The following is a 922,746-nucleotide window of genomic DNA, read 5'->3' as shown; positions in this document are numbered from 1 at the left end:
AGGATTTGTTTAATTCAGAAATTATTGATTGAAAGTTATCGGTTAGTCCTAATAATAAATTATGTCATACAAATTTAATAAGCGCCATTAAAAAAAGAGGTGCACCAAAGATAATCCACTCAGATCAAGGATCACCATATACAAATGAAACTTGAGAAAGATTATGTAAAACTAATAATATAAATATTTCTATGTCACGAAGAGGAAATTCACCAGATAATGGTGCCTGTGAGTCTTTTTTTGGAACTTTTAAAAATGAATGTATATATACATATAAAGTAAAAGAACTACATCATTCAAATATTTATAAAATTATCTCAGACTATATAGAGTTTTATAATTATGTTAGACCTTCATTAAAACATAAAAAAACTCCATACGAAATTCGTATGGAGAAAGTATCTTTTTAATGTCAATTTTAATTGACAATTTCATATTGGTATTTTTAGTTTAATTTCTTTAAATAAGTATCTTGACTTGCATCATAAGCACCTTCATTAACTCTTTTGACAATTATTTTTTCATAGGCTTTTGTGCCTTCAATAACACAACCTAGTGGTTCTGCTGCAATTTTGGTAGGTAATTGGAATATATCATAGAAATATTTATCAATATTTCTAATCAATGCTCCACCTCCACAAATTATCATACCGTTTTTCATTATATCTCCAGCTAATTCTGGTGGTATTTCTTCAAGTATTTCAATTACTAAATCTGTAATTTTACTAAAAGCACTTAATAATATATTTCTAACTTCTTCAGAGTTTATTTTAGCCTCTTTTGGAAGTCCTGATATAATATCTCTACCATAAATTTGCATAGATCTTTCATTAGGGTATTGTACAAGTGACCCTAATGTTTTTTTAATGTTTTCAGATGTAGTAGAACCAATTGCCATATTGTATTCTGAACGAATGTACTTAAGAATTTCATTATTGAAATAGTTACCAGCAACTTTAACTGATTTTGATGAAACCACTTCATTTGCAGATAGTATAGCAATATCAGTGGTTCCTCCACCAATGTCAACAACCAAGTTACCATTTGGTAATTCAATGTTAACTCCAGCTCCTAAAGCAGCCATTTTAACTTCTTCTTCAATAACAACAAGATCAGCACCCATATCTTTCGCAACCATTTTAAGTGCATCTCTTTCAAGTTCTGTTACACCACTTGGACAAGCAAGTACAACAATTGAACCTTTCCAGAAATTCATCATTTTAAGTCTATCAAAGATATGTTTTAATAAATCTTTTGCTGCATCTAAGTCAGCGATTACACCATCGACAAGGGGTGTAATTATTCTAATATTCTCACTTGTTTTACCAACCATATCATAAGCATCTTCACCAATAGCTACCAAAGTATTTGTATTAATATCATATGCCATCAAACTTGGTTGATTATAAACAATACCTTGGCCTGAAACATATGCTAATATGTTACTTGTGCCAAGGTCTAGTGAAATAAAAGGTCTTTTAGTTTCTTGATACATAATAAGTCCCCTCATTTCTATAAAGTTTTTTTAAACCTTCAAGTAATTATCTACCCATTACATCTTCATGATGTCTTTGAGCTTTAATAATTTCTCAAATTTCTGATTCGAATTTTTTAGTTCCGTTAATAACGGCTAATAAAGGTTGTTCTCCAACTTTAGTTGGTAATTGTAGAGTATCTGCAAAGTATTTATCAATACCTCTAATCAATGCTCCACCCCCACAAATAGTAATACCATTTCTGAAGATATCTCCAGCTAATTCTGGTGGTGTATCTTCAAGAACTTGAACAGTTAGGTCAATAATTCTTGATACAGGTACTTTTAATACTTCACGAACTTCTTCTGGTGTTATTTCGATTTCTCTTGGTAATCCTGAAACAACATCACGTCCATAAACTTTCATTCTTCTTTCATCTGGGTATTTAGCCAATGATCCAATATTAACTTTAATTGATTCAGCAGTTTTAGAACCAATTTCTAGTCCGTATTGTGAACGAATGAATTTTTGACATTCATCATTTAAGTAGTTACCAGCAACTTTAACTGATTTTGATAAAACGATATCTCCTGATGCAAGAACTGCTATATCAGTAGTTCCCCCACCCATATCTATAATTAGATTTCCTGTTGGAGCATATATATTAACTCCTCCACCTAAAGCAGCCATTTTAACTTCTTCTTCAACAAACACTTGGTCTGCTCCTAAGTTCATTGCTATTTTTTTAAGTGCACTTTTTTCTAATTCAGTAATAACTGATGGACAAGCTAATAACATGATTGAGTGTCTTAATTGTTTAGATATACGTAATTTTTGGAATATATATCTTAATTGAGCTTCAGTAGCTCTAATGTCAGTAATAACTCCGTCAACCATTGGTTTTACAACACGGATTGTTTTATTTCCTTTTCCAATCATTTTGTACGCTTCAGTACCAACTGCTACAATTCTATTTTCTTTAATCTTATACGCAACAATTGAGGGTTCATTATAAACCACACCTTGTCCTGAAATAAACACAAGTGTATTTGCAGTTCCAAGGTCCATTGAAACGAATGTAGGTTTTTTACTTACAGCCATTTTCATTTCTCCTTCATTTTTAATTTTCCTAATGTTTTGTTTATGATTATGTATTTCTAGTTATTATAGAATACATAACATAATCTAAGTTTAGCACATTTTTCTTTTTTTTGCAACTTGGAAAGTATTATGTTAAAATATAATACATTCATAAAAATTCAAAAAACTGCCTAAGCAGTTTTTTCTTTATTTATATTTAAATTTTTATTATTCACCTTTAAAAATTTCTTTTCTGTAACTTTATTTTCATTTTCAAGTTGTTCTAATAATTTATCGCTATCTTTTAACTTGTTATTCAATATTGTTATTCTTTTGTTATGATCGATAATTAATTGAGAAAGTTTAGCTTCAAAATAACTAATTTTTTCAAAATCATCTGCTTTATCAACAATACCAATTTTTTTACTTTTTTTGAATGCAAAGAATAAAAGAATAAATGCAATTATCCCGGCTGGAATTTCACTAAATGAATAAATTAAGAAGTATAGTCAATCTTTTGTTCCGTCATTTGATGCAGCTTTTGCAACATAATAACCAATAAACAAGAAACTTATTTGAAATACAAATGTTCTTGCAAGAGAAAGAATTATAGAGATATAGCTTTTTCCAATCCCATTAAAGTAGGGCATAGCAGCATAGGTTGTTGTTGAAAATAATATACATGATAAATACATTAAGAATCATCATCTTTTGTCATCAGATTTTCAACCACCATTTGTTGGACCATCAAACATTTGCATCATGTAAGATCCAAACAACGTAAGTATTAGAAGCAATATTGTCATTCATACAAAATTAATAATTAACATTCATTTTATTATTTCTCAAAGTCTCTTATCTTTTTTAGCCCCTTTGCTATAAGCAATTGAGTTAACTCCACCTTGAAGTATTCCCACAACGGGAGCTCATATAATCATATTTCATGGGAATGCTGAAGATAATACTCTAACTGTATCAGTTATGTATTCTTCATGGTAATAACTTTTATCAGATGCATTAGGGAAGAAAATAACTTTTATTGCCATCCCATTTCTATACATTTCTTCACCATTATGAATATCTCCAACCATTCTAGTAGAAATACCACTAATTATTCCAAAAGCACCATTCATAAAGAATGGACCAACACCATTAAGTCAAATATCTAAACCTTCTTTATTGTTGAATCTGAATTTTTTGAATTCAGGTCTCAAGAATGTATTTTTAGAAGTATAGACTAATATTACAGAACAAACAATCATAAAGGTTCATGCAACCATTGAACCATAAACAGCTCCAGCCATTCCTAGTTGTAAAATGTCTAAAAATATATAACCAAATATTGCATTAATTACAACTGAAACTAAGTTTATTATTACAACAAATCAAATCTTTCCTTCCGTTCTAAGAAGAGTGGTTGTAAACATAGCTAAACTTAGAAGGGGAAAACTGAAAACAAATACAGAGCAATATTCTTTTGATAAAGAATATGATAGTGTAGAGTCTCTATCAGATCACGGCACACCTGTTTGCCAAACAAGAATAAACTGAGATAAAAAATACATTACCAAAATACTTATTAGAGAAAGTATTATTGTTTGTATTAAACCATTAATTAAAACTTGATTCATTTTCTTTTGATCTCTTTGACCCATATATTGACCAAAGTTTATAGCAGTACCAATTGCTGTTAACATTGAAAGCGACTCTAAAATAATTACAACTGTATTTGAATATTGTGTTGAAACATTTATTATTTGTTTAAATACATCCTCTGAAGCAGTTTCAATAGTTGAGTGATAACTTATACCAGGACCAACACCGCTTCCAAGATAATTATTGTATAACTTTTCAATTTGATTAATTGCAAAATTTAATGTTAGTTGTTTATCTAAAACTCCATATAATCCATTAACTAAAGCTATAAGCATCATAGGTCCCGCCATAAACATTAAAGCAGCAAAAGGGTGAGAATATCTTAAAATTCACTCTCTTTTAGTAATATAAACAGTATGTTTATTTTCAAACTCTTTAAATTTATATTTAGTTTTAATTTCACTTTCCAATTTAAAATCCTCTTTTCTACATTTGATCTTTTACACTAACTCCAATTAAACCAAGTCCATTAGATAAAACTTGATATACAGAGTTTACTAGTTGAATTTTCTGTGCAGTTGTTTTTTCATCTTCGATGTCAATTATTTTTTCATTTCCATAATATGAGTGAAATAGCTTAGATAGTTTTTGAATATAATCACAAAGAATATTTGGTAATCGTTTGTTTGCTGAATATTCGATTGTTGAATTAAAGTCGTCTAAATGCATTATTATTTCTTTTTCTTTTGTATTTCAATTAAAGTCTTGATCTAATTTTTCGTGTTTTTGAACTTTGTCAATTAATTTTTTACATCTTGCAGTTGCGTATTGAGCATAATAAACTGGGTTATTTGCATTTTTTTCCAAAACTAAGTCTAAATCAAAGTCCATATGTGAAGAGGGATTTTTAGATGCAAGCATATATCTAATTGCATCACAACCAACCATTTCAATTAAATCAATTAATCAAACAGCAGTACCTTTTCTTTTTGACATTTTATATTCTTGGCCATTTCTTATTAATCTAACCATTTGTATAATATCAATATCTAGAATATCAAACTTATGATTTAATAAAGCCAAACCTGCTCTTATACGTGTGATATAACCATGATGGTCTCCACCTCAAAAATTTACATATTTATCTGCTTTTGTTCGTTTAATTCTTTCATCGTGACATGCAATGTCTGGAGTGATGTATGTGAAAGAACCATCTGTTTTTTTTAATACTCTATCTTTATCATCACCAAATTCTGTTGTTTTTAATCAAAGTGCTGAATCTTTTTCGTATGTTTTACCCAAAGTTTTATATAAATCTAATGTTTTATTTATTAAATTATCATCATACATTTTTTGCTCGCTTGAAAAATAATCAATTCTTACATTTAACATATTAATTTGATTTTTTATATTGTTTAAAAAATAGTTTATTGACTCATTTTTAAACAGTTGATGAGTTTTTTCGTCGTTTATTTTATTATCAACTATTGAATTATCTTTAAATTTATCTCCGTATTTTTTAATTAAAATATTTGCAAATTCCTCATACATTGTCCCACCATATGTTTCATAGGGTTTTTCAACTTCTACACCTAATAACTTTAAATACTGATAAAACACTGTAACTGCTAGTATATTTATCTGATTACCTGCATCATTTGTATAATATTCGACACTAACATTAAATCCTGCAAATTCTAGTATTCTTCTAACTGAATCACCAACAACACCATTTCTAGCGTGACCAATATGTAAGAATCCTGTAGGATTTGCAGATATTATTTCTAAGTTATAGTTAAAATTTTTTTTATTTGATGAACCATATAGATTCTTTTTTGTATTAATTGTTTTTATTACATTTGAAAGCTCACTGTTATTAATTTCTATATTAATAAAACCAGGATTAGCAACTTGAACATCTTTAACGATTTCTTTATTTTTTAATAATTGATCTTTAATTTTGTTTGCAAGTTCTAAAGGGTTTGTATTATTTCTTTTTGCATTAATCAATGCAAAGTTTGTTGTGTAATCAAAATGACCTTCAAATTTTGTTTTTTCAGTTATTATTTCACCTTCAAGATTTAGAGAATTAATTACTTTCTCTAAAACTATCTTAACAGCATTCAATATTATACTCATAAGTTCCACCTGTCTATGTTTGGATTAAAAATTATTAATCATTTAGTATTTATTATAAATTTATTTTGGGCATAAAAAAAACCTAATTTAAAATAAATAGGGTTTATTTCTTTATTATAATGTTAGTTCTTGAGTTACACCATTTTCAAAATCTAGTGCTTTTAAAGTTTTTTCTTTATGTGCAATAGCTCCATCTATAACAGCTGAAGCTGAGTTTTTAGCTATTCTTACAGGAATTTCAAAGTATTTTTCAAAAAATGTTTTCACTCCATGTATTGATGCTAAACCACCTGTTACAACAATACCATTTTTAATTACATCAATTGCAGATTCATTAGATAGTTTTTCAATTAAACTAATTACTGTATCTGCAAGATTACCAAATGAGAATTGGATAATTTTAATAATATCACTGTCTGTTATTTCGATTTCTCTTGGCATTGCTGATGTAATGTCATAACCATAAGCTTTCACTTTTAAAGTTTCCTTTGGTTTTAATAGACATGCAACACCAATTTTAACTGCTTCTGCAGTCTTTTCACCAACTACTATTGATTTTTTTGCTTTTAAATACTTAATTACTTCGTCATCTATAATAGCACCACCAAATTTTGATGTTGATGATGCAACGGTTGTATCAGTTGATATCATTGCGATTGTAGTTTTTCCACAACCAATATCAAGGCATAATCAACCATCAGAACTAGAAATATCAATTCCTGCTCCTAATAGAGCAAGTTTTATATCGTCTTCAACCTTTACAAATGCAACACCAAGTGATTTTATAGCATCAATTAAAGAATTTCTTTCTAAACCAGTTAGATCAACAGGACATGCTAATGTTACATAAGCAGTTTTTAATAGTTCTTTATGTTTTGTAAGTGTGTATCCTAAAAAACTTTTTAATAGTTCAATGTTTGTAACTACACCTTTTTTAACAAGTTTTACCACTTTTAGATTACCACTTAAAATTCCAATGTACTTCTTAGCATTATCACCATAAGCAATAATTTTGTTAAGTTTGTAATCAACAGCAACTAATGATGCTTGGTTAAATATTATTCCAAGTCCGTCTATAAATATTCGTGTTTTATATGTTCCGATATCTATAGCAATATGTTTGCCAGCTCTTATATTTAACTTTGCCAATTCTCACACCTACTTTTCTATATTCTAATTTTAACCTTTTTTATAAAAATTTGGTTATATTAAACAAATTATACACTTTATTATATTAATCTTTCACACTTAAAAATTATATATAAAAATTACTAGAATTAAAAAAATAAATGAAAATAAAATAAAAAAGAGATTTTAATCTCTTTTTTATTATTTAATAACGTATTCTCTTGCGTCACGTAAATCAACGATTTCAAGTCATTTTTCAGCTTGTTTTTCGTATTCTTTAGTTCCTTCAATTACAGTTAATAAAGGATCTTGTGCTTTAATAACTTTTAATTGGAAGATTGATTCAAAGTATGCGTCGATACCTCTTATTAATGCTCCACCACCACAAATAGTAATACCATTTCTAATGATATCTCCTGCAAGTTCAGCAGGTGTGTTTTCCATAACTTCTACAATTAAGTCAGTAATTTTTGAGAATGGTGCCAATAAAGCATTTTTAACTTCATCTGGTGCAATAATAACTTCTCTTGGTAATCCTGATATTACATCACGTCCAAATGCACGGAATGTACGTCCATTATCAATTTTTGTTAATGAACCAATTTCTATTTTAATTTTTTCTGCAGTTTTAATACCTACTAAAACGTTGTATTCTGCACGAATGTATTTTCTTATTTCTTCGTCAAAGTGATTTCCGGCAACTTTGATTGATCTTGAAATAATAATATCCCCAGCTGAGATAATAGCGATATCAGTAGTTCCTCCACCAATGTCAACAACTAAGTGACCACTTGCTAGTGATATGTTAATACCTGCTCCAATTGCAGAAAGTTTTACTTCTTCTTCAACTAGAACTTTTCTTGCTCCCATATCAACAACAACTTGTTTTAATGCTCCTCTTTCTAATTCAGTAACTCCTGAAGGGCAAGCAAGAACTACTAAAGCATTTTTTAAGATGTCTGATAATTTGATACGTGAAAAGATAATTTTAATCAAATCTTTTGCTGCGTCTAAGTCAGCGATAACTCCATCAACTAATGGAACAACCATTCTTACATCATCGTTGGTTTTACCAACCATTTCATACGCCAATTCACCTGATGCAATAACTGTATTTGTATGAACATCGTAAGCCATTGTTGAAGGTTCATTATATATGATTCCTTGTCCACCTAAGTAAGCAACAACGTTTGCTGTACCAAGATCAAGAGCTACGAATTCTTTTTTACGGTCTCATGATGCCATTTTTATTTCCTCCTTTATAAGAAAAAACCCTTCGTGTATAATTATACTATAAACTTTGACAGAATACTAGTTTTTATACACAAGAAAGGTTATACTATATGAAAATAATGCAAGTGGTAGTTGTTGAAGGGTTCTCTGATACTATAAAACTTAAAAAGGTTTTTGGAAACGATAATATAGATACCATAGAAACTAACGGCCTTGCACTAACAAATCAAAAATTAAATTTAATAGCGGAACTTAATAAAACACGTGGCGTAATTATATTTACCGATCCTGATGGACCAGGTCTAAAAATACGTGATATTATTAATACCTACCTTGATTTTAACTGTTTTAATGCTTTTATCAACAAAAAAATGATTAAAAATAAAAAAAAAGTTGGTATTGCAGAAGCAGAAGATGAAGATATTAAAAAAGCTTTAATTGAGTTAATAAAATTCGATAATAGAGCCAAGTCGATTACATGAGAAGAATATGTTAATAATAATTTTTATTTAAAAGACAACAGGAACAAAATAACTAAATACTATAATTGAGATAAAAGTATAAATAATAAGAGACTATTTAAATGACTTAACTATTTAAATTTAAAAGTTGATGAAGTAAAAAAAATAATTGGGGATTAATATGCATATAGCTAAAAAGAAATTTGGACAAAATTTTATAACTGACGGTAATCTAATTGAAAAAATTATAAGTTATTTACCAAATGAAAAAGATCAACTTGTAATTGAAATTGGACCTGGCAAAGGGGCATTAACAAAAAAACTTGTTAACCAGTTTTCTAAAGTTATAGCTATTGAAATTGATAAGGATCTTGAAACAATTTTAAAAACATCTATCAAGAATGATAACTTTGAACTAATTATTGAGGATTTTTTAAATGTAGATTTAGAAAATATTATTAAAAAACATAATTTTAAAAAGGTTTCTATTATATCAAACACACCATATTACATAATAAGTTCAATAATATTTAAATGTTTTAGTTTGCAAAAACATATTACTAAAGCTGTTTTTATGGTTCAAAAAGAAGTGGGAGAGCGTATTTGCGCTAATATAAATAGCAAAAACTATAATAATTTGTCAGTAATATCAAATTATTATGCAACCCCAAAGTACTTGTTTACTATAAATAGAAAGCTTTTTAAACCAATTCCCGAGGTAGATTCAGCATTAATAGAATTTGATTTCACTAAAAACAAGTTAGGAATAATAAAAGATAATGAAAAATTTACAGATTTTGTTAGAACGTTATTTAATAATAAAAGAAAAACGATTCTAAATAACCTTAGTATGTACACAAAAAACAAAGTAATCGCTTCAAACTATATCTTAAATCTAAAATTAGATCCAAATTTAAGACCTGAAAATCTTACAACTGATGATTTTATTAGCTTATATAAAGAGGTAAATAATGAAAATTAAGTCATACGCAAAGGCAAATATTTGATTAAAAGTATGAAAAAAAAATAGCTTTGACCAATTTCATCAAATTGAAAGTCTAGTTACAAAAGTTAAAAATCTTTATGATGTAATATATATAAAAAAAATAACTGATAATAGTGATAAAGTTATTTGTAAAAATAAGTCACTTGAGAAAAATAATTATATTTATGATGTCCTAAATATATTAAGAGAAAATAAAATTATAAAAGATTATTATAAAATATATCTTAAAAAAAATATTCCTGTTGGTTCAGGGCTTGGTGGTGGAACAAGCAATGCTATATCAGTTGCAAAGTATTTTTTAAAGGATGAAAATAGGCCAGAAATTATTGAGACTATTTGTAAAAAAATAGGATTTGATTCTTACTATTTCTTTTCAAATTTAAATACTGCAATAGTTAGTGGTTTTGGTGAAGTTGTAAATCCATTTAATGAAAATGTCAAGATTAAAAAACAAGATTTGCTATTTACTAATATATATTGTAGTACAAAAAAAGTTTATGAAAATTTTGATAAATATTTTAGCGAAGAGCAAAACTTTTTAACAAAAGCTTCTATCAGCGTTTATCCTGAACTAAAACAATATAAAAATAAAGGAATTATGTCAGGATCAGGGTCAACTTTCATTAAAAACAGTTTTTATAATAAGAAAAAAAATAAGTACTTATTAATAACTGAAACTATTAAAAACACCAAATATGAACATCTAAAATAAAATTGACAGTAAAAAAGTACTTTTATTGTTAAAATTTTATTGAAAGGTGTTCTTTTTATATGGCAAAACAATGAACAAAAAATGAAAAACTTAATATAATTAATGAATCAAAAAAAATTGGTATTTTAAATGCGGCATTAAAGTTTGATATTAGTACTAGCACAATTAAAAGATGAAAATCAGAGGTAAAAGTTAAAGGTGAAGGCGCTCTTGAATGAGGTAGCGGAACACAAGCAAAAGGAAATATCAAAAAATTTAAATCTCATGATTGAATTTTTAAAGAACCTGATGATATGAGCATTGAAGAATTAAGAGAGGCTTTGAAACTGGAACGAGCTTTAAAAAAGCATTTGGCGAAGACAACTAAGGAAAAGTACTTCGCCATTTTTAATGTTAAAAGAATGTTTTCTTTGAAATTATCTTGTTTATATTTAAAAGTTTCAAGGTATGGATATTTAAAATGACTTAAAAACGGAAAACCAAAGTATAAAAATTATAATAGAATTTTAGCAATTAAGATAAGATGCCTTTTTTACTTGTTTAAAAAAAGATATGGTTATAATATGATAACTTTATTTTTAAACAAATACTTTAAAGAAAGATTAAACCCTTGAGTTGTTTATAGATATATGAAAATAATGAGTTTAAAAGCAGTGAAGAAAAAGAAAGTTCCAAACTATGATAAATCAGGTCCATTAAGATTTGAAAATCTACTAAATAGAAACTTTAAATCTAAAAATATAAATGAAAAATGAGTAACAGATGTAACTTATATAAAAACTATTAATGGAAACGTATATCTATCTGTTATAAAGGATTTGTTTAATTCAGAAATTATTGATTGAAAGTTATCGGTTAGTCCTAATAATAAATTATGTCATACAAATTTAATAAGCGCCATTAAAAAAAGAGGTGCACCAAAGATAATCCACTCAGATCAAGGATCACCATATACAAATGAAACTTGAGAAAGATTATGTAAAACTAATAATATAAATATTTCTATGTCACGAAGAGGAAATTCACCAGATAATGGTGCCTGTGAGTCTTTTTTTGGAACTTTTAAAAATGAATGTATATATACATATAAAGTAAAAGAACTACATCATTCAAATATTTATAAAATTATCTCAGACTATATAGAGTTTTATAATTATGTTAGACCTTCATTAAAACATAAAAAAACTCCATACGAAATTCGTATGGAGAAAGTATCTTTTTAATGTCAATTTTAATTGACAATTTCAATAAGGTGTTTTTTTATTTGTATAAGACTATAATAATTTAAAGGAGTTATAAATAATGAAAAAATTAATCCAATTTTTGCTAGCAATTGTATCAACAGCTTCTTCTATAGGTTTTACAACTTCATGTGCTTTTAATGATCCAACCACTGACACAAATGAAGACAAAGACGCTGGGGCTTATTTAGAAATGGTTAATAGTGTATTTGACCATTACACTAAAGATACACTATATCTTTTAGACAATGATGAAAGCGGAATTAAAGCATTTATCGGGGATGTTAGAAGAGAAAACTTTTTACAAGATAATGAAAATATAACAGTTGATAAAATAGAACAAGATACATTTACTCTTAGGTTTGAAAAATTAAAAGTAGTAAAAAAATATAATTATAAAATGAAAGAAGATATTGAAATTTATCTTAATGAAGATAGCAAGAATCCATTCAAAGATATTGATAATAATTCATACACTGACTTTGTTGCTTTATTGGAAAACAAAGTTTTAAAAAAGCCAAATAATGGTAAATATATAATTAAATCACGTGAAATATTAACTCAAACATACAACGAATTAGAAAAAATTGAATTTTCAGTGCCTCAAACTAGCGAGTACACAAAAATGTACACATATTATGTTCCTTACTATGGTAGGGTAGTATTTAATGCAAACTACAAAAATAGATTATCATACATAATAAGTGAAGCAACATTAAATAAGGATTTACCTTCTGATTTAAGTGGTAAAGAAATTAAAGATTATTTCTCAAGTACTAGTCAATTTAAAGAAAAATATGCAACAAACGAAACTTATAAGAATGGTTTTTTTATGTTAGTAATGATAAAGAAAGAGTACTTACTTTTGAAAAGACTGACGGGGAGATTTATTACAAAAACGATGAAAACCGCCAAAGACCTTATTTAGATGAAATGTTTAAATTAGATTATGAGCCTTTTAATGATGCCTCTTTAAAATCAAAAAGTGGTGTTTTTAAACAAAAAAATTATTTTACTTCTATAGAAAAAAAGATACTTACAGTTGAAGAGTGAAATAATAAATTAATAGAATATATCGAAGAAACATCTAAAATAAAAAATGCAAGGAAATATTTAAATATAAAAATAAATAATGAAGATTCAAAAACCCCAGAAGCAACTGTAAAATTAAAAACCGAAAATAACATATGTACAGGTTTTAAAATCCATCCTAAATTTGAAGGGTATTTAGTAATAAAACTATATGGATATATTGATATAAATGATTATTTTGAAAATAAAGATTTTGGAACAATAAGTAGAAGTTCAATTATTAATGTAGATAAATCTTTTGAAGAAAATGTGATTGAGGTTTTTCAACTTTATTTTTATAACTTAGTTTTTGATAATGCTGAAATTAAATCAACAAAGGAAGATTTTGTTAATGAAGGAAAAGTTACAATTACTTTTTTACCTAACTCATATTCTACTTCTGGAAGATTGTTCACTACAGGTGAATGAACTTTTAATTTAAAACAAATATATTTTAGTAAGAGTTTTCATGAAGAGTCTTTTATAAATAAAGATTTAAAAGAAATTAAATTCTCACACCAAATTAGCGAAAACGAGTTAATTTTTTACAATTCAAATAGTAATAATAGCGAATTATATTACAAAAATGAATCAGAATTATTAAAATTCGATTGAAGCAATATAAATGATTCGAACTTGAAAAAAGTTAAAAGTAATATTAATAATCTTTTAGACTTAAATCAAGGGAAATTTTTAATAGAATCAGAAAGTTCAATTTATATAATTCAAATTGAAAAAAATATTGTTACTTCATTTAAAAAGTTAAATACCGATAGCAATAAAGAAATCGGGCGCATTACTTTTGATGACTCTTTTATTTATTTATTTAATAAAGAAACAAACACACTAACTAAGATCAATTACTTAGAAAATAATTCAAAAGAAATAAGAGTTAGAACATTCATTATGAAAATAGATTATATTAGTATACATAAAAACTATTTATTCGGAGTTGAAAAGGAAACAAACAAAATTCTTATTTATGACATAGTAAAAGAAGAATCAAAATACGGTGTTTTACCACAAAGTAAAGTACCTGAAATAAGTAAAATAGACTTTGTTTTCTATGATAAAGGTTATGAAATAATAACCTCAAGAGAGAATTTTGTTTATATTGACTATTGTAATTACGAAACATTATCTCAACAAGCTTTAAAGGTAATAATGTTTGATAAAGAATATAATAATAAATATTCTTATAATAGTGTAAGTGACTCAATGGAAATAGGATACTTTTATAGCAATAATAATAAAATATATTGATCAGAATCATTTTTAAAAAAATTTGAGCCTGAATCTCCTGCATATTGAGTTGAAAAGAAATCTAAAATAGAGGTAAATATAAAAAATTCAGATGTTATTAAAAGTGAAAAAGTTAAATCAACTGACACCAAATTCATAACATATATTTATTTAGATAAAAATACTTCAAAATTAAGTATATTTTCCGCTACAAAAAATCATTCTAATATTAAATAAAAGTAGGTATTTAGACTAAATCTTCAAAGTTTATTACTTTATCTGCTCATTTTGTAGAAAAATTAATATCATGAGTAGTTAATAATACTGTTCCTTTGAAATTAACAATTGCTTCTAATAAAGATTCTTTTGCTAAAGCGTCTAAGTGGTTAGTGGGTTCATCTAATATTAATAAGCTACATGGTTGCATACTCAAAGCTGATAATCTAACTTTTGTTTGTTCTCCACCTGAAAGAGTTGACATTGGTCTTATCATTAGATCATTTCTAACACCAAATTGGCCTATTTTTGCTCTTGCTTCTCTTTCTGTTAACTCTTTAAACTTATTCATTAAATAAGTGATTGCATTTACGTCACCGCATTTTTCAGCTTGTTTAAAGTAAGTATATGAAACACCGTTCCCTAAATTAATTTCACCATCAAAAGGATTTACTTCTTTCGATAATGTTTTTAAAAAAGTTGTTTTACCAATCCCGTTTTTACCCTTAATTATACATTTTTCGCCACTTCTAATTTCAAAATTTAGTTTATGTAACAAAGGATTATCATAACCAATAACTAAATCATTTGCCTTTATAATTACATTTGAAGCAGGTTCTTTATATATAAAATTAAAATTAGGTTTTGGGTTTTCTTTTCTTTTATCCATAACATCAAGCTTGTCAAGAGTTTTTCTTCTTGATTGAGCAGATTTTGAAGTTGATGCTCTTGCAATATTTTTTGCAATGTATGTTTCTAATTTTTTTATTTTCTTTTGTTGACTTAAATAATCTTTATCATATTGATCTTGTTGAATTGCTAATTCTTGAAGGTATTTATCATAATTTCCTACATATCTTGTTAATTTTAAATTGTCTAACGCATAAATAATATTACAAGTCTTATTTATAAAATCTTGGTCATGTGAAACCATTATAAAAGCTTTTTCATAGCTTTGTAAGAAATTAGCAAGTCAATTAACTTGTTCGATGTCTAAAAAGTTTGTTGGTTCATCAAGAACTAAAAAGTCATTATCACTTAGCAATAGTTTTGCAAGCATAACTTTATTTTTTTGACCTCCACTTAATTCAGACATTTTTCTTTCGAGTTTATCTACACCTATTCCAAGACCATTAACCAAGTTACCAATTCTTTTTTCGATAGAGTCAAAATCATTTAAGTTTAAAATATCTTGATATTTTAAAGCTTTAACAAGTTCATCTTCATCATAATTCTCTGCCATTTTTTCATAAATATCATTCATTCTTTTTTCAATATCATATAAGTCTTTAAATGCCGATTTCAAATACTCCTCAACATATACATCGTCGCTTATTTCTAAATGTTGGTCTAAATAACCAATTTTTGTTTTAGAGTGAATTTCAACTTCACCTAAATCAGGTATTATTTTTTTAGAAATGATATTCAAAAGAGTAGTTTTACCAGCGCCATTTGGTCCAACTAATGCAATATGTTCTTTTCTGTTAAGTTTAAGAGAAGTTTCTCTATAAAGTTTTTTATCACCATTAGCATGACTTAAATTTTGAATGTTAACTAAACCCATTTTTCCACCTTTTCTAATTTTTGTACTAGAAAATTATAAACTAAAATGTTCAATAATAGAATTATATGTTTAAATTAGTGACCTTGATTATTTTTAAGCTCTAAAATACATTTGAATCATTCAATAAAATTGATAGTATGAACGTCTTTTATAGATATAACCTTCAAATTTGGTATTATTAATATGGAGAATAAAAAATGGAAAATAATAATATAAGGATATTTGGTTTATCTTCAAATAAACCTCTAGTAAATGAAATATGCGAAATACTTGGTGTTAAAGAATCTCAAACTAAGATATCAAGATTTATGGATGGTGAGATATTGGTTCAATCAATGGAATCAGTTCGAGGACAAGAAATATATATTGTTCAATCAACAAACCAACCTGTAAATGAAAATTTAATGGAATTATTAATAGCGGTTGACGCTTTTAAAAGGGCAAGTGCAGCAAAAATTAATGTTGTGATCCCATATTTTGGATATGCAAGACAAGATAGAAAAGCAGCAGGAAGACAACCTATTACAGCAAGATTGGTAGCAAACTTAATTGAAAAATCTGGCGTTGATAGAGTTATTGCTGTCGATTTGCACTCAACACAAATTATGGGATTTTTTAATGTCCCAATTGATAATTTTTCAACTGCACAAGCAGTGGCTTCAGAAATAATAAAAGATATAATTAAAAATAATTTAGATCCTAAGGAATGCATTCTTGTATCACCTGACTATGGTGGTTTAACAAGAGTCCATGGTGTTGCAAAATATACTGGAAACATAACAAACGGTATTGCAGTAATTGCAAAAAGAAGACCTGAACCTAATAAAGCAGAGGTTGAGTTTATTCTTGGAGATGTTGCTAATAAAACTTGTTTTATAATCGATGACATGATTGATACAGGTGGAACAATTATAAATGCAGCAAAAGCATTGAAAACAGAAGGGGCAAAAGAAATTTACTTAATTGCTTGTCACGGTTTATTTAATGGTAATGCTGTCGAAAATTTGAAACAAGCAATAAAAGAAAAAATTATTAAGCAGGTAGTTGTAACAAATACAATTGATTTACCTGAATCAAAAAAATTTGACGGTTTAAAAATTATATCTGTTGCAAAATTAATGTCTGCAATGATTAAAAGTTCTTATGAAAAAAACCCTTTAACAAAAGTTTATGAAGAAGAACAAGCAAGAATAGCAGAAAAAGTTAAATCATATGTAGAAAAATTTAAATAAAATGCAAAAATTGATTATTGGTCTTGGCAATCCAGGTTCTAATTATTCTAGAACAAGACATAATGCTGGATTTATATTGATAGATTATTTGCTTGAAAAGTATGGGTATGAGAAAAAAGGTTTAAAGTTTGATGCTGAAATTTACATTACAAAGATAGATAATATAAAAACAATATTTCTTAAGCCTTTAACTTATATGAATCTATCAGGTGAGGCCATTATAAAAGCGATGAATTATTTCAAAATAAACGTAGATGATATCATAGTGATACATGATGATAAAGATCTTGATGTTGGTGTACTTCGTTTTAAAAACAAAGGAAGCTCAGGTGGACACAATGGTCTTAAGAATATCATTCAACATTTAGGTAGACAAGATTTTAAAAGGTTAAAAGTTGGTGTTGGCAAACCAATTAATAATATTAAGATTGTTGATTGAGTTTTAATGAAATTAAAAGATCAAGAAATTGATTTAATAATTGAAAATTTTAAGAAAAAACAAAAGTTCATTGAAGATTTTGTTAAAAATATTGATTTTTTAAAAATAATGAACGAATTTAATTAAGGAGATTTATGAGAAAGTATAATTCACTTGTAATTGTTGGTGCTCAATGAGGTGACGAAGGTAAAGGTAAAATGACTGATTACTTTGGTCAAAAAGCAGATGTAGTAGTTAGATTTTCGGGCGGAGATAATGCAGGACACGTTATTAACTTTAATGGTGAAAAACATAAAGTTACAATCGTGCCTTCAGGGATATTTAATAAAAAAACAACAAATGTAATAGGTAATGGTTGTGTGATAAATTTGGATAACTTAATTAAAGAAATTGATGTTATTGAAAAGTTTGGTACAAGTCACGGAAATTTATTAATTTCAAATAAAGCACACGTTTTAATGCCATACCACATCGAAATAGACAATGCATTAGAAAATGAAAGAAAAGATTTTAAAATAGGAACTACAAAAAAAGGGATTGGACCAGCTTATAATGATAAGATTTCAAGATTTGGTATTAGGATATGTGATATTCCAAGACCTAGTTTTGGTGAACATTTAAAAGCAACATATGATTACAATGTTAAGTTCCTTAAGAAAATGTTTGATATAGACTTTTCAATTACTTTTGAGGACTTGTATGACCAACTTCAAGCAGCTTACAATAAAATTAAACCTTGAGTAACTGATTGTGATATTTTTGTAGAGAATGCAATTAAGGATGGCAAAAATGTTTTATTTGAAGGTGCGCAGGGAGCAATGCTTGATATAGATCATGGAACATATCCTTATGTAACAAGTTCTAACACTTCTGCGAACAATGCTTCAATTGGTACAGGTATTAGCCATAAACTAATTGAAAAAACTCTTGGAATTGTTAAAGCTTATTGTACAAGAGTTGGAGAAGGACCATTTCCAAGTGAAATAAATGATGAAATTGCAAATAAAATCCGTACAGTTGGTAATGAATTTGGGTCAAATACAGGTAGGCCAAGAAGAATAGGATGGTTTGATGCTGTTGCATTAAAACATGCAATAAGAACATCTGGTTTAGATTCAATATTTATTACATTATTAGATGTGTTAACAGGTATAGATACTTTAAATATTTGTGTTGGTTATGAATTAAATAACAAAAAAATAAGCATTATGCCAAATAACGCAAATGATTTAGCTGATTGTAAACCAATATATATATCAACACCAGGTTGAACAAAAGACATTACAAAAATAACTTCTTTTATTGAGTTACCAGATGAAGCTAAAAATTATATTAAGTTGATAGAAAAAATATGTGAAATAAAAATAGATGGATTTTCAGTGGGACCAGATAGAAATCAAACAATATTGTATGAAGATTTTTTTTAGGAGAAAATTAAATGATAGAACGATACCTTATTAATGAAATTGAAAAAATTTGAAGTGAAGAAAATAAACTTTTAACATGACTTGAAGTTGAAAAAGTTGTTGTAAGAGCATGAAATAACCTTGGTGTAGTCCCTAAAAAGGATATGGATTTAATAGATAAACTTAAAGAAATTAACATACCAAGAATGTTGGAAATTGAAAAAGAAACTAAACATGATGTTGTTGCTTTTACAAGAATGATTTCTGAGTATTTAGGAGAAGAAAAAAGATGAATCCATCTTGGACTTACTTCTACAGATGTGGTTGATACAGCTCAAAATGTTTTGATAAAACAGTCTAACCAAATTGTTTTAAAAGAGATAAATAAATTATTAGAAGAAATTAAGAAAAAAGCTATAGAAAATAAAGAAACATTAATTATGGGAAGATCTCATGGAATGTATGGAGAACCAACATCACTGGGTCTAAAATTTTTACTATGATACGATGAATTAAAAAGACAAATAAGTAGATTTGAACTTGCAAAAAATCAAATAGAGGTTGCTAAAATATCTGGTTCAATGGGTAATTATGCAAATATAGAACCAGATATTGAAGAGTTTGTAGCAAAAGAATTTGATCTTAATCTTGATAATATTTCTACTCAAGTAACTCAAAGAGATAGACATGCAAATTTAATACAAGTATTTGCAAATATATCAAGCACTTTAGAAAAAATAACTACAGAAATTAGATTGTTTCAAAGAAGTGAAGTTCAAGAAGTTTGTGAAGGTTTTGATAAAGGCCAAAAAGGCTCTAGTTCAATGCCTCATAAAAAAAACCCAATTAGTTCAGAAAATATTACTGGACTAGCAAGGTATATAAGAGGTTTTGTATCAACATCTTTAGAAAACAATGTCTTATGACATGAAAGAGACATATCTCATAGTTCAAATGAAAGATTAATGCTTCCAGATGTTTTTAATATTATGGTTTACATACTAAGAAGAACAACTAGTACAATTAGTAATTTAGTTGTAAATAAGGATAAAATGTTAGAACATATTAATAGTCAAAATAACATTTTTTATAGTCAAAGGGTATTAACATACATATTAATAAAGTATAATTTTTCTAGAGAAGAAGTTTATGATTTCATTCAAAAATGCACTTTAGAGTGCCAATTAAAAAATAAAGACTTTAAATCAATTTTATTAGAAAATGGTATTAATAATTATATTTCCAACTTAAATGAATTTGAAGAACTCTTTGATTTGAAATACTTCTTAAGACATGTAAATCGTGTCTTTGAAAGGGTGGTTAAATAATTTATGGAAAACCAAAAACTAGTAACAATTATAACAGAAGAAGAAATTAGATCTGCAATCGCCAATGCTGCACAGAGCTATGGAAAATTATATGAAAATCAACAACTTACAATAGTTGCTGATTTAAGAAACTCATTTATTTTTATTGCTGATTTAATTAGGGAATTACCAATCGATGTAACAATTCAGTTCGTAGCTACTCCAACTAAAGATATAGAAAATTGTAATTTACAAAATTCTAAAATTGATCTTGGTCTAACAGAATCATTAAAAGGTAAAAATGTTCTTATAGTAAATGACATTTTATTAAATGGTAATACATTAACAAGATTATATGATTATGTTAAAAATGAAGATCCAGGTTCAATCAAAATTTTAAATTTAATAGAAAAAGATAATAAAGATCGTAACATATCTTTAGAATATGAATCATTATTTAAAATTGATAATTTATTTATAGTTGGTTATGGATTAACATATAACGAAAGCTATAGAGGCTTAAAAGCAATCTATAGTTTAGAAATTGCTAAATAAAGATGAAAAAAAATTTCTATGTAACCACTCCAATATATTACCCAAGTGGGAATTTACATATTGGTCACGCTTACACAACTACATTAGCAGACGTTATATGTAGATATAAAAAAGAAGATGGTTATAACACCTTTTTTTTGACTGGATCTGATGAACATGGTCAAAAAATAGAATTAAAAGCAAAAGAAAATAATCTAGAACCAATAGAATATGTTAATGAAATTGTATTAAATTTTAAAAATTTGTGAAAAAAATTAAACATAAATTACAATAAATTTATTAGAACAACAGATCAATATCATATTGACTCTGTTCAAAAAATTTTCTCTTTTCTATTAGAAAAAAAACTTATTTATCTTTCAAAATATAAAGGTGAATATTGTATTAGTTGTGAAGAGTTTCTTACTAAAGAACAAATTGTAGATAATAAATTTCATGTAGTGTGTAAAAAAGAATTTATTATTTTTGAAGAAGATTCTTACATTTTGAAAATTACTGAGTTTAAAACTTATTTACAAGAAATCTTTAAAACAGATTTTTTAGAACCAGAGAATAGAAAAAAAGAAATGCTAAATAATTTTATTAATAATGACTTAGAAGACTTGTCTGTTACAAGAATAAATTTTAAATGAGGCATACCAGTTATTGAAGACCCTAAACATGTAATTTATGTTTGAATTGATGCATTAAGCAATTATATAACTGCTCTTGGTTATAAAAATAATGAAAAAAACTTAATGGATACATTTTGATCTAAAGACACAGAAATATTGCAAATAATTGGAAAAGAAATTACAAGGTTTCATTCTATTTATTGACCAGTACTACTAAAAGCTTTAGATTTAAGATTACCTTCAAAAATTCTTTCTCATGGGTGGATTTTAAGTAAAAACGATAAAATGAGTAAATCTCTTAATAATGTAATTGACCCTCTAAAAATAATTGACGATTTTTCAAGTGATGCACTAAGATTTTATATTTCATATAATTTACCAACCTATAAGGATGGAAATTTTACTGAGGAATTATTTATAGAATCTTTTAACACAAATCTTGCAAATAATGTTGGTAATCTAATTTCACGAACATCTAACATGATTATAAAATATTTTGATGGACAAACACCTGAAGCTAATATTGAATCAGATTCTCTTTATAAAAAAGGAATAGAAACAATTACAAACTACAAAAAATTTATGAATGAATACAAAGTTACAGAAGCAATAGAAGAAGTTTTAAAACTAGGTCAAAGTTGTAACAAGTATATTGAGGACATTAAGCCTTGAGATTTAGAAAAAAATGATAAAATAGATGAACTTAAAAAAGTTATAAAAATATTACATAATAATATTGTAATTATAATTTACCTATTAAAACCGATTTTGGTTGAAAACACAGAAAAAATGTTTAAACAAATTGGGGTAAAAATAGACGATGTTAATTTTGATTCTATAAATAATAAAAAATATAGTATTGATAAAATAAGTAGTAGAGAAATTATATTTAAAAGAATCTAGTTAAGGAGGATTATGGAAGCAGACATTGTTGTTGTTGGTGCTGGTCATGCTGGAGTTGAAGCCGCATTAGCATCTGCAAGATTAAATCAAAAAACAATATTAATAAATCTATACGAAGATAAAATTGCAACAATGCCTTGTAATCCTTCCATCGGAGGCCCTGCAAAAGGAATTGTTGTAAGAGAAATTGATGCTCTTGGTGGTGAAATGGCAAAAGCAGCTGACGCAACCGCATTACAAATGAAATTATTAAACTCATCAAGAGGACCGGGCATATGAGCTTTAAGAGCTCAGTCTGATAAAATAAAATATTCTAATTACATGAGAGAAAAAATATCAAACCAACAAAATTTGAAACTAGTAGTTGGGACTGTTGTTGATATTATTGTTGAACAAAATAAAATAAAAGGCGTTATCTTAGAAGATAAAACAATAATAAATTGTAAAGCTCTGATTTTAACAACTGGAACATACCTATCAAGTAAAATATATCAGGGAAGTGAAAATTTTGAAGAAGGACCAAGTAAAGAAAAAACATCAAAAGGTTTATCTGAGTCATTCAAAAAATATAATATCTCAACATTTAGATTCAAAACGGGTACGCCCCCAAGAGTAAAAAAAAGCTCAATTGATTTATCAAAAGCAAAAATTGAACCAGGTTCAAATATGGAACTAGCATTTTCTTTTTCGACAAATAAAGTAATTCCATTTGATGAACAAGAAGTCTGTTATTTAATCCATTCAACAGATGAAACTAAAAATATTATAGAATTAAACTTATCAAAATCTGCAATGTATTCAGGTTCAATACAATCAGTTGGACCAAGATATTGCCCTAGTTTTGAGGATAAAATTGTAAGATTTTCAGATAAGCAAAGACATCAAATATTTCTTGAACCTGAATCTTTAAGTTTAGATACATTTTATGTACAAGGCTTTTCTACTTCAATGCCAATTGATGTTCAAGAAAAAATGTTGAAAAGTTTACCTGGTTTTAAAAATGTGGAAGTTGATAAATGAGCATATGCAATTGAATATGATTGTATAGATCCTCAGCAATTAAAATTAACATTAGAATTAAAAACTATTGAAGGTTTATTTTTTGCAGGACAAATAAATGGAACTAGCGGATATGAAGAAGCTGCAGGTCAAGGATTAATCGCAGGAATTAATGCGGTTTGCAAATTAACAAATAAAGAATCAATCATCCTTAAAAGAAGTGAAGCATACATTGGCGTAATGATTGACGATCTTGTCAATAAAGGTGTTATTGAGCCTTATAGATTGTTAACGAGTAGAGCAGAAAATAGACTTACTTTAAGAAATGATAATGCAGAAATTAGATTAAAAGAATATGGATACAAATACGGTTTAATAACTGAAAGTGAATGAAATAAATATATAAAGTATAAATCAGAAATAGATTTAACAATTGAAGTATTAAAAAATGTTCGCTTTACACCAAAAAGCGAATTAGCAATTAAACTAAAAGAATTAAATCAAGCAATTTTAAATCAAGGTTTTAGTGCATATGAAATAATTAAACAACCAAAAGTAGACATAGAAGTTGTTAAGGATTTTATACCAGAACTTCAAATTCTTTCAAAAGTTCAATTACAAAATATACTTATAACAATTAGATTTGAAGGGTATATTAAAAAGGAAAAAGAAGAAATTGAAAAATTATTAAAACTAGAAAAGAAATTAATACCTGCTGATTTAGATTATAATCAAGTTGATAATTTAGCAATTGAAGCAAAGCATAAATTATCAAAGGTTAGACCAGTTTCAATTGGACAAGCTTCAAGAATAACTGGTGTAAATCCGTCTGACATTCACATGTTAGTTTTTCATTTAAAAAAAATGAGTAAATGAAAAAATAAATAGGTTAGGAAACAAAAAAATGATTAAGGTAAACAAAAAAAATAGAGCAAAAAATAGAATATTTGAATTTTTAACAATATTCTCAATGGTTTTTGGTCTGGTTATTGGAAACGGAATATATTTAAAAAATAGTAACGAGCCTGGGGGTGTTTTGGGAGAAGCTGCAAGAAACCCCTACATAGCAATATTTGTTTGAGTTTTTATTGGTGTAATGTGTACTTTTATGATGATAACTTTTATGGAGGCTACATCAATAGCGACTAAAAATGAAGATCATTCAACAATACAAAGTTGGGCAAAAAAATTCATAAATAGAAGATCTGCAAGTTTATTTTCAATACTATATATATGCATGTATATGCCAGTGCTTATTAGTCTTGCGGCATTATTTTCAATAGAAATTGTATTTCAAACATTAGATGAATTTTTTAATATTATAGATAAATGAGGCATTGTAAATTTTACAACGCTAAAAGTGTTTTTGTCATTAATATTATTAATCTCTTTTCAAGTTATGAATATTTATACTTTTAATCCATCAAAATACATACAAACAATTTTCACTTTTGTTAAATTTATACCATTACTTGTTGCAATAGTTGGTAGTTTCAGTGTGTTTTTTATCAATGGTAGTGATCAAAATAATACATTTAACCCCTCAGTTCCATTTGAAAAAACATGAAAATTAACTACAATGTTTGCTACTGTTATACCAATATTATTTGCATTTGATGGCTTTGTATATGCTGCAACATTGAGAAGAGATTGTGAAAATAAAAAAGTTGTAGCACCAGCTATGCTTTCTGCAATATTAGCAGTCACATTATTTTATATAATTGTTACAGTTTCAATCTTTATTTCAAGAGAAGATGGAAATATATTCAATTTATACGACAAAATTTTTAAAGGAAATATGTACTTAGTTATAGTTTTTAAAATTCTAATTGCTTTAACTATGTTAACTATTTTGAATGGTTATACAACTTTATTGCCTAGAACAATTAACTCAGCAATAGAAGAAGATTTATTATTTATAAAATTTAAAACAAACTCATTTAAAAAAGGTGGTTGACTTGGATTTTTTATTAGCTTATCAATCTTTATCTCATTTGTAATTATATCTTTAGCAATAACATGAAATGATGGAAATAGTATGAGTGCATTTTATATATCAAATTATTCATCAAATAGTTCTGTTATGTTTTCTTTTACAACGTATTTATTAATTATGATTTTTGTTTTAATAAATAAAAAAACTAAAAAAGTTCAAGCAGAAAATATAAAAGGTGGACTTGTTACTGGAATAATTGGAGCTTCAATGCTTACACTTGTATTAGGATACGCCTATTATGACTTTTTTATAAATAAAATGATAGCAAAAAATTATGAGGACCCTCTATTATTAATATTATTTTCAATTGTAATTGGATTATTTTGATTTATAGATGAAATATTGTTATCAAAAAAAGATATCCATAAAAATGATTTTGTGTTAAAAGTGAATCCAAAAAACTGATTTAAGTACAATAAAGAAGAAGCCATTAAAAAATACTTAGAGAAAAAAGGTAAGTTAAATGATATTCAAGATACTAGAAAAGAATAAAAATTTTAATACTGATATAAGAAAAAAATTAATTAAATACATTGAGTTATTAAAAATATGAAATAAAAAATTTAATCTTACCTCCATTATTGAAGATGAAGAAATAATTAAAAAACATTTTTATGACTCACTAATTTTTACAAGTAGTTATGAATTAAATAATCAAACAATATTAGACATTGGTACAGGGGCTGGTTTTCCTGGAATGGTTTTAAAAATATTTTATGAAAATTTGACAGTTATATTATTAGAATCAAATAATAAAAAAGTTTTATTTTTAAAAGAAGTAATAAAAGAATTAGATTTAAAAAATATATTTGTTTCAAATGAAAGAGCAGAAGTTTTTTCAATAAATAATAAAGAAAAATTTGATATTGTAATATCAAGAGCAGTTGCACAATTAAACATATTACTTGAAATTGGTGTCCAAGCGCTAAAAGTTGATGGTACATTTATTGCATTAAAAGGTAAAAACTATCAAGAAGAAGTTAATATTTTAAACAACTGTGAGTATAAAATCGGTTTAAAATTTATGAACAAACAAATTTATGAAGATTTATATTTAGGAACAAGAGCAAATTTATTTTATAAAAAAATAAGTTCAACTCCGAATGGTTATCCCAGAAATTACAATAAGATAAAAAAAAGACCATTAGGAGAATAAAAATTATATAATAAGTGATAGTGGAGGAACATAGAAATGGGTAAAGTTATATCAATTTCAAATCAAAAAGGTGGAGTCGGGAAAACTACAACTTCCGTTAATTTGGCATGTGGTCTTGCATTGAGCGGAAAAAAAATATTACTAATAGATACTGATCCTCAGTTTAACGCAACAACAGGAGTAGGATATGAAATTGATAGCAATTCTTTAAGTATGTATCATGTTTTTACTGGAGAAAAAAGTATAAAAGATATAGTTATTAAAGGAATTAAACAAAATATTGATTTAGCACCTAGTTCTATTGATGTTGCCGCTGTGGATTTAATTTTGCTTGAACAAAAACATAGTAATCAAAATATTTTAAAAGACCAAATTAATAGTTTAAGAGAAGAATACGATTTTATTATTATTGACTGCCCTCCAAGTCTTGGATTAATTAATCGAAATGGACTTGCTTCGTCTGACACTGTTCTTATTCCAATCCAAGCAGAACATTATGCAATGCACGGTGTTGCACAATTATTAAGAACAATAAAAAAAGTAAAAGAAACATTAAACCCATCATTAACAATTGAAGGTGTACTTGTTACTATGTTTGATTCTAGAACAAAACTTGCACATGATGTTTTAGAAGAAATAATGAAAACATTCGGACCTAAAGTTTATAAGGCTGTAATTCCAAGAAATATTAAAATTTCAGAATCATCAATTGAAGGAAAATCAATATTTGAATATGATAAAAACGGTTTAGGTGCAATTGCATATTTAGATTTTGTAAAAGAGGTGCTTAAAGAAAATGGCAACTAAAAAAAGATATAATTTTAAAGGTCTAGACGATATTTTTGGAGAATCAGTTTCTGATGTTGTTGGCAAAATTGAAAACGATAAAAAATTGGTAGAAGAGGCAAAAACATTTGTTGATATTAATATTTTAAAAGCAAACCCTTATCAACCAAGAAAAATTTTTGAAGCTGAAGAAATTACTGAATTAGCAGAATCAATTCAATTGCATGGAATAATACAACCAATAATTATTAACTTTGAAAATGAAATAGTAGCTGGAGAAAGAAGACTTAGAGCTGCAAAACAAGCAGGTCTAAGCGAAGTTCCAGTAATAAGAGTAAACCTATCTAAATTGCAAATGGAAGAGTTTGCAATTATTGAAAATATTCAAAGAGTTGATTTATTAGAAATTGAAGAAGCAATCGCATATAAACAATTATCTAATAGTTTAAAACTAAAACAAGAAGAAATATCAAAAAGAGTAGGTAAGTCTAGATCACATGTGGCTAACATAATGAGGCTTTTAAATTTACCCGACTTTGTTCAAAAGGCATTATTAGAAAAAAAATTAACAATGGGGCATGCAAAACCTTTATTAACAATACTAGGGGATGAAAATTTCTTAGAATATGTTTTCAATAAAATTATTAAAGAAGATATAACAGTGAGAGAAGTTGAACAATTAGTTAAAAACAAAAACAAAACTAGTAATTCAAACATCGAAAGCAAGCAAGTAAACCCAAATTTAAAAAGTATGGAAAACAAAATCATGAGAAGGTTGGGAACAAAGGTTACCATCGATTCATCAAAAATCTCAATAAAATATACAAGTGTTGACGATCTAAATAGAATTTTAGATTTGCTTGGTTTTATAGAAGAATAGTATTAAGGAAAAAAATATGAGTTTAAAAGTAGGTATAGTCGGATTGCCAAACGTTGGTAAATCAACATTATTTAATGCAATTACTAATTCAAGAGTAGAAGCTGCAAATTATCCATTTGCAACAATTGAACCAAATGTAGGTGTTGTTGAAGTTAAAGATAAAAGACTTGAAAAATTAGCTGAAATTTTTAATTCCAAAAAAACTATTTTTACAACTATTGAATTTGTTGATATAGCTGGATTAATTGCGGGTGCTAGTAAAGGTGAGGGATTGGGTAATGCATTCCTTGCAAATATTAGAGAGACTGACGCAATATGCGAAGTAGTAAGGTGTTTTGATTCAAAGGATATAACTCACGTTGAAGGTTCAGTTGATCCAATTAGAGATATAGAAATAATTGAATTAGAACTAATACTTGCAGATGAAAGTGTTGTAAAAAAAAGATTATCAAAAATTGAACCTAAATTTAAAAGTTCAAAAGATGCTTCAATTATATTTGAATATAATGTTTTACAAAAATTAGCAAAAGCATTAGAAGATGGTATTTTAATAAATAAACTTGATTTAGATGATGAAGAAAAAACATTTGTTAAAAATCTTGGTTTATTAACATTTAAAAAGTTTATATATGCTGCAAATGTTTCAGAAGAAAATATTTCAGAAGATAATGAATATGTAAAAAAAGTTAGAGAACTAGCAAATAAAAACAATTCAGAATTTGTAAAAGTTTGTGCAAAAGTTGAAGAAGATTTAAGTGAATTATCTGAAGAAGAAAAGACTGATTTTTTAAATGATTATGGGATAAGTACATCTGGTTTAGACCAGTTAACTCAATCCTCTTATAAGACCTTAGGATTAAAAACTTATTTCACTGCAGGTCCTCAAGAAGCTAGAGCTTGACAGTTTAAAGAAGGTTCTACCGCACCTCAATGTGCTGGTATAATACATACTGATTTTGAAAAAGGTTTTATAAAAGCTGATATATATTCAATAAACGATATATTAGAATTAGGATCAGAACAAGAACTAAAAAGTAAAGGTAAAGTTAGACTTGAAGGAAAATCGTATATAGTTCAAGATGGCGATGTTTGCTATTTTAAATTTAATAAATAAAAAAGAAAATTTAAATATGAAATTAATTTATATTTAAATTTTCTTTTTTTTAATTAAAATATCTTATATAAGGAAAAAAAAGATGAAAAAACTATTAAAAATGATTTTATCATTAGGATTTGTAATAAGTCCTACATCAGTAATTGTATCTTGTGGGGAACCAAATTCACAAAAAGACCCAAAAGAAGATAGTTGCATTGAACCAAAATTTAATAATTTAAATGAACAAATAAAAAAACCAAACAAACTAACAAAAAATAAAAGCTCATACACAAAGTGACAAGATGCAAACCCAAATAGAAAAGATAACGTAACTAATAAAATTGCTTGTAACCATACTTCATATTTTTCACCATATTTAGATGCTGGTTTATATGAGGGAAATGAAATTAAAGATGTAGTTAAAGCATCTGGTTTAAACCACATTACTCTTGCTTTTGTTCAACAAGTTAATAGCCACAATAACTTTTTAGATTTATCAATTGCTGGGATAGAAAGTAGTGGACCAAACTATGATTGATGAGCAGAATCAGTTTTCTATGAAAAAGATTTAAAACCATTAGTCGAAACAAATAGCTTCAAAAATATTAAAGTAGCATACGGAGGTGCCTCAACAGGTGGAAACACCATTAAAAATCCATGAAATCTTGCTTTGAAATTAGAAAACAATAAAGATAAAGCATCAATTTTACTTGAAGAAGCTTTAATAAATTATAATAAAAAAATTACAGAGTTAGCTTCAAAAAAAAGTGGTAAAAGTTTGATAATGCCCAAAAATATTGATTTTGATATTGAAGGTGCCGCGCAATCTGAAAAAGAACCAAATTCACTACTAGCTAACACCATTGCTAATATGAAAATTAAAGATATTAATTGGGATTTTTCAGTAACTCTTCCAGTTCTGCCTACTGGTCTAACTAGCGTTGGAATTAGTGTTATGGATGAGTTTGTAAAAGCATATAAAGAAAAAAATATTTCACAAGATAATTTACCAATTATAAATCTTATGTTAATGGATTATGGGGATCAAATATATTTAGATGCAATTAAAAAAGGTCAAACTAACTTTGATATGGCAAAAGAAGCAATTGAAAATACAAAAAATAATTTAAAAGATTCTATAAAAAGAATATATGGTTCTTTAAATATAGAAGAAAATAAATTATTTGAGTTAATTGGGGCTACTCCAATGATTGGTGTTAATGATACAGTTGAAGGTGTATTTACATTAGAAGATGCAAAAGACCTTTATAATTATGTTCATGAAAATAGCTTAGCTTACTTAAGTGTGTGATCAATGAATGATGATAGAGGAAGAGACAAAAATGGAAATATAATACCAAAATCTTTAACTTCACACGGTCTAAATTATTTGAATGAATATGATTTTTCAAAAGCGTTTAATGGAATATGAGATAAAAATGTTTTAAGACCTAATAAAGAAATATAAGAAAACAAGACGCAAGTCTTGTTTTCTTGACTTAAATTATATATTGATTAAAATATAAGTGGAGGTTATAAATTTGAAAAAGTCATTATTTTTTTACATATCTATATTGATGGTTTGTATAACCTCTATTTTTTTAGTATCTTGTGGAAGTGGTATTCAAAAAGGTGATTCTTCTGGTTGGGGAGATACCGAACCTGAAAAAGTACAACCAGAAATATCTAAAGTTGAAAATCAAACAGTTGCTGTAGACAATGAAGTTAATGTTAAAGTTAAAGTAAAAAATGCTTTTGAATTAAATTTAAGAGCTGATATTCAAAGTGGTGAATATGCACAGGTTTGAAGTGTAGATTTAGATAAAAACTCTAACCAGTCAGAACGTAATAAAACATTTATAGTAAATATAAAAGGATATAAAAAAGGAGTTTGCACAGTTAATCTTGAAATAGGTAGTGTAAACTCTACATTTAGTCTAGAAGTTATTGAAAAAGATAGTATGCCAATAATTATCGTGCCTTCTAATGTTATTAATGAAGCAGGATTTAATGAAACAGTCAAAATAAATGTAGTTATATTAAATGTAAAAAAAGATGAAAAACTTATTATAAAAGAGCAAGGTAATAACTCTTATTTTGAAGATATAAAAGTAACTCAATCACAATCAAATGAAAGAGATTTTGAAATTACAGTTAAAACATCAAATAAAGAGACTTTTAAAAAAAGTGCAGTATTAGAATTATCTTATCCAGGGGCAAAGGATAGAGTAATTAATTTTGTTATTTACGGTCCAAACAAAAAAGCAATTGAAGATATTGATGGTGATTTAAAAGAAATAATTAGCGAAGTAAAAAATGCATCATATAGTTCAATTATTAATAAAATAAATGAAATTTATAGTGGTTTATATTTAAGAGAAAGTGATATTGATTTAAATAACTCAAAAATAGAATCAAACAAAAAAGCATATTTGGTAATTTCTAGTGAAAGTCAACACTATAAAGGAACTAAAAATCTTAATTATTTACACAAATGAGACATAGATTTTGCTATTGAAACTAAAGATTTAGGTTATTTAAGAGGAAATGATGACACTCCATCAAATAAAGAAATTATTAATAAAATAAATGAATTAAATAAAGATTTAAATATTACTGAAAATGATGTAAATATTACAGTTGATCAAGATTATGGGGCAAAATTAAATATTTTATTAGAGTCTAAAGAAACATCTGAAAATTTTGCTAATAATACATTTTTACAACTTGAGTACTTTAAACAAACAGACATCAATAATGTTGTAAAAAATAAGTATTTAGGAATTTTAAAAGATACTGGAGAAAAGCCTTTACTTGAAAGTTTGTTGAATAAAATAACAGCATTAAATAATGTAAATGACCTAAAAATTGAAGACTATTTCATCAAAGAAAACTCATTATCAAATAATGAAGCTATAATATTATGTTCTGATAATAACTTATATTATTATGGGGAATTTAAAGTGACTTTTAAATACTATAAATGCATTGACTTAGCAGAATATATAGATGAATATGATCTAGGAAAAATAAAAATTCAATCCAATTCTCCGACTTTAAAGGAACTAATTTCATATATTGAAAAAGTTAATCCTGGTAAAACATTAGATGAAAAAGAACTTAATTTTAGTTTTGAAAGTAATGATGAAGCAAAAATTATAGCAAATGAAAACTCATTAAAATACATATCTTTTGTAGTTGTTTGATATGAAATTGATAAATAATAATTTAATACGAGTAATAAATAAATTATCGAAAGGAATATTATGAAAAAATTATTTATATATAAGTTTTATATGTTAAGAATATTGAAAAATAAATTATATTCTATCACGTCACTTATTTTTGTAATTATTAATCTATTAGCATTTTGTATTATATTTACTGTAAGTAATAAAATGGAATTAATTACAACTATGACTATGATAGTTTTAATATTGAACTTTATATTTTTAGCATTTTTTGATGTCACAAATATTGCAGATTTTTTTATACAAGACCATACTTCTAATGTTGAATCGTTAATGATTAGAAAAGGTAAAAAACCAACAAATTTATTTTTTTCCAGATTTTTTGCCAATAAGACCGCTTCAATAAGTTATTGTTTTTTAATATTTTTATTATATATATCATTTTCAAATATAACTACTTCTGCTGAAATACAAACTTCAATTACAAATAAATACTCATTGGGTGTTTTTGTTTTAATACCTTTTGACTTAATGATTTCTGCAATAACATTAATACTAAGTGTAACTACAAAAAAAATGAAAGTCACATTGCCTTTTCCTTGAATTATTACAACGCTATTATGTCTCTACCCCATGGGAGGTCCAATGATTCTTTATATTATAAATAAAGGAGACACTTCGATTTCTCTTGTTAGTAAAGCCCAAAATATCGGAAGATATCAATCATATTTAGAAAGAAAAAATGATAACAAAATTTTAAATAAGTTGTACGATAACTTTATGGATAGCAAAAGAGAACAAAATTATAAGGAAATATTTAATAATCAAAACCTTATAAAAATAACTTCAGACTCTGAAAAAACGTCATCAGAAATCACAAATTATTTTGTTGTTCTAAGTACAAAAAGTTGAGAGCAAGTAGAGTTATATTATCAAAATAAAGAAAATAAACTTAAAGATTTTATTTCAAGTTACATAGAGCAAATAAATTATGAAGTTCGTATTTCAGTTGAATTCGGAGAGAATTTTGCAGAAAAATTATTGAAAGTCCAAGAGTCAGACCAATTTTTAAAAGATTTAATTAGCATATCTGGAGAACCAATTGATTCTGCAAAAAATAAGCAAGAATATTGAAGTGATACATATTTCAATAGTAGTGACTGAAATGTCTATAATGGAAATAATGGAATTAAGAAAATTTTAGAAAATGTTGATTTTACTAAAATGGCCGAAAATTATTCTAAAAATGATGTTATTTCTATCAACAGTATTATTAAAAATCAATATAAATATCATTATCTTTTAACAAACTATAATAATGATAACTATAATTATGGAATAACAAGAGGGAAATTTAAGTTTGAAAATAATAAAGAATGAATGAAAAACAATTTTATTGTTCCATTTAATTCTTCAAATTTAAATTACTTTATAATTGGTTTGTTAAATGACCCATTAACTACATCTGGAGATAAACTTGCTGATGCTTTTAAATATGAAAATAGAGATCAACTATATAATAATTTAAATCCATTTATGCATATTTTTATAATGGCAAACAACATTGGAACCAATGATATTTATTATGAAACTCCAATTTATAACTCATTTGCATTCCAAGTTCCTTACTATGCAAATAATATATATAAAACAAATGATCTAGAAACAACTTTAAATCCAAAAGCTCAAAACGAATACGCTATGATGGAACCGTACTTTTATGCCTATACACCTTACTTAATATGAATATTTACATCTTTGGGTATTTATTCTATATCATATCTTGCATATTATAGTTTAATTTATAAAAAAAGTTCAGATAATTAAGGAGCCAATATGAAAAAAATTATAATTTCACTATTTACAACTAGTTTGATTGCAAATACATCTTTATTAACCATGTCTTGTTCAAGTTCTGATTATAACTTTGGAGTGTTGCAAACAAGTTCTGCAATTATTTACAAATATTTAAATAGAAAATCTCTGAATAATGAAACTATGTATACAGGAAAAGATGACCCATTAGCACTAAAATGAATTGATGAAAGTATAAAATCTATTAAGCTATATGACTATGAAATTACCCAAAATGCAAATCAAGAACCAAAGGATAATTTACTTTTAGTTTTAAATATTTTTGAGAACTATACAAAAGAATACGAATCTTCTGATAATTACGTTATGAATTTCAAAATACATATATTTTTTAATTACAAAAACAAATGAACTGCTGCAAAGAACTTTATAGATTATTATTTTAATAATTTGATTGTCTTAAAATCCAGTTCTAATGAAGGAGGTATTTAATATGAAAAGAATTTTAAAATTTTTTTCTTTGATACCTACAATTGCATCGCCAATTGTAGTTACTTCTTGTGATTTGACAACTAATTTTAGACAAACAAAAGTATATTTAGAAATGGTTGAATTTAGCGAAATATATAATAATTCATCAAAAGCAAGTGTTGAAGAAAATATATTTAGTGATATTAGTCAATTTTTTAGAAATTTAAATATTGAAGTTCCAGATCTTGATACAGACTATTCAATAGGATATAGTGAAGGTGCTTTTACAAGTGATAATACAATTGTTACAGGTGCCATTATCACTATAAAGTCATCTCCAACATCTGATAGATTGCTTGGCCAAAACAAAATTACAGTATTAAAAGAAAGATGATAAGGAGATAATTTTATGTCAGTTGTGTTTAAGTTCTCAATAATGAGAACGTTAAAGAGAAAATTATTTTACATACCTATATCGATAGTTATAGCACTAAACTTATTTATATCTATAATTATATTTACAACTTCGAATAGTTTCATGATTATAACTATTGGTTCAATTTTTATAATATTAATTGATATGATATTTATCTCATTTTTTAATATTACAAATCTATCAGATTTTTTTATACAAGATCATATTTCAAATATTGAATCATTAATGATTAGAAAAGGCAGAAAACCTACAGTAATATTTTTCTCAAAAATATTTGCAAACAAATTAATTACTACGTCATTTATTTTAGTTGTATATACTTTGTATATTCTTATTTCATTATCAACTAAAATATATCAAAAAGAGACTATTGTATTGAAGTATTCATTAGGTGTTTTTGTATTGATACCATTTGACCTACTAATTACTTGAATTACTTTACTAATTGCAGTAACTACAAAAAGTTATAAAAAAACACTGCCAGTGACATGGGTTATATCGGTATTGTTCTTTATGTACCCAATAATTGGGCCAGGTTTATTTGTGGCTCTTGGTTCTAGCGATCTTTATGATAGTAATATTATTTCATCGCTTTATAGATATGAAAACTATAAAGAAAGAAAAAATAAAAATGCTTTTTTAAATAAATTGTATACCGACTTAAACGAAACTAAAAAATTAGAGACAAAATATAAAAATCTTGTTGATGAAAATATAACAATTAAATTCTCAAATGAAAGTGAAAATGAATCAGGGGATTATCAAATTATAAGAAGCGTTACTTTAAATTTTATTACCTACATGCTATCAAAAAGCTGATTAAAACCTCAACTATATTTATTTAGTCAAGAAAAAAATCAAAAATTAGTAGAAACATTTGTTAAAGAATATATTAATAATTCTAAAAATAATTATAATTTCAAAATAAATTTCACAAGTGAGTTCAATCAACAGCTAATAAATCTGTTTGAAAAAGATGAGTTTTTAAAAGATATTGTAACACTGTCTCCTTCTGTTGTAAGTGCTACAGATAACGTTAAATCCTATTGAAATAATTCTTATTTCAATAGTAATGATAAAGAAGTTTTAATTGGAGATAACGGAATTAAAGGAACTGTTAATTCTACATTATTCAGTAAATTAATAAAAACAACAGATGATCAGCTAAAAAATATATATAAAATTATAAGTAATGCTTATAATTATAACTTTGCAGATATTAAATACAGTACACCGAATTTATCTAATGTTGAATCCGAAAAATATATATATGATAAGTTGAAGTTTGAATTTAATTGGTCATTCTTGCAAAAAAATATAATAATTCCATACAATTTCTTATCTATGGTTGAAATTTTAAAAGATACACTTGAAGACCCTCTAGTTCCGCAAACAGCATATATAATTAATATTGATTCAAACTACACTAAAAATAAATCGTTTTATAACCTTTCTCCTTTTAATAACTTTTATGTAATGGCAAATTCATTTGGTTCAGGAGATTATTATGATGCATTTGTGCAAAAAAACTCATTTCTAAGAGGACCAGCTTACTCTTTAGTTTATCAAACTAATAGTTTGCAACAGTTTGAAGATCCAAGCATAGCACCCGAATATAGCTCAAAGGATAGTTATTTTAACTTAGGTGCAGTATATTCATCCTATATAATCATATCTTTAGGTCTTATAGGAATGTGTTATTGAATCTATGTATCAAGAATTTATAAGAAAAGTGGTGATAAATAATGATAAATATAAAAGAAGTTACAACATTATTCAAGAATGATAGAGGGATTAAAAACTTTAATTTGGTTATATCCCCAGGAGAAATTATTGGTTTAGTTGGTGATAATGGTGCGGGTAAAACAACATTAATAAAATCAATTTTCAATGAGTACAAAAAAAACCAAGGAGAAGTTTTACATAACGGAGATTCAATTTATGAAACTGGATACATAAATAAAATAAGTTTTTTCCCAGATCAAAGTGTTTATCCAAAAAATATCAATTTAAAAGACTATTGCTTATTAGAAGCAGAGCTATCAGGAGTTAAAAAAGAAGATGCTTTGAAACTATTTGATAGTTTATGTGAATCACTAGATTTAGTTGATTATAAGAAAAAAACTTTTAAATCGCTAAGTGCAGGGATGCAAAAAAAAGCATTATTAATGAATTGCTTAATTAGTTCACCCGAATACATAATTCTTGATGAACCAACTGCAAACCTAGACGTAAAAAATAGATTAGAATTTTTAAATATTATCAGATCGCTTGCAAAATCCGGAATTGGAATTTTAATTACTAGTCACTTAATAGATGAATTAGAAGAAATAATTAATAGGGTTGTAATTGTTGAAGAGGGACAAACTGTTTATAGTAATTTTTTTGATAAATCAAAAGATTCATTAGAAGAAATATATTTGAGAGTAACAAAAAAAACAAAGGCAAATAATTTGTCATCAGTAATCGAAGGTAATCAAGAGGCGCCTGCAAAAAGAGACCTTGCATCAATAATAAAAGAAAGTAAAAATAAGTAATGAAAAAGTTAATTTCAATATGTGCAAGTATATCTTTGATGCCCCAACTATCATTATTTTCAGTCTCTTGTAGTAATCCGTTCTCTGTAGAAGAAGATTTAAGAGTCTTTTTTACAAAAACAATGGAAAAAATAACTTTATCTGCAAGTAACACAAAAGATTTCAATAATGTTTCAGCAAAGAACATTCCTAATAAACTAGATCAATGAATGGTAAATGAACTGGTACCAGCAAATTATAGTGGTTATAAAATAACAACAGATAAAAAAACTAAACCTTCAACTACTATATTTTTAGCATCTTATAAAATTAAAGGTGATTTAATTGACCCATTAACTTCATTCGAATGTGAATTTGATATTTTTATAGGTTTAAATGATTCTTGACAAAGTTTGTATAAATTAACAGAATATAGTAACGTAAACTTAATAAAGTTTTACACAGACTAAACAATATAAAAATTTAAAAAGCAAAGTTTTATTACTTTGCTTTTTAAATTGCTTAACATTCTTATAAAAAAGTGTTATAAAACTAATTTTTATTTATAATAAAGTAAGTAAAGAGGTTGGAATGTACAAAATAGGTTTTTCTAAAGATACTCACAATTTTAAATTAGGTAATGGATTTAATTTAGGGGGAGTATTTATAGATTGTAAAAAATCAGTAGATGCATATAGTGATGGAGATGTTGTATTTCACTCAGTTGCAGAATCAATCTATGGAGCTCTTGGTATGGAGGATTTAGGATATTACTATTCTAAAAAAAATAAAGATAAAGGTTTTAATTCAATATGTATGATTGAAGATACTCTAAATCAACTACATAAAAAAGGGTACAGTATAGTTAATTTAGATTTGTTAATAGAGTTAGACGAACCTAAATTAAACAACTATAAAAAAGTAATTAAAGAAAACTTAACTAAAATTCTTAAACTCAATGAAGATAGTTTATCTGTTAAAGCTACGACTACAGAAGGAAATGAAAAAAACTTAATTAGGTGTTATTCAAATATACTAATTAAAAATGAAGGAGAAAAATAATGAAAAAAGTAAGATTAAGATATGCACCATCACCAACAGGTTTTCTACATATTGGAAATACTAGAACAGCATTAATGAATTATTTGTTTGCAAAACATTATGAAGGTGATTTCATTGTTAGAATTGAAGATACTGATTTTGAAAGAAATGTTGATGGAGCAATAGAGTCTCAATTTGAAAACATGGATTGATTAGGTATTTTTCCAGATGAATCTTTTTTAAAACCTATTGAAAAATATGGTGAATATATGCAGTCAAAAAAATTGGATAAATATTTAAATATTGCAGATTTATTAATCGAAAAAGACCTTGCGTATAAATGTTATTGTACAAAAGAAGAATTAGAAGAAAGCAGACAAAAACAACTAGATAATAATATTCAAGCTCCAAGATATGACAGACACTGCTGAATTAACAGAGAAAAACTAAAAGATTGTAAAAAAGAATATAACATCAGATTTAAAGTTCCAGATAACAAAGAATACATTGTAAATGATCTTATAAGAGGAGAAATAAAATTTAACTCTAAGGAAATAGGGGATTTTGTAATTGTAAAATCAAATAAAATAGCTACTTATAATTTTGCTGTTGTCATTGATGATATTGATATGCAAATCACGCATGTATTAAGAGGGGAAGAACATATTTCTAATACTCCTAAGCAGTTAATGATATATGAAGCATTAAATGAAAAAGAACCAGTTTTTGGTCATATGACATTAATAGTTGATGAAACAAAAAAGAAATTATCAAAAAGAAGTGGAAACGAATTATTTTTTATAACTGAATACAGAAAAAAAGGATACCTACCAGAAGCTTTATTTAACTTTATATCTCTTTTAGGTTGAAGCCCAAAAGAAGAAAAAGAAATTTTTTCAAAAGAAGATTTAGTTAAAATATTTGATGATAAAAGATTTTCAAAATCTCCAAGTACTTTTGATATAGGGAAACTAAAATGAATTAATAGTCAATGAATGAAAAAAATGGATGACCAAAAGTACGTTAATTTTGTAAAAAAATTTATTGATGTAAAAAAATATGATTACTTAACAAAAGATAGTGAGTGATTAAATGAAATTTTACTTTTATATAAAAAAGAACTTGATTATGGTATTCAAATAAATGATCATTTAGATTTATTTTTTGGGGATAATCAGTTAAAACAATTTGATGTTTTGAAAAATATTGATAATTGAAAAGAAGTTGTAAATGAATTTAAAAATATGCTTGTTGCAATTGAAGATTTTACAAGCGAAAATATTAAAACAACCATTACTGAAGTTGGTAAAAAACTTTCTATTAAAGGAATGTCTTTATTTATGCCAATAAGAATTGCTTCAACTAATTATGAACATGGACCAGAACTTGCAAAAGTAATTAATTTAATTGGTAAAGAAAAAACCATTAAAAATATTGAAAGTTTGTTAGGAAATAATTAATATATGAAAACAAAATTTATAAGAGACAATGTCCATGGAGAAATATGCATAAATGAACAAGTAATCATGGAGCTAATTGAAACAAAGGCATTTCAAAGACTTAGAAGAGTAGTACAACTTGGTGGAGGGCAGTTTGTGTTTCCAAGTGCTTCACACACAAGGTTTTCACATTCTATTGGAACTTATCACGTAATTTGTAAATTCTTAGAAAATGAAAATATTAAATCTTTTTTAAATGACGGACAACCTTTATTGCTAAAAGTTGCTGGACTTTTACATGATATTGGTCATGGACCGTTCTCACATAGTTTTGAAGGAATAATCACTAAAAAACATGAACAATATTCTGCTGAAATCATTAAAAATGATGTTGAAATATCTCAAATTTTAGACAAGTTTAATATTAATAAAGATGAGGTATCTCAAATAGTTTTGGGAGTGCATAAAAATAAAATTCTAAATTCATTAGTATCTAGTCAAATTGATGCTGATAGAATTGATTATTTATTAAGAGATTCTATTGGTGCAGGTGTTAATTATTCTAAACTAGATTTACAATGGATAATAAGACACGCAATGGTGGTTGATGGTCAAATCTGTTTTCCAGAAAAAACTATTAATGCAATTGAGCATTTTTTATTAGGAAGATACCATATGTTTACCCAAGTATATAATCATAAAATTTCAAGAGCATTTGACTTTACTTTTAAAAGCTGGTTTAAAAGATTAAAAGAACTTTATAAAAGTAAATTTAACTTTAAAAATAATTATTACTTAAGTTTATTAAAACCAATTTTAGAAGATAAAGATTTAACAATTGAAGAATACATTAGACTAGATGACTATTCGATTATTGAGTTTATAAAAATATCAAAAGAAGAAAATGACTATATATTATCAGATTTAGCAAATAGATTAATTAATAGAAAATTTGTTAATATATCTTATAAAATTACAGAAGTTGAATATAATAACTATATAGATAAATTTGTTAATGAAAACCCAAATATTGATAAATCATATTATTTTGATACAAAAATAGAAGATAAATTTTGTGTATATCAAGTTGATAATAAATCAAGTAATATTATTTATATATTTAAAGGTGACAATAAATATGAAATTAGCAATGTATCTGATATTTTATCAAATGAATCAAGTAAAATAAGTACAAAGTTTTATATTTTTATTAAGTAATAATGTAGAATAAAAAATATGGAGGGTAATTTATGCATAAAACATCGCCGATTGAACTAGCATATAAATTTTTAAGTTCAGTCAAAAATGATATGTCATTTGAAGACATATGAAATGCAATATCTCGTGAAATAGACGCAAATAATGAAAGAAAAAATGAAATTATAGCTGAGCTTTATAGTGATCTTGTATTAGATAATAGATTTGCGCTAACATCTGATGGTAAATGAGCTTTAAGAGATTATTTAAAATTTGAGGATGTAAAAAAACAATATGAATATGTTGATAAATTTGAAACAACTGAAGAATTTGATGATCTTGATAACTATGCAACAACAGATCTATATTATTATGATGGTGACACTGGAGAAAGTGTTAAAAAAGCAAAACAAAGACTTGATAGCGACTTAGATTCAGATGAAATATCAATGGATGATATTAGTGATGAAGACTTAGATGATGATTTTGATGATGATTTTGATGAAGATGACTATGGAGATGATGATTAAACTTATTTTCATTTAGTAGATTTTCTTACAAGGAGATATTTTAATTATGAGTAAGCATATTTTTATAACTGGTGGTGTTGTATCTGGACTTGGAAAAGGAATTACAGGAAGCTCACTGGGAGTTTTATTGAAAAATAGTGGATTAAAAGTATTTATGCAAAAATTTGATCCATATTTAAATATTGACCCTGGAACTATGAATCCAATAGAACACGGGGAAGTTTTTGTAACTTATGATGGTGGAGAAACAGATTTAGATTTAGGTCATTATGAAAGGTTCATAGATATAAATTTAACTAAAAGTTCTTCTTATTCAGCTGGAAAAATATATGCAGAAGCACTCGACTCTGAAAGACAAGGTGGTTATAACGGTAAAACAGTGCAAGTTATACCACATATTACAAATTTAATTAAAAGCAAAATATATGAAGTTGAAAAAAGTAATAAATACGATGTTGTAATTAGCGAAATTGGTGGAACAGTTGGAGATATTGAGTCTCAACCATTTTTAGAAGCAATAAGACAAATTAGAATGGAAAAATCTAAGGAAAATGTTTTATTTATTCATGTGGCATTACTTCCATATTTAAGAGTATCTGGGGAATTTAAAACAAAACCAATTCAACATTCAGTTAAAGAAATGTTAAGCTTAGGTCTTCAACCAGATATAATTGTTGCAAGAAGTGAATTTAGTTTTGAAGAAAAACTAAAAGATAAAATTTCTTCATTTTGTAATGTTCCTAAAGAAAACGTTATTGAATGTAGTGATAGTGATTCAATTTACAAGGTTCCATTAATTTTAGAAAAATCTAACATGCATAAAATTGTCGCAAAACAACTTAACTTGGACTTAAAAGAAACCAATGTTGATGAATGAAATAATTTTGTGGAAAATATAAATGCATCAACAACTGAAATAGAGGTTACAATTGTTGGTAAGTATGTTGAATTAAGTGATGCGTATCTTTCAGTAATTGAATCACTAAAAATTGCAGGTTATGATCTTAAACACAAGGTTAAAATTAAATGAATTAATGCTAGAAAACTAAATAATGAAAATTATGAAAAACTACTTGGTAACTCTAAAGGAATTTTGGTGCCTGGGGGTTTTGGAGAAGAAGGTATTGAAGGTAAAATTTTAGCAGCCAAATTTGCAAGAACCAATGACATTCCATATTTAGGTATTTGTTTGGGGATGCAAATTGCTTGTGTTGAGTTTGCCAGAAACGTATTAAATCTAGAAGATGCAAATTCTACTGAAATTGACCCTAATACAAAAAACCCAATAATTGATATCTTAGAAGGTAAAAATACAAAAGATATAGGGGGAACTTTAAGGTTAGGTTCTTATAAAACATCATTAGTAAAAAATACTCTAGCTTGAAAATTATACAATCAAGATAATATTATTGAACGTCATAGACATAGATATGAATTTAATAATAATTATAAAAAATCATTTGAAGAAAGAGGATTAGTTTTTTCAGGAATATATGATGAAAAAAACTTAGTTGAAATTATTGAGATTCCAAGTAACAAGTTCTTTATTGCTTGTCAATATCATCCCGAATTTACAAGTAGACCCAATAAACCAGGTCCTTTATTTAAAGGATTTTTAAAAGCGATTATAGAAAAAGCAATATAATTTAATAGTAAGCAAATTTAAGTTGTATAATCTTTTGTAGGAGGAAATTTATAAATGTCAAAAATATATAGTAACAAGCTAGTTAACGCAACTAAAATGGTGAAAGATGCTCATACAAACAAGTATGCAATTGGGCACTTTAATATTAATAATTTAGAATGAACTAAATCATTGTTAGAAGCAGCACAAGAATCAAAAACACCAATTATTATCGCAACATCAGAAGGTGCAATAAAATACATGGGTGGTTTAAAAACTATTGTAGGAATGGTTAATGGATTATTAGAAGAATTAAACATTACAGTTCCAGTTGCACTTCATTTAGACCATGGACAATCAGTTGAAATGGCTAAAAAATGTATTGAAGCAGGTTATTCTTCAGTTATGTTTGATGGGTCACACTTACCATATGAAGAAAATGTAGCAAAAGTTAAAGAACTAATGGAATTTGCAAATGACCATGAAGTTTCAGTTGAAGCTGAAATAGGTTCAATTGGTGGAGAAGAAGATGGTGTTGTTGGTGAAGGTGAATTAGGAGATCCTTTACAAGCTGAAGAAATGTCGAAATATGGAATTTCAATGCTTGCTGCTGGAATTGGTAACATTCACGGTAAATATCCAGATTGATGAAAATCTTTATCATTTGAAACACTTGAAAAATTACAAAATGCATGTAAATTACCAATGGTATTACATGGTGGTTCTGGAATACCTCAAGACCAAGTTGAAAAAGCAATTAAGTTAGGTATATCAAAAATCAATGTTAATACTGAGTTACAATTATCATTTAGAGATGCAACAAGAAAATATATTGAAGAAAAAAAAGACTTAGATGACCATACAAAAGGATTTGATCCAAGAAAATTAATGGCACCTGGTTCAAAAGCTATTAAAGATACTTTCTTAGAATTAACTAAATGATTTGGTTGCCAAGGTAAAGCTAAATAATTTTATAAAAAAATCAATTGATTATATCATTATTTAAAATATATGATATTATTAATTTTGTATCTATATTTTAAAGGACGGTGAAAGAATGCCAAAACAAGGAATACATCCTAATTATCAAGAAGCAAAATTTATTTGTACATCATGTAGTCACGAATTCCTTTCAGGGTCAACAAAAGGAGCAGAAGTAAGAGTAGATACTTGTTCAAATTGTCACCCTTTCTACACAGGAAAACAAAACTTTGCAAATGCAGAGGGTCGTGTTGAGAAATTCAAGGAAAAATTTGCTAAAAAAGATGCTAAACAAGCAGAAATAAAAAAAGCTTCAGAGGCTCAAAAAGCTGAAAATGCTAAAAAATCAAAAGATAAAAAATAGTATATAATTAAAAAAGTATGATTGGCGTTAAGTTATTATACTTTTTTATTTTTTTAATTAGAAGTATTTAAAGGCATAATATAATTATAAATAAATAGGTGGTTATTATGAGTTTTGAAATGAAGAAAGTGACATTTATAAATAAAAAAGTTACCCCCATAGAGGTTGATTTTGAAACCAACGACTTTATTACAAGTGTTATTGCAAATAATTATGACGAGTTAAAAGCTTTTAAAAATATACTAATTGGTAAGCATCTTGTAAGAACTGGTTCGTTTAAGATAAACGGATTTGATAAAGTTAATAAAGAATGAACAAAAAAACATGTTTCTGTTGTAGGGATAAATAAGTATTTTAGAAAGTGACCTGAAAAATTTTGATTATCAACATCTCTATTATGAAATAAAGACTATTATAATAATGCAAAGATTAATTACATTAATAAAAAATACGATTATCTTTCATTCTTAACATCTAAAAATATTAAAGAAGATTTAATAATAAGAGAAAAAATAGAAAAAATGATTTTGACATTTATTGATAGTTCTGTTGAAATTGAAGAACAATGATTAAAAGATTTTTTAAAACAAATTGTAGAATTTAACAATAAAAATATTGATGAAAAAAATGACACATTAGAAGAACATATAAAAATTATTGCCAAGGATTATTATTTGCTTTATGAAAAAACAAAAAACTATGAACTATTAGAAACCTTTTTACAAAGTTTATGAGATAAAGTTTATAACTTCATAGAATTAACTTCTCTTTGTAAATGCGAGTATATCTCTAAAAAATCAAAAGATAAGTCAATTAAAAAATTAACAAAACATTTAAATTTTAATCAAGTTAATTATGTTGTTAGAAAGCAACTTAAAATAATAGATATAAAAATAAACTATATACGATTTAAAATTTTAAGAAATGAGCAAGTTTTAAAGAACTTAAAAAAACAAATAAATTTTGAGTTACTAAAAGTAAATAAAATTAACAAAAAACTTAAAAATCCGGACGCTTATTTCTTTTGAAGAAATGTTGGTATAGATCAAAGATTAGAGTTTGTGTTAAAACAAGAAAAAATGTTTTTTGACGGACTTTCAGATGAATCAACAACTTTAAGAGGTAAAATTGTAGAGGTTGTTCATGGGTATCACAAATTAGTTTTAGATAAAAAAGTTGTATTTAAAAAAAATGAAGAGTTTAAAGAGAAAGCTAAATTATTAAAGTCAGAAATTAAATCCATGGCTTCACAATCTAAAGAGTATATTAATGAATTAGTCGAGAAGCTAGATTTAAAATTAGATTTATTCTCAATTAAATGAAATACTGTTATAAATATTTGATTTCAAATTCTAAAATGTATTTTTTTAAATAAATATAATATCGTATTCTATAAAGTTTTAGAAAAATTAAGTTTAGAGGAAATAAAAGAATTGTTTTACGTTCTTAAAAATATTAATAAATTAAATAATAAATTTAACTTTATTTTTTTAGATAATAAAGTTCAAAATGTTGCAAATCTTGACAAAGATTTTTATGTTCTAGAGAAATCAAAAATAAATAAAACTTCTTTCTCAAGTTATATAAAAGATAATTGGAAAAATAATGCATCAGAAATTTTTTATAACAAAAATAAAATTAGTTATACAAAAGAAAAAGATAAAGTTAACATATTAAATAATAAAATAAAACTTATTAAAAGTGATTTTATTAATGACAGTGGATTTGTCTTGCTAGATCCAACCAGATTAACTAATAAGAAAAAAGAAAATAAAAATAATCTTTTTGATATAAAAGGTTATATTAAAGAAAACAAAATATTCACAGATGATAAAGTAAAGTATTTTGTATCATCAGACAAAACTATTAAACTATATTTTTATTCAAATGATAATTTTAATTTAAAAGATAAAGTAAATATATACGTTACAGAAGATGCAATTTTTAAAATAACATAAGGAGTTTTATGGATATTCTAGTAGAAACAATAAATAAATATGAAAATATTATAATAGCAAAACATAAAAGTCCAGATTGAGATGCTCACGGTTCTGCTCACGGTTTAAAACATATTCTGTTAAATAATTTTAAAAATAAAAAAATATTTGTGGTAGGATGAGATATTGAAAACAAAGCTGTGGAACCTGATGAATTAACCCTATCAGAAGAAATAATCACAAAGTCATTATTAATAACTGTTGATGTTGCAAATTATGATAGAATAGACTTTGATAGAATAGATTTAGTAAAAAATATTTTTAAAGTAGATCACCACATAGAAGTAGATAATTTTGCAAAAGATAAACTAGTTGATTCAACTGCAATTGCTTGCACTCAAGTAATTACACTATGAGCAAAAGAAAACAGTCTCAAAATTCCAAAAGAAGCTGCATATTACTTATACTATGGATTGATTACAGACTCTGCTAGATTTTTATATAAAAATACTTCTTCAAAAACTTTTGAAGCAGCAAAAGTTTTAACAGAACAAGATATAGATATAATAAAAATTTATGAAAATCTTTATTTAAAAAATTTTGAACAAGCGAAATGAAATAGCAAATGTTTTCAAAAGATAATTACTCTATGCAATAAAAAAATTGCTTATCTGAAAATAAAGAAAAAATATTTTAAAAATAAAAAACTGTCAGAACATGAAATAAAATCTTCTTTATCAATTTTTGTAAATATAAAAGAAATTGAGATTTGATACATAGCATATCAAAAAAAAGATTCAAAATCAATTAAGGTATCAATCAGAAGTAGAAAGTACGATGTCAACAAAGTGGCTAATGAATTTGGTGGTGGCGGTCATATACTTGCTTCTGGTTTAACTTTAAAAAATTGAAATGAAATAAAAGTACTAAACAACAAATTAAAAGAATTAATCAACGAGGATAAATAAATGAGCTATATCTTAAATTTAAAAAATAAAAAAGGTTGAATAGAGTTAATAACAGGTTGTATGTTTGCTGGTAAGACAGAAGAATTTATTAAAAGGCTAAGAAGGTATCAATACGCAGATCAAAATATTATTGTTTTTAAACCTGCGATTGATAATAGATATAGTGAAAAAGAAATATATTCTCATTCAAGAATGAATATAGATGCAATACCAGTAAACAACAGCGATGAAGTAAAAAAAATATTTGAAGAAAATGATAAAATTAAAAAAATTGATGTTGTTGGAATTGATGAAGTACAATTTTTAGATGAAGGTATAGTTGATTTGCTTGAACAATTTGCTAGTAATCAAATAATTGTTGTAGCAAGTGGATTGGATAAAGATTTTAAAAATAATCCATTTAAAAATGTCGACAAGCTTTTGGTCAGTGCTGAATATGTCGACAAGCTTACTTCAATATGTCATAAATGTGGCGGAAATGGCACAAGAACACAAAGAATAGTAAAGGGAAAACCTGCTAAAGCAGACAGTCCTCTAATTGATATTGCTGCAAATGAAAAGTATGAATCAAGGTGTAGACATTGCTTTGAAGAGCCAAAATAGGAGATAAATATGAATGCAAAAACAATTGAAGCACTTAATGTAATTCAAAAAAGAGTAGAGATAATTGATGAAAAACTTCAATCTGATGAAACAATGAGGGATATAAAACTTATGACCGAACTTAATAAAGAAAGGTCAGCCCTTGAAGAAATGTATAGTAAGTATCAAGAGTATAAAGTGCTAAAAAATAATTTTGATGAAGCAAATTATATTTTAAAAAATGAAAAAGACCAAGAATTAAAACAACTTGCAAAAGTTGAAATATTAGAACTAGAAGAGAAGTTAGAAGTTGTAGAAAAAGAAATTGAATTATTACTCTTGCCAAAAGATCCTAATGATGACAAAAATGTTGTTTTTGAAATTAGGGGTGCAGCAGGTGGAGATGAAGCAAATATTTTTGCAGGGGACTTATTCAGACTTTATACAAGATATGCTGAAAAAAATAATTGAAAAATAGATATTTTAGAAGAAAGTGAATCTACTGCGGGTGGGTTTAGCCAAATATCTTTTATGGTAAAAGGTAATAATGTTTATTCTAAAATGAAATTTGAGTCAGGAAGTCACAGAGTTCAAAGAGTTCCAAAAACAGAATCTAAAGGAAGAATTCAAACATCAACTGCAACAGTAGCTGTTTTACCTGAGATATCAGATTTAGAAATAGATATAAAACAAACAGATTTAAGAATAGATACATACAGATCTTCGGGTGCAGGTGGACAACATGTTAACACTACTGACTCAGCTGTTAGAATAACGCACTTACCTACTGGAATTGTTGCGTCATCTCAAGACGGTAGAAGTCAACATGATAATAAAGATAAAGCTATGACAATGTTAAGAGCACGTGTTTATGAAGCTGAGTTAGAAAAAAAACAAGAACAAGAAGCAAATCAAAGAAAAAATGCTGTTGGAACAGGCGCAAGAAGCGAAAAAATAAGAACCTATAATTATCCACAAAACAGAGTAACTGATCATAGAATAAATTTAACTTTAGGAAAATTAGATTATGTAATGGAAGGTAATCTCGATGAAATAATTGACGGTTTAATAAAAAATCATCAAAAAGAAATGATTGCAGAACAAATCGAAAATGATAATTAAAGATATAAAAAACTCAATATTAAAAAATATTGATAGTCAATTAATAAAGAATATACTAAAACACGTCTTGAAAAAAGATGTTTTTTTTGATGATGACAAACTCACAGATAGTCAAATTTTATTAATTGAAAACATAGTAAAAAAACTTAACAAAGGTTATATGCTTGAACATATATTAGGATATAAATATTTTTATAAAAATAAGTTTTTTGTAAATAAAAATGTTTTAATACCAAGAAAAGAAACCGAACTACTGGTTGAAGAAGTTTTAAAAAATAATTTAAAAAATAAAACTATAGTTGATCTTTGTTGTGGCTCAGGTTGTATTGGCATTTCAATTGCCTTAGAGCAAAAAGATTGTAAAGTTTATCTCGCAGATATTTCAAAAAAAGCACTAAAAATAGCTAAAAATAATATTAGCAAGTATGATTTAAGCATTAAATTATACAAAACTAACTTTTTGAAATTTTTATTTAAAAATAATATAAATCCCGATATATTGATAATAAATCCTCCGTATATTGATAAAAAAGATAAAACAATTGATAATAAAGTAAAAAAATATGAACCTAAAATTGCATTGTTTGCAAAAAATGACGGGCTATATTTTTATAAAAGTTTATTAAAAAATATTGATAAACTTTATTCATTAAATCAAAACCTAATAATATATTCAGAATTCGGATATAACCAAAAAGAAAAGCTAGAAAAAATATTTGAGATAAAAAGAGTAAAATATAATATAGAATTTAAAAAAGACCTATCGAATAATTGAAGATATTTTATTTTAAAAAAGGACTAAAATGAAAGAAAATTTTGAAACATGTAATAAAATTAAAAAAAGTACGGTATTTAAAATGGCTTTTGTTTTTTCATTGCTATTAATACCACAATTTTTGTTTATTGCAATAATGTATCTAAATGAATCCTTTTCAGAGTATGGAAAACATTATCAAGTGCTTGAATCATATTTTGAAGATTATTTTTTACCTTCACATCTTTTAATATTGCTTGCTGCATGAGTAAGTACAGCTGTTTCTTTTGTGGCAGTTATATTTATAATATTTATGAGAAAAATCTTAAATCGTAAGATATCTAAGAAATACAAACACATCATTATATTTGCCTTAGCATCAATAATAGTAATTTCATTTATTATAAACTCAATATCTGAATATAATTATTCAAGATTTCATCAAATGTATTCTTATTTAAGTAACTCAGATTTAGACATAAAAAATAAAGAATTAAAAGATTTAGTAGATGTTTTTAAAACAAATTATAAAAATAATATTATATTTGGATGGACTTCAGACACAATGACATGATGGTTGTGTCTAGTTAAGGTTATCATTTCAATAATTTATTTCTCTTTTTTAAGTAATTCACTTGAACATAAAAAAATTAATAAAGAATATACTAAAAAAAATTTTGAACAAGAAAAGATATCAAATATTTTATCTAATTTATCTCTTAATAATAAAAAAAATATTTCATTATGAATATTATTATCAGCGATTGCTGTTTTTATACCACATTTTATATACGTAATATCGATTTCTCTTCACGATACATCATTAAACTCAATGTTGAATTGAACTTTTAATGGTTTACAATTGCTAAATAAAACTACTGCTTTTCAAAGTAGCTCGCAATTTGCAATTAAAAGTCTTCCAATAGTTATATCAGGATTTATGATTGCAACAATGAGTGTCATAAGTGTTATATACATAAAAAAAGAGGAAATTAATTACAGGTTTTTATTAATTCAATTCATAATTTTATTCATTGAAGTAATTTTATTAATTAGTATAAACACCTATTCTATGCATAAATTAAATGAAATATACAATTACTGAAAAGAAAATGATTATAGTAAAATGGTAAGCTCGAATAGTTATTTATCTAATATTTTAGGAGACTCATTTTTAAATGAAGATGGTTCAGTTAAAGATTTCTTCTTGTATGGAATTAAATATGTATCTCATGCGATCATTACATTTGGTTTATTTATTACTTCATACATAATTATTGGAACCAAATTACTTAAAAACTTTAAAAAGAGCAATAAAATTAACAATATATAATAGCAAACAACAATACTAAATACAAGAGTTTATTAAACTTTTCAGCAAAAATTGTGGTATAATTAACTTAGTAAATAAGGGGGTGCGCGCTATGTATATAAATCCATTTGAAAGAATGAAAAAACAAAAAGAAGACGAGGCTAAAAGGCTAAGAGAAAAAGAAAAAGAAAAAGAAAAATACATACGCTTAGGTGCTCAAATGGGCTTTGTTGAAGATAAAGCAGTTATACCATCTTTCATTAAAACTATGATGGATGATACACAAAAAGTTTCAGTGCCACCTTTTATAAATGCTGATCAAACATATAATAATAATAATAATAATAATTTTAATAGCAATCACACAAGTATTTCTTCTAAAATAGGTTTCTCAGACAATAACCAACCTAATTTAAGCGAATCTTATCTTTATCAAAATATAAATAGTATGAATAGCAATCCACAGCAAAACATATCATTACCACCTTTAACAAATCAACAAATGCCTGGGGGAAATAATAACTATATACCTCAAACAAATAATTTAAACCAGGTGCAAAGAAATAATTTTGATAATAATAATTTCAATCTAGGTAGTTTGAATAATACTATACCTCAAAATAATATGAATGGTTTTAATCCACCAATAATGGACAATATGATTTCTAACAGCCTTAATAATAATGCATTTGCAAATCAACATCAATCAAACTTTGAGACTCCTATAATTCAAAATTACAGTAATCAAGAATTTAATAGTGTTTCAAACAAAAAATCTAATGAAGTGAAAGAATTTAAAAATATAAAACCGTTTTATAAAAATGAGGATTCTGAATTAACAAATGACTTATTAGACGATCCTTTTGATAGAGATATCATTGAAGATGGTTATACATCTCTTACTCTAAGTCAATTTAAAGATCTGTTTGATAAACCTGATCTTGAAAATAAAGTAATAATGATACCTGTTGATAAACAAGATAACAAAAAAATAACTAAGTATATAAAAAATAATTTAATAAATAACTATAATGTTTTCATAGATATATCAGAAATTTCAAAATATAAAAGACCTTATCGTTTCTTTTTAAAACAAATAGTATCAAAACTACCAATAAAAATGGAAGTAGAAGATAGAATTGAACTCTGAGAAAGAGTTGACTTAATGTTTAAAGCAACGAGCTGAGGAAAATCTTCAAATTTTGAAGAAATAGAAGAAATGTTGGATGAAGTATTTATCGTAAAAGATCCAATAGATATGATATGTGAAGAGTTTAGTAACTTATTTGAATCTTATGACTTTGACAGAATTATAACTATATTTGTTGAAAACTTTATCCCAATAGACCCAAGTTTAAAAAAAGGATTTATTGAGTTCTTTAATAAGATTGTTGTTAAAATACCTCAAATAAACCTTACATTTATATCAGAGACTGAATTTTATAATAAGTATGCTAATGAATATATATTTGATTATGTAGATATTCTTATTAAAATGAAGAAGAAGAATAATGGAGATGAAGTAACAAAAGAAAATGTTAAAAAAGATAATGAGATTGATCGTTCAGGGTTTAGTTTAAACGACATTATCCAAGGAAATTTTGAAAGAGACTTAATTGATACTAACAACTTCTCAAATAATAAACCAGCTCATGATTTAAATATTAATTTAAATCAAGTTGAAAATAGTCCGTTACCTTTTGTAAACACGACAATGAACCATAATATAGGAAATAGCCATAACCAAAATGAAGGATTTAACACGCATTCCTTAAGAAATGATTCATTAAATAATATAAGTCAATTTCCAATAGGTCAACAAAATATTCAACCAATGAATAGATTTGAAGATGATAGTGAAGAACCAAGTAATTTTAATTTATTAAATAATAATAAAATGAGAATAGATGTCTCAAAAGTATTAGAAAAAAGACAGTTAGAAATTGATGTAATGAATAAAAAAGAAGAATTGGCTGCTCGTAAAAAAGCTGATGGCCCAATATTTAGAACTGAAATATTGGCAAACAATTCAAACAAAGAATCTGTTGAAAATAAAAGTTTCAACCTATGAGATCAACACGAAAATAATAAAGAAGTTGCTCAGATAAATATTCAAGATACTTTGCATATGCAAAGGAAGCAAGAGCAAGGTGAAAATATGTTCTCAATAAAAGGAAGTAATTGAGATAATTTAAATAAATAGGAGGTATATATGTTTTCAGTATTTATAATAAGTGCTTGGTCTATTGTTATAATTTCTTCATTAGCATTGATTACATTTCTGACACTTTCATTAATTTTGACATTAATTGCAAAAGTTTCAGTGTTAATGAAAATTTATGACATATTATCAGGCCACCCATACTCTAGTGTGGTTGGGGATGATAGCAAATTTATGGTTAACTTAAAAAATATGTCAGGCAAAGAAATAGGTGCTTTTATTGCAATAGCAGTACTTATGGTGATTGCAATAAGTCTAATAATTATTTCAATTATTGAATTAGTTAGGCTTAAGAAAAAACAAAAAATATCAAAACCACTTATTAAAGGTTATTTATTAGTATTAATAGTTGTATTTATGTTATTAAGCCAAGCAATATTGTTAATAGTTGCAGGAACATTAGTATTAGGATTAATAATGCTTGAATTTGTCTTATTTGACAATGACGCATTAAATAATTATGCAGAAGAACGAAACCTTATTTCAATAAACAAAGAAGAACGAAAATTTGAAAGAGAGGTAGCTAAAGAGGGAAAGCAAAATGGCAACGTGACTTTAAAAAAACAAAAGTCAAAACTCGCAAAAAACAAAGTTGAGCGAATAAAAAAAATTGATAAAGACGCGTTGCCAAACACAGATATGAAATTAGATATAAAATTAAGAGCTAAACATGAGAGATGAAAAAAACAAAGAGACTCTCTAGTTAGCTTAAGAGAGCAGATACTTAACTCTAAAAACACTACCGAAGAAGACGTTCTTAATAAATTAATTAAAAACTTTAATTTTAAAGTTAAAAAAATTAATGGACTTGCAAAAAAATTATCAATATCAGATCAATATTACATTGAATATTTAGTCCAAGATTCTTTTATAAATGAAGTTATTAAAAATCCATCAACATTTGAAAGCATTGAAAATATTGAAGTTGAAAACACTTTAGAAGATGCCTACAAAGAATATGATGAAAATACCAAAACAATTGAAGAACAATTAAATATAGATACTTTTACTACACAAGAAATTAACGAATTTGAAAGTGTTTATCCTGAATTCAATCCAAATGGAAGATTTGATCAAAGCTTAGGTGATGAATTTATAAAAGAAAAAATGGCAAGAGCTATTAATATGGATTTATCAGAATTAAAAGTTAACGACGATGATAATTTTAAAAATGATATTTTAGATGAAATCGATTTTGATCAACATGGAATATTAACATCAATCAAAGATGATTATAATAAAGATGAAAATGTAGATTCAAATAATGCAAATACTTTTGTTAGACCTGAAACAAAACTTGATACAAACTCACCATCAGTTAATGCATTGGGAGAAAAATTTGTTAGAGAAAAAATGGCAAGAGCTATTAATGAGGATGTTGAAAAACTTACTGAGTCTGAATCTAATGAGTCAATCGATACAAAAAACATTTTTAATGATTTTAATTTAAATCAATCTTCAAATTATGATAAATTTAATCAAGAAGAAAAATTACAAAAAGAAACAAAAGAACAAAAAGTTGAAAATATTGAAACAACTTTTGTTAGACCTCAAACTAGACTTGAAGAAAATCAATCAAATACTTTTGTAAGACCTGAAACAAAACTTGATACAAACTCACCATCAGTTAATGCATTGGGAGAAAAATTTGTTAGAGAAAAAATGGCAAGAGCTATTAATATGACACATGATCTTTTACAAGAATCATTGTCTAATGATTCAATCGATACAAAAAACATTTTTAATGATTTTAATTTAAATCAATCTTCAAATTATGATAAATTTAATCAAGAAGAAAAATTACAAAAAGAAACAAAAGAACAAAAAGTTGAAAATATTGAAACAACTTTTGTAAGACCTCAAACTAGACTTGAAGAAAACAGATCAAATACTTTTGTAAGACCTGAAACAAAACTTGATACAAACTCACCATCAGTTAATGCATTGGGAGAAAAATTTGTTAGAGAAAAAATGGCAAGAGCTATTAATATGACACATGATCTTTTACAAGAATCATTGTCTAATGATTCAATCGATACAAAAAACATTTTTAATGATTTTAATTTAAATCAATCTTCAAATTATGATAAATTTAATCAAGAAGAAAAGTTACAAAAAGAAACAAAAGAACAAAAAGTTGAAAATATTTCAAATACATTCATTAGACCTCAAACTAGACTTGAAGAAAACAGATCAAATACATTCATTAGACCTCAAACTAGACTTGAAGAAAATCAATCAAATACTTTTGTAAGACCTGAAACAAAACTTGATACAAACTCGCCATCAGTTAATGCATTGGGAGAAAAATTTGTTAGAGAAAAAATGGCAAGAGCTATTAATATGGGGTTAGATAATTTAAATAATGTTAGTGTATCTACAATATCTTCTCCAAAAAATATAATGCAAGATTTTAATTTAAAAAATACAGATGCTTATAAAAATTTTAATCAAGAAGAAAAATTACATTCAGATAACACTAAATTAGTTGAAGAAAATAATTTAAATGTTGAAACTGTTACAAACAGTTTTGTTAGACCTCAAACTAGACTTGAAGCAAGCAAAGAAAATAATAAAGTGGTTTCTGAAATATTTAACAACAACAATAACTTTGCTAGTCAAAACACAATTAAAACACCATTGCCATTTAATAATATCGACACAATTTTTAATGATTATAACGTTAATGAAAAAAATATTAATGCAAATTTAAATTCTATTAGTTCTAATAAAGATATAAGTAATGAATATAAAAAAAATATTTCAATAGATTATGATAACGAAGTTGAAAACTTAACTTTAGAAGCAGACTTAAAAAATATTTTAAATCTAGATGGAGATAATAATATACCATTAAGTAATAATGAACAAAATGGATTTAAAATGGATAATATAGAAAATAGAATTAACAATATAGAATTAATTCTTGAAAGATTAACAAATCAAACATCAAACAAAGAAGAATTTAAAGAAGAATTTAATGTTATATTAAATAAACTTGATAATCTAAATAAAGAACTTGCTGAAAAATCAAGTTATGATACAAAAAAAGACCCAAGTATATTATTTAAAAAATATCAGTATAATAAAAAAAGAAACCATTAATTTCAATATGTAATAAAGATATGGTAAAATAATATTGTGCTATTGTTAAAGAGGTTAAAAGTTTCAACTTTTAATTTTTTTATAATTAAATTAGATTGGAGTAAACATATGACAAAAGACGAATTTAAAGAGAGAAAAGCTAAGATTGATGAAAAAAAAGCTAATATTGAAAATAACTTAAAAAAATGTAAAGAAACAATTAAACAAGCAAAATTAGAATTTAAAAATGGGAAACATGACTTAAAAAGTATTAAAAACGAAATGAAAATACTTAAAAGTACAAGAAAAAAACAGTCTTTATAAAATAAAACGCTCTTCAGAGCGTTTTTTTATTAATTAATATATTTTTTTAATTATATTTGGATATTTTAAATTAAGATCTTCATTTATTTTTTTATATGAAAAATCTTTTATCTGTTTAAAATAGTCTTTTTTTGCATTTGCTTTTTGTTTATTTTTAAAGGCTAGTCCTATAAAAAATAAACCTATAATTAGAAAACTGAAAAATATAACTGCTATTTTTGATGCAATATTTACACCATTTCCTTCTTTTAAATATGCCATTTCTGCTCTCGTAACTACAATCTTACTTAATTTAACATTTTCACTTGATGAGTCTATTCCTCTATTAATAGAATCTCTTAAAAAATTATGAATAAAATATAATTCGTATGAATTTAAACCAGCAAATATTTTATTATCAACAATAACTTCTTTTTCTCTTTGTTTTGGTAATTCTGTTAAGTTTAGTGTTACTTCACTTATTTTAATATCTTCTTTAACTTCAGGTTTTGGAAGACTGAAATAATTAAAGCTTGGTGCTGGTTCTTCTACTTTTATATCTGGTTTTTCAAAAACACTTGCAGGAACAACCTGTTTTGTTTCTTCTAAAATTGGTTGTTTTTGACTTTGTATAACTGGTTTAACAGCAGGTCTAGTAGTTGTTTTTGAGTTATTATTTTTTAAATTAATATTGTACTCTCTTTTAACTTCTCTTTCTTTTTTGTCAAACTCTAATTTTCTACCAGTTGCAACTCAATTGTTGTCAATCATACTTTCAATGTTAGAATTTTGTTTTTCATAGTTGTTTCTAATTGGTTGAGGTTGACTAGTACTTAGGTTTTTTGAAAAAACCATAGTATAGTTTTTTTCTTTAAAAGTTGAATTATCAACTTCACCTTTTAATTTAATACAATCTTGATAATAAAGTTGAAGCAACAAATATTTAGTTGTTGGATTAGCAACATATATTGGTGGTGCAGTGTTATAAAAATGTTGAACACTAAGACTTTTATTATTTTTTATAAGACTTAAAACATCTATCATTGCTTTGCGTGTAACATCTGAATTTATATTAGACTTGTAATCATATCCACCAGTAGAATTTATAGATCTATTTTTCAAAGAATTACTTTGACAATAATCTGCTCAATCTACAAAGTTTCTTGTATTACTTTCTCCTCACATTATAAACACCCCTTTTAAAATAATTATAATATATTCATTATTAAATGTATAAAAGGATTTATTATATAAAATAAAAACCATTAATAAATTTTATTTTAATTGGTGTAGTAAATAGTGCAAATATTTTTTATAATAAGTATGAGAATTGCAATATTAATTGATAGCAAAGCTTATTATTTTATAAACTATATATTTATAAAATATAAAAAAAACATAAAAAATTAGGAATTAAACTTTGTATAAATAAAAATTATAAACATAAAAAAATGTTTATGAAATATTTAACATAAACATTATAGATAGGAAAATATGGAATTATACAACAAAATTAAATGACAAGATGTTTTTAAGTATTTTGTTTATTTAGATAAAGTATTTTGTTACAACAAGTTTACAAAAGAAAACATAAAAATAAAAAGTAAATACAAATTAACAATAATTGAAAAAGAAAGTTATAAACTAAGGTTCAATAAGTATTTATACTTACTTGAAGTTCTTCATACATTATTATTTAACCAGTCTATATTTGATACAAATAGTTTTTTTGCAGGGGAACATGGAGTTATATTTATACCTTCTCATAATAATCTCTCTTTATTAGATTTGCAAGAAGCTAAAAGATTAGATAAGGATTTAAAAACTTTAACAATTAATATAAAAAAACTATGTAATTGAATAGTGGAATATTATGGTGAGCTAAATGATGAAAAACTAGTCAACGTAAACATAGAAGACCCACTATGAATAAAGTCTTGATATAATATGTTACAAGAAATTAATTATGATCATGATAAATTAAATGATGATATGTTAACTTTTAAACTAGATAATTTGTTAGGTAATGAAAAGAATTTAGATTTATATTATTATATAAATTTTAAATTATTAAAAAATATCAGAAGAAAACTATTTAAAAACTTAAATAAAGTTACATTTATAGAATAAAATGGTAAATAATTTATATTTATAAAATATAATATATTTATTAGAAATGAGAATACTATGCAAGACAATATTAAACCATTAAATTATGAAAAAATTATAATTACAAGAGTAAATGAAATCTATCAAAACATAAAACAAAATATTAGAGATAGTTTTAAAGTTCCAAAAACAGTAACTGCCTTTTTTGAAGAAGTATCTACTTTAAATAGTTTAGAAGAATTAGAAAAGTTTGGTGAATGTGTTAATGCTTCAATAAAAGAATGAAAGCCTATTAGTGATAATCAAGATGAAATTATAATTGTAAATCACATATTATCAATTATTAAAAATTCAATAGTTGTTTTAATGTCAATAAATACTAATTTAAAAAAAGAAGAATTAGAAACAAAAATAATAAAAACAAAAAAAGGGATAGATATTTTAATTACAACAGCAGTCCAAGCTTTGGGTATTAAATTTAGTGAACTATGTTTTAAATACAATGAATTAAAATTAGAAAATGATAAACAGGAAATTTTTAAAAACTTTAACTTATGATTAACTAAAGTGGTTGAACAAGATTCAATGCTTGCTTTTTCGATGTTAATAGAAAATATGCTATCATTTATCGAAAACTATAAACAACTAAATAACAAAATAATTAATGTTGTTGATGATGACATGAGTCAGTCAAGAGTTCAAATTTTTATGGACTATATTGAAACTTATTACTTGTTAGTTTTCTTGCTAGAACTTGTTTTAACATATCCATTACAAGAAGGGTTGATGAATCAAACAACATTTAATAATATGTTACCTAACATAAACTTATATAAATAACTATTAAATGTATTCAAACTAAAATTACAATATTAAAAAAACAAAAATGACGTATTTTTGTTTTTTTGTAATTAATTTAAAAAATAAAATTACACTTTTTTAAATTAATAAATTATGAAATTTATTTCATAATTTATTATAAAAACCAATATTTAAGATTCTTCAAAACGCAATGATAACATTTATATGGGACAATTAAAAAAATAAAAAATATAAATATTTATGTTCCTTTATTTTTTATAAAATAAACAAAAAATGGAAAGGTTGATAAAATGAATAAATTAGCAAAAGGAGGCATCATTACTTCTCTAGTTGGTGCAGGAGTATGTTTTATAATTGGATTAGTTGGACTAATAGTTGGTTTAAATGATAATAGACTAGTATTTAGCATTGGTGAAAGTATGGTAATACTAATTGGAACATTGTTAATGATTGGGCCGATTATATTTATAATATTAGCTTCATTATCTCTAATTAAAAAAACAAATCGTTATAGATTAACGTGTGGAATTGTTTCAACAATCTTTACAATTTTAGGAGGTTTTGCTTTCTTTATTCCTTCAACCTTATTCTTAGTTGGTGGAATACTTACACTTTGTGGAGAAACAACAACTAAAAAGGATAATTAAATTTATAAATATTATTAATATAATTTTATTTTTATAAGATTATAGAAAGGTATGTTTAAATGGACAAAAAAGTAAAAGGTGGAATTATTACTTCAATTGTTGGAGCTTCTATTTGTTGTGTAATTGGCATATTTGTATTTCTTATTGGTACTGTTACTGTTACATTATTTGCAAATTTAGGTACTGTAATTATAACTATTATTGGTGCATTGCTATTAATAGGACCAACCTTTGTAATTATTTTTGGATCACTTGCATTAGTAAAAAATTCTAATAATTTTAAAATAGTATGTGCTATATTTTCCTTATTATGTATAGTTGTTGGTTGAATGGCATATTTTATTCCAGTGGTCTTATTTTCTCTTGGTGGTGTATTAATGCTTTGTGGAAAAATTGCAAAATAGAATTGTTTCAATAATTTAAATACACATTAAAAAACTTCATTTACTTTTAAATGAAGTTTTTTATATATGTTTATTGTTCACTTTAAAAGTATTATAATTATTTTAAGATTTATAAAGGGTGTAACATGAAAGAAGAAGTTTATAAAAAAATAGATTTAGTGTTTAAAAAAGATAAAGACTTATTGGGATTGATTAGAGACTATTATAAATTATCAATAGCATTTAGATTTTTCTGCTTATTTGGAGCCTTATTGCTTTTGTTTGGTTTACTTTCTATGTATATTTTAGAATCTGACCAAGATTTATCAATAAGTCTATTTTATGTTGGTGTTATACTCTTGGTTGTTGGTTTAAACTTCTTTTTAATTGCATTATTGATATTTATATGTGGAAAAAACAAAGGTAGAAAATTAAAACTTATCAAAATGCAATTCTCAGATAATAAAATGGATGATATTTATAATTTAGTATTTATCAATAACTTCAAAAATGAAGAGCTAACAGATTTAAAAATTAATTTTAATATAAATGAAAAAACATTAGTTGTTAAAAATAGTTTAGATTTTATATATAAAGATACTGAAATATCTTTTATTATTGACGAGCCAATAAAAGTTAAAACAAGAGATTTATATACTGATCTTAGTTCAGAAATAATAGTTTGATTATTAATATGAATATGAAAACCTCGTTATGAATGTTATGACAGAATTATTGTTAAAACTAAAAGATTTGATAATACATTCAATGGATTAGAAGTAAAAAAAGCAAAAAAATTTGATAAGAACTTTCAAACAGAATCAATTGAATTCAATAAAAAATATGATATAAATCTAAAAACAGATGATTTAAGAGCTCCTCTTTTCTTAACTCCAAAATTGATTGACAAATTAGTAAATACATCAGACCCAGATTTCGATGTTTTAGGATATAAAGATAACTTATATTATGTAAGATCTAGAATTACAAAGGGATATGCGCTAGAACAAATAGGTGTAATAAATTATGAAAAGGTTAAAAGCTATAGAATTTTTAGACGAGAAATGTATAAAAAAATTATGCAAGACTTTGAATACTTAAATAATTCATTAAGTATAATTTCTGCTATTATTTAATAATCAATATGTAAAATATCATTAAAGTAGACAACCTTAAAGAGATCAAAGTATTTAAAATTTTTAAATACTTGTTTCTACAGAAAGGGCGTTTTTATACAAAATTAATAGACAAAAGATAAAATTAATAGCAAATATTTTTTTGCTTGTGAAAAAAGTTTCTAAAATTATGAAGAATTAAATTTTAAAAATAGGTAACCAAAAAATAAAACAATGAGTAAAAGATATAATATTAATAAAGTAGAATGCAAATTATACAATTTGTCCTATGAGGTTAATGTTTATTAAAAAAAAAAAAAAAACATTAAAAACGTAATTTTTAAAGAAAAAAATAAAGTTTTTGGAAAAGCAATGCATATAACACAATTTATTTGTTAATTTGCTAAATATTTAAATAAAGAAATAAAAATTAAAAAAAAACTATCTAAAATAAAAAGTATATATAATTATAAAAAGCCATAAACTTAATAAATAAATTATCAAAAAGCAAATAGATCTTCTTTTTCGTGATATGTAAGTTCTTGGATTAGATATGTTTATAATATTAATTTCAGTTACAAAATAATAAATGAATTAAAAAAATAATTTATTTTATCTAGATAAAATTAAAAGTGACTCAAAAAATACTTACCAAAGAGTAAAGGTTTTACAAACTTAATAAAAAAATTTAGCATACGATATAACTTTCAAAAAATTGGTATGAGTGTTTCTTATTTTTGTTTATAATTAAAGTTTTAAAAGCTAAAAATTTTTAATAGTTTATTTACAAATGGTTTAACAGAGAAGTAACTAATTATAGTTTTAAATTATTAAAAAAACTGAAAACTTATTAAAAAAACTGAAAACTTATTAAAAAAACTTTTGGTGAAGTAAATAGGAAAAAATAAATTCTACACTAGAAAGAGGTGTAGACTTTTTTATGTCAAAAAATTTAACTATTGAACAATGAGAGAGAATAATAAATGTATTTAAAACAGAAGGAATAATAAAGGCAGTATCTAATTACAAAAAATTAAAAGAGAAATTTAAATATTAATATTAAGGCTAGAATATTAAAACTCCATAGAACTTCTTTTTATAAAAAACAAATTTTAAGAATTTATAAATTGGATTATTTAAAAAAAATAATAGTAAAAATATTAATTGACTCAAAATTTATTTATTGAAGTAGAAAAATTGCTATTTTACAAGGTGAAGCAGGCATTACAATCAATGATAGAACTTTAAGAAATTATATGATAAGATGAGGATTTTTTATTAAAACAAAAAAAGTCAGGAGTTAAAAAATACAAGTATAAAATTTGTGGACTTAATAAAAAGAAATTTAAACCCTGAAATGGATAATATAATTGCAACAGATGCATCATATATTCCTAGATTAGTAAAAGGAAATAATTTTTATCTTTCTGCAGCAATCAGTCATAAAACAAAGAAAATTGAGTCTTGGTTATTATCAGATAAAAATGATTCTGAATTAGTTGTAAACACAATTAAAAAAATTAATAAAACTAATTATATCTTGCATTCAGATCATGGCACTCAATATTCAAGTGAAAAAGTTCAAGACTTATTAAAGAGACTTAATTGTAAAACACCCATGAGTAGAATTCGTAGCTCTCTTGACAATAAAGAAATTGAGTATTTCTTTGGTTGTTTAAAAGGAGAATATTTAAATCATATATCTACTTACAAAATGAGTTACAATGTAATAAATTATCATATTAATTGGTACAACAATGAAAGAATTCAAAAAACATTAAATTGAAAAACGCCAACTAGTGTCGGTGTTAAAATATAATAATTGTAGAATTTATTTTTTATTTTCCCTTTAAATAAATGAAATTTATTAATAAATATAAAGTTAATAATTTAAACTGATTGAGGAATTGCATACACATATTATGCTGTTAATTATGTTATTAAGTTATATTTAAATATTATTTTATTAATTTATGAATCATGATTTAAACATAATGCAACAACATAATCTTTAAATAATTAATATAAAAAGTTTTTTTTGCACAATATCATAATAAATTTGAAAGTTTTCCAAAATTTAAATTATTATTTGATTAATTTATAATTAAAAAGAAGAACTTGCAAAATTATTTATATAATAAAGAAATAAACCACTATTATAAAATATTTCGATAGATCTAGTTATATCTCAATATTAAAAACTAATAAATTTATAAAAAGAGACAAACTAAATACACTAAAAAACTTGCTTTAACAATATAAAACCATATATAGATTAAATTGAACTCAAAAAAACAACTCGTATTTTATAGATAATCTAGTTAAAGTGAATTATAATGAATAAAATTCTTTTGTTGGAATTAATGATAATATTGTAAATTATAGTTAGATAAGTTTAACTATAAAACAAATTTAAATTATAAGATTTTTTATTATAAGACTTAAAAATAATTGTGGGTTATAATTTTGATAAGTATGAAAATTCAAACACTTCATTAAATTTATTTAAAGAAACTAATAAGTAATCAAAACTTACTGAATTTAATAAAATAGTTCAATTAAATTTGAGTTAGCATTTTCATGCAAAAAAAAAAAAAAAAGAAAGTATTTAAATAACAACAACGATATAACAAACTTAATATAAAAAATAGCATTTAAACGTAATAATCTATCCAACAATTTTAAATAGATTAATTAAATAAAAGTTTTTTTAAAAAATTGACCTACTTAAGTTTCTTAATCGTTTTTATAATCTTCATATTTATATACTAAATAAAATTAATGACATCTATAAATAAAATAAAAATAATTTTGCTAATTTTAGATTTTCAAAAAACATTTAATATTTTATTTTTTTTATTAATTTATAAATAAAGTTTTAGATCAACTATTTTATACTCTTTTAGTCTTCAATATTCGTCATTTTGAATAACATAGATTTTGGCATATGCATTTTATGTAAAGTATTTTATTTTATTTTAGTTATTGATTTTTTACTGATACTTGTTGCATATAATTATATTTCTCATGTGACCTATATATGATATTATTAAAATATAGATAAATTATGGAGAATGTGATTGTAATGAATAAACATAAAGTATTTATAAGTTTCAAATACGAAGACATTAAGTATGTTAAAAGACTTTTAAAATTAAACGAACAATATGAAATTTTTGAAGATTATTCAGCTAATGATGGTGATATTGATGATAGTAATCTCTCAGATGAACAAGTTAGAAAAATAATAAGAGATGAATATATAAAAAGTTCAAGTGTTATGATTTTATTAATTGGCAATGAAATGAGAGAAAGTAATTTTGTAGATTGAGAATTGTTGGCATCAATGACTGATTACCCAAATTACCCATCTACTGGTATTTTAATTATTCAATTACCTTCTTCACCAATAATTAATCGTTTAAATTTCTCAGACATAGTAAAAGAAGTAGTAAATAATAAATTTCCCGATACTATTTGAACACCATTAGAAAGAAATCAAGACATATTAAATAGAGAAAGAAAAAATTTACCTATTAGACTAATTGATAACTTGTCAAAAGATGATATTAAAATTGATATAATTAATTGAAATGATTTAGATTTATCAACATCTTACCCAAATATTAATAAATTACAACAATTAATAGATTATGCATTTAGTAATAGAAAACAAAAATATAATATTTCAAGACCAATGCAGGGAAGGAGAGTTAAATAATGAGAAAAGCTTTGATAGTTGGAATAAATGACTATAAGCATGTAAACCCTTTAAAAGAGTGCATTAATGATGCTAAAAAAATTGCAGAATTATTAAAAAAAAATTTTGACAATAGTCGTAACTTTGATGTTGAATTAATAACAAACTCAAACGAACTAACAGTAAGTAAATTAAGTGATAAAATAAATGAATTATTTGCAGGAGATAGTGATGTTGCTTTATTTTATTTTTCGGGTCATGGTTTTATTGATTACAATTCAGATAAAAGTTATTTATGTACATATGAAACAGATGAAAATAATCACGGGTTGGAAATGGGTGTAGTTGAAAATATTATTTCAAAATCAAACGCTAAAAATAAAATTGTATTTTTAGATTGTTGTTATTCTGGCATGATGGGAAACACTAGAAATGAAAATGGCATTGCAAAAAGCTCTATTTTGTATGATAATACAACTTATTTGACCGCATCTAAAAAGGATGAAACTTCAGTCGAAACAAAAGAAGGGGGTATATTTACAAATCTTCTAGTGGAAGCTTTATCGGGTAGTGCTTCTGATATTTTAGGAGTTATAACCCCTGCAAGTATTTATTCATATATAGATAAGTCATTAGGAGCTTGAGATCAAAGACCTATTTTTAAAACATCATCTTCAAAATTTATTGATATAAGAAAAGTAAATCCACAAATTGACATAAAAATAATAAGAAATTTAGTTAAATATTTTGAAAAACCAAGCAGCAAATATTCTTTAAATCCAAGTTTCGAAGAAACTAGACAAGAACATAAAAAAGAAAATGTAATTATTTTTAAAGAATTGCAAAAGTTAGTTAGTGTTGGCTTAGTTAAACCTGATGATGAAGAATATATGTATTATGCTGCAATAAACTCAAAAAGTTGTTCATTAACTATGTTGGGGAAAAATTATTGAAAATGAGTAAATGAAACTAGAATTTAGATTTATTCATTAATATTAAATGTGCCATTTCAAAAAGCACATATAAATTTAATATAAAAAATTGATACATTCAAACTCATTATTCTTATTGCTAAATAAATTAATGAAAATATTTAATTTTGTTTGTTGTCATTTTTTAATAATATAAAGAACTAAAAAACTATGATATTGCTAACTCTCATTTTTAAATAATGTGATAATTTCGTACGTATAATATTTATAAAGGTTTTATAAATAAAGGATTTTAATAATTCCCTAGCTTTTTTAATTAACCAAGAGTTACTATGTTTTAATTTGTGTATAGCGTTTATTTCATAAATCATTATAAGAGCCAATTTTATTTAACTCATCTCTTTAATCTTTGACGCAACCATGTTATAAATTATTCTAGAAACATTTATTTTATAATTTTTTTCCTTTAGGTATAAATTAAAATTGTATATATTACACCAAATTAACGTATATTTTTTATTCTATATTATTACTCTTTTTTCAAGGCACTTCAAAAAAACTCTATATAAACATATTAGTTAATTTGCAACTCTTTATATTTAAGTTAAAATTAATGATCATAAATTTATATGTATAAGATTTAAACTCTTAACTATCTCCGGATTAACAAAACTATCTTTTTTAAAACTCAAACTATCAACAATATTTGAAAATAATTTAGCAATAAAGGATATACATTTCGAAGTTTATTTGATTAATTCATAATTTTTTTTATTAATTTTATAAAAACTATATGTATAAAGTGTAGGTTTATTAATAACTTTTATGCTATGTAAACACTAGGTGCATAAGCAATTTTTTAATTCTGTATTTAATTTTATTATGTTTAATACTATCAGCTTTTTCTATGGAATTTATTTTTTTATAAATAAATTTGTAATTATTTATTTTGAAATTTGATAAAACTATATATTTCCTTATTTTTTGTTTAAGCATATATATTTTTTAAAATACAATGTTCACCACCAAACTTAATGTTCTACTTAATTTTAAAACTTTTTAAATGTTGGTAGCGTTAATAATCTATATGCCTAGACTTGTATTTCTTATTTTAACTTAATGATAATATATTGATTTAATAAATTCTATTATTGTTATTTCAATATTAAAATATTTTTTAGTGTAACATCCGTGCCTTTGTATATGTAAACTTATTATTTATTAACATTCTTAAACTTGAATAAATTTCTTCAATGACTTAATGCTCTTTTAATGTTTTGTATTTAGTTATTTATTTTATGCAAACTTTTATTTTTTTATTATAAATGTGTTTTTAAATTATAAAAAACCTATCTTTATAATTTTATAATAAATAACAAATAAAAAAAGTAGAGTTGATAATACTAACAAATTAAAGAGATTTTAATATTTGACTTGCTTTTTTTTTGAACTTTTTTATAATTTAATTAGTCTTATTAATAGTGGTTTAAATAAAATAAACTTGTATTTAGTGTTGATAAAAATATGTTACTAATAATTTGAACTTTACTTTTGATTCAACTATTATATTTTTAAATTAAAGTATAGAATAGTTTCAACAATCTTTAAAATTTAGGGGTTTTGTTTTCTTTATATCTTTAATCTAATTATTGGTTGTTGGAAACTATAATTTTTGAAAGGCAACAATTAAAAAAAGTAATTGAATAAATTAAAGGATATAAATATAATTACATATTTATAAAATTATATAAGGGTGTGTTTAAATATATAAAAAACTAAAATTTGGAATTATTGCTTAGATTGTCAGAGAATACAATTTGTATTTCTTATTGTTTTTTAAATATTAAATTATTTAACAATCTAGGTAATGCTATTTTTACTATTATTTGCACACTATTATTGATTGAATAAGCCTTGATGGTTATTTTGGACACTCGCATTATTAAAAACTAAAATAATTTTAAAATAGTATTTTCTACATTTTCCTTATCGTGTATAGTCGTTCGATGAATGGCTTATTTCATCATTTAAATCCTATTTTTAATTGAGAGTATTAATGATTTATATAAAAAATTACATAATAGTATCGTTAGTATTTTTTAAATATATTTATTCTCATTTTAAAAGTATTATAATTATTTTAAGATTTATATAAATATAACATTAAATAAGAAGTTTATAAAAAATAGATATAGTCTTTAAAAAAACTTATTGTGATTGATTAAAGATATTAAAGTTATTCATAGCCTTTATTTTTTTCTTATTTTAAACCTTATTCCTTTGTTTTATTTATTTTCTATGTATTTTTTATAATCTGATCAAGATTTATCAATAATTCTATTTTATGTTAGAGTTATACAATTAGCTATTGGTGGAAACTTCTTTTTAATTGCATTATTGATGTTTATATTGATGCAAAAAATAAAGGTAGAAAACTAAAACTTATTAAAAAGTAATCTTAATATAAATGATAAAACATTGTTTTTTAAAAATAGTTTAAATTTTATATAAAGATATTGAAATGTCTTCTATTATTGACGAGTCAATAATAGCTAAAACAAGAAATTTATATGTTGATTTTAGTTCAGAAATAATAGTTTGATTATTCATATGAATATTAAAACATCATTATGGATGTAATGATAGAATTATTGTTAAAACTAAAAAAATTGGTAGTACTTTCAATGGATTAAAAATAAAAAAAGCAAAAAAATTTGATATGAACTTTCAAACTGAATCAATTGAATTCAATAAAAACATGATATAAATTTAAAAACAGATGATTTAAGAGCTCCTCTTTTCTTAACTCCAAAATTGATTGACAAATTAGTAAACGCCTCAGACCAGGATTTCGATGTTTTAAAATATAAAAATAACTTATACTATGTAAGAACTGGAATTACAAAGAGATATGCACTAAAACGAATTGGTGTAATAAGTTATGAAAATGTCAAAAGCTATAGAATTTTTAAACGAGAAATGTATAAAAAAATAATGCAAGACTTTGAATACTTAAATAATTCATTAAGTATAATTTCTGCTATTATTTAATAATCAATATACAAAATATTGTTATAGATTTTCAATAATATTTTTGATTATATTGCTATCTTTTTTAACCATTTCTTCAAATACTTTTGCACGATTATTTTTATTATAATTTTTTTGTCCGTATAAACCAAAAATGCATTCATTAAAATTTATGTTTTCTTTAATAAAACTATCTGGAGTAATTTTACCTTTTTTTGATAGTTTGTTAGTAGTGTCCATTATTAAAACATTCATAGTTAAACATATATTATTATCTATTTTATGAGATTTAACATTTTGGTAATTTTCACTTTTAAACTCATTTAGAATATCATCTAATGGTATTCTTTCATTAAAAATAATTTCTTGTCTTAATAAAATATTTTGTTCTTCTTTATCATAATAAATATTATTAAAATTAATTTTAAAATCAAAGTCTTTAAAAACAAAATTTATTTTATTATTAATATCATATGTTTTATTATTATTGAGCATAGTTAATAAATTGTATAACTCTAAACTTGCTGTTATTATATCAATATTCGATATTTTTAACTTATCATTTTTTATATATAATTCAAAAACTTTATTTCAGCTTATATTAGATATTTTTAAATCAATTTTTTTATTGTTAATTTTGCATATAAAAAAGTATAAAAAAAATAACCCATAAAATATTTCCGGTCCTAAAAGTAAATATAGATATAACGCACTGAGACTTCTATCTATATTTGTTATAAATCAAGTTACAGTAAATATTAAAACGGCAATGAGTAGCATTACAATTGTTAAAATAATTAATATTAGGTTTGTATATTTATTATTTAAACTGCATCAAATGCTTTTTTTGATTGGTAACTTTACTCTTTCCATTTCTTTATATAAAAAAGATGGCGCATCATTTGATTCGAGATTATTGATTAAATCTTTTTTTCTCATTTCTATATTTCCTCATTTCTATATTAACCTATTAAATATTTTATTTATAAATAAAAGGCGATAGTTATTATTAATTTATATTAATTAAAATTAATATATTTACACAGTACATTATTTATTACAACTAAATTAAACTTTTTATTTTAATCAATTTATACTTAAAAATATAATGATTAGATTAATGACAAATAAATACATTTCGAATAGAAATTAATCTCTAATATTTATTTGTGTTTATTATAAATTAATTATTAGTTACTTATATATGATAACATTTTTTTATATCGTTGTGAGTTTATTAAAATATAAATTATAGTACTTTTAATATTGTTTATAAATGACTAAAAGCTAATAAAACTTTTAAAAAGTTATTTGGTCAATTCTAAAAAAATTTTTCAACAACAAGTGAACCGTATCTTCATTGTTATTTAAGCGGCTAAACTTTATTAAAATATAATAACTTAACAAATAATATTGAGTAAATAGTTTTATAAAAAAATTATATATTATATGTTGTAAAATTTAAGTATTTTTATATAGTTTCTAGCTTTTTGATTAAAATACAACACTATTAAAATAGACTATTATTTTATTTTAAAATTTAGAATAGCATTCCATTTGTATGTTTATATTTTTATACATTAAAATATATGTTTATTTTTTTCAATCAATATTTAGATAAAAAATAAACATTTAAATAATCAGCATAAAGAACCTTAAAGCAACTAATAATATTTGGCATATCTTTTTATAATATGTATGTTTGAAAATTATTTATTATTACAAGAAATCAATAAAATATTTTTCAAACTCTATTACACTATTAAATTTAATTACCACACTATGCGAAGTTATAATCTTTGTATGAACCTTATAATGATTTTTTGGTGCATCACATTAAAACCAACTACAAACATTGATAAAATAGTTTTTTGTTAATTGTTTACAACATAAGATGAATTTGAATTACATATGTCTGTTTGTACAATTAAAAAATCAACTTCAAAATATTCTATTATTCTAATTACATCTTTAGTTGATTTTACAACCACTTTTTTGTTTTTTTGTTTATAAAAAATTAAAAGCTATTATATTTTTATTTGATCAATTACAAAAAAAATATACACATAACACTAAATAGGGAAAAATAAATTCTACACTAGAAAGAGGTGTAGATTTTTATATCAAAAAATTTAACTATTGAACAATGAGCGAGAATAATAAATGTATTTAAAACAGAAGGAATAATAAAGGCGGTAACTAATTACAAAAAATTAAAAGGAAAATTTATAAAATATTCTTATAATATTCAAAAAAGAATAATAATTAAAGATAACTTACTAGATAATTATGGTATGAAAAGTTTATTAATAAAAAACGAATCAGGCAGACCAAAAATAGAGATGACTCTGATATACCTGGTATAATCGATGATTTATTAAACGAGGAACAAAAAAAAGAAATTATTGAAGATTGAATTAAAATTCAACGAAATAAAAAAGATAAAAATGCATTAAAAATCTTAATTACTTTAAATATTAATATTAAGGCTAGAATATTAAAACTCCATAGAACTTCTTTTTATAAAAAACAAATTTTAAGAATTTATAAATTGGATTATTTAAGAAAAATAGTAGGAAAAATATTGATTGACTCAAAATTAATTTATGGAAGTAGAAAAATTGCTATTTTACTAGGTGAAGAAGGCATTGCAATCAACGATAGAACTTTAAGAAATTATATGATAAGATGAGGATTTTTTATTAAAACAAGAAGAAGAAAAAGAAGTCAGGAGTTAAAAAATACAAGTATAAAATTTGTGGACTTAGTAAAAAGAAATTTTAACCCTGGAATGAATAATATAATTGCAACAGATGTATCATATATTCCTGAATTTAGTAAAAGAAAATAATTTTTATCTTTTTGCAGCAATCAGTCATAAAACAAAGAAAATTGAGTCTTGGTTATTATCATATAGAAATGATTCTGAATTACTTGTAAACACAATTAAAAAAATTAATAAAACTAATTATATCTTGCATTCAGATCATGGCACTCAATATTAAAGTGTAAAAGTCCAATACTTATTAAAAAGGCTTAATTGTAAAACATTCATGAGTAGAATTGGTAACTCTCTTGACAATATAGAAATTGAATATTTCTTTGGTTGTTTAAAAGGAGAATATTTAAATCATATATCTACTTACAAAATGAGTTACAATGAAATAAATGATCATATCAATTAGTACATTAATTGGTACAACAATGAAAGAATTCAAAAAAGATTAAATTGAAAACGACAACTAGTATCAGCGTTAAAATATAATAATTGCAGAAATTTATTTTTCCCACTTTAAACTTTTGGTTTTTTTAAACCTATAATAATATCTAGAAAATAAGCTTCCATTCCAATCTTCTCTAAATTATATTTGGTAAAAAATTCTCTTAATTAAATTAGTATGACATTTAACATTAGGCTGTGTATAATTTTAATTTTTTTTACTTTATATAAATTTACAAGTTTTTTCTTCTTTAAGATCTTTGTTTTAAATATTTTTTATATAATATTAATATTACAAATCTATTAGTTTAAGCCACTTTCCAGTTCATTGATATTACAAATTGTTTTATTTGAATATCTACATTCAATTTTCAATTATATTTTTGATTTTCCTCAATATGATTTTTTTTATCTATCATTATTTACTTTAAAAAACAAACTTTCTATAAAAACATAATAGTTAATTTCAATATGTTAATATGGTTTATTTAAGGTTTTTATTTTATTATATTACTTTTTATCTATTCTTCTAATAATGAATTATAATATTAAGAAATTTAAAATTAATTTAAAATAATTACATTTTAAATTTAATGTTTACATGTAAAAAAATAACTAATAAAAAAATTTACAATTTAAATATAAAAAAATAAAATGCAAGGTCAAGTTTTTATTTGGAAAAGCCGTTTCTTCATTAAATTTAAATAAAAATTAACTAGTAATAAGTATGTAAGATTAATATATAACATTTTTTATTGAATATAATAGTTTTATTTGTTAATTACTATAAATATTTGATATATTAAACTAAAAATTAAAAACTCTGATGTAAAAAGTGAATTTTTAAAGTTTTATAATAATGTTAAAATAAGCTACAAATTTATAAATTTACTTAAATAAAAGCGAAAAATAAGAATTAATAATAGTTAAAAAATGGAGTTTTTAGTCAGATTTTCTTATAATTAATTTTTATATATAGATTAATTTCTATATTTATTGTTTAAAAATCTAATGATACTAAAATACAATTAAGGGCTTCAATAAATTTATGAAATAGTATAAATTAAACTTTTTAATTATATAAGCAGATTTGGTAACTTAAAATTAATTTATTGAGGTAAAAAAGTTAGTTAATAACTATCTAAATACGTCTTTATTAATTTTTAATTATGTTTAGAAATAATTTTCTAACAGAATATTTTATTAATTAACTAAAAAATTATTAATTATCAAATTAAGATGATAAATTAAAATAGTATTAGGGTCTATTTGAAAATAAATATTTTTAACAAACGTTAATAATTTAACAGTAAGTCAATATCAAAAGATATAATAGTATTTCAAAGTTTTTTATATATTATGTATAATTTATTTGATTTTTGTCTTAAATTTTTTAAATATAAAATATTTAAAAATTGTAAAAATCTAGATATTTTGTTATAGTTATATATAAATATGACAAAATAATAGTAGGAGTTTAATTATTAAATGACTGGAAAAGACTTTTTAATAAAAGAATTGAAAAGAGAAAAAGTGCCAAAAAAAAATAATAGTTGATTAAGTTGAAAAGAAAAATCACTGACTAAAAACACATTAGTTTTACCAATTTTAATAATTTTAATAGCGGTAGTACTATTTATAATTATTTTATTTTTTTTTAATATTCATATCGCAATTGCATCTCTATACATATGTATGTCTGTAGAATCTTCAATAACCTACATACCGATTTTAATTTTTCATATTGTATGTAAAATTAGATATACAAAAATAAATATAAAAGTACTTAAAATTAAATGGACAGAAGTATTTAAATATTATTTAAAAAACTATAAAATAGATGTTAATAAAATTGTTATTGAAAAAAGCATTTTAAAAAAATCCGATTTAATTAATCTTATTAGTAAAAATAAAACAATTGAAATTAATAATAAATTTGACTTTGTTGTTAATAATTTTAAATTTGAAATCATTTTTATTAATTTTTATTATGATAAAGAAATAAACAAAATAATATTAAAACAAGAAATAATATTTAATGAAAGAATACCATTAGATGATATTGCAAATAAATTTAAAAATAAAATCCACCAAAAAGTTCAATTTAATAAAATAGATAAAAATATACATTTAACAATTGACATTTTAATGGTTGACACAACTTACATGTTTTCAAAAAAAGGTTTTATTGTTTTAGATATACTCATTAATAAACAAGATGATTTTAATAACTCAATTTTTGGATTGTATGGGCAAAGACAATATAATAAAAAAAATTACATAGATATATTTGATGAAGCGGTTATGAATGACATAAATAACATTAAAAATATTGTTTATGACATATAATTGTTTATAAAAAATTTTAATAATTTATTTATTGCTAAAGTTTGTTTATGATACAAAAAAAGTATTAAGATGATTAAATAATAATTTACACAGTACATTTTTATAAATATAAATTATTAATGTAGTTAATTAGTTGTAAATTAATTGAAATGTGCTAAATAAAAATGAAAACATAAAGTTATTATTATATGAAAAATGTATTAAATTTAAAAGAAAATTTAATAATATGCAAATTAATTAAAATTGAAAAGTTTAAATTTTTTAATACGTTTTAATTAAAAATTAGTATAAATAATTTAAAAAGTTGTAACACTATTAAGACATAACAAAATTTAAAATAATTTTAGATTAAATACAATTTAAACAAAACAAAAAAAATTATTTTCTTTAAATCATATGATTGATTTAAAATAGTATATTCACAGTCAACCCCTAATAAATTATTTATTTCAATTTATATTGAGTATATTCTCTCATTAAATGATAACTCTAATATTTTTATAAATGATAATTAAAAAACTATAATTAATATCTAAAATAAAAATGACAGTAATGAACATCTAAAATAAAATTGACAGTAAAAAAGTACTTTTATTGTTAAAATTTTATTGAAAGGTGTTCTTTTTATATGGCAAAACAATGAACAAAAAATGAAAAACTTAATATAATTAATGAATCAAAAAAAATTGGTATTTTAAATGCGGCATTAAAGTTTGATATTAGTACTAGTACAATTAAAAGATGAAAATCAGAGGTAAAAGTTAAAGGTGAAGGAGCCCTTGAATGAGGTAGTGGAACACAAGCAAAAGGAAATATCAAAAAATTTAAATCTCATGATTGAATTTTTAAAGAACCTGATGATATGAGTGTTGAAGAATTAAGAGAGGCTTTGAAACTGGAACGAGCTTTAAAAAAGCATTTGGCGAAGACGACTAAGGAAAAGTACTTCGCCATTTTTAATATCAAGAAAATGTTTTCTATAAAATTAGCTTGTTTATATTTAAAAGTTTCAAGGTATGGATATTTAAAATGACTTAAAAACGGGAAACCAAAGTATAAAAATTATAATAGAATTTTAGCAATTAAGATAAGATGACTTTTTTACTTGTTTAAAAAAAGATATGGTTATAATATGATAACTTTATTTTTAAACAAATACTTTAAAGAAAGATTAAAACCTTGAGTTGTTTATAGATATATGAAAACAATGAGTTTAAAAGCAGCAAAGAAAAAGAAAGTTCCAAATTATGATAAATCAGGTCCATTAAGATTTGAAAATCTACTAAATAGAAACTTTAAATCTAAAAATATAAATGAAAAATGAGTAACAGATGTAACTTATATAAAAACTATTAATGGAAACGTATATCTATCTGTTATAAAGGATTTGTTTAATTCAGAAATTATTGATTGAAAGTTATCGGTTAGTCCTAATAATAAATTATGTCATACAAATTTAATAAGCGCCATTAAAAAAAGAGGTGCACCAAAGATAATCCACTCAGATCAAGGATCACCATATACAAATGAAACTTGAGAAAGATTATGTAAAACTAATAATATAAATATTTCTATGTCAAGAAGAGGAAATTCACCAGATAATGGTGCCTGTGAGTCTTTTTTTGGAACTTTTAAAAATGAATGTATATATACATATAAAGTAAAAGAACTACATCATTCAAATATTTATAAAATTATCTCAGACTATATAGATTTTTATAATTATGTTAGACCTTCATTAAAACATAAAAAAACTCCATACGAAATTCGTATGGAGAAAGTATCTTTTTAATGTCAATTTTAATTGACAATTTCATAAAGAGTGTTTTTAATTTTTATATTTTACTGAAACTCCTTAATTTTATATGAAAAAAACGAATATAAAAAGAAAACCTTAATATGATTTAAAAAAACAATTATAAATAAACATAAAAATTTTAAGTTAGAAAAGTAAGATTAAAATGTTAAATCAGAGATAAAATTTAAAGGGGATGGCGCTATTGAATAAGGTAGTTAAATCAAAACAAAAAGAAAATATAAAAAAAATTAAATTTCATCATTTTATTTTTAAAAACCTATTAATATAGGCATAGAACAATTAAGAGAAACTTTGAAATTGAAATATCATTAAAAAATCATTTGGGAAATTAAACTGGAAAAAATAAATTCTACAATTATTATATTTTAATGCGGACACTAGTTAGCGTTTTTCAATTTAATGTTTTTTGAATTCTTTCATTGTTGTACCAATTAATATGATCATTTATTTCATTGTAACTCATTTTGTAAGTAGATATATGATTTAAATATTCTCCTTTTAAACAACCAAAGAAATATTCAATTTCTATATTGTCAAGAGAGTTACCAATTCTACTCATGAATGTTTTACAATTAAGCCTTTTTAATAAGTATTGGACTTTTACACTTGAATATTGAGTACCATGATTTGAATGCAAGATATAATTAGTTTTATTAATTTTTTTAATTGTGTTTACAACTAATTCAGAATCATTTCTATCTAATAATCAAGACTCAATTTTCCTTGTTTTATGACTGATTGCTGCAAAAAGATAAAAATTATTTTCTTTTACTAAATTCAGGAATATGATACATCTGTTTCAATTATATTATCCATTTCAGGGTTTAAATTTCTTTTTATTAAGTCCACAAATTTTATACTTGTATTTTTTAACTCCTGACTTCTTCTTCTTCTTTTAATAAAAAATCCTCATCTTATCATATAATTTCTTAAATTTCTATCATTGATTGTAATGCCTTCTTCACCTAGTAAAATAGCAATTTTTCTACTTCCATAAATAAATTTTGAGTCAATCAATATTTTTCCTACTATTTTTTTTAAATAATCCAATTTATAAACTCTTAAAATTTGTTTTTTATAAAAAGAAGTTCTATGGAGTTTTAATATTCTAGCCTTAATATTAATATTTAAAGTAATCAAGCATTTTAATGAATTTTTATCTTTTTTATTTCGTTGAATTTTAATTCAATCTTTAATAATTTTTTTTTTTTTTTGTTCCTCATTTAAATCATCGATTATACCAGGTAATATCAGAGTCATCTCGTTTTTTGGTCTGTCTGATTCGCTTTTTCTTAATAAACTTTTCATACCATAATTATTTAGTAAATTAGCTTTAATTCTTATCATTTTTTGAGTATCGTAAGAATATTTTATAAATTTTCCTTTCAATTTTTTGTAATTAGTTACCGCCTTTAGTATTTCTTCTGTTTTAAATACATTTATTATTCTCACTCATTGTTCAATAGTTAAATTTTTTGACATAAAAAAATCTACACCTCTTTCTAGTGTAGAATTTATTTTTCCCTATTTAGCGTTATGTGTATTTTTTTGTAATTAATCAAATAAAAATATAATAGTTTTTAATTTTTCATAAACCGAAAACAAAAAAGTGGTTATAAAATCAACTAAAGATGTAATTAGAATAATATAATATTTTGAAGTTGATTTTTTAATTGTACAAACATACATAAATACTTCAAATACATCTTATGTTGTAAAAAATTAATTAAAAAATTAAAAAAGAAACTGTTTTATCAATGTCTTAATCGATTTTAAAGCAATACACTCATTAGTCTTTAAAAGGTTGATCAAAGATTGTGACTTCGCCGAGTATGGAAATAAATTTAATAGTGTAATAGACTTTAAAAAACTTTTTCCAGATATATTTTAATAATAAATAATCTTTATATATATTAAATATATGAAAACCTATTTAAAAAATTTCCAAAAAATAATAATTTTAAAAAAATTTAGTTAATAAAGCTATTATATAAATTTATTAGTTTATAATTATAAAGAAAGGTAAAAGTATAAAATGAAAAGAAAATACAAAATATCTTTATCTATAATCGGAAGTTTAACTTTGGCAACGTCTAGTTTGATAACAACTTTTATGGTTATATCAAATTTTAAAAAAGAATCTAAAAAATATTCAAATAATTATACTTACACATCAGAAAATGATATTTTAGATAGTTTTAACAAGGCAAAAATTCCATCATTTTTAACTGAAGAATACATTAATTCTACAAAAAATGATTTATTTAAAAAAAGTGGGGAAAAAGATTTTTTATATTGTGTTACTAGTGTACAAAACGAAATTTCAATGAGAAGAATTTTAAGTTCTTATTCTATAGAAAATTTAAATAAAGATATTAATTATATAAAGAACATCTTAATAAATGATGTTGAAACTTACATTAGTAAATTTAATAAAGATTATTCAAAGTATGATTATCTAAAGTCATTATATGTAAAAAATAATTTGTCATCTTGAAGTAATTTAAATAATGTCGTTAAGTACGATTTAATTAGTAGTTATATAGAATCTTTAAATAACAGCTTAGAAAGTTTAGATAATTTATATGCTATAAAAAAAATTATTTTACTAAAAGAAAAAAATGATTTAATATCAAAAATAAATTTAAATAATAACAATATTTTAAACATAAAAAACTCTATAAAAAATATTAATGAAAAATCTATTGAATTACAAAGGCAAATCAACTATATTACAGAGAAGCAGAAAACAATAAATAACTTTGATAAAATTGAAATGCAATGAAACACAGTAAATGCATATTATATTTCTGCCACAACCCTTGCTTCAGTAGCTATCGCTTCAAGTGTATTAGCTTTAATACCTTTATTTGGAGCGGTCGCACTTGGTGTTGGAACAGCCGCAGCCGCAGCCGCAGCAGGATTAACAGTTGCTTTAAATCAAGAATTAACTAGTTTAGCAATAGAAATAGAAAATAACTATAGATGAAACGATAAAGGAATTGAAGATATTGGTCGTGTTGCAAAGGTAATTTACGAAGCTATTGCTTTAACTAAACTTTTAATAAAAAAATTACAAAAATCAACTAATCTCTCATTAACAGCTAGATTCCCTTTGATGATCAAAGCATTAGCACTTATTACTATATTCACAGCTGCATTTCAAATTTATGAAACTACAAAAAATTATATAGAAATTAGAAATGCTAAAAACTCGTATATTTCAACTATGCAAAATACTTTACATGATGAATTAAATAAATACAAAGATGAAAAAATAAAAGAAATAAAAAATCTTGATAATGATAGTTTTTTAAAAAATAATCAAATTATAAAATTAGAGAATGAAAACAAGAGTTTATCTAAAATTTTAAGTGAAAAAAACGAAAATATTAAATCTCTAGAATTGAGTAGCACTCTGTATGAAAATAGTTTTTCAGTATTACCAATATCTATAATAAAAATAGATAAAGATAAATTGTTAAATAAATACAAAGATGAAAATATAAGTTCACTGTATGAAAAATATTCCTATTATAAAGAAAAACTAAGTGAATCAAATTTAAAAAGATTATCAAAATCATTAGAATTTAAAAAAAATTATAATTATGATGATAGAAACTACTGGATAAATTTAATCGATATTTCTATTGAACCATCTTTAAATACTGCAATTGCAAATTTAGATTAATAATGTATAAAACAGGATTACTTAAAAAAAATTTAATTTGTTTTTTATAAATAAACATACATAATAAAATATACAAATCATAATTTTAAACTCAACATTAATAAAAAACATTTAAATTTATAAAATCCATCTAACATATTTTTTTTACTAAAAAATAAAATTTATTAATATAGAATATATGAAAAGGATGAAAATGAAAAATAAATATTTTAAACAAATAAAGTTTGCATTTTTTTCACAAGTATATTTTGAACTTAATAAAAAAAGTGATTTTATAATAATTTATAAATATTGGTGAAAAAATATTATTGTTCAAGTTTATGTTTACTTTGATGTTTATTTTATAATATGTACAATAGGTAGTGGTATTACAAATGCAAGTATGGCAACAACTTATATATTAAATACATTTAAAAATATTAAATCTATCATTGAATTAGATATTATTGATGAGAAAATTTGTAACTTCAATTCAAAAGAAAAATTTTATTACTCAATAAATTTTAGTTACATAAATGTAGATTATTCAAAATTTTATAATACAGACTATAATCAAATATTTGAGGAAAAAAAATTTTTTAAATCAAATGATTTTAAAAATATTATTAATTATTTTAATAATTATAAAAAAATAAATATAATTTCAAGTGACACTTTTTCAATAAAACAAAAAAACAACTCCAAAATATTAGATCTTATTTGTTCCTCTATTTCCCAAATATCTCATAAATACAATGTTAATTTTATTTCTTTTAAAAATAGTGGTAACTGCTTTCCAATTAATTTAATAAACTCAAAAAAATTTATAGACTATGTTTACTGTATTGATAATTTTAAGTTAATGTTTTTTAAAGTTTTCATATACTTTGGTAGTAATATAAAATGGAATGTTAATTTACTTACAAAAGATAATTTGGAATTTATAAATGAAATATATTATTTTGATAAAGATTTCATAAATTTTATTAAAAAAAACAAGTGCACAAAAATTGAAAATTTATCTAATAATGAAATATTAGTTAATTTTGCAAAAAAGAAAAACCTTTCAATTTTGTTAGATGTTAAATATGATTCTAAAAAATATGTTGAAAATGATTTCTATAACTTCATAGTAAACAAAATTTATACACAAGATAACTGAAAAAACTCAATAAAAGTAAATTCGATATCTTTATTGCCAACAAAAATCAAATTATCATTGGAAAATGAGACATTGACAAGACATATCAATATTCTTTTTAAAATTATTATAAATAATTCCAAAAAGAATATTGATAATATTCAGAGTTTTTTTTTAAAGTACGAAATTAATACATCTTTTGTTTTAAAAAATCTTTTAAACAATGAACTAATTGATAATCCAAAGTTGTGCAGATCTTTCTATATTTTAAATATTTTAGATAAATTAAATTCAAAACTTAAATATGAAAAAATTAGCTTTAAAAATTTAAAAATATATTTTTATTTTAATAATAATGGAATTTTCGATATTATATGTGCAATTATTAATATAAAAAATGGCAGATTATATATTAAATTAGGAAAAAAAATAATGGATATAAACTTTAAAATTAAATATATTTAAAATTAAATATGAATTTTAAATATTTAAATTGTAAACCATTTTTTTTGATAGTAATAATAATTTTTATAAAAAGCATTAATAAAAAGAAAAATCAACTAATCGGTAAAATAATAATTAAAAAAATAAAATTTAAATAACTATTATAAATATATTTTTTAAATTCAACAATATAAAAACTGTATGATAGAATTTTGTTTTTTCTTTCCTTAATGCTTATTACGTCAGAAATTATAAAATTGGAATTATTAAACAAATTAATGTTCTCGTTTAATTGCTTTAAAATTAATTGCTCTAAAGTATCCAAAAATAAATAAACAGAGTTATATAAAAAGTTGTAGTAACTATCCTTTTCATTAATTTCATATCAATAATTTTTATCTATTAAAGATTCCTTTTCATTTAATTTTTTTAACATATAAAAATTATCATATTCATAATTTATTAAAAAATCATTATTATAAAGTAATTTGTTACTAAAAAATTTCAAATAATTTATTGGTAAATTAATCAAACTTAAATAGTAATAATATAAGTCATTACTATAATTAATTGGGTTTAAAGATATAAAATCCTTTCATTTTTTTAGATTATAAACACCTATGCCATTCTTAACACTAAATATTGTTTTTTTGTTAATATTACCAAATATTAAACTCAAATATTCTTTATTATTTTCATAATTTATTAAATATTTATTTTTTTCAATAAAAGTATTCATAAGATTTTTAATTTCTATATTTAAATAATTCATAGAATAATTTATACCAAAAAAAGATAAATATGTTGATGAAATCATAAAAATAAAATTTAATATCATTAATGAAATAAGGCTTAATGCGAGCAAAGAATTTTTCATATTGTTTCCTATTTTTAAATTCTATAATAATTTTATTATATATTAATGTAATATATAAGTGAGGTTTTATTTAATGAAAAAACTAGTTGTAAATTTGGCGTTATTAATATTTTTGTCAAGTACTATTAATGTTTATTCTTGTTCTTTTATAGATGAAAAAGAAGGTTTTTTTGAGGAGAATAAAAATAAAGTCGATTTATTATCGATTGAAAATAAAATACCAGAACCTAAACCATTATCTAAAAAAGAAATATACAAAAAAAATATAATAAAAATAATAAACGATGAGTTTAAAATGTTGGTTTTTGATATAGATTATACAATTAGCTGAAGCAATGATAATGATTTTTTTGAAGTTGGGGATGAAGCAATAATATTTGCAATAAAAAACTCTAATTTGTTATACGCAACAAGACCTATAATAAAAGTTGTAAATTACATAAGTTTAAATAATTTTCTTGAAGAATTTGAAAATTTTAAACCAAAAACTAATGAAAACATTAATGATTCAATAAATTATTTATCCTTAAAAATTGAAGAAACAATACTAAATACAATATATAAAGTTGACTTTGAAATAAAATATAAATCAAAGCTCAATGATGTATGAAGCAAAAACGATATAATATATGTTAATAGTGTAAATGATTCCAAAATATTAAAAGGATTTATACAATATAAAATATACTTGCTTGATATAAACACTATAGATTATAAGGATATTTACCCTAGGCAAAACCAAAATAAAAATACAGTAGTTAAAAAAATAATAAACAAAATTTCTAAGTATTCAAAATACTCAAAACTAAATGTTGACTATTATATAGATTTCAAATTTGACCAAGACATTTTAAAAGATGGTAATATTGTTTCTTTACGCCCAGATAAAAATTCAAGATATCTAACAGGTATAAAAAAAGATTTTTTAATAAAAACCTTTAATTTGAACGAAATTAAAGATAAGTTTCTTGAATTAAATAACAACTTTAATGTATCAGTTTTTGATATAAAAAATGATATCAATAAACTTATTAAAGAATATGTACCAGATTCTTTAATGGACGTTGATTATACAATAAAATTAAATAACTCATTCTCAATATTGTATCCTAATACTGTTATAGAAATCAATCCAATTAGTACTTCTGAATGAATTTCTGGTAAGGAAATTAAATTAATAACGCCAAAAATTGATTTAAGTTACATTGAAAATGATATATTAAATATTGAAGTATTAATAGGAAAAACAACAAAAGAGGAATTTAATAAAAAAATTTATGAAATTTTATCTAATAATTTTAAAGAGTCAAGTATTATTGATGAACTTCAAGTAAAATATTCAAAAAACTTTGAATTTATAGTTGGTGAGGAAAAGATAGAAATAGAACCATCTAAGGATTCTAAATTATTTTTACAAAATAATAAAAAAATAAAAATTTTAACAAATAATTTAAACGCTATTGATGTAAAAAAATTTATAGATAATTTAGTTTTAAATGAATCTGAATCGTCTATTAAAATAGAAGCGGGTATTGAAAAAAATGAAGTCAAAAAAATAATAAATAGTGTTCTAAAAGCGAACTCTAAATTTGAAGTATTAAATGAAGGTATAGATTATAAAATACATTTTGATGATCCTTATAATGGAATTTATTTAAAAGCTGGTGAAAATGTTATTTTTAAAGTAATTAATGGATCTAACTTATTATCTGGAGATTCATTTAATTATGTAACAAAAGATTTCGATATAAATAAATTGAATAATATTTTAAGTGAAATTGATGTTAAAGTTGGTGATTGTAAAAATTCATTTCTAAATAAAATAAAAAATAAATTAGAATTAAAAACGCCATTTATCAATTTTGAAAATGATATTGATATAAAATTTAATCTAAAAGTAGATTCAAGATTTAATAATAGGGATGAAGATTGTGAATTAATAAATGAAAATGAAGTAATAGAGTTTATAATCAAAAAAGATTCATCTATTTCAAGGGAGAAACAATCCTTTTATATATATCCAAAAAATATATAAATTCAATCAATAAAGTTTAAAAAAACTATATGGTACATTAATAATAAAACCCAAATATAAACATTAACATTTATTTTATGTAATAGACTTAATGAAAACCCTTTTTATTAAGTTTTAGTTTAATATAAATTTTCTTTTTACTTGGTTAAAATATAGTTTAAATATATTTATTTTATTTATAAACTCTTTTAAATTTATGTATCTTTTAAGCAAATTTTTAAATATTCAACACTATAAAAAAATATTTTTTAAAAAAGAATATACAACAATAAAAATACCAATAATATGTATGATATTTGCTTTTTTTATTATATATATTATTAAAGATTAGTTCTTTTTACAATTAATCAATAAAAATTATTTTCAAATTCTACGATAGTATTAAATTTAAATACCATGCTCTATGATTAAAATTAAATGAATTAGAACAAAACAAAAAAGTTTTTTTTATTATATAATATTATAGAAATGTTTAGAAACTTAAACGTTTCCAAAGAAGATAAAAAAGTTATTAAAAATTATATATATGATTCATTGCTTTCAAGTAATGTTTTTGTCTTTAGAAAAGATTCAAAAACAAAATCTAGCAATAATAGTGATTTTGAATTAAGTAAAAAATGAACGAAAATAAGAAATTATTAGATGAAAATAAAGAAGTTATTCGAGATTTAAAAGAAAAGATGTTGAAATGGTTTCAAAATAATCATATCCTGGACATTCAGAATGAAATTCGATATTCTTTGATGAATTGTACACACACAACGGTAGAATATAATGAAAACGGAGACCCAATTGTACAAAAGTAATTCTCATTGTATGCAACGAGAACAAAGCAATATTTTCAAATATATAAAGAAAAAAATATGCAAAAATTAGAGTACATAGTGAATCAATCACATTTTTGAAATTTAGCACTAACATACAATTTAGATTATAAGCGTTTTCATATTGATGCAAAAAATGGTTATAGTTATGAATATAAAAATACTACTTTGATGTTAAAGGTATGTCTGAAAGAAATTAAAAGTAAAAAAAATAATTCTATCGTGGAATTATTTTTTTTGATCAATCGCTTTAATCGCTTTATTTTTATTAATTATTTTAAAATATATTAATAACATAAGTTTATTTGTATACTTAGTTGCATAGTTCATTGGGTATATAATTATTGCGCAAAATATAAATATAACTAAAGAAGTGCTTAATAATAAAATTAAAAGTATTAGATTGCTATTTAAATTACTAATCAAAGGATATAAATATTTTAATAGTTTTTCAAAAAATGAATAATGAAATAAATAAATAGGTAGTGCTAGCATTCCTAAAAAATTATATATTTTTTTATTCTTTATATTTAGGTTGTTAAATATAGTAAATATTGCAATTGCTAAAACTAGAACGTGTGGACCAACTGGTGAGTCATCGACATAATTAGTAATTGCAAAGATTATTATTTCACAAAGTGTCATTAATAAAATATATGCATATGAACAATTTAACCTAATTTTTAGACTTACGTCATTTTCGTGTTTTTTTAATCAAGTACCTACAAAATAGCCACAACTTAAATATAAAACATTGCCAGCAGATGGCGGGAAATCATATTTTATTCTTGATAAAGAATAAAATATGATAAATAGTACAACTATAAAAAATAAAAGCTGTCTTTTAGTCAAACTTTTTGAAATTATATTAAAAATTGGACCAAGTATGTAAACTGGAATCATAGATCATAAGTATCATCATCTTGATCCACCTTTTAAAATTGATTTAAACTCAAAGCTATTGTTATCAATATTTAAAAGAGTTTCTACTCCTAAAAAAAGTAAATAGTAATAAAGACATGTTATTATATAGTACACTCCTCTATTTTTTGTATTATTAAAAGACATATAACCAGTTATAATTATAAATACTGGTATAGGAACCTCCGCAATTGGTGCAAATACTACATATAACCATGTAGGTCATAATTCTTTAATACCACCAACATGAAAAAAAACTACTGCGAGCGCACATAAAAACCTTAATATTTCAATACTGGACTTTCTCATAAGTACCTCATAATATGTGTTTTTTAAAACTCATAAAAACTATTTCAATATATCTTAATTTTAAACCATATTTTATATTTATAAGTTATATTTCATTGGTTTAATAACAAACTCTTAAAAGAAAATACTTTATTTTAAAATATTACAATTAGAGAATAATTTTAATCAATATTTAAAAAAATATAGAAAGTTGTTAAAAACAAGTATATAATTACTTTTGTGTAACATAGAAAACACTCGGTATTGTGGAAAGGAGGATACTTAATGGCTACAATTAACCAATTAGTTAGAAAACCAAGAAAAGCTAAATCCTGAAAAACTAAAGCTCCAGCTTTGAATAGAGGAGTTAATACTTTATTAAAAAAAGTAACTAAATTATCATCTCCTCAAAAAAGAGGAGTATGTACAAGGGTTGCGACTATGACCCCTAAAAAACCTAACTCTGCGCTAAGAAAATATGCAAGGGTTAGATTAACAAATGGTATGGAAGTTACTGCATATATACCTGGAGAAGGACACAACTTACAAGAACATAGTGTTGTTTTGATACGTGGTGGAAGGGTTAAAGACTTACCTGGGGTTCGTTACCATATAATAAGAGGAACACTTGATACAACAGGTGTTAATAAAAGAATGCAAAGTCGTTCACTTTACGGTGCTAAAAGACCTAAAGAAAAAAAATAGTTAGAAAGGAGAAATACAATGCGTAAACATCAAGCAGAAAAAAGAGACGTACTACCTGATCCAATTTATAATTCAAAATTGGTTACTAAGGCCGTTAATAAAATTATGTTAGATGGTAAAAGAGGAACAGCTCAACATATTTTATATAAAGCTTTTGAAATTATTCAAGAAAAAACAAAGGTAAGTCCAATCGAAGTTTTTAATAAAGCTATTGAAAACATAAAACCTCATTTAGAATTAAAAGTTAGACGTATTGGGGGAGCTAACTATCAAGTTCCAATCGAAGTTTCTAATGAAAGAAAAGTAACACTTGCATTAAGATGATTAATAAACTATGCAAGACTTAGAAACGAAAAAGAAATGATTGATAGATTAGCAAACGAAATAATTGATGCATCAAATGGAGTTGGTGGATCAGTTAAAAAACGTGAAGATACTCATAAAATGGCTGAAGCAAATAAAGCTTTTGCTCATTATCGTTGATAATTTTAAGGAGGAGCATTTATGCCAAGAGAATATAGTTTAGATAAAACAAGAAACTTTGGTATTATGGCTCACATTGATGCGGGTAAAACTACAACAACAGAACGTATTTTATTCCACACTGGTAAAATTCATAAAATTGGTGAAACTCACGAAGGTGAATCACAAATGGACTGAATGGCACAAGAACAAGAACGTGGTATAACAATTACATCTGCTGCAACTACTGCATTTTGAGCAGACCATAGGTTTAATATTATTGATACTCCTGGTCACGTTGACTTCACAGTTGAAGTTGAAAGATCTTTAAGAGTATTAGATGGTGCTGTTGCTGTTCTTGACGGACAAAGTGGTGTTGAACCACAAACTGAAACAGTTTGACGTCAAGCAACAACATATAGAGTACCAAGAATAGTTTTTGTAAATAAAATGGATAAAACAGGGGCTGACTTTATTTACTCTGTTAAAACAATTGGTGATAGATTAGGAGCTAAAGCTGCTCCAATACAATTACCAATTGGAGCTGAAGATAATTTTTCAGGTATTATTGATTTAGTTGAAATGAAAGCATGACACTTTGATGGTGCTGCAGAAGAAATTGCAAAACCAATTGATATACCAAGTGAATTACAAGCACAAGCAGAAGAATTAAGAGCTCAATTAGTTGAAGTTGCAGTTGAATATGATGAAGAATTAATGATGAAATTCTTAGATGGTGGAGAAATCACAATCGATGAACTAAAAAGAGCAATCCGTAAAGGTGTTATCTCAGCTGAATTCTTCCCAGTTTTAGCTGGATCTGCATTCAAAAATAAAGGTGTTAAATTATTATTAGATGCAGTTGTTGCATATTTACCATCACCTTTAGATGTTCCATCAATTAAAGGTGAACTACCAAATGGAACAGAATCAGAAAGACATTCAACAGATGATGAACCATTCTCTGCATTAGCATTTAAAATAATGACTGACCCATTTGTAGGAAAACTTACATTCTTTAGAGTTTATTCTGGAGTTTTAAATAAAGGTAGTTATGTATTAAACGCTACAAAAGATAAAAAAGAGCGTGTTGGACGTTTATTAAGAATGCACGCAAACAATAGAGAAGAAATTGAAGAAGTGTATGCTGGAGATATAGCAGCAGCTGTTGGTCTTAAAGATACAACAACTGGTGATACATTATCTGATGAAAAAAATCCAATTATACTTGAATCAATGATCTTCCCAGAACCAGTTATTCACTTAGCTCTTGAACCAAAAACAAAAGCTGATCAAGAAAAATTAGGAATTTCTTTAAATAAATTATCAGAAGAAGATCCAACATTTAGAACATATACAGATGAAGAAACTGGTCAAACAATTATTGCTGGTATGGGTGAATTGCACCTTGATATTATTGTCGACAGATTAAAAAGAGAGTTTAAAGTCGAAACTAATGTTGGTGCACCTCAGGTTTCATATAGAGAAACTATTAAACAATCAGCAAAAGTTGAAGGTAAATATGTAAAACAATCAGGAGGACGTGGTCAATATGGACACGTTGTGATTGAATTTGAACCAAATCATGATAAAGGATTTGAGTGAGTTGATAAAATTGTTGGGGGTAAAATCTCAAAAGAATATATCAATGCTGCAAAATCTGGATTAGAAAACGCATTACAAAATGGTGTGCTTGCTGGATTCCCAATGATTGATGTTAAAGCAACAATTGTTGATGGATCATATCATGATGTTGACTCAAGTGAAATGGCTTATAAAATTGCAGCTTCATTAGCATTAAAAGAAGCTGCAAAAAAAGTTAACCCAGTATTATTAGAACCAATAATGTCAGTTGAAGTAACTGTACCAGATGAATACTATGGAGATGTTATGGGTAACATATCATCAAAACGTGGTTTAATTGAAGGTTCTGAACAAAGAGGTAATGCTCAAACAGTAAAAGCAAAAGTACCATTATCAGAAATGTTTGGTTATGCAACTGAATTGAGATCATTTACTCAAGGTCGTGGAAATTATACAATGATGTTTAGTCACTATAATGAAGCACCAAAAAATATCTCAGAAGAGATAATTAAAAAGTCTCAAAAATAATAAAAACTTAAAATAAAATATTATTGTATTTTATACAAAATCAATTAAAATTAATATGACATTTTAAAAAATTAATTATGAAAGGAATTGAATATTATGGCAAAAGAAGCATTCGACCGTAGTTTACCCCACGTTAATATCGGAACAATTGGTCACGTTGACCACGGTAAAACTACTTTAACTGCTGCAATTACTAAAGTTTTAGCAGCAAAAGGTGGAGCTGAATTTAAAGATTACGCAAATATTGATAACGCACCAGAAGAAAGAGAACGTGGTATTACAATTAATACATCACACGTTGAATATAAAACAGATAAAAGACACTACGCACACGTAGACTGTCCAGGTCACGCCGATTATGTTAAAAACATGATTACAGGTGCTGCACAAATGGATGGGGCTATCTTAGTTGTTGCTGCAACTGATGGACCTATGCCTCAAACTAGAGAACACATCTTACTTTCAAGACAAGTTGGAGTTCCAGCAATCGTTGTATTTTTAAATAAATGTGACATGGTTGATGATCAAGAACTAATTGAACTTGTTGAAATGGAAGTTAGAGAATTATTAAGTCAATACGAATTTGATGGAGATGGAGCACCAGTTATATATGGTTCAGCTCTTGGAGCATTAAATGGTGATGCAAAATGAGTTGAAAAAGTTGAAGAACTAATGAACGCAGTTGATGCATATATCCCAACACCAGTTCGTGATAAAGAAAAAACTTTCTTAATGCCTGTTGAAGACGTTTTCACAATTACAGGACGTGGAACTGTTGCAACTGGTAGAGTTGAAAGAGGAGTTATTAAAACTAATGATGAAGTTGAAATCGTTGGTTTAGTAGAAGAAAGAAAAAAAGTTGTTGTTACTGGATTAGAAATGTTTAGAAAATTATTAGACTATGCAGAAGCTGGAGATAATGTTGGAGCACTATTAAGAGGTGTTGATAGAAACAATATCGAACGTGGACAAGTTCTTGCAAAACCAGGAACAATTAATCCTCATACAAAACTTGTAGCATCAGTTTATGCTTTAACTCAAGAAGAAGGTGGACGTCACAAACCATTCTTTAACAAGTATAGACCACAATTCTATTTCCGTACAACAGACGTTACTGGGGAAGTTCACTTACCACAAGGAACAGACATGGTTATGCCTGGAGACAACGTTGAATTAATTATTGAATTAATTAAACCAATTGCTGTTGAACAAGGTACAAAATTCTCAATTAGAGAAGGTGGAAGAACAATTGGTGCTGGTACAGTTACTGGTATTGAAAAATAGTAATTTAAAAAATAGAAAAATACACTTAAAGCAAGTGTATTTTTTTATTTTTTTTAAGTATTTAATAAAAATAAATTTTATATTAAAAAATAAAAATTAAAAATAAATCAATATAAATATATCTAAAAGTATAAATTATAATATTTATGTAAGTACAAACTTACCTTATTAATTAAATTAATTAATAAAATATTAATCTAAATATTTTTAACAGAAAGGCATATTTAATGACACTAAGAAATAAAAATTTTTATTTACTTCTTTTGTTATTGTTGTTATCTATATTGAGTATTGCTGTAAATATATTTTTTGGATGTATTTTACATATAATTAATTATTTTAGTATATCTAACCCAATGATATATTTGAAAAACAATATATTAAATATTATATTCGATGGAATAGCAACAATAATTTTATTTATTAGTTTGATGTTTTGGATTTTATTATATAAAAATAAATTTGAGAAGTTTTTGTATACTTATATATTTATATTATTTTTAGGAATAACAATTAACTTATTTCTAAATAATATTATATATAGTGAAATAAATGCAGTAAAAATTTTAGTTAGCGGTTTGATTTTTATAACTATAATATTAACAATATTAAATCATTTAAGATTAATTGGTTTAAATATTGAAACAAGATTAAAAATTCAAACAACTTTAGCAAACACATTACTAATTTTTACCTCTATATTATTCATAATAAAAAAAATTGTAAATATACATTTAAATAATTACAACTTAATAAATTACATTTTAGCTAATGTTTTTATATTTGTTTCCTTTATATCTTTGATCATCTCATTATTATATTTTATTAAACCAAACATATGATTCCCACTATCATCATTATTTTTAATAATTGTATTTTTAGCTTTAAGTCCAATTAATTTTATTATTTTGATTGGTACAACACTAATATTGATCTATACAATAACACTAAAATATAAAAATATTAAGTTTAAAAAAAGTTATCAAACTTTAAACATATAAATATTTATTAAAAATACTGTTGAAATTAATTTCAATTTATAAAATTAATTGCACTATGTTTAATAAACAAATATTATACTTAAATATTGATTATAATATTTATGTAAGAAAATCTTACATAAATGATAATCTTCATTTTTTTAAATTCATTGAACATAACTTAAAAAATTAATATAAAAATTAAAAGTTTATCTTTTATTTTTTATATTGATTTAGAAAGGTGCTATTATGACAAACAAATTTAAGTTTCATAAAAAAAATAATAAAAAACAATTATCATATGATTCATATGACATAGAATATGATATTTCTAATAAACCTATTATTGAAATTGTAGGGAATAACAAATCTGGATATACAACTAACACAAAAGCAATTTTTAATGAACTTAAGATTAATGCAAATAAAAAAATTATTAATATAAATAAAAATTCAAATAATTTTATAAACTATAATTATTTAAACAATAACATCCTGCCTTTAAATATGAAAGTTAATAAGTACATTAAACAAATATGTTCTAATAATATTAATAAAAAACAAAATATTAAAATACTAAAAAACTTATTAAGTTATATGAATATTAAAAAACATACTAGAAAAAAAATTAAAAACCTTACATTTCAACAAGCTAGACAAGTCATAATTGCTTGCACATTGATAATAGAATTAGATCATAATTTAGAAAGAGAAATTAATTTAAAAGAGAATTTATATTTAAAAAATATACTTGTAAATATAATTAAGGCAATAAAAAAAGAAGAAAAAACAATTATTATTGCAAGTCACATATCTAATGATGCCCATGAAATAAACAATTACTTAATTTTAGTAGAGTTTGGGAATATTTTACATATATCTAAGCTCATTAAAAATCAAAATATAATAAACTTATATAATAAAAAAATAAAAAACCAAAACCCTGAAATTAATAATTTACAAATTGTTTAAGGTTAATTATTCTAAATAAAAAAAATGGTTATTTAACCATTTTATAAAATGTTATTCTGCAGGTATTGTTACTTCTATTTTAAAGTCTTTTGAAAATTTTGTTGACATTTTTCCAGTTTCTGCATTTGCTTCCATTTCAACTTTTATAACTGCTAAATTAAATTTACTTTCACCTTTAGTTCCTTTTATTGTCATTAGGTATGCAACCAATTTTGTACCTTCTTGACCGATTTTAAGGTCTCCAGTTTCGTTATAGATTTCATTTACTTCATCAATGAAAGCCTTTCCGCCTGTACCTAAAAATGATGATATTACTGTACCTTCAATTTGAATGCCACCATATTCTTCGCTAGTTGTATCTTTATAATCTGAAGCTAACTTTGAAGCTTCTGTTTGTAAAGGTTTTCCTTCAGTGCCAATTTTAGTATCTTCTTTTTTTAATAATTCAACAATGTCAGAATCTTTTTTACCTTCTTTATAAGTTAAGGGTTTTGAGTTATCTTCAGTAGTTGTATCTCCACATGAAACTACATTTGCTGATAAGATTGCACTTGATGACATAAGACCAATTGCTCCAAATAAAGTTAATAATTTTTTCATATATTCCTCCTATAGCTTTTGCTATTATGGTAATTATATCATTTTTTTTATGGAATAAAATTAAAATAGAAAAAATACCATTTAGAATTTTTAATATATAGATATACTTTTTTTATATACTTTATTTAAATTAAAGTACTCTATTTCATCATTTATAATTTTAACTTTATAATTTAATTTATAAATAAATATATCAAATAGTCTATTGTTCATATAACCTTTAACGCTCATAAAATATATTTGACTTTCCAAAGAATCCATGTTTTCTTTTAAATAAAATTCAAGACCAAAAAGTTGGTAGAAAATTGATCAAACACTTTTTTTAAAACCTAAATATTTATTGTCTTCATATAATCCATAAATTACTTGGCTACCTTCGAATGATGAAATATTTTCACTAAAGCCATGTAAATTTTTTGTATCACCATAATCAATTGCTAAAGTATTATTTTCAGCATTAATTTGTAATGGTTTGTTATCATATTCAGTTTCAATTGAAATTTCATCTGATTTTAATAAATTAATTAAATTTTCATCAGTTTTATTTTCGCTAAAAAGTAATTCTTTTACATTATCATTGCTACATGAAATTGTATTTAATATCAAATTAAAAATAGATGTAAAAAAAATAATGCTGCTCAACATAGTTATAATTTTTTTCATATTTACCTCAATTTTATTTCTACACTTAAATTATATATTCGTAAATTTAGAATTAAATTTCATAATATGAACTAAATTTTAATATAAATTTAAATATTAGCATAAAAGATATATTATATTTATAAATGATGTTATGAGGTTATTATGGACGTGTCACAAAAATATAAAATAATATATGATATGAAAACAAAGCTAATAAAAGATTATCAAAATATAGAAGATGATTATATTAATAAAGTGATAAATTACTTTATAAACAATAAAATAAATATTAATTTTAATTCTATTAAAAAAGAAAAAACGATTCTATCAGGCGTATATTTAATGTATTGTAAAATAGATAATAAAACTATTTTTACTTATGTTGGTGAATCAATTGATTTATTTAAAAGATTCAAACAACATATTCAATCACTAAATACAAAAAAAAGAAATTATAGAATAATGAAAAGTCTTGGTGCTAATGAAGAAAATATTAATTTTATTATACTAAGTTTAGAAAAAAACCAAAACATTAGACTATTTTTAGAAACATATTATATTTATGTTTTAAGATCAAAAAGATTAAACTTAAATTCTAAACTAGTATCTAAAAGAGCTAAATGTAGTAATAATCACGGAAATCTTGCATCAAGATTAAATAATCTAAATAACTCAAAATTAAGAATAGGTGTATCTTTAAAATGTAAAAATAAATTATGCAAAGAAATAATTAATTTATATGATAATAAAGAATTGCTTTATAATAGAATATAAATAAAGGAGAAATAATATGATAACAATTAACGATAAAGAATTAGGATTAACTCTTAAAGCAGTTGATTCTAAAGATAAATTAAATGAACTTGTGTTAAAAGAACATGGTTCAACTACATTGATAGAAAGTGAAAAAACAATATATTTTTATATAAAAGATGATTGTTGTGTAAAAGGATTAATAAAGGTTTTAGCACCATTTTTTAAAACAAACAAATATGATATAAACATTGATGTAAATTCATTTACTAAAAAATTTAAGAATGAAGAAAAAGCATTCAAAGCAGTCGTAGAGACAACTCTTTTCGAAACTCATAAACAAATTTCAATGAAAAAAGAAGATTGTAAATGTAAAAATTATAACTTTATATTTGAAAGTAAATTTAATGATTTATATGAAGAATCATCAACAAAGTTAGAATTTGTAAACTTTGCAAGAGATTTACAAGATTTACCACCAAATATCGGAACATCAATTGAACTTGCTAAAAGAATTGAAGAAAAAGCAAAAACTGTTGATAATGTTAAACTTACAATATTTGACAAAAAACAAATTCAAAATATGGAAATGGGGCTACTTCTTGGTGTAAATGCAGGTTCATATGTTGATCCAAGAGTTGTTGTTTTAGAATATACAGGAGACCCAAAAGCAAAAAAAGTTGCGCTTGTTGGTAAAGGAATTACATTTGACTCTGGTGGATATAACTTAAAACCATCAAACTACTTAGATGATATGAAATTTGATATGTCAGGAGCTGCAATTACTTTATCAACAGTAATGGCATTAGCTAAAAGAAAAGCTAAATGTAATGTTGTTGCAGTAGGATTGTTTACTGATAACAGAATTGGTGGAAATGCAACACTTACTGAATCAGTTATAAAATCAATGAATGGTATGACTGTTGAAATAAATAATACTGATGCAGAAGGAAGATTAGTTTTAGCTGATGGTATAACTTATGCAGTAAGAAATCAAAAAGCAGATAGAGTTATAACTGTAGCAACTCTAACTGGTGCAATTGTTATTGCTTTAGGTAAATGATTTACAGGAGTATTTACTAAATCTGATGACTTCTTTAATGATTTTAGCAATGCTTCAGATAATTCTTTAGAACCAATATGAAGACAACCATTAATTTGTGATCACCTAGAAGCAATGAAATGTTCAAAAATAGCAGATTTAACTAACTCAGAACCAGGTAGAGAAGCTGGTTCATCAACTGCGGCTGCGTTTTTAGATTCATTTGCAGAAGGAAAAGAATACTTACATTTAGATATTGCAGCAACTGCGGATGCGGACCACAGAGGAAGAGCTCCAATGCTAAAAACAATGTTTGAATTATTAAAATAAAACCTTAACTCTATAAAATATATAATTTTATAGAGTTTTTTATATAAATAAAATTTGATATTTATTATGCAAGTTTACGAATAAAAATAAAAACAAAAAAACAAATTTAATAATTAAATATTTAAATAATAAATATTAAAAAAACTTTATTCATTAAGCTTCGAGCTAATAAATAAAGTTTTTTTTAAAAATCATTAATAACAAATTTATATTTTTATATCTTTGTTATTAAATTTATTAATTGATAAATATATTAAACCAAATATTAATAATAATAAAATCATAGGAAATATTGTTGATAGATACCAATTTATATTATGGTTTTTTGATTGCAATATTGAAACAACTCCATTATTATTTCATTCAAAATCTTTTAATAGTTCTGTTTGATTATAATCAAAGTTCATTACCATGAAAACTAAATATTGTATTTGAAAATATTTTACATATGAAAGTAATTTAATTTCTCCGCCCATAAATTCGTCAACGATGTTTAATACTCAACCAATTAATATGTATAAACCTATTAATGCAAATACTATATTTAAAAGTGTATTTTTTTCATTAAACAAAATTGAAAAGAATAAAATAATTGATAATAATAATAAATTGATAACAATAAATTGTATAGATTGATAAAACATTAATCCTAAATTTTGGCTTGCATCCATACTCAATGTTGAAAATACTAATAAAATAATAAATGAAGGAGCAAAAATAATTAAATTGTTAATAACTATTGATAATATTTTTGAAAGAATTATATTTTTTCTAGAAGTTTTAAAAGTTAATCACATTGTCATTTGTCCATCGTTTAGTTCTTTAATAATTATTTTATTTACAAATACAATATTAGCAATTAAAAAAATAATTTGACCGGGACCTTCATACGCAACATAGTGAGTTATTGAATAAATACTCATTTTAGTTGAACCAAAATTTCCACCCGTAAATTTTTCATAGTTTATAGATGTGGGTGCAATAAAAAAACCACTATCAAAATCATAGTTATTAATAAATAAAAATCCAATTAAAGGGACTATTGTTAACAAATATAAAACTGAAAAAAACATTGTCATATTTTTATTGATATAAAGCATGTTCTTTATAAGTTTTTTATTTATTCTAAAAGAGTCATTATACTTTTTCATTTTTACCCCCTAAATTTATATTTGAGTCAAATAAATTTTTTATATTTTTATTATTTCCAAAGCATTTATTAAATTCGTCTTCTAAATCACAATTATCATCAATTTCGAATTCTTTAATAATTGACCCAGAATTAATAAATGAGACTTTATCACACAACAATTTTATTTCCTGAAATATATGTGAACATATAAAGATAGTTACATTAAATTGTTTAATGTATTTTAAAATATCATAAAATTTATTTTGCATAACAGGATCTAAACCTGATGTTGGTTCATCAAGAACTAATATTTCAGGTTTTTTCATTAGTGCACATAATAACTCTAACTTTTGTTTATTTCCTTTTGATAAATTTTTAATTTTTGTATTAAGATTAATCTCTAATAAGTTAATCAAATTATTATAATAATTTTCATCAAAATCTTTAATAAAATCTTTATGAATCTTAATATAGTTTTTTGATTTAAGATTCTGGTATTGCTTTATTTCTCCAGCTACAAAACCAATTTTATCCATAATTAACTCTCTATTTTTTCAAGGATTATTATCATGAACTTTTATGTCGCCTGAATCTGATTTAATAAAACCCATAACTTGATTAATCAATGTTGTTTTTCCAGCTCCATTAGTACCTAATATTCCATATGTCAATCCTTTTTCAACTTTTATACTAATATTTTTATTAGCTACATATGAACCATAAGTTTTATTTATTTTATTTATAAATATCATTAAATCTACAACCTTTCACCAATAAAATTTTAATCTATTCATATTAAGATACTTTTTAAAATAAAATATTGAAATATATTTCACATAATAAAATTTATTTTAAAATCATTAAATAAAAAAAGGCCTTAGCCTTTTTTTAGTATTTCAATAATGCGTATGTAAATATTAAATTTTTCAATGATTAAAATATCTTTTTATTTCTTCCAGAGTAATTTATTACCCACTAGTATTATTACCTAAATAATTAAAAAAATCAAAGCAATTAATTTCAAAATAATAAATTTATTTCATAATTATATAAACTATATTCACAAATAACATTTTTTATTATCTTAATTTTCTTTAATTAAAAATGTAGTTGATTACAAATTAAATTCAAAACTAATTTTATTATTTGAAACTTATTTTATCATTAAAACTAATATAATATAAATGTCTAAAAAATAGACATTACAAATCTTATTAAAATATTTAAAAATAGGAGATAAAACAAATGAAAAAATACATTGCATTAATAGGTGTATTTGCTATTACATCAAATGTTACAAGTTTTTTTGTAACAGAAACTAAATATACAAATCTAAGTGAATACAATTATTTTCAAAAATATAAAAGTACAAGTATTAATAATGTTAATTATAAAGAATTGACAACGATAAATAAAGATAAGTATCAAAGAAGCATAACATCAAGATACCCCAAGTCTGTAGGTAAATCAGACAAATGAGAAGATAATCTTGATTATTTTAAAGAAGTATCTCAAAGTGATAGAAACAATTGATTTGGTTTACAAAATATAAAAGTATCTGAATTTAATATTCAAAAGGATTTAGGTTATGAGAATAAAGAAGATTTTATGAAAGACTATTCTAACATAGAGTTAGTATATAATTATGGTTATAATTTTACAAATAATGGAAATAAAGGTTGGCAAAAATCTGAGTTAGGTGTAAATATGGGAACACCTGAAAATGGTAATACAAAAATTTCTTTATCTAACGATAGAATGGAAGTGGTTGTTAAAGAAGACGAATTTAAACACACGTCTAGTTCAAAACATAAAATAAAAATGACTATTAAAGGTGAATGAATTTCAAGTTATAATTATCAACTATCATTTAGTTCAATTTCATCTTTAGACTATAATAAAGGTTCTAATTATGCACATGCTGCATACACAGGATTTTATTTTACAAATGTCTTTATTAACTAAACTTATTTAAAGTGCTAAAAATTAAATGGCATTCATTTAAAAGCACTTTTTTGTTATTTTTTTATAGAAAGCAGGAAGAAATGTTAAAAATAGTTAACTTAAATAAAACCTTTAAAGGTGGTAATGGAATAAAAAATATAAATCTAAAATTAAATAAAGGAGAAATTGCAGCTATACTTGGTCCAAATGGAGCTGGTAAATCAACTTTATTAAAACTAATATTTAAAGAATATAAAAGAGATAGTGGAGAAATAATTTATAAAACTAAAAATAATAGTTTAAACAAATTTAGTTTTTTTACAGATCAATCTCTATTTCCTAAAAATATATCTTTGAACTTTTTTTGTATGTATAGTGCTGAACTTGCAGGTATAAAATATAAAGAAGCTAAAAAAAGAACCAAACACCTACTTGAATCATTATCATTATATGAGTATAAAAATAAGTTATTTAGATTTTTATCTGCGGGTATGCAAAAGAAAGCTATGCTAGCAGCAACATTGATTAATGATCCAGATTTTATATTTTTTGATGAACCAACAGCAAATTTAGACATATCATCAAGAAGAGAACTTTTAAACTTAATTTTAAAAATGAAAAATAATAATAAATCTATTGTTATAACTAGTCATATATTAGATGAACTCCAAAATATAATAGATAGAGTAATAATAATTGAAAACGGTATTATAAAACTAGATAAAAAGTTTAATAAAGATAAAGAGAATTTAGAAGAAATATATTTTAATACAATAAAAAGTAGTGATGATAATTCATTTAACGATTTAATGGAGTGAAATAAATAATGGCATTTAAAACATCTCTAAAGTATTCACTTCTTACAATTCTAAAATCTAAGCTTTTTATATTTTTTACATCAACTTTTATTATTTTAATATTTTTAATTAATGTTGTAATTGATGCATATACTAAAATATCTCAATCAAATATGTCTATGTTATTTATATTAGATTATATAGATGTTGTTTTAATAACTATACAACTAACAGTAATTTCTATAATCTTTTCAATAGAGTTTTTTTATACTCAGAAAAAAAATGGAATTAAAACTATTGAAGTTAAAAATGGTATGAAGATTTGACAAATATTTTTATCTAAGTTGTTATCAATAATTGTAATAGTTTTGTTAACAAGCTTTTTAACAAGCACTATAATTATAATTCTAAGTCTAAGTATTTTTAATGATAACATTTATATATCAAAACTTATTTTTTCAAACCTATACTTAATATTTTTAACACCATTATTTTTAATGTCTATCAATTTAATAATGCTATCTTTAAATTGAAGTAAAGCATGCTTAATTTTCTCAAGTTTCTTTTTAGGAGTTTTAAGTTTGTTTAATTTTTTTAACGCTTTTGCTTATGACTTTGATAGTTATGCTTCAACTGGAACAAACTATTTAAGTAACTATGACATATATTATAATTACAACATATGAAATTTCAAAAAAAGTAATAATGATAACAACTATATAAATAAATTATCTGATATTAACAAAAACAATTTAGATATTAAAAATATTTTATATTATGATGATAAATTAAATAATCTTAATGAAAATCTAAAAAATTATTATGAAAGTTTAATTTATCAAGTTAGTAATGATTTTTATAAAAATGGAAACTTATTTCAAAATGTTAATATAGTTAATGACTTTAATAAAAAATATTTATTAGATAAAGATAATTATGTAAGATTAAATATTAACAATAATGTTGTTAAAACAAATTTTTTAATAGATAAGTTAAATGATTTTGATATAGTCAAAAATAATTATAATATTAATGAATTTTCAGCATTAGGTTGAAAAAATACATTATTAAAACCAACAACTTTAATTAAAGAATTAAATAAATTTATTAAGGGCTTTGAAAAAAGTATTTTAAATGATACAAACACTTCTATCTATTATGAAGAAGTGAAAAGGGTTAACGAGCTGATATTGAATATTATATATAAAGCATTTTATTTTAATAATGATAAAACATTTTTAGCAACAATGAACTCAAGTTTTAATAGTATTCCTACTAATAATGTTAATAAATATTTCGACGATATATATAGGGGAGATTTATTTGACTATTCTAAACACTCGGATAATATTTTTAATATCCAAAATAACTCAAGTGCTAAGTTAGTTTATCAAGGAATTTTATTTTATATAGTTAATCACTTTAATGGAGATGATCAATATTTAAATGATACAGTAAACCAACCCAACAGTTACACCCCAAATGCATTAAAGATGTCTAATTATTACACAAGTCCATTTTTATGATTAGAGTTTTTATCAAAATATGGATTTGTTAAAAAAACATTTGATAATTTTGTAGTTATAAATGAAAGCCACTTAGTTAAAACTAATAATTTATTTAAAGTAGAATACGAAATTAATGAAAATGAAAAAATTATTATTAATGACTATATTTATAAAGGACCAAATGCCGCATTATTAATATTTTTAATAATAATTTATTCTTCATTTATATTATTGATGTCATATTTTATTTATAAAAAGAATTTTTATAAATAATTATACTTAATATTTTTTTATCTATCAATCATTTTCTCGTTAGCTTCGCTATATCTATTTCCTACTAATTCAATATCGTCTAAATATTTTTGAATTTTAACTAACTCTTCTGAACTAAATGAGACATTTACAGCAGAGTTGTTTTCTTTTAATCTTTCTATTCTTTTTGTTCCAGGTATTGGAACTATTCATGGTTTTTGTTGTAACAGTCAAGCAATTGCGATAGCTGCTGGTTTAGTATTTTTTTCCTCAGCTAATTCTTCAACAAATTTAACTAATTCATAGTTTTTTTTAATATATTCTTTATTGTTGAATCTTGGTATTGTACTTCTAAAATCATCTTTGCTAAATACATGATCTGGTTTAATAGCACCAGTTAAAAAACCTTTACCTAATGGGGAGAAGGGTACAAAACCTATTCCTAGCTCTTCTAAAGTGGGCATAACTTTTTCTTCTGCTTCTCTTCAAAACATTGAATATTCACTTTGTAGTGCAGTTACTGGACAAACACTATGTGCTTTTCTAATTGTTTTTGCTGATGCTTCGCTTAATCCTCAATGTTTAATTTTGCCTTCTTTTATAAGTTCTTTCATTACTTCTGCCACTTCTTCAATTGGAACATTAGGATCTACACGGTGTTGATAAAGTAGATCAATATAATTTGTTTGTAACCTTTTTAAAGAACCTTCCACGGCTCTTAATATATTTTTTCTACTACTATCTAATCCGTTTGGTTTTCCATTTTCATCATAAGAGAAACCAAATTTTGTACATATAACAACTTTATCTCTTACATCTTTTAATGCCTCTCCAACAATTTCTTCATTATTAAAGGGTCCATATATTTCTGCAGTGTCAAAAAATGTTACACCTTCTTCATAAGCTTCTCTTAAAAACTTAACAGCTTCTTCTTTTTTTGGGAATGGAGGTAGACTAAAACTTAGCCCCATACAACCAAGACCTATTTCTGATACTTCAAGTCCTTTTCCTAAAACTCTTTTATTCATAAATTCACCTTATTTACCTTTCAATTTAATGATAAAACATTGAACTAAGGTTAATGCAAGTGTTTTTTGTAATTATTTTATTTTTTTCTCATATAAACTTTTTTTATATTGTATAAATTCTAATTGTTCTTTTAAACATTCTATTTTTTTAATTGTCGCTATTTCTTGTTTTTTCATCATTTCAAATCTAGAGATAATGGTACTATCTCCTTCTACAGCAAGTTCTACATATTTCTTAATTTCTTTTAGTGGCATTCCAGATTTTTTTAAACAAACTACTACCTTAAGTCATTCTAACTTATCTTTTGATATGTATCTATAATTATTGATATCCCGCTCTAAAAAGGGGAATAAACCCTTTTTATCATAAAATCTTAGTACATATTCTGGAACATTTAATTCCTTGGATACATCTTTTAAGTATAATTTTTCCATACACAACCTTCATTAAGTCTTTCTTTATATAATTATTTTAATAGTAAATTTAAATTTAAGAATATATATTTAACAATATATATGCTAATTATTGAAATAATTTGGAAGTTATTAAAAAAATAAAAATATATTTTATAAGTTTTATTTATGTGTATTTAATGAATCTAATGAAGTTGTGTTTATTTCATAAATTATGGTATATTTATATAAAGTAAAAAAAACTATTTAATAATTTAAGTTTTTTATTTTGAGTATTTAAAGAAAGAAAAAAAGTTATGTTAGAAAATTTATCATGAGTAATTGCAATATTCTTAGCTGTTGGTGCTTGAGCATCTTTATCTATTTTTACAAATTATTATAATAAAGAGAAAGTTTATCTTGCAATTAGAATAAGTTTAATTACATTTTTATTATTTACTCAAATTCAAAGAACAGTTTATCTAGGTCCAATTCATCAAGCAGAATATGCAAGAGATCCAGAATCAGGAGCGTTCATTGGCCAACAATGATATAAAAATCCAGTTAATTATTTTTTATTATATTTTTGTACAATTTCAGCATGGACAATGATAATAATACTAATCTATCCTAATAAGCAAATAATGGAATGTTTTTTCCCATACATGATTATGGGACCAATAGTAACATTTATATTTCCAACAGAAAAACCTTTATTTTGAACAAGTAATTTTGTCAACTGGTTTACATTTTTCTTTGGTCATGCATTTACATTATTTGGTACTATGTATGTTTATTTATATGGATATACAGGATATAAATTTGGTAAAAAGGCAATTTATAAAAGTGTAATCACAGGTTTAATGACATTATCAATGGTAGAGTTATATAATTTATATTTTAGAACTAATTTTATAATGGGTGAAGTTGCAGGAGCATTTAATTTACATTGATCAAGACCAATTTTATTTGTATTTATTCTAGCCGCAGGTTCAATATATATATCTATTGGCCTAAGTTTTGCTTATTTCTTTAAACCAATTTATGATAAAGAACAAAAAGTAAAATTGCATAACACTTGATGAGACAATTTATTAATAAATATTAAAAAAATAAAAAATAAAAAACAATAAATTTTGCACAAATTATAACTAATAAAATATTTTAGAGGTAAAAATGAGTAAATCTAATAAGGTTAGTTTTTTAAAAGATTATATTACTAATGAGGCTATTGAAATCGGAGATTATACCTATTATTACTCTTTTGATGGCGAAAAAGGTTTAATAGAATTTCAAAATAAAAATGTAATCTATCATTTTCCAAAAATCACAAAGAATAAACTAGTAATAGGTAGGTTTTGTGCAATTGCAGATAATGTAAAATTTATAATGAGTGGGGCAAATCATCGAATTAATTCATTGTCATCATTTCCTTTTGAAATATTTAAAGAATTTCAAACTTTTAATAACATAAATAAAAATAACTATACTTACAAAGGCGATACCATTATAGAAAATGATGTGTGAATTGGATATGGGGCAACCATTATGCCAGGAGTAAAAATCGGAAATGGTGCAATAGTTGGCGCAATGAGTGTAGTTACAAAAAATGTGGAACCCTATACTGTTGTTGCAGGTAATCCTGCTAAATTTATTAAAAAAAGATTTAGTGAAAAAACAATTGAAAAATTATTAAATATAAAGTGATGAGATAAATCAATTCATGAAATTAAAAAAATGATACCTATGCTAACCAAGGAACAAAAATAAATATAATATTATAATTTATAAAGGAAAACATTAAATGAACATAAATGTTGAAAACTATTGAAAGAAATTTATCAAAGAAAATAAATTAAATGAAAAAATTATATATACAGAACATTTTTATTTTGGTAATACAGAAGAAATGGCTAACGACCTGGGGAAATTAGTTTTAAATGGAACTAAAAAAGCTACGTCGTCATTATTAAAACAATATGAAATTGAAAATGAAAATATACCAAAAGTTGATCAATACTCAATTGTTACAGATTTTAAAGGTAATCCAAAATGTATAATAAAAACAACAAATGTAAGATTTATAAAATATAAAGATATGACTTTCGATATTTGTAAACTAGAAGGAGAAGACGATAACCTAGAATCTTGAAAAAATAAACACTATACTTTTTTTAAACGCATTGCTGATGAAAATAATTTTGTTTTTAATGAAGATTTAGTCATAGTGTTCGAAGAATTTAAGTTAGTTTATAAATAAAAATTTAAAAATAAAATCTAAACATTAATTTGTTTAGATTTTATTTTTTATTTGTATAAAAATTAATCAATATTTTTAGAATAATATCTATATGAGTTATTTCCTTTTATAATAAAAACCAAAGGAGCTATTCCGATACCACCAATTAGAGCAAGCAATGAACAGCTAATAAATATTATTACAATTTCAATTTTATAAAATTTTTTATTACTTATTGATAGATTGTGTAATGCATATAAATATTTATAATCAGATGTGCTTTTCTTATATAACTTTCAAAAATGTGTAATGAATTTTAAGCCCATAATTACAATTATCAACATTATTATTAGTGGAATTAATTGTAAAAGTGGAGCCAGTAACATACCCATTGAAAAATAAATTATATTTCTTATAAAAATTGACAAAAATATTGCTATATCAAAAAAAATAACTATATACACACTAAAAATAAAAAACTTAATTTTTTTATTTAATATTTCTAAATTCATGTTTCCTCCTTTAAATAAATTTAAATAAGAGGTAAATGTTGTTGATCTTTCCAGATAAATGTTTTAATAATCCTAAATATTTTTAAATTGTATTTGCTAAAAATATTTATTAAATAATAAGAGCAAAAACTATTTATAATAACTCAATAGTAACTTATTTTAATAAATTTATATTTTATTTTAAATAAATATTTACAAACTAAATAAATATTTAAAAGATATATTCTTTTTAAAACTTTGTAAACTACTTTAATAGTAAATTTAAAAAAACTCAATAATAAATACAAACTTATAAAGCTAATTAGTATTAATGATATATGATATGAAAATAACTCCAAAAATAATTTTTGATAATGATTTATAAAGTATGAATTATATGCTTGCAATAAAAAAATTATGGGTAAAATAAAATTAAATAATTTTTTGAAATTTTGTATTAAAATTTTTCTAAACTTATCATTTTTCATATTTTTTAAAATTTTATATAAATAAAAAACTATAAAAGAAAAAATTATAAATAAAAATAATATGTTTCCAACAAATTGGTTTATTGAAATAATAATTAATAAAACTATTGTAATTAAATATAAAAATTTTGTGTCATTATTTATTTTTTTCATAATATAACCTTATTAAGTAAATATTACACTAAATACAATAATATATAAATATTTTTTTTATATTATAATTTATATTAAATAAAAAATGCACTAAATAATTATGTGCATTTTATATAATGTTAGTTTTATTTGTTAATATATATTATAAAATTCTTTTCCATCACTGTTAAATGATTTTATATCAACAATAACTCAATGAGGATTGTTAATATCGCTACTTATGTTTTGTCAAACAACTTTATATTTATGGTTTACAGATTTATAATTTTCACCTTTACCATCATATTTCATTAAATCATTTGATTCCATTTTTAAAATATCTTTACCTAAAACTTTACCTGAAATTTTTGATTCATCAATTTTATCTTTAATTGCATCACTTTGTGCATATTCTTTTTGATGTTCAATTTTGGTTTGATATGGATTAAAATTTTCTGGAACATTTATTTTAGTAGTTTGTTGATCAGCGTTTGAATCAGCATCACCATTACCTTTGTATTCAATAGTAAATTCCATTTTACTATTTATCTCTGATGGATCTGTAACATTTATATTTGTATCTGTCATATTTCAATATTTATTATCATAAATATATTGAAGTGCTTCTTCATGAACATTTTTCATACTATCATTAGTACTATCAGCTAACCTAATAAATAAATTATTTAACTCGCTTACCCCAGGAACTGATTCATCTGTTAATAATTTAAAATAATTTTCAAAAAATGAATTTTCTAAAAACTTACTATTAGATTTATCATAACCTAGATCTTTTATTAAATTCTGTTTTTCAGTTCTACTTAAATCAGAAATTGACTTCCCTTCGTATTTACTATCAACTTCAGTTATTAAATTTTTAGTTTCTTCTTTTGATAAATTATCATAAGCTGATGATATTAAATTTAATAAATTCATAGCTCCAGAAGCATCGTCTTTAACTAAATCAATTCACCCATCTTCTCCAAGACCACCAAAATCCATACCAAATGCAGAAGCGCTAATAATAAGTGAGTACTCATCTTTAAATGGTGCATCTTCTGAAATAAAGAATTTGTTTGCAAACTCTTTTTTAAGTTCATCGGTTTTCAAATTTTTATGAAATTTTTGCAACTCATTTAAAAAACTTGTTACAATTTTTAAATTGTCAATTGGATCATTTTTATCATCTTTATCTTTTTTATAAAATCTTGTTGTTTTTACATTATCAACAGATGGTAAAAGTAAACTGCCAGTACTAAATGCCTCTTTTTCGTCAAGAATACTACTCAATACATCTTGATTAAATCCATTAGTTGTTAAAAACTCTTTAAGACCTAATTCTTCTTCTTCACTTTGTATATCATTTATAACTGCTTGTACATTATATAATAAGCTAAATGCAACACTTTGTATTCTTAAATCAGATGATTTTTCTTTAGTTGCAAGCATTGGAGTTAAATAATTTGCAATTGTAAGTAATGCTTCAGATCCAAAATCAGATTCTGAAATATTATTTTTTAATGCAGTAAAGTTATTAATATAACCTTTTAAATTTAAACTTCCAGCAGTATTTGCAATCATAGAACCTGTTTTGTTAAAAGCGATATCATTAATTTTTGATGAGTAATCATTTTCTTTTAGATTTGCCGCTGTGTATTTATTTTTTTCTGAAAGCTTATCTTGAACATTTTTTTTAATTTTAAGTGCATTATAACGTCCTTTACCACTTGATATTCCAGAATTATAATACAAGTATCCGCTTCCATTAGTACCGCCTTGTTTTTGAGTTGAAGCAGATTTTGGGCTTGATGTTCCATTTGTATCTCCAGGATTGACTCCATCATATCCCATATCTAATAAATAGTTCGATAGTGCACCAGTATCTTGAATTGCTCAGGATAAATCTCTTCTACTTTGATCATTAGAAAGTTTAAGTTCTTTATCTAAACCAGCTAATATTCCCATTTCATTATCATTATCAGTTTTATTAAACCCAACACCACCGTTAGGACTAAAAGAATCATTAAAATGACCAGTTTTTATAAAGTCTCTATAAAAACTATCATCGTACATTCCCATTACATAACTTGCAAATATACCAGAGTAATTATCATTATTAATCTTATCAATTGATGGTGCTAGTAGTTTTTTATACTTCTCTAACATTGAACCAAAATTAATATTTGAGTTATCGTATTTATAATTAACAGGCATCATCATCGCTGTTGGAATAGGGGCCAAGTACATTGAAAGAATTTCATTTAAATTATAATTTAGATTTTCGTGTCTACTTGATAATATAAATCTAGACATTATTTCTGCACCTTCAAGCATTTGTTTTTGTGTTTCAGTTAAGTTACCAGTAGGGTTGTTTGGTGAGTTTTTATCTTTATTGCTTCCTCCACATGATACTACAGTTGTAATTGAAGTACTTAAAAGACTCACAACTGCTAAAATTTGTGTTAATTTTTTCATATTTATTTTTCCTTTCAAGTTTTATTTTTCTTAGATTAATAAAACTTAATTAAGGAATCATACTCCATCGATAAAAAGTATATAAACTATTTATTTTATGAGATATAAGCAACTCAAAGATTAAAAAAATTTCATTTAATATTTTTTTTGTAAACTTAATGTATTTTGTTTTGATTGAGATAAAAATAAATTTGAATCATGATAAAAGTTTTACTATATTATTTTTTAAAGTATTTATTATATGATGAATTACTTTTATCATATTTTTATAAAAATAATTTAATAAGCTAATAGAATTAATCAATAATAAAATGAAACAAATTAATATTATTGTTATTAAAAAAATTGTTACAGAGTTTATAAATTTAATTGGTGAATGATTTTTTTCTTTTAAATTACTTAATATTAAATTAGTTTCATTATAAATAATAAAGTAATTAATACTTGTTAAAAATAACAAAAAAATTATTGTAAATAGAACTATAAATATTAGGATATTAAAAAATATTAAATTTTTATAATAATTTTTATGTTTATTTATTTTAAAATTCTCACTTTTAAAAATATATTTAAACAATATAACTAATAATAAAATTAGATCAATGTTGATTAAAATAAGAACGCAATTAAACTTACATAAATTAAATATATAAAAATTTATTATTGTAAAAAATATCCAAAGCGGGATTATAAAATGCTTTTTCAATTGCTTTTTTATAACATTAAAATCTGTTTTTTTCATTAATTAAATTATATATTTTTTATTCTTATATTCCAAATAAAAAAAGGTTTATTAAACCTTTTAGTATATATTATAAAATTCTTTACCATCACTATTAAACGATTTTATATCAACAACAACTCAATGAGGATTGTTAATGTCACTACTTATATTTCTTCATATAATTTTATATTTATGATTAACTTTTTTATATAATTGACCTTTACCATCATATTTCATTAAATCTTCACTACTCATATTTAGTTTTTCTTTTCCAAGAACTTTACCTGAAATTCTTGAAGTATCAATTTTATCTTTAAGTGCATCACTTTGTGCAAATTCTTTTTGATGTTCTATGTTTGTTTGATAGGGGTTAAAGTTTTCTGGAACATCAATTTTAGTAGTTTGTTGATCTGCATTTGATTCTTCATCACCATTACCTTTGTATTCAAGAGTAAATTCCATTTCCCCATTTACTTCAGAAGGATCTGTTACATTTATTTTAGGACTGCTCATTGACCAAAAATTATCATCATAGATATATTGAAGTGCACTTTGATGAACTTCCATCATATCTTTACTTGTGTTATCACTTAATCTTTTAAATAAATTACTTAATTCATTTGAACCTTCAAACTCTTCATTTGTTAGTACATTGTAATAATTTGCAAAAAATGAATCTTTGACATATTTATTACTAGATGTATCAAAACCAAGTTCTTTTATTAAATTTTGTTTTTCAGTTCTACTTAAATCTGTAATTGAACGACCATAATAATTATTTATAACTTCTTGAACAAACTCTTTAGTTTCATTTTTTGAAAAACTTTCATATGTATAATCAAGCATATTTAACAAGTTCATTGCATTAGAACCTTTGTCCCCAACAAGATCTAATCATCCAGATTCTCCAAGGCCTCCCATTAATGGAGGGTTAATGATTAAATCATAGTTTTTTTTGAATGGTGAATCTTTACTAATAAATAATTTACTTGCAAATTCCTCTTTAAGATCATCTGTTTTTAAGTTATTGTAAAACATTTTTAATTCTTTTATAAAACTAGAAACAATTTTTAAATTATCAATCGGATCATTTTTATCATCGCTATTTTTTTGATACAACCTTGTTATTTTTACTTGTTCAGGTTTTATGTCTTTCACAGCTTCTAATGAATCAATTGGTTTTCTTACATTAATTAATTTACTTAATACATCCTTATTAAAGCCATTTGTTTTTAAAAAATTATTCATTGCATTATCATTGCTTTGTATTTGATTAATTACAGATTGCATATTATAAATTAAACTTAATGCGACTATTTGCATTTTTAAGTCAGTTATTTTTTCAGAACTTGCAAGCATAGGAGTTATGTAGTTTACAACAGAAAGCAGCGCTTCAGCCCCAAAACTTGATTCAGATATACTATCTTTTAATGATGCAAAGTTATTTATATATCCATTTAAATTCATTCTACCAGCAGTATTTGCAATCATAGAACCAGTTCTATTAAAAGATATATCATTAATTTTTGATGAGTATTGATTTTTATCAATTTTTGCTGGTTCATATTGATTTTTTTCACCAATTTTATCTTTAACTGTTTTTGTTATATTCAATGAGTTCCTATTACCTTTACCAGTTGAAATACCTGAATTGTAATACAAGTACCCACTTCCATTAGTGCCACCTTTTTCTTGACTTGTTGGGCTCATCGGACTTGATGTTCCATTTGTATCACCAGGATTAACCCCATCATATCCCATATCTAATAAATAGTTTGATAGTGCACCAGTATCTTGGATTGCTCATGACAGGTTTCTTCTATTTTCGTCATTAGAAAGTTTTAAGTTTTTATCTAATCCTGCTAGAATTCCCATTTCATTATTTTTATCTTTTTTATTAAATCCTACACCACCTTTTTCATTGAATGAGTCCTTAAAATGACCGTTTTCAATAAAGTCTCTATAAAAACTATCATCATACATACCCATTACATAACTTGCAAATACAGCAGAATAGTTATCATTATTAATTTTTTCAATTGACGGTGCTAATAATTTTTTATACTTACTAATTTTTGTTCCGAAATTAATGTCCATATCTTCAAATTTGTAAGAAACAGGCATCATTAGCATTGTTGGTATTGGAGTTAAATACATAGATAAAATCTCATTAAGGTTATAATTTAAATTTTCATGTCTACTTGATAATATAAATCTTGATAAAGTTTCTGCTCCTTCAACCATTTGTTTTTGTGTTTCAGTCAAGTTGCCAGTAGGGTTGCTTGGTGAGTTTTTATCTTTATTACTTCCCCCACATGATACTACAGTTGTAATTGAAGTACTTAAAAGACTCACAACTGCTAAAATTTGTGTTAATTTTTTCATTAGTTTTTTCCTTTCAAATTGTTTTTAAAAATTTTAAACAATGTTAAGGAATCATACTCCATCTATAAAATGAATATAAATTATTTAATTTAAAAGATACTAGTAACTTAAAAATATTAAGAAAGTGTTTAAATGAGTTAAATGCTTCAATTATTATTTTTTTAACAATTGAAATAAATAAGAAATTTAATAATGTAAATAAACTAACAAAATTTGTCTTTAAACTCGCTGATAGGTTATAAATTATTTTTATAACAGTACTAAATAAATAAAATAAAAGACTTAAAGAATTAATAAAAAAAGAAAATAAATAAATTTCTATTATAAAAATAACAATGGAGTTGATAAATAAAACAGATTCTTCTTCATTTTCTTTAATTTTACTTCAAACGTTATATGTTTCATTATAAAATGAGGAATAATCAATACTTAAAGTAAATATTAATAAAAAAAACATTATAAATAAGCTAAATATTAAAAAGTATAAAGTAAGTTTTCTCTTGAATGAGATTTTTTCAAAATATGATTTTGATTTATATAATCTAATTAAATATCTTGTAAAAATAACGATCAGTATAATTAAGTCATAGTGTATTAAAATAAGAATACAATTAAAATCACAAATTTTAAATACAAATATATTCAAAAATATGGAAATAACACAAAAAAGAAAAAACAAGTGCTTTTTTATAAAATTATTTGTAAAAATATTTTCTTTTATGTTCATTACATTTATTATATATAATTTCAAAATATGTTTAAATAGCAAATAAAAAAAGATGTTTTAACATCTTTTAGTATATATTATAAAACTCTTTTCCTTGATTATTGTATGATTTAACTTCTACAACAACTCAGTGTGGATTATTTGAATCACTACTTACATTTTGTCATACAACTTTATATTTATGATTTACTTCTTTATAGTTTTCACCTTTACCATCATATTTCATTAAATCTTCACTACTCATTTTTAGTTTTTCTTTTCCAAGAACTTTACCTGAAATTCTTGAAGTATCAATTTTATTTTTTATTGCATCACTTTGAGCATAATCTTTTTGATGTTCTATGTTTGTTTGGTAGGGGTTAAAGTTTTCTGGAACATCAATTTTAGTAGTTTGTTGATCTGCACTTGAATCAGCATCACCATTACCTTTGTATTCTAGAGTAAATTCCATTTTTCCGTTTATTTCTGAAGGATCAGTAACATTTAATGATTTATTTGAAATATCTCAATATTTTTTATCATAAATATATTGAAGTGCTTTTTCGTGAGTTGGTTGCATGCTTTCATTAGTGCTATCTTTTAATCTATTGAATAAATCACTTAGTTCGTTAACACCAGGTGTTTTAGTATCGGTTAATAGTTTAAAGTAATTTGCAAAAAATGAGTTTTCTGTATATTTACCAGTTGAACTATCAAACCCTAAATCTTTAATTAGTTTAAGTTTTTCAGATCTACTTAAATCAGAAATTGATTTATCTTTATATTTTGATTCAGTTGCTTGTATCAACTCCATTGTATCTTGTTTTGATAGTCCATTATATGCTTCAGAAACAAGATTTAATATATTTACAGCCCCAGAACCATCTTCTTTTACTAAATCAACTCATCCATCTTCACCAAGACCACCCATCATTGGTGCGCTAATGATTAATGAATAATCTTTTTTAAAAGGTGCACTTTTTGATAAAAAGAATTTATTAGCAAACTCTTCTTTAAGCTCTTTTGTTCCAAGGTTTTCTTGGAATTTTTTTAGCTCTTTTAAGAAATTAAATACTATTTGCATATTTTCAATTGGTTCATTTTTGTCAGTTTTATCTTTTTTATAAAATCTAGTAGCTTTAACATTATCAAGTTTTGGAAATAATATATCAACTGCGCCAAGAGCTTTTTTTTGGTCTAATGTTTTGCCTAATGTTGTGCTATCAAATCCGTTAGTTTTTAAAAACTCTTTAAGTTCATTTCCAGTACTTGAATCTTTTTGAATTGCATTAATTACAGATTGTACATTATATAATAAACTAAATGCAACACTTTGAATTTTTAAGTCTGATTCTTTTTCTTCAGTTGCAAGCATTGGAGTTATATAATTGGCAATTGTCAATAGTCCCTCTGCTCCAAAACTAGATTCAGATAGACTATCTTTTAAAGATGAGAAGTTGTTTATGTATCCTTTTAAATTTAAGTTACCAGCAGTATTTGCAATCATAGAACCCATTCCATTAAATGTAGTTTCATTTATTGATGAAGAGTATTTTCCATTGCTAAAATCTGCTGCTGTATATTTATTTTTTTCACCAATTTTATCTTGAACTGTTTTATTAATTTTTAATGCGTTTTGTTTACCTTGTCCTCTTGAAACACCTGAATTGTAATACAAATAACCACTACCATTAGTTCCGCCTTTTTCTTGCTTTGTTGCGCTTGCAGGACTTGATGTTCCATTTGTATCACCAGGATTAACTCCATCATAGCCCATATCTAATAGATAATTTGTTAATGCACCAGTATCTTGGATTGCTCATGATAAATCTCTTCTACTTTGATCACCTGATAATTTTAAATCTTTATCTAGACCTGCTAATATTCCCATTTCATTATTTTTATCTTTTTTATTAAAGCCGACTCCTCCTTGTTCATTGAATGAGTCATTAAAGTGCCCAGTATTTATAAAATCTCTATAAAAACTATCATCATACATACCCATTACATAACTTGCAAATACACCTGAATAGTTATCGTTATTTATTTTTTCAATTGATGGTGCAAGCAAAGTTTTATATTTTTGTAAAGCTGAACTAAAATTAACATCTGTATTTTTATATTTATATGCAACCGGCATCATAAGTGCAGTTGGCACAGGTGTTAAGTACATTGATAAAATTTCGTTTAGATTAAAGTTTAGGTTTTCATGTCTACTTGCCAAAATAAATCTAGACATAAATTCAGCACCACTAATCATTTGATTTTGTGTGTCTGTCAATGTTGGGTCGGTAGGGTTAGTCGGATCTGTTGGATCTGTTGGATCTGTGGGTTTGGTTGGATTTGATTCACCACCACCACATGAAACTACAGTTGTTAATGAAGTCGCAAAAAGACTCATACTTGATAGTAATTGAATTAATTTTTTCATTTTTATTTTTCCTCTCTTATATAAATATTAAAAATAAATATTTATATTAAGGAATAATGCTCCATCTATAAAAACTATTTAATTTATTTAATTTAAATAAAATTAAAAATATAAAACGGTTAAACAAAAAACTTGAGAAATTAATTAAATCATTTATTACAAAGTTTTTAAAAAATCTTAATAAGTATTTAAATCAAGAAACAATTTTTTGGATATTTCTTTTTATTGCATTTGCAAAAGTAAATATTATTTTTTTAATGCTATTGTACATGGTTTCTAATATTTTAAAATAATTTGAAGCTGCAAGAATTCAAAATACTAAAGATAATATTGTAAAAAAGATTGATACTGAATTAACATATCTTTGTAAATTAGCTGGCTTTCTTGTTCTATTTAAATCATTAATTAATGTAATATTTTTATTAACTATGACTGAACCATCATTTTTTGAAATAATTAGTAAAATAAATATTATAAAAATAAACCCAATTGTAATTAGATTCAAAAATAGTATATTAAAGCCTTTTAAAGTTTCTTTTTTACTAATTGATTTTTTTTGTTTGTAAATGAAAGAAACTAATATTCCTATTAGTAATGTGAAATCTAAATTAATTACAGTTAAAATTGTTCTGTAATTAAATTTAATAAATATGTAGTAGTTTGCAATAAATAATAAACCTAAAATCAAAAGTTTTATGTGTTTTTTGATTTCATTTTTATCAATTATTAGTTCATCCTTTTTCATAGTAATTACATTATACTACACCTAAAATATAATAAAAAACTAAATTATTTTATAAATTTATTTTAGAATATAAAATATTTTTATTAGGATTATATTAAACAAATACAGATAGTTACAAGTATTTGTTAAATTTATTTTATAATAATCTTATGAAAAGATCAGAAGCACAATCAAAATATAAATGAAATTTTGAAAATTTATATAATAGCATCGAAGAATGAAAGAAAGACTCTAAAAAAGTACTTGATATTGCAAAAAATATTGCCAAGTTAAAAGGAAAATTAAAAAATAAAGATTGTTTTGTTGAATTAGTTAAGTTAGAAGAACAACTAGATGAGGTTGACTCTAAGTTATCAAGATATTTACATCTTTATGATTTAGATAAAACTAGTGAAAAATTACAAGAAATAGACTCTATATATAGCAATATTTCACAACAAGCTGATGTTTTAACAAGTTTTGTTGTCCCTGAAACACTAGAATTAGACTTAAATTACATAATTGATATTTTAAAAAATAATAAATTAGATAATTATATTAAATGTTATATTGACTTATTTGATTGTAAAAAACACATATTAAAGTCTGAAGAAGAAGAGTTAATATCTAAATTAGAACAAAGTAGGTCTAATTATATTGATTTATATGAATCTTTAACATATGCTGATTCGGTTGAAGAAAAAATTATGTATGAAAATAAAGAAATTACTTTAGATACAACTGCATTTAAAAACATAATGCAAAATTCAGACCCAATTAAAGATCAAGAGTTTAGAAAAAAAGTATGAGATAAATACTTTTTAAGATATAGCAAAAATAAACACACATATGCAAAGATTTATGAAAGTATTTTGTTAAAAGATAAAGAGGATTTTAATTTAAGAAATTACAAATCAAGTATAAGTATGTATTTAAACTCAGATAAAGTTAGTGAAAAAATATATGAAAAACTAATAAGCACTGGAAAAAAACACATTAATGCATTTGAAGATTACTTTTTATTTATAAAAGAAGTTTTAAGTCTTAACGAAATATATACAACTGATAGAGAACTAAAGCTTGTTAATGTTGAGACCAAAAAATATAGTGTTGAGGAAGGAATATCAATTGTTAAAGAAGCTTTAAAAGAACTAGGAAATGAATATGAACATAATTTAGAGATTGCATTCAAAGACCATATGATTGATTATTATGAGGATGTTAATAAAGTTAGCGGGGCGTATTCTTCATCAAACTATAATTTGGACCCGATAATTTTAATGAATTGAGATGATCAATTCTCTTCATTAAATACATTAGCACACGAAATAGGGCACTCTGTTCATTCATTATTTGCAAATGATGTACAACAATACCCTTTAAATGAATATCCTATCATATTAGCAGAAGTTGCTTCTACTTTTAATGAGCACATATTATTTGATTATTTATTGAATAAAACAAATGAAAAAAATGAAAAAATACTATTAATTCAACAAAGAATATTTGATTTAATTTCAACATTTTATAGACAAATTCAGTTTGCAGAGTTTGAACATATTGCTCATCAAACAGTCGCAAAGGGAGAAGTTCTAAACGCTTCTAAACTAGAAGAAATATTTAAAAGCGTCGAAAATAATTTTGGTTATAATATTTTTTCAGATAAAGATAGAAAAACATATAATTGACCATACATATCACATTTCTTTTATTCTCCATACTATGTTTATAAATACGCAATTGATATTGTTGCGAGTTTCAAACTTTATGAAGATTTCAAAAACAATAAAAAAGAAAATATAATAAACTTTTTAAAATTAGGGGGTTCAAAAGATCCTTTAGTCGCCTTAAAACAAGTTGGTGTTGATTTTGAAGATGAAAATGTATATCTTCCATTAATAAATGAAATTAAAAATCTACTTAAACAACTAAAAACTATCATGAAAAGAGGATAAAATGAAAAAGATTGACTTAGATAAGATTGCAACAAATGCATGAAGCAATGCTCTAGAATGTAAATGTGGTGCAAAAGAAGATGAATTTGATATACATAGACTATGTTTGGTATGTCAAAAACCAATGAATTATAACAAACATTATTCAAAAGACTATACTGATGATTGTTGAAACATTAAATTTTGTAACAACGAATTTTACAATGACAATCAATTCAGTGGAATAACACTAGCAGTGCACAAGAAGTGCATAATTTAAAGGAGAAATTATGAAGAAACTATCGACAAACCAAATTAGAGATATGTGAATAGATTTTTTTAAGAAAAAAGAACATCATTTTTTAGAACCAGTTAGTCTTGTTCCTGTAAATGACCCTAGTTTATTATGAATAAACTCGGGTGTGGCAACTTTAAAACCTTATTTTGATGGAAGACTTACACCTCCTTCACCAAGACTTACAAACTCACAAAAATCAATTAGAACAAATGATATTGAAAATGTTGGTGTTACAGCAAGACACCAAACAATGTTTGAAATGCTTGGTAATTTTTCAATTGGGGATTATTTTAAAAAAGAAGCTATTACAATGGCTTGAGAACTACTAACTTCAGAAAAATGATTTGGAATAGATAAGAACCTTCTTTACATAACTGTTTATGAAGAAGATATAGAAGCATATGATATATGAACAAAAGAAATTAAAATAGAAAAAGATCACATATTTAAAGGTAGTCGAGATACAAATTTTTGAGATGTTGGTCAAGGACCATGTGGACCTAATACTGAAATCTTCTTTGATCGTGGAGTTGAGTGAGATAAAAACAATTTAGGTACAAAATTATTAAAAGATGATATTGAAAATGATAGATACATTGAAATATGAAATATTGTTTTTTCACAATATAACAATGATGGTAATAACAATTATACTGATTTACCAAGAAAAAATATTGATACAGGTGCAGGTTTAGAGAGATTGGCATCTATTTTTCAAAATACACCAACTAACTTTGAAACTGACATCTTTTTACCAACAATAAAAGAATTAGAAAAACTAAGTGATAATAAATTTAAATATATATACAATGATTATCAAAATATTGATGAAAACCAAACTAAAATTAATACTGCTTTTAAAGTTATTGCAGACCATATAAGAGCAGTTGTCTTTGCTATAAGTGATGGAGTGTTCCCAAGTAATAAAGACAGAGGATATATAATTAGAAGATTAATTAGAAGAAGCTCAGTTTATGGTAGAAAATTAGAAATAAAAGGATCATTTTTGCATAAATTAGTCGATAAAGTAATTGATAGTATGAGTTATTTTTATCCATATATTATTGAAAAAAAAGCTATTGTTTCTGAAGTTATTTTAAATGAGGAAGAAAAATTTTTAAATACTTTAAATAAAGGTTATGAGTTATTAGAATCAATTATTAAGGATAATAAAGTAGTTAGTGCTGAAAATGCTCTTTTATTATTTGAATCATATGGGTTTCCAATTGAATTAACAACTGAAATTGCAAATGAAAATAATGTAAATGTAGATATAGATAAATATAATGAACTACTTGAAAATGTTAAAGATTTATCAAGAAAAGCAAGAAAAGCAAATAAAGCATGAAATAAACAATCACCAATATTAACATCACTAAAGGTTGAATCAGAATTTGTGGGTTATGAAAAAGAAGAATGCGAAGTTAAAATAATCTATATGTTTGTTGATGACAAAGAAATTAAAGAAGCAAATAACCAAACAGTTTATGTAATCTTTGATAAAACACCATTTTACGCTGAAAAAGGTGGTCAAGCTGCAGATAATGGTTTTATAATTGATGAAAATAATAACTATTTTAAAGTTATTGATGTTCAGCAAGGTCCAAATAAACAAAACATTCATACAATTATTTTTACAGATAAGGTAAAAGTAAACCAAACTTTTAAAGCTATCATTGATAAAGATAAAAGATTTTTAACTATGAAAAATCACTCTGGGACACACATTTTACAAGCAGCAATTCAAGAAGTTTTAGGAAAAGAAGCGTTACAAAATGGTAGTTACAATGATGAAAATGGATTTAGAATTGATATTTCTTATAAAAGACCTCCTTCAAAAGATGAAGTTATGAAAATTCATAAAGTAGTTGAAAGAGAAATAAAAAATGATTTAAAAAGAGAAATTATTCATTGTAGCTTAAAAGAGGCGTTAGACAAATATAATGCACTCGCTTTATTTACTGAAAAATATGACGAAGTTGTTAGAGTTATAAAATTTGGTAGTTTTTCATGTGAACTTTGTGGTGGAACTCACGTAAATTCAACAAAAGAATTAGAAGATTTATTAATAATAAATGTTGAATCAAAAGGTAGTGGTCTTTATCGTTACACCGCTTTAACAAGTCACTCAACAATTAATAATTATTTAAGTGATCTATATAATTCTATAAAAGATGAAGTTGATTCTATGTTTGCAAAAGCAAAAGAGTTTGAACAAAAAATAGATTGTAATCAAATTTATAAATTAGTTGATAAATTTAAAACTTTAAAAATTAAAAAAGATAATATTGATGACTTAAAAGACATATTGTTAGAAATTAAAGAATTATTTAAAAATTTACAAAAAAAATATCGCGATATTAGTGTTGAAGATAAAATTAAAAATTATAAATCTATTAGTCCTAACCCAAAAGATGGATTTAATGAGATTAAACTTGAAATAAATGATTTAGATGATTTTGAGACAAAAGTTTTAATTGATGAATTACAAAACATAAATGATAATTTGATAATACACATTATTAACAACGCAAAACAAACATACTATGTTTCAGTATCTAAAAAATTAAATCCTAATTTCAGTGCGATTGATATATTCAAATCTGTAAAATCACACAATTTAAAAGGTGGAGGAAATTCAGTTTTAGCCCAAGGAAAAATTATCAACTAATAAATTTATTTTATCTTTTGTAAAATTATTTATGAATTTGTTAAAAGCAAAAACACAATAATAAATAATATATAATAAATTTAATGACTAGTATTATTTTGTAATATTAATTATAATAGTAAAGCAAGTTTATTTTAAACTAGTTATTAGAAATGGGATGTATTTATGCTTTTATTTAAGAACGGTATTAAACAGTTATTTAAAGATTGGCTTCAATTCTTAATCTATTTAATACTAATAAGTATTGGTGTGCTATTTACATCAGCTTTTGGGATTGTTTCTGCAAACTTAGTTAGAACAAATAGTCAAATATCAAGAAATTTCAAAGGATATGATTATAGCTATAAATTCACATCTAGTTCTTATAGTTCAAATGATACACAAACAATTTCTCCTTTTTTTGCATTTAGCAATGATTATGTAACTGATGGACAATATAGTTTTCCTACATTAACAATTGGAAATGATAAAGATTCAGTATTACTACCTTTTAATTTTGTTTCAAACTTAAAAGATGACGGTACTTCTAACTATGATTCATATTTATATAAATATGAAGATAAAAATAGTAGCAAGATTTACTTATTAAATTTTGGTTTTGGAGATACAGAAGGTTATAAAAAAGATAAAAATGCAAGCAAATATAGTTATACTCCAACAGATAATGCAATATTAAATCTAACAAATGAAGAAAAAATAAATAATTTTGTTGCAAAAAAAGAATTTGGTCGTTTCTTTAGATTTAATGAAAATTCAAATCAATTTAAAAACTCTCTAATTGGACAATTGTATGCAAAAAATAATAACTTTATAGGTGAATTAAATAATTCTCAAAAGAAAGTGGCATTAGATATTTTTGACTATATGTTCTATTTAAACAATAGCCCAATTATGTCTGCTTTTAAGTCTTTTATAATTGATAATGTAATAATAAATAATATAAAAGATAAAGATTTAAATGAAAAAGTAAATCAATTTGTAAATAATTCATCAGAAAATATCAAATACCAAAGTATTGATGATTTTAAAAAGTATGGATTTAATGGAAGAATTGGTAATACTTATGTAGAAACTAATCCAAAAACTGATGAAGACACAATAAGATATTTTATAACTGATGAAGACTCTTTGTTAATGAATAGTGGTAAATTATGAGATAATAAAACGCTAAAAGATTATGGAAGCTTTTTATTAAAAAACTATGAGTCAAAAGACTTTTTTTCAACAAAAAACAGTCCATCTAGTTACTTTATTGATGATATAAAGTTTTTAAAAGCAAAAGACTTTTTTAATTCATATTATGATTTATTATCAGATCTTACAAATTTTGATATAACTTATACTAATGAAGTTGTTATGTGAGATGTTAAAGGTAAATATCGATTTATATCTGCTTTTTCAAACTATATTGATCCTGAAACAGGAAAAAAACATGGTAAGTTCAATAATGAAGATTTGTATACAGTATATGAACAAGATTCAGATAAAGATGATTATTTAACTCAGAAAACTTTTATGACAACTTATGGTTATTATAAGAATAATAATTTGTCATTAGGTGAAGAATATCAATTAATTCCAAAAGATGCAATTCTACCAGGTCAAAGTGTTGCAAAGGATGGAAAAGCAAGACTAGATGCAGTTGGTGTTGATGCACTTAATATATATCCAACAATTTATGATGAAGATATACTTGCAAATCAAGTAAATGATGCAATTTATTATATTAACTCTGATATGTATAAAGATTTTTTTAATGATAATGATAAAGGTGAAAGTCTTATATCTAATACAAAATACCAAGATGTTTCAAAAGCTTATATGAAATATAATGGTAATCCAAAAGATATGGAAAGCTCAATAAATTTATACAAATTGTTTGCAGCAGATAACGTATTAAAAATTGGAGATGTATCTAAAAAGATTGGTGAATACTTATCAACTTCAACTTTTGATGAAAAATTTGATTATTCAGTTCTTACCAGGTTAAACCCTAAATCATTTAAAGAAACAAAAGTATTTAATATGAGAAGCGGATTCTTTGGTCAAGCTTCTTCTATATTCTTGCTTGTTTCATTCTTGTTCTGCATAATATTGCTATCAGTTATTTTGTTTATAACTTATAATTTAACAAAAAAATTCTTAAACGCTCAAAGAGGACAAATTGGTAACCTAAAAGCTTTGGGAGTTAGAAAAACAAAAATAATAATGAACTTCATTCTTTATTTAAGTCTACCGATTATTATAATGGTTCCAATTGGTTGAGGGTTAAGCATAGCTATGCAAAGGCCGCTTATGAACATTTTTGGGATTTACTTTAATGTACCAATAGTCACAATAATTGATTGAAAATTTTTATTAGTTGAATGATTTATATTTGGTATGTTAGCAATACTTTTAATATGGTTTATTTCTTATAAAACTGTAAAAAAAGACCCATTAACTTTAATGCAGCCAAGTAGAGGTAACAAACCAAATATTACCCTTACAAAATTCTTTAATAGGTTTTCTTTTGTTAAATTTACAAACAAAATTAGAGGATCGCTTATTGCATTATCAGTTAAAGATTTATTTATATTCTCATTTGTAATTTTTGTTAGTACAACAATATTAACGGTTTCAGCATCCATTCCAAATGCGTTGTCCACAATGTCAACGGAGTACTATAATGCGATAAATTATAATAATGATTATTCTTATACAAATATTGTCAATAATAATCCATTTACTAAATTTAATTGAAGAGAAACTAATGGAAGCGATAAAGAATTTAACTACAACAATTCATTATTTTCAGCATACAAAAAAACATCAGACAATAAATACTTAACAACCCTAAATGAAGAAGGTTGATCAAATAATAAAGATGATTATCATAGATTGTTTGAAAGTATTATTAAATATAAAGCCTTAGGGTTAAATGGTTATTTATTTTCACCAGGAATTATGCAACAAATAGTTAATACTTCTAGATCTGTATATGGGTCAAAAAATAACCCACCAACTGAACAAGTAAAACAAATTTCATGTAAAATTCTACCAACTTTATTTAATCAACCACCAATTGATGATGCTAATATGGACTATCAAGATTGTATAAAATCTATGACTAACAACATTATTCCATCAGTTATTAAACAAAAATGAGAAGACGAACCAGAATCATTCCAAAATTTTGCTTTTAATTTCAATTTAATCCCTTATAACTTAGATGAAGATGAAATTTATACAAACATAAAAGCTAGAGATGATAAAAAAGTCGACTTTAAAATTTATGGTTTAAATAAAGACACAACAGTCAAAAACATTAATCTTGAAAGAAGAGATTTACTATATAATGAAAATGATTCAATCAATGTTTCAATCAATGAAACAATGAAGTTAAAAGGTTATGATGTTGGTAAAGTAATTAAAATGTTCTTTGATGTAGAAGAATTAGAATATAAAGCAAATAATAATAGCTACGCTAACATTAATGATAACTTTGTTTGAAAATATGATGGTAAAGAAATAAATGTAAACGAAATGGATTTAGGTCACTTTGCATTTGCACCAACAGAAGAAGGTAACCAATCTGATCAATTATATTATTATGAAGATGGTGAATATAAAAAATATAATGATTTAGGTAAACTATCATTAACTATTAAAGATACAAGTAAATTTGATAGTAAAGTATTTCAAGGTGTTAATGAAGAGTATTTAAATGTTTCTGGAAATAAATTAAACAATAGTAATGAGCTAACTTTTAATCCTTTTGATGTAAGAAAATATGAAAATGGTAAACCTGTAGATATCGGTCTAACTGATTTGATGTCAGGTACTAATAGTTGGTGAAATATAGCACTTGAAAATGAGTTAATTAAAACTGAATTAACAACTAAATCAATTGATGCAACAGTTGTTAAAGTTGAAAAAGTTTATGATTCACCAAAAATTTATATGGACCAAGTTAAACTTAATAAAGCAATAGGATATCCAAAATATGACTCTTATAAAATTGATGCAAAAAACTCAAAAATTAATATATGAAGTAATGCAAAATTAAGTAAAAATATAGAACCAATTGATAAATACAATAGATCAATAGTTAAATTTAAAAATTGAAATAATGCAACAGCAAATGCTGACAGATATTTAGTTGATGCAATTGGATTTACAGACTATATTAATCTTAAAAAAGCTGCTACAAATGATTTGATTAAATCTGTAGCAAGTATTTCAGTGGTATTTATCACTATATCAATGATTGTTGGTATCATTATTATTTATGTTATTACAGACCTTTTTGTTGGAAAATACAAAAACTTCATGAACTATATGCGGGTTCAAGGTTACTCTCTAGGAGAAATTAACTCAATAATAATGTGAATTTTCTTACCACTTACATTATTATTTGCTGCATTAGCAATTGGAATGACAGCAGGCTTAATGTTTGGTCTTGTGCCAAGAATGCTATTGTCAATCGAAATTGCAATACCACTAATGATTAAATGATGAGTCTTTGTTTCAATATTGGGAGTTTCAATTGCGATATTCTCAATCGCGTACATTATTATCTTAAAATCATTATTTAGAGTAAAATTAGCGTCATTAACTGGTATATCAAATAACTAAATTTAAACACTCAAATAACATGGGTGTTTTTTTTAACTTTATTTTAAAATTACTTGCAATGATTTCTTTATTGTGTAATAATCAAAAAGCATGTATATTTTGTGTTCATTATTGCAATACACTAGAAATAGTTGTTAGATAAAAAGGAGGAAAAATGGCCCAACAAAAAATTAAAATAAAAATAAAAGGTTATGATCATGCAATAATTGATCAGTCTATTGCAAAAATAATTGAAGTTGCTGAATCAACAGGAGCTCAAGTTCGTGGACCAATACCTTTACCAACAGAAAAACAAATCATTACAATTTTGAGAGCTACTCACAAATACAAAGATAGTAGAGAACAATTTGAAATGAGAACACATAAAAGAATACTTGAAATTGTGGAACCTACACCTAAAACAATGGATTCACTAACAAGAGTTCAATTACCTACAGGTGTTAATATAGAAATCAAACTATAAAAAAACACGATATACATGAAAAAAATTCAGGAGGAAATATCAAATGAAAGGAATCTTAGGACGTAAGTTAGAAATGACACAAATTTTTAGCGAAAGTGGTAAGTTAATCCCAGTTACTGTTATTGAAGTACAACCAAATGTTGTTCTACAAACAAAAACAACTGAAAAAGACGGTTACAAAGCACTTAAGCTAGCTTGTGGTAATAAGAGAGCTAACTTATTAAATAAACCAGATATGGGTCAATTTAAAAAAATTAACTCAGAACCTAAGCGCTTCGTAAAAGAAATTCGAGATATGGACGGATATGAAATTGGTTCACAAGTTAAAATTGAAGATTTATTTACTTCAGGTCAATTTGTGGATGTAACAGGTATATCTAAAGGTAAAGGATTTGCGGGTGCTATAAAAAGACATAATTATGCAAGAGGACCAATGGGTCACGGTTCAGGATACCACCGTGGTATTGGATCAATGGGTGCTATTATTAATAGAATATTCAAATCTAAAAAAATGGCAGGTCATTTGGGACATGAACAAGTAACAATCCAAAATTTAGAAATAATAAAAATTGATACAGAAAAAAATGTAGTTCTAGTAAAAGGTTCAGTACCAGGACCAAGAAAAAGTTTTGTTGTAATTAAAGAAAACGCAAAAGGCAAAAAAGCATCAACAGCTTCAGTATTATTAAATAGAAATTCTAATAATGCAGTTAAAAATGAAGCAGAAGAAGTTGCAGCTTAATTGAGAAAGGTAAGTTAATATGAAAGCAAAAGTTTTAGACGTAAAAGGTTCATCAGTTAAAGACATTAATTTAAATGATAGTATTTGATCAATTGAACCACATAATCAAGCTTTGTATGACACACTTATTTCACAACAAGCAGCTTTGAGACAAGGTACAAGAAAAACAAAAACTAGAGCAGAAGTTAGTGGTGGAGGAAGAAAACCTTGAAGACAAAAAGGTACTGGACGTGCACGTCAAGGTTCAATTAGAGCACCACAATGAAGGGGTGGAGGAATTGTATTTGGTCCAACACCAAACATAAATTACAAAAAAGCAGTTAATAAAAAAATAAGAAGACTTGCTATTAGAAGTGCATTGAGCATTAAGGCAAAAGAAAATAATTTAATTATTCTTGATAAATTCAGTTTCGCAAAACCTTCAACAAAAGAAATGATTGAAGTTATGAAAAATTTAAAAGCTGAAAATACAAAAACATTAATTGTTACTAGAGAACATGAAGATGTTGTTGTTAGATCTGCTGGAAACATTCAAGGTGTTAAAACATTAGATTTCCAAAAAATGAATCTATTTGATTTATTAAATGCAACTAAATTGTTAGTTACAGAAGAAGCTGTAAACAAAATTGAGGAGGTGTATGCATAATGCACTTAACAGAAGTAATCAAAAAACCTTTGTTAACAGAAAAAACATACATTGGTCATCAAAACAATTCATACACATTTATCGTTGATAAAAGAACTAACAAAACACAAATTAAAAAAACTTTCGAGGAAATCTTTAAAGTTAAAGTAAAAGACGTCAGAACAATGAATTATGATGGTAAAGATAAAAGAATGGGTAAATATGCTGGTAAAACTGCATCATTCAAAAAAGCTATTATCGTTCTAAAAGATGGCGAAAAACTAGATATCTTAAACGAAGAATAATTATAATTATTTTTTAAAAAAGATTCGGCGATAAAAGGAGGATAATTATGCCAATCAAAAAATATAAGCCAACGACTAATGGTCGAAGAAATATGACAAGCTTAGATTATAGTATCCTTACAACTTCAAAGCCTGAGAGCTCATTGCTTTCTAAAATTAATGAAAAGGCAGGAAGAAATAATCACGGTCAAATTACTACTCGCCATAAAGGTGGGGGACACAAAAGAAAATATCGTATTATAGACTTTAAAAGAAATAAATTAGATATAGTTGGAAAAATTAAAACAATTGAATATGACCCAAATAGAAACACATTCATTTGTCTTGTTAACTATATCGATGGTGAAAAAAGATATATTTTATTTGCAAAAGGTATGAAAGTTGGACAAGAAGTTGTCTCATCTATCAACGCAGATATAAAATTAGGAAATGCAGCACCGCTAAAAAATATCCCTGAAGGTACATTAGTTCATAATGTTGAATTAAAACCTGGTAAAGGTGGACAAATGGCAAGAAGTGCTGGAAGTAAAGTTCAAATTTTAGGTAAAGATGAAAATGGAAAATACGTAACACTAAAACTAAACTCAGGTGAGGTTAGAAAAGTGTTAGCTGATTGTTTTGCAACAATCGGTGAAGTAGGTAATGAAGAATACAACTTAATAAACTGAGGTAAAGCCGGAAGAAATCGTTGAAGAGGAATCAGACCAACAGTTCGTGGTTCAGTTATGAACCCAATTGATCACCCACATGGTGGTGGTGAAGGTAAAGCTCCAATTGGTAGAAAAGCACCTTTAACACCTTGAGGTAAAAAAGCATTGGGTGTTAAAACTCGTGATCCTAAAAAGGCGTCAACTAAATTAATTGTTAGAAGACGTAAAGAAAGTAAATAGGAGGGAATACATATGTCAAGATCATTAAAAAAAGGTCCATTTGCAGATGACTACTTATTAAAAAAAGTAGATGCAATGACTGGTAAAAAAGAAACAATAAAAACTTGATCACGTCGTTCAACAATATTCCCAACTTTTGTAGGTCACACATTCAGCGTTCACAACGGTAAAGAATTTATTTCAGTTTATGTAACAGAAGATATGGTAGGTCATAAATTAGGAGAATTTGCACCAACACGTAAGTTTGGTGGACATGGTGATGACAAGAAAAAGAAAAAATAATCATTAAGAGAGGTTCATTATGGAAGCAAAAGCAAAATTAACAATGATTAGAATATCACCAAGAAAAGTTAGACTAGTAGCAGACTCTATCAGAAATAAAAAGATTGCAAATGCAATCGCAATTCTTCAAAACCAAGACAAAAGATCATCAGAACCAGTTTTAAAATTATTGAACTCAGCTGTTGCAAATGCTGTTAATAATAACGGTATGGAAGCAGACAGATTAGTTGTTAAAACAATCTTCGTAAACGAAGGACCAACATTAAAAAGATTTAGACCAAGAGCACACGGAAGAGCATATGAAATTTTAAAAAGAACAAGTCACATAACTATTGTAGTTAGTGATGATAACTAGAAAGGGTTAGAAGTATGGGACAAAAAGTATCTCCTAATGTTTTAAGAATTGGAATTATTAGAAGTTGAGATAATCGTTGATATGCTGAAAAAGGCGAATATGTTAAATGATTACATCAAGATATTAAAATACGAGAAGCAGTTCTTAAAAAATTAAAAAATGCAGCAGTTTCAAAAGTTGAAATTGAAAGAACCAAAAAAGAAATTACTCTAGTTATTCGTTCTGCTCGTCCAGCAATAGTTTTAGGTCAAGAAGGAAAAAATGTTGAATCAATTGTTTTAACTGTTAAAAAAACAATACATGATAAAAAAGCAGTTGTAAAAGTTAAAGTAGTAGAAGTTAAAAATCCTGATGTTGATGCTAGATTAGTAGCACAATTTATCGGAGATCAAATAACAAACCGTGCAAGTTTTAGAACTGTACAAAAATTAGCAATTAGAAAAGCTTTAAAAGCAGGAGCTAAAGGAATTAAAACTGCAGTTTCTGGAAGACTTGGTGGAGTTGATATGGCAAGAACTGAAGGTTATCTAGAAGGTTCAGTACCATTATCAACTCTAAGAAGTGATATAGATTATGCTTTATACGAAGCAAGAACAACATATGGTCAAATCGGTGTAAAAGTTTGAATAAACCATGGAGAAATTCTTGGTAAAATGCACCAAAACAACAAAGATTCAAAAGTTATCGAAGAAAACAAAACTTATAAGAAAGTTTCAAAGGGAGGGTAAAAACTTATGTTAATGCCTAAAAGAGTTAAATATCGTAGACCTCACAGAGTTAGCTACGAAGGTAAAGCAAAAGGTGGAAAAACAATTGTTTTTGGAGAATATGGTTTAATGTCACTTGATGGTGCATGAATTACTTCAAGACAAATTGAAGCAGCACGTATTGCAATGACTCGTTATATGAAACGTTTTGGTAAAGTTTGAATTAGAATATTCCCACATATGGCAAAAACAAAGAAACCTTTAGAAGTACGTATGGGTTCAGGTAAAGGTTCACCAGAAGAGTGAGTAGCAATAGTTAAAACTGGACAATTTATGTTTGAAGTTGCAGGAGTTTCTGAAGAGGTAGCTCGTGAAGCTTTAAGACTTGCAATGCATAAATTACCTGTTACTTGCAAAATTATCAAAAGAGGTGATGAATAATGTCTAAAAGCGCAGACTTAGTAATGGAATTAAGAACTAAAAAAATAGAAGATCTTATTAAATTAGGTGAAGACCGTCGTGCAGAATTATTTGCATTAAAATTCCAAGCTGCTGTTGGTAGTTTAGAACAAACTCACAAAATAAAATCTTTAAAAAAAGATATTGCAAGAATTGAATTGTTATTAGGGGAAAGAAAAAGATCTGGAGAAGAAGTTGACAAAATTGTTGTTAAACCTGATTATAGTAAAGCTGTAGAAAATGCTGAAAAAGCAGGTAAAGAAGTTCGTAAAAAACAACGTGAAATGCTTGAAAAAATGCAACAAGAGCAATTTGGAAATGCAAACCAAGCACAAGTATCTGAAGATGCAATACTTGCCGCAATGAATGCAGCAGTAGATGAATCTGAAGTAAAAGAAACAAAAACTACAAAAGCACCAGCTAAAAAAGCAGAAGCTAAAGTTGAGGCAAAACCAAAAGCTGTAAAAGAGGTTGCTGCAAAAGAAACAAAGCCAAAAGCTGCTAAAGAAGCAACTACTAAATCAACAGCTGCTAAAGAAACAAAAACTACAAAAGCACCTTCTACAAAAGCAGAAGCAAAACCAGCTACTACTAAATCAACAGCTGCTAAACCAGCAAAAAAACAAGTTGAAGAAGTAGAAGTAAAAGCTGTTTTAACTAAAGAATCAGCTAAAAAAACTGGTAAAGCATCTTCAAAAGTTATTGAAGATCATTCTTCAATTGATGTTTCAGAGGCTAAAGCAACTGGAAAAGGTAAGGCTGCTTTAAAAGATGTAAAGCCTAAAACTGTTAAAGTTGGTACAGTTAAAGCTGAAAATGTTGAAGGAATTGATTTAAAACTTTCAGCAAAACCAAAAAATGCTAAGACATATACATTTGGTTCAAATGCTCAAGAAGCAAAAAAACAACTTGATGAAGCAAATAAAAAATTAGCTTCTAAAAAAATTAAAACAGTTGAAGTTGATGAAACAACAGCAAAAAAAACAACAGCAAAAAAAACAAGCACTAAAAAAGGAGAAAACTAGTTATGGATCGTAATCTTAGAAAAACTTACGTTGGTAAGGTAGTTTCAGACAAAATGGATAAAACTATTACAGTACTAGTTGAAACTTACAAAAACCACCCAATTTACAAAAAACGTGTTAAATATTCTAAAAAGTATAAAGCTCATGATGAAAATCAACAAGCTCACTTAGGCGATAGAGTAGAAATAATGGAAACTAGACCTTTAAGTAAAACTAAAAACTTTAGGTTAGTTAAAGTTGTAGAGAAAGCAATTATTTAATTAAGAGGGTTTAAGTATGATACAAAATGAATCAAGATTAAAAGTCGCTGATAACTCTGGAGCCAAGGAAATATTAGTAATTCGTAATTTAGGTGGTAGTGTTAGAAAATTTACAAACATTGGTGATATTGTTGTTGCAACTGTTAAAGCTGCAACACCGGGTGGTGCTGTTAAAAAAGGTCAAGTTGTAAAAGCTGTTATTGTTAGAACTGTAAGAGGTTTAAGAAGAAATGATGGTACATACATTCGTTTTTCTGAAAATGCTGCAGTTATTATAAAAGATGATAAAAACCCAAGAGGTACACGTATATTTGGTCCAATCGCTAGAGAAGTAAAGGATGCAGGATTTAACAAAATTGCATCACTTGCTCCAGAAGTTTTATAGGAGGTGCTTTTATGAATAAATCAAAAATTTTAAAAGGTGACGTTGTAAAAGTTATCTCAGGAAGTCATAAAGGAAAAACTGGACCAGTTAAAAAAATATCAAAAGATAAAACAAAAGTTTACGTTGAAGGCGTAAATGGTATAAAACACGTTAAACCTTCTGAGACTGATCAAGAAGGTGGAATTAAAGAAATTGCTGTATCTGTAAATATATCAAATGTTGCTTTAGTAGATCCAAAAAGTAAAGGTAATACAACAAGAGTTGGTTATAAAATAACAGACGGTAAAAAAGTAAGATTTGCTAAAAAATCTGGAGCAGAAATTAAATAGAGAGGGAAAATCAAATGGCAAAAAAAGAAACTAAAAATAGTTTAGAAGCTCTTTACAAAGATAAGATTGTTCCCGAACTATTTAAAGAAAAAAAATATAAATCAATTATGGAAGTTCCAAAAGTTAGCAAAGTTGTTATTAATATGGGAGTTGGAGATGCAGTTCAAGATTCTAAAAAATTAGATGCAGCTGTACATGAACTTTCTTTAATAACAGGACAAAAACCGTTAGTCACTAAAGCAAAAAAATCATTAGCAGCATTCAAATTACGTGAAGGTATGCCAATCGGAGCTAAGGTCACACTAAGAGGAAAAAGAATGTATGAATTTTTACAAAAATTGATAAACGTTGCATTACCTCGTGTTAGAGACTTTAGAGGAGTACCTAAAAATAGTTTTGACAAACAAGGTAATTACACAGTTGGTGTAAAAGAACAAATCATTTTCCCAGAAATTGATTATGATAAAGTTAATAAAGTTCGTGGTATGGACATTACATTGGTTACAACAGCAAAGAATAAAGAAGACGCATTCTCACTAATTCAAAAATTAGGAATGCCATTCGCTAAGTAGTGAGGAAGATTATATGGCAAAAAAATCATTAAAAGTAAAACAAACCAAAGTTCAAAAATTTAAGGTTAGAGAATATACACGTTGTGGGCATTGTGGTAGACCACATGCAGTTTTGAGAAAATTTAACTTATGTAGAGTATGTTTCAGAAACTTTGCATATGAAGGACAAATCCCTGGTGTTAAAAAAGCATCATGATAGTGAAAGGAAAATTATAAGATATGACTACAGATGTAATAGCAGATATGCTTACTAGAATAAGAAATGCAAACCAACGTTTTCATAAAGAAGTCTTTGTTCCAGGAAGCAGAGTTAAACTAGAAATTGCAAATATCTTAAAAAAAGAAGGCTTCATTGAAGATTTTTCAGTAGCAGATGACTTTAAAAAAGGTATTACAATTACTTTAAAATACAAAGGGAAAATCAGAGTTATTAAAGGGTTAAAAAGAATCTCAAAACCAGGACTAAGAGTATACTCAAATGCAGATAAAATTCCTAGCGTCTTAAATGGACTTGGTATTGCTGTTGTTTCAACTTCAAAGGGTATTATGACAGATAAAGAAGCACGTCAACAAAATGTTGGTGGAGAAGTGCTTGCATTTATTTGATAGGAAAGAGGATATTTTATGTCACGTATAGGAAATAGAATATTATCAATCCCTTCAGGAGTTGAAGTTAAAGTTGAACCAAACAATGTTGTAACTATAAAAGGACCAAAAGGTGAACTAAAACAAAAATTTAGTCCACTTATTCAAATAAAAGTTGAAGATCAAAAACTTTCAACAATTAGAGCTAATGAAATTAAACATACAAAACAATTACACGGAACAACAAACTCATTGTTAGAGGGTATGTTAAATGGTGCAAATAAAGGTTTTGAAAAAATATTAGACATAGTAGGGGTTGGTTATCGTGCCGCTCTTGCAGGTAATAAAATAAATTTATCACTAGGATTCTCACATCCAGTGGAATATCAAATTCCACAAGGAATAACAGTAGAGATTCCTAAACCAACTGAAGTTAAAATTATGGGAATTGACAAACAATTAGTAGGTCAAGTTGCCGCAGATATTAGAGCATATAGAAAACCTGAACCTTATAAAGGTAAAGGTGTTAAATACAGGGATGAAAAAATTATTAGAAAACAAGGTAAAGCAGCTGGTAAATAATAACCGGTTATAAGGAGATTTTATGAAATACACAAAACAAGAAGCAAGAAAAAGAAGACACTTCAGGGTAAGAAAAAAAGTCACTGGAACAAGCGATAAACCTAGATTAAATGTTTTCAAATCAAATTCATTCTTTTATGCTCAAATTATAGATGACTCAAAAGGTGTTACACTTGTAGCCTCTTCTTCAATGAAGTTAGGTTTAAAAAATGGTGCTAACATTGAAGCTGCAATAGCAGTTGGTAAAGATATTGCAAAAAAAGCTAAAGATAAAAAAATAAGCAATGTAGTGTTTGATCGTGGTGGGTATTTATTTCATGGTAAAGTAAAAGCTTTTGCAGATTCTGCAAAAGAAAATGGTATGAAATTCTAAAAGAGGAGATTTGCAAAATGGCAGAAGATAAAAAAGTCGATGTTCAAAACAAGACTGCACAAAATAGTGAAATAAAAAAAGATGCTAATCCAAGAAGTCCACAACAAGGTGGAGATTTCAAAAAAGGTCCAAGACAAGGTGGAGACAGATTCAAAAGAGATAATAAATTCGGAAGAAAAGAAGATAATCCTTTCGAAGAAAGAGTTGTTACAATAAATCGTGTTACTAAAGTTACAAAAGGTGGTAGACGTTTTAGATTTGCAGCAGTTGTTGTAATTGGAGATAAAAAAGGTAGAGTTGGTTTAGGAACTGGTAAAGCAAACGAAGTTCCAGATGCAATTAAAAAAGCTATAAAAGAAGCTAAAAAATCTTTAATAAGAGTACCTTTACTTGATACAACAGTACCACATGATACTATCGGACACTTTGGAGCAGGAAAAGTAATGATTAAACCTGCAAGAAAAGGTACTGGTGTAATTGCTGGTGGACCTGTTCGTGCAGTTGTTGAGTTAGCAGGAATTTCAGACATTTATACAAAATCATTAGGATCAAACTCACCAATTAACATGATTCGCGCTACATTAGAAGGCTTAAAAGTAATGCAAACACCTGATCAAATTGCAAGATTACGTGGAAAACAAGTTGATGATAAAAAACAATTAGCAAGTAAGGCTAATTAGTTAAAGGAGATATTTTATGAAATTACATGAATTAAAATATACTGAGGGAAGCAAACAAAAAGCTACTCGTGTTGGTAGAGGTAATGCTTCAGGAAAAGGTAAAACATCAACTAGAGGACATAAAGGTCAAAATTCACGTTCAGGTGGAGGGGTAAGACCAGGATTTGAAGGGGGACAAACTCCTTTATTCAGAAGAATTCCAAAAGTTGGTTTTACAAGTTTAAATAGAAAAGAATACAAAATTCTTAACTTAGATATGATTGAACAACTTGGTTTAAAAGAAGTAAATCATAAAACATTATTAGAAAAAAAAGTAATTAAAAATGAAAAAACTTTAATTAAAGTACTTGGTAATGGTAAAATAACAAAAGGTATTGTTTTTAAAGTAAATAAAGTTTCAAAAAGTGCCGAAGAGGCAATAAAAAGTGCCGGAGGCACAGTAGAGGTGATTTAGGTGGCATTAAAAGCTAACAAAAAAACAAAAATCAAAAAAGCTAAATCATTAAAAAATAAAAACGAATTCGCTAAGGGTAATTTCTTTATTCGTAACAAAGACCTAATTAAACGAATCGTTTTTACTTTATTAGTTTTGATTTTAATAAGAGCTGGTACTCTATTAACTGTACCAGGTGTTAGTTTAAGCGCAGATTTTCAAAATAGCATTGGTAATCAAGAGTTCTTCCAACTTCTTTCAACACTTGGAGGGGGTTCTATAGGACAATTTTCTATAATTGCACTTGGTGTATCACCATATATTACTGCATCAATTATAGTTCAATTACTTTCAACTGATGTTATTCCTGTTTTAACAAGATGAAATAAATCTGGTGAAAGAGGAAGAAGAAAACTTGATAGATTAACAAAAGTACTTGCAATTCCTTTTGCGATAATGCAATCAACTGCAACAATCTTTACTTTGTCTAGTCAAGGCTTAATAAGCGCAAAATGAGGAACTAGTGAATTAGGTTCAGGTCCTTCTTGATTCTATTACATGCTTATACCAATGGTAATGCTTGGTGGTACATTCTTAATGTTATGAATTGCTGATCAAATTACAATAAAAGGTATTGGTAATGGTATATCAATTATAATTTTTGCTGGTATTGTAGCTCAAATGCCAAATAACTTTAAATCAACATTCCAATTTTGAGTTAAAGGTAATGAAGATGCGACTATATTATTTGATGGAATTCTTAAATTCTTAATTTACGTAGTATCATTCTTATTGGTTATTTTTGTTGTTGTTTTAATGAATGAAGCAGAAAGAAAAATACCAATTCAACAAACTGGATCAGGACTTGTGGATACAAAAGAGCACACGCCACACTTACCTCTAAAAATTAATAATGCTGGGGTTATCCCCGTCATATTCGCATCGGCAATTATTTCAACCCCAATGACCGTTGCGCAAATAATTGGGGCAAGTAATCCTCAAAATGGATTTGTATTGTTTACACAATCATATTTATCATTTGGAACTTGATGGGGTATTGGAATATATGGAGTGTTAACAATCCTGTTCACTTTCTTGTATGCTCAAGTACAAATAAACCCAGAAAAAATAGCAGAAAACTTTAAAAAATCAGGAACTTTTATACCTGGTATTAAACCTGGAAAAGATACTGAAAAATTTATTCAAGGAACTGTTAATAGGTTAAGTATATTGGGATCAATATTCTTAGCAGGTATTGCCGTATTGCCATACATTATATCAAAATTAACAAGTTTACCAAGTAGTTTAGCTATTGGTGGTACTGGATTAATAATTGTTATATCTGTTGCAATACAAACTGTTCAACAATTAAAAGGAAGATTAATTCAACAATCATTCTTGGATAAAAAAGATGATAAATTTACAAAATCTGTTGATGAACATAACTCACATATTTGATAGGATGAGGTTAAAATAATGAATATATTATTATTGGGTGCCCCAGGAAGCGGTAAAGGAACTCAATCTGAGTTTTTGTGTGAAAAAAATAACTATATACATCTTTCAACAGGTGATTTGTTCAGAAAAAATATTGGTAATGAAACTGAACTAGGAGTTCTTGCAAAATCATATATTAATAAAGGTATTTTAGTGCCTGATGAAGTTACCAATAAAATGGTGGAAGAATATTTGAAAGATAATTCAGACAATGTTATATTTGATGGTTATCCTAGAAATGTTGAACAAGCAAAAGAACTAGATAAAATGCTAAATTCTATTAATAAAATGCTAAATTGTGTTGTTTATCTTGATATTGATGACTCAGTTTTAATTGATAGAATTGTGAATAGAGTGGTTTGTCCTGTTTGTAAGAGAAGTTACCACTTAATAAATAGAAAACCAAAAGTTGCAAATAAATGTGATTTTGATAATGCAGATCTTCAATCAAGAGAAGATGATAAATTAGACAAAGTTAGCAAAAGACTTGAAACATACAATAACCAAACAAAACCCTTAATTGATTTTTATAAAGATAGACTTATAAAAATTAATGCCAACAACAAAAAACCAATAGAAGTTTATAAAGACATTATTGAGGCATTAAAAAAATAAATGACAATTACAATTAAAAATGTTGAACAAATTGGCAAAATGCGTTTTGCAGGAAAAGTTTTATCAGAAGCCTTAAATATGTTAAAAAACATGATAAAACCAGGAGTAAATTGTTTAGAATTAGACAAAGCTTTTATTGATTTTATTAGTTCAAAGGGTTGTAAAAGTAATTTTAAAGGTTATTATGGTTATCCAGCACACATTTGTGTTTCAATTAATGAACAATTAATCCATGGGATTCCAAAAGATAGAGTTATTGAAGAAGGTGACATAGTATCGATTGATGCTGGTTGCATTTATGAAGGCTACAATAGTGATAGTGCTTTTACTGTCATATGTGGAGCTACAACTAATCAATTACATAAAAAACTAGTAGAATTGACTGAAACGTCACTATACTTGGCAATTGAACAGGTAAGAGCCGGTGTACGCATCGGAACCATTTCTGCTACTGTTCAGAATTTTATTGAAGAAAATGGTTTTCACTTGCCAACTAGTTATTCAGGACACGGTATCGGTTTAGAAATGCACGAAGACCCCTTTATTCCAAATGTGGGTATTGCAAATACAGGAATGAGATTAGTTCCTGGAATGACAATTTGTATAGAACCAATGGTACAAGTAAGTACTGATGAAACAGTCGTAGATGATGACAAATGAACAGTGTTATCTAAAGATGGTAGCATGACTGCTCACTTTGAGCATACAATTTTAGTAACAGAAGGCGATCCAGAAGTATTAACTTTATTTAAATAAAAGGAGATTTTTAAATGGCAAAAGAAGATTACTTAGAAGTAGATGGAATCGTTTTAGAAGTATTGCCAAACGCTACTTTCAAGGTGAAATTAGAAAACGAAATAGTTATTGACGCCCACGTGTCTGGTAAAATCCGTATGAATTACATCCGCATTTTACCAGGTGACAAAGTAACTGTAGCAATTTCACCATACGATCACACACGTGGAAGGATTACTTATAGATTTAAAAACGCAAAATAAGTACCTAAATAATTGAAATGGGAGGTCCAAATAGATGAAAGTTAGATCATCTGTAAAGAAAATATGCGATAAATGTCGTGTAATTAAAAGAAAAAGACGTGTAATGGTTATTTGTGAGCAACCTAAACATAAACAACGTCAAGGTTAGAATAAATACATAATTATTTTTATTTAGAAAGGAAACGAATTAATGGCTCGTATAAACGGTGTAGAGATTCCAAATGAAAAGAGAGTTGTTATTGCACTTACATATATTTATGGAATTGGATTATCAACTTCACAAAAAGTATTAGAAGCTTCAAAAATAAGCGAAGACACAAGAGTAAAAGATTTATCTGAACAAAATATAAAATTAATTTCACAAGAAATAGCAAAGTTTAAAACCGAAGGTGATTTACGTAGAGAAGTTGCTTTAAACATTAAAAGATTAATGGAAATTGGATGTTATAGAGGAATGAGACACAGAAAAGGTCTTCCAGTAAGGGGTCAATCAACTAAGCAAAACGCCCGTACAAGAAAAGGTCCACGTAAAACTGTGGCTAACAAGAAAAAATAGAAAAGGAGTATAGACTATGGCAAAAACTAAACAAAATACAACAAAGAAAAAAGTCAAAAAAAATATTGCTAAAGGTATTGCTCACATCCATTCAACATTCAATAATACAATCGTTACAATCTCTGATGAAAAAGGTAACGTTATAGCTTGATCAAGTGCTGGTGCTATCGGTTTTAAAGGAAGTAAAAAATCAACTCCTTACGCTGCACAATTAATTGCAGAAGCAGCTGGTAAAGGCGCAATTGAAAACGGAGTTAAAACTATTTCTGTAGAAGTAAAAGGACCAGGCCCAGGTAGGGATGCTGCTGTTAGAAGTTTACAAGGTATAGGATTAGAAATAACTTCAATTAAAGACACAACACCAATACCCCATAATGGTGTTCGTCCCCCAAAGAGACCAAGAGGATAATACATGAAACAATTTTCAAGACCTGAATTTAAATTATTAAAAGAAGAAAAAAGTAAAAATTATGGGGAATTTCAAGTAGAACCTCTTGAAAGAGGTTTTGGTATTACTTTAGGTAATGCTTTAAGAAGAACTTTACTATCTTCAACACCAGGTGCAGCAGTTTATGCGATTAAACTAGAAAAAGCAGCACATGAATTTACTTCAATTGAAGGTATCGTAGAAAATGTAAGTAGAATTATTTTAAATATTAAAAAACTTGCAATTAGAATTGATACTAAAATGTTTGAAGATGACGAAGTGGTTGAGTTAAAATTAAAAACTTCAACAGTTGGAGTTGTAACTGCAGGAGATGTAGAAGTACCAACTGGAGTTGAAATAGTAAATAAAGATTTAAAATTATGTACAATCGCTGATGGTGGAAGTATAAATTTAATAATGTTTGCTAAAAACTCAAGAGGTTATAGAACATTCAAAGATAATAAAAAAGAAAAAATGTTGTTAGCAGATGCTATAACAATTGACTCAAATTACTCACCAATTTTAAATGTTTCATATGAAGTTGAAACTACAAAAATTGGTAAATCAGTTGATTTAGAAAAACTTGTTATGAAAGTTGAAACTAATGGTACTCTATCTGTTGGAGATGCTATTGCAACTGCTGCTAAAATATTAGTAGAACACTTAGAGTTCTTTGTAAACTTAAACGAAGAAATAAGTGATATTAAAGTAATTGGAGCAACTAGTGAAGAAGACGAAAAAGAGCTTGATAAATTAGTTGAGGAATTAGACTTTACTCAAAGAAGTTTAAATTGTTTAAAACGTGCAAATATAAACACATTACGTGATTTAGTATCTAAGAGCGAAGATGACATCCAAGAAATTCGTAATCTAGGTAGAAAGTCATTAAAAGAAATAAAAGACAAAGTAGTTCAACTAGGACTTACATTTAGACAAGAATAGAAGGGGGTAAATTATGTCATATATTCAAAAACAAGGAAAGAATACCGCTTGAAAAGTTGCGCTTTTAAGAAATCTTACTACTGAATTAATTATTTTTGAAAAATTAGAAATTACAGAAGCTAGAGCAAAAGAACTAAGAAGACACTTCGATAATATGGTAACTCTTGCAAAAAAAGGTGATCTTCATTCAAGAAGACAAGCAGCTGCATGATTAAGACATGTTGATGTTAACGAAAAAGAAAATGCACTACAAAAATTGTTTACTAAATTAGCAAAAAAATTTAAAACAAGAAACGGTGGGTACACTAGAATCTTAAAATTAGATAATAGACGTGGTGATAATGCTCCTATGTGTATTATTGAATTAGTTTAAATTATAAAACCACACATAAATTGTGTGGTTTTTAATATATAATATAAAAAAATAGTTCAAAAGTAATTTATATTTTTTATAAATAAAATTTTGTTATAATGTTAAAAGTATAAGGAGTATTTTATGTCTAATAATAAATTTTTAAAGGATACCGATTTAAACGAGTTTAAATTAAAACTTAACGATTTAAATGACAAACTTACAAGATCTGGTAAAAAATTAGTTATTGCAAAAAGTAAGTTCTCTAAAAGAGAAGTTGATAAAGAATTTGTAATTAAATATTCAGAAGAATATAAACAAGCAAAAGCAAATTATTTAGAAGCCTGTAAAGATTCTAAGTTTATAGATAATTTTAATAATGCAAAGTCTCAATTAAAAAATGCCAAAAAAAGTGATGATAATTATCAAGATTTATATAACCAATATAAATATTCAAAAGCACTTTTTAAAGGTTATAAAATAGCTGTAAAAGAACGTGGTTTTGGTGGAGAATTATATGCTTTAAATAATGTCGCTTTAAAATTAGATGACATTAAATTTAAATATAGAGAAGATCACCCTTATGCTGTTAATGGTGTTAGTGTTGAAATCGAACATGGTAATTATGTTGCAATTATTGGACATAATGGTAGTGGAAAATCTACATTATCAAAAATAATTATTGGTGTACTTGAACCAACAAAAGGTAATATTGAAGTGTATGGAAATAAAGTTACAAAAAGTAACATTAACATTGTAAGAAAATTTTTAGGGATAGTTTTTCAAAACCCAGATAATCAATTTATAGGTTCAACAGTTAGAGATGATATTGCTTTTGGTTTAGAAAATAGACGTATTGAACCTTCAAAAATGAGTGATATTATTATTAATGCTGCTAAAAAAGTAAATATGCAAGACTTTTTAGATCATGAACCATTAATGCTTAGTGGTGGTCAAAAACAAAGGGTTGCTATTGCTTCAGCACTTGCTTTATCGCCAAATATTCTTATTTTTGATGAAGCTACAAGTATGTTAGACCCAAAAGGTAAAAATGAAGTAAAACAAATTATGATTGAACTAAAAAATACAAGAGAAAAAACAATATTTTCAATAACTCATGATATGGATGAGATTCTAAACGCTGATAAAGTAATGGTTATGAATAAAGGCCAATTAGTTAAGTTTGGAACCCCAAAAGAAATATTGTCTGACAAGGACTTTTTAAGATCAATTAATTTAGATATTCCATTTGTTGCACAAGTTGAAGAAGCTCTTCAAAATTTAGGTCTTAAAATCTCAGGAAGTGAAAATTTAGATGAGTTGGTGGATAAGATATGTCAAATATAGATAACTACGCTAATAAAAAAGAAAATAAAATTAAACATAAAGAACAAATGAAAGAACTCAATCTAAAACATAAAACAGATTCAATTAAACGTAAAAAAAAGCATAACGAAACTAAAAAATTAATGAAAGAAGACAAAAAAAACTTAGTCGCTTTCAATAAGGAAAATAAAAAATTTTTAAAAGATTCAAAAGGGATTGTCCAAGATAAAGTTAAAGAAGTATTGACTTGATATTCTGAAAACAAAGAAAAAGAAAATATTACTAAAAAACATTTCAAAAGCAAACTTCAAAGGGCCAAAAAATCAATGTATGATTTTAGTGGTCCAATAAGTTTTGAAAATGTATCTTATACATATGGTTGAGGGACTCCATTCGAATTTAAAGCATTAGATAGTGCAGATCTTGTTATAAAAAAAGGGAAAATAACTGCTGTTATTGGTATGACTGGTAGTGGTAAATCAACATTAATACAATTAACTAATGGTTTAATCATTTCAGAAACAGGAAGAACATTAGTTGGAAACTTTCCTATAATTGCAAAAACAAAAAAGATCAAATTTGTTAAAGAACTTAGAAGAGAGATTGGACTTGTGTTTCAATTTCCCGAGTATCAATTATTTCAAAATACAATTGAAAGTGATATTGCATTTGGACCAATAAATCTTGGTGCTGATAAAGAGACATCAATTAAAAAGGTACCTGAACTATTAAGATTAGTTGATTTACCTGAAGATTATGCTAAAAGAAGCCCGTTTGATTTAAGTGGTGGTCAAAAAAGAAGGGTTGCTATTGCAGGTATAATTGCAATGGATGGTAATACACTTGTCTTAGACGAACCTACAGGAGGGTTAGACCCTCATGGTGAAGAAGACTTTATGAAATTGTTTTATGATTTAAATAAAAAACAAAATAAAAGAATAATTATTGTTACACACAATATGGATCATGTACTTCAAATTGCAGACGAAGTAATAGTTATGCACAAAGGTAAAGTGATTTCTATTGGTACACCATTTGAAATATTTTCAAATAATGAACTATTGAAAAAAATTGAAATAGAACCACCTAAGCTTTATAAATTAGCTCATAAACTTAAAGATAAAGGTTTAGATGTAACTGATAAAAATTTCAGAACTATTGAAGAACTTGCAAAACATATAAAAGAAAGAATTAAATAGGAGGATAACATAATGAGAATGGTTTTTGGTAGGTACATGTCCTACAATTCAATAATTCACAAAATGGATCCAAGACTTAAGTTATTAATGATAATATCATTAATTGTAGTTGTATTCTTTCCTATTGGTTTTACTGGTTTTGTGCTTGTTGGAAGTTTTATAATTTTAATGTATTTTATAAGTAAATTGAGTTTTAAAATGCTATTTAAACTTTTTTTACCAATAACGTTCATTTTTATTGTTTTAGTCATTATTAATATTTTTATGTTGCATCCAAACTCAATTGCAGACTCCGCTGACGGTGTATATAATTTCACTGATTTTGGTTATATTTATAAATGAAAAAGATTATATTTTTCTGAAAAAGCAATATATAGTGCAATATATATGACTATTAGAATATTTTTAATGATTACTTTAACAACAATTTTAACTGGAACTACTCAACCTTTAGAGCTTACTTTAGCAATTGAAGACTTATTATGACCTTTAAAATTAATTAAAATTCCAGTTTATATTTTTTCAACAATTATTTCAATTGCATTAAGAATGATACCAACATTAATTGATGAAGCTGGAAGAATAATGAAAGCACAGTCTTCGAGAGGTATAGATTTTAAAAATGGAAAACTAAAAGACAAAGCAAAAGCTATGACTTCATTGATAATTCCTTTACTAGTTTCTGCATTTCAAAAAGCTGAGGACTTAGCATACGCAATGGATTCAAGAGGATATGATCCTCATGCTAAAAGAACTAGATATAGACAAGTAAAATTTAGATTTTTAGACGTTATTATCTTTTTAGTTGGTATGGGAGTAGCTATAACTTTATTCTGCTATCCTTACATTCCAGAATTACACAGTATTCAAATTCCAAGAATTGATATGATACTTGGTTTAAGAGTATAATGTTTTATTATTTGTTAACAACTGCGTATGATGGCACAGATTTCGCTGGATGAGCAAAACAAAAAAATAAAAAAACAATACAAGGTGAAATTGAAAAAGCTTTTGAAAAGGTCGCACCTAATTCTAAATTTAGGATGGTGGGAGCTTCAAAAACTGATTCAGGTGTTCATGCAAAAGATCAGAAAGTTTGGACAGAACTAAGTTTTGAACCAAATGTTTCTGGTTTTTTATTGGCAATTAACAAAACGCTGCCTATTGGAATTAAGATACTGAAGATGGAAAAAATTGAAAAAGAATATAGAGTAAGGAATTGTAAATATAAAATCTATATGTATTCAATTAAGTTTAATAATTTAGATATTTCAAATAATAGATTTTCATATTTCTCAAAAAGAATACTTGATTTAAATAAGCTTAAAAAAGCATTAAAATGTTTTGAGGGTAAGCATAATTTCATTAACTATTCTGGCTTAAATGAAGCTGAAGCAAAAGAAATAAATCCAAATAGATCAGTCGATAAAATTTGAGTAAAAAAAAGTAATGATGGTTATCAAATCTTTTTTAAAGCAAAAGGTTTTATAAGATATCAAATTCGAATGATGATGGGTGCAACAATTGCCTTTGCGAATAATAAAATTGATTTAAATAAAATTATTAATGTACTAAACCTTAAAGATAAAAAAATGCCATATAAAGCAGAATCATGCGGATTAACTTTATTAAAAATTGTAAATAACTAATAAATTTTTAGTTTTATCAATGATTTTAATGTACAATAAATACAAGTCAACAAAAAAGTACACTAATAATTATTAGATATTTTAAGATTTTTTTGGATGTATTAATAAGGAAAAATTATTCAATATCTGTTAATTAAATTTGTTGGCCAAAATATAAGGTTATCCTTATATTTTTTTTATAAATATATAGAATTTTATAGATATGCTATAATAAATTTATAATATCATTTTATATATGCTTGAAATATGGTCGAGCGTTTCTACAAATAACCTTAAATTATTTTCTATAAAATGAGTCATATAACAATAACATAAATTTTTGTTGTGGGCTCCTTTTATATAAGGGGTCTTTTTTTATAAGAAAGGTAAATTAATGAAAAATAAAGTTGCAGTAGTAATGGGTTCAATATCCGACAAGAAAACGATTGATAATTGTTTAAATATATTAGAAGAGCTAAATATTGAGTATGAAGCAAAAATAGTATCTGCTCATAGAACACCAGAACTTTTATTTAATTTCTCAAAAAATGCACATGAAGAATATGATATTGTAATTGCTGCTGCTGGGGGTAGTGCTCATTTACCGGGTATGATTGCAAGTTTAACTATATTACCAGTTATTGGAGTTCCTGTAAGATCAAGTAATCTAAACGGAGTTGATTCTTTATTATCAATAGTTCAAATGCCAGGTGGTGTACCAGTTGCTACAATGGCGATTGGAGATAGTGGAGCAAAAAATGCTGCACTTTATGCTGCAAGAATTCTTTCTTTATCAAATGAAAAAATTAAAATAAAATTAGAACAGTTTATAAAAAACCAAACTAATAATGTTTTAAAAACAGAGGTAGTTTAGTATATGAAAGTGGGAATTATAGGTGGTGGTCAGCTAGCTAAAATGCTAGTAGAATCTGACAATAGTAATGAATATTTTATCCTTGAACCTAATGAAATAAATTGTTGTATGGATCTTAATGTAAATATTATTAATAAAAATTATGATGATAAAATCGCAATTGATAATTTAGTTACTAATACAGATGTTATTACATACGAATTTGAAAACATAGACTCAGATGCATTAAAAAAATATTTTAACTTAGTAAAACCGTCTATAAACTTTTTAGAGATTTCAAAAAACAGAATCCAAGAAAAAAACTTTGCTAAAGAAAATGGATTATTAACAACAAAATTTTTTTTAGTTGAAAATAAAAAAGATATTGAAACTTTATTAAATAAAAATGATATTACATATCCATTTATTCTAAAAACACTCTCTGGGGGTTATGATGGTAAAGGTCAGTATAAAATAAATAATTACAACGAAATAGAATCTGTAAACTTTATTTCTAATAAATATATTCTTGAAGAGTTTTGTGAATTTGATTATGAAACAAGTTTAGTTGTAACAAGAAGTAATTCAAACCAAATATATTTTTTTCCCAACGCTATTAACAAACATGAAAATGGAATTCTTATAACGTCTAAAGTAACAAATAAAAAAGTAACTGTTGATAAAAAAACGATAAAAATAATAAAAAAAGTTTTAGTAGATTTAAATTTAGTTGGCACAGTTGCATTTGAATTTTTTGTGAAAGATAATAAATTTTATTTTAACGAAATGGCACCAAGGGTTCATAATACAGGTCATTATACTCTTGATGGATGTAATGTCAGTCAATTTAAAAATCACATACTAGCAATTACAAATAAAAAAATAATTAAACCAAAATTAAAATATAAAACTATTATGATAAATCTTTTGGGAGAAAATATTAAAACAAATTTTGATTGCAATTGAGTAAAAAAATATGACTATCATAAAAAAGGTATTATAAAAAATAGAAAAATGGGTCATATAAACATTATTGCAAAAAACCAAAAAGATTTATTAGATAAATATAACCAAGTAAAAAAAATTTTAGGGGGATTAAATGATTAATAGAGTATATATAAATAAAAAAGATGAGTTTGATATTGAATCAAAAAAGTTATCAGAAGAATTAGCAAAAAACTTTAATATAAAAAATTTAAATATAAAAGTATTTAATGTTTATGATGTTCATGAAGAGGATAAAACAAAAGTAGCTGAAATTTCAAATTACATTTTAGCAGAACCAAATATTGATGATATAAGTTTTGATTTAGAATTAAACTCAAAAAAATATTTTGCAGTAAAAATGTTTGATAGTCAATTTAACCCTAGAGAAGAAAGCGCAAGTGAATGTTGTAACCTTCTATATTTAAATAAAACAAAAATAAAAACTTTTAAATTATATATTTTCAATAGTGAAATTAGCGAAAGCCAATTAAAAGAAATTAAAAATTATATTATAAATCCAATCGAATGTTATGAATTTGATATGAATAAAAATGAATTTGAAGAAAAATTCACTACACAAGAATTAATAGAATATAATTTTAACAACATTAATAAAAATGAATTAGAAAAAATATATTATGAATTAAATTTAGCTATGAGTTTTGAAGATTTTAGTTTCACTGTTAATTATTTTAATAATGAACTAAAAAGAAATGCAACTGACTCTGAAATATATTTAATTGATACATATTGAAGTGATCATTGTAGACATAAAACATTTGAAACAGTTTTAGAAAATATATCTTTTGATAAAAACATAAATCCATTTTACAAAGATAAAATTGAAGAAGCTTTAAATTATTATAAGAGTATAACTTCAAAAAAAGATATAACACTAATGAACATAGCAACCAGTTATATTAAATACATGTTAAAAACAAATAATGCAATTGACATTGAAGTATCAGATGAAATAAATGCTTCATCTATTTATGTTGATCTTGATGATAATAAAAAATGTATTGTGCAATTTAAAAACGAAACGCACAATCACCCTACAGAAATTGAACCATTTGGAGGTGCCGCTACTTGTCTGGGAGGGGCAATAAGAGATCCACTTTCAGGTAGAGCGTACGTTTATCAAGGAATTAGAGTTACGGGTGCAGGAAATATATTAGAGGATATTCAAAACTCAATGAGCAACAAACTTCCTCAATCAAAAATTTCAAAACTCGCAGCAGATGGTTTTTCAAGTTATGGAAATCAAATTGGTATACCCACAACTTTAGTTAAAGAGTTTTATCACAAAAACTATGTTGCTAAAAGACTTGAGATTGGTGCTGTTGTTGGTGTTACAAAAATAAATAATTTAATAAGAGAAGAACCAAAACCAGGCGATTTAATTGTACTGGTTGGTGGAGCAACTGGTAAAGATGGAATTGGTGGAGCAACTGGTTCATCAAAAAACCAAAACCAAAATTCAATCAAAAATTCATATAGTGAAGTACAAAAAGGAAATCCTGTTGAAGAAAGAAAACTACAAAGACTTTTTTCAAATCCAAAGGTTTCAAAAATTATAAAAAAAGCAAATGACTTAGGTGCTGGTGGTATTGGAGTTGGAGCCGGTGAACTAGCTGATGGTGTAAAACTTAATTTAAATAATGTACATTTAAAATATTTAGGATTATCAGGAAAAGAAATTTTAATATCAGAATCTCAAGAAAGAATGGTAGTTGTGATTGATAAAAGTAATTTAAATACTTTTATTGAAGAAGCAAATAAAGAAAATTTAGTTGCAGTAAAATTAGGAGAAGTAACATCAGAAAATAGTTTTGTTGTTGAATATAAAAATAAAACAATTGTTAATTTACCAAGAGATTTTATAAATACTGGTGGTATAAAAAATAAAAATGATGTTTTAATTACAAATAATTTATTTAAAGATTTCCAAAGAGAAGACATGACTTTTACAAATAATTTAGAAAACGATTTTTTAGTTAATATATCTTGTTTAAACGTTATGTCACAAAAACCGATGATTGAACAATTTGATTTTTCAATTGGAGGTACAACAGTTCTGGCCCCATATGGAGGTACAAAGCAATTATCAGAAGTACAAGTTAGTTGTCAAAAAATCCCTCTATCTGATAATAAAAATATATGTACAATAATGAGTTATGGTTATAATCCATTTATATTTGAAAATAATATATTATTAGGTTCAATGTATGCAATAATAGAAAGCATAACAAAAGTTATTGCATCAGGTGGAAACTTTAAAAAATTAAAACTAACTTTACAAGAGTACTTTGAAAAATTAAATAAAGATAAAGAAAAATGAGCTAAGCCTTTTGTAGCTTTATTAGGAGCGCTTATTGTACAAAAAGAATTTAATATTCCAGCAATCGGTGGTAAAGATAGTATGAGTGGAACTTATGAAAATATTAGCGTACCACCAACTTTAGTAAGTTTTGCATTATCAATTGGACAATCAGATAAAATTATTTCTACTGACTTTAAAGAAAAAAATAATCATATATATTTATTTAAACATAATGCAATTAATAACTATCCAAACTTTAACCAATTAAAAAATATATATAAATCAATGGAAAAAAATATTTTAGAAAATAAAATATTATCATCATTTGCAATTCAATCAGGTGGTATTGCAGAAGCATTAGCAAAAATGAGTTTTGGAAATGATTTAGGGTTTGATATAAATACAAATTTAAATATATTTGATTATATGTATGGATCAATAATAGTAGAAACTAATGAAAAAATAAATGACGAAAACTTAATTTATTTAGGTGTTGTTTCAAACAATTATTCTATTAATGGATTTAATATTGATAAAGTAAAGGCGTTGAATTGTTATTTAAATCCAATTAAAAAAGTCTATTTAAGTAATAATCAAAATTATCCTTTACCATTAAATGATTTAAGCTATAAAGAAAATAAAAAAGTTTATTATCCTAATAAAATAAGTAAAATAAATATTATGTCTATAATTTTTCCTGGAACTAATTGTGAATATGACATTAAAAGGTCTTTCAAAAATGAAAGTGTATCTTATGAAGATTTCGTATTTAATAATATGAATGTTGAACAACTCAACTTATCTTTAAAAAATCTTGCAAATAAAATAAAAGATCAACACATTATTGTAATTCCAGGAGGTTTTAGTCTTGGTGATGAACCTGATGGAAGTGGAAAGTACATATCAAATGTTTTAAAAAGTAAAATTGTCAAAGAAGCTTTAATTGAACATTTAAAACAAAAAAAATTGATATTAGGAATTTGTAATGGATTTCAAGCATTATTAAAATCAGGATTATTAATTTATGGGGAACCATGTGGTTTAAAAGAAAATGATCCTTCTTTAATAAAAAATAATGTTAATCGACATGTTTCAAAATATGTTTCTTGTAGAACGGTAAATAATTCTTCACCATGAACACAAGATTTAAAAATAAATGAAATAAATGTAATACCTATATCACATGGTGAAGGTCGATTTGTTATAAATGAATCAATGTATAAGGAACTTAAAAAAAATAACCAAATTGTATTTGAATATTTAAATGAAGATAATAATCCAAATGGTTCATACTATAATATAGAAGGAATTGTTTCAAAGTGTGGCTTGATTCTTGGTAAAATGGGACACAGCGAAAGATTTGGACAAGATATTTGTAAAAACATTTATGGAAATAAAGAACAAAATATATTTAAAAGTGCAATAAGATACTTTTTAAACTTGGAGGAGTAAAAAAATGACAAAATTATATGAAGGCAAATCTAAAATATGTTATGCAACTGATAACGAAAATGAATTAAATATTTTTTTTAAAAATGAAATTACAGCATTTAATAAATTGAAAAAAGCGACAATAGAGTCAAAAGGTGTATTAACCGCAAAAATATCAAACATTATATTCAAGTATTTAGAAAAAAATAATATAAATACACATTTATTGAAAGTTATAGACGATCAAAATGTTTTGGTAAAAAAATTAAAAATGTTTAATATTGAAATTATTATTAGAAATATAGCAGCAGGAAGTATTACAAAAAGATTAGGAATTAAAGAAGCAACAACATTTGATAAACCAATTTTTGAATTGTGCTATAAAAATGATGACTTTGGAGATCCATTAATTAATGATGATCATTGTGTTGTTCTTGGTTTAACTACATTAGAAGAATTACAAAAAATAAAAGACATTACACTTAAAATAAATAATTTATTAATTGACTTATTTAAAAAAATTAATATTAAAGTTGTAGATTTTAAAATAGAACTAGGGTTAGATTCTGAAAATAATATATGTTTAGGTGATGAAATTAGCCCTGATACTTGTAGATTTTGAGATGAAAATAATCGTAAACTTGATAAAGATTGTTTTAGAGAAGATTTAGATGATGTGACTTCAATTTATTCAATAATCCTAAATAAGTTAGAAGGAATTAAATTATAATATGAGCGAAGTTTTAAAAGAGAAGTGTGGTGTGTTTGGTTGCTTTAACATTGATAAAGCTCCTTTAGTAAATTATTATGGGTTACACGCTCTACAACACAGAGGACAAGAAGGTTGTGGAATATTAGGCTATGACAAAGATAAAAAGTTTATTTTAAAAAAAGGCATGGGACTTGTAACAGAAAATTTTAGATTAAAAGATTTTGAAAGTTGGAATGCAAAAAACTCAATTGGTCATGTACTTTATTCAACAACCGGAGGATCAATTGATTGTAATGTTCAACCATTTTATTTCAATTTAAAAAATAATAAGTTTGGACTTGTTCATAATGGAAATTTAACAAATGCACATATTATTAAAAATAAACTTGAAGATGAAGGAAGTATCTTCCAAGCTACAAGTGATTCAGAAATATTAGCTCATCTTATAACAAAAAGTAAAGAAACTTCAACAATAGAAAAAATTAAGAGTGCACTAAATATAATTAATGGTGCTTTTGCCTTCATATTAATTTTTGAAAATGAAATGTATGCAATTAGAGATAGAAATGGTTTAAGACCTCTATCAATTGCAAAACTAGCAGATGGTTATGTTATTTCTTCTGAAACTTATGCATTCGATGTTACTGGAGCACAATTTATTAGAGATATTAATCCAGGAGAAATTGTAAAAATAAGTGATAAGGGATTAGAAAGTTTTTATTTTTCTAAAAAAAATTTCAATAATGTCTGTTCAATGGAATATATATATTTTTCACATCCAAGCAGTACTATTAACAATATAAATGTTCATAATTTTAGACTTAAATCAGGAGAGTTGTTAGCATCACAAGAAGAAAAATATTTAGGTGATGTTGTAATTGGTGTTCCAGATTCTTCAACTTCAGCAGCATTAGGTTATTCAAACTTTTCTAATATACCATTTAATATTGGTTTAATAAAAAATAAATACTCTGGTAGAACTTTTATTCAACCAACAACTGAATTGAGAGAAATTGGAGTAAGAACAAAACTTTCTGTAATAAAAGATGTTATAAATAATAAAAAAGTTATTTTAATTGATGATTCGATTGTAAGAGGAACTACTTCAAAATATATTGTTAAGTTATTAAAAAATAATGGCGCAAAAGAAGTTCATATAAGAGTTGCTTCTCCTCCAATTAAATATCCGAGTTACTATGGTATTGATATATCTACTTATAAAGAATTGTTAGCTGCAAACATGTCGCTTGAAGAAATGAAAAATTATATTGGATGTGACAGTTTAAGTTTTTTAACACTAGATAATTTAAAAAAATTATTTGAACCAGGTCAAGGATGTTTTGATATATTTACAGGAGAATATCCAGTAGATATTTATGACTTAAATAAAGGAGAATAAAATGAGCGAAAGTTATAAAAAATCAGGTGTTGATTTAAATAAAGGTTATGAAGTTGTAGATAATATAAAAAAAATTGTTAGCGAGAAATTTGGTGGAAAGTATAAAAATAATATTGGTAACTTCGGTTGTGCTTTTGATTTATCTCCTTATGATTTTAAAAAACCTGTATTAGTTTCTGGTACAGATGGTGTTGGTACTAAACTTTTATTGGCTATTGAATCTGATAATCATAAAACAATTGGTATTGATCTTGTAGCAATGTGTGTTAATGACATATTAACTTTAGGGGCTAAGCCATTATATTTTTTAGACTATATTGCAGTTGATAAAATAAATGTAGAAATAGTAACTGATATAATAAGTGGAATTGTAGAAGGTTGTTTACAAAGTGATTGTTCTTTATTGGGTGGTGAAACAGCCGAAATGAGAGACATGTATATTAAAGGTCATTATGATTTGGCAGGTTTCATTACGGGTGCAGTTGATAAAGATAGTATAATAGATTTTAATAATGTTAAAAAAGATGATCAAATTATATCAATTAAGTCTTCGGGTATTCATTCAAATGGTTATTCTTTAGTAAGAAAAATATTTTTTAAAGATAATAACTATGATTTTAAACACAAGTTTGAAGAATTAGATTGCGATTTAATTACTGAATTATTAAAACCTACAAAAATATATGCTGATATTGTAAATGAATTAATAACTAATAAATTTTATATATCTGGAATGGCAAATATAACTGGTGGAGGGTTAATAGAAAATATACCCAGAGTAATACCAACAGGTTTATGTGCTGAAATATATCAAAAAAATATTAGCACACCTAAAATTTTTGATATTATGCAATCAATTGGCAATATCAATCAAGAAGAAATGTATAATGTTTTTAATATGGGTGTTGGTTTTGTGATAATAACTAATAAAGAAAATTCTGAAAGTATTTTAAATTTTATTAACGGTTATAAAGATTATGAAGCATCAATCATAGGTCAAATCATAGAACATAATGATAAAAAAATAAACATTATATATGAATAATATTGCAATATTTGCTTCTGGAAATGGGAGTAACTTTCAATCGATTGTTGATGCTTATAAGAACAAAAAACTAAAACTTGATAAAATTATATTGATAACAAATAAAAAAAATTGTTATGCAATACAAAGAGCTTATGAAAATAATATAAAAAATTATACTTTTGTATTAAAAGATTATAACTCAAAAGAAGAATATGAATTAGATATTGTAAGAACATTAGTTAAAGAAGATATTAAATGAATTTTTCTTGCAGGATACATGATGATGATAACTGATGTTTTACTTAAAAAATATGATAAGAAAATTATAAACATCCACCCATCTTTATTGCCTAGTTTTAAGGGTAAAGATGCAATTAAAGAAGCATTAGATAATAAAGTTTATTTATCAGGATTAACAATTCATTATGTTAATCACGAGATGGATGCTGGAGAAATAATTTTTCAAAAACAAGTAAGAGTTTATAAAACTGACAACGTAGAAAAACTTACAAAAAGAATACAAAAACAAGAACATAAGTACTATTGGCAAATTATTGATAAAATTATTAAAGGGGGATAAAAGAATGAAGTATGCATTAATATCAGTTTTTGAAAAAACAAACGTATTAAATTTTGCAAAAAATCTTATTAAACATGGTTATAAAATAATAAGCACAGGAGGAACTTACAGTTATTTAGTTGAAAATAATATTAAGGTAATAAAAGTTGAAGACATAACAAAGTTCCCAGAAATTTTAGATGGAAGGGTAAAAACACTTCATCCATCTTTATATGGGGGAATACTTTCAATAAGAAATAACAAAAAACATATTGACCAAGTTAAAGAACACAACATAAACTTTATTGATTTAGTTGCAATTGATTTATATCCATTTTTAAAAACCATTAAAAATTCACACAGTTCTCATGAAGATATAATTGAAAACATTGATGTTGGAGGAGTTAGTCTTTTAAGAGCTGGGGCAAAAAATTATAAAGATGTAATCACAGTATGTGATATAAATGACTATGATCTTGTTATTGCAAATTTAAATAACAAAAAACTAGATGAAGAGTTTAGATTAAAGCTGGCACAAAAAGCTTTTGCTCATACTTCAAGCTATGATTCTCAAATTAATAATTATTTATTATCAAAAATTAATAATCAAGATATGCCAGAAAAACTAACACTTTCCTTTACTAAAAAAGAAGATTTAAGATATGGGGAGAACCCTCATCAAAAAGCTACATGATATATTGACGAATTCTATAATGAAGTATCATTAAATAATTCAATTCAACTTAATGGTAAACAATTATCATACAATAATATATTAGATGCAAATAGTGCAATAAATATAGTTAAAGATTTAAATAACTATTCATGTATGGTTGGTATTAAACATTTAAATCCATGTGGAGTTGCAATTAAAGGAAATGTTGAAGAATTGTGACAAAAAGTTTTAGATAGTGATTCTGTTTCAATATTTGGTGGAATTTTAGCAACAAATCAAATCATTACAAAACAAGTTGCGCAATCATTAAATAAATTATTTTTAGAAATTATAATAGCCCAAGATTTTGAAGAAGAAGCTTTAGAAATATTAAAGCAAAAGAAAAATTTAAGGTTATTAAAATTAGACTTCCACAATACTCATCAAATTGTTAATAAATTGCAATGTGTTTCAATTGATCAAGGACTTTTAGTTCAAGAAAAAGATTTATACAAACACAATACCGCTGATTGAAAAATCGTAACTAAGAAAAAATTAACAGATGAAGAATTAGAAGAAGCATATTTTGCATATGTCGTTGTTAAGCATGTTAAATCAAATGCAATAGCTGTTATAAAAGATTTTCAAACAGTTGGGGTAGGGCCGGGTCAAATGAATAGAATTGGTTCAGCAGAAATTGCATTACAACAAGCAAAAGAAAAAGCGAATAATTCATATCTATCAAGTGATGCATTCTTGCCATTCAACGATGTTGTTGAACTTGCATCAAAGTATAATGTAAAAGCAATTATACAACCAGGAGGTTCTATAAAAGATCAAGAGTCAATTGACTTGGCTAACGAAAAAGGAATTGCAATGGTGTTTACAAATGTTAGACACTTTAAGCATTAATTAATTTATGAAAAAAAACATTCTAATATTAGGAAAGGGTGGAAGAGAACACTCTTTGGCAAGAAAATGTAAAGACTCAAGTATTTGTAATAATGTTTATGTAATCCCAGGAAATTATGGAATGACTGACTGTGCAATTGTTAATAATGAAATTAACTACAATAACATAGATGATATATTAAATTTTGTTAAAAGCAATTCAATTGATTTAACAATTGTTGGAGATGAATCGTTTTTAGAAATGGGTATTGTAGATTTGTTTGACAAAAACAATCTACCAATATTCGGACCAACAAAAAAAGCAGCTCAAATTGAATCTTCAAAAATTTTTGCAAAAAAATTATTTGAAAAATATCAAATACCAACTGCTGATTTTTTTAGTACTTCAATTAAAACTGAAGCAATAAATTATCTTAATAATTTAAAAAAGTTTCCAATTGTTATTAAAAACGATGGTCTTGCTAGTGGTAAAGGTGTGTTTATAGTTAATTCATTAAAAGAGTCATTAGAAGTAATTCATAAAATTTTTGATGAAAACATCTTTAATAATAAAACAAATGGAGTTGTAATTGAAGAATTTTTAATTGGTAGAGAATTCAGTTTACTTGCTTTAGTAAATGAAGATGATTTTATTTGTTTACAACCTGCAAGAGATTATAAAAAAGCATATGACAATGATAAAGGTGAAAATACTGGGGGAATGGGTTGTTACACTCCTGTTGAATATGTGAATGATGAATTAATTGAGCATTGTAAAACAGAAGTCATTGATAAAACAATAAAAGCATTAAAAGCAGAAGGAATTAAATATAAAGGAGTTCTGTATGCTGGTTTAATGTTAACAACTGATAATAAAATAAAAGTAATTGAATTTAATAGTAGATTTGGTGATCCTGAAACTGAGGTATTGATGCCTGCATTAAAAAGTGATTTATTAGAAGTGATATTCTCATTATTAAATAATGAAAAACCAAATCTTGAATGATATAAAAAAGTAGTTCTTGGAGTTACAATTGCAAGTGAAGGTTATCCAGGAAATTACGAATCTAATATTAACTTAAAAGATCAAAAAATATATAAACAAGATGATATTTATCATATGGGAACTAAGTTTGATATGGAATCTAATAGTTTCAACAGCAATGGTGGTAGGGTCTTATTTGTAATATCAAAACAAGAAAATAAAGAAAGTTGCATTAATGATGTTTATACTAAAATAGATAAACTTAATTTGAAAGGATTTTATTTTAGAAAAGATATAGGAAATTAACTAAAAGTAGTAAAATAAAAATATATGTTTATAAGAGGTTGTTATGAAAGGATTACTAACAAAAATAACATTCATTGCTTTAATAATCAACACATTTATAGGTGTTTTTTTTAGTACTTTCAAAAGTCATAATGACTATAATAGTGTAAAGTTTAACGAATTAACACAAACTGGATATTTAGAACAAAAAAGTGTTAAAAAAGAAGACTTCTTATGAGGGGGAAAAATATTACAGTATTATTTATATAAACACACTGAATTTGATGAATATGCAGATAAATTGTTTTATATGTTTGATAAAAATGTTAAAAAAAATAAAGAAGCATTTTTAATGAGTTTGTCTTCAAATGTTATTGTCCCCTCAATTGAATCATTAAATTCATATCAATCATTTTTTTCTGAAGCCTTTTTAAAATGAAGCACAGCATTAGATGGTCAAAAAAATATATCATGAGAAATATTAAACTACTTTTTTACAAATATATTTAGCACATTAAAAAAAGAATTATCTGGTTTAGTAAACTTTAATAGAGCGAAAAGACTTATAGATGATGATTTTATAAAAAACTCTTACTCTTCAAAACTACTATATTCATTTAGTTTTAAGTTTTCTGAAGGAGACATAAAATTAAAGTATTCTGATATGCTTTATAATTCAGATAAATTTGGAATATCAGACTCTGAAAATTATGATTATCCATATGCTCAAAATGCACTTATAAACTCAACTTATATATCAAAAAATAATGGTGATTTGAACTCAAAAAATAATCCAGTAATTAGTAAATCCCTTGCTAATAACTACATAAATAATATTTTTTGTAAGGGTTTAGAAAATAAATGTGTAAACTATGAAGAAATTTCAAAATGAAATAACAACTATTATTTAAAAGCATCATCTGAATCTATTGAAAAATATAGAAAGTTTATCGAAGAAGATAGCTTATATAAAAGTTTTGAGGAATTAGATGAAAAATATAAAGAGTTTACTTTTAATAATAGAAAGTATCCAGGAGCAAACATAACTTTACAATTATCTTTAGATGAAATGGCAAAACATTATTCATGAACAGAAGAAAAAAAAGATCTTTATAAAAATCATGTATTAAATTTATTCAACATTATATTTAAAATTTTAGGTTACAAAGATAAAGATAATATGTTTATGTATGCTTTGCTTGGTTTTATAATATCTCCTGATAGTTCTTTAAAAATAACAAATTCTGGCTCAAAAGATGTAATAAAATCATTTACTAGCATTTCTCATTTAAAAAGTAGATTTAACAGCTCGTATGAATCAACAGGCTATAGTTTTGTTATATTTTCTGGAGATTATATTGGCAACTTTGAAAATGATAGTGATAATGAAGATTTTAAAAATATGATTTCAAGTAGTTCAAATATATTTTCTCCAATAAATAAAGAAATAGGTAAAACTTTAGATGCATTTTTAGGAAGAACCAATGAAGGAGAAAAATATCTAGAAAAACAATTTAAAGAAGCATTATTTAAATTAAATAATGCTGCAATATATAAAGGTAGTATTTTTGGTTGAAATGAACATTCTAATGAAGCTGCAGATAGCCTTACAAAAGGAATTTTATTAGCATTGTACTTATTCCTTGCGTTTGTTTGTACAGTTGTTTCAATTGTATTATTAAGTATACTTATAGTTTATTTCATTAAAAAAAATAAAAACAAAGATAAATTATTTAAAAAGTAACCTCACAAGGTTACTTTTTTTTAGATTAAACTAATTATTTTTATTTCTTTTATTCTTAATAATAGCTAATTATTTAATTCTAATTATTTTACATATTTATGATAAAGTAATTATAAAGGTTAGTTTAAAAATTGTATTAAATGAATAAGGTTAAGGATAAATATGAAAAAGGATGAAGGTACTAAAAATAAAAGTAAGATTAAAAAAGAAAACATAAAATATTTTAAAAGTTTAAAATATTCGTTCAAAAAAGAAAATTTTAAAAACTTAAAATTTAATAATAAAACAAACCAAAAATATTTTTTTATTTCATCTAAAAATGAATATATAAATCTTAGTGAAAAAAATTTTGAATTAATTTTTAAATATATGTCTTATAAGTTTTTAAAGATTGTATTAACCAATGAGCAAGTCGAATTTGCAAAAAATAAGTTTATCATTCTAAAAAAAATTATAGAAAATTTAAATCTAGATGAAAATTCAAGATTATGATTATTCCCTACAAATTTTAAATTGGGATTAACATATGATTTATTTATATCAAATATTTTATCAAATAAAAAAATACTAATTCAATCACTTACTTTATATGATCTTAGTGATAAATCAACATATAATAATTTGATTAAAATGAATTATGGGAAACAATTTGTTAATTTATTTCTTAATGATTTCAAACTTCACCAGCACTATAGGGTTTTCAAAAATAAAAAAAAGTACAGAAGCTTTATCACTAATAATTATTTTTTTTATAATTCTGATGCAAGTAATTCAAATTTTTTATTTAATGAAAATATTAATGATTATATTAAATTAATTACAAGTAATGAAAGGGTTAAATTATTTTTCAAAGGAATGGATAATTCTTTAATAACCAGTATTAATAATATTATAGATATATTTAAATCTGATAGTTTTTTTGTTAAGCAATCAAAATTGTTAAAATCTATATAAAAGGGTTGAGGAAATTATGGAAAATATAAAAAATGATGATGTAGAATATTCTAACGAAAGTAAAAACGACAACTCTACTATAAATTTTCAAAATAGCCGAGCAAATTTATTCAAAATTAGAACTCAAGGAAAAATTTTTATAGCAATCATTTTTGTTATGCTCTTTTTTGTTATGCTCTTTTTAAATATGTATGCTTTTATAATTTTGCTAAATAACTTTACAAGAATATTTGAAATAAATATTCATATTAATCCAATTTTTTATGATAAAATTTCAAGCTGATATGATTATGCTACAACAGACAATACTTATTTGGCAACTTTTATAAACTTTTTAGCTATTTGGTTAGCGTACTTTATGGTTTTGAGTACCGCTTTATTGGTAATGGCAATTATTTTGCTTTTTAAAGAATATGATATTCAACAGTATATGGCTTTTCTATGGTTTCCATTAAGATCGGTATTCAGAATATCTGCAACAATCTATGTATTAATACAATTGCTACCTTTATTTGTTAACGCAATAATTTTTGTTGAAGACACTACAGTTAAATGAGATTTTTTGTTAAAAAACTGGTTGCCTTTTTATAATATATTAAAAACACATTTTACAATTCTTGCAATATTTATATTTGTGATGATTAATTATGTTGCATATGTTTATTACTCTACTTATAATTTATCACTTCACTTTATGTACTTATCATCAAATTATGATATCATTTTAACTAAAAAAATAGAGTTGGTCTTTTTCATGTATATATTAATGTGAGTTAATATATGATTTTTTGTAGGCAGTGTGCTTGTTCCGTTAGTAATAACTGGCATACCAACACTTTTTGGAACTGATGCATTGAAATTAACATTTTTTAAATATTATTTGAAATGATTACCAGAATATGAAAACCTTAATAGTGAATGAGTCTACCTCATTACTTTTTTCTCAATTCTTTCAATATTCTTTATTTCATTTGCCCAGTTTAAAATATTTGTACCACTTTATATATATCAAAATTTATATAATAAAGAAGATTATATGGAATCCGTTTATATAAGGTTTGGTTTTATATTATTTATTGGTTTTATGTTTAGTGATTTTTTTATCTTTTTTGGAGTTGGAGAATTTATTAACCAATTGAATTGCGTGTTTAATAATTCTAAACAAAAACTTGTTAATTTAGGATTTAATGGAACTGAGAATTATTTTTATTATTTAAAATATATTCAATCATACACTTTAATTTTCTTTGGCTTAATAGCATTTTCTTTAGCTCCATTTTTCATCCTACTAATTTGAGAACTTATTTTTGGATGATGAGGTATGTCGTGTTTTAATTACTTTATGCTATCTTCATGGTTGTCTGTTATAATAGCCGCAGTCTCTTCGATAGTTTTATTTATTGCTAGTTATATTCTAATATATGACTCCCTATATATTTCTCGTATTGGAAGCACAGATATAAACAATAATTTTAATAATAATTGATGAAATAGTATATGCAAAGATGCAATAATAGTTGCTCTTGTACCTGGTCTAAATATTTTGGTACTACTTTTTGCACCTTTCGTTTATAATTGAGAATTTATTATTTTGTTAATTATACTAGTTTTAGTGGTTGATTTATTAATGGCATTTTATATAAATAACATAGGATGAAAATTTGATAAATCAATACAAATTAGTTTTTTCCTAAGTGTAACTCAATTTTTTATGAAACCAAGAATATATATGGATGAATTAGATTATCAAAAAATAGCAATTAAAAGAAGAGTTTTTAATGAAAGTTTTTTACCATTATCTTGGCTCTATGTTAGTTACAATAATAATGAGAATTATATAAATGAGTATCCAAGCGATAGATTTAAAATCGATATGTCTATTAATGATTTTGATGAAATGTGTTACAACGAATTGTATACAGAATTAATAAATAATAATTCACATAGTGTTAATGATTATTATTCAACAAAAGATTATATAAATGAGTTGTATTCGATGTACAAACCTAATGGAAATGCACAAGATAAAAATATGCTTGAAGAAAATAATATTAAAGATGAAATTATTATAAATATTAAATCTACAAATGTAATAGAAAATCTTGAAAAAGATAATTCTATTGACACTGAGAATATCAATATAGTAAATGATGATGCACAACAAACAACAGAATCAGAAGATATAACAGCTACTGTAATAAATGAAAATAATAATAAAACAAAAAATGAACTATTAAATAAAATTGAATTATTTGTTAACTATTCTAAGGAGAATAAAAGATCAGTTATAAAAGAACTAACATCTGGAGCTTTTTGCTTTATTTGCGACAAAAAAATTATTCTTGACAATGAGGATGTATTTAAATATGTTGGATTTGCATTTGGAGCAGACTCAGGAATAAGAAGAATATTTCATATTAGATGTTTTGAAATAAATAGCAATTTTTTTGAAATTATAGAATAAAAAAAACAAGAAAGGAAAGTTTTATGAAAAAAATTCTAAGATGATTAGTTTTATTACCTATATTTTATTTTCCATTTACATCTTTAGTGTCATGTGCTTCGCATCTAAAAGGTTATGAATTAGACAAGAGTACTGCTTTCATTAATAAATATTCTTTTAACAATATAAATGACGAAATTTGTGTATTTTTTATATTTGTAAAAAGTGATTGAGGAAAAAAACAAGTAGAAATTCAATCAAGACTATTAAATAATGATAATGTTGAAGTTAATGAACAATTTATTTTATCAGACTTAATTAGTTATTCAACTGAATGAGTTAAAATTGCAAAACTAACAATAAATAAGCAATTATCTCCCCCAAATGACAAGGATGTTTTTAGAGTTAATTTTAAAATAAAAGACTCATCATTTTTAGGTAGTTTTGATATTGAATATAATGATTAAAATAAAGGAAAAAAATTATATGAAAAAATTTATGTATACAATTTTAAGCGCTACTACTTTTTATTTACCTGCACAGGTTGTTGTTTCTTGTGATAGTAATAACTATAAAGTTATTTCATATGATGTGTTTTTAGATAAAAATGTAATTGTAGGTAAAGATGACTATATATCAGTGATGATTGTTTCTGGAATAAATTTATATGATTATAAAAATATTAGTTTTGACATGTATTCATATAATCAAGACAAAAAAGAGTATTTTTTTAAACTTTCAGATATAACTCAAAATGTAAATGCAGAAAATATATTTACTGGCAAAATATTTATTCAAGATCAAAACCAATTAGGACCTGTTGAGAATATTGAATATAATATTTATTTAGATTTAATATTTAATGGTAAAAATAGATTTAAAAATAAAAGCTTTCCTTTGATATATAGACTTAAATAATCTTTGAAAATAAAAGCAAAAAGAAACTCGTTTGTTTTTTTAATATAATTATTAAAAAAATTGTTTAAATGTAATAAAATTTCTATTATAATAAAAAAAAGAAAGTCTATAGGTTTTATTTAAATGGACTATAATTTTTTGTTATATTTTTTAATTTCAATAATAATATTAAATATATTTTCCTTATACGAAATTAATGCAATCTTAATAAAAACAAAAATAAATAACTATAATATTGATGATTTCTTTGAAAATCTTTTATTAGGATTAAATTTATATAAATCTAATAAATATGTACTAAGATATAAAATATTGGTTATATTATACTTTCTATTATTTGTTATTGTATTTAATATAATTATTTTAGTTGTTGCACTTGTAATAATGAAAACTAATTCTGATAAAATTGTTTTTTCTATTATTGTGTCTTTATTAACATTGATATTTATTATATTTTCATTGTCTTCAATTATAAATTCAAACAAAAAATATAAGAGTTTTCCAATTGAAAACGAAACAGAATGTGTTGAATACTTTAATAGTTTAGAAAAAAGTTATGATTTTAGTAAATATTTAAATATCGAATTAATATTTGATGGAAGTGTATTTAGGGGTAACAATAACATTGTTTACATCAAATTAACTCAAAAATTATTTAAAAGAAAACTCATAGAACTTAAAGAAAATGAATCATTTTTAAAATATATGTATTTATTTAAAAAGTATCTATCATTTATAAGCAGACATGGTAAAAAAGTTAATTGATTAGAAACAATTATAATAAAAATAGACAAAAATGAATCTACTATTGACGAGTTAAAAAAAGCTTTAATATCAAATTTTTTATACTTTAAAAATAACGTTAAAGGAGAGGAAAAATAAATATTAATTAAAAAAGTTTTTTATAAAAATATTTTAAAGGGAAAATAAATGGAAAATTATATATTAAATACAATAAATAATGAAAGAATTAATTATAAAAATGTTTATAAAAAAATAAGAAGTTACTACTATATTAATATAATTGCTTTATATTTAATATAGTAGGTTGTATTTCCTTGCCTTTATTGCTCTTGTGATTTGTTATAAGTCTTTTTTATGATAAGGTAATTTACTTCAATAACTCAATTTTAATACTTTTTACCTCAATTGCTTGTTCGATTATATTTATTCTTATTGGTTTATTATTAGATTATTCTAATAAATCAAATAAGTTAAAGATAATAAAAGCACAGTTTAATAATAAGGATTATCAAAACTTATATAGAGATGTTTTTAATAAATTTTGTAAGAAAGATACATTTAAATTTATAAATTTAAATTTTGAAAATAACAAAACTAAAAAAGATATAAAAATAGCAATAGAATTTATTTACAAAAACCAAACAGGAGTTTATAAAATAGAAAAACCTAATAAGTTTTATAATAAACATAACTTAGTTAAAGAAAATTTTGCTGGTGGAAATGATTACGGAATCGTTTTTGCAATGCTTCTTCTTATAAGTATATTTATAAAAAACAAGTATACTTGCAAAGAATCTATTTTCTTAAAAAATCCAAATTATTATGAATCATTTAAAGATTTAAAATTTATTAAAAATATTTATAGTAATGATATTAAATTCTATGAAAACGGAATTGAAAGCGATTCTTTTAGCCAAAAACAAAACTCTAACCAAAATTTTAAACAAGAAATATTTAATAATATTAAAAATTTTGAAGATACTTATAGTTATGAATTGATTTATAGTGAAAAAATAGCTTTATCAAGAAATAAAGTTTATAAAAAAGTTCCCTTGAATCAAATTGGAATATTAAACTATAAAAAAATAAAAAGTTTTAAAGGTTTTATAAAAGAAGTGCAAAAAAAACTAACAATTGATTTAGATAATCTAAATAACTTATTAAATCTTGTTGCTGGCATATAATTGAAAGATAAAAAAGCAATAAAATCATTTCTTTACATTTTTATTTATAAATTATTATGATCATTCATAATTTTTTTATTAGAATACAAGCTTTTTTAAAAAAAGTAAAAAAAAGCTTGTATTCTAATATATAATTTTACTTAGTGAAAGAGGTGATAATCAATGAACGTACCGCTCGACAACTCAGACTTACACTCCCAAAGTATATTTGTTGATTATTTAACCTATTTAAATACTCAATCTTAAAAACTTGTAATAATTAGTTAGATAGGAGAGATTATGAAAAAAAAGAATATTAAACCTAAAAAACATTCTGCTCTATCAAACTATGTTAATTTAAATCATAATGAACTTTTAAAACAAATAAACACTGAACAATTTGGACTAAGTGAAGAACAAGTATTGGACCATAGAACAAAATATGGTTCTAACAAACTAAAAGAAAAAAGACTAAATATATTTTTGACTTTTATAAAATCTTTTTTAAGCCCATTTAATATTATTTTAATAATAATTGACTCATTTAGTTTTTACTCTTATGCAAGTGAAGATGGAGATCAATTTGACTTAATTGGAGCTTTATTGGTATTGTTTATGATTATTCTTAGTGGAACAATTTATTTTGTTCAAGAAATAAGATCTCATTTAGTAATTAAAAAAATGCTTAATGAAAGTCGTCAACAATCTAAAATAATCCGTGGAATAGATTTTAATTTTAAGACAATAGATAATGCTAATTCAATAAAGCTTATTAAAGAAGCAGAACAAATTGAAAATGATGAGATAGTTTATGGTGATCTAGTGTACTTTTCAAATGGTGACTTAGTACCAGCAGATGTAAGAATAGTTTGATCAAATAACTTATATCTTAATCAATCATCTTTAACAGGTGAATCATTCCCGGTTCAAAAAAAAGACAAACATACATTAGATAAAAGTGATTATCTAGAATATGAAAATATATGTTACACAGGTACAGAGGTAGTTTCTGGAAGTGGACTTGGTGTTGTTATTGCAACTGGAGAAAATACATATTTTTCATTAATTGACCAAAAAGTAAAAGAAAAAAGACCAAAAAGTTCATTCGAAAAAGGTATTAAAAGAGTTATATTCTTCCTAATAGGATTCATGCTTGCAGTAACACCAATTGTTTTTGCGGTTTATGGATTAAGACCTGGAGAAGCTGACAATAAATGATTTAATGCAACATTGTTTGCAATTGCCGTAGCAGTTGGATTAACACCAGAAATGTTACCAATTATCGTTACCTCAAACCTTTCAAGAGGTTATTCAAAAATTAAAAAAAATAACGTTGTTGTTAAAAATTTAAATGCAGTACAAAATATCGGAGCAATTGATATTTTATGTACAGATAAAACTGGAACAATTACAAGTGGAGAAATTACTTTAGATAGAACATTAACATTTACAAATCAAAAGTCTGAAGAAACAATCGATAAAATATTATATATGAATAGTTATTTTCAATCAGGATTTCAGAACCCTATTGACCAAGCTGTTCTTCTAAGTAAAAAAATAAAAAAACCAGTCCTTGATGGTTATCAAAAAGAATGAGAAGTTCCGTTCGACTTTAAAAGAAAAATTTTATCAGTTATCTTAACAAAAGATGATCAAAAAGAAATCTTTACAAAGGGAGCTGTTGAAGAAATATTAAAAGTTTGCAACAGAATTTCAATCAATGGTAAAATTGAAAAATTATCAAAAGATCATAAAGATACTATTATTGCAAAAAGTCATGAATTAAATATGGAAGGTTATAGAGTTATTGGAATTGCTCATAACGTTCTAGAAGATGAAGATATTGAAGATGATTTAGTATTTTATGGTTATGCAACATTCCATGATGAACCTAAAAAAACTTCTAAAGAAATAATTAAAAAATTAGAAATTAAAGGGATTACAACAAAAGTTTTAACTGGAGATAGTGAAATAATAACAAGATCAATTTGTAAAACCGTAGATTTTAAAATTACAAAACTTTATACAGGTAAGCAAATTGAAGAAATGGACGAAGATAAACTAAATAAAGCTGTAAGAGAAGGTAATGTATTTGTTAAATTAAGTCCAATTCATAAAACAATAATTATTGAAACTTTAAGAAAACAAGGTCATGTCGTTGGATTTATGGGTGATGGAATTAATGATGCTCCGGTTTTAAGAGAATCAGATATTGCTATATCATTTGCAGATGCTTCAAATATTGCACAAGAAGCAGCAGATATGATATTAATGGGTGAATCATTAATGGCAATTGATTCTGCTGTAACTGAAGGACGTTATAGTTTAGCTAATATATTAAAATATATTAAAGTTACAATTGCATCAAACTTTGGTAACGTTCTTAGTGTGCTTGTTGCATTATTTTTAACAACTGTTGAACCAATGCAACCACTGCATTTATTACTACAAAACTTACTATATGATATTGTTATGTTTGCATTTATCTTTGATAAAGTTGATGAAAAATTCTTAGCAAAACCAAAACCATTTACAACAAAAAACATGGTCTGGTTTGCAGTTATAAATGGTCCGGTCAGCTCAATATTTGACATATCAACTTTCTTAGTATTGTTATATGGATTTACTTCAAAAGTTGGAGTACCACCAGGTATTCATGTAAATAGTGATGCATTGCCAGAAAATGCAAAAGAAATGTTTAACGCAAGTTGATTCTTAGTTGGACTAATGACACAAACTGCAGTTATGCAGATGTATAGAACTGAAAAAATACCATTTATTCAATCAAGAGCTTCTTGACAAGTTAATGTATCAACAGTATTTGTTTGTATAATGGCAGTATTAGTACCATACACACCAATTAATAGCACTGTTAAAATGGCAACACCACCATTAGAATTCTTACCAATTGGTATTGGTTTTGTATTATCTTATATAATGCTAGCTCAATGTGTAAAATTGGGATACATCAAACTATTTAAAGAATGGTTATAAAAAATATGCTTAGACATATTTTTTTTATTATTATATTTAACGTAGAAATTGTCTTACAATGTATAATTAAAATGTATTATTTTAAAGGATAAGAGGTATAAATGGAATATTCACATAAATTAATTGAAAAAAAATGACAAAAGTATTGAGAAGAAAATGATACTTTTAGAACAACTGACAATAATGACAAAAAAGCATATATTCTTGATATGTTTCCATATCCTAGTGGATCTGGATTACATGTAGGTCATCCAAAAGGATATACTGCAACAGATGTTTTTGCAAGAATGAGAAAATTACAAGGTTATGATGTTCTTCACCCAATTGGATGAGATGCTTTTGGTTTACCAGCAGAACAATATGCATTAAAAACTGGAAATGACCCAAGAGAGTTTACAGAAAAAAATATAAATATTTTTAGAGAGCAGTTAAAAAAGCTTGGATTTAGTTATGACTATAATAAGGAAGTAAATACAAGCAACCCAAATTATTACAAAATTACTCAATGAATTTTTCAACAATTATATAAAAAAGGTTTAGCTGAAGTTAGAGAAGCAAATGTGAATTGATGTGAGGGACTAGGTACTGTACTTGCCAATGAAGAAGTTATAAACCAAAATGGTAAAATGGTTTCTGATATTGGAGGATTTGACGTTATAAAAAAACCAATGAAACAATGGGTTTTAAAAATAACAAAATATGCAGATAGATTATTAGAAGGTTTAAAAGATTTAGATTGACCTCATTCAGTAAAAGAACTTCAAAAAAATTGAATTGGTAAATCTGAAGGACTTTTAATCGATTTTACTTGTGAAAATAAAAAAATTGATATACCTGTTTTTACAACAAGACCAGACACAATCTATGGAGTAACCTATATAGTATTAGCTCCTGAAAATAAACTTGTTCTTGATTTAGTCACAAAAGAACAAAAAGAATTAGTTGAAGAATATATTCAACAAACTTCTCAAAAAACTGACGTAGATAGACAAGATGACTCAAAAGAAAAAACAGGTGTGTTTATTGGAGAATATGTTAAAAATCCAATAACTAATGAAGAAGTACCTATATGAATATCTGATTATGTTTTAAATGATTATGGTACAGGGGCTGTAATGGCGGTTCCTGCTCATGATGTAAGAGATTGAAAGTTTGCGACAAAATATAATCTAGATATAAAATTTGTATTAGAAACAAAAGATAATTCAAAAGCTTTTGTTGGAGAAAGTAAATACATTAACTCAGAATTATTAAATAATGTAACTACAAAAAAAGAAGCTTTTGAAATCATTTCTCAAAAAATAATAAACATTAAAAAAGGTCAATTAAAAGTAAACTATAAATTAAGGGATTGACTGTTTTCAAGACAAAGATTCTATGGTGAACCATTCCCAGTCTTATTTACAGAGGATGGTGAAATTGCTTTAATAGATGAAAAAGATTTACCTTTAGAACTGCCTAAAACTGATTATATTAAACCATCCAATTCAGGTGAATCACCACTTGCAAATATTGATAATTGAGTCAACACAGAATATAAAGGAAAAAAAGTTAGAAGAGAAACTAATACAATGCCACAATGAGCAGGATCTTGTTGATATTACCTAGCTTATATATTAACAACTTCACCAAATAACTTAATCGATATAAATAGTAAAGAAGCAATGGATTTATTTAAAAAATGACTTCCAGTTGATTTGTATATCGGTGGTCAAGAACATGCTGTTTTACATTTATTATATGCAAGATTTTGACATCAAGTTTTATTTGATATTGGTGTTGTGCCAGTACCCGAGCCATTTCAAAGATTAATAAACCAAGGAATGATTCTTGCAGATAATGGCGAAAAAATGAGTAAGTCTAAAGGAAATGTAATAAATCCCGATGAAATAATTGAGTCACATGGTGCTGATACTCTAAGATTATATGAATTGTTTATGGGTCCATTAGAAGCTTCTTTACCATGAAGTTTCAAAGGTTTAGACGGAGCACGTAAATGAATTGATAGAGTTTACAGAATGATTGATAATTTTGAATCGAGTGATCATAATAATACCAATCTTGATTTTGTTTATAATGATGTTGTTAAAAAGGTATCTCAAATGCTTGAAGATTGTAAATTTAACACAGCAATTTCTCAATTAATGGTATTTGTAAATGCAGTATATAAAGAAAAAAACGTTGTATATAAAAAATATATAGAAGGATTTTTAGTTATGTTTTCTTCATTTTGCCCTCATCTTGCCGAAGAATTGTGAGAAAAAATAGGAAATAAATCAAGTGTATATAATCAAAGCTGACCTTCATTTGATGAAACAAAACTAGTAGTAAATTTAGTAACAATAGCAATTCAAATTAATGGAAAATTAAAAAATACTTTAGAAGTAGAAAAAGGCACAAATTCTGATATTTTAAAAGATAAAGCTAAGGAATTAATTTCAAAAGCATTAATAGATAAAGAAATAATAAAAGAAATCGTTGTTCCTGATAAAATTGTTAATTTTGTTGTTAAATAATATGTAATTTAAAAAACACATGTTCATCCATGTGTTTTTTAAATATTTCAACATATTTAAACTTAATTTATCACAATTATTATTAATACTTTAATTTGTTATAATTAATATAATGAACATAAATGGGGTGGGAACTTGGCTAATACAATAAGCAATAACCAAAATAAAGAGTTAATACTAGATTTCTCATTCATGCAAAATGTCAAATTTAAAGATAATTTATTAGGATTAGATAACATTATAGACCAACTAGAAATAAGTGGTATTAATACATACAATGATTTTTTAACTTTTCTAAAACAAAGTCTTATAAAACAAAGCTTCATTTGCTTAATAGATGATAAAACTAGATCATTATCAAAAACTGATAATTCAAAAAAAACATATGATGGAATTATTAGAATGGAATTAGATAGTTATAATCAATCATTGCTAAAAAAAGGTACATATCTTGGTTTTTTTGTAAACATAGATCCTGGTGATGCAAGTTTGACTGTTGCATCAATATTTCTGACAAGATTAAAACCTGTTCCACAAGAGTTTGAAACTACAATTGAAGAAACTACAGTTTTTGTTCTAAGACATAAAAATCAAGTACCTGTAGAAGAAATTTTAAGAAGAAATATCTTAAACTCATCAACAATTAGTGAAATTGGAAAGTTGTTATCTTCTTTTGAAGAAGAAAAAGAAAAATGACTAAATTACTTAAACTTCTGTGAAGATTTATTAAAAATCCAAAGAAAAAACTCATTACCATACTTAGGTGCAAGCAGTAGAGAATTAATAAAAGTAGATAAAAATTACTTTATAAAAGACTTAAATAATTATATAGTTAAAGATCTTAAAACTAAAAGTTTTATTTTTTTAAATACTGATTCAAAAGAATTATTAAATAATTTAGACATTAATTATGAAATGGTAAAAGTAGTTTCGTTTGAAGTTCTATCTAATAATATAAACAAAATTAATAAATTAAAAAAAACACAAGATCTTTTTGTATTGCCTCTATCATATAACTCTAATATTTTAAATATCCATAATTTATATGAAAATTTTGAGAGTATATTTGATTTTGACATTTTAGATCAGTATGACCAAAATAGAATTATTCCTCTTAATTTAATGCTTGGAATAGAGGATTTGAACTTAAATCTTAAAAATTACTGAATTAAAAATAAAGAAATTATTTTGGGTGGTCAAAATAATTTTAACCGTTATGTTGAAAAATATAACTTTGAATTAGAAGAATGAAATATATATAACATGAGTTTTGAAATAAACGAAGACATAGATCTTGAATATTTTAACGTCAAAAATAATATCGATTATTTAAACTCTGGATATATTTCTTATTTAGGTGTTGGTGATGATGTGTTGATAGAAAGATCAAGACAAGTTATAAAAAGAATCTCAGAAGGAAATACAAAAAACCCATATTTAATAAATTACTTATTTAATACAAAGTTAATAAATCTTTCAGAGACCTCTAGTGAAGAAATAATTGAAGATAAAGATTTTTATTTTCCTTTAAATACAGAACAAAAAGAAGCTGTTAATAAAGCATTAAATAGTAAAGATGTATTCATTTTGCAAGGACCACCAGGTACAGGAAAAACTCAGGTTATATGTGAAATAGTTTATCAACTTGCAAAAGATAATAAAAAAATATTATTATCAAGTCAAAACCATGAAGCAATAAAAAATGTTGTTGACAGGTTACCTGTAGACCCAAACGTAAATAGGGTAAGATTAGTGAATCAATTAAACTTGAAATCAAATTCTGCAAATAATTTTTCACCAGAAAGAGTTGTCTATAATTATTATCGATCAATAGCTAAAAAAGTTTTTGATGACATTAGTAACAGTAAAAATTTAATTAGTGAATTTGATAAAGTTAAAACAAGATTAGAAAAATTAATATTATTAGAAAAAAGTTTTCATAAAGATAATAATGAAATAAGAAATTATAAAGAAAAATTGAAAATTATAAATGAAAAGTTACAAAAAATAAAATATAGAGATTTGGATTTTAAAAAGAAAAAAAATCAATTAAAAGAAGATTTAATTGCAGTCGAAAACATTATTGATTCAATTAATCTACAAACTTTTGATAGTGTAGTGCTATTGTCTGATAACCTAAAAAACTTTTTTGATTTAAATTTTAAATTAGAAATTAACAATTATATAATTAAACATTTAGATATTAATTATAATTTTGATAATAATATAAACTATTATGACTTGTTATCAAAAATTAATGCGGAAGTTTTTTCAAAAGATGATCTTTTTGAAAGTATAAAAGATGCTAAAAAAAGAATTGCAAGTTTTAAAAAAAGTTTTGAACTTGATGAAGCTTTAAAAGAAGAAAGCAGATTAAACGGGTTAATGCAAATTGCAAATAGAGTACCAAAGTATGTTGATCTTTTAAATTTATTTAAAGAAATTAATGATTCGTTGCAAATGGAAAAAACAAATATACAAACAGAAATTGAATCATTAAATTTAAATGAAGCAGAAGTTGAAAGCAATAGTTCTTTAGAAATTGAAAAAAATAAAATATTATTTAATATAAATAAAATTAATGAATCATTAAATACAAATACTAAAGAATTAAGGGATGCAATTAAATATGCTAATAACAAGTTTAATTTAAATTTAGGAATAACAGACGTGGACCTTGATACTAATATTGAGATTAAACTAAAAGAAGTTGAAAAAAGTTTATTGGAAAGCAAAAATAGAAATGATGGTAATAAAAATTTATATAACAGTATAACTAATTATTTAAAAACCAACTACCTAATTGATGATAACTTTGAAAAAGATTTACCAACAAATAAATTCACATCACAAATGTTTGTTGAAGGAAAAAAATATACTCAAACAATTATTAATAGCTTAATAAATATATACGCAATGACATTAACTTCTGCAAATATTTTTAGATATAAAAAAGAAAAAACAGCAAAAAAAATTGGATTAGAAGAAATTAATGTTAAAACTTTAGATGTAGATGTGGTAATAATTGATGAAGCGTCTAAAGCAACGCTATTAGAAATATTAATGCCCTTAGTATATGGAAAATCATTAATTTTAGTTGGAGATTATAGACAATTGCCACCAATATTAAAACTACAATCAAGTGACGTTGATGAAGTTAATAATTATTTTGAAAAGAGTTATAGTTTTTATGATATGAATACTTTGCTTAATGATTCAATATTTAAAAAACTGATAAGTGCAAACAACTCTTCTATAACTACAATGTTAAAAACTCAATATAGAAGTCATAGACAAATAATGGATGTTGTAAATAACTTTTATGAAAATACTTTACAAGTTGAAGAAAATGTTAGTGAACTAAAAAGACATGATCTAGTAGTTAATGATAAAAATAATAATATTTTAATAGATTCAAGAAGTTCTGTTTATTGAATTGACTCATCAAATGAACCTAATGGAAATATATTTTATGAGCAAAGCGAAGAATACTCTACAAGTTTATTTAATGATTTAGAAATTGCGTTAACTTATAAAATATTATTACAAATTGATTCAGAAGTGGGAAAAAAGAATTTATTAATAAAACCTAAATTGGCAATAATAAGTTTTTATGCATTGCAAGTAAATAAATTAAATAGAATTATTAAAAAAAATAAATTTAAAAATGTGGATGTAATTATAAATACAGTTGATGATTTTCAAGGTAAAGAAGCAGACTATGTTATTGTAAACTTGGTTAGAAATGCAGAAAAAATATCAGTAACTAAAGGTAGAGAATTCTTAAAAAAATACGAAAGAATTAATGTTGCATTTTCAAGAGCGAGAGAGTTGCTAATAATAATTGGTGCACAAAGAATGGTTAAAGATGTTATGGTTCAAATTCCAACAATTGCTAACCCAGATATTACAAATAGTTACGAAGTTTATACAGATATTATAAGTACATTAGATTATAGAGGTTGCTTTTTTAAAGCAAAAGATATTTTAGGAGATTAATATGTTATTTGATAGAGTTGAAATTATTTATGAAAAATATTTCTTACCTATAAAAATAAAGTTTTCAGAAAGTAGAAAACCAACATTTATAGAATTTTTGATATTATCAATATTCTTAGAATATCATGATGATAAAAAAAGTCTTAAGAAAATACTTGAAGAAGATTTTAATATTAAAAATCAAATTTTATTTGAAAAAGCTCTAAGAGATTTAATAAATTTTCAAATTCTATCATTTAAAGAATTTACATTATCTGTTGGTGAAACAAATACAAATCTACCTTTAAATAAGTTTAATATTAAAGATGATATCAAAAAAAGTTTTAATACAGAATCTTTTGTTATATCTAATAACAATAAATACTATGATATTAAATATTATTATGATCCAATTTCAAACGATTGTGAGATTGTTAAAGATTTATATTGGCTTAAAAAACTACCAAAAGTTAAGTTGGGATATAAAATAATGGATACACAATTGAAAAAAGAACTATTTAATAAAGACTTTATAATTGATGTTGTCAAAAAATTTATATTAAATAATGAGGATATAATTGGTAACAACCCAAAAGTTTTAGATGTATTAAGTCAAGAACAACAGGATTTAAATAATTTTAAATTAATAGAAAAATCAATAAAAAAAGAAACTATTGCATTTGAATCAAGTATTGAATTAAATGTTGATGGTAAATTTGAGGTTTATGTTGAAGATAAAAATCTCAAAGAATTTATTGACAGAAGACCTGAACTAAAAAATAATATTGTTAAAAAAGTTTTACAACAATATAAAAATAGTCTAGATAATGTTTTTTTAATAAAAGATGAAAAAATAAATCATGAAAATTTTCACAAAGAAATTGACTTAATATCAAATATTAATGTTAGTTCAAACTGAAACTTATTATTAATTAATGATCAACATATTGTATCACACGAAGATTTATTCAAAAATAATGAACTATTCAAAAATATGGAATTTATAATTATTTATAATTCAAAAAGAAATAGTAATGAATTAAAATTAAAAAATAATAAAATAATAATATACTTAAGTGATAGTGAAGATAATTTTTTAAAGTCAACAACTTTTACTTACATAAGCAGTGATAATAAGATTAAATCATTTTTAATTTCAAATATGCAAGTAGACCAACTAAATATTAACTTTCCAGTTACTTACTTAGCAAAAACAAAAAATTTAGATATAAATATTTCTTTTAATAAATTTTTTAAAGAATTCCAAGAAAACTTTTATAAAGATTTAATATACAAAGATTTTGATAGCGCTAAACTATACTACAAAGTTTTAGAAAGATTTGGTAAAGTTAATGCAATAAAAGAAATATTAACTACATTTATTACTGAATCAATAAAAAACTATGAAAGTTTTAACTTATTTAAAAAATATATTAAAGATAACAATCTTCAAAATCTAGAAAAAACTTTTAGAGAATTAACTCCTGATGCAGTTGCTATTGGTTTAAATAATATTAATAATAATGATAAATTAAATGTATTACAAAATTTAAATATAAATAGTAAAACAACAATACTAAAAATACTAAATAAATTAGAAATTAATTTAGACATAGATAAAGTTTATAAAATTAATGAGTTTCTATTACAAAAAAATATCGATGCCTGAGAATTAAATGTTTTAAATTGTGTCAACATTATGATTGAGTATTTTAGAGATAATCTTAGAGAAAACAATTTTATTGAAGATAGGTTTAAAGATTCAGAGTGTTATGTAAAACATGCAAGATTATTAAATAACTATGCTACAATGATAAAAAACTTATACAAACAAAATTATGCTTACGTTGAAGATATATATTATGATTTTATAATTGATTTAATGGAAGTGATGAATAAATATCTACCTTTAAATAAAGATTATATTGTATATTTAAGTTTATTTTCAGATATCCTAAAAGAGTTTTATAAATTAATGTTTGATTATCAAATAGAATACTTTAGTCAACTAGATAAAAACCAAATTAAATATAAAGTATTTTATATAGCTGCAAATTATATAAGTCGAGTTGAAAAAGAAATAAACGTATTATTAAAAATAAAAGAGGATAACTCTCCAGTAGAGTTAAAATTATTTTTATTAAAAATGAATTATAAAGAGGATTTAAAAGTTCAAAAGTATATTGAAATAAATCAACCTAAAATTGAAAAAGCACTTAAAATAATATTTGGGACAAAACCAGATTATAATCAAGAGTTTTTATCAACTATTAGAAATGAGTTAGGAGACAACTAATATGAGTATGACCGCTGAAGAAATATTACTAAACTGTGAAAAACATTTTAGTTTTATAGCAAATGAAATTGATGCTTTAATTTTATACATAAAAAAACTTTTAGAAAATTGCAAAAATATTGATAACTCAAATTTTTATGAAGAAAAAATTAAAAAATTAATTGAAAAATTAATTGAAGAAAAAGAAAGTTTTAGAAAAAATACAATAGATAGAAAAATGGATAAGGATACTCATGTTGCAATAGAAACTTATAATGAAATACAAAAGTATGCTGAAAGAAAAAGAGAAACACTTGCAGAGTTAAAGTTTGAAGCGTTTGCTTTAAAAAGTGATATTGTTAAAAAAGAGCAAGAAATGATATTACAATCACTGAACATAAGTGGTTCAGAAAATCTAGAATCTCTTGAAAAAGAATTGATTAATTCATATAATGACGATTTATCCAAAGTAAGAATTAAAAATATTTTTGAAAATAAAAAAGAACTTTTAATTAATAAAAATAAGAATGAGATAGTTTTATTAATTAAACAAGAACTTACAAAACAAGATGACTTAAATACCTTTTTAAAAAAAGAAATCATATCAAATGCAATTGAATTATATAAAAATGACTCAGAAACAATTAATTTGATAAAAGAAGAAATTAATAATAACTTAAACGACAATTCATCATATGATAAAATAAAAGACACGTTAAAAAACTTTTTAAAAAAAGCAGAAGCTGAAACAATTAGAAGAGATAATATAAATAAAATTATTAAAGCAATAACTGAAATCGGATATACTGTAAATGAAAATAATATAAGAAAGATTAAAGAGAAAAATATTGTAATCATACATGCAGTAAAAGAAGACGGTAAGTCAGCAGATTTTGCAATTAAATTTGATGGAAGCATTATTTATAATTGAGAAGGTTTTGAAAACCATGATCATGATGAAGATGCAAATTTATTCTTAGAAAAACTAAGAAGTTTTGATTTATTGCATAGTAAAGAATTTAAAAAAGTATATAGAGAACCAAAGTTTATTGAGGAAAGAAAAAACAAATTAAAAACAAATGTTTTAAAAAAAGAAAAGTAGGTAAGTTATGAGTGTTCAAAAACAATTAGTTCAGTTAAAAAATCTTATTGGGATAAAAAAAGCAATAATATTAGAAGGTAATATTGATGATATATTTGAATATCAAAATAAATATATAAGCATTCAAGAAGTTATATTCAAAACTTTTGATGAAAAAAAATATAAAGATAAATATATTTATGATCAAAACATAGGAATTAAAGGAAGTAAAATCCAAAACTTGCTTATAAATGAAGAAAAAAGTAATGATGCAGCTAGTGAGTTTGACGATTTATTAAATGATAATTCTAATAGCGAAAATAATGAATTAAAATTAAAAAAACCAACTGATTTTTTTAGTATTTTATATAAGAATCTTAATAGAGAAGATGAAAGAAAAATAGGTTTTGTTGCTGACTATTCTGATTATGTATTTAGTGATCAATCATTAGAAATAGATGATAGAAAAGCTTTAACAGAATTTAGTAAATCACTAAAAGAAAGTGAATTTAAGCTAGCAAAAGTTGATGAGCTTAATAGCTGTATTATTTTTCTAACTAAAAAAATAAATCAGCTACCTCCAAGCTTATACCTTGATAATCCAGAAATATTAATACTAACTTTACCTAAGCCAAGTAGAGATGAAAGAAAAAAATTTTTAACAACTTTAAAAAGTATGATTAGAGTTACAGATATAGCAAATGAATTTGAAAATATAATTGATGCAACAGAAGGATGAACTATTAAAGAGTTATCTCATTTTGTTAAATTTACATGCAACTTTGAAACTTCAATGGAGTTTAATAAGTTATTTAATATATATAGCTACGGTGAAAAAAGTTCACCTTGAGAAGAATTAAGTTATGAAAAAATGACTAACGTTAAAAATGAATTAAAATCAAAAGTTATTGGTCAAGATGAAGCGGTTGATAAAGTCGCAAAAGTAATTTATAAAGCCTTTACAGGATTAAGTGGTATAACTTATTCTTCTAAAAGAACAAAACCAAAAGGTACTTTATTTTTTGTGGGACCAACTGGTACAGGAAAAACAGAGCTAGCAAAAGCAATAACTACATTTTTGTTTAATGATGAAGCAAATTTAATTAGGTTTGACATGTCTGAATACGGACAAGAAAACGCAGATCAAAAATTGATTGGTGCTCCTCCCGGTTATGTCGGTTTTGAAGGTGGAGGGCAACTAACAAATGCCATTAAAGAAAAACCATTTTCAGTTTTATTGTTTGATGAAATTGAAAAAGCTAATCCAAAAATATTTGATAAATTTTTACAAATTTTAGAAGATGGAAGACTTACAGATAACACAGGACAAACTGTAAGTTTTAGCGAAACATTCATAATATTTACTTCAAACATTGGCGCTGCAGAAGTCCAACCAGATTTACCACCTCAAGAGGTACATAATCAGTTTATAAAAAAAGTACAACAACATTTTACAACAGAATTAAATAGACCTGAGTTGTTGGGAAGATTTGGTAATAATATAATCCCATTTAATTTCATTAGAGATTTAGAATTAAAAGCTAAAATAGTTAGACAAAAAATTAGACCATTACAGATTGCGATATATGAAAAATACGGTTCAGAATTCCATATTGATTTAACAAATAAAGAAGTTTTGCAACTATTGTTAAAAAATGCAGATGATAGACGTGGTGGTAGAGATGTATTAAACTCAATAGAAACTAATCTTGTTGATAAATTATCAGAATATATTTTTGAAAACTTAACAAAAATAAAACCAGGTTCAAAAATAAATACAAAAATTAATAATAATAAATTGGAGTTTGAATTAGTTGGCTAATTTAAATGTGGCAAAATTTTTATTATGCAGTGAAATAGAAGGACCTGGTAAAAGATTTGTATTATGACTTCAAGGTTGCAACATAAGATGTAAAAATTGTTCAAATCAAGAATTACTTTCATTAGAAAAAAAACTTTATACTTCTGTAGAAATACTTACAGATAGAATTTTGCACGCTAAAAAAAAGTATGATATTGAAGGTATTACAATTCTTGGTGGTGAACCATTTCTTCAACCCGATGGTCTATATGAATTAGTTGTTTGATGCAAAAAAAATAATTTAACAGTTATATGCTTTACTGGTTACTTATTTGAAGATCTAAATACTGAATATAAACATATTATTGAATATATTGATATAATTATAGATGGACCTTTCATTTTTAGTAAACTTGATTTTAAAAGAAGATTAATCGGAAGCAAAAATCAAAGAGTTATTAAAATTAGCGAAGTCTATAAAAATTCAGATTATTTTGAAAAACCATATAGTGAAGTTGAAATTCAAATATATAAAAATAGAGTATCAATTAATGGTGATGGAAAAATATTTGATGATGAGAAAGGAAAGTTTAATTTTAAACTTAAATAAAGAACATGAGTAAAGTTTTAGATTATTTATCAAATAGAAGATCAATAAAAAATTTCAATAAGTATTTTAAATTAAATGACAATGATATAAAAAAAATTTTAGAATCAATTAGAATGGCGCCCACTTCATTTAATTTACAACCTTTTAAAGCATTATATATATCTAAAGAAGAAATTAAAAAAGATTTTTTTGAGTATTGATGAAAGCAAAATTCAGTTATTGAATGTAGCGGAATAATTATTTGGTTAGTATATAAAGAAGAGTTTTTAAAAAACAAATATATTGATAATCAAATAAGTAAATTAGTTGACCCAGAAAACACTAAAAGAATAGAAGGTATGAATAAAGGAATTAGTTATATAATGAGAGACAGAGAAATCTCATATGAAGAATGAGCAATCAGACAATGTTATATAACAATGGGAAGCATGCTAGCTGTCGCAGAAGAACTTGGAATTGATACATGTCCAATAGAAGGATATAAAACAAGTGCAACTAATGAAATATTACAAAAATATAATTTAATTGATTTAAACACCGAAACTGTAGCACTAGCATGTGTTGTTGGTAAAAAAGATGGAGAACAAAACGAACATTTTTCAAAAATAAAAAAAAGACTTCAATATGAAGAACTTTTCAAAATTATTTAATATTATTTAAATATAATTTAAAAACATTTTCTAATAAACAAGCAATAGTCATTGGACCAACACCTCCTGGAACAGGGGTGATGTACTTGACTATTTTTTTTACTTTATCATAATCAACGTCACCACAATACTTACCATTTACAAAATTTGAACCAACATCGATGACTGTCATTCTTTTATTAACAAATTTTTTTGTTACTAAATTTGCTGAACCAGCAGCTGAAATTAATATATCAGCGTTTTTACAAACTTTTGCTAAGTTTTTTGTTTTAGTATTACATATGGTAACAGTTGCTGATTTATTTATTAATATTGAAGCAAGTGGTTTACCAACTATATTACTTCTTCCAATAATAGTTACGTTTGCTCCTGCAAGATTAATGTTTTCAGATTCTAATAGTTTAATTATCCCAAGTGGTGTTGCAGGATAAATTTCAGTATCATCTAGTAACACATTACCAAGTGTAATTGGATTAAAGCCATCAGCATCTTTTTTTGGATCTATTAAATTTTTAATTATTTTTTCATTTATTTGATTTGGTAAGGGTAACTGAACCAAAACACCATCAACTTTATTATTTTTGTTTAAATCTATTATAATTTTTTCAAGTTCACTCTCAGTAGTATTTTGATCGAGCTTTATGTGATCACAATCAATTCCAACATTTTTACATGATTTTAATTTATGTTTTATATACTTATTGCTAGCGGGATTATCACCAATCTGCAAAATAGTTAATTTAGGCGCCCTTATCCCCTTAATTTGGTCTATACTATTCTTGAGACTAGAATTTAATTTTTGAGAAAGCAATTTGCCACTTATTATTTTTGCACTCATAAGTTAATTCCTTTCTAGTGGTTTACAAAGGTGATTATAATGGAAAATATAAAGAAAATTTTACAAAATTTTAAAATACAAGAAAGCGATTATTCAATTTATGGTGAAAATATCGCAAAAATAAATATAACTAAAAATGATTTATCTAAAAAAGGTAAATTAATTTTAATGACATCAATCAACCCAACACCAGCTGGTGAAGGGAAAACAACAACAGCAATTGGGTTATCAGATGGTTTAAATCTAATTGGTAAGAAAGCGATTTTAGCATTAAGAGAACCATCAATGGGACCAGTTTTTGGAAGAAAAGGAACCGCCACTGGTGGAGGTGAAAGTGAAGTGCTACCAGTAGATGATATTAACCTTCACTTTACAGGTGATATTCATGCAATTACAGCTGCAAACAACTTAATATCAGCAACAATTGATTCAGAAATATATTGAAAAAGTAATTTAAATATTGATCACAACAAAGTTGTTTGAAAAAGATGTATTGATTTAAATGATAGAGCACTTAGAGATATTGAAATTAAAATTTCAAAAACTATAAGTAGAAAAGAACATTTTACTATTACAGCAGCAAGTAATATTATGACTATTTTAAGTTTATCTATTGATGAAAATGATTTAAGATGAAGATTAGAAAATGCATTGGTTGCATACTCTAAAGATGGTAAAGAGATATTTGTAAAAGATTTAAAAATTGTTGGTGCTTTAATGATTATCTTAAAAGATGCAATAAAACCAAATATTGTTAAAACTAAATACAATACTCCTTCATTAATTCATTGTGGACCATTTGCAAATATTGCAACTGGAACAAATTCAATAATATCTACAAAATTAGGATTATCACTAGGGGATTATTGCGTTGTCGAATCTGGTTTTGGTAGCGATTTAGGATTTGAAAAATTTATGAACGTAATTAACTATCATAATGATTTAATTCCAGATTGTGTTGTACTAGTTGTTACTATAAGAGCTTTAAATTTACATAATGATTTTGAAAATAACTTTAAACATTTAGAACAACATTTAAAACATGTAAGTTTATATAATTTAAATTTAGTTGTTGCAATTAACTTTATTTCTGGTGATGATAATGAACAATTAAAAAAATTAAAACATTGACTAGAAGAAAATAATTATAATTACGAAATGAATGAAGCCTATACTAATGGAGCAGAGGGTGCAAAAAAACTAGCAATAAAAGTTGATGAAATAGCAAATAAAAAATTTAGTTTTAAAAGACTTATAAATGATAATGATTCAATAGAAGAAAAGATTAAAAAAGTGGTAAATAACTTTTACTATTTAACAAACTTTACATTTTCAGATAAAGCAACTGAAAAATTAGAAGATATCAAAAAAACAGCATATAAAAACTATCCTGTTTGTATGGTAAAATCTTTTGCCTCAATTGATGGAAATGATGCTAAATTAGAAAATTATAATTTGGAAATCAAGGATTTAGAAGTAAATACAGGAGCAAAATTTATAGTAGTTTATACAAATCAAGTTATGAGCATGCCAGGTCTAAATAAAGAACCTAATTCTAAGGACATGGATTTAATAAATAATATTGTAGTTGGTCTTAAATAATTTATAATAAAAGTAGTTTAAAGGAGAGCCATGTTTTTTAGACCTACTGTAGAAATTAACTTTTATTTAAAAAGATCTCACTGGTTAAAATATTTTGACGAGTATAATTTATCACGTAAGCCTAAATTTTACATAAAAATGGTTGAAAATAAAATAAAAGAAAAAAAAGAATTTCTTCACTTTAAACACTGAGTTTTATGAAGGTGAATCAATAAAAATTTCTCAATTTCAGAGAAATTTATAGCCTCACTTAAAAAAAATGTTAGAAAACTAAGTCTTGATTTAAATGCAAATGAAGAAAAATTTATAGGAGATATTGAAGAATTGGTATTTACTTCATGAAGACCAATAAAAGAATATCCTGTAAAATTCGAACTTGACAAAAGAGAAAAAATTTCTTTATTACAATCAAATATTATTTTGCATAAAATAAGCAAAAACAAAGAAACAAAAGATTTAAAACTTTCTTATATCGGGGACTTTGACTTATATTTTTCAAATTTTAAAATATATTTGACAAACACCAATCAAGAAGTAAAATCTACAATTATTTATGAAAATATCAAGGATGTAAAAATAGAATATTATGGGACAATATTGTCTACAAGTAGAAAAAAATATCTTATTAGAAGTAAGAACAAAGTTTTAACCTATGTAATTTTGCAAAGATTAATTCCGTCACTAAAATTAGACGTCACTAAAATTGAAAAATTATATGATTATTTCGATTTTAGTAATACTTTTAATAAGAAATTTAATTAATAGGGGGAAATTATGAAAACTATAATTGTTAAATCACAAGAAGAAGGCGGAAAAGTTGCCGGAGATATTATTATTGATTATATGAGTTCTAAATCAAATGCAATATTAGGATTAGCAACTGGTAGCACACCAATTAGTACATACCGATACTTAATTAAAAAAACAAAAGAAGAGAATATTGATTGAAGTAATATAACTACTTTTAATTTAGATGAATATATGGGATTAGGACCCGATCATAGTAAATCATATAGATATTTTATGAATGAAGAATTATTTGATCATGTAAATATAAATAAAAGTAATACATTTGTACCAGATGGGCACACTAAAACTCAATCAGATGCAGAAAAATATGATGATTTAATTCAATCAAAGGGTGGAATTGATTTACAAGTTCTAGGACTTGGTGTTAATGGACACATAGGATTTAATGAACCAGGTACTAGTTTTGAATCAATAACTTCAATTGTGGATTTAACAAATGAAACAATTGAAGCTAATTCAAGGTTCTTCAAAAATAAAGACGAAGTTCCAAAAAAAGCAATTTCAATGGGATTAAAATCAATTATGAATGCTAAAAAAATATTATTAATGGCATATGGTAAATCTAAGGCTGAAGCAATCAAAAACTTAGTAAATACAAAACCAACCACTGATTGACCATGCACTATTTTGCAAAACCATGCAGATGTTACATTGATAATTGATGAAGAAGCAGCAAGTGAACTATAGTAGAAAATAAGTTATATATAAAAAATATTAAATAATACAAATAAAACAACCTTTAAAAATAAAATTAACAATTTTTTGTTAATTTTATTTTTTATAAAAAGTTGTTTTTTAATTTATTTACTTTTAGTATAACACTTTTATATTTACACAACATAAAAGTGTTATACTAAAAGTAGTTAACTTAGTTTAATTATAATTATTTACTTATCATAATTAATTCTAATATTACAGCCTTTTTAGATGTTTATTATAAATAAATCATATTTCAATTAATTTAAAGGAGAATAATATGAAAAAAATCTTACATTTTACACTAGCTATAACAATGGCTGTTTTACCAAATGCTTCAATAATAGGGTGTAGTAACAATAAAAAAGAGGATAAAGTTATAGATCTTAATGATGTTGATTTTAGTAGCCTAACATTAGAAGCAGGTAAAGAATGAAGTGAATTAAAAAGGAATATAAAATCAAAATTATATAATATAGTTAATTATGATTTAAAATTTGGAGAAGATTGATTTATTGATAATTTTAATAATCTAGTTGATAAAAATAATATTTTAAAAAATAACTTACCATTTAAGGGTTCGAGCAAGGAGTTGAAAACAAAATACTATGATGTTAGTCAGAGCAACCCAGAAGAATCATATAGCTATGTTTGTGGTTTTAACATTGATTTCTATTTAAAATTTATTATTGCTAGGTTTGTTCCATATACTTTATATAATGATTTGAGTCTTTAAATATAGATTATAATATTGAAAATGGAGCGGTTATTAAGGATACAGAATTTAAAGTTAGTTTAAGAGAAAAACCAATATATTTAAATGGGGGAAATTAAAAGCACTCTTAATACAGAATCTGTTGATATAAACGAAATGTGATGATTTCCAAAATGAAATAGTTTGGCAGATATTCTAGAAAATAAAACGTATTATGAAGAAGAATTTGTTACTGAGGCTATTGTTAGAATTATAAAAAAAATAATGATTCTTTTATATATAAAAAAGATTATGAATTTTAATTTCATTATTATGATGATTAAATTAAACAATTAAACTACCTAACTATAAAAGCATTACCTTCATCAAAATTTTTACATGGTTCTTATGATGTTAAAAAACCTGAAAACAGTTTTTAAAAAATAAGGACATTTAAAATTATTTAATAATAAAAACCAGCTTGAACATCTAAAATAAAATTGACAGTAAAAAAGTACTTTTATTGTTAAAATTTTATTGAAAGGTGTTCTTTTTATATGGCAAAACAATGAACAAAAAATGAAAAACTTAATATAATTAATGAATCAAAAAAAATTGGTATTTTAAATGCGGCATTAAAGTTTGATATTAGTACTAGCACAATTAAAAGATGAAAATCAGAGGTAAAAGTTAAAGGTGAAGGCGCTCTTGAATGAGGTAGCGGAACACAAGCAAAAGGAAATATCAAAAAATTTAAATCTCATGATTGAATTTTTAAAGAACCTGATGATATGAGCATTGAAGAATTAAGAGAGGCTTTGAAACTGGAACGAGCTTTAAAAAAGCATTTGGCGAAGACAACTAAGGGAAAGTGCTTCGCCATTTTTAATGTTAAAAGAATGTTTTCTTTGAAATTATCTTGTTTATATTTAAAAGTTTCAAGGTATGGATATTTAAAATGACTTAAAAACGGAAAACCAAAGTATAAAAATTATAATAGAATTTTAGCAATTAAGATAAGATGCCTTTTTTACTTGTTTAAAAAAAGATATGGTTATAATATGATAACTTTATTTTTAAACAAATACTTTAAAGAAAGATTAAACCCTTGAGTTGTTTATAGATATATGAAAATAATGAGTTTAAAAGCAGTGAAGAAAAAGAAAGTTCCAAACTATGATAAATCAGGTCCATTAAGATTTGAAAATCTACTAAATAGAAACTTTAAATCTAAAAATATAAATGAAAAATGAGTAACAGATGTAACTTATATAAAAACTATTAATGGAAACGTATATCTATCTGTTATAAAGGATTTGTTTAATTCAGAAATTATTGATTGAAAGTTATCGGTTAGTCCTAATAATAAATTATGTCATACAAATTTAATAAGCGCCATTAAAAAAAGAGGTGCACCAAAGATAATCCACTCAGATCAAGGATCACCATATACAAATGAAACTTGAGAAAGATTATGTAAAACTAATAATATAAATATTTCTATGTCACGAAGAGGAAATTCACCAGATAATGGTGCCTGTGAGTCTTTTTTTGGAACTTTTAAAAATGAATGTATATATACATATAAAGTAAAAGAACTACATCATTCAAATATTTATAAAATTATCTCAGACTATATAGAGTTTTATAATTATGTTAGACCTTCATTAAAACATAAAAAAACTCCATACGAAATTCGTATGGAGAAAGTATCTTTTTAATGTCAATTTTAATTGACAATTTCAGCTAGCTGGTTTTTTAATTTTTAAATTTATTAATTCTTTTCATAAATAATGCTATATTACTTTGTTTATAGTTCAATTATTAAATTATTTTTATATATAGTGATAAAATGAATAAGTATAGCAGTTAGGAGCAAAAACATATGAGAAAAAAAATTATTATTGGAAATTGAAAAATGTTTAAAACAAACACTGAAGCAGTTGATTTTATTAAAGCAGTAGAATCAAAATTATCTATTGATAAAAACACTATTGCTGGGATAGCAGTACCGTTTGTAATGTTGAGTGATGCAAAAAAAGCATCAAAAAATTTAGTAATATCAGCACAAAATTGTTTTTATGAAAATGAAGGTGCGTATACTGGGGAAATTTCAATTCCTATGTTACAAAATATTGGAATTGATTATGTTGTGATCGGTCATTCTGAAAGAAGAGATATTTTTAAAGAAACTGATGAAATGATTAACAAAAAAAATATTGCATTATTAAAAGCAAACATAACTCCAATTTTATGTTGTGGTGAATCTTTAGAAACATATGAAAGTGGAAAAACAATTGAATGAGTAAAAAAACAAATTGAAGCAGCTTTCAAAGGAATTTCTGAAAATGATGCTAAAAAAGTTGTAATTGCTTATGAACCAATATGAGCAATTGGAACAGGAAAAGTAGCAACTCCAGAAATCGCACAAAATGTATGTAAAGAAATAAGAAACATGGTAAAAAACATTTATAACGAAAGTGTTAGTCATGAAATATTGATTCAATATGGTGGTAGTGTAAAACCAGAAAATATAAATGAAATATTGAATCAATCAGATATAGATGGAGCACTTGTTGGTGGAGCATCACTTCAAGTTGATTCATATTTAGGTTTAATTAAATAAAAGAGGAAAAAAAGATGAATAATTTTAAGCTTGTAGTTTTAGATTTAGATGGAACTAGTTGTGAATCGTTAGGTGATTTTGTAGATGTTAATATTGAACCAATCAAAGAAGTTATTAAAAAAGGTATTAGACTAATTTTTGCTACTGGTAGACCAATAAAAGCAAAATTTAATAAAATTGATATGTTTGGATATCAAGAAAATCACTCAGTTGGTATAGGGTTTAATGGAGCAGTAATTTATGATTACATAAAAAATGAAGAAATTATTTCCTTTCCATTAGATAAAGAAAAAGCAAGTAAAGTATTTGATTTATTGAAATTACCAGTTAATAAAGATTGCATATTATGTGCATATACTACAAATGATGACATTTGTTACATAACAAAGTCACTGGATGAATCAATTGATTTAAAACTTGAATCATCTCTATTTGAAAAAGAAGCTATTTTATATAATGATGGAATGGAAATGTTTGATTGTTATAAAATTCTAGTTTTTAATGCAAATGAAGAATTTAAAAAACAAGTTCAAGAAATAGGATTAGAAATTGCTTGATCTCCACAAGCTAAGGCTGGAGAAATTACAAGAAAAGGTGTAAACAAAAAACTTGCATTACAATATATTGCAGAAAAATATAAAATTGACCAAAGCGAAATAATTGCAATGGGAGATGGGGAAAATGATGTTGCAATGCTTGAATATGTTGGTTTGAGTATAGCACCAACAAACGCATGTGATGATGCAAAAAAAGCGGCAAATTTAATTTCAGATTATTCGAATATAGAAGGATTTGTTGCTCATGAATTAAAAAAATATGTTTTAAATGAAAATTAGAAAGAGGTTATTATGATAACAAAAAAACCAGTAATACTTGCAATACTTGATGGTTGAGGGATCGCACCTAATGCAGAAGGTAATGCTGTTTTTAAAGCAAATATGACTTTTGTTGAAAGTTTAAAAAAAGATTATCCTTGAGTAGAAGCTCATGCAAGTGGAGAATGAGTTGGACTTCCAGAAGGACAAATGGGTAACTCAGAAGTAGGTCATATTCATTTAGGAGCAGGAAGAATTAAATATGAATCATTATCTCTTATTAATAGAGCGATAAAAGAAAACACTTTTGAAAATAATAGTGAAATTGTTAATGCAATTGATAATTGCAAAAAAAATAATAGCGCTTTACATATAATGGGATTATTCTCAGATGGTGGTGTTCATTCACACATGCTTCATATGTTTGCTACATTTGAAGCAGCTGCAAAAGCAGGATTAAAAGAAATATATTTACATTTATTTACAGATGGACGTGACACAAAGCCTAAAGTGGCAATTGAGTATCTAGATAAATTATATGCATTAATTAAAAAATATGGTGTTGGTGAAGTTGGTTCAATTTCTGGAAGATATTATTCAATGGATAGAGACAAAAGAATGGAAAGAACTGCTGATGGTTATAAATCATTAGTAGATAGAAAATACTCAACTTCTTTTGATGATCCTTATAAATACATTAATGAACAATATGAAAATGGTAAAGATGATGAAGGAATTATTCCGGCGTACAATTCAAAATGTTTAAATGGATACATTAAAGAAAATGACTCAGTAATATTTACAAACTTTAGACCTGATAGAGCAATCCAAATGGCAAGTGCAATTACAAATAAAGATTATTTATCTTGAAGTGACCCAAGTTTTAAAGATTTAACTTATATTGGAGATAAAATTTATTTTGTTTCTATGATGGAGTATGCTGCAACAGTTGCTTCTAAACACATCGCTTTCAGACCTATAGAAGTTATAAATGGTTTAGGAGAATGACTAAGTGATAAAGGTTATAAACAACTAAGAATCGCAGAAACTGAAAAAATTGCTCACGTTACTTTCTTTTTTGACGGAGGTAAAGATTACTTTAAAAATGGTTTAGCTACACCAGAAGAAATTACACTTAAAAATGCAAGTATTGATTTAATTTCTTCACCAAAAGTTGCAACTTATGATTTAAAACCAGAAATGTCTGCTGTTGAAATTACAAATAAATTAGTTGAAAGAATAAAAGAAAATAAATTCGACTTAATTGTATTAAACTATGCAAACTGCGACATGGTAGGCCATACAGGGGATTTAGAAGCAACAATAAAAGGTGTTAAAACTTTAGATGAACAGTTGAAACGTGTATATGAAGCTTCAAAAGAAAATAACTATACAATGATAATAACTGCAGATCATGGTAATGCAGAAGTTATGATTGATAAAGAAGGTGGGCCTAACAAAAAACACACTAGTCAACCAGTTCCAATCATAATAACTGATAAAGACTTAAAATTAAGACAAAAAGATGCTGCAATAGCAGATGTAGCACCAACAATATGTCAAATTTTAGGTGTTGAAACACCAAAAGAAATGACACAAAAAACACTAATTGAAAATTAGTGTTTTTTTTATCAGCCTTTATTTAATAAATTTTTGTTATTAATTATTTTATCAATATTTACAATTGCAACTAATGATTCGTATACACAAGATACTAGATTTTTTATTTTACCTTCATAGTCGCAACAATCTCCAGAAGCAAAAATACCTTTAATTGATGTTTGCATTTTATTATCAACAACCATTTTACCTAAATCATTTTTTAAAACTTCTAAGTTCTTAAAATTTAAATTTTGATTCTTAAAACCATAATGAACAACAGCATAATCAAGATCAACATTAATTGTTGAACTATCAAGAACATTTTTTAATGCTATTTTTTCAATTTTATTATTTTTTTCATTAATTATTTTGTCAAATACGTATGGTGTCATAACATCAACATTTGATTTAACAGCATTACTTAAACCAGATTTCATACCTCTAAATTCATCTCTTCTATGAACAAGTTTAACGCTATTTGAAATTGGTGCTAATTCATTTGAACAATCAATTGCAGAATCACCACCACCAAAAATTACAACATTTTTTCCTTTAAAAATATTGTTATTAGTGTATTTGTAAAGTACATTATCAAAGTCTTTGTCAATTAACTTTATAGGTAACAATAGTCCCATCCCATCTGTAAAAAGGATTGTTTTGTAAACATATTTTAAATTATTTGAAAATAAAACCTCAAATGTATTATTTTCTAATTCTTTATTAAATGTAATTTTTATATCTAAAACACTTGTATTAAAGTGGCACTCTATAGCTTTGTATTCATGGTTTAATGAGTTGTACATTTCATCCATAGCTTCTTTTCCGGTAATTGATTTAATTGCAGGCAAATTAAATATTTCTTTACTTGGATATAAATTTGTAACTTGGCCTCCATATGTTGCTTTTGATTCAACCACATCACCTGTCAAATTGAAATTTTGAGCCATTTTTCAAGCATATAGTCCAGCAGGACCGCAACCAATAATTAATAAATCTTTAATCATATTACCTCACAAAATTAAGCAAAATCATTATATCATATATACATGGTTGATAAAAATAATAAAGAAACAATAAAATTTATAGTTAATATTCAAGAATTGAGTAAAGTTGTTGAATATCTAAAAGTATTTTCTAAAAAAAACACTATTTTTTTATTGTATGGTAGTTTAGGAGCTGGCAAAACAACATTTACAAAGAAATTATTAAATAATTTAGGTGTAAATGAAATTGTAAACTCGCCAACTTTTACAATAATGAACCAATATAAAACTAATGATTTATTAATCAACCATATAGATGCATATAGACTTAAAAATAGCAATGAATATGAAATGTTTTTAGAACAAATGATTGATGCTTTTAGTGTGGTTGAATGACCAGAAAATTTAAAAATTAATTATTCAAGCTATTTTAAAATTATCAAAATATTTATTTCTTTTGAAGAAAACGATAAGAGATTATTTGTAATAGAAAAAGAGGATTAATATGAATTTATTTATAGATACAACCAACAACAGATTAATTTTAATTATAGAAAAAAACAATCAAATTATAGATTATTTAGATATGAAAAATCAATTAAGAATAAGCGATATTTTAATAGAAGAAATAGATAAAATGTTTAAAAAAAACAACATTAAAATTAATGAAGTCAATTCTTTTTATGTTGTTAATGGCCCGGGTAGTTATACCGGTGTTAGATTAGGGGTAACTTTTTCAAAAACCATTAAAACAATTAATAATGATGTAAATGTATATTTAATATCATCATTAGCTTTCCAAGCAGGAGATAAAAAATGTATTAGTATGATTGATGCAAGAGGAGATAAATATTATATTGGTGTTTATGATAATAAAAAAAATATAATAGTAGATCAAGTTTTGAATAAAGAAGATATCGACCAATTTAAGTCTAACTTTAAAAATTATGAAATATTAGTAGATTATAATGAAATTGATATCATCAACAATTTTTTAATTCTTAAAAATGACTTTAAAATTGCTAAAAGTGTTAATGAGATAAACCCACTATATATTAAGCACTTTATTTAAAAATATTTTAATACTAAAAAAGTTATACAATTTTTAATATATATCAGAATTATTTACAAAACTATGTTTTTTTATCTTCTAATAAAAATAGATAAATTTAATTAACAAAAATCTAATTACTTTATTTGGATTTTTTTTTAATTTTTATAAATATAATAGTATTTTTTTCAAATAATGGTATTATAAAAGTGTAGTTTACTATGAAGGGAGTGTTTATATGTTTATTATCGGTCTATTGGGTTCAATATCTTTAATTGCCCAACCCGTATCAACTACTATATTAAACCCTATCAATATTAATGTAAATAGAAGCGGTAGAATTGATTTAGGAGAAATTTACTTGTAAACTTTTGATTTTTCAGTTAATAGTTATAAAGAAAATGGAACCTACGATAAAAATGATCTAACAAAAAACATTGCATTATATGCTTATAGTAATAATAGAAAAATAGAAGGTCTTAAAGAGTTCTTTAATAGTTATGTTAAAACTATTAATGATTGAGACATAATAGGTCTACCTGATTTATTACCAACTCATAAAAATGAATCTTTTGAGTCAACAATAGCCTACGTTCCTTTAAAAGACGAACTATCTTTTGATAATTCGTTATTAATTAGTATAAATTTTATTAGAACTAATGGTGGAGAATCAGGTGGTTCTGAAACACCTGTAGACCCTGAGGTGCCAGGTGGAGAAACTACCCCACCAAACGCACAAGAAGAACTATCTAAAGTTTTAAAAAATACTGAATTAGGTGAAATTAAAAACCCTACTGAAAAAAGATTAAAAGCGCTTATCGTAGACAAAAATCCTGATTTAGAAGAATTTGATTTAAAACTTGGTTCAATTAGCTACAAACAATCAATTGTAAGTTCTATAAAATATAAAAAATCGGTTAAAGTAAGTTTTACCAGTATTATTGAGAGTTTAAATAATAATAATTCAACAGAGACAAGAAAAGTTTAAGCAGAAGCTTATAATAGTGAACGTTCAGATTCTAGTGAAGCTAGATTGGAATTTGAAATAGGTTTAGGTAAAAATGCTTTAATGGGCTCACACAATTTTATTGGAATTGATTGAATTGGATATACTTGAAATAATAAAGATGGAGATAGATGACATAATAATGATTACAAAAGTGGCACTTCAAATAGTGGCATAGAATCTACAATTCATTACTTTACTATTGGTAATAGTGGAGATAAAAATATAATTGAAAGAATATATTCAAATACAAATTGAATGAAATGTTATGGTAGCCTAGAATATCAATGAGAAAATGATTTTAAACTAGTTATTAAATGTAAAGTTGAAGTAAGGGTTTATGCCTCAGGTTTAAATGCTTATTGAGCAAAAGCATCATCACAATTAGAAATTAAAAATATCATATTTGCATAGTTGAATAAAGTGAGTTAATTTTATTAACTTGCTTTATTTTGTTTTAGTATTAAAAAACTAAATAATATTTATTAATTTTAATAAATAAATAATATTTAATATATTTCTTTTTTATTTCTTTTATGAAGAACTAACTCTAAATTAAAAAATTAGAAGGAGGAATTAATGAAAAAAATAATATTGTTAAGTGCATTTATCTTCTCTAGTTTTCTAATTTGATTTCAAATATTTTTAAAACCAAATTATTTTGTAAATAATAATTTTGAAAACCCTCATTTAATAAATAATAAATTAAATGATAATAAGAATTATAATTTATCAAATGATTTATTATGAAATGGCATGAGTCTTCAATATTTTATTTATAAACATTCAGATATTAATCAAAATAAATATATGAATTCATTAGTTGAAAACTATTTAAATAATATAAAAAATAGTAATAATAAGGTAAAACTTGAAAAACGTATTTCCACATTTTATGCAAGTGTTGTTTCAAATATTGTTGTAACTTCAATTTATGGAATGACAAATTATAAAGAGTTCTTTGCAGAAGCATATTCAAAATGGCAAGCAACAAATGATTCTATAAAAAATAAAGCTTGAGAAGTATTAAACTATTATTTTTTAAACATCTATAACAAAATAAATGTTAATGCTTCAGGAAAGTTTTCTAATTTTGATAAAGTCAAAAATATAATTGATGATGAAATCGAAACCAATGGTATTAATGTAGTTTTTAATACTAATTTAACTAAAAAAGGTGATGAATTAGATTATGAAGAATTATTATATAGAAATGATAAATTTGCAATGAACAATTTTAATTCTAATAATGATGGTGGTTATGGATTTGCATATAATACATTAGAATATTCATTAAATGCATGAAATTATGAAGTCGATTATTATTCAACACAGAATAATTTTTCTTATAACAATAAACAATATAATAATAATCTAAAGGCTGCTTTAGAAAAAAAATACTTTATTAATAGTTTTAATGAAAATGAATTAAGCAAATTAAACTTTGATTTATATAATAAAGCTTCTATGGAATCAAAAGAAATGTTTAATTCTATAATTAAAGATAAAATGTACTTTGAAGACTTTGTTAAAATGTCAGACTTTTTTAAAGAACTTTCCTTTATAAATAAATTAAATTATTCAAACATTGATTTAGAAGAAACTTTACGAGCAGTTGGTTATTCTTTAAAATGATCTTATAATAAATTAGAAAGTATAAAAAAACATTTTTTAGATTTAATTAACTTATCTTTATATATTTTAAATAATGATCAAATAAATTATCTAATTTATTTCATAATTAGTATTATTTTTACAAAAGACTCAATTATTTTAGAGAACTCTAATGCGTATGCATATGTTAAAACAAATATGGATTATTTTGGGGTTTATAACGCTTCTATTGTTTTTTCGACAAGAGGCTTTTATACCGATGATGAAGCCTCTAATAACTTTTATAAAGATAATTGATTCTCTTGTTCAAATATTTTTCAAATAATAAACCATGAAATGGGACATGTAATGGACGGTTTTTTAGGTCAAACCTTAGAAAATTCAATAAAACAAAAAAATAATTATAATAAAATATTAGAAAAAAATAATAATAGATCATTATATAAAGGAAATATTTTAGGAATGGATACAATTGCTCCTGAATGATATCCAGAACCAGAACCTGAGGTCGATCCATATCCACCTTTTAATCCAAGACCACCTAAACCAACTCCACCTGGTAATAACAATCCACCTTTAAATCCAAATCAATCAAGTGGCGGACTTAGCGAGTATGCAACAACTACAATAATACTTATAAGTACAATTGGTACAGGTGTATTAGTTTTTATAATTTCAATTTCAATTGTTATTGTAAAAGCAAAAAAAAGAAAAAAAAGATAAAAGTATATAAAAATTTATATATAACTTACTCAAATATTTATTACCTTAAGTCAATTTATATAACTAGTGGTAAAATTATCAATGTAGGAAAAAAAATTAAAAAAATTACTACATTATTATTAATTTTATTAATTGTTTACACTTCTTCAATATCATTAATTTTTTTCGATAATAGCAAAACTATAAAACAATTAAATTAAAATATTTTATTATATAACAAATAAAGTTTTGTAAATTATTTATCGGGTCATACATAGTTACAAATTATTTAAGTTTTAGATTCAGTTAATTAAAAAAATCTAAAACAAATAAAAATAAAAGTTAATAAAAGGAGAAAAATAAAAAAATTAATACTTAGTTTAGCAAGTTTATTTATTGTAGGTAATACAAGCTTAGGTGTTATATCATGTGATTCTAATACTGATGCCCAAGCTGAAAATAATAATGATAATCTTAAATGAAATGAAGAAGATATAAAAAATAGTTTAGGAAATTTAACAAATGAAGAAAAAGATAATGATAAATATTTATTAAAATCTGATAAATATGCTTTTAATTTATTTGAAAATGTTGACGAAGGAAAAGAATTGGAAATAAATTCAAATGTTGTTTATTATGGTGATAAACCAATATTACCAAGTGTATCTAAAGAAAAACCATTTGATATTGAAATAATTAGCTTCTTTTCATTAAATGAAGAAAGTGTTGAAAATGTAGATGATGAAACGTATTTAAATTAATTAAGAATGATGTATAACTCACGCCATATAATGCCATCATTACTTTATCATAGTAGAAGTCGCGATGGCAAAACCAATATAAGAATTTATGATTATCAATATAAATTTTCAAATATAAATAAAACAATATATTTTAAAATTATAGCAATAAATTATATAACAGAAACTTTCATTAAAAATCTTGATAATTATATTGAAAGTTTTAATGAAAAATATAAAACTGATTTCGAATTAAAAAGTGATTCAGATCTAAAATTAGTATATAAATCAAAAAAATTCAAGGCAGAAGAAATTGTAGATGGTATGGAACTATTCGTTCATATATCAAGATTTTTTAAATACATATATAAAAATATAATTAGTGAAGCAAATAACTTAGATATATTATTTAAAAGTTTTAATTTAAGTTCTGGTCAATTAAATGGAAATATATCATTTGGGTATGAGCCCGAATATCATACGCTAAATTTATTTTTATTAGATTTATATGGTAATAAAAAAATAAACAATTCAGAAGAAACAATATATTTTTATTCATATGAAGATTCTTTCATGGCTTTATCTTTTGAATTTAAAACAGATAATGAATAACTTATAAATTAAATTATTGTGTATAAAATTTTTAATTTAGCATTAGGCAAAATATAATTTAAAATGAAAAAAATAAAGGAGTTTAGTATTTTTATATATTAAACTTATTTATTGGTTAATTATTTTTAATTAACATATAAAACTTTTATTAAATTTATCAAAAGGAGGTTTCCATAATTAATGAAAGATTTAAAAAAAATAAAAGAGAAGTTTTTTATGTAATTTATTATGTAGCTGCTATTATATTGGGACTATTCTTATATCCATTTTGACTTTATATGATAGATATTTTAGATGTTTCATTAATTACAACAATTCTTTTACTATTTATTTTAGGATGTTCATATTTAATAAGTTTTATTACTTTAATAATATTTATCATTTATCATTTCAAAATAAACTCTTATATTAATATGAAACTTCACATTATTCGAGGAATTTTTGGTTGATTTAATTTAGCAATTATTCCTGCTTTAATAATAGAAAACATTCATATATTAAAAAAACAAAAACAAAATAATACATATTTAAATGATATACTTTGTTCTAAGTACCAAATAGATGCACAAATCTATTTATTATATTTAGGATCAATACTAAAATATGTTTATGCTATAAATCTATTTATATTTAACAGTTGATCTCGTGATCAATTAGTTTATTTGTTTATATTATTATATATTAATATAATTATTTCTATTGTTTATGTATTGTATAATATGCAGCAATATAATAATTTAATAAATAATAAGTATAAAAAAATTATTTATTTAACAATGCTTTTTTCATTAATTAATTTAATTTTGTATCACATAATACCACATAAAATTATTATGAATATAGAAATATAATAATTATCATAACTTATATATAGCAGTGTTGAATCACTGTTTTTTATTTATAAAGTTTAGCAATTAAATAATTAAATTAAAATTCATTATAAAATAATGCATTAATTTGCTATAATTTTTTTGTATGGATTGATACTCAAGTTGGTGAAGAGGGCACCCTGCTAAGGTGTTAGGCCGGGCAACTGGCGCGAGAGTTCGAGTCTCTCTCAATCCGCCATTTATAAGAAATATAAAGCAAACTTTTTATAGTTTGCTTTTTTTTGTTAAAATATATTTTGTATACAAACAGGGGGTATCTATGGCAAAAAATAAAGATAAAAAGACTAACGTTGATTTATCAGAAGCAAAACCAAAAAAAGGGTTTTTCAAAAAAATGTTTGCATCAAAAGCAGAACAAAAAAAAATAATGCAAATAATTAATAATAAAAAAATTGAAACTTTGTTTTTTTATACTGATGTAAATAATTTATTAATAATTCTAGAAAATGGGATTCAATTAATTAAAGAAAAAAGTATTGATAAAGATGAAGAATATGTTGTATGAACATATTTAGAACACGAAGAATCAATAGGTTTAGAATTCGATACTTCAACAAGAGCGCATTTTTGAAAGTGAGCTACAAATTCCAATGTTGATGTAGAAAAAATCTCAGTTATAGGTATTAATCCTCATAAATTAGCAGAATTTTCAAAAAACGATTGAGCCTTTGATAGTGTTAAAAAAATTGTTTATGTTTATGAGACAATACCTGTTGATGCGATTGAATATATTATGATAAAAGATAAAGCAAATTTAAAAAGAATACAGACTTATGTAGATGCAAATGATATTAAAATTGATGTATTTTATGGTGAGTCTGGAAATATAGAAAAAAAGGAAAAAAAATAGATGGCACAAAAACTTGAAAAAATTACATCGAGAGATATTGATTTTACAAGATGATACACAGATGTAGTTAAAAATGCCAAACTTATGGATTATGGTCAAGTAAAAGGAACTATGATACTAAAACCAAACGGTTATGCAATTTGAGAGAAAATCCAAGAAAATCTAGATAAAAAATTTAAATCATTAGGTGTAAAAAATGTATACTTTCCCTTATTAATACCTGAATCACTTTTTAATAAAGAAAAAAAACATGTTGAAGGATTTGCGCCAGAACTTGCAACAGTTACAATGGTTGGGGATAAAGATCTTGGAGAAAAACTATTTATTAGACCAACAAGTGAAGTTTTAATCGCAGATTTTTTAGAAAAAGAAATTAAATCATATAGAGATTTACCAATAAAATATAATCAATGAGTTAACGTATTAAGATGAGAAAAAACAACACGACCTTTTCTAAGAAGTAGTGAATTTTTGTGACAAGAAGGCCACACTTTTCATGATTCGGCTGAAGAAGCAAAGAAAATGACTTTGGATATTTTAGAAGTTTATAAAAGTTTTGTTAAAGAGATTTTATTAATACCAGTTATTGATGGACAAAAAACTGAACACGAAAAATTTGCTGGAGCAAAAGAAACTTATACAATTGAATCAATTATGTATGATGGGCAGGCTTTACAAAGTGGAACAAGTCACTTCTTTGGAGATAATTTTTCAAAAGCATTTAACATTAAATTTCAAAATAAAAATCAAAAAGAAGAAAATGCTTATTCTACAAGTTGAGGTGTTTCAACAAGGTTAATTGGAGCATTAATTATGACTCACGGTGATGACAATGGGTTAATACTACCAAGTAAAATAGCGCCAACTCAAATAAGTATAATAGCAGTTAATAACTCAGAACAAATTATCGATACATGCAAAGAATTAAAATCACAATTAGAAGATATGTATAGAGTTGAAATTGATAATACAGATAAATCATTTGGTTTTAAAATGGCAGAATCTGAAATACAAGGAATACCGTTAAGAATTGAAGTAGGACCAAAAGATTTAGCTGATAATAATGTAACAATTTCTGATAGATTACACAACAATAAAGTTAAAGTTAAATTAAGTGAAGTTAAGAATAATGTAATATCAATAATTGATAAATATGATTTAGAATTAAAAAATAGAGCAATAAAAAATTTAGAAAGTAAAATTTTTAAAGCAACAACATTTGAAAAATATATAAATATAATCAATTCAACTCCAGGATTTGTGAGTGTTCCATTCTGTGGTGAAATTGAATGTGAAAATAATATTAAACAAGAATCTTCAACAGTTTCAAGATGTATTAAAGATTTTGATGTAAATGATGGTGAACTTTGTTTTAAATGTAATAAAAATGCAAAAATGCATACATATTTTGCAAGATCATATTAATCCTAAACAATGATTTTAAGTACTTTTGTAAATTCCATAAATGAAGTACCTTTAATTTTTTTAATTTCATATTTATTAACCAAATCATTGAAAATGTTTTTTAAATTATCTTTATCAATATTTTCTTGAGTTTGTAAAATATATTTTTCTAACTTTTCGTAAGTAAAAATTGGATATCTAGATATATATTTTAAAATATTATTTTTTAAAATTCTGTTAAACGAATCTTCTTCTTTAAGAAGATCGTTTTTTATTTCTATTAGTAAGTTTAAACTATTCTTAATTAAAGAAATATTTGTATCTAATTGTTCAATAACAAGGTTTAAAAAAAACTTAATTCAATTATTTCAATCAGTATTATTATCAAGTTTTTCTAATTGGACATAATATTCAAATTGATTTTCTAATATTGATTTTGAAATAAAAAAGTTTGTTTCTTTTGTTATTTTAAATGTGTTAATAATTAAATTAATTAATATTCTACCAACTCTACCATTTCCATCTGAAAAAGGGTGAATCTTTTCAAAGTATGCATGTGCAATTGCCACTTTTATAGGGCATCTTAATTCTAGAGGGTAATCAGATAAAAAATCTTTATTATTAACTCAATTAATAAATTCATTTATATAGCTTTCAATATATACTGGGTTCGGCGGTGTATGTTTTGCGATTTTTGCATTTTTGACTCTTCACTGACCTGGGGTCGCATTTATGGCGTCTGCAGAGATCATATTATCATATAGTTTTTTATGGATTTTTTTAAGTGTATCATTTTTAATTATTTGTTCCTTATTATAATCTTCAATTGCAAGTTTTAAACTTGATAAATAATTTGTTATTTTTTTACTTCCTGATATGTCATTAGAAAGTATATCAATGTCATTTACATAGATACCTTCAATCATATTTGAATTTCTCGCCTCATATTTTAATAACTGCATTATTAAAAATTGAGTATCAAAAGGACAAAATTCCATATGTTTGTTGTAAGTGGCAAACTTTTCTTTAATAGTTTTACCTAAATCTATAAAATTTTTAATATCAAATTTTATGTCTTCAATACTGTATAATTTGTTTTCTAAGCTCATTTGTATAATTATATAATATTAAAACTTTTTTAATAAAGTAAACTTATTAATTTAATTATATTATAGGTATATAATAAAAAAGTATAAATGAAAGGAATATTAAATGAAAAAGATTTTAACATTATTAAGTGCCTTAACTATTACAGCTTCAACTTTACAAGTTGTGTCATGTGGGGAAAACGTAAATGATAATTCTAATCCGAACTCTGATGAAGAATATTATCCTAATGGGAAAGAATTAACTTTTAATGAAACAAATGGTAGAGAAAGTTTGATAAACAACATTAAAAATGATGACAAAAATAAATTTGATTTGGCAGATGAAAAATCAAAATATGAAATTAAAATAAGTGATAAAAATACATTAGAAGAAGACTATTTAGAAACTAAAAAAATTATCTGGTCAGTTAATAGCGAAAAAGAAATAGGTGATACTTTTAAAGTTGAAGGTATGTGTTTTTTGAATATGAATTATATAAAATCATATTTCAAAGAGTCTAAGGAACTACCTAGTGGATACACTTATGTTGATGAAGATTTTAGAGGGTTAGTATTTTCTACTTTTTATGGAAAAAAAGGCGAATCAAGTTTTACTGTAAACATATATTTTATTAATTTTATTGCAGTTAACGATTTTACTGTTCATAAAATTTATTATAAAAATATTTCATTAATTTAAATTAAATAAAGGAGAAAAAAATGAAAAAAATAATAAGTTGAATAGGTTCTATTGGACTAATAGGTAGTGCATCATCATCAACCTATAGTGTTGTATCTTGTGGAAAAACTAATGAAATTAAAAGTTTTACATATTATAAAAACAAAGGTGATAATGATCTTGTTAAATTATTTACAACTAAACAGTCTAGTTTCGAAGACAAATCAGGACATCTTAAACTTGAAGATAATAAACTAACAGTTGATTATATAGAAACAAAAGCGAGAGATGAAAAACAAGGAGAATTCACACAACATATTCAAGGTTATGAAGGTTTAGTTATTTATGTTATGGGGTTTAGAGAAAATGAAAATGATTCATTTTCATTAGATATAAAAAAAATTATAGTTGAAACAAAAAATCTAAATAAAATAGTAAATGAAAATAATTATGAAATGACTTTTTACAATTTAGCAATAAAAGGTCAAAAAGGTAATGATAATTTTGATTTAATAATATATAAAGAAACATTAAAATCAAACCCATCATCTAAAGAAATCAACGTTAGTTTTTCAAAAGAATATCAAAGAAATATTAAAATTAGTTAATAAAATTACTTAATTTAAATTTTAAAATTTAGGTAAAAACTACACTACAAAATAGTGTAGTTTTTACTTTTAAATTAAATTAATATTTAAAAATTCTTTTATAATTGAGAGTAAAAGTTAATGTGTTATATAATTATTAAGAATGATTTAAAAAAGGGGTAGTTTTTATGAATAATAAGGACTTAAAAGTTTCAACTGTTCATGCTTATAAACATAATGGTAATTTGTATAGATCTTGAGAAAATATAAAAATTTCAGAAGATTCTACTGACGAAATGTTAATTGTAATTAATAAAGATGTAGTAATTACAGAAATAAATGGTAGAAAATGAAAAACTACAGAACCTGCTTTATGATTCTTCTTCCCAAATGAATGATATAACATTATATGTATGTTTAAAGAAAAAGGTATTAATTATTATTGTAATGTGGCTTCTCCATATTTATTAGAAGACAACACCATCAAATATATTGATTATGATTTAGATTTAAAAGTATTTAATGATTTTAGTTACAAAATATTAGATTTAAGAGAATTTAATAGAAATAGAATTAAATGAAATTATTCAAGAGAAATCGTGGAAAATGTTTGAGAAAGTATAGATATATTAAAAGAAAAATTTAAACAAAAAGAAGGCATTTTTAGTCACGAGTATGTTAAAAAACTATGAGATAAAAATAAGTAAAGGAACGAACCATTAAATGGATAAAAAGAAAATTAGGAATTTTAGTATTATTGCCCATATTGATCATGGAAAATCTACTTTAGCAGATAGAATTTTAGAACTAACAGGAAGCGTTCAAAAAAGAGATATGCAAGAACAACTACTTGACTCTATGGATATTGAAAGAGAACGTGGAATTACAATTAAATTAAATTCAATTCAATTAAAGTATAAATCAAAAAATAATGAAGAATATATATTACATCTAATTGACACGCCAGGTCACGTTGATTTTACTTATGAAGTATCTAGAAGTTTAGCAGCATGTGAAGGAGCTTTACTTGTTGTTGATGCAAGTCAGGGAATTGAAGCACAAACTCTTGCAAATGTTTATCTTGCAATTGATAATAATCTTGAAATTATCCCAATAATCAATAAAATTGATTTACCAGCAGCAGACCCAGATAGAGTTAAAGAAGAAATTGAAAAAGTTATCGGAATTGATTGTTCAGATGCGCCAATGATTAGTGCCAAAACTGGTAAAAATATAGAAGATGTTTTAGAAGCAATTGTTAAATACATACCATCTCCAGTTAATGCAAATGATGAAGATGAATTAAGAGCTTTAATATTTGATTCGTACTATGACAAGTATAGAGGTGTTATGGTTTCAATAAGAATATTTTCCGGTAAAGTTAAAGTTGGTCAATCAATTAGAATGATGCAATCAAATGCTGTTTATGAAGTTACAGAACTAGGAATAAAAAATCCTTTCGAAGTAAAAAAAGATTCACTTGAAGCTGGGGAAGTTGGATGACTTGCAGCATCAATCAAAACAGTAAAAGATGTTCATGTAGGAGATACTATAACTACAAGTGAAAATGGAGCATCAGAACCTTTACCTGGTTATAAAAAACTTAACCCAATGGTATATTGTGGAATATATCCAGTTGATAGTGCAAAGTACAAAGAATTAAAAGAAGCATTAGAAAAAATTTCACTTAGTGATTCAAGTTTAGTTTATGAACAAGAAAGTTCACAGTCACTAGGTTTTGGTTTTAGATGTGGTTTTCTAGGTTTATTACATATGGATGTAATACAAGAAAGACTTGAAAGAGAATATGATTTAACATTAATAGCTACAGCTCCTTCAGTTGTTTATAAAATTTCTAAAACTGATGGAACATTGATTGAAATTGACAACCCTGCATTATTACCAGAACCTCAAAAAGTTAATTTTATTGAAGAACCATATGTAAAAGTTACAATAATGACACCTGATGAATATCTAGGTGATTTAATGGGATTATGTCAAGATAAAAGAGGTAATTATAAAGATATTGAATATGTTGATGACAATAGACGTACTCTGATTTATGAAATGCCATTAAATGAAATAGTTTTTGATTTCTTTAATAAATTAAAGTCTATATCAAAAGGATATGCATCATTTGATTATGACTTGATTGGTTATAAACAATCAAAACTTGTTAAAATGGATGTTTTATTAAATGGAGAAATAGTTGATGCTCTTTCAACTATAGTTCATAAAGATTTTGCTTATAATAGAGGTAAAAATTTAGTTGAAAAATTAAAAGAAATAATACCAAGACAAAACTTCGAGGTTCCAATTCAAGCGGCAATTGGAAGTAAAGTTATTGCTCGTGAGACTATAAAAGCAATGCGAAAAAATGTTTTAGCCAAATGTTATGGTGGAGATATTTCACGTAAGAAAAAATTACTTGAAAAACAAAAAGAAGGTAAAAAAAGAATGAAGGCAATTGGATCGGTTGAAGTTCCACAAGAAGCATTCATTGCAGTACTAAAAATTGATGATTAGCATTTTGTTAATCTTTTTTTGTCTATGACTAGTAAATAACTCACTTTTAGTATAAAATATAGTAAATACAAGAGGTGGAGATTATGAAAAAAGTTGATTTAATTAACGTTATTTTTTATACACTAGTTAGCTTTTTTTTAATTCTAATGGTGCCTTTTTTTAGTGTTGATGTTCAGAATAACTATTCAATGAAATTTGATTTTAGCAAAGACATACAAACAATTTATGGTGAATATGGTTATTTTAAATATATTTATTCAACTCTTGGGGGTATGTACTTCTTTTTTGGAATATTAAGTACATTTTTAAAAGATAATGCAAAAAAAACATTTTCTGTATTAAATATATTAATTGCAATTGCTTCAATTGGATTGGTTTCTGCAAGCTCACTTTGAGATGCTTACGTTAGTGCATGACAAAGAAATTTTGCAATATGATCATGTATATCACTTTTAGTAATCTCTCAAGCTATAAATATAACTAATTTAATAGTAGATTCAAAAATAAGCCAAGTTGGCGCGGTTCAAAATTCACAACCACAACAATTTGTTCAACAACAATTTGCTGAATCTCCACAAATGGGCGAAGAATACGTACAAAGTTTTAATACAGTTGCATCAGTTGACCCAAGTGATATAGTTAATAAAATAAATAATATGAGAAACGGATTAAGTAAACCTTATGAAGAAGCAATTAAAGAAATTGAACAAACAGGAGAATTAAGTGGTATAAAAATCGACAAAACCCTTGATAATTTAGCTGAAAATAATGAAAATAAAATAATACCAGTTTCAGTCGAAAGAAATAATACTCAGCAATCTACTAATAAAAATCTTGACGATTCTACATTAATGGACTTTTATGATCCGTTATCTTTTGAAAGAACAAAAGAAGAATTCAGGTCAAACGAATCTCAATCACGTCCAAGTACAAATTACAAATATATATCTAGAAGAGTTGAAAATGACGAAAACAAGCACTAGAAACTAAACCAATTTTAATAAGTTTAGTTTCTTTTTTATATAATGATAAAATGATATTTAGGTGGAAAAATGGTAAAAAATAAGACTGAAAAACCCAAAAAACTAAAAAAATCTAAAGAGGTTATTGAAAAGTTAAAATATAGAAAATATAGTCCTGGTAATGTTACTTTAAATACAATTATATTTGTTTTTAGAATTGCAATGATTATATTTGCTTTTATAGCGCCAATATTGTTTATATTAGCGATTGCTTATGACCCAGGTATTAGATATTTATTTTTATACACTGTTTCTCTAATTCTTTATAGAGATGGCCAAATATATCAACAATGATATAACGATATAGCATATTGAATTTTTATACCAATTGCTATTATTGTTTTGATTTCGTGTTTTGTATTTGCACTTGCAATCCCTTTTTTAACAAAAAACACATGACAAGGCAGAGCAAAACTTGCATTTAGTCTATTGTTTTGACCTGCTTTATTTTGCTCAGTTATTTATATATTACAATATACAATTCCATTTTTCGGGCATTATCCTGAAGTTGGTAGTTCAACTTCAATTGATGAAAATAATGTTACACATTGATACTATTCGGCATTAAAAAATAATTATAGTTTTTATAGTACTTGAATGATAATAATTCAATCAATTTATATTATTATTGCAATATTTGGTGCATTTTCAATATTTGAAGCAGATCTTGCTCGTAAGTGTCAAATAATATATTGAGAAGAATCAATTTCAAATCCTCAAAATAGATCTTTAATGAATCATGTTCTTGAAGGAAGAATAAATTTTGGAGATTTCAAAGGGGAAAATTTAAATAAAGAGTTAAAAAAACTAAATAAAGAACAAAAAGATTTAGAAAACGAAAAAAGATATAAATATATAATGGAATTAAAACAAAAGAGGCAGGATAAAAAAGATGCAAAAAAACTTAAGCATAGTAAAAAAACTTAGTTATAAAGGCGAAGAAATTGAATACCACCTTAGTTTTAAATCACAAAAATATATTAGATTAAAAGTTGTTGATAAAAAAATAATTATAACAGCTCCAATCCAAGCAGAAGATTGAGAAATAGAAAGATTAATATATAAAAATATTAATAAAATAACAAAATTAATAAGTGTTCAGGCTGCGATGTTTAAAATTAATGAGGGTCAAGGTTTTGTAAAAATATTTGGTGAAGATAAAATTGCTTATTTTACAAAAAACCCAACAATTGATCAGCCTGGATATGTATTTAAAATTTATGAAACAGAACAAGAAACAATTAAAAAAATGTATAAAAAATTATCTATTATTCATCATAATAATTTTTTAAAAGTAATAAACAATTGAAAAGCATATATGAATTTAGATTTTAAAAACTTATCTGTTAAAGAAATAAAAGGAAAATGGGGGGTTTGCTATCCAGATAAATCTAAAATTGTATTAAATATACGATTAATTCATTATCCAATTCAAGCACTAGAATATGTTGTTGTACATGAACTTGCTCATTTAGTTCATAAAAATCATTCAAAGAGTTTTTGAAATTATGTGGGTTCAATACTTCCTAATTATAAAAATATAAGTGAAATATTAAAAGTTGGAGCAATATAAAGTATAATTACATTAAGTGGAGTAAATAAAATGGGTTGAAAAAAAGAATTTAAAAAACTTAAAAAAGAATTTAATAAAAGTAGCTCAGTTTTTGATTATTCTGATGGTGTATCAAGTATTATAGCTTGAGAGCGTTCAATGATGAATGCAAGTTATTGAAGTTCAGATAATTTATTAGAGCAAATCGAATTTTATAATAAAGAAATCAAAAATGCTCTAAGTGTTCAAAAACTACCTGATGATTTTGAACCTTATGATTGAAGATTTGGAAGATTTGAATTATTTGAATACTTTTATTCAATGCCAGCAGTAAGTTTATTTGCTAAATTTTATGAGTATTTATCTACTAGACTTGATGCATACTCTGCGACTGTAATAATAATGGCGCTAACTAAATTTACATATTATACAACCACTAAGTTTTGAAAAGTATTTAATTTTACATTTTCAAATAAAGATATTAATGATGAACCACTAAAAAGACTATTTGATTTAATGCAAAGAACAGCAACTGAAATAATTGATGGTATAGTTGAAAAATCAATAAGATTGGTTAATTCTCGTAAACTAGACCCATATAAAAATCATTTAATTATAGAAGAAATTATTGATTTAGGGGATGAAAATACTTATCACTGATCTAAAATGCTTGATCAAGCAGTAGACCTTGCCATTGAAACTTATATGTTTCAAAGCAATTATGGAACTGGTACAAGTAGTACTAAATTTAGATCTAGTTTTTTTGAAGAAGAACCTGAAGACTTTGATGATTTTTTCGAAAAAACAAAAACAATTGTATTTTACGATGAAGTTAATGAGGCTTTTTCTTATTTTGGTCTTACAAAATTATCAAAACCTGAAGAATTTAAAAAAATATATCGTAAATTTGCAAAACAATTTCACCCAGATGTAAATCAAGAGCCTTACGCAGCAGTTGAAATGAAAAAAATAAATGTATTTAAAACAATAATTGAGCAATATTTTGAAAAATATGAAATTATATAAGAGGAATAATTATGCAAAATAATGAATGATTAGAACTTGTAGAATCAGCTAAAAGTATATTAAAAAACTTTTCAAAAAAAGAGCGCAAAATTATAGATTCACTAACTGATTTTGGAGAAAAACTTGTTAAAGTATCATCTAGTTATGAAAAAAATAGGACTGAGTTTTTAAATTATGTTAATAATATTTATGTTGGTTATAGATCGCAAGCCACAAGACTGCTTATCATTTCTGATTGTGCCTCAATGATAATGCAATTAAATGATGGTTTGAATGATTCTTTAATATTAATAAACATTTTTAAAGATTTAGTGTTCTTATTAGATGAATTAAAGGCAAAATATTTAAATAATTTGTTATTTTTTTTGATTGATAACGAAGAACTTGATAATATTAAAATGTTGATAGTTTTAATAAATAATACAAAATTTGGTATAAAAGATAACTTTACTGAAGAAGTTAATAATATTTTTAAAAAAAATAACTTCAAAAAAGATACTTTTTATGAAAAAGAACTAAATAAGGACTTCTGAAAAGATATCAATTTATTAAACAACAATGCTCTTGATACATTTAATTATGGGTCAAATTTTATTAAAGAAACACTCTCAGAAGATGAAGGTTTTGAAGATGATATGATTATTAATATCTGAGCAATTTTAGCAATCAACATTTGTTATTTAGATTATTTAAATAATCTAAATTAAGGAGAATATAGTGATAAGAGATTATGACAATTATAGTTTTTTACCATATGAAATAATTAATAGAGAAATATTAATACTTTTTTCATTATTTGGGAAAGATAATAAATATTTAAATGATTTACAAACAGAATGATTTGAAAAAAAGGATTTAGATACTTTTAGAGAATATATTGAAACATCATTTGAAAAAAATGAAATACATGATGATAGGGTTGTTAACAGAGATAGTTTAAGTTGTTTGTTAAGACTTATGGCAATGTGTGATTGTTTTTATGACTATCAAAGTGTGTATGATTCAGCGTTTAAGTTTTTTATGGAGACTAAAAAACAAACAATGGATCACTTACATATTTATGATTTTGCATTTAAAGAGTTTGCTTTTTCTTTACTTAAAGGTTTTGAAGAGGCTTTTGTAAAAATAAAAATAATTAAAAAATATGAGGTTATTATTCAAGAAATAACTAATTGTTTGTATAAATTAAAAGAAGATATTCAATTTAATATATTAATAGAAGAGTTTTATAGATTAAATGACCTTATCAGTGACTTGTTAGACATATTAGAAGATGATGAAACTGATAATACTGAGTTTGAATCTGATAATGAAGTTATTTTATATAATTTTGCGATTTACTATTCAACAAAATTTTATTTTAGTTTATTATTTAGAGAGTTGATAATTCAACAAGAAGAGAAATTAACTAAAAAAATCATAATGCAAGAAAAACCTTTAATTATGGAAGAAGAGTTAAGAATTAGTGAAACAAAAATGGTTTCTGATTTACCAGAGGATATATTTTATAAAACCTTAAAAAATTAATTTATAGAAATTATTAGGAGAAACTTATGAATAAAAAGATTATCAATATTGCGGTTATCGCCCACGTTGATGCAGGGAAGTCAACATTGGTGGACGCATTTTTAAGTCAAGCAGGTGTTTTTAGAGCTAACGAAGAAGTTAAAGAACAAGTAATGGATAGTAATGACCAAGAACGTGAAAGAGGTATTACAATATATTCAAAAAACTGTTCAATAGAATATAAAGATTACAAAATTAATATAGTTGATACTCCAGGTCATGCTGATTTTTCAAGTGAAGTGGAACGTATTATGAAAACTGTTGATACAGTTATACTTTTAGTTGATTCTACAGAAGGGCCAATGCCTCAAACAAGATTTGTTTTATCAAAAGCTTTAGAATTAAAACTAAAACCAATTTTATTAATAAATAAAATTGATAAAAAAGATCAAAGAGCATTAGAAGTAGTTGATGAAGTTCTTGAACTATTTATGGAATTAGATGCAGATGAAGAACAACTAGAATTTCCAACATTATTTGGTATTGCAAGAGAAGGAATTGTCCAATATTCAATTGAAGAGACTAGTAAAAACTTAGAACCTTTATTTGAAACTATTATAAAACAAGTTGGATGTTATCCTTTAGAACTTGCAAATGAACCAATACAACTTCAAATATCATCACTTGCTTATGATTCTTTTATTGGTAGATTAGGTATTGGTAGATTATTTAAAGGTGTGTTGAAAGAAAATCAACAAATTGTTGTATCTAAAAATGATAAAACAACAGTAAAAGCAAAAATATCTGGACTATTTATTTATCAAGGTCTAAAAAGAGTAGCTGTAAAAGAAGCTCAAGCTGGAGAAATTGTTGTAGTATCAGGGATATCAGAACTAACAATTGGAGATACTATTTGTGATCCAGAAAATATTGATCCACTACCACCAATAATAATTGAACAACCAACAATGAGTATGAATTTTTTAGTAAATACTTCTCCTTTTGCGGGAAAAGTGGGTAAATTCTTAACTACTAGAAACATTAAAGAAAGACTTGAAAAGGAACTTGAAGTTAACGTTGGATTACGTGTTGAACCCTTAAGTAACTCATCAGCTGATGGATTTAAAGTACTTGGAAGAGGTGAGTTACATCTTTCTGTTTTAATTGAAACAATGAGAAGAGAAGGTTTTGAAATAGGAATTTCAAGACCAGAGGTAATCTTTAAAGTTGATGAAAAAGGTAATAAATTAGAACCAGTAGAAAAAGTAATAATTGATGTTCCAACTGAATTTGCAGGTACAGTGATTAATAAACTTAATTTAAGAAAAGGTATAATGTTAGACATGCACTCTGATGGAGTAAGGGATAAAGTTGTTTACAAAGTCCCAACAAGAGGTTTAATTGGATTCAAAACAGAATTTATTAATGATACTCGTGGAGAAGGTGTCTTTGTTAAATCTATAATTGGTTATGAAGATTACAAAGGTAAAATTGATGGTAGACAAAATGGTGTTCTTATTTCGATGGCAAATGGTGTTACATTACCATATGCTTTAAATAACCTTGAAGAGAGAGGGATTTTATTTGTAGGTCCTCAAGTTAACGTATATGATGGTATGATTATTGGACTTCATTCAAGAAACAATGATTTAAATGTTAATCCAACAACTGGTAAAAAACTAACTAACACACGTGCAAGTGGGAGTGATGATTCAGTTAAGTTAACTCCACCAAAAACATTTACACTTGAAGAAGCAATTGAATTTATAGAGTGAGATGAGTTAGTAGAAGTTACTCCAAACGACATAAGATTAAGAAAAAAATGACTTAGCGAAAACGAAAGAAAACAACATAGAAATGACCCGCATTAGTAAAATTCATTTCATTTTTTTAAAAAAAATTCCAAAAACCACACTTTTTATGTTATTATAAGTATAAGTCTACTAGTTAGACTGGGAGGAAAATTAAATGAAAAAATTATTAGGATTATTAGCAGCTACTGGTTTAGTAGCAACTACTGGAGCAACAGTAGTATCATGTGGGAATAAAGAAGAAGCATTTAGTTTTGGAGACGCTTTCAAAGATTTCAAAATGAAAGTTGGAGATGAAGATAAAACTTTAGCATTAGTTGCATCAACACCAGCAAAAGATTCAGCTATTAGTGCAACTTCAAGTAAAGCAGAAGTAGCAACTGTAACTGTAAGTTCAGCAAAAGATACTGAAGGTACTGGGAAATTCAATTTAGTTGTTAAAGCAGTAGCTAAAGGTGAATCAACAATTACTGTAAAATATGGTGAACAATCAAAAACAATTAAAGTAACAGTTGAAGATAAAGATGGTGAAACACCATCTCCAAGTGAAAAAGTTGAATTAAATACTATTATTACAAAAACAACATTAGGTGACTTAGAATTCGATTCTAAACCAACAGATAGCGCAATTATAGAAGCTGCAAAAAAACTAAATACAAGTTTAATTTCAGAACAAGTAGAAGTTAAAGAAGATTCAATAAAAGAAGCAGAAGCAACAATATCTGCAAAATCTGACTCAGCTAATTATACTGGATCTGTAAAAGTGACTTTTACTAAAAAACAAACTGAACAAAAACCAGTTTTAAGTGTTGACGGTGGAAATGATATAACATTCCCAAAATCTGAAAAGAAAAAAGTAGTTACTATTAAAGTTACAAATCCAAAAGCAGGATCTGCAATTACTGCTAACGCATCAAAATCTGAAATTATTACTGTTTCAGATGTACCTGAAAATGATAATGATGGAAAAGGTACTTTCCAAATAACAATAAACGCAGTTAAAGAAGGAAATGATACTGTTACAGTTACATACGGTGGTGCAGAAAACCTTGTTTTAAATGTAACAATTTCATAATATTTTATTATTTATTAGATAAAAAAACTTTTTACTTATTGTAAAGAGTTTTTTTTATTTTTTTTTAAATTATTAAAAAAAATTCTAAACATTTTAAACCAAATCTAAATAATAAATCGTTTTTTAGAGTTATCATTAATATTGTAAGGAGATAATTAATATGTCAAAAATAGTTAATGTTGTTGCACGTGAAGTGCTAGACTCAAGAGGATTTCCAACAGTTCAAGTAGATGTTACTACTGAATTTGGTGGATTTGGTTCTGCAAAAGTTCCATCAGGAGCTTCAACAGGATCAAGAGAAGCTTTAGAATTAAGAGATGGAGATAAAAAAAGATACAATGGTAAAGGTGTTTTAAAAGCCGTTGCAAATGTAAATGATAAAATTGCTCCAGCTATTATTGGTATGGAAGTAACAAACCAAGTTGAAATTGATTTACACATGTGTAAATTAGATGGTGATGATTTCAAAAAAAATCTTGGAGCAAACGCAATTTTAGGTGTTTCTTTAGCTGTTGCAAAAGCTGCTGCAAGTGAATTAGAAATCCCATTATACAGATACATTGGTGGTACTAATGGAAGAAGATTACCTGTTCCAATGTTAAATGTTATTAATGGTGGAGCACATGCAGATAGTGCAATTGACTTCCAAGAATTTATGATTATGCCAGTTGGTGCACCAACTTTCAAAGAAGCTTTAAGATGAGCATCAGAAACTTTCCAAGCATTAAAAAAATTATTACATGATAAAAAAGATATTACTGCTGTTGGAGATGAAGGTGGATTTGCACCTCACTTTGAATGAGCATATAAAGAAATTTCTTTAAAAAACTTTAAAGAAAAATCACCAGTTGAAGTAGCTTTAGATTTATTAGTAGAAGCAATTCAAGTTGCAGGATACAAAACTGGTAGAGATGGTATTATGATCGCAATGGACTGTGCAAACTCAGAATTATACATTGATGGTAAATACCACTTCAAAAAAATTGAAGCTCTTACAGGAGAAAAATATGCATTTACAACTAAAGAAATGATAGAATTTTTAGATAAATTAGTTGATAAATATCCAATTATTTCAATTGAAGATGGATTAGCAGAATCAGACTGAGATGGATTCCAAGAACAAGTTAAAGTTATGGGTAGCAAAATCCAAATTGTTGGTGATGATTTATTTGTTACAAACCCAAAAATTACTGCTGAAGGAATTGAAAAAAATGCAGCAAACTCAGTTTTAATTAAATTAAACCAAATTGGTACTTTAACTGAAACAATTGAAACAATTCAAATGGCTCAAAAGGCTGGATGAACTGCTGTTACTTCACATAGATCAGGTGAAACTGAAGATTCAACAATTGCTGACTTAGCAGTTGCTTTAAACACAGGACAAATTAAAACTGGTTCAATGTCAAGATCAGATAGAATTGCAAAATACAATAGATTATTAGAAATTGAAGATGAACTAGGTGAAGCAGCTATTTATGATGGAATTAAATCATTTTATAATTTAAAATAATATCAATTTATTAATTCAACTTTTACCTTAATGGGTAAAAGTTTTTTTATTTATAATTTGTTTTTAATATAATTTGGTGTGCTATTATTAATTTATGAGTTACAAAGTTTTGATAATTGGAAATGGTTTTGATATAAACATTGACAAAAATATAAAAAATTATCAATATGATTTATATAATTATTACAAAGAATTTAATAAAAGTGATGTTTTACTTGATTTTATTTCACAAATAAACTACATAGATTTTAAAAATATAAATTATGATTTTTTTAATAAAAATGAAACAATAATTTATGAAACAATAAATTATATTCTTAAAAGAAAACGACGTTTTTTAAATGGAATTGAACTTTTTTTTAACAAACTTCTTAAAAAATTTGATAGTAAATATAAAAAGAATGAAGTAGACGCAATTGAACTTTTTTTACAATTGACATATTATGAATTTATAAGAAATAAATATGGAGAGAAAATTAATACTTTTTTTAGTAAAATAGAAGATAAAAGTTTAAACACAAAATATCATTTACTAGCAACTACAAACTTCACAGACTCACTATTACTTTTGAAGGAAAAACTTATCGATAAAACTCCGGAACAAAAAAGTAATTTTTTTTACCCTATTCATTCAGAAAATCTTTATGTAAACGGTAAAATTAATAATACGCAAATGATTAGTGGAAAGTTTCCTAATCCCCAAATAATTCTAAACCGCAAAAAAATAAATAAGGATTTTAAAAATAGAATTTTATATAAAGCAAAAAAGTTTAAACATGAAATTATAATTTTTGATTTTTTTGGTATCTCCTTAAAAAATGATGAACATATAATTAAAATGATTAATGAAATAAATAATAATGAAAATATTAGAATTATTATAAATTATTACTATTATTATAGGAAAGACACAAAGCTACTTAAAAAATGTAAATACCTTAAAAAAATTGAATTAAACTTTTATAGTTATAAAGAATGAGAAAACTATAATAACTTATTTAGCAGTTATTAAAAGTTTTTCACAATTTAAATGTATATAATATATTTGGTGATAATAATATGGCGTTAAAAAAAGATAGAAAGCTAAATAAACACCACATATTTTTTATAATTATGTTTTGTTTATTGATTGTGTCTATTCCTTTAATTATATTTGACTTAAAACTATCAAGTATAATTCCTTTGTCTTTACAAAAAAATTGATTTTCAATATTTTTTGATCAAGTTGGTCTTGGAGTATCTTTTATTCCAATTTATTATTTATTGTTAATATTTGTATTTACGATAAATTTTAGTTTTATTAAAACAGTTAAAAATAAAAAAATAATATATATTATTTTCAACATAATATTTTTATGTATTAATATAATGTTTTATTACTACAATGATTCTTTTAATTATATTAAAGGCAACAACTACTCTCTAATAACTCTAATATCAGGTTTAGTTTGTATAATTATGAGTTTAACTTTCTATTTAGTAGTGAATATATATATTTATAAAAAGAAATTATATAAGGATATATATTGATTATCTAATGTAAGCAAAAGATCTGGATATGCATTTTTTGTTATATTTTTCTCTCAAATAACTGTACAAATATTAAAATTTATTGTTGGTAGAACAAGACCTTATGATGTAATCTATGATAATAAATTATTCTATTATACATTTGAAATAAACTTTAATAAAGATAGAGGAAATAGTTTTCCGAGTGGTCATACTATATCTGCTGGTTTATTGTTCATATTTATTTTCTTTCAATTTTTAAACAACAAAAGAACAAAAAAACTAAAAATTTTTACAATAGTTTCTTCATCATTAATAACTATGTTAGTGGGTATTTCGCGAATAACATCATTAAGTCATTTTATGTCAGATATATATTTTTCTGGAGTAATTTTATTTATTTACATGTATTATTCAAAAACTGTTGTTGAATGATTTAGAAAAAAAACAAGACCAAGAAATATATAAAAATAATTCTGAATATTTATATAATAAAAGCAATTTATAAATGATTGCTTTTATTATTTTTATTAATAATTAAAATATGATATAAATACAATATAAATCTAGAAAGAAGCATTAAATGTATAAGTATATTGGTCTTGACGTTGGATCTAAAACAGTTGGAATAGCAGTTAGTGAAGGTTTTTTTGCAACACCATATGAAACAATTAGATTTAATGAGTATGAATTTGAAGAAGCTATAAATAAAATTGAATATATATTTAACGAAAATTCTTTTGATAAAATTATTGTTGGTTATCCAATAAACATGAATGGATCAATTGGGTATCGTGCAGATATGGTTGATGATTTTATCTATCTATTAATTGAAATGTTAAAAATTGATAAAAATATGATAATTAAAGTAGATGAAAGACTAACCACAAGAATGGCAAACAATATGATGAGTAATTCAAACTATAGCATAAAAGATAAAAAACAAAACAAGGATCAAATCGCTGCTAAGTTTATTTTAGATTCTTACTTAAATCAAATAAAGAAGTAATATAATATTTTTATTGGAGGTATCAAATGGTAAAACACCCATTAGTAAAAGATATATTAGTAGATAGAAAAAATATTGACACAAAAATTTCAGAATTAGCTAAAAATGTAAATGAATATTATAAAAATATAAATTATAAAGATAGTACTGTTATTACAATTGGTTTGTTAAAAGGTTGTGTTCCTTTCATGGCGGGATTAATAAAAGAATTAAATTTTCAATGTATAACTGATTATATGATAGTTTCTTCTTATGCTGGAAACATTACAAATGTTCAAGAACCTAAAATAATGAATGATATTTCAGTAAACATTGAAGGATGTCATGTATTACTTATAGAAGATATTATTGATACAGGAATAACTTTAAATTTTATAAAAGATTATTTATTAAAAAAAGGTGCTAAGGAAGTTAAAGTAATAACCTTAGCATCAAAACCCAATAAAATTAAAGTTGATTTAAAACCTGATTGAAATGGTTTTGAATTTGGAGATGAATTTTTAATTGGTTTTGGTTTAGATTATCAAGAAAGATTTAGAAATTTACCTTTTCTTGCTACGTGTGATATTTCAAAATTAGATAATTGAAAATGATAATTTATTAAACTTGAATTTTAACTATTTTTGTATTTATTAATTATAAGGTTTATTATTAATAATATAGAGTTGGAGGAAAACTATGATAAAAAAAATAGGGGTTTTAACATCAGGAGGAGACGCTCCAGGGATGAACGCAACAATATCTTCTGTTGTTAAAGCTGCAATTTCTAAATCAATCAAACCGTTTGTAATTAGAGATGGTTATAAAGGTTTGTATAATGACTGAATTGAAGAAGTTGATGCAATATTTGCTGATAACATTATTTCAAGAGGTGGAACTGTTATAGGATCTGCAAGATTTCCTGAATTTAAAGATGAAGAAATCAGAAAAAAAGCAGTAGAAAATCTTAAAAAAAGAGGTATAGAAGCTTTAGTTGTAATTGGTGGAGATGGTAGTTATCAAGGAGCTGAAAAACTTACTAAAATGGGTATAAATTGTATCGGTATTCCAGGAACAATTGACAATGATATTGTTTCATCAGATTATACAGTAGGATTTGATACAGCCCTTAATACTGTTGTAAGATCTATTGATGCTATTAGAGATACAATGCAATCACATAATAGATGTAGCGTAGTTGAGATTATGGGTAATGGTTGTGGGGATTTAACTCTATATGGAGCTATAGCAACTGGTGCTGAGGTATTTTCTACAAAAGAAAGTTTTTTATCAGAAGAAGAAATCATAAAACAAGTTAAACATTTAGCAGAAATGAAAAAAAGAAGTGTGATAGTTGCAATTGCTGAAAAAACATATCCAGATGCACATAAACTTGCAGAAAAAATTGAAGCAGCTTCAGGTTATGTCACAAGAGCAACTATACTTGGACATATTCAAAGAGGTGGAACACCAACTGCAATGGATAGATATTTAGCTGTTAGCGCTGGTATATTTGCTGTTGACAAATTAGTTGAAGGTAAGGGTGGTTTATATATTGGTATGTCTGATAATAAACTAGTCGCCAGAGATATTGAATCAACTTTAAATATGCCAAGAAAAGATAAATCAGAAGAGTACAATAAAATTAGAGAGATTAATAAAGCTATTTAGCGGAAGGATGTAAATTTATGAACGAAATAGAATTTTACGAACCAAATAAAATTGAGAAAAAAATAAAAAGAACTAAAATTATTACAACAATTGGACCAAGTACAAGTGGTAAAGATGAAATTAGAAAACTTTTTGAATCAGGAATGAACGTTGTAAGATTAAACTTTTCACATGGTAAACATGAAGAACATTTAGAAAAAATTAAGGCTTGTTTAGAATTAAGAAAAGAAATAGAAAAACCAATTTCAATTTTACTAGATACAAAAGGGCCAGAAATCAGAATTGGTAAAATGATTGATGGTTCACAAGAGGTTAAAGCTGGTAGTGATGTAAGAATTTATACAAAAGAAAAAGATTATTTAGAAAAAGAATGTAAAGGTACAGAAATGACTGTATCTTATGATATGAGTCAAGACTTAAAACCAGGAGATACAGTTTTAGTTGATGATGGTAAATTAACATTAAATGTTTTAAATGTTGAACCAGGTGTTGTTCTATCTAGAGCTTTTAATACACACATAATTAAAACTAATAAAAGAATTAACTTACCAGGTGTTGATTTTTCATTACCATTCTTAAGTGATAAAGATATTAATGATATTAAATTTGGTATTGATAATGGAATTGATTATATTGCAGCAAGTTTTGTTAATACTGCAGATAACGTTAAAGAAATTAGAAATATTTTAAAAGAAAAAAAAGCAACACACATTCAAATAATTTCAAAAATAGAATCAAAAATCGGTATATTTAATATTGATTCAATTATTGATGCATCTGATGGAATTATGATTGCTAGAGGAGATTTAGGACTTGAAATACCTTATTATGAAGTTCCGTATTGAGAAAAACAAATAATAAGAAAATGTCGTAAAGCAGGTAAAATTGCAATTGTAGCAACTCAAATGCTAGAATCAATGACAGATAACCCTCAACCAACAAGAGCAGAAGTGACTGATGTTTATTATGCAACTGAACTTGGAGCTGACGCTACAATGTTAAGTGGAGAATCTGCAACTGGAATTTATCCTTTTATTACTACAAACACAATGGCTACAATTAATAAAAGAGCTGAGTTAAGTTATTATGGAAAAATCTATTATGATAGAGCACTTGAAATTGCTAGATCAACAACAAGTGGTAAAAGAGCTGAAATTGCTGATGAACTTGCAAATATTACAAGAAATGGTAAATATGAATTTGCAGTAATACTTTCAAGAACTGGTGAACTACTAAAAACAATTTCAAAATTTAGACCAAATGTTACAATCTTGGGTGTATGTCAAGATGAAAAACTTTGAAATGCATTTGGTGCATGACATTCAATATTTATGAATAAAGTTAAAGATATTGATAAATGCTGAGCTAACCAAGATGAAATTAATGAAATTGCAAGATATTGAGGAGCCAAAAAAGGTGACGAATTCTTGGTTGTTAGATCTGAAGAAATTAAAGTTTGCAAATTATAATTAAATAATTAAAATATAAATATATAAAAACTGCTTTTAATGAAATTATCAATTAAAATTGACATTAAAAAGATACTTTCTCCATACGAATTTCGTATGGAGTTTTTTTTATGCTTTAGACAAGGTCTAACATAATTATAAAACTCTATATAGTCTGAGATAATTTTATAAATATTTGAGTAATGTAGTTCTTTTACTTTATATGTATATATACATTCATTTTTAAAAGTTCCAAAAAAAGACTCACATGCACCATTATCTGGGGAGTTCCCTCTTCTTGACATAGAAATATTTATATTATTATTTTTACATAATCTTTCTCAAGTTTCATCTGTGTATGGTGCCTCCTGATCTGAATGAATTATTTTTGGAGCACCTTTTTTTAATAGAACTTATTAAATTTGTATGACATAATTTATTATTAGGACTAACCGATAACTTTCAATCAACAATTTCAGAATTAAATAAATCTTTTATAACAGATAGATAAACATTTCCATTAATAGTTTTTATATAAGTCACATCTGTTACTCATTTTTCATTTATATTTTTAGAATTAAAGTTTCTATTCAGTAAATTTTCAAATCTTAATGGACCTGATTTATCATAGTTTGGAACTTTCTTTTTCTTTGCTGCTTTTAAACTCATTGTTTTCATATATCTATAAACAACCCAAGGTTTAATCTTTCTTTAAAGTATTTGTTTAAAAATAAAGTTATCATATTATAACCATATCTTTTTTTAAACAAGTAAAAAAGGCATCTTATCTTAAATGCTAAAATTCTATTATAATTTTTATGCTTTGGTTTTTCGTTTTTAAGTCATTTTAAATATCCATACCTTGAAACTTTTAAATATAAACAAGATAATTTCAAAGAAAACATTCTTTTAACATTAAAAATGGCGAAGTACTTTTCCTTAGTCATCTTCACTAAATGCTTTTTTAAAGCACGTTCCAGTTTCAAAGCCTCTCTTAATTCTTCAATGCTCATATCATCAGGTTCTTTAAAAATTCAATCATGAGATTTAAATTTTTTAATATTTCCTTTTGCCTGGGTTCCGCTACCTCATTCAAGGGCTCCTTCACCTTTAATTTTTACCTCTGATTTTCATCTTTTAATTGTGCTAGTACTAATATCAAACTTTAATGCTGCATTTAAAATACCGATTTTTTTTGATTCATTAATTATATTAAGTTTTTCATTTTTGTTCATTGTTTTGCCATATAAAAAGAACACCTTTCAATAAAATTTTAACAATAAAAGTACTTTTTTACTGTCAATTTTATTTTAGATGTTCATAATAGCGGTTTTATATATTTATTCAAAATTTAACTTGTTCTGATTATTAAAACCTCATTCTGCTAACTTATCTAAAACACCTTTTAAACTATGTCCAAAATCAGTTAAAGAATAAATCACAATTAATGGATAAGCATTGTTTGATTTTCGATTTATTATTTCTAAATTTTCTAAATGTTTCAAATTCTCTGCTAATACTTTTGTTGTGACTCCTTTTAAATTTCTTTTTAACTCATTAAATCTTTTTTCAGATGCAAGTAATTCTCTTATTATAAAAATAGTTCATTTGTTTTTTAATACTTTCAAACTTATTTCTACCGGACAATAGCTCATTATTACTCCTTGTTTATGTTACTTTAAAGTAACTACTATTAATTTAATTTAACATGATTATTATATTATAGAAAGGAGAATTTATATGAGTCTAGATAAAAACAATGCTGTTGAAGTTTCTAATGGAGATTTTGAATTAATTAACAAATTATTAAGTGAAGGCAAAACTGTTTTAGCTTCAGTAGAGTATGGTAAAAAAGTAGAAGAGTCACTTAAAAGAGGCAAAATGAGTGATGATTTTGCAAATATAGAATTAAAAGAAAAAAAAGACAATTGTGGTAAATGTGGTTGTGGCAAAACTGCAAATACACTTGTTTATTTATGAAGATAATAACTTAATAATTTAAATTAATAGGATAGATAAATATTCTAGTTAATAAATTTAGTAAATAATTATTAAAACAAGTTCTCCTTATAAAATACAATAAGGAGTTTTTATTTTATAAATTTTTAAAAGATACTCCAATATTGAATAAAAAAACTAAGTATTTTTAAAAACCTATAATTGAATTTTTACTTAGATTAATTAAAATAATATATTTTAAATATAGTAGGCGTCTTTAATATTTGCTTCAAAATAAAAAGAAGTATATTTATATATTAGAAAAAAAACTATGCAATACAACATTTTGAGATTTAAATGTAAATTTATTACATAAATTAAATATTATTTTTTATGTAAATATTTTTTATTTTTAGTTATAATTATAGTGCAAAACCACTTTTAAATTTGCATCATTATTAAAGGGTTTTAAATTAAATAAAAACAAAGGCTTTTTCATTTATGAAATTGCACTTTTTTTTTGTAAATATCTAGGAGGATAAATGAAAAAGTTAGAGGATAAAATTAAACGTACCAAGATAATTACTACACTTGGACCAAGCGTGCACTCAAAAGAGGCAATTAAAGAGTTATTTGAAAAAGGAATGAACACAATTCGTTTGAATTTCTCTCATGCAGACTTTCAAGAACATGGTGAAAGAATTGAATGAGTTAAAGAATTAAGAAAAGAAATGGACAAACCAATTTCAATCTTATTAGATACTAAAGGACCAGAAATTAGAGTCGGAAAAATGATCGATGGTAAACAATTAATCAAAAAAGATACAGTTGTTACTATCTATACAGATCCAAAGGATTTTGCAACTAAAGAATGTTCAGGAACAGAACTTCAAATGTCATATGACATGAGTCAAGATTTAAAAGCAGGAGATACTGTTTTAGTTGATGATGGAAAATTAACAATGTATGTTGAAAAAGTAGAAAAATATAAAGTTACTTGTAAAGCATTTAACTCACACGTTGTAAAATCAAACAAAAGAGTTAATTTACCAGGAATCGAATTCACTTTACCATTTTTAGCTGAAAAAGATTATAACGATATTAATTTTGGTATTGAACAAGGTATTGACTACATTGCAGCAAGTTTTGTAAACTCAGCAGATAATGTTAATGAAATTAGAAAAATTTTAAAAGAAAAAGATGCTACAAATGTACAAATAATTTCAAAAATTGAATCACAAGTTGGTTGTGACAACATTGATTCAATAATTGAAGCATCTGATGGAATAATGGTTGCTAGAGGAGATTTAGGACTTGAAATACCTTATTATGATGTTCCTTATTGAGAAAAACAAATAATAAGAAAATGTAGAGAAAAAGGTAAAATTGTAATTGTTGCAACTCAAATGTTAGAATCAATGACAGATAACCCTCAACCAACAAGAGCAGAAGTAACTGATGTTTATTATGCAACTGAACTTGGAGCTGATGCTACAATGTTAAGTGGAGAATCTGCAAACGGAGATTTCCCATTCATTACTGTAGAAACAATGGCTGCAATTAACAAAAGAGCTGAAATGGAATTCTACTCAAAACTATACTATGAAAAACAATTAGAAAATGCTCAAAAAACTACTAGTGGTAAAAGAGCAGATATTGCAAATCAACTTGCTAATACTACATTGTCTGGAGCATATGATTTTGCAGTAGTTGTTTCAAGAACTGGTGAATTACTAAAAACTATTTCTAAGTTTAGACCAAACATTACAATTTTAGGTGTATGTGACAATGAAAAATTATGAACCTCATTTGGTTCATTACATTCAATATTTATGAATAAAGTAAGTGATTTAAATAAATTTATAGAAGACGAAAAAGAAATTATAAAAATTGCAAAAAAATGAGGAGCAAAACCAGGAAGCAAAATCCTTTTTGTTAGAAATGAAAATATAAAAGAAATAAAAGTAGAAGGTTAATAAAGTATTAATCAATTATAGAAATGAGATATTATGTCGGATAAGATTGACAAATTAGAAATGGAAATCAAGGAATTAAAGAATTATGATTATTCTTTACTTGATGGCGAACATTCTTTCATGCTTTGTGGAACCCTAGGTGGTTTTAAAGCATCGATTAAAAAAATTCAATATACTATGATTAAACAAATCTTACTTGGATTAATGAGTGGGGTAATAATTGGCTTTGGTTATGTTGCTTGTATAACTGCAATGCACGGTTTACCAGAAAATTTAGAAGCCCTAGTTCTTGGAGCCATTTTTCCAGGTTGCATCATCTTAATTACTTTTTTAGGTGGAGCATTATTTACTAGTCACTCACTTGCGACAATTCCGATGTTTAAAGGTTGTGTATCAGGAAGAGAATATATTAAAGCAATATTCTCAGTTTTAATTGGTAACTTTTTAGGTACACTAATTTTTGCTCTTGCATACGTTGCAGCAGGTGCTTTCCATAATACTGATCCTGATAGTATTGCAGAAAAAATATACACAACTGGAGTTCATAAACTTTATGGTGTTGGTGATCAAATAATGGGCACATTAGTATTGGGAACAGTATTGTTAACAATACTTCATAGTTTTTTCTCAGGTATTTTATGTAATTTGGCTGTATCTTCTACATTGCCTTTAACAAGTGCAACAAAAAGCCCAACTTCAGCAATCTTACTTTTGATCTTTCCAATATTATATTTTGCTATTGGAGGATTTCAACATGGTCCTGCTAATTCGTTCTTTATGTGAATGATGTTATTAGAATGTATTTTTAAACAAGATTGAGCAGGAACTAATCCAAAAGTATCTCCTGAATTTATTCATGTTTTAATATTTTTCGGATTAAGTACAATTCCGACATTATTAGGAAATTGGGTTGGGGGTAGTTTTTTAATGGCTGGAATATTACATGCAATCAATAAAAAATATACTGATTTATTATTTAAACAACTTAGATTAGAAAGATTAGCAAAAGTAATTAAAATTACTAAAAAAAGTGTTGTTCAATTAGAACAAAAAAAAGTACATAAACAAATCAATAATAAAAATTAACTATTGTTTTTATTATAAAATGTAGTATATTAAATAAATATAAAGACCATTAAATATGGTCTTTTTCTTTTAACTTTGGTGAAATATATGAGAAAAAAATTTACAAGTGAAAAAGCTTTTAGCAAAAAGAAATTTTTAGCGTCTGTAAGGTTAATGATTGAAGGAATTAAAGCACAACCTGTCATTTTTTTATGTGCAATTTCTTTTATTATATTTGACTCAATAGTTTTTACATCATTAGCTGTAATAGTTAATAAACTAGTAACAACTCTAGAAACTGGGCATCCAACAAATTTTTTAGCTTGAAGCTTTGATTATAAAGACTGGATTATTATTGGGATATGTTGATATTCATTTTATGTTTTTTTAGAGTTCTTTACAAACTTTTTTGCAAGTTTATTTGCAAGAAAAATGGAAATATATTTAAGATTAAAAGCACTACAACATTTAGTAGAAATAGATATTAATTATTACTCTAAAAATCAAATAGGTTTAACAATGTCAAGAGTTATAAATGATAGTAGTAATGCTGGAGATGCGTTTAATGAATTTTTAATTAATTTAATTTATGCAATAACTAGTTTGATTACAATGACAACATTATTGTTTACAATTGATGTGGAACTTGCAGCTATTATTTTAGGATATTTTATATGTATGACTTTCGTTATTTGGGTTTTATTTATTTATTATAGACGTGCAATAATTATTGCTTTTGATATTAGACAAAATATTGATGCAGATATAACTGATAGATTGATTAGTATTAGAGTTATTAAATCAAGTGGAACTGAAAATTATGAAGTAGAAAGATCAAAAGACTTACATAAAACTTACGAAAAAAAAGCAAGAGTTTCAGTAGTTTATCAAACAGTTTTAAACGTCTTTGTTAATGTGTTTTCTTGATTTATGCCAATAGTTGCAATTCTATTAGTTGTTGGTATAAGAAATGATTTAAACCCAAGCGAACTTTCAATTTTAATTGTTACCTTTTCAACTGCTTGTTATAACATGCTTTATGGTTTATTGATTTTACCAACTGCAATGCGTGGTTTAACTAGGCTTTCAAATTGCGTTATGAGATTAAATTATATTTATAATTCTAAAAGTCTAATAGATTTTAAAACTGAGGGTGAAATAATAAAAGATGTAAATAAAATTGAATTTAAAAAAGTTAAATTTTGATATCCTGATGAACCATCAAAAATTATTCTTCCAAATTTTGATTATTCATTTAAAAAAGGAAAAAGGTATGCAATAGTTGGTCAAAGTGGAGTTGGTAAATCTACAATTGCAAGACTTATGCTAAGATATTATGATGTTTCAAGTGGAGAAATATTAATTGATAATGTCAATATTAAAGATCTAAAAAAATCAGATTATCTATCAAGAGTTGGTTATGTTGAACAAGATCCACAAATTTTATATGGAACTATAATGGAAAACTTATTATATGCAAATTTTAATAAAACTAAATTAGAAGCAATAGAGGCATCTAAAAAAGCAAAATTACACAATTTTGTTTTAACTTTGCCAGATGGTTATGAAACGATACTTGGAGAAAGAGGATTTATTTTTAGTGGTGGTCAAAAACAAAGGTTAGTTATTGCAAGAATGATCTTAAAAAATCCTGAAATTTTAATTTTAGATGAAGCTACAAGTGCTCTTGACAATATAGTTGAAAAAGAAATAAAAAAAGAACTTGATCACTTAATGGAGGGAAGAACAACAATTGCAATTGCGCATAGATTGAGTACTATTAAAGAGTTTGATCAGATTATTGTTCTTGATGAAAACGGAATTAATGATGTAGGTACATTTGATGAACTTAAATCAAAAGAAGGAAGATTTAAAAAATTATATGAACTATCTTTAATTAAATAATATAATATTTTTATGAATAGGAGACGTATATGTTATTAGCAACTCTTTCAAAGTCAACTGCTTGATCTTTATTCGGTATAGGGATTGCAGGATTAGTTGTAGGAATCTTAGCAACTTTATTTTTATTTAAATTTAAAAAACGTAAAAAAATCGAAAAAGAATCTTTTGACCTAACACCAGGTAAATATAAGTTTTTTAGATTTTGACAATACTATGGAATTATCATCTTAGCTTTAACTGGTTATATAATGTTTGTTATTTTTGTTCCTTTATCATTAGAAGTAATATTAAAGTAAAAAAAATTTCCAAAAGTGAATTTTATTTCAGGAGGTATTTTGATATAATTTTTTAAGGAGCAATTTCTTGCTCGTAGAAAGGTATCAATATGGCAGAAGCTAAAGTTAGTGTCGCAAAAAGCGACAAAAAAGTTAAACTAAAGTCTCAAAAGTCAGGTGGACCAAACGCTTGAAGTAAGTTTCTTACTATGTTGCAAGAATTAGGTAAAACATTACAATTTCCAATTGCAGTTTTACCATTTGCAGCTATATTAAACCGTTTTGGCGCTTTAGGTATGGAATTAGCAGAAGAACATAGTTGAGGTTGATGAATTTCATTAGTTATTCAAAAACCTGGTTCAGTTCCTTTTGATAATTTACCATTATTATTTGCTATTGGATGTGCATTCGGATTAGCAAAAGATCATAGAGGAGAAGTTGCCTTGGTTGCAGTTATTTTCTACCTTGCAATCGCAGCTTTAACAGCAGAGCACACTTTACCAGAAGCATTTTATAGTAAAGTGTTGAATTTCACTGCATTTGAAGAGGTTGTCGAAAATGGGGAGGTTGTTACCAAACCATTTGACTTTTCAAGTCTATTCTATGTTCCAACGTACGCAGATTCGGCAAAAACAATAATTAATGGACACCAATATGTACTTAATATAGGAGTATTAGGAGGAATAACTGCTGGTTGTTTATCTGCATACTTTTATAATAGATTTAAAGAAATTAAATTACCTACTGCATTATCATTTTTTGGGGGAAGAAGATTTGTCCCAATGGTTGCAATTGCAGCAGCGATTCCAGTTGGTATTGCATTTGCAGTAATTTGACCATGAATACAATATGGTTTAATTAAATTTGGAACAGCGGTTGCAGACCCAACAAGTCCAGCAGTTGCAATTCCAGGTACTATGGTTTATGGTATTTTAAATAGATTGCTTTTACCATTTGGATTACACCAAATACTAAATACATTCTTCTGATTCCAAATGCCAATTTCAGGAGATGTTGTTGCACCGATGACAGGTGAAGTTAGAGCAGTAGATCAATTAGTTAATGGAGATATTAATGCTTTCGCAAAAGGTATTTCAAATTCTGGACTATTCCAATCAGGATTCTTCCCAATTATGATGGGAGGATTACCATTGGCTGCTATAGCAATGATTATGGCTGCACACAAACAAAATAGAAAAGAAGTCGCAGGATTCCTTGGTGGAGTCGCAGGGGTTTCTTTATTATCAGGTATAACCGAACCAATTGAATTCTCATTCGTATTTATTGCTCCAGTTCTTTTAGGAATACACGCAATAATGACGGGAGTATTTGTTGGAATAACAACCGCAATGAAAATACAAATAGGATTTGGATTTAGTGCGGGACTTATTGATTATTTAATCTCTTTTGCTCAATCATGAGGATTAGCAAAATACCACAATAATTTAGCAATGTCTAATCCATTGTGAATATTAGTGCTATCGGCAGCGGCAGGAGCAATATACTTCTTTGTATTCTACTTTGTTATTAAAGCAATGAATCTTCAAACTCCAGGTAGAGAATTACTTGATGGTAACTCAATTCAGAAAGTTGTTAAAGAAGAAGGAAGTAAATCAAAAAGCTCTGGAGATAAATATGTAACAAAGGCAAATATTATATTTGAAGCAATTGGTGCTGATAATATAGTAAGTATTGATAATTGTGCAACAAGACTAAGACTTATCCTAAAAGATAATACAAAAGTCGACGATGCTAAAATAAAATCTGCAGGTTCATTCGGAGTTAAAAGACTTGGTTCTGAAGGAATGCAAATTGTAATTGGTCCTGATGTTGAGCACGTTGCTAACGCTATGAGAAATCAATTCAATGCAGTTAAAAAATAATAATTAATCTCATTAAAATGGTTTTATAACCATTTTAATTTTTTTTGGAGGTATAACAAATGATAAAAAATTTTGATATTGATACTAATTGAATATTTACTTTTTGTAAAACATGTTGAGATTTTAAAAAATTTATATTTGAAAGTAATATTAATTTTGATGAGTCTGAACCAACCAATGGTAAATGTTTTAGTTGTAAAAATATTCAAAGAATAAACTTTAGTGAAGTAAAGGATTATTATTTAAATCTAAATAATAAAAACAATTAATGACTTTACCATATTGAGTTATATTAATTATTCTTGTAATAGTTTTAGTATTATATTTAGTTATACCTTGAAAAAAAATTAGAAAATGAAGACAAAAAAAGAGTGATATTGTAAATAAACCAGAAAACGAAAAAAATATAGAAGAAAAAAATAGCGACCATTCAACTAATGAAGAAGAATCAAATAAATCAAAACAATCTCAAAAACCTATTTTTGGTATTTATAATTGATTTGGTAGCAAACAAGCCTTAAGAAATAAAATATTAGTATATGTTAAAGAAGAAAAAGATTGTTGTGATCTTTGTGCTCCATTTGAAGGTAAGGTACTTTCATTAGAAAAATACGATAAAGACTATTTAACTATGCAAGAAGCAATATCTAAAGGTTATCATCATATAGGTTGCAAACATATTGACATAGATTATTATCCAAATAAAACCAAAATTCCAAATTCTAAATATTCAGTGGAACAAAAAAAAGAAGAACATAAAAATGTTTTGGGTTTATATAAATTAGAACAAGAACTAAGAAACTTAATTTATAAATTTGATAATAAAGAAGATAATGTAACTGAAATCGATGTAAAGAACAAAAAAAATGAAATAATAATGTATTGTAAAACAAAATCAGTCAAAAGAAATCCTAAAAGAGAAAACCCTTATATTCCTGATTATAAAAAATTTAGATAAACAACTTGAAAATAAAATCTAATGTATAATAAATGTGTATAGTTGTTTAATTTAATTCAATTATAATGCTAATTATTAGAGAGGGTATTTATGAATTTATTTTTTAAATACAAAAACTATATTGGAAACACGTTAACGTGTAATTTTTTAGTTTATTTAATTTAAAGGAGATAGGAAAAGAATATGATAGATTTAAAGTTTATTGAAGAAAATAAGGATAAGGTAATAAAAAATTTAAGTAGAAGAAATCCTGAATACAAAAAACAAATTGAAGATATTGTTGTTTTAAATAAAAAAAAGAAAGAATTGCAAAAAGTAGTAGATGACTTAAGATTTGAAAAGAATCAGTTATCAGACAGTTTTGCAAAACTATCTGATAGTGAAAAAAAAGTAACTAAAGAAAAAGTTAAAGATATTAATAATAAATTAGAAACTGAAGAAACAGAGCTAAAGAATATTAAAAATAGTATAGACAAAATATTATTTTATATTCCAAATTTAATTGATGATAGTATACCTGATGGTGCTGATGACAATGATAATGTAGAATTATTTAGTTGAGAACCAAAAGTATTTTTAAATACAAATCTAGATCATTGAGAAATTGCTGAAAAACTTGATTTAATTGATTTTAAACTTGGTGCAAAGTTGTCAGGGTCAAGGTTTGTAGTTTACAAATCAAATGGGGCAAAATTAATTAGAGCAATTGGCTCAATATTATTAGATTTTCACACTAAGAATGGTTTTAAAGAATACATTGTTCCTGTGATAGTAAATCAAAATATAATGTTTGGTACAGGAAATTTGCCAAAGTTTGAAGAAGATTTATTCAAAACAAGTGATCAATACTTAATACCAACAGGTGAAGTTCCACTAACAAATATTTTCAATAACGAAGTTATTGAAAAAAGCATGCTTCCACAATATTTAACAACAAATAGTTTGTGTTTTAGAAAAGAAGCGGGAAGTGCAGGAAAAGATACAAAAGGTATAATTAGAATGCACCAATTTAATAAAGTAGAAATGGTTAAATTAGTTGAACCTTCAACTTCTTTTGACGAATTAGAAAAAATGATGAAAAATGCATCAGATATTTTAAAATTATTTAATTTAAAACATAGGGTTGTTACATTATGTTCTGGAGATATTGGATTTAGCTCTACAAAAACATATGACTTGGAAGTTTGATTTCCTGCGCAAAATAAATATAGAGAAATTTCTTCATGTTCTAATTGTTTGGATTTTCAAGCAAGAAGAATGAATACAAGATATAAAGATGGCAGTGAACTAAAATACATTCACACACTAAATGGATCAGGTCTAGCAATAGATAGACTTTTTGCTGCTGTACTAGAAAACTATTATAAAGATGGAAAACTATATTTACCAGAAATTTTAAAACCATATTTTGATAATAAAGATTATTTATAAGAGGAGAAAAAAATGGAAATTATAATTGATGAAAAAAAAGTTCAGATAAAAGAACCGATTTTGGTTTCTGAACTTTTAGAAAAAAATAATATCGATAATAATAAGTATGTTGTTAAATTTGGTGAAGTTTTTTTACCTAACCAAGCTATTGTTAAAAAAGATTGTACACTTGAATTAATAAAAATAGATAATGAATTATTAAAAAAATCAAATAACTATATGTCTAAATTGTTAATGGAGTTAAGTTTATTAAGCTCATTTAATGATTTGGAAGTATCAATTCAAAATAATGATATAAACAAAGAAACTTGTAGTGCAGTTTTTAATACAAAAGATAGATTAAAAAAAGAAGAATTAGAAGTAACAACTAAAAAATTTATTGAAATAATTAAAGAGTCAAAATTTGAAATCATAAACTCTAATAATTTTAATAACTATTATAAAAAAGCACAAACATTATCAAAATATAATATTGAAGAAATTGATTTCCCATCAATTAAATTAGATAGTTTTGAACTTATAATAAGATTCCCAGTACTTTTATCAAAATACAACAATAGAGAAGTGCAAATTTTAAATTTTTCTGGTGAATACTACAATAATGACGCATCAGAATTAATGCTACAAAAGATTGATTTCGTTGTTGCTAATGACAAAAAGCAATTAGCAAAAATTGTAAAAGAAATTGAAGAAAAAAAATTAAGAGATCACAGATATATTAATGAAAACCTAGAAATATTTAATATAGATCCATTAATTGGTTTAGGTTTACCTTTTTGACTTCCAAATGGAGCAATACTAAAACAAGAAATTAAAAAATTCTTAAAAGAAAAAGAGTTTGAATATAGATTTGTTCAAATAGAATCACCGGTTTTAGGATCTAAAATGTTATATGAAACATCAGGTCATTGAAATCATTATAGAGAGAATATGTTTGCACCAATAGAAATGCCAGATAATGAAACATTAGTACTAAGACCAATGAATTGTCCACACCATGTTTCGGTTTATAAATCAAAAATTAGAAGTTATAGAGATTTACCTTTAAGATATGCAGAGCACGCAATTCAACATAGATATGAGTTTTCAGGTTCACTAACAGGTCTTGAAAGAGTTAGAGCTATGGAACTAACAGATTCACATATATTTGTTATGCCTTCACAATTAAAAGAAGAGTTTATTAACTGTTATAAATTAATTGGTGAAGTGTTAACAAAATTTGATATTAAAATTAAATACTTATCATTGTCTTTAAGAGACCCAGAAGATAAACACAGTTATTATGATAATGATAGTATGTGAAATAGTGCAGAAGCACAATTAGAAGATATGCTTAAAGAATTAAAACTTGATTATAAAAAAATGGTTGGTGAAGCAGCGTTTTATGGTCCTAAGTTAGATATACAAGTAGAAACAGCTTTAGGTCATGAAATAACTGTTTCAACAATTCAACTTGACTTTTTATTACCAGAAAAATTTGAACTTGAATATATTAATAGTGAAGGAAAACCAGAAAAACCAATTATGATTCATAGAGGATTGGTTGGTACTTATGAAAGATTTGTTGCTATATTATTAGAGCAAACAATGGGGGTTCTTCCTTTATGATGTAGTCCAACTCAAATTGCAATAATACCAGTATCTGAAAAGTATAATGATTATTGTGTTGAAGTCGAAAAACAATTACACGCTAAAAAAATTAGATGTTTAATTAGTGATAAAGATGACAGATTAAATAATAAAATACGTAATGCAATAACTAAAAAAATACCTTATATTGTTGTTTTGGGTCAAAAAGAATTAGAAAATAACTCGTTAACTTTTAGAACTTATAAAAACGAAGAACAAATTGAAATGAAAGTTAAAGATTTCATAAATAAAGTTGTTGATGAATACGAAAACAGAAAATAGACTTTTAAAAAAGAAAGAAATTTTAAAAGCTATAGAGCACTTAAATAATGATGAAGTAATTATCCTACCAACAGAGACAATATATGGATTAAGTTTAATTTTTAATGAAAAGAACCAAGATTTATTAAATAAATTAAAAAATAGTGATAAAAATAAAAAATTAATTGTTTTGATTTCTTCTATTAAACAAGCAAAACAACTGGGTCTTTTATATAACAAGTATCATATAAAAATAATTAAAAAATGCAAAACACCAACAACTGTTTTATTAAAAGATAAAAACGACGAATTAATTGGGATAAGGATGCCAAAAAGAAAAGACTTAAAAAAAATAATAAAAGTTGTAGGTCCTATATTATCAACAAGTGTCAATAAAACAGGTTCAAGTTATTTGACAAAGTATAAGGATCTAGAAATATTTGTAAAACAAAATAAAGAAATAAAAAAATTATATTGAGTTGGAGAACTTAATAATAGACCTTCATCAGTTATTAACTTTGATTTTGAAGTTATTCGTAAATAAATTTCAAAATTAAAAAATAAAAATAATTTTATTATAATAAAAAACAATAGCGTAGTTATAATTTTTGTGTTAAATATAAATTGAAAACTTATCATAAGATAAGTTTTTTATTTTAACTAAGGAGGTTAAATATGAAATATAATTTTGATATTAAAATAGATAGAACTAAAGACAATGATATGCATTGAAACAAAGAATATTTATCAAAAAAATATAACATCGATATAAATAAACCTATTTATTCATTTTGAATGGGTGACGCAGATTTTCCAATGCCTGGAAATGTAATTGATGCACTTAAAAATAGAGCTGGTGTAGGTATTTTTGGTTATTCTTTTTTATCTGATAATTGATATAAAAGTATTGTTGAGTGAAACAAAGAGTTTTTCAATGTTGATGTGAAAACTGAAGACATAATTTATGCACAAGATACTTTGATAGCGTTGTCAAATACAATTAACGCATTTACGTCTAAAGGTGATAGTATAATTGTTACAACTCCAGTTTTTGGTCCATTTGAAGATATAGTAAAAAATACAGATAGATCATTAATCGTTAACAAATTAATTTATAAAAATAAAAAGTTTGAAATTGATTATAAAGCTTTTGAAGAACAAATAATAAAAAATAAAGTAAAACTTTTTATATTTTGTAATCCTCACAACCCTGGCGGTAGTGTTTGAAAAGAGAGTGATTTACAAAAAATACTAGATATTTGCAAAAAACATAATGTATTTATTTTTTCAGATGAAGTTCATAGAGATTTTGTATATAATAGAAAAGATTTTAAGTCCTTTTATTAATTTTCCAATGAATATGAATATATAATTACTGCAACAAGCCCAAGCAAAGCTTTTAATTTTGGTGGTTTAGATACAAGTTATTTATTAGTTAAAAGTGATATGATTAAGAAAATAATTAAAAAACAATTGCGAAGTTCATGGATAGTATTCCCAAACTCATTTGGAAAAATTGCTACAGTTGAATCGTATAAAAATCTTGAGTGAGCAAAAGAATTGTTAGATTATTTAAAAGAAAATTATATTTTTTAAAAACTGAAATTAAAAACTGCAGTAATATTGAAGTTTTCGAAACAGAAGCATCTTATTTTTTATATTTAAATTTTGAAAAATTAAAAATTAGTCAAAAACAATTACAAGAAATTATGGAAAAAATAACATTATATTAAGTTATGGAAATGATTATATTGAAAATGGAGAATATTTTGTAAGAATAAACTTTGCAACTCAAAGAGAGTTGCTAAAAGAATTTATAAGTATTTTCATAAAAATAATAAATAATATAATTTAGAAAATATTTTTTATTTCATATAATAAATGGAAAATTTATTGATATTTGAATTTATTAATGTAAAATATCTTTGAATGATTTTCATTCATAGAGAAGCGAGGTGCTTTTATGATAGATATGAGCAAAATTTCAAAAGAAACTATCGAAGCAAAACACGAAAAAATAAAACCTTATATAAATCGCACTCCAGTTATCAGAGCAACAAAGTTAAGCCAGATAACTGATAATGAAGTATACATAAAATTAGAAAACTTGCAAAAAGCAGGGTCATTTAAAATTAGAGGAGCCTTATCAAAAATGATTGATATGGACAAAGAAAAACTTTCAAAAGGGGTTGTTGCAGCAAGTGCTGGTAACCACTCGCAAGGTGTTAGTTATGCATCAAATTTATTAGATTGCCCAGCAACAATAGTGATGCCAGAAACAGCTCCACTTGCAAAAATAAATGCCACAAAAAATTATGGTGTAGAAGTAATTTTACACGGACAGTTTTTTGATGACGCACAAGTTAAGGCATCAGAAATTGTTAAAGAAACAGGAAAAACTCTAGTTCATGCATTTAATGATATAGATGTAGTTGCTGGTCAAGGTACTATTGGTGTTGAAATAATGGAAGACATTAAAGATGCTGATTATGTTCTTGTTCCAGTTGGAGGAGGTGGAATACTATCTGGTATATCTGCTTACATTAAACAAGTTAACCCAAATTGTAAACTTGTTGGTGTAGAATCTGAAAATGTTCCATCATATTATGAAGCAAGAAAAAATAACAAACCTTATCAAGTAAAAGGTAAGTTATCAATTGCAGATGGTATTGCAGTTAAAGAAACTGGAGATATTACATTTGAAATATTAAACAAATTTGTTGATGATGTAGTATTGGTTACTGAAGAAGAAATTGCAAAAACTATACTATTTTTATTTGAAAATTGTAAAATAGTAGCAGAAGGAGCAGGTGCTGTGACAAGTGCAGCAGTGCTATTCAATAAATTAAAAGTTAAAAATAAAAAAATTGTTTGTGTTCTAACAGGGGGTAACATTGATGTTACAACTTTTATGAATATAACAAATAGAGCTCTTATAGCGGACCACAGAAGAGTAGTTATGAGAGTTGATGCACCTATTTCAAAAGATCACTTATCTAAAATTACAAGTGTATTTTCAAAAAATCACGTGCAAATATATAAAATATCAGACTCTCAACTAGACAATAACTTAGAAATTAATAGAGAAATTATTAAATTGGTTATTGATATAAATCAAAAAGATGAACTTAAAGCAATAGTGAATGATTTAGAAGCATTAGGGTATGAAATAATTGATAAAAAAGCACTAGAAGGAATATATAAATAATGAAAATAATTGATTCAAAAAATGCGCCAAAAGCAATCGGACCTTATTCACAAGCAATAGAACTAAGTAATGGACTAATGTTTTTATCAGGACAATTAGGATTAGTTCCTGAAACAATGGAATTAGAAAAAGGTATTGAAGCACAAACTAATCAAATTTTAAAAAATATAGAAAATGTATTAAAAGAAGCAGGTTATGAAAAAAACAATGTGGTTAAAACTACTATTTTGTTAAGTGATATAAATGATTTCACTGTAGTAAATGAAATTTATGGTAAGTTCTTTGAAGACCACAAACCAGCTAGATCAACATTTGCAGTTAAAGCTTTACCAAAAAATGCTTTAATTGAAATTGAAGCAATAGCACATAAATAAAGTGGACAATAAAGAAGCTATAAAGATTGTAAGTAAAAATGAAAATGACTTACAATCTTATATCAAGGAACTTTATACCTATAGTGAAAACAAAAAAAATTTAAAATCTTTTTATAAAGAACAAATGAACTTCTTAAAAAAAGAATATAAAAATAAAAATGTATCTATTGATAAACTTGATGAGTTAAAAGATGATTTAACCAAATTGTATGTTGAAAAATCTAAAGAAATTGATGATATATTAAATTGTCTATATACTGTTGCTTTATTAGAATATGAAAACTCTATAGATTTAAAACAGAATATAAACTATGTAGAACTTAAACAAGAATATCTTAAAAATAGAGATGAAATAATAAATAACAATAAACTCAATGAAAGTGAAAAAAAAGTTGAGAAAAAACAAATAAAAAGAAAATATGTAAAACTAAAAAAGAATCTTCCATCTAAAATAGTGGCTTTAATAGCATTAGTTACAACACCTTTATTGTTGGTAATTAGTTTAGCAGTTAATTATTTATACTATTTTGAAAGAGCAAATAATGGTGTCAACTTTAGTTTTAAAAATGCAAACCATTTAATTGCATTTATTACTATGATTATTGGTTGTTTATTAATTATTGGTTTTTTAGCGTTTATGCTAATAGCTGTTAAAAAAAGAATATTTTTAGATAAAGATGAAAATATAGTAAAAACTTCATTAATTGGAACTGTGGGTAGTTTTACTGATACAATTGGTGTCGGTAGTTTTGCTGTAACTGTTGCAATGTTAAATGCAACTGATACAGTTAAAGATGTTAAAAATTTACCTGGCACATTAAACATTGGTCTTACAATACCAAACCTATTTGCAGGAACATTATTTGTTAGTGCTATTGAAGTTGAACTAACAACTCTTATATCTTTAATAATTGCAACAATGTTAGGTGCTTTTTGTAGTGCTAAAGTTGTTGGTAGAGTAAACAAAGCTTTCGTTGCAATATTTGTTGCAATATGTTTATCTATCGCTGGAATATTAATGTTACTTGCGCAATTAAATGTAATTGGTGATGTTAGTGGTTCAGTTGCACTCCCTAATGGTTTGCATAATTGAAAATTGCTTGTTGGTTTAATTGGTTTCTTTATTATTGGAGGTCTTCAAAGTTTTGGAGTTGGTTTATATGCGCCTGCACTAGCAATAATTTCTCTTTTGGGAATGAATATTGCGGCAGCCTTTCCAATAATGACATGTGCTGCTGGTTTTGCGTTACCAACAACTGCTTGAACATTCCATAGAGATAATAACTACAATCCAAAAGTATCATTTGGTCTTACAATTGGTGGAGTATTTGGAACTGTAATTGCATTCTTTATTGTTTTTGTGGGAATTCAAGGTGGTTTAAATATCGATATGGCAGATTTTACTTGATATTTAAAATGATTTGCAATTGCTGTAATGTATTATGCAGCATTTATGCTCGTTAAAAAATTTATAGCAATTAGAAAAGAGCAAAAATTAATAACCAATGAGGTTGTTCATACAATAAATTACTTTGAAGGAAATCAAAAGACTCCTATAGAAAGCGTTAAGAATAGAATGAATGAAATCTCATTTAATTCTAACTTTGATGTAGAACCATTAAAAAAATTAATTAAAAATAATAATCTTAAAATAAATAAATGATAAATATCTTAAAAACTATTTACATTTTATATAAATGCATTATAATAAAAGAGTTAAAAAAGTAGCGCACATTGCTCACCATTACTAATAGGAAATGGTAACTTCTATTGCTTTATATAAAATAATAGTTTAATGTGCTTCTAGTTTTTTAAGGCACATTTTTTTATTTTTTGGAGGTTAAATGGCAGAAATAAAAAACAATAAAAGCGATTTTGTTAATAAAGACATTAGAGCAAGACAAATCCTAGTTATTGACCAAGAAGGTCAAAAAATAGGACCTTTAAATAAGTTTGAAGCTTTGAAAATGGCTGAAGATCAAGGTTTAGATCTATTACAAGTAGGAAACCAAGATAATTCAACAGCAATTGCTAAAATACTTGATTATGGAAAATATAAATACGAGCAAAAAAGAAAACAAAGAGAAAACAAAAAAAATCAAGTAAAAGTTGAAAATAAAGAAATTAGATTGACAGTTGGTATTGGTGATCATGATTTAGAAACCAAAGCTAGAAAAGCAAGAGAGTTTCTTGAAGCAGGCGACAGAGTCAAAGTATCTTTAAAATTTAAAGGTAGAGAAATTACATATCAAGAATTAGGTAAAGAGACAATTAATAAGTTTTTTACTAAAGTTGAAGATATTGCAAAAGTTGAAAAAGATGCAAAATTAAATACAAGATTTTTAGATATGTATATAGTGCCTAAAAAACCTTAATATTTACAAATAAGAAGGAGAATATTTATGCCAAAGATGAAAACAAAAAGTGCTTTAGCAAAAAGGGTTAAAAAAAATGGTGCAGGTAAATTAAAAAGAGCAAAAGCTTATAGATCACACTTAGCACAAAACAAAACCACTAAGCAAAAAAGACACTTGAAAAAAGCAACATTTATTTCAGATAGTGACATGAAAAGATTAGATGGATTATTACAAAATTAATAAAGGAGTATAACTATGGCAAGAATTAAATTTGGTAAAGTTACAAGAGCAAGAAGAAAACGTTGAATTAAAAGAGCAAAAGGTTACTACGGAACTAAGAAATCTCACTATAAAAAAGCACATGAACAAGTTGTGCGTTCAATGGCTTACGCTTTTGTAGGACGTAAACTTAAAAAAAGAGACTTTAGAAAGTTATGAATAATCCGTATAAATGCAGCAGTTAGACCATTAGGTTTAAGTTATTCAAAATTTATGAATGGTCTTAAAAAATCAGGAATTGAAATAAACAGAAAAATGTTATCTGAGTTAGCAATACACGAACCTAAACAATTTGAAGTTTTAGTTCAAACATCTAAAAAAGCTTTAGGAGCAACTAAATAATAAAAAATATCTTTAAATCAAATAAAGATATTTTTTTGTTTTATTATTATAAAAAGAGGTAAATTATGGCAAAGTTTGAGAATAATGGAATTATTGAATTTGACGAAAAAGATTTTAAGGCTGCTTGGGATAATGCACCAAAACTAATTAATAAAGATGAAAATCAATTTCGTATGTGCTTTATTTGTAAATTTCATATGGAATTTAAAGATAAGTTAAAAGGAAAAATGCCTTGAAATATTGAAATTATTAATCTTAATAATATTGAGTTAATTAATGAAAATTTTATTGCAATACATGATGGTTGTAAAGAACTTAGACCAAAAAGTAACTGTACTAAAATAATTAAAAAAATAAAATCAGTATCTTGAAAATTTGATGAAAATTTTTACAAATAGTTATTTTCTTTTATAATTTAAACCAATTAAATTCATAACTTTATTTAATTTTTTATTTGCTATAAATCTAGCAGAATTAGCTCCTTCTTCTAATCATTGTTCAACTTCTTTTGAATCATAAAGTTTATTATAATTTTCTTGAATTGAACTGATTAGATCACAAACACATTTGGTAACTTCGTTTTTAAATTGACCATAATCTTTATCTTTAAAATAAGATTCAGTTTCTTCAATTGTTTGATTTTTTATAGATGAATAAATAGTAATTAAATTACTCACACCAGGTTTTTTCTCTGGGTCATACTTAACAATATTTTCTGAATCAGTTACAGCAGATTTAATTTTCTTTTCAACTTCTTTTAAATCATCTAGTAATGATATATATGATTTAGGGTTATCTGATGATTTAGACATTTTTTTTGTTGGATCTTGCAAGTCCATTATTTTTGAACCGATTTTTGCAATATAATCTCCTGGAATTTTAAACATTTCTCCATATTTAGAATTCATTCTTTCTGCAATATTTCTTGTAAGTTCAATATGTTGTTTTTGATCTTTACCAACCGGCACAAAATCTGGGTCATATAATAATATATCAGCAGCCATTAATAATGGGTATGTAAGTAGTCCAGTTGGTATAAACTCAGTTCCATTGCTTGATTTAACTTTGGTTGATTTATCTTTAAACTGAGTCATTCTATTTAATTCACCTAAAGTGCTATTACAAGTTAAAATTCAACCTAACTGAGTGTGTTCTAAAACTTCACTTTGGATAAAAATTTTAACTTTTTTTGGATCAAGACCACAAGCAAAATAAAGTGCTACCATACTTTTTATATTATTTTTTAATTTTAATTTATCAATTGGTGATGTAATTGCATGTAAGTTTGCAACAAATATATACATTTCAAACTTATCTTGTAATTCTACGAAGTTTTTTATTGCTCCAATATAGTTTCCAAGCGTTATTGTTCCTGTTGCAGTAATGCCTGAAACCATTCTTTTTTTGTTTTCCATATTTTCTCCTTAATTTACAATTTATATTATACAATTATTTATTTTTAATTTAAAAATGAGTAAAATTAATTAATAAAAGGATTTCACAATGAGACTATACAACTTAATTAAAAATGATTATAATGAAACAGCCACAAAAATAAAAGAGTTTGAAGAAGAATTAAATAAAAGAGGCTGAATAAAAAATGAAGAAAACCCTGAATTTGTTTTCATTTTTGGTGGTGACGGAACTTTTCTTAAAGCGGTATCACGTTATAAAAATATAATAGAAAAAATTAATTTTGTTCCCTTTAAATTGGGTGGAATAGGGTTTTACACAAATAAGAATAGAATTAATGAACTTGAATTAACTCTTGATTTAATTGAAAATAATAAATATTTAGTGCAAAAATTTGAAATGTTAGAAGTCTTAAATAATAATAAAACACTATTAACTGTAAATGAACTAAAAATATTGAATGAAAAAAGACCCATATATATTGAAATTAGTATAAATAATAACTTTTTAGAAAGATTTCATGGAACTGGAATAGTTGTTTCAACTTCGAATGGAAGCACAGGTTATATGAAATCAGCAAGAGGTGCAGTTATACTACCTCGTAATAGTGGAATTTATCAAATGCAAGAACTCACCCCTGTTAGTACAAATAAATTTAGATCTTTAAACTCACCATTAATATTAGATAAAGATTTTGAATTAAATTTAGTTTTAGAAAGTAATTCAAAAGAGTCTATGATAATCGATACAACAGAACATGAAATAATTGATAAAAGAATCACTATAAAACTTTCAAAAAACATAATAAAAGTAATATCATGCTTAAATGAAGATTTAAAAAATGATATAGAAATATTAAGAGATATCTTCATAAAAGATAAAGAAGGAATAAACTAATGCTTATAACAGTGCTGACAATATTTTCGGTTATCTTTCTTATTTTTTTAATTTCTCTAATTATTCACTTAAATTTAAGAAAATATAAATGGATTAAAAATGAGAAGTATAAACTAGAAAATAATGAAAAAGCATTTACATATAAAAATATTTTAAACGCTCTAGGTGGATTAGAAAATATTGATAAAGTTGATAAAGATAAAGTTTATTTAATATCTGTAAATTTAGTTAGTAAGAAAAAATTATTATCTTTTAATATAAAGCATCAAATTGAAGAAAATTATATAGTTATGAGTGTAAAGGGTTTTAATATAAATTTATTTTTAAATAAACTTAAAAAACAATTAGAAAAAGAAACTACTTAATTTTTCTATTATAGTTATAAATTCCTCCCTCAAGTGTTAATGCATCTATACCGTGTTCTCTTAAAAAATCAGCAGCCTGTCCGCTTCTGTTACCTGCATTACAAACTGTAACAATAAGTTTATTTTCTGGGTTATATTTTTTAATATATTCTAAGTAATTGCTTATAAATTCAGTAAACTCAATATTTATTGCTCAATCAAAATGAGGCAACATTTCATATTCAGTTTTTGTTCTTACGTCAAATGTTATAACATCGTTTTTAACTCTAAAGTAATCTTTTGGTGAAATCATATTTTTGCTCCTTATATATTAATTTTATATTTTTTAAAGTGTATAATAAATATTAATTGGGCTTTTATATTTATTTATGTTATTAATTGGTTTTAATATCTAATTAATATTTTTAATTTTTTTAAAGTAAATAAATGTTAACAAAAAAGTAGAGATAGGAGAAAAAATGGCAGAAATTAAATTTATGGCTTTAGGGGGCCAAGACGAAAGAGGTAAAAATTTATTTATAGTTAGTATAGATGACCAATTTTTTATATTCGATTCTGGAATGCGCTTTCCAGAAAGAAGTGTTTTAGGAATTGATGTAGTAATTCCAAATTTTGATTTTTTAAAAGAAAACATTAAGAAAATAAAAGGTATTTTTATATCTAATCCAAGTTCAAGTAATGCTGGATCAATTAGTTATATACTAAGAGATATTGATGTTCCGGTATATTGTAATGAATTAACAACAATAGTTTTAAAATATAGAAACTTAAAATATAGAATAAAAAATAGAGAAAATAATTTTAAAATTATTAAGGATAAAGATATTCTTAAATTCGGTAAAGATTTAACCGTTGAAATATTTAGAACTACTTCAATGTTTCCAGAATCATTTGGATTTGCAATTCACACCAATTCAGGAAGTATTGTATATGCAGGTGATTACATAATGGATGGTAATGAGCAATCATATTTTTCAACTGACATGAACCATTTAACAGATATTTCAAAAAAAGGAGTTTTGGCTTTAATTAGTGACTCAGAATATGCTTCTAGAATCGGATACACTGTCCCAAATCATAGAATTGAAAAATATATTTCAGGACCTATGAAAGATAAAAAGAAAAGACTTGTACTTTGTTTGTTTGAAGAAGATGTTTTTAAACTATTTGAAATAATAAATCAAGCAAAACAAACAGATAGAAAAATTGCAATATATGGAAAAACAATATCAAAAGTAATAGAGTCTAAGACAATTCAAGAAAGTCTTCAGTTTTATGATAAAGACATAATTTCAGTTGAAGAATTTATGAAATCTTCTGATGGGATTTTATTAATAACTGGGGCAGGTGATTTGTTATATTCTAGATTAGCAAAAATTGCTGCTGGTAATGACGAGGTAATTGAATTTACTGAAAATGACACAATTATATTAGCAACACCTCCATCAGCTGGTGTAGAAAAAAGACATGCTGAAATATTAGATGAATTAGCAAGAACTAATGCAAAATTAATATCTCTTTCAGATAGAAATATTTGAACAATGAGAGCTAGTTATGAAGATATTAAACTTATGACTAGAATAATGAAACCAAAAGCATTTATACCTGTTAAAGGATTACATAAAGACTTTTTATCAGCTGAAAAGGCTGCTATAGAAGCTGGGGTTAAACCAGAAAACATTGAATTAATAAAAAATGGTCAAGTATTAAAAATATTCCCAGATGGTAAATTAGTGGTAGCCAATCAAAAAATTAAAAATGCCGATATTTTTGTTGATGGAATTGGTGCTGGAGATATTGGAGCAATAGTTTTAAATGAACGTAAACAATTAGCAACTGATGGTGCTGTTATAATTGGTGCAAATATATTAGAAAAGAATAAAGAGTTATGTTCTTTGATTGATATACAAATGAGAGGTGTTGTTTACATTGTAGACGATAACCCAATTTTTAAATTGATGCAGAAGCAAATAGTGGACATTTTAAATAGGGCAAAAGAAGAATGAACACTAAAACCTGAAAGCTTCGATTTAAACCAAATTAAAAAGGACATAGTTTCAAAAGTTAGAAGTGTTATTAAACAAGAAACTGGTAAGCAACCAATTATATTGGTAATGATAAACGAACTACCAAATACTGTTTATGAACCAAAAATTAGACAAAAAAGTAACAACAATTAAGTTAATAAATTGTTAATGTTGTAAAATTGTAGTGAAATGTATTAAAATATTTTAAAGGGCGATTATGGGTGATCAAATGGAAAATCTTAATAATAACAACCAGGATTCAGATAGAACCGTTGCCTTTTCTTTGCAAAAAAAGCAAAGACGTAGTGATTCAGTATCTTGGATAATAAGTGCTTTAATATTGTTTTTTTTAAACACAATATCATTAGGAAGAATTACAATTGTTGGACAATTTCTTGATGATGTTATTTTTACGTTCCCTTTTGGATGATTTAAATACTTTTTATATCTATTAAATTTTATTATTGCTTTTTCAATATACTTTGGAATAAAATTCAAAGCCAAAAAAAGATTTTTAGCAATGATTGCTACAACCTTTATAATGCTTTGTTGACTGATATCTTCAATTATTTTTATTGTAGCTTATGCAAAAGAATCAGATTCATTTGTTGTTAAAAATTATTGAACAGATTCAATTTTTTTAGATTCAATTAAATCTTATACAAATAACTGGTTTATAAACTCATTATGAAATACCGAACATAACTTTATTATTGCAAGGCCAGAAAGTTACTTTACCGTTTGAGCTGGAGGCGGAATTATAGGTACTCTTTTATGTGGAGTATTTTCATATTTAACAATTTATGGTTCATTCATAGCTGCTTTATTTTTATTTTTTATTAACTCTCTTTGAATATTTACAGGAGATCCATTCTATGTGCTTAAGCCTAAAAGTAAAAGAAAAACAAATCGTCTCAGAATTTTATCACTTAGAAAAATTGATCCTTCAAAAAGTAAAGAACACAGAAAAAGCAAAAATAAAGGTTATAAAAATATATTTACATTAATTGATGTTGAAGATGATATAACTTTTGATGAAAAAATGGTATTGTCTTCAATTAAGGAATCAGATATAACAATTGAACTTCCTAGTTTCAATAAACAAAAAAAGATACACATATATGATTCAACAAATGAAAACTTCTACAAAGGAGATTTTTCAGAGTTAAATAATTATGAGTTTATAAATAACGAAAATAATAATTTTAATCATTTTGATAACCATGAATATTATGAATCAAATAGGGGAATGAACTCAGTTCAAGATTATGGTGTTGATGACAACTTCCATAATCCAATTAACAATAATCAAAACTATCAAAACAATAATTTAAACAATCAAAATTATAATGATTACAATTTTGGTGTTGAAGAAAATTATAATGATTTTGATGAACCAATAATAAAAGATAATAGTTTATTAACTCAAAATAGAAATAAAAATAGACCCACAAACAAATATGACGAAGTTGCAAGAAAAAAATTTGATTTAGAATCAAAAATAACTCCGTTTGGAGGCAATGGACAAACTGTTGAACTGGCAAATGAACTTAAAAAAGTAAGTAAAAGTAAATCAATAGATGAAACTAAATATAATACAGGTCAAATAACATTGGACCAATATATAAATGACGCAAAAGAAGAACAAGTTCAAAAAAAACACAATGATAGATATTATGATTACACTTCACCAATTCAAGATTCTTTTGCTAGAACTATAGTTGGTGGAATTTACAATTATGATGGTACACCAGTTAGACAAATGGAAGTAGATAAAAGAAAAGCAACTAATAAAAAAATGTATGTTAATGAATCTTACAGACTTCCACAATTTGATATCTTAAATAAAGATACTCAAAATGAAAAAGAATATGATGTTTTGAGAGACTATGCAAATCAAAAAGCTAAATTAATAGAAGAAACATTTACACAATTTGGAGTTAGTGCAAAAGTTTCGAATATAAACATTGGTCCAAGTGTAACTAAATTTGAAATAACACCTTCATCTGGTACAAAAGTAAATTCAATTATTGGATTAGAAAATGATTTAAAACTTGCGTTGGCAAGTCAAAACTTGAGAATTGAAGCACCAATTCAAGGAAAACCAGCGGTTGGACTAGAAGTACCAAATGAAGCAACAATGTTGGTTGGTTTAAGAAGTGTTATTGAAAAAGCACCAATTCAGAAAATTAACTCAAAAATATTATTTGCAATTGGTAAAACTGTAACTGGGGATTTATTATTTGGTGAACTTGATAAAATGCCACATTTACTTGTTGCTGGTTCAACTGGTAGTGGAAAATCAGTTATGATAAATGGTATTATTTGTTCATTTTTGATGAGATCAAAACCACATGAAGTTAAATTTTTAATGATAGACCCTAAAAAAGTTGAATTATCAATTTATTCTTCAATTCCTCATCTTTTAGCTCCAGTAATAAGTGATATGAATCTTGCAAATAATGCTTTGAAAAAAGTTATTAGTGAAATGGAAAGAAGATACGCTTTATTTACAAGTGAAGGAACTAAAAATATTGACGGTTATAATTCAAAACAATCTAAAACTGAAAATAAACTACCATACTATGTAATAATAATAGATGAACTTGCCGACTTGATGATGACTGCAAACAAAAAAGATGTAGAAGATTCAATAATGAGATTAACTCAAATGGCAAGAGCTGCTGGAATTCATTTAATAGTCGCAACCCAAAGACCTTCAACTGATGTTATAACAGGAGTTATTAAATCAAATATCCCAACAAGAATTGCATTTTCAGTAACTTCTTCAATTGATTCTAGAACAATTCTTGATTCAATGGGAGCAGAAAAACTAATTGGTAAAGGTGACTTATTATACATGGCACCTGGAAGTAATTTGTTAACTAGAGCTCAAGGAGCTTTCATAAGTGATAATGAAATTGAAAAACTTGTTCTTCATTGTAAATCTCAACAACAACAATTATTTGATGATGAGTTCTTAAGTTTAGAAGAAGAAAATAATAGTTATGCAAATACTCAATCAATGCAAAAAGATCCAATGTTTAATGAAATTAAAGCATTTGTCGTTAAAGAACAAAGAGCTTCAACAAGTTTATTACAACGTAGATTTAGTATTGGTTACAATAGGGCTGCAAAAATAATTGATGAACTTGAAATGTGTGGTGTTATTGGACCTCAAAACGGTGCAAAACCAAGAGAAGTTTATATTAAAAATGAAGATATTTATTAATAAATCAGAAGTTCTGATTTATTTTTAACTTTTATTTAAATGAGGTGTTTTAATGAGAGAAATTATAAAAAATTTGCCTGAAAAACCAGGTTGTTATATTTATTACAATACAAATAATAAAGTAATTTATGTTGGTAAAGCAAAAAATATAAAAAAAAGAGTATCAAGTTATTTCAATAAAGCACACAATTATAAAACAACTAAACTTGTCAGAGAAATTAAGGATCTAAAAACAATTGTTACAGTAAACGAAAAAGAAGCATTGTTGTTAGAACAAAATCTAATTAAAAAATATAAACCAAGATATAATGTTGTTCTTAATGATGATAAAAAATATCCTTATATTGCAATTACTAATGAAAAAGACCCTACCTATATTTATACAAGAAACTATGATAATAAAAGCAAAATTTCTTTTGGTCCTTTGCCTGATGGCTCTAGTGCAAGAAATATATTAAAAACACTTGAAAGAGTCTATCCATTAAGAAGATGTAAAGGTAATCTTGGAAAACCTTGCATAAACTTTCATATTGGACAATGTTCTGGTGCTTGTTTTAAAGAAGTTCCACAATCATATTATTTAGAACAAATTAATAATATTAAAAAAGTATTTAACCAAGGTGCTGAAGAATTAAAAATACTTTTAAAAGGTAAAATGCAGCAAGCTGCAAATAATTTACAATTTGAAGAAGCTCAAAGATTAAAAGAAATAATTTCTCATTTAAACTTTACAACTATTGATCAATTTGTTGATTTAAGCGAGGACTTCAACAAAGATATATTCGGTTTTTACTTTGAAGAAAGTTATATCTCTTTTGCCGTTCTTTTTTATAGAAATGGTAAATTAATTTCAAAAGACAGCATGGTGTTTGAAAGTGACATAGAGAATTTACAAGAATTATTTGAAAGTTTTGTTATGCAAGTATATCAAAAAAACATGATGCCAGATTTAATAATACTTCCTAATGAAATAAAACGAGATAGTTTATATTTAATATTTAAAGAAAAGTTGGCAAAAAATCAAGATAATTTAGGTACCAAACTAATTGAATTAGTTACACAAAATGCAAAAGAATTCTTAATTGAAAAACTAAAATATAAAAATCAAAAATCAATTGTGAATGAAGAATTACTAAATAAATTACAAGACATACTAAATCTACCCAGCTATCCTTATCATATTGAAATGTTTGATGTTGCGAATATATTGGATGAATTTGTTACTGGTGCAATGGTTGTATTTAAAAATGGAGAACCAAGTTTTAATGATTTTAGAAAATTTAATATAGATATCGATGAACCAGATGATTATCATAGAATGCAGAACATGATATATAGAAGATATCAAAAAGACTTAAATAAACCTGAAAATTTACCCGATTTAATTATTATGGATGGAGGTAAAATACAAGTTAATGCAGCTAGAACACAACTGGATTTATTAGATTTACAAATACCAATTATTGGATTGGTAAAAAATGATAAGCATAAAACTGAATATATATTGAATTTTGATATGCAAAAAGTTAATTTAGATAAGTCAGATGAAACCTTTTTGTTTTTAGAAAAAATTCAAGATAGGGTCCATAGATTCGCAATTTCGGGATTTAGAAAAAGGAAACTAAAAGGCACAACTAAGGATGAACTAACATTAGTAAAAGGCATTGGGCCTAAAATTATAGAAAAGATTAACAACACATTTAATAACAGAGAAGATTTTTATAATCTAGAAGAAAAAGAACTAAAACAGTTCATTAAAAATGAAAAAACGTATACTAATCTATTAAACTTTTTAAAAAATAAGAAAAAAAAATAAAATAATTGTATAATTACATAGTTAGTAAAAGGAGTAAATATGACCGATAAAGATATAATTTTAACCTCAGAAGGTAGAGATGAATTAGAAAAAGAACTTTCAAATTTGATTAATGTTATAAGACCACAAGTAATTGAAGAGTTAGTAGAAGCTAGAGCACAAGGTGACTTGTCTGAAAATGCTGATTATGATGCTGCTAGAAATAGACAAGCAGAAGTAGAAGCAAGAATAAAAGAAATTGAAACAATGCTTTCAAAAGCAAAAATTATTGATAATACAAATTCAGTAAATAAAGAAATTAAAGTAGGAAGCACTGTTACTTTTGCAAATCATAAAACTAAAAAAGAAATGACTCTAAAAATTGTTGGTGTTATTGAAGCGGACCCCTTTGAATCTAAAATATCTAATGAATCACCCCTAGCTAAGGCGATGTTAGGTAAAAGTATAAATGATATTTGTGAAGTTAGAGAACTGAAAGAACCTTATAAAATTTTAATCAAAGATATAAAATAATATAAACCTATTAATAGGTTTTTTTATTTAGGAGATTTATGTTAAGAATTCAAAATACATATAAAAATGATAATAAAACTTTATATTTAATAGGTACGCCAATTGGTAATCTAAAAGATATTTCATTTAGGGTTGTTAAAATTTTAAAAGAAGTGGATTTAATATATTGTGAGGATAAAAGAGTTAGTATAAAGTTGTTAAATCATTTAGAAATTAAAAAGCCATTAAAAGCAGTACATAAATTTAATGAAATAGAATCATTTGAATCATTTCAAGAAGATCTAAGAACTAACAATAAAATTGCATTGATTAGTGATGCTGGTGTACCTTGTATTTGTGATCCAGGAATGTATCTAGTTAATAAAATTGTTGAAAATAATATTAATGTAAATATCACACCAATAAATGCAGGTCCTGCATATATACATGTTTTAATAGTAAGCGGTCTTATAGCTTACTCTAATACATTTTTGGGATTTTTACAAAATAAAACTGAAAATAGTGAATTGATTAACGAACTAAAAAAAAGTAAAGGTGTAGTTTGTTTTTATGAATCAGTTCATAGGGTAGTTGAAAGACTAAATTCTTTATTATTGCAAATACCTGAATCTACAAAAATTATAATTGGGAGAGAAATATCAAAAATTAATGAGCAGTTTGTTTATGGAACTTTAAGTGAAGTATGTCAATTTATAAATTCGGATGAATTTGTAAAAAAAGGTGAATTTTGTATTTTAATCGAATCAATCTCTTCAAATGAAGAGTTTAGTTTTAATTTGAATAAATTGGATTCTGAAATAAAAGCAATGAAAAATAATTCGATTAGTAACAAAGATATAATAAAAAACTTAAGCAAAAAATATAATATAAATAAGAATAAATTGTCTGAATTTATATATAAAAATAAATAATATGTCGATACTCTATTTGGAGGTGACATTATGACTAAACTTAATATTGATCAAAAAAGAGAAGTTGTTGGTGGAGCTGGATTAAGTGGTGCTTTTCTTGATGGTATAGCTAATATTATTAAATCATTATCAACTGCAATTAATGATACAATCGGTTCAATATCAACATCAATTTTAGCTGGCAAAGTAATAAATAACGTAGATAAGTTTGATATGAAAATAGGTAGCAATAGCTTATCATTTGATAGAACAAAATCCAATGAATCTAAGGCTCAACCACCAAAAACAAGTTGAGGAAGCATATTTTAGTTAAATTTAAGAAATTATATAAAATATATGAAAAATAATGTAAAATTAATTAGGTTGTAGTTTCAACCGCTCTTTTGTATGTTTTAAGAAATATTTAATATTCACATGCAAGGCGAGTCTATTCGGAGGTATAAATAATGTTTGCAATTATTAAAACAGGTGGTAAACAACTAAAAGTTCAACCTGGAGATGAAATTTATGTTGAAAAACTAAATTTAAACGAAGGAGAACAAGTTCTTTTCAAAGAAGTTTTGATGATGGATTCAACTTTTGGAAATCCTTTAATTAAAAACGCTGTTGTTTCAGGAACAATAGTTAAACAAGGAAAAGAAAAAAAACTTAGAGTTATAAGATATCATCCAAAGAAAAATGTTAATAAAGTATATGGTCATAGACAACCATACACAAAAGTAAAAATTGACGAACTTTCATTAACTGGTGTTTTATCAAATAAACCAAAACCAGCAAAAGTTCAAGAAAATAAAATTGAAAATTCAGAACCTAAATTAACATCAACAACAGCAAAACCTGCTGCTACTAAAACAACAGCTGCAAAATCAACAACAGCAAAACCTGCTGCTACTAAAACAACAGCTGCAAAATCAACAACAGCAAAACCTGCTGCTACTAAAACAACAGCTGCAAAATCAACAACAGCAAAACCTGCTGCTACTAAAACAACAGCTGCAAAATCAACAACAGCAAAACCAAAAAAAGAAGATAAGTAGTTATGATAGTTTCTGAATTTTATTATAAAGATAAATGTGTAAAAAGTTTTTTTGTAAAAGGACATGCAAATTATGACAATTATAATAAAGACATTGTATGTTCCGCAGTAACAGCTATCGTTAGTGGTTCTTTAAATGCTTTTGACATATTGTATAATAAAAATGTTAAAATTAATGTTGAAGAAAATAAAATAAGTGTTAATATCATCAATAGTTGTAATGAAATTAATAAAATTATGGAATTTTTATATATACAACTAGAGACTGTTTTTGTACAATATCCAAAAAATTTTATTTTAAAAAAGGTAGGTGAGTAATATGAAATTTTTATTAGGTTTACAATTCTTTGCTTCTAAAAAAGGAGTAGGTTCAACAAAAAACGGTAGAGACTCAGAATCAAAACGTTTAGGTGCAAAAAAATCTGATGGTCAATTTGCTAATGCAGGTTCAATAATTTTTAGACAAAGAGGAACTAAAATTCATCCAGGTATTAATGTAGGTAGAGGTGGAGATGACACATTATTTGCGTTGGTATCAGGTATTGTTAAATATCAAAGATTTGGAAAAAATAGAACTAAAGTTAGTGTTTTACCAAAACAATAATTAATACCTTGTATAGGTATTTTTTTTATATAAAGGAGATAACATGTTAAACTATAATATTTATATATATTTATTAGTATTTGTAATTTTTATTATCTTGTTAGGATTGATAATATATTTTAGATTTAATAATAAAAACTTATCTTCAAAATTAAACTCATTCAAAAAAAAATATATAAAAAACAATGCCTTCACAATAAAAATTGAAAATATTGACACAAAAGAACAAATAATAAAGTTTCCATTTATAACAAATTTTAACAAGTCAGTTAAAAAATTAAAAAATCAGAATCTTGTAAGCGATTTGCTTAAAAAACAAGATGTATTTTATAAATTTTGGACAAATTGTGAATATGATTTATTTTCCTTTTTAGAAATCATTTCATTTGATAATAAAATTAAAATTCCTGAAGAAGACTTTTTACTTTTTTATAAAGAGTTCACTAATGAAACATTAAAAATATATAATGAAATATTCATAGATAAAATTGTTTATGCTTTAATAAATAATTATAAAAAGTATTCAGAGAATGATATAAAATTTAATGATATTAATTCATCAACAGATCAATGATTTATTGATTTTTGTGAAGATTTAAAAAAAATTACAAGTCAATTAAAAGAATCATTTAATTACAGTAAATACATTAACTCAAATAATAATCAGCAATCTTGAAATAGCTCTAATTATCAAAAGCGAGATTATAATAACAATTATTTTGCAGATGAACAAAATAAACTTATAGAAGCATATAAGGTTTTGAATTCAAAGCCCTCAGATGATGATCAAACTATTAAAAAAAACTATAGAAAGTTAGCAAAAGAGTATCATCCTGATAGAAATAAAGCTAAAAATGCAAAAGAGAAAATGGCAGAAATTAATAATGCCTATGATACTATAATGTCATTTAGAGAAAAAAAATAAAAAAACTATTGTAAAATAGTTTTTTTTGTATTAATATAATTTATTACCAAGGAGGAAAAAAGGTATGAATAAAGAAATTAAAAAAGATTTAGAAAATTACATAGTGGAACATGCAAAAATGCAGTATTTTTGCTTTGACTTAAGTAATGTTTGCGCAAAGCTAGGTTATAACGGATTTGCACACTTCTTTCAAGTGCAAGCACAAGATGAGTTTTTGCATCAAAGAAGAATTATAAATTATTTATTAGATAGAGATCAAGACTTCGAAATAACCAATTTTACAGCTGATAAAAATAATTGCAAAACAATTATAGAAGTTTTGGAAGTTTATAAAACCCACAGAGAAAAATTTGCTGAAATGACTTCAAATTACTATAAACATGCAAATGAATTTGAAGATTATGTAACTGCAAAATTCTATGATTGATTCTTAATTGATTTTTATGAAGAAATTGCAGAAACAAAAGATATGATTGATGGATTGAAACTTCAAAATAGTGATCACTATAGTGCTGATAAAAAAGCAAGCGAAAGAGTTGAACCTAACACAGGTCCTGTTGTTGACCCATTTGCTCCACATCAATAAAATCAACAAATTATTATAAAACAAAACAACCACTTAAATAAAGTGGTTGTTTTGTTTTGTTAATGATATTAGATTATTATTAAAATATTTTTATAATTTAAAACTATTTTTATATTAAGATTTCATAAAAGTTACTAAACTAATTGTAGTATATTAAAGTTAAGTAAGGTTGGAGGTAAAATTGTGAAAAAATTAATTTTTTTATCAACTTCTATAATGTTGAGTTTCGCAATACTAGTTCTGCCTTTATTTTGAATTATAAATTCCTTTAATAAAAATCAAATCAATAGACAACCAAATACAACTCATAATAATAATAATTTAGATGAAAATAACCAGGGTTTTTATGATTTAAATAAACTTAAAAATAGTTTAAAAAGTGATTTAGGCGATTTTGATATGTTGTCAACTCAAATAATAAGCGAAAAGTTTCTTGAGTTAAATAAAAGCGATAGTAAAATAGCTAACTTGTCAGTGAACGATGTTTATGTAAGTCTTACAAAAATAACTGGTGCAAGAATTAAACTCGAAGGTTTTATTGGGTATATTGATGTTAAATATTTATTGACAGATATATCAAAGATGGTTGATAAAACAGATATTGGTACAATTGATAAATTAGATGATGTAAATGTATTCAAAAAATTTAAAAATATAAATCCGAAATTGAGAAACATTGATATTGAATCATATTTCTCAATTGGATATGGTTCATTAAATGAACTTTCTTTAAATAAAAAAAATATACAATCAAATTTAAGAACTTCATCTTCTGATTTGATGATTCAATATAAATTATCAAATCTAGACGGTCTAATATTAAACAGATACATTGGTGATGTTGCAAAAATTGATAAAGAGCAAATAATTTCAAGAATTGAAGTGTCTAACGAGTCTAATGATAATTATAAATTAATTGAAAAAGAAGTTGAAAAAATAGATGTTTTAAGTAATGAAATAAATTATAATAATGCAAAAGTTCAATTAAATGAAGAAAATTTTAATGATAATACATCAATTGTAAATTTCAGTGTTAATAATTTAAATGGATTAGTAACTGAAACTGATTTAGGTTTAATAAATTCAATAACTGAAGATGAACTTCAAAAACAAATATTAAATAAAAATCCGTTATTACAAAAATACCTAGATAACAACAAAAAAATTCAATTAAACGTTAAAGATCTAAAACTTAGAAATGCAGCTTTTACCTTAAGCTCAGGATTAACACAAGATATTAAAATAACTTATCAATGTGAAAATGTTGATGGAATTATTACAAATTTAAATCTTGATCCGATTGAAAATTGGGACAAAAATGAGCCAATAAAACAATTAATAACTGCAATTAAAAATAAAAACCCAATTCTTAACAATATAAAAGACGATAGTTTATTTGAAATAGATAAAAATAGTATAAAACATGACAATTTTACAATTACAGATAGAGATGTAAACTCAAGATTTGAAGTTAAAATTAATGGGTATAAAGGTTCTGTTAAACCAAATTTCAAAGTTAGACGTAAAGAAGTTAAAGAAGTAATTAAAACTAATAATATAGGAAAATTTTATTGGACTACAAAACAAGAAATTATTGATAGAATTTCAATGTACAATAACAATATTCCTTTTGACTTAGAAAATTTTGAATTAGTTAATTTGACATATGATTCAGTCGATGTCAATTCTAAAACTGACTCTTTAAGATATTTTGGTAATACTAAAATAATTTTTAATACAGACTTTAATAATAATGGTAAAAACATGTCAATATATGGCACAGAAAATACAGATGTCGATGGAATGGTTGCAAGAACAAATTCAATAATTGAAGAAGCGACTTTGTCTCATAATTATACTGATACAAATGGAGCTCAAAGATTTAAATTTGATTACACAATTCCTTTTTCAATCAAGGATGCATACAACTATAATAACGATAGTAAATTAAAACTATACGCTAAAATTACATTGAAAAAATTCAAATCTACTGGATATCAAGGAAAAATTGGTGATTATATGGGGGGATATAACTCAACATTAGTAGAAGTTCCTTTATCTGAAATTAATAACTTAGGTTCAAATCAATCTTATTCAACTGATGTAAATACAAATAATGAGTTCAAAGATATGGAAATTAGTTATCGTTCAAGAAACTTTTGGAGTCAATGTAATAATAGATCTACATTAAAATTGTCTTCAACTATTAAAATGAGCATAACCAAAGGTTCGGTAAATAATGATAATCAAAATATTTCTTTTGCATTTGAAGTTACAAATAGAATGAATGACTATAGTACATGTGATCAATTTGATACATCTTATGAATTTAATATTCAAAAAGTTTCAATAGAGTAGGTGTTTTTTGTGAAAGATAAAAACAAAGTAAAAAAGACGAAGGTTTCTGATAAAGAAAATAAAGTTAGTAGTCTAAACTGATTGATAATTAAATCAGGAATAAAACAGATGTCAAAAAGCTATGCTTCTGTTTTTTTTATATGACTTTTAGTATTTATTGCTTCAGTATTGTGTTTTGTGCTTTCATTGTTTTATCAAAGAGTCGATAGCAATTTTAATAAATTATCAAATGATTCTGTTTTAAGAGATTTTGTAATTGATATTGATCCAAATGACAGAATTTCTTTTAATGAAAAAGAATTGGTCGGTGGAGAAAATATATTAGATTATTCTAATAATGATCTATATCAACAATATTTAGTTAATACATTATCAAGAAAGGGTAAGTTTTATGATGATCAAAATAATGAAATTATAGGAGATAATTATTTTAATTGATCAAGAACTGAAGCTAGAGTTTTTAATAATATAACATTTAATGATAATAAAATTAGCACCAGAGTTATTGCAAAGACCGGAATCATAAACACTGAAACCAATATCAATGGTGATATAAGTGAAAATGAGGTTAAAGATGTAGATAAACTTATAACTTATGATAATGTGAATGATAGTCAAAACCCATTTAGTAAAAATATCGAAGAATCAGTTCATCAAGTTGTATTGCAAGCAAACTTTGCAAATAAAAACGGTATAAAATTAAATGATATTGTTAGATTGACATCAGATAAATATGGTGAAAACTTACTAGTAAAAAATGATGTAAAAGATATTGGTTTTGGTAACGAACCTAATGATATAAATGATGAAAAAAATGGTATTAAAAACTCTAAATATTCTGATCAAAGTTGATTTCAAGTAATTGGATTAGGTACTTCTATTGATTTCTTTTATTCATATAGAAATGCTGAAAACCCAATACCAAATATTAAAACAGAAATGAATGCTTATGTTTCACCTGAAGTTTTTGGTTTGACAAAATCAAGAATATCAAGAAACTTTTCTTTATATAGTTATGATCCATCAAAATCAGTATTAAATTCATCTTCTGCAAGTGAAAGAGAAGTTTATTTTTCTGGAAAATTTAAAAATAATTCTAATTACAGTTCACCATTATTAACTTCTTTAAATAAGGAATTTATACGTTTTGGTAATATAAACCCAAAAAATAAAAAGTTTTTTTATTCTGTAAATGATTCTACTTATAAAAACTTTTCAAGATTAAGTATATACAATAATGTTTTCTTTATCTTTAAATTTGTTTCTTACTTATTTGTTTTCATATTTGTTTTCATAATTATTTTTATTGTTACTCAATTAATAAAAAGAGAATTGAAAGAGTCAGAAAAAAAACTTGGTACTTTTAAAGCTCTTGGATGTAAAAATTCTGAATTATCAAATTTCTTTTGAATTTTACCAACCCTTATTGTTTTTGCGGCAGTTGTTGTAGGTTATGTATTCACTTTCTTTCTTCAAAGTTTTATATTATCTGGTATTACTAATTATTTAAACTTTAGTCTTGGTTGAATATCATCTTTATGAATATATGCGATTGCAATAATATCATTATTTACTTTAACATTTTTTATCATTTGCAAGCTAAATACAATATTTTATATTAGAAAAGACGCTTCTAAATTACTTAATGGAGTTTCTGATACAAAAGTTTCAGTTGTTTTAAATGCATATAAAAAAATATATAGTAAGTCAAGATTTGGTGTTAAATTACATTCAGCCTTATTTGCAAGCTCATTTAAGAAAGTTATGACATCAACATTGATTATATTCATTTCTTCATCTTTGCTTTCTTTTTTAACAATAGTTCCTTTTGTGATCGATGATAATAAAAAAAGTTCTTTTGATGGTATTGGATATAATAACGTTGTAGAATACAATCAACCAATTTCAAATAACCCAATGTCATTTTTAAAAACATATAACTCAAATAAAAAAGATGATTATGAGTTTTCAGATGATAAAGTTATAAATGACTATAGCGAAGGACTAGATGGACAAGCAGATTACTACACTGCTTCCCCAACTTCATTAGCATCTGATGGAACAATGTCTTATGATGTTAATAAAATACTAACTGATTTAATCTCAAATGATATTAGTAAAAATTATTATTCTTATAATATACCTAAAATAACAAACACAAAAAATAATGATGATGAAAAAAAATTAATTAAAGAAATTTCAAAATTAGGTTATTCGAATTGAAAAAACTTTTCAACAAAATATTTAAATATGATTAATAAAATTGACTTTAATAATTTAACAAAAAAAACCACTGAGTATAAAGTTGTTGAAAATATATTAAACCAGTGATCTGATTACAATATTTTACTTTATCAATTAGAAAAACACATATTGAACAATAATAATTTTTCAAGCGGTGGTTTGAGTGATGAACAAACTTCTAAAAATATATTTAAAACTCTTCAAGAGTTCTACATTAAGTATGATAATGGTATTAGATTAAGTAATGATTATTATTTTGACAATGATTTTAATTTAAATGAAAAAAATTTAAAGTTGATTAACTACGATAAATTAATTTTCTCAAGTACAAATGATATTTATAATGAACAGTATGAAACACCTAATCCATTATCAGTTATTAATAAATATGAATTTGCTTCAAGTTTTAGTTCATCTATTGATAACTTTAAAAACTATTTTTCAAAAAATAAATTATCTTATAATGATCAAGACGTAAGGAATATTGATGTAGATAAATTAAATAACCAAGATTTAAAAATATTAAACTCAAATATAATTATTTGATATTGAATAAACTTTTCAAATAAACTTGGGGAAAGTATAATACAATCATTTTATTCTCATGAGTCAGTTGATGCACAAACAAATATTAAAAACGCATTTTTAGAAAATAAAGATTATAATTTTTCATATAATATAGTGCCATATGATAAAACAAATGAAGAATTAGGAACACTGCTAAATGCAACATATAAAACAAATAACAAAATCAATGATCTAAAAATATATGGAATAAACCCAACAACTTCATTTATTGATTTATACGATTCTTATGGCTATGACTTAAAAGAAAATTTATTTAAAAAAGTGTCTTCATCATATGAAAATAAAATACCAATAGTTGTTAACAATTCACTGGCTACTAAATTTGGGATTAACGTAGGTAGTACTTTAAATGAAATAAAAATTGCAAAAAAAGAATTAGTTTTAACAAATAATTCATCAACAAGCGAACAAAATTCATCTACTACAATCAACATAGATAATGTAAAAATGGGTTTAAACAAAAATCATAAAAGCCAAGATATATCTTTTAATTCTGAGTATAAAAAGAACTATTATTCATATGATAATTATAATAATGGATGATCAACAGAAAAAGATAAAATTGAAGTAGCACATTTTTGTGTTGACAAAAACCAAGAACAATCTTCTTGTGAAAAAAAATATGATATTGCAGTTAATAATTTAGAAAATATTAATAATGCTTCTCAAATACAAAATGCTGCTTGAAATTCAGAGATTCTAGCTCAAACAAATGAAATATCTTCAAATTTCGTAATTGTTGGTATTCAAAAAAGTTATGGAGAACCAAAAGCATGAATTTCAAACGAGAATGCAAATCATTTATTAGGTTATGATAAAATACAAAAATATTTCTTTAACAATTTTTTTGTGAATGATTGATATGGTAGAACCTATTTAAAAGAATTAAACAATAAAGAACTACTTGGAAAATTTAGTAAAGAGCAATGAGAGGATTTTGTTGACTATCTTGATCAAATAATGGTTGGTTGACATAACAATAAATTTAATAGTGAAAATGCAAATAATCCCTATGATGATTTTAATGATATGTTCTTGAAATTAGGTAATGATTATGAAGATACTAAAGGTTATAAACATTTTTCATCACTGTTAAATGAAATATTTAAAAATCAATATCCTATATTTAGTTACAAATATATAAAAGATTCTAATAGTTTTAACACTAATAAATATAATTCTTCTAAAACACAAGATTTTGGTGACTTTAGCACAATTGGATTGTATGGTCAGCAGCAAAAAGACGAAGAATCAGGTTCAAACATATATAAAGATGGGTTTGCAAAAAGCAATACAAATTTAGTTCAAGATTTGCAAGTTCAAAAAGATTTTTTAAATAAAATTAGTCAGTTATTGAACTTATTGCTATATGTTGTCTTGAGTATTGTATTTATAATGACATTTATTATTATTTTTATAAGTTCAATATACACGATTAATGAAAACTCTTCATTTATTGCAACAATGAAAACTCTTGGGTATACAAATTATTACATTATAAATCAAGTGTTTATGATTTACTTTATACCAGTTTTGATAAGTATTGGAATAGCATTTGGTACTTGTTTTGGAATGTTGCATTACTTATTTAATCTATTATCGATAAACTCATCATTCGTAGTTCCATTTTTCTTTAATTACCAGCCGTTATTAATTGTATTCTTAACAATTATATTAATCTATCTTCTATCAATGTTTATTGCTTATAAATCATTATCAAAAATAAGTCCTTCAAAAATATTAGGAGATCAATAACTTAAAAATATTTTTATAAACTTATATACTATAATTCAATTAACAAGCAAAGGAGTAGTTTTAAATGAAAAAAATCATTGCATTATTTTCAACATTATCATTAGTGGTCACACCAATTGGTACTATAGTATCATGTACTAATAGCAAACCAGATTATGATAGCTTGTTTGATAATCCTAATGGTAATAATGGAGGAGAGTACCTACCACAAAGTATAAAAGAGGTCATAAATAACTTTAATAATTTAACATCAAAGACTTACATAACCGAATTAGATATTGTTAGTCAAAACTCTGAACTAATTAAAAAGGATTTAATAAGTAAAGTAAGTGGCGAAATAACTTTGGACACTGAAATATTTAAAATCAAAGCATCAGATAATAATAACTTTACAATGCCATCGCTTGATAATTATAATCAAGGTGCAATGACTAATGAAAAAGTTGAACAGTTAGTAGGTAAGTTTGATATATCTTTATTTTATTATGACCAAGTAGTTTCTACTCAGAGCTTTGTTTATACTTCAAGTATATTAGAAGTTTATAGAAATATAATAAATCTATTAAATCAAGACAGTTTAGCAAATTCAAATTTCGGACAAGTTCAACAACTAGACATTGAATTATTTAATGTTCCAGTTGTTGGAAAAATATCATTCGGAGTTTTATTTAATTTAGTTAAAACCTTGAATAGTTTTGCAACAGCATTACCAGGGTTAAAAGATCTAATAAATCAAATAAACCAAATTGGTAATTTAGATCTTAAAAGTCTAGAAGAATATAATGAAGAAACTTATAAAAATTTTGACTCTAGTTTTGTAGAGTATTTTGAAAAATTAATGGATTCTATATCAAAATTGTTAAAAACATTTGGGATTGATGATACTTTTAAATTACCTCTAGGAGATAAAGAGGTTACTATAAAAATATCAGAACTTTTAAATACAAATGTTTTAGAATTATTAGGACTTGATTTAAGTGGACTTAATTCAGATATGATTAATATAGAAATTGGCGATGAAAGTGGTAAAGATTGTATAACAATAATGGATATTTTAAGAAATATTGAACCATTTGTTGTTGAGATTGTTAAAATGATTTTTGATACAAAAACTCCAAGTTACTTTACTGAAAGTCATAACTTGTTATATAGTTTATTAAAATATTTAACAAAAGATATGGATGAAAATGACAGTATTACTAAAATTTTCAGACAAAATTTTGATAGAAATCAGGCAAGTTTAAGTTATTCAAGTGCAACAACAAATATTGATATACTCTGTTATAATGCACTTGTAGGTTATGATAAAAATAGAAAAGATAAGAATTTTTATATTAAAATGACTGCTGTATTAAATATTGATGATATTGAAATGAGTTCAGCTTTAAAATGAATAATAAAAGGTTTGGTTGGTGATAAATTAACTTTATTAAATAATAAGAATTTAAGTGAAGTTCTAAATTTAATACAAATTACCCCATCAAATATCATTCAGTCAATTATAAGAAATTTTTACTCAAAACAAAAAGATGGGTACTTCAAATTAGATGACCTAATAATATCTAATGATATGGATTTAAAATTTTTTGAAGATATTGATGCGAAGGGATTAATTGATGGAGTCAAAGAACTTGAAGGTAAAGAATTTGTAAAAGATTTTGCAATAGCTTTAGGTGGAACTTTAAAAGAAAAAGCCTTACCAATAGTAAATGAAAAAATTAATGCGATAATCCCTAAAGTATCAATTAAACCTATAATTGATTTATTAGAGCAAAAAATAATCTATTCATTAGGTAAAAATAAAGAATTACTTGATAATGCAGACATTAAAATTATGGATGCTAAATATACTTATGCATTTAGGAGAAATGAAAATACAAATAATGAACTTCAAGAATGAGAACAGCCCACAGGTTTAGCTCTCTCTAAATTAATTGAATATAGAAGTTGTAAATTAGTTTTTAGAAATGTTCAATATAAAATAGTTAGCAAGTCAAATAAAGATCTTTGAACTTTATCTAGAAATGACATTGCATTTGATGTTGTGTTTTCAGACTATGATATACCTAAAAATAGTAAATAATTAAATTTATATAAAATTAATCAAGCACTCTTGTTTTTACCATATAAATCTATATAATTTAGGTTTAAAATTATTTAGGAGATTATTTATGGAATATAAGTTAAAATGCAAAAACTGTAAAAAAGATATTTGTTACAATCCAAATAATGTATGAATGCATAAATATGTAGAAAAACATTTTTGTAGTTATAAATGTTATAGTGAGTACAGTGATTAACTAAATAACGATTTTAAATTCATTATAAAAAAAACTTGATAACAATATATCTTCTTGAAAAAATTCATATTTTGTATAATTAATATTTTGTAAAATTATTGTAGTGTTTTTTTCAAATGCTTTTTGAAATGCTCAACCAAGTTTAGAACCTTTATGACTATAGTTTAAAGGTTCTATTTTATTAAAGATTTCTCCTTTTGTATAATCGAAGTATTTAAAATAAAACTTTTCACCATAATATATTTCTATAAAACCATAATATGAATTGATATTATCTTCTTTTTCTTGTTTAAAATTATATTCAATTTTTTTCATTTGGTTAATAACTCCTTATAAGTGTAATTATACATTATAAGGTACTTTTTTATTATTATATTTATTTCAAATACATCAAAATATAATTAAATATTTATTCTAAAAAATACATCATTAAACTTAAAAACTTTAACCTTTAAATAAATATATATAATGATATACTATATATGTTGTATATATTTTTATAAAAAAGGGTATGCAATCACATTTGGGAATTTATTATCCTAGTGCCTAATTTGAATATAGGTGGATAATTTTAGAACCTTTTGGAAGAATAACGAATAAAAAATAAGAAAAGGAAATTTAAAAATGATAAAAGATTTAACAAGAGAACAATTATGAGATTCAGGAGCTCAATATGGTCATCAAACAAAAAGATGAAACCCAAAAATGAAGCCTTATATCTATAATTCAAAAAACAAAAATCATATAATTGATTTACAACAAACTATTTGAAGACTTGAAGACGTAAAAAAATTAGTAACTCAAATCGCAATTAAAAAAGAAAAAATAATATTTGTTGGTACTAAAAGAACTGCAAAACAAGCAATTAAAGAATCAGCAGTAAGAAGTGGAAATTTCTACATTAATTCAAGATGATTAGGTGGAACACTTACAAATATGAAAACAATATCTTTGAGAATTAAGGCTTTATGAGATATTGAAAATGAAGAAAAAACAGGAAAAATTAACTTAAGACCTAAAAAAGAACAAATTCTAATTAAAAAAGAAAAAGCAAAATTAGAAAGATTATTAGGTGGTATAAAACAAATGCATAAATTACCATCTGCAATGTTTGTAGTTGACCCAAAAACTGATGAAATAGCAGTTAAAGAAGCAAGAAAACTAAGAATACCAGTTATTGCTATTTGTGACACAAACGTTGATCCAGATATGGTTGATTATGTTATACCTGCAAATGATGATTTACAAGAATCTGTAAATTTAATAACTAATTTTATAGCTGAGGTATACGCAGATGCTGCTGGTATTAAAATGCAACCAACAACTCTTAAATTTGTAGCACAAAAAAAAGAAGAGAATAAACCAAGAGAATATAATAACTACAATAGACAAAATAACTATGAAAATAAATCAAGAGTAAGTGCAGAACCTTCAACAAATGAAAATGATAAAGTTATTAAAGAATCAAATAAGGAGGAAAAATAATGGCAGTCACAACAGATTTAATTAAAAAGTTAAGAGAAATGACTTCAGCTGGAATGATGGATTGTAAAAAAGCTCTTGAAGCTACAAATGGAGACATTGATGAAGCTGTAGTTTGACTTAGAGAAAATGGTCTTGCAAAAGCAGCTAAAAAAGCAGATAGAGTTGCTGCAGAGGGTGTTGCATTAGCAGTTGCAAATTCAAATAGAGCTATTGTAATTGAAGTTAATTCAGAAACAGACTTTGTTTCTAAAAATGAAAAATTTACAAAATTAATAGATGAAATTGCAAATGTAATATTAAATTCTAAAGTTTCTACTTTAGAAGAAGCATTGGATTTGAAATTATCTAATGGTTCAAAAATTAGTGAAGCATGTATTGAAGCAACAGCTACAATCGGAGAAAAAATTTCTTTAAGAAGAGTAGCATGTGTTGAAGGTAACAATTTAGCAGTTTATAATCACTCTAATAAAAGAATTTCAGTTTTAATTAATTTTGATGGTGAGATCTCAAAAGATGATGCTTACAATATTTGTATGCACGTGGCTGCAATGTCACCTAAATATGTATCAACATCAGAAGTTCCTCAAGAATTTAAAGATTCAGAAATGCATATAATTAAAGAAACAACAGATGTAACAGGAAAACCAGCAAATGTTGCAGAAAATATTTTAAAAGGAAAATTAAATAAAAAAATTGCAGAAGTGACATTATTAGAACAATCATATGTTATCGATGAAAAACAAACTGTTGGAAACTTCTTAAAATCAAAAAAATCTTCAATTAAAGATATGTTTAGATTCGAAGTTGGTGAAGGAATAGAAAAAGTAGTATCAGATTTTGCAGCAGAAGTTGCTGCACAATTGAAAGGAAACTAATATGTTAAATTTACTTGTAGATTTTAAAAATAATAGTCAATTTTATATAATTAATTCAATTGCTATTCTTGTATTATGATTACCAGCATTATTTATGTACTATAGTTTATTTAATTACTTAAAAGTTAAAGATAAACCAAAATATTTAAATAAATTAGCTATATCATTAATTACTTTAGACATTATTTTATCAACAATCTTTTCTTCTATTTCTCTAGTTTTTGTTAATTTAGATATTGTAAGTATTTCTACAGATAGTGTTATCGCATTAACTACATTGGTGTTGGGTTATTTATTTATTGCAATATATTACTTTGTAATATTTATATGAAGTCACTATTTATGAATGATATTCGATGAAACAAAAATCAATACTTTATCAGATAAAGTTAGTTATGACAAAATAACAAAAGTTGTAAATGATGTTGATTCAAATAACGTTTACCTAAACTTCTTAGAAGGAGTTAGAAAAAATAGAAAATTAAAAATGAATAAAAACTCAGCAACAGCGAAATTCTTTTTAGAGTCATGTGGAATTGTTAAAATTAATGTTGAAGAAATTTCACAACAAAAATTCTATTCAACTCAAGAAGCTAATAGCAAAGAAGCTGTTTATGAAAAATTAAACAAAAATACTAAAAAAACAGATCCAATAAAACCTGAAAATACTAAAAGTGTTGAAAAAACTGAAAAAGATAAAAAAGAAACAAAAACAGAAAAAAACGACTAAAATCTAAAACATAAAAATATTATCTTCGGATAATTTTTTTTATTTTTACCAAAATTTTTATTTTTTTATATATTATATAGGTATGGAAGAAAATGTAAAACTCAAAAAAAATTATTTATTAATATCTACTTACATCTTAAGTTTCGTTAGATTTTTTTTATTTACTTTTTTATTGATATTATTGTCTATCACTGTAATAAATAAAAAAACACAAGTATACGCTGATGATGGAACAGCCTCTCTTGAAGAAATGTCCACATTAAAAAAAAGCATTGTTGTATTTATTTTTGCAGTTATCATTATAAGTTATGCAATTATTTCAATAAACTCTGTTTTAAACTTTATTTATAATAAAAACGATACAAAAACTAACCTTGTAGCTTCTTTAATTGCTCTGAATATAGAATTAATTATTTATTACCTTAGATTTTTAAGGTTTAATAAATATGAGTTTAAAAAACCTAATATAACTATTATGGATATGTTAAGTATGTCAATTTTGTTAGCACTATTTTTTATTGTAGATTTTTTAACAACAGGTCTTATACCACCATTTCCATTCTTTATTACAATTTCAGTTAAATATATAGTGTTGTTTTTTGGTTGTTATATATTTAATTTCACTAAATCATTTATATTATGTATTTTATGTTCATTTGTGACATTACTTAATCCTGGAACATATGTTCTATCATTTGTTCAATTTCTATTCGATTATTGATTACCAACAACGTTAATATCACTTGCTTGTTTCTTTAAACCTTCAGATAAAATTGAAAATAAATTTACAAGGTCTTTATCATGATTTAATTTTGTTACAGTACCAATGATTATTTTTTACTTTTGTAGATCAATTAGTGGTATATTATTTTGACTTAATCCTAATGCTTTATCTGCTGATGAAATATCATACGAATTTGAATTTAATAATGCCGTGGCATACTCATTTATTTATAATTCATTTAGTACAGTATTTGATTTTGTTACTCTTATAATTTTGGTACCTACAATATGTACATCTTTAGATTTTATAAAAAAAAGATATTTTTATAAATAGTCATCTAACTTTTTAATTTCCTTTCTAAAAAAATTTGTTATAATCTTTCTAGCGAGGTAATTATGTCATTGAAGTATAAGCGAGTTTTATTAAAAATATCAGGAGAAGCATTAAAAGGTAAAAACGACATTTATGATAAAGAAAAATTAGAAGATGTTGCAAAACAAGTTATTAAACTTACTAAGGAAGGCCTTCAAATAGGAGTTGTAATTGGTGGGGGTAATATTTGAAGAGGTAAATTAGCAGGAACACTAGAACTTTATAGAATTGAAGCTGACTATATGGGTATGTTAGCAACAATAATGAATGCATTAGCATTTGAAGCTACATTAAGAAAACTTAATTTTGATAAGGTTAAAGTATATTCATCATTAGAAATTAAAACAGTAACAAGTGCATATAATTATAGAAATGCAAGAGAAAAATTACAAGAAGGGTATGTTGTATTATTTGCAGGAGGCACAGGTTATAGTTACTTCACAACTGACACTGGAGCATCAATAAGAGCAATAGAAATAAAAGCTGATGCACTATTAATGGCTAAATATGGTACAAAAGGTGTATATGATAAAGACCCAAATTCACATAATGACGCCACATTTTATCAATCACTAACACACAATGATTTAGTAACAAAAAATTTACAAGTAATGGATTCAACAGCAGCTACTTTATCAAGAGATGGTAAGCTTGAAATAGTTGTTTTTGATATAAAAGGAAAAGATAACATTGTTAAAGTTGCCCATGGCGATATTGAATGTACAGTTATTAAATAGAGGAGAAAAATAATGAGTAAAGAACTTTTAGACAAAGCAAATAATGAAATGAATGAAGTGATTGAAAACTTCAAAGTATATTTAAATAAAATAAGAACAGGTCGTGCAAATGCAAATATCTTAAATGGCGTAATGGTTGATTTTTATGGAACTTTAACTCCAATAGGACAAACTTCACAAATTTCTGCACCAGAGCCTCAACAATTAGTAGTTAAACCATATGATAGAAGTCAAATTGGTGGTGTGATTGCTGGGATTAATAAAGCAGATTTGGGATTAAATCCGCTTGCAGAAGCAGATTTAATTAGAATTAAAATACCGCCATTAACTGAAGAAATACGAAAAGATTTAGTTAAAAAAATGTTAAAAGAATTAGAAACATTCAAAGTTAGAATTAGAAACATTAGAAGAGATGTCCTAGATAAAATTAAAAAAGATTCTTCATCTTCTGAAGATTCTAGAGGTGATTTTGAAAATCAAGTACAAAAAATAACAGACAAAAATATTGCACATTTAGATGAAGTTGCTAAAAACAAAGAAAAAGAATTAATGACAGTTTAAGAGAAAATAATTAATTAATATGTTTATTTTCTCTTTTTTTATTATAATAAGTATAAGTATTAGGGCAAAAAAAGTTGATCTTTAATGAGTAGAGGTAAATATGGGTTATAAAAAAGGAGTTATTGTTAATTATAATAATAAAAACTATTTAATTGTTGATGTTGTTGAAAAACAATTAACAGATAAACAATTAACTTTTTTGCGTCTTAAAGATCTAATTTCACAAGAAACTTTAACTGTTGAATCAAAAGCTGTTAAACCAGTTGTAGTAAATCAAAAACAAAATAGCGAAAATGGAGATACTGAGTATATTAATTCATTATTTGAATTTAATTCATACAAAAAAACAGATGAAAATATATTTGATATAGTTGGTGAAAATACTTTGTCAATTGATGATGTAGAAATTGATAAAACTCTAAATAGTTATTCTGATGATTTTTTAAATGACATTAATCCAACAAAAACACTAACAAATCGAAAATTAGATAAATATAGTATTAATGGAAATGATGTTGTTGAGAGTTTTTTAGGAGATAGCACCCAAACACTTTATAAACCAAGAAGAAATAAATTAAATGAGCAAACAGATTTGTTGGCAACAAATAATTTTGTTGATCAATCTTTTGATAGTCTTAAAACAAGTGATTATTATCAAAATCAGCAAGAAAAAGAAAAAGAAAAAGAAATTAAGTTGTTTGATAAATCGGAATTAGAAGAACAAAGCATCAAAGATCAAGAGTTAAACAATAATATAAATGATGTTGAAAACACTGATTTAGATATTGATTTAAACTATATGAGTCAACAAAATACAACTACTAGCAATGAGACTCATGTTCAAAATCCAGTTGAAGAAGAAATACATTCACAAACACAAACAAATGAAACTCTAACAGATGGTAAAGACAATGAAAATAATTTATCTTATATTAATGTGACTGAAAATATAACTCAAAAATCTGATACATTTTCAACTGAGACTTTACCAGATAATGGTTATAAAGAAGATTACGTTAAAATAAATAAAGAATTAATTAACAATTCATTTGATAATAAAAAAAATGAAATAAATAGTAATGCAAGTATAAATAGAATTAATGAATATAATACAAGAGATACAATTCTTGATAATACTGAAACAAACGGATTTGATACAAATAAACTAAGTGACATTTTAAATAAACAAGAAGTAATTTTAACTGAATTTAATGATAAAAATAATTATAATGAATCAAATACAATATATGGATTAGGAAGTTCATTTTCCAAAGCAACTTTAAAAGAATCTGGCTTTTATAGAAAATTTAAAGTTATGTCAGTATGATTAATTTTATTATTTTGTTTAACTATAATAACACCAATATCTTTATTGGTGTCAAAACTAGTAATTTTATATTTAAATAATGAATATTTTAGTGTTGAATATTTAGGTATTTTTAAATTTGAAAAAGTTTTAATAATCGACTATGTTTTAATAACATTATGTCCATTTTTATTGATTGTATTTATTGCTTACATTGTCGGTTTTTTAATTTTTGTTTTAGAAAAACAATACAAAAAAGTTGCTTATCAAAACTATACACTTGATAATAAATTAAAAATTATTGATTCTATTCAAGAATTTAATGTACAAACAAGTACTTATTTAATTAAAGTTCATAATGACTTAAAAAAAATAAAAACAAGACTAAAAAAACAAAACACTAATCATATACCTGGAATTAAAAAAACCAATCAAAATCAAAAAAAAGTATCACATTAATTGCTATGATTAAAGTTTGTGCTTTTTTGTTATATTGTAATACAATATATTGTAGTTGAGGTTATGATGAATAATTGAGATTTATTAATTATGTTACCTATACTTTTTGCAATGTGTTTCTTCACTTTGCTTTTTATTGTTTTTAAAGAAAAAGTTAAAAAAAACCAGATTATTTTTTTGGTTAATACAGCTTTATTGTGGGTTATATTAGGTTATTTATCAAATCAAAACTCTAATAATATTCCTTCAACATTATTAATTGATAAAGCAGAATATTTTAGTATTGTTATTTTAGGAACTTCATTATTTTTAGTTTTCTTAAAACCATTAGCAACTTTTATTACTGGAATAATAAGGAATAGATTTATATGAATTAAAATAACATATGTACTAGTTTTTATATTGTTAGTGATTGATTTTTTTACAAAAAACTATATAAATTCATATTTGTTTGTATTTACAACATTATTATTATCAATATGTTTGGCTTCTTCAACAATTTTCTTTTTATATTGTAATGAGCAATATTATTATAGAATATATGTTTTGCCTGTAGTTTGAATTATTTTTAGTTTTATTGGTTTTGGTACTGCTTTTGGAACATATTTAAATGAGTTGAAAGTATTATTTACTAATTATTATTATCAAAATACAATAATTGTTTTATGTATAATACTCATAATATATTTATTCTCATACTCATTTTTTATACAAGAAAACAAAAATTTAGCCGGAGTTTTTGACAAAGAGATAATTGATAGCATTCCTAAAAAAAATAACTTTAACTTCTTTTTAATTTATTTAATAGTTTTTTTAGTTTCGATAACTAGTTCTCTTAACAACTCATTAATTGTTAAAATGTTTATTGGACTTAATTTAAGAGATTATGGTATTGATTATAATAATGTAATAAGTTTATTGAGGACATTTAACTTTTTATATACAATACCATCAATATTAATATCGTATTTTATTTATAAATTTGCATTAAAATATTTTGGTCAAAAATATTTAATTTTTGCTTGCTTATTTTTAATATTTGGAGCATACACAATACTTGCATTTACAACAAATCCATTTATCTATATATCAGTAAATGTATTTACAGGTATTTTATTTAACCAAATAGTTTTTTCTTTATTTTCTTTATGTATAATGTGAAACTACAGATCTCCAAAAAACCCAGTTACAGGTTTTTTTGGTAGTGCAATGTTTGGTGCAAAATTTATTGTTAGTTCAATAGAAAAAATTATAGCCAATCTTAAAAAAGGTGTTTTTCATAATGTTGGTTTATTGAGTGATTTAGAAAATATAAAAAATGTAAATTCAGATTCTTTAAAGGAGTTTGATATCGCAACAACTTTAATGATGTCTTTTTCATGTATGATAATATTAATATGCATACTTGTCTTTTATTTTAAAAATAACTCTTTCTTTGCAGATTATATTAATTATAATAATGCAACAAGAAATATTAAAAACCTATTAAAAAAACGTATTATGGAAAAAGCAAAAACAAAAATTGATTTCTCAGGTAAAGAAAAAGAGGTAAAAAGTAGTGAAAACATTGAAAAGTAAAAACATTAAATTAAGTTATAGTATAAATCCATTTGAAATCCAAAGTATTATTTATGAAGGAAATGAAATATTATATAAAAAAGATGGTGATTGAAAAAAAACATGACCAATTATGTTCCCGGTTTGCGGTAATTTAAAAGCTAATGTAACACACTTAGGTAAGGAACTAGATATTAAGAGACATGGATTCTTTCACGAAATATTAAATTGAAATGTTGTTGAAGAAAAAGAAAATTCAGTTTTTTTAGAATCAATAAATACCAATAAGGATAATAATCTATATCCATTTAAATATAAAATACAAATAAAAATATTTGTAAAAAATAAAAAAATTAATGCAAAAATAAAAGTTATTAATATGGATGATGAAGTTATTTATTATTCATTCGGACATCACCCTGCATTTCAGTTTAAAAAAGGTGATAAACTTACTTTAAATAAAGAAGACTCATTTATTGGAGAATTTCCAAATGGGTTAATGCCAGAAAACTATAAACCACTAAAAATCAAATCATTTAATTATGGAGAGATAGATTTTAGTAATTCAAAATCTTATTTATCATTTTGTAATTCAAAGAGTTTAATAATTGAAAATAAAAATGTTAAGTATAAAATAATTTATCCAAATTACAGTGCATTTTTATTATGAGCAATTAATGAAAAAGCCGAATATGTTTGTGTTGAACCATGATGTGGGACACCTGATTATAATGGTCAACAAACTACAGAAATAAAAGATAAAAAATTCATTCTGAGCTTAAATAAAAATAAATCAAAAACACATGATTTCAAAATAAATTTTATTAAATAAGTTTTAAAATTCACTGCAATAGTGAATTTTATATTTTTATATACATAAAAAATATTTAGATTATAAATTAATATATTTCAATAAAACAATATAATTTTTAAAATTTGTATGGAGAAAGTATCTTTTTAATGTCAATTTTAATTGACAATTTCAATGAGTTATAATTTTTTTTATAAGGAGAAAATGATTATGAAAAAATTATTGAGTTTATTTGGAGCGTTGGGGATAGCTGCTAGTGGAAGTAGTTATGTTGTTAGTTGTGGGAATAATGATGCTGTGGGCGAGGAAAATGATGGTATTGGAGGTAGTGAAGTCGTAACTAAGGAAAATATTGATGAAATGGTTGATTTATATTTAAGAGTAGAGAAAAAAGAAATACCTGATTTAGAACTTGCTGCATTAAAGGAACAAACTGAGCATTTTGGAAAGGATTGAAGACCTGATACAGATGAGAAGAAAAATGAATTATATAAATTTAAAAGAAGTCAAGATAATTTACAAAAAGCAGTTATATTAAAAATTAATAATAATGTTTTAGAGTTTAAGATTTGTAGTTTTGAAAATGGTGTTGATAAAATAATGGAAAAAAATCCTGAATTAGGAGAAGTGGGTAAAGAAAAATTGATTACTACAAAAGAAAAACTAGTTGAAATTTTAAAATATATAATAAATGCTTATAATGAGGGAAAATCAATATCAGAAAAAAATTTAGAGTACATAAATAAAGTTATTAAGAAGTATTCATAAGAAAGTTTTAAAAAATTGGTAAAATGAAATTGTCAATTAAAATTGACATTAAAAAGATACTTTCTCCATACGAATTTCGTATGGAGTTTTTTTATGTTTTAATGAAGGTCTAACATAATTATAAAACTCTATATAGTCTGAGATAATTTTATAAATATTTGAATGATGTAGTTCTTTTACTTTATATGTATATATACATTCATTTTTAAAAGTTCCAAAAAAAGACTCACAGGCACCATTATCTGGTGAATTTCCTCTTCGTGACATAGAAATATTTATATTATTAGTTTTACATAATCTTTCTCAAGTTTCATTTGTATATGGTGATCCTTGATCTGAGTGGATTATCTTTGGTGCACCTCTTTTTTTAATGGCGCTTATTAAATTTGTATGACATAATTTATTATTAGGACTAACCGATAACTTTCAATCAATAATTTCTGAATTAAACAAATCCTTTATAACAGATAGATATACGTTTCCATTAATAGTTTTTATATAAGTTACATCTGTTACTCATTTTTCATTTATATTTTTAGATTTAAAGTTTCTATTTAGTAGATTTTCAAATCTTAATGGACCTGATTTATCATAGTTTGGAACTTTCTTTTTCTTCACTGCTTTTAAACTCATTATTTTCATATATCTATAAACAACTCAAGGGTTTAATCTTTCTTTAAAGTATTTGTTTAAAAATAAAGTTATCATATTATAACCATATCTTTTTTTAAACAAGTAAAAAAGGCATCTTATCTTAATTGCTAAAATTCTATTATAATTTTTATACTTTGGTTTTCCGTTTTTAAGTCATTTTAAATATCCATACCTTGAAACTTTTAAATATAAACAAGATAATTTCAAAGAAAACATTCTTTTAACATTAAAAATGGCGAAGTACTTTTCCTTAGTTGTCTTCGCCAAATGCTTTTTTAAAGCTCGTTCCAGTTTCAAAGCCTCTCTTAATTCTTCAATGCTCATATCATCAGGTTCTTTAAAAATTCAATCATGAGATTTAAATTTTTTGATATTTCCTTTTGCTTGTGTTCCGCTACCTCATTCAAGAGCGCCTTCACCTTTAACTTTTACCTCTGATTTTCATCTTTTAATTGTGCTAGTACTAATATCAAACTTTAATGCCGCATTTAAAATACCAATTTTTTTTGATTCATTAATTATATTAAGTTTTTCATTTTTTGTTCATTGTTTTGCCATATAAAAAGAACACCTTTCAATAAAATTTTAACAATAAAAGTACTTTTTTACTGTCAATTTTATTTTAGATGTTCAAAAAAGCCAATTTTTTTTAATATATAGGTGGAGGTAAAATAAATGAAAAAAATAATGGCTTTAATTGGAATTTTTGGGTGTAGTGTTAACGCTTCAAGTTATGTATTAAGTTGTGGTGAATCAAATTCAAATAATGATGGAATTGGTGGTTATGAAGAAGTTAATTCAGACAATTTAGATGAAATGATAGAACTTCATTTAAAAAAAGAACAAGAAGAGTATCCGGCTTTACAAGAAAAGTTTGATCAAGAAAAAGAATTTAAATTTGGTAAAAATTGATGACCAGATACAATTGAAAAGAGAAATGAACTTCAAAATTTCAAAAAAAACAATAAAACTTTTCAAGATAAAATTAAACTATATGCTGATATGTATGTTTTAGAGTATAAAATTTGTCAAGTAGAAAATGGATTACAAAAATTTCTTGATAAACATGGATTACAAGAAAGTGATAAAGATTTAGTATCAACCACAAAAGAAAAACTTTTAATAAATATTAAAAATTTTATGAAGGAAAATGAAAAAACAACCTCAAATGAGGTAAAACTATATTTTGATGCAATTATTAATAAATACTTTTAAAAATTTATAAAATAATATTTATTTTTGTAGATATTATTATGGGTTATTTATTTTCTGACTTATTTTTTAATCAATTTTCATAATATTCATTAATTAATATTTTTAATTCTGGAACTAATTGATCTTGAGTTGTAGATTTATATAATTTACCTTTTTTAAATATAATTCCACCTTTATTACCACCAGCAATGCCAATATCTGCTTGTGCTGATTCTCCAGGTCCATTAACAACGCACCCTAATATTGCAATTTTTAAAGGAAAATTCAAATTCTCAACGTATTCTTCAACTTCTTTTACTACATTTGATAAATTAAACTCAAGTCTACCACACGTAGGACATGCAATAACTTCGACTATATTTTCAAATAATCCCATAGAGTTTAGCAACCTTTTCGCAACTTTTATTTCTTGTACAGGGTCTTCGCTTAAACTAATTCTTATTGTACTTCCTATACCTTTATAAAGTAATCATCCAAGACCAAAACTTGATTTAATAGTACCATTTAATAAACTTCCAGCTTCTGTTATTCCTAAATGAGCAGGGTATTTTCATATTTCGCTTGCCATTTCATAAGCTTCTATTGCCATAAGTGGGTCGGTTGCTTTTAAAGAATAAATTATGTTATAAAAATTAAGTTTTTCAAGAATTTCAATATGTGTTCTTAAAGATTCAATCATTGCTTTGGGAGTTCAACCATACTTTTCAACCATATTTTTTGGCAAACTACCTGAGTTAATACCAATCCTAATAGGTATATTTTTTTCCTTGCACTTTTCAACTACTGCAATGGTATTTTCGACACTTCCAATGTTACCAGGATTAATTCTAATTTTTGCACATCCTGCATCAGCGGCAATTAAAGCGAATTTGTAATTAAAGTGAATGTCAGCAACAACTGGTATCGGAGACAGTTCAACAATTTTTTTTAAAGCATTTGCATCATCTAGACCTAAAACAGCAACCCTTACAAGTTGACATCCTTCTTTATGCAAATCTTTAATTTGATTAATTGTTTCTTCTATTTGGTGAGTTTTAGCAGTTGTCATAGATTGAATAATTACTTCTTCACTACCGCCAATATAAAGGTTACCCACCTTAATTTTTAATGTATTTTTTCTATTGAACATAATGTCTCTTTCTAATTAATTTATTCAATAAATATTATATATAAAATTGAGCACACATAACAATATATTTAAACCTAAACCCTTTTTTATGTATAATATTTTTATAGGGGTGAAAATGTGGCTAATAAAACAACTCTCAAAGATATTGCCAAAATTGGTAAAATCTTAGAAAAAAAAGAATATACAAATATATCTGAATTTAGGGCATACTCAGATATAATTCAATCATATATAGATGAAACTTTTTTTAGAAATGAAGCAATAATCCAAAAATTAGTTGAATATTGTGAAAAAAGCTCAAGACATTTAGATGTAACATTCAAACATGAAAATCAAATCGATTTATCAGTTGAAGACATTGCAAATTATATTAAATATTCAAAAAAAGTAGTTGAATATGCAATTTTCTCTGAAGAATCAGTTTTTAATCATACTATTTTTGTTGAAATAAAAAATATAATAAAGTATTTTTTACAAAAATCATATAAATTAGAATCACTAAGAAATTATGAAACATTGTATAAAATAAATACTCCTGAATTTCACCAACAAAATGAAACATTTAAATATATATACACAATATTTGACAAACTTACATATATTGCAAATCATTTAAAATGTAAATATTTAGAGAAAGTAAAACAAAGCCCAGAAACTTCTCTTAAATTTTTTAATGATTTTCTTAAAGATATTTCATTTTTATCAAAAAGCCCAGAGGATTTTAAAAGCTTAACTTCAGTTATTGATTTAATCACTTACTCACGTGCTTGGCATTATATAAGAAGATTAAGAAATATGCTTGAACATGATTTTGCAGATCCAAACTTTGGTTATAATATTTCATTTTCTATTAATTTATTATTCATTATAATTGGTAGAATAACTTTAGCGCTTGATAGATATTTAAAAAATGAAGAAGGTATGAGTGTATTGTTTGATAAATTAAGAGAAAATTAAAGGGAATATATGGAAAAATGAACATCAGTTAGTTTAGATAATTTTAATGGTCCAATTGATTTACTTTTACATTTAATAAAAGAAAAAGAAATAAATATTTTGGAAGTCAATCTTTTAAATTTATCAAATCAATACATTGAGTATATTAAAAACTTAGAGTTTTTAAATATAGAGATTGCAAGTGAGTATTTAGTAATGGCAGCTTATTTGATAGAGTTAAAATCTAAGCTTTTAATTCCTAAAGAAGTTGCAGAAGTTGAAGAAAATTATGAGGAACGTGAACGTGAAGAATTAATTAATAGATTAATTGAATATCACAAAATCAAAGAAGTAACAAGTTTTTTTAAAACAAAACAAGAAGAATATTTAAAAACATTCAGTAAGAAAAAAACTTTAATTACAGTTACAAAAATTGATGACGATAAACTTCCTTTAGCAAAAAATAATATTAATATAGATAGTTTTTCAAAAATATTTTTAAACGCAATTGAAAAAAATAAATTTAAAAATTTTGAAACAAATACTCTTACAACAACTGAAATATCTCCAGAAGAATTGTCAAAAGACATTATTGATTATTTTATAAGTTCAAAAATAAAGAGCATTGACTTAGAAGAATTGATAAATTTAAAAGAATTTAGCGTAAAAATGTTAGTAGCAACTTTTCTTGCTATACTAGATTTAGCAGCGAAAAAAATAATTACATTAACACAAGAAAATGAGAAAATTAACATCGATGTATTATTAGAAGGAGAACAAAATGGATAAAAGTAAAAAAATTTCACTAGTTGAAGGTTTGCTTTTTATAAATGGTGATGAAGGTATATCATTAGAAGAACTTGCAGAATTTTTAGAATCTACTCAAAAAGAAAGTGAAAAAATAGTTAATTTTATTGTTGATAAGTACAAAGAAGATAAAGAGTGTGGATTAGAAATTCAAAGATTTGCAAGAGATAGATTCAGAATGACTACTAAGAGAGAAAACTCAGAGTATTATGTTAGATTATCAAATCTAAAAACTGAATCTAAATTATCATCTGCAAGCATTGAAGTTCTTTCGATAATAGCTTATAAAGGACCTGTAACAAAATCTGATGTTGAAAATATTAGAGGAGTTGGTTGTGATCACATTTTCTATAAATTAAGATTAAGAAATTTAATAACTGAAGCAGGTAAATCTAATGATGTTGGTAAACCAATGATGTATAAAGTAACAACAGAATTTTTAAAATATTTTAATTTAAATAGTCTTGAAGATCTTCCTAAATTAAAAGAAAACGAAATTTCTGATAAAGAAATATTTAATAGGGGATAAAATGATTCAAGAAAGATTACAAAAAATTATTGCTTCTAGAGGTTATTGTTCTAGAAGAAAAGCAGAAGAACTTATATTAGAAAATAAAGTTAAAGTAAATGGAAAAGTTGTAAATGAACTAGGTTCAAAATTCGATTCTAATGTTGAAATAATAATAAATAACAAACCGCTAGTTTTGATTAATGAAAAACATTATTATTTATTTAATAAACCAAGGTTAGTTTTAACAACAATGGTAGATAAAGATAATCGTAAAACTGTTGCTGATTTTTTTAAAAATATTAAAGTAAGATTATTTCCGGTAGGTAGATTAGATTATGATGTAAGCGGAGCATTGATTATGACAAATGATGGAGAGTTTGCAAATTTTGTAATGCACCCGAGATATGAATTTCAAAAAACTTATCAAGCATTATGTAAAGGAAAAGTTCATAAAGATCAAATAACAAGTTTACTAAAAGGTGTTCTAATTGATGATAATTACAAAACTAGTGCAATTGATGCAAAAATATTAAATTACGATAAAGAATTTGACGAATCAATAATTGAATTAACAATTGCTGAGGGTAGAAAACATCACGTTAAGAAAATGCTAATTGCAGCAGACATATTTTTAAAAAAACTAAAAAGAACAAGAATTGAATTTTTAACATTGGATGAAGTTGAAGTTGGTAAATATCGCGAATTAAAACCACATGAAATTAAAAAATTTTATGGTATATACAAATCAACTAAAGTAAGATAATATTGTTAGCTTAAAGGAGTATTATGGGAAGAGCGCATGAAGTAAGAAAACAAAGTATGGCAAAAACCGCTGCAATGAAATCAGCTTTATATGGAAGATGTTCAAAAGAAATATATATGGCGGCGAAAAACGGAACTAAGGATGTTGAATCAAATTTAGCACTAAGAAGTGCTGTAGATAAAGCAAAATCAAAACAAGTGCCAGCTGATGTAATTCAAAGAGCGATAAAAAAAGCAGAGGGTAATTCAACAGATAACTTTATATCAAATAGATATGAAGGATATGGTCCTGGAAACTCTATGATAATTGTGGAATCTTTAACAAATAATGTTAATAGAGCAATCGCAGAAATAAGAGATGTTTTTAATAAAAATGGTGGAAAAATTGCAACTAGTGGATCTGTATCTCATTCATTCACACCATCAAGTATATTTGGTTTTAGCGGTCATAATGTTGAACAAGTTTTAGAACTTTTAATGGAAGAAGAATGTGAAGTAAACGATGTTGTTGAAGAAGATGAACTTGTTATAGTTTATGCTCCATTAAACTCATTTAATTCTGTTAAAAAAGCTTTAGATAAATTAGAAATTAAAAATTATGAAATCGCTGAAACAACAATGTTGGCAAATGAAGTCATAAAAATTACTGAAGATGAAGCAAAACAAAAATTTGAAAAATTAATTGATAGATTAAATGAATTAGAAGATGTTCAAAACGTTTTTCATAACGTTGAAGAATAATTAAAATCAATATTTACCTTAACTAATTTATAATTAGTTTTTTATTTCTTGTAACTAATTATATTTTGAGTAAAAAAATCACCAATTAATAACATAAAAGTATTTACTATTATGTCTAATGGTGTTTTTTATCAAACTTTAATTCTTTTTTCTTTAGGTTTGTACATTTCATCACCATCTTTTGTACCAAAGATTGTATGAAATTCATCAATGTTAACCAATACACCATTACATCTAAATTCTTCAGGTGAATGTGGATCAATTAATAATCTAGTATTTTTTAGTTCATCAGTTGATTTTCTTCTTCATATGATTGCATAGTTTTCAAAAAATAGTTTTAAATCATCTGGTTTCTCTTCTTTACATATATCTAATGCAGCAGCCAAACCACTTAAATCACCAATGTTTTCTCCAAGAGTAAGTTTACCATTTACATTTGAACCATTTATTTCATATTTATTATATTGTTCAACTAAATCTTGAGTTCTTTTATTGTACTCTTCATAATCTTTTTCAGTTCATCAATTGTTAAAGTTTCCATCCTTGTCAAATTTACTTCCTTCATCATCAAATCCGTGACTAACTTCGTGTCCAATAACAGCACCGATTCCCCCTAAATTTTTTGCTCTAGGTTCATTAATGTCGTAAAATGGAGATTGTAATATTGCAGCTGGGAAACAAATTTCATTTGAACTCGGATTGTAATACGCATTTACAGTTTGTGGATACATATATCATTTATCTTTATCAACTGGTAAATTAATTTCTTTTATTTCTTTTTCAATTAAGTATTTAATAATACTAAATACATTTTCAAATAAACTTCCACCATCTTCATAATCTCTAATAAGAACTTTTTTATATGTTTCAAATTTATCAGGATACCCAATTTTAATTGTAAAACTTTCAAGTTTATCGATTGCTTTACTTTTTGTTTCTTTGCTCATTCATTCTAAATTATTTATTCTATTTTTGTATACTTTAATTAGTTTCTTTACAATTCCAAGAACGTCTTTTTTAGCTTTTTCTGAAAAATATTTTTTAACATATTCTTTACCTAAAATTTCACCTAGCTTATTATTTGTATATTCAACAGCACGATCAATTTCGGGTTTCATTTCTTTAACGCCACTAAAAACTGAACTATAATCAAAACCAATTTTATAGAATGTTTCAGAAGTCATACCACTAAAATTAGATAATATTTGATACTTCATAAAATCTTTTAAGTCATCAAGATTCATTTCTTTAAGCATCTCGTTTAATTTAGTAAAGTATTTTGGTTGAGTCAAAATAATTAAACTTGCTTTATTGTATTTTGTTGCTTTTAAGTATTGTTCTCAATCTATAAAATCACAATATTTATTTAATTCTTTTAAATCAACAACATTATATATATTTTCAGGTGATCTTAATTCTTCTTTTTTAAACATTGATTTTGATATATTTACCTCAAAATTATAAATTAAGTCAAATAAATTATTTGTTGAAAACTTTATTTTTGACTCTTTAACTAATGAATTAATATATGTTTTATAAGCTTCTTTAATTTCTTTATGTCTTGGGTGTGTTTCTTCATAAAAATCTCTATCTGACATTCCTAAGCCCATTGTTGAAATAAATAATGCTCTTAGGTTACTGTTTTTAAAATCTGAATCCACGCCTTTACCAAAAAAGAATGTTGTATAGTATCGATTATAATAATTTGATACAAAACTTGTAAAGTCTTTTTTATCTTTTAAATTATCAATTGCATTAATCATACTCATAAGCGGTTCAATACCTTGCTCATTACGTTTTTCTCAATTTAAATAATTTCTATATATTGCTGATATCTTTTTTTGTTCATCATTTAAACTTGTTTTATCTTTTTTTGTTATTTCAAGTATTAACTCTTTAATGTTATCTATAGATTTTTTATGAAGAATTTCAAAACTACCTCATGATGGATAACCGCTTGGCAATTCTGTTTTTTCAATTCATTCTTGATTCATAGCATTAAAAAAGTTATCTTGTATTCTTCTTTTATCTTTCATAAAATACCTCTCTTCAATATTATATAGTTTTATTATTACATTTAAAGGATATAAAATAAAGTCCTAAAATGTAGGTTGATTTATTGTTATAATTAATTTGGTCTAGGAGGAAAGATGAATAAAGATATTATTTTACTAAGAACTGTAGAAGTTGCTGCTATTGCTTCATATAAATATATTGGCAAAAAAGATAAAAATCTAGTTGATAAGGCAGCTGTAGAAGCTTTTGAAGTAATGTTAAAAAATGAAAAGGGGTTTATACTAAAAGTAATCAATGGTGAAGGTGAATTAGATAATGCGCCCATGTTATATGTTAATCAAATGCTTGGTGATATAAACAATCCTGAATCTCCTATTTTTGATGTATCTGTAGACCCAATAGAGGGCACAAATCCTGCTGCATATAACTTCGCGGGAAGTATTTCAACTATTGCTGTATCAAGAGAAAATACAATGTTGCAAATGCCTGAAATGTATATGGAAAAGTTATTTGTAAAAGATAAATACGTTAATACAATTAATCTTGCAGACGGAATTGTTAACAATGTTTTAAAAATGCAAGAACAAGAAAACAGAAAAGATCTAAGATGTATAATTTTAGATAAACCTAGACACTATAAAATCATAGAAGAATTAAATAAGATTGGAGTTATAGTTAGACTTATACAAGATGGAGATGTTTTAGCAGCAATCGATGTTGTTAATGGTGAAGCAGACTTCGTTTATGGAATTGGTGGAGCTCCTGAGGGCTGCTTAATGGCGTCATTGGCAATTGCTTCAGGGTGTAAAATGCAATCAAGATTGGTTCTTTATAATGAAATTTGACCTAATGAAGAAGAAACAAAAACAAGATTAAATAAAGAATTGGCATGAATGAGCAAACACAATATTGACACAAATACTATACTTGAAGATTTTGATTTGGTCAGTGATTATAGAACAAGGTTTTTTGCAGCTGGTTTAACAGCTGGGGGAAGTTTAAAACCCATATCATACAAAAAAGGTAAGTTTTTTGTAAATGCATTTATGGCTTCTCATGGAATTGTACGTAATTTTAATACAGTTTATGATGTTAATAAAGTAAATGGTTTAAAACCAGATATTAAGTATTTATTTGATAAATATAAAAGATAGAAAAAGATTGGTGATGACTTTTGTCAGATTTAAATAAAATATTATTAATTGCCTTAATATTAACACTTATTTGTTTTTTTACATTGAAACTTTTTTATACTGTTCTTTATTCAAAAATAAAAATATTGGAAATAAACTCTCCTGATGCAAATATTTCAACAAGTAAAATTGATGAAATAATAAATAATCTAAAAATATACTTAAAGGCATCAGATTTTAATATAGATTATGGTAGTAAAGATAACTATCAAAGAATTTATCAGATGTTAAATAAAAAAAAGAAAACAATTGAAATACCTAAATGAATAATGCCAAGCATTGGATATGAATTGGACTATATAATTGCAAGTATTTGATACAATATAAAAGTTTATCAAAAGGATAACTTTTTGAAAAAATTTAACTTCTTTGCATCTGTAATACCATTTATTTTTTTGATAATTTTTTATTTATTTACAATTTTAAGTTTTATTCTTTATATTGTTTATTATTTTGTATTAAATAATCCAGTCGATATTGTTTCGAATAAGTTTTATGAATTCTTATTAACATACCCAATTTTGCAAATTATTGCAATTACATCTTTTTTACTTCTTGTTATAGATATGTTTTATATAAATAGAATTAAGTTAATTTTAGAAACAAAATATGAAAGCGAAATTATTGCATTTGTTGATGAATATTGTCAAAGTTATCGATATGACATAACTGCTGCAAGGGTATATGCAACAAATTTTAATAGAATTAACTTTAAAATATTTAGGTTTAATAGTAAAACATTAAATATGAAATTTTTAGGTCCATTTACATTTTTATAAAAAAAAGTTTAGCATTTGCTAAACTTTTATTAACCTTGACCTAGTCCTTTAGATTTTCATTCGTCTAAAATTTCTTCTCTTCCACCTGGTTTTAGATATCTATCTTTATATTGTTTAAATCTTTCTTTACATTCTTCAACTTCTTTTAAAGCATCATCAATTTCGCCTCAACCATTAATTTTAACTTCTTTTTTTTGCAATGCTTTATATTGCAAGAAAAAGTTTTCAATTTCATCTTTTAAATGTTGAGGAACATCTTTAAGATCTTGATAATCTTTAAATCTTGGGTCATCATTAAATACACCAAACAACTTAGAATCAATTTCTCCAGCATCAATCATTTTTATTGTTCCAAGTACTCTTACATTCACTTTTACACCTGGGAATGTTGGGTATGTTGCAAGTGATATAACATCTAATGGATCACCATCTCAGTCAAGTGTTTCATCAATGAAACCATATTCACCTGGATAAAAATTAGCACCAAATAAAACTCTATCGAGTTTTATGCTTTTAGTAAGCATATCGTATTCAAATTTGTTTGTACTTCCTTTAGGATTTTCAATAATAACTTCAAAAACATTTTTTTTCATAATTTCGCTCCTTAATACAAAATAATTTTATATTATTATTATAGAAATGAGATTTAAATATGAAAATTGACGATAAATATAATGAGATTGATTTAGAAAATGAGGAACATTTTTTAACTACCAAAAAACAAAAATGAAAAAAATTTGTAGATAATTATTTTAAATTAAATACTAAAAAAATAACTTATTTATCATTGCTTTTAGCTGTGAATGTTCTTTTGTCATTTATCTGTTTTATTACTTTATCTAAAGTTGCATTTCTTGGCTTTTTGAGAGTTGAACTTAGTTTTGTTACTTACATAGTTATTTGAAAATCAGTAAATTCTTTTTATGCAACTATAATGATCTTTTTAGGTACTTGAATTAGGTTTGGTTGAATTGATAATGATTTTGTGGGTTTAATAAGTCTTAACATATCTGATTTACTTGCTTTTTGAATTTACTTGCTTTTGAATATGTTGTTTTCAAGATTCATAAATCACAAGAAAAAAGTAAACTTTTATTTAATGAACATTGCTTCATTTTCTTTATGTATAGTCTCTGTTGGTTTAATAAATGTAATCTTAAATTTTACCTTTTTATTGCCAATGTATATATATTTTTTAGGTTACTATTCATCTACTGAATATTTTCTTGAAACTCTTAAATTAAATTGATTTTTATATGGCCTTATCATTTTTGGGTTCAATGCTTTAAAATACAGTATAAATTTTATTATTTATATTTCTATTCATGAAACATTAGATAAGATTATTTTTAAATTATAAAAATTATAATTTATATTTATAATTTTTATAATTTAGTTTATAATATTCCATAGGAGGAATATTATGAATAATAATTCAAATAACAATGAAAATAATGAAAAAGAACATGATGTTTTAGAACACAATAATGATAAAAACTCTAAAAAAGATCATTATCATGAAGAACATCACTATGATATTTTTGGAAATCATGATGACGTAAAAGAAGATGATTTCAATTGAAAAACAAGTATTTATACAAGCAAAAGAAATTTAACATTTAGATTAACTTTATCTGCAATGATGTTAGCGATTGCTATTGGAGCAACTGCTATGGATATGTATATCGAACATTTAATTGTTCCAATCGACGGAGTTATACTACCAACAAGATTTCTTGACATATTAGTTATTACTTTATCTATAGGAAGTTTAGGACCAATATTTAGTAGTTGTATTGCTTTTATTGTGCCTTGGATACATATGCTTCTTCATGGGGGAGCAATCCACAACCCATTATCATCACTAGTTGATGCATTTGGTTATTTTATATTTATATGAGTTTTATGATTCTTATACTATTTTGTATTTAAAAATTCATACACACATAAACATCCAAATAATAAAATTGACTTAATAAAAAGATGGGTTCCAATGGCTGCGTTTGTACCTGTTATTACAATAGTTTTCACAATGATAAATGTATTAATAATATATTTAAATTCAGGTTCAGGAGAAGAACTACATGATCATGAAGAACATAGTGTTATGAAATTAATAAATTATTTAAGTGAAGAAGAACATGAACACGAACATCATCATGCAAACTGAACATCGTTTTCAAACAAATTATGAACATACACATTTATAATTTTCGGAATTGAATTAGCAAGATTTACAATATGTTATTCACTGTTTGGTGTTTTAGAACCACAAATGAAAAAAATAAATCATATATATAAATAATTTCATATTTATTTGATAAAATCTATTTGTATATTATTAAAGCGAGGACAAATATGGCAAATAGAAAACCAATTTATGTTTCATTAGATTTAGGTACAGCTTATACACTAGTTTATATTTCTGGACAAGGGGTTATTTATAATGAACCCTCAATAGTAGCTTATAAAGTTCCAGAAAATAGAATAGTTGCTGTTGGTAATGAAGCTTACAAAATGATCGGAAAAGCGAACAAAAATTTAAGAATTATTAGACCAATGGTAAATGGTGTTATAACTGATGCTAAAGCAACACAAGCACAATTAGATTACATATTTAAAAGATTAAGAATTGAAAAATACTTAAAAAATTCTGTAGTTTTAATGGCTTGTCCATCAGTGATTACTGAATTAGAAAAAAGTGCACTTAAAAAAATTGCAATGAACCTTGGAGCAGCTGATGTATTCGTTGAAGAAGAAGTTAAAATGGCTGCAATTGGTGGAGGTGTTCGTGTTGATGCTCCATCAGGACATTTAGTAGTCGATATGGGTGGAGGAACATCTGATGCAGCTGTTCTATCTGCTGGTGAAATAGTTCTTTCAAAATCAATTAAAGTTGCAGGAAATTTATTGAATGAAGAAGTATTAAAATTTGTTAAAGCTCAATATGGTTTAGAAATAGGAATTAAATCAGCTGAGCAAGCAAAAATTAAAATTGGTTCATTAGCAAAATACCCTGATGAAAGATCAATTAAATTATACGGACGTGATGTTGTTTCAGGATTACCAAGAGAAATCGAAGTTACACCTCAAGAAATGAGAGAGGTTTTAAAAATACCTTTATCTAAAGTAATTGATATGGTAGTTCAAGTTCTTGAAGAAACACCACCAGAATTAGCTGGTGATATCTTTAGAAATGGTATCGTGTTATGTGGGGGTACTGCAATGATTAAAGGTATTGATAAATACTTTGCAGATACATTACAATTACCATGTAAAATTTCAGAAAATCCATTAATGGCAGTTATAAACGGAACTAAAAAATACGAAAGCGAAGTTTATGATTTATTAAAGGAAAAGAAATTAAAAACTCATTTAAATTATTAATTATAAGATAATAAAAAGCATATCGAAATATGCTTTTTTTATTCATTAACTTTTACAGCGCTTGTAGGACATACCATTTGACATTCTTTTAATTCAAGATCATTTTCTTTAGCTTCTGCTAAACCATCTTCATCCATAAACAGTGTATCAGTTTCATCCATTTCTACACAAGCCATACAACCGATGCATAAATCTTTATCAATTCATGTTTTTTTCATTTAGTTATCTCCTTTTATATTAATATATTACAATAATTTCATTTATTAAATCATTTAATTTATAATAATAAAAGCATAGAGGTGTAATATGGCAATTCAATCAAGAATGGAAAAAAATAAAAAACTTCATGAAGAAGTTAAAAAAGATATTGTTTATAATAGACAATTACAAAATGATAAATCTATAATTTATTCTGCATTTGAAAGATTAAAAGAAATTGATTTCAATTTTTTTAAAGATAAATTAACAGAATTTGATAAAAAACACCAATTTGAAAAACCATATCTTGATAAAGATTCTTCCTCTAGTTTTTTACCTGATGAGTTAAAATATGAACTTAAAAGAGAAATTGCTGAACTTAAAAAAATAAATGAAAACAGTTTAATAAGTGAAAATGAATATAATAGCGATTTAACAAATGAAGTTGAAAATATTTCATTAAAAAATGAAAAGTATATTAGATATTTAAATAATCTAAATTTGAGCCAACAAAATTTTCAAAAAAATATTGAAAAACTTAAAAACAAACAATCAAAAGGTTTTAATGCTGCTCAAGATATATCTATGACAACTGTTCAGCAAATGAGAACTCAAGATAAAAGACCAACTCACCATATGCTAGTTGATGTACAAGAAAAGGTTGAAAAATCTCAAGCAAAAGTTTTAAAATCATATGTTAGCAAAGTTAAAAAAAGAGGAATGAAATGAGTCATACCAATTTTAGTTGTGATAATACTGATTATGATGGTTTCAATCTTAGTACCAGTATTTATCGATTTTTAAGGAGTATAAATGATAAAAAATATTAAAATAGCAGTTGACGGTACAGCAAGTAGTGGCAAAAGTACGGTTATGAAAATTGTATCTGATAAATTGAACTTAAAATTTATTGACACTGGTCTTATGTATAGAGCATTTACTAAATATTGTTTAAATAATAATATAGACTTGAAAAATACATCAGAGGTTTCTAAAATGATTAGCTCTTTTAGTTATGAATTTAAAGATAATGAAGAAATACATGTAAATAATGAAAATTATAGTAATTTTTTATCAGATCTAGATGTTGTTGAAAATATTAAGTATATTGCAAATAATACTTTAGTTAGAAATTATATGGTTGAAGAACAAAAAAGTATAGCAAGCAAACAAAGTATAATTATGGTGGGTAGAGACATAACAACAGTCGTACTTCCTAACGCAGATTTAAAAATCTATTTTGATTGTTCAATTGAGGCACGTGCAAAAAGAAGATTTAATCAAAATAAAATTAATAATATTGAACCAAATATTTATAAAGATATTTATCAAAGTATTGAAAACAGAGATAAAAATGATAAAAATCGTGAACAAGGATCATTAAAAATTGCAAAAGATTCATGAACAATTGATACAAGTGATATTTCAATTGATGAAGCAGTTATTTTAGTTATTAATAAAATTAAGAGTCTATAAAAGGGGAATGTATGAAAAATAAAGGTATTGTTGCAATTGTTGGTAGGCCAAATGTTGGTAAATCAACTTTATTTAATAGAATTATAAGAGAAAAAAAATCAATTGTAGAGGACGTACCAGGCGTTACAAGAGACAGATTGTATGGAGAAGCAGAATGATTAACAGTACCCTTTATATTAATTGATACAGGTGGAATAACTCTTCAAGACACAAAGTTTGCAAAAGAAATAAAAATGCAAGCCGAAATAGCAATTAAAGAGGCAGACTTAATTTTATTTGTTTTAAATTATAAAGACGGAATTTGTCCAGAAGATAATGCAGTACTAAAGATTTTGTATAAAACTAATAAACCTGTAATTTTAGTTATAAATAAATATGATAAAAAAGATGACTTTAATAATGCTTATGAATATATGTCGTTAGGAATGGGTGAACCAGTTTTAGTATCTTCAACTCATGGAATTGGTGTTGGTGACTTATTAGATAAAATAACTGAAAACTTACCAAAAGCAAATGAGGTTTTTGATAGTAAAAATGTTAAAGTATCAGTTGTTGGAAAACCAAATGTAGGAAAATCTAGTTTTGTAAACTCATTACTTGGTGAAAAAAGAATGATAGTTTCAGATATTCCAGGAACTACAACTGATTCAGTTGATAGTGAAATAAAATTCAATGACAAGGTTTATACAATTATTGATACTGCTGGTTTACGAAAAAAAGGAAAGATTTATGAAAATCTTGAAAAATATAGTTATATAAGATCGATTTCAAGTATTAATAAATCAGATGTAGTATTGTTGATGTTAGATGTTAGTTTACCAATCACAGACCAAGATTCAAATATTGGTGGGTTTGCTTTTGAAGAAAACAAACCAATAATTATAGTTGCAAACAAATGAGACTTAGTAGAAAAAAAAGACTCAAATAGTATGAATAAAAAAGAAGAAGAAATTAAGTCTTATTTTAAATATTTAAGTTATGCAAAAATATTATTTACATCAGCTACTGAAAAAGTTAGAGTAAATAAAATCTTTGAATTAATCGATACTATAAATAATAATTTAAAAAAACGTATAAAAACAAGTTTATTAAATGAAATATTCAATAAAGCACAATTAATAAATCCATCACCAAAACATAATGGTGGAAGGTTAAAAATCTATTATGGTTCTCAAGTTGAAGCTTATATACCAACTTTTGTATTGTTTGTTAATAATCCTAGTTTTGTACACTTTTCATATAAAAGATTTCTTGAAAATCAAATAAGACAATATTTTGATTTTACAGGAGTGCCTATAAAAATAATATTTAGAGAAAGGAAATAAAAATATGAATAAAAATATAACAATTATTGGAACAGGGGCATATGGAACTGTACTGGCAAATGTTTTAACAGATAATGGTCATAATGTTATTATGTATGGTGTAGAACAAAATCAAGTTAACGATATAAACGAAAATCATATAAATTCAACTTTTTTTAGAGATTATTTAATAAATGAGAACATTAAAGCAACAACAGATTTTGCGATTGCAATTGAAAAAGCTGAAGTTATAATTTTAAGTGTTCCAACTTTTGCAATTGAAAAATCACTAGATAATATAATTAAGTATTCAAAAAGAAAAGTTTCGATTATTAACATTGCAAAAGGATTGGATGAAGAAAAACTTGATTTATTAAGCAACAAAATTACAAATAAATTAAAAAATAAAGACATACTAGAAAACTATGGAGCATTATATGGGCCATCTGTAGCAGTTGAAGTTATTTTAAGAAAGCCAACTTGTGTAATGGCATGTAGCAAAAATATAGATTTTGCAAATCAAATTGTTGAATTGTTTAGCAATGAATACTTTATTGTTAAACCTACAACAGATGTTGAGGGTTGTGAGGTTGCCGCATCATTAAAAAACGTTATTGCAATTGCATCAGGTATCTTACAAGGCTATAGCGCATCAGATAATGCAAGAGCTTCTTTGATTACAATTGGTAATGCAGAAATATATCAATTTGCAAAACACTTTGGTGCGAAAATTGAGACATTTATGAATTTTGCAACATTAGGAGACTTAATACTAACTTGTTCTTCATTTAAATCTAGAAACTTTTCATTAGGTATGTCAATTGCAGAAAATAATAGCGCACTTACAGCACTAAAATATCATAAAAAAACCGTTGAAGGTGTAATGTCATCCAAGATAGCACACCTAATGATGGAAAAGTACAAAATAAATTCACCATTATTTGAATTAATGTATAAAATACTATACAATAATGTTAACCCTAGTATACTAATTAATAATTTTTTCAAGTATGCTAAGGTAGTATAGAACAATAAGGGGTAGATTTTACTATGACAAAAAAAGAATTATCAGAAAAATTATCAGTAAATTTTAGTACTTCTAAAGCAGAAGCAGAAAAAATGGTAAATTATATATTTGAAGAAATCACAAATGCTTTAACAAGTAAAGAGGAAGTTCAAATCGCAGGGTTTGGTAAATTCTTGACAAGTGATAGAGCAGCTCGTGAAGGTGTTAATCCAGCAACTGGTGCAAAAATTCAAATTGCAGCTACAACTGTGGCAAAATTTAAAGCAGCTAAACAATTGAAAGATGCAGTTGCTAAGTAGTTTTACAATATTAAAGGTTGTCTAGGCAACTTTTAATTTTTTTTTGAAAAAATGCAAGAACTATTTAAAAGCGGATTAATAAGCAAAAAAACCCTGTTAATTTTAAACTACTCAAAATTAAAAATAAGTGAAAATCAGTTATCAATAATTTTATTGATTATGGAACTTTCAAATGAAGATCAAAAAAACTTCACGCCTTCACAGCTTTCAAAATATATGAATTTGTCAAGTGAACAAATTGAAAATGAAATTTCACTATTATTAAAATCTAATCATATTAAATTAGTAGTTAAAGCAAAAAAAACCATACTTGATTTGTCGCCCTTATTTAATAAACTACTTGCAAAAATTGAAGATGAATATGCAAAATTTAAAATTAAAGAAAATTATAAAATAATAGAAACAAAACTTAATTACAAACTTAATGATAATGATATTGAAAAACTTGAAGAGTACTCAAGTTTTGGAATATCAATGTCAAAAATTGTATCAATTATTGATTCAATAGAATTATCAACATTAGATGATTTGTTTAAAGTGTTGGATTCAAAATCTAAAGAAAGCTCAGTAAAAATTACAATGTATAATTGATTAAATGATTAAATATTTTATTAAAATTAATATTTCCATTATCCAAGTCAATTTTTATATATTTTTCAGCAAATACCTCATATGGTATTTTTTTATTTTTTAAACTTAGTATATCAATTATATTTAAAACATATAATGATTCATATTTATGAAAATAAACCAAAATAAAAGCAAATCCATTATTTTCATGAACTTTTTTTAATTTAGTGTATTGATTTTTTCTTATATTTGTAACACTAAAATATTCTTTCTCAGTTTCTTTTGCTTCAAACTCAAAATAAAACCCTTTATATAAGCCAATGTAGTCACAAAAAGTATTATTTAATAATTTTGCTTTAATGACATTATTATTAACTTCAAATAAATTTGAATTAACAGGCATTTTATATATAAGACCTTCATTATTGATTTCAAGCATTTGAATTGATTTATTAATAATTGTTTCTAAAAATTTACCTTTATTTTTTAATATCATTTAATCACCAATATAATATACGACAAATTTTGAAAAAGTATGAATAAATTTGGAGTATATATGAAAATATCAAAATATATTTTTTTATAATGTTAAATTAGTCCAAAGTTTTGTTTTATATTAGATTTATTAATATCAACAATAAGTCCATCACCAAAAAACCCAGAATCAATCAATTTCGATAAATCACTTATAAATAAAATTGTCTTTTTATCAATATGGGTTTGTTTTAATAATTTTTTATTTGGTGTACTAAATTTAATATATTTAAAACACAAAAAATATCACTAATTGAATTACTGGAAAAAATAAATTTACTAAAATTACATGTGAAAACATAGTTTGTTTTATTTTATGCTTGGGAGGTTTATCTGCTAAAAATATACCAGGTTTTGATACATGATATAATATTTTAAATTCTCTTTTAAAATACTTTATTACTCCAATTTTAATAGTTGTGTTTTATATTTTATTGTGTAGAAAAATAATTGATAATAGAGAATACTTAATAAAATATTCTCGGTTTAACCTAATTATTATATGTTTATAATTAACAACATACGTTTTAACAAGAGTTTTTATACTTTTGAAATATGACCCCGAAAATGTAATGCGTCTTTTTCCGTACAAACAAATGGGTCCTAGACAAATTGGTATGTATTATTTTTATTTGGTATATTATCCTTAATTATTGAGTTCTGACTAATAGGTATATTTTGAATGTTATAACTAACATATCAATAAAAAAATATTTTAAGCAGAATAGAGGTATAAAATTAATATGCAAAAAATTTTAAATAATATAAAATAGACAACCTTAAAGAGACGAATTATTAAAAAATTTTTAAATAGTTGTTTCTACAGAAAGGGTGTTTTTTTATGCCAAAAATAATAGACAAAAAAATATTTATGTTATAATTACTTTATAAGTTTATTATGGAGGTAGTATGAAAAAATTAACAAAATTACTTTTATCTGTTTCTTCAATTTCAGGTATGACATCTTTTGCTGTTTCATGTGGCATGGGCGGTTTGCCAGGTGTAAATGGAAATAGTTCAAATCCAAATGGAAATGGAAATGGTAATAAACCAGGAACTGGAGGAACTACAGACCCAAATGGTGGAAATGGATCTAACCCACAAGGAGACTTTAAAATTTTATATGAGGAATTCAAAAAAGAAGTTGATAAGATTATAAGCCAACATCTAAATAAAAATATTTCAAATCTTTATGAACTAGATGAGGGAAATGGAAAATTAAATAACCAATTTTTAAGATTAAATACTTTAAAAGAAAAGAAAAAACCATTTGGAGAACCACTTGATCTTACTGAGGCAGACCAAATAGCCTTGACTGCTGATGCAAAAAAATTACTAGTTTTTGATGAATTGAATAATTTAATTAAAAAAGCTTTTGATGAGGAAAAATATAAGATTCTTAAACCAGATGAAGATACTAATAACTCTTTAGAAATAACATTCAAGTCATGCTTGATTTTATTTGCTGAATCAGAAGCAATAACAGCAGCGAATGTTATGTTTGATTATAAAATAAATGTTAGTTATAAAGATTTTAGTAATAATGTAAGTGTAGAAGGATTTGAAAATAGATTTATCTATGGTATTACAAATAGTGAGTTAGTAAATAAAACAGTAACTAATATATTTAATAATTTAAGAACTGAGGGTGTATTATTAGATGAAAAACATAAAGATTTATTAAAGATTACTCATGAAAAATTAAATATTGGTGATGAAAGAAATATTTGAATTTCTGAAGAAAAGTATAGTTCTTTATTAAAAAAATATATAAATGGAGATAATTTTAAAAAAAGTTTTATTGAGGATTTAAACAAAAATTATGAATTAGCTTCAAAAAATGTTAAATTTAAAATTAAAGAAGAAAGCGGCTCAGCACTTGAAGTATTTGATTCTTACTCTAATTTAAGTGTAATAAAAGGTGCTGAAGAAAATATTAATTGAAAAAGTTCAGATAAAATTAGTAATGATTATTCAGTTACAAATAATCAATTTTATGATTTTTTATTTAGAGAAAATAAATTAACTCAAAGTGATACTGCTTCACTTAATGGTGATAAAACAGCAGCTATAAATACAAATATATATGAATATTCAAAAAACAAATTTAAAGATATGTTTACAAATAATAATAAAGTTGTAGCAAATCTATTTAAAATAAGTGAAAGTCAAGTTGCTGATAAAGAAAATTTAAAAAATAATGTTAGAGTTGGAGAAGTATCTTTAAAAAATCTTCAATTACAAATTGGTTCAAGTTTTCTTCAACAATTACCTAATTTGAAATTGCTAACTTCTTTTTCTGCAGAAGACAAAAAAATTGAGTATAATTTAGCATCTACAAAATTCGATCAGGGTTTCTTTGACAAAAGTGCTTTATTTGCTTCTGTTTATAAAAATATTGCAAGTGGTATAAAAGCAATGAAAGATATTTATGGATTTAACGAAGATAATATAAATGAAAATTTTAAGGGTGATGGTTCTTTTATAACAGGAAAAAAAGAATATTATTGAAAAGGCTTGAGTATGTCAAATTTTAGTGGAATAACTAACAACTCCGGTTTAAATAAAAATGTTTGAGATTCATTTAATTTTAAAGATAATGATTTAAATGTTCAAAATACTCTTAATAAAAATTTATCATTAAAAAATTCTAATCAGAGCGAATTTCTAAATTATATTTTAAATTCAGGAGATCAAGAAATATACAACTGAAATTTTGATTGAAATAATATTATTTTACAATATAAAGATGATAAAACAGGTGCAATAATTAAAGAATTCAAAAATAACATAAAAAAATTATATGGTACTTTAGAACTTAATTTTTTAAACATAAAATTTGAAATTGATGAAAAAGTTACAGAGCAAAAACTTAGAGTTATGTCTAATTGATCTTATAAAGAAATTTCATTTTTAGGTAAATAATAATTTAAAAAATACTTTAATTGAACATATAAAATAAAATTGACAGTAAAAAAGTACTTTTATTGTTAAAATTTTATTGAAAGGTGTTCTTTTTATACGGTAAAACAATGAACAAAAAACGAAAAACTTAATATAATTAAGGAATCAAAAAAAATGGGTATTTTAAATGCGGCATTAAAGTTTGATATTAGTACTAGCACAATTAAAAGATGAAAATCAGAGGTAAAAGTTAAAGGTGAAGGAGCCCTTGAATGAGGTAGCGGAACACAGGCAAAAGGAAATATTAAAAAATTTAAATCTCATGATTGAATTTTTAAAGAACCTGATGATATGAGCGTTAAAGAATTAAGAGAGGTTTTGAAACTGGAACGAGCTTTAAAAAAGCATTTGGCGAAGACGACTAAGGAAAAGTACTTCGCCATTTTTAATGTTAAAAGAATGTTTTCTTTGAAATTATCTTGTTTATATTTAAAAGTTTCAAGGTATGGATATTTAAAATGACTTAAAAACGGAAAACCAAAGTATAAAAATTATAATAGAATTTTAGCAATTAAGATAAGATGCCTTTTTTACTTGTTTAAAAAAAGATATGGTTATAATATGATAACTTTATTTTTAAACAAATACTTTAAAGAAAGATTAAACCCTTGAGTTGTTTATAGATATATGAAAATAATGAGTTTAAAAGCAGTGAAGAAAAAGAAAGTTCCAAACTATGATAAATCAGGTCCATTAAGATTTGAAAATTTATTAAATAGAAACTTTAATTCTAAAAATATAAATGAAAAATGAGTAACAGATGTAACTTATATAAAAACTATTAATGGAAACGTATATCTATCTGTTATAAAGGATTTGTTTAATTCAGAAATTATTGATTGAAAGTTATCGGTTAGTCCTAATAATAAATTATGTCATACAAATTTAATAAGTTCTATTAAAAAAAGAGGTTATTCAAAAATAATTCATTCAGATCAGGAGGCACCATACACAAATGAAACTTGAGAAAGATTATGTAAAAATAATAATATAAATATTTCAATGTCAAGGAGAGGGAACTCCCCAGATAATGGTGCATGTGAGTCTTTTTTTGGAACTTTTAAAAATGAATATATATACATATAAAGTAAAAAAACTACATCACTCAAATATTTATAAAATTATCTCAGACTATATAGAGTTTTATAATTACGTTAGACCTTGTCTAAAGCATAAAAAAACTCCACACGAAATTCGCATGGAGAAAGCATCTTTTTAATATCAATTTTAATTGACAATTTCATTAATAGTATTTTTTTGTTTTATATAGTATTATTAATTTATATAAAAAAAAAATTTTAATAATTTTTTTAAAAGTAGAAAAAATTTTGGAGGTAAAAATGAAAGTAATAATTATTGGTGTTAACCATGCAGGAACAGTTGCTGCAAGAACTATTAAAAGATTAAATAAAAATATAGAAGTAGTTGCGTATGAAAAAAATGATTTAATATCATTTTTGGGATGCGGAATTGCTTTGTGGGTAAAAGGTGAAGCGAATGACCCTAATAAATTATTCTATGCTTCTCCTGAACTTTTAAAAAGTGAAGGAATAACAATTCACAAAAATCATGAATGAATTGGAATTGATGATAAAAACAAAAAAATTAGAATAAAAGATCTAGAAAATAATAAAGAATTTGAAGATAATTATGACAAATTAATTATTGCAACAGGTTCATGACCAATGTTACCACCAATTCCAGGTATTGATTTAGAAGGTGTACAAATTTGTAAAAACTACTATCATGCCAAAAAAATAAAAGCGGCAAATGATGATCAAAATATAAAAAATGTTGCAATAATTGGTGCAGGTTATATTGGTGTCGAATTAGTTGATGCATTTGTTGAAAGCAATAAAAATGTAACTTTAATTGATGTTGAAAATGCAATAATGCCGAACTATTTTGACGATGAATTGTCAAGTCATGTGCAAAAAAGAATGGACGACGCTAAGGTTAAAAGTTTATTAGGTCATAAAGTAGTTGAATTTATTGGAGAAAATGGAAAGTTAAAATCAATAAAAACTGATAAATCTACTATTGATGTTGAGTATGCAATACTATCAGTTGGGATAAAAGCACAAACTAAATTATTAGAAGGTATAGTTGAACTTGATCAAAAAGGAATTGTGAAAACTAATGAGTTTATGCAATCTTCAAATCCAGATATATATGCAATTGGAGATTGTGCTGAAGTTAAAAATATTACCCAACATAAAAATACACAAATTGCTTTAGCTACAACAGCTGTAAGATCAGGGATTTTAGCTGCAATTAATATTGCTACAAAAAATACCTTACCACAAATGGGCTTTACTGGAGCAAATGCAATTTCTGTTTTTGGATTTAATATGGCTTCAACAGGACTTTCAGAAAACTTTGCAAAAAAACTAAATATTGATTATGACTCAATTCTATTTACTGATAATGATAGACCTGAATTTATGAGTTCAACAAAGCCAGTTTGATTAAAGCTATTATGAGATAAAAAAACAAGAGTGTTAATTGGTGCACAAGTTGGTTCAGAAGTAAATCACACTGAAATTATTCATATGTTATCACTTGCAGTTCAAAAACAAATGACAATAGATGAGTTACCATTAGTTGATATGTTCTTTTTACCTCACTTTAATAAACCATATAATTTTGTTACACTAGCAGCTTTAGAAGTTCTTGGTTTAAACTACTTCAAAAAATAGTTTTTAAGATAAAACATAAATTTATTAAAAATCTAATTTATTAGATTTTTTTACATTATTAGACTTTTGTTAGATTCATTTAAAAATTATAATTTATATACCATAAATCAATAATTATACAATATTTTAACTATAAAATATTGTATAATAGTAAAAAGGGGTGTAATAATGAAAAAAATAATACGATTGTCGACTGCATTTATGTTTATTCCATCTGTTACCAGTATAGTTGTAGCTTGTGATGTGCTTAATAAAATTAATCCTCAAAAACCAGAAACAGATCCTCAAAAACCAGTAGAACCTGGAACAAATCCACAAGAAGAATTTAAAAAACTTGTTGAAGAATATAAAAAAGAATTACAAGAAAAAATAAATGAACATTTTAGAAATATATCAGCAAATTTATTTGAGTTGGAGTCTGATAAAAATCCAGCTAAATATGATTTCATTAATTTGGCCAACATTAAGAAAATGACAAATGGTGGTATAAATGTATCTGGATTTAATTTAACTTCTGATCAACAACAACAACTAATAAATGACTCTAAAAAAGCAATAGAATTTAATGACTCTCTAAAAAAAAGTTTATTAGAGGTTACAAGACAAGAAAAATATGTAGAATTAAATATACCAGGTTATGATATTAAAATCGATTACTTATCTACATTTAACAATTTAATAATGACATATAATGAAAATATTCAAACAACTATTATTTCAGGAACTGTAAATTATGGTTTCCAATTGAGTATCGCTTATTTAGATTATGATAAAAGTGAAAATTATATTAAATTTGATGAAAACTTTAAATTTAGTTTAACAAGTTCAGATAAAATATCAGAATCAATGACAATGATATACAATAAATTTATTTATGAAGCATTAACTGAATATGAATTAACTAATTTAATTAATACTAATAATTCATATTTATCAAGCGATAAACTTGAAAGATTCTATAAAGATTATTTTAATAATAATAAGATATCATTCCAAGAAAAACTAATTAAAACCCTTAATGAAAACTACAATAAATTAAACAATAATCCTGAAGCGGAAGTAAAATTTGTAATTAAAAAAAACATGGAAGATAAAGTGTTTACAAAATCACAAACTTTAGAAAATTTATCTGCAACTAATGTAAAAATTCATTGAAAAAATAATAAGGATTTATATGACAATATTTTCAGAACAAAAATTTTAGTTAATGATGAAACAGAAATAATTAACGATAAACGTACACAAGTTAATAAAAATATTTACAGTTTTATTAAAAACAATTTTTTAAACTATAATAAAAATTATTTTAATAAAAATGTAGAAACAATAAAAAAATATAAATCAGATTTTGAATATTCTGATTTAGAAAAAAATAAAAATTTATACACTTCATCTCATCTATTAAATATTATTTTATCGAATATCCAATTACAAATCGGTGACTTCTATCAAGATCTACCAGATTTAAATTTATTAAGTAATTTATCATATAAAAAAGATGAAAATGAAAATTATAACTTATCAAACCAGTCAAGTGGCGAAGATTTATTTGACAAGGGAAACGCCTTTTGAGTAGTATATCAAAATTTAGTTGATGGATTAAGCGGTTTTAAAGATGGTTTTGGTATACGTGAATACTCATCAGGTAATCAATATTATGAGCAATACAAAGATTTAAACCTTGTAGCTTTCACAGGGGGAGAAAAAGATTCTTATAATCAAAATCTTTGAGGTAGAATTTATGATCAAAGTAAAATTAATGCTTATTTAAATGAAGCATTAACAAATAACATAAAAGAATATGTTACAACAAAATCAAATCAAGATAAATGACTATGAGAAATGCCTTTTGATGAAGTTAAATTTAAAGACATACCAGCTCCAAGTGGTTGGGGATATGATTATAAAGGTGTTGAATATAAATATGGTAGTTGATATGATAATGTAAAAAATTATAAAAAAATAATGAAGTTTCAACAAAATTTTATTAATTTAGATATTGAAATTGACACTATATTTGGAGATGCAAATAATGCTAAAACCCAAGGTGAAAAATGAAATTATTACATACCTATATTGTATGTTGAATAATAGTTTATAAAAAATGCCCAATTTTAATTTAAGTTATTTATTTAATCTTAACAACAGGGGTATTTTTTTTACATATTTTTAAATATACATAAAAAAATGTATTTTTTAAAGTTATAATGCAAAAAATCATTGTATAATACTTAAAAAGAGGGGTGTAATAATCAAAAAACTAATAAGTTTTTTGATTGCTTTAATGTTTATTCCATCTGTTACTAGTATAGTTATAGCTTGTGATATGCTTAATAAAATTAATCCTCAAAAACCAGGAACAGATCCTGAAAAACCAGTAGAACCTGGAACAAATCCACAAGAAGAATTTAAAAAGGAATTACAAGAAAAAATAAATGAACATTTTAGAAATATTTCAAGCAATATGTTTGAACTAGAATCAGATAGTAAACTTACTAAATATGATTTCATCAATTTGGCAAATATTAAAAAAATGACAAATGAAGGCATAAATGTATCAGGATTTAATTTAACTTCTGATCAACAACAACTAATAAATGACTCTAAAAAAGCAATAGAATTTAATGACTCTCTAAAAAAAGTTTATTAGAGGTTACAAGACAAGAAAAATATGTAGAATTAAATATACCAGGTTATGATATTAAAATGGATTACTTATCTACATTTAACAATTTAATAATGACATATAACGAAAATATTCAAACAACTATTATTTCAGGAACTGTAAATTATGGTTTCCAATTGAGTATTGCATATTTAGATTATGATAAAAGTGAAAATTATATTAAATTTGATGAAAACTTTAAATTTAGTTTAACCAGTTCAGATAAAATATCAGAATCAATGACAATGATATACAATAAATTTATTTATGAAGCATTAACTGGATATGGACTTACAAGTATATTAAATTCAAATGGTACTTTTTTAACTAATGATGCATTAGAGAAATTATATCAAGATTATTTCAATAATAATAAAAATTCATTTCAAGAAAAACTAATTAAAACACTTAACGAAAACTATAACAAGTTAAACAATAACCCTGAAGCGGAAGTAAAATTTGTAATTAAAAAAAACATGGAAGATAAAGTGTTTACAAAATCACAAACTTAAGCAAATTTATCTGCAACTAATGTAAAAATGCATTGAAAAAAAGATAAAGATTTATATGATGAAATATTCAGAACTTCTGAATTGGTAAATGATCAAACACAAATTATGAATGGTGAAAGAGCAAAAGTAAATAAAAACATTTATAATTTTATAAAACCAAATTTTGTTAAATATAATCAGAATTATTTCAGTGAAAATGTTGAAATAATTAAAAAATATAAAAAAGACTTTAGTTATGCAGATTTACAAAAAAATGAATATTTATATTCTTCATCGCACTTTTTAAATTTAGTTTTATCAAATATTCAATTAAAAATTGGTGACTTCTATCAAGATCTCCCAGATTTAAATTTGTTAAGTAATTTATCTTATAAAAAAAATAATGAAGAAAAATATAATTTAGCTAGATCTAGTTATGATAGTGACTTATATGATAAAAATAATACATTTGCGGTTGTGTACAAAAATATTGATGATGGATTATATGGTTTTAAAACAGGTTTTGGTATTAAAAATTATACTGAAAATAACAAATATAAAGATTTAAACTTAGTTGCTTTCACTGGTGGTGAAAAAGATTCTTATAATCAAAATATCTGAGATAGATTTTATAGTCCTAATGAAATTAATAGTTATTTAAATAAATATTTGACAAATAGCATAAAAGAATATGTTACAACTAAATCAAATCAAGAAAAATGATTATAAGAAATGCCTTTTGATGAAGTTCAATTAAAAGATATTCCAGCAACATCAAATTCATCAATTTACAAAGGTTTAGAGTATCATTACGGTAGATGATATAAAAATGTAAAAAATTATAAAAAAATAATGAAATTCCAACAAAACTTTATTAATTTGGATATAGAAATTGACACTATATTTGGAGATGTAAACAACGCAAAAACCTATAGTGAAAAATGAAATTATTATGTACCAATATTACTTGCAAAAAATTATTAAATTTCAAATATTTAATAAGCGTATTTTATTTTCTTGTAAAATATGCTTTTTTATAAAAGGTTTTAATAATTATAAAAATATAATTATGTAAGACTATGTTATAATTACAAAAATATAGGGGGTTCTATGAAAAAATTAACAAAATTACTATTATCAATTACAACCATATCAGGAATATCTTCCTTTGCGGTATCATGTAGTTTGGGTAGTCTTCCAGGTACTAATAATAATAGTAGTCCAAACCAAAATGGTGGAAATAATTCAGGAGAAAATAATGGGAGTACAGATCCAAATGATGGTAATGGCTCAAATTCACAAAATGGTTTTAATAAATTATTAAATGATTTTATAAAAGATGCAGATAAAATAATTAATAACCATTTAAATGAGAACATATCTAATTTATATGAATTAGATAAAGGGGATGGATCATTAAAAAATGAATTTTTAAAATTAAGTGTCCTTAAAGAAAAACAATCAGGGTTAAATAAACCAGTTTATTTTACAGAAGGTGATAAAAGTAATTTAGAGCAAGATACATTAAAATTAATTGTTTTGGATAAATTAAATACTTTAATTAAAGACTTGTTTAAAGAAGAAAAATATAAAATTCTTAAACCAGATGAAAGTAGTGATATTTCACTAAATATTAAGTTTGAAACATGCATAATCACTTTTACAACATCAGGCAACATTACAGCTGCAAATGTAATTTTTTATTATGATATAGTTGTAAATTATAAAGATTATAGTAATAATATAAGTCAACAAAAATTTAATAATAGATTTGTATATGGTATTACAAATAGTGAATTAATTAATCAAACTGTTACTAATCTTTTTAATAATTTAAGAACAGAAGGATTGCTGAATGAATCAAAACATAAAGATTTATTCAAATTAACACATGAAAAACTTAAATTATCTGATAAAAAATCATGAATTGTAGAAGAAAAATATGAGAATTTATTAAAAACATTTGTAAATAGTGATGAGTTTAAAAATGATTTGATAACAGATCTAAATAAAAATTATAAACTAGAAGATAATGTCGAATTTAGTTTTAGCAATGACGATAATAATAATGTATTTGATACGTATTCTAGTTTAAGTTTAATTAAAGGCACAGAAGAAAATATAAACTGAAAAAGCACCAAAAAAATTAATGATAGTATAAATTTAACAAATAAAGATTTTTATGATTTTTTGTTTAGAGAAAACACAATTATGCCAAATAGTACAACAACAGTTGGTGGAGATAAAACTTATACAGTTAACTCAAAAATATATCAATATATAAAATATAAATTTAAAGATATTTTTGATAATAACAATAAAGACATTTCTAAAATATTTGCTATTGATAATAATACAATTAAAAATAATGATAATTTAAAAAATAGTATACGAACTGGTGAACTTAGAATAAAAAACCTTCAACTAAAAATTGGTTCAAACTTTAAACAACAACTACCTAAACTAAATGTGATTACATCTTTTTCGGCAGAAGAAAAGGATTTGAATTATAATTTAGCATCAGGCACATTTAACGATGACTTTTTTGAAAATAGTGGTATTTTTGCATCAATTTATAAAAATGCTTTTTTAGGAATAAAAGCTATGAAAGATGTTTATGGATTTAAAGAAGATGATATTAACAGAAATTTTGAATCTCTAGGAAAGCAATATAACTGAAAAGGATTGAGTATATCAAACTTCAAAGGAACTAGTGAAAATTGAAATAATAATAAAAACTTATGAGATACATTTAACTACAAACCATATCTTTTAAATGTTCAAAATACACTTTCAAATAATCTTTCATTAAAAAACTCTAATCAAAAAGATTTTTTAAATCATATTTTAAATTGAGGAGAGCAAGAGGTTTATAATTGAAATTTTGATTTTGATAAAGTTAGCCTTAGTTGTAGTAAATTCTCAAATCAAATTAGAAAAGCGGATAGTTTCGGGGATGTTAAAAAAATTTATGGTAGTTTAGAACTAAACTTTATAAAAATAAAATTTGAAATTGATGAACAACTAACATCTCAATTACCATTACCTCATTTAGCACATGAATTAATTATATTTGGTAAATAATTTAATAATTTATTTAATAAAGCACTTAAAATAAAATATTTTTTAAATTTTTTTGCTAATAAAAAACCAATGTTTATGAACATCTAAAATAAAATTGACAGTAAAAAAGTACTTTTATTGTTAAAATTTTATTGAAAGGCGTTCTTTTTATATGGCAAAACAATGAACAAAAAATGAAAAACTTAATATAATTAATGAATCAAAAAAATTGGTATTTTAAATGTGGCATTAAAGTTTGATATTAGTACTAGCACAATTAAAAGATGAAAATCAGAGGTAAAAGTTAAAGGTGAAGGCGCTCTTGAATGAGGTAGCGGAACACAAGCAAAAGAAAATATTAAAAAATTTAAATCTCATGATTGAATTTTTAAAGAACCTGATGATATGAGTGTGAAGAATTAAGAGAGGCTTTGAAACTGGAACGAGCTTTAAAAAAGCATTTGGCGAAGACGACTAAGGAAAAGTACTTCGCCATTTTTAATGTTAAAAGAATGTTTTCTTTGAAATTATCTTGTTTATATTTAAAAGTTTCAAGGTATGGATATTTAAAATGACTTAAAAACGGAAAACCAAAGTATAAAAATTATAATAGAATTTTAGCAATTAAGATAAGATGCCTTTTTTACTTGTTTAAAAAAAGATATGGTTATAATATGATAACTTTATTTTTAAACAAATACTTTAAAGAAAGATTAAACCCTTGAGTTGTTTATAGATATATGAAAACAATGAGTTTAAAAGCAGCAAAGAAAAAGAAAGTTCCAAACTATGATAAATCAGGTCCATTAAGATTTGAAAATCTACTAAATAGAAACTTTAATTCTAAAAATATAAATGAAAAATGAGTAACAGATGTAACTTATATAAAAACTATTAATGGAAACGTATATCTATCTGTTATAAAGGATTTGTTTAATTCAGAAATTATTGATTGAAAGTTATCGGTTAGTCCTAATAATAAATTATGTCATACAAATTTAATAAGCGCCATTAAAAAAAGAGGTGCACCAAATATAATCCACTCAGATCAAGAATCACCATATACAAATGAAACTTGAGAAAGATTATGTAAAAATAATAATATAAATATTTCTATGTCACGAAGAGGAAATTCACCAGATAATGGTGCCTGTGAGTCTTTTTTTGGAACTTTTAAAAATGAATGTATATATACATATAAAGTAAAAGAACTACATCATTCAAATATTTATAAAATTATCTCAGACTATATAGAGTTTTATAATTATGTTAGACCTTCATTAAAACATAAAAAAACTCCATACGAAATTCGTATGGAGAAAGTATCTTTTTAATGTCAATTTTAATTGACAATTTCATTTATGCATTGGTTTTTTATTAGCTTAAATTTTATAACTAATCTTATAATTTATTTTTATTTTTTTTATTTTTTTTATAATAGAATACTCAAATTATTATAACAATTATTGCAAGCCCTAATATAGTAAAAACAACAATTAAATAAGTATAATCTCCCTTATCTTCTTTCTTTTCCTTACTTTCTTCATCTTTGTTATTTTCTTCTTTAGAATTTGTGCCAAATATTTCCCCGCTATATAATGATTTCAAAGGTTTTGATTGAATATCGTTTTTAAATTTTTTTTCATTCATTTTTGCAAGACTATTATCAAGGTTTAAGAATCCATCGATTACGTGACCCATTTCATGATTTAGTGTTGCAAAAATATTTGGACTACTTCATCAAGTTTTTTTATACTGATCATTATCATTTTCTGTTTTATATTGATCTAAAGATAAACCTGTGTATACAATGTATGAATATTTTGATGATTTCTTTTGATTGTAAGTTGTAAAAGCATTTGCTGCATATGCCATTACACCTTCTTGATTTCCTTTTAATGGATAATCTGGTGATATTATAATTCCATATATGTATGTTAATAAATAATATTTGTCATGTGTTTTTGTAATGTATAAAGATAAATTAATCATGTCTAATATTTGTTTTTTAAAAATATCAACTTTGTCACTATCTCATTTGTAGTAATTTTTAATTTGATAGATTGTTTCTTTAAAATTTATATTTGAATAATTTGCTTTATCTATTTTTGTTTGTTCTACAAAAAAATTATTTAACTCATTAAAGGATTTAAAATAAACATTGTTACTATCATTTTTAATATTATTAAATTTAGTAATTGATTCATTTGAAGCTTTAGTATAAATGTCGTTATTTAATTTACTTAACTCACTTTCTTCAAGAGTATTTTTATTAAAAAAACTTGCAAGTGTTTTTACACTTTTGGTACTAAAACTTTGAGGACGATAAGTATAATCAATTTGACTAAAATTTGGTATATTTTTTATTGCTATATTAAATGATCAACTTCTAATTGAAGCATACAATAAGTTATATGCGAAAGAATATTGTTTTGTATTTATTTTAAAATCATTCATTCCAAAGTTTTCATTATCATATAATAAGTCTTTATAAGTTAAATCATTTGTTTTGTTTTCTAGATTAGTGTTATATATTAAATTATTTTTATTACTGTTATCAACAAAATCTTCATCAATTAAAGTTTTGATATTATTCCAATCGCTTTCATACATTGAACCAGTGTAATTTATTTTTAATTTATTATAAATATTTAAAAAATAGTAATTTAAAATTTCCCATGATTTATTTTTCATACTATCATTTGTTGTTTGTCATTTTGAGTAAGCTTCTGCAAAAAATTCTTTGTAACTATTCGTTCCATATATTGATGTAGTAAAAATACTTGAAGATAAATACATATAAAATAAATCTTTAGATTTTTCATAATCGGTTTTTTCTGAATTATCTGATTTTTCAATAACACCGTTGGCTAAATCATTAATATATTGATTTTCTTTAATATTTGTATGTTTATATAAAAAGTATTGTAAAGATAACCCTGACCACATTGTTTCTTCTTTGTTATCATTTACTGCATAATTTGTATTTGTGTTATAAAAATCATTTTTAATATTTAAACTAAATAATAAAAATATATTAATAATTAATATATTTAGAATTAAAAATTTTACGTTTATTTTTTTATTCATTATACCTCCATTATAATTAGATTTATAAAAATATCTTTAAATAGATTATACATTTATTAATTTAATAAAAGAATTATTAAATGTATAATTAATTAAAGGAGATTAATATGGAAATAAATAAAAATTTACTTTTAAGTGATTACTTTGAAAAAGCTTTAGAAGAAACAAAAAAAATTATATCTATTCCTTCTTTTCGAAAAGAACCAAAAAGAGGAATTCCTGTTAATGAAGATATAAAATTAGTTTTAAAACATTGTATAAATCTATGTGCTAGTTTTGGGATGAAAACATATATTGACAAGACTTTTAAATACGGATATGCAGACTATGGAGATAGTGACAAACTTTTTGGAATTATTTGCCACTTAGATGTTGTTCCTCCAGGAAACATAACAGAATGAATTAATCCACCTTTTGAACCAATTGTTAAAGATGATAAATTATATGGTCGTGGTTCATTTGATGATAAAGGTCCAACAATGATGAATTTGTTTGCCTTAAAATACTTAATAGATAATAATTTTAAACCTTACTACACAATAAGAGTAATATTTGGTACTTCTGAAGAAACTACATGAGAGTGTATGGAAGAGTACTTAAAAAATGAAAAAACATGTGACTTAGGTTATGTGCCTGATGGTCATTTTCCAGTAGTTTATGCAGAAAAATGAATATCTGATGTTGATATTTTTGGTGAATTTAATTCTAATTTTGAAATATATGGTGGAGAAGTCTACAATGCTGTAAATGATTTGGTGTCTTATAAAGGTGAAAACATTGATGAAATTCAAAACTTTTTATTAAAAAATAATATTGATTCGTATTTAGAAAATGAAGTTTTATATGTAAAAGGAATTTCTGCACATGGTAGTTTACCTTGAAAAGGTGTTAATGCAACTATATGGTTATTAAAAGCATTAAAAGAAATAAAAATTAACCACCCGCTAATTGATTTTGTTAATGACACATTATTTGAAGATTATAATATGAAAAAAGTTTTTGGAAATATAGAAGATGAAACAGGTTTTTTAACCGCCTGTAATGGAATTATAAGAGTTAATAAAAATGATTTTAGATTTACATTAAATATAAGGATTCCTTGTACTTTTGATCCAACAAATGATGTTAATAAAAAGTTAGAAGAGTATTTAAAAAAATATAATTTAAAATTAAAAGTTAATAAAATGGAAAATAGAGTATTCTTTTCAAAAGAAAGTGATGTTGTTAAAAAAATTATGTCTGTTTACCAAGAAGTAACAGGCGATTATAAATCTCAACCAATTGCAATTGGTGGAGGTACTTTTGCAAAATCAATGCCAAATATGATAGCTTTTGGTGCAGAATTTAATTTAGAAGAATCAACAATGCATTCATACAACGAGTATGTTAAAATTGAAGAACTAAAAAAAATGTTAGAAATTTATACAAAATCAATTGTTAAGTTGACAAAAAACAGTTAATAATTGATATAATATTTAAAAATAAAAAAGGGCAAATTATGAAAAGCAATAAAGGGTATTTAAAATTATCAAAAGTTGATATTTATGAAAAAGATTTTGAAGTCGAATACAAAGGTTATAAAGTTGAAGAAGTCGACTCTTTTTTAGATATTGTTTATGAAGATTACAAATATTTTGAAGAATCAGAAGGAAAATATTTAAAAAAATTAAAAGAACTTGAAGATAAAAATAAAAAGTTAATTAAAGAAATTGAAGAAAAAGGAGCTCTTCTAAAACATTCTGAAGAGGAACTTGAAAAACTTACAAGAAGTGGGGTAAACAACTCTGCTATTATTAAAAGGATTTCTAATTTAGAAAAAGATAAATATAATAAATAAGGAGCATAAATGGCAAGATTAGCAAAAACACTATCAACAATTGGAGGATACTTTTTAATTTCTTCAATAGTACCATTAATGTGTTTATCGGTTTTTATGATGAGCATCAAAAAAATAGCTGTCAGTAGTTTAAGAAATATTGCTTTCATTGGTGAATGATTAGCAACACTTGTTGAAGAAAATTTTTCAGCTATCGAATCATTAGGAATTGGTATGTTTTTTATATTGTTGGGAGTAATTGGTGTAACAACAACTTTCTTGGTATTTATAAATTTAAGAAAAGCTTTTATTCAAAGAATCGGTTATTTAATGGGTATTGTTTTTGGTGGGCTTTTAATTTTTGCATCTGCAATTCCTTTCTTTGTTAGTAAGGCGAGTGCTGATGATGGAATTTGAGTTTTAATTACAGGTTTTTTATTTACATTTTGTGGATTAAGTGGTTTATTTGTTACATCTGGATCAATACTTGGATTTTTATGAGCGCGTACTGAAATGAATAACGTTGAAAAGAAATATAAATTTAGCAAAAAATTTAAACAATCTTTAAATTAAATGATATTAATTTAATTAAAGTATATAATTTGTTAAAATATTTTTATATTGTGGTTCTAATTACCATGATAGTAGATATAATCTAAATATTTTAATGATTATAAAGGGGAAAAATGATTATTTTAGATAAAGTAAATAAATTTTATGGAAAGAAGCAAGTTTTAAAAGACATATCTTTAAACATACAAGATAATGAAACTATTGCCTTTATTGGTTCTAATGGTAGTGGAAAATCAACTTTAGTTGAGATAATTGCAAAACTTTTAAAACCAACAAATGGAACTGTAAAATATATATCTTCAAAAAATGAAGAAATAAGTAAAAGAGTAGGTATGCAATTTCAAGATGGAAGTTGACCTCCAGGAACAAAAATTTTAGATTTAGTTAAATTTTATAAAGATAAAAAATACTTAGAAACTGATGAATTTAATGAATTAGTTGATGCATTTAGTCTTAAAAACTTTATAACTAAATCAATAGATTCATTATCGGGTGGAGAAAGACAAAGAGCTAATTGTTTTTTATCAGTAATTAATAGTCCGGAGTTATTGATATTAGATGAACTTATAACCGGTCTAGATCTTGAAATGCAAATAAAATTAATTAGATTTTTTAAAAATTATAAATCTAATAACAATATAACATTACTAATCGTTTCACATATTCCTGAAGAGGTTGAAGAATTATGTGAAAGAGTTGTAATATTAAAAAATGGTGAAATATTTGAAGATAAATCAATGAAAGATATTTTAAAAGAACACGGTACGCTTAGAAAAAGATTAATTAAGTATTATGATATTTAATTAATCTTTTTATTATATGAATTTAATATTTATATATTATTAATGTTATTATAATAAATGAGATTAATTTAGAATCAACTGCTGTATTTGAAAAATAATATAGAGGAAACTCCACGCTTGCACATCCTGAGATGGATGTAGTGATTGTGCTAGAGAAAAAAATAACTCTAGATACCTTTAAAGGTAATGACATAAACAAGTCTAAGGAATTTATATTCTATGATAAGTTTTCTAAAGTGCCACAGGGACGAATAGCTAGAAATAGTGAAATGGAACGGGTAAACTCCGCAAGCAAGAAACTCAAATTTTGGTAGAGGAATTAAAAACTAAGAAATGAATTAGTTTTTGAATCACATATGTGATAGATAGATAGTTGATGCACGAAAGTGTTACAGAACGTGGGTTATGAAGAATTAGTCTCACTATTTTTTTTAAGGATTTATGATGAAAGAATTTATAAGTATAATCAAAAAAAATAAATTAACAATATCTTCTTGTGAATCATTTACAGGAGGAATGTTTTCAAGTTTGGTTACAAATTATAAAAATTCAAGTACTTTTTTTAAGGGTGGCTTTTGTTGTTATTCTGATGAATACAAAATAGAAGTATTAAAAATAAATTCATGAATAATTAAAAAACATAGTGCAGTTTCAAAAGAAACATTAGAGGGTATGTTAACTAATACACAAAATATTTTAAAATCAGATATTGTATTTGGCTTTACTGGTTATGCTCCTCCGAGTAGTGTTGATGACGAGTTAAAGGGTTTGTCTTATATAGGTTTTAGATTATATAATAAAAATTATATTTATAAGTTTATAAATAATAATAAAATATCAAGAAAAAAATATAAAATATTAGCAATAAAAGAAATAATTAATAACTTTTTAAATATATTTAAAAATAGTTAATTATTTTTATTTTCTAGACGATACTATAACCGGAGGTTATATGATAAAAGAAATACTAGAAAAAAACGAAAAAGAGGTTATGAATAATATGTCTAAAAATTTGTATGATGATCCTGCATTTAAAAATGTATTAAAAGAAATCGAAAAGACATATGGTAAAGGTTCTATAATGAAGCTTGGAGACAAATTTAATTTAGAACATGAGGCAATTTCAACAGGTAGTTTTTTGTTGGATAAAGCAATAGGAATTGGTGGACTGCCAAAAGGAAGAATTGTTGAAATATTTGGACCAGAATCAAGTGGTAAAACAACATTATCACTTCATGCAATTGCAGAAGCCCAAAAAAATCAAGGGAGAGCGGCTTTTATTGATGCAGAACATGCATTAGACCCAAAATATGCTAGAAATATTGGTGTGGATATTAATAATTTAATAGTAGCTCAACCTGATACTGGTGAACAAGCTTTAGATATTCTTGAAATGCTAGTAAGATCAAACACAATCGATGTTGTTGTTGTGGACTCAGTTGCAGCTCTTGTCCCTAAAATTGAACTCGAAGGTGAAATGGGAGATCAACAAATTGGATTACAAGCGAGGTTAATGTCAAAAGCGCTTAGAAAACTTAATGGGATAATATCAAAAACAAATACAATAGTTATTTTTATTAATCAATTACGAGAAAAAGTTGGTGTAATATTTGGTAATCCAGAGGTTACAACTGGAGGAAGGGCTTTAAGATTCTATTCATCAGTTAGAATCGAAGTTAGAAAAGGCGAAACTATTTCTACTAATGGAGAAGCTAGCGCCAATAAAATAAAAGTAAAAATAGTTAAAAATAAAGTAGCGCCACCATTTAAGACTTGTCAAATAGTTATAAATTACAATAAAGGAATTGACAAAGAATTAGAAATAATTGAAATGGCAACTCTATATAATATTATTAATAAAGCGGGAGTCTGATATTCTTATAATGATGAAAAAATAGGTCAAGGCAAGGAATCTGTTAGAGAATGATTTAAAAATAATCAGGATAAATATATTGAAATCGAAAAAAAACTAAACGAAGCAATATAAATAATAATTTTAATATTATTATTTTTTTTTGTTTTGTTTTTAATAAAGAAAGGTAAAATAAGTATGTTGCAATATTTGTTGCAATATCCACGCTTTTAAGGATTGGAGAATACAATGCCTGAAGCAATGAAATTTAGTAGAGACGAAGCATATATTATGATCATTGTAATATTATTTTTAATTGTTATATCTTTAACAATTATATTAATAGTATTAGCACATTCTCGTCGTCGTAAATATGTTATGGAAAAAGCCAAAGACGAGGCAAAAGAAATTAAGTTAAGAATAATTGCAGAAGCTAAAAAAGAACTTGCTCAAATTAAATTTGAAGCAAATAATGAAATTCAAAATCATAAAAATGAATTATCAATTAAAGAACAGCAATTAGATATGGAAAGAGAAGAAATTCTCATGAAATTAGACGACTTAAATAGCAGTAAAAAGTTTTTATTAGAAGAAAAAATAAATATAAATAACCTTAGAAATGATTTGCTATTAAAAGAAAAAAAACTCTTTTCTTTGCTTGAAAAAGTTAGCGGACTAACAAAAGAACAAGCAAAAAAAGAATTACTTAAATATATTGAAGATAATTATTTTTTAGATTTATCCAATACAATCAAAGAAAAAGAAAATTTATTGAAATACAAATCTAAAGAAGAAGCTACAAAAATATTAATTAATGCAATGGAAAAGTGCAATATTGAAGTTACAACTGATAAAAATACAACTTTTTTTGAACTTGAAGATGACAGTTGAAAAGGTAAAATTATTGGTAAAGAAGGAAGAAATATTAAAACTTTTCAAATGTATTGCGGAGTTGATATTATAGTTGATGATACACCAAACAAAATAATGATTTCATCTTTTAATCCAATAAGAAGAGAGATTGCATATCTTGTTTTACAAGAATTAGTTAAGATTGGTCGAATTCAACCAGCTTCAATAGAAGAACAAGTTATTATACAAAGTGAAAAACTTGAAAAAGTTTTTGAAGAAACTGGTTTCAAAGTTGTTGAAGATCTAAATCTTTTAAATAAAATTCCAAATGAAATAATTAGTTTTTTAGGTAAATTAAAATATAGACAAAGTTATGGACAAAATGCTTTGCAACACTCCATTGAAGTTGCAAGAATTTCGAGTGAAATAAGTAGTAAGTTAGAATTAAACAAAGATATCGCACTTATGGCAGGACTTTTACATGATATTGGAAAAGCTGTGGATTTTGAAGAAGAAGGAAGTCATGTTAGCATAGGTGTTGAAATTCTTAAAAAAAATAATATTGATGAAGTTATAATTAATGCAGTACATGCTCATCATGGAGATATTGAAAAAAGCAGTGTTTATGCTGAAATTGTTGCAATAGCTGATGCAATTAGTGCTGCTAGACCTGGGGCAAGAAATAATGATGCAAAAGAGTACTTCATAAGAATGGAAGAATTAGAACAAACTTGTTTATCTGAAGAAGGTGTTTCAAAAGCATATGTACTACAATCAGGAAGACAAATTAGAGTTATAGTAAATCCAAATATTGTCGATGATTATAATTTAAGAAAACTTATTATTCAATTAAAAGATAAAATAAGTAAAATTAATAAAACACCAGGTGAGATCACAATAACTATTATTAGAGAAAAACGTGAGTCATTAAAAATATAAAAAAATTAGTATGTTATAATTTTAAAAGTAGGAGAGAATTATGGGTTTTGGGGATTTTTTAGCAAATAGAATGAAGAAGTCGATTGAAAAAAATTTAAAAAAATCGACACTTAATGAAGAAAATATTAAAGAGGTCCTTAGGGAAATAAGACTTGCATTTTTAGAAGCTGACGTTAACGTTGATGTTGTAAAAACAATAATAAAAAATGTAGAACAAAAAGCATTAGGACAGTATATTCAACAAGGTGTTAGAGCAGACCAACAAATGGTTAAAATTGTTCATGAAGAATTAGTTGAAATTCTTGGTAAGGTTAATAAACCTATTGAAATAAACAAAAAACCATCTGTAATAATGATGGTTGGTTTACAAGGCGCTGGTAAAACAACAACTGCAGGAAAACTATCACATTTAATAACAAAAAAACATAACAAAAAAACATTAATGGTTGCTTTAGATATTTATAGACCAGGTGCGATTGATCAATTAGTTGAACTTGGTGAAAAAAATAACCTTACTGTTTTTGAAAAAGGTAAACAAGATCCTGTTAAAACTGCTAAACAAGCAATTGATTATGCAGAAAAAAATGATTTTGACGTAATTATTTTAGATACTGCTGGTAGACTTCAAATTGATAAAGATTTAATGAAAGAATTAAATAACATAAGAAAAGAAGTTTCACCAAATGAAATAATACTTACAGTTGATGGTATGACTGGTCAAGATATTATAAATGTAACTCAAGAATTTGATAAATTATTAAAACTAACAGGTGTAATTGTTACAAAACTTGATGGTGACGCAAGAGGGGGAGCAACTCTTTCTATTAGTCATATAACTAAGTTGCCAATTAAATTTATTGGTGAAGGTGAAGGTATTAGTGCTTTAGCCGAATTCCATCCAAAAAGAATGGCAGATAGAATTCTTGGAATGGGTGATGTTGATACATTGTTTGAAAAAGCAGCTGATGTTGTTGATCAAAGAACAATGGAAAAAACCATGAAAAGAATGTTTGCAGGTCAATTTGATTTAGAAGATTTAAGAAATCAACTTGAACAAGTTGCAAAAATGGGAAATTTAGGTGGAATTATGAAAATGGTTCCAGGAATGAATGGTAAAATATCTGAACAACAAATAACACAAGCTCAAGAAAGACTTCGTGTAGCTACAATTCTAATGAGTTCAATGACTTTAAAAGAACGTAGAGAACCAAGAGTTTTAAAAGCTATGACTAGAAAACAAAGAATTATTAAAGGTTCAGGAAGAACTGAAAAAGAATACAATGATTTATTAAACCAATTTGATAAAGGTAAAAAACAAGTATTAGAAATGGCTAAAAATCTAAAATCTGGTAAAATGCCTAACTTGGGTGGGTTTAACAAATTTAGATAAAACGTATAAATTACGTTTTTTTTTTTTTTTTTAAACATTCAAACAGGAATAAAATTATTATTAAGGAGTTAAAATTATGGATAAATTAATTGTAATAACAGGAGCATCAAGTGGTATTGGTAAAGAATTGGCAATTCAATTTAGTGAAAAAGGTTATAAATTACTTTTACTTGCAAGAAGAGAAGAATTATTAATAGAGTTAAATCTTAAAAATACACTATGTAAAAAAGTTGATGTTACAGACTACAATAGTTTTAAACAAGCTGTTGTTGAAGCAGAAAAACATTTTAAAACAAAAGTAGATCTATTAATTAATAACGCAGGAATAATGCCATTAGATAAAATTTATAATTTAGACATTAATACTCAACATGCAATGGTTGATATAAATATTAATGGGGTATTAAATGGTATGAATATTGTAATTAATGATATGAAAGATAGAAACACTGGAACAATAATAAATATTAGTTCAGTTGCAGGAAGATGAACCGGAGAAAATAGAACTGTATATAATGGAACTAAGTTTGCAGTACATGCAATTTCTGAGCAAGCTAGAAGGGAATTAGCACCATTTAATGTTCGTTTATTGACTATTGCACCAGCAATTGTCGATACAAACTTGTTAATTAACACTAAAAATGAAGAAGTTTTAAAAGGTTATATTGAAAATAAGAAAAAAATAAATAATGGTTTAACATCTAAACAAGTGGCTAAAATAATAATATACGCATATGAATTACCACAAGATATTTCATTAAAAGAAATTGTTCTAAGCGCAACCAAACAAGCTATATAATAAAAAAACCCGATTCAATCGGATTTTTTATTATATTTTTATTTTTTAGCTTCCAGTTTTTGTAATTCTTTTTCTTTTTGAGTGATTGCTTGAAGTCTTCTATTCGCATCTTCAATAGCTTTTCTTGTAATTTGTAACTCAACTCTACGTTTTTCTTTTTCGATAATTTTTTTTCAAACACCAGTTTTCATTGAATCCGCCATTAATAATATTATTATCATTGAAATATCAAATACATTATCAAGTACTTTAGTTACAAATTTTTTATCTTTTGTTGTCATTGCATCAGATTTAATAATTTCAAGTGCATAAACATCTTTATAGTAATTATCTGAGAATTCTTCTCCGAATTTTGATACTACAATTGATTTACCTTCATAAATAAATGCTAATAAATTTTTAAATAAAATTAGTTTTTGTTCAATTTCATGAGGTGCACAACCTCTATATTGACCAATAAGATTATTTAATCTGTCATCTTGGAATTGATCTACAATTTCTTCTGTTATTACTCTTGTTTCTTGACTTACTAATTTAAATACAGGTTTTTGAGTTGCAGTTTCAGTCTCAATAAATCTATAGTTCATTGCATTAATGTATTTTCTAATTCTTAAAGGTAAAATATACATATCATATGCAATATACTCTGAATATCTTCATTTTCTATCAATAATTTGCAACAATATATTGTAAACCATTTCAAGTATAGTTAAGTTCAATGTTCTATCATTCAATTTAAATTCTAATTTATTTAATCTTAGTATTTGGTGGTATTCATAACCATAAAATTCTAATGCTATCATATTAAAATACGTTTGAATTGTGGTATTATTCATAATAGCTGAATATGAAAATTGAATATCTGGAACTAGAGCATCAATTATATTTTCAAATTGTGGTCTATAGTCAAGAATTGATTGAAAGTGTCTTTTTTCTGCTGCCATGTTTTTGCTCCCCTAAAATCTTTTATATATTTTACCACATTATTGACTTAAAATATATTAGTTTGGTAATTAAAAAGGAGAAATATGCCCATTAAAATAGTGTGTTTTAACAAAATTAGTAAAGAATATGAAATTTTAAATAAATTTTATTTTAATAAAATCCAAAAATTTACAAACATTGAAATTATGGAAATAAAAGAAATAGATTATGGTAATGTTAAAGAAAATCAGTCTAAAAATGAATATAATATTAATGAACGCATTTTAAAACTAAAAGATTATGAGTTTTATTTATTAGAAATTAATACTAAACAACTTGATTCAATTGACTTTTCTAAAATAATAGATAGAAATATTAATGAAAAAAGTGGTAATATATGTTTTGTTATTGGTCCAAGTGATGGATTTAGCGAAAATTTTAAAAATAACTACATTAACAAAATTAGTTTTGGTAAAATTACTTTACCTCATCAATTAATTAGAATTGTTTTATTAGAGCAAATATACCGAGCGTTCAAAATTATTAATAACCAAAAATATCACAAGTAGAGGTAATTATGGAAAAGAATAAAGCTAGTTTCAATTGATTTCCAGGTCATATGAACAAAACAATAAAAGAAATAGAAGAAACACTTAAAATTGTAGATTTAGTTATTGAACTAGTTGATATAAGAGCACCTTATTCTTCACAAAATCCGCTATTAAGAAAACTTTTTTCGAAAAAAACAAAGTTAACAGTTTTTACAAAGTGTGATTTAGCAGATAAAGAAGTTACTGAACAATGAAGTGAATACTATAAAAGTCAAAAATTAGCAGCTTACTTTGTAAAAAATAAAAACTACGACATTTCAATTGATATTATTAGAAAAATTAATGAGTTAACTCATGAACAACAACAAAAACAGATTAATAAAGGTATTGAAAAACCACAATTAAATGTTTTGGTAGCTGGAATCCCAAATGTTGGTAAATCAACATTCATTTCTAAATTAGCAAAGGGAAAAATAGTAAGAATTGGAAATAAACCGGGATTGACAAGAGGTTTGCAAAGATTTAATTTGACTAAAAATATTACAATTATTGATACTCCTGGTATTTTGCCATCAAAATTTGAAAATGAAAATGTGGCTTGTAATTGTATTGCAATAAATTCTATAAAACTTGATTTAATTCCAAAAGAAAGATTTGCAACAAAAATTATGAGATATATATATAATTCTTATCCATCATTAATTGAAAATAAATATAATATCAAAAACACTGCTTTAAGACCTATCAATTATGATGATACTTATAAAATATTTGAACAAATTGCAATAAAAAATAAGCATCTTATTGTTGATGATATATATGATATTGATAGATCAATTAATATTTTTATAAACGATGTAATTGGGTGTAAATTAGGTTTAATCTCATTTGAAAAACCTATTGAAATTGTTGAAATTAATTCAATCACCCTTGAAGATGTAGATGTTGATAAAACTTCAGAAAGTGATTTAACTGTTGAATGATAGATAATTGTCGATATTTCTTTGATGAAAATTTAAAAAAAGAAAAAAATATAAAATATATTTCCGGTAGTGACGAAGTTGGTAGGGGTGCAATGGCAGGTCCAATTGTAGTAGCCTCAGTAATCATGAAAGAAAACTATTTTAATCCACTTATAAAAGATTCAAAACTTGTTCCAGAAAAAGTTAGAGAGTTATTATATGAAGAAATTTTAGAAAATTGCTTAACTTATTCAATTTGTGAGTATAATGAAAAGGTTGTAGATAAATTAAACCCAAAGCAGGCTAGCAAATTAGGAATGATTGAATCTATAAAAAAACTTACTATTAAACCTGATTTATGTTTAATAGATGGTGAAGACATAAAAGAAGAGGATGATTATAAATTTTTAAAAATAATAAAAGGTGATAATATAAGTTTTGCAATTGCTTGTGCTAGTATAATTGCAAAAGTATTCAGAGACAGAATCATGAGAAATTATCATACAAAATATCCAATGTATAATTTTCTTAAAAATAAAGGTTATTGCACCATTAAGCACATTAGTGCAGTAGATGAATTTGGTTTATTAGATATACATAGATTAACTTATAAACCAATAATAAAATTTAAGGAGAAAAAAATGAGTTTTATTAAAGAAAACGAAGCGTATCTTAAATGAATTAACTCTAAAAATGTTGATGAAAATTTAAAACAAGAACTATTAAACTATAATGACGATCAATTAAAAATTGCTTTTGAAAATAAACTTGAGTTTGGAACAGCAGGGGTAAGAGGAATATTGGGTGCTGGTCCTGGCTATTTTAATTCATTTACAATTAAAGAAGTAACAATCGGTTATGCTAGATATCTAATTAAAAAATTTCCCAATGACCTATCTAGAGGAGTGGTTATTGGTCATGATAACAGAAAATATTCAAAAGAATTTTCTCAACTAGTCGCAGAAATTTTAACAAGTTTTTCAATTAAAGCATATTTATTTGAAGAAAATAAAATGAAGCCAACACCAGTGGTTTCATTTGCTACAAAAAAATTAAATGCAATTGGAGGAGTTGTGATTACTGCAAGTCATAATCCAGCTGAATATAATGGTTATAAAATATATGATGAATATGGTTGTCAATTAATTGATAATGATAATAAAATTATTTCAGAATACATAAATAGAATTGATAATATTTTAGATTGAAAATATAAAGTTGACTTAGATTTATTATCAACAATTGATAATAAAATTATTGAAGATTACTGTGAAATGATAAGTAACCTTCAATTCTATAAAAATGAAAAAAGAAATAACTTTAAAATAATCTATTCAGCAGTTAATGGAACTGGAAGTGAGTTTAGTCCAAATCTTTTAAGAAGTTATGGATATGAAGTTATTGAAGTTGAAGAACACAAAAATGAAGATAGTACTTTTAAAAATGTAGGTAACCCAAATCCAGAATTTGAACCAGCTTGAAAAATCCCGTTAGAATATGCTAAAAAACATAAAGAAGCATCATTAATTATTATTCAAGATCCTGACGCTGATAGAATTGGTGTTGCAATAAATCAAAATGGAAATTGAATAAGAATTGATGGCAATCAAACAGGACCAATTTTAATAGATTGAAAATTGAGTCAAATGAAATTAAATAACACTCTACCAAGCAATCCTACTCTTTATTCAAGTTTTGTAACTAGTGATCTAGGAGATAGAATAGCAAAAGAAAGTTATGGTGTTAACATCATAAAAACTTTGACAGGATTTAAGTGAATGGGTTCAGAAATTTTAAAAGAAAAAGAAAGAAACTTAAATTTTGTTTTTGCTTATGAAGAAAGTTATGGATATGTAATTGATTCTTCAACACGAGACAAAGACGGAATACAAGCAGCAATAATGCTTACAGAAGCTGCTTGGTACTATAAAACTAAAAAAAATATGACCTTAATAGATAATCTTAATGAATTGTACAAAAAGTATGGTTACTATTATACTCATACTATAAATTTAAATTTTAGTATTTCAGAAATTAAGTCTAAAATTGACCCGATAATGAAAAAATTAAGATTTGACAATATTGAAGAAATATCAGATATGAAAGTTTCTTTTGTAGAAGATTATATTGATGGTCTATATAATATGCCAGGGCAAAACCTATTAAAATTTTATTTTAAAGATAATAGTTGATTTGCAGTAAGACCAAGCGGAACAGAACCTAAAATAAAAATATATTTTGTGTGTGTTGATAAAGATTTTGATAGTGCTAAAGAAAAATGTGAAAAATTAATTGAAGGAATAAAATTAATACTAAATTTATAAATACTGTTTAAAAACAGTATTTTTTTTGTTTTTATGGCGATTAGTTATTGGGAGGTAAATAATGAATAACGTAACTATTTTAGGCCAGCTTGAAGGCAATCCAGAACTTGTTTATAATTCTAAGGATGGAGAAAAAAAACTATATAAATTAATAGTCAAAGTGCCAAGAATTACAACAAATGTGAACTCAAAAAACAAAAGTGATTATATAAATGTTAAAATCTGAAATAATGTATTAGGAGATGAATACGAATATTATGATAAGTTGACTATTGGTTTAGAGGGTAGGTTGATATCTTATACTAATCCAACAAATAAAAACTATTCTAATGACTTTATAGCTTATAAAATTTTTCAATTAACCTAGTATGGATAATGTACTACTGTATTTTTCATTAAAGTATAATGGTAATTGAGATAAGATTTTTGAAGCATTAGAAAATAAAGAAAAAATAGATTTTAAAGACCTAAAGGATGTAAAAAATAGAATTAAATGTAATTTTATAACTCTATTAAGCCCAATTTATCCAGTAAGTCTAAAAAACTCTTATAAACCACCTTTTGTTTTATTTTATGTTGGAAATATTAACATGTTATTAGATAATAACCATTTTTTATCATTATATTTAAGTAATGATCACGAAGAATTATCCAAAAAGAGTGTTGATTGTACATTATTAGAGGCTATTAAAAATGACTATACAATTGTTGTATCAAATGACAATGAGAATTTAAAAAACTATTTTGTTGATCAACTTGAAAAAAACAATAAAGTTATTATTACAATTAATGACAATATATATGATTTCTTTTTAAACCATAATATTGATTATAGTGATAATTTTGTTAATACTTTATTTATTTCTACTCATTACAATAGAGCTGAAAAAACTAGCGAATGCGAATACAGTTTTAATGATTTACAATCAAATTTATCAAATTATGCAATTTTTATAAATTGTATTCAAACCAAGCAATTTATAAATATATTTAATTATCTTGTAAACGAAGGAAAAGAGGTTTTATCGATTCCAGAAACAGAGTACTCCAATGCTTTAAATGCTAAATTTATTAAATTTGGCGAAAATATTTTAAAAAGTTTACAATAAATATATAAATTATAAAATTTTGATATATAATATTTGTGTCATAGAAATATGACACTTGTAAGGTTAATACCTAATAAAATTAAATTAATCATTTTATTCCCGACACACAAATGATATATAAAATTTTAATGAGAGATAATATCTCTCTTTTTTTTTATGTTCTATTATAATTATGTAATATAATAAAAATGGTGATTATATGGAAAAAATTGAAAAAAATCCAGAAAACGCAGCTTTTAAGAGCAAAAAAAGGAAAAAATCAAAGACATTTTTTGGGATAATATTTAAATATTTAAAAAATAAACCCATTTTTGCTTTTTTTATAGTTTTATTAACTTTGCTATCTTCTTTAACTACAATTATTGGGCCTAAGATTATTCAAAATATAATGTCAATTCTAATGGCTCCAAGTATTGTAGATAAATTAAATGGAGCTTCAATTGACCAAATAAATGAAGCTTTAAAATCTTCTACAAGTGGTAGTGTATTAGTTCAAGTGTTATTAGAGAGTGATGGTAGTTTATGATTCTACTCATCATTTTTAGGTCTTAGATTCGGATGAAAAGACTGAATTTATTTACAAATTGGGTTTTTTGGTTTGCTTGCTTTATTTACTTTTCTTTCAAACTATCTAACTGGTTTGTTAGGAAAAAATATTGAAATTTCTTTAAGAAATAAAGCATTAGAAAATCTAGTAAAACAAGATATGAGTTATTACTCAGATAAAAAAATAGGTGAAATCTTAACTAAAATAGTATCTGATACGCAAATAGTTGGTGAACAAGGACAAATAATTCCAGTTACATTATTATCTGCTACATTTACATTTTTTGGTTCTTTATTTATGATGTTGACAATTGATATGAAGTTAACGCTTGTTGTTGTTGTTACAATGGCCACAATCATGACTGTTATGTTCTCTACATTTGGAATAGTTAAAAAATTAATGTTTAAAACCAGAGATTCAATCACAAATATAAATGGTGATGTTACTGATAGAATTGGTACTATTAATTTAATTAAAGCATCTGGAACTGAAGAATATGAAACCGAAAGATTTAAGTTCCTACATAAAGATTATTTTAAAAAATCAAAAAGTCTAATAAAATTGCAATCTATTGTAATAACAGTTATGGTTGCAGGTATTAGCTCAATTCAAATGGTAATAGTAATAGCAGCTGCATTACTTTATAATGACCAAGTAGGTCAATTATCAATTATACTTTCATCATTTATTAGTGGTGTTGGTACAATGGTTGGTCCTTTAATGCAATTAGCAAGAGTGAATGCAGGAATGGTACAAGCTTCAACATCTGCTGCTAGAGTTGATGCCATAATGAAGGCAGAACCAATAATTGATCCTCATTATAATGATGGTGAAGGCATTAAAATTGATGCAATTAATGGAGATATATTACTTAAAAATATTGAATTTAGATATCCTGAAAAACCTAATAAATTAATTTTACCTAAATTTAGTTTTACATTTGAAAAAGGTAAAAGCTATGCTTTTGTTGGAGAAACCGGAAGTGGAAAATCAACAATTGCAAAACTTTTATTAAGATTTTATGATCCTTATGATGGAGAAGTATTGATTAATAATGGAATTAATTTAAAAGATGTTCAATTAGCAAGTTATTTAAAACATGTTGGTTACGTTGAACAAGAACCTCAAATTTTATTTGGTACTGTTTCTGATAATATAAGATATGGAAAATTTGATGCAACTGATGATGAAATTAAAGAAGCTGCTAAAAAAGCAGAATTAGATAGTATTGTTTCAACATGACCAGATGGATATGACACAATTTTAGGAGAAAGAGGATTTATACTTAGTGGTGGTCAAAAACAACGTTTGGTAATCGCGAGAATGTTTTTAAAAGATCCTCAGTTGCTTGTTTTAGATGAAGCTACAAGTGCACTTGATAATATTATTGAAAAAGAGATTCAAAGTAAATTGGAATCTTTAATGAAAGGTAGAACTACTGTAACTATTGCTCACAGATTATCAACTATTAAAAACGTTGATAAAATTATAGTCTTGGGTAGAGATCAGGGCATAGTACAAGAAGGAACTTTTGACGAATTGAAAGAAAAACCTGGTCATTTCAAAAATTTATATCAAGCTGGATTAATGGATTAAGTAAGAATTTAATAGATGTTTTTGTTATAATAAAGCAATGATACAAAAAATAAACATCATTGGTGCAGGTTTGGCAGGTTGTGAAGCTGCATGGCAGCTCGCAAATAGAGGAATTAAAGTAAATCTTTATGAAATTAAAACTATCAAAAAAAATCCTGTTCAAAAGCTTGATACATTTGCAGAACTTGTATGTTCAAACTCTTTGCGCTCAAGTGATATTAAAAATGCAATAGGTACTTTAAAAAAAGAGTTGGAAATGTTTGATTCGATAGTTATCAAGATTGCTAAGGAATGTGAAATCCCAGGTGGACAAAGTTTAACTGTAGATAGAGAAAACTTCTCAAAAAAAATAACTGACCTAATTTTAAAACACGAAAATATAAATGTAATTTATGAAGAATTGGATAACATTAATTTAAATGATATAAATATTATTGCAACAGGTCCTTTGACAAGCAAAAAAATGCAGTTAATTATATCTAACTTAATTGGTAAATCTTATTTTTATTTTTTTGATGCAGTAGCACCAATAGTTAAACTAGATTCTATTAATATGGATATTTGTTTTAAAAAAAATCGATATGATAAAGGGTATACTAAGGATTACATTAATTGCCCAATGAACGAAGAACAATACAATCAATTTTATCAAGAGTTAATTAAAGGTGATACGATTGATCTACATTTAAAAGATGAAGAAAATTTCAAAGTATTTGAAGGGTGTATGCCAGTTGAAGTTATGGCTAAAAGAGGATATAAAACATTAACATATGGTCCTTTAAAACCAGCCGGATTACGAAATAATGATGGTTCTTCAAATTTTGCAGTAGTACAATTAAGGCAAGATAATGCTTCAGATACTTTATATAATATGGTTGGTTTTCAAACAAATCTAAGTTTTAATGAGCAAAAAAGAATATTTAGACTAATTCCAGGACTTGAAAAAGCTGAATTTATTAGATTTGGTGTAATGCATAAAAATAATTTTATAAATGCACCAAAATTATTAAACTCTTATAATCAACTTAAAAAAAATAAAAATATCTTTTTTGCAGGTCAAATTACAGGTGTCGAAGGTTATGTTGAGTCAGTATCTTCTGCAATAATTTCAGCTATAAATGTATATAACACAATTAAAAACAAAGAATTGTTAACTTTTCCTAAAACAACTGTTATTGGAGCATTACAAAGTTATATAATAAATACATGTTCAGAAAACTTTCAACCAATGAAAGCTAATTGAGGTATTGTTGAAAAACTATTAATAAATAAAAAAATAAAAAAAGAAGAAAAGAAAGAACTGTATTCAAGTAGATCATTAAAGGATTTAGAAGAGTTTATTTTTAAGAATTTTATTGAATAAAGAGGAAATATGAAAGAAATTTATAAACAGAGTATATTTTGATTTGGATTACATAAAGTTGCAAATGATAATGCAGAACTAAAATACTACATTACAACTCAAAAAGATTTAATATCTTATTTGTATCCAATTACGTTTATTGGAATAGTTCAATACTTTTTATACAAAAATATAATAAGTAATGAAATTGATTCTTCAGAATTTAATACTTTAACAAGTTATATAATGGATAATTTTGATGAATTATACAAAATTAAATATAGGTATGTAAAAGATAAACCAAAAAAAATTACTTTTAAAGATGATGAAGCATTAGAACAGGCAAAACACTTAATATCAAACCTTTTAATACCTTATGTAAACGAATATTGTTTTAAAAAGTATGATGATTGAAAAGATTCATATAAGTCATTTATACGAGAGTCTTTATCTATTTTTGAATATGATATAAATCATATATCAGATGATAATACTTATAAAACAAGCATTCCATATCCATTTCTATTCACATTAAATTTGATAAAAAACTATGATATTCAGGGATTATATCAGAGAGTCTATAAATGTTATCAAAAAGATGTTTTATTAAGAAAATATCGAACAGGTAGAGAATGAAAACCAAAAGAAATTGAATATCTTACTGAAACATACGAACTAATTCAAAATGATGAGGAATGAGCAATATTTTTAAGCAACTTCTCAGGTTCTAAATGAGAAGCCTTTAATACTCGAGAAAGATATAAAGCGCTTTTACAATTGACAAAACTAACAACTATTTTAATGAAAGATGAAATTACAGCTGTAACAATGTTGGATGATGGAGAAGAACTATATGGTTTAATTGAAGCTTATCTTCCCTTATTTATAAGCTCAGATAAATCAAATTTGAGAAGTAATTTGATTCCTGAGTTAAAAAACTCTACGTTAAAGGTCTTAACACCATTTAACTGCCAGCATATTAATCAAGAACAATTAATTCCTTACATTAAATCAAAAGGTGATAGGTTTATTGATTTTGATGAAAAAACTCTGATGAAGTGTACTGAAATTACAAGATACACATTTGCAAAATTAAGATCATTGCTATTATTACACGAATATATACCACAAGTAATAGACAATAAAATTGCAGTTAAAAAGAAATTATTTGTAAATATATTAAATATTTTTGAAGAAACAAAACCAAATAAGTTTAAACAAAAAGTCAGCATGGAAAATATTTCTGAATATGACTTTTTGTTATCTGAAGATGAAATTGTTGAAACCTTTAAAAAAGAGTTCCATAATTTGCAAGACTACAAAGATGAATACACTTTGTTAAAAATAGGTAGAATTATAAATATTTTGTTAGGAATCGAAAGTAAAACTCCTAAGTTGATTAATTATAGTCTATTTGAACTTTTTAAATATGTATTGATTATATTTGGTCCTCATCCTTTGGATCATACATATCAAACACAAGATAATATCCAAAATTTTTATAATCAATTTTTGAAACTTTTGAACTTTTATGATTCTGAAAAAGATTCTGAAATTAAAAATTATTATATCCAGTATCTTGAATTAGCATCTAAACTTAAAAATTGAGTTATTGAAAATAAATAATATAAATAGTAATAAAACTTAATAAAATAAAATTATATAGAAAATAATTTATTTTTTTGTTATTATTACTTTGTACTGCCCACGTAGCTCAGTAGGATAGAGCATGCGCCTTCTAAGCGTAGGGTCAGAAGTTCGAATCTTCTCGTGGGCGCCATTTCTGAAACACATTAAACACCTAGGGTGTTTTTTTAATAAAAAAATAAAGAGTCAAGTAAAAATGCTTGACTCTTTATTTTATAAAATGTAATATAATAAAGGTTTAATTAAAGGAGGAATTTTATGGTTAAATTAAGATTAAAAAGAGCTGGTAAAAAAAGAGCTGCTTTTTATAGAATAGTAGCATCTGATTCAAGAGTGAAACGTGACGGAGAATACATAGAATTAGTAGGTACATATAATCCAATAAATGGTGAAGTAAACTTACAAAATGAAATTGCATTAAAATGATTAAAAAATGGAGCTCAACCAACTGATACAGTTAGAAGCATCCTATCAAAAAATGGAATTATGAAAGAACTACATGATTACAAAATTGCACTTCCAAAAGATAAAGAAAGTGCACCTAAAAAAGAATCAAAATCTGTTAAAAAACCTGCTACTGCAAAAACAGCAACTAAATCAACTGCTGCAAAACCTGCTACTGCAAAAACAGCAACTAAATCAACTGCTGCAAAACCTGCTACTGCAAAAACAGCAACTAAATCAACTGCTGCAAAACCTGCTACTGCAAAAACAGCAACTTCAAAAACAAAAAAAGAAGATAAATAATAAATGGATTACTCAGAACTTTTAAAAAAAATGAGACTTATTTTAGATGATATTGTTCCATTGGATATAAAATACTTTATTGATTTTAAAATTGAAAAAGAGTCTAAGGTTGAATTTGTTCTTGTAATATTTGATAAAGATATTAATTTATTTACTAATAAAGAAAATACTGGTATTTTAAATCAAATGCTTCCAGTTATTAATTCAGATATTTCAAAATTAAATAAAAAGTTAGTTATTGATGTAGAGGTTTATGAAAATTATGGAAGATAAACTAACAAAAGTAGGCTACATAACAAGTTCACATGGAATTAAAGGACAAGTTAAATTTAAGTTAGTTCAAGATTTAGATTATGATAAAAATCTTGAAAATGAATTGTTTTTTATAAAAGACAATATAAATTTTAAACCCTTAAAAATTGAGAGTTATTCTATCAAGAATAATACTTGTATAATTAAATTTAAGGATGTTAATTCAATAAATGAGATCCAAACACTATTAAAAAAAGAAGTATTTATCGAAAATGATAATAAACTTTTTGTTAAATTAGATAATTATTTAAATTATAAGTTATCATATAAAAATAATTATTTTGAAATAATTGATGTAATTAATAACGGTGTTTATTGACTTGTAAAAATATATTTTATTGATAATGTATTATGAATACCGATTGTAGATGAATACATTGAAGAAATTAATCAAGAAAAAAAAGTTATTTTTGCAAAGTCAATTGAAAAGTTGAGGGTATAATGAAATTTTCAATTATAACACTATTTCCAAGTTTAATAAAAGAAATGATATCTGAGTCAATAATTAAAAGAGCTATTGATAAAAATAAAGTTAATATAGAAATTTTGAACTTAAGAGATTTTTCTAATTTGAACAATAACCAAGTTGATGACTATCAATATGGTGGTGGAAGTGGAATGGTCTTAATGATTGAACCGCTTGTTAATGCAATTGAAAGCTGTAAAAAAGAAAATAGCTTAGTAATACTAACATCACCACAAGGTAAAACTTTAAACCAATCTATATCAACTAATTTAGGAAAAAATTATAATCATATTATTATTGTTTGTGGCCACTACGAAGGTTTTGACAATAGAATAATGAACTATATAGATTTAGAATTATCGATTGGGGATTATGTATTAACTGGTGGTGAATTACCCGCATTAGTAATAGTTGATTCTGTTACAAGGTTATTAGATGGGGTAATAAAAAAAGAATCCTATTTAAATGATAGTTTTGAAAATAATTTGTTAGATCACCCAGTATATACAAAGCCAGTAACTTTCAGAGATAAATCAGTACCTGAAGTTTTGTTAAGTGGGCATCATGCAAATATAGAAAAATACAGACATCAAGAAAAATTAAAAAGTACTTATTTAAAAAGACCAGATTTAATAAATTATGAAAGTCTTTCAATAGATGATATAAAATATTTAAAAGAACTTAAAAATTCGAAAGGAGAAAATTAATATGAATATGTTAACTAAAACAACTAAATCAATAGTTGATGAACAATTAAATGACAAGTTACCTAGATTTACTTCTGGAGACACTATAAGAGTAAATGTAAAAATTAAAGAGGGTGAAAAATACCGTATACAGGCATTTGAAGGTGTTGTAATTAAAACACAAGGAAGTGGAATAACTTTTTCAGTTTGTGTTAGAAAAAACTCAAATGGTGTATTTGTTGAAAGAACATTTCCAGTTCACTCACCAATAGTTGACTCTATAGATGTTTTAAAAAGAGGACGTGTACGTAGAGCTAGAATTTACTACATTAGAAAATTATCAGGTAAAGCAGCAAGAATTAAAGAGATTATTGTATCAAAAGATAAAAAAAATGCTGAAAAAGCTGCTGCAGTTAAAAAACCAGCAACAAAAAAAGTTGAAGCTAAACCAGTAGAATCTAATAAAGAAGAAAAATAAAAAGTAAATATTTTTAATATAATAACCTTTTATATATGATGCTTGCATTATTTGTTCGTGAGCATTATATATAAAAGGTTTTTTTATAAAATGATACAATTAATTATATAGAAACAGGATAGGTGTAATAATGTCAAATTACTATGAAGAGGTTACAAAAAAATTAAGTACTCTTATTGATAAAAATAATTTTGATGATGCATTAAAAATAATTAATGAAGAACTACTTGCTCCATATATTCCTGAAAAATTTGAAAAATACTTATTAAACTGAAACAATTATATAAAAGAACACATCCAACAAAATCAAAATAAACTAGTATCATGAAGTTTAGAAAGAGTTGTAAATGTTATGAATGATGTTAGTGATCAACAATCACATCTTATTGCATTTGACTTTTTACGTGAATTAAATGCAAGAAAAATAATTGAGGATATAAAAAAATATCTTATAAAATCAGTAAATATTGATGAAAATAAAACGTTTTTGTTAATGATTTTAATAGAACAAAAAATTGACATGGAATTTTTAGTTAATAAAAATAAATTTAGTTTTTCTTTAAATCCTGCAAAGTTCAATGTTGTTGAGACACAAACTTTATTAAAATCAATTGAGTTACAATTGGAAAAAACGATATATCATTATAATCCTTCACTATATAATATTGCTTTGAGTATTCTTAATTCTTATTATTATTTAAAGTTTCCAGGTTTTTCATTAAATAACTTTAATATTAATGACTTAACAATTTCAATTATATTAAAGGCATTTAAATCACTTGATGTAAACCCTGATCCATCAATTATTAATTCTATTGTACATAATCATTCTAATGTTATGTTAATTTTAAATGAATTAAATGATATGATTTAATAGTTATGAATAAAAAAGAATTTTTCAGTATAGAAGACTTTAGAGAATTTAATGATTATGATAATATAATGGCCCAAGCATTTGGTGTTGGTTGTTCTTTGTGTGGGTTAGAAGAAATAATGTATACTTCTATTAATTGTCCTAAAGAAATAGGCTTAGTTGTAAAAGAAATTCACGATAATAATCCAAATATTAGTGATAGTGAATTAGATTCTTTATTAAAAGACCCAATAGAAGCTTGACAAGAAGTTGATGATTATAATTCATCGATTGGAGCGCCAACATTTTTATGTATTGATTGTTATGACCAGTTAATTAGTGGAGAAATTAAAGTTTCAAATATTAAAGAAAATTAGAAATAGTGGTATTTTATGAAATTTGTAGATTTAGCTTATTTTAATATAAAAGCTGGAAAAGGTGGCGATGGTGCTGTCTCTTTTAGAAAAGAACTTTACGTACCAAATGGTGGTCCAAATGGTGGTGATGGTGGTGATGGTGGTGATATTATTTTTATCGCTGATGAAGGTAAAACTTCATTACTAGATTTAAAACTTAAAAAATTTTATCATGCAGAAGATGGTTTTAAAGGCGATATTAAAAATATGCACGGTAAAAATGGTAATGATACAGTTATTAAAGTTCCTGTCGGAACTGTAATATATAATGCTGATACTAATGAGTTACTTGCTGATTTTATATATCACAATCAAAAGGAAATTATTGCAAAAGGTGGAAAAGGTGGAAAAGGTAATGCAAGATTTGCAAACTCTAGAAATAGAGCGCCAACAAATTTTGAAGCTGGAGATCTAGGACAAAATATAAACATTAAAGCAGAGTTAAAGGTACTTGCAGATGTTGGTTTTGTTGGACTTCCAAATGCAGGTAAGTCAACAATGTTAAGAGCAATATCTAATTCGCGACCAACAATAGCAGATTATCCTTTTACAACTCTAAATCCACAGTTAGGACTTTGTATTGATAAAAAAAATAGAACTTTTGTTGTGGCTGATTTACCTGGACTTATTGAAGGGGCTAGTCAAGGTAAAGGTTTAGGTTTTGAATTTTTACGTCATATTGAGCGATGCAAAATTATTTGTCATATCATTGATATGTCAGGAAATTATGGAACTGATGATGTAATTAAAAATTATGAACTTATCAGAAAAGAATTGGTTACTTACAACCTTGATTTAGAAAAAAGATTTGAGATTATTATTGCAAATAAAATAGATTTAGAAGAAGCAAAAATTAATGTTTTATATTTTAAAGAAAAATACAAAGATAAAACTATCATCCAAACATCGGGATTAAAAAAAGAAAACATTAATGATTTATTGTTATTAATTGGTGATACTTTAGAAAATAATAATCTATTAGGTAAAGATAAATTCATAGAATTGAGTAAAGTTAATAACTTTAAACTTTATAAATTTGAAGGACAATTAAAAGACCTAGAAATCGAGAAGTTCTCTGAAAATAAATGAGTAATTAAAGGTGAAGATGTTAGAAAAATCTATTTAAAAACACCAATATCAACATATGATAATTTATTATTATTTAATGAAAAATTAAAAAAAATGGGAGTATATGATTTATTACGTGAAAAAGGCGCTAAAAAAGGAGATCTTGTAAAAATATTCGATATTGAATTAGAATGGATGGACTAATATGAATAATGAAAAAATGAATGACTATACTAATTATTTAGTAAATTGAATTAAAGAAGAAGTTAAAAATGCTAATCAAAAAGGTGTTGTAGTTGGAATTAGTGGAGGAATTGACTCAGCTGTTGTAGCCGCTCTTGCAAAATTAGCTTTTCCAGATAATTATTTAGTTGTTTGAATGCCTTGTGAATCAAGTGAATTAGATTTAAAATGTAAAAATGAATTAGTAAATAATTTAAATTTAAAAAATATTGTTGAAATTGATTTATTAAATACATTCAATGGATTAAAATCTGAAATTATTAATAAAACTAATAATGAAAACAAACTTGCTATGGCAAACATAAAGGCCAGACTAAGAATGACAACACTTTATGCACTTGCTCAATCAAATAATTATTTAGTTTTAGGTACTGATAATGCATGTGAATGACATATTGGTTACTTTACTAAATATGGTGATGGGGGAGTTGATTTAGTTCCTTTAGTTCATATGCTTAAAAGAGATGTAAAAAATGCTGCAAAACTATTGAATGTACCTGCTTCAATAATAGATAGAGCTCCAACCGCTGGATTGTGAGAAAATCAAACTGATGAAAGTGAAATTGGTTTTAGTTATGATTTAATCGATGATTATTTAGAGGGATTAAATGTTCCTGAAAATGTTAAAAAAAGAATAGAATATTTACATAATATATCAAGTCATAAAAGACAATTGGCAACAAAACCATTAAAATCAATTAATGAAATTTAATTTAAATTAAAAGAAAAATGAAAATTATCTTAAATTTATTAGATAATTAATTAAGTTAAGGAGAATAAATTAATGACAGAAGAACAAGCAAAAAGTATCAGTAATTTTATTGATGAACTACCAGATGAAACAGCAGATAAAATGTTTGAAGAATTAGTTGCAGGTATGAGTTCATACTTTGCAATTTTAATTTTTGGAGAAGAAATTGATAAAGTTTATGATGACATGAAAGAACAAGGGAAATCAATAGAAGAAATTTCAGAAGAAGTTAAAAAAAATACCCTTGAAGATGAAGAGATTTATTCAAATTTAGTGGGAGCATTGCAAGAAGAAGGGGATGCAGAATTCTTTGCAGAAGATTGTGTCCAATCAATTTCATTTAACCCTGAATATCCAGCTGAAATAATTGCAAAATTAAACGAGTTAGATATTGAAGAAAGTGACTTTTCAGCAAATTTAATTATTAATTTTAGAGATCAATTTATCGACTTCTTTGTTAACGACATTGATATTGTTGAATGAAAAAATGATATTATCGATGCATTGGTTGCAAGCTGAAATTAATAAAAATATTTTTAAAATATAACAAAATTTTATTTTAATAGATTTATTTTTATAATTAAATATAATTTTAATATTAGTAGATGGAAATCTGCTAATAAAAAACAAAGCACAAATAAATTAGCACAACACTTAATAATAATTTAAATAATCATATACCAATCAACTTAAAAAATTTCCTAAAATAAAAAATCACAATTTTTGTCAATAACTAATTAATTTTTCCTAAAACTTTATTTTTTGAGTTTTTATAAAATATTCAATTAGTATACTTTCAAGGACTGCTTGTTTTTATTGGCTTATAAATTTTATTTATCTCAGCCGGGTTTTTATCTTCATACACCTCTTTATAAGTAGAATTTTGTAACACTTCTAATAAAGGCGTTCATTCGCTATATGAGTTTGAATATAGTTTTCCATCAAATGTCTCAACAACCATTATTTTTGTTTTATTTTTATAAAATACTGGTTCTCCATTTGAATGCTGAATATAGTACTTATTTTGGTATTTTATAGTTGAACCCTTATTTACTGTTCTTTCAAATCTTCTAGATAAATAAAAATCTATATTTATCTATATATTCATCTAAAAACAAATTAGCTTGGTTTATAGTTGATATATTATTTTCTTTAAGTTCCTTTGGCAGGTGATCTTGAAGTGTATTTCACAACCTTTCAATACGACCTTTGGTTTGTGGAACGCTAGATGTTGTTAATTTTATTCCTAAGTTGTGACACAAAAATCCGTATTGTGTTAAGGAGTCAGAATGTAGATCTGAATCCTTTTCTTTTGGACTTCAAAATACCGTTCTTTTGTCTGTCAATATTTCTTTAGGAATTCCATAGTTAAGCAAAACTTTCTTTGTGATATTGTAATAACCCATAAGAGTTTCTTCAGTGTCAAAATATAAAGCCAATATTTTGCCAGTAGCATCATCAATAAAACCATGTAGATATCATTTTTCTTCTTTAATTCAGTAATGTACAGAAGCATCTGTTTGCAACCTTTCTCCAAACTCAGTTTTTCTATGTTGCATCGGATAACTATTTTCAATACTTAATAAAGTATTTAAATACTCTTTTTTTTATATTTTTTATATTTTGATTTTTTAAACTGTTAGCTATTTCTTGTTTAATTATTTTTTTAGTTACTCTATGTATTCTTGGAGAATACATGTTATTTTCCTTTAATAAACTAAGTAAATATGTATACGAAACTTTTATATTATAATTTTCTAGCAACTTTTCTTAAAAGTGTTTGTAATTATAGTCACAAAATTCATCTTTATATAATTTAATTATTTTTTGACTAATATCACTGCTAATTCTTCTGCAAGACAATCTGCCAGTATTCTTATGAATAAAAGCTATGTAACCAATTTTTTTTATATTTATTAATTAATATATTTACATTTCTAATTGTTTGACATAACTTTATAGAAGCTGACTCTTTTGTTATTTTTTGATCTATAACGTCTTTGATAATTTCCATTCTCTTTTTTTCATTCATTTTTAAATATCTTCTCATTTTAAACCTCCCAATAAAATAATTATAGTTTGGGAAATTTTAATTTGTTATATATAAGGAAAATATCATATGTTATTTACAAAATCTCCTAAAATAAAAAATCACAATTTTGTGATTTTTTATTTTATTTATATATAATATTAAGGAAAAGTATACTTTAAATTTGTTCAGTGAGGCAAAAAAGTAATGTCATTTTTCTTTTTATAAAAGACATTATTTTGCCTATCATTTGATAGGCTTTTTATATGGTTGCTTTTTAAAATAAGGAGAAAAAAATGCAAAATAAATTTTCTGTAAAAATACCAGGTATTAATTTAAAAAATCCTGTAATAATAGCTTCAGGTCCATTGATTCACGGTGAGTACTTCAATAGTATTTATGATTTAGCAACATTAGGTGCAATTACAACTAAAACAGTGACTTATTTACCAAAAGAAGGCAATAATACTCCAAGATTTGCTGAAATTGATGGTGGGTATATAAATGCAATTGGTTTAAAAAATATAGGAATTAAAAAATTTGTTGAAACTAAAATAGAATTTTTAGATTCAATGAATGTTCCAGTTATTACAAGTATTGCAGGTAATTCAATTGAAGAGTATGTTGAAATGGTGGAAATGTTAGATAATATACAAGTAATTAATGCTATAGAATTAAATGTTTCTTGTCCTAATGTAAAAAAGGACTCAATTATAATGACTTCTAACTATGATTATTTAAAAGAATTAATAATAAAAGTAAAAGCAGCAACAAAAAAACCAATTTACATTAAAATGTCTCCAACAGAACCAGATATCGTTCAGACAGCAAAAGTTTGCAAAGATGCTGGTGCTGATGCATTAACAATGATAAATGGTTTAAGTGGTATGAAAATTGACATTAACTCAATGGAACCTGTGCTTTCAAATAAATTTGGTGGGGTTAGTGGAAGCTTCTTAAAACCACTTGCAATTAAAACAGTATATCAGGTTTCAAATGAAGTTGATATTCCAATAATAGGTGTTGGAGGGGTTTGTTCAACTGATGATGTTATTGAAATGCTAATGGCTGGTGCAACCGCAGTTGGTATTGCTAGTGCAAATATGTGAGATCCTTTGATTTGTTATAAAATTGTTAATCAATTAGGAGATAGACTTAAAGAATTAGGATATGAGTCTGTTGAAGAATTAATAAATAAAGTAAAGAAGACTAGAAATTGATATAAATTAAAAAATAAATAATAAAAAAATTCTTCAATTGAACATCTAAAATAAAATTGACAGTAAAAAAGTACTTTTATTGTTAAAATTTTATTGAAAGGTGTTCTTTTTATATGGCAAAACAATGAACAAAAAACGAAAAACTTAATATAATTAAGGAATCAAAAAAAATCGGTATTTTAAATGCAGCATTAAAGTTTGATATTAGTACTAGCACAATTAAAAGATGAAAGTCAGAGGTAAAAGTTAAAGGTGAAGGAGCCTTTGAATGAGGTAGCGGAACACAAGCAAAAGGAAATATTAAAAAATTTAAATCTCATGATTGAATTTTTAAAGAACCTGATGATATGAGCATCGAAGAATTAAGAGAGGCTTTGAAACTGGAACGAGCTTTAAAAAAGCATTTGGCGAAGACGACTAAGGAAAAGTACTTCGCCATTTTTAATGTTAAAAGAATGTTTTCTTTGAAATTATCTTGTTTATATTTAAAAGTTTCAAGGTATGGATATTTAAAATGACTTAAAAACGGAAAACCAAAGTATAAAAATTATAATAGAATTTTAGCAATTAAGATAAGATGCCTTTTTTACTTGTTTAAAAAAAGATATGGTTATAATATGATAACTTTATTTTTAAACAAATACTTTAAAGAAAGATGAGACCCTTGAGTTGTTTATAGATATATGAAAATAATGAGTTTAAAAGCAGTGAAGAAAAAGAAAGTTCCAAACTATGATAAATCAGGTCCATTAAGATTTGAAAATTTATTAAATAGAAACTTTAATTCTAAAAATATAAATGAAAAATGAGTAACAGATGTAACTTATATAAAAACTATTAATGGAAATGTTTATCTATCTGTTATAAAAGATTTGTTTAATTCTGAAATTGTTGATTGAAAGTTATCGGTTAGTCCTAATAATAAATTATGTCATACAAATTTAATAAGTGCTATTAAAAAAGAGGTGCTCCAAAAATAATTCATTCAGATCAGGAGGCACCATTCACAAATGAAACTTGAGAAAGATTATGTAAAAATAATAATATAAATATTTCTATGTCAAGGAGAGGGAACCCCCCAGATAATGGTGCATGTGAGTCTTTTTTTGGAACTTTTAAAAATGAATGTATATATACATATAAAGTAAAAGAACTACATCACTCAAATATTTATAAAATTATCTCTGACTATATAGAGTTTTATAATTACGTTAGACCTTGTCTAAATCATAAAAAAAACTCCATACGAAATTCGTATGGAGAAAGTATCTTTTTAATGTCAATTTTAATTGACAATTTCAATTTGGTTTTTTTATTTTACAAGTTTAATATATTCTGAATATCCTTCTTTTTCCATCTCTTCTATTGGTATAAATCTTAATGAGGCTGAATTGATACAGTATCTTAAACCGCCATCATTTATGGGACCATCTTTAAAAACATGACCCAAATGAATATTGCTATTTTTGGTTCTAACTTCAATTCTCTTCATATTATAAGAATTATCTTCAATTTCATTAATTAAATCATCATTAATAGGTCTTGTAAAACTAGGCCATCCGCAACCAGAATCAAATTTATTACTACTTATAAAAAGAGGTTCCCCAGATAAAATGTCTACATAAATTCCTTTTCTTTTTTCGTCTCAATATTTATTTTGAAATGGTGGTTCTGTTGAACTGTTTATTGCAACTTCATACTCTAAATCTGTTAATTCGTCAACATCATATTTTTTTCATTTATTACTCATAATTTTCCTTTCTTAAACACATATAAGTATATTAATTATATAAAAAAAAATAATATAAAAAATATAAAAATATGGTATTATATAAACAATTGTAAACAAATATTGCAATTAGGGCTAACAAAAAAAGGTGAATATTATGATAAACTTATCTGATTTTTCATTTAAAGTATTGGATTTTTCATTACCGTTATGAGTAGTTTTACTAATTTTTTTAATGATAGGTATATTATGTATAGGGTCATATATATTTATATTATTTAAAAAAAATCGTAAATTTATATATGAAAAAGAAGAAGTAAGTGGAGATGAATTCAAAAGATTAGAAAAGTTTGAAAATCTAAGAAATGATTTTGAAATAGAATTAGCAAAAGTTAAAAAATCATATCGTTCACAGAAAATTTAAAATTGGTCTTATAAAAAAGGGGCATTTTTATGAGCAAAATAGTGGATTTTTTTAAACCAAATAGTGTTCAGAATAACCAACAAAATTTTCAAAATGTTGGAGATTTTGGTGTACCAAATCAAGCACCTCAGCAATATAATCAAAACCCTCAACAACAATATGGCTTAGCACCTCAAAACCAAAGTCAGCAACAATATAATGGTTATCAAAGTTATAACCCTTTACAACAACAAATTAATAATCAACCTCAAAACATGAGTCAACAAAATAGTCAAGTAAATGACATACAAACTTATCAACAAAATTTAATTAATAATAATAGATTAAGAAATAATCAATATCATCAATTTGAAAACCAACAAATACAAAATTATAATCCTAATCAAAATTATATTCAACAAAGTGGTTATTATCCAGAACAATATAACAATTATCAAAATAATAGAATTAACCCAGCTAATTATAGACAAGATTATTTAGATTTTGAAAGAAGAAATGTTAATGATAACTATCAAAACTATTATCAAAATGAAGCAAGCTATCCAAGAAAATATTTTGATCCATACAATCACAATTATTTAAGTAATGGATATGTAAATGAAAACTCAAAACCAGTTAATTTTGATAATTACAATGGATTTAATAACCAAATGCAATATGGTTATAATGAATTTTCTAATATAAATCAATTTCATAATGGTCAAAACATGTACTATAATAGTAATCAAAATTATGCAAACGCAACTGCTAATAACTATAATCCTTATAAAGAACAAAATAGTTATAAAAAAAGATTTCGCGAAGCAAATATTATTCCTAGGGAAATAGGAAAAGAAATAAAAAGTGAAAAATTAAGAGTCTTTTTATTGTTTGCGGTAGGTCTTGCAGGAATAATAATGACTTCTTTAATGTTGGCTGTTTATTATAAAACTGATGATACAATAACAAAATATATAGGTCTTAAAAAAGAAGATGTAATGTATCCTTTCTTCTCAATATTATTATTAATAATATCACTTGGATTTTTTGGTATAAGTTTAGCAGACTTTACCTTACTCTTTTCAAATGTCAAAAGATATGAAAGAGATCTAATGATGGGAAATGAATCCATACCATATTTTATAACCAGAAACTATAAATCATTAATTTCAAGATCAATCTATATAAACTGAATTTGTTTTTCAACATATATTTTTGGTTCAATTATATTAGGAATACTATATACATTACAAACTCAGGCTGGAAAAACAGCATATATTTTCTTTTGAACAATAGGAACACTAAAAACACTAGAATCAGAAATAACAGTAAATATAATAATATTACTTGTTGCTTTATTTATTCATGTTGTTAATATTATTTCAACAAGAAATAGAAAAAACAATATTATTTCATACTATGGTTATGAAATAATACCTGAGCATGAAATAAAAGCAATTAAAAAAAGAGCTAATAAAATATGTATAATACTATTTTGTGTAATAATTTTATTAATATTGTTTGTTATATTAATACCATGATTAATTATTAGAAGAAAAAAAGGACAATCTCTTAAACCATGAAAATTTGGTCGACAATAAAAAAAGATATTTATAGCTTATATGTTCACATTCCATTTTGTGAACATATTTGTTTTTATTGTGATTTTGCAAAAGTTATTAAACCTAAAAATGATGAATCAATAAATGCATATTTAGATAAAGTTGATAATGAACTATCAACTTATAATAATAAATTTAATAGCTTAAAAACAATATATATTGGTGGAGGAACACCGAGTTGTCTTTCAAATGATCAAACAACAAAATTACTAGAAATAATTAATAAGCATGTTGATATAAAAAATATAATAGAATACAGTATTGAATTAAACCCAGAATCAGTTACTTTAGAAAAATTAAAAATATATAAAAATTATGGAATTAATAGATTAAGTATTGGGGTTCAAACTTTTGATAATAATTTACTTCAAAAAATAGGTAGACAACACAATAATAAAAAAGCACTTGAAGCAATTGAACTAGCTAGAAAAGCAGAATTTAATAATATAAGCATTGATTTGATGTATAACCTATTCAACCAGACTATTGATAATATTGATGTTGATTTAGACTATATTAAAAAAATTAAACCTGAACATATATCTTGATACTCTTTGATAATGAAAGAAAATTCAATTTGAGGTAAATTAAAATATAATAAACCTGAAAATGATGAATTGTTTGATGAGTATGTTAACAAAGGTTTAGTTAAATTAGGTTACAAAAGATATGAAATTTCTAACTATTCAAAAAAAGAAATCTATAATTCGGTTCATAATTTGTCATATTGAAAAAGTGATTTATTTGTTGGGGTAGGATATGGTGCTAGTGGCTTTGAAAAAATTAAAGATAAATATTATTTAACTCAAAACGTTGGTAACGTATCAAAATATGAAAAAACTTTTGAGATTGTAGAAGAAAATGATTTATACTTTCAAATTATAATGATGGGTTTAAGAATGATAAAGGGTATTGATATTAGTGACGGGCTAAATAAACAAGCATACTTGCATTTTAAAAATCAAATTAATAAAAATATCGAATTAGGGCTATTGGATTTAAAAGATAATTATTTATTTTGTACAAGCAGAGGTTTTGACGTATTGAATGAAATTTTACTAACTTTTTTATAAAAATTAATCGATTTAATAATAGGGGTTTTATTATGGATAAATCACTTCTTATTACTAATGAAACATTTGAAAAAAACTTTAAATTTGATTTAAATGAGATTGATAATAGTTTAATGAATTATTTTATTGGAAAACCAATTTCAAAAATTGAGTTAATACTAAATGAAATTATAGATTATTGTATTGATAAAAAATCATTTAAGTCTTTAGATAATTTTATAAAAAAGTATAAACTCGATGATGATTTATTTCTCAATTATGTATGCAAAATAAAAAATGTAGTTATTAATAATTTTAATTTACTTTTTAAAAACAGTTGATTAGAGTTATTTTTATTAAAGATTTTATTAATTATAAAAGTAAGATATGATCCAAGCATTTGATTTAAAATAAAAAAAGACAAAAAAAAGACCTATTCAATTAAAAATGGATACATCTATTGAGCTAAACTAATTCTCTATTCGTTTGAATTAGAATTAAAACCCAATAATATTTTTAATTTAAATAGATCACAAATTGAAATACTAATGAAACTTAAAAAAATAATAAATGACCTTAGCATAAATAAGACATTAGATTTAAATGAAATAGCTTTTTATAATATTACTCCACTAAAGTACTATTTAATTGAAGCTCAATTAATTTTAAAATATGAAAGCTATAAAAAAACTCTCATCCAATTAACTATAAGCACTTATTTCCAGACACTTATTTTATTTTTGAATGAGAATTATTGTAAATTAAGATTGTTTTAATTTGCTATTTTTATTAATAAATACATTACCTACTAACATTACAATAGATATTCCAACCAATATAGAAATTAATGCTATAAAGGAAGTGATATTAACAGTAACACACATAAAGAATATAATGAACATAATTGCAATTGACAATGAGAATAAAACATTACCAATTAAATGATCTAGTATAAATGCACCATTAATATTTTTTTCATCAATCATTTTTCTATGCAATCTAGTTTGTGTTCTTTTTAATAAAACATAACCAAATCCAATTATGAATTGAGTAAATATTAATAATACTTTATAAATTAAATTTTGATTCTCAAAATTATTAAATGAAAATGCAACTGTAAATGAAAGTAAAATTACAAAAGATATTAAAAATAGAATATTTGATAGTAAGTTTAAAGACTTGCTATTTTTTTCATTTATTTTTATTAAATATGCAAAACCTCTTCCAGCATATTTTAAAAAGTAACCTAATAATAAGTAAACAAATAATTTTTCTTGAAACAATAATAAACCTGCTTGTTTGTTTTCAAATCATATAAAGAATATAAACACCAAACCAAATTCAAAAAACTTATCAATTCCTATAAAAAAGTTTTGGGTAAAGATACTTGCAACAAATTTTTTATTTTTCCAAGCAACACTAAAATCTTCTTTATTAACTTCTAAAACATTTCCTTTATCCATAATATTTTTATTTAAAACAAAAATAAATAGTATTACTAACATTAATACTAAGAAAAATGTTAAGTTGTAAACTGGTTTTGCATATTGTCCAATAACAAAAGGTATTGGTGTTAATAAAAAACATGTTAAAGCTAAAATTTTATTTGTATTAACTTTTTGATTATTTCTAATTCTATAACTTTTTATCATTTCAATATTCATAGGAAGGAAACCTGCTATGAATACACCAAACAATAAAACTCCTACTATTAAAAGACTTAATGCAACATTATAATTTTTTAATATTAAACCCATAAATGCAAGTGTAATTGCAAGGATTAGACCAACACAATTGTGAGTCAAAACAATTTTAGAGTTCGTTTTTTTCTTTAGTTTCGTCCACAATGGTGTAAAAAATAACATTAATAATGGCACTGAAAGTATTATTGATATTAATTTATAATTATATCTTAAACTTATTGCATATGGTATGTATGCGAGAAAACATAATAAAACATTCATTGCTATTATGAGTGAAAGTAACTGTGATATATAGTTACTTTTTTTATTACTATATTTATTCATATTTATTAAAGCCTCATTTTCTAAAAATTCTATATACTTATCATTAACAATTCCTTGATATCTAATTGATATTTTATAAATAATTATTTCTAATTTTTTAAATAATAATATTGGCATAAATAAGTAAACAGTAAACATTACGTGTATTTCTACAACTCTTGATAAATATATTGCTAATGCATTCTGAAGATCGGTTGCTATATATCACAGGACAAACAAGAAACTATCATACAAAACGCTAATAAAAATATAAAGTACAAATATTAACCACCTTTGCTTTAATAACTGCTTTTTAAATGTTGAAAATAATACAAATACAATTAGATTACTTAATAAGTAACTAACTCCATCAAATGCAGGCATTTTATATAAAAAGGACAATAAAGATGTAACAATTGTTATCAAAAAAGATATATCAGTTCTATATATTAAACAAATAACGCCAATTATTAAAAATGATAGTTCCAAGCCTGGTATTAGAAAGAATATTAAATTTAACACTGTAAGAAAAGCAGAAATTAGCGCCGATATCGTAATTTTTAATATTACGTTATGTGTATTATTCACTATATCCTCCTCTAAATTAAATTAAATTAATTTAGAGAAAATAGTGCAAGTTGTTCATACTTTTTATTAAATGTTTCATTTTAACCTCTAATCAAGATATTAACATTTAATTAAAAAAAATGAAAAAAAGAAAAAAAATTAGCACTTAGATATTGACATTGCTAAAAATATTAGTATGATATTAATGTTTAGCAATCAAACAAGTAGAGTGCTAACCAAAGGGAGGTATAAGTATGGATTTTAATCAAAGACCAGATCCGATGAATGATCCTGAGATATTAAATAAATATACAAGGAATCTAACTTTGGATGCTAAAGAGGGAAAAATTGACCCAATTATTGGTAGAGATGATGAAATAATGAGGGTTATAAGGATTCTTAGTAGGAAAACTAAGAACAACCCAGTTCTTATTGGTGAACCAGGTGTTGGTAAAACTGCTATTGCAGAAGGTTTAGCTCAAAGAATTAATAAAGGTGATGTACCAAGTAACTTAAAAAATAAAAAAATACTTGAGTTAGATATGGGAAGTGTAATGGCTGGTGCTAGTTTCTTAGGTGATTATGAAGCTAGAATTAAAGGGATTGTAAATGCCATTCAAAAAGAAAATGGAGAAATAATACTATTTATTGATGAGTTACATTTAATTGTTGGAGCTGGTAAAACTGGTAATGGGGGAGGAATGGATGTTTCAAACTTGTTAAAACCTTCTCTTGCAAGAGGTGGTATTAAAGTTATTGGTGCCACAACTCTTAAAGAATACAGAGAATACATCGAAAAAGATGCTGCCCTTGAAAGAAGATTTCAGAAAGTTGTTGTTAGTGAACCAACAATTGATGAAACAATTTCAATATTAAGAGGTTTAAAAGATAGATTTGAGTCATATCACGGTGTTAGAATTCATGATAGTGCTTTAATTGCTGCTGCAGTTTTAAGTGATAGGTATATTTCAGATAGATTCTTACCCGATAAGGCAATTGATTTAGTAGATGAAGCTAGTGCAACAATTAAAACTGAAATTGCATCTGTACCAACAGAGTTATATCAACTTAATAGAAAAATAATGCAGTTAGAAATTGAAAAAGCTGCTTTATCAAAAGAAGTTGATGAAAAATCTGTTGAACGTTTGAATCAATGTCAAAAAGAATTAGAGTCATTAAAATTAAGACAAAATGAGCTGAATTCAAAATGAGAAAATGAAAAAAACTTACTCGCAGATATTAATAAATATCGCTCAACAATTGACTCATTAAAACTTGAATTAGAAACTTCTAAATCAGAGGGTAAATTTGAAAGAGCTGGAGAAATTCAATACTCACTTTTACCAGCACTGCAAAAACAACTTAATACATCTTTGGACGGTAATAAAGAAAAACTAATATCAGAAGAAGTTTCAGAAGATGAAATTGCTAAAATAATTTCAAAATGAACTGGTATAAAAGTTGAAAACTTAATGGAAACTGAAAAACAAAAACTTCTTCACTTAGGTACAAACATAAGAAGAATGGTTAAAGGTCAAAATCATGCAATTGATTTAGTTGCTGATTCGATTTTAAGAAGTAGAAGTGGTATTAAAGACCCAAACAAACCAATAGGAAGTTTCTTGTTCTTAGGTCCAACAGGAGTTGGTAAGACAGAAGTTGCAAGATCATTGGCAAAAACACTATTTGGTAGTGAAAGAAAAATGATTAGGCTTGATATGTCAGAATATATGGAAAAACAATCAGTCTCTAAATTGATAGGTTCTCCACCAGGTTATGTTGGTTATGAAGAAGGTGGAAGATTAACTGAAGCCGTTAGAAGAGCACCATATTCAATAGTCTTATTTGATGAAGTTGAAAAAGCACACCCCGATGTATTTAACATATTTTTACAAATTTTAGATGATGGTAGAATTACAGATTCACTTGGAAAAATTGTTGATTTCAAAAATACTATTATAATTATGACTTCTAATATTGCATCAGAATACTTAATGAGTACACCAAATGAACTCGTTGACCAAAGCGTAATTGATGAAGAACTTAAAAAATACTTTAGACCAGAATTTGTAAATAGAATTGATAATGTAATTACTTTTAATGCATTATCTAAGGAAATAATAAAAGAAATAATTGTCAAAACATTAGGTGAACTTAAAGAAAGAATTTTAATTAGTAATGATTACATAATTAATTTTACTGATGCCACAATTGATAAAATATTAGAAGAAGGTTATAACAAAGAATATGGTGCTAGACCAATAAAACGATATATCGAAAAGAACTTAGAAACTTTAATAGCTAGAGCAATTGTATCTGAAGAAATTGAACCAAAAAGAAACTATGTTGTGGACGTGCAGAATAACAATTTTGTAATAAGTTCCTCAAATAAATTAAATTAGCACTTGCATATTTAGAGTGCTATTGGTAAACTATGATTGTGTGTTTTTAATGGAGGGTTATGATGCTAACTAAACGTCAAGATCAAATTCTTAAGGCAATAATTGAGGAATACATTAAAACAGCATCTCCAGTTGGTTCTAAAAGAATACATGAAGTAATTCAAATTGAAATTTCACCAGCTACAATTAGAAATGAATCAGCCTTTTTAGAAGAGCAAGGATATATCGAAAAGGCCCATACATCATCAGGAAGAGTTCCTTCAACAAAAGGTTATAGATATTATGTTGATAACCTTATGAAAGTTAACAATTATGATGATATAAAATCAAAAATTGAAAAAATATTTGCAAAAAGAGATTTATCAGTTGATGAAATTTTAGATAAAACTTCTAATTTAATTAGTGAAATGACAAAACTAGCAGCAGTTGTTGTTACTTCAAATGAATTTGAGGATATAACTTTATCAAAAGTTGAATTAATTCAACTAACTCAAAATAAAGCAGCAGTGTTATTTGTGTTGTCAAACGGTCAAATTCAAAACAAAACAATCAATTTAGAACAATTTGCCTTAAAAGATTTGATGATTTCGATAGATTTATTTAATGAAAGATTAGTTAATTCTAAGATTTCTGAAATAGAAACAAAGTCTCAAGTAATAATCCCAATATTAAAAAAACAAGTAAAAAAATATGAGTTTATTCTTCAAACGCTAGTTGGCGCATTGATTCATACAGAATCAAATAAATCTAAAACAAGTGGAGTTAAATACTTATTAGAAAACCCAGAGTTCAATGATCCAAAAAAAATCAAAAGCATTATTGAATTTATTGAAAGTGCTTCACCATTTGCATGGTTCAGTTCTCAAAGTAAAAAAAATTCAAAACCATCTTTTGAAATTGGAAGTGAAACAGGTATTGAAAATGATGACATTGCAGTTGTAAAAACTGATTTTACAACTCAGTCAGGAAGTAAAGCAGCACTTGCTCTAATTGGACCAAAAAGAATTGAGTATGACAAAGTTTCAGATTTATTAGATTGAATCAGTAAAAAAATAAAAAGCAAGTTTTTAGGAGAGGAGTAAATATGGATATAAAAAACAGTAAGGACATTTTCGAACTTATTAATAAGTTAAAGATTAAACTTGAAAAAACCAATTCAATTGATAAAAAAGTTGATAAAAATCATGAAAATGTTGAAAAAAATAAAGATAAAAAAACAGAACAAGTTGAAGAAAAAGATATAAAAAATTTAAGTGATATTGAAAAATTAGAACTCTTCCTTGTTGAATTAATTGAAAAAAATCAAAAATTAGAAGAAGAGAAATTAATGGCTGTAGCAGATAATCAAAATACAGTTAAAAGATTTCAAAATGAGTATGTGCTAGTAAAAAAATATGCCGGAGAAAAGCTAGCCGCAAATATACTACCAGCAATTGATATGTTCAGAAGTGTTTTAAAAACATCTCCTGATAATCCTGAGATAAAAAATTATTTAATGGGTTTTGAAATGATTATTAATCAAATTGACCAAGCATTAACTAATTCAGGAATTTCAATAATTGCTGTAAAAGAAGGTGACGATTTTGATCCTGAAATTCACTCAGCGATCGAACAAATTGAAACTGATAAATATAGTAGTGGTAAAGTTACAAATGTAATTTCAAACGGTTATAAAATGTACGATAGAGTTATTAAACACGCTAATGTTAAAGTAGCAAAATAATATAGGAGGAATTAAGTATGGCAAAAGAAAAAATAATAGGAATAGATTTAGGGACAACTAACTCATGTGTTGCAATTATGGAAGGTGGACAACCAATGGTTCTTGAAAACCCAGAAGGTCAAAGAACAACACCATCAGTTGTAGCATTTAAAAATAACGATATTATTGTTGGAGGGGCTGCAAAAAGACAAGCAGTTACAAATCCAAACACTGCAATCTCAATTAAAAGAGATATGGGTACAAGCAAAAAAACTAAATTAGAAAACAAAGATTATACACCAGAACAAATATCAGCTGAAATTTTAAGATATTTAAAAAAATATGCTGAAGAAAAATTAGGAACAAAGATTAACAAAGCAGTTATTACTGTTCCTGCATATTTCAATGATGCTCAACGTAAAGCGACTAAAGATGCGGGTAAAATTGCAGGATTAGAAGTTGAAAGAATTATAAATGAACCAACAGCTGCTGCACTTGCTTATGGAATTGATAAAAAAGATAAAGAAATGAAAGTTCTTGTTTATGACTTGGGTGGAGGAACTTTCGACGTTTCATTACTTGAATTAGCAGATGGTACTTATGATGTTCTATCAACTTCAGGTGATAATATGCTTGGTGGAGATGATTTTGATAAAAAAATTATGGATTGAATTGCTGAAAAAATTAAAAGTGAAGCAAAAATTGATTTATCAAAAGATAAAATGGCTTTACAAAGATTTAAAGATGAAGCTGAAAAAGCAAAAATTAATTTATCAAGTCAATTAGAAACAGAAATTAACCTTCCATTTATTGCTATGAATGAAAATGGACCAGTTAACTTTTCAACAAAATTATCAAGAGCAGAATTTGAAAAAATGACTAAAGATTTAGTTGAAAGAACAAAAAAACCAGTATTAGATGCATTAGCAGAAGCAAAATTAAAAGCAAGTAATATTGACCAAGTTTTATTGGTTGGTGGTTCAACTAGAATACCTGCAGTTCAAAACCTTGTTAAATCATTATTAGGAAAAGAACCAAATAAAACAATTAACCCCGATGAAGTTGTTGCTATGGGTGCTGCAATTCAAGGTGGAGTTCTTGCAGGTGATGTAACAGATGTATTATTATTAGACGTTACTCCATTGACTTTAGGTATTGAAACAATGGGTGGAGTTATGACACCGTTGATTACAAGAAACACTACAATTCCAACAGAAAAATCACAAGTGTTCTCAACAGCTGCTGATAATCAACCAGCTGTAGATATTAATGTACTACAAGGTGAAAGACCAATGGCTGCTGACAATAAATCATTAGGTCAATTCCAATTAACAGGAATTAAACCAGCTCCAAAAGGTGTACCACAAATTGAAGTTACTTTTAAAATTGATGTTAACGGTATAGTTTCAGTTACTGCAAAAGACAAAGATACAAATGAAGAAAAAACTATAACAATATCAAACTCAGGAAGTTTAAGTGAAGCAGAAATTAATCGTATGGTAAAAGAAGCTGAAGAAAATCATGAAGCTGACGAGAAAAAAAGAAAAAACATTGAGTTAAAAAATAAAGCAGAAAGTTACTTAAATATCATTGAATCATCAATGAGCGAAGCAAAAGATCAAGTAAATGAAGAACAAAAAAAACAATCTGAGGAATTAGCAAAAGAAATTAGAGAATTAATTGCAAAAGAAGATTATGAAGCATTAGATAAAAAAATGACTGAACTTGAACAAGCTATGAAAGCAGCTTCAGAAATGATGACTCAACAAGCTCAAAGTGGTGCAAATAATGAGCAAGAAAAAGTTGAAGATTCTAAAGATGATGAGAAAAAATAGTTAAATTATTAAGAAACAACTTAGGTTGTTTTTTGTTAATAGATTAAGGAGTTTATAATGGCAAAAAAGCGTGATTATTATGAAGTACTAGGTGTGCCTAAAAACGCTACAGAAGATGATATTAAAAAAGCATATCGTAAATTAGCTAAAAAATACCACCCAGATATTTCTAAAGAAGCTGATGCAGAAGAAAAGTTTAAAGAAGCAACAGAAGCTGCAGAAGTTTTATTAGATGATAAAAAAAGAAAAGCCTATGATCAATTTGGACATGATGGTTTAAGTGGATTTGGATCTTCATTTAGTGGATTTGGATCTGGATTTAGTGACTTCTTCTCAAATATGGGTGGAGGAGGAAATGATTTCTTCTCTGACATTTTCTCATCTTTCTTTGGCGGAGGTGGATCTGGGTTTTCATCAGGTTCAAGAAGTTCAAATTCACACTCTAGCAGGGCTAAGGATATAATTTTAGAAATTAATTTATCTATTAGTGAACTATTAAATGGTGTTGATAAAGAAGTAAATTTAGATCTTGTTTGTGAGTGTGAAAAATGTAATGGAATTGGTGCAGCTTCAAAATCTGACATTACAACTTGTGACGTATGTAAAGGTCAAGGGGTTGTTGCTGTTGTTCAAGATATGGGAATTGCAAAATTCCAAACACAACAAACTTGTCCAAAGTGTAAAGGTGAAGGTCAAATAATTAAAAATCCTTGCAAAGAATGTAAAGGTGATGGTTGTTATGTAAAAAATAAAACAATTAAAATACCAATACCAAAAGGATTGACACCAGGACAACAAATTGTTATGAGAAATGTTGGAAACTATTCAACAAAATCTAAAGCAAAAGGCAATGTTTATGTAAACATTGAGTTAAAAGCTTCAAAAAAATTATCAATAATAAATGAGTATGATATAAAATTCAAATTTGATGTTAGTTATTTAGATGCACTATTATGTAATGAAATAAAATTTGATACACTTGATGGTGAAAAAACTGTAAAAATTCCAAAAGGGCTAAAAAATGGAGATGTACTTACATTAAAAAATCTTGGTCTATATAAAGGGGTAAAAAGTTCACATCGTGGTAACTTGTTGCTTTATGTTAATATTGTAATTCCTGATGAAATCACATCATCTGAAAAAGCGGCATTTGAATTATTAAAAAAAGAATCAAAATTTAAAATTGATAATAATATAAAAGAATAAAATCAAATTTAATTTGATTTTTTTATTTAAATATTATTATTTGTAAACTTTTAATAGCCTATAATTTCACTTTTGTTAGTCCAAAAATGTTAAAATAATAAAAGGAGATTTTATGAAACTGATTGAAATAAAAAACTTAACTAAAAGTTATAAAAATAAAACAATTTTAGATAATATTTCTTTAGATATCAACGAAGGTGAAGCCGTTGCAATTCTAGGTAAAAATGGTGCTGGTAAAACAACATTAGTAGAAATAATTGCCAACATTTCAAAACCTACAAAAGGTAATGTAAAAATAAATATTGATAAAGATTTAAAAAAAGAAATTGGAATTCAATTTCAAGAAGGCAATTGGCCTTCTGGCTTGTGTGCTAAAGATATAATAGAATTCTATTTAACTGTTTTTCCAAATTTTACAAAAGAAAAGTTTGAAGAATTAGATAGTACATTTGAAATTAAAGACTTTTTTAAAACTCCTTTAAATAAATTAAGTGGTGGTCAAAAGCAAAGATTTAATGCTTTATTGTCGATAATTAATGACCCAAAAATTATAATCCTAGATGAATTAACAACTGGTTTAGATATGGAATTACAATTTAAAATTCTAGAATTTTTTAAAAACAAAGTTTCAAACAAGCAAACTCTTTTAATTGTTTCGCATCATCCTGAGGAAATAGATAAATTATGTAGTAGGGTTATTATTATTGATAATAAAATAGTTTTAATGGATAAAAGTATTGAAGATATAAGAAAAGAATATAAAACTGTAAGAGATTTAATGGAAAAATTTTATAAAGGTGAACTTAATGAAAAATAAATCTAAAAAAGAAGAAATAAGTTTTTCAATAAAACAAAATATGCTTGTTTTTACACAATTATTTAAATTAGTAGGTAAATCATTTTATAAAAATATGAGAGGTCCATTATTTACGTATATAATTCCAATATTTTTTACAACATTATTCTATTTTCTATTTTCTAGTAGTTATAGTTCAAAAGGAACTGCAATCCTAGGATATGTTGCACTACCTTGTTTAACAATATTGACTTCACTATCATCTTCAATTGTGGAATGAAAAAACTCAATTTTTTTAAAAAGAGTAGACACAACAGGAATAAGTAAAAAAAGTTTTGTTTTATGTATTTGAGTTTTTTATTTTTTGGTTGGTTGATCTGGGGTTCTTGTTGAACTTGTTGCAGGAATAGCGATTGGTCAAAATGATGTTCTAGAATTATACAAAAACATGAATTGAGGGTATTTTATTCTAGCGATAAGCTTAATTAACTTAATGACTATTGGTATAGCTACATTGATTGGTGGTAACTTAAGTGATTCGGGTGCTAATGAAGGTATTTCAATGATAATATACTTTATTTGCATATTTTTTTCAGGTATAATGCTCGATCCTAGATTATATGAAACTAGTGAGGGAATTAGAATTTTTACATATTTTATACCTTTAAAATATCCAGTTTCATTACTATTATTTTCACAATATAAAAAAGGTGATTGAAATTCTGCTGGGTTTAATACGGGTAGGTGAGATGATAATCAACCAATTACATTTGCTGATTTTACAAGTACTTGACAACCAGTTGTAGGCTCTCTATTGATAATTGTATTTTTATTTGTTATAACTTCATTAACATTTAAATGACATAAAAAAAGATAATTTTTGAATAAAGTAGGTGAATAATATAATGTCTGACAAAATTAAAGTGTTAAAAATAGTAAGAGAAGACTATGATGGAGTTCGTGAAGACGATAGTTATGATGATGACAAATTTTGATTTGAAGAAGATACAAACATAACTGCAACAGTTGACTTTGATAGAACAATTGATATTAATGAAATTGATAAAATAAGTAAAAATAATAAAATATCACTTATCCAAAATCCGAATTCTAATTTTTTTAGACCAACGGAAAAAACTTTTACTTTTAATAAATTTGATCTTCAAAAACCAAAATATGAAACATTTAGTATATTAGATAAAAGTTCTCAGCACAAACAATCAAGAATAAGAGAAGAAATTATTAATTTAAGAAGAGCTACTTATGAACAAGAACAAATTGATAAAGAAAATTTATTAAATAAACTAAATGTAGACTTAAAATTACAAGATAATTTCAAAAATTATAAACTAGCAGATGAGCAAACAAAAAATGATCAAAAATTATATGATAAATTAGCAACTCAAAATTTATATTCTAGTAATGAATTTGAAAAAGAACAAAAAAGTCTATTTAAAAAAGATAAAACAGTGACAATGGATAAAGTTTCTGATAACGAAAAAACTGATAAAAAAGAAAATACTGAAAATACAACAATTATTAACATGGATGAAATTAAAAATAACTTCTCAAAAATGAGGACAAAATTACGTTCAGATTTTCAAAAATCTAGATTCAAAACATTTCTTCATGATAAAGACTTCACAAAAGACAAAACAGCATTTGAAGAATTTAAAAAACAAAATAATACCCAAGTTTTTTCAGAAAATATGACAAAAGAAGATCAGGATTTTTTTAGTGACTTACAAAAGAGTTTTGGTAAGTTTTATGACAAATTAAGTGAAGATTCATCTGAAACAAATAATGATAAAAAGGTAAATAATGAATCTGAACCAGTAGTTAAGGAAAACTTTGAAGAAAATGTTGAAATAAAACCCCAAAAACAAAATGAGTCAGTAAATCAAACAATTAACGTTACAAAATTAGAAGATATTGATTCTGAAATACCAGGATTAAATAAAAAGAAAAAAGGACGTACACCGATAACAAATGACTACGAGTATACAGTTAGTGACACTTTAGATGATTTTAATAAAGTGTTAAACAACTATAGTTCTAAACAAGAACTAAAAGATCAAATAAAATCTATGTTTGAAAATAAATCATCAGACACTACACAATTATTAAGTAGTATTGTTCAAAAAGCAAAAAAAATTAAAAATGATGAAACTCAAAAAGAAATTATTCAATTTAGCGATTTTGAAAGTTTACTCGATGACCAAAAATATGTTAAAAGCATTGCAAAAATAGCAAAAAAAGAAAAAAAAAGATTAAAAAAAGAAACTAAAAAATAGGTGATTAATATTAAAAAAAAGGTTATTGTTGGATTAAGTGGAGGAGTAGATTCAGCGGTTGCTGTAAAGTTACTTCAAGATGAAGGTTATTTAGTTGAAGCTTTATTTATGCGCAATTGGGATAGCAATCTAAACAACGATATTTTAGGAAATAATTTAAAGGGTGAAGTTTGCCCTCAAGAAATTGATTATAATGATGCTTTACAAGTTGCTAATCAGTTAAATGTAAAATTACATAGAGTTGATTTTATTAAAGAATACTGAGATTTAGTTTTTAAATATTTTATTGAAGAATATAAAAAAGGGCGTACTCCTAATCCAGATATTTTGTGTAATAAGTTTATAAAATTTAATATGTTTTTAAATTATGCAATCAAAAATCTTGGTGCTGATTATATTGCGATGGGTCATTATGCTGGTGTCATTTATAATTCAGAAAAAAAAGAGTATCAATTATTAAAAGCAAAGGATATTGATAAAGATCAATCATACTTTTTATCAGACTTGAATCAATATCAATTATCTAAAACACTATTTCCACTTTACAATTATCTAAAGACCAAAATAAGAGAAATAGCACATGAAAACAAACTTGTAGTAGCTCAAAAAAAAGATTCAACTGGGATTTGTTTCATTGGGGAAAGAAATTTTACAAAATTTCTTCAAAATTATATTCCAAATATGCCTGGAGATATAATTGATATTGAAACAAACAAAGTTTTAGGAAAGCATATTGGTATAATGTATTATACAATAGGTCAAAGAAAAGGATTGAATTTGGGTGGTAATAAAGAACCTTATTATGTAGCGAAAAAAGATATAGAAAATAAAATATTGTATGTTTCTTGTTTAAGTGAGCAAAAATATTTATATTCTAAAAAATGTATAGTTAAAAATTTTAATTGAATCATAAACTTTCAAAATAATTTTGGTGCTGATAAATTAAATTGTAATGCGAAGTTTAGATATCGACAAGAAGATGTAAATGTATATGTTAAAATTTTAAGTGGAACAAACGATATAGAAATTTATTTTACAGAACCTTTGAGAGCAATTACAGAAGGTCAACAAGCAGTACTTTACTTAAATGAAGTTTGTCTTGGTGGTGGTGTAATTGATAGTGTTTTTAGCTAATTTATTGTAAAATTATATATATTAAGGAGAAGATTTATGAGTAGCGAATTAATGACCCCAGTTATTATTGGTGTGGTAATAGTAATAGTTTTGGTTTTTATTGTAATTTCATCAATAACAAGTAAGAAAGCTCAAAAAGTAGAGCAACAAAAGCGTAAAAAAATTGTACGTGAAGAAATAAAAAGTTATCTTTCAAAAACAAATAATTTAAAAAATATTAAATTAGAATATGAAAAAGTATATGCACGTAAAGGACCTGAGTATAAGTATAGAGACGTATTTGATGTGGTTGTAAACATTTACGAAGCTAAGACAAACTCTTTAATGACAACACGTTCTTTTGAAGTTGAAGGAATAACAACAAAAGAAGGTAAGAAAAACTATACAACTGCTTGACAAGTTAATAAAGAACTTGAACTAGAAGACACTAGAAAAAGAATTGCTATAGCAGAAAAACAAGTTAAATTAACAAAAGAAGAAAAAAAAGTTCTAAAAGATGAAGAAAAGATTCGATTAATAGAACAAAAAAATCAAATGAAAAATGAAATTAAAAACCTTAAGACTGAAAAAGAAAAACAAAAAAAAGATGTTAATGCAACAAACCAAATTGATAAGGCATTAAAAGAAACTACTGTTAAGTTTGTACCTAGAAGAAATAAATAATTGATTTTATAGAACTCTTTTATATTTAAATTTAAAAGAGTTTTTTATTTTTTATAGTAGTAAAATCATTTTGAGGTGAAATAATGAAAAACTTTGAAAAAGTTAAATATTTGCTATTATCAGTTTTAATATTGAGCATAATAGCAATATTTAGTAATGTTTTTTTTGGTTATCTTGTTGATGCAACTCTATTAAATGAAGCAATTAATCAAGGAGAAAAAACAATTAAGTATGTAATATCAATTACATTTGATACTCTTTGCATATTAATGTTAATTGCAGCAATAATGGTTTGATTTTTTTATTGCAAAACTAAAAAACAAAATTTATTTTTAATATTTTGTAGTTTATCTTCAATTGGTTCAACATTAAATCTTGCTTTAATGTACTATATAAACCAAGATGTTAATGTAATTAAAATATTACTTGGATTATCAATTCTTGTAATTAATTGCATTTCTTTGATGAGAGTGTACTTAATAAGTCAACCTCAAAATAAAGAGGATGTTATTTGTAATGTAAATTTAATGTTTAAATTTTCTTCTCTTGTATTAATTTTTGTACCAATATTAGTAATTGTCAACGAAATATTATTTATTTATCGAAACAATCAAGGTAATTGAAATGTATTAAAATCAGTAATTTATATTGTATTATCTATTATTTTAATTACTTTATTATTTAGCTATATTTTTTATAAAAATATACTTACATTAATTGCTTCTTGAGCAATTACTTTATCAATGTTGTTAATAAATCCAATTATATTTATTTTAGTAGTTTGTGCTTCAATATTCATTATATTTTCAATTACAAGTATGATGAAAATTAAATTGAGCAATGTAAATAGTAATTAAAATTATTTTAAATATTTATATTTTAAATAAGTAGAAAGTTTTATGAAAAGAAAAATATCAAAAGAAGACTTTAAAGTATATTTAAATGAGTGCCCCAAAATTGCATGAATTTTTTACTCTGAAAAAAATTTAAATATAACAAAAACATATTTAAATAATGAACTAATTGTAATTCATGGAATAACTGATGATGATCTTGATGAAGATATTGATACTACAAAATTTAGTTTTTTAGATGTATATAATAAATACTATAAGGATAAAAATTCAATCTTAGACTATGATATAGAAGCTTTAATAAATGAAAATGAAGAAAATGATATTGGTGTTCAAAATTTAACACCATTAAATGAAACTGTTGAGGATGGCCTTTCAGTTGGAAATGCTGCGATTGAGTATTATAAATCTAAGTTAGAAGCATATAATCAAAAAAACAATACAAACAAAAAAATTTATGATTTTAGTAGTTTTAACTTTGTTAAAAGTTTAGAAAAAACAAAAGAAATAATTAAAGATGATAATTATTTATATTTATTTGAACCATCATTTGAATTTGATAATCGATTTAGGGTTAAGTGTGATGTGCTTATCAACAAGGGTAATAACCATTTTGTGATTGTTGAATTTAAAGCATCAACAAAATCCAATTTAGAATATTTTTATGATGTAATTTATCAAAAATATGTTTTAGAAAAAAATGGATTTATAATTGATGATGTCTATATTGGACTTATTAATCCAGAATATATAAAAGGAAGTATTCAAGAAAAAACCCCATTAAGTGAAAGATTTGATGAGCAAAAATACTATTGTCCAGATTACTATGAAATTATTGAACCGAAGTTAAAATCGTATAAAATAGAAGAAAAATATATTGATAGTGATATTGACTATGATAGATTAATCAAAACAGTAAATTATCTTGAATCATCAAAATCATATCCAGACTTCATTGACATTTATAATAATATATTTGGTGAAAAAAATAAATTAAATTTAGATAAAATTTTTGAAGACATGGAAAATGATTTCAATAATGAAAGATTTTTATTAGAACCTGAATGTAAAAAATTAAAATATGATTATAAAGAAATTGATGCGAGTTTTAAAAGAAGCTATTGCCACCACGTTGTAAGTTGATATGATCAAAATGACTACAGTATATATGACTTTACTAGGTTTAAGAAAAAAGCTGCTTTACTTTATAACGAATTTGGTAATGAAGTTGATATAAAAAATATAGTCAACCCAGAATCTAAAAATTACTTTGTTGATGGTAAACAAATATTTAAAGATGATGAAATAAGATTAATAAAAGTGATTCAGTCTAAAATAAATAATAATCCAAACTGGTCTAATTTAATAGTTGATAGAAACAGATTAAATTTAGTTATGAAACTACTTAGTGATTACTTAGATACACCAGTTTATATGTATGATTTTGAAACTGTTAAATGAGCAATTCCAAAATATAATAATTCTTTTTCTTATCAACAAATACCTTTTCAATACTCAATTCATACACTAATATCTCATGATTTTGACTATAAAACTTTAAAAAAAATTGAACATAGAAATTTTATTGCTAATGAACAAAAAGATCCAAGAATAAAGTTTTTAAATAATTTCATTAGAGATTGTTTTGAATTTGGACCAGGTGTTTATGTGGCTTATAATAAATCTTTTGAAAGAACAGTTTTAAAAAATGCAATAATACAGTTTCCAGAAGTTGCAGAACCATTAAAATATATTTACTCTAATACTATTGATTTAATGGAATTCTTTAAAAGAAAAAAAACCAACTGATTAATATATCACCCTGATTTTAAAGGTTCATACTCAATTAAAAAAACACAACCTGTTATGGCACCAGATCTTTCTTATAAAGATTTAGTTATTAATAAAGGTGATAATGCAAGTAAAATTTTTAGACAATATTTAGATGATTACATTTCACACCAAGAATTTGAAAAATTTTTAAAGCAAGATATGTTGAAGTATTGTGATCGCGATACGTTAGCGATGGTTGCATTACTACAAAGAATTTTTGACTATGCAAGTAAATATATTGAAATTAAAGAAGGGAGAATAATGTGCAGAAAATAATTTATTGTGGTACACCAAGTATTTCGTTAAAACCTCTTAAAGCACTAGAAGACATGGGGTTTAAAATTTGTGCTATTATCACACAACCAGATAATAATTTTGGCAGACAAAAAAACAGTAACATATCTCCAATAAAACAATATGCTATTGAAAATGGATATTCTTATTATCAGCCAAATAAAATAATTGATATAAAAAATGAATTAGAGTCCATTGAAGCAGATTATTTAATTACTTGTGCTTATGGTCAATTTATTCCTGACTCAGTCCTTAATTTATTTAAAAATTGTATTAATGTTCATGCAAGCTTATTGCCTAAATACAGAGGTGGTAGTCCAGTTCAATTTGCTTTAATGAATGGTGATAAAGAAACTGGAATTTCATTAATGCAAATGGTTAAAAAAATGGATGCAGGCGATGTGTATGTTCAAAAATCAATACCGATTGATATTAATGATGATAATGGTAGCTTATTTGATAAACTAGGAAATTTAGCGTATGAAATTGTTAAAGAAAATATTATTGAAATATTTAATAATAATATTGAACCAGTTAAACAAGATGAGAATCATGTAACATTTGCACTAAATTTAAAAAATGACGAGGAAAAAATTAATTGAGATCAAGAAGATGAAAAAATACATAATTTTGTAAGAGCTTTATCTCCAAATCCCATTGCTTTTACTTATTTAGATAATGAAAGAATTAAAATTAAAAAAACCTCATTAATGGATGAAAATGATTTTGTTATTATTCCACTTAAAATGTTTTTTCCAGGAGAAATAGCTGTAATTGATAAAAAAGGAATTGTAGTTGCTACTAAAACAAAGTTTATAAGAATACTTGAAATCCAAAGGCAAGGAAAAAAAATGCTTCCCGCTTCAACATATTACAACCAAAAAAATGGGTTTATAAAACCTGGTATGATATTTAAATAATATTTTTTTTATATATAATAATACTTGTTAGCATATTAAGGAGAAATAACATGTTAGTTAATGATTTAAGACCAGGAAATACATTCTTGTATGATGGAAATATTTTTGTAGTTTTAGAAAATTCGTTTTCTAAAACAGGAAGACAACAAGGTAAAGTGTCTTTAAAGGTAAAAAACTTAAGAACAGGAGCAAGAGTTGATTTAACATTTACAGGTGGGGATAAAGTCGATAAAGCTCTTATTGAAAAGAAAGACATGCAATATTTATATAATGATGGAAATATATGTATGTTAATGGATACAGAAACATATGAACAAGTTGAAATTCCATCAACTAAATTAGAATGAGAATTAAAGTTTATAACTGATGGTACATTAGTTAAATTAACAGAATATAATGGAGAGATTTTAGGTATCACTATTCCTGAAAAAATGGAGTTAACAGTAACTGAAGTAGAACCCGCAGTTAAAGGCGATACTACAAGTGGTGCTCAAAAAAAAGCTGTATTAGAGACTGGTATTGAAATTACAGTACCATTATTTATTAAAGAAGGCGAAAAAATTATCGTTAATACAAATGATGGAAAGTATTATGGTAGAGCAAACTAGAAGGAGTATTTTATGTACATCACATTAGAAAAAAATTCATCTGGTGAATTGCAAATAGAAGATCAAATTCTTAAAAAAATTTTAGAAAAAGATATAAAAAGTAACATTGATGCAAATTTGGATTTACGTGTTGATATTTCTTGAGAACAAGAAAATAACTTATTTATAAATATAGAAATCAAATTCGAAGATAGAAGTAAAGCTATTTTTAAGCAAAATGAAATATTGTCTTCATCTGAACAAATGTTATATAAAACATTAGGAGTTAAACCAAAAACAATCACAATTTCGTTTATTTAAAATAGAAAGTTGTTAATATGAAAAGATCAAAATGAAGGGATAAGAACTTTTATTGAGAGCTATTAATGTGTAGCTCGATTTTTGGTATGCTTATTTTTGTTTACGTTGAACATATGGTTAATAGTCACTGGTTGAGAAACGTTGATTATCCTTTCTCACCAGTAATTTTCCAAGGTCAATTTTTAAGTTTTTTTACTTTTCAAAGCAATGGTTTAGTAGCTGCTTATTTTCTTATAAGAGTTATTTTTTATGATAATCAAATAAGATTTTGTAAAAATAAAACGCTATTGTTATATGTTACTTCTTACATTACCGTTACCTTTATAACTTATGTCACAGTCCTGTTTCCAGCAACTTTAGCGAATAAATATGAAACAAGAATAATTGATTGAATTTACTCACTTTTCTTGCATATAATTACACCAATATCAACAATAACATATATGTTTTTAAATATTGATTTCTCACAAATTACTGTCAAAAAATATTTTAAAAATTATTTTTTAGGATATCTAGTTTATCCATGATTTTATACAATATATTTAATTTTCAGAATTTTTATATTTTTATCTGATGATCGTTTTTCTTCAATCCCGTTTGAAATTGTTTATCCTTATGCTCCAGTTTCAAGTAAATCATTTGATTTCGGTAATAGTAGTGCAGAGGATATGATTGGAAATATTTTATATACATTTTTTTCTATATTTTTATTATTTATTGTAGTGCATACATTATTCATTATTGTAAATATTTCTTATCTATTTATTATTAGAAAAATGGAAAGAAATTATGAAAAAAAACATAATTTAAGCAATGTTGAAAACAAAAAAAATAAAAAAACAATTATAATAAAGTTGAAGAATGGTGAAGAAAAAACATTTGATAGTGATAACACTATTGAATAAGAAAGGATAATTTAATATGGTTACATTTAATAAAGAAAAACAAAACATAACATTAAAATTAGTAGAAGAAACAACAAATCCATTTATAATTAAAAACAATGGTCAAGTAACTCTTATATCAGAAGAAAATACTTTGTACATGTATGTGGGTTGTGATAAAAATAATAAGTCAAATGATGCTTGCAATTGTGTTAGAAAATTACAAAGTTATATTTCGAATTTTGTTAATACAAATAAATATAATGTTAACATCGATTTAGACTCATTTTTAGAACTTTATTCAGATAAAGTTGATAGAGCTTCATTAGTAATTTTTGATTCAATTTTATTTAATGATCACAAAAAAATAACAAGAAAAAAATCTAACTCTAAAGATAATGAAGTTCTTTATAATATAATTACTGAAAAACACAAAGATTTAGAAGCGCTTTTCAATGAATCAATTATAAAAATAGAATTTGTGAATTTTGCAAGAGATTTACAAGACTTACCACCAAATGAAGGAACAGCACCAAAAATTGCAGAGTTAATTGAAACAAAATCTAAAGAACTTGATAATGTAAGTTGTAAAGTTTTAGACAAAAAAGATATTGAAAAATTAGGATTAAATTTATTACTCGCAGTTAATGCTGGATCAGATACTGATCCAAGAGTGGTTATTTTAGAATATTGTGGTGATAAAAATAAAGAGAAAATCGGTTTAATCGGTAAAGGAATTACATTTGACTCAGGAGGATATAACTTAAAAAGTTCACAATCAATTTCAGGTATGAAATTTGATATGTCAGGTGCTGCAATTGTTTCTTCAACAGTATTGGCTTTAGCGAAAAGTAAATCAAAAACAAACGTTGTTTCAGTTGCTGTTTTAACTGATAATAGAATTGGTGGACATGCTACATTAACTGAATCTATTGTTAAATCTTATAATGGATTAACAGTTCAAATAGATAATACTGATGCAGAAGGAAGACTAGTATTAGCTGATGGAATTTCTTATGCAGTAAGAGATTTAAAAGTTGATAAAGTATTTGATATTGCTACATTAACAGGGGCAATGAGATTTTCGTTAGGTAAATGACATACTGGAGTATTTACTAAATTTGATAGATTGTGACAATTAATTGATAAAGCTGCTTTCGCTCAATCTGAACTAGTTTGAAGATTGCCAATGATTTGAGAACATCTTGAAATAATGAAAACAACTCCAATTGCTGATTTAACTAACACAGGTCAACCGGGAGCTGGAGCAGGTTCTTCAACCGCAGCTGCATTCTTAGATTTATTTGCAGAAGGTAAACCTTACTTGCATCTTGATATTGCTTGTACTGCAGAAGAAGGTGGAAGAGGTAAAGGTGTAATGCTAAAAACTCTTTTTGAATTATTAAAAAACGATTATTAAAAATATTGCAAATGCAATATTTTTTTATAATTATTTATTTTTTCTTCATTTTATTGATATATTAAAGATATTAAGTGCTTTTTGAGGTTTTTAGATGCTAGATATTGAAAATTATAGTTATATTGATGGACAAAGAATTTATTTAAAAAATGTTAGTGTTGAAAATGCAAATGATATATTTGAATATTGTAGCGATGAGGAAACTGTAAAATTTTTAGACTTCGAAATACACAAAACAATTGAAGACACATTGTTTGCAATTAAAAACTATTTCATTCTTAGTCCATTTGGGAAATATGGAATATTTTTAAAAGAAAATGATAAACTAATTGGAACAATTGATATAAGGTTAAATAATAACAAAAAAAGTAATTTTGGATGAGTTATAAATAAAAAATATCAAAAAAAAGGTTATTGCAGTGAAGCGGTTAATACTTTAATAAGTTTTTATACTAAAAAAATTAGTATTAAAGAACTATATGCAATTCATGAAATAGGCAATGTTGCTTCTGAAAAAGTAATGGATAAATGTGGATTTAAAAAGTTAAATGTTTATAGAACTGAACTAATTAATAATAGAGAAAGAAAAATGTGTATACATAAGATATTAATTTCATAATATAGAATTTTTTGTAAACCTTCTTAACATATAATATTTGTGTGTAATAGTAAAACTATCACACTTTTATGAAAAGGAGATTTTATGAAAAAATTATTACTATTCCTTGGATCATCAACAATGATTTTAGCACCAGTCGCAAACATTGTATCTTGTGGTGATTCAAATAAATTTATTATAAATTTAACACCTGTTAAGGACCCAATTGAAACAGAAAAAGCAATGAAACCATTAGAGGGAAAATTGCAAAGCAAAATGAAGGAAATTGACCCTAACTTTAATAAGAGTGTATCAATAAAAATGACAGAGTCATATGAAAATTCTGCTGAATCTTTAAAATCAGGTACTTCAGATTTAGGTTTTCTTCCAATAAATGCTTATGAAAGTTTCAGAGGTGATTTAGTGGAAAATGGAACACATAAAGATTTAGGAGTATTGAGTTTCGCTACAAAATATGCAAATAAAGGTGAAACTAATTTCGAAGATTTTATTGACATTTCAACTAAAAAATATTCAGATATTGAAGCTGGAAAATATGAATTTGGAAAAGAAGATAAGGCAATTAAATTGGCTAATCACTATAATAAATATGTAAAAGAAAATGTAATTGATAAAAATGTACAAACAAGTGATGATCTTACAACAGCACTAACTGATACTGAAAATTATACAAGTCACTATAGATCTTATGTTTATGCAAATACTAATTTTGTTAAAGAAACTCTTAAAAACAGTGATTTAAATAATTTAACACATGCTTATGTAAAAACACTAATTGACAAAGCGATGGAAATTGGAAAAGACGGTAAAAATGGGATTGCACTAAACAAAAGTGTAACTTCAAGTTCAGGTACATTATATCCACTAAGTTGATTGCAAGAAACATTAGGTTATGATGATCTTGCGATTAAAGAAATATATACTAATAAACAAACTTATGATGGTTCTGGAGGAACAGCTGAAGGAATTACAAGCGGTAAATTTAATATTGCATTTAACTTTGAAGATGTTAGAAGCACTAAGATTGAAGAAGGAAATCATGATGTTTTTGAAAAATCTATGATAATAGGAACAACTTATGCAATACCAAATGACGGACTAATATATTCAAGAAAAAATGTTGATGAAAGCATGGCAAATAATTTAAGAAAAGCATTTTCAGAATTAGTTGCAGATAAAGAAAATGACAATATATTTGGTTTTTATGGAGCTAAATCATATACTCAACCAGAAAAAGACCAATCAACAGCTGATTTTGAAAAACATAATGACTCGGTAGCAGACAATAATTTACTAAAAATAAGCCATATAAAAGAATTACTAAAAGAATTAAATTAATATAAAAAAATATAGGTTAACTATATTTTTTTATATTAATTATTTAAGAAGGTAAAATTGATTACTTTTAAAAAAGTAAATAAAGTCTGACCAAATGGCAAAAGCGCTTTAAAAGATATAAATTTAAAAATTAATGATGGTGAGTTTGTAGCGATTGTAGGATTATCAGGAGCTGGTAAAACAACGCTACTTAAAACTATCAATAAAATGGTTAGTATTTCATCAGGTGAAGTTATTGTTGAATTTGATAATCAAAAATTTGAAATAAACTCTTTAAAAGGTAAAAAACTAAGAAACTATAGAAAATATATAGGTTTAATGTCTCAAGAATACAACAACATTGAATCACAGACCACTATAAAAAATGTTTTAAATGCAAGAGTATCGAAACTAAATTTTTTTAGAACACTTTTTGGAATATTTAGTGATTCAGATAGAATTACTGCTCTAAATAACCTAAATAAAATTAACCTATTAGAAAGTGCTTACACTAGAGTAGAAAATTTGAGTGGTGGACAACAACAAAGGGTTGCACTTGCAAGAACTTTGACTCAAGAACCTAAGTTAATTATTGCTGATGAACCTGTTTCCGCTCTTGATCCAATACTTGCAAATCAAGTTATGCAAGATTTTAAAAAAATTAATAAGGAAGATAAAATAACTATTATTATAAATATACATCATATCGATTTAGCCTTAAAACATGCCGATAGAATAATCGGTTTAAAAGATGGTTTAATAGTATTTGATGGTAGTACAAAAAATATAAAAAATAAAGACCTTAAAATTATTTATGGTAATAGTTATGAGAATCTATAAGTTTGATTAAAAGAAGAATAAATAATATTTTCAATAAAAAGGTCTTTAAAATAAACAACAAATATAGCAAACAACCTAAAAATTTTTTTAATAAAATGATAGTAATATTCACAATGAATGCAGTTATAGTTAGTTTTATTATTGTTGATGGTAACTGAGGTCAACTTTTTAATAACTTTAATAATTTAGTTTTAAGATTAAAACAAATGTTTAAATGAGACTTCAAAAACTTTTTTGAAAAGAATAGGTTTGGAGAGTCGTTTATGAATAGAGCTTTAATGTCTCTTTTAAGCACTTTTTTAATATCAATTTCAGGAACTATAATAGGAACAATTATATCTTTAATAATTGCTATATGTTCTAGTTATAGAGTTGTTAAAAATAAATTTATTAACTCAATTTGTATCTCAATATTGGCAATATTAAGAACAATACCTTCGTTTGTATTTTCTTTAATATTAATTGGATATTTTGGACAATCATCATTAACATTAATGATATCGATATGTTTATTTACAATTTCTATCACAGGTAGATTATATTTAGAAAAAATAGAACATTTAAATTATAAAGTTTATGATTCACTCAGAGCCACTGGTTCAACAAAAACTAATGCATATATTGCGGGGGTGATGCCAGAATTTACATGAAACATCTTTTCAGTTATGTTTTATGCTTTTGAAACCAATATAAGATATATTGCTATAATTGGTGGTATAACAAAAGTTGGTATTGGTGAGCTTATAAACAATAATATCTCATTGCAAAGATGAGATAGGGTTGGATTTTTATTATTCTTATTAGTTTTATTTATTGTAATTTTAGAGTCTTTAATATATTTGGCAAAAAATTATTTACTAATGGATAAAGATTTTATTATTGGAAAAAATAAAGAAAAAAACATTATCAAAAAAATAAATAAAATAAAAAATATGAATAATTTAAAATATTACATAAATATAAAATATAAATTTATTAAGAAAAATAAACAAGAAATAAAAAAATTTAAAAAGACACATAAAAATAATATAAGAGTAAATAAATTATCATTCAATAGTTTTATAAAAAATGAGCCCAATATTAAAAAATGATTTATATACGATCAATATTTTAGTATTTGAGTAAGATTAGATAAAACTTATGTAACTTATTTTAATAAAGAAGTAGAAATTTTAAAAAATATTGAAATTGAATCATTAAAAGAAATGTTGGTAAAACTAAAAGAAAATAATAAAAAATTAATTACACCAAGATATGTTAATAGTAAAAGACCAAAAAATTGAGTTAAAAGATTAATTTTTTTTGGTATTATATTTATTCTATTTATCTATTCACTTACAAATATAAAATTTGTAATAATGGATAAAGAAATTATTAATTCAACAAACCAAAGTATAAAAAGAATATTTAATATTGATTGAAAGTCACTTTTTATGCAAACAAACAAAGTTAGTCATTCAGTAATAAGTTTAATTATTGAAACTCTTGCGACTGCAGTTTTAGGAACATTCATAGGTTCACTTCTAGCGTACTTTTTAGGATTGTTAAGCTCTGATACAATTGTAAATTTTTATGTTGCTAAGATTTTTAAATTTATTACAATAATCATAAGAGCAGTACCAACATATATATACGCAATAATCTTTGTTTCAGTAATTGGTTTAGGGCCTTTTAATGGATCTCTTGCCATTGCAATGGGAACAATGTCTATGCTAACAAAGTACAATAGAGAAGTTTTTGAGAGTATTAACACAAAATTAATTTCTCAATTACAAGCAACTGGTTTTAATTTTTTGCAAAAATTTAAATATGGAGTTATACCTCAAACAAATAGCAATGTAATTGCATATATTATTTACAGGTTTGATATTAATTTTAAAGAGGTTGCTACATTAGGTTTAGTAGGAGCTGGAACATTGGGTTATCTTCTAAATGCTTACTTCTCTTTACGATGATTTGAGCAGTTTGGAGCCTTATCATTTGGAATTATTTTGTTTACCTTCTTAATGGAATGAATTGCAAAAATGATGCGTGAGAAAATAAAATATAATAAGAACCCGAAGTTAATTGATTTTATAATAAATAAAATAAGAAGTCTTAAATATATTAATTATAAGTTTGAAGAATTAATGTTTTTTAAAAAATCAACTTTATTATTTGAAGAATCTAGAGCATTCTATTACTATTCAAATAATGAAATATTTAAAGAGTTTAAAATTAGAAAAAAGATAAATAACAATGTAAAAAATAATGAGTTATTAATTAATTGTATAAATGATTATTATAAAAGTAATTTTAAAAATTATAGTGAGTATAAAATATATAAATTAAGAGTTTTGAAAAATATTAAAAATCATAGGAAGGATTATCTAACCGAAATTAAAACCACCTATAAAAATAAACTAAAAAATAATAAAACTAAATTTAAAATTCAGATAAAAGAGTTAAATAATAAAGAAAAAGTCAATAACTTTACTAATGAATATAAAAAGGAGTTAAAAAATAACAAATATTCATATAAAAATATAAAAAATTTATTAGAATGAGACATTAATAAATATTATATTAATTTTAAAGAACTATAAAAAATGTGTATAATATTTTTGAAAGAATACTTTAATTTTGTCCGGGAGGCAAGAAAGTAATGTCTGTGTTTATTTTTTGACATTATTTAATTGCCTATCTTATGATAGGCTTTTTATTTGGGGTAACTTTCACTTATAGGAGTAAATATGTCATCAAAATTACTAATTGATAATAATGCAATATCAAGATCAATAACAAGAATATGTCACGAAATTTTAGAAAAAAACAAAGGAGTTAAAAACCTTGTTTTAGCTGGAATTAGAACACGTGGTTATTTTTTAGCGTTAAGAATAGCTAAAAAAATTGAAGAAATTGAAGGTATTAAAGTTAATGTAATAGAAATTGATATTACAGATTATAGAGATGATATCAATAAAAACAAAAGTACAAATTTTAAAATAGAATATGATTTAAAAGATAAAAATGTAATTCTAATTGATGATGTAATGTTCACTGGAAGAACAGTTAGAGCTGCAATTGACTGTATTTTAGATTTTTATAGACCATGCAAAATATTACTAGCAGTTCTAATAGACCGTGGTCATAGAGAATTACCAATAAGAGCTGATTTTGTTGGCAAAAATGTACCAACTTCACTAAATGAAAAAATTAAAGTTCATTTAAACGAAGTTGATTCTGAAGATTGCGTTTTAATAACTAATTAAAGTTTTTAAATGGAGGTAAAATGAATACATTTAATGCACTTTTAAAAATTGAACATTTGTCAATTACTGAAATAGAATCATTAATTGAGCAAGCATTAAAATTTAAAAAGAATAAAAACATACCAAAATTAAAAAAAGATATTTTCATTGCAAATTTATTTTTTGAAAATAGTACTAGAACTCATAAAAGTTTTGAAATCGCTCAAAAAAAACTAGGGTTTAACGTAATTAACTTTGAAAGTGAATCTAGTTCTATAAAAAAAGGTGAAACACTTTATGATACAGTTTTAACACTTAATTGCTTAAACGTTGATTGTTTTGTAATAAGACATTCTGATAAGGAATACTATAATGAATTAATTAATTCCAAAAACTTCACATCAAAACTAATTAATGCTGGAGATGGAGTTGGTGAACACCCAACACAATCCTTGCTCGATTTAATGACTATATATGAAAATTTTAAAACGTTTAAAAATTTAAAAATTGCAATATGTGGTGATTTAAAACATTCAAGAGTTGCTCATTCAAATATGAAAATTTTAAATAAACTAGGTGCAAAAATTTATTTTTCAGGCCCAAAAGAGTGGTTTGAAGAAAGTTATCTAGAATATGGTGAATATAAAAATATCGATGATTTAATCCATGAAGTTGATGTGTTAATGTTGTTAAGGGTCCAAAATGAAAGACATATAGATAGATTAAATAATAACATTAACTATTTGTCTGAATACGGATTAAATCGTGATCGATATAATAGCCTTAAAGAAAATGCAATAATATTACATCCATGTCCTGTTAATAGAAATGTTGAAATTGAATCATCATTAGTTGAATCTGAAAAATCAAAAATATTTACACAAATGAATAATGGTTTATATATGAGAATGGCAATACTTTATTATATGTATAAGGATGATTTTAATGATATTAATTAAAAATGCTAAATTTTATTATAATAAAAATTTAGTGAAAAAAGATATTCTCATAGAAAGTAAAATTATTACTAAAATTGAAGATTTAATTGAACCAACTGATAAATATAAAGTTATCGATGTAAAAGAGAATTTTATAACACCAGGATTAATAGATGTGCATGTGCATACAAGAGAACCAGGATTTGAATATAAAGAAGATATAAACTCTATTAATAAGGCTGCATTAAAAGGTGGAATAACTACAATTTGTTCAATGGCAAATTTATCACCAGTGCCAGATAGTGTTGAAAACTATTTGCTAGTAAAAACAATAATCAAGAAAAATGCTGAGATAAATATACATCAAATGTGTTCTGCCACAAAAAATTTAAATTCTGATATTATTACAAACTTTAAAGAACTTAAAAAAGTTGGAGCTAATTATATTTCAAATGACGGTTATGGAATTCAAGATGAATCAGTTATGAAAAAAATACTACAAAAAGTCAAAGAAAATGATATGTTAATTTCAGTACATTTAGAAACTAATGATATTAAAAAGGATGGAATGATCCAAAAGAGTAAGTTTTCTAAAAAGCATAATATAAAATCTTTTAGTTCTAAGTCTGAGTATTTACAGCTAAAACGAGATTTAAAACTATTAGAAGATATTAACTGTAGATACCATGTCGGACATTTAACTACTTTTAAATCTTTAAAACTTATCAAAAAAGCAAAAAAATATTTAAATGTTACATGTGAAGTAACTCCAAATCATCTCCTATTAAATGTAAATGATTTTAAAAGTAACACCGGTCTATATAAAATAAATCCTCCTATAAGATTGAAAAAAGATCAAAAAATGTTAATAAAAGGTTTAAAAAAAGGTGTCATTGATTGTATTGCAACTGACCATGCTCCGCATCATGATGATGAAAAATTTATTGAATTTAATAAATCAAATTATGGAATGATAGGTTTAGAATTTAGTTTTAGTTTATTGTATACGAAATTAGTAAAAACAAAAAAAATATCATTACTATGTCTTTTAGAAAAAATGCATACTAATCCAAATAATATTTTTAAATTAAATGCTAATACTATTGATGTTGGTCAAGAAGCAACGTTAGTGGTTTGAGATTTAAATAAAAAATCTATAATTGATAAAAAAAATATAGTTTCTAAATCTAACAATACACCGTTTTTAGGAACTGAAATATATGGTAAAAATGTTTTAACTTTGTTGAAAGGCGATATTAAATGAAAAGATGATTAATTTTAGAAGATGGAACAATACTTGAAGGAAAGAGTTTGGGTTATGATAAATCAACTATAAATGAGCTAGTTTTTACAACAGCAATGACAGGGTATCAAGAATCAATTACTGATCAAAGTTTTAATGGTCAAATACTTATATTTACTTATCCTTTAATTGGTAATTATGGAACAAATAGTGAAGATAATGAATCTATATTCCCAACTTGTTCAGGTGTTGTTGTAAAAGAAAGTTGTACTGAGGGTTCTAGTTTTAGAAAAGAAAAAAATATCTCAGATTTTTTAGTTGATAATAAGATAACTGGTATTTCTGATTTAGATACAAGATACTTAACCAATAAAATTAGAAATAATGGTGCAATGCTAGCTGCTATAGTTTGTAATGAAGATGAGATAGATGAATATAAGAATAAAATAAAATTATTTAAAATAAAACAAACACACGTTAAAGAGGTTTCGACAAAAAATAAGTATTACATACCTGGAAAAGAATTTAAAGTTGTGTTGATTGACTATGGACTAAAAATTTCAATTACAAAAGAATTACTAAAAAGAAATTGTGGTATATATGTCGTACCTTACGAAACAAGTTTTGAAGAAATCAAGGAATTAAATCCTGATGGAGTTATGTTAAGTAATGGTCCTGGAGATCCTAATGACCTAAAAAGTCAGATTGAAATTATTAAAAAATTACAATCAAATTATCCAATATTTGGTATTTGCTTAGGACATCAACTACTTGCTCTTGCAAATGGAATAAGCACTAAAAAAATGATATTTGGACATAGGGGAGTTAATCACCCTGTAATTGATTTAGAAACTAATAAATGTTACATAACATCTCAAAATCATGGTTATGTTGTTGATGAAAAATCACTAACTAGCAAAAATAAAAAGGTTGTTGTCACTCATAAGAGTTTAAACGACAACTCAATTGAAGGTTTAAAATATTTAGATCAATATGCGTTTTCAGTTCAGTTTCATCCAGATTCATGTCCAGGAACAAGTGATAGTTACTATCTTTTTGATAATTTTATAAATAATATGAAAGAGTTTAGAGGTAAAAAAGATGCCAAAGAATAAAGAAATTAAGAAAGTTGTAATATTAGGTTCTGGACCAATTGTAATTGGACAGGCTGCTGAATTTGATTACGCTGGAACTCAAGCTTGTATGTCTTTGAAAGAAGAAGGATATTATGTTATTCTTATAAACTCAAATCCTGCAACAATAATGACTGAAAAAGGTATAGCAGATAAAATTTACATTGAACCTTTAACAGTTGAATTTGTTGAAAAAATTTTAAGAAAAGAAGAACCTGATGCAATTTTACCAACAATGGGTGGTCAAACTGCTTTAAATCTAATAATTGATTTAGATGAAAAAAACATATTAAATGAATTGAATATAAAATTACTAGGAACAAGTGTTGACGCAATAAAAAATGCTGAAGATAGGGAACTATTTAAAAACTTAATGAATGAATTAAAAGAACCAATACCTGCAAGTGCTATAGTTTATAACATCAATGATGCACTAAACTTTGCTAATGAAGTTGGTTACCCATTAATAGTTAGACCAGCATTTACACTTGGTGGTAGTGGTGGCGGAATTTGTGAAAATGAAACTCAATTAATAAAAATAGTCTCACAAGGTATCAAAGAGTCACATTTAAATAAATGTTTATTAGAACAAAGTATTGCAGGTTATAAAGAAATTGAATATGAGGTTGTAAGAGATTCGAATGATAACACAATTATAGTTTGTAATATGGAAAACTTTGATCCTGTTGGAGTTCATACGGGAGATTCAATTGTTTTTGCACCATGTCAAACATTAACTGATATCGAAAACCAAATGTTAAGAGATTCGTCTTTAAAAATAATTAGAGCACTTAAAATTGAAGGTGGATGTAATATACAATTTGCATTAAACCCTAAATCATTAAATTATTATGTTATTGAAGTTAACCCAAGAGTAAGTAGATCTTCTTCTTTGGCTAGTAAAGCAACAGGATATCCTATTGCAAAAATATCAGCTAAAATTGCGGTTGGATTAACATTGGATGAAATTACAAACCCTGTAACAAAAACCACTAAGGCATTTTTTGAACCAACTTTAGACTATGTTGTTACAAAAATTCCAAGATGACCATTTGATAAGTTTGATAAGGCAGATTTTAACTTAACAACTCAAATGAAATCAACTGGGGAAGTAATGGCAATTGGTAGAAATATAGAAGAATCATTTTTAAAAGCAATTAGATCACTAGAAATTAAAAAATTTCATATTAATTCTGAAGAGTATTCAGAATTAAACGAGAAAGAATTACTACATCAAATATCAAATCCAAATCATAATAGAGTATTTCTTATTGCAGAAGCTATTAGAAAAAAAGTTAGTTTAATAAAAATTCATAATGCCACAAAAATAGATATGCTTTTTTTAAGAAAGTTAGAAAATATAATTAATTTAGAAATTGAACTTAAAGAAAATTTAAATAATATTGAATTATTAAAAAAAGTAAAAAAATTTGGATTCTCAGATAACATAATATCTAAGTTTTGAAATAAAAAAGAAAAAGATATATATGATTTAAGACAAAAAAATAAAATAATACCCGTATTTAAAATGATAGATACGTGTGCTGGTGAGTTTGAATCTAAAACACCATACTTTTATACAACATACGAATATGAGAATGAAAGTATACCTTTTAAAGAAAAATCAGTAATAATATTAGGTTCAGGTCCTATAAGAATTGGTCAAGGCATTGAATTTGATTATGCAACTGTAAAATCAGTTCAAGAAATTAGAAAACTTGGTTATAAAGCAATAGTAATAAACTCAAATCCAGAAACAGTATCTACAGATTTCTCAATTTCAGATAAATTATTTTTTGATCCATTAACAATTGAAGATGTAATGAATATTGTTGATTATGAAAAACCAATTGGAGTAATAGTTCAATTTGGGGGTCAAACAGCCATAAATCTTGCTAATTCTTTATATGAAAGAAATGTAAAGATCTTAGGTACTTCAATTGATAAAATCGATGAAGCAGAAGATAGAGAGAAATTTGAAAAATTACTTACAAAACTAAATATAAAACAACCTTTGGGAAAAACCTCAAAAAATAAAGAAGATTCAATTAAAATTGCAAATGAAATTGGATATCCAGTTTTATTAAGACCCAGTTATGTTTTGGGTGGTAAATCTATGCAAATTGTTAATAGTCAACAAGAGTTAGAAAAATATATTGATAATGCGCTTAAAGATAGTCAAGACAGTACACTTTTAGTTGATAGATATATCTATGGAGATGAATATGAAGTGGATTTGATTTGTGATGAACAAAATGTTTTAATACCAGGAATAATTGAACATATTGAAAAATCAGGAGTTCATTCCGGAGACTCTATGGCAGTATATCCACCTCAGAAACTCTCTGAAAAAATGATTAACAAAATTATCGAAACTTCAAAAAATATTGCATTAAACCTTAAGGTTAGAGGAATAATAAACATTCAATTCATAGTTAAAGGTGATGACCTTTATATAATTGAAGTAAATCCCCGTTCAAGTCGAACAGTTCCATTTTTAAGTAAAATTACAGATGTTGATTTAGTTGGTTTAGCTACAAAAGTGATGTTTGATATACCTTTAAAAGACGTAGAAGGTTATAAAGAATTTATTGAACCTAAAAATAACATCTATGTTAAAGCTCCTGTATTTTCTTTTATTAAACTAAAACAAGTAGATACTGATTTAGGTCCTGAAATGAAATCGACTGGTGAGGCAATGGGTTGAGATAATAATTACTATAAAGCTCTTTACAAAGCATTTATAGCTTCTTATCAAGAAATCCCAAAAAAAGGAAGTATACTTTTCACTATTGGTGAACACAAAGAAGAAGCCCTTGGACTTGCTTATAGATTTAAAGAACTTGGTTTTAAAATTTATGCTACAAAAGGTACAGCAAAAGTATTTAAAGAAAATAATATAAATTGTATAGAAGTATCTAAAATTGAAGAAAAGCAAACCGAGAATAACATAATTGATTTATTAAAAATTAATAAACTTAATATAGTAATAAATACAAAAAGTAAAAAAGTAAAAAAATATAGTCAAGACGATTTAATTATAAGAAGAACAGCAACCGAAGCACAAATTCCACTATTTACTTCCCTAGAAACAGTTAATGCAATATTACAAGTGTTAGAATTTCAAAGTTTTAGAACTTCAGAACTATAATGATTAATAAAATTATTATTGCATTGGACTTTTCAAATTTTTATGAAGTAAAAAAATTCTTAAATAAATTTAAAAAAGAAAAACTTTTTGTTAAGGTTGGTATGGAACTGTTTTATAAATATGGAAATAAAATTATAAGATTTTTAAAGAAAAAAAAATACAATATTTTTATAGATTTAAAAATGCATGATATTCCTAATACAGTTTATAAAGCAGCAAAAAATATTTTATTATATAAACCTGACATAATAACTATTCATGCTTCTGGTGGTTTAGAAATGATAAAATATGCATCAAATGCAAGAAATGAAATATCTCCAAATACTAAAATATTTGCAGTTACTTATTTGACTTCGCTAAATGATGAAATATTAAAAAATGAATTAAAAATAAATAAAAACTTTAATGAAGCAGTTATTGATCTATCTAAAATTACCGAAATGGGTGGTGCAGACGGGGTCGTTTGCTCGGTTTGAGAGTCAAAATTAATAAAAAATACATCAAATAGACTAATTACATTAACACCAGGTATTAGAAGTGAATCATCAACAAATGATCAAAAAAGAGTAGCATCAATTAAAGAAGCAATTGAAAATAAAAGTGACTATATTGTTGTTGGTAGAGAAATAACAACATCAAATGAACCATATGTAAAATATTTACAATTAAAAAAGGAGTGAGAAAATGAATAGTGGAATAGAAGTAGCATCAATTCTTTTAGAAACTAAGGCGATTGATTTAAATTTTGATAAAAAATTTAAATGAGCAAGCGGAATTGAAAGCCCAATTTATTGTGATAATAGAGTTTTGATAAGTTATGTTGAAAATAGAAACAAAATTGTAGATTATTTCATTGAACTAATAAATAATAATTTTGATAAAGTAGATTTAATTGCTGGTGTTGCAACCTCAGGAATTAGTTGAGCCGCTATGATTAGTCAAAAAATGAATCTACCTATGATATATGTAAGACCTGAACCAAAAGATCATGGTAGAAATTCTCAAATTGAAGGAAGATTTTTTGAAAACCAAAATGTAGTTGTTATTGAAGATTTAATTTCAACAGGAGGCAGTGTATTAAAAGTTTGTGATTTATTAGATGATAAAAATTTAAATGTACAAGGAGTATGTTCGATTTTTTCATACAATTTAATTAAAGCTAAAAATAATTTTGAGCAACATAGTAAAAAATTATTAACACTATCAAACAAAGAATATTTAATAAATTTAATTAAAGAGAATGAGTTATACTCAATGAAAGAAATTGATTTATTGAATGATTTTTTTAATAAATTAGATAATTAATAAAGATTTTTATTAACAATAAATTAATTATAGTAAAATATCTTTATTAGAAAAGAGTGCATTTTATGAAAAAACTATTAAGCGTATTCACAATTTTAATATTATTTTTATCTAACATTTTCTTATTTGCATCAAATAGAAATGAATATTCAAATAAAACCAATTTATTTTCAAATTTTGAATCAACTAATAATTCAAAAACAAAAGCAGGAATAAATGCTGATGACTATTTATGAGCAGGTGTTTCTCTTCAATATTTTATATATAAGCACACAAATATAAAAGAAAATGAGTATGTTAAAAAATTATTCAATAAGGTTAATAAAAATAGCAATTCTCAATATAATGAAGATTTTTATTATATGGGTTTAACTGCACCAATATTGAATATTTCATTGTATGGTATGTATACTTATCAAGAATTTTTTGCTGAAGCATACACTAAATGAACATCAACAAGTGATAATTCAAAAAATAAATCATGAGAAATAATTAATTATTATTTTTTAAATGTTTATAATACTTTAAAAAATAGTATTAATGATAATTTAAATTTTAGTAGAGTAAAAAATTTGATTGATGATGAATATAACTCAAATCAATCTAGTAAAAATCTATATTATGATGTAAATTTAGCAAAACAAGGATCACTTACTTATAGTGATTTAGGATATTCTAGTTTAGATAATCTAGGGTTACTAAATACAAGTAATAAATATGGAGAAAATTCATTTCTTCATGCTTATTATTCATATTTGGCACAGGATAATGCCTCATTTTCATTTGCTAATAATATGATTAAAGGATTTGTTAACCAATTTAAATTTTATGAAATTTACAATGAAAATATAGATTTAAGTCAATTAAAAATTTTAATGAATGATACTTTAACAAAAGCGTCAGAGTCTTCAATAAAAAGTTATGATGAAGTTGTTAATTCTGAATCAAGAGCATTTAAAGATTTTGATGAATTGGATAAAACTTTATTAAATTTAACAAAAAATAGTTCTAATGTTACAGGTTCAAATATCTTTTTTAACTCATCAATTGATGAAATGGCAAATTATTATAGTTGAACCGAAGAAAAAAAAGAGTTATTTAAAAAACAACTTCTTGACTTAATAAATGTAACTTATTTCATTACAAAATGAAAAAATGTTGGTGATGATGATGCTTTTAAATACCACTTATTGTCATTTATAATATCTCCAGATGAAGATATAACTAATGAAGGTAATACTAGTGGTGGTATTGTTATGGGGTTTACCCAAATGTTAGGTAATGATTATGGTTTAGCTATGTCATATATTGTTTATAATGCCAAAGCATTTAATCTTAGTGATAAAGAATCACTTGCTCAATATGATATGAACTGATGATCTTCAAAAAATCAATTTACAACATTAAATCATGAAATGGGTCATAGTGTTGATACTTTTTTAGGGGTTAATCAAGGTACTTATAAAAATGTTAAGTCATTATTTTCATCTTATTTAAAACAATTTCCGGCTGAAGAATTATATAAAGGGAAAATATTTGGTACAGGATTAGTAAATGAAGGAAATCAAAAAAATTTACTTTATATTATATTAGGTCTAGTTTTAGGATCTGTTATTACTGGATTATTAGTATTTTTTATAATTAAATCAAGTTCAAATAGAAGGGGTCCTAAAAATCCAAAGGGATTTAAACCAACTGATAACACAGCGAAATAATTTAATGTGTATTTAACTTTAAAAAAACCCAAACAAATTAATTTAATTGTTTGGGTTTTTTATTAGTAAAAGTTTAAGTATTTTTTTATTTCTCATGAAGTTACTTCTGTTTTATAGTCATCTCATTCTTTTTGTTTTAATTCTATAAACTTGTTGAATAGGTCTTCTCCTAAAAAACTTTTAATATATGAAGATTTTTTGAAATATTCAATTGCTTCTTTTAAATCAACTGGTAAATTATCAATTTTTAGATCATTTTTTTCTTTCTCTGTTAGTTTAAATAAATTCTTTTTAATAGGTGCAAAATTTGATATTTTGTTTTCAATCCCATCAATACCAGCCATTAAAATAGCGCTTAGAGCTAAATATGGATTACAACTTGAATCAACTGATCTAACTTCTGCTCTTTTCGCATTTTTGTTAGCTGCTGGAATTCTAATCATTGTTGATCTATTAGAATCACTTCAAGCAATATAACAAGGTGCCTCAAAACCAGGGACCAATCTTTTAAATGAATTAATTGTTGAATTAGTTAATAATGAAATTTCCTTTGCGTTTTTTAATACACCATTTATAAAGTAAATAGCTAATTCGCTAAGTCCATTTTGACTTTTTTCATCATAGAATAAGTTATTATTATTTTTATCTGCAATAGAGCAGTTAACATGCATCCCGTTTCCATTCATACCTTTTATTGGTTTCGGCATAAATGTAGCGTGCATATTGTGTTTTTTTGCTATTGATTTAACTAAAACTTTAAATGTTTGTAACTTATCACAAGTTTCAACTGCATTTGAATATTCAAAGTTTACTTCGTGTTGTGAATTAGATACTTCATGATGTGATACTTCCATTTTAAAATTTAGTTTTTCTAATTCAAACATAATTTCTCTTCTAACTTTATAGTTATAATCCAAGGCCGGTGTATCAAAATATCCACTATTATCAGTATGTTTTAATATTGGATTACCATTTTCATCAAGCTTAAATAAAAAGAATTCAGGTTCTAAACCCACATTAAAGTAGTGACCAATTTTAAGTTCTCTCATTTTATTAATGCAATTTTTTAATATACTTCTTGGATCACCTTCAAAGTGTTTTTTTGTTGAAGTATAAACATCACATAAAAATCTTCCGACTTTATATTCACTAGTTGTTTCAGCTTCTAAAACTAGTCATGTATCAAGATCTGGGTATAGATACATATCAGCATCATCAATTTTGGCAAAACCAATTACAGATGATCCATCAAAAATGACTTCATTATTTAGTGCTTTTTTAATGTTTGAAACCGGTATTTCAATACTTTTTAAAATTCCCAACATGTCTGTAAATTGTAATTTAATAAATCTAATATTTTCTTTTTTTATAATCTCAAAAATTTCTTCTTGTTTCATTTATATTTTCTCCATTTATATTTAATTATATTTAAAAATCATGGTTTTATTACAACAAAATAAATATATTAAACATTTTATCTTTTAGAATTAATTTCATTGCATAAAATATTATTTATTATATAATTTTATTGCATTAGCATATGCTAGTTGCAAGGAAATTTTGAAAGAAATATAACTATATTGGGTACATTTAGTTTATCTTCATCTTTATCTATTGCATGTTCAAATAATAATTTGAAAGTTTTGATAATAGTATTATTTATTTAAATTAAAGTTATTTAAATATTTAAAAATAGATTAATAATATTTTTAGTTTTTATTTATATTTTTTACTATATGAGATTTTAATATTAATAGGGGATTTTTTAACTGATAATGATAGTAAAAATAAAATTAAAAATAAAAGATAATTTCTTTTCCTAATTTGTTGTATTAATTAATAAAAAAATGCATTAATTGAAATGCATTTTTTTATTAATTAATTTTATCAAGTGAAATCTCGACTTTATCTTTTCCAAAAAACCAGTCATCCACCATCATATTGTATATTTTTTTACCAATATATTGGTGAACATATCTTGTTGGGTGTACTTGGTCTATATAAAAGAAGGTATCGATATCTTTATCATTATTTGTTTTTATTGTAGTGTTTCTTTGCACTAATTTATTATCACCTTCATAAATTGTTGTATCATATCCATAGTTATTAATTGAATTTACATCTTTGTCAAAAGTATTTTTGAATAGGGTTTTATACTCGTTAATTAAGCCACCAAAATCTTTAAATAAATCAAATAATACTAAATTATCTTTATAAGTAAATTTTAGGTCTTCAATAACTTGTGAGGTTTTGTTATAAAAAGTTAAATCTAGTTTTTCATGGATATAATCTTTCATTGTGACAGCTAATTTAGATAATACAGTAACTTCACCATTTCTATCTAATTCCCCACCTTGTACAGTTGGAACTAATGTTATATCAGGTGAATTCATATACATAACTTTTGCACCAGTTTTTAAAACCAAACTTAAGGCTTTATCAATATTAATTGTTGCTTCATTAATGATCTCATTAAATTTATTTATTCCACCACCAGAAAAATAAGCTTCAATTCCAGCGAACATATCATTTCCGCCCATTTCCATAAATACAATATCATTACTTGATAGTTTGTGTTGACTTACAAGACTTTTAGCTTGTGAAACAATATCTACTTTCAAATCAACACCAGGTCTTCCAAAACCAGCCTCTCCAAATGAAAACTTGATATCACTTGAAGCTTTAGCACCACCAACTGCATAATTTCTACCATCTTTAACAATTGCATCAATCATTAATTCACCTGCTGGTTTCATCATCCCTTCAAAACCTAGTAAATTATTTATTCATTCTACGGCAGTTTTACCGTTTGAATATGATGGATATTTATTTTCATATATTTTTGATTCAAAATTACCACTAAACTCATATTTATATTTACTTGTTGGGTCCTTTGAATAAATTAATGACTGAGCAAGATTTTTATATCCCCCAGCATCACTTAAACTGTCTCCAATTACATAAAAATTGTTTAAATTAAATTGAGTTTTACTTTCATCTGTTTTTTCACTATTTGTTCCACAAGCAACAACTGTTATTGCAACATTGGAACTCATTGAAAATGCCAGCATAAAACTTAACAATTTTTTCATTTAATGTCCTCCTAATTTATAAAATAATATCAAATTTTTTAAAATAAATAATATATCTAAAAATATTTTACAAACTTAAAAATATTATATAATTATTTAAATAGGGGGCTTAATTTGAAAAAGTTACTTTCTTTAATTGGTTCATTTGGATTTTCTATATTACCATTAACTAATATCTTTCCAATAATTTCATGTAGTATTCAAAATCCAATAGTAAAAGAACTTAGTTATGCTGATGGAAAATCAAATAAAGACGTTCTTAATTTTTTATTGAACCCCGAAATTAAGCTAGCAGATAGTTTTAAAGATAGTGTTTTAGAACTTCCTTTACAAATAACTGATGATAACAAACTTGCAAAAGACTATCTTAATATATATGATGAAAAAATTGTTGATGATAATATAACATATGAAATTCAAGGAATAGAAGGTAATCAAGTAATACTAGATTCAATCTTTGAGGGAAACTCCTTTCCAACTGAACTAATTGAAATTTTTCCTGAACTTGAAGATCTTAAATCAAACATTGATTTTTTTAAATATAGTGGTACTACACATTTATTATCTTTAAAAGGTTATAAAGGTAGTTCTAATTTTACATTATTCATTTATGAGGTAAATTTGAGTTTGAAAAAAAAAGGTTTGTATGAAACTAGAAAAACAACAAATAGAAAGTTATATAAAATAGATGTAGAAATATAAGTATAACTTATACTTATAAGTTTGTTATTTTTTTTAATTAAAAAAGGTATAATTGTTAGGTAGCTTTATGCTATACACAAACATGGAGGATTAAATGAAAAAACTTTTAGGAATATTAGCTGCAACAGGATTAGTTGCATCAACAGGATCAATTGTTGTTTCTTGTGGAAATGACAATAGTGAACAATCAAATAAAACTTCAATTAAAAAAATTGAAGATAAAGACTTGATAATTAATACAAAAGAAATTGTTTCAGTTGAGGTGAATAACCCAGTTAAAGATTCAACAATTAGTGTAAAGTCTGAAGATGAAACAGTTTTAAAATTAACAAACGTACCAACAAAAGATACTGACGGAACTGGTAAGTTTCAAATTGAAATTGAAGCATTAAAAATAGGTAAAAGCAAAGTTGAAATTAAATATGCAAGTTCAACCACTTCATTTACAGTAAATGTTGTTGAACAAAAACAAGAAGTTAAAGATTTAACTTTTAAATCAGGTAAATCAGCAACTGACTTAATTAATTATTTAAAAACTGAAAAAGAAGTTAATATTTACAATGAAATCAATGTTACAACAAGAGTTAAACCTGAAAATGGTAAAGCTCTTCAAATTTCAGAAGATAATAAATTAGCTACTAGTTATGAAGATACTAAAGATTTTAATGATGAAAAAAACAACGTAAAAATTCAAGGATTTGAAGGTAGTTTAATTCACCTATCTGAACCCGCACAAACAAACCAAGTTATAGAAGATAACACAAATGCATTTACAAAAAAATTTAATGAAATATTTAATGAAGTTTCAGAATTAAAAAATAATGCAGATCTTGATAAATTTACAGGAGAAAGTTTTGTGGCAACAATAAAAGGTGCAAACGGAGAATCGAAATTTAACTTAGCAATTTATAAATATTCTTTATCAGTTGAAAAAGAAGGAGATAAAAGTATTAAAACTTCAAAAAGCACTAAATTATTTAAATTAGAAGTTAAAATTGCTTAATAATATAAAAATGAAACAAACGTTTCATTTTTTTTACGCCTTATTTTTTGTTGATTTTAAACAATTAAATAATATTTTTGCAAATCCATTATCCTTTAGTACATTATGGCATGCTTCAGTTGGACCACCAGGAACTATAATTTCTTTTATTAGTTCTTCTAAATTATTTTTGTTTTGCAGCGCAATTGTAGTTAAGCTATAATTGTTTCTTTTATTAAATCATTTGAAATATTTTCATCATAATCATTTTCTAATGCAAAATCTTTAAAACCTTTAATAAATTCATAAATAAATGCAGGTGCAGATCCAGTTAAAGCAACAAAACTTGAAAACTTTTCTTCATAAATTTCATATATATACCCAAAACATCTTAGCAAGTTAAGTCCTATTTTTATAAGTTCATTATTAAAACCATAAATTGAATATGCAGTAGTTGATTTATAAATTTTTGCATTCATATTAGGCATTATTCTAATAATGTTTATATTTTCGTCAAAATGTTTTTTAACTTTATCAATCAAATATGCATTAAGCATTGAAAATATTAATTTATTACTCTTATCATTTACTGAAAAGTTTTTAAAAAAATCTTCTGCATCATTTGGTCTAAAGCCAAAATAAAAATATTAAAATCATTTATATTTGATTCATTTATATTTTTTAAACAATTACAACCATAATTTTTTGCAAGATTTATTGATTTTGATTCATTTCTATTAATTATTGTTATTTTATATTCTGTTTTACTTAAATTTTGAGTCATTGCCTTTAATATTTGTTCACCCATGTGACCAGTTCCTATAATAAGTACATTATTCATTTATTTTACCTCATAACATAATTTTATATTAAATTTTATAATACCCAGAATTTAATATATAAACTTTAAGATGTATTATTTATTTAAAATTACTTGACTTTTTATTTACTTCAAATAGAATTATTCTTGTACTAAAAAGGGGAATTAAATGAAAAAACTTATGTTATCGTTAAATGCAATGAATGTCGTTTTATCGGCATCAATAATTGCAGTTTCTTGTGCTAATGGAAATATTTCAAATAGCCAAGACAACAACAATATGAAACCAGAAACTTCTGATTATAACTGAAGTAAATCAGAACCATATTTTGAAGGATTTAGTACACTTGAAAAATATGATATACCAAATGTCGTAAACAAATCTATGAAACTTGATGTTAAAAATACAGAAAAGTATATGGATTATAAAAAATATCCAACAAGTTATCGAGTAAATATGGATATAGAGAAGCAAGCTCCTACAGGAGTTCCTCTAAATTCTCATTTTATGCCAAACGGTAATAAAAAAGGGGATATTATGACTGTTGACCCAAGTGAAGAAAATGACTATATTAATAGTTTATTAGACTGAGATTTATCAAATGATCTTGATGCTAAATACAATGTATCGAGAATAGAACTTCAAAAAAGCACAAAGGTTGCAAAAAAATGAGTTAATTCACAAAATAAAAATATTAAAGAATTAAATATTGCAAACATCATAGATGAAGTAACTGCAAATCATAGTACAATTGTAGGAAAAAACGCTTCATATAGTAGAGGTATAAATAATTACCAATACAACGATGTTACAGTTGCTTGAGCAGGTAATGCAGGACAAGGAATAATAGTTCCTCCAGCTGCTGAAATTGTTCAAAAGGCTCACTTAAATGGAACAAAAATACTTGGAAATATATTTTTAGATGGTTATCACGGTTTAAAAAAAGAAATGCTAGATAACTTTCTTGCAAAAGATAATGAAGGTAATTACTTGATTATTGATAAATTAATTCAATTATGCACAACTTACAAATTTGATGGTTGATTTTGAAATAATGAACCAAATGGGGGTTATGGTAATGGAAAAATTCTTGATTATAAAATAGTTATTGAAATGTTAAAACAATGAAATGATAAAGTTAAAAAATCAGATAATCAAGATATTAAAAAATTAATTATGTTTACATATAAAGATGCAGGTCATCTATCTGTTGATAAACAAACTGGAAAACCACAAAATCAAGAATCTTCTGAACTACATGATAATTCAGACTATTTCGTTCAAGATTTTGGAAATACAATTTATCAATCAAGAGACTATGTAAATAAAGATAAAGAAAAGTTAAAAAATATTTTTAACATTTACAATACCGGTGTTTGAACAAAAGAACATAAAAAATTTTATAACAAAGATAACATTGGTAGTTATGATGCAAAAAGACTAGCATATGCGTTTGACCCAAAAGTTAAAAAGTATGATAATTATGAAGATACTTATGAATTCAGTTATCCAGAAGAAAACGTTGGAGAAGATGCGATTAGTAATTCAATTGCAATGTTTTCTGCTCATAATCCTTATGAAAATGCAGTTATTGATTCGGGTAATCTCGAAGGCATAACAGAAATGGAAAGAGATATTTATAAACTAGTATATGCAAATTATTATGATGAAATGATGTACACTGGAAGAAATAAAGTGCTTTCAGATAATGACAAAGGAATTTTATCATATGATTATAATTTTAAACCAGATGAAAATGGTATAAGTTTTGGTTATGGGAACCTAGTTCAAGAAAATACAGTTTTAAATGATGAAAACGATGTATTTTTTACAAACTTTTCAACAGGTAATGGAAGCAAGTTTGCAAGTTTAGAAGCAAATAATGAAATATCTATTTTAGATAACTACCCATGATCTAATGCAAATATTGGTGATGTTCAACCAACATATAAATGAAAAATTATAAATGAAAAAACTAATAATCATATGAAAAAAGAAGAAGTTACAGGTTTTTATGATTATTACAACCCTTATTTAAAAGGAAATTCAATCAGTTTAGGAAGTGGTTTTAACAAAAAAGGTGAAATCAAAGATTTTAACTTAGATAAAGGTACTGATTATGATTGATGAATAATGGGAACAAATTATTCAAAAAATAAAAATAAAAAAGTAGAATTCATGGTTAAAACAACTGGTAATGTTGAAGCAACCAACAATTCTTTAAAAATAATTTATGACACTGATAAACCAGGAGAAAACCCAATTGAAGCATCAAATATAAAATTATCACCTGCTCAAAATGGTTGAACAAAAGTTAGTGCAGAAATTAATAGTGAAGCTACTATTTCGAAAATTGGAATAAAGTTTAAAGGTGGAACTGGAACTATTAAAGTGGGTCAATTAGAAGTTTCTAATGCCAACAAAGATATTAAACAGATAAACAGTGACTTAATGTCTATAAGTTCTGAATTACATATTAAACGAGATAGTGGAATAAATAACTATAGATTAAATTTCAACAATTTCTTAAAAGAAGATGATTTATATACTTATTATGAAGTTTTTGCTGAAAAAGAAGGCAAAATTGTAAAATTAGCCGAAAGCAATAAAAATGATTATTACGTAAAAAATATAAATTGAGAAACAAATAATTTCTATTTAAAAGTAGTAAATAACTTAACAAAAAAAGTTGAATGAACAAAAATTGAACTTTAATATTTAATTTAATGAACCAACAAACATTAAAATAAACCAACAAACATTAAAATAAACCAACAAAGATTAAAAAATTAACCAATAAACAAAAAAGACCTATTATTCAATTTTAGGTCTTTTTCTATTCTAATTACTATTAATGATATAATAAATAGAAAGGTGATTTAATGAAATATGATAACTTATTTAAAGCTGGAGCAACTGTATCGATTGTTTTAGGATCTATTGGATTAAGTTATGCTCTTTTCTTATCTATTTACACAAGTTTAACTTTTAATGACCATTCAAATTGATCAAAAAACGATTTATATTTTTATCAATTTATTAAAGTGATAAATGGATTAAAGATTTTCTTTTCAATTATTTCAATTATATTTTTAATTCCAACTATAATTCTTTCTTCTTTACTATTGAAAGGTAAATATAACAATTATAAACTTGTTGCAATTTTTTCAATTATTTTTGCTGGGGTAATTGGTGGTGTTTTAATGTTATGTGGTAAATATCAAAAAGATGATAAAAATATAATTAAAGATAAAACGATCATTTCTAATAATAGTATTGATGATAAAAATATATAATTTTTTTAAATAGTTTATAGTTATAAAATTTTTTTAATTTGTAGTGTAACCTTTTTCCAGACATAATTTAAAATTAATCTAAATAAGATTATAAAATTATAAGGAAAGAGGTTTTTTTATGAAAAGATACACTAAGGAAGAAAAAATAAAAATATGTAAATTATTTTTAGAGAGCAATTCTAAATATGAAGATTTTTCAAAATGCTATAAACTATCATCGATTAGTTTAAGAAATTGAGTTAAAAACTATAATTTATTCGGAGACGGAGCTTTTGATAATTCAAAAACACATTTAGAAGAAAAACTTAGAAGCTTACAAAAAGAAAATAAAAAGCTAAAAAAAACAACTTAAAGATCAAGAATTAAGAGATGAAATGTATTCAGATTTAAGAAGGTTAATAAATAAAAAAAAGTAAATAAGTGGCAGCTTTGCATATACAAATGCATTGTTGTACACAATAAAAAAATTATGGATAATGAAATAACAATAAGAAAACTTTGCAAAATAAGAAAACTAGGTAAATCAACATATTATGATTGAATTAAAGATAAAAAACCAAAGTTTAGACATATAGATTATGAATTACTATCAAATATTGAGAAAAGTTTTATCGATTCTGGGAAAACATATGGTTCAAGTAGATTAGCAATTGATTTAAACAATATATGCTCTCATAAAAAAGTAAGAAGATATATGTTTTTTTCAAATTTTAAAGTAAATAATTACAAAAACCCAAAGAAAACAACAAATCACATAGAAAAAGTTGGTAAATATGAGAGATTAATAAAAACAAACGCAGATTTGAAAAAATTTGGCGATGTTTTTAGTGTTGACATAACAGAAAAAGTTATTAATAAATCAAGACTTTACACTTGTGGTTTTTATAATATTAAGCAGAAAAAAATTTATGGATTAATTACAAAGACATCAAAAGGTATATCACTTGTTGTTGAATCATTTTTAAAAATGGTTGATGAGTTTGGAGTTTTTAAACCAAATAGCGTTATTCACTCTGATAATGGTTCAGAGTTTAAATCCTATATATATAAATTAATGTTGATAAATTTTGACTTAAATATAAGCATGTCTAGAGTTGGTAAATCAACTGATAACGGTTATATAGAGGGTTTTTGAAGTGTATTAAAAAGAGAAGCTATAATAGAGAACAAAAAATATACATCGATTGAAGAATATATATACATTTTTAATTTATACTCAAAATTTTATAATGAAAGGAGAATAAAGTTATAAAATAAATGTGCCCGGAAAAAAGGTTACAGCACAAAAAAATTTTAATTTTAATTTTTAAAGATTTAAAAATTAAATAAAATACATTAGATGTTATAATAATTTTTGAAGTTATATTTGAAAGAAGTTGTCGGGAAATGTTACTTTTTAAAAATGGTTTAAGAAAACTCTTAAAAGACTACACACAATTTACTATTTATATAGTATTGATTTTTGTGTCAGTTATTTTTACTTCAACATTTGGTATTGTTGCAAGTAATTTAATATCTTCAAACGACAATATATCAAAAAATTTTAAAGGTTTTGATTACTCATATAGATTCAATTCTAGTGGATATAAATCGAACGACACACAAACTTTTAGTCCTTGATTTGCATTTAATACTGAATTAGTTAAAAACAATTCTAAAATTTCTGAAGAAAATATGCCAACATTAAATTTTGGTAACGATAAAGCTTTACAAGAATATTATTTTAATCCATACTGTGAAAATTCTTTTAGTGAAGATTGTTATGATTCGTCAGTCTACTCAAAAGATGGAAAGAAAAATATTAATTTTCATTTTGGTGATGTAGAAGGAATAGACCCACCAAGAAATTCACATTATTACCCATCAGATGAAAAAGCAGTACTTAAAATGACAAATGCTGATAAATTTAATATTGTTAAAAGGGCAAAATTTGGTGATTTATATAAATTTAATCTCGATTCAACATTTTTTAAAGAATCTTTAATTGGTAAGTTATATGCAAAGTTCAATAATTTTGATTACGAATTTAATAACTTATCAAAAGAAGCAAAAAAATCTGCTTTAGATATTTTTGATTTTATGTTCTATTTAAACAATTCTTTTGTAACTTATTCAATAAAAAAAGAAATACTTGATATATACAATACGCAAGACAAAATTGAAGAAAAAATTGAAAAAATAAATAGTCATGTAAATCAAGGTTTTAACAAAAAAGGTGAAAAGAATGATGTATACTATACAAATTCTAATTTACAAAAGTTTACAAAAGAAGAAAAAGCTTTATACAATAAATATGCTTCAGTTTATATAAGAAATTATGAATCTGAAGAGTTTTTTAAAACTTTAGAACATCAAGAAGGATATATTATAAATAGTAAACACTTAACTTCAAGAAATTGATTTGATTCATTTATGGAAGTATTAGGTGATCTAACCAATTTTGATACAACAATTACAAATGAAGTTGTTATGTGAGGATTGGATGGAGAAAAATATAGATATATTTCTAGTTTTTATAATACTAAAATTGATAATAAATATAAAGTGGAATTCTATAATTCTGAACTTAATACTATTTATGAAAAAATTGATGGAGATGATGTATTTACAGAGAACTCATATCTAACTTCTCTAGGGCACTATAGAAATAGCACTTTAAGTTTGGGTAAAAGTTATAATATTTTTCCTGGCGACATTAAAGATGAGCAAAAATATCGACTAGATGGAATAATGACAAACGCTTTAAATCTTTATCCTACAATTTATGAAGAAGATTTAATGGTTAATCAAGAAAATAGTGCAATATTTTATATTTCAACTAGCTTATATGGTAGAAGGTTTAGAACTAATTCAAATGATCAAAATTATATTGATCCTTCTAAATATCAAGATGTATCAAGAGTATATTTAAAATATCATGATGAAGAAAAAACAAATGTATCTGAAGATGTTGATACATATAAATTATATTTAGCAGATAACATACTTAATTTGGGTAAAATTGTAGAACAAATAAAAAATCCTGAAAATGAATTAAAAACAAGTCTTTCCAGAGCAAATATTCAAAGCTTTGATGAATTAACTACTTTAAAACTTAGATCTTCATTATTTAATAAAATTGTAAAAATCTTTTATTGAATAGCAATTGTGTTTAGTTTCTTGTTTGTAATATCTCTTTGTTTTGTAATACAAAGACTATTTAAAAAAGTAATGGATTCACAAAGATCTCAAATAGGAAATTTAAAATCACTTGGTTATTCAAATATGAAAATAGTTTTTAATTATATTGCATATATGTGTATACCTGTTTTCTTAATTGTTCCAGTCGGTTGAGGGGTAAGTTTATTTGTTCAAAAAATATTGAATGTCATTTTTGCAACATATTTTGAAATACCTGAAACATTCTCGGTAAACTGGATAGCATTACTTGCTGAATTTGGATTTTTCCTTTGTTTAATAAGTATAATGGTATTTTTAGTGAGTTACTTTAAAATAAGACAATCACCATTAAAACTTTTAGAACCACCAAATAATGCAAAACCAAGATTATTTTTAACTAAAATCTTTTCAAAATTTAAATTTATCTCATTTAAATCAAAACTTAGAAATATAATATTTGCATCTTCTTTTAAAGATTTGATATCGTTTTTCTTTGTTATGTTCTTATCAACAATTGTTTTATCTATTTCTACAATTACTCCAAATATATTGAAAGAAATGTCAACAGAATACTATAAAAATATGAATTATAATAACGAGTACGGATTCTCTGAAAATGTATCAAATAACCCATTTTCAAGATATGCTTTCTATAATTCTAATTATAAAATCGCATCTGTTAATAATGATGCTTCAATATTCAATATTCAAATCCAAGACAAAAAAACTAATAAATATCATTCGCTTATAGATCCTGGTGAAGTTAGTTATTGAAAATCAAATAGTAATTTATTTGCAGAATATATACAAGATGCATTTCTTTATAATTTAGCTACTTTTAAAGGTACTTTAGTTTCGCCAGCTGTTTTAGAAAATGTAATTGATTTATCTAAGCAAATTGATGCAACAACACACAATGTAGTATCACAATTTACAAATACTTTTGCATGTAGAATATTACCTCAATTATTTAATCAGCAAGAAATAACTGATGAAAAGGATTTTAATAATTGTATTAAATCAATATCTGGTAATATTCTACCTTCTTCAATAAAAGAGCGATGAGATAGAAATGAAGATAATTATAAAAATTTTAGTTTTAATTTCTCAAAAATACCATTTAATAAAGAAAAAGATAGTTTATATACAAAAGTTAATGTCCAATTGAATAAAAAAGATGGCATTGATGCAATTGGTTATGGAATAGATTTGAATAATAAATCAAATTTAAATTTGAAAAATAAAGATATAATTAAATACTCAGAAAATCAAAAAGATATTCCTATAATAATTAATAGAAAATTACAGCTACAAGGTTATAGTGTCGGGTCTTACTTAAATTCAAAACTTAGTCATGATTATTTAACTATAATTGATAATAATAAAAGTCCATTGATTGTTGATAAAGATTGATGATCTTTAGAAAACTCGAATAGTAGTATATGGGATGTAAATCTTTCAAAATTAACTTATTGAAAAGAAACTAATAATCTATCAAACTTTTATTATGAAGAAGATGGCGATAGAAAAGAATTTGTAAACCCTAAAAATATTTTGTTAAAACTTCCTAAATCTCAAGTTAACAATGAAGAAGTATCTAAAATAAATGAAGAATACACAAAGTATTCAAACAAAAAAATCAAAGAAGATAGTAGTTATTATTACATTAATCCATTTGACATATATATTTATGAAGATGATGGCGTTACAACAATGCCGTTGTTTAATCAATTAGTTCAAACAGGTTTAACAAACAGTTGATTAAATATTGCTTTAAAAAATTCAGTAATTACTAATACAACTTTCTATGATGATATAAAAAACTTAAAAATAGTTGGTGTTGATGATTTTTATGATGGATATAAATTTTATTTCGATCAACTTAATGCTAACAAATTGCTTGGTTATAATAACTTTGATTCTGTTTTAAATATTGATGGTCAAACTAAAATAAACATTTGATCTAATGCAAAGATAAGTACAAATGAAACTAATTCAGACCAATTAGAAAAAATAATATTAAATCCTGATTCAGGAAATAATACAATGGCTGGATTTATTGATTATATGAAGCAAGCTATAAATCAAAGTGATTCAATTAATACAAAAAAAGATGCAATAAATAAATTATTGTCATCTGTAATATCGATTGCGACTATTTTTATATCTATTTCGATGATTGCTGCAACTATTGTAATTTTCTTGATTACAGATATATTTATTGGTAGATACAAAACATTTATGGCAAATATGCGAATATTTGGTTATTCAATGAGAGAAATAAATTCTATTATAATATGGATATTCTTACCAATTGCATTTATTGCATCATTGCTTGCAATTGGAGCTGTTATTCTGCTTATTTATTTAATTATTCCAGAAATATTAGTTAGTGTTAATATAGCTGTTCCAATGATATTTAATTATGTTTTAATACCTGGGGTGTTCTTATTATCATTAACAATGTTCTTAATCTCATATATTTCAATAATATTTGGTGTTTCAAAAATAAGACTTGCCAGTTTAATTGGAAATGAGTCATAATAATTTTAAAATCTCTTTTAACTTAAAGAGATTTTTTTAATACTAACTAATCTAATAATTTCTAAAAAATTTTATTATTTATAAAATAATTTTCGATTTGAAAAATGTATAATAGATTTGTTAGTAAAAAAAATTTTACTAATTTTATAAGGGGAAATTATGAAAAAATTAATTAATTTGTTAGGGAGTTTATTGCTAGCAAGTACTCCATTAGCATATGTAGTTTCATGTGGTAATGGTAGCAAAAAGGACACTGATGATAATAACAATAATGGAGGTAATAATGGAAGTAATCCGTCATCTCCACTAACACCAACTCAACAAGATATGATAGATGGGGCAAGTATGCTATCTAAATTAATTATTGGTGGTAGACATGAGAACTTAAATTATAATGTTAACGAAATACTTTCACTATTTTTATCACCAGAACCTTTGTCATTAAAATTACCAATGACATATAAATATAACAACGAAAATATTAATTTATCTACGGATTTAAATAAATATAAAAATTATTTAGCACCAAACATTGAAAAAATGAACAATGGTAAAAATGCAACAATGGCTGCAAGTTATGTTATGGGAATGTATGAAAATGATTTTTATAAAAATATTATAAATGGTGATGCATCTAACGAAAATTCTATGTCATACTATTTTAATGACACTTTTTCTAAAGAAGGTAATCAAGGTTTCAATAAACCGGGTAGTGATAATGCAATGGGATTTGCAGCTGGATTAGGAAACAATATCGATCTATCAAATGTTGAAAGTAGAAAGAACTTATCTTGAGCAATCCAAGATACTGGAGCATTATCAAACTATTTATTAGCAAATGGTTTTGATGGAGCTAATCCAAGTGATACAAATGGTCAATCAGGAGAGGTATCAAAACCAAGTGCTTCAACAGGTGGAACAAATGGATCAGGTTATTTATACTATAACTCATTATTATTAATGCAAAAAGCAAAAAAAAGTGCATATTATCCAGGATTTGATATTAAAAATAAAATGAAAGATGTTGACTACATGTCATATACAGATAGACCTGATGAAGTAATCACAAGAAAATATTCTTCTTCAATTTACACAAGTAATAAAGAAAAAATGAAAGAATTTAACTCAACTGGTGGTATGATTCTTAGAACATCTGGAGATAATAAAGCTAATGCTTATATCTCATCAATTGCTTCAATGTTTGATAACTTCTCAGAAACATCAAATGGAGCTTCATTATTATCAGAATTCAGTAATATTTTATTACCAATAATTCATACTAAAAAACAACCAGGATTATTCGAAACTTATCCATTGACTCAAGGACTTGGTTTCTCATTAATTACAAAAATATGAGAAGGATTAGAATCTTTAAAAAAAGATGAAGATGTATTTACTAAACACAGTACAATTTTAACAAATGATATTAAAGAAAAAATCAATGGTTTAGATAAAGCAATTGTACCAATTAAAGGTAGTTCGTTTCCATATGTTAATGTTGAAGAATTAGGAATTGAATCTTTATATAAAAAACAAGAAAGAGATAAAAAAAACCCAGGAACAAATGCTAAAGATATTTTCGAAATTATCAACAGTATTTGTGAAAATGCTTCAAAACAAAATGATCAAGAAAGAAAATCATTTACAGAAGACTTGTTTACAAGCAGCAAAAGTGTTTTCAAAAAAGCTTATAGTATGTTAATAAAATATATGTCTGAAGAAGTTTGAAATAATGCTGTAAATTCAGATAATTACTCAGGTGGTTTAAACTTATTAAAATTAGGTTCAAATATTTATGAAATGTTTGCAAATGAAGATTATAGAAATATAACTGATGAATTAATGGAGAAATACAAAGATTATACAAATTTATCACAATTAACTACAAGTGAAAGATCTGAGTTCACAAAAAAACTTGGATATAGTAACTCAAAATATGAAGAAAATTCAATTTTATATAAATTATTTAAAGGATTTACAGATGAAAATGTTGTTGGTCAAAAACAATTTAGATCATTAATTGAAGGCTTTAGAAATTATCTATCAGAAGATATGCAACTTTCTCATGAAAATGTTTTCCAATATTTAGTAAACAAAAAATACTGAGATGTTTCAGATGTTAAAATTGATACAACTCATAATACACAAGTAAATGGAAAAATGGAATTTACATTATCATATACTGGTAAAGGAGATTCTACTTCTAGCGCTTCTAAACAAACTACTAAAGTTAATGTTCCAGATAAATTCAACCCATATCAAACAAAACTTGATTATCAAGAAGAACATATTTCACAAATTAAATCAAAATTAGATAATGAAAAAATAAAAAACTCAGGAAAAGTTCTTGGACAAAGTCAATTAAAATTAACTAATGATAATTTATTGAGTTATGATGGTTTAGGTAACTATCAAGACTACACTGATGTTAATAATAAATATAAAGTAGTCTGAGAAAATATTTCTGAAAATACAGAAAGTCCATATTGAGTAATAACAGGAATTAATTGTTATAACGAAAAAGGAGAAGAATTCTTTAATATATATTAATATTTATATAACTTATTTTATATTTAAAATACAGCAATAATAATTGTTGTATTTTTTATTTTAACTTTAAAAAATAGGTAATATTAATTATAATAATCATATAAAAATTAAGGAGAAAGTATGAAACTTAATTCAATTTCTAAAACAGGATGCATAGTTACAATTGTATTAACTTCATTTGCAGTATTTTTTTGTGTATCATATCTCTTTTATGGATTTATATATATGGATTATTTGGAAAGTCTAATAGATAAATATAAAAATGATAAATACAAGTTGATGGAATTAAATTCAAGTATTTCTTTTCAAAATTTAACTAATATATTCTTTTTAATTATTTTGATATTAAGTTTTCCCAATATAATTCTCTCATCGCTTGTTCTTTCTGACCACTTTAAAGTATTAAAATGAGCTGGTGTTGTGGCAATAATTAGTGGAGGACTAATTGGTGGTGTTTTAATTTTATGTGGAGGTCCAGTTAAAATAGTTCCAAAAGAAAAAAAAGATAATATTAGTCCTTTTACAAAAGGTAACTTTATACCTAAAAATTAATATTAAACTATATTTGCACAGTCTAGACTTATATTTCCAACCATAAAAATATATAATATATTTAGAATTTAATTATAAACATTGTATTTTTTATTAAGGTTGGTGTTTATGGAAAGTCTAAAAAAACAATGAACAAATTTAATAAAAAACTACATTACTAACAAATATGAAGATGTAGAATTTTTGTTTGAATCAAATTATAAAGAAATAGACTATTTTTACAATAAAAATAATTTAAAAACACACTTACATTCAGATTTAGTTATAAAAACTAAAACAAATTGATTTGTGTTTAAGTTTTATACAGATGACGATTACGAATATCGATTTTTAGAAAAAAACAATAACTTTTATAAAGTTAATAGAACAAATCGTTTGTGATCAAGGATTAAGGACAATTTAGTAAGAACATATAAAATTAATAAAATTCATTTAGATAACTTCAATCAACTTGATAATAAGTTTTTTATAATTGCTAGTTATATAGAATTTGATGAATTTAGTGATAGTATTTTCGGTTTAAAAATTGATGAAATTAGCAAAAAAATATAGTTATTTTAATACAACCACTTTTTCTAGACATAATTTAAAAATTAATCTAAATAAGATCATAAAATTATAAGCAAAGAGGTTTTTTGTGAAAAAAGGCACTAACTAAAGTACTTTATAAATATTTTTTTAGGATTCACTTATACACATAAAAAATATTAAGAAACTTCATAATTATGATTAATTATTTTAAGAACTTAAGTTAGAAACTAAACAAATCTAAAATTAAAGGTTGAAAAAAATAGTTATAAAATAAAACTCTTTAAAAATGAATATCATAAATTTTTTAAAAACATTTTTATAATTCTGAAATTTATTTTATAACTTTAAATTATATAATTAATCTATTAGTAAAACATTTTACTAATTTTATAAGGGGAAATTATGAAAAAATTAATTAATTTGTTAGGAAGTTTATTACTATCAAGTAGTCCATTATTATATGTTGTTTCTTGTGGAAATGAAAATAATAATACTAAAGAAGAAGGTGATTGGTCATCTTCATTAACACCAACTCAAAAAGATATGATTGAGGGTGCAAGTATGTTGTCTAAATTAATTATTGGTGGTAGACATGAAAACTTAAATTACAATGTTAACGAAATACTATCATTATTTTTATCACCTGAAGCCTTATCTTTAAAATTACCAATGACATATAAATATAATGATGAAAATATTAATATGTCTACAGATATAAATAAATATAAAAATTATTTAGCACCAAACATTGAAAAAATTAATACTGGTAAAAATGCAACAATGGCTGCAAGTTATGTTATGGGAATGTATAACAATGATTTTTACAAGAATATGATAAATGGTGACTCTGCTAATGAAAATTCAACATCATATTATTTTAATGACACATTTTCAAAAGATGGTAATCAAGGTTTTAATAAAACAAGTGGTGATAACGCAATGGGATTTGCAGCCGGATTAGGAAATAACATTGATTTGTCAAATATTGAAAGTAGAAAAAACCTATCTTGAGCAATCCAAGATACTGGGGCATTATCAAACTATTTATTAGCAAATGGTTTTGATGGAGCTAACCCAAGTGATACAAATGGTAAATCAAATGAAGTAAATAAACCAAGTCCTACAACTGGTGGAACAAATGGATCAGGATATCTATATTATAATTCTTTACTTTTAATGCAAAAAGCAAAGAAAAGTGCTTATTATGAAGGTTATGATATTGCAGAAAAAATGAAAAATTTAGACTATATGTCTTGAAGTAAAAGAAGTGATGATGATTTAGAAATAGTTAACGACAGTTCATCATCAATTTTTACTAATGATTCTAAAAAAAGAAAAGAATTTAATTCAACAGGTGGTCTTGTAATGAGAATTGCTGGGGATAATAAGGCCGATGCCTATATTTCATCTATTGCATCAATGTTTGATAACTTTTCAGAAACATCAAATGGAGCAACATTATTGACTGAATTTAGCAACATTTTATTACCAATGATTCATTCAAAAAAATCTTTTAATTTTTTTAATATGGACACATATCAATTAACACAAGCTTTAGGTTTTTCATTAATCACAAAAATTTGAGAAGGATTAGAATCCTTAAAAAAAGATGAAGACGTATTTAATAAACATAGTTCAATTTTAACAAATGATATTAAAGAAAAAATCAATGGTTTAGATAAAGCAATTGTACCTATTAAAGATGGTATAATTCCATCTGTTAATGTTGAAGAATTGGGAATTGAAGCTTTATATAAAAAACAAGAAAGAGATATAAAAAACCCAGGAACAAATGCTAAAGACATATTCAATATAATAAATAGTATATTAGAAAACGTTTCAAATCAAAGCAATGAAGAAAAAAAATCATTTACAGAAGATTTATTTGTTAATGATAAAAGTGTATTTAAAAGCACTTATAGTTTATTAATTAAATATATGTCAGAGGATGTTTGAAATGATGTTGTTACTTCTGATAATTATTCAGGGGGTTTAAACTTATTAAAATTAGGTTCAAATATTTATGAAATGTTTGCAAATGAAGATTATAGAAATATATCTGATGAATTAATAAAAAAATATGAAAACTATAATAATATAGCTGATTTAAGTATATCTGAAAGATCAGAAATTACTTCAAAATTAGGATATAACAATTCAAAATTTGAAGAAAATTCAATTTTATATAAACTATTTAAAGGATTTACAGATTCTAATGTAAAAGGTCAAAAAGAATTTAGATCATTAGTTGAAGGGTTTAGAAATTATTTATCAGATTCTATGAAAACACCACATGAAAATATATTCCAATATTTAACTGAAAACAAATATTGAAATATTTCAAATGTTAATATAGATACAAACCATAACACGCAAGTAAATGGAAAAATGGAATTTACATTATCATATACTGGTAAAGGAGATTCTACTTCTAGCGCTTCTAAACAAACTACTAAAGTTAATGTTCCAGATAAATTCAATCCATATCAAACAAAGATTGAGTACCAAAAAAAACATATTTCAGAATTTGAATCAAAACTAGATAATGAAAAAATTGATAATTCAGGAAAAGTTCTTGGACAAAGTCAACTAAAATTAAGTGATGATGATTTAATGAGTTATGATGGTTTAGGTAACTATCAAGACTATACTGATGTTAAAAATAAATATAAAGTAGTTTGAGAAAATATTTCTGAAAATACAGAAAGTCCATATTGAGTAATAACAGGAATTAATTGTTATAATGAAAATGGAGATGAATTCTTTAACATATATTAATATTTAATTAAAATTACACAATAATTTAAAATACAACAATAATAACTGTTGTATTTTTTAATTACGTTTAAAATATAAGTGATAATATATGAAATATTTTAAACAAACAATTTAATATATACAATTAAACTAATTTTTTTAAATAAAAATACATTTTAAAAATTATAATAACCACATTAATGTGGTTTTTTTCTTATAAAAGTTTATTTAAATCAATAAACTTGGAAAAAAATAATAATTATTTTTTTTATGTAGAGTTATAATGATAGTGATTAAAATCTATTCAAAGATTTTTGGAAGAATATCTCACTTTCTTTTGAAGACTTACTTGTAGGTTCTAATCACTAAAAAACTAATAAATAAATCAAATTTATTATTTTTGATTTAGGAGGGAAAACTAATGAATTTATTTTTTAATTGCCCTAACTGTGGGCATAAAATTACAGAAGAAGATTTTGATAAAAATGAAAAAATTTTAGCAAATTTAAAAACAATATTTGATAACCACAGAGAAGAATATATAAAGAGTATCAAAAAACAATTAACTGAAGAATTTAAAGATAGTCAAAAAATTGAAATTGACAAACAACTTGCTTTAAAAGAAAATGAATTTAATAAAGAAAAACAAAAAGAAATTGATAAACTAAATTTATTAATTAAAAATCAAGAAATAGAACTAAATAATGCAAAATCAAATTTCGAAGTATTATTGTCAAAAAAAGAAATTGAAATTAATAGTAACAAACAAAAAGAAATTGATCAATTAAAAGATACAATTTCTAAATTAAATATTTTAGTAGAAAATAACAAAAGTACTCTTGAAAACACTATTCTTGAAAAAGAAGCATTATTTAATAAAACTAAACAAATAGAGCTTGAAAAACTAAATAAAATAATAAATGACCAAAATATAGAACTGACAAATAGCAATATTAAACTTGAAAAAATTTTAGCGGAAAAACAAGCCGAGTTTCTTCAAAAACAAAAAGAAATTGAGAATAAGTATGAATATGAAATTAAAACATATAATGATAAAATATTGCAATTAGAAATAGCAAATGCAACAAATAAAGTTATACAAAATAAAACAAAAGGAGAAAATTTTGAGCACGACGTTCATGGCGAATTGCTTAAGGTTTTTGAAGAAGATAGAGTTACAAAAATAACTTCTCAAGATAAAAAAGCTGATTATTTACAAGAAGTAATTTTAGACTCAAAACTAATAGGTAAAATTGTTTATGAAGTTAAAAATGCAGAGTGAAGTAATGTGTGAGAAAAAAAACTTATTGAAGACATGGCAAAACAAGGTTCAAAATATGGAATTATAGTCGCCACATCCTTCAATAAAAAATACCCAGGTATTCCATTTAAAAAATCAGATTTAAATCCTAATATTTACCTTAGTGATCCTGATAACTTTGTCTTTATAGGTCAAATAATTAGAAGTATTATAAAAATAGAAAATAAATATGAATCTCAAAAGTTAATCACAAACTATGATGAAAAAATTAAAGAGTTTAATAATTGAAAAGAAATACATTTACCAAAATTACTAAAAATATTTGAAGATAGTTTTGAAAGAATAAAGGAAAATGAATCAAGTATTTTAAAACGTGTAGATGATATAAGAATTGCACGTGAAAAAATGCAAAATAATGCACTTCATAATATTAGAGAATACATTGAAGGACTAATTTTTTAATTAAATTTTTTTATAATACTAAAATAAAATAAATAATTAAATTCTATTTTAATCCATATATAATGGTATTTTTAAAGTACACTAATAATTGACTTATATTTATAAAGTTATATAATGATTAAAATGAAAAAATAAAAAAAAGGAAAGAAAGTTATATTAAATATATTGTTGTTTTTAGCATCAATATATTTTTTAAATACGATTTTTGAATTCAATATAGAATTATTTAAAAATATAAAAATAATACAGCACTTTAACAACTTTATTTTTATAACCTGTATTATATTATTTTCTTCTTTCTTAATGTGAAAATTTTCATTATTAGTAAAAATAATAAACGAATATAAAACTAGCCTATATAATGATCATTTGTTATAATTTTTATTAGAAAAAAACATAAAATTATTAAAAAACTATATTTTTATTATGACTCCAATAGTTTCATTAAAAATTTGTGAGTTTTTTAGTCTTTATGATTGTAACGATAATTATGATTTATTTGTTTCTTTTTTACTATTGCTGTCTGTGTTTTTAATATTAAACTTAGTAATATTTTCTCTATTTTTATCTTTTATCTTTTTGTGTAAAAGCAAAAAAATTAAAATTATAGAAAACAATTTTAATTTAGAAGTAATTGATAATTTTATTAATTTTTTAAATATAAATTATGATACCAATTATTTTTATGAAAACTTTGTATTTCAAAATTTTTTACTAGTTTCAATAACTTCATATAAAAATGAAAAAACAATGAAGGTTTTTAAATTATTAAACCAAAAATTAAGAGATAAAAAGAAAGGTACGGTAATTCTATTCTTCAAATTCTAATTTTTTATCTAGTTTTGTAAAAAAAAGAAGGAGAATAATTTATGAAAAAATTATTAAGTTTAATAGCAACTTTAGGATTAATATCAACAAGTGGAACTGTTGTTGTTTCATGTAATAGTGATGATAAGGCGTCAGATGGAAATGCCACAACAACCAAAACAGATTTATCAAAATTAAATACAAAGCAACTTGGTAACAAAGAGGGGACAACTGATTTTCCAACAATAGACCTAATTGTTAGTGCTATAAATAATAAAAACTCAAATTATGGTTTAAAAACAAGTGATGTAGTAATTGATGGAACTCAATCAATTAAAACTATAAAATTAAAAGCTTTAGATGCTTCTACAAAATTTACAGGAAGTGTTGAGGTTACATATAGTTATTCAAAAATTAGTGCCAAAGACCTAAGTGGGCTTCCAACAAAAGAATTGGGAAATTTCGAAGGAGAAGCAGAGTTACCTACTTTAGATGAAATTGTTAAACAAATTAACAAAATTAATGATAACTACGGTTTAACTTCTTCAGAAGTTGAGGTTGATGGTCAGATTTCTGCAACAAAAACAAAAATTAAAGCACTTTCAACATCTACAAAATTTACAGGAAGTGTTGAAGTTGAGTATGTTTATACAAAACTAAACATAAAAGATTTATCTACATTACCTATTAAATCTCTCGGAGATATCGGAGGAATAAAAGACTTACCAGTTTTAAGTGAAATTATTACTCCAATAAATAGTAAAAATGATGATTGAGAACCTAAAAAAGCTGAAGTTGAATTGGAAGGAAACCCAACAAAACAAAAAGCAACCTTAAAAGCTAAAAGCGGATCGAAATATTTTTCAGGAAAAGTTGAAATAGATTACAGCTACTTTAAAAAACAAAATATAGGAGATATTAAAGCAAAAGATTTAGGTGATATAATTGGTAAAACCGATTTAATGACTAGTATAGATCTTGTTGAAATTGTTGAAGTAATTAACTTAAAAAACCCAGGTTTTGAAATTTAAACTAGTGATCTTGACTATGTAAAAAGTCCTTCAAATAAAGATACTTCTTTAAAAGCTAAACTAAAATCAATAAAATTTACAGGTACTGTTGATGTAAAATATAATTTTAGAATTAGTTTTGATGTTTCAATGCTTAAAGATGTAATTGATGGAAAAGGTTTAGGAGCAGCAGGTAGACCAAATAGTGTAAACATTGGAAAAACTTATGATTAAAAGTTATAAAAAAGAAGATATTTTAACAACTTTTGATGGTTTTGTAAAACCTTTATTAGATATGGCGGTAATGATTGGCTTTGTTATAAGTCTTGAACAAATGAAAGATGTAGCAAATATCGAATTTTTAGATAGTAATGGTAATGTTGTGGCCGAACCAACAGAAAACACTACAATTGCAAACATGAGAGTAACTGCAAAACCAGGAAAAGAAGATGATATTGATGGTGTACATTGTAAAGGTGAAGGAATTATTAAACTTAAAGTAAAAAAATATTCATCAGTATTAAAAGTTAGAGATTTAGGTGAACTCACGCCAGTAAGTAATAGTGAAAGTGATAAAATTGATGCAATTAAAAAAGCATTACTATTAAAAATGGAGTAGCTGATGAGAATTTGAATTTTTATTCTTCTCACTTTGATGTAACAAACATGACTGATACAAGTGCAACAGTTAAAGCAAAATGAAATGCATCATATACAGATGAAGATATACCTGTAACTTTTACTTTTGCAAGTAGTTTATAAGAAAAATAAAACCATAAAACTATTTATTATTTATAATAAATAGTTTTTTTGTGAAATAAATTTTAAAGTGTTATTATTTTTTATTTAAGTAAATATTTTTGTTAATATTATAATGTATTTAACAAGGAGAAATTATGAAAAAAATTTTAAGCATATTAGGATCATTAGGAATAATATCATCATCTGCAACATTATCATCAAATGTAGTTTCATGTGCAGATAACTCAAAAGAGCTTACTTTTAAAGACGGAAAAAGTAACAAAGACGTAGTTAATTTATTTATAGATAAAACTAAAACAAATATTTTTAATTATGAAGAAGGAAACGAACATCATCCAGTTAGTGTAATTGATAATAAACTAGGAGAAGATTATTTAGATTTAACTGATAAATTTAATTGAGGTAAATATAGTTTTGGTAATGTTGATGGACAAGTTTTAATTTTTGAATCAATGCCAAAAGATTCAATGGAATTTTTAGGTAAAGATTTAAATGAAATTTTTAATGAAGTTTCTTCACTACAGACAATTAACGAAACAACTGAAAATAGTTTAAAAATAACAGTATATGTATCAACTATAAAAGGTTCAAAAGGTGATTCATTATTTCAATTTAGCATTTATGAATTTAGTTTAGAGTTAAGTGATACAGGAAAAGGAAGTTTTTTTGCTTCAAAAATATTTTTTAAAAATATTAAATTATCTTAATTAATTTTATAAATAATTGTTAATATAAAAATAATTAGTTTTAACCCTTTATTTAAGGGCTTAAAATTAATATTCAAGTCTATATCAATCTTAAATTAAATTTATAAACCAGTTATTAGTTGATAATCATTGAAGTTTACATATTTATAAGTGTATAATCCTTATATGTAAAGAATAATCTTTACAGAAAGGAAAATAGTATGAGTCTAAATAAGAAATTTTTAGTAAGAATGATTTATTCTGGAATTGTCTAATTAATCATTACAATATCAGTTTTAGCAATTGGGACAAGTATTAAAGTTGAGGGAACAGAATATTGATATTTTAAAGGATGAGGAGATAAAACAACTGCTGCAAGTAACATGGAGTCAATAACCTCTGGATTTAGAGTAATTAATAACGATACAGATTCAGGAATGTTCAGTGGATTATCAAAAGGAATTTTTATTTTTTCATTACTAGCATTTGTTTTCTCATTAATTTATTTTATTTACAATATAACTATTTATGCTGTAAGTTTCAAAAAAGAAGATTTGATAAATAATAAAGTTCAATTAATTATGGATATATTATTTACAATATTTATAGCTATTTTTGCAGTTTTATATCTTGCAGGAATTTGTGGTTTAACAAGTGATTTGAATAAAGCTTGAGGCATAGATGTGTATAAAATTGGTTCAAGTTACTTTATATCAACAGCTTTAATTGTAATAGTTCTAATTGGGCATGTTGTTGGAGCATCATTAGTAAATTCAAAATTTAGATAAAATTTTTTAAAATAAAATTATATTATTGTTTCTAAATCAATACAAACTTTTAAAATTTGTATTGATTTTTTTTATTATAAAATTTATGATATTATATTTTTACATAATTAGAAGGAAATTTTAGGGAATAAAAAATGAAAAAAAAATGAAAATCAATTTCATTGATGATATTGAGTTTATTTTGTCTACTCTCAGTACCTATATCATCAATAATTTGGCTTGTAAAAAAGACAACTAATGCAAATGGTTATGCAACAGCATTATCTAATTTACTTAATTTTGAGGATTTAAAATTAGACCCAAGATTTAGAGCAAATTGATATAATTTACTAGAAGGTTCACAATCATATGCTTCTGCATATGATTGAAACTACAAAGTTAATCTAAATAACATAATGAATAGAGTTATTGATGGGAATATGGATTATATAAACGCTAGTTTTGAACAAAAAAAACCACTTAAATATAAAAGTGAGTTAATTGATGATATCTATTTAGGTTTACAAGTTATGGGGCATAACTCTCCTTGTGCATCAGAATTAAATGAAATTGGTAGATATGAAATATCAAATTTTACAGCACTTGAAAATGCAGGATATACTTTGTATATTAACAAAGAAGACCCAAATTCTTTGCTTAATATTTTAAATATTGATGATTCAGAAAAAAGAAATTATCAAAATAAAGAATATTATAAATTAATAAATTTTAATAATACTGATAATATTTTTTATAAAACGTCTTCAAAAGTAAATAAAGATACAATTACTAAATGAAATAATCAAAATATTACATTAAAACTAATAGCAAAAAAAGACTCAGACAGTAGAGTCTTAAGTATTTATGATCCTAAATATCATAGAAGTAGTCTTGGTATTAGAATTATTACCCATACATCAAATGAATTTATTCAATATAAATTATGGGATTGAAATCAATATAATTTCAATGATGAAAATCTATTATGTTATATTGCAAGTAATTTAATTAAGTTCTATGTTGAAATTGGACTTAACTACATTGATTTTATTGATCCCAACTCAAGTATGTATAATGTAAAAGCATATCCATTAGAAGGTATTGATAATGTATTCTCACACAAAGAAGGTGGAGGGGGTGGAGCAACCCCAGGTTCATTATTATATTATGCTTACAAATATGGTTCTTTTTATGATTTGAGAATAATAGCATTGACTTATAGTACAACAGACTTAAGATACATTTATATAAGTTATGATCAAAATAATATTATTGAATTTGATAAAAATAATAAAGATAATGTTGTTGTTGATGATATTGATAAAGTTACAAATAATTATAATAATAGAACTAAACTTGGTTTTAATCCTTGAATTGAGTTTAATGATCAAGTAAGAGGGTTTGTTCAAAAAACATGAAACTTACTATTATTTGCAATGGATAAGATGCTTTAATCTAGGGAGATATAAATATGATAAAAATAGAAAATGTAACAAAAAAATATAATAAAAACCAGGTTGTTTTAGATGGTGTTGACTTTGAAATTAAAAATGGTGAGAGTATAGGTATACTTGGTGCAAATGGTAGTGGTAAAACTACTCTTGTTGAAATAATCGCTGGAATAACTCAACCAACAGAAGGAAAAGTATTATTCTTAGATAGTAAAAATGAAACTGATAATGTTTTAAAAGAAAGTATTGGTATTCAATTCCAAAAGGGTGATTGACCTTTTAATACAAGAGCAATAGATTTATTAAATTTACTTTCTGGTAAAAATTGAAAAAATGATGATTACATCAATAGTCTTATAGATATTTTTGAAGTTAAAAACATTATTAATAAAAGACTAAATTATTGTTCTGGTGGTGAGCAACAAAGATTTAATTCATTGTTATCTTTAATTAAAAAACCAAAAATTTTGATTTTAGACGAACTTATAACAGGTCTTGATTTAAAAATGCAAATGAAATTAATCTCATTCTTTGATGAATTGAGAAAAAAAGAAGAAATTACACTATTAATAATTTCTCATATACCAGAAGAAATTGAACAAATAAGTAATAGAATTATAGTTTTGAATAATGGGAAAATTTATAGAGATAGTAGCGTAAAAGAAATTGTTAAAGAATTTGGATCTGTTAGATTATTTTTACAAAATTACTTTAAGGAAATAAATCATGATCAAAAATAAAATAAACTTCAAAAAAAGCTTTTCAAATTTTGGAAGAATAATGAGAATATCGCTTTCATTAAGTTTAAGAAATGAAAGAGCATGGGTAATAATAAATCTGTCTTCTTTAATAATTGTATCTATTTTATCATTTGGATATTCTAATTATTCAAGTAACTTTGTTTTATTACCACCTCAAATAATATGTCTAAGTCTAATACCTGCATTTATATCAGGGGGATATTTTGCACTATATTTATCTAATCTTAAAGAATCATCTTTGCTTAAAAGGATGAAATTTGTAGGAATTAAAAGATACTCTATTATATTTTCTTTTATAATTTGTAGTTCTATATTCACTATAATAGGTTTTTGTTTATCACTATTATGGGTCTATATAATGTCAACTTTTCAATTAAATTTAAGGTTTTCTAATTTATCTAATTTATTATGATGAAATTGAGTTTGAGTTATTTTAGCTTTAATTTTAATACAAATAGTTGTATTTTGTACTAGTGTCGCTATAATGGATGTCATAAAATATAAATCTTTTAGACCAATCGTTCCAGTAATATTGGTTACATTTCTAGCTCTTTTTTCTGATGTATTAATACCATCATTTATAACAACAAGTTCAGGTTTTTTAACTTATTTTGGATATTTATCTTTAACAAAATATATGTCTTGATTGATATTGATGACTAGCTCATTTTCATTTGTAGATTATGAGGGTGGGATTTATCAAGTAATAAATGATAAGGACAGTTATGTTTTTATTAGTAACATTTATGCGTTGTTAATATTGTCAATTATAATAACAAGCACAACAGTATTTTTATCAATTTGATTCTTTAAATGAAAGTAGGTGTATTATGAAAACTCAATTAATTAACAAAGTTTCTTTTAGAGATTTATTTAATTACATTTTTAAAGCAATCTTTAAAACATCAAAAATGTATATATTTTCAATAATTATGCCTACTTTTGCAGGGGTTTCTTTATTTTTAATTAAAACTAAATTTGGGAATGTGGACTATTCTGAAAGAATGGGAGAAGTTCTCACATTGTTTATAGTACCTTTCACATTTTCTTTATTTACATTATCATTTATTATCTCGAATTTTGAATCTAGTATTCTATTAAAACAAACTAAGATATTTTCTATAAGTAAGTGAAAAATATACTTATCTATATTAATTTGTGGTGTAATTGTATCTTTAATCTCATTTTTTACATTTATTATTTCTTTGCTTATTGTTGAACAATTTCTTATATACAAAAATACTTTACATGTTTTTAATAACTTAAGTGATTTGTTTATGGTGGATAAAACAGTTGGAGAAGGTTTTTTATTCTTTTTTTCAATAGTAATGTCTATTAATACATATTTGTTTTATATGATATGTTTATTATTGATTTCATACATACTATGTACATTAATTAAATCGCAATATGTAATCCAAGGAATAAATACTATAATTGTTATAACATTTTTAATTTTAGGAGATTGTGCTTTAAATGGTAATTATACTGTAGACACAATAATAAATGCTGCTTTCAATGCAGCAGGATATTTCTTCCCAATTAAGGCTTTTCAATGATTAGCATTAAGTTTACTAACAAACGTAACTTCTTATGATTATAATATTTTGCAAATTATTGATAATCCAAAATTAGAAGTGCCATTTACTTTTTTTACAAACAATTCTAAAATAGTTTTACCAGTTAGTTTTGTAATGTCATCAATATGAATTGTATTATTTGGAGTTGGTGCTAGATTTGCATATATGAGGAGTATAAAATAATGAAAAAATTAATGAGTTTAGCAATGTCTATATCATTAGGCGCAAGTTTAACAATAAATGTAATTTCTTGTAATATTGGTGATTTTACATCTAGAGAATACCTAGAATCTTTTGAAGATTTTGATTGATCAAAAGGACAAACAGATGATGGTGATAGTTATAATTGAATGTATGATGATTTTAAAGGTAATTTAGATAATAAAAACCTTAGTTTAGAAGAGATTAGTGCAGGACAAGGTCCAGTTGATAAGATATTTAATTATGATAAATATTCAACCTCTTATAAAGGTTATAACTCTATAAGAAAACAAGCAACCACAGGTTCTCCTTTAATAAAATCATATAGACCTAATGGTAATCAGTGGGTCGATTTTGGATATAATTCAAGATCTAGAAAATATAATTATATTAATAAACTAGTTGATTGAAATGATGGAACTGATATGGACATACCATACAATACTTCAACAGTAGAATTAAGAGATAGAAATTATGTTGCTAAAAAAACTTTAAAAACTCAGCAAACAAAAACATTCTTTAATATGTTTCATGACCCTTCAAATTCATCAAGTTCAATAATTGGAACTAAAAATCCTTTTGGAGGAAATTTAACTAATTTAAATTACACCCATCAATCTTATACTTGACCAGCTATTACAAATAAAGGATGATTAACTTCTGCTTTTGCAGATTATTCTGAGTATCTTCATAAAAGTGGGGTACCAGTTTTAGGATTATGATACATGTCTGGTTGAGAAGATTTAACAAGAGAATCTGTTAGAACTATTTTAGAAAATGACAAAGACGGATATTTAAAAATTGTTGATGTTTTAATTGAACAATGTCAAAAACTTGGATTTGATGGTTGATTTATTAATAATGAGGCAAATGGTTCACAAGGTGATGGTTATGTAATTTCAAATGAAGAAATGAATAAAATAATGAGCCAATTTAGAGAAAAAGCAAAATCATTCGAAGAAAAAACAGGTAAAGTATTAAGAATTTTTTATTATACAAATGATGCATCACTTGAATATGATGAGTATACAAACAAACCTAAATCAAAAAAATCTTTAGAAGCTGCAAAAAATGCCGATGGAATGCAGTTAGATTTTTCAACAAGATCATTAAATCTTGATTCTTACATTAAAAGAGAGAGAGATAATGATAATGAAGCAAGAAAAAATATCTATAATTTATATAACGAAAGTGTTGCAATACCAAGTGTTGGGACATATGATTATGAAAATATGATATTTCCTTGATCTAAAGATAGTGGCTATGATACTGAAAATCCAAGTAGCTCATTTGCATTATTTGGCTCAGGTGCTGCAAATGAATTTGCAAAATCATTTAGAAATTGAGTAAATTCAAAACCATTTCTAACAAAAGAAAATGAATATAAATATTTACTTATGGAACAAGAGATATCAAATCTTTATTCAATATATCAAATGACAGGTAAGAACAGTTATTTGAGCGAAGAATCTAAGGGAATCAATGAAATGATAAGTCAAGGTACTCAAAACATTGATGAAATTTATCAAACCGATCCAAGAATTAAATCATCAGAATTTGATAAGACAGAAATTACTTCACCAAAAAAACAATTCTTTGAAATTAATAAAGATAATGGTTTATATGAATTTGGAGTTGGAGTTGGTAAAAACTTTTTAGAAAAAACTGTAATTGCTGATAAAGTTATTGAAAATGATTATAGTGATTATGGTGATACAAACATTAAAGATGTTGAAAAAGATAATGACCCTTCATTAACTACTTACTTTTCAACAGGTTCAGGGATCTATTTTGTTAACAGGGATGAAGATGGTAAATTGTTATATAATCAAACTTTTCCTTGATCAAATTCAAGATTAGGCGATGTTAATCCTACATACCAATGAGACTTTTTTACAAAACCTATTGGTGATTCATGTGGTGGTGAAACTTTAAAAATTACTACAAATGATGGTAGTAAATGTGTAACTAAAATAACTGATAAAGGACAATTAAGTCCATATTATGATTATTACAATCCTTATGTTAAAGGTAATTCGATTTCAATAGGTATGGGTTATGACTTTGATGATGGTGGAAAAGTAATTGAACCAACATGAGATACAAGCCAAAAATACTTTTGAAATTTAATGGGAACAAATTTATCAAAAAATAATTATAAAGTATCTTATTATGTTAAAAAAAGTTCATCTGATAAAAGTTTTAATAATAAACTAACTTCAGATGAGATTAATATTACATATACTGACTCAAAAGACAATTCATCACCTAACGTAATAACAACTAATGTTGAAGAAATTAATGATGGTTGATACAAGATAAGCGCTGACTTAAGTACACTTAACAGTATTAACTCTGAAAACAGAATTGCAAAACTAGGTTTAAACATAAACCCAAAAGATGAAAAGTTTTTATTATCAGTTGGATGCTTTAAAATTGAAAATAAAGAGTCAAATATTGATAATACTGAATCAAAAATTAAAAAAATAAATAATGAATATGTCGTTAAAAGAGATTCTGAAAAATATAATACAAATATTAGATTTAATTGAGAAACAGAAGGAAATGAAGCCGACTATTATAATTTATTTTATTCTAACAATTTAATAAGTTGATATAAATTAGGCCAAACTACAATGAAAAGACACTATATTCATGAGTTAGATGAAAATGAAAATCAGTATATATACATTGGTGTTCAAGCTGTGGATAAAAACGGTGTTCCAGGAAAAATATATTATTCTAAAATTAATACTTCTTATAACTATGAATAGAAATTATATTTCTATTTTTTTATTTATTAGTTTCTTTATACAATAACTCAACATTTCCAAAACTTCCAAACAAACCTTGATTTCAGTCACTGTTTGGACCATACAATGAAAAGCTTAATTGATACTTAGTATTATTAGTTGGATTCAAATATTTATTTGATTCATCATAATTTGCTATAACTATCATTGTCCAAATTCTGCTATTATCTTCTTTTTTTCTGGTGTTGAATATTTAAATAATTTAGAGCTAGTAACAAACCATTCTGAGTCATTTTTATATACGGATAAATTTGGGATTATTGTGAATCCGTTATTAAGAATTCAATCATTTCCCAAAATAAGGATAATTGATATACTATCATCTAATCCATTTAAAATTTCTTTATTTGCATAAGCATTGTTTTGTATGTATGATAACTTATATCCTCATTACCACATGATATAACATTTGTTGATGTTGATGCAACAAAAGTAAATGTTGAAAGAAAACAAATTAATCTTTTCATACTTTCTCCTTCATTAAACTACTAATTTTTTTTAAAAATTATGTTAATTATTCCTAAACTATCAATAATATCTTTAATTTTAAACTCGATTTGATAATTCGTATCATCTAGAGGCTTATTATTTTCATTGTTAAAGTTAAAACCTAAATTTGCAGAATATAATTTTTGTTCTTGTTTATTTTTAACGATATTGGCTAATTTAAAATAAGTTACAATAGTCTTAGTATCTTTATTGCTTTATATCATTTTTGATTCAATTTGAAAATCGGGAGTTTTATCAATATCGTTATAATTTCCAAGAATAAAAAATAGATATATTTTATCTCCATAACTAATAAGTTCATTTTTTGTTGAATATACTTTATTTGTATTAACATTATATCCAAACTCATCATTTGAACATGAAATTACATTTATAAAACTAAATGTAAACAAATTTGCTGATATTAAAAAAGTAAGTATTTTTTTCATATATGTACCTCTTTATAAATTAAGTTATAACACATTGTATTTTTTACAAACTATAGCATATTTGTGACTCGAATGAATTAAGCTCTTGAGAAGTTTTATAAATGAATTATTTTAGTTTATAATAATAAAACGTTGTTTACAACAGAAAGGGATAAATATATAAAAAAATTATTAAGCTTTTTAGCTGCAACAGGGATCGTTGCGACAACAAGTGCCACTGTTATTTCGTGTGGTGACGTAAATAAAACTGAAATTAATAACATTGAAAATGTTTTAATTAATGTTAATGAGAGCAAAACAGTAGCAATTACAGTAAATAAACCAGTAGAAAATGCTGAAATTAGTGTTAGTTCAAGTGATGAAACAGTAGCAAGTGGTAAAACTTCAATAGATAAAGATACAAACAAAGAGGGTAAATTTAATGTTGTTGTAAGTGCTTTAAAAGAAGGCGTTGCTAAATTTACTGTTAAATATGATAATTATATTAAGGAGTTTACAGTTACAGTTAAAACTAATGCAGTTATTTCAAATGTTGAAAAAAAACTATTCAAGTTGGTAAAAGTCTGAACCTTTTGATGTTACAGTTACAAATTCAAAAAGTGATATTAATTTAACAGCTACGTCATCTTCAGATGAAATAGCTAAAGTTAGTGTCAGCACATCAAAAACAAAAGAAGAAGCTAAATTTACAATAACTTTAGAAGCTGTTAAGGCAGGAAATGTAACAATTACTCTTAGTTATAAGGATGCAAAAGATGTAGCATTTAAAGTAACTGTATTAGAAGCTAAAAAAGATTTATCAAAAGCAACAAAAGATTTAGGTTCAATTAATGGTAAAGGAGAAACTCCAACTCTAGATGTAATAGTAAAAGCATTTAATGATAAAAATACTGAATATAAAATTACAAAAAATGATATTGACTTATTAGAAGAAAATACAAAATCTGCAAAATTAACAGCTAAAAATGGCTCAAAAAAACTATATGGTGAAATAGATTTAGTTTTTAAATATTTTAAAAATTATATAGAATTTGAAGGAGAAAAAGAACATAATACAACTTACGATGAACAATCAAATATAATAACTGTTAATTATAAAAAAGCAGACTCTATTTCATTTACAACTAAACAAAAAGGGAATTTGATGATCCTGAAAATTCACTAACTCCAAGTACTGTAACTAATAAAGATTTTTCTATTTCGTTTTATAAACTTAACAATCCAGATTATTTTTCTTCAACTGTTGATTATATTAAAGCTAATGTAAATACTAAAGTAATCATCATATATGGAACATACGAAGTTGAAATGGGAATCAAAATTGTAGATTATAATAAATAATAAATCTTATAAAGAATATAAACAATAAAAATTAGCATATGCTAATTTTTATTGTTTATATTCAAAGTTAAAATAATATAAAATAATATAAAAGTAATTAATATTTTCTATTAGAGGTGAATAAATGCATATATATGAAATTTTAGAAAATATGGCTAAAGACAACAAGAATACAACAAAGCAAATTATTAGTAAAAAAATATTAGAAATGTTTTTGGTAGGAAGTTTTAAAAGTCAAAAAGAGTTTTCAAAAGATTGTTTTGTTTCTGAATCAACAATAACTAGATTTTCACAAGAAACAGGTTGTAGTGGTTATAGAGAATTATTAACAAAATTAAAAATGGAGTATGAAAGAATAATAATTAAAACAAAAAATGATTTAGAAATTATCAAAAATAAAAAAAATATTCAAGTTTTTGACTCTGTTAATACTTGGGTAATTAAAAATGAATATTTTATTAAAGAACTTATCAATGACATTAAAATAAATAAAAAGGTAAGAATATTTTCTTCATATCAAGCAATTGAATCATCTGATTTTATATACAAGATAATTCAATCTAAAAATATATATTGTGAATTAATTAACATTCATAATAATTTTATGAGAGATACTTCTTACTTATATGAAAAAGATGTTGTAAATATTGTGATTTTAACAGGAAGAGACGTTGAAACGCTAATTAATTTTTTTATAAATAGAATTAATGAAAACTCTTTTTCAAAAAATTACATTATAACCTCAATATACCAAAAAAACAAAATTGATTTAAAGGCATTTAAGGAAAAATGTATACTAAACTTTGAAGGGGATAATTCTCAATTTGTTATAAGACATTTTGCTTTAATTTATTTATTTACATACTTTTCAATAAAATTTGATACTTAGAAAGTACTTGCAGAGAATGCAAGTACTTTTTTATTAGCTTAATAATGTAGTATATATTTTTTTAATATGAAAAAATCAAAATATAGAAAGGAGAGTTATATGGAAATAAAATTATATGCACCTTGTAAGTGTGAAGTTAAACTTATTGAAAATTGTAGTGATGATGTTTTTTCTTCTAAAGTAATGGGTGATGGTATTTTTATAAAGCCTTTAGAAAATAATTTTTTTTCACCGATTAATGACGCAAAAGTTGAATTAATCTTTGAAACTAAACATGCAATATTTTTAAGTTCAAATAATTTAAAATTATTAATGCATATAGGGATCGATACAGTTAAATTAAATGGGGAACCTTTTCATTACTTTGTTAATCAAAATGATATAGTTAATAATAAATCAAAATTATTATCAGTAGATTTAGATAAAATAAAAAGTAATAATTTATCTACTGAAACACCAATATTAATTGTTGAAGATGAAAAAACTAAAATTATCTCTAAAGAATTAATAAAAGAAAATGCTGAAAAAGGTGATTTAATTGCAATTATAAATGTTGATATTAAAGAAATAAAAAATACTGATAACAATAATGATACTCTATTAGAATTAAAATCTTATAAATCTAAGTACTTAATTGCAGCGGAGGATTTTGTTAAGGATGTTGGAGGTTTACAAAATTTTAGTGATGTTTATAATTGTATGACAAGATTAAGATTTAATATCGTTGATAAAACAAAGGTTGATACTAAAAGTATTTCAAAAAATGAATTAGTAAAAGGTATTAACTGAAATGGGAATGAGTTACAAATAATTATTGGAGGAGAATGTTATAAAGTTAAAGATGAAGTTGTAAAAATTAAAAGTGGAGTCGTTGTTAAAGATGTAATTAATAAAAATTTAATTAAAAAACCTCCAATTAGTAAAAGATTACTTACGATGTTGTCTGGTATAATGGCACCCAATATTCCAATTTTAATGGCTGTTGGATTATTAGCTGCCTTACAATCTTTATTTGTAAATTTAAATATAACAAAAGAAGTTACTGAAGATACAGTTTGATCTGCTGATATGTTATCTGGTGTATTGTTTATTCTTAGTAAAGTTGGATTAAATTTAATTGGAATAGTGTTTTGCTATACAACTTGTAAATATTTAAAAGGTAATCCTGTTATGGCAATTGTTGTTGGTTTAACACTAACTTCAAGAATGTTTTATGGAATAATGCCAAACCCTAACCCTGACCCAACATTTGGTGATTGAGTTGGGAATGGTTGATTATTATTTAAATTAGGAAACTATGATGTATTGGTTAAATCATATGAAGGATCAGTATTGCCATTTATAGCAGCTGGAGTTTTATGTGCTTTATCTGATAAATGAATAAAAACTTGGATGCCAACAAGCATTGATATAGTTTTTAGACCATTCCTTGTATATTTATTTTCAATAATTCCAGTATTTTTAGTGCTAGGACCAGCACTTTCATTTATTGAATATGGTTTATCAATGGTTGTTAAATTTATTGAAGATTGACCAATCGGGATTGGAGTTGCGATATTTGCCTTCTCATGACAAATATTAGTTTTAACTGGAGTTCACGTTGCTATTGTGTTTACAATTATGATTCCAACAATTATGGCAAATCCAGCACAACCTACTTTGATGCTAAGTGCTGTTTATTTAGGGGCATTCGGACAAGTTGGAGCAGGAGTTGGAGTATTAGTAATAACTAAAAATAAACAATTAAAAACAGTTTCTTTAGGAGCACTAACCGCAGGGATGTTTGGAATTACTGAACCAATGATTTATGGAGTTAATTTACCAAAGGTTAGACCATTTTTTTGTGGATGTTTAGGAGCTGGAGTTGCTGGGTTTATTTCTGGAATATTGAAAATTGAATTTATTAGACCTTCTGGTATGGGAGTGTTTTCAGTTACAGGAATTGATGGTTTTAAAGAACAAGCGTTATATGTTTTAACTTGATTTATATCAATTGGATCAGCTGCTGGATTTACAATTTTATTGTATAAAGAAAAAAATGATGAGTTTAAATATTCCAAACATATATTCGACAAATTTAATAAAAAAGTTTTATCTGTAATTTATAATAAAGAACAAAAACAATCTTTAAAAAAAGATTTTGTTGAGCAAGAATCAGTTATTTTGAATAAAATAAAAACAAATAAAAGTATATTTACTGAATATTTTAAATATATGAGTAAACTAACAAAACTTGAACAAGCTTTAATTAATTTAAATAATAAAGAAGATAAAAAAAGTAAAAAATTATATTATAATGCTTTAAAAATTATTGAAAAAAAAGATAAATTAGAGTTATCAAAAGTGAATGCATCAATTAAACTGTTTAATGAATTTAGTTTTGAAGATGTTAAAAAACCTTTAATTGAAAAAGTTAATCAATTAAAAGTAGAATACAAAGATGCTATAAATAATTTTGAAAAACTTAAAAAAGAATTGCTAAAAGAATCAATTGACGTAATGAATAGTATTTTAAAAAATATTAATTTTGATAATTTAATAATCTATAACAAAGGTATATTTAATGCAATAAATGCAACTGATATAAGTTTTGGTTATGTTGATCAAGAATATATAAGTTTTTCAAAAGAAGAAAAAAATAACTTTAAAATGTACAAACTAAATCTAAAATAACAAAGTATTAATTTAGAAAAATAAAAGAGGTAGCTATGAAGTTTGAAAGAAAAGATTTTTTATGAGGTGGAGCAACAGCTGCAGCACAAGTTGAGGGTGCATATGATGTTGATGGGAAATCATTAACTATATCAGAAATGAGACCTTATCAATCTAAATTAGATAGAAAAAAACTTGAAGATAGTTTAAAAACTTTAACAAGAAAATCATTAGTAGACTCAATCGAAAATAAAGAAGGTTTACATTACCCTAAAAGATATGGAATAGATCATTATAATAGATACAAAGAAGATTTAAAATTATTTAAAGAAGCAAATATGAATATTTATCGTTTATCAATTGCATGATCTAGAATTTTTCCAAATGGTGATGAAAAAGAACCAAATAAAAAAGGTTTAGAGTTTTATAAAAATTTATTAACTGAATGTAAAAAAAATAATTTAAAAGTAATGGTAACAATAAATCATTTTGATTTACCATGACCAATAATTGATAAATACAAAGGTTGAATTAATAGAGATGTTATTGATATGTTTATTAAATACTGTAAAACTTTATTTAATGAATATATGGATTTAGTAGACTATTGATTACCAATAAATGAAATTAATATTGGTGTAGTTGCTCCAGAATTAGGTACTGGTATTTTAAAAGAAGATTATAAGTCTGAATCAGAATATATTCAGGCTAAATATCAAGCATTACATCATCAATTTATTGCTTGTTCAAAAATATTCGAAATTGGTAGAAAAATGAATAAAGATATTAAATTTGGTTGTATGGTTGCAAATGTAACTACTTATCCAAGTGATTGTAACCCAATTAATCAAAGAGAGAACCAAAGATTTCAACAATTATCAAGATTTTTCTTTTATGATGTAATGGCAAGAGGAGAATATCCTAGCTATATTTGAAGATACTTTAAAGAAAATAATGTTAATTTAATTATTAGTGAAGAAGAAAAAAAACTTTTAAAAAATAATACACTAGATTTTATAACATTTAGTTATTATATGACTGGAACAACTTCAAAAGAATCAGTTGAAAAATCAAACGGTAATTTAATGTCAGTTGGTAAAAATCCATTTTTAAAAGAAACAGAATGAGGATGACAAATTGACCCAGTTGGATTAAGAATTACATTAAATCAATTATGAGATCGATATCAATTACCACTATTTATTTCTGAAAATGGAATTGGTGTTGTAGAAACATTAAATAAAAATAACACAGTTGAAGATGATTATCGAATTGAATATTTGTCAAAACATATTGAACAAATTAATGAAGCTATTAAAGATGGGGTTGATGTATTTGGATATACAATGTGAACTCCAATTGATGTTGTAAGTGCAACAACTAATGAAATGTCTAAAAGATATGGATTAATATATGTTGATTATGATGATTATCACAATGGTAGTGGTAATCGATACTTAAAAAAATCATATCATTGATTTAAAAAGTTTAGAGAAACTGGAGAAATATAATTATTTTAAGGAGATAAAAAAATGAAAAAAATAATTGCTAAAGATTATGAAGATATGAGTCAACAAGCAGCAAAATTTATGATTGATTTTATTAAAAATAATTATAGTTCTTCAAAAATAAATATTGCTATTACAGCTGGTAAAACACCAATTAGAATGTATGAAATATTATCTGAAAAATACAAAGATATATTACAAAATAACAAAATTAAATATTTTAACTTTGATGAATTACCATATAAAAATGATTTATCTAAAGGTCTTGTTAGTGAAGAGTTAAATAATATTTTTTTAAATAAAATAAATATAAATCTAGAATCTTTTTATCATTTAAATGCATTAAACTATAAAAATCATGACAAATACATTGAGTCAATTGGTGGAATTGATTTGGTAGTATTAGGTTTAGGAGAAGATGGACATTTTTGTGGAAATCTACCAGGAGTGACAACATTTGATGATTGAACTGTTTCTGTGAATTTAAATAAAAAAGATGCTATAAATTTTTATAAAAACGAAGAAGATATTCCTAATTTTTATATAACAATGGGGCCAAGAAGTATAATGAGTGTAAAAAACATATTATTAATTGTAAATGGTAAACATAAACAAAAAGCAGTTGAAAACTTGTTAAAACTAGAATTAGATCGTAATTTTCCAGCTTCAATATTAATGTTACACCCAAATTTAACTTTAATAATAGACGATGATGCAGATATCAAATAAAAACTTGAAATAATAATAATATAATTATTAGTATTTTTTTATATTTTAAAATAATTTCCTCCTATATAAATATATTAGTTTATAATGAAATTAGTTGGTTTTCCAACAGAAAGGAATAAAAAATAAAAATGAAAAAATTATTAAGTATGTTAGCTGCAACTGGATTAGTTGCAACATCAAGTGCTACTGTAATCTCATGTGGAGATGACGCTAAGGCTGATGAAAGTACTGTTATTAATAAAATTGGAGATGTATCATTAGAAGTTGGAGCTACAAAAACTGTAGCAGTAACAGTTAAAAATCCAGTTACAGGAGCTGCAATTAGTGTTAGTTCAAGTGATGCAACAATTGCTAAAGGAGAATCTTCTTTAGCACAAGATGCAAATAAAGAAGGAAAATTTAATGTTATTGTAACTGCTTTAAAAGAAGGGACAGCAAAATTAACTGTTAAATATGGGGATGCTAAACAAGAATTTACAGTTAAAGTTACATCAAATGGTGAAACACCACAAAAAGAAGATTTAAATAATGTAATTAAAGTTAAGGATTTAGGAGTATATGAAGGGGTTGGCGACTTACCAACAATTGATGAAGTTTTAAAACAAGTTAATACAAAAAACTCAAATCTTATTTTATCATCAACTGATGTTGAATTTGATGGTAATCCAACTGCTAGTCAAGTTAAATTAAAAGCAAAAACAACATCAACTAATTATACTGGTAATGTTACTTTAACACAAACATATAGCAAAACAAAAGAAACTACAATTGGTACTGTTGGGGACAAAGAAATCCAAATAGGTGAAAACATAGACCCAATAAGTGTAACTGTTGCTAATTCAAAAGGTGAAAATACTTTAACAGCAACTTCATCAACACAAGAAATTGTTAAAGTTCAAGTTGCTCCATCTTCTACTAAAGAAGAAGCTAAATTTACATTAAATTTAGAAGCAGTTAAAGCAGGAGAAGCAACAATCACTCTTAAATATACTGGTGCTAAAGATGTTACTTTTAAAGTAACTGTATTAGAAGCTAAAAAAGATTTGAATACAATTGGAAAAGATTTATCTCCAAAATTAAATAAAGAAGAAGATGCAAAAACTGCTGCAACTGAAGCAATTACAAAATTCTCAGCAGGTGCAAAACTAAATACTGATTATACATTTGATCAATTTAAAGCAGCAACTCCAGAAGCTGCAGGTTCATTAAAAGTTAATTCAGTTTCTACAAGTAAATTATTAAAAAGTAGTGCAATATTTACATTAAAATATGTTGAAACAAGAACGGATTTGGCTAACCCAGAAATAGTAAAGGATTTAGGTACTATTAATGGGAAAGAAACTGCTGCTACCTTAGATATGGTTATAAAAATATTTAATGAAAAAAATAGTAAATATAAAATTACTAAGGACGATGTTGATTTGCTAACTTCAAATGCAACAGGAGGAACAATAAAAGCTAAAAGTACATCTGAAAATTATTATGGTGAAATCAATTTAACTTTTAAATATTTTTCAAATTATATTGAAATAGGAAATGATGGTGCTAATAACACAAGTTATGATGCAGACACAAATACAATGAATGTATCATATGTAAAAGAAGGTACAATTTCATTTAGAACAAATGCAAAAGGTACATTTGATAATGAAGTGAAGCTAATAAAATCAAACCAACAGATGTAACATCAGATAATTTTAGTTTAAAATTTCAAGGAGACCCAGGAGTGAGTTATTGAACAACAAATGTAGAATCAATAAATGCGAATGTTGAAACTAAAGTTAAAATAGTTTATGGTACATATGAACTTGAACTAACAATTAAAATTACAGGATTTACAGCATAAAATTAATGAAATAATTAATAATCTTCATACATTGTATGAAGATTATTTTTTTTTTTTTTTTTGAAATATAATTTTTTATTTAGATATTAATACAACTTTTTAATCATCATAATAAGCGTTATTAAACCCAATAACACCAATTACTTGTGCAGTTTTGTTATCTATATCTAAATCTATTATTCATTACTTCAATCTAGACCAACCAAGTTATTAAGAAATAAAGCTTTTTGTTTTAATGGTGCTTTATTAAGTGTTTTTTTCTTAATTTTTTTATTTTTATAAATATTTAATACAATTTATCATATTTTGTTTATATATTATTTATACTTTTTTAACAAAAAAAAAAAAAAAAGTATAATTGTATTAGTTGGTTATCCAACAGAAAGGAATAAATTTAAAAATGAAAAAATTATTAAGTATTTTAGCTGCAACAGGGATCGTTGCAACAACAGGCATTACTGTCATTTCATGTGGGACTAGTGAAGAAAAAACTATTATCAACAATATTGATGATATAACATTAAAAGTTGAGGAATCAAAAACTATTGAAGTAACAGTTATAAATCCAATTGATGATGCTTCAATTAGCGTTATTTCAAGTGATACTACAATCGTTACAGGAAAATCATCTCTTGAAAAAGACACAAAAAAAGAAGGAAAATTTAATGTTATTGTAACAGCTTTAAAAGAAGGAACAGCAAAATTAACTGTTAAATATGGGGATGCTGCAAAAGATTTTACAGTTAAAGTTACATCAAATGGTGAAACACCACAAAAAGAAGATTTAAATAATGTAATTAAAGTTAAGGATTTAGGAGTATATGAAGGGGTTGGCGACTTACCAACAATTGATGAAGTTTTAAAACAAGTTAATACAAAAAACTCTGATCTTAACTTATCATCAGATGATGTTGAATTTGACGGTAATCCAACTGCTAGTCAAGCTAAATTAAAAGCAAAAACAACATCAACTAATTATACTGGTAATGCTACTTTAACACAAACATATAGTAAAACAAAAGCAACTACAATTGGGGCTGTTGGGGACAAAGAAATCCAAATGGGTGAAAAAATAGACCCAATAAGTGTAACTGTTGCTAACTCAAAAAGTTAAAAAACTTTAACAGCAGCATCATCTACTGAAGAAGTTGTTAAAGTTAAAGTTGCTCCATCTTCTACTAAAGAAGAAGCTAAATTTACATTAACTTTAGAAGCAGTTAAAGCAGGAGAAGCAACAATTACTCTTAAATATAATGGTGCTAAAGATGTTACTTTTAAAGTAACTGTATTAGAAGCAAAAAAAGATTTGAATACAATTGGAAAAGAATTGTCTCCAAAATCTAATAAAGAAGAAGATGCAAAAACTGCTGCAACTGAAGAAATTACAAAACTTTCTCCAGGAGCAAAATTAAACGCAGATTATACATTCAGTGGATTTAAAGAAGCTACACCAGAATCTGCAGGTTCAATAATGGTGAATTCAGTTTCAACAAGTAAATTATTAAAAAATAATGCAACTTTTACATTAAAATATGTTGAAACTAGAACAACAGATTTAGCAAATTCAGAAATTGAAAAAAATTTAGGTACTATTAATGGTGCTGTATCTAGCATAACTTTAGATCTTATTATTAAAGTATTTAATGAAAAAAATAATAAATATAAAATAACTAGTGATGATATTGAATTTGTTAATCAACCAACTGCAACAGAAGCAAAAATCAAGGCTAAAAGTACATCAAAAAACTATTATGGACAAACAACCCTTGCATTCAAATATTTTTTAAACTATATTCAATTTGAAGGTCAAAGCGATAATAACACAAGTTATGATGAGCAAACTAAAACAATGGTTGTATCATATGAGAAAGAAAAAGAAATTTCATTTAAAACAAATGCAGCAGGGGCCTACACTAATTCAGAAAATTTAGTAAAACCTACAAATGTAAACTCAAATAATTTTATTTTGAATTTTTTAGGAAATGCAGGAGCAAGTTACTATACAACAAAAGTAGAATCAATTAAAGCCAACGTTGAAACTAAAGTTAAAATAGTTTATGGTACATATGAAGTCGAACTAACAATTAAAATTACAGAATTTATAGCATAAAACTAATATAAATAATTAAAAATCTTCATATATTATATGAAGATTTTTTTATTTATGAAATATATATAATTCTTATTTAAATGTTACTACTATTTTTTGATCATCATAATAAGCATTATTAAATCCATTACCAACAATTACTTGTGCAGTTTTGTTATCTTTATCAAAATCTTTTATTTCAATACTTCTATCTAAACTAACCAAGTTGTTAAGAACTGCAACTCTTTGTTTTAAGAGTGCTTCCTTAAGTATTTTTTCATTTATTTTTCTTACTTTTATTGCATCACTTAATGAAGTTTTAAGTTTTGTTTTTATTAATGTGTTTCCATAAACATGTAAACCATCAATTGTATCTTCTTTGCCTGGTATAATTGAAATTTTAAATGATTTTATATCTTCTTTATCATTGTTTTGTAATGTTTGACCATTTTCATCTGAATAATATTCAAATTTTATCATTTCAACTAGTGTATCAATTTTAATGTCATAACCAAATAATGTCTTGACAATACCTAATAAATTTTCTGTATAAACTTTTGTTGCTTTAAACACTTCTTCTTGTGAATTTTGTTTTCCTGGATCAATAGTTATTGCTCCTTTAACAATTGCTGGGTTAAACAAACCATAAATACCTTTACCTTCAACAAATTCACCAACTAAACTTAGATTTATTTCGCTTCTATCATAGTTGTTAAATATGTTATTGTTGTTTAATTCGCTTTCATTGATAGCAAATACTGAATTATTTTCTTGTGAGCCTAATTTAGTTAAAGGGTATATTAATGCAGATGTACCTAAAACTGATAATGTTGCTCCTAATACTTTTATACTTTTTTTCATAATCTCTCCTTTGTACAACTATTAAGTGGTTAGGTTGATTATAAACAAAATATTATATAAAACCTTTTTATTTGAAAAACCAAAAACTTTTTATATATAAAACATATTTTAAGTTTATTAAAGTATTAAAAAAGTAATTATAAAAGTTGTAAAATGAAATAAATGTAAAATTATTTACATTTGAAAGGAAAAAAGAATGAAAAAAATATTAGGATTATTAGCAACTGTTTCACTTGTTACAACAACAAGTGCTGGTGTTATATCATGTGGTGATAGTAAAGAAAAAGATACACCATCAACAAATACTAAAAAAAATTTATCTGAATTAAGTGTTAAACAATTAGGAGAATGAAAAGGTGTTGGAGATAGTCCTACAAATGATGAGATTGTGAAACAAATTAATGAAAAAAATAAAGATTACAATCTAACTTCATCTGATGTTGATATAACCACATCATCATTAAATGATCTTAAAAAAGGTGCAAAATTAACTGCTAAAAGCACTTCAACTAAATTTACAGGAAGTGTTGAAGTTACTTATACTTATTCAAAAAGTGAATCAGCGCCAGCTCCAGAAATACAAGATATAGCTGATATAAATGGTTATGTTGGTGAAAATTCATCGACCGTTCAATTATTTAATCTACAATACAAAACAACAGTTACAGTAAAAAATTTTAAAAAAGATACTAAAATTTCAACAACTTCAAGTAATGAAGAGGTTATTTTAGTTGACTCATATAGGTATACAGATAATGGAACTGGAGTTTTTGAATTAAACTTTTATCCTAAGGATTGAAGAAATCCAAAATCAGGAACTTCAAAGATAACTTTTAAATATGGAAATTATTCAAGTAAAGAATTCAATGTAAATATAAGTGATAAAAAAAGAACAGAACTTAGCATCAAAAGTGATTTTATGGATTATGATGGTACTGATATTGATTTAAATAATACCGATAGTATGCCTTCAAAAGAACAAATCTATAAAACAATAGCAACTGTTAATCAGAGTGTAAAAATATCAGAAAACGAAACTAAAAAGTTTGATGAAATATTTAAGATTGATGATTTAGATTTTTATATTAAATCTTACAATTACGATGATGAAGAAGAAAAATTTATTATGAATGTGCTACCTCTAACTAAGTTAAATAATCAATATACTTTTAAGTATTTTGAAAACTCTGCAATGCTAAGAATTTTAAACCCTAAAAAAAATGGACGTAAATGCTTTAACTTATAATGAATTAGGTAAGTTAAGTTTTAAAGATGATGATACTGATAAGGTTAAATTATATGAAATTTGTACAAAATTATTTCAAAAAAATCCTTACTTTCCAATAGCAAGATCAGATGTTGAAGGTAAATACGAAAATATATATAGTTTTGAAATATTAGGTGGAACAACTATTAAATTTAAAGCACTAGAAGGAAATAAATTATTCACTGGTGAAACAAAATTGACATATGAAAGAACAAGCAGTTAAATTATAATTATTTATAACTCTATAAAATAATAAAATACCTTTTACATCATGAATATAAATTATATTACATGAATTAGAAAAGGTATTTTATTTTTTTGTTTCAATTTGATAAAAACTTTTTTTGTAAAACATTATAATTGATCAATAAATAAATACTCCAGAAAAATAAAAAATTGATATTATCGAATTTATTTTTATAAATAAATACGAATTTAAATAAAAGAAAATAGAAAATGCATAACAAATAAGAAAATACGTATTTATAATCAATATAATTGAATCAATAGCTAAAAAATATTTTTTAATTATTTTTTTATATATAATTGATTTTGATATTACATAAATTGATTAACTCAAGAATATAATTGATGTAATTAAATCAATTATTTGATATATGTTAAAGTATTCCATTAATTCACTAACTCTCCATAATTCTTATAATAGTTTTTATCATTTTTATTAAATGTTGCAAAACTATATCCTTTATTAATTAATTTTTCAATTAAATCTGGTAAAAAAACTTTAACATACTTTGTAGAATGCATTATTAATATATTTTTATCTTCTACATTATTTATATATTTTTAATAATTTCTTCTTTTCCGTATTTATCATATACTCAATCGCCACTTAAATAACCGCCAATAAAATTATCTTGATTTAGCTTTGATAAAGCACTATCAATTCCTGAGTAAAACTGTAAATAAGGCATTCTTAAGGGTATGTATTCATTATTTAATTCATTTGAAACAGATATTATTAATTCATTTGTTTTATTAATTTCATTAACTAGTGAATTTGTCTTTAAAACATATTTGTTATGAGTAAATGTATGATTTCCTATATAAGAACCATTTTCAAGTATTCTGTTAAATAGTGGTTTTAAGTTATTAATATTATCTTCAATATTTTTACCAACATAAAAGAATGTTCCAGGTACTTTATATTTTTCTAAAATATTTAAAATCTCATTATCATTTTCAGTTGAAGGTCCATCGTCAAAAGTTAACATACATACTTTTTTATTTGAGTGCATATTATTAACAACATATTTTTTATCACTGTTAACTTGTAATAAAAAGAATGAAATGAAAAAGGGGAGTAGACTTAAACACATAAATATATATAAAAACACTTTAACATTTTTTTAATATTTCATGAATTAAACACAACATTACCCTTAATATTTTTTTTAAACTATTTAATTTATATTTAATAATAACATAAATTAATAAATAATAACTTTAAATCACTATAAAATATTTTTTTAGAATAAAAATAAATAAAAAGCAAGCTCATTAAAATGGTTAATTTTAAATTACTTGCTTTTTATAAAAATATTTTAAGATATTGTAATAGTCTTTATAAATTCATTTTTAACAACTGGAGTAGCTGTGTATTTGTTTTCTTTAATATTAAAACTACCTGTAATTGAAATCACTCTTAAATCAAAAGTGCTACTTCCTTTAGAACCTTTAACTGTAAAACAATAAAACTTAATATTTGACACATCTTTTTTACCATCATTATTATCATTTTCATTTACCAATGTTTTAGATTCGTTAAAAAAACTTCCTAATGACCCAAGCAAAGTTTCATTAGTGGAATCGAAGACTTCGACTAATGACCCAGTAACTTTACCGATAGTATAAATTTCTTCAAAATCAAATTTATTTGTATCAAGGTCGTCATAATCAACACTTAATTTTTTATCTTCAATTTCAAGCGGCTTTCATTCATTACTATTTTCACTACTATCATTTTTTAATATTGATGTTTTATCTTTATCTGTTAAATAATTTATAATATCAGCATCAGTTTTTCCTTCAACCAATGTTAAATTTTTAACTTCCTCGTCTTTATTCCCGCACGATACTACTGTTGCTCCAGTAGTTGCTACTAATCCAGTAGCTGCAAATATACTAAGTAATTTTTTCATTTTTTTCTCCTTTTAAATAACAATAATATTTTATAATAAATTAACTTAAAGTTTGAACATCTAAAATAAAATTGACAGTAAAAAAGTACTTTTATTGTTAAAATTTTATTGAAAGGTGTTCTTTTTATATGGCAAAACAATGAACAAAAAATGAAAAACTTAATATAATTAATGAATCAAAAAAAATTGGTATTTTAAATGCGGCATTAAAGTTTGATATTAGTACTAGCACAATTAAAAGATGAAAATCAGAGGTAAAAGTTAAAGGTGAAGGCGCTCTTGAATGAGGTAGCGGAACACAAGCAAAAGGAAATATCAAAAAATTTAAATCTCATGATTGAATTTTTAAAGAACCTGATGATATGAGCATTGAAGAATTAAGAGAGGCTTTGAAACTGGAACGAGCTTTAAAAAAGCATTTGGCGAAGACAACTAAGGAAAAGTACTTCGCCATTTTTAATGTTAAAAGAATGTTTTCTTTGAAATTATCTTGTTTATATTTAAAAGTTTCAAGGTATGGATATTTAAAATGACTTAAAAACGGAAAACCAAAGTATAAAAATTATAATAGAATTTTAGCAATTAAGATAAGATGCCTTTTTTACTTGTTTAAAAAAAGATATGGTTATAATATGATAACTTTATTTTTAAACAAATACTTTAAAGAAAGATTAAACCCTTGAGTTGTTTATAGATATATGAAAATAATGAGTTTAAAAGCAGTGAAGAAAAAGAAAGTTCCAAACTATGATAAATCAGGTCCATTAAGATTTGAAAATCTACTAAATAGAAACTTTAAATCTAAAAATATAAATGAAAAATGAGTAACAGATGTAACTTATATAAAAACTATTAATGGAAACGTATATCTATCTGTTATAAAGGATTTGTTTAATTCAGAAATTATTGATTGAAAGTTATCGGTTAGTCCTAATAATAAATTATGTCATACAAATTTAATAAGCGCCATTAAAAAAAGAGGTGCACCAAAGATAATCCACTCAGATCAAGGATCACCATATACAAATGAAACTTGAGAAAGATTATGTAAAACTAATAATATAAATATTTCTATGTCACGAAGAGGAAATTCACCAGATAATGGTGCCTGTGAGTCTTTTTTTGGAACTTTTAAAAATGAATGTATATATACATATAAAGTAAAAGAACTACATCATTCAAATATTTATAAAATTATCTCAGACTATATAGAGTTTTATAATTATGTTAGACCTTCATTAAAACATAAAAAAACTCCATACGAAATTCGTATGGAGAAAGTATCTTTTTAATGTCAATTTTAATTGACAATTTCAGTTCGTTTTTTTTTTTTTTTAATAAAATATTTATATATATTATTAAAAAAACGTTTATATGAAAAATAGATATTTTAAAGTAAATTCTATAAAAAAAAATAACACTTAGTTAAAATAAATGTTTTTAATTGTGGTTTCATAAAACTTTTAAACCACTTATTATTAACTCAATAAATTAGAAATTAATTAAATATAATGAATAAAAAAAACCATCTATTTTTGGATAAATGGTCTACTTAGGTTACATATTGAAAAAATATTTTTAAAATAAATATATTTTAATAAATTTACTTTATGCAAATAAATAATATTTTTTATGAAATTTTAATTCTTTTTAAGAATTCGTTCTTTACAATAGGTCCTGTTATGTACTTTTCTTCATTAAAATCATAAGTTCCTTCTACTGAAATTACTCTTAAATCGAATATGCTATTTCCTTTTAAACCTTTGACTGTAAAATAATATAATTTTACTGTCATTACATTATCTTTACCTTCTACATTATCAAAACTATTCTCTAATGTTTTAATTTCATTAAAGTAATCTCTCATCGATCCAAAATAATTTGTATTAGTACCGTCTTCAATCAAAACTAATGAACCAGATATTGTACCAATTTTAAAATATTCAGTATCATATCATTCATTTGTATTAAAGTTTTCATAATCTACACTTAATTTGTTATCTTCAATTTGAAGAGGCTTTCAATCGTTACTATTTTCATTATTAGCATTTTTTGATATTTGGGTTTTAGATTTATCAGCTAAATAATTTACAACATCAGAATCATTTTTTCCTTCTGCTAATGTCATGTTTTCAACTTCCTCATCTTTATTACCACATGAAACTACTGTTGCTCCAGTAGTTGTCACTAATCCTGTAGCTGCAAATATACTAAGTAATTTTTTCATTTTATTTCTCCTTTAAACTACAGTAGTATTTTATTACAAATATAATTATAGTTTTCTTTTAAAAAAATATTAAATAATAAAATTGAAAGAATTTAGTAAATTATTTCATTTTCTTTCATTTTATAGCAATAGTTATCATTTTAATAAAATTAGTTAATATAATATATTTAAAGAGGTTAGTTTATGCACAAATTGGAAAGAAAGAATATTATTTTAGATAAAGTCAATAAAAATAGATTCATTGAAACTAAAGATTTGCTGATTTATTTAGAAGATATTGGAATAAATGAATCAACAGCAAGAAGAGATTTAAAAGAGTTAGAATCTGAGAATAAAATATTATTATCATTTGGTGCAATAACTTCTAAGGTTTATGATCAATATGAAATAGCAAGAACAGAAAAAGCTAAAAAAAATGTTGATAAAAAAGAACAAATAGCAATAAAAGCAGTTGAATTATTAGAGTATGAAGACATTATATATTGTGCTCCAGGTACAACAATAGAGAATTTTGTTAAATTAATTAATAAAAAAATTAAGTTAATAGTTACAAATTCTTTTCCAGTTTTTTTAGAAGCTTGAAAAAATAAAAATGTAATTGATGTTTTTTTAATTGGTGGAATTTTTAAAGAAAAAAGTCAAGTATTTTTTAGTAGGGATATTAAGAAATATATTGAAGGAATAAAGTTTTCAAAGACTTTCTTTTCTTGTATTAGTTGTGACAAAGAAGGGAATATATATGATGATTTTGCCCCAGAATCAAATTTATTAAAAGAAGCATTGAAAAAATCTCAAAAGAACATTCTTTTAATTGATTCAACCAAGTTATTAGATTATGGGATTAACTTAGTGTGCAATGTATCAGAAATATGTCATGTTATTACAGATTATGAATCAAAAACTTGTATTGATAAACTTAATTGAAATACAAATATAATATATGGAGGTAAAAATGAATAGTAAATGTAACACAGAGGTTGAAATTTATCAACAACCTCAAGTTTGAAAAAAAGTATATGATTATTTTAATAAAAATAAAGAAGAGTTAAAAAAAATCGCTAAAAAGTTTAAAGATTATAAAATAATATTGACTGGTGCTGGAACAAGTCAATTTGTTGGAGATTCAATTTATAATTATTTTACTGAAAAAGGTTTAGAAATTTATAGTATCGCTACAACAAATTTAGTTGTAAACCCTTATAAATTTATTAAAAAAGATGAAAAGGTATTGCTAATTTCATTTGCTAGAAGTGGAAATTCTCCTGAATCAGTGGCGGCTGTTGATTTTTTAAATAAAGTAACTAAAAACGTTCATCATTTAATAATAACTTGTAATGAAAATGGTGAATTATATAAGTTAAAACAAAAATTAAATAATATCAATACAATTTTATTACCTGAAGAATCAAATGATAAAGGTTTTGCAATGACATCAAGTTTCACTTCTATGTTATTAGCATGTTCATTATTTTTAAGTATAATGATTAATGATGATTCATTTAATAAATTTGATCACTTCATTAAAAAAGTAGAAAATTCATTTGAAATAATCGAAAATTCAATAACTAATATAAATATTAATAATATTAATAGAATTGTATTTTTAGGAGATTGTGAATTTTATGGGCTTTCAAAAGAAGCTAGATTAAAATTTTTAGAACTTACACAAGGGAAAATAGCTACTTTTTATGATTCTTTTTTAGGTTTTAGACACGGACCAAAATCAATATTATCAGAAAATACATTAATATTCTTTTTGGTTTCCGATAATAAAAATTCAAAAAAATTTGAGTTTGATTTAATTAATGAAATAATTAATGAAAATAAAGTTAAAAACTTGTTTATTGTAAGTGATTTAAAAAATAAAGAAGAAATTAATAATATTAGTTTTGATTTGAAGGGATACAATACTATTTTAACAATATTACAATACATAATATTCTTTCAAATTTTTGCATTAAGAAACTCTAAAAGTATGGGATTTAATCCAGACAATCCTTGTCCTTCAGGAGAAGTAAATAGAGTAGTTAAAAAATTTAAAATTCATGAAGGTATATTTGATAATGAATAATACAGAAATTGCTCTATTGGTTGGTTTTATTATTAGTTCAATATTATTAGCTTTATACATTTTATATTTAGTTTTTAACTCCAATAAATACTTAAAAAAAGACACAAAACTTACAACCTCAACTAAAAAATTTGTATACATATTTTTTAATAAGTGATTTAAAATATTTATGTTATTTACCTTGTCATTAATAGTATTTTTCTGTTTATCTATGTTTATTGTAGAAATGTTGAAATAATTTGAAATATTTTTACAAACTCTTTCATAAATATTAAAAAAATTTCCAAATATTATAATAATATTAAATCTTTTTTTCTATAATTAGTTTGTGAAAGGAGATTAATATGAAGACTTTATTTAAAAGAAAAGAAAAAAAAGAAGTTCTCAATGATATACCACATCCTAAAAACAATTTTTTTAGTATTTTACTTGTAAAATTACAAGGTTTAGGTAAATCATTGATGTATCCAATTGCTTTACTTCCATTTGCGGCTTTGTTAAATAGATTTGGTTCGCTTGCTATGGAATTAAATGCAGAGTCTGAATATAATGCGGGTTGGTGAATTGGTTTCATAATTGCTAAACCAGGTTCGACTATTTTTGATAATTTACCTTTATTGTTTGCAATAGGTACTGCATTTGGTTTATCAAAAGACCAAAGAGGTGAAGCTGCATTAGTTGGAGCTGCGTTTTATTTAATACTTGTAGCTATGCTTAATGAAGGTGGATTACCAAAATTATTTTATGATCAAACAAAAACATTTGATGTTTGAACAAAAAATGAAGACGGAACATGACAAGAAGCAGGTCAAAAACTATCAAGTTTATTCTATGTTCCGACATATGGTCTCGTTAATGGCAAATTAAGTGTAATTGGAGGGCAATACATCTTAAATATTGGAGTTTTAGGAGGTATTGTAGCAGGTTGTTTATCAGCATGATCATATAATAAATTTAGAGAAATTAAACTACCTCAAGCTCTTTCATTTTTTGGTGGAAGAAGATTTGTTCCTATGATTATAATGGTTGCTTCAGTTCCAGTGGCATTCTTGTTTGCTGCAATATGACCATGATTCCAATTTGGTTTAATATCATTTGGTAAATTAGTTTCATCAGGTGATTCGTGAGCAATACCTGGAGCTTTCTTATATGGATTTATAAATAGAATGGTGCAACCAACTGGCTTACATCACATTATAAATACATTTTTATGATTTCAAATGCCTATTGATGGTTATATAGTTGATTTTTATGGACATGTCCAACTTTGAAATGATATGTTATCTGGAGGTACAACTTTATTAGATAGTGCTGGAAACATTACAGATCAAGGTAAAGAAATTATGCAAGCTATTTCTGATTCAATATTTGGAGGGGTAAATATAACCAATGATAACTTTAAAGAATTCTTTAATGTTAGAGGTGGGGGGTTACCAAATGGCGTATTAATGCAACAAACAGGAAGTTTGGTAACATTTACTATATTTGGAGATATAAATGCCTTTCAAAAATCAATGGTATCAGGTAACTTTCAAACTGGATACTTTCCAATGTTTTGAGGTGGTTTACCAGGTGCAGCAGTAGCAATGATTTATTGTGCTAAAAAAGATAGAAGAAAAGAAACAGCTACTTTCTTAGCTGGTGTAGCATTTGTTGCAGCGTTAACTGGTATTGATGAGCCTCTCGTATTCTCGTTCATATTTGTAGGCCCCGTACTTTGGGTTATAAATGCTTTATTTACATCAATTTTTGCAGCCATTGCAATTGCAATGCATATGCACATTGGATTTGGATTTAGTGGTGGATTTATAGATTATGTTATTTCATTTGCAAATTCATGAGGAATGAGTAAATATGAAGGAATGGCAAATGGTACAACATATGGAGTAATGTCAAATCCATTATGAATGTTTGTATTAGCAGGTCTTGCATTCCCAGCGTACTTCTTCACATTTACAATATTAATCAAAAAAATGAATATAAAAACACCTGGAAGAGATGACAATGAATCAATTGGTCAAACTAATTTAAATAATAAAGAAAAAACTACTAAAAATGATTTAAAAGCTGATAAATATGAAGTATTAGCTGAAGGAATTGCTAAATTAGTAAGACTTGACAATATCTTAAAAATAGAAAATTGTAGTACAAGATTAAGACTAACAGTTAAAGATAACAAAACTGATATTGATGATAATGCAATTAAAAAACTAGGAGTTTATGGAATTAAACGATTAGGAAATCAAGGATTGCAACTAATTATTGGTACAGATGTTGAACACGTTACAAATAAACTACAAAAACTATATGAGATACATATTGCCAATTTAAAAAACAATACTATAACTTAATAGTATAAAAAATACATCTATTATAATAAAATTTTATTGTTATTATTAAAGTAGATGTTTTTTTATACAAAAAATGAAGTTTAGGGGAATTAATTATGGAGATAATATTAATTATTTTAGTATCAATTTTAATGTTATTATTTATAACTTTTTTTATATTATTTTTATTGAAAAAAAATAATGTTAAAATTGAAGGAATTGATAAAAATGATATTGAGTTATTAAAAAAAGAAATCGAACTTAAAAATGAAAAAATATTAAGTGAACAAAAAAGTATTATAAACCAAACCGAAAAGGATTTAACTAATTTGATTAATGCTGTATACTCAGAATCTAATAAAAATTTGAATAATGTTGATAATAAAGTCAGAGATTTTATTTTAAATCAAACAAATGATACAAGAAAAAAACTAGAGGACTCAAAAAAAGATCTTGAAACTTGATTGACAAAGTTAAATGATCATACACTTCCAATTAGTCAAGTAAAAGATAAAGTTGATCGTCTTGATAATTTGCTTAGCCAAAATAATAAAGCTGGTAGAGCAGGAGAATATTTATTAGAAAGAATATTAAGCAATATTGTTGGAAATAGTAAATCTGATAACATTATTTATAAAAAACAATACACTTTACAAAAAAAGAGTTCAGAAAATAAAAATTTAATAGTAGATCTTTTTATTGAAGGAAGTTCTCAAAACTTTGTTAATATTCCTGTTGATGCTAAATTTCCCTTTAACGCATATGAAAAATTAACTTCAACTAAAATTAATTCAAATGAATATAAAGTTGCAAATAGTCAATTTATTTTGGATTGCAAAAAAAGAATCACAGAAACCGCAAAATATGTTAGTGATGAAGATAAAACCGTCTATGCCATTATGTTTATACCTAGTGAATCAATATTTTATTATTTAACAGATAATCATGATTTAATTGATTTTGCATTTAAAAATAAGGTTATAATTGCAGGACCAAGTACATTAATGGCAATCATTAACTCAGTAGATAGATATATGAGTTTATTTGATTCTATTAGTAGTTATGATAAAAAAATAGATATTTTAGATAAAGCTATTAAATATATTGATAACTATGATGAAGTTATATCGAATACTTTTAGTTTAATTGAAAAATTATATGAAGAATACAAAAAAATCAACACTAAAGAAACTTCTTTAAGAAAGATTTATAACAAACTTTTAAAAGAAAATAATATAGAAGTCGAATAATAAATAATTTGATAGATGTAATGTATTTTAATGCTAATAAAGATTCTATAGTCTTTGTATAATTATTTTCAGTCTATAAATAATTTTATTAAAACATGTACTTCTTATTACAAGTTATCTGGATATGTTATAATTAGTATATATTGGAGGTACTATGAAAAAACTAACAAAATTACTTTTATCTATATCATCAATTTCGGGAATTGCATCTTTTGCGGTATCATGTAGTTTAGGTAGCTTGCCAGGTGCAAATAATAACGGATCAAGCTCTAACGGTAATGGAACTAAACCCGAAACTGGTGGAAATGTTGATCCAAATGGTGGTGGAAACGGTGTTGATCCACAAGGAGATTTCAAAAATCTTATTGATGAATTTAAAAAAGATGTGAATAATACTATTAATTCTCATTTAAATGAAAATATATCAAATTTATATGAATTAGATGAGGGTGATGGTAAGTTAAAAAATCAATTTTTAAATTTATCTGTACTTAAAACAAAACAAAAACCATTTGGGGAACAAATTGATTTTACTGATGGTGATAAAATTAACTTAAAAGAAGATGCTGCAAAGTTGATTGTTTTAGATAGTTTAAATACATTGATAAAAAAAGTATTAGATAATGAAAAATATAAAATTCTTAAACCTGACACAGATAGCGATATCATATTAGATATTATCTATAAATCTTGTGCAATAGCATTTACAGAATCTGAACAAATAACTGCTGCAAATGTTGTTTTTGACTACAACATAAGTTTAAATTACAAAGACTTTAGCAATAATATAAGTTTACTAAGTTTTGAGAATAGATTTATATATGGAATCACAAATAGTAAAAAAGTTACTGAAACAGTTAATAATTTATTTAATTCTTTAAGAATCCAAGGTGTATTAGATGATAAAAAACATAATGATATTTTTAAAATTAATCATGAAAAACTTGGATTAATTGCAAAAAAACAAAATTGAATTACAGAAGAAAAGTATAATAGTTTATTAAAAAACTATATAAATGGTGATAGTTTTAAAAAAATTTTTGTAGATGATTTAAATAAAAATTATAAATTAGAAAATAATGTAGAATTCAAGTTTAGTCAAAAAATAGATGAAAAAGAATCTTTTGAATCCTACAATAATTTAACACAAATTAAGGGAGTTGAAGAGTCAATTAATTGAAAAAGCAACAAAAAAATTAATAATGACTATAATACAACAAACGTTGAATTATATGATTTTTTATTTAGAGAAAATAAAATAACATCCGATAGTTCTGCTACAATTGGTGGAGACAAATCATATTTGGTGAATAATAAAGTTTATGAGTATTTAAAAAATACATTTCCAACTATATTCGTTAATAATAATGAAAATGTAGCTAATCTATTGAAAATAAATAAAAACGAAGTAAAGGACAAAGAAAATCTAAAAAATAACGTACGAGTCGGCGAATTAAGTATAAAAAATTTACAATTAAAAATCGGATCTAATTTTGTACAACAATTACCAAACCTAAAAGTTCTTACATCTTTCTCATCAGATGAAAATAATAAATCATATAATTTAGCTTCAGCACAATTTAATCAAGATTTTTTTGATAATAGCGATGTTTTTGCTTCTGTTTATAAAAATACAATATTAGGTATTAGAGCAATGAAAGATGTCTATGGTTTCACTGAAGATAATAGTAACAAAAATTTTGTAGAAAGTAACAAAAATTATAATTGAAAAGGTTTAAGCATGTCTAATTTTAAAGGTATTACAAACAACTGAACAAATGGCAAAAATTTATGAGACTCTTTTAATTATAAAAACCTTCAGACTGAAATTGAAAAAAACCTTTCAAATAATCTTTCTTTAAAAAACTCTAATCAAAGCGACTATCTTAAATATATTTTAAATTCAGGTGAGCAAGAATTTTATAATTGAAGTGTTGATTTTAATGGAATGAAATTTAGATATATTGACTGAGACAATCAAAAAGGTGTATCTGTTTTTGGCGGAAATACTAAAAAATTTTATGGCAATTTAAAAATGAATTTTTTGAACATAAAATATGAAATTGATGAGCAATTTACTTCTCAACCTTCTGGAGCTAGTGTTTTTATAAAGTTGATGCTATTAGGAAAAGATTTTTAAAATAGAATTGTTTTAATAATAAAATTTAAAAAAAATAAAACACCCTAATATAAATTGTCATACATTGTTTATATTAGGGTATTTTTTATTTAAAAAATGTTTATATAATATAATAAATTATTTATTATATTAATTACTCAAATAGATTTTTCTTCTATTTTCTAAAATATATTTTTAAAAGAGTTAATAATATTAATCTAGAATTATTTGATTATTTAAAAAAGTTAAGCCCTATTATTTGAACCAAAAGCAATTATTTTCTTTTTAGCTTCTATTTTTACAAAATCAACTGCATTCCTACCATATTTTCTAGCATCATATCCATTTGGATTATCATTAAACCATTTTTTAATTCCTTCAGCACAAGCGATTTTTAAATCAGTACCAATATTTATTTTTGTTATACCTAAACTAATTGCTTTTTTTAAATCATCAAGTGGAACTTGACTAGAACCGTGTAATACAAGAGGGGTTTTTATTTTTTTATTTAATTCATCAAGTAATTCAAATTGAAGTTTAATTTCTCCTTTGAATAAACCATGACTTGTACCAATAGCAATTGCTAATGCATCTATTTTTGTTTGTTTTTCAAATTCTAAAGCCTCATTTACATTAGTATAACCATTTGATGCTGAGTTTCTATCATCTTCTTTTCCACCAACATGACCAATTTCTGATTCTACATCAACACCTTTATTTCTTGCATAATTTACAACTTCAAGTGTTTCTTTTATATTTTCATCAAAAGGTTTTAATGAAGAATCAAGCATTACACTTGAAAATCCTGCATCAACTGCCTTTTTAATAAGTTCAATATCAAACCCATGATCTCAATGAAGAACTACAGGTACAGTTGCATTTTTTGCAGCAGTTAGTGCAAATGAGAATACATAATCAAGTCCCATATATTTTGCAGCACTTTCTGTAACCATTAATATTACAGGTGATTTTTCTTCTTCTGCCGCTTCAATGATTCCTTTCATCATTTCTAAGTTATCAAAATTAAATGCAGGAACTGCATATTTACCTTTTTTTGCTTTTATCAATTCATCTTTTAAACTTGCTTTCATATTTATCTCCATTATCTAACTATAATTTTAATATAAAATGAAATAAAATGATAAAATATTATCATAAATATAAATAAATTTAACTACGAGAGGGTATAATGGATAAAATTAAAAAAGGTGACAGACATAAAATATATATTTCATTTTTAAATAAGGAATTTTCTACTTCAATTAAGGCTTTTTTAAATTGTGGCAAAGAATATGGTATACCAGAGATAACAGTTAGAAGAGATTTGAAAGAGCTAGAAAAATTTAACTATATAACAATTGAGATGGGACTAATAAAACTTAAAGAAGAAAAAGAATACGAAGCAACTAGAGATGAAAAAATTCTTAAAAATAGAGATCAAAAAAATAGAATTGCATTAAAAGCAGTTGAATTAATAAATAATAATGAAATTTTTGTTGGGGCAGGAACCACATGTGAAGCGTTTGTTAAAGCAATTACAAAAAAAATAAAAATTTTATATACTAATGGTTTTGAAGTTGCAAGAATTGCAAAAAATAACTTAAATATTAATAGGATAGTTTTAATAGGGGGAAAATTAAGACCACAATCAGGTGCAATGTGCGGACCAATTGCAAATATTGTTTTAGAAGAATTGAGGTTTTCTCAATCTTTTATAACAATAACAAATTTAGATAATGAATTTAATATGTTTAATAATAATGAGGATGAAGCTTATTTGACAAATAAAGTAATTGAAAAATCTAATGAATCAATTTGTTTAATTGATAATAGTAAATTAAATAACACAACATATGGTAATAAAATTGCAAAAATAAGTAAAGTTAATAAATTGGTTATTGACTCAAAACCAGATGACGAAACTTATAATAAATTAATTCAACTTGTAGATATAAAATGATAAAAAATGATAAATAATTATCATTTTTTTATTTTTAGGTGTATTATAAATATGGAGGAAGAAAATGGAAAAATTATTAATTTACACAAAAAAAGACATAGATTTAAAATATTTGGATTTTATAAAACAAGGGGTTGTTAATAATAAATTCGCTTTTATATATCAAAATGAAGTTGATTTTTTTTCTGACATGGAATCATTAGCTAAAAAGATACAAAACAAAGAAATTGATAGAATAATAGTTTTAGATGAATTTGGAAGCCTACCATTTATGATATTATCCAAGTTTAAAAAAATTGTAGTAGCACAAATAAGTGATTATCATTCAGCAAAAATGACAATTAAACATAATAATTCTAATGTATTATCACTAGGTTATAAAATCTTAGCAAAAGAAAATCTATTAAATATTATTAATTCTTATTTAAACTCAAAATTTGAGGCTGGAAGACATATGGTTAGAATTAATATGTTAGAAAATTTATTGGAGGAAGAATAATGAAAATAGCAATTGGATGTGATCACATAGTAACTGATATTAAAGATAAAATAGTTGAAATGTTGAAAAACGATAAAATTGAAGTTATTGATTGTGGAACATATGATTTTAAAAGAACTCATTATCCAATATTTGGACATAAAGTTGCAACTTTAGTAACAAAAAAAGAAGTTGATTTTGGGGTTGTTATATGTGGAACTGGTGTTGGTATAAGTAATGGGGCTAATAAAACAAAAGGCGCAAGAGCAATCCTAGCAAAAGATGTAATTACTGCAATTGATGCAAGAGAAAATTATGATGCAAATATTGTTGGTTTTGGAGGAAGAATAATTGGTCTTGGATTAATGTATGAAATTATTGAAACGTTTATAAATACAAAATATTTAAACAAAAATAATGATTTAATCTCAAAAATTAACAGTTTAATCAAAAAAGATAACTTTAGCGAAAATATATTTGATGAAGAAAATAAAAAATGAGATTCAGGGTATTATAACGAGTAAAAATAAACTTTATATAGAAAGGATTTGAACAAATGAAAAATGCTTTAGAAAAAGGGCAGAACAAAAATAATAACAAGCTAAAAAAGTTTGGTCAAGTTATGATTTCGTTTGCTCAAAAAGTATCACAAAATAAATTTGTATCTTCAATAATGGAAGGCTTCATTTTAGTAATGCCAATAATTATTGCATCAACTATATTTATTTTGTTAGCAGAATTAGCTCCATCTTTTGGTTTGAAATATAGTGAAGGTGATGGTTATTTTGCATATCATGCATTTTGTATGAGACTTTACAACTTATCATATGGATTACTTGGTTTTGCATTATGTACAACCATTTCAGCAAGAATGGCAGATAAAATTAATTCAACATTAAAACCTGAAAAGAAAATGAACTTATTTATAATTGGTACAGCATCAATGATAGCATATGTTCTAATATCACTAGGTTATTCAGCTGATGGTTCATTTAAAGAAGTTGTTTATGAAATATTTGGTGTAAAAGGTATTTTTATAGCTATGATTACAGGACTTACTGTACCGTGAATATTTTGATTATGTTATAGATTTAATTTAACAATTAGATTACCAAAACAAGTACCTCAAAATATATCACACTCATTTTTAAATATCTTTCCAATGCTTTTTACAATAATAATATATGGTGTAATTGGATTTTTATTTTCATACTTTTTAAAAGAGTCAATGCTTAATACTATATTTGGTTGACTTACACCTTTAATTGAAGGGGCGAAAAATAATTATTTCTTTGTAGGTTGATCATTTGTATTGGCTTTAACTTGATTTTGCGGAATTCATACATCAGTTTGAAGTGGTGTAACTGATAGTCTTGGAGCTTTAGGTTTGCAAGAAAATATTGATGCAATAAAAAATGGGATGCAAGCAAAAAATATGTGACCCAATCCAATGGCAATGGGGGCATATTCAATGGGTGGTACAGGTGCACAAATTGCAGTTCCACTACTTATAATTTTATTTTGTAAATCTAAACAATTAAAGTCAATAGGACTAGTTGCTTTGGTTCCTGTTATGTTTCAAGTTAATGAACCTATATTATTTGGAGTACCATCAATTTTAAATCCATTAATGGCAGTTCCTTTCTTGATAACTCCATTAATAAATGGAACAATTGGTGTTATTTTTGTTGAACTATTAGGGATGAATTCAAGTTACATTTCAATGCCCTGAAGTATGCCGATATTCCTTGCGATGCCAATAAGTGTTGGATTCCAATGGCAAGCATTTATAGTTCCATTTGTTTGGTTTGGTGTTAGTTTTGGAATGTATTTCCCATTTATAATATTGCAAGATAATGTTTATTATAAAAAAGAAATATCAGTTCAAAATGATGAATTTGTTGATTATCGAAGTGGTGTTAGATGACTGGGTGATTACTTATTCCATAAACAAAAACACAAAGAAATTATAGAAAAAATATTAGCACAAAAAGCAGTTTTAAATGCAAAAGGATCTCAGCCAATATCTAGTGAAAATATTACAAATAAATTTAAAAATCTTAATGATTATTCAAATAAACAAATCGAAATATTAGTTGTATGTATTGGAGCTGGAACTAGCGCAATGTTAGCCGAATCAATTAACAGTACCTTTAAAGATGACAAATTAAAAATTAATGCTAAAGCTTGTTCTTCAGGTAATTATTCAGAATTTATAAATGACACAGATTTAGTCATAATATCACCACAAGCAAGAGCTATAGAAAAAGATTTAATAAATATTTCTAAAACTTCAAATTTAAAGGTATATCAAACCAAAGGTGCAGAGTTTTTAAAAATGATTAATGATAAGGATTTTGCAAAAATACAAGTAATTGAAAAATTAACTAGTGGAGGAGAGAAAAAAAATGATTAAAGTAAAATTGGGAACCGCAACAGCTGCTTTTCAATGTGAGGGTAACTTAAAAACTGATAATAGAGGAAAATGTGTTTGAGATGATGTTTTATTAGATGATAAGTCTATTGCAAAATATAACCCAGAACCTGCAAGTGAGTTTTATACAAAATATGACGAAGACTTTAGGTTGGCAAAAGAGTACGGGATTGAAGTATTAAGAGTATCAATACCTTGAAGTAGAATATTTCCAAAAAACGCAAAAGATGTGAATAAAAAAGCAGTTGATCATTATCATAGGTTTTTTAAAAAAATGTTAGAATACGGTATAACACCAAATGTAACATTACACCATTTTGATTCACCGCAATGATTTGTTGAAAAAGGGGACTTTTTATCAAGAAATAATGTTGATGACTTTTTATATTTTGCAAGATTCTGCTTTGAAGAATTTACTGAAATTTATTATTGATCTACAATTAATGAAATAAACGCTTATTCAGAACAAAAAAATATAAAAGCAGCACTACCTCCATTCTTTAATTTGGAATATGGACACTTTTTTAAACAACAATATAATATGGTAATTGCACATGCAAAAACTGTAATTATGTTTAAAGAAAATAAATATAAAGGAGAAATAGGAGTTCCTGCAAATGTGTGTCCATTTCAACCAATAGATAATAAACCTGAAAGTATTAGTGCTTCTAATAGAGCAAATGCAATTACTAATTGAAGTTTTTTAGAACCAATTACATCAGGAGAATTTTCAAAAGAAACAATAGGTTTAATTAATGATGTATTAAAAAATTATGATTTTATTTTTAAACCTCAAGAAGAAGATTTAAAAATTATAAAAAAAGCAGCTGAAATAATTGACTGAATTGGTATAAATTATTACTTTACAACTTTTGTTGAAAAACCAGATGATAAATTTGAATTTGAAGTTAATACTACTGGTGAAAAAGGTAAATCAAAATTCAGCGTTCCTTGATTATGAAAAGTTGTTAAAAAAGATGGTGTTAAAACAACTAATTGAGATTGAAATATTTATCCAGATGGATTAGCTATTGTTGTTGATTGAGTATCTAATAAATATAATTGTAAAAAACCAATATTTATAACTGAAAATGGATTTGGTGATTTAGAAGATATAAAGAATACACCATTTATTAAAGATATTGATAGAATTAATTATATTCAAGATCATTTTGATGTTATTCAAAAATTAAATGATAAGGGTGAAAATATTCAACATTATTATTTATGAAGTCATATGGATATGTTTAGTTGAACAAATGGGTATAATAAAAGATATGGTTTATTTTATGTAGATTTTGAAAATCAAAAAAGATACGAAAAATTAAGTTCCTATTGATGATTAGAAAAATCAAAACAAAATAGACTTGATGAAAAAATTAATATTGATGAATTATTAAAGAAAATAGGTAAAAATTAGAATTGAGGTATTATTATGTCTGATACAAAAAAACAAGTTACAATGAAAGGTCTTGAATTAGTTGCTTATGCAGGTGAAGCTCGTAGTTATATATTAGAAGCTTTAGATGAAGCAAAAAATAATAACTTTGATAAGGTTGATGATCTTTTAAAAGAAGCAACAGATTTAATAAATCAAGCACATCGTGCACAAGCTGATATGTTATTCGATGAAGCTAAGGGAAATTACAGTGACGTAACAATTACAATGGTTCACGGTCAAGATCATCTAATGACAACAATTTTATTAAAAGATATAGCAGATCACTTAATTGCACTTTGAAAAAAATAATATGAAAATATTTTTATTAATATTTGGCATTTTACTAGTATCTCTTTCAGTTATTGGTTTTATTATTTTTTTAAAAAAAAGTAAAATAAATTTAAAAAAAGTTAATGAAGATAGTTTTGAAGTAATTAAAGATCAAAAAAAAGTTTACTCAAAAATTATATTTAATACCGTGTTTACAATGCTTTTTATTGTTGGTCTATGTTTAATAATTTACTATATTTTTTAACATAAATAAATTTATATAAAGAAAGAATTCAGAAACTTAAGTTAACCATCTATTAAAAAAATAGATGGTTTTTTGTCTAATATTTTTATATTTAATAACTTGTAAGTTATTAAATTAAATAATTAAATGTTCAAAAGTTTTAATAAATGGATATTTATTTTTTATAATCATTTAATACATGTGAATAGTATTTTTATTTGTATTAAATATACTAAAAACTATATTGTAAAATATAAATTTAAAATACAAAAAACTCCACAAAAATTATTATGGAGTAATTAGTGCAACATTTTAATTTAATATACATTATTTATTGATTAAGTATTTACGTTTTTTAAGTTACATTTTTATTATTTCAATATTTCATTAATTAAACTATCATCTATATTATTAATTAACTCTTTAATTAAATCGAATTTATTATAACCTTTCTTAGTTAATTCATTTATAGTATTTCCATCTACGTCATTTACATTATTATAAGAAATTGCATTTATAATTGTTTCTTTTATATAGTTGCATTCAATATTATTTTTTATTGCCAAAGAAAAGGGCATTAAAATCCTTTCATCTAGCTGAATTTTTTTTATTGTGTTTCTAGCCACTCTTTCAAATTCATCATTTATATGAATATTTTTAAATCTTTTAATTACTGTGTCTATAAAAGTATCTAAAGATTCTTTTTTTAAATTAAATTCTAACTCTAATACTTTTGATATTTCTAATAAATAATTTTTTAGAAATAAAATTAGTTCTTTATTATTTTCATCATTTAAAGTTTTGTTGATTATTTTATTTTTAAATTTTGATAATTTTCATTCTTTTCAAGATAATGATGCATGACCACCATTTAACATTCAAACTTTTTTGCAAATTTCAGCATTTATATTGTTGGTGTATGTTATATTATTTATTTTTTCAACCTTAACAGGCCAATTTGTTTCATCAACAACTCATGAGTAATATGGTTCTACCTCAACATTAGCGTCTTCTAAAACTTTATTAGGTACTATTCGATCCACCATTACATCTACAAAAAATATTAATTTATTATCATAAGAGTAATCTTTTGATATTTCCTTAGAAAACCAATTAGAAATATTTACTCCATTTTCACAACACATTATAATTAAATTCTTTTTAGATACTTCTTTTATCTTAATTATTGATATGATTTGATTTTTAATAAAACTTAAATTATTAGAACCTATCGATGTAGTTATTATGTCGATATTCTCAATATCAACATTTTTTTCTAAATCTTGTGGTTTTACAGCTTTGTATCCTGTTATAAATGTTGTATTTTTATTTTCATCTAATTCTATAACTTTATAACTGCTTTTATTTTTTAATAAATTTATAATATTTTCATTACTATCTACAAATCAAAATTCATTATTTTGGTTATTGTTTAATAATATTGGGGCGATAAATCCTCGTCCAATATTTCCTGCTCCATAGTGTATTATTTTCATTTAAAAATTGAACTCCTTTACAAATAAATCTTCAGAAGGATTTTTAATTAAATTTTCAACATATTCTATGTCCATCATTTTTTCTGCAATATTTGCAAGTATTTCAACATGATTATCAGATTTTGCTGCAATCCCTATAAAGAAATGTACTGGATTTGAGTCATAATCTATTGGATCTTTAAAATGAATAATGACAATACCATCATTAATTACTCCCTCATCATTCATACCATGTGGAATTGCTAAGTAGTTTCCTATGTATACAGAGTATTTTTTCTCTCTTTCTAACATTGACTCAATATATTTATTTTCTATATATCCAAGCTCTTCTAAAAGTTTTCCACATTGCTTAATTGCATCATACTTATCTTTTGCAGATTGATTAATTTTTATATTTTCTTTTTTTAAAATACTATTTTTCATATCAATACCTATTAATTTTCTATATATTTTTTCACATATAATTTTATGTACTTCATTTTTTTTGCTTAACAACATAAGAATTGGCAATACCAATAAATTACTTAGGTTATACTCGCTTAAGTCAATTGAAGAAATAACCAAATCATAATCTTTTAATTCTTTGATATTTATCATTGAATATGACATGTTATTAATTTTTGCATTCCTATACAAAGAGTTTAAATGATTTTTTATCATTGCACTTTGACCCATTCCGCCAATACACACAGTTAAAATTTTAAAATCTAAGCTATAGATGTACGAATCATATCAAACAAGTATATGTATAAATATTTCATAGCTTAATAATTCATAATTATTAAATTCTTTAAAATATTTAAAAACATTAGAATTAATAACATTTCATAATTCATCATATTTATCCCTATAGTTCGATAAATTCTTTGAATACTCTTCTAAGATAAACTCATCTTTATTGGTTATAAATAAATTAGAAGAAATATGATTTTGAATTCTTTCAATGATTTCCTCATTTATTTTAACTTTATATTTAAATAATTTTTCTATATCATTTATTAGTTTTATAATAAATTTGTTTATTACTAATTTGTTTTGTAAAAGATTACCACTATCTTCAAATAAAATATCTATACTATCTTTAATATATATACTTTTAATTGTTTCTATAAATTCATTGTAGTATTCAATATAATCAACCTTATTCAATATGCTTTGATTATTTTTATGATTAAGTCAAAAAGTCAACTTAATTGATAAAATAATTACATTCAAATTTGACATATTAATCTGATTAGATGTATATTCTAAAATTCAATAAAATATTTTGTTATAAATATTAATATTGTATTTACTTTTTAAAAAATTATAAATATAATTTGAAAAAAGTTTTTCAATTTTATTTAGTTTTAAAATTGAATAAACTTTTTTAAATAACAAATGATTAATTGTCAACTCAATTAAAATATTTATATTACTTTCTGATGAAATAGTTGAAAATTTTACCCCGTATTTTGTTATGAATAAATTTATATCATTCTTCTTTAAAATTTGTTTTAAGTTTTTTAAGTCATTTTCAAATAAATTGGGTGATATATCTAAATCGTCTACTAATTGAGTTTTTGTAACACAATTGTCTTTGCTTACAGTTAAATATATGTAAAGAAGTCTTTCCTCTTTTAAAAGAAAATTATCATCTAACTGCAGTTTATCCAAAATATTCATTGATTTTCCAAAGAATTCAATTTCATTATCATTTACTATAATATTATTTTCATTATTTTCATTATTTTCATTTAGTCAGATATTAATATCGTCAATATCTCTATTAATAGTTTTTTGACTGATATTAAAATGATTCATTAAGACAGTTTTATCAACCTTTTTATAGTTTAATAATATATAGATTATTCTAAACTGTCTCTCTTTTTTCATTATTTATCTCTTTAATTTCTTTAAACTCATTAATTATTTTATCATAAAATTGTTTGTCTAAAAAATTTGAGATGCTTTTATGGATTGCATTTGGAGCTTTTTGTTTTGCATAATCAGTTAATTGACTTTGAGTTATAACGTATTTACAATCTTTTGGTAATTCTTTTACAGGATAGTTAATTACTTTAACATCTATTTCATTTTCTTTTAATTTTTTTCTCAATAACGAAGCTCCCATTGCACTTGAACCCATTCCTGCTTCACAAGCAAATATAATTGTTTCAACTTGACTTAAATTAACTATAGTATTTTTATTTAAATTCAATTTTTTACCTTTAATTTCTTCAAGTTTTTTTGTAGCATTATCCAATTCTTGCCCACTCATTTTTTTGTATTTTTTTCTCATTATAATATGAATTAATGATCCCATAAGTACTGAAGCACCACATGCTCCAAATACACCTAAAAATACACCTGCATAATTCATTGGTTCAGATTTAATGAATGCTGCAATAGCTATAATTGATCCAGGTGATGCTGGTGCAACTAATCCAGCATCAAATATTTGAAATATTGCATCACCTACAAGACCTCCAGCTATAAGTGCAATTATCATTTCAAGTTTCATTAATATGAAAGGGAAGTATACTTCGTGTATTCCTCCAAAAAAATGAATGATCGATGCACCTGCAGCGTTTTCTCTTTGTTTTTTATCAAAAATTATTAATGTAATTAAAGCTCCTAGTCCAGGACCTGGATTTGATTCTAGTAAATAAAGAATTGATTTTCCTTTTCCCAAAACCATTTCAGGTGAAAGTGCTGTAAACACACCATGGTTAATTGCATTATTTAAAAAAAATATTTTTGCTGGTTCAACAATCAAAGCTGCTAAAAATATAAGTTTATTATTAATTAGAAATCTAACCATTTCAGCTAGAGCTCATGTTATTGAATTAAAAACATAAGGCATTCCATAAAATGCACCTATACCTAATCCAAATGCTAGAAAACCCATTACAAAGTTATTAACAAGCATTTCAAATCCTTGTTTTATTTTACCTTCTAGTAATTTGTCTATTCCCTTTAAAATTCCTGCTGATGCAGGACCAACTATCATTGCTGATAAAAATTGGGGTGAAGCACTAGAACCTTCTGCAAACCCTGGGTTTCTTTGATTACCAACAATTACTGCAAAAACAACAAATGTTGCAATAAAACCACCTCGATCTTTATGAACTAATCTACCAGCATTAAATCCAATCAATATAGGAATTAAATAAGTTATTATATTACCAACTACATAGTCATTAATTGCTTGCACTGGAGTTCAACCATCTGGTATAAAAAATGCAGTAAGTAAACCTCATGCAATCATTAATCCAATAATAGGCATAATCATTGCGCTTAATCAACCACCAAACTTTTGAATTCTTCTCATTGAGGTTCTTTTATTAAAATTATTAATAATAAATAATTTAAATTTATTATTAATATCTCTTTTATTAATATCTTTTATTATTTCTTCCATAAAATTCTCCTTTCATTCAAATTATTATAAAAATTAAACATAATATAAAGTGTTTTAGAGATTGTTTTTGTCTACTTACTAGACAAAAAAACTTATGTATTCCAACTCTTTTTCTTAGGTTTTTTTAGCTATATTTATTATTAAAAATCTAATAAATTTTGTTATTTTATTTAAAAATCATATTTTTTATAGATGATAAAGATTTTATAATTATAAATGTAGCATTTTTGTAATATTAAAAATAGTTAAATTAGTTTATGTAGTTAAATTTAGATGCATCATAAAAATTTAAGTTACATTAAATTATTATATTTTAATCATAATTTTCTTAGTATTTTAAATCTAGTTTAATAAAAAAGGAAATTATATAAAATTTTTTGTTAAACTGGAATTAGGAGAAAATGTTATAAGTATGAAAAAAATAAAGAAAGGGCATTTGGATTTGTTATTAACAAATAAAAATGTTAATTTGTTTAAAGAGGATGATAAAGAAATTATTGACAACATTGACAATGATTGGCTTTTAGGACAATTAAATAAATATTTAAGAGATCATTTAAAAGACTTAAATAATATAAATGATAAAATTAATTTTTTAAATAATATATTAAATATTGTTGTACCTGAAAATTTTACATCAATAAAGGCGATTAAGTTTGATACTAAAAATCAAGTGAAATTAGATAACCTAAGTAAAAATGAGTTAATTATTAAAAAAGTATGAAATAACCTTGAAAAAGAATTTTTAAGTTCAGAATTTGTTTACATAATATCACCATTTATTAGTGCTGAAATGGTAAATAAGTTAGAAAATTTTATTAAAGAAAATAAAAATGAATTATTTAAAATGATAATTATTACAACTACTTATGATGGTAGAGCAAAGTTTTTAGCAATAGAACAGCTTGTAAGGCTTGAAAAAAAATATAAAGATAAAGTTAATATATACATTGAAAACTTATTTGAAAGAACAAATAGTAGGTTACACATTAAGGCTTATTTCTTTAAAAGAAACAATAAGTTTAGCACTTTATATATAGGAAGCAGTAATTTTACCAAAACAGGTCAGATAGCAGGTAAAGAATATAATATAAAAATTAGTGAGTTTAAAGAACCGCAAATAATTGACCAGTTTTTATGAGATTTTAACAATCTTATAAATGATAAAAATTTCATTAGAGTTTATGATGAAGAAAGAATTAAGGAATTAATTACTTTACAACAACTAAATGAGGATAATTTTGATCAAGAATATGATAAGAATAACAATATAAATACTATATTTTCAAAAACTTACAATAAAAACAAAGCATTAATACCATTTGATTATCAAAATAAAATAATTAATGAAATAATAAATAGAATTAAATCAAATAAGAAAAAACATTTACTAGTTATGGCGACTGGTACTGGTAAAACAGCAACTATGGCATTTATCTATAAAAAATTAGTTAAAATGTTAAGTATAAATTCCTTCATTTACATTGCCCCATCAAAAGAAATTCTTGATCAAGCAATGATGACATTTAGAAATATTTTAGATGATCCTGATTTTGGTATTGATTTGTATGATGGAAGAAACAATGAAGTAGATATTCAAAATGAGAATTTTATATTTATAACTAAAGATACACTATATTTTAGAATAGAAAGATTTAAAAACAAAAAATTTGAATTTGTTATATTTGATGAAGCTCACCACGTTGAAGCTAAAACGTTTAAACAAGTTTTTGAATTTATTGCAAATAATTCAAAACAAGTTTTTGGCTTGACAGCAACCCCAGAAAGAACTGATGGAGTTAATATAAATAAATATTTTGATTATGAACATGCTTGTGAATTAAGATTATATGATGCAATTGAAAATGAAATGCTATCTGATTTTGATTATTATTTCATAAAAGATGACACAATCAACTTGGAAAACTTAAGTATTAAAGATAAAAAATTTGAATTAACATTTAATAATTTAAAAAGATATGAGTTTATATATAATACAATCATTAATAGAATTGGTAAACAAAGAAAAGATATTAGAGCAATTTTGTTTTGCTCTTCAACTCAAAATGCAAAAGAATTATCTGCATTTTTATCAGAAAAAGGAGAAAGAAGTAGTTACATAACTACTGAAAATAATAAAAATAGAGATCAAAATATAGAGTTATTTAAAAAAGCAAAAATAAACTACTTATGCGTTATGAATATACTAAATGAAGGTGTAGATATACCAGAAGTAGATACTATTTTCTTTTTAAGACCAACAACTTCTTTAATAATTTATCTGCAACAGTTAGGTAGAGGACTTAGAAAAAGCTTAGATAAAAAATTACAAATATATGATTTTGTTAATAATGTTGATTTAAATGTAAACAATAACTTTAATCCTTTTTTACCATTTATACATTTAACTAATAATATAAAAGTTAACTGTCTAGAAAAAGCGATAAATTCAATAAATAATTATTTACCTGGTAATTCAAACTTTCATTTAACAAATTTAGAAAAAAAAGATTTTATTGATAAGTTAAAAAACTATGAAAAAAATCATTTATTCAAGTCCATATTAGAAGAATATCGCGCTGATGGAACATTTGAAGAATATGAAAATTATTTCACAGAAAAAAATGTTGATATATATGATTTTTATTTGTCAAAAAATAAAACTTTTTTCAATGAAAATTCAAAAAGTTTAGCAGTTATTAAAGCATTTTTATTTCCAAATATTAAACAATTACTTGAAGAAATCGTTATATTTTTATCTGAAAAAAGAATTCCTAAAAGCAAACTTATAAAATACATAATTTTAGCATCTTTTTATCATAGTCCAAATAAAAAAGACATCTACTACAATGATATTAATTTAGCATTGGAATTAATATTTAATGAAAAAAATAAATTGATTATCAAAGAAGTTTTGTATTTATTGAAATTTAAATTAAAAAATGAAGAAAATCTTAATAATATATTAACTGATAACATTGAAAGTTTTATTGGAGTAGAACTGAATCATTCGCAAATGCAAGCTTTGTGTTCAATAAACATTAACGAAGCTGGATTTAAGGGAAAAGGTGTTCAAGGAATTATAAAAAATGAAAAAGATAAATTGTTTTGTATAGATGCAAATAGAACAAAAACAAACCTATTTTCAGATAGTGGAAATTACTATGATGATGTAGATGATATTTTTTATTGAGATACACCAAATTCTTGAAAAGTAGGTCCAAAAAAATTAAATGATCAACAAGCAGAATTTTTAAATCTTGATCTATATAAAACTTATTTATTTTACAATGATGATAAAATTTCAGAGAAAAAAACTTATAGAAATAGAAAACTTATTGGTAAAGTTGAAAAAGTAATAGAAAGAAAAACAATTATTAGAAAAAATGAGTCTAATATTGAAGAAGAAAAACTTGTATTATTATTAAAATTAAAGAAAGCTTTCTAGACTCTTGCAAAAAAAAAAAAAAAACTAAAATTATCCTTAAGGGGTAATTTTTTTATGTCGAAATTGAAAGTTTTTGAAGCATTTGCGGGTATAGGAGCACAAAATAAGGCTCTAAAGATATTAAAAAATAAAATGAAAATTGATTTTGAAGTTGTTGGTACAAGTGAATGAGATATTTGAGCCAATATAAGTTATAATGCAATGCATAACAATAATGAAAATAGAGCAATAAATTTAAAAGATAGTGAAATAAATAAATATTTATCAAAATTTACACACTCCAATGATGGTAAAAAACCAATTGATAAAAAGTTTTTAAATAGATTAGATAGAAATACAAGAGAATTACTATATAGTTCTTATGAAGCTTGTAATAATCAAGGAAGTATAGTTGATTTAAAGGGAGAAGATTTAATTAAAAATGTTGGAGATGTTGATGTAATTACTTATTCATTTCCATGTCAAGACTTGTCTGTTGCTGGTAGCTTTCATGGTTTTAATCAAGGTATGAAAAAAGGAAGTGGAACTAGAAGTGGTTTGCTATGAGAAATAGAAAGAATTTTAAAAGAATTAAAAAAAATTAATAAACTTCCTAAATATTTATTATTAGAAAATGTAAAAAATATGATTTCTGAAAAACACAAAGAAGACTACATTGAGTGATTAATTTTTTTAAAAACAATAGGTTATAATACTCAAACATATTTGTTAAATTCATTAGAATTTGGTATTCCTCAAAAAAGAGAAAGAGTTTATGCGATTAGTGTATTGGGTAATGATAATTTATTCCCTGATACTTTAAACCAAAAAAATATAATTATTGAGAATGAAAAGTTTCAAAATGTTTCAAAAGAACTAAATTTAATTAAATCATTGAACGAAATATTAAAAACTAATTATACGAATAATATATATAAAGATGAAGCGATAAATGCAATTCCTAATAACACTCCAAGTAGGATTAGGATGTACTGTGAAAATCCAATCTTATATACTAAAAAAAATTATGAATATCCGCTAACAATAAAAAAGAATAATAAACTTTATGTAAAAAAAAATGACGGTTATTATTTACAGTTGTGTCGAACCATTACAACAAAACAAGATAGACATCCAAATGCAGGAATAATAGATATTAGAGAATCTAAATTATTAAAAGAAAAACATAAATCAAATTATAGATTTTTAACACCCAGAGAAACTTACTTGCTAATGGGTTTTGATGAAAAAGACTTTAACAAAGTAATAAAAAATAACATTAAAAAAGCTGTTTTATATAGGCAAGCAGGTAATTCGATAACGGTAAATGTTTTAGTCTCGATATTTAAAAAAATTAATGATATTGATAATGAGGTAAAAAATAATGATTAGTACAAATTATAATTTTATGAATGATTTTTATGAGTATAAGTGAATATTAGAAGAACTAAGCATCATTGAAGAACGTTTTATTATTGAATCTGATTACAATGCAGTATTAATTAATTCTTATACTATTTTAGAAAAGTATTTTAAAAATATTTTAGGATTAGAAAATAGTAAATTAGGCCTAGGAAAATTAGTTGGTGAATTAAAGGAATATTTTAGATCTAGATTAGACAAAAGAATCGACTATAGAATATCAAATTTGCTTGACTATATAGTTTATGAAAGAAATGCAAGAGTTCATGGTGATAACAATAATTACTTGGATACTATTGCCCCATCGTTTAATCAATGCATAACTATTTTAAAACATTTAAAATCAATATTTAGTTATTTTATATTTGAGCTTGAAAAAAAAGATGTTGAATCTAAGCCATTTGATGAAGAAATTTATTTTGAAAAATCAAATAAAGGAAGACTAAACTACGATAACGTAAAAGAGTTTGATGACCCGCAAATTGATATATTAAAGGTATCTGTAGGAAATTTGGTTTTAGATAAAAATAAATTTTTTATTATTCCACCATATCAAAGAGACTATCGTTGAACTATAGATGAATGCTCTGAATTGCTAAAACAAATTATTGATAAAATGAATTCAAATGAACTTGTCTATTTTGGCTCAATTGCCTGCAAATACACAAATGTTCCAAATGACAGAGATAAATTTGAAATAAAATTAATTGATGGACAACAGAGAATAACAACTTCGTTAATCCTATTTAAGGCTTTATTTGATGTAATGAAAAGAAAAGAATTAGAAGAAAATAATATTAATTTTGAAATGCCTGATGATTTGTTATGATTGTTTGATTACAAAGATAATGGCGTTTATTCAGAAAAAAGAATTAATGAAAAATATCAAAATTATACAACGGATAGAAAATCAACAACAGAAGGTATTTCAATAATACTTAGAGGATACAATAATAGAGCAAGTTATGATGAAGAAATAAGAATCAAACTTTCAAAAAATCAAGTTTATGATAACTACATGTATTTTTATAATGAACTTAAAAGTGAAAGTCTTGAAGATTTAGAAAAATTATATAAATTTTATTATAATAAATTCATATTTTCTTGTATAACGTTTGATAGTAATGACAATAATAACGAAATGGAAATTTTTGAAAATTTAAACTCTAAAGGAAAAGATTTAGATACTTTTGATATGATCAAAAATTATATTTTTAATACCGTAGAGATAAATTTATTTAGATCAAAATCTAAGGAGTTTGTGATGGAATTTTCAAAATATTTTAGACTAAGTACAACTAAAACAGATTTGATAGGAGATGAGGCTAATAAAAAATATGAAGAGTTTTTGTATAACTATATAACTTATTTGAATGCAACAAAGTCTATAAAAAAAGACGCCTTAAAATTTAAAATCCAAAAAAATAAAAGAAGTCTTTTAAAAGGTTTTAAATCTTTTTATGATCAACATAATATAGATGAAGAAGAATATTATAAGCTATGCTCTGAATTAGGTAGATATTTTTATATATATAAAACTTTAAGAGTAGATAAAGTTGGTATGTATATGAATTCGGCAAGCGAATTTTCAGAATTCGGAGATATTTTTAAAAATATTAGCCATAAAGATTTTACAGTTTTAGTTTTTTATTTAGTAGATGTGTATTCTGATAAAGCCTGAAATAAAGATGAAAAAAAAATAAGTTTTTATAACAAAGAATATTTAAGAGAAGCTCTTTTTGAAATTGAAAAATGATCTTCTTTGTTAGTTCAAACAAGAGGTACAGGACAATCTTTTAAAGAAACCATTTTTGTAAGACTTATAAATTATTTAAAATCATATCAGTATTCAAATGATTTTAAATCAAATCTACCAAAACTAATGAGAAATTGATTTGCTGGAAAAAGTCCAATTTCTAATAAATCAATTTTAGAATATCTAATTCCAAATGACCATAAGTTACCAACTTATGATGAAATAATTAATTCATTTAAAAATAATAAAGTTCAAAATAACGCGTTATCATTAGTATTTTTAACTAGAATTGAAAAATATTGAATTAATAGTGAAACAAAAGCTGACCAAAGCGTTATCTATAAAAAGATGACAGTAGAACATATAATGCCGCAAAAACTAACTGATGAATGAAAAAATATGTTAACAAATGGTAAAAAATGAGATAGTAAATTTGAAGATAAATATAATGAATGCTTAGATAAAATTGGTAATTATTTATTATTAGACTCACCTAATAACTCTGAACTAAAAAATATATCATTTTATAAAAAGAAACAAAATTACTCTAATACTTTTTCTAGATTGGCAAAAATACCATTTAATATTAATGATGAAAATTTAATAACAATTGATAGTTTTACATTCAACGATATTGATAATAGAAGTGCAAAATTAGCACAAATACTTTTAGAGGATGTATATGAAATTAAAAGAAATTAATGAAATTCTTGATTTATTCAAAAATAATAATGACTATCAATTTTGAAAAATGGGAACAAACATACCTGCAATTATTGAAACTTTTTTTGAAAAAATTAGTGTTATTAAATCTTCAGATAGGGTAAGTTATATAAATTTAATTAGTTTAAATAATAGGTACAAAATTTTATGTAATAATTTTGATGTAACTCCTTCATTAACTTTTTTTGAAAATGGTGTTTCTTGATCGACAATGAGACAATTTCTTGATGTTTTAGAAGCTTTTTTTATAATTAAAAAGAACTCTAATTATAGTATTATTTATGATATAAATATTTGTCAATTATTGAATAAAAATTTTGACATTGATATGTATTTAAAAAATCTTTTTAAAACACTTGTAGACAACTTTACTAAACTAACAAAACATGGTAAAAAATTATATTATTCGATTATAGTTGCATATTTGGTTCAATTTATTGAAAATAAAGATAATGAGTATATAGATATAAATCAAGGCAAATATTCAAACAAAAAAATTAAAATTTCAGAGATAAAAAAACATATTAAACAATGTGGTTATAACTTTTTTATAAATCAAACATTATTATTAGGCACTAGTGCAGATATTATAAAAAATAATATTCAGAAACTTTTAATTTCATAAAATAGCACCTAATAAATTAAAATTTATATTTATTTTTATATTATATATTTCATTTATAATAGTAGTAATTGTATAAGAAATTTTTAATGGATAATAAATGAAAATATTAAATAATTTAAAAAATATATATATAAATGAAAGTGAGTCATTTAGTTATAAAATAATATCAAAATATATTTTAGATAATTTAAAAAATATTGATAAATTTGATATAAATTTAATTGCAAAAAAAACCTCGACTTAAATGCCTACAATTACAAGATTTTGTAAAAAGTTAGGTGTTGAAGGATTTAAGGAGTTTAAATCATTTTTAAAATTAGAATTAGAAATGAGCAAACCAATAGAAAAAAATTAAAGAGCAAACTATCCAACATTCTTACAAGCTATAAATCAAAATGTTAATTATTTAAATTCAATATCAGATAAAATAGATGAAGTTGCAAGATTAATAACTTTTAGAAAAAAAATCTATATATATGGTTTTGGAACAACTCTTATATAATTAAAATATTTAGAAATTACCTTATTAAAATTGGGATAAATGTAGTTTATTTACATGACAAAGATAATCAAGTTGCTTATTCTAGAATAGTAGATCAAAATTCTTTAAATATAATTGTTAGTTATTTATTTAGACATGATTCTTGAAATGAAATATTATATAATTTTAATAAAAATAATAGCACATCAATTTTTGTTACAAAAAATATGCCTAAAAAAATTAAGATAAAAAATAATGATATAATTATAGATTTTCCTATGAGTGAAGGATTTTTAACATATAGAGATAATGGTGAAGTTACAATGTTATCAATATTATTGTTCATAGTTGAAAAAATAATTTTATCATAAGACTATATAAATTTATTAAAAAAAACAGACGTATATTAAAAAAACTTTCACTATTTGAACATCTAAAATAAAATTGACAGTAAAAAATTACTTTTATTGTTAAAATTTTATTGAAAGGTGTTCTTTTTATATGGCAAAACAATGAACAAAAAACGAAAAACTTAATATAATTAAGGAATCAAAAAAAATCGGTATTTTAAATGCGGCATTAAAGTTTGATATTAGTACTAGCACAATCAAAAGATGAAAATCAGAGGTAAAAGTTAAAGGTGAAGGCGCTCTTGAATGAGGTAGTGGAACACAATCAAAAGGAAATATTAAAAAATTTAAATCTCATGATTGAATTTTTAAAGAACCTGATGATATGAGCGTTGAAGAATTAAGAGAGGCTTTGAAACTGGAACGAGCTTTAAAAAAGCATTTGGCGAAGACGACTAAGGAAAAGTACTTCGCCATTTTTAATGTTAAAAGAATGTTTTTTTTGAAATTATCTTGTTTATATTTAAAAGTTTCAAGGTATGGATATTTAAAATGACTTAAAAACGGAAAACCAAAGTATAAAAATTATAATAGAATTTTAGCAATTAAGATAAGATGCCTTTTTTACTTGTTTAAAAAAAGATATGGTTATAATATGATAACTTTATTTTTAAACAAATACTTTAAAGAAAGATTAAACCCTTGAGTTGTTTATAGATATATGAAAACAATGAGTTTAAAAGCTGCAAAGAAAAAGAAAGTTCCAAACTATGATAAATCAGGTTCATTAAGATTTGAAAATTTACTGAATAGAAACTTTAATTCTAAAAATATAAATGAAAAATGAGTAACAGATGTGACTTATATAAAAACTATTAATGGAAATGTTTATCTATCTGTTATAAAAGATTTATTTAATTCTGAAATTGTTGATTGAAAGTTATCGGTTAGTCCTAATAATAAATTATGTCATACAAATTTAATAAGTGCTATTAAAAAAAGAGGTGCTCCAAAAATAATTCATTCAGATCAGGGAGCACCATACACAAATGAAACTTGAGAAAGATTATGTAAAAATAATAATATAAATATTTCTATGTCAAGAAGAGGGAACTCCCCAGATAATGGTGCATGTGAGTCTTTTTTTGGAACTTTTAAAAATAAATGTATATATACATATAAAGTAAAAGAACTACATCACTCAAATATTTATAAAATTATCTCTGACTATATATAGTTTTATAATTACGTTAGACCTTGTCTAAAGCATAAAAAACTCCATACGAAATTCGTATGGAGAAAGTATCTTTTTAATGTCAATTTTAATTGACAATTTCATCTGGTGCATTTTTTTATTTATTTTAAGAAATTTTCAATTGATTTTTTTCCTCATTTTGTTTTTAATAATCCAAAACTTACCCCAGCCGTTGCTGCTATTGATATTAACATTGCAATTGAAATATGTGCTCCCATTGGAACTGATTGTAGTATTGAATTAATTCCTTCGCTTGCAAAATAGTTTTTTGTGGCTTCGGTTGTTCAATCAAATTGTACTAAACCAATTCAACTAGCGCTTCCCAATGAGTTTGCAACAGTGTGAGTCATACCCAACCATCAACCACCAATTGCGCTACCAACTGCTGCTGATATAAATAACGGTTTTATTTGTAAGTTTATCCCAAACATTGCGGGCTCTGTAATACCTGTAAATCCTCCTAAAGCACTTGAAGAAGCTTTAGTAATCTGTTCTTTATTCTTTTTAGCAAAGAATATTAACATAAATGCTGCACTACCTTGTGCGATATTTGACACACATGCAATTGGTGTTATAAATGAAAATGAGTGACCATATTTAAGTTGTGTATCAACTAGAAGTTGTGTTTCAATTGGTAGAAATCCTTGATGTAGACCAGTAATTACAAGGAAAGGGTAGAAGAATGCAAATACCATTCCACCAAATCCAATAAAATTTCAGTTTGTATATTTAAATAGTCCAGCAAGTCCAATTGAAAGTCCATTACCAATTATTTGACCAAGTGGTCCAATAATTCAAAATGCTAATCATGATGAAACCAATACAGTTACTAATGGTACTACAATTATTGCAATAACATTTGGTGTTATTTTTTTAAGTAATCTTTCAATATTTACAGAAATTGCTAACACCAATAATACAGGTATAATTTGAGCTTGATAACCTATTAAATTGATCTTAAAGAAATTATTAGCAAAATCTCCAAATATATAATAGTATGTTCCGACTGTTTTGTTTAATAAATCATTATATTCATCAGTACTTTGTGGGACTGTAAATCCACCGTCTGCTAAATATTTTTCAAATGCAGCTTTCCTTGCTTCTTCTATTTGTGAACTTGTAGCTTGTAAGTTAAACCCAAGCAATACAGGTGTATTTGTAGCATAACTATTTAACAGTCCTGGTGAAATCAACACTAGCCCCATTGCCATTCCTAAAAATGGGTTCCCACCTCATTTTTTTGCAGCAGTATAACCAACAAAAGCAGGTAATGAACCCAAAATTGCTCCTCCAATTATATCTAATATTTTTTCAAAACCAGACCCTTTTGCAAATGTTGACACTAATGATTTTAATGCCAGTGACATTCCTCCTGCGATAAAGACTGGTATTAATGGTACAAAGATTGATGCAAATGAGTTCATTCCTCTTTTAGAGATCATAAATATATTTGATTTTACTGATAGTTCTTTTCTTCATAAAGGTTCTTTTTTTTCAGCTTTTAAATCATCACTTTTGCTATCGTCTTTAATTAATATTTTTATTTGTTTAAATAACTTATCAACAACACCAGTTCCGATTATAATTTGATGTTGAGATTCTTGTTTTTTATACCCTTTAAATAAAGGGTGTTTTTTTATTTTTTCAATATCAAATTTACTATCATCATTTAATTCAAATCTTAATCTTGTTGCACAATGTTGTATATCTTTGATATTATCTTTACCACCAAGCAGTTCTAACATAAGAACAGCATTGTCATAAAAAATGCTTTTAGCCATATATCCTCCTATTAATGATATATTACTATTTATTTTCTTACAAATAAACTTATAACTATAAGTTTATTTGTAATTCTTGTAAATATTTACAATTTAATGTAAATATTTTTATTTTAGTAATATAATGTTTGTAGGAGGTAGTATGAAAAAAGAAATTAAAAATGAAACTGTAGCAATTTTAAAAGCAGAAAAAAGTAATAAAGCACAACTATTTAAAGTTAAATTACAAAAAACAGGTGCTTTTATGGCTGGTATGATAATGCCTTCGATAGGTATTTTACTAGCATGAGGGCTATGAACAGCAATGTTTTTGTATGATTATGATGCAAATAAAAAACTTGGTTGATTTGACGCACCAATGTTAGGGAGGTTAATTGAACCAGGAATAAAATGATTGTTACCAATTCTTATAGCTTTTAATGGTGGAAAACTTGTTTATGGCATAAGAGGTGGTATGATGGGTACTTTTGTAATTATTGGTACAATTGTAGGTACAGACTGAACATATCAAGAATTTATAAGATTGAGTAATGGATCTGTTCCTGGTTCTCCAAATCAATTTATTGGGGCGATGGTTTTGGGACCATTATCTGCATTATTTTTAAAATATATAGAAAAAATTTACATAGAAAAAATAAACAAAAGCTATGACATGTTAGTTAAAAATTTTGGAATCGCAATATATTCAATAATAATTTGTTTAGTTGCATTCTTTGGCTGAGGTTGGGTAATGTGAGGAATAACATGAGTTATGATGCAAATAATTGGATTATTTGGTAATAATAAATGAGCAGCACCACTATTAGGAATATTTACTGAACCAGTAAAAGTTAGTTTCTTAAACAATGCCATTAATCATGGTGTTTTAGGACCAATTGGTTACATGGAAGTAGATAATCTTGCTAAAGCACATGCTGAAAATCCTAGATCAATATTTTTCCTATTTGATCCAAACCCAGGACCAGGATTGGGAATGTTGATTGCTTACATAATATTTACAAAAGGTGAAAGCAGAACAAATGCTGCAGGATCTTCTGCAATTCATTTAATAGGAGGAATCCACGAAGTATATTTTGTATTCATATTAGCAAAACCTAAAATGGTTCTTGCTACAATGGCAGGAGTTGTAGGAGCACAATTCATTACATCTTATCTTGGAGGGGGCACAGTCGCAACCCCTTCACCAGGTTCTATAATATCAATGATTGCATTGTCACCAGGAACAACTGCAATATTAATTAATTTATTAGCATTTGCAGTAGGAACAGGTGTTTCATTGGCTATAGCATCAATTTTATTAATCTCTGATAAAAAAAGAAATCAAGTAGGCTCAACAACAAACTTTAAAATTACTGATGAAGGAATCCAATTTAGTGAAGATGTTAAAAATGAAGCCAACACAATTGCAAACTCAAGTTTTAGTTGAGAAAACATAAAAACAATAGTAGTTGCTTGTGAAGCAGGAATGGGTTCAAGCGCAATGGCATCAGGAATTATAAAAAAATGAGTCAAAGAAAATAAACTTGACATTAAAGTTTCAAACATTGCAGTAAAAGATCTTGATTCAAAATTTGATGTAGTTGTTACTATGAAGGGTTTTGCAAAATTCGCTTCTGAAAAAGCACCTAGTGCATATATTTACCCAGTAGATAAATTTTTAGGAAAAGGAATTTATGATGATCTTTATAAAAAAATATTAAATGCTAATAATATTGAAGGGAAGGAATAAATAATGGAAGTATTAGTTATAGCAGGAGGAGCTAGAAGTTTAGGAAAGTATTTATCTATTAAATTTAGTGAAAAAAAATATAAAGTAATTGTCTTGGATATTGATGAAAATAGTTTAAACGAGTTAAAAAAAGAGAATGATAATTTAATTACTTATGTATGTGATTTAACAGATGAAAAAAATGTGATAAATACATTTGATAATATAGATAAAGAATATGGTGGAATTAATAAATTTATTTATAATGCAGGTTATGCAAATTCTAACATAATTACAAAGTTTGAGTATGATAAGTTTATAACATCATTAAACATAAATTTAAATGGTTACTTTTTATGCTCAAAAGAAGTTGCTAAAAATATGATTAAATATAATATAAAAGGATCAATCGCACAAATAAATTCAAAATCTGGTAGAGTTGGTTCAAAACATAATTCAGGTTATTCCGCAGCTAAGTTTGGAGCTGTTGGACTTACTCAAAGTTTAGCACTTGATCTTGCAGAATATAATATTAGAGTAAATTCATTTATGTTGGGAAATTTGCTGGATTCTGAAATGTTTGAATCGTTAATTCCACAGTATGCTAAAAAATTAAATATAAAAGAATCAGAGGTAAAGCAATATTATATTGATAAAGTTCCTTTAAAAAGAGGTTGTTCATTTGAAGATGTATTCAATATTTTGGAATTTTATATATCTGATAAAGCAAATTATTGTACCGGTCAATCTATTAATTTAACTGGTGGACAAGTAATGTAATTATAAAAAGTATATAATATATATAATAAGGTTATGTAAAAGCATAACCTTTTTATATAAGGAATAATTATGAGTATTGATTTATGAAAAACAATTGAAAATATCAAAAATACAGATAAAGATGAAGAGAATATTAAAATAAGTAGTTATATAATTAATAATATAAATATAATTAGCAATTTAAGTATTACAAAAATTGCTAAAGACTGTGAGACTAGTCCCACAAAAATCACAAGATATGCTCATAAAATTGGGCTTAATGGTTTTTCGGAATTAAAATTGAGATTATCAGATTTTTCTAAAACAATATTAATTGATGGTTATAATGTCGATGTAAAGGGTTCAATTACAAAGCAAAATAATAAGTTTATGGATGAGTACATGGAAATCCATAAAAGATCTTTTGAAAAACAATTTAATTATTTAAAAAGTAGATCGATTGATAACTTCACTAACTTAATAAATAATTCAAAAAGAGTTTTTTTATTTGCTTTTAATTTATCTTATAATATTTCTAAAAATTTTTGTCAAAGATTAAAATGATACAATGTTGATATTATTTCTGAATGTGATTATATATCAATTCAAACATTTTTAAATTTAATTGATAAAAATGATTTAGTTATATTATTGTCAATTTCAGGTAAAAATAATATTATTAATGAAATTGCAGATAAAATGAGTAAGAAAACAAATTTAATTGGATTAGTGGACATTAGTTGTAATTTCAAAGATTTATTTGATGATTATTTGGTGATTGACACTGATGAAGATAAGTTGTGAAATATAAACTCTGTAAAAGCCCAGTTAATGATTCAACTTCTAGATTACATTTTTATAAACTGAGTTGTAAAAAATAAAAAAATGTAACATATCTAAAAAATTTTCTATTTTATGAAAAAAATACAATAAAAAAATCTCCAATAAAAATTTAAATAACAAAAAAATGTTATTATTTTTTTGGGAGGTAATAATTATGAATATAAAGAACACTCTTGTTTTTATAGATACGGATTTTAATAATAAAAATGATTTATTAAATTTCGTTTCATTACAAGCGTTTCAAAAAAATATTGTAAAAGATTCAAATTTATTATTTGAGTCCTTTATAAATAGGGAAAAAGAAGCATCAACAGGATTTGAAGATGGTTTTGCAATCCCTCATGCAAAAGTAAAAAATATAACACAACCATCAGTTGTTATAGTAAAAAATAAAAATGGTATAGAGTGAGACTCTCTAGATGGATTACCTATAAAATATATTATATGTCTAATAATTCCAGATAATGCAAATGAAGATCATTTGAATTTATTAAGTTCAATAGCTACTAAACTATTAAAAAAAGAGTTCAAAAATGATTTTATTAATGCAAAAAGTACAAATGAATTAAAAGAAATTCTTTTAAAAGAATACAAAGAAGATATTAAAAAATCAGAAATTAAAAACAACAAAAAACTAAATATTGTAGCAGTAACAGCATGTGTTGTTGGTGTTGCACATACTTATATGGCCGAAGAAAGATTGATTGAAAAGTATTCAATTGAAGGTCATAACATTAGAGTTGAAACACAAGGATCTAAAGGCGTTGGAACAAAACTAACTCAAAAAGAGATTGACAATGCAGATTTAGTATTAATTGCAACAGATACAAATGTTGATAAATCAAGATTTGTTGGTAAAAATTTATATGAGACAAAAATATCTAAAGCAGTTAAAGATCCTTTAAAACTTTTAGATGAAGCATTATTAAATGCAAAAATATATAGTGAATTAGGTTCTGAATTTAACAATAAAAAAGGAATTGAAAAACAAAATCAAGGATTAATTAAGCATATATTGGCTGGTATAAGTTATATGATTCCAATAATTATTCTTGGAGGTATTTGTTTAGCTGCATCTCTTGGAATTGCTAAGGCAATTTGAGGACCTACAGCAGGTACAGCAGGACCAAATAATATTGAACATCCTTGAAACCCTTTAGCTGTTATGGAAAAAATAGGAGCTGCATCATTTACTTTGATGATTCCAATTTTAGCTGCATTCATAGCTAACTCTATTGGAGGAAGAGCTGCAATAGCACCTGCGTTGGTAGGTGGATTTATTGGTAATGATGCAAGTAATTTTATGCCTCTTCCTGGAATGCCAGATGTAATTACACCAATGGGATTTATTGGTTCAATTATAGCAGGTCTTTTGGTTGGTTACTTTACAAAATGAGTTAATACTTGAAAAGTACCTAAATCATTAAAAGCTGCAATGCCAATATTCTTTATTCCAATTATTGGTGGAGTCGGTATTTCTCTATTATTCATTTATGTTATTGGTGGTCCAATTGGATGAATTATGCAACAATTTTCTACAGCTATTAAAAATGCATATAGTTCTGAATCAATTGGACTTGGACTTGGACTTGGACTTGGTATAGTTCTTGGTGCAATGGCTGCTTTTGACATGGGTGGTCCAATTAATAAAATAGGTTTTGTAACTTGTGTTGCTTTACTAGATAGTCAAATTTCTGAACCAATGGGTGCTTTAGCTGCTGGAATACCAGTAGCTCCTCTTGGAATGGGATTAACTTCATTAATATTTAAAAGATTTTTTGATGATCAAGAAAGATCAATGGGCGCTAGTGCATTAGTAATGGGAATGATTGGAATTTCAGAAGGAGCAATTCCATTTGCTATTAGAGATCCAAAAAGAGCTATTACTTGTAATGTTCTTGGAGGAGCTTTAGCCGGTGGTATCGCTGGTGCATTTAGAGTGCAAGATAATGCTGGACATGGTGGACCAATTGTAGCAATTCTTGGAGCAGTTCCTTATGGTGAACAAACAATAATTTTCTTTATTGCAATTGCTTGCGGTGCTGCATTAACAACATTATTATATGGTTTTTGATTATTATCAGAAAAAGGTACTATTGGTTCTTTAAAAGAAGCATATGTAATATATGTTGAAAAAACAAAAAATGACTATAAAGAATTAAAATTAGAAATTAAAAATGATATTAAATTAGCTAAAAAAAATAATGATATAAATAGCACAAATCAATTAATTGAAAAACTTAAACTTAAAAATAAAGAGTTAAGTGATAAATTAACTTTAGCAAAATCAGTATTTAATGAAATTAAAGTTAAAGACAAAAAAAATACAATTGAACAAAAACAATCAACTAAAGATTACTTTATTAAACTAAAACAAAATAAAATTAATAAATTAAATGATATTAAACAAAATATTGATAATACAAAGTTAGATAGTAAAAAAGAAACTTATAGTATTATAAAACAAGAAAAAAATAAAGTTGTTAAAAATTATAAAGAGTTATATATAAACAAAAAAATAGATTTACATATAAAATATGTAAATGAGTTTAAATCAAAATTATAAAATTATTTAAATCTAGCAATTAATTGTTAGATTTTTTAATGTCTAATTAAATTAATCAATTTGCATAAATTTATTAATAAGAGTAATATTTCCTTTAAGGAGTAATTTTATGGAAGAAAAAATCATTTTAGAAGATGGTTCAGAATGATATCAGTTATCTAATGATTCTATTTATAACAAACTTGAAGTTGACCCAAATAAGGGTTTAAATAACAATGAAGTTGAAAAAAGAAGGGAAATATATGGAAAAAATATACTACCATCATCAAAAAAACCAAGTATATTTTTAATATTTTTAAAAACTTTTTTAGACCCACTTAGTTTAATTATGATTGTTGCAGGACTATTATCATTAACAATATTATTGATTGTTAATGAGTTAGCTGCACCTGATATTGTTGGATTAATAATCATTTTTTTAATTGTTATAATTAACTCAATCATAGCTACAATTCAAGAAGTAAAATCATAAAACTATGTTTCATCTCTTGATTCAAAAGAAAAAAATTAATAATTGTATTAAGAAACTCAGTAAAAAAACAGATAAACATTGAAGAATTGGTTCCTGGAGATATTATTTTTGTTAAAGCAGGGGATTTTGTCCCTGCAGATATAAGAATAATTGACAATCAATTTGTATTAATTAATGAATCAGCATTAACTGGAGAAAATGAACCAGTTTTAAAAGATGATGGTGTAAATGATTCTGAAAATTTAGTACTTGGAGACCAAAAAAATATTGCTTTTATGTCGACTATAATTATGGAAGGTAAAATGCAAGGTGTTGTTTTTGGTACGGGAAAAGATTCTCAAATTGGAAAAATAGCAACTAATATTACTGAATCTAAAAAACAAAAAACACCACTTGAAAAAAAGGTTATTAGACTTACAACAATTATTGGAATTATCTCATTAATTTTAGGGTCAATTTTATTTATTTTAGCATGATTTATTAGAGATTATTTAAGTGAAAATATAAGATCTTGAAATAAATTATTATTAATTGCAGTATCTGCTGCAATATCAATAATTCCTGAATCATTAACAATTATTGTAAAAATATGTTTAATGGTAGCTACAAAAAAAATGGCAAGAAAAAATGTTTTAATTAAAAACCCTAAATCAATTGAAACATTAGGAAATATTAATGTAATATGTTCAGATAAAACAGGTACATTAACTCAAAACAAAATGTCAGTTGATAAGGTTTTTTGTAATTTTGAAGAATTTGAAATCAATGAAATTGAATATAATGAAAAAAATAAAGAATTTTTTGATTGTATTTCATTATGCAGTGATGCAATTATTGCTAAAAACAAAATAGGTAGTCCAACGGAACTTGCGACAATTGAGTTTGCATCTAAATAAAGTGTAATTATAAAAAATTAAGAAAAGAATATAAAAGAATTGATGAAATTCCATTTGATTTAAAAAGAAAAATGATGACTTCATTAAATTTAATTGACGATAAAAAAGTTGTTTATTCAAAAGGTGCCTTAGATTATGTTTTAAAAAATTGTACATATAAATTAATTAATGGAGTAAAAACACCTTTAACTGAAGAAAATAAAGTTATTATTCTTAAAACAATTGATAAATTTGCAAATCAAGGGTTGCGTTTATTGGGTCTTGCTTATAAAGAGTTAACAGTACGTAAAGAAAGATATGAAAAAGAACAAATATTTCTTGGGGCTTTAGGGATAATTGACCCACCAAGACCCGAAGTTTTTGAAGCTGTACAAATTGCTCATCAAGCGGGTATTAGGGTAATTATGATAACTGGTGATCACAAAGTTACTGCTCATGTTATTGCTTCAAGACTTGGAATAGTCGATGAAGAACACAATGATGTAATTACTGGACAAGAAATAGAAGATTTAAGCATTGATGATCTAAGAGAAAGATTAAAAACAACAAATGTATTTGCCCGAGTAAATCCAGATCATAAGGCAAAAATTTTAGATATATTACAATCAGATAAAAATATTGTTGCAATGACAGGTGATGGAGTTAATGATTCACCAAGTTTAGTAAAAGCTGATGTTGGAATAGCAATGGGTATTAATGGTAGTGAAGTCGCAAAAGAAGTTAGTGACGTTATTTTGAGTGATGATAATTTTAAAAGTAATATCTCTGGAGTTAACTCTGGTAGAAATGTTTATGAAAAAATAAAATATTCAATCTCATTTTTAATTGCAGCTAACTTAAGTCAAATTTTAACAATTTTATTAATTTTAGCTATTGATAAAGATATTGCTTTAAATTCTGTAAATATTTTATTTCATATATTTATTGTAGAAACAATTATAGCAATCCCAATTGGTATGACCAAAGAGAGAAAAGGGGTTATGAATAATAAACCTCCAATTAATAAAAAAGAAATTATATTAAAAGGGATAATAATTCAAATATTTTTAACTACTTTATTCAATTCATTATTTTCAATATTAAATTATCAATTAACTTTTTTATTATTAGATAATAATATTTATGCTCAAGATTATGCAAAAGCAGGAGTTTATATAGGAATTATTTTTGGACCAATATTTTATTCAATATTATATGATAATAAGTTTTTACCAATCCAAATAAATAATAAAACTGAAAATAAAGATAAATATAAAATTAATTATTTTTTAGTAGGATTTATGTTGATGGCAATAGTTGTAACTATGATAACATTACTACCATTTGATTCTATGAATGTATTTTTTGATTTCAAAACAGTTAATTTGATTTGATATTTATGAGTTATATATTTTATAAATTCACTAGTTCAACCGATATTTATATTTTTTAGCTATAACTTATATAAAATAGTTGAATATAAAATTAAAATTAATTAAATTTAAAAATAATTTTTTAATTTAATTAATTTATTATAATGTAAAATTAATATAAGCATATAAGTTTGTCAACTTTTTATAATATTCAGAGGTGTAATATGGCAAAAAAAGATTTACCTGCAAATGCAAGAAAAGCATGAACAAATGCAACTAACTGTAATTGTGGAGCCGAACAAGACTCAAGCGAAAGAGGTCATAAAAAATGTAGTTCATGCAATAAGCAAATGGAATATGGAGCATATTAAGGATGACAAAAAAGCAATCCTAATTGTTGAAATGTTGAACATATAAAACCAAAATCAGAAGGTGGCGGCAACATAAGTGATAACTTAATAGCAGTTCATAAAAAATGTAATAAATAATTAGTTAATAAAAAATTTAAAATAAAGTATTTTAAACATATTCTGTTAAGTGTGGAATATGTTTTTTATTTATAAAGACAAATTATTTTAAAACTTTAAAACCTGTCAACAAGTTAATAATTTGAAAACAATAAATTTTCTTATAAATAATATAATTTTGGAAAATATATTAAAATTTTAGTGAAAGGAGATTATTCTATGAAGAAACTATTAAAATTACTACTATCATTTTCTTATGGTACAGGATTAATTATCATTACTGCTACTAGTGTTTCGTGTAGTTTTGGTAAAACACCAATTATTAAAGTTCAAACTGATTATGAAATAGAAGGTCCTTATACCGAAGCTATAAACGAAGTTAATAGAAAATTTGAAGAACTAGGAGTTAGTTTCAGAGCTGAAAAAACTATTATACCTCTTGGAGATAACATTGGAAATATTAATAAAAAAGGAATAAGAGAAAGAAGCATTCCTGATGTCTTTTCAATAAAATCTGATCAATATAATACTCAAATCCAACAAGGAAATATATTAGAGTTAAATGATGTAATAAAAAAATATTATGCAACAAATAAAGAAGATCAAGATGTATACCAAATTAAATATGATTCTACAAATGATAAATTAATTGACGGTAATACAAGTTGGAAAAGTTATAACAGAAATGGAATTTACTATAATGTTCCAGCATCAATTGAAAATATTTTATGAGTATATAACGCAAGAGATTTAACTATTAATACGGACGAAGGATATATGTTATACAATGGAAAAAAATATGATTTAACAATTGATGGTATAACAAAACTTAATACTTCTGAAAACAGTTCCGGACAACCGATTGTTTCAACAAAAATTATGAATAGTTATGAAACAGGAGCACCTTTTTTGAACATAATTGTTAATAGACATGAAGAAGAGATTAAAAAAGCGGCATTAAATAATAAAGCATCTGTAATTTGAAATAAAAGTCAAACCGAAGATTCGAGAGACAAATCTGATTATGATTCTATATTTGAAAACAAGAACTGTATAAGAGATTTAAATGATGTAGCTCAACAAATAATTAATTGATCATTATCAACAGGAAATGATTTAAATGAATCATTAACCGATATTGCAACATCATTTGCAAAACAAATTGAATTAATTCAAATTGGACAAACTAGTATGAGCATATTGCAACCTGTTTCAATACCAGCATATACAGCCTATTTAACACAAGCTGATAAGAATAAAGGAGCACCCCTAAAAGCTCTTAGTTTAGGAGATATTAGAGTTAAAGTTGGGGGAGAAGAATCTAAACAAGAACTTGCAAAACTAAGCGGCTTTCAAATTGGATCTGGAATGGGCATTAAAACAACTATAGATAAAATTTCAGAAACTACAAATAATGGTGAAGAGATGACAAAAAAAGATGCAGCAGCAATGATTATTAGAGAGTTAACACAACCTAGATATTCAGCGCAGTGAGTAAAATTATTAGGAAGATATTCACCTTACGAAAAAAACAAAATAGAAGCTCAAAAATACTTAGAAGAAGAAAATACAATACTATCAAATGTTCTTTTAGAAGGAATGGAAAGAGTGTATTCAGATTATCAAGATTATGGAGCAACAGGTATTGACAAATCAATTACTTTTAGTTCAGATGAGACTTTAATTGATATATATTGAGATACATATCATGACTCAGTAAGACTATGACATAACTATCAAGCTTCACCTCAAAAACCTAACTTAGATTTAAATGCTACTGATGCAAACGGAAAAAGCTTTAAGTTAAATCCGTTAACTTATTATTTTATAAATCAATGAAAACACTTTAAAGAATTATATGTATTTGGTTAATAATGTTAAACACAAATAAAAAAAATATACATTCAAAAAAAATATTTTTGAATAAAAAACTTTTTATATCATTAATAATTATTTCATTGATTTATGTATTTTACACAACAATAGTATTTATGTATCAAAATATTAATTCTTATAGCATTGCAAAACAAAGTATTGAAGGAGAGTTTAATGAAACAAAAGTCAAAGAGATGCAAAATAAATTATTTGTTTCATGGATAGTTCAATTTATTTCATTTTATGCTTTTATTCTTATATTTGTTTTATATTCTTTATTATCTAGCAGAGAAAAAGTTAGAGTTGGATTAATATTTATTATATTCTGAGTAATTATATTTTGAGGATACGCATTTGCACCAATAATTTTTGATAAAGGTATTAAAGCTACCAGTATTTTCCCATTAATTATATTTTTAGCTTTTTGTGTAGTAATGTATTTTGTTTATAAAGAGTATGTACTTAATAAAGCAATGTTTAAAAAACAAACTAATAAAATAGATAAAAAAAGTATATAAATAGAAAGGAGTTTTATAAATGAATAGTTTTATCAACTCCCAAATAGATTTTTTAAATAAAGAAAAGCAGCTAACACAATTAGAAAGCTCTAAAAAAAATAATGATTATGCTAAAAAAATATATTTGGAACTAAAGTCTACAATAAAAAATGATTTAACCTTTCTTGTGAATGTTAAACAAATGCAATTTATAAACAATGGCGATGTAAATAATAAGAATTTATTTTCTTCTAAAAAAATAAATTCTTATTTAGAAAATAAAGATGAACAATTTATACGAAGATTTTTTTATAAAAAAAGTGAACTTAAAAATATAAAAGCTGATACATTTAATAATGAAAAAGAATTAGAATACATTGAAAAAAAAGAACATTATTGAACTTTAAGATGGTATTCTTTAAAAAATAAATACATTAAAAAAATTAACATTCTTTTCTTAAGTTTGGCACATAGATCGGCCCTAAAAATTGTTAAGAAGTTTGACATTTTATTAAATAATGACGGCGATATTATGTACTCAAAAAAAGTTAAATATTCATCTGAAACTATACAAAATAATCTATTGTTACAAAAAAAAGAATATAAAAATTTAATAATAAGCATTAAAAATGATGATAAGTTAGAAAAATTAAACAAAATTAAAAGTCATTATGAAAACTATAAAGATTTTAATTATGATTATGAATATAAATATAAAAAATGTATTGTCGACATAGAATATTATAATGAAATAAATAATATTAAAGAGTCGCATTTAAATAACATAAAAAATTTTAGAAAACAAATATTTAAAACTAATGCTACAGAAAAAATAAATTTATTTACAAAGATTAAAATTTATAAAAAAAATTATGATGATTATAGATCTGAAAAATTTACATACATTTCAGAGATTAAAAAAAATAAATTAAATAGAGCACATGGTATGCAAAGAATAAATAATGAAATACCAATAGAAAATAAAAGCAGAACAATTTGGTTAGCAACATTATTTATGCTTATTCCAGGAGCGTCGCAATTTATACATAAACAAAATTTAAAAGCGATTATATATTTATTATTGCTACCTTTAAATATAATATTCTTAATTTACAGTTTAGGAATAATAAATATAGGAGGTAATGGTATTTTTGGTTTAGGTGATTTTGGTAAAAGTACACCAGGACCAGATACTGATGGAAGATACTATTTAGTAGAAGGTGTATTATCAATAGTATTTTTAACATTTGTTTTAGGTTATTGGATATGTAATATATATGATTCGATAATTGTAAATAAACAAATAAATATGGGTGCAAGACCACACAACAATAGTCAGACTAGAAATTTTTTATCAAGTCAAGGAGTACCCTATATTGTAAGTTTACCAGCTATATTATCAATAATATTTTTATCATTAGTGCCAATATTTGCAACTGTATTAATTGCTTTCACAAATTATGGAAAAGGTAACGACCCTGCTAAACTAAATCAGTATATATCTTGAGTGGGATTTGAAAACTTTACAACATTATTTGCAGGAGAATATAAAAATTCATTTGCTTATGTATTACAATGAACTTTAATTTGAACAATTTTAGCTTCTGTTGGAGGAATTATTGCAGGGTGAGCCGCATCATTCTTAATGAATAATAAAAGAGTAATGTGTAAACCGTTGCTAAGATTAGTTATGATGTTACCTTGAGCCATACCTTCTTTTATAACAATACTTGTATTTAGTATTCTATTAGGATCTAAACAAGTTAATGATTTTACTCAAAAATATTTAGGTGTTTCAGGTTGAAGGACTAAAGAGTCTGAGGCAAGGACAGCAATAATATTTATTCAAGCTTGACTTGCGCAATCTAATTTCTTTTTATTAGTAACAGGAATAAGACAAACAATATCAAAAGATTTAGAAGAAGCATCAATTGTTGATGGAACTTCAAGAGCTGGATTTAATATAAAAATTGTAATCCCAATAATCGCGACACAAATCGCACCCATGTTACTTGCAACATTTATAGCTAACTTTGGTAACTTTAATATGATTGCACTTTATAATGCAAATGTTATTGCAACTGATGCCGCAGGTATTCCATTAAAAGGAAACCCAGGAGTTGTAGATATATTTATATCATTTATATATAAATTATCAACAACAGCTAGTTTTTATAATTATGGTATCTCAGCTGCAATGTTATTAATTTCTTCATCAATAGTGGTTGCATTAAATGCAATTTCATTAAGAAGAATGAAAGTTTTTAAAAATAAATAGAAGGAGGAAAAAATGAATAATAAAGTAATGGAAATAAATAATATTAATTTAAAAAGTTATGTATTTGATGAGCTCCTTCTAGATAAGTGTTATGTTTATAAAAAAAATAGTTTTAGTAAAGAATATAAATACCTAGAGACATTCTTATTAAATAAATTAAATAAAAAAAATAATTTATTATATAAAAGTATTATTAAAAACAATCAAATTTTATTTTCAATATTAGACGTTTATAAACTTACAGCTAGTGAAGAAGATTATAATAAAAATTGAAAAAAATTTATTATAGAATTGTATGAAAATGTTTATTTAAAGTTTAATGATGACATTGATTATGAAATGTGAAACTTTAAATACGATTTAAATATATCAGATGATGATCAGTATAAAATTAATGAAATTGTTGATAATATTTTAAAAGTTGGTTTAAAAAAATATTTTAATAAAAAATATATATATAAAATATATGAAACAATATCTAAGTATTTTACAAATGATTTACAACTTTATTTAAAAGATAAATTATTCAAGATGTTTATTTTTAGTTATGAAATAAAAGCTGAAATAAAAACTCTGATTGAAGAAACAATGGTTCAATCTCTTAATTTAAATGAAAATTTTTTAAGAAATAGTTTAGAAGATCAACTAAGAAATATTATAAATGATGTTTCTAACCTTCAACTAGACAGCAATTTAAAAAATAATATTTTAAAAATATTTATTAGTATTCAAACAAATAATCATAAAAAAACTTTTGGAGATGTTGTTCAAAAACAATTATTAAAATTAAAAGCTTCAAGACAAGCTAAAATGCATGGTTGTACATCTCAAAAAATATTGAAATCAATTCATAGTGAAATAACTTATTTAAAAAAATATTCTAAATTTATTGGAGCAGACAAATATAAAGATTTAAATAATATTAATAGAAGCGATATAAATTCCCTAATATTTTCTTACAAAAAATATGATAAAAGTGATAGATTAACAAATGTATTTGAATATTTATTTAAAATCAAAAATATTCCGTATAAAAAATATTATGACATTGTAATATTTATAAAGTTTTTGGCACTATATTTATCTTTTGATTACAAAAATGATTCACATAATAATACGTTACTTAAAAGCAAAACTATAATAGAAAATATATTAAAATTTAAACTTATAAAATTTGGTTTAAACGATAATGAATTAAAAGAAGTATTTTCAATAAAATGTACTGATAATATTAAATTATCTTACCTTGAAAAATCTAAAAGAATTGTAAGTTTTTTAGATAAAATTATAACTATTGATAAAGAACTTATGTGTGATGTTTTGACATATTGATTTTATAACAATGAAATGTATGAATATGATCGCTTGAAAAAAAATAAAAGAAAAAATTTATCTTTTATTAATGAAAAATTTTCATATGATAATATGGTTATTGTTCAAAATAATATGTTGGAAAAAATTCATGATAATTTAGGTGTTAATAATTTAAAAAAAGAGAATAATCTAGTAACATTTTTAACAGAACACAAAACAAAATTGTATTTATTAGATAGACCACCTTTGACAACTTCAGGAAAAATAGGTATGTTCTTTTGTTATTTATTAATAATAATTTGAGTTCTAATAATTGTTTATCCAATTTCACAGGTTTTTGTACAGGCTTTTAACTATTACTCATCATATGAAAACTCTGGAAGATTTGCATATTTTGTCTTAACTGATTTCGATTTCTCCTTAGCTAACTTTAGATATCTATTTAATGAAACATATTTTGGAACATGACTTTACAATACAGTTATAATTGCAATAATAACAACCTTACTTGTCGTGGTACTAATTTCGATTATTGGTTATGTATTTAGTAGATATAGATTCAGAGGAAAAAATTTAAGTCTTATGATGGTATTTATAATACAATCAGTACCAACTATTTCAAGTTTTATTATCTTTTATATAATGTATTCATTATTACAAACTAGTGTTGGTATCAATGGAAACTTGATGTTAATACTTATATATACTGGTGGAGCCTTACCTGGTAATGCATTTGTATTAAAAGGATATATGGATAATATTTCACGTGAAATTGATGATGCCGCTAAAATTGATGGATGTAATAGTTTTCAAATTTATTGAAGAATGGTTGTTCCTTTGGCAAAACCAATGTTATCAATTATTGCTCTTTGATCATTTATTGGACCATTTGGTGATGTATTTTGACCAAGTATATTATTTGGAGATACAAGACAAATGACTGTAGCTGTCGGTTTAGCGTCATTATCAGCTGGTGAAGCCGGGTTACAACAAGGTGCATATGCGGCAGGTGCTTTATTAGTTGCTGTTCCACTTATGTTATTGTTTATTGGACTACAAAACACAATTTCAAATGGAATGTCAGGAAATAAAGAGAAAGGATAGAAATATGAAAGTAGAATTAAAAAACATATCTAAAAAGTATGAAGGAAATTCCTTTTATACTTTAGAAAATATAAATTTAGCAATTGAAGATAAAGACTTTTGTGTTTTGTTAGGTCCGTCTGGTTGTGGTAAAACAACGTTACTAAGAATAATTGCTGGACTTAATTACATTACAAAAGGCGATTTATTATTTGATGGTAAAAAAGCAAATAATTTATTACCAAAAGATAGAGATATTGCAATGGTCTTTCAAAGTTATGCATTGTACCCACACTATACAGTTTATAAAAATATGTCATTTGGTTTAAAACTAAAAAGAGAAAAAAAAGAAGTTATAAATTATAGGGTTAGAGCAGCTGCTAAGATGCTTAAAATTGAAAAATATTTATTTAAAAAACCAAGAGAGTTAAGTGGGGGACAACAACAACGTGTCGCATTAGGAAGAGCAATTGTAAAAAAACCAAAACTATTTTTAATGGATGAACCGTTAAGTAACCTAGATGCAAAACTTAGAGAAACTATGAGAACTGAACTAGTTACAATTCATAATATGCTTGAAACAACAACAATATATGTAACTCATGATCAACTAGAAGCAATGTCTATGGCAACAAAAATCGTTTTAATGAATGAGCAAGTAATTCAACAAGTTGGAAAAGCTGAGGAATTATATAATAAACCCGCAAATTTATTTGCAGCAAAATTTATTGGTTCACCAACTATTAATATTGTTACGGGTGATTTTAAAGAAGGATACTTTATAAATGAGCAATTCAAAATTAAATTTAAATTATCCGACTCTCAAATTAAAAATATTAATCATAATCAAATTGAGCATCTTGCAATTGGAATAAGATCAGAGGACATTAAGCTAGAAGAAAAAACACCTGATATTATATTAAAACTAAGAAATAAAGAATCATTAGGTATTAATACTCAATTAACATTTGAATATGAAGAAGATAAAAATTTTATTGTGACAATTGAAAATTTTGCAAATATTCAACAACTTGGCAAAGATTACGGTTTAAAAATTAATAAATATCATTTATTTGATGCAGTCACCGAGAAAAGAATTGATTAAATCAAAAAATATTTATAAATTTTAAATATAATAAATATATATGTTTATTAATTAATGTTAAAAAAACATTAAATCTACTTAAATTTATATAAATAATACTTAATAATTGTTGATAACCAATAATTTAGAATGGCACTAATATGGGAAATGAAAGAAATGAAGTAATTGATTATATACGTAAATTAATTAGAGAAAATATTCATATAAAAAATTATAAATTACCTTCAGAATATTTTTTAGCAACAAAATTTAAAATTACTAGATCATCAGTTAGAGAAGTAATGTCATATTTTATTAATAGAGAGTTAATAGAATCCCATAAAGGGTCGGGTTATTTTGTAAGAGATTCAGTTAATATATTTGCCATTAAAGCTTTGACAGAAAATAAAAAAACTTATGATAAAACCTATAATAGTGAAATATTAATACATAAATTTGATGCAAATGAAATTTTAGAAATCTTAACTAAATTAAATATATCCAATAGAGTCATTAATTTTCAAGATTTTTCATGTTTTAAAAAAATTGTAAAAAAAGAAAATAAAGTTGAAAAAATATCAATTATATATATAAATAAAAAAATTGTAGGAGAAATTGACTATGATGAAATTAAAATTTCTTTAAATAATTTTTTTAGATTAAAAAATGTAGTAATAACAAAAAATGTATTTAACATATCTACAGTAAATATATTAGACATTGATTTATTTGATAAGGATAAAGATTTTTGCATAAAAAAACATATTGTTAATTATTGGGATAATCAAATAGTTGAAATATCAATGCAGTGATCTGATAGCAGTACTTTAAACGAATATGTAGTTAGATGACTATAATGAGGTAGTTAATGAAAAATATAATTAAAATTTTAACGTCATTAATTTTAATTATTTGTGGAAGCGGTCTAATTAGCTTTATTTATAATTTTAAAAATAGTTCAGAGGTTTATGTGGATAAATATAAAAACAAATTTCATTTACAAATGCCAGACTTTGGTATGATGAATGATATACAAGGAGCATTCTTTCGAGAAGGAAAGTGACACTTATATTTTTTATACAATAAAGATGCAAAATTAATGAGTAATGGGATAAACTTAGGTGGAAATGGTACATCTTGATATCACGTTACAACAATTGATTTTATTAACTGAAAATATGAGGGTGTTGCGATTGAAAAATATATAACAGAATGAGGTGATGTAGCCACAGGAAGTATATATGAAGATTTTGATAATGATTTTGGATTTGGATCAAATGCAATAATTGCATATGCTACTGCATATAGTGATAAAGGTCAAAATACAATGGTTTATTATTCAATTGACAACGGGTACAAGTTTAATCCTATAGTTGATTATCCAATACAATTAAATAATGGAAAAAAAGATTTTAGAGATCCTCAAATATTAAAAATGAAAGATGATTATATTATATACTTGGCAGAAAACGATAGGTTTGGAATTTACGCATCTAAAAACCCCTTAGGTAACTTTGAAAATATTGGTTATTTAAAAATGCCATATCCTACGTTAGAATGTCCAAATTTATTTAAAATTAATGTAACTAATTCTGCAAGCGATGAGAAATGAGTTTTGATTTATGGTGGTAATGAAGGTGATGATAGATTAACAACTGGTACTTATTATTCTGTTGGACATATAGAAAATAAAATTTTTATACCCGAGCAAAATCCGAAAAGAGTTGATTTTGGACCTGATTTTTATGGTGCTGCAACATGAAAAAATAATAAAAATAGTTTATTTATATCCGGTTGAATGAGTAATTGGAATTATGCAACCTCAGTACCAAATCAAGGTAAGGTAGGCAACATGTCATTAGTTAGAAAACTAAATCTATTTAAAAAATATAATGAATATACTTTAGAAAGTATGTTTTATATACCTGAAAAATATTATAAAAAAATAAATAAAGGTAAACTAAATTCTAATAATGATAAATTGGAAATTACAAATATTGAAGGAGATAGTTTTAATTTAAAGATAAATATTGAGTTACTTAATAATATAGAAAACACAGTTGAAATTTCAATAATTGGCAATGAATATTCATTTAATTTATTAATTGATATTTTTAATAGCGTAATTATTATTACTAGATTTAATAGTATATTTACTAATAATGAAACTTTTTCAAAAAAAAGAGAAGTGTATTTAGATGAAGTGATTAAAAACAATATAGATATTGAATTTATTATCGACAGAACTACTATAGAAGTAATTCTTCCAAGTAATAAAGTTTACTCATCAATCAAATTTCCAAAATACACATCATCAGAAAAAATTTTAATAAAAACAAAAAATGAATTAATTTTAAATTATGAATATAAATATATAGATATTATTTAAAATTGAAAAATTAATTTTTAAAAAATAACTCCTTCTAGAAAAGAATATACAACCCTAAAGAGACCAGAAATATTTTATAATATTTGGTTTCTTTTTTTATTATATAAGTAATTTTGCAAGTTATTTCTTTTAATTATAAATTGATCGAATAATAATTTGAATTCTTGAAAATTTTTAAATTCATTATCGTATTGTGCAAAAAAACATTCTTTATATCAACCATTCAAAGATTCTGTTGGTGCATTATGTTTAAATCCTGACTCAGACATTAATAAAACAACATTCGGATATAAATCAATAACATTTTTAACAGCATAAGATGTATTTGCGGTTCCTCTATCAGTTTGAATTATTGAATGGCTAACCTTATGTTTATTAATAACTTCTATTACTTCACAAATAGTTTTTTTAACAATTTCTGAATTTTCAGTTAAATCAAAATTATAAGCAATCATTTCCCTGTTATATCAATTGTAGGCAAACTCTCCTAATATTTTAACTTTTTTTCCTTTAATTATAAGGTCTAAGTAAGAACCATCCATTCCAATTTTTTGAAAGTTATATTGTGTGCTAAAATCTTTTTTAATTAAGTCTGGTACAAAGTTTCCTCTTTGGTGAGTGGTTCTTTTAGAATCTCTTTTAATTTTAACTAGATCAACTAACTTATTTTTTCTTAATTTATTTATTATTTTGTAACTAACATTAATATTAAAAACATCTCTAATTCAAGAACTTACATTTCATGAACCAGAAGATCCATTCTTTTTTGAAAACTTGTTTATTAAGTCTATCGCTTTATCATTATATTTTCTTTTTAATTCTACTTTTTTATTTTCAGATAGTTCTTTTTGATTTTTATTTTTTCATTTTGCATAGTTAGCAAAATTAACAAATAAAGCTTTGCATTTATCTTTTATGTTTAATTCAGTAGAATCATCAAAATAAATTATGTTATAGGCGTTATTTTTTCAAACCTTCTTACTTGTTTCTATCTTCATTTGAGTATTCGATAAATTCATGCAAGAAGGCATGCGCTTTTCCAAAAAATTTATTTTAGCCTTATATTTTAGTTTTTCTTTTTTAAGTTTACTTAATTCTTTTTCCAACTTTTTATTTTCTTCTTTAAGAATCTTGTTTTCAATGTCTTTTTTCATATAAATATTAACCTCACAAGGCGAATAATCTAATTCGCTTTCTAGTTCACTAATATTATATCTTTTTACTCATTGTTTTATTTGTGGTTGCCCACTTTTTAAATTTAATTCTTCGGCAATTTTAGAAGCTTTTTCACCAGCAAGAAATTTCTTAATTGCTAATAATTTTATCTTTTTGTCTATTATTTTTGGCATAAAAAAACACCCTTTCTGTAGAAACAATTATTTAAAAAAATTTTAAATAATTTGGTCTCTTTAGGGTTGTCTATTTTAAATAAGTTGGAGTTTTTTTATTTTATTTGCATGAGTTATATATGTAGATAATTATTTTTCATTATTAACATAATTGAAAATATAAAATATTGTTGTATTAAATTATTAGTAATTATATTGAAATATTAATAAATGTATTTTCAATGAATACTTTTCTTTTGCGTTATATTTTATAATATAAATTAAAAATATATATTTATTGTAATTTTTTTTATTAAATAATTATTAAAACACAATTTATAAAGGAGGAAATAAAATGAAAAAACTAATACTATGTTTAAATGCGATTTTATGTATTGGAATTGTTCCTAGTAATGTGCTATCTTGTGAGAATAACAATAACCAGTCAACAGAGACAACAACACCAAACATTGAAGATCAAAAAAGAGATTTATCTTCAATCAGAGAAAAAGATTTGAAGGAAATAAAAAGTAATAGTGATTTACAAACCTTAAAAGATATAATATCAAAAATTATTGAAATGAATAAAGATGATTCTTTTTCAATTAATGATGTAAAATTTTCAGATAATCCAACTTTAAATCAAGCTAAAATTGAGGCATTACCAAACTCTTCAAAGGTTAAAGGTAGTGTTGTTTTATAATATACATATGAAAAAATTAAACCAAGTTTTTCAATTGATGATATTGATTTATATATAAAAGTTTTTGAAGAAAAGACATTCAGTATTAAAATTAACAATTTTGAAAGCGATAAAAAACTCGAGGTTTTAATACCTAACGAAGAAAAAGATTCAAAATGTCTAGAAGTTTTAGAACCAATTAAAGATGACAAAATAGAGGGTTTATTTAAAATTAAATATAAATTAAATAAATACATAGCAAAAAGCAATGGAGAAATTGAAAAATTCCATTTCCAAGTGTCTCTATTATTAAAATATGCAGGTCTTGAAAAGATAGTTCATATTGAATGTCAAAGAATAAATCTATTTCAAGATATAAATGATGGGGCGTTTATTGATTTAGGAGATATAAATGGTTCTGAAGAACATGAAACACTAAAAGATGTTTTAGATAAGTGAAATAATAAAGAAGAAACAAAAAAATATCAATTAACTGAAAATAATGTTAAATTAGATTATTTTGATGAAGAAAACTATATAGGACCAAAGTTTGTTTCAACATATAACCCTGATTCACCATATTCTAACTTTATACAACTAAATTATAATTTTATAAAAAACTAAATTAATTATTAAAATAAATAAAAATATTTCTTAAATATATAATATAAATAAAAATAATTCCATATTATTCATTAAAACACTTTTTGTAATGTTATTATATTTAAGGGTGATAATATGAAAGCAGCATGCTTTGAAAAAAATAGTTTAAAATATGTAGTAAAAGAAGTTGAAAAACCAACTATAAAAAAAGAAACAGATGCCATTGTAAAAATGATGTATACAACAATTTGTGGTACAGATTTACATATTCTTAAAGGAGATGTACCTGAAGTTCCTGATAATTGTGTATTAGGTCATGAAGGTATTGGTGTAATTGAACAATTAGGTAGTGAAGTATCAAATCATAAAGTTGGTGACGTTGTAATTATCTCTTGTATTACAAGTTGTGGAACTTGTAAATATTGTAAAAATAATTATCAATCTCATTGTGAAGATGGGGGTTGAATATTTGGGCATTTAATTGATGGAACACACTCAGAATATATAAGAGTTCCACATGCCACTAATTCATTACACAAATTAGATCCAAGTAAACCTGGTTTTGAAAATCTAGTTTTAATTAGTGATATATTTCCAACATCATATGAAATTGGTGTTTTAAATGGAGAAGTTAAAGAAGATAGTGTTGTTACAATAATTGGTGCTGGTCCAATCGGATTAGCAGGACTAATGTCAGCTAAGCAAAAAAACCCTAAAAAAATAATTATGATTGATTTAGATCAATCTAGATTAGATTTTGCAAAAAATAATGGAGCAACAGATATAATTTGTGCAACAGGTGATGAAGCAATAAAACAAGTAATGAAGTTAACCAATAATGAAGGATCAAATGTTGTAATTGAAGCAATCGGAACTAAATTTACTTTCGATTTAGCTCAAAAAATAGTATCAATAGCTGGAAATATAGCTATTGTTGGCGTTTTTGGTGAATCAGTAGAGTTTAATTTACAAGATTTATGAATAAAAAACATAAAACTTACTACAGGACTTGTAAATGCGTATTCATCATTAGATTTAATAAAAAATATAAATGATTATAAAATTCCAATTGATAAATTAATTTCTCATAGATTTAATTTTAGTGAAATCGAAAAAGCTTTTGATGTATTTAAGAATGCAAAAGAAAATAAGGCTTTAAAAGTACTTATAAAATTTTAATTTTTATTAATAAAATTTATAAATTTAAATATTACATAAATATATGAAAAGCCGAATAATACTATTGTACTATTCGGTTTTTCATAATCTAAGGATTTATTTTCCTAGATTATTAAATAAATGTTTAGATAAATAAATATTAATAGATAAAAAAACTATTTTTTTAATAATCAGCATTATTAAGTTCCTTATTTCTTTAAAAATCTTTATTAGATTTTTAAAGAAAGTTAATTTTTTTAATTTATAAATTTTAACAAAATTGCATTAAGTCTAAAATTTCCTACGACCCCTCGCTTGTGTCATTTGCTTTTTTTTTTTTTTTTGGTTAAAATCAAATTGTATATATCTTTTTAAATATTTTTTAAAAAGTAATACAAAGGGGAATAAAAATGAAAAAATTAATTATGTTACTTAATGTAACTTTTTTAGTAACACCTATATTGACCGCGGTAGTTTCGTGTGGTGATAAAACTATTTATGGTACAGATTTATCTGAGTTAGAAGATTATAGTTGAAAAAAAGAAGAACCTTATTTTGAAGGTTATCAAAATACGACTAAACAAAATATACCTACCAATGTTGAAAAAAATATTTCTTTGGCTAAAGAAAACTCTAAAAATTATATTGATTATTCAAGTTTTAATACAAGTTTTAAAACTGCAAATGATGTAAAAAAACAATCTCCAACAGGAGTGCCTTTAAACTCGCACTTTATGCCAAATGGTAATTTCAAAAAAGACTTACAAGTTGTTCCTAAGAGTGATATATTTGATGAAAGTAACAGTATTTTAGATTGAAGTTATGATTCAGATCGTGACGCTAAATATAATGTATCTAGAATACCACTTCAAAAAACAACTAAAACTGCTAAAAAATGAATTAGTAGTCAAGATAAAAATATTCAAGAAATGAATATGTCAACTGTTATTGAGTCAACTTCACTTGCAAATACAATAGTTGGTAATAATAGAGCTTATGCAAGAGGAATAAATAACTATCAATACAATGATATAACAGTATCATGAGGTGGAGCGGCTGATGAAGGAATTCTTTTACCTCCAGCATCAAATGAAGTACAAAAAGCTCATATGAATGGTACAAAGATTTTGGGTAACATTTTTTTGGATGGTTATCATGGTTTAAAAGTTGAAATGCTTAGAGATTTCATAAAACAAGATAGTTCAGGTAATTATTTAATAGTTGATAAGCTAATAGATTTAGCAAAACAATATCAATTTGATGGATGGTTTTGAAATAATGAACCAAATGGATACTCTCCAGATGGTTCAATTATTAGTTATAAAAAAATTATTGAAATTATGAAACAATGAAATAATAAAGTTAAAAATTCAAATGATTCGTATATAAAAAACTTAACATTATTTTCATATAAAAATAATGGTTCACTTGGTATGGATGATAGCAACAAACAAACTAGTGACGAGTCTGTCGAACTTTATAATAATTCAGATTATTTCTTATCAGATTTTGGTCAAAATTTTAATAGTTCTGAAAGATTTACAAATAACAATAAAGAAGCAGCACGAAAAGTATTTAATATGTACAATGTTGGTGGATGAGTTAATGAAGAAATTTATTATAACAAGGATAGAATAGGAAGATATGATACAAAACAACTTGCTTATAAATACAGTAATAAAGATGAAACTGAAAAAGGAAGTGACGGTAAACCAATTGTTAAATATAGTTATGATAATTCTTCATTAGGTGAAAATGCAATTAGTAATTCTGTTGCGATGTTTGCTTCACAAGATGGATATGATGTTGCAAATAGTTTAGGAGATCAATTAAAAAATGTAACTGAAGTTGAAAGAGACATATATAAACTTGTTTCAGCTGCAATGTATGATGATATGCTTTATACTGGACATAACAGAGTCCTTGATGAAAAAGATAAAGGTGTAATTACTTACACAAGTGATAATAAAAAACTAGAAAAATATAGTTATGGTATGGGACATATCATTCAAGAAAATACTGTTTTAAATGATAACAATAATGTTTTCTTTACTAATTTCTCAACTGGAAATGGTAAAATGTTTAACTCAATTAATGATGATGGAAAAATAACTAGTGTTGATAACTATCCATGATCAAATTCAAATATTGGGGATGTTCAACCAACATACAAATGAAGAATTGCAAGTTCAACAGATCAAAAATTACAAAGTTCAGATAAAGTTTCTGGATACTATGACTACTATAATCCTTATTTAAAAGGTAATTCAATTAGTTTAGGAAGTGGTTTTAATGATAAAGGTGAAATTCAAGACTTTGATCTAGAATCAAGCACTAACTATGATTGATGAATAATGGGTTCAAACTACTCTGCAAATAAAAATAAAAAAGTAGAATTTGTGGTTAAAACAACTGGTGATTTAGATCCAGAATCAATTAAAGTAATTTATGATACAACTAAAGATAATGAAAAATCATTAGAAGCAACAAAAACTACTACAAAAAAATTAGAAAATGATTGAACAAGAATAACTGGTGAAGTAAATAGTGGCGCTCCTATATCAAAATTAGGAATTAACTTTAAGGGTGGTAAAGGTACAGTTAAAGTTGGTGAAATGAAAGTATTGAATAGCGACTCACAAGTTGCTAATAGCACGTACAATTTTGATAAAGTAACATCAGAATTAGATATAAGCAGAGATAGTGGTTTAAGAAATTACCGATTAAATTTTGATAATTTATTAAAAGATTCAGACTTATATTCATATTATGAAATATATGGTGATTACTCAAATAAAATATTAAGAATTGCAGAAGGAAATAAAAATGATTACTATATAAAAAATATAGATTGAAATTGTCCAAAATTATATATAAAACTAGTAAATAATTTAAATTCAAATGTTAAATGATTTAGTATTGATTTATAAATATAGAAAGCTGGAATAAAGTTGTTAGAAGTTAAAAATGTCTGCAAAAAGTATGGCAAAAATATAATCTTAGATAATATAAATTTTACTGTTAATGATGGAGAAGCTGTAGGTATACTTGGGTCAAATGGTGCCGGAAAAACAACATTGATGGAAATTATTGTTGGACAAATTAAACCTACTTCCGGTCAAGTATTACTAAATGGTAAAACCGATGTTTATAAAAATGTTGGTATACAATTTCAAGAAGGGTTTTGACCCAAAGGAATGTCATCAAAATTATTAATTAAATATTTCAAGAAAAAATGGTCAAATAAATTTGATGAAAAAACAATTGAACTTATAAAAATATTTGAACTTGATTCAATATTAAGCAAAGACTTAAATTTATTAAGTGGTGGTCAAAAACAAAGACTTAATACTTTACTTGCGATTTTAAATGATCCAAGTCATATTTTCTTAGATGAAATGATAACTGGTCTTGATTTAAAAATGCAACTACGTCTTGCTGATTTTTTTCAAAACTTAAAGAAAGAAAAGAAAACTCTTTTAATAATTTCTCACATACCTGAAGAGGTTGAAAATTTATGTGATAGAGTCATGATTATTGATGGTGGCAAAATATTTATAGATATGCAAATTGTTGAAGTTAGAAAAAAATATAAATCTGTAAGAGATATGCTAATTAAATATTATAAAGGTGAGTTATATGAAAAATAAAGAATTATTTAAATTCAAACCTATGTTCAATAATTTTAAAAATAACTTTATAATTATTTCTTTATCTATTTTAAAAAACTTTAGAACATATGTTTATGTATTTTTTATACCATTAGCTTTTTTAATGATTTATGTATGATATACAAATGCAACAAGTGGTGTGTTTAAACCACCAAGACTATTTTTGTATATGATTTTACCAACATTTGCAATTATATTTTTAGTAAATACTACAGTTTCGGAATGAAAAAACTCGGTATTTTTAAAAAGGATACATAGTGCTGGGGTATCCAGGTTAAACTTTTTTGTTTCATTATATGTTTTCAATTTTATAATTGGAATAGTTTCTTTTTTAATGTCACTAATTGTAATGTCTATTATATCTTTAATATATTTTAATGCAACTAATGGATCGTTTTTTGAAATAATTGGTCTATGAGAATTTAAAGATTGAATTGGTATAATATATTCATTAAGTTTAAATATAAGTATTTCAATTTCGATTGGAGTTATAATAAGTGGTTTAATTAATAGTATTGCCTTATCACAAACAATAACATTAATTATAGTTTTGTTTAGTATAGTATTTTCTGATTGTTTATTACCGTTAGATTTAATGTCCGTATCTAAACCTTTAACAATTATGAGCTACTTTGTTCCTCATAAACATAGTGTATGAGTAGGTATAATTGCAGCATCATCTGAACAAGTTAAATGAGCATTTGAGAATCCAGAAAGAGAAGGTAAAATGATAAGTTTTGGTTTTCAATTATGAATTCCTTGTTTAACAGCTTTCTTTTACTCAACATTATTAATTACTGGAGGATACTTTAGTTTTAGATGAAATAACAAAAGATAAAACTTAATTTATATTTGCAATTAATAAATAAACTTTTTTAAAAAAACACCTGAATGAAATCTTAATAATAAAAAAAATATTTTATTTTTAAAAATTTATTAAAGGTGTTTTTTTATTATAAAAAATTGACTAAAAAATATTTTAAATTATAAAACAATTTTATTAAAAGATAATAACTTCACTTATTATGTATAATATAAATATTTAAAGAGGTATGTTATGTTAACTATTTGAATAAATTATTATTATACAAAAAAAGATATCTATTCAAAAAAATTAAGTCAAATTATTTATACCTATCATTTAATTAACTCGTTAATTTTTATAATGTCAACCATAGCTTCTATTATAGCTTCTATTATAGCTGCAATAGAAATTGACCCTCTGTAATATATATCACTATTAATATCTTTGTTTTTAGTTTTTATGCTAAGTTGATATCAAATATTTTATTTAAAAAAAACATTTGTATTTATAAATCAAGTTAATGAACAAGAATATATTTACAAAATTTATTTAAAATCTTTAAAAAGATCATGAATACCAATTTTTTGCTTTTTATTTACAAATAATTATTATAAAAAATTAAAAAATGCCTTAGTTAAAAATGGTTTTAAAGTAGATTATTCAAGCAAAAAACAATTAGAAATAGCAAAAAGATTAAGTTTACCAAAAAATTTTGAACCTTATGATATTAAACAACCAATATTAGTAAAACCTGATGATATAAAAATTTACTTAAAAAATAATGAAAACAAAACTTTTTATTTAACAATTAATATAATAAACCCAGAAAAATTAAAATTGTTAGAAGTTATTTCTTATAATGATAGTTTATATTTTAATCATAAAAAATTTATTGATAGAAAAGGTACTGGAAGGTATAAAATACCTTACACTTTATTAAAAAAAGGAACTGAGAGTATTAAAATAAATTATCATAATATATTAACTTGTGAAATTAATGTTGAAGTTGTTTAATTGTTAATAGTATTTTTTAGTAAATTAATTACTATATAACTTAATAGATACATTATTAATATATTTCTACTTGATTCTAAAATAACACTTCTTTCATAATAATCAACAACTATACACTCCTTATAAATATCAAATTTATGTTTTTGTGATGGTGAACAAATTACAAAAACATTTTTATTTGTATTTTTAACTAAGTTATAATAATTCACGATGTATTGATTGTCTAAACCAAAACAAAAAAATATAAAAACATCGTCTCTTTTAGCTTTGTTTATTCAAGCTTGATTTAATTTTCGTTGATAATTAAAAAATGCATTATAACCATATAAATTTAATTCACTTGCAAATAATTCAACATTAAAAAGTTGTTGATAACAACTTATCATATAAATATTATTTTCCTTATCAATAGAATTGATAAGTTTTTTAATTTTTTCAACTTGTTGATCAATCATATCTATTGAATTATCTATTATAACTCTATAATCTAAACTAGTTGCATTTTTTTCAACATTACTGTAATTATAGTATTCAGTTTCTATCTTTATTCGTGTTGCAAGCTCTTTAAAACCATCATATCCGTATTTCTTTGAAAAAGCAGTAATTACTGATTCTGAACAAAAAGATTCTTTTGAACATTCAATAATTTTTGGGACTTTTTTTTCTTCAATACAATTTAGTAAATAATTCGCTATTGCAACATGTGTTTGATTTTCTGGATTATTTTTAATTAAAGTCAATTTTTCTTTAATACTTTTAAACATACATTATCCTCTAATTAATATTAGCAAAAATATTTCTCAATTTTTTAAAAATTTCTCTATTTATAGAATTGCATTGTAAAAATAAATTCTAAATAATAATATTCAATTAGGAGGTATTAATATGCTTAAATTTAAAAAGAATTTTCAAATTGGTGCATCAATGAGTGCATTGCAAACAGAAGGTAAAGGTATTACAAAAATTGGTGATTTAGCTTTTGATAAATATTATTCAGAAAGCCCTGAACTATTTTTTGATAAAGTTGGCCCATCAATTACTTGTGATATAACTAGAAACTATAAAAATGATATAAAAATGTTTAAAGAAATAGGTTTTGACTCTTTAAGAACAGGGTTTTCATGGGCGAGATTGTTTCCAGATGGTGAAAACTTAAATAAAGATGCAGTTGATTTTTATCATTCATATATAAATGAGTATAAAAAAAATAATATTAAATTATTTATGACCTTATTTCATTTTGATATGCCATTATGAGCACATGAAAAAGGAGGGTGATCATCAAGAGAAGTTATTGACAAATTTGTTAATTATTGTGAATTTGTATTTAAAGAATTTAATGATGAAGTAGATTATTATGTTACTTTTAACGAACCATTGGTTCCAGTTTATGAAGGTTATTTAAATGACAAGCATTATCCAGCAATTAATGACCCTAAACAAGCAGTTAATCAAGCTTATGGTATATTTTTAGCTCATTCAAAAGTATTGTTATCATATAGAACATTTAATTTAAAAGCACCAATTGGTGTTGTATTTAATTGAAACTATACTTACTCATTTTCAAATAAAGAAGAAGATATTCAAGCTGCAAAAGTATATGATGCATATGTTAACAGAGGACCATTAAATATAATGTATAACGGAAATATTAGTCAAATATTAGTAGACACTTTAAAACAATATAATATGTTACCTGAGTACACAAAAGAAGAAATAGAAATTGTTAAAAAAACAAAAGTAGATTTCTTAGGAATAAACTATTACTTTCCTTGTAGAGTTAAATTAAAACCTAATAATAAAAATAGATGAATTATGGATAATTACATTATTCAAATACCAGAAAATGCAAAAATTAACCCACACAGAGGATGAGAAATTTTTCCTGAAGCATTATATGAAATTGGTATGGAAATTAAGGAAAAATATAACAATATCCCATGATATATTGCAGAAAATGGTATGGGAGTAGAATCTGAAGATAAATATAGGGATAAAGATGGTGTCATTAATGATGATTATAGAATTGAGTTTTTAAATAATCATTTAACACAAATTAAAAGAGCAATTGATAATGGTTCAAATTGTTTTGGATATCATATATGAGCAGCTCTTGATTGTTGAAGTTTTAGAAATGCTTTTAAAAATAGATATGGTTTAATTGAAGTTGATTTAACAAACCAATCTAGAAAGTTTAAAAAATCTGCATATTGATATAAAGAATTAATAAATAACAAGGAAGACAATTAATATGATAAAAAAGAAATACATAGATGGTGTTCAAGATTTATTTAATAATCTTGGTGGTTATGAAAACATTATTTCATTTACTCATTGTATGACAAGAATGAGATTTACATTGAAAAATTGAGATATTGTTAAAGAAGATAACATTAAACAAAGCGCATATGCTACAGGTATTAAAAAAAATCCTGGAGGAAATGAATATCAAATAATTGTTGGAATGGATGTCTCAGATTTTTATGAAACATTTTGTAAAATAAATAACTATGATATTGATGGTAAAACAATTATAGATAAAACATTAGTTCAAAATAAAAATACAAATTTTAAAACAAAACAAGTAGAAGAAATTAGTGCTATTAAAAGTAAGTTTAGAGTGAAAGGTTTTGCTAATAAATGTTTATCATTTATTTCAAAAGTGTTTTCACCAATAGTTTACCCATTAATTGGTTATGGATTATTATTAACAATATGATCATTACTCACTGTAGAATGAAATGGTGATGGAACATCTGCAAGTGATAGTGTTCACTTCTTTAATCAATTTGCAGATATATTAAATGTATTAACAAGTACTTTTTCATTATTTATTACAATTGCTGTTGGATATACTGTTTTTAAAGCAATGAGATGTACTCCAATTTATGGTATATTAATTGCTGTTGTACTAACAGCACCAGGTCTTACAAACATGGGAGATGTGAAACCCCAAGAAGGTCAAACAATTTTAGGTCAATTTCCAAGTTGATCATTATTCGGTGATGGAGTAAGTTATCCATATAAAATTAATTTTAATGGTTTAATGGTACCAATGATTGGTGTTGCAATTTTTGGAGGTTATATGGAAAGATGGACTTCTAAAATAAGCAATACAACAGCAAAAAATATATTAAGTCCTGTGTTAATTATTGCAGTTACATTCTTATTTGCTGTATTTATAATTGCACCAATTGGGATGTTATTTACAAATTACTTGTCAATTGGTGTAAATTGATTGAGTACTAACTATATTGCTAAATATATTGCACTTCCATTATTGGGCGCACTATATGGACCATTAGTTATAACTGGATTACACCACTCATTAACCCCAATAATTTTACAAGGACAAGCTAGTTATGGAGCAACAATTATTCAAGGATTATGTACATTATCAAATGTATCACAAGGAGTTGCCACTATTGCTTTTGTTGTATTAAATAGAAGGGTAAAACAGCTAAAAGAATTAGGTGTTTCTAATGGAGTGTCTGCAATTGTTGGTGGAATCACTGAACCCTCATTATTTACAGTTAATCTTAAACATTTATATCCATTAATCGCATGTTCAATTGGTGTATTTTGTGGAAGTTTAGTCCTTGTGGCATCTAATACTTTTGCTTTACAAGGCGCAAGTTCAATATTTGGATATCTAATGTTCCAACACAAAGCTCCATTTGCAACCGGGGTAAATACTTGAGCTGGTGGTGGATTCTTATGAGGAGCAATTTCAATAATTGTAAGTTGTGTAGTGACTTTTTTAATGACAATTATTTTAGGTAAAGTAAAATGATTTTCTAACAGATCAAGAGATCTTTTATTAGAAGATTTTAATGTTGATATATTTGAATTGAAACAATTAAGTAAAAAAGAATTTAAAGAACAACACAATAAAAAATAGGATATAAATTAATTAAACAAATAATCTATTTAAATAAATAAAACTTAAAGAGGAAATATAAAAATATTATGTTTTTTAATATCTTAAAAATATTGCAATTTAGTACGAATATTTATATGGTTAAAATAATAATTTTAACCATATTTTATTAATAAAGCGTAATATATATTTATAATAGTTAAGAGAGATAAATGAAAAATAAACAAATATTTAGAAAAGTGAAAATAAATAATATAATTGATCTCCATACAATTTATGAAAATTTTCGTGTTATAAATTTAAATGTTTTTACCCAAAAAGACATTGATTTATACTATTATTTGGTTAATGAAAACAAATTTAACATAAAAATAGATGTTATTGATGAAATCGTAGTTAAAGACAATGGCCTAGTGATAGGTTTGGTATTGCATTTAATAGACAAAAATGATATTGCAAGATTAAATTCATCAAATATATTTTTAAAATTTAATTACCTGTATTTGGATGTTGAATCTGATAATTTATACAATCACTTTACAAAAATATTAGAAGAAGTTATACTAAAAATACCTTATTTAATGGTAAAAGAAGGTTATAAAAAATTATCTTTAGAAACTATGATGAAGAATAAAAGTTATTTTTTGCCAACCGAAGATCAAAAAACACTTTTATATAGTCTAGTATATTATAAATGATCATATGATAGTCTAAGTTCTTCAATTGAAAAATAAGAAGGATATAATAAAAGCTGGATTGAACGTTCGATAGAATGTTATATAAGAATGGCTCAAACACAGTTTTTAGCTAATGGGAATAAAAGAACTGCTTTAGCCTATTTGTATGTTTTTCTAATAAATCAAAATATTTACATCGGAACTAATGATATATTTAACGATTCATGCTTCGTTGCTAATTTTGAAAAATTAGCTTTAGAAACTGCTAGTAAATACAAACACTCAATTAAAATGAATAAAATGAAGCAATATGATATTAAAATAACCAATGTTTTAAAAAAAGATAATGAAATTTATGAAGATTTATACAAATTTTTAATGAAAAATGCAAAAATAGAAGTATAATATGTATTTTTAACAAAAAAGAGGGGATTTTTTTTGTATGAAAAATTGAATTATAAATAATGATATTAATAAAGACAATAAATACACATATGACAACTCTGAAGTGAAAAAAACAGTTAATAAACTTGTAAATGATGAAAGCATGAAACCTATTTTGAAAGTTTAAGTACTAAATAATGTTAATAATTTTTAAAAAATAATCAATATTAAAAAAACTAATTATTATATAATAATTAGTTTTTTTAATAAATTGCTTTTTTGCGTCTTATTATGAATATAATTTACATTACTTTAATAAAACTATCCAATTTCGTCTTTAAAAAATTAAATTATTATTTTTTTAAAATTTTATACTTTCATTAACAAAAGTTAATATTTTTTTTAGTTTATTTTAATATTAATATGTTTTTATTAAGAAAAAAAAGTTTACATTTATTCAATTGATAAATTAATTAAATGTATAAAACAACAAAAGAAACAAAACCAAAAGCAACTAAAAAAAGTAAATAATTGACAACTTTGCATATACAAATGCACTGTTGTATACAATAAAAAAAATTTGAATAATAAAATAACAATAAGGAAACTTCGCAAAATAATAAAACTTGGTAGATCAACTGAAAATGCTTATATAGAATGTTTTTAAAGCGTATAAAAGAGAATCTATAATAGAGAACGAAAAATTTACATTAGTCGAAGATTATATATAATTTTAATTTATTCTCAAAATTTATATTAAAGGAGGATAAAGTCATAAAAATAAATTTATCCGCTAAAAAGATTAAAAACAATAAAATATACACCTTATTGTTATATATTTTAATAATATTTTAAAAATTGTAATATAATAAAATTTGAGTAAAGAATAATCTTTACTGAAAGGAAAATTATGAGTTTAAATAAAAAATATTTATGAAGAATGATTTATTCATGTATAGTTTGACTAATAATAACTATATGTATATTAGCAATTGGTTTTGACATTGTTGCTGCAAATGGAGATGGTGGTTCTAAAACTATATTTAAAGGATGATCAAAAGATGTAACTGTTGCATCTGATGGTAAATCAACATCAACTGGTTTTAATTCATTAGGTGATGTGTTTAAAAATACTGATTATCAAAGCATATTAAACAAAGGATTATTTGCTGTATCAGTACTTGCATTTCTATTTTCATTTTTATATTTTATATACACAACAATAATATATATTGTTAGCTTTAAAAAAACAGATTTCATAAATAATAAAACACAATTAATTTTAGATATTGTATTTACAATATTAATTGCATTATTTGCAGTAATAACACTTGCTGGAATGGCTTCTGTTTCAACAGATTTGAATAAACCATATGTTCAAAATAATCTTGATCCAAAATTTAAATTAGGAACTAATTTTGCAATAACAACAGCACTAATTGTAATTGGTCTTATTGGTCATGTGGTTTGTGCTTCATTAGTAAACACAAAATATAAATAGTAATAAGAATAATTAAAAATTTAAATTAAATGTTAACATCAAAAATAAAATAAATAATTTGGTCTCTTTAGGGTTGTCTATTTTCTATTTTATTATTGATGTTTTTTTATTTTTAAAAATGTTAATTATTATAAATTTATAAACACATAGTATATAATATTTACAAAATATAAGGAGTATAAAATAAAATAAATAATTGGTTTATTATCAGTTGCAATGATTGCGCCAACTTCATTAACTACTATATCATGTGGTGATAATAATAAAACCTCTAATAGTAAAGATGAAAGACAATTATTAATTCTAAGTGGTGATTATAAAATGATAAGACCAATGAGATGATATTGATACATCTAAAAAAATGATTTTAGATGTATATTTAAAAGTTAAAAAATGAAATTTAATTGAAGGAACAGATATATTATTTGAAAATTTTATAGCGCCAACAAAAGCAAATAAAGGTTTAATTAAAGTTGTTGCTGTTGAAAATAGCTCTAAATATAAAGGTGAATTTACTTTTATGATATATAATGACAATATTGGTAAGTTAATATTAAATGATATGAAAAATATAGACTTAAAACCAATTAGAAATGATTTTGAATCTGCAAAAATAGCCGCTTATCAACAATTATTGATTTACAATAATTTAGAATTATTTGAATCATATCAAATGAATTTTGATCAATCAAAATTCATTGCACCAACAATTAACTCTAAGGGTGTTTTAGTTGCAAGCTCAAATTCATATAACTGTCCTTTTAGTGGAGAAGTTAAATTTAATTTAGCATACAATGATATGAGTGACAAAAGAACTGATATTGGTACTGCTTTGGAAAAAAACGTTTTAGATGAAAGTTGACCAATTCAAATAAAAAACGTCGAAACAAATGAAAATGATTCATTAAATAAAGCAATTGACGCTATAAAAAAATTTTTCAAAGAAGTAGATAACTTTAAATTTGAAAAAGATGTTGATTACACATATGAAATAAAATTACCTAAATTATATGAAAATGGATATGTAGAGTTTAGTGCAGTTGAATCATCAAAATTTATTAAAGGTAAAGTTTTATTAATGTTAGAGTACAATGATAAAAGAACTGATTTGTACAAATTAAGAGATATTTTAAGTAATAATAATAGTCAATCTGAGAGTATTAGCCCTGAAGATAATACGTATGAAGGAGCGGTTGCAGCTGCTAATAATATTATAAAAAACAAATTGGAAGCAAATGCTAAAGAAGGTGTAGACTACGAGTTTAAAAAAGAATACTTTCAACCTGGAACTTCTGGTAATTTAACAGGAAGATTAACTGTAATAGCAATTAAAGAAAGTAAATATTTAAAAGGTTCTTATACATTTTTAACAAATTATAAAGGTGATTTTGCAAGTTATCCTTATAAAGATGGAAAAGATTATTTAGAAGGTGTTGATGTTGGCGTAGGAAAAACTGCTACATTTACTTTTACTATGATTAATGGTGATAATAGATCAACATTAAGCGCAAGTAAGTCATATCAAAATGATGAAGGATTAATTTTAAATGATAAAATTGATATTGAACAAGATAAAGAAATAAAAAGTAAATTTACATTAACGTATACAGGTCTAAAAGCAGGTGTAGTGAAATTCGAACTACTTTATGGTTTGATTGATGGAATTATAAAATTTAATGTAATTGAATAAAATATTTTTAAACAAAGATGTGTATTTCTTTGTTTTTTTATTAATTTTTAAAAATAATAATTATAATCTTATTTGTTAATAAAACACTTTATGTTGTATATTTTTTTTGTATTGTAAAAATGAGTAATATAGTTTTTACATGGAAGGATATTAATTTATGAAAAAAATTTATAGTTGTTTAATATTGGTATTAATGCTAATATTTCCAATTTTGATGGTAATTTCTTGTTCGAATGATAATACAAATTCTTCGTCAGTGCCAATAAACCCAATAAACCCAACAACTCCTACAGAGCCAACTGACCCTACAGACCCAAACGGAGGAGAAGTGCCAACAAAACCTGAGGATCTTAAATTATATAATATATTTAAAAAATATATTGATAATAAAATCTACTTAATTGATGTAAGCAAACAATATATTGATTATTTTGTTAGCGATGTTGTAAAACATAATCAAATTAATGAGTATTCAATTAGTGTTAAAAGCATTGGCGAAAACAAAGAATCATTTACATTAAAATTCGGTAATAGTGATTTAGAATTAACATTTAATTGCGATAGTAAAGTTGATGCAAAAAATAAATATTCTAATATTAATGAAGATTTAGGTAAACTAGATTTAAGTAATGATAATGAACCTTTATATAATAAGTTAATAAAAGAATACGGTGTTACTAATCTTATTAAAGAAGAGGATTTTAAACTTGATTTTCTATACAATCAAACTTATAAATATAGAAATGGAGTTACATTAGATTTTGATTTATCATTTAAAAATAGTAACAATAATTGACTTAGTTATTATATTTTAGATGTGAAAGGTTCATTAAAACTAAAATTTGAATTAGAAAAAACAATCGATGTACTATTAAATGAGGATATTAATAATACATATGGTGAGCTTACTAGTGCAGATGTCTATGATTATTATGTTAATAAAAATGAATTTAAAGAAATTTATAAAAAATATAATATTAAAAGAGATGGATTTACAATTGTAAATAATAATAACAAAGAAATTAAATATAGTGACGGATTTGAAGGAACATGAATTACTAATAAAAATAATCAAAATAAATATGATCTTTCAAAAATTGACATTAAATATGTGACTAACACTAACTGTAAACCAGACACTAATCAAGAACAATGAAAATACAAATTAATTCAAGAAATTTCTAATAAATCAGATACAAGCACTAATGAAGTAGAATCTCAAATAGAATTTACTTTTGATGAAAATAAAAGAACTTTTTTAATAAAACCAATTGAATCTATTAATCCATTATTTAACAAATTTTATAACAGTTATGAAGGTAAAATATACGGTGCAATTAAAATAGATGATTTAAATATTGATAATTATTTAGGAATATTATCTAATAATAAATTAGTTGTTGATAGGGAATTAGTTTATAAATATATAGCAGATACTTTATCGTTTTATTTAAATACTGATATTAAAGAAGAAGAAATTACATTTGAAGAAAGTGATAGTGATGTAGTAAAAAATAAACAAATGACAGTTACTATAGTTTACAGAAATCCTTCTCACAGTTCTCATGACAAAGATTATTATGTAGGAACTAAATTATTCAAATACACTTGAGTTAATGATGATGTAAGAAGTGATAAAAAATACGATAGCTTTAGTTATGATAGTAGTAAAAAAGTTGATAAGTTAATACAATTATCATCAAATAGTTTAGATTATTTATCAGTCTTCAAAAATAGTAAAGACCAAGTAGAATACTGATTTTTCAAAAGCAAGTGGTATATTTATCAGTCTTCAAAAATAGTAAAGACCAAGTGTCGTCATTAGAAGTATACAAAAATCAATTATCATCATCAAAAGTAGTTGATTTTAGTGGAAAAATTGATTTAAGTAGAATTGATAGTGTATTTAGAATAAAAGACAATAATATTTTAATTCACACAAATGACTGAAAAGTACATGTAGCAAATATAACTTATTATGATGGATTGGTTAGTTTGAATTCTTTTGAAATACCAAAACCATTGGATATTAAAAAGGTAAAGCATTTTGATAATTCAACTTACTTTTTTGGAGAGTTAGATAGTTATATTTATAAATTGTCTAACAATCAATTATCAACTATAAATCTTAAATATTCTATTGATGATTTTAACATTGTAAATGATGATTTAGTTTATACTAGTTCTAATGGAAATCTAGTATATCAAAATTTAAAAAACTCAAACGAGAGTAAAACTATACTTGAGAACATTAAGTATCCAAGTGATAATGTAAAAATCAACTATGTAATAAAAAATAGACAAGTATATATTATGACTATTAAGAACTCTAAAGATTCAGTTTGAAGTATATATAAATATGATCTAAATAATAATAAATTAATTACAAGTATGAGTGACTTGGATATTAAATATAGCGTTGATGTAAATTACATAGATATCGATGAAAAAGATAATTTAATTATTTCTACAAAAGAAGTTAGCAAAAAAAATGGCTCAAGTAAGTATGACTACTTACAAACTAATTACCAAATAAACTTTGCAAAATATAATAGAGATAGTAATTACCTATACTTTACTTATAATAAAGCATCAAGCAATTACTTTGTTTCAAGTAAAAGTTCAGTTACTACAAAATATTTGAATACAAATGTTACAATAGCTACAAACGTAAAAAAAATTAAAGGATATTATTATAGTGTAGAAAACAATAAAATAAATATATTTGAAGCAGTATCTACTTATAATAGAAATAATAATTAATATTAAATTATTAAATATCACCTATAAAAATAAATTTTATTCGTTGTATTTTTTATTAAAACATTATATTTTCAATTTACATATTGAATTTTATTAATACCAAACAATTAATAAATGTGATATCAAATATAATTGATATTATTTTTATATTTTGATAATTCTTATATAATTATATATTTTAATAATATTATGGGTAAATAACTTATTAAATTAGATAATATTATTACAATTAATAGTAATCAATAAAATCATATTGCATTAGTTTGATTTACATATTATAAAATATTGAAAAAACTTTTAAAAATCGGTTAAAACATAGATATTTAGATTAATAGTAATTAATTTCATAACATTTGTTTTCAAAAAAAATAAGAAACCATGTAATTTTTGAAGTTTTAAAATAAATAACTTCTAAATTCTTAATAAATAAAGAAATAAAAAAAAGTTGGGCAGATATTTTTAGTGTTGAAATAAAATAAAGAGTTATACATAATGTGTTTTATTTTCTAAAATATTAATCAATGAAAAAAACATTGATTAATTATAAAATTATTAAAAAAATATATTATTTTTGTTAATTGCAAATTAAATCAACATATATATATTTAATTTTAATTAATTTACTTATTTTCATGATCCCTAGAGTTGTTATATGAGTGATAATGGCTATAATTAAAGTTTAAAACGCATTTAATAGATACTTATAATACTAAAAAATGTGGTGCATATATAATTTTAATTTATACCTGAGATTCTACAACTAAGATAAAATATATTATAAAATAAATGTATTCGAAAAATAGGGTATTAAATATATGTCAATAACTAATTATTTTTTGAGTTTTTATAAAATATTCAATTAGTATACTTTCAAGGACTGCTTGTTTTTATTGGTTTATAAATTTTATTTATCTCAGCCGGGTTTTTATCTTCATACACCTCTTTATAAGTAGAATTTTGTAACACTTCTAATAAAGGCATTCATTCGCTATATGAGTTTGAATATAGTTTTTCATCAAATGTCTCAACAACCATTATCTTTGTTTTATTTTTATAAAATACTGTTTCTCCATTTGAATGCGGAATATAGTACTTATTTTGGTATTTTATAGTTGAACCCTTATTTATTGTTCTTTCAAATCTTCTAGATAAATAAAAATCTATATTTTTAGTTTCTTCAAAAAATCTAAAAGAATTAGTGATATTCTCTATTTGAAGGGAAAACTGTGAATTATATTTATCTATATATTCATCTAAAAACAAATTAGCTTGGTTTATAGTTGATATATTATTTTCTTTAAGTTCCTTTGGCAGGCGATCTTGAAGTGTATTTCACAACCTTTCAATACGACCTTTGGTTTGTGGAACGCTAGATGTTGTTAATTTTATTCCTAAGTTGTGACACAAAAATCCGTATTGTGTTAAGGAGTCAGAATGTAGATCTGAATCCTTTTCTTTTGGACTTCAAAATACCGTTCTTTTGTCTGTCAATATTTCTTTAGGAATTCCATAGTTAAGCAAAACTTTCTTTGTGATATTGTAATAACCCATAAGAGTTTCTTCAGTGTCAAAATATAAAGCCAATATTTTGCCAGTAGCATCATCAATAAAACCATCTAGATATCATTTTTCTTCTTTAATTCAGTAATGTACAGAAGCGTCTGTTTGCAACCTTTCTCCAAACTCAGTTTTTCTATGTTGCATCGGATGACTATATTCAATACTTAATAAAGTATTTAAATACTCTTTTTCTTCTATATTTTTTATGTTTTGATTTTTTAAACTGTTAGCTATTTTTTGTTTAATTATTTTTTTAGTTACTCTATGTATTCTTGGAGAATACATGTTATTTTCCTTTAATAAACTAAGTAAATATGTATACGAAACTTTTATATTATAATTTTCTACCAACTTTTCTTGAAAGTGTTTGTAATTATAGTCACAAAATTCATCTTTATATAATTTAATTATTTTTTGACTAATGTCACTGCTAATTCTTCTGTAAGACAATCTGCCAGTATTCTTATGAATAAAAGCTATGTAACCAATTTTTTTATATTTATTAATTAATATATTTACATTTCTAATTGTTTGACATAACTTTATAGAAGCTGACTCTTTTGTTATTTTTTGATCTATAACGTCTTTGATAATTTCCATTCTCTTTTTTTCATTCATTTTTAAATATCTCCTCATTTTAAACCTCCCAATAAAATAATTATAGTTTGGGAAATTTTAATTTGTTATATATAAGGAAAATATCATATGTTATTGACATAAAGATTTTGCAGCACATTAATCACAATATTGCATTTTAATGCAATATTTAGTAATATATAGTTAATTGTTAATATATATGGAGGTATTATGAGAAAGCTGTGTAAATTATTACTATCATTATCATTACTTGCGGGATCTTCATCTCTTGCAGTTTCTTGTAGTTTTATTCTACCTTGAACTAATAATGATAATAATGGTAGTGATTATGATCCAAAAGATGAATTTCAAAGTCTATTAAAAGATTTTGAAAAAAACGTAAACAACATAATAAATAATCATTTGAATGAAAATATATCAAATTTATATGAATTAGACAATGGTAATTCAACACTTAAAAATGAATTTTTAAGATTAAGTATTCTAAAAGATAAACAAAATCCAACAGGTAAAGAAATAGATTTAGCAGAAGAAGAAAAGGCAGCTCTAGAAAAGGATACAAAAAAACTATTAGTATGAGATAAATTAAGTGAATTAATTAACAATTTGTTTAATGAAGAAAAGTATAAAATATTTAAGTTGGAAAGCTTAAATGAAATTTTATTAGATATAAATTATAAATCAGTCATTATTACTTTTGCACAAGTAAATTCAATTACAGCTGCTAATGTATTATTTCAATATAATATAAAAGTCTCATATAAAGATATTAGTAATAATCAAAGTTTTTTAACTTTTTCAAACGGATTTGTTTATGGTATTACAAATAATAAACAAATAAATAGTATAATAAATGAAATTTTTAATAAATTAAAAACTGATGCCTTATTAGACTCAATTAAAAATAAAGATTTGTTTAAAATAACACATGAAAAACTAAATATTAATGATAAAAAAAGTTTCTGGATAACAAATGATAAATATAGTGCTTTATTAAAAGAGTATATTAATGGTAAAAAATTTAAAGATGATTTAATAAATAATTTTAATACTAATTATAAATTAGAGGACAATATTAAATTTGTAATAAATGAAAAAAATAATAATTCAGAAATATTTGAATCGTATAAAAATCTTTCAATTATTAGTTCGGTAGAAGAAAAAATTAATTGAAAAAGTGATGATAAAATAAATGAGAATTATACAGTATCAAATAAAGATTTTTATGATTTCATTTTTAGAGAAAATGAACTTGTCCAAACTAAAAAAGTAACAATGTATGGTGATAGAACTGCTATGGTTAACACAAATTTATATGAATATTTAAAAAATAATTTCAAAAAAATGTTTTTAAATAATAATAAAGAAGTTTCAAATTTATTTAAACTAGATGAAAATCAAATTCAAAATTATGATAACTTAAAAAACAACATTAGAGTTGGCTCATTATCATTGAAAAATTTAAAGCTAAAAATTGGATCTAATTTTGAACAAAGTTTACCAAACATAAATGTATTAACTTCACTAAGCGCAGAAGACAATATTTTAAATTACAATTTAGCAAGTGCTAATTTTGATAATAATTTTTTTGAAGAAAGTGCAATCTTTAGTTCGGTTTATAAAAATTTAGCTAATGGTATTGAGAGTATGAAGGAAATATATAATTTTGGACCAGATAATGTAAATGAGGATAACGCTTGAAAATTTGGTGAAGGTTATAATTGAAAAGGATTTAGCTTATCTAATTTTAGTGGTGTACCAAAAGTTGAAGGAATTGAAAAAAATTTGTGAGAAACGCTAAGTTCTGGAGAGGGCGCAGCAATTGGTTATAAATATTTTAATGATTTATTATCGTTAAAAGTTTCATCTCAAAGCATATTTTTAAATCACATAACAAATGATGGGCAGCAAGATATATATGAATGAAATTTTGATTGAGAAAAACTTTATTATTTAATATATGCAAATAAAGAGACTGGTTTTGGTGCATATGAACGTTTTTTATCTAATAAAATATATGGAAACATAAAACTTAACTTTATGAATATACAATTTGAAGTAGATGAAAAATTAACAAATTTAAAAACATTTTATTACATTGACCAAATTAAAAATTATAGAAAACATTTATCTATAATTGGACCATCAAAATAATAAATTAAAAACTATTAAAAGTTTCATTATAATTTTAATATAATAAAAAATAGCCCAAGTAGACAAGCAAAATACTTTGGTTTTTTTGTTGTAAATGGAATAGGCCAAAAAAACAGAATATCATAAGATATTATTAGTTGCTTTAAGATTTTTATTTTAGTTTAAAATACCGATTTTTTAATAATTTAGCATATTAATTATTTTTAATAATACTATAATATTATAAAATATATTTATTATAAAATATGAAAGTAAATATGTAAGACATAAAACAAATAGTTCTTTAAAACAAATAAAAAACTACATAAACAAAAATGTATAAGATAGTAGTATTATCAAAGACAATAAACTTCAAATGGATGATAATTCTATTTTGATATTGTATCGAGTTAAATTTTTAATGGAAATAGGATTCAGTTTAGATGACATCAAAATCATTATTGATAATTTATCTATAGAAGATATAAATAGTATCTTTATTTATTATTTACAAAAAGAAAAAGAACTATGTATCAAGTTTGAATTGAACTTTAATAAATACATTAAACATAATACATTAGAAGTAGATAGAGATACCTTTGGTTATTTTAAATCAGAATCATTGGGTAAGGCTGTTATGTTTGAAATGTATAATTATAGAAAATTATGATATGAAAATGATGGTTTAAAAAAGGAAATAAAATTAATTAGAAATAACATATTTTTAGAGTTTAGTAACTATATTGAAAAAAGTAATATTGAAAAACTATATTATTGTTTTAATGAAATTAAAACATTTTTAAGAAATAATATTAACAATTACAACAGATTACATTTTTTGTGTTTATTTAAATGATGAACTACAGATCCAAGATATGTTAAACAAATCAAAAATAGGCTTAACTACAATTATGGACCAGAATTATTTAAACATTCATTAATATGGTGTTGTCAAAATTAAAAGTACTATCATTATGATAGTACTTTTTTATTATTGTTTTTAGATTATTAAAATTATTAAATATAAACAAGGAGGTATATATGTACTTAAAGGTTTTTGCCCCATGTGATGGTAGTGTAGAAGAACTTTCTAAATTAAATGATGGTGTTTTTTCAGAAGGTTTTTTAGGTAAAGGAATTGTCTTTTATCCTAAAAATAATAATTTTTATTCTATATTAGATTGTGGAAATGTTGTACAAATATTTGATACAAAACACGCATATTTTTTTCAAAATAGTAATTTTAAAAATCAAATATTAATGCATATGGGATTAGATACAGTTAAATTAAAAGGTAAACCTTTTGATACTAAAGTTGTTGAGGGAGAAGAAGTTGATTTAAATAAACTTGTTGTTAATGTTGATTTAGAACTAATTAAAAAAAATGAAATAAGCATTGCTACTCCAATTACAATAAGTGGTGATTATGAATATGATATAACTAATTTAAAAAGTGGTGATGTAAAAAAAGGTGATGTATTATTTGAAGTTTGTTATGAAGAAAAAGATGAAAAAGCTTTAAATAATGATGACTTAAAACTATATAAATCTAAATACTTAATTGCAGCAGAATATTTTATAAAAAATATTGGTGGTAAACAAAATTACAAAGATGTTTATAATTGTATGACTAGATTGAGATTTTCTATCATTGATAAAGAAAAAGTAGATATTAAACAAATAGAAAAAAACAAACTTGTAAAAGGTGTAGTTTGAAATGGTTTAGAGCTACAAATTATAATTGGTGGTGAGTGTTACAAAGTTAAAGATGAAATTATTAATATGGATAAAAACATTAATAATAAATCAGCTAAAACAAAACTAAAACCACCTTTCTCAAAAAGAGCTTTAGGAGTAATAACAGCTATAATGGCTCCTAATGTTCCTATAATTTTAGCTTCAGGAATTCTATCTGCAATATATGCTTTGTTTGCGGCTACTAATGTTATTAATGCAAATGATGATTCAAATATGTTTTCTACAATAATGAAAATATTAAGTAAAACAGGTCTAGTATTAGTGGGTGTATTCTTTTGTATGAATACAGTTAAATATTTGGGTGGAAATATTTTATTGGGTGCACTTTTAGGGTTGCTACTTGTATCAAGATTTTATTTCCAAGCTGGAGTGTCGGACCCAAATTTATATAAATTTGGTACATATGTAATAGATAAAAATTATGGAGTTTCAGGTTGATTTTTATTTAATATAGGAAACTTTCCAGTAACTGTTAGATCATATGAAGGTTCAATTCTACCATTTATATTGATTGGTTTTTTATCAACATATGTTGATAAATGAATTAAAACTTGAATGCCTACAACAGTTGATGTTGTATTTAGATATCCTCTAGTAATACTAATTACAATACTTCCTACTTTATTCATTCTAGGACCACTATTATCATTAGTTGAAATTGGTGTTGCTAAAGCAATTGGGTTTGTAGAAAATTGACCAATAGGAATTGGGGTTGCAATATTTGCATTTATAATACAACCATTAGTTCTTATGGGTGTACATGTTGCGGTTTATGTTACATTACAAGCACAATTATTAGCGGGTGTTCCTGGTGCTGAAAGTTTAATACTACCAGGTGGACAAGCTGCAGTTTGAGGTCAAATTGGTGCTGCAATTGGTGTATTAATAATGACTAAAAACTGAAATTTTAAAACAATTATAATTGGAACTTTACCAAGTGCAACTTTTGGAATAACTGAAACTATTTTATATAGTGTAAACATTCCTAAAGGTAGACCATTTTTAGTTGGTTGTGTTTCAGGTGCATTTGGTGGACTTGTAATGGGAATATTGGGTGCTAAACTAAAAAGACTTGTTGGTGATGGAATACTATATCCTATGGGATTAGATGGACTTGATCAATTGTATTTTGTTATTGGATCACTCGTCAGTTTAGGTTCAGGAATACTGCTTTCTATGCTTTTTTATAGAGAAAGAATCATGGAGTATAAGTATGCTAAAAAAATATCTAATAAATTAAAAAAACATATATTTAGTTTAAACTTTAAACAAAATATAGATGTTAAATCAGAATTAGAGTTTATTAATAAAGAATATTTAAACAGTAAAAAAGAACTGGCTAATTATGAAAAATACTTACAATATGTAACAAAAATAGAAAATAAATTATTGAAAGTTGAACAAAAAGAAGATAATTTCAAAAAAAATATGTATAAAAAAATATCAAGACTTGAAAATAAAAATGATACTAAAAGTATTGAGAAAAAAGAAGGATTAGTTAAAGTGTATAATAATTATTCTTTAGCTGAAATTAAAACAAAATTAGTATTTGATAAACAAGAATATACAAAAAATAATAAACAAATAATTGACGCTTATAATGAAAAAATAAAAAGTGTTGAAAATATTGTTTCACAAAAAATAAATGAAATTGATAATAAATTTAACATACCTTATATAAATAATTTTAAAAATGGATATTGAAATGCAATTCATTCAGTAGATATATCATATGGTTATGAAGATACTAGATTATATGGAATGAATAAAGAAGAAAAAAATATCTTTAAAGAATATAAAAATAAAGGAGCTAAATAATGAAGAATTACAAATTTCCAAAAGATTTTATGTTTGGTGGTGCTGCAGCTTCAACACAATATGAAGGTGCATATGACCAAGATGGGAAGGGTTTGTGTGTAGCAGATTTTAAAACTTATAATCCAAATCTAGACAGAAAAGATACAAAACTAAATTGGTTAGAAATGTCAACTGAAGAATATTTAAAAAATAAAAATAATAATGATGGTATTTTTCCATTTAGATGAGGTATAGATTTTTATAATAATTATGAAGAAGATTTTAAGTTGTTTAAAAAAGTTGGTTTAAATACTTTTAGAACTTCAATTTCATGAAGCAGAATCATTCCAAAAAGTGATGGAGTTGTAAATGATCTTGCAATTCAACATTATAAAAGAATATTTGAATGTGCAAAAAAACATAATATAAAGCTTGTTTTAACTTTATCTCATTATGATTATCCTATATGATTACTTGAAGAATATAATGGTTTTTTAAATAAACAATCAATTAATAAATTCTTAGAGTATTGTAAAGTAGTTTTTAATGAATTTAAAGAATATACAACATATTGAATTGGTTTTAATGAAATAAATTTAACACTTCATTCAAGCTATACTGGCGCAGGATTTACAATTGATGAAAATGATCCAAATAGATTAGAAAAATTATATAATGCTGTTCATAATCAATTTGTAGCACAAGCTTTATGTGTAAAACTAGCAAAAGAAATAAATCCTGAAAATAAGGTTGGTTCAATGAACGCTGCATCACATTCATATGCTGCAAGTCCAGACCCAAAAGATGCTCTAGCTAACTTAAAATATTCTCAAATAAATAAATGATTTTTCTATGATGTAATTGCAGATGGAAAATATCCAAAATACATGTGAAAATACTTTGCATTTAATAATATAAAACTAGATTATAATGAAGAAGAATTAAAAATATTGTCTAATAACACAGTTGATTATATTTCATTTTCTTATTATTCATCTTGTTTAAATAAATTTATTGACAATTCTACTAATTTAGTTAAATATGAAACAGGAATTAAAAATAAATTTTTAGAATCAACTGAATGAGGTTGAGATATTGATCCAATTGGTATAAGAATTTTTATGAATGAATTATATTATAAATATAAAAAACCTTTAATGATTGTTGAAAATGGAATTGGTGTTGATGAAAAATGAGATGTTAATAATGACACATTAAATGACACTTACAGAATTGAATATTTAAAAAATCACTTGAAAAATATTTTATTAGCTATTTATGAAGATGGTGTTGAATGTATAGGTTATACAATGTGAACAGCTATTGATTTAGTTAGTATGTCATCAAAAGAAATGTCTAAACGATATGGCTTAATTTTTGTAAATATTGATGATTTTGGAAAAGGGGATAAATCGAGAAAAATAAAAGAGTCAGGAAAATGATTTAAATTAATGTCTGACAGTAATGGAAGTAAACTTTGATAATATAAAATATAATTCAAAAAAAATACATTATAAATATTTATAATGTATTTTTTTTGAATATTTAATAAGTTTTAGTGTAAATAGTTAAATTTGAATAAAAGAGTAAGATTTTAATTTTTTATAATATTTTTATTTTCTATTTGTAATCTCTTATTTAAGTAAACTTCAATTTTATTATCTATATTCAATATCTTTTCCTCAAGTTTATTTTTGTTAAATGAGTTAAACTGTTTTGCTTTGTTAATTAGTTCTTTTTCTTTTTCGTATAATTTAAAATGAACATCAAAAAGAATAAAATTATTTTTAGATATTCAAATTTTATTAATAAACTTAAATACTTTCGATATTCTAAATGTTATTAAAAATAAATTAAAAATAAACGCAGTAATAGCTGAAACAATATACATATAAGTTTCAAAAGTTCAATTTACTTTTAAATTTATTAATAATTTTTCAATAAAATCTATTACGATTAGTGAAGAAAATAAACTTATTGCAAGTATGGATAAAAAATACAGCAATAAAACGAATATAAATATAGATATATAATAAAATCATAAAAATAAATAATTTGGATATTTTTTCTCTTTCTTCATTTTAGTACCTCCAATAGTATTTTATAATTATATTAATTTAAGTTATATATAAAAAAATTATTAAAAATTGGTTAGATTAATTTTTAATTATTTTTTGCCTATTAACTAATATATTTTTTTAATCTTGTTGCTATATTTTTAATGTATTTATTTTTTAGCAAAAAAAACCAGTATTTTTAACTGGTTTGTTTAGGTTTTTTATTTTAACTAAATTAAATAGTATTAATAATTATAATAAATTATAAGTAAAAATTTACTTTATGCTTTACCATTTGAACCAAAAGCAATAATTTTCTTTTTAGCTTCTATTTTAACAAAATCAACTGCATTTCTACCATATTTTCTTGCATCATATCCATTTGGATTATCATTAAATCATTTTTTGATTCCTTCAGCACAAGCGATTTTTAAATCAGTGCCAATATTTATTTTTGTTATACCTAAGCTAATTGCTTTTTTTAAATCTTCAAGCGGAACTTGACTAGAACCGTGTAATACAAGAGGGGTTTTTATTTTTTTATTTAATTCATCTAGTATTTCAAATTGAAGTTTAATTTCTCCTTTGAATAAACCATGACTTGTACCAATAGCAATTGCTAATGCATCAATTTTTGTTTGTTTTTCAAATTCTAAAGCTTCATTTACATCTGTATAACCATTTAACGCTGAGTTTCTATCATCTTCTTTTCCACCAACATGACCAATTTCTGATTCCACATCAACACCTTTATTTCTTGCATAATTTACAACTTCAAGCGTTTCTTTAATATTTTCATCAAAAGGTTTTAATGAAGAATCCAGCATTACACTTGAAAACCCTGCATCAACTGCCTTTTTGATAAGTTCAATATCAAAACCATGATCTCAATGAAGAACTACTGGTACAGTTGCATTTATTGCAGCTGTTAGTGCAAATGAGAATACATAATCAAGACCCATATATTTGGCAGCACTTTCTGTAACCATTAATATCACAGGTGATTTCTCTTCCTCAGCCGCTTCAATAATTCCTTTCATCATTTCTAAGTTATCAAAATTAAATGCAGGAACCGCATATTTACCTTTTTTTGCTTTTATTAATTCATCTTTTAACATTGCTTTCATATAATTTCTCCTTATAATAAATTATGTATAAATAAATAATACTATATTTATAAACTATTTTAAACTTTATTAAATATTTTTAAATATTTTTAAACTTTTTTAAATTTAATAGTATTATTAAGTTAGGGGGATTTCTTTGTTAAAAGATGAGAGAAGAGAAAAAATTTTAAACATAATTAATAAAAAAGGATTTGTAAAAAATATTAACCTAGCAAATGAAACAAATTCAACAATTCAAACTATCATTACAGATATTAACGAATTACACAATGAAGGTTTATTAATAAAAGTTTATGGTGGTGCTAAATCATTAAAAAATAATGTAAAAAAAATGCAAGAGCATTTTGATGAAGAAAAAAACTTAGTAAATATTCATATAAAAGATAAAATTGCTAAAAAAGCAGTTGAATTAATTGATGACGGTGATTTAGTTTTTATAGATACTGGTACATCTACTAAACAAATGCTAAAATATTTAGTAGATAAAAATCTTACAATTGTTACAAATGGATATTCAATTGCTATGGAACTTTTAGAATTGGATATTGATGTATGTTTAGTGGGAGGAACTATAATTCCATCTACACATGCAACAGCAGGTGAACTATCTTTAAAATTCTTAGATAATTTTTATTTTGATAAAGCATTTATAGGAATGAATAATTATGATAATAATGAGTTTTATACAACAAATATACAAGAAGCTATAATAAAAGAAAAAGTGATCAGTAATACTGAAAATTCATATCTACTAATGGATTCTAGTAAATTTAACTCTAAAAACAGAATTAAAGTTTCATATAATAAAAAAACTTCTCTAATTACTGAACAAAGACCTTCTGACTTTAAAGGAAATACAATTTTAGTGGAATAGATTGTATCCTTTCTAGTTTTAAGAAAGGACTTTTATTTATGGGTAAAATTGAAAAAAAAGATATTTTAGTTCAAAATATTTTAGATAAAATTGGTGGTCCTGATAACGTTAAAGATGTCTATCATTGTGCAACAAGAATGAGACTATCATTATTCAATCAGGATTTAGCTAAATTAAATGAATTAAAGACAATTTCAAATATAAAAGGTGCATTATGATCAAATGGAGAACTTCAATTAATTATTGGAGCTGAGGTTTCTAAAATTACAGAAAGTTTAAAAAGTAATCTTACGACTACTGTGACTAAATCTCAAAATACATCAGATTTCAATGCTAAAAAAATTGTTCAAGATAAAAATATATCATTATGAAGAAAATTTATAAAATCAGTATCAGCATTTTTTGGTCCATTAATTCCTTTTTTAATTGGAGTTGGTCTAATAATGGCTTTTCAACAATTATTAATAAGAACAAAAATTGGTTCTGATCCAACTAAAGCTGGTGCAATATTAGGTGTAGATTATAATATATTTGATTATGTACTTAACATCATTGCTTCAACCGGATTTAAAATGATGGGTGTTGTAGCTATGTGATCTGTTGTAAGGTATTTGGGTGGAAAAGTACCAACAGCAGTTGCATTATCATTGATAATGGTTTCGCCAATAATACCTGAAAGCGGATTAGATTTAATAAAATTAGGAAATTGACAAATAACTTTAAAACCATTTTATTCAACAATATTGGTATTTATTGTTATGGGAATAATAATTGCTTATATGCAAAAAGCAATAGAAAAATATTTCAACCCCGTAGCCAATTTTATATTAAATCCTTTTTTAACATTATTAATAGGTGGATTATTAGCATTCTTTATAATGGGTCCTATAATGGGAATAATTGAAAATGCATTATTAAATGCATTTAATTGGTTTATGAATTTACCGATAGGAATTGGAGCATTAATTGTTGGAATTACTTGACAACCGCTTGTTGTATTAGGTGTTCATAACATATTATTCTTTGCAGCTGTAGCTGATTTAACAGTAAACAATAATCCGTCAATATTTTTAGCAGCTGCATTTGCAGCCGCATGAGCACAAATGGGTGCAACAATTGCAGTTGGAATAAAATCAAAAAAAGCAATCGATAGATCTGCTGCATTTGTTGCCGCATTACCGGGAGTAATTTCGGGTCCAACAGAATCATGTATATACGGGGTTAATTTACCAAAAGGTATTCCATTTTTAACTGGTGTTCTAGCAGGTGGAATAGGAGGTTGATTAATTGGTATATTTAAAGTAACGCTTGATAATTTAGCCGGATTAGGTGGAATTGTTGGTTTCTTAGCATATACTGATGATTTGATATTAGCTATTGTAATAGACTTAGCTTCTTTATCTTTAGGTATTTTAATAACTTTCTTTTTATGAAGAGAAGAAAAAACAGAAAAATCATTAGCAATTAAAACAACAAAAAAACTTGCAAAATCAGAACATTTAAAAGGATTAAATGATTTTTCCGCTCAAGGATTAATAAAATTAATTAAAAGCTCAAACAAAAAAAATTGTAATAAAGAAGAATTAATTAATGAAATAAAAACATTAAAAGATGAATTATTAAAAATAAATAAAATTTTAGAACCTAAATTATTACAACTTATTTCTAATATAAAAAACGATATAAAAGATAAGGATTTAAATAAAGATTTAATAAAAAACCTTAAAGAAATTAGATCAGATAGACAAATAGAATTAAATAGTACTTATCAAGAAATAATAAAAACATTGAACACTCTAAAAGAACTAGCACCAAAAACTAAAAAACACTATAAATTAAGTATTAAAAAAACAAATATAGAATATAGTATAAATAGATTTTTAGAGTTAAGAGAAAGTAGAAATGCTTCATTATTTAATAAAGGACAAAAAATGTTGCTTATGAGTAATAGCGAAAAAAAAGAAAAAGGAAATATTTTAATTAAACAATCTAATGAAAATGATTGAAGATTAAGTAAAATTAATATTTTAAAAGATAAATTTAATGTCTTAGTAAAAGAACTTGAAGTTAGTCAAAAAGAAATTTCAGACGAAACAATAAAGTATTATAATAACATTGTTAAATATGTTAGCAAAATTGAGTTTATAAAATTAAATAATTTAGATAATTTTAAAAATCTATATTTTAATAACATACACAATTTGGAAATAAAAGAAAACATAATTAAACCAAAATTAGTTTAAAAAAAATTTAATGAAAGGAAAAAAAATGAAAAATAATATTTATGTAATTTCTTTGAGTCCTGCAATTGATTATATTTTAAAATTCGATGATTTTTTATTAAACAAAACTAATAGACCTTATTATACTGAAATGTACCCAGCTGGTAAGGGGATTCATATATCAATGATTTTAAATAATTTAGGTTTTGCTAATGAATCATTAATTTTCTCAAGTGGAAAATTTGAAGAATATTTTTACAAATATTTAGATATTGAAAGTATTAAATATAAAAAATTTAATTCAAAAGGAGATATAAGAATAAATATTAAAATAATTGACAGTCAACAAACAGAATGTAGCGTTTTAAGTCCTGAAATTGATGCAAATGAAATTGAGAAATTGTTTAAATACTTAAGAAATAATGCTAAAACTAATGACTATATTATTGCTACTGGAAGTATTCCTAATAATGTTGGAAATGATATATATTCAAAAATTGCAGTTCTCTCAAATGAAATTGGTTGTAAATTTGTTATAGATTCATATGGAACATCATTGTTAGAAGCAGTAAATAAAAAACCTTTTTTAATTAAACCGAATAAAGATGAATTATCTTTAACTCTTAATAAAAAGATAGAATCTGATGAAGATATAATTGAAGCTGGAAATACGTTACTAAATAAAGGAGTTGAAAATATTCTTGTTTCTTTGGGAAGTGAAGGAGCTATATTTATGAATAAAAATAATGTATATAAAGCAAGCATTGGTAAATGAAACCACAATTTAGTTAACGCAGCGGGAGCTGGTGATAGTATGTTAGCTGGTTTTATTTCTAAGTATATTGAAAAAAACAACTTTAAAGAATCATTAATAATGGGTATCGTTTGTGGAAGTGCTACTGCTTTTTCTAACAAAATTGCCTCAAAAGATCTAATTGATAATTTATTGGAAAATGTAAGTTCAATAAAATTGGATATATTAAAGTAAAATAAAAATCTAAGTAAAAGATATTTTAATCAATCTATACTTAGATTTTTTTATAATAGAATTGCAAAAATTTTATTTATATATAAATTTATTTGTAAACTAATATTATAATTATTTTGAATAAGGATGGTAATAATATGAAAAAAGTAAATATAGGTTTAGATATTGGTATTGCTTCAGTTGGTTGATCAATTTATGATATTGATAACAAAAAAATTATAAACGCTGGTTCTAGGCTGTTTAGTGAATCAAATTCAGGAAGTTCTAACTCTTCTACAACATCTGATAGAAGAATGCAAAGAGGAAGAAGAAGAAATTTAAGAAGACTAATATTAAGAAAACAAGATTTGTTAAAATTATTTGTAAAATACAACTACTTAAATAAAACAAATGATTTTTATAATCTAAATCTAAATATTAATTATTTAGAAATGAGAAAAAAAGCACTTAAAGAAAAAATTGCTCAGGAAGAGTTAATTGTTTTATTATTTAACTACATTAAAAAAAGAGGAAGTTTTAATTATAAAGATGATCTTTTAGAATCAAAAAAAGACAAGTTTGATGATATTAGTATAGATGATATAAAAAAAGAAACTAATTTATTACCTGTTGAAATACAGACAAATATTTTTAATGAGTATGGAAAATATAGAGGAGTTAAAGAAACTGACTCATTAATTGCACATGAATGGTATAAAAAGGAACTTGAACAAATACTTAACAAACAAGTTGAAGAAAATGTGGTTAGTCAAAGTTTTGTTCAAGAATATATTAATTTATTTGACCGTAAGAGATTATATTTTGAAGGACCAGGGTGAACTACTAGTTCTAAAACTTCAAAAAGTGAATATGGGTGAAAAGATGAAAACGAGTTTTATAGTAGATTAACTGGTTTTGATACATATAACAGTAATGAAAAAAGAGCTCCAAAACATTCTATGACTTCGTATTTATTTAATATTTTAAATGATTTAAATAATATAAATATAGATGGTATAGAATCAGGATTAACTTATGATCAAAAATATGAATTAATAGAGTCTGTAATAAATCATAATGGTCCTAAAAATAAGAATATTACTTTAAAATTAATTTCTTCATTATTAAAAGTTAAAGAATCTGATATTAAAGGTTATAGAATTGATAAAGAAAATAAACCGAACTTTACTAAGTTTGAATTTATAAATAAATTAAGAACATTATTAATTAACTCTAAACTTGATATATCTTTTATATCTCTTAAAAATATAGATTTATTAGATAAAATATCTGAAATTTTAACAATTTATCAAACAGCTGAATCTAGAAAAGAAAAGTTATTAATTGATTGTGATTATAGTTTCAGCAACGAACAAGCTGAAGTAATATCTTTTATTAGTTTAACCGGAACACATAGTTTAAGTTTTAAAACAATGAAAGTCGCAATTGATGAAATGTGATATGACAATAAGAATCATATGCAAATATTTGCAGAAAAAAACATTAAACCAGACTATAACATAAAAATTAATCGAAAATTTAATTCAATGCCATTGCTAAGACAAAAAATATCAGAAATGTATATTTCACCAGTTGTAAAAAGATCTTTAATTGAAAGTATTAAAATAATTAAAGAAATTGAAAAAATAAAAGATTTACAAATAAAAGACATTGTTATTGAATTGGCAAGAGAATCAAATTCAAGTGATTTTAAAAAATATATAAATGAAATTCAAAAGAAAAATGAGATAGAAAATAAAGAAATATTAGAAAAACACAAAGTATCTTTATTAAAAAAAGATTTTAAAACTAGACTCAAACTAATTTTATTTAATGAACAAGATGGGAGATGTGCTTATTCAGGTACACCCATAGATATTGATAGATTATATAGTGATCCAAATTATTGTGAAATAGATCATATTATACCTTTTTCAGTTTCATTAGATGATTCAAGAACTAATAAAGTATTAGTTTTATGAAAAGAAAATCAAGATAAAGGTAAAAAATCACCATATCAATATTTTAGAGATAAAAATAGGAATTGAAATGAATTTAAAGAAAAAATGTATTCATTATATGTCAAAAATAAAAAATTAGGTAAATATGGTAATAAAAAATATTCTAACCTAGTTTTAGAAGAAGATATTAATGATGTTGAAGTCAAACAAAAGTTTATTAATAGAAATTTAAATGATACAAGATATGCAACAGTTGAAGTCAAAAATTACTTAACTTTCTTTAAAAAGGAACTTAACAAAAGTTATTCTATTAAAACTATTAATGGAGGCTTAACAAGTTATATAAGAAATGTTTATTTAAAACTACCAAAAAAAGATAGAGATGATTACAAACATCATGCAATTGATGCTACAATTTGTGCAATAGCTCCAATAATTGATTTAGCAGAAGGCAAAACACTAAATAAAATACTTGATAGTGATGATGAAAATATTGTTCTAAAACTTGAAGAATTAGGTGATTTAAAAAATGATATTAATAACTTTGCTTATAAGTTCACAAAAAAAGTAGAAAAAAAATCAAATACACAATTATTTAATGAGTCTATTTATAGATGTATAAATGATAATGGAAACTTAATAAAAACAGAAAAAATTGATTTATTATCACTTGAACCACCAAAAATTAAAATAATTAAAGAACTTTTTACAACTAATAAAAATAAGTTATTAATATACGAATCTGATAAAAAAACATTTGACTATCTTGAAAACATATATAAAGCATATGTAAATGATGTTGATAAAAATGATAAACCAGTAAAAAACCCATTTTATCATTTTGTGAATGAATTAGGGGAAAGAATAACTAAACAATCAAATGAAAATACACCACCAAGTATTAGGTATTTAAGATATAAAGGATCAGTAATTAACCAATATACAAAAATTACTCATAAATTCAATAAAATTAAGGCAAACAAAGAAATTGTTATGATTGGATCTAACACTATAGGATGAGATTTATTTTATTCTAAAGTTTATAACTTATATAAAGTATTGCCAATTACTCATAATGTTGCATATTTTGAATCTAATAAAAGCTCATCAAATATTAAATATAAACTAAAAAAGTATGAAAGTGAGAAAATTTTATATAAAATTGATGAAACATATGAAAAAAAATTTACTTTGCACAAAAATAATGAATTAGTTTTTGATTATGACGGACAGAAATTTAATTTAATAGTTGTTGGTTTTGATAAAACTCATGAAAGACTTGAGTTTAAGTATTTATATAAAAAAGTAGATGATAATAAAAGATTACATAAAACAGTTAAAAAAATGAAAAATATCAAACTAATTACTTCAAATTCCACAAGAACAAAAGTAAAAATTATTGACTAATTATAATAAATGTAGTATATTATTAAAGTATATGCAATGTTCTACTACTACATAATTTTACAGGACTACCATATATAAGGCTTTAATGCCGTAACTGAGGAATTTATTCCTCTTTTTTTTATAATTATGTCTTGAAAAACTATTATTATAAAAAATGGAGAAAGGGTAAGTTTATTTCTTAATAATATAATTGTTGAAAATTCCAACATTAAATATCAAATACCAATTGATGATATTAATGTAATATTATTTGAAAATTATAAAACTATTATTACAACTAGAACAATTAACAAGTTAGCAGAAAAGAAAATTCTAACTATAATTTGCGATGTTGATTTAAAACCAATATCTATAATACAACCAATAGAAGCAAATCATATGCAATTAAAAATCATAAATAATCAAATTAATTGAAAAAAAGAAGATAAATTAAATTTATGAACTAAAATTGTTAAACAAAAAATTGAAGCTCAAATTGATGTATTAAAGTTAAATTATAAAAATTTATCAAAAATTAACCTACTTTACAATTATATTGAAGAATTAAAATACAGTGATTCTACAAATAGAGAAGGGCATGCAGCAAAAGTATATTTTAAAGAATTGTTTGGAAAAGAATTCACAAGAGGTGATGAAAATCATATTAATGCAGCGTTAAATTTTGGATACACCATATTAAGGCATGCATTTGCAAGAACTATAAGTGCTAAAGGATTACATCCAACAATTGCATTATTCCATCATAATATGTATAATGCGTTTGCTTTAGCAGATGATTTAATGGAACCATTTAGACCTATTGTTGACAATTTTGTATTTAATAATGTAATGCAATTAGATTATTTCACCAGAAGTATTAAATTAGAACTTATAAATTTATTAAACTCAAAAATTTTATTGGATGGTGTAAAAGTTTATTTAACAAATGCAATTGATAAGTATGTTGATATGATAATAAATTATTTTGATACTAAGAATCTAGAGACAGTTCAATATCCGATAGCCTCATCAGTGGAATATTATGAGTTATAGATACATGAGACTAATGATATTTTATGATTTACCATTTGATTCAAAAGAAAATGTTAGACACTATAATAAGTTTAGAAATAATTTATTCAAAGAAGGATTTCATATGATTCAATATTCTATTTATTGTAAACTTTGCTATAATAAAGAATCTGTTGATTTTGTTATAAAAAGAATTAATAAATTTTTACCAAAAATGGGTAATGTTAGATTTTTAACAGTAACAGAAAAACAATATCAAAATATACAAATTGTTGTTGGTAAGAAAAGTGACAAAGAACTTTTAATAAATGATAGGAGGCTTATAGAATTATAATGAAAGTTATAAATAAAAATAATAATAAATTTTTTAACTACAATATGATGAATAAAAATATTATATTAATTAATAACGTTGAAATAAGTAATGATATATTTAATGTGCTTTCGTTAATTTTTAATAATAAATATTCTACTAGCGAATATGATATTATTATGGAAAAAAATGACATTTCAATAGATAAATCTGTTGATAAAATAATTAAAATACCAACATATTTTGATTTTTTAAAAGATATTTGTGGAGGGGGCAAAAGTATTTTAAAAGAGTTGATAATATTATGTTTAAAATATGATGCTTTTTCATCATCTAGCATTACTAACTTATTTAGTTTTATTAATACAATTGATTTAACAGAAATAAGTTTGTTGGATAATTTATTAAATAACTTAAATCAAAAAACAGGCTTAAATTTTGAATATGAAATTCAAGATCAAATAATTAATTATATTGCTGAACAAACAATATTTAAAATTAGTTCAATAAACAGTGAAGAAAATATAATTAATATGTGTCAAAGTAAATTAAGAAAAATTTATTTAGAGCTAATTAAATCAATAATTAATATTGAAGACAAAAATATACATTTATTATTTGTTAATCCTTTTAATTTCCTAAATTATAAAGAAATTGTTGAATATTATAATGAAATTTCTAATATATCAAAATATACAATAATAACAGATAAATTTGTATATTGTGATAACATTAATAATAGTATTTTGAAAGTTTGATATGATAGTAACTTTTTAGATTTTTCAAATATTTACGATAATATAAAATTTTACATGAATTTTTCAAATTTAATTAGTGAAAATGAATTTATAGAAGAGTTAAAAACTAATATAAATAAATTAATAAGCAGTTATAATAATGAATTAATTGAAATAAACTACCCTGTTTTCCAATATTTAATAAATAATTAAATAATTAATAAAAAGTATTGATTTGAGGTTATGGTACCCTGTAAAATTATGTAGTAGTAGAACTCTATACTAACAAAAACATTCATAAAGGATGTTATGGTACCCTGTAAAATTATGTAGTAGTAGAACTGAAAAATAATTGCTATAATTTCTTTTGCTGTTATGGTACCCTGTAAAATTATGTAGTAGTAGAACTAAAACAAAATTTATTTTAAAAGTTGTTTGGTTATGGTACCCTGTAAAATTATGTAGTAGTAGAACTTTATTTTAAGATAATTATAGATAAGTTGCGTTATGGTACCCTGTAAAATTATGTAGTAGTAGAACACGTAACATATGTAAATGTTGCTAGACATGGTTATGGTACCCTGTAAAATTATGTAGTAGTAGAACAGGTGCAATGTCAATTATTTCTGGAATTGGGTTATGGTACCCTGTAAAATTATGTAGTAGTAGAACATCTGTCATCTCTCATATGATATACATTACGTTATGGTACCCTGTAAAATTATGTAGTAGTAGAACATCGGGTTTTTATTTTTGGTATCTCTTTGTGTTATGGTACCCTGTAAAATTATGTAGTAGTAGAACTTAAAATAATGAATGTTTTATTAGACAAATGTTATGGTACCCTGTAAAATTATGTAGTAGTAGAACTTTCAAATCTTCAATGGATAGATTTCATATGTTATGGTACCCTGTAAAATTATGTAGTAGTAGAACGGCTATGCAATTCCTAAAATAATATATGATGTTATGGTACCCTGTAAAATTATGTAGTAGTAGAACCGGTATGAGTTGATTTCCAAAAGAAGGTGGGTTATGGTACCCTGTAAAATTATGTAGTAGTAGAACATAAAAAAGGTTGATAACTATCTTTGCTAAGTTATGGTACCCTGTAAAATTATGTAGTAGTAGAACTAACTTCTATAAAATAAGTTATTTGTCCTCGTTATGGTACCCTGTAAAATTATGTAGTAGTAGAACCTCTGCAAAATCTAATAAGAGTGTAAAAGTGTTATGGTACCCTGTAAAATTATGTAGTAGTAGAACAAAGAAAAATGGAATGATTTAAATACAATGGTTATGGTACCCTGTAAAATTATGTAGTAGTAGAACGATACAGATTGAAAAAAGTGAAATTCCACAGTTATGGTACCCTGTAAAATTATGTAGTAGTAGAACTGGTTGTCTAATTCTATTTAAATCACACATGTTATGGTACCCTGTAAAATTATGTAGTAGTAGAACACAATCAAGCCCTTTATTTGATAAAATGCTGTTATGGTACCCTGTAAAATTATGTAGTAGTAGAACAAGTTTTGATTATCTCACCATTTTTTTATTGTTATGGTACCCTGTAAAATTATGTAGTAGTAGAACAAGTATGAAATAAGATTTTAATTAGTTGAGGTTATGGTACCCTGTAAAATTATGTAGTAGTAGAACATTAAATCTGGGTTGCAAGTTGTGATTCTAGTTATGGTACCCTGTAAAATTATGTAGTAGTAGAACAAGTTCACTTTGTTAGCATTAGGAACAGGCGTTATGGTACCCTGTAAAATTATGTAGTAGTAGAACCAAAGATGCTAATAGTTCATGTTCATTAACGTTATGGTACCCTGTAAAATTATGTAGTAGTAGAACATATCACACGTTATCACAAACAAAAATGGTGTTATGGTACCCTGTAAAATTATGTAGTAGTAGAACTTGTCAACAGTTTTGAAAGTACAATAGCAGGTTATGGTACCCTGTAAAATTATGTAGTAGTAGAACGTCATTATTCTTTTTCCTTTCTTTTCATTAGTTATGGTACCCTGTAAAATTATGTAGTAGTAGAACGACGAAACACTTGACCCAGACTCAACTGAAGTTATGGTACCCTGTAAAATTATGTAGTAGTAGAACTTTCAACAACAGTGTCAATTCATCTATTCAGTTATGGTACCCTGTAAAATTATGTAGTAGTAGAACAAATAAAAACCCGATACCAACTTACAATGTGTTATGGTACCCTGTAAAATTATGTAGTAGTAGAACTTTGAATTATGTAGGAGCAAACGGAGTTAAGTTATGGTACCCTGTAAAATTATGTAGTAGTAGAACTTTTTGGTCAAATAAATATGAGCGAGGTTAGTTATGGTACCCTGTAAAATTATGTAGTAGTAGAACTTTTGCATTATTTGGTAATTCGAATTTGTTGTTATGGTACCCTGTAAAATTATGTAGTAGTAGAACAAACAAAATGAAGCAAATAGCTTCTTGAGAGTTATGGTACCCTGTAAAATTATGTAGTAGTAGAACAAAATCTTTATCTATTGCAAAAGAGATTATGTTATGGTACCCTGTAAAATTATGTAGTAGTAGAACCAAACTTTGAAGGTTTAGTTTTATTAATGGGTTATGGTACCCTGTAAAATTATGTAGTAATAAAATTAAAAAAATTATTAATATTAAAATTTAAGGAAATAATTGTAAATACCATAGCAAATATTTTTTTAAAAAGTCCTAAATGAACATCTAAAATAAAATTGACAGTAAAAAAGTACTTTTATTGTTAAAATTTTATTGAAAGGTGTTCTTTTTATATGGCAAAACAATGAACAAAAAACGAAAAACTTAATATAATTAAGGAATCAAAAAAATGGGTATTTTAAATGCGGCATTAAAGTTTGATATTAGTACTAGCACAATTAAAAGATGAAAATCAGAGGTAAAAGTTAAAGGTGAAGGAGCCCTTGAATGAGGTAGCGGAACACAGGCAAAAGGAAATATTAAAAAATTTAAATCTCATGATTGAATTTTTAAAAAACCTGATGATATGAGCATTGAAGAATTAAGAAAGCTTTGAAACTGGAACGAGCTTTAAAAAAGCATTTGGCGAAGACGACTAAGGAAAAGTACTTCGCCATTTTTAATGTTAAAAAAATGTTTTTTTTGAATTTATCTTGTTTATATTTAAAAGTTTCAAGGTATGGATATTTAAAATGACTCAAAAATGGAAAACCAAAATATAAAAATTATAATAGAATTTTAGCAATTAAAATAAGATGCCTTTTTTACTTGTTTAAAAAAAGATATGGTTATAATATGATAACTTTATTTTTAAACAAATACTTTAAAGAAAGATTAAACCCTTGAGTTGTTTATAGATATATGAAAATAATGAGTTTAAAAGCAGCAAAGAAAAAGAAAGTTCCAAACTATGATAAATCAGGTCCATTAAGATTTGAAAATCTACTAAATAGAAACTTTAAATCTAAAAATATAAATGAAAAATGAGTAACAGATGTAACTTATATAAAAACTATTAATGGAAACGTATATCTATCTGTTATAAAGGATTTGTTTAATTCAGAAATTATTGATTGAAAGTTATCGGTTAGTCCTAATAATAAATTATGTCATACAAATTTAATAAGCGCCATTAAAAAAAATAGGTGCTTCAAAAATAATTCATTCAGATCAGGAGGCACCATACACAAATGAAACTTGAAAAAGATTATGTAAAAATAATAATATAAATATTTCTATGTCAAGAAGAGGAAACCCCCCAGATAATGGTGCCTGTGAGTCTTTTTTTGGAACTTTTAAAAATGAATGTATATATACATATAAAGTAAAAGAGCTACATCATTCAAATATTTATAAAATTATCTCAGACTATATAGAGTTTTATAATTATGTTAGACCTTCATTAAAACATAAAAAAACTCCATACGAAATTCGTATGGAGAAAGTATCTTTTTAATGTCAATTTTATTTTAGATGTTCAATAATTGTTATTATTCATAAGTGTCCATAAAAAGGTTACAGCACAAATTTTAATGGAAATAATTTAATTTATTATAATTCAGAATTTAATAGTAATATATTCAATGCCTTAGAAATGACAAGTTCAAGTATTAAAAAAATTGAATTTAACAATAATAAACTAAGGTGCTCCGTATTTAACAAATGTAATATTGAAATAGTTAACTTTACAGATAATATTTTAAAGTATATTGAGTTAAATAGTTCTAATCTATTTAAAGTTAATTTTGATTTATGTGATTTATCAAATTCATTATTTGTTAATTGCAAGATCTTTAATGTTGATGTTAATGAAACAGATTTAAACGATTTTTATTGAAACCAAAACTCTATACGTAAAGCTAATTTTGAAAACTCAAATTTTAAAAATTGTAATTTAGAAAATATATATTTTTACAATTGTGATTTTAAAAACTCTATATTCGAGGATTCAAATTTAAACAATGTTAAATTTTAAAATTGTAATTTATCAGATATAAATTTTAAAAAAACCGACATAAACAATTCGAAATTTATAAACTCAAACATATCATATTCAATATTTGATAAATCTAATAAGTATAAAAATGATTTTATTAGTGTTTATGATGAAAATACACCAATTAATTATTAAAATTATATATTTGAAGATTTAGATTTAGAAATCACAGAAGAACAAATCATTAAACAATCAAAATAGATTGTTATCTAGTAAATAAATTAAAAAATATTATATTAACTGTATTAATGCTTATTTTATAAGTTTTTAATTAGAGTTATATAATAATATTAAACAATGGAAATTTAATTAAAATATAAAAAACAATTATTATATTAAATATAAAATTTGATATTATCATAATAAGAATAAGGATAGATATGGATAGTAATGAGTTATTAAAAAATTTTAAAAGTAGGTTATTAAATAGTAATAAAAATAGTGGAATATTTTATAACAGTTTTTTGCCATCTGCTTTAACAATAGATTTTAAATTGTTAGAAAAATTAGAATTGCTAAGATTGAACCAAAACGATAAATCCCCAATTTCGCTTAAAAAAGCATTGGAATCTAAAACTTTTTTTATAAGTTTTTATGATATTGAAGTAACTGATGAAAATTTAACACCAAAGGGTATATTGAGTTACGCAAAACATATAAAAAAAATAATCCAAAAGAGTAAAATGCAATCAAATGAAAAAAATATTAATGTTTTATATATGGGTCTGTATTTTGTGGAAGGTTGTGCATCAACAAATGAAGGTGATTACTTTAGAGCCCCATTAATATTGAAAAAAATTGCAATAAAAGATATGGGAGGTTCATTATACAAAGTAGTCATAGAAGATGAATTAATATTAAATAACTCCATTTTTAATATATTAGCATTAAAAAATAAAAAGAAATGAGAGTATCAAGAATTAGGAGAATTACAATTAAGTGATAAAGAACTTCTAATTGAAAAGTTTATATTATATTTCAATGATATTGGTTATAGGTTAACTGATCCACAAAATTTTGAAAACACTTTTAATTTAGAGTTTGAAAACGCTAAAGGATATAAAAGAGATGAAGCGGGTAAAAATTTTCAAGAAAAAAACAATAAATACTTTAATCAGGCATTTTGTTTAAATGTATGTTCATTTGGGATATATGATATAGCATCTAGCACAATATTATCTGCATATAATATCTTAGAAAATGAAGATATTAGTTTTTTAGATGAGATTTTTAAAGAGACTAATGATATTTTAGAAAATGTTGATATTGATTATAAAGAATCAGATTTTGTTAATATTTCATCACTTGATTTCACTCAAAAAAATGCAGTTATTAAATCTTTATCAAATTCAACATTTATATTTGGTCCACCTGGAACTGGTAAATCTCAGGTAATAGTAAATTTGTTAGCAAATATAATAAATAAAAATAAATCAGCAATATTTGTAACTGAAAAAAAAGTGGCTTCAAAAGTGGTTTATGATAAACTACATGATTTAAACAACTTTGCTTTAATGTTCCACAATAACGATTCTGCTGCCATAATATTTGAAAAAATAAAAAAAATATACAATAATGTAAATGAATACTTACAAATTTATAATAATAATGAAATCAAAAATGATGAAGTGTCTGTTAAATTAGATGGATATTATGATAAAGTCAAAAAATATAAAGAATTATTTAAAAAAGATGAGGGTAAATTATATCTAACATTTGTTAAATATTTAATTAAATTTGAGGAAATAACTACTGAAAAAATAAAAAAAGATAAAATTAACTTATTTTTAGGTGTAAAAGAGCTTTTATTGAGTAAAAATAATTTAATTATGGATTTAAATTTATTGCATAAATTATTAAACAAGGATTCTTATAATGAATCTATTTTAGACGCACTATATGAAAATAGTCAACTTCCAGAATTATTTTATAACTATATAATAAAAAACAAGATTAAAACAAAAATAAATATTTGAAATAGAAAAAAATTTAAACAATTCTTGGGTACAGAACAATGTTCACAATTAATTTCAGTATCAAATGAATTTTTATCAAAATATTCAAGTTATGAAGTTAAAACAATTATAGATTTTATAAAAAAAATATTAAATACAAGTAGAATAAATTTAGAATTAACAAATAATGTTTTAATTGCTTCATATTGTAATTCTTTTAAAACAAATAATAAAAATTTATTCGATTTTATGGCTGATGATTGATATAAAAAAATAAACAATTTATCTGAAAATAAAGTTGATATTAATAAAAAAAATATAATAAATAATTATTTTTATAATATTATAAATAAAATTAAACTTGGTGTATACAAAGATGAAATATATGGTATAGAAAAAAGCTATAAAACATTATTTAATGATCTTGGAAGAAAAATAAGTAATACAAAAACAAATATGAGAATATCAACTTTATTTAAAAACTATCTACCATTAATTAAATTATTTTTCCCAATAATAATTGGATCTCCTGAGATATTATCTGATTGTAAAATTATTCCATTAAAAAGAAATGAATTTGATTATGCAATATTTGATGAAGCCAGTCAAATATTTACTGAAAAATGTATTCCAATACTATATCGTGCAAAAAAATATGTTATATCAGGGGATGATAAACAACTTGCGCCAACAAGTTTTTTTAAAATGAAAAATGATGTATTAGAAGATATAGAAGATGATGAAGATGTTGTAAACCAAATAAATTATGAAGCAAAAGAAGCTATGAAATTTGAAAGTTTATTAGATTTTGCTAAAGGAAGGTTTAAATCATCAATGCTTAGATATCATTATAGAAGTAAAAATAAAGAATTAATTGATTTTTCTAATGCTAAATATTATGAAAATAAATTAATAGTAAGCAAACAAGTTAAGTACACTAAATGACCAATAGAGTTGATAGAAGTAAACGGAATAAGAGAAAATAGAATTAATATTGAAGAAGCAAATACAGTATTAGAATTAGTTAAATTTATATTAAGTAATGAAAAAATAAAAAATAAATCAATTGGAATTATCACCTTTAACTCAGAACAACAATCATTAATTCTAGATTTACTAGAAAAAGAAAGTTCAAAAAATGCTGAACTATATTTTAATTTGTATCAAAAAGAAAATGGAGAAGAACTTTTTGTAAAGAGTATTGAAAATGTTCAAGGAGATGAAAGGGATATAATAATATTTTCAGTAGGATTTTCTTATGATAAAACAAACATATTTAAAAATTATTTTGGTCCATTAGCACAAGTTAATGGTGAAAAAAGATTGAATGTGGCCGTATCAAGAGCTAAAGAAAAAATGTATGTTATAAAATCTATAAACTCATCAATTATTAATTCAGAAAAAAAAGGAGTGCTTGATTTTAAAGATTTTTTGAAATATTGTGAATTATTAAGAGATCCAATAAAGCATGAAAAAGAAATTGAAATGATGCTAAAAAACGAAACCAAGCTTTTTAATTTAGAAACTGATGATTATAACTTGGAATTTGATAGTGAATTTGAAGTTGAAGTTTATGATGAAATAAATGGTTGATTAAATAAAGAGCGTTATAAATTACATACACAAGTACCAGCATCAGGATATAAAATTGATTTAGCAATATATGATTTTTTAAAAAAACAATATGTTTTAGCAATCGAATGTGATGGATTGTCTTTTCACAGTAGTGTGTTTAGTAAACAAAATGATTATGATAGACAAAAATATTTAGAAAATAGAGGATGAAAGTTTTTAAGAATATTATCAACTGATTGATGAGATAAAAACAAAATAGCTAAAAATAGGTTTATTAACAATATAAAATCTGAAATTAATATGTACGAAGGGGAATTATAATGGAAACATGACAGATTGTTTTATTAATTATATCAGTAGTTATTATAGTTGTAACTTTAACTCTAACAATAGGATACCTAATTCATAGTTATTGTGTTGCAACTCTAAATAAATATAAACAAATCTATATAGATAGAGCATTAGAAGAAGTCAATAAAGAATACTATGAATTTAAAATTGAAGAAAATTATAATAATTTAATGAAAATATTAAGTAGGGAAATTTTAGATAAAAGAAGTAGTTTTAAAATAAGAGACTCTGTAATTAATGACGGTCCTAAAAAACGTGTACAATTAAAAAATATTATACTTGATAAAATAAAGCTTGATTATAATAGTGATAAAGAAATTAATAACTCTAGTAAATGTTTTTTAAAACACACTAATTTAATTAATAGAGAAAAACAACAGCAAGAAAAAAAATAATTATAATTAATTTTTTAATATATTATAATTATAAAAAGGAATTAGTATGTATTATTCTGACTCAAATGACTTAAATATAGTTAAAACTTTTAAAGATTATATAAAAAAATCCAATTTAATATACATAGTTTCTCCATTTATATCAAAAGAAGCATTTTTAGTTTTTAAAAATGAATTTGATTTTTTTGTTAATAAAGGTGGAATAATAAATGTTATTACTTCAACTTTTAATGAAACATGAGAATCATTTAATTATGATGATTTAAAATATATATCAGATATGTACAAAGATTCAATAAATATTAAAGTACAAAATGTTAAAAGAGGCGAAAAACCCTTACATAAAAAAATGTTTTTTTTAGTTATGATAAAGATTTTGCGATATTCTCAGGAAGTGCAAATTTTAGTTATAGTGGGTTATTTGGTAAAGAAAATTGTATACTTTTGTATGATGAACAAAAACATCATGCTAATAAAGATATTGAGTATATGTGAAATAATAATGGAGGTTATAACTTAATAAACTTCAGTGATCTATCAAAAAAAGAATGAGATAAATTAGAAAATAAATATTTTAATAGAATAAATACTATTGAAGATGATAATTTTAAACCACACTACTATCAATTAGATATATTAAATAAATATGAAAATGATAAATTTGAAAAAATAAACCACAGTGTAATTTTACCAACTGGAACTGGAAAAACGTTTTTAGCAGCTTTTATGTTTTTGAATTATAAGTCTGCATTTAAAAATGACTTTATGTTATTTACCACACATAGAACTGAGATATTAACAAATGCATATAATAGATTTAAAAGTATATGTAAAAATGATGATTTTTTATTAGTAAATGATGAAAATATTAATAATATAGATAGTATTTATCTAAAAGGTAAAAATTTATTTATAACAAATAAAAGACTTAAAAATTTAATTGATAAAAATATATTTTCAAAAGATCAATTTGGAATTATTTTTTATGATGAAGCACATCACTTTGATAATTCCACTAATACAAATATTTTTGAATATATATATAACTTTTTTAAACCCAAAAATAATATAGCTTTAACTGCAACACCAGAAAGAATGTCTGGTATGAAAGATATAACATCGATTTTTGATAATGTATTATATAAAATGAGTTTGCATGAAGCAATTGAAAAAAACTTAGTTTGTGATATAGATTATTATTTAATAAAAGACGATAGTGGAATTACATTAAATGAAGCTGATTTAGCAAATGAAATGAAATTAATTATAAAAGTAGATAATGATAAAAGAAATAATTTAGTTTTAAAATCCATTAATGATTATTTTTTTGATGATTCAACAACCTTAATATTTTGTATAAATATTGATCATGCAAAAAAAATTAATAACTTATTAATAAACAATGGATTCAAATCAGATTTTTTAGTATCAGGAGATATCAATAGAAACATTAAAATTAATGATTTTATAAATAAAGAAATAAATTTTTTATGTGTTGTTGATATTTTTAATGAAGGAATAGACATAAAAGAAATAAGTAATGTAATTTTTTTAAGACCGACTAAATCAAAAACAATTTTTACTCAACAACTTGGTAGGGGGCTTAGAAAATATAATAATAAAGTTTTAAAGGTTGTTGATATTGCGACAAACATTAATATAAAAAATTACTGAATTGATAGATTCCAATGTTTCATGTCACCTTTTAATATAAAAAAACTAATAGATAAAAATGAACTTATTTTTAAAGGTGTAAAGCTTTATATTGATAGACTTATAAAAGAAGATTTTATAACATTAATAAAAAAACAAAATGAATATGCAATGTCAAATCTATGTAATAAATTTAAAGTTTGACCCCTAGAATGTATAGATAAAAATAGTGGTAAAAAAATAAAATATAAATTAATATTCAACAATAATTTTACTAATTGGTTTGAAATTTTTGAATTTGTTAATGATGAATGGGTAATTATTGATATTTTTAATTATGATAAATATATATATTACAAACAATCTGGAGTTAATTTTAAAAATTTTAATATATTATTGTTTTTAAAAAAAACAAAATCATTTAACGATGAAAAATCTGAATTTATTATTAATAATTTTAATTACATAATTAATAATGCAAAAACACAAAAAATATCTTTCCCATATAATTATGGAATTAAGTTTTTTAAAGATGTAAAAAGTATAAAAAATGACACTCTACTATATAAAAAATTTAGTAATGATTACAAAGCTTTTATAAAAAAAGTAGACGATGGATTTATTCTCTTGAAAGATTCTTATATTTATCCATATCATAGAGAATTATATTCTAAAAAAGTAGTAGATTTTTGGGATAAGTTAAAAATTCCTAAAAACCACAATACTTTATTTAAAATAACTAAAGATGAACATTTTGTAAGCGGGAGTTTATTGACCGATGTTATAGTCGGGGGTAATTCTTCAATTAATAATGAGTTATATATTAAGAGTGAAAATTTATCTTTAAGAGATTATTTTATAAAATTAATAAATAAAAAACTAAATGCTGATTTTTAAATATGATTAAATATACTACTCGACTAATTATAAAAAAGTAAACTCTATCAGTTTGAACTATTATATTTTATAAATATTAAACAAATTATTATTTTTAAATACGTATAATAATATACTTTAATTTATATATTTATTAAATTTGAGATTAAAAAATTGTAATAAATATTAATAATAAATAATTTAAATATTTATATAAATGTAAAATTGTGTAGTGTAACCTTTTTCCGGACATAATTTAAAATTAATCCAAATAAGATTATAAAATTATAAGGAAAGAGTTTTTTTTATGAAAAGATAAACTAAAGAAGAAAAAATAAAAATATGTAAATTATTTTTAGAAAGTAATTCTAAATACGAAAATTATTCAAATAGTTACAAACTATCATAAATTAGTTTAAGAAATTGAGTTAAAAACTATAATTTATTTGGAGAAGAAGCTTTTGATAATTCAAAAACACATTTAGAAGAAAACTTAAAAGCTTACAAAAAGAAAATAAACAGCTAAAAAAACAACTTAAAGATCAAGAATTAAGAGATGAAATGTATTCGGATTTAAGAAGGTTAATAAATAAAAAAAGTAAATAAGTGACAGCTTTGCATATATAAATGCACTGTTGTATACAATAAAAAAATTTTGAGCAATGAAATAACAATAAGAAAACTTTGCAAAATAATAAAACTAGGTAAATCAACTTATTATAATTGAATTAAAAATAAAAAACCAAAGTTTAAACATATAGATTATTAATTACTATCAAATATCGAAAAAAGTTCTATTGATTCTGGGAAAACATATGGTTCAAGAAGATTAGCGATTAATTTAAACAATATATGCTCTCATAAAAAAATAAGAAGATATATGATTTTTTCAAATTTTAAAGTAAATAATTACAAAACTTCAAAGAAAATAACTAATTACATAGAAAGAGTTGGTAAATATGAAAGAATAATAAAAACAAACGCAGATTTGAAAAAAATGCGATGTTTTTAGTGTTGACATAACAGAAAAAGTCATTAATAAATTAAGACTATACACTTGTGGTTTTTATAATATTAAGCAGAAAAAAATTTATGGATTAATTACAAAGACATCAAAAGGTATATCACTTGTTGTTGAATCATTTTTAAAAATGGTTGATGAGTTTGGAGTTTTTAAACCAAATAGCGTTATTCACTCTGATAATGGTTCAGAGTTTAAATCCTATACATATAAATTAATGCTGATGAATTTTGACTTAAATATAAGCATGTCTAGAGTTGGTAGATCGACTGATAATGGTTATATAGAAGGCTTTTGAAGCGTATTAAAAATAGAAGTTATAATAGAGAATAAAAAATATAAATCAATTGAAGAATATGTATATAATTTTAATTTATACTCAAAATTTTATAATGAAAGGAGAATAAAGTTATAAAATAAATGTGTCCGGAAAAAGGTTGCAGCACATTGTTAAAACAAATTTTAAATAATAAATAAATTAACTGATTTTCATATAACTTAAAATTATAATATTAGAAAAAAATGCAAAAAACTTTTTATTAAATATAATATAAAATTATTGATTTATAAAAATAAAAAAAATAATTATTTATGAAAGAATATGCAACCCTAAGGAGATTAAAAATATTTTATAATACTTGGTTTTTTTAATAATATAAGTAATTTTGCAAGTTATTTCTTTTAATTATAAATTGATCAAATGATAATTAAATTTTTGAAAACTTTCAAATTTATTGCCATATTCTGCAAAAAAAAAAAAAAAAATCTTTATATCAACTTTCAAAGATTCTGTTGGTGCATTATGTTTAAATCACGATTCAGACATTGATAAAACAATATTTGGATATAAATCAATAACATTATTAATGGCATAAGATGTATTTGCAGTTGCTCTATTTGTTTGAATTATTAAACAATTAATCTTATGTTTATTAATAATTTTTATTACTTCACAAATAGTTTTTTTAAAAATTTCTGAATTTTCAGTTAAATTAAAAATTATAAACATTTTTTTACCTATTAAACCAATTATAAGCAAACTTTACTAATATTTTAATTTTTTTTCTTTAATTATAAGGTATAAATAATAAACATTCACCAAATTTTTTGAAAGTTATAATGTATGCTAAATTTTTTTAATTAAGTCTGGTACAACGTTTACTATTTGGTAAGCGGTTCTTTTTTTAATTTCTTTTAATTTTAACTAGATCAACTAACTCGTTATTTTTAATTTATTTATTATTTTGTAACTAACATTAACATTAAAAAAATATAATTCAACAACTTAAATTTCTTGAACCAGAAGGTTCAATTTCTTTTAAAAATTTGTTTTATTGTATAGCCCTTTTTTAAAATTTATTAAAATTTTTTGTGTTTTTAAATATATTTAATCATAATAATGAATAGTGAAAATCTATTCAATTTTTACTTAATGAAATATATTTAATTATAGTTTAATGATTTATACTAGATAAAAATAATTAATTTAATAATTGTTAAATAATTAAATCTGATATATTGTATTTTTTAAATATTTCTTCAATTTTTTTTCTTAACCCAACATTTTTTATATATATAAAAGTTCCTTTTACACCTCTTGTCAATAATACATAATATATGTTTAATATATATTTTAAAAAAATCTTTTCATCATAATTATTTTTCATCACTCTATCATTATATCTATCTTTATATATAACTAGTTTTTTATTTATATAGTCTATTTCTTCAGAAATTATAACTGCTGCATAATTTAAAGTTTTTCCTTGAATTACATGAACGCAACCAACCTCATTTATATTCAGTTTTAAATCACAGTTTTTTTCTGAGTCAACTCAATTTTGAGTTATTACATTTCAATACAAATTAATACCGTCAATATTAAAATCTTCTTTTTCAAGTACTTGTTTCTTTTTGGAGCTATAACCAGTTGTGTTTTTAAAATTATTTTTAGGAAATCCTAATCCTGATAATAAAAATGAGTAATTATGTTGTTTGTTCATTAAATTAATCATATTATACATATCGGTAAAGGATTTAAAAACCTTAAAGTTATATTTTACTAATTTATCCCTATCTATTTTATTTTTTTCTTTAAATAGTATATTTTTTAATAAATTTAAATATTCATCAGCATTTTCCATTCTTAATTCATCAACTAAATTGTATTTTATAAAGTTGCATTTTTCAATTTCTTCATTTATATTTAAATCTGAATTCTTTATTGTTTGATTATCGTCATAAAAGATTATTTGATTTTTTGACACCCTCATTAATCATTCAAGTTCGTTAGTTTCCATTTTATTAAGTCCTAATATATTAGAATTTTTATCAAAAACGTCATAATTGCTTAAGGCTTCTCTCTTTTTTAATCTTTGTGATTCATCAACGATTATATAATCATACTTTTCATAGTTATTTTTAACATAATCTTTTATGATTTGAGATGGACTCATGATATTTTTGGAATTAAAATAAAAAGATTTATTCTTAATTGTTCTATATAAATCGTCTCTAAATTGAGTATTTCCAGAAGTATAAGCAATTTTTAATTTATTTAGTTCATTATCGTTACAAAAAGAATAAAATAATGCAGTTGCACATAGTGTTTTGCCTGTTCCTGATTGACCTTTAATTAGATAAGAATTTAATTTATTGCTCTTAATTGAATTTTTTATTTCTTCAATTATATTATTTTGATGATTTGTTAAAGGTTTTAAGGGATTAATTTGATAAAATAAGCTATTTTTTATTGTTTTAAGGCTATTTTTTACTAAACCTAATTTATCTAAGTGCTTTCATATTTCTTCCATAAAATAAGGGGTTTTATTTTTTTCAAAAAAATTATGACTATTACCCGACTTTTGGTTAGATAGTAGTAATTTATCATGTGAAGACATTAATTCTATTAAACCAGATTCTATTTCATACGTAAAAGATATATTAAATAACTTATTAGTATAAGTTATTACTTCTTTAAAATCTTTATTTCGATCATTTATGTGGTTTATTATTCTTTGATTTATGTTATTTGTTTGGCCTACATAACATTTAATTGATTCTTTATTACTTGAATATAATATATAAATATGGGGCCAAAATTTAAAATCGTCATCTACTATTATTGAGTTTTGATCAAATTTAAATTTTTTAAACACACCATTCATTATTATCACCTTTATATTGATTATATATAATTTTTTTATTTATTTTATTTATTTTTAAATCTGTAGACATAGCAAAAATTATTATATATAATTTTATTAACATGGAGATATTATGAAAAGCATAAATAGTGTAAAAATAAATGAAAGAATTATAAAAGATGGCGTTGTTTATACACCCAATTATATTGTTATTAATATGTTGGATGAAATTAAATACAAAGGAAAAAAAATATTAAATAAACACATTGTTGATAATTCTTGTGGTGAAGGGGCTTTTTTAGTTGAAATTACAAAAAGATATTTAAAAGAATTATTAAAATTAAAAAAAAATAGATTAGATGTTAAGAAACATCTAGAAAAATACATACACGGAATTGAAATTGACCCTATTTCTTATAAAATATGTATTTCAAATTTAAATAATGTTTTATTAGAAAATGGAATTAAAGTTAAAATAAATTGAAATATTATAAATGGTGATACATTAGAATGTACACAGTTTTTGAATAAAATGGATTATGTCGTTGGTAATCCACCATACATTAGAATTCATGATCTTAATATTGACTACAAAAAATATAATTTTTGTACTAAGGGGATGATTGATTTATACTTAATATTCTTTGAAATAGGTTTAAATATGCTTAATGAAAAAGGTAAACTTATATACATAACACCAAATTCTTACTTTACATCAAATGCAGCCAATGTTTTTAGAAAATATTTGATTGATAAATCGATGCTAGAAACAGTTATAAATTTAGGACATTTTAATCCTTTCAAAGGTATAACTACATATCCAGCAATTACTGTCATTTCAAAAATTAAAAATAAGAAAACAAAATATAAAGAGTATGATTCTATTAATAATTTTAATTTTGAAATTGATATTTTAGAAAAAAAAGAGTTTTATATAAATGATTGTTTTTATTTTTCAAAAACTAAACAGTTGTTAAAATTTAGTGAAATTTTAAATGTTAAGAAAAATAATGATTTATTTGTTAGAAATGGCATTTCAACAAATTTAGATAGTTTCTTTATTAATGATTCGTACACTGGTTCATATGTTGTTGAAGCTATGAAAATATCTAAAATGAAATTAACTAAAATGTTTTATCCATACGATGAAGATGGAAATACAGTACCTTTAAATATAATTAAAAACGAAAACAAAAATATGTATAATTTATTATTAAATAATAAAGAAATTCTTTCTAAAAGAAGTTTACAATCTCAAAACTGATTTGAATTTGCACGAACACAAGGAATTAAAGATGTTAATAAAAACAAATTAGTGATCAATAATATAATTAAAACAGTTAATACAATAAAAACAAAAATATTAAAACCTGGTATAGTCCCGTATAGTGGGTACTATGTCATTAGTGAAAAATACGATTTAAAATATATCGAAAATCTCATATATGATCAAGAATTTATAGAATATTTAAAAATTTTGAGAAAAGATAAAAATGGGGAGTATTATTTTTTCTCATCAAATGATTTGCACCAATACCTATCATATAAAATATATAAAATTAATCAAAAAAATTAATGAGGTAAATAAATGAAAAAGGATTTTTTATTTGAACTAGAAAAAACAATTTTTAAAATAAGCCAACCAAATCATATAAATTATGAAAGAAGCTCAAAAAAGGTTGACATTCTTCATTATGCAATACATAGACATTTATCACTTTATTTAGATAAAGAAAAGTATAAAATATGTTCTAAAGTAATTGATAAAAAAGAATATAAAGTTGAAGGTTTATTATTTGATAAAAAAGCAGACATTGCAATATTAAACGTAGTTAAAAATAAAGTTGTTGCAACAATTGAACTTAAATTATATCTATCGAGTGTTCAAAAAAATTTGAAAAATTCACTATCAAATATGATTGGAGAAACCGCAAATATTCAATTGAATGATATTAAAACATTTTGGATACTAAATGCTAGATCTGTAACACCTGTTTATGATGAATCAAAAAAAGTAAAAAGTTTTTATAAAATAAATCAAAGTTTTTTTGATAAATACTTAGACATGTACAATAAAATTAAAAGCAATAAGTATTTAATGCCGTCCAGGTTATTAATTAACGTCTATGACGACAATTTAGATATACAAAAATTTTCTAGTAAACGAGAAATTTTACAAGAAATTAATAATTTTGAAATTAAAAATAATTTTAATTTTAGATATGATAATAATTATATTTTTAATGATAATAAATTATATGTAAACTGTTATGATAAATTTATAAAGAAAATATGTGAGGAAATTATGTATGAAGAATAAATTGGAAGAATATATTGAAGTAGCACTTAAAAGCAGATATTCAAATTCAACAAATCTAATTATAATGTGTCATTTTATTTTTTCTAGAGAAAAAGATTTACCAAATGCCATTTACGATTATGACAATAGTATTTGTTATTCAAATAATTCAAAATGTCCTAAACTTATTATTTATGATGAGGCAGAAGATTTTAAAAAACCTATTCTATTTTTCATGATCAAAGAAGAAGATGAACTAGATGATACTATAAAAAATATAATTATTTTTATTGATAACTTAAAAAAAGGATTATTTCCAGATAATTTAAGACCTAACTATAAAGATTTACTTGAAAATATTTGTAGAAATGATGCTTATAATTTCGATATAAATATAATAATTAATAATTATATATCTGATAATGAAATTAAAGATTTATATAAAAAATTAAGCATTTATAGCGATATTGATAATTACGGAGATTTTAACTTTTATGATAGAAAAAAACTAAATAATAAATTAGAAGGAGAAGAGGATGAAAACCTAACAGATGGTAACCTAGTTTATAATTTTACTTTTGTAAACCAAAATAATGCTGAAACTAAACTAACAAATACATTTAGTTATGAAACTAAGAATGAAAAAATTTTATTATGTACACTTGAGGCCACTTCCCTTGTTAATTGTTATCAAAAATTTGAAAATAGAATTTTTGATAGAAACATAAGGTATAGTATTTCTGGTGATGCAGCATCAAAATCAGTTGATCAAAGCATAAAAATGACCGTTAATGAAGAACCAGAAAAATTTATCATATACAATAATGGAATTACAATTGTTGCAGAAAATATTGGTGATTTAGATATAAATAATAATCTTGTCAAATTAACAAATTTTTCAATTGTAAATGGTGCTCAAACAGTTACAAATTTAGCTAAATTTTATAAAAGTAATGAACTAAAAGACAACATCAATAAAGTAAAAGTAATCGCAAAAATTGTACAGTCTAAAAATAATGACTATAATTTACTAGTTGAAAAAATTACAAAATCTTCAAATAATCAGAAACCTGTAAAACCTCGTGATTTTAGATCAAACTCAATAGAAATGAGAAGTCTAAGAGATTTTTTTGAAAAAAATGGTTTTGTTCTAAATGTAAAAAGAGGGGAAAGCAACTATAAAGTAATTAAAAATATTTCAGAAAATTTAAATATTAAGAAACCTTTAGTATTAGAAAATGATGTGCTTGCACAATATGTTTTAAGTACAATTTTTTTGAAACCATATGAAGCAAATCAAAAAAAATCTAAAATTTTTAGTGATGAATTATACAATAAGATATTCAAAAATGATAAATTAAAGGAAGAATATTATTTGAATGTTTTTAAATTTTATACAGATGCATCAAAACTAATTAAAAAAATAAATAATTATATTAATTTTGGTGACATCCCTATTGTTCAAACCTTAATTAAAAGTATAGAGAATTGATTAATATCAACATTATGATTAATTTATAATTACAAGGATGAGTTTGCTTACTTAACAAGCATTGATTCGGCAGATGAAATTTTAAATAATAAATTAATTTATAATGAAAGTATTTTTTTAAGTTATAAAGGTTTTGATGAAACAGGTTTAACCGATTTTGTAAAAGCTTCCTATGATGAAATTTATGAATTATATACAAAAAATTTAGATAAATCAAATAAACCTTATTCTGCCTCTGCATTTTCATTTAAAAAAGATTTGTATAGTAGGTTTATATATAAATTAGTAACTCCAAGTGTTTTTACAGATACTAAAAAACAACAAAAAATAGAATTTTTAGAAAATTTATTTATTAGAGATTAATATTTTTTATAAAAAAAAAGAAATAAATCAAAAATATATTTATTTATTAAGTAAAATAAAAAAAAGTAATTTTAAGTAACCATGATTATTATTTTTTTAATAATATTTGTTATATTTACACTTCTAAAATTAATGTAATATATAAATAGTAAAAGGTGAAATTATGTTTAATTTAAAAAATAAAAACCTTTATATTTATATACCGGGAATAATACTACTTATTTTTTCTATTATTTTTTTTATTTATTCTTCCCCATATCAAAATGATATAAAAGTTGCAAAGTGATTCGAAAATTTATTTGATAAATCAGAATTGTTAAAGTATGTAAGTCAATATTACTTGGTTGCAGGTAATACTGATTTATTTTTAGTTATCATTTTTATGGTTATGATTATAATTAAATATAAATTTTTGAGTAAGGCAAATAAAAAAGAATGATATAAACAAAATTATTGAATAACTAATTTAATATTATCTATATTAACATCATTTTTTATAATAGGATGAATTTATGAATTAGTTTTTTATATTACTTCAGATACTGGGTTTGGAGTTGGAATTGATGCAGAAATATTCTTATCAGTTAAATATAAAATTACAGGTAAAATATTTTCAGGGTTTTATCAATTTCCTATATTGGGATATATTAATTATTATTTAATAAAAAACTTTCATAAAATAAATGTAAATAAATTAAATAAATTTTATATTGATGCTAAAAAAGCTCTTTTATTTCTTATAATTAATTACATAATTGTTGGTAGTATAAAAATGTTTGGTGGAAGACCATATTATTACAATGTTATATTTAATGAATTATTTAATAAGATGAGTTTAGAACAACAACAAAATTATATTGAATCAGGATTTAGGTATGGTTATTACAGTGAGACAACTAATGCATATACTGGTAATGTAACTGGAGAATGACCATGATGAAGAATGAACTCTATTTTTAATAGATCAAAAGAAGATTTTTTAAATAAAAACCCATATGATTATGGTTTTCCATCAGGTCATGTAGTATCTTCTTTTAGTTTAGTTACTTTTTTATATCTTAAATTTGATAGAAATAAGAAAACAAGTATTTGATCGATTGTTTTTGTTTACTTTTTATCGCTTAATGCAATTAATATGAATTTATCTACAATATTGTGTAGAGGTCATTGAATGACAGACACAAGCTTTTCATTTATAATAATCTTAATAACATTTTTTATTTTAGATGTTTATTATAAATATAGATATAAATAATATAGTTAATTGTAATTATATTTTATAATTAAAAAACCAAAGTAAATTATGAGTAAAGAAAATGATATATATAAAATTTTAGAAAATGAGTTATATAATAATAAATTTAAAGATGGTCAAAAATATTATTCTGAAAACCAAATAATGACAAAATTTAATATAAATAGATTGACTTCAAGAAATGTTTTTAAAAAACTGGAAAAAGCTAATTTTATTAAATCTAAAAAGGCTGTTGGATATTTTGTTAATATTAAAAATTTTTGAAATAAAGGTGGTAGTTGAAATAAAAAAACAAGTGGTAATAGAGAAAGTAAAGTTTATTTTTCAGAAGAAAAACTAGACGACTTTTTTGTAAATAAATTTAATTTAAACCCTAATAATTTTGTTTCTTATATAAAAATAAGAATAAATAATGGTGTTGTTCATTCTTACTCGCAAATATGAATAAATAAACAACTTGTTGGTGAACTTGATTTAGTTAAATTGAATAAGTCAACTTTAGATTTATTAAAGTATAAAAATGAATTTGATTGTTCTTTAAATGTAATTAAAATGTCTAATGTTGTTGATAAGGATTTTGAGATATTCAAAGATATTAACGATAAAATAATACCAACAAAATATAGTGTTATTCAAAATAATGATTTTGAATTTATTCAACTTTCTATTGAAAGATATGTACCAAGTTCTTTTGAACATTACTTTATTCAAAACCTATAAATGCTTGTTATAACAAGCATTTTTTAATATTTTAACTAAATATAATTTAAATATGGAGGAAATGAAAATGATAAAAAGTAACGTAACAAAAGATATGATTAAATATCAAATATCAGAAAAAGAAAAAATTTTTACAATTGATAGCACTTATCATGTTGCTAATTCAATTAGTGATTATTGAGAGTTAGATAATACTATATGATTAGAAACTGGATTAACAAGTTATCAAAAAGCTTATATTATAATAACTCAATATGAAAATGGGACAATTAATTTGAGATATACGCAAAAACAATGACCTGAAAATAGATTTTCAAATAGTTTGTATAATAATTTGAAAAAAATAAAAACTAAGATAAATATAACTGATAATAATTATGAAATAAATCTGAAAAATAATAACAAAATTATTATTGAAAAAAATCCTTTTAATTTAATAGTTTTTAATTCTAATAATGAAGTAATTTTAGAAACAAATTTGAGAAAAGGTTATGAATATTTAGAAAATTTTATTACACCACCTTTGGGTTTTAAACAAGTTGAAAATGATATTAAAAAACCTTTTATATCATTTGAATTAAAGAATGATGAACTAATATACGGTTTGGGAGAGAAGTATAAAAACTTAATAAAAAATGGTGTTGAAACAAATATATATAATGTTGATCCTTCAAGTACTTGCAACCACAACCTTGCATATGGTGGAGTTCCTTTTATTGTATCTAATAAAAATTATGGAATATTACTTAATTCAGGTCATAGAACAACTTTTGAAATTGGATCACCAGTTACAGACGCTTATTCTATGATGACTGATGAAGAACATTTAGAACTTTATCTTTTTATTGGAAATAATATGAAAGAAGTTATAAGTAAGTACACTGAGTTAACAGGAAGAATAACTGGAGTACCAGATGAAGCATTTGGAATTTGACTAAATAGACTTTATTACAACAATAAAGAAGAATTATTTAAAGAAATCTCTAATGCTAAAAAAAACAACTATCCGCTTGATGTGATTACTCTTGATCCTAAATGAATAAAAAATAGATATACTAAAACATGTAATTTTGAATATAATGATGAGGCGTTTGGTGATTTTAAAAGTCTATTAAAAGAAGTTCATAGTAATAATATTAAAATGTGCTTCTGAATAAACCCTTATTTTCAGGTTGATAATTCAGAAACTTCAAAATACGTTATTGAAAATAATTTTTTAGTTAAATCTATAAAAGACAATGAAAACTATGCACATCCTTGATCTGGGATTGACAAACATATTGAAGGAGCTGGGTTAATTGACTTTACCAATCCTAAGGCATTTAGTTGATATAAAGATAAAATAAAATACCTTTTACAAAATGGTGTGGATTTTATTAAAACTGATTATGGTGATGGTTTACCAAAAGAAGCTGTTATGTATAATGGTTGTAAAGGTGAGGAATTTAAGCAGCACTATGCATATATGTATTTAAAAGCAGCATATGAAGCAACACAAGAGTATTTTGGAAAAGATAAGGGATTTGTTTTATCAAGACCTGGATTTATAGGTACTCAAAAATTTGTTGGTAAATGATCTGGTGATGCTGTTCAAAGTTTCTCTGAACTAAAATTACATTTAATAGCAGGTCTTTCATTATCGTTAAGTGGAAATGTTATGTGAGGTACTGATATTGGTGGTTTTCAACCTTATCATAAAAAAGAAGAAGATTTATACATTAGATGAACTCAATTAGGTATGTTTACCCCATTTTCTAGATATCATGGAATAGGTCCAAGAGAACCTTGATACTTTGGTGACAAAGAACTCGAAATTTCTAAGAAATATGCATTAATTAAAAAAAGTTTACTACCATATTACAAAAAATGTGAGTATGAAGCAATTGAAACAGGTGTACCAATTTTAAGACCATTATCTTTGGAATTTCAAGATGATATGATTGCTTCTAAAATAGATGATCAGTATATGTTGGGAGATTCAATTATGGTTGCTCCAATATTAAATAACAAAACATATAAACGTCAAATTTATTTACCAGAAGGACAATGGATTGATTTTTATGATAAAAAAACAAAATATGAAGGAAATAAAACATACACTATAGATTCACCTATTGAAACAATACCCGTTTTTATTAAAAATAATTCAATTATTCCAACTATAAAAGATGGAAACTATAAATTTAATAATTTAGATAATTGTGAATTAGATATAAATGTATTTGGAAAACCAAATGATCTAAATATTAATTTTAGAATTAATTCAAAAAAAGTTGAAATTGTGTTTCAATCAGGTGAAGCAAAAGTTAAGTCAGAAATCAAAACAAAAATTGTAAAAATATAAGGAGCAAAATGGATAAAAAAATAAATATATATGCACCATGTGATGGGTTTGTTAATAAGATTAGTGACTTAAATGACGGTGTATTTTCTGAGAAAATGCTTGGTGATGGATTGTATATAGAACCAACTTCTAATACATTTTACTCACCAATAAATGATGGATGACTTGAAAATATTTTTGAAACTAAGCACGCATTTCACTTTAAACATAATGATGGTTTAATTGCTTTAATGCATATTGGTTTAGATACTGTTAATTTAAAAGGAAATGGTTTTAAATTATTACATAATTCAAAAGAAAAAGTATCTAATAAAACTAAAATTGTTGAAGTTGATTTGGATTTAATTAAAAAAAATAATATTAAAACAAATACTCCAATAGTTTTTGAATTTGATAAAAATGATTATCAAATTAATTTAACTAAATTAGGAAAAGTTAAACAAGGTGATATAATTGCTGAATTAAACCTTGTAATTAAACAAAAAGCAAACGACTTATTAAGTAATCTTGATTTTAAAAATAAATATGAAAAAGCCGCAGAAGATATTTATAAATTTGTAGGTACAAATATTAATATTAAAAAGGCATATAATTGTATGACTAGATTTAGACTAATAGTTAAAGATAAAAGTTTGGTAAATGATAATGATATTAAAAAAATTAATATTGTAAAAGGTATTAATTGAAATGGCGAAGAACTTCAAATCATTATTGGTGGTGATTCATATAAGGTTAGAGAAGCTTATCAAAATCTTGTAGATAAAACATCAAAAAATAACATTAAAAACAAAAGTACTAAAAAAAGAAGTTTTAAACAAAAAACATTAGGTTTTATTTCTGGAATAATAATACCTGTTTTGCCAATAATGATAACCGCAGGTCTTTTAAAAGCACTGCAATCAATATTAGAGCAGCTTAATGCAATTGCAAAAGTAAGTATAAGTATGAATGCTGGAGGTATATCAAAACTATTAACTGACTATGACTTAGGTTCGGCATTAGTTTTTTCAATTGCTAATATAGGTCTTGCATTTTTAGGTGTAGCTTTTGTTGTATCTACAGTTAATTATTTTAAGGGAAATATATATATAGCTATTTTTATAGGAATAACATTAATGAATCCTTATTTAACTGGGGGATTAAATTGAGAGTTATTTAAATTAGGTGATGTAAGCATTAAAGTTCAATCATACGCTTCTTCAATAATTCCTATGGTTGCAGCAGGAGTCTTGTACATATATTTAGATAAATTTATAAAATTATGAATGCCTTCAACAGTTGATATTATATTTAGACCTTTCTTAGCGTACTTATTAACTGTATTACCAATTATATTTATATTAGGTCCAGTTTTAGGTATTTTAGAATCTGGAATATATTATATTATGACTTGAATTGGTGAAGTTCCTTATGGTATTGGAGCTGGTTTATTTGCATTTACATGACAATTTCTTGTAATTACAGGATTACATACTGCAATAAATGGTTTTGTGAATATGTCAATTGCAAATAACCAACCAACAGTTTTAGGATTATGTTTTACAATTACAGTTTTTTCTCAAATGGGTGCTGGAATTGGAATGTTAATTAGAACTAAAAACTCTAACTCAAAAAAAACAATATTTGCAGCAATTCCTGCTACTTGATTTGGAATTACAGAACCGATACTATATGGATCAACATTACCTAAATTTAGACCTTTTTTAATGGGGTGTGTTGGTGCTGGAATTGGTGGACTTTTCATTGGTCTTACCCCAGCGACAAGTTACACTGTTTCTGCAGGAGGTATATTTGCAATACTAAGGGTTGTTGAAGGTGGTTGGCTTCAAATGGGGTTATACGTATTATCTTGAATAGTAACAATAGTTTCAAGTATGTTACTAACAATATTGTTCTATAAAGAAAGAAATTCTGAACTAAGTGAAATAAAAAAAGTTAATAATTTAGTTTATAAAATATATAGTAATTGAAGTAACTTACCACTAAAAGAATCGAAAGAAAAATTAAACAAAAATATTATTAAATTAAACAATTTTATAGATGATAATTTTAAAAATTTAATAAAAAACTTTGATAATTCTCTAAAAGAAACACAAAAGCTTGAAGTTTATTTAAAAAATATTGATGAAAGATTAGAAAACAAAAAAGCTTTTATTATAAAAAGGGCAATCAATTTACAAAATAAGGGAAAAATAGAAAAAATTAAATTACTAAATGAAAAATTCAAAATTCTAGATTATTCTGAAAAAACAGTTGAAAAAAAGAAAAAGTTATACACCTTATTATTAGATAGAAAAAAATTAGAAAATGAAGTCGAAAAAAAACAAGATGAGTTTTTAAAATTGTCAAATACAATTTTGCTAAATATATCTAATGAAATTAAACACCCTTATATTCTTAATTTAAATTCTGCATATTTTAATGCAGTACATTCATGTGACATAAATTATATGCTTACTGAAAAACAAGATATTGAAACAAAATATAGTTTTTATAAAAAAACAATATAGTTAAATAAATCATATTTATTAGATTGAATTGTATTCAAAAAAACAAAAGTAACCTAAGTAGCCAGTGACAAAAAACTGGCTTTTTTTTAATGTCTATATCGTTTAAAACTATATTTTAATTAAAAATAAACAACCACTGTATTTTAATATAAAATAAATGTATGTGATTAGTTAAAACAAAGGGACTAAATTTTATATACCAAAAAGCACTTATTAGAATTTTTAATAGTTTTTATTTAGATTTTAAAGATGGATATCGATCAGTTTTTAGTAAAAATAATGATTTTGATGAAAAAATCTATAAGCTTAAAAAAATTAATACAATTGACGATGTCTTATATTTTAAAAATATTTATTCAATGCATTTCAAAAATCATAAGATAAAAAAGTCAAAAATAGAATGATATAAACATTACATATATCTAGTAAATATAATTTGTGACGCTTTTTTAATATTTTATGAATCAATTTTAAGTTTATCAAAAAATAATTTTGAAGATGATGTTCTTAAAAATGAAAACGATTTAATTTTAATGTTAAATAATTGTTATGACACTTTTAGAAGTTCTTTTAAAAAATCTTATAATTTAATATGTGAATATAATAATATAGAAGGTTATAATCACAATTTTAATGACTATATATTCAAAAACTTATTTTATAATTTTTTACAATTTCAAAATGATGACCTAAATGAAAATTACATATTTAACTACTTTTTATCTTTTTTTAAAGATAGGTTAGATTTTGAAGAAGCAACATATTATTTTAATAAAGACTTTGAAGAAAATGATGAATTAGTTAATAAATTAACATATGAATCATTAACTTCATTATATGTTTTTTTATTTTCAGGTATTTTTAGATATATTATTATGTTTCATCCAACCAATAATTTTAAATATATTGATGTGGATGTTTATATTCAAAATGTTTGATTATTTTCAAGTTATGATTATAGTTATGAATATGAAAATAATAGAGTATTAAGTTTAATTAAAGAAGATATGAAATATTCAATATTTAAAAAAATGAGAAGAGATCCATTAGAAAAAACAGAGTTATATAGAATTATAAGTTATGTTAAAATAAGTGGAGATACATTACTTATAAATAATATAGATATAAATTATTTTAATTTTAATGACTTGATAGATATCTATTTTAAAAAATACAAATCAAATATGAATATGAAATACAAAACAGTAGAATTGTATTCAGAATATAATTATCATTACAATTACTTTATTGATGAAATATTAAAAGATTACAGTTTGAATTATATTGAAATAGACCAGTCAACTTGCAAATATATTAATGATTTGATCAATTCGGATATTAATAAAAAAAATAAAAATTTATTTATATATGATTTATATGAATATTGAGTATTTAAAAAAACAAATCTTTGACTAAAAGAAATTATTATATTAAATTTAGTGCAATTAGATATAGATATATTTGATTATAATAATAATTTAAATTACAAACAATTTTTCGAAATGCTTGTGAGCATATTAAAAGAAACAATATACCAATATATTAATTTAAGTGCTAATTATCTTGACAAAGATAACGAACTTGAAAAAATTACATGTAAATTAAAACAAACTTTAGATTTAGATATTAAATCATTTTCAGATATCAAGAGTGCTTACAATTATAATTTTAAAGAAATTGATAAAAATTTAATATTTAAAAAGTTAAATTTCGACATAAAAAATATTTCAAATGAGGAAATTATTTTAGAAGAGTGTATAATGTCAGAAAATTATAATATTGATATATTAAATTTAGATGAGAGTTTTATATTTACCTTAATGTATGGTTATCTAATTAAAATAAAATACATGTTAGATATATTTGAATACTTATTAGACAGTTATTTTAATTATGATAATCTCATAAGTAATTTAAAATAGTGTTAAAACTTATAAGTAAAAATATTGGTTTAATTTTATTACTTAACCCATCTCCTTTAAACTAAAACACCAGTGATTTTTACTGGCTACTTAAATTTCTTTTAGCTCATATAATTTTTTTATAACTTTTAGATTTAAAAAAATTTTTAGATAAAAAGTGTATTTTCAAAAGCATGTAAAATTAAGATATAGAAAAAATACTTTAAATTACTTGATGTGTTATAATAAATATATATTTAGGGGGTAATTATTATTAAAAAAATACTTACAATAGTTGGATCTGTTTCTTTATTTTCATTTTCTCTTCAAAGCGTTATATCTTGTGGAGAATATGAATCCGGTTATAATCTCTATTCAAACAAAGTGTATACTTCAAAAAATGATTTAATAGGTTATGATGATAAAATTGATGTTTTTTTTATTTTGGGTAATTATAAAAATTTAGATAAGACACCAGATTTTAAAATAAGTGCAAAAATTTTAGAAGATTCATCAGAACAAAATACTACAATTAATTATTTTAAATTAACTAATATTTCAGCTAATAAATTTGAGGAAAAATTATATTCAGCAAATTTAATATTTAATTTTGATGATAATTCTACTAAACCTTTAAAAGATACAAAATATAAAATTAAATTTAATATTACAGACATAGAAGAAGAAGTCGGTACAATTAATGTTAATTATAAAAGCAATAATAATTAATTTAATAGGGGGAAAATAAAATGAAAAAAATATTAAGTGTTCTTTCAAGCATTTCTTTATTGTCTACAATATCTACAACTACAATTTCATGTAGTAATGATGAGTCTGGATATCATACTTATAAAAATCAAGCGTATTCAAGTAAAAATGATTTTGTGGGAAAGAAAGATACAATTTCGGTTATTTTTATATTAGGTAATGACTGGATTTTAGACAATGATTTTATAATAATCACTAGTTTATATATAGTAAAAGATGGAAATGAAGAATCTGTTAATTCAAATATATTTCTTTACTCAGACCCTATAAAAAAAGATGATGAAAAAAGAATATGAACAATGATAGTTTCATATAATGATAAAAGTTCTGAAGAAGATCTAAAACCAATAGATGGTACAAATTATAAACTAAAGTTTTCTTTGTATGGAGCTGACGGTAGTTGATCAAGTGGTTTGTGAGGTTCTTTTGGCGATGTTGAATTTTTATACAAAGATTTACCCACTTATTAGCGTTTATTATAAATATTAATAAATCTTTATAAAATATTTTAATAAAATACTCAATTAAACTAAGGTTTGATTGAGTATTTTTTGTTTTTATAAAAAATTTTTTATCATTAAAAAAATTTTTATATTTAAATGTAAAAATTTTTTTAAATATAGTAAATAATTTTTAATAAATAAAAATTTACTTTTAAAAATTTTTATTTTCATTATAGTTAAAAATTATAATGAAAGAGGTAAAATAATGAAAAAATTAATTAGTTTTTTAGCATCAATTTCTGTGATGGCAACACCATCATTGGTGCTAGCGTGCGGAGGAACTTCTGAAACTGAAGACAAGAATAAGGATAAAATAGATTTAAGCAAAATCGAAAACAAAGATTTAGGTAATTTAAATGGTGATGATAAATTACCTTCATTAAGTTTGGTTATTAAAGAGTTGAATAAAATAAATAAAAATTTAAACTTAACTGAAAATGATGTTCAATTTGACGGAACTCAAACAACAACATCAGCAAAATTAAAAGCTTTAGAAACATCAACTAGTTTTATTGGAGAAGTTACACTGTCTTATAATTATCAAAAAAATTTATTTGATTTGTCTACATTAAAAAATAAAGACTTAGGAACAATTAAAGGAAATGGTAATTTACCTACAATAAAAGAAATAATAACTTCAATTAATAAAGTAAACGAAAACTTAAACTTAAAAGAGAATGATGTTCAATTTGACGGAACTCAAACAACAACATCAGCAAAATTAAAAGCTTTAGAAACATCAACTAGTTTTAAAGGAGAAGTTAATGTAACTTATAAATTTGAAAAAAGTAGTAATAAAGATTTATCAACTTTAAAAGGGGATTTAGAAAAATTATATGGTAAAGATTCTAAACCAACAGATGAAGAGATAATCAATAAATTTATTCTAGTTAATAAAGAAGAAAATATAAAATCATCAGATATAAAATTAAAACAAAATTCATTAAATGAAGAACTAACTAAAGCAACAATTGAAGCAGCTGAAAATAGTGAATCATTTTTTGGTTTAATAGATGTAACTTTTGAATACAACAAAGCTACTGAAGTTGATCTTAAACTTGTTGATGATTTAATAAAAGGTGAAGGTGATTATGCATCTTTTAGTCCTGCAGTATTTAAAAAAGGAGTTACAGCATCTTCGGAAGAAATTACTAGTAAAGAAAAGATGTTTAATAATGTTAAAACATTTACAGAAAGATTACTTAAACTAGCTTCAATATTAGGTATAAAAATAACATTTGACCAATTAAAGGAAATGGTTGATATAAATTATTATAGTGATGAAAATGGAACAACTTTACAAAATAATAATGAAAAAATTAAACTAATACGTATAACTGTTAAAAAAGGTTGAGAAATGAATATTGAAGGATATTATGTTACTGGAGTTATTAATGCAAAAATTTATGAAAAAGTTGATATAACAAAAGTAGTTACAGAAACAGATTTAGGAACCCTAAAAGTTACTTCAACTTCTCTTCCGTTGTATGCACTAAGAGCTGTAAATGAATATTTAACTACAAAATATAAAGATTATATGGATGCAAATAATATTACATCTGATTGCTGAGAAACTATTAATAATAAAAGTTTTAAATATGATGATAATTCTAAAACTTCAGCAACAGTAACTTTGCCAAAAGAAGATACTTTTAATAATATATTCTATAATAATGTTACTTTAAAATTCAAAATAGAAAAAAAATAATTGAATAATTAAAAAGTCACAAACGTGACTTTTTAATTATTATAAAAAATATATATGAGAGTAAAATAATAACGAGGTGTTATTATGGATGATGAAACAAAAAATATTGATATAACATATCAACAAAATGTAATACAAGAAATTAATAATATATTTGAAATATCAAATAAATATGAAATTTTTGTTAAAACAATTAATAATATACGAAAAAAAATAAATTCAGATTTTAAGAGTAAATTAATTAATTCTGAAACAAGAAAAGATTCATTAAAAGTACTAAAAGCTACATTTAAAAATCAAAATACAAAATTTAAAGAGACTATCAATAATAATCTTATAAATGCAAATGATAAGTATGATGATTTTGTTAAAAATTATAATCATAATAAAAATATATATAAAAGAATGTTATCAATTAAAAACATGAAATTAATTGGTGTTATTATGATTCCATCATTAATGCTTTTAGCATTGTTGGTAAGTTATCTAGCTGTAAATAAAGTAGATCTTACGTCTAAAAATGGAATAATTGCTTTTTCAATATCAATGACAATTTTAGCAATTGATTTATTTTTCTTTGGTTTTTTATTGCTATTTTCTGCTAAAAAGTTTGTATTAGATACACACAACAAGTCTTATGTTTCTGGTGGAATTGGTTTTACAGCAAGTTTTTTTGATACATTAGGAGTTGGTGCTTTTGCAACAAGTGCAGGATTGTTAAAAGTTACTAAATATATTAAAGATGATAAAAAACTACCAGGAACTTTAAATGTTGGTATGGCAATACCAAACTTATTTTCTGGAGTATTGTTTATGACTAGTGTAAAAGTAGATTTAATTACTTTATTATCATTCGTTTTATCTGCTATTATTGGATCTTTAATTGGAAGTAGTATAGTTAACAAAATTAGTAAAAAGCTTATTGCTTTAATAATGGGTGTGGTTTTAGCTATTACTTCAATTTTAATGTTATTAACTGTAAAAGGTATTGAAGTATTTCCATCAGGTACTAAAATAGGGGTATCAGATGTTTGGTGAGAACTATTGATTGGATGTATTGCCTTTCTATTTTTAGGAATTATGATGAGTTTTGGAGTTGGTTTATATGCTCCTGCAATGGCAGTAATTTCATTTTTAGGAATTAACTTTTTAGTGGTTTTTCCAATTATGACATGTAGTGCTGGATTGACTATGCATATTAATGCTTATAAATTTTATAAAAAAAATAATTATATGCCTAAAACTAGTTTCTTTATGTCAATTGGTGGATTAATTGGAATTTTAATATCATATACATTTGTATTCTATTTTTTAATTACATTATTAGAAGTTGATAAAAACATAATAACTGATGTTTTTAAATGACTTAGTGTATTTGTTATAATGTATTCATCTTATACATTATTAAAAAGTTATTTAAAACAAAGAAAGATAACATTAAAACAAAGTTTTATTAATATTGATAAAATAAATTATGTTGATTTTAGTATTTTTTTAGATTCGTTTATAAATGATAATTTTTTAAACACTAATAATAAAATATAAGCTTCATTATACTACTTATAAGTTATAATAATTTGAGGGGTATTATGGATAAAAATGTTTTAAATCAAAAAATTGATGCTTTATTTGTAAATGATGCTGATTTTCAATTAATTTTTAAAAAAACCGTTTCTAAATTTCAAAAACGTAATGCAATAGGGGTTTTACTAGTTTGCTCATTAATAGCACTAATTATATCATTCTCTATTATTGTTTTTATTAGTAATAGTAATAATAATTCAATAATAGCTTTATATGTCTTTATTTTTTTTAGTATTGTATCTATAGTTTTTTTAGTATTATTAATAGTAAGTTATTGCAATTATAAAAAAATAAATATATCGGTTTTTGATATTAATAAAGCACAATTTTCAAACAAAAAAATGGAAAAACTATTTTTTGAAATGATCCAAAGTTCAAATTTAAAAAATAAAATTGAGAAATTTAATTTATCTTTTAGTGAAAAAAATTTTGAGTATTATAATGAAAAAATTCAATTCTTTAAACAAAGTTTTCAAGAAAAATTAGATAAAACAAACGTACTAACTTTTGAATTTAAAGGAGTTCCTTGTACTTATTTTACAAATAAACCAATCGAAACAAAAATAAAACAAGGTAAAAATGAAGTAACAAACTATACTGTTTATTATGAATTATATTTAGAAAATACAAAATTCGATAAATCATTTAATAATATAAAAATTACAAAAGGGAAATTATTTGATAAAAACTTTCAAACAGAGTCTATTGAATTTAATAAAATGTATGACATAAATGTAAGAAAAGATGATATAAGTGAACATCTAAAATAAAATTGACAGTAAAAAAGTACTTTTATTGTTAAAATTTTATTGAAAGGTGTTCTTTTTATATGGCAAAACAATGAACAAAAAATGAAAAACTTAATATAATTAATGAATCAAAAAAAATTGGTATTTTAAATGCGGCATTAAAGTTTGATATTAGTACTAGCACAATTAAAAGATGAAAATCAGAGGTAAAAGTTAAAGGTGAAGGCGCTCTTGAATGAGGTAGCGGAACACAAGCAAAAGGAAATATCAAAAAATTTAAATCTCATGATTGAATTTTTAAAGAACCTGATGATATGAGCATTGAAGAATTAAGAGAGGCTTTGAAACTGGAACGAGCTTTAAAAAAGCATTTGGCGAAGACAACTAAGGAAAAGTACTTCGCCATTTTTAATGTTAAAAGAATGTTTTCTTTGAAATTATCTTGTTTATATTTAAAAGTTTCAAGGTATGGATATTTAAAATGACTTAAAAACGGAAAACCAAAGTATAAAAATTATAATAGAATTTTAGCAATTAAGATAAGATGCCTTTTTTACTTGTTTAAAAAAAGATATGGTTATAATATGATAACTTTATTTTTAAACAAATACTTTAAAGAAAGATTAAACCCTTGAGTTGTTTATAGATATATGAAAATAATGAGTTTAAAAGCAGTGAAGAAAAAGAAAGTTCCAAACTATGATAAATCAGGTCCATTAAGATTTGAAAATCTACTAAATAGAAACTTTAAATCTAAAAATATAAATGAAAAATGAGTAACAGATGTAACTTATATAAAAACTATTAATGGAAACGTATATCTATCTGTTATAAAGGATTTGTTTAATTCAGAAATTATTGATTGAAAGTTATCGGTTAGTCCTAATAATAAATTATGTCATACAAATTTAATAAGCGCCATTAAAAAAAGAGGTGCACCAAAGATAATCAACTCAGATCAAGGATCACCATATACAAATGAAACTTGAGAAAGATTATGTAAAACTAATAATATAAATATTTCTATGTCACGAAGAGGAAATTCACCAGATAATGGTGCCTGTGAGTCTTTTTTTGGAACTTTTAAAAATGAATGTATATATACATATAAAGTAAAAGAACTACATCATTCAAATATTTATAAAATTATCTCAGACTATATAGAGTTTTATAATTATGTTAGACCTTCATTAAAACATAAAAAAACTCCATACGAAATTCGTATGGAGAAAGTATCTTTTTAATGTCAATTTTAATTGACAATTTCAAAGGGGACCTTTGTTTTTATCACCAAAGTTTATTGAAAGACTTACAAACATTAGAGATTCTAATTTTCATGAAATTGGTCTAAATAATAATTTTTATGTAATAAATAAAAGAAGTAAATCTGTAATTCCTGATTTTCCTTTCGGGGAAATTGATTATTCAAAAGTAAAAAATTATAATAGTTTTAAAGAAGTGCTTATTAAAAAGTTGATGAGAGATATACAAATACTATCTATTGCATTAGCATATGTTGATTGTGTATATTAATTATATTTGTTTAAATTTAATAAAATAATTTAATAATATTTAAAATCTAACTAATTAGGGCAAAATAAATATGTTATATTAATTTAATTAATATTTTTTAAAGCAAAATAAAGAAGATAAGAATGTTAACATTAATGCTGTTAAAATTTGTAATATAATGTGGTAATAATGATTGTGAAAATAATTCAGTGATATAGATAAAAATCTTACTGAATTAGATTTTGCAAAATAAATTTTTAAATGTGAATAATAAAAATTTATTATGTTAGAAAAGTTTCTAGTTTTTTTTAAAGTTTATAATGAAACATTTGATGATTACTAAAAAAAGTTATAAAATTACTTAAATTCTATTTTTTGTAGCTAGTTATACTGATAACGAAGAATATTCTAAATTTAAATATAATAGCGGTATAATATTAATCCCCAAGATTTAAAGAAACTCTTAAAAAAAATTTAAAATAAAATTTTTTATAAAAGATATATCTTTTATATAATTTTGTTATAGATGTTTTTTTATGTGTATTTTTAAATGTTTTATTTATATTGTATATAATATAAGGGAATAGGAATTACACAATGAGTATAAGCAACCTTTATAAGAGTATTAAATCCAAGTATTCTGAATTAAATGAAAATAATAAAGAAATAGCAAACTATGTATTAAATAATTGAAATGATATTGATAAATTAACAATAAAAAAAATTTCTACTTATACAAACCAATCAGCATCAACAATTGTAAGGTTTTGTAAAATTTTTAGCTATAAAGGTTTTTATGATTTTAGAAAATCGATATTGGAAATAAACTCATGTTTAAAAATTAATAATAACGAATTAATTATTAACACAAAAAATATTGACAATACTTTAGCATTTGAAAAAAAGTATCAAGAAATAGAAGAAAAACAACAATCATCTATTATTGAATTAATTAAAAACGGGACTATTGATCAAGCGGCAAAAATTATAAAATTATCAAACAAAGTGATTATTGGTGGTATGAATATAAACTATAATCAATCAGTTGATTTTAAAAATAAACTTTTAGCAGCCGGTAAAGCTTGCGTTGTTGAACAAGATGTGCATTTATTAAAGAGTTTGTCTAATGTTGTTTCAAAAAACGACTTGGTTATTTCAATATCGTTGTCTAATAAAAATGATTCTATAATAAAATTTGGTAAAGAATCAAAATGAAATGGTGCAAATTGAATACATATAACATCAGGAATAATTTTTGATTTCGGAACTGAAAAACCAGATTTATTAGTAAACTTTACATCAGAAGAAAATAAGTTATGAAATTTATATTCGATTAGGGGTATGGGTTTATTTAAAATATTAAACTTAATATTTTTCAGTTTTATATTATTTCAAAAAAATGAAAAAAAATTCTAATAAAATATTAGATATTAGAATTTTTTATAAGAGAATAATTATGAGGTTTTATTCCTTAGTAGAGTAATATAATTAGCGCAATAAGTAAAATTAATGCAATTGAAAAACTTATTATAAAAGTTAAACGTAAAAAAATTTTAAATCATAACTGATATCCCTTAATGTGCTTAACAAATTTTATAAAAGTTCACACAAAAAAGGGTGCCACAATAAAAATGCAAATAAAAATGATTAAAATTTTAATAGTCATTTATACTACCTCTACAAAAGATAATACATCAAAATATCAAAATAAAATAGGAGAGTGAAATTATGGCAAAAAAAGTATTACTTGCATGTGCTGCTGGACTAAGCACTTCAATGATGGTTCAAAAAATGCAAGAAGCTGCAAAAAAAATAGGACTAGAATATGAAATTTGAGCACAACCAGTTTCAAAAGCAATTTCTCTTGTAAATGAAGTAGATTTTGTTTTATTAGGACCACAAGTTAGATTTGAACTAGGAAGATTTCAAAAAGCATCAACTGGAACACCAGTTGAAGTTATTGACATGAGAGCCTATGGAACTATGAATGGTGAGTTAGTTATAAATACAATTAAGGATAAAATAAAATAATGATGTCTATTTTTAAGAAAAATAAAATAAGTTCAAATGAAAATAATGATAACAAATTAGGTATTATTGATAATTTGAAAAGTTATCATACTAAAAAAAATAGTTTTAATTTACCTTACCCAATCGAAAAATGTTTTTATGGAATTATAAAATTATCTTTTAGCTCTTTAAAAAGTGCTAATTGGAGAAAAATATCTGAATATTCAGTTAATGATGTATTTAAGTCAAAAGTTAGTACAAATAAATTTACATTAACAGAATTAAAGTTATTTGAAGTTTATGAGTTAAGAACTACAATTGAAGGCATTGACTATTGAACAAGATTTGAACTTACAAAAATAAAAGAAAACAAGACTGAAATAAAATTTTCAGAAACAATCAAGTTTACAAGAGCAATTTATGGTTTTAAAGGCACTATTGCAAAAATGAATTTTAATAAAAAATATGATAAAAATTCTAAAGAAATTATATTCAAAATTAATAAAGAGGTTAAAGAAATTGATATATCTGAATTACAAAAAAATTAAAGATCAATCAATTAAGTATATAGAATTTTTATTAAATAAAGAAAATGAGTTAAAAATTATTGAAGCAGAAAATTCATACACATTACCAATAAAATTTGATGAAAATATATCAGAAATATTTGAAAGTATAAAAAAAATTAAATTAAATAAATATGAAAAAGTACAATTTGATTTATCAAAAGTAACTAATTTTTATGACAAAGATTTTTTAATTATAGTATTTGAATTAATATATATGAATTACTGACAATATTATTCTAAAAAAACTCAAAATACTTATGATATTGAAATTACATTTATTAATAGTGAAATAGATAATTATAAAAATCATATTCAAGACATAAATGAATTTATAAAAGTTGTATATGAATCTAAAAATTTAGCTGATTTAGATTCTTATGATGACGGAACTCCTGAAGGTTTTGTAAAAGCAGTAGAAGAAAATTTAAAAGAATATAAGGATTCAATTAAAACAAATATATATAATTTAGATGAAATTGAAGAAAATAATTTAAATTTAATTTCAGCAATTGGTAAATACTCAAAAAATAAACCTTATTTAATGGAATTAAAGTATGAAAATTCAAACGATGGCTTTATTGCTTTAATTGGTAAAGGTATAACCTTTGACTCAGGTGGTTATGCATTAAAATCAAGTGATTCTATGAGAACAATGAGATTGGATAAATGTGGTGGTGCTGTTGCAACATCAGTTATAAAATATGTTGCATATAAGAAATTGAAAATAAATTTAGTTGTTTTTGTTCCTTTATGTGAAAACTCAATAGGTAGAAATGCGATTTTACCAAGTCAAGTTATTAAATCTTACTCAGGTAAAACAATTCAAATTGATAACCCAGATGCAGAGGGTAGACTTGTATTAGCTGACTCAATTAGCTTTGCTCAAAATAAGTATAAATGTAAAGAAGTAATTACCATTGCAACTTTGACTGGATCAATCACTATATCACTTGGAAAATATATGACAGGATTATTTACAAATAATTATGACTTAGCTAAAACATTCAAAATAAATTCAGATGAAGTTGGTGATGAAGTTTGAATTTTACCAATTCACAGAGAAAATATAAAACAAATTAAAAGTGCAGAATTAGCAGATTTAACTAACAGTCCAATAAAATCAAAACATGGTAGTTCAGCACAAGCAGCAGCTTTTTTAAAAGAATTCATTTTACCAAAAGTAGATTTTTTACATCTTGATATAGCTGGTACAGCGGTCATTGATAATAGGTCAAGTGGCTCAATGGTAAAAGGAATAATTAATTATCTCTCAAATAAATAGGAGGTGTTTTTATGGGTAAAAAAACTCGTGAAGTAAATCCTGAAGAAAAAGGCGTTAAATATTGATTTAATGAAAAATTAATGCCAGCAATGACAAAACTTGCAAGTCAAAAACATTTGACTGCAATTCGTGATGCATTTGGTATATTAACTCCAATAATAATTGGAGGATCTATATCGTTTCTTTTAGGAATATTAATATTTGGTGCAGGAGGAAATCTTGAAACATCACTTTTAGGATTGTTAGCTAAGGCAACAAATAATGTTACTGTTGTTATTAATGAAACAACATTAGCAGAATCTTGACAACTTAATGGTTCTTGAGCAGTAGCGAATGAAATTGGTGAAAAAATATTTCAAACTATTTTTGATTATAGTATGGGGACTTTTTCATTAATGGCTGCAGTTATGCTTGGGTTTATATATGCAGAAAAACGTGGATTAAAAGAACCAATGTTTGTAGCTGTATTTAATCTAGTATTGTTTTTAATTACAGCAGCAACATTTGCAAGTTCAGGAAAATATTTTAATTATTTTTATGATTCAAAAGGAATGCTTGCAGCAATAATTCAAACCTTTTTAGTTATAGAATTATACAGATTTTTTGCAAATAATAAAAAATTGCTTATTAAGATGCCAAAATCTGTACCACCAATGGTGGCAACTGGATTTTCATTATTAGTTCCAGTTGCATTAACTCTTATAATTGTTTCAACTATAAATACAGGTGCTTGATCAATAGGTAAATATACAAATTGAGATATCAATAGTACTTCTGGTAATTTAGTCTTAGAAGGTGGAGCTTATGGTATAGTAGGTTTATTTTATAAAGCGGTTTCTGCACCTTTTATGGCAATCATTTCAGGAAACAATGTAGGTTTAGGATTTGGTATGTTATATCAATTTCTTGTTGGATTTTTTTGGTTCTTTGGCCTAAATGGTTCATCAGTTGTAAATGGAGCATTTTATCCATTTTTACTACAAATGTTTGTTCAAAATGCACAAGCAGTCTCTGAATTTGGATATAATGCAGCGAATGCAAGTAATGCTTTAGGTGTTGTAAATATTCAATTTATTGAAAGTTATTCTCAAACAACTGGTTGAGGACACACAGGTGCTTTATTAATTGCAATTGCAATATTTGGTAGAGTTAGAGAACAAAAAGATGTTGCTAAATTAGCCGCAGTTCCAGCAGTGTTTTCAATTAATGAACCGGTTACATTTGGTATTCCAATTATGTTGCACCCAGTTTATGGTATTGCAGCAATGATTGCAATGCCCTTAACAACATTTGTTGCTTGAATATTTGTGGGACCACTTGGTTGAGTAAATAAATCATATATAATGGTTCCTTGAACCCTGCCTCCAGGAATAGGGGCATTATTATCAACCGGATTGGATTGGCGTGCATTGTTGTTATCGTGGTTCTGTTTAGCAATTGCATTTGTTTGATATATTCCTTTTGTATTAATTGCAAATAAATATCACTATAATTTAAACTTAAAAGCATATATCGATCAAGGAATGACAAAAAAAGAAGCTATTGCAGCTGTTGCAAATGATAACAAAATTGCAAAAGAACAAGCAATAGAAAAAAAAGAATTAAGAAAAAAACTTAGATTAGATAATAAACAAGAAAAACTAAGAATTAAAAATCTACCAAATGATGAAAGAATAAAAGTCATTCACGAACAAAGAATGTTTAAAAAAGAACAAGCTTCAATTTTAAAACTAGAAGAAAATATTAAAATTATTTCTAAGGCTGATAAAACAATAACAGTTGATGTTGTTGAATATGGTGGTTATAAAATTAGAATAAATGGAAAAACAGTTGCAACTGCATTGAATGATGAAAAAATGAAATCAATGGTAATAAAAATTGCCAAAGCAAATAATGTTTCAGAATATAAAATTATGGATAAAGGCAAAGAAATAGAAAAAATAAAAATTGAGGAATAGTATATGAAATATGCATTTATTGGAACTTGAAGAATGTCTTTTGAGTCAATAAAAGAAAATATAAATTTGCTTAAAAAACCTGACCCAAAAGGAAATGCAATTGTTAATGCTATATCTTACATTGAAGATTTTCCATATTATAAGTCAGTTGGATATGGTGGATTACCTAATGAAGAATGTGATGTTGAATTAGACGCGGGTTTTATGAATGGTAATACTTTTCAAGTTGGTGCAATAGCAGGTGTAAAAAATGTTAAAAACCCAATAAAGCTTGCAAGAGAATTGTCGTATTCAAAATTTAATTCATTTTTAGTAGGTAAAGGCGCAGAAGAATATGCTAAAAAAAATGGATTTGAAATTAAAGATATGTTAAGTGAACGTGCAATTCAACATTATGAATTAAAAATTAAAAAGTTGAAAGAAAATCCACAGCTATCTCCATATGATGGTCATGATACAGTTGGGATGGTTTCATTAGATGTTGCAAATAACATGTTTGCAGCTACATCTACAAGCGGTTTGTTTATGAAAAAACCAGGTAGAGTTGGTGATTCACCAATTGCAGGAAGCGGTTTTTATTGTGTGTCTTCAATTGGAGGAGCAACTGCAACCGGATTAGGTGAAGATATACTTAAAGGTTGTTTATCTTTTCAAGTTGTTGAAAAATTAAAAAATGGTATATCAGTTAAAGATGCGCCTCAGCAAGTAGTTAAAGAATTTAATGATTTATTAAACTTAAAATTAGGTTATTGTGGAGCAATATCAATTGTTGCATTGGATAAGGATGGCAATTGAGGAGTGGGTACAAATTGTGAATTTTCATTTGTAGTGGGTAATCAAAATGAAGATGTTGAAATATATATCGCAAAACCAAATTCTGAACTTACTTCTTTGCAAATTGAAAAACCTTCTAAAGAATGACTTGAAAATTATGATAAAAAAAGAAGAGGAACAATAGAATAATGAAACAAATTAATTGAGAAGAAATAAGTATGAATATTATTTCTTTAGTAGGAGAAGCAAAATCAAATGCAATTATTGCAATTGATGAAGCTGAAAATTTTAAATTTGACATTGCAGAAAAACTAATTGAAGATGCTGAAAATTTGATGATAGAAGCTGAACAAGAACATATGGAGGTAATTTCACAAGAGGCAAATGGAATTGATCATCCCTTTAAATTACTTTTTGTTCATGCAGAAGATCAAATGCTAAGCACACAAACTTTAATCATTATGGCTAAAAAATTTATTAAAGTATATAAATTAATTTCAAAAAAATAAAACAAAAAACTATTCACATTGTGAATAGTTTTTTGTTTATTTTAGTTATAAAATTATTTTAGTAATAAAGGAATTTGAATATGCTAAATAAAATTAAAGGGGCACTATACGGAATGGCAATAGGTGATGCAATGGGAATGCCTTCTGAATTATGAAATAAAAATAAAGTTAAAAATTATTTTAAAAATGGAATATCTACTTTTTTAGATGGACCATTAGAAAATGAAGTTGCAAAAAACTACACAAAAGGACAATTTACTGATGATACTGCCCAAGCATTAGTGATACTTGACTCCTTAATAGAAAATAATTTTCAACCGTCTTCAAAAATTATTGGAGATAATTTATTAAAATGAGCTTTAAATAATAAAGCTTTTGAAAATAATATATTAGGACCAACTTCTAAACAAGCTTTGAATTTAATAAAAAATAATAAAGATAATAAATTTATTACTAAAAAAGCACTATCAAATGGTGCTTCTATGAGAATCGCTCCAATTGGAGTACTATTTTCACCAAATGAAGAAATGCAATTAGTAAAATTTGTTTATGAAATTTCTAAAATAACTCATTCAAGTGATATTGCTATTTCGGGTGCTTCAATTATAGCAATGGCAGTTTGTTGTTCTTTAAACAATTTTAAATTCATTGAAACATTAAAAAAACTATATTTAGTTGACAAAATAGCATTAAAAATAGGGTCAGAAACTTTTAGTCCATCATTATCTAAAAGAATTGAACTTGCAATTAAAATTGCAGATCAATATAAATATAATGATAATGAATTTATTAATGAATTATATGACGTAATTGGTGCTGGTGTAAGCACTATAGAATCAGTGCCTTCTGCAATTGCAATTGCATATTATTCACAAAATGTAAAAAAAGCAGCTTTGTTATCTGCTAATATGGGTGGAGATACTGATACTATTGGCGCAATGGCTTGTGCAATTTGTGGAGCAATTGAAGGTTATGATAAACTTGATAAAAATTGGGTAAAAATAATTGATGAAAATAATAATATAAATTTGAACAAATATGCAAATTTAATTTATGAATATTTATTAGATAAAGGTAAAAAATAATATGAAAGTTCTTGTTATTGGCGCGGCAATTGTAGACATAATTATGTACATTGACAAACTTCCTAAAAGTGGGTCTGATGTTTTATGTAAAAATAATGAATTTAGAGTTGGTGGATGTGCTTTTAATGTTTCAAAAGTTTTAAAAAATGAAAATATTAATTTTGATTTATTTTCACCAGTTGGTAAAGGAATAGTTGCAAATTATGTCAAAGAAGAATTAGATAAAAATAAATATAATAATTTTGTAGTTGATCAGAGTCAAGATAATGGTTATTGCTTGACTTTGGTTGAAAATAATGGCGAAAGAACTTTTGTAACTTCAAAAGGAATTGAAAAACAGTTTAAAAAAAAGTGATTTAATAAATATAACTTAAATAAATATGAATATATATACTTTGAAGGGTATAGAATGTCAGATAATAGTGGGGATTTAATTATTAGTGAATTAGAAAATTATAAAGACAAGAAGTTTATATTTTGTCCAGGACCAAATATAACCAATATTGACAATGATTTGATGAATAGAATAATGAAACTAAAACCAATTATTCATTTAAATAAAAAAGAATTATTAGAATATAGCAAAACCGATGATATTTTAATAGCTTTAAAAGATTTATATCAAAAAAGTAATAATGCTATTATTGTAACTCTTGGAAGCGAAGGTAGTTCATATTATAATAATGGTGAATACTTAGAATTTAAAATATCAAATAAAACAAAAATTTATAATACAACTGGTGCAGGAGATACCCACATTGGACTAATAATTTCATGACTTATTAATAAAAATAATTCATTTAATGATGCTGTTGAGTATGCAAACAAAAATGTAATAAAATATATAATTTAATGAAGGTACGTATGAATAATAAAAATAAATTTTTAAGTTTTTTAAAAAACGAGATATCAGGATGAAAAATATTTGAACTAACATTACTAATTTCGTCATCGATACTTATCCTAACTTTAGGAATAATTGCAAAAGATAGTGTTGTAGCCATTATTGCAGGGATAACTGGTACAATTGGTGTAATTTTAGGTGCAAAAGGTAAATTAAGTGCTTTTATAATCGCAACAGTTAACTCAATTATGTATATAATAATTGCATTTCAAGGTATACTTATTAGTTCAGTAATTTTACATACATGTTTTTATATACCAATGAATATTGTAGGTTTCTTTTTATGAATTAAAAATAGAAACAAAAAGGATGATGTAATTGCAAGAAGGTTATCTTTTAAAGGAATTATGTTTTCTTTTATGATGTTAATGGTGATGTATTTAATTTATTCTTTAATAATGTATAATTTTTCAATTGCAAAAAACGTATGATTTGACTGTTTCATACTAATAAGTACAATAATCGCAATTTTATTGATGGTTTTTAGATATGTTGATCAATGAATTCTATGAATTTTGGCAAATATAATGAATTTAACAATGTGAGTAATTATAATAATTAATATTCAAAATGAAGTCTATGAAAAAACAACTGCAATAATATTTGTTATAATGTACATTTCATATTTAATTAACTCAGTTTATGGAATTATAAATTGAATAAAATTAAAAAAATCAAATGAAAGCATTAAATAATAATAATAATAATAATTATTTATTTTCTCTATATTTTGTATTTAATACTGTTACTAGTGAAATTAAAATAATAAAACAGAACACATTTAATACAACACTAATATAAAAGTTAGTACCAATTTGCATTTTTATATCTTCAAATCCAATAAATTTTTTAAAGTCTAAATAAATAGAAACCATTGACATTATAAATAAAAGAGAAAATAATATTATTAAAAAAATAAAAATTACATTAACTATTAGTTGAATTTTTGAACTTACTTTAAATTCAGGTTTAATAAAAGTTAATAAGTACAACACAAAACAATATATAAAATAAGTTAATGAAATAACAAATAAAATAATTGAAAATGCAAATGATAATATTGAGAAGTTGTTGAAATTTGATCGTTCAATAAATGAACCTAAATTATTAAGGCTATTAAAACCGTTTTCATACTTATTTCACCCTTTAAATAATACTTCTGAATTATCATATGAATTAGTAATATTAATACCAATACAATATATTGTAATAGCCAATATTATAAAAATAATAATTGATGCAATTGAATTGATTAAATACTTATATCTAAATTTCATATAATATCCCCCTATAGTTTGATTATAACTTATAAAATATTAATAATTAATATTTATAATAAAAATTTAATGATATTTATTAATTTTGATATAATCTTATTTGTAACTTATAGGAGGAAATAATATGAAAAATTTATTAAGTTTATTTGCAACTTTAGGGGTTGCTAGTTCAACAATTGGAATTACAGCTAATGTAATTTCATGTGGAGATAATGCTAAAGGTGATGATATAAAACCTGCTCCAGAACTAACATATAAAGAGGGTAAAAAAAATATAGATGTTGTCAATATTTTAAAAGATGAAGAATTGACAACTATTTTAAGTACTAAAAAACCTTTACAAGTTGGTGAAGATAAAAAATTAGGTGTAAATTATGAAGATACAACTGAATTACCAAAAATAGGTAAAATTAATTTAGATGGTCAGGTTATTAATTTCTCTGATTCAGATGATGAAAATTCTAGTCTTTTAGGTGCTAAAATAAAAGAAATATTTAAAGAATTAGATGATCTAAATCCAAGTGTTGAAGAAGGTGACGTAAATGTTATCACAACTCATTTAATGACTATAAAAGGAACAAAAGGAGATTCAAATTTTACATTATTTGTTTATAAGGGAATCTTTGAAAATAAAGATGAAAATCTATCTGTAAATAGCATTGAAAAAATATATCAAAAAGTTGTAGCTTTAGTTTAAATATCAAAAAGTTCATTTTAATGAACTTTTTTATTTGTCATTTTATTTTTAAGGTAAAAAACATATAATTTAATTATTTGTTTTTATATAATATAAGTGTATTTATTTGTATTTAAATACTAATTGTAATATTAAGTTTTTGTATTTTTATTAATATTCTATATATGATTTGAGGTGAGAAAAATTTGTATTGCATTATAATTAAAAACAACTATTACTATGTTGTTGATATTAGAGGTAATAATATTTTATTTGAATTTAATTATGTAAGCGACACATTTGTTTATATTGCAAAGCTTTATATTTCCAAAGATTATCGATCAAATCAATATATTACCCTTATAAAAGTACCTGTATACATTGCAACTATTGAATATGATGTAAATTATAACATTCCATTTGATAGTTTAACACTAATAGAATTTAGTAACCTATGAATATACCCAAATTTAATATTTAATTATAATTATAAAAATAATTTTGGTAATAAAAATATTAAACATGATGATTCTCAAAAAGTAGTTGAAAAAAATTAATTAAGCTATAAAAGAAAAAGAATTAGAAAAACTGATAAAACCTGATTTAGAAAAAACAGTCACTATAAAACAATTAATTTTGATGATAACGATGATTAAGAAGAGGTTACCCTTGAAGAAAAACAAGTAATAATCTCCAATAAAAAGTAAAAAATATGAATTATATTATTATTAATATTCACTTTATTAATAGCTGGAGTATTATTTTTATTTTTGCCTAATTCAAACAATGGTGAAGCTAATTCTAATGTGATTAATAAAATGTTTGAAAAAAATGACATTATTTTTATTCAAAAAATTAATACTACTAAAGCAATTTCTTATGATAAAAATATTCAAGACATAGAAATTGACAATAAATCATCCCATGATGATTTTAAAATTCATATAGATATGGAAATTATTTAATTACATTAGAAATAAATAAAAACACGTCTATTGGGAATTATTATGTTAAATTTTTATATCAAATTTTTTAAAGGCATAGTTTCTTGGAATTCCAGGAAAAATATTTGACGATAGTTTATCTCCTTTTAGGGTTGAATATGGTCATAGTTTAGAAGTTGGTTATAATAAAAAAGTAATTGATTTAAAAATAGATTCATATTATCAATCAGATATTGTTAAAGCAACAATTAATAAAGAATCAAATAAAGTAAATTTAGAAAGTATAAATGTTGGTGAAACAATAATAAGTTTCAGTTCTACAAATTCTTTAAAAGAAACTTTAACTGTAATTTTATATAAAATTGAAAATAAAGTTGACATTAACTTAAGTAAAAAAGAAGTTAACTTAAATATAATTGATGGTGTAAAGCCCAAAGAAACTGTTGAATATAATAATGAAATACTTGATCTAAAAACAAAATCCAACCCCGATTTTATAAAAGCAACTATTGAAAAATCTTTAATTACTATAGAAGCTGTCAAGGTTGGTAAGAAACATTAGAGTTTTATGCAACTAATTCTACTAAATCTGAATACTTAAAAATAAGTGTAACTGAATATAATACTCCTGTAATTGATAAAGTCAATGATATTGAAATGTCTATTAAAGACAACCCAATAACACAAAATGTAAATATTAAAAATAAAATTGAATGTGAAAAACTAACAATTGAAAATCAATCTTCAAATATTGCAAATGTACTTATGATGATGATAAAAATCTTTTAACAGTTAAACCATTAGAAATTGGAACTACTAATATTACATTAAAATATAAAAACGCAACCAATAGTTCATTTAAGGTAACAGTTACAGATTTGTTTGATATAAGCAAATTTGAAATAGAAATTGGTTATATTAAAGGATTTGAAAATAAAAAACAAAATAGCGATTTAAATAGTAATGATAAAGAAATACTAATTTTTAATTTATTTAAATTAAATGGGTATAAAAAGTATTTAAATAATTTAATTCTTGATAACTATCAGTCTGTACAAGGACAACCAATAAATCGTAATTTTAATTTAACTGCAAGTTCATATTCTAAGGTTGTTAAAGGAAAACTAGATAATATATTTTTTATAGCAAGTTCATTAGATTTATCTGATAAAGAAAATAGATTAGTATATACATATAGTTTTTATGAAATGCAATCCAAGGATGATTTGTCTAATAAGGAAAAGGTTGCTAAAGTTATATTAGAAACTTTTGTAACCATAAATAAAGCATTAAATCCAATTAAAATAAATGACATAGTTTTAAAAAAAGCTCAGCAATTAACTCAGATAATATTGGAATGTATAAAATAACCATTAAAGCAGCTGATAATCAAAATGAGATAAAAAATGAAGGAGATTTTCAATTCCAACGTTTTAGAGTTAATGGAATAGTAGAAAAATGTGATCTAGAGTCACTATTTAATCAAACTTATAAAATATAACTTAATTTAAAATAAATATTTAAATTAAGTGAAGATATTTGTCAAAACATAAACATTGTTTTATAATCAATTCGTACGTCATTGAAGAAGGTAACTATGAATCTTAGAGAAAAACTTATATCAATATATAATGAAACAGAAAATGAATTAAAAAAAATCATAATAAAAAATCTTTTAGAGTGTTTTGAAAAAAATAATTTTTTATCAATTCAAGACATATCTATAATTTGTTTTGTAAGTAAATCAGCGATATCGAAATTCTGTATAAAATTAGGATTTACAGGATATAGAGAATTGGTTAGTAGATTAAAGTTTGAAAGAGAAAACTATATAAAAATACTTAATAATAATATTGAAATTAATACTTATGAAGAAACAAAAGATTATATAGTAAATTGCATAAATTATTTTGATAATTATAAAAATGAGTTAGTTATTATTGCAAAATTATTAAAAAAAAATACTTACATAGTTGCATCGCATCAATTAATTAATCATGCTAAAACTTTATATTTTTATCTAAATAAAAAAGGATGTAAAGTATTTTTTACAGATATGTTGGTTGCTAATTATAATATTGATATAAATCAAAATCAAACAACGATATTATTCATGGTTGGTGGTATGGAAGTTGATGGTATTTTTAAAGTTTATGAAAAAGTAAAAAATAATAATAATATAATTTTTCTTACGAGTAGAGCTTTAAGTAAAAGAATTAATAAATGTGATGCCAAAATTATTTTCGACATAACTAATTCTTCAACAAATTATTACATGAGAACAATAATATTAGATTATTTAATCGCTCAAATAATAAGTACAGTTAACTAGTTTCCTTTTTGGAAACTAATTTATTTAATATATGTTTTTATGGAATAATTTTCTATTTTTTGCAAAGATATACTTAAAGGAGAATAGAATGGAAAAAATAGAAATTTATGCACCAATTTCAGGTGTTATTAAATCAATTACCGAGTGTGAAGATGAAACTTTTTCTTCAAAAATATTAGGTGATGGTTTTTTAGTTGAACCTAGTTCAAATGAAGTACATAGTATCTTTGATGAATCTAGCATAGAAATGCTCTTTGAAACAAAACATGCTTTTTTTATTAAGTCTATATATGGTCCAAAAGCTTTGATTCATATCGGAATTGACACTGTTAAATTGAATGGACAACCATTTGAATACTTTAAAGAAATTAATAATATTTCAAATGTGAATGAATTAATTCTAAAAGTAGACTACGATTTAATTGCTAAAAATAAATTGTCAAAACAAACAATGATTTGTTTTGACAATGATGAGTCAGTTAATTTTCAACTTAACAAAAGTGGAGAAGTAAAACAAGGAGAATTAATTGGATATCTATTTTTAAAAAAAACTGATTCGAATAAAACAGAATTACAAAAAGAGAGTAAGTTTTTAACAAGCGCAAAAGAAATAATCAAACTAGTGGGAAGCAAAACTAATTTTACTAGTTATTATAACTGCATGACTAGATTAAGATTTATAATCAATGATAAAAATAATGTTTCTGAAGAAAAAATAAAAAAGCTATCAATTGTTAAAGGTATAAATTGAAGTGGTCAAGAATTACAAATCATTATTGGTGGAGATGTCTATAAAGTAAAAGAAGAAATAGATAAAATTATACCAGAAGATACAAATATTAAAATTAAAGCAGTTAAAAAAGGATTTAAAGATAAGGCTCTAGGATTTATAAGTGGAGTAATTGTCCCTACAATTCCAATAATTTTAGCTGCCGGTATTCTTATGGCTATAAAATCTTTATTAATACAATTTAATGTAATTGATGATATAAAAAATTATGATCAAATGAGAAATGCAAAATTATTTTCAGCATTTATATATATTATTTCAGAAGTTGGAATTGGTATGCTGGGTATATTTTTATGCATAAGTACTGTTAAATATCTTAAAGGAAATATAATTGTCGGCGCTTTAATTGGTGTTGCAATTGCAAGTCCATATTTAATGTGAGGTATTAACTATACTTTATTTGATTGAGGTTTCATTAAAATAAAATTAGGAGGATATTATAATTCTATTATCCCACAAATAGTTGCTGGATCATTATATGTATATGTTGATAAATGAGTAAAAAGTTGAATGCCAACATCAATTGATATTTGTTTTAGAACTGCAATATCATTTGGTATTGTAATGACATCTATAATGTTTATCCTAGGACCAATTTTAGGTGTTGTAGAGGGTCTTGTAGGAGTTGCTGTAAAATGACTTGGCGATATTCCTTATGGCATTGGAACAATGCTGTTTGCACTTTTATGACAGCCTCTTGTACTTACAGGTGTTCATGTGCCAATTATTATGGCTGTAATTCAAAATTTACCTAGTCCATTATATGCGGCTTCTGTATTTGGAGTTTTTGGACAATTAGGAGCTGTGATTTGCATTGGTAACTGAACCAACAACTTTAAAACAAAAGAAATTGCCTATTCTGCAATTCCGTCTGCTATAGTTGGAATAACTGAACCTATTATATATGGTATAACTTTACCAAAGTTTACACCTTTCATTGCAGGTTCATTAGGTGCAGGTTTAGCAGGATTAATAACTGGTCTATTGAATATTAATGCATCAGTTGCTGGTGGTATGGGATTATTAGGTGTAACTAGATTTATACCAGGAGGCGCATATCAAATTGGAATATTCTTTTTAGGATCATTTATATCAATTTTTGCTTCATATGTTTTCACTTTCCTAATGTATAAAGAAAGACATAATGAAAATTTCCTTATATTAAAAACTAATAAAACTTTAGTAAAGTTTATAAAAATAAATAATATTTTAAGTGAAAAAGAAATTGATAAATTATTAAATAATATCAATCAAAATTTTAAATTCTCAAAGCAAGAAAAGCTTGAAATTAAAAGGATAGAAAAAATGCTGTCTTTAAATTCTAAAATTGAATCTAAAATTATTAATTTATTAGATAAGCAAAATGAAATGATTGTTAAATTTGAAATGCAAAAAAATAAATATCATATTAATCAAAATTTAGATAAATTAAATATTGTTGAAGAAAAAATAAATAAATTAAAAAATAATAATAAAATTCTAAAATTAGAAAATAAAAAAAATGAGTTTTTAAAAAATTATAAAGAAGCTTTGAAAAGTTTAGAATTTTTGCAGAATAATTTGTTATCTAAAATTGAAAGGGAGTTAAAAAAAATATTTACTATAAATAATAATACAAATAAAATTATGAATAATTATTACAATTCAATTCACTCACTTGACATACATTTCGAATTGAATGAACGTAAAGAAGATTTGTTATATATAAATAGAAAGAGAAATAAAAATGAAGTTTCCTAAAGGTTTTTTAATTGGAGGAGCTACTTCAGCTCCGCAAATTGAAGGTGCTTACAATAAAGATGGTAAGTCATTAACTGTAGCTGATTTAAAATATTTTGAAGATATTAAAAATAGAAAAGATATAAAAGAAACAAAAATAACTAATTCTAAAAAAATTAAATTTGCTTTTGAAAATGAATCTAACCTGTTTTTTCCAAAAAGAGTAGGAATAGATTTTTATAACAATTACAAGGAAGATATTAAATTGATTTATGAAATGGGTATGAATGCATTTAGATTATCTATTTCTTGATCTAGAATTATACCAAATGTAGATGATAATAAAGTTTGTAAAAAAGGAATAGATTTTTATAAAAATGTATTTGAAGAATGTAAAAAATATAACATAGAACCTATAGTTACAATATCACATTTTGATTTGCCTTATAAAATTGTAAAAAAATATGGCGGTTGAAAAAATAAAAAAGTTATAGATTTATATATTGATTATGCAAGTGTGGTTTTAAATGAATTTAAAGACTATGTCAAGTACTGGATTCCATTTAACGAAATCAATGCAACTATTTTTTCTACATGAGTTAGTGCTGGGATTATAGTGGATAAAGAAGAAAATTTATTAGAAAGTTGCTACCAGGCACTTCATAATCAATTTGTAGCAAATGCAAAAATTATAAAAATAGCTAAAAAGATTAATGAAAAATTTAAATTAGGTTGTATGTTAGCTCAGTTTACATGTTATTCGTTGGATTGTAAACCAGAAAATGTATTATATAATTTAAAAGATCAACAAATAAAGGTTTATTTTTATTATGACTTAATGGTTAAAGGTGTGTACCCAAAATATATGCTTAAATACTTTAAAGATAATAATATTAATCTTGATATAGAATTAGATGAACTAGAGTTGATTAGAGATAATAAGATAGATTATATATCTTTTAGTTATTATATGAGTGGTGTAAATTCTTTAACAGAAAATTCAAAAGTAGAAGCAAATCTTGTGAAAATGGGTAAAAATCCATATTTAACGGAAAGTGAATGAGGTTGACAAATTGATCCAATTGGGTTAAGAATAACTTTAAATGATTTATGAGATAGATATAATTTGCCTTTATTTGTAGCTGAAAATGGAATAGGAATTAATGACAAATTAGAAAACGATTTTACAATAATTGATGATAATCGTATAGAATATTTAAAACTTCATTTAAATGAACTTAAAAATTCAATTCAGGATGGAGTTAATGTATTTGGTTATACAACTTGAACTCCAATTGATGTTATTTCTTCCGGTAGCAATGAAATGTCAAAACGTTACGGTCTTATTTATGTTGATCAAGATGATTATGGAAATGGCTCTAAAAAAAGATATAAAAAAAACAGCTATTTTTGGTTTAAAAAATTTATAGATGATTCCTTATATTAAAATAAGATATAAAAAAAATCTTTTTCATAATTTAATTAAAAATAATTTAAAAAATTATAAAATTATGTGAAACTGAACATCTAAAATAAAATTGACAGTAAAAAAGTACTTTTATTGTTAAAATTTTATTGAAAGGTGTTCTTTTTATATGGCAAAACAATGAACAAAAAACGAAAAACTTTATATAATTAATGAATCAAAAAAAATTGGTATTTTAAATGCGGCATTAAAGTTTGATATTAGTACTAGCACAATTAAAAGATGAAAATCAGAGGTAAAAGTTAAAGGTGAAGGCGCTCTTGAATGAGGTAGCGGAACACAAGCAAAAGGAAATATCAAAAAATTTAAATCTCATGATTGAATTTTTAAAGAACCTGATGATATGAGCATTGAAGAATTAAGAGAGGCTTTGAAACTGGAACGAGCTTTAAAAAAGCATTTGGCGAAGACAACTAAGGAAAAGTACTTCGCCATTTTTAATGTTAAAAGAATGTTTTCTTTGAAATTATCTTGTTTATATTTAAAAGTTTCAAGGTATGGATATTTAAAATGACTTAAAAACGGAAAACCAAAGTATAAAAATTATAATAGAATTTTAGCAATTAAGATAAGATGCCTTTTTTACTTGTTTAAAAAAAGATATGGTTATAATATGATAACTTTATTTTTAAACAAATACTTTAAAGAAAGATTAAACCCTTGAGTTGTTTATAGATATATGAAAATAATGAGTTTAAAAGCAGCAAAGAAAAAGAAAGTTCCAAACTATATAAATCAGGTCCATTAAGATTTGAAAATCTACTAAATAGAAACTTTAAATCTAAAAATATAAATGAAAAATGAGTAACAGATGTAACTTATATAAAAACTATTAATGGAAACGTATATCTATCTGTTATAAAGGATTTGTTTAATTCAGAAATTATTGATTGAAAGTTATCGGTTAGTCCTAATAATAAATTATGTCATACAAATTTAATAAGCGCCATTAAAAAAAGAGGTGCACCAAAGATAATCCACTCAGATCAAGGATCACCATATACAAATGAAACTTGAGAAAGATTATGTAAAACTAATAATATAAATATTTCTATGTCACGAAGAGGAAATTCACCAGATAATGGTGCCTGTGAGTCTTTTTTTGGAACTTTTAAAAATGAATGTATATATACATATAAAGTAAAAGAACTACATCATTCAAATATTTATAAAATTATCTCAGACTATATAGAGTTTTATAATTATGTTAGACCTTCATTAAAACATAAAAAAACTCCATACGAAATTCGTATGGAGAAAGTATCTTTTTAATGTCAATTTTAATTGATAATTTCAAAACAGATTTTTTTTTTTTTTTTAAGTTCTTTACTTCACAATGTGAATATATTTTTGCCATTTACCTTTTAATCATCTTCTTACATATACAATTGACCTTAGCAATGGATCAACAATAACTGCTGTATATATTAACAATAATCCAGGTCCTTCAACAATATTAAGTGCTTTAACAATTATAAATGGAAGAATAACCATACCAATACCCATTGTAATAAATGAAACGATGATAGGGAATCATAAGTCACCAACACTTCACAAAGATCTTAGTAGTGTCATGTTGACTGTGTCAAATAATATTTTTATTGAAAATATTGTAAGTAAAGAAACACCTCATGGAACAGCTGTATCTTTAGAGTTTAATATTCATAATAAAGGATAACTTACTGCAATCATAACTAAATTAGATATTAAAGTAACATAAATTGCAGCTTTTCAACAATCCAATGCAATTTCATATGCACCTTGTTTATCTTTCTCGCCAATTTTTCTTGAAACAAATACAGCAGTTACTGTACCAATTGCTTGAATAAATGCAGAAGAATATTGACCAATACTACTTGCATTTCTGTGCAATATAATTCAATGATTACCTGTACCCAAATGTAATTGACCTATTGCAACTGATGTTCCAAAGTTACATAGATTTCAAACTCCCATTTCAATAGTAATAGGTAAACCAGTTCTTAATGTTTCTTTTGCATAATTTCAGCTTAGTTGTTTATGACGATTAATTTTAAAATCTAAGTACTTAAAGCACATAAACATCATAAAAAATATTTGAAATAATCCAGTTATTGGCAATACTAAAGAACTATATACTGGAGGTATATTTGTACCATACAATAGTATTGATATTAAACTTAAATCAATAACATTTGCCATCATTGTACCAATTGTAACAACTTTACTTTTTTTAATTGATTGTAAACCTGCAACAAATACTTGATAAACACTCATCATTACTAAATTAATGTTAGTAAAGCGATAATAATCTGATACATATTTTAATTCAGTTGGTTCAAGTATATATTGACCACTTACATCTTTAATTGGTTCATTAGCAGAAGCTTCAACCCAACCAACAATCATATCACTAAGAATTGTAATTATCATAAATATTGGTAACATAATAGCTAAATTAACTAATATACCTGTTACTATAACCCTAGATACTTCTTCTTTTCTTCCTTGACCGATTAAGTTTCCAGCAACAATAATAGTTCCTGTAGCAATTAAACTTGGTACAAATTGTAAAGTATTATATGCTAATACTGCCTTAGATGTTCCTTCAGCATAGGCACCACCTTTATAATTGTTAATTGCAATTAGATTTATTTGAGTTATTAATATTGTAAATAATAATTGCACAAAAATAGGTATAGCCATACCAAAAATGTCTTTTGTATTTTCAATTTTATAAAAAGGGGTTTTAATTTTTTCAAAAGGTTCAGCTATGTACTTTTCTTTTTTCATTTTTTTATATTCCTTAATCTAATATATTATAAAAAAATATAATGAATATAATATTTTTTTTATAAAAATTTATGTTGAATAGAAAATGTTATTTTATTATAATAAAAAAAATTTGATAATATATATGTGTAATAACCATATAGGTTATTAAATTATTTATAGTTATATTAGGAGAATAAGAAATGAAAAAATTAATAAGTATATTATCATCATTAAGTTTAGTGACATCAGCTTCAGCAGTTGCTGTTTCATGTGGAAATACTACTGATAATAGTGAATCAAACCCACAAAAAGATAGTGCAAAAATTAATGATATTAAAAATCAATCATTGTATGAACAAGATAATAAAATTGTTTTAGTAAGAATTAATAAAATTGTTAAAAATGCCAAAATCGAAGTAACATCTTCAAATGAAGAAGTTTTACATGCTGCTTTAAAAGAAAATATAAGCGAAGAAAATCAAAACTATTTTTTAATTGAATTAATTGGTAAATGAGCAAATAAAGAAGCAAAAGTTACTGTTAAATATGATGATTCAGTTAAAACATTTGATTGCAAAGTTTTAAGCCAAATTGAAAATAGACCATCATTTAACCCAATAAATGAATTACCTAAAATTTCAAAAGAAATTGAAACTCCATTTAAATTAGATGTTGCAAATAGAATTAAAGGTAGTGAATATGAATTGACAATAGTTCAAGATGATATTGCTACAATTAAAACTAATAGTGGAACTGATGAAAACATAGAAAACCCAATTGTATTAAACATAAAAGGAATAAAAGTTGGAAGTTTTGATATTATTGTAAACTATGGAGCAGTACAATCAATGTTTAAACTAGTTGTTGTTAACAACGATCCAAATGCAAAGCCAGAAATTAGTGATATTGCAGATTTAGAAATGTCAGTAGAATCAACAGTTAAAAGAGAAGCAATAGTATTTAACCCAAGAAAAGATTTGAATTTAGAAGTTAAATTAACTAATGGTGAAGATTCAGAATATATAGATGTTATAAAGACTGATTTAAATGCTGAAAATGGAATTTATTTAATTGAATTAAATGCAAAAAAAGTTAAAAAAGAAGCAATATCAATAAGTGTAAATTATGGAGAAGCAACAAAGGAATTTAATGCAACAATTAAAGAAAAACCTGTATTTAATGAAATTGGTAAGTTAGAAGTATTTGAAAAACGTCAATCTATTGCAAAAATTAAAGTTGAAAATCCAATTAAGAATGAAAAAATAACTGTTGAAATTATTGAAGGAAAAGAAAATGTTGATGCATTTTCAATGAGGGATTGAGATACTGATAGAAGTGGTGAATTTGATTTAGTGCTTTATGGTTTGAGTGCAACAGAAAAATGTATTGTAAAGTTAACTTATGGTAATGTTTCAAAAGAAGTTGAAGTAAAAGTTTCGAAAGCCGAAGTTAAAGACCCAGTAATTCAAGGAATTAATAAAGAACGTAAATATGAATTAAATCACTATCAAAGCTTATCTATTTTAATATATATTGATAACGAAACAAGTAAAGGTATTTTAAAAACAACATTTGTAAAAAATGAATATCTTAATGTTGAAATAGCTGGTCGTGAAGGTGATCCATACTACACTGTGTTTTTAGTTTCATCTAATAAAGATACAGAACAAGACCAAGATGTTACATTAACTTACGAAGGTGCACAATCAATTACTTTCAAAGTAAAAGTATCAAGTAAATAATTTATAACTTTTCTAATTATTAAAAATAATAAAATAATTAAAACACTGGTTCAAGCCAGTGTTTTGTTTTATTCAACATGTTATCAATTCTTTTTTTATGACCTATAAATTGTGTGTTAAACTTTACTTAAAGGAGGATGAAATGCTAAAACAATCATTAATAATGAGTTCTAATAAACTTATAAATAAATTATATTCAAAATTAATTGATTATAAAATTGCTGGTTTAAGTTTAAAAAATTGTGACACATAAATCCGAATTTAAAATTTATAAATATAAAACATAAAGAAACTAAATTAAGTATGAAGTATATTAATTATAATAATAAATCAATATTATCTCTTAAGATTGATGCTAATAAAAACATTATCTTTGAAGATGATTTTAAATAGGTGTTAATCTATTTTTTTTATGAAAACAATTTTAAAAAATAAATACTTCATACTTTTATTATTTTTTGTTTTATTTTCAACAATATTATTATTGATACAATTAATGTTATGTGAACAAATAATATCATTACTAATTGCAAGATATTATGTAAAATTAGGTAAATTAGCAGGATTAAATAATAAGTTATGCAAAGAATATATACAAACATTTTATCCAAATATCTTATATAATGAACTATATGTATATTCATATATTTTTTAATCAAAAAATGCTTTGAACAAATTGAGTATTAATATCAGTATTTGTTGTAATTTTAAATTTTATTTTTATTTACTTTTGTTTTTACTTTGCAAATAAACTTTCAGAAAATAGAAATAAAATTTTTAAAGAAAATTTATTAAAAAAAATATATAGTAATACATCAAATGTAGTGTAACCTTTTTCCGGACATAATTTAAAATTAATCTAAATAAGATTATAAAATTATAAGGAAAGAGGTTTTTTTATGAAAAGATACACTAAAGAAGAAAAAATAAAAATATGTAAATTATTTTTAGAAAGTAATTCTAAATACGAAAATTTTTCAAAAAGTTATAAACTATCATCAATTAGTTTAAGAAATTGAGTTAAAAACTATAATTTATTTGGAGAAGAAGCTTTTGATAATTCAAAAACACATTTAGAAGAAAAACTTAAAAGCTTACAAAAAGAAAATAAACAGCTAAAAAAAACAACTTAATGATCAAGAATTAAGAGATGAAATGTATTCGGATTTAAGAAGGTTAATAAATAAAAAAAAGTAAATAAGTGACAACTTTGCATATATAAATGCACTGTTGTATACAATAAAAAAATTTTGAGCAACGAAATAACAATAAGAAAACTTTGCAAAATAATAAAACTAGGTAAATCAACATATTATGATTGAATTAAAAATAAAAAACCAAAGTTTAAACATATAGATTATGAATTACTATCAAATATTGAGAAAAGTTTTATTGATTTTGGGAAAACATATGGTTCAAGAAGATTAGCGATTGATTTAAATAATATATGCTCTCATAAAAAAATAAGAAGATATATGATTTTTTCAAATTTTAAAGTAAATAATTACAAAACTCCAAAGAAAACAAAAAATCACATAGAAAAAGTTGGTAAATATGAAAGATTAATAAAAACAAACGCAGATTTGAAAAAATTTGGCGATGTTTTTAGTGTTGACATAACAGAAAAAGTCATTAATAAATCAAGACTTTACACTTGTGGTTTTTATAATATTAAGCAGAAAAAAATTTATGGATTAATTACAAAGACATCAAAAGGTATATCACTTGTTGTTGAATCATTTTTAAAAATGGTTGATGAGTTTGGAGTTTTTAAACCAAATAGCGTTATTCACTCTGATAATGGTTCAGAGTTTAAATCCTATACATATAAATTAATGCTGATGAATTTTGACTTAAATATAAGCATGTCTAGAGTTGGTAGATCAACTGATAATGGTTATATAGAAGGCTTTTGAAGCGTATTAAAAAGAGAAGCTATAATAGAGAATAAAAAATATAAATCAATTGAAGAATATGTATATAATTTTAATTTATACTCAAAATTTTATAATGAAAGGAGAATAAAGTTATAAAATAAATGTGTCCGGAAAAATGTTACAGCACAGTAATACATCAAATGATAGTAAAATTAAAAATTTAAATATCAATTATATAAATACTTTAATTGAAAATAATAAAAACTATTGAAAAAAAATTCCTCTAACAATAAGTCAAATAGTATTAATATTTATTGGAGATTCTATTATTTTATTTACTAAAAGTTATATGTTTTATTTTGTAATAATGGTTTATTTTATTTCTTTTGTATTATTAAGTTTTTTACTACTATATTTAAAAAGAGTAAATGATCGTAAAAACAAAGAAATAATTAATAAAGAAAATTTTTATTTTGTTAATCTATGTAAAAATATTGATGAAATAAGGCTATTAAATTAATTAAATGATGAAATAAATAATGAAGATAAACTATTAAAAAGTAAAACTAGAAAACTTAGATTAAGTAAAATTTATAGTAATCTTTTTGATGCTTTGATAACTTTTTCTTGTCCTTTTACAATTGCACCACTAATAATATTTTCAGGTTACATTTTTGCAACAGATAGTTCAAAAATTGCAACATTACTTTCAATTTTTTTAATATCAATTGGTATGATGTTTTTGCCTCTTATGCAATTAATTAATAATTTAAATAAAGATAAATTTAATTTTAAATATGATGAAAATACTATAAAAAAAGAAAATTTAAATGAATTAGTCACAGATTTAACTATATCTAATCTTTCAATGACAATTAATAATAAATCTATATTTAAGGATGTTAATTTTACATTTAAAAATAAATTATTAAACTATATTCAAGGTAAAAATGGTGTTGGTAAGTTAGTTTTATTAAAATGTATTGCAGTCATTATTACTGACTATGAAGGTGAAATTTCTATAAATAAATCATTATCATCTGATCATAAATACTCAATATCTTATATTGGCCATGATTCATGGTTATTTAACATATCAATTAAGGATAATTTAGCATATGGATGTAATGATGTTGATGAAAAAGAAATATATAAATTACTTGAAAAATTTAACTTATTAGAAAAAATTAATAAACTAAATTTATGCTTAGATACAATTTTTGAAGATGATGTTAATCTATTTTCAAAAGGGAATTTCAAAAACTTTTGATTATCAGAACATTGCTACAAAATAGAGCAATAATTTTATTAGATGAATTTGATAATGCAATGGATGAAAGCAGTTCTATTATTTCATATAACATATTAAATGAGCTTATTAATAACAAATTAATAATCATAGTATCGCATTTTCCTGATGTAAATGGAAACATATTAAAATTAAAATAAAATTAATTCAAATGTTTAAAATATATTTTTTCTAAAGCATTAAATAATTAAAGTATTTGGAATTTTTTCTATTTATTTTAATTATTTATTTTATTTTTTTCTAAAAAAGAGTAAAATACTTTTAGAGGAGGAGAAATTTTTAAAATATATATTAAATTTAGAAATTATGGAAAATATATTTAATGTTAATATTCAAAATGACCCATTATTAGTTTTAAAAGATATTAAAAAAAGTTTTGGAAATGTTATAGCTTTAAAAGGAGTTAATTTACGTGCCTTCGAAGGTATTGCAATGGGTATATTGGGTGAAAATGGTGCAGGTAAATCTACTTTAATGAATATTTTAAGTGGAGTTATTCAAAAAACCTCAGGTGAATTTTTTTGGCAAGGAAAAGAAAAAAATGGCTTTAAAAATGTAAAAGAAGCCGAGCAAGTCGGTATATCAATAATTCACCAAGAAATTGCCTGTTTTAATGATATGACAGTTTTGGACAATGTTTTTGCAGGTCATGAAATTAGTAAGTTCGGTTTTGTAAATTATCAAAAACAAAAAAAGTTAGCTAAAAATATTTTATTAACTTTAAAACTCGATATAAATCTAAATGAATTAATGTGCAACCTAACTATCGCAGAGCAACAAATGGTAGAAATTGCTAAAGCAATTTTAAGAAAAAGTAGATTAATTATCTTCGATGAACCAACTTCATCTTTGAGTAAATCCGAATCAGAATCGTTATTTGAAATAATAAAAAAGCTAAAAAAAGATAATATAGCAATATTTTATATTTCTCACAAACTTGAAGAAATACCTATAATTTGTGATTATATAACAATAATAAGAGATGGAAATTATATTGGTGAATATCTTGTAAATGAACTTAATGAAGATGAAATTATTAGTAAAATGGTTGGTCGTGAAATTACTGAAAAATATCCTTTAAAAGATTGACCTACATATAACAGTAAAATTTTAAGTGTAAAAGATTTGTCGAATGAGTTTGTTAAAAATATTTCATTTGATTTATATAAAGATGAAATTTTAGGATTTTCTGGTTTAGTAGGAGCACAAAGAAGTGAATTGTTCAAATCATTAATTGGATTATTTTCAAAAGCATCTGGAAGAGTTGTTTTGAATAATAAAGAACTAAAATTAAACAATGTTACAAAGTCCATAAAAAATGGTATTTATTATGTAACAGAAGATAGAAAAAATGATGGACTATTGTTAGATAATCCAATAAGAAAAAATATTTCATTATCTTCATTAAAAAAAATATCAATGTGCGGTTTTGTTAATTTAAAGAAAGAAAGAAAATTAGCTTCAAGATTTATATCTAAAATGTCTATAAAAACACTAAGTGCAGAAAACTCGGTTGGCAGTATGAGTGGAGGAAATCAACAAAAAGTTTTATTAGCAAAAGCTTTTGCTGCAGAGCCAAAAGTTATAGTCTTCGATGAACCTACAAGAGGTGTCGATGTCGGAAGTAGAAGAGAAATTTATGATTTAATTTATGAAGCAAAAAGAAATGGAATAGGTGTAATTGTAATATCTAGTGATTTACCTGAAATATTAGGTCTTTGTAATAGGGTGATTGTTATGAGAAACGGAAGAATAATTACTGAAATTGAAGGAGAGAGACTTTCACCTGAAGAAATTATGAAACATTCAATATAGAAAGTAAGATAAAAATGAATAATTTATTAGAAAAGAATAGTAAAGAGATTATTTTAGATAAAATAAATTTAAGGGAGCAGTCCGAAAAAACTGCTATAAATAAATTTTTTAAAATAAAAGAAGAGAAGAAATTAGATTTTGTTTTTCTTTTGTCTTCTTATAGAGATAGTTGTATAAAAAAATTAGAAGCTAAAATTGATAAATTAGAAAATTTAAAAAATTTATATTTAGACAAAAATGAATATAAGTATAATAACTTAGAAATAACAAAATCTGAATATGAAAAAAATAAAAAGATAATTGAAAATGGTGATTACAAAAATCACAACAATAAAATTAATAAGATTAATTTATTTATAGATAAAAAAAATGTTAAATGAGATAAACTTATAAAAACTAAATCTAAAAAAAATAAAATTTCAATAAAAAAATACCAGGATAAAAAATCTACAATTCTAAATAAATTAGAAAACAAAACACAAAATTTAAAGAGTGATATTAATAATAAAAGTGATATTTTAATAGAAAAAGATAAAAGAGAAATATTAAGTAAAAAAAATAATATATTAAATTCTAATTATTCTAAAAAATTAAATAAATTAGAATTAGATTTACAAAATGAAAATATTGGACCTATTGAATATGAAAATAAAAAAAATAATTATAAAGATCAAATCAATTTGTATGTTGATAAGTACAATAATTTACAAGATACAAAAACATCAAAAAATTATTCGATAAAATTAAAAAAAAGCTTCATATTTAGTTTTTCAAACAAAAATAAATTTATTAATAAAAGTTTAAGTGCTATAAATGCCATTAAATTAATATTTATTATAATGGCTTTTGCAATAATTGTTGGTATTATTGAACCTGGTTTCTTTAAGGCTAATAACTGAAAAAATATTCTATATTTGAATGCTGATATTGGTTGTATGGCAATTGGAGTTACTGTGATTATACTTACTGGTGGAATTGATTTGTCAATTGGTTCGACAATGGCTTTTGCAACTGCATTAGCGGCCAAACTTATTCTTAGTGGTACTAATGTTTGATTATCAATAATAGCTGTTATTTTATTTTGTGGATTTTCAGGATTAATATCAGGAATATTTGTTAGTGTACTAAAATTTCCGTCATTTATTATTACTTTAATACTTATGATGGTATGACGTGGTGCGACACAATTTATATTAGAAAATACATCTCAGTCATTTGATAATGATTATTTAACTCAACTTATACAAACAAAGTTTCTAGGTTTAAGTATTGTTGTTTGAATAATGTTTTTATTAGCAATAGTTTCTTTTATAATACTAAGATTTACTATTTATGGTAGACATGTATATGCTGTTGGCGGTAATTATAGAAGTGCACAACTTTCAGGAATAAAAGCAAAAACAATATTAACTTCTGTATATGTATTTGGAGGACTTTGTATAGGTGTTGGTTCATTTATATATGCTGCAAGAATTCAAACAGCTAGCCCTTCAGCTGGTAATGCTTGAGAATTAGACGCAATTGCTTGTGTTGTTCTCGGTGGTACATTATTAACTGGAGGAAAAGGAGGTATATTTCTTACAATATTAGGATGATTTTCACTTAGTGTTTTAAAAAATGCATTAAATTTAATTGGCCTATCAAGTGATATTCAATCAATCTTAAAAGGTCTTATAATAATGGTTGCAGTACTTTCTAATACTGAATATAAAATAGTAAATAAAATTAAACAATGAATTATTAAACAAGTTATTTTATTAAAAGTTATTTAAAAGGAGAACAGAAAAAATGAAAAAATTAATGACAATTCTAGCTAGTGTTAACTTAGTATCTTCTGTAGGAGTATCAGTTGTTTCATGTGGTAATGATGGTGATTCTATAGGATTACTAATCTCAAATTTTAATAATGCTTATTTTCAAAATATGATGAGTTCAGGAAAAACATATGCTGAATCAAAAGGTTATAAATTAAACACATATGACTCACAAGCAGACGTTAGTGGTGCAAAAGATCAAACAAACGTACAATCATCAATAACAAAAGATGATAAAGCAATAATAATTAATCCAGCAAATGTAAAAAATAATAAAGCAATTAAACCTGCTCTTGATGAAAATATTCCTGTTCTAAATATTGATACTGAATATGATAAAGCAGTAGGCGAAAGAGGTGCTGCAGGCTTTGTTTCTGAACAAACAAAAGCAAGTCAACAAATGTTTAAAGATATATACAAAAAAATTTATGGTGAACTACCTTCAAATGATAATAAAGAAAATAAAGTTAAAGTTTATGCGATGTGATCAAATCAGGATAACGATGCTGAACGCAAAAGATTCCAAGGATTCGTTTTAGATAATGCCGACTGAATAGAAATAGTGAATAGAAAAGGTGAAGGTTTTAATCAAGGAAGTGTTGCAAAAGGTAATGAAAATACAGGTGATGCAGCTGGAGATGTACTTACAGATGAGTGGAATGGTAAAGAATCAGCAAATAATGCACATATAATTTGAGCTGGTAACGATCCAATGGCACTTGGTATGAAAAAAGCAATTGATTTAAATGAAGGAATGAAATCTTGGTTTAGTTCAAAAGATGAAAAAGGTAAAACAAAAGGTTATATCGCAGGTTTTGATGGATCAGATGATGTTGCAAATGATGTTAATTCTTGATCAGAAACTTCAAGAAATCATATATATGCAACAGTAAAACAAGAATATAAAAAAATAGTCGAGGCCGCAATAGATAAAGCAATTGAGTTAATAGACAAAAAAAATAATGGAGAAAACCCAAGTAAAACTTTTGAAAAATCTACTGAAATTGATGCGACTGTAATGTTGCCACCTAATGAAAATAAATAATATATTAATAGTTAAAATTTATATAATAAATTTAATTATGATGTTAAAACCCCACATTAAAATAGTGTGGAGTTTTTTAATAAAAAATTGAAAATTGTAAATATACAAATGATGCCAATTTAATTGGTGCATTTCACTTGGAGAAACATAATGATAAAATTTGCTAAAGATTTTTTGTTTGGTGTATCTTTATCTGGTCCACAAACAGAAGGTGATAAAAATAAAAAAAACCAAAGTGTAATGGATTATTGATTTAAAATTCAACCCGAAGATTTTTATGATCGCATTGGTCCAAATTATACATGTGATTTTTATAATAACTATAAAGAACATTTAAAATGATTAGATGTAATAGGTTTAGAAGTTTATAGAACTTCAATACAATGAACAAGATTAATTGATGATATATATAAATGTAAAATAAATGATGATGCAAAAAACTTTTATTTAAATTATTTTAAAGAAATTAAAAAAAGAAAAATAAAATTAGTAGTTAATTTACATCATTTTGATATACCAAAAATTCTATTAGATAATGGTGGATGAGAAAATAAAGAAACTATTTATTTGTTTTTTCAATTTGCAAAAATATGTTTTGAATTATTTGAAGACATTGTTGATGAGTGAGCAACTTTTAATGAACCATTAGCAGATGTTGATTCTAAATATTTATATGGTTGACACTATCCAAAAATAAAAAATTTCAAAAGATCTATACAAGTATTTTACAATATGATGGTTGCCCATGCCAAAGTTGTAAATTACTATAAAGATAATTTTAAAAATAAACATAATAAAATAACCATAATATTAAATGTAACTCCATCATATCCAAGATCAAATGATATTGATGATATAAAAGCTTCAGATTTTAATAACATGTTAATTACTTATTCTCAGTTAGATTTAGTTTTAAAAGGAGAGTTAAGTAAAGAACTTATAGTATTTTTAAAAGAAAATAATTTATTACCTGAATATACAAAACTAGAACTAAATGAGTTTAAAAAACATAAAATAGATTATCTTTCTTTAAATTACTATCAACCATTTAGAGTAATGAAAAAAGAATCAAAAACAATCAAAAATCAAATTATGCCATGAAGTTTTTATGATCACTATGAATGACCAGATAGAAGGGTTAATCCATATAGAGGCTGAGAAATATATCCTGAAGGAATTTATGATATTGCAAATTTAATAAAAGAGAAATATAATAATTTTCCTTGAATGATTAGCGAAAATGGAATGGGTGTACAAGATGAAGATAGATTTAGAAAAGACAATATAATTAATGATGACTATAGAATTGATTTTATAAACGAACATTTAGACTGACTTAAAAAAGCAATTGATGAAGGAGCAAATTGTTTTGGTTATTCATTATGAACTTTTATTGATTGTTGAAGTTGAACTAATGCATATAAAAATAGATATGGACTCATTGAATATGATTTAGATACTCAAAAAACTAATATAAAAAAATCAGGACTATATTTAAAAGAATTAATAGATTCAAAAAATAAATAACTTTATAAAATTTAATTAATATTTTGTTAAAACATTTTATTTTATTGTAAAATAAATATTGATTTAAGAAGGATTTTATAATAATTATGAAAAAAGTTTATTGAGATTTTGGAATTACTGCTTGTTCGTTTAGTATAGCTATGTGCATTATAGATTTACCGTTAGCAATATTGTTTTCGGTAGATTTATTAGGAACAAAATTGGCACCCATTATTGCTGTTCTACTAACAATTATTTTTATTAATTTTATCTGTTCAATAGTTTCTTTAATTTTGATATGTTTATATAAAAATAAAAAATGTATAAAATTAGGAACTTTAATTGGTATATCTATACCTACTTTATGAATACTAACATATTTATATATTGTTGCGACATATCTATACCAACCAATTTTATTGTTAATTAACTCTTGTTTATTATTTATGATAGTTTTAATTTTAGTTTTTATGATTTTATTTATTTACAATTCTAAAAAACATAAATGAGTTATTATATTTAAAAATAACAATGGCGAAAAACATGATCATTATAATGAAAAAATTAGAACTGCATACGTATTTATGATAGTGGGAACTGTGTTGTGATCATTTTTAATTATACCGTTAGCTTGATTAATTCCAATGACTTTAAATACAAAAAAACTAATACACGAATATAAAGATGCAACAGCACTTGGAGTTTGTTGTATTATTATTTGGCAATTTATTTAATTTTATTGCAGGTATATTAGTTTTAACAAATAAAAAAAATTCATATTTAGTTAATGACGAGATAAATAATAAAAATATTTATAAAAAATTAAATTACATTAATATTACAAATTATAATGACAATTAATTGCTTGTAGTGTAACCTTTTTCCGGACATAATTTAAAATTAATTTAAATAAGATTATAAAATTATAAGGAAAGAGGTTTTTTTATGAAAAGATACACTAAAGAAGAAAAAATAAAAATATGTAAATTATTTTTAGAGAGCAATTCTAAATACGAAGATTTTTCAAAATGCTATAAACTATCATCGATTTGTTTAAGAAATTGAGTTAAAAACTATAATTTATTCTGAGACGGAGCTTTTGATAATTCAAAAACACATTTAGAAGAAAAACTTAAAAGCTTACAAAAAGAAAATAAAAAGCTAAAAAAACAACTTAAAGATCAAGAATTAAGAGATGAAATGTATTCAGATTTAAGAAGGTTAATAAATAAAAAAAAGTAAATAAGTGGCAGCTTTGCATATACAAATGCATTGTTGTACACAATAAAAAAAATTGTGGATAATGAAATAACAATAAGAAAACTTTGCAAAATAATAAAACTAGGTAAATCAACATATTATGATTGAATTAAAAATAAAAAACCAAAGTTTAGACATATAGATTATGAATTACTATCAAATATTGAGAAAAGTTTTATCGATTCTGGGAAAACATATGGTTCAGAAGATTAGCAATTGATTTAAACAATATATGCTCTCATAAAAAAGTAAGAAGATATATGATTTTTTGAAATTTTAAAGTAAATAATTACAAAAACCCAAAGAAAACAACAAATCACATAGAAAAAGTTGGTAAATATGAGAGATTAATAAAAACAAACGCAGATTTGAAAAAATTTGGCGATGTTTTTAGTGTTGACATAACAAAAAAAGTTATTAATAAATCAAGACTTTACACTTGTGGTTTTTATAATATTAAGCAGAAAAAAATTTATGGATTAATTACAAAGACATCAAAAGGTAGATCACTTGTTGTTGAATCATTTTTAAAAATGGTTGATGAGTTTGGAGTTTTTAAACCAAATAGCGTTATTCACTCTGATAATGGTCAGAGTTTAAATCCTATACATATAGATTAATGCTGATGAATTTTGACTTAAATATAAGCATGTCTAGAGTTGGTAGATCAACTGATAATGGTTATATAGAAGGCTTTTGAAGCGTATTAAAAAGAGAAGCTATAATAGAGAATAAAAAATATAAATCAATTGAAGAATATATATACATTTTTAATTTATACTCAAAATTTTATAATGAAAGGAGAATAAAGTTATAAAATAAATGTGTCCGGAAAAAGGTTACAGCACAGACAATTAATTGTTATTTTTTTTATATTTTATATGAAATATTTTAGATATTGAAATATTATAATATAAATAAAAGGAATTAAACTATAATGAATGATGAAAACAAAAATTATAAGAGAAAGCTAAAAAAATCAAATAAATATATTATAAAAAATATAAAAAATGATTATAAAAATAATAAAATCCATAAATCTTTATATAAAGAAGCAATTAAAAATCAAAAAAATATTTATAAAATTAATTTCAAAAAAAAGCAACAATTAATTTAATGTGTTGCTTTTTTTAAATATATATTTTTATATGAAGTAAAAAAAGAATTAAAATAATAAATGTAAGAGTAAATAAAAATGAACAACACAAATTTAATAAGTAAATTTAAAAAAAAGTAGTTCAACAAAAGAAGATGTTAAATTTGTATTATCCAATTATTTTTTAGATAATCTAGTAAATTTAAAGAATATGAATATAAATGTAGTTGCAGAAGATTGTAATTGTAGTAAATCTAGTATTGTAAAATTTTGCAAAGAATTAGGTTTGGAAGGGTTTAAAGAATTAATAAGAATTTTGATGTGAGAATATTCAATTTTTAAAGTTATTGATAATAAAATAGATAGTAATAATTTGAATATAAAATATTTTTCACAAATTGAAGAAAATATAAATAATTTAAAAAATAATAATTTTAATACTTTCTTAAAAGTTTCTGAACTTATAAAAAAAATGTAAAGGAAATATATTTTTATTTGGTAAGGGACCAAACATACACGTAATAGATATTTTTAGAAATTATTTATCTAAGCTAAACTTTAATTGTGTAAGTTCAACAGATTTTGATGTTCAAAAAAGAATAACTAAAAATGTTAATGAACAAGATATATGCTTTATATTTACTTATTCAAATCTTACAAAATCTATGTTAGAAATATATGATGATATTAAAAATAGAAATACAGTATTAATTATTGCAACTTCAAATGTTGAATCTCCACTTTTTATAAATAGTGATTATAATTTTTTAATTAAAAACAACGAAAAGATTCTAGAAGATCAAACTAGTTCAATAATTAGTTTTTTAACAATTGTTATGCAAATATTATATTTAATTAATTATTCTAAGTAAAATAGTTCATTAAAACATAAACAATGTCAATGTTTTTATTTACCGAAATCGTCTTTTAAATAAAAAATATAATTTATTTAGGAGGTACATATGGATAAAAACAAATTATTAAAAAATGATAATAATAATTTTAAAACTAAAGATCTTTTAAAAGATGTGATAAAAACATCTACATTTAAGGTAAAGCTTAAAAAAAACAATACAAAGATGTGGTAGTTTTATGGCTGGTATGATTATGCCATCTGTCAGTATACTTATTGCGTGAGGTTTATTAGCGTCAGTTTTTATTGGTAAATATGACGATAATGGCGAATGGGTAAGAACTGGGTGATTTAAATCAGAAGCAATTGGTCAGATAATTGCTCTAACAATGAAATATTTATTACCGGTATTGATTGGTTATACAGCAGGTAATATGGTGTATAAAACCCGTGGTGCGGTATTTGCAGCATTTATAACTTTTTTAATTATTTTAGGTAATGATTGAACTTATAAAACAACTGCAAGTGATTGGGTAATTGGAGATAGCGTAGCATCGAAAGTAGGAGCTCCAAACCAAATTGTTGGTGCAATGATTATGGCGCCGCTCACAACTTATGCTTATAAAAACATAGAAATTTTATATATAAATCAAATTAAACCTGGATTTGAAATGGTTGTTAAGAACTTTAGTCTAGCTTTATTTGCTATCTTCTTTGGTTTAATTTCATATTTTGTATGAGGATTTGCAATGTATGGAATTAGCTACGTAATGGTTGAAATAATCAATCTATTCACTAAAATTCCTTGATTATTTCCCTTTATGGCAATAGTAACCGAACCCTTAAGAGCTGTATTTTTAAACAATGCATTAAATTATGGCGTTATGATTCCGTTAGGACTAACCGAAGTAGAACAAGGAAGAGGTTTTTCAAACTTCTTCATGGTTGGAGGTAATCCCGGACCTGGATTTGGTTTATTAATTGCATATGCAATATGAAGAAAAAAACAAAGAGGTGCAGCTTCTAGTAGTAGTGTAATAAAACTTATTGGTGGTATTCATGAAGTTCATTATGTTTATATTCTTTCTGAACCGATAATGATTCTAGCTACAATTGGTGGTGCATTTACAAGTCTATCAATAATTTCATTAGCAGGTGGTGGAGCAATAGCTGGAATTTCGCCTGGTAGTATAATATCAGTAATTTCTATGTCAGGAGATGGAATTAGAATATTGATAAATGTTGCAGCATTGTTTACTGGAGCCTTAGTTTCTTTTGCGATTGCAAGTATAATAATGATTTTTAAAAGAAAACACAACATTCAAACACAAGAAGTTAATGTTACTGATGAAGGTATCAAATTTAAAAATAGCACAAATGATAAAAATGTAATTAATAATTCAATATCTATTGATCTTAAGAATGCTAAAAAACTTATGGTAGCGTGTGATGCGGGTGTTGGATCAAGTGCAATGGCAGCAGGAATATTAAAAAAATGAGTTAAAGATAAAAATCTTGATATTATTGTTGATAATTGTGCAGTTAAAGATCTAACAAGTGATATTGATATTGTTGTTACAATGATTAATTTTAAAGAAGTTGCAATGGAAAATTCGCCAAATGCATATATTTATACAGTGCAAAAATATTTAGGTAAAGATGTGTTTACTGAATTGCAAAATATGTTACTAGAAGCAAAGAAGGATGAATAATGGAAATTAAAAAAGAACTAATTTTTTTAGAAAAAGAATTCGATGATAAAAAACAAGTTTTTGAATTTATAAAACAAAAATTAATAGAATTTAATCTAGGTAATGAAGAAACTATAAATTCAATGATAAAAAGAGATGAAAAAGCAAGTGTTGCAATCGGTAGTTATCTTGCAATAACACATTGTGAATATGAGTATGGAAAAAATATAAAAATAAATGAGTTTATTTTTATTAAATTAAAAAAACCAATATTTTGAGATGAAAACGAAGTACTATTTGTGATTGTTTTAATATTAAACAGCGATAAACAAATTGACATGTTATATGACTTAGCAATTAGTTTTTCTGATGAAGAAAAAGTAAAAAAATTTTATAAACAATGTAAATCTATAGATGATGTAAATAATTTTTTAAAACCAGAGTAATAAAGGAGTATATATGAAACAAATAGGAATAATTGGATTTGGTAAAATGGGTCTAAATTTAGCAAAAAATATAAAGAAAAATAATTATGATGTAATTGGATATGATTTAAATAAAACTATATATAAAGAATTAGACAATTATAATATCAAACACAAAAATGAAATTAAAGAATTAATACAATCTCTTGATAAACCAAGAAGTGTTATAATGATTGTTAATTCAGGAAAACCAACAGAAGCAGTTTTTAATGAATTATCAAGCTTTTTAGAAAAAGGAGATTGCATTATTGATGCGGGTAACTCTTTTTATAAAGACTCTGTATCTAAATACAATTTAGCAAAAGAAAAAGGAATTAACTTTATTGATGCAGGGGTTAGTGGTGGACCAAGTGGAGCACTAAATGGTTGTTGTATAATGGCTGGTGGTAATGAAGAAATAATAAAAAACTACAATGACTTTTTTACCAAAATATGTGTACCAAATGGTTATTTATATACTGGTGAACCAGGTAGTGGTCATTTTGCAAAAATGGTGCACAATGGAATTGAATATGGAATGATGCAAGCGATTGCAGAAGGGTATCAAATTATAAATAATTCAAATTACAATTTTGATTTAAGCAAGTTATCAACTTTGTGAAATAATGGAAGTGTAATAAGAAGTTGACTTGTTGAATTAATGGTAGAAGTCTTTAAAAAAGACCCTAATTTAAATAATTATAGTGATGTTATGAGTATGAATGGAGAGGGTTTGTGAACACTTCAAGAAGCATTAAAACAAGGTACGCCAGCACCAATAATTGGTCTATCGGTAATGTTGAGACAAAATAGCACACAACAAAACAATTTTGCAGCAAAAGTAATATCAGCATTGAGAAATAGTTTTGGTGGACATGAAATAATAAAAAAATAATAAAAAAATAATAAAAATCGCTATTGAACATCTAAAATAAAATTGACAGTAAAAAAGTACTTTTATTGTTAAAATTTTATTGAAAGGTGTTCTTTTTATATGGCAAAACAATGAACAAAAAATGAAAAACTTAATATAATTAATGAATCAAAAAAAATTGGTATTTTAAATGCGGCATTAAAGTTTGATATTAGTACTAGCACAATTAAAAGATGAAAATCAGAGGTGAAAGTTAAAGGTGAAAGCGCTCTTGAATGAGGTAGCGGAACATAAGCAAAAGGAAATATTAAAAAATTTAAATCTCATGATTGAATTTTTAAAGAACCTGATGATATGAGCGTTGAAGAATTAAGAGAGGCTTTGAAACTGGAACGAGCTTTAAAAAAGCATTTGGCGAAGACGACTAAGGAAAAGTACTTCGCCATTTTTAATGTTAAAAGAATGTTTTTTTTGAAATTATCTTGTTTATATTTAAAAGTTTCAAGGTATGGATATTTAAAATGACTTAAAAACGGAAAACCAAAGTATAAAAATTATAATAGAATTTTAGCAATTAAGATAAGATGCCTTTTTTACTTGTTTAAAAAAAGATATGGTTATAATATGATAACTTTATTTTTAAACAAATACTTTAAAGAAAGATTAAACCCCTGAGTTGTTTATAGATATATGAAAATAATGAGTTTAAAAGCAGCAAAGAAAAAGAAAGTTCCAAACTATGATAAATCAGGTCCATTAAGATTTGAAAATCTACTAAATAGAGACTTTAAATCTAAAAATATAAATGAAAAATGAGTAACAGATGTAACTTATATAAAAACTATTAATGGAAACGTATATCTATCTGTTATAAAGGATTTGTTTAATTCAGAAATTATTGATTGAAAGTTATCGGTTAGTCCTAATAATAAATTATGTCATACAAATTTAATAAGCGCCATTAAAAAAAGAGGTGCACCAAAGATAATCCACTCAGATCAAGGATCACCATATACAAATGAAACTTGAGAAAGATTATGTAAAACTAATAATATAAATATTTCTATGTCACGAAGAGGAAATTCACCAGATAATGGTGCCTGTGAGTCTTTTTTTGGAACTTTTAAAAATGAATGTATATATACATATAAAGTAAAAAAACTACATCATTCAAATATTTATAAAATTATCTCAGACTATATAGAGTTATATAATTATGTTAGACCTTCATTAAAACATAAAAAAACTCAATACGAAATTCGTATGGAGAAAGTATCTTTTTAATGTCAATTTTAATTGACAATTTCACTATTAAGCGATTTTTATTATTTGGATTTAAAATATTTATTTAAAACTTCTTTGTGTGTGTTTATTAAAGTAATGTTTTTATCATCGTTTTTACCTTCTGTTGAGTTTGATAAATCAGGATGATATGTTTTTACATAACTTCGATATACTTTTTTAAAGTTTTCGTAAGTTGTATTATCTGTTAGGTTAAAGTATTTGAAAGCAGCTAGAACTTTATTATCTTTAGATTCACTAACTTGGTCATTATAATTAGAATTATATTTATATCTTTCTTTCATCATTATTTCTCTATATCTTGTTCTAATTTGAGAAATAATGTTTGAAATTATTTCATAATAGTAATCTTTACCAAAATCTATTAATTTTGATATTTCATAAAATTCTTTAAATTGATCATATTCGTGTTTTCTTAACTTGTTATATAAAACACATAAAAAGTCATTTAACTGATCAGAAATAGTTTTAATTATACCTTTATAAAGAGCTTTATAATCTAATAGGTTTGTATAGATTCTTTTTAATAAATATTCTATATTTTTATCTAAAGTAGCTGATACAAATTTTGCTAATTTGAAATAAGCTGTTTTAAATATTAATCTATTATAATTTGACAAACTTATATAATAAAATGATTCACGAATCCTTCTTAAATATATTGGAAATAATTTAACTCTGAATTTTTCGTCTCCAATCATCATATAAAATAGTTTTCCATTCGAATATGATATTAGGTTTTTAAAAGAGTTGCAATATTTATATATTTTTATTTTTTCTTCTAACTCATGGTTTTGAAAAACCATACTATCTTCAACCTCATTAATTCATTTTACATATTTAAAAACTTCAGAATTATAATATTTTTCATACTCAAATTTCATATCCTCAAAAGGTAATTCATTATTATCTTTTGCCAATTTTTTAGAAGATAAAAATGGTTTAATGAATAATATAGTTTGAAAAAAATTAAGTTGTTCATCACAATTTAAAGTATTTACAATTAAAAAGGTAAAAGTAAAGAAATATAATACAAAATAAGATATTGTTAAATATATACTTGAACTTTTTACCAGACTATATGTATAAGTTATTACAATTTGGTTATTATTATTAAAATTAGTTTTAAATGAATCATAATAAACTGTATACATATTATATACAAAATAAGCTATAACAAAACTTGCCAACACAAAATAAACTATATAAATTCAGTTAATAAGTTTGTAAGTTTTTTTATTGAATTCAGCTTTAAAAATAAAGTCAAATATAAACATAAAACTTAATCAAAAATATAATATAGAACAAAAAATAATGCTTGACAATAAATAAAAAATCTCTGAATCAAAATTAATTGTTTTTTTATTACTAACAGAATTATAGTCTAAAAATTTGTCAACAGATTCAACATATTTAGTTTGATTTAAATTTTTAATATCTAAAAATATAATTGACGTAATAGTTAAACTAAAAACAATCAACAAGATAATAGTTCTTGTTAATTTATATTTTTTCAACTCCCTCTACCTCCACAATTTAACTTTCACATATATTATACCATAAAAATTAAAAATATAAAGGTATTAGTGTACTTTAACAACTTAAATAGTTATTATATATAAAATATTATTGTATTATAAAAAAATATATATATTAGAATAAATAATGTTATTGGTAACGTAGGAAGGAAATTTTTATATGAATGGATTGGCAAAAGGGGGTATAATCACCTCTCTTATTGGTGCCTCAATAAGTTCAATATTCGGTATAATTTTATTTGCAAGTTAAGCTTTATTAGCTGGTTTATTTCCTGCTCTTGGCACTGGAATTATTATGGGTATTGCTGCATTTTTATTAATTGTACCAATACTTGTAATTGTTTTTGGATCAATTGCTCTAGCAAAAAAATCTAACAAAGCAAGAATTGCTTGTGGTGTATTGTCATTAGTAGGTATACTATTTGCATGAGCTGCTTATTTTATACCATTAGTATTATTCTTAATTGGTGGAATATTGACTCTTTGTGGTAAAGCAGAGTAATTTATTAAAATAAAAAAACTAATCTATAACAATTAATTATAGATTAGTTTTTTTATTTTAATGATAGTGTATATTATTTATTAAGAAAGAGTGAGAAATTGAAAAAGTGAAATGAAATATATAATTATTTATTAAATTTATTACATGATAAAAAAATAGGGGACAATGAATGTTTGCCTTCAGAAAATAAATTAAAGTTAAAATTTAATTGCTCAGTTCAGCCAATTAGAAAAGCGTATTCAAAATTAAAAGAAGATAAATTAATTGTTAGTTCACAAGGAAAGGGATATATCCCACTAAAAGATAAAAATAATATATTATTTTCTTTTAGTGAATTATTTCCAACAGCAATAAGCGAATATGTCTATTTAGGTAAAATAAAATTAACAGATGAACTAAAGAAAATAACAAATTTTTTATATGAAGATTTTGTACATAAAATGTGTGTTAAAAGATATTTGAATAATGAACTGTTTATATATCAAATATCTTATATATCTGATTATCTATTAAAAAAAGATATTAAAATGGAAGTAATAAGTGAAAAAGGGTTAATGTATTTTTTTAAAAATTATTTAAAACATAATATTAATTATTCGATAAAACAAATTATAGCCTTGGAAAGAAAAGACATTGATGTATTAAATGATAAATTATTTGAAAATGAAAATCAATTTATATTAGATAAAGGGATGTTATTTACAACTAGTCAGGATTTAGTAGAATATAGAGAAAGTTATTATAAATTTAAAAACTTTAAATGAAGTTTCATAGAGTATTTTAAATAAAAAAAACTTTAATTATTTTAATTTTGAAAATATTCTTCAAGAATTTCTCTATTTAAATTAATTAAAGTAATTTTTTTTATTGAATCTTCAGAATTTTTGGAGTTTGCATCTGGATGATAGATTCTAATCAATTCTCTATATTTATTTTTGAAGTCGTCATATGTTGATTTTGGATTTAAACCAAAATAATCTAATGCTGTTTTGACTTTGTCATTTTTATGTTTCATAACGTCATCATTGTAATCACCAGTATACATTTCATCTTGTATTCTTATTATTTCATTATATGAATATTCAAATTCTTTTGAAAATCGTTCTGTTAAATCATGATAGAATTCTTTACCATATTCGATTATATCATTGGTAGTTACATTGATTGACATATTTTTACTCTCATAATTACGTAATATTGCATAAATTTTAGCAATAAAATCATTTAAGTTATCATTTGCTATTTTTATTAACTTTTTATCTAGGTTTTCATAGCTTAAAATTTGCATTGTAATTCTTCTATAAACAATTGTTAAACTATGTTCAAGGGTTGCTGCAATATGTTTTGCGTATTTGTAGTAAGCTGCTAAAAATAAATTTTTACAATATTTTGTAAATAAATTAATATAATAAAATGAATTTTCTATGTTTTCAACATACGAAGGAAATAAAGATAGCTTAAAGTTTTCATCTGCTATAAATACATTAAATTTATTTCTAAAAGTATAATTAACCAGACTTTTGTATTCGCTATACTTTGAATATCTATCAATTATTTCATCAATTTCATGCATTTCTAAAACTAAATCAGTATTAAAATCATCAATTCAAACCAATCTATTAAAATTAGTTGATACTTTTTTAAAGTTTTCAAAATTATATTGTTGAAGTCCTCTGGTTTTTTTTAAGTTCTTCATTGCTTTTTTTTCTTTTTCAAGCTTAAATTCATTGTTTATTTTATAGTCATTTGAAGTATGCCATCTAAAAGTTAGAACTCTAAAAAATTTATATTGGTATTTGAAATTTAACATATTTACAATTAAAAGAATAAAAGAGATTACATAAATACTAAAATAAGCAAATTTAAATATATTAATTACTTTTGAAGGATTATATTTAGCACTAATATTTGACTCGTATTTTAAACTATCAAAAACACTCCCATAAAAGTCCATAACCTTATAATTAAATAGTGTTATTAATACACCTGCAGTAGCAAAAAAAACAACATAACAAATATTTGGTAATATCATCCTATGACCATTTTTTGATAAATCAACAATAAACAATAAACTTGTAACAATAAAAATAAAACCAGCTATAAACATTGACATTATTAATCAAAATAATTTACCATTAAAATTAAAATGTTTAGAATTGTATATTTCATCAGTTGTGTAAAGTTCTAAAACCGATTCATACATTCTGTCCTTATCATTTGCATAATTTGCAATTATAAGGCAAACAAATAATGCTAAGCTAATTATTAAAATTAATAATGATCCTCTTATTATTCTATATATACCCATAATACCCTCATACAAAATTAATTTATATAATATATTATATATGAAAATATAAATATTTATAGGACACTTAAAAGTTGAAAATTGCAATTTTAATGGATATTTACTAAACATTTATGTGTATGGTATGGGTTGTAAAAAGGGGTATTTTTATGTATAATATTCAATAAAGGAATTGCTATGAAAATAAAAAACATATCTTATTTTAGTTTATTAAAATTTTTGTTTAAAAATCTTATGTTTGATAAAACGTTTATTTATTTTAATGTTGCTACTCTATTCTTTTCATTAATTTTTTCTTTCTACTCAGCATTTATTGATAAAGATGGGGAAGTTGCAATAATATTTGATTTTTATGCAATATTTTTTGTTGGTGTAGTTATGTTTATGCTTATAATAAGAATTTGTTTTTATTTATTTGTGCGTAAAACAGAAGATAAAACAATATTTTTAATAGTTTCAAACATTGTATCTAGATTAAGTTTATTTATTTCAATATACTTAATTAGTATAATTGTAATAATATTTCAGGTTTTTTTAAGTTTTGTTTTATTTAATATTAGTTTTTCAATATTTCATAATGTTGAAAACTCAACAATAATACTCCAAAAAACTGCAACTTTTTTATGATTTGCACCATTAATTTTAATCTGTTTACTAAATTTTGTTATATTTTTATTAATGTTTGTTAACAATCAAGTAACAATGACATTTTTGACTCTTTTACTTGCATTTACATTTGTTGCAAATTTACCATTAAAATTTATAAAAACTAGTGAAGAGAGCACAAGAATAAAGCTAAATAACAATCAAATTTATAACGTTTCTAATATGTATGAGGCTTTAGATCTTCAAGACTATATAGGGAAAGGTAATATTAGGTTTAAAAATTTATCTAAATTTATAAATAATTTTTTAATAAACGAACAAAATAATATTACAAAATCAAACATATCTACTTTAGAAAAAAAAACTTTAAGAATAAATTTATGAAAAGATTTGGGCATTTTAGTAGATATTAAGGGTGATGATTGAAGCGAAATTAAAGATTTAAGATTTAAAAATCTATCATATTCAAATAGTGTGCCAACTTCATGAGTTGATTCATTCAAGCAAAACGAACAAAAAAAATATGATATAAAGTATAGAATTGATAAAAGGTTTATTAAGCAAGATGAATTATTAAATCTTATTGATAATGAAAAAGATTCTACAAAAAAAGCAGTTTTAAGTGACTTTTATAATTTTTATCAATATTTAGCATTTAACTTTACTGATTTACAAGCAAATTACTATAGTTTATTTGACGATTTTATATTTTTAAATGCAGATAGCAAGATTAACGCTAAACAAAATGAATGTAGTGCATCTGGTAAAGATTGTGAATCATCATTTTTAGAAGAATATTTAAGATCAAATTATATTTCTTTCTTTTATGAAGGTTCTGATGGTAAACAAGTTTTATTTTTCGATAACGAAAATAAAGATCTTGAAAAATTAGTAAAAACAACACTAAATTCACCATTAATGATAGCAACAAGACTATTAGAAAATTATTTTGTTTCGTATACCACTACATACAGAACCATAATTAGTAATCCAATTGATTTTAACTTTACAGATTTTATTAAATATTATAATTCAAGACTTGCATTTTCAATATTTTCAATATTTTCACCATATTATAGTTTATGAAGTAGTTATACTTATTATTCAGGATATGCATATGATGATATTTGATTTAGTCTTTATAGTGATTCAAAAATAGAATTATATGATCAACAAAATCTATTTTTACCTTATGTGCAATATAGTTTTACAACAGATGAAAATGGAAAAGTTTTACCAAATACTTATGAAAATTTTATAAATCCATTAATATACCTATTTTTATACCTTACATTAACCTCTATTGCAATAGGATTTTCATATTGAAGATTTAGAAAAATAAGTTTATAATAATTGTATGGAGACTTATATATGGAAGGAATAGATTTTAAAGTAGTTTTTAATGTTGATAATAAGTTATTTTTTGATGCATTAATGATTAGAAAAAATGTTTTTGTAGATGAACAAAATGTAGATATTACTGAAGAAATCGATGATTATGATGATAAAGCTTATCATGTCGTTGGATATTTATTAGCAGAACCAATTTGTTGTGCAAGGATTTATATCGATGTAAACAAATGTTATTGGGGTAGAGTTGCAGTTATAAAAAAATATCGCAAGAAAAAAGTCGGAAATAAATTAATAGAATTTTTAAAAGAGTATTCAAAAAAAGAATTAAGTGCAAGCGAAGTTATTATTGAAGCTCAATTACACTCAATTGATTTCTACAAAAATAATGGTTTTGAAATAATCGATGAAGAAATTAAAGTTATTTCAAACATTGAACACAAAACTATGAAATTAGTACTTTAAAGATAATAGAAATAGACTTAAATGTCTATTTTTTTGTTATTAAATAAAATATTTTACAGATTAATGTAGTGTAACCTTTTTCCGGACATAATTTAAAATTAATCTAAATAAGATTATAAAATTATAAGGAAAGAGGTTTTTTATGAAAAGATACACTAAAGAAGAAAAAATAAAAATATGTAAATTATTTTTAGAGAGCAATTCTAAATGCGAAGATTTTTCAAAATGCTATAAACTATCATCGATTAGTTTAAGAAATTGAGTTAAAAACTATAATTTATTCGGAGACGGAGCTTTTGATAATTCAAAAACACATTTAGAAGAAAAACTTAAAAGCTTACAAAAAGAAAATAAAAAGCTAAAAAAACAACTTAAAGATCAAGAATTAAGAGATGAAATGTATTCAGATTTAAGAAGGTTAATAAATAAAAAAAAGTAAATAAGTGGCAGCTTTGCATATACAAATACATTGTTGTACACAATAAAAAAATTATGGATAATGAAATAACAATAAGAAAACTTTGCAAAATAATAAAACTAGGTAAATCAACATATTATGATTGAATTAAAGATAAAAAACCAAAGTTTAGACATATAGATTATGAATTACTATCAAATATTGAGAAAAGTTTTATCGATTCTGGGAAAACATATGGTTCAAGAAGATTAGCAATTGATTTAAACAATATATGCTCTCATAAAAAAGTAAGAAGATATATGATTTTTTAAAATTTTAAAGTAAATAATTACAAAAACCCAAAGAAAACAACAAATCACATAGAAAAAGTTGGTAAATATGAGAGATTAATAAAAACAAGCGCAGATTTGAAAAAATTTGGCGATGTTTTTAGTGTTGACATAACAGAAAAAGTTATTAATAGACCAAGACTTTACACTTGTGGTTTTTATAATATTAAGCAGAAAAAAATTTATGGATTAATTACAAAGACATCAAAAGGTATATCACTTGTTGTTGAATCATTTTTAAAAATGGTTGATGAGTTTGGAGTTTTTAAACCAAATAGCGTTATTCACTCTGATAATGGTTCAGAGTTTAAATCCTATACATATAAATTAATGTTGATGAATTTTGACTTAAATATAAGCATGTCTAGAGTTGGTAAATCAACTGATAACGGTTATATAGAGGGTTTTTGAAGTGTATTAAAAAGAGAAGCTATAATAGAGAACAAAAAATATACATCGATTGAAGAATATATATACATTTTTAATTTATACTCAAAATTTTATAATGAAAGGAGAATAAAGTTATAAAATAAATGTGTCCGGAAAAAGGTTACAGCACAATTTTTTTATAGATTAATAATTAAAATTAATTTCCTTGCATAATTTTTATATTTTGCTATATTAATTTTAAGGAGCATATAAAAATGAAAAAATTAATTAGTTTATTAAGTAGTTTTATGATTGTTACACCATTAGCAGGAATTATAACTTCTTGTTCAATTGGTAGTGACAAAGATAAAAACTCAAGTTTCGATCCATCGCAAGATGAACCAATAGATTTTAAAAACCCTTATGCAGAAACAGGTACATCAGAAAAAACTGAAACTAACCTTATGAAAGCAAGGGACATGAAATGGGCTAGTGTATTAACAAATGATTATTCAAATAGTTCAAGATACAGAAGTCTAAGTAACGTTGATAACAGGGCTGAATCAACAAACACTCAATCAACTTTAGCAAAAAAAGATGTTTTAAAAAATAATTTGAAATCAAAAATCGGTTTCAATCCTTATTCAGATATTGGTATTGTTGAAGACAGTCAAGAATATTTATTAAAAAACAAAGGTCTTGGTTCTTCATATAAAGAACACGCAAAATTTGAAGGCAATTCTACTGCTGAAAATAACCACTACAATAATTTAGGTGAATTATGAAATAATTCAGATTTATTTAAAGATAAAGAAAATGATGGAATTACTCTTGGTTTTATGCAAAATGCAAGTGATGAAAATGAATTAGTTCCAATGTGAGATGCAGCACCAAACAAAACAAGCAATAATTCTGCTGAATGATTTCAACAAAGATGAGATAAATGAACAACTGGAGATAAAAAATTAGATAGTTCAAAAGTTACAATTTCATTTGGACCATTTGCAAACTCATTATGACACGAAGCTTATAAAAATGGTTATACTGAAGAACAATTAGCGGATAAATTAGCAGAAATTTCTGTTAAATATGGAACCAAAAAATTTGACTTTTATTTTGCAGCACCATATTTAACTAATAAAGGTAGCTATGCTGATTCTCAAAGGTTATTAGCAGGAGCACTAAAAATATTATTAGAAAAAGATAACGAATTTGATATAAGACTATCTTTAGTGGTTTCAACAAAAGATGGTATATCAAGTGTTATTGCAAGACCTAATGGGAACTGAGATGGAGATATATCATTAATTGGTAGTGAAGAATTTCCATTATATATGTTTACTAAATTTCTAGGAATGAACTTTAGATTAAACTTAGTTTTACCATATTTAACTTACTCAGCTTATAACGAAGTTGGTGGAGATAAAGACTGAGAAATGAAGGTTATTAAATCAGCTACTGAAGATACTGAAAAAACATGAAGAACTATAAATGACAAATTAAACGGAAATACAAGTAAATTTTTAAATGACAGTGGTAATGTTTATGACAGAATGGTTCTAACTCCATGAATTGGTAAAAGAGCTGAAAAAGCAATTTATGATTTTGATGCAAATGATGCTTTAGAATTTAGAAAATTTGCTGAAGATAAAAAAGTTGGTCAAATTTCAATGTTTTATATAACAAGAGATTACCCATCAGAATTTATGAGTAATGGTTTGGGTCCAGATGGAATTGCTGATAAAAATGCACTTGATCAAAATATTAGAAGTGCATCAGGATATGATAAATTTACATATTCAAAAATACTAAATGGAACAATGAAAACTGACATACCTGAAGAAGCTAAAACACCTGAAGCAATTTCTAAACTTGATGGTTATTTAAACTATGATAGAGATATTAGAAATAACCATTCACTAGATGAATATCAAAAAGAAGGTTGAGATGGTGTTGCTGGTGGAAATGGTAATGAATGAAATCAAGGTCAACCATCAGAAGGTGAAGGAAATGTTGTAAATCCTTCAACTCCATCAACTTCTAACAAAAATGTTTATGTTAAATGAGAAGATGCCAATCCTAATAGAAAAGATAATATTGTTGACAAAAACGAAAGTAACAACAGTACATACTTTTCTCCATATTTAGATGCAGGTTTATACGAAGGAAATGACATTGCAAAAATTAGAGAAAATACAGGTTTAGATCATTTAACACTTGCATTTGTTCAACAAGTTAATAGTCATAATAATAGCTTAGATTTATCAATAGCTGGTATTGAAAATAAAGGTGATGGTTATGCATGATGAGAAAAATCACAACTTTATGAAAAAGATTTAAAACCACTAGTTGATTCAAATAACTTTGAAAACATTAAAGTTGCATATGGTGGAGCGACAACAGGTGGATTTATTGAAAAAAATCCTTGAAATCTTGCATATAAATTAGCAAATAATGATATTAATAAAGCAAGTGATTTATTAAGTGATGCTTTATTTAATTACAATGATTATTTAAAAAACTTTGCAAGTAAATCAAGTGGTAAAACATTAAATATGCCAAAAAATATAGACTTTGATATTGAAGGACAAGCTCAAGAAGATCACATTTCAAATGATGTACTTGCAAAAACACTTGCAAAAATGAAAAAATCTGATTCTTCATGAAACTTTTCAGTAACTCTTCCAGTTCTTCCTTCTGGATTAACAAATGTTGGATTTAATGTAATGGATAAATTCACTAAAGCATTCAAAAATGAAGGATTAAGTTACAAAGACATGCCAGTGATTAATTTAATGTTAATGGACTATGGAAATGGAATATATTTAGATGGAAAAACAAATGGTAAAACCAATTTTGATTTAGCAAAAGAAGCAATAGAAAACACTAAAGAAAACATTGCTAAATCAGTAATTAAAAATTATGGAATTTCTACTCCTTCAAATAGAGATATACATAGATTAATCGGTGCTACTCCAATGATTGGTGTAAATGATACAGTTGAAGGTGTGTTTACACTTGAAGATGCAAAAGAACTTTATAATTGAGCTCAATCTGCTGATTTATCATATTTATCAATGTGATCAATGAATGATGATAGAGGAAAATTATCAGGGGTTGCTAGACCAAAATCATTAACTAGTCATGGTCTCGGATACCTAGGTGAGTATGATTTTGCAAAAGTATTTAATGGCCAATGAGATGAAAAAGTCAAAAGACCTGCTAAAAAAGTGTAATTAATATATAAAAAAACTTATTTTTAAATAAGTTTTTTCCATTTATATATGTAATTAGGAAAAAAATATTGTAAAAGTTTATATAAAATAATTTGCAATTTATATTTTATTTAGTATAATTTTTTTATTACATATGTAATGAAAAAAAAATAGGAGAATAAGAAAGTGAAAAAATTATTAGGATTTTTAATGTCAATAGGATTGACAGTGTCACCAGCTGCAACAATTATTTCTTGTGGTAGTGATAATGATAATGGTAATACCGACGGTGAACAAGGTGGGGGGGAAACAACTGACCCAAACCAAGAAGGACTATCTTATGAAAAAGTAAGAGATCAATATTTAAAAGAAGTTAATGATTTTGTTAACAAAAATATCAGTACTCAAGTTCAAAACCAAGATTGAACTGAAGCTACTTCATATTCTAATGAAGATAAAGAATTTTTTAATGCAAATGCCTTAAAAAAAGCAGCTGAATTAGCAAAAAAAACAAAAGAAGAGTCTAGCGGAGAAGAAAGTTCTATAGACTTATCAGAATTATTTAAAAAAACAGAAGCAACTGAATTAAAAACTAAATTTTTTGCAAATGTAAAATCTATAATTGATTTTAGTAAAATTCAAGATGGAATAAAATCAATTGCAGACAAAAAAGAATACAGTAGTTTAATTACAAAAGGTGTTGAAAAAGATAAATTAATTGAAGTAGACGAATCAACTGTTAATGCTAATAACACCGAAAATGTTAAAGCTACTTTAAAATTTTATAATAAAGAAGAAAGCGAAGCAAATAAATCAAACTTTTTTGCATCACTTGAAAATGTTAACATTAGCTTTAAATTTAATTTCAAAGCAAAAGACGGTAATCAATTAGCACCTGCAACAAATAATATTTTTAACTTCACTTATAAAATTACTACATATGGAAATGTTGTAGATTTCATTAACAAAAAAGCTAAAGAATTAAAATTTAAATACTTAAAAGATGGAGATTCAATAATTGAGTCTGGATTAAAATCAGGAAGCAATGCTGATAAATTTGAATCATATGATCAGTTAAATAATAAAAGTACTGGTAAGTATATAACTACTTTTAATAGTGAAGAATTTAAAACAAAATTAACAGATGATTTAAAAACAGGGGAAATTGAAGGTGTAAAATTTGAAATTAAACCCAAAAACAATAATCTTGTAAATGAATTATCTAAAGATGAAAATTCATGAGATTATGAAATGAATTCATTAAATTCAAGCAAGTCAGTATTTTCATGAAAAAATGAAAAGTCAGGATGAGAAGATGACAAAATTGAAGGTAGAGAAGAACTATACAAATATATTTTCAGAACTGCTTCAAAAGAAAACGATACAGACGGGGAAGCTTTATTAAAAAAAGATTATTTAAATAAAGCTAACCTAGACAATTGATTCAAAGATTACAAAGATAAATTTGTTAAAGAAAACATCGAAGGAAAAAACGATGAATACTTAACAACTAATAAAGAAGCGATTCTTAATCAAATTAACATTACAAACAAATTGAAAATTGTAAAACTAAATAGTTTAGAATTAAATATTAATGGTGGATCAGGTCAAGGTGGATTCACAACAAGTATTGATGATATTTTTATAACTGCTGGATACTCAATTGATAAAGAAGAAAATTTATCAACAAGTAAATTTGATGAGAATTCTTTAACTTACAAATCAATTGTTGCTAACTCATTAAAAGGAATTAACTCTTATAAAAATTCATTTGGTATTGCGCCAACTTCAAGCGAAAATAAAGTTGCTTCATTTAGCGGAAAAACAGGTGTTAATATTGGTGGAAAAGAACTAAATCTTTGAACCGACTCATTCAGTTCTGATTATTTAAGTACAGATAATGAAAATCCAAATTTAATATACTTGGTTTATGAAGATGGAGCAAAAAAATTTAATGACAATCTTTCATTAATACAAAATTCCGGAACAGGTAGCGATACGCAAAAAGCTGTAAGAGAAAAATTATTAAAAGAAGGTAATCAAACAAATTTTAGTTGAGAATTTGGTACAAGCTATTCAGATAGAGTAAGAGTTAGATTCATAAAAAGTTTAGAAGATGAAGGTGCTCCTAAAGATCGTGATACAAAAGGATTTATAATTGATGGAATTTATGGTTCAGGTAGTGATAATGCTCCTATAAGATTTAATTTAGATTTTATGAATATTGAATTTAGAGTTGACACAATTTGAAAATTAAGTAGCGGAAATAGATATAAATCAGCGATTGAAATAGTTGAATAGTTTTGGTAAATATATATTTTCATAATATTATGAATTAAAAAATTAAATTTTAAATGTAAAAAATAAAAGAACAGCCTTATGATACTATAAAAATTATATTAAAATTAATAATTTTGTTTTTTGTAGAAAGGTTGTTTTTTTTTTTTTTTTTAAATTTCAAATAACAAATAAAAAAAAAAAAAAAAATAACTCGACGATTAAAAGTTAAAGATAAAAAAAATATTTATAATTAAATTTTAGGTAAATAAAACGCTTTTTACATAAATCCATTAAAAAAATATTATTTGGGTATAAAAATAAGTAAAAAATATTTTAAAAATAATTTCTATAACTTTTGTTGATAAATCTAACTAATTAAATTGAATCTCTATGAAGTTGTCAATTAAAATTGAGATTAAAAAGATACTTTCTCCATACGAATTTCGTATGGAGTTTTTTTATGCTTTAGAGAAGGTCTAACATAATTATAAAACTCTATATAGTCTGAGATAATTTTATAAATATTTGAATGATGTAGTTCTTTTACTTTATATGTATATATACATTCATTTTTAAAAGTTCCAAAAAAAGACTCACACGCACCATTATCTGGGGAGTTCCCTCTTCTTGACATAGAAATATTTATATTATTATTTTTACATAATCTTTCTCAAGTTTAATTTGTGTATGGTGCTCCCTGATCTGAATGAATTATTTTTGGAGCACCTCTTTTTTTTAATAGCACTTATTAAATTTTTATAACATAATTTATTATTAGGACTAACCGATAACTTTCAATCAATAATTTCATAATTAAACAAATCCTTTATAACAGATAGATATACGTTTCCATTAATAGTTTTTATGTAAGTTACATCTGTTACTCATTTTTCATTTATATTTTTAGATTTAAAGTTTCCATTTAGTAGATTTTCAAATCTTAATGGACCTGATTTATCATAGTTTGGAACTTTCTTTTTATTTGAAGATTTTAAACTCATTATTTTCATATATCTATAAACAACTCAAGGTTTTAAACTTTCTTTAAAGTATTTGTTTAAAAATAAAGTTATCATATTATAACCATATCTTTTTTTAAACAAGTAAAAAAGGCATCTTATTTTAATTGCTAAAATTTTATTATAATTTTTATACTTTGGTTTTCCGTTTTTAAGTCATTTTAAATATCCATACCTTGAAACTTTTAAATATAAACAAGATAATTTTAAAGAAAACATTCTTTTAACATTAAAAATGGCGAAGCACTTTTCCTTAGTCGTCTTCGCCAAATGCTTTTTTAAAGCTCGTTCCAGTTTCAAAGCCTCTCTTAATTCTTCAACGCTCATATCATCAGGTTCTTTAAAAATTCAATCATGAGATTTAAATTTTTTAATATTTCCTTTTGCCTGTGTTCCGCTACCTCATTCAAGAGCGCCTTCACCTTTAACTTTTACCTCTGATTTTCATCTTTTAATTGTGCTAGTACTAATATCAAACTTTAATGCCGCATTTAAAATACCAATTTTTTTTGATTCATTAATTATATTAAGTTTTTCGTTTTTTGTTTATTGTTTTGCCATATAAAAAGAACACCTTTCAATAAAATTTTAATAATAAAAGTACTTTTTTACTGTCAATTTTATTTTAGATGTTCACTATTATAGGCTTTTTTGCATACTATTTTTTTCAAATATAAGTTAATTTACAGCTATAATTAACTTTTTAAAATTTAATTATACACATATTTAAAAATATGTGTATAATTATATTATTGTTTTAATTAAAGATAAAGGATATAATGAAAGAAATTAATTTAAAAACTAGAGATATATTGAAGTTTTCATTTAGAATACTTTTTACAGAAAAAACTTATATAATATTTTTTACAATAATAAATATATTTAGTATTTTAGTGGCAATTGTTTTTGCAAATACTTCAATTGGAAAAATTAAAAATCAAATTTTTGATTTTTACGTTATTATCTTTATAAATGTTTTTTTGTTTTTGTTGATTTTAAGAGTAATTAATTTTTTCTTTATAAGAAAATCTGAAGATAAAACAATTTTTATAATATTATCAAACACTGTTTCAAGAATGAAGTTTTTTTTGTGTGAATACCTAACTATATTAATAATAATTTCATTTTCTGTGGTATTGTCATTTTTATCGTTTAATATAATTTATTTAATCTCAAATGATTTTGAAATTACTAATTTTGTAATTAGAAAAACTTCAGTTTTTCTTGGTTTTACATTAATTTTAACTATTTGTTTAATTAATTTTATTATATTTTTAATCTTTTTTGCTGGTGCGCAGCCAACTTTGATAATTTCTACTATATTAATGTCTTTGTCTTTTATAGCTAATATACCTGCAAAATTAATCGAAACAAAAACTAGCAACATAAATTTTACTTTTAATGATCCTAAAAATAATACTCCATTTGCACTATCTTCTAATGATGTATACGATTCAATTAATTTTCAAAATATATTAAAATATGAAAACATTAAATATAAAAATCTTTCTAAAGCAATAAACAACTATTTTACAAATTATCAAGAAAATGAAGATTTCACTGATTTAGATACTTTTAAAAATTCTAATAAATATAGATACACTAGCTTTTGAAATAACTATTTAAATGTAATAAATAACAAACAAAAAAATTATAAATTTAATGGTATTTTATCATCTCTAAATTCTTCGGCAAAAGCAAAAAATTGAAAAGAAAATGATCCTGTTTCAATAGAGTTTACATTGGAAAGTTACTTTAAAGATGAGAACGAAATAAAAGATATGATTAATTCAAATGAATTAGACTCTGAAAAAAAGCTTATTTTACAAGATTTGCTTGATCTAACAAATCAATTTAAAACTTATTTTATAGATTTTAAAAAAGAAAAATCAGATTTATTTAGTGATTTTATATTTTTTTATGAACCAAAAACAATTAAAAATAAAATAGGCGTTGTTGATGAAGAAAAAGAAATTAACTTTATTAAAAATGAAAATTTAAATCAATCATTACCTTTTACAAAGATTGATTTAAATAATATTTTTCAATGAGCTGTAAAAAAAATTTCAGCAAGCAAGGATTCCTTCCAACTTTGAGATAATGATCATAAATTAGAAAAGTATTTTGATGAATATTTTAGCTTTCCAATTATGTTTAGTGCAAGAGTTGTAGAAGAATATTTTATACATTATACTGTTAATTATTATAATTCCGTTTATAGTAGAATAGTACAGAATGATGAATTTAAAAAATATCAAAATAATATGTCTACAATAAACATATTAAACTCTATTAATCCATTTTATGATACTTGAAGTTTCTACACTAAATATTCAGGATTTTATTTTGATGATATTTGATTCAATATAGACACTTCATCATCGATAAGTTTAATAGAGCAGGAAAATTTATTTTTACCATATGTAAGATTTAATTTAAATTTAGATAATAAAAACATAAAAAAAGATACTTATGATGAATATTTGGATCCAGCTATTCTTATTTCAATAATTTTAGTTGTTGCAATTTGTTTATACATACTTTCAATATATAAATTTACTAAAGTTGATGTTAATTAAAATCATCTTTTTTTTATTTATAATAAAATGTTTTTATTTATATAAATTATTTTTAATTATTTTAATATTTTTTATTTAAAAATAAATCCATATAAAATAATATAGTAATTAAACAATCTTTTGTTTAATTTTATTTTTTTTAGAAAGGTTTATTTTAATGAAGAAATTTTTAAATTTTTATTCAACAAAAGTAAAATTAAAAATTATTGTATTTTCATCGGTTTTTGCATTTTACTTTTTACTTAGTTTTTTAATGGTGTCACCAGGTGTTGGATTAGAGTCACTAAGATTTATAAATAGCATCCACGATCAAATATCACAAGTTATGCCAAAAGGTGTGTATGTTATCGATGGTAAGGATCCATCTTTTAACACGGTGTTAGAATCAGTTGTAAAAAAATCATATTCAGCTGACGCTATTTCAACTTTAAATTCATATGAAACTGTCAATTACGAACAAAGAAGAAATGAATATGAAAAATTTTCAAATGATTGATTTGAAAGTAAATGATCAAGTTATAGAGAACAACAAAAAGATATAGACTTATTTGATTTAGGGAATGATTTAGTTGAATTTGATAAAGCAGTTTCAACAGAATTTCTAAGTTATGGTTATGTTCATGCAGGGATTCAATGAATGTTCCAACCAGGTGGTTTAAGTGATATTTTTTCTTCAGAAAGAAAAGAAGATCTATTAAGAAATCAAACAATTATTGATCAATATTTATATGAATCAAAAATTAAATCTTCAGATCCTGGAATTGATGGAATCAATGTTTATGATTCACCAGGAACATTATTAATAAATAATAAAGTTTGATATTTAAACAAACAAATAGAAAATATAAAATACGGTTTTAATGTTTTTGGACACAACATATTTAAAGATAAAACTTTAAATGAATCAAAAATGCCTAAAACTAAAGTATCAGCAGATGAATTATATCTACCTCATTTTACTGATACATTAGATACTTTAAGAGCAGGAGTAGTATTTTTCTTTATATTACTTATAGTTGTTATTCCAGGATACACATTTACAATAACAATGTTGATAATAAACAAAAAGAAAGGAAATAAATAATGAAAAAATTACTTACATTAATTTCAGTATTTGCTATTTCTTCAACATCTGCAACATCTGTAATTTCATGTGTACCACAACAAGCACCAATTAATTTAGATAACACTGCTGGATTAAGTATTGATAAAAGAAACGCTAAAGACACTAGTGTTGATAAAGAAACACATCATGGAGTTTCTAATTTCTATACTCTTGGAGATAGTTTAAGTGATAATGGTGGGTTAGCTGCTGTTGCATATGATGAATTAGGAGTAAAAGTTAAAATAACTGGTCTTTATGATAATGGATTTAGTAATGGTTTAAGAGTTGCTGAATTGATTAATAAAAAACTTGGATTTGATAAAGATGAAGTTGATACATTTAAATCATCAAATTTAATACATGATGCGGATTTAAACTTAAATAATGATAAAGTATGAGGAAGAAATTATTCAATTGGTGGCGCAACAGCTTATGAATCAAGTGATTTAACTGCTAAACTTTTAATGGGTAATACAGGAATATACAAACAAGCACAAGCTCTTGTAAAACAACAAGTAATCAAAGATGATGACTTATTCCTAATTGAAATTGGGGGCAATGATTTATTTGCATTAGCTGGGGCAAGAAACAATTTTAATCAACAATCAAGTATTATGAAAAATGCCATCGAAAATATAAGTAATTGCTTATATACTTTATTAAATAACGGTGCAAAAAAAATATTATTCATTAAACCACCAGATATAAATCTTACACCAGGGTATAATAATAAAAATAATGATGATTTTGAACAATTCTCAGAAGCAGATTTAAGTAAAATTGACAAATTATGTAAAGAATTTGATTCTAATATTACAAAGGTTATAAATAAAGTTAATGAACAATTTAATGACGTAGTTAAAACTTATAACTTATATACAGAGTTAAAAAACATATTAGCTGGATTTAAAGAGACAATTGGAGAGGGAGCTAATGTCGAATCAAATTTTGCTAAATCTACTGCATTTGATTTAGCAAAATTAGATTTAAGTAATTTAGAAATAAATGCTACAGTTGCTGAAAAATTTAAAGAAGCTTATGAAAAAGATAAAACAATTATAGATAAATTTTTCTTTATTGATAAAGTTCACCCAACTTCATCTGGACATAAATATGTTTCTGAAATAGTGTGGAAATTGTTAATAAGTTCAGGTTTAATAAAAGAATAAGAAAGGGGTATTAATAATGAAAAAATTAATTAGTATTTTAGGGATAATTTCAATTACATCATCATCAATATCTTTGGTGACAGCATGTGGTAATGCAAACACAATTTTTGATAATAGTGATGATCAAGAAAATATATCTAAATTAATGTCACAATATGCAAAAGCACTTTATATAAATGAGAATGAAATAGACACAACTAACGAAGGATTAAATAAAATACATTATAGTTCATCATATTTAATGAAGGATTATGTTAAAGATAATTATATTAGAAATTTAAATTTAGGTGATTTTAAAAATGTCGAAACAAATGATTTTACAAGATACAGCGATATAGCAAGCAAATATTTTAAAAATAGCACCGATATTGTAAATGATAATACTAATGTTGAAGATGGAATATACAAAGATGGAGTAGTTGCTCCAGAAGTTACAGGTATGGTTGGTACAATTACATCATTAGTTCAATCACTTCCAATGATATTGAAGTCATTATCAAACCCTGCAGCTTTTGGACCACTTATGAGTATTTTGTCAAAAAAACTAAAAGATTTAGTATCACCAGCTTTATTGAAAACTTTAGGTAAATTAATTGATAATAATGTATTAAAAGATTTAGAAAAAGCATTTTCAGTAGAAGCATTTAAAGATGATAAAGGTGTATTTTTAAGTTATGAGGATGGTTTAAACGCAGGTATTATTGCACTTTCAAACTCAGTTGATAAAATTATAAATAAAGACGAAAGTACAGAAAAATTAACATATAAAAATAGTAGTGAAATTAATTCTAACATTAATGTTGCCTCAGAAAAAATAGCAACAAACTTAATCGAAATTTTAAATGGAACAAAAAGTCTTAAATTAGATATACTTCTTGATATAAGTAGTTTTCCAGAGCTAATATTCTTTATAAGATCATTATTAGTTTACTTAAATTCATTTAGTATTAAAGACTTAACTACAGAATATGATGGAAATAATTTTATTGAAATGTTAGAAACTAAAAGAACTGCAAAAATTAAAGAAGAAGAAAATGTTTTTGATTTTGATAATGCAATCGAAGTTTTAAGTTATGTGGTAAATGATACAGATAGTAAAGGTGGACTAACTTTAAAAAATTTACTTGGCGTATTACTGGCAACTCCAGCAACAGATAAAGAAAATGTTATTGATGCAACTAATATTAATAAAAAATATGAAGGTGGAAAAAACGGATTAATTAACATTTTATCACGTTTAGCTATAAAGCTTGTGGGAGAAGAAAAATTAGTTGTAGATGCTATGGGAAAAACTATAACACTATATATAGATTCGGTTATAAGAAGTTTTGTAAATTGAGGTGTTGGCTATGATACAGGTGGTAAAACTCAATTAGTTGGTGGAATTCAAATAGGTTTTAGTACTTTAATAGCTTTGCTACCAAGTTTTAAAGATAAATTGCCAGATTTATTAAAAAATATTGTTTCTAATATCGATTCAAAAGATTGAAGTGAATTTTTTGGAAAATCAGGTAAATGAATTAATTATTTATATGATAATGAAAATGAAAAACTAAATCTTTCAATTAAAAAAATATTATCTGAACCATTAGAAAACTTATTAAATTCACAATTATTTAATTCAGGCAACACATCAGAAAAAAATAAAATATTTGATAATAAAAAAGATTTAGGATTAGGATTCTTGACTTCTAATTCATTACAATCTATTGTTAATTCTATAAAAGCGGATATAGATAATCAAAAAAAAGAAAAACCTGATACAAACTTTAAAATTAAATTTGATTCATTTGCAATTTTATTTAAAAGATTATATACAAATAATACTTTTACTAAAGCAACTGAAGACGTTGATAATTTTATGAAAATTTTAGGTTTAAATGATGATAGCACCATTGCAAAAGATTCTCCACTTGAACAACTGCAAGTTATAGTAAATGAGAATTTACCATGATTAAATTCAGTTATTAATACTTTAAGCACAATGATTAGTTCTTATAATAAAAAACTTTCAAAAACCAAAGAGATCGTTAATGCGTATTATGACAATACCGAAGTAAGTATAGTGGAAAATAAAGTTAATGATTATATTTATCTAGTAAAAAATAAAACAACAAATTTAGAAAATAAATTTGAAATTAAACTAAATTATAGTGGAAATTATCTTTTTGTTTCAAACATAAAAAAAATATAATATCAAACAAAAACATAAATTATTATAAATTTATGTTTTTTTTATTTATTTATAAGAAAACTTAAATAATCAATATAGATTTGCAAGCTAAACTAAATATTTAGAATTTTATTAAATTTGATTTAATAAAATTTCCATTTTTTTTATATTATCCAAAAAAAACCAAAAAAAACTAAATATATATGATTTAATATATATGAATAGAACACACATATAGTACTATTCTCTGAAAGGATATATAAATGAAGATTTTTAGTAAAAAAAATATTGATAATGACATCATTTTAGTTGCTGATGCTTTAGGTAATGTTGAAAACATTAAGAATGTTAGTCATTGTGCTACTAGAATGAGAATAAAGGTTATTGATTTAAATAAAGTAGAAGTTGAAAAAATAAAGAATAATTCTCTAATAACTGGTGTCATTGTAAAAGATGACTTGGTTCAATTCGTTGTAAGAAATAATATCGAACATTTTAATAAAGATTTATTAAAATGTTTAGGGGTATCTTTAAAAAAAGTAGCTAATTTTTATGATGTTAAATTAACTACTAAAAAAGGTTTTTTCAAATCATTAACAGACGGAATAGGTATTTTAGTAATGCCTATAATACCTTATTTAATAACTTTATCAATTGTATCAACAATTGAAAATATTATAAATGGTATTGAAGTTAATGGTCAAGCAATAAAAGATACTGGCGAGTTTGCTTTAACATTAGGAAAAATTATGGCAACTCTTCAAAAATCCTTAGCTTTGTCTTTTAGTATATTAATCCCATGATCTATTTTTAAACTAATGAAGGGTAGTGAGGCAATAGGGATATCTATTGGTGTAGTTTTATGTGCTAAAGATATGACTTCAACAAATGATTTTATGGGTTCAGGAAAACCACTATTTGAATGAGGACATTCTGGTAGCGCTGGTGAGTGATCATATTCAAACTTATTAAGTGGATATCCATGAAAAATTTCATACGAAGGACAAATATTACCATTAGTTTTAATTGGTTTTATAGCTGTTTATCTAGAAAGATTGGTTAGAAAAATTAAATGAGGTGTTGTAAAAGAAATCTTTGGTATTCCAATGGTTGTGCTAGTTTCATTCTTTGTAGCTCAACTTCTTATTGCACCAATTGGTATGATGATTACTTATGGAATGAATATAGCAGTATTATGAGCAACTACACATGAAATTGCGAAATTTATATTTAATCCATTATTTGCAATTATGCTACCTTGACTAGTTGTGACGGGATTTATACAAATATTTGTTGTAGTAGCTTTACAACAATTCATGACTTATAATGCAACTTCAATAAACCCAATGTTCACTCAATTAAATGTTTCAGTTGCTACAAGCGTACTTGCTTTTTCAATATTAAACAAAAAAAATAAAGAACTACAAAAAACAGCAGTTCCTTCATATCTAATAGCCTTTGTGGGAGGATCAACTGAACCTGCATTATTTGGTGTAGCACTAAGATTTTTATTCCCAGTAATAGCTGTAAGTATTGGTACGACAGCAGGAGTAATTATAACAACTGCATCTGGGGTTCTTACAACAATGGGACCATGTTCATTACTTGTTTTCTTAACAATAATTCCGCAAGCTTCAAGAATTTCTGAGTTTAATATGTCAACATGAGCTGGAACAGGGTTTTTATGAATGGCAATAGCCTTAGTCGTAACAATTGGTACTACTTTCATTGCAACAATTCTTTTATCAAGAGTAAGTTACTTTAAAAAAATGACAAACTCTATTTTAGAAAGAGATTTTGCTCCAATTCCAGTTATCGACTCAGTAAAAAAACAAGAAAATATCAAAACCATTAAAAAAGGAGAATAAAATGAAAAGAATTAAAGATATACAATGAAAAAAATATAATGAAATTGATAATAAATATTATGAAGAAGCAAACAAACTTGTTAAAGAAGATGTGTTCTATAGACCTACATATCATATAGCTTCACCAAATGGGTTAGTAAATGACCCTAATGGGTTGTTATTTAAGGATGGAATACATCATATTCATTATCAATGATCACCAGTTGAACCATATCATGGTTTTAAACATTGAAGATATGTTAAGACAAAAGACTTTGTAAATTATGAGGATAAAGGTGTTTCAGTAGTTCCAGATCACGAAAAAGAAGCATTCGGTTCATTTTCAGGAAGTGCATATGATTTTGGTGACACCGTTAAAATATATTACACTGGAAATATGGAAGATGGAAAAGGTAATATGACTGAAGAAATTCAGTTGGTTGCAGATTTTGAAAATGAAAAAATAATTAATAAAAGAGTAGCTGTTGACTGAGATGGCGACAAATTTACTCCACATGCTAGAGATCCTAAAATTTTTGAACATAATAATAAAAAATATATGATATTTGGTGTAAGAACAAAAGAAGATGACTTAGGTGGTTTAGCAGTTTATGAAATGAATGATTATGATGATTTTACTTTCAAAACAATCTTAAAACCAAGTATTAAAGGGAATACTTATGGATATATGTGAGAATGTCCAAATTTAGATAAAATAAATGATAAATATTTATTCTTTATTTCAGCAGAAGGTTATTTTAATGAAAAAGATAAATATGAGTTAAATAGTTCAAGAAATGTAGTATATACAATAATCGATAAAATTGATTTTGATGGAAATCAATTAAATGAGAAATTTGCAATGAAAAACATGGATTATGGTTATGACTTTTATGCTCCACAAACATATTGAGCAAACAATAAATTATTAAATATCGGATGATTTGGAGTTTGTGATGTTCAGTATCCTACAGACGAATATTCATGACACTCAATGCTTACAATTCCTAGAGAAATGTCAATTGAAAATGATGAACTAGTACAAAAACCGTATTTAGAATTTGTAAATAATGTGTTAAAAGATAAAAAAATAGTTAAAACTAACAATATAAACATTAATAAAAATAAACATTTAAAATTTACTTTAAATGGAAATATAGATTTTAAAATTTTAAATGATAATAATGAATATTTAGAAGTTAAATTTACTGATGATGAAATAATTATGGATAGATCTAATCAAACTTCACAAGTTGACTGAGATTTTGAAACAACAAGATATGCAAAAAGAAAAATCAAAAATAAACCTCAAATAGTTGAAATATTTATTGATTCATCTTCAATCGAACTATTTGCCGATGATTATAAAACAGTATTTACTTCAAGATTTTTTGTAAAAAACTTTAATAGAATTGAATTTTCATGTGATCAAGAATTTGAAGTTTCTAATATAAGTCCAATAATTTATAAGTAAATGAAAAATTCTTTTAAAAAAGGAGTAAAAAAAACCAGTTATTTCGCTTGAATATAATCCTTTATGTATAGAGTTAGAATAAAAAAATCTAATATAATCTATACATAGAGGATTTTTTATATGGCAAATTTAAAAGGAAATAAATCAAATATAGTGTCTTTTGAAAAGAAATTAGAAATAGCAAAAGATTGATCTAAAAATCAACCATCATGAAAAAAATAGCTAAAAAATATGATGTATCTTATTCCGCTGCAAGAAAATGAGCGCTTGGTTATGAAGAGTATGGTGAGGATTACTTAAAGAAAATATCAACGAGAGTTGGGTAAAGTTGTGGCATAAGTAGAGTAAATAATGAATTAAGAGGTAATCTGTTAAGAAAAGAACTTCAGGAACTAAAGAAAAAAAATAAACTTTTAGAAATGGAGAATGAAATCCTAAAAAAGTTCAATCAATCCCTGGATAATTTAGAAAAATACAAGAGTTAAAATATTTATACATTGAAAATAATAAAAAATATTGATCAATTAAGTTTTTATGTTATGCGCTCCAAACAACTCAAGCAAGTTATTATAGATGAGTAAAAAAAAGGAAACCTAAATTTAATTACAAATTTGATAATAATTTAACTAATAAAATCAAAGATATATTTAAATAGCACAATGAAACTTATGGATATCCAAGAATTAGAATAAATTTAAAAAGAAATTATAACTGTATAGCGTCAAATAAATTAGTATACAAATATATGAAACTATTGGGTATTAAATCAAAAATAAGATTAAAAAGAAAATTAAAAACCAAAAGAAATCAAAGTTAAAAATAAATCAATACCTAATATTGTAAATAGACAATAAAAAAAATATGATAAAGGCGAATTATTTGTAACGGATGTTACTTATTTACCTTATGCTAATAAAAAGTTTGCATATTTAAGTATTATGAAAGATGTAAAAACAGGTTTTATAGTTGGTTATGACATTTCGATTAGAAATGATAATAAAATATACATAAACACTTTAAAAATGGCTAAAAATTATTTCATCAAAAACAAAAATCTTATAATACATTCAGATAATGGTTTTCAATACACATCAAATTATAGTAAAGAATTTTGTAAAAAAATAATATTCAAATTTCACTAAGTAACCCTGGATGTTCTCTTGATAATGCTGCTTGTGAAACATTCTTTTCTTCTATAAAAACAGAGTGATATACTGGTAAATATAAAAATTTTGAATCAGTTTATAATACTGTTGTAGATTATTTGTATTATTATAATTTTAATAAAGTGATGGTTAAAAATGAGGCACACCGTGAGAGGTTTGAAACTCAATTTAGAATAAAAAAACATATTCTATACTTGACAGAATATGTTTACCAGTTATTTCGCTGGTTATTTTTTATTTAAATGAAGACCTAATAAATATTATAAGAAATGTAGATAATATATTTTTACTTTATATAAATTATGTAAGTAAAAATAATTTTTTTTAAATATACTATTTATTTATTATTTTATATATCTATAATTTACTATAGAGGGGATTAAAAATGAAAAAAGTATTAAGTATATTATCTTTAATATGCCTTAGTGGTAATGTTTTATTATCTTCAATTTCTTGTACAAATAATAACACAAGCAATAAAGAAGATGCAAACAAGGAAGTTGAAAATCTAACAAAAATAAATTTAATTAATGGTTCTAGGTTAACAAGTCCAAACTATAATGAAAGATATTACAATAAATTTCATGTTGATACGCCAGATAAAAAAGGAATGTTAAACGATATGCAAGGTGCATGATTTGATGGTACTTACTGACATTTGTACTTCTTATACAATAGCGAAGCTAATTATAATGAAAACGGAGAACAAATAGGTAAAAATGGTACTGAATGGTTTCATATGCAAACAAAGGACTTTGTAAATTATGAATATAAAGGGTTAGCTGTAAAAAAATGAAATAGTAAAGGTTGAGGCGATGCCGCTGGTGGAACATTATTCATTGACAAAGATGGAGATTTTAATGTTAAAAATCTTAAAAATGGTAGAGTTTCGATTTCTACAGGTTATGGTGGTGAAAAAGGGCAAAATATATTAGCATATTATTCTAACCCTGGAGAAAATGGGGAAGGTAATGATTTTGGATATAATTTTAATCCATTAAATGATAGTGAGCCAATATTAAAAAATAACCAACCTGAAGGAACATATCCAGATTTTCGAGATCCACATTTTTTTAAAAAAGATGGCAAATTTATTATGTATGTTTCACAACTAGATAAATTTGGTGTATATGTTTCTGAAAATCCTTTAAAAGGTTATGAACATAAAGGTGATTATTACGCAAAGCACGCAATGGTTGAATGTGCAAATTTATTTGAATTAAATGTCAATGGAGATAAAAACTCAAAAAAATATATTATGATTTATGGAGGAAATGGTAATAATGATAATGGTCAACCTGAATTTATTGATAATTTGGGTACTGGAACTTATTATTCTATAGGTCACTTAAATGAAAATTTTGTATTTGTTGAAGAACAAGGACCTAAGAGACTTGATTTTGGTGCAGATTTTTATGCAGCAAAGTTTTTTGAAGATACCAAAGAGAATGATGATGACTTAGGAAAGTATTTAATTGGTACTGGTTGAATGAGTAGTTGGGATTATAACAGGATAGTTCCTAATACTGGATACTGAGGAAACATGTCTTTGGCTAGAAAGATATTATTAGTTAAAAATGATGAAGGAATTTATTCTTTGAAACAATCATTTATTGACAATGAAAATTTAGAATCATCATCATATGGAAATGAAAGTTTTTTTGTTGATAGAACCTTAAAAGGTGGTAGTTATAAACTGGATTTAGAGTTTAAAAACACTGATAAATCAAAAGGAATTATTAACTTAGTTTTTAATGACGAAACATATAAAAATACTTTAAAATTAGATTTTAATGATAATCAAATATCAACATATCGAAGTTCACTTGATGAAACAATTAAAAACAATAATGGATTTATTCAAAAAAGAAAATACAGTGCAAATATTAACAAACTTAATAAAGCAAAAATTTCATTATATGTTGATACAACTTCAATCGAAGCTATAATGCCAGATGGTTCTACTATATCTTTAGTAAAGTTTCCAGATGGTAAGTCTGTTGAAAAATTAACATTAGAATCATCTACAAAAATAAGTTTTAATTACGATTATTATCAATATTAAATAGGGGATATATATGAAAAAAACAATATTTATGGGATTATTATTTTCAATTTTATCAATTTTTATTTCATCTATGAGTTTGGCTTTTAAACAAAGTTTTTCAAAACCACATACAAGTTATTCTTTACCAGAAATAAATAATGAAAAATTTACAAATAAATTCCACGTACAAAACCCAACCACTGGGATGATGAATGATATTCAGGGTGGATTTTATAGAGATGGAAAATGGCATGTTTACTTTTTACAAAATGCAGATGGCATTTTTGATTCATCTGGTGCTAATCATGGTAAATTTGGTTCTGTTTGATATCATGTCACTACAATAGATTGAATAAACTGAAATTACGAAGGACCTGCTGTACCAAAATTTACAACAAAGTATGGTGATCAAGCATCAGGAACTTTTTTTTGAAGATGTTAATGATGATTTTGGTTATGGTAATGAAGCGATTATTGCAGTTACAACCTCATACAGTGATGAAGGCCAAAATATAATGATGTCTTACTCAATTGATGGAGGATATAATTTTTTACCAGTAAAAGAAGAACCAATTTTATGAAATCCACATAAAGAAACAAACGAAAATTTTAGAGATCCATATTTTTTTAAAAAAGATAATAAATTTATTATGTATATTGCAGAAGAAAATGAATTTGGAGTATATGTATCTAATAACCCAATAAGCGGATATGAAAAAACAGGATCTTTCAAAGCTCAACACCCAATGTTAGAATGTCCAAATATATTTCAAATGAACGTAGAATATGAAGAAAAAGTTGAAAAAAAATGAGTTGCACTGTATGGTGGTAATGGCGGTTGAGGTGAAAATAAAGATGATCTTTCTTCAGGTACTTATTATGTAGTTGGAGATTTAGATGAAAAAACATATGTCTTTAAACCAGATAGTGATAAAAGCTACAAAAGATTAGATTTTGGACCCGATTATTATGCTGCAAAATTTATGACAAAAAGTCCTTATAATACAAATATTGATAGTTTAATTACAACTGGTTGAGTAAGTAATTGAAGTTATAATTATTCTATACCAAATGATGGAAGACTTGGAAATATGTCTTTGGCAAGAGAAATAAAATTAACAAAAGAAACTAATTCAACTGGTTTTGAATATATTATGAAATCTGATTATATAGGGTTTAATAACTTTAAACCTGAAAGTGAAGGAAAATATTTAAGTGATTCTAATTTAATTAAATCAAACAATTTAATAGGTAAATATTATAAAGCTGATTTTTCTTGAAATAATATCGGCAACAATGAAGTTAATTTAATTATTGGTGATAATCAATATTCAATTAAGGTTAATTTAGATTATACTAATAATAAAATAAAAGTAAAAAGAGATATTAAAGTTGATTTTAACTATGGAAAAGAAGAATTTACAAAGGAAAGAATTTATAATTCTAATTTAAAAGCTCTTAAAAAATCTTCAAATTTAGAAATATATATCGATAAAACAATTGTAGAGTTCAAATTTACGGATAATTCAACATTTACAATGCTAAAATTTGTTGATTCAAAATCATTCGAAGATATAAAATTATCTACAAAAGCAAGTAATTTAAGATATAGTTATTATCAAATAAAAAAATAAATTTTTAAAGGAAATAGCGATGAGTAAATTTAGATGAATAATAACTGCATTTGCACTAATATACCTATCTGCTGGGGCATATTTTTTTGCTACTCTATCTTCGTATAGTAATTATCAAAAAAGTTTCCAAGAAAGATTTAGCAATAAATTTCATGTTCAAATGCAAGAAACTGGATTGATGAATGATATTTTAGGCGGATTTTATAGAGATGGTTATTGGCACGTATATTATTTATATAATAATGAAGCAGTATTTGATGATGATGGGACTAATCATGGTAAATGGGGTTCTACCATGTATCATGTAACTACTAAAGATTGAATTCATTGAAATTATATCGGGATTGCAGCTGATAAAGATTTAACATATTATAATGACATTTCATCTGGCACAGTTTTTGAAGATAAAAATAATTTTTTTAAATATGGTGAAGGAACAATTATAGCAATGGTTTCATCTTTCGCAAGAAATGAACAAAATATAATGGGTTATTATTCAATTGATGGAGGATATAATTTTATACCAATTAAAGATACTCCAATAATAAATAGGAAACAAGAATATGATAACCCAGGAGACTTTAGAGATCCATTCTTCTTTAAAATGGATGGAAAATATGTTATGTATTTAGCACAAAATGATAATTTTGGTGTTTGAGTAGCTGATGAACCAACTGGTGAATACTTTAAAACCGGAAAATACTATGCTAAACATCCAATGTTAGAATGTCCAAATATATTTCAAATGAATGTAAAAAATTCAAACAAAAAGAAGTTTGTTTTATTTTATGGTGGTAATGGCGGTTGAGGTCAAGATTCAGATAATTTATATACTGGTACTTACTATGTGGTTGGGGAAATTGATAACAACTATGTTTTTATTCCAGATGAAAATCAAGAAACAAAGAGATTTGATTTTGGACCTGATTATTATGCTGCAAAATATATGTTAAACCAGCAATCAAATTTGAATGTTGATAAATTGATTTCAACAGCGTGATTAGGAAGTTGAAGTTATATATATCAACTACCAGATGATGGCAGAATTGGTTCAATGTCAGTTGCGAGAGAAGTTTCATTAGAAAATACAGGCACAGAAAACAAACCAAATTACACAATAAATTCTGATTTTTTAGGTTTTGAAAATACTTTAAAAACAAAAAAAGTTGAGCTAATTAATAAAAATAGTTTTACTGAAATTGGTGGAATTTTTAAAATGGTAATAAACTTGAATAATTTAAATAATTTTAATAGTAATATAAACTTTGAGTTAAATGCTAATTCATATAACGCAAAAATAAAACTTGATTTTACAAATAATAAAATATCAGTAAAAAGAAGCTCTACATACAAAAACTTAAAAAATAATGAAGGGTTTTCAAATATTAGAGAGTATTACGCTGATTTGAAAAATTTTAAAAATAATAGCATAGAAATATTATTAGACAAAACAACTTTAGAAATGAAGTTCCCAGATGGATCAACTTTTACAATGCTAAAGTTTTTAGAAGAAAACGATAATGAAATACTAACTTTTAAAACAGACGATAATTTAAAAATTAATTATGATTATTATGATTTATCAACCATTTAAATATTTTTAAATGAATTAAAATAGTTATTAAATTTTTCTATTAGATATATATAATATAATTATTTAGAGGAAGAAATATGAAAAAAATAATATATGAAATTGTTTTCATTACAATAATGACTTTTTTATACTATATTTATAGTTCTTGAATAGATTATCTTTATGATAAAAGTAAAGTTCAAACTACTTTGTATCAAATCTTTAGTCCATTTAAGTTATTGATTTTAGGGTCCATTTTTACTATTGTATATGGTGCAATTAAAACAATTCTTTTTTTTAATATTAAAAACTTAAAAGATTATAAAAAAAATTTGAGAAATAATATTTTGTTCGAATACGATAATGTAATTAAATATTTATCTGTTTTGAAAGAAAATATAAAAGATCAAAAAATTGATAAAATTAAACATAACATAAAAGATTATAGTTCGATTAAATATAGACCGGTTTATTTAAACCTATTAATAGACGAATTAGCTTCAAGAATTTTAAGTAATCATGATTTTAGTGACCTTTATCAATCTTGTTCCTTAGTCATGGAAAACATTAATGAAACTTATAAAAAAGAAAAAGATAAGTTGATGCACCTAAAAACAGAAAATATGTTTGATTTAAAAAGAGTGAATGAATATTACAATAAAAATAGCTGATTTGTAATAAGTTTTTATTTATCATTACATAATAAAGATGTACATTCACATGAATATGAAGTTAACAAATGAAAAATTACAAGTTTATATATTTCAAGATTTTCTTACTTTTTGTACCCAGCTTTTATTATTTCTTTAATTTTATATGGTGCAGTAGGGGGGATGCTTTATGGAATAGGGGTTGACCTTAATAAGTTTTTTTATGGATCATTTTCTCTTTGTGTTTTCTTGATTTCTAGTCTATTGTTTATTTTTAATCTTATATATAATCGAAAAAAGCATAGTATAAAAATATTTTGAGGACATTTATTTGTTTATTTAATGTTCATTTGTTTTATTTTTATAGATATCTTTTTAAATATAATATTATCTCCAATAATGAAGAGTTCAAGTGATTGATACGAATCTGAATTAATAACTTTTTTATGTTATATTGTGTATATTGTTTTATCAACAATGTTACTAAGTTATATTTTTACTAGCATACTTGAAGTATTTGAATACAAATCATTTAATGTATTTAATATAATCCTAAACATAGCATTACCAATAATAATTTTTATTGAATCATCAGTTTTAAACTATTTATCTGTTCATAACGAAGAAACAAATAAACTTTATTTAATTAATTTTATAATTATTTTTACATATTGAATTTTTTCATTAATAACAAGTAAGTTTATATCTAAATAATATTATATTTATTTATAATTTATAAAAAGTTTTTAAATGATTTTAATATAGAATTATCATTAAAAGGAGATATTAATAAATATATGAAATATATAAATTTAAAAAATTTTAAAATTACTTATAAATACTTTTTTGCAATATTATCTTGCATTTCTATATATACATATTATTTTTATAAACTATTTTCAGGACATGGTCTAGATACTTATAATAATAACTATGAAATATATACTTTAGATTATTTTTCAACATTTACACTTATTTCTAACATACTTTGCCAAATTTGGCTACTATGAGCAGCTATAACACCAAAAAAGGAAGGTAATTCTAAGTTTACAAGTCGTAAAAAGTTTGTATTTTTAAGTCATACTACAGCACTTACTTTTTCGGTTATGATTACAATAACTTTTATTGTTTATAACTTTATACTTGTTCCAATAGATACTGGTTTTCCAACTCATTCTTATGATGCTTTTGCAACTATTGTAAATCACATTATTACTCCAATTGCATTTGTGGTATATTTTTTATTTTTGATGGACAATAAGCGCGAAATTGATTTAAACCGATTTTTTACAAGAAAATTTTGAATACAATTTACAATTTTAATATCATATTGTATTATTTCACTAATAAAAGGGGAATTAAGATATAGATCTGATTCACAACTATACAATACACCGTCAGGAAAAAACACATGATATCCGTATTTTTTCTTAAATTTACATAACGCAAACGGTCCATTGGGTATACCAGGATATGGTTGATTTATCATTGCATTTATTTTAATTATTGGTGTTATGATAGGATTCACTTATCTATATAACTTTATAAACAATTGCATTATTAAAACCAAATACTATAAAAAATATATAGGTTAGTAAAATTGGTTTAAAAGTATTTTATATTTAAAAAAAATATTTTTAAATTCTATTTATTTTTTAATAAAAAAAATGTATAGTTATAGGGAAGGAGAATTATTAAATGAACAAAGTTGTAAAAGTAACTATTACAAAAACCGTTAATTTCGGTGCATTTTGTGACGCTGACATTGATGGAACAATTTACAAAGGTTTAATCCATATTTCTGAGATTGCAGATAAATATGTTTCTGACGTAAATGAATTTGTTTCAGTTGGTCAAACTGTTGACGGATACGTTATTTCAGTTGATGAATCAAACAAACAAGCAAAAATCTCATTAAAAAGAGTAAACTAAAAAAATTATAAATAAAATTTCATTTGTATAATAGTTACATTTATATCTTTATTATTTGTACTTCTATTAGCTTGAAAATTATAATTGAATATATAGTTTATAAACTATAAATAAAAAACTAAGTATAAAACTTAGTTTTTTATTTATTTGATTTTACAAAATTTGTTGTATCTTCTCGATATTTATTAATATCTTTTCATAAAGATCCAGAATGCTTTGCTTTATCAAAAATTTCAATTTTACTTATTTTTTCTTTTTCGATTGAAGATTTTATATAATATAGGACTATAGAGTTATCATATAAAACAAAATCATCTTCTTTACCATGAATATACAATATCTTTAAATCATTTATATCATCATTTTTGACCAAAAGATTTACATCCTTTAGATTAACATCAGTATATTTTTTAAAATTTTTATTAATATTAAATGACATTAATCATCAAGGTAATTTTAGTGCTCTTTTCAAGAAATATCTAATTTGAGGTATAACTTCACTAAATGCACAGTCTGCAATTATTCAATTAACCTTGTTATTTTTATAATATTTATTTGCAAAAAGTAAAGAAGTACTTGCTCCCATACTTACACCAAATACACCAATTTCTTCAACTTCAAAGCATAATTTAGTTCATTTAATAACTTCATCTAATACTTTTGCATTTGTATATCCAAAATCAGATTTAGTCCCATATGTTTTACCATGGGCATAAGCATCAAATGTTATTATATTATAACCTTGACTATAAAAATGAAAGATATTTCGTAATGCATAATACTTATTACGTTTAAATCCATGAAGTCCAACAATTCATTTATTACTTTTGTTATTTCTAACCATAAGCGCACTAATTTGATTTGATGTGTAACCAATGTTAAACTCTTTTATTTGATCTTTTCTAATATCAAAATCTTTAACTGAGTGTTTATCTAATTCATAAAGCAACTCTTCATAAGTGTTAATTTCGATTTTATTGTTAATAAATCCACTTCTTTTATAGTTAAATAAATAAAATCTGAATATTTTAGAGCATATTCAACTAAAAAATATAACAACAGGGAAGAGTAAAATTACAAAAGTAATATTGAATCAATTATAATGATATTTTTTAAGCTTTTTTAAATGTTTTTTATATTCCATAATTTTACCTCCTTTTTATAATTCTATTGTAAAATAAAATTATAAAAAAATAAACACCTAAGTGTTATATATAAAACGTTTTAATTATAATAAAACATTTTATTTAAGGAGAAATATGTCAAAACAAATTATAAATAATTTAATTTTAGGTGATATGCATAGCATTGACAAGAAATCGGAAATAATAATATCTTGTGCCCAAGAAATTTATGATGATATGATAAATTCATCAAATGTAATTGAAATTAGCGAAAACAAATTAAAATCAAAAATTGATGAACGTTTTTACTATAATTTTGAAGATTTTCCAAATTCAGGTAGTTTAGATAAGAAGTTAATTAAAGATGTTTTGCTTGAAATAGATAAAAACATAGGCTCTAAAAAGATATATATTCATTGTTTATGAGGTGTTAATAGAAGCGCTAGTTTAGTATTTATTTATTTAGTTTGAAAAAAATACTTATCTAATAAAAGTTTTGAAGATGCAATAAATAACTTTAAAAAAATATATCCAAAACATAGTCCCAATCTTGGATGAAAAGACTTTTTGATTAAAAATTTTCCATATGATAATTTATAAAAACATTTTTATTAAATTAAAAATAATTTTATAAATTAATTTGTTAATATAAACTATTAAATAAAGAGTTTTTGGTGACGCTTTAATTTGCTTTATATTAGAATTTACTCTATAAACAATAATGATAGAGGAAAATTTAAATGAAAAAATTAATAAGCGTATTAGGAGCAATATCTTTAGTTGCTTCAAGTTCTTCATATGCAGTTGCATGTGGCGGAAACGAATCATCAAACAATAACGAAAACAATACAAATAATAATGCAGAAGCAGTTGCTTTATCACAATATGCAAAAGCATTGTATGTAAATCAAAATTCACTATTAGATTTGGGTGCAGGTGATACCACAGACCACTATAGTTCAAGTGATTATTTTAATTTATTAGGTAATAAAAAAATTAAGGACTTGAATTTCAAAGAAGATATTTCTGGTGAATTTAAAAAGGATAGTAGTGATTACTTTAAAGACGCAGTTGCAAAATTATTTGGTTCAGAAAATACATTGGCTGATAGCAAAACCGAGATTGGTGAAAACATCTATAAGGATGAGGTTTTAAACTCAAAAGAATCAGTTCCTTCAATATTATCAACAATTAATACTTATATACCTATTATTCTTAATGGTTTATCAAGTCCAGAACAATTAAATGGATTACTTGCAACTTTATATGGTTTTCAAGGAGCAATATATGACTTTAAAGATACACTAGAAGGCGCAATAAATTCATTAACTGAAAATGATAATAAAGTATTGAAAGACTTTGAAAACGCATTTAAATATGATGCAAATACTGAAAAAACATATGTTGACGCAGTTAGAAATAGTATGGTTGATTTTGCAAATTCAATGAACGGATTAGCTGGTAAAGAAAGTGTTTCAACATTTAATGATGCATCAAAATCTATTGCTAATTTAATAAAAGGTTTAATCGATGGTAAAACATCACTAAAGTTTGAAATGACTTCAATCAAATACTTGCCAGGTATAATTAAATTTGTTAGAGTTTTATTACTATATATTGATAGTTATTCAGAAGATCAACTTACAAAAAGTGTTATTGATAAAGAAGTAATTTTAACAAATAAAACAAAAAGTGTTGGTAAAAATGAATTCGACTCAAAAAAATGAGTTGGTTTATTAAAAAAATTAGTTGATGATAAAAACGGGGAAGGATTAACAATATTTAAAAACTTATTAAATATTTTATTCTTAACACATGATAACACTAATTATGATGGTGATGACGAAGTTGATATTGTAGGAACTGAAAACGAGAGCGGAGAATATGTATCATATTCATCAGATACTGAAATTTATGGAAGATTAATTGGTGACCTTGGAGTAGTCTTGTTAGGCGAAGAAACATTAACAATAAATTATTCTGGAATGGAAATAAAAATTTATATTTCCAATCTATTAAAATCACTTATAAATCTAGGGTTAGATTATGAAAGTGGTGGATCTTTAACAATGATATTTGGTGCAATTCCTAACTTCATAAATGAACTACCTGATTTTCTTAAAACACTTGTAAACAAGATAACAGACAATGGTAAAAATAATGATGAATGATCAAAACTTGCCGATGCATGAATTGATTATTTATGAAAAGATCCAAATAACAAATTAGGTTTCAGCATAATTGATATTATTCAAAATGTAAAAATTAATGACATTCCAAATAAATTGGGAAGTGTTTTTCCAATGAGTATATCAAATATAAGTGAAATAAAGTCAAACGGTTCATTTGATAATACTAAGTCATATATTATGCCTTATTTAGGCAGCAAAACAATAAAAGAAATTGTTTATGATATCGATAAACATATATCTCCTTTAGATATAGCTCCTATTAAATTTGATACATTATCTAGTTTATTTAATAAACTATATTCATCTGATCATAATTTAAAAAACGCTTCAAGTAACTACAAAGAACTACTTAAAGGACTTGGTTTAAATAGTGACGGAAGTACAGTATCTGGTTCACCAATGGAAGTATTTAAAAACTTTTTAAATGAAAACGCTAAATTACTTACTGGTGTTATTAATTTATTAAAAGACTTTGTTGATGAAATGCAAAATAGTCTTAACAAAATAAGTGATAGTTATGTTAATTTACAAAAAGATATAAACGTTTCAATTAAAGTTGAATCAAATACAGTATTTGAATATACAACTCAATATAAAGATAAAGTGAAAAATACTTTTAAAATCGAAATAGAAACATCAAATAATAAAATTCACATTAAATCAATAAACTAAAAACAATTTAATTGACAATTTCAAATTGTTTTTTTTTTTTTTTTTATAAAAATAATTAAAAACATTTTTTTAAATATAAATTATTTTTAATATAAAAATAATTTATATGACTAGTATATTATTACTTTATATCCAATAACTTAATTTGCTTAGTTTTATAGTTTAATTTATAAATATAACTATAAGAGGAGAGAAAGTTATAATGAAAAAATTATTAAGTTTTTTGGGAGCAGTTTCAATAATTGCTTCAAGTTCTTCATATGCAGTTGCATGTGGAGATAAAGCGAGCGAAAGTGAAAACACGCCAAATACAAATAGTCCAGATTTATCAAAATCAGAATCTGTTGCTTTATCACAATATGCAAAATCACTATATGTAAATCAGAATTCGCTATTAGATTTAGGTGCAGGTGATACCACAGACCACTATAGTTCAAGTGATTACTTTAATTTATTAAACAATAAAAAAATTAAAGATTTAAACTTTAGCGAAGATATTTCTGAGGATTTCAAAAAAGATAGTAGTGATTACTTTAAAGATGCAGTTGCAAAATTATTCGGTTCAGAAAATACATTGGCTGATAGCAAAACTGAGATTGGTGAAAACATCTACAAGGATGAGGTTTTAAACTCAAAAGAATCAGTTCCTTCAATATTATCAACAATTAATACTTATATACCTATTATTCTTAATGGTTTATCAAGTCCAGAACAATTAAATGGATTACTTGCAACTTTATATGGTTTTCAAGGAGCAATATATGACTTTAAAGATACACTAGAAGGCGCAATAAATTCATTAACTGAAAATGATAATAAAGTATTGAAAGACTTTGAAAACGCATTTAAATATGATGCAAATACTGAAAAAACATATGTTGACGCAGTTAGAAATAGTATGGTTGATTTTGCAAATTCAATGAACGGATTAGCTGGTAAAGAAAGTGTTTCAACATTTAATGATGCATCAAAATCTATTGCTAATTTAATAAAAGGTTTAATCGATGGTAAAACATCACTAAAATTTGAAATGAGTTCAATTAAATACTTACCAGGTATAATAAAATTTGTTAGAGTTTTATTACTGTATATTGATAGTTATTCAGAAGATCAACTTACAAAAAGTGTTATTGATAAAAAAGATATTTTAGCAAACAAAACCAAAAGTGTTGGTAAAAATGAATTTGACTCAAAAAAATGAGTTGGTTTATTAAAAAAAATGGTTGATGATAAAAATGGGGAAGGATTAATAATATTTAAAAACTTATTAAATATTTTATTCTTAACTCATGATACTGATAAAGGAGAATCAAACAACGAAGTTGATATACAAGGAGTAGAAAATCCAAAAACTAAAGAAAAGGTTGAATATTCATCAGATACTGAAATCTATGGAAGATTAATTGGTGATCTTGGAGTAGTCTTATTAGGCAATGAAACAATTGAATTTAACGCTCCATTAATTGGTAAAATAAAATTATATGTAAGTAATCTACTTAAAAGTCTTATAAATAAAGGTCTTGGATATTCTAGTGGTGGTACAATATTTGAAATTGCAATTCCATTACTTCCAAATTTTGCAGATAATCTACCTGATTTAATAAAAGGTCTCGTTAATAAAATTACTGATAATGGTAAAAATAATGATGAATGAAAAATATTTACTAAAGATTTTATAGGTTATTTATGGAATGATCCAAATAAAAAACTTGGAGTAAGCATACTTGATATTATTCAAAATACAAAAATAACTGATATTCCAAGCAAATTAGGAAGTATTTTTCCAATAAGTATATCAAATATAAGCGAAGTAAAAGCAAATGGCTCATTTGATAGCACTAAATCATATCTATTACCATATTTAGGTAGCAAAACAATAAAAGAAATTGTGTATGATATTGATAAACATATATCTCCTTTAGATATAGCTCCTATTAAATTTGATACATTATCTAGTTTATTTAATAAACTTTATTCATCTGATCATAATTTAAAAAACGCTTCAAGTAACTACAAAGAACTACTTAAAGGACTTGGTCTAAATAGTGACGGAAGTACAGTATCTGGTTCACCAATGGAAATATTTAAAAGCTTTTTAAATGAAAACGCTAAATTACTTACTGGTGTTATTAATTTATTAAAAGACTTTGTTGATGAAATGCAAAATAGTCTTAATAAAATAAGCGAGAGTTATATTAATTTACAAAAAGATATAAATGTTTCAATTAAAATGGAGTCAAATACAGTATTTGAATATACAACTCAATACAAAGATAAAGCAAAAAATACATTTAAAATAGAAATAGAAACAATAAATAATAAAATTCATATTAAATCAATTTCTTAATTATAAAATTTGACTATTTAATATAGTTGAATTTTATTTTTTATTTTAAAATATATTATAAGTGTAAAAAAAATGACAGAAAGTTCAAAAAATGTTTATAGCCCAACTGCTAATGCAGCATATGTTTTAATGGTAATAGCAACAGTTCTAACAAGTTGAATGATTATTACGATGGCATGAACTATACCAATAACTTTAGCAACAAAAAGATTAGTAAATAGTTACAAACCCGCACCTTTACTAGGTGTATGTTGTATATTATTTACATTCTTTTTAGGAGCAATTGCTGGAATATTGATAATTTGCAATAACGAAAATAGTTATCAAGAAATCAAATATATTACTCCAAATGTTAATGGTAAAACAACTCAAAAAGTTGAAGCTAATGCTTAAATTTATTTAACCTTTATTATATAAAGGTTTTTTTTAACTTTTAATTTATTTTTAAAATATATATTAAATAAAATATAATTATACTTATATGAGGTAAAAATGAAAACACAAGATATAGCAATTATTTTAATAATTTGTTTTTGATTAATGTCTTTAATTACTTCATTTTTTTTATACTTAAAATTTAAAGATAAATATAAAAAACTAAGAATTTTTTCAATAAATTCTAAAAAAAACCTAGAAACTACTATTAAAAATTTTAAGTTAGTGCCTGTTACAATTGAATTTGAATTACCAGAAGATGAGACATGCTACTATTTCAATAATAATCAAGGTTTATTAAAAACAAACAATAAAAAATTAAAAGAAATTTCAAAAAATATATATAAAACGAAACTATACATTACAAATAAAACAGTGTTATTTATTTTAGAAAACATTTACTTTAAATACAATATAGAATATGTAGATAATTTTTTTATAGATCAAGCATACATTAACAAACAATGATTTAGGTTAATTACTATGATTATACAAAAAACTAAATATACTTTAATAGATGAAACAAATATAATTTATTTAACGTTGAAAAATGTAATTAAGGAGAAAAATAAAAATGAATAATCAGTTTTTTAATACTACAGATATTATAATTGGCTTTATGTTTTTTTTATTAGCTTCTTCGATTCACTATTTTTTTGTAATTAATTACTATTTAAAAATTAGAAAGCTAAAATTATTTAAATCAGAAAAATATTACAAAAATAAAAAATTATCATTAATTTTTAATATATTTATTAATTATTTAAGTGATGTTTTATATATTTCAGTAATAATTTTTTTTACACTTTCAATTATATATATTAATAAAATATATTATTTATCACTAATTTTTACATTTATGTATTTAATTTTTAGTATTATTGCAATAAATAACATTATTTTAATTTTTATGTATTCTGAATCTGTGTATTTAATAATCTATGAAAACAATATTGTTACTTTAAATAATATAATAACAAAAAATAATATATTAAAAGTTGATAATGATGTAAAAAGAAAAAAATTACAAATATCTTTTTTAGATGATAACGAAGAAGTAATAATTAAACTTAAGTACACTTGAAAATTAAAAGACTTTTTCACAGAATTTATTGATTCACATAAATAAAATAATTAATTATAAGTGTTAAAATTTGCTGTTTTTATATTACAATAAATTTGTTGGTTTATTTTAATAATTACAACTTGAAAGGTTATTTTTATGCGTAAAAGACATTTAGGAATTTCTGTTTATCCTGAACACTTTACAGAAGAGGAAACAAATAATTATCTAAAAAAATGCTACGAAGCTGGATTTAGAAAAGTATTTTTTTCAATTTTACAACTTGGAGACAACCCTGATAAGAAACTTTTGGAATATTATGAAAAAAGTATCATGTATGCAAAAAAACTAGGTTATTATACAGTAGTAGACATTAATGAATTAGCATTAAAACTCTATAAAATCACTGATGATCAATTAGCTTTTTTTAAAACCAAAGGTATTGATTGCATTAGATTAGATGCACCATTTGTTGCAAGTAAAGTAGCTCAAACTACTTATCAAGGTATGGATATTCAAATTAACGCAAGTAATAATGATCATTTTGTTACAAATATATGTGACTTTATGCCAAATAAAGATAGATTATTTGGTTGTCACAATTTTTATCCGCTATTTCATAGCGGTCTATCTGAAGATTTATTTATTAAATCTACTAAAAAATTTAGAGAACTCGATATTGAAGTAAGTTGTTTTGTTGGTTCTGACTTCGGTAAAAAAGGTCCTCAAAAATATGACGTCACTAAATTGGTGAGTTGTGAAAATTATAGAGATTTGAAAATTAAAAACCAAATAAAATTGGCTTTATCTACAAATCTTTTTGAATCAATTTATGTTGGAAATCAACCATTAAGTGACGAGGAAATCAAAAGCATTAAAGAAATTAAATTTGATAATGTTTTTGAATTTGACTTAATATTAGAAAAAAGCGTTTCTAATTATGAATTAGAAATTATAAATTTTAACAATCATTTTTGACGTGGAGATGCAAATGAGTTTTTTATTCGTTCCACTCAACCAAGAGTAGTTTTTAAAGATGATATAAAACCTACTAATTTAAATGATGTATACAATTTTGGAGATGTTCTTATAATCAATTCAAATAATAAACATTATCAGAAAGAGATTTTAATAGTTTTAAAAGATAACTACAAAAATTTTGGTGATACAGTTAATAAAATAGGGAAAATATCAAAAGAAGACTTACTACTCTTGAAAAATATTAAACCTTGAAATAGATTCAGATTTAATATTATTGGTTAATTCATTTTACAAGGAAAGTAGTAGTGAAATAAAAAATGATAAAAAATATCTTAAATCAAATAAATCAAATAGCAAAACACTCAGACAATATTAGTTTTAAAATAATAGCAGAATTTATAGTTAATAACTTTGAAGATTTAGATAGTTACACAATTTTTGATGTATCAAAACTTACAAATACTAGTGCATCCACAATCACTAGATTTTGCAAAAAACTAGGTCTATCAGGTTATAAAAGTTTATATTGAACAATACAAACACATAAAAAAATGGTGGAATTACAAAATGAAGCTCCATATGAAGAAGTGCAATGTCTAATGACTGAAAACATCATTAACTCAATTAGTGGGTCAGCTTGTATTTCAAAACATAAAATAGAGGAAATAGTTAAATTAATTAATGATGCAAAAAATATTTTTATTTTTGGAGTTGGGGATGACTCATTTTTAATTCATTTATTTATTAATTGAGTAATTAGATTAAACTTAAAAACATTTTATACAAATGATTTAACTTGTCAAAACTCTTTTACTGAAATTATTTCAGATAAAGATATTGCAATTTTAATATCTTATTCATTTGAAAATAAAGAAATTAATAATATTGCAAAAAAAATAAACGAAAAAAACATTAATGTAATAACAATAACAAACGATGAAATTAATCCAATTATTAAAAATAAAGATCATGTATTAAAACTACCAATGAATGAATCAGTAAATAAAACGCTTGATGAATGTTATTTTTCAAAACTTTATTATTTAAGAGTTATATATTATAAATTACTTGAATTAAACAAAAATAAAGTCTCTCTTGATAAATTATGCATAAACTAGTGAAAATGAAATTTATTTTGCATTATAAAATTTATATTATTAACTTTAATACTATAATGTAAATGGAAGGACGTTGTAAATTTAAATGCATTTTTCTATAAATATTTTTAATATTCAATATATTAGCATTTCTTATCAATAAAATTCCTAATGTTTTAGACCTAGCAAAGCTAGGTTTTTTATGTAAAAAGATTTTTATATTTTAAAAAAATCTACATATAGTGTTATAAAACCATTTTTTTATTTATAATAGTTATGGTAATAAAATTTAATTAAACCTTTTTTTATATTTTATTAACATAATTGATAATTAAAAATAAAGGAGAAAAATCGTGGTAAAAAGCACAGCGCGAAAACAAAACTTTGTATCAATTGATCTTGGAACATCAAATACATTAGTTTATATTTCTGGTCAAGGAGTAGTTTATAATGAACCTTCTATTATTGCATATAAAATAAAAGAAAATAGAATAATAGCAATCGGAAAAGAAGCTTACAAGATGATTGGAAAAGGTAACAAAAATATTAGAGTTATCAAACCAATGGTTGATGGAGTTATTACAGATATTAGAGCTACCGAAGCTCAATTAAAATATATTTTTAAGAGATTAAGACTTGAAAATTTTTTAAAAAACTCAATAATGTTATTAGCATGTCCATCAGTAGTAACAGAACTTGAAAAACAAGCTTTGATTAGAATAGCAAAATCAGTAGGAGCAATTGAGGTTTTTGTTGAAGAAGAAGTTAAAATGGCTGCTTTAGGTGGAGGAGTTAATATATATGCTCCAACAGGAAACTTAATAATAGATATGGGTGGGGGAACTACTGATATTGCTGCAATTGCATCAGGGGATATAGTTCTTTCAAAATCAATTAGAGTTGCAGGAAATTATTTAAATGATGAATGTCTTAAATTTCTACGTTCACAATATGGACTAGAAATTGGTTCTAAAACTGCTGAATCTATAAAAATGAATATTGGATCATTAGCAAAATATGTTGATGAAAGAAGAATGAAAGTTTATGGACGTGATATTGTTTCAGGACTTCCAAGGGAAGTTGAAATAACTCCTGAAGAAGTTCGTGAAGTATTAAAAGTACCAGTTTCAAGAATTATCGATTTAACTGTTCAAGTACTTGAAGAAACTCCACCAGAATTAGCCGGAGATATCTTTAGAAATGGTATTACTATTTGTGGGGGTGGAGCACTAATTAGAGGTATTGATAAATACTTTGCAGATACTTTACAATTACCTGCAAAAATTGGTGAACAACCATTATTAGCGGTTATTAACGGTACTAAGAAGTATGAATCTGAAATATGAATTAAATTAAAAGAACTTCATCAACATAAACCTGTAACGTTCTTTTAAAACAAAAAAAATATTGGATATCCAATATTTTTTTATTATATTAAGAAATAATACTAACTTATAGTTTATAGGGGTTTAAAAAAAATTCTAAATTTTATATAATATATATTATAAGGAGATTAAAAATGATTGAATATTTTTTAACAAAAGAAGAGAAAAAAACATTCTCTAAATTAAACTTAAGTAAAATCAAAAGAGAAGATTTTTTCAGTTATCTTCAAATGGAAGAAAGGGTTTTAGAATCATTAGTGAATTACTTTGATACAACTTCAAAGAAAAATCCAATTCTTGAAATGAAAATAGAAAAACAAAAAAATCATGTTGAGAAACTTAATAGGTATTATTATGATGTAATTTTACTTACACCAAAAGAAGAATTTGACTTCAAAAAACTTAGAAAAGAATTTAGAAAATCAGTAAAACCATATAAAAAGATTTTAAAATATTAATATGGATAAGTACATTATCAAAAATGCTAAATTTGTTAAATCTGCTGCCAATAAAGAAGGATGAATTAATGATGATATTAATGAAGTTTGTTTTATAGGTAGAAGTAATGTTGGAAAATCAACTTTTATTAATTCACTAACAAACAACAAAAAATTAGCAAAAACATCATCTACACCTGGTAAAACTAGACTTTTAAATTTTTTTGATATTAATAATGGTCAATTTAGAATTGTTGATGCTCCGGGATATGGTTTCGCAAGAGTAAGCAATGAAATAAAAGTAAGTTTTGCAAAAATGATGGAAGAGTACTTAACTGATAGAAAAAATCTTATTTTTGTATGTCAACTCGTGGATTTAAGACACAAACCTACAAATGAAGATGTAGAAATGTATAACTTTTTTAAATATCATAAAACAAACGTCTTAATTGTTGCCACAAAAAAAGATAAGTGCAAAAAAAATGACATCAAAAAAAATGAAAAAATAATTAAAGAAACATTAACTTTAGACTCAGCTGATAAATTTATTTCAATCTCTTCTTTAGATAAAAACAGTTTAAAAAATATTTATGAAATTTTTGAATATTATTTTGAAAAAAATAAAATTTTATAAGGAGCATTAAATTCATGGTTAAAAATAATATAATAGCTGCAACCGACATTGATGGTACAATTCTTTACAAATGAGATGAAGTATCGGAAGAAAATCAAAAAACAATTTTAGAATTTCAAAAAAAAAGTAATAATGCATTAACATTAGTTACTGGAAGAAACTATTTTATAGTTGACTTTTTAGTTGAAAAATTAAATATAAAACTTCCTATCGTATGCTCTAATGGTTCATCTGTAATTGATCCAATAACAAAAAAATACATTTCAAAAAATCACTTTGAAAAAGATGAAATTTATGAAATTATGAAAAGATTTTATGAAACTGGAATTGGTTTTGTTCTTCATAATGATTTTAGAGCTCATATAGTCAAAAACGATGCTTGATATAGTCAATTTGTTTTGAATAAATCAGAATCAATTCTTTTGAATCAAGAAAATAATAAAGTAATATATGTTTATGATAGTTTGAAAGAAATGATTGAAGAAAGTATAAATAACGATAATGAATTTGTAAATATTGTTTTAGATTGTGACAATGATAAAAAAATCAAAATTGCAAATGAATTAATTAAAAAACTTGACTTACAAAGTGTTCAATTCAATTACCCAGACGGGGCAAAAATAGAAGTGTATAAAAAAAATGTTTGCAAAAGTTATGGTTTAAGAAATTTATTAAATTACTTGCAAGTTGACGAAGATAATTTATATGTATTTGGTGATAATGTAAATGACATATGCATGTTTGAAGATTTTAAAAACTCATACGCAGTAGAAAATGCAATTCCTGAACTAAAAAAACTTGCAAAAGAAATTATAAAAAATGTAAGAGATGGGGCAGTAGGTCATAAATTACTTAATTTAATAAAAGATGGTATTAATTTTAATATATAATTTAGAAAAAATTATTAAAATTAATTTTTTTTTGTAAAATTAATTTCAAAATATTACGTTTCAATTTACTATTTTTTGTTTTTATATTATATTATATGTGGGTTATTATTTATTAACAAAACAACTAATATTTAATAGCTTAAAATCAACTTTTAAGGAGTAATAATAATATGTTAAAAACAACATCAAATAAACCAAATTTTATTTCTATGGATTTAGGAACAGCAAACACTTTGGTATATATTTCTGGGCAAGGTGTGGTTTACAACGAACCATCTATAGTTGCTTATAAAATTAAAGAAAATAGAATAATTGCCGTGGGTAAAGAAGCTTATAAAATGATTGGAAAAGGTAACAAAAATATTAGAGTTATCAAACCAATGGTTGATGGAGTTATTACCGATATTAGAGCAACAGAAGCTCAATTAAAATGAATTTTCACAAGATTAAGAATAAATAAATTACTAAAAAATTCAGTTATGTTATTAGCATGTCCATCAGTTATCACTGAACTAGAAAAGTCTGCATTAAAAAAAATTGCAATTAATTTAGGGGCTAATCAAGTTTTCATTGAAGAAGAAGTTAAAATGGCTGCTTTGGGTGGTGGAGTTAATATATATGCTCCAACAGGAAACTTAATAATAGACACAGGTGGTGGAACAACTGATGTTGCAGTATTAGCATCAGGAGATATTGTTCTTTCAAAATCACTTAAAGTAGCAGGAAATTATTTAAATGAAGAATGTCAAAAATTTATTCGTTCTCAATATGGATTAGAAATTGGTGCTAAAACTTCAGAATCAATTAAAATTAATATTGGATCATTAAGTAGATATGCAGATGAAAGAAGAATGAAAGTTTATGGACGTGATGTTGTCTCTGGTTTACCAAGAGAAATTGAAATAACACCAGAAGAAATTCGCGAAGTTTTAAAAGTACCTGTTTCAAGAATTATTGATTTAACTGTTCAAGTTCTTGAAGATACACCACCAGAATTAGCTGGAGATATCTTCAGAAATGGTATCACTATTTGTGGGGGTGGAGCACTAATTAGAGGTATTGATAAATACTTTGCAGATACTTTACAATTACCTGCAAAAATTGGTGAACAACCATTACTTTCAGTTATTAATGGTACTAAAAAATACGAATCTGAAATATGACACATTATTAAATTAATGAAACATACTATACCAACATTCTTATCTTAATAATTAATAAAAACACCTTTTATGAAATTGTCAATTAAAATTGACATTAAAAAGATACTTTTTCCATACGAATTTCGTATGGAGTTTTTTTATGCTTTAGACAAGGTCTAACGTAATTATAAAACTCTATATAGTCTGAGATAATTTTATAAATATTTGAGTAATGTAGTTCTTTTACTTTATATGTATATATACATTCATTTTTAAAAGTTCCAAAAAAAGACTCACATGCACCATTATCTGGGGAGTTCCCTCTTCTTGACATAGAAATATTTATATTATTATTTTTACATAATCTTTCTCAAGTTTAATTTGTGTATGGTGCCTCCTGATCTGAATGAATTATTTTTGGAGCACCTCTTTTTTAATAGCACTTATTAAATTTGTATGACATAATTTATTATTAGGACTAACCGATAACTTTCAATCAACAATTTCAGAATTAAACAAATCTTTTATAACAGATAGATAAACATTTCCATTAATAGTTTTTATATAAGTTACATCTGTTACTCATTTTTCATTTATATTTTTAGAATTAAAGTTTCTATTCAGTAAATTTTCAAATCTTAATGGACCTGATTTATCATAGTTTGGAACTTTCTTTTTCTTCACTGCTTTTAAACTCATTATTTTCATATATCTATAAACAACTCAAGGGTTTAATCTTTCTTTAAAGTATTTGTTTAAAAATAAAGTTATCATATTATAACCAAATCTTTTTTTAAACAAGTAAAAAAGGCATCTTATCTTAATTGCTAAAATTCTATTATAATTTTTATACTTTGGTTTTCCGTTTTTAAGTTATTTTAAATATCCATACCTTGAAACTTTTAAATATAAACAAAATAATTTCAAAGAAAACATTCTTTTAACATTAAAAATGGCGAAGTACTTTTCCTTAGTCGTCTTCGCCAAATGCTTTTTTAAAGCTTGTTCCAGTTTCAAAGCCTCTCTTAATTCTTCAACGCTCATATCATCAGGTTCTTTAAAAATTCAATCATGGTATTTAAATTTTTTAATATTTCCTTTTGCCTGTGTTCCACTACCTCATTCAAGAGCGCCTTCACCTTTAACTTTTACCTCTGATTTTCATCTTTTAATTGTGCTAGTACTAATATCAAACTTTAGTGCCGCATTTAAAATTCCCATTTATTTTGATTCATTAATTATATTTAGTTTTTTGTTTTTTGTTTATTGTTTTGCCATATAAAAAGAACACCTTTCAATAAAATTTTAACAATAAAAGTACTTTTTTACTGTAAATTTTATTTTAGATGTTCATTAAAGATGTTTTTATTTGAAATTTTTAGAAATTAATTTATTATAATCAAATACTTTATATATAATAAATATAAATAAAAGGAGTAATATGAAAAAAGTTTTAACTATCTTATCATCACTTTCAATTATAGTAGTACCAACTTCAACAATTATATCTTGTGGAGAAAAAGAACCAGAAGTAAAAAAGAATATCGGTGACATAATTACTGAGTTTAATTTAGGTAAACTTGAAAAAGATCCTTCTAGTACAAATGTTGAAAGGCCATCAAAAGAAACAATATACAATAAATTATTAGAACTTCACAAACAAGAGTGGGAAGAGAAAAAAATAGACATTTCACTAGATGAAATTAATATTACAGAAAGCGAATGAACTTCTGAGGCAGCAAACTTAGAGGGAACCGGCGATAGATACACTGGAAAAGCATTGGTTTTATACGAATTGATAAAATAATCTTAAAAAACACCGAATATTTATAGGGGTGTTTTTTTTATGTATTTTATTGGCAAAATTATCAAAATTATAAATAATGAAGTTATTCTTGAGTCAAATAAATTTGGATTTGTTGGTAAATTAATTTCAGTGAATAAATATAAAACAAACCAAGAAGTAAAGTTTTGATATTTATATTATAAAAATGATTATTTTATTAAATTTTTATTTTTAGACTCTTATAAAATATGAAATTTAGCAAAAACTTTAATAAGTATAAATAACGTTGGTTTTAAAACTTTGGAGAAAATAATTTTAAACATGGATTATGATGAAATCATTAAATCTAGTATAGATTATGAAATTGAGTTTATATCTCAAAAAACAAAAATATCTACAAAAATTGTTAAATCTATAGTTGACTCAATAAGAAAAGAGGTTATAGATATTAACAACACAAAAAAACATTTAGAAATAATTAATTCACTCTATAAATTAGGCTATAAATTTAATGATATATATAAAGCTATTAAAAATATAGATTTTAAACTTAGCGAAGAAGAAATTATTAGAAAGGCTTTAATAAATATAAATGGAAAATAATAATCTTTTTAGACCATTAAATTTTAAAGAATTTATAGGTCAAAGAAATATAATAGATAACCTAAAAATATTTATAGAATCCGCTAAAAAAAGAAATTCTCAACTAGATCACATTATTTTTTATGGAAATAGTGGGCTAGGCAAAACAAGTTTAGCTTTAATAATTGCAAAAACAATAAATAAAAAAATATATATATTAAATGGGACAAGTTTGCAAAAACCAAGCGATATAATTTCGCCACTAACATCTTTAAAAGATGGTGAATTATTATTTATTGATGAAGTCCACGCATGTTCAAAAGAAGTATTTGAAGTATTATATCCTGTACTTGAAGATAATAGATTAAATATAATAATTGGTAAAGAATATAACTCAAAAATAATAAATGTTAAAATAGCAAAATTTACTTTAATTGTTGCAACAACAGAAATAAATAAATTAGCAATACCTTTTATAAACAGGTTTCCCATTAATTTAAATTTCAAAGATTATAATTACTCTGAAATACAAGAAATACTAAAAATAAATTGCAAAAAACTAGATATAAATTTATCTAATGATAATATAATTTTATTATCAAAGTATTGTAAAAATAATCCTAGAATAGCAATAAACTTATTAAAAAGGGTATATGATTATATTACGTATAAAAATTATTTAAGTTTATCAAATCAGGATATATTTGATATTTTAAAAAAATTAGAAATCTACAAGTATGGTATTACTGTAAATGAAATAAATTATTTAAAATTACTTAAAAAATATGGGGTATTAGGCATTGAAAATATATCACAATTACTTTCAATGCCTCAACAATTAATAACTTCAATTATTGAACCAACTTTATATAAAAATAATTTAATTACAAAAACACCAAAAGGAAGATGTATTACAAAAAAAGGAATAGAATATATAGAGAATATAGACTTATAAGGGGTTTAATTAATAAATTCAAAAGTGTATAATATTTTCATAGTATGGGGTGAAAGATATGAGCGAGAAAGTTTATAATATTAAAAAATCTAATTTAGGGAAAATCTCATTTTTAGAAGGAACATCATTTATATCAATATCCGCTATTGGTGATGATAATAAAAGGTTCAGAGGGGTTTTAATTGTAAGAACACCAGAAGAAGCTGTAAAAAAATTCTCAAGTTGAGCAATGGATTTTGCATATTCTCATATTAATGATAGAATTTCATTTCATAATTCTATAGTTGAATATTTAATAAATAATTGAATGGATAATGGAATAAAATCATTCCAAAAAGATATGTATGAACATTTTGGTTTCGATGAATTTAAAGATATGGATCCAATTAAATTTATAAAATCTGAACCCGAAATGGTTCCTTTGTGTTTAATTCATATTGCCGCAAAATTTACTAACGGTTATTTTCAAGTTCCTATAAAAGGGTTAGAAATTTCAATTAGATACGTTAAAAACGTTTTAGCAATAAACTTTTGAGAAGACGAATTAGAAAAAAAATAAGTAGGTAATTTTATATGAAAAAAACATTAAAATTAATACTTTCTTTTTGAATCTCTTTTTTGCCAATATCAACAATTTCATGTGGAACAACAAACATTAACCCAGATTTTGAAAAGGCTAATAATATGGTAGCTTTTTCAAATGTTTTTATTAATAATGACAAAGAGTATTTTTCAATCCTTCCCAATTTAAAAGAAAATAAAAAAGATAACAAAGATAAAGAACAGTATAAACTTGATAAAAACAGAATAGTTTTAGATTGTGATAATTTTAATTGTAATAACAACGATTATAAAGGAACAGCGATTTCTAATGAAGCTTATTCTTCACCAAAATTATCATTTAAACAAGACAAAATACAAGAAGTGCAAATTGGATTTGACTATATTGCGTATTTTTTTAATATCAACCCTTTAATGAATGATGATTTATTCTATGATTTTGAAAATTTAGATTTTAAAGTGGATTTTTTTAATACAAATTTAGTTTACGAAAGAAATGAAAATATAAAAAAATATATTGATTTAAAAATTACAAACTATATTAAAATAAGTGACGAAGTAAAAGTGTTGGAAGACAAATTTGTTTATAGTATTAAAAATAATAATTTAGAAACAAAAATTATTGATAAATTATTACCAAAATATTATTTAACAAAAAATGAAAATATTAACAATAAAAATGATGATGAAGAAGAAAAAGAATTATTAAAATATAAATTTGAAATTTTAAAAAATGAGGAATCAGGAGAAGAAGAAAAAAATGATTTAAAAGAAATTGATGAACTAAATTATTTAAATATTTCTATTGAATATGAAGATAAAATACTAGATCAAAATAAAATGATTACAGAAATTTCAGAGAAAGTAGGGCAATTTTTTAATGCAATTGAAATTTTAAATTTTACCAATAAAAAAGATGAATTATATATAGAATGTAGCTCAGAAAACTGCAAAGAACAAGAGCAAATTAAAAGTAGTTATATTAAAGAAAATGAAAATCCGAATTCTTGAAACTGAACAAGGAAAAAAATATGATCAACCAAAATGTTTGATCCATTTTATTTAGATAATAAATTAATTAATAACATAAAAATAAATGTATTAAAAAATCATCATAAAGAGGAAAATGAAGGGGAAAATAATTTATAGTATGAAAAAATTACTTATATTTTTATTATCAATAAATATAGTTACAAGTACATCACTGTCAGTTATTTCTTGTGATCAAATTGAAACTTTTCCTTCAAAGCATGCAAATGCAAAAACTTCTATTTTACAAAAATTTTTTGAAATAGAAAATAACATAAAGCCTTATGATGTTAGGTATATAGAATTAATAAACAATTCATGAGAACATATTGGTTTTAATAATAATATTTCAACTTATAAAATTGATAAAAGCATTATAGAACTTAGCAACGAAGAAAAAGTATCAGAATTTTTTGCAAGTTTAATTGAAATATACAATCCTAAATATAATGGTAATGTTTATGATTTTACAGGATTAACTTTTTATATTGAGAATATTTTTTTAAATCAAATAATGGTTAATGAAAATCTTGAATTAACTGTAAACAGTGATGTCGCAATAACTCTTAAAAAAGGTTGGAAAACTGTAGGTAAGATTTTACTCACATTAGAAAATGATGAATTATATAGTAAATTAGAAACAACATATTTTATAAATAAAATAATGACTTCTACAAGTTTTGGTATAGAAATATTTGAAAATACCGAAAACCTAGATGAAAGTTGCAATTTCTTTATCAAAGGTAATATTAAACAAGATAATTTCGATAGTTTTATCGATGAAATTATTTCTAAAGAAAAAGTAATCAATAATCTTGTTTTAAAAAAAGAATATTTTACTTATGTTATAGATAAAACTGGTAGTTATATGAAATTTGATGAATTTTTATATAAAATTATCTCTTAAACAAATTATTTTCATTTTTAAATAAATAACTTATCAAATTTATTTTTGAACAAAGTTCTTCGCATGACATTATCCCTTTATTAAATACAACTATTTTAGATTTATTAATGTCTGTAACACTTGAAAAATCATTAATCTCATTATCATCAATATCATTTGAAATAATAGAATTAAAATAGTGTTCGATTATTTCGCTAGCTTCTCTTTTTTTATCAAAATCAACATCTGAATCTAGTATTTTTAATTCTTCTTGATAATTTATACTTTGTTTAGAATTTTGTAAAGATCAATTTTTAAATCTTTCTAAACTTTCATTGTAGCTGTTATTAATAAGATAAGTGACATCATCAAAGTCTATTTCATTTATTAATGTTTCTTCACCTAATTTTTTTAGTAAAATTTTAAATATTGATATTGAATTACTTAAATTTTTTGAAATATTATTAATTTGCATTTTAATAATAAGTTCAGTTAATTTTTCTTCTAAATTTTTTCCGTCTTTATCTAATGTTTCCATTATTTCACTTGACGCTTGATCGCTAAACATTTTTAAATCATCATTTTTAAGTTTGTAAAAATTATGTTTTTTTAAAAATTTTTGCATAGTATTATAATCTTTTATATTATCAAGTTCTTCTTTTATTGTGGTTAAATAAAAATTAGCAACATTTATGTTTGGTTTAAAACCAATTGTCTCACCATTATTTTCATCTAAAAAATTATTCTTAATCAAATTAATTTTTTTCATAAAAAAATTAACAAACCATTGAACAGATATATTATTTACAAATTCTTTTAAATTAATTATTTTTTCCATTAAAGTTTTACCTATATTTTTATATTACATTATATTACATTATTTTATTAAAAAATATATGATATTATTTAAAAGTAGGTAAAAGGCATGAAACTAAATTCAATTCAAGTTATTGATGAAGGCTATTTTTTAGTTAACGAGCATCAAAATTTCAGATTTGATAAAAATATTGCTAAAAGCTTTATAGAGAAATTAGAATTTCCTATTATAATTTTAGATACAGAATTTTTTAATAACTCACACGATAATAGTGATTATGATAAAAAACTATATGACGATAAAAACAAAGATTTAGTTTATGTTGTTCAATATTCTTTTGCAAAATCTTTAAAGGAAATTTCTTCAAGAGATAACAAAAAAGCAATAAAATCAATTAGCATAAAAAGAAACTTTAATGATAAATCATATAATTTTTATAGTCAATATGAAAAAATGGTTGTTTCATTTCTTAATATGTGTAGAAATAAAGATATTAAAACAATAGTTTGCGCTGGAGCAAGTAATGATATTAAAATTATTAATATATGAGTTAATAACTATAAAAAATTATTTTCAAAAAGACCTTTGAAAATGACTTTTTTAAACAAAGAAAAAAATGAAACTAATGTAAATTTTTTTGATGTATATGACATATTACAAAATTGTTTTTCATTCTCAAATACAAAATCCAATGGGGAAGAATTTTGAAATAAAAATAACTTACCTTCCGGAAAACAAAATGATGAAATGATTTCATTAACAAGTATGAAAAAATTTTTTGGTTGATTCGATCAAATTGTTGATAATATTTTTAAAACAGAAAAACATGACATATATTCAATGTGTTGTGAAGCTTATACATTTTTTTCTTATCCACTTGATAAAAAAATTAGCTTTGAATCTTATAAAAGAATGAATAATACAATAAAAAAAGTTATTGATCATTGTTATAATGATGTTTTAAAAATACTAATATTTTTTGATTTTATTTTTGAATTTACATATAATTTTTATGATAAAAATAAATATATTAAAAAGTAAAAAAATAATGTGATATAATTATTTACAAATTAAAGGAGCCTAATGCATATATTATTTTTAAAACGAAAGATAAAGCACTAAAAAACACTTTTATTATTAAGTGTTTTTGGTGCTTTTATTATAATTTTAAAAAATAGAATAGAGGTTCATTTATTATGTCATCGAGGATTAAAACTTTAACAAAAGTTTCAATTTTTTTAATGAGTTTTTCAACCATTTTTGGTTTTAGAAATATAATTAACAATCAAAATCAATTTGGTATATTAGCTGCAATTTTATTTTTAGTTGGTGGTGCAGTATATGCTATACCCTTGGTTATGATTACAGCAGAATTTGGTAGTATAAAAAAACTTAAAGAACAAGAATCAGGGTTAGGTAGTTTTTGTGTATTTACTCTAGGAAAAAAAGCGGGTTTTTTGGCCAGTTGATCAAGTTATTTTGGCAATTTATTCTTTTTTGCAACAATAGCTCCGTTCACTGTTATAGCTTTAAGTTTTTTCTTTTATGGAGCTAACGGTTTTGATGATATTGCAAAAATATTAAGCGATAATAATAAACTATCAGAAGACAACTCAACTAGAGTTGGGGCAATAACATTAACTTTATTTTCAATTCTTTTATTTTGAACCGGAACTTATGTATCAAAAAAAGGACCGAAATGATTAGGTAAAGTTACTAATATTGGAGGTATTGCTAGTCTTATTTTAGGATTATCTTTTATACTTATAGCATTGTTATACACTCTACCAACAAAAGGTATTATAAATGGTTTATCTTCAAATTCGTTAGATTCAGTTTCTGATAGCGAGAACGGATTTGATGGTGATTGATGATCTTTCATAGGTGCTTTTCCATGATTAATATTTTCATATAACGGAATAGAAACTATGAGTGTTTTTATAAAAGATACTAAAGGTGGTTCAAAGACATTTAAAAATGCAACACTTTTAGGAATAATTATTGTTGTAATTTTTATGTTTTTAGGAACAATTTTGCTTAGTTTTACAATAAACCAATCACAAATTAAAGAGTGAGGTATTTCAAATTCTTATTACTATGTTTTTCCTTCAATTTTAGGAATTGATATAAATTCAATAGAAGGAAAAACAATTATTCATATTGTAGGTTTAATAACTGCATTAAATGGTATTGGTTCACTTTTCTTTTGAACTTCAGCCCCGGCCAAAGTGTTTTTCTCTGAAGTGCCAGAAAATGTAATGGGTAAATATTTATCAAAAACTGATAAAAATGGAACACCTGTTAACGCACTATTGGTTCAAGCTATAATCGTTGCAATAATATTATTAATTGTTGGTACAACAACAACCGGTAATCCTGGTGTTGGTTCTAGTGAATTTTTAACTAGAATTATACAATCTGCAACAAGTTTAGCGATTGTTCAAATGTGTTTTTACTTTGTTGCATATATTAGATTAAGACTAAAATACGAAGATGAAGAAAGAGATACGGTATTTTTTAAAAACAAAGTATTCCCAATTATTATTTCTGTAATAACCTTAATATTAATATCAATCGCATTCTTTTTCGGTGTAATTCCAAGTATTAGGTCATGAAATGATAATTGAGTTAAAGCATTAATAGATTTCTTATTTATTTTTGGAGGGTTTGTTATTTTTACAAGCATAGGAATATTTGTTTGGTGATTTAATGTTGAAAGAAAAGAGAAAAAATTAACTAATGAAAATAAATAGATTAATTAATTAGGATTACAATTTTAAAAAATTAATATACTAATTTTGTAATATAATATACTAAAAGGTGAAATATGCAGAATTTTAAAAGTAAATCTTTATTATTAAACTATTTTAAACCGTCAATTTATTTAGAAAGTTACAAAAAAATTAATCTTAATTCATTAAAAAATAGTGGTATTAAATTAATATTATGTGATATGGATAATACTTTGATAGGTTGAAATCAAAGAATACCAAACAATGAGGTTATAAACTTTGTAAAAAATGTTTATTATCATAATATGGAATTTGTTCTTTTTTCAAACAATATTAGAAGTAGAGTTGAAAATTTTGCAAAAAAAGCTGGGATTGAAAACTATTTTTGGGATTGTAAAAAACCACTTCTTGGTAAAATGAAAATAATTAAAAGATTATTTGATTATAAAGAAGAAGAAATGATACTAATAGGTGACCAATTAGTCACAGATATATTAGTGGCAAATAGATCTCATATTAAAAGTATATTAATTTCACCTATAAGTAGAGATGTTAAGAGTAACAAATTTGTTCACTATATAGAGGATAAATTGTTTAAAAAGTTAGCTCAAAAAAACATTCTACATGAAGGTTTCTATGATGAGGGGGACATTGGGGGTAATTATGAAATTCTTTAATGATGATAACGAAGAAAAAAAAGATGGTTTTTTAGATATTGAAAAAAAAGTTGAAGAACTGGAAAATAAAATACTAAACTCTTCACATATTAATACAGAAGATATGAATAAAGGTAAAGTAAAACAAGTAAGTAAAGTATCTTTAAAAGAAGTTGAACCAGGTATTGGTAATACTACAAATTATTATGGAGAAGGTCCAAAAAAATGCGTAGGTTGTGGAAAAGAAATGCAAACAACTGATGAGAAAACTCCTGGGTATGTTATTGATATCGAAAAACAAGATTATTGCCTAAGATGTTTTAAAATTAAAAATTATAATAGGCTTGTAGAACAAGAAATAAACGATAAAGACTTTATTGATATTTTAGATAATATAAACAAAGAAAAAGAAAAAATTAGATACTACTATGTTGTAGATATTTTTGATTTACCTGGTAGCAGATTAGAATGATTAGAAAAATTAATCTCAAGTAAAGAAGTAATAATTCTTGCAAACAAAGTAGATTTACTACCAAAATCAATTAAAAACAAAAAAGTTTTAGAATACTTAAAAGATTATTTTAGTAATTCGGTTCTTAAAAACTCTAAAATTATGCTTATGTCATCAATTAAAGAAGAATATGTATTCAACTTAATTCTTGAATTGAGAAGTGTTAATTATGATCAATATATTATAGGTATATCAAATGCTGGTAAATCTAGTTTAATAAATTCTTGTTTACGTTTAAATCAACAAATACCTTCTATAGTAACTTCAAAATATGTAAACACAACTTTAGATAAGATTAAAATAAACTTTACTAAAGATAATTATATTTATGATACTCCTGGGCTAATTAAACATAATCATATCGCAATAGCTACAGCTCCAAGTTTTTGAGATTATTTTTTCTTTCAAAAAGAAATAAAGCAAGTTACATTCCAATTATTAAAAGGTCAAACTATATTTTATGGAGGGTTGGCTTGATTTAGTTTTGAAGAAGGTGAAATATTAAATGATAAAAACAAAGTTGTTAAAACTAGTTTTCACTTCTATGTTAATAAAAGAATGCCTTTACACAGAACAAAATCTTTAAATGCGATGAGCTACTTTAAAAAACATAGACAATCACTTACACCAAGACTAAAAGATATATCATTAGGATTCAAAAAAAATGAATTCTATTTTGATAAAAATGAAAATGTTGATATTAATATTTCGGGTTTGGGTTGAATCAATTTTAAAGCTTATCCTGGAATGAAATTATCAATTACAGTACCAAAAACAGAATTTGGTGTTATAGTAAAAAAACTTAAACCATTAATTTAAAGGATTTTAAAATGGAAGAATTAATTAAAAAAATAAACAACTATGCAAAAATAGCAAAAGAAAGAGAACTAACACAAACTGAAAAAGAAGATAGAGACAAACTACGAAAAGAATATTTAAAAATATTTAGATCTAATTTTGAAAATCAATTAAAAAATATAAAAATAATCGACGAAGAAGAAAAATAAAATAATAAACTATGTGATATGTTTATTATTTTTTTTATATAATATCTTTGGAGATAGATTAAATGAATAAAGATAATTTGAATGCTATTCGCATACTTGGCATCGATGCGATAAATAAAGCAAATTCTGGACACCCAGGTATTGTTCTAGATGCTGCGCCAATGTGTTACACACTTTTTACAGATATTATGAATATAAATCCAAAAAACTCTAAATGATTTAATAGAGATCGTTTTATACTAAGTGCAGGGCATGGTAGTGCACTATTATATTCATTACTTCATTTAACAGGATATAATGTTTCAATTGAAGATCTTAAAAATTTTAGACAATTAAACTCAATAACACCAGGTCATCCTGAATATGAAATAACAGATGGTGTTGAAGCAACAACAGGACCATTAGGTCAAGGTCTTGCTATGGGTGTAGGTATGGCTCTTGCTGAATCACATTTAGGTTCAAGGTTTAATAAGGATAATTTTAAAATAATTGATCACTACACATATGTTGTTTGTGGGGACGGTGATTTACAGGAAGGTATTTCACATGAAGCAATATCTTTTGCTGGAAGATATAGATTAAACAAATTAATAGTTTTACATGATTCGAACGATATACAACTAGATGCACAAGTTAGCGCTGCACAAGTTGAAAATATATCTATGAAATTTCAAGCTGTAAATTGAAATACTTTAAGAGTTAATGATGGTGAAAATATTGAAGAAATAAAAAAAGCAATTTTAAAAGCTAAAAAATCAAATAAGCCAACATATATTGAAGTTAAAACAGTAATTGGAGTTGGTGCTTCACAACAAGGAACAACAAAAGTTCATGGTGCACCTTTAGGAAGTGATATTGAAACTGTAAAAAAATATTTTAATTGAAAATACAAACCGTTTGAAATACCAAATGATGTTTATGAATTTTATAATAATAATGTTGTTGAAAAAGGTAAAAAATTAAATAAAGAATGAGATGATTTATTTAAAGAATATAAGTCTAACTATAAAGAATTAGGTTTAGAGTTAGAGAATGCAATTAGTAAAAATTGAACTATTGATATTAATGAAATAAAAAAAATAAATAAAAAAGCAAATCAAGCAACACGAGTAAGTTCAGGGGAAACTTTTAATTATTTAGCTAGCAAAATAAAATCTTTAATCGGGGGTAGCGCAGATTTAAGTGAATCAACAAAAATTAAAGGTCCTGATGGTAACTATGATTTTGATAATAAAGATGGAAGAAATATAATGTATGGTGTAAGAGAATTCGCAATGAGTGCGATTAATAATGGTATTGCATTACATGGTGGATTATTACCAATAGAAAGTGGTTTTTTTGTTTTTTCAGATTATCTAAAACCAGCAATAAGATTGGCAGCGCTAATGAAAATTCAAAAACTTTCAGTGTTTACTCACGACTCAATCGCAGTAGGTGAAGATGGACCAACTCATCAACCAATTGAACAATTAGCAATGTTAAGATCTATTCCTAATTTATCAGTATACAGACCTTGTGATATGGCTGAAACAATCGCTAGTTATTATGATGCAATAATTAATAACAAAAAAAATCCAAGCGTAATATTGGCATCTAGACAAAACCTTGAGGAAATCAATAGAAAAGATGACAGTAGGGTATTTGAAGATGTTAATAGGGGGGGTTATATCATCGAAGAAGATGCGAACCCAGAAATTACTTTAATTTCTTCAGGTAGTGAAATTTCACTATCTATCAAAGTTAAAAATTTATTGAACAAAAATAACAAAAATGTAAGAATAATATCTATGGTAAATATGAATAACTTTTTAAAACAAGATATTTCATATCAAAATAAAATAATAGATAAAAAAACTAAAAGGTTTACAATTGAATTATCATCAACTTTTGGTTGACATAGATTTATTGGTGATGATGGTATTGCATTTGGGATTGATGATTTTGGTCATTCAGCTCCATTTAACGATGTTTTACAACATATAAAATTTAACGAAGAAGAAATTGCAAAAAAAATATTAAATACATATAATAAATAATTATGTTATATTAAATATATAGTTTTTTAATATTAATTTTAAGAATAAGGAGAAAATAAAATGATACCTTGATGAGCCGGTTTAATTATAGCTATTGTTTCAGCTGTAATTGGTGGAATTATTGGTTTTATAATTACAAGAAAAGTAATTCAAAAACAATTAAAAGATAATCCTCCAATAAATGAAAATCAAATAAGAGCTATGTATAGAAGCATGGGAAGAAAACCTTCAGAAGCAGACATTAAGAAAACAATGAACGCTGTTAAAAGAGGAAAATAAAACGATAACTTATGCTATTATATAAATTTCAAGATAAAAAATTTAGACAAACTAACGGCTACTTGTTATGCACTGAAAAAAACAATGCTGTTTTAATTGATACAGGTTACAGAGAATACAAAAAAATAATAGAATTTGCAGACAAAAAAAATATTATAATAAAAAATATTATAATAACTCATGGTCATTTTGGGCATTTTTTTGGTTTAAATGATTTATCTGAAAAATATGATTTGCCAAATATTTATATAGGTTATTCAGATTTATTAAATTTGTTTGAACCACACAAAAATACAAGTATGCTTTTTGAAGGTGTTGAGCCTTACTCTGTGAAGCCTCTTGAAAATTTAAAAGTTGTTTTAAATGATATGAGCATATTCTTAGATGGATATGAATTTAGAATTTTTATAAAAAAATCACATACATCAGGTTCCCTTATAATTGAGCTTGATAAAATTAAATCAGTATTTATTGGTGATTTGATAACAAAAGGTAATGATCCATTAATTATCGGTTCATTTGAAAAAGGTATTGATAAAACTGATGTTATTAATACTATGAAATGATTCTTTAATTATTTTGAATCAGATTATATAGTATATCCAGGTCACGGAGACAATGGACTTACAATAAAAGAATTTGTTGATAAAGATTTAATTTTAAAAAAATACTTTGTAAAGTTTATAACTTAGCAAAGTATTTTTTTATTTATCTTTTTTACTTTTTATAAAATTTGGTTCTTGTTTTTTAAACAATCTTATTAAATTTGCTCTATGTCTATATATCAGAAATAATGTTGATATTGTTAAAACTATATTTATAGTTAAAAAACTATCATAAAAATTATTTGTGTGATTTAAGTCATGAAATTTATTAAATCACACAAAATAGAAATTATTACTATAAACTTCACTAAAAAATATAAAACCATTAATTTCAAATGAACTTCCACCAGATATTTGTGGAACTCACATTAAAATACAAATTAATAGTGAAGCAACCATTGATGCAAGACTTACTTTTTTAAAAGTAAAAAATATTATTAACCCAAAAATAATGAAAGCAAAAAATAATATAAAATTTGTAACTAATATAAGTCCAAGAAAGCAACTTACTGCTTTACCACCTTTGAATTTATAGTATATAGGCCAACAATGACCAATTAGAGTAAATAATATTGGTATATAAAAGCTTGTTTTATTAAATAAATCTGAATTTATCATATTAATAAGCATTGCTATAATTACTGTAAATAAAACTTTTAATGAATCCAAAAATAAAATAAAAATACCTCATTTTATACCTATAACTCTACTTGCGTTAGTGGCACCAGCATTCTTACTACCCAATTCTCTAATATCTTTGTTTGTTTTTAATCTTACAACCATAATAGAAAAAGAAAAACTACCTACTAAATAGCCTACCATACAAGCCAATACAGTTCCTAAAAACATTTTCCACCTCAATAAAGACTATATTTATAATACTATAATTTATAGAAAATTTGTCCATTTTAATATAAAATATAAAGTGATTAAAGTTGTATAGGGGTTTTTTTTATGAATTTTAATATAGAGGAACTTATATTTGACTTTTATAAAAGGGATGTAAAGGGTTTACTCTCTAATAAACAATTTAAGTTAAATTTTAGTCAAAAAAAGGATTTAATATCAATAACAAAGAGTGATGATTGCAAAAAATTATTTGATAAAATTAATGATTTTTTTAAAAAAAATATATGAATAAATGAGTACGAATTAAGTTTAATGTTAACATTAATTACACAAAGATATAATTATTTTTATCAAACAGAACTTGAGTGAAATAAATTTTTTGAAAATAAACTATTTTTAGAAAACGGAAACAACTTAAGAGAAAACATATCAATTTTTTTTGAAAAACAAATAAATTTATTTTCAAATAATTATTTAGATATATTGAATGGATTTAGTTTAAATATTTGAAATAAAAGTTTATACAAATCAATTCAAGAAATATTTAAAAGCATTATAAACGAAAGATTACTTGATCAAAAACTTAATAAAATTAAAGATTTTATTAAGTTTGTAAAAAATACAAAAAATATATATTCAAGTTTAGAATGCATAGGAATTGAAGTTGAAAAACAAAAATTTTTATCAAATACAAATGAAATAAAAATAGTTTTTCAATCGATGATAGATTTGGTTGATTCAATCAAAAGAAAAATAGAATTAAATTAGGGTAACTTATGTTTGAAGAATATAGTAAAATTTCAAAAGATGATGCGGAAAAAAAATATAATAAATTAAGTGATGAATATAAAGAGTTACTTAAATTAGAAAAAAGTAACGATAAAAAATTAAAAAAAGGTTTAATTTGATGATTAATATTACCAGTAGCTGGTTTATTTATATATTCAGTTTTATTATCTAGACGCAGAAATCTTGATAACAATATGCAAAAGATTTTGCAAATAAAAGAAAAACTTGTACTTATAGAGTTAGAAATGCAATATATAAAAAATAAGGTTTTATTCAACGAAAAGAATAATAAAGGTGCTTAAATGACAAAAATTTATTATTTTAATTTTTTAGCAAGAATTAAATTTAATTTAAATAAATCAATAATACTAGTCGGAGATTTTGCAAATTGAAGTAAATTCGAAGATGATCAAGTAAAATATTTAAATGAAATAGCAGAAAATAATAATGTTGAAAAATCTATATTAGTTTTTAAAAATTCTTTATTTAATGAAAGTTTATTAAATTCAGATAATATAATTGAAAAGGCAAAAAAATATAAAATCAATAATGTAATATTTTATGAATATAATTCTAAATACAAAGAATTTTTAATTAGTGATTTATATAATAACTTAGTTTCGCAAGTTAATGCATCAAAATTTATTATTGCAAATAATTATAATATCGATGTTTTTAATACAGTTTTTTTTACAAAAAATGATAAACAAAATACACTAATATATAAAGATTTTAATTTAAAAGAAGAAGATTATAGTAGTATAAAATTAATTGAAAATAATAAATTTGAAGAATTTAAGGTATTAAATGATTTTAGTTATAAATTTGACGGAATTGTAGAAAAAGGAAAACAGTTAGGTCGAAAAATTGGTTTCCCAACAATTAATATTGTTATTAAAAATAAAAAACTAATTTTAAATCATGGAATATTTGCTTGTAAAGTTTATATAGAGAGCTTAAAAAAGGAATTTGCGGGTGCTGGTTGTTATTGAAAGAATGAACTTAATCAAGAAGTGTTTGAAGTAAACATTTTTGATTTTAATAAGGAAATCTACGACTGAAAAGTTACAATAACTCCAATTAAATGAATTAGAGAAAACAAAAAAGTTAATTCTTTAGAGGAATTAATTGAATTACTAAAAAAAGATGTTGATAATTGCAAGAAAATTATAATTTTAGAATAAGAGGTTAATTATGAGCGAAAAATTTTATTTAGGTTGTCATGTTGGTATGAATGCTGCTAACAAATATTTAATAGGTAGTGTCGAAGAAGCAATAAAAAACGGGGCAAATACGTTTATGTTTTTTACAGGAGCACCCCAAAATACAAGGAGAACTGAAACTAGTAAATTAAATATAAAAGAATTTAATGAATTATTAGTTAAAAATAACATAGATAAGGATATGCTTATTTGTCATGGGCCTTATACAATTAACTTAGCAAATACAGTAAAAAAAGAGACTTTTGAGTTAGGTTTAAGACTACTTAAAGAAGAGATAATAAGACTTGATGAAATTGGGGTTAAAACCCTTGTATTACACCCCAGGAGCAGCAGTTGGAGCAACTATGGAGAATGGGTTGGATAGTCTGATTAAGGGCTTAAATATAGTTTTAAATGATACAGATATTAAAAAAACAAATGTTAAAATAGCAATTGAAACGATGTCTGGAAAGGGTACTGAAATATGTACAAATTTCGAACAAATAAGGTACGTTTTAGATAGAGTTGAAGAACAAAATAAAGTTGGTGTTTGCATTGATACATGCCATATTAATGATGCAGGTTATGACATAAAAAATGATTTAGATGGGGTAATTGGTAATTTTAATGAAATTATTGGTTTAAATAAATTATTCGTAATTCATTTAAATGATAGTAAAAATTCAATAAATAGTCACAAGGATAGACATCATAACATTGGGTATGGAACTATTGGTTTTAAAGTATTAAACAAAATTGTTCACAATCCACTTTTTAAAGATGTTCCCATTATCTTAGAAACTCCTTGAATTGGTAATTATTGTCCATACAAAGAGGAAATAAAAATGTTAAAAAATTCTTGTTTTTCTGACCCTTTTAAGGAATTGTTAAACCAATAAATGCATATTATGTTAATATATATATGAAAAAGGTGATTAAATGAATTCAATTAAAAAATTATTACTTAGTTTAATGAGTTTTTCTTCAGTTGTTGTTACTTCAAGCTCAATTATTAGTTGTGAATCTCCAATTGATAACTCATATAATAAATACTCAGATATTGATAGATTATGAAATTTTAAGTCTTTTAAAACAATAAGTATAGACAAATTGGGGTTAAACAGCCAAAATGCACCAGAAAAAAAAGAAGATGGATCAGTTGGAACAAATTTGTTAGTTTTAGAGCTAATAAAATTAATAGGATTTAGATTTAATAATTTTGATAGTAATGAATTAAAGCAAAATCAAGAATCTGATGTTTTTAAATTATTTAATGAAAAAATAAGTTTTCAAATATATCTAAGAAATAGTGAAGATTCTTTAATTATAGATACAAAAAATAGCTCTAAAAACAATTTAAATGACTTAACTAAAATTTTAGATGATGAATTTATAAATGGTAATAATGGAGTTACAACTAATAGATCAGAAGTTAAATTATATTTTAAATACACAATTGGTGATAATGAGTATGTTAATAATAATTTTCTAGATTTTAAAATCACAAATAAGCCTATTTTCGCATATGAGTTCAAAGATAGTCCTTTAACAACCGACTTAAGCAAAGAAATAGATTGAGAAAAACAAACAAAATTCAGAAAACTATCAGGTTTAATTGATAAAAACAAAAAATACATAATTAAAATTGATGAAGTGTATCAAGATAGTTTTTCACTATTTACAAAAGTTAAAAATTGAAGTAATAGTGAAGATTTTGAAAATACAATCGGATCAATTGCCTTAGATGTTGTAAATGGATTTTTTAATTCATTTTATAAAAGATTCTCGTTTAATGATGATTATTTTGAAAACTTTTTAGATATCAAATTAATTAAAAATTCAAAAGGAGAATATGTTGAATCAATACAATTATTCACTCCAAAATCTTATTTATATTATTTGGTTTTAAAAAAAGAAGAAGTATTTCAAAAATTAAAATCTATTGCAAATTTAAATTCTTCAAATAAAGTTGATATAAAAAATATTTTTGGTTCTGAAAATATAGATTTTGTTTAGGGTATTATATGGATAAAAGCATAACAAGTTTAAAAAAAAGAAGAGTTCTTATAATTCAAATACTTTATAGACATTTTTTAATGGAACAAAAAAATAATATAAAACAAGAAATTGTAGATGGTTTTCAATTAGAAAAAAATGATCAAGACATTGAAGAGTATTCTTTTAATTTAATAGATCAATTGGAAAACCTAATAAAAATATGTGAAGACAATTTAAGTGATAATTGAAAATGAAAAAGAATTCCAAATATCATCAAAGCAATATTGGTTAATGGTGTTTATGAAATTAATAATAAGATAACCCCAAAATCAGTAATAATTAACGAAAGCATTAACTTGTCTAGAAGTTTCTTACCAAGTTGGGACACAAGTTTTATAAATGCAATTTTAGACAAAATACAGTAGAGGTAAACATGACTGCTAATGATTTTTTAATAATTAAAAATAATTTTTACAATACATTAAAAAACTTTTATATAAAATTAAAAAATAGTATATATAGTGGCTTTCATAAAAATTTACTAGAGGAAAAATTTAATAAAGAAAATAAATTAAATTATTATTTAATAAAAATATTCAATAAGTATTGTTTATATAATTTTTTAAAAAAGGAATACAATAAATTAGAACAAATTATAGAGTCTAAAGAAGCTTATGAAAAATTTAATAAAATTGTAAATAATAATTTCAAAAAAAATAATTTTGAAGAAATTATTTTTTTTACTTTATCAAAAGTTAATCAAACAGAAAAAGTAAGTTATGAAAATAACATAAATAAATTAAATATAAAAAATAAAAATATTTTTGTTAGAAATTTAGACAACATAAATAAAAGTTTTTACAATGAATATTTAAATAATAAAAATTCATTTATAAAATTAAAAAAAGATTTTGTGAATGAGTATTATAAATTTGATAATGATTATTATAATATTGTTAATAGTTTTCAGTTAAAAGAATTTCAAGATGAAAGAAATAAATTATGAAATGTTTATTTTAAAGAATTATTAAATTACTTTAATGAAAAAAATGTTGATATAAAGCAATTTAATAATAACTTTAACTTCGATAAAATAAAAACTTTAATAAAACCAAATTCACTAGTAGTAATAGATTTTAATATTTCTAAAATATTTAATTATCAAAATTATTTTTTAAATAATTTAATTTTTTTTAAATTACTTTACAATACTAATTCAACAATAATAACAATTAATAACAATTATTTTTGTTACTTAGATTTAATTTCTAAAAAAAATTTTAATGACTTGAAAAGTTTAATAACTTATATTAATTCTAATAAAAGAAATATTAATGATAATGAATTTGTTACAAAAAATATAAATATAAATACAGATATTTTAAATAGATATTTAGATATTGTTTTGGATAACAATGAAATATTAGATATTAAGCAAAAAAATGAGATTAAAACCGAAAAGATTATTAATAAAATAAAAAATGTAAAAATTAATAATGTTGAAGAAGATTTAAAAATTATTGACAGTTTTCCTATAGAAAGTATTTTGAGAAATTCTGATTATAAAGAATTCAAACAATTAATAAGTGAGATAACAATTGAAGAAGATTTTAATTTAGTTGAATATGATTCAGATGTTATCAAAAAAACTTTTGAAGCATTTATAAAAAATTTTAAAAAAAATGTTGATAATTTAAAAGTGGAAAAAGAAAGTATAAATTATCAAAAAATAAATGAAATTAAAAATTTCTATAGAAATATGTCTATAACAGAATTGTATAATTATTTAAAAAACAACTCTAAAAAAATCAATATTAAAATGAGTTCTAAAAAATTGTCACATATTGAAGGATTAAAAATTTATGAGCTATATAACAAAATTGTATCAAGTATTGAAAAATTAAATTTTATATAAGGGGTTTTTAAACATGATAGAGAATATAAAAGTTTTAAAAGTAAGTGAATTTAATGATCTAGTTAAAAACAATCTTGAAAGTGATAACAAGTTTAAATCAATTAATATAAAAGGTGAAATCGCAAATTTAACTCACAACAAAACTGGTCACATATATTTTTCAATAAAAGATTTAGAAGCTAAAATTGATTGTGCAATTTGAAAAACTAATGCTTATAAGTTAATTAATCTTAATGTCACAGAAGGAACAGAAGTAATTGTTTCTGGTAGTATTTCATTTTATAAACCAACCGGAAAAATAACTTTTATTGTCTATGACATTAAAATTGATGGTGTTGGAGAATTAGCAATAATTTATGAAAAAAGGTTTAACGAACTTAAGTCAAAGGGATGATTTAATAAAGAAAATAAAAAACCTATAACTAATTATCCAAAAAATATTGGTATAGTAACAGCGGCTACAGGTGACGCAATTAAAGATTTAATTACCACAATTAAACGAAGATATCCAATTGTAAATATATATGTATTTCCTGCTATGGTTCAGGGAGAATCTAGTTCAAAAGATATTGCAAAAAAAATAAGACAAGCAAATAATTTTAAAATTAAATTAGATACCTTAATAATTGGAAGAGGTGGTGGAAGTTATGAAGATCTTTGGAGTTTCAATGAAATGGATGTACTTACAGAAATCTATAATAGCAATATACCTATAATAAGTGGTATTGGTCATGAACCAGATATAACATTATCTGATTATGTTGCAGATGTAAGATCATCAACCCCAACAGCTGCAGGAGAAAGATCAACACCAGATTTTAGAAACTTAATTAAACTTCTAGATAATAAATTAAATGAATTTGGTAAAAAAGTGATATCACTTATATCAAACAATAGGTTATTTTTAAGTAGTTTACATAAAAATATTGAAGCAAATTTAAATTCTAAAATTTATAATCAAAATTTATTTTTAAATAATTCAAGTCACAACATAAAAAATGTAATTAGAAATAAAATGCATAATGAAAATAATAAATTATCTGAAATATCAAAAAACTTTCATTCAAATTTATTTTATAGATTAGCATCATATAAACAAAATTTAGATGAAAATCTTAATAATTTTAAAATTAGTTTAACTAGTAAGTTAAATCTAGAAAAAACAAAATTAGAGGAATTAGATAATTTAATAAAGTTACATAATCCAGACTTTATATTAAAAAAAGGTTATGCAATAATTAGAAATACAGATAACAATATAATAAGAAGTATAGTAGATTTGAATAATATTGATATAATTAATGTAACAATGGTTGACGGAGATAAAAAATTAAAACTAAAAAAGGAGTAAAATATGAACAACTTTAATGAATTACTAGATGAAATAAAAAATATATCAACTAAATTAAATGATCCAAGCACTAAAATGGAAGATGCTATTGATTTATTTAAAAAAGGAACAAAACTTATAAATGATGCTAAAGAATTATTACAAAATTTAGAAGGTGAAGTTAAAAAAGTGATGGAAGACAATAAGATTGTAGATTTTGAATAATTTTTAGAATATAGGTAATTTTATGAACGAAGACTTTGATTATAAAAAATTGTATTTAAATAAAGACTTTATATATCTAAGTAAAATTGCAAATAATATAAGAAAATATTTAAGTGATTTTAATGATATGAATTTTGGTCATATTGGTAGTAACTTAGGAATTGTGGAAATTACTATGTCTTTTTTCGTTTTTTTTAATTTTGATAATAATTTGTTATTATTCGATACAGGACATCAATCACATATCTACAAATTACTTATAAATGGAAAACAGAAATTCGAAACAATTAAAAAAAATGATGGTTTAAGTAATTTTCAAGAATTTAAAGAAACTGAACACGATTGGATAAGTAATGGTCACTCTTCAACTGCATTATCATATGCTATTGGATATGGTATTTTAAAATTAAAGAAAAATATATTTGTAGCTATTGGTGATGCGGCTTTCTATACTTCTCATACTCATAGTTCATTATTAAATATTAATAAATCAAAAAGTAGAATCATCATTTTATTAAACGACAACGAAGAATCAATTGGTACAAAACCTCCAAAACTAAAAAGTGTTAAGGATTATTGTGAATCGCTAGATATTGATTATTTTTATTGTGCTAACGGAAATGATTTTAAATCAATTTTTGAAGTATTTGAAAAATTAGACTATAATAGCAAAAAGCATGTTTTAATTCATTTTAAAACAATAAAATCAATTGGTTATACAGGAAAAAACAACATTCTATTTAATCATACAATAGAAAAAATAATTGATAATAGCTATCCTAAAATGGTTGCTTTAGAGTTTGAAAATCTTTTTACTAATAAAGACTTTCTATTAAACCCCTCAATGCTAAAACCTTCAAATTTTTATAATTTATCATTAAAATATCCAAATAATGTTATTGATATGGGTATAAATGAAGAAATTGTTGTTATGACAGCAAATGCAATTGCAAATCTAAAAAAAAGAGTATTTGTATCAATATACTCTTCGTTTTTACAAAGATGCTTTGACCAATTAATACACGATGCTGCAAGAAATAACAATACAATAGGTTTTTTAATTGATAGGGGAGGTTTAAATTATGGTGGGGGAGTTAGTCACCATGGAATTTATGATGTTTCTATCGCATCAAATTTAAAAAATAGTATAATATGTAATCCTTATGATTATAACGATATCAAAAATATGGTAGAACTTATGTTTTCTCATAATAAAGGCTTGTTTTTTTTGAGATATGAGAACAAAAATGTTCCAATTACTGATAATAAAATTAACTTTAAAATAGGACAATGATCTTATTTAATATACAATAAGTTCAACGAAATAACCTTGATATCATATGGCTCAATATTAGAGCAATTTAAAAAATATATAGAAATTAATAACTTAAACATAAACCTTATTAATGCAAGGTTTATTAAACCGCTTGATTTAAGCATGTTAAATGAAAATATCTATAATAAAATATATGTATATGAAGAACTTTACGAAACTAATTCTTTATACGAAAAAATTACCCTTCAATTAAAAGGTAAAAAAGATATATTTGGTTTTAATATAAAAAGTAATAATGTAATGCACGGAGATAAAGACTCAGTTATTAAAAAAATAGGTTTAGATTTAGATGCGGTTTTTAAAATAATTTTAAAGGAAGACTAAAGAATATATGATAAATAAAGTTGCAGATAGAAATTACTTTCTTGATAAATTAAAAAAGGACAAAGAAATTAATAGTATTTTAGAAAATTTGACTATTGAAGAAAAAAAAGAAGCCTTAAAAGATATTGAAGAGATAAGAAATATACTTCATTTAAAAAATAAGGTCGATAATCAAATTATAAAAGAATATGATATGCACATAATTGTTCCAACTGGAACTGAGGAAACTTTAATTAGAGAGTTAAATATTTTTAATAAACAAATGTATGATGACTATCCAACATACTATACATTAGATTTTGATGATATATTAAATGAAAATAAAAATAAAGATAATAATTTAAAAACAATAATTAAACCTCAACAACCAAAAACAAAAACTTATAGTAAAAATATTTTAAAATTATCAAATCCAGTTATTGAAGATTCTACAGAAGAATTTGAATTACCTAATTCAATAATAGAAAATGAACAATCAATTAAAAAAATTGAAGATATAGAGTTACCTAAAAGTATATTAAGCGAAAGTAATGATGAAGAAGTAGTTAACGAGAATAAAGTTTTAGAAAATAAAGAAATTAATGATTTCCTAAAAAATGATTCAATCGAAAGTTTAAAAACAGAAAAAAGTGAAAAATTAGTTAAAAAAGAAATTAATGAATTTGAAGAATTTGAAAATAAATTATTAAATAATCCAATAAAAATTAAAGTAGAACATTTTGATAATTTACTCGTAGATTATAAAACTGAAGGCAAGGAAATTTTAGAAAAACAAAAAGATTTATTAGTTAGCACAGAACAACAAAAGCAAGATGTAATTTCAGCAATTAAACAAACTTTAGAAGATGGTAACTATCATAAATTAAATTTAAAAAAAACTTTCTCACTTTCTTATTCAAAATATATGAATAGATTAAAACATTTGAAGAAAAATTTTATTCAAACATACGGCTCAGAAATTTTCACAAGAATTAAAAATGTAGTTCAAGAAGAAAATGCATTATACGAAAATATTGATAGATCTAATAAAATTAGAAATTTAAAGAAAAGAAAAGAAAAGAAGAAAAAAAATATATTCTAAGAAAGGCATCATGAAAGAAAGACTTGATCAAATACTTTTAAATAACAAGATGGTAGAAAACAGGAATAAAGCAAGATCATTAATTATGGATGGTAAAGTTATTGTGAACAACGAAAAAGTAATGAAACCGGGAACACTTTTTGATTCAAGTAAGATTAATATAACTATAAAAAATATTGAATCAGAGTTCGTAAGTAGAGCAGGTAAAAAACTAGACTCAGCAATAAAAAAATGAAATATAGATTTAAGTGAAAAAGTTTGTCTTGATATTGGAAGTTCAACAGGCGGATTCACAGATTGTTGCTTAAAATATGGTGCTAGTTTTATTTATGCAGTAGATGTTGGAACAAATCAACTTGATTGAAAATTAAGAAATAATGATAAGGTACAGTCAATAGAAAATACAAATTTCAGATATGTTGATAAAAGTTTATTTAAAAAAAATATTAGTTTTTTTTGTTGTGATGTTAGTTTTATATCGGTAAAAAATATTTTAGAACCTCTTTCAAATATAGTATCACAAAATGTTGAAGGAATAATTTTAATTAAACCTCAGTTTGAATGTGACAAAGAAAATATTAAAAATGGCAAAATAAATTCAAAAGAATATCATTTAAAAGCAATTAAAAGAGTTAATGAATATGCAATTAATAATAAATTTACAATAAAAGATATTCATTGATCTCCAATACTAGGAAACAAAAAAAAGAATATTGAATACTTGTGTTATTTAACAAAAAATGATAATGTTAATAATTATAGAGAAATTAACTTCGAAAAAATTGTGGAAGAGTGTTGATTATTTTTTTATGGAAAACAAATTACAAAATAATGAAAAAATTATTTTTTTACTTGATATGGATGCATTTTATGCTGGTTGTCATATTGCTGAAAATAATACTTTGGCGGATAAAAACTTAGTTGTTAGTTCTCCAAATAGAAGAGCAATTATATTAACTGCTAGTTATAATTCAAGAAAATATGGAATTAAAGCTGGAATGCCTCTATATAAAGCTAAAGAAATATGTAAAGATTTATGCGTAGTAGATACAAACTTTCAATTGTATATAAATTATTCAGAAAAAGTATTTGACTATATATATACTAATTTTAGCAAAAAAATTGAAGTAGCTTCAATTGATGAATGTTATATAGATGTTACTAACATATGAAAAAAATATGGTACTGTAAAAAAACTTGCAGAATTAATTATTAAAAAAATTAAATTAGATCTAAATTTAAGTTGCTCTATTGGTATTAGTACAAATAAATTTTTAGCGAAAATGGCAGTTGATTTTAATAAACCAAGTGGTGTTACGATTTTATTAAAAAAAGATATACAAAAAATGTTATGACCACTTAATATAAAAAAAATGTTTATGATAGGTGAGGCAACTGAAAAATTATTAAATTTATATAACATAACTACAATTAAAGATCTTGCTTTACACGATAAAAATAAACTTATTTCTTTAATAGGAAAAAGAGGTGATACCTTATGAAATTGAGCAAATGGAGTTTCAAGTGATAATGTATCATGAGATAATAACGATTTAAAATCAATTGGAAATGAAATGACATTAAATTACACAACAAATAATCCAAAGGAATTAGAAAATTTAATTTTTGAACTTTCTGTGAAGGTTTCAGATAGAGCAAAAAAAAGATATTTGTTAGGTTGAACAGTTTCAATAGTTTTGAGATACTTAAATGACGAATTGAAAGAAAATTTTAATTTGAAAGATAGAAAAAAACATATTTCAAAACAAGAAAAGTTGTTAGAGCCGACAAATGAAGTTGAAGATATATTTACAACTTCAAAAAAATGTTTTTATGATCTATGAAAAGGGGAATCAATTTTATTAGTTGGCGTTAGACTTACACAGCTCGTTAGTTCGATTAATCACTATAAACAAAAAGAAATTATTAATTGGGGTTACAAGTTAAAGGAAGTTTCTGAAAATTTAAATAAAGATTTATTATATAGATTAAAAAATAAGTACGGAAAAAGTGTAATATTTACCGGAGTAAATTATGAAAAAATTAATAACAAAAATAGATCACAATCAAAGTATATAAAAAAAGACGATGTTCACTTGTCTAATGATCAAGTAATAAAAAAATGAAAAAATAATAGCAAATAATTTTATTTACTATTATTTTTTTTTGGTTTTTTTATATAACCAACTTCTTTTAATACATATTCAACTGTTGATTTAATTAATTCTTGCGTTTGTTCTTCTGTGTATGTATTTGAAAAATCTATGTTTTTATTTTCAGAATCAGTTTTCAGTACTTTTTTGATTATTTTGTTATTTAACTTATTTAAGCTAACCTCTTGTGTGCTATCATTTTTATTTAAAAACTGAATATCTTTGTTTAAATTTATATCATATATATTATTTTCTTTTTTAGAAGATAATTTTACTTTTTTAGTTTTTTTAGTATCTGAATTAGAAGAGGGTGATTTAATTTTCTTTGTAGTCTTATTGAATAAATTGAACTCTTGAGTTTGAGTGCTTTCTTTAATTTTTTGTTTAAGTATTTCAACTCTTGAAGTTAGTTCTGTTTCATCAATTTTTTTGTTTTCAACTTCTTCGTTTTTTGTGTTTTTATTTATTTTCTTTTTTTCTTTATCTATTTTGTTTTTCGCTTTTTCTAAAATATATTCTAATGTACCTGGTTTCGGTTTACTTCTAACGTTTCTTTTTATAATTTCTTCTTCTGTTTGAATACCATGAAGACGTCTTACTTTTTCGCTTAATTTTTTTTCAATAGTTTGAGTTTTTTTAAATATATTTTGTTCATCACAAACATGAATCTTCATGTGTTTTTGGCAAAATGTAGGTTTAGATATTGGCGTTTTCATTATTCCTCCAATAATTATTAATATGTAATATTATACTATATTTTATAATAATTATTACTATGTAAAAATAGTACCTAATGATTTAGTTGTGAATAAAATAGGGGTTTTTATTAAATACTATTTTATAACACCCCTATTTTATATAAATTTATCAACAATTTTTTTAAATAATATTAATGTTTTGTTATTATGTTTTTTATAAGTACTTTTAATTTTAAAATCGTATTTAGTATATTTATTTTTATATTTTTGAAATTTAATTATATTTTTGATTTGTTTTTTGTTTGTTTTACCAATATCTCTATTCAATATATTATTATAATATTTATGTTTTCAAAAAAAAGAGGGTTTAAATAAGATTTTAAAGTTAAAAGGGGTGCTAATACCACTTAATATTGATGCTTCAACAAAAATAACTTTAATACTTTTGTTACTCTCAGAAATTAATTTTATTTCCCTTTCAACTTCATTAGATATTATAGGTCAAATAAAATTTGCGTATAGCTCATTCGCTTTAAAATCATTAAAAATTAAATTCCTTAATTTATTTTTTATTATTTCTTTTTCTTGTATAACATTTTCAAAGTTTTTACTAATAAAATTAAATACTTCTTTTGAATTAAGCAATCTTTTTCCTATTAAATCACAACTTATATGATAAGCAATATTTTTATAGTAATTATTTATGAGTTTGTCAATTGATGTAGATTTTCCACTACCTATAACTCCATATACACCAACAATTATCATAAAAAAATCCCCTTTTAAAATTGATAAGCGACTACTTGATTGATAAAGTCTGAGATTGCAACTTTTTCTGGAGACATTTTTTTAATTAGTTTTATGCAAATTTGTCTATAGTTATGGTAATCTCTATTATTTTTTGCTTGCTCAAGCATATTAATATAAGCATCTTTTTTATCATAACTATCAAAATTACTATTTAGTCTTGTTTTTAAGCAATACCCTACTTTGGCAAGTATTTCATCTCTTTCAAAAGTTAAGGCAAAAATTTGTTCAATTTTAAATTCTGCATCTAATAAATTTCATTTATTTATTGCACTTTGATATTCACCAATTAAAGACAGCAGTTGTTTTTTATAGTTAATGAATAAATTGTGTTTAGGATTGGTTGCTAATTGACTAATAAGATTAACAAACCTTTGATCTGTCGATGTATACCATTCTACTAAACCTTCAACATAATTACCAATTTTTTTTCAGTTAATTTTTTCAATTACACTATATTTTTCAAGGGATAATCTTGCTTCTTTATAAATAGGAATATTTGTATTATTAGAAGATTCTAATAACTTAATGAAGTTTTTATAAAACAATAAAATTCTTGCTTGTAACTCTGAACTTGAAACTCTGTTTAAATCAACTTTTTTTTCAATTAATTTTTTAGATAAATTATTTGAAATTTTAACGTTTCCTTCAGAAGACATATCAATATCTCTTAAAACAGATTTATTTATTGTTCCTCAACTGCATTCACCGCAAATTGTTCCTATAAAACTAAGTACAATAAAAATTATTTGAAGAATGAAGGGCATTAAAATTCACATCCAAACATTAAATACTGTTGATTCTGTTAAAATTGCACTATTCGATGAAGAAAATCATGCGAATGATAATCAATAACATTGGCTAAATTGACCTTCAAGAACTGATGCTATATGTTTTATAGATTCCTCAGTTAACGATGGCGCACCATTAGACAAATCAAAATATCATGTTGCACCAGTTAAAAATGGCGATGCTGACAAGTATGATAAAGTTGCAACAATTATTAAAAAAAACATAAAAAATCAACATAAAATCATTGTAATTTGATAGCTTCTTATGGGTCTAACAACTGTTGAATTACCTTTTCTATTTTTAGTTTTGTACCCTATTGTATGTAAAATAATTCTTCAAATTAATAGTGCTATAATTATCGAACCAGTTATCAATGGCAACCAAACTATTAAAAAAGGATCACTCTTCACAACAAAAATTGGATAATCATTATATTTATAAAAAAGTGACATAAATAGACTATAGTTTTCATTAAAAAAACTATTAATGTTATTAATATTATCCATATTAATAATTGGTGAAAAAAGCATTGTAAGACTAAAAATTACCATAATAAAAGCGAAAATCATAAGAGAAGTTATCATAAATACTGATTTTCGATTTTCCTTTAATATTTTAATGTTTGACATCTTATTGCCCTCTCAATTGCATATATATTATACTACATTTTGCAAATTTTTAAAAGGTCACTACTTTTGTGTAAACTTATAGTTTAAAGACTTTTTTAAACTACTTATGCAATCGACTTGTAATTTGTATTTAATTTATTCATTTAATTTTCAATGTATTTAATAAATTGGTCAAAGTCAGATTTTAAATCCCTATATGTTAGACAATCATTTATTAGTTGAACTTGTTCTTCAGTTAATTCAAAACCTTTATAGTAGAACCTTTGGTTGTCAATCAGTGATATTCCATCTTCTTCAATAATATGTTCAGGAGACAAACAATGTGGGATTATTTTTTTATTTAAAATATTGTCTTTTAAATATTTAAAATAAGGTCTGTACTCCCCTCTTCCAGGTCCCAAGTTAATTATTCCTATACAATATTTTGGATCGATAACAAAGAAACTTATTACTAATCTTTTAGTATTGTTATCAATAAAGTTTGCAATTGTTTTATTTGTTAACAAAAATGTTTTTCTATCTAAATCCGAAACTTTAAAAAATTTAAAAAATGTATTATTAACTACATTATGAAAATAAAAATCTACAAACTTATAATTTTGTTCTTCAATCATTTTTTCTAGAACCACAATATTTTTTTGACTATCTAATAAATCAAATTTTACTCCTGAATTTTCAATAAAATCATATAATGTTTCAAATGTTCTTTGACTAAATATATAATCATACATTTCAAATAAAACATAACTAATTATATTAAGTATTTTTTCTTTTATATTATTATCAATTTCATCACTTAAAACATCTATTGCTCTATATTTTTTTAATTCACCGACCATGGAAAATTTGTATTCTCCATTTAATAATGTGATCAAAAAATAAAAATACTTTAAAAACAATAGTTCTTTACTTGTTAATTTTATTTGTTCTTCTTTTGTTTTGATTCTTTTTTCTACAATTGCTTTTGCAACTTTTGCAATTTGATTGAACTGCTTTAAAATTTGATTTGAATCAAAACTATTAAATTTTTCAAAAATAATTTTTATAAATGGCTCATTAATAACATCAATTTCATCAATTGAATCACTTTTAAAATCAATATATTTAAAATAGTAAGAACCATCAAGTTTTCGGCTCATTCAACTTTCTAAAAACTCACTTGGTAATATTAAGTTTTTTTTAAGTACCTTTTTTTTCATTATATTTTAAACATCCTTTTCTAACAATTCGAGTTGTTTATGAGGAGAGATTTTAGTAGCGGTTATAATAGTATTTGTTATTATGTCAACAACAAAATATATATCATTTTTTCTAGACTTTATATATATTGTTTTAGAAGTTTGAAATGAGTAAGATGAATTGTCTATCATATCGATAATAATGTCTTTTAATTTAAACTCATCTTCTTCTTTAAGGTTTAATCTCTGTTTAATTCTATGAATTGCATGAGTTGAAAAACCGTATTTATGCTTATAATAAAAACTCATAGATACCCCTTAAATAAAATATGTATATTATTTAAATTATATAGCATTTAGATTGAATTTATTAATTATTATCTTTTTCATCTTTATTTTTTTTGTTTTTCTTATTATTTAACCAATCTACAAATTCTTTTACTTCTTCTTCAGGTTCAAATAAAGTGCTATCCATTTCATAACTTTTTCCTTGCATTGCGGCATTAATGTAATTTTCATATTCTAATTTTGCTTTCATCATTTTTTCTTTATCAAGTCTTGGGTTTAAAATTAATATTATGATAACTTGAATTATACAGAATAAAGTTGAAACAAAATAAACCCAAAAAATAGCTTTTGTTTGTGAATAAGATAATTTTGACTTTAAATAACTAACCATGTTGTTTAAAGCAGTTGAGTTTGACTTTATTCAATCATTTATATCGTTCTGACTTGTTTTACCTTCAACTTTAGCAAGCAAAGACCCTATCGAAGTTTTTATATAATCATCACCTTTAAATGCAAACATAAATAAACCCATTAGATTATATGAAACAAAAAAGATGAATACTATTGTAAAAATTGGAAGTAATGTTTGAATATGAAACTTATCTTTGTAAAATTTTGGCGATTGTACAAGAATATATATAGTATATGCACCAAAAAATATAAGTAAAATAATTGTTATTATACTTAAAACACCACTAATTGGTAAAACGCCAACAGTTGTGGCCATGGTTCATTTAGAATATTCAAAATTTTTTTCTTTAAAAACATTTGTTAAAGACGAGTTGAAACCTCAATTTGTAAAATCATCATAATTATTAACAACAGTGCTATTCAGAGTAATAAAAACATGCGTAATCAAATAAAAAACAATGAATAAGCCAATAAAACCAGCAAGTATAAATTTTAAATACTTTGTATATTTAGGTTTTGAAGTATATGGATAAAATCTTTGATCTTGAAATGGATGTATCTTAATGTTGTTATTAAAAAATTGATTTCCATTTAAATTATCTTGAAAATTATTTGAATTAGAATCAGTATTAGGTTTTTCCTTTTCTTTATCTACAACTTCAGGTTCTACTTCAATTTTTTCAGAATGTAAAGATTTGGCTTCCTCACTTATAACTGCTAAACCTTTTATTAAATCGGCAGATATTTCATGTTCTAAATTAAGTGTTTCTCGATCAATTTTATAATTATTAAAGCAAAATGTTTGAAAAAAAGTAACATCCGCTAAAATTTCATCAACTTGTTTATTATCTGGTTTTTCAAACTTAATTTTTTCTTTTAATAAATTAACAAGAGCTTTACCAAAAACTCTACTCCATTTTTCATCTAAAAATGTTGCTTTATGGTCAATTTCCAAAGAAAGCATATTATCAACCATCAATATTAATTGATCTTTTAGTATTTTATTTTCCAATGATTTAACTTTTAAAATGTCACTTTTAAAAGTATTAGATAAATTTTTTACTAAAATTTCATACAATTTATTAACTTCCACTATTATCTACCTTTCAAGTTGATATTAATTATTTATAAACAATTTAACGAATATCAATTCAGGAATAATTTTATTATCAATTGTTCCATTTTTTAATGATTTATCTAAATAACATATCATATTTATTTTATCATTAATTATATCTAACTTATTGTTTTTTTTACTTGATAAAATTTTAAATCTATATGGATTTAACGAAAGTTTATCGATTATTTCATTATCTTTTAAACCGTTCATTTTATAAAAAACTATATTTCTTATTGTTATTAAACTGTTAGCAACCAATGTTATAAAACCAAATATATCATTATTAAATTCTTGGAATAGTTTAAATTTTTTTATAAAAGATTGAAAATCATTATCCAAAAGAGAGTCAAGCATATTAAAAACATCAAAATTTAAATATTTTTTTACAATTGAAGTAACAATGTCTTTGTTAAAATCTTGATTAAGTGTAGTAAATTTACTTAATTCATTTGTAAAAACCCCCATATCATTGGGCAAAATATCTAAAAAATAGTCAATAGCCTCTAAATCATAATTAATGTTATTATCAATAAATTTTTTTATTAATATTTCTTTTTTTTCTATTAAAGTTGGTTGTTTTACATTTAAAACCTTGCAATTCAATTCAAAATCTTTGCAAATTTTTAATCTTTTAGAATAAGTTGAATTGTTCAAAGTAAATATAATACTTATTTTAGGGTTTTTAATTGATAATATTTTTTTAATTAAATCAATATTGAAAGAACTATTTAATTTCACTTTATTTTCGGTTAAAAACCAACAATCAGAAATAACTATAATTTTTTTATCATTAAATAATGACATTGTTTGACATTCTTCATAAATATCTATTGTTTTATTATCAATTAAAGAAAAAAATAGCACTTCATTATTCGAATTATCACTAATTTTGTTGATTATTTTTTTTGTCTGCATTTTAATTAGATAATTATCATCCGAATAAACAAGATACACATTTTCACCTTTTCTATTATAAATTTTACATATTAAAACTTAATTTTATTAAAATATTTATTTTTTTTTTAGAATTTTATTACAATTTATTATATACTCTATTATGTAATATATTTTGCTTAAAAAAGAGGTGAAAATAATGGCAAACATAAAATCACAAGAAAAAAGAATTCTTACAAACGAAAAATCAAGAATTGCTAATAAATCATTTAGAAGTAAAGTTAAAACAGCTATCAAAAAAGCATTAATTGCTAAAAATGATAATAATGAAAATAAAGATAAATTAGTGAATGAAGCTGTAAGTTTACTTGATAAATCTGTTGTAAAAGGTATTTTTAAAGCTAATAAAGCTGCACGTGAAAAATCAAGACTTATGAAGTAATTTAATATAAAACCTTGTTTAGTTAAAACAAGGTTTTTTTTATTGTTTTTGAGCTATTTTTATTAATGTTATATTTATAATTGTTTTCATTATTTGTAACACTTATACTACAATTATATTTATTTAAAGTTTCTATAGTCTCTTTGGAAGGAAAATCTTTATATTTTTCATGTTTACCACTAATATAACAATTATTAGGTCTTAATAATTTAATAAATTCATCAGAAGTACTAGTTTTACTACCATGATGTCCAATTTGTAAAAAATCAACTCCACCATTGTCTATTTTATTAATAAATTCATTGTTTTCAATTAATTTATTTTCTGTTTTTTTAGTAGCATCTCCAACAAATAATAGTTTTTTATTATTTAATTCAATAAATGAAATTATTGAGTTATCATTTTCATCCTTGTTATTTAGATAAACAAAATTACTTATAATAATATCTTTTATTATAATTTTATCAACTATATTATCATTAAAATATATGTCATTAATTTTTATATTTTTCTTTATTTCATTAAGTTGATTATAGTGATCCGAATGATAGTGACTTATTATTGCAGCTTTTACATTTCTAACGCCTTTATAATCAAGATAGTTTTTGAATATTGATTCTGAATAACCGTATCCAGCTCCAGCATCTAAAATAACATAGTTATTTTTATTTTTCAACAAAAAACTATTTCCATTGCCAACATCTAACATTACAATGCTATTTTCAAATATATTTAATTGATTATATTGAATCAATGACAAAAAAAATGAGAAAAATATAGTTCTAAAAATTATTTTAAATTTTTTATTCATAAATATATAAACATTTAATATTTTTAAAAATATAAAATATATTATTAAAAATAACAAACTAACCTTACCAACTATCAAAATTTTATTAAAAATGTTTAAAAATCTTGAGACACCATCTAAAATACTATATAAAAAATTGGATAAGTTAACTAAATAAGGGAATAAAATACATATAATATAAGACATAAATATTAGAGGAAATAAAACCACTTCAAATATAGTAGAAAATAATCAAATTTTATAGTGAAAATGAATTTGTAAAGGAAACGAAATGAAAATAACTAGCAAAAAATTGTAAATAACTCTTTTTTTAGATATTAATATTTTATTATTTTGATCTAAGTATAACAAATTGAAAGCTATACTATAAAAAAAACCAATAGAATAAATAAAACTTGGGTTTAAAGAGAAAATTATAATCCATTGAAGACTTTGTAAGTTCCATTTTTTTATATTGATTATTTGTAATTTATTCAAATACCTAAAAAAAATACTTAAAGTCGATTTAATTATTATCAGTTTTAACCCCAATAAATAATTATAAATAAGCAAAAGTAAAATAAAAATAGGTTTAAATTTCTTGTAATTATCTTTTTTTAATATTTTTTTATCAATAAATCTATCGAGAATATAAAAATTTAATCCCCCTAAATTTATAACATGAGATATACCAAGGTCATTGAGTGTTTTTAATAGTGTAATGTCATTTTTATTTTGGAATATTAATAATTTTAAAAGAATATTATTATTTTCACTCATTTTTCAATAATAAAAAGAGAGGGTTTTATACTTTCTAACAACTTGGTTTATATTATAAATCTCATATCTTACATTATTTTTTCTTAAGTAGCTGTTAAAATCAAAACCCCAATTAACATGGTGTTTACTGAGTTTTTTCATCTCCCCTTCTATATAAACTAACTCCCCTATCGAAAATTTATACTTCCCTACTCTTATATAGTAGCTAGACATTAGCCTCCTGACTAGAATATAGTCTTTCTTTACTGCCGTAACTTTGTAAACTCCCTCATGGGAGATAAACACATTTGATTTTAATACAATGAAAATAAAAATTTGAAAAATAACAATGATTATGATGAATATATAATTATTTTTTATATTTAAAATATAAGGAAGTCACAGGATCATGAATAATAGATAAATGACATAGTAGTTATTAAGATTAATTACTAATATACTAATAGCAAAAACTATAAAAGTGAATAAAATTTTATACTTATTAAAATAAGATGAAATATGTTGCAACATTTATAAATTCTAGCAATTCTTTAACACTTTTATATTTTTCGTTTATTATCTTAATGCACTCTTCTATAGTTGAATCTTCACGTATAAATATTTCTTTTAAACTTTTAGACAACTTCCGATCTAATCCATACTTAATAAAGAAATCATTGTCAATGTTATATCTATTGTATTTCTTAGTCAAACTATCATTTTTAGGAAATATCACTATTTCACCAATATCATAAAATTTTTTATTTTCATAAACATCAAAATAAAAATTAATTTTTTCTAAATTATTAAAACTTAAAAAATCATTAACACTATTTATTTTATTATTACTCGTTTTTAGTATTTTATTTGGTAATAAATTATTATTTAATAATTCTACGTTGAACTTTATTTTAAAATTAATATATTCTTCTTTTTTATTTTTTTCAATATTTTTATTTATATTTATTTCTTTATTTAAAATTATGAAACCAAAACCTAAAAAAAATGTTAGTATAAAAATAATAAAAAATTTTTTATAATTCATTTTAAATCACCAATTATAATTCGCTCATTTTTTTTTTTTTTTTAATTACTTTAAAAAAAAAAAAAAAAAATAGACACTAAAATTTAGTGTCTATTTAGTTTATTAAACTAATATATTTTTTCTATATAATTAAATGACCTTGATAATAATTCAAAATCTCTTGTTACTTTATTAATTAATTGTTTTTTAAATGAGTCAAAATTTTTAATTTTTTTATAGTTTAATGCACCGATTTGAAAATCAATTTTATTTGTGTAGTCTGTTTTTCGACTTTTACTTACATAAAAGTTTTTATTTATACCAAATTCTTTAAAATCTTTATCGTTAAGTGTTGACATCTTATCAATTAACTTAGGACTTAAAAATCTTGCAGCTCTAATATCATTGCTTGGAAGATTAATATCGTACTTTTTATTAAATACTACTGATTCGGTTTGAAAATTTTTATCGAAGTGTTTTCCTTTTGTTATTTTTATTCCATCATAACTTTGATCAAATTTTGTATTTTTATAAAATAAATCATCTGTTGATATGTAATATACTTTAGTATCAGTATTATTGTTATTCTTATTGCTAATTAGTGTACTTATAGTTCTTTCATGAGTATATTTAATTGGATGATTAATTATGAAATGAACTTCATTATCTTTAAAAGTAAATTTTATTACATTGGGTTTCGGAAGATCTCTGTTACTTTTTTTAATTAATGTTAATCTTGACCCATAATTATATTCAAAATAATTATTTGTAGAGTTAACATCCATTAAAAATTCTTTATCAGTATCTCCAAGTTTTATACTTTTAAAATAATATTCGTAAACCTTTTTTGTTTTTTCGTTATCAAATTGACTTGATTTTAAGCTTTTGTATATTTTTGAAGGACCCATTTTAGTGTTATAAAACAGAAATGTAGATACTAAAAGTATTACAAAAATAATCGAAAATACGTATGATATAATTTTAAAATAATTTTCTTTAAATATTTTGTTTTCTAAAAAAAATGGTAATGCAATTAATGCACCTGCAATTAGAAAAAATATTATTGTTAGTCCTATCAAAACAAAACCAATAAAATATGATTTTTTAAGGCTGTTAATTAATTTGATAAAATTGTCATCTTTTGAATAAATTTCTTCGATTTGTTGCTTAAGAGCTTCTGTATCCATAATTTATTAAAATTTAATTTTAACGTCTTCTCTATCTGATTCTGATATTTCAAAAAATGGCATAAAAGTATATCCTAATTGGCTCGCTGCTAAATTAGTTGGATATGTATTAATAGACTGGTTAAATGAACTCACATTAGAGTTGTAAATTCTTCTTGAAGCTGATATGTTTTCTTCAATATTTGTTGATTCACGCATTAAATCTTTTATTAAATCGTTAGATTTTAAATTTGGGTAATTTTCAACCTGAACTGATATTCTTCTACTTATATCATTTAATTGAGAAGCATTTTGCATTAAATCATTAATATTTCCACCTGTACGCATACTAGTAAGTGAAACTTGAATATCTTTTTCAAATTCAATACTTCCTTTTACAGCGTCAACTAATTTAACAAGAGTATCTTTTCTACGTTTTAGTTGAACATCGATACCCGCTTCTGCCTCATCGATTTTAACTTTTAACCTTTTTAAACTGTTTAAATTTATAACATGTATTATAAGACCTATTAAAACTAAACATAGTAATATTCAAAATAAAATACCAAATATATTTTTTTTGGGTTTTTGACCAACTTGGCTATTTGGATCAATTGTGTTGTGACTCATTATTTATTTTCTCCTATATTTCTAACTCAAAAAAATAATAGCTTCTGCTATTATTTTTTACATTCACAATTACAATCACAACTTACATTACCTTCAGTTGTACCGCATTTACAATCTTGTTTTTTATTGTCTTCCATTATATCACCTCTCTAAAATATTCTACAATATTTTAGTAAAATTATCAATAATTTTATAAAAAGGGAAAAAAATTTGAGCTTATATTTTTGTTGAATTATTGAATTTATAAAAACTAAAAAATCCAATAATTGGTGCTATTACAGCCATTGAAAATAATGGTGCATAGACATTTTTAAAAGGTATTACATTGCTTATATTTAATGTTATTAGATATAAATTTTGACCTCCATTAAAAGCATTAACATAAGTTATATAAAATAACCAATTAAAGTATTTTTCAACATTGAAATAACTAATAAATTGATAAATAATATTATTTGTATAATTAGAATCTATTAAGTAGTCACCAAAAGAGATTATAAATATTAAGTACGCAAAACTAACAGCTTGAATCAAATAGATATTTTTAATAAAACCACTAATTAAAAGTGAAATAAAGTATATTACAATTATATTTAAAACAATGAAGAATAAAACAAATATAAAAGTTGGGCTAGAAATAGTCGTTTTAAATAAATTCATAATTTTATTGATATCTTCAATAATATCAATTAGTAATAAAGTAATACAAACTATTAATAACGAAATTAAAGAATAAACCAAATAAACAACCCCTAAGGCAATTAAAAATGTAACATTATTAATTTGAAAATTCTTTATTTGTTTTAAAAAAATTGTTTCTCTTCAAGAAATTATTAAGTGAGTTACAAATAGTGAACAAAGGTTTAACGAAAAGAGTAATATGGGTGCAATTGTAATTATCCTATTATCATCTATTCTATTTTTGATTAATAAAAAATAGAATAGAATCTCAAATATTAAAGGTATTAAAAAAATATAGATATAAGTATAAGAAGATACTAAAGTAGATTTAAATAAATAACTGATGCAACGATTTAGTTTATTTGTTTTCATAATTTTTTATATTTAAATTAAATTTATAAATATCTCCTTTCAAATTAATATTTTTATAAATTGGTTTTATACCAATTGTAATTCCCTTATCATATTTTAAATCTCTTAAATAGTATTGATTTTGATTTGTTTCACCAGCTCTATATCATAAATTATTATATTGTATATATATTTCAAAGTAATCAACATCTGATATGACATTATTATCGGTTTCTCAAGAGAATCTTATATTATTTAATATATTTTTATTAAATTCTCGATAAACTACATATTCTGATTTCGGGTTTTTTATTAAAATAACATTAGTATTGTATTGATAATTGTTACTTTTTATTGTTAATTCACCAACATTAAATTTAAATTTATTTGCATTAGGTTTTATATTTAATCCTACCATCGCTAATACATTGTTATTACTTAAATTATCTTTACTTAAATTATAAACAGCTTCTTTTCAACCATTTGATTTTTCAATAACTCTATCAGGTTTAACAGTTTTTATAGAATTGTCATTTACAACCCCTTTTGCGTCTGAGAAAGTTAACCTCATTGAAACATCAGGTGATTGATCAACTTGTTTAACATTATCCTTATAAACTATGCTAATTGTTTTATTGTTATCAACTATATTTGTACCAATAATGTCTCAACCATAATTTAATGATTTATTTCAATTTTCTGCATCTAATATTTTTCCTGTTTCATCAAATCCAGAACCAATTGAAATTGAATTACCTTTGCTATATACTTCATCATAATCATACCCTCCTGAAAATTGATCAATTCTTAAGGGATTATTTCTATTTTTTGAATCAAATATTCTTCATTTGTATGTTGGGAGAGCATCAGCCAACCTCCTATTTGTTCATGGGTAATTAATGATTTCGTTATTATTGACAAATTTAATTCCATTACCTGTTGAGAAATTTGTTTTAATAATGCTATTATCAATATTTTCATCAATAAATATAGTTTTTTCTTTAATTAAATTTCCAATTCCATAACTTGATTGATTAATACCACCAAATGACTCATAATTGTATAGGGTTTTTACTTTTTCATTAACTTCATACTTTTTATCAAAATGTATTCTAGGATCTGCTTTTATATATTCTTTTTTATATTCTAATCCATTCAAAATATCTTTCAAGCTGCTTAAATCTTCTCCTTTATCTTTGTTTGATAAAAATAAATTTGAACCACTGTATAAAATATCATTAAAATGATTTGCAATTTGATTTTGAAATAAATACTTTCTAATATCACTCATATTTCTAGTAGTTAATTTAAGTGCGTCATTTGCAAATTGACCCGAACCTTCATCCGCATATGTTGAAAAACCATTAAAAATTGATTTATCATATTTTTGATTTGAAGACCCTGGTTTATTCTTTTTATAAGCAAGACTTTGAAAATCTAAAAAACCAAACGATTGAGCATTTCATCCTATATCAACTATTGTATTAATGTTTGATCCTGTGTAATCTTTATATTCATTTAAAAAATGTGTTGAATTTTCTGGTGTTTCTCCAAAATCTACTTGAATATCAATTAACTTTTTAAAGTTTTCATCTTCATATTTTGCTGAAACCATATAAGTTGTTTCTTTATCATAGTATTTTTTTTCTATATCTGAATAATTTAAAGTAGCACTATTTCTGTAGTATATTAATTTTAAATTTTTAATATTTTCATCTTTTGAAGTTGATGTTTTTTCTTGAAATTGGCTAATTATTTTATACATTTCTTTGTAATCCAAAATTGTTCCATTTGGTTCTGATCCATTTGATTCATTGTTAATAAATCAGCCATCAAACCCAATATAATTTGCAATTTCTATTAATTTATCCACGACTAAATAATTTCCTGAAGAGTCTTTTTTCATAAAATCATTAAGCATGTCTTTTGTTAAACCATGATAACCATCAAGAAAAATATCTCCATATATTTTAGTACCATTTGCATGGGCAATTTCAATAAAATCTGCTGGTGGAGGCACAATCGGTCCTTCAAATCACGAACCTGACCAGTTAATAAAAACATCATTATATTGTCAGTTTAAATTTGTATTTTCAAAAGGATTTTTTGTACCAACAACTGTATTATCATAAGTTCTATGTTTTCTAGTTGAAAATCCTAAATAATTAAATCTTAATCTTTCATCTTGTGTATCAACATTATTAGCTGCAACATATTTTTTTTGTTTAGGTTGTTTTGTTGATTTATTATATTTTGCGTCGTTATCTTTATTTGGCTCTCAGTCTAAAATTGAATTAATCATTCTATAACTTTGAGCTGGTGAAGATATTCCAAAGTCATATGAATAATTACCATTTGGCATAAAACCTTTATTTAAGGGTACTCCAGTTACACTTTGTTTTTTTATGTTTTGATCCCATTGGAAACCTGTATTAAAATTTTCATAATCAATGTGATCATTATATAATTGAGGTGTAATATTTCCCATATCATTAATTGATTCATTAAATTTTGTAATATAATCTTCAGAGTAAGGGTTGTAATCAATACCATCTCCATACATTGGATCATTTCAATTAAAGTTTTTAAAATTATTGTAATAACTTTTATTGGTACTTGGGTCCGCTAAAAAATATATTTCTGATATAAAAACTAGAGGCATAATTGCAATTAATGTCATATAAATTAGTTTTTTCATTATTTTTTATCTCCTCAAGCAAAAAACCTAATGTATAAATACAATATAATAGCTACAAATATTAAGCAAGGTATTAATGATTGGTACATACTATCAAATGGAATATATGCAGAGTTTTCTCTTGGTAATATTTGTGTAAAACCATACTTATCAAAAATAGCATATGAGGAAACCATCATTCCCGATCAAACAAAATATTTAATAGGATTAAAATATCCAATTATCAACAATAATAAGTTATTGTTCATTATTTTTGGGTTCAATACCGTATCAGAAAATATGATTGTAAAAAACAATATTATAATTATATATAGCAAATTTACTGATCTTTTTTTTGATAATGATGTTAAAAAAAATGATAAAACAGTTAGAAAAAAGATGGTTAATAACATTGTCATTATATATAAAATTCAAACACCAAAATTTAAGTTAGATAAAATTTTTACATGTATCACCAAATATCCTGTTTTACAAAGAATTAAATAAGTTATGTAATTAATTAAAAAACTGACTGTATTTAAAATTACATTAATTAAATAAATAGATATTAAAAAATCTCTTTTATTTAAGTTTCCTAATAATAATTTTTTTAGATAAAATCTTTTTTTCCAATCAATAATTGTTATTGAAATAAAAAATGAAGTACAAAATATTGAAATTGATAAAATATTTAATAACAATGGAGGTAAGAGTATATTTTTAAATATATTTGTATTTATTGTTATTAAAGCAAAAAATAATATAAATGGTAGCAAAAAACTTCAAACATATGTTTTATAATTTGAAAAGTTATTTTTTAAAAAAATAACAAAAGTATTTTTAAAATTATTTTTAGCTCACATTATTTTATTCCCTTATCTAATATGCGTTAACTAATTTATATAAAATTGTTTTTGTTTCCTTTATTTATGAATACAAAGTTATAAGTTTCATCAACAAAATCTTTTAACTGCTTGTTCAAAGAAGTTTTTGGTTTTGCTTCTGGTTTTTTATCTGATGGAGGTAAGTCTCATTTTGGTTGATCATTTTCATCTAATTGAACATATCCACCAAATGAATAAAAATCAATACTTAAACCATATTCTATATTTCTACCTAGTTCATTAATTCAAATTTTAATTCATTGGAAAAATACCAATGCATTATAATACTTAAATGCTCATAAAACTATTTCACTTGTAGGATTAATTAAATTATTAGTTTTACCTAATATGACATTAATTTTTGATTCTGCATATAAAGCTCTAAGTATATATGCGCTTTGAAATTGAACTTCATCTGAATTATATATATCATTTAATAATTTGTTTAATTCAAAATTTGGAACACCATATGAATCTGTGTCGCCTACATAATGATTTTGCTTATAATAATAATATTTTTCAATATAAACACTAGTATAATGATCAACTATATTTTTAATTGAATTGTTTATTTGCTTTAAAGATTCTTCGTGCAAATTAACCCAAACATCTAAAAATTTATCATTTTCTTCTGGTCAATCTTTGTTTTTGCGTATGATTTGATTTAATTTATCTTCAAGTGTATTATTGTTTTCATTCAAATTTTGGCTAATAAAAAAATTGCACAACGAAATAATGATTATTGGAAACAATAAAAATATAAATAAAATTTTTTTCATTCTTATCACCGACTATTTTGAACAATAATATTATAGCATTTAAATATGTTATTTTTTTATTATAATCTTGCTAAAAAAATAAAAAAATTAGCTTATAAACTAATTTATGATTATATATTATTTTTGTGTTTTAAAATCTACAATAGACATAAAACATATTGAAGAAATACTTATTGGTAAGAAAACACACAACATACTTAAAGATATTACCGCTTCTTTATCCGAAGATTGTGCTCTAGCACCAGCAACAATTAAGAATATACCAAATATGATCAATAATAAACCTATAACCATGAAACTATAGTTCATTATTCTATTATATTTATCAATCTTTAATAGATTAGCAATTAATGTAAAAATACCCATAATTAAACCTACTGCTAAAACTGCAATATATATAATTAATCAAATAAATACTTGATTATCTTTTGATGGAAATTTACTTCCCTCAAAAAAAGTATAATATTTATATCCAAATTTATCACTCAAAGTTAAAATCAATACAGAAGTCAACAATGTTATTAAAAAACTTGACAATAATACTATTCATGATGCCTTCATAAATAGCCCCTTTCTAATAATTTCAATATTTATTATACACCTTTTATAAGTGCTAAAATAAATTATTTAAGTGAATTTGCCTTATATTCAACAATACAAGTCCATATAGTAATACCAGTTAATGAAACATAACCTAAATTAATAAATACTTGTAATATAATTAAAGAAGTTTTTGATGATGAATTTATAGTACCCCCACTAAGTGTCATACAACCAGCAATCAACATCATAAGACCACTAAAGAAAGCAATGAAAACTACTGGAATTTGAGTCATTGCTGCATATTTATTATAAGTTGTATTCTCATAAAAATACCCCATTACTAGCACAAAAATGCTTATAACTGATGAAATAACAGACATCGACAACATTAGTTTGATTCATATTTGAATGTTTTCTAATTTTGATGGGAATTTTATTCCACTATAATATTCATACAATAACTGATTTTTATATTTGAAATCTGGCAATGTTAAAGACAGTGTAGATATTATCAACAATGCAATTGAAGTAATTAACATTACAATTCATACTTTTTTCATAATTAATGCCTCTCTATAAATATTGAATTACAATTATACAATATAGATTTTATCAAATATAATTGCAATTTAATTAATTATTATTGATTTTTTTTATGTCAATAACATATGATATTTAATTAATTATTATTGATTTTTTTTACTATGGCATCGTATTGAGTTTTATATATATTATATTTTTCTTTTTCCTCAGCTATTTTTTCTTTACTTGCTTTGCTAAGAAAATTTTGATTATTTAATATATTTTCGCTTCTTTTGATTTCTTTTTCTAAATTATTTTTTGTTTCAATCAATGAGTTTTTTATTTCTTCTTCATTAATGAAATCAGAATTTTTTATTTCTAAAAAATAATCTCTAACAGGTATACTTGTAAAATCAGAATTAAAATTATAATCTGTATTTAAAATTGAATTTGCAAGATTTTTTGCAAAATATGATACATATAAAATATATTTATTTGAAATAAATTTTGATTTTATAATGTTAAGACCAAAATCTAATTTAAGACTATTTTTAATATTTTGGCTTGCCCTAAACTCTCTTATTGAGCTAATTATTTGGAAGATGTTCTCAATTTGATCAACATTAAAGTCATATACTCTATCATCATAAACTTCATTTAAAATTGAAGCTTGTGAACCAAATTGTAAATATATTTCTTCTGTCATAAAAGGACAAAAAGGATGAAGCAACAATAAAATTTGTTTTAGTACATATATAAGGGTTGCTTTTGTATTAAGTTTTTCTTGTTCTGACAAATTATCATTTATTAATTGAACTTTTGCAAGTTCTAAATATCATGAACAATAATCTTCTCAAATAAAGTTATAAATAACTTTACCAATCACTGCAAACTCATATTTATCTATATTTTTATTCACTTCTTCTTTACATAAAGATAATTTATTTAATATTCATTTATCAATCAAGTTATTATCACTAAATTTTTCAACAAAATTTTTATCAAATTCATTTTCTGTAAATTTTAAATCACTATTCATGAATACAAATCTAGATGCATTTCAAACTTTATTTAAAAAATTTCATGAAGATTTTAATTTTTCTTCACTATATCTTAAATCTTGACCTGGAGTTGAGTTAGTTATTAAGAAATATCTTAGTGCGTCAGCTCCATATTGTTCAATAACTTCCATTGGATCTACACCATTGCCGAGTGATTTAGACATTTTTTGTCCATTTTCATCTCTTATAAGACCGTGGATTAAAACATCTTTAAATGGTTTAGAATTTGTAAATTTTAATCCTTGGAAGATCATTCTAGCAACTCAAAAAAAGATAATATCATATCCTGTAACCATAACTGAAATTGGATAATAATTATTCATTAGTTTTGATATTTTACTAGGATCTCACTCCATTGTTGCAAATGGTCAAAATGCGCTTGAAAATCAAGTATCTAATACGTCTTGATCTCTTATTCAATTTTCAATATCTTTTGGTGGTTCAATACCAACATAAACTTCTTCTTTATTGTTTTTGTTATATCATGCGGGTATTTGATGACCTCATCATAATTGTCTTGAAATTGTTCAATCATAAGCATTTTCCATTCAAATTTCTAATGTTGAAGAAAATCTATTTGGGTAAAAATTAATTTTATTATCTGATTTTTGAAGATCTAATACAATTTTAGATAGTTCATCCATTTTCACAAACCATTGTTTTGAAACAAGTGGTTCTATAATTACACCACTTCGTTCTGAGTAACCCACTTGATGTAATATATCATCGATTTTTTCAACTAAATTCTTTTGCTTTAAGTTATTTATTAATAATTCTCTAGCTTCAAATCTATCCAAGCCAACATAATCAATTGCTTTTTCATTCATTGTGCCGTCAAGATTCATAACATTTATAAGATCTAAATTATGTTTTAAAGATAATTCAAAGTCATTAGGATCATGAGATGGAGTGCATTTCATAACACCAGTACCAAAATCAACCTCAACATATTCATCTGCAATTATTGGAATTAATTGATCATTTGCAGGATTAATAACTTTTTTACCAATATATTCTTTATATCTAGAATCACTTGGGTTAATAACCAAACAAACATCACCAAACATTGTTTCTGGTCTTGTTGTTGCAACAATTAAATAATCTTTTTTGTCTTCAAAAAAGTACTTAAAATAATACATTTTCCCTTTTGTTTCTTTATATATAACTTCAATATTAGAAAGTGCAGTTTTTTGTTTTGGATCTCAATTGATTATTCTTTCACCACGATATATAAGGTTTTTATTATACATTTCAACAAAAACATAATTTACTATTTTATTAAGTTCATCTGAGTAAGTAAATTTTTCTTTTGAATAATCTAAAGATAAGCCTAATTTGGCTCATTGTTGTCTTATATTTTGACTATATTCTTCCTTTCATTCTCAAACCTTATCAATAAATTTCTCTCTACCTAAATCATATCTTGATATATTGTTTTTTCTAAGTCTTTCTTCCACTTTTGCTTGGGTTGCAATACCTGCATGATCCATACCAGGAATTCATATTGTATCAAAACCACTAAGTTTTTTGTATCTAATTAATAAATCTTGTAACGCACCATCTCAAGCATGACCTAAATGTAACTTTCCCGTAACATTTGGAGGAGGAATAACAATTGAAAATTTAGGTTTTTTATTATCTTGTTTTGCTTTAAATAAATCTAATTCTAATCATTTCTTATATTTGTTACTTTCAACTAATAAATGATTATATTTTTTATCTAATATATCTTTTTTCATATGCCCCTCTTTAATACTAGGTTAATTATACCAATTAAATAAAAAAAAGAGTTATAAACTCTTTTATATTATGGATAATATAAGTATTTTTTTCACAACAAATGTTATGAAAAAAATAAAGTCATAACACTTGTAAAATTAAATTAATATTCCCCGAAATAATTACTTCGTGGTGGTCAGGTTCCTTTTTTAACATCTTTTCACATTTCAGAAAATTTGTATTTTACAACAGTAAAAACTCTATACTCTCTTGTTGTCATAGTTGTTTTTTCTCTATTTTCAATTTCTTCATTAATTTCTTTTTCATTAACACCTAGCAATTTACTGCATTCTTCTGTTTTTTTACAATTACTTGATATTTTTTCAATGTTTTTTCTTAATCTATTTGTAAAACGAACCATAGCAATTTTATATCCAATATAAAATAAGGTAGCAAAAAACAATGAAGAAAATATAGCTCACATAAATGTTGCACCAATTAAAAATATTTTCTGATCAATTACAAAACTAAATTTATTTAGATATTTATTAGATAAATTATTAGCTAATTCAAGTGAAAATACTTCAAAATCCTCAATGGTGTTAGAAACTGTCAATAATCAATATATATTTAAAGTCAAAAAAGGAGTTATTAAAAGTATTGTTTTTGTAAAAGTTCATAGATTTTCAAATCTTAAAAACCAATCATAACTCTTAACCATTCCATAACTAACTCTGAATCTTTTAATTAATCTTGACATTTCCAAATAAAATTTCACAAGTATTCATAAAACTATAAAAATACCAAAGATTATCTTTATTATAGTTATTCGTTTATATAGTTCTTCATTATTTAAAGGGTCAACTAAAGAAGTAACAAAAAAGGCCAAACCAAAAAAAGCAAGAATAATATAATTTATAAGTGATTTTTTGGTTATAGTTATCTTTTCCATGCTTTCTCCAAATTACTTCATTTATATATAATCTAATACTTAAATTATAAACAAATAATATTAATTATGCAAATATTTTTAATACGTGGTCGTATTAATAATAAATAATCTACTATTTTTGATTAGATATAAAAATAAAATTAAGTTTTACCACCTAAATTTAAACTTGGAGTAGAATTAGATTGTTCATAACCTCTTCATCAATAATGGAAATACCTACTAAATTCAACATTAATAGTTAAATTTTTATAGTTTTTAACAAACTCTTCATTATTTTTTGCATAATCAGTAATATTAAAAAGAGTTATCGAATTATTCAAATTTTCCTTCCAATTTTCACCTTTATCATAACTTTATTATTACATGTTGAAATTTATTATATTTATAACTTAAATCTTTTTGTGATGTATTTCTTTCAATATCAGGAAAAGTTGGATTATAGTCGTCAATTATTTTATTATAATTCATATTAATAATATCATTACCCAATTTAAAATATTTTTTATTAATAACAAATAACCTATTTAAATTAATTAAAGTTAAAAAAATTAATAATTTTTTCATTTATTTACCTCCTATTTTTCATAGGGAAATTATCTGAGCAAATAAAAAACTAGCAATAGATAGTTCATGATTCTAAATTAAAAATAGATTGCTAGTGTTGCTAGCAATCTATTTGCTTATTAATATAATAACACAACTCTTATTATTGTTTTAAAAATATGAGACTAATTTTCGCTTTCCTTATCCTTTTCTCCTAATTTAGCTTTTAATTCCAATATCTCTTTTTGAAGCTTTAAAATCTCTATTTCCTTATCAAGATCCTTATTATTGCTAAAATTAATATAATTTAATTTATTATTTTCTTCTTTTTCAATTTCCTCAATCACTTTTTCTAAATCACTAACTGTTTTTTTTCTTTTTCAAATACTATTTTTATCATAAACGTGTTTCATATCTACTAAAAGTCTACTTTTTTCATCATTTTCAACTGATTTATACTCTTTTATATAGTCTGCAATATATTTATCGATTACTTTATCTAAATAAGGACTGTTTTCATAAACAAATTCAGGGGGGAACTTTCTAATAAACCAAAGACTGTTGTGCCTGCCAAACCTTTATTATATAAATCATTTGGATCATAAAAATTAGTTTTAAAATATTCTTCATATTTATCTCTTTTTTTCTTTTTACAGTTTCATATTCCCTATTTCATTTTTTTCTAGCTTCCCTATCTTTTGCTGGTGGGATTCCTAATAATCAACCAACTGCTCCAAATATACTCATCTCAACATCTTCTTTTCTTAAATTATAATAAAAAAAATATGCTTAAAAACATACTTTTTAAAATATAGAATATACAACCCTAAAGAGACCAGAAATATTTTATAATATTTGGTTTCTTTTTTTATTATATAAGTAATTTTGCAAGTTATTTCTTTTAATTATAAATTGATCGAATAATAATTTGAATTCTTGAAAATTTTTAAATTCATTACCGTATTGTGCAAAAAAACATTCTTTATATCAACCATTCAAAGATTCTGTTGGTGCATTATGTTTAAATCCTGACTCAGACATTGATAAAACAACATTCGGATATAAATCAATAACATTTTTAACAGCATAAGATGTATTTGCGGTTCCTCTATCAGTTTGAATTATTGAATGGCTAACCTTATGTTTATTAATAACTTCTATTACTTCGCAAATAGTTTATTTAACAATTTCTGAATTTTTAGTTAAATCAAAATTATAAGCAATCATTTCCCTGTTAAATCAATTGTAGGCAAACTCTCCTAATATTTTAACTTTTTTTCCTTTAATTATAAGGTCTAAGTAAGAACCATCAATTCAAATTTTTTGAAAGTTATATTGTGTGCTAAAATCTTTTTTAATTAAGTCTGGTACAATGTTTCCTCTTTGGTGAGTGGTTCTTTTAGAATCTCTTTTAATTTTAACTAGATCAACTAACTTATTTTTTCTTAATTCATTTATTATTTTGTAACTAATATTAATATTAAAAACATCTCTAATTCAAGAACTTACATTTCTTGAACCAGAAGATCCATTCTTTTTTGAAAACTTGTTTATTAAGTCTATCGCTTTATTGTTATATTTTCTTTTTAATTCTACTTTTTTATTTTCAGATAGTTCTTTTTGATTTTTATTTTTTCATTTTGCATAGTTAGCAAAATTAACAAATAAAGCTTTGCATTTATCTTTTATGCTTAATTCAGTAGAATCATCAAAATAAATTATGTTATAGGTGTTATTTTTTCAAACCTTCTTACTTGTTTCTATCTTCATTTGAGTCTTCGATAAATTCATGCAAGAAGGCATGCGCTTTTCCAAAAAATTTATTTTAGCCTTATCTTTTAGTTTTTCTTTTTTAAGTTTACTTAATTCTTTTTCCAACTTTTTATTTTCTTCTTTAAGAATCTTGTTTTCAATGTCTTTTTTTATATAAATATTAACCTCACAAGGCGAATAATCTAATTCGCTTTCTAGTTCATTAATATTATATCTTTTTACTCATTGTTTTATTTGTGGTTGCCCACTTTTTAAATTTAATTCTTCGGCAATTTTAGAAGCTTTTTCACCAGCAAGAAATTTCTTAATTGCTAATAATTTTATCTTTTTGTCTATTATTTTCGGCATAAAAAAACACCCTTTCTGTAGAAACAATTATTTAAAAAAATTTTAAATAATTTGGTCTCTTTAGGGTTGTCTATTTTTATTATTTATCCACTTTATTTTTTCTTTTAAGAATTTTATTTTCTTTGGTAACATTTTTTTTGTTAGTTTCAATGTGCTACTTATAAAATTAATTAAATATAAAATTTTACATGTCTTTTATAATTTTCGTGTCAAAACCTTAAATTTTTAGAATGTAAACCATTAAAAAAATAGGTTTTATACCTTATTTTTTCGCTTTTGCAAAAAACAAACCTACAACTATTGATAGTATATTAGCCACATAAATATAATTATTTGGACCAGATATCTCAAACAGTCGCTATTATCAAACCAAGTATTAAACTTGCACATTTATATAATCAAATTTTATTATATGAATAAAGATTATATCTTATTTTCTTCGACTTTTTTCTTTAATATTTCAGTTAATTTAGCAAATTTTTGTTCTTTATGTAAAAATAATTTTGTTCATAAATAATCAATTTGATTTTTTGTTTTTTCAGTAATTTTAACTTTTCCTTTTATTACTCAATCAAATCAAAACCTAGAAATTGGAGAAGTGTAACTAAAATCTCTCGAAAGCATAGAAGTATAATTAGCTATAAAATCAACTACTGTAATATTATTAATATCCATAATACTTTCAATAAATTTTTCATCACTTTCATAATTTACTTTTACATTATAACTATATAATCGTAAATAATATTCAGCTTGTCTTTGAGTAATTTTATCAAAAGTTAAAAAAACTTCAGCAAAAACTTTTGTTTGTTCGCCTTGATTCTTGATTTCTTCATCCCCACTATCAATCATTTTTTGAGCATCACTTATTATTTTATTAATATTTTCAATTTCTTTAGTATAAGTATTATTGATAGTATTTCAATCCTTTTCATTATTTGCAAATACATCAAAATCTTCAATTTCACATTCCCCAATTTTTACTGGTTTACTAAACTTAGAGTTTTCTTATGGAGATGGTGGAATTTGTTCTCCTCCACCCGGTGGTGTTGTACTACCTCCAATATTTTCTTCTCCATTTATAGTGTTATTACTATCAGTCCCACAGCTAATAATATTTGTTGTTAATGTGCTGGTCAAACCTATTGTTGATAATATAGTAATTAATTTTTTCAATATTTTTTCCTCTTTACTTATATTGAAATAAGATAATATTTTTTTTCTATTTTTGCATTAACAATTATCTTTTTTAGAAATTTAAAATTTTATTCTGCTTTTAAAATTAATATGTTTGATACATGATTAGAGTAACATTTTATATAATTTAAATATTTTAAAAATATATTTTTTTCTTCTTTTATTATAAATTCTTATGTTTATATCTAACTTTTATAAATAAATATAAATATATACATTGGTCAAATTAGGTTATTTTTTTTCATATTTATATATTTATAGTTAAATTAATTAGATAACTTAAAAATTTTAATAAAAAATGGGTTTTTATTTATATTCATTCAAATTAACTACTTTATCAAAATATTTGATTATTTCTTTATCATATTTATGAGATATTATGATTACAGTTTTATTTAATTTAACTAAGTAATTTAAAACTATATTTGCATTATTTTCATCAAGAGAACTTGTTGGTTCATCAAATATCATAAATTCCTTATCAGACAATACAGCTCTTGCAATTAATAAGCGTTGTTTTTCTCCTCCTGAATATTGTACTTCATTAAAACTGTCTAGATTTTCATTTTTTATATTTAAATTAAGATCTTTTAATACTTTATTTATTTTTTTATTATCTATATTTTCATTTCATAAAGTCAGATTATTTTTTAATGTATCATTAAAATAATGAGGAAATTGTTCATGATAATAAAACACTTTAAACAATTCATTTTCACCAATTTCTTTTAAATTTAAATCATTTATTAAAACTTCTCCTGAATAATTATTTATTATTTTTAAAAATACTTTTATAAAACTAGTTTTACCTGAACCACTTTCTCCTATAATTAAAATTTTTTGTTTTTTTTCTATATGCAAATTAATATTTTTTAAAATATTAATATTATTATATTTTATTTCTAAGTTTTTTGTTTCTAAACTTTTGAATTCAAAAGTTTTATCTATATTATAATTAATTTTAACTTCATTATTTTTGTACATATAATACTTATTTACAATTTTTTTACCAGAAATCATTTTAAAAAAACCTCTGAAAGCCGCTTGTGAATCAAAAGTAAAAGTTGCTGATAGCTGAGTAATTGCAATAACAGATCCAACACTAATTTCATTTTTATATAATAAATATCCACAAAATATAAAAATTAAAATTGATGCCGTTGTTGAAATAGTATAAATTGACTCTGATTGAATGGATTGAATATAGTAATTTCTTTTGATTTTATTTTCAACTTTTTTACTTTCACTATTAATATTGTGAATAAATTTTAACAGAATCAAGTTTTGTCAAAATATAGAAAAACCAGAACAAATATCTTTCACAATACTAAGAAATTTATTATTCTGTTCACTTACTTCTAATGTTAATTTGTTTATTTTTTTTTGAAATAAAATAGATGTAACTATTATTATAAATGTAATTAAGATAGTTATTAGCAACAATTTATAATTATACAGTCCAAGAAATACTATTCCTATGATAACACCAATTAAATTAAACAAAAAGCCTAGTAATTCTTTTAAATATGAGTGTTCTATTTGTTCAACATCTAAGCTATATCATGATATAGGGATTTCGAAATTTTTATCTTTTTTGTAATCATCTATTATTTTTAAAGAAATAAACTCCCTTAGTTTATTTTTATAAAGTTGTATAAATTTGGCTTTGATTAAATTACTTAATAAATTAAAAACTCTTGCAACTAGCATAAATGTAATTAATAAAATACAAAAAAGTAAAAAAATATTTCAGTTTTTACTTTGTGCATTATCAATTATTTTTTGCTCACTATAAATTATTAACGCATATGATAAGATATGCAAAAAAGCAAAAATAATATAAATTATAATATTAATTCTAATTTTAAACATATTACTCCTATTTTTTTAAATTATACAATTATTTAATCTAATTTAAAAAATAAAACTAAACAAAATAGTTTTTAGATAAGTAAGAATTTGTTTAAAAAAGTTAAAACTTATGAAATGAAAATATAATTAATATATATTAAATTTGATTATTTAATATTTTGATTTGCAAAAGTTTGTAGATATCAATTCGCAAAACTTCATTTTTTAAAGTATTCTTTGCCATTTAAAGTTGAATCAATTTCACCTTCATAAGCATCATAATTTAAAGCTCAAGTCATAAGACCTCTTATTTTTATATTATTTTTTTTAAGAAGTTCATATGTACGCTTAATTGCAATTTCATTAGCAGCTCCTCTACCAGCTGGTTCGTTCGTTGAAGCTCCTAAAACAAATTTATTTGGATCAATCAAATAAAAACCATTTAAATTGCTATGTTTTATAGTAAGGTATTTAGTCATAAGATAATAAAATTCTGCTCTTTTTTCTTTATCATCATTTGTTATAACTGAGCCATAACCAAGTCCAAGTTCACTAGCTTCTTCTTGTTCAACATAAGGACCAAATGCTCAACCGTTATAAAATTGAGGATTAATCCAATTATAATAACCATCTAATTTTTTGAAAAATGGTATATAACTTCCTCCAGAGTTTTCAGTAGATGTTTTTAAATAAGGCAATTCTGGAGCCATGGTAATAAAAAACTCTTTATTTTCTTTTTTTCATTGTTCTTTAATTTCAATAAGTGCTTGTGAAGTAACATTTTGACTAATTCTATCTGCAAGGCAACTACCTTCTCAATCAATATCTAAACCATCCAATTCATACTCTTTTATTACATTTAAAATTGTATTTTTTAAATTATCTTTTTGATCTTCTCGAAATCTCATTGCTTCTCCAGTTTGGCCACCCATAGATATCAACACTTTTTTATTATTTTGATGAAGTTTTTTAACTCCTTCTTTAACTTCTGTTGGGTTGACAGGACTAAAACTTGGCATTTCATAAGATTTAGAGGTGTATAAGAAAGACAGATTAACTACATCATAACTTAAATTGATGTCTGATAATTTAACTTTTTCTTGATATGTTCCGCCTCAATCATACCAATATCCAATCAATAGATTTTTATTATTTCAAGTTGGAGTTTCTGGGTCTGGGTTTGTTGGAGTTTCTGGGTCTGGGTTTGTTGGAGTTTCTGGGTCTGGGTTTGTTGGAGTTTCTGGTTTGCTTTGATTTTGATTATCTTTTTCATTCGAATCACAAGAGATAGTATATATTAATGAACAACTTGTTAAAGTCATTGAAGCTAATGATGTAAGTATCTTTTTCATAATTTCTCCTATAAAAATATTAATTATTTAAATTATACATAAATTATTAATACAATTAAACAATATCAAATTAAAACAAAAAATATCTTCGTATTATTCAATACGAAGATATATAATTTATATATTTTATTTTGTATAATTTAATGTTAAACTTCCGTTTAATGCAAAATTTTCTTGACCTGATTTTACACTTAATTCAATTTTACTATTTGATGAATCAATATTTATATCAAATATAGTATCAAATTTTTTAATAAAGTCAGTTGAGGATAAGGTACCAGCTTCTATAGTTCCCTCAAATTCAGCTTCATATTTTTCTTGATTATCAAATATATATGTTGCTTGTTTACCTTCTGTAAAGGCATACATATATTCAAAAGTTCAGTAGTTTTTAAATTGTTCTTTTGTATTAGTTATGCAATTAAACAACTCTGTATACAATGTTGTGTTTTTTTCTTCTGAAGTAATTTTTACTGTTGGTTCAAATTCACCTTCATCATTTTCTGACATTTTTGAAATATCTCAAATTACTCTTTTGTTTTCTTCTTGTGAAACTATTTTAAATGTAACATCAATGTTATCAGGAGTGTAATCAGAGTTAAATACAGTGTTGATTGTTGCACTAGTTTCAGTTTTTGTTGTAACATCAAATTGTTTTTTTAAATTTGCATCAGTTATGTTATTTTTTTCATAAAACGTATTTAAAATTGTTTGTTTTACAGTGTAATCTGTAGAGTCAGAAGGTTTTATATCTACCAACTCTTTTTGTTTTGCAATTTCACTAACCGCTTTTTGAGTTTTTAAAGATATGTTCCCCTCACCTTTAATATGAACCCCATCAAGTGAATTTTCTTTACCTACCTTAGCACTTAACTTCATTTTAGCAACTGGTTTTGCACCAGTTTCATTATTAACAACATTTCCTTGGTCGTCTAATAAATCAATATTTGCTACTTCTAAAATTTGATCATAACTTATTACAATACCAAGCATTTCTGCCATTTTCAATAAAGGTACTACAAATCTTTTAAATGAGTTCATTATTTCAGCTTTTTTATAACTCGGAACCATTAAAAAACCAATATTTAGTTCATTTGGTCTAGCCGCTCCTCCAATACCATTTTTATTAATAACATCTTCAAGCATAGATACATTGAAACAAATTCTAAAAGTATAATTTACTTCTACATTTCCACTAAAACTTGCAGAGTTTTCTACTGCTTCTAATTTAGCTTTATTTTTTGTGGCTGAACCTGATAATTTAACATCTTTTGTTGTAAGTATTCATCCATCATTTTTTGAATTAATAGCGGTTATTATCTCATCTAAAGTTACACTAGTTACTAAATCTTGTGTACTAATAATATTTCCTAAATCTTTGACTTTTAAATCCTTAAGATCACGTTTACCAACTTTAGTGAATTTATATGATACTTCAACTGTACCACTAAATAAATTAGATTCACTTTTTGCTTTTATTTTAGCTTTTTCAACTGTCGGTGTTCCATCAAATTCAATTTCGCTATATTTTAGATCTCATTCTGGATTTTTAACTTTTGCTTGACCTAAAACTTCATCAATTGATGGTAAATCTCCAACTCCATTTATGTTCCCTAAATCTTTAATTGGTAATGTTGATAAATCTTTTATTACATTTTTTTTGTATGTATATGTAACAGTAACACTTCCATTAAATTTTTTTGAAGTTTCAATTGCAATTAATTTTGCAGAGCTTACTGAATTAGTTCCATCTAATTTAACATCAGCTGTTGTTAAACCATAATTTGCATTTTTTTCATTTATTGCTTTTACTATTTGATCTAAAGTTGGTAAATCTGTTTTACCTTCTAATGTACCCAATTCTTTTGTTGTCATTTTTGATAAGTCTGTTTTATCATTTTGACTATCAGTTGAATCAGTTGAGTTTCCACAAGAAATTACCATTGTACTAGTTGAAGAAACAATACCCATTGTTGCTATTAAACTTAATAATTTTTTCATATAATTATTCTCCTTCCTTTTTTAAAACTAGATAAAAAATTAGAATTCGAATAATGGAGGGACTGTGCTTTTCTTTTTATCTCTTAATTTTTGGTTTAACAATTTAAAAACCTTCATTGTTTTTTCGTTTTTGTATGAAGTTATTGAAACTAATAAAAAATTTTGAAATACAAAGTTTTCATAAAGATAATTAGATTCATGATTTAAATTTAAGAAACTAATAAAATTATCAATTAATTCAAAATCAAAATTATTATCTATAATTTTGATTTTTTTACTTTTACATAAAAATATAAATGAAATTATTAGAGAAAAAACAATTAAATTCAATATTAAAAATAAAGAAGTTAGCATTATTATAGAAGCAAATAAATCATAATTATTAATTAAACTGTATATTCTAAATACATCACATATTCTTATTAAAATTAAAGGAGCAGATATTAAAAAATAAATTTTAAATAATCTTATATTTTTATTTAAAATAAATAATAGTTAAAAATCATTATAGTGTGATATTTTATACTCATTTATTATTTTAACTAGTGAAGAAAATTTATATATTAAATACGATGTAATAATGACTATAAGCATTATAAAAATAACATTGTTAAAATGCTCTAAAATGCAAATTACACGAAATAAACTTATATTTAAGCCAAATAATACATTAATAAAATAAATTGATAACAAAAATATAATTGCTGCTATCAACAATTTATTAATCTTGCTTTTCATCCTTGATTTCATTTTTTTTACACCATTGTTTAAATTATATATGGTTATAAATGTCAAATAATATATAAATAATAATATGTTATTGTCATTTAAAAGTTTTAATTGCAATAAACCCAAATATTAAAATGTATGCAATCATAATTAAATATGTATATCATATTTCAGTTGTATTTATACCATTAGACAAATACGTTAATAATAAAACAGGGCTGCCAGATGGTATAAAAATTTGTATTCATTTGTATCAATCAGGAAAAATGTAAGTTGGTATTGAGGAACCAGATAAAAATATTGTTATATAGAATATCAAAATAGTTATAAAGGTGTTAGAATTTGTTGTTTTACTATTATTTGCAATTGAAACTGCCATAAAAAAATTTGTTATAAATAAAAATAGAGGTACAATTATTAAAAATAAAAACTGCAAAAAGGAAACCTTTAATTCAAAAGCAAAAGTAGCAATTAAAAATATTAATACGAAGTCACAAATAAATACAATGTAATTTCACAAAACAATTCCAAATAGATACATTGTTACACCAATTTTAGTAATTGATATTTGTTTTAATCTTTTGTTTATTCTATCATTACTTAATGTTAAAGATATTGTTGAAATTGTAAATGTTGAAGCAACTAGTAAAACTATACCTGGAAATACATAATTCATTACATTAATACCGTTTACCGAGTTTTTACCTCAAACAAATCCATCAATCAAAATTCACATTATAGGAAAAAATATACCAAAAATTATTGACCAAGGGTTTTTAATAAATTTTATAGATTCTACTTTAAATATTGCTAGCATTAGATAAAATCTCCTTTTTCAAGATATTTATTGATTCTTCTTTTGTTTTTTTTAAATCTAAGTCTTTAATTATTTCACCATTTGACATTAACAAAACCCTATCACATAATTGAGACACTTCTTCTATATCATGTGATACCATTATTAATGTACAATCGTTTTTTATTATATAATCTTTAATTAATAATACAATTTTATGCCTTCATAAATAATCAAGCGAAGTTGTTAATTCATCTAAAAGTAATAATTTAGGGTTATTCAATAATGTTATTAAAAATTTAAATTTTTGCTTTTGTCCACCAGATAATTTTAAATATTTTTGTTTGGTTTCATTTTCTAAATCAAATTTTTTAAAATATTCACTTGTATTAACTTTCACTTTAAAAGCACCACAATAAAAGTTAACTAGTTGTTTTAAATTTAATTCACCATCAAAATTTATATCTTGGAATGTTGCATTTTTCGAAATGTTTTTATCTTCATAAACAACTTCTCCAGACGATGGTGAAAAAATTTTTAAAATAATTTCAGCTAAAGTTGTTTTTCCACTACCATTCAAACCCATAATTGCAATTTTTTCACCTTTTTTTATCTCTAAATTAATATTTTTTAATACAATTTTCTTTGAATAATTTTTAAAAACGTTAGAAACTTTTATCATATTTTACCTCTGTCAAATTGTTTATTATTAATCTATTAATACTATATTTTTATAATACACTTATTTCTGTTTTTTTTTTTTTTTTAGAAATTAAAAAAATATTGAGTAATACGTTTAATATTACTCAATATTTTTTTTATACATCGAAAAAATCTATAAATATATGGTCATAAATTCTCTCAATCCAATATTGAGAGTGCATTTTAAGTTTTGATACTTTAATATTATTTTTTTCTTTTAAAAATTTATAATATGATTCTCAAATTTCTCTATAGTTTTTTAATATAACATCATTAATTTTTTTCATGTTGTCAATTTCTTTTTGTTTTAAATCATCCTTATTAATTAAAACAAAAATACCATTTTTTGAAACTAAATCATTTTTAGTAAATTTTAAGTTTAAAAAGTTTTTTTCAAATTCTACATTTTCAAATAATGATTTATTCGAAAAGTACTGATCCTTAACTAAGTTTATATAATTTGAAGCAACATTTTTATCTGTTTGTCCAATTTTTTGGAAAGTTGATATAAATGATGGTAATAACAACATATTTAATGAGGTATTTGTAACAGCTAACATTATTTTTTGATTTGTTAGAAAAGTAGAAACCTCATAATTAACAAAAATAGCAGTTGTAAAGTTAATAATTACAAGTATAACTCAGAAATTAATTGAGTTAAAACATATTTCTCTTTTAATAATTCTTCCTTGACCTGCAACACTATCTTTAAAGTCAAAGACAACTATTTTTTTATAATACTTATTTTTTTGAAATCAATTCACGAATGAGAATCTAAAAATTGTATATAAACACGCAGCAATAATAGCTCAAGATAAAAAGTCTTTTTCAATTATCCTATTCGTAATAAATAAAGCAACTAAACAATAAAAAACTAATACGTCAATTATAAAAACCATATAAACAAGAGGTATAAATTTAACATATTTTCTAATTATTTTTTTATAATCCTTAAATAGATTTTCCTTTTTCTCCTTCATACTCATCACCTTTTTTTAATTTATTATTTTTAACAACAAAATTTTCAATATTTGATAGGACTTTAAAATAAAATATCCCTCATTCAAGAGCAGGTTTAGCTTTCATATATTTAATTTGTTCTAATCTCTTATTTTTTATTAAAAAAATTAAACCGCCCAACAAAGACAATAAACAGCAAATTAAAAGAATCAAAAATATAAACATAGGAACCAATAGATAAATTCTTTCAAATTTTAAATATAAAAAAATTGAACCTATAAGTCCTGTAACTGATAAAACTAAGAAAATTAACGTTACTATCATAATTTTTTTTGTTTTATTTTTAACAATTTTAACTTCTTTATTCATTAGTCTAACCCCTTTTGAGTCTTTTTTATTATACATTATATATAAAAAATAATCAATATAACACTTTTAAGTTTATCAATAAATTAAATTGATAATATATTCATTATATAAAAAAAGAGCATTAAATGGGAACTCTATTTTTATATATTTAATTTGCCAATAAATATTAATTATTATTCTGCTTTTCTTCTTTCATTAAACCAGCGTCATATAAATTTTTAAAATGCCCTGGTTTATTTTTTAACTCATTAAATGTACCTTTTTGAACAACCCCTTGCCCTCTTGCTAAAACAATTATTTGATCACAATTTTTAATTGTAGATAGTCTATGTGCAATTGAAATACTTGTTCTATTTTTCATTAATTTATCAAGTTCAACTTGAATTTCTTTTTCAACAATATTATCTAGCGCACTTGTAGCTTCATCTAAAATAAGTACTTCTGGGTTTTTTAAAAACATACGTGCAATTACTAAACGTTGTTTTTGACCACCACTTAACATAAATCCACGTTCTCCAAGGATTGTATTGTATTGATTTGGTCAACTCATTACCAATTTGTGTAAATTAGCTTTTTTTGCAGCAGCAATAACTTCTTCATCAGTTGCTTCAGGATTAGTATACATTATATTTTCTTTAACTGTTCCAAACATAATTTGTGGTTCTTGTTCTACATAACCAATTAAGTCAAGATATGATTTTAAATGTAAATCTTTTAAGTCATCTTCACCATTTATAAGTATAACCCCTTCTGTTGGGTCATAAAATCTTAATAACAATTTTGCAATTGATGACTTACCGCTACCAGTTTCTCCAACAAAAGCATAGCTTTTTCCTTTTTCAAATGTAAAATCAAATTTAGGTAAAACATTAACGTGTGGTTTTTCAGGATAATTAAAAGACACTCCATTAAATACAATATCTTTGTTTATAGATTGTAAGTATTTACCTTGACCCTTGTAGTAATGAGAATCAAATTTTGGTTTAGAAGTAGTTATTTGATAAACCCTTTTTGTACATTCGTTTGCCATCATATACCCAAACGCAGATCTAAGCAATAAATAAATTGGGGATGTCATTGTTCCTAAACCCGCAATAAATGTTGTAGATATTATAATTAAGTGTGGTATTTGATCATAATAAAAACCATAAGCAGATAAAAGTACAACAAGTTGAAGCGCCATAACAGTTGTAAAGGCACCAGTCATAACAAAACTTAGTCTTCTAAAAAATTTTTTTACAGTGTCATAAAATTCTCCATGAATTTCTTTAAAACGGTTTTTTTCATATTTTTCAGTACCACTAGCTTTAATTAATCTAATTGAACCAATTCTATCTGTAATGTCTCCGTTAACGAAAGTAATTGTAGTTCTTAATTTTCCAACTCATTTTCCAACTCTTTTCAAGAAAAATATCATTGAAATCAGACCAAAAGAAATAAACCCTGTTGCAATTAATCCAAGTTTTCAATCTACTGTCAAAAGAACTATTGCAGAACCTATAAAATTAAAAACAGCCATTAATAACATAGTTGGGATTACCCTTGTTTGTTCACCAATCAATCATGTGTCTGCTCCAAGTTTTGTTAATATTTCTCCAATTTTTTGAGTACTGTAATAAGAAATATCTTGCATCATTAAAGCTTTTAAAGTTTCATTTCTTAAATGTATTTCTATATCTCTTCCTAATTTACCTACAGTTATATTTCTTGTAAAAACAAGAATTGCTAATGCAACATAAACAGCAAGTTGTAAATAAATTCAATCTTTTCAAGTAAATTGTCAGATTATAAAAGTGGTTGTTGTATCTTTACCGTCATCTCTCAAATTACTTATGCATAATAAAGTTTGTTGCATAAGTAATGGGATACTAACAGCTAATCCACTACCAAGTGCAGATAAAACAAAAATAATTGTTGCAGTTCATGGGTGATGTTTTAAATATGAAAATAGTAGCCATAAATAACCATGTTGTTTATGTTCTTCTAAGATTTTTTGAGCAATTTCTGCTTTTGCTTTTTCTTCATAAATTTGTGTATTCATATTATTACCCCATCAATCCAGCTTTATATAAATTTATAAAATGACCTTCTTGTTCTTTTAATTCATCAAACGTACCCATTTGTACAATTCCACCAGCATTACCACCCAACACAATAATCTGGTCACAATCTCTTATTGTTGATAACCTATGTGCAATAACTATTGTTGTTCTACCAACGATTAGTTTATCTAATTGAGCTTGAACTTCTTTTTCAACAATGTTATCTAATGCACTTGTAGCTTCATCTAAAATTAATAGTTCTGGATTTTTTAAAAACATACGCGCAATTACTAAACGTTGTTTTTGTCCTCCTGAAAATATAAAACCACGTTCACCTAAAATTGTGTCGTATTTATCAGATAGAGTTAATATAAAATTATGTAAACTTGCTTTTTTAGCAGCAGCAATTACTTCTTCATCAGTTGCATCAAATTTTGCATATCTTATATTGTCCATTACTGTACCGTACAAAATTTGAGGTTCTTGTTCAACGTATCCAAGTTTATCCAAGTAACTTGGCATATCAATATTTTTTAAGTTTATTCCATTTATAAGAACTTTTCCTTGTGAAGGATCATAAAATCTTAATAAAACTTTTGCAATTGTAGATTTACCACTACCTGTTTCTCCAACAAACGCATAGCTTTTTCCTTTTTCAAAAGTTAATGAAGTTTTAGGAAGTATAACCTTATTTGGAGATTCTGGGTATATAAATTCCATGTCTTTAATTTCAATTTTATCAATACTATCGATTTTAACTGGTTCAAGTGAATATTTTATTAAACTTTCTTGAGAATAAATATAATTTAACCTTCAGTTACAATTCATTGAAATTGATAGCGCTCTTAAAACCATTGGTAGTAAAAACATTGCTCCAGTTAATATTGTAACCGTTGATACAAACGGAATTATTAAAGCAGATATTTGTGAAATACTATATGTGCCATTATAAATTAAAATTATAGATATTGTAATTAATCCTGGTAGTATTCAACCAAAAAAGTTTGCAAATATAATTAGAAATGTTCCTCATCAAACTGTTTTATTAACTTTTTTTGCATATAGTTTATTGTTTACTTTAATTCTTTCCAGTTCACTTAATTCTGTTCCGCTTGATTTAATTAATCTTATATTCATTAATCTATCTGTATTATCTGCATCTAAATTTTGTTTGTAGTCAATTGATTCTATTGTTGACTTACGATATGCAAAAAAAACAAATAAAGATAAAATAAGCAAAACTACAAATACACTAAGTGCAATAGCAGCAATTAAAGGGTCAAGAGCAAACATTATTATATTAATTAAAATCAACATAATAATTATATAAATAAAGTTATTTGTTCATTCATTCAAACCATCAGCTGCCCCTTGTGAATCACCAATAATTTTAGTCATGTAATTACCAATTTGGTTTTTTGAGTAGAATGTTAAATCAACATCAACTAAAGCTTTTAAACATTTAACTCTAAGTCATATCTCGATTTTTCTAGTTCAAACACCACCAACATAGTTAAAAAAATATTCAACAATTGCATATGTAACTACCATTGAAATTCCAATTGCAGTCCAACTATATCAATGCATTTGCAAACCAAATAAAGTTGCACCACCTTCACCAGTAATATTTTTAATTAAATTCGCAATTACAAGTGACATACATGAGAATAAAGTAGTATCAAATATTGCTAAAAATATATAAGTTGAAAATAAAAATGGATATGCTTTTATTGAACCTTTAAGAAGTGCACCATATTTTTTAAATTTATCTTTTGAAAAGAATTTAACTCTTTCTTTTACTTTTTGCATTCATACCTCCATAAAAAAAACACTTTATGAATAGAAACATTTCTAAAAAGTGTACTTATTGCTATTTGATAATAATTTAATATTTCCAAGTTATCTTTTAATTTAAATTTTTTCTATTTTCAATTCCTATTTTCTTTATTTTTAATAATTATATACCATTATTTAAAATTACTTACTTGAATAATAATTAATTTTTTAAATAAATTAAAAAAGTCGACAATGTCGACATAATTTTATTAAAGATAGACTAGTAAAATTTTTTTTAGAAATTAATTGGTTTTCCAAATTCAAGAGCTTCTGCCGCTTCTCATACTGCCTCACTTAAAGTTGGATGCGGGTGTATTGCTTTTGATAATTCAGTAATTGTTCCTTCTGCTTCCATCAAAGTTGTAATTTCAGATATCATATCAGTTGCAGTGTTTGCAATTATATGTGCGCCAATAACTTCTTTATACTTTGGTTCACAAATTAGTTTCACAAAACCTGTTGTATTACCATCAGCTAGTGCTTTTCCTATTGCTGCAAAAGGAAATTTATACGCTTTGTATTCAATGCCTTCTTTTTTTAGTTGGTCTTCAGTTTTACCAATCATCGCAACTTCTGGGTGAGTGTATATACAACTTGGTACTTTATTATAGTTCATAATGATGTCTTCTGCATCTTTATTGCCAAGTCTTTTTGCAATTCTATTTGCTGCAATTAAGCCTTGATAAGAAGCAACATGTGCTAACATCATTTTTCCAGTAACATCACCAATTGCATAAACTCCATCGATATTTGTTTCACAGTGATCATTTATAATTATGTGATTTCTTTCATTTTTATTTAAACCAATATTGTCAAAACCTGTTGTAACAGTTTTTCTACCAACTGATTGTAAACAATAATCAGCTTCAATTGTAAATGTTTTACCATCTTTTTCATATATAACTGAGTTGCCTTTAAATTCTTTAGTTGAAGCACCAGTTATTATCTCCAAATTTCCTCTATTCATTAACTCTTTTGTCATTTCTTTAGAAACATCACTATCTAACATTTCTAAAATAGTTGGTAGAAATTGAAGTATTGTTACCTTGGCTCCAAGTCTTTTATAAACACAAGCAAACTCAACACCAATTACACCGCCACCAATTATGACTAATTTTTTAGGAATTTTAGGTAATGCCAACGCTCCAGTTGAGTCAACCAAAAAACCACTTTCAATAGCTTCTTTTGCGCCTGGCAAATTCATGCTATTTGGAACACTACCCGTCGCAATTATTAAATTATCACATGTGTATATTTTTTTATTTACTTCTATTGTATTTTTATCTAATGCTTTTGCTTCACCTTCTACAATATTTACATTATTTTTTTTAAGCAAACCTTTAACACCATTAGTTAATTTTGATACTACGTCGATTTTTCTTTCTTGGATTGCCTTTCAATCTGCTTTAACTGCTTTTAAATCAACTTTTATACCATATTTTTCAGATTTTATTATTTGTTCATATAAATCTGCTGATTTTAGTAATGTTTTTGTCGGAATACAACCGATATTTAAACAAACTCCACCATAATTTTGCTTTTCAATTATAAGAGTTTTAAGACCTAGTCTAGAGCATTTAATTGCACCAACATATCCTCCAACTCCAGCACCAACCATAATTACGTCAAAATGATTTTCAATGATTTTTGGTGAATATTTAGGTGCAGGTCTAAGGTCATTTTCTGTATTATTAATAAAAACATTAGGTGTATGACCATCTAAAATACTATTAACTTTATTAACAACTTCATTTTCACTAATGTTTTTTGATATCTGTATTTTACGTCCTCTTTTTAATAGATCATTTGAAACTGGAGTTGACCCAACAACTGAAGCATTTTCTTCAATCGGCTCACTTTTAGTATCTTTTAAATCTTTTCCATCATCAATTTCTATTACAACATCACCAACTTTTATTTCTTGACCTTGTGATATCAAGATTTTTGATATCTTACCATCAGTTGGTGCAAAAATGTCTGAATTAACTTTATCAGTTTCAACATTAAATAATGGGTCTCCACTTTTAACATTATCACCTTTTTTTACATGTATTTCTGTAACAGTTCCTTCGGTTAAACCTTCTCCAATATCTGCAAATTTTACTTTAAACATAATTTTAACTCCTTAAACTAGCAATATAGCAGGATTTTCAAGATAATAATTAATTCTTTGTAAAAACCTTCCTGCATCAGCACCATCTATTACTTTATGATCTGCAGTTAATGAAAACGGCATATAGTCTCTTATTTGAATTTGTTCTTTAACTACACCAGGAGCTTTTGTTATATTTCCAACTCCCAAAATAGCAGATTCAGGGTAGTTCACAATTGGAGTTGCGTAATCTAAACCAACTGAACCAAAATTTGTTACTGTAAAAGTTGCTCCACTCATTTCGCTCATTGAGAGTTTTTTAGTTCTTGCCTTTAATGCAAGTTCATTAATTTTTACAGCAATTTGAAAAACACTTAATTTATCGGCACTTTTTATAACCGGTACCATTAAACCATCAGGAGTGTCACAAGCCATACCTATATTTATTTGATTTGCAAATTTGATTACTTTATTTTCTTCGTCGATTCTTACATTTAAATTAGGCATATCTTTTAATGATAATGTAACCGCTTTAATTATAAAAGCTAAATATGTTAATTTAACTCTTTGACTGTCAGCAAAAGATTTTAATTGGTTTCTTAAATCAACCAATTCTGTAACGTCAATATTTTTTATACCTGTAAATCCAGCTGCTTTTGTGTGAGCAATTTCCATAGCCTTAACTGTAGCTTTTCTTATTGGGTTCATTGGTATTGATTCAAAAGTTAATGGTTCATCAAAGTTAGGAACACTAATCATTGGATTTGAATAATCAATTTTATTAAATGATAAGCCTATTTCTGTTTTTTGGTTAAAGTTTTGAACTTTTTCAAGTTTATTATTATCACTTGAAAAGTTTTGAATATCTTTAGATAAAATACGATTGTTTGGACCTGTAGGTATTACATTATTAAGATCGACACCTAAATTTGCAGCCATTTTTCTAGCTAGTGGTGATGCTTTAATAATATTATTCTTGTTTGACATATTGTTGTTTTGGTTATTATTATTATTATTATTATTATTATTATTATTATTATTATTTAGATTCCTTGATATAACTTCATTTGAAACTGGAGTTGATCCAACAACTGAAGCATTTTCTTCAATCGGCTCACTTTTAGTATCTTTTAAATCTTTTCCATCATCAATTTCTATTACAACATCACCAACCTTTATTTCTTGACCTTGTGATATCAAGATTTTTGATATCTTACCTTCAGTTGGTGCAAAAATGTCTGAATTAACTTTATCAGTTTCAACATTAAATAATGGGTCTCCACTTTTAACATTATCACCTTTTTTTACATGTATTTCTGTAACAGTTCCTTCGGTTAAACCTTCTCCAATATCAGCAAATTTTACTTTAAACATAATTTTATCTCCTTATTAACTAAAACTTATAATTAATTAATTCTTCTATTTTTACTAATATTTTTGTTGGATTAGGTTGATGATATCCTTCACCAGAGTCAAAAGGTATTACAATATCATAACCAGTGCATCTTGATAAAGGTGCTTTTAGATATTCAAAACATTCTTCTTGTACTGAAGCAATTATTTCTGATGATACCGAAAAAGATTTAACGGCTTCATGTACAACTAACATTCTTCCTGTTTTTTTAACAGAATCAAATATCATTTTTCTATCTCATGGTTTAATGCTTCTAAGGTCAATTAATTCTATTGTTAAGTTTGGATTTTTTTCTTCAAATTTTTCAATTGCTTTTTGACAATCTATAGTTTGAGCACCATAAGTAACAACAGTTAAATCGTTACCTTCTTGTATTTTAAATGCCTCGCCAATTGTAACTGTATAAAATCCATCTGGAACTTCTTGTTTAAAAGCTCTATAAAGTTTTGTTGGTTCAAAAACAATAACTGGGTCTGGCGAATCAATAGCAGCCAAAATTAAACCCTTTGTATCATAAGGAGTTGAAGGACATACGATTTTTATTCCTGGTGTATGTGCATATATTGCTTCCATCGCTTCTGAATGAAGTTCTAGTGCTCTAATTCCTCCTCCCATGGGCATTCTAATTACTACTGGTGTTGGGTATTTCCCTCTTGTTCTATTTCTCATTCTACCCATATGACCAAAAATATTTTGTAATGATGCTCATCCTAAACCTTCAAATTGAAGTTCAACTACAGGTTTCATCCCATTCAAAGACATACCAATTGCTAAACCAACAAATAAAGCTTCACTAATTGGCGCATCAAAACAACGTTCTTCACCAAATTTTGCTTGCAAACCTTCTGTTGCTCTAAAAACCCCACCTTCAAATCCAGCATCCTCGCCATAAACAACAACTTCTTTTCATTTATCCATTGCTACATCTAATGCTTCAGAAACCGCTTTAATATTATTTAAAATTTTAGCCATTAGTGATGTCCTCCTTTTGCATCAGGATATTTATCAAAGAAATCCTTTGCTTCTTTATATTGATCATTAAGTTCTGGAGTTTTTTCAGAATAAATATAATTAAAAACATCTTCTAAGGGGTAATCTTTGTTTTTTTCAGCATACTCAAATTCTGCAGCAATTGTCTCATCTTGTTTTTTGTCTAGTTTTTCTTGTTTTTTTTCATCTCATAAACCAATTTCTATTAAATAGTTTTTCATTCTTATTAATGGGTCCCTTTTTAATGCTTCTTGAAATTCTTCTTCAGGTCTATATATTTTTGGATTATCTGATGATGAATGAGCTCCAAGTCTATAAGTGTCAAATTCTATTAAAATAGGCCCATTACCATTTCTTGAATACTCCAAAGCTTCAGAGACAACTCCATAACAAGCCAAAAAATCATTTCCATCAACTTTAATTGACGGTATTCCAACTCCAATTCCTTTTACTGCAATATTAATTGATTTAGTTGATTTAGAATATGGAGTAGAAATAGCTCATTTGTTATTCTCACTTATAAAAATAACTGGAAGCTCATGTAATTTTGCAAAATTCATAGCTTCATAAGTTTCACCTTCACTCATTCCACCATCACCTGTAGTAGTAATTACAACACCACCTGATTTTTTATATTTTTCAGCAAATGCAATTCCAGAAGCGTGAGAAAACTGTGAACCAATTATTATATTTGGAGGTAATAAGTTTATTCCATCTGGAGACTTTGCACCATATTCATTTCCCATTCAATAAAGCATTATGTTTCTCATTGGCATTCCAGCAGTTAATCAAGCAGCATTATTTCTATAACCTGGTACTAATCAATCTTTTCCTTTAATCATAGGAAAAGTGTACCCAACTTCGCAAGCTTCTTGACCAGTTGAGGATAAGAATGAAAGCAATCTACCTTGTCGTTGTACTTTATTTTGAAAATCATCCTGACGTCTTGATAAATTCATTATTTTATAAGCTTCTAAAATTTGTGTATCTTTAATATTGGGCATCAATTTTGGATTTATTATCTTACCATTTTGATCCATAATTTCGACTCTTTCATTTTTTAATGGATCAAAATTATTTAAAAATTTTGTTTTCATTTTAACTCCTTTATTGTATTAGCAAATTTAATATATCTTGAGACTCTATATTTTCTCCAAAAACTTCTTTTATATTTATAGAGTCTATTATTTTTTTTATTTCACTAGCTTTATAGACTACTCCATCTAACTTTTTTTCTAATTCGTTTGTACCTGCATACCCCAGAAAATCACCAAATATTTTAACTTTTTTAATTAAGTTATCCTCAACATTCATATAAACTTCAAAACTACCCTTACCTTCTAATCTCGTTTTGTTTGCATAATCAAAAGTAGAGTTTTTTGTAAATGTTCATTTTGGGTCTAAATATTTATTTTTATAAATATTTTCTATTTCACTCAAGTCTTTTTCATTTAAAATTAAATGTTTTATTGAATCTGTCTTTTCATATGTTTTCACCAACTCTTCTCAAAAATCTTTTATTTCGATTTTATTTTTTATTTCAGAATTTATGTTTGTAACTCTTGCTGAAATTGAAGCAATATTCTTTGATAGAATTTTAGCTCTATCTACGGTTAAATACTTTGATAATTTATCTAAATTTGCATTAAATAATATTGTTCCATGTTGAAGGAATCTTGTTTTATATTTTCACATTGCATTTCCAGATATTTTTTTATCATTTAAAACAATATCGTTTCTTCCTGAAAATTTTGCATTTACACCCATTTTATTAAGTGTTTCAATAACTGGCTCTAACATTGAAGAAAACATTGAAACAGCTTTATTGTCTTTATCATTATAAATTATGCTAAAGTTCATATTTCCCAAATCGTGAAAAACTGTTCCACCCCCTGTGTTTCTTCTAATTATATTAACTTTATCAGCTTCTGCTAATTGTAAATTAATTTCGGAAGCAGCATTTTGATTTCTTCCTACAACTATTGTGTTATCATTTTGTCATAAAAATAAAATCGGTTCTTCAAATTTATTATTTATAGTTAAGTACTCTTCTGTTGCCAAATTATATTTTGGGTCAACACATTCAGTTTTATAAATGAACATTAATATTCTCCTTTCATTTAATATCCAAAAATATTATATTCCTTTTTAAAACAATACATAAACTTTTTAGTTTAAATAAAAATAAAAAATATAAATTTTATAAAATAAAATTTTTTTTATAAAAGATTTAAAATATATTTATATAAAATAAATAAATTTATATGTCTCAAGAGAAAAGAGTAAAAATGAAAAGATGTTTGTGAGCGAATAAAAACGAAGAGTTAAAACGATATCATGATTTAGAGTGAGGAGTTAAAACTTTTAATGATTTAAATCTATTTGAAAAATTAACTCTTGAAATTATGCAATCAGGACTTTCTTGAAATATTATTTTAAATAAAAGAAATTATATGATGAAAGTTTTTGATGGTTTTAACTTTGAAAAAATATCAATGTATAACAATGACAAACTAATGCAGTTTTTAAACGATAAAAATTTAATTAAAAATAAATTAAAATTAACAGCTATGGTAAATAATGCTAAAAAATTTATATTAATAAGAAATAAATTTGGCTCATTTAGCGAGTATATTTGATCTTTTGTAAATAAAAAACAAATTATAAATAATTATAATAACCAAGACGAAGTCCCTTCAAAAACTACTTTGTCTGAATATATAACAAAAAATTTGAAACAACAAGGTTTCAAGTTTATAGGACCAATAATTATCTATTCTTTTTTACAATCTGCAGGTTTAATAAATGACCATATTAATTCTTGTTTTAAAAAATAATTTATTTTCTTTTTCTTTGATAATTATAAACTGAATTTAATGTTCATGACATTGGAACTCATTTAGTAATTTTTTTGATAAATTTATTTGATAACCCAGTTACTACATAATTTTTATTTTTAGTTTTAATAGCAATTTTTAAACTTTTTTTTGCGTAAACTGAAGTTTTCATTACTTTTATTGAAGATTTGTATTTTGCGTTTTTTTGGTTACTACTTCTATTTCAAAAATCGGTTTTAAGAGGTCCTGGGCAAACAGTTATTACTCTAACTTTGGATTTCATTTTCTTTAATTCTGTATTCACCGCAACACCTAAAGAAAAAACATATGCTTTTGATGCATAATAAGATGCAAAAACTGGAGCGGGAGTGAAAGATGCCATAGATCCAACATTAATTACTCTTCCAAAGTTTTTTTCAGAAAATCTTTGTATCATTTTTTTAGTTAGATAATGTAGAGATTTAATATTTAAATCAATCATATTCATTTCTCTATCTATATCACTTTCACTAAAAAAACCTCAAACTCCATATCCGGCATTATTAATAAAAATATCAATTTCATACCCAATGCACTTATCTACAATTTTTTTATTATTTTCAAATACACTTAAGTCATAATCTCATCTTTGGATGTCTCTATTAGAGTATTCTTTTTTTAAAATTTCTAAACTTTCTGTATTTCGCGCAATCCCAATAAGATTATAACCAAGTCTTAAAAGTTCTTTACAATACTCGTAACCCAAACCTTTACTAGCTCCTGTAACAACTGCATATTTATTATCAAGGTTTTTACATTTAGGCATTATTTTTTATCTCCACTATTATTGCCTTTTACATCAAATAATATTTTTCTATTTTTATACATATAATTCAAAGCAGAAACAATACATAATATTGTTGTTATATACATGGGTATCATTACAATTTGATTAATTCATCCATAGTTATCATACATTCCATTATCATTTGCACTGCCATTAAAAAATCTATAGCCAACAAAAAATAGAATTGTTAATCCAATCATTTCAAAAGTTGCTCTGTATTTGCCAAGTTTATCAGCTGACATTATTGAATTATTTGATGCAAGTATTTGTCTTACAACATCAATTAAAAAATCTCTACATATTAATATGACGCACATTCAAACAGGGATAATACCTGCTATTGAAAAAACAATTAGAACGCTATTTGTCAATAATTTGTCGGCTATTGAGTCAAAAAACTTTCCAAAAGTTGTCACTTGATTATACTTTCTTGCTATATATCCATCTAATGCATCAGTTAAACTTGCAATAATAAATAAAATTCCGGCAATCAAATAAAGATAAGGTAAACTATAGTTACCAAAAACAATTGCTTTATTAAATACTCCATATAATAAATTTGCATCATTATTAAAATTACACAAAATCATTAAAACAATTATTATAGGTATTAAAGCAATTCTAATTAATGTTATTTTATTTGCTCAGTTCATTTAAAACTCCTTATTAATTAATAACAATATAATTATAAACTTTTATTTAATTTATATCTAATATAAAAATATACAATCTCTAATTATTTCTAAAGTAATCTTCTAAAATTAAACGATAGTAATTCACTTTTAATATTTGATCTTCATTTTGGTTATGCATTAAATCTGGGTGATATTTTTTAGACAGTTTTCTAAGTTCAATTTTAAAATCATCATAGCTATTATCAATTTTAAGTCCAAAAAATATTAATGCATTTTGAATTTCTTTATTGACGTGAAATGCATTTATGTTACTAATGAAATTTTCTAAATAAATTTTATATCTTTTAGAGAAGCTATTATAATTATTAAATAAAAAGTTTTCATTCAATAATGAATTTACTAAATTTTTATTTTTGGTAGACACGTTATGATCTATTAACGACATACACAAATTATTTAACAGATGATTTATATAATATTCTGTAATTTTTATAACTTCTCTTATAAATATTTTATTTTTTATATACTCATTAAATGCAGAAATGTTTTCATTAATTCCATTAATTATCGTTTTACTAATATGATAAACAAACTTATAAAAACAAACTTTTAATAAAGAAAAAGAAAATTTATTTAAAATATCATTATTAATAAATATTGAATCAAATTCATTTGATTTAATTAAAGTAGGAAATTTATATATATTTAAATAACAATTCATAATTTTAGTTTTAAAGTTTTTTATATCTATACTATTAAAAAAAATATTGTCTATATTTATTTTTAATGTTAGATCATAATATACTTTTGCTAATTTATCAAAAAAAACATTATTACAATTTATTTCTTTTAATTTATTGTTAATAAAATGAAACTTATTAAATTTAATTTTTATGAAATTATCATCATCATAGTTTAAAAATCCAATTGTATCATCATCACTAAACAAGTCTTCAACATCATCAATGTTTTCTTCTCTTAGAGAGTTAATAAATTTATTAACTTGTTTTTTTTGATTTAAATGTTTTTTTTCTCAATCAACAGACATATTTTCTTTCAACCTATATATTGTTAAAATTATACAATATAAACTTTATAATTTACATTAAAAGTGTTTAAATTAATTTGGATTTAATTTTTTATCAATAATTTTATATAAATTTTCATCTTCACAATATATATATGCTCCTACAAGAGCTCTTGTTAGAAGCGTTCTTAATCTATTCGTTTTTATTTTATTTTTAAAAGAAATATAATTACAATTATTAATTTTTATATTTTTAGATAAATATATAATCACATAATCAACTTCTAAACCATGAACATAATAAATACTTGCAATTTCATTCATTCTATAATGTGAATTTAATCAATTAACTTCAAATAATTTATCGTTATCATCAACACTAAAAGCTTTTATTGCTAGATTTTTATTACTTGAAGCTAACTCTATTAATTCTTGATGCATTTTACTTTGATTATTAAATAACTTTATGTTTGATTTTAAATTATTAATATAATTATCAGATTCTGAAAACAAAGAATCAACCATTGATATATATTCTATATTATTTAAAAACCTAATTTTATTATCTAACTTATATTCAAAACAAGTTCCATCTGGATATTTTTCTTTGAATTGATTAATAATTCATTTTTTTGTAACATTGTCTCTAGAATTTATTTTTTGTTTTTCATCCATACATAATATAACTGCCTTAGAATATTCCATTGCTTTAATAATTTGATTCATTGTAATTCTTTGGGCTTCATCTAACAACATAATTTGGTTTTGTTTTTTAAATTTTTTTTCTATGTAACTTGATGGTTTAAATTTGTAACCTTCTGCTAAATGAGCGTTTACATTTTTTACATACGTATGGTTTCTTGCCATAATATAACTAACATCTTTATACTTATTAATATTTTTAAAGTATAAAAATAAATAGTATAAAAAAATAGTTTTTCCAGTACCCGCATCACCTTCAATTATAAATAATTTTTTATTATTATCTGGTGCTTTAACAACTGTTTTAATTTCTTTTGCAATTTTAACTTGCTTATCAGTTAATATAATTTCCTTATCATTAATTTTATTTTTTAAAACAGACGTTGTTTTATAACCTCTCAAATATTTTGTTTTTTCATAGTCGTTAATAAATTCACTTCTTTTAGCATCTTTAAATAAATTTGACAAGTATTTTGAAAACTCTATTTTTTCATTTTTAAAAAAAAATTTTAGTTTGTTATCTTTAACTATTCAATCGTTATTATTAATATTAAGTTTTTTCTTATCTGCTATTTCTTTTTTTAAATCATGTAAGTAAGCTATTCCAATAATTTCAAAGCAAAAGTCTGGATTATTATTTGTTGAAATTGTATTAAAAAAATTAATATATCTAATTATTTGTGATCCTAAATAACCAAATTCTTCAGTTCCTTTTCTTAATAAAATATCATTCTCTTTATTAATTCTCATAAAGTTTGAGTGTTGTTTCAATTCAATAATTGCAACTTTTTCTACTTCATTAACTTTACCAACTATTATAGCATCACATCTAGATTCACTAAATTCAAACTTATATTCTAAATAAATATCTACATTTTCATTTAGATTTGACAGTATAATAACGTTTCATAATTCTTTTAACGAAACTTTTCATGATGAAATTTCGCCTTCAGATGCATTTTTATATATATCTGGGAATATTTGTTCAAAATCTTTTCAAAGAATATCATCTATAAATTGTTTTATATTATTTTTATAACATATCATAAAAAATTCCCATCTTTAAACTATTTATTATTAATATTATTTTTAATAAAGTCAATTACTTTTATTATATCTAATTGTTTGGGTTTTAACTTACCTTTATCATTAATTCCCATATAATTTTCTTTATAATATTCACAAAAAAAATTATATTGATCTAAATCAATAGTTATAAAAAGATTTGCAATTTCAAATCATGATTTTACAGTATTGTAAGGAATAAATTGTTTTAAATCTCATTGAATAATACATTCTAAAAGTAAATATTCGTCAGTAGTTACATCAACAAAATCATTATTAATCGAGTAACATAAATGAAAGCTATTTACATAATGATTTCTTGACTTCATTTCCTTTATTCAAAATGATAATAATAGATTAAAATAATTTCTACCTAAATCTAAAAATGGTTGCATCGCACGGTTATTAGGATTTACATTTAAGCAATAATCATACATACCAAATTCTTTTCTAAGTGCTGTAAGTGTATTATCTGGTGCATATTTTAAGAGTTCATGCGGTAAAATTCTCAAATAAGTGTCTGCTTGTATAAAAGTATTTTATCATTCTAAACAAAAAAATAAAGAAATTATTCTTTATTTAAATTATCTAAAAATGTTATTGCACCAATATATCTAACTGCATTATTTGCAAATATATTTGATTTAGAAACAATGTCTATTATTTTTTCTTTAGAAGAGTTTTGATTTATATTTTCATTAACGTATTCATTAATTAAGTTTGATATAAATGCATCACCAGCTCCAGTTGTGTCAACAAGATTATCACAAATCTTTACTGGAACATATAATATTTCACCGTTTCAAACACACATTGTATCTTCACATCCACGAGTTATACAAATTAGACTTTTATTATTAAGTTTAATTAAATGTTCTAAGGCTTTTACCTCATCTTCTATTCCTGTTACAAGGATTAGTTCTTCATCGCTAAGTTTAATCAAATCAGCTGATTCAATATATTTTTTACAATGAGTTTTAAATTCTTCAACTTCATTAGGAGTTGTTCAAAGCTTATCTCTGAAGTTTGGGTCGAAAGATATTTTGATATTATTTCTAACAGCAAGCTCCAACAACATTGAATATGATTTTTTTAAATTGCCTTCTAAAAAACCTGTTGCACTTCCAAAATGGATTAAATCAATTTTATTAAGTTCATCATTTTTGTATTTATTTAAATCAAACTCAGCATCACTATTTCTGATAAATTGAAAGAATCTTTCCTTATTTTCATCTAAAGTTACTTTTGCAATTGTTGTTGGTTTATTTGAATTTTGAATAAAATCTTTTTTCACGTCATATTTATCTACATATTTTAGTATTTCATCTTTATATTCATCATTCCCTAAACTACCCATAAAGTAACTTTCATTTGTTCCAAGAGCAGCTATTGAACAAGATACATTAAAACTAGCTCCACCCACTTCTGCTTTTACACCATTTTCATCTGAATATACATCCATTAAAACTTCACCAATAGATACAATTTTTTTCATTTTTAAACTTCCTTTAACTTGTTTTCAAAAATTATGTTATTTCATTTATATTTATATGGTTTTAATTGAAAGACACTCGCTTTTAGGTTTTCAATATCAACTATATTATGATTTTTTATAAAAAACTTAACAGAAATTGCTTGTTGACCTTCATTAACAAATATTTCTATGCAACTTCTATCCACCAAAATTCTTAAAGATTCAATTTCTAAGTTATTAAAATCAATTTTTGGAGGTAGGTTTTCAATATCATTATAGTCCATATTACTTCTATCAATAACAAAATTTTTATTATAATTTGAAATTTTTAATTCTTTATTTTCGCTTTTTAAATAAATACTAAAGTCTTTATTGTTAATGTTATCAGACACTATTTCAACAATTCCCTTATCATATTTGTACACATTATTAGATGAAGTTATTTCATTTTCTCTTAAATTATCAATTTCTTTAATTGGATATTGGTAAAGTTGATTATTTTTTGTAGTTAATTGTCTAGGGATAGTCAGGTTGTTACTTCATGTGGTTAATTCTGGTGGGAATGGATTTGATTTAGAGTTACCTAATCAACCTAGCATAATAACTCTATCTTTAACGTTTGCAAAAACTTGTGGTGCATAAAAATCAAAACCTAAATCAATTTTTTTTAGATCACTAAGAAAACTAAAATCGCCCTTTTCATCTATTTTTACTTCTCTATATTTTACAAAATGACTTCCTTCAACTAATGGAGCATCTTGTTCAAAACACGCAAATACATATTCTTTATCTTTTATTTGAAAATAATTTGGACATTCAACCATATAAGAGTTTTCACTTTGGCCTTCATCCAATTCTACATCTTTTAAATAAACTCAACTGTTGTTTTTAAATTCATATAAACTTAAAATTCCTTGTTTTTCTATTGTTTGTGCTCCATTAATCATAAATAATTTATTATTTTTTTCAAAAACAACTGGATCTCTAAAATGCCCAGTGTATTTAGTTAAGTCACATTCAAACAATAATTCTTTTTGTACAATTTTATTTTTTAAATCTATAAAAGCTTTTAAAGTATAGCTAGTTCTATCAACAGCATTGAATTTTATATTACCAGTGTAATAAATTCCTAGATCACCATTTTTGTTTACATAAGCACTTCCTGAAAATACACCATCTTTATCATATTTATTAGACGGAGTTAAGGTAATTCCTTCATAAGTATAATTGATAAAATCTGTAGTTGTGTATAAAGCTCATGATTTATTATAATGATATATACTAAATGGACAATTTTGCATAAATATGTAATATTGACCATTAAAATATGCTAAACCATTTGGATCATTTGTTGAACCACAAAAACCAGTTAAATGAAATTGATTATTATATCAATCTTTTTCTTTTTTATCGTGAAGTTCTTGAAAATACTCAAGATTTGATTCATTTATAATGCTATGTTTTTCTCAATTCATATAATCACCTTTTTTATTTATTCTTTTTTCTTTCCTTTTTAAGATTTTCTTTATATTCTTTTCATTTTAAAGGGTCAGTCTTAAGTTCGCTAATCCTTTTTTTATGAGCTAATTTATCTTCTTTTTCTTTTTTAGCTTCAGCTTTTTCTTTAGCTCTTAACTCTCTAACCTCTTTTATATAATTATCATACTTTTCTTTATCATTATTTAGTTTTTCTTCTTTTTTCTTCAATTTTTCTAAAGATGTTTCCATTTTCTTAATTTTCAACTCATGATTAGCAATACTTGTTTGTGTTTTAAAAGTAGATAATTGATTTTTAAAGTTTTCAAATTTTATTTTAAATGAATCAATGTTTTTTTGTGTAACTTTTTTCCCTGCTTCTCAATAAAAGAAAAATGTTAATGCAAATGCTACACCGAATGATAATAAATTAACAACAATTATAAGAAGTAAGTTTTTAATATTACCTGTATATAAAAGTAGACCTGGTAATACAGTTACCCCCATACCTTTACAAGTAACACTAAATATTCCTGCAAATAATCCACCTGCAAAACCACCGACCAATGCATATATAAATGGTTTTATTTTAGGTAAATTAACCCCAAAAATTGCAGGTTCTGTTATACCAAATGCAGTCGATATTACAGAAGATATTCCTAAATTTCTATGTTGTTTTGATTTTGATTTTAATGCAACAGCTAATGCAGCTCCACCTTGCGAAATTATTGATGCTGTTCAGATGGCATTAAATATTGATCCAGTCATATGTCCAGTAGCATCTGGAATATTACCTTGAATAACAAGTTGCATTTCTAATCCTTGAAGGATTTGATGACAACCTGTTATAACTATAGCTTGTAAAATACCAGCTACAATACCCGTTCCAATTCCAAATGGTAATTTTAAAATAGCAGTAGTGGCAATTAATATTCCTTGTTCAACCTGTAATAATAGTGGCCCTAAAACTATAAGCGCAACTAATATAGAAACTACAATAGTTAAAAATGGTGTAAAAATAATATTTACTGATTTTGGCATTCAAGTTTTAATTCATCTTTCAAGATATGCAACACCAATTCCTATAATCAATGCTGGTAAAACAGATCCTTGATATCCAGTTATAGGTATAAACCCAAGTTTTATTGGGGTTGTTTCTGGTATAATTGATAATCCTGTTGTTGTTTCTCAAACTTTTTCTCAACCATCACCTTCAAATGATTTTCTAAATTCTTCTTGTGCATTTCACGTTGCTATTGCACCTTTATCAGGTAATAGTGGGCTTATAAGCATAAGTCCAATTATTATACCTAGCACTGGACTTCCACCAAATTTTTTTACAGTTGATCAACAAACCAAAACTGATAAAGAACTAAATGCAGTCTTTGTGATAATTTCAATTATTTTTCCCATTAAGGAACTTGAATTATATTTAAAAATCATTTGGAATGTTGCCGCAACACCCATTGCTAATCCAGCAGCTACAATTGCTGGAATAATTGGTAAAAATATATCTCCTAGAGCTTTCATACTTAACTGTATTCAAGCAAACTTACCGCCTTTATTTCTTATGGCTTCTTTGTTTGCTTTTGCTTTTAATTTAAAGTCTTCATAACTTTCTTTTTTATTAGTTGATTCTAAATTATCATTATTTTCAAGTTTTTTATATATTTTCTGTACTTCACCATAAACAGTTTCAACAACACCTGTACCCAAAATTATTTGTAACTGATTTTGTGTTCAGTTGGTACCTTTTGCAATTGGTGATTCTTTAATTTTGTTAATATCCACTTTGTCTTTATCAATTACGTTAAATCTTAATCTTGTTACACAATGTAAATATGAACTAACATTTTCTTTTCCGCCAACTGCCTCATAAAACCTTTTGGCTTCTTCAGCATAATTTACTTTCTTCATAGATTTCCTTTCTAAATATAATTATTTTCTTCACTCAACAAAGTTTCATTCAAATTGTTCAGCTTTATAATAACTTTTTCTGAATTCAAGTATTTCTCCAAAAATATCATAAACTCTTCCTTGATCAAGTATTAAACCTTCTAAATCACTATCCATTTCTTCAAATTCAGATATTACTTCTTGTAAATGTTTTGTGTATAATATTTTTTTAGTTGCATGACTAACAATTGAATTTGTTTTATTTTCTATAAAATTCATTAAACCTTTTTCATTTAAAAGTTTAAGGGTTAAACCTAAATATTTATCTTTAAGGACATAACTAATTTGAAATAGTATTATTTTATTGCTATTTGATCATCTAATGCATTTAATTTTATATAGAATTGAATTTTCTAAATAACCACTTTCTAGCGACAAATTTTTATCACAAATTACTTCACTAAAATATATGTATTTATTAATAGAATCTGGAAATAATTCCCTAAAACTAAATAACAAATTGTTAGTAATCTTGTCTTGAACAACAAACCCTTTACCATTAACAGGTTTAACAATTTTAAGTTCAATTAATTTATTGAATGCAATTCTTATTGGTTGTTCAGAATATTTAAACTTTGTTTTTAACATATTTTGACTTGGTAAAACTTCACCTGGATGCACTTTATTTTCACGAATTAAATACATCAAATAATCAAATACAATTTCTCACTTTTTATCCATTAATTTTTATCCTTATCATTGAATTAATTATACAATGTATGGTTAATTTATAAAAGAATTAAAATTGTATTAATATGTTTAAATATATTATTGTTATTTTTATTTAAAAAATAAATACCTATAATTATAAGTTTTATAAAAGATTTCATATTTTTTATAATGGAAAATAAAAAAACAAACTTATTAAAGTTTGTTTAAATATTAAGATCATATATCTGGGTCTTGATATTTAGTTTTATCTTTTGAAACTTCTTCTTTTTTAGCTAGATATTCTTCTCTTAATTTTTCTATTTCTTCATAAGAAAGTTTTGTTTTGTCAAAGTTATAGTTAAATAATTTATATTGACTTGTACCATAACCAGTTCTTGACAATCTAAATGGTGTAGAAGGAGATATTGAAAATGTCATCGCAGGTGCACTTCTATAGACTGGTAACATAAATGTATCTTTATAAAGTGTTTCAACTTCTAGTTCTGAAAGTTTAGAATATCTTACTGAACTTTTTGATGTATCAACATTATTTTTATCATAATCTTCTAAGTTTTTAGTGAAATTAAATCTATCAACAAATAGATCTGATACTCCTGTTTCATCTTCTACAACAATTTTTTCAAACTCTTCTTTATTTTTACTTTTTAGAGATTCATATGCTTTTTTAGCATCTCCATCCCCTTTTATATCTTCATATGTTTGGAAATTAAACAATCTTGAAAGACCTATATATAAATCAAGGTCACCACCCAATTTTATTGTTCCTAGATATGTCATTGGATCAGCATAATCAGGGCTTCAACCACTAAATTCAAGGTCCATTTTACCATTAGATTTTAATTGGTTATACTCAGTATCTGTAGTTGGTGTTTTTTCAACTATTTCTATTGGGTTATCAGGTATTTCATTAAATTCAGTATACATATCGTGTAAGTATTTACCACTTGTGTTTGATAAGACTGGGTTTTGTAAAGCGATTAATTTTATTTTTCCTGAAGCTTTTTTAAGTACTTCGTCTTTGTCTATAACTTCACTTTTTAATTCTTGGGCTTTTTTTTGACGAGCTACTTTTAATTGGTTTTTATCATTTACTACTTGTTCCCCATATACTCTATTTCTTAAAAAGTCAACACCATCAGCCAAGTCAGAACCTTTTACAGAACTTTCTGGTGATAATATTTTGTTATAAGAGTTTGCAAATATATCTTGATAACTTTTACCTGTTTCATCACTTACAAATCCTTCGCCAGGAACATATGTATTTCTTAATTGTGATGATATATTTTCATGTCCTTTATCATATGGTTTTGAATAATAAGTAACAAATTTTGTTCTATCTAATGCAGATGCTATAAACTCTCTAGTTTTTGAGTATTGTAATAATCTTGATGAATTTAAAGTTCTAGCTTTATCATCAGCAGATCCACTTAAATATTCACTATTTAAGTAGTTAAAGTACAATGCCATTGAAGATACTGTATTTGGAGAATCAGTATATTTAACCATACCTGGTGTTTTTTTAGGAGCACTTACTTCTTCTCCAACATATTGTGATCAACCACTTGCATCGTTTGCATTTAGTGTAAAACTGTTTATTGTTCCAGCTTTATACAATTCTCTAGAAGTAGAAGCAGGTCCTTTGTTAAATAAATATCTAACTCTGTCTAAATTAGTTTTATCGGCAAAATGATAATTTTGGTTTTTATCTAATACCATTTTACTATCTTGAACATATTCAGATGGAACAAATGCACCTGAATAGTATCCTTTTCTATAGTCTTTATTTATTGTTGAGTCAACTAATACTTGACTATGTATTGGTGAAAACACTGAATAAGTAAGTAGTGTTTCAAAATATGGCGCTGATTTTTCAAGTTCAAATGTAACTTCTCTAGTTGATTCATTTACTTTTAAACCTAATTTACTTTTATTACTTTCAAATATTTCATCAAAATTTGCAGATGGTTTATTCGCTAGGTTATATATCTCAGCAGCGCCTTTTATAAATTCTGCTCACAATGGATAAACCTCAGCATTATTGCTAGGGTTTAAAACATATTTAGCTGTGTTTAAAAAGTCATTAACTGTTATATCTGAGACTTTATTTCCTTTATAATCACTTCAAGTTGCATTACTTCTAAGTTTATAAACCCATGTCTTAGATGAGTTTGACTCTGTTCCTACTTTATTATCTTTTTTATAATCAACTGGTTCAAATAAGTCACCATATTCTCTTCCATATTGGTCAGTTGATAATGGGTTAGCATTTGTATTTGCTAAAAACTCAAAATCTCATGCCCTCATACTTTGAGCAGTAACTCAGTTATTTGGGTTTGCTGAAAAAGTTGTTATTAAAGTTTTTTCTGGATCTTGTACTTTATTACCACAAGAAACTATAGCACTAACTGGCGCTGATAATACTGATAGCGACATTAGTGATAACATTAATTTTTTCATAAATTTTACCTTTCATTATTTTTTTTAATATTTTTATAGTTATTAAATTCTCTCTCATTTAAATAAGCATAATGATTTTTCTCAACTTCTTTAAATTGAGGTAAGTCGAATATATAATCAAAATGCTCTTTGCTTGGATCATAAATAAAACTTTTTTTATTTTTAGCAAGTGATGGCTCTGGTTGAGGAATTGCTGATAATAATGATTTTGTATATGGATGAATTGGATTTTTAAACAATTCATCCGCTTCAGCAAGTTCAACTATTTGACCATGATATATAACTGCGATCCTGTCAGTTATAAATCTGACAACACTTAAATCATGAGCTACAAATATGAATGTAATCTCTTGTTCTTTTTGAAATTTTTTAAATAAGTTTAATACTTGAGCTCTTATCGATACATCCAACGCAGAGATTGGCTCATCTGCGACAATTATTTTTGGTTTAAGAATAAGAGACCTAGCTATACCAATCCTTTGTCTTTGTCCTCCTGAAAATTCATGAGGATACCTTGATAAATGCTCTGGCAGTAATCCAACTGATTTAATTGATTTTAATATTAGATATTTTTTAATATCTTTATATTTAACCTTCTTATAATCATTTATTTTTACATTATTGTTTTGATTATAATAATTTAAATATTCTTGTTTAACTTCATCAGACTTGTATAATTCCTTAAAGTTTATTAACCCTTCACCAACAATTTCTTCAACAGCCATTCTATCATTTAATGAAGAACCTGGGTCTTGAAATATCATTTGAATATTTCTTCTATTTTCTCTTTGAATTTTTTTACTTGTTGTTTTGAATACATAAGATTTTTTTACTAACTTATCTATCGAAGGTAATTCTAAAAATTCAATAAATTGTTTAAGATTTTTTATTTCATCATCAGACATATTTATGCTAATATTTTTTCATGAAAAATATTTATCTAATAATTCATCATCTTTAACAACATCTCTTTTTATAATTTTAATAATATAATTAATTTCTTCATCTAATGAAGCTATTTCTTTATCACTCATTTTTTTTCTACTTGCAACCAACTCCTTTATTTTATTTTCATAATCTGTATTTTTTAATTTCAAAATCAATTTATCTAACAACTCATAATTTAATTTATTTGATTTGTAGTAATTTATAATTTTTTTACATACTGAATAGTTTATATTTGATTCAGATCAAAAGTCCCTAATAAAAGTATTAATTATTTCTATTTCTTTATTGTCAACATTTGAATTTTTAATTTTATTTAACTGGGAGTGACACTCCTCAATAAAATCTTTTCTAGATACATAAACCTTTTTATAATAACTTGGTAACTTTTTATCTTTAATTCTTACAGGAGCTGTTAACAAAGTAGTTTCATATTGGATAACTTTTGCACTATTTATTGTTTTTATAAGCTCCTTATTATTTGTAATAACATAATCAATATTCTTAAAAAGGTTACTCATTAAATCTAGAAAATTATAATTTACATTTTCTTTATCTTTTGTTTTGTCTATAAATGAATTAGTTGTTTTATAAATATCTTCAACTTTTATTTTTATACTTTCGATTAAATCAATTACTTGATTTTGTTTATGTAAAATTGATTCTTCAAGTTCTAAAGGGATTTTAGGAATTTGCACATGTATATTTTTTACAAACCTAACTATCCTTTCTTGATTTTTTACTATTTCATTTATAATTTTTAAACTAAATTTATACATCTCATCTATAAAAACTATTTTTTCAAAGTTTATTTTTTTTATAAATTCTTTTTTTGATATTTCAGATAAATTTTTATTATTTTCATATGTTTTTTTTAAGTCTAACAATAAATACTTTAAATATTTTGTTACTGAATAAACTTTATTTTCAAAATCCTTTAATTTTAAAGTTATAGAAGAGTTTAATTTATGAAGGCTTGCAGATCTACCAGCAATAATTACGTCGTTCATATAAATTGCACCGTCATTTAATTTTTGTACACCTACAATTGATCTAGCAATAGTTGTTTTACCACTTCCAGATTCACCAACCAAACCAAAGATTTCGCCTTTTTGAATATCTATTGTTGTTTCATTAACTGCTTTTAATTTTTTTCCTTTGTTTCTAAAAACAATACTAATATCTCTAATTTTTAAAAATGCATTGTTTCTTTTTAAATTTGACATAATTTTTTTCCTTCTATTAATCTTCAATTTTACTTTTTAAGTTATTTAAAACCTCGGGTTTTTTTGCACTAGGTGCTCTTTTATCTAATAGTCAAGTTTTTGCAAAATGAGTCTCACTAACTTTAAACATTGGTGGTTCATATTTTTTGTCAACTTCTAAAGCATAATCACTTCTTTCTGAAAATGCATCTCCTTTTATAGGTTTGAATAATGACGGTGGTGAACCTTTTATTGAATATAAATCTTTACCTTTTTCACCAAGTTGTGGTAATGAAGAGAGAAGTGCTCATGTATATGGGTGTTTAGGATCATGGAATATTTCATCTGTTAATCCATATTCAATAATTTGTCCAGCATACATGACAGCTACTCTATCTGCTAGTTTTGCAACAACTCCTAAGTCGTGAGTAATAAATATTACTGTGAATTTATATTCTTTTTGTAAATCTTTTATTAAATCTAATATTTGCGCTTGTATTGTTACATCCAATGCTGTTGTTGGTTCGTCACAAATTAAAATATTAGGTCTTGCGGCAAGTGCAATTGCAATAACAACACGTTGTCTCATACCACCAGAATATAGTCCGGGAATATCTTTGTATCTTTTTTTTGCATTAGGTATTCCAACTTTTTCTAATAATGAAATTGCTTCTTTTTTTGCATTCTTTCTTGACATTTTTAATTTTTTTCTTAAAACTTCAGTGATTTGAAAACCAACTGATAACAAAGGGTTTAACGAAGTCATAGGATCTTGAAATATTGTTGCTATTGTTTTTCCTCTTAAATTTCTAATATCTTTTAATGATTTAAATTTTTGATATATTCCTATATTAAATAATTTATAACTTTTGTTGTTTAAAAATTCTTGGAAATCATTTACTCATGCTATATCTTTTTGAAATATGCCATTAATTATTTTTTCTAATTTTATTTCTAAATCAAAGTTATATTCTTTTGTTGCAAAGTAAGATAGAAAACTAAATATTTTTTTATTATTAATAAATTTATATTTTTTATTTTTAAATAAATTTATTAATTCTTTTTTTAATTCTATGTTAACTTGAACTAAAGAATCTTTACTATCTAATTTATTTTTAATTTCTGAGTAAAAACTATTTAAATTATTTTCTATATATAATTTTTGAATTTCTACAAAAGTTTTATTTTTATATTTAGAAATAATTGAACTTATAAAATCATACTTATATTTTTTAAATAAAGCTTCAGAAATATTTAATTCTTTATTATTTTTATATTTTTCTGTAAAGGTTTGTAAAAACTTTTTTGTACTATATATTTTATATTTATTAAAAAATGATAGTCCTTTGTATTTTCTTTTATTTAATTTTATGTTGAATAGGAGCTCTTCTTTTTTTAAATCGTATTTACTTTTTTCATCAGCATTTGTTATAAGATCTTTTAACTCATTAACTTCTTTTAGTTTTTTTTCTAAATAAGTTATTTTAAAATTTAATTTATTGCTAGAACTAAATTCGTTGTTTTTATTAATTAAAACTTGAATTTTATTTTTTAAGCTACTAATTATTTTTTCTAAACTTTCATAATTTAATTTATTTATTCTTTTTATTTCTTTTTTAGTTAATTTTAATTCTTTATTAAAACTTTTAATAAATGTTTTTTTTGTATATTTATCAATTATATTTTTTTGTAGATCAACTAAATCAACAGGTTCTTTAAAGTAACTTTTAACTTCAGGATTTGGATTATAGATTATTGATCCATCGCTTATAAAACCATTTGCTTCTAACATTCCAGTAAAGGTTTTTGTAATAACTGATTTTCCACTTCCAGATTCTCCAACAATTGCAAGTATCTCTTGATCATATACATCCAAGGAAACGTTTCTTATTGCTGTTAAGAATTTTTGCCTGACTTGAAATTTTACTTCAATATTATTTATAGATAGTATTTTTCTTTCCATAATTATTTCCTTATCTATGTAATTTTGGATCTAATGAATCCGCAAAAATTTTCCCAACTATAAAGAATAGTAATGAAATTCCTCCTATGAAACCTACAGGAATCAATATTAAATGAGGATATAACTGCCAGTTAGTATCAACTATAATTTCATTTAGAATTGAACCAAGAGAAGCTTCATAAGTTATATTTTTAACAAAACCGAATTTGTAATATGATAGCAATGAGTCCAATGCAATTGCGTTAGGTATAGCAAATGAAGCTGTTTGAATAATTATAGGAAGTATTTTAGGTAATATATTTTTTACCATAATTCTAGGACCTCTAGTTCCCATTATTTTTGAAGCAACGTTATATTCTGCATTTCTGACAAGAATAGTTTGAACCCTAATTACAGTTGCCATACCAATCCAACTTGTTATTGATATCGCAAACACTAACACTCAAATAGTTGATTTACCATTATACAAAAATATTATTAACAACCATAATATAAGCGAAGGTATTAATGTAATAAATCTAATAGCTTCTATAAATAAAATATCTAGTTTTGAATAATACCCTCATATTAGCCCTAAAATTATTCCTAACGATATTTCAACTGCAGCAATAATAATTGTGAATAATAATGTTGATCTTGTTCCGACTCAGATTTTATTTCATAAATCCTCACCCATTAAACCAAGTCCAAACAAATGTTCTGAACTTGGACTTTCAGGCCCTATTCCCGGTCTGTCAGTTGGTGTTGGCACCGCTCCTTTAGCAATGGTTGCAACCATGGCCAAGAACACAATCAAGATTATTAGTGCTATTATAAAAACTTTGTTTTTAATAACTGTTTTTAAAACCGACTTTCAGTAACTATACGGTTTTGAATCAATAGATTCAACTTTAATATCTTTTTTTTCATTTGAATAAGTAAATAAAGATTCATCAATTTTACTTATATCAAAATTTTGTTTTATATATTTAAATTTCATAAATCTCCTTACTATTTCGAACTTAATTTAATTCTTGGGTCCATTAGCACCATAATCAAGTCACTTGATAGTGATGCAAACACACCAATACCGGCAGACATAGTTATGTATCCTAGAACCACAAATAAGTCACTGGTTGAAACACCATTTAATATATATTTACTCATACCTGGAACTGACCAGAAACTTTCAACTAATATACTTGATCCGAACAATGATAATACTAGTGCGGCTGGTATTAATCTAACGATTCTTATACCTGCGTTCCTAAATATATGAACATAAAAAATATATGTTGAACTAAGTCCTTTAGATTGTGCAAACCTAGTGTAGTCTGCAGTCATTTCATCAATTATATATCTTCTTGTTTCTATAACTATGCTTGGCATAATTAGAAGTACTACACCAATAATAGCTAAGAAGTTTGTATAATCATTTTCTTCTCATCTTCCAGCCGAGTCTAAGTATTTTATTCCTATTAATCAAAATATAGAAATTAGTATTGTAGCTGGTGTAGAAATCAATATTAAAAACAATCAACTTATGGTACTGTCTATTGGTTTTTCTTTGTTTTTTGCAGCGATTATTCCAATAGGAACACCAAATAAATATGATAACGCTACTGCAGAAGCGCCGATTGTAAATGATAATGGGATTGCTTCTTTGAAAGCATCGAAAACTGGATAGTTAATTATTCCATTGGCACTATTAGATATCAATCCTAATCAAAATCATTTTCTTTCAGGCTCACCTCAAACAATTCCTAAGTGACTAACTTTTATTGGAAGCGAGATGTCCTTTGGTATAAAAAATGTAATATTTTTTCAATAGTTTAAAATTTGGCCAAACATCGGACCATAAACCCCTAAAGCTATCTTCTTATTTTTTACTCATTCATTTCAATCATCACTATCTGGTTTTACTGGCGGGTGCGCATAGTTGAAATCATTCATAATTGATTTATCATCAATTGATGTTGTCATTAATACATAAACAACTGCGATTGTTATGTATAAAGTTATAAATGCATAAACAATTCTTTTAAGCGAATATGTTAACAATGGTGTTTTTTTAATGAATTCTTTATTAATATTTGAAAACTTTAAAAAAATATATTTAGCATATTCAAGAAATGCTCTCTTATCTTTTGTACTTGAGACTTTATTTTCAATGTTGTTAATTAATTCATCTATAGCTTTTTTTTTGCTTTCATGATTAACATCATTTTTATTTGTTTTCATAATAACCTTTCTATTTTAAAATTACATTGTGTTAATATTTTTAAATTAATATATTATAATAATATTTTGGGGGTGTTAAAGTGAACAAAAATAATAAACAAGATATAAAATCTTTAAAAAAATCTATTAAAGAAGATCATAAGAATTATGTTGATGGAAAAATTGATGAAATGTTTGAGAACCCTGTTCAAAAACTTTATTCTTTTAGAAGTTCCAAAAAGCTAAAATTTTACGATTACTTTATTGTTGCTGGACTCGTTTTAGTATCAATTGGTATTTCATTTTTAATTTCTATATATGGTTTTAAAAATATCAATAAAACAGAATGAGTTTCAGCTGGTTTTACAATTTTTACTTTGCTAGCAGCAATAGTAACAGGTTGAGTTAAAAATAATTATGTTGCAAAATTTTTTAATGATAAACGTAGACGATATCAAACAACATTATCTACTGAAGAAGGTTTTATGCGAAGAATTATTAAGATTTTGCTTTTAACTTTTTTAACCTTATTAGTAATTACAATTATTTTTATATTCACTTTAAAATAATTTTTTTTTTTTTTTTGTAAAATTTCTCCTCTCTACTTATGAAGGATAGCCATAAAAAAACTCCTGTTTGTGAAACTTATCACAAACAGGAGTTTTAAATTAAAAATTTACATAGCTACTCTCTACTTATACTTTATTGTTTCAACGAAAAATATTTACTTTTATATGACAAAATCATAATACTTTTGGCATTATTTTTAATATTCAACTTAGTATTCATAGCTAAACTGAAAAGTAACATATTTTCGTTTTCCTCCATAATAATTTTATGATACCACATTATATTTTATTTTTATATTATTTTTTATTTTTTTAAAAATATATAACTAATCTTGAATTGTGCTGTAACCTTTTTCCGGACACTTTTTTTTATAACTTTATTCTCCTTTCATTATAAAATTTTGAGTATAAATTAAAATTATATACATATTCTTCAATTGATTTATATTTTTTATTCTCTATTATAGCTTCTCTTTTTAATACGCTTCAAAAGCCTTCTATATAACCATTATCAGTTGATCTACCAACTCTAGACATGCTTATATTTAAGTCAAAATTCATCAGCATTAATTTATATGTATAGGATTTAAACTCTGAACCATTATCAGAGTGAATAACGCTATTTGGTTTAAAAACTCCAAGCTCATCAACCATTTTTAAAAATGATTCAACAACAAGTGATATACCTTTTGATGTCTTTGTAATTAATCCATAAATTTTTTTATGCTTAATATTATAAAAACCACAAGTGTAAAGTCTTGATTTATTAATAACTTTTTCTGTTATGTCAACACTAAAAACATCGCCAAATTTTTTCAAATCTGCGTTTGTTTTTATTAATTTCTCATATTTACCAACTTTTTCTATGTGATTTGTTGTTTTCTTTGGGTTTTTGTAATTATTTACTTTAAAATTTGAAAAAATCATATATCTTCTTATTTTTTTATGAGAGCATATATTATTTAAATCAATCACTAATCTTCTTGAACCATATGTTTTCCCAGAATCAATAAAACTTTTCTCAATATTTGATAGTAATTCATAATCTATATGTTTAAACTTTGGTTTTTTATTTTTAATTCAATCATAATAAGTTGATTTACCTAGTTTTCTTATTTTGCAAAGTTTTCTTATTGTTATTTCGTTGCTCAAATTTTTTTTATTGTATACAACAGTGAATTTATATATGCAAAGTTGTCACTTATTTACTTTTTTTTATTTATTAACCTTGTTAAATCCGAATACATTTCATCTCTTAATTCTTGATCATTAAGTTGTTTTTTTAGTTGTTTATTTTCTTTTTGTAAACTTTTAAGTTTTTATTCTAAATGTGTTTTTGAATTATCAAAAGCTTCTTCTCCAAATAAATTATAGTTTTTAACTCAATTTCTTAAACTAATTGATGATAGTTTATAACTTTTTTAAAAATTTTCGTATTTAGAATTACTTTCTAAAAATAATTTACATATTTTTATTTTTTCTTCTTTAGTGTATCTTTTCATAATATAACCTCTTTCCTTATAATTTTATACTCTTATTTAGATTAATTTTAAATTATGTCCGGAAAAAGGTTACACTACATAACTAATCTTGAATTTTAAATAAAAAAAATTGAAAATTTGTTATAGATTTATATACAAATTAATCAATATTTTTTGTTTTTTGTCTTTTTTTAAGTTTTTTAAGCTTGATATCTTCATTTACAAATTCTTTAGAAATAAGTTGATTTCTTCTTCATGGGTCTGGTAAATAGTGATAACTAAAAAATATAATTCCATCTAGAATTAACATTGCAAGACCAGGAATGAAAGAAATTAAAACAGCAAATAGAATTAAATATCAATTTTTTGTTGTGTATTCATTCAAAGTTGGTAATTTCATAACCTCGCTATTAAATACGGGTATAAATATTATTAAAATATTTATTGCAATTGAAACAAAGCTAGAAATTCATAATGATTTATTTGGAAGTACATTTACTTTTTTACTTGATTTTCAGTTTGATAATTTTATAAAATTTGCAAAAAAACATGGAGCACTTGTAATTGTAACAAACATTGTAAGTCTACCGTGATTTTGAATTAATGACTTATTAGCATAACTTATATCCGATGATCTAAGAGCTTCGTATCAAGAAGTATATTTATTATCTGTTAAAGCTAATACCTCAGCCTCAGTTGTGTATATCATACCAATGTAAAATGATCCAATTGTTGCAATTGATAAGAATACAATAATTTTTGCAAAAGTGAATCAAAGACCTTGTAGAATCGGATTTTTACCTTTGATTGGTTTTACTTTCATTAATGTTGGGTCATTAGAACCCATACCTATTGATAATGCTATAACTGATTCAACAACTAAATTCATCCATAATATGTTTGTTGCTTCAAGAGGAGAAATGGTATTAATTGTTGAAAGAATAAATATAGCTAGAACATTTGCTAAATTTACACCAATAATAAATGAAATTGCTCTTTTTATTTTTTGATAAACATTTCTACCTTCATTTACACCTTTTATAATTGTTTCAAAATTATCATCTGTTAATATAACATCAGCAGCTTCTTTTGCAACATCTGTACCAGTTATCCCCATGGCTACACCAATATCTGCTTTTGCTAAACTTGGTGCATCATTAACTCCATCACCTGTCATAGAAACTATATAATCATGTTTTTTAAGAGCATCAACGATTCTAACTTTATGTTCTGGATTTACACGAGCAAAAACTTTTATTTGCTCTATGATTTTTGCTAGTTGATCATCATCCATTTTATTTAAATCATCAGAACTTAAAACCTCTGTTTGATTTTGTGCTAAATCTAAATCTTTTGCAATTGCCAAGGCAGTTGAAGCATGATCTCCAGTAATCATAACAACCCTTATACCAGCATTATGTGCTTGTTGAACTGCTCTAACAGCACTTTCTCTAACCGGGTCTATCATTGCAACAGCAGCAACAAAAGTTAGTTCTTTTTCTAATAAATTTTTATTATTATAGTCTTTTATATTTTTATATGCAAAACCCAATACCCTTAAAGCATGCTCTGATAATTCTTGATACAATGACATCATTGAATTAATATCTTCACTTGTAATTGATCTAACTATTCCATTAACCATTATATTACTACAAACTTTTAATAATTCATCAATTGCACCTTTAGTAAAAACAACATTTTCATCGTCGATTAGATTGACGGTTGTCATCATTTTTCTTTCACTATCAAAAGGTATTTCAAAAACCCTTTTTCATTTTTTTCTAGCTAATTTTTCATCATATTTATGAATTTCTGCATAGTCAACTAGAGCTAGTTCAGTTGGATCTCCGATTCTTTCTTCGCCTTCTGTAATTGAATCATTACATAAAACTAGTGCCTTCATAAAAAAATCTTTGTGGGTTTCATTTTTATATAAGAATTTATTTACATCCTCTATTGAATTATTAATTATTAACCTTTTTACAGTCATTCTATTTTGAGTTAGTGTACCTGTTTTATCAGTACAAATATAATTTACACTTCCTAATGTTTCTACTGCTTGTAATTTTTTTACAATAACATTTTCTGATGCCATTTTTTTTGTACTTAAACTTAATGTTATTGATACAATTGCTGCAAGACATTCTGGAATTACACCAATAGATAAAGTTATACCTACCATTAAGTAATTTACTCATGCACCTTTATTTCCAACAAAAAATAATGTAATAAATATTAAAAGACCTATTAAAACACTTAGACCAGCTACACAATAAGTAAATTTATTTAATTTTTTTTCTAGTGGTGTCAATTCTTCATCACTATTATTTATCGATTCTGAAATTTTACCAATTTCTGTTTCTTTAGCAATTTTAATTACAATACCTATTGCCCTACCATTTGTTGTAAATGTTGACATGAAAGCAATGTTTTTCATTTCTGCAAGAATATCCGTATTATTAGTTATTTTTAAATGCGTTTTTGCCACAGGAATAGATTCACCTGTTAATATTGATTCATCAATAAAAAGATCACTTTGTTCAATTATTCTTAGATCTGCAGGTACGTATCTTCCAGCTTCAAGAACAACAATATCACCAATAGTTAATTCGCTTGCAGGAATTTCTTGTTGTTGTCCATTTCTAATAACAACCGCTATTGGTTTTGATAGACTTTTTAAAGCATCTGTTGATTTTCTAGCTTTTATGGTTTGTATCGTTTCTAAAATTGCATCCAATAAAACAATCGCAACAATAACAAAAGCATCAATAAATTCTTCAACTTCGACTTTTCAATCGTTACTTAAAAGCTGTGCTATTACAGAAATTACAGCAGCAATAAGCAAAACTAATAAAATTGGTTCTACAAGAGCTTTTAAAAAAATTAAAAATCAATGTTTTTGTTTTTTTGTTGATATTTCATTTTTTCCATATAGTTTATAATTTTCTTCTAATTGTTTACTAGATAGACCTTCTTCTAAGCTAACTTTATATTTTTCTTGTATAGATTTTGCATCTGACGACAGATAATCTTCCATAATTTTAAATTTCACGTTCCTTTGCTTTAAAAAATTATACACTTTTACAATAGTTAAAACTATAAATTTTAATATAATTTTTACTTTTTAAATGTAAATTATATATTTATTCTAAATATCAAAATAATTTAGTGTTTTCTCAAAAACACTAATAATTTGTTAATATTATTAGTGTTCTATCTAAGGAGAATTATATGAAATTCAAAAATTTTTATGTTTTAGGTAACAGTTTAAGTGATGCTGGAGGTTATAAAAGTATTGCACAAGTTATTTTGAATAAAACAAAAAACAAAATTAAATATGAATTTGGGGGGAATTTTGAAATTTCTAATAATTATCCTTCATATTCAAATAGAACAAGCGCTGTAGAATGAGTTAATTATTATTTAGGATTTGATTCGCCAATGAAACCAGGCGGAGCAATGTTTTTAAACGAAGATAATATTAATGGCAGAAATTATGCTATTGGTGGTGCAAGATCACATAGAGATATTTCGATTTCATTTAACGAAATCAATATTATTGATAAAAAAATGAGTGCAGATTTAAATTCTCAAACTGATTCATTAATAGAATAAAATAGTATTGATGAGAATGGATTAATAATATTTGAAATTGGTGGTAATGATATCTTAGATGCAATCCAAAAAGGTTTGAAAGAAAAAAATTTTGAAGGTGCAAAAAATATAATTGACTTAGCAATATCTGGTATAAATATTTCTTTAGAAAAAGTAATGAGCAAGGGTGCTTGCGTGTTATATACAACAGTTTCAGATATAAGATTATTACCTTTGATACAAGGTGGTGAGTTAAACGAATATGGTGAAGTTACTGAATTTTCAAGTTTTATAAACAAAAATGAGAAAGAGATGGAATTTATTAATTGTATTTGTGATTATTTTTACAATAAAATAATGAATACTATCGACTTGTTAAAAAATAAGTATAAAGATAAAATTGAAGTATTTGATTTATATAAAAATTTTGGTTCATTAGTTGATGAATATTCAAAATTATATAGAAAAACTTTTAATAGAGAAGTTAATACATTAAATAACTATGGTGTAGATAAATTAATTTATGATAATAAGAATAAAATTTATACAAACCATAATACTACAATTAAAAAAATTGAAAATGTAAATTTAGATGACTTTTTTTATATTGATAATGTACACCCAACAAGATATGTGCATCAATTTATGGGTATTAAAATATTTAATAAAATTTGTGAGCTTTGATTAAATGGAAAAGATCAAATAAAAGAAGAGTTAAATATAATTAGAAATTAACAATAATTTCTTCATTCAAATAATAAGGGCCATTAAATCCGTTGCAAGGCCTAATTTTTGCAATTTTATTTGTTGAATCTATTATATCTACAGTAACATATTTTTTATCATATGATAGTTTGTTAATGTTATATAATTCATTTATTATTTTTGATTCTTTTGACAAAAAAATATTACTAGATAAATTTTTTATATTTCTATTAACAATCTCTTTACTAAGGTCAATTTTTTTAAGCAATCAAACTCTTGCACTTCCTTCTAAATAAATATTATTAATATTTTTTTCTTTTCCTTTTATTACGCTAACAATAAAAGATTTAATTTCGTCCTCATTATTTATTTTTTTTACTAAAAACTCAGTATCAGAATAAAACTCAAAACTTAACATGTCCATTAATTCACTTATTTCAATTTTAATATTAATAGTTTTTTTAATTTTACTAAGAGTTTTTTCCGCATAATTTTTTGAACATTCAATTACTTTATCTTCGAAAAAAATATCATTTTCATTTATTGTTAAAAAGTCTTTTAATAAAGCTTTATTAAACAACTTATAAATCCCTTTTTTAGAGATAAAATCTTCTAATAATTTAATATCCATAACTAAAATATCCTTTTAATATTAAATATATTTTATACTTTAAGACAAAAAAACCAAGCAAGCTTGGTTTATACTAATATTCTAACCCTTTAATTCTTTCACTAAAGTTAGTAATAACTAAAACTGTAAAGAATATAATTGTGAATACTAGAATTGTACTATAAACATAAATTGTATTCATTGAAAAATCAACAACCAATGGATATGTGATAAATAAAATTAATACTACTATTGTATAAACAAATGATAAAATTAAAGATGCTTTAATTTTTACCACTTGTCTAAAACAGAATAATATATTTACCATAGCAGCAGTAATAATTAATAATCCACCAATTACCAATGGAATTACAACAGATAATTTACCGCCTAAAAATAATGTGATTAGAAGTTCAATAAAACCAACAAGTGCAATAAACGCAGATGAAGATAAAATAATTAATTTCCCACTATTCATAAATTTCTCCTTAATAAAATAACTTATATATTATATCATATTTTAAGGGCTCTTTTACAAATAAAAACACCTAAAATAAGTCTAACCGTTATAGGTATCTCTTAATCTAGATGTCAATTTAAAATATCTTATTTTTCTTTGTAATTAAATTGAAATGAATCAAGTTCATATGAATTTTCTACGCTAAAACTTACTTTATATTTTTGATATTGTTCTGGTTTATCATCTTCAGAAGGATTTGGATTAAAATATATTTGACCCATGTAAATCCTATTGTTATCATCTTTTTTTGAAATTTTACTTGATACAAACGGATTCATTGAATAATTCACTCAATTATCATCACCTTTTACCGAACCTTGAAACATTAATTTAAATTCTTGTTCGCTATTTGCATAATAGTCATTTCCAACTATAATCATAAAATTAATTTTATCAGTTTTTCCTATGAAATCATCTTTATCTTGGTATACGTTAACTTTATAAGTTGTAAATCCAGATTCTTCATCACCACAAGAAACAACAGCTGTAGTAGTTGAAGCTATTAAACTAGTAGTTGCTAATAAACCTATAATTTTTTTCATCATTATCCCCCTATTCGCCTGTAAAAACTAGTTCAAAGTTACCGAAGTAATTTGTACTATCTTTAACACAAAACTTAATATTAAATTTATCGTTTTTGCTTGGTTTTTGATTGCTCTCTAAGACTTCTATAACCAAATCTGCTGAATAGATTCTATAATCATTTGATCTTTTTGATAGATTTTTAAGTTTAAAATAATTTACTTCAACATTTTCTTTTTCTGCCTTTACCTCAAATACATATTCTTTATCTGTAAAATTATTATTACCAATAATAAAAAAAACTGAGATTTGATCTTCTAAACTGTTAAGGTCATTTTTATTTGTATATACTTTATTTTCAGTAGTTTTATATCCTTCAACATCATCGCTACCACACGAAATAATGCTTGATGTAGTTGTTGATATAATGCCAACTGTTCCTAATAATCCTAATATTTTTTTCATTTTTTCCCTCCACTATTATTATATAATATCTAAAGAAATATTAAAAATTAAAGTTATCTGGATCTGGACCATCTCTAAACTCATTAATACTATTTATAAGATCAATATCTTCATCGTTTAACTGAAAATCATAAATCATTGTATTTTCTACAACTCTTGAAGGTTTAGAAGTTTTAGGTATTATTACATAACCATTTTGATAAGCTCATCTTAAGCAAATTTGTGGTTCGCTTTTGTTATACTTTAATGCAAGTTTTTTTATTTGTTCGATTTCAAAACATTTACCTCTTATCATAGTACCTCATGATTCAACCAATATATTATGCTTTTTACATGTATTTACTACTTCTTGATTCCTTAAAGCTGGATGTAGTTCTATTTGATTAATAACTGGTTTTATTTTACAAATGGAAATTAATTCTTCAATATGATGCTTTTGATAATTACTAACACCTATAGATTTAACTTTCCCTTCTTCAACTGCTTCTTCTAAAGCCTTATAACATTCATTTCTATACTTTGTAGGTCAATGAACTAATATCAAATCAATATAGTCTAATTCAAGCTCATTTAAAATTGTATCTATAGCTAATTTTGCATCCTCATATTTATGATCTTTATTTCATATTTTTGAAGTTATAAATAAATCTTTTCTTTTTACATCACATTCTTTAATTGCTCTTGCAATAATTTTATGATTTTCATATACTTTTGCAGTATCAATGAGTCTATAACCTGCTGTTATTGCAGCTTTTATTAATTCAACTCCTTCTAGTTCGTTAGTTAGTTTATAAGTTCCTAAACCAACTTTTGGTATTTCCAAATTATTATTCATAATATATTTTTCATTTAAAATATTAATCATACAATCCTCCTTTATAAGTTAATAACTTATAAATTAATTATAATACTTTGAACTACGAAAACTAAATTAGGTACAAAAAAAATCTGCAATTAATTTAGTTGCAGATTTTGTTATTAATTATTTATTTTCTAATTTATAAGTTACTTTAATTGAACCTGTAAATTTGCTATTTGCATTTGTAACTGTTGCTTCAGTAGTTTTTGCTTCACCACTAAATTTAAGATCATCTTTTGTTAATTTACCAATTGTAGTTGAGTTTGCAGTTTTAATTGCATTATAAACTTCTTCAAGTGAAGGTGCTTTTTGTGCATCAGCTACTTTAATTGTTCCTAAATCAGTTTTTTTGATTATATCTGATAATTTTGTAGCTTCTGCTTCTTTATTTTCTAATTTATAAGTTACTTTAATTGAACCTGTAAATTTATCATTTGCATTTGTAACTGTTGCTTCAGTAGTTTTTGCTTCACCACTAAATTTAAGATCATCTTTTGTTAATTTACCAATTGTAGTTGAGTTTGCAGTTTTAATTGCATTATAAACTTCTTCAAGTGAAGGTGCTTTTTGTGCATCAGCTACTTTAATTGTTCCTAAATCAGTTTTTTTGATTATATCTGATAATTTTGTAGCTTCTGCTTCTTTATTTTCTAATTTATAAGTTACTTTAATTGAACCTGTAAATTTATCATTTGCATTTGTAACTGTTGCTTCAGTAGTTTTTGCTTCACCACTAAATTTAAGATCATCTTTTGTTAATTTACCAATTGTAGTTGAGTTTGCAGTTTTAATTGCATTATAAACTTCTTCAAGTGAAGGTGCTTTTTGTGCATCAGCTACTTTAATTGTTCCTAAATCAGTTTTTTTGATTATATCTGATAATTTTGTAGCTTCGGGTGTTGACTCACTTTTTTTTGAATAATTATAATTCACTTCAACACTACCTGTGAATTTTTCAGAGTCTGCTTTTGCTTTTATTTTTGCTTTTAAAACAGTTACTTCTCCTTCAAATTCTACGTCTGAAGATTTTAATCCATATCCTGAGTTTTTGCTATTTATAGCACTAACTATATCTGAAATTGAAGGTTTTTCTCCTTCACCATTAATATCTCCTAAATCTTTTTTTGATAAAGATGATAAATCAGTTTTATCTGTTTCCCCACATGACACAACTGTTGCACTAGTTGTTGCAATCAAACCAGTAGCCGCTAATAAACCTAATAATTTTTTCATTAGTTTCCTCCATTGCCTTAATGGCTACGGTAATAATAACATATGAATAATTTTATAAAATATTAGTAACTAACTTTGGAATTAATTTTATAAAATGAAATAATTTTTAAATAAAAAAACTCTTTCCATTTTTTCGAAAGAGTTTTTATAAAAAATTATTTTGATTTTGATGACTTTGCAGAAGCATTTTTTGTTGTCTTAGTGGTTGCTGAAGTTTTTGGTTTAGCAGAAGTATTAGACTTTGTAGTTTTTTTAACTGATTTTGCAATATTATTAATCTCTTCCATTTTTAGTTCTTTTAAAGATTTTACTGCTGTTTTTTTAATTGCTACAGGTTTTGAAAAATCTGGCATTTTGTCAAGATGACCTGATTTACTTTTATTAATGTTTTTTTGAAAAAACGAGATTCTTTCCTCTCTTAATTCTTCTGCTCTTTTTTTGTTTAAAGGTTTACCTTCTATATAAAGTTTTTTTCTAATCTCTTCTGTTGAACTATGATCTTTAGTATTAAGAATCTTTTCAATTCTTTCTTTATTTTTTATTGATACTCTAACACCAGCGGGTAATTCATTAATATTTGCCTTACCTTTTTTACTTGACATCAATACTCTTGATTGTTTTATCAAATCAACCTTACTAAAATTATCAGCTAAAATAGCTGGTCTTTTTACAGCTTTTAATTTTGTGTCACTTTTAGTTCCAACACTATCGCTAAATTCAATATTTGAATCAAACATTTGATTTTCAGTTCCCATATTATTTTCCTCTCAAATTAATGCTTAAATTAATTATATATTAGTTGAGATTTTTAATAAAGTACTAAATAAATTTATTTTTTTCTTTTACTATTTATTATATAAAAATAAAAAATTTGGAATTATCCAAATTTTTTATTTTGATTTTGTTTGTAAATGCGTTTTTCTTTTTTACTTAAGTGATATTCACGTTTTCTAGCTTCTGATTTATTTGCAGCAGCTACTTTTTGGAAACGCTTAAGAGCTTTCTCAATAGGCTCTCCTTCTTTTACAACAACACTTGCCATTTATTATTCAACTCCAATACAATTAAATTATAAATAACTATTATGAATATGTCTATATTTTTTTATAAATTATTTAAAAATATTTGTAAAATAAGGTATAAAATAGCATTATTAAAGAGGTAACAAATGAAAGTAATAAATTTGATTATAACTGGGGGAATAGCTGCTAGCAAATCTAATCATTTATATGATTTATTAAGTAAAAAATATAAAGTTAATGTAATTATGACTAAAAACGCTCATAAATTTGTCAAATTTAACAATATCAACACATATGATGATATATTTGATAAAGAATTTTATGAAGATAATCACCATTATGCAGATCATATTAAAATAGCGTTTAACAGTGATTTAAATGTTGTTTATCCAGCTACTTATAATTATATTGGTAAAGTTTCATCAGGAATTAGTGATGATTTAGCTTCCCTACTTTTTGCAGTATGTAAATTTGATTGTTTATTGTTTCCGAGCATGAATACAAATATGTATACTAACAAAACATTAGAAAAGAATAAGAAATACTTGTCCAATCTCTCAAATGTATTTTGATACGAACCTAAATATGGTAGACTAGCAAGCGGCGATTATGGAATCGGTAGAGCCCATGAACCAATTGAAGTTTTGGAAATTGTAGATAAATACTTTAAAGATTATAATAATTTAAAAAATAAGAATATCTTAATTAACTTCGGTAGAACTAGAAGTTATATAGATAAAGTTCGTTATATTACAAACTCATCTAGTGGTAAGATGGGTTATGAAATTGTAAAAAAACTTTATAATAAATGCAATAATATTATTAGTGTTTTTGGAGATAATGACCTTAACATTACTCAAAATGAAAATAATATATATGCAAATACAAATGTAGAAATGTTGGAACAAATGATGAAATATTATAATAGTTCAGATATTGTTATTTGTTGCGCTGCTTTAACTGATTATGAAGTTTGTGAAGTTTATCAAGGAAAAATTGAAAAAAGAGATAACAAAAATTTTGATAAAATCAGTCTTAAAGAATCAATTGATGTTTTAAAAGAGTTATCTAAAATTAAACAAAATCAATTTCTTGTAGGTTTTTCATTAGCAAATGATTTTGATATCGATAAAGCAAAAAATAAATTAATCGAAAAAAAATTAGATATGATTGTTATTAATTTAGTAGATACGTTAGACTCTGAATATAACAAAATTAAAATATTAACAAAATCAAATGATATCTATGAATTTGAAAAGTTAAAAAAAAGTGAAGTTGCAGACATAATATTACAAAAAATAAATCAACTAGTATAATTAATTTTGATCTAATTTTAAATTTATTTTTTCAATTTTATCTTTTTTATTTTTATTATATTTAAAATAATAATATGATATAAAAAACATTGTTATTGAAGATAAAATACCAATAATTGGTAGTATTCAAATATTTGTTGATTGGTTGTTGACACTTGGTATAATACCGCTTAATGTAAAATCAAACAATCCAGTAGAAAACATGGTTCCAATTTTAACTTTAAAAATTGATGTAAACATTGCAACTATTCCGTTAAAAGGCGCATAAATGGTGAAAAAGAATAATGGAACTGTGTAGCAAAACATATATTCAATAGGTTCTGTAATACCAAGCAAAAATGCAGTTAGTGCAGCAGTTATATAAACACCCATTTCTTTGCGTCTTTCACCTTTTTTTTCATTTAATAATAATACTAATGCAATAGTTGGAAGTGTGAACATTGAATTAACATATCCACCAGTTATAAATCTAGAAAATCTAAGACCCACGTTCCAGCAATCATTAATCGTAATATAATTATTTGTTAATGCGGCATAAGATAAAAATTGATCTCCTTCTAATTTTGAAAATGTTTCAAATTCGTTTTTTCAATTACTTTCAATTTCAAATATATTGTTTATTTCTGAAGATAAGTTTGATTTTAAATAGTCTATAAAGTTATTAAAATCTTTAAAATTTTCAATTGCATCTTTTATTTTATTTATTGAATCATTTGTAAGATTTGGATTTGTTCTATAAATATACTCTGCTAGTAAAGGCAGCTCATAATCATTTACATTACCACCAATTGAACTATATCACATAGGAGCTTGTCATAATAAACTTGAACCAAAAGGAATTAACATTCTTTGAACTGTTCTAAAAATAAACGCATCTAAACCTATTGGAGATTTCGAAACACCTTTACCAATTCACATCATTAAATACCCAATTATTGGTCAAATTATGATAAATAACGAAGCTAATATAATAGATACAAATGGAGTTAATAAAATCACAAATTTTTCTTTTGAAAAAAAAGATAAACTCTTGATTAGATTTTGATCTTTATATTTATTATAAATAAATGTAATTAAAGACCCAATTGCAATTCCACCAACTACACCTGTGTTAAATGTTTGAAACTTACCAAATAAAAATTCAGTCAAATAAATTTTTGTTTCTAGTTCTTTTCAAAATCAAACAGTAAATGTTTTTTCGTTATTTTTTCAAATAAAAACAGATATAAATAAATTAAATACAAAATAAGAAATTATTCCACTATAGACTGCAGCACCTTTATTATTTGTAAAACCAATTATTATTGCCAAACAAAATCACAAACCTATGTTTGAGAATAAAATTGTCCCCATTCTTTTAAATAATAAACCTGCTGTATTTTCATCAAATAAAGAACCTATAGAATAAAAAAGACCAAAAATTGGCATAAGTATTATAACAAAGCCAAATGAAGATGATAGTTTTTGCAAAAAAGTTTTCATTCTATTTTTAGTCTCTTGACTAATAGAAAATAATTTTTTGTTTTTTGTTTTTTGTTTATTCATATCAATCACAATATAATGTTATACAAAAAAAATAGTATTTAATACACTATTTACTCTTTATTTTCATCTTCAATTAAATTCTTTTTATTTTTAATACCAGCTTTACTTTTTATATTAGTCATTACATTAAAAGCTTTTTGTTTTGATGATAAAAAATTATTTATTACAGACGCTTTTCATTTTTTTTCTAATATATTAAATGAAGTTTCGTACTTTTGTCGATCTCTTTTCAAGATTTTTTTTGTATTTTCAATTGATTTCTTTTTGTGTAATTCAATTGACCTTAATTCTTCAACTTTAAGATCTTTTTTAAGTTGAATTAATTCTTCTTCTATTAATTTTTTATCATTTTCAACTTGTTGGATTTTTAAATCCTTTGCTTTTGATTTTTTCTTTATTTTTTTTATAATTTTTTCTTTTTTATCATCAACATATTTTTTTTTATGATGTATTTTTATGTCATTTATTTCGTTGATTTTCTTTAAGTCATCTGATAAATCTAAAGTATCATCTTTATATTTTTTTTTTAAACTTGATTCAACTGTATTATCAATTAATTCTTGGTCTAGAAAACTATTTTTTTTTTCATCAAATTCGGGTACATCAAAAAAAGTTTTAAGATCAATGTTTAATGACGTTTTTGTAGCGCTTTTTTTCATATTTTCTTTAATTTTTAAAAAAACACTGCTTTGTGATTCTTTTTTTTCATTAGAGAAAGCAGTTCCATCTATTAAACTATCTGGTATGTCCAAAATATTTTTGCAATTATTTTTTGCATGAATAATTGATTGTATTCTCTTTATAATTTGTCTACTATATAGCTTAATTTTTTCAGCTTTATCAAATTCTTTATTTTTTTGAAATTCTAAATATAATAATTTAGCTTTTTTTAATTTTGACTTTTCTAAACTAATTACGTTATTTATTCTAGTTTTTTGAGTGGCAATTTTTTCTAAATATTCTTTTTTTTGTTGTTCAGCAGTAGAAAAATTATTATCTATCATCATAGCATCTCTAAAATTTAGATTTTCTAGTGTATGTTCAGAATTAATAATTGAGTTTTTATTATGTTTTGTTATTCTTTCTAAATCAATGTCTTTTTTCAAAAATATTTGTTGTATTCTTTGTAGGTTATTTTTAGTTTTTGTTATATTTAACTCTTGTTTCAAGTTTAATATTCCACCACTAAGTTTAATACCTTCATAATGTTTTTCCAAAATTTCATTTTGAATTTCAATTAATCTAGCAATATATCTACCTATATTTTCTTTAGTTTCATCATCAGCTTTTGAAAATTCTCCAGTTATAATATTAATAGTAGTTGGACTAATATTTAATTTTACTAAATCATTAATTCTTTTCCTTATTGGAGCGGATAGATTAAAATGTGGTATATCATAACCATTTTTTTTCATAAAAAGCACCTCTTGAATAGATAATACTATATTATTATATCAAAAACCTAGTTAAAATTAAAGGTCCATTTGACTCGTTAATTAAATTTTAAAGTTATTAATATAACTTATATTTTTTAACAAAAATTAAAGAATAAAAGTTTACTTATACCTTATTAAGTTTTTAATAATAATTACATTTATTTTAATCATAAATAAAATTGAATTTATTATACTTTATGAAAAAATATTAATTTTAATTATTTTATTTTAAATATTTTTTTCTGCATAATAAGGTTCTTTATTAATATTCGGTACATAATTTGGTTTTAATTTTGGTTATTTTTTAATAATTCATTGCAATAACTTATAATTTTTTGACATTCTATAAAATCTTTTACTTTAGCACCTGATGCGCTTTTATGACCGCCACCGCCATATTTAATAGCTATTTCTCTAACTGAATATTTTGAAGATCTAAACTCAACTCTGATATGATTATCATTTTGAACAAAGAAAATCCATATTTTAGCACTTTTAAGTTCACCTAAAATATTTACTCATAAAGAAACTTGGTGTGGATTTTTTATTTTATATTTATCTAGAATTTTTTTATCAATAATTATATAAGCAAGATTATTTTGCGTCAAAACATAATTACACAATATATAACCTTTCATTCGTAAATAGTTATCTTCTAATGAATAAATATTATTATAAATTTTATTTATATCAATTTTTTTATTCATTAAAATTGAAGCCGCTTCAAAAGTTCTTGAAGTAACATTTCTATATAAAAATCTATCTGTATCAGTAACTAAACCATGAAATAAATAATAAGCCGTTTTGTTTGAAAATATATAATTTTTAGAATTAAATATAACAGTTAATAATTCACAAGTTGCTGGATATGAGTCATCAACAATTTCAACATCAGCAAAATTCTCAACATTAATATGATGATCGATTTTAAATATTGTTTTTGCCTCTTTCAAATAATTAATGTCTTTAATATCTATTCTGGAAGTTATTGGTGTGTCAGTAATAATGACTAAAGCATTTTTATAGTCTTCTTTTTTTAAATCATTTGATAATCCAATTGAGCTATATTCTGGTGGAACGTGACCTGAGACCAAAACTTCTTTATCACTAAAGTTATCTTTTATAAATTGATATAAACCCATTTGTGAACCTATTGCATCTAAATCTGGAAAAATATGTCTCAAAATTATAATCTTATTGTGTTTTAACAATTCTTTAATAAGTATATTGATCATATTTTTGCTTCTTTCTAATAATTAAGAGTATTTTTTTTAAATCTATAAATTTTTTTTAAACTATTTTTATTTTTTTTAAACTCAGTTTTATCTTTGCTTTTATTAAATATTTCTTTAATATTAGCAATATTTTCTTGGTATTCATTTTTTAAGCCACTTAGATATTCAAATCTAAAGTTTTTTACTACTTTTAAAGATTTTTTGTACTCTTTAATAAAGCTTTTCATACTATCAAATTTGTAAAATTTGAAAGTTTGATTTACAGATTTTAATAAACTATTGCTTTCATTATTTATTTTCATATCTTTAGATAAACTAAACAATTTTTTATTTGTATATGAATAAAGTGCACTTGATTCATCATATGATAATTCAATTTTTTGATTTAATAAAAATTCATTAGCTTTGTAATAAATAAATTTTCTTTTTTTAATTATCAATATAATTCAATCTATAAAAATTGGGTTTATATTATAATTAATTTTATTTCGTAAAACTGTTGTTAATGCTTCTATTAAAAATGTAAATACTATTATTCCAAATAATAGTGCTCCAAATTCATGAAAGTAATGATCTGAAAAATAAGTGTTTAATAAATAACCCATATTACCAGCACCAATAATTCCAAGTGAAGATACCTCTTTAAAGTTAATATCAAATCTATAAACAATATAAGAAACAATGTTACTTGAAGTTTGAGGAATTATTCCATACTTGAATCTTTGTAGTCTATTTAAGCCAGTTGCTTGAAGTTGAATAACTATTTTTTTATTAATATCTTCAAAAATTTCTCTATTATATTTTGTAAGCATACCTATAGTTCCCATAGCAAGCGCAATAGCTCCATTAAAAGGACCCAAACCAACAAGTACTATAAATATAATTGCATAAATATATGTGGGTATTGCTCTGATTATTGAATTAACAGCTACGAAAAATTTTGCAATGTAAAAGTTTACAATTGTTTCAGAACTTAATAAACCTAATATATATGCAAATACAACCCCTATTGTAGTTCCAACAATTGCTATCGATAAAGTTTCAAAAATTAAACTAATTACAGAATAAGGTGCACTATCAGTTTTTGAAAATAATGATTCCCAGTTTATTTTAAATATTTCTAGCAGATTTTTATTATTTGTTTTTATAGTTTCACTTGGTTCAATATGGAACTCTATTGTTGAAAATGAATAAATAAAAAAAACTAAAATTAATCCATAAAAAAGCGTTCTTTTAACTCAAAATTTAGGAGATTTTTTATAAACATTTTCTATTGTTAAATTTTTTAAATACTTCTCTTTTTTTATTTTTAATTCGGAGTTTGATTTTTCTAACAAGTCTGATTTCATTTTTTCAACCTTAATATTAAAACTTGTTAGATATATTTTATCTATTCTAACATATGATGATAAATCTTCATTGTAAATGAATCATTTTTTGGAGTTAACTTCTTTTGATTTTAATTCCTTAAATTTTCTTTTATCGTCTAAAATTAATTTATTATGAATTTTTTTAAAATCTTTAATTTTCATTTTTTTTAAAAATCAATAATTTATTTTTTCTTTAATAGATTTCCTATTTTTTGGATGATTTATATTAAAATCTCTAATAATTTCATTATTAATATAAAATCTTAAATTATTCATTCTTGTTTTTTTCTTGACTTTATTAATTATTTTATTGTTTTCTCTTTTATCTAATAAATAATCACTATCTTCTAATATAAACTTTTTAATAACGTAGATTAAAACTTCCATTATAATTACTACCATTATTAATAAAAATAATAGAAAACCTGCTCGATCCCATTTTTGTAAACTTATATTATCTTGAATTAATTGACCAATACCAACTGATGAAAGACCACCAATTATAGCAATATATCTAATATTAGTTTCTAAAGAGTAAAACGTAATTGATACTATGTTATGAGAAATTTGAGGAATAATTGCTGCTTTAAAAGATCTAAACTTTGAAGCACCCGTAGCTTGTAAAGATCTATAAATATTAAAATTAATACTTTCTATTCTTTCATAAAATAATTTACCTGTAACAGAAAAAGTAAATATTGCAATTGCAATTGCAACAGATAGCGTAGTTTGTCCAAAATATCCAATTAAAAATAATGCAAAGGTAAATGCTGGAATTGTTCTGAAAATTGCCATTATAGATTTAAAAAAACCATTAATTATTTTATTATGAACTATGTTATTAGAAGAACACAGTGCTATTGGAATGGATATAATAACCCCAACAATTGTTCCTGCAAAAGACATTATTATTGTGTCTAAAACAGATTTAAAAGCATTATCAATAAATTTCTCTCCAAATATATTTGGAGTAGTGTATGCTTTAAAATCTCACTTAATCATTTCTTTAAGTGTTTTGCCTAAATTATCAAAGCTATTAAAAAATTCTGCTCAACTTCCCTCTAGATATGCAAAACCAAAAATAACAATTAATATTGTTAAAATACTTATAGAAATACCAAACAACCTAGTTGGTTTTTTTGAAATATTGTTTCCAACCTTAAATACATTTCGTGAAAAAACTGAACTTATTTTTCTTTTAATCATTTTTATTTTGAAAAATCTTCTCCATATATTATCCTTAATTTTTCTTCACTTAAATCATTAGGTTTTCCATCGTAAACAATTATTCCATCTTTAAGGCCAATTATTCTGTCAGCATATTTAATAGCTAAGTCAATATGGTGAATATTTATAATAATTGTAATATTATCTTCTTTATTAATTTTTTTGAAATCTTGCATGACTTGATTTGCAAGTATTGGGTCAAGAGCAGAAACTGGTTCATCAGCAATAATTAACTTAGGCTCTTGTGATAAAGTTCTTGCCAAAGCAATTCTTTGTTGTTGACCCCCACTTAGATTATCAACTCTTACATATGCATAGTCTAGTAAGTTTAATTTATTTAAGTTAGTTAGTGCAATCATTTTATCTTTTTTATTAAAATATCCTATTAATGATCTTAAAAAACTCATTTTAGCAACTCTTGAATTTAAAACGTTTCTTAAAGCTACTTGTCTTTCAATATTATTATATTCTTGTGACATAAGTCCTACTAATTTTCTAAGTTCTTTTAATGATTTGCCTTTTAACTTATTTACATCAAATTTTAAATCATTGAATTCTATAAATATATCACCTGAGTTAATTGAAGTAAATTTATTTATCGTTTTTAGTAATGTAGTTTTACCAGCACCAGATAAACCTACAACTGCTAAAAATTCTCCATCTTTAATTTCTAAATTAATGTTACTTAAAGCATGTTTTCCATTTGGCCATACTTTATTTACATTTATAAATTTAATCATTTTTCCTCCACAAAAAAATATGTAAACATTACATATTTTAAAGTATTATAAACTTTCAACTATTTCTTTTATACTTGCAAGATTTTCAACGTTATTTGATATTATTTTATCTCTTTGTATTTCAAATTCTTTAGAAGTTTGATCATTACCAACTCCAACATAATCATTGTGACCGTATAAATCAAATACTTCTTTTAAACTTGGATCTTTAACAAATTCTTTAAATGCTGTTCTTAAAGTTGTTGCTAATGTTTCATCAACTTTTTTTCTTGAATACATTATTCCATCATTTGGTATTCCAGTTGTTGCACCAATTACAATTGTATTTTTGAATGCTTTTTGTAATTCTGCTAAGTCATTTTTTAAATCATATCTTATATCTGCATAACCAAGTGCTAAACCAACTGTTCCATCAGCTACTTGTTGTGCTGCATTTACATAATTTGATTGCTCTGTACTACTTTTATAAATATCTCTTAACTCAGTAGGTTTATCTATACCTAATGTTTTATTCATTCAAAGTAATGGGTATAAAAGAGAACCACTTGAAGTTTTGCTACGACCTAATGATAAACTTTTTCCTGCTTCTTTAATTAGTTTAGCCATTTTATCTTTATCTTTAACTGATTCGCGAATATTTTTCTCATTAAAATCTTCTTTTTTTGATAAATAATCTTTATTTGCAAAAATGTATGATCTATAATAACTGACTTGATTATTTTTGTCATACAATGCTTTGTTAATATTATCGCTGTTAAGTTCTAATTTCGATTCTTCTTTGCTTTTATTATTTAAATCAAAATTTTTGTCTAATAAATCATTATATTCCATTGATAAATTAGCTAAACTTTCTAAAGTTAAGTCTTGACTTGCTCCTTTTGAGTCAGAAAATACTCCATTATCCTTAAATGCAGAATAATTGGTTTCTGCTGCTAAACCATCCCTAGATGAAATTAATAGTACTCCTGCATCACTATAAGTACCATCATTATTTGATTCACCTCTAAATGAATCATAAGTATTTACTGGTAAAAATGCTAAATCAGATTTGCCTGCTTTCATCGAGCTTCCTGCAGCTTCATAGTTTAAAGATGTAGTAATTTTTACTTTTTTAGTAAAATTAGGGTCTTTTGCTTTTAAATAACTTTCTAATTTATCTTGAAGTGGTTTTACTGTATTTTGAATATCTGTCGCATTAATTGATGGTACAAAAGATATGTTAAATGTATTACCATCATCTCCTCCACAAGAAATTATTGATGATACTGGTGCTACTAAAATTGAAATCCCTCCAATAATAGATAATATTTTTTTCATTTTTCCTCCGAACATAAATATCATTTTAAATATTTATGAAAAATAAATAATAATGTAATTAGAAGCATAATAAACACTTATAGACAACTAGTAACTACAATTTAATTATATAAAAAAAATATAGGTTAATAAGAAATAAAAAAAATATATAATTAGATTGTTAAGCAAAGTATATAAAACAATCAATAAATAGATGTAGTTGGAGATAATTTGATATAATGATAAGTTTATTTAAAACAGATGGTTACAAGATTGGACACAATGATCTTTTTCCAGAAAATACAACATTCCTTTTTGCAAATATAACCCCTAAAAAATTTGACTCCTTTAATAAAGATTTAAAAATAAATAAAAATCCTATTGAATACATTTATTCATATGGGGTTGATTACACCATTAATAAATTAAAAGAAGAATGAAATAATAATTTTTTTAAACAAAATTGAGCTGATGTAATTGAAGATATAAATAAATTAACAAATCATACAAATATTAAATTTTCATCAGAAATGATAAAAGATTTTAAGTATCTACACTCAGAAATTAAAAAATTACCAATAGATTTTCTAACAATTGAATATTATGAAAAAAAAATAAATAAAAAAATTAGATTAACAGAAGATACACCACTTGTATTTTTATGAAATACAAATCCAAGATATTGATGGTTAGTTGATTATATAGAAACATGATTCATTAGTGAATTATGACCAATTTTAACATCTGGTAATGTTAGCTACCAACTAAAAAAATTAGCATTAAAATATTCAATAGAAACTTGCGATAATGAAAATCATGTAAAATATCAATTTCATGATTACTCACAAAAAGGAATATGCACTAATTATGGATCAATAAAAACAGGAATTGGTCATTTAATGAATTTTGTAGGTAGTGAAAATCTTCCCAGTATCAAAGAACTATCAAACTACCTAACAAATTTTATTGTTACAAAAACTCCATTAATTGGTTCAAGTATCTATGCATTAGACAATTCAATAATTTTTTCAGGTTCAAAAGAAGGAGAATATGAATACTATGAAAAAATATTAGATAAATATCCAGATGGAGATTTATCTATTTATACTGATGCTTCCAATATCATTAATTTAGTAGAAGTTTATATTCCTAAACTAAAAGATAGGATTTTAAAAAGAAATGGAAAAACACTTATTAAACTTGATTTACAAGATTCCTTAGATTTCCTTATTGGTAAAACAAAAACAAGTGTATTAGGACAAATATTTGAAAGTGAAAAAGTTGGACTTATTAAGTACCTAGATAAACTTTTCGGACATACTATAAATAACTATGAATATAAAGTATTAAATGAAAAAGTTGGAATAATTGTTGTAGGAAACATTACTTATGAAACATCAGATAATATATTTAGTTTATTGAAGCAAATGGGTTATGCAACCAGTAATATTTTATTTGGTATTGATGCTACTAGTTATTGTTGTAGCATAAAAAAAGATTCTTTAAATATAAACCAAAAAATTACGTTTGCAAAAATTAATAATAAAAATGTACTATTACAAAGAGAGTCTTTTAAATTAATATTAGAGTCATCTAAGGGTGGTTTGGTTAGATACTTGTTTGATGATTTAGAAGAAGATTATATTAAACTTAAAATTATTGATGGTCTATCAATCTCAGAGTGAAAAAAATCACTTCCAATTGAAAAATTAGATAAAATTAAATGATTATTTTAAAAAAAGTAGTTTACACTACTTTTTTTAATAATTATTTTTGTTGCTTTCTCCATTTACAATCTGTACTCCACCACTTGTGCCAAGTCGGTCAGCTCCATTTTCAATCATTTTGATTGCGTCTTCTGTAGTTCGTACACCTCCTGCTGCTTTAACTTTACAAATATCTTTTACAACACTTTTCATTAATTTAACATCATCAAAAGTTGCTCCTGATTTAGAGAATCCAGTTGAAGTTTTTACAAAATCCACATTTGCCTTTAAAGCAATTTCACAACATTTAACAATTTCTTCTTTAGTTAGTAAACAATTTTCAAGTATTACTTTTACTACTTTATCTTTTGCGACTTCTTTTACCTTTTTAATATCATTATAAACATAATCTCAATTTTGATCTTTTACTGCACCAATGTTAATTACCATATCAATTTCTGTTGCTCCGTCTTCAATTGCTTTTTTTGTTTCGAAAACCTTAGTATCTGTTAAATTAGCACCTAAAGGAAAACCTATAACTGTTGTAATACCAACATTTTTATTTAATAAAATTCTTTTAGCATCTGATATTCTAAAAGGATTTATACAAACTGTTGCGAAATTATTTTCAATTGCTTCATTACAAATTTTTTTGATATCTTCTAATGTAGCATCTGGTTTTAAAACTGTGTGATCTATATATTTATTTAAATTTTTCATACTAACCCCTATTTAGTTGATCTTCTTCAACTCTATTTAATGTTCTTAATGCCTCTAAAGATATTTTAATTAAATAGTCTCTCAAAGCAAAATCATTTTCATTAATCATTTTTGCAAAAACCATAATTTCATATACTAAATTATTTTCTTCTAGTTGGAAGTCAATTTCATTAACTGAATTATTGTCATACTTGTGTATTTTTATAGATTTAATATTTATTACATCTTCAAAACTTAGAGTTATACCATCAGATAATATTTCGTTGCTTATTGTACCATTAGAAACTTTACTGCAAGTTATATTAACGAGTACACCACTTTTATGCTTTAATATTACACAATCATTTAAACCACTTTTATTATCTAATTTTTGTCCTAGAGCTTTTACTATTTCTACATCACCAAACAATGCAACGCTAAGTTCAACAGGATAAACTAATAAATCATATGTTGATCCTCTTCCTAGATTATAATCAAATATATTATCAATGATTCTATTTTTTAAGTTATTTATTCTAGATGTAACTTTATTTAAATTTAAATTTACCATAAAAGGTTGAAATGATTTTGTAAATTCAATTAAATGTCTAAATTGTGGTAAATGGATTGTTTTGTAGGCTTCCATAAATATTACTTTATTTTTATTTGCAATTTCAGATAATTCAATTGCTTGTTTGTAATCTAGTGTAAGTGGTTTTTCTAATAAAACATGTTTTTGTTGTAATAAGAAATATTTTGCTTGTTCATAATGCATTCCGTTTGGTGAAGCAATATACACAGCATCAACTTCATCAACTAAAGTTTCAAACTTATTAGCTGAAGTAGCATATATAGAATATTTATTAATTAGTTCTCTTGCTTTTGTTTTATCTCTAGAATAACAACATGAGACTTTTACCAAACTGCTTGTTAGTGTTGCTTTGATAAAATCCTCAACAATTTTAGAAGTTCCAATTGTACCAAACTTAATCATTTTCTTTTTCTCCATCTTTAAATGGGTTAACATATTTACCAGATTTTTTTAAATCCATCATTTTGTCTTCTTTAGGTTTTGTTTGGGATTTATTTTTCAAATTAGTTTTTGGTTCTACTTCATCTCATGCACTATTAATCATATGTTGTTCTTTAATTCTTGTTAAACCCTCTAAAATTGAAGATATGATACCAAAAATTATTTGAATTACAAGAATAGAAATAATAAATGCAAGAATATTACTTTTTATAAAATAAATACTAGAAATTACAATAATTGACATAACATAAGATAGAAATAATAAAATAATTGTAATTGAAACATAAATTAATTCTTTTTTACTATATTTATAGCCAGTTTTTTTATTAACTGTAAATCTAATAATAAAAAAAGATGTAAAAGCAATCATTGAAGCAATTAGAAAGAAAATAGTTAGAGCTAAATAAGTTTTATTTTCTATAAATAAAGAATTTGCATCTTTTTGTTCTTTTAAAACTTTTAGTAATAAAATAAAACTTATTAAATAAATAAATAAATAACCAAAAGTAAATAAAAATTTATTTATTATAAGACTTCTTGGATTTATTTTATTTTGATTCATATAAAATTCTACCTTCTACTATTGTTTTTAATATATTTAATTGATCATCAAGAACAACCAAGTCTGCTTTTTTATTAATATCAATACTTCCTGTTTTATCAAAAATATTTAACTGTTTAGATATATTTATAGAAGTCATTTTAATAAGTTCATTCATTTTAATATTTCCAATTGAATTAAAGAAAGTTCTTACATTATGATCATAAGTTGCCCCAGCTCCTGCTAAAACACCACTATCTTTTAAACTAACTTTCATACCTTTTTTAATAACTTCTAAATTTCCTAATTTATACTCTCCATCATTTAATCCTTTTGCATTCATTGCATCTGTAATTATGCAAATCCCCTCTGGACCCTTTATTTTATATATAAGCTTTAAAGTATCAGGATTAATATGAATACCATCACTAATAACTTCACACAAAATATCGTCTTTATATAACGAAAATGATGCGAGTCCAGGTTCATATTGTGATACACCACTCATTCCATTAAAGAGATGAGTAATGTGTCTAAAACCAATTTTATAGTCTTTTTCACATTCTGAAAAACTTATATTTGTATGACCAGCACTTGGAATTATATTATTATCTAACAAGTACTTTGTAAAGTTACCATCTTGAAGATCTGGTGCATAAGTTACAATTTTTATATTATTATTTGAAGCATCAATTAATAATTTTAAAGTACTAATATTTGGGGGTTCTAATAATGAAAGTTCATGTGCACCTTTTTTTTCAGGTGAAATAAAAGGTCCCTCTAAATGAATTCCTAAACATTTTGCTCCACTAATGTTCTTTTTATTCATAAATAGGCTAAATTGTTTCATATAATTTAAATTATTATCCAATGAGTTAGTCACACTTCCTTGAACATAGCTTGTTATACCCTCTTGAACTACTTTTCTAGAAAAAGTTTCAAATCCTTCTAGAGTACCTGTTTCAAAATCGACACCATAACCACCATGTACATGGCAGTCAATAAATCCAGGTAACAACCAATTACCTTTTAAATCAAGACCGTCAGCATCATATGAACCTTCATTTATTTTTTTTATAATTCCATCTTCAATTTCCAATCAACCATTATTAATAATTTTGTTTTCCAAAACTATTTTTGCATTTTTAATAATCATATTAACCTCCAATATGTATATTTTAATTTAAATTATTAATTTATTGTTAAAAAAAAGATAAAATAAATTTTATCTTTTTTGGAGTTTTACAAATCCAAATTCAGCAAAAATTGCTGCAGTAATTGTTAAAAACGGAACGAAAGATGATACTGAGGAATGAACTTTTATTTCTTCTTTGAATAATATTCATATAATTAGTTGCAAAGACAAAACAGTAAATAATAGAATCATAATTTGAAGAAACATTAATAAGTTATAATTAAACCTTTTGATTTTAACAACTCTTGCCATACCAATTATTAGGGGTGTAAATACAAGTGGTATACTACATATTGATATGATTGATAATATTATTTGAAAACTATTTTTGTAAGGATGAACCAAACCTGGAACTGCTACAGTTACTAAAAAGGCTGCAGTAACAATTCATAATCATTCATTTTTTAAAATAAGTGAATAGAATTCTCTTTTAGAGTCAATTCTAATGTTTTTTAATCACATTCTAAATTTTGAGTGCGAACTATTTCTTATTGATATGAAAGTTGCAATTCAAATTGATCCAAAAATTATAAATGTTATTCCTATAATAGGTAAGAAAACTACACCAAATACTAAAGAAGCTACAAGTAATCCATAATTAAAATTTTCACCAAGTATATATTGAGTATTAAATTTGTTGATTTTAAATAAGTATCCATTTGAAATTACTTTTAATAAAGAAATAACTGAAAATGAATCAAAGAAACCACTTTTGAAATAATCATTTAAAGAATCAACTTTTTTAAATTCAACTTCTAATCCTGAAAACAACCCCAAAGTTATTGAAATAAAAACTAGTAACACAATAAATGATATATACATTCCTCATTTTCCAAGAAATTTTGCAGTTTTATATTTATAATCTCTTCTTATATTATGAATTATAATTGTAAAAATATATATTGTTAGAAAAAGAAAGAAGAAAGAAAAAGACAAAGGTGTTAAAAAAACTCAAAATAACGAAAATACTACAAAGTTAAATGAGTTTAAGGTCATTATAGATCAAAAACCTTTATATCCAAAAATAAAGTATGCTAATTCAAATGGATTAGTTATGTTATTTCATATTGATTCATCAACACCTGAATTTTGTAACTCTTTGTTAATATTTATACTTTTAAATAATGAAACACTCATAATTATCGACACTAAAAACAATAACGTAAAAAACAACAATGTAAAGAATATTCCTTTTTGCTTCATAAATTTCCTCTCAAATTTTTAAAATTGATTTCTAATAAGATTTTACATTTTTTTAATGTTTTTATTAAAACTTTCTTAAAATAAAGCACTTTATACACATACTAAAATTTATTTAAATATTTTAAAAAATAAATATTAAATGGTATATATTATTAATTATTTTTAATACATTCAATTAATGTAGTTTTTCTTGAAGGACTTAAATAATTTGCACATTTTAATAATAAATTTTTATCCGATATAATGACAAGATTTTTTTTCGCTCTGGTAATTGCAGTATACAACATTCTTTTATCTACAAATCTACTGGTATATGAATTGGTATTATCTAATATTAATATTACATTTTCATATTCGCTACCTTGCGTTTTATGTATTGAACAAGCATAATTCAAATCAATGTTTTTTAAATATTCTATTGGGAGTTCAATGTTCCTTGAATAGAAATCTAAATAAATTTTAGATTCTTCATCATTCTTAACATATTTTTTAATAAAACCTACATCACCATTAAATAGTAATAACTTAATATTATTTTCATTAAAAATTACTTTATCATTTTCTTTGTAGACCACACTACCTTTTTTTAGTTTTATGCTTGGATTAAGGTTAGCAAATCCCTGAAGATAATTATTTAGATTTTCTAATCCTAACATATTTTTATACATAGGAGCAATTACTTGTATCCCATTGATTGAGTCCTTAATTTCTAATGGACTATATTTATTATAATAGTATTTGATTTTATCAAATACTTCATCAATATTATCATTATGATAAAAAGTAATATTTTTAAAATTATCAAATTGAATATTATTTGAATTTGATCAAATTTGATTTGCTAAAATTGGAATGTCGTTTTCTTCTGACTGTCTGTTATTTAAAATTAAATATTCTGTTTTAAAAAATTCGCTATTTATTAGGTCTTCATATAGATTCCCATAGTCAACACTTGGTAATTGGTTTATATCTCCAATTAAAACTAATTTTTCAATATCACAAATTCCACTTAGTAAATTTGAAAATAAATGATTACCTAATATAGAAGACTCATCAATAACTATCATATTTTTTCTAAGCATATTGTTTTTGTTAATTTCATAAAAATCATTGCCTGAATATTTTAAAAGTCTATGTATTGTTGAAGTTTTTAAATTATCAAAGTCTTCTTTAATTCTTGATGCTGCCCTTCCAGTTGGAGCAAGGATAGAATAGTCGTCTTCATTTTTGTTATATATAATTTCATAAAGTCGAACTATTGCATTTATTAAAGTTGTTTTACCTGTCCCAGGTCCACCTGTTATTATCAATACATTATTATGCACAAAACTTTTTAAAGAGTTAATTTGCTCTTTATTAAATTTAAAATTATCAATTTTTTTTGATTTACTAAATTCATCTTCAATTAATTTTATTTTTTCATCAATAAAAGCTTCTTCAAAATTTTGTAAATTGTTTTTATTTTTTATCTCAATTAGTTTTTTTGATATAAAAACTTCATCTTCATAACTTTCTTTTGTATAAATTTTTTTATCCTTAAAATATAATAATTTTTCTTTTTTAGCATATAATAATTTATTAAATACTTCATTATATGTTAAGTTTAAGTTAATTTTTTTCTTTACTGTATCTATATCTGTATATGTATTTTTTGTTTGATAAAGAATTTCCTTTACAATGTTATAAACTAAAAAAGATATTCTAACTTCCCCTAATTCATCGGCATTAAATGCTAAAGCAACTTTATCAACTTCTTCAAAAGGTCCTAAATTATTTTCAAAAGCATAATTATAAAAATTATTATTTAAAATATCTTCAATTATTTTGTTATCATTAAAATCTTTTGTAAGTTTATATAAAAATTCTTTTTTTAATTTTTTTGTTATAAATATATCTATAAAATTATTTTTTAATTCTAATACAGTATTATAAATTATTTCAGCTTTAACATTAGTCATGTTTTTTATATTTAATAAATCATTTTTGTTTTTTAATATATTATTTATAATATCTTTTTCAAAATAATTAACAATGTTTTCAGCAAGTTTTTTTCCAATTGTTGGAAATAGTGGGGAACTAAGATATTTAATTACAGTTTCATTATCATCAAAGTCTTTTATATTTTTAATGAGATTAACTTTATAATTTATTTCTTTTCTAATTTTATCTTCAAATTGTTCAGCTTCAATCTCATATATGTAATCTTTTTTCATATGAGCTATATCTCCAACAATTTTTATAATCTTTTTAGGATTGTCTAAAAAACTAAATAACGCTACTCCATATCCAGTTTCTGAGAAATATATAAATTTATATATTTTACCTTTAAATGTTTTCATAACTTATGTACCCACAATCTTTAATGTTATTTTTCTTTTTTTATTAAATTAATTATGTTTTTAATAAACTTTGATTGATTAATTAATAATTCAAAATTACTTAATTCATTAATTGTTTTGTCTACTTTTTTAATTCTAATTAATTTTTCATTAGTATCAATTTCAATATCTTTATCATTTTTTTTCTTTTTATGATTTTTAAAATTACTTATTAATTTCTTTTTATAATCAATATATTTATCTTTAGATATAATTTTTTCATATTTAATAATTTGATTATTAATAGTTTTTATTTGTTTTTCATTTATTTTTTTTGACTCTTTTGTAATTAAATGTAATTTTTTTAGTTTTTTATGAAATTCGATATCATAGACTTTGAAAAGATCAACATTACCTTTTAAATAATTCTTTTTATTATTTTCTAGTATTAATTTCAGAACAAGCATAAATTGTTCTTTTATAGAAGTTTTACCATCAATAATAATTTTTTTTGACTTAGCTATTTCAAATTCCATATATAACAACTTAAGAATTTTTTCTTTTTCATTAATATTTTTTGATAACTCAAAATATTCTTCATTGTATTTTCAATAATTATTATAGTTTTGATTTTTGAGTCATTCAATTTGCATTTCTAAATTATTAATTCTTTCAATTCTTTCATAATCATCCAAATCAATTCAAATAAGTAAGTCTCTATTAAAAAAAGCACTTTTTAAAAATCAACTAATTGAACCATCAATTACAAAATCAACATTGTTATTAATTATATCTGCATAATCATTTGTAACATTTCTATACTCATTGTAATAAATATTTTCAGCTGAATAGTATTTTATATTTAATTTTCTTGCTATATATTTCGCTAAAGAAGTCTTACCCGAAAATGGTTGTCCTATAATTTGTATTATCATAGATGCTCCTTTTATTTATATAATTATATAACATTAAATATTAAGTTAACATTATAAAACCAGTAAATACTTACTGGTTTTAATATAGTTTAAACAAGATCATCAATATCTATTTTCAACTCTTCAGTTTTTAGTTCATCATCACTTTCGTCATTTAATTTATCATTGGTATTATTGGTTTTTACTAGTTTTGGTTTTGGGGTTGGGATACTTTTAGGTTTTTTAATGATCGCCTCTTTGTTAGTTTCGCCTTCATCATCTCCTGATTTAGGAGGAATTGGAACATCACCATTTTTAACAATAAACGATTTTTCTAAAGTGGTTGTAATAATACTTGTCATGTCTAGATCTTCGGGTACATCTTCAAGATCAGCATACTTAAATGACTTAATATTTAATTGTACAAGATTATCTTCTTCATCTAAAATGTTAAGCACATCTTTATCTTGAACATTATACAAGAAAGTTGCAAACTCATCTCTTTTTTTGTTTCAAGGATATAATCTTACCCCTTTTTTAGGTCTACTCATTAAAGGTACAAGTGATTGTTTTACTTTTTTAACATTACCTTTATTTGTAAGTATTAATATGTCTCCTTTTTCTTCGAATGCTTTACCAGCAATTATATCATCATCTTTAACAACTGTTGATTTTACCCCTTTTGCATTTTGCCCAGCGCTTGGTATTTCAGAAATATCATATCTTACAGAAAAACCATTTTTAGTTAGCATTGTTACAACCTTAGTTTTTGAAGTAACTAATGAAGCTGATACTAACTCATCTCCATCCTGAAGTTTCATAATTCTAAACGCTTTAGAGAACATTTTAGTTTCCAAGTCTTCAATTGGTGTTCTTTTTATCATACCTTTTTTTGATGCTAATAATATTTCTTGTTTAGCACCATTAAATTTTTTAACTACAAATGCTGCTAAAATTTTTTCATTCCCTGAAATTGTAGCAACTTCATTTAAATGCATACCGATTTCTTTTCATTTACTAGGATTTATTTTATATACTGGAATTGAGAAATATGTCCCTGCACTAGAAACCATTAATATGTAATCTAAACTCGAAGCTGGAAATTGCGCAATTCAAATATCATTTGGTTTTCTTTTAAAGTCAGATAACGAATACTTACCTAAGTGAGAGTCGTCAATTGCTTTTAAATACCCATCTTGTGAAACTCAAATTGTAAAATCTTTTTCAACAATTGTTTTTTTAATTTCAACATCTATATTTTCAATTTCACTTACTATTTTTGTTCTTCTAGGAATGCTAAATTCTTTTTTAAATTCAGATAATTTACTTATTATCTCATTATCTAAAACACTAGGATTATTTATAATTGATTTTAATTTTTCTACTAATCCTATCAAAAAGTCTTTTTCTTCATTCAACTTAACTATATCAGTTGAAGTTAATCTATATAATCTTAAATCAACTATTGCTATTGCTTGATTTTCAGTAAATTTAAATCTATTAATTAAATTTAAGATTGCATCACTACGATTTGAAGAATTTCTAATTATTTTAATAACTTCATCCAGTATTGAAATCGCTTTTATTAAGCCATCAATTATTTCAAGTCTTTTTTCTGACTTATCTAAGTCAAATTTTGTTCTTTTCAAGAATACATTTTTATAGTGAGAAATGTAAGCTTTAATAATTTCTATAATCCCAAGTTGTTTTGGTTGTTTATCAACAATTACTACATTGTTATAGTTGTAAGAAACCTGCAAAGACGTATTTTTTAATAAAAACTTACGTATGAATTCATAATCAGCACCAGGGTTTAACTCAATAACAATTCTTAAACCAGTTCTATCAGTTTCATCTCTAACATCTTTAACATCTAATTGTGGATTAGATTCAACAACATCACCAATTTTTTTGACTAAATCCTGTTTAATAATTTCATAAGGGATTTCTTCGATAACTATTTTGTCTTCTTCTTTTCTAATCTTTGATTGTATTATCAATCTTCCCTTACCAGTATCAAAAGCATTTTCAATACCTTCAGACCCCATTGCAATACCACCAGTTGGAAAATCTGGACCTTGTACAATTTTACAAATTTCTTTCAATGTTGATTTTGGTTTTTTAATTAATTGTATAGTTGCATCAATTATTTCACCAAGATTGTGTGGTGGCATATTAGTTGCGTATCCTGCAGCAATACCAGTTGAACCATTTATTAAAATATTTGGAAAATAACCGGGTAAAACTGTTGGTTCTTTTTCTGAATCATCATAATTAGGTGCAAATAAAACAGTATTCTTTTGAAGATCTTCAAGTAGCACACTGGTGATTTTTGATAGTCTTGACTCAGTATAACGCATAGCGGCTGCGCTATCTCCATCAATTGAACCATTGTTACCTTGCATATCAACTAATGGCATATTAAGTTTTCAACTTTGAGACATCCTTACAAGCGCTTCATAAACAGAAGTGTCACCATGTGGATGGTATTTACCAATTACATCACCAACGATACGTGCAGATTTTTTATAAGCTTTATCATGAGTAAGATTAATTTCATTCATTGTATATAATATACGTCTTTGAACAGGTTTCAATCCATCTCTGACATCTGGCAAAGCTCTTTCTTGTATTATGTACTTAGCATATCTACCAAATCTTTCACTCATTAAATCTTCAAGCGAATAATCAATAATACCATTTTTATTATTATCTGACATTAAATGCTCCCCCTAATTTAAATAAAAATCAATTTCACTCATATCATTATCTAAGAAATCTAAAATATTAAGATTTTTTATTGTAGTTCTTCCTTCACGAGTTAAAACTCACAATTTACTAGATTCATCCAAAGCAAACAGTTTTGGGTTATTTTTTGAAACCAAACTCCTTGCTAAGTCTAACATATTTTTTGAAACTTCTTCATCTTTTCTTACTTGAGCGTAAACTTTATCCAAATCTCTTAATCTATCAATTGAAGCAGTTATTACTTTTTCGTTTATTCTTTTTGGAGTTATTATATTTGGACCAAAATCATTTGTTGCAAATGTTGAATAAGTAATAATATTATTAAATTCATTGTAATTAACTATATATCTAGGGATACCTTCTATTTTCACTAATTTTGTTTCACAATTTTTAATAAACTCAATCGATGTTTTTATTCTATCTAATATTTTTTTTGGTGAGGCACCTATTATTTCAGCCAAATTATCATTACCAATTAGAGCCGATCTTAAATTAATGAAAATTGAAAAAATATCAAATCTTGTTGCGGCAATTTCTTTTTCAATTTCTTTAGTCCTTAAAAGAATAGGTCCACTTGATGGATTTAAATAATATGTATCTGTAAATTCATCATAAATTAAAATTCCGACATGTGGTTTTGCAAGTTCTCTTGCTTTAGAAAGTGATTCGTTAGATTTTTCTATAAATCTATTTATTGTTTTCATCAACCAATTAACTTCATTTAATTTTTCAATATCAATTCTAATTGATTGTTCTGAAGAAAGCGATGTTAAAGAAAGATCCTCTGTATCTTCAGTATTGTGGATTTCGAAATAAAGTGAGTTTTCTTCAATTTCATAAGAAATGCTAAAACTATTAAAAATGTTATATCTTTTAATATCTGAGTTAATTTTATTATACTCATCAATTTTTTTTAATACTGCACCTATTAATTTGTCATATGATGGTTTTTTGCTCACTTTGTTCACCACGATTCTAGTCTTTTATTTTTTAAATAAAGTCAACGTTTTCTTCAAGAGTGAATTTGACATTTTCTTCAATTCATTCTTTTCTTTTGTCTGAATTATCTCCCATTAATGTTCTAAAGGAGTTTTCAGCAGCCAGTCCATCGTCTATTTTTACTAAAATTAACTTTCTTTTCTCGGGGTCCATTGTTGTTTCCCATAATTGAGAGGCATTCATCTCACCCAACCCTTTATATCTTTGAATTTCAAATTTTGATTTGCTTTTTTTCATATATAAAGCTAATTCATCTTCAGTTCATAAGTATTTGAAATCTTTTTTATTAGATCCAGTTATCTTAAATAACGGAGGTAATGCAATGTAGATTTTTTTGTTTATAATCAAATCTTTCATATATCTATAAAAGAATGTTAACAATAAAGTTTGGATATGGGCTCCATCTGTATCTGCATCAGTCATTATTATAATTTTACCATAATTTATATCATTTACATCAAAGTCACTACCCACACCTGCTCCAATAGCATTCATTATAGTAACTATTTCTTCGTTTTTTAATAAATCTACAAGTTTAGATTTTTCTGCATTTATTACCTTACCTTTAAGAGGCAAAATAGCTTGAAATTTTCTATCTCTTCCTGATTTTGCACTTCCTCCAGCCGAATCACCTTCAACTAAAAATAATTCATTTAACTCTTTTTCTTTACCTTGAGCTGGTGTTAATTTACCAAGCATATTTCTTGATTTTGATTTGTTTTTTTGATCTCTAACTGCTTGTCTCGCTTTTCTAGCTTCTTCTTTTGCTCTTCTTGCTAAAAGAGCTTTTTCAATTAAAGAAATCGCTAAAGTTTTATTTTCTTGTAATCAAAAATTAATACTAGTTTCAGTTATCTTTTCACAAACCACTTTTGCTTCTGCAGTTCCTAATTTACCTTTTGTTTGACCTTCATACTGAATTAAGTTTTCAGGTATTTTAACAGTTACCACTGCAATTAAACCTTCTTTTATATCTGATGCGTCAAGTTTTTTATCTCTTTCTTTTAAAATTCCTTGGTTTTTACCATAATCATTAAGTGCTTTAACTAAACCAGACTTAAATCCAACTACATGAGTTCCACCTTCGCTAGTCTTAACATTATTTGCAAACCCTAGTACTGTTTCTGAAAATTCATTTGTATAAAGCATTGCTATTTCAACATCAATACTTTGATTATTACCTTTTATAATTATTGGAGAGGTTAAAGCTTTTTGACTACCTCTTAACTCATGAACAAACTCTATTAAACCATTTTCATATTTGTACTCAATATACTTATCACTTCTATTATCTTTTAATGTGATTTTAAGTCCTGAATTTAATAAAGCTGATTCTTTTAACCTTTCTGAGATTGTTGAAAAAGAAAATTTAGTAGTTGAAAAAATAGTTTCATCTGGTAAAAAATTTACCATTGTACCTGTTTGTTTTGTAGAACCTGTTTCTTTTAATGGTTGTGTTAATTTACCACCATTAGCAAACCTTATAGTAGATATTTTATTATCTCTATAAATAGTAACTTTAAATTTACTAGACAAAGCATTAACAACAGAAGATCCAACACCATGAAGTCCTCCTGATGTTTTATATCCTTCTCCACCAAACTTACCTCCAGCATGCAAAACTGAAAAGATTATTTCAGGTGTAGATTTATTAGTTCCTCTGTAACTACCAATAGGAACTCCTCTACCATTATCTTTTACTGTTATTGAACCATCTTTTTCAATTGAAACATTAATTTCATTACACGCACCCGCTAATGATTCATCAATTGAATTATCAACTATTTCTCAAACCAAATGATGCAAACCTTTTGAGTCTGTTGAACCAATATACATACCAGGTCTTTTACGTACTGCATCTAAACCTTCAAGAACCTGAATACTTTCTTCGTTATAATTTAATTTATTTTCATTTGCCATTGTGCCCCACCATTCATAAATAAACTAGAATATTATAATTTTATAATAAATATCTTTTATATAATAATATAAATAATAAATATGTCAATACAAATTTATTTATATATAAAACTATTAATATATATTAAAAATAACGCTTTTGAGCGTTATTTTTAATATATATTGTAAAATTCTTTACCATCACTGTTAAATGATTTCATATCTACTATTATTCAGTATGGATTGTCAATGTCATCACTAATATTTTTTCATTTAATAGTATATTTATGGTTAACAGCTTTGTAGTTTTCGCCTTTACCATCATAATTTAATATATCTTCATCAGACATATTTAACTGTTCTTTACCCAAAATAATCCCAGATTTTTTATTTTTATCAATTGAATTTTTCAAAGAATCACTATTTGCATAATCTTCTTGATGTTTAATCAATGTTTGATAAGGGTTGAAATTGTCTGGTACATTTACTTTCTGAGTTTGTTGATCTGCATTTGAATCTGCATCACCATTACCAGTGTATGATAATGTAAATTCCATTTCTCCACCAATTTCATTTGGAGCTGTGGAGTTAAGATTTATATTATTTAATTTTCAGTAATTATCATCATATATATATTGAAGTGCATTTTCATGTAGTGTCTTCATTTCTCTGTTTACTGAATCATTTAAAAAGTCTAATAAAGAGTTTAGTTCACTTACACCTGCAATGTTTTCGTTTTTTATAATGTTATAAAAAATACCCATATATGAATTTTCTTTGTATTTTTTGTTTAATGAATCATAACCTAGATCATTTATTAAACCTAGTTTTTGACTTCTACTCAAAGAGTTTATACTTACATTATTGAATTTAGAAGTAACTGTTTCTAATAATTCTTTTGTATCTTCATTTGAAAGGTTATCATATGCAATTGATAATAAGTTCAATAAATTAACAGCGCCAGAACCATCTTCAGACATCAATTCTTTTCAACCAGATTCACCTATTCCACCAATTCCAGCAATTGGGGGTTTAATTATAAGATTATAAGCTTGGTAAAAAGGACTTGTAACATCTGTGTAAAAAGTTTGTGAGAACTCTTTTTTTAACTTTTCTGTTTTTAAATTAGTTTGAAAGGTTTTCAACTCTTTTAAAAATAATGAAGTATTTTTTAAAGATTCTAATGAATTGTTATTCGAATAAATCCTTGTAACTTTAATTTTATCAATTTTACCAACATCAGTAAGAACTTCATTAATTCCAATTGACTTAATATCTTCATATTTTTTACTAAGTAAATCTTCACTAAATCCATTGTCTTTTAAAAATGATTTTAAACTTTTACCATCCCTAGTTGTTTTATTCATAATATTATAAACTGCTTCTTGAGCATTATATAAAAGACTTAATCCTACTAATTGTACTCTTGAGTTTGTTTCATCTTTTACATTAACTACCATTGGCGTAAAGTAATTAGCAGCATTTAATAGATACTCAGATCCAAAATCTGATTCTGATACATTTTTTAGCAATGTTACAAAACTATTAATGTAACCACTTATATTTAAGTAACCAGCAGTATTTGAAAACATTGAACCTATTTTATTAAAATTTATTCCATTTATTTCTGAAGAATATATTTTATTAATAAAATCACCTTTTTTAAAATTATTACCTTGGTCTAACTTATCTTGGACTGTAACTTCTTTTTGAAAGGCATTATAACTACCTTTACCATTTGAAATTATTGAATTATAAAAAAGATATCCCGCACTATTTGTTCCACCTCTTTCATCGGTTGGGTGGCCAGTTGGACCTTTTGTACCATTTGAATCGCCTGGGTAAGAACCATCATATCCTTTATTAAGTAAATAATTTGTTAATGCGCCTGTATCTTGGATTGCTCATGATAGGTCTTTTCTTGATTCTTCATTAGAAAGTTTTAATTCTTTATCTAAACCAGCAAGTATTCCCATTTCATTGTTGCTTGATTTATTAAAACCTTTTCCACCTTCTTTATTAAATGAATCTTCGAAATATCCATTTTTTAAATAATCTTTATAGAAACCATCTTCATACATTCCCATTATGTAACTGGCATAAACACCTGCATTTTTATCTATATCTATTTTTGAGATTGAAGGCATTAATATACTTTTAAACATTTCAATTGAATTACTAAAATCAACTTGTTTTTTATTATAAGTATAGCTTGTAGGTATTTTTAATGCGGTTGGTGTTGGTGCTAAATACATTGATAATATTTCGTTTATATTATAATTTAAATTCTCATGTCTACTTGCAATTATTAACTTACTTAATATCTCAGCACCATTATACATTTGTTTTTGAACGTCAGTTAAACTACTGTAATTATTATCGACTTCTTTTTCTGAATCTTTTTTTGTACCACATGAAATAATTGAAGTTATTGGTGATAATAAAATTGTTATAGCAGTTAGTGTATTTATTAGTTTTTTCATTTTCTTTTTCTCCTTTATTTATAAATTATTTTTTTTATAATAAAGGTATATTTTTTCTTTTTTCGAATGTAAAAAAAATATCATTTTAAAATAAACCAAGTTTAAAAATTTATTTTTAAATTCTTTTAAAAAAACATCTTTGATATTACAAATAAACTTTATACTTACTCAGGTTATATTTTTTATATATTTATATAGTAATAAAAGTTTATTTTTTAATAATTTATAAAAAAGTTTTAAAAATAAAGTCAAACTAGCATATAAATAGATAAAAATACTATAGACATTAAAAATAAATATCATAAATATAATAGAAATTAAAGCTAGGAGAATTGATACCAATAAAAAAGTATATTTTAAATAAGTAATAATATTTTTAAATACAGTATTATGATTGTTAGTTATTGAATTTTTAAATAAAAAAAAGTTGTAACTAAAGTTTATTTTATAAAAAAATGCAATTAATATTAATAAATTAAATAATACAAATAAATTAAATTTTAATATTTTTAATAAGATTTTATTTTTTACATCAACTTTATCAAAACTGAAATCATTATTTAATAAGTTGATTTTAAATTTTATTATTATAAAAACCATTACAAATAATGCTTCAATATAAATCATTGTTAAAAATGTAGTAGTTATATTAAAATTTAATAAAATCAAGTTAAAAACTATTATCTGTAAATAAAATAACTTAAATTTTTTAATGTTTTTTTCATGTAAATTACATAATAGTTCTTCTTTTTTCATAACATTATTATATATTTGAAAACAGATATATCAACCTAAAAAGTGATATTTAAAAATATATGTAAAATATAAAAATATTTTAATAAATTATTTATTTGATAACAGTAAGTTAATTTTAGCTGCAACCAAGTCCATTGCAATTACATTACCCTCATAGTAAGGAACGATTATATCAGCATGCTCAATTGAAGGTTCAACAAAAAATTTATACATAGGTCTAACAGTTGATAAATAATGATTTATTACGTTATCTAATGTTCTTCCCCTTTCATTCACGTCCCTTTGTAACCTTCTAATAAAACGAATATCATCATCAGTTCTTATAAATATTTTGATATCACTTTTTTTTCTAATTTCATCAATTTGTAATGCTAATATACCATCTAATATAACAACTTCTGATGGTTCTATAATTTTATATTCACCAGATTGACAATGATTTTTAAAATCATATAAAGGAACTTTGATTGGTTTAAATTTTAACAAATCATCAAGATGTTTACATATTAATTCAATATCAAGAGATTTAGGGTGATCAAAATTAAGTTTTTCTCTTTCTTCTAATTTTAAGTCGCTAAAATCTTTATAATAATTATCCATAGAAAAATGAGTCACTGAGTGTTTTTTAAAAATTTTATCTGATAAAGTTTGAGCAAATGTAGTTTTACCACTTGCACTTCCACCTGCTATAGTAATAATTGTTACCTTTTTCACAAAAAACCCCTATTTATATTTCTATTATAAATTAAATTATAAAAATAAATAAAATTTTATTGTAAAAGTTATTTAAAATAATAGTATGTAATACGGAGGTACTTAAATGAAAAATAAGGTATTAGTTATATATGGAACAGTAAGTCCAAAAGATAAATCTTATTCAATTGAATTAACAAACAGATTCATTGAAGAATATAAAAAAGTAAATAAAGAAGATGAATTTATATACTTAGACTTAAATAATGAAGAAATGGCAAAAAAAACTCTTTCAAGAGAAAATTTTCAAATTTATTTCAATGACGAGGATGCAATAAAATATATCGAACAATTAAAATCAGTAGATAAAGTTATTATATCTAGTCCAATGAATAATTTTAATGTTAGTGGTTTAATTAAAAACTATTTAGATCATGTATTATTAGCAGATCATTCATTTTCATACAAATACGCTAAAAAAGACGGTTCAGTTGGATTATTAAACCACTTAAAAGTTCAAATATTAACAACTCAAGGGGCACCATTAGGTTGATACCCTTTTGGTAATCATACAGAATTTTTAAAAGGAACATGAGAATTTGTAGGCGCAAAAGTAAATGAGCCGATATTACTTGCAGGAACAAAAACTGAACCCATTTCAAAAATGGATGCTAAAAGCGCTATTGATACAATAATAGATAAAATATCTGAAATATCTAAAAATTTTTAATAGAAAAATAAAGAGGGATCAAATATGTATGTAATAGATTATGAAGATGTTCAGTTAATTCCGAACTTTTGTAAAGTAAAATCTAGGAGTGAATGTGACACTAGTGTAAAACTTGGTAAATTTACATTTAAATTACCAGTTGTGCCAGCTAATATGGCTTCTGTAATTAACGAAGAACTTGCTGAAAAATTAGCAATTGAGAATTACTTTTATGTAATGCATAGATTTAATGTAGATGCTGTAAAGTTTGTAAAGAAAATGAAAGAAAAAAAACTAATTACTTCAATTAGTGTTGGTGTTAAGGAAAATGATTTCAAATTAATCGATGAATTAGTTGAAAAAAATTTAATACCAGATTTTATTACAATCGATATAGCTCACGGTCATTCATTGCAAGTAAAAAATATGATCATTCATATAAAAGAAAAAACCAAAGGTCAATCTTTTATTATTGCAGGTAATGTTGCAACTCCACAAGCAGTTAGAGACCTTGAATATTGAGGAGCTGACGCAACTAAAGTTGGAGTAGGTCCTGGTAAAGTTTGTATCACAAAACTTAAAACTGGTTTCGGAACTGGAGGATGACAACTAGGTGCCATAAAATGGTGTAGCAAAGCTGCACAAAAACCAATTATTGCAGATGGTGGTCTTAGAGTTAATGGTGACATTGCCAAATCAATTAGATTTGGCGCAAAGATGTGTATGATTGGAAGTCTTTTTGCAGCACATGAGGAATCACCTGGAAAAACAGTTGAAGTTGATGGTGTCTTATATAAAGAATATTATGGTAGTGCTAGTGAATACAATAAGGGTGAAAAAAGATATGTTGAGGGCAAAAAAGAACTAATTAAAATTAGAGGAAAAATTATGAGTACTTACAAAGAAATGTGTGAAGACTTGCAATCTTCAATTTCTTATGCAGGCGGAACAAAGCTTGAAGATATTAAAAACGTCGATTATGTAGTTTTAAAAACAGGAAACTTTAGTTAGTTTCCTGTTTTTTTAAAAAAAATTATTACCTTTTATGAAACCAGCAAAAAATTTCATTTTTAAATATTCTTGTCCCATATTGGGGTGTTCAAACCTGAATTTATTTAATGCTGAGTAGAATATTTGTTCTCCTTCGTTAAATTTTTCAAAGAAACTTTTGTTTAAAATTATATTATCGCAAAGTATTAAAGCACAATTTGTGATAAAAAACTCGTAGTTTTTTTGTTTGCCTTCCATTATTTTTAAATATTGATCAAAATAACTATTTAATTGTTCATCTTTTTTATTATAAATGATTGTTGAAAAAATACCTTTATCTGTTTTGAACATGCTTATTAATGCAGCTTTTTCTTCAAGAAATACATTATTAATTGAATTAACCATTTTGAAATCCTCAGGAGTAACTTGAGGGTACATAAGATCAAACACTAAAAAGTTATTTGATTTAGGTAGTGAAAATTTTAATATTTTAAAATTGTCATTTTCTTCTCGTAAACACTCTTTATATCTTGAATATAAATTTAATAGAGAAGAAACTTTATTAGAAACTTTTTTTAAATTATATACATACAATGGCTTTAGTGAACTATCTAACGAGTTAAATATTTCATAAAATTCTTCTTTTAACGCACTTAAATAAACTCTATTGTTAAATAGTTTAAATAATAAACTCGAGTAATTAACAAGTTTTAAATCTGAATCAGAGCTATTTTCTCTAATGTCTATGTTTTTTACATAGTTAAAATGTTCTGAACAAAATCCATAAAAATTAAAAGTGTTATTGTTAACATTATTAAAAAATATTTCTCCAAAAGGAAAGTGATTATCAAAAACATTTTTACGATAAGTGCTTAAATAAGATTCTTCTTCAAAATTTATTTTATATAAGTTATTTTCTACTGCATTTTTTTCACAATTAATAAAATGACATACCTCATCTTTACCAAGAGCTCTATAGTGTTTTAAATATAAATTATTCGAATATTCTAAATATTTAGGATACTCTTCTTTATTTACAATTGCCTTTAAAAAAGTTAAATACTCCTTTTTTTTTGTTTTTTTTAAACTTTTAAAACAACAATCTTTAAATTGTTTATTACTTAAACAAAAACATTGCTCATTATTATCAATGTTAAAAAAATTAACTCCATTTGAAACTAAAAAATTAATATTATCATTGTCTAAAAAATAATTTTCAAATAAAGCATCTACAAACTTTCTTGCTTCATCATCAGAAATTCTATTATTTAATGCTTCTTTGTAAACTTTTTGCTTATCAATTAATAGTTTTAAATTCTTTTCATCATTTATTAACATTTTTACCCCACTATATTTAGATTGCTTTATAGTATTAATTTTATATTATTTATTAAAGTTGTGTCATTAAAATAAAAACTTATAACTAGTTATTTTTAATTCTAGTCATAAGTTCTTTAATTCTTTTATTTCTTTGTTGTTTTTCTTTTTTAAGTTGAACTGCCTTATCTTTTTTCTTTTTAGCGGCCATTGATTTTTTAACCTTTAGTGTTCTATTGTCCTTTTCTAAAGTTTTTTCAATAGTAACATCTTCTTCATCTTTAAAAATAGTAATTATTTTTCTATCTTTTACTATTTCTTCTGCAATTAATGAATTGTCAACTTTTAATTCATTAAGCTCTACAATATTTGAAAAATCGAATAAATCTTGATTTACATCAAAGAAAAAATTGAAAAAATCAAGCAATTCTCTAGAATAATAAGATCTATCACAAAAATTTTTGGATACATTTCTTTTCATTTCATAAATATCGTTTGCTGATTTTACTGAATAAATTCATTGCAAATCGACCAAATACGTATCAAATAATAGTGATAAAAAGTCTTCTTTAAGCTCTTCATTTTCTCTTAATATTTTAAATGAATCTAGAAAATCATTAAATTCTGGTACAGTCAAGAAAAATCCTTCTTGATCTCCAAAGTTAATAATATCCCCATCATTAATTTCATAAACAATTTTACCTAGTTTTTTAATAAATTCTGTATCAAACCTAAATATAGATTTTATTAAATCTAGATACTCCCTATATGCAATTAAATAATCATCATCCACTTTTCTTTCAAGGTATTCAAAATATTTATCTCTTATTAAACCAACTGCCTTAATACCAGTATTGGTAATTATTTCTTTTTTAGTTATATTTGGTCTAAAAAATTTTTCATAATGCAATCCAATACCAAAAGAAACATCCGTTGGGTGATGGTGATCTGCTGGAACAATTGTTATAATAGGAAAAATAAAAGGATATATACATTTAATTGAATAGTAATAAACTCTTGATAACAAAGGTACTCTATTACCTAATGTTTTAAGTATTCTATTTAGATTTTGCAGCTCTTCTTTTGTAACCTCAAATAAAGCATCAATTTGAAGGTCCATATCTTCATCTTTAAGTTTTTTTGCAAATTTTGGGTAATATTTCTCGAAACTAATTGTATTTTCAATTCAAAGACCATTGACCAAATCATTTATATTTCTTAAAATGTATGGATTTAAGAAATCACCACCAACTAAGAAACCTTCATTGTTAAATTCATAAGTTTGAACACCTGGTGTCACAAAATTTTTAACTATTAGTTTTTTTACGTGCATATAAAGTCTCCTTAAAGATATTTATATAATTATACCAAAAATTAGCTAATTTTTGAATGTCTTATGAAAATGGACTTATACCTGTTTACTAAATTTCAGCGTTTTTAATATATTTACGTTTTTTTAATAGAGTTAATATTAAGAGAACTAAAATTAGAATTTTATTTAAAACACCAACAATATATCAATATTCACTTGTTCCATCAATAAATATGTTGTGTAAATCTTTATCTGTTAATGAGTATTCTTCTAAATCTTCTAATATTTCATTGATGTAATTTTCTCAATCATATAAATTTTTAGATGAGTTTAATTGAAATAACTTGTTTTTACAATTTTCCTTAAATACTTTTGGATAATTTTTGTTATAATAGTCAATTTTTGACATGTATTTTTTAATTTCTTCTCAAATAATATATATAATCTCATCTATTTCTAAAACTTCTTTTTGGGACAAAATATTTTCATAACTTATTTTTGCAATCAGATCTGAAATTCTTATAATTTCGGCTGCTTGTTCAACAAATTTTAGCACAATATGTCTATCTACTATTCTATTTTTATTTTCAACAATCAATGAATTTAGAATGTCTTGGTAAAATATTTTAAAATTTTCTTTTAAATTATTAAAATCATCAATAAAGGACATACTTTTTAAAATATCAAATACATCATCAAAACTTTTTCTATATATTGATGCAACTTTTAAATCTTTATGAATTAAATTCATTAGTTCATCTAGCGAAATTAAAACTTCTTCAAAAAATACTTCAAATTTTTTATATTGTTCTTTATTAAAATTATATTTTCCTAACATAATAATTCCTTTTTAATATATATTAATAATATATAACATTCAATTAGAAAGATAAGAAAAATGATAGAATATTTTAAAACGTTTAAAATTGTTGATAATGATGTTAATAATTTAAAAAATGTTAGACCTTTTTGAACTAAAGAAGTATCAAAAAGCATAAATAAGTTAAAAAAATGAAAAGTCAAATTTAAACATTTAAGTAATTTTGAATTAGAAGTTCCAGAAAAATATGGTGATTATCCTGAATTTATAAAACAAATTAGCAATTACAATAATTTTTTAAATCAAAAAAGTAAAGATATAAAATCAGATATTAAAATATATTCAAAATTATATAAAATATTTTGTGATTATTCTTATATTTTAGGATGAGTAAAATTTATTGAAATTGTTTGCAAATTTTATGAAGACTTGAAATATAAAGAAGTTTCAAATAAAATGGAATACTTTTTAGATCTTGTTAATAAAACATTATTTAGTTTTTTTGAAATATATAAAAAAAATATGTACACTCTAACAGAAAATGATGATTACATTAAATTATTATTAGATAATGTAGCTATACCAAACAAAAATATATTTGTGGTAAACGACATTCTTGGAAATTTATTAAAGTATTCAAAAACTCTTTTTAGAAAGAAAAAGGTTAATGACGCAATTTATATAAAGATTGCATCATCAACCTTAGAACTTGTAAATTTTAATTACTCATTTTCATTTTTCTCTTACAATATAATGAAAAATTTTTATTAATCTATTTTAGTTTTATATTTAATTCATCCAAACTTGATGATTCTACAATATCTGGAGCATTTGTCATTGGATCAATACCAGATGAGTTTTTTGGGAACGCAATAACCTCTCTTATTGAACTGCTATTTGTAAGAAGCATGCATAGCCTGTCGAGCCCTATCGCACAACCTGAATGGTATGGTGCACCATAATTATAAGCATTTACAAATCAACCAAAATTTGATTTGATTTTTTCATTATCAAAACCAATTGCTTTGAACATTCTTTCTTGAATTTCTTTATTAGTAATTCTTTGACTTCCACCACCAAGCTCAAAACCATTAAGAACAATATCATATGCTTTTGCCTTTGCATTTTTGAAGTCAATATCAAAATTATCAATACTTTCATCGGAAGGCATTGTAAATGGATGATGAGCTGCAACATATCTGTTTTCTTCTTCAGAAAACTCAAATAGCGGAAAATTAATGACTCAAAGAAATTTATATTCTTCTCTATTAATTAAATTTTTTAAATTTGCGCATGCATTTCTTATTGCACCCATTGCTTTACTTGCAACATCATAATCTTCTATCACAAAAAGAACCGTTGATTCATTTTTTATATTAAATATTTCTATAATTTGTTTTTTTTCTGATTCATTTAATTTAGAACCTATTGATCCGGTTCATTCTTTTAAATCATATTTTGCAAATCCTAAAATTTCAACAGAGTTTTGCTTACCTACTTCAGTTAGACTTTCAAGTTCTTTCTTATTTAAAAGACCACTTACGCAAATAGATCTAATTGATTTATTTTTTAAGTCTTTAAATAAATTTACGTCTGTATTTTTAAAGCAATCATTTAATGTTTTAATTTCTAAATCAAATCTTAAATCAGGTTTATCTGTTCCATATTTTTCTATAGCATCGCTATAATCTAACCTGATAAATTTATCTTTAAAATCCAAGTTTTTTATTGTTTTCATAACTGTTTTAATAGAGTTTTCAATCATTTCTATAACATCTTCTTGATTTGCAAATGACATTTCCATATCTAATTGAGTAAACTCTAATTGTCTATCAATTCTTAAATCTTCATCTCTAAAACATTTTGCAATTTGGAAATATCTATCAAAACCTGAAATCATAAATAATTGTTTGTATAATTGTGGAGACTGAGGTAAAGCATAGAATTTGTTTTTATTTAATCTTGAAGGAATTAAAAAATCTCTTGCACCCTCAGGAGTTGATTTACCAAAAATCGGTGTTTCAATTTCTATAAATTTATTATCTGAAAAAAAGTTTCTTAAAACCTGATATACTTTATGTCTAATGATAAATTTTTCTTGCATTTCAGGTCTTCTTAAATCAAGATATCTATATTTAAGTCTTGTATCTTCTTGGGCTTCAATATTATTTTTAATTTCAAATGGTGGCAGGTCAGATTTATTAATTATATTTATTTTAGATACTTTTATCTCAATTTCACCTGTTGGGATATCAAAATTTTTTGATTTTCTTTCAATTACAACACCACTAATTTCAATTACAAATTCTGGTTTGATATTTGAAATATCAATTAAATCTTTTTCTTCAATCACCAATTGAGTTATGCCTCACAAGTCTCTTAAGTCAATGAAAGTCATTGCTCCCATTTTTCTTATTTTTGAAACTCATCCTTGTAAAATTATATTTTCATTTAAATTACTTATATTCAACTCACCACAAGTATGTGTTCTTTTCATTTTTTACTCCTTTTTCAAAAATTCTACAATTTTATCAAAACTGATTTTGCTTTCAGTTTTTAATTTTTGATTTTTAATTATTACTACTTTTTCTTTAATTTCATTATCACCTATAATTATTATATTTTTTGGATTATACTTTTCAGAGTTTTTAAATCCGGATTTTAAATTTTTTCCCATGTATTCAAAATCTACTTTTAAATTTTCATTTCTTAACATAAATAATAATATACTTGAAAATGATTTAGCCTTTTCTGAAATTCCAATTATAAAAGCATCGAGTTGCTGATCTTCAAATAATTTTATTTGCTGGTTTTCTAATGATAAAATTATTCTTTCCATTCCCAATCCAAAACCACATGCAGGAATATCAATATTTGACATTTTTTTAAACAAATTATTGTATCTTCCACCACCAATTATTGTTAAACCATTTTCATCAACAATTTCAAAAACTAAACCTGTGTAGTAATCTAATCCTCTTACTAATTTTTTATCCTCATAAAAATTTATGCCTATATTGTTAATGTTTTTTTTAATATTATTATAATATTCTTTGTCACTTTCTTCTAAAAACAATTTCATATCAATTACATCTTCAAGTTGAGATCTATCGATTTTACAGTCAAGCGCTCTTAAAGGATTAGTATTTATTCTTGTTTTACAATCATCACAAAGATTTTTCGAATCTAAATATTTTTTAAGTTCATTAATGTATTTTAATCTTTGTTCACCAATAACTATGTAGTTAATATTTAAAGTATAGTTTTTTAAACCGATAGAATTTAATATCATAAAACAAAGCGAAATAAGTTCTGAATCAAGTTCAGGAGAATTAGGTCCGAATACTTCAACACCAAATTGACTAAACTGTCTCATTCTACCTTTTTGGGGTCTTTCATATCTAAACATATTTGAAAAATAAAATAACTTTAAAGGTAAATTTTCTTGAGTATATAACTTATTTTCAATTACTGCTCTAACAGTCGGGACTGTCCCCTCTGGTTTTAAAGTTAATTCCCTATTCTTCTTGTCTAGAAAATTATACATTTCTTTAGTTACAATGTCAGTTGTATCCCCAACATTATTTTTAAATAATTCTGAACTTTCAAAAACTGGGGTTTTGATTTCATTAAAATTAAAATTATCAACTATATTTCTTATTATAAATTCTAACGCAAAGTATTGTTTTGCTTTAGAATTTATAATATCTTCAGTTCCTCTTGGTTTCTGGATCATTTTATCCCCTCTATAATAAAATTAATAAGTAAATATTATTATTTTTAATAAACATTATGATTATATAAGATTAAATCAATAATTAAAAAGCATTTTTAAATTTAAAAAACCACATAACAATGTAGTTTTAATTATATTACAGTAAAGTAAAATAAAATACCTTTCTCATCGTTTATATAATGAGAGCTATTATTGTATTCTCCACTTTGTTCTATTGGTGATTCAGGTAATTTTTGATCTCCATTATATTTTTTCGAAAATAATCTTATACTATATTGATTTTTTTCTTTATCGTATTCTGGTTTTATATTTTTAATGTCTAAATCATTTAAAACTATTGGTCAATAATTATAGTTTATAGAATTGATTGAAATTAAATACATTAAAACTGTATAAATGCTTGTATCTGGTAAGTTACCAAGACTATATTTTATTTTAAATTTATCATCACCATCTTTAATTATTTCTTCAAATGTTGCTGGAAAATTTATATTATTTTGTCCGGGTGACGAATCAAAAGTTTTAATGTTGTAAGAAAGATCAATCATTCCATAAAAGTTTTTCGGTTTTTCTTTTGGTATAGTATCATTTATTTGTATTTTTGCATGAAATGGGGTTACATCATTTTCAACTTCTGATTTATAATAAGTAATGTTTTCTAAAAGAGTTAATTCATCTGCAATTTTTTGAAGATATTTAATCATAGAAGTATTTCTAAATAAAAGACTGTTTAATAACGTATTTGGTCTATGATCATAAACTTCACCAATTTCAGTAATATTAAAATTATCTTGCAAATACAATGAATTTATAATTTTAATGTAAGCGGTAATTGTATCATTTGAATTATCTTTATTTGTTATTAGAAATCTATAATTCCCATTTCTATATAAATCATCATTCATGGATATTTGAGTTTCATTTTTAAAGACTTTATAATCAATTTTATTTAAGTCATATCCTGCATTGGTTAATTTTGTATTTATAACCTTCAACAGATCTTCATTATATAAGAATTTATCAATTTCAATATCGTCTATATTAATTTTATCAAACCCTGTTTTACTAATAGGCATTATTGGATCTGGTCGTTCAATGTCATCTATAGAGCTGCCTGTTCCACAACCAATGGTTAACAAAGATAAAGTTGGCAATAATGAAATTAAAATTAATTTTAGTTTTTTCATATACCTAACCCCCTAAAATAATGTGAAGCATATTTAATCTTTTTAAAGAGAATCAGCTCAAATTTACACTAAATACATATAACAATCATGAACCAAATATTCCAGGAATGAAATACCATCATTGAAATACTAAAGGTAATACAATTGTAGAATAAATTGTTTTAAGAGCAAAATAGAATGCAAGATAACATAATGCAAAACCAAGAAGAGCACTTACAATAACAACAGGAACATATATGAAAATAAATAATTTTGCTATATATAAATCTTTGTAACCAAGAACTTTCATAGATGATATTATTTTTTTATTTTCACTTATAACTAAATTAATTGTTAACAATATTATTACAGCACTAAGCAATGTTCAAACAAAAATTACTAAAAATATTATTGAATTTACTGTGTTGTTAATTCTTTCTAAAACTTTTTTTGCTTCATTAACTGCTGAAAGGTTATTTATCGATCCCTTAGAGAAAGCATTATACGTTTTTTGATTAGTGCTTCCCCCATTTAATCCAAACATTGAATAGTCACCATACAATTGAATTGTTGAAACACCTTTTGTAATGTCTGTAATACTTTCATCAAGTGAAGTTTTATAATTAAAAATTGGATATTCATTTTTAAATAAATTATTAAATTTATTGTTTTCAGGTTCTTTTATAAATTCTTTAAAACTTTCAAAGGCATTAGCATTTGTTTTATTATCCTTAATAAAAGTAATTAAGTTTTCTAAACCTACTTTATCTTTTGGGTTTTCTCATTCTTTCATGAATAGATTGAACAATAGTTTTTCACTTTTATCAAAACCAGAAACTTTTTTAGCTGTATCATTGTTTATTCAAGCTTGGTTATCACCATATTTATCAACAATACCCACTACTTTATATTTTTTTTCTACATTATTAATTTTTTTATTAATAGAACCATTAGAAAGTGCTTCAGACATTAATGTTGGTCCAACCATATTTTCAGAAGTTAAATCAATGTTAGATTTATAAACATAATCTTCAGTTTGAGTTCCTTCGTCGTTAATTGTTTTATTTTTTCAGTCAGAAACCTTTTGATCTCCTTTTGAGAAGATAGAATTATTATATAATTCTCACGGTGAAGTATTTCCAGTTTTATCAAAAGCATCTAATGAATTAGTATCTCAGCTGTCTATGCTCAATTCTTGATTTTTATAGTTGAGTGCATTGATTAAATGATTCACATTTAAATCAGAACCAACACTTAGGTTTAGTCTTTTTGCAAGTGATTCATTTACTAAAATGTTATTTTCATCTTCAAAAACACTATTAATTAAGTTTTCGCCATTTCTATTTACGAGATTTAATGTTTTATTATCTTTTTCTACACCATATACTTTTGTTTGCAAATTATCTATAGTTGAATTTATTAATATACCAATATCATCACTTTTATAATTGTAAGGGATTGTTCCAAATCCTACATTATAATAACCATCAGGATCACTATAATTTTTTAATAAATATTCTTTGACTCTTGTTGGTGAATTATTATAAATACCTTGTAAAAAAGCTTGTTGAAAATTATTGTAGAAGTGCACTTGAAATCAATTATATATCGAAACAATAGTATTAATTCTTTGATCTTTTCAAACTAAAGAATCCTTAATATCATATAAACTTGTTGATAAAGAATCATCGTTATTAATAGTACCCTCTTCTGTAAACTCAATTAAAGGGTTAGTTGCACCAACTACTTTAAGTTCCTTGTCACCTATTATATTTGGTCTTAATTCATCATTTATTCCAGTTTTGACATAATTAGTTCCCTCACTAAAATAGTCTTGTCTAGATTCATTTTTAAATATATCTTTTAAACCTATAGAATTTTTATATTTTAAGTAAAATAATCTAATAGATTCTAAATCTTCAATTTTTTCAAGTGACTCACTATCACTTATTAAAACTTTAATTAATGCATTTTTATCTCAATATTTATCAAATTTATAGTTTTTAAGATCAGTTCACAAATTCATTATAGTGATTTTGCTAAAATTTTTGATTTGTTCTTCATCTTTAATATCTCCAAAATCAATTTTTAAATCAAAATTTTGCAAATAACTTATATCTATATTTTTATATGACAAATCATTAAGTGTTGATAAATCTTCTGATGGAGAATAAATTTTATTAGATGTATTATTTTCAATTATCATATTCGCCAATTCGCCTGAGCTAAGTTTTTTAGGATCTTTAACATCTGAATATGGATTATAAGTTTTTAAAAAACTTTTAGGACTATTATAAATTGGTGATTCATATTCAGTGATATTATCATATTTTGTATTGTTATAAGTTTTATCAACATTTGTTTTTAATACACCAGGTGTTATGGTTCCTAAAGTAATTAAAAATGAAGAAGTACCTATAACTCCAAAGACAGATGCTAATTTAGTTATTGAACTTGATAAAATTGCTCCTTTAAATCTTGAGTCAAATTTTTTTCTTTTTGTAAATATTTTTTTAAGTAATAAATTAAATTTACTAGTAATTTTTCTATTTTCATAATGAATCATTTCTAGTGGTTTATATGAATTCAATACATAAAAATAAGTCACTAAAGTTATTAATTCTAATAATATAAAAATACCAAATATATTTACTAAAATAGATTCCCATGAAAAATCAAAGCTTAAAATATTAATTTGAAAAAACTTATCAAAAATTCCAACAACAACCTCTTGTATACTAGAACCTATGAAATAACCTGCCAGTCCTCCTATTATCGAAACAAAAAATGGATACAAACTTGTTGAAAGTAATAATGAAGATTTTTTATAACCTAATGAAATCAAAACTCCTAATTGTGGAAAAGATTTTTTTAAGTCATTTTTTATCATTAATATAAGCATAACAATTGCAATTAATAATGTTATACCAGTAACTATATACCCTATTATTTCAAACATTTTAATCGCTTGGTTTATAAAATTAACTCTTGAACTAAACTTATAGTTAGCATCATTTTTTGAATATACAATTTTAGTACTACTCATTAATTTATTGCTAAATCATGAATATAGTTTAATTGATTCGGCTTTTGTTTGACTTGTAAGTACCTCATTTAAGTAATTAATATCTCCATCATTTTTAAATTTACCAACAAAATAAACTTCAATATCACTATTTGAGTTTGCTTTTAACTTTTCATTTGCTTTTAACTCTGCGTTTGTTATTCAAATACGTCTATTTTCATGTTCTGTTAAATTAAATTCATTATTAGGATATATTGCATCATAATAAAAATACTTATACCCAAAATTTTCTGGATTTAAATAAAAAAGAGCCTCATTTTTTGTATCGGGCAAAGGTTTTTCAGAACTAATTACAGGTGTTGAAAAGTCTGCTGATGATCCAAATCCAACTACTTGGAATCAATTTTGTTGAGCGTATTTACTTTCAGGTTTTCAAAGATTAATATCTTTTTTTTCATACTGAGATAAATCAACTTTTAGTTTTTGACTATTTTTTACAAGAACACTATCACCATATTCATCATCTTGTAATCTAACAATGTCATTTATTTTTATATCATTTTGATTAGCAAAATTTTCATTAATATATACTCAAGATTTGGTGTAGTCGTTTGTTGCTCTTGTATAGTTTTTATACAATTCTAACGACATACCTTTTGAAACTACAAATTTGTCAATATTTTGGTATGGATTTAATGTAATTGCTTTTATACTTTTATTTGATGATAAGCTAAAATTTCTTGTTTCAACACGATCAAATAAAAATTCATTTTGTGAATTCAAAAGTTTATCTTGCACATAAGATATAAGCATATTGTTTTTTTGATTTTCATCAGATATAGATTTAAAATTATCTTTTAAATAATCATTTTCATAAGTAGTATTTTCTAAGTCAATTACAAAATCATGTAAATTACTATTTTTTTCTGAAATAAAATTATCAAATGATTTTTTAATCCTACTAGTTGATGAAAAACTTGCTGTAAATATAAAAGACGATAGTAAAACCAAAACTAATATCGCAACAAGTTGTATTTTATTTTTTATTAAGTTTTTAAATGAATTTTTAAAAAAAGGTTTTTGTTTATTCATTATTTTATAACTTCCTGTTCTTATTTCGACAATAAAAATAAAAAAAATAAACTTGCATAAATATAAAATAAATAATATTTTATATTTATGATTATATCAATTTAAAAAGTAATAAAACAAAAAAAATTTGGAAAATTTACTCTAAAAATTTTATAAAATAATATAAAAAATAATACAATTTATAAATTTAAATCTATAAATTGTATTATTTTTATAATATTTTTTATATTAATAAAATAGACAACCCTAAAGAGACCAAATTATTTAAAATTTTTTTAAATAATTGTTTCTACAGAAAGGGTGTTTTTTTATGCCGAAAATAATAGACAAAAAGATAAAATTATTAGCAATTAAGAAATTTCTTGCTGGTGAAAAAGCTTCTAAAATTGCCGAAGAATTAAATTTAAAAAGTGGACAACCACAAATAAAACAATGAGTAAAAAGATATAATATTAATGAACTAGAAAGCGAATTAGATTATTCGCCTTGTGAGGTTAATATTTATATGAAAAAAGACATTGAAAACAAGATTCTTAAAGAAGAAAATAAAAAGTTTGAAAAAGAATTAAGTAAACTTAAAAAAGAAAAACTAAAAGATAAGGCTAAAATAAATTTTTTGGAAAAGCGCATGCCTTCTTGCATGAATTTATCGAAGACTCAAATGAAGATAGAAACAAGTAAGAAGGTTTGAAAAAATAACACCTATAACATAATTTATTTTGATAATTCTACTGAATTAAGCATAAAAGATAAATGCAAAGCTTTATTTGTTAATTTTGCTAACTATGCAAAATGAAAAAATAAAAATCAAAAAGAACTATCTGAAAATAAAAAAGTAGAATTAAAAAGAAAATATAATGATAAAGCGATAGACTTAATAAACAAGTTTTCAAAAAAGAATGGATCTTCTGGTTCAAGAAATGTAAGTTCTTGAATTAGAGATGTTTTTAATATTAATGTTAGTTACAAAATAATAAATGAATTAAGAAAAAATAAGTTAGTTGATCTAGTTAAAATTAAAAGAGATTCTAAAAGAACCACTCACCAAAGAGGAAACGTTGTACCAGACTTAATTAAAAAAGATTTTAGCACACAATATAACTTTCAAAAAATTGGAATGTATGGTTCTTACTTAGACCTTATAATTAAAGGAAAAAAAGTTAAAATATTAGGAGAGTTTGCCTACAATTGATATAACAGGGAAATGATTGCTTATAATTTTGATTTAACTGAAAATTCAGAAATTGTTAAAAAAACTATTTGTGAAGTAATAGAAGTTATTAATAAACATAAGGTTAGCCATTCAATAATTCAAACTGATAGAGGAACCGCAAATACATCTTATGCTGTTAAAAATGTTATTGATTTATATCCGAATGTTGTTTTATCAATGTCTGAGTCAGGGTTTAAACATAATGCACCAACAGAATCTTTGAATGGTTGATATAAAGAATGTTTTTTTGCACAATACGGTAATGAATTTAAAAATTTTCAAGAATTCAAATTATTATTCGATCAATTTATAATTAAAAGAAATAACTTGCAAAATTACTTATATAATAAAAAAAGAAACCAAATATTATAAAATATTTCTGGTCTCTTTAGGGTTGTATATTCTAATTTCTTCTGTGTTCTTTTTTTTGTTGTTTTAACTCTTTATTTTTTTCTATTTTTAATAGTTTTTCTTGTTTTGCTTTTTCTGATTTTTCTAAATAAATATTTTGTTTTTCTTTTAATTTATTTTCATAAGTTTCATAGTTAGATATTTTATTTTTTAGATCTAAAACTTTTTTTTCATATTTATTATTTTTCTCTAATAAATTTTTAAATCTATTTAATTTATTATTTAATGATTCTTTAACACCATTAGTAGAATCTAGTATTAATACCCCTCTTTTAATGTCAATTAATCTTCAAAAACTTAAAGTTAGTGCACTAACAACTACAGCAATTGATAAACCTAATAATGTAAATCCAATTCCTGCACCTATTGACAACCCTGATAAAGTACCAGAAGAGTCAGCTACTTTTGATGATAATAACGCAAACACAAATATACCACCATGACTAGCAGAAAGTGTAACTTTTCCCAAACCAATAACTAGTCCTACAATTGCTCCACCTAACATTGCGCTTACTGCAACTCTTTTAGGGTCTTTAACCATAAATGGTATTGCTCCCTCTGACACAAAACATGCTCCCATTAATCAATTGGCTTTAGCTGCATCTTTATCTTTTAATGTTCAAACTTTTGGAAACATAATTGTTGAAGCAGCAATCATAATTGGAGGCACCATACCAGCAACCATTGCAGATGCCATTACTATAGTTTGTTGATCATAACCAACTAAAGTACTATCTTTTATAAGTTCACTACTTACTGCAAGATTACCTATTGCATAGGCTATTTTATTAATGGGTCCACCCATATCTACACACATCATAAATCCAATTAAAACTGATACTACTACTAGTAGATTGTTAACGGCTAACCATTGTATACCTGACTGAATAGAACTCATCAAATAACCTAGTGGTATATTAATTGCAAACATAACAAGACTTATAGATAGTAATGATATAACTGGTATAAACACAATGTCTCTAACTCCAGTTAATGATTTTGGAAATTTTCTCATCGCTTTACTTCATCCGAATACTAGCAATGCAGCTATGTACCCTCCGAATAAAGCTCCTATAAATCCAGATTCATTCCCTGCAATATTCGATGGTAATAATTTTGTAAATAATCCATCTCATTCTTTTACATCACTAAACTTTCCTACATACGCAAATTTCATTACATTTGTTGACAATAAACCTGCAATCATTCCAGGCATCAAACCTTGCGAACCTACTATTGAATATGCAATGTAAGCCCCTAAAATTGGCACCATCATAGTCATCGCTGTCTTACCTATTGCTGAAAATCAACCAGCAGCTGGATTTGTAACACCAAATAACCCTTTTGCATCACCATTACCTGCTGCAAAATCAATTAAAAATCCGATACCTAATACAATACCACCAGCAACTACAAATGGTAACATTCTTGATAAACCTCCAAGTAAATTACCTTTTACATCAAGGAATTTTTTAAGTGTTAATTCTCCTGAACCTTCATCAGTATCTGCTGCTGCTTTAATAGTTTTTAATCCTTCTCCTAATTGAAACTTTTCTATTAGTTTATCACCTTTAAATATTACTTCTTTTGTAGAAGTGTCCAATACTTTTTTTCCATTAAATCTTGAAAGTCCTTCAAGAGCTTTATCATGACCAAAAATAATAATTTTTGCATTTTCAATATCACTTTTAGTAAGTTTATTTTCAGTACCTCTTCTACCTTGAGTTTCAATTTTAACTGTTAAACCTTTTGATTTTGCATATTCTTCAAGTTTTTCAGCAGCCATATAAGTATGAGCAATACCTGTTGGACAAGCTGTTATACCAATTAAATCATATCCTCCATCATTATTTGTTTTTTTATCCTCTTTAGTTTCATTTTTTGATAATGCTTTTTTAACATCATCAATTTTGCTAGCATTTCTTAAAGTTTTTTGAACATTTGATTTCATTAAATATCCTGATAAATCAGCTAACGCACTTAGATGTTCATTTCCATCTTTTCCATTTGTCATAATCATAAAAACTAAATCAATTGGTTGATCATCCAATGATTGTCAATCAATTTTATTTTTTAATTTAACAAATGCAATTGCAGATTCTTTAACAGTAGAATTTAATACGTGCGGTATAGCAATACCATCTCCAACACCAGTTGAACCTTCTGATTCTCTTCTATAAACTGCTTTTCCAAATTCTTCTTTTGAGTTTATAAATTTATTTTTTAAAAGTTCATTAGATAAAAATGTTATAACTTCTTCTTTTGTTTTTAAATCTTTTTCAAAAAATGATATTTCTTTTTTAAATAAGTCTTTTAATTCCATATTAAATTCCTCCTTTCTTATTTAATTTTAGTAACACTAATTTGTTCTAATAAATCAATTATTTCTTTTTTATTAGCTAATCATTCTGTAAAAGCAGTTGCTCCTCCACATGATGCTGCATATTTTAATGTATTTTCTATATCTAAATTATTATTTATTCCATAAACAAAACCTGCAAGCATACTATCTCCAGCACCAACTGAGTTTACTAATTTACCTTTTGCAACCCCAACTTTATAAACACTATTATCTTCTGAAAAATACATACTTCCATCTGATCCCATACTTAATAAAATGTTTCTTGCTCCTAAAATTTTCAATTTATTTATAAGATTCTCAATTTCATCAAATGAGAAATTATCCTTATATTCAATGTTAAATGTTGAACATATTTCTTCCAGATTAGGTTTAATTATGTAGGGTTTTACTTCTAAAACATTTTTTAATAATTCGTTTTTACAATCACATACTAATAATGCTTTTTTATTTACTACAATTTCACCAATTTCTTTATAAATATTGTCATTAATCCCCATCGCAATACTTCCAGTAACTATTACAATATCTTTTTCACTAACATTTTTTTTAATGTAGTCTTTAATATTTAATAGATTACTTTCTTGCGTTTTAAATCCCATTCCATTTAATTCAGTTTCTTGGTTAATAGATAAATTTTTAATTTTATAGTTAACTCTTGTACTACCTTCATTTATAAAAAAATTATTTTTCAAACCTATTTCATTAAATTTTTTTATAAAAATGTCTTTATTATCTTTTCCCAATATTCCAATTGCCTCAACATTATCCTCAAGATTATTTAGTACAATTGCAGCATTTATACCTTTACCACCAATAACATCATAATCATTCGAATAATAATTAGTCATTCCTAAATTAATATTTTTATCAACTAGAATAATATGATCAATGGCAGGGTTCAATGTTATAGTGTATATCATTGTTACTCCTCTTCATTAATTAATGCAAGTTGTGTTTTATCACCATATTTTACAAAAGATTTAGATTTTAGTTTACTTTTGTCAGCTAAAGCAAATGCTAGATTTGAGTTTTTTATGACAATTCTTTTTACCTCAGCTTCATCTTCATCAGTTGTATAAAAATTATATTCTGAGTCAATTGCATTTGTACCAATGAATGCAACATCAAAATAATATTTTTTTAATGAATTTATAGTTTCCACACCAACAATAGCATTTGTTTTTAATTTTAGTTTACCTGGTAATAAATTAATATCTTCAACTCCATTATTTGCTAAAATTTGTGCATTTAAAATGGAGTTTGTGTAAATTTTATTGTTTAATTCTTTCTTGATTATTTTTGCTAAAAAATATGTTGTTGAACCAGCATCTAAAAACACAGATTCATTTTGCTTTATGCAATGCAAAGCTTTTTCTGCAATATTTTTTTTAGCTTCAATATTAGAAGACATTTTTTCAGTCAAATTTTCTTCTAATATTGATTTTTCCTTAACAACTTTTGCTCCTCCGTGAACTTTAACTAAATAGTTCTCTTTATGTAACTCATTTAAATCACGTCTCAAAGTGGTAAAAGGTATTTTAAGTTCATTAGAAATTGATTCATTTGTTGCATAACCATGTTTATTAACATAATTTATTATTAACTCGAGCCTTTTTTCTTTAAACATCTTTTACTCACCTCAATTAAATAATACACCTAAATAAACCAAAATATAACATTTTTTAGTTTTTTTTGGTTTTTTTTGATTTAAAAAAAATAAACCATAGGTTTATTTAACGTCTTCTTCTTTTTTTTGGTTTAATTTCTATACCTCTAGATTTTCTCATTGCAAAATCTAAATCTTTATACCTTTTTTCTTGTTCTATTGCTTCATCTCATATTGGGTTAATAATTTCTTTTTTTTCTGTTTCTTCTTTTAATTTTGTAGCGATAGCATAAGGGTTAGCACCATTTTCAATTTGCTCTGCTTGCTCAATTGTTAGATAAGGGTCTTGCGGTCTTTTACCTGTTTGAACCAAAGAAGCTAATTGCATTCTAATTTGTGATGATGATACTTTTTTATCTTTAAAATCAATTTGTCATTGAATTGGAGATATTTTTTCATATTTATAGGGTTCTTTAAGAATTGCATATAATATATTTACAAATTTTTCAAATCCTTCTTCCCCTTTTCAAAAGCTAGTAAGATCTTTTAAATTTAATTCTCCATTTGCTAGATCATATTTTGAAAAGTGCATTTCAAATACTTTTGTTGCTCAATCATTTTCTTCTATTAAATAAAAATTAGTAAATAAAGAACAATTGAATACATGTCTATCAAATTCATAAATAGATAAATTAAATCTATCAACTGTAGTTGTATCAATTGAAATATTAAAATTTTGTACGTTTACAACTTTACTTAGTCATTGGAACACAGATTGAGTGTATTTAAGAATGAACTTAAGTTTTTGACTTGAAAAAATAATTGTTTTTCATCTTGTAAAGTTAAAATCCCATTCTGATTCCTTACGGTTTGATGCAATATTAAAATCAAGATTTGCTTGAATGAATTCTTGAACTGGTAAATAGATCATTTCTTTTTTCATAAGAAATCCTCCTACTAATAAGTATTATACCATATATTAGGATACAAAATCTAGTCACCATTATAATCGTTTACAATTTGTACACTAAAAAACTAGAGATTGAAAAACTAAATATCTTTTTATTCTTAAACATACAACTTATAACCCAAATTATATATATTAACTAAAAAAAGTCAAAATTATTTTGACTTTTTTTAATTTTAATAAATAAAAACACATAAACTTTCAGTTAACAAATCATTGGGTTCTATTATTTTTTTGCAAATTTTTCAATAAAACTATTAACTTTTTTAGAATCAATGTTTCATTCTTCCATTGAATTATCATAATTAATTAATTCTTCATTTTTGGATTTAGTACTGATAATTTCATTTTTATTATCTTTTGATTCATTTTTTTCTTTAATTGAATCTTTAACTGAAGATTTATCCTCTGTTTTAAGGTTTAAATCTTTATTATCTAGATTTTCAGTTTTTGTAGATGAATTATTTGCTTGATTATTTATTAATTGATCGTAGGCTCTTGCTTTTCTTAAATATTCATCATTAATGTTATTTTGGTTATTAATTTGATTAATGTTATTAAAATTTTGTTCTTCATAAGCCTTTGGATTAAATTGAGGTAAATTAAAATCAGAGTAATAATTATAACCAACATAATTGTTTGTAGGAACTAGTGGAACTGGTGGATAAATAGGATAACTATTAAAAGGTATTTGATATGGTGTAACTGTAGGTCCACCAGATAAAACATAGTTATTCATTTGTTGACAAACAGACAAAGCTTTTTGGAAATTATCGAACATTCCACAAAAATATCTATTTTTATCTAAAATATAAAAAATATTATCTCTAACTCACATAACATAATACATAATTTTCATCCCTAACTTTAGCTAAATTTTACAATTATAGAAATAAGTATACTAAAAAATAATTATCATATTGTAAAATTTGTTACATTAATAATTTATAAATAAAAGACTTTGACTATTGCTTATAATAATTTTAAATAGATTTTTCTGATTCTTTTTCTTCTGAAATAGGTTTGCTATCTTCAGTTGGTTTTTCAGATTCTATTATTTTTTTTGGATCATTTTCAGAACTTTCTAACTTAGTTTCAACTTTTTTTTCATCGATTGGTTTTTCAGGTTCTACGATTTTTTTGGTTTCTTTTTCTATATTTTCAGGTTTAATTTCAACTTTTATTTCTTTTAAATTTTCAGCTTTCTCTTTTGCTTCAAGTAACTTTTGTTCTTTTTGCGCCTTCTTCTCAAGTTTTAAGGCAAGCTTTTTGCTTTTTTTATCAACCGGAGCTGTTGCTAAGTCTTCTATTTCTTTCTTGTATTCATTGTTATCTTCAAGAGCTTTATAAATAGAATCCATATTTACAGGTAATTTTATTAGATTTAATATTGGAGTTGTTTCCTTTATTAAATATAAGAAAATTCAATTTATTTCTTTTGTTGAATTAGTTGCAAAAACAATTGAGTTTTCTAATTCATCATATTTAAATGCCTTTATATTTTTACCACTTAAAAATTTTTGGAATGACTCATAGTCAAATCTCTCATAAAAATACATTTTATATTTGGCATACATATTTAAATCAAGCTTTGTTCCCTTAAATACAAGTTTACCTTTTTCTAAAACAACATAAAAATCAATTAAATCATTTATTTCATCAATATTATGAGAAGTAATAATAACAGTCCTGTTTCTATTTTTATAATCTATTAATAAATTTCTCATTTTATTTCTTCATGAAGAGTCTAAATTTGCTCCTGGTTCATCAAGAATAATAATTTCTGTATCTTTTATAAGAGATAAAATTAAACTTAATCTATTTTGCATACCTCATGAAAAGTTTTTTATTTTTTTATGAGCATCTTTTTTTAAATCAAAAAAATCTAACCAGTAATCAACTTTTTGATTAATTGATTTTTTATCAATTCCTAAAACAATGCACATATTTTTTAAATATGTTACAACGTTCATTTCATATAACGAAAAATCCATTTGAGTGTAAAAACTAATTTCTTTATTTGCTAAATGAGCTTTTCTTTTTTTCTTTGAAAAACCAGATACAAATACATCACCATCAAAATTAGAAATCGCACCAATTATTGTTTTAATAACAACTGATTTTCCACTTCCACTTGCCCCTAATATTGCAGTGGTTGTTCCTTTTTTAATTTCAAAATTAATTGGTCCAATTTTAGTACTCTTAAACTTTTTCACGTAATTTCTAAATTCAACAACATTTTCCAAAAAAATTCACCTCAAAAATTTATATGTATATTATACCTTAATTAAAGACACTTTACTAGTACATAATTAAGTGTTTAAACATATATTGTTTAACACTAATTTTAATATATTTAAATTATTATATAACAATTTGTATAAAATAAAAAAAATATAATTTAGTTATATTCTTTTAAGATCATCTTTTTCATTTGTTAGTCTTTTTACACTGATCACTCCTGGAATTTCAGTCAAATTTGTTAAAATTGTATTTAATTCATCCAAATCTGAAATTAGAATTGTCAAACCGATATTTACAGTGTATGTATCATTGTTTACAATTAATCTTACTTCTTGTATTCCTGATCTTCTATTTGAAATTAATGTAATAATATCTAAAAACAAAGCAGGTCTATCATAAGTTTCAATTCTTAATTTTGTATTATATTTATGCTCATCTGACACTTCTTTATTTCATGATGTTGTTAAAAGGTTTTTTGTTGACTTAGTGTTTTTTATATTTATACAACTAGCTCTATGAACTTGTATTCCTTTTGATTTAGTAATAAAACTAACAACTTTTTCATATGGTATTGGATAACAACAACTACTCAATGTACATTCAACTTGTTCAATTCCATTTATTATTAGGTCATTACGGGCTTTTGAAGATTTGAATTTTCTTGTTTTTATATCATTTATAACCTCAATGTCTTTTATTTCTTCTTTTGATACAAAGACATATTTTACAGCTTCATCAATTGAATAATGACCTTTTCCAACATTTAATAAAAATTCATCAATATTTTTAAAATCTAATTCTTCTAGCTTTTTTAGAATTTCTTCATGAGAACAAACTTTTCATTTTAATTGGTTATCAATAATATATTTATCAATTTCTCTTTTTGTTTTAAGAATTAATTTTTTATTAGTTATTTTTTCTTTTTTCTCATCTTTTACTCTTTGTTCTGCAAGATATGATTCAATTGCTTTTTTAGCTGCTGCAGTTCTTACAAATCTAAGTCATTTTTCTTGTGGTTTAACTTCTTTTGAGGTTTGGATTTCTACCATTTCTCCGGAATTTAAAATTGTATTATATGGTGAAAAAACACCATTAATTTTTCCACCAACAGTTGTGTTTCCGATTTCAGTATGAATTTTATACGCAAAATCTAGAACTGTTGAACCAAAAGGCATTGTAACAACAGTACCATCAGGGGTAAGAATATATATTAAAGGAGCTAGATAATCACTTTTAAATGTTTCTTCAAGTTCTGATTCAAAATCAAAATTATGATCATCATTGTATTCTATTTCTAAATTTTCATATGCAAGTTTTTCTAAGTTCATCAGTCTTGTAAACATATCAACTTTTTGGTCAATTTCTTTTTGTTTTTCTTCTATACTTACGTTTCTTTCGCCCTCTTTATATTTTCAGTGAGCGGCAGCACCATGTTCAGCGATGTCATCCATTTCAATTGTACGTATTTGTACTTCAAAAATGATTCCATCTTTATTAGCAAGAGTTGTGTGCAATGATTGATATAAATTATTTTTCGGAGTTGCAATATAGTCCTTAAAACGACCTGATAAAGGAGTATACATACCATGAATTCAACCCAATATTTTATAACAATCATCAATTTTTGGTGTTATTATTCTAATAGCTAAAATATCATTTATATCTGAAAAAGCTTTACCAAATTGATTCATTTTTCTATATATTGAATAAATTGTTTTAGAACGACCAAAAACTACAGTATCGTTTGGTAAATTATAAAGTTTAAATTTTTTATATATGTCACTTATCATATCTGCAATGATTTGTTTTCTTGATTCAATGTCTTCTTCTAGTAAGTTTTTTATTTTTTCATATTCTGCTGGATTTAAATAATGAAAAGAATAGTCCTCCAAAATATTTTTGGCTGATTTCATACCAATTCTATGTGCAATAGTAGAGTAAATTTCAAGAGTTTCTTTTGCAATAACTTTTTGACGTTCAGGACTCATATATTTAAGAGTTAACAAGTTATGCATTCTATCAGCAATTTTGACAATTATAACTCTTATGTCTCTGATCATAGAAAGAAATAATTTTCTCAAGTAATTGGCCTTCATTTGCTCTCTATTTTCTTTTGTAAAATAGCTAACTTTTGTTACCGCTTCAACAATATCAGCAACTTCAGTACCCCACATTTCCTCAATTTCAGAGAATGTAACTGGTGTATCTTCAATAACATCATGTAATAAACCAGCAATTATTGTTTTTGGTCCCATACGTCATTGTGCAAGATAATATGCAGATGAAAGTGGATGGATAATAAATGGATCTCCATTTTTTCTTTTTTGTTCTTTATGTTTTTCTTCAGCATAAAAATATGCTCTTTTAACTTCGTCAATTGCCTTTTTATTTTTAATGTATTTACGCATTTCAGAAATTAAAATATTGACATCTCTACACTCAACATAATCAAATTCATAATCTAATGAAGTAATAGCAATCACAACCTTTCAAATGATTAAAGTATATATTCTCTAATAAACAAAAAATAAATATAAAATATAATTCAAATAATAAACATAAGCAATTTAAATTTAAAAGCTTTAATTAAGATTAAATCTTATTTTATTATTTTATATTAATTTTAGAGCTATGTAAAATAAAGCAACCCAATATTATTTAATAGTTAAATATATAAAAAAATAATCAAATGAACATCTAAAATAAAATTGACAGTAAAAAAGTACTTTTATTGTTAAAATTTTATTGAAAGGTGTTCTTTTTATATGGCAAAACAATGAACAAAAAACGAAAAACTTTATATAATTAATGAATCAAAAAAAATTGGTATTTTAAATGCGGCATTAAAGTTTGATATTAGTACTAGCACAATTAAAAGATGAAAATCAGAGGTGAAAGTTAAAGGTGAAAGCGCTCTTGAATGAGGTAGCGGAACACAAGCAAAAGGAAATATCAAAAAATTTAAATCTCATGATTGAATTTTTAAAGAACCTGATGATATGAGCATTGAAGAATTAAGAGAGGCTTTGAAACTGGAAAGAGCTTTAAAAAAGCATTTGGCGAAGACAACTAAGGAAAAGTACTTCGCCATTTTTAATGTTAAAAGAATGTTTTCTTTGAAATTATCTTGTTTATATTTAAAAGTTTCAAGGTATGGATATTTAAAATGACTTAAAAACGGAAAACCAAAGTATAAAAATTATAATAGAATTTTAGCAATTAAGATAAGATGCCTTTTTTACTTGTTTAAAAAAAGATATTGTTATAATATGATAACTTTATTTTTAAACAAATACTTTAAAGAAAGATTAAACCCTTGAGTTGTTTATAGATATATGAAAATAATGAGTTTAAAAGCAGCAAAGAAAAAGAAAGTTCCAAACTATGATAAATCAGGTCCATTAAGATTTGAAAATCTACTAAATAGAAACTTTAAATCTAAAAATATAAATGAAAAATGAGTAACAGATGTAACTTATATAAAAACTATTAATGGAAACGTATATCTATCTGTTATAAAGGATTTGTTTAATTCAGAAATTATTGATTGAAAGTTATCGGTTAGTCCTAATAATAAATTATGTCATACAAATTTAATAAGCGCCATTAAAAAAAGAGGTGCACCAAAGATAATCCACTCAGATCAAGGATCACCATATACAAATGAAACTTGAGAAAGATTATGTAAAACTAATAATATAAATATTTCTATGTCACGAAGAGGAAATTCACCAGATAATGGTGCTTGTGAGTCTTTTTTTGGAACTTTTAAAAATGAATGTATATATACATATAAAGTAAAAGAACTACATCATTCAAATATTTATAAAATTATCTCGGACTATATAGAGTTTTATAATTATGTTAGACCTTCATTAAAACATAAAAAAACTCCATACGAAATTCGTATGGAGAAAGTATCTTTTTAATGTCAATTTTAATTGACAATTTCAAAAAGATTATTTTTTTATATATTAATAGTGTATAAGGCTTAATTTATTGTATTCTGAGAATAATTCATCTTCGTGCAAATATGTTAAATCTGCTAAAAAAGCCATCCCACAAATGCTTGCACCACTTTTATTAATTAATTCAATTATTGCATGAATTGTACCACCAGTTGCTAATACATCATCAATTATTACAACTTTGTCTTCTTTTTTTAAATCTGTTTGGTGGATTTGAAGATTGTTCACCCCATACTCAAGTTCATATGATGCTTCATATACTTCTCTTGGTAACTTATTTGGTTTTCTAATAATTACAAAACCACAATTGGAAGCATAAGCAACTGCAGAAGCAAATAAGAAACCTCTTGCTTCAGGAGCCACTATTATTGTTGCTCCAACTTTTTTAACATATTCAGACATCTTATCAACTGCATATTTAAATGACTGAGAATTTTTTAATAGTGGTGTGATATCTTTAAAATTTACACCTTGAATTGGATAATCATTTATTTCAATTACATATTCTTTTAGATCCATCTAAAACCTCTTAATCATTAATACCTTCAATTATTTGTTCTTCGTTTGTAACCACTAACTTATTAATAAATCTTTTTCTTGCAAGATTATTTCTAATTCTTCATTTTTCTAAGAAAATAAATATTGGTAGTGAAACAAATAATACAAACAGATTTGCTAATACAACTCCTAAAATTATTGATATTCCAAAATAAATTATTGGATTAATTGCGATTATCAATAATAAAGATAGTGATAAAAATAGTAATGAAACTAACATAAATCTTTTAATACCAAATTTGAAAGTTTTTGCTAATACTTCTGACAAATAATTATTTTCTTTTGCAACTTTATAAATTAATTCTTTATTTTCACGTGCAAATTTTTTGTATTCTAATTTTTTTTCATAAACAAACTTATTAAACTGTAAATTAAGTTCTCTCATCTCTTCACGAGTATTCTCTTTTTCACTTAATTTAATTTTAATTGCTTGTTTTTCTAAAAATATTTCATGGTTTATTTGTCTTTTTTTATCTCTAATTTGGTAGGCATACTCAACTTCTTTGCTAAAGTATGTAAATAAAGATTTTTCATTTTTAGAAGATATTAAACCTCTAACTTTTCCAAAAATTGCAAAACATGTTGTAATTGCAAAGATAATAGATACAGTGATTCCAATAATTGTTAAACTACCCAAAGGTATTTGAAGTGCTATTATAACCGCACTTAAAACTAAAGGAACTAAGACAATACCAATTGCCATTGCAACATAGTAAGTTCATTTAAATCTAATAATTATATATATTATCAATGCTAGTACAATTGCTAAAACACTATAAGCAAGTTGTATTGTTAGATCAAGCATTGTTGATGGCGCAATACGTTTTGTAATAAATCCTGAATCTTGAGTTGATTCATCTTCTTTTGAAACATACAAACTACTAAAAAATCTTTTAATAATTGAAGACTGAGTATTATCTGTTGTAAATACACTCAAGGTAATTCAATTAACATTATTTTGTTGATTAGTATTATCATTTTTGTATGCGAATGAAGTACCGTTTGTTACATCAAAACTTGTATTTTTATATTGTTTTGTAGAAGCTGCATTAGCAAAGAAGTTAACAACACTTTCATTTAGGAATGAGTAATTTAAAAATTCGCTAACAACTTCTGTTTTTTTGAAAGTTTTTTCATCATTTGAATGACTTTCACTTTTATAATCTTCATATTCTTTAATTAATGAATTTACTTTATCTTTTAAATTTGATGGTGCTTCATCGAAATCGCTATTCGAGAATTGATCATAAACAGTATCAATTCTGTCACCTCAAAGGGTATATTCAGTTCTTCCACCAAAAGTATTATCATATTTTACACCTATTAAAAAACCAAGAGCGATTGATAAAATTATAAAAATCAATGAGATTAAAGGTATGGCTTTAAAACCTGTGTAAATTATTTTTTCTGAAGACTTGATTTTTATTTTTTCTTTTGTAGAAGTTACTATAACATCATTTTGATTATCAAGAATATCAATATTTTCATTACCTAAAAGATAATTTAGATCTTTAATTTTGAATTCAATTTTTTGATATCTATAAGCATTTTTTTCTTTGTCTAGTTTATTTATTTTAACCTTTAATTTATCCAATTTAAGGTTGATTTTATTTATTTTTTTATCATTTTTTATTTTTGCTTTTTCTTCTTTTTTCAGAATATTATCATCAAGTTTTTTTTCTAGTAATTTTAATTTTTCATTTAATGTAATATTACTTGACTCATTATTTTTATTTATATTTTTTTCAATTTTAGATTTAATGTTGTTTATTTTAATATTTAAAAATAAAGTTGAAAAACTATAATTTGTTGAAGTTGTATTTAATGCAAATAAATTTTGGAATTTAGACATTAAATTTGTATGGACTGTTACTTTAAATAATATCAAACCAATTAAAACGCTTAAAAGAACTGATGCTAAGCTACCGATTGTCAAGATAATTGCAAATGATTGAATTGTATTTGAAGTTATTCAAAACATACTTATTGCTGGTATAAGTAATGAAACTAAAATATCAAGCATTAAAGAAATATTCTCTTTAAATGAAATATTAAAACTAGTTTTTATACCTCTTTGTTTTAAGAAGTAACTCTCTTTCATATTTTCAAATATCATCGTGAATATTTCGACATTAATTGCTGTAATAATAAATAAAGCGATTATTGTTTCAGGACCAATTGTTAATCCAAATCACATTGTTAAAGTTACTAATGTGATTCCTATTATTGATAAAGTTATTATCATTGCAAAAAGCCCAAGAATTCTATAGAAGAAACACATGTATATAATTAAAGATAAAGTTACAATTGCTATAAAAACAATACCAATTATTAGCATTATGTTAGTAACTGCTGCTTTATGGGTTGCAACACTATTAACTTTAAATACATAACCTTTACCTGAACTATTGAATAATGATGCACCAATTCTTGCTTTAGAATCATTTTCAACTTTTGTATATAAATTATTATCTTTTATATATCCGTCATTACCTTCAGAACCATTTTTAATAATAGAACCACTAAATAAAAAGTAACTTTCCATTGTTGTATAGTATTTTTTTTGTTTATTTTGAATTGTTGCTTTATTATCGTTGTAGAAGCTAACTAAATTTGAAGTTAACAAACCAAAAGCGCTGTCAATTCTTTTAAAATCAACTAAATTATGACCTTGACCCTCTTTATAAATTTTAATTTTATTTTTATATTGTCCTTCATCAGTTGTAAAATCTTCAGTTTTTGCATTTGCATCATAAACATATTTAGAAGTGTCTGATTCGTAAGTAAATGAGTCAACTATTTCATTCACAAAACTTGTTCTAGTAATTTCTGTATCGTTCATTAAAGATCCGTAACGAAAATCTGAAATACCACCAGAAGTTTCAGATTTTCATTTACCATAAAATAAATCATATAATATAGCTTTTGTATCATCATCACTACCTTTATATTTTGTTCTTAAAGGGTCTATTATATAATCAAAAAACGCATTAACACGGTCTTTTTTATCACCTGATATTAGTTTATAAAAGTTTCTAATGTCATTGAAAAAACCATCTGCATCAATCATGATTTTTAAATTAAGTGGAGATGCATTATTTTCATCAGAAGGAAATAAAGATGAAAAACTATCACCATTTAATTCATAAGAAATTGCAGGTTCTTTTGAAGTTCTACCAGTTATAGTTGTTGCAGATGCAGATTTAAAATACTCATTTATTCCTTTTCTTGTTACTTTATCATCTTCACCAGATAATTGGATATCTTTGTTATCACTATTTAAAAGAACTATACCACCATTTCTTTGAATTTGGTTGGCAAAAACAGTCTCACTTTCATATATGTCAATTGGAGACATAACTTTTAAAAAGTTTTTTCCTGCTGTTTCAATAATTATTTGATTGCTACCCATTGGGTTAAGTCTATCATTAAGTACTTTTGCACCCTCTTTAGCATCACCATTTGGTTGATTATCACTATTTTTTTCATTATTATTATTGTCCACACTAACAAGAGCCGAATAGTATCCTTTAAAATCTGAGCCTAATTTATAATTATCAGCAAAAGCTGTTGACGAGAAAAATAAACCAACAATTAATGAACTTAATATAATAAAGATAGAAAAAAACTTAAATATTGATGATTTTTTAATACTTTTTTTCTTATTCTTTTTACTCACTTAAATCACTTATCCCTCTAAGATGCTTTCTAAATCCAATTTAATATTTGAATTATTTGCTAATGATATTTCTAAAAAGTTTATATATTCACAAACTTTATTAACTTTTATATTCATAATATAAAATGCAATATCATTGAGATCAATAACTTTGTTGTTTTTTAATATTATGTTATTGAAATAACCTATTACATCTGAAAATTTAATTGATGGAATTTCTTTTCTTAGCTCTATTAATTTCAAATCGAACATATTAATAACTACTTGCTCTAGTTCTGAAAAATTCATTTTTAATCACCATTACCTAAATAATTATAAACAAAAAATGTGTTAAATGTTTAAATAATTAAAATTATTTACATTAGTTTTGTTGCTTTTTAGATTTTCCAGTTTTTTTGTTTAATCTTTTATTTAACTTTTCATTTTCTTTATTTAATCTAACTATGGCAATTTGTTTAATTTTTTCAAGCTCTTTTTCATTATTTCTTACTTTATGCATAACAGTATCTCTTTGTTCGTTATTTTTAATATCATATTTAAAAATACCCTTAACTTTTTTAGTTTTTAATATTGTCACTTTTATTTCAGGGTCCTTTAAAAAAACTTCTCTCTCAATTTGGTGTCAGTTTAAAACCGTCATCGCAACCATCACTACACTTCTATGCAAATAATTTCCACTTATTCTGTTTGTTGCATCTCAGTTCAATATGTCATTTTGATAACCTTTTTCAACCAAAAGCTTATTGATGTCTTTGGGTTTATTAGTTGCCATCATAAAAGTTCTTATTTTAAATTTTGGATACATAGTATTAGTTGTTATACCTGCTGTTAAAACAAGCACAATTGATGAAAATAAAGAAGGACCAAATATGAATAAAACCTTCATTTTAGCAACTAATCCGGCTGATAAATCACCATCAAACTTATTTTTACATATATACTCAACTAAATAATCATAGGTATTTTTATCCATTAAATTTAATGGTGAATTGAAATTATTTAATATATTTGTCATATTATAATCTGGTCTTTCATTGTTAGCTGCTTTTGCAAAATTTCACATTTGCTCTAGTAGACCAGAATTATAGGCTTCTTCAACTCCAACCCCTTTTAAAACACTCATTTTAATATCACTGTTAATTAACGATACTGGTAAAATTATTGTATTTAAGACAATAATTGTTCCTAAAATTATTAAGTTAACATTTCTATTTATCGAACCTATAGATTTATTTGTTTTATTTGAATAATAAATTGTTAAAAAATCACTACCACCAGTTGATGAACCAATTCTGTATACAATTGAGTATGCAACACCAAGTATTGAACCAGCAATTACAGCAAATATAAACAGTCAAATTGATGTATTGAATGCACCCGGAAGACTATTTACCTCATAAAAATTAACAATAAAATTAAACTCTAAGGGGTTAATATATGGCATATTTTGGAAAAACTGGTCAAATGCAATTTGAAATATTATAAATAATAATGTTGTATAAGTAAATTTTTTCCTAACTTAATGTATCCAAAAATAAATAAAGGTATATTTATTGAAAAATAATATATAAAGTAAAATGAACCTTGCATTTGTCTATCTATTGGGAAAGTTAAAATAGAAAATCATCTTGCCATAGCTCCAATTCCAGCAGGAAAAAGTCCTGTTCTACCTGTTGGAGTTACAAAATAGTCGAATGCAATTGTAATCAATAAAGATGAAAGCATTAATAACAAAAGTTCTTTTCAAAACTTTTTCTTAAAATATTCTTGAACAAGCAATGTTTGTTCTTTTTTTGATATTATTTTATTTTCAATATAAAACAATTGTTCTTGATCATCTTTTTTTAGTAATGTTTTAACTACCTTTTTATCTATTTTTTTCTTTATAATTGGAGTTATTGTTTCTTCAACAGTAACTTCATTATCTTGATTATTATAATCAACAGTTACTTCTGTTTCATCCTTATTTAATGTATCTATTCCCATATTTTCCTCAACCTTGTTTAATTTACTAATTATTTTTTTTGGCGTTTTCAATTACTTTCAATAAGCCATTATTTGAAAGTCTTTTATTTTTTTGTCTATTTAATATTAATTCTCGTAACACGTCAGAATCATATTGGGATTTACCCTTATCTTTTGCTTTTTTGATAATTTCTTCTTCAGGGTCTAAGAAATAGTTTTTTTGACATTTACTTTTTATGTTGCTTATTTCACTTTTTGCATTGTTTATTATACTGTCTAAAGTTTTTTTTGGGCTATTAACTGCTTTAATATATATACTTTTAGAATTATCAATTTCATTATTTTTTTGTTTTTTGTTATCTTTTTTTTCTAAATCAATGAAAACCAAATCCAATAAATCTTGAAATGCTTGAGTTGCAGAATTTGTAACTTCTTCTTCACTAAGTTTTCTTTTGCCCATTTTTTAAACCTCTAATAAAAATAGTATAAATTAAAAATAATAAAAAAACACCTTCTCGGGTGCTTTTTTATTATTTTTTGAAATTATTTATCGTTTTTTAAACGAATTGTTACTTTAAATGATCCAACTTTTAATGGGTCGTAATCATTTCTAGTAATATCAACAACTGTATATACTTTTTGATCTTTTTGTGAGTAACCACTGAATGAAATAGGAGTGTTTACTTTATTTTTTGTAGTTATATATACAGGTAGTTTAGCAGCTCCCATTGCTGGTATTTTAATATAAATCACTATTTTTGAAAATGGTGATTCAACTTCTGCTAATTGTTCGTTTAAGAATTTCATAAATTCATTTGCTACTAATTGTGAACCTTGACTTGCAGTTTCTACAAACTCATGTGTTTCATTATGAGTAATGTAGAATGATATAGAAGCATCCAATGCTACAAGTAAGTGTTTTTTAATAACTGTTCCACCATCATAAGTATATGATGATTTATCTTGTGAACGATCTGCAATTACTTTTGCAATTTGTTTTGCAAGTTCTTCAATTGAAAACATTTTTTCAGTTTGTAAATCATATTTAGCTGATTTATTTCACAATAATTCATCATCATTAACATGAATATTTTGTAAGAACATTAATTTACGTAATCATTTTTTTGGAGCGTTTTTTCATTCATCTTCTCCAAGAATAATTTTACTTGGTCCTTCGTCTTCAATTTTTTTCTTCATTACTTCAACAATGTCAAGAGCTTCAGGAGTAACTCCTTTTTTATCAATTAACATCAATGAAGGTCCTAAACCTGAAACAAGTTTAACAACGTTTTTCTTGAACATTTTTGGTCAAGCGTCATGACTTAATTCAAATAATTCGTTAATAATTTCTAATTCATCATTGTTGTTTTTTGTAAAATCTAAAACAAGTCTTGATGAAAGTAAGTTAAACAATCTTGCTAAAAGATATTTTAAAGTGTTAGTAGTTTCATAAATTTTAAATTTATGTAGTGGATCATTATCTCATGGAGATAATGCATTGTTATACATAATTTTTAAAGCAATAAAGTTAACACTTGATTTTTTAGTAACCTGAGCAATTGCTCCTGCTTCTGTATCAATTACGTCAATTGTTTGACCGTATTTATCAACCATTTCTTTAAATTGTTTTGAATTATAGATAAGCATATCTGCTGTACCAACAATTCCATCAGAAACACCTAATTTAAAATTCTTAACTTGGTTTACAAATTCAGTATTAAATGAAAATGCTTCTGGTTCATGTACGATTTGTCCATATTTTATATCTTTAAAAACAGTTAAATCAGCGTCTCTATAAATAAACTTAGTTGCTAGAACTGTGTCTGTTGTATCAAACTTATCATTTGTAGATAAAGCTAAGTCAACATTAACAACTGTTTCAAGACTTGGATATTCTTCCATCAAATAAGTAATTACCATAGCAGCATTGGCTTTACCATATCCTGTAGTAGCTATAATAAATGCTTTTCCTCTAAATTTCAGATGTTGAATAACCACATTACGCCATCAATATTTTTTCACTGTTTTAATACCTGGACGGTCTTTTACTGTGAAGTATGCTGTTGAAACAATACCAATCATTTTTTATCTTCACCTCATTTTTTCTCATTTTACCTCTATGCGATGCTTAAAATTCAATTGCATAAAGATTAATTAGATTATACTAAAAATTTAAAAAAATAACTACCTTATTTTCAAAAAATACATTTAAAGTAAATATTTTAGTTTATAAAAATATAAGTGTTTATTCTGTTGCTAAGACATCAAAAAATAAAGTAAAAGAATCAACAACAACGCCACTAATTAATCTACCAACTTGTTTATTATTGTCTTTATCTACTGATGAAATCATTAAATTAACATCTTTGTTGTAAATCATACCATTAACTGTTGGTACTGTTATCAAATCTTCAATAAGGTGCTTATTTAAAAAAAATGGTTCAACTGTGCTTAATACACCATATTCTAGTCTTTTTAAATAACCATATCCAGTCAACCTAACAGTTACCAACCTATATAGTCTTATGATTTCTGTTATTTGTGCAAAAAGATCCTCATCATTTTCTAAATAAACTATTAACTGATTTGATTTTTCTTCAATTTCCATAACCCTACTCACATTCTATGCTTCATTTTCAAGCTCTTTTAACTTACGTTTTTTCTCTTCTAGTTTTTTAAATTTTGGTGATTCTTTTTGAACTTCTCTAAACCTTTTTTTGTCTCTAACAGCATTTAGTTTTGCAAATTGTTCATCCCTGAATGCAACCTCTTCATCTTTAAGTTCCCTTAAATCTCTTAAAGTATCATTTAGTGATTTAACAATTTGTGTTGTAGCATATGGATCATTAGGGTCATAATACATAACATTATCAAAAACTTCTTGAGTTTCAACATTCGGCATTGTGCCAACAACTAATGAATGAAACCTATTATAATTTTCTTTAAGCTCTGCAATTTTTTTTCTTATTGAATTTGGTGGCGAATCCATCATAAAATCTGAAATCATTATTAAGTCAGCTCTTCTAAATTCTTCTGTATGCATTTTTTCAACCATTTTTAAAAATGCTTTTTTTGAATTGGTTCTACCATAAAAAGATTTAGATAAAAAGTCTAGTAATTTTTTAATATTTAAATGCTTTGCATTAATACTAAATTCATCAACATATTCATTTGCAAAATTTATAAATAAAAGATCTCTTTCTTCTTTTAATGCAACTTTTGAAACAGCTAATGCAAGTGCTTTTGAAATATATTCACCAGCACCTTCCATTGAACCTGATGTATCGATGCAAATTATAAATTTACCTTGTTCTAAGGGTATAGGAGCCTCGTATTCGACTTCTTCAATATCATGCTCAATAACTCTTTCGTTAGATTCAAATAAAAAAGTTTGTAATTGTGATTCTATATACTTTTTAAAAAAAACAATTTCAAAATCTTCATCAAATAAACTTGCAAATTCCATTGGTAATAATCTTTCAATGTCTTTTGAAGTTGTTAGACCAACTATTTCTTCAGGGTTATATGGTAGTTTTTTATATGTTGGATAAGTTACGATTTGTTCTGTTATGTTTTTTTCCATTAAGTCATCTTCACCATTTAAACGACCTAAAAGTTCTGCAATTCTTAATATCGATGGATCTTTATATAAAAATTCAGCAAACCTAGATATTGATTCAATATTTTGATTTTTAAGTTCATCTTCAATATTAGCTAACTTTCCAAAAACGTCATACATTGTTTTATAAATTTTTGCATATCGCCCATAGTTTTTTATAATTGAATAAACTTCAACTAAATAGTTATATCTTAAATCTTCTACTGCTTTCATTCTAAAATCTAGGATTCTTTTAGTAAGCATAAAAGTCCAAGTTCTAAAAAACTCAGTTAATCAATCTCTTCCTTTTAACTCAAAATAACCATTTTCTATTTTTCATTCCATTGTATCAATATAAGTTGAAAAAGGTGAATCGAACTCAATTAATTTACTCTTTAATAAACTTAAGTTATTTGCGAAGCTAACTTCATCAAATTTATCAGAAATATAGTTATAATAAATAATTTCTTTTCTTATTGGTTCGGGTAATTTAATTTGTTTAATGGTTGATAAGTTTGAAGCGCTATAAAAATTATTAATTTTATCATCTAATTGTTCGGCAGCAAATTCATTTTGCTTTTTAAACATTAAAAAATCACTATTGTGTAAATCTTTTTGACGTAATTTTTCAATTTCTTTGTTAATTTCACTCATTGGGATTTCAGAATCAAATTTCATAATCGCTCCTTAAAATAAAACAATATTTTTTAACTTATAGCACTCATTTCAGAATTGTTATTAATTTGAGAATTATCTAATTGTTGACTATCCTCTTTAAGCTTTGAATCGAAGGCTTCTGCAATTCTTTTATTGTATTCGTCATTAAAAAATATACATTTCATTTGAGTATATTTTTTATACTCTGATAACATCTTAAATGATAGTTCTTTATACTTTGCTTCAAATTCTTTTAGTTGCATACCTAAATTTTTAATTTGATTATTGTATTCCATTGAACTTTCATTATTTAATTGATATTTTTTGTTTTCATTAACAAATAAAATTTGGTCTGCTTTATATGCACGTACCAACGTTTTTTGTGTACCTACATATTTCATTTGATTAGGTCCAAAATGTAAATCCATTTGAAAGTTCTCTGAAGGTAAATTTCGCATTTTATTTCAATCTGCCGCTGAAATGAAACAACATTTATGTTCACTACCTCCATCAGTAAAGTTAATTAAATAATAAGTCCCAGTTAATTTATTTTTGAAGGGATTGTCAAATGGTGTTAATCTTAAAAATTGAGCTTCAATTTGTCCAATTTGTGAATTAATTACATCAAGTTGGTTTAATAAATTATTTTTTTCAGTTCTTCATTCTAAACCAAATTGTTCAAGAAATGCAGATGTAAATATATTCTTATACTTTTCTTCTTGATCTACATTATCTCAAATGCAATATGGAATTATAAATAAATCAGGTATATCGGCTTGTGCTCTACCATTATAAAATGCACTTGTTTTTATTAAACCAGATATTTTTTTTCAACGTCTATCTGATATATAAGCTTCACCATTTGTATCTCTATGTAATTTATTTCTAAAGTAGTGAATAAAATCAAGTACTTTTCTACTTAATCTAACTTCTTTTAACTGTTTTCTTCATGCATTTAATTCTTCTAAAGTAATTTGAAGATTTGGGTCAACTTCTACATCTAGAGATGATTCCCCATCAAGTAATTGTTCGAAGTTATCTTTATTAGTTAGTCCTGTTGCAACATAACGAATTAAAAATCTATCAAATAGAGCTTCAAGCCCTTCACCTTCAGCAGGTAATTCATTTGAAGCTGAGATTAATAGTTTAAGTGGAACTTTGATATCAACTCCACCATTTCTGAATATTTTTTCATTTATTATAGTAAGTAATGTATTTTGTATACTTGGTCCTGCTTTTCAAATTTCATCTAAAAATCCTATATTTGCTGATGGAAGATATCCGTCAACAACTCTTACATATTTACCATCTTTTAAAAGTCTTAAATCAATTGGACCATATATTTCTTCTGGTGTTGAAAACTTACTCATTAAGTACTCAAAATTTGTACCACCTGAAATAACAAATTTCATTCTACGTGAAATAAGTGATTTGGCAATACCTGGTTTTCCAAGTAAAAATATTGATTCTTCACCTAACAATGCTAACATTGCTAATTTAAAAATGGTTTCTTTTTCATAAACCTGGTAAGATACTTCCTTCAATAATTTTTCAATTCTTTCGCTAATTTCCATAATAACCCCTTTAAACATTAATATTATAAATTAAATTACTTTACATTAATACTATATGAAAATTATTATTCTTCAAATAAATCTTCTCTTCTTTTTATGTATTTTGCTTTTTTAATTTTTTCAATTGATTCTTTAATGTGTTTTCTTTTTAACTGTTTTTTAAATGTTTCTATTTCAAGTTTACGCTTTTTTTTGTAACCTGGTTTAATTTTTTTTGATTTATATTTGTTTATTATTTTACTTGTCTCAGTCGCAAGTGCTGAGTTTTCTTTGGGTTGTTTTTTTTGTTTTTGTTCGATTTTTATCAATTCACCGTTTACTAATTTCATATTTGTAAAAGAAATATTTTTAGTTTTTAATTTATTAATTTTATCTTGGTTATCAGAATTATGAAGAACATAACTTATTCCTTCATATTTATTTCTTCCTGTTCTCCCACTACGATGAATATAATAATTTAAATCATTTGGTAAATTAACAGAAATTATGTGACTTACACCATCAATGTCAATTCCTCTAGCAGCAACGTCACTTGCTATAATTCATTTAAAATCCATATTTTTTATTCTTTTTTGTATTATTACTCTTTGCCTTGGATCTAAATCACCATGCAATTCTGTAAAATTATCAATCTTGAACTCTTTAAATCAGTTTACAATACTTTTAATTTCCTCTTTTTTATTTACAAAAATAATACAAACATAGGGATTTATTTTTTCTGTTAAAATTCTAATAACTTCCTTATTATCTTTATTTCTAGTTCATATTAATATATGTTCTATATTTTTGTTAGTTGATAAATTTTCTAAATTATTTATGTAGTGTGCATTTTTTAGATATTTTTTTAAAAAAGGTTTTAATTCATTATTTAAAGTTGCAGAAAATAAAGATATATTGCATTCTTTGTTGATCTTTGATAATAAAAAATCTACTTCATCTATAAAACCAAGGTCAAATATCATATCACATTCATCAATAATTACATAATTTGAAGTTGTTAATTTTAAATAATTTTCTTCATATAATTTTTTAAGTCTTGAAGGGGTTCCAATTACAATTTGTGGTTGTTTATCTAATAAAGAATTAGTGTGTTTTTCAAAATCTTCTCCACCAACAAACATTGAAACATTTATATCATTATTAAATTTTAACAATTCTTTTGTGTTGTTAAAAATTTGTCTTGCAAGTTCTCTTGTTGGTGTTATTATTAAACACTGAACTTTTTTTTCTTGTTGTTTTATATTATTTATAACAGGTAACAAAAAAGCATGAGTTTTACCAGTACCTGTATGAGATTGAGCAATTACAGAAGAATATTTTTTTAATAAAGGTATTACTTTATTTTGTATTCCTGTTGGTTCTTTAAAACCAATTTCGACAATTGCATCATTTATAAATTTTTTAAATCCAAACTTTTCAAAACTCATCTCGCACCTCTTAATTGCTATCTATTTTTTCTATATAATCTGAACCTTTTTCAACTTCAACTTTACTTAAATTTAAGTAGTCTCATTGTCTTAAAACTTCATATGAAGCAATACCAACACAATTTGAGATGTTTAAACTTCTTCCATTATCAACCATAGGGAATCTAAAACAATGATTAATATTATTTTTAAGTAAATTTAATGGTAGCCCAGTAGATTCTTTACCAAAGAATAAGTATACTTCTTCATTTATTTCATTAAAATTAAAACTACTTAAAGGTTTTTTTCCGTATCTCGTCAAAAAAAAAGATTTATTAGGTTTAACTTTATCAAAAAAATCATTTAAATCATCATATCTTTCATACTCACAAGCTTCAAAATTATTAGCACTTGTTCTTGCAAAATTTCTTTTATCAAATATAAAACCAAATGGTTCAATTAAATGTAATTTAGCATCAATGAGTGCGCAAGTTCTCATAATTGCACCAACATTTGCTGCAATTTCAGGTTCAAATAAAACTATATTAACTTTTCTCATTTTAATCCTTAACTATAATTTTTAAAAAAATCTATAAATTTATCACAAGCAATTTTTCTATGGGATAGTTTATTTTTTTCTTCAAAAGACATTTCTGCAAGTGTTAAATCACTATTGCATATAGAAAATATTGTATCATAACCAAACCCTTGTGAACCTTTTTGTTTAAATGATATATAACCACTTAATCGACCTTCAAATGTTTTTTCAACATTATTGATCGGATCTACAAAAGCTATGACACAAGTGAAATAAGATTTTCTTTGATCAATAGAATTTAAATTATTGTTAGACATTTTTTTTAATATCATTTCATTAATTATTTTATAATCTTCTATAGGAAGAGCTCATCTCGCTGAATGAACACCTGGAAAATTATTTAAATTACAAATAGATAAACCTGAATCATCTGCAATAACAATTTTATTTGTAATATTTGCAACATACCTTGCTTTTTGTAATGCATTATCTATAAATGTATTACCATTTTCGGGTAATTCTTCATCAATCCCCATGTCTTTTAAACTATATAGATTATTAACATTTAATAAACTTTTAAATTCTTTAATTTTATTTTTATTATTAGTTGCTAAAACAATGTCCAAATATAAAAACCCCTTTAATGATACAATATTTATATAATATCACATAAGAGGAACTATGGAAAAAAATACATATATTGGTTTAACAAACAAAATAAAGGTAAAGAATGATTTAATTATTAAAAATTACAAAATTAAAAAAAATGATTACTTAGATAAAAAAAATGAATTTGAAGTATTGAATGTTTTAAAAAGTATTGACCAAAATGTAATAATAAAAGCAGAAAAAATGGTATTAAAAAAAACAAAATTAATTTCTTATTTTAAAATTTTAGAAGGATATTTAAATTTATCAAATGTAGAAATTGAAGACTTTCATGTTAGGAAGGTAACTGAATTGATAAATTCTTTTCACAAAATAAAAGATGAAAGAATTAACTCATTAAAACAATTTAATTATAAAAGTACTTTAGATTATTTTTATAAAAAAATAAAAAAACCTTTTTTTAATTTAGATAAATACTATAAAAATATAGTTTTAAAAATTGACACTGTTAAGGGATTAAAAAAGGTTTTGTCTCACAATGATTTAGTTCCTGGAAACATAATGTTCAAAGACGATGATTTTATTCTAATTGATTATGATTTTATTACACTTAATGATAAATTTTTTGATTATGCAAGTTTTATAACTGAAACACTTAATGATAATGAAGAAAATATAAAAATATTTATAAATCAATTAATAAAAAAAAGAATGATATTGCTTGATAAAAGCGAATTAGATAAATTAAATTTTGTTATTAAATATCAAGATTTATTATGAACTTTATGAGCTAATTATATGTATGAGAACAAAGGAGATGAAATATATAAAGAAATTTACTCAAATAAATTTGATAGACTTAAAAATAGAAAACCTATTACTTTTTAAATTTACTATTTTTTTCAATTTCTTTTAATCTTTGTTTTTCTTCTTTTTTATCAAGTTTTAAATTTATATTTTTTTCCTTTTCTTTTTTTTTGAGTTCGTTTTCTTTAATTTTTTCTTCAAGTTTTTCTTCTAAACTCTTTTTAAATTTTTCTAACTCTTCTTTTTTCTGCTCTCTATTAATTATAAATTTGCTGTATCTTTGTGCCTTGATAAGTTTGTTTGTAGGTATTATTTCACCATTTTTATATGCTAAAAGCATTTGATCGTATTCTTCATTTTTCTTGATAACTAGATTATTAAAAAACATCGTAATAAAAACTGAAATTGGTAAAAATAAAATTGCAGTTGCAAAAATAATTATGAATTTAACAAATATTCAAAAAGATTCATTAACTATGAATATACCAATAATGTATAACATTATTAAACAAATTGTAATAGTTAATGAATATGTAAAATTATCTGCCTTATGAAACTTTGAGTAATAAAAAATTGTTGTAGTTACAAAAGAATATATAAAATAAAAAAATAAAACTAAGAATATATATAATGCCTTAGGATTTGGGAGATTGTTTTTAAAAGAATATGAAAAGTCATATCCTATTAAAAATCATATTAATAGTCCTGGTATTATAGATTCAACAGTTATAAATAATAAACTTTTAAAAAATGGTGTTTTACAATCACTGAAATTTTTGAATATTCTCATAAATAATTCCTTTATATAATTATATACTTTAAAATAAAAAAAACTCTTTACTAAGAGTTGTTAATTTCTATTTGGAGCGGGTGAAGGGAATCGAACCCTCACAGTCAGCTTGGAAGGCTGAAGTTCTACCATTAAACTACACCCGCATTACAATCACATTAATAATAATATATAATCTACAATACTATGTCAATAAAATATCCTTATATTTTTAATTTAAAATATATATTTATGTAAAAATACTAAAATGATTCAGATACTTTTAAAAACAATGTAATAAGTGCGTATGCTCTATATTTATATAAAAAATTATTATCTTTGAAATTTATAACCATTGAATTTGCTTGTTGCTCATCTGATAATTCATAAATATTATTTGGTGTTGTGATTATAAATAGATCATTTTTAAAATTTAATAAGTATTCTATTGTTCTATCTAATGTTTCTGTATCTCTACCTGATAAAATAACAAGGATAAGTTCTCCTTTAAATTCTCTAGATCTAGCCATTTCTAAGCTAACTGATAAATCAACAAGCTTTACATCTTTTCCTGCGTTTGTTAAAATATCTTCAAGATATTTGCATGAATAAATAGCTTGTGACGAAGGACAAATTCATAGTTTTTTAGTTGATTTAATTTTTTTAACTAATTTTTCGATAAATTCATTATTATTTTCAATTCATGAATATATTTCATTTATGATTTTAGATTTCTCAATATCTTGCATGCTTTCGCCAACTTGTTGTGTTTGCATTCTTTGTTCGTATTCAACTCTAAGTCTTATTATTAATTCTTTATAACCTTCACATAAACAAGCTTTAGCAAACTGAGTTACAGTTGCAAGCGAAACAAAACAAGACTCTGAAATTTCATACTGAGTTTTAAATATTCCTAAATGTCAATCACTTAATATTTGTTTTCCTATTATTTTAAAAGTTGTATTTTTATTGTCTTTAACTATATTTTCTATTCTTTCATATACAGAAACCATAATAAACCCCTAATCTAACAATTTATTTTTTAAAAAAAGCAAAATTTTTTCACATATGTTTTCAAAATCATCATATGTATATTCAAATCAATTAACATCTTTTAACTGGTTTTTAAATCAAGTCAGTTGTCTTCGTGCATAATGTCTATTATTTTTTTGCATTAATTCAATTGATTCAGGGTATGATATTTGATTATTAATGTATTTAATTATTTCAGGACCACCAATACATTTAAGGGCTTGAGATAATTCATTTTTTGAGCATTTTTCATATGCCTCAATAATTTCTTCAAACAATCCCTTTTCAATCAAATTCAAGACCCTATCGTTAATTTTATCATACAATTCATTTCGAATTGGGTCTAATCCAATTATTATAATATTTTTATAATAATAACTTTTATTATCTTTAATAATACTTGATTTATTTCTACTATTTAATTCGTTTATTTCTAACGCCCTTAAAACTCTATATCTATTATTAGGATGTATTTTATTGGCTTCTTTCTCATCAATTTTATATAAAACTTTTCATAAGCTCTCATTATCTAAATTACTAAACTGTTCTGAATAATTATTTATATGATCTTTATTATTAAAGTTATAATTCATTATTAAAGCATTTATGTAAAGGCCAGTTCCCCCAACAACAATTGGCATTATGTCTTCCTTTAATAAATTATCAATTATAACTCTTGCTTCTTTTTGAAATTCCGCAACAGAATAATTTTCATTAACTTCTTTTATTGAAATCATATGGTGTTTTATTCCTTGCATTTCCTCAATTGATATTTTGTTTGTTGCAATGTCAGTACCTTTAAAAATTTGTGTTGAATCTGCGTTTATACATTCTCCATTAAATTTTTTTGCTATTTTTATAGACAAATCAGTTTTACCACTTGCAGTCGGTCCTACAATTACAACTATCGGCTTCATAAATACCTCACACTTTATTTAAACAAAAAAAAAAAAAAAATACTTCCACCCGCTATAAAATGCATGAGAAAGGAAATATTTATTTATTGAGCGGTTTTAAAAAATCTCACACAAACGTTAAGAATAACAAATATTCTTGGTGTCCTTACGGACAATATAATTATATAATAAAAAAATATTTACATATGTAAATATTTTTTTATTATTTTTTAGTTTGAGTTGGATTCATAGTATCTCTAATTTCAATATTAATTTTCTTAGGTTCAACCACTGATGGTTGGAATAAAACAGTTTTTCTTGTTTTAGCCAATGTCATACCATGAATTTTTACTTCTTTTTTGTAATTAAATAAACCAGTAACATCTTTACCACCTGTTACTACAGCTGTTCATTGTTCAAAAGGTTTACGTTTAACTTTTGCGTTCATTCAGTGCATTGCTACGATGTTGTTTACATCATCAACTTCACCTTCTGCGTCTATTAATGCGAAAACTCAACCAAATTCAGACTCAAGATTAAATTCATTAATTTTAATAATTGCTCCGGCTACATCTTGTCTGTAAATAGCAGAATTAGTTGCAGACACATTATCTGTTTTTTCTCAAATAAATTTAGCTTGTCCCTCTGATAATTTAGCTACTGTACTTGGGATTTTAACAGGTTTTGGGTCGCTGACTTTTTTTCTTGTTTGAATATGCTCAACTCTTTTTTTATTTGAAGCAGCTCTTTTTATCGCTGCTTTGTCAGTTCCATTTTTTGAACTTGCCATTTCTTGCACCATCTTTCTAATAAATTAAATTTTAATGTTTAAGCATAATAAACACCAAAACATATATTTATTATACACTATTTTTGTGCATTTAAATAGCACTCATAGCATAAAATTAAATTTATCAATAATATTTTATCATTAATTATTTATTTTATATAAAAAAACTTTGCAAATGATAATGCAAAGGATATAGATTATTTTCTTATGTTTAATTTTTCAATAATACTTTTATATCTATTTACATTTTTTCTCAATAAGAAATTAAGCAAGTGTCTTCTTTGAGCAACTTTTTTCAATAAACTTCTTCTTGAAGTAATGTCTTTTTTATGTAAATTTAAATGTTCAGTAAGATTTTGAATATCTTTAGTAAGAATAGCTATTTGAACTTCTGCACTACCTGTGTCATTTTTATCAGTTCCGAAATTCTTAATTATTTCAATTTTTTCCTCTTTTGATACCATATTTTTTCCCCTTTTATCTATAATTAAATGTAAATACAAAGTAATGATTTTAGGGTTTGATCAAGACAATGTAAAAACACTTTTTTATTATATCAAATAATATAAATATTTATTAGGAAATAAAAAAATGCAACTAAAGTTGCATTTTGATTTAATATATAATTATTTTTTAAAAACACTTTTGTTTTAATATTATTAATTAATATTAAATATCACCCATCTTTTATTTTTATACTCGTACTACTTATAAAATACTTATTTGTTTTCTTAACATAAGTTATTGTTATTCTAAATTTATCGCCTAAAATTTTATTAATTTTTCTAATACAACCTTTTTTTAAATAATCTTTAATTAATGAAGAAGAAACTTTTTTATTTCTTTTATATACAAATATATTGTTTTTTCCAAAAAAATTATTTAAATCATCAATACTACCTTTTTTATTATGTCCGAATTTGAAATCCTCACCTATAACAATTTTTCTTATATGTAAAATATTAAATAAAAAATTACAAAATTCATCTTTATCAACTAAAATAGTTTTTTTGTTGACTTGTATTTCAATTAAGAAGTCTGGATTATACTCTTTTTCAAAAAAATCATACCTAATATGAGATTTATATAGATATTCATCTCTATTAAGAATGAAATTACTTATTTTTTTTGAAAAAGTTATTATAGTTCATCCATAATTAAACTTTTTTGCCAATTTCTTTGTTTTCAAAATAATTTTTTTATGGTATTTATGTATTCCATCAAAAAAACCAATACACGCAACATAGTTTTTATTTAGTATACTTAAATCGTCTTTAACATTAAAATCAGTTTCAATTTTAATCATTCAATCCTTCTTTTTCAGCATCTGTCAATAAACTTTGATCAATATTACTTCATAGTCCTCTTTGACACTTGTAAATGTTTTGAGCAATATGTTTATAAATTGCAATAACTTCTTTATTATTATCAATAATAAAAATGAAAGGAAAATTAATGCCGTTCAACTCAATAGTTCTCCCTTGAAGAATATCACTTTTTTTATGATATTCAACTAAACTATGACCATTCAACATTAAACTATCATATACTGATATGATATCTTTCTCTTCAACCTCTTCAATTGTTTTTGCATCATTTATGCTAAACTTACCACATTCCACTCTGTTCAAAGAAGACATAGTAGCTAAAAAACCAATACTTTCAGCCATATCAGTAATTAAACTTCTTATATACGTTCCCTTACTACATGAAACATCAAGACTTAACTTTCCATTTTTTTGATCAAAATCAATTAGTGTACATTTTTTTATTGTGACTGTTTTAGGTTTTATCTCTACTTCTTTTCCAGCTCTTGCATATTCATAAAGTTTTTTACCCTCTAATTTTGTTGCAGAATACATTGGTGGGTATTGTTCGTACATATAACCATCATATTTTTCAATCATTTCTTTTATAAGTTTTTTATCAATTTTTTCAAAGTTTTGAGTTTCAACTACGGTTCCAGTTATGTCCATGGTATCTGTTTTTGTAAAAAAGTCCATTGTTACGATATATCTTTTATCGCTGCTTAATAGGTAATTTGATATTTTGGTAGCTTGATTTACTAAGACAACCATTAATCCACGAGCCATTGGGTCAAGCGTTCCTGCATGACCTATTTTATCTATTTTAAATTTTGCTTTCAACTTTTGTATTAAATTATTTGATGTAATACCTTTAGGTTTATCTATTAAAAAAATACCAGATTCATTCATTGTTATACGCTCCTTTATTACCATATAATTCTATTATACATATTGCTGGCCATAAGAATACCTTATATTTAATATAATTTTATGATATAATTAGTACTAAATAAGGGTGAATGTATGAGAATTAAATCAGATTTTTATAAAGAAATAGAAGCTGAATTTAAAGTAATTTCAGAAAAAGAACATTTAGGTAATGGCGGAAACGCAATGAGTAACTTAAGTACCAAGATGTTTTATTTATCAAAACACCAGTTTAACTCATTTGATGATTTTGATCAAGCATTAGTAACAGAAATTGCAAATACTTTGCAATCACTTGAGGATATAATTGTAAAAAAAGCTTTTGAATACCAAAGACTTGCAAAAGAAGCATATAAGGAAGATATCGATCCACAAAAATGAATTGACTTCGCTCAAAAAGAAGCAAGTGAATTAAGTTATGATTTATATTCAGAAAAAGAGTTGAAATATTTAAGATATTTTCATATTGTTTGGTTAACATGAATATTCTGTGACGCTGAACTTAAAAAATTAAGAACTAATGTAAGTAGAGATTTATATCATAATATTGGTTCAGCTGAAAAAGACTATGTTAAAAAAAGAAGTGAAATTATTAAAAGTAAAAGAAGCGAAGATAGTTAAAAAAAAATGCCGATGGCATTTTTTTTGATTATGAATTATATGTGAAAATAATTAATTACATTTAAAATATTATTTGAATTGTTTTAACTATAAAAAACCGGGATCTTGTTTTTTATAGAATTTATTAGAAGGAATAAACATATATCTAAAATTTTATTATTTGTAATTAATTAAAATGTAGTGAACTACATTTGAATGGTTTTTTTCAACTTATAAAACCATATTAACTGATAATGAGGAATGAGATTTAATTCCTCAATAAAAAAATACCATATTTTTAATAAAAAATCAAAAAAATTCCAAGAAATAAATTTCATTTTTAGAAATAATTTTTAATCAACCAATCGTTACCCTTTATTTTGTCTATGGAACTTAAAATATAAGCAATTAACTCTTCGATCTTAAAACTATTAAAAAATGAGTATTTTTTATCAAAAAAAGGTTGCAAATACTTTAACATTAAATTATATTTTGTAAGTCAAATATTTGCGATATGATTTAATTCATTTATAGCTTCCCTAGTTTTTGTAGTTTTTATTTCTAATTGCAAATTATCACTTAATTTTAAATAAAGATTGTTAGATTTTGCCACTAGTCATTTTTTAAAAAGAATAAAATTGGGTATTCCAGTTTTTATAACCGGAGTGACAATATAATCCATACCTTCATCTTTATATTTTGTTCAGATAACTTCTGAAAAACCGTCAGTTTCAGATAAATTATCTCTCATAAATGTTTTTTCATTATAATTATTTGCGTCAAAAATTTTAATTCTAGATATGTAGTTTTTTGGTAAACTAAAAGTTGAGTATGTATTTTGACTTCATCTTGAAATATCTTCAAACATCTCTTCATCAATAAATCCATTAGATTTAAAATAATAAGTATTAGTTGAATTTCATTTGGCAAATATAAAGTATATTAAATCTTGAAAACTAATGTTTAACTTTATTCATTTCCTTAATCTTGATGGAGATAAAAACTTTGTCACATTTAATTGACTATTATCAGAATTATAGTTTTTATTTACAAAATCATCAATCGATCTACATATGTACTCATAAAATCATCTTAATATAATCATATCAATGTTATAAGTGTACTCAAATTCTTTCTTAATTATATAATTGATTAATCTTTTTAAAGAAAATAATAATCCCGAACTAATTTTGTTTGCATAAATAAAATCTTTTTGCAATTGTATTGCCATTTCTTCAAAATTTTCGCCATTTTTATCTATTACGTAAAAAGATCCAGTTTTATACTTTTTGTATAATATACTTATTACCCTGAAATTTATTGTTACATTTTTATACTTATAAATAATATTTATATAACTATTCTTTTTATGAGTGTGAATTTCAGAAATTGAATTTATGTTTTTTAATATTTCAATAAACTGATCTTTTAACAAATCATGACTATTATTTTTTTTACTGTTATAACTTATTATTGAAAGGTCAAAATTAAGGATTTTATTATTAGAAGTATAAGTTTCATATGCAAAATCCCCCATTTTTTTTATATCTATATTAAATTTATTAACTTCAGATTTCAACATTTTAAAATTTTCATTAATAAATGTTTTTAAATCTTTTCTTTTAAAAGTTAATTTTTTAATTGAATCGTTAAACTTGTTAATTTCGTAATTTAATTTCATAAATACCTTTCTATATAACTTCAAAATTAAAATATTTTAAAAATACAAGAAATAAACCATTATTTTTGTCGAAAGGATATACGGTTTTAGTTATAATTTTAAAATCTTCAATTTCATCATACTTTTTGTTGTCTTTTTTAACAGTAAAATTGCTTGTATCAAATTCATTTTTTAGATAAGCAACTGAATCATATCAAAAATATAAATTTTCACTTTCGATGTCTGGTAAGTTTTCTGAATAATCTTTGCAGAAACCTAAATAAAAATCTAAAAATTTTTTTACAGAATTATAAGATTTAATAAAAACTCATTTTAAATTTTTTAATTTTATTAAATTATATAATTTATTTGTTTTTTTAAATTTTTTATAATATATTTGTCTTGATTCTAATAAATTTTCAACTTCTTTTTTGGATTTAAAAACATTATCAAAAGTTTTATCAAGCCATAATTGAAAGTATTTATTTTTAGAAAGTTGCAATTGGATATCTTGCAATACTTCCAATTTTAATATTAGCTGCCTTTTCTTATTTAACTTATTTCTAAATTTTACTCTTATATAAAAAAATAATAATTGTACTTTTTTTAGTGTTAATTTATTAAGTGTCTTATACATTTTTGCAAATTCTAATGTAAAAGATCTTTTATACATTGTTTTACTACAAATTATTACTGGGTATTCTTTAAATTTAATAACAGTTCTAATATTAAATTTTAGAACTTTATCTTTTATTTCCTGAAAATTTACTAAAATTGAGTCTGTAAACTTAATTATTTCAGATGAAGTAGGTAATTTATAATTTTTTTCTTTTCAACTTACTTTCGTCATTTTATCCTTTAGGTATAAAGTTGACAATTTTTTCATTAATTGGTTATTGAGCGAGCATATAATACAACTAACGAAGTGATCATTTGTAACAAATTCTCTTTGGTATTTATTATATGTTTTTTTACTAACATACTTAATTGCTAATAAATCAATTGTTATTGAATCATCGAAATTGTAAAAATTGTTGATTGAATAACTGCCATGAGTTTTAATATCCAAAAAACCTTTAAGCTTATTTTTTATTAAAAACATATTTTTTTTGATGAAGTTTACCAACTCTGTATCTAATTTTACTTTATCAAGTTGTTCATTTATAATAGACATTTCTTTAATCATATTATTATTTTGCTCAATTTTATTCATAAAACACCTCTATTAAGTTTCAAATTCATAATTTAAACAGCTGAGTACAAATAATGGTGCAGTCTCTGCTCTTAATATGTTGCTACCAAGTGTAACTATATTATAATTTGCTTCTTCTAATAATTTTACCTCATAATTTTCAAAACCACCTTCTGGACCTATTAATATATTTATAGAGTTAAATGAGTCTTTTTTATTACTTATCAAAGACTTTAAAGTAGTATTTTTTTCATTTTCATAACATATTATATTTAAATCTGCATTTTTACAAATGACATCATCTAAATTTCTTATTATAGGCATAACTGTTGGTATATTTGTACTTTTTGTTTGTTTTGATGCTGTTAAAACAATATTTTGTCATCTTGTAATTTTTTTAACTTCATCTTTAGGTTCTATTTTTATTATACTTCTTTTAAAAATGACTGGATATATATTATTGACCCCGAGTTCAGTGGTTTTTTGCAATAAATAATCTCATTTTTGCTCTCTAATAATTCCACAAAATAAATTTACTATTGGTTTATTAGATTTAGTTATATTTAGAACTTCTAATATTTTTAAGTTACATTGGTTTTGATCAAAATTTAAAATTTTACATATATACTTATCATTCATATAAACAATTGTTACTTTTTCATTTTCTTTTAATCTAATTACATTTTTTATATGATGAAAGTCATTGTCTTTTAATATAAATTTTTCACCATACTTTTTAGTTGCAAAATATTGATACATTTTAATTTCCCCTAATACTTTATATTATAATACTTAAGAGGTGAATAATTTTTGAATTCTAAATACAAGTTTGTTTAGATTGGAGAGAAAATGAAAGAAGTTGATGATAATCTTTATAAAAAAGATTCTGTAAAAGATGAAATTGATATGGATTATGAAATCAGCAAACTTAACAAAACAAACAAGCATGCAAGAATTAAGAGTGAGACTCTAAAAATAACTCTTGTCAGTTTGTTACTAAGTATGTCTACGGCTGTTAGTTTTATTGATATTTTATTGCCACTTGGATGGACAATGGTAAATCTTGGATTTGCACTAAAATATTATATAATTGCTATAAGCTTTCAAGTAGTCGGTTTATACTGGGGTATGATAGTAGGTTTGTTAGATGGTTTATTACAATTTATTATTTGAGGTCAAAGTCCTCTTTTTAGAGCGATTTCAAGTATTGGATTGATGCTATGAGTATTCTTATTTTGATTATTCTTTAGCCGATTATTTAATGTATATAAAGTAAAAAACAATTTTAGGAGAATTACTGGACTATTAGCTGGTTCAGTTCTTGTTTTTATAATAGCACCTTTATTTTCTGCTATATTAAAAGCATTCCAAACTTATGTTGAATTAGGTGCAGCTTATGGAATAATTGCATTTTTTAAAGCATGGGTTAGTTTTATGATTTTTGATTTATTTGCAATTATATTATTCACACTCACTACAAATAGAATTCAAATGATATTATCAAAAACCTTAAATTATTAAAAAACCGCTTTAGCGGTTTTTTATATTAACTCTTATTTTCAACTTTATAATCCGTTGCCTCGTTTTTATTAAAAATATTTAGTGAACTTGTTAGAATAATTAAACAAGCTCCTCCTACTGTAACAGAATATTGTATTGAGTTAACTATTAATTCTACAATTAGCACAGAAGTGTCTCATAATATATAAGAATATAAATTATATATAAATACTCATAAGTAACTTATTATATATATTAAATGTATATTAAGTTTTTTATTTAATAACTTATATGTAAGACCTATTAAAATCTTTACAAGGATTGTTATTGGTATAAAAATTGCTCCACCGGAATATAAATCGATCATCGAACCAGCAATGACAGCACTTAAAATTAATGTAAATAAATTAACTTTTCCAAATAAAATTAAATAAATAATATCTGAAAATTGAATAATTGATTTACCAGTCATAGATGCAATTGTTGATACAATTGCACCCATCACAAACATAATTGCTGTTAATACTCCACAAGTTGCAATATTTTTAGTAGTAACTCATTTTTTCATTTTTACCTCTATTTTTATAATTGCTTTAGGTTATCAATTTTATGAATTATAATTAAATTGTTATAACCAAGTTGATTATAGCATTTATAAAAGTTTGTTTAAACTTACGAAAGGAAATGTGAAATGAAAGTAGTCATAATTGGTGGTGGAGCAACCGGTATGGGTGTGGCATCCAAAATAAAAAGAAATAATAACAATATTGAAGTAACTGTTATTGAAAATGGCAGCTATGTCTCACTAGGAGCTTGTGGTCTTCCTTATTATGTTGGAGACGAATTTAAGGACTCAAAGAAACTTTTTGCAAGGTCAGTTGAGAAATTTAACGAATCTGGAATTGAAATACATTTAAATTCTTCAATTGAAAAAATAGATATAAAAAACAAAAAGTTAATAGTTAAAAATAAAGAGATCAATTTTGATAAATTAGTAATTGCTACTGGCGCAGAAGCATTTATTCCCTCTATTAAAGGTCTTGATACTATTGATTTTTATAAGTTAACAAAATATGAAGATGGGATTAATTTGAAAGCAATTGTTGAAAAAAAAGAAATTAATAATATTTTAATAATTGGAGCTGGATTTATTGGCATGGAATTAGCTGAGAATCTAAAAAATATTAATAAAAACGTAAGCATTGTTGAATTAGATTCAAGAATTGCTTCAAAAATTTATGATGAAGAAGTATCTGATTTAATTAAAAATAATTTAGAACAAAATCAAATAAATTTATTTTTAAATAATAGTGTTAAAGAATTTATAAAGAAAGATAATAAAATTATTGCTAAATTAATGGATAGAGATATTAAAGTTGATTTAGTTGTTGTTGCTTCAGGTTTTAGACCAAATACAAGATTATTTGAAAACACAGAATTAAAACTATCTGCAAATAATGCGATAATTGTTGATGATTATGGAAAAACCAACATTGATTATATCTATTCTGGGGGCGATTGTTGTGTTATAAAAAACAAAATAACCAATAATCATTGTTACTCACCTTTAGCAACAGTTGCTTCTAAACAAGCTAAAGTAATTGCAAATAATATATCAAATATTAATTCTAAATTTTATGGTAGTATACAAAGTTCGATAATTAAATTATTTGATAGCGGAGTAGCAAGAGCAGGTTTAACTGAAAAAGAAGCAAAAGATTTGAACATAAATATAAAAACAGTATTTATAAAAGATAAAAATCATACACATTATTTAGATGGTCAAAGTGATATTTATTTAAAACTAATTAAAAATGTTGATACAAATGAATTAATTGGTGCTCAAATGTACTCTAATAAAAACTCAATTTTAAGATTTTATTCTATAGCAACATTAATCTGAAATAAAACAAAGTTAAATGAAGAAATTGAACAAATAGACCTTCCCTACTCGCCTCCATTTTCAAGAACATTCGACATAATACATATTGCACTTTCTAAAATTATAAGTTAATTTTAGTGCTAAAATAAATTATTATGAGAGAAGGTGAAAAAAGTGTATTTTTTAGCTGATAATAAAAATGATATATTAAGAGATTTTTTAGCAATTAGTAAGTGACAATCAGCTGTTGCAATATTAGTTTTTGCTTTGCTACAAATTGGATTTTATATTTTTCTAAAAAAAATAAAAATCAGTTTTATGTATAGAGTAATTATTGGTATGCTAATTGGTTTGATATTTGGGATAATAATTCAATCAATAATAGGTTTTCCAAACAAAGAGCAACTTGACAGTGGTTTTAAAGATAGTGATAGTAGTTTATATTGAGTTAATGAATTAAATATTTGATCTGAATTCTTTAAAAACATTTTCATTAGAGGTGTTTATCTACTTACAATTCCTATTGTATTTATTGCTATATTCAAAATAACAGCTAAACCCGGTGAAACAGGTTTAGCAAGAATAACAGGAAAAGGTATTGCTATATTATTGATAAATGTTGCAGTAATGTTTACAATTACATTTTTTCTTGGAGTTGTAACAAAGGTAGGTAGCGGAGTTCTTGGAGTTAATGATGGTGATATTCCAAAGGGTAAAGATAACGTACCATTACCAGAAATAATATGAAGTTACATTCCGATTAACTTTTTTGCAGCATTAGCATCTAATTCTATAATACCAGTAATGGTTATTGCAGCCCTTGCTGGATTTTCAGTTAAGATTTTAGCAAAAAGAAATAAAGTTGAAATGGAAGCGATAGTTAAGGCTGCTAATACAGCTTGAAAAGTAACATCTTCAATGTTAACTAATTTTATGAAAATAATGCCTTTAGCTGTTATGTCAATGTTATCAACATCAATTACTTCAAGACCAATTGGTGAGCTTGCAAATATTGGTAAAGTAATTGGTATAGGATACTTAGCAATTATTATTGCCATAATTTGATTATCACTGCAAATATTTTTAGCTCGAATTAAAATTGGTGCATGATGAAAAGAATCTTGAAGACCATTAATACAAGGTTTTGCAACACAATCATCAAATGCAACATTACCAGTATCAATGAACACACTTGAAAAAATGAAAATTTCAGACAAGGTTGTAAGTAGTATAACCCCAATTTCTACAACAATGGGTTTAATAGCTTGTGCAGGAATTCAATCAGGACTTGCAACTAGTATCCTTTGAACAGGTTCTGATGTTCCTCATTCTATGGGTTTATTTACATACTTTATAATTTCTTTATTTGTTACAATTGTAGCGTCTCTAGGTATTGCAGGAGTCCCAGGTACTGCTACTGTTGTTACTGTTGGTGTAATTGGAGGTATAGGGTTTTCTGAATTTATAGGTAGTGTTCTTGCTGTAATTGCTCCATTAGATGGTTTATTTGATATGGGAAGAACTGGTGCGAACGTTCTTGGTGGAGTATCAACTGCAACGATTGTCGCAAAATCTGAGGGTCTCATTGGAGAGGATTCAGGATTACTAACAATTCGAGGTTTAGAAAAACAAAAAGATATTTTATTTCATAACAATCAAAAAGATGAATTAAAAAGAACTATAGAGTCTAAAAGAAAAGAACTTATTGTTAATTTAAAACAAAAGGAACTTTCAATTGAAGACAAAAATAATTTAAAAAAAGAGTTTAACGAAAACAAAAAGACTTTAAAAGAAAATTATGTTACAAAATTAAAAGAATACAAAGAAAATAAAAATCCAATTAAAAAATAAAAAAAATTCAGTATGTTTTATACTGAATTTTTTTGTTAAATTATTTTTTAATATCTTTTAATATTTTTTCAATATTATTTGCATTTTCAAGTGCTTCATCATATTCAAAAGTAAGATCTGGAACACTTCTCATTTCAACTTTATTTGCAAGAAGCATTCTTATTTCTTTTAAATTTTCTTTTATTTCATTTTTTACATCTTCAAGATCAAAATTTGGGTTCAAAAATGAATAGTATATTTTTGCATGGCTCATATCGTTAGATAGCCTAACTTCATGAATTGATAAAAATTTAATATATTCGCAATCGTGAAATTCTCTTTGCAAAATTAGATTTAGTTCTCTAAGTATTGTTGATTGAGCACGCTCTATTTTTACATCTTTTGGCATATTATTTCACCTCTTCTATCTTATATGCTTCTATAATATCATTTTCTTTTAAATCATTAAAGTTCTTTATTGTAATACCACATTCTTGGCCTGTTCTAGCTTCTTTGATATCATCTTTATTATTTCTTAACGAAGCCATTTCTCCACTATATATAACAATACCATCTCTAATAACGTGAACTTTTGAGCCTCTTAAGACACTTCCGCTTACTACCCTACATCCAGCAATAGTTCCAACTTGTGAGTGTCTAAATAATTGTCTAACCTCAGCTTCACCTAATTGTTTTTCTTCATAAACTGGATCTAACAATCCTGTTGCAGCTTCTTGAATCTCTTCTAATAATTTATATATTATATTATGTAATCTAATTTCAACACCGTCTTCTTCAGCTTTTTGTCTAACTTGAGCATTTGGTCTTACATTAAAACCATAAACAATTGCATTTGAGGCAAGCGCTAATGTAATATCACTAATTGAAATAGCACCAACTGTTGAACGAATTACATTGATTCTTACTCCTTCAATATTAATTTTTAACATAGCATTTCTAACGGCTTCAACTGTTCCTTGAACGTCGGCTTTTAAAATAATATTAATTGATTTAAGTTCACCTGCTTCAATTTGGTTTTTGATAGAATCCAATGTAAATGCAGAGTTTTTGTTTCTTGAATCATTTGCTTGTTTTTCAAATTGTGCCTTAGCGATATCTCTTGCCATTTTTTCTTCAGAAACAACAATAAACTTATCTCCTGCTCTTGGTACTTCATTTAAACCAACTATTAGAGCTGGTTGACCTGGGCTAACTGATTTAAGTTTCATTTTATTTTCATTTTCAATATCTTTTATTGTTCCGTAAGTTGCCCCAGCAATAACTATATCTTTAATATTTAAAGTTCCATTTTGAACAAGAATCGTTGCTATAGGTCCTCTATTTTTATCAATATGAGCTTCAATAATTGTACCTCTTGCAAATTTATTAGAGTTTGCTTTTAAATCTTTTAATTCTGCTAGTAAAAGTATTGTTTCAAGTAATGAATCCAAACCAATTTTTGTTTTTGCAGATCCTTCAATAAAAGGTGTGTCTCCACCAAATTCTTCAGCAACTATCCCAAATTTCATTAATTCCATTTTTACTTTACTTGGGTCTGATCCTGGTTTATCAATTTTATTAACAAAAACTATTATTGGAACATTAGCTGCCTTGGCGTGATCTATTGCTTCTTCTGTTTGTGGCATTACACCGTCATCTGCTGCAACAACGATTATTACAATATCAGTAACTTCACTACCTCTTGCCCTCATTTCTGTAAAGGCCTCATGTCCAGGAGTGTCAATAAATGTAATTTTATTTTTGTTTATACTAGTTTGATAAGCGCCAATATGTTGGGTAATTCCACCAAACTCACCATCAATTACATTTGCATTTCTAATTGAGTCAAGTAATGTTGTTTTTCCATGATCTACGTGCCCCATAATTGTAACAACAGGTGGTTTTGTTGTTAAATCTTCAGGTTTGTCCTCTTCATCAAAATTTTCGAAAATATTTTCTTTTGTAATATTTGTTTCTTTTTTAAAGTCGTATCCAAGTTCTAAACAAAGTTCACCCATTTGCTCTTCAGACAGTGTAAATGTTTGATTTACCATTATACCTTTTGTAAAAAACATTTTTACAATTACAGCTGGTTCTTTGCCAATTTTTATTGCAAAATCAGCAATTGATAAAGGTTCTGTAAAAATAAAGACTCCATCAATTAAACCTGTTTCCTTTGTTTCTCTTAGTTTATTTTTAATGTTTGTTGTGTGAGCTTTTGACTTAGATTTATCAACTTGTTTATTATTATTTTTTTTTGTTTTATTTGTCATACCACCATCTCCTTTTCATATTTAAATATTATTAATTATTAATTTTATGAAATTAAAATCTTGTAGACCAACATTTTTAATGTTATTTTTTCCTATTGATTTACTTATTTCTATTCCACTTAATAGATTATCATAATATTTAATATTATAAAAATTACACTTGTTAGTAATTTTTTTATATTGTGTTGCACTTATATCTGTTGCAATAATGACTAAATTTATTTTTTTATCTTGGATTTTTTCAATTAGTTTAGTTCCCACAAAAATTTTGTTAGCTGATGCTGCCAGCCCTAATGAATTCATTAATTTTATTTTATTCATTTTTCAATAATGCCAATAATTCTTCTTCTATTTTTTGATAAACATTTTTATTTATAGAAGTTCTGTATGCTCTATCGAGAAGAGATTTTTGAATTAGTTTTTTAATTGAAACTTCATTTAACAAAATATAAACTCCTTTACCATGAGCTTTGTATGATAAATCTACACTAATTTCACCTTTTTTGTTTTTTACAATCCTAGTTAAAAAATTTCTTGGAAACATTTTTCCTGTAGCTATATCTTTTCTTAATACTTCTTTTTTTTTAATCATAAAAAACTTTCTAAAACTTTTTATTTAATAGATTCTCTTCTTTTGTTTGTGTTTTCAACAAAGTTAGTTGTTTCAAGTTCTTCTTTAGTAATATTACCATTTCATAATATTTCTATTTCTTTTTCATTTGCTACATCTAGTGAATAAATATTTATTTTCATATTAACAAGGTTTGCGACTAATCTTGCAGCCATTCCTTTTTTACCTATTGCTAAAGATAATTGTTCATTTGGAACAACAATAAAGCATTCATTATTTTCTTCATCAATACTTATACTTATAACTCTAACTGGAGCAAGAGAATTCATTACAAAAATCTTTTTATCATCATTATATAAAACAACATCTATTTTTTCTCCATTTAATTGTTTAGTAACATTTTTTATTCTGCTTCCAGATGCACCAACACAACTACCAATTGGATCAATATTTTCTTCATGAGATACAACTGCAATCTTAGCACGTTTACCTGGTTCTCTTGATACTGCTTTTACTTCAACAATACCTTCCATAATTTCTGGAACTTCAATTTCCATTAATTTTGCTAAAAAATCTGGGTGAATTCTTGTAGCAGATATTTGTGAATGTTTATTATCTTTTGAAATTTCTTCAATATAAAATGAAATAATATCATCTATATCAAATTTTTCGCCAGGAATTGTTTTTTTACTTCAAATAGGAATTATAACTCCATCAATTTCAACTAAATAACTAGTTTCAGTTATGTCTTTTACTGTACCACCAACTATTTCGTGATTTCTAGGTAAAAATTCTTCGTATATCATTGCTTTTTCAGCTTCGCGAATTTTTTGTTTTATAATTTGACCTACTTGCATAACAGCAAGTTTTGAAAATTCATTAGTGAATTCAACAGGTTCGTATACTTTATCACCTATTTTTAAATTATCACCATAAATTTTTACAGCATCTTCAAGTTCAATTTCCAATCACTCATCTTCAAGTTCTTCAACTATAACAAGTTCTTTAAAAACTTTAATTGAGCCAATATTTTCGTCTATTTCAACTTTTATGATTGCTTCTGGGTCAAAAAACTTTTCATAAGCTTTTTGGAAACCATCTTTAATACCTTCAAATATTATGCTTTTATCTATTTTTTTGTCTTGAACAATTTCAAAAATTGCATCAAGTAATTTTGCGCCATCTATCACTTTTTATCCTCCATCCAAATAGAAAAGAAGACTTGCGCCTTCTTTTAAAAAATATGACTATTAATATTATACATACAAATTACTAAATTAACTTAAAAAATGCACTTTATTTTAGTAATTAAATACTAGACTTTTATAAATATCTAACATTTGTTCGGTTGAGGTAAAATGATCTACAATTTGCAAAGCAAATTGTAGAGCACCCCCTATTGATGATCCTGTAATTACATTTTTATCCGAGATTGCAGCCATTTGTGGTTTTTTTATAGCCTTATCAAGACCTTCAACACAGCCTGGGTAGTGAGTAACTTCAACACCATCAACCAAACCTAATTTACCAAGTATCTGTGGTGCAGCACATATAGCTGCAATTGTTTTTTCTTTTTCTTTAAAATCTTTAAGTGCTTTTAGCAATTTATCTGATTTTTCAAGATTTTCAACGCCAAGTCCTCCTCCAGGTAATACCAAGCAATCATAAGCATCAAAATTAATCTCATCTATTAATTTATTAGCAACAACTGTAGTTCCATATGAACCAGTTACTTTATTATCTTTTGTAATTGATACAATATCAATAATATCAAAACTACCTGGAAATTGTTTTTTAGCCCTATTTAAAATGTCATTTGTAGCTACCATTTCTGTATCTTCGAAACCATTAGCCAAGAATATTGCAATATTTGCCATTTTTTTTACCTCTTTTCTTTTATTATTATATTAATTTTATATAATAAATAAAGAGAATTGGTGAAAATATGAGTATATTTAAATTTTTAAAAACAGCTGTCCGATTAATGAATTACAAGGAATCGAATAAATTTGTTAGTATAAATAGTACAAAAAAACTAGTTCACAATAATAACATTTTAGATATTTCAATTCGAACAATTAAAAATTCTTATAATAAAACTGGCAGCCTAGTTTTTAAAGATAAGTTAAAACAAGAGGTCGGTTTTAAATTTGTTTATTCAAAAGGGTTTAATTCTTTTGGTTTTAAAGAAAAAGTAGATGTTATATTTTGCAATATTCATTCACAAGTAACAGCAATATATTCAAATTTCAAACCTAATAAATTTACAAGCTTACATGAAGATACATATTCTATATTTGTTTTAGCCAATAATACAAATAAATATTTAAATATTAAAAAAAATGATTTTTTAACTACATCAAAATAAAAATAAAACCCTAATGAACATCTAAAATAAAATTGACAGTAAAAAAGTACTTTTATTGTTAAAATTTTATTGAAAGGTGTTCTTTTTATATGGAAAAACAATGAACAAAAAACGAAAAACTTTATATAATTAATGAATCAAAAAAAATTGGTATTTTAAATGCGGCATTAAAGTTTGATATTAGTACTAGCACAATTAAAAGATGAAAATCAGAGGTGAAAGCGCTCTTGAATGAGGTAGCGGAACACAAGCAAAAGGAAATATCAAAAAATTTAAATCTCATGATTGAATTTTTAAAGAACCTGATGATATGAGCATTGAAGAATTAAGAGAGGCTTTGAAACTGGAAAGAGCTTTAAAAAAGCATTTGGCGAAGACAACTAAGGAAAAGTACTTCGCCATTTTTAATGTTAAAAAAATGTTTTCTTTGAAATTATCTTGTTTATATTTAAAAGTTTCAAGGTATGGATATTTAAAATGACTTAAAAACGGAAAACCAAAGTATAAAAATTATAATAGAATTTTAGCAATTAAGATAAGATGCCTTTTTTACTTGTTTAAAAAAAGATATGGTTATAATATGATAACTTTATTTTTAAACAAATACTTTAAAGAAAGATTAAACCCTTGAGTTGTTTATAGATATATGAAAATAATGAGTTTAAAAGCAGCAAAGAAAAAGAAAGTTCCAAACTATGATAAATCAGGTCCATTAAGATTTGAAAATTTACTAAATAGAAACTTTAAATCTAAAAATATAAATGAAAAATGAGTAACAGATGTAACTTATATAAAAACTATTAATGGAAACGTATATCTATCTGTTATAAAGGATTTGTTTAATTCAGAAATTATTGATTGAAAGTTATCGGTTAGTCCTAATAATAAATTATGTCATACAAATTTAATAAGCGCCATTAAAAAAAGAGGTGCACCAAAGATAATCCACTCAGATCAAGGATCACCATATACAAATGAAACTTGAGAAAGATTATGTAAAACTAATAATATAAATATTTCTATGTCACGAAGAGGAAATTCACCAGATAATGGGCCTGTGAGTCTTTTTTTGGAACTTTTAAAAATGAATGTATATATACATATAAAGTAAAAGAACTACATCATTCAAATATTTATAAAATTATCTCAGACTATATAGAGTTTTATAATTATGTTAGACCTTCATTAAAACATAAAAAAACTCCATACGAAATTCGTATGGAGAAAGTATCTTTTTAATGTCAATTTTAATTGACAATTTCACTAATGGGTTTTATTTTTTAATGCTTTCTATTATATCTTTTGCATATTTTTCTGTTATTTCTAAAAGTTTTTGTGGAGTATATGTATTTTCTTCAACACCTTTGAAAAAATTACTTGAAGCTGAATTTAAAACACTTGAAGAAAAAGTAGTTTTTATTTTATCTGCTACTTCTTTAGTTATACTATTTAAACTACTATTATCACTATATGAAATATCTCCTGGAGTTCATAAAGTATTCCCTGTTAAATCACTACCTAACATTTCTTCCACACTTTTATCTTTTAATGGACTTTTTTTATCAAATGTTAGAGACAAATTATTATCTTTATAATATTTTTTAATATTGTTAACAACTGTATCATTATTGTAATACTCTTTTGAACCTGCTAAAGCAATGATTGTACTATCAACAATATTTTTTTCAGCTGATGTAATAAATGAGTTTGAATAATCACTAGCATATGCTTCTGCTTGATTAGTATCTACACCAACAACTTTAACATCATTTTGTTTATTTTTTTGGTTAATTACACCTAGAAGATCAGCGGTTTGAGGACCAGCTACCGGCATAATAACGTTTGCATCATCATTTACTAATGACTCTGAAATTACTTTACCATCACCTGCTGCAAATGATGTAGAATATCAATTTTTGTCATTACCATCTTTTGGAGCATTTTTTTGAGATGAAACTCTTGAAGCTTTGATTCCATCATATTGAACTTCTTCTCCAAATATATTATTTAAAACATCCTTATTATTTGTACTTAATTCATTATAAACATCAATTGCAGATAAAAATCCAACCATAAATAATTCAACTGCAACATAATTTGATTGACCACCAAATGTAGCTAATTTGACAATTTTTTCATCACCAACTGTATTTCACTTTTTATCTTTTATACTTTGATATATCGAAGCCATTCCTGCATAAAATCCTGACATATCAGCTTTATATAGTAAACCTATAGCAGTCTTGATTCCCTCATCGTTACCATCTATAATAATCTGAGTTGAGTTTTCACCAAGTGCATTTGCAGCTGCTTTTAAATTATCTCCAGCATGATGAAAACCAGGTAAAATTGCAACTTTAGCTCCAGCTTTTTTTGCAATATCATATCCATCTTGTATTTTTGAAACATCTTCTGGCTCAGTAAATCCAATACCAGAATAGCTGTCATCTTTATTTAATTCTGAAATTTCTTTTATAAATTTGTCTCCAGCTACCTTTCCACTTTCGTTAAAAGATTTATCCGATATCCTTCCTGCATCAGTTATTAAAAATATGTCATTAAAAGATTTATTATTAGAACAAGAAATAACATTTGTCATACTTGAACCAATAATTGAAAAAGCAAGTAATCCTGATAATAATTTTTTCATTTTTTATTCTCCTATTTCTAAAGTAAATTACAAAATAAAAAGAGGTTGTATTTAAAAAATAAACTTTATCCTCCTTTTTTTATAAATTACTTATACTTATATTTAACCATATTAATAATTTATTTGTATAAATTTACAATTATCTTTTTGATTTTTCATATGGTTCCCCAATACTTTTTGGGGGTTTTGAAAATTTTGAAATTGTTATCATAGTTAATAATGACAATATAAATGGCATCATGTTAAATAGATTACCATTACTTTTGATTCATTCGTTACTTGTTAGATAAAATATTTTTTCCCCAATTGTGAAAAATACCGAGAACAAGAAAGAAGCAACAACTGTAAATCTGATTTTTCATTGTCCAACAATCATTATGGCCAAAGCGATAAAACCAAATCCATTAACTGTTCCATAAAAGTTACCATTATTTTTTAATATTACAAAAAATGCTCCTGATATACCCGCTAATAACCCACTTGTTAAAACTGCTAAATATCTATATTTTAAAACATTTATACCTGAAGAACTTACAGCTTGAGGATTTTCACCAACTGCAATATGCCTAACACCAGTTCTGGTAAATGAAAAATATATACCTGAAAAACAAGTAATTATAATTGAAATTAACAGATATAAAGTAAATATATTATTTGTACCTGAAAATGAAACAATTTTATATCCAGATGTAATTAAAGTTCCATTAGACTCTGTTCAACCTCTAGTAGTTGTTAAAAACATTGCAATTCCTTGTGCAAATAAATTAATTGCAGTACCCGAAACTATTTGATCTGCCTTTAATTTTATTGAAGCAAAACTATGCAAAAGAGCGAATAAACCACCAACAATTGCAGCTACAATTATTGGAACTAATTGTAAAATTGGAGTATTATCATTTTTATACATTTTACTACCAACTATTGCATAAGCTAAAGCACCAATAACCATCATTCCGTCAATACCAACATTTATTACACCTGATCTTTCTGATATAAGTCCAGAAAGAGAAGCTAATGAAAAGATTACGAAGTAAATTGAAATTGCCTCTAACAAAATATTAACTGACATAATTTTTCACCACCTCACGTTTTTTATTATAATATTCTACTTTATTAATATATTTATCTCTTTCAAATATTTTTTTAGATTTATCATTTATTTTATTTAATGATTTATTTTTAGAATTAAAATCTTTTTTTAATTCCTTAAATTTATTTTTAATTTGTTCTACATTTTCTTTAGTTTTAGCACTAACATTATTTTTCATATCAATAAAGTCATCTACACTTTTTTTATTTTGTACATTAATATCATGTAACATTTTTTTAATAAGTTCTGAATTACTTTTTTTTAATTCATGTTTTTTTATTTTATATTGGTCAATAATTGTTTTGAAATTATTTTTTAGTTCATTATTTTTATTTATATATTCTTCCTTTGTTGAATTTTTATTTAAGTCTTTAATTTTGATATTATAATTTTTCTTTTCATCTTTAATAAGTTTATTTAGAACTTTTACTTCATTTAAAAGATTAATTTTTTTAGAATTTACGTTATTAATTGAAAATATTAAATTATTTAATAAATCGAATTTTTTATTTTTTATATTTAATTTACTTTGTTTTTTAAAACCCATTAAGGAATATTTTTTATGATCAATTATTGATTCATCTCAACTTATATTTAGTTCTTCTTTAACTTTTTTGATTTCGAAATTAATATATGTTTTAATATCTTTTTTTAAGTATCTATAATTTTTTCTAAAATAAGTTTTTTGACTTTTCAAATCATTATTTAGTTTTTTTATTAATTCGAACAATTTTTTGTATTCATCATTATTTAAGTTTTGATTTGATTTTTTAAGATTAATTAAATCATCATAATTCTTTTTAATATCAGATTTTAAAATGTTTTTTTTATTATTTTCTTCATTTTTAAATTTTAGCAATTCTTCGTTTTTATATATAAGTATTTTTTGTTTGCGCAATTTTCAAATTAATTTATTTTTAGTAAATCAATTTTTAGTAAAATTATAATCTTTGAATATAAAAGTATTCTTGTAAATATATTGATATAAATTTAATTTATAAAATAACGCTGAAATACCTGCACCATAAGTAATAGCACCAAATACTAACGTAGAAACATCTTTTGACAATAATGGGAACTCAATTGCTTTTGCAATATCTGAACCATTTTTTAACATAGCTCACAAAAATGCGACAGGTAATATGCCAAAAACATTACTAAATGCAACCAATGCAATCGGGATTGCATCAAAACCAATTGTTGGTAGCATTGATACATTTCCTGTTGTTATACTTAATTGAATTGTCATGTAGTAGATAAAACCACCCATGCTTATAAATAAACCTTGTAATGCAGTTGTTAATATTATGTAATATTTCATATTAATTCCTGCATACTTTGCTGCTGTTGGTTGTTTTCCTGCAACTTTAAATTTGTAACCAAAAGTTGTTAAATTAACCAAAATATAAACTAACAATACTGATATTAAAGTTAATATAACACCAAGAACTCAAATATTATCCCCGATAGCAACTCAATTTTTATTTAATTTTTCAGTAGAATGATTAGTACTTCATTCTCAAGTAGGTCTATCAAATAACCAATTTGAAAAAATTCAAACTACTCAATTTAACATAACAGTTGTTACTACTTCGTGTATATTAAAAGCGACCTTTAGTATCCCTGAAATTAATGAAATTGCAATTCCAGAAAATATAAATATAAAAAACACATTTATAACAAAAGAACTATCAATGTCTTTAAAACTCATTCCCTCAGCAGACGCTTTGTTCCCAATTGCTAATACACTTAGCGTCATTCCTATTACAGCTTGTCCAGTTCCACCCATATTAAATAAACCAATTTTAAAACCAAGAGCTAGACCTATTCCCATTAATGCATATGTCGAAAAATAATTTAGTGTTGTTGGTAAAAAGGTATTTGAGTCATTACTTAATGATTGTTCAATTGAAGAAGCAATAAAAGCAAATCCATTTTCACCATTTATAAATATAATTATTATACCAATCAATAAACCAAATAATATAGACAATACTGACGCTTTAATAATTGAAAAACTATTCTTAGTTTTTTCAGAAGTCAAAGAATTTATTAAATGTTGTTTCTTTATTCAAAATTTTGTATTAAATTTCATTTAAATTCTTTCTCCCATCATCATTAAACCTATTTTATCAATATTTATTTCTTTACCCTTAAGTTCACCAACTTTATTACCGGAATTTAGTACGATAACTCTGTCTGATAAAGCAATGATCTCACTAAGCTCATATGATATTAGTAAAATTGCTTTACCTTTTTCTTTAGCTTTTAAAATTTCTGAGTGAATAAACTCTATTGATCCGATATCTAATCCCCTGGTTGGTTGAAATATTACAATTAAATCACTTTCTCTTTCAAGTTCTCTTCCAACAATCGCCTTTTGTTGATTTCCACCCGATAATTGTCTTGCAATTGCATAACCAGATTGAGAATTTCTAACATCATATTTTTTTACAATGTTTTGTCCATACTCTTGTACAGCATTAAAATTAATAAACCCAAATTTGCTAAACTTTTTTTGTGATATATCTTGAAGAACCATATTATCAATTAAATTATTATTTAAAACTAATCCATGTTTATGTCTATCTTCTGGTATGTGACTAATTTTATATTTATGATATCTTTTAGTTACAGAAGCTTTATTAATTAAATTATTTTTTATAAATATTTTACCTTTTTTTATTTTTGATAAACCTGTAATTGCATTTACTAATTCTAATTGACCATTACCTTCAACACCCGAAATTGAGACAATTTCTCCTTTAGATATTTCTAAAGAGAAATCTTTCAAAGCTGTAATTTTATGATTATTATGGTTTTGCATACTTAAGTTTTCGATTGATAAAATTACATCTTTTTTTATTTCTTTGTAATTAACATGAACTTCTTTTAATTTACGGCCAACCATAGAAGTTGCAAATTGTTCAACAGTTGTAGATTTTACATCAAATTCGCCAACGACTTCGCCATTTCTAAGAACGGTTGCTGTATCTGCAACTTTTTTGATTTCTGCCATTTTGTGAGTTATAAAAACGATTGTTTTACCCATTTTTTTAAGATTTAATAAAACTTCTAAAAATCCATCAATTTCATTAGGAGTAAGCACGGCTGTTGGTTCATCGAAAATCAATATGTTTGATTCTTTATAAAGCGCTTTTAAAATTTCTGCTTTTTGTTGAGAAGCAACACTTGAATTAATTGGTTTCTTATTTAAATCAATATTTAAATTATATTTATTCATTATTTCTGTTATTTTTTTTATTGTTTTTTGCTTATTAATAAAAAATTTAAGAAATGTCTGTTCACTACCAAGTGATATGTTTTTTCAAAAAGGATAAGTTTCGATTAATTTAAAATGCTGATGAACCATACCTATTCCTAATTTATTTGCTTTAACTGGGTTTGTGATAATTTGGCTTTTACCATTAATGAATATTTCTCCAAATGTTGGATTGTATAAACCAAAAAGAATTGACATTAAAGTCGATTTTCCCGCACCATTTTCGCCAATTATAGCGTGAATTTCACCTTTTTTAACTTTTAAGTTTATGTTATTATTTGCAATAATTTTTTTATTAAAAATCATTGTGATATTTTTCATTTCAATCGCTAGATTATTGTTCATAATTTCTCCTAGTTATTCTAATATTATTTAATCATAAAGAGAATAATTATTTCTTCATAAAAAAAATTACTATTAATAGTAATTTATTTTAAAATAGTATTTGCAAGTTCATCAAGGGCATCTTGTTTTGCCTTAGTTCAAAAATCAACTGCAAGAAATTTATCAACTATTCTTGTTGAAATATGTAAGTCTTTAAAATAGAAGTTTAACTTATTAAATCTAATACATATATGTCCAATTGTTATGGCAAGAAAATCATAACCGTCTTCAATAAGTTCTTTACCTGTTTTATCTCTAAATTCTGGATAACCATAAGTTTCAAACATTGCTTTCCTCATTGTTTCAACTCCAGGATCATATCACTCATTTATAACATAATCTTTTAATTCTCTAATTTTTTTCTCACCATCTTCACCAAGTTTTTTTCATACGTTTATTACATGCTCTTCAAAAAATGGTGCAAATCGTTTAATTCCTTCATCAAGAGAAGGGTAAAACATTTGAAAAGGTTCTGAACCGTCAACTTCAACATGCGCTAAAAATCAAGGTTCTGAAAAAGAGACTACTCCTATTTGTTCTGAGCTTATTTGATATATTTTTTCACTCATAATTAAATACTCCTTTAAAATATTATAACATATGTTTATGTTAAATTATTGATCTCGTAAATAGTACATAAAGCACAAAACCAACAATAATGAAAATTGGTATTAATAATCATAAAAGTCATAACTTAGATTTTCATTTTGAAGCATATTCACTAACTTTTTTTTGTTTTTTTTCTTGTTTAATTGGAACAATTTGAATTGGTACTTCTTTTTCTTCGTTAACAAATGAAGATTTTTTTCATAAATCTGATTCTTGAATAGGTTTTTGTTCCTCATGTTTTTCTTCATATTTATGTGGAACAACTTCTTTGGCTTTCTCTAGATCCTCATCAATCAATTGTTCTTTTTCGTTTTTAGCTAGTAGTGGGTCATCTGAATCTGGGAGAATTTCAATATCTCCTCCAGTAACACCTCTCAAAGTATCTACAAAGTGTTTCATCACTTTTTTATTCGGACATGCAAATGTAATACCATTACCAAAGCTATCGTTTTGTAATGATAAATAATTTAGTTTTGAATCACTCTTTGAATATTGTACAAGAATTTTGTGTAATGAATAAGAATCGAAAGGTAAATATCTTACTTGAGTACTATTTTGATTATCTATGATTTCTAAAGTAAAAGTTCTTTTTGTTGTTATAAATACAATACCTATCATTTCCTCGTCATATCTTTTAAAGCTTGCTCATAAAGCTGACAAAACGCTTTCGTCATCGTCGAAATAGGTTTCCATATTGTATCAAACTTTTTCATATATATTTTTATAAGAAGGTAATCAATTATATCCATTACTCTCTAATTCATTTTTAATTATAGAAACCGATTTCATATTATAATTACCCTTCTATTTCTTTTTGACATCTTTGTTAGTAAATTTATTATATATTTCAATTAGTTTTTTTTCATATAAATTATGAGTTTTAGCTATATAGTATTTTTTGTTCTTAATTTTATCAGGCAAATATTGTTGTTCAACATAATCATTTTCAAAATCATGTGCATATTTATAATTATACGTTTCATTTAAATTAGATGAAGAATTATAATGATTATCTCTTAAATATCCAGGGATCGGTGGAACATTCCCAGTTTTAACATCATTTAATGCTTGATCAATTGCGTTTATACTTGAATTTGATTTCTCACTCAAAGCCATTTCGATTATTGCAAGACCTAAAATTATTCTACCTTCTGGCATGCCCACTTGTCTAAAAGCATTACAAGCATTAAATACACGAACTGGTATTGAAGGGTTTGCTAGTCCAATATCTTCATATGCAGTAATTATCATCCTTCTCATTAGAGTTTCATAATCTCCTATTTCTAATAATCTAGAAAAATAGTGTAATGAAGCATCAACATCACTACCTCGTATCGATTTTTGTAAAGCAGATTTTAGGTCATGAAATTCATCTCCATAACTAGAACCTTTTGCAGATGAAATAAATGATAATTGCTCAATAAATTTTTTGTCAATTTTTTTATCGCTATATAGTTTTTCAATATTTTCAATTATATTAATTGCAAACCTCAAATCTCCATTTGACCTAGAAGCAATTTCATTTATTGCTTCATTATCATATTTAGTATTAGATTTAATTTTTTTTAATATTTTTTTAATTCCAATAATTAATTCTGGTACACTAATTTCTTCTAATCTTGCAATTGTGCATCTACTTCTTACAGCTGGATTTATTACAAAATATGGATTTTCAGTAGTTGTAATAAAAACTATTATTTGTTTTTTTTCAATATATTCAAGTAAGTAATCTTGTAAATTTTTATTCATTCTATGAAATTCGTCAATTATTAATATTGATTGATTATTATTGCTTATAATTTTTTGAAGTTTTTCTTTTTTATCATTTGATGCATTGAAAAAATCATATTCAATTTCTAAGTCATTAGCTAAACTAATAGCAAGAGTTGTTTTGCCAATTCCTGGAGGACCATAAAATATCAAATTAGTTGCAAATTTTTTTTCTACCATTTTTGAAATTAATCCATTATCATTATTGAGCAAGTGACTTTGTCCAATTACATCTTCAATATGATTTGGTCTTAATAAATAACTTAATGGCTTATCCATTTAAAAACCTCCTGTTTATGAATTTGCAGCATCGTGAAGTTCTTTAAATCTTCCTGGAGTTTTTACAAGTTCATTATATGTTCCTTCTTGAACAATTCCTTTTCCTGATTCTAATACATAAATTTTATTTACGTTTTTTATTGTTGTTAACCTATGTGCAATTATTACTGTTGTTTTTCCCTTCATTAGTTCATCAAGTTGAGATTGAATTTCTTTTTCTACAATATTGTCAAGAGCACTTGTAGCTTCATCAAGAACTAATAATTCTGGATTACGCAGAAGCATTCTAGCAATTACCAAACGCTGTTTTTGACCTCCGCTTAAAAGTAATCCTCTTTCACCAAGTATTGTATTATAAGTTTCTGGTCAACTCATTATTATATTGTGAACTTGCGCTTTTTTACATGCTTCATGCACTTCTTCGTCAGTTGCATCAAAATATCCATATTTAACATTATCATATACTGATCCATAAATAATTTGTGGCTCTTGTTCAACATATCCAACGTGACTTAAATAGCTTTTAAGATTAAAATCTTTTAAATTAATATCGTTTATCAAAACACAACCATCAGTTGGGTCATAAAATCTAAGTAAAAGTTTTGAGATAGTTGATTTACCGCTTCCAGTTTCTCCAACAAAAGCATAACTCTTACCTTTTTCTAGAGTTATATTTAAGTTGGGAATTATATTTATTTCAGGTTTTTCAGGGTAGTTAAATTTCACTTCTCTAAATTCTATTTTATTAACTTCTTGATCAAATAATACTCCGGTTTCATTATTATCAAATAAAATCGGATCTTTATATATTACTTCGTATATTTTTGTTGAAGAAGCAGAAGCTCTTGAAAGACCTGGCACAATTGCTGCTATTTGTCACAGCGGTCTTGTAAGTCCAGTCATCGCTGTAGTTATCGGGATAATTACAGCAACAAAGTAACTAACGTTATTATCACCATATAACAAAGCTGCACAAGATATAACTAATAAATTTATAATTACATCTGATGCAATTAGAATAGCCAAAAGTGTTCCATCAATTCTAGAAATTGGTTTGAATACTTTAATATAAGGTTTATGAAGATTTTCAATTCTATCTTCTTCATACTTACGTGTTGCAGATGATTTTACTAACTTTATAGCATTTATTCTATCAACAACATCACCATTTATATCTGAAATGACTTCTCTAACAACTGTAACTTTTTTTTGATAACTTGTAGCAATAATTATTATTATCAAAGCTAGCAAGTATACTGCAGCAGATGAAATTAATGCTAAATAAACATCAACAAAAAATAAAACACCTGTTCCAAAAATAACTACAAGTGGAGCTTGAATTATTCATGATACAAGACCAGATATTTCATTACCAACAATATTTGTATCTCCTACTAATTTTGTCATTAGTTTACCTGTTTTTTTATCTGAGTAGTATGAAATGTCATACTCAAGTAATCTTTTAATTGTTAGTTTTCTTAACTCAACTTCTATTGTAACAGCAAGTATAATTGAAAATGAGTTTCTTATAAAAGTACAGATATATAAGAGTACTAAATCCCCAAGTGTAATTAGCATTCACCAATACCATTTTAAATTATAATTTTTTCCCATTTTATTATCATAATCATATTGAGCTTGGTTTAATGTTATATTAATTAACAATGAGTTAATACTAACTAAAATTGCACTGAATATAACAACGCCAATAACTGTAAAAAATAACTTCTTATGTTTGAACCCATATGTGAAAACAATTTTTAAAAATGTAAGTTTCTTTTTTTTGTCCATGAAATTATATAGTTTTTCATCTGCAGTTTTTTTCTTTCTTAATGGTTTACTAGAAAGATTTTGAGAATTTTTTACAAAAGACAAATTTTCTAAATTACTATTTCCATCCATAATTAACACCTTTCTTATAATAAAAGTATATATTAGGAATTAAAAAAACAACTATTAAAGTTGCTTTTCTTGTGAACTAGATTTACTATTATTTTTATCACTTGCCAGTGTTCCGATTGGAAGTTCTTTTTCTACTTTTTTCAATTTTTCATTAAATATCGCTTCATATACTTCAGAGAATTTTTGAACAAGAACTATTTCTAATTCATTTCTAACTTCTTCAGGAATATCATCAATATCTTTTTTATTTTTGAATGGAATAATAATTTTTTTCAATCCACTTCTATGTGCAGATATTGATTTTTCACGTAGTCCACCAATAGGGAATACTAGTCCTCTTAGTGTAATTTCACCAGTCATTCCTAAATCTTTTGGAACTGGTTTATTTGTTAAAGCAGATACAATTGCAGTTGTTAATGTTATACCTGCACTTGGTCCATCTTTTGGAACAGCACCTTCAGGGACGTGAATATGAACATCATTTTCAGAAAACACTTCTTTTGGTATATTAAATTGTTTATAGTTTGATTTTACATAGTCATAAGCAATTGTAGCAGACTCTTTCATAACGTCTCCTAATTTACCTGTTAATATAAGACCACCTTTTCCAGGAAAATGATTAACTTCTATTGGTAGTATATCTCCACCAAATTGAGTATAAGCAAGTCCTGTAACAACACCAATTTGTGCTTCTTTGTCTTTTTCTGTATGTTCAAATATTCTTTTTTTCAAAAACTCATTTACTATTTTTGGAGTAACTGTAATTTTTTCTAATTCCTTATTAAGCATTTTTACAACAAATTTTCTTGCGATAGACGCAATTCATCTTTCAAGTTGTCTAACTCCTGCTTCTCTTGTATAATGTTTAATAATTTCGCTTATTCCTTCTTCAGTAAAACTAACTTGGTCAGAGTTTAAAGCGTGGTCTTTTAGAACTTTTGGAACTAGATATTCTTTTGCAATTTTCATTTTTTCAATTTCAGTATAACTAGAAAGTTCTATAATTTCCATTCTGTCATATAGAGCTTCAGGAATATTCTCTGGGTAGTTTGCAGTTGCGATAAATACTACATCACTTAAGTCATATTCCTCTTCTAAATAATGATCTGAGAATTTAGAGTTTTGCTCAGGATCAAGCACTTCTAACATTGCAGAAGCTGGATCTCCTCTATAATCACTTGCCATCTTATCAACTTCATCTAATAAGAAAACTGGATTTTTAACTCCGGCTCTTTTCATACCTTGAATAATTCTACCCGGCATTGCACCAATATAAGTTTTTCTATGACCACGGATTTCAGATTCATCTTTAATCCCACCAAGAGCAACTTTAATAAATTCTCTTCCCATTGCTTCTGCAATTGATTTAGCTAAACTTGTTTTACCAACACCTGGAGGACCTACTAATGTAATTATTTGTCCTTTAACAGAATTAGTATTTTGTTTTACAGCTAGGTATTCAATAATTCTTTCTTTTACTTTAGCTAGACCATAATGATATTTATCTAATACATCTTTTGCATATTTTAAATCAGTTTTTTCTTTTGTTTTTTGTCATCAAGGAGTTTGCATCATTCAATCAATATAAGTTCTAATTATGTTTGCTTCAGAAGATGCTGCGGGTAAACCTTCATATCTATCAATTTCTTGATTTAATCTTTTTTTAATATTATCTGGAAATGGTTCATTTTCAAGACGAGTACGATATTTTTTCATATCGTCTCCCTCTCCATCCATGTCTCCTAATTCTTCCTTGATTGCTTTTAATTTTTCTCTTAAATAAAACTCTCTTTGTTGCTCGTCAACCCTTGATTTTATTTTTTTACTAATTGATGATTCTATGTCTGCAGACTGTCTCTTTTCATCTAAAAAATCATTAATTATTTCAATTCTTTTAATTGGATCTAACTCCTCAAGAATTGCTTGCTTTTTGTTTATTGGCATAAATGTCATTAGATGTGCAGCAGAGTCTACAATATAGTTAGGATCAGCATTAGTAGAAGCCATTTTTAATACTTCTTCAATCTCAGAAGGAAACTCTTCTTGAGAATTGATCATAGCTTTAATATATTTTGTTATTTTTTTCAAAGCTTCTTTGTCTTCTGATTTTAAAGGTTCCTTAACTTGGAATTCAGCAGTATAAAAGGCATCAAGCTCTATATTCATTAATTCAACTCTTGAGACTGATTTAATATTTACTGTTAATGTACCATCTTTTCATTCTTTTTTAATTTTTACATTTGCTAAAATACCAAATGCGTATAAATCTTTTATAAGTGGGTCGTCCTCTAAAGGTTTCTTTTGTGAAACTATTAAAATTTGTCCATCATATTTTTCAACCGCTTCTTTTACTGCGAGTGTAGTTTTATCACGCCCTATTTCAAGAATTTGTTCAAATGTTGGATAAACATAACTTCCTCTAGTCACTAGCATTGGTAATCTTTGATTTGACATATTTTATTCCTCCTTTGGTCAAAAATATAATAACATATTTTTTAGCACTTGCAACCATTAAGTGCTAAAAAATAAAAAAAATGTGATTTTTCACATTTTAACCATTATTTTCATATAAGAAATTGATTATTTTTTCTTTAGTTATTTCTTCTTTTATATTGTCAACTGGAAGTAAATTATTTTTAATATAGTCAGGCTCAACACCAAATGATTTTGCCAAACTAGAATACTTATTATTAATGTCTTCTTCAGTAATTTCAAATTTTTCTGTATTTCTTACTTTATCAGTAATTAAATAACTTTCCAATCGTTTAATTGCATCATTTCTTAACTCTTCACGAATATTTTCATCAGTTAAACCAGTTTGTTTTTTATAATCTTTCATAGTTAATTTTTGACTTTGAACTTTATTTTCAAATTCTTTGTATAAATTATCAACTTCTTTATCTATAACCGATTTAGGGATTTCAATAGTAGAGTTTTTAGATATTAATTCAATTACCTTATTTACAAAAATTGTTTTTTGTTGTGTTTCTTTTTGCTCTTTAATTTGTTTTTTTACATAATCTTGTAATTCTTTGAAGGTTTTAACTTCTGGAATATTTAAATCTTTTGCAAGTTCATCATCTTTATTTGGCAGTATTTTTTCTTTTATTGATTTAATATTTAATTTAAATTCAGCCTTTTTTTCTGATAATTCTGGTGTGTAATCTTTTGGAAAAGTTACTTCAATTGAAGATTCTCCAATTGATTTACCAATCATTTTATCTTCAAAGCCCGGCACCATTTTACCGCTTCCTATATCAAGTTTAAAATCAAGTCCTTTGCCACCTGGAAATGCAACTCCGTCAATAAATCCTTCAAAATCAAATGTTACAACATCACCTTTTTCAATTTTTGCGGCTTTATCTTTATCTTTTTCCATTGCAAATCTTTCTCTATATTGATCAATTGCTTTGTCTAAATCTTCTTTTGAAACTTTAACTTCTTCTTTAACTAGGTCTTTATCTTTGATTCCCTTATAATCTTTAATGTTTATTTCAGGTTTTAAATCAAAAATAAAATCAATTTCACAATAAGTATCATTAATTTTTTTTGGTGTTGGTACTGGCGAATTAAAAGGTTTAATATCAGAATTTTGATCTAATGCAAATTTTCATGCACTATCAATAATTGATTGTAAAGCAGCATTTAAATATTTTACTGGTGTTACAAATTTCTCTATTTTGTCTTTTGGAGCTTTTCCTTTTCTAAAACCAGGAATTGTAATAGTTGAAGCAACTTTGTTTTTTCCTTTTTTAACTGCTTCAATTCATTTTTCACCTTCAATAATAACTGTTCAATAACCTTGACCTTTTTCTAACTCTTTTTTTGCACTAAATTTCATTTTTTTTCTCCTTTGTAATGAACTTTTTTAATTATATCAAATTATTTATTATTATATATTGTTTTAACTTCTATCTTATCCTTAATTCTAATAACTAATTCATCTAAATCAAATAACTTAGCTTTCAACATTTCATATTCAAATGAGTTATCAATTTCTTTTTTTATGCTTTTAAATTCATTAACAATGAATGGCAATATCTTGTCGACACTATTAATATATTGATCAATTTTTTCATAATCTATTGAAATATTAAAACTTGGAAAAACTTCAACAACTAAATTTATTATTTCTAAATAATAATTTAATTCATTTACAAAATAAATGATTTTTGTAATCAAATTTGCATGAAATGATTGAACTACTAAAACTGGATCGATATTGGTTTCAATCAAGTCCAAATAACTTTTGTTAATAGTTTTACTCTTTTGTTTTTTATTACTAAAAATATCTTTTTTTAATTGAGAAAATTCTTCTCTTACAATTTTTTCAATTTTTTTATTTTTAATCGCTTCTTCTAAAATGTTTGTCAAATATTTAAAAGAGTTATTATTGTCTACTAACTTTAATCACATATCCTCAACACAACATCAACAATCTGCAAGATTATTAATATTGCATTCACAGTTTTGAATTGCGCAAATACAATTTTTAATAGTTTCAACATTACATTTACAACAGTTCATAGTTACTCCTATCAATTATTTAATATATTTGTTTAATAGTTTTTCATCATAATCAATTTTATTTATTTTTAACTTATCGATAAGTTCTTCAATATCTTGTTTTTTACTTTCACTCATATTTATTTTAAACTTTTTTGCTAGTTTTATAAATTTTTGATTAAAAATAATTTTACTTAAATGCTCAATGGGTATTATATCAAAAATTATATTTATATTACTATAATCAATTGCATATTCTTTACCTTTATTAGAGATTTCTAAATCACATTCATAATTGATTCTTTCAAACAATAATAATAAGTCCTTTTTTATTGACAAATAAGCATTCTTAATGCAATAATCTGGGTCAATATTTTTTATATTTATAAATTCTTCATATTCATTTAAAGTCTCTTTAGTTAACTCCTCTTTTAATATTGCAGGTAATATATTGGTTATAATTTGATTTACAATTAATTCACGACTTTTATAAATAAAAAGAAAATAATATTTATAAAAAAAATATTCTGGTGACTGTAAGTTTAATTTTAGTTTCTTTAATCTATTATTTAATTTTGGTTTATAAAACTTAAACCATAGGTTTTCGATGATGTTATTATAGTTTTTTAATTTATTTACTATGTTTTGCGCAACTTTATAACCAAAATTTTTATACAATTTCCTTCAAACAAATAAATAGTTTGAATTGCAAAAATTTTTGTTAAAGTATTCTTTTATACCCAATAATTTTAAATCTACTTTTTTATTTTGTGTAATATTTCAAAAATTTTCAATTTTACCCTTCTTACTAACTCACCATTTTCTTTGAATTGTTTTTTTAAAAATAAAATCTTTATCAATATTTTCATTATAATAAATTTTATTTTTAATAGATTTAACATAAAAAATAACAATTATAGATAATAATAAAATAAATAACAAAAAAGAAGCTAAGGTTATAATAAAAACTTTATCTAACATAAATCAAAAAAAATGAACTATTCATTAACTTCAATAGATTCATTTTTTGTTATTGCTTCTTGTTTTTTTAGTTCTTTTTTGTTGATTTTATTTTCTACAATACTTTTAGTTTTTGAATTATTTGAGCTAATATTAAGTTTTCTTTCAATTTTTTTCTGTATTTTCAATCTTTTTTTAAGTAGTTTGGGTTGTTTAGAAGTATTCAAACTTAATCAAACTGTTAGATTAGACATTCTGAATTTTCTTGCCATTTTTCTTCAAAAGTTAAAATATCTATTACTTGGATTAGAATATTCATCAAAGTCAAATGATCTTCCACAAATAATAAAATGTGTTAATTCATCATAGTCTAAAGTAGGTGTTTTATCAGTCGGTACAAATGATTTTTTAGTAGTTGTATTATCAGATTCTGAATAAGTTTTGTTATTTTCGTTTCTAGAAGTACCGTAAAGTTCTTTTCAAAGTTTTTCTTTTTCAGCTTGTTCTCTTTCATAGTTTCTATCTACTTTTGAAGTTTTAATTTCTTTTTCCTTTTGAATTGTATTTTGATTTAATTCTTTATTTTTAACTTCATTTTTTTCTAAAGAAATATTTTCAATTAATTTTGCTTTTTCAATTTCTTCAGTATTAGGTTTTACAGTTTTTGTTTCTGTTTTTTTAGAATCATTTGCAATAGATTTTGGTTTTGTATTTGCTTTTTTCTCTTTTAATTCTTTTGCTTTTTTAGCTTTTAATAATCTTTCTTTTTCAGCCTGTTCTTTTTTTAATTTTTCTTGTTCTAATTTTTTTTGTCTTAATACAGCTTCATTTTCTTCTCGTAATTGAGCTTCTCTAAGCATTTTATCAATTTTAGTTTCTTCTGTTTTTATTTTTAAAGGTTTAGATTTCTTAGTTTTTTTATCTAGGTTCTCTTTTTCTTCTTCAACAGGTGGTTTTGTATTAACTTTCAAGTTTTTTTCTACGATTTCAGGATCTGATTTAATTAGAATCTCTTGAATTTTTTTAATATTTTCACGTTTTTCACTTAGCTCTAGTCATCTAATTTGTTGTAAATGTTGAGCTCTTGGGTCCATAACTTTTTTATAATCTTTATGGAATTTTTCTTCCTCTTCATTAAACAAGAAAGTAATATATGCCATTAATTCTTTTCTAATTTCTGGGTCGTATGATTCATATTCCTGTGCAAAAATTAAAATAGTTTTTGTAGTTAATCTTTTTTCAATTAGACCTTTTACTCTTAATTTAGTCTTATCCGAAATCAACTTAAACATGTTGCTTTCATTTAAATTTTTTTTCACTTTTTTGCTTGATTTATTCTTTATATTTTTTGTAACCATATAAGCCTCCGTAACGAAAAGAATAATAATTAAGTTTTAATGTACTTATAAATATAATTTTATCATTAAATTTAAAAGTATAAAACAGATATAACATTTTATTAAAATAAGCAAGTTATTAATAAACTTGCCTATAACTATTTGATATTTTTAGTAAATTTCTTACTAATTTTTTCAATTCTATCTTTTCTTTTTTGATCTTCTAATTGTTGAATTTCTAAAGCTTTTTCTTCAATTGATTTATATTTATCTGTTTTTCTTGCTGCTTTTAAAGATTCATCAAATAATTCATCATCATGAACTCTAGTAAAGTAAGCTTTCATTTTTAATTCAGTTTTTTTAATCATTTCCTGTTCATATCTAATTTGAGCATCAATACTTGCAATTTCAGCTCTGTTTTTAGCATCTCTTTCAAGACGTCTTTCTCTTTCAAGTCTAAGAACTGTGGCTATTCTTTTTTCCTCAGTTCTTTTCATTTGACGTTCTTTCATTAATTCAATTAGACGTTGTCTTTCTTGAAGTCTTCTCAATCTCTCTGCTTTTTGAATAGCTCTCAAGTTGATTTCTTCACGTTTTTTAATACGTCTAAGTTCTCTTGCTTCGGCAATTTTTCTAGATCTTGCAACTATATAACTGTTTGCACGTTCTATTTTTAATAAATTAATTCTATGACGTCTTTCATTTCTTAATTCTCTTAAAAACTCAATTTTTTGTGTCATTTCATCAATTGCTTTTGATTGATTTTGATGATCATCTAAAAGTTCTTTCATAGATGGTCTTTTTAAAACATCATATTTCATTGGATAATGACCGATTGGTTTTATTTCATGATAAGGTTTTTTAGTTTCTGAAGTTTCTATTAATTGATTGTTCTCTTTTCTACCAAACAATTCAGATCTTTCTTCGTTTCTTGAAAATTCAAAACCATCTTTTGAAAGAACATTTTTTTTCAATGGATTTATCATTTCATCTTTTTGTGTATATTTAAAAGGTTCAAAATCATCATTTTTTGGAGTTAATTTTTCTTTATCATAGAAACCATCAGCAAGGTTTCTTTGGAAAAAGTCTAGACCCAATTCTAATGCAGCAACAGTTTCATCTGATGATCTAACATAACTTTCATCATAATCAATTTTGTTTACTGTATTAAATTCTTCTCTGCTCATTTGTTCACTAGCAACATAACCATTATTTTCTTCAACCTTAGTTTCAAAACTTTGTGTTGTATTTGATAAATTTGCATTTGAGTTATTATTTGCACTAAACAATGAATCATTGTTACCTTTTACAAATTCTTCTAAATTTGGGTCTGGCACAGCTTCTGAAGTCATAATTTTAGTCTCTTCATCAAAATCAAAATCGCTATCAATGGTTGAGTCCAAATCATCTATATAAGAGTTTTTTTCAGCTGTATATCCACTTTTCAAGAAACTTTCAGGTTCTAATGTACCTGTAACAGTGGTATCTAAATCATTTAAAATATTTTCAATTTCATGTAAATTTCTACCTGTTTTGGGGGTAGCTGTAAAGTTAAATTGTTCTACTTTTGTTTGACTTTGAAAACCTGCTCTATTAAGTATATCTTCTCTTGTGTTTCTATTAATGGTTTTATTTCCACCACTTAATCTGTTTAACAAGTCTTGTCTCTTTTGGCTTGGAGACATTGAAACAGGTTTAACATCAAGTCTATCTTTTCATCCATCAATTTGGCTACCTGAATTTGGGTTGCTTTTTTTACTTGTATTAACTTGGCCTTCTCAAAAGAATTTGAATATTCTATTAAATTCAGATTCTCAAAGATCAATAAGATTAAATCTTCTTGGATCATCTTTTGGTAATGAATCTATTCTTTCAAAAGAAGATATTAATTTTTTATAACTTTCATCAGATTGAAGATTATATTTATTTATAAGCGCTAAAGCTTTTTGCCCAAATTTTTGATATACATATTCAACTTCATTTTTATTTTGATCAACTTTTTTTGTATCTCTAGGTTTTCTTTCAGAATTGTTAGATGCCATAAATTACCCCCTAAAATTAGATTTAAATTGATTATACACTATTTTTTAAGGTTTTTAAAGTAGGAATTAGTATTATACACTATTTGAAACAAAAAAAATGATATTGTTATTAAAATATTTTAGATTTTTATAATAATATCATATAAAATATATATTTATTTTTTAAAGAATTACATCATTGCACAACCAAGTAATGTAGAATCATCTAAATCTGTTGCAAATTCAAGTTTTGTTTTATATCCAATATCTTTTGTAACTTCAATCACTTTATCAAATATCTTTTCATATCACTCTTTATTATTCATTGCAACACTGCCACCGATTACAACTATTTCAGGATTGAAAAAGTAAATAGCAGTAGAGAAAAACTGTATGTATTTTTCTTCAATGTACTCAAAATATGCATTAACTATTTTATTATCTTTTTTATAATAAATATCAAAAGCTTCTTTAGTATCTTTAATTTCTATTCCTTCTGATCTTAAATTATTAAAAATATTTCTTCCACTTGCAATAAACTCAATCCCTGACTTAGTTATATTTTCAGCACTTAAATCTGGTATTGCATTTGCAATTTCTAATGCTGTATTTTTATAACCATTTAGTATTTTTCCATCAAAAACAAACCCTGCTCCAATACCTGTTGAAATTGTAAAATATAATAATGAATGTAAATTATTTCTTACTACATACTGACCAAGGGCAGCTATATTTGCGTCATTGTTCATTTTTATATTTTTAATTTTGTAAGCTTCTTCAAATCTTTTTCTAAGTGGTAAACCATTTCAACCTGGTAAATTATTAGAATTAATAATAATTCCAGTATCTGGGTCAAATGGACCTGGACAACATATTCCAATATAATCTATTTCATAATTTCATTTTTTTGTTATATTCGTAATTTCATCAAAATTTTTTTCAAAATTATTTGGTTCAGAAATAATTGATTCTTTACAAATAATTTTTTTACCATCAATTATTGCTAACCTAATGCAAGTACCACCAATGTCAACTGCTAATTTCATTATATTCCTTCTTTCTTTTGAGAAATAATAGTAATTGTATTAAACTCTTTTTTATATTTTTTTTCAAAATTGAAATATTTATTTAAATACTTAAATCCATTTAATTCTAGTAAGTTAATAAATTGATAAGTACAATACCAGTTTAATTCCATTATTTGTTTTTCCTCACAAACATTATTTCTATAATATTTTATAATATTTGTTGACTTTTGTTGCAAAAAATCAATTTTATTAGAAAAATTTTCCACTTTAATTACTTCTTTATTTATATTAAAAGTTGAAGTAGTTACTTTACCTTCAACAAATTTGGTTGGGAATATTAAATCAACATAAAAATATCCATTAAAATTTAGTAAATTGTTAATACTTTTTAATAATTTAACACAATCATCTTGGTTAAAAAAATTCATAAAACCATTGGGCGAAATAACTGTATCATACTTTTTTTCAGAAGTGTATTCAAAAACATTTTTATTAATAAATTTAGGTTGGCTTTCATTACATAAATTTATATTAAATAAATTTTGCATTTCAGTTGAATTATCTAATCCTTCAATATTTACATTGTATTTATTTAAATAAATACAAATCCTTCCGTTTCCACAACCTAATTCTAAAACGTTTCCACTTTTTGGTATTAATTCTTTTTTATAAAAATCTATATCACCATCAATGGAGTGTCCTACTGGGTTATTATAGTTATAAACCAAACTGCTTAATTTAAGATATCTATTCTTCATTTGACTCTATTGTATATATATTTTCTAATTGTCTATATAAATCATCAATACCAAAACCATACCCAACAATATATTTATCCGGAATTGTAAATAATGAATCATATTTATATTTAAATTTTGTTGGAGTATCTTTTTTTGACGCTAAAACTAAAACATTTAAACTTTTAGGGTTTAAAGAGTTTACATATTCATAAACTGAATTCATAGTTTTACCTGTATCAATAATGTCTTCAACAATTAAAACATCTTGGTTTTTAATAATTGGCTTAACAATTTTTTTATGATATAAAAGTTCATTTGAAGATTTGACACCACTGTAACTTGAAACAGTTATTGTGTCAATCTTTATAGGAAATTTTAGTTTTTTTAATAAATCTGAAAATAAAAATAATGAACCGTTTAAAATTGCAATTATTGAAAGTTCTTTATTTTCATACTTTTCATTTAATTTATTTGCATATTTATTTATTTCAGCGTTAATTTCTTCTTTCTTAATTAGTAAAGAAAGTTTATTCATATTTAGCATTTTAACCTCACAAAACATAATTATTATAAATAAAAAAATACATTAATATGTATTTTTAATAAAATTAATGTATTTTAATTATTTTTTTTCTTTTAAATGTTTATATAATTCAATCATTTCTTTAGATAATAAAATAACTGTTTCTGTTGTTAACAATTGATCTTCTGCATGCATAAACAAAACAGGGATATGAATTTTTTCACCTGCTGCTTCTGCAGATATAACATCCATATGACTATGACCAGCAATACCCAAAGCTTTTTCTGATAACTCCATCTCATCTGATGCTTCTTTGAAATTACCTTCTTTTGCAAGTTTAATTGCATTGATTGCACGACCTTTTGCTTCTCCTGCATTTGCAATAATAGTAAAAGATATTTCTTCAAAATTTAAATCTGCCATTTTTTCTCCTTTTATGTATTTTTGCTATAATCTTAATGAAAGTAGGTTTTAAACATGCATCTTTCTGATTTAGCTTATTTTAGTTTAATACCAATAATATTATGCCTTGTAGTTTATATCATTTTTGAATCAATTGAAAAAATAGGTCATAAATATTTACCATATAAATTAAAAGTATACGTAATTGGTATAATAGTTTGTACAATAATAGTAATTGCAATTGTAATTACTGCATTATTTGTAGATATTTAGAAAAACTGTCGCTTAGGACAGTTTTTTTTAATTATTTTTATTTATTATTTTATTTATTGTTTTTTAGAGTTAACTTTTTGTTGCATTTCTGCATATTTTTTATCTCTATTTTCTTTATAAGTTTTTGCTTTTGCTAAAATATTTTCACGTTTTACTTTAGCGTTTTCAATTTGTTGTTTTTTACGTTCTTCAAGTTTTACTGAATTAACCATTCTTTTTGCTCAGAACTCATTTGAAGATTCTGCATTAAGAACAACATATTCAGCTTTATTTTGTAAGTTTTCATATTTTGTTTCAGTATTTACACTAAATCTGTATAATTTATCACTGTAATAACGTTTTTCCATTTCATATTTTTCAGGATTTTCTTTTTGTAATTTTTTGAAATAAAGTATATTATCCAATAATACAAATGGCATATAACTTGTAATAGTTACTCCAAAACAAATCATTGCAGGAATTATAGCCTTAGCATCAAGTGATGTAATAACCGCTGTTAAGAATCAAGGCGCAGTTCAAGGTGCAGCCACATATGAATATTTAACAAACCCTAATACATCTGGTGAGAATATTCAACCTACCAATAAGTTTAATACTGGAGTGAATATGAAAGGTACAACATAAACAACATTTAAAACCATTGGATAACCAAATATAACTGGTTCATTAATTTGGAAAACTCCAGCTGGAGTAGAATATTTTGCAATCTCTTTTAATTCTCTTCTTTTTGAGAAACAGAATGTCATTATAAGAAGACCAAGAGTTGCACCACTACCACCAACATATGCATATCCATCAAAGAATGGTTTTGCAAATACACCCATTGATCCACTTGCTGCAGCAGCATCATATCCAAGTGATGTAACTAGAGCACTGTTTATTCCTAAAACCATTAAGAATATAGGTTCAAAAATTCCACCCATTATGTTTGATCCATGAACACCAAAGAATCAGAAGAATCCAACCAATATCATAAAGGCTATTCCTAATCCAAGACCACCCTTACCAGTTGCAAAACCAATAAATCATGATGTTATGAACTGATAAATTGCAGCACTTAAACCAAATTGAGTTGGGCCTAAGTTATTTCCAATATATGATCCTGTAAGAACTCTTATTGAATCTCCATCCATACCAAAGTTTAAAATGTTTCCGCTTGCTAAATTATTGAATGCACTGATACCCGATACCATTGATGCACCGCTACTATTATAACCAGTAGTCATTACCAATACAGCTACATATGATTGAACTTCTGATGATTGGTTGTTATATCATTGAGCAAATGTATTTCTGTCTAAATTATTTAACAAATCATTTATTCATTGATTATCTTCAAGTTTAAGTCCACCTAAATTTTTTGCAATGTTTTCAGCACCCATTCCTTTAATTGATGCTAATAAACTATCAATTTCGTTTACATTAGAAAGACCTGGTACTTGATTATTACCTGTAACATAAACGTTTCCTTTAACTATAGCAACTGCCAATACAATTAGATTGACACCCCCTACAGCAAATAAAGTAAAAGTAACTGGTAGGAAAACCGCAAATGATTTTCCAACAGCTGGAGGTACACTATCTGGAAGCTTAATATTAAGCATCCTTAGTGAAGAAAGTCACATAAATAACTCTGTTGCTGCAATACCAAATACAATTGCTCCTATAAGTCCTTTTGCATCCATGAAGAAAGCAACTTCTCCTAAACTCCCTAACATAAATGCAGCAGTTGAAACCATACCTGCTATAATTGGTGATTTAAATCCTTTTCCAAGTGAGATATAGTAACCAAATAAGAATGAAAAGTATATTGACATCATTCCTACTGTAACAGTGTTCATATGACCGAATGCTAAACCACAAATTTTAGATGTTTGATATCACCCAAGTAATTCGCTACCATCTTTAGCTACACCAGAGTTAATTAAATTACCTATTTCTTCTCAAGTGTAATCTGAGTGAGCAGCTTTTGCAAATAAACCAAGTAACGAAACATAACCTGATCCAGCACCACCGAATATTATGGCATTAATCAAAACACCTATTGACCCAGCAATAATCAATGGTATCATCGTACCAAATGAATCACGAATTGCAGCAAGGTGTCTTTGATTTCCGACTCTTGCCATTGCTGGGATAAATTTAATTTTAAACCATTGTTTAAAGCCTAGTTTTTCTTTTACTCTAGACTTTTCGTTTGGCGTAAATTTTTTATCGTCCATAATTTTCTCCTTTCTTAAATATTACAGCCCTAGCATTTTTAGAGCTTGTTTTATGGCATCTTCTCCTTTAGCTAATGCATAAATTTGCGTTGGTATCAATTCAACTGGTTTACCAACTGCCATTTTCTTAATTTCATCAAGTGCATAACTGATTTGTGGGCCAATCATAATTGCATCATATGATGAAAGTTCTGGTTTTGCTTCTGCAATACCTTTGGCAACAATTTCAAATTCAAGTTTTTTAATTGTTGCATACATTTGCATTTTTTTAACAAGCATACTTGTAGACATACCTGCAGAGCAAACTAATAATATTTTTTTCATATAACCTCCTTAAAAAAATTATATATCATATTTTCCAAAATTGGTATATAAAATGGAAATTATTTTAATTTCGGAAATATAAGTAATAATTTAATTATTTATTATACAAATATGATTGCAGAGCATAAAAAAACCTACTATAAAATAATAGGTTTTTAAATATGTTGCACACAATTAAAAATTAGTTATTATAAATTAAATTATGTTTTTAATATAATGAAGCAAGCTATCAATTTTTTTGTTTATATTTTGCTCTTTATTAGGTTTATATATTTTAAGTTTTAGTTTTGTTTTTAAAATTTGTACTCTAAAAGCAAGTGATTGTTTTTTTAAATATGCGTTTAATATATGCCTTTCAAAAAATCCCATAATCGAGGTATCGCCTTTAGCATAATCAAAATATATTATTTTTGTTTTTGTGTTTAATTTATTGCTTTTAAATCTTACTTGTTTTATAAAAAGCTGGTTTTTAACAACTCATGTCAAACAAATTTCTTTATCTGAAACTAGCTTTTGAACTTTAAATACATTATTGTTATTCTTTTTACTTGCTTTATATCAAGAGTCCTGAGTAAAATTTGTTGGATTTAAATTTGGATTTAAATCCTCTAATGATATTTCTAAAAATGCATTGTAAACTTCCTCAACAGGACGATTTATTTTCATAGACATAAAAAGTTTACTAATTCTTTTTCTTTCTTCAAGAAATGAAGTATATTTTTGATTGTTAAGTTTTTTTTCTATTTCATCATAGTTTTTTTGCGCTAGTGCTGATTCATCCTTTGATAAACTTCCATCTTTAATTATTTTTAGACTCATTTTATATCTCACCTTGCTAATAACTCTGATAATTCTTTTTCTAGTACATCTTTTTCATAATCTATATTTTTACAATCTGATTTTATAACATTTTTATACCAACAATAACTTAATTTAGGTTTTCTATTTTTTATAGGTGAATTGAAATCTACAGAAACTAACCCATAATCTTTTCTATATCCTGCACTTGGTGAAAAAATATCACAATAAGTTCACATTGAATAACCTATTAAATTTAAGTCCTTATTCTTGCACTCTTTTATTGATTTTAGTATTGGTTTTAAATAATTTATTCTTTCATAATCCAAAATCATATCTTTTGATTTATCATCAAAATCACCAAAACCATTTTCTATTATCATAATTGGTAAATCATATTTATCTTTGTAGGCTTTTAAACCAACTTCCAAATATTCAGGGACAATTGGTCATAATCATTTTGTATAATTTTTATGCTCTTTTGGTAAAACAATACTAAAATCACCAAAATCGTTTTCAACAGGTTCTTTATGTAGTAATTTCAAATCAAAATTATTTTTCTTAGATGTTATAAAATATGGCCTGTAAAAATTTCAGCCTATAAAATCAAGTTTATATTTTTTTAAATATTCTAACTCACCGTCAATTATATTTGGATCAAGTTTACTATCTTTTAAGTAATCTCAAAATACTTTTGGATATTCTCCTAATATATTTGGATCTATCCAAAAATCTCTCATTCAAGCATTATAATTATCCATTAAATTTTTATTTACTATTTCATCATTTCCATTATTTCATATAATTGGAGGTGATCAGTCATCATCAATTCCAAGTATAGAATCTTTTGAAATATAACCTTCAATTTTTGCTTTTTCAAATTCTTCTTTTGCAATTGCAGCAGAAACATTTAGATTATGAATTGCTTTAACAAACTCATTTGGGTCTTTTTTACATGGAGGAAATGCGTCACCTAGATAGCCATCAAGAGTAAAGGATTTATTCTCATCATTAACAAATCATATATCACTATATTTACCTAAATATTTAAACACTGTTTTGCAATAATTTCTAAATGCTACTAGAACTTTCTTTGAAGACCAGCCACCTTTTATTTCTAACCATAATGGTGTATCTCAATGAAATAATATGGGAATCGGTTTTATTCCATTTTCACTTAATTCTTTATATAAATTATCATAAAATTGAATTCCCATTGGATTAATATAGTTTTCGTCCTTAGGAAATATTCTTGTTCAATCCATATTATAAACAAATGCATTTAAACCTAAATCTTTCATAATTTGAACATCCGATTTGTATTTATGATAAAAATCACTCGAAACTTCTATTGAATTAATTTCTCTTTCAGTTGAATTAATTGGTGGTATTTTATAGTAAGTTTTCGTAAATCAATCTCAAATTGAATCTGTTCTTCCATGAAGATTTCTAGCACCTTCAATTTGAAATGCATTTGAAGATGTAGAATATATAAATTCCTTTTTTTTCATATTGATTTCCTTTCTTATTTTATTATAAAATCAATGCAGCGAGGTAATTTTATGAGCACAGAAGTGATTCTTATTATAGCAGGAGTATTGCTTGCATTACCATTTTTGATATGAGGAATATTAAGATTCTGTGACAAAATTTTACATAAATTTTTTTCTTGATCAAAATTTTTAATTTTAATTGTTTTTTTAGTTGCTTGAATTGCTGCAATTTCAATAATTGTTTTAAAAATAACTAATAAAATTTAAAAAAATTTTAATACTATATATATTATATTATTAAAAATAAAAAATAATGGAAAATATTCCATTATTTTTTATTTTGCTCTATTTTTCTAATTATTTCATTAATTTTATAAGAACATTTTTTCAAAAATATACTAAATTCTTCTTCGTTTGATTTGCTGCCAATTACATCACTTATTATTTTTATTGATGATATATTTTTTTTAAGTATAAACGAAGTTTGAAAAAGAGCAGCGCATTCCATATCAATAATTTTTATTGAATCATTAACTTCATACACATATTTTTCAACCTTCTCAGTTGAATTAATAAAAATATCACTTGAAAATATATTTGCTTGCTTTTTTGATATATTGTATGCTTCAATAAAACTAGATGATTTATATTTTTCAGGCATTTTAGGAACCTGCCCTATTTTATAACCAAAACCAGTAACATCAACATTGCCTAAATAAGCATTATCTATTACAACTACATCCAATACATTGATTTCTTTATCAATTGAACAAGCTGTTCCAATGTTAATAAAATAATCTATATCATATTTACTAATCAAACAAGATAAACAAGTTGCAGAATTAATTAATCCAATACCTGTAATGGTTAAATAACTTTTATTATTTTTATAAACTAAAAATGGTTCTTTTTCAATTAAAACAAAGTTATTATTTATGATTGTGGCTTCAGCTTCTTCAAACATTGCAAAAATGTAACAAATGGTTTTATTCATCGATTTTTTTACCAATTCAATATTCATAAGATTCTTTTAGTTTTTCTCCAATTCCATTTTTACCATTTTTTAAAACAGCAAATTCATATTGTCTCGTTAATAGTTCTTTAAAACCAAGTTTTAAATCATTTTTTACAATTGTTCTATATTTCTCAACATTAACATAGTCTCTCTCATGTGAGACTTTATCTGCACAAAAAACAATCATATCCAAAACTGACATTTCTTTACTTCCCACAGTATGATTAAAAACTGCATTAATAATTTCTTCATCATCAAACAATCAATCATACTTAAGATGAAAAGCACCAACATAGGAATGTCAAACTTTTTTAGGTTCGCTAATTAGTGAAGAACCGTACTTAATAATATACTCTTCCATTGCTTCATAATCCCATTCCTTAGCAATGTCATGTAAAGTTCCAGCTATAAAAGCCTTGTTTAAGTCATAATTATTTAATTTAGCTAATTCTAGAGAAAACTGCCCAACATTTAAAGAATGAATATATCTTTCGTGTGTCATTTTAGTTTCTAGGCGCTCATATAAATACATTAAATTATTATTAACATAATCATTAACTTCTTTTATTTGTAGTTCTAATTTTTCAACATTTCTAATATTTGTAGAACTTAAGTAATTATTATCAAATTCAAATAATTCAATATTATATTTATCCAATATAATTTTGTTGTAGTTTTCAGATCTTTTATAGACTTTAAAATCAATTGTTTTAATCAAATCATCAAAATGGTCTCATTTTTCAAAATCATCCAATTGATCAGAACCCATAATAAATGAAAAACTAAAATTTCGATATTTATTTTTATAATAGCAAACTGTATCATATGTGTAAGATTTTACAGTCTTAGAAATTTCATATTTTTTTATTTTAACATAATTTAAAGATTTAGTTGCGATTTTAAGCATTTCTAATCTTTGACAAGCACTTGAAGTCGATAAAAATTTAAATGGATTTAAGTATGTTGGAATTAATCATACCTCATCAAATTTTAAAAATTCTCTACATGATTTTATTATATTTAGATGATCAGTATGAACAGGGTCAAAACTACCACCAAATAATGCAATTTTTTTCATTCTTTATGACTCTATCATAGTTTTAAGATATTTGCCAACACCATTATCGTTAATTGGGTCAATTACCTTGCTTGCAACTGTTTTTAGAGCTTGAACACCATTTCCAACACATATACCATTTTCAAAAAAACTAACCATTTCTATGTCGTTATTGTTATCACCAATTGCATGAATTTGTTTATAATCAACATTCATTATTTCACATCATTTTTTTAAACCAGTGCATTTGTTTGTACCTTTTTCCATTGCATCAACAATAAGTCTTGATTGAATATAAGTTTTTGGGTGATATAAGTTTTTTTGGTCTAAAAATGTAATTAGATTATCAAAAGCTTTTTCATCATTAATTGGGTCAAAAGAATACATTAGTTTTAAAGCTTTGTATTTTTTAATTTTATAATCCTCTATTAAATCTTTATAATTATCATAAAAAATAAACTCTGGTTGTAGTTCTTTTGGATAATGAGCATATAATTCTTTATATTTCAAATACCTCTCAGATGTTTTTAGTGAAATAAGATCCTTAGCAGTATAAATATTAACATCTAAATTATATTTATCAGCATTATGGAGCAAATCCAAAACAATACTTTCATTCATTTCTGACTCGTATAAAACTTCGTGGTTGGTTGGATCAATAATAGCAGAACCATTCGAACAAATTATTGGCAATTTTACATCAAGTTGTTTAATATAAAATTTAAGATTTTGATAAGCTCTTCCTGTAACTATAAAAAATTTATGACCACTAGCTTTTTGATAATCAATAATATCATTAGCTGTTTCATCTAATATTTTAAAATCCTCATTTCTAACTATAGTACCATCTAAATCACTTGCAACATATGGCAAAAAATCATTTTCTTTTTTCATATGATTATTTTACTACTTTTAACTTAATCTACTATACTATTTTCCTTAAAAATGTAACTTCTAAAGAAATAATCAACATCATCGTATTTAATAAAATGAACAACTTTCCCATCAATTTTTTTAGATACAACATAATCTATATTTTCATCCATAACAATTACAAATTCAGTCTGATTTATTTCTTTATTCTCTAATTGTTTTTTTAATTTATATCAATTTCTTTGATAAATTTCATATGTTTTAAATATATTATTTTGTACGAAATTTTCTATATCTCTTCCTAGTAAAACATTATTTATTATTCTGCTATTTAGATTTCCATACTTTCTGATACTAATTGATTTAATTAAATATAACTTATTTTTTATTTTATCAACAAATGCAATATCAAAATTATTATTTATCTCGGTTCCATCAACTTTTTTATTTAATTTTAATTTTATTTCACTAATATCTTTTATAATACAATTTGGATTTCTAAATTTTGTTGAATTAAAATATTGAATTATGGTATTTTTTATTGACTCTGAAACGACCGTTGAAATTAAATCTTGATCAATATTTTGATAAAATAATTCATTTTTCTCAATGTTATAGGTTAACTGCATTAACTCTGGAAATGAAAGAATTTGTTGTGAATCAATTTTATCATTAACTTCAAAAATTACCTTTTTCATACTATCAATACTAGATATAATATTTTTTAACTTAAAATATTCATTAATCTCATTATTTTTTAAAATATGACTATTAAATATTTTTTTTATTACTTGATTATCAATATCGAAATTTGTTGATGTCTTTAAAACATTAATTAAACTTTTAAAATATTTTTTTTCTTCATATAAATAGAAAAATTCAAAAGAATTAAACATTTTTTCTAAAACTTTATAATAATAGTCAAAATCATTTTCAAGTAGATTTTTATTTTTTATGTTAGTAAGTAAATTTTTATTATAATTTTTACTTATTGTTTGTGACTTATGTGAATAAAATACTTTTCTAACATTTATACTGTAATTTATATTTGAATAAGATGTTATTTTAAAAATACTTATTGGGTCCAATGGATTTTTTTGAAATATATTTTTTATAGTGTATTCTTCTTCAATATTAGTAATAGATTGAGCATAATCATGAACTTCAATTCCTCTCTCAATTATTCCATATACTCAAATCAGAATAAATAGTGATTTAAATGTTCTTATTCTATTTATACCTATCATTATGAAACCATCCATTTTTTGCAAAAAATCAACGGTTTCATCATCGAGTTTAACAAGTAAATTTAAACATTTAAATAAAGAACAATAAAACATCAATAAACTATCTTTATAATGCCATATATCGTTTGTTTCATCATCAAATATTGGTATATTGAACTTACTTATATTTATGTAATCTTCATTATCATTGATTTCATTATATTTACTAGCTATAATTCTAACCCCTAAAAATATTAAGCTATTGATAAAAGCTTTATTTTCCTTTTTTTCTTTAACCGAGATAGAATCCCTAAATTTTCCTTTTTCAAAGACAAAATTTGAGAAATAGTTGTATTTATCGACAATACTTTTTAAAATAAACTTCTTATATTCATGTATTTGGTTTTTAACCTTTTTTAAAGAATCAAAAACTTTAGTTAAATCATCCTTATTTATATCAAATATATCAAAATAAGAAGTGTTTTTGTCATCCAAAATATCATTAAGCAATTTTACGAAGCTTTTATTAATCATTTTATGTGTCCTTTTTATATAACATTATTTTATAAAAACATTTTAAAAAAATAAAATATTTTTATAAAAAATATTGAAATCTTTAAAAATATTTGATATATTAATTTTGTCCTTTGGACACTATGGCAATTAAATGAAATCATCTCCCTTTACATCACTTTCAGTAGATGATACATTCATTTTTTTATACAATTTATAACATCCTTTCTTTCGACGAGACTGTTTACATATTGCCATAGTTAGTAAAAAGTCTTATTTATTACTCATTCATATATTTTTAATTATTAGCAAATCAACAATTTATAAGTGCAAAAAAGCATAATAAAAAACACGGATTAATCCGTGTTTTTTTATTGCTCATAGTAATCTGGATTTTTAGGATTATTTCTGACATTTTTATCTCAATATACTTCTAATAGATTTAAATAATTGTCAGCAAGTTTTGTAAATGTTTTAAAATTACTAAAGAAATATTCCTCTTTTAAATAATCTTGATTCATTGAAAATTTAGGCGATAAACTTTTACCATAATTATTAACAGTTGTTTTAAATAAGTAAAAATCAAAATCTTTATTATTTAAAGCGGCTTTTATTCCTTCATTATAAATTGTTGAAGCAAATTCTGATTTTTCTCCTTTTAAACTTGTTTCATTAAAGAAAAAATTATATTCTTGGTTTTTGATTAATTCAGCAAATGCAATATCGTCATCCGCTAATGCTCAATTTGTTTCCACACCCGTTTCTTTTGCGAAATCTAAAGAAATTTTTGCTTGATGAAAAGTTTCTGGTGTTGAAAACATTGTTTGAACAGTTTTTGTTAAGTTATAAATATATAGATCTATAACCATATATATTCTTCAATCTTCTGAATTAACTTCTGTTCCTTCTGGTAAATTTGAGTACTCACGCAATAAATTATCGAGTAATTTATTTGCATTTTCCTGGGTTGCTGGTACGCCTTCGATATTTATAAATTGATTATTAAATGAAGAACTTTCTATTCCGAGTGAAGCATTATAAAATTGGTTAAAGTTTGATATCATAGAATCTTCAGCCATTGAAAATCTATGAGAAAAAAATACACTTTTAAAGAAAATATCAGTTTTAAATTGCTTGTTATTTGGAGAATTTTTATCAGGTTCATATTTTTGTTCTTCAATATTTTTTGGGACTTTTTCAGAATAATATGTTGTTGCTAATTTATAAGAATTATCTATTCCAAAATCTTCAAAATCAGTATAAACTTTAAGGTTTGATTCTAAACTCTGATTTGAATCATCTTTTTGTTCTAATTCATCATCATTAGAATTGATAACCAACTTATTGTTAGCAACAACAAGAAGAGTTTTAGCAAAATCTAACTGTTTTGATAGCGGGTCATTTTCATTTCTAGATAACTCTATCAATTTTAATAATTTATCAAAAAAATCTTTAATTTCGTCAGTTGATAAACCGTCCTCAGTTGAGTCTTTTTTTCTTCAACCTTCTGAATTTGAATTATCTAATTGTTTGGTAAACTCTAATAAAAATTCTTTATTTTCTTTATTATTTTGAATTCATTCAAATTTAGACATTTGTTCAATAGTTGAGTCTAAATTAGTGAACAACTTTCTGACAAATCTATTTGCAACAGCCATTTGTTCTTTAGTATATTTTTCTCCTTTGTCATCAACAAATTCTCTTCTCTTAAGAGCTTCACTAAATAAAATCGAATAAATTTGATTTTTAAAAATTGTGTTTATTTCCACGATATTTGAATTATCTATAAGATTTTCGCTTAAATATATTGGATTATTTAATAAATATTCATCTAATCTATCTTGAATTTTTTCTTTAGATCTTTTAAGAACATCATTTCCAAATTCAAAATTTACTGGTAAATTATTTATTAAATCCATAACACTTGGTGAATAATTAATAAATCCAGGGTTTAAACCATTATTTTCAAGTGAGTAAATACCTTTCAAGTTAATTAAATCACTTGAAGAAGCATAACCATTATATATTGGTCCTACAGCTCTCTTAGAATTAAAAACTGGGTCTAATGATGTTGCAGTGGCTTCTCTAATAGCATCTGGGTTGGATTCATTATAAATGATATCACCATCTTTGTTGGCTACTAATCTTTTATTTATATTTATTCTTGCATAAGCAGGTTCGCCCTGACCCATTCAACCAAGTTTTTCCTCATCTAAAAAAGTTACGGATAAAGTTCAACCATTTAACAAATAAATTTGGTCTAATCATCCACTTACATTATTTGCTACTCCTCACTCTTTTTCTTCAAACAAATCTCTCAAACTTCATTGTGATTGTCATGCAACTTTTCTTGATATTCAATCATATCCTGGAACTTTAGAGGATATATCATTTAAAAATGAGTTAGCCATTATATACATGTTTATTAATTCTGGTGATAAATTTGCAAATTCATCTTCAGTTAAAATTTCTTTTAAGTTAAGTTTTTCAATTAATGAGTCCACTTCTTGATTAGTTAATGTATTACCTACTTTAACTCCATAATTTTTAAGTGATTCACTTGTAATGTTTCTTATACTCATTATTTTTTCTTCATCTGAATATTCATTAAAAATATTGGGTCTATTTTCACATGCAATAACATTAGTTACAGTAAATGAAAAAAAAGAAAAAACAGATAATATTGAAAGTATTTTTTTCATTGTAAGACCCCTTTTGTATTATTATATTATAACAATATTATTTTATTTTTTTAGATTCAACTTTTTCAATTTTTTTAGCCATTTTTTGTTCTTTTTTAAGCAATCTAGCATTTTTTCATTTTTCAAGCAAAATTCCAATTTTTTTAAAAACTCATGAGAAAACTATTATTATATTTCAAACAATCATTATTAAAAGAAAAACACAGCCTACTCCATAATATAAAAATGCTGAAATACCACCAATTCTTTCTGAAAAATTGTCAGAAAACGCAAATGGTATAGCATAAAAAGTTTGATGAGGTAAAATGCCCCCACCTGCAATATATGATAGTAAACCAAATAAGACAAAAAAAACTATTGCAATTGACGTAAAATGTATATATTTAGACCAATATAAGTATTTATCTTTTGGTACATTTATATACTTATTACTTAATTTTTCCTGAATAAATCAATTCATAAATATAAAATATAAAAAAGGAATTATTGGTATAGAAGGTATTGCTCCAATTATTGTTGCTGCAAAAATAAATCCTTGAGCTGAATTAGGTTCATTTCTACTATCAATTAACAAAGAATGGAACCCCCTTATTCAATAATAAAATCCACTATTATTGTGTTCAACGATAGTTGAGCATAATAGCATAAAAATTTGAAATAAAAAAAGAGATACCAAAGTAAAAAGAAGTCAAAATATTTTATATAACCTTTTGTAGGGTTTTAACTTAATTAAGAAACCTGATATTTTTTTCATATTTCCTCCAATTATTATTTTAAATTATTTTAATATAATATTATATTAATTATAATATATATTACTTAAGAGGTTTTTATGAATGTAATAAAAGTTACTCCGAGAGGTTATTGTCTTGGAGTTGTAAAGTCTATTAAAATGGCTAAAGATACCATCAAAAATTATCCAAATAAAAATATTTATATGATTGGTCTTTTAGTTCATAACAAGATTGTTGTGGAAGAACTAGAAAAGAGTGGCATAATTGTTTTAGATGATTGAAAAAAAACAAGATTGGAACTAATTGAATCAATCCCTAAGGGAAGCGTTGTAATATTTTCTGCTCATGGAACTAACGATAAAGTAATTGATCTAGCATTAAAAAAAGGTTTAACAGTTGTTGATACAAAATGCAAATGAGTTTTAGAAACCGAGGAATTAATTAAAGATTATTTAGAATTGGGCTTCGATATTATATTCATTGGAAAACATGGTCATCCAGAAACAATTGCTTTAACATCAATAGATGAAAAAAAAATTCATTTAGTAACAAATGAACTTGAAGTTGAAAATATAAATTTGAGTCCGTTGACTGATATTGTTGTAACAAATCAAACTACTCTTTCAATAATTGATACAGAGAAAATTTTTAATAAAATTAATTCTATGTATAAAAACGTTATTTATAAAAATGACATTTGCGATGCAACATTACAAAGACAAAAAGCAGTTCTAGAATTAGATCCTTCTAGTGTAGATTTATTATTTGTAGTTGGAGATGAAAGAAGCAATAACACTCTTAAATTAGTTGAATTAGCAAAAAATAAAGGCATAAATTCAATAAGAATTAATTCAAAAAATGATATTGATTTAAATACCTTAAATAATATAGTTAATGTAGCTGTTACAGCAGGAGCTTCTACACCAAGTTTAATTCAAAACGAAGTTATTGCATTTCTTGAAAGTTTTAATTAAACCTTTTAAATTGATTTTTAATATCAAAAGTTAATACTTTTAATTCATTAAATGTTTTAAGAATTTTATTTTGAATATCATCAATAAAATAGTTTTCCATGTAATGACCAAGAGTTAACATGCTAACATTATTTTGATTAGCATATAGTCACTCATTTCATTTTGCTTCACCAGTAACATAAAAAATATCTTTTAAGTTCATATCTTTTATAATGTTTCCAGCAGATCCGGTAGCAATATAAAATTTTATAAACTCTTTTTCTAAATTAAAGTTATCAGTTATTAAAGGGTTTGAACTTCCAAAAATAAAAATAAGTTTTTCAGTTATTTCACTAGCTTGCATTTCTCTTAAAAATTCTATTTCAAAATATTTTTCATTTTCACCAATTATATTACTGCTTTTAATATTAAATTGTGTTTCTAACAGACTTACCAAGCCTTGATTAGAACTATTGTCATAATTTGTGTGAACTGAAAATATTTGAATTTCTTTTTCAACAAGCAAATCATAGATTAATTTTTTGTTTTTATTTTTTAATTCAATTTCAATATCATTAAATATAAACGGATGTCTACTAATTATTAAATTTGCATTTACTTCAATAGCATAATCTACAACATCCTTTGTAACATCTAAACATATTACAATCCCAGATATTTCATCTTGACTTTTCATATTGTAAACTTCTTCTAATTGAAACCCAGCTTTATCTCATTCTGCTTCCAAATATTTTGGAAATAAATCATTTAAATAGTTAATTAACACATTAGTTTTTATTTTTGTCATTAAGTTTAATACCTCTCTTAAGTGTTGAATTTATAAGTTTTTTATATTTGATAAGTTGTTTTAATTTTTTATCTTCTTTTGGAATTTGATTGATAATATTTCTTAGTTTTTCATCTTCTAATATCAATTTGTTAATAAACATTTTATTATTTTCTCTTCTTAATCAAGGTCCAAAATACTGATCTTTCTTATTTTTAACTCTTTTTCCGGCAAATTTATTAACTTTTATAATTTCATATATTATTTCATTATCTTCAACTAAAGTTTCAGATTCTATAAAATATTTTTTATTTTTTGATCATTCTCTTATTTTTTCAAGACTAGTGTTAGTACAAAAAATATAACTATCAATATTTTTGTTATCATTACTTAATATATTTAGCATTGTGTTACTACCAACACCCGAAATAATGCAAGTATTTATAACAAATTTATTATTTTTTGTTCATTCAATACCATCTGCTAGTTTAGTCTCTATTATATTTTCAACTCCAAATGAACGTATATTATTTATAGCTGTGTTAAGTGGTCCTTCAGATATGTCTGTTGCATAAATTTTTTTTGCTTTTCTATCTTTTGCTAAATAAATTGGCAAATAAGCGTGATCAGTTCCAATATCAGCTACAATATCGTCTTCATTAATCAATTTTGCAAGCGCAAATAATCTTGGTGTTAAAAAACTCATATTTTTTCCTCTTTAACCTTTAAAAAAATCTTTTAAAACTTTAGCTTTTTGATTTGAAGCTGTTGGTCTAAACTTACGAATTGTTTTAGCTTCAATTTGTCGGATTCTTTCTCTTGTTACCTTCAATTCTTTCCCAACTTCTTCTAATGTTTTTGGAGAATCATATTTTGACAAATGTAATTGAATTAATGAATTTCTAAATTTTTGGATTTTTTCAATTGGTGTATCATAGTGTATATCTAAATTAGCTACCTCTTTTGTTAAATCTTCATAAGTTTCATCTTCACACTCTTTAGCAAGTCTGATTAAAGTTCTTAATTTTGTTGGTAAAATTCCAAATCTCATTCTAACAACTTTTTCTTCTCTTGGAGCTAATATCTCTGCAAATACATCATCCATCACTTCTCTTAGCGCTTCTTTTTCAGCGTAATCATCTGGTGAAGAAATATCTTTATCTTCAACAAAATCTCCAAAATGAGTGTCATCTTCATCTCCGAAAGGTTTCTCAAGACTTATTGGTTCAATTGATAGTTTTTTAATTTCTACCACTTTTTGAGCAGTTATTCCTTTACCAAAAACTTTTGCAATTTCTTTTGGTGTCGGTTCTCTACCAAGTTCTTGAGTAAGTTGTCTTTCAATTCTTGTAAGTTTATTAATTGTTTCAACCATATGTACTGGGATTCTTATTGTTCTAGCCTGATCTGCAATAGCTCTGGTAATTGCTTGTCTAATTCATCATGTTGCATATGTAGAAAATTTAAAACCTTTTTTATAATCAAACTTATCTACAGCTTTCATTAAACCAATATTTCCTTCTTCAATAAGATCTGCAAAATCCAACCCTCTATTTAAATGTTTTCTAGCAACCGAAATAACAAGTTTTAAATTTGAAGTAATAAGTTTATCTCTTCCTTCTTTTATTTCGTCGGGATCACTTGATTCTAACATTTTTGCATATTCAACTTCTTCATCCTTACTTAATATTTTTGATGATCCAATTTGGTTAAAATATGATTTGATAATGTCTTGGATTTTTGTTTCGTTGCTAATTCCTCCAACTCTATACTTTACAGGACCACTATTAATGTTTGCTTGTTTTAAAGTTTTTCTTTCATTGTCTCTTGATTTAAATCCATCTTCTAAATCTGTTAAATCTACTTTTTCGTCTGATAAGTCTTCTAAATCTTCTTCATCAACAATTTCATCAGTAAAGACAACATCTTTTTCAGTTAAATCTTGAAATAATTGTGCTATTTCTTCTTCATCAATATCTTCGAAGTTTTTATTTAATACATCTTGTATTTCCTCTTGTGCGATTTCATTATCATTTTTTTCTAAATATATTCATAAACTATCTTTAAATTCCTGAAAACTATTATATTTTTTATTACCTAATGCCATTTTTAATTTCTCCTTTTTTGATAAATTATATTTCTTTGTTCTCTTAAATATTCAATATGTTCTAAATAACTTTTCTTTAATTCAAGACTATTAGAAACTTTAATTTTATTGTTGAACTCTTCAATTTCTAATTGAATTCTATATAATTCAATTACATCAAAACAATCATATATACCTTTTTTTGTTAAAGTTTTTTTTAGGTATGTAAAGTATTGATTTTTTATTTCAAATATTTTCTCACAATATAATTTATTAACATCTTTAATTTTATTTGCTATAATTTCTCAATTGTTTCCAAAATAATTTTTGCTTGTATATTGTTCTAAGATAAAAGTAATAATTTTTTTTGAAATAACTCCTTGTATCTTATTTATATTTTTTTCAATTTCTTCTAGTAGATCGTCACTTTCTAATAGATTTCATATTATTCATGCTTCTGCAAAATTCTTTGAGTTTTTTAGATATTTTAAATTATCTTCAACATTTGAAATTATCTTTGTTTGTGGTTTTTCAAAATAATCAAAATATGTATCTTCAATATCTGAAAAAACAACATTTTCTGGATTATTTTTATGTATTTCATTACGTTTATTTATTTCTTTTTTTTCGCTATTTAAAAACGAATCTTTAAGTACATTTCGTTCAATATTTGTTACTTCTGAAACTTTTGAAATTGCATTTTCAAACAATATATTGTTTTTTTCATACTTTAATATGTCAAAAATATTATTAATAAAGTCATTTAAACTACTATTATCACTCATATTTAAATCTTTTTTATAAACATCAATAAAAAAATCAATTGGGTGTCGTGCTTCAGAAATAATTTTTCTAATATAATCAATCTTATTATCAAAAACCAATTCATCAGGGTCTTTTAATGAATCATTATTTACAATTGTAACTTTAATATCTTTTTGCATTAGAATTTTAGCAATTTTAGCCGTAGCCTTAATTCCTGCATCATCATTATCTAAAAATAATTTAAAATTTTTAGTAATAGAAGCAAATTGTTTAATATGAAATTCAGATAGCGTTGTGCCCATAATAGCAACACTATTTTCAATGCCAATTTTATCTAAACTTATTACATCCATAAAGCCCTCTAAAATTATTATTTCATTTAATATTTTTACCTTCTTTTTAGAATTATTAAAATTATAAACTAGATTTGATTTTTTAAATATTTTATTTTCTATGCTATTTTTGTATTTTGGTTTATCTATATCATTAATAGCTCTTCCCGAAAAACCAATTATGTTTGAATCCGAATCCATTATCGGAAATATAATTCTATTTTCAAAAAATGGTGAGAATTTTGACCCTTTTTGATATATAACTCCCGATTCCACAATCAGTTCATGTGAGAATCCGCATTTTATTAAGTAATCATAAACATCGATAGTTTTAGGACAGTACCCAATTTTAAATCTTGAGATTTGATTTGGAGTTATTTTTCTTTTCAAAAGGTAGTTTTGTGCACCAATTGATTGGTTAGATGCAAGCAAACCATTAAATAAATTTGTTACAGATTGGTTTAATTCATAAAGTTTCGCTTCTAAGGTATTATTGCTTTTTTTTATATTAAAATCTTGTATACCTGAAATAGTTATTTTTAGTTCTTTTGCAATTAATATCAAAGCTTCAAAGAAAGATAGATTATTAAACTCTTGTACAAAAGTAATCACATTTCCACCAGTACCACAAACAAAACATTTAAATATTTTTTTATCTATCGATACATTTAATGAGGGGTCAGAATCATCGTGAAATGGACAAATCGCCACGTAATTGCGTCCTCTTTTTTTTAAATCAATGTAATTAGATATGATATCCACAATATTTGCATTGTTTAGAACCTTATCAATTTGATCTTGCTTTATTATCAAACTATACCTCTTTTAATTATTTATTTTATTATATAGATATAAATTTATGTCTTTTATTGCAACCCTATCTTGGTTCATAGTATCTCTATCCCTAATTGTGACTGAATTATCTAATTCAGTATCAAAGTCAACAGTTATACAAAAAGGAGTTCCTATAGCATCTTGTCTCCTATATCTTTTACCAATGTTGCCAGTTTCATCATAAGTTGCATCAAAATTTTTTAATAAGTTTTCAAACAAGTTTATAGAAAATGAAGATTGTTTTTTTTGTAATGGTAATACCGCTACTAAAAATGGAGCTAGTTTTATAGGTAGTTTAAGAATTGTTCTAGTATCATTTTCATTGATTTTTTCTTCATAGAATACATCACATAACAATGCAAGCATTAGTCTTTCAACACCAACACTTGGTTCAATTACATTTGGGATGTATTTTTCATTTGTTTCAGGATCTAAATAACTTAAGTCTTCTCCACTAAATTTTTGATGCTGAGATAAATCAAAATTTGATCTGTGAGCAATACCTCATAATTCGCCTCTTCCAAATGGGAAATTGTATTCTATGTCAACAGTTTTGTTAGAATAATGAGATAATTCATCTTTATCATGTTCACGTATTACATAATTATTTTTATTTATTTTTAATTCATTCATTAAAAATTCATTAACTTCATTTAATCAATGATCAAATCAATTATATTTGTCATTAGGCGAAAAGAAAAATTCTAATTCCATTTGTTCAAACTCTCTAGTTCGAAAAATAAAATTACCTGGTGTAATTTCATTTCTAAATGACTTACCAATTTGCCCAACTCCAAAAGGTAGTTTCTTTCTCAATGATCTTTGTGTATTTTTGTATTGCACAAAAATTCCTTGTGCTGTTTCTGGTCTTAAATATACTTTTGCAGTATCGTCTTCAATTGGTCCTTGAAAAGTTTTAAACATTAGATCAAATTGTCTAATATTTGTAAAAGTTATTTCATTACATTTAGGACATTTTATATTATTTTTTTTAATATAATTTTCTAATTCCTCATTGCTAAAAGTTCCAGCATTAACATTTGGAAACTTTTCTTCAATTAGTTTATCAGCCCTAAATCTTGACTTGCAATTTTTACAGTCAATTAGAGGATCATTAAAATTTCCTAAATGACCTGAAGCTTTTCAAACATTTGTATTTAATATTATTGAAGTATCAATACCAATGTTATATTTATTTCTTCTAACAAAAAAATTTCATCATTGATTTTTTAATTTATATTTTAATTCAGCACCCAATGGACCATAATCCCATGAATTTGCAAGTCCACCATATATTTCAGAACCTTGAAATATAAATCCCTGTGCTTTTAAATGCGCTATTAATTTTTCAAAATCTAAAGCCATTAAATTCTCCTACATAAAAAAAACGCAAACTTAGTTTGCATTTGTAAATACAATTGTAATTTAACAATAAATACAACACTATGTCAACCAACTATAAGTGTTATTTATATTGATCTGCAACTTGTTTGTCATATGTGAATGAAGGGTTTGATTTAAGCAATTTGATAGGTCCTAAATCAAAACCAATTATATCCTCAAAAAAGTCTACCAGTATACTATGTAAAATTAATAAATCATTTGTGTTAAATTTAATTTTGACAATCACATCTTTTTCTTTAGTATCAAAAATTCTTAGTAACTCTAAAAAAGAATATGGTTGAATTTGTTCATCTTTTTTAATACAACTTTTGCATATAAGTTCATTTTCAACATAATCAAATCTAACAATACTAATAGATTTTCTACATCTAGCACATTTTTTTAGTTTTAAACTATAATCTGTTAATTTTAAAACTTCAAATAAAAATACTAAATAGTTTAAAAAAGAGTTATTTTCCTTCGAAATATTACGCAAAGCAAATAATGAAATTTCAAAAATTTGATTATGTTTAAAAGAAATTTCATCAATTTGCAAAAGCACTTTTAAAATAATTGAAGAATATATGTAATTTAAATAATTTTTAGATATTTTATAAAAACTTTCTAATAAGGTCCCAGTTTTTAACTTACTCAAAGTATTTTTTGTACGTGATTTGAATATTTCAAATTCACTTAAACAATACAATTGAATAGAGTTCTTATTCTTTGAATTTGATTTATTAACTCCTGGAGCATAGAAAGATAATTTACCGTATAAATTTGAATATATAGTAACAACTTTTGCATAGTCTTCATAATCAGTGTTATCAATTACAATTCCATTAATTAAGTTTGTGCTCATTATAATTCCTAATAAGTATCTTTATCATACCCTAGTTGTTTTATTAACGATGGGGAACTTCTTCAATTTTCTTTAATTTTTACAAAAAGTTCTAAATAAACTTGTTTTCCAAACAATTCTTCAATTTTTTTTCTAGACTCAATACCGATATTTTTAATTCTACTACCTTTATTTCCAATAATAATTGGTTTTTGTGATTTTCTTTCACAGTAAATTGTGGCTAATATTCTTATAATTCTTTTATCCTCTTCAAGTTTATCAATAAGAATAGCAATGGAGAATGGAACTTCTTTATCTGTTTGTAATAGCAATTCTTCTCTTATAATTTCTCTGATTAAAAAACGTTCTGGTTGGTCTGTTATGTCATCATTTGGATAATACTTAATTCCTGTACTAGGTAGTTCGTTTTTGATAATCGAAAGTAAATTAGATATACTATCAAAATTATTATTTGAAATTAATATAACTTCTTTAAAATTAAAATTTTCTTGTTTTCAACTTCTAATTTTTAAATCTAATTGATCTTTTGAAACTAAATCAGTTTTTGTAATCACCAAAAATACTGGTGCCTCAACTTTAGCAAGATTTTTTAATATAAATTTGTCATTTTCACCTATAACTTCATCAGCTGGTGCTAAAAATAATATTACATCAACTCCCTTAACAGATGATAGAGCTACCTTATTCATAAATTTACCTAGTTCATGCTTAGGCGTGTGTATACCGGGCGTATCTAAAAATACTGCCTGGAAATCATCTTTGGTCAATATACCATTAATTTTGTTTCTAGTAGTTTGCGCTTTGTTTGTTACTATAGATATTTTTTTACCTAAAATTGTGTTAAGTAATGTTGATTTACCCACATTTGGTCTACCAACTATGCTTATAAATCCTGATTTAAAATTTTCCAAGTTTTTTCTCCTCTATATTATGTCGTCACTTTGTTTAATTTTTTCTTCTTCTAAGTATTTTTCGAAATCACCTTCATTTTCAAAAAGATTAATAGTTACGGCTTTAATTTCATGTCTTCCTTTTAAAGACCAAGTATAATAAATTGCAGATCTCAAACTTATTATAAAAGGTATTATAACTAAAGCTAATAAATACTTATAATATTGTTCATCTTTTCAAGCAACATTTTCAATAACATAAAGGCTGTAACATAATAAACCAAATAATAATGCAAAATTTAATCAATAAAATGCAACACTATATATATTATATGGAATTACATAAGCAGACACAAATACAAAGTAACCAAAAAATAAAATAACATATTTAAGAACTTGAAAATCTGTAGTCATAAAAATATCAAATAATTGAAATACACTTGCAATCAATATACATAGTCAACCTGTTGTAATCATTAATATTCTAGCTTTAATTTCCCCTTTAGTAACTCAAGTTTTAAATATGAATGCATTTTCTCGATCTTCAGTTTTACGATATCTATCAATTCTTACCCATTCTCTTTTTCACATATTTAAATCAACAAAGATTGTTTTCAATGGAACAAAAGAAAAAATACCTATTATTATTGCAAAAATTCAAATCCATTGTGTTTGCAACGCTTTAAGGAACTCTGAAACATCTGAGAATTTGTGAATTAACCCTACTCAATCAAATATAAAAATTAAACTTGCATAAAATAATAATTCACAAATGTATAAAGCATTAAAAATTGTAACAAATATTGTTGTGCCTTTACCTAAAGTCATGTTTAGCATTACTATTATTACGGTTGCTAAAATTATCATATGATAAACTTGAATTCCAGCTAAAAGATTCAATAGATTTATTTGATCACTGTATAATCAAGCATCTTCAACACCATTTGAAATTGCATAACCATATTGTTTAGATGCAATAAAAGCTGCATAAACATAAAATAAAAACCATATGAACTGAAAGGGCATACTAAAAGTTGCTTTACACACACTTTTTAATCGCGCTAAATAGTCAGTTTCAGAAACCATATTTACATGTTTAGATTTTAAAAACCTTGCTGTATACAAATTTCCTAATTTACTATTTATTAATCATTCAACTTTTTTCATAAATACCTCTATTTCAAAATCATATTAATAAAAATAAATAGTAAGCCCAAAAATCAAGACGCTATCGATATATAATAAACAATAATAAAATCTTTTCATACTTTTTCTTTTTTAACAAGGTTAATTTGTCTAATATCATCATTTATAGCTTTTTTAACATGATAATATTCTAGAAATTTTATTAAGGCACTAATCAATATTGCAATTACAAATAAAACTGATGTTGAAGCAACTCCAGTTTCTGATGTTAATTGCTTAACATTAAATAATCATCATAAACCATCTGTAAATACACCACCAAGAACTACCCCTATAAAAACACTTCATACCAATAAGTGTAGAGCAGCTTTTCTTAGAAGCGTTCTTTTAATATACATTTTTGCATAATATTCATTAAAATATCAAACAACTTCACGTGAATTATATTCCATTGCACCCCTAAAAATTGTAGAAGCATAATCCAAATCTTTATAAAGTCTTTTTTTGTTTACACCTGTAATTCTAGAAAGTCTAAGGTCAGTTTTTAATTTTTCAAATAGTTTTTCACCATCAACTTTAGTATGTAATCTACCATTTAAAATTCTACCTTGAATTAAACAGAAATATAATGGAATGAACATTAAAAAAAATAAACCTAATGCCGATAACACATCCAAGACAATTGTTTGTAAACTAACCATGATTTAACTCCTATTATTTAAGATTATATAAAAAAACCATTCAAAAGAATAGTTTTAATTATATAATTTTTTTTAATTGTAAACTGTATTGCGTTGAATTGTTATAACAAAAATCATATATTTTTTTAAAATAATAAGATTTCTTTCATTTTGAAATTGATATAGTGCTTAATTCATTATATAACATGTTTATCAAAGGAAACAATCATAAAGTTTGTGAATTTTTATCAACCATTGCAATTATAGGACTATAATCTTTAAATATTAAAAATGTTTGCAACAATATTCAAATAAATTGACTTGTGTATCTACCAAAAGTACCTTCTAAATACTGCTTATGACAAAATATTAATATTGGTTCAAGTGCTGCTTTTAAATTTTTAGCTTTTAAAAGGTTTTTAAGCAAACTGTTTATATCATTTAAAAATTCTTTTCTCTCAAAACTTTCTTCTTGAAAAAACTTTCAATAAGTACCATTGCAATCTAATGTAAGATATAAATTTTCTAAGTCTCTAATTTTTATAAATCATTTTTTTGTTTTTTTGTATCTTTGGTATCATAACTCAATAATGCTTTTAATTTCAACTCATGCTAATACAAATGCTTTAAATCTTCGGTCACCTAGAGTTATACCTCTATTATTTTTTACAAATAGTTCTGTAAAAATCCATTCAAGATCAATATTTCCTGATTCTTGGCCTATAAACTTAAGGAAATTTAAAGTGTGATCGACTCCGGATTTTACTCAAAATTTATTATTCTTATATAACATAATAGTTCCTTCAATCATTTTCTATTTAAAAATTATCTTTAACCAAATTAAAAAACTCAATTTTATCATTTCATATTGTTTCAAGTTCTTTTAATTCTTCACAATTTTTTCATTTGCTTTTATCATTTGTTTCAAGAAAAGTTGTTACCTTTTTGCTTAATTCTAAAACATAATTTAAATCATCAATATCATTAAATAATATTGGTCCTATATCCTTACAAATAAATGCCATTTGTGTAAAATAACAAAAAAACATAATTGTTGTTCATTCTCCAATATATTTATGTACAATAAAATCATACAAAGAAAAACAAAATTTTTCTAAGATTTCATTAACATCAGAAGTATCATCTAATTCTTTTATTAATATAAACAGTTTTTTAATAAATATAGTTTTTTTATCATTCTCTACTATGAATTGATTGCAATATTCTTCAGATGGATCGAGAATTTTATAAATTGTAGTTAAAACATCCAAATTAAAAGCATCAGTAAATTTTTTGTTACCTTCTAAATCATCTTTGAAATTTAAAACAACTAGTCTAATGTAATCTCATGCCTTAACGAGATTAATTACGTCATCTGTAAATATATTGGATTCTTTTGTACTTAAATAATCTCTGTTACTTATAAAATCTTCTAATTCGTCAATTGAAATATCAATATTTCTATATGTTGAAAAAAACCATATAAATTGTGTACCAGTTTTTACTCAAAAATTTTCTTTAGTGTAATACATAAATCTCCTTATAAAATCAATACTTTATTCAAGATTATTTTTATTAAATGAATAAGGTAATAATTCCCCCAGCATATGCGAACTATTATAACCATTACTATTAAAAATATAAATTTTAGTTTTTTCTGAGAAAAACTCTGCTAATGTTTGTCTACAAGTACCGCATGGGTACACAGGTTTATCTGAATTGGCATATAAAGCAATAAAGTCCACTTCACTATTAATATACCCTTTTGAAATGAATTGTGCAATCATCGATCTTTCTGCACAAATAGTTGGATTATAAGCTGCATTTTCAATATTTACGCCATTTATAATAGTGTCATCCTTTAAATATAAAGAGCAAACTACATTAAATCTTGAGTATGGTGTGTAACAATACCTTTCATTATCTTTTAAAACATTAAATACTTTTTCTAGATTCATAACTAAACGCCCACCATATCACTAATTTTTTCAATTAAAGGTGGTAAATATATTAAAAAACCAATAACTACTGATAAAATGGCATTTATTATACTTGCAGCGGCACATATATCCTTTATTTTTTTTACTTTAATGTCGTATTCAAAACTAAGCAAATCAACAAAATTTTCAATAGATGTATTTAAGAATTCAAAACCTAACAAAACTCCAATTGTTAAAATAATTATTGATCAGCTAATAACATCAAGTTTTACCCAAATTCCTAATCCAATTGCAATTATAATTGCAATAAGATATACAATCAGAGTTGACTCTTCCTTAAAAGCAGTATAAACACCTCTCGCAGCATTGGTGAACTTATTTTTTAACCTTGTTCTAACCTTTGCTCTTTTTGAACCTTTTTTTCTTGCCATAATAATTCCTTTTTATATTAATTATATATTTTAAATTATAAATATATATATTTTACTTTTATTTTGCTTAATATTTTATCAGTTAACGAAAACATTTCTTCAGACTCTTCCTTAGTTTCATGATCAAAACCTAATATATGAAGTAGGCCATGAACAAATAGTCATGAATACTCTGTTTTTGGTGAATGATTAAATTTATTTGCTTTTTTAGCTGCTTCATTGGGTGCGATAAAAATATCCCCAATTTCTTTGAAATTCATTTGCGAGTATATATTATATTCATCATTTATAGGAAATGACAAAACATCACCAACATAGTTTTTATTTCTATACTTATTATTTAAGTAAATTGATTTTTCATCTGATATATAATTAACTGACAATGATAATTTATTGTTTAAGTTTGTATACTTTTTTACATATTTTAATAATTTATAAAATAATTTTTCGTATTTTTTTAATTCTTTTATTTCAACTTCGTAAATAAAATCAATATTATCTTTCATTTTTTCACCAAATTAATTATAACAATTTATATTATCCATATAACAAATATGAAAATATACTTATTTTTCCCAAATATATATAAATATAATCATTGTTTTTTGCATTTGTAAAAAGTATTTCATCTTCAATTTTTATTAATCCATTAACCAATAATAGTTTATCGCTATTAATACTTACTTTATAAGTATCAACAATTGCTTCTACTTTTTCAATTTTATTTATATTTATTTTTTCCTTAGAAACTATGTAATATTCATTTACAAGTTGGTCAAAATAGTCTAATTTTTTTTCTATACTTATATTCCCAATTATTACTTCGTCTATTTTAAAGTAATTTAAAAAAAGTATTACTAAAACAAAAAAGAAAAATATTGATATTGTTATTTTAATCTTAAAACTATTCATTACATTACCTCAATTCTATTTGGAAAAAAACTTCTGTAAATTGGGTCATGATCAGTCATTATTATTAATTTATCTTTATTTTTTTCATAAAATAATTTAAATAAGTAATATGCGGTTTCTTTTTCAACATTACTTAATGGTTCATCAATTAAATATACTTGTTTTTCTATAAAAAACAAACTCATAAAATTGATGATTTGCCTTTGACCTTTACTAAGATTTGCACCATTATCATAGACTTCTTTATCAATATCTATTGAGTTATTTTTTAAAATATCAAAAAAATAATAGCTTTTAAACAAATTTACATCAATTTTATTTTTAAACTGTTGTATATTTTCTCAAACTGTTCCGTCAAATATAAAATCATATTGACCTAAATAAATTACATTATTGCTATAATTTTCTTTATCAATATCTTTAAAAGTAGTGCCATTAATTAATAACTCACCGTCAAAAGAATTAAAAAAACCAGTAACTATTTTTAAAATACTCGTTTTTCCAACTCCACTTTTTCCATAAATTAGGGTATTATCGTTTATTGTATAATTAAAATCTTTTATACATTTTTTTGCTCCAATGTACTTTGTTATATTTTTAAATTCAATGGATTTAATTTCTTTAATTTTTTTATATGCATTTTCATTATTTTTTTTACTTAAAGTAAATATAAAAAATAAATTATTACTCGCAATTTTATATGACTCATAATTGTTCAAGAATCCATTTATAGTATTAAAGAATCCATTTATATGTACGCTTATTGTTGTATAAAATAAAAGTTCTGTTACGTTAAAAGTGTTTTTTAAAATTAATAGATATGAAATATAAAATAACAAATAGTAAAAAAATATATTAACTAAACTTATTAAAGAATTAATCTTTATTTTTATTTCCTCAATTTGATCTGATGAGTAATAAAAATTATTAGCCTTAACATTAATATCTTTTATAAATTTATTATTTAGTTTTTTATATTTAATTTCTTCGTATGAATTAAAGTACTCAGTAATTTTTTTAGAAAAATTTATTGTTTTTCTTTCTGCGTTTAGATACTTATCTTTTAAAACCCCATTAAATAAAATCGATATTAATATTACTATAAAGTTATCTATCAAAATTATTATTAGCAGTACAGGAGACAGGTTTAAAATAACTATTAAAGTTAATATAAATAAAATTAATTCAACAGGTATATTTATTGAAGAAAATACAATCATATCTGCTAATTCTCTAATATAAGCAATTTTTTTATATCACTCTTCCTTTTTTAAAGATTTAAATTCTTCAATTGATATTTGATTTAATTTACTTATATAATCTGAAAATATATTTTTAATAATTTTATTTTTTATATTTTTTGAAATTACTTTATAAGTAAATGTTAATGATATTTCAAATAAGCTTAGCATTATAAAAATTATAAAAAATTTTATTTTATAATTTTGATTATCAAAATTTAACTCATTTATATATTTTTTTAAAAAATTGCTATTTAATAAAATTAAAAAATTTATTACTATTGAAATAAACAAAACACTTAAAATAGCCTCCCTATTGCTATTCAAATAACAATATCAATTTAACACTTTTCTTTTTTCAAACTTTATTTTCTTATTTAATTTAGTTAAACCTAAAAATCCACTAAACTTATTTTCTAAGTCATCTATTTTTATTCAGCTAAAATCATTTGAGTTAGGATCCGCTATTAAACATTTATTTTTATTTTTTTTAATGATAATTATAAAATGTGTTTCATTATTTTCATTACATAAACTTAAAACATGTGGTTTAGATATATCAATTTCTTTCAATTCTTTAAATGTACAACTATATGAAATAAACTCAATACCATAATTTAACAAAATATTTTCAATGTCTAAAAAACTTAGTAACTCCTCTTGAATTTTGTTTTCATATTTTATGTCTTCTAAACTAAAATTTCTATTACAATAATAATTTATTAGCATAGCAGATACAGCTACTCCACAATCATTTATATTTTTTTGTTTTAAAAATTTAAATTTCATTATTAACCCATAAATAAAATCGATAAAAAAAAATTAAAATTTGATTGCAAATCTAATAAATTCGATTTGATCTCATTTTAATTTTATTTTTTTAATTCTTCCTTTAATATTAACGCTAAATGTATAATTATCTATTGCATCAATTAGTGTTGCATTAAAATCATCCAATCCATCAATTGGTTCTTTCAATTTTAAATACAAATATTTACCCATTGATAATTTCAATGTATCTTCATTTTTAATCTTTCTTTCAGCTCCTGCACTAGAAACTTCTAAAAGATATTTTTCATCTGTACTATCAATTTTATCTAAAAGAGTTGATAATTTTTCATTTGCAGAAATTAAATTATCAAATTCAACATTTAGTTTGCTTGAATCCATATTTTCAACTAATATTTGAATAACATTAGAATCAAACTCTTTTGTAAAGTTAATTTCATATAACTTTAAACCGCAACTCTCAATTTCGCTAACTATTAGTTTTTTATTTTCCTGTATTATATTTTTTAAATTCATTTTAATTTCCTTTAAAGGTATTATACTAAAAATCGAATGATAATTGGTCGTCATTTCTTAAACTATTTAAAATATTTAATTTTTTAAATATTTCAATTTGAGTTTGTGTGACTTGAGTTCTTCTTTTTAAATCTTCTAAAGTTACTATTTGTCTATCATTTCTTGCATTAACAATTGAATTTGCAACTGTCTCCCCAAGTGAATCAATAACGTTAAATGAAGGATATATATATTTTTTATTTTCCTCCTCATCAATAACAATTTTAAAAGTTGTTGCATTAGAAATGTTAAAATCAATATTTTTAAAATTTATACCCCTAGAAAACATTTCCAATATAACTTCATATATAGGCAATAAACCAGATTCTTTTGCAGAAACAACTTCTTTATTATTTTGTTTAAATTTTATTTCTTTTATTTTTTTCAAAACTTCTTCTTTTCCACTTAATGCTGTTTCAATGTCAAAGAAATCTGCTCGGGTTGAAAATCAAGTAGCATAGTATTCTTCAGGATAATAAACTTTATACCAAGCTACCCTATAAGCCATTAAAACATAAGCGGTCGCATGAGCTTTAGGGAACATATATTTTATTTTTTGGCAACTATCAATATATCATTCAGGTACATTGTTTGATTTCATTAAAGATATGTATTCTTGTTTTAATCCTTTTCCTTTTCTAACATCTTCCATAATTTTAAATGAGTTAGAAGCGTCGATTCCCATATTCATTAAATAAACCATTATATCGTCCCTACAACCAATAACAGTTGAAATTGTTGCGATATTATTTTTAATTAAATTTTGAGCATTTCCAATATAAACATCAGTTCCGTGGCTTAATCCAGAAATTTGGACTAAATCGGCAAATGTTTTTGGTTGTGTTTCTTTTAACATTGCTCTAACAAATTGTGTTCCAAACTCAGGTAAACCAAGTGCACCCGTGGTTTCGCCATTAATATCCTCAGATTTTAAATTCAATGAACTCAAGTTTGCAAACAGTGCATAAACTTTATCATCATTGGTTGGTATATTAATTGGGTCAACACCTGTTAGATCTTTTAACATTTTAAGCGCTGTAGGGTCTACATGTCCTAAAACGTCCATTTTTAATAAGTTATCATGGATTGAGTGAAAATCAAAATGTGTTGTCAATCAATCACTTGAATCGTCATCAGCAGGATAATTAACTGGTGTAAAATCTTCTATTTCAAATTCTTTGGGAAGTATTATAATTCCACCAGGATGTTGTCCTGTTGTTCTTTTAACACCTGTCGAAAGCAAAGCAAGTCTATTAACTTCAGCTCTTCTAACAGACTCTTGAGCAACATTATTTTTTTCTAAGTGCCCCAAAACATAACCATAAGCAGTTTTTTCTGCAACAGTTGATATAGTTCCAGCTCTAAAAACATTATTTTCACCAAAGAGCTCTTTAACAAAATTATGAGCAACTCCTTGATATTCTCCCGAGAAATTAAGGTCAATGTCAGGTATTTTATCCCCATCAAAACCTAAAAACGTTTCAAATGGTATATCATGACCTTCTCCAAAAAGTTCACATCCGCATTTTGGACAAAGTTTTTTTGGCAGATCAAATCCACATTTATATTTATTATCTACATCAAAGTTTGAATATTTACATTTTTTACAAATATAATGTGCTTTTAAAGGATTTACTTCTGTAATATTTGACATTGTTGCAACCAATGAACTACCAACAGATCCTCTACTACCAACTAAATAACCATCTTTATTTGATTTATTTACTAATAAATGACTAATCCAATAAACAACGGCAAAACCATGTTTAATTATTGAAGCAAGTTCTTTGTCTAGCCTTTCTTTAACAATTTCAGGTATTTCTTCTCCATACATTTCTTTTGCATTTTTATAACATTCTTCTGTTAATAATTTATCAACATTTTCTATTTTTGGAGTATATAATCCTGATTTTAATGGTTTTATATCTTCTTCAATTAAATTAGCAATTTTGTTTGTATTAGTTACAACGATTTCAAATGCAAGGTTTTTATCTAACCAATCAAATTCTTTTAACATTTCATCGGTTGTTCTTAGATGTTGATCAGGATTATCATTAACTCTTTGTTTAAAGTCATATAAGGGGTGATAAGCTCCCCCAAGGCCTTTTGTATTAATATAAATATCTCTTATAATTTTATCCTCAGGGTTAACGTAATGAGCATCACTAGTAGCTACAACAAGTTTATTTTGTTTTTTAGCTTCTTCTATAATTTTTATAATAATTGATTTTAACCTATCTACTTCCAGATCCTTTGTTTGCAAAAGTTTTTTATAAACACTAATTGGTTGTATTTCAATATAATCGTAGAACTTAATTGCTTCAACAAGCATTTCATTCGTTCCTGTTCGTAAAATATCAAAAACTTCCCCATTTTGACAACCTGAACCTACTAAAATATTATTTTTATTTTTATACTCTTTTAAAATAGATTTAAAAATTTTAGGACTACCTAAAAAGTTTTTGACATGTGAAAAAGATATTATTTTATATAAATCTTTTAGTCCTTCTTGATTTTTTGCCAGTATGTTAATGTGTTGACCCTTAATCCTTTTATAATGTTCATTTACAAAAATATTATCGGGTGTAAATTTATTTCAATCAACATCAAAATCAATTGCTACATTTTTTTTAGCATCATTTCACATATGTTCATAAACATTTGTTAAAACCTCTGCATCATAATCAGCCCTATGGGCATTTTTTTCATCATATATTATGCCAAAAGCTTTTGCAACAGTACCAAGTCTATGATTTTTCAAATCTGGTTTCATTACTCTTGCAAGCGTCAAAGTATCAATAATAGTATTATTTAATTCTCCGTGACCTAATTTGTTTGATCAAGATTGTAAAAAATTAAAGTCAAAATTTGCATTATGTGCAATTAAAATACCATTTTCAATTATTTTTAAAATGTTTAAAAACTCAACTTCTATTGGATTTTTATTTGACAACATTTCATTTGTAATGTTAGTTAATTCAGTTGTAAAATTACTTATTTTTATAGTTGGTTTAATCAAAATATCGTATCTTTTTGATGTTCCAGCTTCATAATCATAAACATTTGCACCAAATTCAATTATTTCATCAAACTCTGGTGAAAGACCAGTTGTTTCTAAGTCAAAAACTACAAATTTTGCTTTTCTCAAATTTTGATTTTTAGCGTTTTTAACTATTCAGAAGTCCTCATTCAACATAGATAGTTCGCTTCCATATATAAGTTTTAATTTATTTTCAGATTCTTTTTTATTTATTTCATTAAGCGCATTAAAAGCATCTGGAAAACATTGAACATTTAAATGATCTGTTATTGCAATTGCATTTCACCCATAATCCTTAGCAGCCTTTAAATAATCTTTAACACTGCTAACACCGTCCATTACAGACATTTTAGTGTGTGTATGTAATTCAACTCTTTTTTGAGTTGATTTATCTGCTCTTTTGCAATCCTTAGAATCAATTTTCTTATACTTATTTATATAGAAAATATAACTTTTATCATATGTTGAATAACTATAATTACCATTAAACGAAACTCAATCATTAACTTCTATTAAATCGTCCTTAAAATTATCTAGGAATTTCTTAGTATTTTCATTTAAAGAGTCAAAAAAAGTTGGTTCTTCATTTTTTTGAAAAAAAACACAATTAATTGATGAGGTTTTATCAGTTATTGAAAGAGAATAAATATTTCTATTTGATTTTGATTTTCTAATTTCTTTTGAAATAACTTTTCCATGAATTGTAACATTTTGAGCATTTTCTTCTAAATCATTTAAGCACTTATAGCTTGATGAATCTAATATTGAAGAGTTAGTTTTATATTTTGGAGTAAATGTTTTTTTTGTTTGTTTTGTGAATATTTTATTATTTATAACATTTTCATCACTATATTCATCTTTAATTTTTTCTAATATTTCAAAATGATTATTAAAAACTTTTATATCAAATGCCAAATTGTTAAAACCATATTTTTTTAACTTTAAATCATAGTAATCTATATGTTTTAAAATTACTTCTTTTTCCATAAAACTAGATACATTAAAAACAATTTTGTTTTCGTTTTCAATATAACTTATTGAGTCAAAATCTATCGAGCTTATAACCCCACCCTTGACTTCTGCTTTATTTTCTTTAATATACGAAATGTATTCTCAAATAAGATTTTTATTGTAATTTTGATTTTTAACTTTAATGCAAAACTTTATTATATAGTCACTAATAGAATCAATTTTGTTTTCTAAACTATTTAAAAATGATGTTTCTAAAAAATAATCACTTAATAAAGTAATTTTGATAAACTTATCTTTTGTATTAACAACAATTTTTCTATCAAGAATGCATTTATTTAATATTAATAATTCTTTATTTTCAAAACTAATATTGTATTTATTAAAAAAAGTTATTAAATCCACAAAGCACCTCAGCTAACCAATTATATCTTTTACCGTAACAATAATTATTAATAACAGGAACACAACAAATCCAATCGTATTTGCAATTATTTTATATTTTAAAGACAATTCTCTTTTAAGAATCATTTCTAAAAAGTTTTCAATCAATCTATAACCATCTAGAGGCGGGAAAAATAATAAATTAAATATAAATAAGTTTGCAGAAATTGCAGCTGCAAATAAAAAATAATCCTCAGCTGAGTTAAGAACTTGTGCGGTTTGTTTCGCCACACCAACAGGCCCAGCTAATCCACCAAAATTTCCAATGAATAAATTTCCGATTGCTTTTAAAAAAGTTACCGAAGAGTCAAATGCCTCTATTCATCCAGCTCCATATGCTGCCCCTGCATTTTCATATAATCTTGTTGGAGGTGATATACCAACTGTTTCTCCTTTTTCAATACTAAATTTATTTGTATATTTAATTTCTGATATTGCATACCCATGGTACTTGTTTACTTCTTTATAAGAAAATTCTATTTTGACATCTGTATCATTATCTTCAATTTTTTTTAAATTGTCGATAAAGTTATATACTGTTTTTTTGTAATTTACAGCTTTATCATTTTCTTTATAATTGATTGAATTTTCACAATTACTTTGATCTTTATTTTTACATATATTATCAAAAATAGGATTTTCATCATTTCTTTCTTTAGATGTTAATTTAAATCCTCAGATTACAAATTCTTGACCTACATAATTAATATTGCCTTCTGCATCTTTTATTGCTTTTGCAGCAACTTTTTCTTGGTCATATATAGATCCAAAAAAAGTCATATCATTTTTTTTATGCTGAACAGCAGCAAAAATAATTGAAAAAAGAAATATTGCTAATAATAAATTTATAAAAGGTCCAGCTAATATAAAAAACATTTTTTTTCATCTTGCAATGTAATCTAATTTTCGTTCATCAGGTACAATTTCGTTTTCTCTACCTTTTGGAGGTTCAACTTTATCTGATGCAATTGAACAATAACCACCAAGAGGAATAGCTCTAAATGTAACTCATGTTTCTTTAGTTTTAATTGAAAAAATTTTAGGACCAAACCCAATTGAAAATTCATATACATAAGCTTTTGAAATTTTGGCAACAATAAAATGACCTAGTTCATGTATTGTAATAATTATAAGTAATGTAAAAATACCAACAATTATACCTAAAATTATCATTCCTGCACTCATTATTTAACTCCAATCATTTTAATAGTCTTTTCTCTTATAAAAGCATCATAAATGTAAATTTCATCAATAGAGTTGATTTCTTTGTTTTCAATACTTTTAAATATCTTTTCTACTATAAATGTTATATCAAAAAAACTAATTTTATTGTTTAAAAAATAATCTACGCAAACTTCATTTGCTGCATTTAATGCAATTGACTTTGAATTATGACTTTTAATACACTCAAAAGCAAAACTAATAGGTGGAAACCTTTTTTCATCTATTTTTTTAAAAGTTAATTCAAAGCCGCCAATTCAGTCTAAATCCTTTTGATCTTTAAAACACGTACGATTAGGATAATTTAAAAAGTAATTAATAACTTGCTTCATATCAGGTTTTGACATTTGAGATTTTACACTATTATCATCAAACATTATCATTGAATGAACTATAGATTCTTTATGAACAATAACATCTATATTTTCAGTATTAAATAAGTGATAAGCTTCTATAATTTCTAATGATTTATTAAACATAGTCGCACTGTCAACAGTAATTTTTTTTCCCATAGATCAGGTTGGATGTTTTAAAGCATCATCCAATTTAATATTTTTAGTTTCTTCTAGTGAGAGATTTAAAAAAGGCCCGCCCGAAGCAGTTAATAAAATTTTTTTGATTTTGTTTTTTGACTCCAAACATTGAAATATTGCACAATGTTCAGAATCTATTGGATAAAGTCGAGATCTTTTATTATTTTTAAGTAAGTTGTTTATTATTTTCCCGGCAACTACTATAGATTCTTTGTTTGCGTTTAATAAGATTAATCCTTTTTTAATTGATTCAACAGATACATTCAATCCAAATACACCACTTAATGCATTAATAATAATGTCCACTTTGTCATTAAACAAATCAAGTATATTTGTATCAATAAAATCAACATTAGGAAATTTAAGAGTTAATTCCTCAGTTTTAATATTTAAATAAACTTTTTTAATTGAGTCAAATTCATTTAATATTCTTTCTAAAACACTTGTGTTATTCCCAATCGATATTGAAATTAACTTAAATTTGTCTTTATTCTCTTTTAATATATCTATAGATTGCATACCAATATTGCCAGAAGCTCCAAACAAAATTACATTCTTCATTAAAACACACTACTCCCTAAAATTATTATTATAAATAGTATGAATAATGCAAAAATTATTGAATCTAATCGATCTAACAATCCACCATGTCCTGGAAGAAGATTTGAGTAATCTTTTATATTAAATAATCTTTTAACATATGAAAATAATAAATCGCCATATAATCCAATTACAGGAAATAATAACGATAATATAACATAAACAATTATTTCTCCTGCTTTTGAATTATTTCCTAAAAAAACCATCATTTCAAAAAGAGGTTTATTAACAGGATTGCAAAAATAAAATATTAAAGCATAAGTAATTGCAAAAATAAAAGAACATGATAAACCAATTGCAGCACCTTCTCAGGTTTTTTTAGGACTAATAACTGGAGCTAATTTTGTTTTACCTCATCTCATTCCTCCCAAATAAGCAAATGAATCATTAAATATAATGATTAGTCAAACCCAAACAATGGTATTAAATGAAAATCTACCGACAATTTTGCCTCCAAAATCAATTCTACTCAATGATATGATTGTAAATGCTTTGAAAGCAAATACAATCATTAAAGTTATTGCGAAGTTTATAATAATACCTTTATAGTTTTTAGATTTTGAAAGGTATACACACAACAATAAAATTAAAAAGAATAAAAATATTATTAATGGAAGTTGTCAAGAACTTAATCAACCTCCTAAACTCATTAAACTATAAAATGATAAATTTCTATAAAGATTTATGTTTATAGGATAAAAAAACATAATTAAAGATATTGATATAATAACAAGTTGAAAGTATCATTTTTTAAAATTAGTAGCAGAATTAATTTCAAATTGACATAGAATCAAAATTATTGATGTTAGGAAAATTAAAAAATATGCTGCAATTTCAATATTTTTTAATTCACTTAATAGAGTATAAATAGCACCTAAAGAAACATAAATTAGAAGAAATATTAATAGTATAATGGATGTTATTATTCTTTTTTTAAAATTTGATATTGCAACAGAAGATTTAAATCTATTGGAACCAACTTCCTGATTTTTATCTACTAAGTCTTCTTTTTGGTTATTTTCCATTTTTTATTTCTCCATATCTTCTTTCTCTACTTATGTAGTTATCAATAGCAACTAACAAGTCATGCTCTCTAAATTCTGGTCAATATTTCTTTGTAAAATATAATTCTGCATAAGAAGCTTGTAACAACATAAAGTTACTTAATCTTTGTTCCCCACCGGTTCTAATTAACAAATCAATTGGTGGGGTACCTTCAGTATACAAATATTTAAATAAATCTTTAATTTCAAAATCATTTTTATTTAATAGTTTATTTTCACAATCATCCATTATTTTTTTAATTGCATTTTGAATTTCATCGAATGAACCATAATCAATGCACAAATTAAAAATTAATGAACTACAATTTTTTGTTTTTTCTTCTACTTCTTCAATTATTTTTTTTGTTTCGGTTGGCATCCGATCTCTTCTACCAACTCAAACAACCTTTATATCATTTTTTAAATATTCTTCTTGTTTTTTTCTATTAAAGAAGTCAACTGGGAAGTTGATCAAAAATTCAACTTCTTTATCAGGTCTATTTCAATTCTCTGTAGAAAAACAATAAAAAGAAGCATATTTTATATTTTGCTTCTTTATCGCTAAAATTGTTGGTCATATATTTTGTATACCAACTCTATGACCATAAGTTCTTGGTCTATGAAATTTTTTTGCTCAACGTCCATTACCATCAATAATTAGAGCAATATGTTCAATTTTTGAAATATAAATCACCTATTATTTTACTATTTGTAATTTTCTTAATGGTGTTGTTAAGTAATCAAAACCTTTTGAAGTTACAAGAATGTCGTCTTCAATTCTTACTCCACCAGTACCAGGAATATATATTCCAGGTTCCACAGTCACACACATACCTTCTTCAAGTATTTTGTCCCCTGCAACAGAATTATATGGTTCTTCGTGAATTTCAATCCCTAAACCGTGTCCAGTTCCGTGTGTAAAATATTCTCCATATCCTTTTGAATCTATGTAATCAAAGCAAATTTTATGGATTTCACTTGTTTTAACACCTGGTTTAATACTATTTATACCTAATTCCTGAGCCTCATATACTATTTGATAAATTTCATTTATTATAGGGTTACCATTTTCACCCATTACAAATGTTCTTGTTTGATCTGAGCAATATCCATTATACTCACAACCCATATCTAATGTAACAAAATCATTTTCATTAATTACTTTATCAGATGGTACAGCATGTGGTTTGCTTCCATTTTTACCACTTGCAACAATTGTATCAAAACTTAATTTTTGAGCACCTTTTTGTAAAAAAGTGTTTGTAACAAAATTTGATAATTGGATTTCTGTCATACCCGGTTTAACATATGATAGAACCTCTAAAAAAACTTCATGTGTTATATCACATGCTTTTCTAATTTGACAAATTTCTCATTGATCTTTTATCATTCTTACAGATTCAAAATTGTAACCTTCAACTTCAGATTTCAAATGTTTTTTAAAAAGATCTGCTTGGCTACAATATACTCAATCGCTTTCAAAAATAACTTTTTTAATGTTTTTATTTTCAATTTCATGATTTAATAACTCATAAATTTTTTTAAATTCCAAAATTTTATCAATATTAGTTACTGAGTCTGATTCCCTTGCAGCAGTAATGTATCTACCATCCAAAAAAAGTATACTTTCATCTTCTGTATATAATACATAGCCTAAACTAGATTGAAATCTTGAGAATCAATATCTATTTTGAGGCGAATACAACAAGATAGCCTGAGCACCAGTTTCTTTTAAAATTTTGTTTAGAATTTCTTTTTTCATATTTTTTTCTCCTGGTTTAAATACAAAAGATTATTTTTTTTGCTTATGTGTTTGGTGTGCATTACATTTAAAACAATGTTTATTAACTTCAATTTTGTCTTTTCTTTTATCGTTTTTTGCAATATAATTTTCTTCTTTGCAAACTGAACAACGTAAGATAACTCCTTCGCGCATTTTAAAACCTCCTCTTAATAAAAAATTAGCATATTTTGCTAAATCATAAAAAAATAAAATAATCTAAATAATTCCCTAAGTTATGGACTATTAGATAATGCTTAAATTAATATTTTCTATGTTCTATTTAATTTTAATACAAAAAATTATATTTTGATATATAAACAAAAAAATCTTTAATATATATACTATTTCTTCAATTAAATGTGTAAAATAATATTTGTAATTTAGGAGTGATTAATTTGAAAAAAATACTTGCTACGTTATCTGTTTTAACGCTTGCAACAACATCTGCCACTACTGTAATATCATGTAGTTCAAATGTTAACTATAAACAATTTTTACAATGAATAGATAATAAAGAAACTTTTTTACTTTACATTGGTGCTAAAGATTGTGATTTTTGTCAAAAATTTGAAGCAAATTTAGAATCTAATAAAACTTTTTTTGACAATAAACTTGAAGAATTATCAGGTCAATACAATAACTCAGTTAGTTCAATTAAACCAGATGAAAATTCTTTTACTGGTTATGGAGAAGAACTAAACAACAATTTAAATCTTAGAGAATTCGTTAGTGACGAAAAAGCAAATAACTTTAAAGAAAAATGAAGTGAAAACATAATAAATTGACTAATTGACAGAATGACAGATATTTATTATAAATCAATGCTAGATATTGGAAGCAATGAAACAATACAAAAAAAAGTTGCAAAAAGCAAAGTTAAAGAGTATTTTGATAAAATTAAAGCTACACCAATGTTTTTAATAATAAGAAACGGAAAAATTGTAAGTTGAGAAATTGGTTTTGACCAAGATGAAACTGGTTGAGTAGAAAACTCACTTGATAAACTTATTAAAAAATTTAGCACAAGTTTTTTAAATAGTGAAATAGAAACTGAGTTAGTCGAAAAGATTAACACAGGTTCTAGCGGTGAAAGCGAATCAGGTGGAGAGAGTGGTTCAGGAGAAGGAAGTGGTTCTGGATCTGGCAATGGCGAATCAGGTGGAGAGAGCACAGATAAATTCTCAACTTCACAATATAGTAATATAAATTATAAATTTGATACAATTTGAAATAAATTAAAAAACCTTATTTAAAATAAGGTTTTTTTTATTAAAAAATAAAAAAACACTAATTAAAGTGTTTAAATCAAGTCCTAAATTGGTCCCCGGGGCCGGACTTGAACCGGCACGGTCTATTAAAACCGCTGGATTTTAAGTCCAGTGCGTCTACCAATTCCGCCACCCGGGGTTGTTAATGGTGTCCCGTATAAGATTCGAACTTATGACCCACTGGTTAAAAGCCAGTTGCTCTACCGGCTGAGCTAACGAGACGAAATTAATATGGCTGGGCTAGCAGGATTCGAACCGGCGCATGATGGAGTCAAAGTCCATTGCCTTACCGCTTGGCTATAGCCCAATAAATGGTGGGGAGAGACGGATTCGAACCGCCGAACCGTTAGGAGATGGTTTACAGCCACCCGCGTTTAGCCACTTCGCTATCTCCCCATTGTGGTGCTGACTAAAGGACTCGAACCTTCGACCTATTGATTACTAGTCAATTGCTCTACCAACTGAGCTAAGTCAGCAAGTGTCCTTTAAAATAAGAACCTATTCAATTATACAAAAATTGTTGAATAAATGTCAATGATTTTTAAATTTTATTTTAAATATCTAAAAATGAAAATAAAAAGTACTCAGGGCGGAGTACTTAGATATCCAAAACAAGCTTTATTATATATTAAATTAAATTACATATTTAATAGGGCTAAATAAACAATATGGGCTAATGGTTTATTACCTGTTTTAGACATTTATATTATATTGGAATTTAATTTAGAATTCAACTCCTTTTAAATATAATTGTTATAAATTATAGTTTTTTGATATTATTTTCAAAATCAAATCACTTTCATTTTTATTATCTGTTATTTTATAACATTCATGAGACATATTTTTAAATATTTCTACACTATCTTTATTTGTATATAAAGTAAAAATAATTTCATTTTCATTGACAAATTCATTTGGTAACTTATTTAGATATATTCCAGATGCAAAATCAATTTTATCTTCTTTTGTTTCACGACCTGCTCCAAGATTCAAAGATAGGTTTCCAATACTATTTGAGTCGTAATTCAAATAACCTTTCTTTTCTGAACGAATCTCTATAACATTCTTAGTTTTAAAATTATCATCATAATTAATTATTTTATCAAAATCTCCATTTTGATTTATAACAAATTCTTTTAATAAATTAGCTGCCTTTTTACTTTTTATGACTTTATTAATTTCTTCACATGCAATTTTATAGTCGTTAAAAATACCATTATCTAATAATGTTATTGCAGCCGCAGTAGTTGATATTTCTTCAAGGGAAGTACATCCATTACCATTCAAAGTTTCTCATGCTTCTTTGACCTCTAATGCATTTCCTATACTTCTTCCGAGCGGAAAATTCATATTTGTAAGTATGACACTAACATTTCTATTATATAAATTGCCAATTTCGATCATTGTGTTTGCAAGCAATAAGGCATCATCAATGTTTTGCATGAAAGCTCCTGACCCAACCTTAACATCCAATATTATACTTGTGTTTCTTACAGCAAGTTTTTTAGACATGATGCTTGATGCTATCAATGGAATTGAATCAACTGTACCAGTTACATCTCTCAATGCATATAACACCTTGTCTGCGGGAACTATATTTTCTGATTGACCGATAATAGAAATGTATTTGTTTTTAACATTAGAATTAAACTCTTCTTCTGATATTAAACTCGTTCATCCAGTACAACTTTCTAGTTTGTCAATCGTTCCCCCTGTTTTTCCAAGCCCTCTGCCTGATATTTTTGCAACTTTTATACCAAAACTTGCTACTAGAGGAGCATAAATTAAACTCGTTTTATCTCCAACTCCGCCAGTAGAATGTTTATCTGCTATTGGCCCTTCAACACCTTCTAAATCATATTTTTTTCCAGAACGTATCATTGCATTAGTCAAAAAATATAATTCATTTTTTGTCATATTATTAAAATAAACCGCCATTAAAAAAGCAGACATTTGATAATCTTTAATTTTATTATTTAAAAAACCCTCAATTAAAAAATTTATTTCCGATTCATTTAATTCAATATTTTTTTTCTTCTTTTCAATAATGGAGTTGAAATTCATAAAACACCTCTAATAATATGTACATCTTGTTTTTTTGTTAACAGATTTTGGTTTGATACCTAATTTTTTTGGATCTCAATCTATATATTTTTTCATATTTTTTTCGATTTCTTTATGAACGTTTTTTGTAAGCATGTCAGTTTTTAATGATATAAATTTTTCTGGCATTAATGGTTTACCAAAAATTATTTTTATTCTAAACTCACCTTTTGGTCTTTTAACAAATAATTTATAAGAATCAATTATTGTTACTGGTATTATAGGAGCGTAAGCCATTTGAGCAACTTTCATACTCGCAGGCTGAAATTCATTCATTTCTTGTTTAGCACTTCTTGTTCCTTCAGGAAAAATAACTAAACTTCTTTTATAGTCAGAAACTAAATCTTTACCCTCTTTTATTGAATTATAAACACTTCTTGGATTATTTCTATCCATAGGTACGTTGTCAATTAAATTCATAAAATGTTTAAAAATTCTTTGTGTTCAAAGTTCTTTTTTAGCAATAAACGCTACTGGTTGTTGTTTTGAAAAATCATTTACAGCCAACATTAAAATTGGGTCAATATTTGATTGATGGTTAGACGCTAAAATAACACCTCTATCTAGCCAATTTTCTACACCAATAACGTCAACATATACATTTAATAGTTGTAGCACTTTTTTACTTTTCTTTTTTACTCAATTATATCTTCATTCTTCTGAATATAAGTTTGGATCTAATTTTATCTTTTTAGTAACTTTTTTTGCTTTTTTTATGGTTCTTCATATGTTATAGAAATTTAAAATAAATTTCCCTTTTCTAACATATGCTGTTTCTTTTTTTGTCTTCGCTTCTTCGAATTCAGCTGGAGTTTGTAGATCTCTATCCTGCGTGTACTTTAGTTTCTTTGACATAATTATTTCCTTTCATAAATTTGTATAATGAATTCATCATTTTCTTTTTCTTCAATTAGATTAAAATCTTTTTTATTTCAATTTGGAAAGTAAACATTACCAATATAGTCTTCCTTAATAATACTAACTACTAGTTTATCTGCAAATTTTAATGCTTCTGTATAAATTTGAGCACCACCAATTACAACAAGTTCCTTTTCAATATTTTTATATTTTTCTAAAACTTTAGTTAAATTATCACTTTTCCATAATTGATTATACTCTTTTTCCATAGGTCTTGAGGTGATAACTATATTTTCTCTTTTGGGCAGAGGTTTAATTTTTAATGACTCAAAAGTATTTCTTCCCATTAAAACAGTTTTGCCTTTAGTATAATCCACAAAATGTTTCATTTCACTTTTTATGTCTCAGGGTAATTTGTTATCATTACCAATTACATTATTTTTTGTTTGTGCTCAAATTAAACTAATCATTATACTGCAATTTCTCCTTTAATACTTGAATGAGACTCATAATCTATAAGTTTTACATCTTCATATTTAATATCAAATATATTTTTATTATTAAATTGAATTTCTAATTTTGGTAATTTTAATGGATTTCTTGTAAGTTGTAAATTCATCTGGTCTATATGGTTTGAATAAATATGTGCATCTCCAATAGTATGAATAAAATATCTTGGTTTTAAGTTACATTCTAATGAAACTAGTGTTAATAAAAATGAATAACTTGCTATATTAAAAGGAATACCTAAAAAAACATCCCCACTTCTTTGATAAAGTTGCAAATCTAAATAACCAGATTCAGACACATAAAATTGAAACAAGGCGTGACATGGGGGTAGTGCCATTTTTTCAACTTCTGAAGGGTTTCAAGCATTTATAATATGTCTTCTAGAGAACGGATTGTTTTTTATATTTTCAATTAAGTTTTTAAGTTGATCAACTCCATTGAAATTTCTTCATTGTTTACCATATACTGGACCCAATTCACCATACTTAATTGCAAAGTTATTATCTGTTTTTATTTTATTTGCAAATTCAACAATTGATTCACCATTGTAATCTTTACTTTTTTTAAATAATTCATAAGGTCACTCATTTCATATTTTTACATCATTATCAACTAAATACTTTATATTTGTATCACCTTTGATAAATCATAACATTTCATGAACTATACCTTTAAAAAACATTTTTTTAGTAGTTAACAACGGAAAACCTTCTCTTAAATCATATCTTGATTGTGCACCAAATAAAGATACGGTACCCGTATTGGTCCTGTCCTGTCTAACTTCACCATTATTTAATATATTTTTAACTAAATCCAAGTATTGCTTCATTATGCCTCCTTAAAATCTAAATCAATTGCCACTGCAACACAATATTTTGTTTCATGACTTATTGAAATATTATAATTTTCATAACCCTCATTTAAAAATACGGGTTTATTATTTTTATAACCAATATTTATTAAATTCATTGTAATGTCTTTATTTAATATTTTCATTAAAGCTTCTTTGGCGGCTCATCTGCCAGCTAAAAACTCATTTTTTCTCTTTTTTGTATTAAACTTTTGAAATATTTTTATTTCATCTTCATGTAAAATTTTTTTAAAAAGTTTTTTTCAATTTCTAAGTCTTTTAATTTCAATAATATCTATGCCAATCTTATTCATTAAAACCTCAGGCGCTATTATATAAGAATGAGAAATAATATCTAGTTCACATATAACCGCGTTTGTTATAATTATTTCAAAATTTATCACTATTGTAAACTATATCATCAATTGTTGGGAAATTATAAGCTTCCTCCCCTTCTCCTGGAGCATGATCTTTGAATCTTCCTAGCTTCAGTTCTCCTGTTGGGGATAACTCCATTGCTCTAAATAAATATAATGATGAAAGAGTTGAAGATAAAGTTGGTAAAGTGTCTAAATTGTTTCTAGTTATATAATTTACATAAAATAAGTTTTTTAAAAAATTATAAGTTCTTTTTGGATTTTGAAGTAAACTAACAATTTTTCTTTCATCACTATTTGAATTTTTTCTTCAAGAATTTTTTATGTTTTCTGATAGTTGAATGAAAGGGTTTAATCTTTTAAGTATTTCCTCATTACCGTTTGAGTTTTCTTCAGCTCATTCATAGAACTTAACTAAATTATCTTCATTAACTCAGCCTTTATGGACTCCTTGATCATTTTTATCATTTGCTATTTTTTCATAATAAAACTTATCAAATGCATTTATTAAATTGATACTATGTAATGTAGTTTTTTCAGGTTCATTACCTTCAACATATAATTTTGAACCCATTAACATAATTTCTGAAACAATTCTGAATAAGTTTCTTGAATCATTTGGCATCGATTCAATGCAAAAATTTACTGGAACTTTTAATAAGTTATCTGTTGAATAACCTTCAACTAATTCATCTTCGTAGTAGATAAAAAAATCAGATAAACTTGAAAGTGTTCCATCTTTTAATTGTTCTGTGCCTATTATTGTGATTGGTTTGACAACATATTTCATTGCACAAACATTTGTATATGTGAAATTATAAGTAGGAATACTTGGTATTCCTGAATTAATTCTTTTAGAAATAGAATATTTGCTATATGCATTTTCATTATTGATGTAATCTTTTAGGTCCTCAGAATTCATGTCTTTAAAATTAAGAGCACCTATTTTTTGGTTTTCTGTTGCAATAAGCGGGAAAGACGCGATAAATGAAATTCCTATGGATAATGTCATACCTAAAAACAAACCGTTTACAGCGCCTAATAAAGCATCTACTTTTCCAAATATTTTAATACTTCGTATTTTTTTTCTGAATCCTAAATATACAAAAAAACCTATCAAATTTATAGTAATATAGAAAAATATACATATTAATAAGTATATAACTAAAGCTACAACGGTTTTGGCCATTTCATAAGAAACATTATCACCATTTGTTTTAATAGCTTCAGATGATGCTTCGTTATTAGGGAGAAGTCCATTAATTAAATTAACAATTTCTGAACTAACTCCAGAAAATCATTTCGAAGGGTTCAATCCAGATAATGCCCTCATAATTGATGGAGCAATTGCATTAGTGATTAATGCCGGAACAAATAAAAGAATTACTATAAGTAATATTTGTAAAAATAAAAAATAGAATAAAACTAAAAAGCCTTTTCTAATCCCACAAACAGTAGATGTAATGATTATAAAAAAACAGATTATGTCAAACAATCATCACGGTCCAATATTTATTATCATCCAAATACCCCTTTAACTATTTATTATTATATCAATATTATTTATTTTTAATTATACAATGGAATACATTATAATTTATTTGAAAGGTTGTAAAAAAATGACTAATAAAACTATAAAAAATGTAAGCGATAAATTAATTAATCAAATAAAAATTAAGTATGCTAATTTTATTGTAAGTATAAATAATAAAAATATTGACTTTTTTATAAAAACTAATGATTTTTCACTAAACATTTTTAAAAATAAAACAATTTTATTACAATCAAAACACGTAATTAATTTTGAAGAAATATTAGAAATAAATGGAGCGGAAAATAAATTATTTAAACCAAAAACAGAAGAATATGAAAAAGTTGACAAAAATGTCACATGCGAAGAAAGTATTGGTTGCGATGAAGTTGGTGTTGGTGATTTTTTTGGTCCATTAGTAATTGCAGCTTGTTTTATTGACAATAACTTATTAAATAATAGTGTTATACATAGGATTAAAGATTCAAAAAAACTAACAGACATTCAAATTGAAAGCATATACAACGATATAAAAAATGTCGTTAAGTATAGTGTTTATGTAATGGATAATGACACATACAATAAATTACATTTTAAATATAAAAATGGAAATATTTTAAAGGCATTAGCTCATAACAAGACTATTAACGACATTATAAATAAATTAAATCATTTTAAAAAAACAAGGGTTATTTTAGATCAGTTTGTAAATAAAAATAAATATTTCGAATATTTAAAAACAGAAAAAGATATTTATCAAAATATAGAGTTTGTAACAAAAGCAGAATCAAAATTCATTTCTGTTGCATGTGCAAGTATTATTGCAAGACATTACTTTATAAACAACGTTAAAATGTTAGAAAAAAAATATAAAATTTCATTGCCTTTTGGGGCTAGTAATGAAGTTAAATTATTAGTTCGAAAATATAAAAAAGAATTTGGTGATGAAACAAGAAACTTTATAAAACTTCATTTTAAAGATGATTAATATTTAATTTCAATAAAAACTTCTTTTTTATAAATTGTTTCAACTTTTGCATCTTTAAACATTTTTTTTGCGATTTTATTTAAAGCCGTTTCATTATACTTATCATTTGAGTATATAATTTTTTTGATTCCAGCCTGAATTATGCTTTTTGCACATTCATTACAAGGAAATAAACTAGTGTATAGTGTACAATCCCTGACACTTGTACCAGATGACAATATCGCATTAAGTTCAGCATGCACTACATATGCATACTTACTATTTTCGATTTCACCATTTCTAGATCATGGATATTTATCATCATCTAATCCCCTTGGTAATCCATTGTAACCTGTAGATACAATATGTTTCAAATCATTAACTATGATCGCCCCAACCTGTGTATCAGGATCTTTGCTTCTCATAGCGTTTAATTTAACCATTGCTAAAAAATATGTATCTCAATCAATATAATCGGTTCTCTTGCTCATCTAGAACCACCATAAGCTACCATTTTCTGCAAATCTGCAATATCAGCCATTATTTTCTAGAATTTGATTTACTTGATTTTGACTAAAAATGCCATATTTTAAATACATTTGTAAAGCTTCAATAGAGAAATTTAAATCAGTTGCTGGAGACGCTACTGGTAAAAAAACACAAATTATAGAAACTAAAGTTGGTGCAATAATTATAAATAATGGGAATATTAAATATCTATCAGGATTTGTTCAATCATAATTAAAAAGAAGTGTAATGCTTGCTGAAGTTAACAATGAAATAATTATTATAACGTAGTCGTTATACTTTGTTATTATAAATGGAGCTAATAACAATAGAATTATTGGAAATACAAGTCTATTTTTTGAAAAAAGAACCACTGGGTCAGCTTTTTTAGATCATGTTGTTACACATAAAGTTCCTACAACAGCTGCTAAAATTACCATTGGTCCTGAAAAAATAGCATCATTACTAGGTAACAAAACTGATACAAATAAACCTGAGATAATGTATGTGGCAAAAATTGAAACTGAAAACTTTCATTGACCAACTAAACTTTCAGTATACTTAGATAACTTAATTGCGGTGAACGAAATCAAAACAACTATAAATGCACCAAGGATTTGACCATACAAAAAGTAACTATCCATTGTAAAGCCATAAGTTAAAATTCTTCATCATTGATTTCCGATAACTGTTAAATTTCTATTTGTAGCACCAAAAAATAAGTCTTTTGCGCCAAAATTATAATCATTAAAATAAAAGAATGACGCAATACCAATTGCTACAGGCATAATCAAAAACAAAATAGACATTATTGTAGAATTAACACTATGTGATTTCATCCTTGCTACTGCTGTCTTTAATTTTATATTATCTGACTTTGAAGGGTTAGATAATATATCAAAAAGTTCTTCATTAGAAAGTTCTTCAATATTTTCAGAAGTATTTTCATTTTCAGATTCAATTTTAATTTTTGATATTCTTGAAAAATAAACAGATAATTTATCCTTTAGTTTTTCTTCATTTTCAATAATTACAGTGGTCCCTTCAACAACAACATCATCAGTCTCTAAAGAAAATGCAATATTTAAAACATTAATTTTTTCACGCTTAGCATTTTTTAAGTTCTCTTTTAATTTAACAATATTATTATCGCTTGAAACAGGGTAACCAATTGTAACTCTTAGAATTTTGTACTCTTTTTTATCATTAATTAGATATGTCACATATTCATTACTTAAGTCTTTAATGGATTTATATTTTTCTACTTTAATCAAATAGTTTATAAGACTTAACTTTAATTTGTTGAAATCTACTTTCATAATTACACCTAATTTTCTATCATATTTATTCTAACATTAAATTCCTCTGGAATATCAGATACAAATTCTATTTTTTTATTAGTAATTGGATGATTAAATATTAACTTATGAGAGTGTAAATATTGACCAAAATCTATTTTTTTATCATCTTTATAAGCATATAGAGGATCTCCTACAACTGGGTGATTTATATAACTTAAATGAACTCTTATTTGATGGGTTCTGCCAGTTTCAATATTGCAACATATTAAGGTGTTTTTTTGAAATCTTTTTATTACGCTAAATTTTGTTATAGCTCTTTTTGAGTTAATTTCTGTAACAGCCATTTTTTTTCTGTCTGTTCGATGCCTACCAATTGGTGCATCAATTAATCCTGAATTACTATCAATTACACCATGAACTAAAGCAATGTATTCTTTATATATTTTATTTTCCGAAAGCATTTTTACTAAGTTTTTATGTGCTAAATCTGTTTTTGCAACTATCAAAAGTCCGGTTGTAAATTTATCAATTCTATGAACAATTCCTGGTCTAAAAAAACCATTTATTGAAGATAAATCTTTTATTCTATATAAAAGTCCATTAACAAGAGTTCCACTTAAGTTTCCAGGCGCAGGGTGAACAACTAATCCGTTTGGTTTATCTATTATTAAAATGTCACTATCCTCATAAATAACTTTAAAGTCAATGTCTTCTGGAAGAGTTTCTAAACTTTCTGGGTTTGGAATATCAATTTCTATAAAGTCATTTAACTGTAAAAGATATTTAGGTTTAACAATAATTTTGTTTACTTTAACGTTGTTTGATTCTATTATTTTTTTTATATAAGTTCTTGAAAAGTTATACTCTGATTGTAGCTTTTCTGTTAAATACTTATCTAGTCTTGTAGGCTTGGAGTCAAAATAGTAATTAATTTTCTGATCCATTTAGTATTTTCCTTTTATCTTCTTTAAATTCTCTTATCAATTGCTTTCTTTTTATATAATATTCCTTAAAAGTCATTTTAAACTCACTATCTTTTTTATAAAATTTATGTCAATAAATTATATAAAGTTTTGATATTGTTGATCGAAACTCTACATACTTTTCGTACAATACATCATTTTTTTTATAATAAACTCTAATTAATTCATCAACTAAATAAATAATTAATGCTAGTATAATCAAACCAATTGCAATATTAACAAATAAATCAGCTAAATTAAATATATATTCATTTGATCCTAAAAAACTAAAGTCTCATTTTAGAAAGTCAATAACTCCCCCATAAACTTTTGAGTATTCATCAAATGGTGCTCAAATTCTTGCTAATAAGTTTCCATAACTACCACCAATCATAAATGATAATCCTATTAATCAATATTTATCCTTTAAAAAAAGAAAAATAATTAATAAAAAAATAGAAACAACTGCAGCTATAGATATCGCAAGAGTTGGAGACCCTGAATTCATACCATAAGCAGCTCCAGGGTTTATTTTGTATTCAAAACCAATAAAACCCTTAATAAAGTCTTTTTTTTCACCTTGTATCATACTTGAGTTAATTAAACCTTTTGATAGTCAATCCAAAAACAACAAGAAAGCAATTATTGGAGCACAAATAATAATTTTGAACTTTCAAAGATATTTATAATTTTTAAGATAACTTTTTATAAACGCCATCTTTGAATTCATTTAAAAATCACCTATTTCTTTTAAAACAATTGCGCAATTTGAACATAAATCATCAATTAGCTTATCGCTTATTGTTCAACACCTTGCACATTTTTCGCCTTCTTTTAATGATACATCAATATCGGCAATATTTGTAACATCATCAATTAATTCGTCATAAAAATATATTGAATTAACAATAAATATTTTATTTAAATCTTTAATTTTTCTAATAAAATCATTGTTTTTATTAAGTTTTATTTTCAATACTGCATCAAAATTTTTCTTTATAATTTTATTATTTCTTGCTTGTTCAAGAGCTTCTAAAGCCTTATTTTTAAGTTCCATAACCAAACTTCATCTAGTATCAAAAGTTTCATTCATTGAGAAATCTTGGTTACTTATATCTAATAAATGAACAGACTGTTCTTTTTCGAGTAAGTTTGCAGTTTTATAAACTTCTTCCATTGTATGTACTAAAACAGGTTTTAATAAATCAACCAAACATCACAACTGTTCATACATTACTGTTTGAACTTGTCTACGTCTCAATGAATCTTTTCCATAGACATAAATAATATCTTTTATAAAATCTAAATAAAATGAAGATAAATCATTAATAATGTAATTATTAAGTATTTTATATGATTGGTTAAAATTATAATTATTCATTGATTCAATATACTTGTTTTTTACATTAGATAGTCTATGAAGAGCATATTGATCAACTTCTTCAAGATCTTTTTTATAATTTTTATTAGGGTCAAAATCAACTAAGTTATTCAACAAGAATCTTAAAGTATTTCTTATTTTTCTATATGATTCAGTTACTTGTTTTAATATATCTTTACCTAATCTTTGATCATCAGTAAAATCAGTTGTAAATACTCAAAGTCTTAAAATGTCAGCCCCTAGATCATTAGTTATTTCATTTGGGTCAATTACATTACCAATAGACTTAGACATTTTTTTACCTTTTTCGTCATTAGTCATTCCATGGGTAATTACAAATTTATAAGCTGGATTTCCATCATATATAACTGAATTTATCATTGATGAGTTAAACCAACCTCTATACTGATCATTTCCCTCTAGATATAAGTCATAAGGTCTTTGATAACCATATTCTTCTTGTAAAGCAATATTCGATGAGCCAGAATCAAATCAAACATCTAATATGTCTTGTTCTTTTGTCCAACCTTTATTTTTAAATTTATCTGGTAAAAATAAGTCTACTTCTTTTGAGAATCACTTATTAATCCCTTCTTTTTCAATTATTTTAATTGAATAATCAATTATTTCAGAATTTAAAATAGGTTTTTTATTTTCATCAAAAAATGCAAGTATTGGTACACCTCAAAGTCTTTGTCTAGAAATTGTTCAATCATTTCTTTCTTTTATAATGTTTCTTAATCTCTCTTTTGATCATTCGGGGTTTGTATTTACTTGTTTTAATATTACATTGTCAATTTCTGATTTTATTGAATTTAGTCCTAAAAATCATTGACTTGTAGCTCTATATATTATTGGTTTTTTTGTTCTTCAATCATGAGGATAAGAGTGTTTAACAAATTTTAATTTTAATAAAATTCCTCTATTCTCTAGATCTTCACCTACAATTTTGTTTGCATCTTCATAAAAAACACCTTCAAGTTTTTTATCATTAACAGTTTGGTCAAATTTACCTTGATTATCAATTGGAGCAAAAGGTTTAATATTATGAGACTTAACAATTTCAAAGTCATCTTCACCAAAACCACCTGCAATATGAACTAAACCTGTTCCAGATTCACTTGTAACATGATGACCTAAAACTGTAAATCCAGTTTTATCAGAATATCATGGATGTTTATAATTAATTCTTACTAGCTCACTACCTTTAAAATTATCTAAAACTTCAAAATTATCTCACTCTAATATTTCAGTAAAACTCTCTACTAAGTCACTTGCAATAATATAGTTATTATTAGTTTTATTATTTTTTATCAACGAATACCCCAAGTCTTCTCCAACTGCAATTAATTGGTTGGATGGTATTGTTCACGGTGTTGTAGTTCAAATAACTAAGCTTGTTGATTTAAATCTTTTGTCATCAATGATTTCACAAGCTACATAAATACTTGGAGACCTAACTTCTTTATATTCTATTTCTGCTTCGGCAAGTGCTGACTCACTTGATGGTGATCAATAAATTGGTTTCAAATCCCTATAAACTAAGTTTTTTTCAACCATTTTTTTAAATAATTTAAGTTCACTTAATTCAAAATCTTTTGAAAGTGTTAAATACTTTTTATTATAATCAGTAAATATACCAAGTCTTTTAAACTGTTCACTCTGTTTTGCAACCTGCTCTAAAGCATACTCTTTGCATAGTTCTCTAAATTTTATAGGGTCTGTTTTTTTTCTATCTACACCTGTTTTTGTAATAGCAGTTTCGATTGGTAAACCATGTGTATCTCAACCCATAATATAAGGCGAATAGAATCCAGTTGTATTTTTTCATCTAACTATAATATCTTTTAAAATTTTATTTAAAGCATGACCTACATGAATATTTCCATTTGCATATGGCGGTCCATCATGTAATATAAATTGTTTTTTATTTTTATTTAATATTAACTTTTTGTTATAAATATCTTCTTCTTCTCATTCTTTTTCTATTAAAGGTTCTTTGATTTTTAAATCAGCTTTCATATCAAAATCAGTTTTATACATTAATAAAGTATCTTTATAATTTTTTTTCATTTTATCCTCCATCTATTTGAAAACAAAAAAAACTCCATATAGGAGCGAAAAATCGCGGTACCATCCTACTTCAGATGCATTTAAAACATCTCTTAATTTTGATATTTACGCAATCATAACGAGGAGTTCTAATCAGTATTAACCTTTCTTCTCCTGTGCTTAAAGTAAGTGATAAATTATTGGAAGTTTACTAATTTCCACCAAACATTAGCTCTCTAAAAAACTTTTACAATAATCCTTGTCTTACTATACACTTTGTACATACAATTATAATTATATACAATTTTATTTACTATTAATTATTTTAATAACAATTTCTTGTATATTTTTTTTGACTTTATTAATGTCGTTATTTAATAAATGATTATTTTTATGTAATAGTTCATCAATAAATTTATCTAAGTCATTTGGGTTATTTTTAATTTTTTCAAGTGTTGATTTTGCATCATCTTTCAGAGAGTTTGCAATAACAACAGATTTATATATAATTTTTTCAGCATTTTGTCTTGTAATATCGTAAATTGATTTAACTTTTTCAATACCGTTATTTAAATATTCTTCTTTTTTCTTAAAGATATCTAATTCATTTTCTAAATCTTGAACTCTTTTTTTTAATTGATCTATATTATCCATATTATATTACTCTTTTCTTTTTGTCACTTTTTGAGTCTTTTTTTCAATATTCTTTTTAATAGTAACACTGTGACCAGTTTCTTCAAGGTGTTTATTACGTAATTGATTTAAATCATCAATTGTTGTACATCTTTTAATTTCTCTTATATATTTATTTGAAAGTTTAACTATTATACTTGACCCATAATCATCTTTTTTAAATTGTTTTGATTTATTTGCTAAATGTAAATAATTAATAAAAAAGAATATTAGAATAAAACCAAATGTAACAAGATATGGCAACCATAAATTGTTTGTAAGTTTAAAATCTACATTAGACCATGGAAATTCATTTGATTGATAAACTAAATTTGTAGCATTAACCCAACCAGCTTGCATTACATTCATCATATATCTTTGTGGAAGCAAATACAAAATAACATTTAATCATTCAAGTTTTGCAATACTTTGGTATGGAAATGCAAGTCCAAGTAAATTATAACAAAGCATATATAGTATAATTGCAACAATGTTTCCCAGCATATAGTTTTTAAAAAATATATATATTGTATAGCAAATTAAAACTGATAATAATCATAGCAAAAAAGCGCCTGATATAAACATAAATCAATTTACACCTGATAATAAAACTCTTTGTTCTTCAAAAAATATAACTGTTAAACCAAGCATAATTATAGATACAACAAAATTAATTGTTAAACTTGCCGCCAAATGCGATAATGGTCTTAAAAAGTTATTAGCTTTTGTATATATAAGTCTATTTGTAAAGCCAGTTGTTCGACTTAAGTTTAGTGTTCTATAAAATGTATGACAACTATTTCTTACAATCAAACTACCAAGTGCACTTGCGAAAATAAATGGATCAGAACTTTTAAAAGCAAGTCATATGAATTGTGTAAAAATTATTAAAAATACTCCTAAAAACATGTTTAAAGGAGAAAAAATAAAAGATTTTATTCATAAAAAATATAGTCTATTAAAAACTCTGTAGTTTGAACCTTTTGGGCTTGTAATTAATTTTTTTGATTCTTCCATTTGTGTTTCACCCTACCTTTTGGAGTTTTAACCTTAACATTTTTATTAAGCATATTTCTAAGTTCTATGATACGGTCTAATTCTTCAATAGATGAAGATCTTTTAATTGCGTAAATAATTCCAAGGTGTTTTTTTGTATTTGAGTATCTTTTAAACTTTTTATTATCATTTTCATATTTACTTTTAAAAATATAAACCAAAAGTCATAATGCAAGTAAAATTAAAACAACACTAACAACATATGGAATCCAATAATTACCCCCATAACTAAAAGTATT

Annotated in this window: 840 protein-coding genes, 8 tRNA genes, 1 other RNA gene, 7 pseudogenes, 1 CRISPR repeat array, 1 riboswitch and 1 other annotated feature (2 of these 859 cut by a window edge); of the genes and pseudogenes, 573 read left to right on the top strand and 283 right to left on the bottom strand. The window is 24.4% G+C overall.

Annotated features, from left to right (window positions below; all coding sequences use genetic code 4):
* Positions 1–410 carry the end of an IS3 family transposase gene (locus SLITO_RS05680; RefSeq protein ID WP_075057955.1) on the top strand. The gene continues 754 nt to the left of window position 1, outside the view, so the window shows 410 of its 1,164 coding nt (coding positions 755–1,164); its start codon lies beyond the left edge, outside the window; the stop codon is at positions 408–410.
* A gap of 35 nt (positions 411–445) precedes the next feature.
* Here the strand turns inward: SLITO_RS05680 and mreB (SLITO_RS05675) are convergent, their stop codons facing one another.
* The 6 genes from mreB (SLITO_RS05675) to mreB (SLITO_RS05650) form a co-directional block, all read right to left on the bottom strand.
* Positions 446–1,495 carry a rod shape-determining protein gene (gene mreB, locus SLITO_RS05675; protein WP_144416424.1) on the bottom strand — a complete coding sequence of 350 codons (1,050 nt, stop codon included), beginning with the start codon at positions 1,493–1,495 and terminating at the stop codon, positions 446–448.
* 46 nt (positions 1,496–1,541) lie between these two features.
* Positions 1,542–2,576 carry a rod shape-determining protein gene (gene mreB, locus SLITO_RS05670; protein ID WP_075058792.1) on the bottom strand — a complete coding sequence of 345 codons (1,035 nt, stop codon included), beginning with the start codon at positions 2,574–2,576 and terminating at the stop codon, positions 1,542–1,544.
* A 170-nt stretch (positions 2,577–2,746) separates the two neighbouring features.
* Complete coding sequence (locus SLITO_RS05665; RefSeq protein ID WP_075058791.1) at positions 2,747–4,621, bottom strand: MATE family efflux transporter; 1,875 nt, start codon at positions 4,619–4,621, stop codon at positions 2,747–2,749.
* Between the two features lie 16 nt (positions 4,622–4,637).
* A complete protein-coding gene (gene argS / locus SLITO_RS05660; RefSeq protein WP_075058790.1) occupies positions 4,638–6,290 on the bottom strand; it encodes an arginine--tRNA ligase in 1,653 nt (550 codons plus the stop codon).
* 114 nt (positions 6,291–6,404) lie between these two features.
* Positions 6,405–7,439, bottom strand: coding sequence for a rod shape-determining protein (locus SLITO_RS05655; protein WP_158500664.1), 1,035 nt, complete (start codon positions 7,437–7,439; stop codon positions 6,405–6,407).
* Positions 7,440–7,619: 180 nt separating this feature from the next.
* Entirely contained in the window at positions 7,620–8,663 is a 1,044-nt protein-coding gene (gene mreB, locus SLITO_RS05650; RefSeq protein WP_083433391.1) for a rod shape-determining protein, read from the bottom strand.
* A 98-nt stretch (positions 8,664–8,761) separates the two neighbouring features.
* Between mreB (SLITO_RS05650) and rnmV the strand changes: the two genes are divergently transcribed.
* From rnmV to SLITO_RS05620, 6 genes are all read left to right on the top strand, one after another.
* Positions 8,762–9,292, top strand: coding sequence for a ribonuclease M5 (gene rnmV, locus SLITO_RS05645; RefSeq protein WP_075058788.1), 531 nt, complete (start codon positions 8,762–8,764; stop codon positions 9,290–9,292).
* A gap of 1 nt (position 9,293) precedes the next feature.
* Positions 9,294–10,094: a 16S rRNA (adenine(1518)-N(6)/adenine(1519)-N(6))-dimethyltransferase RsmA gene (gene rsmA, locus SLITO_RS05640; RefSeq protein ID WP_075058787.1), complete on the top strand. Its 801-nt coding sequence runs from the start codon at positions 9,294–9,296 to the stop codon at positions 10,092–10,094.
* Complete coding sequence (locus SLITO_RS05635; RefSeq protein ID WP_075058786.1) at positions 10,084–10,830, top strand: GHMP family kinase ATP-binding protein; 747 nt, start codon at positions 10,084–10,086, stop codon at positions 10,828–10,830. The genes rsmA and SLITO_RS05635 overlap by 11 nt, the downstream gene beginning before the upstream one ends.
* Before the next feature lie 59 nt (positions 10,831–10,889).
* Complete coding sequence (locus SLITO_RS05630) at positions 10,890–12,053, top strand: IS3 family transposase (RefSeq protein ID WP_075057955.1); 1,164 nt, start codon at positions 10,890–10,892, stop codon at positions 12,051–12,053.
* A 79-nt stretch (positions 12,054–12,132) separates the two neighbouring features.
* Positions 12,133–12,999 (top strand): hypothetical protein, encoded by an 867-nt coding sequence (locus SLITO_RS05625; RefSeq protein ID WP_075058785.1) that lies wholly within the window; start codon positions 12,133–12,135, stop codon positions 12,997–12,999.
* Between the two features lie 5 nt (positions 13,000–13,004).
* Complete coding sequence (locus tag SLITO_RS05620; protein ID WP_075058784.1) at positions 13,005–14,621, top strand: hypothetical protein; 1,617 nt, start codon at positions 13,005–13,007, stop codon at positions 14,619–14,621.
* Positions 14,622–14,631: 10 nt separating this feature from the next.
* Here SLITO_RS05620 and SLITO_RS06295 read toward each other — a convergent pair whose 3' ends face one another.
* Positions 14,632–15,534 carry an ATP-binding cassette domain-containing protein gene (locus SLITO_RS06295; RefSeq protein ID WP_407696206.1) on the bottom strand — a complete coding sequence of 301 codons (903 nt, stop codon included), beginning with the start codon at positions 15,532–15,534 and terminating at the stop codon, positions 14,632–14,634.
* Between the two features lie 44 nt (positions 15,535–15,578).
* A pseudogene (locus SLITO_RS06290) lies at positions 15,579–16,164 on the bottom strand (ATP-binding cassette domain-containing protein); the annotation flags it as partial.
* Positions 16,165–16,361: 197 nt separating this feature from the next.
* Here SLITO_RS06290 and SLITO_RS05610 point away from each other — a divergent pair.
* From SLITO_RS05610 to SLITO_RS05435, 36 genes are all read left to right on the top strand, one after another.
* A complete protein-coding gene (locus SLITO_RS05610; protein ID WP_075058782.1) occupies positions 16,362–17,396 on the top strand; it encodes a ribose-phosphate diphosphokinase in 1,035 nt (344 codons plus the stop codon).
* Between the two features lies 1 nt (position 17,397).
* Positions 17,398–17,961, top strand: a complete 564-nt coding sequence (gene pth, locus SLITO_RS05605) for an aminoacyl-tRNA hydrolase (RefSeq protein WP_075058781.1) — start codon at positions 17,398–17,400, stop codon at positions 17,959–17,961.
* Positions 17,962–17,969: 8 nt separating this feature from the next.
* A complete protein-coding gene (locus SLITO_RS05600; RefSeq protein ID WP_075058780.1) occupies positions 17,970–19,262 on the top strand; it encodes an adenylosuccinate synthase in 1,293 nt (430 codons plus the stop codon).
* Positions 19,263–19,273: 11 nt separating this feature from the next.
* Positions 19,274–20,569, top strand: coding sequence for an adenylosuccinate lyase (gene purB / locus SLITO_RS05595; RefSeq protein WP_075058779.1), 1,296 nt, complete (start codon positions 19,274–19,276; stop codon positions 20,567–20,569).
* Positions 20,570–20,572: 3 nt separating this feature from the next.
* Complete coding sequence (locus tag SLITO_RS05590) at positions 20,573–21,103, top strand: phosphoribosyltransferase (RefSeq protein ID WP_075058778.1); 531 nt, start codon at positions 20,573–20,575, stop codon at positions 21,101–21,103.
* Positions 21,104–21,105: 2 nt separating this feature from the next.
* Positions 21,106–22,620, top strand: coding sequence for a methionine--tRNA ligase (gene metG, locus SLITO_RS05585; protein WP_075058777.1), 1,515 nt, complete (start codon positions 21,106–21,108; stop codon positions 22,618–22,620).
* A 12-nt stretch (positions 22,621–22,632) separates the two neighbouring features.
* Positions 22,633–24,507 carry a tRNA uridine-5-carboxymethylaminomethyl(34) synthesis enzyme MnmG gene (gene mnmG, locus SLITO_RS05580; RefSeq protein WP_075058776.1) on the top strand — a complete coding sequence of 625 codons (1,875 nt, stop codon included), beginning with the start codon at positions 22,633–22,635 and terminating at the stop codon, positions 24,505–24,507.
* A 16-nt stretch (positions 24,508–24,523) separates the two neighbouring features.
* Positions 24,524–26,107 carry an APC family permease gene (locus tag SLITO_RS05575; RefSeq protein ID WP_075058775.1) on the top strand — a complete coding sequence of 528 codons (1,584 nt, stop codon included), beginning with the start codon at positions 24,524–24,526 and terminating at the stop codon, positions 26,105–26,107.
* Positions 26,079–26,771, top strand: coding sequence for a 16S rRNA (guanine(527)-N(7))-methyltransferase RsmG (rsmG, locus tag SLITO_RS05570; protein WP_075058774.1), 693 nt, complete (start codon positions 26,079–26,081; stop codon positions 26,769–26,771). The genes SLITO_RS05575 and rsmG overlap by 29 nt, the downstream gene beginning before the upstream one ends.
* Before the next feature lie 36 nt (positions 26,772–26,807).
* Entirely contained in the window at positions 26,808–27,578 is a 771-nt protein-coding gene (locus tag SLITO_RS05565) for a ParA family protein (protein WP_075058773.1), read from the top strand.
* Entirely contained in the window at positions 27,568–28,437 is an 870-nt protein-coding gene (locus SLITO_RS05560) for a ParB/RepB/Spo0J family partition protein (protein WP_075058772.1), read from the top strand. The genes SLITO_RS05565 and SLITO_RS05560 overlap by 11 nt, the downstream gene beginning before the upstream one ends.
* A 16-nt stretch (positions 28,438–28,453) precedes the next feature.
* Positions 28,454–29,551, top strand: coding sequence for a redox-regulated ATPase YchF (gene ychF / locus SLITO_RS05555; RefSeq protein ID WP_075058771.1), 1,098 nt, complete (start codon positions 28,454–28,456; stop codon positions 29,549–29,551).
* A gap of 82 nt (positions 29,552–29,633) precedes the next feature.
* Positions 29,634–31,001: a Vmc-like lipoprotein signal peptide domain-containing protein gene (locus SLITO_RS05550; protein ID WP_075058770.1), complete on the top strand. Its 1,368-nt coding sequence runs from the start codon at positions 29,634–29,636 to the stop codon at positions 30,999–31,001.
* Between the two features lie 73 nt (positions 31,002–31,074).
* A complete protein-coding gene (locus SLITO_RS05545; protein ID WP_075058769.1) occupies positions 31,075–32,757 on the top strand; it encodes a hypothetical protein in 1,683 nt (560 codons plus the stop codon).
* A 42-nt stretch (positions 32,758–32,799) separates the two neighbouring features.
* Entirely contained in the window at positions 32,800–34,551 is a 1,752-nt protein-coding gene (locus SLITO_RS05540) for a hypothetical protein (RefSeq protein ID WP_075058768.1), read from the top strand.
* A 9-nt stretch (positions 34,552–34,560) separates the two neighbouring features.
* On the top strand, positions 34,561–35,031 hold the full coding sequence (locus tag SLITO_RS05535) for a hypothetical protein (RefSeq protein ID WP_075058767.1): 471 nt from the start codon (positions 34,561–34,563) through the stop codon (positions 35,029–35,031).
* 1 nt (position 35,032) lies between these two features.
* On the top strand, positions 35,033–35,407 hold the full coding sequence (locus SLITO_RS05530; RefSeq protein ID WP_075058766.1) for a hypothetical protein: 375 nt from the start codon (positions 35,033–35,035) through the stop codon (positions 35,405–35,407).
* A gap of 12 nt (positions 35,408–35,419) precedes the next feature.
* Positions 35,420–37,192 (top strand): hypothetical protein, encoded by a 1,773-nt coding sequence (locus SLITO_RS05525; protein ID WP_075058765.1) that lies wholly within the window; start codon positions 35,420–35,422, stop codon positions 37,190–37,192.
* A complete protein-coding gene (locus SLITO_RS05520) occupies positions 37,192–37,983 on the top strand; it encodes an ABC transporter ATP-binding protein (protein ID WP_075058764.1) in 792 nt (263 codons plus the stop codon). Before SLITO_RS05525 ends, SLITO_RS05520 begins: the two co-directional genes overlap by 1 nt.
* Positions 37,983–38,432, top strand: coding sequence for a hypothetical protein (locus SLITO_RS05515; RefSeq protein ID WP_075058763.1), 450 nt, complete (start codon positions 37,983–37,985; stop codon positions 38,430–38,432). Before SLITO_RS05520 ends, SLITO_RS05515 begins: the two co-directional genes overlap by 1 nt.
* A gap of 121 nt (positions 38,433–38,553) precedes the next feature.
* Positions 38,554–39,024, top strand: a complete 471-nt coding sequence (gene ispF, locus SLITO_RS05510; protein ID WP_075058762.1) for a 2-C-methyl-D-erythritol 2,4-cyclodiphosphate synthase — start codon at positions 38,554–38,556, stop codon at positions 39,022–39,024.
* On the top strand, positions 39,024–40,463 hold the full coding sequence (gene gltX / locus SLITO_RS05505) for a glutamate--tRNA ligase (protein WP_075058761.1): 1,440 nt from the start codon (positions 39,024–39,026) through the stop codon (positions 40,461–40,463). Before ispF ends, gltX begins: the two co-directional genes overlap by 1 nt.
* 3 nt (positions 40,464–40,466) lie before the next feature.
* The gene (locus SLITO_RS05500; RefSeq protein ID WP_075058760.1) at positions 40,467–41,660 is read left to right on the top strand and encodes an HD domain-containing protein; all 1,194 of its coding nucleotides are present in this window, start codon (positions 40,467–40,469) and stop codon (positions 41,658–41,660) included.
* A gap of 32 nt (positions 41,661–41,692) precedes the next feature.
* Positions 41,693–42,169: a DNA-directed RNA polymerase subunit delta gene (gene rpoE, locus SLITO_RS05495; RefSeq protein WP_075058759.1), complete on the top strand. Its 477-nt coding sequence runs from the start codon at positions 41,693–41,695 to the stop codon at positions 42,167–42,169.
* A 46-nt stretch (positions 42,170–42,215) separates the two neighbouring features.
* Positions 42,216–43,814, top strand: a complete 1,599-nt coding sequence (locus tag SLITO_RS05490; RefSeq protein WP_075058758.1) for a CTP synthase — start codon at positions 42,216–42,218, stop codon at positions 43,812–43,814.
* Between the two features lie 54 nt (positions 43,815–43,868).
* Entirely contained in the window at positions 43,869–44,762 is an 894-nt protein-coding gene (gene fba / locus SLITO_RS05485) for a class II fructose-1,6-bisphosphate aldolase (protein WP_075058757.1), read from the top strand.
* Between the two features lie 88 nt (positions 44,763–44,850).
* Complete coding sequence (rpmE, locus tag SLITO_RS05480; RefSeq protein ID WP_075058756.1) at positions 44,851–45,138, top strand: 50S ribosomal protein L31; 288 nt, start codon at positions 44,851–44,853, stop codon at positions 45,136–45,138.
* Between the two features lie 107 nt (positions 45,139–45,245).
* Positions 45,246–47,096, top strand: coding sequence for a hypothetical protein (locus tag SLITO_RS05475; RefSeq protein WP_075058755.1), 1,851 nt, complete (start codon positions 45,246–45,248; stop codon positions 47,094–47,096).
* Between the two features lie 8 nt (positions 47,097–47,104).
* Positions 47,105–48,043, top strand: coding sequence for a DHH family phosphoesterase (locus SLITO_RS05935; RefSeq protein WP_075058754.1), 939 nt, complete (start codon positions 47,105–47,107; stop codon positions 48,041–48,043).
* Positions 48,044–48,646 carry a thymidine kinase gene (locus SLITO_RS05930; RefSeq protein WP_075058753.1) on the top strand — a complete coding sequence of 201 codons (603 nt, stop codon included), beginning with the start codon at positions 48,044–48,046 and terminating at the stop codon, positions 48,644–48,646.
* A 9-nt stretch (positions 48,647–48,655) separates the two neighbouring features.
* Positions 48,656–49,747, top strand: coding sequence for a peptide chain release factor 1 (gene prfA, locus SLITO_RS05460; protein ID WP_075058752.1), 1,092 nt, complete (start codon positions 48,656–48,658; stop codon positions 49,745–49,747).
* Positions 49,737–50,549 carry a peptide chain release factor N(5)-glutamine methyltransferase gene (gene prmC, locus SLITO_RS05455; protein WP_075058751.1) on the top strand — a complete coding sequence of 271 codons (813 nt, stop codon included), beginning with the start codon at positions 49,737–49,739 and terminating at the stop codon, positions 50,547–50,549. Before prfA ends, prmC begins: the two co-directional genes overlap by 11 nt.
* 1 nt (position 50,550) lies before the next feature.
* Positions 50,551–51,834: a hypothetical protein gene (locus SLITO_RS05450; RefSeq protein ID WP_075058750.1), complete on the top strand. Its 1,284-nt coding sequence runs from the start codon at positions 50,551–50,553 to the stop codon at positions 51,832–51,834.
* A gap of 91 nt (positions 51,835–51,925) precedes the next feature.
* Positions 51,926–54,016, top strand: a complete 2,091-nt coding sequence (locus SLITO_RS05445) for a hypothetical protein (protein WP_075058749.1) — start codon at positions 51,926–51,928, stop codon at positions 54,014–54,016.
* Between the two features lie 9 nt (positions 54,017–54,025).
* The gene (locus SLITO_RS05440; protein ID WP_075058748.1) at positions 54,026–57,139 is read left to right on the top strand and encodes a hypothetical protein; all 3,114 of its coding nucleotides are present in this window, start codon (positions 54,026–54,028) and stop codon (positions 57,137–57,139) included.
* Between the two features lie 108 nt (positions 57,140–57,247).
* Positions 57,248–57,442: a hypothetical protein gene (locus tag SLITO_RS05435; protein WP_075058747.1), complete on the top strand. Its 195-nt coding sequence runs from the start codon at positions 57,248–57,250 to the stop codon at positions 57,440–57,442.
* A gap of 33 nt (positions 57,443–57,475) precedes the next feature.
* On the opposite strand, the gene SLITO_RS05430 is transcribed toward SLITO_RS05435, so the two are convergent.
* Positions 57,476–58,606 (bottom strand): hypothetical protein, encoded by a 1,131-nt coding sequence (locus tag SLITO_RS05430; protein ID WP_075058746.1) that lies wholly within the window; start codon positions 58,604–58,606, stop codon positions 57,476–57,478.
* Positions 58,607–58,915: 309 nt separating this feature from the next.
* Here SLITO_RS05430 and SLITO_RS05425 point away from each other — a divergent pair, with 309 nt between their 5' ends.
* The 10 genes from SLITO_RS05425 to SLITO_RS05380 all read left to right on the top strand — a co-directional run bounded on the left by SLITO_RS05425 (position 58,916) and on the right by SLITO_RS05380 (position 70,180).
* A complete protein-coding gene (locus SLITO_RS05425; protein ID WP_075058745.1) occupies positions 58,916–59,551 on the top strand; it encodes a hypothetical protein in 636 nt (211 codons plus the stop codon).
* 57 nt (positions 59,552–59,608) lie between these two features.
* Entirely contained in the window at positions 59,609–60,370 is a 762-nt protein-coding gene (locus tag SLITO_RS05420) for a hypothetical protein (RefSeq protein ID WP_075058744.1), read from the top strand.
* 272 nt (positions 60,371–60,642) lie between these two features.
* Positions 60,643–60,999, top strand: a complete 357-nt coding sequence (locus SLITO_RS05415) for a hypothetical protein (RefSeq protein WP_075058743.1) — start codon at positions 60,643–60,645, stop codon at positions 60,997–60,999.
* 59 nt (positions 61,000–61,058) lie between these two features.
* Positions 61,059–61,403: a hypothetical protein gene (locus tag SLITO_RS05410; RefSeq protein WP_075058742.1), complete on the top strand. Its 345-nt coding sequence runs from the start codon at positions 61,059–61,061 to the stop codon at positions 61,401–61,403.
* 125 nt (positions 61,404–61,528) lie between these two features.
* Complete coding sequence (locus SLITO_RS05405; RefSeq protein ID WP_075058741.1) at positions 61,529–62,518, top strand: hypothetical protein; 990 nt, start codon at positions 61,529–61,531, stop codon at positions 62,516–62,518.
* Between the two features lie 1,303 nt (positions 62,519–63,821).
* Positions 63,822–64,316: a DDE-type integrase/transposase/recombinase gene (locus tag SLITO_RS05400; protein WP_075058740.1), complete on the top strand. Its 495-nt coding sequence runs from the start codon at positions 63,822–63,824 to the stop codon at positions 64,314–64,316.
* A 1,266-nt stretch (positions 64,317–65,582) separates the two neighbouring features.
* A complete protein-coding gene (locus tag SLITO_RS05395; protein WP_075058739.1) occupies positions 65,583–66,218 on the top strand; it encodes a TIR domain-containing protein in 636 nt (211 codons plus the stop codon).
* On the top strand, positions 66,218–67,177 hold the full coding sequence (locus SLITO_RS05390; protein WP_075058738.1) for a caspase family protein: 960 nt from the start codon (positions 66,218–66,220) through the stop codon (positions 67,175–67,177). The genes SLITO_RS05395 and SLITO_RS05390 overlap by 1 nt, the downstream gene beginning before the upstream one ends.
* A 2,473-nt stretch (positions 67,178–69,650) precedes the next feature.
* Positions 69,651–69,896, top strand: coding sequence for a hypothetical protein (locus SLITO_RS05385; RefSeq protein ID WP_075058737.1), 246 nt, complete (start codon positions 69,651–69,653; stop codon positions 69,894–69,896).
* A 47-nt stretch (positions 69,897–69,943) separates the two neighbouring features.
* Positions 69,944–70,180, top strand: coding sequence for a hypothetical protein (locus SLITO_RS05380; RefSeq protein WP_075058736.1), 237 nt, complete (start codon positions 69,944–69,946; stop codon positions 70,178–70,180).
* A 21-nt stretch (positions 70,181–70,201) separates the two neighbouring features.
* Here the strand turns inward: SLITO_RS05380 and SLITO_RS05375 are convergent, their stop codons facing one another.
* The gene (locus SLITO_RS05375; protein WP_075058735.1) at positions 70,202–71,098 is read right to left on the bottom strand and encodes a hypothetical protein; all 897 of its coding nucleotides are present in this window, start codon (positions 71,096–71,098) and stop codon (positions 70,202–70,204) included.
* 1,645 nt (positions 71,099–72,743) lie between these two features.
* On the opposite strand from SLITO_RS05375, the gene SLITO_RS05370 reads away from it, so the two are divergent.
* The 4 genes from SLITO_RS05370 (at position 72,744) to SLITO_RS05360 (ending at position 77,520) form a co-directional block, all read left to right on the top strand.
* On the top strand, positions 72,744–73,010 hold the full coding sequence (locus SLITO_RS05370) for a hypothetical protein (RefSeq protein ID WP_075058734.1): 267 nt from the start codon (positions 72,744–72,746) through the stop codon (positions 73,008–73,010).
* Positions 73,011–73,212: 202 nt separating this feature from the next.
* On the top strand, positions 73,213–73,344 hold the full coding sequence (locus tag SLITO_RS06195) for a hypothetical protein (protein WP_268794771.1): 132 nt from the start codon (positions 73,213–73,215) through the stop codon (positions 73,342–73,344).
* A 1,523-nt stretch (positions 73,345–74,867) separates the two neighbouring features.
* A complete protein-coding gene (locus tag SLITO_RS05365; RefSeq protein WP_075058733.1) occupies positions 74,868–75,728 on the top strand; it encodes a hypothetical protein in 861 nt (286 codons plus the stop codon).
* Between the two features lie 628 nt (positions 75,729–76,356).
* On the top strand, positions 76,357–77,520 hold the full coding sequence (locus tag SLITO_RS05360) for an IS3 family transposase (RefSeq protein ID WP_075058732.1): 1,164 nt from the start codon (positions 76,357–76,359) through the stop codon (positions 77,518–77,520).
* A gap of 385 nt (positions 77,521–77,905) precedes the next feature.
* On the opposite strand, the gene SLITO_RS05355 is transcribed toward SLITO_RS05360, so the two are convergent.
* On the bottom strand, positions 77,906–78,106 hold the full coding sequence (locus SLITO_RS05355) for an IS3 family transposase (RefSeq protein ID WP_075058731.1): 201 nt from the start codon (positions 78,104–78,106) through the stop codon (positions 77,906–77,908).
* Positions 78,107–78,318: 212 nt separating this feature from the next.
* Entirely contained in the window at positions 78,319–79,029 is a 711-nt protein-coding gene (locus SLITO_RS05350) for a hypothetical protein (RefSeq protein ID WP_075058730.1), read from the bottom strand.
* Between the two features lie 553 nt (positions 79,030–79,582).
* Here SLITO_RS05350 and SLITO_RS05345 point away from each other — a divergent pair.
* Both SLITO_RS05345 and SLITO_RS05340 read left to right on the top strand, forming a co-directional pair.
* Positions 79,583–81,238, top strand: coding sequence for a hypothetical protein (locus SLITO_RS05345; RefSeq protein WP_075058729.1), 1,656 nt, complete (start codon positions 79,583–79,585; stop codon positions 81,236–81,238).
* A 193-nt stretch (positions 81,239–81,431) separates the two neighbouring features.
* Positions 81,432–82,823, top strand: coding sequence for a hypothetical protein (locus tag SLITO_RS05340; RefSeq protein ID WP_075058728.1), 1,392 nt, complete (start codon positions 81,432–81,434; stop codon positions 82,821–82,823).
* Here the strand turns inward: SLITO_RS05340 and SLITO_RS05335 are convergent.
* Positions 82,810–83,679, bottom strand: coding sequence for a hypothetical protein (locus tag SLITO_RS05335; RefSeq protein WP_075058727.1), 870 nt, complete (start codon positions 83,677–83,679; stop codon positions 82,810–82,812). The genes SLITO_RS05340 and SLITO_RS05335 overlap by 14 nt on opposite strands.
* Before the next feature lie 73 nt (positions 83,680–83,752).
* Between SLITO_RS05335 and SLITO_RS05330 the strand changes: the two genes are divergently transcribed.
* Complete coding sequence (locus tag SLITO_RS05330) at positions 83,753–85,714, top strand: hypothetical protein (RefSeq protein WP_075058726.1); 1,962 nt, start codon at positions 83,753–83,755, stop codon at positions 85,712–85,714.
* A 468-nt stretch (positions 85,715–86,182) separates the two neighbouring features.
* Entirely contained in the window at positions 86,183–86,356 is a 174-nt protein-coding gene (locus SLITO_RS06050) for a hypothetical protein (protein WP_158500662.1), read from the top strand.
* A gap of 410 nt (positions 86,357–86,766) precedes the next feature.
* On the opposite strand, the gene SLITO_RS05320 is transcribed toward SLITO_RS06050, so the two are convergent.
* Positions 86,767–87,768, bottom strand: a complete 1,002-nt coding sequence (locus SLITO_RS05320; RefSeq protein WP_075058724.1) for an acyltransferase family protein — start codon at positions 87,766–87,768, stop codon at positions 86,767–86,769.
* A gap of 264 nt (positions 87,769–88,032) precedes the next feature.
* Between SLITO_RS05320 and rpsL the strand changes: the two genes are divergently transcribed.
* From rpsL to SLITO_RS05290, 5 genes are all read left to right on the top strand, one after another.
* Positions 88,033–88,452, top strand: a complete 420-nt coding sequence (gene rpsL, locus SLITO_RS05315) for a 30S ribosomal protein S12 (protein WP_075058723.1) — start codon at positions 88,033–88,035, stop codon at positions 88,450–88,452.
* Between the two features lie 18 nt (positions 88,453–88,470).
* Complete coding sequence (gene rpsG / locus SLITO_RS05310; protein WP_075058722.1) at positions 88,471–88,938, top strand: 30S ribosomal protein S7; 468 nt, start codon at positions 88,471–88,473, stop codon at positions 88,936–88,938.
* An 18-nt stretch (positions 88,939–88,956) separates the two neighbouring features.
* Entirely contained in the window at positions 88,957–91,026 is a 2,070-nt protein-coding gene (gene fusA / locus SLITO_RS05305; RefSeq protein WP_075058721.1) for an elongation factor G, read from the top strand.
* A 96-nt stretch (positions 91,027–91,122) separates the two neighbouring features.
* A complete protein-coding gene (gene tuf, locus SLITO_RS05300) occupies positions 91,123–92,310 on the top strand; it encodes an elongation factor Tu (protein WP_075058720.1) in 1,188 nt (395 codons plus the stop codon).
* A 1,229-nt stretch (positions 92,311–93,539) separates the two neighbouring features.
* On the top strand, positions 93,540–94,262 hold the full coding sequence (locus SLITO_RS05290) for a P-loop NTPase family protein (protein WP_075058718.1): 723 nt from the start codon (positions 93,540–93,542) through the stop codon (positions 94,260–94,262).
* A gap of 51 nt (positions 94,263–94,313) precedes the next feature.
* Here the strand turns inward: SLITO_RS05290 and SLITO_RS05285 are convergent, their stop codons facing one another.
* Together SLITO_RS05285 and SLITO_RS05280 are read right to left on the bottom strand one after the other, a co-directional pair.
* Entirely contained in the window at positions 94,314–94,862 is a 549-nt protein-coding gene (locus SLITO_RS05285) for a hypothetical protein (RefSeq protein ID WP_075058717.1), read from the bottom strand.
* Positions 94,863–94,952: 90 nt separating this feature from the next.
* Entirely contained in the window at positions 94,953–95,525 is a 573-nt protein-coding gene (locus SLITO_RS05280) for a hypothetical protein (protein ID WP_075058716.1), read from the bottom strand.
* Between the two features lie 144 nt (positions 95,526–95,669).
* On the opposite strand from SLITO_RS05280, the gene SLITO_RS05275 reads away from it, so the two are divergent.
* Positions 95,670–96,281, top strand: a complete 612-nt coding sequence (locus SLITO_RS05275; RefSeq protein WP_075058715.1) for a GIY-YIG nuclease family protein — start codon at positions 95,670–95,672, stop codon at positions 96,279–96,281.
* A 16-nt stretch (positions 96,282–96,297) separates the two neighbouring features.
* A complete protein-coding gene (locus SLITO_RS05270; RefSeq protein WP_075058714.1) occupies positions 96,298–97,632 on the top strand; it encodes a M17 family metallopeptidase in 1,335 nt (444 codons plus the stop codon).
* A gap of 206 nt (positions 97,633–97,838) precedes the next feature.
* Here SLITO_RS05270 and SLITO_RS05265 read toward each other — a convergent pair whose 3' ends face one another.
* Both SLITO_RS05265 and SLITO_RS05260 read right to left on the bottom strand, forming a co-directional pair.
* Positions 97,839–98,783: a hypothetical protein gene (locus SLITO_RS05265; protein WP_075058713.1), complete on the bottom strand. Its 945-nt coding sequence runs from the start codon at positions 98,781–98,783 to the stop codon at positions 97,839–97,841.
* Complete coding sequence (locus SLITO_RS05260) at positions 98,770–99,558, bottom strand: ABC transporter ATP-binding protein (protein ID WP_144416421.1); 789 nt, start codon at positions 99,556–99,558, stop codon at positions 98,770–98,772. The genes SLITO_RS05265 and SLITO_RS05260 overlap by 14 nt, the downstream gene beginning before the upstream one ends.
* 451 nt (positions 99,559–100,009) lie before the next feature.
* Here SLITO_RS05260 and SLITO_RS05255 point away from each other — a divergent pair, with 451 nt between their 5' ends.
* The 3 genes from SLITO_RS05255 (at position 100,010) to SLITO_RS05245 (ending at position 103,286) form a co-directional block, all read left to right on the top strand.
* A complete protein-coding gene (locus SLITO_RS05255; protein ID WP_075058711.1) occupies positions 100,010–100,729 on the top strand; it encodes a hypothetical protein in 720 nt (239 codons plus the stop codon).
* An 80-nt stretch (positions 100,730–100,809) separates the two neighbouring features.
* Positions 100,810–101,535, top strand: a complete 726-nt coding sequence (locus SLITO_RS05250; RefSeq protein WP_075058710.1) for an ABC transporter ATP-binding protein — start codon at positions 100,810–100,812, stop codon at positions 101,533–101,535.
* A complete protein-coding gene (locus SLITO_RS05245; RefSeq protein ID WP_075058709.1) occupies positions 101,535–103,286 on the top strand; it encodes a hypothetical protein in 1,752 nt (583 codons plus the stop codon). Before SLITO_RS05250 ends, SLITO_RS05245 begins: the two co-directional genes overlap by 1 nt.
* Before the next feature lie 17 nt (positions 103,287–103,303).
* Here the strand turns inward: SLITO_RS05245 and SLITO_RS05240 are convergent, their stop codons facing one another.
* Positions 103,304–104,293, bottom strand: coding sequence for an aldo/keto reductase (locus SLITO_RS05240; RefSeq protein ID WP_075058708.1), 990 nt, complete (start codon positions 104,291–104,293; stop codon positions 103,304–103,306).
* 72 nt (positions 104,294–104,365) lie between these two features.
* Positions 104,366–104,728 (bottom strand): MerR family transcriptional regulator, encoded by a 363-nt coding sequence (locus SLITO_RS05235; RefSeq protein WP_075058707.1) that lies wholly within the window; start codon positions 104,726–104,728, stop codon positions 104,366–104,368.
* Positions 104,729–105,003: 275 nt separating this feature from the next.
* Between SLITO_RS05235 and SLITO_RS05230 the strand changes: the two genes are divergently transcribed.
* The 3 genes from SLITO_RS05230 to SLITO_RS05220 are packed head-to-tail and all read left to right on the top strand — an operon-like array spanning position 105,004 to position 106,946.
* On the top strand, positions 105,004–105,819 hold the full coding sequence (locus SLITO_RS05230; protein ID WP_075058706.1) for a TMEM164 family acyltransferase: 816 nt from the start codon (positions 105,004–105,006) through the stop codon (positions 105,817–105,819).
* Positions 105,820–105,862: 43 nt separating this feature from the next.
* The gene (locus tag SLITO_RS06230; protein WP_075058705.1) at positions 105,863–106,456 is read left to right on the top strand and encodes a CatB-related O-acetyltransferase; all 594 of its coding nucleotides are present in this window, start codon (positions 105,863–105,865) and stop codon (positions 106,454–106,456) included.
* Between the two features lie 34 nt (positions 106,457–106,490).
* Positions 106,491–106,946 carry an ASCH domain-containing protein gene (locus SLITO_RS05220; RefSeq protein WP_083433389.1) on the top strand — a complete coding sequence of 152 codons (456 nt, stop codon included), beginning with the start codon at positions 106,491–106,493 and terminating at the stop codon, positions 106,944–106,946.
* Between the two features lie 62 nt (positions 106,947–107,008).
* Here SLITO_RS05220 and SLITO_RS05215 read toward each other — a convergent pair whose 3' ends face one another.
* The 5 genes from SLITO_RS05215 to SLITO_RS05180 all read right to left on the bottom strand — a co-directional run bounded on the left by SLITO_RS05215 (position 107,009) and on the right by SLITO_RS05180 (position 117,502).
* Positions 107,009–107,437, bottom strand: coding sequence for a hypothetical protein (locus SLITO_RS05215; protein ID WP_075058704.1), 429 nt, complete (start codon positions 107,435–107,437; stop codon positions 107,009–107,011).
* Between the two features lie 752 nt (positions 107,438–108,189).
* Positions 108,190–110,511, bottom strand: a complete 2,322-nt coding sequence (locus SLITO_RS05205; protein WP_075058702.1) for a hypothetical protein — start codon at positions 110,509–110,511, stop codon at positions 108,190–108,192.
* 802 nt (positions 110,512–111,313) lie between these two features.
* Entirely contained in the window at positions 111,314–113,620 is a 2,307-nt protein-coding gene (locus SLITO_RS05195; RefSeq protein WP_075058700.1) for a hypothetical protein, read from the bottom strand.
* 794 nt (positions 113,621–114,414) lie between these two features.
* A complete protein-coding gene (locus SLITO_RS05185) occupies positions 114,415–116,757 on the bottom strand; it encodes a hypothetical protein (RefSeq protein WP_075058698.1) in 2,343 nt (780 codons plus the stop codon).
* Positions 116,758–116,803: 46 nt separating this feature from the next.
* On the bottom strand, positions 116,804–117,502 hold the full coding sequence (locus SLITO_RS05180) for a hypothetical protein (protein ID WP_075058697.1): 699 nt from the start codon (positions 117,500–117,502) through the stop codon (positions 116,804–116,806).
* 149 nt (positions 117,503–117,651) lie between these two features.
* On the opposite strand from SLITO_RS05180, the gene pepF reads away from it, so the two are divergent.
* The 61 genes and pseudogenes from pepF (at position 117,652) to SLITO_RS04875 (ending at position 182,571) form a co-directional block, all read left to right on the top strand.
* Positions 117,652–119,436, top strand: coding sequence for an oligoendopeptidase F (gene pepF / locus SLITO_RS05175; RefSeq protein WP_075058849.1), 1,785 nt, complete (start codon positions 117,652–117,654; stop codon positions 119,434–119,436).
* A gap of 1 nt (position 119,437) precedes the next feature.
* The gene (locus tag SLITO_RS05170) at positions 119,438–119,695 is read left to right on the top strand and encodes a hypothetical protein (RefSeq protein WP_075058696.1); all 258 of its coding nucleotides are present in this window, start codon (positions 119,438–119,440) and stop codon (positions 119,693–119,695) included.
* Between the two features lie 10 nt (positions 119,696–119,705).
* Complete coding sequence (gene alaS, locus SLITO_RS05165; protein ID WP_075058695.1) at positions 119,706–122,384, top strand: alanine--tRNA ligase; 2,679 nt, start codon at positions 119,706–119,708, stop codon at positions 122,382–122,384.
* A 165-nt stretch (positions 122,385–122,549) separates the two neighbouring features.
* Positions 122,550–127,001 (top strand): ABC transporter permease, encoded by a 4,452-nt coding sequence (locus SLITO_RS05160; protein ID WP_075058694.1) that lies wholly within the window; start codon positions 122,550–122,552, stop codon positions 126,999–127,001.
* A gap of 154 nt (positions 127,002–127,155) precedes the next feature.
* Positions 127,156–127,464, top strand: coding sequence for a 30S ribosomal protein S10 (gene rpsJ / locus SLITO_RS05155; RefSeq protein WP_075048828.1), 309 nt, complete (start codon positions 127,156–127,158; stop codon positions 127,462–127,464).
* Positions 127,465–127,507: 43 nt separating this feature from the next.
* Positions 127,508–128,206 carry a 50S ribosomal protein L3 gene (gene rplC / locus SLITO_RS05150; protein ID WP_075058693.1) on the top strand — a complete coding sequence of 233 codons (699 nt, stop codon included), beginning with the start codon at positions 127,508–127,510 and terminating at the stop codon, positions 128,204–128,206.
* Between the two features lie 19 nt (positions 128,207–128,225).
* Positions 128,226–128,852, top strand: a complete 627-nt coding sequence (rplD, locus tag SLITO_RS05145) for a 50S ribosomal protein L4 (protein ID WP_075058692.1) — start codon at positions 128,226–128,228, stop codon at positions 128,850–128,852.
* Entirely contained in the window at positions 128,852–129,136 is a 285-nt protein-coding gene (gene rplW, locus SLITO_RS05140) for a 50S ribosomal protein L23 (RefSeq protein ID WP_075058691.1), read from the top strand. The genes rplD and rplW overlap by 1 nt, the downstream gene beginning before the upstream one ends.
* Before the next feature lie 47 nt (positions 129,137–129,183).
* Positions 129,184–130,026, top strand: coding sequence for a 50S ribosomal protein L2 (gene rplB, locus SLITO_RS05135; RefSeq protein WP_075058690.1), 843 nt, complete (start codon positions 129,184–129,186; stop codon positions 130,024–130,026).
* Positions 130,027–130,038: 12 nt separating this feature from the next.
* Positions 130,039–130,308 (top strand): 30S ribosomal protein S19, encoded by a 270-nt coding sequence (rpsS, locus tag SLITO_RS05130; RefSeq protein WP_075058689.1) that lies wholly within the window; start codon positions 130,039–130,041, stop codon positions 130,306–130,308.
* A gap of 19 nt (positions 130,309–130,327) precedes the next feature.
* Complete coding sequence (gene rplV, locus SLITO_RS05125; RefSeq protein WP_075058688.1) at positions 130,328–130,663, top strand: 50S ribosomal protein L22; 336 nt, start codon at positions 130,328–130,330, stop codon at positions 130,661–130,663.
* Between the two features lie 14 nt (positions 130,664–130,677).
* On the top strand, positions 130,678–131,391 hold the full coding sequence (gene rpsC / locus SLITO_RS05120) for a 30S ribosomal protein S3 (protein WP_075058687.1): 714 nt from the start codon (positions 130,678–130,680) through the stop codon (positions 131,389–131,391).
* Positions 131,392–131,397: 6 nt separating this feature from the next.
* A complete protein-coding gene (gene rplP, locus SLITO_RS05115) occupies positions 131,398–131,811 on the top strand; it encodes a 50S ribosomal protein L16 (RefSeq protein WP_075058686.1) in 414 nt (137 codons plus the stop codon).
* Positions 131,811–132,233: pseudogene (rpmC, locus tag SLITO_RS06285) on the top strand (50S ribosomal protein L29); the annotation flags it as partial. The gene rplP and the pseudogene rpmC, both read left to right, overlap by 1 nt.
* A 623-nt stretch (positions 132,234–132,856) precedes the next feature.
* Positions 132,857–133,114, top strand: coding sequence for a 30S ribosomal protein S17 (rpsQ, locus tag SLITO_RS05105; protein ID WP_075058684.1), 258 nt, complete (start codon positions 132,857–132,859; stop codon positions 133,112–133,114).
* A gap of 16 nt (positions 133,115–133,130) precedes the next feature.
* The gene (rplN, locus tag SLITO_RS05100) at positions 133,131–133,499 is read left to right on the top strand and encodes a 50S ribosomal protein L14 (protein WP_075058683.1); all 369 of its coding nucleotides are present in this window, start codon (positions 133,131–133,133) and stop codon (positions 133,497–133,499) included.
* An 11-nt stretch (positions 133,500–133,510) separates the two neighbouring features.
* A complete protein-coding gene (gene rplX / locus SLITO_RS05095) occupies positions 133,511–133,828 on the top strand; it encodes a 50S ribosomal protein L24 (protein ID WP_075058682.1) in 318 nt (105 codons plus the stop codon).
* A gap of 14 nt (positions 133,829–133,842) precedes the next feature.
* On the top strand, positions 133,843–134,400 hold the full coding sequence (gene rplE, locus SLITO_RS05090) for a 50S ribosomal protein L5 (protein ID WP_075058681.1): 558 nt from the start codon (positions 133,843–133,845) through the stop codon (positions 134,398–134,400).
* Between the two features lie 13 nt (positions 134,401–134,413).
* Positions 134,414–134,599: a type Z 30S ribosomal protein S14 gene (locus SLITO_RS05085; protein WP_075058680.1), complete on the top strand. Its 186-nt coding sequence runs from the start codon at positions 134,414–134,416 to the stop codon at positions 134,597–134,599.
* A 20-nt stretch (positions 134,600–134,619) separates the two neighbouring features.
* A complete protein-coding gene (rpsH, locus tag SLITO_RS05080; protein ID WP_075058679.1) occupies positions 134,620–135,009 on the top strand; it encodes a 30S ribosomal protein S8 in 390 nt (129 codons plus the stop codon).
* A gap of 15 nt (positions 135,010–135,024) precedes the next feature.
* Entirely contained in the window at positions 135,025–135,567 is a 543-nt protein-coding gene (gene rplF / locus SLITO_RS05075; RefSeq protein ID WP_075058678.1) for a 50S ribosomal protein L6, read from the top strand.
* A 22-nt stretch (positions 135,568–135,589) separates the two neighbouring features.
* Positions 135,590–135,940 (top strand): 50S ribosomal protein L18, encoded by a 351-nt coding sequence (gene rplR, locus SLITO_RS05070; RefSeq protein WP_075058677.1) that lies wholly within the window; start codon positions 135,590–135,592, stop codon positions 135,938–135,940.
* A gap of 17 nt (positions 135,941–135,957) precedes the next feature.
* On the top strand, positions 135,958–136,620 hold the full coding sequence (rpsE, locus tag SLITO_RS05065; protein ID WP_083433387.1) for a 30S ribosomal protein S5: 663 nt from the start codon (positions 135,958–135,960) through the stop codon (positions 136,618–136,620).
* A gap of 16 nt (positions 136,621–136,636) precedes the next feature.
* Positions 136,637–137,074 carry a 50S ribosomal protein L15 gene (gene rplO, locus SLITO_RS05060; RefSeq protein ID WP_075058676.1) on the top strand — a complete coding sequence of 146 codons (438 nt, stop codon included), beginning with the start codon at positions 136,637–136,639 and terminating at the stop codon, positions 137,072–137,074.
* On the top strand, positions 137,075–138,514 hold the full coding sequence (secY, locus tag SLITO_RS05055; protein WP_075058675.1) for a preprotein translocase subunit SecY: 1,440 nt from the start codon (positions 137,075–137,077) through the stop codon (positions 138,512–138,514). It abuts the gene before it with no gap.
* Between the two features lie 15 nt (positions 138,515–138,529).
* Positions 138,530–139,165 carry an adenylate kinase gene (locus SLITO_RS05050; RefSeq protein ID WP_075058674.1) on the top strand — a complete coding sequence of 212 codons (636 nt, stop codon included), beginning with the start codon at positions 138,530–138,532 and terminating at the stop codon, positions 139,163–139,165.
* Entirely contained in the window at positions 139,166–139,921 is a 756-nt protein-coding gene (map, locus tag SLITO_RS05045; RefSeq protein WP_075058673.1) for a type I methionyl aminopeptidase, read from the top strand.
* 14 nt (positions 139,922–139,935) lie between these two features.
* A complete protein-coding gene (gene infA / locus SLITO_RS05040; RefSeq protein WP_075058672.1) occupies positions 139,936–140,163 on the top strand; it encodes a translation initiation factor IF-1 in 228 nt (75 codons plus the stop codon).
* A 34-nt stretch (positions 140,164–140,197) separates the two neighbouring features.
* Positions 140,198–140,311: a 50S ribosomal protein L36 gene (gene rpmJ / locus SLITO_RS05035; RefSeq protein WP_075058671.1), complete on the top strand. Its 114-nt coding sequence runs from the start codon at positions 140,198–140,200 to the stop codon at positions 140,309–140,311.
* Positions 140,312–140,353: 42 nt separating this feature from the next.
* Positions 140,354–140,719 (top strand): 30S ribosomal protein S13, encoded by a 366-nt coding sequence (gene rpsM, locus SLITO_RS05030; protein WP_075058670.1) that lies wholly within the window; start codon positions 140,354–140,356, stop codon positions 140,717–140,719.
* A 16-nt stretch (positions 140,720–140,735) separates the two neighbouring features.
* Complete coding sequence (gene rpsK / locus SLITO_RS05025; protein WP_075058669.1) at positions 140,736–141,128, top strand: 30S ribosomal protein S11; 393 nt, start codon at positions 140,736–140,738, stop codon at positions 141,126–141,128.
* Between the two features lie 3 nt (positions 141,129–141,131).
* Positions 141,132–142,088 carry a DNA-directed RNA polymerase subunit alpha gene (locus SLITO_RS05020; protein ID WP_075058668.1) on the top strand — a complete coding sequence of 319 codons (957 nt, stop codon included), beginning with the start codon at positions 141,132–141,134 and terminating at the stop codon, positions 142,086–142,088.
* 13 nt (positions 142,089–142,101) lie between these two features.
* Positions 142,102–142,461, top strand: coding sequence for a 50S ribosomal protein L17 (gene rplQ / locus SLITO_RS05015; protein WP_075058667.1), 360 nt, complete (start codon positions 142,102–142,104; stop codon positions 142,459–142,461).
* Between the two features lie 123 nt (positions 142,462–142,584).
* Positions 142,585–143,787, top strand: a complete 1,203-nt coding sequence (locus tag SLITO_RS05010) for an energy-coupling factor transporter ATPase (RefSeq protein ID WP_083433386.1) — start codon at positions 142,585–142,587, stop codon at positions 143,785–143,787.
* 305 nt (positions 143,788–144,092) lie between these two features.
* On the top strand, positions 144,093–144,965 hold the full coding sequence (locus SLITO_RS05005) for an energy-coupling factor transporter ATPase (protein WP_075058846.1): 873 nt from the start codon (positions 144,093–144,095) through the stop codon (positions 144,963–144,965).
* A gap of 12 nt (positions 144,966–144,977) precedes the next feature.
* Complete coding sequence (locus SLITO_RS05000; protein ID WP_075058666.1) at positions 144,978–145,874, top strand: energy-coupling factor transporter transmembrane component T family protein; 897 nt, start codon at positions 144,978–144,980, stop codon at positions 145,872–145,874.
* Positions 145,874–146,614 carry a tRNA pseudouridine(38-40) synthase TruA gene (gene truA, locus SLITO_RS04995; RefSeq protein ID WP_075058665.1) on the top strand — a complete coding sequence of 247 codons (741 nt, stop codon included), beginning with the start codon at positions 145,874–145,876 and terminating at the stop codon, positions 146,612–146,614. The genes SLITO_RS05000 and truA overlap by 1 nt, the downstream gene beginning before the upstream one ends.
* A 209-nt stretch (positions 146,615–146,823) precedes the next feature.
* Positions 146,824–146,921: riboswitch (purine riboswitch) on the top strand.
* A gap of 66 nt (positions 146,922–146,987) precedes the next feature.
* On the top strand, positions 146,988–147,467 hold the full coding sequence (gene purE, locus SLITO_RS04990) for a 5-(carboxyamino)imidazole ribonucleotide mutase (RefSeq protein WP_075058664.1): 480 nt from the start codon (positions 146,988–146,990) through the stop codon (positions 147,465–147,467).
* Between the two features lie 3 nt (positions 147,468–147,470).
* The gene (locus tag SLITO_RS04985) at positions 147,471–148,553 is read left to right on the top strand and encodes an ATP-grasp domain-containing protein (protein WP_075058663.1); all 1,083 of its coding nucleotides are present in this window, start codon (positions 147,471–147,473) and stop codon (positions 148,551–148,553) included.
* Complete coding sequence (locus SLITO_RS04980) at positions 148,546–152,208, top strand: phosphoribosylformylglycinamidine synthase (RefSeq protein WP_075058662.1); 3,663 nt, start codon at positions 148,546–148,548, stop codon at positions 152,206–152,208. Before SLITO_RS04985 ends, SLITO_RS04980 begins: the two co-directional genes overlap by 8 nt.
* Before the next feature lie 4 nt (positions 152,209–152,212).
* Entirely contained in the window at positions 152,213–152,917 is a 705-nt protein-coding gene (gene purC / locus SLITO_RS04975) for a phosphoribosylaminoimidazolesuccinocarboxamide synthase (RefSeq protein ID WP_075058661.1), read from the top strand.
* Between the two features lies 1 nt (position 152,918).
* Positions 152,919–154,298, top strand: coding sequence for an amidophosphoribosyltransferase (gene purF / locus SLITO_RS04970; RefSeq protein ID WP_075058660.1), 1,380 nt, complete (start codon positions 152,919–152,921; stop codon positions 154,296–154,298).
* Between the two features lies 1 nt (position 154,299).
* Positions 154,300–155,343 carry a phosphoribosylformylglycinamidine cyclo-ligase gene (purM, locus tag SLITO_RS04965; protein ID WP_075058659.1) on the top strand — a complete coding sequence of 348 codons (1,044 nt, stop codon included), beginning with the start codon at positions 154,300–154,302 and terminating at the stop codon, positions 155,341–155,343.
* On the top strand, positions 155,336–155,905 hold the full coding sequence (gene purN, locus SLITO_RS04960) for a phosphoribosylglycinamide formyltransferase (RefSeq protein ID WP_075058658.1): 570 nt from the start codon (positions 155,336–155,338) through the stop codon (positions 155,903–155,905). Before purM ends, purN begins: the two co-directional genes overlap by 8 nt.
* Before the next feature lie 4 nt (positions 155,906–155,909).
* Positions 155,910–157,451: a bifunctional phosphoribosylaminoimidazolecarboxamide formyltransferase/IMP cyclohydrolase gene (purH, locus tag SLITO_RS04955; RefSeq protein ID WP_075058657.1), complete on the top strand. Its 1,542-nt coding sequence runs from the start codon at positions 155,910–155,912 to the stop codon at positions 157,449–157,451.
* A gap of 7 nt (positions 157,452–157,458) precedes the next feature.
* Positions 157,459–158,721: a phosphoribosylamine--glycine ligase gene (gene purD / locus SLITO_RS04950; protein WP_075058656.1), complete on the top strand. Its 1,263-nt coding sequence runs from the start codon at positions 157,459–157,461 to the stop codon at positions 158,719–158,721.
* A gap of 43 nt (positions 158,722–158,764) precedes the next feature.
* The gene (locus tag SLITO_RS04945) at positions 158,765–160,444 is read left to right on the top strand and encodes a hypothetical protein (RefSeq protein ID WP_075058655.1); all 1,680 of its coding nucleotides are present in this window, start codon (positions 158,765–158,767) and stop codon (positions 160,442–160,444) included.
* 162 nt (positions 160,445–160,606) lie between these two features.
* Positions 160,607–161,398, top strand: coding sequence for a hypothetical protein (locus SLITO_RS04940; protein WP_075058654.1), 792 nt, complete (start codon positions 160,607–160,609; stop codon positions 161,396–161,398).
* A 16-nt stretch (positions 161,399–161,414) separates the two neighbouring features.
* Positions 161,415–163,862 (top strand): hypothetical protein, encoded by a 2,448-nt coding sequence (locus SLITO_RS04935; protein WP_075058653.1) that lies wholly within the window; start codon positions 161,415–161,417, stop codon positions 163,860–163,862.
* A 23-nt stretch (positions 163,863–163,885) separates the two neighbouring features.
* A complete protein-coding gene (locus SLITO_RS04930; protein WP_075058652.1) occupies positions 163,886–164,308 on the top strand; it encodes a hypothetical protein in 423 nt (140 codons plus the stop codon).
* 19 nt (positions 164,309–164,327) lie between these two features.
* Positions 164,328–164,759: a hypothetical protein gene (locus SLITO_RS04925; RefSeq protein ID WP_144416420.1), complete on the top strand. Its 432-nt coding sequence runs from the start codon at positions 164,328–164,330 to the stop codon at positions 164,757–164,759.
* Positions 164,760–164,882: 123 nt separating this feature from the next.
* Positions 164,883–165,641 carry a hypothetical protein gene (locus SLITO_RS04920; protein ID WP_075058650.1) on the top strand — a complete coding sequence of 253 codons (759 nt, stop codon included), beginning with the start codon at positions 164,883–164,885 and terminating at the stop codon, positions 165,639–165,641.
* A gap of 176 nt (positions 165,642–165,817) precedes the next feature.
* The gene (locus SLITO_RS04915) at positions 165,818–166,687 is read left to right on the top strand and encodes a hypothetical protein (RefSeq protein ID WP_075058649.1); all 870 of its coding nucleotides are present in this window, start codon (positions 165,818–165,820) and stop codon (positions 166,685–166,687) included.
* A gap of 279 nt (positions 166,688–166,966) precedes the next feature.
* Positions 166,967–169,660, top strand: coding sequence for a magnesium-translocating P-type ATPase (gene mgtA / locus SLITO_RS04910; RefSeq protein WP_075058648.1), 2,694 nt, complete (start codon positions 166,967–166,969; stop codon positions 169,658–169,660).
* A gap of 101 nt (positions 169,661–169,761) precedes the next feature.
* Positions 169,762–172,176, top strand: coding sequence for a leucine--tRNA ligase (leuS, locus tag SLITO_RS04905; RefSeq protein WP_075058647.1), 2,415 nt, complete (start codon positions 169,762–169,764; stop codon positions 172,174–172,176).
* A 135-nt stretch (positions 172,177–172,311) separates the two neighbouring features.
* A complete protein-coding gene (locus SLITO_RS04900; RefSeq protein WP_075058646.1) occupies positions 172,312–176,175 on the top strand; it encodes an AAA domain-containing protein in 3,864 nt (1,287 codons plus the stop codon).
* A gap of 1 nt (position 176,176) precedes the next feature.
* Positions 176,177–178,450 (top strand): hypothetical protein, encoded by a 2,274-nt coding sequence (locus SLITO_RS04895; RefSeq protein WP_075058645.1) that lies wholly within the window; start codon positions 176,177–176,179, stop codon positions 178,448–178,450.
* 7 nt (positions 178,451–178,457) lie between these two features.
* Positions 178,458–179,531 carry a hypothetical protein gene (locus SLITO_RS04890; protein ID WP_144416419.1) on the top strand — a complete coding sequence of 358 codons (1,074 nt, stop codon included), beginning with the start codon at positions 178,458–178,460 and terminating at the stop codon, positions 179,529–179,531.
* A gap of 7 nt (positions 179,532–179,538) precedes the next feature.
* Positions 179,539–181,332 (top strand): AAA family ATPase, encoded by a 1,794-nt coding sequence (locus tag SLITO_RS04885; protein ID WP_075058643.1) that lies wholly within the window; start codon positions 179,539–179,541, stop codon positions 181,330–181,332.
* Complete coding sequence (locus SLITO_RS04880) at positions 181,325–181,921, top strand: 4Fe-4S single cluster domain-containing protein (RefSeq protein WP_083433385.1); 597 nt, start codon at positions 181,325–181,327, stop codon at positions 181,919–181,921. The genes SLITO_RS04885 and SLITO_RS04880 overlap by 8 nt, the downstream gene beginning before the upstream one ends.
* A 5-nt stretch (positions 181,922–181,926) precedes the next feature.
* Positions 181,927–182,571, top strand: a complete 645-nt coding sequence (locus tag SLITO_RS04875; protein ID WP_075058642.1) for a nitroreductase family protein — start codon at positions 181,927–181,929, stop codon at positions 182,569–182,571.
* Here the strand turns inward: SLITO_RS04875 and SLITO_RS04870 are convergent.
* Complete coding sequence (locus SLITO_RS04870; RefSeq protein ID WP_075058641.1) at positions 182,564–183,409, bottom strand: bifunctional 5,10-methylenetetrahydrofolate dehydrogenase/5,10-methenyltetrahydrofolate cyclohydrolase; 846 nt, start codon at positions 183,407–183,409, stop codon at positions 182,564–182,566. The two genes, SLITO_RS04875 and SLITO_RS04870, sit on opposite strands and share 8 nt — an antisense overlap.
* Before the next feature lie 39 nt (positions 183,410–183,448).
* Here SLITO_RS04870 and SLITO_RS04865 point away from each other — a divergent pair, with 39 nt between their 5' ends.
* The 9 genes from SLITO_RS04865 to gpmI all read left to right on the top strand — a co-directional run bounded on the left by SLITO_RS04865 (position 183,449) and on the right by gpmI (position 192,272).
* Positions 183,449–185,011: a formate--tetrahydrofolate ligase gene (locus tag SLITO_RS04865; protein WP_075058640.1), complete on the top strand. Its 1,563-nt coding sequence runs from the start codon at positions 183,449–183,451 to the stop codon at positions 185,009–185,011.
* A gap of 30 nt (positions 185,012–185,041) precedes the next feature.
* Positions 185,042–185,773: a hypothetical protein gene (locus tag SLITO_RS04860; protein WP_075058639.1), complete on the top strand. Its 732-nt coding sequence runs from the start codon at positions 185,042–185,044 to the stop codon at positions 185,771–185,773.
* Between the two features lie 12 nt (positions 185,774–185,785).
* Positions 185,786–186,508: a glucosamine-6-phosphate deaminase gene (nagB, locus tag SLITO_RS04855; RefSeq protein ID WP_075058638.1), complete on the top strand. Its 723-nt coding sequence runs from the start codon at positions 185,786–185,788 to the stop codon at positions 186,506–186,508.
* Between the two features lie 289 nt (positions 186,509–186,797).
* Positions 186,798–187,253, top strand: a complete 456-nt coding sequence (locus SLITO_RS04850) for a hypothetical protein (RefSeq protein ID WP_075058637.1) — start codon at positions 186,798–186,800, stop codon at positions 187,251–187,253.
* An 84-nt stretch (positions 187,254–187,337) separates the two neighbouring features.
* Complete coding sequence (locus SLITO_RS04845) at positions 187,338–187,568, top strand: hypothetical protein (RefSeq protein ID WP_075058636.1); 231 nt, start codon at positions 187,338–187,340, stop codon at positions 187,566–187,568.
* A gap of 200 nt (positions 187,569–187,768) precedes the next feature.
* Positions 187,769–188,932: an IS3 family transposase gene (locus SLITO_RS04840; protein ID WP_075058635.1), complete on the top strand. Its 1,164-nt coding sequence runs from the start codon at positions 187,769–187,771 to the stop codon at positions 188,930–188,932.
* 164 nt (positions 188,933–189,096) lie between these two features.
* Positions 189,097–189,837 (top strand): triose-phosphate isomerase, encoded by a 741-nt coding sequence (gene tpiA / locus SLITO_RS04835; protein ID WP_075058634.1) that lies wholly within the window; start codon positions 189,097–189,099, stop codon positions 189,835–189,837.
* Positions 189,838–189,851: 14 nt separating this feature from the next.
* Positions 189,852–190,673 (top strand): Cof-type HAD-IIB family hydrolase, encoded by an 822-nt coding sequence (locus SLITO_RS04830; protein ID WP_075058633.1) that lies wholly within the window; start codon positions 189,852–189,854, stop codon positions 190,671–190,673.
* 12 nt (positions 190,674–190,685) lie between these two features.
* Positions 190,686–192,272: a 2,3-bisphosphoglycerate-independent phosphoglycerate mutase gene (gene gpmI, locus SLITO_RS04825; RefSeq protein ID WP_075058632.1), complete on the top strand. Its 1,587-nt coding sequence runs from the start codon at positions 190,686–190,688 to the stop codon at positions 192,270–192,272.
* Positions 192,273–192,280: 8 nt separating this feature from the next.
* Here the strand turns inward: gpmI and SLITO_RS04820 are convergent, their stop codons facing one another.
* Positions 192,281–193,258: an NAD(P)/FAD-dependent oxidoreductase gene (locus SLITO_RS04820; RefSeq protein WP_075058631.1), complete on the bottom strand. Its 978-nt coding sequence runs from the start codon at positions 193,256–193,258 to the stop codon at positions 192,281–192,283.
* 42 nt (positions 193,259–193,300) lie between these two features.
* Here SLITO_RS04820 and tsaE point away from each other — a divergent pair, with 42 nt between their 5' ends.
* From tsaE to proS, 12 genes are all read left to right on the top strand, one after another.
* Positions 193,301–193,741: a tRNA (adenosine(37)-N6)-threonylcarbamoyltransferase complex ATPase subunit type 1 TsaE gene (gene tsaE, locus SLITO_RS04815; RefSeq protein ID WP_083433384.1), complete on the top strand. Its 441-nt coding sequence runs from the start codon at positions 193,301–193,303 to the stop codon at positions 193,739–193,741.
* Between the two features lies 1 nt (position 193,742).
* Entirely contained in the window at positions 193,743–194,309 is a 567-nt protein-coding gene (tsaB, locus tag SLITO_RS04810) for a tRNA (adenosine(37)-N6)-threonylcarbamoyltransferase complex dimerization subunit type 1 TsaB (protein WP_075058630.1), read from the top strand.
* 217 nt (positions 194,310–194,526) lie between these two features.
* Positions 194,527–194,655, top strand: coding sequence for a hypothetical protein (locus SLITO_RS06190; protein WP_268794770.1), 129 nt, complete (start codon positions 194,527–194,529; stop codon positions 194,653–194,655).
* 336 nt (positions 194,656–194,991) lie between these two features.
* Positions 194,992–195,276, top strand: a complete 285-nt coding sequence (locus SLITO_RS04805; RefSeq protein WP_075058629.1) for a hypothetical protein — start codon at positions 194,992–194,994, stop codon at positions 195,274–195,276.
* A gap of 45 nt (positions 195,277–195,321) precedes the next feature.
* On the top strand, positions 195,322–195,708 hold the full coding sequence (locus SLITO_RS04800; RefSeq protein ID WP_075058628.1) for a hypothetical protein: 387 nt from the start codon (positions 195,322–195,324) through the stop codon (positions 195,706–195,708).
* Between the two features lie 165 nt (positions 195,709–195,873).
* The gene (locus SLITO_RS04795) at positions 195,874–197,631 is read left to right on the top strand and encodes a hypothetical protein (RefSeq protein ID WP_075058627.1); all 1,758 of its coding nucleotides are present in this window, start codon (positions 195,874–195,876) and stop codon (positions 197,629–197,631) included.
* 587 nt (positions 197,632–198,218) lie between these two features.
* Complete coding sequence (locus tag SLITO_RS06045) at positions 198,219–198,371, top strand: hypothetical protein (protein ID WP_158500660.1); 153 nt, start codon at positions 198,219–198,221, stop codon at positions 198,369–198,371.
* A 30-nt stretch (positions 198,372–198,401) separates the two neighbouring features.
* Positions 198,402–198,962, top strand: a complete 561-nt coding sequence (locus SLITO_RS04790; protein ID WP_075058626.1) for a hypothetical protein — start codon at positions 198,402–198,404, stop codon at positions 198,960–198,962.
* Positions 198,963–199,240: 278 nt separating this feature from the next.
* Positions 199,241–199,813 (top strand): hypothetical protein, encoded by a 573-nt coding sequence (locus SLITO_RS04785; protein ID WP_075058625.1) that lies wholly within the window; start codon positions 199,241–199,243, stop codon positions 199,811–199,813.
* 126 nt (positions 199,814–199,939) lie between these two features.
* Positions 199,940–200,030 (top strand) — tRNA-Ser (locus tag SLITO_RS04780).
* Positions 200,031–200,111: 81 nt separating this feature from the next.
* Positions 200,112–200,702: a hypothetical protein gene (locus SLITO_RS04775; protein ID WP_075058624.1), complete on the top strand. Its 591-nt coding sequence runs from the start codon at positions 200,112–200,114 to the stop codon at positions 200,700–200,702.
* Positions 200,703–202,127, top strand: a complete 1,425-nt coding sequence (gene proS, locus SLITO_RS04770) for a proline--tRNA ligase (RefSeq protein WP_075058623.1) — start codon at positions 200,703–200,705, stop codon at positions 202,125–202,127.
* A gap of 2 nt (positions 202,128–202,129) precedes the next feature.
* Here the strand turns inward: proS and SLITO_RS04765 are convergent, their stop codons facing one another.
* Entirely contained in the window at positions 202,130–203,215 is a 1,086-nt protein-coding gene (locus SLITO_RS04765) for a Fic family protein (protein ID WP_075058622.1), read from the bottom strand.
* 103 nt (positions 203,216–203,318) lie between these two features.
* Here SLITO_RS04765 and SLITO_RS04760 point away from each other — a divergent pair, with 103 nt between their 5' ends.
* The 19 genes from SLITO_RS04760 (at position 203,319) to pyk (SLITO_RS04670) (ending at position 222,125) form a co-directional block, all read left to right on the top strand.
* Positions 203,319–203,894 carry a hypothetical protein gene (locus SLITO_RS04760; RefSeq protein WP_075058621.1) on the top strand — a complete coding sequence of 192 codons (576 nt, stop codon included), beginning with the start codon at positions 203,319–203,321 and terminating at the stop codon, positions 203,892–203,894.
* Between the two features lie 20 nt (positions 203,895–203,914).
* Complete coding sequence (locus SLITO_RS04755; protein WP_075058620.1) at positions 203,915–204,481, top strand: hypothetical protein; 567 nt, start codon at positions 203,915–203,917, stop codon at positions 204,479–204,481.
* Positions 204,482–204,648: 167 nt separating this feature from the next.
* Positions 204,649–205,167 carry a DUF402 domain-containing protein gene (locus SLITO_RS04750; protein ID WP_075058619.1) on the top strand — a complete coding sequence of 173 codons (519 nt, stop codon included), beginning with the start codon at positions 204,649–204,651 and terminating at the stop codon, positions 205,165–205,167.
* A 16-nt stretch (positions 205,168–205,183) separates the two neighbouring features.
* Positions 205,184–206,986 carry a translation elongation factor 4 gene (gene lepA, locus SLITO_RS04745; RefSeq protein WP_075058618.1) on the top strand — a complete coding sequence of 601 codons (1,803 nt, stop codon included), beginning with the start codon at positions 205,184–205,186 and terminating at the stop codon, positions 206,984–206,986.
* 83 nt (positions 206,987–207,069) lie between these two features.
* The gene (locus tag SLITO_RS04740) at positions 207,070–207,969 is read left to right on the top strand and encodes a hypothetical protein (RefSeq protein WP_075058617.1); all 900 of its coding nucleotides are present in this window, start codon (positions 207,070–207,072) and stop codon (positions 207,967–207,969) included.
* Between the two features lie 69 nt (positions 207,970–208,038).
* Entirely contained in the window at positions 208,039–208,935 is an 897-nt protein-coding gene (locus tag SLITO_RS04735; protein WP_075058616.1) for a hypothetical protein, read from the top strand.
* Complete coding sequence (locus SLITO_RS04730; RefSeq protein WP_083433383.1) at positions 208,901–209,581, top strand: M48 family metallopeptidase; 681 nt, start codon at positions 208,901–208,903, stop codon at positions 209,579–209,581. Before SLITO_RS04735 ends, SLITO_RS04730 begins: the two co-directional genes overlap by 35 nt.
* Positions 209,582–209,611: 30 nt before the next feature.
* A complete protein-coding gene (locus SLITO_RS04725) occupies positions 209,612–210,586 on the top strand; it encodes a DnaJ domain-containing protein (RefSeq protein ID WP_075058615.1) in 975 nt (324 codons plus the stop codon).
* 11 nt (positions 210,587–210,597) lie between these two features.
* A complete protein-coding gene (locus tag SLITO_RS04720) occupies positions 210,598–211,293 on the top strand; it encodes a hypothetical protein (protein ID WP_075058614.1) in 696 nt (231 codons plus the stop codon).
* Between the two features lie 10 nt (positions 211,294–211,303).
* Positions 211,304–212,113, top strand: coding sequence for a hypothetical protein (locus tag SLITO_RS04715; RefSeq protein WP_075058613.1), 810 nt, complete (start codon positions 211,304–211,306; stop codon positions 212,111–212,113).
* 26 nt (positions 212,114–212,139) lie between these two features.
* Complete coding sequence (gene typA, locus SLITO_RS04710; RefSeq protein ID WP_075058612.1) at positions 212,140–213,963, top strand: translational GTPase TypA; 1,824 nt, start codon at positions 212,140–212,142, stop codon at positions 213,961–213,963.
* Between the two features lie 97 nt (positions 213,964–214,060).
* Positions 214,061–214,978 carry a lipoprotein gene (locus SLITO_RS04705; protein WP_075058611.1) on the top strand — a complete coding sequence of 306 codons (918 nt, stop codon included), beginning with the start codon at positions 214,061–214,063 and terminating at the stop codon, positions 214,976–214,978.
* A 160-nt stretch (positions 214,979–215,138) separates the two neighbouring features.
* The gene (gene eno, locus SLITO_RS04700) at positions 215,139–216,488 is read left to right on the top strand and encodes a phosphopyruvate hydratase (RefSeq protein ID WP_075058610.1); all 1,350 of its coding nucleotides are present in this window, start codon (positions 215,139–215,141) and stop codon (positions 216,486–216,488) included.
* 94 nt (positions 216,489–216,582) lie between these two features.
* Complete coding sequence (locus SLITO_RS04695) at positions 216,583–217,500, top strand: hypothetical protein (RefSeq protein ID WP_075058609.1); 918 nt, start codon at positions 216,583–216,585, stop codon at positions 217,498–217,500.
* A gap of 47 nt (positions 217,501–217,547) precedes the next feature.
* The gene (locus SLITO_RS04690; protein ID WP_075058608.1) at positions 217,548–218,465 is read left to right on the top strand and encodes a phosphatase PAP2 family protein; all 918 of its coding nucleotides are present in this window, start codon (positions 217,548–217,550) and stop codon (positions 218,463–218,465) included.
* Between the two features lie 115 nt (positions 218,466–218,580).
* On the top strand, positions 218,581–219,006 hold the full coding sequence (gene ruvX / locus SLITO_RS04685) for a Holliday junction resolvase RuvX (RefSeq protein ID WP_075058607.1): 426 nt from the start codon (positions 218,581–218,583) through the stop codon (positions 219,004–219,006).
* A 26-nt stretch (positions 219,007–219,032) separates the two neighbouring features.
* On the top strand, positions 219,033–219,602 hold the full coding sequence (gene hpt / locus SLITO_RS04680) for a hypoxanthine phosphoribosyltransferase (protein WP_075058606.1): 570 nt from the start codon (positions 219,033–219,035) through the stop codon (positions 219,600–219,602).
* Between the two features lie 82 nt (positions 219,603–219,684).
* Positions 219,685–220,656, top strand: coding sequence for a 6-phosphofructokinase (pfkA, locus tag SLITO_RS04675; RefSeq protein ID WP_075058605.1), 972 nt, complete (start codon positions 219,685–219,687; stop codon positions 220,654–220,656).
* A 17-nt stretch (positions 220,657–220,673) separates the two neighbouring features.
* Entirely contained in the window at positions 220,674–222,125 is a 1,452-nt protein-coding gene (gene pyk / locus SLITO_RS04670) for a pyruvate kinase (RefSeq protein WP_075058604.1), read from the top strand.
* An 8-nt stretch (positions 222,126–222,133) separates the two neighbouring features.
* Here pyk (SLITO_RS04670) and SLITO_RS04665 read toward each other — a convergent pair whose 3' ends face one another.
* From SLITO_RS04665 to SLITO_RS04650, 4 genes are all read right to left on the bottom strand, one after another.
* Entirely contained in the window at positions 222,134–222,415 is a 282-nt protein-coding gene (locus SLITO_RS04665; protein WP_268794783.1) for an integrase core domain-containing protein, read from the bottom strand.
* A gap of 16 nt (positions 222,416–222,431) precedes the next feature.
* Positions 222,432–222,782, bottom strand: coding sequence for a DDE-type integrase/transposase/recombinase (locus SLITO_RS04660; RefSeq protein WP_075058602.1), 351 nt, complete (start codon positions 222,780–222,782; stop codon positions 222,432–222,434).
* Entirely contained in the window at positions 222,764–223,339 is a 576-nt protein-coding gene (locus SLITO_RS04655) for a hypothetical protein (protein ID WP_075058601.1), read from the bottom strand. Before SLITO_RS04655 ends, SLITO_RS04660 begins: the two co-directional genes overlap by 19 nt.
* Before the next feature lie 105 nt (positions 223,340–223,444).
* Positions 223,445–223,759, bottom strand: a complete 315-nt coding sequence (locus SLITO_RS04650; RefSeq protein WP_075058600.1) for a winged helix-turn-helix transcriptional regulator — start codon at positions 223,757–223,759, stop codon at positions 223,445–223,447.
* Positions 223,760–223,844: 85 nt separating this feature from the next.
* On the opposite strand from SLITO_RS04650, the gene SLITO_RS04645 reads away from it, so the two are divergent.
* The 20 genes from SLITO_RS04645 (at position 223,845) to SLITO_RS04550 (ending at position 242,383) form a co-directional block, all read left to right on the top strand.
* Positions 223,845–224,090 carry a hypothetical protein gene (locus SLITO_RS04645; protein WP_075058599.1) on the top strand — a complete coding sequence of 82 codons (246 nt, stop codon included), beginning with the start codon at positions 223,845–223,847 and terminating at the stop codon, positions 224,088–224,090.
* A 494-nt stretch (positions 224,091–224,584) separates the two neighbouring features.
* Positions 224,585–226,018, top strand: coding sequence for a pyruvate kinase (pyk, locus tag SLITO_RS04640; protein ID WP_075058598.1), 1,434 nt, complete (start codon positions 224,585–224,587; stop codon positions 226,016–226,018).
* A 33-nt stretch (positions 226,019–226,051) separates the two neighbouring features.
* Positions 226,052–227,104: a formate/nitrite transporter family protein gene (locus tag SLITO_RS04635; RefSeq protein ID WP_075058597.1), complete on the top strand. Its 1,053-nt coding sequence runs from the start codon at positions 226,052–226,054 to the stop codon at positions 227,102–227,104.
* A gap of 87 nt (positions 227,105–227,191) precedes the next feature.
* Entirely contained in the window at positions 227,192–228,988 is a 1,797-nt protein-coding gene (locus tag SLITO_RS04630) for an ABC transporter ATP-binding protein (RefSeq protein WP_075058596.1), read from the top strand.
* A gap of 29 nt (positions 228,989–229,017) precedes the next feature.
* Complete coding sequence (locus SLITO_RS04625; RefSeq protein ID WP_075058595.1) at positions 229,018–229,284, top strand: hypothetical protein; 267 nt, start codon at positions 229,018–229,020, stop codon at positions 229,282–229,284.
* Positions 229,285–229,373: 89 nt separating this feature from the next.
* Complete coding sequence (locus tag SLITO_RS04620) at positions 229,374–231,146, top strand: PTS transporter subunit EIIC (RefSeq protein ID WP_083433382.1); 1,773 nt, start codon at positions 229,374–229,376, stop codon at positions 231,144–231,146.
* A 59-nt stretch (positions 231,147–231,205) separates the two neighbouring features.
* Positions 231,206–231,415 (top strand): hypothetical protein, encoded by a 210-nt coding sequence (locus SLITO_RS04615; RefSeq protein ID WP_075058594.1) that lies wholly within the window; start codon positions 231,206–231,208, stop codon positions 231,413–231,415.
* Positions 231,415–232,104, top strand: coding sequence for a phage minor capsid protein (locus SLITO_RS04610; protein ID WP_075058593.1), 690 nt, complete (start codon positions 231,415–231,417; stop codon positions 232,102–232,104). The genes SLITO_RS04615 and SLITO_RS04610 overlap by 1 nt, the downstream gene beginning before the upstream one ends.
* Before the next feature lie 183 nt (positions 232,105–232,287).
* Positions 232,288–233,535 (top strand): serine--tRNA ligase, encoded by a 1,248-nt coding sequence (gene serS / locus SLITO_RS04605; protein ID WP_075058592.1) that lies wholly within the window; start codon positions 232,288–232,290, stop codon positions 233,533–233,535.
* A gap of 12 nt (positions 233,536–233,547) precedes the next feature.
* Positions 233,548–235,446: a threonine--tRNA ligase gene (gene thrS / locus SLITO_RS04600; protein ID WP_075058591.1), complete on the top strand. Its 1,899-nt coding sequence runs from the start codon at positions 233,548–233,550 to the stop codon at positions 235,444–235,446.
* Positions 235,424–235,969 (top strand): L-threonylcarbamoyladenylate synthase, encoded by a 546-nt coding sequence (locus SLITO_RS04595; protein ID WP_075058590.1) that lies wholly within the window; start codon positions 235,424–235,426, stop codon positions 235,967–235,969. The genes thrS and SLITO_RS04595 overlap by 23 nt, the downstream gene beginning before the upstream one ends.
* A 131-nt stretch (positions 235,970–236,100) precedes the next feature.
* Positions 236,101–236,772, top strand: coding sequence for an aminotransferase class I/II-fold pyridoxal phosphate-dependent enzyme (locus SLITO_RS04590; protein WP_075058589.1), 672 nt, complete (start codon positions 236,101–236,103; stop codon positions 236,770–236,772).
* A 99-nt stretch (positions 236,773–236,871) separates the two neighbouring features.
* The gene (locus SLITO_RS06040) at positions 236,872–237,021 is read left to right on the top strand and encodes a hypothetical protein (protein ID WP_158500658.1); all 150 of its coding nucleotides are present in this window, start codon (positions 236,872–236,874) and stop codon (positions 237,019–237,021) included.
* A 367-nt stretch (positions 237,022–237,388) separates the two neighbouring features.
* Positions 237,389–238,633, top strand: coding sequence for a threonine ammonia-lyase (gene ilvA / locus SLITO_RS04580; RefSeq protein ID WP_144416418.1), 1,245 nt, complete (start codon positions 237,389–237,391; stop codon positions 238,631–238,633).
* Entirely contained in the window at positions 238,633–239,007 is a 375-nt protein-coding gene (locus SLITO_RS04575) for a RidA family protein (protein WP_075058587.1), read from the top strand. The genes ilvA and SLITO_RS04575 overlap by 1 nt, the downstream gene beginning before the upstream one ends.
* A 1-nt stretch (position 239,008) precedes the next feature.
* Positions 239,009–240,673: a sulfite exporter TauE/SafE family protein gene (locus tag SLITO_RS04570; RefSeq protein ID WP_075058586.1), complete on the top strand. Its 1,665-nt coding sequence runs from the start codon at positions 239,009–239,011 to the stop codon at positions 240,671–240,673.
* A 178-nt stretch (positions 240,674–240,851) separates the two neighbouring features.
* The gene (gene infC, locus SLITO_RS04565; protein WP_075058585.1) at positions 240,852–241,382 is read left to right on the top strand and encodes a translation initiation factor IF-3; all 531 of its coding nucleotides are present in this window, start codon (positions 240,852–240,854) and stop codon (positions 241,380–241,382) included.
* Between the two features lie 27 nt (positions 241,383–241,409).
* Positions 241,410–241,604 (top strand): 50S ribosomal protein L35, encoded by a 195-nt coding sequence (gene rpmI / locus SLITO_RS04560; RefSeq protein ID WP_075058584.1) that lies wholly within the window; start codon positions 241,410–241,412, stop codon positions 241,602–241,604.
* 15 nt (positions 241,605–241,619) lie between these two features.
* Positions 241,620–241,985, top strand: coding sequence for a 50S ribosomal protein L20 (rplT, locus tag SLITO_RS04555; protein ID WP_075058583.1), 366 nt, complete (start codon positions 241,620–241,622; stop codon positions 241,983–241,985).
* Between the two features lie 65 nt (positions 241,986–242,050).
* A complete protein-coding gene (locus SLITO_RS04550; RefSeq protein ID WP_075058582.1) occupies positions 242,051–242,383 on the top strand; it encodes a hypothetical protein in 333 nt (110 codons plus the stop codon).
* Here SLITO_RS04550 and trpS read toward each other — a convergent pair whose 3' ends face one another.
* Positions 242,384–243,400 (bottom strand): tryptophan--tRNA ligase, encoded by a 1,017-nt coding sequence (trpS, locus tag SLITO_RS04545; protein WP_075058581.1) that lies wholly within the window; start codon positions 243,398–243,400, stop codon positions 242,384–242,386.
* Between the two features lie 88 nt (positions 243,401–243,488).
* On the opposite strand from trpS, the gene SLITO_RS04540 reads away from it, so the two are divergent.
* Positions 243,489–244,295, top strand: coding sequence for an NAD(+)/NADH kinase (locus SLITO_RS04540; protein ID WP_075058580.1), 807 nt, complete (start codon positions 243,489–243,491; stop codon positions 244,293–244,295).
* Positions 244,295–244,660, top strand: a complete 366-nt coding sequence (locus SLITO_RS04535) for a hypothetical protein (RefSeq protein WP_075058579.1) — start codon at positions 244,295–244,297, stop codon at positions 244,658–244,660. The genes SLITO_RS04540 and SLITO_RS04535 overlap by 1 nt, the downstream gene beginning before the upstream one ends.
* Here SLITO_RS04535 and SLITO_RS04530 read toward each other — a convergent pair.
* Positions 244,653–244,952, bottom strand: coding sequence for a rhodanese-like domain-containing protein (locus SLITO_RS04530; protein ID WP_075058578.1), 300 nt, complete (start codon positions 244,950–244,952; stop codon positions 244,653–244,655). The genes SLITO_RS04535 and SLITO_RS04530 overlap by 8 nt on opposite strands.
* A gap of 166 nt (positions 244,953–245,118) precedes the next feature.
* Between SLITO_RS04530 and SLITO_RS04525 the strand changes: the two genes are divergently transcribed.
* The 15 genes and pseudogenes from SLITO_RS04525 to SLITO_RS06185 all read left to right on the top strand — a co-directional run bounded on the left by SLITO_RS04525 (position 245,119) and on the right by SLITO_RS06185 (position 265,555).
* Positions 245,119–246,840 (top strand): ribonuclease J, encoded by a 1,722-nt coding sequence (locus SLITO_RS04525; RefSeq protein ID WP_075058577.1) that lies wholly within the window; start codon positions 245,119–245,121, stop codon positions 246,838–246,840.
* A gap of 76 nt (positions 246,841–246,916) precedes the next feature.
* Positions 246,917–249,919, top strand: a complete 3,003-nt coding sequence (locus tag SLITO_RS04520; protein WP_158500656.1) for a DNA translocase FtsK — start codon at positions 246,917–246,919, stop codon at positions 249,917–249,919.
* Between the two features lie 52 nt (positions 249,920–249,971).
* Complete coding sequence (uvrC, locus tag SLITO_RS04515; RefSeq protein ID WP_075058575.1) at positions 249,972–251,735, top strand: excinuclease ABC subunit UvrC; 1,764 nt, start codon at positions 249,972–249,974, stop codon at positions 251,733–251,735.
* Positions 251,736–251,774: 39 nt separating this feature from the next.
* Positions 251,775–252,248 carry a transcription elongation factor GreA gene (gene greA, locus SLITO_RS04510; RefSeq protein WP_075058574.1) on the top strand — a complete coding sequence of 158 codons (474 nt, stop codon included), beginning with the start codon at positions 251,775–251,777 and terminating at the stop codon, positions 252,246–252,248.
* A 38-nt stretch (positions 252,249–252,286) separates the two neighbouring features.
* On the top strand, positions 252,287–253,159 hold the full coding sequence (gene rsmI, locus SLITO_RS04505) for a 16S rRNA (cytidine(1402)-2'-O)-methyltransferase (RefSeq protein WP_083433381.1): 873 nt from the start codon (positions 252,287–252,289) through the stop codon (positions 253,157–253,159).
* 30 nt (positions 253,160–253,189) lie between these two features.
* Positions 253,190–253,468: a hypothetical protein gene (locus tag SLITO_RS04500; RefSeq protein WP_075058573.1), complete on the top strand. Its 279-nt coding sequence runs from the start codon at positions 253,190–253,192 to the stop codon at positions 253,466–253,468.
* 54 nt (positions 253,469–253,522) lie between these two features.
* Positions 253,523–253,598 (top strand) — a sequence feature (ribosomal protein L21 leader region).
* A 7-nt stretch (positions 253,599–253,605) separates the two neighbouring features.
* A pseudogene (gene rplU / locus SLITO_RS06135) lies at positions 253,606–253,899 on the top strand (50S ribosomal protein L21); the annotation flags it as partial.
* A 299-nt stretch (positions 253,900–254,198) separates the two neighbouring features.
* Entirely contained in the window at positions 254,199–254,513 is a 315-nt protein-coding gene (locus tag SLITO_RS04490; RefSeq protein ID WP_075058571.1) for a ribosomal-processing cysteine protease Prp, read from the top strand.
* Position 254,514: 1 nt separating this feature from the next.
* Positions 254,515–254,799 (top strand): 50S ribosomal protein L27, encoded by a 285-nt coding sequence (gene rpmA, locus SLITO_RS04485; RefSeq protein WP_075058570.1) that lies wholly within the window; start codon positions 254,515–254,517, stop codon positions 254,797–254,799.
* A 43-nt stretch (positions 254,800–254,842) separates the two neighbouring features.
* Positions 254,843–255,724, top strand: a complete 882-nt coding sequence (locus tag SLITO_RS05880; protein ID WP_083433380.1) for a J domain-containing protein — start codon at positions 254,843–254,845, stop codon at positions 255,722–255,724.
* A gap of 64 nt (positions 255,725–255,788) precedes the next feature.
* Positions 255,789–256,310 carry a ferritin-like domain-containing protein gene (locus SLITO_RS04475; protein WP_075058569.1) on the top strand — a complete coding sequence of 174 codons (522 nt, stop codon included), beginning with the start codon at positions 255,789–255,791 and terminating at the stop codon, positions 256,308–256,310.
* 183 nt (positions 256,311–256,493) lie between these two features.
* Positions 256,494–258,668 carry a hypothetical protein gene (locus SLITO_RS04470; RefSeq protein WP_075058568.1) on the top strand — a complete coding sequence of 725 codons (2,175 nt, stop codon included), beginning with the start codon at positions 256,494–256,496 and terminating at the stop codon, positions 258,666–258,668.
* Between the two features lie 9 nt (positions 258,669–258,677).
* Positions 258,678–263,255, top strand: coding sequence for an ABC transporter permease (locus SLITO_RS04465; RefSeq protein ID WP_075058567.1), 4,578 nt, complete (start codon positions 258,678–258,680; stop codon positions 263,253–263,255).
* 64 nt (positions 263,256–263,319) lie between these two features.
* Positions 263,320–265,338 carry a hypothetical protein gene (locus SLITO_RS04460; protein WP_075058566.1) on the top strand — a complete coding sequence of 673 codons (2,019 nt, stop codon included), beginning with the start codon at positions 263,320–263,322 and terminating at the stop codon, positions 265,336–265,338.
* Positions 265,339–265,426: 88 nt separating this feature from the next.
* The gene (locus SLITO_RS06185) at positions 265,427–265,555 is read left to right on the top strand and encodes a hypothetical protein (RefSeq protein WP_268794769.1); all 129 of its coding nucleotides are present in this window, start codon (positions 265,427–265,429) and stop codon (positions 265,553–265,555) included.
* Here the strand turns inward: SLITO_RS06185 and SLITO_RS04455 are convergent, their stop codons facing one another.
* Entirely contained in the window at positions 265,556–265,870 is a 315-nt protein-coding gene (locus tag SLITO_RS04455; protein WP_075058565.1) for a hypothetical protein, read from the bottom strand.
* 309 nt (positions 265,871–266,179) lie between these two features.
* Here SLITO_RS04455 and rpsB point away from each other — a divergent pair, with 309 nt between their 5' ends.
* The 10 genes from rpsB (at position 266,180) to SLITO_RS04405 (ending at position 275,940) form a co-directional block, all read left to right on the top strand.
* Positions 266,180–267,040 (top strand): 30S ribosomal protein S2, encoded by an 861-nt coding sequence (gene rpsB / locus SLITO_RS04450; RefSeq protein WP_075058564.1) that lies wholly within the window; start codon positions 266,180–266,182, stop codon positions 267,038–267,040.
* The gene (gene tsf / locus SLITO_RS04445; RefSeq protein ID WP_075058563.1) at positions 267,040–267,915 is read left to right on the top strand and encodes a translation elongation factor Ts; all 876 of its coding nucleotides are present in this window, start codon (positions 267,040–267,042) and stop codon (positions 267,913–267,915) included. The genes rpsB and tsf overlap by 1 nt, the downstream gene beginning before the upstream one ends.
* 1 nt (position 267,916) lies before the next feature.
* On the top strand, positions 267,917–268,645 hold the full coding sequence (locus SLITO_RS04440; protein WP_075058562.1) for a hypothetical protein: 729 nt from the start codon (positions 267,917–267,919) through the stop codon (positions 268,643–268,645).
* Positions 268,646–268,727: 82 nt separating this feature from the next.
* A complete protein-coding gene (locus SLITO_RS04435) occupies positions 268,728–269,702 on the top strand; it encodes an energy-coupled thiamine transporter ThiT (protein WP_075058561.1) in 975 nt (324 codons plus the stop codon).
* Positions 269,703–269,764: 62 nt separating this feature from the next.
* Entirely contained in the window at positions 269,765–270,478 is a 714-nt protein-coding gene (pyrH, locus tag SLITO_RS04430; protein ID WP_075058560.1) for a UMP kinase, read from the top strand.
* 12 nt (positions 270,479–270,490) lie between these two features.
* A complete protein-coding gene (gene frr, locus SLITO_RS04425; protein ID WP_075058559.1) occupies positions 270,491–271,039 on the top strand; it encodes a ribosome recycling factor in 549 nt (182 codons plus the stop codon).
* Positions 271,040–271,139: 100 nt separating this feature from the next.
* Positions 271,140–272,804, top strand: coding sequence for a hypothetical protein (locus SLITO_RS04420; protein WP_075058558.1), 1,665 nt, complete (start codon positions 271,140–271,142; stop codon positions 272,802–272,804).
* Between the two features lie 63 nt (positions 272,805–272,867).
* Complete coding sequence (locus SLITO_RS04415; RefSeq protein WP_144416417.1) at positions 272,868–274,382, top strand: MFS cation transporter; 1,515 nt, start codon at positions 272,868–272,870, stop codon at positions 274,380–274,382.
* On the top strand, positions 274,363–275,193 hold the full coding sequence (locus tag SLITO_RS04410) for an aldose epimerase family protein (RefSeq protein WP_075058556.1): 831 nt from the start codon (positions 274,363–274,365) through the stop codon (positions 275,191–275,193). Before SLITO_RS04415 ends, SLITO_RS04410 begins: the two co-directional genes overlap by 20 nt.
* Before the next feature lie 189 nt (positions 275,194–275,382).
* Positions 275,383–275,940 (top strand): lipoprotein, encoded by a 558-nt coding sequence (locus SLITO_RS04405; protein WP_075058555.1) that lies wholly within the window; start codon positions 275,383–275,385, stop codon positions 275,938–275,940.
* A gap of 48 nt (positions 275,941–275,988) precedes the next feature.
* Here SLITO_RS04405 and SLITO_RS04400 read toward each other — a convergent pair whose 3' ends face one another.
* Positions 275,989–277,152 (bottom strand): IS3 family transposase, encoded by a 1,164-nt coding sequence (locus tag SLITO_RS04400; protein WP_075057955.1) that lies wholly within the window; start codon positions 277,150–277,152, stop codon positions 275,989–275,991.
* A gap of 117 nt (positions 277,153–277,269) precedes the next feature.
* On the opposite strand from SLITO_RS04400, the gene SLITO_RS04395 reads away from it, so the two are divergent.
* Entirely contained in the window at positions 277,270–277,809 is a 540-nt protein-coding gene (locus SLITO_RS04395; protein ID WP_075058554.1) for a hypothetical protein, read from the top strand.
* 43 nt (positions 277,810–277,852) lie between these two features.
* On the opposite strand, the gene ispG is transcribed toward SLITO_RS04395, so the two are convergent.
* A complete protein-coding gene (ispG, locus tag SLITO_RS04390; protein ID WP_075058553.1) occupies positions 277,853–278,938 on the bottom strand; it encodes a flavodoxin-dependent (E)-4-hydroxy-3-methylbut-2-enyl-diphosphate synthase in 1,086 nt (361 codons plus the stop codon).
* A gap of 117 nt (positions 278,939–279,055) precedes the next feature.
* On the opposite strand from ispG, the gene SLITO_RS04385 reads away from it, so the two are divergent.
* Genes SLITO_RS04385 through SLITO_RS04365 form a run of 5 tightly spaced genes read left to right on the top strand, consistent with a single transcriptional unit; the run spans position 279,056 to position 282,695 of the window.
* Positions 279,056–279,895 (top strand): hypothetical protein, encoded by an 840-nt coding sequence (locus SLITO_RS04385; protein ID WP_075058552.1) that lies wholly within the window; start codon positions 279,056–279,058, stop codon positions 279,893–279,895.
* A 9-nt stretch (positions 279,896–279,904) separates the two neighbouring features.
* Positions 279,905–280,663 carry a segregation and condensation protein A gene (locus SLITO_RS04380; protein ID WP_075058551.1) on the top strand — a complete coding sequence of 253 codons (759 nt, stop codon included), beginning with the start codon at positions 279,905–279,907 and terminating at the stop codon, positions 280,661–280,663.
* Positions 280,656–281,210, top strand: coding sequence for an SMC-Scp complex subunit ScpB (gene scpB / locus SLITO_RS04375; RefSeq protein WP_075058550.1), 555 nt, complete (start codon positions 280,656–280,658; stop codon positions 281,208–281,210). The genes SLITO_RS04380 and scpB overlap by 8 nt, the downstream gene beginning before the upstream one ends.
* Position 281,211: 1 nt before the next feature.
* On the top strand, positions 281,212–281,955 hold the full coding sequence (locus tag SLITO_RS04370; RefSeq protein ID WP_075058549.1) for a pseudouridine synthase: 744 nt from the start codon (positions 281,212–281,214) through the stop codon (positions 281,953–281,955).
* A gap of 23 nt (positions 281,956–281,978) precedes the next feature.
* Positions 281,979–282,695, top strand: coding sequence for a YebC/PmpR family DNA-binding transcriptional regulator (locus tag SLITO_RS04365; protein ID WP_075058548.1), 717 nt, complete (start codon positions 281,979–281,981; stop codon positions 282,693–282,695).
* Between the two features lie 128 nt (positions 282,696–282,823).
* Here SLITO_RS04365 and SLITO_RS05875 read toward each other — a convergent pair whose 3' ends face one another.
* Complete coding sequence (locus tag SLITO_RS05875; RefSeq protein WP_083433379.1) at positions 282,824–284,731, bottom strand: M13 family metallopeptidase; 1,908 nt, start codon at positions 284,729–284,731, stop codon at positions 282,824–282,826.
* Positions 284,732–284,845: 114 nt separating this feature from the next.
* Between SLITO_RS05875 and SLITO_RS04350 the strand changes: the two genes are divergently transcribed.
* Both SLITO_RS04350 and SLITO_RS04345 read left to right on the top strand, forming a co-directional pair.
* The gene (locus SLITO_RS04350; protein WP_075058547.1) at positions 284,846–285,865 is read left to right on the top strand and encodes a fructose-bisphosphatase class II family protein; all 1,020 of its coding nucleotides are present in this window, start codon (positions 284,846–284,848) and stop codon (positions 285,863–285,865) included.
* 20 nt (positions 285,866–285,885) lie between these two features.
* A complete protein-coding gene (locus SLITO_RS04345; RefSeq protein WP_075058546.1) occupies positions 285,886–286,683 on the top strand; it encodes a hypothetical protein in 798 nt (265 codons plus the stop codon).
* 29 nt (positions 286,684–286,712) lie between these two features.
* Here SLITO_RS04345 and SLITO_RS04340 read toward each other — a convergent pair whose 3' ends face one another.
* Complete coding sequence (locus SLITO_RS04340; protein WP_075058545.1) at positions 286,713–287,276, bottom strand: inorganic diphosphatase; 564 nt, start codon at positions 287,274–287,276, stop codon at positions 286,713–286,715.
* A 59-nt stretch (positions 287,277–287,335) separates the two neighbouring features.
* On the opposite strand from SLITO_RS04340, the gene SLITO_RS04335 reads away from it, so the two are divergent.
* The 3 genes from SLITO_RS04335 (at position 287,336) to mreB (SLITO_RS04325) (ending at position 290,070) form a co-directional block, all read left to right on the top strand.
* Positions 287,336–288,043, top strand: a complete 708-nt coding sequence (locus SLITO_RS04335) for a hypothetical protein (protein ID WP_075058544.1) — start codon at positions 287,336–287,338, stop codon at positions 288,041–288,043.
* A 63-nt stretch (positions 288,044–288,106) separates the two neighbouring features.
* Positions 288,107–288,988 (top strand): ECF transporter S component, encoded by an 882-nt coding sequence (locus SLITO_RS04330; RefSeq protein ID WP_075058543.1) that lies wholly within the window; start codon positions 288,107–288,109, stop codon positions 288,986–288,988.
* A 53-nt stretch (positions 288,989–289,041) separates the two neighbouring features.
* Positions 289,042–290,070, top strand: coding sequence for a rod shape-determining protein (gene mreB, locus SLITO_RS04325; RefSeq protein ID WP_075058542.1), 1,029 nt, complete (start codon positions 289,042–289,044; stop codon positions 290,068–290,070).
* A gap of 38 nt (positions 290,071–290,108) precedes the next feature.
* Here the strand turns inward: mreB (SLITO_RS04325) and SLITO_RS04320 are convergent, their stop codons facing one another.
* Positions 290,109–290,288 carry a ferredoxin gene (locus SLITO_RS04320; RefSeq protein ID WP_075058541.1) on the bottom strand — a complete coding sequence of 60 codons (180 nt, stop codon included), beginning with the start codon at positions 290,286–290,288 and terminating at the stop codon, positions 290,109–290,111.
* An 88-nt stretch (positions 290,289–290,376) separates the two neighbouring features.
* On the opposite strand from SLITO_RS04320, the gene SLITO_RS04315 reads away from it, so the two are divergent.
* Genes SLITO_RS04315 through SLITO_RS04290 form a run of 6 tightly spaced genes read left to right on the top strand, consistent with a single transcriptional unit; the run spans position 290,377 to position 294,977 of the window.
* Entirely contained in the window at positions 290,377–291,072 is a 696-nt protein-coding gene (locus SLITO_RS04315) for a hypothetical protein (RefSeq protein ID WP_075058540.1), read from the top strand.
* A gap of 9 nt (positions 291,073–291,081) precedes the next feature.
* Positions 291,082–291,744 (top strand): (d)CMP kinase, encoded by a 663-nt coding sequence (gene cmk, locus SLITO_RS04310; RefSeq protein WP_075058539.1) that lies wholly within the window; start codon positions 291,082–291,084, stop codon positions 291,742–291,744.
* Positions 291,745–291,755: 11 nt separating this feature from the next.
* Entirely contained in the window at positions 291,756–293,069 is a 1,314-nt protein-coding gene (gene der, locus SLITO_RS04305; protein WP_075058538.1) for a ribosome biogenesis GTPase Der, read from the top strand.
* 4 nt (positions 293,070–293,073) lie between these two features.
* On the top strand, positions 293,074–294,075 hold the full coding sequence (locus tag SLITO_RS04300; RefSeq protein ID WP_075058537.1) for an NAD(P)H-dependent glycerol-3-phosphate dehydrogenase: 1,002 nt from the start codon (positions 293,074–293,076) through the stop codon (positions 294,073–294,075).
* Between the two features lie 23 nt (positions 294,076–294,098).
* Entirely contained in the window at positions 294,099–294,374 is a 276-nt protein-coding gene (locus SLITO_RS04295) for an HU family DNA-binding protein (protein WP_075058536.1), read from the top strand.
* Positions 294,375–294,425: 51 nt separating this feature from the next.
* Positions 294,426–294,977, top strand: coding sequence for a DnaD family protein (locus SLITO_RS04290; RefSeq protein WP_075058535.1), 552 nt, complete (start codon positions 294,426–294,428; stop codon positions 294,975–294,977).
* Here SLITO_RS04290 and SLITO_RS04285 read toward each other — a convergent pair.
* Together SLITO_RS04285 and SLITO_RS04280 are read right to left on the bottom strand one after the other, a co-directional pair.
* The gene (locus SLITO_RS04285; RefSeq protein WP_075058534.1) at positions 294,949–295,440 is read right to left on the bottom strand and encodes a Holliday junction resolvase RecU; all 492 of its coding nucleotides are present in this window, start codon (positions 295,438–295,440) and stop codon (positions 294,949–294,951) included. The two genes, SLITO_RS04290 and SLITO_RS04285, sit on opposite strands and share 29 nt — an antisense overlap.
* Before the next feature lie 92 nt (positions 295,441–295,532).
* The gene (locus tag SLITO_RS04280; protein WP_075058533.1) at positions 295,533–295,718 is read right to left on the bottom strand and encodes a hypothetical protein; all 186 of its coding nucleotides are present in this window, start codon (positions 295,716–295,718) and stop codon (positions 295,533–295,535) included.
* Between the two features lie 669 nt (positions 295,719–296,387).
* Between SLITO_RS04280 and SLITO_RS04275 the strand changes: the two genes are divergently transcribed.
* The 12 genes from SLITO_RS04275 (at position 296,388) to SLITO_RS04225 (ending at position 308,694) form a co-directional block, all read left to right on the top strand.
* A complete protein-coding gene (locus SLITO_RS04275) occupies positions 296,388–298,403 on the top strand; it encodes a hypothetical protein (protein WP_075058532.1) in 2,016 nt (671 codons plus the stop codon).
* A gap of 153 nt (positions 298,404–298,556) precedes the next feature.
* Positions 298,557–299,528, top strand: coding sequence for an IS3 family transposase (locus SLITO_RS04270; RefSeq protein ID WP_083433378.1), 972 nt, complete (start codon positions 298,557–298,559; stop codon positions 299,526–299,528).
* Positions 299,509–299,661: a hypothetical protein gene (locus tag SLITO_RS06035; RefSeq protein WP_158500654.1), complete on the top strand. Its 153-nt coding sequence runs from the start codon at positions 299,509–299,511 to the stop codon at positions 299,659–299,661. The genes SLITO_RS04270 and SLITO_RS06035 overlap by 20 nt, the downstream gene beginning before the upstream one ends.
* Positions 299,662–299,782: 121 nt before the next feature.
* Positions 299,783–301,141: an FAD-dependent oxidoreductase gene (locus tag SLITO_RS04265; protein WP_075058531.1), complete on the top strand. Its 1,359-nt coding sequence runs from the start codon at positions 299,783–299,785 to the stop codon at positions 301,139–301,141.
* 168 nt (positions 301,142–301,309) lie between these two features.
* Positions 301,310–303,232: a hypothetical protein gene (locus SLITO_RS04260; protein ID WP_075058530.1), complete on the top strand. Its 1,923-nt coding sequence runs from the start codon at positions 301,310–301,312 to the stop codon at positions 303,230–303,232.
* A 181-nt stretch (positions 303,233–303,413) separates the two neighbouring features.
* Positions 303,414–303,791 carry a hypothetical protein gene (locus tag SLITO_RS04255; protein WP_075058529.1) on the top strand — a complete coding sequence of 126 codons (378 nt, stop codon included), beginning with the start codon at positions 303,414–303,416 and terminating at the stop codon, positions 303,789–303,791.
* 56 nt (positions 303,792–303,847) lie between these two features.
* Positions 303,848–304,318: a hypothetical protein gene (locus SLITO_RS04250; RefSeq protein WP_075058528.1), complete on the top strand. Its 471-nt coding sequence runs from the start codon at positions 303,848–303,850 to the stop codon at positions 304,316–304,318.
* Between the two features lie 27 nt (positions 304,319–304,345).
* A complete protein-coding gene (locus SLITO_RS04245) occupies positions 304,346–305,026 on the top strand; it encodes a hypothetical protein (RefSeq protein WP_075058527.1) in 681 nt (226 codons plus the stop codon).
* Between the two features lie 3 nt (positions 305,027–305,029).
* Positions 305,030–305,281, top strand: a complete 252-nt coding sequence (locus SLITO_RS04240) for a hypothetical protein (RefSeq protein WP_075058526.1) — start codon at positions 305,030–305,032, stop codon at positions 305,279–305,281.
* A 126-nt stretch (positions 305,282–305,407) separates the two neighbouring features.
* Positions 305,408–307,381 carry a hypothetical protein gene (locus tag SLITO_RS04235; protein ID WP_075058525.1) on the top strand — a complete coding sequence of 658 codons (1,974 nt, stop codon included), beginning with the start codon at positions 305,408–305,410 and terminating at the stop codon, positions 307,379–307,381.
* 222 nt (positions 307,382–307,603) lie between these two features.
* Positions 307,604–307,783: a hypothetical protein gene (locus tag SLITO_RS04230; RefSeq protein WP_075058524.1), complete on the top strand. Its 180-nt coding sequence runs from the start codon at positions 307,604–307,606 to the stop codon at positions 307,781–307,783.
* Between the two features lie 8 nt (positions 307,784–307,791).
* The gene (locus tag SLITO_RS04225; protein ID WP_144416416.1) at positions 307,792–308,694 is read left to right on the top strand and encodes an IS3 family transposase; all 903 of its coding nucleotides are present in this window, start codon (positions 307,792–307,794) and stop codon (positions 308,692–308,694) included.
* Between the two features lie 67 nt (positions 308,695–308,761).
* Here SLITO_RS04225 and SLITO_RS04220 read toward each other — a convergent pair whose 3' ends face one another.
* Positions 308,762–310,450 (bottom strand): hypothetical protein, encoded by a 1,689-nt coding sequence (locus tag SLITO_RS04220; RefSeq protein WP_075058522.1) that lies wholly within the window; start codon positions 310,448–310,450, stop codon positions 308,762–308,764.
* Between the two features lie 107 nt (positions 310,451–310,557).
* Between SLITO_RS04220 and SLITO_RS04215 the strand changes: the two genes are divergently transcribed.
* The 10 genes from SLITO_RS04215 (at position 310,558) to SLITO_RS04170 (ending at position 319,474) form a co-directional block, all read left to right on the top strand.
* Positions 310,558–311,910, top strand: coding sequence for a Sapep family Mn(2+)-dependent dipeptidase (locus tag SLITO_RS04215; protein WP_075058521.1), 1,353 nt, complete (start codon positions 310,558–310,560; stop codon positions 311,908–311,910).
* 38 nt (positions 311,911–311,948) lie between these two features.
* Positions 311,949–312,287 (top strand): DivIVA domain-containing protein, encoded by a 339-nt coding sequence (locus SLITO_RS04210; protein WP_075058520.1) that lies wholly within the window; start codon positions 311,949–311,951, stop codon positions 312,285–312,287.
* Between the two features lie 9 nt (positions 312,288–312,296).
* The gene (locus SLITO_RS04205) at positions 312,297–312,839 is read left to right on the top strand and encodes a hypothetical protein (protein WP_075058519.1); all 543 of its coding nucleotides are present in this window, start codon (positions 312,297–312,299) and stop codon (positions 312,837–312,839) included.
* A gap of 113 nt (positions 312,840–312,952) precedes the next feature.
* A complete protein-coding gene (locus SLITO_RS04200) occupies positions 312,953–313,642 on the top strand; it encodes an ATP-binding cassette domain-containing protein (protein ID WP_075058518.1) in 690 nt (229 codons plus the stop codon).
* A gap of 66 nt (positions 313,643–313,708) precedes the next feature.
* An RNA gene (gene rnpB / locus SLITO_RS04195) (RNase P RNA component class B) lies at positions 313,709–314,053 on the top strand.
* 33 nt (positions 314,054–314,086) lie between these two features.
* On the top strand, positions 314,087–314,554 hold the full coding sequence (locus SLITO_RS04190) for a CinA family protein (protein WP_235443365.1): 468 nt from the start codon (positions 314,087–314,089) through the stop codon (positions 314,552–314,554).
* A 40-nt stretch (positions 314,555–314,594) separates the two neighbouring features.
* Positions 314,595–315,629 carry a recombinase RecA gene (recA, locus tag SLITO_RS04185; RefSeq protein WP_083433377.1) on the top strand — a complete coding sequence of 345 codons (1,035 nt, stop codon included), beginning with the start codon at positions 314,595–314,597 and terminating at the stop codon, positions 315,627–315,629.
* A 114-nt stretch (positions 315,630–315,743) separates the two neighbouring features.
* Complete coding sequence (rny, locus tag SLITO_RS04180) at positions 315,744–317,285, top strand: ribonuclease Y (RefSeq protein ID WP_083433376.1); 1,542 nt, start codon at positions 315,744–315,746, stop codon at positions 317,283–317,285.
* A gap of 40 nt (positions 317,286–317,325) precedes the next feature.
* Positions 317,326–318,675, top strand: coding sequence for a signal recognition particle protein (gene ffh, locus SLITO_RS04175; RefSeq protein WP_075058516.1), 1,350 nt, complete (start codon positions 317,326–317,328; stop codon positions 318,673–318,675).
* 76 nt (positions 318,676–318,751) lie between these two features.
* Positions 318,752–319,474 (top strand): SDR family oxidoreductase, encoded by a 723-nt coding sequence (locus SLITO_RS04170; RefSeq protein ID WP_075058515.1) that lies wholly within the window; start codon positions 318,752–318,754, stop codon positions 319,472–319,474.
* A gap of 38 nt (positions 319,475–319,512) precedes the next feature.
* On the opposite strand, the gene SLITO_RS04165 is transcribed toward SLITO_RS04170, so the two are convergent.
* Positions 319,513–320,418, bottom strand: coding sequence for a hypothetical protein (locus tag SLITO_RS04165; RefSeq protein WP_075058514.1), 906 nt, complete (start codon positions 320,416–320,418; stop codon positions 319,513–319,515).
* Between the two features lie 84 nt (positions 320,419–320,502).
* Between SLITO_RS04165 and SLITO_RS04160 the strand changes: the two genes are divergently transcribed.
* From SLITO_RS04160 to SLITO_RS04065, 19 genes and pseudogenes are all read left to right on the top strand, one after another.
* Positions 320,503–320,967 carry a 23S rRNA (pseudouridine(1915)-N(3))-methyltransferase RlmH gene (locus SLITO_RS04160; protein WP_075058513.1) on the top strand — a complete coding sequence of 155 codons (465 nt, stop codon included), beginning with the start codon at positions 320,503–320,505 and terminating at the stop codon, positions 320,965–320,967.
* Between the two features lie 8 nt (positions 320,968–320,975).
* The gene (ylqF, locus tag SLITO_RS04155; RefSeq protein WP_075058512.1) at positions 320,976–321,935 is read left to right on the top strand and encodes a ribosome biogenesis GTPase YlqF; all 960 of its coding nucleotides are present in this window, start codon (positions 320,976–320,978) and stop codon (positions 321,933–321,935) included.
* Positions 321,929–324,235: a ribonuclease HII gene (locus SLITO_RS04145; protein ID WP_235443364.1), complete on the top strand. Its 2,307-nt coding sequence runs from the start codon at positions 321,929–321,931 to the stop codon at positions 324,233–324,235. Before ylqF ends, SLITO_RS04145 begins: the two co-directional genes overlap by 7 nt.
* A 61-nt stretch (positions 324,236–324,296) precedes the next feature.
* Positions 324,297–324,602, top strand: a complete 306-nt coding sequence (locus tag SLITO_RS04140; RefSeq protein ID WP_075058511.1) for a single-stranded DNA-binding protein — start codon at positions 324,297–324,299, stop codon at positions 324,600–324,602.
* A 1-nt stretch (position 324,603) separates the two neighbouring features.
* Positions 324,604–325,344 (top strand): hypothetical protein, encoded by a 741-nt coding sequence (locus tag SLITO_RS04135; RefSeq protein WP_075058510.1) that lies wholly within the window; start codon positions 324,604–324,606, stop codon positions 325,342–325,344.
* Positions 325,345–325,543: 199 nt separating this feature from the next.
* Positions 325,544–327,487 (top strand): ABC transporter ATP-binding protein, encoded by a 1,944-nt coding sequence (locus SLITO_RS04130; protein ID WP_075058509.1) that lies wholly within the window; start codon positions 325,544–325,546, stop codon positions 327,485–327,487.
* Positions 327,488–327,524: 37 nt separating this feature from the next.
* A complete protein-coding gene (gene trmFO, locus SLITO_RS04125) occupies positions 327,525–328,850 on the top strand; it encodes a methylenetetrahydrofolate--tRNA-(uracil(54)-C(5))-methyltransferase (FADH(2)-oxidizing) TrmFO (protein ID WP_075058508.1) in 1,326 nt (441 codons plus the stop codon).
* Positions 328,851–328,859: 9 nt separating this feature from the next.
* Positions 328,860–330,455, top strand: a complete 1,596-nt coding sequence (locus SLITO_RS04120; RefSeq protein ID WP_075058507.1) for a hypothetical protein — start codon at positions 328,860–328,862, stop codon at positions 330,453–330,455.
* 77 nt (positions 330,456–330,532) lie between these two features.
* Positions 330,533–330,609: transfer RNA gene (locus tag SLITO_RS04115), tRNA-Arg, on the top strand.
* 125 nt (positions 330,610–330,734) lie between these two features.
* On the top strand, positions 330,735–331,223 hold the full coding sequence (gene rpsP, locus SLITO_RS06225) for a 30S ribosomal protein S16 (RefSeq protein ID WP_083433375.1): 489 nt from the start codon (positions 330,735–330,737) through the stop codon (positions 331,221–331,223).
* A gap of 3 nt (positions 331,224–331,226) precedes the next feature.
* A complete protein-coding gene (locus tag SLITO_RS04105) occupies positions 331,227–331,496 on the top strand; it encodes a hypothetical protein (protein WP_075058506.1) in 270 nt (89 codons plus the stop codon).
* Complete coding sequence (locus tag SLITO_RS04100; protein WP_075058505.1) at positions 331,477–331,977, top strand: ribosome maturation factor RimM; 501 nt, start codon at positions 331,477–331,479, stop codon at positions 331,975–331,977. Before SLITO_RS04105 ends, SLITO_RS04100 begins: the two co-directional genes overlap by 20 nt.
* Entirely contained in the window at positions 331,977–332,708 is a 732-nt protein-coding gene (gene trmD / locus SLITO_RS04095) for a tRNA (guanosine(37)-N1)-methyltransferase TrmD (RefSeq protein ID WP_075058504.1), read from the top strand. Before SLITO_RS04100 ends, trmD begins: the two co-directional genes overlap by 1 nt.
* 7 nt (positions 332,709–332,715) lie before the next feature.
* A pseudogene (gene rplS / locus SLITO_RS04090) lies at positions 332,716–333,078 on the top strand (50S ribosomal protein L19); the annotation flags it as partial.
* Positions 333,079–333,295: 217 nt separating this feature from the next.
* Positions 333,296–334,039, top strand: coding sequence for a DUF3196 family protein (locus tag SLITO_RS04085; RefSeq protein ID WP_075058503.1), 744 nt, complete (start codon positions 333,296–333,298; stop codon positions 334,037–334,039).
* 5 nt (positions 334,040–334,044) lie between these two features.
* Entirely contained in the window at positions 334,045–334,395 is a 351-nt protein-coding gene (locus SLITO_RS04080) for a hypothetical protein (protein WP_075058502.1), read from the top strand.
* Between the two features lie 15 nt (positions 334,396–334,410).
* A complete protein-coding gene (gene obgE / locus SLITO_RS04075; RefSeq protein ID WP_075058501.1) occupies positions 334,411–335,706 on the top strand; it encodes a GTPase ObgE in 1,296 nt (431 codons plus the stop codon).
* Between the two features lies 1 nt (position 335,707).
* On the top strand, positions 335,708–336,457 hold the full coding sequence (nadE, locus tag SLITO_RS04070; RefSeq protein ID WP_083433374.1) for an NAD(+) synthase: 750 nt from the start codon (positions 335,708–335,710) through the stop codon (positions 336,455–336,457).
* A gap of 72 nt (positions 336,458–336,529) precedes the next feature.
* Positions 336,530–337,021 (top strand): hypothetical protein, encoded by a 492-nt coding sequence (locus tag SLITO_RS04065; protein ID WP_075058500.1) that lies wholly within the window; start codon positions 336,530–336,532, stop codon positions 337,019–337,021.
* Between the two features lie 208 nt (positions 337,022–337,229).
* Here SLITO_RS04065 and SLITO_RS06305 read toward each other — a convergent pair.
* Positions 337,230–338,528: pseudogene (locus tag SLITO_RS06305) on the bottom strand (ISNCY family transposase).
* A 293-nt stretch (positions 338,529–338,821) separates the two neighbouring features.
* On the opposite strand from SLITO_RS06305, the gene SLITO_RS04050 reads away from it, so the two are divergent.
* The 3 genes from SLITO_RS04050 to SLITO_RS06280 all read left to right on the top strand — a co-directional run bounded on the left by SLITO_RS04050 (position 338,822) and on the right by SLITO_RS06280 (position 341,126).
* A complete protein-coding gene (locus tag SLITO_RS04050; RefSeq protein WP_075058497.1) occupies positions 338,822–339,766 on the top strand; it encodes a dihydroorotate dehydrogenase in 945 nt (314 codons plus the stop codon).
* Positions 339,767–339,858: 92 nt separating this feature from the next.
* Positions 339,859–340,725 carry a DDE-type integrase/transposase/recombinase gene (locus tag SLITO_RS04045; RefSeq protein ID WP_075058496.1) on the top strand — a complete coding sequence of 289 codons (867 nt, stop codon included), beginning with the start codon at positions 339,859–339,861 and terminating at the stop codon, positions 340,723–340,725.
* Positions 340,722–341,126, top strand: coding sequence for an integrase core domain-containing protein (locus tag SLITO_RS06280; RefSeq protein WP_407696205.1), 405 nt, complete (start codon positions 340,722–340,724; stop codon positions 341,124–341,126). Before SLITO_RS04045 ends, SLITO_RS06280 begins: the two co-directional genes overlap by 4 nt.
* On the opposite strand, the gene msrB is transcribed toward SLITO_RS06280, so the two are convergent.
* Positions 341,058–341,495 carry a peptide-methionine (R)-S-oxide reductase MsrB gene (gene msrB, locus SLITO_RS04035; RefSeq protein WP_075058494.1) on the bottom strand — a complete coding sequence of 146 codons (438 nt, stop codon included), beginning with the start codon at positions 341,493–341,495 and terminating at the stop codon, positions 341,058–341,060. The two genes, SLITO_RS06280 and msrB, sit on opposite strands and share 69 nt — an antisense overlap.
* Before the next feature lie 136 nt (positions 341,496–341,631).
* Here msrB and SLITO_RS04030 point away from each other — a divergent pair, with 136 nt between their 5' ends.
* From SLITO_RS04030 to SLITO_RS04015, 4 genes are read left to right on the top strand one after another with little or no spacing between them, the layout of a single operon-like run.
* Positions 341,632–341,898, top strand: coding sequence for a TIGR04561 family membrane protein (locus SLITO_RS04030; protein WP_075058493.1), 267 nt, complete (start codon positions 341,632–341,634; stop codon positions 341,896–341,898).
* Positions 341,899–341,927: 29 nt separating this feature from the next.
* Complete coding sequence (locus SLITO_RS04025; protein ID WP_075058492.1) at positions 341,928–343,478, top strand: MSC_0882 family membrane protein; 1,551 nt, start codon at positions 341,928–341,930, stop codon at positions 343,476–343,478.
* A complete protein-coding gene (hemW, locus tag SLITO_RS04020; RefSeq protein ID WP_075058491.1) occupies positions 343,457–344,572 on the top strand; it encodes a radical SAM family heme chaperone HemW in 1,116 nt (371 codons plus the stop codon). The genes SLITO_RS04025 and hemW overlap by 22 nt, the downstream gene beginning before the upstream one ends.
* Before the next feature lie 32 nt (positions 344,573–344,604).
* Complete coding sequence (locus SLITO_RS04015; RefSeq protein WP_075058490.1) at positions 344,605–345,327, top strand: hypothetical protein; 723 nt, start codon at positions 344,605–344,607, stop codon at positions 345,325–345,327.
* Here the strand turns inward: SLITO_RS04015 and SLITO_RS04010 are convergent.
* Positions 345,313–347,145 carry a hypothetical protein gene (locus SLITO_RS04010; protein ID WP_075058489.1) on the bottom strand — a complete coding sequence of 611 codons (1,833 nt, stop codon included), beginning with the start codon at positions 347,143–347,145 and terminating at the stop codon, positions 345,313–345,315. The two genes, SLITO_RS04015 and SLITO_RS04010, sit on opposite strands and share 15 nt — an antisense overlap.
* Before the next feature lie 233 nt (positions 347,146–347,378).
* On the opposite strand from SLITO_RS04010, the gene SLITO_RS04005 reads away from it, so the two are divergent.
* The 29 genes from SLITO_RS04005 to SLITO_RS03865 all read left to right on the top strand — a co-directional run bounded on the left by SLITO_RS04005 (position 347,379) and on the right by SLITO_RS03865 (position 381,760).
* Complete coding sequence (locus SLITO_RS04005) at positions 347,379–349,526, top strand: ATP-dependent Clp protease ATP-binding subunit (protein WP_075058488.1); 2,148 nt, start codon at positions 347,379–347,381, stop codon at positions 349,524–349,526.
* A gap of 59 nt (positions 349,527–349,585) precedes the next feature.
* Entirely contained in the window at positions 349,586–350,608 is a 1,023-nt protein-coding gene (gene hrcA / locus SLITO_RS04000; protein WP_083433373.1) for a heat-inducible transcriptional repressor HrcA, read from the top strand.
* Between the two features lie 2 nt (positions 350,609–350,610).
* Positions 350,611–351,249 (top strand): nucleotide exchange factor GrpE, encoded by a 639-nt coding sequence (locus SLITO_RS03995; RefSeq protein ID WP_075058486.1) that lies wholly within the window; start codon positions 350,611–350,613, stop codon positions 351,247–351,249.
* A gap of 17 nt (positions 351,250–351,266) precedes the next feature.
* The gene (dnaK, locus tag SLITO_RS03990; RefSeq protein ID WP_075058485.1) at positions 351,267–353,063 is read left to right on the top strand and encodes a molecular chaperone DnaK; all 1,797 of its coding nucleotides are present in this window, start codon (positions 351,267–351,269) and stop codon (positions 353,061–353,063) included.
* Between the two features lie 57 nt (positions 353,064–353,120).
* Positions 353,121–354,269, top strand: a complete 1,149-nt coding sequence (locus SLITO_RS03985; protein WP_075058484.1) for a DnaJ C-terminal domain-containing protein — start codon at positions 353,121–353,123, stop codon at positions 354,267–354,269.
* Positions 354,270–354,381: 112 nt separating this feature from the next.
* Positions 354,382–355,086 (top strand): ABC transporter ATP-binding protein, encoded by a 705-nt coding sequence (locus tag SLITO_RS03980; protein ID WP_075058483.1) that lies wholly within the window; start codon positions 354,382–354,384, stop codon positions 355,084–355,086.
* The gene (locus tag SLITO_RS03975) at positions 355,076–355,942 is read left to right on the top strand and encodes an ABC transporter permease (RefSeq protein WP_075058482.1); all 867 of its coding nucleotides are present in this window, start codon (positions 355,076–355,078) and stop codon (positions 355,940–355,942) included. The genes SLITO_RS03980 and SLITO_RS03975 overlap by 11 nt, the downstream gene beginning before the upstream one ends.
* A 28-nt stretch (positions 355,943–355,970) precedes the next feature.
* On the top strand, positions 355,971–357,359 hold the full coding sequence (locus SLITO_RS03970; RefSeq protein ID WP_075058481.1) for a hypothetical protein: 1,389 nt from the start codon (positions 355,971–355,973) through the stop codon (positions 357,357–357,359).
* Positions 357,360–357,368: 9 nt separating this feature from the next.
* The gene (mnmA, locus tag SLITO_RS03965; RefSeq protein ID WP_075058835.1) at positions 357,369–358,493 is read left to right on the top strand and encodes a tRNA 2-thiouridine(34) synthase MnmA; all 1,125 of its coding nucleotides are present in this window, start codon (positions 357,369–357,371) and stop codon (positions 358,491–358,493) included.
* A gap of 36 nt (positions 358,494–358,529) precedes the next feature.
* Complete coding sequence (locus tag SLITO_RS03960) at positions 358,530–359,156, top strand: hypothetical protein (protein WP_144416413.1); 627 nt, start codon at positions 358,530–358,532, stop codon at positions 359,154–359,156.
* Positions 359,157–359,239: 83 nt separating this feature from the next.
* On the top strand, positions 359,240–360,013 hold the full coding sequence (locus SLITO_RS03955; protein WP_075058480.1) for a hypothetical protein: 774 nt from the start codon (positions 359,240–359,242) through the stop codon (positions 360,011–360,013).
* 42 nt (positions 360,014–360,055) lie between these two features.
* Positions 360,056–362,119 (top strand): DUF2779 domain-containing protein, encoded by a 2,064-nt coding sequence (locus SLITO_RS03950; protein WP_075058479.1) that lies wholly within the window; start codon positions 360,056–360,058, stop codon positions 362,117–362,119.
* A complete protein-coding gene (gene fmt, locus SLITO_RS03945; protein ID WP_075058478.1) occupies positions 362,107–363,057 on the top strand; it encodes a methionyl-tRNA formyltransferase in 951 nt (316 codons plus the stop codon). Before SLITO_RS03950 ends, fmt begins: the two co-directional genes overlap by 13 nt.
* A gap of 50 nt (positions 363,058–363,107) precedes the next feature.
* Positions 363,108–363,665 (top strand): elongation factor P, encoded by a 558-nt coding sequence (gene efp / locus SLITO_RS03940; protein WP_075058477.1) that lies wholly within the window; start codon positions 363,108–363,110, stop codon positions 363,663–363,665.
* Positions 363,666–363,677: 12 nt separating this feature from the next.
* Positions 363,678–363,965, top strand: a complete 288-nt coding sequence (locus SLITO_RS03935) for an MMB_0454 family protein (RefSeq protein ID WP_075058476.1) — start codon at positions 363,678–363,680, stop codon at positions 363,963–363,965.
* A 17-nt stretch (positions 363,966–363,982) separates the two neighbouring features.
* Positions 363,983–364,870 carry a hypothetical protein gene (locus tag SLITO_RS03930; RefSeq protein ID WP_075058475.1) on the top strand — a complete coding sequence of 296 codons (888 nt, stop codon included), beginning with the start codon at positions 363,983–363,985 and terminating at the stop codon, positions 364,868–364,870.
* Positions 364,871–364,886: 16 nt separating this feature from the next.
* On the top strand, positions 364,887–366,269 hold the full coding sequence (locus SLITO_RS03925) for a M17 family metallopeptidase (RefSeq protein ID WP_075058474.1): 1,383 nt from the start codon (positions 364,887–364,889) through the stop codon (positions 366,267–366,269).
* 94 nt (positions 366,270–366,363) lie between these two features.
* Complete coding sequence (locus tag SLITO_RS03920) at positions 366,364–366,888, top strand: GNAT family N-acetyltransferase (RefSeq protein ID WP_075058473.1); 525 nt, start codon at positions 366,364–366,366, stop codon at positions 366,886–366,888.
* 84 nt (positions 366,889–366,972) lie between these two features.
* Complete coding sequence (locus tag SLITO_RS03915; protein WP_075058472.1) at positions 366,973–368,226, top strand: PhnD/SsuA/transferrin family substrate-binding protein; 1,254 nt, start codon at positions 366,973–366,975, stop codon at positions 368,224–368,226.
* A 57-nt stretch (positions 368,227–368,283) separates the two neighbouring features.
* The gene (phnC, locus tag SLITO_RS03910) at positions 368,284–369,045 is read left to right on the top strand and encodes a phosphonate ABC transporter ATP-binding protein (protein WP_075058471.1); all 762 of its coding nucleotides are present in this window, start codon (positions 368,284–368,286) and stop codon (positions 369,043–369,045) included.
* Between the two features lie 113 nt (positions 369,046–369,158).
* Complete coding sequence (locus SLITO_RS03905) at positions 369,159–371,630, top strand: PhnE/PtxC family ABC transporter permease (RefSeq protein ID WP_235443362.1); 2,472 nt, start codon at positions 369,159–369,161, stop codon at positions 371,628–371,630.
* 147 nt (positions 371,631–371,777) lie between these two features.
* Positions 371,778–372,296 (top strand): bifunctional pyr operon transcriptional regulator/uracil phosphoribosyltransferase PyrR, encoded by a 519-nt coding sequence (pyrR, locus tag SLITO_RS03900; RefSeq protein WP_075058469.1) that lies wholly within the window; start codon positions 371,778–371,780, stop codon positions 372,294–372,296.
* Between the two features lie 20 nt (positions 372,297–372,316).
* Positions 372,317–373,234 carry an aspartate carbamoyltransferase catalytic subunit gene (locus tag SLITO_RS03895; protein WP_075058468.1) on the top strand — a complete coding sequence of 306 codons (918 nt, stop codon included), beginning with the start codon at positions 372,317–372,319 and terminating at the stop codon, positions 373,232–373,234.
* Positions 373,221–374,489 carry a dihydroorotase gene (locus SLITO_RS03890; RefSeq protein WP_075058467.1) on the top strand — a complete coding sequence of 423 codons (1,269 nt, stop codon included), beginning with the start codon at positions 373,221–373,223 and terminating at the stop codon, positions 374,487–374,489. Before SLITO_RS03895 ends, SLITO_RS03890 begins: the two co-directional genes overlap by 14 nt.
* Entirely contained in the window at positions 374,474–375,571 is a 1,098-nt protein-coding gene (locus SLITO_RS03885; protein WP_075058466.1) for a carbamoyl phosphate synthase small subunit, read from the top strand. The genes SLITO_RS03890 and SLITO_RS03885 overlap by 16 nt, the downstream gene beginning before the upstream one ends.
* Positions 375,558–378,740 carry a carbamoyl-phosphate synthase large subunit gene (gene carB / locus SLITO_RS03880; protein ID WP_075058465.1) on the top strand — a complete coding sequence of 1,061 codons (3,183 nt, stop codon included), beginning with the start codon at positions 375,558–375,560 and terminating at the stop codon, positions 378,738–378,740. The genes SLITO_RS03885 and carB overlap by 14 nt, the downstream gene beginning before the upstream one ends.
* On the top strand, positions 378,740–379,432 hold the full coding sequence (pyrF, locus tag SLITO_RS03875; protein WP_075058464.1) for an orotidine-5'-phosphate decarboxylase: 693 nt from the start codon (positions 378,740–378,742) through the stop codon (positions 379,430–379,432). The genes carB and pyrF overlap by 1 nt, the downstream gene beginning before the upstream one ends.
* Positions 379,425–380,045: an orotate phosphoribosyltransferase gene (pyrE, locus tag SLITO_RS03870; protein WP_075058463.1), complete on the top strand. Its 621-nt coding sequence runs from the start codon at positions 379,425–379,427 to the stop codon at positions 380,043–380,045. The genes pyrF and pyrE overlap by 8 nt, the downstream gene beginning before the upstream one ends.
* Before the next feature lie 65 nt (positions 380,046–380,110).
* Positions 380,111–381,760 (top strand): hypothetical protein, encoded by a 1,650-nt coding sequence (locus tag SLITO_RS03865; protein WP_075058462.1) that lies wholly within the window; start codon positions 380,111–380,113, stop codon positions 381,758–381,760.
* Positions 381,761–381,822: 62 nt separating this feature from the next.
* Here SLITO_RS03865 and glnA read toward each other — a convergent pair whose 3' ends face one another.
* Together glnA and SLITO_RS03855 are read right to left on the bottom strand one after the other, a co-directional pair.
* Entirely contained in the window at positions 381,823–383,157 is a 1,335-nt protein-coding gene (gene glnA / locus SLITO_RS03860; protein ID WP_075058461.1) for a type I glutamate--ammonia ligase, read from the bottom strand.
* 477 nt (positions 383,158–383,634) lie between these two features.
* Positions 383,635–384,852, bottom strand: coding sequence for an SGNH/GDSL hydrolase family protein (locus tag SLITO_RS03855; RefSeq protein ID WP_075058460.1), 1,218 nt, complete (start codon positions 384,850–384,852; stop codon positions 383,635–383,637).
* Between the two features lie 114 nt (positions 384,853–384,966).
* Here SLITO_RS03855 and SLITO_RS03850 point away from each other — a divergent pair, with 114 nt between their 5' ends.
* Complete coding sequence (locus SLITO_RS03850; protein ID WP_075058459.1) at positions 384,967–385,554, top strand: hypothetical protein; 588 nt, start codon at positions 384,967–384,969, stop codon at positions 385,552–385,554.
* Positions 385,555–385,648: 94 nt separating this feature from the next.
* Positions 385,649–386,557: a lipoprotein gene (locus SLITO_RS03845; RefSeq protein WP_075058458.1), complete on the top strand. Its 909-nt coding sequence runs from the start codon at positions 385,649–385,651 to the stop codon at positions 386,555–386,557.
* Between the two features lie 33 nt (positions 386,558–386,590).
* Here SLITO_RS03845 and SLITO_RS06275 read toward each other — a convergent pair whose 3' ends face one another.
* The 3 genes from SLITO_RS06275 to SLITO_RS03830 are packed head-to-tail and all read right to left on the bottom strand — an operon-like array spanning position 386,591 to position 387,377.
* On the bottom strand, positions 386,591–386,737 hold the full coding sequence (locus SLITO_RS06275; RefSeq protein WP_407696204.1) for a pyrroline-5-carboxylate reductase dimerization domain-containing protein: 147 nt from the start codon (positions 386,735–386,737) through the stop codon (positions 386,591–386,593).
* Positions 386,738–386,748: 11 nt separating this feature from the next.
* The gene (locus tag SLITO_RS03835) at positions 386,749–387,078 is read right to left on the bottom strand and encodes a pyrroline-5-carboxylate reductase dimerization domain-containing protein (protein ID WP_235443361.1); all 330 of its coding nucleotides are present in this window, start codon (positions 387,076–387,078) and stop codon (positions 386,749–386,751) included.
* A gap of 44 nt (positions 387,079–387,122) precedes the next feature.
* Positions 387,123–387,377 (bottom strand): NAD(P)-binding domain-containing protein, encoded by a 255-nt coding sequence (locus SLITO_RS03830; RefSeq protein ID WP_075058455.1) that lies wholly within the window; start codon positions 387,375–387,377, stop codon positions 387,123–387,125.
* A gap of 148 nt (positions 387,378–387,525) precedes the next feature.
* Between SLITO_RS03830 and SLITO_RS03825 the strand changes: the two genes are divergently transcribed.
* From SLITO_RS03825 to SLITO_RS03765, 11 genes are all read left to right on the top strand, one after another.
* A complete protein-coding gene (locus tag SLITO_RS03825; RefSeq protein ID WP_075058454.1) occupies positions 387,526–390,072 on the top strand; it encodes an endo-beta-N-acetylglucosaminidase in 2,547 nt (848 codons plus the stop codon).
* A 167-nt stretch (positions 390,073–390,239) separates the two neighbouring features.
* Positions 390,240–390,653, top strand: a complete 414-nt coding sequence (locus SLITO_RS03820) for a hypothetical protein (RefSeq protein ID WP_075058453.1) — start codon at positions 390,240–390,242, stop codon at positions 390,651–390,653.
* Positions 390,654–390,771: 118 nt separating this feature from the next.
* Complete coding sequence (locus tag SLITO_RS03815; protein ID WP_075058452.1) at positions 390,772–391,005, top strand: transposase; 234 nt, start codon at positions 390,772–390,774, stop codon at positions 391,003–391,005.
* Positions 391,006–391,122: 117 nt separating this feature from the next.
* On the top strand, positions 391,123–391,905 hold the full coding sequence (locus SLITO_RS03810; RefSeq protein WP_075058451.1) for a DDE-type integrase/transposase/recombinase: 783 nt from the start codon (positions 391,123–391,125) through the stop codon (positions 391,903–391,905).
* A gap of 134 nt (positions 391,906–392,039) precedes the next feature.
* On the top strand, positions 392,040–396,356 hold the full coding sequence (locus SLITO_RS03805) for an ABC transporter permease (RefSeq protein WP_075058450.1): 4,317 nt from the start codon (positions 392,040–392,042) through the stop codon (positions 396,354–396,356).
* Positions 396,357–396,515: 159 nt separating this feature from the next.
* A complete protein-coding gene (locus SLITO_RS03800) occupies positions 396,516–398,906 on the top strand; it encodes a hypothetical protein (RefSeq protein WP_075058449.1) in 2,391 nt (796 codons plus the stop codon).
* Between the two features lie 120 nt (positions 398,907–399,026).
* The gene (locus SLITO_RS03795) at positions 399,027–399,458 is read left to right on the top strand and encodes a hypothetical protein (protein WP_075058448.1); all 432 of its coding nucleotides are present in this window, start codon (positions 399,027–399,029) and stop codon (positions 399,456–399,458) included.
* Between the two features lie 108 nt (positions 399,459–399,566).
* Entirely contained in the window at positions 399,567–400,010 is a 444-nt protein-coding gene (locus SLITO_RS03790) for a hypothetical protein (RefSeq protein WP_075058447.1), read from the top strand.
* Between the two features lie 381 nt (positions 400,011–400,391).
* The gene (locus tag SLITO_RS03785) at positions 400,392–402,767 is read left to right on the top strand and encodes a hypothetical protein (protein WP_075058446.1); all 2,376 of its coding nucleotides are present in this window, start codon (positions 400,392–400,394) and stop codon (positions 402,765–402,767) included.
* A gap of 400 nt (positions 402,768–403,167) precedes the next feature.
* A complete protein-coding gene (locus tag SLITO_RS03780) occupies positions 403,168–404,469 on the top strand; it encodes a DUF2130 domain-containing protein (RefSeq protein ID WP_075058445.1) in 1,302 nt (433 codons plus the stop codon).
* Between the two features lie 869 nt (positions 404,470–405,338).
* Positions 405,339–406,307, top strand: a complete 969-nt coding sequence (locus SLITO_RS03765; RefSeq protein WP_075058442.1) for a DUF7941 domain-family protein — start codon at positions 405,339–405,341, stop codon at positions 406,305–406,307.
* Positions 406,308–406,321: 14 nt separating this feature from the next.
* Here SLITO_RS03765 and SLITO_RS03760 read toward each other — a convergent pair whose 3' ends face one another.
* Positions 406,322–406,501, bottom strand: a complete 180-nt coding sequence (locus SLITO_RS03760; RefSeq protein WP_075058441.1) for a hypothetical protein — start codon at positions 406,499–406,501, stop codon at positions 406,322–406,324.
* Positions 406,502–406,512: 11 nt separating this feature from the next.
* Here SLITO_RS03760 and SLITO_RS03755 point away from each other — a divergent pair, with 11 nt between their 5' ends.
* The 9 genes from SLITO_RS03755 to SLITO_RS03720 all read left to right on the top strand — a co-directional run bounded on the left by SLITO_RS03755 (position 406,513) and on the right by SLITO_RS03720 (position 415,268).
* Positions 406,513–406,905 (top strand): hypothetical protein, encoded by a 393-nt coding sequence (locus SLITO_RS03755; RefSeq protein ID WP_144416411.1) that lies wholly within the window; start codon positions 406,513–406,515, stop codon positions 406,903–406,905.
* A gap of 11 nt (positions 406,906–406,916) precedes the next feature.
* On the top strand, positions 406,917–407,048 hold the full coding sequence (locus SLITO_RS06180; RefSeq protein WP_268794768.1) for a hypothetical protein: 132 nt from the start codon (positions 406,917–406,919) through the stop codon (positions 407,046–407,048).
* A 134-nt stretch (positions 407,049–407,182) separates the two neighbouring features.
* Positions 407,183–407,755 (top strand): hypothetical protein, encoded by a 573-nt coding sequence (locus SLITO_RS03750; RefSeq protein WP_075058439.1) that lies wholly within the window; start codon positions 407,183–407,185, stop codon positions 407,753–407,755.
* Between the two features lie 362 nt (positions 407,756–408,117).
* Positions 408,118–408,522, top strand: a complete 405-nt coding sequence (locus SLITO_RS03745; RefSeq protein WP_075058438.1) for a hypothetical protein — start codon at positions 408,118–408,120, stop codon at positions 408,520–408,522.
* Positions 408,523–408,656: 134 nt separating this feature from the next.
* Positions 408,657–409,955: a hypothetical protein gene (locus tag SLITO_RS03740; protein WP_075058437.1), complete on the top strand. Its 1,299-nt coding sequence runs from the start codon at positions 408,657–408,659 to the stop codon at positions 409,953–409,955.
* Positions 409,956–409,972: 17 nt separating this feature from the next.
* Positions 409,973–410,692: an ATP-binding cassette domain-containing protein gene (locus SLITO_RS03735; RefSeq protein WP_075058436.1), complete on the top strand. Its 720-nt coding sequence runs from the start codon at positions 409,973–409,975 to the stop codon at positions 410,690–410,692.
* A 40-nt stretch (positions 410,693–410,732) separates the two neighbouring features.
* Positions 410,733–411,536: a hypothetical protein gene (locus SLITO_RS03730; RefSeq protein ID WP_144416410.1), complete on the top strand. Its 804-nt coding sequence runs from the start codon at positions 410,733–410,735 to the stop codon at positions 411,534–411,536.
* A 7-nt stretch (positions 411,537–411,543) separates the two neighbouring features.
* The gene (locus SLITO_RS03725; RefSeq protein WP_075058434.1) at positions 411,544–412,476 is read left to right on the top strand and encodes a hypothetical protein; all 933 of its coding nucleotides are present in this window, start codon (positions 411,544–411,546) and stop codon (positions 412,474–412,476) included.
* Positions 412,476–415,268 carry an endo-beta-N-acetylglucosaminidase gene (locus SLITO_RS03720; RefSeq protein ID WP_075058433.1) on the top strand — a complete coding sequence of 931 codons (2,793 nt, stop codon included), beginning with the start codon at positions 412,476–412,478 and terminating at the stop codon, positions 415,266–415,268. Before SLITO_RS03725 ends, SLITO_RS03720 begins: the two co-directional genes overlap by 1 nt.
* A gap of 19 nt (positions 415,269–415,287) precedes the next feature.
* On the opposite strand, the gene SLITO_RS06020 is transcribed toward SLITO_RS03720, so the two are convergent.
* The 3 genes from SLITO_RS06020 to SLITO_RS03715 form a co-directional block, all read right to left on the bottom strand.
* Entirely contained in the window at positions 415,288–415,455 is a 168-nt protein-coding gene (locus SLITO_RS06020) for a hypothetical protein (protein WP_158500648.1), read from the bottom strand.
* Positions 415,456–415,639: 184 nt separating this feature from the next.
* Positions 415,640–415,774 carry a lipoprotein gene (locus tag SLITO_RS06010; protein WP_158500644.1) on the bottom strand — a complete coding sequence of 45 codons (135 nt, stop codon included), beginning with the start codon at positions 415,772–415,774 and terminating at the stop codon, positions 415,640–415,642.
* A gap of 237 nt (positions 415,775–416,011) precedes the next feature.
* Complete coding sequence (locus SLITO_RS03715) at positions 416,012–416,245, bottom strand: hypothetical protein (RefSeq protein ID WP_075058432.1); 234 nt, start codon at positions 416,243–416,245, stop codon at positions 416,012–416,014.
* A gap of 132 nt (positions 416,246–416,377) precedes the next feature.
* Here SLITO_RS03715 and SLITO_RS03710 point away from each other — a divergent pair, with 132 nt between their 5' ends.
* The 8 genes from SLITO_RS03710 to SLITO_RS03675 all read left to right on the top strand — a co-directional run bounded on the left by SLITO_RS03710 (position 416,378) and on the right by SLITO_RS03675 (position 427,320).
* A complete protein-coding gene (locus SLITO_RS03710; protein WP_075058431.1) occupies positions 416,378–416,854 on the top strand; it encodes a lipoprotein in 477 nt (158 codons plus the stop codon).
* A gap of 856 nt (positions 416,855–417,710) precedes the next feature.
* A complete protein-coding gene (locus SLITO_RS03705; RefSeq protein ID WP_075058430.1) occupies positions 417,711–418,475 on the top strand; it encodes a MurR/RpiR family transcriptional regulator in 765 nt (254 codons plus the stop codon).
* Between the two features lie 99 nt (positions 418,476–418,574).
* Positions 418,575–421,148, top strand: a complete 2,574-nt coding sequence (locus tag SLITO_RS03700; RefSeq protein ID WP_075058429.1) for a glucose PTS transporter subunit IIA — start codon at positions 418,575–418,577, stop codon at positions 421,146–421,148.
* Positions 421,149–421,183: 35 nt separating this feature from the next.
* Positions 421,184–422,638 (top strand): glycoside hydrolase family 1 protein, encoded by a 1,455-nt coding sequence (locus SLITO_RS03695; protein WP_075058428.1) that lies wholly within the window; start codon positions 421,184–421,186, stop codon positions 422,636–422,638.
* Positions 422,639–422,659: 21 nt separating this feature from the next.
* Positions 422,660–423,364, top strand: coding sequence for a glucosamine-6-phosphate deaminase (locus SLITO_RS03690; protein ID WP_075058427.1), 705 nt, complete (start codon positions 422,660–422,662; stop codon positions 423,362–423,364).
* A 128-nt stretch (positions 423,365–423,492) separates the two neighbouring features.
* Positions 423,493–425,049 carry a lipoprotein gene (locus SLITO_RS03685; protein ID WP_075058426.1) on the top strand — a complete coding sequence of 519 codons (1,557 nt, stop codon included), beginning with the start codon at positions 423,493–423,495 and terminating at the stop codon, positions 425,047–425,049.
* Positions 425,050–425,610: 561 nt separating this feature from the next.
* On the top strand, positions 425,611–426,324 hold the full coding sequence (locus SLITO_RS03680; RefSeq protein ID WP_075058425.1) for a lipoprotein: 714 nt from the start codon (positions 425,611–425,613) through the stop codon (positions 426,322–426,324).
* 192 nt (positions 426,325–426,516) lie between these two features.
* Positions 426,517–427,320 carry a hypothetical protein gene (locus SLITO_RS03675; RefSeq protein WP_075058424.1) on the top strand — a complete coding sequence of 268 codons (804 nt, stop codon included), beginning with the start codon at positions 426,517–426,519 and terminating at the stop codon, positions 427,318–427,320.
* A 72-nt stretch (positions 427,321–427,392) separates the two neighbouring features.
* Here SLITO_RS03675 and SLITO_RS03670 read toward each other — a convergent pair whose 3' ends face one another.
* Positions 427,393–428,160, bottom strand: coding sequence for a hypothetical protein (locus tag SLITO_RS03670; protein WP_075058423.1), 768 nt, complete (start codon positions 428,158–428,160; stop codon positions 427,393–427,395).
* A 196-nt stretch (positions 428,161–428,356) separates the two neighbouring features.
* Between SLITO_RS03670 and SLITO_RS03665 the strand changes: the two genes are divergently transcribed.
* Together SLITO_RS03665 and SLITO_RS03660 are read left to right on the top strand one after the other, a co-directional pair.
* Positions 428,357–429,406 carry a lipoprotein gene (locus SLITO_RS03665; RefSeq protein ID WP_075058422.1) on the top strand — a complete coding sequence of 350 codons (1,050 nt, stop codon included), beginning with the start codon at positions 428,357–428,359 and terminating at the stop codon, positions 429,404–429,406.
* Entirely contained in the window at positions 429,381–429,650 is a 270-nt protein-coding gene (locus SLITO_RS03660; protein WP_075058421.1) for a hypothetical protein, read from the top strand. Before SLITO_RS03665 ends, SLITO_RS03660 begins: the two co-directional genes overlap by 26 nt.
* Before the next feature lie 574 nt (positions 429,651–430,224).
* Here SLITO_RS03660 and SLITO_RS03655 read toward each other — a convergent pair.
* Complete coding sequence (locus SLITO_RS03655; protein WP_158500642.1) at positions 430,225–430,686, bottom strand: polysaccharide deacetylase family protein; 462 nt, start codon at positions 430,684–430,686, stop codon at positions 430,225–430,227.
* A gap of 306 nt (positions 430,687–430,992) precedes the next feature.
* Positions 430,993–431,589 carry a lipoprotein gene (locus tag SLITO_RS03650; RefSeq protein ID WP_075058420.1) on the bottom strand — a complete coding sequence of 199 codons (597 nt, stop codon included), beginning with the start codon at positions 431,587–431,589 and terminating at the stop codon, positions 430,993–430,995.
* A gap of 128 nt (positions 431,590–431,717) precedes the next feature.
* Between SLITO_RS03650 and SLITO_RS03645 the strand changes: the two genes are divergently transcribed.
* On the top strand, positions 431,718–432,881 hold the full coding sequence (locus SLITO_RS03645; RefSeq protein ID WP_075057955.1) for an IS3 family transposase: 1,164 nt from the start codon (positions 431,718–431,720) through the stop codon (positions 432,879–432,881).
* 338 nt (positions 432,882–433,219) lie between these two features.
* On the opposite strand, the gene SLITO_RS03640 is transcribed toward SLITO_RS03645, so the two are convergent.
* Complete coding sequence (locus SLITO_RS03640; protein ID WP_075058419.1) at positions 433,220–433,816, bottom strand: lipoprotein; 597 nt, start codon at positions 433,814–433,816, stop codon at positions 433,220–433,222.
* 183 nt (positions 433,817–433,999) lie between these two features.
* Between SLITO_RS03640 and SLITO_RS03635 the strand changes: the two genes are divergently transcribed.
* The 5 genes from SLITO_RS03635 (at position 434,000) to SLITO_RS03610 (ending at position 441,607) form a co-directional block, all read left to right on the top strand.
* Positions 434,000–434,776: a DeoR/GlpR family DNA-binding transcription regulator gene (locus tag SLITO_RS03635; protein ID WP_075058418.1), complete on the top strand. Its 777-nt coding sequence runs from the start codon at positions 434,000–434,002 to the stop codon at positions 434,774–434,776.
* Positions 434,769–435,887 (top strand): SIS domain-containing protein, encoded by a 1,119-nt coding sequence (locus SLITO_RS03630; protein ID WP_158500640.1) that lies wholly within the window; start codon positions 434,769–434,771, stop codon positions 435,885–435,887. The genes SLITO_RS03635 and SLITO_RS03630 overlap by 8 nt, the downstream gene beginning before the upstream one ends.
* 344 nt (positions 435,888–436,231) lie before the next feature.
* On the top strand, positions 436,232–438,238 hold the full coding sequence (locus SLITO_RS03620; RefSeq protein ID WP_075058415.1) for a PTS transporter subunit EIIC: 2,007 nt from the start codon (positions 436,232–436,234) through the stop codon (positions 438,236–438,238).
* Positions 438,239–438,333: 95 nt separating this feature from the next.
* Positions 438,334–439,467: a DNA recombination protein RmuC gene (gene rmuC / locus SLITO_RS03615; RefSeq protein ID WP_075058414.1), complete on the top strand. Its 1,134-nt coding sequence runs from the start codon at positions 438,334–438,336 to the stop codon at positions 439,465–439,467.
* Between the two features lie 154 nt (positions 439,468–439,621).
* The gene (locus tag SLITO_RS03610) at positions 439,622–441,607 is read left to right on the top strand and encodes a hypothetical protein (protein ID WP_075058413.1); all 1,986 of its coding nucleotides are present in this window, start codon (positions 439,622–439,624) and stop codon (positions 441,605–441,607) included.
* A gap of 224 nt (positions 441,608–441,831) precedes the next feature.
* Here SLITO_RS03610 and SLITO_RS03605 read toward each other — a convergent pair whose 3' ends face one another.
* Positions 441,832–442,677 (bottom strand): class II fructose-bisphosphate aldolase, encoded by an 846-nt coding sequence (locus SLITO_RS03605; RefSeq protein WP_075058412.1) that lies wholly within the window; start codon positions 442,675–442,677, stop codon positions 441,832–441,834.
* 98 nt (positions 442,678–442,775) lie between these two features.
* On the opposite strand from SLITO_RS03605, the gene SLITO_RS03600 reads away from it, so the two are divergent.
* From SLITO_RS03600 to SLITO_RS03575, 6 genes are all read left to right on the top strand, one after another.
* On the top strand, positions 442,776–443,549 hold the full coding sequence (locus tag SLITO_RS03600) for a DeoR/GlpR family DNA-binding transcription regulator (protein ID WP_075058411.1): 774 nt from the start codon (positions 442,776–442,778) through the stop codon (positions 443,547–443,549).
* Positions 443,550–443,610: 61 nt separating this feature from the next.
* Positions 443,611–444,045 carry an RpiB/LacA/LacB family sugar-phosphate isomerase gene (locus SLITO_RS03595; protein WP_075058410.1) on the top strand — a complete coding sequence of 145 codons (435 nt, stop codon included), beginning with the start codon at positions 443,611–443,613 and terminating at the stop codon, positions 444,043–444,045.
* Positions 444,045–444,548: an RpiB/LacA/LacB family sugar-phosphate isomerase gene (locus tag SLITO_RS03590; RefSeq protein WP_075058409.1), complete on the top strand. Its 504-nt coding sequence runs from the start codon at positions 444,045–444,047 to the stop codon at positions 444,546–444,548. Before SLITO_RS03595 ends, SLITO_RS03590 begins: the two co-directional genes overlap by 1 nt.
* A 32-nt stretch (positions 444,549–444,580) precedes the next feature.
* A complete protein-coding gene (locus SLITO_RS03585) occupies positions 444,581–446,440 on the top strand; it encodes a PTS transporter subunit EIIC (RefSeq protein ID WP_075058408.1) in 1,860 nt (619 codons plus the stop codon).
* A complete protein-coding gene (locus SLITO_RS03580; protein ID WP_075058407.1) occupies positions 446,433–447,878 on the top strand; it encodes a family 1 glycosylhydrolase in 1,446 nt (481 codons plus the stop codon). Before SLITO_RS03585 ends, SLITO_RS03580 begins: the two co-directional genes overlap by 8 nt.
* A 15-nt stretch (positions 447,879–447,893) precedes the next feature.
* Positions 447,894–448,208, top strand: coding sequence for a PTS lactose/cellobiose transporter subunit IIA (locus tag SLITO_RS03575; protein ID WP_075058406.1), 315 nt, complete (start codon positions 447,894–447,896; stop codon positions 448,206–448,208).
* 576 nt (positions 448,209–448,784) lie between these two features.
* Here SLITO_RS03575 and SLITO_RS03565 read toward each other — a convergent pair.
* From SLITO_RS03565 to SLITO_RS03545, 3 genes are read right to left on the bottom strand one after another with little or no spacing between them, the layout of a single operon-like run.
* Positions 448,785–449,909: a mannitol dehydrogenase family protein gene (locus SLITO_RS03565; RefSeq protein ID WP_075058404.1), complete on the bottom strand. Its 1,125-nt coding sequence runs from the start codon at positions 449,907–449,909 to the stop codon at positions 448,785–448,787.
* Positions 449,910–451,784, bottom strand: coding sequence for a PTS sugar transporter subunit IIA (locus tag SLITO_RS05865; protein ID WP_083433368.1), 1,875 nt, complete (start codon positions 451,782–451,784; stop codon positions 449,910–449,912).
* Positions 451,762–453,312 carry a PTS mannitol transporter subunit IICB gene (locus tag SLITO_RS03545; protein WP_200901508.1) on the bottom strand — a complete coding sequence of 517 codons (1,551 nt, stop codon included), beginning with the start codon at positions 453,310–453,312 and terminating at the stop codon, positions 451,762–451,764. The genes SLITO_RS05865 and SLITO_RS03545 overlap by 23 nt, the downstream gene beginning before the upstream one ends.
* A gap of 412 nt (positions 453,313–453,724) precedes the next feature.
* Here SLITO_RS03545 and SLITO_RS03540 point away from each other — a divergent pair, with 412 nt between their 5' ends.
* From SLITO_RS03540 to SLITO_RS03515, 8 genes are all read left to right on the top strand, one after another.
* Positions 453,725–456,760, top strand: a complete 3,036-nt coding sequence (locus tag SLITO_RS03540; RefSeq protein WP_075058403.1) for a DEAD/DEAH box helicase family protein — start codon at positions 453,725–453,727, stop codon at positions 456,758–456,760.
* A 54-nt stretch (positions 456,761–456,814) separates the two neighbouring features.
* Positions 456,815–458,131, top strand: a complete 1,317-nt coding sequence (dcm, locus tag SLITO_RS03535) for a DNA (cytosine-5-)-methyltransferase (RefSeq protein WP_144416409.1) — start codon at positions 456,815–456,817, stop codon at positions 458,129–458,131.
* Positions 458,124–460,619: a DUF262 domain-containing protein gene (locus SLITO_RS03530; protein WP_075058402.1), complete on the top strand. Its 2,496-nt coding sequence runs from the start codon at positions 458,124–458,126 to the stop codon at positions 460,617–460,619. Before dcm ends, SLITO_RS03530 begins: the two co-directional genes overlap by 8 nt.
* Positions 460,600–461,265 (top strand): hypothetical protein, encoded by a 666-nt coding sequence (locus SLITO_RS03525; RefSeq protein ID WP_075058401.1) that lies wholly within the window; start codon positions 460,600–460,602, stop codon positions 461,263–461,265. Before SLITO_RS03530 ends, SLITO_RS03525 begins: the two co-directional genes overlap by 20 nt.
* Before the next feature lie 97 nt (positions 461,266–461,362).
* Positions 461,363–461,509, top strand: coding sequence for a hypothetical protein (locus SLITO_RS06005; RefSeq protein ID WP_158500638.1), 147 nt, complete (start codon positions 461,363–461,365; stop codon positions 461,507–461,509).
* Positions 461,510–461,620 (top strand): hypothetical protein, encoded by a 111-nt coding sequence (locus tag SLITO_RS06270; RefSeq protein WP_083433367.1) that lies wholly within the window; start codon positions 461,510–461,512, stop codon positions 461,618–461,620.
* Positions 461,621–461,973: 353 nt separating this feature from the next.
* A complete protein-coding gene (locus SLITO_RS06000; RefSeq protein ID WP_158500636.1) occupies positions 461,974–462,117 on the top strand; it encodes a hypothetical protein in 144 nt (47 codons plus the stop codon).
* A gap of 130 nt (positions 462,118–462,247) precedes the next feature.
* On the top strand, positions 462,248–463,333 hold the full coding sequence (locus SLITO_RS03515) for an IS3 family transposase (RefSeq protein WP_075058400.1): 1,086 nt from the start codon (positions 462,248–462,250) through the stop codon (positions 463,331–463,333).
* 119 nt (positions 463,334–463,452) lie between these two features.
* Here the strand turns inward: SLITO_RS03515 and SLITO_RS03510 are convergent, their stop codons facing one another.
* Positions 463,453–465,132 (bottom strand): PTS transporter subunit EIIC, encoded by a 1,680-nt coding sequence (locus SLITO_RS03510; protein WP_075058399.1) that lies wholly within the window; start codon positions 465,130–465,132, stop codon positions 463,453–463,455.
* 142 nt (positions 465,133–465,274) lie between these two features.
* On the opposite strand from SLITO_RS03510, the gene SLITO_RS03505 reads away from it, so the two are divergent.
* From SLITO_RS03505 to SLITO_RS03435, 16 genes are all read left to right on the top strand, one after another.
* Complete coding sequence (locus SLITO_RS03505; RefSeq protein ID WP_075058398.1) at positions 465,275–466,861, top strand: PTS transporter subunit EIIC; 1,587 nt, start codon at positions 465,275–465,277, stop codon at positions 466,859–466,861.
* Positions 466,862–467,620: a sorbitol-6-phosphate dehydrogenase gene (srlD, locus tag SLITO_RS03500; protein ID WP_075058397.1), complete on the top strand. Its 759-nt coding sequence runs from the start codon at positions 466,862–466,864 to the stop codon at positions 467,618–467,620.
* Between the two features lie 69 nt (positions 467,621–467,689).
* Positions 467,690–468,490: a MurR/RpiR family transcriptional regulator gene (locus tag SLITO_RS03495; RefSeq protein WP_075058396.1), complete on the top strand. Its 801-nt coding sequence runs from the start codon at positions 467,690–467,692 to the stop codon at positions 468,488–468,490.
* A gap of 106 nt (positions 468,491–468,596) precedes the next feature.
* Complete coding sequence (locus SLITO_RS03490) at positions 468,597–471,008, top strand: PTS fructose transporter subunit IIABC (protein ID WP_075058395.1); 2,412 nt, start codon at positions 468,597–468,599, stop codon at positions 471,006–471,008.
* A gap of 109 nt (positions 471,009–471,117) precedes the next feature.
* A complete protein-coding gene (locus SLITO_RS03485; RefSeq protein WP_075058394.1) occupies positions 471,118–471,480 on the top strand; it encodes a cation-transporting P-type ATPase in 363 nt (120 codons plus the stop codon).
* Positions 471,474–472,376 (top strand): HAD-IC family P-type ATPase, encoded by a 903-nt coding sequence (locus SLITO_RS03480; RefSeq protein ID WP_200901521.1) that lies wholly within the window; start codon positions 471,474–471,476, stop codon positions 472,374–472,376. Before SLITO_RS03485 ends, SLITO_RS03480 begins: the two co-directional genes overlap by 7 nt.
* Positions 472,373–473,854: an HAD-IC family P-type ATPase gene (locus SLITO_RS03475; RefSeq protein ID WP_327196262.1), complete on the top strand. Its 1,482-nt coding sequence runs from the start codon at positions 472,373–472,375 to the stop codon at positions 473,852–473,854. The genes SLITO_RS03480 and SLITO_RS03475 overlap by 4 nt, the downstream gene beginning before the upstream one ends.
* Before the next feature lie 98 nt (positions 473,855–473,952).
* On the top strand, positions 473,953–474,099 hold the full coding sequence (locus SLITO_RS05995) for a hypothetical protein (protein WP_158500634.1): 147 nt from the start codon (positions 473,953–473,955) through the stop codon (positions 474,097–474,099).
* Between the two features lie 42 nt (positions 474,100–474,141).
* Positions 474,142–474,216, top strand: a complete 75-nt coding sequence (locus SLITO_RS06265) for an HNH endonuclease (protein ID WP_075058830.1) — start codon at positions 474,142–474,144, stop codon at positions 474,214–474,216.
* 198 nt (positions 474,217–474,414) lie between these two features.
* A complete protein-coding gene (locus SLITO_RS03465) occupies positions 474,415–476,067 on the top strand; it encodes a hypothetical protein (RefSeq protein WP_075058391.1) in 1,653 nt (550 codons plus the stop codon).
* Between the two features lie 2 nt (positions 476,068–476,069).
* The gene (locus tag SLITO_RS03460; RefSeq protein ID WP_075058390.1) at positions 476,070–476,588 is read left to right on the top strand and encodes a hypothetical protein; all 519 of its coding nucleotides are present in this window, start codon (positions 476,070–476,072) and stop codon (positions 476,586–476,588) included.
* A gap of 19 nt (positions 476,589–476,607) precedes the next feature.
* Entirely contained in the window at positions 476,608–478,845 is a 2,238-nt protein-coding gene (locus tag SLITO_RS03455) for a carbohydrate ABC transporter permease (RefSeq protein WP_075058389.1), read from the top strand.
* A 12-nt stretch (positions 478,846–478,857) separates the two neighbouring features.
* Positions 478,858–481,263: a sugar ABC transporter permease gene (locus SLITO_RS05860; RefSeq protein WP_083433366.1), complete on the top strand. Its 2,406-nt coding sequence runs from the start codon at positions 478,858–478,860 to the stop codon at positions 481,261–481,263.
* A 4-nt stretch (positions 481,264–481,267) separates the two neighbouring features.
* Positions 481,268–482,347, top strand: coding sequence for an ABC transporter ATP-binding protein (locus SLITO_RS03445; RefSeq protein WP_075058388.1), 1,080 nt, complete (start codon positions 481,268–481,270; stop codon positions 482,345–482,347).
* Between the two features lie 140 nt (positions 482,348–482,487).
* Positions 482,488–483,183 carry a GntR family transcriptional regulator gene (locus tag SLITO_RS03440; RefSeq protein ID WP_075058387.1) on the top strand — a complete coding sequence of 232 codons (696 nt, stop codon included), beginning with the start codon at positions 482,488–482,490 and terminating at the stop codon, positions 483,181–483,183.
* 11 nt (positions 483,184–483,194) lie between these two features.
* The gene (locus tag SLITO_RS03435) at positions 483,195–484,715 is read left to right on the top strand and encodes a glycoside hydrolase family 32 protein (RefSeq protein WP_075058386.1); all 1,521 of its coding nucleotides are present in this window, start codon (positions 483,195–483,197) and stop codon (positions 484,713–484,715) included.
* A 74-nt stretch (positions 484,716–484,789) separates the two neighbouring features.
* Here SLITO_RS03435 and SLITO_RS03430 read toward each other — a convergent pair whose 3' ends face one another.
* Positions 484,790–486,064: a hypothetical protein gene (locus SLITO_RS03430; RefSeq protein WP_075058385.1), complete on the bottom strand. Its 1,275-nt coding sequence runs from the start codon at positions 486,062–486,064 to the stop codon at positions 484,790–484,792.
* 334 nt (positions 486,065–486,398) lie between these two features.
* Here SLITO_RS03430 and SLITO_RS03425 point away from each other — a divergent pair, with 334 nt between their 5' ends.
* From SLITO_RS03425 to SLITO_RS03395, 7 genes are all read left to right on the top strand, one after another.
* Entirely contained in the window at positions 486,399–486,746 is a 348-nt protein-coding gene (locus SLITO_RS03425; protein WP_075058384.1) for a hypothetical protein, read from the top strand.
* 276 nt (positions 486,747–487,022) lie between these two features.
* Positions 487,023–487,349, top strand: coding sequence for a hypothetical protein (locus SLITO_RS03420; RefSeq protein WP_075058383.1), 327 nt, complete (start codon positions 487,023–487,025; stop codon positions 487,347–487,349).
* A 114-nt stretch (positions 487,350–487,463) separates the two neighbouring features.
* Positions 487,464–488,507, top strand: coding sequence for an alcohol dehydrogenase catalytic domain-containing protein (locus tag SLITO_RS03415; RefSeq protein ID WP_075058382.1), 1,044 nt, complete (start codon positions 487,464–487,466; stop codon positions 488,505–488,507).
* Between the two features lie 389 nt (positions 488,508–488,896).
* A complete protein-coding gene (locus tag SLITO_RS03410; RefSeq protein WP_075058381.1) occupies positions 488,897–491,416 on the top strand; it encodes an endo-beta-N-acetylglucosaminidase in 2,520 nt (839 codons plus the stop codon).
* A 21-nt stretch (positions 491,417–491,437) separates the two neighbouring features.
* Positions 491,438–492,136 (top strand): ABC transporter ATP-binding protein, encoded by a 699-nt coding sequence (locus SLITO_RS03405; protein WP_158500632.1) that lies wholly within the window; start codon positions 491,438–491,440, stop codon positions 492,134–492,136.
* The gene (locus SLITO_RS03400) at positions 492,126–492,995 is read left to right on the top strand and encodes a hypothetical protein (RefSeq protein WP_075058379.1); all 870 of its coding nucleotides are present in this window, start codon (positions 492,126–492,128) and stop codon (positions 492,993–492,995) included. Before SLITO_RS03405 ends, SLITO_RS03400 begins: the two co-directional genes overlap by 11 nt.
* Positions 492,996–493,421: 426 nt before the next feature.
* Entirely contained in the window at positions 493,422–493,976 is a 555-nt protein-coding gene (locus SLITO_RS03395) for a hypothetical protein (RefSeq protein WP_144416406.1), read from the top strand.
* Here the strand turns inward: SLITO_RS03395 and SLITO_RS03390 are convergent.
* Complete coding sequence (locus SLITO_RS03390; RefSeq protein ID WP_075058377.1) at positions 493,973–494,740, bottom strand: MurR/RpiR family transcriptional regulator; 768 nt, start codon at positions 494,738–494,740, stop codon at positions 493,973–493,975. The two genes, SLITO_RS03395 and SLITO_RS03390, sit on opposite strands and share 4 nt — an antisense overlap.
* A gap of 121 nt (positions 494,741–494,861) precedes the next feature.
* Between SLITO_RS03390 and SLITO_RS03385 the strand changes: the two genes are divergently transcribed.
* The 10 genes from SLITO_RS03385 (at position 494,862) to SLITO_RS03350 (ending at position 504,871) form a co-directional block, all read left to right on the top strand.
* Complete coding sequence (locus SLITO_RS03385) at positions 494,862–496,226, top strand: glycoside hydrolase family 1 protein (protein ID WP_075058376.1); 1,365 nt, start codon at positions 494,862–494,864, stop codon at positions 496,224–496,226.
* Between the two features lies 1 nt (position 496,227).
* A complete protein-coding gene (locus tag SLITO_RS03380; RefSeq protein WP_075058375.1) occupies positions 496,228–497,877 on the top strand; it encodes a PTS transporter subunit EIIC in 1,650 nt (549 codons plus the stop codon).
* A 191-nt stretch (positions 497,878–498,068) separates the two neighbouring features.
* The gene (locus tag SLITO_RS03375; protein WP_075058374.1) at positions 498,069–498,590 is read left to right on the top strand and encodes a hypothetical protein; all 522 of its coding nucleotides are present in this window, start codon (positions 498,069–498,071) and stop codon (positions 498,588–498,590) included.
* Between the two features lie 51 nt (positions 498,591–498,641).
* Complete coding sequence (locus SLITO_RS03370) at positions 498,642–498,938, top strand: hypothetical protein (RefSeq protein ID WP_075058373.1); 297 nt, start codon at positions 498,642–498,644, stop codon at positions 498,936–498,938.
* 37 nt (positions 498,939–498,975) lie between these two features.
* Positions 498,976–499,104 (top strand): hypothetical protein, encoded by a 129-nt coding sequence (locus SLITO_RS06175; protein ID WP_268794765.1) that lies wholly within the window; start codon positions 498,976–498,978, stop codon positions 499,102–499,104.
* Between the two features lie 723 nt (positions 499,105–499,827).
* Positions 499,828–500,418 (top strand): hypothetical protein, encoded by a 591-nt coding sequence (locus tag SLITO_RS03365; protein WP_075058372.1) that lies wholly within the window; start codon positions 499,828–499,830, stop codon positions 500,416–500,418.
* A gap of 216 nt (positions 500,419–500,634) precedes the next feature.
* On the top strand, positions 500,635–500,775 hold the full coding sequence (locus tag SLITO_RS05990; RefSeq protein ID WP_158500630.1) for a hypothetical protein: 141 nt from the start codon (positions 500,635–500,637) through the stop codon (positions 500,773–500,775).
* A 4-nt stretch (positions 500,776–500,779) separates the two neighbouring features.
* The gene (locus SLITO_RS03360; protein WP_075058371.1) at positions 500,780–502,108 is read left to right on the top strand and encodes a hypothetical protein; all 1,329 of its coding nucleotides are present in this window, start codon (positions 500,780–500,782) and stop codon (positions 502,106–502,108) included.
* Positions 502,109–502,265: 157 nt separating this feature from the next.
* On the top strand, positions 502,266–503,933 hold the full coding sequence (locus SLITO_RS03355; RefSeq protein ID WP_075058370.1) for a hypothetical protein: 1,668 nt from the start codon (positions 502,266–502,268) through the stop codon (positions 503,931–503,933).
* Positions 503,921–504,871 (top strand): hypothetical protein, encoded by a 951-nt coding sequence (locus SLITO_RS03350; protein ID WP_075058369.1) that lies wholly within the window; start codon positions 503,921–503,923, stop codon positions 504,869–504,871. Before SLITO_RS03355 ends, SLITO_RS03350 begins: the two co-directional genes overlap by 13 nt.
* A gap of 825 nt (positions 504,872–505,696) precedes the next feature.
* On the opposite strand, the gene SLITO_RS05855 is transcribed toward SLITO_RS03350, so the two are convergent.
* Positions 505,697–507,049 carry an ISNCY family transposase gene (locus SLITO_RS05855; RefSeq protein ID WP_083433365.1) on the bottom strand — a complete coding sequence of 451 codons (1,353 nt, stop codon included), beginning with the start codon at positions 507,047–507,049 and terminating at the stop codon, positions 505,697–505,699.
* Positions 507,050–507,238: 189 nt separating this feature from the next.
* Here SLITO_RS05855 and SLITO_RS03340 point away from each other — a divergent pair, with 189 nt between their 5' ends.
* The 4 genes from SLITO_RS03340 to SLITO_RS03325 all read left to right on the top strand — a co-directional run bounded on the left by SLITO_RS03340 (position 507,239) and on the right by SLITO_RS03325 (position 514,200).
* Positions 507,239–509,182, top strand: a complete 1,944-nt coding sequence (locus SLITO_RS03340; protein ID WP_075058368.1) for a hypothetical protein — start codon at positions 507,239–507,241, stop codon at positions 509,180–509,182.
* Between the two features lie 355 nt (positions 509,183–509,537).
* Positions 509,538–510,122, top strand: coding sequence for a hypothetical protein (locus tag SLITO_RS03335; RefSeq protein WP_075058367.1), 585 nt, complete (start codon positions 509,538–509,540; stop codon positions 510,120–510,122).
* A gap of 80 nt (positions 510,123–510,202) precedes the next feature.
* Positions 510,203–512,737, top strand: a complete 2,535-nt coding sequence (locus tag SLITO_RS03330) for a glucose PTS transporter subunit IIA (RefSeq protein ID WP_075058366.1) — start codon at positions 510,203–510,205, stop codon at positions 512,735–512,737.
* A complete protein-coding gene (locus SLITO_RS03325) occupies positions 512,737–514,200 on the top strand; it encodes a glycoside hydrolase family 1 protein (RefSeq protein WP_075058365.1) in 1,464 nt (487 codons plus the stop codon). Before SLITO_RS03330 ends, SLITO_RS03325 begins: the two co-directional genes overlap by 1 nt.
* 110 nt (positions 514,201–514,310) lie before the next feature.
* Here SLITO_RS03325 and SLITO_RS03320 read toward each other — a convergent pair whose 3' ends face one another.
* Together SLITO_RS03320 and SLITO_RS03315 are read right to left on the bottom strand one after the other, a co-directional pair.
* Positions 514,311–514,796: a hypothetical protein gene (locus SLITO_RS03320; protein WP_075058364.1), complete on the bottom strand. Its 486-nt coding sequence runs from the start codon at positions 514,794–514,796 to the stop codon at positions 514,311–514,313.
* A gap of 258 nt (positions 514,797–515,054) precedes the next feature.
* The gene (locus tag SLITO_RS03315) at positions 515,055–515,900 is read right to left on the bottom strand and encodes a class II fructose-bisphosphate aldolase (RefSeq protein WP_075058363.1); all 846 of its coding nucleotides are present in this window, start codon (positions 515,898–515,900) and stop codon (positions 515,055–515,057) included.
* A 136-nt stretch (positions 515,901–516,036) separates the two neighbouring features.
* Here SLITO_RS03315 and SLITO_RS03310 point away from each other — a divergent pair, with 136 nt between their 5' ends.
* The 18 genes from SLITO_RS03310 to SLITO_RS06220 all read left to right on the top strand — a co-directional run bounded on the left by SLITO_RS03310 (position 516,037) and on the right by SLITO_RS06220 (position 538,140).
* A complete protein-coding gene (locus tag SLITO_RS03310) occupies positions 516,037–516,774 on the top strand; it encodes a DeoR/GlpR family DNA-binding transcription regulator (RefSeq protein WP_075058362.1) in 738 nt (245 codons plus the stop codon).
* Between the two features lie 38 nt (positions 516,775–516,812).
* Positions 516,813–519,017, top strand: coding sequence for a PTS transporter subunit EIIC (locus tag SLITO_RS03305; protein WP_075058361.1), 2,205 nt, complete (start codon positions 516,813–516,815; stop codon positions 519,015–519,017).
* Positions 519,018–519,042: 25 nt separating this feature from the next.
* Entirely contained in the window at positions 519,043–519,984 is a 942-nt protein-coding gene (locus SLITO_RS03300; RefSeq protein ID WP_075058360.1) for a 1-phosphofructokinase family hexose kinase, read from the top strand.
* Between the two features lie 137 nt (positions 519,985–520,121).
* Complete coding sequence (gene cas9, locus SLITO_RS03295) at positions 520,122–523,331, top strand: type II CRISPR RNA-guided endonuclease Cas9 (RefSeq protein WP_075058359.1); 3,210 nt, start codon at positions 520,122–520,124, stop codon at positions 523,329–523,331.
* 126 nt (positions 523,332–523,457) lie between these two features.
* On the top strand, positions 523,458–524,363 hold the full coding sequence (cas1, locus tag SLITO_RS03290) for a type II CRISPR-associated endonuclease Cas1 (protein ID WP_075058358.1): 906 nt from the start codon (positions 523,458–523,460) through the stop codon (positions 524,361–524,363).
* Positions 524,353–524,676 (top strand): CRISPR-associated endonuclease Cas2, encoded by a 324-nt coding sequence (gene cas2, locus SLITO_RS03285; protein ID WP_235443360.1) that lies wholly within the window; start codon positions 524,353–524,355, stop codon positions 524,674–524,676. Before cas1 ends, cas2 begins: the two co-directional genes overlap by 11 nt.
* Positions 524,676–525,605: a hypothetical protein gene (locus tag SLITO_RS03280; RefSeq protein ID WP_075058357.1), complete on the top strand. Its 930-nt coding sequence runs from the start codon at positions 524,676–524,678 to the stop codon at positions 525,603–525,605. Before cas2 ends, SLITO_RS03280 begins: the two co-directional genes overlap by 1 nt.
* Before the next feature lie 27 nt (positions 525,606–525,632).
* A CRISPR array of direct repeats spans positions 525,633–528,044; the repeat unit is 36 nt; unit sequence GTTATGGTACCCTGTAAAATTATGTAGTAGTAGAAC.
* Positions 528,045–528,252: 208 nt separating this feature from the next.
* Positions 528,253–528,477: a hypothetical protein gene (locus tag SLITO_RS03275; protein ID WP_075058356.1), complete on the top strand. Its 225-nt coding sequence runs from the start codon at positions 528,253–528,255 to the stop codon at positions 528,475–528,477.
* Complete coding sequence (locus tag SLITO_RS03270; protein ID WP_144416405.1) at positions 528,456–529,118, top strand: DDE-type integrase/transposase/recombinase; 663 nt, start codon at positions 528,456–528,458, stop codon at positions 529,116–529,118. Before SLITO_RS03275 ends, SLITO_RS03270 begins: the two co-directional genes overlap by 22 nt.
* Entirely contained in the window at positions 529,036–529,359 is a 324-nt protein-coding gene (locus SLITO_RS03265; protein WP_327196261.1) for an integrase core domain-containing protein, read from the top strand. The genes SLITO_RS03270 and SLITO_RS03265 overlap by 83 nt, the downstream gene beginning before the upstream one ends.
* A gap of 138 nt (positions 529,360–529,497) precedes the next feature.
* A complete protein-coding gene (locus tag SLITO_RS03260) occupies positions 529,498–529,878 on the top strand; it encodes a pentapeptide repeat-containing protein (RefSeq protein ID WP_075058353.1) in 381 nt (126 codons plus the stop codon).
* A gap of 9 nt (positions 529,879–529,887) precedes the next feature.
* On the top strand, positions 529,888–530,034 hold the full coding sequence (locus SLITO_RS06260; RefSeq protein ID WP_144416429.1) for a hypothetical protein: 147 nt from the start codon (positions 529,888–529,890) through the stop codon (positions 530,032–530,034).
* 245 nt (positions 530,035–530,279) lie between these two features.
* Positions 530,280–533,750, top strand: coding sequence for an AAA domain-containing protein (locus SLITO_RS03255; RefSeq protein WP_075058352.1), 3,471 nt, complete (start codon positions 530,280–530,282; stop codon positions 533,748–533,750).
* On the top strand, positions 533,750–534,175 hold the full coding sequence (locus SLITO_RS03250; RefSeq protein ID WP_075058351.1) for a lipocalin/fatty-acid binding family protein: 426 nt from the start codon (positions 533,750–533,752) through the stop codon (positions 534,173–534,175). The genes SLITO_RS03255 and SLITO_RS03250 overlap by 1 nt, the downstream gene beginning before the upstream one ends.
* Before the next feature lie 46 nt (positions 534,176–534,221).
* Positions 534,222–534,695 carry a phospholipase D-like domain-containing protein gene (locus SLITO_RS03245; protein ID WP_075058350.1) on the top strand — a complete coding sequence of 158 codons (474 nt, stop codon included), beginning with the start codon at positions 534,222–534,224 and terminating at the stop codon, positions 534,693–534,695.
* Complete coding sequence (locus SLITO_RS03240; RefSeq protein ID WP_075058349.1) at positions 534,665–536,725, top strand: DEAD/DEAH box helicase; 2,061 nt, start codon at positions 534,665–534,667, stop codon at positions 536,723–536,725. Before SLITO_RS03245 ends, SLITO_RS03240 begins: the two co-directional genes overlap by 31 nt.
* Before the next feature lie 859 nt (positions 536,726–537,584).
* A complete protein-coding gene (locus tag SLITO_RS06165; protein ID WP_268794764.1) occupies positions 537,585–537,716 on the top strand; it encodes a hypothetical protein in 132 nt (43 codons plus the stop codon).
* A complete protein-coding gene (locus SLITO_RS06220; protein ID WP_083433364.1) occupies positions 537,691–538,140 on the top strand; it encodes a DDE-type integrase/transposase/recombinase in 450 nt (149 codons plus the stop codon). The genes SLITO_RS06165 and SLITO_RS06220 overlap by 26 nt, the downstream gene beginning before the upstream one ends.
* Before the next feature lie 270 nt (positions 538,141–538,410).
* Here SLITO_RS06220 and SLITO_RS03230 read toward each other — a convergent pair whose 3' ends face one another.
* Both SLITO_RS03230 and SLITO_RS03225 read right to left on the bottom strand, forming a co-directional pair.
* Complete coding sequence (locus SLITO_RS03230) at positions 538,411–538,734, bottom strand: hypothetical protein (protein ID WP_075058347.1); 324 nt, start codon at positions 538,732–538,734, stop codon at positions 538,411–538,413.
* A 487-nt stretch (positions 538,735–539,221) separates the two neighbouring features.
* Positions 539,222–540,892 carry a DNA/RNA helicase domain-containing protein gene (locus SLITO_RS03225; RefSeq protein WP_075058346.1) on the bottom strand — a complete coding sequence of 557 codons (1,671 nt, stop codon included), beginning with the start codon at positions 540,890–540,892 and terminating at the stop codon, positions 539,222–539,224.
* Positions 540,893–541,004: 112 nt separating this feature from the next.
* Here SLITO_RS03225 and SLITO_RS03220 point away from each other — a divergent pair, with 112 nt between their 5' ends.
* The 25 genes from SLITO_RS03220 (at position 541,005) to pnuC (ending at position 570,365) form a co-directional block, all read left to right on the top strand.
* Positions 541,005–542,447, top strand: a complete 1,443-nt coding sequence (locus SLITO_RS03220) for an HsdM family class I SAM-dependent methyltransferase (protein WP_083433363.1) — start codon at positions 541,005–541,007, stop codon at positions 542,445–542,447.
* Between the two features lie 12 nt (positions 542,448–542,459).
* Positions 542,460–543,191 (top strand): hypothetical protein, encoded by a 732-nt coding sequence (locus tag SLITO_RS03215; protein ID WP_075058345.1) that lies wholly within the window; start codon positions 542,460–542,462, stop codon positions 543,189–543,191.
* The gene (locus tag SLITO_RS03210; RefSeq protein WP_075058344.1) at positions 543,181–545,025 is read left to right on the top strand and encodes an AIPR family protein; all 1,845 of its coding nucleotides are present in this window, start codon (positions 543,181–543,183) and stop codon (positions 545,023–545,025) included. Before SLITO_RS03215 ends, SLITO_RS03210 begins: the two co-directional genes overlap by 11 nt.
* 163 nt (positions 545,026–545,188) lie before the next feature.
* Positions 545,189–546,280 (top strand): phosphatase PAP2 family protein, encoded by a 1,092-nt coding sequence (locus SLITO_RS03205; protein ID WP_075058343.1) that lies wholly within the window; start codon positions 545,189–545,191, stop codon positions 546,278–546,280.
* A gap of 48 nt (positions 546,281–546,328) precedes the next feature.
* Positions 546,329–547,000 (top strand): GntR family transcriptional regulator, encoded by a 672-nt coding sequence (locus SLITO_RS03200; RefSeq protein ID WP_075058342.1) that lies wholly within the window; start codon positions 546,329–546,331, stop codon positions 546,998–547,000.
* Positions 547,001–547,067: 67 nt separating this feature from the next.
* Complete coding sequence (locus SLITO_RS03195; RefSeq protein WP_075058341.1) at positions 547,068–549,344, top strand: glycoside hydrolase family 31 protein; 2,277 nt, start codon at positions 547,068–547,070, stop codon at positions 549,342–549,344.
* A gap of 8 nt (positions 549,345–549,352) precedes the next feature.
* On the top strand, positions 549,353–551,854 hold the full coding sequence (locus SLITO_RS03190; RefSeq protein WP_075058340.1) for a glucose PTS transporter subunit IIA: 2,502 nt from the start codon (positions 549,353–549,355) through the stop codon (positions 551,852–551,854).
* A 161-nt stretch (positions 551,855–552,015) separates the two neighbouring features.
* On the top strand, positions 552,016–553,776 hold the full coding sequence (locus SLITO_RS03185) for a hypothetical protein (protein ID WP_075058339.1): 1,761 nt from the start codon (positions 552,016–552,018) through the stop codon (positions 553,774–553,776).
* 363 nt (positions 553,777–554,139) lie between these two features.
* Positions 554,140–554,484, top strand: a complete 345-nt coding sequence (locus SLITO_RS03180; RefSeq protein WP_075058338.1) for a hypothetical protein — start codon at positions 554,140–554,142, stop codon at positions 554,482–554,484.
* 20 nt (positions 554,485–554,504) lie between these two features.
* On the top strand, positions 554,505–554,993 hold the full coding sequence (locus SLITO_RS03175) for a hypothetical protein (protein WP_075058337.1): 489 nt from the start codon (positions 554,505–554,507) through the stop codon (positions 554,991–554,993).
* Positions 554,994–555,231: 238 nt separating this feature from the next.
* A complete protein-coding gene (locus SLITO_RS03170; RefSeq protein ID WP_075058336.1) occupies positions 555,232–556,734 on the top strand; it encodes a hypothetical protein in 1,503 nt (500 codons plus the stop codon).
* 84 nt (positions 556,735–556,818) lie between these two features.
* Positions 556,819–558,279: a TSUP family transporter gene (locus SLITO_RS03165; RefSeq protein WP_075058335.1), complete on the top strand. Its 1,461-nt coding sequence runs from the start codon at positions 556,819–556,821 to the stop codon at positions 558,277–558,279.
* Positions 558,280–558,323: 44 nt separating this feature from the next.
* Positions 558,324–559,088: a hypothetical protein gene (locus tag SLITO_RS03160; RefSeq protein WP_075058334.1), complete on the top strand. Its 765-nt coding sequence runs from the start codon at positions 558,324–558,326 to the stop codon at positions 559,086–559,088.
* A gap of 59 nt (positions 559,089–559,147) precedes the next feature.
* On the top strand, positions 559,148–560,311 hold the full coding sequence (locus SLITO_RS03155) for an IS3 family transposase (protein WP_075058333.1): 1,164 nt from the start codon (positions 559,148–559,150) through the stop codon (positions 560,309–560,311).
* 34 nt (positions 560,312–560,345) lie between these two features.
* Positions 560,346–560,600 (top strand): hypothetical protein, encoded by a 255-nt coding sequence (locus SLITO_RS03150; protein ID WP_075058332.1) that lies wholly within the window; start codon positions 560,346–560,348, stop codon positions 560,598–560,600.
* A gap of 576 nt (positions 560,601–561,176) precedes the next feature.
* The gene (locus tag SLITO_RS03145) at positions 561,177–561,995 is read left to right on the top strand and encodes a MurR/RpiR family transcriptional regulator (protein ID WP_075058331.1); all 819 of its coding nucleotides are present in this window, start codon (positions 561,177–561,179) and stop codon (positions 561,993–561,995) included.
* A 312-nt stretch (positions 561,996–562,307) separates the two neighbouring features.
* Positions 562,308–562,610 (top strand): PTS sugar transporter subunit IIB, encoded by a 303-nt coding sequence (locus tag SLITO_RS03140; RefSeq protein ID WP_075058330.1) that lies wholly within the window; start codon positions 562,308–562,310, stop codon positions 562,608–562,610.
* Positions 562,610–563,137 carry a DUF3284 domain-containing protein gene (locus SLITO_RS05985; protein ID WP_075058329.1) on the top strand — a complete coding sequence of 176 codons (528 nt, stop codon included), beginning with the start codon at positions 562,610–562,612 and terminating at the stop codon, positions 563,135–563,137. Before SLITO_RS03140 ends, SLITO_RS05985 begins: the two co-directional genes overlap by 1 nt.
* Positions 563,109–564,440, top strand: coding sequence for a M17 family metallopeptidase (locus SLITO_RS03130; protein WP_075058328.1), 1,332 nt, complete (start codon positions 563,109–563,111; stop codon positions 564,438–564,440). Before SLITO_RS05985 ends, SLITO_RS03130 begins: the two co-directional genes overlap by 29 nt.
* A gap of 11 nt (positions 564,441–564,451) precedes the next feature.
* On the top strand, positions 564,452–566,398 hold the full coding sequence (locus tag SLITO_RS03125; RefSeq protein ID WP_075058327.1) for a PTS sugar transporter subunit IIC: 1,947 nt from the start codon (positions 564,452–564,454) through the stop codon (positions 566,396–566,398).
* A 3-nt stretch (positions 566,399–566,401) separates the two neighbouring features.
* Positions 566,402–567,361, top strand: coding sequence for a N(4)-(beta-N-acetylglucosaminyl)-L-asparaginase (locus tag SLITO_RS03120; protein ID WP_075058326.1), 960 nt, complete (start codon positions 566,402–566,404; stop codon positions 567,359–567,361).
* Positions 567,361–567,681: a PTS lactose/cellobiose transporter subunit IIA gene (locus SLITO_RS03115; RefSeq protein ID WP_075058325.1), complete on the top strand. Its 321-nt coding sequence runs from the start codon at positions 567,361–567,363 to the stop codon at positions 567,679–567,681. The genes SLITO_RS03120 and SLITO_RS03115 overlap by 1 nt, the downstream gene beginning before the upstream one ends.
* Before the next feature lie 80 nt (positions 567,682–567,761).
* Positions 567,762–568,766 carry an ADP-ribosylglycohydrolase family protein gene (locus tag SLITO_RS03110; protein WP_075058324.1) on the top strand — a complete coding sequence of 335 codons (1,005 nt, stop codon included), beginning with the start codon at positions 567,762–567,764 and terminating at the stop codon, positions 568,764–568,766.
* A 1-nt stretch (position 568,767) separates the two neighbouring features.
* On the top strand, positions 568,768–569,619 hold the full coding sequence (locus tag SLITO_RS03105) for a PfkB family carbohydrate kinase (protein WP_075058323.1): 852 nt from the start codon (positions 568,768–568,770) through the stop codon (positions 569,617–569,619).
* Positions 569,620–569,630: 11 nt separating this feature from the next.
* Positions 569,631–570,365, top strand: coding sequence for a nicotinamide riboside transporter PnuC (gene pnuC / locus SLITO_RS03100; protein WP_075058322.1), 735 nt, complete (start codon positions 569,631–569,633; stop codon positions 570,363–570,365).
* 15 nt (positions 570,366–570,380) lie between these two features.
* Here pnuC and SLITO_RS03095 read toward each other — a convergent pair whose 3' ends face one another.
* Positions 570,381–570,947, bottom strand: coding sequence for a hypothetical protein (locus SLITO_RS03095; protein WP_075058321.1), 567 nt, complete (start codon positions 570,945–570,947; stop codon positions 570,381–570,383).
* A 124-nt stretch (positions 570,948–571,071) separates the two neighbouring features.
* Here SLITO_RS03095 and SLITO_RS03090 point away from each other — a divergent pair, with 124 nt between their 5' ends.
* The 3 genes from SLITO_RS03090 to SLITO_RS03080 all read left to right on the top strand — a co-directional run bounded on the left by SLITO_RS03090 (position 571,072) and on the right by SLITO_RS03080 (position 572,588).
* Positions 571,072–571,644, top strand: coding sequence for a hypothetical protein (locus SLITO_RS03090; RefSeq protein WP_075058320.1), 573 nt, complete (start codon positions 571,072–571,074; stop codon positions 571,642–571,644).
* Positions 571,645–571,829: 185 nt separating this feature from the next.
* The gene (locus SLITO_RS03085) at positions 571,830–572,180 is read left to right on the top strand and encodes a hypothetical protein (protein WP_075058319.1); all 351 of its coding nucleotides are present in this window, start codon (positions 571,830–571,832) and stop codon (positions 572,178–572,180) included.
* Positions 572,181–572,393: 213 nt separating this feature from the next.
* Positions 572,394–572,588 carry a hypothetical protein gene (locus SLITO_RS03080; RefSeq protein ID WP_075058318.1) on the top strand — a complete coding sequence of 65 codons (195 nt, stop codon included), beginning with the start codon at positions 572,394–572,396 and terminating at the stop codon, positions 572,586–572,588.
* 198 nt (positions 572,589–572,786) lie between these two features.
* Here SLITO_RS03080 and SLITO_RS03075 read toward each other — a convergent pair whose 3' ends face one another.
* Positions 572,787–573,110: a hypothetical protein gene (locus SLITO_RS03075; protein WP_075058317.1), complete on the bottom strand. Its 324-nt coding sequence runs from the start codon at positions 573,108–573,110 to the stop codon at positions 572,787–572,789.
* A gap of 170 nt (positions 573,111–573,280) precedes the next feature.
* Between SLITO_RS03075 and SLITO_RS03070 the strand changes: the two genes are divergently transcribed.
* The 7 genes from SLITO_RS03070 (at position 573,281) to SLITO_RS05840 (ending at position 580,166) form a co-directional block, all read left to right on the top strand.
* Complete coding sequence (locus SLITO_RS03070) at positions 573,281–573,937, top strand: hypothetical protein (protein WP_075058316.1); 657 nt, start codon at positions 573,281–573,283, stop codon at positions 573,935–573,937.
* Entirely contained in the window at positions 573,925–574,068 is a 144-nt protein-coding gene (locus tag SLITO_RS05980) for a hypothetical protein (protein WP_158500627.1), read from the top strand. The genes SLITO_RS03070 and SLITO_RS05980 overlap by 13 nt, the downstream gene beginning before the upstream one ends.
* 96 nt (positions 574,069–574,164) lie before the next feature.
* Positions 574,165–574,899 carry a MurR/RpiR family transcriptional regulator gene (locus tag SLITO_RS03065; protein ID WP_075058315.1) on the top strand — a complete coding sequence of 245 codons (735 nt, stop codon included), beginning with the start codon at positions 574,165–574,167 and terminating at the stop codon, positions 574,897–574,899.
* Positions 574,900–574,987: 88 nt separating this feature from the next.
* Positions 574,988–577,429, top strand: coding sequence for a glucose PTS transporter subunit IIA (locus tag SLITO_RS03060; RefSeq protein ID WP_075058314.1), 2,442 nt, complete (start codon positions 574,988–574,990; stop codon positions 577,427–577,429).
* Positions 577,416–578,855, top strand: coding sequence for a glycoside hydrolase family 1 protein (locus SLITO_RS03055; protein ID WP_075058313.1), 1,440 nt, complete (start codon positions 577,416–577,418; stop codon positions 578,853–578,855). The genes SLITO_RS03060 and SLITO_RS03055 overlap by 14 nt, the downstream gene beginning before the upstream one ends.
* A 148-nt stretch (positions 578,856–579,003) precedes the next feature.
* On the top strand, positions 579,004–579,642 hold the full coding sequence (locus tag SLITO_RS05845; protein WP_083433358.1) for a hypothetical protein: 639 nt from the start codon (positions 579,004–579,006) through the stop codon (positions 579,640–579,642).
* On the top strand, positions 579,570–580,166 hold the full coding sequence (locus SLITO_RS05840) for an IS3 family transposase (RefSeq protein ID WP_200901520.1): 597 nt from the start codon (positions 579,570–579,572) through the stop codon (positions 580,164–580,166). The genes SLITO_RS05845 and SLITO_RS05840 overlap by 73 nt, the downstream gene beginning before the upstream one ends.
* Positions 580,167–580,220: 54 nt before the next feature.
* Here SLITO_RS05840 and SLITO_RS03045 read toward each other — a convergent pair whose 3' ends face one another.
* The gene (locus tag SLITO_RS03045) at positions 580,221–581,666 is read right to left on the bottom strand and encodes an MATE family efflux transporter (RefSeq protein ID WP_075058312.1); all 1,446 of its coding nucleotides are present in this window, start codon (positions 581,664–581,666) and stop codon (positions 580,221–580,223) included.
* A 182-nt stretch (positions 581,667–581,848) separates the two neighbouring features.
* Between SLITO_RS03045 and SLITO_RS03040 the strand changes: the two genes are divergently transcribed.
* The 24 genes from SLITO_RS03040 to SLITO_RS02930 all read left to right on the top strand — a co-directional run bounded on the left by SLITO_RS03040 (position 581,849) and on the right by SLITO_RS02930 (position 600,278).
* Entirely contained in the window at positions 581,849–583,390 is a 1,542-nt protein-coding gene (locus tag SLITO_RS03040; protein WP_075058311.1) for a lipoprotein, read from the top strand.
* 899 nt (positions 583,391–584,289) lie between these two features.
* On the top strand, positions 584,290–584,523 hold the full coding sequence (locus tag SLITO_RS03025; RefSeq protein ID WP_075058308.1) for a transposase: 234 nt from the start codon (positions 584,290–584,292) through the stop codon (positions 584,521–584,523).
* A gap of 117 nt (positions 584,524–584,640) precedes the next feature.
* Positions 584,641–585,423, top strand: coding sequence for a DDE-type integrase/transposase/recombinase (locus tag SLITO_RS03020; RefSeq protein WP_075058307.1), 783 nt, complete (start codon positions 584,641–584,643; stop codon positions 585,421–585,423).
* A 19-nt stretch (positions 585,424–585,442) separates the two neighbouring features.
* Positions 585,443–585,787: a hypothetical protein gene (locus tag SLITO_RS03015; RefSeq protein WP_075058306.1), complete on the top strand. Its 345-nt coding sequence runs from the start codon at positions 585,443–585,445 to the stop codon at positions 585,785–585,787.
* Between the two features lie 93 nt (positions 585,788–585,880).
* On the top strand, positions 585,881–586,570 hold the full coding sequence (locus SLITO_RS03010) for an ATP-binding cassette domain-containing protein (RefSeq protein WP_075058305.1): 690 nt from the start codon (positions 585,881–585,883) through the stop codon (positions 586,568–586,570).
* Positions 586,534–586,716: an ATP-binding cassette domain-containing protein gene (locus SLITO_RS05920; protein WP_144416404.1), complete on the top strand. Its 183-nt coding sequence runs from the start codon at positions 586,534–586,536 to the stop codon at positions 586,714–586,716. The genes SLITO_RS03010 and SLITO_RS05920 overlap by 37 nt, the downstream gene beginning before the upstream one ends.
* Positions 586,717–586,882: 166 nt before the next feature.
* A complete protein-coding gene (locus SLITO_RS03005) occupies positions 586,883–588,391 on the top strand; it encodes a sugar ABC transporter ATP-binding protein (protein ID WP_075058304.1) in 1,509 nt (502 codons plus the stop codon).
* Between the two features lie 14 nt (positions 588,392–588,405).
* Positions 588,406–590,163 (top strand): ABC transporter permease, encoded by a 1,758-nt coding sequence (locus SLITO_RS03000; RefSeq protein WP_075058303.1) that lies wholly within the window; start codon positions 588,406–588,408, stop codon positions 590,161–590,163.
* A 16-nt stretch (positions 590,164–590,179) separates the two neighbouring features.
* The gene (locus SLITO_RS02995; RefSeq protein ID WP_075058302.1) at positions 590,180–591,250 is read left to right on the top strand and encodes a substrate-binding domain-containing protein; all 1,071 of its coding nucleotides are present in this window, start codon (positions 590,180–590,182) and stop codon (positions 591,248–591,250) included.
* Between the two features lie 150 nt (positions 591,251–591,400).
* Entirely contained in the window at positions 591,401–592,777 is a 1,377-nt protein-coding gene (locus SLITO_RS02990; protein WP_075058301.1) for a glycoside hydrolase family 1 protein, read from the top strand.
* A gap of 86 nt (positions 592,778–592,863) precedes the next feature.
* Complete coding sequence (locus SLITO_RS02985) at positions 592,864–593,490, top strand: hypothetical protein (RefSeq protein WP_075058300.1); 627 nt, start codon at positions 592,864–592,866, stop codon at positions 593,488–593,490.
* A 211-nt stretch (positions 593,491–593,701) separates the two neighbouring features.
* Positions 593,702–593,998 (top strand): transposase, encoded by a 297-nt coding sequence (locus tag SLITO_RS02980; protein ID WP_075058299.1) that lies wholly within the window; start codon positions 593,702–593,704, stop codon positions 593,996–593,998.
* A 54-nt stretch (positions 593,999–594,052) separates the two neighbouring features.
* On the top strand, positions 594,053–594,229 hold the full coding sequence (locus SLITO_RS05975) for a hypothetical protein (RefSeq protein ID WP_158500625.1): 177 nt from the start codon (positions 594,053–594,055) through the stop codon (positions 594,227–594,229).
* A gap of 47 nt (positions 594,230–594,276) precedes the next feature.
* A complete protein-coding gene (locus tag SLITO_RS02970) occupies positions 594,277–594,636 on the top strand; it encodes a hypothetical protein (RefSeq protein WP_075058297.1) in 360 nt (119 codons plus the stop codon).
* 5 nt (positions 594,637–594,641) lie between these two features.
* The gene (locus SLITO_RS02965) at positions 594,642–594,833 is read left to right on the top strand and encodes an integrase core domain-containing protein (protein WP_075058296.1); all 192 of its coding nucleotides are present in this window, start codon (positions 594,642–594,644) and stop codon (positions 594,831–594,833) included.
* A 120-nt stretch (positions 594,834–594,953) separates the two neighbouring features.
* Positions 594,954–595,133, top strand: coding sequence for a hypothetical protein (locus SLITO_RS02960; RefSeq protein ID WP_075058295.1), 180 nt, complete (start codon positions 594,954–594,956; stop codon positions 595,131–595,133).
* A gap of 106 nt (positions 595,134–595,239) precedes the next feature.
* On the top strand, positions 595,240–595,590 hold the full coding sequence (locus SLITO_RS02955; protein ID WP_083433356.1) for a hypothetical protein: 351 nt from the start codon (positions 595,240–595,242) through the stop codon (positions 595,588–595,590).
* A gap of 7 nt (positions 595,591–595,597) precedes the next feature.
* A complete protein-coding gene (locus tag SLITO_RS05835) occupies positions 595,598–595,984 on the top strand; it encodes an SIS domain-containing protein (RefSeq protein ID WP_083433355.1) in 387 nt (128 codons plus the stop codon).
* 90 nt (positions 595,985–596,074) lie between these two features.
* On the top strand, positions 596,075–596,200 hold the full coding sequence (locus tag SLITO_RS06160) for a hypothetical protein (RefSeq protein ID WP_268794763.1): 126 nt from the start codon (positions 596,075–596,077) through the stop codon (positions 596,198–596,200).
* A gap of 4 nt (positions 596,201–596,204) precedes the next feature.
* The gene (locus tag SLITO_RS02945; protein ID WP_200901507.1) at positions 596,205–597,677 is read left to right on the top strand and encodes a PTS mannitol transporter subunit IICB; all 1,473 of its coding nucleotides are present in this window, start codon (positions 596,205–596,207) and stop codon (positions 597,675–597,677) included.
* Positions 597,677–598,102: a PTS sugar transporter subunit IIA gene (locus SLITO_RS02940; protein WP_075058291.1), complete on the top strand. Its 426-nt coding sequence runs from the start codon at positions 597,677–597,679 to the stop codon at positions 598,100–598,102. Before SLITO_RS02945 ends, SLITO_RS02940 begins: the two co-directional genes overlap by 1 nt.
* A 13-nt stretch (positions 598,103–598,115) precedes the next feature.
* Positions 598,116–599,015: a phosphogluconate dehydrogenase (NAD(+)-dependent, decarboxylating) gene (gene gnd, locus SLITO_RS02935; RefSeq protein WP_075058290.1), complete on the top strand. Its 900-nt coding sequence runs from the start codon at positions 598,116–598,118 to the stop codon at positions 599,013–599,015.
* A gap of 99 nt (positions 599,016–599,114) precedes the next feature.
* Complete coding sequence (locus tag SLITO_RS05970; RefSeq protein ID WP_158500624.1) at positions 599,115–599,288, top strand: hypothetical protein; 174 nt, start codon at positions 599,115–599,117, stop codon at positions 599,286–599,288.
* 60 nt (positions 599,289–599,348) lie between these two features.
* Complete coding sequence (locus SLITO_RS02930) at positions 599,349–600,278, top strand: IS3 family transposase (protein WP_083433354.1); 930 nt, start codon at positions 599,349–599,351, stop codon at positions 600,276–600,278.
* Between the two features lie 41 nt (positions 600,279–600,319).
* Here SLITO_RS02930 and SLITO_RS02925 read toward each other — a convergent pair whose 3' ends face one another.
* Positions 600,320–601,813, bottom strand: a complete 1,494-nt coding sequence (locus SLITO_RS02925) for a hypothetical protein (protein ID WP_075058289.1) — start codon at positions 601,811–601,813, stop codon at positions 600,320–600,322.
* A gap of 316 nt (positions 601,814–602,129) precedes the next feature.
* Between SLITO_RS02925 and SLITO_RS02920 the strand changes: the two genes are divergently transcribed.
* Both SLITO_RS02920 and SLITO_RS02915 read left to right on the top strand, forming a co-directional pair.
* Positions 602,130–602,336, top strand: a complete 207-nt coding sequence (locus tag SLITO_RS02920; protein WP_075058288.1) for a hypothetical protein — start codon at positions 602,130–602,132, stop codon at positions 602,334–602,336.
* 98 nt (positions 602,337–602,434) lie between these two features.
* On the top strand, positions 602,435–603,124 hold the full coding sequence (locus SLITO_RS02915) for a GntR family transcriptional regulator (protein WP_075058287.1): 690 nt from the start codon (positions 602,435–602,437) through the stop codon (positions 603,122–603,124).
* Between the two features lie 17 nt (positions 603,125–603,141).
* Here SLITO_RS02915 and SLITO_RS02910 read toward each other — a convergent pair whose 3' ends face one another.
* Complete coding sequence (locus tag SLITO_RS02910) at positions 603,142–604,644, bottom strand: J domain-containing protein (RefSeq protein ID WP_075058286.1); 1,503 nt, start codon at positions 604,642–604,644, stop codon at positions 603,142–603,144.
* Between the two features lie 177 nt (positions 604,645–604,821).
* Here SLITO_RS02910 and SLITO_RS02905 point away from each other — a divergent pair, with 177 nt between their 5' ends.
* The 7 genes from SLITO_RS02905 (at position 604,822) to SLITO_RS02875 (ending at position 613,697) form a co-directional block, all read left to right on the top strand.
* Entirely contained in the window at positions 604,822–606,600 is a 1,779-nt protein-coding gene (locus SLITO_RS02905; protein WP_075058285.1) for a hypothetical protein, read from the top strand.
* 21 nt (positions 606,601–606,621) lie between these two features.
* The gene (locus SLITO_RS02900) at positions 606,622–607,065 is read left to right on the top strand and encodes a GNAT family N-acetyltransferase (protein WP_083433352.1); all 444 of its coding nucleotides are present in this window, start codon (positions 606,622–606,624) and stop codon (positions 607,063–607,065) included.
* 142 nt (positions 607,066–607,207) lie between these two features.
* Positions 607,208–607,504, top strand: a complete 297-nt coding sequence (locus tag SLITO_RS02895; RefSeq protein ID WP_075058284.1) for a transposase — start codon at positions 607,208–607,210, stop codon at positions 607,502–607,504.
* A 53-nt stretch (positions 607,505–607,557) separates the two neighbouring features.
* The gene (locus tag SLITO_RS02890; RefSeq protein ID WP_075058283.1) at positions 607,558–607,794 is read left to right on the top strand and encodes an IS3 family transposase; all 237 of its coding nucleotides are present in this window, start codon (positions 607,558–607,560) and stop codon (positions 607,792–607,794) included.
* 96 nt (positions 607,795–607,890) lie between these two features.
* Complete coding sequence (locus tag SLITO_RS02885) at positions 607,891–608,340, top strand: DDE-type integrase/transposase/recombinase (RefSeq protein ID WP_075058282.1); 450 nt, start codon at positions 607,891–607,893, stop codon at positions 608,338–608,340.
* A gap of 116 nt (positions 608,341–608,456) precedes the next feature.
* Positions 608,457–611,417, top strand: coding sequence for a glycoside hydrolase family 18 protein (locus SLITO_RS02880; protein WP_075058281.1), 2,961 nt, complete (start codon positions 608,457–608,459; stop codon positions 611,415–611,417).
* Between the two features lie 165 nt (positions 611,418–611,582).
* A complete protein-coding gene (locus SLITO_RS02875) occupies positions 611,583–613,697 on the top strand; it encodes a lipoprotein (protein ID WP_075058280.1) in 2,115 nt (704 codons plus the stop codon).
* A 394-nt stretch (positions 613,698–614,091) separates the two neighbouring features.
* Here the strand turns inward: SLITO_RS02875 and SLITO_RS05830 are convergent, their stop codons facing one another.
* Positions 614,092–614,316, bottom strand: a complete 225-nt coding sequence (locus tag SLITO_RS05830; protein ID WP_268794778.1) for an integrase core domain-containing protein — start codon at positions 614,314–614,316, stop codon at positions 614,092–614,094.
* Positions 614,317–614,332: 16 nt separating this feature from the next.
* Positions 614,333–615,022 (bottom strand): DDE-type integrase/transposase/recombinase, encoded by a 690-nt coding sequence (locus SLITO_RS05825; protein ID WP_144416402.1) that lies wholly within the window; start codon positions 615,020–615,022, stop codon positions 614,333–614,335.
* 452 nt (positions 615,023–615,474) lie between these two features.
* Between SLITO_RS05825 and SLITO_RS02865 the strand changes: the two genes are divergently transcribed.
* From SLITO_RS02865 to SLITO_RS02795, 15 genes and pseudogenes are all read left to right on the top strand, one after another.
* Positions 615,475–617,274: a hypothetical protein gene (locus tag SLITO_RS02865; protein WP_075058279.1), complete on the top strand. Its 1,800-nt coding sequence runs from the start codon at positions 615,475–615,477 to the stop codon at positions 617,272–617,274.
* A gap of 157 nt (positions 617,275–617,431) precedes the next feature.
* Positions 617,432–618,358, top strand: a complete 927-nt coding sequence (locus tag SLITO_RS02860; protein ID WP_075058278.1) for a hypothetical protein — start codon at positions 617,432–617,434, stop codon at positions 618,356–618,358.
* On the top strand, positions 618,358–619,548 hold the full coding sequence (locus SLITO_RS02855) for an SGNH/GDSL hydrolase family protein (protein ID WP_075058277.1): 1,191 nt from the start codon (positions 618,358–618,360) through the stop codon (positions 619,546–619,548). The genes SLITO_RS02860 and SLITO_RS02855 overlap by 1 nt, the downstream gene beginning before the upstream one ends.
* A 16-nt stretch (positions 619,549–619,564) precedes the next feature.
* Entirely contained in the window at positions 619,565–621,742 is a 2,178-nt protein-coding gene (locus tag SLITO_RS02850) for a Vmc-like lipoprotein signal peptide domain-containing protein (protein WP_075058276.1), read from the top strand.
* 242 nt (positions 621,743–621,984) lie between these two features.
* On the top strand, positions 621,985–623,589 hold the full coding sequence (locus tag SLITO_RS02845) for a PTS transporter subunit EIIB (protein WP_075058275.1): 1,605 nt from the start codon (positions 621,985–621,987) through the stop codon (positions 623,587–623,589).
* Between the two features lies 1 nt (position 623,590).
* Positions 623,591–625,042, top strand: a complete 1,452-nt coding sequence (locus SLITO_RS02840) for a glycoside hydrolase family 32 protein (RefSeq protein ID WP_075058274.1) — start codon at positions 623,591–623,593, stop codon at positions 625,040–625,042.
* 667 nt (positions 625,043–625,709) lie between these two features.
* Positions 625,710–625,859: pseudogene (locus SLITO_RS06255) on the top strand (IS3 family transposase); the annotation flags it as partial.
* A 58-nt stretch (positions 625,860–625,917) separates the two neighbouring features.
* Positions 625,918–626,184 carry a DDE-type integrase/transposase/recombinase gene (locus tag SLITO_RS02830; RefSeq protein WP_083433348.1) on the top strand — a complete coding sequence of 89 codons (267 nt, stop codon included), beginning with the start codon at positions 625,918–625,920 and terminating at the stop codon, positions 626,182–626,184.
* A 409-nt stretch (positions 626,185–626,593) separates the two neighbouring features.
* Positions 626,594–628,273, top strand: coding sequence for a glycoside hydrolase family 32 protein (locus tag SLITO_RS02825; protein ID WP_075058272.1), 1,680 nt, complete (start codon positions 626,594–626,596; stop codon positions 628,271–628,273).
* Between the two features lie 13 nt (positions 628,274–628,286).
* On the top strand, positions 628,287–628,697 hold the full coding sequence (locus SLITO_RS02820; protein WP_075058271.1) for a glycoside hydrolase family protein: 411 nt from the start codon (positions 628,287–628,289) through the stop codon (positions 628,695–628,697).
* Complete coding sequence (locus tag SLITO_RS02815; protein ID WP_075058270.1) at positions 628,657–629,889, top strand: glycoside hydrolase family protein; 1,233 nt, start codon at positions 628,657–628,659, stop codon at positions 629,887–629,889. Before SLITO_RS02820 ends, SLITO_RS02815 begins: the two co-directional genes overlap by 41 nt.
* A 19-nt stretch (positions 629,890–629,908) precedes the next feature.
* On the top strand, positions 629,909–631,483 hold the full coding sequence (locus SLITO_RS02810) for a glycoside hydrolase family 32 protein (protein WP_075058269.1): 1,575 nt from the start codon (positions 629,909–629,911) through the stop codon (positions 631,481–631,483).
* 77 nt (positions 631,484–631,560) lie between these two features.
* Positions 631,561–632,826 carry a hypothetical protein gene (locus SLITO_RS02805; RefSeq protein ID WP_075058268.1) on the top strand — a complete coding sequence of 422 codons (1,266 nt, stop codon included), beginning with the start codon at positions 631,561–631,563 and terminating at the stop codon, positions 632,824–632,826.
* A gap of 83 nt (positions 632,827–632,909) precedes the next feature.
* Positions 632,910–633,707 carry a Pr6Pr family membrane protein gene (locus SLITO_RS02800; RefSeq protein ID WP_075058267.1) on the top strand — a complete coding sequence of 266 codons (798 nt, stop codon included), beginning with the start codon at positions 632,910–632,912 and terminating at the stop codon, positions 633,705–633,707.
* A gap of 103 nt (positions 633,708–633,810) precedes the next feature.
* Positions 633,811–634,044: a S1 RNA-binding domain-containing protein gene (locus tag SLITO_RS02795; RefSeq protein WP_075058266.1), complete on the top strand. Its 234-nt coding sequence runs from the start codon at positions 633,811–633,813 to the stop codon at positions 634,042–634,044.
* A gap of 139 nt (positions 634,045–634,183) precedes the next feature.
* Here SLITO_RS02795 and SLITO_RS02790 read toward each other — a convergent pair whose 3' ends face one another.
* Positions 634,184–635,188: an alpha/beta hydrolase gene (locus SLITO_RS02790; protein ID WP_075058265.1), complete on the bottom strand. Its 1,005-nt coding sequence runs from the start codon at positions 635,186–635,188 to the stop codon at positions 634,184–634,186.
* A gap of 115 nt (positions 635,189–635,303) precedes the next feature.
* Here SLITO_RS02790 and SLITO_RS02785 point away from each other — a divergent pair, with 115 nt between their 5' ends.
* The 13 genes from SLITO_RS02785 (at position 635,304) to mreB (SLITO_RS02725) (ending at position 648,512) form a co-directional block, all read left to right on the top strand.
* Complete coding sequence (locus tag SLITO_RS02785; RefSeq protein WP_075058264.1) at positions 635,304–635,768, top strand: dual specificity protein phosphatase family protein; 465 nt, start codon at positions 635,304–635,306, stop codon at positions 635,766–635,768.
* A gap of 140 nt (positions 635,769–635,908) precedes the next feature.
* On the top strand, positions 635,909–638,032 hold the full coding sequence (locus tag SLITO_RS02780; protein ID WP_075058263.1) for a lipoprotein: 2,124 nt from the start codon (positions 635,909–635,911) through the stop codon (positions 638,030–638,032).
* A gap of 202 nt (positions 638,033–638,234) precedes the next feature.
* A complete protein-coding gene (locus SLITO_RS02775) occupies positions 638,235–640,379 on the top strand; it encodes a lipoprotein (RefSeq protein WP_075058262.1) in 2,145 nt (714 codons plus the stop codon).
* Between the two features lie 72 nt (positions 640,380–640,451).
* Positions 640,452–640,772 (top strand): hypothetical protein, encoded by a 321-nt coding sequence (locus SLITO_RS02770; RefSeq protein ID WP_075058261.1) that lies wholly within the window; start codon positions 640,452–640,454, stop codon positions 640,770–640,772.
* A gap of 99 nt (positions 640,773–640,871) precedes the next feature.
* Positions 640,872–641,396: a hypothetical protein gene (locus SLITO_RS02765; RefSeq protein WP_075058260.1), complete on the top strand. Its 525-nt coding sequence runs from the start codon at positions 640,872–640,874 to the stop codon at positions 641,394–641,396.
* Entirely contained in the window at positions 641,389–641,943 is a 555-nt protein-coding gene (locus SLITO_RS02760; RefSeq protein ID WP_075058259.1) for a hypothetical protein, read from the top strand. Before SLITO_RS02765 ends, SLITO_RS02760 begins: the two co-directional genes overlap by 8 nt.
* A 93-nt stretch (positions 641,944–642,036) precedes the next feature.
* Positions 642,037–643,140 carry a MupG family TIM beta-alpha barrel fold protein gene (locus SLITO_RS02755; protein WP_075058258.1) on the top strand — a complete coding sequence of 368 codons (1,104 nt, stop codon included), beginning with the start codon at positions 642,037–642,039 and terminating at the stop codon, positions 643,138–643,140.
* A gap of 35 nt (positions 643,141–643,175) precedes the next feature.
* On the top strand, positions 643,176–643,976 hold the full coding sequence (locus SLITO_RS02750) for a MurR/RpiR family transcriptional regulator (protein WP_075058257.1): 801 nt from the start codon (positions 643,176–643,178) through the stop codon (positions 643,974–643,976).
* Positions 643,977–644,308: 332 nt separating this feature from the next.
* Complete coding sequence (gene mreB, locus SLITO_RS02745) at positions 644,309–645,349, top strand: rod shape-determining protein (protein WP_407696200.1); 1,041 nt, start codon at positions 644,309–644,311, stop codon at positions 645,347–645,349.
* A 125-nt stretch (positions 645,350–645,474) separates the two neighbouring features.
* Positions 645,475–645,798 (top strand): hypothetical protein, encoded by a 324-nt coding sequence (locus SLITO_RS02740; protein WP_075058255.1) that lies wholly within the window; start codon positions 645,475–645,477, stop codon positions 645,796–645,798.
* A gap of 13 nt (positions 645,799–645,811) precedes the next feature.
* Positions 645,812–646,411: a ribosome biogenesis GTP-binding protein YihA/YsxC gene (gene yihA / locus SLITO_RS02735; RefSeq protein ID WP_144416428.1), complete on the top strand. Its 600-nt coding sequence runs from the start codon at positions 645,812–645,814 to the stop codon at positions 646,409–646,411.
* 14 nt (positions 646,412–646,425) lie between these two features.
* Positions 646,426–647,301, top strand: coding sequence for an HAD-IIB family hydrolase (locus tag SLITO_RS02730; protein WP_075058253.1), 876 nt, complete (start codon positions 646,426–646,428; stop codon positions 647,299–647,301).
* Between the two features lie 170 nt (positions 647,302–647,471).
* Positions 647,472–648,512: a rod shape-determining protein gene (gene mreB / locus SLITO_RS02725; RefSeq protein ID WP_075058252.1), complete on the top strand. Its 1,041-nt coding sequence runs from the start codon at positions 647,472–647,474 to the stop codon at positions 648,510–648,512.
* Positions 648,513–648,558: 46 nt separating this feature from the next.
* Here mreB (SLITO_RS02725) and SLITO_RS02720 read toward each other — a convergent pair whose 3' ends face one another.
* From SLITO_RS02720 to SLITO_RS02710, 3 genes are all read right to left on the bottom strand, one after another.
* The gene (locus tag SLITO_RS02720) at positions 648,559–648,783 is read right to left on the bottom strand and encodes an integrase core domain-containing protein (RefSeq protein WP_268794777.1); all 225 of its coding nucleotides are present in this window, start codon (positions 648,781–648,783) and stop codon (positions 648,559–648,561) included.
* Between the two features lie 71 nt (positions 648,784–648,854).
* Positions 648,855–649,217, bottom strand: coding sequence for a DDE-type integrase/transposase/recombinase (locus SLITO_RS02715; RefSeq protein ID WP_144416401.1), 363 nt, complete (start codon positions 649,215–649,217; stop codon positions 648,855–648,857).
* A 99-nt stretch (positions 649,218–649,316) separates the two neighbouring features.
* The gene (locus SLITO_RS02710; protein ID WP_075058249.1) at positions 649,317–649,664 is read right to left on the bottom strand and encodes a hypothetical protein; all 348 of its coding nucleotides are present in this window, start codon (positions 649,662–649,664) and stop codon (positions 649,317–649,319) included.
* A gap of 220 nt (positions 649,665–649,884) precedes the next feature.
* Here SLITO_RS02710 and SLITO_RS02705 point away from each other — a divergent pair, with 220 nt between their 5' ends.
* From SLITO_RS02705 to SLITO_RS02680, 6 genes are read left to right on the top strand one after another with little or no spacing between them, the layout of a single operon-like run.
* Positions 649,885–650,250: a hypothetical protein gene (locus SLITO_RS02705; RefSeq protein WP_075058248.1), complete on the top strand. Its 366-nt coding sequence runs from the start codon at positions 649,885–649,887 to the stop codon at positions 650,248–650,250.
* Between the two features lie 39 nt (positions 650,251–650,289).
* On the top strand, positions 650,290–650,832 hold the full coding sequence (locus SLITO_RS02700; RefSeq protein WP_075058247.1) for a RuvA C-terminal domain-containing protein: 543 nt from the start codon (positions 650,290–650,292) through the stop codon (positions 650,830–650,832).
* The gene (gene ruvB / locus SLITO_RS02695; protein WP_075058246.1) at positions 650,822–651,766 is read left to right on the top strand and encodes a Holliday junction branch migration DNA helicase RuvB; all 945 of its coding nucleotides are present in this window, start codon (positions 650,822–650,824) and stop codon (positions 651,764–651,766) included. Before SLITO_RS02700 ends, ruvB begins: the two co-directional genes overlap by 11 nt.
* A 58-nt stretch (positions 651,767–651,824) precedes the next feature.
* Positions 651,825–652,325, top strand: coding sequence for a hypothetical protein (locus SLITO_RS02690; RefSeq protein WP_075058245.1), 501 nt, complete (start codon positions 651,825–651,827; stop codon positions 652,323–652,325).
* Between the two features lie 14 nt (positions 652,326–652,339).
* Positions 652,340–653,476 (top strand): hypothetical protein, encoded by a 1,137-nt coding sequence (locus SLITO_RS02685; protein WP_075058244.1) that lies wholly within the window; start codon positions 652,340–652,342, stop codon positions 653,474–653,476.
* 1 nt (position 653,477) lies between these two features.
* Positions 653,478–654,263 carry a hypothetical protein gene (locus SLITO_RS02680; RefSeq protein ID WP_144416400.1) on the top strand — a complete coding sequence of 262 codons (786 nt, stop codon included), beginning with the start codon at positions 653,478–653,480 and terminating at the stop codon, positions 654,261–654,263.
* On the opposite strand, the gene SLITO_RS02675 is transcribed toward SLITO_RS02680, so the two are convergent.
* Positions 654,253–655,080 (bottom strand): hypothetical protein, encoded by an 828-nt coding sequence (locus tag SLITO_RS02675; RefSeq protein WP_075058242.1) that lies wholly within the window; start codon positions 655,078–655,080, stop codon positions 654,253–654,255. The two genes, SLITO_RS02680 and SLITO_RS02675, sit on opposite strands and share 11 nt — an antisense overlap.
* An 87-nt stretch (positions 655,081–655,167) precedes the next feature.
* On the opposite strand from SLITO_RS02675, the gene SLITO_RS02670 reads away from it, so the two are divergent.
* From SLITO_RS02670 to SLITO_RS02635, 8 genes are all read left to right on the top strand, one after another.
* A complete protein-coding gene (locus SLITO_RS02670; protein WP_075058241.1) occupies positions 655,168–656,100 on the top strand; it encodes a hypothetical protein in 933 nt (310 codons plus the stop codon).
* 155 nt (positions 656,101–656,255) lie between these two features.
* Positions 656,256–657,812 carry an APC family permease gene (locus tag SLITO_RS02665; RefSeq protein WP_075058240.1) on the top strand — a complete coding sequence of 519 codons (1,557 nt, stop codon included), beginning with the start codon at positions 656,256–656,258 and terminating at the stop codon, positions 657,810–657,812.
* Between the two features lie 74 nt (positions 657,813–657,886).
* Positions 657,887–658,468 (top strand): YqeG family HAD IIIA-type phosphatase, encoded by a 582-nt coding sequence (locus tag SLITO_RS02660; RefSeq protein WP_075058239.1) that lies wholly within the window; start codon positions 657,887–657,889, stop codon positions 658,466–658,468.
* Positions 658,455–659,777 (top strand): ribosome biogenesis GTPase YqeH, encoded by a 1,323-nt coding sequence (gene yqeH, locus SLITO_RS02655; RefSeq protein WP_158500623.1) that lies wholly within the window; start codon positions 658,455–658,457, stop codon positions 659,775–659,777. The genes SLITO_RS02660 and yqeH overlap by 14 nt, the downstream gene beginning before the upstream one ends.
* An 11-nt stretch (positions 659,778–659,788) precedes the next feature.
* Positions 659,789–659,965 carry a DUF896 domain-containing protein gene (locus tag SLITO_RS02650; RefSeq protein ID WP_075058238.1) on the top strand — a complete coding sequence of 59 codons (177 nt, stop codon included), beginning with the start codon at positions 659,789–659,791 and terminating at the stop codon, positions 659,963–659,965.
* A 62-nt stretch (positions 659,966–660,027) separates the two neighbouring features.
* The gene (gene tkt / locus SLITO_RS02645; RefSeq protein WP_075058237.1) at positions 660,028–662,001 is read left to right on the top strand and encodes a transketolase; all 1,974 of its coding nucleotides are present in this window, start codon (positions 660,028–660,030) and stop codon (positions 661,999–662,001) included.
* A gap of 60 nt (positions 662,002–662,061) precedes the next feature.
* Positions 662,062–662,280, top strand: coding sequence for a YneF family protein (locus SLITO_RS02640; protein WP_075058236.1), 219 nt, complete (start codon positions 662,062–662,064; stop codon positions 662,278–662,280).
* Between the two features lie 11 nt (positions 662,281–662,291).
* Complete coding sequence (locus SLITO_RS02635; protein WP_075058235.1) at positions 662,292–662,972, top strand: MBL fold metallo-hydrolase; 681 nt, start codon at positions 662,292–662,294, stop codon at positions 662,970–662,972.
* A 12-nt stretch (positions 662,973–662,984) separates the two neighbouring features.
* Here SLITO_RS02635 and plsY read toward each other — a convergent pair whose 3' ends face one another.
* Complete coding sequence (gene plsY / locus SLITO_RS02630) at positions 662,985–663,734, bottom strand: glycerol-3-phosphate 1-O-acyltransferase PlsY (RefSeq protein ID WP_075058234.1); 750 nt, start codon at positions 663,732–663,734, stop codon at positions 662,985–662,987.
* 105 nt (positions 663,735–663,839) lie between these two features.
* Here plsY and SLITO_RS02625 point away from each other — a divergent pair, with 105 nt between their 5' ends.
* From SLITO_RS02625 to SLITO_RS02565, 13 genes and pseudogenes are all read left to right on the top strand, one after another.
* A complete protein-coding gene (locus SLITO_RS02625; RefSeq protein ID WP_075058233.1) occupies positions 663,840–664,502 on the top strand; it encodes a hypothetical protein in 663 nt (220 codons plus the stop codon).
* An 8-nt stretch (positions 664,503–664,510) separates the two neighbouring features.
* Positions 664,511–664,825, top strand: coding sequence for a hypothetical protein (locus SLITO_RS02620; RefSeq protein ID WP_075058232.1), 315 nt, complete (start codon positions 664,511–664,513; stop codon positions 664,823–664,825).
* Positions 664,826–665,707, top strand: a complete 882-nt coding sequence (locus tag SLITO_RS02615) for a riboflavin kinase (protein ID WP_075058231.1) — start codon at positions 664,826–664,828, stop codon at positions 665,705–665,707. It abuts the gene before it with no gap.
* Positions 665,708–665,717: 10 nt separating this feature from the next.
* A pseudogene (locus tag SLITO_RS06250) lies at positions 665,718–666,624 on the top strand (deoxyribonuclease IV).
* Positions 666,625–666,664: 40 nt separating this feature from the next.
* On the top strand, positions 666,665–667,741 hold the full coding sequence (locus SLITO_RS02605; protein WP_075058230.1) for a hypothetical protein: 1,077 nt from the start codon (positions 666,665–666,667) through the stop codon (positions 667,739–667,741).
* Between the two features lie 8 nt (positions 667,742–667,749).
* Complete coding sequence (locus SLITO_RS02600) at positions 667,750–668,148, top strand: transcription antitermination factor NusB (RefSeq protein WP_075058229.1); 399 nt, start codon at positions 667,750–667,752, stop codon at positions 668,146–668,148.
* A gap of 8 nt (positions 668,149–668,156) precedes the next feature.
* The gene (locus SLITO_RS02595) at positions 668,157–669,638 is read left to right on the top strand and encodes a hypothetical protein (RefSeq protein ID WP_075058228.1); all 1,482 of its coding nucleotides are present in this window, start codon (positions 668,157–668,159) and stop codon (positions 669,636–669,638) included.
* Positions 669,639–669,651: 13 nt separating this feature from the next.
* Positions 669,652–670,989: an exodeoxyribonuclease VII large subunit gene (gene xseA, locus SLITO_RS02590; protein WP_083433346.1), complete on the top strand. Its 1,338-nt coding sequence runs from the start codon at positions 669,652–669,654 to the stop codon at positions 670,987–670,989.
* 3 nt (positions 670,990–670,992) lie between these two features.
* Positions 670,993–671,193 carry an exodeoxyribonuclease VII small subunit gene (xseB, locus tag SLITO_RS02585; protein ID WP_075058227.1) on the top strand — a complete coding sequence of 67 codons (201 nt, stop codon included), beginning with the start codon at positions 670,993–670,995 and terminating at the stop codon, positions 671,191–671,193.
* Between the two features lie 22 nt (positions 671,194–671,215).
* Positions 671,216–672,853, top strand: a complete 1,638-nt coding sequence (locus tag SLITO_RS02580; protein ID WP_075058226.1) for a 1-deoxy-D-xylulose-5-phosphate synthase N-terminal domain-containing protein — start codon at positions 671,216–671,218, stop codon at positions 672,851–672,853.
* A 7-nt stretch (positions 672,854–672,860) separates the two neighbouring features.
* Positions 672,861–673,934 (top strand): hypothetical protein, encoded by a 1,074-nt coding sequence (locus SLITO_RS02575; protein ID WP_075058225.1) that lies wholly within the window; start codon positions 672,861–672,863, stop codon positions 673,932–673,934.
* Positions 673,935–673,944: 10 nt separating this feature from the next.
* Positions 673,945–674,766, top strand: coding sequence for a TlyA family RNA methyltransferase (locus SLITO_RS02570; protein ID WP_075058224.1), 822 nt, complete (start codon positions 673,945–673,947; stop codon positions 674,764–674,766).
* Positions 674,744–676,078 carry a Y-family DNA polymerase gene (locus tag SLITO_RS02565; RefSeq protein ID WP_075058223.1) on the top strand — a complete coding sequence of 445 codons (1,335 nt, stop codon included), beginning with the start codon at positions 674,744–674,746 and terminating at the stop codon, positions 676,076–676,078. Before SLITO_RS02570 ends, SLITO_RS02565 begins: the two co-directional genes overlap by 23 nt.
* Before the next feature lie 2 nt (positions 676,079–676,080).
* Here the strand turns inward: SLITO_RS02565 and SLITO_RS02560 are convergent, their stop codons facing one another.
* The 7 genes from SLITO_RS02560 to holA form a co-directional block, all read right to left on the bottom strand.
* Positions 676,081–676,803, bottom strand: coding sequence for a hypothetical protein (locus SLITO_RS02560; protein ID WP_075058222.1), 723 nt, complete (start codon positions 676,801–676,803; stop codon positions 676,081–676,083).
* Positions 676,804–676,941: 138 nt separating this feature from the next.
* Positions 676,942–677,553: a dephospho-CoA kinase gene (locus tag SLITO_RS02555; RefSeq protein WP_075058221.1), complete on the bottom strand. Its 612-nt coding sequence runs from the start codon at positions 677,551–677,553 to the stop codon at positions 676,942–676,944.
* A 14-nt stretch (positions 677,554–677,567) separates the two neighbouring features.
* Entirely contained in the window at positions 677,568–679,013 is a 1,446-nt protein-coding gene (locus SLITO_RS02550; RefSeq protein WP_075058220.1) for a hypothetical protein, read from the bottom strand.
* A gap of 143 nt (positions 679,014–679,156) precedes the next feature.
* On the bottom strand, positions 679,157–680,212 hold the full coding sequence (locus SLITO_RS02545) for a hypothetical protein (RefSeq protein ID WP_075058219.1): 1,056 nt from the start codon (positions 680,210–680,212) through the stop codon (positions 679,157–679,159).
* A gap of 6 nt (positions 680,213–680,218) precedes the next feature.
* Entirely contained in the window at positions 680,219–680,500 is a 282-nt protein-coding gene (locus SLITO_RS02540; protein WP_075058218.1) for a hypothetical protein, read from the bottom strand.
* A gap of 61 nt (positions 680,501–680,561) precedes the next feature.
* Complete coding sequence (locus SLITO_RS02535) at positions 680,562–681,983, bottom strand: hypothetical protein (RefSeq protein ID WP_075058217.1); 1,422 nt, start codon at positions 681,981–681,983, stop codon at positions 680,562–680,564.
* A 24-nt stretch (positions 681,984–682,007) separates the two neighbouring features.
* Complete coding sequence (holA, locus tag SLITO_RS02530; protein WP_075058216.1) at positions 682,008–682,964, bottom strand: DNA polymerase III subunit delta; 957 nt, start codon at positions 682,962–682,964, stop codon at positions 682,008–682,010.
* A 139-nt stretch (positions 682,965–683,103) separates the two neighbouring features.
* Between holA and rpsT the strand changes: the two genes are divergently transcribed.
* Positions 683,104–683,346 carry a 30S ribosomal protein S20 gene (gene rpsT, locus SLITO_RS02525; RefSeq protein WP_075058215.1) on the top strand — a complete coding sequence of 81 codons (243 nt, stop codon included), beginning with the start codon at positions 683,104–683,106 and terminating at the stop codon, positions 683,344–683,346.
* 22 nt (positions 683,347–683,368) lie between these two features.
* Here rpsT and SLITO_RS06075 read toward each other — a convergent pair whose 3' ends face one another.
* From SLITO_RS06075 to SLITO_RS02495, 6 genes are all read right to left on the bottom strand, one after another.
* Positions 683,369–684,157 carry a ComEC/Rec2 family competence protein gene (locus tag SLITO_RS06075; RefSeq protein WP_200901512.1) on the bottom strand — a complete coding sequence of 263 codons (789 nt, stop codon included), beginning with the start codon at positions 684,155–684,157 and terminating at the stop codon, positions 683,369–683,371.
* A 1,240-nt stretch (positions 684,158–685,397) separates the two neighbouring features.
* Positions 685,398–685,940 carry a hypothetical protein gene (locus SLITO_RS02515; protein ID WP_075058213.1) on the bottom strand — a complete coding sequence of 181 codons (543 nt, stop codon included), beginning with the start codon at positions 685,938–685,940 and terminating at the stop codon, positions 685,398–685,400.
* A 107-nt stretch (positions 685,941–686,047) separates the two neighbouring features.
* Entirely contained in the window at positions 686,048–687,106 is a 1,059-nt protein-coding gene (locus SLITO_RS02510) for a hypothetical protein (RefSeq protein ID WP_075058212.1), read from the bottom strand.
* Positions 687,107–687,112: 6 nt separating this feature from the next.
* The gene (locus SLITO_RS02505; RefSeq protein ID WP_075058211.1) at positions 687,113–687,715 is read right to left on the bottom strand and encodes a LemA family protein; all 603 of its coding nucleotides are present in this window, start codon (positions 687,713–687,715) and stop codon (positions 687,113–687,115) included.
* Between the two features lie 216 nt (positions 687,716–687,931).
* On the bottom strand, positions 687,932–688,456 hold the full coding sequence (locus tag SLITO_RS06110; RefSeq protein ID WP_235443376.1) for a hypothetical protein: 525 nt from the start codon (positions 688,454–688,456) through the stop codon (positions 687,932–687,934).
* A 298-nt stretch (positions 688,457–688,754) separates the two neighbouring features.
* Complete coding sequence (locus SLITO_RS02495; RefSeq protein WP_075058209.1) at positions 688,755–691,445, bottom strand: endo-beta-N-acetylglucosaminidase; 2,691 nt, start codon at positions 691,443–691,445, stop codon at positions 688,755–688,757.
* 30 nt (positions 691,446–691,475) lie between these two features.
* Between SLITO_RS02495 and SLITO_RS05915 the strand changes: the two genes are divergently transcribed.
* On the top strand, positions 691,476–691,931 hold the full coding sequence (locus tag SLITO_RS05915) for a hypothetical protein (RefSeq protein ID WP_144416399.1): 456 nt from the start codon (positions 691,476–691,478) through the stop codon (positions 691,929–691,931).
* Between the two features lie 391 nt (positions 691,932–692,322).
* On the opposite strand, the gene SLITO_RS02485 is transcribed toward SLITO_RS05915, so the two are convergent.
* The 9 genes from SLITO_RS02485 to SLITO_RS02445 form a co-directional block, all read right to left on the bottom strand.
* Positions 692,323–693,087 (bottom strand): hypothetical protein, encoded by a 765-nt coding sequence (locus tag SLITO_RS02485; protein WP_075058207.1) that lies wholly within the window; start codon positions 693,085–693,087, stop codon positions 692,323–692,325.
* A gap of 117 nt (positions 693,088–693,204) precedes the next feature.
* Complete coding sequence (locus SLITO_RS02480; RefSeq protein ID WP_075058206.1) at positions 693,205–693,648, bottom strand: hypothetical protein; 444 nt, start codon at positions 693,646–693,648, stop codon at positions 693,205–693,207.
* A 62-nt stretch (positions 693,649–693,710) separates the two neighbouring features.
* Positions 693,711–694,190 (bottom strand): hypothetical protein, encoded by a 480-nt coding sequence (locus tag SLITO_RS02475; protein WP_075058205.1) that lies wholly within the window; start codon positions 694,188–694,190, stop codon positions 693,711–693,713.
* A gap of 119 nt (positions 694,191–694,309) precedes the next feature.
* On the bottom strand, positions 694,310–696,952 hold the full coding sequence (locus tag SLITO_RS02470; RefSeq protein ID WP_075058204.1) for a valine--tRNA ligase: 2,643 nt from the start codon (positions 696,950–696,952) through the stop codon (positions 694,310–694,312).
* A gap of 143 nt (positions 696,953–697,095) precedes the next feature.
* Positions 697,096–697,884 (bottom strand): hypothetical protein, encoded by a 789-nt coding sequence (locus SLITO_RS02465; RefSeq protein ID WP_075058203.1) that lies wholly within the window; start codon positions 697,882–697,884, stop codon positions 697,096–697,098.
* Between the two features lie 140 nt (positions 697,885–698,024).
* On the bottom strand, positions 698,025–698,204 hold the full coding sequence (locus SLITO_RS02460; protein WP_075058202.1) for a hypothetical protein: 180 nt from the start codon (positions 698,202–698,204) through the stop codon (positions 698,025–698,027).
* Positions 698,205–698,226: 22 nt separating this feature from the next.
* On the bottom strand, positions 698,227–698,448 hold the full coding sequence (locus tag SLITO_RS02455) for a hypothetical protein (protein WP_075058201.1): 222 nt from the start codon (positions 698,446–698,448) through the stop codon (positions 698,227–698,229).
* Between the two features lie 164 nt (positions 698,449–698,612).
* A complete protein-coding gene (locus tag SLITO_RS02450) occupies positions 698,613–698,840 on the bottom strand; it encodes a hypothetical protein (RefSeq protein WP_075058200.1) in 228 nt (75 codons plus the stop codon).
* A gap of 130 nt (positions 698,841–698,970) precedes the next feature.
* On the bottom strand, positions 698,971–699,174 hold the full coding sequence (locus tag SLITO_RS02445) for a hypothetical protein (RefSeq protein ID WP_075058199.1): 204 nt from the start codon (positions 699,172–699,174) through the stop codon (positions 698,971–698,973).
* A 181-nt stretch (positions 699,175–699,355) separates the two neighbouring features.
* Between SLITO_RS02445 and SLITO_RS05965 the strand changes: the two genes are divergently transcribed.
* Positions 699,356–699,517, top strand: coding sequence for a hypothetical protein (locus SLITO_RS05965; protein ID WP_158500621.1), 162 nt, complete (start codon positions 699,356–699,358; stop codon positions 699,515–699,517).
* Positions 699,518–699,603: 86 nt separating this feature from the next.
* Here the strand turns inward: SLITO_RS05965 and SLITO_RS02435 are convergent, their stop codons facing one another.
* The 18 genes from SLITO_RS02435 to SLITO_RS02345 all read right to left on the bottom strand — a co-directional run bounded on the left by SLITO_RS02435 (position 699,604) and on the right by SLITO_RS02345 (position 720,982).
* The gene (locus SLITO_RS02435) at positions 699,604–700,548 is read right to left on the bottom strand and encodes a hypothetical protein (RefSeq protein WP_075058197.1); all 945 of its coding nucleotides are present in this window, start codon (positions 700,546–700,548) and stop codon (positions 699,604–699,606) included.
* Positions 700,549–700,971: 423 nt separating this feature from the next.
* Positions 700,972–701,400 (bottom strand): hypothetical protein, encoded by a 429-nt coding sequence (locus SLITO_RS02430; protein WP_075058196.1) that lies wholly within the window; start codon positions 701,398–701,400, stop codon positions 700,972–700,974.
* A gap of 156 nt (positions 701,401–701,556) precedes the next feature.
* Positions 701,557–701,724 carry a lipoprotein gene (locus SLITO_RS05960; protein ID WP_158500620.1) on the bottom strand — a complete coding sequence of 56 codons (168 nt, stop codon included), beginning with the start codon at positions 701,722–701,724 and terminating at the stop codon, positions 701,557–701,559.
* A 327-nt stretch (positions 701,725–702,051) separates the two neighbouring features.
* On the bottom strand, positions 702,052–703,617 hold the full coding sequence (locus SLITO_RS05820) for an ATP-binding cassette domain-containing protein (RefSeq protein ID WP_083433343.1): 1,566 nt from the start codon (positions 703,615–703,617) through the stop codon (positions 702,052–702,054).
* A gap of 146 nt (positions 703,618–703,763) precedes the next feature.
* Positions 703,764–704,948, bottom strand: coding sequence for a glycosyl hydrolase family 18 protein (locus SLITO_RS02415; RefSeq protein ID WP_075058195.1), 1,185 nt, complete (start codon positions 704,946–704,948; stop codon positions 703,764–703,766).
* A 126-nt stretch (positions 704,949–705,074) separates the two neighbouring features.
* Positions 705,075–706,949 (bottom strand): lipoprotein, encoded by a 1,875-nt coding sequence (locus SLITO_RS02410; RefSeq protein ID WP_075058194.1) that lies wholly within the window; start codon positions 706,947–706,949, stop codon positions 705,075–705,077.
* Positions 706,950–706,988: 39 nt separating this feature from the next.
* Positions 706,989–707,303: a hypothetical protein gene (locus SLITO_RS02405; RefSeq protein WP_075058193.1), complete on the bottom strand. Its 315-nt coding sequence runs from the start codon at positions 707,301–707,303 to the stop codon at positions 706,989–706,991.
* Positions 707,304–707,766: 463 nt separating this feature from the next.
* Complete coding sequence (locus SLITO_RS02395; RefSeq protein ID WP_075058191.1) at positions 707,767–708,495, bottom strand: ABC transporter permease; 729 nt, start codon at positions 708,493–708,495, stop codon at positions 707,767–707,769.
* Positions 708,479–709,156 carry an ATP-binding cassette domain-containing protein gene (locus SLITO_RS02390; protein ID WP_075058190.1) on the bottom strand — a complete coding sequence of 226 codons (678 nt, stop codon included), beginning with the start codon at positions 709,154–709,156 and terminating at the stop codon, positions 708,479–708,481. The genes SLITO_RS02395 and SLITO_RS02390 overlap by 17 nt, the downstream gene beginning before the upstream one ends.
* 136 nt (positions 709,157–709,292) lie before the next feature.
* A complete protein-coding gene (locus SLITO_RS02385; RefSeq protein WP_075058189.1) occupies positions 709,293–710,156 on the bottom strand; it encodes a hypothetical protein in 864 nt (287 codons plus the stop codon).
* On the bottom strand, positions 710,128–710,505 hold the full coding sequence (locus SLITO_RS02380; RefSeq protein ID WP_144416398.1) for a hypothetical protein: 378 nt from the start codon (positions 710,503–710,505) through the stop codon (positions 710,128–710,130). The genes SLITO_RS02385 and SLITO_RS02380 overlap by 29 nt, the downstream gene beginning before the upstream one ends.
* Before the next feature lie 166 nt (positions 710,506–710,671).
* Complete coding sequence (locus SLITO_RS02375) at positions 710,672–712,546, bottom strand: ABC transporter ATP-binding protein (RefSeq protein WP_075058187.1); 1,875 nt, start codon at positions 712,544–712,546, stop codon at positions 710,672–710,674.
* Positions 712,547–712,550: 4 nt separating this feature from the next.
* A complete protein-coding gene (locus tag SLITO_RS02370; protein ID WP_158500618.1) occupies positions 712,551–714,356 on the bottom strand; it encodes an ABC transporter ATP-binding protein in 1,806 nt (601 codons plus the stop codon).
* A 262-nt stretch (positions 714,357–714,618) separates the two neighbouring features.
* Entirely contained in the window at positions 714,619–716,496 is a 1,878-nt protein-coding gene (gene lpdA, locus SLITO_RS02365; RefSeq protein ID WP_075058185.1) for a dihydrolipoyl dehydrogenase, read from the bottom strand.
* Between the two features lie 12 nt (positions 716,497–716,508).
* Positions 716,509–717,849, bottom strand: a complete 1,341-nt coding sequence (locus SLITO_RS02360; protein WP_075058184.1) for a dihydrolipoamide acetyltransferase family protein — start codon at positions 717,847–717,849, stop codon at positions 716,509–716,511.
* A 19-nt stretch (positions 717,850–717,868) separates the two neighbouring features.
* The gene (locus tag SLITO_RS02355) at positions 717,869–718,861 is read right to left on the bottom strand and encodes an alpha-ketoacid dehydrogenase subunit beta (RefSeq protein WP_075058183.1); all 993 of its coding nucleotides are present in this window, start codon (positions 718,859–718,861) and stop codon (positions 717,869–717,871) included.
* The gene (pdhA, locus tag SLITO_RS02350; protein ID WP_075058182.1) at positions 718,861–719,976 is read right to left on the bottom strand and encodes a pyruvate dehydrogenase (acetyl-transferring) E1 component subunit alpha; all 1,116 of its coding nucleotides are present in this window, start codon (positions 719,974–719,976) and stop codon (positions 718,861–718,863) included. Before pdhA ends, SLITO_RS02355 begins: the two co-directional genes overlap by 1 nt.
* A gap of 10 nt (positions 719,977–719,986) precedes the next feature.
* A complete protein-coding gene (locus SLITO_RS02345) occupies positions 719,987–720,982 on the bottom strand; it encodes a lipoate--protein ligase (protein ID WP_075058181.1) in 996 nt (331 codons plus the stop codon).
* A gap of 185 nt (positions 720,983–721,167) precedes the next feature.
* Here SLITO_RS02345 and SLITO_RS02340 point away from each other — a divergent pair, with 185 nt between their 5' ends.
* Complete coding sequence (locus SLITO_RS02340; protein ID WP_075058180.1) at positions 721,168–721,716, top strand: DNA-3-methyladenine glycosylase I; 549 nt, start codon at positions 721,168–721,170, stop codon at positions 721,714–721,716.
* Between the two features lies 1 nt (position 721,717).
* Here SLITO_RS02340 and SLITO_RS02335 read toward each other — a convergent pair whose 3' ends face one another.
* The 14 genes from SLITO_RS02335 to oppB form a co-directional block, all read right to left on the bottom strand.
* Complete coding sequence (locus SLITO_RS02335) at positions 721,718–722,521, bottom strand: SDR family NAD(P)-dependent oxidoreductase (protein ID WP_075058179.1); 804 nt, start codon at positions 722,519–722,521, stop codon at positions 721,718–721,720.
* Positions 722,521–723,195, bottom strand: coding sequence for a CDP-diacylglycerol--glycerol-3-phosphate 3-phosphatidyltransferase (gene pgsA / locus SLITO_RS02330; protein WP_075058178.1), 675 nt, complete (start codon positions 723,193–723,195; stop codon positions 722,521–722,523). The genes SLITO_RS02335 and pgsA overlap by 1 nt, the downstream gene beginning before the upstream one ends.
* A 79-nt stretch (positions 723,196–723,274) precedes the next feature.
* Positions 723,275–724,225: a hypothetical protein gene (locus tag SLITO_RS02325; protein ID WP_075058177.1), complete on the bottom strand. Its 951-nt coding sequence runs from the start codon at positions 724,223–724,225 to the stop codon at positions 723,275–723,277.
* A gap of 72 nt (positions 724,226–724,297) precedes the next feature.
* A complete protein-coding gene (locus SLITO_RS02320; RefSeq protein WP_075058176.1) occupies positions 724,298–725,953 on the bottom strand; it encodes a DNA/RNA helicase domain-containing protein in 1,656 nt (551 codons plus the stop codon).
* Between the two features lie 20 nt (positions 725,954–725,973).
* The gene (locus SLITO_RS02315) at positions 725,974–726,483 is read right to left on the bottom strand and encodes a hypothetical protein (RefSeq protein WP_075058175.1); all 510 of its coding nucleotides are present in this window, start codon (positions 726,481–726,483) and stop codon (positions 725,974–725,976) included.
* A gap of 56 nt (positions 726,484–726,539) precedes the next feature.
* Positions 726,540–727,466: a carbohydrate kinase family protein gene (locus SLITO_RS02310; RefSeq protein WP_075058174.1), complete on the bottom strand. Its 927-nt coding sequence runs from the start codon at positions 727,464–727,466 to the stop codon at positions 726,540–726,542.
* Between the two features lie 2 nt (positions 727,467–727,468).
* Positions 727,469–728,920, bottom strand: a complete 1,452-nt coding sequence (locus tag SLITO_RS02305; protein WP_075058173.1) for a glycoside hydrolase family 32 protein — start codon at positions 728,918–728,920, stop codon at positions 727,469–727,471.
* A 13-nt stretch (positions 728,921–728,933) separates the two neighbouring features.
* Entirely contained in the window at positions 728,934–730,838 is a 1,905-nt protein-coding gene (locus SLITO_RS02300; RefSeq protein ID WP_075058172.1) for a PTS transporter subunit EIIC, read from the bottom strand.
* A 21-nt stretch (positions 730,839–730,859) separates the two neighbouring features.
* Complete coding sequence (locus SLITO_RS02295; protein WP_075058171.1) at positions 730,860–731,558, bottom strand: GntR family transcriptional regulator; 699 nt, start codon at positions 731,556–731,558, stop codon at positions 730,860–730,862.
* Positions 731,559–731,759: 201 nt separating this feature from the next.
* Entirely contained in the window at positions 731,760–734,006 is a 2,247-nt protein-coding gene (locus tag SLITO_RS02290) for an ABC transporter substrate-binding protein (protein ID WP_075058170.1), read from the bottom strand.
* Positions 734,007–734,011: 5 nt separating this feature from the next.
* Entirely contained in the window at positions 734,012–736,177 is a 2,166-nt protein-coding gene (gene oppF, locus SLITO_RS06215) for an oligopeptide ABC transporter ATP-binding protein OppF (protein WP_075058169.1), read from the bottom strand.
* Between the two features lie 16 nt (positions 736,178–736,193).
* Positions 736,194–738,119, bottom strand: a complete 1,926-nt coding sequence (locus tag SLITO_RS06210; protein WP_144416397.1) for an oligopeptide/dipeptide ABC transporter ATP-binding protein — start codon at positions 738,117–738,119, stop codon at positions 736,194–736,196.
* A 10-nt stretch (positions 738,120–738,129) separates the two neighbouring features.
* Positions 738,130–739,098, bottom strand: coding sequence for an oligopeptide ABC transporter permease OppC (gene oppC, locus SLITO_RS02270; protein ID WP_075058168.1), 969 nt, complete (start codon positions 739,096–739,098; stop codon positions 738,130–738,132).
* A gap of 11 nt (positions 739,099–739,109) precedes the next feature.
* Entirely contained in the window at positions 739,110–740,339 is a 1,230-nt protein-coding gene (gene oppB, locus SLITO_RS02265; protein ID WP_075058167.1) for an oligopeptide ABC transporter permease OppB, read from the bottom strand.
* Between the two features lie 80 nt (positions 740,340–740,419).
* Here oppB and SLITO_RS02260 point away from each other — a divergent pair, with 80 nt between their 5' ends.
* On the top strand, positions 740,420–740,887 hold the full coding sequence (locus SLITO_RS02260; RefSeq protein WP_075058166.1) for a hypothetical protein: 468 nt from the start codon (positions 740,420–740,422) through the stop codon (positions 740,885–740,887).
* Positions 740,888–741,256: 369 nt separating this feature from the next.
* Here the strand turns inward: SLITO_RS02260 and SLITO_RS02255 are convergent, their stop codons facing one another.
* Both SLITO_RS02255 and SLITO_RS02250 read right to left on the bottom strand, forming a co-directional pair.
* Entirely contained in the window at positions 741,257–742,039 is a 783-nt protein-coding gene (locus SLITO_RS02255; protein ID WP_075058165.1) for a DDE-type integrase/transposase/recombinase, read from the bottom strand.
* A gap of 489 nt (positions 742,040–742,528) precedes the next feature.
* Entirely contained in the window at positions 742,529–745,408 is a 2,880-nt protein-coding gene (locus tag SLITO_RS02250) for a cation-translocating P-type ATPase (protein ID WP_075058164.1), read from the bottom strand.
* Positions 745,409–745,602: 194 nt separating this feature from the next.
* Here SLITO_RS02250 and SLITO_RS02245 point away from each other — a divergent pair, with 194 nt between their 5' ends.
* Both SLITO_RS02245 and SLITO_RS02240 read left to right on the top strand, forming a co-directional pair.
* On the top strand, positions 745,603–745,986 hold the full coding sequence (locus tag SLITO_RS02245; RefSeq protein ID WP_075058163.1) for an SGNH/GDSL hydrolase family protein: 384 nt from the start codon (positions 745,603–745,605) through the stop codon (positions 745,984–745,986).
* A 6-nt stretch (positions 745,987–745,992) separates the two neighbouring features.
* The gene (locus SLITO_RS02240; protein WP_083433342.1) at positions 745,993–746,700 is read left to right on the top strand and encodes an SGNH/GDSL hydrolase family protein; all 708 of its coding nucleotides are present in this window, start codon (positions 745,993–745,995) and stop codon (positions 746,698–746,700) included.
* Here SLITO_RS02240 and SLITO_RS02235 read toward each other — a convergent pair.
* The 8 genes from SLITO_RS02235 to rpsU all read right to left on the bottom strand — a co-directional run bounded on the left by SLITO_RS02235 (position 746,690) and on the right by rpsU (position 751,921).
* Positions 746,690–747,301: a hypothetical protein gene (locus tag SLITO_RS02235; RefSeq protein ID WP_075058161.1), complete on the bottom strand. Its 612-nt coding sequence runs from the start codon at positions 747,299–747,301 to the stop codon at positions 746,690–746,692. The two genes, SLITO_RS02240 and SLITO_RS02235, sit on opposite strands and share 11 nt — an antisense overlap.
* Before the next feature lie 73 nt (positions 747,302–747,374).
* Positions 747,375–747,758, bottom strand: a complete 384-nt coding sequence (locus SLITO_RS02230; RefSeq protein ID WP_075058160.1) for a hypothetical protein — start codon at positions 747,756–747,758, stop codon at positions 747,375–747,377.
* 128 nt (positions 747,759–747,886) lie between these two features.
* Entirely contained in the window at positions 747,887–748,342 is a 456-nt protein-coding gene (locus tag SLITO_RS02225) for a lipoprotein (RefSeq protein WP_075058159.1), read from the bottom strand.
* Positions 748,343–748,352: 10 nt separating this feature from the next.
* A complete protein-coding gene (locus tag SLITO_RS02220) occupies positions 748,353–748,787 on the bottom strand; it encodes a lipoprotein (RefSeq protein ID WP_075058158.1) in 435 nt (144 codons plus the stop codon).
* Positions 748,788–748,827: 40 nt separating this feature from the next.
* Positions 748,828–749,652: an aldo/keto reductase gene (locus tag SLITO_RS02215; protein ID WP_075058157.1), complete on the bottom strand. Its 825-nt coding sequence runs from the start codon at positions 749,650–749,652 to the stop codon at positions 748,828–748,830.
* 117 nt (positions 749,653–749,769) lie between these two features.
* A complete protein-coding gene (locus tag SLITO_RS02210) occupies positions 749,770–750,879 on the bottom strand; it encodes a lipoprotein (protein ID WP_075058156.1) in 1,110 nt (369 codons plus the stop codon).
* A gap of 155 nt (positions 750,880–751,034) precedes the next feature.
* Positions 751,035–751,634 carry a hypothetical protein gene (locus SLITO_RS02205; protein ID WP_075058155.1) on the bottom strand — a complete coding sequence of 200 codons (600 nt, stop codon included), beginning with the start codon at positions 751,632–751,634 and terminating at the stop codon, positions 751,035–751,037.
* 122 nt (positions 751,635–751,756) lie between these two features.
* Complete coding sequence (gene rpsU / locus SLITO_RS02200; protein ID WP_075058154.1) at positions 751,757–751,921, bottom strand: 30S ribosomal protein S21; 165 nt, start codon at positions 751,919–751,921, stop codon at positions 751,757–751,759.
* Between the two features lie 126 nt (positions 751,922–752,047).
* Here rpsU and coaBC point away from each other — a divergent pair, with 126 nt between their 5' ends.
* Positions 752,048–753,217: a bifunctional phosphopantothenoylcysteine decarboxylase/phosphopantothenate--cysteine ligase CoaBC gene (gene coaBC, locus SLITO_RS02195; RefSeq protein WP_075058153.1), complete on the top strand. Its 1,170-nt coding sequence runs from the start codon at positions 752,048–752,050 to the stop codon at positions 753,215–753,217.
* Here coaBC and SLITO_RS02190 read toward each other — a convergent pair whose 3' ends face one another.
* The 6 genes from SLITO_RS02190 to SLITO_RS02165 all read right to left on the bottom strand — a co-directional run bounded on the left by SLITO_RS02190 (position 753,218) and on the right by SLITO_RS02165 (position 762,087).
* On the bottom strand, positions 753,218–754,762 hold the full coding sequence (locus SLITO_RS02190) for a PTS transporter subunit EIIC (protein WP_075058152.1): 1,545 nt from the start codon (positions 754,760–754,762) through the stop codon (positions 753,218–753,220). It abuts the gene before it with no gap.
* Positions 754,763–754,812: 50 nt separating this feature from the next.
* A complete protein-coding gene (locus SLITO_RS02185; RefSeq protein WP_075058151.1) occupies positions 754,813–756,177 on the bottom strand; it encodes a hypothetical protein in 1,365 nt (454 codons plus the stop codon).
* Positions 756,178–756,485: 308 nt separating this feature from the next.
* Entirely contained in the window at positions 756,486–757,433 is a 948-nt protein-coding gene (locus SLITO_RS02180; protein WP_075058150.1) for a DHH family phosphoesterase, read from the bottom strand.
* 14 nt (positions 757,434–757,447) lie between these two features.
* Positions 757,448–760,009 (bottom strand): ABC transporter permease subunit, encoded by a 2,562-nt coding sequence (locus SLITO_RS02175; protein ID WP_075058149.1) that lies wholly within the window; start codon positions 760,007–760,009, stop codon positions 757,448–757,450.
* A 2-nt stretch (positions 760,010–760,011) separates the two neighbouring features.
* Entirely contained in the window at positions 760,012–760,770 is a 759-nt protein-coding gene (gene phnC, locus SLITO_RS02170) for a phosphonate ABC transporter ATP-binding protein (RefSeq protein WP_075058148.1), read from the bottom strand.
* A 45-nt stretch (positions 760,771–760,815) separates the two neighbouring features.
* On the bottom strand, positions 760,816–762,087 hold the full coding sequence (locus tag SLITO_RS02165; RefSeq protein ID WP_075058147.1) for a PhnD/SsuA/transferrin family substrate-binding protein: 1,272 nt from the start codon (positions 762,085–762,087) through the stop codon (positions 760,816–760,818).
* Between the two features lie 218 nt (positions 762,088–762,305).
* On the opposite strand from SLITO_RS02165, the gene SLITO_RS02160 reads away from it, so the two are divergent.
* Positions 762,306–763,802 carry a beta/alpha barrel domain-containing protein gene (locus SLITO_RS02160; protein ID WP_075058146.1) on the top strand — a complete coding sequence of 499 codons (1,497 nt, stop codon included), beginning with the start codon at positions 762,306–762,308 and terminating at the stop codon, positions 763,800–763,802.
* A gap of 24 nt (positions 763,803–763,826) precedes the next feature.
* Here SLITO_RS02160 and deoC read toward each other — a convergent pair whose 3' ends face one another.
* From deoC to udk, 12 genes are all read right to left on the bottom strand, one after another.
* Positions 763,827–764,492, bottom strand: coding sequence for a deoxyribose-phosphate aldolase (gene deoC / locus SLITO_RS02155; protein ID WP_075058145.1), 666 nt, complete (start codon positions 764,490–764,492; stop codon positions 763,827–763,829).
* Between the two features lies 1 nt (position 764,493).
* Positions 764,494–765,465: a Gfo/Idh/MocA family protein gene (locus tag SLITO_RS02150; protein ID WP_075058144.1), complete on the bottom strand. Its 972-nt coding sequence runs from the start codon at positions 765,463–765,465 to the stop codon at positions 764,494–764,496.
* The gene (locus SLITO_RS02145) at positions 765,458–766,066 is read right to left on the bottom strand and encodes a hypothetical protein (RefSeq protein WP_075058143.1); all 609 of its coding nucleotides are present in this window, start codon (positions 766,064–766,066) and stop codon (positions 765,458–765,460) included. The genes SLITO_RS02150 and SLITO_RS02145 overlap by 8 nt, the downstream gene beginning before the upstream one ends.
* Complete coding sequence (gene nagA, locus SLITO_RS02140) at positions 766,053–767,201, bottom strand: N-acetylglucosamine-6-phosphate deacetylase (protein WP_075058142.1); 1,149 nt, start codon at positions 767,199–767,201, stop codon at positions 766,053–766,055. The genes SLITO_RS02145 and nagA overlap by 14 nt, the downstream gene beginning before the upstream one ends.
* 69 nt (positions 767,202–767,270) lie before the next feature.
* Positions 767,271–768,443, bottom strand: coding sequence for a motility-associated protein Scm1 (gene scm1 / locus SLITO_RS02135; RefSeq protein ID WP_144416396.1), 1,173 nt, complete (start codon positions 768,441–768,443; stop codon positions 767,271–767,273).
* A gap of 152 nt (positions 768,444–768,595) precedes the next feature.
* Positions 768,596–770,782, bottom strand: coding sequence for an AAA family ATPase (locus tag SLITO_RS02130; protein WP_075058140.1), 2,187 nt, complete (start codon positions 770,780–770,782; stop codon positions 768,596–768,598).
* Positions 770,783–770,808: 26 nt separating this feature from the next.
* Positions 770,809–771,696, bottom strand: a complete 888-nt coding sequence (locus SLITO_RS02125; protein ID WP_075058139.1) for a cytidylate kinase family protein — start codon at positions 771,694–771,696, stop codon at positions 770,809–770,811.
* A gap of 89 nt (positions 771,697–771,785) precedes the next feature.
* On the bottom strand, positions 771,786–774,395 hold the full coding sequence (gene parC, locus SLITO_RS02120) for a DNA topoisomerase IV subunit A (protein ID WP_075058138.1): 2,610 nt from the start codon (positions 774,393–774,395) through the stop codon (positions 771,786–771,788).
* A 12-nt stretch (positions 774,396–774,407) separates the two neighbouring features.
* Positions 774,408–775,382 carry a hypothetical protein gene (locus tag SLITO_RS02115; RefSeq protein ID WP_075058137.1) on the bottom strand — a complete coding sequence of 325 codons (975 nt, stop codon included), beginning with the start codon at positions 775,380–775,382 and terminating at the stop codon, positions 774,408–774,410.
* 31 nt (positions 775,383–775,413) lie between these two features.
* The gene (gene parE, locus SLITO_RS02110; protein ID WP_075058136.1) at positions 775,414–777,342 is read right to left on the bottom strand and encodes a DNA topoisomerase IV subunit B; all 1,929 of its coding nucleotides are present in this window, start codon (positions 777,340–777,342) and stop codon (positions 775,414–775,416) included.
* A gap of 152 nt (positions 777,343–777,494) precedes the next feature.
* The gene (locus tag SLITO_RS02105; protein WP_075058135.1) at positions 777,495–779,804 is read right to left on the bottom strand and encodes a hypothetical protein; all 2,310 of its coding nucleotides are present in this window, start codon (positions 779,802–779,804) and stop codon (positions 777,495–777,497) included.
* 843 nt (positions 779,805–780,647) lie between these two features.
* Complete coding sequence (gene udk / locus SLITO_RS02095) at positions 780,648–781,274, bottom strand: uridine kinase (RefSeq protein WP_075058133.1); 627 nt, start codon at positions 781,272–781,274, stop codon at positions 780,648–780,650.
* 106 nt (positions 781,275–781,380) lie between these two features.
* Here udk and SLITO_RS02090 point away from each other — a divergent pair, with 106 nt between their 5' ends.
* Together SLITO_RS02090 and SLITO_RS02085 are read left to right on the top strand one after the other, a co-directional pair.
* Entirely contained in the window at positions 781,381–781,983 is a 603-nt protein-coding gene (locus SLITO_RS02090; RefSeq protein WP_075058132.1) for an FMN-dependent NADH-azoreductase, read from the top strand.
* A 24-nt stretch (positions 781,984–782,007) separates the two neighbouring features.
* Positions 782,008–782,973 carry a GMP reductase gene (locus SLITO_RS02085; protein ID WP_075058131.1) on the top strand — a complete coding sequence of 322 codons (966 nt, stop codon included), beginning with the start codon at positions 782,008–782,010 and terminating at the stop codon, positions 782,971–782,973.
* Positions 782,974–782,985: 12 nt separating this feature from the next.
* Here SLITO_RS02085 and SLITO_RS02080 read toward each other — a convergent pair whose 3' ends face one another.
* From SLITO_RS02080 to SLITO_RS02070, 3 genes are all read right to left on the bottom strand, one after another.
* Positions 782,986–784,290, bottom strand: coding sequence for an SEC-C domain-containing protein (locus tag SLITO_RS02080; RefSeq protein WP_075058130.1), 1,305 nt, complete (start codon positions 784,288–784,290; stop codon positions 782,986–782,988).
* Between the two features lie 85 nt (positions 784,291–784,375).
* On the bottom strand, positions 784,376–785,602 hold the full coding sequence (locus SLITO_RS02075) for a hypothetical protein (protein WP_075058129.1): 1,227 nt from the start codon (positions 785,600–785,602) through the stop codon (positions 784,376–784,378).
* A gap of 88 nt (positions 785,603–785,690) precedes the next feature.
* Positions 785,691–786,419, bottom strand: coding sequence for a hypothetical protein (locus SLITO_RS02070; RefSeq protein WP_075058128.1), 729 nt, complete (start codon positions 786,417–786,419; stop codon positions 785,691–785,693).
* A gap of 60 nt (positions 786,420–786,479) precedes the next feature.
* Between SLITO_RS02070 and SLITO_RS02065 the strand changes: the two genes are divergently transcribed.
* The gene (locus SLITO_RS02065) at positions 786,480–787,172 is read left to right on the top strand and encodes a hypothetical protein (protein ID WP_075058127.1); all 693 of its coding nucleotides are present in this window, start codon (positions 786,480–786,482) and stop codon (positions 787,170–787,172) included.
* A 1-nt stretch (position 787,173) separates the two neighbouring features.
* Here SLITO_RS02065 and aspS read toward each other — a convergent pair whose 3' ends face one another.
* From aspS to SLITO_RS02045, 4 genes are all read right to left on the bottom strand, one after another.
* Positions 787,174–788,898, bottom strand: coding sequence for an aspartate--tRNA ligase (aspS, locus tag SLITO_RS02060; protein WP_075058126.1), 1,725 nt, complete (start codon positions 788,896–788,898; stop codon positions 787,174–787,176).
* Between the two features lie 3 nt (positions 788,899–788,901).
* A complete protein-coding gene (gene hisS, locus SLITO_RS02055) occupies positions 788,902–790,137 on the bottom strand; it encodes a histidine--tRNA ligase (protein ID WP_075058125.1) in 1,236 nt (411 codons plus the stop codon).
* Between the two features lie 131 nt (positions 790,138–790,268).
* Positions 790,269–791,324, bottom strand: coding sequence for a hypothetical protein (locus SLITO_RS02050; protein ID WP_075058124.1), 1,056 nt, complete (start codon positions 791,322–791,324; stop codon positions 790,269–790,271).
* A 4-nt stretch (positions 791,325–791,328) separates the two neighbouring features.
* Positions 791,329–795,420: an ABC transporter permease gene (locus SLITO_RS02045; protein ID WP_075058123.1), complete on the bottom strand. Its 4,092-nt coding sequence runs from the start codon at positions 795,418–795,420 to the stop codon at positions 791,329–791,331.
* A gap of 310 nt (positions 795,421–795,730) precedes the next feature.
* On the opposite strand from SLITO_RS02045, the gene SLITO_RS02040 reads away from it, so the two are divergent.
* Entirely contained in the window at positions 795,731–797,005 is a 1,275-nt protein-coding gene (locus tag SLITO_RS02040; RefSeq protein WP_075058122.1) for a hypothetical protein, read from the top strand.
* Between the two features lie 31 nt (positions 797,006–797,036).
* On the opposite strand, the gene SLITO_RS02035 is transcribed toward SLITO_RS02040, so the two are convergent.
* The 7 genes from SLITO_RS02035 to SLITO_RS02005 form a co-directional block, all read right to left on the bottom strand.
* Positions 797,037–799,367 (bottom strand): PTS fructose transporter subunit IIABC, encoded by a 2,331-nt coding sequence (locus tag SLITO_RS02035; RefSeq protein WP_075058121.1) that lies wholly within the window; start codon positions 799,365–799,367, stop codon positions 797,037–797,039.
* Between the two features lie 17 nt (positions 799,368–799,384).
* Positions 799,385–800,326 carry a 1-phosphofructokinase gene (locus tag SLITO_RS02030; protein ID WP_075058120.1) on the bottom strand — a complete coding sequence of 314 codons (942 nt, stop codon included), beginning with the start codon at positions 800,324–800,326 and terminating at the stop codon, positions 799,385–799,387.
* A 2-nt stretch (positions 800,327–800,328) separates the two neighbouring features.
* Positions 800,329–801,033, bottom strand: a complete 705-nt coding sequence (locus SLITO_RS02025; protein ID WP_075058119.1) for a DeoR/GlpR family DNA-binding transcription regulator — start codon at positions 801,031–801,033, stop codon at positions 800,329–800,331.
* Positions 801,034–801,139: 106 nt separating this feature from the next.
* Entirely contained in the window at positions 801,140–801,955 is an 816-nt protein-coding gene (locus SLITO_RS02020; RefSeq protein ID WP_075058118.1) for a hypothetical protein, read from the bottom strand.
* A gap of 250 nt (positions 801,956–802,205) precedes the next feature.
* Positions 802,206–802,829 (bottom strand): hypothetical protein, encoded by a 624-nt coding sequence (locus SLITO_RS02015; RefSeq protein ID WP_075058117.1) that lies wholly within the window; start codon positions 802,827–802,829, stop codon positions 802,206–802,208.
* A gap of 133 nt (positions 802,830–802,962) precedes the next feature.
* Positions 802,963–804,225, bottom strand: coding sequence for an ABC transporter ATP-binding protein (locus SLITO_RS02010; protein ID WP_075058116.1), 1,263 nt, complete (start codon positions 804,223–804,225; stop codon positions 802,963–802,965).
* Between the two features lie 159 nt (positions 804,226–804,384).
* Positions 804,385–806,706 carry a RelA/SpoT family protein gene (locus SLITO_RS02005; protein ID WP_200901511.1) on the bottom strand — a complete coding sequence of 774 codons (2,322 nt, stop codon included), beginning with the start codon at positions 806,704–806,706 and terminating at the stop codon, positions 804,385–804,387.
* 282 nt (positions 806,707–806,988) lie between these two features.
* On the opposite strand from SLITO_RS02005, the gene SLITO_RS02000 reads away from it, so the two are divergent.
* On the top strand, positions 806,989–808,152 hold the full coding sequence (locus tag SLITO_RS02000) for an IS3 family transposase (RefSeq protein WP_075058115.1): 1,164 nt from the start codon (positions 806,989–806,991) through the stop codon (positions 808,150–808,152).
* Positions 808,153–808,197: 45 nt separating this feature from the next.
* On the opposite strand, the gene SLITO_RS01995 is transcribed toward SLITO_RS02000, so the two are convergent.
* The 13 genes from SLITO_RS01995 to rdgB all read right to left on the bottom strand — a co-directional run bounded on the left by SLITO_RS01995 (position 808,198) and on the right by rdgB (position 822,792).
* The gene (locus SLITO_RS01995; RefSeq protein ID WP_075058114.1) at positions 808,198–808,710 is read right to left on the bottom strand and encodes an adenine phosphoribosyltransferase; all 513 of its coding nucleotides are present in this window, start codon (positions 808,708–808,710) and stop codon (positions 808,198–808,200) included.
* A gap of 10 nt (positions 808,711–808,720) precedes the next feature.
* Complete coding sequence (locus tag SLITO_RS01990) at positions 808,721–812,428, bottom strand: protein translocase SecDF, variant type (RefSeq protein ID WP_075058113.1); 3,708 nt, start codon at positions 812,426–812,428, stop codon at positions 808,721–808,723.
* A 9-nt stretch (positions 812,429–812,437) separates the two neighbouring features.
* Positions 812,438–812,716 carry a hypothetical protein gene (locus SLITO_RS01985; protein ID WP_075058112.1) on the bottom strand — a complete coding sequence of 93 codons (279 nt, stop codon included), beginning with the start codon at positions 812,714–812,716 and terminating at the stop codon, positions 812,438–812,440.
* A gap of 73 nt (positions 812,717–812,789) precedes the next feature.
* The gene (locus SLITO_RS01980; RefSeq protein ID WP_235443381.1) at positions 812,790–813,899 is read right to left on the bottom strand and encodes a YitT family protein; all 1,110 of its coding nucleotides are present in this window, start codon (positions 813,897–813,899) and stop codon (positions 812,790–812,792) included.
* An 8-nt stretch (positions 813,900–813,907) separates the two neighbouring features.
* Positions 813,908–814,465 carry a YitT family protein gene (locus tag SLITO_RS01975; protein WP_075058110.1) on the bottom strand — a complete coding sequence of 186 codons (558 nt, stop codon included), beginning with the start codon at positions 814,463–814,465 and terminating at the stop codon, positions 813,908–813,910.
* On the bottom strand, positions 814,440–814,853 hold the full coding sequence (locus tag SLITO_RS01970; protein WP_075058109.1) for a hypothetical protein: 414 nt from the start codon (positions 814,851–814,853) through the stop codon (positions 814,440–814,442). Before SLITO_RS01970 ends, SLITO_RS01975 begins: the two co-directional genes overlap by 26 nt.
* 83 nt (positions 814,854–814,936) lie before the next feature.
* Positions 814,937–816,475, bottom strand: a complete 1,539-nt coding sequence (gene fib, locus SLITO_RS01965) for a cytoskeletal motor fibril protein Fib (RefSeq protein WP_075058108.1) — start codon at positions 816,473–816,475, stop codon at positions 814,937–814,939.
* A 163-nt stretch (positions 816,476–816,638) separates the two neighbouring features.
* On the bottom strand, positions 816,639–817,001 hold the full coding sequence (locus tag SLITO_RS01960; protein WP_075058107.1) for a hypothetical protein: 363 nt from the start codon (positions 816,999–817,001) through the stop codon (positions 816,639–816,641).
* A gap of 15 nt (positions 817,002–817,016) precedes the next feature.
* On the bottom strand, positions 817,017–818,669 hold the full coding sequence (locus tag SLITO_RS01955) for a vWA domain-containing protein (RefSeq protein WP_075058106.1): 1,653 nt from the start codon (positions 818,667–818,669) through the stop codon (positions 817,017–817,019).
* A gap of 29 nt (positions 818,670–818,698) precedes the next feature.
* Complete coding sequence (locus tag SLITO_RS01950) at positions 818,699–820,222, bottom strand: AAA family ATPase (RefSeq protein WP_158500617.1); 1,524 nt, start codon at positions 820,220–820,222, stop codon at positions 818,699–818,701.
* Positions 820,223–820,287: 65 nt separating this feature from the next.
* On the bottom strand, positions 820,288–821,649 hold the full coding sequence (locus tag SLITO_RS01945; protein ID WP_075058105.1) for a DEAD/DEAH box helicase: 1,362 nt from the start codon (positions 821,647–821,649) through the stop codon (positions 820,288–820,290).
* A 10-nt stretch (positions 821,650–821,659) separates the two neighbouring features.
* Entirely contained in the window at positions 821,660–822,193 is a 534-nt protein-coding gene (locus tag SLITO_RS01940; RefSeq protein WP_144416395.1) for a tRNA (cytidine(34)-2'-O)-methyltransferase, read from the bottom strand.
* Between the two features lie 2 nt (positions 822,194–822,195).
* A complete protein-coding gene (rdgB, locus tag SLITO_RS01935; RefSeq protein ID WP_158500616.1) occupies positions 822,196–822,792 on the bottom strand; it encodes an RdgB/HAM1 family non-canonical purine NTP pyrophosphatase in 597 nt (198 codons plus the stop codon).
* A gap of 55 nt (positions 822,793–822,847) precedes the next feature.
* Here rdgB and SLITO_RS01930 point away from each other — a divergent pair, with 55 nt between their 5' ends.
* The gene (locus SLITO_RS01930) at positions 822,848–823,663 is read left to right on the top strand and encodes a phosphotransferase (RefSeq protein ID WP_075058102.1); all 816 of its coding nucleotides are present in this window, start codon (positions 822,848–822,850) and stop codon (positions 823,661–823,663) included.
* Here the strand turns inward: SLITO_RS01930 and SLITO_RS01925 are convergent.
* From SLITO_RS01925 to truB, 8 genes are all read right to left on the bottom strand, one after another.
* Complete coding sequence (locus SLITO_RS01925) at positions 823,653–824,372, bottom strand: DxFTY motif-containing membrane protein (protein WP_075058101.1); 720 nt, start codon at positions 824,370–824,372, stop codon at positions 823,653–823,655. The genes SLITO_RS01930 and SLITO_RS01925 overlap by 11 nt on opposite strands.
* Positions 824,373–824,444: 72 nt before the next feature.
* Positions 824,445–824,518 (bottom strand) — tRNA-Gly (locus SLITO_RS01920).
* 96 nt (positions 824,519–824,614) lie between these two features.
* Entirely contained in the window at positions 824,615–825,364 is a 750-nt protein-coding gene (locus SLITO_RS01915) for a MurR/RpiR family transcriptional regulator (protein ID WP_075058100.1), read from the bottom strand.
* A gap of 9 nt (positions 825,365–825,373) precedes the next feature.
* The gene (miaA, locus tag SLITO_RS01910; protein ID WP_075058099.1) at positions 825,374–826,300 is read right to left on the bottom strand and encodes a tRNA (adenosine(37)-N6)-dimethylallyltransferase MiaA; all 927 of its coding nucleotides are present in this window, start codon (positions 826,298–826,300) and stop codon (positions 825,374–825,376) included.
* 202 nt (positions 826,301–826,502) lie between these two features.
* On the bottom strand, positions 826,503–827,069 hold the full coding sequence (locus tag SLITO_RS01905; protein ID WP_075058098.1) for a hypothetical protein: 567 nt from the start codon (positions 827,067–827,069) through the stop codon (positions 826,503–826,505).
* A 197-nt stretch (positions 827,070–827,266) separates the two neighbouring features.
* The gene (gene rpsO / locus SLITO_RS01900; protein ID WP_075058097.1) at positions 827,267–827,533 is read right to left on the bottom strand and encodes a 30S ribosomal protein S15; all 267 of its coding nucleotides are present in this window, start codon (positions 827,531–827,533) and stop codon (positions 827,267–827,269) included.
* A gap of 23 nt (positions 827,534–827,556) precedes the next feature.
* Complete coding sequence (locus SLITO_RS01895) at positions 827,557–828,375, bottom strand: nucleotidyl transferase family protein (protein ID WP_075058096.1); 819 nt, start codon at positions 828,373–828,375, stop codon at positions 827,557–827,559.
* Positions 828,368–829,285 (bottom strand): tRNA pseudouridine(55) synthase TruB, encoded by a 918-nt coding sequence (gene truB / locus SLITO_RS01890; protein ID WP_075058095.1) that lies wholly within the window; start codon positions 829,283–829,285, stop codon positions 828,368–828,370. The genes SLITO_RS01895 and truB overlap by 8 nt, the downstream gene beginning before the upstream one ends.
* A 114-nt stretch (positions 829,286–829,399) precedes the next feature.
* Here truB and SLITO_RS01885 point away from each other — a divergent pair, with 114 nt between their 5' ends.
* A complete protein-coding gene (locus SLITO_RS01885) occupies positions 829,400–829,924 on the top strand; it encodes a hypothetical protein (RefSeq protein ID WP_075058094.1) in 525 nt (174 codons plus the stop codon).
* A gap of 319 nt (positions 829,925–830,243) precedes the next feature.
* Here the strand turns inward: SLITO_RS01885 and SLITO_RS01880 are convergent, their stop codons facing one another.
* Genes SLITO_RS01880 through SLITO_RS01870 form a run of 3 tightly spaced genes read right to left on the bottom strand, consistent with a single transcriptional unit; the run spans position 830,244 to position 833,514 of the window.
* Positions 830,244–831,584, bottom strand: coding sequence for a hypothetical protein (locus SLITO_RS01880; RefSeq protein WP_075058093.1), 1,341 nt, complete (start codon positions 831,582–831,584; stop codon positions 830,244–830,246).
* Positions 831,585–831,594: 10 nt separating this feature from the next.
* A complete protein-coding gene (locus SLITO_RS01875; protein ID WP_075058092.1) occupies positions 831,595–832,776 on the bottom strand; it encodes a hypothetical protein in 1,182 nt (393 codons plus the stop codon).
* Between the two features lie 12 nt (positions 832,777–832,788).
* Positions 832,789–833,514: an RsmE family RNA methyltransferase gene (locus SLITO_RS01870; protein ID WP_075058091.1), complete on the bottom strand. Its 726-nt coding sequence runs from the start codon at positions 833,512–833,514 to the stop codon at positions 832,789–832,791.
* Positions 833,515–833,604: 90 nt separating this feature from the next.
* Here SLITO_RS01870 and SLITO_RS01865 point away from each other — a divergent pair, with 90 nt between their 5' ends.
* Entirely contained in the window at positions 833,605–834,276 is a 672-nt protein-coding gene (locus SLITO_RS01865; RefSeq protein ID WP_075058090.1) for a hypothetical protein, read from the top strand.
* Between the two features lie 25 nt (positions 834,277–834,301).
* Here the strand turns inward: SLITO_RS01865 and SLITO_RS01860 are convergent, their stop codons facing one another.
* Positions 834,302–834,823 (bottom strand): ECF transporter S component family protein, encoded by a 522-nt coding sequence (locus SLITO_RS01860; protein ID WP_075058089.1) that lies wholly within the window; start codon positions 834,821–834,823, stop codon positions 834,302–834,304.
* 123 nt (positions 834,824–834,946) lie between these two features.
* On the opposite strand from SLITO_RS01860, the gene SLITO_RS01855 reads away from it, so the two are divergent.
* Together SLITO_RS01855 and SLITO_RS01850 are read left to right on the top strand one after the other, a co-directional pair.
* Entirely contained in the window at positions 834,947–836,269 is a 1,323-nt protein-coding gene (locus SLITO_RS01855) for a CoA-disulfide reductase (protein ID WP_075058088.1), read from the top strand.
* 33 nt (positions 836,270–836,302) lie between these two features.
* Positions 836,303–837,988, top strand: a complete 1,686-nt coding sequence (locus SLITO_RS01850; RefSeq protein ID WP_235443374.1) for a dicarboxylate/amino acid:cation symporter — start codon at positions 836,303–836,305, stop codon at positions 837,986–837,988.
* Between the two features lie 40 nt (positions 837,989–838,028).
* On the opposite strand, the gene rbfA is transcribed toward SLITO_RS01850, so the two are convergent.
* The 6 genes from rbfA to SLITO_RS01820 all read right to left on the bottom strand — a co-directional run bounded on the left by rbfA (position 838,029) and on the right by SLITO_RS01820 (position 842,688).
* Positions 838,029–838,376, bottom strand: coding sequence for a 30S ribosome-binding factor RbfA (rbfA, locus tag SLITO_RS01845; RefSeq protein ID WP_075058086.1), 348 nt, complete (start codon positions 838,374–838,376; stop codon positions 838,029–838,031).
* A gap of 1 nt (position 838,377) precedes the next feature.
* Entirely contained in the window at positions 838,378–840,240 is a 1,863-nt protein-coding gene (infB, locus tag SLITO_RS01840; protein WP_075058085.1) for a translation initiation factor IF-2, read from the bottom strand.
* A 21-nt stretch (positions 840,241–840,261) separates the two neighbouring features.
* Positions 840,262–840,561, bottom strand: coding sequence for a L7Ae/L30e/S12e/Gadd45 family ribosomal protein (locus tag SLITO_RS01835; protein WP_075058084.1), 300 nt, complete (start codon positions 840,559–840,561; stop codon positions 840,262–840,264).
* Positions 840,554–840,832, bottom strand: a complete 279-nt coding sequence (locus tag SLITO_RS01830) for a YlxR family protein (protein WP_075058083.1) — start codon at positions 840,830–840,832, stop codon at positions 840,554–840,556. Before SLITO_RS01830 ends, SLITO_RS01835 begins: the two co-directional genes overlap by 8 nt.
* Before the next feature lie 20 nt (positions 840,833–840,852).
* Positions 840,853–842,001, bottom strand: a complete 1,149-nt coding sequence (gene nusA / locus SLITO_RS01825; RefSeq protein ID WP_075058082.1) for a transcription termination factor NusA — start codon at positions 841,999–842,001, stop codon at positions 840,853–840,855.
* A gap of 111 nt (positions 842,002–842,112) precedes the next feature.
* Positions 842,113–842,688: a DJ-1 family glyoxalase III gene (locus SLITO_RS01820; RefSeq protein ID WP_075058081.1), complete on the bottom strand. Its 576-nt coding sequence runs from the start codon at positions 842,686–842,688 to the stop codon at positions 842,113–842,115.
* A gap of 68 nt (positions 842,689–842,756) precedes the next feature.
* On the opposite strand from SLITO_RS01820, the gene SLITO_RS01815 reads away from it, so the two are divergent.
* The 3 genes from SLITO_RS01815 to SLITO_RS06245 all read left to right on the top strand — a co-directional run bounded on the left by SLITO_RS01815 (position 842,757) and on the right by SLITO_RS06245 (position 844,418).
* The gene (locus SLITO_RS01815; protein WP_075058080.1) at positions 842,757–843,179 is read left to right on the top strand and encodes a hypothetical protein; all 423 of its coding nucleotides are present in this window, start codon (positions 842,757–842,759) and stop codon (positions 843,177–843,179) included.
* A gap of 202 nt (positions 843,180–843,381) precedes the next feature.
* Complete coding sequence (locus tag SLITO_RS01810; protein ID WP_144416394.1) at positions 843,382–844,290, top strand: IS3 family transposase; 909 nt, start codon at positions 843,382–843,384, stop codon at positions 844,288–844,290.
* Positions 844,272–844,418 (top strand): hypothetical protein, encoded by a 147-nt coding sequence (locus SLITO_RS06245; RefSeq protein ID WP_083433394.1) that lies wholly within the window; start codon positions 844,272–844,274, stop codon positions 844,416–844,418. The genes SLITO_RS01810 and SLITO_RS06245 overlap by 19 nt, the downstream gene beginning before the upstream one ends.
* 34 nt (positions 844,419–844,452) lie before the next feature.
* Here the strand turns inward: SLITO_RS06245 and SLITO_RS01805 are convergent, their stop codons facing one another.
* The 18 genes from SLITO_RS01805 to SLITO_RS01720 all read right to left on the bottom strand — a co-directional run bounded on the left by SLITO_RS01805 (position 844,453) and on the right by SLITO_RS01720 (position 866,684).
* On the bottom strand, positions 844,453–845,829 hold the full coding sequence (locus SLITO_RS01805) for a hypothetical protein (RefSeq protein ID WP_075058079.1): 1,377 nt from the start codon (positions 845,827–845,829) through the stop codon (positions 844,453–844,455).
* A 139-nt stretch (positions 845,830–845,968) separates the two neighbouring features.
* Entirely contained in the window at positions 845,969–846,898 is a 930-nt protein-coding gene (locus SLITO_RS01800) for an ABC transporter permease (RefSeq protein WP_075058078.1), read from the bottom strand.
* A complete protein-coding gene (locus SLITO_RS01795) occupies positions 846,888–849,014 on the bottom strand; it encodes an ABC transporter permease (protein WP_075058077.1) in 2,127 nt (708 codons plus the stop codon). The genes SLITO_RS01800 and SLITO_RS01795 overlap by 11 nt, the downstream gene beginning before the upstream one ends.
* The gene (locus SLITO_RS01790) at positions 849,015–850,547 is read right to left on the bottom strand and encodes an ABC transporter ATP-binding protein (RefSeq protein WP_075058076.1); all 1,533 of its coding nucleotides are present in this window, start codon (positions 850,545–850,547) and stop codon (positions 849,015–849,017) included. It abuts the gene before it with no gap.
* An 83-nt stretch (positions 850,548–850,630) separates the two neighbouring features.
* Positions 850,631–851,155, bottom strand: a complete 525-nt coding sequence (locus SLITO_RS01785) for a hypothetical protein (protein WP_075058075.1) — start codon at positions 851,153–851,155, stop codon at positions 850,631–850,633.
* A 40-nt stretch (positions 851,156–851,195) separates the two neighbouring features.
* Positions 851,196–851,984: a hypothetical protein gene (locus SLITO_RS01780; protein WP_075058074.1), complete on the bottom strand. Its 789-nt coding sequence runs from the start codon at positions 851,982–851,984 to the stop codon at positions 851,196–851,198.
* 15 nt (positions 851,985–851,999) lie between these two features.
* Complete coding sequence (locus SLITO_RS01775; protein WP_075058073.1) at positions 852,000–853,244, bottom strand: replication-associated recombination protein A; 1,245 nt, start codon at positions 853,242–853,244, stop codon at positions 852,000–852,002.
* Between the two features lie 15 nt (positions 853,245–853,259).
* Positions 853,260–855,146: an ABC transporter ATP-binding protein gene (locus tag SLITO_RS01770; protein WP_075058072.1), complete on the bottom strand. Its 1,887-nt coding sequence runs from the start codon at positions 855,144–855,146 to the stop codon at positions 853,260–853,262.
* A 54-nt stretch (positions 855,147–855,200) separates the two neighbouring features.
* Positions 855,201–857,600 carry an endopeptidase La gene (lon, locus tag SLITO_RS01765; RefSeq protein ID WP_075058071.1) on the bottom strand — a complete coding sequence of 800 codons (2,400 nt, stop codon included), beginning with the start codon at positions 857,598–857,600 and terminating at the stop codon, positions 855,201–855,203.
* A 97-nt stretch (positions 857,601–857,697) separates the two neighbouring features.
* Complete coding sequence (gene tig, locus SLITO_RS01760; RefSeq protein WP_075058070.1) at positions 857,698–858,987, bottom strand: trigger factor; 1,290 nt, start codon at positions 858,985–858,987, stop codon at positions 857,698–857,700.
* Positions 858,988–859,028: 41 nt separating this feature from the next.
* On the bottom strand, positions 859,029–859,673 hold the full coding sequence (locus tag SLITO_RS01755) for a hypothetical protein (protein ID WP_075058069.1): 645 nt from the start codon (positions 859,671–859,673) through the stop codon (positions 859,029–859,031).
* Positions 859,674–859,688: 15 nt separating this feature from the next.
* Positions 859,689–860,594, bottom strand: coding sequence for a hypothetical protein (locus SLITO_RS01750; RefSeq protein ID WP_235443373.1), 906 nt, complete (start codon positions 860,592–860,594; stop codon positions 859,689–859,691).
* A 56-nt stretch (positions 860,595–860,650) separates the two neighbouring features.
* On the bottom strand, positions 860,651–861,970 hold the full coding sequence (locus SLITO_RS01745) for a hypothetical protein (RefSeq protein ID WP_075058067.1): 1,320 nt from the start codon (positions 861,968–861,970) through the stop codon (positions 860,651–860,653).
* 137 nt (positions 861,971–862,107) lie between these two features.
* Positions 862,108–863,991, bottom strand: coding sequence for a hypothetical protein (locus SLITO_RS01740; RefSeq protein ID WP_075058066.1), 1,884 nt, complete (start codon positions 863,989–863,991; stop codon positions 862,108–862,110).
* Positions 863,992–864,161: 170 nt separating this feature from the next.
* Positions 864,162–865,016 (bottom strand): ROK family protein, encoded by an 855-nt coding sequence (locus tag SLITO_RS01735; RefSeq protein WP_075058065.1) that lies wholly within the window; start codon positions 865,014–865,016, stop codon positions 864,162–864,164.
* Positions 865,016–865,756, bottom strand: a complete 741-nt coding sequence (locus SLITO_RS01730; protein ID WP_075058064.1) for a class I SAM-dependent methyltransferase — start codon at positions 865,754–865,756, stop codon at positions 865,016–865,018. Before SLITO_RS01730 ends, SLITO_RS01735 begins: the two co-directional genes overlap by 1 nt.
* Positions 865,746–866,282 carry a phosphoribosyltransferase gene (locus SLITO_RS01725; protein ID WP_075058063.1) on the bottom strand — a complete coding sequence of 179 codons (537 nt, stop codon included), beginning with the start codon at positions 866,280–866,282 and terminating at the stop codon, positions 865,746–865,748. Before SLITO_RS01725 ends, SLITO_RS01730 begins: the two co-directional genes overlap by 11 nt.
* Positions 866,283–866,360: 78 nt before the next feature.
* A complete protein-coding gene (locus tag SLITO_RS01720; protein ID WP_075058062.1) occupies positions 866,361–866,684 on the bottom strand; it encodes a PTS lactose/cellobiose transporter subunit IIA in 324 nt (107 codons plus the stop codon).
* A gap of 54 nt (positions 866,685–866,738) precedes the next feature.
* Here SLITO_RS01720 and SLITO_RS01715 point away from each other — a divergent pair, with 54 nt between their 5' ends.
* Positions 866,739–866,936, top strand: a complete 198-nt coding sequence (locus SLITO_RS01715) for a hypothetical protein (RefSeq protein ID WP_075058061.1) — start codon at positions 866,739–866,741, stop codon at positions 866,934–866,936.
* Positions 866,937–866,989: 53 nt separating this feature from the next.
* Here the strand turns inward: SLITO_RS01715 and SLITO_RS01710 are convergent, their stop codons facing one another.
* The 4 genes from SLITO_RS01710 to SLITO_RS01695 all read right to left on the bottom strand — a co-directional run bounded on the left by SLITO_RS01710 (position 866,990) and on the right by SLITO_RS01695 (position 871,791).
* Complete coding sequence (locus SLITO_RS01710) at positions 866,990–869,158, bottom strand: PTS transporter subunit EIIC (protein WP_075058060.1); 2,169 nt, start codon at positions 869,156–869,158, stop codon at positions 866,990–866,992.
* A 21-nt stretch (positions 869,159–869,179) separates the two neighbouring features.
* On the bottom strand, positions 869,180–869,482 hold the full coding sequence (locus SLITO_RS01705) for a PTS sugar transporter subunit IIB (protein ID WP_075058059.1): 303 nt from the start codon (positions 869,480–869,482) through the stop codon (positions 869,180–869,182).
* A gap of 195 nt (positions 869,483–869,677) precedes the next feature.
* Positions 869,678–870,301 carry a hypothetical protein gene (locus tag SLITO_RS01700; RefSeq protein WP_075058058.1) on the bottom strand — a complete coding sequence of 208 codons (624 nt, stop codon included), beginning with the start codon at positions 870,299–870,301 and terminating at the stop codon, positions 869,678–869,680.
* Entirely contained in the window at positions 870,292–871,791 is a 1,500-nt protein-coding gene (locus SLITO_RS01695) for a glycoside hydrolase family 1 protein (protein WP_075058057.1), read from the bottom strand. The genes SLITO_RS01700 and SLITO_RS01695 overlap by 10 nt, the downstream gene beginning before the upstream one ends.
* A 51-nt stretch (positions 871,792–871,842) precedes the next feature.
* Here SLITO_RS01695 and SLITO_RS01690 point away from each other — a divergent pair, with 51 nt between their 5' ends.
* A complete protein-coding gene (locus SLITO_RS01690; RefSeq protein WP_075058056.1) occupies positions 871,843–872,040 on the top strand; it encodes a hypothetical protein in 198 nt (65 codons plus the stop codon).
* Between the two features lie 61 nt (positions 872,041–872,101).
* On the opposite strand, the gene mtnN is transcribed toward SLITO_RS01690, so the two are convergent.
* From mtnN to SLITO_RS01660, 6 genes are all read right to left on the bottom strand, one after another.
* Complete coding sequence (mtnN, locus tag SLITO_RS01685) at positions 872,102–872,794, bottom strand: 5'-methylthioadenosine/S-adenosylhomocysteine nucleosidase (protein WP_075058055.1); 693 nt, start codon at positions 872,792–872,794, stop codon at positions 872,102–872,104.
* Positions 872,760–873,866 (bottom strand): nicotinate-nucleotide adenylyltransferase, encoded by a 1,107-nt coding sequence (locus SLITO_RS01680; protein WP_075058054.1) that lies wholly within the window; start codon positions 873,864–873,866, stop codon positions 872,760–872,762. Before SLITO_RS01680 ends, mtnN begins: the two co-directional genes overlap by 35 nt.
* 3 nt (positions 873,867–873,869) lie before the next feature.
* Positions 873,870–874,739, bottom strand: a complete 870-nt coding sequence (locus SLITO_RS01675) for a Cof-type HAD-IIB family hydrolase (protein ID WP_075058053.1) — start codon at positions 874,737–874,739, stop codon at positions 873,870–873,872.
* 23 nt (positions 874,740–874,762) lie between these two features.
* The gene (locus tag SLITO_RS01670; RefSeq protein WP_075058052.1) at positions 874,763–876,478 is read right to left on the bottom strand and encodes a hypothetical protein; all 1,716 of its coding nucleotides are present in this window, start codon (positions 876,476–876,478) and stop codon (positions 874,763–874,765) included.
* Between the two features lie 350 nt (positions 876,479–876,828).
* The gene (locus SLITO_RS01665; protein WP_075058051.1) at positions 876,829–879,159 is read right to left on the bottom strand and encodes a hypothetical protein; all 2,331 of its coding nucleotides are present in this window, start codon (positions 879,157–879,159) and stop codon (positions 876,829–876,831) included.
* 37 nt (positions 879,160–879,196) lie between these two features.
* A complete protein-coding gene (locus tag SLITO_RS01660; RefSeq protein WP_144416393.1) occupies positions 879,197–879,733 on the bottom strand; it encodes a hypothetical protein in 537 nt (178 codons plus the stop codon).
* Positions 879,734–879,991: 258 nt separating this feature from the next.
* On the opposite strand from SLITO_RS01660, the gene ispH reads away from it, so the two are divergent.
* Complete coding sequence (ispH, locus tag SLITO_RS01655; RefSeq protein WP_075058049.1) at positions 879,992–880,867, top strand: 4-hydroxy-3-methylbut-2-enyl diphosphate reductase; 876 nt, start codon at positions 879,992–879,994, stop codon at positions 880,865–880,867.
* Here the strand turns inward: ispH and SLITO_RS01650 are convergent.
* The 24 genes from SLITO_RS01650 to rpmG all read right to left on the bottom strand — a co-directional run bounded on the left by SLITO_RS01650 (position 880,860) and on the right by rpmG (position 906,265).
* Entirely contained in the window at positions 880,860–881,654 is a 795-nt protein-coding gene (locus SLITO_RS01650) for a Nif3-like dinuclear metal center hexameric protein (protein ID WP_075058048.1), read from the bottom strand. The genes ispH and SLITO_RS01650 overlap by 8 nt on opposite strands.
* A complete protein-coding gene (locus SLITO_RS01645) occupies positions 881,635–882,339 on the bottom strand; it encodes a tRNA (adenine(22)-N(1))-methyltransferase (protein WP_075058047.1) in 705 nt (234 codons plus the stop codon). Before SLITO_RS01645 ends, SLITO_RS01650 begins: the two co-directional genes overlap by 20 nt.
* Before the next feature lie 12 nt (positions 882,340–882,351).
* The gene (locus SLITO_RS01640) at positions 882,352–883,740 is read right to left on the bottom strand and encodes a sigma-70 family RNA polymerase sigma factor (protein ID WP_075058046.1); all 1,389 of its coding nucleotides are present in this window, start codon (positions 883,738–883,740) and stop codon (positions 882,352–882,354) included.
* A 2-nt stretch (positions 883,741–883,742) separates the two neighbouring features.
* A complete protein-coding gene (dnaG, locus tag SLITO_RS01635) occupies positions 883,743–885,629 on the bottom strand; it encodes a DNA primase (RefSeq protein WP_075058045.1) in 1,887 nt (628 codons plus the stop codon).
* A 12-nt stretch (positions 885,630–885,641) separates the two neighbouring features.
* The gene (locus tag SLITO_RS01630) at positions 885,642–887,015 is read right to left on the bottom strand and encodes a glycine--tRNA ligase (protein WP_075058044.1); all 1,374 of its coding nucleotides are present in this window, start codon (positions 887,013–887,015) and stop codon (positions 885,642–885,644) included.
* A gap of 100 nt (positions 887,016–887,115) precedes the next feature.
* Positions 887,116–887,895 carry a DNA repair protein RecO gene (gene recO, locus SLITO_RS01625; protein ID WP_075058043.1) on the bottom strand — a complete coding sequence of 260 codons (780 nt, stop codon included), beginning with the start codon at positions 887,893–887,895 and terminating at the stop codon, positions 887,116–887,118.
* 8 nt (positions 887,896–887,903) lie between these two features.
* Positions 887,904–888,806 carry a GTPase Era gene (era, locus tag SLITO_RS01620; RefSeq protein WP_075058042.1) on the bottom strand — a complete coding sequence of 301 codons (903 nt, stop codon included), beginning with the start codon at positions 888,804–888,806 and terminating at the stop codon, positions 887,904–887,906.
* 12 nt (positions 888,807–888,818) lie between these two features.
* Positions 888,819–889,952, bottom strand: a complete 1,134-nt coding sequence (locus tag SLITO_RS01615; RefSeq protein ID WP_075058041.1) for a hypothetical protein — start codon at positions 889,950–889,952, stop codon at positions 888,819–888,821.
* A gap of 8 nt (positions 889,953–889,960) precedes the next feature.
* Positions 889,961–890,632, bottom strand: a complete 672-nt coding sequence (locus tag SLITO_RS01610; RefSeq protein ID WP_075058040.1) for a hypothetical protein — start codon at positions 890,630–890,632, stop codon at positions 889,961–889,963.
* 58 nt (positions 890,633–890,690) lie between these two features.
* Positions 890,691–891,404 carry a hypothetical protein gene (locus SLITO_RS01605; protein WP_075058039.1) on the bottom strand — a complete coding sequence of 238 codons (714 nt, stop codon included), beginning with the start codon at positions 891,402–891,404 and terminating at the stop codon, positions 890,691–890,693.
* 25 nt (positions 891,405–891,429) lie between these two features.
* On the bottom strand, positions 891,430–892,143 hold the full coding sequence (locus SLITO_RS01600; RefSeq protein ID WP_075058038.1) for a hypothetical protein: 714 nt from the start codon (positions 892,141–892,143) through the stop codon (positions 891,430–891,432).
* A 24-nt stretch (positions 892,144–892,167) separates the two neighbouring features.
* Positions 892,168–892,569, bottom strand: a complete 402-nt coding sequence (gene cdd, locus SLITO_RS01595) for a cytidine deaminase (RefSeq protein ID WP_075058037.1) — start codon at positions 892,567–892,569, stop codon at positions 892,168–892,170.
* Positions 892,570–892,571: 2 nt separating this feature from the next.
* A complete protein-coding gene (locus SLITO_RS01590; protein WP_075058036.1) occupies positions 892,572–892,982 on the bottom strand; it encodes a diacylglycerol kinase in 411 nt (136 codons plus the stop codon).
* 35 nt (positions 892,983–893,017) lie between these two features.
* The gene (gene ybeY / locus SLITO_RS01585; RefSeq protein WP_075058035.1) at positions 893,018–893,488 is read right to left on the bottom strand and encodes an rRNA maturation RNase YbeY; all 471 of its coding nucleotides are present in this window, start codon (positions 893,486–893,488) and stop codon (positions 893,018–893,020) included.
* A 31-nt stretch (positions 893,489–893,519) separates the two neighbouring features.
* Positions 893,520–893,894 carry a hypothetical protein gene (locus tag SLITO_RS01580; protein WP_075058034.1) on the bottom strand — a complete coding sequence of 125 codons (375 nt, stop codon included), beginning with the start codon at positions 893,892–893,894 and terminating at the stop codon, positions 893,520–893,522.
* Complete coding sequence (locus SLITO_RS01575; protein WP_075058033.1) at positions 893,894–895,924, bottom strand: cysteine peptidase family C39 domain-containing protein; 2,031 nt, start codon at positions 895,922–895,924, stop codon at positions 893,894–893,896. Before SLITO_RS01575 ends, SLITO_RS01580 begins: the two co-directional genes overlap by 1 nt.
* A 33-nt stretch (positions 895,925–895,957) precedes the next feature.
* Positions 895,958–896,440, bottom strand: coding sequence for an LSm family protein (locus SLITO_RS01570; RefSeq protein WP_075058032.1), 483 nt, complete (start codon positions 896,438–896,440; stop codon positions 895,958–895,960).
* 25 nt (positions 896,441–896,465) lie between these two features.
* Positions 896,466–900,893: a PolC-type DNA polymerase III gene (locus SLITO_RS01565; protein WP_075058031.1), complete on the bottom strand. Its 4,428-nt coding sequence runs from the start codon at positions 900,891–900,893 to the stop codon at positions 896,466–896,468.
* Positions 900,894–900,905: 12 nt separating this feature from the next.
* Positions 900,906–902,117 (bottom strand): M50 family metallopeptidase, encoded by a 1,212-nt coding sequence (locus SLITO_RS01560; RefSeq protein ID WP_075058030.1) that lies wholly within the window; start codon positions 902,115–902,117, stop codon positions 900,906–900,908.
* Positions 902,117–903,247 carry a 1-deoxy-D-xylulose-5-phosphate reductoisomerase gene (dxr, locus tag SLITO_RS01555; protein ID WP_075058029.1) on the bottom strand — a complete coding sequence of 377 codons (1,131 nt, stop codon included), beginning with the start codon at positions 903,245–903,247 and terminating at the stop codon, positions 902,117–902,119. Before dxr ends, SLITO_RS01560 begins: the two co-directional genes overlap by 1 nt.
* A complete protein-coding gene (locus SLITO_RS01550; RefSeq protein ID WP_075058028.1) occupies positions 903,247–904,311 on the bottom strand; it encodes a phosphatidate cytidylyltransferase in 1,065 nt (354 codons plus the stop codon). The genes dxr and SLITO_RS01550 overlap by 1 nt, the downstream gene beginning before the upstream one ends.
* Positions 904,301–905,023 (bottom strand): polyprenyl diphosphate synthase, encoded by a 723-nt coding sequence (uppS, locus tag SLITO_RS01545; protein ID WP_075058027.1) that lies wholly within the window; start codon positions 905,021–905,023, stop codon positions 904,301–904,303. The genes SLITO_RS01550 and uppS overlap by 11 nt, the downstream gene beginning before the upstream one ends.
* A gap of 3 nt (positions 905,024–905,026) precedes the next feature.
* Positions 905,027–906,091 carry an aminopeptidase P family protein gene (locus SLITO_RS01540; RefSeq protein ID WP_075058026.1) on the bottom strand — a complete coding sequence of 355 codons (1,065 nt, stop codon included), beginning with the start codon at positions 906,089–906,091 and terminating at the stop codon, positions 905,027–905,029.
* A 30-nt stretch (positions 906,092–906,121) separates the two neighbouring features.
* On the bottom strand, positions 906,122–906,265 hold the full coding sequence (gene rpmG / locus SLITO_RS01535; RefSeq protein ID WP_075048107.1) for a 50S ribosomal protein L33: 144 nt from the start codon (positions 906,263–906,265) through the stop codon (positions 906,122–906,124).
* Between the two features lie 242 nt (positions 906,266–906,507).
* Between rpmG and SLITO_RS01530 the strand changes: the two genes are divergently transcribed.
* The gene (locus SLITO_RS01530; protein WP_075058025.1) at positions 906,508–907,365 is read left to right on the top strand and encodes a hypothetical protein; all 858 of its coding nucleotides are present in this window, start codon (positions 906,508–906,510) and stop codon (positions 907,363–907,365) included.
* Positions 907,366–907,430: 65 nt separating this feature from the next.
* Here the strand turns inward: SLITO_RS01530 and SLITO_RS01525 are convergent.
* The 11 genes from SLITO_RS01525 to SLITO_RS01475 all read right to left on the bottom strand — a co-directional run bounded on the left by SLITO_RS01525 (position 907,431) and on the right by SLITO_RS01475 (position 913,600).
* Positions 907,431–907,519, bottom strand: a tRNA-Leu gene (locus tag SLITO_RS01525).
* A gap of 7 nt (positions 907,520–907,526) precedes the next feature.
* A tRNA-Lys gene (locus SLITO_RS01520) sits at positions 907,527–907,602 on the bottom strand.
* A gap of 10 nt (positions 907,603–907,612) precedes the next feature.
* A tRNA-Gln gene (locus tag SLITO_RS01515) sits at positions 907,613–907,687 on the bottom strand.
* Positions 907,688–907,692: 5 nt separating this feature from the next.
* Positions 907,693–907,776 (bottom strand) — tRNA-Tyr (locus SLITO_RS01510).
* Positions 907,777–907,780: 4 nt separating this feature from the next.
* Positions 907,781–907,856, bottom strand: a tRNA-Thr gene (locus SLITO_RS01505).
* A gap of 277 nt (positions 907,857–908,133) precedes the next feature.
* The gene (locus tag SLITO_RS01500) at positions 908,134–909,444 is read right to left on the bottom strand and encodes a thymidine phosphorylase (protein WP_075058024.1); all 1,311 of its coding nucleotides are present in this window, start codon (positions 909,442–909,444) and stop codon (positions 908,134–908,136) included.
* A 9-nt stretch (positions 909,445–909,453) separates the two neighbouring features.
* The gene (locus SLITO_RS01495; RefSeq protein WP_083433333.1) at positions 909,454–910,338 is read right to left on the bottom strand and encodes a lysophospholipid acyltransferase family protein; all 885 of its coding nucleotides are present in this window, start codon (positions 910,336–910,338) and stop codon (positions 909,454–909,456) included.
* A gap of 2 nt (positions 910,339–910,340) precedes the next feature.
* Positions 910,341–910,811: a dihydrofolate reductase gene (locus SLITO_RS01490; RefSeq protein ID WP_075058023.1), complete on the bottom strand. Its 471-nt coding sequence runs from the start codon at positions 910,809–910,811 to the stop codon at positions 910,341–910,343.
* Positions 910,811–911,680: a thymidylate synthase gene (thyA, locus tag SLITO_RS01485; RefSeq protein ID WP_075058022.1), complete on the bottom strand. Its 870-nt coding sequence runs from the start codon at positions 911,678–911,680 to the stop codon at positions 910,811–910,813. Before thyA ends, SLITO_RS01490 begins: the two co-directional genes overlap by 1 nt.
* Positions 911,680–912,015 carry a holo-ACP synthase gene (locus SLITO_RS01480; RefSeq protein WP_200901510.1) on the bottom strand — a complete coding sequence of 112 codons (336 nt, stop codon included), beginning with the start codon at positions 912,013–912,015 and terminating at the stop codon, positions 911,680–911,682. The genes thyA and SLITO_RS01480 overlap by 1 nt, the downstream gene beginning before the upstream one ends.
* A complete protein-coding gene (locus tag SLITO_RS01475) occupies positions 912,008–913,600 on the bottom strand; it encodes a hypothetical protein (protein WP_075058021.1) in 1,593 nt (530 codons plus the stop codon). Before SLITO_RS01475 ends, SLITO_RS01480 begins: the two co-directional genes overlap by 8 nt.
* Before the next feature lie 97 nt (positions 913,601–913,697).
* On the opposite strand from SLITO_RS01475, the gene rnhC reads away from it, so the two are divergent.
* Entirely contained in the window at positions 913,698–914,597 is a 900-nt protein-coding gene (rnhC, locus tag SLITO_RS01470) for a ribonuclease HIII (protein ID WP_075058020.1), read from the top strand.
* Here the strand turns inward: rnhC and SLITO_RS01465 are convergent.
* From SLITO_RS01465 to SLITO_RS01430, 8 genes are all read right to left on the bottom strand, one after another.
* Positions 914,594–915,067: a deoxycytidylate deaminase gene (locus SLITO_RS01465; protein WP_075058019.1), complete on the bottom strand. Its 474-nt coding sequence runs from the start codon at positions 915,065–915,067 to the stop codon at positions 914,594–914,596. The two genes, rnhC and SLITO_RS01465, sit on opposite strands and share 4 nt — an antisense overlap.
* Complete coding sequence (locus SLITO_RS01460; protein ID WP_075058018.1) at positions 915,068–916,402, bottom strand: hypothetical protein; 1,335 nt, start codon at positions 916,400–916,402, stop codon at positions 915,068–915,070.
* Between the two features lie 8 nt (positions 916,403–916,410).
* On the bottom strand, positions 916,411–917,328 hold the full coding sequence (locus SLITO_RS01455) for an RluA family pseudouridine synthase (protein ID WP_075058017.1): 918 nt from the start codon (positions 917,326–917,328) through the stop codon (positions 916,411–916,413).
* A complete protein-coding gene (locus tag SLITO_RS01450; RefSeq protein ID WP_075058016.1) occupies positions 917,312–918,076 on the bottom strand; it encodes a signal peptidase II in 765 nt (254 codons plus the stop codon). The genes SLITO_RS01455 and SLITO_RS01450 overlap by 17 nt, the downstream gene beginning before the upstream one ends.
* Positions 918,077–920,800, bottom strand: a complete 2,724-nt coding sequence (gene ileS, locus SLITO_RS01445; RefSeq protein ID WP_075058015.1) for an isoleucine--tRNA ligase — start codon at positions 920,798–920,800, stop codon at positions 918,077–918,079.
* Positions 920,801–921,085: 285 nt separating this feature from the next.
* Positions 921,086–921,433 (bottom strand): hypothetical protein, encoded by a 348-nt coding sequence (locus SLITO_RS01440; protein WP_075058014.1) that lies wholly within the window; start codon positions 921,431–921,433, stop codon positions 921,086–921,088.
* A 6-nt stretch (positions 921,434–921,439) separates the two neighbouring features.
* Positions 921,440–922,468 carry an ABC transporter permease gene (locus tag SLITO_RS01435; protein WP_075058013.1) on the bottom strand — a complete coding sequence of 343 codons (1,029 nt, stop codon included), beginning with the start codon at positions 922,466–922,468 and terminating at the stop codon, positions 921,440–921,442.
* Positions 922,447–922,746, bottom strand: the final stretch of a protein-coding gene (locus SLITO_RS01430; protein ID WP_075058012.1) for an ABC transporter permease. Its footprint extends 681 nt past the window's final position; only the last 300 of its 981 coding nucleotides appear in the window; its start codon lies off the right edge, out of view; it ends in the stop codon at positions 922,447–922,449. The genes SLITO_RS01435 and SLITO_RS01430 overlap by 22 nt, the downstream gene beginning before the upstream one ends.

Origin of the sequence: Spiroplasma litorale, from assembly GCF_001267155.1 — a bacterium.
Classification (GTDB): Bacteria; Bacillota_I; Bacilli_A; order Mycoplasmatales; family Mycoplasmataceae; genus Spiroplasma_A; species Spiroplasma_A litorale.
Note: the sequence above shows the minus strand (reverse complement) of the source record. Positions and strands in the feature narration are given on the sequence as shown.